This window comes from Halobaculum halobium (assembly GCF_030127145.1).
Taxonomy (GTDB): domain Archaea; phylum Halobacteriota; class Halobacteria; order Halobacteriales; family Haloferacaceae; genus Halobaculum; species Halobaculum halobium.
Genome location: NZ_CP126158.1, coordinates 221,534 through 1,108,295, shown reverse-complemented (window position 1 = coordinate 1,108,295; position 886,762 = coordinate 221,534). Strand labels below are relative to the sequence as shown.

887 protein-coding genes, 16 tRNA genes, 3 rRNA genes, 1 other RNA gene and 22 pseudogenes (2 of these 929 cut by a window edge) are annotated in these 886,762 nt (G+C 68.7%); 450 read left to right on the top strand and 479 right to left on the bottom strand.

The genetic code is table 11. From position 1 onward, the window contains the following. The 17 genes and pseudogenes from P0Y41_RS05835 to P0Y41_RS05755 form a co-directional block, all read left to right on the top strand. Window positions 1-711 (top strand): annotated as a pseudogene (locus P0Y41_RS05835) (flippase activity-associated protein Agl23); its annotated part reaches 12 nt to the left of the window's first position; the annotation flags it as partial. A 380-nt stretch (window positions 712-1,091) separates the two neighbouring features. Further along, a complete protein-coding gene (locus P0Y41_RS05830) occupies window positions 1,092-2,006 on the top strand; it encodes a flippase activity-associated protein Agl23 (RefSeq protein WP_284063024.1) in 915 nt (304 codons plus the stop codon). A gap of 135 nt (window positions 2,007-2,141) precedes the next feature. Further along, window positions 2,142-3,320 (top strand): 5-(carboxyamino)imidazole ribonucleotide synthase, encoded by a 1,179-nt coding sequence (locus P0Y41_RS05825; protein WP_284063023.1) that lies wholly within the window; start codon window positions 2,142-2,144, stop codon window positions 3,318-3,320. A 40-nt stretch (window positions 3,321-3,360) separates the two neighbouring features. Continuing rightward, window positions 3,361-3,984 (top strand): 5-(carboxyamino)imidazole ribonucleotide mutase, encoded by a 624-nt coding sequence (purE, locus tag P0Y41_RS05820; protein ID WP_284063022.1) that lies wholly within the window; start codon window positions 3,361-3,363, stop codon window positions 3,982-3,984. Window positions 3,985-4,150: 166 nt separating this feature from the next. Next, the gene (locus P0Y41_RS05815) at window positions 4,151-4,564 is read left to right on the top strand and encodes an NADH-quinone oxidoreductase subunit A (protein WP_284063021.1); all 414 of its coding nucleotides are present in this window, start codon (window positions 4,151-4,153) and stop codon (window positions 4,562-4,564) included. 1 nt (window position 4,565) lies between these two features. Further along, window positions 4,566-5,267, top strand: coding sequence for an NADH-quinone oxidoreductase subunit B (locus P0Y41_RS05810; protein WP_073307452.1), 702 nt, complete (start codon window positions 4,566-4,568; stop codon window positions 5,265-5,267). Between the two features lie 2 nt (window positions 5,268-5,269). Further along, the gene (locus P0Y41_RS05805; RefSeq protein ID WP_284063020.1) at window positions 5,270-6,940 is read left to right on the top strand and encodes an NADH-quinone oxidoreductase subunit D; all 1,671 of its coding nucleotides are present in this window, start codon (window positions 5,270-5,272) and stop codon (window positions 6,938-6,940) included. Further along, complete coding sequence (locus P0Y41_RS05800; RefSeq protein ID WP_284063019.1) at window positions 6,937-8,013, top strand: complex I subunit 1/NuoH family protein; 1,077 nt, start codon at window positions 6,937-6,939, stop codon at window positions 8,011-8,013. Before P0Y41_RS05805 ends, P0Y41_RS05800 begins: the two co-directional genes overlap by 4 nt. Before the next feature lie 2 nt (window positions 8,014-8,015). Next, window positions 8,016-8,477 carry a NuoI/complex I 23 kDa subunit family protein gene (locus tag P0Y41_RS05795; RefSeq protein ID WP_073307455.1) on the top strand — a complete coding sequence of 154 codons (462 nt, stop codon included), beginning with the start codon at window positions 8,016-8,018 and terminating at the stop codon, window positions 8,475-8,477. 309 nt (window positions 8,478-8,786) lie between these two features. Then, window positions 8,787-9,062 carry an NADH-quinone oxidoreductase subunit J gene (locus P0Y41_RS05790; RefSeq protein WP_284063018.1) on the top strand — a complete coding sequence of 92 codons (276 nt, stop codon included), beginning with the start codon at window positions 8,787-8,789 and terminating at the stop codon, window positions 9,060-9,062. After that, complete coding sequence (locus tag P0Y41_RS05785) at window positions 9,059-9,439, top strand: proton-conducting membrane transporter (protein ID WP_284063017.1); 381 nt, start codon at window positions 9,059-9,061, stop codon at window positions 9,437-9,439. Before P0Y41_RS05790 ends, P0Y41_RS05785 begins: the two co-directional genes overlap by 4 nt. Continuing rightward, window positions 9,439-9,741, top strand: coding sequence for an NADH-quinone oxidoreductase subunit NuoK (gene nuoK / locus P0Y41_RS05780; RefSeq protein WP_222608505.1), 303 nt, complete (start codon window positions 9,439-9,441; stop codon window positions 9,739-9,741). The genes P0Y41_RS05785 and nuoK overlap by 1 nt, the downstream gene beginning before the upstream one ends. Before the next feature lie 3 nt (window positions 9,742-9,744). Then, the gene (gene nuoL, locus P0Y41_RS05775) at window positions 9,745-11,796 is read left to right on the top strand and encodes an NADH-quinone oxidoreductase subunit L (protein ID WP_284063016.1); all 2,052 of its coding nucleotides are present in this window, start codon (window positions 9,745-9,747) and stop codon (window positions 11,794-11,796) included. Continuing rightward, window positions 11,793-13,331 carry a complex I subunit 4 family protein gene (locus tag P0Y41_RS05770; RefSeq protein ID WP_284063015.1) on the top strand — a complete coding sequence of 513 codons (1,539 nt, stop codon included), beginning with the start codon at window positions 11,793-11,795 and terminating at the stop codon, window positions 13,329-13,331. Before nuoL ends, P0Y41_RS05770 begins: the two co-directional genes overlap by 4 nt. Beyond that, entirely contained in the window at window positions 13,331-14,839 is a 1,509-nt protein-coding gene (locus P0Y41_RS05765) for an NADH-quinone oxidoreductase subunit N (protein ID WP_284063014.1), read from the top strand. Before P0Y41_RS05770 ends, P0Y41_RS05765 begins: the two co-directional genes overlap by 1 nt. 176 nt (window positions 14,840-15,015) lie before the next feature. Then, complete coding sequence (locus P0Y41_RS05760) at window positions 15,016-16,473, top strand: DHH family phosphoesterase (RefSeq protein WP_284063013.1); 1,458 nt, start codon at window positions 15,016-15,018, stop codon at window positions 16,471-16,473. A 136-nt stretch (window positions 16,474-16,609) separates the two neighbouring features. After that, on the top strand, window positions 16,610-17,446 hold the full coding sequence (locus P0Y41_RS05755; protein WP_284063012.1) for a CBS domain-containing protein: 837 nt from the start codon (window positions 16,610-16,612) through the stop codon (window positions 17,444-17,446). 18 nt (window positions 17,447-17,464) lie between these two features. Here P0Y41_RS05755 and P0Y41_RS05750 read toward each other — a convergent pair whose 3' ends face one another. The 4 genes from P0Y41_RS05750 to P0Y41_RS05735 all read right to left on the bottom strand — a co-directional run bounded on the left by P0Y41_RS05750 (window position 17,465) and on the right by P0Y41_RS05735 (window position 20,592). After that, window positions 17,465-17,698: a DUF7543 family protein gene (locus tag P0Y41_RS05750; RefSeq protein WP_284063011.1), complete on the bottom strand. Its 234-nt coding sequence runs from the start codon at window positions 17,696-17,698 to the stop codon at window positions 17,465-17,467. Window positions 17,699-17,792: 94 nt separating this feature from the next. After that, a complete protein-coding gene (locus P0Y41_RS05745; RefSeq protein WP_284063010.1) occupies window positions 17,793-17,927 on the bottom strand; it encodes a hypothetical protein in 135 nt (44 codons plus the stop codon). A 203-nt stretch (window positions 17,928-18,130) separates the two neighbouring features. Further along, window positions 18,131-19,480 (bottom strand): S8 family serine peptidase, encoded by a 1,350-nt coding sequence (locus tag P0Y41_RS05740; RefSeq protein ID WP_284063009.1) that lies wholly within the window; start codon window positions 19,478-19,480, stop codon window positions 18,131-18,133. Between the two features lie 134 nt (window positions 19,481-19,614). Then, complete coding sequence (locus P0Y41_RS05735; protein ID WP_284063008.1) at window positions 19,615-20,592, bottom strand: aldo/keto reductase; 978 nt, start codon at window positions 20,590-20,592, stop codon at window positions 19,615-19,617. A gap of 143 nt (window positions 20,593-20,735) precedes the next feature. Between P0Y41_RS05735 and P0Y41_RS05730 the strand changes: the two genes are divergently transcribed. From P0Y41_RS05730 to P0Y41_RS05715, 4 genes are all read left to right on the top strand, one after another. Beyond that, entirely contained in the window at window positions 20,736-22,394 is a 1,659-nt protein-coding gene (locus P0Y41_RS05730) for an acetate--CoA ligase (protein ID WP_284063007.1), read from the top strand. Between the two features lie 121 nt (window positions 22,395-22,515). After that, on the top strand, window positions 22,516-22,740 hold the full coding sequence (locus P0Y41_RS05725; RefSeq protein WP_284063006.1) for a zinc ribbon domain-containing protein: 225 nt from the start codon (window positions 22,516-22,518) through the stop codon (window positions 22,738-22,740). Beyond that, window positions 22,741-22,905 carry a DUF8143 family protein gene (locus P0Y41_RS05720; protein ID WP_284063005.1) on the top strand — a complete coding sequence of 55 codons (165 nt, stop codon included), beginning with the start codon at window positions 22,741-22,743 and terminating at the stop codon, window positions 22,903-22,905. Between the two features lie 138 nt (window positions 22,906-23,043). Next, window positions 23,044-24,582, top strand: a complete 1,539-nt coding sequence (locus tag P0Y41_RS05715) for a cryptochrome/photolyase family protein (protein WP_284063004.1) — start codon at window positions 23,044-23,046, stop codon at window positions 24,580-24,582. Window positions 24,583-24,633: 51 nt separating this feature from the next. Here P0Y41_RS05715 and P0Y41_RS05710 read toward each other — a convergent pair whose 3' ends face one another. Then, window positions 24,634-25,032, bottom strand: coding sequence for a CopG family ribbon-helix-helix protein (locus P0Y41_RS05710; RefSeq protein WP_284063003.1), 399 nt, complete (start codon window positions 25,030-25,032; stop codon window positions 24,634-24,636). A gap of 194 nt (window positions 25,033-25,226) precedes the next feature. Beyond that, window positions 25,227-27,845 (bottom strand): heavy metal translocating P-type ATPase, encoded by a 2,619-nt coding sequence (locus P0Y41_RS05705; protein WP_284063002.1) that lies wholly within the window; start codon window positions 27,843-27,845, stop codon window positions 25,227-25,229. Window positions 27,846-28,025: 180 nt separating this feature from the next. Here P0Y41_RS05705 and P0Y41_RS05700 point away from each other — a divergent pair, with 180 nt between their 5' ends. Further along, a complete protein-coding gene (locus P0Y41_RS05700) occupies window positions 28,026-28,214 on the top strand; it encodes a heavy-metal-associated domain-containing protein (protein ID WP_284063354.1) in 189 nt (62 codons plus the stop codon). A gap of 39 nt (window positions 28,215-28,253) precedes the next feature. On the opposite strand, the gene P0Y41_RS05695 is transcribed toward P0Y41_RS05700, so the two are convergent. Together P0Y41_RS05695 and P0Y41_RS05690 are read right to left on the bottom strand one after the other, a co-directional pair. Next, window positions 28,254-28,847 carry a peroxidase-related enzyme gene (locus P0Y41_RS05695; RefSeq protein WP_345783194.1) on the bottom strand — a complete coding sequence of 198 codons (594 nt, stop codon included), beginning with the start codon at window positions 28,845-28,847 and terminating at the stop codon, window positions 28,254-28,256. Window positions 28,848-28,894: 47 nt separating this feature from the next. Then, window positions 28,895-29,395 (bottom strand): metal-dependent hydrolase, encoded by a 501-nt coding sequence (locus tag P0Y41_RS05690; protein ID WP_284063001.1) that lies wholly within the window; start codon window positions 29,393-29,395, stop codon window positions 28,895-28,897. A gap of 120 nt (window positions 29,396-29,515) precedes the next feature. Here P0Y41_RS05690 and P0Y41_RS05685 point away from each other — a divergent pair, with 120 nt between their 5' ends. After that, window positions 29,516-30,658: a mechanosensitive ion channel family protein gene (locus P0Y41_RS05685; protein WP_284063000.1), complete on the top strand. Its 1,143-nt coding sequence runs from the start codon at window positions 29,516-29,518 to the stop codon at window positions 30,656-30,658. 27 nt (window positions 30,659-30,685) lie between these two features. Here the strand turns inward: P0Y41_RS05685 and P0Y41_RS05680 are convergent, their stop codons facing one another. Then, window positions 30,686-31,489, bottom strand: coding sequence for an aldo/keto reductase (locus tag P0Y41_RS05680; protein ID WP_284062999.1), 804 nt, complete (start codon window positions 31,487-31,489; stop codon window positions 30,686-30,688). A gap of 157 nt (window positions 31,490-31,646) precedes the next feature. On the opposite strand from P0Y41_RS05680, the gene P0Y41_RS05675 reads away from it, so the two are divergent. The 3 genes from P0Y41_RS05675 to gghA all read left to right on the top strand — a co-directional run bounded on the left by P0Y41_RS05675 (window position 31,647) and on the right by gghA (window position 35,361). Then, entirely contained in the window at window positions 31,647-31,973 is a 327-nt protein-coding gene (locus tag P0Y41_RS05675) for a 2Fe-2S iron-sulfur cluster-binding protein (RefSeq protein WP_284062998.1), read from the top strand. 311 nt (window positions 31,974-32,284) lie between these two features. Continuing rightward, window positions 32,285-32,653: a DUF998 domain-containing protein gene (locus tag P0Y41_RS05670; RefSeq protein ID WP_284062997.1), complete on the top strand. Its 369-nt coding sequence runs from the start codon at window positions 32,285-32,287 to the stop codon at window positions 32,651-32,653. Between the two features lie 89 nt (window positions 32,654-32,742). Continuing rightward, window positions 32,743-35,361: a glucosylglycerol hydrolase gene (gene gghA / locus P0Y41_RS05665; RefSeq protein WP_284062996.1), complete on the top strand. Its 2,619-nt coding sequence runs from the start codon at window positions 32,743-32,745 to the stop codon at window positions 35,359-35,361. A gap of 28 nt (window positions 35,362-35,389) precedes the next feature. On the opposite strand, the gene P0Y41_RS05660 is transcribed toward gghA, so the two are convergent. Continuing rightward, window positions 35,390-37,027 (bottom strand): potassium channel family protein, encoded by a 1,638-nt coding sequence (locus P0Y41_RS05660; RefSeq protein ID WP_284062995.1) that lies wholly within the window; start codon window positions 37,025-37,027, stop codon window positions 35,390-35,392. A 188-nt stretch (window positions 37,028-37,215) separates the two neighbouring features. Here P0Y41_RS05660 and P0Y41_RS05655 point away from each other — a divergent pair, with 188 nt between their 5' ends. Together P0Y41_RS05655 and P0Y41_RS05650 are read left to right on the top strand one after the other, a co-directional pair. Continuing rightward, on the top strand, window positions 37,216-37,503 hold the full coding sequence (locus P0Y41_RS05655; protein ID WP_284062994.1) for a hypothetical protein: 288 nt from the start codon (window positions 37,216-37,218) through the stop codon (window positions 37,501-37,503). Between the two features lie 64 nt (window positions 37,504-37,567). Then, window positions 37,568-37,846 carry a CDGSH iron-sulfur domain-containing protein gene (locus P0Y41_RS05650; protein WP_284062993.1) on the top strand — a complete coding sequence of 93 codons (279 nt, stop codon included), beginning with the start codon at window positions 37,568-37,570 and terminating at the stop codon, window positions 37,844-37,846. A 6-nt stretch (window positions 37,847-37,852) separates the two neighbouring features. Here P0Y41_RS05650 and P0Y41_RS05645 read toward each other — a convergent pair whose 3' ends face one another. Next, window positions 37,853-38,719, bottom strand: coding sequence for a cytochrome c oxidase subunit 3 (locus tag P0Y41_RS05645; protein ID WP_284062992.1), 867 nt, complete (start codon window positions 38,717-38,719; stop codon window positions 37,853-37,855). Between the two features lie 156 nt (window positions 38,720-38,875). Between P0Y41_RS05645 and P0Y41_RS05640 the strand changes: the two genes are divergently transcribed. From P0Y41_RS05640 to P0Y41_RS05620, 5 genes are all read left to right on the top strand, one after another. Continuing rightward, the gene (locus P0Y41_RS05640; protein WP_284062991.1) at window positions 38,876-39,031 is read left to right on the top strand and encodes a DUF7563 family protein; all 156 of its coding nucleotides are present in this window, start codon (window positions 38,876-38,878) and stop codon (window positions 39,029-39,031) included. Window positions 39,032-39,099: 68 nt separating this feature from the next. Then, window positions 39,100-39,594: a DUF488 family protein, N3 subclade gene (locus tag P0Y41_RS05635; protein WP_284062990.1), complete on the top strand. Its 495-nt coding sequence runs from the start codon at window positions 39,100-39,102 to the stop codon at window positions 39,592-39,594. Window positions 39,595-39,690: 96 nt separating this feature from the next. Next, complete coding sequence (locus P0Y41_RS05630) at window positions 39,691-41,085, top strand: hypothetical protein (RefSeq protein ID WP_284062989.1); 1,395 nt, start codon at window positions 39,691-39,693, stop codon at window positions 41,083-41,085. After that, window positions 41,082-41,429 (top strand): DUF7410 domain-containing protein, encoded by a 348-nt coding sequence (locus tag P0Y41_RS05625; RefSeq protein WP_284062988.1) that lies wholly within the window; start codon window positions 41,082-41,084, stop codon window positions 41,427-41,429. Before P0Y41_RS05630 ends, P0Y41_RS05625 begins: the two co-directional genes overlap by 4 nt. A 110-nt stretch (window positions 41,430-41,539) precedes the next feature. Beyond that, window positions 41,540-43,954: a DUF7527 domain-containing protein gene (locus tag P0Y41_RS05620; RefSeq protein ID WP_284062987.1), complete on the top strand. Its 2,415-nt coding sequence runs from the start codon at window positions 41,540-41,542 to the stop codon at window positions 43,952-43,954. Between the two features lie 154 nt (window positions 43,955-44,108). Here P0Y41_RS05620 and P0Y41_RS05615 read toward each other — a convergent pair whose 3' ends face one another. Continuing rightward, complete coding sequence (locus P0Y41_RS05615) at window positions 44,109-44,414, bottom strand: hypothetical protein (protein ID WP_284062986.1); 306 nt, start codon at window positions 44,412-44,414, stop codon at window positions 44,109-44,111. 259 nt (window positions 44,415-44,673) lie between these two features. Between P0Y41_RS05615 and P0Y41_RS05610 the strand changes: the two genes are divergently transcribed. From P0Y41_RS05610 to P0Y41_RS05600, 3 genes are all read left to right on the top strand, one after another. Further along, entirely contained in the window at window positions 44,674-46,008 is a 1,335-nt protein-coding gene (locus tag P0Y41_RS05610; protein ID WP_284062985.1) for an adenylosuccinate synthase, read from the top strand. Window positions 46,009-46,120: 112 nt separating this feature from the next. After that, the gene (locus tag P0Y41_RS05605) at window positions 46,121-46,312 is read left to right on the top strand and encodes a methytransferase partner Trm112 (RefSeq protein ID WP_284062984.1); all 192 of its coding nucleotides are present in this window, start codon (window positions 46,121-46,123) and stop codon (window positions 46,310-46,312) included. 82 nt (window positions 46,313-46,394) lie between these two features. After that, window positions 46,395-47,090, top strand: a complete 696-nt coding sequence (locus P0Y41_RS05600; RefSeq protein WP_284062983.1) for a DUF7524 family protein — start codon at window positions 46,395-46,397, stop codon at window positions 47,088-47,090. Window positions 47,091-47,203: 113 nt separating this feature from the next. On the opposite strand, the gene P0Y41_RS05595 is transcribed toward P0Y41_RS05600, so the two are convergent. From P0Y41_RS05595 to P0Y41_RS05585, 3 genes are all read right to left on the bottom strand, one after another. Further along, window positions 47,204-48,325, bottom strand: a complete 1,122-nt coding sequence (locus P0Y41_RS05595; protein ID WP_284062982.1) for a DR2241 family protein — start codon at window positions 48,323-48,325, stop codon at window positions 47,204-47,206. Beyond that, on the bottom strand, window positions 48,326-49,204 hold the full coding sequence (locus P0Y41_RS05590) for a CbiX/SirB N-terminal domain-containing protein (RefSeq protein ID WP_284062981.1): 879 nt from the start codon (window positions 49,202-49,204) through the stop codon (window positions 48,326-48,328). A 97-nt stretch (window positions 49,205-49,301) separates the two neighbouring features. Beyond that, a complete protein-coding gene (locus P0Y41_RS05585) occupies window positions 49,302-49,553 on the bottom strand; it encodes a hypothetical protein (protein ID WP_284062980.1) in 252 nt (83 codons plus the stop codon). A 140-nt stretch (window positions 49,554-49,693) separates the two neighbouring features. Here P0Y41_RS05585 and P0Y41_RS05580 point away from each other — a divergent pair, with 140 nt between their 5' ends. Beyond that, window positions 49,694-50,179: a DUF7523 family protein gene (locus tag P0Y41_RS05580; RefSeq protein ID WP_284062979.1), complete on the top strand. Its 486-nt coding sequence runs from the start codon at window positions 49,694-49,696 to the stop codon at window positions 50,177-50,179. A 90-nt stretch (window positions 50,180-50,269) separates the two neighbouring features. Beyond that, the gene (cysS, locus tag P0Y41_RS05575; RefSeq protein WP_284062978.1) at window positions 50,270-51,790 is read left to right on the top strand and encodes a cysteine--tRNA ligase; all 1,521 of its coding nucleotides are present in this window, start codon (window positions 50,270-50,272) and stop codon (window positions 51,788-51,790) included. Window positions 51,791-51,804: 14 nt separating this feature from the next. On the opposite strand, the gene P0Y41_RS05570 is transcribed toward cysS, so the two are convergent. The 3 genes from P0Y41_RS05570 to P0Y41_RS05560 all read right to left on the bottom strand — a co-directional run bounded on the left by P0Y41_RS05570 (window position 51,805) and on the right by P0Y41_RS05560 (window position 53,724). Continuing rightward, complete coding sequence (locus P0Y41_RS05570; RefSeq protein WP_284062977.1) at window positions 51,805-52,740, bottom strand: universal stress protein; 936 nt, start codon at window positions 52,738-52,740, stop codon at window positions 51,805-51,807. 72 nt (window positions 52,741-52,812) lie between these two features. Beyond that, complete coding sequence (locus P0Y41_RS05565) at window positions 52,813-53,100, bottom strand: DUF357 domain-containing protein (RefSeq protein WP_284063352.1); 288 nt, start codon at window positions 53,098-53,100, stop codon at window positions 52,813-52,815. A gap of 132 nt (window positions 53,101-53,232) precedes the next feature. After that, window positions 53,233-53,724, bottom strand: coding sequence for an Lrp/AsnC family transcriptional regulator (locus P0Y41_RS05560; RefSeq protein WP_284062976.1), 492 nt, complete (start codon window positions 53,722-53,724; stop codon window positions 53,233-53,235). Window positions 53,725-53,915: 191 nt separating this feature from the next. Between P0Y41_RS05560 and P0Y41_RS05555 the strand changes: the two genes are divergently transcribed. The 3 genes from P0Y41_RS05555 (at window position 53,916) to P0Y41_RS05545 (ending at window position 57,855) form a co-directional block, all read left to right on the top strand. Beyond that, window positions 53,916-56,096, top strand: a complete 2,181-nt coding sequence (locus P0Y41_RS05555; RefSeq protein ID WP_284062975.1) for a universal stress protein — start codon at window positions 53,916-53,918, stop codon at window positions 56,094-56,096. Window positions 56,097-56,229: 133 nt separating this feature from the next. After that, window positions 56,230-57,288, top strand: coding sequence for an NAD(P)/FAD-dependent oxidoreductase (locus P0Y41_RS05550; protein WP_284062974.1), 1,059 nt, complete (start codon window positions 56,230-56,232; stop codon window positions 57,286-57,288). A 282-nt stretch (window positions 57,289-57,570) separates the two neighbouring features. Further along, window positions 57,571-57,855 (top strand): DUF7545 family protein, encoded by a 285-nt coding sequence (locus P0Y41_RS05545; RefSeq protein ID WP_284062973.1) that lies wholly within the window; start codon window positions 57,571-57,573, stop codon window positions 57,853-57,855. A gap of 70 nt (window positions 57,856-57,925) precedes the next feature. On the opposite strand, the gene P0Y41_RS05540 is transcribed toward P0Y41_RS05545, so the two are convergent. The 3 genes from P0Y41_RS05540 to P0Y41_RS05530 form a co-directional block, all read right to left on the bottom strand. Then, window positions 57,926-58,738, bottom strand: a complete 813-nt coding sequence (locus P0Y41_RS05540; RefSeq protein WP_284062972.1) for a ZIP family metal transporter — start codon at window positions 58,736-58,738, stop codon at window positions 57,926-57,928. A gap of 113 nt (window positions 58,739-58,851) precedes the next feature. Beyond that, window positions 58,852-60,006, bottom strand: a complete 1,155-nt coding sequence (locus P0Y41_RS05535; protein WP_284062971.1) for a M24 family metallopeptidase — start codon at window positions 60,004-60,006, stop codon at window positions 58,852-58,854. 49 nt (window positions 60,007-60,055) lie between these two features. Next, window positions 60,056-61,630: a uracil-xanthine permease family protein gene (locus tag P0Y41_RS05530; RefSeq protein ID WP_284062970.1), complete on the bottom strand. Its 1,575-nt coding sequence runs from the start codon at window positions 61,628-61,630 to the stop codon at window positions 60,056-60,058. A 142-nt stretch (window positions 61,631-61,772) separates the two neighbouring features. On the opposite strand from P0Y41_RS05530, the gene P0Y41_RS05525 reads away from it, so the two are divergent. Beyond that, complete coding sequence (locus tag P0Y41_RS05525; RefSeq protein WP_284062969.1) at window positions 61,773-62,564, top strand: MFS transporter; 792 nt, start codon at window positions 61,773-61,775, stop codon at window positions 62,562-62,564. 298 nt (window positions 62,565-62,862) lie between these two features. After that, a complete protein-coding gene (locus P0Y41_RS05520; protein ID WP_284062968.1) occupies window positions 62,863-63,087 on the top strand; it encodes a hypothetical protein in 225 nt (74 codons plus the stop codon). A 29-nt stretch (window positions 63,088-63,116) separates the two neighbouring features. On the opposite strand, the gene P0Y41_RS05515 is transcribed toward P0Y41_RS05520, so the two are convergent. Further along, window positions 63,117-64,064, bottom strand: a complete 948-nt coding sequence (locus P0Y41_RS05515; protein ID WP_284062967.1) for a carbohydrate kinase family protein — start codon at window positions 64,062-64,064, stop codon at window positions 63,117-63,119. Then, window positions 64,061-64,921, bottom strand: a complete 861-nt coding sequence (locus tag P0Y41_RS05510; RefSeq protein WP_284062966.1) for a sugar phosphate isomerase/epimerase family protein — start codon at window positions 64,919-64,921, stop codon at window positions 64,061-64,063. The genes P0Y41_RS05515 and P0Y41_RS05510 overlap by 4 nt, the downstream gene beginning before the upstream one ends. 71 nt (window positions 64,922-64,992) lie before the next feature. Here P0Y41_RS05510 and P0Y41_RS05505 point away from each other — a divergent pair, with 71 nt between their 5' ends. After that, window positions 64,993-65,364 (top strand): DUF8048 family protein, encoded by a 372-nt coding sequence (locus P0Y41_RS05505; RefSeq protein WP_284062965.1) that lies wholly within the window; start codon window positions 64,993-64,995, stop codon window positions 65,362-65,364. An 84-nt stretch (window positions 65,365-65,448) separates the two neighbouring features. Here P0Y41_RS05505 and P0Y41_RS05500 read toward each other — a convergent pair whose 3' ends face one another. Together P0Y41_RS05500 and P0Y41_RS05495 are read right to left on the bottom strand one after the other, a co-directional pair. Further along, window positions 65,449-67,692 carry a histidine kinase N-terminal 7TM domain-containing protein gene (locus tag P0Y41_RS05500; RefSeq protein WP_284062964.1) on the bottom strand — a complete coding sequence of 748 codons (2,244 nt, stop codon included), beginning with the start codon at window positions 67,690-67,692 and terminating at the stop codon, window positions 65,449-65,451. A 219-nt stretch (window positions 67,693-67,911) separates the two neighbouring features. Further along, on the bottom strand, window positions 67,912-69,051 hold the full coding sequence (locus P0Y41_RS05495; protein ID WP_284062963.1) for an acyl-CoA dehydrogenase family protein: 1,140 nt from the start codon (window positions 69,049-69,051) through the stop codon (window positions 67,912-67,914). Between the two features lie 116 nt (window positions 69,052-69,167). Here P0Y41_RS05495 and P0Y41_RS05490 point away from each other — a divergent pair, with 116 nt between their 5' ends. After that, window positions 69,168-70,019: an RIO1 family regulatory kinase/ATPase domain-containing protein gene (locus P0Y41_RS05490; protein ID WP_284062962.1), complete on the top strand. Its 852-nt coding sequence runs from the start codon at window positions 69,168-69,170 to the stop codon at window positions 70,017-70,019. Between the two features lie 54 nt (window positions 70,020-70,073). Here P0Y41_RS05490 and P0Y41_RS05485 read toward each other — a convergent pair whose 3' ends face one another. Further along, a complete protein-coding gene (locus tag P0Y41_RS05485) occupies window positions 70,074-70,532 on the bottom strand; it encodes a DUF4112 domain-containing protein (protein ID WP_284062961.1) in 459 nt (152 codons plus the stop codon). A gap of 203 nt (window positions 70,533-70,735) precedes the next feature. On the opposite strand from P0Y41_RS05485, the gene P0Y41_RS05480 reads away from it, so the two are divergent. Both P0Y41_RS05480 and P0Y41_RS05475 read left to right on the top strand, forming a co-directional pair. Further along, complete coding sequence (locus P0Y41_RS05480) at window positions 70,736-72,265, top strand: aldehyde dehydrogenase family protein (RefSeq protein ID WP_284062960.1); 1,530 nt, start codon at window positions 70,736-70,738, stop codon at window positions 72,263-72,265. 833 nt (window positions 72,266-73,098) lie between these two features. Continuing rightward, window positions 73,099-73,347, top strand: a complete 249-nt coding sequence (locus P0Y41_RS05475; protein WP_284062959.1) for a hypothetical protein — start codon at window positions 73,099-73,101, stop codon at window positions 73,345-73,347. 44 nt (window positions 73,348-73,391) lie between these two features. On the opposite strand, the gene P0Y41_RS05470 is transcribed toward P0Y41_RS05475, so the two are convergent. The 4 genes from P0Y41_RS05470 to P0Y41_RS05455 form a co-directional block, all read right to left on the bottom strand. After that, window positions 73,392-74,219, bottom strand: coding sequence for a nitrilase-related carbon-nitrogen hydrolase (locus tag P0Y41_RS05470; RefSeq protein WP_284062958.1), 828 nt, complete (start codon window positions 74,217-74,219; stop codon window positions 73,392-73,394). Then, window positions 74,216-74,644: an SRPBCC family protein gene (locus P0Y41_RS05465; RefSeq protein ID WP_284062957.1), complete on the bottom strand. Its 429-nt coding sequence runs from the start codon at window positions 74,642-74,644 to the stop codon at window positions 74,216-74,218. Before P0Y41_RS05465 ends, P0Y41_RS05470 begins: the two co-directional genes overlap by 4 nt. 206 nt (window positions 74,645-74,850) lie before the next feature. Then, window positions 74,851-75,075, bottom strand: a complete 225-nt coding sequence (locus P0Y41_RS05460; RefSeq protein ID WP_284062956.1) for a DUF7123 family protein — start codon at window positions 75,073-75,075, stop codon at window positions 74,851-74,853. An 87-nt stretch (window positions 75,076-75,162) separates the two neighbouring features. Then, window positions 75,163-75,348: a DUF7525 family protein gene (locus P0Y41_RS05455; RefSeq protein WP_284062955.1), complete on the bottom strand. Its 186-nt coding sequence runs from the start codon at window positions 75,346-75,348 to the stop codon at window positions 75,163-75,165. Between the two features lie 152 nt (window positions 75,349-75,500). Here P0Y41_RS05455 and P0Y41_RS05450 point away from each other — a divergent pair, with 152 nt between their 5' ends. Further along, window positions 75,501-76,718 (top strand): LEA/WHy family protein, encoded by a 1,218-nt coding sequence (locus P0Y41_RS05450; protein WP_284062954.1) that lies wholly within the window; start codon window positions 75,501-75,503, stop codon window positions 76,716-76,718. 206 nt (window positions 76,719-76,924) lie between these two features. Continuing rightward, window positions 76,925-77,332 carry a DUF7528 family protein gene (locus P0Y41_RS05445; RefSeq protein WP_345783193.1) on the top strand — a complete coding sequence of 136 codons (408 nt, stop codon included), beginning with the start codon at window positions 76,925-76,927 and terminating at the stop codon, window positions 77,330-77,332. A 370-nt stretch (window positions 77,333-77,702) separates the two neighbouring features. Here P0Y41_RS05445 and P0Y41_RS05440 read toward each other — a convergent pair whose 3' ends face one another. From P0Y41_RS05440 to P0Y41_RS05430, 3 genes are all read right to left on the bottom strand, one after another. Next, window positions 77,703-78,734, bottom strand: a complete 1,032-nt coding sequence (locus tag P0Y41_RS05440; protein WP_284062953.1) for a phosphate uptake regulator PhoU — start codon at window positions 78,732-78,734, stop codon at window positions 77,703-77,705. A 121-nt stretch (window positions 78,735-78,855) separates the two neighbouring features. Next, window positions 78,856-79,929 (bottom strand): ATP-NAD kinase family protein, encoded by a 1,074-nt coding sequence (locus P0Y41_RS05435; protein ID WP_284062952.1) that lies wholly within the window; start codon window positions 79,927-79,929, stop codon window positions 78,856-78,858. A gap of 104 nt (window positions 79,930-80,033) precedes the next feature. Continuing rightward, window positions 80,034-80,486 carry a DoxX family membrane protein gene (locus P0Y41_RS05430; RefSeq protein WP_284062951.1) on the bottom strand — a complete coding sequence of 151 codons (453 nt, stop codon included), beginning with the start codon at window positions 80,484-80,486 and terminating at the stop codon, window positions 80,034-80,036. A 297-nt stretch (window positions 80,487-80,783) separates the two neighbouring features. Between P0Y41_RS05430 and P0Y41_RS05425 the strand changes: the two genes are divergently transcribed. The 4 genes from P0Y41_RS05425 to P0Y41_RS05410 all read left to right on the top strand — a co-directional run bounded on the left by P0Y41_RS05425 (window position 80,784) and on the right by P0Y41_RS05410 (window position 86,232). Beyond that, entirely contained in the window at window positions 80,784-81,224 is a 441-nt protein-coding gene (locus tag P0Y41_RS05425) for a DUF7960 family protein (protein ID WP_284062950.1), read from the top strand. Between the two features lie 98 nt (window positions 81,225-81,322). After that, window positions 81,323-82,042 carry a DICT sensory domain-containing protein gene (locus P0Y41_RS05420; protein ID WP_284062949.1) on the top strand — a complete coding sequence of 240 codons (720 nt, stop codon included), beginning with the start codon at window positions 81,323-81,325 and terminating at the stop codon, window positions 82,040-82,042. A gap of 87 nt (window positions 82,043-82,129) precedes the next feature. Next, a complete protein-coding gene (locus tag P0Y41_RS05415) occupies window positions 82,130-83,683 on the top strand; it encodes a COG1361 S-layer family protein (RefSeq protein ID WP_284062948.1) in 1,554 nt (517 codons plus the stop codon). Further along, the gene (locus tag P0Y41_RS05410; protein ID WP_284062947.1) at window positions 83,680-86,232 is read left to right on the top strand and encodes an efflux RND transporter permease subunit; all 2,553 of its coding nucleotides are present in this window, start codon (window positions 83,680-83,682) and stop codon (window positions 86,230-86,232) included. The genes P0Y41_RS05415 and P0Y41_RS05410 overlap by 4 nt, the downstream gene beginning before the upstream one ends. Window positions 86,233-86,304: 72 nt before the next feature. Here the strand turns inward: P0Y41_RS05410 and P0Y41_RS05405 are convergent, their stop codons facing one another. Continuing rightward, window positions 86,305-86,601 (bottom strand): acylphosphatase, encoded by a 297-nt coding sequence (locus tag P0Y41_RS05405; protein WP_284062946.1) that lies wholly within the window; start codon window positions 86,599-86,601, stop codon window positions 86,305-86,307. Between the two features lie 349 nt (window positions 86,602-86,950). Between P0Y41_RS05405 and P0Y41_RS05400 the strand changes: the two are divergent. The 7 genes and pseudogenes from P0Y41_RS05400 (at window position 86,951) to P0Y41_RS05370 (ending at window position 96,728) form a co-directional block, all read left to right on the top strand. Next, a pseudogene (locus P0Y41_RS05400) lies at window positions 86,951-88,311 on the top strand (phosphohexomutase domain-containing protein). A gap of 76 nt (window positions 88,312-88,387) precedes the next feature. Next, on the top strand, window positions 88,388-89,539 hold the full coding sequence (locus tag P0Y41_RS05395; RefSeq protein WP_284062945.1) for a BMP family lipoprotein: 1,152 nt from the start codon (window positions 88,388-88,390) through the stop codon (window positions 89,537-89,539). Between the two features lie 155 nt (window positions 89,540-89,694). Further along, window positions 89,695-91,398 carry an ABC transporter ATP-binding protein gene (locus tag P0Y41_RS05390; protein ID WP_284062944.1) on the top strand — a complete coding sequence of 568 codons (1,704 nt, stop codon included), beginning with the start codon at window positions 89,695-89,697 and terminating at the stop codon, window positions 91,396-91,398. Next, window positions 91,391-92,710, top strand: coding sequence for an ABC transporter permease (locus tag P0Y41_RS05385; RefSeq protein WP_284062943.1), 1,320 nt, complete (start codon window positions 91,391-91,393; stop codon window positions 92,708-92,710). The genes P0Y41_RS05390 and P0Y41_RS05385 overlap by 8 nt, the downstream gene beginning before the upstream one ends. Beyond that, window positions 92,707-93,819: an ABC transporter permease gene (locus P0Y41_RS05380; protein ID WP_284062942.1), complete on the top strand. Its 1,113-nt coding sequence runs from the start codon at window positions 92,707-92,709 to the stop codon at window positions 93,817-93,819. The genes P0Y41_RS05385 and P0Y41_RS05380 overlap by 4 nt, the downstream gene beginning before the upstream one ends. A gap of 248 nt (window positions 93,820-94,067) precedes the next feature. After that, window positions 94,068-95,438, top strand: coding sequence for a geranylgeranyl reductase family protein (locus tag P0Y41_RS05375; protein WP_284062941.1), 1,371 nt, complete (start codon window positions 94,068-94,070; stop codon window positions 95,436-95,438). A 138-nt stretch (window positions 95,439-95,576) separates the two neighbouring features. Further along, window positions 95,577-96,728, top strand: a complete 1,152-nt coding sequence (locus tag P0Y41_RS05370) for a hypothetical protein (RefSeq protein WP_284062940.1) — start codon at window positions 95,577-95,579, stop codon at window positions 96,726-96,728. A gap of 50 nt (window positions 96,729-96,778) precedes the next feature. Here the strand turns inward: P0Y41_RS05370 and P0Y41_RS05365 are convergent, their stop codons facing one another. The 3 genes from P0Y41_RS05365 to P0Y41_RS05355 form a co-directional block, all read right to left on the bottom strand. Continuing rightward, window positions 96,779-98,062, bottom strand: coding sequence for an amidohydrolase (locus P0Y41_RS05365; protein WP_284062939.1), 1,284 nt, complete (start codon window positions 98,060-98,062; stop codon window positions 96,779-96,781). A 133-nt stretch (window positions 98,063-98,195) separates the two neighbouring features. Beyond that, window positions 98,196-98,642 carry a universal stress protein gene (locus P0Y41_RS05360; protein WP_284062938.1) on the bottom strand — a complete coding sequence of 149 codons (447 nt, stop codon included), beginning with the start codon at window positions 98,640-98,642 and terminating at the stop codon, window positions 98,196-98,198. A gap of 97 nt (window positions 98,643-98,739) precedes the next feature. After that, window positions 98,740-99,048 carry a DUF7964 domain-containing protein gene (locus P0Y41_RS05355; protein WP_284062937.1) on the bottom strand — a complete coding sequence of 103 codons (309 nt, stop codon included), beginning with the start codon at window positions 99,046-99,048 and terminating at the stop codon, window positions 98,740-98,742. A 128-nt stretch (window positions 99,049-99,176) separates the two neighbouring features. Between P0Y41_RS05355 and P0Y41_RS05350 the strand changes: the two genes are divergently transcribed. Then, window positions 99,177-100,838, top strand: coding sequence for a flippase activity-associated protein Agl23 (locus P0Y41_RS05350; RefSeq protein WP_284062936.1), 1,662 nt, complete (start codon window positions 99,177-99,179; stop codon window positions 100,836-100,838). A gap of 252 nt (window positions 100,839-101,090) precedes the next feature. Here P0Y41_RS05350 and P0Y41_RS05345 read toward each other — a convergent pair whose 3' ends face one another. Continuing rightward, window positions 101,091-102,047 (bottom strand): transcription initiation factor IIB, encoded by a 957-nt coding sequence (locus P0Y41_RS05345; protein ID WP_284062935.1) that lies wholly within the window; start codon window positions 102,045-102,047, stop codon window positions 101,091-101,093. A gap of 266 nt (window positions 102,048-102,313) precedes the next feature. On the opposite strand from P0Y41_RS05345, the gene P0Y41_RS05340 reads away from it, so the two are divergent. Continuing rightward, the gene (locus P0Y41_RS05340; protein ID WP_284062934.1) at window positions 102,314-102,733 is read left to right on the top strand and encodes a DUF7961 family protein; all 420 of its coding nucleotides are present in this window, start codon (window positions 102,314-102,316) and stop codon (window positions 102,731-102,733) included. Then, a complete protein-coding gene (locus P0Y41_RS05335; RefSeq protein ID WP_284063350.1) occupies window positions 102,730-103,419 on the top strand; it encodes an METTL5 family protein in 690 nt (229 codons plus the stop codon). The genes P0Y41_RS05340 and P0Y41_RS05335 overlap by 4 nt, the downstream gene beginning before the upstream one ends. Before the next feature lie 28 nt (window positions 103,420-103,447). Here the strand turns inward: P0Y41_RS05335 and P0Y41_RS05330 are convergent, their stop codons facing one another. The 4 genes from P0Y41_RS05330 to P0Y41_RS05315 form a co-directional block, all read right to left on the bottom strand. After that, on the bottom strand, window positions 103,448-105,151 hold the full coding sequence (locus P0Y41_RS05330; protein ID WP_284062933.1) for a rhomboid family intramembrane serine protease: 1,704 nt from the start codon (window positions 105,149-105,151) through the stop codon (window positions 103,448-103,450). After that, window positions 105,148-106,275: a M24 family metallopeptidase gene (locus P0Y41_RS05325; RefSeq protein ID WP_284062932.1), complete on the bottom strand. Its 1,128-nt coding sequence runs from the start codon at window positions 106,273-106,275 to the stop codon at window positions 105,148-105,150. The genes P0Y41_RS05330 and P0Y41_RS05325 overlap by 4 nt, the downstream gene beginning before the upstream one ends. Before the next feature lie 339 nt (window positions 106,276-106,614). Further along, window positions 106,615-107,973 (bottom strand): isochorismate synthase, encoded by a 1,359-nt coding sequence (locus tag P0Y41_RS05320; RefSeq protein WP_284062931.1) that lies wholly within the window; start codon window positions 107,971-107,973, stop codon window positions 106,615-106,617. A gap of 113 nt (window positions 107,974-108,086) precedes the next feature. Beyond that, window positions 108,087-108,689, bottom strand: a complete 603-nt coding sequence (locus P0Y41_RS05315) for a sulfite oxidase-like oxidoreductase (protein WP_284062930.1) — start codon at window positions 108,687-108,689, stop codon at window positions 108,087-108,089. A gap of 217 nt (window positions 108,690-108,906) precedes the next feature. Between P0Y41_RS05315 and P0Y41_RS05310 the strand changes: the two genes are divergently transcribed. The 3 genes from P0Y41_RS05310 to P0Y41_RS05300 all read left to right on the top strand — a co-directional run bounded on the left by P0Y41_RS05310 (window position 108,907) and on the right by P0Y41_RS05300 (window position 110,073). Beyond that, the gene (locus tag P0Y41_RS05310) at window positions 108,907-109,122 is read left to right on the top strand and encodes a ribbon-helix-helix domain-containing protein (protein ID WP_284062929.1); all 216 of its coding nucleotides are present in this window, start codon (window positions 108,907-108,909) and stop codon (window positions 109,120-109,122) included. 235 nt (window positions 109,123-109,357) lie between these two features. After that, window positions 109,358-109,636 (top strand): UPF0058 family protein, encoded by a 279-nt coding sequence (locus tag P0Y41_RS05305; protein ID WP_284062928.1) that lies wholly within the window; start codon window positions 109,358-109,360, stop codon window positions 109,634-109,636. Further along, entirely contained in the window at window positions 109,636-110,073 is a 438-nt protein-coding gene (locus tag P0Y41_RS05300; protein WP_284062927.1) for a DUF4112 domain-containing protein, read from the top strand. Before P0Y41_RS05305 ends, P0Y41_RS05300 begins: the two co-directional genes overlap by 1 nt. Before the next feature lie 39 nt (window positions 110,074-110,112). Here P0Y41_RS05300 and P0Y41_RS05295 read toward each other — a convergent pair whose 3' ends face one another. Both P0Y41_RS05295 and P0Y41_RS05290 read right to left on the bottom strand, forming a co-directional pair. Further along, window positions 110,113-111,093 (bottom strand): PLP-dependent cysteine synthase family protein, encoded by a 981-nt coding sequence (locus P0Y41_RS05295; RefSeq protein ID WP_284062926.1) that lies wholly within the window; start codon window positions 111,091-111,093, stop codon window positions 110,113-110,115. Between the two features lie 67 nt (window positions 111,094-111,160). Beyond that, window positions 111,161-111,523 (bottom strand): DUF5798 family protein, encoded by a 363-nt coding sequence (locus tag P0Y41_RS05290; protein ID WP_284062925.1) that lies wholly within the window; start codon window positions 111,521-111,523, stop codon window positions 111,161-111,163. 89 nt (window positions 111,524-111,612) lie between these two features. Between P0Y41_RS05290 and P0Y41_RS05285 the strand changes: the two genes are divergently transcribed. From P0Y41_RS05285 to P0Y41_RS05265, 5 genes are all read left to right on the top strand, one after another. Continuing rightward, window positions 111,613-111,927 (top strand): hypothetical protein, encoded by a 315-nt coding sequence (locus P0Y41_RS05285; protein WP_284062924.1) that lies wholly within the window; start codon window positions 111,613-111,615, stop codon window positions 111,925-111,927. A 97-nt stretch (window positions 111,928-112,024) separates the two neighbouring features. After that, window positions 112,025-113,107, top strand: a complete 1,083-nt coding sequence (locus P0Y41_RS05280) for a hypothetical protein (protein ID WP_284062923.1) — start codon at window positions 112,025-112,027, stop codon at window positions 113,105-113,107. A gap of 121 nt (window positions 113,108-113,228) precedes the next feature. Next, window positions 113,229-113,600, top strand: a complete 372-nt coding sequence (locus P0Y41_RS05275; protein ID WP_284062922.1) for a PRC-barrel domain-containing protein — start codon at window positions 113,229-113,231, stop codon at window positions 113,598-113,600. Between the two features lie 39 nt (window positions 113,601-113,639). Next, on the top strand, window positions 113,640-114,464 hold the full coding sequence (gene surE / locus P0Y41_RS05270; RefSeq protein WP_284062921.1) for a 5'/3'-nucleotidase SurE: 825 nt from the start codon (window positions 113,640-113,642) through the stop codon (window positions 114,462-114,464). A 136-nt stretch (window positions 114,465-114,600) separates the two neighbouring features. Continuing rightward, on the top strand, window positions 114,601-114,729 hold the full coding sequence (locus P0Y41_RS05265; protein WP_284062920.1) for a hypothetical protein: 129 nt from the start codon (window positions 114,601-114,603) through the stop codon (window positions 114,727-114,729). 98 nt (window positions 114,730-114,827) lie between these two features. On the opposite strand, the gene P0Y41_RS05260 is transcribed toward P0Y41_RS05265, so the two are convergent. From P0Y41_RS05260 to glpK, 3 genes are all read right to left on the bottom strand, one after another. Then, window positions 114,828-115,538: a competence/damage-inducible protein A gene (locus tag P0Y41_RS05260; protein ID WP_284062919.1), complete on the bottom strand. Its 711-nt coding sequence runs from the start codon at window positions 115,536-115,538 to the stop codon at window positions 114,828-114,830. A gap of 123 nt (window positions 115,539-115,661) precedes the next feature. After that, on the bottom strand, window positions 115,662-116,738 hold the full coding sequence (locus tag P0Y41_RS05255) for a DUF7973 family transport facilitator (RefSeq protein ID WP_284062918.1): 1,077 nt from the start codon (window positions 116,736-116,738) through the stop codon (window positions 115,662-115,664). A gap of 6 nt (window positions 116,739-116,744) precedes the next feature. Next, entirely contained in the window at window positions 116,745-118,277 is a 1,533-nt protein-coding gene (gene glpK / locus P0Y41_RS05250) for a glycerol kinase GlpK (protein ID WP_284062917.1), read from the bottom strand. 217 nt (window positions 118,278-118,494) lie between these two features. Between glpK and P0Y41_RS05245 the strand changes: the two genes are divergently transcribed. From P0Y41_RS05245 to P0Y41_RS05230, 4 genes are read left to right on the top strand one after another with little or no spacing between them, the layout of a single operon-like run. Next, window positions 118,495-119,718, top strand: coding sequence for a Cdc6/Cdc18 family protein (locus tag P0Y41_RS05245; RefSeq protein WP_284062916.1), 1,224 nt, complete (start codon window positions 118,495-118,497; stop codon window positions 119,716-119,718). Between the two features lie 44 nt (window positions 119,719-119,762). Beyond that, entirely contained in the window at window positions 119,763-121,532 is a 1,770-nt protein-coding gene (gene glpA, locus P0Y41_RS05240) for an anaerobic glycerol-3-phosphate dehydrogenase subunit GlpA (protein WP_284062915.1), read from the top strand. Further along, window positions 121,522-122,829, top strand: coding sequence for a glycerol-3-phosphate dehydrogenase subunit GlpB (glpB, locus tag P0Y41_RS05235; RefSeq protein ID WP_284062914.1), 1,308 nt, complete (start codon window positions 121,522-121,524; stop codon window positions 122,827-122,829). The genes glpA and glpB overlap by 11 nt, the downstream gene beginning before the upstream one ends. Before the next feature lie 6 nt (window positions 122,830-122,835). Continuing rightward, entirely contained in the window at window positions 122,836-124,275 is a 1,440-nt protein-coding gene (locus tag P0Y41_RS05230) for an anaerobic glycerol-3-phosphate dehydrogenase subunit C (protein WP_390214901.1), read from the top strand. A gap of 40 nt (window positions 124,276-124,315) precedes the next feature. On the opposite strand, the gene arsB is transcribed toward P0Y41_RS05230, so the two are convergent. From arsB to ileS, 6 genes are all read right to left on the bottom strand, one after another. Continuing rightward, window positions 124,316-125,482 (bottom strand): ACR3 family arsenite efflux transporter, encoded by a 1,167-nt coding sequence (gene arsB, locus P0Y41_RS05225; protein WP_284062913.1) that lies wholly within the window; start codon window positions 125,480-125,482, stop codon window positions 124,316-124,318. Then, window positions 125,475-125,873 (bottom strand): ArsR/SmtB family transcription factor, encoded by a 399-nt coding sequence (locus P0Y41_RS05220; protein WP_284062912.1) that lies wholly within the window; start codon window positions 125,871-125,873, stop codon window positions 125,475-125,477. Before P0Y41_RS05220 ends, arsB begins: the two co-directional genes overlap by 8 nt. Window positions 125,874-126,059: 186 nt before the next feature. Further along, the gene (locus tag P0Y41_RS05215) at window positions 126,060-126,335 is read right to left on the bottom strand and encodes a hypothetical protein (protein ID WP_284062911.1); all 276 of its coding nucleotides are present in this window, start codon (window positions 126,333-126,335) and stop codon (window positions 126,060-126,062) included. A 157-nt stretch (window positions 126,336-126,492) separates the two neighbouring features. Then, window positions 126,493-126,894 carry an arsenate reductase/protein-tyrosine-phosphatase family protein gene (locus P0Y41_RS05210; protein WP_284063348.1) on the bottom strand — a complete coding sequence of 134 codons (402 nt, stop codon included), beginning with the start codon at window positions 126,892-126,894 and terminating at the stop codon, window positions 126,493-126,495. A 173-nt stretch (window positions 126,895-127,067) separates the two neighbouring features. Beyond that, window positions 127,068-127,472, bottom strand: a complete 405-nt coding sequence (locus P0Y41_RS05205; protein WP_284062910.1) for an ArsR/SmtB family transcription factor — start codon at window positions 127,470-127,472, stop codon at window positions 127,068-127,070. 446 nt (window positions 127,473-127,918) lie between these two features. Continuing rightward, window positions 127,919-131,092 carry an isoleucine--tRNA ligase gene (gene ileS / locus P0Y41_RS05200; RefSeq protein WP_284062909.1) on the bottom strand — a complete coding sequence of 1,058 codons (3,174 nt, stop codon included), beginning with the start codon at window positions 131,090-131,092 and terminating at the stop codon, window positions 127,919-127,921. Window positions 131,093-131,294: 202 nt separating this feature from the next. Here ileS and P0Y41_RS05195 point away from each other — a divergent pair, with 202 nt between their 5' ends. The 4 genes from P0Y41_RS05195 (at window position 131,295) to P0Y41_RS05180 (ending at window position 135,984) form a co-directional block, all read left to right on the top strand. Continuing rightward, on the top strand, window positions 131,295-131,969 hold the full coding sequence (locus tag P0Y41_RS05195) for a DUF7500 family protein (RefSeq protein ID WP_284062908.1): 675 nt from the start codon (window positions 131,295-131,297) through the stop codon (window positions 131,967-131,969). Between the two features lie 141 nt (window positions 131,970-132,110). Continuing rightward, complete coding sequence (locus P0Y41_RS05190) at window positions 132,111-132,530, top strand: universal stress protein (RefSeq protein WP_284062907.1); 420 nt, start codon at window positions 132,111-132,113, stop codon at window positions 132,528-132,530. A 109-nt stretch (window positions 132,531-132,639) separates the two neighbouring features. After that, the gene (locus P0Y41_RS05185) at window positions 132,640-134,946 is read left to right on the top strand and encodes an AAA family ATPase (protein ID WP_284062906.1); all 2,307 of its coding nucleotides are present in this window, start codon (window positions 132,640-132,642) and stop codon (window positions 134,944-134,946) included. Between the two features lie 489 nt (window positions 134,947-135,435). After that, window positions 135,436-135,984: a fasciclin domain-containing protein gene (locus P0Y41_RS05180; protein ID WP_284062905.1), complete on the top strand. Its 549-nt coding sequence runs from the start codon at window positions 135,436-135,438 to the stop codon at window positions 135,982-135,984. A gap of 334 nt (window positions 135,985-136,318) precedes the next feature. On the opposite strand, the gene P0Y41_RS05175 is transcribed toward P0Y41_RS05180, so the two are convergent. The 3 genes from P0Y41_RS05175 to P0Y41_RS05165 form a co-directional block, all read right to left on the bottom strand. Then, window positions 136,319-136,496: transfer RNA gene (locus P0Y41_RS05175), tRNA-Trp, on the bottom strand. A gap of 52 nt (window positions 136,497-136,548) precedes the next feature. Beyond that, a complete protein-coding gene (locus tag P0Y41_RS05170; RefSeq protein ID WP_284062904.1) occupies window positions 136,549-136,773 on the bottom strand; it encodes a DUF5795 family protein in 225 nt (74 codons plus the stop codon). A gap of 79 nt (window positions 136,774-136,852) precedes the next feature. After that, the gene (locus tag P0Y41_RS05165; protein WP_284062903.1) at window positions 136,853-137,896 is read right to left on the bottom strand and encodes a DUF5794 domain-containing protein; all 1,044 of its coding nucleotides are present in this window, start codon (window positions 137,894-137,896) and stop codon (window positions 136,853-136,855) included. A 648-nt stretch (window positions 137,897-138,544) separates the two neighbouring features. On the opposite strand from P0Y41_RS05165, the gene guaB reads away from it, so the two are divergent. Both guaB and P0Y41_RS05155 read left to right on the top strand, forming a co-directional pair. Beyond that, window positions 138,545-140,038 carry an IMP dehydrogenase gene (gene guaB / locus P0Y41_RS05160; protein WP_284062902.1) on the top strand — a complete coding sequence of 498 codons (1,494 nt, stop codon included), beginning with the start codon at window positions 138,545-138,547 and terminating at the stop codon, window positions 140,036-140,038. 418 nt (window positions 140,039-140,456) lie between these two features. Beyond that, entirely contained in the window at window positions 140,457-141,107 is a 651-nt protein-coding gene (locus P0Y41_RS05155; RefSeq protein WP_284062901.1) for a response regulator transcription factor, read from the top strand. A 44-nt stretch (window positions 141,108-141,151) separates the two neighbouring features. On the opposite strand, the gene P0Y41_RS05150 is transcribed toward P0Y41_RS05155, so the two are convergent. Continuing rightward, a complete protein-coding gene (locus P0Y41_RS05150) occupies window positions 141,152-142,417 on the bottom strand; it encodes a pyridoxal phosphate-dependent aminotransferase (RefSeq protein WP_284062900.1) in 1,266 nt (421 codons plus the stop codon). Next, window positions 142,414-142,905, bottom strand: coding sequence for an Lrp/AsnC family transcriptional regulator (locus tag P0Y41_RS05145; protein WP_284062899.1), 492 nt, complete (start codon window positions 142,903-142,905; stop codon window positions 142,414-142,416). Before P0Y41_RS05145 ends, P0Y41_RS05150 begins: the two co-directional genes overlap by 4 nt. Window positions 142,906-143,043: 138 nt before the next feature. On the opposite strand from P0Y41_RS05145, the gene P0Y41_RS05140 reads away from it, so the two are divergent. From P0Y41_RS05140 to P0Y41_RS05125, 4 genes are all read left to right on the top strand, one after another. After that, window positions 143,044-143,469 carry an EamA family transporter gene (locus P0Y41_RS05140; RefSeq protein WP_284062898.1) on the top strand — a complete coding sequence of 142 codons (426 nt, stop codon included), beginning with the start codon at window positions 143,044-143,046 and terminating at the stop codon, window positions 143,467-143,469. 187 nt (window positions 143,470-143,656) lie between these two features. After that, window positions 143,657-143,992, top strand: coding sequence for a hypothetical protein (locus P0Y41_RS05135; RefSeq protein WP_284062897.1), 336 nt, complete (start codon window positions 143,657-143,659; stop codon window positions 143,990-143,992). Between the two features lie 42 nt (window positions 143,993-144,034). After that, entirely contained in the window at window positions 144,035-144,241 is a 207-nt protein-coding gene (locus tag P0Y41_RS05130; protein WP_284062896.1) for a DUF1918 domain-containing protein, read from the top strand. Between the two features lie 96 nt (window positions 144,242-144,337). Beyond that, window positions 144,338-144,799 (top strand): RNA-binding protein, encoded by a 462-nt coding sequence (locus P0Y41_RS05125; protein ID WP_284062895.1) that lies wholly within the window; start codon window positions 144,338-144,340, stop codon window positions 144,797-144,799. A gap of 42 nt (window positions 144,800-144,841) precedes the next feature. On the opposite strand, the gene P0Y41_RS05120 is transcribed toward P0Y41_RS05125, so the two are convergent. The 3 genes from P0Y41_RS05120 to P0Y41_RS05110 form a co-directional block, all read right to left on the bottom strand. Then, window positions 144,842-145,405 (bottom strand): thioredoxin family protein, encoded by a 564-nt coding sequence (locus tag P0Y41_RS05120; RefSeq protein WP_284062894.1) that lies wholly within the window; start codon window positions 145,403-145,405, stop codon window positions 144,842-144,844. Window positions 145,406-145,453: 48 nt separating this feature from the next. Continuing rightward, window positions 145,454-145,600, bottom strand: coding sequence for a hypothetical protein (locus tag P0Y41_RS05115; RefSeq protein WP_284062893.1), 147 nt, complete (start codon window positions 145,598-145,600; stop codon window positions 145,454-145,456). A gap of 95 nt (window positions 145,601-145,695) precedes the next feature. Continuing rightward, complete coding sequence (locus tag P0Y41_RS05110; protein ID WP_284062892.1) at window positions 145,696-146,775, bottom strand: phytoene/squalene synthase family protein; 1,080 nt, start codon at window positions 146,773-146,775, stop codon at window positions 145,696-145,698. A gap of 153 nt (window positions 146,776-146,928) precedes the next feature. Between P0Y41_RS05110 and P0Y41_RS05105 the strand changes: the two genes are divergently transcribed. Then, a complete protein-coding gene (locus tag P0Y41_RS05105) occupies window positions 146,929-148,074 on the top strand; it encodes an acyl-CoA dehydrogenase (protein ID WP_284062891.1) in 1,146 nt (381 codons plus the stop codon). A gap of 3 nt (window positions 148,075-148,077) precedes the next feature. On the opposite strand, the gene P0Y41_RS05100 is transcribed toward P0Y41_RS05105, so the two are convergent. The 5 genes from P0Y41_RS05100 to P0Y41_RS05080 all read right to left on the bottom strand — a co-directional run bounded on the left by P0Y41_RS05100 (window position 148,078) and on the right by P0Y41_RS05080 (window position 152,816). Continuing rightward, window positions 148,078-149,601 carry an amidase gene (locus P0Y41_RS05100; protein ID WP_284062890.1) on the bottom strand — a complete coding sequence of 508 codons (1,524 nt, stop codon included), beginning with the start codon at window positions 149,599-149,601 and terminating at the stop codon, window positions 148,078-148,080. A 138-nt stretch (window positions 149,602-149,739) separates the two neighbouring features. After that, complete coding sequence (locus tag P0Y41_RS05095; RefSeq protein ID WP_284062889.1) at window positions 149,740-150,696, bottom strand: mechanosensitive ion channel family protein; 957 nt, start codon at window positions 150,694-150,696, stop codon at window positions 149,740-149,742. Further along, window positions 150,693-150,941 carry a YhbY family RNA-binding protein gene (locus P0Y41_RS05090; protein ID WP_284062888.1) on the bottom strand — a complete coding sequence of 83 codons (249 nt, stop codon included), beginning with the start codon at window positions 150,939-150,941 and terminating at the stop codon, window positions 150,693-150,695. The genes P0Y41_RS05095 and P0Y41_RS05090 overlap by 4 nt, the downstream gene beginning before the upstream one ends. Window positions 150,942-151,025: 84 nt before the next feature. Then, window positions 151,026-151,316, bottom strand: coding sequence for a ribonuclease P protein component 4 (locus P0Y41_RS05085; RefSeq protein ID WP_284062887.1), 291 nt, complete (start codon window positions 151,314-151,316; stop codon window positions 151,026-151,028). Between the two features lie 111 nt (window positions 151,317-151,427). Further along, window positions 151,428-152,816 (bottom strand): MFS transporter, encoded by a 1,389-nt coding sequence (locus tag P0Y41_RS05080; RefSeq protein WP_284062886.1) that lies wholly within the window; start codon window positions 152,814-152,816, stop codon window positions 151,428-151,430. 193 nt (window positions 152,817-153,009) lie between these two features. On the opposite strand from P0Y41_RS05080, the gene P0Y41_RS05075 reads away from it, so the two are divergent. Then, complete coding sequence (locus P0Y41_RS05075) at window positions 153,010-153,414, top strand: ribbon-helix-helix domain-containing protein (RefSeq protein ID WP_284062885.1); 405 nt, start codon at window positions 153,010-153,012, stop codon at window positions 153,412-153,414. Window positions 153,415-153,470: 56 nt separating this feature from the next. Beyond that, the gene (locus P0Y41_RS05070) at window positions 153,471-155,225 is read left to right on the top strand and encodes a MutS-related protein (RefSeq protein ID WP_284062884.1); all 1,755 of its coding nucleotides are present in this window, start codon (window positions 153,471-153,473) and stop codon (window positions 155,223-155,225) included. Window positions 155,226-155,264: 39 nt separating this feature from the next. Here the strand turns inward: P0Y41_RS05070 and P0Y41_RS05065 are convergent, their stop codons facing one another. The 3 genes from P0Y41_RS05065 to P0Y41_RS05055 form a co-directional block, all read right to left on the bottom strand. Then, window positions 155,265-156,047, bottom strand: a complete 783-nt coding sequence (locus P0Y41_RS05065; protein ID WP_284062883.1) for a bacteriorhodopsin — start codon at window positions 156,045-156,047, stop codon at window positions 155,265-155,267. Next, a complete protein-coding gene (locus P0Y41_RS05060) occupies window positions 156,044-157,660 on the bottom strand; it encodes a methyl-accepting chemotaxis protein (RefSeq protein WP_284062882.1) in 1,617 nt (538 codons plus the stop codon). The genes P0Y41_RS05065 and P0Y41_RS05060 overlap by 4 nt, the downstream gene beginning before the upstream one ends. 96 nt (window positions 157,661-157,756) lie before the next feature. Beyond that, window positions 157,757-158,566, bottom strand: coding sequence for a DUF2797 domain-containing protein (locus P0Y41_RS05055; protein ID WP_284062881.1), 810 nt, complete (start codon window positions 158,564-158,566; stop codon window positions 157,757-157,759). A gap of 75 nt (window positions 158,567-158,641) precedes the next feature. Between P0Y41_RS05055 and P0Y41_RS05050 the strand changes: the two genes are divergently transcribed. Continuing rightward, window positions 158,642-158,884 carry a hypothetical protein gene (locus tag P0Y41_RS05050; RefSeq protein ID WP_284062880.1) on the top strand — a complete coding sequence of 81 codons (243 nt, stop codon included), beginning with the start codon at window positions 158,642-158,644 and terminating at the stop codon, window positions 158,882-158,884. Window positions 158,885-159,091: 207 nt separating this feature from the next. Here the strand turns inward: P0Y41_RS05050 and P0Y41_RS05045 are convergent, their stop codons facing one another. Both P0Y41_RS05045 and P0Y41_RS05040 read right to left on the bottom strand, forming a co-directional pair. Next, window positions 159,092-160,027 carry an NAD-dependent epimerase/dehydratase family protein gene (locus tag P0Y41_RS05045; protein WP_284062879.1) on the bottom strand — a complete coding sequence of 312 codons (936 nt, stop codon included), beginning with the start codon at window positions 160,025-160,027 and terminating at the stop codon, window positions 159,092-159,094. Window positions 160,028-160,105: 78 nt separating this feature from the next. Further along, the gene (locus P0Y41_RS05040; protein ID WP_284062878.1) at window positions 160,106-161,041 is read right to left on the bottom strand and encodes an SDR family NAD(P)-dependent oxidoreductase; all 936 of its coding nucleotides are present in this window, start codon (window positions 161,039-161,041) and stop codon (window positions 160,106-160,108) included. 193 nt (window positions 161,042-161,234) lie between these two features. On the opposite strand from P0Y41_RS05040, the gene P0Y41_RS05035 reads away from it, so the two are divergent. Beyond that, window positions 161,235-161,795 carry a tRNA (cytidine(56)-2'-O)-methyltransferase gene (locus P0Y41_RS05035; protein ID WP_284062877.1) on the top strand — a complete coding sequence of 187 codons (561 nt, stop codon included), beginning with the start codon at window positions 161,235-161,237 and terminating at the stop codon, window positions 161,793-161,795. 126 nt (window positions 161,796-161,921) lie between these two features. On the opposite strand, the gene P0Y41_RS05030 is transcribed toward P0Y41_RS05035, so the two are convergent. The 3 genes from P0Y41_RS05030 to P0Y41_RS05020 all read right to left on the bottom strand — a co-directional run bounded on the left by P0Y41_RS05030 (window position 161,922) and on the right by P0Y41_RS05020 (window position 163,586). Continuing rightward, window positions 161,922-162,248, bottom strand: a complete 327-nt coding sequence (locus tag P0Y41_RS05030) for a transcription factor S (RefSeq protein ID WP_284062876.1) — start codon at window positions 162,246-162,248, stop codon at window positions 161,922-161,924. Between the two features lie 111 nt (window positions 162,249-162,359). Then, the gene (locus tag P0Y41_RS05025; RefSeq protein ID WP_284062875.1) at window positions 162,360-162,614 is read right to left on the bottom strand and encodes a DUF5789 family protein; all 255 of its coding nucleotides are present in this window, start codon (window positions 162,612-162,614) and stop codon (window positions 162,360-162,362) included. A 195-nt stretch (window positions 162,615-162,809) separates the two neighbouring features. Next, on the bottom strand, window positions 162,810-163,586 hold the full coding sequence (locus P0Y41_RS05020) for an enoyl-CoA hydratase/isomerase family protein (RefSeq protein ID WP_284062874.1): 777 nt from the start codon (window positions 163,584-163,586) through the stop codon (window positions 162,810-162,812). Window positions 163,587-163,733: 147 nt separating this feature from the next. Between P0Y41_RS05020 and P0Y41_RS05015 the strand changes: the two genes are divergently transcribed. After that, entirely contained in the window at window positions 163,734-164,249 is a 516-nt protein-coding gene (locus tag P0Y41_RS05015; RefSeq protein ID WP_284062873.1) for a DUF5797 family protein, read from the top strand. A gap of 88 nt (window positions 164,250-164,337) precedes the next feature. On the opposite strand, the gene P0Y41_RS05010 is transcribed toward P0Y41_RS05015, so the two are convergent. Together P0Y41_RS05010 and P0Y41_RS05005 are read right to left on the bottom strand one after the other, a co-directional pair. Next, the gene (locus P0Y41_RS05010) at window positions 164,338-165,324 is read right to left on the bottom strand and encodes a DUF5787 family protein (protein ID WP_284062872.1); all 987 of its coding nucleotides are present in this window, start codon (window positions 165,322-165,324) and stop codon (window positions 164,338-164,340) included. A gap of 104 nt (window positions 165,325-165,428) precedes the next feature. Then, window positions 165,429-165,890 carry a bis(5'-nucleosyl)-tetraphosphatase gene (locus tag P0Y41_RS05005; RefSeq protein WP_284062871.1) on the bottom strand — a complete coding sequence of 154 codons (462 nt, stop codon included), beginning with the start codon at window positions 165,888-165,890 and terminating at the stop codon, window positions 165,429-165,431. A gap of 328 nt (window positions 165,891-166,218) precedes the next feature. On the opposite strand from P0Y41_RS05005, the gene P0Y41_RS05000 reads away from it, so the two are divergent. From P0Y41_RS05000 to P0Y41_RS04990, 3 genes are all read left to right on the top strand, one after another. Then, entirely contained in the window at window positions 166,219-166,551 is a 333-nt protein-coding gene (locus P0Y41_RS05000; RefSeq protein WP_284062870.1) for an uS10/mL48 family ribosomal protein, read from the top strand. A gap of 26 nt (window positions 166,552-166,577) precedes the next feature. Beyond that, window positions 166,578-167,243 carry a 2,5-diamino-6-(ribosylamino)-4(3H)-pyrimidinone 5'-phosphate reductase gene (locus P0Y41_RS04995; protein ID WP_284062869.1) on the top strand — a complete coding sequence of 222 codons (666 nt, stop codon included), beginning with the start codon at window positions 166,578-166,580 and terminating at the stop codon, window positions 167,241-167,243. Window positions 167,244-167,468: 225 nt separating this feature from the next. Continuing rightward, window positions 167,469-167,804, top strand: a complete 336-nt coding sequence (locus P0Y41_RS04990; protein WP_284062868.1) for a thioredoxin family protein — start codon at window positions 167,469-167,471, stop codon at window positions 167,802-167,804. A gap of 61 nt (window positions 167,805-167,865) precedes the next feature. Here the strand turns inward: P0Y41_RS04990 and P0Y41_RS04985 are convergent, their stop codons facing one another. The 3 genes from P0Y41_RS04985 to hflX (P0Y41_RS04975) all read right to left on the bottom strand — a co-directional run bounded on the left by P0Y41_RS04985 (window position 167,866) and on the right by hflX (P0Y41_RS04975) (window position 170,252). After that, window positions 167,866-168,681 (bottom strand): inositol monophosphatase family protein, encoded by an 816-nt coding sequence (locus P0Y41_RS04985; RefSeq protein WP_284062867.1) that lies wholly within the window; start codon window positions 168,679-168,681, stop codon window positions 167,866-167,868. A 69-nt stretch (window positions 168,682-168,750) separates the two neighbouring features. Next, a complete protein-coding gene (locus tag P0Y41_RS04980; RefSeq protein ID WP_284062866.1) occupies window positions 168,751-168,960 on the bottom strand; it encodes a hypothetical protein in 210 nt (69 codons plus the stop codon). Window positions 168,961-168,992: 32 nt separating this feature from the next. After that, on the bottom strand, window positions 168,993-170,252 hold the full coding sequence (gene hflX / locus P0Y41_RS04975; RefSeq protein ID WP_284063347.1) for a GTPase HflX: 1,260 nt from the start codon (window positions 170,250-170,252) through the stop codon (window positions 168,993-168,995). A gap of 344 nt (window positions 170,253-170,596) precedes the next feature. On the opposite strand from hflX (P0Y41_RS04975), the gene P0Y41_RS04970 reads away from it, so the two are divergent. Next, window positions 170,597-170,938, top strand: coding sequence for an FUN14 domain-containing protein (locus tag P0Y41_RS04970; protein ID WP_284062865.1), 342 nt, complete (start codon window positions 170,597-170,599; stop codon window positions 170,936-170,938). Between the two features lie 40 nt (window positions 170,939-170,978). Here P0Y41_RS04970 and P0Y41_RS04965 read toward each other — a convergent pair whose 3' ends face one another. The 8 genes and pseudogenes from P0Y41_RS04965 to P0Y41_RS04930 form a co-directional block, all read right to left on the bottom strand. Beyond that, window positions 170,979-171,704, bottom strand: coding sequence for a ribosome assembly factor SBDS (locus P0Y41_RS04965; RefSeq protein WP_284062864.1), 726 nt, complete (start codon window positions 171,702-171,704; stop codon window positions 170,979-170,981). A 74-nt stretch (window positions 171,705-171,778) separates the two neighbouring features. After that, window positions 171,779-172,297 (bottom strand): cyclic pyranopterin monophosphate synthase MoaC, encoded by a 519-nt coding sequence (gene moaC, locus P0Y41_RS04960; RefSeq protein ID WP_284062863.1) that lies wholly within the window; start codon window positions 172,295-172,297, stop codon window positions 171,779-171,781. A gap of 1 nt (window position 172,298) precedes the next feature. Then, window positions 172,299-173,776, bottom strand: a pseudogene (locus P0Y41_RS04955) (NAD(P)H-hydrate dehydratase). A gap of 103 nt (window positions 173,777-173,879) precedes the next feature. Beyond that, on the bottom strand, window positions 173,880-175,040 hold the full coding sequence (locus P0Y41_RS04950; protein ID WP_284062862.1) for an acyl-CoA dehydrogenase family protein: 1,161 nt from the start codon (window positions 175,038-175,040) through the stop codon (window positions 173,880-173,882). 106 nt (window positions 175,041-175,146) lie between these two features. After that, on the bottom strand, window positions 175,147-177,012 hold the full coding sequence (locus P0Y41_RS04945) for a class I adenylate-forming enzyme family protein (RefSeq protein ID WP_284062861.1): 1,866 nt from the start codon (window positions 177,010-177,012) through the stop codon (window positions 175,147-175,149). Window positions 177,013-177,111: 99 nt separating this feature from the next. Beyond that, entirely contained in the window at window positions 177,112-179,202 is a 2,091-nt protein-coding gene (locus P0Y41_RS04940; protein ID WP_284062860.1) for a thermonuclease family protein, read from the bottom strand. 96 nt (window positions 179,203-179,298) lie between these two features. Beyond that, window positions 179,299-179,685: a methylmalonyl-CoA epimerase gene (gene mce, locus P0Y41_RS04935; RefSeq protein WP_284062859.1), complete on the bottom strand. Its 387-nt coding sequence runs from the start codon at window positions 179,683-179,685 to the stop codon at window positions 179,299-179,301. Window positions 179,686-179,770: 85 nt separating this feature from the next. Beyond that, on the bottom strand, window positions 179,771-181,447 hold the full coding sequence (locus P0Y41_RS04930) for an acyl-CoA mutase large subunit family protein (protein WP_284062858.1): 1,677 nt from the start codon (window positions 181,445-181,447) through the stop codon (window positions 179,771-179,773). A gap of 222 nt (window positions 181,448-181,669) precedes the next feature. On the opposite strand from P0Y41_RS04930, the gene P0Y41_RS04925 reads away from it, so the two are divergent. After that, entirely contained in the window at window positions 181,670-182,131 is a 462-nt protein-coding gene (locus tag P0Y41_RS04925) for a CopD family protein (RefSeq protein ID WP_284062857.1), read from the top strand. Between the two features lie 30 nt (window positions 182,132-182,161). Here P0Y41_RS04925 and P0Y41_RS04920 read toward each other — a convergent pair whose 3' ends face one another. Further along, a complete protein-coding gene (locus tag P0Y41_RS04920; protein WP_284062856.1) occupies window positions 182,162-182,842 on the bottom strand; it encodes a DNA methyltransferase in 681 nt (226 codons plus the stop codon). Between the two features lie 128 nt (window positions 182,843-182,970). On the opposite strand from P0Y41_RS04920, the gene P0Y41_RS04915 reads away from it, so the two are divergent. After that, window positions 182,971-183,660, top strand: coding sequence for an O-methyltransferase (locus P0Y41_RS04915; RefSeq protein WP_284062855.1), 690 nt, complete (start codon window positions 182,971-182,973; stop codon window positions 183,658-183,660). A gap of 222 nt (window positions 183,661-183,882) precedes the next feature. Here the strand turns inward: P0Y41_RS04915 and P0Y41_RS04910 are convergent, their stop codons facing one another. Together P0Y41_RS04910 and P0Y41_RS04905 are read right to left on the bottom strand one after the other, a co-directional pair. Continuing rightward, on the bottom strand, window positions 183,883-184,665 hold the full coding sequence (locus P0Y41_RS04910) for a 2-keto-4-pentenoate hydratase (protein WP_284062854.1): 783 nt from the start codon (window positions 184,663-184,665) through the stop codon (window positions 183,883-183,885). Further along, a complete protein-coding gene (locus P0Y41_RS04905) occupies window positions 184,662-185,456 on the bottom strand; it encodes a creatininase family protein (protein ID WP_284063346.1) in 795 nt (264 codons plus the stop codon). Before P0Y41_RS04905 ends, P0Y41_RS04910 begins: the two co-directional genes overlap by 4 nt. A gap of 149 nt (window positions 185,457-185,605) precedes the next feature. Between P0Y41_RS04905 and P0Y41_RS04900 the strand changes: the two genes are divergently transcribed. The 4 genes from P0Y41_RS04900 (at window position 185,606) to P0Y41_RS04885 (ending at window position 187,746) form a co-directional block, all read left to right on the top strand. Continuing rightward, entirely contained in the window at window positions 185,606-186,004 is a 399-nt protein-coding gene (locus tag P0Y41_RS04900) for a nascent polypeptide-associated complex protein (RefSeq protein ID WP_284062853.1), read from the top strand. Then, window positions 186,001-186,744, top strand: coding sequence for a tRNA (adenine-N1)-methyltransferase (locus P0Y41_RS04895; protein ID WP_284062852.1), 744 nt, complete (start codon window positions 186,001-186,003; stop codon window positions 186,742-186,744). The genes P0Y41_RS04900 and P0Y41_RS04895 overlap by 4 nt, the downstream gene beginning before the upstream one ends. Window positions 186,745-187,123: 379 nt before the next feature. Continuing rightward, window positions 187,124-187,357 (top strand): hypothetical protein, encoded by a 234-nt coding sequence (locus P0Y41_RS04890; RefSeq protein WP_284062851.1) that lies wholly within the window; start codon window positions 187,124-187,126, stop codon window positions 187,355-187,357. Continuing rightward, window positions 187,354-187,746: a hypothetical protein gene (locus tag P0Y41_RS04885; protein ID WP_284062850.1), complete on the top strand. Its 393-nt coding sequence runs from the start codon at window positions 187,354-187,356 to the stop codon at window positions 187,744-187,746. Before P0Y41_RS04890 ends, P0Y41_RS04885 begins: the two co-directional genes overlap by 4 nt. Window positions 187,747-187,788: 42 nt before the next feature. Here P0Y41_RS04885 and P0Y41_RS04880 read toward each other — a convergent pair whose 3' ends face one another. Next, the gene (locus P0Y41_RS04880; protein WP_284062849.1) at window positions 187,789-188,391 is read right to left on the bottom strand and encodes a DUF6517 family protein; all 603 of its coding nucleotides are present in this window, start codon (window positions 188,389-188,391) and stop codon (window positions 187,789-187,791) included. Window positions 188,392-188,558: 167 nt separating this feature from the next. Here P0Y41_RS04880 and P0Y41_RS04875 point away from each other — a divergent pair, with 167 nt between their 5' ends. The 4 genes from P0Y41_RS04875 (at window position 188,559) to P0Y41_RS04860 (ending at window position 191,448) form a co-directional block, all read left to right on the top strand. Next, on the top strand, window positions 188,559-189,098 hold the full coding sequence (locus tag P0Y41_RS04875) for a transcription factor (RefSeq protein ID WP_284062848.1): 540 nt from the start codon (window positions 188,559-188,561) through the stop codon (window positions 189,096-189,098). Beyond that, window positions 189,099-189,773 (top strand): DUF2110 family protein, encoded by a 675-nt coding sequence (locus tag P0Y41_RS04870; protein WP_284062847.1) that lies wholly within the window; start codon window positions 189,099-189,101, stop codon window positions 189,771-189,773. A 1-nt stretch (window position 189,774) separates the two neighbouring features. Beyond that, window positions 189,775-190,593 carry a DUF5803 family protein gene (locus P0Y41_RS04865; RefSeq protein ID WP_284062846.1) on the top strand — a complete coding sequence of 273 codons (819 nt, stop codon included), beginning with the start codon at window positions 189,775-189,777 and terminating at the stop codon, window positions 190,591-190,593. A gap of 129 nt (window positions 190,594-190,722) precedes the next feature. After that, on the top strand, window positions 190,723-191,448 hold the full coding sequence (locus P0Y41_RS04860) for an HAD hydrolase family protein (RefSeq protein WP_284062845.1): 726 nt from the start codon (window positions 190,723-190,725) through the stop codon (window positions 191,446-191,448). Between the two features lie 47 nt (window positions 191,449-191,495). Here the strand turns inward: P0Y41_RS04860 and P0Y41_RS04855 are convergent, their stop codons facing one another. Both P0Y41_RS04855 and P0Y41_RS04850 read right to left on the bottom strand, forming a co-directional pair. After that, window positions 191,496-191,681, bottom strand: coding sequence for an HEWD family protein (locus P0Y41_RS04855; RefSeq protein WP_284062844.1), 186 nt, complete (start codon window positions 191,679-191,681; stop codon window positions 191,496-191,498). A 25-nt stretch (window positions 191,682-191,706) separates the two neighbouring features. Further along, window positions 191,707-192,312, bottom strand: coding sequence for a GNAT family N-acetyltransferase (locus P0Y41_RS04850; RefSeq protein ID WP_284062843.1), 606 nt, complete (start codon window positions 192,310-192,312; stop codon window positions 191,707-191,709). Between the two features lie 69 nt (window positions 192,313-192,381). On the opposite strand from P0Y41_RS04850, the gene P0Y41_RS04845 reads away from it, so the two are divergent. After that, window positions 192,382-192,936, top strand: coding sequence for a class I SAM-dependent methyltransferase (locus P0Y41_RS04845; protein WP_284062842.1), 555 nt, complete (start codon window positions 192,382-192,384; stop codon window positions 192,934-192,936). A gap of 27 nt (window positions 192,937-192,963) precedes the next feature. Here the strand turns inward: P0Y41_RS04845 and P0Y41_RS04840 are convergent, their stop codons facing one another. The 6 genes from P0Y41_RS04840 to P0Y41_RS04815 all read right to left on the bottom strand — a co-directional run bounded on the left by P0Y41_RS04840 (window position 192,964) and on the right by P0Y41_RS04815 (window position 200,117). Further along, the gene (locus P0Y41_RS04840) at window positions 192,964-195,363 is read right to left on the bottom strand and encodes an ATP-dependent DNA helicase (protein WP_284062841.1); all 2,400 of its coding nucleotides are present in this window, start codon (window positions 195,361-195,363) and stop codon (window positions 192,964-192,966) included. Between the two features lie 104 nt (window positions 195,364-195,467). Further along, the gene (locus P0Y41_RS04835) at window positions 195,468-195,857 is read right to left on the bottom strand and encodes a hypothetical protein (RefSeq protein ID WP_284062840.1); all 390 of its coding nucleotides are present in this window, start codon (window positions 195,855-195,857) and stop codon (window positions 195,468-195,470) included. Window positions 195,858-195,920: 63 nt separating this feature from the next. Further along, window positions 195,921-197,279: a S8 family serine peptidase gene (locus tag P0Y41_RS04830; RefSeq protein ID WP_284062839.1), complete on the bottom strand. Its 1,359-nt coding sequence runs from the start codon at window positions 197,277-197,279 to the stop codon at window positions 195,921-195,923. 6 nt (window positions 197,280-197,285) lie between these two features. After that, entirely contained in the window at window positions 197,286-198,098 is an 813-nt protein-coding gene (locus P0Y41_RS04825) for an ArsR/SmtB family transcription factor (protein ID WP_284062838.1), read from the bottom strand. A 146-nt stretch (window positions 198,099-198,244) separates the two neighbouring features. Then, entirely contained in the window at window positions 198,245-199,528 is a 1,284-nt protein-coding gene (locus P0Y41_RS04820) for an MFS transporter (protein ID WP_284062837.1), read from the bottom strand. 121 nt (window positions 199,529-199,649) lie between these two features. Continuing rightward, complete coding sequence (locus P0Y41_RS04815) at window positions 199,650-200,117, bottom strand: GNAT family N-acetyltransferase (RefSeq protein WP_284062836.1); 468 nt, start codon at window positions 200,115-200,117, stop codon at window positions 199,650-199,652. 148 nt (window positions 200,118-200,265) lie between these two features. Between P0Y41_RS04815 and P0Y41_RS04810 the strand changes: the two genes are divergently transcribed. Together P0Y41_RS04810 and P0Y41_RS04805 are read left to right on the top strand one after the other, a co-directional pair. Continuing rightward, window positions 200,266-201,336, top strand: coding sequence for a glycosyltransferase family 4 protein (locus P0Y41_RS04810; RefSeq protein WP_284062835.1), 1,071 nt, complete (start codon window positions 200,266-200,268; stop codon window positions 201,334-201,336). A 76-nt stretch (window positions 201,337-201,412) separates the two neighbouring features. Continuing rightward, window positions 201,413-202,534, top strand: coding sequence for a glycosyltransferase (locus tag P0Y41_RS04805; protein WP_284062834.1), 1,122 nt, complete (start codon window positions 201,413-201,415; stop codon window positions 202,532-202,534). A 261-nt stretch (window positions 202,535-202,795) separates the two neighbouring features. Here P0Y41_RS04805 and P0Y41_RS04800 read toward each other — a convergent pair whose 3' ends face one another. Continuing rightward, window positions 202,796-203,236: a hypothetical protein gene (locus tag P0Y41_RS04800; RefSeq protein ID WP_284062833.1), complete on the bottom strand. Its 441-nt coding sequence runs from the start codon at window positions 203,234-203,236 to the stop codon at window positions 202,796-202,798. 212 nt (window positions 203,237-203,448) lie between these two features. Beyond that, a complete protein-coding gene (locus tag P0Y41_RS04795; RefSeq protein ID WP_284062832.1) occupies window positions 203,449-203,973 on the bottom strand; it encodes a hypothetical protein in 525 nt (174 codons plus the stop codon). Between the two features lie 518 nt (window positions 203,974-204,491). Here P0Y41_RS04795 and P0Y41_RS04790 point away from each other — a divergent pair. Continuing rightward, on the top strand, window positions 204,492-204,752 hold the full coding sequence (locus P0Y41_RS04790) for an ASPIC/UnbV domain-containing protein (RefSeq protein ID WP_284062831.1): 261 nt from the start codon (window positions 204,492-204,494) through the stop codon (window positions 204,750-204,752). A 114-nt stretch (window positions 204,753-204,866) separates the two neighbouring features. Beyond that, a pseudogene (locus P0Y41_RS04785) lies at window positions 204,867-205,930 on the top strand (AIR synthase-related protein). A 31-nt stretch (window positions 205,931-205,961) separates the two neighbouring features. On the opposite strand, the gene P0Y41_RS04780 reads toward P0Y41_RS04785, so the two are convergent. Then, window positions 205,962-206,969 carry an alpha/beta hydrolase gene (locus P0Y41_RS04780; protein ID WP_284062830.1) on the bottom strand — a complete coding sequence of 336 codons (1,008 nt, stop codon included), beginning with the start codon at window positions 206,967-206,969 and terminating at the stop codon, window positions 205,962-205,964. A gap of 125 nt (window positions 206,970-207,094) precedes the next feature. Here P0Y41_RS04780 and P0Y41_RS04775 point away from each other — a divergent pair, with 125 nt between their 5' ends. The 3 genes from P0Y41_RS04775 to kynU all read left to right on the top strand — a co-directional run bounded on the left by P0Y41_RS04775 (window position 207,095) and on the right by kynU (window position 209,797). Beyond that, window positions 207,095-208,111 carry an MFS transporter gene (locus P0Y41_RS04775; RefSeq protein WP_284062829.1) on the top strand — a complete coding sequence of 339 codons (1,017 nt, stop codon included), beginning with the start codon at window positions 207,095-207,097 and terminating at the stop codon, window positions 208,109-208,111. After that, window positions 208,054-208,395 (top strand): hypothetical protein, encoded by a 342-nt coding sequence (locus P0Y41_RS04770; RefSeq protein ID WP_284062828.1) that lies wholly within the window; start codon window positions 208,054-208,056, stop codon window positions 208,393-208,395. The genes P0Y41_RS04775 and P0Y41_RS04770 overlap by 58 nt, the downstream gene beginning before the upstream one ends. A gap of 61 nt (window positions 208,396-208,456) precedes the next feature. Continuing rightward, on the top strand, window positions 208,457-209,797 hold the full coding sequence (kynU, locus tag P0Y41_RS04765) for a kynureninase (RefSeq protein ID WP_284062827.1): 1,341 nt from the start codon (window positions 208,457-208,459) through the stop codon (window positions 209,795-209,797). A gap of 6 nt (window positions 209,798-209,803) precedes the next feature. On the opposite strand, the gene P0Y41_RS04760 is transcribed toward kynU, so the two are convergent. The 5 genes from P0Y41_RS04760 to P0Y41_RS04740 form a co-directional block, all read right to left on the bottom strand. Then, window positions 209,804-209,929, bottom strand: a complete 126-nt coding sequence (locus tag P0Y41_RS04760; protein WP_284062826.1) for a hypothetical protein — start codon at window positions 209,927-209,929, stop codon at window positions 209,804-209,806. Between the two features lie 99 nt (window positions 209,930-210,028). Further along, window positions 210,029-210,907 carry an SDR family oxidoreductase gene (locus tag P0Y41_RS04755; RefSeq protein ID WP_284063345.1) on the bottom strand — a complete coding sequence of 293 codons (879 nt, stop codon included), beginning with the start codon at window positions 210,905-210,907 and terminating at the stop codon, window positions 210,029-210,031. Window positions 210,908-210,996: 89 nt separating this feature from the next. After that, window positions 210,997-211,629, bottom strand: a complete 633-nt coding sequence (locus P0Y41_RS04750; RefSeq protein WP_284062825.1) for a hypothetical protein — start codon at window positions 211,627-211,629, stop codon at window positions 210,997-210,999. 66 nt (window positions 211,630-211,695) lie between these two features. Beyond that, a complete protein-coding gene (locus P0Y41_RS04745) occupies window positions 211,696-213,309 on the bottom strand; it encodes a lipopolysaccharide biosynthesis protein (RefSeq protein WP_284062824.1) in 1,614 nt (537 codons plus the stop codon). A 49-nt stretch (window positions 213,310-213,358) separates the two neighbouring features. Continuing rightward, window positions 213,359-214,303, bottom strand: coding sequence for a diacylglycerol/lipid kinase family protein (locus tag P0Y41_RS04740; RefSeq protein ID WP_284062823.1), 945 nt, complete (start codon window positions 214,301-214,303; stop codon window positions 213,359-213,361). Between the two features lie 138 nt (window positions 214,304-214,441). Between P0Y41_RS04740 and P0Y41_RS04735 the strand changes: the two genes are divergently transcribed. After that, window positions 214,442-215,998: an RAD55 family ATPase gene (locus P0Y41_RS04735; protein WP_284062822.1), complete on the top strand. Its 1,557-nt coding sequence runs from the start codon at window positions 214,442-214,444 to the stop codon at window positions 215,996-215,998. Window positions 215,999-216,039: 41 nt separating this feature from the next. Here the strand turns inward: P0Y41_RS04735 and P0Y41_RS04730 are convergent, their stop codons facing one another. Beyond that, on the bottom strand, window positions 216,040-216,651 hold the full coding sequence (locus P0Y41_RS04730; protein ID WP_284062821.1) for a class I SAM-dependent methyltransferase: 612 nt from the start codon (window positions 216,649-216,651) through the stop codon (window positions 216,040-216,042). 169 nt (window positions 216,652-216,820) lie between these two features. On the opposite strand from P0Y41_RS04730, the gene P0Y41_RS04725 reads away from it, so the two are divergent. The 4 genes from P0Y41_RS04725 (at window position 216,821) to P0Y41_RS04710 (ending at window position 220,667) form a co-directional block, all read left to right on the top strand. Continuing rightward, window positions 216,821-217,279, top strand: coding sequence for a hypothetical protein (locus P0Y41_RS04725; protein WP_284062820.1), 459 nt, complete (start codon window positions 216,821-216,823; stop codon window positions 217,277-217,279). An 85-nt stretch (window positions 217,280-217,364) separates the two neighbouring features. Then, the gene (locus P0Y41_RS04720; RefSeq protein ID WP_284062819.1) at window positions 217,365-218,789 is read left to right on the top strand and encodes an MATE family efflux transporter; all 1,425 of its coding nucleotides are present in this window, start codon (window positions 217,365-217,367) and stop codon (window positions 218,787-218,789) included. Between the two features lie 88 nt (window positions 218,790-218,877). Then, entirely contained in the window at window positions 218,878-219,801 is a 924-nt protein-coding gene (locus tag P0Y41_RS04715) for a 3-hydroxyacyl-CoA dehydrogenase family protein (protein ID WP_284062818.1), read from the top strand. Continuing rightward, entirely contained in the window at window positions 219,798-220,667 is an 870-nt protein-coding gene (locus tag P0Y41_RS04710; protein WP_284062817.1) for an enoyl-CoA hydratase/isomerase family protein, read from the top strand. Before P0Y41_RS04715 ends, P0Y41_RS04710 begins: the two co-directional genes overlap by 4 nt. Before the next feature lie 48 nt (window positions 220,668-220,715). Here the strand turns inward: P0Y41_RS04710 and P0Y41_RS04705 are convergent, their stop codons facing one another. The 3 genes from P0Y41_RS04705 to P0Y41_RS04695 form a co-directional block, all read right to left on the bottom strand. Beyond that, a complete protein-coding gene (locus P0Y41_RS04705; protein WP_284062816.1) occupies window positions 220,716-221,243 on the bottom strand; it encodes a hypothetical protein in 528 nt (175 codons plus the stop codon). Window positions 221,244-221,304: 61 nt separating this feature from the next. Further along, window positions 221,305-221,784: a hypothetical protein gene (locus P0Y41_RS04700; RefSeq protein ID WP_284062815.1), complete on the bottom strand. Its 480-nt coding sequence runs from the start codon at window positions 221,782-221,784 to the stop codon at window positions 221,305-221,307. An 83-nt stretch (window positions 221,785-221,867) separates the two neighbouring features. Beyond that, window positions 221,868-222,365: a dihydrofolate reductase gene (locus tag P0Y41_RS04695; protein WP_284062814.1), complete on the bottom strand. Its 498-nt coding sequence runs from the start codon at window positions 222,363-222,365 to the stop codon at window positions 221,868-221,870. A 125-nt stretch (window positions 222,366-222,490) separates the two neighbouring features. Here P0Y41_RS04695 and P0Y41_RS04690 point away from each other — a divergent pair, with 125 nt between their 5' ends. Further along, entirely contained in the window at window positions 222,491-223,780 is a 1,290-nt protein-coding gene (locus P0Y41_RS04690; protein ID WP_284062813.1) for an FtsZ/tubulin family protein, read from the top strand. A 62-nt stretch (window positions 223,781-223,842) separates the two neighbouring features. Beyond that, entirely contained in the window at window positions 223,843-224,058 is a 216-nt protein-coding gene (locus P0Y41_RS04685; protein ID WP_284062812.1) for a DUF8149 family protein, read from the top strand. A 299-nt stretch (window positions 224,059-224,357) separates the two neighbouring features. Here the strand turns inward: P0Y41_RS04685 and P0Y41_RS04680 are convergent, their stop codons facing one another. Then, entirely contained in the window at window positions 224,358-225,599 is a 1,242-nt protein-coding gene (locus P0Y41_RS04680; protein WP_345783192.1) for a hypothetical protein, read from the bottom strand. A 95-nt stretch (window positions 225,600-225,694) separates the two neighbouring features. On the opposite strand from P0Y41_RS04680, the pseudogene P0Y41_RS17890 reads away from it, so the two are divergent. From P0Y41_RS17890 to P0Y41_RS04670, 3 genes and pseudogenes are all read left to right on the top strand, one after another. Continuing rightward, window positions 225,695-225,817, top strand: a pseudogene (locus P0Y41_RS17890) (ATP-binding protein); the annotation flags it as partial. A 27-nt stretch (window positions 225,818-225,844) separates the two neighbouring features. Next, window positions 225,845-226,009 (top strand): hypothetical protein, encoded by a 165-nt coding sequence (locus P0Y41_RS18110; protein ID WP_490396652.1) that lies wholly within the window; start codon window positions 225,845-225,847, stop codon window positions 226,007-226,009. An 86-nt stretch (window positions 226,010-226,095) separates the two neighbouring features. Continuing rightward, a pseudogene (locus P0Y41_RS04670) lies at window positions 226,096-226,884 on the top strand (DUF7961 domain-containing protein); the annotation flags it as partial. A 273-nt stretch (window positions 226,885-227,157) separates the two neighbouring features. On the opposite strand, the gene P0Y41_RS04665 reads toward P0Y41_RS04670, so the two are convergent. Both P0Y41_RS04665 and P0Y41_RS04660 read right to left on the bottom strand, forming a co-directional pair. Continuing rightward, on the bottom strand, window positions 227,158-228,741 hold the full coding sequence (locus P0Y41_RS04665) for a hypothetical protein (RefSeq protein WP_284062809.1): 1,584 nt from the start codon (window positions 228,739-228,741) through the stop codon (window positions 227,158-227,160). Window positions 228,742-228,957: 216 nt separating this feature from the next. Further along, window positions 228,958-229,032 (bottom strand) — tRNA-Arg (locus P0Y41_RS04660). A gap of 340 nt (window positions 229,033-229,372) precedes the next feature. Here P0Y41_RS04660 and P0Y41_RS04655 point away from each other — a divergent pair. The 4 genes from P0Y41_RS04655 to menD all read left to right on the top strand — a co-directional run bounded on the left by P0Y41_RS04655 (window position 229,373) and on the right by menD (window position 233,353). After that, window positions 229,373-230,218, top strand: a complete 846-nt coding sequence (locus tag P0Y41_RS04655) for a geranylgeranylglycerol-phosphate geranylgeranyltransferase (RefSeq protein ID WP_284062808.1) — start codon at window positions 229,373-229,375, stop codon at window positions 230,216-230,218. A 153-nt stretch (window positions 230,219-230,371) separates the two neighbouring features. Further along, window positions 230,372-230,980 carry an RAD55 family ATPase gene (locus P0Y41_RS04650; protein ID WP_284062807.1) on the top strand — a complete coding sequence of 203 codons (609 nt, stop codon included), beginning with the start codon at window positions 230,372-230,374 and terminating at the stop codon, window positions 230,978-230,980. A gap of 71 nt (window positions 230,981-231,051) precedes the next feature. After that, window positions 231,052-231,474, top strand: a complete 423-nt coding sequence (locus tag P0Y41_RS04645) for a CoA-binding protein (RefSeq protein WP_284062806.1) — start codon at window positions 231,052-231,054, stop codon at window positions 231,472-231,474. 82 nt (window positions 231,475-231,556) lie between these two features. Further along, a complete protein-coding gene (gene menD / locus P0Y41_RS04640; RefSeq protein WP_284062805.1) occupies window positions 231,557-233,353 on the top strand; it encodes a 2-succinyl-5-enolpyruvyl-6-hydroxy-3-cyclohexene-1-carboxylic-acid synthase in 1,797 nt (598 codons plus the stop codon). A 109-nt stretch (window positions 233,354-233,462) separates the two neighbouring features. On the opposite strand, the gene P0Y41_RS04635 is transcribed toward menD, so the two are convergent. Together P0Y41_RS04635 and P0Y41_RS04630 are read right to left on the bottom strand one after the other, a co-directional pair. Next, the gene (locus P0Y41_RS04635; RefSeq protein ID WP_284062804.1) at window positions 233,463-233,987 is read right to left on the bottom strand and encodes a DUF7965 family protein; all 525 of its coding nucleotides are present in this window, start codon (window positions 233,985-233,987) and stop codon (window positions 233,463-233,465) included. Then, window positions 233,980-234,423 carry a hypothetical protein gene (locus P0Y41_RS04630; protein ID WP_284062803.1) on the bottom strand — a complete coding sequence of 148 codons (444 nt, stop codon included), beginning with the start codon at window positions 234,421-234,423 and terminating at the stop codon, window positions 233,980-233,982. Before P0Y41_RS04630 ends, P0Y41_RS04635 begins: the two co-directional genes overlap by 8 nt. Window positions 234,424-234,531: 108 nt before the next feature. Here P0Y41_RS04630 and P0Y41_RS04625 point away from each other — a divergent pair, with 108 nt between their 5' ends. Then, entirely contained in the window at window positions 234,532-235,473 is a 942-nt protein-coding gene (locus P0Y41_RS04625) for a 1,4-dihydroxy-2-naphthoyl-CoA synthase (RefSeq protein ID WP_284062802.1), read from the top strand. A gap of 232 nt (window positions 235,474-235,705) precedes the next feature. Here P0Y41_RS04625 and P0Y41_RS04620 read toward each other — a convergent pair whose 3' ends face one another. Then, the gene (locus P0Y41_RS04620; RefSeq protein WP_284062801.1) at window positions 235,706-236,251 is read right to left on the bottom strand and encodes a carboxymuconolactone decarboxylase family protein; all 546 of its coding nucleotides are present in this window, start codon (window positions 236,249-236,251) and stop codon (window positions 235,706-235,708) included. A gap of 105 nt (window positions 236,252-236,356) precedes the next feature. Between P0Y41_RS04620 and P0Y41_RS04615 the strand changes: the two genes are divergently transcribed. Together P0Y41_RS04615 and P0Y41_RS04610 are read left to right on the top strand one after the other, a co-directional pair. Beyond that, window positions 236,357-237,304, top strand: coding sequence for a 1,4-dihydroxy-2-naphthoate polyprenyltransferase (locus P0Y41_RS04615; protein WP_284062800.1), 948 nt, complete (start codon window positions 236,357-236,359; stop codon window positions 237,302-237,304). After that, window positions 237,301-238,353, top strand: a complete 1,053-nt coding sequence (locus P0Y41_RS04610) for a mandelate racemase/muconate lactonizing enzyme family protein (RefSeq protein WP_284062799.1) — start codon at window positions 237,301-237,303, stop codon at window positions 238,351-238,353. Before P0Y41_RS04615 ends, P0Y41_RS04610 begins: the two co-directional genes overlap by 4 nt. A 29-nt stretch (window positions 238,354-238,382) precedes the next feature. On the opposite strand, the gene P0Y41_RS04605 is transcribed toward P0Y41_RS04610, so the two are convergent. Next, window positions 238,383-238,919, bottom strand: coding sequence for a halocyanin domain-containing protein (locus P0Y41_RS04605; RefSeq protein ID WP_284062798.1), 537 nt, complete (start codon window positions 238,917-238,919; stop codon window positions 238,383-238,385). 168 nt (window positions 238,920-239,087) lie between these two features. On the opposite strand from P0Y41_RS04605, the gene P0Y41_RS04600 reads away from it, so the two are divergent. From P0Y41_RS04600 to P0Y41_RS04585, 4 genes are all read left to right on the top strand, one after another. Beyond that, window positions 239,088-240,644, top strand: a complete 1,557-nt coding sequence (locus P0Y41_RS04600) for a long-chain-fatty-acid--CoA ligase (protein ID WP_284062797.1) — start codon at window positions 239,088-239,090, stop codon at window positions 240,642-240,644. 85 nt (window positions 240,645-240,729) lie between these two features. Continuing rightward, on the top strand, window positions 240,730-241,542 hold the full coding sequence (locus tag P0Y41_RS04595) for an enoyl-CoA hydratase/isomerase family protein (protein ID WP_284062796.1): 813 nt from the start codon (window positions 240,730-240,732) through the stop codon (window positions 241,540-241,542). Between the two features lie 88 nt (window positions 241,543-241,630). Continuing rightward, window positions 241,631-241,966: a 2Fe-2S iron-sulfur cluster-binding protein gene (locus tag P0Y41_RS04590; protein WP_284062795.1), complete on the top strand. Its 336-nt coding sequence runs from the start codon at window positions 241,631-241,633 to the stop codon at window positions 241,964-241,966. A gap of 293 nt (window positions 241,967-242,259) precedes the next feature. Further along, window positions 242,260-243,240, top strand: a complete 981-nt coding sequence (locus P0Y41_RS04585) for a sensor histidine kinase (protein ID WP_284062794.1) — start codon at window positions 242,260-242,262, stop codon at window positions 243,238-243,240. On the opposite strand, the gene P0Y41_RS04580 is transcribed toward P0Y41_RS04585, so the two are convergent. The 3 genes from P0Y41_RS04580 to P0Y41_RS04570 are packed head-to-tail and all read right to left on the bottom strand — an operon-like array spanning window position 243,237 to window position 245,752. Then, on the bottom strand, window positions 243,237-244,094 hold the full coding sequence (locus tag P0Y41_RS04580) for an AAC(3) family N-acetyltransferase (RefSeq protein ID WP_284062793.1): 858 nt from the start codon (window positions 244,092-244,094) through the stop codon (window positions 243,237-243,239). The two genes, P0Y41_RS04585 and P0Y41_RS04580, sit on opposite strands and share 4 nt — an antisense overlap. A 44-nt stretch (window positions 244,095-244,138) precedes the next feature. Further along, window positions 244,139-245,428, bottom strand: a complete 1,290-nt coding sequence (locus P0Y41_RS04575; RefSeq protein WP_284062792.1) for an MBL fold metallo-hydrolase — start codon at window positions 245,426-245,428, stop codon at window positions 244,139-244,141. A 9-nt stretch (window positions 245,429-245,437) separates the two neighbouring features. Beyond that, window positions 245,438-245,752, bottom strand: coding sequence for an ASCH domain-containing protein (locus P0Y41_RS04570; protein ID WP_284062791.1), 315 nt, complete (start codon window positions 245,750-245,752; stop codon window positions 245,438-245,440). 60 nt (window positions 245,753-245,812) lie between these two features. Between P0Y41_RS04570 and P0Y41_RS04565 the strand changes: the two genes are divergently transcribed. The 5 genes from P0Y41_RS04565 to P0Y41_RS04545 all read left to right on the top strand — a co-directional run bounded on the left by P0Y41_RS04565 (window position 245,813) and on the right by P0Y41_RS04545 (window position 250,362). After that, on the top strand, window positions 245,813-246,475 hold the full coding sequence (locus P0Y41_RS04565) for a rubrerythrin family protein (RefSeq protein ID WP_284062790.1): 663 nt from the start codon (window positions 245,813-245,815) through the stop codon (window positions 246,473-246,475). A gap of 340 nt (window positions 246,476-246,815) precedes the next feature. Next, complete coding sequence (pyrB, locus tag P0Y41_RS04560) at window positions 246,816-247,781, top strand: aspartate carbamoyltransferase (RefSeq protein WP_284062789.1); 966 nt, start codon at window positions 246,816-246,818, stop codon at window positions 247,779-247,781. Next, on the top strand, window positions 247,778-248,248 hold the full coding sequence (gene pyrI / locus P0Y41_RS04555; protein ID WP_284062788.1) for an aspartate carbamoyltransferase regulatory subunit: 471 nt from the start codon (window positions 247,778-247,780) through the stop codon (window positions 248,246-248,248). Before pyrB ends, pyrI begins: the two co-directional genes overlap by 4 nt. Before the next feature lie 81 nt (window positions 248,249-248,329). Continuing rightward, complete coding sequence (locus tag P0Y41_RS04550) at window positions 248,330-249,169, top strand: DUF8054 domain-containing protein (RefSeq protein ID WP_284062787.1); 840 nt, start codon at window positions 248,330-248,332, stop codon at window positions 249,167-249,169. Between the two features lie 299 nt (window positions 249,170-249,468). Further along, complete coding sequence (locus tag P0Y41_RS04545) at window positions 249,469-250,362, top strand: alpha-amylase family protein (protein ID WP_284062786.1); 894 nt, start codon at window positions 249,469-249,471, stop codon at window positions 250,360-250,362. Between the two features lie 37 nt (window positions 250,363-250,399). On the opposite strand, the gene P0Y41_RS04540 is transcribed toward P0Y41_RS04545, so the two are convergent. After that, window positions 250,400-250,525 carry a hypothetical protein gene (locus P0Y41_RS04540; protein WP_284062785.1) on the bottom strand — a complete coding sequence of 42 codons (126 nt, stop codon included), beginning with the start codon at window positions 250,523-250,525 and terminating at the stop codon, window positions 250,400-250,402. 169 nt (window positions 250,526-250,694) lie between these two features. Here P0Y41_RS04540 and P0Y41_RS04535 point away from each other — a divergent pair, with 169 nt between their 5' ends. Then, window positions 250,695-251,936 carry an HAD family hydrolase gene (locus tag P0Y41_RS04535; protein ID WP_284062784.1) on the top strand — a complete coding sequence of 414 codons (1,242 nt, stop codon included), beginning with the start codon at window positions 250,695-250,697 and terminating at the stop codon, window positions 251,934-251,936. A 46-nt stretch (window positions 251,937-251,982) separates the two neighbouring features. Beyond that, on the top strand, window positions 251,983-252,885 hold the full coding sequence (gene rocF, locus P0Y41_RS04530; protein ID WP_284062783.1) for an arginase: 903 nt from the start codon (window positions 251,983-251,985) through the stop codon (window positions 252,883-252,885). Between the two features lie 99 nt (window positions 252,886-252,984). Here rocF and gyrA read toward each other — a convergent pair whose 3' ends face one another. Continuing rightward, window positions 252,985-255,483, bottom strand: coding sequence for a DNA gyrase subunit A (gyrA, locus tag P0Y41_RS04525; protein WP_284062782.1), 2,499 nt, complete (start codon window positions 255,481-255,483; stop codon window positions 252,985-252,987). 52 nt (window positions 255,484-255,535) lie between these two features. Continuing rightward, window positions 255,536-257,470, bottom strand: a complete 1,935-nt coding sequence (gene gyrB, locus P0Y41_RS04520) for a DNA topoisomerase (ATP-hydrolyzing) subunit B (protein WP_284062781.1) — start codon at window positions 257,468-257,470, stop codon at window positions 255,536-255,538. Window positions 257,471-257,780: 310 nt separating this feature from the next. On the opposite strand from gyrB, the gene P0Y41_RS04515 reads away from it, so the two are divergent. Together P0Y41_RS04515 and P0Y41_RS04510 are read left to right on the top strand one after the other, a co-directional pair. Further along, entirely contained in the window at window positions 257,781-260,186 is a 2,406-nt protein-coding gene (locus P0Y41_RS04515) for a DNA topoisomerase VI subunit B (protein WP_284062780.1), read from the top strand. A 1-nt stretch (window position 260,187) separates the two neighbouring features. Then, window positions 260,188-261,297, top strand: coding sequence for a DNA topoisomerase IV subunit A (locus P0Y41_RS04510; RefSeq protein WP_284062779.1), 1,110 nt, complete (start codon window positions 260,188-260,190; stop codon window positions 261,295-261,297). Window positions 261,298-261,307: 10 nt separating this feature from the next. On the opposite strand, the gene P0Y41_RS04505 is transcribed toward P0Y41_RS04510, so the two are convergent. The 5 genes from P0Y41_RS04505 to P0Y41_RS04485 all read right to left on the bottom strand — a co-directional run bounded on the left by P0Y41_RS04505 (window position 261,308) and on the right by P0Y41_RS04485 (window position 265,895). Beyond that, on the bottom strand, window positions 261,308-262,198 hold the full coding sequence (locus P0Y41_RS04505) for a DUF8108 domain-containing protein (protein WP_284062778.1): 891 nt from the start codon (window positions 262,196-262,198) through the stop codon (window positions 261,308-261,310). 116 nt (window positions 262,199-262,314) lie between these two features. Then, window positions 262,315-263,091, bottom strand: a complete 777-nt coding sequence (locus tag P0Y41_RS04500; RefSeq protein WP_284062777.1) for an MBL fold metallo-hydrolase — start codon at window positions 263,089-263,091, stop codon at window positions 262,315-262,317. Between the two features lie 24 nt (window positions 263,092-263,115). Then, window positions 263,116-263,319: a hypothetical protein gene (locus P0Y41_RS04495; RefSeq protein WP_284062776.1), complete on the bottom strand. Its 204-nt coding sequence runs from the start codon at window positions 263,317-263,319 to the stop codon at window positions 263,116-263,118. 66 nt (window positions 263,320-263,385) lie between these two features. Then, window positions 263,386-265,263: an ATP-dependent DNA ligase LigA gene (gene ligA / locus P0Y41_RS04490; protein ID WP_284062775.1), complete on the bottom strand. Its 1,878-nt coding sequence runs from the start codon at window positions 265,261-265,263 to the stop codon at window positions 263,386-263,388. Between the two features lie 122 nt (window positions 265,264-265,385). Further along, window positions 265,386-265,895 (bottom strand): DUF6884 domain-containing protein, encoded by a 510-nt coding sequence (locus P0Y41_RS04485; RefSeq protein WP_284062774.1) that lies wholly within the window; start codon window positions 265,893-265,895, stop codon window positions 265,386-265,388. Between the two features lie 103 nt (window positions 265,896-265,998). Here P0Y41_RS04485 and P0Y41_RS04480 point away from each other — a divergent pair, with 103 nt between their 5' ends. Beyond that, the gene (locus P0Y41_RS04480; protein WP_284062773.1) at window positions 265,999-267,582 is read left to right on the top strand and encodes a glutamate-cysteine ligase family protein; all 1,584 of its coding nucleotides are present in this window, start codon (window positions 265,999-266,001) and stop codon (window positions 267,580-267,582) included. Window positions 267,583-267,627: 45 nt separating this feature from the next. Here P0Y41_RS04480 and P0Y41_RS04475 read toward each other — a convergent pair whose 3' ends face one another. The 4 genes from P0Y41_RS04475 to P0Y41_RS04460 form a co-directional block, all read right to left on the bottom strand. Then, window positions 267,628-268,047: a Rieske (2Fe-2S) protein gene (locus tag P0Y41_RS04475; protein WP_284062772.1), complete on the bottom strand. Its 420-nt coding sequence runs from the start codon at window positions 268,045-268,047 to the stop codon at window positions 267,628-267,630. A gap of 91 nt (window positions 268,048-268,138) precedes the next feature. Then, window positions 268,139-268,864 carry an archaeal proteasome endopeptidase complex subunit beta gene (gene psmB / locus P0Y41_RS04470; protein WP_284062771.1) on the bottom strand — a complete coding sequence of 242 codons (726 nt, stop codon included), beginning with the start codon at window positions 268,862-268,864 and terminating at the stop codon, window positions 268,139-268,141. Window positions 268,865-269,036: 172 nt separating this feature from the next. Then, a complete protein-coding gene (locus P0Y41_RS04465) occupies window positions 269,037-269,228 on the bottom strand; it encodes a hypothetical protein (protein ID WP_284062770.1) in 192 nt (63 codons plus the stop codon). 272 nt (window positions 269,229-269,500) lie between these two features. Continuing rightward, the gene (locus tag P0Y41_RS04460; protein WP_284062769.1) at window positions 269,501-269,680 is read right to left on the bottom strand and encodes a DUF7317 family protein; all 180 of its coding nucleotides are present in this window, start codon (window positions 269,678-269,680) and stop codon (window positions 269,501-269,503) included. 238 nt (window positions 269,681-269,918) lie between these two features. Here P0Y41_RS04460 and P0Y41_RS04455 point away from each other — a divergent pair, with 238 nt between their 5' ends. Both P0Y41_RS04455 and P0Y41_RS04450 read left to right on the top strand, forming a co-directional pair. Next, window positions 269,919-270,281 carry a DUF555 domain-containing protein gene (locus P0Y41_RS04455; protein ID WP_284062768.1) on the top strand — a complete coding sequence of 121 codons (363 nt, stop codon included), beginning with the start codon at window positions 269,919-269,921 and terminating at the stop codon, window positions 270,279-270,281. 70 nt (window positions 270,282-270,351) lie between these two features. After that, window positions 270,352-270,891, top strand: coding sequence for a CBS domain-containing protein (locus tag P0Y41_RS04450; RefSeq protein ID WP_284062767.1), 540 nt, complete (start codon window positions 270,352-270,354; stop codon window positions 270,889-270,891). Between the two features lie 52 nt (window positions 270,892-270,943). On the opposite strand, the gene dnaJ is transcribed toward P0Y41_RS04450, so the two are convergent. Then, window positions 270,944-272,122: a molecular chaperone DnaJ gene (gene dnaJ, locus P0Y41_RS04445; RefSeq protein WP_284062766.1), complete on the bottom strand. Its 1,179-nt coding sequence runs from the start codon at window positions 272,120-272,122 to the stop codon at window positions 270,944-270,946. A 270-nt stretch (window positions 272,123-272,392) separates the two neighbouring features. On the opposite strand from dnaJ, the gene P0Y41_RS04440 reads away from it, so the two are divergent. Both P0Y41_RS04440 and P0Y41_RS04435 read left to right on the top strand, forming a co-directional pair. Further along, on the top strand, window positions 272,393-273,154 hold the full coding sequence (locus tag P0Y41_RS04440; RefSeq protein ID WP_284062765.1) for a TraB/GumN family protein: 762 nt from the start codon (window positions 272,393-272,395) through the stop codon (window positions 273,152-273,154). 182 nt (window positions 273,155-273,336) lie between these two features. Continuing rightward, window positions 273,337-273,582 (top strand): DUF8593 domain-containing protein, encoded by a 246-nt coding sequence (locus P0Y41_RS04435; RefSeq protein ID WP_284062764.1) that lies wholly within the window; start codon window positions 273,337-273,339, stop codon window positions 273,580-273,582. Between the two features lie 264 nt (window positions 273,583-273,846). Here P0Y41_RS04435 and dnaK read toward each other — a convergent pair whose 3' ends face one another. The 7 genes from dnaK to P0Y41_RS04400 all read right to left on the bottom strand — a co-directional run bounded on the left by dnaK (window position 273,847) and on the right by P0Y41_RS04400 (window position 279,644). Further along, window positions 273,847-275,772 carry a molecular chaperone DnaK gene (dnaK, locus tag P0Y41_RS04430; RefSeq protein WP_284062763.1) on the bottom strand — a complete coding sequence of 642 codons (1,926 nt, stop codon included), beginning with the start codon at window positions 275,770-275,772 and terminating at the stop codon, window positions 273,847-273,849. A gap of 191 nt (window positions 275,773-275,963) precedes the next feature. Continuing rightward, window positions 275,964-276,665, bottom strand: coding sequence for a lipase family protein (locus P0Y41_RS04425; RefSeq protein WP_284062762.1), 702 nt, complete (start codon window positions 276,663-276,665; stop codon window positions 275,964-275,966). Window positions 276,666-276,846: 181 nt separating this feature from the next. Further along, window positions 276,847-277,473 (bottom strand): nucleotide exchange factor GrpE, encoded by a 627-nt coding sequence (locus P0Y41_RS04420; RefSeq protein WP_284062761.1) that lies wholly within the window; start codon window positions 277,471-277,473, stop codon window positions 276,847-276,849. 107 nt (window positions 277,474-277,580) lie between these two features. Continuing rightward, window positions 277,581-277,811, bottom strand: coding sequence for a hypothetical protein (locus P0Y41_RS04415; RefSeq protein ID WP_284062760.1), 231 nt, complete (start codon window positions 277,809-277,811; stop codon window positions 277,581-277,583). A gap of 201 nt (window positions 277,812-278,012) precedes the next feature. After that, window positions 278,013-278,420 carry a HalOD1 output domain-containing protein gene (locus P0Y41_RS04410; RefSeq protein WP_284062759.1) on the bottom strand — a complete coding sequence of 136 codons (408 nt, stop codon included), beginning with the start codon at window positions 278,418-278,420 and terminating at the stop codon, window positions 278,013-278,015. Next, on the bottom strand, window positions 278,420-278,845 hold the full coding sequence (locus P0Y41_RS04405; protein WP_284062758.1) for a DUF7344 domain-containing protein: 426 nt from the start codon (window positions 278,843-278,845) through the stop codon (window positions 278,420-278,422). Before P0Y41_RS04405 ends, P0Y41_RS04410 begins: the two co-directional genes overlap by 1 nt. A gap of 55 nt (window positions 278,846-278,900) precedes the next feature. Then, the gene (locus P0Y41_RS04400; protein ID WP_284062757.1) at window positions 278,901-279,644 is read right to left on the bottom strand and encodes a winged helix-turn-helix transcriptional regulator; all 744 of its coding nucleotides are present in this window, start codon (window positions 279,642-279,644) and stop codon (window positions 278,901-278,903) included. A gap of 213 nt (window positions 279,645-279,857) precedes the next feature. On the opposite strand from P0Y41_RS04400, the gene P0Y41_RS04395 reads away from it, so the two are divergent. Next, on the top strand, window positions 279,858-281,207 hold the full coding sequence (locus P0Y41_RS04395) for a DEAD/DEAH box helicase family protein (protein WP_284062756.1): 1,350 nt from the start codon (window positions 279,858-279,860) through the stop codon (window positions 281,205-281,207). Window positions 281,208-281,262: 55 nt separating this feature from the next. Here the strand turns inward: P0Y41_RS04395 and P0Y41_RS04390 are convergent, their stop codons facing one another. Then, entirely contained in the window at window positions 281,263-281,676 is a 414-nt protein-coding gene (locus P0Y41_RS04390) for a hypothetical protein (RefSeq protein ID WP_284062755.1), read from the bottom strand. Window positions 281,677-281,819: 143 nt separating this feature from the next. On the opposite strand from P0Y41_RS04390, the gene P0Y41_RS04385 reads away from it, so the two are divergent. Next, a complete protein-coding gene (locus P0Y41_RS04385) occupies window positions 281,820-283,352 on the top strand; it encodes a DUF790 family protein (protein ID WP_284062754.1) in 1,533 nt (510 codons plus the stop codon). Between the two features lie 7 nt (window positions 283,353-283,359). Here P0Y41_RS04385 and P0Y41_RS04380 read toward each other — a convergent pair whose 3' ends face one another. Together P0Y41_RS04380 and P0Y41_RS04375 are read right to left on the bottom strand one after the other, a co-directional pair. Then, entirely contained in the window at window positions 283,360-283,893 is a 534-nt protein-coding gene (locus P0Y41_RS04380; RefSeq protein ID WP_284062753.1) for a DUF7122 family protein, read from the bottom strand. Next, window positions 283,890-284,831 (bottom strand): RsmB/NOP family class I SAM-dependent RNA methyltransferase, encoded by a 942-nt coding sequence (locus tag P0Y41_RS04375; RefSeq protein WP_284062752.1) that lies wholly within the window; start codon window positions 284,829-284,831, stop codon window positions 283,890-283,892. Before P0Y41_RS04375 ends, P0Y41_RS04380 begins: the two co-directional genes overlap by 4 nt. Before the next feature lie 84 nt (window positions 284,832-284,915). On the opposite strand from P0Y41_RS04375, the gene P0Y41_RS04370 reads away from it, so the two are divergent. The 3 genes from P0Y41_RS04370 (at window position 284,916) to P0Y41_RS04360 (ending at window position 288,156) form a co-directional block, all read left to right on the top strand. Next, window positions 284,916-285,716, top strand: a complete 801-nt coding sequence (locus P0Y41_RS04370) for a proteasome assembly chaperone family protein (protein WP_284062751.1) — start codon at window positions 284,916-284,918, stop codon at window positions 285,714-285,716. A 146-nt stretch (window positions 285,717-285,862) separates the two neighbouring features. Beyond that, entirely contained in the window at window positions 285,863-286,981 is a 1,119-nt protein-coding gene (locus P0Y41_RS04365; RefSeq protein ID WP_284062750.1) for a pyridoxal phosphate-dependent aminotransferase, read from the top strand. A 2-nt stretch (window positions 286,982-286,983) separates the two neighbouring features. Beyond that, on the top strand, window positions 286,984-288,156 hold the full coding sequence (locus P0Y41_RS04360) for an aminotransferase class V-fold PLP-dependent enzyme (protein WP_390215423.1): 1,173 nt from the start codon (window positions 286,984-286,986) through the stop codon (window positions 288,154-288,156). A 12-nt stretch (window positions 288,157-288,168) separates the two neighbouring features. Here the strand turns inward: P0Y41_RS04360 and P0Y41_RS04355 are convergent, their stop codons facing one another. Further along, entirely contained in the window at window positions 288,169-289,350 is a 1,182-nt protein-coding gene (locus tag P0Y41_RS04355) for a redox-regulated ATPase YchF (RefSeq protein WP_284062748.1), read from the bottom strand. Between the two features lie 113 nt (window positions 289,351-289,463). On the opposite strand from P0Y41_RS04355, the gene P0Y41_RS04350 reads away from it, so the two are divergent. Both P0Y41_RS04350 and P0Y41_RS04345 read left to right on the top strand, forming a co-directional pair. Continuing rightward, entirely contained in the window at window positions 289,464-290,474 is a 1,011-nt protein-coding gene (locus P0Y41_RS04350; protein WP_284062747.1) for a calcium/sodium antiporter, read from the top strand. 92 nt (window positions 290,475-290,566) lie between these two features. Beyond that, window positions 290,567-290,761 (top strand): DUF5800 family protein, encoded by a 195-nt coding sequence (locus P0Y41_RS04345; RefSeq protein WP_284062746.1) that lies wholly within the window; start codon window positions 290,567-290,569, stop codon window positions 290,759-290,761. Window positions 290,762-290,806: 45 nt separating this feature from the next. On the opposite strand, the gene P0Y41_RS04340 is transcribed toward P0Y41_RS04345, so the two are convergent. Beyond that, window positions 290,807-291,586 (bottom strand): ribonuclease H-like domain-containing protein, encoded by a 780-nt coding sequence (locus P0Y41_RS04340; RefSeq protein ID WP_284062745.1) that lies wholly within the window; start codon window positions 291,584-291,586, stop codon window positions 290,807-290,809. A gap of 176 nt (window positions 291,587-291,762) precedes the next feature. Between P0Y41_RS04340 and P0Y41_RS04335 the strand changes: the two genes are divergently transcribed. Both P0Y41_RS04335 and P0Y41_RS04330 read left to right on the top strand, forming a co-directional pair. Beyond that, the gene (locus P0Y41_RS04335) at window positions 291,763-292,473 is read left to right on the top strand and encodes an SOS response-associated peptidase (RefSeq protein WP_284062744.1); all 711 of its coding nucleotides are present in this window, start codon (window positions 291,763-291,765) and stop codon (window positions 292,471-292,473) included. Between the two features lie 77 nt (window positions 292,474-292,550). Next, window positions 292,551-292,961 (top strand): DUF2391 domain-containing protein, encoded by a 411-nt coding sequence (locus P0Y41_RS04330; protein WP_284062743.1) that lies wholly within the window; start codon window positions 292,551-292,553, stop codon window positions 292,959-292,961. Window positions 292,962-293,222: 261 nt separating this feature from the next. Here P0Y41_RS04330 and P0Y41_RS04325 read toward each other — a convergent pair whose 3' ends face one another. From P0Y41_RS04325 to P0Y41_RS04295, 7 genes are all read right to left on the bottom strand, one after another. Further along, window positions 293,223-294,293: a tyrosine-type recombinase/integrase gene (locus P0Y41_RS04325; protein ID WP_284062742.1), complete on the bottom strand. Its 1,071-nt coding sequence runs from the start codon at window positions 294,291-294,293 to the stop codon at window positions 293,223-293,225. Further along, window positions 294,290-294,751 carry a DUF5805 domain-containing protein gene (locus P0Y41_RS04320; protein WP_284062741.1) on the bottom strand — a complete coding sequence of 154 codons (462 nt, stop codon included), beginning with the start codon at window positions 294,749-294,751 and terminating at the stop codon, window positions 294,290-294,292. Before P0Y41_RS04320 ends, P0Y41_RS04325 begins: the two co-directional genes overlap by 4 nt. A gap of 981 nt (window positions 294,752-295,732) precedes the next feature. Beyond that, complete coding sequence (locus P0Y41_RS04315; RefSeq protein ID WP_284063344.1) at window positions 295,733-297,049, bottom strand: ABC transporter ATP-binding protein; 1,317 nt, start codon at window positions 297,047-297,049, stop codon at window positions 295,733-295,735. Window positions 297,050-297,171: 122 nt separating this feature from the next. Then, entirely contained in the window at window positions 297,172-298,290 is a 1,119-nt protein-coding gene (locus tag P0Y41_RS04310; protein ID WP_284062740.1) for an ABC transporter ATP-binding protein, read from the bottom strand. Continuing rightward, window positions 298,290-299,744: an ABC transporter permease gene (locus P0Y41_RS04305; protein WP_284062739.1), complete on the bottom strand. Its 1,455-nt coding sequence runs from the start codon at window positions 299,742-299,744 to the stop codon at window positions 298,290-298,292. Before P0Y41_RS04305 ends, P0Y41_RS04310 begins: the two co-directional genes overlap by 1 nt. A gap of 6 nt (window positions 299,745-299,750) precedes the next feature. Further along, window positions 299,751-300,797 carry an ABC transporter permease gene (locus tag P0Y41_RS04300; protein ID WP_284062738.1) on the bottom strand — a complete coding sequence of 349 codons (1,047 nt, stop codon included), beginning with the start codon at window positions 300,795-300,797 and terminating at the stop codon, window positions 299,751-299,753. A gap of 87 nt (window positions 300,798-300,884) precedes the next feature. Next, entirely contained in the window at window positions 300,885-303,038 is a 2,154-nt protein-coding gene (locus P0Y41_RS04295) for an ABC transporter substrate-binding protein (protein WP_284062737.1), read from the bottom strand. Window positions 303,039-303,242: 204 nt separating this feature from the next. Between P0Y41_RS04295 and P0Y41_RS04290 the strand changes: the two genes are divergently transcribed. Beyond that, a complete protein-coding gene (locus P0Y41_RS04290; protein ID WP_284062736.1) occupies window positions 303,243-304,208 on the top strand; it encodes a metallophosphoesterase family protein in 966 nt (321 codons plus the stop codon). Between the two features lies 1 nt (window position 304,209). Then, window positions 304,210-305,217 (top strand): carbohydrate kinase family protein, encoded by a 1,008-nt coding sequence (locus tag P0Y41_RS04285; protein ID WP_284062735.1) that lies wholly within the window; start codon window positions 304,210-304,212, stop codon window positions 305,215-305,217. A gap of 64 nt (window positions 305,218-305,281) precedes the next feature. Here the strand turns inward: P0Y41_RS04285 and P0Y41_RS04280 are convergent, their stop codons facing one another. The 6 genes from P0Y41_RS04280 to P0Y41_RS04255 form a co-directional block, all read right to left on the bottom strand. Continuing rightward, a complete protein-coding gene (locus P0Y41_RS04280) occupies window positions 305,282-306,091 on the bottom strand; it encodes a BtpA/SgcQ family protein (protein WP_284062734.1) in 810 nt (269 codons plus the stop codon). A 174-nt stretch (window positions 306,092-306,265) separates the two neighbouring features. After that, window positions 306,266-307,798 (bottom strand): ATP-binding protein, encoded by a 1,533-nt coding sequence (locus P0Y41_RS04275; protein ID WP_284062733.1) that lies wholly within the window; start codon window positions 307,796-307,798, stop codon window positions 306,266-306,268. Window positions 307,799-308,005: 207 nt separating this feature from the next. Next, window positions 308,006-308,905, bottom strand: coding sequence for a phosphoribosyltransferase HisG-related protein (locus P0Y41_RS04270; RefSeq protein ID WP_284062732.1), 900 nt, complete (start codon window positions 308,903-308,905; stop codon window positions 308,006-308,008). 77 nt (window positions 308,906-308,982) lie between these two features. Beyond that, on the bottom strand, window positions 308,983-310,728 hold the full coding sequence (locus tag P0Y41_RS04265; protein WP_284062731.1) for a hypothetical protein: 1,746 nt from the start codon (window positions 310,726-310,728) through the stop codon (window positions 308,983-308,985). A 139-nt stretch (window positions 310,729-310,867) separates the two neighbouring features. After that, on the bottom strand, window positions 310,868-311,314 hold the full coding sequence (locus P0Y41_RS04260; protein ID WP_284062730.1) for a universal stress protein: 447 nt from the start codon (window positions 311,312-311,314) through the stop codon (window positions 310,868-310,870). A gap of 107 nt (window positions 311,315-311,421) precedes the next feature. Continuing rightward, window positions 311,422-312,273 (bottom strand): MBL fold metallo-hydrolase, encoded by an 852-nt coding sequence (locus P0Y41_RS04255; protein ID WP_284062729.1) that lies wholly within the window; start codon window positions 312,271-312,273, stop codon window positions 311,422-311,424. Between the two features lie 152 nt (window positions 312,274-312,425). Here P0Y41_RS04255 and P0Y41_RS04250 point away from each other — a divergent pair, with 152 nt between their 5' ends. Continuing rightward, on the top strand, window positions 312,426-312,560 hold the full coding sequence (locus tag P0Y41_RS04250; protein ID WP_284062728.1) for a hypothetical protein: 135 nt from the start codon (window positions 312,426-312,428) through the stop codon (window positions 312,558-312,560). Between the two features lie 47 nt (window positions 312,561-312,607). Here P0Y41_RS04250 and P0Y41_RS04245 read toward each other — a convergent pair whose 3' ends face one another. Then, window positions 312,608-313,168: a DUF8173 domain-containing protein gene (locus P0Y41_RS04245; protein ID WP_284062727.1), complete on the bottom strand. Its 561-nt coding sequence runs from the start codon at window positions 313,166-313,168 to the stop codon at window positions 312,608-312,610. Window positions 313,169-313,247: 79 nt separating this feature from the next. Beyond that, complete coding sequence (dph2, locus tag P0Y41_RS04240; RefSeq protein WP_284062726.1) at window positions 313,248-314,285, bottom strand: diphthamide biosynthesis enzyme Dph2; 1,038 nt, start codon at window positions 314,283-314,285, stop codon at window positions 313,248-313,250. 110 nt (window positions 314,286-314,395) lie between these two features. On the opposite strand from dph2, the gene P0Y41_RS04235 reads away from it, so the two are divergent. Continuing rightward, window positions 314,396-315,343, top strand: coding sequence for a PhzF family phenazine biosynthesis protein (locus P0Y41_RS04235; RefSeq protein WP_284062725.1), 948 nt, complete (start codon window positions 314,396-314,398; stop codon window positions 315,341-315,343). A gap of 37 nt (window positions 315,344-315,380) precedes the next feature. Here the strand turns inward: P0Y41_RS04235 and P0Y41_RS04230 are convergent, their stop codons facing one another. The 6 genes from P0Y41_RS04230 to P0Y41_RS04205 form a co-directional block, all read right to left on the bottom strand. Further along, entirely contained in the window at window positions 315,381-316,400 is a 1,020-nt protein-coding gene (locus P0Y41_RS04230; RefSeq protein ID WP_284062724.1) for a sodium:calcium antiporter, read from the bottom strand. A gap of 102 nt (window positions 316,401-316,502) precedes the next feature. After that, a complete protein-coding gene (locus P0Y41_RS04225; protein ID WP_284062723.1) occupies window positions 316,503-317,129 on the bottom strand; it encodes an RAD55 family ATPase in 627 nt (208 codons plus the stop codon). Window positions 317,130-317,166: 37 nt separating this feature from the next. Beyond that, window positions 317,167-317,901 carry a MinD/ParA family ATP-binding protein gene (locus P0Y41_RS04220; protein ID WP_284062722.1) on the bottom strand — a complete coding sequence of 245 codons (735 nt, stop codon included), beginning with the start codon at window positions 317,899-317,901 and terminating at the stop codon, window positions 317,167-317,169. An 86-nt stretch (window positions 317,902-317,987) separates the two neighbouring features. Continuing rightward, complete coding sequence (locus P0Y41_RS04215) at window positions 317,988-318,389, bottom strand: YlbF/YmcA family competence regulator (protein WP_284062721.1); 402 nt, start codon at window positions 318,387-318,389, stop codon at window positions 317,988-317,990. 128 nt (window positions 318,390-318,517) lie between these two features. Next, the gene (locus P0Y41_RS04210) at window positions 318,518-318,778 is read right to left on the bottom strand and encodes a DUF8049 family protein (protein ID WP_284062720.1); all 261 of its coding nucleotides are present in this window, start codon (window positions 318,776-318,778) and stop codon (window positions 318,518-318,520) included. Between the two features lie 98 nt (window positions 318,779-318,876). Next, entirely contained in the window at window positions 318,877-319,875 is a 999-nt protein-coding gene (locus P0Y41_RS04205; RefSeq protein WP_284062719.1) for an FKBP-type peptidyl-prolyl cis-trans isomerase, read from the bottom strand. A gap of 149 nt (window positions 319,876-320,024) precedes the next feature. Here P0Y41_RS04205 and cyaB point away from each other — a divergent pair, with 149 nt between their 5' ends. Then, window positions 320,025-320,645, top strand: a complete 621-nt coding sequence (cyaB, locus tag P0Y41_RS04200; RefSeq protein WP_284062718.1) for a class IV adenylate cyclase — start codon at window positions 320,025-320,027, stop codon at window positions 320,643-320,645. Window positions 320,646-320,705: 60 nt separating this feature from the next. Beyond that, entirely contained in the window at window positions 320,706-321,920 is a 1,215-nt protein-coding gene (locus P0Y41_RS04195; protein WP_345783190.1) for a methionine adenosyltransferase, read from the top strand. Window positions 321,921-322,115: 195 nt separating this feature from the next. Here P0Y41_RS04195 and P0Y41_RS04190 read toward each other — a convergent pair whose 3' ends face one another. Next, on the bottom strand, window positions 322,116-322,487 hold the full coding sequence (locus P0Y41_RS04190; RefSeq protein WP_284062717.1) for a thioredoxin family protein: 372 nt from the start codon (window positions 322,485-322,487) through the stop codon (window positions 322,116-322,118). Between the two features lie 134 nt (window positions 322,488-322,621). Here P0Y41_RS04190 and P0Y41_RS04185 point away from each other — a divergent pair, with 134 nt between their 5' ends. Continuing rightward, window positions 322,622-323,593 carry a PLP-dependent cysteine synthase family protein gene (locus P0Y41_RS04185; protein WP_284062716.1) on the top strand — a complete coding sequence of 324 codons (972 nt, stop codon included), beginning with the start codon at window positions 322,622-322,624 and terminating at the stop codon, window positions 323,591-323,593. A gap of 27 nt (window positions 323,594-323,620) precedes the next feature. Here the strand turns inward: P0Y41_RS04185 and P0Y41_RS04180 are convergent, their stop codons facing one another. After that, window positions 323,621-324,076: a DUF5804 family protein gene (locus P0Y41_RS04180; protein ID WP_284062715.1), complete on the bottom strand. Its 456-nt coding sequence runs from the start codon at window positions 324,074-324,076 to the stop codon at window positions 323,621-323,623. A gap of 102 nt (window positions 324,077-324,178) precedes the next feature. Then, window positions 324,179-326,401 (bottom strand): thioredoxin domain-containing protein, encoded by a 2,223-nt coding sequence (locus P0Y41_RS04175; protein WP_284062714.1) that lies wholly within the window; start codon window positions 326,399-326,401, stop codon window positions 324,179-324,181. A gap of 156 nt (window positions 326,402-326,557) precedes the next feature. Between P0Y41_RS04175 and purD the strand changes: the two genes are divergently transcribed. Both purD and P0Y41_RS04165 read left to right on the top strand, forming a co-directional pair. Beyond that, a complete protein-coding gene (gene purD, locus P0Y41_RS04170; protein WP_284062713.1) occupies window positions 326,558-327,844 on the top strand; it encodes a phosphoribosylamine--glycine ligase in 1,287 nt (428 codons plus the stop codon). Window positions 327,845-328,120: 276 nt separating this feature from the next. After that, window positions 328,121-328,681 (top strand): acyltransferase, encoded by a 561-nt coding sequence (locus tag P0Y41_RS04165; RefSeq protein ID WP_284062712.1) that lies wholly within the window; start codon window positions 328,121-328,123, stop codon window positions 328,679-328,681. A gap of 45 nt (window positions 328,682-328,726) precedes the next feature. Here P0Y41_RS04165 and P0Y41_RS04160 read toward each other — a convergent pair whose 3' ends face one another. From P0Y41_RS04160 to P0Y41_RS04150, 3 genes are all read right to left on the bottom strand, one after another. Beyond that, window positions 328,727-329,596 carry a mechanosensitive ion channel family protein gene (locus tag P0Y41_RS04160; protein WP_284062711.1) on the bottom strand — a complete coding sequence of 290 codons (870 nt, stop codon included), beginning with the start codon at window positions 329,594-329,596 and terminating at the stop codon, window positions 328,727-328,729. Window positions 329,597-329,599: 3 nt separating this feature from the next. Beyond that, on the bottom strand, window positions 329,600-330,412 hold the full coding sequence (gene dacZ, locus P0Y41_RS04155; protein WP_284062710.1) for a diadenylate cyclase DacZ: 813 nt from the start codon (window positions 330,410-330,412) through the stop codon (window positions 329,600-329,602). Between the two features lie 244 nt (window positions 330,413-330,656). Next, a tRNA-Leu gene (locus P0Y41_RS04150) sits at window positions 330,657-330,741 on the bottom strand. Window positions 330,742-330,825: 84 nt separating this feature from the next. Here P0Y41_RS04150 and P0Y41_RS04145 point away from each other — a divergent pair. Next, window positions 330,826-331,134, top strand: a complete 309-nt coding sequence (locus P0Y41_RS04145) for a transcription initiation factor IIB family protein (RefSeq protein ID WP_284062709.1) — start codon at window positions 330,826-330,828, stop codon at window positions 331,132-331,134. Window positions 331,135-331,206: 72 nt separating this feature from the next. Here the strand turns inward: P0Y41_RS04145 and P0Y41_RS04140 are convergent, their stop codons facing one another. From P0Y41_RS04140 to P0Y41_RS04115, 6 genes are all read right to left on the bottom strand, one after another. Continuing rightward, a complete protein-coding gene (locus tag P0Y41_RS04140) occupies window positions 331,207-331,434 on the bottom strand; it encodes a hypothetical protein (RefSeq protein WP_284062708.1) in 228 nt (75 codons plus the stop codon). Window positions 331,435-331,441: 7 nt separating this feature from the next. Continuing rightward, complete coding sequence (locus P0Y41_RS04135) at window positions 331,442-331,942, bottom strand: phosphopantetheine adenylyltransferase (RefSeq protein WP_284062707.1); 501 nt, start codon at window positions 331,940-331,942, stop codon at window positions 331,442-331,444. A gap of 36 nt (window positions 331,943-331,978) precedes the next feature. Further along, on the bottom strand, window positions 331,979-332,506 hold the full coding sequence (locus P0Y41_RS04130) for a winged helix-turn-helix domain-containing protein (protein WP_284062706.1): 528 nt from the start codon (window positions 332,504-332,506) through the stop codon (window positions 331,979-331,981). A gap of 117 nt (window positions 332,507-332,623) precedes the next feature. Beyond that, window positions 332,624-333,745, bottom strand: coding sequence for a glutamate--cysteine ligase (locus P0Y41_RS04125; RefSeq protein WP_284062705.1), 1,122 nt, complete (start codon window positions 333,743-333,745; stop codon window positions 332,624-332,626). Between the two features lie 270 nt (window positions 333,746-334,015). Then, window positions 334,016-334,696: a fibrillarin-like rRNA/tRNA 2'-O-methyltransferase gene (locus P0Y41_RS04120; protein WP_284062704.1), complete on the bottom strand. Its 681-nt coding sequence runs from the start codon at window positions 334,694-334,696 to the stop codon at window positions 334,016-334,018. After that, complete coding sequence (locus P0Y41_RS04115) at window positions 334,689-335,579, bottom strand: NOP5/NOP56 family protein (RefSeq protein WP_284062703.1); 891 nt, start codon at window positions 335,577-335,579, stop codon at window positions 334,689-334,691. The genes P0Y41_RS04120 and P0Y41_RS04115 overlap by 8 nt, the downstream gene beginning before the upstream one ends. Window positions 335,580-335,674: 95 nt before the next feature. Here P0Y41_RS04115 and P0Y41_RS04110 point away from each other — a divergent pair, with 95 nt between their 5' ends. The 3 genes from P0Y41_RS04110 to P0Y41_RS04100 all read left to right on the top strand — a co-directional run bounded on the left by P0Y41_RS04110 (window position 335,675) and on the right by P0Y41_RS04100 (window position 337,762). Next, on the top strand, window positions 335,675-336,877 hold the full coding sequence (locus tag P0Y41_RS04110; protein WP_284062702.1) for a pyridoxal-phosphate-dependent aminotransferase family protein: 1,203 nt from the start codon (window positions 335,675-335,677) through the stop codon (window positions 336,875-336,877). A 72-nt stretch (window positions 336,878-336,949) separates the two neighbouring features. Continuing rightward, complete coding sequence (locus P0Y41_RS04105; protein ID WP_284062701.1) at window positions 336,950-337,177, top strand: hypothetical protein; 228 nt, start codon at window positions 336,950-336,952, stop codon at window positions 337,175-337,177. A 78-nt stretch (window positions 337,178-337,255) separates the two neighbouring features. Then, entirely contained in the window at window positions 337,256-337,762 is a 507-nt protein-coding gene (locus tag P0Y41_RS04100) for a universal stress protein (protein ID WP_284062700.1), read from the top strand. Window positions 337,763-337,798: 36 nt separating this feature from the next. Here the strand turns inward: P0Y41_RS04100 and P0Y41_RS04095 are convergent, their stop codons facing one another. Next, entirely contained in the window at window positions 337,799-339,073 is a 1,275-nt protein-coding gene (locus tag P0Y41_RS04095; protein ID WP_284062699.1) for an MFS transporter, read from the bottom strand. A 155-nt stretch (window positions 339,074-339,228) separates the two neighbouring features. Then, window positions 339,229-339,302, bottom strand: a tRNA-Lys gene (locus P0Y41_RS04090). 108 nt (window positions 339,303-339,410) lie between these two features. On the opposite strand from P0Y41_RS04090, the gene P0Y41_RS04085 reads away from it, so the two are divergent. Beyond that, on the top strand, window positions 339,411-340,883 hold the full coding sequence (locus P0Y41_RS04085; RefSeq protein ID WP_284062698.1) for a DHH family phosphoesterase: 1,473 nt from the start codon (window positions 339,411-339,413) through the stop codon (window positions 340,881-340,883). Between the two features lie 123 nt (window positions 340,884-341,006). Here P0Y41_RS04085 and P0Y41_RS04080 read toward each other — a convergent pair whose 3' ends face one another. From P0Y41_RS04080 to P0Y41_RS04070, 3 genes are all read right to left on the bottom strand, one after another. Continuing rightward, window positions 341,007-341,300: a PRC-barrel domain-containing protein gene (locus tag P0Y41_RS04080; RefSeq protein ID WP_284062697.1), complete on the bottom strand. Its 294-nt coding sequence runs from the start codon at window positions 341,298-341,300 to the stop codon at window positions 341,007-341,009. A 120-nt stretch (window positions 341,301-341,420) separates the two neighbouring features. Further along, complete coding sequence (locus P0Y41_RS04075) at window positions 341,421-343,691, bottom strand: LUD domain-containing protein (protein ID WP_284062696.1); 2,271 nt, start codon at window positions 343,689-343,691, stop codon at window positions 341,421-341,423. Continuing rightward, window positions 343,684-344,238 (bottom strand): LutC/YkgG family protein, encoded by a 555-nt coding sequence (locus P0Y41_RS04070; protein ID WP_284062695.1) that lies wholly within the window; start codon window positions 344,236-344,238, stop codon window positions 343,684-343,686. The genes P0Y41_RS04075 and P0Y41_RS04070 overlap by 8 nt, the downstream gene beginning before the upstream one ends. A 194-nt stretch (window positions 344,239-344,432) precedes the next feature. Here P0Y41_RS04070 and P0Y41_RS04065 point away from each other — a divergent pair, with 194 nt between their 5' ends. Continuing rightward, window positions 344,433-347,531, top strand: a complete 3,099-nt coding sequence (locus tag P0Y41_RS04065; RefSeq protein WP_284062694.1) for an FAD-binding and (Fe-S)-binding domain-containing protein — start codon at window positions 344,433-344,435, stop codon at window positions 347,529-347,531. Window positions 347,532-347,603: 72 nt separating this feature from the next. After that, entirely contained in the window at window positions 347,604-347,807 is a 204-nt protein-coding gene (locus P0Y41_RS04060) for a hypothetical protein (protein WP_284062693.1), read from the top strand. A 32-nt stretch (window positions 347,808-347,839) separates the two neighbouring features. On the opposite strand, the gene P0Y41_RS04055 is transcribed toward P0Y41_RS04060, so the two are convergent. From P0Y41_RS04055 to P0Y41_RS04040, 4 genes and pseudogenes are all read right to left on the bottom strand, one after another. After that, window positions 347,840-348,139: a HalOD1 output domain-containing protein gene (locus tag P0Y41_RS04055; protein ID WP_284062692.1), complete on the bottom strand. Its 300-nt coding sequence runs from the start codon at window positions 348,137-348,139 to the stop codon at window positions 347,840-347,842. Window positions 348,140-348,354: 215 nt separating this feature from the next. After that, entirely contained in the window at window positions 348,355-349,125 is a 771-nt protein-coding gene (locus tag P0Y41_RS04050) for a pyridoxal phosphate-dependent aminotransferase (protein ID WP_321170860.1), read from the bottom strand. A 449-nt stretch (window positions 349,126-349,574) separates the two neighbouring features. After that, complete coding sequence (locus tag P0Y41_RS04045; protein WP_284062691.1) at window positions 349,575-350,027, bottom strand: GIY-YIG nuclease family protein; 453 nt, start codon at window positions 350,025-350,027, stop codon at window positions 349,575-349,577. Between the two features lie 92 nt (window positions 350,028-350,119). Beyond that, window positions 350,120-350,509, bottom strand: a pseudogene (locus P0Y41_RS04040) (methylated-DNA--[protein]-cysteine S-methyltransferase); the annotation flags it as partial. A 139-nt stretch (window positions 350,510-350,648) separates the two neighbouring features. On the opposite strand from P0Y41_RS04040, the gene P0Y41_RS04035 reads away from it, so the two are divergent. From P0Y41_RS04035 to P0Y41_RS03980, 12 genes are all read left to right on the top strand, one after another. Next, window positions 350,649-351,065 (top strand): restriction endonuclease, encoded by a 417-nt coding sequence (locus tag P0Y41_RS04035; RefSeq protein WP_284062690.1) that lies wholly within the window; start codon window positions 350,649-350,651, stop codon window positions 351,063-351,065. Between the two features lie 104 nt (window positions 351,066-351,169). After that, window positions 351,170-353,626, top strand: coding sequence for a DEAD/DEAH box helicase (locus tag P0Y41_RS04030; protein ID WP_284062689.1), 2,457 nt, complete (start codon window positions 351,170-351,172; stop codon window positions 353,624-353,626). A gap of 156 nt (window positions 353,627-353,782) precedes the next feature. Then, entirely contained in the window at window positions 353,783-355,072 is a 1,290-nt protein-coding gene (locus P0Y41_RS04025; protein WP_345783185.1) for an ABC transporter substrate-binding protein, read from the top strand. A gap of 10 nt (window positions 355,073-355,082) precedes the next feature. Beyond that, the gene (locus tag P0Y41_RS04020) at window positions 355,083-356,162 is read left to right on the top strand and encodes a carbohydrate ABC transporter permease (protein WP_284062687.1); all 1,080 of its coding nucleotides are present in this window, start codon (window positions 355,083-355,085) and stop codon (window positions 356,160-356,162) included. Continuing rightward, on the top strand, window positions 356,159-357,118 hold the full coding sequence (locus tag P0Y41_RS04015; protein WP_284062686.1) for a carbohydrate ABC transporter permease: 960 nt from the start codon (window positions 356,159-356,161) through the stop codon (window positions 357,116-357,118). The genes P0Y41_RS04020 and P0Y41_RS04015 overlap by 4 nt, the downstream gene beginning before the upstream one ends. Before the next feature lie 172 nt (window positions 357,119-357,290). Next, a complete protein-coding gene (locus P0Y41_RS04010) occupies window positions 357,291-358,439 on the top strand; it encodes an ABC transporter ATP-binding protein (protein ID WP_284062685.1) in 1,149 nt (382 codons plus the stop codon). 127 nt (window positions 358,440-358,566) lie between these two features. Further along, entirely contained in the window at window positions 358,567-359,343 is a 777-nt protein-coding gene (locus P0Y41_RS04005) for a pirin family protein (RefSeq protein WP_284062684.1), read from the top strand. Window positions 359,344-359,428: 85 nt separating this feature from the next. Next, complete coding sequence (gene sod, locus P0Y41_RS04000; protein WP_284062543.1) at window positions 359,429-360,028, top strand: superoxide dismutase [Mn]; 600 nt, start codon at window positions 359,429-359,431, stop codon at window positions 360,026-360,028. 165 nt (window positions 360,029-360,193) lie between these two features. Then, window positions 360,194-360,895, top strand: coding sequence for an MBL fold metallo-hydrolase (locus P0Y41_RS03995; RefSeq protein ID WP_284062683.1), 702 nt, complete (start codon window positions 360,194-360,196; stop codon window positions 360,893-360,895). An 88-nt stretch (window positions 360,896-360,983) separates the two neighbouring features. After that, window positions 360,984-361,445: a cupin domain-containing protein gene (locus P0Y41_RS03990; protein WP_284062682.1), complete on the top strand. Its 462-nt coding sequence runs from the start codon at window positions 360,984-360,986 to the stop codon at window positions 361,443-361,445. An 84-nt stretch (window positions 361,446-361,529) separates the two neighbouring features. Next, window positions 361,530-361,904 carry a DUF5827 family protein gene (locus tag P0Y41_RS03985; RefSeq protein WP_284062681.1) on the top strand — a complete coding sequence of 125 codons (375 nt, stop codon included), beginning with the start codon at window positions 361,530-361,532 and terminating at the stop codon, window positions 361,902-361,904. After that, entirely contained in the window at window positions 361,901-362,740 is an 840-nt protein-coding gene (locus P0Y41_RS03980) for an ATPase (protein WP_284062680.1), read from the top strand. Before P0Y41_RS03985 ends, P0Y41_RS03980 begins: the two co-directional genes overlap by 4 nt. 129 nt (window positions 362,741-362,869) lie before the next feature. Here P0Y41_RS03980 and P0Y41_RS03975 read toward each other — a convergent pair whose 3' ends face one another. Next, window positions 362,870-363,496 carry an MBL fold metallo-hydrolase gene (locus P0Y41_RS03975; RefSeq protein WP_284062679.1) on the bottom strand — a complete coding sequence of 209 codons (627 nt, stop codon included), beginning with the start codon at window positions 363,494-363,496 and terminating at the stop codon, window positions 362,870-362,872. A 96-nt stretch (window positions 363,497-363,592) separates the two neighbouring features. Here P0Y41_RS03975 and thyA point away from each other — a divergent pair, with 96 nt between their 5' ends. The 4 genes from thyA (at window position 363,593) to P0Y41_RS03955 (ending at window position 366,701) form a co-directional block, all read left to right on the top strand. Then, the gene (gene thyA, locus P0Y41_RS03970; RefSeq protein WP_284062678.1) at window positions 363,593-364,600 is read left to right on the top strand and encodes a thymidylate synthase; all 1,008 of its coding nucleotides are present in this window, start codon (window positions 363,593-363,595) and stop codon (window positions 364,598-364,600) included. After that, a complete protein-coding gene (locus tag P0Y41_RS03965) occupies window positions 364,600-365,163 on the top strand; it encodes a dihydrofolate reductase (protein ID WP_284062677.1) in 564 nt (187 codons plus the stop codon). The genes thyA and P0Y41_RS03965 overlap by 1 nt, the downstream gene beginning before the upstream one ends. 71 nt (window positions 365,164-365,234) lie before the next feature. Further along, complete coding sequence (locus P0Y41_RS03960; protein ID WP_284062676.1) at window positions 365,235-366,245, top strand: lamin tail domain-containing protein; 1,011 nt, start codon at window positions 365,235-365,237, stop codon at window positions 366,243-366,245. Between the two features lie 48 nt (window positions 366,246-366,293). Further along, complete coding sequence (locus P0Y41_RS03955; protein WP_284062675.1) at window positions 366,294-366,701, top strand: tautomerase family protein; 408 nt, start codon at window positions 366,294-366,296, stop codon at window positions 366,699-366,701. 14 nt (window positions 366,702-366,715) lie between these two features. Here the strand turns inward: P0Y41_RS03955 and P0Y41_RS03950 are convergent, their stop codons facing one another. Beyond that, the gene (locus tag P0Y41_RS03950; protein ID WP_284062674.1) at window positions 366,716-367,468 is read right to left on the bottom strand and encodes a class I SAM-dependent methyltransferase; all 753 of its coding nucleotides are present in this window, start codon (window positions 367,466-367,468) and stop codon (window positions 366,716-366,718) included. A 133-nt stretch (window positions 367,469-367,601) separates the two neighbouring features. Here P0Y41_RS03950 and P0Y41_RS03945 point away from each other — a divergent pair, with 133 nt between their 5' ends. Together P0Y41_RS03945 and P0Y41_RS03940 are read left to right on the top strand one after the other, a co-directional pair. After that, window positions 367,602-367,991, top strand: a complete 390-nt coding sequence (locus P0Y41_RS03945; protein ID WP_284062673.1) for a DUF7522 family protein — start codon at window positions 367,602-367,604, stop codon at window positions 367,989-367,991. Window positions 367,992-368,037: 46 nt separating this feature from the next. After that, on the top strand, window positions 368,038-368,730 hold the full coding sequence (locus P0Y41_RS03940) for a YqjF family protein (RefSeq protein ID WP_284062672.1): 693 nt from the start codon (window positions 368,038-368,040) through the stop codon (window positions 368,728-368,730). A gap of 39 nt (window positions 368,731-368,769) precedes the next feature. Here the strand turns inward: P0Y41_RS03940 and P0Y41_RS03935 are convergent, their stop codons facing one another. The 7 genes from P0Y41_RS03935 to P0Y41_RS03905 form a co-directional block, all read right to left on the bottom strand. After that, window positions 368,770-371,607 (bottom strand): DEAD/DEAH box helicase, encoded by a 2,838-nt coding sequence (locus P0Y41_RS03935; RefSeq protein WP_284062671.1) that lies wholly within the window; start codon window positions 371,605-371,607, stop codon window positions 368,770-368,772. 83 nt (window positions 371,608-371,690) lie between these two features. Further along, entirely contained in the window at window positions 371,691-371,840 is a 150-nt protein-coding gene (locus P0Y41_RS03930; RefSeq protein WP_284062670.1) for a rubrerythrin-like domain-containing protein, read from the bottom strand. A 101-nt stretch (window positions 371,841-371,941) separates the two neighbouring features. Continuing rightward, window positions 371,942-373,084, bottom strand: coding sequence for an NAD(P)/FAD-dependent oxidoreductase (locus P0Y41_RS03925; RefSeq protein WP_284062669.1), 1,143 nt, complete (start codon window positions 373,082-373,084; stop codon window positions 371,942-371,944). 299 nt (window positions 373,085-373,383) lie between these two features. Beyond that, window positions 373,384-374,382, bottom strand: a complete 999-nt coding sequence (gene mvaD / locus P0Y41_RS03920) for a phosphomevalonate decarboxylase MvaD (RefSeq protein WP_284062668.1) — start codon at window positions 374,380-374,382, stop codon at window positions 373,384-373,386. Next, window positions 374,379-374,729 carry a histidine kinase N-terminal 7TM domain-containing protein gene (locus tag P0Y41_RS17990; RefSeq protein ID WP_390214775.1) on the bottom strand — a complete coding sequence of 117 codons (351 nt, stop codon included), beginning with the start codon at window positions 374,727-374,729 and terminating at the stop codon, window positions 374,379-374,381. The genes mvaD and P0Y41_RS17990 overlap by 4 nt, the downstream gene beginning before the upstream one ends. After that, the gene (locus tag P0Y41_RS03910) at window positions 374,726-374,851 is read right to left on the bottom strand and encodes a hypothetical protein (RefSeq protein WP_284062666.1); all 126 of its coding nucleotides are present in this window, start codon (window positions 374,849-374,851) and stop codon (window positions 374,726-374,728) included. Before P0Y41_RS03910 ends, P0Y41_RS17990 begins: the two co-directional genes overlap by 4 nt. Before the next feature lie 58 nt (window positions 374,852-374,909). Then, complete coding sequence (locus P0Y41_RS03905) at window positions 374,910-375,767, bottom strand: 3-hydroxyacyl-CoA dehydrogenase family protein (protein ID WP_284062665.1); 858 nt, start codon at window positions 375,765-375,767, stop codon at window positions 374,910-374,912. A 159-nt stretch (window positions 375,768-375,926) separates the two neighbouring features. Between P0Y41_RS03905 and P0Y41_RS03900 the strand changes: the two genes are divergently transcribed. The 5 genes from P0Y41_RS03900 to P0Y41_RS03880 all read left to right on the top strand — a co-directional run bounded on the left by P0Y41_RS03900 (window position 375,927) and on the right by P0Y41_RS03880 (window position 380,130). Next, window positions 375,927-376,610, top strand: a complete 684-nt coding sequence (locus P0Y41_RS03900) for a DUF7409 domain-containing protein (protein ID WP_284062664.1) — start codon at window positions 375,927-375,929, stop codon at window positions 376,608-376,610. A gap of 86 nt (window positions 376,611-376,696) precedes the next feature. Further along, entirely contained in the window at window positions 376,697-377,512 is an 816-nt protein-coding gene (locus P0Y41_RS03895) for a class I fructose-bisphosphate aldolase (RefSeq protein WP_284062663.1), read from the top strand. Beyond that, window positions 377,512-378,438, top strand: a complete 927-nt coding sequence (locus P0Y41_RS03890) for a class 1 fructose-bisphosphatase (RefSeq protein WP_284062662.1) — start codon at window positions 377,512-377,514, stop codon at window positions 378,436-378,438. Before P0Y41_RS03895 ends, P0Y41_RS03890 begins: the two co-directional genes overlap by 1 nt. Before the next feature lie 54 nt (window positions 378,439-378,492). Further along, on the top strand, window positions 378,493-378,720 hold the full coding sequence (locus P0Y41_RS03885; protein ID WP_073311031.1) for a hypothetical protein: 228 nt from the start codon (window positions 378,493-378,495) through the stop codon (window positions 378,718-378,720). A gap of 216 nt (window positions 378,721-378,936) precedes the next feature. Then, a complete protein-coding gene (locus P0Y41_RS03880) occupies window positions 378,937-380,130 on the top strand; it encodes a glycosyltransferase family 2 protein (protein ID WP_345783200.1) in 1,194 nt (397 codons plus the stop codon). A gap of 23 nt (window positions 380,131-380,153) precedes the next feature. On the opposite strand, the gene P0Y41_RS03875 is transcribed toward P0Y41_RS03880, so the two are convergent. After that, window positions 380,154-381,989, bottom strand: coding sequence for a S9 family peptidase (locus P0Y41_RS03875; RefSeq protein ID WP_345783199.1), 1,836 nt, complete (start codon window positions 381,987-381,989; stop codon window positions 380,154-380,156). Window positions 381,990-382,178: 189 nt separating this feature from the next. Between P0Y41_RS03875 and P0Y41_RS03870 the strand changes: the two genes are divergently transcribed. Continuing rightward, the gene (locus P0Y41_RS03870) at window positions 382,179-383,975 is read left to right on the top strand and encodes an acyl-CoA carboxylase subunit beta (RefSeq protein WP_284062659.1); all 1,797 of its coding nucleotides are present in this window, start codon (window positions 382,179-382,181) and stop codon (window positions 383,973-383,975) included. Window positions 383,976-384,131: 156 nt separating this feature from the next. On the opposite strand, the gene P0Y41_RS03865 is transcribed toward P0Y41_RS03870, so the two are convergent. Genes P0Y41_RS03865 through P0Y41_RS03850 form a run of 4 tightly spaced genes read right to left on the bottom strand, consistent with a single transcriptional unit; the run spans window position 384,132 to window position 386,310 of the window. Then, the gene (locus P0Y41_RS03865; protein ID WP_284062658.1) at window positions 384,132-384,731 is read right to left on the bottom strand and encodes a PH domain-containing protein; all 600 of its coding nucleotides are present in this window, start codon (window positions 384,729-384,731) and stop codon (window positions 384,132-384,134) included. Beyond that, a complete protein-coding gene (locus tag P0Y41_RS03860; protein WP_284062657.1) occupies window positions 384,731-385,342 on the bottom strand; it encodes a PH domain-containing protein in 612 nt (203 codons plus the stop codon). Before P0Y41_RS03860 ends, P0Y41_RS03865 begins: the two co-directional genes overlap by 1 nt. A 46-nt stretch (window positions 385,343-385,388) precedes the next feature. Next, window positions 385,389-385,823, bottom strand: a complete 435-nt coding sequence (locus P0Y41_RS03855) for a DoxX family membrane protein (RefSeq protein WP_284062656.1) — start codon at window positions 385,821-385,823, stop codon at window positions 385,389-385,391. A gap of 4 nt (window positions 385,824-385,827) precedes the next feature. Next, complete coding sequence (locus P0Y41_RS03850) at window positions 385,828-386,310, bottom strand: MaoC family dehydratase (protein WP_284062655.1); 483 nt, start codon at window positions 386,308-386,310, stop codon at window positions 385,828-385,830. A 127-nt stretch (window positions 386,311-386,437) separates the two neighbouring features. Between P0Y41_RS03850 and P0Y41_RS03845 the strand changes: the two genes are divergently transcribed. After that, entirely contained in the window at window positions 386,438-387,295 is an 858-nt protein-coding gene (locus P0Y41_RS03845; RefSeq protein ID WP_284062654.1) for an HpcH/HpaI aldolase/citrate lyase family protein, read from the top strand. 36 nt (window positions 387,296-387,331) lie between these two features. Here the strand turns inward: P0Y41_RS03845 and gdhB are convergent, their stop codons facing one another. After that, window positions 387,332-388,648, bottom strand: a complete 1,317-nt coding sequence (gdhB, locus tag P0Y41_RS03840) for a glutamate dehydrogenase GdhB (protein WP_284062653.1) — start codon at window positions 388,646-388,648, stop codon at window positions 387,332-387,334. Window positions 388,649-388,864: 216 nt separating this feature from the next. Here gdhB and P0Y41_RS03835 point away from each other — a divergent pair, with 216 nt between their 5' ends. From P0Y41_RS03835 to P0Y41_RS03800, 8 genes are all read left to right on the top strand, one after another. Further along, complete coding sequence (locus P0Y41_RS03835) at window positions 388,865-390,121, top strand: Glu/Leu/Phe/Val family dehydrogenase (protein WP_284062652.1); 1,257 nt, start codon at window positions 388,865-388,867, stop codon at window positions 390,119-390,121. A gap of 108 nt (window positions 390,122-390,229) precedes the next feature. Next, window positions 390,230-391,951 (top strand): PAS domain-containing protein, encoded by a 1,722-nt coding sequence (locus P0Y41_RS03830; RefSeq protein WP_284062651.1) that lies wholly within the window; start codon window positions 390,230-390,232, stop codon window positions 391,949-391,951. A gap of 98 nt (window positions 391,952-392,049) precedes the next feature. Next, window positions 392,050-392,745: a bacteriorhodopsin gene (locus tag P0Y41_RS03825; protein WP_345783198.1), complete on the top strand. Its 696-nt coding sequence runs from the start codon at window positions 392,050-392,052 to the stop codon at window positions 392,743-392,745. 131 nt (window positions 392,746-392,876) lie between these two features. Further along, window positions 392,877-393,686, top strand: coding sequence for a lycopene cyclase domain-containing protein (locus P0Y41_RS03820; protein ID WP_284062649.1), 810 nt, complete (start codon window positions 392,877-392,879; stop codon window positions 393,684-393,686). 4 nt (window positions 393,687-393,690) lie between these two features. Next, window positions 393,691-394,800, top strand: a complete 1,110-nt coding sequence (locus P0Y41_RS03815; protein ID WP_284062648.1) for a Brp/Blh family beta-carotene 15,15'-dioxygenase — start codon at window positions 393,691-393,693, stop codon at window positions 394,798-394,800. Between the two features lie 71 nt (window positions 394,801-394,871). After that, window positions 394,872-395,408 carry an MOSC domain-containing protein gene (locus P0Y41_RS03810; RefSeq protein WP_284062647.1) on the top strand — a complete coding sequence of 179 codons (537 nt, stop codon included), beginning with the start codon at window positions 394,872-394,874 and terminating at the stop codon, window positions 395,406-395,408. 90 nt (window positions 395,409-395,498) lie between these two features. After that, entirely contained in the window at window positions 395,499-396,584 is a 1,086-nt protein-coding gene (locus P0Y41_RS03805) for a DUF3179 domain-containing protein (protein ID WP_284062646.1), read from the top strand. Between the two features lie 135 nt (window positions 396,585-396,719). Continuing rightward, on the top strand, window positions 396,720-397,220 hold the full coding sequence (locus P0Y41_RS03800; RefSeq protein ID WP_284062645.1) for a hypothetical protein: 501 nt from the start codon (window positions 396,720-396,722) through the stop codon (window positions 397,218-397,220). A gap of 204 nt (window positions 397,221-397,424) precedes the next feature. Here P0Y41_RS03800 and P0Y41_RS03795 read toward each other — a convergent pair whose 3' ends face one another. The 4 genes from P0Y41_RS03795 to P0Y41_RS03780 all read right to left on the bottom strand — a co-directional run bounded on the left by P0Y41_RS03795 (window position 397,425) and on the right by P0Y41_RS03780 (window position 400,166). Beyond that, window positions 397,425-398,663: a mandelate racemase/muconate lactonizing enzyme family protein gene (locus P0Y41_RS03795; protein WP_284062644.1), complete on the bottom strand. Its 1,239-nt coding sequence runs from the start codon at window positions 398,661-398,663 to the stop codon at window positions 397,425-397,427. A 91-nt stretch (window positions 398,664-398,754) separates the two neighbouring features. Continuing rightward, window positions 398,755-398,979, bottom strand: a complete 225-nt coding sequence (locus P0Y41_RS03790) for a hypothetical protein (RefSeq protein WP_284062643.1) — start codon at window positions 398,977-398,979, stop codon at window positions 398,755-398,757. Between the two features lie 56 nt (window positions 398,980-399,035). Beyond that, complete coding sequence (locus P0Y41_RS03785; RefSeq protein WP_284062642.1) at window positions 399,036-399,545, bottom strand: hypothetical protein; 510 nt, start codon at window positions 399,543-399,545, stop codon at window positions 399,036-399,038. A 3-nt stretch (window positions 399,546-399,548) separates the two neighbouring features. After that, window positions 399,549-400,166, bottom strand: coding sequence for a DUF7344 domain-containing protein (locus P0Y41_RS03780; protein WP_284062641.1), 618 nt, complete (start codon window positions 400,164-400,166; stop codon window positions 399,549-399,551). A gap of 464 nt (window positions 400,167-400,630) precedes the next feature. Here P0Y41_RS03780 and P0Y41_RS03775 point away from each other — a divergent pair, with 464 nt between their 5' ends. From P0Y41_RS03775 to P0Y41_RS03755, 5 genes are all read left to right on the top strand, one after another. After that, window positions 400,631-401,176 (top strand): hypothetical protein, encoded by a 546-nt coding sequence (locus P0Y41_RS03775; protein WP_284062640.1) that lies wholly within the window; start codon window positions 400,631-400,633, stop codon window positions 401,174-401,176. A 66-nt stretch (window positions 401,177-401,242) separates the two neighbouring features. Next, the gene (locus P0Y41_RS03770; protein ID WP_284062639.1) at window positions 401,243-402,811 is read left to right on the top strand and encodes a CARDB domain-containing protein; all 1,569 of its coding nucleotides are present in this window, start codon (window positions 401,243-401,245) and stop codon (window positions 402,809-402,811) included. Window positions 402,812-402,914: 103 nt separating this feature from the next. Next, on the top strand, window positions 402,915-403,751 hold the full coding sequence (locus tag P0Y41_RS03765; protein WP_284062638.1) for a hypothetical protein: 837 nt from the start codon (window positions 402,915-402,917) through the stop codon (window positions 403,749-403,751). Window positions 403,752-403,854: 103 nt separating this feature from the next. Further along, window positions 403,855-405,021, top strand: coding sequence for a signal peptidase I (locus P0Y41_RS03760; RefSeq protein ID WP_284062637.1), 1,167 nt, complete (start codon window positions 403,855-403,857; stop codon window positions 405,019-405,021). A 47-nt stretch (window positions 405,022-405,068) separates the two neighbouring features. Continuing rightward, entirely contained in the window at window positions 405,069-406,391 is a 1,323-nt protein-coding gene (locus P0Y41_RS03755; protein ID WP_284062636.1) for a DUF5305 domain-containing protein, read from the top strand. Window positions 406,392-406,455: 64 nt separating this feature from the next. Here the strand turns inward: P0Y41_RS03755 and P0Y41_RS03750 are convergent, their stop codons facing one another. After that, the gene (locus P0Y41_RS03750) at window positions 406,456-407,382 is read right to left on the bottom strand and encodes an NAD-dependent epimerase/dehydratase family protein (RefSeq protein WP_284062635.1); all 927 of its coding nucleotides are present in this window, start codon (window positions 407,380-407,382) and stop codon (window positions 406,456-406,458) included. Window positions 407,383-407,611: 229 nt separating this feature from the next. Here P0Y41_RS03750 and P0Y41_RS03745 point away from each other — a divergent pair, with 229 nt between their 5' ends. Further along, window positions 407,612-408,145, top strand: coding sequence for an HTH domain-containing protein (locus P0Y41_RS03745; RefSeq protein WP_284062634.1), 534 nt, complete (start codon window positions 407,612-407,614; stop codon window positions 408,143-408,145). A gap of 224 nt (window positions 408,146-408,369) precedes the next feature. On the opposite strand, the gene P0Y41_RS03740 is transcribed toward P0Y41_RS03745, so the two are convergent. Next, the gene (locus P0Y41_RS03740; protein ID WP_284062633.1) at window positions 408,370-409,620 is read right to left on the bottom strand and encodes an NAD(P)/FAD-dependent oxidoreductase; all 1,251 of its coding nucleotides are present in this window, start codon (window positions 409,618-409,620) and stop codon (window positions 408,370-408,372) included. 87 nt (window positions 409,621-409,707) lie between these two features. Beyond that, window positions 409,708-410,544 carry a nucleoside phosphorylase gene (locus P0Y41_RS03735; RefSeq protein WP_284062632.1) on the bottom strand — a complete coding sequence of 279 codons (837 nt, stop codon included), beginning with the start codon at window positions 410,542-410,544 and terminating at the stop codon, window positions 409,708-409,710. 202 nt (window positions 410,545-410,746) lie between these two features. Between P0Y41_RS03735 and P0Y41_RS03730 the strand changes: the two genes are divergently transcribed. Next, the gene (locus P0Y41_RS03730) at window positions 410,747-411,379 is read left to right on the top strand and encodes a class I SAM-dependent methyltransferase (RefSeq protein ID WP_284062631.1); all 633 of its coding nucleotides are present in this window, start codon (window positions 410,747-410,749) and stop codon (window positions 411,377-411,379) included. A 79-nt stretch (window positions 411,380-411,458) separates the two neighbouring features. Continuing rightward, the gene (msrA, locus tag P0Y41_RS03725; RefSeq protein ID WP_284062630.1) at window positions 411,459-411,992 is read left to right on the top strand and encodes a peptide-methionine (S)-S-oxide reductase MsrA; all 534 of its coding nucleotides are present in this window, start codon (window positions 411,459-411,461) and stop codon (window positions 411,990-411,992) included. A 34-nt stretch (window positions 411,993-412,026) separates the two neighbouring features. On the opposite strand, the gene P0Y41_RS03720 is transcribed toward msrA, so the two are convergent. Beyond that, window positions 412,027-412,377, bottom strand: a complete 351-nt coding sequence (locus tag P0Y41_RS03720) for a CHY zinc finger protein (RefSeq protein ID WP_284062629.1) — start codon at window positions 412,375-412,377, stop codon at window positions 412,027-412,029. A 674-nt stretch (window positions 412,378-413,051) separates the two neighbouring features. Here P0Y41_RS03720 and P0Y41_RS03715 point away from each other — a divergent pair. Then, a complete protein-coding gene (locus tag P0Y41_RS03715) occupies window positions 413,052-414,359 on the top strand; it encodes a cytochrome P450 (RefSeq protein ID WP_284062628.1) in 1,308 nt (435 codons plus the stop codon). A gap of 147 nt (window positions 414,360-414,506) precedes the next feature. Here the strand turns inward: P0Y41_RS03715 and P0Y41_RS03710 are convergent. Both P0Y41_RS03710 and P0Y41_RS03705 read right to left on the bottom strand, forming a co-directional pair. Next, a tRNA-Thr gene (locus P0Y41_RS03710) sits at window positions 414,507-414,580 on the bottom strand. A gap of 29 nt (window positions 414,581-414,609) precedes the next feature. Continuing rightward, complete coding sequence (locus P0Y41_RS03705; RefSeq protein WP_390214754.1) at window positions 414,610-415,224, bottom strand: GNAT family N-acetyltransferase; 615 nt, start codon at window positions 415,222-415,224, stop codon at window positions 414,610-414,612. 150 nt (window positions 415,225-415,374) lie between these two features. Between P0Y41_RS03705 and P0Y41_RS03700 the strand changes: the two genes are divergently transcribed. The 4 genes and pseudogenes from P0Y41_RS03700 to P0Y41_RS03685 all read left to right on the top strand — a co-directional run bounded on the left by P0Y41_RS03700 (window position 415,375) and on the right by P0Y41_RS03685 (window position 419,909). Then, window positions 415,375-416,472 carry a branched-chain amino acid ABC transporter permease gene (locus P0Y41_RS03700; RefSeq protein ID WP_284062627.1) on the top strand — a complete coding sequence of 366 codons (1,098 nt, stop codon included), beginning with the start codon at window positions 415,375-415,377 and terminating at the stop codon, window positions 416,470-416,472. A gap of 329 nt (window positions 416,473-416,801) precedes the next feature. After that, window positions 416,802-417,785 (top strand): annotated as a pseudogene (locus P0Y41_RS03695) (branched-chain amino acid ABC transporter permease); the annotation flags it as partial. Window positions 417,786-418,185: 400 nt separating this feature from the next. Next, window positions 418,186-419,049, top strand: a complete 864-nt coding sequence (locus P0Y41_RS03690) for an ABC transporter ATP-binding protein (protein ID WP_284063340.1) — start codon at window positions 418,186-418,188, stop codon at window positions 419,047-419,049. A gap of 146 nt (window positions 419,050-419,195) precedes the next feature. Continuing rightward, window positions 419,196-419,909, top strand: coding sequence for an ABC transporter ATP-binding protein (locus tag P0Y41_RS03685; RefSeq protein ID WP_284063339.1), 714 nt, complete (start codon window positions 419,196-419,198; stop codon window positions 419,907-419,909). 72 nt (window positions 419,910-419,981) lie between these two features. Here P0Y41_RS03685 and P0Y41_RS03680 read toward each other — a convergent pair whose 3' ends face one another. The 5 genes from P0Y41_RS03680 to sdhC form a co-directional block, all read right to left on the bottom strand. After that, entirely contained in the window at window positions 419,982-420,227 is a 246-nt protein-coding gene (locus P0Y41_RS03680) for a helix-turn-helix domain-containing protein (RefSeq protein WP_284062626.1), read from the bottom strand. 344 nt (window positions 420,228-420,571) lie between these two features. Further along, window positions 420,572-422,419 carry an FAD-binding protein gene (locus P0Y41_RS03675; RefSeq protein ID WP_284062625.1) on the bottom strand — a complete coding sequence of 616 codons (1,848 nt, stop codon included), beginning with the start codon at window positions 422,417-422,419 and terminating at the stop codon, window positions 420,572-420,574. A gap of 156 nt (window positions 422,420-422,575) precedes the next feature. Further along, window positions 422,576-423,475, bottom strand: coding sequence for a succinate dehydrogenase/fumarate reductase iron-sulfur subunit (locus tag P0Y41_RS03670; protein WP_284062624.1), 900 nt, complete (start codon window positions 423,473-423,475; stop codon window positions 422,576-422,578). A 2-nt stretch (window positions 423,476-423,477) separates the two neighbouring features. Then, window positions 423,478-423,849 (bottom strand): succinate dehydrogenase/fumarate reductase transmembrane subunit, encoded by a 372-nt coding sequence (locus P0Y41_RS03665; RefSeq protein WP_284062623.1) that lies wholly within the window; start codon window positions 423,847-423,849, stop codon window positions 423,478-423,480. Then, window positions 423,849-424,274: a succinate dehydrogenase, cytochrome b556 subunit gene (sdhC, locus tag P0Y41_RS03660; protein WP_284062622.1), complete on the bottom strand. Its 426-nt coding sequence runs from the start codon at window positions 424,272-424,274 to the stop codon at window positions 423,849-423,851. Before sdhC ends, P0Y41_RS03665 begins: the two co-directional genes overlap by 1 nt. Window positions 424,275-424,483: 209 nt before the next feature. On the opposite strand from sdhC, the gene P0Y41_RS03655 reads away from it, so the two are divergent. After that, the gene (locus P0Y41_RS03655) at window positions 424,484-425,452 is read left to right on the top strand and encodes a DUF7351 domain-containing protein (protein WP_284062621.1); all 969 of its coding nucleotides are present in this window, start codon (window positions 424,484-424,486) and stop codon (window positions 425,450-425,452) included. Window positions 425,453-425,506: 54 nt separating this feature from the next. Here P0Y41_RS03655 and P0Y41_RS03650 read toward each other — a convergent pair whose 3' ends face one another. Continuing rightward, entirely contained in the window at window positions 425,507-426,529 is a 1,023-nt protein-coding gene (locus P0Y41_RS03650) for a succinylglutamate desuccinylase/aspartoacylase family protein (RefSeq protein WP_284062620.1), read from the bottom strand. Between the two features lie 124 nt (window positions 426,530-426,653). Between P0Y41_RS03650 and P0Y41_RS03645 the strand changes: the two genes are divergently transcribed. The 3 genes from P0Y41_RS03645 (at window position 426,654) to P0Y41_RS03635 (ending at window position 429,091) form a co-directional block, all read left to right on the top strand. Beyond that, entirely contained in the window at window positions 426,654-428,012 is a 1,359-nt protein-coding gene (locus P0Y41_RS03645) for a RimK family alpha-L-glutamate ligase (RefSeq protein ID WP_284062619.1), read from the top strand. Window positions 428,013-428,088: 76 nt separating this feature from the next. Further along, complete coding sequence (locus P0Y41_RS03640; protein WP_284062618.1) at window positions 428,089-428,286, top strand: DUF5786 family protein; 198 nt, start codon at window positions 428,089-428,091, stop codon at window positions 428,284-428,286. 205 nt (window positions 428,287-428,491) lie between these two features. Further along, the gene (locus P0Y41_RS03635; RefSeq protein ID WP_284062617.1) at window positions 428,492-429,091 is read left to right on the top strand and encodes a flagellin; all 600 of its coding nucleotides are present in this window, start codon (window positions 428,492-428,494) and stop codon (window positions 429,089-429,091) included. 71 nt (window positions 429,092-429,162) lie between these two features. On the opposite strand, the gene P0Y41_RS03630 is transcribed toward P0Y41_RS03635, so the two are convergent. After that, a complete protein-coding gene (locus tag P0Y41_RS03630) occupies window positions 429,163-429,825 on the bottom strand; it encodes a DNA-3-methyladenine glycosylase family protein (protein ID WP_284062616.1) in 663 nt (220 codons plus the stop codon). A gap of 162 nt (window positions 429,826-429,987) precedes the next feature. On the opposite strand from P0Y41_RS03630, the gene P0Y41_RS03625 reads away from it, so the two are divergent. Beyond that, on the top strand, window positions 429,988-431,961 hold the full coding sequence (locus P0Y41_RS03625; RefSeq protein ID WP_284062615.1) for a 3-hydroxyacyl-CoA dehydrogenase/enoyl-CoA hydratase family protein: 1,974 nt from the start codon (window positions 429,988-429,990) through the stop codon (window positions 431,959-431,961). Window positions 431,962-432,084: 123 nt separating this feature from the next. On the opposite strand, the gene P0Y41_RS03620 is transcribed toward P0Y41_RS03625, so the two are convergent. From P0Y41_RS03620 to P0Y41_RS03605, 4 genes are all read right to left on the bottom strand, one after another. Continuing rightward, window positions 432,085-432,702 carry a class I SAM-dependent methyltransferase gene (locus P0Y41_RS03620; protein ID WP_284062614.1) on the bottom strand — a complete coding sequence of 206 codons (618 nt, stop codon included), beginning with the start codon at window positions 432,700-432,702 and terminating at the stop codon, window positions 432,085-432,087. A gap of 106 nt (window positions 432,703-432,808) precedes the next feature. Beyond that, entirely contained in the window at window positions 432,809-433,633 is an 825-nt protein-coding gene (locus tag P0Y41_RS03615; RefSeq protein WP_284062613.1) for an SDR family NAD(P)-dependent oxidoreductase, read from the bottom strand. Window positions 433,634-433,929: 296 nt separating this feature from the next. Then, window positions 433,930-435,081 (bottom strand): galactonate dehydratase, encoded by a 1,152-nt coding sequence (gene dgoD, locus P0Y41_RS03610; RefSeq protein ID WP_284062612.1) that lies wholly within the window; start codon window positions 435,079-435,081, stop codon window positions 433,930-433,932. 74 nt (window positions 435,082-435,155) lie between these two features. After that, complete coding sequence (locus tag P0Y41_RS03605; RefSeq protein WP_284062611.1) at window positions 435,156-435,620, bottom strand: DUF7988 family protein; 465 nt, start codon at window positions 435,618-435,620, stop codon at window positions 435,156-435,158. 104 nt (window positions 435,621-435,724) lie between these two features. On the opposite strand from P0Y41_RS03605, the gene P0Y41_RS03600 reads away from it, so the two are divergent. Then, entirely contained in the window at window positions 435,725-435,988 is a 264-nt protein-coding gene (locus tag P0Y41_RS03600) for a BolA family protein (protein WP_284063338.1), read from the top strand. A gap of 35 nt (window positions 435,989-436,023) precedes the next feature. Here P0Y41_RS03600 and P0Y41_RS03595 read toward each other — a convergent pair whose 3' ends face one another. The 3 genes from P0Y41_RS03595 to P0Y41_RS03585 form a co-directional block, all read right to left on the bottom strand. Then, window positions 436,024-436,845, bottom strand: a complete 822-nt coding sequence (locus P0Y41_RS03595; protein WP_284062610.1) for an MOSC domain-containing protein — start codon at window positions 436,843-436,845, stop codon at window positions 436,024-436,026. A gap of 160 nt (window positions 436,846-437,005) precedes the next feature. After that, the gene (gene psmA, locus P0Y41_RS03590) at window positions 437,006-437,776 is read right to left on the bottom strand and encodes an archaeal proteasome endopeptidase complex subunit alpha (RefSeq protein ID WP_284062609.1); all 771 of its coding nucleotides are present in this window, start codon (window positions 437,774-437,776) and stop codon (window positions 437,006-437,008) included. Next, entirely contained in the window at window positions 437,773-438,084 is a 312-nt protein-coding gene (locus P0Y41_RS03585; protein WP_284062608.1) for a hypothetical protein, read from the bottom strand. Before P0Y41_RS03585 ends, psmA begins: the two co-directional genes overlap by 4 nt. Before the next feature lie 12 nt (window positions 438,085-438,096). Here P0Y41_RS03585 and eif1A point away from each other — a divergent pair, with 12 nt between their 5' ends. After that, complete coding sequence (eif1A, locus tag P0Y41_RS03580) at window positions 438,097-438,381, top strand: translation initiation factor eIF-1A (RefSeq protein ID WP_284062607.1); 285 nt, start codon at window positions 438,097-438,099, stop codon at window positions 438,379-438,381. A 47-nt stretch (window positions 438,382-438,428) separates the two neighbouring features. Here eif1A and P0Y41_RS03575 read toward each other — a convergent pair whose 3' ends face one another. From P0Y41_RS03575 to P0Y41_RS03565, 3 genes are all read right to left on the bottom strand, one after another. Further along, on the bottom strand, window positions 438,429-439,163 hold the full coding sequence (locus tag P0Y41_RS03575) for a PHP domain-containing protein (RefSeq protein ID WP_284063337.1): 735 nt from the start codon (window positions 439,161-439,163) through the stop codon (window positions 438,429-438,431). Between the two features lie 316 nt (window positions 439,164-439,479). Then, window positions 439,480-440,343 (bottom strand): ADP-ribosylglycohydrolase family protein, encoded by an 864-nt coding sequence (locus P0Y41_RS03570; RefSeq protein ID WP_284062606.1) that lies wholly within the window; start codon window positions 440,341-440,343, stop codon window positions 439,480-439,482. A 77-nt stretch (window positions 440,344-440,420) separates the two neighbouring features. Then, window positions 440,421-441,179, bottom strand: a complete 759-nt coding sequence (locus P0Y41_RS03565; RefSeq protein ID WP_284062605.1) for a GTP cyclohydrolase III — start codon at window positions 441,177-441,179, stop codon at window positions 440,421-440,423. Between the two features lie 136 nt (window positions 441,180-441,315). Between P0Y41_RS03565 and P0Y41_RS03560 the strand changes: the two genes are divergently transcribed. Continuing rightward, window positions 441,316-442,149: an HAD-IIA family hydrolase gene (locus tag P0Y41_RS03560; RefSeq protein ID WP_284062604.1), complete on the top strand. Its 834-nt coding sequence runs from the start codon at window positions 441,316-441,318 to the stop codon at window positions 442,147-442,149. Between the two features lie 332 nt (window positions 442,150-442,481). Here P0Y41_RS03560 and P0Y41_RS03555 read toward each other — a convergent pair whose 3' ends face one another. The 5 genes and pseudogenes from P0Y41_RS03555 to malA all read right to left on the bottom strand — a co-directional run bounded on the left by P0Y41_RS03555 (window position 442,482) and on the right by malA (window position 451,239). Beyond that, complete coding sequence (locus P0Y41_RS03555; RefSeq protein ID WP_284062603.1) at window positions 442,482-442,880, bottom strand: OsmC family protein; 399 nt, start codon at window positions 442,878-442,880, stop codon at window positions 442,482-442,484. Between the two features lie 196 nt (window positions 442,881-443,076). After that, window positions 443,077-443,793: a metal-dependent hydrolase gene (locus tag P0Y41_RS03550; protein ID WP_284063336.1), complete on the bottom strand. Its 717-nt coding sequence runs from the start codon at window positions 443,791-443,793 to the stop codon at window positions 443,077-443,079. Between the two features lie 137 nt (window positions 443,794-443,930). Further along, window positions 443,931-444,401, bottom strand: coding sequence for an NUDIX hydrolase (locus P0Y41_RS03545; protein WP_284062602.1), 471 nt, complete (start codon window positions 444,399-444,401; stop codon window positions 443,931-443,933). Between the two features lie 179 nt (window positions 444,402-444,580). Then, window positions 444,581-449,139: pseudogene (locus P0Y41_RS03540) on the bottom strand (DUF7997 domain-containing protein). Window positions 449,140-449,304: 165 nt separating this feature from the next. After that, window positions 449,305-451,239 (bottom strand): alpha-amylase MalA, encoded by a 1,935-nt coding sequence (gene malA / locus P0Y41_RS03535; RefSeq protein WP_284062601.1) that lies wholly within the window; start codon window positions 451,237-451,239, stop codon window positions 449,305-449,307. A 354-nt stretch (window positions 451,240-451,593) separates the two neighbouring features. On the opposite strand from malA, the gene P0Y41_RS03530 reads away from it, so the two are divergent. After that, window positions 451,594-451,971 carry a DUF7510 family protein gene (locus P0Y41_RS03530; protein ID WP_284063335.1) on the top strand — a complete coding sequence of 126 codons (378 nt, stop codon included), beginning with the start codon at window positions 451,594-451,596 and terminating at the stop codon, window positions 451,969-451,971. Window positions 451,972-451,983: 12 nt separating this feature from the next. Here the strand turns inward: P0Y41_RS03530 and P0Y41_RS03525 are convergent, their stop codons facing one another. After that, on the bottom strand, window positions 451,984-453,060 hold the full coding sequence (locus P0Y41_RS03525; RefSeq protein ID WP_345783180.1) for a glycosyltransferase family 4 protein: 1,077 nt from the start codon (window positions 453,058-453,060) through the stop codon (window positions 451,984-451,986). Window positions 453,061-453,231: 171 nt separating this feature from the next. Here P0Y41_RS03525 and malQ point away from each other — a divergent pair, with 171 nt between their 5' ends. The 3 genes from malQ to P0Y41_RS03510 all read left to right on the top strand — a co-directional run bounded on the left by malQ (window position 453,232) and on the right by P0Y41_RS03510 (window position 456,169). Beyond that, window positions 453,232-454,734, top strand: coding sequence for a 4-alpha-glucanotransferase (malQ, locus tag P0Y41_RS03520; protein WP_284062600.1), 1,503 nt, complete (start codon window positions 453,232-453,234; stop codon window positions 454,732-454,734). A 247-nt stretch (window positions 454,735-454,981) separates the two neighbouring features. Next, a complete protein-coding gene (locus P0Y41_RS03515) occupies window positions 454,982-455,719 on the top strand; it encodes a fumarylacetoacetate hydrolase family protein (RefSeq protein ID WP_284062599.1) in 738 nt (245 codons plus the stop codon). Between the two features lie 90 nt (window positions 455,720-455,809). Beyond that, complete coding sequence (locus P0Y41_RS03510; protein WP_284062598.1) at window positions 455,810-456,169, top strand: hypothetical protein; 360 nt, start codon at window positions 455,810-455,812, stop codon at window positions 456,167-456,169. Window positions 456,170-456,173: 4 nt separating this feature from the next. Here the strand turns inward: P0Y41_RS03510 and tpiA are convergent, their stop codons facing one another. Continuing rightward, window positions 456,174-456,833 carry a triose-phosphate isomerase gene (tpiA, locus tag P0Y41_RS03505; RefSeq protein ID WP_284062597.1) on the bottom strand — a complete coding sequence of 220 codons (660 nt, stop codon included), beginning with the start codon at window positions 456,831-456,833 and terminating at the stop codon, window positions 456,174-456,176. A gap of 51 nt (window positions 456,834-456,884) precedes the next feature. Next, on the bottom strand, window positions 456,885-457,412 hold the full coding sequence (locus P0Y41_RS03500) for a multiprotein bridging factor aMBF1 (protein WP_284062596.1): 528 nt from the start codon (window positions 457,410-457,412) through the stop codon (window positions 456,885-456,887). Window positions 457,413-457,577: 165 nt separating this feature from the next. Here P0Y41_RS03500 and P0Y41_RS03495 point away from each other — a divergent pair, with 165 nt between their 5' ends. Then, complete coding sequence (locus tag P0Y41_RS03495) at window positions 457,578-457,715, top strand: DUF7503 family protein (RefSeq protein WP_284062595.1); 138 nt, start codon at window positions 457,578-457,580, stop codon at window positions 457,713-457,715. Here the strand turns inward: P0Y41_RS03495 and P0Y41_RS03490 are convergent. The 8 genes from P0Y41_RS03490 to P0Y41_RS03455 form a co-directional block, all read right to left on the bottom strand. Further along, window positions 457,699-460,035, bottom strand: a complete 2,337-nt coding sequence (locus P0Y41_RS03490) for a hypothetical protein (protein WP_284062594.1) — start codon at window positions 460,033-460,035, stop codon at window positions 457,699-457,701. The two genes, P0Y41_RS03495 and P0Y41_RS03490, sit on opposite strands and share 17 nt — an antisense overlap. 4 nt (window positions 460,036-460,039) lie before the next feature. Further along, on the bottom strand, window positions 460,040-460,861 hold the full coding sequence (locus P0Y41_RS03485) for a DUF7504 family protein (protein ID WP_284062593.1): 822 nt from the start codon (window positions 460,859-460,861) through the stop codon (window positions 460,040-460,042). A 124-nt stretch (window positions 460,862-460,985) separates the two neighbouring features. Further along, a complete protein-coding gene (locus P0Y41_RS03480; RefSeq protein WP_284062592.1) occupies window positions 460,986-461,603 on the bottom strand; it encodes a CDP-alcohol phosphatidyltransferase family protein in 618 nt (205 codons plus the stop codon). Beyond that, window positions 461,600-462,148: an adenylate kinase family protein gene (locus tag P0Y41_RS03475; RefSeq protein WP_284062591.1), complete on the bottom strand. Its 549-nt coding sequence runs from the start codon at window positions 462,146-462,148 to the stop codon at window positions 461,600-461,602. Before P0Y41_RS03475 ends, P0Y41_RS03480 begins: the two co-directional genes overlap by 4 nt. Next, window positions 462,145-463,239 carry a histidinol-phosphate transaminase gene (gene hisC / locus P0Y41_RS03470; RefSeq protein ID WP_284062590.1) on the bottom strand — a complete coding sequence of 365 codons (1,095 nt, stop codon included), beginning with the start codon at window positions 463,237-463,239 and terminating at the stop codon, window positions 462,145-462,147. Before hisC ends, P0Y41_RS03475 begins: the two co-directional genes overlap by 4 nt. A gap of 186 nt (window positions 463,240-463,425) precedes the next feature. Continuing rightward, entirely contained in the window at window positions 463,426-463,791 is a 366-nt protein-coding gene (locus P0Y41_RS03465; protein WP_284062589.1) for a hypothetical protein, read from the bottom strand. Window positions 463,792-463,876: 85 nt separating this feature from the next. Next, on the bottom strand, window positions 463,877-465,202 hold the full coding sequence (gene hflX, locus P0Y41_RS03460; protein ID WP_284062588.1) for a GTPase HflX: 1,326 nt from the start codon (window positions 465,200-465,202) through the stop codon (window positions 463,877-463,879). 241 nt (window positions 465,203-465,443) lie between these two features. After that, complete coding sequence (locus tag P0Y41_RS03455) at window positions 465,444-467,612, bottom strand: helicase HerA domain-containing protein (protein WP_284062587.1); 2,169 nt, start codon at window positions 467,610-467,612, stop codon at window positions 465,444-465,446. Window positions 467,613-467,783: 171 nt separating this feature from the next. Here P0Y41_RS03455 and P0Y41_RS03450 point away from each other — a divergent pair, with 171 nt between their 5' ends. After that, window positions 467,784-468,656 carry a halocarboxylic acid dehydrogenase DehI family protein gene (locus P0Y41_RS03450; protein ID WP_284062586.1) on the top strand — a complete coding sequence of 291 codons (873 nt, stop codon included), beginning with the start codon at window positions 467,784-467,786 and terminating at the stop codon, window positions 468,654-468,656. 6 nt (window positions 468,657-468,662) lie between these two features. On the opposite strand, the pseudogene dinB reads toward P0Y41_RS03450, so the two are convergent. The 4 genes and pseudogenes from dinB to P0Y41_RS03430 form a co-directional block, all read right to left on the bottom strand. Then, window positions 468,663-470,065 (bottom strand): annotated as a pseudogene (gene dinB / locus P0Y41_RS03445) (DNA polymerase IV). A gap of 107 nt (window positions 470,066-470,172) precedes the next feature. After that, window positions 470,173-470,601: an HTH-type transcriptional regulator LrpA1 gene (gene lrpA1, locus P0Y41_RS03440; RefSeq protein ID WP_284062585.1), complete on the bottom strand. Its 429-nt coding sequence runs from the start codon at window positions 470,599-470,601 to the stop codon at window positions 470,173-470,175. A 135-nt stretch (window positions 470,602-470,736) separates the two neighbouring features. Then, window positions 470,737-471,675 (bottom strand): thiamine pyrophosphate-dependent enzyme, encoded by a 939-nt coding sequence (locus tag P0Y41_RS03435; protein ID WP_284062584.1) that lies wholly within the window; start codon window positions 471,673-471,675, stop codon window positions 470,737-470,739. 2 nt (window positions 471,676-471,677) lie between these two features. Continuing rightward, window positions 471,678-473,570, bottom strand: coding sequence for a 2-oxoacid:acceptor oxidoreductase subunit alpha (locus P0Y41_RS03430; RefSeq protein ID WP_284062583.1), 1,893 nt, complete (start codon window positions 473,568-473,570; stop codon window positions 471,678-471,680). A 308-nt stretch (window positions 473,571-473,878) separates the two neighbouring features. Here P0Y41_RS03430 and P0Y41_RS17985 point away from each other — a divergent pair. The 4 genes and pseudogenes from P0Y41_RS17985 to P0Y41_RS03410 all read left to right on the top strand — a co-directional run. Beyond that, a pseudogene (locus P0Y41_RS17985) lies at window positions 473,879-474,175 on the top strand (PKD domain-containing protein); the annotation flags it as partial. Between the two features lie 45 nt (window positions 474,176-474,220). Next, window positions 474,221-476,605, top strand: coding sequence for a PKD domain-containing protein (locus P0Y41_RS03420; protein ID WP_284062581.1), 2,385 nt, complete (start codon window positions 474,221-474,223; stop codon window positions 476,603-476,605). Between the two features lie 90 nt (window positions 476,606-476,695). Then, window positions 476,696-477,355 carry a CAP domain-containing protein gene (locus P0Y41_RS03415; RefSeq protein ID WP_284062580.1) on the top strand — a complete coding sequence of 220 codons (660 nt, stop codon included), beginning with the start codon at window positions 476,696-476,698 and terminating at the stop codon, window positions 477,353-477,355. Beyond that, window positions 477,352-478,059, top strand: coding sequence for a DsbA family protein (locus tag P0Y41_RS03410; protein ID WP_284062579.1), 708 nt, complete (start codon window positions 477,352-477,354; stop codon window positions 478,057-478,059). The genes P0Y41_RS03415 and P0Y41_RS03410 overlap by 4 nt, the downstream gene beginning before the upstream one ends. Before the next feature lie 36 nt (window positions 478,060-478,095). On the opposite strand, the gene aroC is transcribed toward P0Y41_RS03410, so the two are convergent. The 4 genes from aroC to P0Y41_RS03390 all read right to left on the bottom strand — a co-directional run bounded on the left by aroC (window position 478,096) and on the right by P0Y41_RS03390 (window position 482,074). Beyond that, a complete protein-coding gene (aroC, locus tag P0Y41_RS03405) occupies window positions 478,096-479,283 on the bottom strand; it encodes a chorismate synthase (RefSeq protein ID WP_284062578.1) in 1,188 nt (395 codons plus the stop codon). A gap of 100 nt (window positions 479,284-479,383) precedes the next feature. After that, window positions 479,384-480,760 (bottom strand): cytochrome P450, encoded by a 1,377-nt coding sequence (locus P0Y41_RS03400; protein WP_284062577.1) that lies wholly within the window; start codon window positions 480,758-480,760, stop codon window positions 479,384-479,386. A gap of 82 nt (window positions 480,761-480,842) precedes the next feature. Then, complete coding sequence (locus tag P0Y41_RS03395; protein ID WP_284062576.1) at window positions 480,843-481,628, bottom strand: dehydroquinate synthase/iron-containing alcohol dehydrogenase family protein; 786 nt, start codon at window positions 481,626-481,628, stop codon at window positions 480,843-480,845. Continuing rightward, window positions 481,592-482,074, bottom strand: coding sequence for an iron-containing alcohol dehydrogenase (locus tag P0Y41_RS03390; RefSeq protein ID WP_284062575.1), 483 nt, complete (start codon window positions 482,072-482,074; stop codon window positions 481,592-481,594). Before P0Y41_RS03390 ends, P0Y41_RS03395 begins: the two co-directional genes overlap by 37 nt. 128 nt (window positions 482,075-482,202) lie before the next feature. Between P0Y41_RS03390 and P0Y41_RS03385 the strand changes: the two genes are divergently transcribed. Next, window positions 482,203-482,790 (top strand): class I SAM-dependent methyltransferase, encoded by a 588-nt coding sequence (locus tag P0Y41_RS03385; RefSeq protein WP_284062574.1) that lies wholly within the window; start codon window positions 482,203-482,205, stop codon window positions 482,788-482,790. Between the two features lie 31 nt (window positions 482,791-482,821). Here P0Y41_RS03385 and aroA read toward each other — a convergent pair whose 3' ends face one another. Then, window positions 482,822-484,162, bottom strand: a complete 1,341-nt coding sequence (gene aroA, locus P0Y41_RS03380) for a 3-phosphoshikimate 1-carboxyvinyltransferase (protein WP_284062573.1) — start codon at window positions 484,160-484,162, stop codon at window positions 482,822-482,824. A gap of 177 nt (window positions 484,163-484,339) precedes the next feature. Here aroA and P0Y41_RS03375 point away from each other — a divergent pair, with 177 nt between their 5' ends. The 5 genes from P0Y41_RS03375 to P0Y41_RS03355 all read left to right on the top strand — a co-directional run bounded on the left by P0Y41_RS03375 (window position 484,340) and on the right by P0Y41_RS03355 (window position 488,900). Next, on the top strand, window positions 484,340-484,519 hold the full coding sequence (locus tag P0Y41_RS03375) for a hypothetical protein (RefSeq protein WP_284062572.1): 180 nt from the start codon (window positions 484,340-484,342) through the stop codon (window positions 484,517-484,519). 78 nt (window positions 484,520-484,597) lie between these two features. Further along, a complete protein-coding gene (locus P0Y41_RS03370; RefSeq protein ID WP_284062571.1) occupies window positions 484,598-485,791 on the top strand; it encodes a M24 family metallopeptidase in 1,194 nt (397 codons plus the stop codon). A gap of 111 nt (window positions 485,792-485,902) precedes the next feature. Next, window positions 485,903-486,391 (top strand): hypothetical protein, encoded by a 489-nt coding sequence (locus P0Y41_RS03365; protein WP_284062570.1) that lies wholly within the window; start codon window positions 485,903-485,905, stop codon window positions 486,389-486,391. Between the two features lie 99 nt (window positions 486,392-486,490). Beyond that, window positions 486,491-487,315, top strand: a complete 825-nt coding sequence (locus P0Y41_RS03360) for a prephenate dehydrogenase/arogenate dehydrogenase family protein (protein ID WP_284062569.1) — start codon at window positions 486,491-486,493, stop codon at window positions 487,313-487,315. A gap of 157 nt (window positions 487,316-487,472) precedes the next feature. Beyond that, window positions 487,473-488,900, top strand: a complete 1,428-nt coding sequence (locus tag P0Y41_RS03355; protein ID WP_284063333.1) for a small ribosomal subunit Rsm22 family protein — start codon at window positions 487,473-487,475, stop codon at window positions 488,898-488,900. Window positions 488,901-488,937: 37 nt separating this feature from the next. On the opposite strand, the pseudogene P0Y41_RS03350 reads toward P0Y41_RS03355, so the two are convergent. From P0Y41_RS03350 to P0Y41_RS03330, 5 genes and pseudogenes are all read right to left on the bottom strand, one after another. Beyond that, window positions 488,938-490,046, bottom strand: a pseudogene (locus tag P0Y41_RS03350) (ABC transporter permease). Between the two features lie 46 nt (window positions 490,047-490,092). Next, window positions 490,093-491,862, bottom strand: a complete 1,770-nt coding sequence (locus tag P0Y41_RS03345; RefSeq protein ID WP_284062568.1) for a PrsW family intramembrane metalloprotease — start codon at window positions 491,860-491,862, stop codon at window positions 490,093-490,095. A 38-nt stretch (window positions 491,863-491,900) separates the two neighbouring features. Further along, window positions 491,901-492,875, bottom strand: a complete 975-nt coding sequence (locus P0Y41_RS03340) for an ABC transporter ATP-binding protein (protein WP_284062567.1) — start codon at window positions 492,873-492,875, stop codon at window positions 491,901-491,903. 119 nt (window positions 492,876-492,994) lie between these two features. Further along, window positions 492,995-493,189: a hypothetical protein gene (locus tag P0Y41_RS03335; RefSeq protein ID WP_284062566.1), complete on the bottom strand. Its 195-nt coding sequence runs from the start codon at window positions 493,187-493,189 to the stop codon at window positions 492,995-492,997. Window positions 493,190-493,421: 232 nt separating this feature from the next. Beyond that, entirely contained in the window at window positions 493,422-493,550 is a 129-nt protein-coding gene (locus P0Y41_RS03330) for a DUF7989 family protein (RefSeq protein WP_284062565.1), read from the bottom strand. A gap of 254 nt (window positions 493,551-493,804) precedes the next feature. Between P0Y41_RS03330 and P0Y41_RS03325 the strand changes: the two genes are divergently transcribed. After that, window positions 493,805-494,494 (top strand): carbonic anhydrase, encoded by a 690-nt coding sequence (locus P0Y41_RS03325; RefSeq protein WP_284062564.1) that lies wholly within the window; start codon window positions 493,805-493,807, stop codon window positions 494,492-494,494. A gap of 69 nt (window positions 494,495-494,563) precedes the next feature. Beyond that, on the top strand, window positions 494,564-495,625 hold the full coding sequence (locus tag P0Y41_RS03320) for a DUF2891 domain-containing protein (protein WP_284062563.1): 1,062 nt from the start codon (window positions 494,564-494,566) through the stop codon (window positions 495,623-495,625). A gap of 42 nt (window positions 495,626-495,667) precedes the next feature. On the opposite strand, the gene P0Y41_RS03315 is transcribed toward P0Y41_RS03320, so the two are convergent. From P0Y41_RS03315 to P0Y41_RS03300, 4 genes are all read right to left on the bottom strand, one after another. After that, entirely contained in the window at window positions 495,668-496,045 is a 378-nt protein-coding gene (locus tag P0Y41_RS03315) for a rhodanese-like domain-containing protein (RefSeq protein WP_284062562.1), read from the bottom strand. Window positions 496,046-496,119: 74 nt separating this feature from the next. Continuing rightward, a complete protein-coding gene (locus tag P0Y41_RS03310) occupies window positions 496,120-496,431 on the bottom strand; it encodes a chorismate mutase (protein WP_284062561.1) in 312 nt (103 codons plus the stop codon). Between the two features lie 31 nt (window positions 496,432-496,462). Further along, on the bottom strand, window positions 496,463-497,338 hold the full coding sequence (locus P0Y41_RS03305; RefSeq protein ID WP_284062560.1) for a shikimate kinase: 876 nt from the start codon (window positions 497,336-497,338) through the stop codon (window positions 496,463-496,465). Window positions 497,339-497,596: 258 nt separating this feature from the next. Continuing rightward, window positions 497,597-497,803: a cold-shock protein gene (locus P0Y41_RS03300; protein WP_008418277.1), complete on the bottom strand. Its 207-nt coding sequence runs from the start codon at window positions 497,801-497,803 to the stop codon at window positions 497,597-497,599. 124 nt (window positions 497,804-497,927) lie between these two features. Here P0Y41_RS03300 and P0Y41_RS03295 point away from each other — a divergent pair, with 124 nt between their 5' ends. Beyond that, on the top strand, window positions 497,928-498,404 hold the full coding sequence (locus tag P0Y41_RS03295) for a DUF5796 family protein (protein WP_284062559.1): 477 nt from the start codon (window positions 497,928-497,930) through the stop codon (window positions 498,402-498,404). A gap of 1 nt (window position 498,405) precedes the next feature. Then, window positions 498,406-498,639 (top strand): DUF7508 domain-containing protein, encoded by a 234-nt coding sequence (locus tag P0Y41_RS03290; RefSeq protein ID WP_284062558.1) that lies wholly within the window; start codon window positions 498,406-498,408, stop codon window positions 498,637-498,639. 56 nt (window positions 498,640-498,695) lie between these two features. On the opposite strand, the gene P0Y41_RS03285 is transcribed toward P0Y41_RS03290, so the two are convergent. Continuing rightward, a complete protein-coding gene (locus tag P0Y41_RS03285; RefSeq protein WP_264084001.1) occupies window positions 498,696-498,830 on the bottom strand; it encodes a DUF7128 family protein in 135 nt (44 codons plus the stop codon). Between the two features lie 46 nt (window positions 498,831-498,876). Then, on the bottom strand, window positions 498,877-499,329 hold the full coding sequence (locus P0Y41_RS03280) for a DUF7992 family protein (protein ID WP_284062557.1): 453 nt from the start codon (window positions 499,327-499,329) through the stop codon (window positions 498,877-498,879). A gap of 136 nt (window positions 499,330-499,465) precedes the next feature. On the opposite strand from P0Y41_RS03280, the gene P0Y41_RS03275 reads away from it, so the two are divergent. Continuing rightward, on the top strand, window positions 499,466-500,572 hold the full coding sequence (locus tag P0Y41_RS03275; RefSeq protein ID WP_284062556.1) for a S1C family serine protease: 1,107 nt from the start codon (window positions 499,466-499,468) through the stop codon (window positions 500,570-500,572). Window positions 500,573-500,604: 32 nt separating this feature from the next. Here the strand turns inward: P0Y41_RS03275 and P0Y41_RS03270 are convergent, their stop codons facing one another. Continuing rightward, the gene (locus P0Y41_RS03270) at window positions 500,605-503,046 is read right to left on the bottom strand and encodes a methyl-accepting chemotaxis protein (RefSeq protein WP_284062555.1); all 2,442 of its coding nucleotides are present in this window, start codon (window positions 503,044-503,046) and stop codon (window positions 500,605-500,607) included. Window positions 503,047-503,156: 110 nt separating this feature from the next. Next, window positions 503,157-503,681, bottom strand: a complete 525-nt coding sequence (locus P0Y41_RS03265) for an acyl-CoA thioesterase (protein WP_390214731.1) — start codon at window positions 503,679-503,681, stop codon at window positions 503,157-503,159. 150 nt (window positions 503,682-503,831) lie between these two features. Here P0Y41_RS03265 and P0Y41_RS03260 point away from each other — a divergent pair, with 150 nt between their 5' ends. Continuing rightward, window positions 503,832-503,990, top strand: coding sequence for a hypothetical protein (locus P0Y41_RS03260; protein WP_284062554.1), 159 nt, complete (start codon window positions 503,832-503,834; stop codon window positions 503,988-503,990). 39 nt (window positions 503,991-504,029) lie between these two features. Here P0Y41_RS03260 and P0Y41_RS03255 read toward each other — a convergent pair whose 3' ends face one another. After that, window positions 504,030-504,569: a bifunctional nuclease family protein gene (locus P0Y41_RS03255; protein WP_284062553.1), complete on the bottom strand. Its 540-nt coding sequence runs from the start codon at window positions 504,567-504,569 to the stop codon at window positions 504,030-504,032. Between the two features lie 344 nt (window positions 504,570-504,913). On the opposite strand from P0Y41_RS03255, the gene P0Y41_RS03250 reads away from it, so the two are divergent. From P0Y41_RS03250 to P0Y41_RS03235, 4 genes are all read left to right on the top strand, one after another. Next, the gene (locus P0Y41_RS03250; RefSeq protein WP_284063331.1) at window positions 504,914-506,599 is read left to right on the top strand and encodes a TraB/GumN family protein; all 1,686 of its coding nucleotides are present in this window, start codon (window positions 504,914-504,916) and stop codon (window positions 506,597-506,599) included. A gap of 100 nt (window positions 506,600-506,699) precedes the next feature. Next, window positions 506,700-507,290 (top strand): zinc metalloprotease, encoded by a 591-nt coding sequence (locus P0Y41_RS03245; protein WP_284063330.1) that lies wholly within the window; start codon window positions 506,700-506,702, stop codon window positions 507,288-507,290. A gap of 189 nt (window positions 507,291-507,479) precedes the next feature. After that, window positions 507,480-508,508: a phosphoribosylformylglycinamidine cyclo-ligase gene (purM, locus tag P0Y41_RS03240; RefSeq protein ID WP_284062552.1), complete on the top strand. Its 1,029-nt coding sequence runs from the start codon at window positions 507,480-507,482 to the stop codon at window positions 508,506-508,508. A gap of 69 nt (window positions 508,509-508,577) precedes the next feature. Next, entirely contained in the window at window positions 508,578-509,333 is a 756-nt protein-coding gene (locus P0Y41_RS03235) for an acetate--CoA ligase family protein (protein WP_284062551.1), read from the top strand. On the opposite strand, the gene P0Y41_RS03230 is transcribed toward P0Y41_RS03235, so the two are convergent. Next, window positions 509,330-511,342: an AMP-binding protein gene (locus tag P0Y41_RS03230; protein ID WP_284062550.1), complete on the bottom strand. Its 2,013-nt coding sequence runs from the start codon at window positions 511,340-511,342 to the stop codon at window positions 509,330-509,332. The two genes, P0Y41_RS03235 and P0Y41_RS03230, sit on opposite strands and share 4 nt — an antisense overlap. 132 nt (window positions 511,343-511,474) lie before the next feature. Between P0Y41_RS03230 and P0Y41_RS03225 the strand changes: the two genes are divergently transcribed. The 3 genes from P0Y41_RS03225 (at window position 511,475) to P0Y41_RS03215 (ending at window position 514,477) form a co-directional block, all read left to right on the top strand. Then, complete coding sequence (locus tag P0Y41_RS03225) at window positions 511,475-512,860, top strand: short-chain fatty acid transporter (RefSeq protein ID WP_284062549.1); 1,386 nt, start codon at window positions 511,475-511,477, stop codon at window positions 512,858-512,860. A 162-nt stretch (window positions 512,861-513,022) separates the two neighbouring features. Beyond that, window positions 513,023-513,820, top strand: coding sequence for an SDR family NAD(P)-dependent oxidoreductase (locus P0Y41_RS03220; protein ID WP_284062548.1), 798 nt, complete (start codon window positions 513,023-513,025; stop codon window positions 513,818-513,820). A 69-nt stretch (window positions 513,821-513,889) separates the two neighbouring features. Beyond that, window positions 513,890-514,477 carry a GNAT family N-acetyltransferase gene (locus P0Y41_RS03215; protein WP_284062547.1) on the top strand — a complete coding sequence of 196 codons (588 nt, stop codon included), beginning with the start codon at window positions 513,890-513,892 and terminating at the stop codon, window positions 514,475-514,477. Window positions 514,478-514,527: 50 nt separating this feature from the next. Here the strand turns inward: P0Y41_RS03215 and P0Y41_RS03210 are convergent, their stop codons facing one another. Further along, a complete protein-coding gene (locus P0Y41_RS03210) occupies window positions 514,528-514,788 on the bottom strand; it encodes a DUF8142 family protein (RefSeq protein WP_284062546.1) in 261 nt (86 codons plus the stop codon). A gap of 63 nt (window positions 514,789-514,851) precedes the next feature. After that, window positions 514,852-515,247: a DUF7520 family protein gene (locus P0Y41_RS03205; RefSeq protein WP_284062545.1), complete on the bottom strand. Its 396-nt coding sequence runs from the start codon at window positions 515,245-515,247 to the stop codon at window positions 514,852-514,854. 109 nt (window positions 515,248-515,356) lie between these two features. Here P0Y41_RS03205 and cdd point away from each other — a divergent pair, with 109 nt between their 5' ends. Then, the gene (cdd, locus tag P0Y41_RS03200; protein WP_284062544.1) at window positions 515,357-515,788 is read left to right on the top strand and encodes a cytidine deaminase; all 432 of its coding nucleotides are present in this window, start codon (window positions 515,357-515,359) and stop codon (window positions 515,786-515,788) included. 264 nt (window positions 515,789-516,052) lie between these two features. Here cdd and sod (P0Y41_RS03195) read toward each other — a convergent pair whose 3' ends face one another. Further along, on the bottom strand, window positions 516,053-516,652 hold the full coding sequence (gene sod, locus P0Y41_RS03195; protein WP_284062543.1) for a superoxide dismutase [Mn]: 600 nt from the start codon (window positions 516,650-516,652) through the stop codon (window positions 516,053-516,055). A gap of 239 nt (window positions 516,653-516,891) precedes the next feature. Here sod (P0Y41_RS03195) and P0Y41_RS03190 point away from each other — a divergent pair, with 239 nt between their 5' ends. Then, a complete protein-coding gene (locus P0Y41_RS03190; RefSeq protein ID WP_284063329.1) occupies window positions 516,892-517,878 on the top strand; it encodes a bile acid:sodium symporter family protein in 987 nt (328 codons plus the stop codon). Window positions 517,879-517,938: 60 nt separating this feature from the next. Here P0Y41_RS03190 and P0Y41_RS03185 read toward each other — a convergent pair whose 3' ends face one another. Continuing rightward, a complete protein-coding gene (locus P0Y41_RS03185; RefSeq protein ID WP_284062542.1) occupies window positions 517,939-518,562 on the bottom strand; it encodes a DJ-1/PfpI family protein in 624 nt (207 codons plus the stop codon). 145 nt (window positions 518,563-518,707) lie between these two features. Between P0Y41_RS03185 and P0Y41_RS03180 the strand changes: the two genes are divergently transcribed. Continuing rightward, window positions 518,708-518,848 carry a hypothetical protein gene (locus P0Y41_RS03180; protein WP_284062541.1) on the top strand — a complete coding sequence of 47 codons (141 nt, stop codon included), beginning with the start codon at window positions 518,708-518,710 and terminating at the stop codon, window positions 518,846-518,848. A gap of 18 nt (window positions 518,849-518,866) precedes the next feature. On the opposite strand, the gene P0Y41_RS03175 is transcribed toward P0Y41_RS03180, so the two are convergent. The 3 genes and pseudogenes from P0Y41_RS03175 to P0Y41_RS03165 all read right to left on the bottom strand — a co-directional run bounded on the left by P0Y41_RS03175 (window position 518,867) and on the right by P0Y41_RS03165 (window position 522,362). Then, a complete protein-coding gene (locus P0Y41_RS03175) occupies window positions 518,867-520,342 on the bottom strand; it encodes a cryptochrome/photolyase family protein (protein WP_284062540.1) in 1,476 nt (491 codons plus the stop codon). 72 nt (window positions 520,343-520,414) lie between these two features. Further along, a pseudogene (locus tag P0Y41_RS03170) lies at window positions 520,415-521,088 on the bottom strand (6-hydroxymethylpterin diphosphokinase MptE-like protein). 128 nt (window positions 521,089-521,216) lie between these two features. Next, a complete protein-coding gene (locus tag P0Y41_RS03165) occupies window positions 521,217-522,362 on the bottom strand; it encodes a dihydropteroate synthase (protein WP_284062539.1) in 1,146 nt (381 codons plus the stop codon). Window positions 522,363-522,513: 151 nt separating this feature from the next. Here P0Y41_RS03165 and P0Y41_RS03160 point away from each other — a divergent pair, with 151 nt between their 5' ends. Beyond that, a complete protein-coding gene (locus tag P0Y41_RS03160; RefSeq protein WP_284062538.1) occupies window positions 522,514-523,140 on the top strand; it encodes a DUF8114 family protein in 627 nt (208 codons plus the stop codon). Next, window positions 523,137-524,012 carry an RNA methyltransferase gene (locus P0Y41_RS03155; protein ID WP_284062537.1) on the top strand — a complete coding sequence of 292 codons (876 nt, stop codon included), beginning with the start codon at window positions 523,137-523,139 and terminating at the stop codon, window positions 524,010-524,012. The genes P0Y41_RS03160 and P0Y41_RS03155 overlap by 4 nt, the downstream gene beginning before the upstream one ends. Window positions 524,013-524,028: 16 nt before the next feature. Here the strand turns inward: P0Y41_RS03155 and P0Y41_RS03150 are convergent, their stop codons facing one another. Continuing rightward, entirely contained in the window at window positions 524,029-524,475 is a 447-nt protein-coding gene (locus P0Y41_RS03150; protein ID WP_284062536.1) for a MaoC family dehydratase, read from the bottom strand. A 371-nt stretch (window positions 524,476-524,846) separates the two neighbouring features. Between P0Y41_RS03150 and P0Y41_RS03145 the strand changes: the two genes are divergently transcribed. From P0Y41_RS03145 to rpsB, 16 genes are all read left to right on the top strand, one after another. After that, window positions 524,847-526,643 (top strand): glutamate--tRNA ligase, encoded by a 1,797-nt coding sequence (locus P0Y41_RS03145; RefSeq protein WP_284062535.1) that lies wholly within the window; start codon window positions 524,847-524,849, stop codon window positions 526,641-526,643. Between the two features lie 158 nt (window positions 526,644-526,801). Beyond that, entirely contained in the window at window positions 526,802-528,271 is a 1,470-nt protein-coding gene (locus tag P0Y41_RS03140) for a CoA-acylating methylmalonate-semialdehyde dehydrogenase (protein ID WP_284062534.1), read from the top strand. An 89-nt stretch (window positions 528,272-528,360) separates the two neighbouring features. After that, window positions 528,361-529,896 (top strand): ATP-binding protein, encoded by a 1,536-nt coding sequence (locus P0Y41_RS03135; protein WP_284062533.1) that lies wholly within the window; start codon window positions 528,361-528,363, stop codon window positions 529,894-529,896. A 217-nt stretch (window positions 529,897-530,113) separates the two neighbouring features. Next, a tRNA-Ser gene (locus P0Y41_RS03130) sits at window positions 530,114-530,197 on the top strand. A gap of 19 nt (window positions 530,198-530,216) precedes the next feature. Further along, window positions 530,217-530,756: a 30S ribosomal protein S13 gene (locus P0Y41_RS03125; protein ID WP_284062532.1), complete on the top strand. Its 540-nt coding sequence runs from the start codon at window positions 530,217-530,219 to the stop codon at window positions 530,754-530,756. Further along, a complete protein-coding gene (locus tag P0Y41_RS03120) occupies window positions 530,753-531,277 on the top strand; it encodes a 30S ribosomal protein S4 (RefSeq protein ID WP_284062531.1) in 525 nt (174 codons plus the stop codon). The genes P0Y41_RS03125 and P0Y41_RS03120 overlap by 4 nt, the downstream gene beginning before the upstream one ends. Next, on the top strand, window positions 531,278-531,673 hold the full coding sequence (locus P0Y41_RS03115) for a 30S ribosomal protein S11 (protein ID WP_222607873.1): 396 nt from the start codon (window positions 531,278-531,280) through the stop codon (window positions 531,671-531,673). Between the two features lie 3 nt (window positions 531,674-531,676). After that, the gene (locus P0Y41_RS03110) at window positions 531,677-532,426 is read left to right on the top strand and encodes a DNA-directed RNA polymerase subunit D (protein ID WP_284062530.1); all 750 of its coding nucleotides are present in this window, start codon (window positions 531,677-531,679) and stop codon (window positions 532,424-532,426) included. Between the two features lie 144 nt (window positions 532,427-532,570). After that, a tRNA-Leu gene (locus tag P0Y41_RS03105) sits at window positions 532,571-532,655 on the top strand. Between the two features lie 114 nt (window positions 532,656-532,769). After that, a complete protein-coding gene (locus P0Y41_RS03100) occupies window positions 532,770-533,126 on the top strand; it encodes a 50S ribosomal protein L18e (RefSeq protein ID WP_284062529.1) in 357 nt (118 codons plus the stop codon). Further along, entirely contained in the window at window positions 533,123-533,590 is a 468-nt protein-coding gene (locus P0Y41_RS03095) for a 50S ribosomal protein L13 (RefSeq protein ID WP_284062528.1), read from the top strand. Before P0Y41_RS03100 ends, P0Y41_RS03095 begins: the two co-directional genes overlap by 4 nt. Then, the gene (locus P0Y41_RS03090; protein ID WP_284062527.1) at window positions 533,584-533,982 is read left to right on the top strand and encodes a 30S ribosomal protein S9; all 399 of its coding nucleotides are present in this window, start codon (window positions 533,584-533,586) and stop codon (window positions 533,980-533,982) included. Before P0Y41_RS03095 ends, P0Y41_RS03090 begins: the two co-directional genes overlap by 7 nt. A gap of 12 nt (window positions 533,983-533,994) precedes the next feature. Further along, entirely contained in the window at window positions 533,995-534,189 is a 195-nt protein-coding gene (locus P0Y41_RS03085; RefSeq protein ID WP_222607868.1) for a DNA-directed RNA polymerase subunit N, read from the top strand. Further along, on the top strand, window positions 534,186-534,368 hold the full coding sequence (locus P0Y41_RS03080) for a DNA-directed RNA polymerase subunit K (RefSeq protein WP_284062526.1): 183 nt from the start codon (window positions 534,186-534,188) through the stop codon (window positions 534,366-534,368). Before P0Y41_RS03085 ends, P0Y41_RS03080 begins: the two co-directional genes overlap by 4 nt. Further along, complete coding sequence (eno, locus tag P0Y41_RS03075) at window positions 534,369-535,580, top strand: phosphopyruvate hydratase (protein ID WP_284062525.1); 1,212 nt, start codon at window positions 534,369-534,371, stop codon at window positions 535,578-535,580. It abuts the gene before it with no gap. Beyond that, window positions 535,577-536,341, top strand: a complete 765-nt coding sequence (gene rpsB / locus P0Y41_RS03070; RefSeq protein ID WP_284062524.1) for a 30S ribosomal protein S2 — start codon at window positions 535,577-535,579, stop codon at window positions 536,339-536,341. The genes eno and rpsB overlap by 4 nt, the downstream gene beginning before the upstream one ends. Before the next feature lie 108 nt (window positions 536,342-536,449). Here rpsB and P0Y41_RS03065 read toward each other — a convergent pair whose 3' ends face one another. Beyond that, window positions 536,450-536,797, bottom strand: coding sequence for a hypothetical protein (locus tag P0Y41_RS03065; RefSeq protein WP_284062523.1), 348 nt, complete (start codon window positions 536,795-536,797; stop codon window positions 536,450-536,452). Window positions 536,798-537,162: 365 nt separating this feature from the next. Here P0Y41_RS03065 and mvk point away from each other — a divergent pair, with 365 nt between their 5' ends. Together mvk and P0Y41_RS03055 are read left to right on the top strand one after the other, a co-directional pair. Then, the gene (mvk, locus tag P0Y41_RS03060) at window positions 537,163-538,179 is read left to right on the top strand and encodes a mevalonate kinase (protein ID WP_284062522.1); all 1,017 of its coding nucleotides are present in this window, start codon (window positions 537,163-537,165) and stop codon (window positions 538,177-538,179) included. Further along, window positions 538,180-538,914, top strand: coding sequence for an isopentenyl phosphate kinase (locus P0Y41_RS03055; protein WP_284062521.1), 735 nt, complete (start codon window positions 538,180-538,182; stop codon window positions 538,912-538,914). 34 nt (window positions 538,915-538,948) lie between these two features. Here the strand turns inward: P0Y41_RS03055 and P0Y41_RS03050 are convergent, their stop codons facing one another. After that, window positions 538,949-539,923 (bottom strand): DMT family transporter, encoded by a 975-nt coding sequence (locus P0Y41_RS03050; RefSeq protein WP_284062520.1) that lies wholly within the window; start codon window positions 539,921-539,923, stop codon window positions 538,949-538,951. Further along, window positions 539,920-540,732: an MBL fold metallo-hydrolase gene (locus P0Y41_RS03045; RefSeq protein WP_284062519.1), complete on the bottom strand. Its 813-nt coding sequence runs from the start codon at window positions 540,730-540,732 to the stop codon at window positions 539,920-539,922. The genes P0Y41_RS03050 and P0Y41_RS03045 overlap by 4 nt, the downstream gene beginning before the upstream one ends. A gap of 168 nt (window positions 540,733-540,900) precedes the next feature. Here P0Y41_RS03045 and P0Y41_RS03040 point away from each other — a divergent pair, with 168 nt between their 5' ends. From P0Y41_RS03040 to P0Y41_RS03030, 3 genes and pseudogenes are all read left to right on the top strand, one after another. Then, window positions 540,901-543,771: an ATP-dependent helicase gene (locus P0Y41_RS03040; RefSeq protein ID WP_284062518.1), complete on the top strand. Its 2,871-nt coding sequence runs from the start codon at window positions 540,901-540,903 to the stop codon at window positions 543,769-543,771. Window positions 543,772-543,851: 80 nt separating this feature from the next. Next, a pseudogene (locus P0Y41_RS03035) lies at window positions 543,852-544,309 on the top strand (PH domain-containing protein). Next, window positions 544,309-546,216, top strand: coding sequence for a PH domain-containing protein (locus tag P0Y41_RS03030; RefSeq protein ID WP_284062517.1), 1,908 nt, complete (start codon window positions 544,309-544,311; stop codon window positions 546,214-546,216). The pseudogene P0Y41_RS03035 and the gene P0Y41_RS03030 overlap by 1 nt, the downstream one beginning before the upstream one ends. A gap of 24 nt (window positions 546,217-546,240) precedes the next feature. Here P0Y41_RS03030 and P0Y41_RS03025 read toward each other — a convergent pair whose 3' ends face one another. Both P0Y41_RS03025 and P0Y41_RS03020 read right to left on the bottom strand, forming a co-directional pair. Further along, a complete protein-coding gene (locus tag P0Y41_RS03025; protein ID WP_284062516.1) occupies window positions 546,241-548,997 on the bottom strand; it encodes an AAA domain-containing protein in 2,757 nt (918 codons plus the stop codon). Between the two features lie 124 nt (window positions 548,998-549,121). Further along, entirely contained in the window at window positions 549,122-550,174 is a 1,053-nt protein-coding gene (locus tag P0Y41_RS03020) for a two-component system sensor histidine kinase NtrB (protein WP_284062515.1), read from the bottom strand. Window positions 550,175-550,398: 224 nt separating this feature from the next. Here P0Y41_RS03020 and P0Y41_RS03015 point away from each other — a divergent pair, with 224 nt between their 5' ends. Then, the gene (locus P0Y41_RS03015; protein ID WP_284062514.1) at window positions 550,399-551,100 is read left to right on the top strand and encodes a hypothetical protein; all 702 of its coding nucleotides are present in this window, start codon (window positions 550,399-550,401) and stop codon (window positions 551,098-551,100) included. Window positions 551,101-551,178: 78 nt separating this feature from the next. On the opposite strand, the gene P0Y41_RS03010 is transcribed toward P0Y41_RS03015, so the two are convergent. Next, window positions 551,179-551,634, bottom strand: a complete 456-nt coding sequence (locus P0Y41_RS03010; protein ID WP_284062513.1) for a UPF0179 family protein — start codon at window positions 551,632-551,634, stop codon at window positions 551,179-551,181. A 106-nt stretch (window positions 551,635-551,740) separates the two neighbouring features. Continuing rightward, a complete protein-coding gene (locus tag P0Y41_RS03005) occupies window positions 551,741-552,142 on the bottom strand; it encodes a DUF5820 family protein (RefSeq protein WP_284062512.1) in 402 nt (133 codons plus the stop codon). A gap of 307 nt (window positions 552,143-552,449) precedes the next feature. Here P0Y41_RS03005 and P0Y41_RS03000 point away from each other — a divergent pair, with 307 nt between their 5' ends. The 6 genes from P0Y41_RS03000 (at window position 552,450) to P0Y41_RS02975 (ending at window position 561,834) form a co-directional block, all read left to right on the top strand. Beyond that, the gene (locus P0Y41_RS03000; RefSeq protein WP_284062511.1) at window positions 552,450-552,578 is read left to right on the top strand and encodes a hypothetical protein; all 129 of its coding nucleotides are present in this window, start codon (window positions 552,450-552,452) and stop codon (window positions 552,576-552,578) included. Then, window positions 552,575-554,689, top strand: coding sequence for a PrkA family serine protein kinase (locus P0Y41_RS02995; protein ID WP_284062510.1), 2,115 nt, complete (start codon window positions 552,575-552,577; stop codon window positions 554,687-554,689). The genes P0Y41_RS03000 and P0Y41_RS02995 overlap by 4 nt, the downstream gene beginning before the upstream one ends. 1 nt (window position 554,690) lies before the next feature. Then, window positions 554,691-556,976, top strand: coding sequence for a PrkA family serine protein kinase (locus P0Y41_RS02990; protein ID WP_284062509.1), 2,286 nt, complete (start codon window positions 554,691-554,693; stop codon window positions 556,974-556,976). Continuing rightward, window positions 556,967-558,295, top strand: coding sequence for a DUF444 family protein (locus P0Y41_RS02985; RefSeq protein ID WP_284062508.1), 1,329 nt, complete (start codon window positions 556,967-556,969; stop codon window positions 558,293-558,295). The genes P0Y41_RS02990 and P0Y41_RS02985 overlap by 10 nt, the downstream gene beginning before the upstream one ends. Before the next feature lie 7 nt (window positions 558,296-558,302). Next, a complete protein-coding gene (locus P0Y41_RS02980) occupies window positions 558,303-560,294 on the top strand; it encodes a SpoVR family protein (RefSeq protein WP_284062507.1) in 1,992 nt (663 codons plus the stop codon). An 85-nt stretch (window positions 560,295-560,379) separates the two neighbouring features. After that, window positions 560,380-561,834, top strand: coding sequence for a DASH family cryptochrome (locus P0Y41_RS02975; protein ID WP_284062506.1), 1,455 nt, complete (start codon window positions 560,380-560,382; stop codon window positions 561,832-561,834). A 31-nt stretch (window positions 561,835-561,865) separates the two neighbouring features. On the opposite strand, the gene P0Y41_RS02970 is transcribed toward P0Y41_RS02975, so the two are convergent. The 3 genes from P0Y41_RS02970 to P0Y41_RS02960 form a co-directional block, all read right to left on the bottom strand. Then, window positions 561,866-561,940: transfer RNA gene (locus P0Y41_RS02970), tRNA-Glu, on the bottom strand. A gap of 104 nt (window positions 561,941-562,044) precedes the next feature. Next, entirely contained in the window at window positions 562,045-563,022 is a 978-nt protein-coding gene (gene fen / locus P0Y41_RS02965) for a flap endonuclease-1 (RefSeq protein WP_284062505.1), read from the bottom strand. 62 nt (window positions 563,023-563,084) lie between these two features. Next, complete coding sequence (locus P0Y41_RS02960) at window positions 563,085-563,732, bottom strand: GNAT family N-acetyltransferase (RefSeq protein WP_284062504.1); 648 nt, start codon at window positions 563,730-563,732, stop codon at window positions 563,085-563,087. Between the two features lie 71 nt (window positions 563,733-563,803). Here P0Y41_RS02960 and P0Y41_RS02955 point away from each other — a divergent pair. Together P0Y41_RS02955 and P0Y41_RS02950 are read left to right on the top strand one after the other, a co-directional pair. Then, window positions 563,804-564,376, top strand: a pseudogene (locus P0Y41_RS02955) (class I SAM-dependent methyltransferase); the annotation flags it as partial. 126 nt (window positions 564,377-564,502) lie between these two features. After that, entirely contained in the window at window positions 564,503-564,937 is a 435-nt protein-coding gene (locus tag P0Y41_RS02950) for a DUF3054 domain-containing protein (protein ID WP_284062502.1), read from the top strand. A gap of 48 nt (window positions 564,938-564,985) precedes the next feature. Here the strand turns inward: P0Y41_RS02950 and P0Y41_RS02945 are convergent. Beyond that, a tRNA-Ser gene (locus tag P0Y41_RS02945) sits at window positions 564,986-565,067 on the bottom strand. Window positions 565,068-565,150: 83 nt separating this feature from the next. Continuing rightward, window positions 565,151-565,897 carry a hypothetical protein gene (locus tag P0Y41_RS02940; protein WP_284062501.1) on the bottom strand — a complete coding sequence of 249 codons (747 nt, stop codon included), beginning with the start codon at window positions 565,895-565,897 and terminating at the stop codon, window positions 565,151-565,153. Window positions 565,898-565,957: 60 nt separating this feature from the next. Here P0Y41_RS02940 and P0Y41_RS02935 point away from each other — a divergent pair, with 60 nt between their 5' ends. After that, on the top strand, window positions 565,958-566,176 hold the full coding sequence (locus P0Y41_RS02935; RefSeq protein ID WP_284062500.1) for a hypothetical protein: 219 nt from the start codon (window positions 565,958-565,960) through the stop codon (window positions 566,174-566,176). A 37-nt stretch (window positions 566,177-566,213) separates the two neighbouring features. Here the strand turns inward: P0Y41_RS02935 and P0Y41_RS02930 are convergent, their stop codons facing one another. From P0Y41_RS02930 to P0Y41_RS02920, 3 genes and pseudogenes are all read right to left on the bottom strand, one after another. Beyond that, complete coding sequence (locus tag P0Y41_RS02930) at window positions 566,214-566,810, bottom strand: uracil-DNA glycosylase (protein ID WP_284063328.1); 597 nt, start codon at window positions 566,808-566,810, stop codon at window positions 566,214-566,216. 106 nt (window positions 566,811-566,916) lie between these two features. Next, a pseudogene (gene gatE / locus P0Y41_RS02925) lies at window positions 566,917-568,790 on the bottom strand (Glu-tRNA(Gln) amidotransferase subunit GatE). Between the two features lie 191 nt (window positions 568,791-568,981). Then, complete coding sequence (locus P0Y41_RS02920; protein WP_284062499.1) at window positions 568,982-569,149, bottom strand: HVO_2901 family zinc finger protein; 168 nt, start codon at window positions 569,147-569,149, stop codon at window positions 568,982-568,984. Between the two features lie 176 nt (window positions 569,150-569,325). On the opposite strand from P0Y41_RS02920, the gene P0Y41_RS02915 reads away from it, so the two are divergent. Next, window positions 569,326-569,928, top strand: a complete 603-nt coding sequence (locus P0Y41_RS02915; RefSeq protein WP_284062498.1) for an AsnC family transcriptional regulator — start codon at window positions 569,326-569,328, stop codon at window positions 569,926-569,928. A gap of 33 nt (window positions 569,929-569,961) precedes the next feature. Here P0Y41_RS02915 and P0Y41_RS02910 read toward each other — a convergent pair whose 3' ends face one another. Both P0Y41_RS02910 and P0Y41_RS02905 read right to left on the bottom strand, forming a co-directional pair. Further along, window positions 569,962-571,386 (bottom strand): class II fumarate hydratase, encoded by a 1,425-nt coding sequence (locus P0Y41_RS02910; protein WP_284062497.1) that lies wholly within the window; start codon window positions 571,384-571,386, stop codon window positions 569,962-569,964. A gap of 161 nt (window positions 571,387-571,547) precedes the next feature. Beyond that, the gene (locus P0Y41_RS02905) at window positions 571,548-571,739 is read right to left on the bottom strand and encodes a hypothetical protein (RefSeq protein ID WP_284062496.1); all 192 of its coding nucleotides are present in this window, start codon (window positions 571,737-571,739) and stop codon (window positions 571,548-571,550) included. A gap of 132 nt (window positions 571,740-571,871) precedes the next feature. On the opposite strand from P0Y41_RS02905, the gene P0Y41_RS02900 reads away from it, so the two are divergent. Beyond that, window positions 571,872-572,357: an SRPBCC family protein gene (locus P0Y41_RS02900; protein ID WP_284062495.1), complete on the top strand. Its 486-nt coding sequence runs from the start codon at window positions 571,872-571,874 to the stop codon at window positions 572,355-572,357. Window positions 572,358-572,407: 50 nt separating this feature from the next. Here the strand turns inward: P0Y41_RS02900 and P0Y41_RS02895 are convergent, their stop codons facing one another. Beyond that, window positions 572,408-573,331, bottom strand: a complete 924-nt coding sequence (locus P0Y41_RS02895; RefSeq protein WP_284062494.1) for a DMT family transporter — start codon at window positions 573,329-573,331, stop codon at window positions 572,408-572,410. A gap of 241 nt (window positions 573,332-573,572) precedes the next feature. Beyond that, entirely contained in the window at window positions 573,573-574,262 is a 690-nt protein-coding gene (queC, locus tag P0Y41_RS02890; RefSeq protein WP_284063327.1) for a 7-cyano-7-deazaguanine synthase QueC, read from the bottom strand. Between the two features lie 191 nt (window positions 574,263-574,453). Between queC and P0Y41_RS02885 the strand changes: the two genes are divergently transcribed. Continuing rightward, window positions 574,454-574,831 (top strand): 2Fe-2S iron-sulfur cluster binding domain-containing protein, encoded by a 378-nt coding sequence (locus P0Y41_RS02885; protein ID WP_284062493.1) that lies wholly within the window; start codon window positions 574,454-574,456, stop codon window positions 574,829-574,831. A gap of 12 nt (window positions 574,832-574,843) precedes the next feature. On the opposite strand, the gene P0Y41_RS02880 is transcribed toward P0Y41_RS02885, so the two are convergent. Further along, complete coding sequence (locus tag P0Y41_RS02880) at window positions 574,844-575,611, bottom strand: sensor domain-containing protein (protein ID WP_284062492.1); 768 nt, start codon at window positions 575,609-575,611, stop codon at window positions 574,844-574,846. Between the two features lie 166 nt (window positions 575,612-575,777). Here P0Y41_RS02880 and P0Y41_RS02875 point away from each other — a divergent pair, with 166 nt between their 5' ends. The 4 genes from P0Y41_RS02875 to P0Y41_RS02860 all read left to right on the top strand — a co-directional run bounded on the left by P0Y41_RS02875 (window position 575,778) and on the right by P0Y41_RS02860 (window position 577,511). Next, window positions 575,778-576,122: a helix-turn-helix domain-containing protein gene (locus P0Y41_RS02875; protein ID WP_284062491.1), complete on the top strand. Its 345-nt coding sequence runs from the start codon at window positions 575,778-575,780 to the stop codon at window positions 576,120-576,122. After that, a complete protein-coding gene (locus P0Y41_RS02870; RefSeq protein ID WP_284062490.1) occupies window positions 576,119-576,460 on the top strand; it encodes a hypothetical protein in 342 nt (113 codons plus the stop codon). Before P0Y41_RS02875 ends, P0Y41_RS02870 begins: the two co-directional genes overlap by 4 nt. Further along, on the top strand, window positions 576,447-576,731 hold the full coding sequence (locus tag P0Y41_RS02865) for a DUF7521 family protein (protein ID WP_284062489.1): 285 nt from the start codon (window positions 576,447-576,449) through the stop codon (window positions 576,729-576,731). The genes P0Y41_RS02870 and P0Y41_RS02865 overlap by 14 nt, the downstream gene beginning before the upstream one ends. Before the next feature lie 93 nt (window positions 576,732-576,824). After that, the gene (locus tag P0Y41_RS02860; RefSeq protein WP_284062488.1) at window positions 576,825-577,511 is read left to right on the top strand and encodes a sensor domain-containing protein; all 687 of its coding nucleotides are present in this window, start codon (window positions 576,825-576,827) and stop codon (window positions 577,509-577,511) included. 233 nt (window positions 577,512-577,744) lie between these two features. Here P0Y41_RS02860 and P0Y41_RS02855 read toward each other — a convergent pair whose 3' ends face one another. Next, entirely contained in the window at window positions 577,745-578,578 is an 834-nt protein-coding gene (locus P0Y41_RS02855) for a DUF4097 family beta strand repeat-containing protein (RefSeq protein ID WP_284062487.1), read from the bottom strand. Window positions 578,579-578,834: 256 nt separating this feature from the next. After that, window positions 578,835-578,908, bottom strand: a tRNA-Tyr gene (locus P0Y41_RS02850). A 116-nt stretch (window positions 578,909-579,024) separates the two neighbouring features. Here P0Y41_RS02850 and P0Y41_RS02845 point away from each other — a divergent pair. Both P0Y41_RS02845 and P0Y41_RS02840 read left to right on the top strand, forming a co-directional pair. Next, a complete protein-coding gene (locus P0Y41_RS02845; protein WP_284062486.1) occupies window positions 579,025-579,801 on the top strand; it encodes a hypothetical protein in 777 nt (258 codons plus the stop codon). Further along, the gene (locus tag P0Y41_RS02840; RefSeq protein WP_284062485.1) at window positions 579,798-580,346 is read left to right on the top strand and encodes a cupin domain-containing protein; all 549 of its coding nucleotides are present in this window, start codon (window positions 579,798-579,800) and stop codon (window positions 580,344-580,346) included. Before P0Y41_RS02845 ends, P0Y41_RS02840 begins: the two co-directional genes overlap by 4 nt. Window positions 580,347-580,365: 19 nt before the next feature. On the opposite strand, the gene P0Y41_RS02835 is transcribed toward P0Y41_RS02840, so the two are convergent. The 4 genes from P0Y41_RS02835 to P0Y41_RS02820 all read right to left on the bottom strand — a co-directional run bounded on the left by P0Y41_RS02835 (window position 580,366) and on the right by P0Y41_RS02820 (window position 584,482). After that, window positions 580,366-582,312: a DEAD/DEAH box helicase family protein gene (locus P0Y41_RS02835; RefSeq protein WP_390215417.1), complete on the bottom strand. Its 1,947-nt coding sequence runs from the start codon at window positions 582,310-582,312 to the stop codon at window positions 580,366-580,368. Between the two features lie 91 nt (window positions 582,313-582,403). Next, a complete protein-coding gene (locus P0Y41_RS02830) occupies window positions 582,404-583,036 on the bottom strand; it encodes a hypothetical protein (protein WP_284062483.1) in 633 nt (210 codons plus the stop codon). Between the two features lie 142 nt (window positions 583,037-583,178). Beyond that, entirely contained in the window at window positions 583,179-583,739 is a 561-nt protein-coding gene (locus P0Y41_RS02825) for a TATA-box-binding protein (RefSeq protein WP_284062482.1), read from the bottom strand. Window positions 583,740-583,816: 77 nt separating this feature from the next. Continuing rightward, entirely contained in the window at window positions 583,817-584,482 is a 666-nt protein-coding gene (locus P0Y41_RS02820) for a hypothetical protein (RefSeq protein ID WP_284062481.1), read from the bottom strand. A gap of 95 nt (window positions 584,483-584,577) precedes the next feature. Here P0Y41_RS02820 and P0Y41_RS02815 point away from each other — a divergent pair, with 95 nt between their 5' ends. After that, entirely contained in the window at window positions 584,578-585,561 is a 984-nt protein-coding gene (locus tag P0Y41_RS02815) for a hypothetical protein (protein ID WP_284062480.1), read from the top strand. Window positions 585,562-585,627: 66 nt separating this feature from the next. Here P0Y41_RS02815 and P0Y41_RS02810 read toward each other — a convergent pair whose 3' ends face one another. Then, window positions 585,628-585,960, bottom strand: a complete 333-nt coding sequence (locus P0Y41_RS02810; protein ID WP_284062479.1) for a DUF8124 family protein — start codon at window positions 585,958-585,960, stop codon at window positions 585,628-585,630. A gap of 99 nt (window positions 585,961-586,059) precedes the next feature. Between P0Y41_RS02810 and P0Y41_RS02805 the strand changes: the two genes are divergently transcribed. Further along, a complete protein-coding gene (locus tag P0Y41_RS02805) occupies window positions 586,060-586,350 on the top strand; it encodes a MoaD/ThiS family protein (protein ID WP_345783196.1) in 291 nt (96 codons plus the stop codon). Window positions 586,351-586,398: 48 nt separating this feature from the next. Here the strand turns inward: P0Y41_RS02805 and P0Y41_RS02800 are convergent, their stop codons facing one another. The 4 genes from P0Y41_RS02800 to P0Y41_RS02785 all read right to left on the bottom strand — a co-directional run bounded on the left by P0Y41_RS02800 (window position 586,399) and on the right by P0Y41_RS02785 (window position 590,748). Further along, window positions 586,399-588,105, bottom strand: coding sequence for an aldehyde ferredoxin oxidoreductase C-terminal domain-containing protein (locus P0Y41_RS02800; RefSeq protein WP_284062477.1), 1,707 nt, complete (start codon window positions 588,103-588,105; stop codon window positions 586,399-586,401). A gap of 61 nt (window positions 588,106-588,166) precedes the next feature. After that, complete coding sequence (locus P0Y41_RS02795) at window positions 588,167-588,466, bottom strand: DUF7967 family protein (protein WP_284062476.1); 300 nt, start codon at window positions 588,464-588,466, stop codon at window positions 588,167-588,169. 156 nt (window positions 588,467-588,622) lie between these two features. Next, on the bottom strand, window positions 588,623-590,101 hold the full coding sequence (locus tag P0Y41_RS02790; protein ID WP_284062475.1) for an MATE family efflux transporter: 1,479 nt from the start codon (window positions 590,099-590,101) through the stop codon (window positions 588,623-588,625). Continuing rightward, on the bottom strand, window positions 590,098-590,748 hold the full coding sequence (locus tag P0Y41_RS02785) for a TetR/AcrR family transcriptional regulator (RefSeq protein WP_284062474.1): 651 nt from the start codon (window positions 590,746-590,748) through the stop codon (window positions 590,098-590,100). The genes P0Y41_RS02790 and P0Y41_RS02785 overlap by 4 nt, the downstream gene beginning before the upstream one ends. Before the next feature lie 176 nt (window positions 590,749-590,924). On the opposite strand from P0Y41_RS02785, the gene P0Y41_RS02780 reads away from it, so the two are divergent. Both P0Y41_RS02780 and P0Y41_RS02775 read left to right on the top strand, forming a co-directional pair. Continuing rightward, window positions 590,925-592,238 (top strand): phosphoribosylamine--glycine ligase, encoded by a 1,314-nt coding sequence (locus tag P0Y41_RS02780; protein ID WP_284062473.1) that lies wholly within the window; start codon window positions 590,925-590,927, stop codon window positions 592,236-592,238. Between the two features lie 84 nt (window positions 592,239-592,322). Beyond that, on the top strand, window positions 592,323-593,192 hold the full coding sequence (locus P0Y41_RS02775) for an aldo/keto reductase (protein WP_284062472.1): 870 nt from the start codon (window positions 592,323-592,325) through the stop codon (window positions 593,190-593,192). Window positions 593,193-593,241: 49 nt separating this feature from the next. Here the strand turns inward: P0Y41_RS02775 and P0Y41_RS02770 are convergent, their stop codons facing one another. From P0Y41_RS02770 to P0Y41_RS02755, 4 genes are all read right to left on the bottom strand, one after another. Beyond that, window positions 593,242-593,436 carry a hypothetical protein gene (locus P0Y41_RS02770; RefSeq protein ID WP_284062471.1) on the bottom strand — a complete coding sequence of 65 codons (195 nt, stop codon included), beginning with the start codon at window positions 593,434-593,436 and terminating at the stop codon, window positions 593,242-593,244. Between the two features lie 132 nt (window positions 593,437-593,568). Beyond that, window positions 593,569-594,294 (bottom strand): energy-coupling factor transporter transmembrane component T family protein, encoded by a 726-nt coding sequence (locus P0Y41_RS02765; protein WP_284062470.1) that lies wholly within the window; start codon window positions 594,292-594,294, stop codon window positions 593,569-593,571. Continuing rightward, window positions 594,288-595,052 (bottom strand): energy-coupling factor ABC transporter ATP-binding protein, encoded by a 765-nt coding sequence (locus tag P0Y41_RS02760; protein WP_284062469.1) that lies wholly within the window; start codon window positions 595,050-595,052, stop codon window positions 594,288-594,290. The genes P0Y41_RS02765 and P0Y41_RS02760 overlap by 7 nt, the downstream gene beginning before the upstream one ends. Window positions 595,053-595,061: 9 nt before the next feature. Further along, window positions 595,062-595,643 (bottom strand): biotin transporter BioY, encoded by a 582-nt coding sequence (locus P0Y41_RS02755; RefSeq protein ID WP_284062468.1) that lies wholly within the window; start codon window positions 595,641-595,643, stop codon window positions 595,062-595,064. 250 nt (window positions 595,644-595,893) lie between these two features. Here P0Y41_RS02755 and P0Y41_RS02750 point away from each other — a divergent pair, with 250 nt between their 5' ends. After that, window positions 595,894-596,898, top strand: a complete 1,005-nt coding sequence (locus P0Y41_RS02750) for a winged helix-turn-helix domain-containing protein (RefSeq protein WP_284062467.1) — start codon at window positions 595,894-595,896, stop codon at window positions 596,896-596,898. A 45-nt stretch (window positions 596,899-596,943) separates the two neighbouring features. On the opposite strand, the gene P0Y41_RS02745 is transcribed toward P0Y41_RS02750, so the two are convergent. Then, a complete protein-coding gene (locus P0Y41_RS02745; RefSeq protein WP_284062466.1) occupies window positions 596,944-597,732 on the bottom strand; it encodes an N-acyl homoserine lactonase family protein in 789 nt (262 codons plus the stop codon). 179 nt (window positions 597,733-597,911) lie between these two features. On the opposite strand from P0Y41_RS02745, the gene P0Y41_RS02740 reads away from it, so the two are divergent. Together P0Y41_RS02740 and P0Y41_RS02735 are read left to right on the top strand one after the other, a co-directional pair. Next, window positions 597,912-598,676, top strand: a complete 765-nt coding sequence (locus tag P0Y41_RS02740; RefSeq protein WP_284062465.1) for an MBL fold metallo-hydrolase — start codon at window positions 597,912-597,914, stop codon at window positions 598,674-598,676. A gap of 1,095 nt (window positions 598,677-599,771) precedes the next feature. Continuing rightward, complete coding sequence (locus tag P0Y41_RS02735) at window positions 599,772-601,061, top strand: Cdc6/Cdc18 family protein (RefSeq protein ID WP_284062464.1); 1,290 nt, start codon at window positions 599,772-599,774, stop codon at window positions 601,059-601,061. Between the two features lie 349 nt (window positions 601,062-601,410). Here the strand turns inward: P0Y41_RS02735 and P0Y41_RS02730 are convergent, their stop codons facing one another. Continuing rightward, window positions 601,411-602,946: an HTTM domain-containing protein gene (locus P0Y41_RS02730; RefSeq protein WP_284062463.1), complete on the bottom strand. Its 1,536-nt coding sequence runs from the start codon at window positions 602,944-602,946 to the stop codon at window positions 601,411-601,413. A 327-nt stretch (window positions 602,947-603,273) separates the two neighbouring features. On the opposite strand from P0Y41_RS02730, the gene P0Y41_RS02725 reads away from it, so the two are divergent. From P0Y41_RS02725 to rrf, 3 genes are all read left to right on the top strand, one after another. After that, window positions 603,274-604,745: ribosomal RNA gene (locus tag P0Y41_RS02725) — 16S ribosomal RNA — on the top strand. A gap of 349 nt (window positions 604,746-605,094) precedes the next feature. Next, window positions 605,095-608,014 (top strand): 23S ribosomal RNA (locus tag P0Y41_RS02720). 108 nt (window positions 608,015-608,122) lie between these two features. After that, window positions 608,123-608,244, top strand: a 5S ribosomal RNA gene (gene rrf / locus P0Y41_RS02715). The 16S, 23S and 5S rRNA genes sit together here, the layout of an rRNA operon. Before the next feature lie 204 nt (window positions 608,245-608,448). On the opposite strand, the gene P0Y41_RS02710 is transcribed toward rrf, so the two are convergent. From P0Y41_RS02710 to P0Y41_RS02685, 6 genes are all read right to left on the bottom strand, one after another. Then, window positions 608,449-608,670, bottom strand: a complete 222-nt coding sequence (locus P0Y41_RS02710; RefSeq protein WP_284062462.1) for a DUF1328 domain-containing protein — start codon at window positions 608,668-608,670, stop codon at window positions 608,449-608,451. A gap of 165 nt (window positions 608,671-608,835) precedes the next feature. Then, a tRNA-Glu gene (locus tag P0Y41_RS02705) sits at window positions 608,836-608,910 on the bottom strand. A gap of 103 nt (window positions 608,911-609,013) precedes the next feature. Beyond that, window positions 609,014-610,360, bottom strand: coding sequence for an amidase (locus P0Y41_RS02700; RefSeq protein WP_284062461.1), 1,347 nt, complete (start codon window positions 610,358-610,360; stop codon window positions 609,014-609,016). Window positions 610,361-610,460: 100 nt separating this feature from the next. Next, window positions 610,461-610,616: a DUF7563 family protein gene (locus P0Y41_RS02695; protein WP_284062460.1), complete on the bottom strand. Its 156-nt coding sequence runs from the start codon at window positions 610,614-610,616 to the stop codon at window positions 610,461-610,463. 110 nt (window positions 610,617-610,726) lie between these two features. Next, the gene (locus P0Y41_RS02690; protein WP_284062459.1) at window positions 610,727-611,875 is read right to left on the bottom strand and encodes a metal-dependent hydrolase family protein; all 1,149 of its coding nucleotides are present in this window, start codon (window positions 611,873-611,875) and stop codon (window positions 610,727-610,729) included. 149 nt (window positions 611,876-612,024) lie between these two features. Continuing rightward, window positions 612,025-613,362 carry an ABC transporter substrate-binding protein gene (locus P0Y41_RS02685; protein ID WP_284062458.1) on the bottom strand — a complete coding sequence of 446 codons (1,338 nt, stop codon included), beginning with the start codon at window positions 613,360-613,362 and terminating at the stop codon, window positions 612,025-612,027. Window positions 613,363-613,482: 120 nt separating this feature from the next. Here P0Y41_RS02685 and udk point away from each other — a divergent pair, with 120 nt between their 5' ends. Further along, window positions 613,483-614,160 (top strand): uridine kinase, encoded by a 678-nt coding sequence (udk, locus tag P0Y41_RS02680; RefSeq protein WP_284062457.1) that lies wholly within the window; start codon window positions 613,483-613,485, stop codon window positions 614,158-614,160. A gap of 157 nt (window positions 614,161-614,317) precedes the next feature. Here udk and P0Y41_RS02675 read toward each other — a convergent pair whose 3' ends face one another. Next, entirely contained in the window at window positions 614,318-614,647 is a 330-nt protein-coding gene (locus P0Y41_RS02675) for a DUF5785 family protein (protein ID WP_284062456.1), read from the bottom strand. A gap of 116 nt (window positions 614,648-614,763) precedes the next feature. Here P0Y41_RS02675 and P0Y41_RS02670 point away from each other — a divergent pair, with 116 nt between their 5' ends. The 8 genes and pseudogenes from P0Y41_RS02670 to P0Y41_RS02635 all read left to right on the top strand — a co-directional run bounded on the left by P0Y41_RS02670 (window position 614,764) and on the right by P0Y41_RS02635 (window position 622,973). After that, window positions 614,764-616,104, top strand: a complete 1,341-nt coding sequence (locus tag P0Y41_RS02670) for an MFS transporter (protein WP_284063326.1) — start codon at window positions 614,764-614,766, stop codon at window positions 616,102-616,104. A gap of 119 nt (window positions 616,105-616,223) precedes the next feature. Continuing rightward, window positions 616,224-618,329, top strand: coding sequence for a ribosome rescue protein RqcH (gene rqcH / locus P0Y41_RS02665; protein WP_284062455.1), 2,106 nt, complete (start codon window positions 616,224-616,226; stop codon window positions 618,327-618,329). 3 nt (window positions 618,330-618,332) lie between these two features. Then, on the top strand, window positions 618,333-619,091 hold the full coding sequence (locus tag P0Y41_RS02660; protein ID WP_284062454.1) for a DUF4013 domain-containing protein: 759 nt from the start codon (window positions 618,333-618,335) through the stop codon (window positions 619,089-619,091). Between the two features lie 24 nt (window positions 619,092-619,115). Then, a complete protein-coding gene (locus P0Y41_RS02655) occupies window positions 619,116-619,835 on the top strand; it encodes a DUF4013 domain-containing protein (RefSeq protein ID WP_284062453.1) in 720 nt (239 codons plus the stop codon). 83 nt (window positions 619,836-619,918) lie between these two features. Next, complete coding sequence (locus tag P0Y41_RS02650; protein ID WP_284062452.1) at window positions 619,919-620,986, top strand: mRNA surveillance protein pelota; 1,068 nt, start codon at window positions 619,919-619,921, stop codon at window positions 620,984-620,986. A 298-nt stretch (window positions 620,987-621,284) separates the two neighbouring features. Further along, on the top strand, window positions 621,285-621,569 hold the full coding sequence (locus P0Y41_RS02645) for a GNAT family N-acetyltransferase (RefSeq protein WP_284062451.1): 285 nt from the start codon (window positions 621,285-621,287) through the stop codon (window positions 621,567-621,569). Between the two features lie 85 nt (window positions 621,570-621,654). Then, window positions 621,655-622,113: pseudogene (locus P0Y41_RS02640) on the top strand (MFS transporter); the annotation flags it as partial. A gap of 62 nt (window positions 622,114-622,175) precedes the next feature. Continuing rightward, window positions 622,176-622,973, top strand: coding sequence for an MFS transporter (locus tag P0Y41_RS02635; RefSeq protein ID WP_321170858.1), 798 nt, complete (start codon window positions 622,176-622,178; stop codon window positions 622,971-622,973). A gap of 33 nt (window positions 622,974-623,006) precedes the next feature. On the opposite strand, the gene P0Y41_RS02630 is transcribed toward P0Y41_RS02635, so the two are convergent. Continuing rightward, complete coding sequence (locus tag P0Y41_RS02630; RefSeq protein WP_284062449.1) at window positions 623,007-623,486, bottom strand: hypothetical protein; 480 nt, start codon at window positions 623,484-623,486, stop codon at window positions 623,007-623,009. A 35-nt stretch (window positions 623,487-623,521) separates the two neighbouring features. Continuing rightward, window positions 623,522-624,520, bottom strand: coding sequence for an ornithine cyclodeaminase family protein (locus tag P0Y41_RS02625; protein ID WP_284062448.1), 999 nt, complete (start codon window positions 624,518-624,520; stop codon window positions 623,522-623,524). A 31-nt stretch (window positions 624,521-624,551) separates the two neighbouring features. On the opposite strand from P0Y41_RS02625, the gene P0Y41_RS02620 reads away from it, so the two are divergent. The 4 genes from P0Y41_RS02620 (at window position 624,552) to P0Y41_RS02605 (ending at window position 627,897) form a co-directional block, all read left to right on the top strand. Continuing rightward, window positions 624,552-624,704 (top strand): hypothetical protein, encoded by a 153-nt coding sequence (locus tag P0Y41_RS02620; RefSeq protein WP_390214700.1) that lies wholly within the window; start codon window positions 624,552-624,554, stop codon window positions 624,702-624,704. Between the two features lie 630 nt (window positions 624,705-625,334). Continuing rightward, on the top strand, window positions 625,335-626,366 hold the full coding sequence (locus P0Y41_RS02615) for a hypothetical protein (protein WP_284062447.1): 1,032 nt from the start codon (window positions 625,335-625,337) through the stop codon (window positions 626,364-626,366). A 32-nt stretch (window positions 626,367-626,398) separates the two neighbouring features. Continuing rightward, the gene (locus P0Y41_RS02610) at window positions 626,399-627,310 is read left to right on the top strand and encodes a DNA-3-methyladenine glycosylase family protein (protein ID WP_284062446.1); all 912 of its coding nucleotides are present in this window, start codon (window positions 626,399-626,401) and stop codon (window positions 627,308-627,310) included. 86 nt (window positions 627,311-627,396) lie between these two features. Further along, window positions 627,397-627,897, top strand: a complete 501-nt coding sequence (locus P0Y41_RS02605) for a DUF555 domain-containing protein (protein ID WP_284062445.1) — start codon at window positions 627,397-627,399, stop codon at window positions 627,895-627,897. A gap of 129 nt (window positions 627,898-628,026) precedes the next feature. Here P0Y41_RS02605 and P0Y41_RS02600 read toward each other — a convergent pair whose 3' ends face one another. Beyond that, window positions 628,027-628,257, bottom strand: coding sequence for a UPF0058 family protein (locus P0Y41_RS02600; RefSeq protein ID WP_284062444.1), 231 nt, complete (start codon window positions 628,255-628,257; stop codon window positions 628,027-628,029). A 265-nt stretch (window positions 628,258-628,522) separates the two neighbouring features. Between P0Y41_RS02600 and P0Y41_RS02595 the strand changes: the two genes are divergently transcribed. Continuing rightward, window positions 628,523-628,927: a translation initiation factor IF-2 subunit beta gene (locus P0Y41_RS02595; RefSeq protein ID WP_284062443.1), complete on the top strand. Its 405-nt coding sequence runs from the start codon at window positions 628,523-628,525 to the stop codon at window positions 628,925-628,927. Window positions 628,928-628,966: 39 nt separating this feature from the next. Here P0Y41_RS02595 and P0Y41_RS02590 read toward each other — a convergent pair whose 3' ends face one another. Both P0Y41_RS02590 and P0Y41_RS02585 read right to left on the bottom strand, forming a co-directional pair. Further along, on the bottom strand, window positions 628,967-629,146 hold the full coding sequence (locus P0Y41_RS02590) for a DUF7836 family putative zinc-binding protein (protein WP_284062442.1): 180 nt from the start codon (window positions 629,144-629,146) through the stop codon (window positions 628,967-628,969). Window positions 629,147-629,321: 175 nt separating this feature from the next. After that, window positions 629,322-630,344: a transcription initiation factor IIB gene (locus P0Y41_RS02585; protein ID WP_284062441.1), complete on the bottom strand. Its 1,023-nt coding sequence runs from the start codon at window positions 630,342-630,344 to the stop codon at window positions 629,322-629,324. 378 nt (window positions 630,345-630,722) lie between these two features. On the opposite strand from P0Y41_RS02585, the gene P0Y41_RS02580 reads away from it, so the two are divergent. The 3 genes from P0Y41_RS02580 to P0Y41_RS02570 all read left to right on the top strand — a co-directional run bounded on the left by P0Y41_RS02580 (window position 630,723) and on the right by P0Y41_RS02570 (window position 633,840). Then, complete coding sequence (locus P0Y41_RS02580; protein ID WP_284062440.1) at window positions 630,723-631,895, top strand: thiolase C-terminal domain-containing protein; 1,173 nt, start codon at window positions 630,723-630,725, stop codon at window positions 631,893-631,895. 199 nt (window positions 631,896-632,094) lie between these two features. Beyond that, window positions 632,095-633,294 carry a hypothetical protein gene (locus P0Y41_RS17980; protein WP_432764885.1) on the top strand — a complete coding sequence of 400 codons (1,200 nt, stop codon included), beginning with the start codon at window positions 632,095-632,097 and terminating at the stop codon, window positions 633,292-633,294. Between the two features lie 351 nt (window positions 633,295-633,645). Then, entirely contained in the window at window positions 633,646-633,840 is a 195-nt protein-coding gene (locus P0Y41_RS02570; protein ID WP_284062439.1) for a cold-shock protein, read from the top strand. 4 nt (window positions 633,841-633,844) lie between these two features. Here P0Y41_RS02570 and P0Y41_RS02565 read toward each other — a convergent pair whose 3' ends face one another. From P0Y41_RS02565 to thrS, 3 genes are all read right to left on the bottom strand, one after another. Beyond that, window positions 633,845-634,213: a DUF8009 family protein gene (locus tag P0Y41_RS02565; protein ID WP_284062438.1), complete on the bottom strand. Its 369-nt coding sequence runs from the start codon at window positions 634,211-634,213 to the stop codon at window positions 633,845-633,847. 7 nt (window positions 634,214-634,220) lie between these two features. Then, window positions 634,221-634,340: a rubrerythrin-like domain-containing protein gene (locus P0Y41_RS17975; RefSeq protein ID WP_432764884.1), complete on the bottom strand. Its 120-nt coding sequence runs from the start codon at window positions 634,338-634,340 to the stop codon at window positions 634,221-634,223. A 226-nt stretch (window positions 634,341-634,566) separates the two neighbouring features. Then, window positions 634,567-636,501 (bottom strand): threonine--tRNA ligase, encoded by a 1,935-nt coding sequence (gene thrS / locus P0Y41_RS02560; protein WP_284062437.1) that lies wholly within the window; start codon window positions 636,499-636,501, stop codon window positions 634,567-634,569. Window positions 636,502-636,697: 196 nt separating this feature from the next. Here thrS and P0Y41_RS02555 point away from each other — a divergent pair, with 196 nt between their 5' ends. Continuing rightward, on the top strand, window positions 636,698-637,963 hold the full coding sequence (locus tag P0Y41_RS02555) for a M20 family metallo-hydrolase (RefSeq protein ID WP_284062436.1): 1,266 nt from the start codon (window positions 636,698-636,700) through the stop codon (window positions 637,961-637,963). A 27-nt stretch (window positions 637,964-637,990) separates the two neighbouring features. On the opposite strand, the gene P0Y41_RS02550 is transcribed toward P0Y41_RS02555, so the two are convergent. The 6 genes from P0Y41_RS02550 to P0Y41_RS02525 form a co-directional block, all read right to left on the bottom strand. Continuing rightward, window positions 637,991-638,830 carry a ZIP family metal transporter gene (locus P0Y41_RS02550; protein ID WP_284062435.1) on the bottom strand — a complete coding sequence of 280 codons (840 nt, stop codon included), beginning with the start codon at window positions 638,828-638,830 and terminating at the stop codon, window positions 637,991-637,993. Between the two features lie 61 nt (window positions 638,831-638,891). Next, on the bottom strand, window positions 638,892-640,088 hold the full coding sequence (locus P0Y41_RS02545) for a mechanosensitive ion channel family protein (RefSeq protein ID WP_284062434.1): 1,197 nt from the start codon (window positions 640,086-640,088) through the stop codon (window positions 638,892-638,894). Window positions 640,089-640,179: 91 nt separating this feature from the next. Then, window positions 640,180-641,955, bottom strand: coding sequence for a tRNA uridine(34) 5-carboxymethylaminomethyl modification radical SAM/GNAT enzyme Elp3 (locus P0Y41_RS02540; RefSeq protein ID WP_284062433.1), 1,776 nt, complete (start codon window positions 641,953-641,955; stop codon window positions 640,180-640,182). A gap of 335 nt (window positions 641,956-642,290) precedes the next feature. Further along, window positions 642,291-644,438, bottom strand: a complete 2,148-nt coding sequence (locus P0Y41_RS02535) for a DHH family phosphoesterase (protein ID WP_284062432.1) — start codon at window positions 644,436-644,438, stop codon at window positions 642,291-642,293. A 137-nt stretch (window positions 644,439-644,575) separates the two neighbouring features. After that, window positions 644,576-645,178 carry a YIP1 family protein gene (locus P0Y41_RS02530; protein ID WP_284062431.1) on the bottom strand — a complete coding sequence of 201 codons (603 nt, stop codon included), beginning with the start codon at window positions 645,176-645,178 and terminating at the stop codon, window positions 644,576-644,578. 112 nt (window positions 645,179-645,290) lie between these two features. Continuing rightward, window positions 645,291-645,878, bottom strand: coding sequence for a thymidine kinase (locus tag P0Y41_RS02525; protein WP_284062430.1), 588 nt, complete (start codon window positions 645,876-645,878; stop codon window positions 645,291-645,293). 262 nt (window positions 645,879-646,140) lie between these two features. Between P0Y41_RS02525 and P0Y41_RS02520 the strand changes: the two genes are divergently transcribed. Beyond that, a complete protein-coding gene (locus tag P0Y41_RS02520) occupies window positions 646,141-647,427 on the top strand; it encodes a hypothetical protein (RefSeq protein WP_284062429.1) in 1,287 nt (428 codons plus the stop codon). A 179-nt stretch (window positions 647,428-647,606) separates the two neighbouring features. Here the strand turns inward: P0Y41_RS02520 and P0Y41_RS02515 are convergent. Beyond that, window positions 647,607-647,691, bottom strand: a tRNA-Leu gene (locus P0Y41_RS02515). A gap of 235 nt (window positions 647,692-647,926) precedes the next feature. Between P0Y41_RS02515 and P0Y41_RS02510 the strand changes: the two genes are divergently transcribed. Further along, window positions 647,927-648,520 carry a DUF420 domain-containing protein gene (locus tag P0Y41_RS02510; protein ID WP_284062428.1) on the top strand — a complete coding sequence of 198 codons (594 nt, stop codon included), beginning with the start codon at window positions 647,927-647,929 and terminating at the stop codon, window positions 648,518-648,520. A 231-nt stretch (window positions 648,521-648,751) separates the two neighbouring features. On the opposite strand, the gene purF is transcribed toward P0Y41_RS02510, so the two are convergent. From purF to P0Y41_RS02495, 3 genes are all read right to left on the bottom strand, one after another. Continuing rightward, window positions 648,752-650,290 carry an amidophosphoribosyltransferase gene (gene purF, locus P0Y41_RS02505; RefSeq protein WP_284062427.1) on the bottom strand — a complete coding sequence of 513 codons (1,539 nt, stop codon included), beginning with the start codon at window positions 650,288-650,290 and terminating at the stop codon, window positions 648,752-648,754. 301 nt (window positions 650,291-650,591) lie between these two features. Next, window positions 650,592-650,768: a 50S ribosomal protein L37e gene (locus tag P0Y41_RS02500; RefSeq protein WP_159669710.1), complete on the bottom strand. Its 177-nt coding sequence runs from the start codon at window positions 650,766-650,768 to the stop codon at window positions 650,592-650,594. After that, window positions 650,765-650,980, bottom strand: a complete 216-nt coding sequence (locus P0Y41_RS02495) for an LSM domain-containing protein (protein ID WP_284062426.1) — start codon at window positions 650,978-650,980, stop codon at window positions 650,765-650,767. The genes P0Y41_RS02500 and P0Y41_RS02495 overlap by 4 nt, the downstream gene beginning before the upstream one ends. Window positions 650,981-651,349: 369 nt before the next feature. On the opposite strand from P0Y41_RS02495, the gene P0Y41_RS02490 reads away from it, so the two are divergent. From P0Y41_RS02490 to P0Y41_RS02480, 3 genes are all read left to right on the top strand, one after another. Further along, entirely contained in the window at window positions 651,350-652,702 is a 1,353-nt protein-coding gene (locus P0Y41_RS02490; RefSeq protein WP_284062425.1) for a ribonuclease J, read from the top strand. A gap of 2 nt (window positions 652,703-652,704) precedes the next feature. Next, window positions 652,705-653,754: a geranylfarnesyl diphosphate synthase gene (idsA3, locus tag P0Y41_RS02485; RefSeq protein WP_284062424.1), complete on the top strand. Its 1,050-nt coding sequence runs from the start codon at window positions 652,705-652,707 to the stop codon at window positions 653,752-653,754. A gap of 112 nt (window positions 653,755-653,866) precedes the next feature. Beyond that, on the top strand, window positions 653,867-654,778 hold the full coding sequence (locus P0Y41_RS02480) for a DMT family transporter (RefSeq protein ID WP_284062423.1): 912 nt from the start codon (window positions 653,867-653,869) through the stop codon (window positions 654,776-654,778). An 18-nt stretch (window positions 654,779-654,796) separates the two neighbouring features. On the opposite strand, the gene bcp is transcribed toward P0Y41_RS02480, so the two are convergent. From bcp to priS, 3 genes are read right to left on the bottom strand one after another with little or no spacing between them, the layout of a single operon-like run. Further along, window positions 654,797-655,270, bottom strand: coding sequence for a thioredoxin-dependent thiol peroxidase (gene bcp / locus P0Y41_RS02475; protein ID WP_284062422.1), 474 nt, complete (start codon window positions 655,268-655,270; stop codon window positions 654,797-654,799). A 58-nt stretch (window positions 655,271-655,328) separates the two neighbouring features. Next, window positions 655,329-656,441, bottom strand: coding sequence for a hypothetical protein (locus tag P0Y41_RS02470; RefSeq protein ID WP_284062421.1), 1,113 nt, complete (start codon window positions 656,439-656,441; stop codon window positions 655,329-655,331). Between the two features lie 21 nt (window positions 656,442-656,462). Next, complete coding sequence (priS, locus tag P0Y41_RS02465) at window positions 656,463-657,632, bottom strand: DNA primase small subunit PriS (RefSeq protein WP_284062420.1); 1,170 nt, start codon at window positions 657,630-657,632, stop codon at window positions 656,463-656,465. Window positions 657,633-657,764: 132 nt separating this feature from the next. Between priS and P0Y41_RS02460 the strand changes: the two genes are divergently transcribed. Next, a complete protein-coding gene (locus P0Y41_RS02460) occupies window positions 657,765-658,619 on the top strand; it encodes an eIF2B alpha/beta/delta subunit family protein (protein WP_284062419.1) in 855 nt (284 codons plus the stop codon). A 10-nt stretch (window positions 658,620-658,629) separates the two neighbouring features. Here the strand turns inward: P0Y41_RS02460 and fdhF are convergent, their stop codons facing one another. The 13 genes and pseudogenes from fdhF to P0Y41_RS02395 all read right to left on the bottom strand — a co-directional run bounded on the left by fdhF (window position 658,630) and on the right by P0Y41_RS02395 (window position 675,429). Next, window positions 658,630-662,055, bottom strand: coding sequence for a formate dehydrogenase subunit alpha (gene fdhF / locus P0Y41_RS02455; protein ID WP_345783175.1), 3,426 nt, complete (start codon window positions 662,053-662,055; stop codon window positions 658,630-658,632). Window positions 662,056-662,149: 94 nt separating this feature from the next. Beyond that, window positions 662,150-663,163: pseudogene (locus P0Y41_RS02450) on the bottom strand (NADH-ubiquinone oxidoreductase-F iron-sulfur binding region domain-containing protein); the annotation flags it as partial. A 489-nt stretch (window positions 663,164-663,652) separates the two neighbouring features. Then, window positions 663,653-664,819, bottom strand: coding sequence for a Gfo/Idh/MocA family protein (locus P0Y41_RS02445; protein WP_284062418.1), 1,167 nt, complete (start codon window positions 664,817-664,819; stop codon window positions 663,653-663,655). 26 nt (window positions 664,820-664,845) lie between these two features. Then, entirely contained in the window at window positions 664,846-665,814 is a 969-nt protein-coding gene (locus P0Y41_RS02440) for a sugar phosphate isomerase/epimerase family protein (protein WP_284062417.1), read from the bottom strand. Window positions 665,815-665,923: 109 nt separating this feature from the next. Then, window positions 665,924-666,997 carry a CNNM domain-containing protein gene (locus P0Y41_RS02435; RefSeq protein ID WP_284063324.1) on the bottom strand — a complete coding sequence of 358 codons (1,074 nt, stop codon included), beginning with the start codon at window positions 666,995-666,997 and terminating at the stop codon, window positions 665,924-665,926. Between the two features lie 76 nt (window positions 666,998-667,073). After that, window positions 667,074-668,156, bottom strand: a complete 1,083-nt coding sequence (locus P0Y41_RS02430; RefSeq protein WP_284062416.1) for a Gfo/Idh/MocA family protein — start codon at window positions 668,154-668,156, stop codon at window positions 667,074-667,076. A gap of 66 nt (window positions 668,157-668,222) precedes the next feature. Further along, window positions 668,223-668,417 carry a DUF8005 family protein gene (locus P0Y41_RS02425; RefSeq protein ID WP_284062415.1) on the bottom strand — a complete coding sequence of 65 codons (195 nt, stop codon included), beginning with the start codon at window positions 668,415-668,417 and terminating at the stop codon, window positions 668,223-668,225. Between the two features lie 2 nt (window positions 668,418-668,419). Next, the gene (locus P0Y41_RS02420) at window positions 668,420-669,598 is read right to left on the bottom strand and encodes an ABC transporter ATP-binding protein (RefSeq protein WP_284062414.1); all 1,179 of its coding nucleotides are present in this window, start codon (window positions 669,596-669,598) and stop codon (window positions 668,420-668,422) included. A gap of 4 nt (window positions 669,599-669,602) precedes the next feature. Then, window positions 669,603-670,568, bottom strand: a complete 966-nt coding sequence (locus P0Y41_RS02415; protein WP_284062413.1) for a carbohydrate ABC transporter permease — start codon at window positions 670,566-670,568, stop codon at window positions 669,603-669,605. Then, a complete protein-coding gene (locus P0Y41_RS02410) occupies window positions 670,565-671,572 on the bottom strand; it encodes a carbohydrate ABC transporter permease (RefSeq protein ID WP_390214687.1) in 1,008 nt (335 codons plus the stop codon). Before P0Y41_RS02410 ends, P0Y41_RS02415 begins: the two co-directional genes overlap by 4 nt. 55 nt (window positions 671,573-671,627) lie before the next feature. Then, a complete protein-coding gene (locus P0Y41_RS02405) occupies window positions 671,628-673,112 on the bottom strand; it encodes an extracellular solute-binding protein (RefSeq protein ID WP_284062412.1) in 1,485 nt (494 codons plus the stop codon). Between the two features lie 195 nt (window positions 673,113-673,307). Continuing rightward, on the bottom strand, window positions 673,308-674,375 hold the full coding sequence (locus P0Y41_RS02400) for a TrmB family transcriptional regulator (RefSeq protein ID WP_284062411.1): 1,068 nt from the start codon (window positions 674,373-674,375) through the stop codon (window positions 673,308-673,310). 76 nt (window positions 674,376-674,451) lie between these two features. Beyond that, entirely contained in the window at window positions 674,452-675,429 is a 978-nt protein-coding gene (locus P0Y41_RS02395) for an aldo/keto reductase (RefSeq protein ID WP_284063322.1), read from the bottom strand. Between the two features lie 151 nt (window positions 675,430-675,580). Between P0Y41_RS02395 and P0Y41_RS02390 the strand changes: the two genes are divergently transcribed. The 8 genes from P0Y41_RS02390 (at window position 675,581) to P0Y41_RS02355 (ending at window position 681,074) form a co-directional block, all read left to right on the top strand. Beyond that, window positions 675,581-676,069, top strand: coding sequence for a 50S ribosomal protein L11 (locus tag P0Y41_RS02390; protein WP_284062410.1), 489 nt, complete (start codon window positions 675,581-675,583; stop codon window positions 676,067-676,069). Between the two features lie 310 nt (window positions 676,070-676,379). Beyond that, complete coding sequence (locus tag P0Y41_RS02385) at window positions 676,380-677,018, top strand: 50S ribosomal protein L1 (protein ID WP_284062409.1); 639 nt, start codon at window positions 676,380-676,382, stop codon at window positions 677,016-677,018. Then, entirely contained in the window at window positions 677,015-678,064 is a 1,050-nt protein-coding gene (locus P0Y41_RS02380; RefSeq protein ID WP_284062408.1) for a 50S ribosomal protein L10, read from the top strand. The genes P0Y41_RS02385 and P0Y41_RS02380 overlap by 4 nt, the downstream gene beginning before the upstream one ends. Window positions 678,065-678,082: 18 nt before the next feature. Further along, window positions 678,083-678,430, top strand: a complete 348-nt coding sequence (rpl12p, locus tag P0Y41_RS02375) for a 50S ribosomal protein P1 (RefSeq protein ID WP_284062407.1) — start codon at window positions 678,083-678,085, stop codon at window positions 678,428-678,430. 162 nt (window positions 678,431-678,592) lie between these two features. Beyond that, a complete protein-coding gene (locus P0Y41_RS02370) occupies window positions 678,593-679,822 on the top strand; it encodes a tripartite tricarboxylate transporter permease (protein ID WP_284062406.1) in 1,230 nt (409 codons plus the stop codon). A gap of 152 nt (window positions 679,823-679,974) precedes the next feature. Next, window positions 679,975-680,160: an HVO_2753 family zinc finger protein gene (locus P0Y41_RS02365; RefSeq protein WP_284062405.1), complete on the top strand. Its 186-nt coding sequence runs from the start codon at window positions 679,975-679,977 to the stop codon at window positions 680,158-680,160. 2 nt (window positions 680,161-680,162) lie between these two features. Beyond that, on the top strand, window positions 680,163-680,429 hold the full coding sequence (locus P0Y41_RS02360) for an elongation factor 1-beta (RefSeq protein WP_284062404.1): 267 nt from the start codon (window positions 680,163-680,165) through the stop codon (window positions 680,427-680,429). 198 nt (window positions 680,430-680,627) lie between these two features. Then, a complete protein-coding gene (locus tag P0Y41_RS02355; RefSeq protein ID WP_284062403.1) occupies window positions 680,628-681,074 on the top strand; it encodes a universal stress protein in 447 nt (148 codons plus the stop codon). 54 nt (window positions 681,075-681,128) lie between these two features. Here the strand turns inward: P0Y41_RS02355 and P0Y41_RS02350 are convergent, their stop codons facing one another. The 5 genes from P0Y41_RS02350 to tbsP form a co-directional block, all read right to left on the bottom strand. Next, window positions 681,129-682,079 (bottom strand): biotin--[acetyl-CoA-carboxylase] ligase, encoded by a 951-nt coding sequence (locus P0Y41_RS02350; RefSeq protein WP_284063321.1) that lies wholly within the window; start codon window positions 682,077-682,079, stop codon window positions 681,129-681,131. Window positions 682,080-682,210: 131 nt separating this feature from the next. After that, window positions 682,211-682,663: a universal stress protein gene (locus tag P0Y41_RS02345; protein ID WP_284062402.1), complete on the bottom strand. Its 453-nt coding sequence runs from the start codon at window positions 682,661-682,663 to the stop codon at window positions 682,211-682,213. A gap of 89 nt (window positions 682,664-682,752) precedes the next feature. Further along, window positions 682,753-684,288, bottom strand: coding sequence for a bifunctional metallophosphatase/5'-nucleotidase (locus tag P0Y41_RS02340; protein WP_284062401.1), 1,536 nt, complete (start codon window positions 684,286-684,288; stop codon window positions 682,753-682,755). A 77-nt stretch (window positions 684,289-684,365) separates the two neighbouring features. Further along, on the bottom strand, window positions 684,366-686,084 hold the full coding sequence (locus P0Y41_RS02335; RefSeq protein WP_284062400.1) for a YcaO-like family protein: 1,719 nt from the start codon (window positions 686,082-686,084) through the stop codon (window positions 684,366-684,368). A 72-nt stretch (window positions 686,085-686,156) separates the two neighbouring features. Beyond that, the gene (gene tbsP / locus P0Y41_RS02330) at window positions 686,157-686,975 is read right to left on the bottom strand and encodes a transcriptional regulator TbsP (RefSeq protein WP_284062399.1); all 819 of its coding nucleotides are present in this window, start codon (window positions 686,973-686,975) and stop codon (window positions 686,157-686,159) included. A 147-nt stretch (window positions 686,976-687,122) separates the two neighbouring features. Here tbsP and P0Y41_RS02325 point away from each other — a divergent pair, with 147 nt between their 5' ends. Then, on the top strand, window positions 687,123-687,305 hold the full coding sequence (locus P0Y41_RS02325) for a hypothetical protein (RefSeq protein ID WP_284062398.1): 183 nt from the start codon (window positions 687,123-687,125) through the stop codon (window positions 687,303-687,305). An 81-nt stretch (window positions 687,306-687,386) separates the two neighbouring features. On the opposite strand, the gene P0Y41_RS02320 is transcribed toward P0Y41_RS02325, so the two are convergent. Continuing rightward, window positions 687,387-689,468 (bottom strand): hypothetical protein, encoded by a 2,082-nt coding sequence (locus tag P0Y41_RS02320; protein WP_284062397.1) that lies wholly within the window; start codon window positions 689,466-689,468, stop codon window positions 687,387-687,389. 97 nt (window positions 689,469-689,565) lie between these two features. Here P0Y41_RS02320 and glyA point away from each other — a divergent pair, with 97 nt between their 5' ends. Both glyA and P0Y41_RS02310 read left to right on the top strand, forming a co-directional pair. Next, the gene (gene glyA / locus P0Y41_RS02315; RefSeq protein ID WP_284062396.1) at window positions 689,566-690,813 is read left to right on the top strand and encodes a serine hydroxymethyltransferase; all 1,248 of its coding nucleotides are present in this window, start codon (window positions 689,566-689,568) and stop codon (window positions 690,811-690,813) included. 102 nt (window positions 690,814-690,915) lie between these two features. After that, a complete protein-coding gene (locus P0Y41_RS02310) occupies window positions 690,916-691,800 on the top strand; it encodes a tetrahydrofolate dehydrogenase/cyclohydrolase catalytic domain-containing protein (protein ID WP_284062395.1) in 885 nt (294 codons plus the stop codon). 40 nt (window positions 691,801-691,840) lie between these two features. On the opposite strand, the gene P0Y41_RS17885 is transcribed toward P0Y41_RS02310, so the two are convergent. After that, complete coding sequence (locus tag P0Y41_RS17885; RefSeq protein ID WP_345783174.1) at window positions 691,841-692,233, bottom strand: DUF7117 family protein; 393 nt, start codon at window positions 692,231-692,233, stop codon at window positions 691,841-691,843. A gap of 92 nt (window positions 692,234-692,325) precedes the next feature. Beyond that, window positions 692,326-692,604 (bottom strand): annotated as a pseudogene (locus P0Y41_RS17970) (DUF7117 family protein); the annotation flags it as partial. A gap of 132 nt (window positions 692,605-692,736) precedes the next feature. Between P0Y41_RS17970 and P0Y41_RS02300 the strand changes: the two are divergent. The 3 genes from P0Y41_RS02300 (at window position 692,737) to P0Y41_RS02290 (ending at window position 694,609) form a co-directional block, all read left to right on the top strand. Then, the gene (locus tag P0Y41_RS02300; protein ID WP_284062394.1) at window positions 692,737-693,144 is read left to right on the top strand and encodes a VOC family protein; all 408 of its coding nucleotides are present in this window, start codon (window positions 692,737-692,739) and stop codon (window positions 693,142-693,144) included. Between the two features lie 118 nt (window positions 693,145-693,262). Next, a complete protein-coding gene (locus tag P0Y41_RS02295) occupies window positions 693,263-694,201 on the top strand; it encodes a DUF1028 domain-containing protein (protein WP_284062393.1) in 939 nt (312 codons plus the stop codon). A 6-nt stretch (window positions 694,202-694,207) separates the two neighbouring features. Further along, window positions 694,208-694,609 carry a hypothetical protein gene (locus tag P0Y41_RS02290; protein ID WP_284062392.1) on the top strand — a complete coding sequence of 134 codons (402 nt, stop codon included), beginning with the start codon at window positions 694,208-694,210 and terminating at the stop codon, window positions 694,607-694,609. 52 nt (window positions 694,610-694,661) lie between these two features. Here the strand turns inward: P0Y41_RS02290 and P0Y41_RS02285 are convergent, their stop codons facing one another. Further along, complete coding sequence (locus tag P0Y41_RS02285) at window positions 694,662-695,159, bottom strand: FAD synthase family protein (RefSeq protein ID WP_284063320.1); 498 nt, start codon at window positions 695,157-695,159, stop codon at window positions 694,662-694,664. A gap of 37 nt (window positions 695,160-695,196) precedes the next feature. Then, entirely contained in the window at window positions 695,197-695,685 is a 489-nt protein-coding gene (locus P0Y41_RS02280) for a Mov34/MPN/PAD-1 family protein (protein ID WP_284062391.1), read from the bottom strand. A 137-nt stretch (window positions 695,686-695,822) separates the two neighbouring features. Here P0Y41_RS02280 and han point away from each other — a divergent pair, with 137 nt between their 5' ends. Continuing rightward, window positions 695,823-697,739 (top strand): Hef-associated nuclease, encoded by a 1,917-nt coding sequence (gene han / locus P0Y41_RS02275; protein WP_284062390.1) that lies wholly within the window; start codon window positions 695,823-695,825, stop codon window positions 697,737-697,739. A gap of 42 nt (window positions 697,740-697,781) precedes the next feature. Here the strand turns inward: han and P0Y41_RS02270 are convergent, their stop codons facing one another. Continuing rightward, entirely contained in the window at window positions 697,782-699,509 is a 1,728-nt protein-coding gene (locus tag P0Y41_RS02270; protein ID WP_284062389.1) for a phospholipase D-like domain-containing protein, read from the bottom strand. 108 nt (window positions 699,510-699,617) lie between these two features. Here P0Y41_RS02270 and P0Y41_RS02265 point away from each other — a divergent pair, with 108 nt between their 5' ends. Then, window positions 699,618-699,857, top strand: coding sequence for a hypothetical protein (locus P0Y41_RS02265; RefSeq protein WP_284062388.1), 240 nt, complete (start codon window positions 699,618-699,620; stop codon window positions 699,855-699,857). A 60-nt stretch (window positions 699,858-699,917) separates the two neighbouring features. Here P0Y41_RS02265 and P0Y41_RS02260 read toward each other — a convergent pair whose 3' ends face one another. After that, a complete protein-coding gene (locus tag P0Y41_RS02260; RefSeq protein WP_284062387.1) occupies window positions 699,918-701,225 on the bottom strand; it encodes a HEAT repeat domain-containing protein in 1,308 nt (435 codons plus the stop codon). A 316-nt stretch (window positions 701,226-701,541) separates the two neighbouring features. Here P0Y41_RS02260 and dpsA point away from each other — a divergent pair, with 316 nt between their 5' ends. Next, window positions 701,542-702,090, top strand: a complete 549-nt coding sequence (gene dpsA / locus P0Y41_RS02255; RefSeq protein WP_284062386.1) for a DNA starvation/stationary phase protection protein DpsA — start codon at window positions 701,542-701,544, stop codon at window positions 702,088-702,090. Between the two features lie 92 nt (window positions 702,091-702,182). On the opposite strand, the gene P0Y41_RS02250 is transcribed toward dpsA, so the two are convergent. Next, the gene (locus P0Y41_RS02250; protein ID WP_284062385.1) at window positions 702,183-702,356 is read right to left on the bottom strand and encodes a hypothetical protein; all 174 of its coding nucleotides are present in this window, start codon (window positions 702,354-702,356) and stop codon (window positions 702,183-702,185) included. Window positions 702,357-702,471: 115 nt separating this feature from the next. After that, the gene (locus P0Y41_RS02245; RefSeq protein ID WP_284062384.1) at window positions 702,472-703,311 is read right to left on the bottom strand and encodes a hypothetical protein; all 840 of its coding nucleotides are present in this window, start codon (window positions 703,309-703,311) and stop codon (window positions 702,472-702,474) included. A gap of 130 nt (window positions 703,312-703,441) precedes the next feature. On the opposite strand from P0Y41_RS02245, the gene P0Y41_RS02240 reads away from it, so the two are divergent. Together P0Y41_RS02240 and P0Y41_RS02235 are read left to right on the top strand one after the other, a co-directional pair. Further along, window positions 703,442-704,539: an NADH:flavin oxidoreductase/NADH oxidase gene (locus P0Y41_RS02240; protein ID WP_284062383.1), complete on the top strand. Its 1,098-nt coding sequence runs from the start codon at window positions 703,442-703,444 to the stop codon at window positions 704,537-704,539. 114 nt (window positions 704,540-704,653) lie between these two features. Further along, a complete protein-coding gene (locus tag P0Y41_RS02235) occupies window positions 704,654-705,601 on the top strand; it encodes a DUF7547 family protein (protein WP_284062382.1) in 948 nt (315 codons plus the stop codon). A gap of 1 nt (window position 705,602) precedes the next feature. Here P0Y41_RS02235 and P0Y41_RS02230 read toward each other — a convergent pair whose 3' ends face one another. The 3 genes from P0Y41_RS02230 to P0Y41_RS02220 are packed head-to-tail and all read right to left on the bottom strand — an operon-like array spanning window position 705,603 to window position 707,680. Next, window positions 705,603-706,022 carry a hypothetical protein gene (locus P0Y41_RS02230; RefSeq protein ID WP_284062381.1) on the bottom strand — a complete coding sequence of 140 codons (420 nt, stop codon included), beginning with the start codon at window positions 706,020-706,022 and terminating at the stop codon, window positions 705,603-705,605. 39 nt (window positions 706,023-706,061) lie between these two features. Then, window positions 706,062-706,487: a PhlB family protein gene (locus tag P0Y41_RS02225; protein ID WP_284063319.1), complete on the bottom strand. Its 426-nt coding sequence runs from the start codon at window positions 706,485-706,487 to the stop codon at window positions 706,062-706,064. Window positions 706,488-706,522: 35 nt separating this feature from the next. Continuing rightward, on the bottom strand, window positions 706,523-707,680 hold the full coding sequence (locus P0Y41_RS02220; protein WP_284062380.1) for a thiolase family protein: 1,158 nt from the start codon (window positions 707,678-707,680) through the stop codon (window positions 706,523-706,525). 136 nt (window positions 707,681-707,816) lie between these two features. On the opposite strand from P0Y41_RS02220, the gene P0Y41_RS02215 reads away from it, so the two are divergent. From P0Y41_RS02215 to P0Y41_RS02205, 3 genes are all read left to right on the top strand, one after another. After that, on the top strand, window positions 707,817-708,230 hold the full coding sequence (locus P0Y41_RS02215; protein WP_284062379.1) for a DUF7548 family protein: 414 nt from the start codon (window positions 707,817-707,819) through the stop codon (window positions 708,228-708,230). Window positions 708,231-708,363: 133 nt separating this feature from the next. Then, an RNA gene (ffs, locus tag P0Y41_RS02210) (signal recognition particle sRNA) lies at window positions 708,364-708,678 on the top strand. Between the two features lie 134 nt (window positions 708,679-708,812). After that, window positions 708,813-709,085, top strand: coding sequence for a DUF7111 family protein (locus P0Y41_RS02205; protein ID WP_284062378.1), 273 nt, complete (start codon window positions 708,813-708,815; stop codon window positions 709,083-709,085). Window positions 709,086-709,133: 48 nt separating this feature from the next. On the opposite strand, the gene P0Y41_RS02200 is transcribed toward P0Y41_RS02205, so the two are convergent. Beyond that, window positions 709,134-710,528, bottom strand: a complete 1,395-nt coding sequence (locus P0Y41_RS02200; RefSeq protein WP_284062377.1) for an NAD(P)/FAD-dependent oxidoreductase — start codon at window positions 710,526-710,528, stop codon at window positions 709,134-709,136. Between the two features lie 117 nt (window positions 710,529-710,645). On the opposite strand from P0Y41_RS02200, the gene P0Y41_RS02195 reads away from it, so the two are divergent. Then, window positions 710,646-711,653, top strand: a complete 1,008-nt coding sequence (locus P0Y41_RS02195) for a zinc-dependent metalloprotease (protein WP_284062376.1) — start codon at window positions 710,646-710,648, stop codon at window positions 711,651-711,653. A 31-nt stretch (window positions 711,654-711,684) separates the two neighbouring features. Here P0Y41_RS02195 and P0Y41_RS02190 read toward each other — a convergent pair whose 3' ends face one another. Together P0Y41_RS02190 and P0Y41_RS02185 are read right to left on the bottom strand one after the other, a co-directional pair. Continuing rightward, window positions 711,685-711,906 carry a DUF8527 family protein gene (locus P0Y41_RS02190; protein WP_284062375.1) on the bottom strand — a complete coding sequence of 74 codons (222 nt, stop codon included), beginning with the start codon at window positions 711,904-711,906 and terminating at the stop codon, window positions 711,685-711,687. Further along, window positions 711,906-712,298, bottom strand: a complete 393-nt coding sequence (locus P0Y41_RS02185; protein ID WP_284062374.1) for a nuclear transport factor 2 family protein — start codon at window positions 712,296-712,298, stop codon at window positions 711,906-711,908. The genes P0Y41_RS02190 and P0Y41_RS02185 overlap by 1 nt, the downstream gene beginning before the upstream one ends. 92 nt (window positions 712,299-712,390) lie before the next feature. Between P0Y41_RS02185 and P0Y41_RS02180 the strand changes: the two genes are divergently transcribed. Continuing rightward, the gene (locus tag P0Y41_RS02180; protein WP_284062373.1) at window positions 712,391-712,780 is read left to right on the top strand and encodes a DUF7969 family protein; all 390 of its coding nucleotides are present in this window, start codon (window positions 712,391-712,393) and stop codon (window positions 712,778-712,780) included. Between the two features lie 198 nt (window positions 712,781-712,978). Here P0Y41_RS02180 and P0Y41_RS02175 read toward each other — a convergent pair whose 3' ends face one another. From P0Y41_RS02175 to P0Y41_RS02160, 4 genes are all read right to left on the bottom strand, one after another. Beyond that, the gene (locus tag P0Y41_RS02175) at window positions 712,979-714,496 is read right to left on the bottom strand and encodes an RtcB family protein (RefSeq protein WP_284062372.1); all 1,518 of its coding nucleotides are present in this window, start codon (window positions 714,494-714,496) and stop codon (window positions 712,979-712,981) included. Between the two features lie 132 nt (window positions 714,497-714,628). After that, window positions 714,629-715,762 carry a DoxX family protein gene (locus tag P0Y41_RS02170; RefSeq protein WP_284062371.1) on the bottom strand — a complete coding sequence of 378 codons (1,134 nt, stop codon included), beginning with the start codon at window positions 715,760-715,762 and terminating at the stop codon, window positions 714,629-714,631. A 70-nt stretch (window positions 715,763-715,832) separates the two neighbouring features. Continuing rightward, window positions 715,833-716,183, bottom strand: a complete 351-nt coding sequence (locus P0Y41_RS02165; RefSeq protein ID WP_284063442.1) for an archease — start codon at window positions 716,181-716,183, stop codon at window positions 715,833-715,835. Between the two features lie 168 nt (window positions 716,184-716,351). Continuing rightward, window positions 716,352-717,434: a DUF502 domain-containing protein gene (locus tag P0Y41_RS02160; RefSeq protein ID WP_284062370.1), complete on the bottom strand. Its 1,083-nt coding sequence runs from the start codon at window positions 717,432-717,434 to the stop codon at window positions 716,352-716,354. 210 nt (window positions 717,435-717,644) lie between these two features. Between P0Y41_RS02160 and P0Y41_RS02155 the strand changes: the two genes are divergently transcribed. Further along, entirely contained in the window at window positions 717,645-718,118 is a 474-nt protein-coding gene (locus P0Y41_RS02155; RefSeq protein WP_284062369.1) for a GNAT family N-acetyltransferase, read from the top strand. A 434-nt stretch (window positions 718,119-718,552) separates the two neighbouring features. Here the strand turns inward: P0Y41_RS02155 and P0Y41_RS02150 are convergent, their stop codons facing one another. Beyond that, window positions 718,553-719,665, bottom strand: a complete 1,113-nt coding sequence (locus P0Y41_RS02150; RefSeq protein WP_284062368.1) for a pyridoxal-phosphate-dependent aminotransferase family protein — start codon at window positions 719,663-719,665, stop codon at window positions 718,553-718,555. A 189-nt stretch (window positions 719,666-719,854) separates the two neighbouring features. On the opposite strand from P0Y41_RS02150, the gene P0Y41_RS02145 reads away from it, so the two are divergent. Beyond that, the gene (locus P0Y41_RS02145; RefSeq protein ID WP_284062367.1) at window positions 719,855-721,045 is read left to right on the top strand and encodes a cystathionine gamma-synthase; all 1,191 of its coding nucleotides are present in this window, start codon (window positions 719,855-719,857) and stop codon (window positions 721,043-721,045) included. Window positions 721,046-721,238: 193 nt separating this feature from the next. After that, the gene (gene asd, locus P0Y41_RS02140; protein ID WP_284062366.1) at window positions 721,239-722,279 is read left to right on the top strand and encodes an aspartate-semialdehyde dehydrogenase; all 1,041 of its coding nucleotides are present in this window, start codon (window positions 721,239-721,241) and stop codon (window positions 722,277-722,279) included. Between the two features lie 40 nt (window positions 722,280-722,319). Here the strand turns inward: asd and P0Y41_RS02135 are convergent, their stop codons facing one another. Continuing rightward, a complete protein-coding gene (locus P0Y41_RS02135) occupies window positions 722,320-725,394 on the bottom strand; it encodes an FAD-binding and (Fe-S)-binding domain-containing protein (RefSeq protein ID WP_284062365.1) in 3,075 nt (1,024 codons plus the stop codon). Window positions 725,395-725,564: 170 nt separating this feature from the next. Between P0Y41_RS02135 and P0Y41_RS02130 the strand changes: the two genes are divergently transcribed. Continuing rightward, window positions 725,565-725,936 (top strand): VOC family protein, encoded by a 372-nt coding sequence (locus tag P0Y41_RS02130; RefSeq protein ID WP_284062364.1) that lies wholly within the window; start codon window positions 725,565-725,567, stop codon window positions 725,934-725,936. Window positions 725,937-726,033: 97 nt separating this feature from the next. Beyond that, a complete protein-coding gene (gene aceB / locus P0Y41_RS02125; protein ID WP_284062363.1) occupies window positions 726,034-727,338 on the top strand; it encodes a malate synthase AceB in 1,305 nt (434 codons plus the stop codon). Window positions 727,339-727,420: 82 nt separating this feature from the next. Here aceB and P0Y41_RS02120 read toward each other — a convergent pair whose 3' ends face one another. Further along, window positions 727,421-727,795, bottom strand: coding sequence for a CBS domain-containing protein (locus tag P0Y41_RS02120; RefSeq protein ID WP_284062362.1), 375 nt, complete (start codon window positions 727,793-727,795; stop codon window positions 727,421-727,423). Between the two features lie 129 nt (window positions 727,796-727,924). Between P0Y41_RS02120 and P0Y41_RS02115 the strand changes: the two genes are divergently transcribed. The 4 genes from P0Y41_RS02115 (at window position 727,925) to P0Y41_RS02100 (ending at window position 731,750) form a co-directional block, all read left to right on the top strand. Then, complete coding sequence (locus P0Y41_RS02115; protein WP_284062361.1) at window positions 727,925-728,638, top strand: fumarylacetoacetate hydrolase family protein; 714 nt, start codon at window positions 727,925-727,927, stop codon at window positions 728,636-728,638. 111 nt (window positions 728,639-728,749) lie between these two features. Next, window positions 728,750-729,703, top strand: coding sequence for a D-2-hydroxyacid dehydrogenase (locus tag P0Y41_RS02110; RefSeq protein ID WP_284062360.1), 954 nt, complete (start codon window positions 728,750-728,752; stop codon window positions 729,701-729,703). 101 nt (window positions 729,704-729,804) lie between these two features. Further along, entirely contained in the window at window positions 729,805-730,350 is a 546-nt protein-coding gene (locus P0Y41_RS02105; RefSeq protein ID WP_284062359.1) for a helix-turn-helix domain-containing protein, read from the top strand. A gap of 146 nt (window positions 730,351-730,496) precedes the next feature. Beyond that, complete coding sequence (locus tag P0Y41_RS02100; RefSeq protein ID WP_284062358.1) at window positions 730,497-731,750, top strand: alanyl-tRNA editing protein; 1,254 nt, start codon at window positions 730,497-730,499, stop codon at window positions 731,748-731,750. A 10-nt stretch (window positions 731,751-731,760) separates the two neighbouring features. On the opposite strand, the gene P0Y41_RS02095 is transcribed toward P0Y41_RS02100, so the two are convergent. Further along, a complete protein-coding gene (locus P0Y41_RS02095) occupies window positions 731,761-733,077 on the bottom strand; it encodes a carboxypeptidase regulatory-like domain-containing protein (protein WP_465260674.1) in 1,317 nt (438 codons plus the stop codon). Between the two features lie 147 nt (window positions 733,078-733,224). Between P0Y41_RS02095 and P0Y41_RS02090 the strand changes: the two genes are divergently transcribed. After that, window positions 733,225-734,388 (top strand): acyl-CoA dehydrogenase family protein, encoded by a 1,164-nt coding sequence (locus P0Y41_RS02090; RefSeq protein WP_284062357.1) that lies wholly within the window; start codon window positions 733,225-733,227, stop codon window positions 734,386-734,388. Between the two features lie 4 nt (window positions 734,389-734,392). Continuing rightward, window positions 734,393-734,920 carry an HAD family hydrolase gene (locus P0Y41_RS02085; protein WP_284062356.1) on the top strand — a complete coding sequence of 176 codons (528 nt, stop codon included), beginning with the start codon at window positions 734,393-734,395 and terminating at the stop codon, window positions 734,918-734,920. A 24-nt stretch (window positions 734,921-734,944) separates the two neighbouring features. On the opposite strand, the gene P0Y41_RS02080 is transcribed toward P0Y41_RS02085, so the two are convergent. Further along, the gene (locus P0Y41_RS02080; RefSeq protein ID WP_284062355.1) at window positions 734,945-735,181 is read right to left on the bottom strand and encodes a DUF5822 domain-containing protein; all 237 of its coding nucleotides are present in this window, start codon (window positions 735,179-735,181) and stop codon (window positions 734,945-734,947) included. A 323-nt stretch (window positions 735,182-735,504) separates the two neighbouring features. Between P0Y41_RS02080 and panB the strand changes: the two genes are divergently transcribed. After that, the gene (gene panB, locus P0Y41_RS02075; protein ID WP_284062354.1) at window positions 735,505-736,317 is read left to right on the top strand and encodes a 3-methyl-2-oxobutanoate hydroxymethyltransferase; all 813 of its coding nucleotides are present in this window, start codon (window positions 735,505-735,507) and stop codon (window positions 736,315-736,317) included. Window positions 736,318-736,519: 202 nt separating this feature from the next. On the opposite strand, the gene P0Y41_RS02070 is transcribed toward panB, so the two are convergent. Beyond that, window positions 736,520-737,290 carry an alpha/beta fold hydrolase gene (locus P0Y41_RS02070; protein ID WP_284062353.1) on the bottom strand — a complete coding sequence of 257 codons (771 nt, stop codon included), beginning with the start codon at window positions 737,288-737,290 and terminating at the stop codon, window positions 736,520-736,522. A gap of 170 nt (window positions 737,291-737,460) precedes the next feature. On the opposite strand from P0Y41_RS02070, the gene P0Y41_RS02065 reads away from it, so the two are divergent. Next, window positions 737,461-737,715: a DUF7127 family protein gene (locus P0Y41_RS02065; RefSeq protein WP_284062352.1), complete on the top strand. Its 255-nt coding sequence runs from the start codon at window positions 737,461-737,463 to the stop codon at window positions 737,713-737,715. Next, the gene (locus tag P0Y41_RS02060) at window positions 737,712-739,973 is read left to right on the top strand and encodes a CDC48 family AAA ATPase (RefSeq protein WP_284062351.1); all 2,262 of its coding nucleotides are present in this window, start codon (window positions 737,712-737,714) and stop codon (window positions 739,971-739,973) included. Before P0Y41_RS02065 ends, P0Y41_RS02060 begins: the two co-directional genes overlap by 4 nt. Window positions 739,974-740,184: 211 nt before the next feature. On the opposite strand, the gene P0Y41_RS02055 is transcribed toward P0Y41_RS02060, so the two are convergent. Together P0Y41_RS02055 and P0Y41_RS02050 are read right to left on the bottom strand one after the other, a co-directional pair. Beyond that, the gene (locus tag P0Y41_RS02055) at window positions 740,185-740,484 is read right to left on the bottom strand and encodes a DUF7976 family protein (RefSeq protein WP_284062350.1); all 300 of its coding nucleotides are present in this window, start codon (window positions 740,482-740,484) and stop codon (window positions 740,185-740,187) included. A gap of 101 nt (window positions 740,485-740,585) precedes the next feature. Next, on the bottom strand, window positions 740,586-741,659 hold the full coding sequence (locus tag P0Y41_RS02050; protein ID WP_284062349.1) for an Mrp/NBP35 family ATP-binding protein: 1,074 nt from the start codon (window positions 741,657-741,659) through the stop codon (window positions 740,586-740,588). Between the two features lie 169 nt (window positions 741,660-741,828). On the opposite strand from P0Y41_RS02050, the gene moaA reads away from it, so the two are divergent. The 17 genes from moaA (at window position 741,829) to P0Y41_RS01965 (ending at window position 757,495) form a co-directional block, all read left to right on the top strand. Then, the gene (gene moaA / locus P0Y41_RS02045; protein WP_284062348.1) at window positions 741,829-742,839 is read left to right on the top strand and encodes a GTP 3',8-cyclase MoaA; all 1,011 of its coding nucleotides are present in this window, start codon (window positions 741,829-741,831) and stop codon (window positions 742,837-742,839) included. Window positions 742,840-743,048: 209 nt separating this feature from the next. Further along, window positions 743,049-743,342 (top strand): 50S ribosomal protein L21e, encoded by a 294-nt coding sequence (locus P0Y41_RS02040; RefSeq protein ID WP_284062347.1) that lies wholly within the window; start codon window positions 743,049-743,051, stop codon window positions 743,340-743,342. Window positions 743,343-743,347: 5 nt separating this feature from the next. Continuing rightward, the gene (locus P0Y41_RS02035) at window positions 743,348-743,704 is read left to right on the top strand and encodes an RNA polymerase Rpb4 family protein (protein ID WP_284062346.1); all 357 of its coding nucleotides are present in this window, start codon (window positions 743,348-743,350) and stop codon (window positions 743,702-743,704) included. A gap of 98 nt (window positions 743,705-743,802) precedes the next feature. Next, entirely contained in the window at window positions 743,803-744,447 is a 645-nt protein-coding gene (locus P0Y41_RS02030) for a DUF655 domain-containing protein (protein ID WP_284062345.1), read from the top strand. Window positions 744,448-744,534: 87 nt separating this feature from the next. Then, on the top strand, window positions 744,535-745,395 hold the full coding sequence (locus tag P0Y41_RS02025) for a 16S ribosomal RNA methyltransferase A (RefSeq protein WP_284062344.1): 861 nt from the start codon (window positions 744,535-744,537) through the stop codon (window positions 745,393-745,395). Beyond that, window positions 745,392-746,633 carry a mechanosensitive ion channel family protein gene (locus tag P0Y41_RS02020; RefSeq protein WP_284062343.1) on the top strand — a complete coding sequence of 414 codons (1,242 nt, stop codon included), beginning with the start codon at window positions 745,392-745,394 and terminating at the stop codon, window positions 746,631-746,633. The genes P0Y41_RS02025 and P0Y41_RS02020 overlap by 4 nt, the downstream gene beginning before the upstream one ends. Then, window positions 746,626-747,276, top strand: coding sequence for a HemK2/MTQ2 family protein methyltransferase (locus P0Y41_RS02015; RefSeq protein WP_284062342.1), 651 nt, complete (start codon window positions 746,626-746,628; stop codon window positions 747,274-747,276). Before P0Y41_RS02020 ends, P0Y41_RS02015 begins: the two co-directional genes overlap by 8 nt. Before the next feature lie 59 nt (window positions 747,277-747,335). After that, window positions 747,336-748,370: a 5-methyltetrahydropteroyltriglutamate--homocysteine methyltransferase gene (locus P0Y41_RS02010; protein WP_284062341.1), complete on the top strand. Its 1,035-nt coding sequence runs from the start codon at window positions 747,336-747,338 to the stop codon at window positions 748,368-748,370. Further along, window positions 748,367-749,449, top strand: a complete 1,083-nt coding sequence (locus P0Y41_RS02005; protein ID WP_284062340.1) for a methionine synthase — start codon at window positions 748,367-748,369, stop codon at window positions 749,447-749,449. The genes P0Y41_RS02010 and P0Y41_RS02005 overlap by 4 nt, the downstream gene beginning before the upstream one ends. Window positions 749,450-749,653: 204 nt before the next feature. Beyond that, window positions 749,654-750,187, top strand: coding sequence for a BGTF surface domain-containing protein (locus tag P0Y41_RS02000; RefSeq protein ID WP_284062339.1), 534 nt, complete (start codon window positions 749,654-749,656; stop codon window positions 750,185-750,187). 69 nt (window positions 750,188-750,256) lie between these two features. After that, the gene (locus P0Y41_RS01995) at window positions 750,257-750,994 is read left to right on the top strand and encodes an enoyl-CoA hydratase/isomerase family protein (protein ID WP_284062338.1); all 738 of its coding nucleotides are present in this window, start codon (window positions 750,257-750,259) and stop codon (window positions 750,992-750,994) included. A gap of 76 nt (window positions 750,995-751,070) precedes the next feature. Then, on the top strand, window positions 751,071-752,072 hold the full coding sequence (locus P0Y41_RS01990) for a ribose 1,5-bisphosphate isomerase (RefSeq protein ID WP_284062337.1): 1,002 nt from the start codon (window positions 751,071-751,073) through the stop codon (window positions 752,070-752,072). Next, entirely contained in the window at window positions 752,069-753,082 is a 1,014-nt protein-coding gene (locus tag P0Y41_RS01985) for an ATP-dependent ribose-1-phosphate kinase (protein WP_284062336.1), read from the top strand. The genes P0Y41_RS01990 and P0Y41_RS01985 overlap by 4 nt, the downstream gene beginning before the upstream one ends. 84 nt (window positions 753,083-753,166) lie before the next feature. Beyond that, window positions 753,167-754,711, top strand: coding sequence for an acyl-CoA carboxylase subunit beta (locus tag P0Y41_RS01980; RefSeq protein ID WP_284063440.1), 1,545 nt, complete (start codon window positions 753,167-753,169; stop codon window positions 754,709-754,711). A gap of 1 nt (window position 754,712) precedes the next feature. Beyond that, window positions 754,713-754,991, top strand: a complete 279-nt coding sequence (locus P0Y41_RS01975) for a DUF8022 family protein (protein ID WP_284062335.1) — start codon at window positions 754,713-754,715, stop codon at window positions 754,989-754,991. A gap of 150 nt (window positions 754,992-755,141) precedes the next feature. Then, on the top strand, window positions 755,142-757,007 hold the full coding sequence (locus P0Y41_RS01970) for an acetyl-CoA carboxylase biotin carboxylase subunit (RefSeq protein ID WP_284062334.1): 1,866 nt from the start codon (window positions 755,142-755,144) through the stop codon (window positions 757,005-757,007). Window positions 757,008-757,123: 116 nt separating this feature from the next. Continuing rightward, on the top strand, window positions 757,124-757,495 hold the full coding sequence (locus P0Y41_RS01965) for a nuclear transport factor 2 family protein (protein ID WP_284062333.1): 372 nt from the start codon (window positions 757,124-757,126) through the stop codon (window positions 757,493-757,495). A 30-nt stretch (window positions 757,496-757,525) separates the two neighbouring features. On the opposite strand, the gene P0Y41_RS01960 is transcribed toward P0Y41_RS01965, so the two are convergent. The 6 genes from P0Y41_RS01960 to cofD all read right to left on the bottom strand — a co-directional run bounded on the left by P0Y41_RS01960 (window position 757,526) and on the right by cofD (window position 762,507). Continuing rightward, the gene (locus P0Y41_RS01960) at window positions 757,526-758,629 is read right to left on the bottom strand and encodes a DUF63 family protein (protein WP_284062332.1); all 1,104 of its coding nucleotides are present in this window, start codon (window positions 758,627-758,629) and stop codon (window positions 757,526-757,528) included. A 96-nt stretch (window positions 758,630-758,725) separates the two neighbouring features. After that, window positions 758,726-758,920 carry a 30S ribosomal protein S17e gene (locus P0Y41_RS01955; RefSeq protein ID WP_284062331.1) on the bottom strand — a complete coding sequence of 65 codons (195 nt, stop codon included), beginning with the start codon at window positions 758,918-758,920 and terminating at the stop codon, window positions 758,726-758,728. A 117-nt stretch (window positions 758,921-759,037) separates the two neighbouring features. After that, window positions 759,038-759,706: a DUF447 domain-containing protein gene (locus P0Y41_RS01950; protein ID WP_284062330.1), complete on the bottom strand. Its 669-nt coding sequence runs from the start codon at window positions 759,704-759,706 to the stop codon at window positions 759,038-759,040. After that, window positions 759,703-760,596: a triphosphoribosyl-dephospho-CoA synthase gene (locus P0Y41_RS01945; RefSeq protein WP_284062329.1), complete on the bottom strand. Its 894-nt coding sequence runs from the start codon at window positions 760,594-760,596 to the stop codon at window positions 759,703-759,705. Before P0Y41_RS01945 ends, P0Y41_RS01950 begins: the two co-directional genes overlap by 4 nt. After that, the gene (locus P0Y41_RS01940) at window positions 760,593-761,255 is read right to left on the bottom strand and encodes a beta/alpha barrel domain-containing protein (protein ID WP_284062328.1); all 663 of its coding nucleotides are present in this window, start codon (window positions 761,253-761,255) and stop codon (window positions 760,593-760,595) included. Before P0Y41_RS01940 ends, P0Y41_RS01945 begins: the two co-directional genes overlap by 4 nt. A gap of 259 nt (window positions 761,256-761,514) precedes the next feature. Further along, window positions 761,515-762,507, bottom strand: coding sequence for a 2-phospho-L-lactate transferase (gene cofD, locus P0Y41_RS01935; RefSeq protein ID WP_284062327.1), 993 nt, complete (start codon window positions 762,505-762,507; stop codon window positions 761,515-761,517). A 106-nt stretch (window positions 762,508-762,613) separates the two neighbouring features. Between cofD and P0Y41_RS01930 the strand changes: the two genes are divergently transcribed. Further along, window positions 762,614-763,114, top strand: coding sequence for a gamma carbonic anhydrase family protein (locus tag P0Y41_RS01930; RefSeq protein WP_284062326.1), 501 nt, complete (start codon window positions 762,614-762,616; stop codon window positions 763,112-763,114). A gap of 20 nt (window positions 763,115-763,134) precedes the next feature. Here the strand turns inward: P0Y41_RS01930 and P0Y41_RS01925 are convergent, their stop codons facing one another. The 6 genes from P0Y41_RS01925 to P0Y41_RS01900 form a co-directional block, all read right to left on the bottom strand. Then, window positions 763,135-763,401, bottom strand: coding sequence for a DUF6199 family natural product biosynthesis protein (locus tag P0Y41_RS01925; RefSeq protein ID WP_284062325.1), 267 nt, complete (start codon window positions 763,399-763,401; stop codon window positions 763,135-763,137). Window positions 763,402-763,465: 64 nt separating this feature from the next. Then, the gene (gene ndk, locus P0Y41_RS01920) at window positions 763,466-763,939 is read right to left on the bottom strand and encodes a nucleoside-diphosphate kinase (RefSeq protein ID WP_345783173.1); all 474 of its coding nucleotides are present in this window, start codon (window positions 763,937-763,939) and stop codon (window positions 763,466-763,468) included. Further along, on the bottom strand, window positions 763,936-764,112 hold the full coding sequence (locus tag P0Y41_RS01915) for a 50S ribosomal protein L24e (RefSeq protein ID WP_234296341.1): 177 nt from the start codon (window positions 764,110-764,112) through the stop codon (window positions 763,936-763,938). Before P0Y41_RS01915 ends, ndk begins: the two co-directional genes overlap by 4 nt. A gap of 4 nt (window positions 764,113-764,116) precedes the next feature. Further along, the gene (locus P0Y41_RS01910; protein WP_222607661.1) at window positions 764,117-764,341 is read right to left on the bottom strand and encodes a 30S ribosomal protein S28e; all 225 of its coding nucleotides are present in this window, start codon (window positions 764,339-764,341) and stop codon (window positions 764,117-764,119) included. Between the two features lie 6 nt (window positions 764,342-764,347). Further along, window positions 764,348-764,710 carry a 50S ribosomal protein L7Ae gene (gene rpl7ae, locus P0Y41_RS01905; RefSeq protein WP_159669356.1) on the bottom strand — a complete coding sequence of 121 codons (363 nt, stop codon included), beginning with the start codon at window positions 764,708-764,710 and terminating at the stop codon, window positions 764,348-764,350. Window positions 764,711-764,918: 208 nt separating this feature from the next. Beyond that, window positions 764,919-765,593, bottom strand: coding sequence for a cyclase family protein (locus P0Y41_RS01900; protein WP_284062324.1), 675 nt, complete (start codon window positions 765,591-765,593; stop codon window positions 764,919-764,921). A 182-nt stretch (window positions 765,594-765,775) separates the two neighbouring features. Here P0Y41_RS01900 and tmcA point away from each other — a divergent pair. Both tmcA and P0Y41_RS01890 read left to right on the top strand, forming a co-directional pair. Next, window positions 765,776-768,194 (top strand): annotated as a pseudogene (gene tmcA / locus P0Y41_RS01895) (tRNA(Met) cytidine acetyltransferase TmcA). Between the two features lie 126 nt (window positions 768,195-768,320). Next, entirely contained in the window at window positions 768,321-768,812 is a 492-nt protein-coding gene (locus tag P0Y41_RS01890) for a DUF456 domain-containing protein (protein WP_284062323.1), read from the top strand. 9 nt (window positions 768,813-768,821) lie between these two features. Here the strand turns inward: P0Y41_RS01890 and P0Y41_RS01885 are convergent, their stop codons facing one another. From P0Y41_RS01885 to P0Y41_RS01865, 5 genes are all read right to left on the bottom strand, one after another. After that, complete coding sequence (locus P0Y41_RS01885) at window positions 768,822-769,667, bottom strand: beta-keto acid cleavage family enzyme (RefSeq protein WP_284062322.1); 846 nt, start codon at window positions 769,665-769,667, stop codon at window positions 768,822-768,824. Continuing rightward, window positions 769,664-769,858 carry a hypothetical protein gene (locus P0Y41_RS01880; protein ID WP_284062321.1) on the bottom strand — a complete coding sequence of 65 codons (195 nt, stop codon included), beginning with the start codon at window positions 769,856-769,858 and terminating at the stop codon, window positions 769,664-769,666. The genes P0Y41_RS01885 and P0Y41_RS01880 overlap by 4 nt, the downstream gene beginning before the upstream one ends. Before the next feature lie 112 nt (window positions 769,859-769,970). Further along, complete coding sequence (locus P0Y41_RS01875; protein WP_284062320.1) at window positions 769,971-770,378, bottom strand: hotdog family protein; 408 nt, start codon at window positions 770,376-770,378, stop codon at window positions 769,971-769,973. A gap of 89 nt (window positions 770,379-770,467) precedes the next feature. Next, window positions 770,468-771,538 (bottom strand): amidohydrolase family protein, encoded by a 1,071-nt coding sequence (locus P0Y41_RS01870; protein WP_284062319.1) that lies wholly within the window; start codon window positions 771,536-771,538, stop codon window positions 770,468-770,470. Further along, complete coding sequence (locus P0Y41_RS01865) at window positions 771,535-772,782, bottom strand: HD domain-containing protein (RefSeq protein ID WP_284062318.1); 1,248 nt, start codon at window positions 772,780-772,782, stop codon at window positions 771,535-771,537. Before P0Y41_RS01865 ends, P0Y41_RS01870 begins: the two co-directional genes overlap by 4 nt. 117 nt (window positions 772,783-772,899) lie before the next feature. On the opposite strand from P0Y41_RS01865, the gene P0Y41_RS01860 reads away from it, so the two are divergent. Continuing rightward, complete coding sequence (locus P0Y41_RS01860) at window positions 772,900-773,640, top strand: DUF7537 family lipoprotein (protein ID WP_284062317.1); 741 nt, start codon at window positions 772,900-772,902, stop codon at window positions 773,638-773,640. Between the two features lie 64 nt (window positions 773,641-773,704). On the opposite strand, the gene P0Y41_RS01855 is transcribed toward P0Y41_RS01860, so the two are convergent. From P0Y41_RS01855 to P0Y41_RS01845, 3 genes are all read right to left on the bottom strand, one after another. After that, window positions 773,705-774,880 carry an HD domain-containing protein gene (locus P0Y41_RS01855; protein WP_284062316.1) on the bottom strand — a complete coding sequence of 392 codons (1,176 nt, stop codon included), beginning with the start codon at window positions 774,878-774,880 and terminating at the stop codon, window positions 773,705-773,707. A gap of 128 nt (window positions 774,881-775,008) precedes the next feature. Continuing rightward, window positions 775,009-775,458, bottom strand: a complete 450-nt coding sequence (locus P0Y41_RS01850; protein ID WP_284062315.1) for an Lrp/AsnC family transcriptional regulator — start codon at window positions 775,456-775,458, stop codon at window positions 775,009-775,011. 69 nt (window positions 775,459-775,527) lie between these two features. Beyond that, the gene (locus P0Y41_RS01845) at window positions 775,528-776,349 is read right to left on the bottom strand and encodes an inositol monophosphatase family protein (RefSeq protein WP_284062314.1); all 822 of its coding nucleotides are present in this window, start codon (window positions 776,347-776,349) and stop codon (window positions 775,528-775,530) included. Window positions 776,350-776,505: 156 nt separating this feature from the next. On the opposite strand from P0Y41_RS01845, the gene P0Y41_RS01840 reads away from it, so the two are divergent. Both P0Y41_RS01840 and P0Y41_RS01835 read left to right on the top strand, forming a co-directional pair. Continuing rightward, window positions 776,506-776,823 (top strand): DUF8101 family protein, encoded by a 318-nt coding sequence (locus P0Y41_RS01840; protein WP_284062313.1) that lies wholly within the window; start codon window positions 776,506-776,508, stop codon window positions 776,821-776,823. A 148-nt stretch (window positions 776,824-776,971) separates the two neighbouring features. Beyond that, on the top strand, window positions 776,972-777,223 hold the full coding sequence (locus tag P0Y41_RS01835) for a hypothetical protein (RefSeq protein WP_284062312.1): 252 nt from the start codon (window positions 776,972-776,974) through the stop codon (window positions 777,221-777,223). A 136-nt stretch (window positions 777,224-777,359) separates the two neighbouring features. Here the strand turns inward: P0Y41_RS01835 and P0Y41_RS01830 are convergent. Next, window positions 777,360-777,443, bottom strand: a tRNA-Leu gene (locus P0Y41_RS01830). Between the two features lie 85 nt (window positions 777,444-777,528). Next, complete coding sequence (locus P0Y41_RS01825) at window positions 777,529-777,810, bottom strand: hypothetical protein (protein ID WP_284062311.1); 282 nt, start codon at window positions 777,808-777,810, stop codon at window positions 777,529-777,531. 103 nt (window positions 777,811-777,913) lie between these two features. On the opposite strand from P0Y41_RS01825, the gene P0Y41_RS01820 reads away from it, so the two are divergent. The 3 genes from P0Y41_RS01820 (at window position 777,914) to P0Y41_RS01810 (ending at window position 780,463) form a co-directional block, all read left to right on the top strand. Next, window positions 777,914-778,399: a DUF309 domain-containing protein gene (locus tag P0Y41_RS01820; protein WP_284062310.1), complete on the top strand. Its 486-nt coding sequence runs from the start codon at window positions 777,914-777,916 to the stop codon at window positions 778,397-778,399. 93 nt (window positions 778,400-778,492) lie between these two features. After that, complete coding sequence (locus tag P0Y41_RS01815) at window positions 778,493-779,530, top strand: M42 family metallopeptidase (protein ID WP_284062309.1); 1,038 nt, start codon at window positions 778,493-778,495, stop codon at window positions 779,528-779,530. A gap of 81 nt (window positions 779,531-779,611) precedes the next feature. Further along, the gene (locus P0Y41_RS01810) at window positions 779,612-780,463 is read left to right on the top strand and encodes a M14 family metallopeptidase (RefSeq protein WP_284062308.1); all 852 of its coding nucleotides are present in this window, start codon (window positions 779,612-779,614) and stop codon (window positions 780,461-780,463) included. 30 nt (window positions 780,464-780,493) lie between these two features. Here the strand turns inward: P0Y41_RS01810 and P0Y41_RS01805 are convergent, their stop codons facing one another. Further along, complete coding sequence (locus tag P0Y41_RS01805) at window positions 780,494-780,769, bottom strand: hypothetical protein (RefSeq protein WP_284062307.1); 276 nt, start codon at window positions 780,767-780,769, stop codon at window positions 780,494-780,496. Window positions 780,770-780,897: 128 nt separating this feature from the next. Here P0Y41_RS01805 and P0Y41_RS01800 point away from each other — a divergent pair, with 128 nt between their 5' ends. Next, on the top strand, window positions 780,898-781,962 hold the full coding sequence (locus tag P0Y41_RS01800) for a M20/M25/M40 family metallo-hydrolase (RefSeq protein WP_284062306.1): 1,065 nt from the start codon (window positions 780,898-780,900) through the stop codon (window positions 781,960-781,962). Between the two features lie 56 nt (window positions 781,963-782,018). On the opposite strand, the gene P0Y41_RS01795 is transcribed toward P0Y41_RS01800, so the two are convergent. The 3 genes from P0Y41_RS01795 to P0Y41_RS01785 form a co-directional block, all read right to left on the bottom strand. Next, window positions 782,019-782,183 (bottom strand): hypothetical protein, encoded by a 165-nt coding sequence (locus P0Y41_RS01795; protein ID WP_284062305.1) that lies wholly within the window; start codon window positions 782,181-782,183, stop codon window positions 782,019-782,021. A gap of 101 nt (window positions 782,184-782,284) precedes the next feature. Continuing rightward, window positions 782,285-783,322: an HTH-type sugar sensing transcriptional regulator TrmB gene (gene trmB, locus P0Y41_RS01790; RefSeq protein ID WP_284062304.1), complete on the bottom strand. Its 1,038-nt coding sequence runs from the start codon at window positions 783,320-783,322 to the stop codon at window positions 782,285-782,287. A 111-nt stretch (window positions 783,323-783,433) separates the two neighbouring features. Continuing rightward, window positions 783,434-784,297, bottom strand: coding sequence for a proteasome assembly chaperone family protein (locus P0Y41_RS01785; protein WP_284062303.1), 864 nt, complete (start codon window positions 784,295-784,297; stop codon window positions 783,434-783,436). Between the two features lie 131 nt (window positions 784,298-784,428). Between P0Y41_RS01785 and P0Y41_RS01780 the strand changes: the two genes are divergently transcribed. Then, window positions 784,429-785,478, top strand: coding sequence for a mechanosensitive ion channel family protein (locus P0Y41_RS01780; RefSeq protein ID WP_284062302.1), 1,050 nt, complete (start codon window positions 784,429-784,431; stop codon window positions 785,476-785,478). Between the two features lie 14 nt (window positions 785,479-785,492). Here P0Y41_RS01780 and P0Y41_RS01775 read toward each other — a convergent pair whose 3' ends face one another. From P0Y41_RS01775 to P0Y41_RS01735, 9 genes are all read right to left on the bottom strand, one after another. Next, window positions 785,493-785,693, bottom strand: a complete 201-nt coding sequence (locus tag P0Y41_RS01775; RefSeq protein ID WP_284062301.1) for a dodecin — start codon at window positions 785,691-785,693, stop codon at window positions 785,493-785,495. A gap of 82 nt (window positions 785,694-785,775) precedes the next feature. Beyond that, on the bottom strand, window positions 785,776-786,450 hold the full coding sequence (locus tag P0Y41_RS01770) for a DUF2238 domain-containing protein (RefSeq protein WP_284062300.1): 675 nt from the start codon (window positions 786,448-786,450) through the stop codon (window positions 785,776-785,778). After that, window positions 786,447-787,085 carry a hypothetical protein gene (locus P0Y41_RS01765; protein WP_390214651.1) on the bottom strand — a complete coding sequence of 213 codons (639 nt, stop codon included), beginning with the start codon at window positions 787,083-787,085 and terminating at the stop codon, window positions 786,447-786,449. The genes P0Y41_RS01770 and P0Y41_RS01765 overlap by 4 nt, the downstream gene beginning before the upstream one ends. 77 nt (window positions 787,086-787,162) lie before the next feature. Then, complete coding sequence (locus P0Y41_RS01760) at window positions 787,163-788,197, bottom strand: metal-dependent hydrolase (protein ID WP_284062298.1); 1,035 nt, start codon at window positions 788,195-788,197, stop codon at window positions 787,163-787,165. Between the two features lie 64 nt (window positions 788,198-788,261). Beyond that, window positions 788,262-788,867: a mechanosensitive ion channel domain-containing protein gene (locus tag P0Y41_RS01755; RefSeq protein ID WP_284062297.1), complete on the bottom strand. Its 606-nt coding sequence runs from the start codon at window positions 788,865-788,867 to the stop codon at window positions 788,262-788,264. Between the two features lie 256 nt (window positions 788,868-789,123). Then, a complete protein-coding gene (locus P0Y41_RS01750) occupies window positions 789,124-789,366 on the bottom strand; it encodes a DUF5816 domain-containing protein (RefSeq protein WP_284062296.1) in 243 nt (80 codons plus the stop codon). Window positions 789,367-789,480: 114 nt separating this feature from the next. Beyond that, a complete protein-coding gene (locus P0Y41_RS01745; RefSeq protein WP_284062295.1) occupies window positions 789,481-789,849 on the bottom strand; it encodes a HesB/IscA family protein in 369 nt (122 codons plus the stop codon). A 124-nt stretch (window positions 789,850-789,973) separates the two neighbouring features. Then, the gene (gene hisD, locus P0Y41_RS01740) at window positions 789,974-791,254 is read right to left on the bottom strand and encodes a histidinol dehydrogenase (protein WP_284062294.1); all 1,281 of its coding nucleotides are present in this window, start codon (window positions 791,252-791,254) and stop codon (window positions 789,974-789,976) included. Between the two features lie 108 nt (window positions 791,255-791,362). Then, window positions 791,363-792,115 (bottom strand): protein sorting system archaetidylserine synthase, encoded by a 753-nt coding sequence (locus P0Y41_RS01735; protein WP_284062293.1) that lies wholly within the window; start codon window positions 792,113-792,115, stop codon window positions 791,363-791,365. A 94-nt stretch (window positions 792,116-792,209) separates the two neighbouring features. Here P0Y41_RS01735 and P0Y41_RS01730 point away from each other — a divergent pair, with 94 nt between their 5' ends. Then, complete coding sequence (locus tag P0Y41_RS01730; protein WP_284062292.1) at window positions 792,210-792,629, top strand: cupredoxin domain-containing protein; 420 nt, start codon at window positions 792,210-792,212, stop codon at window positions 792,627-792,629. 65 nt (window positions 792,630-792,694) lie between these two features. Next, complete coding sequence (locus tag P0Y41_RS01725; RefSeq protein ID WP_284062291.1) at window positions 792,695-792,871, top strand: hypothetical protein; 177 nt, start codon at window positions 792,695-792,697, stop codon at window positions 792,869-792,871. Between the two features lie 135 nt (window positions 792,872-793,006). Here the strand turns inward: P0Y41_RS01725 and P0Y41_RS01720 are convergent, their stop codons facing one another. Genes P0Y41_RS01720 through P0Y41_RS01705 form a run of 4 tightly spaced genes read right to left on the bottom strand, consistent with a single transcriptional unit; the run spans window position 793,007 to window position 795,806 of the window. After that, window positions 793,007-793,648 (bottom strand): 30S ribosomal protein S3ae, encoded by a 642-nt coding sequence (locus tag P0Y41_RS01720; protein ID WP_222607541.1) that lies wholly within the window; start codon window positions 793,646-793,648, stop codon window positions 793,007-793,009. Next, window positions 793,645-794,067 (bottom strand): KEOPS complex subunit Pcc1, encoded by a 423-nt coding sequence (locus P0Y41_RS01715; RefSeq protein WP_284062290.1) that lies wholly within the window; start codon window positions 794,065-794,067, stop codon window positions 793,645-793,647. The genes P0Y41_RS01720 and P0Y41_RS01715 overlap by 4 nt, the downstream gene beginning before the upstream one ends. After that, window positions 794,064-795,299, bottom strand: coding sequence for an exonuclease RecJ (locus P0Y41_RS01710; protein ID WP_284062289.1), 1,236 nt, complete (start codon window positions 795,297-795,299; stop codon window positions 794,064-794,066). Before P0Y41_RS01710 ends, P0Y41_RS01715 begins: the two co-directional genes overlap by 4 nt. 33 nt (window positions 795,300-795,332) lie before the next feature. Next, a complete protein-coding gene (locus P0Y41_RS01705; protein WP_284062288.1) occupies window positions 795,333-795,806 on the bottom strand; it encodes a 30S ribosomal protein S15 in 474 nt (157 codons plus the stop codon). Window positions 795,807-796,083: 277 nt separating this feature from the next. Here P0Y41_RS01705 and P0Y41_RS01700 point away from each other — a divergent pair. The 9 genes from P0Y41_RS01700 (at window position 796,084) to P0Y41_RS01660 (ending at window position 801,574) form a co-directional block, all read left to right on the top strand. Further along, window positions 796,084-796,155, top strand: a tRNA-Ala gene (locus tag P0Y41_RS01700). Between the two features lie 177 nt (window positions 796,156-796,332). Then, a complete protein-coding gene (locus P0Y41_RS01695; RefSeq protein WP_284062287.1) occupies window positions 796,333-796,587 on the top strand; it encodes a DUF7563 family protein in 255 nt (84 codons plus the stop codon). Beyond that, window positions 796,584-796,907 (top strand): hypothetical protein, encoded by a 324-nt coding sequence (locus P0Y41_RS01690; RefSeq protein ID WP_284062286.1) that lies wholly within the window; start codon window positions 796,584-796,586, stop codon window positions 796,905-796,907. The genes P0Y41_RS01695 and P0Y41_RS01690 overlap by 4 nt, the downstream gene beginning before the upstream one ends. Beyond that, on the top strand, window positions 796,904-798,382 hold the full coding sequence (locus P0Y41_RS01685) for a DNA cytosine methyltransferase (RefSeq protein WP_284062285.1): 1,479 nt from the start codon (window positions 796,904-796,906) through the stop codon (window positions 798,380-798,382). Before P0Y41_RS01690 ends, P0Y41_RS01685 begins: the two co-directional genes overlap by 4 nt. Further along, window positions 798,375-798,866, top strand: a complete 492-nt coding sequence (locus tag P0Y41_RS01680) for a DUF6884 domain-containing protein (protein ID WP_284062284.1) — start codon at window positions 798,375-798,377, stop codon at window positions 798,864-798,866. Before P0Y41_RS01685 ends, P0Y41_RS01680 begins: the two co-directional genes overlap by 8 nt. Further along, window positions 798,863-798,988 carry a hypothetical protein gene (locus P0Y41_RS01675; protein ID WP_284062283.1) on the top strand — a complete coding sequence of 42 codons (126 nt, stop codon included), beginning with the start codon at window positions 798,863-798,865 and terminating at the stop codon, window positions 798,986-798,988. Before P0Y41_RS01680 ends, P0Y41_RS01675 begins: the two co-directional genes overlap by 4 nt. After that, entirely contained in the window at window positions 798,985-799,113 is a 129-nt protein-coding gene (locus tag P0Y41_RS01670; RefSeq protein ID WP_284062282.1) for a hypothetical protein, read from the top strand. Before P0Y41_RS01675 ends, P0Y41_RS01670 begins: the two co-directional genes overlap by 4 nt. Further along, the gene (locus P0Y41_RS01665) at window positions 799,110-799,358 is read left to right on the top strand and encodes a hypothetical protein (protein ID WP_284062281.1); all 249 of its coding nucleotides are present in this window, start codon (window positions 799,110-799,112) and stop codon (window positions 799,356-799,358) included. The genes P0Y41_RS01670 and P0Y41_RS01665 overlap by 4 nt, the downstream gene beginning before the upstream one ends. Further along, complete coding sequence (locus P0Y41_RS01660) at window positions 799,355-801,574, top strand: DUF7845 domain-containing protein (RefSeq protein ID WP_284062280.1); 2,220 nt, start codon at window positions 799,355-799,357, stop codon at window positions 801,572-801,574. Before P0Y41_RS01665 ends, P0Y41_RS01660 begins: the two co-directional genes overlap by 4 nt. Window positions 801,575-801,877: 303 nt before the next feature. Here the strand turns inward: P0Y41_RS01660 and P0Y41_RS01655 are convergent, their stop codons facing one another. From P0Y41_RS01655 to P0Y41_RS01580, 16 genes are all read right to left on the bottom strand, one after another. Beyond that, a complete protein-coding gene (locus P0Y41_RS01655; RefSeq protein ID WP_284062279.1) occupies window positions 801,878-802,282 on the bottom strand; it encodes a helix-hairpin-helix domain-containing protein in 405 nt (134 codons plus the stop codon). Further along, a complete protein-coding gene (locus P0Y41_RS01650; RefSeq protein ID WP_284062278.1) occupies window positions 802,279-802,572 on the bottom strand; it encodes a hypothetical protein in 294 nt (97 codons plus the stop codon). Before P0Y41_RS01650 ends, P0Y41_RS01655 begins: the two co-directional genes overlap by 4 nt. Next, window positions 802,569-806,474 carry an RHS repeat domain-containing protein gene (locus tag P0Y41_RS01645; protein ID WP_284062277.1) on the bottom strand — a complete coding sequence of 1,302 codons (3,906 nt, stop codon included), beginning with the start codon at window positions 806,472-806,474 and terminating at the stop codon, window positions 802,569-802,571. Before P0Y41_RS01645 ends, P0Y41_RS01650 begins: the two co-directional genes overlap by 4 nt. Window positions 806,475-806,648: 174 nt before the next feature. Further along, on the bottom strand, window positions 806,649-807,947 hold the full coding sequence (locus P0Y41_RS01640; RefSeq protein WP_284062276.1) for a hypothetical protein: 1,299 nt from the start codon (window positions 807,945-807,947) through the stop codon (window positions 806,649-806,651). Continuing rightward, on the bottom strand, window positions 807,944-808,858 hold the full coding sequence (locus P0Y41_RS01635) for a hypothetical protein (protein WP_284062275.1): 915 nt from the start codon (window positions 808,856-808,858) through the stop codon (window positions 807,944-807,946). Before P0Y41_RS01635 ends, P0Y41_RS01640 begins: the two co-directional genes overlap by 4 nt. Then, entirely contained in the window at window positions 808,858-810,558 is a 1,701-nt protein-coding gene (locus tag P0Y41_RS01630; protein WP_284062274.1) for a hypothetical protein, read from the bottom strand. Before P0Y41_RS01630 ends, P0Y41_RS01635 begins: the two co-directional genes overlap by 1 nt. 105 nt (window positions 810,559-810,663) lie before the next feature. Next, a complete protein-coding gene (locus P0Y41_RS01625; protein WP_284062273.1) occupies window positions 810,664-811,095 on the bottom strand; it encodes a hypothetical protein in 432 nt (143 codons plus the stop codon). A 52-nt stretch (window positions 811,096-811,147) separates the two neighbouring features. Further along, window positions 811,148-811,453 (bottom strand): hypothetical protein, encoded by a 306-nt coding sequence (locus P0Y41_RS01620; protein ID WP_284062272.1) that lies wholly within the window; start codon window positions 811,451-811,453, stop codon window positions 811,148-811,150. Window positions 811,454-811,459: 6 nt separating this feature from the next. Beyond that, entirely contained in the window at window positions 811,460-811,981 is a 522-nt protein-coding gene (locus P0Y41_RS01615) for a hypothetical protein (protein WP_284062271.1), read from the bottom strand. Next, window positions 811,974-812,348: a hypothetical protein gene (locus P0Y41_RS01610; RefSeq protein ID WP_284062270.1), complete on the bottom strand. Its 375-nt coding sequence runs from the start codon at window positions 812,346-812,348 to the stop codon at window positions 811,974-811,976. The genes P0Y41_RS01615 and P0Y41_RS01610 overlap by 8 nt, the downstream gene beginning before the upstream one ends. A gap of 56 nt (window positions 812,349-812,404) precedes the next feature. Further along, complete coding sequence (locus P0Y41_RS01605; RefSeq protein WP_284062269.1) at window positions 812,405-812,821, bottom strand: hypothetical protein; 417 nt, start codon at window positions 812,819-812,821, stop codon at window positions 812,405-812,407. A gap of 1 nt (window position 812,822) precedes the next feature. After that, window positions 812,823-814,343, bottom strand: coding sequence for a hypothetical protein (locus P0Y41_RS01600; RefSeq protein WP_284062268.1), 1,521 nt, complete (start codon window positions 814,341-814,343; stop codon window positions 812,823-812,825). Further along, window positions 814,340-814,600, bottom strand: coding sequence for a hypothetical protein (locus P0Y41_RS01595; RefSeq protein ID WP_284062267.1), 261 nt, complete (start codon window positions 814,598-814,600; stop codon window positions 814,340-814,342). The genes P0Y41_RS01600 and P0Y41_RS01595 overlap by 4 nt, the downstream gene beginning before the upstream one ends. Then, window positions 814,597-814,836, bottom strand: a complete 240-nt coding sequence (locus tag P0Y41_RS01590) for a hypothetical protein (protein WP_284062266.1) — start codon at window positions 814,834-814,836, stop codon at window positions 814,597-814,599. The genes P0Y41_RS01595 and P0Y41_RS01590 overlap by 4 nt, the downstream gene beginning before the upstream one ends. Then, a complete protein-coding gene (locus tag P0Y41_RS01585) occupies window positions 814,833-815,063 on the bottom strand; it encodes a hypothetical protein (RefSeq protein ID WP_284062265.1) in 231 nt (76 codons plus the stop codon). The genes P0Y41_RS01590 and P0Y41_RS01585 overlap by 4 nt, the downstream gene beginning before the upstream one ends. After that, a complete protein-coding gene (locus tag P0Y41_RS01580; protein ID WP_284062264.1) occupies window positions 815,060-815,215 on the bottom strand; it encodes a hypothetical protein in 156 nt (51 codons plus the stop codon). Before P0Y41_RS01580 ends, P0Y41_RS01585 begins: the two co-directional genes overlap by 4 nt. Before the next feature lie 150 nt (window positions 815,216-815,365). Between P0Y41_RS01580 and P0Y41_RS01575 the strand changes: the two genes are divergently transcribed. Then, window positions 815,366-815,632 carry a DUF8053 family protein gene (locus P0Y41_RS01575; RefSeq protein WP_284062263.1) on the top strand — a complete coding sequence of 89 codons (267 nt, stop codon included), beginning with the start codon at window positions 815,366-815,368 and terminating at the stop codon, window positions 815,630-815,632. Between the two features lie 16 nt (window positions 815,633-815,648). On the opposite strand, the gene P0Y41_RS01570 is transcribed toward P0Y41_RS01575, so the two are convergent. Further along, window positions 815,649-816,269, bottom strand: coding sequence for a hypothetical protein (locus P0Y41_RS01570; RefSeq protein ID WP_284062262.1), 621 nt, complete (start codon window positions 816,267-816,269; stop codon window positions 815,649-815,651). Window positions 816,270-817,228: 959 nt separating this feature from the next. On the opposite strand from P0Y41_RS01570, the gene P0Y41_RS01565 reads away from it, so the two are divergent. Then, the gene (locus tag P0Y41_RS01565; RefSeq protein ID WP_284062261.1) at window positions 817,229-817,765 is read left to right on the top strand and encodes a tyrosine-type recombinase/integrase; all 537 of its coding nucleotides are present in this window, start codon (window positions 817,229-817,231) and stop codon (window positions 817,763-817,765) included. A gap of 85 nt (window positions 817,766-817,850) precedes the next feature. Further along, the gene (locus P0Y41_RS01560) at window positions 817,851-819,659 is read left to right on the top strand and encodes a pentapeptide repeat-containing protein (RefSeq protein WP_284062260.1); all 1,809 of its coding nucleotides are present in this window, start codon (window positions 817,851-817,853) and stop codon (window positions 819,657-819,659) included. A 379-nt stretch (window positions 819,660-820,038) separates the two neighbouring features. On the opposite strand, the gene P0Y41_RS01555 is transcribed toward P0Y41_RS01560, so the two are convergent. Both P0Y41_RS01555 and P0Y41_RS01550 read right to left on the bottom strand, forming a co-directional pair. Continuing rightward, a complete protein-coding gene (locus P0Y41_RS01555; RefSeq protein ID WP_284062259.1) occupies window positions 820,039-820,377 on the bottom strand; it encodes a HalOD1 output domain-containing protein in 339 nt (112 codons plus the stop codon). Between the two features lie 255 nt (window positions 820,378-820,632). Continuing rightward, window positions 820,633-822,135, bottom strand: a complete 1,503-nt coding sequence (locus P0Y41_RS01550) for a PGF-CTERM sorting domain-containing protein (RefSeq protein ID WP_284062258.1) — start codon at window positions 822,133-822,135, stop codon at window positions 820,633-820,635. Window positions 822,136-823,193: 1,058 nt separating this feature from the next. Here P0Y41_RS01550 and P0Y41_RS17805 point away from each other — a divergent pair. From P0Y41_RS17805 to P0Y41_RS01520, 6 genes are all read left to right on the top strand, one after another. Beyond that, complete coding sequence (locus P0Y41_RS17805) at window positions 823,194-823,604, top strand: hypothetical protein (RefSeq protein ID WP_321170855.1); 411 nt, start codon at window positions 823,194-823,196, stop codon at window positions 823,602-823,604. Between the two features lie 2 nt (window positions 823,605-823,606). Next, a complete protein-coding gene (locus P0Y41_RS01540) occupies window positions 823,607-823,924 on the top strand; it encodes a DUF8156 family protein (RefSeq protein ID WP_284062256.1) in 318 nt (105 codons plus the stop codon). 6 nt (window positions 823,925-823,930) lie between these two features. Continuing rightward, a complete protein-coding gene (locus tag P0Y41_RS01535) occupies window positions 823,931-826,138 on the top strand; it encodes a type B DNA-directed DNA polymerase (protein ID WP_284062255.1) in 2,208 nt (735 codons plus the stop codon). 153 nt (window positions 826,139-826,291) lie between these two features. Beyond that, window positions 826,292-827,326: a hypothetical protein gene (locus P0Y41_RS01530; protein ID WP_284062254.1), complete on the top strand. Its 1,035-nt coding sequence runs from the start codon at window positions 826,292-826,294 to the stop codon at window positions 827,324-827,326. A 374-nt stretch (window positions 827,327-827,700) separates the two neighbouring features. Then, complete coding sequence (locus P0Y41_RS01525; protein ID WP_284062253.1) at window positions 827,701-829,245, top strand: COG1361 family protein; 1,545 nt, start codon at window positions 827,701-827,703, stop codon at window positions 829,243-829,245. A gap of 369 nt (window positions 829,246-829,614) precedes the next feature. After that, window positions 829,615-829,965 (top strand): hypothetical protein, encoded by a 351-nt coding sequence (locus tag P0Y41_RS01520; protein ID WP_284062252.1) that lies wholly within the window; start codon window positions 829,615-829,617, stop codon window positions 829,963-829,965. A 4-nt stretch (window positions 829,966-829,969) separates the two neighbouring features. Here the strand turns inward: P0Y41_RS01520 and P0Y41_RS01515 are convergent, their stop codons facing one another. Then, the gene (locus P0Y41_RS01515; protein WP_432764883.1) at window positions 829,970-830,464 is read right to left on the bottom strand and encodes a Cap15 family cyclic dinucleotide receptor domain-containing protein; all 495 of its coding nucleotides are present in this window, start codon (window positions 830,462-830,464) and stop codon (window positions 829,970-829,972) included. A 163-nt stretch (window positions 830,465-830,627) separates the two neighbouring features. Next, on the bottom strand, window positions 830,628-831,566 hold the full coding sequence (locus P0Y41_RS01510) for a nucleotidyltransferase-like protein (RefSeq protein ID WP_284062250.1): 939 nt from the start codon (window positions 831,564-831,566) through the stop codon (window positions 830,628-830,630). A gap of 199 nt (window positions 831,567-831,765) precedes the next feature. Here P0Y41_RS01510 and P0Y41_RS01505 point away from each other — a divergent pair, with 199 nt between their 5' ends. From P0Y41_RS01505 to P0Y41_RS01495, 3 genes are all read left to right on the top strand, one after another. Beyond that, window positions 831,766-832,122 (top strand): hypothetical protein, encoded by a 357-nt coding sequence (locus tag P0Y41_RS01505; protein ID WP_284062249.1) that lies wholly within the window; start codon window positions 831,766-831,768, stop codon window positions 832,120-832,122. Then, entirely contained in the window at window positions 832,107-833,120 is a 1,014-nt protein-coding gene (locus P0Y41_RS01500; protein ID WP_321170854.1) for a Cdc6/Cdc18 family protein, read from the top strand. Before P0Y41_RS01505 ends, P0Y41_RS01500 begins: the two co-directional genes overlap by 16 nt. Before the next feature lie 152 nt (window positions 833,121-833,272). After that, window positions 833,273-833,668, top strand: coding sequence for a hypothetical protein (locus P0Y41_RS01495; protein WP_284062248.1), 396 nt, complete (start codon window positions 833,273-833,275; stop codon window positions 833,666-833,668). Window positions 833,669-834,364: 696 nt separating this feature from the next. Here the strand turns inward: P0Y41_RS01495 and P0Y41_RS01490 are convergent. Continuing rightward, window positions 834,365-835,816, bottom strand: a complete 1,452-nt coding sequence (locus P0Y41_RS01490; RefSeq protein ID WP_284062247.1) for a hypothetical protein — start codon at window positions 835,814-835,816, stop codon at window positions 834,365-834,367. 100 nt (window positions 835,817-835,916) lie between these two features. On the opposite strand from P0Y41_RS01490, the pseudogene P0Y41_RS01485 reads away from it, so the two are divergent. Continuing rightward, window positions 835,917-836,448, top strand: a pseudogene (locus P0Y41_RS01485) (transposase); the annotation flags it as partial. Between the two features lie 199 nt (window positions 836,449-836,647). On the opposite strand, the gene P0Y41_RS01480 reads toward P0Y41_RS01485, so the two are convergent. After that, window positions 836,648-837,337: a hypothetical protein gene (locus P0Y41_RS01480; RefSeq protein ID WP_284062246.1), complete on the bottom strand. Its 690-nt coding sequence runs from the start codon at window positions 837,335-837,337 to the stop codon at window positions 836,648-836,650. 414 nt (window positions 837,338-837,751) lie between these two features. On the opposite strand from P0Y41_RS01480, the gene P0Y41_RS01475 reads away from it, so the two are divergent. Further along, window positions 837,752-838,003 (top strand): hypothetical protein, encoded by a 252-nt coding sequence (locus tag P0Y41_RS01475; protein WP_284062245.1) that lies wholly within the window; start codon window positions 837,752-837,754, stop codon window positions 838,001-838,003. Here the strand turns inward: P0Y41_RS01475 and P0Y41_RS01470 are convergent. Further along, complete coding sequence (locus tag P0Y41_RS01470; RefSeq protein ID WP_284062244.1) at window positions 837,993-838,145, bottom strand: hypothetical protein; 153 nt, start codon at window positions 838,143-838,145, stop codon at window positions 837,993-837,995. The two genes, P0Y41_RS01475 and P0Y41_RS01470, sit on opposite strands and share 11 nt — an antisense overlap. Continuing rightward, window positions 838,145-838,402 (bottom strand): winged-helix domain-containing protein, encoded by a 258-nt coding sequence (locus P0Y41_RS01465; RefSeq protein WP_345783172.1) that lies wholly within the window; start codon window positions 838,400-838,402, stop codon window positions 838,145-838,147. The genes P0Y41_RS01470 and P0Y41_RS01465 overlap by 1 nt, the downstream gene beginning before the upstream one ends. Window positions 838,403-838,665: 263 nt before the next feature. Between P0Y41_RS01465 and P0Y41_RS01460 the strand changes: the two genes are divergently transcribed. The 7 genes from P0Y41_RS01460 to P0Y41_RS01430 all read left to right on the top strand — a co-directional run bounded on the left by P0Y41_RS01460 (window position 838,666) and on the right by P0Y41_RS01430 (window position 843,365). Further along, window positions 838,666-839,100 carry a hypothetical protein gene (locus P0Y41_RS01460; RefSeq protein WP_284062242.1) on the top strand — a complete coding sequence of 145 codons (435 nt, stop codon included), beginning with the start codon at window positions 838,666-838,668 and terminating at the stop codon, window positions 839,098-839,100. A gap of 83 nt (window positions 839,101-839,183) precedes the next feature. After that, window positions 839,184-839,468 carry a hypothetical protein gene (locus P0Y41_RS01455; protein ID WP_284062241.1) on the top strand — a complete coding sequence of 95 codons (285 nt, stop codon included), beginning with the start codon at window positions 839,184-839,186 and terminating at the stop codon, window positions 839,466-839,468. Further along, window positions 839,465-839,752, top strand: coding sequence for a hypothetical protein (locus P0Y41_RS01450; RefSeq protein WP_284062240.1), 288 nt, complete (start codon window positions 839,465-839,467; stop codon window positions 839,750-839,752). The genes P0Y41_RS01455 and P0Y41_RS01450 overlap by 4 nt, the downstream gene beginning before the upstream one ends. Further along, window positions 839,745-840,101 carry a hypothetical protein gene (locus tag P0Y41_RS01445; protein WP_284062239.1) on the top strand — a complete coding sequence of 119 codons (357 nt, stop codon included), beginning with the start codon at window positions 839,745-839,747 and terminating at the stop codon, window positions 840,099-840,101. Before P0Y41_RS01450 ends, P0Y41_RS01445 begins: the two co-directional genes overlap by 8 nt. Continuing rightward, a complete protein-coding gene (locus tag P0Y41_RS01440) occupies window positions 840,098-840,382 on the top strand; it encodes a hypothetical protein (RefSeq protein WP_284062238.1) in 285 nt (94 codons plus the stop codon). Before P0Y41_RS01445 ends, P0Y41_RS01440 begins: the two co-directional genes overlap by 4 nt. After that, window positions 840,379-841,449 (top strand): tyrosine-type recombinase/integrase, encoded by a 1,071-nt coding sequence (locus P0Y41_RS01435; RefSeq protein WP_284062237.1) that lies wholly within the window; start codon window positions 840,379-840,381, stop codon window positions 841,447-841,449. Before P0Y41_RS01440 ends, P0Y41_RS01435 begins: the two co-directional genes overlap by 4 nt. Window positions 841,450-841,943: 494 nt before the next feature. Further along, a complete protein-coding gene (locus tag P0Y41_RS01430) occupies window positions 841,944-843,365 on the top strand; it encodes a DUF7289 family protein (protein ID WP_284062236.1) in 1,422 nt (473 codons plus the stop codon). Window positions 843,366-843,416: 51 nt separating this feature from the next. Here the strand turns inward: P0Y41_RS01430 and P0Y41_RS01425 are convergent, their stop codons facing one another. The 10 genes and pseudogenes from P0Y41_RS01425 to P0Y41_RS01380 form a co-directional block, all read right to left on the bottom strand. Beyond that, window positions 843,417-844,172 (bottom strand): DUF7289 family protein, encoded by a 756-nt coding sequence (locus P0Y41_RS01425; RefSeq protein ID WP_284062235.1) that lies wholly within the window; start codon window positions 844,170-844,172, stop codon window positions 843,417-843,419. Continuing rightward, on the bottom strand, window positions 844,169-844,660 hold the full coding sequence (locus tag P0Y41_RS01420) for a DUF7266 family protein (RefSeq protein WP_284062234.1): 492 nt from the start codon (window positions 844,658-844,660) through the stop codon (window positions 844,169-844,171). Before P0Y41_RS01420 ends, P0Y41_RS01425 begins: the two co-directional genes overlap by 4 nt. After that, a complete protein-coding gene (locus tag P0Y41_RS01415; protein WP_284062233.1) occupies window positions 844,653-845,687 on the bottom strand; it encodes a hypothetical protein in 1,035 nt (344 codons plus the stop codon). The genes P0Y41_RS01420 and P0Y41_RS01415 overlap by 8 nt, the downstream gene beginning before the upstream one ends. Beyond that, on the bottom strand, window positions 845,675-846,262 hold the full coding sequence (locus tag P0Y41_RS01410) for a DUF7288 family protein (RefSeq protein ID WP_284062232.1): 588 nt from the start codon (window positions 846,260-846,262) through the stop codon (window positions 845,675-845,677). Before P0Y41_RS01410 ends, P0Y41_RS01415 begins: the two co-directional genes overlap by 13 nt. A gap of 2 nt (window positions 846,263-846,264) precedes the next feature. Further along, on the bottom strand, window positions 846,265-846,807 hold the full coding sequence (locus P0Y41_RS01405; protein ID WP_284062231.1) for a DUF7287 family protein: 543 nt from the start codon (window positions 846,805-846,807) through the stop codon (window positions 846,265-846,267). Then, window positions 846,804-848,858, bottom strand: coding sequence for a type II secretion system F family protein (locus tag P0Y41_RS01400; protein WP_284062230.1), 2,055 nt, complete (start codon window positions 848,856-848,858; stop codon window positions 846,804-846,806). The genes P0Y41_RS01405 and P0Y41_RS01400 overlap by 4 nt, the downstream gene beginning before the upstream one ends. Next, window positions 848,859-851,938: pseudogene (locus tag P0Y41_RS01395) on the bottom strand (type II/IV secretion system ATPase subunit). Between the two features lie 277 nt (window positions 851,939-852,215). Then, window positions 852,216-852,288: transfer RNA gene (locus P0Y41_RS01390), tRNA-Arg, on the bottom strand. 49 nt (window positions 852,289-852,337) lie between these two features. After that, entirely contained in the window at window positions 852,338-852,625 is a 288-nt protein-coding gene (locus P0Y41_RS01385) for a Sec-independent protein translocase subunit TatA/TatB (protein ID WP_284062229.1), read from the bottom strand. Between the two features lie 336 nt (window positions 852,626-852,961). Then, entirely contained in the window at window positions 852,962-853,462 is a 501-nt protein-coding gene (locus P0Y41_RS01380; protein ID WP_284062228.1) for an acetolactate synthase large subunit family protein, read from the bottom strand. Between the two features lie 247 nt (window positions 853,463-853,709). Here P0Y41_RS01380 and P0Y41_RS01375 point away from each other — a divergent pair, with 247 nt between their 5' ends. Together P0Y41_RS01375 and P0Y41_RS01370 are read left to right on the top strand one after the other, a co-directional pair. Further along, entirely contained in the window at window positions 853,710-854,528 is an 819-nt protein-coding gene (locus P0Y41_RS01375) for an HD domain-containing protein (RefSeq protein ID WP_284063437.1), read from the top strand. 114 nt (window positions 854,529-854,642) lie between these two features. Then, complete coding sequence (locus P0Y41_RS01370) at window positions 854,643-855,956, top strand: MFS transporter (RefSeq protein WP_284062227.1); 1,314 nt, start codon at window positions 854,643-854,645, stop codon at window positions 855,954-855,956. A gap of 360 nt (window positions 855,957-856,316) precedes the next feature. Here P0Y41_RS01370 and P0Y41_RS01365 read toward each other — a convergent pair. The 6 genes from P0Y41_RS01365 to P0Y41_RS01340 all read right to left on the bottom strand — a co-directional run bounded on the left by P0Y41_RS01365 (window position 856,317) and on the right by P0Y41_RS01340 (window position 863,044). Then, window positions 856,317-856,388: transfer RNA gene (locus P0Y41_RS01365), tRNA-Gly, on the bottom strand. Window positions 856,389-856,528: 140 nt separating this feature from the next. Beyond that, complete coding sequence (locus P0Y41_RS01360; protein ID WP_284062226.1) at window positions 856,529-857,620, bottom strand: NAD(P)/FAD-dependent oxidoreductase; 1,092 nt, start codon at window positions 857,618-857,620, stop codon at window positions 856,529-856,531. Between the two features lie 124 nt (window positions 857,621-857,744). Beyond that, window positions 857,745-858,461, bottom strand: a complete 717-nt coding sequence (locus P0Y41_RS01355; RefSeq protein ID WP_284062225.1) for a class I SAM-dependent methyltransferase — start codon at window positions 858,459-858,461, stop codon at window positions 857,745-857,747. Then, a complete protein-coding gene (locus P0Y41_RS01350) occupies window positions 858,458-860,587 on the bottom strand; it encodes a type II secretion system F family protein (protein WP_390214627.1) in 2,130 nt (709 codons plus the stop codon). Before P0Y41_RS01350 ends, P0Y41_RS01355 begins: the two co-directional genes overlap by 4 nt. Before the next feature lie 3 nt (window positions 860,588-860,590). Then, entirely contained in the window at window positions 860,591-862,375 is a 1,785-nt protein-coding gene (locus P0Y41_RS01345; protein WP_284062224.1) for a type II/IV secretion system ATPase subunit, read from the bottom strand. 135 nt (window positions 862,376-862,510) lie between these two features. After that, window positions 862,511-863,044, bottom strand: coding sequence for a DUF7549 family protein (locus P0Y41_RS01340; protein WP_284062223.1), 534 nt, complete (start codon window positions 863,042-863,044; stop codon window positions 862,511-862,513). 210 nt (window positions 863,045-863,254) lie between these two features. Here P0Y41_RS01340 and P0Y41_RS01335 point away from each other — a divergent pair, with 210 nt between their 5' ends. Then, on the top strand, window positions 863,255-863,728 hold the full coding sequence (locus P0Y41_RS01335; RefSeq protein WP_284062222.1) for a DUF5793 family protein: 474 nt from the start codon (window positions 863,255-863,257) through the stop codon (window positions 863,726-863,728). 105 nt (window positions 863,729-863,833) lie between these two features. Further along, entirely contained in the window at window positions 863,834-864,586 is a 753-nt protein-coding gene (locus P0Y41_RS01330) for a uracil-DNA glycosylase family protein (protein ID WP_284062221.1), read from the top strand. 95 nt (window positions 864,587-864,681) lie between these two features. Here P0Y41_RS01330 and P0Y41_RS01325 read toward each other — a convergent pair whose 3' ends face one another. Then, a complete protein-coding gene (locus P0Y41_RS01325; protein ID WP_284062220.1) occupies window positions 864,682-865,929 on the bottom strand; it encodes a sensor histidine kinase in 1,248 nt (415 codons plus the stop codon). Between the two features lie 244 nt (window positions 865,930-866,173). On the opposite strand from P0Y41_RS01325, the gene P0Y41_RS01320 reads away from it, so the two are divergent. Both P0Y41_RS01320 and P0Y41_RS01315 read left to right on the top strand, forming a co-directional pair. Continuing rightward, the gene (locus tag P0Y41_RS01320; protein WP_284062219.1) at window positions 866,174-867,196 is read left to right on the top strand and encodes an MBL fold metallo-hydrolase; all 1,023 of its coding nucleotides are present in this window, start codon (window positions 866,174-866,176) and stop codon (window positions 867,194-867,196) included. A 119-nt stretch (window positions 867,197-867,315) separates the two neighbouring features. Further along, window positions 867,316-867,624 carry a DNA-directed RNA polymerase subunit L gene (locus tag P0Y41_RS01315; protein WP_284062218.1) on the top strand — a complete coding sequence of 103 codons (309 nt, stop codon included), beginning with the start codon at window positions 867,316-867,318 and terminating at the stop codon, window positions 867,622-867,624. Window positions 867,625-867,663: 39 nt separating this feature from the next. Here P0Y41_RS01315 and P0Y41_RS01310 read toward each other — a convergent pair whose 3' ends face one another. From P0Y41_RS01310 to P0Y41_RS01300, 3 genes are all read right to left on the bottom strand, one after another. After that, the gene (locus tag P0Y41_RS01310; protein WP_284062217.1) at window positions 867,664-868,233 is read right to left on the bottom strand and encodes a DUF1684 domain-containing protein; all 570 of its coding nucleotides are present in this window, start codon (window positions 868,231-868,233) and stop codon (window positions 867,664-867,666) included. Between the two features lie 108 nt (window positions 868,234-868,341). Beyond that, the gene (gene hisF / locus P0Y41_RS01305) at window positions 868,342-869,172 is read right to left on the bottom strand and encodes an imidazole glycerol phosphate synthase subunit HisF (RefSeq protein WP_284062216.1); all 831 of its coding nucleotides are present in this window, start codon (window positions 869,170-869,172) and stop codon (window positions 868,342-868,344) included. 146 nt (window positions 869,173-869,318) lie between these two features. Next, complete coding sequence (locus tag P0Y41_RS01300; RefSeq protein WP_284062215.1) at window positions 869,319-869,645, bottom strand: hypothetical protein; 327 nt, start codon at window positions 869,643-869,645, stop codon at window positions 869,319-869,321. Between the two features lie 126 nt (window positions 869,646-869,771). Between P0Y41_RS01300 and P0Y41_RS01295 the strand changes: the two genes are divergently transcribed. Continuing rightward, complete coding sequence (locus P0Y41_RS01295) at window positions 869,772-869,930, top strand: DUF7550 family protein (protein WP_284062214.1); 159 nt, start codon at window positions 869,772-869,774, stop codon at window positions 869,928-869,930. Window positions 869,931-870,181: 251 nt separating this feature from the next. Here the strand turns inward: P0Y41_RS01295 and purL are convergent, their stop codons facing one another. Continuing rightward, window positions 870,182-872,344, bottom strand: a complete 2,163-nt coding sequence (gene purL / locus P0Y41_RS01290) for a phosphoribosylformylglycinamidine synthase subunit PurL (protein ID WP_284062213.1) — start codon at window positions 872,342-872,344, stop codon at window positions 870,182-870,184. 129 nt (window positions 872,345-872,473) lie between these two features. Here purL and P0Y41_RS01285 point away from each other — a divergent pair, with 129 nt between their 5' ends. Both P0Y41_RS01285 and P0Y41_RS01280 read left to right on the top strand, forming a co-directional pair. Beyond that, window positions 872,474-873,157: a PHP domain-containing protein gene (locus P0Y41_RS01285; RefSeq protein ID WP_284062212.1), complete on the top strand. Its 684-nt coding sequence runs from the start codon at window positions 872,474-872,476 to the stop codon at window positions 873,155-873,157. 20 nt (window positions 873,158-873,177) lie between these two features. After that, entirely contained in the window at window positions 873,178-874,332 is a 1,155-nt protein-coding gene (locus P0Y41_RS01280; protein ID WP_284062211.1) for an asparagine synthase C-terminal domain-containing protein, read from the top strand. 217 nt (window positions 874,333-874,549) lie between these two features. On the opposite strand, the gene P0Y41_RS01275 is transcribed toward P0Y41_RS01280, so the two are convergent. Both P0Y41_RS01275 and P0Y41_RS01270 read right to left on the bottom strand, forming a co-directional pair. Continuing rightward, window positions 874,550-875,032, bottom strand: coding sequence for an NUDIX hydrolase (locus P0Y41_RS01275; RefSeq protein WP_284062210.1), 483 nt, complete (start codon window positions 875,030-875,032; stop codon window positions 874,550-874,552). 83 nt (window positions 875,033-875,115) lie between these two features. Continuing rightward, window positions 875,116-876,105: a transcription initiation factor IIB gene (locus P0Y41_RS01270; protein WP_284062209.1), complete on the bottom strand. Its 990-nt coding sequence runs from the start codon at window positions 876,103-876,105 to the stop codon at window positions 875,116-875,118. 291 nt (window positions 876,106-876,396) lie between these two features. On the opposite strand from P0Y41_RS01270, the gene gatC reads away from it, so the two are divergent. The 3 genes from gatC (at window position 876,397) to P0Y41_RS01255 (ending at window position 878,363) form a co-directional block, all read left to right on the top strand. Continuing rightward, on the top strand, window positions 876,397-876,708 hold the full coding sequence (gatC, locus tag P0Y41_RS01265) for an Asp-tRNA(Asn)/Glu-tRNA(Gln) amidotransferase subunit GatC (protein ID WP_284062208.1): 312 nt from the start codon (window positions 876,397-876,399) through the stop codon (window positions 876,706-876,708). After that, window positions 876,705-878,087, top strand: coding sequence for an Asp-tRNA(Asn)/Glu-tRNA(Gln) amidotransferase subunit GatA (gene gatA / locus P0Y41_RS01260; protein WP_284062207.1), 1,383 nt, complete (start codon window positions 876,705-876,707; stop codon window positions 878,085-878,087). The genes gatC and gatA overlap by 4 nt, the downstream gene beginning before the upstream one ends. A gap of 69 nt (window positions 878,088-878,156) precedes the next feature. After that, window positions 878,157-878,363, top strand: coding sequence for a hypothetical protein (locus P0Y41_RS01255; RefSeq protein ID WP_284062206.1), 207 nt, complete (start codon window positions 878,157-878,159; stop codon window positions 878,361-878,363). A gap of 36 nt (window positions 878,364-878,399) precedes the next feature. Here P0Y41_RS01255 and P0Y41_RS01250 read toward each other — a convergent pair whose 3' ends face one another. Next, window positions 878,400-880,025, bottom strand: coding sequence for a TrkH family potassium uptake protein (locus P0Y41_RS01250; RefSeq protein WP_284062205.1), 1,626 nt, complete (start codon window positions 880,023-880,025; stop codon window positions 878,400-878,402). 112 nt (window positions 880,026-880,137) lie between these two features. Between P0Y41_RS01250 and P0Y41_RS01245 the strand changes: the two genes are divergently transcribed. The 3 genes from P0Y41_RS01245 to P0Y41_RS01235 all read left to right on the top strand — a co-directional run bounded on the left by P0Y41_RS01245 (window position 880,138) and on the right by P0Y41_RS01235 (window position 882,422). Further along, window positions 880,138-880,461 carry a DUF7471 family protein gene (locus P0Y41_RS01245; RefSeq protein WP_284062204.1) on the top strand — a complete coding sequence of 108 codons (324 nt, stop codon included), beginning with the start codon at window positions 880,138-880,140 and terminating at the stop codon, window positions 880,459-880,461. Beyond that, window positions 880,458-880,991 (top strand): winged helix-turn-helix transcriptional regulator, encoded by a 534-nt coding sequence (locus tag P0Y41_RS01240; protein WP_284062203.1) that lies wholly within the window; start codon window positions 880,458-880,460, stop codon window positions 880,989-880,991. The genes P0Y41_RS01245 and P0Y41_RS01240 overlap by 4 nt, the downstream gene beginning before the upstream one ends. 87 nt (window positions 880,992-881,078) lie before the next feature. Next, the gene (locus P0Y41_RS01235) at window positions 881,079-882,422 is read left to right on the top strand and encodes a DUF7405 family protein (RefSeq protein ID WP_284062202.1); all 1,344 of its coding nucleotides are present in this window, start codon (window positions 881,079-881,081) and stop codon (window positions 882,420-882,422) included. 25 nt (window positions 882,423-882,447) lie between these two features. Here P0Y41_RS01235 and P0Y41_RS01230 read toward each other — a convergent pair whose 3' ends face one another. Continuing rightward, window positions 882,448-882,735: a hypothetical protein gene (locus P0Y41_RS01230; protein WP_284062201.1), complete on the bottom strand. Its 288-nt coding sequence runs from the start codon at window positions 882,733-882,735 to the stop codon at window positions 882,448-882,450. A gap of 353 nt (window positions 882,736-883,088) precedes the next feature. On the opposite strand from P0Y41_RS01230, the gene P0Y41_RS01225 reads away from it, so the two are divergent. Continuing rightward, on the top strand, window positions 883,089-884,204 hold the full coding sequence (locus P0Y41_RS01225; RefSeq protein ID WP_284062200.1) for an iron transporter: 1,116 nt from the start codon (window positions 883,089-883,091) through the stop codon (window positions 884,202-884,204). Window positions 884,205-884,224: 20 nt separating this feature from the next. Here the strand turns inward: P0Y41_RS01225 and trkA are convergent, their stop codons facing one another. Next, a complete protein-coding gene (trkA, locus tag P0Y41_RS01220; protein WP_284062199.1) occupies window positions 884,225-885,562 on the bottom strand; it encodes a Trk system potassium transporter TrkA in 1,338 nt (445 codons plus the stop codon). Window positions 885,563-885,697: 135 nt separating this feature from the next. Next, window positions 885,698-886,240, bottom strand: a complete 543-nt coding sequence (locus P0Y41_RS01215; RefSeq protein ID WP_284062198.1) for an SRPBCC family protein — start codon at window positions 886,238-886,240, stop codon at window positions 885,698-885,700. Between the two features lie 139 nt (window positions 886,241-886,379). Between P0Y41_RS01215 and P0Y41_RS01210 the strand changes: the two genes are divergently transcribed. Then, window positions 886,380-886,762, top strand: partial view of an ABC transporter substrate-binding protein gene (locus P0Y41_RS01210; protein WP_284062197.1) — the 5' end (the start) only. Its footprint extends 793 nt past the window's final position; only the first 383 of its 1,176 coding nucleotides appear in the window; its start codon is at window positions 886,380-886,382; its stop codon lies off the right edge, out of view.

Below are 886,762 nucleotides of genomic sequence, written 5' to 3'. Positions count from 1 at the left end.
GCCGGCGGAGCCGACGCCCCCGACGGGCCCGCCGCTGACGGCGACCCGGACCCTCCCGCGGGCGACGCTGATGGGCCCGCGGCGGACGACTCCGCCGACGGCGATGACTCCGCCTCCGACTCCGCCCCCGATTATGTTCCTGACTCCGACGCCTCGCCGATCGACGCGCTCGCCGATCGCGTCGGCGACCCGGCGACGGTCGCCGTCCTCTTGATCGTCGTCGGCTCGCTGCTCGTACGGACGGTCCAGCTCGGTCAACGGATCTTCCACTGGGACGAAGGCCGCGTCGGCTACTGGATCCTCCGGTTCGACGCCACCGGCGAGTTCTTTTATCGGCCGATCATCCACGGCCCGTTCCTCCCGGTCGTCAACAACGCCCTCTTCGATCTGATCGGCGCGTCCGACTTCGCCGCGCGGCTCCCGGTCGCGGTCGTCGGCGGACTCCTCCCGCTGGTCGCGCTGTTGCTTCGCCACCGCCTGCGCGACCGCGAGGTCGTCGCGCTCGCGCTGCTGCTGGCGGCCGACCCGCTGCTCGTCTACTACGGTCGGTTCATGCGCGGCGACGTGCTGGTCGGGAGCTTCGCCGTCGCCGCGTTCGCGCTCGTCGTGTACGCGATCGACACGCGCCGGACGCTCCCGCTGTTCGGATCGGCCGTCCTCCTCGCGCTGGGTTTCGCAGCAAAGGAGAACGCGCTGGTCTACGTCGCGTGCTTCCTCGGCGCCGGGTTCCTCCTGCTGGATCACCGCGTGGTGCGGACCGCCCGACGAACCGGCTCGCCGCTGGACGCCCTGTTCGTCGAGGCCGTCGCCCTCGGTCACTTCCTCGACGACTGGACCGCCGGATCGCGAACGAGACGGCGGATCGAGCGCCGGGTCCGCGAGCGCGCACCCGGCGCACACTGGACGGGCGAGGCAGGCTTCCTCGGCCACCTCGTGATCTGGGTGCCGCTGGGCGCCGTCGGCGTCGCCGCGACGTTCCTCGGCGCCGTCGCGTTCTTTATGCGCCGCGTCCCGACCTGTGGCAGGCGCTCGGCGTCGCGTCCGCGTCTGCGTCCGCCGGGGCGGACGCCGCGGCGCCGACGCTCGGCTCGGTGCTGTACGAGGCGACGTGGGGCGCCGGCGAGAAGTTCTGGGGCACGTGGGCCGCCGGCACCCACTCGGGGCACCCGTACGTCCCGTACGTCTGGGACATCGTCGAGACGCTGGCGTACGGGTCCGGCGTGCTCGTCGTGCTCGCGGTCGTGGGCTTCCTCGCCGACGGCTATGGTGAGGCCCGTGGCACCCGTTCGGTCGTCGCGTACGCGACGTACTGGGGTGCGGCGTCGCTGGTCGGCTACCCGGTCGCGACTGACATCCAGGCGCCGTGGGCGGCGGTCCACATCGTGCTCCCGCTGTCGATCCCGGCGGCCGTCGGACTCGCCTCCATCGGCGACTCGATGCGGGACGCGGTCGAAACAGGGGACGCGGTCACGGCGGGGCTCGCGGGGCTGATCGTCCTCGCTGCCGTCGGCGGCGTTGCCGCACCCAACGCTGACTACTGGAACTCGGCGTCGGCCGAAGACAAGCAGGTGCTCCAGTGGGCCCAGCCCGAGAACGACTACAAGCACGCGCTAGAGGACGCCGGCGCCGTCGCCCGAGACAACGAGGGGACAGACGTGCTGTGGGTGGGCACGAGCACGCCGCGCGGGACGCGGCTGTACGTCTCCGACGAGTCAAGCGTCGACCGAATGCCGCCCGGCGGGCCGAGTTGGCACTCCCGACTGCCGACCCCCTGGTACCTCGAACTCCACGACGCGAACGTCACGTCGACGCCGCCAGAGGCGCGCTTCGAGGGGCTCCCGCCGGCCGAGGAGATGCCACCGGTCGTCATCGCCAAGCCGAGCGACGCCGAGGAGTTGGAGACCCGCCTCGACGGCTACGAGTCGCGGGAATACGCCTTCCGGCTGTGGACCGAACGCATCGTCGTGTTCATCGACGAGGCGGCGCTCGCCGACGCCCGAGAGTGAACGGGAGACAACGCTCGGGAGCGGACGCCGGACCGACCGCGACGACAGCCGGATCGGCGAGTATATACCCACGATCGTGAATAGTTATCGCATCGTGAGGCAAGATTTATTCGCGGACCTGCCGAACCGTCGCCCGTGACACCGACCTGTCCCGGACCGACGCTGGGCGTCGTCGGCGGGGGTCAACTCGGCCGCATGCTCGCGGAGGCCGCCTCGCCGCTCGGCGTCGACGTGGTCGTGCTGGACCCGACGCCGGACTGCCCCGCGGCGCGCGTCGCCGAACAGATCGAGGGATCGTTCGACGATCCCGACGCGGTCCGCGAACTCGCCGATCGGGCCGACGCGCTGACGCTGGAGATCGAACTCGCCGACCCCGACGTGCTGGAGGCGGTCGGCGAGGAGTACGACGTGCCCGTTCACCCCTCGCCGGACGCGCTGCGCACGATCCAAGACAAGCTCGTCCAGAAGCGGGCGTTCGCCGACGCCGGAATTCCGGTCCCCGAGTTCGTCGCCGTGGACGGCGCCGCCGACCTCGCCGACGCGGTCGAGCGCTTCGGCGGTTGCATGCTGAAGGCCCGGACCGGCGGCTACGACGGCCGCGGCAACGTTCCCGTCGAACCCGGCGACGACTACGGGGCCAAGTTGGCCGAGGTGGGCGCCGGCGACGACGGCGCGATGGCCGAGGAGCTGATCGACTTCGAGCGGGAACTCTCGGTGGTCGCGGTCCGCGGCGACGGCGAGCGACGCGCGTTTCCCGTGGTCGAGAACGTCCACCGCGAGGAGATCCTCCGCGAGACGGTCGCGCCCGCACGGTGCTCGGAGGCGGTCGCCGAGCGCGCCCACGAGGTCGCGCTCGACACGCTGGAGACGCTCGACGGGCGCGGCGTGTTCGCGATGGAACTCTTCGAGGAGTCGGACGGGACGGTCTCGGTCAACGAGGTCGCCCCGCGCCCCCACAACTCCGGTCACTGGAGCATCGAGGGGGCGACGACCTCCCAGTTCGAACAGCACGTCCGCGCGGCCCTCGGGTGGCCCCTCGGGACCGCGGAGGCGCGCGCGCCGACCGTGATGGCGAACGTCCTCGGCGACGTATCCGAACCGCGTCCGGCGTCGCTGTCGGGCGTCGGTGCCGTCCTTGCGGCGCCGAACGCGAACCTCCACTGGTACGGGAAGCGGGAGGCCCGCCCGCTGCGCAAGCTGGGCCACCTCACGCTCGTCGACGCCGACGGCGACGCCGCGGCCGAGGACCCGGCCGCCCGCGACGACCTGCTCGCCCGCGCCCGCGACCTGCGCGACGGGCTCACCTTCGAGTGACTGCCGCACGCGACACACCCACGGACGCCCACACCGAACTATGCCAACCGTTCAGGACCTCATCGACCGACTCGAATCGGACGCGAACAGCGACGCCGACCCGGACTCGACGCCCGACGTGGGCGTGATCATGGGGTCGGACTCGGACCTCGACGTGATGCAGGGGGCGTTCGACGCCCTCGACGAGTTGGGGTTCACAGAGCAGACCGACTTCCACGACCCGCCCGATACGCGATTCACCTACGAGACGTACGTCGTCTCCGCGCATCGGACGCCCGAACTCATGTACGTGTACGGGGAGACCGCCGCCGACCGCGGCCTCGACGTGATCGTCGCCGGGGCCGGCGGGAAGTCCGCCGACCTGCCGAACATGACCGCGAGCATCGCCTACCCGATCCCGGTGATCGGCGTGCCGGTGCAAGAGAAGTCCGTCGACTCGGTGATCGGGATGCCGACGGGCGCGCCCATCGTCGCCGTCGACGCCGGTAAGTCGTTCAACGCGGCGCTGTCGGCCGCACAGATCCTCGCCCGGGAACACGGCGAGATCGAACAGCGACTCGTCGAGTACCACGATGACCTGCAGGGGGGCGTCGCCGACGTGTCCGCGGACCTCCACGACCTCGGAGTCGAGGGGTTCCGCGCGTCGCGTGCAGACGGAGAGTAGGACTCGACGATCCGACCGAAGGTGTCGCCCACACGACCCGCTTCAGAGGTGTCTCGTCTCTGATGCGCCCTGATTGGGTTGCTCGGGCCGGTATCGCGCGTGCACGCGTAAGTGAAGCACTTATCTGTGGGCGCTCCAAACCGACGTACGATACGGAGAACCCGGTATGAATGCATGGATAGCGATCGGCGCGTTGGCGGTGATGGGCGTGGGCATCCCCCTCGGGATGATGGCGGTGTCCGCGATCCTCCGCCCCAGCGTGCCAGAACAGGGCAAGAGCGCCACCTACGAGTCCGGTGAGATCCCGACGGGGTCGGCGACGGGCATTCAGTTCAACATCCAGTACTATATGGTTGCGCTGCTGTTCGTCGTGTTCGACATCGAGACCGTTCTGATCTTCCCGTGGGCCGTCATCTACCAGCCCGCGCTGGAGGCGGGAGCCGGCCTGACGACGGTGCTGCTTCCGATGTTGATCTTCATCGGGGTACTCGTCGTCGGACTCGTGTGGGCGTGGCGACAGGGCGCCGTGAAGTGGGTTTCCAGCCCGCGTGCGGCGAGACAGAAGACGGAGCGTTCCTGATATGAGCAGCGACAACAGACCGTTCGTCACGGACGACAGCCAGGTACTGACCGACACCCGGGACGCCCGGATGACGGGCGAGGACAACCGCTTCAACTCGAAGCTGCGCGAGGCGTTCGGCTCCTCGCCGTTCATCCTCACCAAGTTCGACAAGTTCATGAACTGGGTGCGGGGCTCCTCGATGTTCATGCTGCAGTTCGGTATCGCCTGCTGCAGCATCGAGATGATGCACACCTACGCCGTGAAGCACGACCTTGACCGCTTCGGCGCGGGCGTGCCGCGCGCGTCGCCGCGACAGGCGGACGTGATCATCGTTCCCGGGACGATCGTCTCGAAGTTCGCCCCGCGGATGAAGCGCGTGTACGACCAGATGCCCGAGCCGAAGTTCGTCATCGGCATGGGCTCGTGCACGATTTCCGGCGGCCCGTTCCAGGAGGGGTACAACGTGATCAAGGGAGCCGAGGAGGTCATCCCGGTCGACATCCACGTCCCCGGCTGCCCGCCCCGGCCCGAGGCGCTGGTGTACGGCGTCGCGAAGCTCCAGGAGCGCATCGCCAACGGCGAGTCCTCGCCGGTGACGGTGAAGCCCTACGAACTCGAGCAGTTCGGCGACCTCGACCGCGACGAGATCGTCGACCAGCTCGCACAGGAGATCGACGAGGAGGACCTCGTCATGCGGTACAACTGGGCGGACTCCCCCTAACCATGAGTCTGGAAGAACCCGAGCCGGACGTTCCGGCACCGGTCGAGGAACAGTCCCCCGACGAGCTCGCGGAGCTGCTGGGCGATCACGTCATCGGTCGCGAGGAGCACCTGAACGCGCCGGGGTACGTGATCCGACCGGACGCAGTCCAGGACGTACTCTCGACGCTGAAAACCGAGGCGGGCTACGACCACCTCTCGTGTGTCACCGCCCAGGAGTACGAGGACCGCTACGAGTCCATCTACCACCTGAAAAAGTTCGACGACCCGACCCAGGAGGTCAGCGTCGTCGTCCCTGCCGACCGTGAGAATCCGGTCAGCGAGTCGGCCGAGCCCGTCTTCCGAACGGCCGACTGGCACGAGCGCGAGGCGTACGACCTGATCGGCATCGACTACGACGACCACCCCGACCTCCGCCGCATCCTCCTCCCCGAAACCTGGCAGGGACACCCGCTCGCGAAGGACTACGACCAAGACCGCCCGCAGGTCGTCCCCCTGCGCGAGAACGCCAACCCGCTTCAGGATGACCACCGCGGAGAGGACGACACGGACACGATGTTCCTCAACATCGGTCCCCACCACCCGGCGACCCACGGCGTTCTTCACTTGAAGACGACGCTGGACGGCGAGCAGGTCGCCGACGTCGAAAGCGACATCGGCTACCTCCACCGCTGCGAGGAGCAGATCTGTCAGAACGGCACCTACCGCCACCAGATCATGCCGTACCCCGACCGCTGGGACTACATCTCGGCGGGGCTGCTCAACGAGTGGGCGTACGCGCGAGCGGCCGAGGACATGGCCGACATCGAGGTGCCCGAGTACGCGCAGGTCATCCGGACCATGGGCGCCGAACTGTGCCGGATCGCCGCGCACATGCTCGCGGTCGGCACGTTCGCGCTCGACGTGTACGGCGACTTCACCGCCATTTTCATGTACGCGATCCGGGACCGCGAGAAGACCCAGAACATCTTAGAGGATCTGACGGGCCAGCGGCTCATGTTCAACTACTTCCGGCTCGGCGGGGTCGTCTGGGACCTGCCCGAACCCCGCGAGGAGTTCTTCGAGAAGACTCGAGACTTCCTCGAGGACCTGCCGGAGGCGCTGGAGGAGTACCACGACCTCATCTCGGGCAACGAGATCCTCCAGATGCGGACGATCGACACGGGCGTGCTGCCGCCGGAGGTCGCGAAGAACTACGGCGCCACCGGCCCGGTCGCTCGCGGGTCGGGCGTCGACTACGACCTCCGTCGCGACGACCCGTACGGCTACTACGACGAACTCGACTGGGACGTCGTCACCGAGGACGGCTGCGACAACTACAGCCGCCTGCTCGTGCGTCTGCGGGAGGTCGAGGAATCCGCGAAGATCATCGAGCAGTGCATCGACCTGCTCGAGGACTGGCCCGAGGAGGACCGCACCATCCAGGCCAACGTCCCGCGGACGCTGAAGCCGGACGACGACACCGAGATCTACCGCGCGGTCGAGGGCGCCAAGGGCGAACTCGGCATCTACATGCGCTCGGACGGGACGGACAAGCCGGCCCGATTCAAGATTCGGTCGCCGTGCTTCTCGAACCTCCAGACGCTGCCGGAGATGGCTGAGGGCGAGTACGTGCCCGACCTCGTCGCCGCGCTCGGTAGCCTGGACATCGTCCTCGGCGAGGTGGACAGATGACCGGGGCGGTCCCGCTCCAACAGGGGATGCTCCCCGACACGATCGCGAACCTGCTGGGACTGAACGCGTTCGGGATCGCCGGCGAGATCGTCGCGGCGCTGCTGGGCGCGTTCCTCATCGCCAACTTCCTGCTCATCAACACGGCCTTCGCGGGCCCGTGGGCGAAACGGAAGATCACGGCGGCGTTCACCGACCGCATCGCGGTCAACCGGATCGGCCCGTTCGGCCTGTTCGTCATCGTCGCGGACGCGGTCCGGCTCCTCTCGAAGGAGCTGATCGTTCCCGAGGGCGCAGACCGCCCCGCGTGGGATCTCGGTCCGCTCCTCATCCCGTTCTCGGCGCTGCTCGGCTTCGCGGTCATCCCGATGGGCAGCGGCCTGCAGTTGGCCGACCCCGAGACGGGGCTGGCGTTCGCGTTCGCCGCCTCGTCCATCGCGTCGCTCGGGCTGATCATGATGGGATACGCGTCGAACAACAAGTACAGCCTGCTCGGCGGCCTGCGCGCGGTGGCCTCGAACATCGCCTATGAGATCCCGCTCATCGTCACCGGCGTCTCCGTCGTCCTGTTCACGGGGACGCTCCAGATGAGCGCGATCGTCGAGGCCCAGCAGGCGACGTTCATCAGCGTCGCCGGGATCGCGATCCCGCAGTGGTTCGCGTTCGTCAACCCGTTCGCGTTCGTGCTGTTCGTGGTCGCGAACGTCGCGGAGGTCGGGCGCAACCCGTTCGACATCCCGGAGGCGCCCACTGAGATCGTCGCCGGCTACCAGACCGAGTACTCCTCGGTCTACTTCGTGCTCATCTACCTGGGTGAGTTCATCCACATCTTCCTCGGCGGCGCCATCGCGGCGACGCTGTTCCTCGGCGGCCCGGCCGGGCCCGGCCCGGCGGCGCTGGGGATCGTCTGGTTCACCGCGAAGATCTGGGCGTTCTTCCTGTTCACGCAGTGGCTCCGCTCGGCGGTGCCGCGGCTGCGCGTGGATCAGTTCATCGAGATCGGCTGGAAGGGCATGCTCGTGCTCGCGTTTGCGAACCTCGTCCTCACCGCGGTCATCGTGGGGGTGCTCGCGTAACAATGATCGGAATCCTGAAAGGAATGGCGACGACGATGAAGCACGCGCTGGACGGCAAGACGTTCACGGTCGAGTACCCGGACGTCGCGCCCGAGGTGAGCCCGCGGTTCCGCGGGGTCCACAAGTTCTCCCAAGAGCGGTGCATCTGGTGCCGCCAGTGTGAGAACGTCTGTCCGAACGACACGATCCAGATCGTGCAGGACGACCAGCGCAACGGCGAACAGTACAACCTCCACATCGGGCAGTGCATCTACTGCCGGCTGTGTGAGGAGGTGTGTCCGGTGGACGCCATCTTGCTGACGCAGAACTTCGAGTTCACCGCCGACACGAAAGACGAGTTCGTCTACAACAAAGAGCAGCTGAAGAACGTCCCCTGGTACAAGGGGATCGACCCGCTCAACTCGCGCAACCCCGACCGCAACGCGTGGGTCGGCGAGGGCGACGGCGAGATCGACTACCAGTAGTCGGCGTTCTCCGGGTTCTCCACTCACTCGTTTGTGTTCCCCGTCACCCGCGGGTACGTTCGCTGGGACCCGTCGAGCCCGTCCGCGCGCCAGCCGAACCGACCGTTTCGCCGCCGTCACCCCGGCGGTGTTCGAGTCGACCACCCCCCCGATCGCGGGGGCCGCACGGCGATCGCGACCCGGGTTCGGCGCGCCAGTCGATCGTATATAAAAACGATTCGGCCAACTCGCCAGCGACTCGCACACGCGCACCCACACGCGCAAACGTTCTCGAAACCTTCAAACGGACTCCGACGGGAGTGTCGCATAATGGTTGTAGAGACTATCGCGTTCGCGCTGTTCGCCCTCGTCACCGTGGGGAGCAGTTTGGGCGTGGTGCTCGTCGAGGACGTGTGGCACTCCGCACTCCTCCTCGGGGCCGCGCTGCTCAGCGTCGCGGTGCACTACGTGATGTTGCAGGCGGAGCTGCTGGCCGCCATGCAGATCCTCGTCTACGTGGGCGGGGTCCTGATCCTCATCACGTTCGCCGTGATGCTGGTACGCAGGGAGGGTGAACCGGAGGCAATGGAGGTGCTCGACGCGTGAGCGACGCCGGATCGCGACCGCGCCTGAAGCTCGGGGGGCACCTCGTCCCGGGGCTCGCGGCGGTCGCGCTGTTCGCCGTGTTCGCCGCGGTGTTCCTGCAGGCCTCGTTCGGCGAACCTGCCGGCTTCGCCGAGGGCGCGTCGATCACCGCGAGCATCGGCTACGCGATGTTCAACGTCGATACGGAGATCATCTCCGAGACGGTCGTCTCGGGCGAGGGCTTCGTCGTGGCGTTCGTCCTCATCGCGATCGTGCTCGACGTCGCGATCGACGGGGCCGTGTTCCTCGCGAAGCGCGAGGAGGACGGCAGTATCGGCGGCGTGCTCACCGACGGCGGACGCGAGATCCGCGACCGGCTCCGCGGAGGTGACGACTGATGGTGCCGCCGCAGTACTACCTGCTCTTGGCGGCAGCCGTCTTCTGTATCGGCGTGTTCGGGCTGTTGACCCGACGGAACGCGCTGCTGTTCTTGATGTCGGTCGAGCTGATGCTCAACGCGGCCAACATCAATCTCGTCGCGTTCTCCTACTACTGGGGGAACGTGACGGGCCAGACGTTCGGCCTGTTCACGATGGCGCTGGCGGCCGCGGAGGTCGCGATCGGCATCGGGATCATCCTCGTGCTGTACCGCAATTTCAAGGAGATCGACGTGACGGAAGCGACGACGATGAGGTGGTAACATATGGCAGGAATCTTCGACTTCGGGCCGGCCATCGTACTGCTCCCGTTCCTCTCGTTCCTGATCGCGGTCGGGACCGCGCTCTCGGGGCGCGACCTGCTGCCGAAGGGCGGCGCCATCCCCGGCATCGCGGCGACCGCCGGGTCGCTGGTGCTTTCGGTCGCGATGGCCGCGGCCGTGGCGGGCGGCGAGGTCTACGACGAAACGATCTACACGTGGGCCGCCGGCGCCGTGCCGGGGACGGAGGGGATCGAACTCACCTTCGGCCTGCTCATCGACCCGCTGTCATCGATGATGCTCGTCATCGTGACGCTGGTCGCGTTGCTCGTCCACGTGTTTTCGCTGGGATACATGAACGACGACGGCCAGACGGGCCTCCCGCGGTACTACGCCGGGCTTGGCCTGTTCACGGCCTCGATGCTGGGGTTCGTCGTCGCCGACAACCTGCTCATGGCGTTCATGTTCTTCGAGCTGGTGGGGCTGTGCTCGTATCTCCTCATCGGTTTCCACTTCCGCGAGCCCGGGCCGCCGTCGGCCGCGAAGAAGGCGTTCCTGGTCACCCGCTTCGGTGACTACTTCTTCCTCGTCGGCGTCGTCGCCGTGTTCGCGACGTTCGGCACCGCGCAGTTCGTCGGCACCGAGGCCGCGCCCGGCTTCCCGGTGCTGGCCGAACAGGCGCTGGCGGGCGAGTACACGGCCAACACCTTCCTCGGGCTCGGTTCCGAGGCGTGGTTCACCGTCGTCGGCCTGCTGGTGCTCGGCGGCGTGATCGGTAAGTCCGCGCAGTTCCCGCTGCACACGTGGCTCCCCGATGCGATGGAGGGCCCGACGCCGGTCTCCGCGCTCATCCACGCGGCCACGATGGTCGCCGCCGGCGTCTACCTCGTCGCGCGGATGTACGGGTTCTACGCGGTGTCGCCGACGGCGCTGGGCGTCATCGCGCTCGTCGGCGGATTCACGGCGCTGTTCGCCGGGACGATGGGGATCGTGAAACGCGAGCTCAAGCAGGTGCTCGCGTACTCCACCATCTCGCAGTACGGCTACATGATGCTCGCGCTGGGCGCGGGCGGCTACGTGGCCGCGACGTTCCACCTGCTCACCCACGCGTTCTTCAAGGCGCTGCTGTTCCTGGGCGCCGGGTCGGTCATCCTCGCGATGCACCACAACGAGAACATGTGGGACATGGGCGGGCTCAAGGACAAGATGCCCGTCACCTACTACTCGTTCCTCGCCGGGTCGCTGGCGCTGGCGGGGATCTTCCCCTTCGCCGGCTTCTGGTCGAAAGACGAGATCCTCTTCGAAACCCTCATCCACGGGCTGGACGGCCAGCCGCTCCTGTTGGTTGGGTACCTCTTCGGCCTGCTCGCGGTTCCGGTCACCGCGTTCTACACGTTCCGGATGGTGTTCCTCACCTTCCACGGTGACGCTCGGACCGAGCAGGCGGAGTCGCCGGAGTCGGTGCGCTGGAACGTGAAGCTGCCGCTCGCGGTGTTGGGAGTGCTCGCGACGATCGCGGGCGCGGTCAATCTCGCGCCGATCCGCGTCCTCACGGGCGCGCACGTGGACTTCCTCCACGCGTGGCTCGACGGCGGCTTCTCGGACCTGACCGTCCACCACTACGCCGAAATCGATCCGTACTCCTCGGCGTACATCGGCACCGAGCTGACGACGGTCCTGCTGGGCGCGGCCGTGTCGCTCGGGCTGGCGCTGCTGGGCCTGGGGCTTGCCTACCGCCTGTACGCGGTGCCCGAACCCGTCGAGCACACCGACAAGCTCGGCTCGGCCAAGAACCTGCTGTACGATAACTACTACCAAGACGAGTATCAGGTGTACCTCGCAGAGCGGGTCGTGCTCCCCCTCGCCCGCGCCGCGGACACCTTCGATCAGGGCGTCATCGACGGCACCGTCAACGCCGTCTCGAGCGTGAGCCTGTTCTCTGGCTCGCGTATCCGCCGCATCCAGACCGGCGTCGTGAGTAACTACGCCGCGCTGGTGACGCTGGGGCTGACGGCGCTGCTCGTCGTCTTCGGGGTCCTCGGGGGGTGGTTACTGTGATTATTGAAGCACTCATCGGAGTCACGTTCCTCGCTGCGCTGGTCGTCATGCTGGCGCCCGACAAGTACGCCGGGAAGCTCGCGTTCGCGCTGAGCCTCCTGCCGGTCGTCGGGAGCCTGTACATGTGGGCCGGCTTCGACGCCGGCGGGAACGCGCTCATGGCCGGGAGCATCGCCTACGAAACGCAGTTCGAATGGCTGACGGTCGCCGGCTACGACCTCCAGTGGTTCGTCGGCGTCGACGGGATCAGCCTCCCGCTGGTGGTGCTGTCGACGGTGCTGTCCTCGCTGGCCATCGTGTCTGCGTGGACGCCCATCGACGCGCGTCAGTCGCAGTTCTACGGCCTCATGCTGTTCATGGAGGCGAACCTCCTGGGCGTGTTCACCGCCCTCGACTTCTTCCTGTGGTTCGTGTTCTGGGAGGCCGTGCTGGTCCCGATGTACTTCCTCATCGGCGTGTGGGGCGGCCCGCGCCGGAAGTACGCCGCGATCAAGTTCTTCGTCTACACGAACATCGCCAGTCTCGTCATGTTCATCGGGTTCATGGCGCTGGTGTTCAACCTCCCCGTCAGCTCCTTCGGGCTGCCGGAGATCACCCAGTCGCTGCAGAACGGCGGGCTGGCCGATCTGAACTACCTCGGGCTCTCCGCCGACACGCTGAAGCTCGCGGCGTTCGCGGCCATGTTCGCCGGCTTCGCGGTGAAGGTGCCCGTGGTTCCGTTCCACACCTGGCTGCCCGACGCTCACGTCGAGGCGCCGACGCCGGTGTCGGTGATGCTGGCGGGCGTGCTCCTGAAGATGGGGACTTACGCGCTGCTGCGGTTCAACTTCACCATGCTCCCCGACGTGGCGACTCGCCCGTTGGTGGCAACAGTCATCGCGGCGATCGCGGTGATATCCGTCATCTACGGTGCGATGCTCGCGCTGGCCCAGCAGGACCTGAAGCGCATCGTCGCGTACTCTTCAGTCTCCTCGATGGGATACGTCATCCTCGGCCTCATCGCGTACACGGGGCTCGGGATCGGCGGCGCGACGTTCCAGATGGTCGCCCACGGCCTCATCTCGGGGCTGATGTTCATGGCGGTCGGCGTCATCTACAACGTCACGCACACGCGAATGGTGGGCGACATGTCCGGGATGGCGGACAAGATGCCTATCACGGTCGGCATCCTCATCGCCGGCGCGTTCGGGTACATGGGCCTCCCGCTCATGGCCGGGTTCGCCGCCGAGTACTTCATCTTCCAGGGGGCGTTCGCGTCCACGGTGATCCCGTCTGCGCCGCTGTTCACCGCGGCGTCGATGTTCGGCATCGTCATCGTGGCGGGGTACCTCCTGTTCGCGATGCAGCGGACGCTGTTCGGGGAGTTCTCCCTCGAAACCGACTACGAGGTTCGCCGCGCGTACTTCCACGACGTGGCGCCGCTGGCGGTGCTGCTGCTTTGCACCATCGCGCTCGGCGTCGCACCGAACATCTTCTTCGAGATGATCACTGACGCGATCGAGCCGGTCGTCGCGGTCGTCGGGGGTGGTGCCTGATGGAGCCCGCGCTTCTCCAGGCCGATCAGCTCCCGCAGTGGGCCGCGCTCGCGCCGGCGCTGGCGCTCGCGGTGACCGGCCTCCTGCTGGTCGCCGTCGACAGCATCAACCCGGACGACTCCCAGCCGGCCCTGCTGGCGGGCATCGCGACCGTCGGGTCGCTGACCTCGCTCGGGCTCGCTGGCTGGTTCCTCTCGGCGGGGACCGGACAGCCTGGCACCGGCGGCGCTATCGCGCTGTTCGGCGACGCGCTCGTCGTCGACGGGATGGCGCTGTTCTTCCAAGCGCTGTTCGCCTCCGTGACCGCGCTCGTCGTGGTGGCGAGCTACGACTACCTCAGCGATAACCCGCACCAAGCGGAGTTCTACTCGCTGGTGCTGTTCGCGGCGACCGGGATGGCGCTGATGGCGGCGGCCAACTCCCTGGCCGTGGCGTTCATCGCGCTCGAACTCGCCTCGCTGCCGTCGTACGCGCTGGTCGCATTCTTGAAGCGCGACGCCGGCAGCGTCGAGGCGGGGCTGAAGTACTTCCTCATCGGCGCGCTGTCGTCGTCGGTGTTCGCGTTCGGTATCTCGCTGGTGTACGCCGCGACCGGGAGCCTCCTGCTGCCCGACGTGTACGACGCGCTCGCCGGCGGTCCGGAGGGACTCACCGGCGTTGCGGCCGTCGGCATCCTGATGGTCGCAGGCGGCTTCGCGTTCAAGACGGCCTCCGTCCCGTTCCACTTCTGGGCGCCGGAGGCGTACGAGGGCGCGCCCGCGCCCGTCTCGGCGTTCCTCTCGTCCGCCTCGAAGGCGGCCGGCTTCGCGGTCGCGTTCCGCGTGTTCGTCGTCGGCTTCCCGCTGGACGCTGGCATCGACTGGGTGCTCCTGTTCCAGGTGCTCGCGGTCGTCACGATGACGCTCGGGAACTTCGCCGCCGCGACCCAAGAGGAGGTCAAGCGGATGCTCGCGTACTCCTCGATCGGCCACGCGGGCTACGCGCTCATCGGTCTCGCCGCCTTCACCGGCGGCGCCGGGGGTGACGTGCTCGGCGCGTCGATGGCGCACCTGCTCGTGTACGGGTTCATGAACACCGGCGCGTTCCTGTTCGTCGCGCTCGCAGAACACTGGGGCGTCGGCCGCACCTTCGACGACTACGCGGGGCTGGCGAGCAAGGCGCCGATGGCGTCTGTCGCGATGTCCGTGTTCATGTTCTCGCTGGCGGGGCTGCCCCCGTTCGGCGGGTTCTTCTCGAAGTACTTCCTGTTCATGGGCGCCATCGACGCCGGCTTCTGGTGGCTCGCGGCCGTCGGCGCAGTCAACAGCGCGCTGTCGCTGTTCTACTACAGCCGCGTCGTGAAGGCGCTGTGGCTCGACGACGTCGTCGGCGAGTTCGAACTCGGCTCGACGCCGACGGCGCTGTACGCCGCGATCGTGTTCGCCGCCGTCGCGACGGTGCTGCTGCTGCCCGGCTTTGCACCCGTCATCGAGACGGCGCAGTCGGTCGCGACGACGATCGTCCCCTGACTGAGGGGAACTCCGATTCGCGCTCGTTCTTCGCGGACCGCTGCGTTGCCGATCCGCGCTCACTCGAGACGATCCCGTTCGACTCGAGTCGCTGTCGTTCTCGGTCACGGTGACCGCGGTCCCCGACCGACGAATGACGGCAGGGTTTTGCCGGTCCAGACCGACCGTCCCCTGTAATGCGTCGGCTGGTGCTCGGCTGCGGAACCGTCGGCAACGACATCGTCGAGTCGCTGACCGACCGGTCTGGCGACCTTCACGTGATCACCGACGACAGCGGTCGGGTCTCCGCGCTGCGCGACGAACACGTCGCCGCGCTGGAAGCCGACCCGCGCGATCCCGACAACTACCCGGACCACGCCGATCTGGTCGTCGTCGCGGGCGCGTCCGCCACGGCGAACCTCACTGCGGCCGATCGCGCCCGCGATCGGTTTCCTCACGCGATGCTCGTCGCGTACGCGGGCGACGACGCGACCGAGGCGGACCTCCGAGCGCTCCGGGAGCTGGCCGATCGCGTCATCGATCCCATCGGCGTCGCTGCCGACCGCGTGCTCGAGGTGGCGACGGGCGAGACCGCAGACCGACTCCGCGAACTGGTCCGCACCCTCCGCTCGGTCGACGGGAAACTCGCGGTCGTCGCCCACGACAACCCCGATCCAGACGCCATCGCCTCGGCGGTCGCGCTGGTCCGGATCGCACAGTTCGCCGGCACCGACGCCGAGGCCTGCTACTACGGGGACATCTCCCACCAGGAGAACCGCGCGCTCGTGAACCTCCTCAACATCAATATGCGCCAGCTCGACCCCGAGGTCGACCCCCGCGAGGAGTTCGCGGGCTTCGCGCTCGTCGACCACTCGCGCCCGGGCGTCAACGACTCGCTTCCGACCGACGTCGAGCCGGTCGTCGTCGTCGACCACCACCCGCCGCGAGAGCCGATCGACGCCAGGTTCGTCGACCTGCGCGACGACGTCGGCGCCACCTCCACGCTCATGGTCGAGTACCTCGACCGCTTCGGGCTGACCCCGGGGGCGGAGGTGGCGACCGCCCTGCTGTACGGCATTCGAATCGACACGAAGGACTTCACCCGGGAGGTGAGCGAAGCGGACTTTGACGCCGCAGCGTCGCTGCTGTCGCACGCGGACACGGAGGTCCTCGATCGCGTGGAGTCGCCGAGTCTCACCCCCGGAGTGTTGGACGTGCTCGCCCGCGCTATCGAGGCGCGCGAACAGCGGGGGTCCGTCGTCGCCTCCTGCGTGGGGAAGATCGCTGACCGCGACGCCCTCGCGCAGGCCGCCGAACGGCTGCTCGACATGGAGGGCGTCGACACGACGCTGGTGTACGGCTACCGCGACGGCGTCGTCTACGCCTCGGGCCGCGCGCGCGGCGCGGACCTCGACCTCGGCGAGACGCTGCGCGACGCCCTCGACCAAATGGGATCCGCCGGCGGTCACGCCGACATGGCTGGCGCACAGCTCTCGCTCGGGATCCTCGCGGACGTGGGCGACGACTCGGCCGAGTCGCTCACGGAGATCGTCCGCGACACGGTCGCCGGCAGGTTCTTCGAAACGCTCGAGGACGCGCCGAAGGCCCCCCGTCGGTCCACCGACCGGGCGGTCGCGTTCCCCGACGAGGACTGACGGGACCGGGGACGGGCGTTCCCCGACGAGGACCGACGGGACCGGGGACGGGCCACGATCGGCGGTACGGAGACGCAGTGCGGTCAGCCCGGGCGAGAGGAACGCTTACCCGGAGCCCCACCGAATCGCACGACGAATGAGCGAGGGCACAACCGAGCTGTCGAGCGCGGCGGTCAAGGCGTACATGACCCGGGACGTGGCGACGGTGTCGCCCGACGACACGGTCAAAGAGGCCGTCGAGCGGATCATCGACAGCAACCACAACGGGTTCCCCGTCACCGACGGGCGCACCGTGGTGGGGTTCATCTCCGCGCGCGACCTGCTGTCGGCCGACGGCGACGCGCCGGTGTTCACCGTGATGAGCGACGACATCATCGTCGCCCACCCGGAGATGGATATCAACGACGCCGCCCGGGTGATCCTCCGTTCGGGCATCCAGAAGCTCCCGGTGGTCGACGACGCTGGCCACCTCGTCGGCATCATCTCCAACACGGACGTGATCCGCTCGCAGATCGAGCGGGCGACCCCCGAGAAGGTGGGGAAGCTGATGCGCACACTCGAGGAGATCCACGGCATCTCCACCAGCGAGGATCGGCGGGACGTCCGCCTTGACGACCTCCTCCCGACCCAAGCCCGGGTGTACGCCGACGAGCTAGAGGGACGCCGCTACGAACTCGAACGCGGCCTCGCTGAACCGCTGGTCGTCATCGACAATCCGAGCGCCAGCGGCGAGATCGAAGACGACGGCACGCTCGTGCTCGCGGACGGCCATCACCGCGTGATGGCGGCTCACCGGCTCGGGATCGACGAGATGGACGCGTACGTCATCGTGATCGCCGACCACGTCGAACTCGGCATGGAGCGCACGGCGCGCAAGGAGGGCCTGCAGTCGATCACCGACATCGAGGTGGTGGACTACGCGCGCCACCCGCTGGTCGAAACGACGAGACGGTTCCAAAGCGACGACGAGTGAGGCGACCGGTCCGGTCTCTCACTCCCCGTAGCGGTCGAACGCCGTTTTCCACTCCTCGATCAGTTCGTCCGCGCGCTCGCGATCGGCGACGCGCTCGCGCCGGTAGCCACGGCCGTCGGGCGCCTGTTCGAGGCGGTCCAGCCGGACGACGTAGCTGCCGTCGCGGCGCTCGCGGACCCGAAGCGTCGCGTACCCGTCCTCGCGTTCCCACTCGTCGTACCGCTCGGGCGTCTCGGCCTCCTTCCAGGGCATGTGTAGTCCTTCGGAGCCCCCCGTCGTCAACGCAGCGGCCGACCCGGTTCAAGTGGGTGGCACGCGGACGCCGACACCCTCAGGACCGAACCTGTCAGGCGAGCGGGCCGGTGGCCCGACCGTACTCGGGGCAGACCGGGTACAAGAGCCGGTCGTAGTCGATCCACGTCGACGGTGCACAGGTGCCACAGCCCCCACACTCGAACGTCGCCGTCTCTACAAGCGCCATGGCGATGGTGTCACAGTGGATACCAGTTAGTTGTACAACGCTTGACCGGTGTGTTCCGGCCCGTGAACTGGTTCCACTGACCCGTCCACCGTGCGGCGGATCTCCCGGGCGGTACCGGTCGCTTCCGGGTAGGCCGGCGGTGATGGGAAAAATCGGTGACTGTCTGTTCTCAGGTCCGCCCTTCTATCTCGCCATCGCGACGCTCACAACGCGTCGACGACGTTCAGGAAGCCGGACCCGTAGTACGTCTTGTCGTAGCCGTCGGGGACATCGGCGGCCTGCTTGAGGGCGCTTTCGATCTGATTGGCGTTGTAGTCTGGGTTGGCGCTTTTGACGAGCGCGGCCGCCCCGGCGACGTTCGGCGCCGCCATCGACGTGCCGGCCTTCCAGCCGTACGTGGGCTCGGCGCCGAGATAGTCGACGGGCTCCTCCTCTCCGTCCCCGTCTACGTCCTCGTACACGTACTCGACGTCTGCGGTCGTACTGAGAACGAGGTCGTTGTACCACGGAACGCCGGAGCCGATCGCGGACAGATCCGCGTCGCCGCCGGGCGCTCCAAGGGTGATCGCGTTCGTGCCGTAGTTCGTGAAGAACGACGGGCTCTCGGGCGGGGCGTCGAGTCCGTCGTCACCCCAGCCGAACCCGATCGGACCGGTCGCTGCGACCGACACCGCCTGTGCGCCCTCGTTTGGCAGGCTGATGAAGTTCTTGTCGCGCTGGAGGTCCGCGGCGTCGTTGCCGGCGGCGATCACCAGCAAGGTGCCCTGCTTGTTCGCGTACGTCATCGCGCTGTTGAGGACCTTCCCGTAGAACGACCCCTGTCCCTGTCGCGGGATCGGGTACGCGCCCAGGGAGAGGTTCGCGACGTCGGCGTCGATCGCGGCGCTGTACACCACCGCGGCCAGGATGTCGCCGAAGGACGCCCCCGGTGCGTACGAGAACACGCGGCAGTCGACCAGATCCGTCGCGGGAGCGGTTCCGACGACTCCCTCGTCGTTATCGACCGCCGCGACCGTCCCGGCGACGTGCGTCCCGTGGTCGTCGCCCGCGGGCACTCCCGCTCCTTCCCCGTCGTCGGTGAAGTTCCGGGAGAGCTCCATGTTCACGTCCAGGTCCGGGTGGTCCGCGTACACACCTGAATCGATGATCGCGACGCGTGTGCCCTCCCCTTTCGTCACGTCGTGTGCGGCCGGAATGTCTTGAGCCTGTTTGTCCCACTGGAGCGGGTACAGCGGCTCGTCCGCTACTCCCGCCTCTTCGACGTCCGGACTCCGCTGATTTACCTCCGGGTCGGCGAGGCGAACCTCTAGGTCGGCCGCGTATCCCGTTACGGCCGCCGATTTGCGCACCGCTTGTTCGCTATCCGCGACGACGGCGAAGTCCACACCGGGCAGCTCGTGGACGACATCGAGGTCGGCCGGCACCCCGCCACCGTTGGTCTTCACGATGAACCGGTCCGTCCGCTCGGCCGCCGTCACGGTCGTGCCGGCGAAGATGCCGCCCAATACGCCACCGCTCAGCTTCAGGAACGTCCGACGTCTATGTCGAGACATACCACACATAGTGGGATAATATCAAATAAGTATTTGTGAACTTTACTACCTCATAAGAACGTTTTCGCACGAGGATTGTGAATATATCGCCAGTACTCGTCCGCGGTCAACCACCCAGTCCGCGTCGTGGGCGCCTATTCGTGACCCGACACCCGGACCGGCTCGTACGGCTCCTCCAGATACGTCATCTCCGACGAAGACAGCGAGATGTCGAGCGCTTCGACGGCGTCTTCGAGGTGTTCGACGCTCGTCGTCCCCACGATGGGGGCGTCGACGGCGTCCTGTTCGAACAGCCACGCGAGGGCGATCTGGGCCATCTTCACGCCCCGATCGTCGGCCAACTCGGCGACGCGGGCGTTGATCTCCTCGCCGCCGCCCTCCAGGTACGGGTGGCGGCGGGCGTGCTCCTCGCTCTCGCCGCGCGTCGTCGCGTCGAGTTCGTCGACCGGGCGGGCGAGCCACCCGCGGGCCAGCGGCGACCACGGGATCACGCCGACGCCCTCGCGCTCGCACAGCGGGAGCATCTCGCGCTCTTCCTCGCGATACAGCAGGTTGTAGTGGTTCTGCATCGTTACGTACCGCTCCAGTCCGAGGCGGTCGGCCGTGTGCAGCGCCTCGGCGAACTGGTGGGCCCACATCGAGGAGGCACCGACGTAGCGCGCCTTGCGGTCGCGAACCGCCTCGTCGAGGGCTCGAACCGTCCCCTCGATCGGGGTCTCGCCGTCCCATCGGTGCGTCTGATACAGGTCGACGGTGTCCATCCCCAGTCGGTCGAGCGAGTTGTCCAACTCCTGCTGGACCGCTTTCCGGGAGAGACCGCCGGAGTTCGGGTCGCCCTCGCGCATCTGGAAGTAGCCCTTCGTCGCGACGACGAACTCGTCGCGGTCGTACCCCGCGAGCGCGTCGCCGAGGACCCGCTCGGACTCGCCGTTGGAGTACATATTAGCGGTGTCGAAGAAGTTCACCCCGAGGTCGATCGCGCGCTCGACGAGTTCGGTCCCCTCCTCCTCGTCGAGGACCCAGTCGCGCCAGTCGGGGTCGCCGAAGCTCATACAGCCCAGGCAGATCCGCGAGACGGTCATGCCCGTGTCACCGAGGGTGGTGTACTCCATACTCGGGGGGTCGACCGCGGGCGATAAAAGTTCAGGTGGCGGCCGCGACGTAGGTCCCCGTTTGCCGGCGGTTTCCGGGTCAGTTCACCACACCCGACGGGGCTACCCAAACGATTATTTCGTATACTATCCACCGTCCGCGTATGCCAGTCGATTACGAGGCCGCAGTAGACGACTTCGAGTGGGATATCCCCGACGACTACACCCTCCCGTCGGTCGTCGAGGGCCACGCGGAGGCGTACGGCGACCGGGTTGCGGTCACGTTCCTCGACGACGAGGGGACGCGCGCCGAGCGGACATATTCAGACATCCACGGCGACATGAACCGGTTTGCAAACGCCCTCGAGTCCCTGGGCGTCGGCGAGGGCGACCGCGTGATGCACCTCCTTCCACGCCATCCGGACGTGTTCGCCGTCCAGTTGGGCGTGCTCAAGCGCGGCGCGCTGGTCGTCCCCTGCTCGGAGATGCTAAAGCCGAAGGATCTGGCGTTCCGCGCGAACGACTGTGAGGCGACCACCGTCGTCGCTCACGAGTCGCTCGTGGACATGGTCGAACCGATCGTCGATGAGACCCCGGTCGACACCCTGATCGCAGTCGGCGGATCGGGTCCAGACGGCTGGCACGCGTTCGACGACCTGATCGACGGCCGCGAGACCGAACACGACGGCCCCGACGTGGGCGCACAGGACCCGATGAGCATCAACTACACCTCGGGGACGACGGGCCAGCCGAAGCCCGTCCTCCACCGCCACCGCTGGATGCGCGCGTTCGAGTTAGTCAACGCCCCGTACTGGTGGGGCGTCACCGCCGAGGGCGCCGACGCACCCGGCGTCACCGACGACGACGTCGACCTCGACGAGGAGTTGCTGTGGGCGACGACGGGAACGGGCTGGGCGAAGTGGTTCTGGTCGCCCGTCGGTGTCGGGATCACTACCGGCGCGCGCCAGCTACTGTACGAGGGCGATTTCGAGGCCGACGACTTCCTCTCCGTGATGGAGGAGGAGGGCGTGACCCGGCTGTGCGCGGTGCCGACGCAGTACCGAATGTTCACTCAGACCGATCTGAGCCGGTACGACCTGGATCTGCAGGAGGCGCTGTCGGCCGGTGAGCCGCTCAACCGCGAGCCGATCGAGGCGATACAGGATGCCTACGGAATCACGCCGCGCGACGGCTACGGTCAGACGGAGACGGTGTGTCTCGTCTCCAACTACCCCGGGATCGACGTGAAGGAGGGGTCGATGGGCAAGCCGACGCCCGGCCTCGGCACCACCATCATCGACACCCAAGCGGAACAGGAGGTCGAGCCGGGCGAGATCGGCGAGATCGCGGTCCCGGTCGGCAATCCCGGAACCTTCGACAGTTACTACGAGAAGCCCGCTCTCGACGATCGGACGTTCTCTGGCGACTACTACCGCACCGGCGACCTCGCGCGCGAGGACGAGGAGGGCTACTTCTTCTTCGAGGGCCGCGCCGACGACATCATCCTCTCGGCGGGCTACCGCATCGGCCCGTTCGAGGTCGAAGACGCGCTCGTCTCCCACGAGGCGGTCGCGGAAGCCGCGGCTGTCGGGTCGCCACACGAGGAGCGCGGCGACGTGGTGAAGGCGTACGTCGTCCTGGCCGACGGCGACGAGGGGAGCGACGAGCTGACCGAGGAGCTCCAGAACTACATGAAAGAGCAGACTGCGCCCTACAAGTACCCCCGCCGGATCGAGTACGTCGACGAGTTGCCGAAGACCTCCTCGGGCAAGACGCGGCGGATCGAACTGCGCGAGCGCGAGAAGGAGAAGTTCGGAGAGTAATCCGTCGACGGGGCGGCAGCCGTCGCGGACGATCCGACGCTCACGGTCCCGGCTTCCGGTCCACTGTCTCCCGCATCTTACCCGCCCAAGACTTATTCTGTCCCCCGGAGAACGCCGGCGTATGGCATCCGCGCCCTCCACCGATAGCGACGACGGTTGTCCCAAGTGCGGTCACACCGACGCCGAGGTCGGGAAGATATCGACCACCGGCGGCGGACTGAGCAAGATGTTCGACATCCAGACCAACTCCTTTCGGGTGGTCTCGTGTACGAACTGCGGCTACTCGGAGCTGTACCGCGACACGGGTTCCGCCGGGAGCGACATCGTGGACGTCTTCTTCGGGTAGATGGCGGGCGTCGGCGTCCTGTTCGTCCTCTTCCTCCTGCTCGCGCTGGCGGCACCGCTCGTGCTCTACGTGCTGGTCCGCGACGAACGCGAGCGCGACGCGGCGAACGTCGCGGACCGCGAGGCTGCCGAGCGGGCCGCCCGCCGCGACACACCCGAGGACTGAGTCGAGCGGGAGGCGATCGTGCACGGTCGGCGATCGCGTCCAGGGCAGGCGAATCGGGCCGGCGGAGACGCGACCCCCCCCCGTCGCAACACCCTTGCGTCGGGCGGTCGTGGATCGGTCCGTCGCGCTCACCCATCCATGACCGTCTGGCTCCTCGGCGACCAGTTGAACCCGAACGCCGCACCGCTCCAGCACGACGACCACGTCCTCATGATCGAGGCCCACGGCTTCGCCGAGCGTATGCCGTACCACCCGCAGAAACTCACGCTCGTGTTCTCGGCGATGCGCCACGCCCGCGATTCCCTCCGCGAGGCCGGCTACGAGGTGACCTACGTCGAGGCCGAGTCGTTCGGGGAGGGGCTCGACCGGTACTTCGAGGCGAATCAGGGAGACGCGCTCGTGCTCCAGCGCCCGGCGAGCCACGGCGCCGGCGAGCGCCTGCGCGACATGGTCGTCGACCGCGGCGGCCACTGCACGCTCGTCGACAACGACGGCTTCCTCACCAGCCACGAAGACTGGGACGAGTGGGTCGATTCCCGCGGCGGGTCGACCGCGGGTGACGGCGGCGACGGAACCTACCGACAGGAGCACTGGTACCGTCACGTCCGCCGGGAGACGGGCGTCTTGATGGACGGCGACGACCCGGCGGGCGGCGAGTGGAACTACGACGACGCGAACCGCGAGACGCCGCCGGACGACTGGTCCCCCCCGAGAATCCCCGAGTTCGAACCGGACGCGATCACCCGCGAGGTCCACGAATTCGTGACCGACCGATACGACGACCACTGGGGCGGCGCCGACCTCGCGGACTTCGCGTGGCCGGTGACGCGCGAGCAGGCGCTGCACGCGCTGGAGCAGTTCGTCGAGGTGCGGCTCCCCGAGTTCGGGCCGTATCAGGACGCGATGGTCGAAGGGGAGTGGGCGCTGTCACACTCGCTGCTGTCGCCGGCGATCAACCTCGGGCTGTTGCGCCCGCGGGAAGTCGTCGACGCCGTGGTCGACGCCTACCGGGACCCCGACGCCGACGCTCCGATCAACGCCGTCGAGGGGTTCGTCCGGCAGGTGATCGGCTGGCGGGAGTTCATGCGGCACGTGTACCGCGAGTCGATGCCCGGGATGGACGAGGCGAACCAACTCGATCAGACCCGCGACCTCCCCGAGGCGTACTGGACCGGCGAGACGGAGATGACCTGCCTCTCGGAGGCGGTGAAACACGTCCGCGACCGCGGGTACGCCCACCACATCGAGCGGCTGATGGTCCTCTCGAACTTCGCGCTGATCTACGGCGCGGACCCCCACGAGCTGAACCGCTGGTTTCACCTCGGATTCGTCGACGCGTTCCACTGGGTGACGACACCGAACGTGGTCGGGATGGGCACGTTCGCGACGGACGCGGTCTCCTCGAAGCCGTACGCCTCGTCGGCGAACTACGTGAACCGCATGAGCGACTACTGCTCGTCGTGCCCCTACTACCACACCAAGACCACGGGCGAGGGGTCGTGTCCGTTCAACGCCCTCTACTGGGACTTCCTGAAGGACAACGAGGCGATCCTACGGGGGACGGGTCGGATGGGGCTGATGTACTCGCACGTCGACGACAAGGACGACGAGGAGTGGGCGGCGATCCAAGAGCGGGCCGCCGAGATCCGCGAGATGGGAGACGACGGGACCCTGTAGGGTGAATCGGTTCGACGGTTTACTGATTCGACGATTCGGCGATTCGGCGATTCAGCGGTCGCCGCCGCCGACGAGCGACAGCACCCGCACCCGACGGACGGCGTCGAAGTCGCGGAGGCGGTAGACCAACTCGCGCACGCGGGCGGCGTCGCCGCGGCAGAAGACGGTCTCCAGACACCACTCGCCCTGGTGGACGTGCGAGGTGGTCGTGATCACGTCCTGGTAGTCGTGTTGGACGCCGTGGAGCGCGCGGATCACCTCGTCGTGAACGTAATCGAAGGCGACGACGGCGGCGACCTCGCCAGCGGCGTCCTCCAGGCGGGTGTGACGCTCGACGTACTCGGCCATCGCCTCGCGGACGGCCCGCGAGCGGGAGTCGAACCCCTCGGCGTCTGCGACCGCGTCGAACTCGGCGAGCGCGTCGTCGGGGACGTTCAGGCTCGTCCGCATACCCCGGAGTCGTCGCCCCCGCCGGTTCGGCGTTTCGGTATTACGGCCGCACCGGTCGTGTCATAACAGGCGTTTTCGCCCGGCGTCATCCACCGTCGGTCGTGCTCGCCGCGATGGGGCTCGGCTTCCTGGTCGGGGTGGTGTAGCGTGGCGGGAAGCGAGACGCCGGCGGGAGAGCGGTCAGCCCTCTCGGTTCACCGGAGCCGGCCGAACAGGCGGTAGCGCTCGTCGGGGTCGTACGCCCGGAACAGCAGGCTGTTCGCCAGCACGGAGACGCTGGAGAACGCCATCGCGCCGGCCGCCAGCACGGGCTGGAGCAGCCCAAGCGACGCCAGGGGGATCATCGCGGTGTTGTAGCCGAGCGCCCAGAAGAGGTTCTGCTTGATCTTCGCGAGCGTCCCCTCCGAGACGTTGATCGCCTTCACCACGTCGAACGGGTCCGAGCGCATCAGCGTCACGTCGGCCGCCTCGATGGCGACGTCGGTGCCCGACCCGATGGCGACGCCGACGAACGCCGAGGCCAGCGCGGGCGCGTCGTTGACACCGTCGCCGACCATCATCGCCCGCGAGCCGTCCGCCTGGATCGACTCGACGGCGTCGGCTTTGTCCTCGGGGAGGACGCCCGCGCGGACGTTGTCGGGGTCGATACCGACCTGCTCGGCGACCGCGCGGGCGGTGCGCTCGTTGTCGCCGGTGATCATGTGAACGACGATCCCGCGATCGCGGAGCGCCGCGACCGCGTCGACGGCCGACTCGCGCACCTCGTCGGCGACCGCGAGCACGCCCAACAGTTCGCCGTCGGCGGCGACGAGCATCGCCGTCTTCCCCTCAGTCTCAAGCTCGCGCATCGCGTCCAGCGCGGGGTCGGGGTCGACGTCCTCCTCGCGCAACAGCTCGGGCTTCCCGACGACGACGGTGCCGTGCTCGGTGCGCGCGCGGATCCCCTTCCCGGAGACGTTCTGAAGCACCTGCAGGTCGCCCGGCTCGACGCCGCGCTCGCGGGCGCCGGCGACGACCGCCTCGGCTATCGGGTGCTCGCTCCCGCCCTCGGCGGTCGCTGCGGCCGCGAGCAGGCGTTCGGTCGCGTCATCGTATTCGGCCGCCTCGGGCGCTACTCCGCCTTCCTCGCTGTCCCGCTCGTCACCCTCCTCGCCGGCCACCGCACCGTCGGCGGCAGGGGTGACCGGGCGGGCGTCGGTGAGATGCATCTCGCCCTCGGTCAGCGTGCCCGTCTTATCGAAGACGACCGTGTCGACCTCCTTGACGCGTTCGAGGACGTCGCCGCCCTCGAAGAGGACACCGTGCTGGGCGCCGATGCTCGTCCCGACCATCGTCGCCGCCGGCGTCGCCAGCCCGAGCGCACAGGGACAGGCGATGAGGACGGCGGACGCGAACACCAGCACCGCGAACTCCGTCACACCGACTGCGGCGGGGCCGCCGGCCGCAAGCCCCCACAGCGGCAGCGCGGTGACGACGCCGGCGAGCGTCTCGGGCGCGAGGAACCACACCGCCCCCCACAAGAGGGCGTTGGCGATCACCGCGGGGACGAAGTACGCCGAGATCCGGTCGGCGACGCGCTGGATGTCCGGCTGGCGCGACTGCGCCTCCTTCACGCGCTGGACGATCTGCTGGATGGCCGTCTCCTCGCCGACCTTCGTCGCCTCGATCACGAGCACGCCGTTCTCGTTGACCGTCGAGCCGATCACCTCGTCGCCAGCCTCCTTCGAGACGGGGACGGACTCGCCGGTCACCATCGACTCGTCGACGGCGGACTCGCCCTCGCGAACGACGCCGTCCGTCGGGATGCGCTCGCCCGGTCGCACCTTCAGGCGGTCGCCGGCCGTCACGTCCTCAAGCGGCACGTCCTCCTCGGTGCCGTCGTCTCGGACGACGGTCGCCGTCTCGGCCTCCAGCTCCAGCAGCGAGCGGATCGCCTCGCCGGCCTGCGACTTCGAGCGCGCCTCGAGGTAGTTGCCGAGCGTGATGAACACGAGGATGAGCGCGGCCGTGTCGAAGTACAGCCCCGCCTGCGGGAGGACGCCGAGCAGCGCTATCACGGAGTAGCCGTACGCCGTGGACGACCCCAGCGCGATGAGCACGTCCATGTTCGCGCGGCGGTTGACGACGAGCGCCTTGTAGGAGTTCTCGTAGAACTCGCGGCCGAGGACCACCTGCACCGGCGTCGCGAGCGCGAACGCGACCCAGCCGATGTGCAGCCCGGTCCCGGGGATCTCCTCCGAGAGGGTGCCGGGCGCGAACAGTTCGAGCACGAGCATCGCCAAAAGCGGCGCAGACAGCGCCGCGCCGAACAGCGTCAGCCGGCGCTGGCGCTGTAACTCCGCCGCCCGCGCGGCGTCTTTCGCCGACTCGCCGCCGTCGCTGGTGCCGTCGTCGCGGATCGGCTCGTAGCCGGCGTCCTCGACTGCGCCGTTGATCTCCTCGCGCGTCGTCACGGACGGCGCGTACCGGACGGTCGCTTCGTCGGTCGCGTAGTTCGCATCGACGCTCACGACGCCGGGGAGGCCGCCGACGGCGTCCTCGATGGTCGCCGAACAGTTCGCGCACGTCATCCCGGTGATGCCGACGGTGACGGTCTCGGCGATCGGGTCGTAGCCGGCGGACTCGACCGCGTCGAACACCGCAGACACCGAGACGCGCTCGGGGTCGTACGCCACGGTCGCCTCGTCGGTGGCGTAGTTCGCGCTCACCTCGCCGACGCCGTCGATGTCGCTGACGGCGTCCTCGATGGTGGCGGCGCAGTTGGCACAGGTCATGCCGCCGATGTCTATCCGGACGGTCCGTTGATCACTCATTACCTCATACTACGGGGGCCATATTCATGCGACTTGTGCCTTCGATACCGGTGCTTATAGCGGAACGATACTTCGGATCGTAAAGCAGATCGAATCGAAACGCTTGCGAGTAAAACCACCAGTCGTTCCTCGACCGAAACACGAATATCGACCCGACCGCTACGCCGACCCGTGACGACGATGCACATCTCCGGCATGACCTGCGGCGGCTGCGAGGCGAACGTCGTAGAGGCGCTCGAAGACGTCGACGGCGTCGACGAGGCGACCGCCGACCACGAGGCGAACGAGGCGGTCGTCGAGGGCGACGCTGACCCGCTGGACCTCATCGCAGCCGTGCCCGAGGCGTACGACGTCGACTCCGCGTCGTAACGCGGTCGACTGCCCGGTCCGGAGGCGGCGCTCTCGCTGCTACCGACCCATCGTGTAGAACTCATCGTTCGGCCGCCAGTCGGCGAACGTCGCCATCCGATTAGAGAGGTTGAAGAAGGCGGCGACCATCCCGATGTCCCACACTTCCTCCTCGGAGTAGCCGGCGTCGTACAGCAGGTCCAGATCATCGCTGGTCACGCCGTCCGGTTCCTCCGTCAGTTTCACCGCCACTTCCAGCATCGCCATGCGTTCGTCGCTCACGTCGGCGGTTCGGTGGTTGCTCACCAGTTGGTCCGCCAAGTGCGGGTCCTCCGCGTAGATGCGCACGAGCGCGCCGTGGGCGACGTTGCAGTACAGGCAGTTGTTCCGCCCGGAGACGACGACGACGATCATCTCCACCTCCTCGCGGTCGAGGGTGGTGTCTTCCACTAAGGCGTCGTGGAACGCCATGAACGCCCGGAAGTGGCTCGGCTTGTACGCCAGCGCCGACATGACGTTCGGCGTGAACCCGGCGCGCTCGGTCTCCTCGTCGAGGCGCTCGCCGATGTCCGCGGGAACCTCGTCGTAGTCGGGGACCGGGAAGCGGCGCTGTGCGTCGTCGAGCAGGTCGGGTCGCGTGGACTCCTCGCTCATGTGTCGTCGTTCGACGACCCCGGGTATAATCGCTGCCCCCGCTCCGATCAGACCGGCAGCCCCCGCACCGCCAGCACGACCGCCGCCGCCATCGCGAACACGCCGAACACGAACAGCCCCCAGTTCCACAGCGTCGAGTCGGCGGTCGTCAGAGACAGCGACCACTCCCTGGGGTACGGCCACAGGAAGTTCACGCCCATCGGGGTGATCACGTCCCCGAGCAGGTGCGCGACGACGGATCCGAACCCGAGCAGGAAGCCGAAGGCGACCATCGAGACGCCGCCGGGCACCGCGACCGAGAGCACGGGCTCGAGGACGGAGGCGGCGCCCGCGAAGACGGCACCGACTAGGCCCGCGAACAGCAGCGAGTGCGTCGGCCCGCGGTGGGGGATCCCCGGCACGCGGTGGTCCATGTCGGGCAACATCGCGAGGTACAGCACGGTGCCGGCGACGAGGACGGCGAACACCGGGTAGCCGTCGGTGAGCAGCCAGAAGGTGATCGGCGCGAGCGTCACCATTGCGACGCCGAGATGCCCCCGTTTGTACACGCAGAGGAGTGTGGCGCCCCTACGGAAGAACGCTCGGGATCGGCGCCAGTCGCCGGCGACGGCGATCCAGAGTGGGTCGCCACCGACGAAGGTATATTGGGCGACTGCGCTCTGGAGGGCATGGATGTCCTCGCTTCCCTCGATGGGCTCCCGCCGTGGCAGGCTGCGGCGGTCGTGCTCGCCGTCTCGCTGGGCGCCGCGGTCGTCGCGGAGTTCGTCGTGCTCCGGGCGGCCCGGCGGTTCGTCACCCGCACCGAGACCGGCCTCGACGAGATCGCCCTCGCCGAACTTCGCGTCCCGCTGGTCACCTCGCTGGCGCTTGCGGGCGTGTTCGTCCTCACCCGGATCGATGGGGTCGTCGCGGCCGTCCCCGTCTCCCAGGCCGCGCTCGAGGCGTTCTTCGGCGATCCGGCGCTCACGCTCGTCGTCCTCCTGTGGGCGTGGGCGCTCAACGAGACGGTGAACCGCGGCGTCGACTACCTCCAGGAACAGGGCGCGCGCTACGACTTCGCGCCCGTCTTCTCCAACGTGTGGACGCTCGTCGTCGCCGTCGGCACCGTCGGCACGGTCCTGTACATCTGGTCGATCGACGTGACGCCGCTGTTGGCGGGCGCGGGCGTCGCCGGCATCGCGGTCGGCTTCGCCGCGAAGGACACCGTCGCCAACTTCTTCGGCGGAGTGGCGTTGTACTTCGACGACACCTACCGCGTCGGCGACTTCGTCGAACTCGACTCCGGCGAAACCGGTACGGTGGTGAAAGTCGGCGTGCGATCGACCACGCTCCTGACGCGCGACGAGGTGCTCGTCACCGTCCCCAACTCCGTGCTCAACGCCACGAAGGTGATCAACCAGTCGGCGCCGTCGCGTCGCCGGCGGGTTCGGGTTCCCGTGGGCGTCGCCTACGGGACCGACCTCGACCGCCTCGAAGCCCTGCTTGTCGACATCGCGGTCGCCGAGAAGCTGGTGCTGGACTCCCCGAAACCGCGGTGTCGCTTCCGGCGGTTCGGCGACTCGGCGCTGGAGTACGAACTGCTCTGCTGGGTGTCGTCGCCGACGCGACGCGCGAAGGCAGTCCACCGCCTCAACCGTTCGATCCACGACGAGTTCGCGACCGCGGGGATCGAGATCCCGTACCCGCAGCGGGACGTGTCAGTCACCGGGGCGGACCCGGCGAATGCGACGCCCCAGCCGTCGCCCGCGAGCGAGACAGCCGGCGGCGACGGCGCCAGCGGGTCCGCCGCCGACGCGGACGTCGAGCGGTGACCCCCGGCTGCTCGCCGCCGGCGGTACCTACCGGTTCCACGCCGCGTCGTCGGGGTCGATGACGCGCTCGCGCACGTCGTAGTCGGCGATGCGCGCCAGGTCCGCCTCGTCCAGTTCCAACTCCCGCGCCTCATAGTTCGCGCGGACGTGGTCGCCGGTCGCCTTCGGGATGGGCACGAGCGCCTCCTGCGCGAACGCCCACGCGAGACAGACCGCGGCGGTACTCGTGTCGTGTTTCTCGGCGATCTCGGTCAGCAGCGGGTCGTCCAGCGCCTCGCCGCGCCCGAGCGGCGAGTAGCCGACGAGGTAGTGGCCGTGCTCGACAGCGTACGCCCGCAACTCCTCTTGCGGGAACAGCGGGTGGCACTCGACTTGGTGAGCGACGACCGGCGAGTCGAGGATCGCTCGCGCCTCGTCGAGCAGGTCGGGGGTAAAATTCGAGAGGCCGACGTGATCGCACAGTCCCTCCTCGCGGAGTTCGTCCATCGCACGCAGCGTCGCCTCGGGGTCGTACGCCGAGATCGGCCAGTGGACGTACAGCAGGTCCACGGACGTGAGGCCGAGTCGTTCCAGCGACTCCCGGGCGGTGCGCTTGGCGTCGTCGTACGCGAGGTTGTCGGGATGGACCTTCGTCGCCACCACCACGTCCTCGCGTGGCACGTCGGCGCGGCGGATCCCCTCGCCGACGGCGTCCTCGTTGTCGTACATCTGCGCGGTGTCGACGTGGCGGTAGCCGAGGTCGAGCGCCGTTTTCACCGTCTCGGCGCACTCCTCGAAGTCGTCGTTCGCGGAGGTACCGAGGCCCAGCGCCGGGAGGTCGAAGTCGGTCATCGTCGGAGGTGCGCGCGTCGCGACCGAAAGCGTTCGGGAGGCGGAAGGCGCCGGTGCCGAGCGGGCGGGGGTGGGGGTCTGTGACGGTGGGTCCCGCTCGCGACCCGCGCACGCGCGGCGCCACGGCTATTTGTCCCTCCGGCGCGTATCGCAGTCCATGCCGACCGTCCGATTCGAAGGCGCCGAGATCGAGTGCGAGCGCGGCGACACGCTCCGCGACGTGTTGCTGGCGGCGGGACTGTCGCCCCACAACGGCCGCGCGGCGACGGCGAACTGCCGCGGTCACGGCACCTGCGGCACCTGCGCGGTCCACGTCGACGGCGCGGTCTCGGAACCGACCCGGCGCGAACGCCTCCGACTGCGGGTTCCGCCGCACGACCCCGACTCGGGGCTGCGACTCTCGTGTCAAACGACCGTCGAGGGCGACGCGACCGTCACGAAGTTCCCCGGCTTCTGGGGGCAACACCTCGGCGACGGGGAGTAACTCTCGCGCGCGCAGACCGCTTGTTCCCACGCGCGGCCCGTTTCCGGCGATTGGGCAACGGCCAAGGCTCCCCGGGCGGTGGATCCGTTCGTGCCTACCTCCTCGCGCCGGACCGCCGCCGCCTTCGGCGTCGCCTCAACGGGGATCTCCCTCGGCGGGATCGCGCTCGCGGTCCTCGCCGCGCCGTGGTTCTCGTGGACGGGGAACGCCCTCTCGGACCTGGGCGTCGCGGGCGACCCCCTCGTCCGTGTGCTGTTCAACGGCGGACTGCTGCTCGGCGGTGTCGCCGCCCTCCCGTACGCGTGGGTCGCGTGGACGACCGCCCGCGATTCGGGGGCCGCCTCGTCGCGGCGCTGTTCGGTCTCACCGCGCTCCTCATGGCCGGCGTCGGCGGCTTTCCCGCCGACACCGCGCTCCACGTCCCGGTCGCGCTCGGCTTCTTCCTCGGGGTTACGGTCGTGCTTGGGGCCGACGGGATCCGCCGTCGCGACACGACCGCCGGACGGCTCCTGCTCGCTGCGCCGGTCCTCCACGTCGGCGCGTGGTACGGCTGGCTCGCCGTGGCGTCGCTCGGCGACGGTATCGCGCTTCCGGAGTTGGTCGGGGCGCTCCTGCTCGCGGCGTGGGTGCTTGCGCTGTCGCCGGTCGCGCCGCTGAAGACGGTCGATTCACGGGCCTAGCGCCGCTGAGTTCGCTCGGGCCGCGCGTGCTTGCTCCTCCCGTGACGCGCTCCCGAGCAGTCAAGCCGGTGGCTGCCGTGCGGCCGATAATGACGCTCGACGCGATCGGGGAAGCGACGCTGCTCGCCGACCGGACGGCGGCGCTGGCGGAGCGACACGACCGAATCTGGTCCGAACACGACGACGACACGGCGGCCGCGAGAGCGCTCGTCCCGGAGTTGGGCGCACACGTCCGTGACGGGCACGCGACCGTCGGAATCTGGACCCCAGGGCTCGTGGACCGCGGCGTCGACCCTGACGCCGTCTACCTGGAGGTACTGACGCCGCCAGCGGATATCGACCCCGGTGAGACTGACGTGCGGGAGGTCGCGTTCGCCCGCTCGCTCGTCGAGACGCGCCGCGCGGGCGAGGTGACGTACGCCGCCGTCGAGGGGATGGTCCCCGGGACGCGCGAGCGGCTCGGGTCGCTGTACCAGCTCGTGTACGACCCGGAAGCGGTCGAGCACACCGCGACCGCGGGCCATGCCGGACCCGACGCCGGCGGCGACGCGGACCGGCCGGACCTCCCGGGCGAGGTCGGCGCCGACGGCCTCGCGACCGTGCAGGACCCGCTCGCGGACTCGGTGCCGTTCGGCGCGTTCGCGCCCGCGGAGCTGTACGACCGCGCGCGGCTGAACCGCGAGCGCGCGGACCGCGCTTACTTCGCGGCGCTGGGCACCGACGACGAGCGCGTCGCCACCAGCGACGACGACGGCCTCCCGCGGGTCGACCCGGCGACGAGCATGGTGGAGATCCACCCGGGGACCGCGACCGGGCGGGGGTCGCTCGCCGGACTCGCCGACTTCGTCGCGGGCGTCGGCGAGGCGGAGCGCACGGGCGGGTCGCTGACGCCGTTCCAGGAGACGATCGCTGGCTACGACGCGGTGCAGCTGATGCCGGTCGAGCCGCTCACCGAGCGCACCGACGACCCGGGTTACTGGCGCGGACTCGCCCGCGACGGCGACGCGGCGACCGCGTCCGTCGCCCGGCCCGACAAGGTGAATTGGGGGTACGACGTGGTTGTGCGCGCGTTCTCTGCGCCGAACCCGTCGATCCTGGAGACGGGACGGCCGGACGAGCTGGTCGACGTCATCGCCGCCTTCCACACCCTCCCCGACCCGGTGAAGGTGGTGTTCGACGTGGCGCTGGGCCACGCCGACGACGGCGGGCTGCGGGTGCTCCCCGACCGGTTCTTCCACGGGCCGGGGATGTACGGCCAGCACCTCGACTACCTCGACCCGTGGGTTCGCGCGCACGTGCTCGACCTCCAGCGCCGGAAGATGGACTGGGGCGCCGACGGCATCCGCGTCGACGGCGCACAGGACTTCCGCAACTGGGATCCAGAGACCGAGGAGATGGTGCACGACGACGCGCTCCTCGCGGAGATGGACGCCGTCACGCAGGAGGTAGCCGGCGCGGAGTACCGCCCGTGGCTGATCTACGAGGACGGCCGGCCGTGGCCGCGCCACGACTGGGAACTGGCCTCCACCTACCGGACGCTCATCCAGCAGCACCCCCACGCGTTCCAGTGGTCGCCGATCACGTTCGCGCACAACAAGCCCGCGATGCTCACCTTCTGGGCGAGCAAGTGGTGGCGGGTGCGCGAGGTGGCCGACATGGGTCGCAACTGGATCACCGGCGTCGCAAACCACGACACGGTACGCCGAGGGACCCAGGTCGACGTGCCCGAGTCGTGGGAGGGCGACCCGATCAACCGCTATCTGGGCGACTCGGCGCCGGAGATCATCGACCGCGCGTACGACAACCCCGCGACGAACGCCCTCCTGCACTGCCTGCTTCCGGGCGTTCCGATGGACTTCCTCAACGCGAACGCGCGCGGGCCGTGGGGGTTTGTCCGCGACACCGACGCCGAGTGGAACGTGAAAGTCGTCGCCGACGAGCACAACCTCCTCGACTGGCAGGTCACGGCCGACCAGTACGCGGAGGACGGACATTTCTGTCGCCTGAAGCAGTTGGGATTCGAGACGCGCGAGGAACTCGACGGCTTCGTGAAGGCACTGGCGACGACCGTCGAGCCGACCGACTACGACCGCGAGGCGATGGCGGCGATGCTGTCTGTGCTCGATCTCGCGGCGGATCCCGACCCCGAGTTCCTCGATCGCTTCGCCGACGCGTGGATGCGCGACGTGGCCGACTTCGCCAACCTCGGGCACTGGCGCGACGCACAGGACCCCGAGCGCACCGGATTCGCCCGGCGAGTCCGCGAGTTCCGGCAGGCACACCCGTGGCTTCGGGAGTCGATGCGGCTACCCGATCCACCGGCGGAGGAAACCGTTGCCGAAGCCCACGTGGCCGCCGGCGGAGCCGCCGCGAGCGAGAGAGCGGAGGGAGAGAGCCAGGAGGGCGACGCGCCCGACCGGTTCGGCTACCGCCACCCAGCGGACGGCTCGGTCGTCTACTACGGGCTTCGGAAGTCGCCTGCGGGCGACGTGCGCGTGCTGTTCGCGGGCAACATGGAGGGTGCGTCAACGACGGTGACGCCGGCGGAACTGTTCGACGACGCGTCCCCCGATCCGGCAGCGTTCGCCCCCGCGCTCGTCGCGCCCGGGGTTGCAAAGCGCCGCGAGGACTCCCCGACCGTCGACGCCCCGATCGAACTCGCGAACGGCGAGGCGGTCGTGTTCGTCGCCGAATCGGCGGAGCGGTGACGGACGGAGCGGCGACCCCCGGGGACCGCTAACAGAACCGCTCGTTGAACCGGTTGACGGCGTCGTCGGTGCCGGCGACGACGAGCCTGTCGCCGTCGACGAGTTTCGTGTCCGGGCCGACGTTCGTGATCAGCTCGCCGTTCCGCTCGACGGCGACGACGGTGACGCCGGTCTCGGCGCGCACGTCCGCCTCCGCCAGCGTCCGCCCCTCCAGCCTCGGCGCGGCGGCTTTGACCAGGTCGACCTGGGTCTCGGGACGCAGCACCTCCTCGTCGAGCAGGTGCGACGCGAGCAGGCGGCCCGAGACGGTCGACAGCGAGAGCACGTAGTCGGCGCCGGCGCGGTACAGCTTCGGGACCGACTCGGCGTCGTTCGCCCGGGCGATCACCTCGGCGTGGGGCGCGACCTGCTTCACGGCGAGCGCGGCGAAGATGGTCGTCGTGTCGGAGTCGAGCGCGATCACCACCGCCCGCGCCTCGTCGACGCCGGCCGCCTCCAGCGTCTCGCGGTCGGTGGCGTCCCCGACCACGTCGACGCCCGGCGCGTCGCGCTCGTCGACGACCACCACGTCCTCGCTGGGGCGCACCTCCGCGGCGGCGCTGTGGCCAACCATCCCGTACCCCGCGACGACGACCGAGCCGCGGCGGCGGCGCCGCGTCTCAGAGAGGGTGAGGTCCTTTAGCGCCTCCAGTTCGGACTCCGTCCCGACGACGAGCAACACGGTGTGTTCGTCGATGACGCGGCCGGGACGCGGCGGCGACTCGAACTCGCCGTCGTCCCACGCGCCGAGGACGTTCGCACCGGTCTGTTCGGCGATCCGCGACTCGGCGATCGTCTCGCCGACCAGCGGGCTGCCGTGGTGGACGAGCAGCTCGGCGATCTGGAAGTCCTCACCGATCTCGACGCCGTCGCCCAGTTCGTCGGCGACGCTCGCGGTCGCCTTCGACCCGAGGCTCTCCCCGAGTAGCCGCCGCGGTGACAGCACGCGATCGGCGCCGGCGTAGCGGTGATAGTCCGCAACGGCCTCGTTCTCGACGAAGCTGACGACCCGGAGGTCGGTGGCGTCGTCGCACACCTCCCGCGCCGAGAGGACGATGCTCGCGTTCGTCTCGTCGTCGGCGTCGGCGACGAGCGCCCGGGCGGAATCGACGTTCGCTGCACGCATCGTCTCGACCGCCTCGGGGTCGCCGTGGATCACCCGTTCCTCGCCGCCGTCGTAAACGGTCGCCGCCTCGTTCTCGTCGGCGACGACGAACAGGTGCGGCACGTCGCGTGCGGCGAGTTCGTCGCGGAGCACGCGACCTCTCGACGTGTGACCGCAGACGACGACGTGGCCGGCGAGGTCGTCGACGGCGGTCGGCGTCGTCGTCGACAGCGTCTCCTCGAACAGCGGGAAGACGAACGCCGGCAGCGCCATGAAAATCAGGACGACTCCGGTGATGTCCATGACGATGACGAAGGCGTTCATCACGTCGGTCTCCCACGGCGCGTCCGAGCCGTAGCCGGTCGTCGTGAACGTCTCGATGACCACCCGGAGGTGGTGGATGAACGACCGCTCGCTCCCCTCGAACGTTCGCATCCCGTAGTCGTACGCGACCGCGAACAGCAGGACGACGACCGTGATGGCGAGCAGGTACGCCGCGGTCCGTCGTCGCCACTTACCCATACCCTACCGTGCGGGGGAACCGTGTTAACGGGTGCGGATGCGTCGAACCGATGAACACGGTGGAGCGAGACCGACGCACATGAACGACCGACGCCGGGACGGACTGCTCGCGGTGGCAGCGACCGTCGCAGTCGTCGCAGCTGGCGGCTCGGCGGGCGTCACCGCGGCGTCGCTCGTCGCCTCCCGGGGTGGCATTCGCCGTCGCCGGGGGCGCCGGCGCCCTCGCGCTCGAACTCGCGATGGCTCGACGCCCCGACGCGGCGCGACTGCTGTGGGCGGACCGCAGAGTGCGCTGGGGCGGGACGGCGCTCGTCGTCGTCGCCGTCCCGACCGCGGTCGCGGTCGGCGGTTCACCCCTCGCCGTGTACGTCGTCGCAGCACTGCTGGGCGGGCTGGCCGCCTATTTCGTGCTGCTCGCGGGGGTGGTGTCTGGCGCGCTCGCACCGCCGGAGACGTGGTTCGAGAACCGGGAGTGAGTTCGTGAGCCGAGCGTCGGTTCGAGGGACTGGAGTAATATCGCGGGAACGCCACAGGCCCGGTATGCGCGAAGTCACGCTCGATGCGACCGGCCCGATCCGACTTGACGAGGACGACATCGACGACGAGTACGGCGACATCGCCGTGTGCCGCTGCGGGCTCAGCGACGAGTTCCCGTTCTGCGACGGCTCGCACGCGCAGACCGCCGAAGAGGAATCGGGCGTCCTGTACACGTACGTCGACGGGGAGCGACGCGTCGTCGAGGAGGTCCGGCTCGCCGACGGCGACGCGCTCGCTCCCGGCGGTGACGAGAGGGCGGAGAACGCGGAGGAGAAGGAGTAGCGGTCGTTACGCGCCGACTGCGGCGCCGACGTACAGCGCGACGACGAGGAAGATCCAGACGGCGTCGACGAAGTGCCAGTACATCGAGGCGGTCGTCACGGAGACGTGGCGGTCGGCCGAGTACTGCCCCATGAGCGCGCGCACGAACACGATAGCCAGCAGGACCGCGCCCATGCTGACGTGGAGTCCGTGGAGGCCGGTGAGGCCGTAGAACGCCGAGCCGAACAGCCCGGAAGTGAGGGTGAACTCCTCGTGGATGATGAACTCGTAGTACTCGTACACCTGCCCGCCGATGAACACGACTCCGAGCAACAGCGTGACCGCGAGCCAGCCGAGGAACTTCCCGCGGTCGTCCCGCCGGATGGCGCCGTGCGCGAAGTGCAGCGTCACCGACGAGACGATGAGTATCGCGGTGTTGATGATGACCAGCGACCCGAGCAGCGTCGGCAGGTCGCTCGCGATCTCCGCCCACGCGTCGTTCGAGCGGATGAAGAAGAAGTACGTGAAGCCGGCGCTGAAGGTGGCGATCTCAGAGCCGAGGAACGCCAACATCCCCCACCTGAGCTTGCTCGCGCTGTGCTCGTCGGCGCCGCGCTCCCAGAAGTGCGTGACGAACGCGTGGTACATCCACCCGTAGATGCCGACGAGGAACAGCCCGATGCTCCCGACCAGCACGCCGGGGCCGACCATCGGACCGACGATGTTCCGGTCGCCGACCGCCATGAGGTACAGCGCCGCGCCGACGTAGATGCCCGCACCGCCCAGCGCCGTGAGGAACGGCCACCACGAGGCCTCCCCGAACCCGCGCGGCCAGTCCTCGACCGCGGGGAGGTGGTGCCCGTCGTCGTGGGCGTCTTCCGTTTCTGTAGCCATGCGCGCCGGTAGCCGACGCGGAGACAAAAATCCTCCCACCTGCGCCGGCCGCCGCTCACGCGAGGGCGCCGCACCGGCCCGACCCGCAGTTCGCCTTGCGGTAGTTTCCGTGAGCGGCCGATACACATACTACGATAGGCGATGACAAGCAACCGTATGCCGGAGTGCAGGAACTGTAGTTCGTTCGTCACCGAGCGGTACGTCCGAGTGTTCGCCCCGGAAGGGATGAACAACGTCCGCGTGTGTCCCTCCTGTGAGGACATGGTCCGCGAGGGCGCCAGCGTTCGAGAGGCGCGGTCCAAGCGCGTGTAACCCGTCGCGAACGACGGGGCCGATCTGTCGGCGGTGCGTTTTTTGACCGCCGAGCGCTCCCTTCGGCTGTGGTGCTGTCCGACACGTACGTCGCCGAACTCGACCGCGAGCGCGACGAGCTCCCGCGGGCAACCCGGTTGATCGGTGTCGCAGCGTCGCCGTCGCGTCGCCTGCGCGCGCTCGTCGACGAAGTCCGCCCAGGGTTGGCACCGCCTGAACCTCTCCGAGCGGACCACGCCGAGGCCGCGGCGTCGTTCCGGATCGACGGCCTGTGCGAGTCCGGCGCGCACAACGCGGCGTGGGACCGCGTCGACTTCGCCGACCGGTACCGCGCGCACCTCGCATCCGACTCGGACGCCCGCGCGGCGGTCGAGTCGCTGTGCGAGACGCTGGCGGCCGGCACGGACCTGACGCTCGTGGGCGACGAGCGCTCCGGCGAGGTCCGGAGCCACCGGACAGTTCTCCGGGAGGTGCTCGCAGACCGAGCGGGACGCGCGCACCGCGGCGCCGGCGGCGGCGCCGTTGAGCACGCGGACCCCGACAGCGCCGACAGGAACGACTGATCGGGAGACCGGGCGATCCGCGGACCCCGTATGACCGCTCCGGTCTCCCACCGGTGTTTCGCAAGCTACTCGGCCGCCCGCTTCCAACCGTCGGTGATGGATCGCCACTCACGAACCGGCCGGCTCGCGCGGCGCGCGACCCCGGTCATGCTCGCGATGCTCGCAGTGATCGCGAGCGCGTCGCGCGCCGCCGCCCACGCGGGCGGCGTCCGCAGCGCGACGCGCGAGACGGTGACGGTGCCCACCTGGCTGTTTCTCGGGACCGGTGGCGCCGTCGTCGGCGCGTCGTTCCTCCTCGCGTCGGCGGTCACCGACCGAGCGTTCATCCGACAGATCGACACGTGGGGACGGGCCCTCCCCGACGCCGGCCGAGTCGCCCGGCTACTCGCGAGAGCTGTCGGGATTGCCGGGCTTGCGATCACGGTCGTTGCCGGCGTGTTCGGCCCCGAAACCGCGGGCGACAGCGCGGCCGTCCTGATCGTGTGGGTCGGCTGGTGGGCCGTGTTCGTCCTCTCGTCGTACCTCCTCGGCAACGCGTGGCCGGCGGTCGACCCCTTCCGTGCGGTCGCCGGCGCGCTCCCGTCGCTCGACCGCTCGTACCCCGAACGGCTCGGGTCGTGGCCGGCGACCGTCGGCCTGCTCGCGCTCGTGTATCTCGAGGTCGTGACGCCGATGGCGGACGATCCGCGGCTGCTCACGGGCCTCGTGGTCGGCTACCTCACCGTCTCCGTCGCCGGCAGCGTCGCGTTCGGCGTCGACGACTGGTTCGGTACCGCCGACCCGGTGTCGCGGCTGCTGGCGGCGTACGGGCGGGTCGCTCCCGTCGCGCGCACCGACGAGGGCCTGCGCCTCCGGATTCCAGGGATGGGCCTCACCGACGCCGCGTGGGTCGACGGCCGCGACGACGTCGGCTTCGTCGTCGCGATCGTGTTCGTCACCACCTACGACGGATTCGTCGGCACCGCCGCGTGGGCCGACATCGCGCGCCCGCTGGTCGAGGCTGGGGTCCCCGCGCTGCTCGTCTACCTGGCGGCGATGCTGGTCGGCTACGCCCTGTTCCTCGCGCTGTATCTCGCGTCCGCCCGCGCGGCCCGCCGGACGGCCGACACGTACCTCGCCCCCGGCGTGCTCGCCCGGCGGTTCGCGCCGTCGCTGCTTGCAATCGCCGCCGGCTACCACCTCGCGCACAACCTGGCCACGGCGCTGTCGCTGTCGCCGACGCTCGCGGTCGTGCTCACGTCGCCGCTGTCGCCGCCGTCGTCGCTCCCGGTGTTGCTCGTGCCGGGGTGGGTCGGCGGGGTCGGCGTCGCCGCTGTGTTGGCGGGACACCTCCTGGCCGTCTGGGTGGCGCACTCGGCCGCCTACGACCTGTTCCCCGACCGACTCCAGGCGGTCCGGAGCCAGTACGGCGTCACCGTCGCGATGGTGGCGTACACGATGGCGAGCCTGTGGATCGTCTCGCGACCCGGAGGTGCACCCCCCTTCGTATGAGGGGCGAAAACGGAGCCGGCGGCGACGCCGGTACGGACGAAGTCCGCCGCCTCGACACCGCGACGACTACGGACGCGCGCGACCCGATCGCCGACCGCTACGAGGTGCCGCCCGAGGCGACCGCGTTCGCGTGCCCGCGCTGCGGTCGTCCGTTCGCCCGCGAGCGCCACCGCGACCTTCACCTCGGACAGGACCACGGCGACCTCGGGCCCGACGAACGCGCGGCATACGAGGCCGCCCGCGACGGTGAGACCGACAACCTCAGGCGATTTCGGATCGTCTCGTTGGGGCTGCTGGTGCTCCTGTACTTCGGGTTCCTGCTCTTGTACGCCGTCGCCGGTTGACCGGCGGTGGCGGCTTGCGGCGCCCGAAGCTGTCAACCGGTGAACCCACTGTCCGACGGCCGTCCGACCAGGCGGAAGGTATTTGCATCGGACGCAGCGATGTACCGCCGATGGACGGCGAAACAGTCGAAACGGTGACCGGATGGGAGTCCGAGCCGCTCTCGGGGGGGATCGACGGGCTCCGAACCTTGCAGTCCCGCGACTTCACCGGGGCGGTCACCGAGGGACACGCGTGGCTGTTCATGTTGAACGGCCGCGTGGTCGGCGTGTTCGACGGGTCGCTGGACTCGTTCGCGGACGCCGACGGCACCGCATACGCCGCGCCGGACCCCTCGCTGCCGCTCTTGTACGCGATGCGAGAGCGCGGCGGCGAGACGAAGGCGCGCTACTACACGAACGACACGGCCCTGTCGGCCGCGGACTCGAAGCTCTCCTCCGGGAAGTTCACCGGCTACATCGAACTCTCGGAGAACGTCCTCTCGGGCGATTACTACGCGGTCTACTACGGTGGTCGCCGGCTCGCGTGCGCGTTCGTCGGCACGGGCGAGCAGAAGCAGGTGCTCACCGGCGACGAGGCGTTCGAGGCGGCCGACGACGAGGTCGGCATCTACGAAGTCGTCGACGTCGACGTCGACGTCGTCGACATCCCCGACCCGGAACCCGAACCGACACCGGCGGCAGAACCGGGACCGGGATCCGAACCGGAAGCCGACGCCGAGTCGCCCGCGGACGACTCGCCGACGAGCATCACGTTCGGCGGGGCCGGCGAGTCGAGCGACGCCGGCGAATCGAGCGAACCGGGCGAACCGGGCGAACCGGGCGAACCGGGCGAACCGGGCGAACCGGGCGGACCGGACGGCGCGGCTGCGTCGGACGAACCGAGCGAAACCACCCGTCCGGCCGCCGCGTCAGAGCCGAGCGACGCGTCCGCGCCGACCGCGGCCGCCGACGGTGCAGTCGACGAGGCCGAGTCGGAGACGGCCGCATCGAGGGAACCGGCCGGTTCGGGCGAGGCCGCGGCGTCCAGGGCAGAACTCGAGTCCGAATCGCCGGTCTCCTCGACAGCGCCGTCGCCGAGCGACGACGAGGTGCGAGCCGCCGCCGACCCGGACCGTGAGACCCCGGGTCCGTCGCGGGAGGTCGAGTCCGACCGCTCCTCGGCGTCACGCTCGGACGCGCGACCGCGGGACGGCGCCGACGGCGAGGAGCCGAGCGGGGACGGGGACCCGTTCTCCGCGGAGGAACAGTGGCGCGAGACTCGGTCGATCCCGTCGCTCGACCCGTCGCGGACGTCGACGCGGGAGGCGGAGGGCGCACGAACGAACGGGGCGACCGCCGCCGAAGGTCGTCGCCAGCAGGCCCGATCGGAGCAGGAGCCGAACGGGGCTACCCGAGAACCGAGCGGACCCACCGCCCAAGAGCCGAACGGGTCAACTTCCGCGACGGCAAACGCCGATCGGCCGGTGGAGTCCCCCGCCAGCGATGCGGACGACAGGGGGTCGAGCGACCGCGGCGACGACCGACAGGACCGCACAGCGGGATCCGCGGACGCCGGCGAGGAACTCGCGGCCGCCCGGGAGGCGCTCGCGACGGCGCGCGCCGAACGAGACCGCGCCATCGAAGGCGCCCGGGAGGCGCGCGAGCAGCTCGAATCGAACGAGGACGAGCTCGATCGACTCCGCGAGGAGAACGACCGCCTCGCCGAGCGAGTCGAGGAGCTGGAGACGCAGTTGGCCGAGGCGCGCGAGGAACTGGAGACGGCCCGCGATCGGGCGTCCTCCGGCAGCGACGGCGACGCGCCCGCGCGGACGATTTCCGCCGACCGGGCGCTGGCGGGGACGAATCTGTTCGTCCGCTACGACTCGAAGGGCGGTGCGACGCTGGAGAAGGCCCACGCGGGCGGCTCGGGACGCTCGGACGTGAACGACAACCTCCGGCTGGAGGTACACACCGACTTCGAGGCGGAAGACGCGGCCGTCGACGGCCGGCCGTTCCGGGAGTACCTCACCGAGACCATCGAGTACGGGTTCGTCGAGTGGGCGGTCCGCGAGCTCCTGTACGAGATCCAAAGCACGGGCAACGAATCGGCGCTGCGTGACCTGTTCGACGCCATCCCGGAGATCGACCGCGCCGAACTCGACGGGACGGTCGCGGTCGACGACGCCGACGGCGGCGCGACCGAGCACACCTTCGACGTGGTGTTGCGAGACCGCATGGGCAACCCGCTGCTGGTGGCCGACGTGACGGAGGGCCGCGACGCGACGACCGAGTCGATGCTCGACGGGCTCGTCGGCGACGCGAGCGCCGTCGCCGACGCGGACGACCACCTCGCGGCCGGCTTCTACGTCACCGCGTCGTTCTTCGACCCGGGGGCGCTGGAGGCGGCCGCCGACGCGACCGGCGGCGGACTGCTCTCACGGGGCAAGCGCAAGAGCTTCGTGAAGCTCTCGCGCAAGCAGGGCTTTCACCTCTGTCTGGTCGAGTCGCGCGAGGGCGAGTTCCACGTGAACGTCCCCGAGCTGTAAGCGAACCGCGATTCGGACGGGCGTCGACTGGTTCTTCGGCCACTCACCGTCCCCAGTTTGTTCGATCGACGAGAAGAGACCCACTGCTACGGGGACAATCGCAGCGCTACGTGGCCGCAGCGGTGCGACCGCGAGAACCGTCGCCGAGCCCTGCTCAGCTTTCGAGTTCCGGTGCGTCCTCGATCCGCATGCCGCCGATCTTCTCGACGATCTCGTCGATCTTGCCGTCGAGTTCGTCGACGAACTCGGCGGTCCGCTCGGTCGTGATCGCGCCCTGGCTGGACGGCTCGATGAGGTTCTCCTCCTCGAGCACGCGCAGCGAGTAGCGGACTTTGTGGTGTGGGTAGCCCGTCTCGTTGGACATCTTCACGATCCCGATCGGCTCGTTCTCGATGACCATTCGGAGGACTTGGAGGTGCCGCTCCAGCATATCGACCTCCTTCTCCAGTCTGTCTATCATGGCACGTGTTAACTCGTCCGTGGCCCCTTTAAAAGTTCTCCTCCCGGCCGGGATCGGGTTGCCCGGCCGTCACGATGTCGGGCGATCTCGACCGGATCTCGTGTGTGTGTGTGGTTAACGGTTACGCCCGCGGCCGCCACGGTGATGCGTGGACTCGGATACCGTCACTGGCTGACGCCGAGTGATATCCATGGCTGTGGATCGTCATCGCAAGCGGACCGTAATCGGTTTACCGCGCGGCGCGGAACCAGCGTTCGGTATGACTGTCACCATCGTCGGATCCCAGCTCGGCGACGAGGGCAAGGGCGCCCTCGTCGACCTGTGGGGCGGGGACGCCGACGTCGTCGTGCGGTATCAGGGCGGCGACAACGCCGGCCACACCGTCGTCGAAGGCGGTGAGGAGTACGCGCTCTCGCTGGTTCCCTCCGGCGCCGTCCGCGACAAGATCGGCGTACTCGGGAACGGCTGCGTCGTGAACCCCCGGACGTTGTTCGAGGAGACTGAGACGCTCCGCGAGCGCGGGCTGGACCCCGACGTGCGCGTCGCCAAGCGCGCACACGTCATCATGCCGTACCACCGGCGCCTCGACGGGATCGAAGAGGAGGCGAAAGCCGACTCCGACTCCGGCGTCGAGGTCGGCACCACCGGGCGCGGTATCGGCCCCACCTACGAGGACAAGGCCGGCCGCCGCGGGATCCGCGTCGGCGACCTGCTCGACCCCGAGGTGTTGCGCGAGCGTCTGGAGTACGTCGTCCCGTACAAGCGCGCGGTCATCGAGGACGTGTACGGCCTCGATGCGGGCGAGGAGTGCGACATCGACGCGCTCCACGAGGAGTACGCCGAGATCGGGCGCCGGCTCCGCCAGGCGGAGATGGTCGTCAACTGCTCGGACTTCCTGCACGAGCGCCGCGCCGCCGGGGACAACGTGATGTTCGAGGGCGCGCAGGGCACGCTCATCGACATCGACCACGGGAGCTACCCGTACGTCACCTCCTCGAACCCGACCGCCGGGGGCGCCGCGACCGGCTCGGGGACGGGGCCGACGGTCACCGGCCGCGGCGAGGTCGTCGGCGTCGTGAAGGCGTACCTCTCTCGCGTCGGCGAGGGACCGATGCCGACCGAACTGGACGGCGACGAGCGCGAAGAGACGCTCGCCAGCGACATCCGCGAGAAGGGTGGTGAGTTCGGCACCGTCACCGGTCGTCCCCGCCGGATCGGCTGGCTCGACGTGCCGATGCTCCGGCACGCGGCCCGCGTCAACGGCTACACCGGGGTCGCCGTCAACCACCTCGACGTGCTCGCCGGGCTGGACGAGCTGAAGGTCGGCCACGCCTACGACCTCGACGGTGCGGAACGACTGTCGCTGCCCGCGACGACCGAGCGCTGGGCCGAGTGCGAGCCGGTGCTGCGCGAGTTCGAGCCGTGGGCGGCGTTCGACCCCGAGGCCGTCGCCGAGGAGGGATACGAGGCGCTCCCGAACGCGGCTCGCGACTACTTGGAGTACCTCGAGGCGCAACTCGACACCCCCGTCTACGCCGTCGGCGTCGGCCCCGATCGCGAGCAGACGATCGTGCGGTCGAACCCCTGGGAGTAAGGGGTCGCGGGGACCCGCGAACCCCCGCTGTGCGGCGTGGTGGCGCGTCCGCGCGCCGTCGCCCGACAGCGAACCCGCACGCTTTTGACCGACCCGCGCCACGAATCGGCTAATGAAAGCGTCCCTGTTGGACATCGTCTGCTGTCCGCTCGACAAGCACGACCTCGACCTCGACGTGACCGAGCGCGAGGAGGGCGACGACGGCGAGATCATCGCGGGAACGCTCACCTGCACGGACTGCGGCGAGACGTACCCCATCGAGGACGGGATCCCGAACCTGTTACCGCCGGACATGCGCGAGTAACGCGTTCTGATCAGTTTCGGATCGCCGTCCGATCGCCACCGCGGCGACGAACTTTTTTCTCGTCTCCGCGGGACGGGTACCTGTGTCGTCAGAGGCAGCTGTCCTGGGGGTAACGCTGAACCGCGAGCGACTCAACGAGGTGGCCGCGCCGGAGTCGTTCGCGGCTGACGGCGAGTTCGCCGTCGCGCTCAGAAACGAGGGCGAGCCGGTCCACGTCCACCTGCGGTTCGACGGGCCGCTGGCGGGGGTCGCCGCTGTCGCGCCGCCCAACCACTACGTGGACGAGGGGTCGACTCGTACGGTTCGCGTGTCGGTCGCGCCCGTTGCGGACGCGGTGACGGGGACGCTGGACATCATCGTGGGCCACGGCGCCGAGAAAACGACCGTGCAGCTCCGGATCGAGCCGCCGGAGCCTGAGGAGGAGGACAGTACCGTCCGGGAGGACGGCGATCTCGGCGGCGACGGCAGTATCGGCAGCGACGGGTCACGGGAGTCACCGCTGGCGAAACCGGCTGCCGAGGACGGGTCGCGGGAACCGTCGCCCGTTCGTCGGCGGGTCGACGAGTGGCTCGAGCGCGCTCGCGGCGCCGCGTCAGCGGCGAAAGGCGACGAGGGTTCTCCGCTCGACACCGGAACGATCGCAGTCGTGGCGCTGGCGGGGGCGGCGCTCGTCGGCGCGGGGGTGGTCGCCGTCACGCTCGACGGGCTCGCGGTCACGCTGGGGGTGGTTGCGGTGTGCATCGCAGTGCTGGTCGCGGGGTTCCTCCTGGTCGAGTAGACGCGAACAGCGAGTCGTGCGCAGTGAAGAGGCGGACACGGTGAGACGGGCAGCGTGATACGGCGGTCGCGGTGGAGCGACAGCGCGTCGGATCGACGTGCTGCGGTGGACCGCTACTCCTCGTGGTCGGTCGGGACGCCGCCGAGTGCGCCGTGGTCGTCGAACAGCTTCGCGCGGAGGTAGCGCGTCCGGTAGCGATTGGCGTCCTTGTACACGTCGGCCTCGCGGATCTCGTCGACGCGGCCGTCGGCGACGGCGTCGACGATCCCCTCCAGTTGCTCCTTTTCGCTGGGCGTGAGGTGGAACGTGTACTCTCGCGACTCCTCCTCCTCGAGTTTCGTCCATTTCCGGCCGGCAGCGATCACCAGCGAACACGGCTCGCGACACGGGAACGCCCCGACGCCGCCGTCGGCGGCGAGCTCGTCGTCCTCGCTGTACTGCCACTCTCGGCGCTTCACGCACTGCGAATCGTCACAGGCGGCTTCCGCGACCCACTCGACAGCCTCGCGCGGCAGCTCCGAGACGACGCCGTAGATGCCCGTCTGTCGATCGGTCGTGTCCGTCCAGTGGTCGACGTCGAGGGTTCCCCGCTGCTCGCGGTACCAGTTCGCGACCGTCGCGGGGTACAGCGTCTCCACGGTTTCGACGGCGTCGCGCCAGTCGAGGTCGGAGAACGCCCAGCCGGTCGGCATGTTCGTGCCGGTCTTCAGCGGGCGGTACATCCCGTCGTCGTCGTGCTTGGAGAGCTCGCGGGCCTCCAGGGGGTCGTGGTACGATTCCAGGTCCGCAAGCGGGCGGTCGGCGTCGTCGACGTGGCGCACGTCGTACCGCCGATACCCGTCGCCGTCGTCGGACAGCGTCGCCTCGATTCGAAGCTGTCCCCACTCGGTGACCATCCCGTCGGCGAGGGCGTCGTATCGGTCGTGAACGCCGTGGTCCTCGGCCGCCTCGGCGTGTCGGAGGAACGCCCGACGCGGGGAGTCGTGTCGCTGCACTTCCCGCTCCCAGAAGTACCAGTTGGTGACGTACGCGCTCCCGTCCGCATGGGCGTGCAACTCGGATTCCGAGAGTCCGGTCGCCTCGTGCTCGGGGGTGGCGAAGGCGTAGCCGCCGGCGTCGGCGGTCGCGTCGCGGTCGTCCCCGGTGCCCTCACGGGCGACGCGGAGGCCGTCGAAGTCGATTCCGCCGTCGGACCCAGCGGCCGACAGCAGCGCGTCGAACTGTCGCGCGAGCATTCAGTCGTCCGCCCCCGGGGCGACGCGGGTCGTCTCACGGACGGACTCGATGGCGGCGGTCACGTCGGCGCCGGCGTCGGCCGCGCGCTCCAGCACCACGTCGGCCATCAGCGACTCCGTCCCGACGGCGCCCGCGTACCAGATGCGGTGGCCGTCGACCGCGGCGGGCACGTCGTAGCCGGTGCGGTAGTCGTCGGTCAGCCCCATGTCCTCGGGGATGTCCTCCTGGGTGTGGAAGCCGTCCGAGATGAACAGCGGGACGACGACCACGTCCTCGACGGTGAAGTGGTCGGTCACGTCGTCGACCTCGGGCTCCTCGTCCATGTACAGCGCCTGCACCTCGTCGAAGCGGTCCATGTCGCGGACGCGGTCGGCGTGATACTCGATCGCCTTCGCGGAGTTCTCGTTGCGCTCGGTGCCGTGGCCGACGACGGCGAAGCCGAATCCCTCGCCCACGTCGGGGTCGTTCGTCACGCTCTCCGCGCGGCGAACGAGCACGTCCGTCATCGACTCGTGGGTGCCGACCGGGCCGCAGTAGTGGACCGTCTGGCCGGTGTCCTCAGCGGTGTACGTGGCCACGTCCGCCGAGAGGCCGTCGGAGTCCCAGTCGGTCACGTCCCAGTCGTCGAGCCTGAGTTCCCGGGGGATCACCTGTTCGGTGAAGTACCCCTCCGAGATGAACATCGGGACGACGTACACCTCGTCGGCCTCGCAGGTGCGCAGCACCTCTCGAAGGCTCGGTTCCTCCTTCCAGAATCCGGTTCGGACCTCGTCGAACGCGCCCGCCGCGCGGATGGTGTCCGCGTGGTCGTAGGTGGGCGCGCTCGATCCTGGGTTGAGATGCGACCCGTGGGCGACGATGACCAGCGCCTGACTCATGAGCGAATCGAGGGCCGGAGCGACCTTATCGCCTTCGGCAGGAGCGGAGGGTGGCGGGCGTCGGGAGCGCGCGCGAAGCGCCTCAGCGGGGAGCGGTTCAGACTTCGACGCAGGCGCGCGTGCCGGGGAGACACAGCCGTTGCCGGCGACGCCGTTGCGCCCACGCTCGAGCCACTGGCAGCAGTCGACGCCCCGCGAGTGCGACCGCCGCCCCGGCCGCCCCGGCGGCGACCAGCGGGACCGCAGACGCGAACACCGCCGCGAGCGCGAGCACGCCGAGCGCGACTGTCGGACCGATCGATGCGTCCGGTTCGGGGACTCCCTGCCTCCCGTGTGCGGGTCGTCTCATACACGAGAACCGTGGACCCCCGCGCACAAAATAGTATTCTGAATGATATTTCTGTCCGTCCGGTTACTGAAATCCAATTCAGGGAGGTGGCCATCTCGCGAATCGTCGGCGTTATCTCCGTCGCCGCCGCGCTCCCGTCCATGACCGTCGCCGAGGAGACCCGGGCCGCCGTCCGCGAGCGACCGTTCCTGTACGACGCCCTCCGCGCGGGCGTGGTGAACTACGCCGCCGCCGCGGCGACGCTCGACATCGACGCCGACCGCGACGCCGTAGCGACGGCGCTGCGACGCTTCGCGGACGAACTCGACGGGGAGGTCGGCGACGACGCGGACGCGAGAGTCCGACTGGAGCGCGGGGTCGGCGCAGTTGAGGGGGACACAGACGCTCCTGAACCGCTGCTCGCCGCCGGCGGGACTGCCTACGCCGGCGGCGCGGGGAACTCGACCGCGGTCGTCGCCGCCGGCGACGCGGGTCCGCGCGCGCTCGAACGCGTGCTCGGGCGACTCCGCACCGCCGGGGTCGCCGTCGAGGCGGCCGGAGTGACGCCGACGGGGCTGGTCGTGGTCGTCGGGCGTCGCGCCGGCGCCGACGCGCTCCGGGCCGTCGAGGCGGCGCTTGACGGCTGAACCCGTCGGTCTCTCGCTTCGATGGCCAGCCCCGATCGCCGACTCGATCTTCGACCGTTTAACACGGAGGACCGCGTAGCGGCGCCCGATATGGGTCTGTCCGTGACCAACACCCTGACGGGCGAACGGGAGGCGTTCGAGCCGGCGAGCGACGACGAGGTCCTGCTGTACGTCTGTGGGCTGACGGTCTCGGACGACGCGCACCTCGGGCACGCCCGCCTGTGGTTCCACGCCGACGTGCTCCACCGCTGGCTCGATCATCTCGGCTACGACGTGCGCCACGTCGAGAACGTCACCGACGTGAACGAGAAGATCGCCGCCCGCGTCGGCGAGCGAGAGGGGTGGGACAGCGAGGCCGACGTGGCTCGCCACTTCACCGAACAGGTGATCGACGACATGCGCGGGCTGAACCTCAAGCGCGCGGCGGTGTACCCCCGCGTCTCCGAGCACGTCCCGGAGATCATCGCGCTCGTCGAACGCCTGATCGAGTCGGGTCACGCCTACGAGGCGAACGGTTCCGTCTACTTCGACGTGACCGGCTTCGACGGCTACGGTCACCTCTCGAACCAGCGCCCCGAGGATCTGGAGGCCGACGAGGCGGAGGACGACGACGTGCTCGCGGAGAAGCGCCACCCCGGGGACTTCGCGCTGTGGAAGGCCGACGGCGTGAGCGAGGCGGCGGTCCGCGAGCACCGCAAGCACGACCACGACGGCGACCTCCCCGCCGGCCAGACGTGGGAGTCGCCCTGGGGCGAGGGGCGCCCCGGCTGGCACATCGAGTGCTCGGCGATGTCCACCACCCACCTCGGAGACACCCTCGACATCCACATGGGCGGGCGCGATCTGGTGTTCCCCCACCACGAGAACGAGATCGCCCAGAGCGAGGCCGCCACCGGCCACACGTTCGCGCGCTACTGGCTCCACAACGGCCTGTTGGAGACGACCGAGGACAAGATGTCCTCCAGTCTGGGCAACTTCTTCACGGTCTCGGACGCGCTCGAGGAGTTCGGGGTGAACGTCCTCCGCACGTTCTATCTCGGCGCGCAGTACCGCGGCGATCAGGTGTTCTCGACGGAGGCGATGACCGAGGCCGAGGAACGGTGGGACCGCCTGGAACGCGCCTACGAGGCCGCGGTCGACGCCTGCGACTCCGTCGACGCCCGAGCGAAGGCGACCGACGACGACCTCCGCACGGCAGTCGACGACGCCCGTGAGACGGCCGTCGAGGCGATGAACGACGACCTGAACGTCCGCGAGGCGTTCGGCGCGTTGCTCGACCTGGGGACGGCAGTCAACCGTCACGTCGAGCGCGTCGACGCCGGGGGCGAGGACGGCGCCGACGGTGCCGTCGCGTACGACTACCGGGGACTGCACCGCGCCGTCGAGGCCTTCGAGACGTTCGGCGGCGACGTGTTCGGGCTCGAACTCGGGCGCGAGGCCGGCGGCGACGTGGAACTGGTCGGCGATCTCGCGGACCTGGTGCTCGACGTGCGCGAGGCCGAGCGCGAGGCCGGTAACTACGAGCGCGCCGACCGCCTCCGCGACGACCTGGAGGCGCTCGGCCTGTCGGTCGAAGACGGTGATGACGGACCGGAAGTCCGGTTCGAGTAGGGCCGCGGACGCGCTTACTCCTCGGCCTCTTCTTCGGCGAACGCACCGGCAGCCGCCGGTACGACCAGTACGGGCCGGTCGGCGCCGCGGATCACTCGCTCGGCGACGCTGCCGAGGACGACCCGGCGGATGCCGCCGCGGCCGTGCGTGCCGACGACGATCACGTCGGCGCCGGCGTCGCTCGCGTACCCGCAGATTGCGCGGCTCGGCTCCCCGCCGATCACCTCGCCGTCGGCGTCGATGCCCGTCTCGCGGGCCCGGGCTACCACGGCGTCAACGGCGTCGCTCGCCCGCTCGTCGAGCGCGCGCCTGACAGCGGAGACCGTCTCGTCTGTGAGCAGTCCGCCGCCGACGTTCGCCACGGCTCCCGCCTCGTTGACGACGCTGACGGCGCTCAGGTGCGCCCCCAGCGCTCCCGCGAGTGCGACGCCGGTTCGCTCGGCGGTCGCCGCGGCGTCGCTGCCGTCAGTTGCGAGCAGGATCTCGGCGTCGGCACTCCAGCGTGGGCCGTCCTCACCGGGCAGGTCGCCCCCGTGAACCACGAGCACGGGCACGTCGACGGTCCGAACGAGCTTCTCCGCGACGCTTCCGAGCAGCGCGCGCCGCGCCCCGCCGCGGCCGTGGGTACCGATCACGAGCAGGTCTGCGCCGGCGTCGTTCAGATACGCGGACAGCTCACGGTGTGGGGTTCCCTCTCGGACGACCGGCTCGGCGTCGATGCCGGCGTCGCGGGCGAGTTCGGCGATCGCCGTGACGCGGTCGTCGGCGTCCTCGCGGGCCGCTCGGAGGTCGGTCACCCGCTGGCCGGTGGCGAATGGATCGACTACCGTACACGCGTGAAGTCGGGCGCCGAGGGCGCCCGAGAGCGCGAGCCCGGTCTCGACGGCCGCGTCTGCCGGATCGCTTCCGTCGGTCGCGACGACGATCTCGGTGAACTCGTGGTCGTCCATGGTCGGACGTTGTACGGATCGGGCGATAAATCCGCCGCTGTCTCCCATGTTCAGGCAGGCCCTTTGAGCACGTCACTCGGTGGTGAACAAGCGGGTGTCGTCGGGGATCGCGAACAGCCCCATGCGGACGCCGCAGTCGAGCCAGCCGTAGCCGTAGGAGTACGACGCCAGCGCGTTCACCGGGTCGTCGCGCTCGCGGAAGTGGCGGCCGTCGTCCAGGTAGGAAACGGCCATCTCCTCACACTCCAACGCCATCTCGTACAGGGGCGTCCCCGCGGGAACACACACCTCCGCCTCCTCGAGCGCGTCCGCGAGCATCTCTCCGTACCGGGTCGTCTTCTCGTCGAGATCGGCGGGCATGTCAGGACGGATCTGCCCGGCGCTCCCTGAGGGTGTCGCCATCGCGACGGCGACGCTCGGGCGTGCCGTGATGATCCTCGGACCCGTCGGAACCACGGCGGCGACTCCGCGGGATCCGGGTGAGTCCCACGATCACGCCCCGTCGCTGTCGGGATCCTCCTCGGGATCGAGGAATCCCCGATAGGGGCAGACGTGTTCGTCGCGGATGAGTTGCTCGTCGATGATATCCAGGCCAAGTTCGTCGAGTTCTCGGTTGATGCGGTCGAGGTCGTCGTGGTCGCGGCCGATCGCGTTCACGTACACGTTCCGCTCGCCGGTCATGATCTCTCGCACGGCGGTCACTCCGCGGATCTCCCTGGCTTTCCGACCCAGCTCGTCGCGCTCGGGGATGGTCGCCGTACAGACGATCTTCGTGTACAGCGGGTAGCCCGCGAGGTCGTAGTCGATGTCGATGTGGTAGCCGCGGACGATCCCCGACGCTTCGAGCTTGTTCAACCGGGTTCGAACCGTGCTCGCCGAGAGGTCGAGCTTCTCGGCGATGTCGCTCGATGAGGTCCCTCGCGCGTCCTGCTGAAGGTAATAGAGGATGTGTCTGTCGACCGAATCCAACTCGCCGTTCTTCATTCCTATCGTGGCGTGCCGCGGGAGGGTCATTAGTCTTCGTTCGTCACGCCGGTCTCCTCGCTCCCGATGGCGCAGGGGCTGTCGCGGACGGAAGCTGTTCTATGTATCCCGATCGTTGACGATCCGTCAATAGAAACGCCCCATTTATGCGGTTCCGACATGTATGTACGCGCACTCCCCGGTCTCTCACAATGAAGGAACTCGAACGAGACCTCGGTCTCCCGTCCGTCCTCGCGATCAGCATCGGCGCCATGATCGGCAGCGGCATCTTCATCCTGCCGGCGCTGGCGCTTGAGATCGCCGGGCCCGCGGTGATTCTCGCGTACGCGCTCGCCGGGCTGCTGGTGGTCCCGGCGGCGCTGTCGAAGTCGGAGATGGCGACGGCGATGCCCGAGGCCGGCGGCACGTACATCTACATCGAGCGCGGGATGGGCCCGCTGCTGGGCACGATCGCCGGCGTCGGCACGTGGTTCTCGCTGTCGTTCAAGGGCGCGCTCGCGCTCGTCGGCGGCGTTCCGTACCTCCTCCTGTTGTTCGATCTCCCGCTCAAGCCCGTCGCGCTGGGCATCGCAGCCGTGTTGATCCTCGTGAACGTCGTCGGCGCGAAGCAGACCGGTCGGCTTCAGGTCGCCATCGTCGCCGTGATGCTGGCGGCGCTGGGGTGGTTCGCCGCCGGCAGCGCCCCGAGCGTTCAGTCCGCCAACTACGTCGATTTCTTCGGCTACGGCGTCGAGGGCGTCCTCGCGGCGACCGGGCTGGTGTTCGTCTCGTACGCGGGCGTCACGAAGGTCGCCAGCGTCGCCGAGGAGATCGAAGATCCCGGTCGGAACATCCCGCTCGGGATCCTCGGGTCGCTGGCGTTCACGACGATCCTCTACGTCGTCATCGTCGCCGTGCTGGTCGGCATCACCGACCCCGGCAGCGTCGCGGGATCGCTGACCCCGGTCGCCGTCGGCGCCGAACAGACGCTCGGCCAGGCGGGAGTCGTCGCGGTCATCATCGCGGCCGTGCTCGCGCTCGTTTCGACGGCGAACGCGGGGATCCTCTCGTCGTCGCGATACCCGTTCGCCATGAGCCGCGACCAGCTCGCGCCGCCGTCGCTGTCGTCGGTCAGCGAGCGGTTCGGCACGCCCGTCACGTCGATTACGGTGACCGGCGTGGTGTTGCTGGCGCTGATCGCGTTCGTCCCAATCCTCGACATCGCGAAGTTGGCGAGCGCATTCCAGATCATGGTGTTCGCGATGATCAACGTCGCGGTGATCGCCTTCCGCGAGGGGAGCACCGAGTACGAGCCCGAGTTCACCTCGCCGCTGTACCCGTGGGTCCAGGTGTTTGGCGCCGTCTCCGGGCTCCTGTTGTTGACCCAGATGGGGACCGTCGCGCTCTCGGGCGCGGCCGTCATCACCGTCGGCAGCGTCGTCTGGTACTACCTGTACGTCCGCCCGCGGGTCGACCGCGAGGGCGCCGCGACCGACGCGATCCGGCGGCAGGTCAGCCGCGAGGCGCTCTCGGAGATCGAGTCCGCGCTCGCCGAGCGTCCCGACACCAACGAGGTGCTGCTCGCGCTTACGAAGGATCTCGACGCGGACCGGGAACGCTCGCTGGTCGCGCTGGCCGCGGATCTGGTCCGTGAGGACGGCGGCCGCGTCGTCGCCGTCCGGTTCGAGGAAGTGCCCGACCAGGCGCCGCTTACCGAGGGGGTGACCGCGCAGTCCGACGCGGACCGGACCTTCGAGACGCGGGTGAACGCCCTCGGCGATGAGTTCGACGTCGACGTCGAAGCCGACGAGATCGTCAGCCACGACACGAAACACGCGGTCGTCAACTTCGCGTCCCACCGCGGGGTGGACACGATCGTCACCGAACACGAGCCCCTCCGCGTCCGCTCGCGGCTGTTCGGCGACCCGATCGACTGGGTCGTCAGACACGCGCCCTGCGACGTGCTGCTCGTCGACAACCTCGGCTACGACGACCCCGAACGCGTGGTGCTCTCGGGCGACGTGGGCCCGTATCCGGCGCTGGCGGTCGACGTCGCCGAGGCGGTCGCCGCCGCCAACGGCGGCGAGCTGTCGCTGTGGCAGCCGGCGGGCGAGGACTCCGACAAACAGCGCCGGCTCGTCGAGGACTACCGCGCGGAGCTGTCGGAGCTGGTGTCGGTTCCTGTCGGCACCGAGTCGGTTCGGACGGACGGCGGCCGCCCGCCGATGCCGGACCTGCTCGTCCGCCGCGGCGCAGACCACCGACTCCGCAACGCCCTGCTCGACGAGCGGCCGGAGTTCCCGAATCCGGGCTGTACGACGGTCACCGTCTACCCGCACGAGTCGAGCCGGGTCGGGCTCTCGCGGCGGCTGATCGAGCGGCTCGCGTTCTGACGGGCGTGTCGCGGCCGCGGTCGATCACCGTTGTCGATCTGAGGTTGTCTTGTTCTATACTAACAATACTGTTGTCCGCGGAGCGAGCACGACAGCACAACGTACAAACCCCGTTCGGCCGTATCGTTCGGTAATGACAGCTACGTCCGAGATCGTCGAACATCGTCCGTTGATCATCGCCGGCACCGGCTCGGCGGGCCTCACGGCGGCCATCTACGCGGCCCGGTCGAACAACGAGCCCCTCGTGTTCGAGGGCGACGAGCCGGGAGGACAGCTCACGCTCACCTCCGAGGTTGAGAACTTCCCGGGGTTCCCCGAGGGGATCAACGGCGCGGAGTTCATAAACAACGCCAAAACGCAGGCGAAGCGCTTCGGCGCCGAGGTGAAGAACGGCATCGTCGAGTCGGTGGACGACTCCTCGCGTCCGTTCCGCGTCGAGCTCACCAACGGCGACGTGTACACCGCGGACGCCGTGATCGCGGCGTCCGGTGCGTCCGCGCGGACGCTCGGCATCCCCGGCGAGGACGAACTGATGGGCTTCGGCCTGTCGACGTGTGCGACGTGTGACGGGGCGTTCTTCCGCGACGAGGACATGCTCGTCGTCGGCGGCGGCGACGCCGCCATGGAGGAGGCGAGCTTCCTGACGAAGTTCGCCGACACCGTGTACCTCGCCCACCGCCGCGAGGAGTTCCGCGCGGAGGACTACTGGATCGACCGCGTGATGGACCACGTCGACGACGGGAACATCGAGATCATGCGCAACACCGAGGTCACCGAGCTCCACGGGACAGCCGAGGCGGGCGTCGAGTCGGTCACGCTCGTTCGCAACCCCGAGGGACACCCGACGGACAAGCTCGAGGACCCCGAGACCGAAGAGTGGGAGTTCGAGGTCGGCGCGGTGTTCTACGCCATCGGCCACACGCCCAACACCGACTACCTCGCCGACACCGGCGTCGAACTCGACGACGACGGCTACCTGAAGACCGAGGGCGGCTCCGGCGGCGGGCAGACGGCGACGGGCGTGTCCGGACTGTTCGGCGCCGGCGACGTGGTCGACTACCACTACCAGCAGGCCGTTACGGCCGCCGGGATGGGGAGCAAGGCCGCCATCGACGCCGACGACTACTTGGAGGACCTGAAGCGCGCTGAGACAGCGCAAGCCGAGGAGGAGCCAGCGGCCGCCGACGACTGAGATCCTCTTTTCGCCTCGGAGTTCCTCGGCCGCCTCCGGCGGCCTGCGGGAACCGCTCGGCGAAATCCCGTTCACGCCAAAGCCGCTCGCTCGGCGTCCGGCCTCGCTCGCGGTACAGTCCGGTTGCCTGCCGCCGGGGGGGCACCGACGCAGTAGGTTCCGGACGCGGTTCGCTTCCCGCTGTCGCCGGGATCAGCGGACGTTGCGCAGGGCGAACACAGAAGCTTGCGGCGGCTCCCCGCGACCCACGGACCTTTACGTCCGGTGACCCTCCGAGGAGCCATGGTTGGAACTGAAACCTACACCGTTACCGGACCGGACGGCGACAGCGACGAGGTCGACCTCCCCGAGGGGCTCGTCGACATGCTCGCCGAGCAGGGCGAGGACCCCAGCGAGGTCATCAGCGACGTGATCCTCCAGGCGTTCGCCCAGCAGGCCCACGCCATCGCCCACCACAGCGAGGGCGAGGCGCCCCAGGACGTGCTCGACATCAACGAGAAGGCCGAGGAGCTGTTCGAGGAGCGCTTCGGACAGAGTCTCTCGGACGCGATGGGTCACTCGCACTAACGCGACTGACGAACCGCGCCGACCCCGCCGAACGACCCGACTCCGCCGAACTGCCTGCCGTTCTCGCGCGCTACAGCGACGTGACCGACAGCAGCGGCACCATCGCGCCGATCCCGACGAGGACGCCGGCGACCAACTCGCGCTTCCCGCCGCCCGCGAGACCCTCGCCCAGCTCCAGCGCCTCCGGAATGAACTCCGTGAGCACGAGATACACCATCGCGCCCGCCGCGAAGCCGAAGCCGACCGGGAGAAACCGCTCGGCGAGCGTGACGAAATAGAAGGCGATCACCGCCCCGATCGGCTGCGGCAGGCTCGAGAACACCGCCCACCACACCATCTTCGGCGGCGACACGTCCATCGAGCGAAGCGGGATCGACACGGCCACGCCCTCGGGGACGTTGTGGATGGAGATCGCGACGGTCATGAACACCGCGAGCAGCGGCACCGCGGTGCCGAACACGAGGACGCCGCCGGGCGTGTCGAATCCCAACTCCGCGAACGAGACGCCGACGGCGACCCCCTCCGGGAAGCTGTGAACAGTGAGCACGCCGAGGATGAGCAGGAGCTTCTTGAAGTCGGCCTCTTCGTACACGCCGGGATCGACCTCCGCCCCCTCGATCAGTTCGTGGGCGACGACGACCAGCAGGACCCCCGCCAGCACGCCCACGCCCAAGTCCAACGGCCCGCCGTACGCGAGCCCCTCGCTCACCAGCCCGAACAGCGACGCGCCGAGCATGATCCCCGACGCGAGCCCCCACAGCACCACGTTCCACCGGTCGCCGATCTCGTCGACGAGGAAGAACGGGATCGCGCCCAGCCCGGTCGCGAGCGCGGTGATCAACCCCGCGAGGAACACGAAGACGTACGCGCCGAACTCCGCCATGTCCGACGGTTGTCGCCCTGCGCGGTTAACTACCACGAAACTGATATTTTCGGCCGACCGAAACTCACGGGGTCTTGCGGCGCGCCGGGTCACCGCTGGCGGGCGAGCGAGCGTCAGTCGGTTCGCCAGTCGCGGTCAGTCCGGTTCAGGCGGACGCAGCCGTCGTCGGTGACGACCACCAGGTCCTCAATCCGGACGCCGAACTCGCCGGACAGGTAGACGCCGGGTTCGACGCTGAACACCATTCCCGGCACCAGTTCGCGCTCGCCGCCGGCGACGACGTACGGCTCCTCGTGAACGTCGAGGCCGACGCCGTGGCCCGTGCGATGGACGAACTCGTCGCCGTAGCCCGCCTCCGCGATGACCTCGCGGGCGGCGGCGTCGATCTCGCCGGTCGTGGCGCCCGGCTCGACCGCCTCGACGGCGGCCTCCTGCGCCTCGCGGACGGCGCGGTGGACCTCCCGGAAGCCCGCCGGCGGCGACTCGTTGCCGAACACGAGCGTCCGGGTCTGGTCGGAGGGGTAGCCGTCGACGCGGGTGCCGAAGTCGAGGACGACCGGGTCGCCCGCCTCGATCACGCGGTCGCCGTGGGTGTGATGGGGCATCGCGCCGTTCGGCCCCGAGCCGACGATCGTGTCGAAGGAGACGCCGACCCCGCCGTTGGCCGCGAGGCGGTCCTCGACGTGGCGGGCGAGGTCCGTTTCGGTCATCCCCACGACCTCCTCGCCCCACTCGCGGAGGTCGCGCACGACGGCGTCGGCCGCCTCGCCGGCGCGGCGGAGCGCGGCGACCTCGGCGTCGTCCTTGACCACGCGCAGGTCCGCGAGGGCGGCCGTCGCGAGCCCCCACGTCGCGTCGGGAAGCACCCGCCGGAGATCCTGGGTGAAGCGCGCGTGCATCGTGTCGTCGACGAGGACGTGCGGCGCGTCGTTCGCGAGCGCGAGGTCGGCCGCGACGGACTCGACCGCCGCGACGGGGTCCTCGTCGTCGCCCCACGTGCGCACGTCCGCCACGGCCGACTCGGCGCGCACCTGCTCGCCGGACAGTTCCGGGACGAGGAACACCGGGTCGGCGTCGGGCACGACGAACAGCAGGAAGTGGCGTTCGCTCGGGTGTTCATCGAGCCCGGTGAGGTACCGCAGATTCGTGCTCGGGAACAAGACGAGCGCGTCGGCGTCGACGTCGGCGGCGACGAGGCGTTCCCGCGCGGCGTCGAGTCGACGGGCGTACGGCGCGTCGTCGGACGCGTCGGGGTTGGCGTCGGTCATGTGTGAGGATTCTCCCGCCGCCGAGTTGAACGCGTCGGAGGCGGTCGCCTTACTCCGCCCGCCTCGCCTCGCCGTCGTCGCCGCGGACGAACCGGTCGTACGCCGACAGGAAGTCCTCGTCCGACTCGGCAGTGCGCGCCCAGTCGGCGAGCCCGCGCTCCTCGTCGCTGCCGGGGATCGCGTTGTCGAGCGTGAACGCGACGATCCCGCCGACGCTGATCCCCGTGGAGCCGATGACGAACACGGTGTTCGCGACGACGTCGGCACCGAGCGCCGGCCCGAGGACGGGGACTGCCGCCATGCTCTGTGCGAAGAAGACGGCGCCGCCGACGCCGTCGGGCGCCGCGCTCGCGACGTTCGAGAAGTACTCCGGCACGAACAGCCCGGCGAACAGCGAGACGCCGAGCACGAAGAGGTTGCGCTGGGAGTCGAGGTCGACGTACTTCAGGTTCGAGAGGCCGACGCCGACGATCTGCCCGAACATCGCGACGTAGAGGCCGCCGACCACGGGGGCGGGGATGCTGGCGATGAGCGCGCCGAACGGCCCGAAGAAGCCGACGACGAGCATCGCCGCGGCGCCGACCTGCACGACGTACCTGGAGGCGACGCCCGTCAGGCCGATGGCGCCGATGTTCTCCGAGTAGGAGGTGGAACCGCCCGCGCCCATCAGCCCCGAGAACACGTTCGCGATCCCCTCCATCCCGATGCCGTGGGTGATTCGCTTCTCGGAGGGGGCGCCGACGCCCGACAGGCGCGCGACGGCGTGGTAGTCGCCGAGCGACTCGATGATCGACGCGATCACGCCCGCGAGCATCCCGACGACGAAGCTCGTCGTCACCTGCGGAACCCCCCACTGCAGCGGGTAGATAGCGACCGCCAGCGGCGCATCGAACACGGGACCCAGGTCGACGTACCCCGGCGCCCCGGGAGCGTACACGCCCGTCGCCGACAGCGCGAGCGCGACGGCGTAGGCGACGACGATACCCAGAAGCACCGGGAACAGCTGGAAGGCCCGGGCGCGGTCGCCGAGGAACTGCGAGAAGGCGGCGATGAGCCCGAACGTGAACAGGAGCAGCGGCCAGTTCTGCGTCGCGCTGGCGACCTGCGGTGCCGAGAACAGCGTCAGCCCGATGAGGACGATCACCGGCGCGATAACGACCGGGGAGAAGTACCGCCGGAGGCGACCCACGAGCCCCAGATAGCCGATCGCGATCTCGAACAGGGCGGCGACGACGATCGCGCCCTGCAACTGCAACAGCGCCGCGCGCCACGCCTCGATCCCGCCGCCGGGCGGGTTCGCGAGGACGACGCCGACGATCGCCAGCGCCGGCGCCAGCATCGAAAAGGGCGCGCCCTGCACGATCGGGTAGCGGTTGCCGAGCGTCGTCTGCGCGAGCGTCGCGATCCCGGAGACGACGAAGAACGTCCCGACGAACCGCGGGACGAACTGGTCGGGCATCCCCATCGCGCCCGCGAGGATCAGCGGGACGGCGATGTTCGCACCGACCATCGTGAGGTAGTGCTGGAACCCGAGCCCCAGCGACTGGAGCAGCGGCGGCCGGTCCTCGATCCCGTAGGTGATGAGCGATCCCTCGTCTCCGTCGGTGCCGTCCTCCCCTGGCATCTCTGTCCGCCCGTTCGAGTTCCGTTACTTCACCCTGCCGTTCTCGGGGGCGTCGTGTCTGTCGGGTGACTCCGAGACCGGGCACCGCGGCGACACCGCCCCGTTGCGGAAGGGATTTCCCGACCCCGACACACCCGCGGCCGTGGACCGGAACCGCCGCTGGCTGCTCGCGTGGGGACTGGGCTACGCCGCCGTCGGCGGCGCCTCCGTGCTCGTTCCGCTGTACGCCATCGCGCTGGACGCCAGCCTCGCCTTCGTCGGACTGATCGCCGCGACGGCGGCGCTCGTCGGGGTGCCGGGCGCCGTCGCGTGGGCGGCGCTGGCCGCCCGAACGGACCGCAGACGCCCGTTCGTCCTCGTCGCGCTCGGGGCGACCGCGGGCGTGCTCGCGCTCGTCCCGTTGGCGACGACGCCGGTCACCGTGCTCGCGCTCAACGCCGCGCTGTGGTTCGTCGTCGCCGCCGCGGTCCCCGTGTTGAACCTGATCGTCGTCGAGGGCGCGCCGGTGGACGAGTGGGACGGCCACATCGCCTCGCTGAACGCCTGGCAGGGGTACGGCTGGGTCGCCGGCCTGCTCGTCGGCACCGCGTGGACGCTCGTCGTCCCTCGGTTCGGCGTCGACCCGCTCGCGGGCCAGCGGCTCCTCTTTTCGTCCTCGCGGTCGTCGCGACGGCCGCGCTCCTGCTCGCGCGAGTGTGGTACCCGGAGCCGTCGACGCTCTCGGCCGAGCGCTTCCGCCGGCTGTACGCCCGGCTCCCCCACGCGAACTGGGGCGCCGGCCGCTACCTCCGCGCGAGTCTCTACGGTCCCGCGCGGGTGTTCTGGGAGCTTCGAGCGCTCCGGACGGGGCGCCAGCCCGGCGGTCAACTCGGAGGAGGGCGGTCCCCGCTCGCCCGCTTCTCTCCGTCGCTGCGGCGGTACGTCCTCGCGGTGATCGTCTTCTCGCTGGGCTTCGCCGTCTTCTGGGGCCCGGTGCCGGCGTTCCTCGCCGAGCGCGTCGACGACGGGGCGGTGTTCGGCGTCTACCTCGCGGGCAACCTCGGCTCGGCGGTCTGCTACGGACCGGCGGGTCGCCTCGCCGGGCGCTACGCCCCGCGGGTCGTCCAGGCGGGCGCGCTCGCCGGCCGGGGACTGCTGTTCCCGGGTGTCGCGATCGTCGCCGTCGCCCTCCCGACGGCGGCGCCGCCGGCGCTGGCGGGCTACGCGCTCGCGTTCGGGCTCATCGGCGCGACGTGGGCGTTCATCGCCGTCACGACCGCCGGGATCGTCGCCCGCCTCGCCGACGAGTCGACTCGGGGGCCGCCCTCGGCGTCCAGGCGGCGGCGGCCGGGCTCGCCACGGCCGTCGGCTCCGCGCTCGGGGGCGTTATCGCGGGCGTCGCGGGCTACCTCCCGACGTTCTCGCTCGGGGCTGGGCTGGTGTTCGTCGGGCTGGCTGGCGTCCTCGTCGGCCAGTGAGGTCCCGCCGCTCGCCCGAGAGTCGTCCGCTACCGGTCGTCGAGGAACGAGTCGACCTCCTCGCACCTCGGCAGCGCGGCCATCGCCCCCTGGGCGGTCGTCGCGCGTGCGCCGACGGCGTTCGCGAAGCGCAGCGCGTCCGAGAGCGACGCCCCGCCGTCGAGCGCCTCGATCGCGCCGGCGGTGAACGCGTCGCCCGCGCCGGTCGTGTCGATCACCCCGGCGTCGAATCCGGGGTGGTCGGCGTGGCCGGCGCCCCACGGCGCGTCGGCGGTCGCGCGGGCGTACGCCCCCGCTGCGCCGCGGGTGACGAGTGCGGTGTGAGGACCGTCGGCGACGACCGCGGACGCGACGGTCTCGGCGGTTCCCTCGTAGCCCGCCGGGTCGAGGTCCTCCGCGGACGCGACGAGCACGTCCACGTTCGGGAGCGCCCGCGCGAGCGTGTCGGCGTAGTCGAATTCCCGCCACAGCGACGGACGCGCGTTCGGGTCGAACGAGACGGTCACCGCGTCGGGCGTTCGCTCCAGCAGGTCGAACACCGCCGAGCGCGCCGGCTCGTGGGCGAGCTCGACGCCGCCGACGTGGAGCCAGTCGACCGCCGCGAGCGCGTCGTCGCCGACGCGTCCCGGCTCCAGCCCTGTGCTTGCGGTGCCGTCGAGGTACAGCGAGAACGACCGGTCCCCGTCGGCGTCGAGCGCGACGACCGCGAGGCCCGTCGGCGCGTCGGGGTCGCGCTCGACGTAGGTGTCGGGGACTCGCTCCTCGCGGAGCGTCTCCGCGAGGAAGTCGCCGAAGCCGTCCCGGCCCAGTCTGGTCCACAGGTCCGGCGCCTCGCCGAGGCGCGCGAGGCCGACGGCGACGTTCGCGGGCGCACCGCCGGGCCGTCTGATATACGTCCCGGCGTCGCCGTGGGCGCCCGACTCGGCCCCCTCGGGATGGAGGTCGACGATACACTCGCCGACGACGAGTCGGCTCACTCGCCCACCTCGGTGTCGCCGCCGGTTCCGCTGGAGCCGGTTCCGTTGACGTCGTGGGGATCGTCGGCCTCGGCCGCCGAAAGCGACTCTTTGACCCGGTCGAGGCTGTGGCCGAGATAGCCGGCGTCGCGGGTGAACACCTCCGCCGAGAGCGTCCCCGTCCAGTCGTCCGGGAGCGCCCGAAACAGCCGCGCGAAGTCGACGAACCCGGCGCCGATGGGGAGGTGTTCGTCGCTCGGGCCGCGCACGTCGTTCAGGTGGAAATGCGAGATCCGGTCGGCGCGCTCGTCGATCAGCGCCGCGATGCCGCCGTCGTCGCGACCGTCGACGCGGGCGTGGCCGGTGTCGAGGCACATCGACACGTCGGTGCGGTCGAGCAGTTCGCCGATCCGGTTCGTGTCGAAGCGGCCCTTCGGGATGTTTTCGGCCACCAGCTCTACGCCGCGGTCGGCGGCGTACGCGTCGAGGCGGCGGACCGACTCGACGACGGCGTCGCCGACCGTCTCGTCGTCGTGGGCGGGTCCCCACGCGTCCGTCGTCGGGTGCACCGTCGCCTTCGCCGCCCCGAGATCCGCCGCGAGGTCGAGGTGCGCCTCCAGCTCGGCGACGGCGCCGGATCGAACCGCGTCGAACGGGGAGCCGGGGTCGATCGAGCCGAACGGGAGGTGGACCGTGCAGTCGATCCCGCGGTCGGCCAGCGCGGCCCGGAGTTCGTCGCGACGCGGGGCGAGTCGGTTCCGCGCGCCCGCGCCGTCGAGCATCACCTCGACGTAGTCGTAGCCGTGATCGGCCGCCGTCGCGACCGCCTCCTGGTGGTCCATCCCGAGTTGGGTGACGAACCCGATGTCGGCGTCCATACGGCTCGTAGCCCCCGTCGGCACTTCGACCCACCGCATCGCTCATGCCCACGCGGGCCGGAGCGTGGCGTATGGACGATCTCGGGCCGCTCGCGTCCCACGTCGCGGACGCGGCGGCGGCCGCCGGCGTCGACGAGTCCGCGGTACGGGAGGCGGTAGCTACGATGCAGGCGGACGTTCGCGCGTACCCGGGGGTCGCAGACCTCGTCTTCGAGTACCGGCGGGCGTTCGAGTACGACCCGCTCGTGCGTCGCCACGGCCGAACGTACTTCCTCCTCGTCCCGCCGCACGTGTGGCGGGAGTTCGCCGCGACGCTCGACTCGTCCGCGGCCGACCTCGCGGCCGCGCGGGCGGTCCACGACCGGGCGTTCACTGCGGGTACCGAGTTGACTCCGGACGAGCGGGGTGGCTGGGAGCCGCTGGTGTTCGTTGCGGCGCCGTAGGCGACGTCGCCGCTCGCAACCGGTCCAGCGTCGGGGTCACGCTCCCGGCGCGGTCGTCGCACGCCCGCGACACGCGGGCCGTGATCAGTCGTCGCGAGACGGCTGCGGTGCGACCGGCTCCCCGAACGCCCCCGCGTCGTCGCCTCGGTCGTCGCCTCCTTCGGCGCCCGCGCTGGCGACGCCCCACGGCGCCATCTGTTCGACGGGCGTCGTCGTCACCGACTCTCCCTCCGCCGCGCGCAGGCGAAGGACGACGACCGTCCCTACGTCGTCGATCGGCTCGGCGTCGGCGTCGGCGCCGTCGACGAACGAGAGTTCGCCGTCGACGCCGTCGACGATCCACCTGACGAGCCAGAGGCCGAGCCCGCTGGCGTGGCGAAGCTGCGTCTCGTGGCCCGACTCGACGGCCTCGCGGTCCTCTGCGGGGATCCCGGGTCCGTCGTCCGCGATCCGGAGTTCGACCGTGTCGCAGCCGGCGGACAGCGTGACCGCCACCCGGGTCTGGTCGCCCTCGCGGTGGTGGCTGGCGTTCTCCACGACGTTCCACACCGCAGTTGCGAGCAGTTCGTCGGCGTACGCGATCGCGTCGCCGTCGTCGGTTTCGACGGTCACCGTCATCTCCGGGAACCGATCGCGGGCGCGCTCGAGCACCTCGCGGACGACGCGCGTCACGTCGACCGGCCGGCCGCCGTGGTCAGTCCGACGCAGCGTCTGGTCGATGCCGCGAACGCGGGTTCCCAGGGAGGCGAGGCGCTCGGCCGATCGTTGGATACGCTCGGCGTAGTCTGCCGTCTCGTCGTCGCCGGTAGTCTCGATCACGTCCGCGTACCCGTGCACGACGTTGAGCTCGTTGCGGAGGTCGTGTCTGAGGACGCGCGTCAGCACGTGCAGCCGCTGTTCGTATCGGTCCCGACGCGTCTCGTCTCGGAGGGTCAACAGGTACCCGCCGATGTGGGGATCGTCGAACCGGTTCACCCCGACGCCGTCGAGGATTCGCCACCCGCCGTCTCGGTGCTCGATCCGACAGGAGAGGCGGACGCGCTCGCCGGGGCGATGCAGGCTCTCGGCGAACGGTTCGGCGACCGACCGGCGGTCGTCCGGGTGGACGTAGTCGGTGAACACGCCGCCTTCGAGCCGCTCGGGATCGTAGCCGAGCACGGTCTCGACGGCGGGGCTGACGTATTCGAAGACGCCGTCGGCGTCCGTGACCGCGACGATGTCCTCGGAGTGCTCGACGTACGCCCGGTAGCGTCGCTGCATCTCCGTTCGCTGGCTCACGTCGCGGAACACGAGCAGCCGGAGCCCCTCGCGCCCGAGCGACTCGCAGGTCGCCTCGAAATACGTCGGGTCCGTCGACGGGTCGCCGAACGCCATGCCCTCGGCGTCGAGGGGGGTCCCGTCCCCGTCGCCGTCGAGCATGACCTCGGCGTCGCCGCCGTCGAGCAGGTCGGTTTCGACGACTGCGTCCGGCAGCACGCGCTCGGCGTCCGCGCCGACCGCGTCGGGGTCGAGCCCGAACGCGTCGCGGGCGGAAGGGTTCGTCTCGAGCACCCGCCCGTCCTCGTCGACGACGACGATCGCGTCGTCGAGTCCGGCGAACACCGTCTGGTGGGCGACAGACGCCACGTCGAAGAGGTTGAATCGAGCCATCGCGACCAGCAACAGCAGGCTCACCGCGCCGAACCCGAGCGGCGTCGTGTCGAACGGCGGCGCCCACGGCGGCCGGAGGACGAACAGCGTGGCGGTCACGGCGGGGGTCGTCGTTCCGAGGCACAGCACGGCCGCCTGCGTGCGATACGTGCCGGACGAGCGCACTGCGATCCGCCCCAACAGCGAGACGAACACCACCGTGGCGAGCACTCCGTACGCGACGTGTGCGACGAGCGCCGGCCCGGGGTCGGCGACGAGGACGGTCACCCCGCGGACGGTCCGCAGATCGCTCCCGGCGAAGAAGATACCACCGGGGTTCACCACGGCCAGCGCACCGGCGAGCGCTGGCTCGACGGCGAGCGCGGCGATACGCGGCGGCGTCAGCCACTCGCCGTAGCCGGCGTACGTGATCGCGAACAGCAGCGACGTGGTGGCCACGGGCGCGGCGACGAGCCACTTCAGCGTGAGCAGTCCCGGACCCGCGGCTGTCGTTCCGGCCAGTAACTGGAGACCGAACGCGGTCGCCCACGTGGCGACGAGTCCAAGCGTCGCGGCGATGGCGGCGCCGGCGTGGTCCGTCCGCTCGCGAGTTCGAACGTACGCGAGCCCCCCCGCAGCGGCCGCCACCAGTGCGGAGCCGAATGCGGCGACGGGGAGAATAGCTAAGTCGGTGACCATGCCGGTAGGTAGATCCGACTGATCGGACGCTGAATATAAACCCCGCTCCTGAATTATCAGATCGGATTACGTCCGTGGTCGCGATCGACGACGAGACGCCGGCTCCCACTGATTCCGCTCGAACGCTCTCCCGCGTTCGCTTCCCGTTCGCGTCGCGGCCTCCAATCGGTCGGTCGACGGCGCCTCGCGCACTCGATCGCCCTGTTAACGCCCGTCAGGCTAGAGGCCGAGTTCGCGACCGATGATGAGATGCTGGATCTCGCTGGTCCCCTCGCCGATCTCCATCAGCTTCGCGTCGCGGTAGAACCGCTGGGGTGGGAAGTCGGTGGTGTAGCCGTAGCCGCCGTGGACCTGAACCGAGTCCTCGGCGACCTCGCGGGCGGCCTCGCTGGCGTCGAGCTTCGCGAGCGCGGACGCGCGCGTCACGGACTCGCCGGCGTCGTATTTCGCCGCCGCCTTGTGGGTGAGCAGCCGCGCGCGCTCGGTCTTTCGGTGCATATCGACGACCATGTCGCGGACGGCGTCGAACTTCGAGATCGGCTTGCCGAACTGCTCGCGCTCCCCGGAATACTCCTTGGCCGCCTCGTAGGCGCCCTGCGCGAGCCCCGTCGACAGCGCGGCGATGGAGATGCGACCGCCCTCCAGCGTCTTCATCGTCTGCGTCCATCCCTCGCCTTCCTCGCCGAGAAGACGCTCCTCCGGGATCCGCACGTCGTCCAGCTGGATCTCGCAGGTCGGGGAGCAGTTGAGTCCCATCTTGTCCCAGACGGTCGTCACTTCGAAGCCGGCGTCGTCGGGGTCGACGATGAACGTCGAGATGCCGTCGTAGCCGGCGTCGGAGTCGGTGACGGCCTTCACGAGAACGGAGTTGGCGACGCTGGCGTTCGTGATGAACTGCTTCGTGCCGTTCAGGACGTACTCGTCGCCGTCTCTCTCCGCGGTGGTGTCCATGTCGGAGGCGTCCGATCCCGAGCCGGGCTCGGTGAGCGCCCACGCACCCATCTCCTCGCCCTCCGCCAGCGGCCGGAGCCACTCCTCCTTCTGCCCGTCGGTGCCGAACAGCTCGATCGGCTTGGCGCCCAGCGAGGTGTGTGCCACGTACGAGAGCCCGACGCCGCCGGAGACGCGCCCGAGTTCCTCGGCGACGACCGCGTACAGCAGGGTGTCGCCGCCGAGCCCGCCGTACTCCTCGGAGATCGGGACGCCCATCATGTCGAGCTGCCCGAGCTGGTCGAATATCTCCTCGGGGAAGCGGTGTTCGTCTTCGATCTCCTGGGCGATGGGAGCGATCTCCTCCTCACAGAACTCCCGCACCTGATCCCGGATCATCCGGTGTTCCGCGGGTAGATCAAAGTTCATGAACGAAGCACGGGCTCCCCCCGAAATACCTGTTTCGATGGCTTTCGGTCGGTGCAATATCCGCGGACGGTTCTCTCGCAACGATTTATCACCGCCCGACGACTACCTTCGAGTCCATGGACTTCCAGCGGCTCCTCCGCGGGACCGTCGAGTGGGACCGGCTGGAGGCGGTCGCGCGCGTCCTCGCCGACCGCTACGGCGGCGGGAGCGCACGCGTGGAGTTCCTCAACGCCGACAACTGGCTGTCGACGCCGTTCATCTTGCACGCCGGCGGCGACGACTACTTCGTGAAAGTGGTGAGCCGGCAGAACTCCGTCGTGCACGCGCTGTTCACCGCCGGGCGCAACGCCGGCGCGTTCGCCTCCGGCACCGAGGGTTTCTTCGCGCACTTCGGCACGCCCGCGGAGATGGCGCGCCACGAGTTGGAGGCGACCGAGGAGATGCGCGCCATCGGCGTGAACGCCCCCGAGCCGGTGGAGGCGCTGGAGATCGACGGCCTCGGAGTGCTCGTCGTCGAGTATCTCCCGGCGTTTCGCCCCCTCGACGAGCTCGACGCCGACGCCGAGCGCGAGCTCGCACCGGAGCTGTTCTGCGCGCTGCGCTGTCTGCACGACAACGGTCTCGCCCACGGCGACTTGCGCGCGGAGAACGTGCTCATCCTCGACGGCGACCTCTTCTTCATCGACGCGACGAGCGTCCGGGAGCCGGGCGTGCTCGATGCCCGCGAGTACGACCTCGCGTGCGGGCTGGCGGCGCTGGAGCCGCTGATCGGCGCCGCCGACGCGGTCGGGGCGGCGTTGTCGGCGTACCCGCTCGAAGACGTGCTCGCCGCGCGCGAGTACCTGGATTTCGTCGCCATCCGCCCGGACCACGACTTCGACGGACCGGGACTGAAAGGGGAGATCGAGAAACGCGCGGCCGAACGTAGTGCGGTCGCGAGCGGAGACGGCGACCGCCGCGAGCCGTAGGGGGTCGACCGACCGAAGAAAGCCGACACACGGTGCGGTCCCGACCGCGCGGATTCACTCCTCGGCGATCTCGATGGTGACGGGCCCGTCATCCTCGTCGGCGGGCGCGTCGACGGCGCCTTCAACGTCGTCGTCGCCGGCGTCGGCGACGAACTCCTCGATGTAGGAGACGTTCCATTTGTTCGCCTTGAGGAACGTGTCGAACACCGGCCCGACGACGGGGATCGACCCGAGCACTGCGTCGGCGGTGACGTTCGCGAGCATGCGGACCACCGTCGACAGCGGGACGCCGAGGTAGGCGGCCTCGGCGACGACGTATAGCGAGATACTCGCGGCGACGGCGTCGCCGGCGCCGGGTACCACGCCGAGCACGGGGTCGAGCCCGACGCGGATCCCGGTCCCCGGGATCTCGACCGCCTCGTCCATCACGCGGGCGACGGTCTTCACGCGCCGCAGCGCCGGTTCGTCGGCCGATTCGGGCAGATCCATCGTGAGCGACTCGGGGTCGGTCATAGTCGTGGGGAGACGACGACGAGGAAAGGGTCTTGCGGCGGTGACGAGCCGACCGGAATCCGGGGTGACGACGGCGCCCGCGGGACCCTCTCCCGCCACGTCACGGGATTCCCCCGACGAAACCCGGCCCCGAAGGCAGGACCGTTCCGGATCGGCGGCCGACTTCCCGCACCTATATGACGCCGGTGACGCAAGATTTGCCCATGAGCCGAGACGACGACGTCTACCAGCACTACATCGACGGTGAGTGGACCGACGGGACGGGCGAGGAGACGTTCACCAGCGAGAATCCCGCCAACGGCGACGAATTAGGCAAGTTCCGCCGCGGCACTGAGGCCGACGTCGACCGCGCGGTCGCGGCCGCCGACGACGCCTTCGAAGAGTGGAAAGAACTCTCTCACATCGACCGCGCCGAGTACCTCTGGGACATCTACCACGAACTCAAAGAGCGCCATCAAGAGCTCGGCGAGATCGTCACCATGGAGTGCGGCAAAGAGATCTCCGAAGGGAAAGCGGACGTGACCGAGGCGTGGCACATGGTCGAGTGGGCCGCCGGCGACGCTCGCCACCCCAAGGGCGATGTCGTTCCCTCCGAAATCCCCAGCAAAGACGCCTACATGCGCCGGAAGCCCCGGGGCGTGGTCGGCTGTATCACCCCGTGGAACTTCCCGGTCGCCATTCCGTTCTGGCACATGGCCGTCGCGCTCGTCGAGGGCAACACGGTCGTGTTCAAGCCCGCCGAGCAGACGCCCTGGTGTGCGCAGATCCTCGCGGAGATGTTCGAGGACGCGGGCGTCCCGGACGGCGTGTTCAACCTCGTGCAAGGCTTCGGCGACGCGGGCAACGCCATCGTCGAGGACGACCGCGTCGACACCGTCCTGTTCACGGGGTCGGCCGAGGTCGGCCACAAGATCGCCAGCAAGGTCGGCGGCGAGCCGGGCAAGCTCGCGGCCTGTGAGATGGGCGGGAAAAACAACATCGTCGTCACCGAGAACGCTGACCTCGACACGGCGGTCCACTCCGCGACGATGTCCTCCTTCAAGACGACGGGCCAGCGCTGTGTGTCGAGCGAGCGCATCGTGGTCCACGAGGACGTGTACGACGAGTTCAAGGAGCGCTTCGTCGAGAACGCACAGAACGTCGCGGTGGGCGACCCGCTGGACGAGAACACGTTCATGGGCCCGCTCATCGAACCCGAGCACAAACAGAAGGTCTCGCAGTACAACCAACTCGCGAAAGACGAGGGCGTGACCGTGCTGGTCGACCGCGAGGAACTGGACGATTCGGAGATTCCCGAGGGCCACGAGGAGGGCCACTGGGTGGGGCCGTTCGTGTACGAGGCGGACCCCCACGAGGACCTGCGGTGCACCCACGAGGAGGTCTTCGGCCCGCACGTCGCCCTGCTGAAGTACAGCGGCGACATCGAGGAGGCGGTCGACATCCACAACGACACCGACTACGGCCTCGCGGGCGCGATCATCTCGGAGGACTACCGGCAGATCAACTACTTCCGGGACAACGCCGAGATCGGCCTGGCGTACGGGAACCTGCCGTGCATCGGCGCGGAGGTGCACCTCCCGTTCGGCGGCGTGAAGAAATCCGGAAACGGATACCCGTCGGCGCGGGAGGTAATCGAAGCGGTGACCGAGCGGACTGCCTGGACGCTCAACAACTCCAAAGACATCGAGATGGCACAGGGGCTCTCGGCCGACATCAAGACCAAAGACGACTGAAGACGAACGCGGCTGAAGAGTTCGGCGGCGGCTTCCGATCGGACGGCGAGAGTGCTCCGGCGGTTCGCGCGGCGGTCCCCGAACGGTTCGGGCCGGGTTCGATGCTCCCGCGCTGGGGTGTCTCCGACGTCGTCACTGCGTTGCGTGAATACCGCTCCCGTCGCGATGGCGACCGACGGCGGCGTGAGCCGCCGAGTGCGACGCGGTGGTGGAGTATCTGCGTCGCGACGCCGCCGGGTCTGACCGCGCGTTCTAGGCGTTTCCGGGGCCGTGAGGCCGGAGCGGGAGTGGGAGCGGGAGTTGCTCCGGCCGACCCGCGCGGATAGGCGAACTCGCCGTCGCGCTGGGGGCCCCGATTCGCTGGGGACGCGTTGTCCCCTGCCCGCGAAGCCGAACCGGACCGACCGAGACGGCCGGCGTGCTCGGACACGCTGGGGGGTGTGTCCGAACAGGATTCGGTCCCGCGGTGTCACTACCGGGGCGCGTTCGTTACTTCAACGCTCGGTCCGAATTATCGGATCCGATTTTCGACGCGGGAGCGACGGACGCGGCGGTTCGACTGTGTGAGCGAGCGCGTCGAACCGAACGAAGGTGGGGGTGGGGAGGCGGTGGGTGCGCGCGCCCGGTGCGGTGGACCCCTGACCGCGGAGCGGGCGCGCGCAGTCGCGTCGAGTGCGGCGGCGCGGATCTTTCGTGTGCCAGCTTACGACGAGAAAAGCGTCGGTTCGCCGGCACTGAATGATATCTCACTTACCGGGATAAATGCTCCGGCACCGGTCGGCGAACGTCGGTGCGACGGTAACGGTTATACTCACACGCCGGGACCGTTTGGTATGGCTCGCCTCAGGGCCGAGGCACTGCTCGGCGGTGCCGAGGACCTGCTGTCTCCGCCGCGCCGGATCGTCGATCACCGCCGACTCGGGGACCCCGGGGACCCCGTCGGATCCGACGACGGAGCCGGGACGCTGCTGCGCGTCGAGGAGGTCCCGCTCGTGCACGTCGACGTGGCGCCGGACGCCCGCGAGCGCCTCAGCCAACTGCTCGACGGAGGGCGGACGGTGTTCGTCCACTACGTCGAGTAGCCGGCGCGACCACGGCCCACGCTTCTGACCTCGTCGTCGGTTCCTCAGTAGTCTCGCCTGTCGCGCAGCGCGGGGAACTCCTCGCGCACGCCCGCGACGCGGCCGGGCTCAATTTCTGCGGTGACGAGCGCCGGTTCGTCGCCGGTCGACGCCAGCGTCGTCCCCCACGGGTCATACACGGTGGAACGGCCGAGGAGATCCGCCTCCTCGAAGCTCCCCGAGCCGTTCACCGCCGCGACGTACGCGAGATTTTCGATGGCGCGCGCACGCGGGAGCGTCCGCCAGTGTTCGACTCGCGGGTACGGCCACGCGCTGGGGACGAGCACGAGGTCGACGCCGTCTCGGTCGTCACCGCCGTCAGCGAGCGCGCGGAACTGTTCGGGGAAGCGGAGATCGTAACACGTCGTCACCCCGATGCGAACGCCCAGCAGGTCGACGACCGGCAGCGCCTCACCGGGCGTGAGCAGTCGCGTCTCCGCGGACCCGTAACCGAACAAGTGGTGTTTCCGGTACACGGCGCGGCGGGTCCCGTCGGAGTCGAACAGGACGGCAGTGTTCGCGAGGCCGTCGTCGGCGGGTACTTCCACGCCGGCGGCGGCGCTCTCGGCGAGATCCTCGACGACTGACCCGGCGAGCACCGCGACGTCGTGATCGCTGGCGGCCTCGGCGAGGCTGGTAAGGGTCGGGCCCGACAGCGACTCGGCACCGCGCTCGTACGCCTCGAAGGCGAAGTAGCCGACGTTCCACAGCTCCGGGAGCGCGACCAGGTCCGCCCCGCGGTCGGCGGCGTCGGCGACCGCGGCCAGCGCGCGCCTCCTGTTGGCGTCCCAGTCGGCCGCCCGGACCTCGATCTGCGCGAGGGCGAGTTTCATGCGAGCCCCAGTTCCCGCTCCAGCGCACGTTCGAGGTTGTCCAACTCGTCGCTGAACTTCCGCTCGAAGAACGACTCGACGCCCGGGAGCCGACCGTCGACGACGAACTCGTTGACGAGGCGAGCGCGTCCGTCGTCGGTCTCCGAGACGGTGTGTTCGCCGGTCACGCGGAACGCCCGCGACTTCCCGACGAACTTGACGTACGTCGGCGGCTCCTTTCGCACCTCCTCAGTGTCGACGGCGATGCTCGATCGGATCACCGGGATCGGCAGGCGGACGTGCCACGTCGCGGTCCCGTCATCCGCCACCTCGTACTCGTCGACGACGCTTATGGCCCCGGCACGTTTGGCCGGGTCGGAAATGAACGCCCAGACGTCCTCCGGGTCGGCGTCGAAGACGAACTCCCGGCGTACACGCACGGTCATCGAACCGACGTACGGGCGCGGGGCGAAAAAACGGGAGGGTTCGGCCGGCGGCCGCGGTTCCGAAGCCGATCGTCTCGGCCCGTCGCGCGTCGCCCGGACTCGCGACGGCGCGGCTGTGCGGGCGAGGACGTGAGAGGCAGTGGCTCGCGGGGTATTCTGGGCCGTGTGAGGGCTTTCGGAGCGGAGCGCGTTCCGAGCGCGGACGCCTACGAGAGTTCGACGCGCCAGGTGGTCGAGCGGGCGCGACCCCACTTTTCGATGTCGACCTCCTCGGCCTTCTCGGCGAGCGTCGGAAGTCGGGTACCGACCTGCTTGGCGGAGAGGCCGATGGCCTCCGCGATGTTCTTCGCCCGGAAGTACTCCTCCCCCCGGGAGACGCTGTCGCGCAGGTACGCGAGGATGCGCTTCTCCTCGTCGGTGTACTCCGTCATTTGTACTATCGTAGCGTTGGGTGTGCGCGTCCTTAACGCTTCCCTCACACTGCTTTCGGCGGTCGACCGGGGACGTGGTCGCGCGCGTCAGACGTCGAACGCCTGGACCGCGACGACAGCCAGGATCGCCGCCGTCATCGCTAGCGCGAACCCCCAGGCCATCACGATCTGCGAGGCGCCGGCGAACATGAATCCCGCGCCGACGACGGCGAGCGCGCCGAACACCAGCGAGACGCCGATCGCCTTGTCGCTTTCGAGAGTCTCGGTTTCCATACCCGTCGCTCCGACGGAGCGCACCTAACGCTTGCGGATGCCGGACACGTCGCCCGGGCGCCCCCGGTCGCATCCGGCCGGCAGTCGACGCGTTCTCTCGCGTCGTGCTCGGTCGGATCGTATATGTTCGGGGGACCGATACGACGTCGGTAATGCGCTCATCGTCGGAACGCGATCCGACACCTGGGGGAACAGATCGCGGTCTCTCGACCGTCAGAACCGTGCTCGTCGCGCTGCTCGTCCTCGGCGGATCCGTCGGCGGGGCGTTCGCGCTCGGGGTCATCGGCGCCCCGTCGGTCGGCGGGGTCGAGAACCGGTTCGGCGAGGTGACCAACGAGACCACCGTGATCGAAAGCGACCTGACGGTGACCAATCCGAACCCGCTCGGCGTCACGCTCGGCGGCGTGACGATCGACTACGGCGTCTCGATGAACGACATCTCGATGGCGAACGGGACCAAGGAGGGCGTCTCGGTCGCCACTGGCAACACGTCGGTCCCGTTCACCACCGAGTTAGACAACTCGAAGATCCCCGCGTGGTGGGTGAGCCACGTTCGCAACGACGAACACACCGACCTGCGAGTCGACGCCGAAGCGGCCTCGTCGACACTGGGTCGAAGCTACTCGACGCAGGTGTCTCGCGACGTGAACACCTCCGTCATCGAGGCGTTTCGCACCGACGAGGCGAAGCCGCTGAACGCGAGCTCGCCCGTCGTCTCGGACCCCGTGTTGGTCCTCGAACGCACGGACGCCGACTGGGGAACGGTCAACGACTCCACGACGGAAGTCGAGATGACGCTGTACCTTCACAACCCCAAGCAGTACCCGATCGTCGTCTCCGAGATCGGCTACGACATCTACATGAACAACGTCACGATGGGGAGCGGCGAGGCCGCCCGCACCACGACTATCGCCCCAGGCGAGACGGTCGCCGTCGAGGCGACAACCGCGATCCGAACGCAGAAACTTGACGAGTGGTGGGTTTCGCACCTCCAGCGGAACCAGGTAACCGATCTGCGGATGCCGTTCTACCTCGTGATCGACCTCTCGAATGGTGGCGGCGGCGAGCAGCGTCTCGAACTCGACAGCTACCAGCGGACGGTCGAGACCGACGTCTTCGGCACGAAACCCGCTGAGCCGGGCGACGACGTGGATGGCTCCGACGACGTGGATGGCTCCGACGACGCTGCCGGCTCAGACGAGGGCAGCGACTCCGGCGACGGCGACGACACTGCGACCGACACGCCGACGGGGACCGCGACGGGCACCGGCACCTCGGGCGGCGACTCGACGGCGACGCCGACGGCAACGCCGACCGCGACGCCGACGAGCACGCCAGACGGAACGGAGACCGACGACGGCCTCTTCTGATCGGGGTTCCCGCTTCCCGAGGGATTCAGCAGGCGCGCTCGACGACTTCGAGGGGACGACCCCTCGACGGCGACGCGGAACTCGCCAGCGCCGACAAGGCTTTGTCTCCGGACGAACTGGGGCGAGTATGTTCCGGAGTCCACCCGCTCCTGATCGAGTTCTCGGACGGTAACGCAACCGCCTCCCGGAACGGCGATGGCATCGTCGTGGAGGTGGACGGACAGACGCACGAACTGTCACGCGAGGCCGCCGCGGACCTGCGGGAGTCGCTAGCCGACGCGCTGACCGAGCGTCGCGAGTTCTTCCGCACCGCGGGGGAGTTCCGCGCCGACGGGAGCTACGTCGTCTCCCGCAAGGCGGCCGACTCCGCGGGCAACGCGAAGGTGTTCGACTCCTTCGACGCGCTCGTGCGGCTCTACGACAGGCTGCCTGACCGCTTCGACGCCGACGAGGTCGGTCGGACCGGCATCACCGGCTCGCGGCGTCACATGCTGATCCGGCACTTCGCCGAACACCCGGCGTTCGACTGTCGCATCCGACGTCGAAACCCCCTGAGCGGCGAAAAGACCGACGGCGACCGGTCCGCGGAGGCGGTCACCGAAGCCGGGGAGTGACCCCACAACACATGAATCGATAGCCGACAGCTAGCCCGTGAGCCGTCGCCACACCGCCGGACTCGCGTTCGCCTACGGGCTGCTGGGCGTCGCCCTGTTTGCTTTCGCGAACGCGCTCCAGATCGCGGCGCTCGTGCTTCTCGGGTCGGTGTCGACCTCGCTTTGGGCCGCGAGCTCAGTCTCTGAGTCGCCCGCGGGCACGACGAGCGCTCCCGGGTACCAGCGGTACGCAGACCGTCGTCTCTCCGAGACGCTCGGTCGCGGTTCGAGACGCCTCCGGCGTTTGGTTCGCAAGTAGAATCCGTCGCGTTCTGCTGGCACCGCGAACAGAGCTCGCGCCGTTCGACCGGCGTCGCAGCCCCGTCGCGTCCTACTCGATCGTCACGAACTCGTTCTCCTCGTTGAGCGCGAGGTTCGCGGACACCTCCGCGATCCGCATCGCGTACTGGGCGGTCTCCTGGAGGCTGACGAGCACCTCACGCACCTGCAGGAGTTGCGCGTTCGACATCTCGGGGAGGTCGGTGAGGATGTCCTCCTCGCGGTCTTTCAGTTCGCGGAACAGGTACTTCACCTCGATGGTGAGCGCGTAGTCGCGCTTGACCGCGGCCTCGACGGCCATCTCCGTGATCTCGTCGACCTGGTCGGTGAAGTCGCGGATCCGCCGCATCGTCGACTCGTCTACGTCGAGGGTGTTGCCCTCGGCCTCCATCACGATCTCGGCGATGTCCTCTGCGTTGTCCGCGATGAGTTCGAGGTTCTTCGCGATCGAGCGGTAGCCGATGAGCGGGAACCCGGAGTCGAGCCCGACGGCGCGCGCGAGATTCGGGTTCTGGTAGGCCGTGAAGATGAGTCGCAGGAGGAGGACGAATATCTTGTTCGCCTGCCGCTCGCGGTTGAGCGCGCGCTGGGCCAGGTCGGCGTTGCCGTGCGCGAGCGCCTTCACCGCCTCGCCGCGCATCGTCGAGCCGGTGTTTTCCAGGCGTTCGAGGAGGTTGTCGAGCGTGAAGTCCTCCGGGTCGACGGAACACCGGATCGCGATGTTCTCCGGCGTCTCCTCGATGACTCCAAGCCCCATGAGCTGCGTCTCCGCCTTGTACACCGCGTTGATGTGGTCCGAGCCGAGCGCGCCGTCCTCGGTGGTGATGTTGATCACGCGCCGCCCGAGCACGTACTGTGCGAGAATCGCCCGCTCCAGCGCGTCAGCGTCGAGGTTGTCGGCGTGCAGCGTCGCCTCCGCGTCCTCGGTGCTCGCGGACTCGGGCAGCACCGTCAGCGTCCCCTTGCCGCCCATCCGCAGCGACACCTCGTCGCCCTTCTCGACGTGCTGTTCTTTCGCCCACTCGGCCGGCAGCGTCATCGCCAGCGTCGAGGGCCCCAGCCGTTGAACCTTCCGCGTTTCCATACGCGAGGGAAGTCTCTATACGACCTTAACCTTGACCCTGTGTTCATTATATTCTAGGCAGATATGTAAGGATCGATCCGATCATTCAAGTGCGGCGCTCGTGGGCGGTCGTCCGCAGAGATCACACGATCTTCATCATGCGCCGTTCGAAGCGCCCGACCCGCACCTTCACCCAGCCCCGGAGCGCCTCGTCCAGTTCGGGGTCGTCGGTGTCGACGCGCAGCACCCGGAGGTCGTCGAGTTTGTCCCGGGACGCGACGATCTCCAGGTCGCACTCGCGGATGACCGCCGGCGACAGCTGGGGGTTGCCGCGGCCGAACACGAAGCCCTGGCCGCCGATGGGCGTGACGACGATGACGTTGTCGTCGCCCAGCGCGCCGAGAACCTCGGTCTCGGCGGCGTCGAGCGCAAGCACGTCGCCGCCGCGGTACACGTCGACGCCGATCGGCGAGCCCTCGAACCCCAGTTCTTCTTTGACCTCGCCGACGGTCGAACCCGGGCCGAGCACCCACGTCGTCTCCGGACGGGCGCGAACGTCGTCGGCGACGCCCTCGGCGAGCGATTCGACGGTGCCGGCGCTCGTCTGTTTCCCCGACTGGAGCGCCTCGGCGACGGGCACGTGCGCGACGGCCCGGAGCTCGGGGTGGACCTCGCCCTCGCGGTACTCGTCCTCGTCGATGTCCATCACCTCGCGGCGCTCGGTGCGATCGAACGTCGCGGCCACGTAGGCTGCGTCTTCCGGGGACACGGCGAACACCGAGGAGTACACCTTCACGCCAGCTGGGACGCCGAGCATCGGGGTGTCAGTCCCCTCCAGCGTCTCGGCGACATCCGCGGCGGTGCCGTCGCCGCCGACGAACAACACGAGGGCGACGTCGGCTTCGAGAAACGCCTCGACGGCGCGGCGGGTGTCCGCGGCGGTGGTCTCCGCGCCGTCGGCGTCGGCGGGCGAGCCGAGCACCGTGGGATCGAACCCGGCCGCACGCGCCTCAGCCGCGCCCATCGGGTCGTCCCACGCGAACAGCTCTGCATCGGGGGCACGCTCGGCGAGTGCGTTGACCGCGCGGCCTGCGCGGTCGGGCGCCCGCGGCTCGGCGCCGCGGGCGCGCGCCTCGGCGACCTTCCCGTCGGTGCCCTTCAGCCCGACTCGGCCGCCCATCCCGGCGACGGGGTTGAGCAGGAACCCGATTCGCATGTCGTGAGGGGGACGCGCCGGCGACAAAAGCCCGCCGGCTCGACAGTTCGTCTCGCCGGTGAGAGGAACTCGCTTCCCCAGCGAACGGTCTGGCGACCGACGTCCTAGAAGAGCGAGACGTTCAGCGCGTACGGCCACGGCGCCGACGCGAGCGCGAGGAACGCCAGCGACGCACCGGCCATGACGGTGTTCTTCAGGAACGAGGTCATCTCGTCTTGCTGCTGGTCCTCGGGCACCGCCCAGAAGTCGTGGATGGTGACCGCCGACAGCAGGAGGAACACCGCGAGTCCGCCGGCGGCGACGGCGACGAACGCGCCGGCGGCGACGCCGACGCCGCCGACGATCAACAGGCCGCCGGAGAACAGCGTCGCGAGGCGGGGCGCGGGAATCCCCTTCGCCTCCGAGTACCCGGCGAGCCCGTCGGTCATCATGAAGTGGTTCAGTCCCATGAACGCGAGGACGAAGCCGAACAGCAGCCGCGAGAGGAGGAAGACCTCCGCGGAGCCGGCGCTGGCAAACAGGTCGGATGCACCCTGCAGCAGGATCGTATCGTACATCGATCTACAGTACACGCCACTTAGACTTATAATTTCCCTGACATACGAGTAACCGGGTTACACGGGCGTCACCGAGCGAAGACCCTACACGAGGGCGGCCGAAACGCGGATTCTGGGCCCGATCGCGTGGCCACGATCTCTGCGGATCGATAATTATCGAAACGCTGCCACTACTACAGCGTCGCAGACGCGACTACCGGTCGTCGCCAGGGACGTGACTGTTGACCGTCGCCGCGGATGCGACGATCACCCGCCGGTGCCGACGAACGTTTCCCCGGTCAGTCCCACATATCGCCCATGTACACGGGCCGAACCGAGCAGCCGTGCTGCCTGTGTGACTCGCCTGACACCGTCGCTCGTCTCGACATCCCCCCGCGAGCGGTGCAGTTGATGAAACACTCCGCGCCAATCGCGTGGCGGGACATCGTCGGTGAGGTGTCGATCCACTTCTGTGCGTCTGACTGGGAGACGGTCACCGACCTGGTCGTCGACCTCGGGATGAACCCCCTCTCCCGGTGCAACGTCGCCCGGGCGTCGTTCGACCTCAGAGAGGACTTCGAGGCGCTGTTGAACGAGACGCGCGGTGAACCCGACCAGACCGAGTTGGAGTCGCGGCTGCTTGCAGACGCCGAAGAGACGCTAGCGGCCGTCGACGACCCGATGACCGAGGAGCGCGACGTCGTCGAGGCTCACGTTGTGATCGACTCGTTGGCCGAGTTCGACGTCGTGTCTGGGTGATATCGAGTGCCTTCGGTACCGGCACGCTGGTTTTGCTCCATCCGCGCACGTCGGTGATAGGCTTTTACCGGTGCCCGCTGTATCTCGGCTACGCTCAGATGTCACTCCGGGCAGTTATCGATACCGTCGAGGGGCGAGAGAAGCGCTTGACGGTGTTCGATCCGCCGAACGCCGACGCGATCGCCGAGTTGCGCGAGTATTTCGCCTCGCAGGCGGTTCAGATCGAGGAGGGGACGACCGACAGCGGGCTTTCCGGCTACGTGGTCCTGTCGGACGATCAAGACGACGAGGTGCTCGCGGCGGTGGACCTCCGACATCTCGACGGCGACATCGCGGTCGGCCCGGGTGAGCAGAGCGCGTTCGCGCCGATCCTCGAGCATCTCGACGGCACGACGTTCACGTCCTACGACATCCCACGGATGATGGCGGCGACCCGCGAGATGGAGGACCGCGCGTGGCGCGCGGGTGCCGGCGAACTCCACGCCGGCTTCCAGCGCGTCGGCGCGATCCGCGCCCAGAAGGGCGTCTACGAGGATCTGGCCACGAAGGACATCGACATCCACACCTACTGCGCGCCGAGCGACGACACGCCCGATATCGAGGGCGTGACGATCCACCAGGTGGACAACGCGGAGATCCGGCGCTCGTGGTTCGTCGTGTTCGACGGCGGCGGCAACCCGAACGACGCCTGCGCGCTCCTCGCCGAGGAGCGTGGCGAGGCCGACGAGCGCCGGTTCTACGGCTTTTGGACGTACGACGCGGGCGTCGTCGAGACGGTGCTAGCCCACCTCCGCGACAAGTACACGGTCACGGTGTGACCGGCGCGACCGAGAAACACCGTGACCGTTTCGTGACGGTTTCCGATATGTTATATGCGTGCCTGACTGAACGGTTAGACAACTCCGATGTCACGCCGTCTTACCCCGCTGTTGTTCGCCGCAGTACTGGTGATCTCGGCCGTCGGCGCCGGGTTCGTCGGTGTCGTCGCAGCCGACGAGGACCCCAGATTCGAAACCGACGTGGCCGAACCGGTGCTCCAGCCCGGGGCGACCCAAGAGCTCACGATCGAACTCACGAACGACGCCGCCGACCGCGACGACCGCGCCGAACCGGCGCTCGACGTGAACGCCACCGTCGGTGACGTCGACGGCGTCGAGGTGCTCTCGTCGACGAGAGAACTCGGACGGATGGGCGACGGTGCGACCCGCGCGGTGACGGTGCAGATCGATGTCGCCGCGAACGTCCCCGGCGGTGAGCACCGCCTCCCCGTCACCGTCAAGTACCGCGACGAGGACGACGACGATGAGGTTGTCACGACGACCGTGTACGCGACGGTCCGCGTGCAAGAGCGCGCCCGATTCCAGCTCGAGGGCGTCGAGTCGGCGGCTCCCGTCGGCGGTTCGGGGACGGTGTCTGTGACGGTGCGCAACGTCGGCGGGGAGTCGGCCAACAACGCGGTGCTGGCCTTCGAGTCCGGCAACAGCGACCTCACGTTCGGGCAGTCGCCGAGCGCCCGTCGGTTCATCGGCGCCCTCGGTCCCAACGAGACGCGAACCGTCGAGGTGGACGCGACGCTCGTCGACTCCGCCGAGACGCGCGAGTACGCGGTCGACGCCACCGTGGAATACGAGAACGAAGACGGCGCGTCGGCCACCTCTCGCCCACTTTCGTTCGGCGTCTTGCCCGTGCCAGAACAGTCGTTCGGGGTCGACGACCTCGAGAGCACTCTCCGCGTCGGCGAGGAAGGAGCGGTCACCGGAACCGTGACAAACACGGGCGAGCAGACCGTGACGAACGCGGTCGTGCTGTTCGAGACGACGAACCCGAACGTCTCGCCGCTGGAGCCGGAAGTCGCGGTCGGCACGCTCGAACCCGGCGAGTCGGCCAACTTCGCGTTCGACATCGAGGTGTCCGACGCCGCCGAGGCTGGCCCGCGTCAGTTCACGCTGCGCGTCCAGTACCGGGATCGGGAGGGGACCCGACGCACCGGCGATACGATCGACGCTCCCGTCGCGATCGCCGAGTCCCGTGACGAGTTCGCGGTGAGCGCCGTCAACGGGTCCTTCGAGGCCGGAAGCGGCGGAACGCTCACGCTCGACGTGACGAACAACCGCGAGGAGCCCGTGCGCGACGTGTCCGCGAAGCTGTTCCTCGACGCGCCGCTGTCGTCCGGGGACGACGAGGGGTTCATCGACGAGATCCCTCCCGGTGAGACGAGACAGGTGACGTTCGACCTCTCGGTCGCCGGAAGCGCGATCACCGGCAAGACGTACCCCGCGAGCGTCGACTTCCGCTACGAGACGAGCGACGGTGACTCCCTGATCTCGGACACGTACAACGTGCCGATCGAGGCGACCGCCTCCAGCGGGAGTGGGCTCCCGCTCGGCGCCATCGGTGTCGCCGCCGTCGTCGTCGTTCTTGGCGTCGTCGCCGCCGTCTACGTTCGGCGCAACAGATGACGGACGAGGGGCTCACCGCCGCGGTCGCCACGGAGATCACGGAGCGCCCGGGACGGATCGTGGCGGCGTTCCTGCTGCTGACGGTGGTGTTCAGCGGCGGCCTTGCGAACGTTTCGACGGCGGCGGGCACCGAGCAGTTTACCTCGGGGATCCCCGCCGAGGAGGCCCTCTCGGACATCCAGCGCGAGTTCGGCTCGTCGTTCTCCGAGGACACCGGCTCGACGCAGCTCGTCCAGCGGGACCGGAACGTCCTCTCGAAACCCGCGCTGTTACGGATGCTCGAGGCACAACATCGGCTTCAGGAGACGGACGGCTTGCGGGTGGTCGGCGTGTCGTCCCCGGCGGCGACGGTCGCGCGAACGATCGACCCGGACGCGACCACGACCGAGGCGCAGATCCGCGCGCTCGAACGATCGACACCCACGGAGATCGACCAAGCGATCCGTGAGAACGCGGACAGTCCGGCGTTCACCGGCGGCGTCTCCGACGACTTCAACGCCGAGTCGGCGTCGGCGTCGGCCACGATCGGCGTCGTAACCCACGAGATACCGGGCGCGGGCGGGGGCGGTGCGGCGGCCGGGCAGAGCGGGTCCAGCCCGCTGACCGACATCCAACTCAGGAGCCAGCGCGTCGTCGACACCGTCGGGGGGGACATCACCGTGTTCGGCTCGGGGATCATCTCCGCGGAGTTCTCGTCGGTGATCACCGACTCGCTGATCATCGTTACGCCCGCGGCGGTCCTGCTGATCATCAGCTTTCTGATCGTCGCGTACCGTGACCTGATCGATCTCCTTCTGGGGTCGTTCGCGCTGCTGCTTGCGGTCGTGTGGACGTTCGGGTTCCTCGGACTCGTGGGAATTCCGTTCAGCCAGATGATGATCTCGGTCCCGCCGCTGCTGCTCGCAGTCGGGATCGACTTCGGCATCCACGCGGTGAACCGCTACCGAGAGGATCGGGCCGAGGGCTACGGCGTCGAGGATGCGATGAACTTGGCGGTCCGGCAGCTGCTCGTGGCCTTCTTCATCGTGACTGGCACGACCGTGATCGGATTCCTCGCGAACCTCACGTCAGATCTCGCGCCGATCCGGGAGTTCGGCCTGGTCGCGGCCGCGGGCATCCTGTTCACCTTCCTCCTGTTCGGCGTGTTCCTCCCGGCTGCGAAGGTACTGATCGACCAGCGTCGCGACGCGCTCCCGATCCCGACGTTCTCCCAGACGCCACTGGGCGCCGAGGGAAGCGGGCTCGCGGACCTGCTCCGCGTCGGCGTTTCCGTCGGCGAGCGCGCGCCGCGGACGTTCCTCGTGCTCGTGCTCGTCCTCACCGCGGCGTCCGGCGGCTACGCGGCGGGCATCTCCACGTCGTTCTCACAGGAGGACTTCCTGCCCCCAGAGGAGACGCCGGAGTACCTCGAGGAACTTCCCGAACCGTTCGCGCCCAGCGACTACTCCGCCGTCGCGACGCTCAACTTCCTCGAAGACAAGTTCACCGCAAGCCAGGGCGGATCGGTCACGGTCTACGTCGAGGGCGACATGGAGGACTCGACGAGATTAGAGGAGATCCATCGCATGGGCGACGATCCGCCGAGCACGTTCGTCTCCGAGGACGGGCGCGCGGAGTCGCAGAGCATCGTGACGGTCATCCAACAGCGCGCGGCGTCCGACCCCGAGTTCCGTCGCCTCGTCGAGCGGAACGACCGGAACGCCAACGGCGTCCCCGACGACAACCTCGGCGAGATTTACGACTACCTGCTCTCCTCGTCCTCCCGGGAGCGGGCGTTGCAGTACCTCGCGGAGGACCGGCGGAGCACGCAGGTCGTCTACTCGACAGAGGCCGACGCCGACCAGACGGCGGTGACGGCAGACGGCCGCGCGGTCGCCGACCAGTACCGTGACACCAGCGGGGTCGCGATCGCCACCGGCAGCACCGTCGTGTTCGCCGCGGTGTCGGACTTGATATTCACCTCGGCCGTTCAGAGCCTCGCCGTGGCGCTGTCGCTCACCGTGGTGTTCCTGCTCGTCATCTACGGCGTCCTCGAGGGGTTGCCGTCGCTCGGGCTCGTCAACACCGTTCCGATCATCGCGTCGGTCGCGCTCGTCGCGGCGACGATGCGACTCGCGGGCATCGCGTTCAACGCGTTCACTGCGACGATCCTCTCGCTGACCATCGGCTTGGGGATCGACTACTCGGTGCACGTCGTTCACCGGTTCATCGACGAGCGGGGCGACCACGGTCTGATCACCGCGTTGGAGCGAACCGTGCGGGGAACCGGCGGCGCCCTCCTCGGCAGTATGCTCACGACGACGACGGGGATCGGCGTCCTCGTGTTCTCGGTGTTGAGCATCCTCGGGCAGTTCGGGACGCTCACCGCGCTATCGATCCTCTACTCGTTCGTCACGTCGATGCTGGTCCTCCCGTCGGCCCTGGTGGTCTGGGACCGACTCAAGGGACACGATCCGGACCGTCCGGTTGAGGTGAAGCCGGGGCTCGCGGTGCCGTTCTTGGGCGGCGGTGGCGGCGACGACAGAGCCGACCCGACGAGCGCGGACTGAGGTCGCGCCCGGACCGCCGAGAGGTGTATCCGGCCGTCCGCGGACGCCGGCGGTGACACCGTGGCGGCGCCGCTATCGACGGATCGTGAAGCCGCGTTCGCCGGTCGGTTCGCCGTACTCGGCGTCGACATCATCGACGACCGCGCTCGGACTCCCGGTGTGACACCACTCGACCATCTCCTCGACGGCGTCGCGTGGTCCCTCGAACACCGCCTCGACGCGACCGTCGTCGAGGTTGCGCACCCACCCGTCGACGTCGCGGTCGCGCGCAGCGTCGCGTGTATTCGCCCGGTAGAACACGCCCTGTACCCGTCCGGAGACGAACACGTGCGCACGGCTCCGATCCTCGCTTCGGTTTTCGTCGCTCATAGTCGACGGTACGTCCGAGAGTGCCGAAAGCTCCACGGCTCGTCGAGGGGTTCCGACTGGTCGACGCTGGCGGCTGTTCGACCGTCGTGGCACCGTCATCGCCGCGAGGGAGTCAGTTGCGGAAGCCGCATTTCGGCGCTGGCTGACAGGCGACGACGGGTCGCGGCCGCCCCCAGCGCGCGTCGTCGCGCAGCCGCGCTCGCGCCGGGGCGTCGGTCATCGCATCACACCGTCTGGCTCGGTATCACGCAAAAACGTTCACGCGAGGCGGATCAGGTGACGCAGTCGGACCGCGGTATGGCACTCCCGGACCGAGAGAGTCTTGGGCCCGCCCACGGACGGTTCGGGTATGGATCTGTTCGGAACCGCCGGCATCCGCGGCAGCGTGACCGAGCGCGTCACGCCGGGGCTCGTCCTCGACGTGGCGCGAGCGCTCGGCGAGCACGCGCGAGAGGCCGGCGATCGGGAGTTCGTCGTCGGACGCGACGGCCGCGTCACCGGTCCCGCGCTGGCCGCCGCAGCCGAGGCCGGGCTGGAGTCGGCGGGCGCGGAGGTTCGTCGGATCGGTCAGGTGCCGACGCCGGCGCTGGCGTTCGCGTCTCGGGGGCGCCGCGGCGTCATGCTCACCGCGTCGCACAACCCCCGACCGACAACGGCGTGAAGGCGTTCGTCGACGGCGTCGAGTACGGCGAGGCGGCCGAGGCGGCCGTCGAGGACGGCGTCGCCGCCGGCGGCGACCCAGCCGACTGGGACGAGTGGGGCGACAGCGCAGACGAGGACGTGCTTGACGCGTACCGCGGTGCGGTCGTCGAGTACGCCCGCGAGTTCGGCGCCGACCCGAACGGCGTCCGCGTTGCGGTCGACTGCGGCAACGGCATGTCCGCGGTCGCGACTCCGCAGGTGCTCCGTGAGCTGGGCGCCGACGTGGTGACGCTCAACGCGACCGTCGACGGCCACTTCCCCGGGCGGGAGTCGAAGCCGACGCCCGAGTCGCTGTCCGATCTGCGAGCGTTCGTCCGCGACGGGGCCGCGGACTTCGGTATCGGCCACGACGGCGACTCCGACCGGATCGTCGTCGTCGGCGGCGACGGCGAGGTCGTTCACGAGGACACGGTGCTGGCGATCCTTGCCGAGCGCTACGTCCGCGCGAGCGACGCCGCCGACCCCCTCGTCGTGACGACGCCGAACGCGTCGGGACGCATCGACGAGCGCGTCGAGGCGGCCGGCGGGCGCGTCGAGCGCGTCGCGCTCGGCTACCTCCACGACGGCATCACGGCTGTCCGCGACGCCGGCAGCGACGTGGCCTTCGCGGCCGAGCCGTGGAAGCACGTCCACACCGCCTTCGGCGACTGGATCGACGCCGTCGCCAGCGCGGCGGTGTTCACGCGGCTCGTCGCCGACGAGGGACTCGACGGACTGCGCGCGCCGGTCACCGAGCGCCCGTACCGCAAGGTCAGCGTCGAGTGTCCTGACGACGACAAGGCGGCTGTCATGGAACGGCTCGCAGAGACGCTGCCGGCAGCGTTCCCCAATGCCGAGATGGACCCGGAGTACGGCGTCCGGCTCACGTTCCCCGACGCCTCGTGGACGCTCGTCCGTCCCTCGGGAACCGAGCCGTACGTCCGCGTGTACGCGGAACACGACGACGTCGACCCGTTCGTCGAGGAGGTCGCCGGCGTCGTCGAATCGGCTGTTGCAGCCGTCGACTGACGAGAACTGGCAGCGCTCCGTCCGGTCTCGAAGCGGATGCGACGATTTTAACCCATCTACCGCCCGAATTCAGTGTATGGACACTGAACGGTTTGACAGGCGGAAGTTCGTGAAGGGCGTCGGCGCCGCGGGGCTCGTTGGCCTCGCGGGCTGTACCGGAGGCCCGGAGTCGGGCGGTTCCGACGGCGAGGACACCGAGGCATCGACGACGGCGGCCGACGGCGAAGACACCGAAGCGTCCGAGACCGAGATGTCCGGCTCCGAGACGACGAACATCGGGATGGTGTACGCGACCGGCGGGCTCGGCGACGGTTCGTTCAACGACCAGGCCCAGACGGGTATCCAGCAGGCCGCCGAGGACTTCGACCTCTCGTTCGACGAGTCCGAACCGGGGTCGGTCTCGCAGTTCGGCACCTTCCAGCAGCAGTACGCGCAGTCGACGGACCCCGACTACGACCTCGTTTCTTGTATCGGCTTCCTCCAGGCCGACGCGCTCTCGGAGACCGCACCCGACTACCCCGAGCAGGACTTCATGATCGTCGACAGCGTCGTCGACGCCGACAACGTCCGCTCGTACACGTTCAAGGAGCACGAGGGCTCGTACCTCGTCGGTCAGCTGGCCGGCCTACTCACGAGCCAGTCGTTCAGCGCGGGCGACTCCTCGACGGCGGGCGACTCCACGAACGTCGGCTTCGTCGGCGGCGTCGAGTCGTCGCTCATCGCGAAGTTCGAGGCCGGCTTCACGGCCGGCGTGAAGGCCGCAAACGACGATATCGACGTGCAGACGACGTACACGGGCTCGTTCTCCGACCCCTCGGCGGGGCAGGAGGCCGCGCTGTCGATGTACAGCTCCGGCGCCGACATCGTCTACCACGCGGCGGGGAACACCGGGACGGGCGTCTTCCAGGCCGCCCGCGACGAGGGCCGCTTCGCCATCGGAGTCGACCGCGACCAGTCGGTGACGACGGACTATCAGGACGTGATCCTCGCGTCGATGGTCAAGCGCGTCGACACCGCCGTCTACAACGCCGCAGAGTCGACCGTGAACGGGAACTTCGAGGCGGGCACGGCGACCAGCCTCGGCCTCGCCGAGGACGGCGTCGACATCGTTTACGGCACCGAACTCGGCGACCAGATCCCCGACGACGTGTCCTCCGAGGTCCAGTCCTCCCGCGAGGGCATCGTCGCCGGCGACATCTCGGTCCCGCAGGACCCGGACAACGTCTGAGCCGACGGTCGGGTCTCCCGACCGGATCGCGGTCACGGTACCATTTCGCCGTATTCCTCGAGCGCGATAGGTTCCTCGCCTGATACACCGGTTCCTGGGCGGTCGTTCCGGCGAAACGCGCCGTTTATCCCGCCTCCGCCGAAACACCCGGCGACATGACGGAGGCCGTCCGCCTCGACTCGATAACGAAGCGCTTCCCCGGCGTCGTCGCGAACGACGACGTCACGCTCTCGGTCGAGCGGGGGACGGTCCACGCCCTCCTCGGCGAGAACGGCGCGGGCAAGACCACCCTGATGAACGTCCTCTACGGGCTGTACGAGCCCACGGAGGGCGACGTGTACGTCGACGGGGACGGCCTGACGTACGGAGAAGGCGATGCCGGTGACGAGGACGCCGCCGACGGCGACGGGCTCTCCCCGATCGCCGACGCGCCGCGGCGGTTCGACTCCCCGGGCGACGCCATCGACGCCGGCGTCGGGATGATCCACCAGCACTTCATGCTGGTCGACCCGATGACCGTCGCCGAGAACATCACGCTGGGCAACGAGCCCCGGAAGTGGGGCGGCCTCGCCGTCGACCGCGACGCCGCTCGAGAGGCGGTGCTGGAGCTGTCCGAGCGCTACGGCTTCGACGTGGAGCCCGACGCGCGTATCGAGGACGTCGGCGTCGGCGTCCAACAGCGCGTGGAGATCCTGAAGGCGCTGTACCGCGGCGCGGAGGTGCTCATCCTCGACGAGCCGACGGCCGTCCTCACGCCCCAGGAGGTCGAGGACCTGTTCGAGGTACTCGAGGAGTTGACCGACGCGGGCAAGACGGTCATCTTCATCACCCACAAGCTGGGCGAGGCGCTGGAAGCGGCCGACGAGGTCACCGTCCTGCGCGACGGGAAGAACGTCGGCAGCGTCGAGACGGCCGGCACGACCCGCGAGGAGCTCGCCGAGCTGATGGTCGGCCGCCAGGTGATGCTGGAGACGGAGACGCCGCCAGCGACCCCCGGCGCGGCGACCCTCGCAGTCGACGGCGTCACCGCCGTCGACGACCGGGACGTGGTCGCCGTCGACGACGTGTCGTTCACCGTTCGCGAGGGCGAGGTGTTCGGCATCGCCGGCGTCGACGGCAACGGCCAGTCGGAACTCGTGGAGGTCATCACCGGGCTGCACACACCCGCCGAGGGGCGGGTCGAACTCGCGGGCCGCGACGTGACGGACGCCTCCCGGCGGGAGCGAACCCGCGCGGGCATGGCGTACATCCCGGAGGACCGACAGGACCGCGGGCTGGTGATGGACTTCGACCTCACCGAGAACGGCGTGCTCGGATCCCAACACGACGCCCCGTTCGCCGAGCGCGGTCGCCTCGACTGGGCGCGCGCCGAGGACCACGCGACGGCGGTCATCGACGAGTACGACGTCCGCCCGCCGGACGCCGGCGCCGAGGCGAAGTCGCTGTCGGGCGGCAACCAGCAGAAGTTCATCGTCGGCCGCGAGTTCGCGCGCGAGCCCTCCTGCATCGTCGCCTCCCACCCGACCAGAGGGGTCGACATCGGGTCGACGGAGTTCATCCACGATCAGCTCGTCGAGTTACGCGACGAGGGACGCGCGGTGCTTCTGGTCTCCTCGAAGCTCGACGAGGTCCGCGGGCTCTCGGACCGCCTCGCGGTGATGTACCGCGGGCGGGTCGTCGACGTGGTCGACCCCGACGAGGTGACCGAGGAGCAGCTCGGGCTCATGATGGCCGGCGAGCGCCCCGAGGACGTCCCGCGAGCCGAGCGCGTCGCCGACGGCGACAGCGGGGTATCCCCTCCAACAGCCGCCGAGGCGCGTCCCGATGACAACGCGGACGGAGAGGTGACCGATGACTGACTCCGACGGGAACGCGCCCGACGACGGCGTCCAAGCGGACGGCGCACCGAGTGACCCCGGCGCTGCGGCCGGTTCGACCGGCGGATCCCGCTCCCCTCGCGAACGGTTGTTCGACGCGCTCGACCGCCTCGTCGCCGCGAGCGCGACCGAGCGACTGCTCATCTCGGGGTCGGCGCTGCTGCTCTCGGTGGCGATCGGGTTCCTCCTCATCCTCGCTGCCGGGCGGATGTCCTCCTGTGAGTCGGCGGCGTACTCCCTGTTCGGTGTCGGGTTCTGTTACGACCCGTTCCTCGTGTACGACAGCCTCTTTCTCGGCGCATTCGGCGACTTCCTCGCGAACCCGCTCAACGGCCAGTTCGCCACGACGGTATCGGAGACGACCGTTCTCGTGTTCACCGGAATCGCCGTCGCGGTGGCGTTCAAGGCCGGCGTGTTCAATATCGGGGGACAGGGGCAGCTCGTGTTCGGTGCGCTCGCCAGCGCGCTCGTCGTGTACGCCTTCTCCGGCGCCGTCTCGGGGCTGGTCGGAACGCTCGTTCTCGTCCCGCTCGGACTGGCCGTCGGCGCGTTCGCTGGAGGGATCTGGGGCGCCATCCCGGGCGCGCTGAAGGCCTACGCCGACGCCAACGAGGTGATCACGACGATCATGCTCAACTTCGTCGCCACCTCCTTCGCGCTGTATCTCGCCTCGGGCCCGTTCAAGGACCCCGAGAGCTTCGCCAACCAGACCCGGAAGCTCCCCGAGTTCGCGCTGTTCCCGCAGCCGCTGTTCCCCGGGCGGACGGACGCCTCGCTGCTGGCGCTCGCGCTCGCGATTGCGATCGCCGTCGGGGTCGCGTACCTCCTGCGTGGGACGCCCTTCGGCTACGACGTTCGCACGAGCGGTATCCAGCCGGAGGCCGCCGAATACGGCGGCGTCGACGCCGCTCGGACCGTCGTCGCCTCGATGGCGCTATCGGGCGCGCTCGCCGGGATCGGCGGGGCGGTGTACGTCCTCACTATCGCGGGGAACTTCCAGACCGGCGTGCCCGACTACGGCTTCGACGGCATCACCGTCTCCATCCTCGCGGGCAACAACCCCGTGGGCGCGATCGCGGCCGCGCTGCTGTTCGGTGTCCTGAAATCCGGCTCCATCGTGGTCGACGTCGGGACCGACGTGCCGCCGCAGCTCGTGGGCGTCCTCCGCGGGCTCATCGTCTTGTTCGTGGCGATGCCGGAGTTTTTCCGGATGATCGGCCAGCGGGTTGACGTGCGTGATCGGTTCGGGGGGAGTCGCGACGCCGTCGCGACCGACGGGGGTGAGGAGGCGTGAGCGCGACGGCGGCGGTCTCGAACCTCGGGACCCGCACGCGGCTCGCGCTGGCCGGAGTGGCGGCTGTCCTCCTCGCGACGGTGGCGCTCGCGCTCACGGGGTCGGGCGACGTGCCCCTCGCGGTCCTCGCGCTGCTGTTCCAGAAGTCGACGCTCGCGGCCGCACTGCGGCTGTCCGTGCCGATCGCCTTCGCGGCGCTGGGCGGCATCTTCGCCGAGAAGTCCGGCGTCATCAACATCGGACTGGAGGGGCTGCTCATCGTCTCGGCGTTCGGCGGCGTGTACGTCACCTCGGTCACGGGATCGGTGTGGATCGGGCTGGTCGGCGGGGTGCTCGCCTCGACGCTGTTGGCGTTGGTGTTCGCGGTCGTCTGCATCGAGTTCCGCGCCGACCAGATCATCGCGGGGCTGGCGATCTGGCTCATCGCGCTGGGACTCGCGCCGTTCGCGTCGACGGTCGTGTTCGGGTCGACGAATGCGAGCGCCGGCGCGACGTTCCCCGACATCGGACAGTTGCTCGCGAGCACGGGGATCCCGGTCGTCTCGACGGTGATCGTCGCGGGGCTCGACGCCCTCGCGGGGATCCCCTTCGTCGGCGCGCTGTTCGAGGCATCGCCGATGGTGTACCTGATGTTCATCGCGGTCGGCGCCTCGTGGTGGACGCTCAACCGCACCTCCTTCGGCCGCTGGGTGCGCGCCTCCGGCGAGAACCCGAGAGCGCTCGATACCGCCGGGGTCGACGTCTCCCGCGTGCGCTACGCGGCGGTGCTCCTCTCGGGCGTACTCGCGGGCGTCGGCGGTGCGGCGTTGTCGCTGTCGCTCGGGCAGTTCGTCGGCAACGGCCCGACGATGGTCAACGGGAAGGGGTTCATCGCCATCGTGACGTATCTGCTGGGGAACTACAACCCGATCGGCGCGCTGCTGTCGACGCTGCTGTTCGCGGGCCTCGACGCGCTGCAGCTCACACTGCAGGGGCAGGACGTACTCTCGATCCCGAGGCCGCTCGTGCGGACCATCCCGTACGTGTCGGTCATCGTCGTGCTCGCGCTGTTCGGTCGGACCCGCCTTCCGGAAGCGGCCGGGGAACACTACGAATCCGGCGAAGAGTAGTACCGGAGTCTCACGCCATCTATGGGTGCCTCGGCCCGTAGATCCCGCCGATCTCACGAGACGCTCGATCTGCTCACGGCTCACCGCGTTCGCCGTTCGCCTCTCCGGGGCTTCGCTCCGGCCGGCCTCGCTCCGATCGACCGCGCACGGCTCGCGGGTCGTTCCTCCCCGCTCGCTTCGAGGCCTCGCCTCGCTCGGCCTCGCATGGAACGGCTGGCTTTTTCACTACCCGCCCGTGACTCTGGGTAATGATCACCCACGAGCCCGATATCGTCGTCGTCGGTGCGGGCACGTCCGGCTGCTACGCCGCGGCGACGGCCGCGGACGCGGGTCTTGACACCGTCGTCGTCGAGCGGAAGACCGAGAAGGAAGCGGGACACATCGCCTGCGGCGACGCCCTCAAGGGCGCGGACAAGTTCCCCGAGTCGATCCCGAAATCGGAGATCGACTCGGCGTTCACGAACACCGGCGTGGACCACGGTCGTTTCGAGATCCCCAGCCACGATACGGTGTTGGAGATCCCGATCCCCGGCGAACTCGCGGTCATCGACCGGTGGGAGTACGGCCGGAACATCATCGACGGCGCCGAGCGGCGCGGCGTCGAGTTCCACTACGACACCGTCGTTCAGGACGTGAGCCAGGCCGACGACGGTCGCGTCACCGGTGTGCGCGCCAAGCGGAAGGGAGAGGTCGTCGAGTACGACGCGGACGTGACCATCGACGCCGCGGGGTCGCTGTCCATCCTCCAAGACAAGGCGGATCTCGCGGACGCGACGTTCGACACGAACGTCTCCTTCTCGCAGTTCTGTTCGGCGTACCGCGAGATCGTCGAGGTGCCCGAACCGGTCGACTACGACGACGCGCTCGTGTTCAAGCCGACGAAGCGCGCGGCGGGGTACCTCTGGTACTTCCCGCGGACGGACACCGAGATCAACGCGGGGCTGGGCTTCCAGATGACCGAGGAGCCGATGAAGCTCGTCGACGACCTGAAGCGCGACCTGCGGGACCGGCCCGAGTTCGAGGGCGCGGAGGTTACCGACAAGTTGGGGGCCGCGCTCCCCACTCGGCGGCCGTACGACTCGGCGGTCGCGGACGGCTTCGTCGCCGTCGGCGACGCCGCCGGCCACGTCAACCCCACCACCGGCGGCGGCATCGCGGGCGCCGCCTACGCCGGGAAGTACGCCGCCGAACAGGCTGTCGAGGCCATCGACGCCGGCGACGTGAGCGAGGAGGCGCTGTGGCACTACAACGAGCGCGTCATGAACCACTTCGGTGCTCGCTACGCCGCCCTCGACGTGTACAATATCCTCTCGACGGCCGTCGACGTCGACGAGCTGATGGGCCTGCTGGCGTCGCTGCCGGGCGAGAGTCTCGCGGAGGCGCTGTACGAGGGGAGCGCGTCGGTGAAGCCACGGCTGGTCGCGGAGGTCATCAAGGACAGCTACGGTCACTGGGGACAGATCTGGAACTTCTACAAGACGAAGCGCGCCGCCGACGACCTGATGGACCACTACGGCCGGTACCCGTCGCGCCCCGGCGGCTTCGAGGGGTGGCGCGCCGAGCGCGACCGCCTGATGGAGCAGGTGTACGACGTGACCGGCGCGGATCCGAAGTACTAGTCGCCGACTCGACGGCTCCGCTTTTTTCCGACGCTGCTCCCGCTCGGTCACGAAGGTGGCCGTCGCGTGAACTCTCGCCGCAGGCGTCGATAGTGCGGGTAGTTACTGTTAACTACGTTCCATTTCGTGGCAACACCTATGGCCGGAACGGAGTACGCGGTTCGCGACCTGTGGGTCGAACGCGCGTCGCGGCGACTGGGGTTCGATCGGATCGCGCACGCCGTCGGTTGGGAGGGGGCCGGGGCGTACCTCCTCGTCGCCGCGGTCGTCGCGATACACATCCCGGTCCTCTCGGTCGTCGGCTGGCTACAGACCGGGACGCTCTCGCTCGCGGTGAACCCCGGGGAGGTGTTCCAGATCCCCGCGTGGCTCGGAGTCACGTGGATCATGCGCCGGCTCAAGCGACGATACGCGCGCGCCGTCGAGGACCTCCCGGGGGCCGTCGACCGTGATCTCGCGGAGTTCGACCCCGAGGGGCCGCTCTCTCGACGGCTGACGACCGCGCTGGGAGTTCCGGGCGACGGGAACTCGAAGGAGACGGTCGGGATCGAGTCCATCGTCCCCGACCGCGTGGTCGTCGTCGTCGTCTTGCTCGGCTGGATCCTGTACGGCATACAACTGCTCACGAACCCGGCGGGGCTGATCGGTCCGGTCGCCGAGCTCACCGGACCGGCGGTCGCGGCGGTCCGATTTTACGTGATCATCCCGCTCGCGCTGTACCCGATCGGTGGCGAACTCCTCGGGCTGATCGTCGGCGCGCTCGTGGTGTTACCGCTGAAGATCCGCCGCGCGGGACTGATCGACTTCTCTGACCCACGCGGAGCCGGTGGGCTGGAGCCCGTCGGGCGGCTGTTCAAATCGATCGCGGTCACCTACTTCGTTCTCCTCGCGCTGTTCACCACCTTCCAGACGGTGGCGGTCGGCACGAATCCCACCTCGCTGTTCTCCTCGACACTCATCGTTGCCGGACTCGCGTTCGGGATCGGGCTGTTTTTCGGCCCGATGCTGTGGCTCCGTGAGTACATCGGCGCGGCAAAGCAGCACAAGATCGGCGTGCTCGCGGAACGAACCGCCGACATCGGCGAGACCGCCGACCGGTTCCCCTACGCGGAGCCGGCGTCGGCCGAAGAAACGAGTCGGTACCTGTACGAGCGGTTGCGGATGGATCAGATCGAGCGAACGAACGAGTTTCCGCTGAACACCGGCATGGTACAGGAGGTCCTCTTCGCACTCGTGTTGCCGTACGTGACGAGTCTGGCCTCCGACTATCTCCTCGCGACGGTCGGGTGAGGCGACACGGAGTCCGGCCGGAGGCTCCCGAGGAGCGAGGCGCGCAGCCCTCAGGGGTTCCGTTCTGCGATCTCCAGCACCGCCGCGGTGAGGAAGTCGACGCCGATGTCCAGCGACTCCTCCTCCACGTCGAAGGTGCTCGTGTGGTGGCCGCCGGGGTGATCGGTGCCGACGCCGACGTACGTCGCGTAGCCGCCGTTATCCTGGACGGCCTGCATCATGTACGTCGCGTCCTCGCTGCCGCCGAGCTCGTCGCGCTCGATCACGTTCGTCACGCCGTCGACCTCGCCGGCGATCTCGGCGATCGGGCCCGCGAGTTCTTGATCGCTCGTCGCCGAGGGAGCGCGTCCGAGCGTCTCGATGTCAACGTCGACCTCGTGCATGTCGGCGGCCGACTCGATGACGCGGTGGGCCTTCTCGTCCATGTACTCCATCAGCTCGGTCGTGCCGCCGCGCACCTCGCCCTCGACGAAGCACTCCTCGGGGATGATGTTCGTCGCGGTGCCGCCGCCGACGACGCCCGCGTTCACTCGGGTCGGGCCGTCGGCGTGGCGGGGGATCCCGTAGAGGTTCTGGATGGCCGCGGCCGCGGCCTGCACCGTGTTGCGCCCCTGCTCGGGGTGGCCGCCGGCGTGGGACGGTTCGCCCTCGAACTCGGCGTGGAAATGCGAGACGGCGAGGAAGCCGTCGATGCCGCAGATGACCTCGCCGGTCGGGTGGTCGAGGCCGACGTGGGCCGCCAGGAAGTACTCCACGTCGTCCATCAGCTCCGACTCGGCCATCGGCTGGCCGCCGACGATCTGCTCTTCGCCGGGCTGGAAGAACACCTTCAGGGTCCCCTCGAAGTCCGATTCGAGGATCTCGTCGACGAGTCCCAGCCCGAACGTCGCGTGGGCGTCGTGGCCGCAGGCGTGCATGTACCCCTCGTGCTCCGAGCGGAACCCCTCGCCTGCGGGCGCGTGGACGTCGCCGTCGTCGGACTCGAGGATCGGGAGCGCGTCGATGTCGACGCGGACGCCGACCACCGGCCCCTCGCCTCGTTCGAGTACGGCGACGGCACCGGTGTACCCGCCTTCGATCTCCGCGAGCACGTCTTCGCGGGCGCCGGCGTCGCGGGCGCGCTCGAACCACTCGGCGAGCTCGTCGTCGTCGGGGACGTTCATCCGCTCGGCGCCGAGGATCTCGGGACCGTAGTGGACAGCCGTGAGGTCCCGTGATTCGAGTTCGTCGACGATGCGCGCGGTCGTGTAGAACTCACACCACGCGGGCTCGGGGTGACGGTGAAGGTCTCGACGGAACGCCGACAGGTCGTCGTGAGCGACGGTCTGGCTCATACGCGAATATCCGCGTGCCCGGGCTTAAAGCCGAGTCTCGCGGAAGCGCCGGCTGGAGCCAGAAGCCGGGTGCACCCGCTCGCGCGGCCCGGCTATCGGCTGGCAGCCGCCGATATTCGGGACAGGTTTCCGGTCACTCGTCGGCACCCTCCGCCTCTCGGTGGCGAACCGTGAGCACGGGCTGGTTCGCCGACCGGACGACGCGCTCGGTCACCGATCCGAGGAGGTAGCGGTCGAGCCCGCGGCGTCCGTGGGTTCCCATCACAATCATGTCGATCTCGTGGTCGTCGGCATACTCGAGGATCGATCGGTAGGCCGTCCCCGAGATGACTGACTCGACCACGGGGAGGTCAGCGTCGTCGGCCGCTGCCGCGATCCGGGAGACGGCGTCCTCGCCTTCGGTTTCGAGCGCCTCGGCGACGACGTCGGTTCCGGCCTCGATGGCCGAGTACGCGGTCGCGTCGACGACGTACAACGCGTGTAGCGTCGCGTCGAAGCGGTCCGCGAGGGTGACTGCGTGCTCGACGGCCGAATTGGCCGCCGGGCTTCCGTCGGTCGGCACCAGGATGTCGTCGTACATGCGGGCGGACCTACGGCCGCCAGTCGAAAAAGTCGGCGGCCAGCCGCTACCTGACCGCCTCACCCTGCGACGGCAGATTCAGTCCGGGTCGACCGAGTCACTCAGCGCGGTTCGCACGGACGGCGTCCTCACACGCCCGCAGCGCGTCGTAGCGGTCCTCCTCGTGTTGAATGTCGACCGATTCGACGACCTCCCAGGCGCCCCCGAGGAAGTCGATGCCCTTCACCCACGAGTCGGTCGCCAGCAGGAGCCCCTCTGCGCCGTCGGCCGCCGCGTTCGCCTCGGCGGCCTCGGAGTCGGTGTCGCTCTCGACGGCGACGGCGAGCTCGACGGAGTCGGCGCGGTTCAGCGACGCGATCTCGCCGTCCGTGAGCGGACGGCCCGGCAGGGATGCGACCAGCGACATACTCGACCCTCGGCGACCGTTCGGAAAGAGCGTGTCGCCTCGGGGAGCGCAGCTTCCACGGCCCTCCACGCCGTCGACGGCGAAGAAAAACCCGAAGACCTACTACCGCGGCGGGGACACGGCCGGGTATGTCCGACGGCGACGGCACCGGGGCGACGCGGTCGAAGGGGATCGACCGGACCGTCCTCGCGGTTGCGGCCGTCGTCGCGCTCGCGCTCGTCGCCCGCTTTGCGTTCCTCGGCGTTCGCCCGTTTCACTGGAGCGAGGGGCGCGTCGGCTACTGGACCCTTCGGTACCTCGAGACGGGAGTGTACTCGTACCGCCCGGCCGCCGGCGGTCCGGTCGTGTACCTCTCGACTCGCTGGGCCATCGCCCTCCTCGGCTCCTCGGACGCGGCCGCCCGCTCGGCGGTCGCGCTTGCGGGAGGGCTGCTCCCCGCGGCAGCGCTGCTGTTTCGCGGCCCGCTGCGCGACGACGAGACGGTCGCGCTGTCGGCGCTCCTGGCGGGGTCGCCACTGCTCGTCTACTACTCGCGGTTCCTCCGCGGCGACGTACTCGCGGCGGCGTTTGGCCTCGTCGTCGTCGGGGGGCTCGTTCGCCACCGAACCACCGGCGCACGGTGGCCGATCTACGTGGCGGCGGCGGCGCTCGCGCTCACCCTCGGGTCCTCGGGATTCGCCGCCGCGTACCTCCCGCTGTGGCTCGTCGCCGGCGCGCTCGTGTTAGACGAGACGCGCGTCGAGGGCGTGCCGGCAGCGGCACACGCGCGCCTCGCGGCCGGCCTCGCGTGGCTTCGCGCCGAGTCGACGACGCTGGCTCGCGCGCTGTTCGTGTTCCTCGGGGCGGCGCTGCTGGTGTTCGCCCCGCGCGGCGGCGGCGTCGAACCGGGGCTGTGGTCCCCCGCGACGCTGCCCGCGGCGGTGGCGTTCGCGTTCGTCGAGGCGCCGGAGCGGTTCGTCGCGCTTCGGTTCGCGGCGCGGCTGACGCCTCCGGCCGACGGCAACTCTTTCCTCCCGGCGGTCGCCGGCTACGTCCGAACGGTCGTCGCGACCGCGTGGCCGGCGCTGCTGTTCGGGCTCGTCGGGTTCCTCCGCGATCGCTACACCCCCGACACTCGCGGCGTCGTCGCCTTCGGTGCCTACGCCGCCGGACTCGGACTGCTCGCGTTCCCCGTCGCCTCAATGGGCGTCGAACCGTGGACCGCGGTCCACGTGGTGCCGCTGCTCGCGCTTCCCGGCGCCGTCGGTCTCGCGTGGATCGCGCGCGGCCTCCGATCCCACGCTCGCGCGAGTGACCCCGCGTGGCTCGTCGCGGCGCTGCTCGTCGCCTCGGCGGGGGTCGTCGGCTACGGCGCGACGGCCGCTGGCGTGTACGCCGATCCCGAACCCGGCTCCGAGTTCTCGCAGTTTGCCCAGCCGTCGGGCGACGTCGATGCGACGCTCGCGGCCGCAGAAGCCGCGATCCGCGACAGCAGCGGCGGCGGCGCGGACGCGGCGTACGTCGGCGACCGCCTGTACACCGAACAGGAGTACGCGCTCCCGCCGGTCGCCGCCGCGGACCGCGACGCGTGGGGTGCGCGGCTCCCGCTCCAGTGGTACTTCGAACGGGTGGACGCGGAGACGACGAGCGTCCGCACGGCCGCCGAGTTCGGCGCCGACGCGCCGCCGGTCGTGATCACCACGCCAGCCCGCCGCGTCGCGGTGAACACGAATCTCGGGGACGGCTACCGGCAGTACGACCTCCGGTTGGGGCTGTGGGACCGGCAGGTCGTCGTGTTCGTCGAGACGTGAGCGCCGCTGGACGGATAGCTGACAGGCGGTCGGTGCGCCGTCTGAGGTGCCTCCGGCCGGGAGAGAACCGACGACGCGACACGCGACGGGAGACCGCACGCGCGGACGGCTCGCGCCGTTCGCACGGAGACCACCTCTCGGTCGGCCCCGCACCCGCTGACCGCCGCGCGGCAGCAGTCAGATCATGGCGGGGGTGGTCCCGGGATCCGAGAAAAACGTTCGCTTGGGGACTGTCTGCGAGTCGACGCCGTGTTAGCGGAAGCCCATCGCTTCGATCTGTTCTTGATAGCGGTTGCGGATGGTGACTTCGGTGACCTGGGCGACGTCGGCGACCTCGCGTTGGGTCTTCTTCTCGTTACACAGCAGGGACGCGGCGTAGATGGCCGCCGCGGCGAATCCCGTCGGCGACTTCCCCGACAGCAGTCCCTGCTCGGCGGACACGTCGATGATCTCGGTCGCCTTCGCCTGCGTCTCCTCGCTGAGACCGAGGGCGGAGGCGAAGCGGGGGACGAACTGCTTGGGGTCGACCGGCTTCAGTTCGAGCCCCAACTCCTGGGAGATGTATCGATAGGTCCGGCCGATCTCCTTCTGCTCGACGCGGGACACCTCGGCGACCTCGTCGAGCGAGCGGGGGATGCCCTCTTGGCGACACGCCGCGTACAGCGCTGCGGTGGCGACGCCTTCGATGGAGCGGCCGCGGATGAGGTCTTCTTTGAGGGCGCGGCGGTAGATGACGGAGGCGACCTCGCGGACCGAGCGGGGGACGCCCAGCGCGCTGGCCATGCGGTCGATTTCAGAGAGGGCGAACTGGAGGTTGCGTTCGCCCGCGTCTTTCGTGCGGATGCGCTCCTGCCACTTGCGCAGGCGGTGCATCTGCGAGCGCTTCTCGGAGCTGAGCGAGCGCCCGTAGGCGTCCTTGTCCTTCCAGTCGATCGTGGTAGTCAGGCCCTTGTCGTGCATCGTCTCGGTCACGGGCGCGCCCACCCGCGACTTCGACTGCCGCTCGGAGTGATTGAACGCCCGCCACTCCGGCCCCCGATCGATCTGACGCTCGTCGAGAACCAACCCGCAGTCGTCACAGACCAACTCCCCCTGGTCCGCGTCCATCACGACGTCGTCGCTGGAGCACTCCGGACACGTGAGCTGCTCGTCCGACTGTTTTTCCGACTCGCCCGCCTCTCGCTGTCGCTGTCGGCTCGGACCTTCCATTAATAAGTCTTCTGTCGCGGCTCGTATTTAACTCTTTGGGCGAGGACGATGAGTCGATTCGCCCAGCAGAAACCCCATATCCGGCCCTATCGGGCGTATTAGCGGTGTCTGACGAACCGATAGCTATGTGACCCCCCAGATCCGGTCGAATATCGGATACCGGGATCTGGGTTGACGGGGATATCCACCCAGGGAAGGATCTGCCGCCGATTGATAACTCCTAGACATTCACAAACGCTTTAGTATTACCAGACAGACGGTGATGTATGAGCACTCAGTCGCCCACGCACGTCCAGCGGGCCGTCGCGACCGCCGAGTCGGTCGATGCCGAGCCGGTCACCATCGACGCCGACGCCTTGCTGTCGACCGCGCCCGACGACCTCCGCGACCTCCGCGCGGCGTTGGCCGACGAGGGGTACGTTCCGGCGGGTCTCCGCGTCGAGGCGGAGTTCGGCGCCGACTGCTCTATCGAGACCCAGCGAGAGGCCGACCGGCTCCGGTCGCTGCTGCGCGCCGCGAGCCACCTCGGCGCCGGCGAACTCGTCGTCGAGCCCGGCGCCGTCGCCGACCCGGCGAAGGTCCGCCCGGCGCTGGACGCGCTCGCCGAGCGCGCCGACCGCGAGGGCGTCTCGCTCACCGTCGAGGGCGACGTGTTCGGCGACCGAACCGACGGCGTCGGCGCCTGAAGCGTGTCGAGCCGCCGCGCGCTGGAGGAGAACTGGCGGTCGTCGCCGGCTTCGCCGACCCGACCGCCAGCCTCGAACAGTATCCCACGCCCGCCGACGTGGCCGCTCACGTCGTCCACCTCGCGGACCTCCGCGGCGACGTGGCCGGTCGGACGGTCGTCGACCTCGGCGCGGGCACGGGGATGTTCGCACTCGGCGCCGCGCTCCGGGGCGCCGCGCGCGTGATCGGCGTCGAACTCGACGTCGGCGCCCTCGCGGTCGCCCGAGAGAACGAGCGACGCGTCGGCGCCAGCACCGAGGTCCACTGGCTGTGCGCGGACGCGACGCGGCCGCCGCTCGCGCGCGAGCGACTCGCCGCAGACGGCCCGATCACCGCGATCATGAACCCGCCGTTCGGCGCGCAGACCGGAAACGAACACGCCGACCGCGCGTTTCTGGGAGCGGTGGCCGACCTGGCTGACGTCTCCTACTCTGTCCACAATGCCGGCAGCCGCGAGTTCGTCGAGTCGTTCGCCGCCGACGCGGGCGGCGAGGTGACCGACGCGTTCGCCGCGACGCTCACGCTCGACCGGACGTTCGAGCATCAGACGAGCGAGTCCGCGGACGTGGACGCCGAAGTGTTCCGCATCGAGTGGGACCGCACCGGCGACGGCGACGACAGCGGCGACGGCGCCGGCGACGCCTGACGGGCGAGGTGATGTCCGTCGGTCCGGGTCAGCCGTTTCGTCCGCCGTACCGCTCTCTCGTCGCTACTCGCACCCGCGTCGGCGCCGTGGCGTTCCCCGCGGAGACGTTGCCCGTCACCTCGCCCGCGAGCGCGAACACGGCCCGGCCGTCGCGCACGAACGTCAGGCCGCCGGCGGCGACCGTCTCGTTCTCGCCGGGGATCGGCGCGCGAACGCTCCGGTTCCCGTCCTCGACGAGCAGCTCGAAGCCGGCGTCCGTGGGAGCGACCGAGACGTTGCGCCCCCCGATCTGCGGCTCCGCGGTCGACGCGTTCGAGCGGAACGCGAGCGTCGTCTCGTTGCCGTGAGCCAGCGTCACCCGGTAGGCGGGTCCGTCGCCGCCGACGGTCGTCCAGCCGCGGCGGGTGACGGTGACCACCTCGCGCCAGCCGACGCCGCCGACGACCACTCGCTGGCGCCCCGAGAAGGCGAGCCTGCCCTTCGAGACGGCGGTCGTCCAGACGCCGCGGTCGGGGTTGCGAACGACGACCCCGGAGGTGGTGACGCTCGTCGTCTCGCCGAACGCGTCCACGTCGATCACCGACACCATCCCGTTTTCGACGTTCTCCGCGTACGTGACGCTGTAGCCGCGGACCTCGACCGGGTCGCCCGGAAGCGGCTCGTCGTCGACGGCGACGAGGTTCACGAACACGGCCGGCCCCGACAGCGCCGCGAGGACGACGAGCAGGGCGGCGACCGACCCCCGGCGGGGCGTGAGACCGCGTAACGCCTCTCGGACGGTGTCTGCGGACGGCGCCCTCCGGTCGACGGCCAGCGCCGCCACGAACACCGCGAGCAGCGCCACCGCCGCGAGGCCGATCGCGCGAAACAGGACGTACGTCTCGCCGCCGCGGTACCAGTACACCGCCCACAGCGACTGTTCTACGCCGACGAGCAGCGCCCCCAACGCGAGCCGTCGCGGCCGCGGAAGATCGTCGCCGCGAGCGGCCGCCAGCCACGCCGCCGCGAGCACGCCGACGAGCAGCCCGAGCGCGTGCCCCTGGATGGCGATGTCGGCCCACCACGGGGAGATGTACGCCGGGCGTCCGCTGGCCTCGACGACCGGCGAGGAGAGCGCGCGGTAGGCCGTCGAGAGCAGCCCTGACGCCGAGAGCGCGACGACCGTCCCGAGCGGGTAGTACACCAGCGCGGCGCCGACGAACGCGAAGACGACGCCGGAGAAGCCGATCACGGGGCCGAGCGCGAACGCGCCCGAGACGAACCCGACGGCGACCGTCGCCGCGGGGAACAGCACGAACGCGCGGACGTAGGGGGTGTCGCGAGCCGACCCGAACGAGGACGACCCGCGTTCGCGCGGGAAGTGCCCGACGGCGTACTCGACCAGCGGTGCGACCGCGAGCGTCCCGAAGAGGTTTCCGAGCAGGTGGCCCGGTCCGGAGTGCGCGAACCCCGAGACGGCCACGCCCAGCGGGGCGAAGTACGACCACGCGCGAAACGGGACGACGACGGGACGGTACCAGTGATCCCACCCGCCCTGCACGAATAGATACACCGCGAGCACGAGCGCCGCGACGGTGAGGGTGCCCCACGGGACGCCGAGGATCAGTCGACGCCGGAGGACTGCGGCGCGGTCGCCGCCGGCAAGGCGGTCCAGCGCGACCGTCGCGACGACCGCGAGGATCGCGGCGACGACGACCGCCGCGCGGGAGCCGAGCGCGAGGTCGAAATTCACACCGGGAGTCCGCACCCGCCGCACTTCACCGTGCCGCTCCGGGGGGTCGCTCGTCGTCGGGGTCGGCCCCTGGGATCACAGCGTCCGCAGTTCCGTCTGCGGCGGCACCACCCACTCCGCGCCCGCCTCGGTGACGCGGACCATCTCTTCTTGTCCGACGTACCCCCACTCGGTCGCGACGCCCAGCTCCATCGTGTACACCTCCCCCGGGCGCACCTCGTGGCGCGGCGCCTCCCCGTAGCGCTCCCACTCCGGCCCGAGCAGGGTCCCCCGTCGTGGGCCGCGCGCCCGACCTGGTGGCCGAAGGCGTGCTCGAAGGCCGGCCACTCCCGGGAAGTGAGCGCCTCGCGCGCGGCGGCGTCGACCTCGTGGCCGACCGCACCCGGCCCGAGCGCGTCGTGCCCGGCGTCGATGGCGGCGCGCACGTCGCGGAACGCCTCGCGGAGACCGGCGCTCGCCTCCCCGCGGACCCAGAGTCGCTGGATGTCCGAGGCGTAGCCGTCGCGTCTGATCCCGAAGTCGACGTGCAGCAGTTCCCCCTGGTCGACGGTGTGCTCGCCCGGCAGGGTGTGGCCGACCTCGCGGTCGCCCATGTGGACGGTCGGGCAGTAGTCCCACGCCCACGCGGAGTCGAGTCCGCGCTCGGCCATTCGCTCGTGGAGGAACTCGGCGAACTCCCGTTCGGTCGTTTCCGGCGTCCACGTCGCCGTCGCGGTCTGGAGCAGTTCCTCGGTCTCGGCGGCGGCCGCCCGGACGCGCTCGTACTCGGTCTCGGATTTCTCCCCGCGCAGTCGCCGGATCAAGTCGCTCGCGCTCGTGAACTCGCGGTCGGGGAGGTAGTCTCGCAGTTGGAGAAAGAGCCCGTGCGAGAGCCCGTCGGCGACCACGTCGTCGCGGTCGTAGTTGAGCGCGACGCGCTCGGCGTCCATCCCGTCGAGCACGTCGCGCAGCGCCCCGGCGATCGACTCATCGTACGCGCGCACCTCGTGGACCCCCAGATCGCGGGCCGTCGGCGCGTCGTGGCGCCCGAGCACGACCGCCGACGACGCCGGGCCGACGACGACCGCAGTGGGCCACACAACGTCGAAGCCGAGCAGGTACGGGAAACACGGCTCCGGGCTCACGTCCGTCTCGCGGCCGATCGACAGCCACGCGTCCGCGTCCTCGCTGGCAGCGACCGCCTCCCGCGCGGCCGCGACCTTCTCCTCGACGACCGCCGTGTCGACTCCTCGACCTCGCCTGCGTCGCTCATGGTCGACGCACGCGGGCGGAGGTGTTAGTGGTTCGGCAGGCGGGTGGCCAGACCGCGATCTGAGGCCGCGCGGGGGCGGTCGCCGCCGACCGCGGTCAGTCGTCGCCGTGGCTCGCGGGTCGTTCCTCCCCGCTCGCGTATCCGAGACGCTCGCTCCGTTCGCGTCTCGCGCCTGCTCACGGCTCGCGCCGTTCGCCGAACCGAGGCCTCGCTACCGCTCGGGCTCGCGCTCCAACTCGTCCATGATCGGCCGCACCTTCGGCTGGAGCTCGTCCCACTCGTCGGCGGGGTCGGAGTCGCCGACGATGCCGTTGCCGGCGAACAGCGTCGCCTCGCGGCCGCCGGCGACGCCCGACCGGATGCCGACCGCGAACTCGCCGTCGCCGGCGGCGTCGAACCAGCCGACCGGCGACGCGTACCATCCCCGGTCCCACGTCTCCGTCTCGCGGATCGTCTCCAGCGCCAGATCGAGCGGGAGCCCGCCGACCGCGGGTGTGGGGTGGAGCGCCTCGACGAGTTCGAGGACGTGTGTGTCGCCGTCGAGAACGGCGGTGATCGGCGTCTGGAGGTGCTGGATGTTGGTGAGCTTGCGGACGCCCTGCTCGCCCTCCCCGACGGTGCCGAACGCGTCCAGTTGCTCGCAGATCGTGTCGACGACGAGCCGCTGTTCGTGCTGGAGCTTGTCCGATTCGAGCAGCGAGCGCGCGTGCTCGGCGTCCGCCTCGGGCGTGTCGCCGCGCGGCATCGACCCCGCGAGGGCCTCCGTCTCGACCACCTCGCCGTCGCGGCGGACCAGCCGTTCCGGCGGCGGACCGAAGAACCCCTTCTCGCCGGTCGGCTGGATCAGGAACCGGTAGCACTCGGGATAGGTTCGCCGGAGGCGACCCAGCGTGTCGGGGATGTCGATCCCGTCGCCGAGGTCGACGCGCAGCGCCGTCGCCAGCACCGCCTTCCGGAGGTCGCCGCCGCGGATGCGGTCGATCACGCTCGCCACCTGGGCGGTCCACTCGTCGCGGTCGACGAGCCACGCCGTGCCGACGACGCCCGGCTTCTCGCCGCGGGCGCGCATCATCGGGAGGTCGTCGAGGCGGTCGCGGGCGACCGCCAGCGCGTCCTCGACGCCGTCGGCGTCCGCATCGGGTCCGTACTGCGTCACGGTGAGGTACGTGCCGTCGTCGACGCGGGTGAGCTGGACGGCCGGGAGCGTGAACGCCGCGGCGGGAAAGCCCGCCCAGACGCCCTCGGGGTCGTGGTCCGGACCGAACGAGAGGCCGCCGAAGACGCGCGGGCGCGTCGCCGCCGGCCCCTCGTGGTCGACGGACGAAAACAGCGTCTCGGCGTCGTTCCGCAGGGACGCGAAGCGGTTGGGGGCGTCGGCGGTGAGCCGAGCGGCCGCGCCGCCGCCGACCACTTCGAGCCCGTCTGGGGCCGCCCAGTGGATCCGGTGGCGGTCCCCGGCCGCGAGGAACGACCCGAAAGAGATGTCCGACACCTCGCAGCTCCGGCTCACCAGCGCCGCGTCCGCGTCGGGCGCGAGCGCGGCGCCGACCTCGCCGTCCGGCGGGTTCATTAGCCGTGATTGGGGCGGGCCGCTCTTTACGCCGTTGGTTCTGGAGGGTCCCGCCGGCACCGCCGCCGTCGCGACGCCGACCGAAGACCGCCCACGGCTCGCTCCGCCTCGCTCTAGCTGTACCGCTCTTCCTCCCACGGATTCGCGGTGTCGGAGTACCCTCGCTTCTCCCAGTACCCGCGCTCGGACTCGGTGAGGAACTCGACGCCGGTCACCCACTTGGCGCCCTTGTACGCGTACTTGTGCGGCGTGACGACCCGCAACGGTCCCCCGTGATCGTCCGGCAGTCGCTCGCCGTCGTAGTCGTAGGCGAACAGCACTTCCTCGCGGTCGCACTCGGCCAGCGGGAGGTCGGTCGTGTAGCCGTCGAGCGCGTGGAACATGACCCACTCGGCGTCGTCGCGGACGCCGGCGAGTTCGGCCAACTGCGGGAACGTGACGCCGGTGAACTCGCAGTCGAACTTCGACCAGCCGGTGACGCAGTGGAAGTCCTGCCGTTGCGTCTCGGCGGGGAGGTCGCGAAACTCGTCGTACGTGAACGTCAGGTCCTCGTCGACGGCGCCCCACACCTCGAAGCGCCAGTCGTCGCGGTGCCAGTCGGGCGTCCCCGACTTCGACAGCACCGGGAACCGGTCGGTCTTCCGCTGCCCAGGCGGGAGCCGCTCGTCGGAGAACTCCTCGAAGAGGTCCGTGTAGTCGGTGACCTCGCTGCTCATACGTCGAACAGCCGCCGCGCTCACCTGAGGCTGTCGGCTCCGGGCGACCGGATCGGCGGCCCGCGCGGACGCGACTCGCGGGTTGCGAGCGTCCCGGATTCGACAAAGATACCTTTCACAAACGTAAACTGTTCCGCGCAGGCTCAAAACATCCCTTTCTACAGACGCAAGCATCCCCCGCTGGTTTTAAATACTACGTCCGTCAAGCCCCGCGTAGATGCCGAAAGTCGAGATCACGGTCCCGGAGCACCTCGAGATGCAGATCGCCCAGATGGTCGAACAGGGTGAGTTCGTCAACCGCGAAGAAGCGATCGAGGAGTTGATCTCAACCGGGATGAAGGCGTACAAGACGAGCGGTCCGCAGGACAACGAGACGGAGCCGGGGTTCGAAGACGACGGGATGATGGGACACGAGGACGAGTACGTGTTCTGAGCGGGCCGTCCGTCGAACGGCAGATTTCGGTCCTCCACGATCCAGACTCCCTCCTCCGCCGATATTCTCTCCCCGCCGAGCGGTCGATCCGGCGCCTGCGTTTCGGGACGTGTGCGTCGCGACGGATACCTCACGACGGTGGCCTCGCGTTCGCACCGAACGTGGCCGCGATACCGCCGAGCGTGCGACTACCCCACGAACAACGCTTAACTCACACAGTAGCCAATCCACGCCCATGCACAAGGACGAACTCCTCGAACTCCACGAACAGATGGTCACCATCATGGAGCACTTCTCCGAGCGCGAGGAGGTCGACGAGGCGCTGTTCGAGCCGTACCACGAGCTGAGCGTCGACCCCTCGCACGTCCACAAGTCCAAGAGCGAGCACAAACACGCCGTGTTCGTGCTCGGCAACGCCCTCGCGACCGCCATGACCGACGACGAGTTCTCCAACGCCGGGCGCGTCGGCAAGCGCATGGAGGAACTCGCGGACGACGCCGAGTCCAAGCTCTGATGGCGCCCTCGGCAGGCGACCGACCGGACGCCGCGGCGGCGAGCGACGGCGGACTCCCGCTCGCCGACCGGCCGGCCGAGTCGCTGACGCGGACTCCCGCGGGCGCCCGCCGGCTCCGACGTGCCAGACGCGTCGCACACCTGCTCGACGACGCGATCCGGCTGCCCGTCGTCCGCTACCGCGTCGGCGTCGACGCGCTCGCGGGCGTGGTCCCCGTGCTCGGTGACCTCCTTGCGACGCTGCTCGCGCTCCTCGTCGTCTGGGAGGCGTTCCGGCTCGGCGCCCGAAAGCGAACGCTCGCGCGGATGCTCCTGTACGTCGGGCTCGACCTCCTCGTCGGCTCGGTCCCGATCGTCGGCGACGCCCTCGACGCGGTCGTGAAGCTCAATCGCCACAACGTCCGGCTGCTCGAACGGGAGTTGGAACGCGAGTCCTGACTCCGCCCGCTCGGGTGCGGTCCCCGACTGTCGGGCACGCTACCCAGTCCACTCCTCGAAGTCCCGGTACACGCCCTTCGAGAGGTATCGCTCGCTGGAGTCGCAAAACACCGTGACGACCGTCTCGTGAGGGACGTCGACGGCGCCGTCGCGGATCTCCTCGGCGACCTCGATCGCCGCCAGCGAGTTCGCGGCCGCGCTGGAGGCGACTAACTGCCCCTCCTCGCGCGCTAACCGAGCCATCTCCGCGTGGACCGCACGGTCGGAGACGGTCTTGAGGTCGTCGAGCTTCTCCGGATCGACCAGCTCGTTCGTCGACACGTCGTGGGTGCCGATCCCCTCGGTCTTGTACTCGCCCTCCTCGGCGTCCTCGCCGAACAGATCGCCGTACGTCGACCCCTCCGGCTGGACGCCGACGATCCGCGCGTCCGACCCCCGCTCGCGGGCGTAGTCGGCCATCCCCATCAGGGTCCCACCGGTCCCCATCCCGGCGACGATAGCGCCGACCTCGCCGTCGAGCGCGTCGAACACTTCGGGTGCGGTCGTCGCGTAGTGCGCCTCGGCGTTGAGCGGGTTGGCGAACTGCTGGGGAACGACCGCGTCGTCGAGTTCCTCGGCGAGTTCGTGTGCGCGCTCGATCGCGCCCCCCATGCCGTCCTCGGTCGGCGTGTTGACGACCTCGGCGCCGAGCGCGCGCATGAGCTGCTGTTTCTCCACGCTGAAGCGCTCGGGCACAACGAACACGGCGTTCACGTCGAGCTGGCCCGCCGCGACCGCAAAGCCGATGCCGGTGTTGCCCGCTGTCGGCTCGATGACGGTGCCGCCGGGGGAGATCGTTTCCTCCTCCAGCATCCGTTCGAGCATGTACGCGCCGATCCGGTCTTTCACTGACGCGCCGGGGTTGAACGACTCCAGCTTGGCGTACACCGGGACCCCGTCGGGCGCGGCGTGGACCCGGACGAGCGGCGTCTCCCCGATCGTCTCCAGCACGGAGTCGAGGGGTTCGCGGTGGGCGGTCATAGGCTGGCAACGATTGCCGACGAACACGTATCTTTCTATCGAGTCTGGCCCCGTTGGGGCGGGTTCCTCAGGCGCCCGTGGCGCTGTCGTCGCCGTCGACGGCACCAGTGTCGTCGCCGTCGGCGTTCGCGTCACCGTCGGTGCCCACGGTGTCGGCGTCTTCCGCGCCGGCCTCGTCCGGCGTGTCCGCCTCGTCCGATACCTCCGTGAGTACCGCGTCCACGTCGACGTCCTGCGCCTCCGCGATCGCCTCGACGATCGCGCGCTGTTCGGCGAGGTCGCGTTCGAGCGTCTTCACTCGCTCTTCGGTGGTTTGGACGGCTCCCTGCATCGCCTCGACGCGCTCGCGGATCTCGTTGACCTTGGCGTACAGCTTCTCGGCGAGGTCGGCGACCGTCTGGAGCTTCTTGGCCGTGCTTCCGAATCCCATATCGGGGGCTGTCGCGCGGGGCCCCTGTGCGTTGCGGTCCGCGGTTGCGACGCCGTGGGATTTACCACCCTGAGTCCGTACCTCGGGCCGTGTACAGACGAACGGTCCTCGCGGCCGCGCCGGCGGCGCTCGCCGGCTGCGGGCTCGCGCCCTCCCCGCCCTCCACGGACGGTTACCCCGAGACGCCGCCGAACGCCTTCTTCGAAGTCGACTGGGACCCCGACGACGACGCGTACGTCGTCGAGTTCGCCCGGGGGAACCGACTCACCGCCGACAACACCGGTGGGCTCGTCGTCGTGGTCTCCCCGGAAGAGGGGAGCGCGTCGAGCGACTGTGGGTCGGCGACTCGGACGCCGACCCAGGCGGCGGCGACTTCGGCGACCCCCTGGCCGCGTTCCCGCTGACGCCGGGCGCGCGGCTCCGGGTTCCCGTCGATTCCCCCGGAACCCTCCGGATCGTGTGGACGGACCCGGAGGCCGATAGCTCGCGGGCCGCCGGCCGATGGCGGATCGAGAGCCAGCCGACTTCGGGCCGGGCAACTGGGACGGCGGATACGGAGACAGTGGCCGCGGAAACGACGGCTGCGGGGAACCGGTGAATCGACGGCGCTTCCTCTCGGGCGTCGGCGCGGCCGCGGCGACGGCGACGGGCTACGGCGCCGCCCGCGTCGCCGACGTTCGGCCGTACGACCCGGGACCGCCCGACGGCGACCTCGGCGCCGACCCGACCCCGCGCGAGCGCGTCCTCGCGGCCGTCCGCCACCTGTTCGAGGCAGACCATCGGTCGGTGACGCGCGTCGCGATGGCCTCCGATTGGACAGGGGAGGCGCCGTATCCGTTGACGCGCCACCGCGAACTCCACGAGCACTCGCGTCGGCGACACACTCACGCGCTCACCACGTTCGGGAACGGGGTAGTGCGCCTCGACCGCGAGCGCGACGGCGTCGATTCGCGGACGCTCACCCCGTACGCGACGATCAACGCGTACATCCACTTCGTCGACGCCACCCTCGCCGACCCGGCCACGCTGCCCGAGCGGTTCGTGTTCCACGCGGACGACGGGCGGCTGTCGTACGACCGCGACGCGCCCCCGCAGGCCGTCGGCGACCCCGTGACGGTCGACGGCGGCTACGCCGGAACGGCACCGGTGTCCGACTTCGACCGCCCGCTGTTCGGCGAGCCGATCCGTCCGCATCGGGCGTCGTGGGCCGAACACGACCGCGACGGCGCGACCGTCACGTACCGGCTGTCCGGCGCCGAGGCGTACGCACAGGCGGTGCCGCTGCCGTTCGTCCCCGTCGAGGCGATCCACGACGACGCGGCGGTTCGGGCGACGCTCGACCGCGACACCGGCCGCCTCCTGCGCGTCATCGACGACCGCCACCTCGACGTGGACGTCGGCGTCGACCGTCGCGACGTGCGAACCGTCCGGCTGCGCCTCGTCACCGAGATCGACCGCTACGGCGACGCCGCCGCGCCCCGTCCGGACGGCGAGTACGGCGCCAGTCCGCGGGGATCGTTCCTCGGCGGGCCCGCCCTCCGCGACCGGCTCGCGGCGCTCGCGTTCGACCTGCGGACGTACTGACATGCTCGTCGGGCGACGGCCGCGAGAGACGACAGTCGAGTCCCGACAGCGACCAGAAGGCTCCGTCCCCTCGCCCGATCTGAGAAGACGTTAAGTGACAGGCAGCGAAGGTCGGACTATCATGCCATCCGACACCACGCCGGTGACGGACCTCGCGAACACGGCGGTGTTCACGGCGGACGGCGCGCGCGTCGGCCGAGTGACCGACGTGCTCGTCGACCTCGAGTCGGGCGGCTCGGTCGCGCTCGCGCTCTCGGATGTCGCCGAGGAGACCGTGGGCGGGCTGCCGAGCGCCGCCGCGGGCGTACGCGTCCCGTACCGCCTCGTCCGGGGCGTCGGCGACGCGATCGTCCTCCGGAGCGCCGCGCGCGAGGCGGCGCTTCCGCTCCCGGGCGCACGCGGCGACGGACGCGCGCCCGACACCGACCCAGGCGACCGCGACGACCCCCCCGCTCGCGGGGACGCGTCGGCCGACGAAGACCCGATCGTCTGAGGCGGCGCGCTTTTGACGGGTCCGACCGACGTGCGGACGATGAGCGCCAGCGACGCCCCGAAATTCCTCCTGACGAACGACGACGGCATCGAGAGCCCGGGCGTTCGAGCCCTGTACGACGCGCTCTCGACGATCGGCGAGGTCGTCGCGGTCGCGCCCGCAGACGACCAATCGGCCGTCGGCCGCAAACTCTCGCGGCGCGTCGAGGTCCGCGAGCACGAACTGGGCTACGCCATCGCGGGCACGCCGGCCGACTGCACGGTCGCCGGGCTGGAGTCGCTGTGCCCGGACGTGGACATGGTCGTCGCCGGGTGCAACAAGGGCGCCAACATCGGCGCGTACGTCCTCGGCCGCTCGGGCACCGTCTCGGCGGCGGTCGAGGCGGCGTTCTTCGGCGTGCCCGCGATCGCCGTCTCGCTGTACGTCCCCGGCGGCAGCGGCGACGACTGGCGAAGGAAGGCCTCGGACCTGGCGGACTACCGGGGGGCGGCGGCCGTCACGCGCTACCTCGCCGACCGCGCTCCCGACGCCGGCGTGTTCGAGGAGGCGGACTACCTGAACGTGAACGCGCCGTGGACGCCGGAGGGCGCTGCGACTGGCATGGAGGTCACCCGTCCCTCGACGCTGTACGACATGACCGCCGAGCGCGACGGCGACCACGTGGACCTGATCGACCGCACGTGGGACCGGATGCAGTCGGGCGACATCCCCGACCCGGTCGGCACCGACCGGCGCGCCGTCGTCGAGGGCCGCATCTCCGTGTCGCCGCTGACGGCGCCGCACACGACCCGCCACCACGAGGCGCTCGACGCCATCGCGGACCGCTACGACCCGGCGTCGGCCCCCGCCGCGACCGACGACTGAGCCGCGCCGTCTCCTCTCCTCGCATCTCGGCTCACCTCGTCACATCGCATCTCCACCCGTCTCGATTCGTCCCCAGCCGGCGGCGTCGCTGCCCGGGATATACACGTTTATACGGCGTTCGGTCCCACTCCCGCGCATGAATCCGCTTCCGCTTGCCGCCGAATCCGGGTCCGAGGTCGCGCTCCCGACGACGCTGACCGCGTCGGTCGTGCTGGTCGTGAGTATCGTGGTCGTCGCCGTTTGGCTCGCGTACCTCTACCGCTAAGCTGAGCCGAATCCGACCCAGTAGCGCCGCCCCGACGCGTCGCGTCGCGACCGTGACGGCATCGGCAACTCCGCGATCCGGAGACTCTCGCCTCTCACTCAGTCCTCGGCCGCCGGCGGCGACTCCGCCGTCTCGACGCGCTCGCGGAACCAGTCGGCGGCGTCGGTGACGAGCGCCTCGTCGGTGCCCGTGAACTTCACCCGGACTGTGTCGCCGGGGTAGGAGCCGACCGCGACGTCGTACCGCTCGCGCACCGTCGCGAGCCGGTCGAGCAGACGCGATTCGGGTTCATCGGTCTCGACGACGGCCGTGTGCGGTTCGTCGCCGGTGAACTCCGCGGCCACCGACTCGAACATCGGTTTCATCTCGACGGGAACGCCGGGGAACACGTACACCGAATCGATCACACAGCCCGGCGCGACGCCCTCCTCGTTGTGGATGACGCGTGCGCCCGCCGGGAGGTGCGTGGTCCCTTCAGTGAGGTCCTCGGCCGCGTAGCCGCCGTGCTCGGTGAGGTACGCGAGGGCCTCGTCGTTGGCCGCGAGGTCGGCGCCGACGGCGGCGGCGACGCCGTCCATCGTCACGTCGTCGTGCGTCGGACCGACGCCGCCGGTGACCAGCACCGCGTCGTAGGCGTCGCGGTACTCCCCGACGACGCCCGCGATGTCGTCGACGCGGTCGGGGACGGTCGTCACGCGCTCGACGGCGACGCCGCTGGCGGTGAGCCGTTCGCTGAGCCACGAGGCGTTCGTGTTCGCGGTGTCGCCCGCGAGGAGTTCGTCGCCGACGGTGACGAGTGCGACCTTCATCGGGCGTGGAGAGGTCGCTCGCGGGGATAAGTTCGGCGGCGAACGTCCCGCGAGGGAGGGAGGAACCGGGGCGCGAGGGGCGTCGCGGCGTTCGCCGGCGACGCCGTTCGATCGGCTGGCGACTCAGAGGTAGCCCGCGTTGGGGATGACGCCCAGCAGCGACAGCACCGCGATGACGAGCATCGCGATGGCGATCGCCATCGCGGGCGGGTCCACGTGGGTACCGGAGTGGGCGTACAGCAGCCGCTGGGTCACTTCTCCCAGCAGTCCGCTGATGATGCCGAAGGCCCCCGCGGCCAGCAGCGCGACGACGCTCCCGGCGATGGGGTCGACGACGACCGCGCCGACGGCGCCGATGAGCGTGATGTGGTGGGTGACCGGGATCTTCTCGACGCCCAACTGGAGGAACAGCAGACTGATCGCCGAGATGCCGTAGCCGAGGAAGATGCTCCCCGTCTGAATCCAGATGTACCCGCCGAGGATGCCGCCCACGAGGCCGATCGTCGCGACGCCCGCCCACTTGTACTGGTGGGGTAGCCACGGTTCGGTGGCGAGCCGCCCCGCGTGCTCTTCGGGGATCTCGCCGCCGTCGGCGGCGGCGCGTGGCTCCTCCCGCTCGAACGGCGACATGTCGAGCAGGCCCCCGCCAGCGGCCTTGCCGACCAGCGGGTAGCCGAACGCGACGCGGGCGATCAGCGCCGTGAGTACGACCGACAGCGCGATCGTGTCCGTGGGAGTCCCAATCGCGGCGCCGATCTGGTTGATGAACATCCCGAGTACGCCGAAGACGGCGCCGACCGCGAGGATGTCAGGTTTGGTGCCGAACGCGTACAGGATGTTCTTCCCGAAGTGGTAGTCCCACCCCTCGGGCTCCATCTCGGGGTACTTCTTGCCCGCGTACGCGGAGGCGGCGACGCCGCCGGCGAAGGCGATGTGCGGTCCAGTGACGGCGCCGAAGCCGATCACCCCGGTCACTCCGGCCGCGAGCTCGCCCCCGTTGACACCGGGGAGTGTGCCGATCTCCCGCTGGAGGATCGCGAGCCCCTCACCCAGGAAGACGACGAAGCCCGTGAAGATGAACGCTGGCAGCGCGCCGATGGCGGCGCCGAACGCACCGCCCGCGAGCGCCGTGATGAGCAGCAACACGAACGGTTCCCACTCCATTCCGAGGAGGGGAACCTGGAGTAGCAGGTCGTGCATGCACGATCAGTCCTCCGTGGCCCAGTTCAGCGAGCGTTCGACGGCGTCTCCCCACCGGTCGTACATCGCGTCGGCGTCCGCCCCCTCCATCTCGGGGGTGAACTCCCGATCGACCTGCCAGTTCTGCCGCAGGTCGTCGACGGAGTCCCAGTACCCGACGGCGAGGCCGGCGGCGTACGCCGAGCCGAGCGCCGTGGTCTCGTCGACCTCGGGGCGCGCGATCTCGGTCTGAATGATGTCCGACTGGAGTTGGCACAGGAAGTCGTTCTTGACCGCGCCGCCGTCCACCCGAAGCGAGGTGGTCTCGACGCCGGAGTCGGCCTCCATCGCCTCGGCAACGTCACGCGTCTGGTAGGCGATCGCCTCCAGCGTCGCCCGGACGATGTGGCCCTTGCGGGTCCCGCGGGTCATCCCGACGATGGTGCCGCGGGCGCGACCGTCCCAGTGCGGGGCGCCCAGCCCCGTGAACGCCGGGACCATGTAGACGCCGTCGGTCGAGTCCACCGACCGCGCGAGCTCCGCTGTCTGGGCGGCGTTGTTGATGAGGTCGACGTCCTCGAGCCACTCGATGGCGGCGCCGGTGACGAAGATCGACCCCTCCAGCGCGTACTGGACGGGTTCGCCCGACAGCTGGAAGCCGATCGTCGTGAGGAGCCCGTGGTCGGACTCGACCGCCTCGGTGCCGGTGTTCATCAGGTAGAACGACCCGGTGCCGTAGGTGTTCTTCGCGTCGCCCTCGTCGAAGCACGTCTGGCCGAACATCGCGGCCTGCTGGTCGCCCAGTGCGCCCGCGACGGGGACCTCGGCGCCGAGGAAGCCGTCGGCGTCCGTGTGTCCGTAGTAGGACTCGTCGGACGACGGTCGGACCTCCGGCACCATCGACTCGGGCACGTCGAACTCCGCGAGCAGTTCGTCGTCCCACGCCAGATCGCGGATGTTGTACAGCATCGTCCGCGAGGCGTTCGAGACGTCGGTGATGTGGTTGCCCGTCAGGTTGTAGATGAGCCAGCTGTCGATCGTGCCCATCAGCAGCTCTCCCGCCTCGGCGCGCTTGCGGAGGCCGCCCCCGCGAGACGACTGCAGCTTCAGCGGCTCGGCGTTGTCGAGGATCCACTCTGTCTTGGTCGCCGAGAAGTACGCGTCCGCTTCGAGGCCCGTCTTGCCGCGGATCCACTCGACCTTGTCCTCGGCCTGCAGCTCTTCGACGCGGTCGGTGGTGCGGCGATCCTGCCAGACGAGCGCGTTGTGGACGGGTCGGCCACTGTCGGCGTCCCATACGACGGTCGTCTCGCGCTGGTTGGTGATCCCGAGCGCCTCCAGCTGGCTCGCCTCCAGCCCCGCGTCGGCGAGCCCCGCCGTGACGACCGCCTTCGTGTTCTCCCAGATCTCCGTCGGGTCGTGCTCGACCCACCCCGGCTCCGGATAGATCTGCTCGTGTTTCTCGTAGGCGTTGGCGACCACCTGTCCGGCGTGATCGAACACCATGAATCGCGTCCCTGTCGTTCCCTGATCGATCGCGCCGACGTACGTGTCTGGCATGTATGGGTATCCTCCGTGCGGAGTCCCGCTCCGGCGGGACGCCGATACCAAGTGATATATAGTGAACGATTATAAACGTTACTGGTACTAACCAAGCACCAGTAAACATAGTGTGTCGGCCCGGCTGACCGAGAACCGGGCCGATTAGAACCCCACCCGACTAACGGTCGGCAACGAGCGCCTCCGGGCGCACACCACCACCCAGAACCCACGAGATATGAACATCGAGGACCGAATCGCCCGCCGTCAACGCACCGGCGACCGCAACAGGTTCGTGCTCGACGAGCAACAGTTGAGCCCGATCTGGCACCCGGAGGAACCGATCGGCCGAGGACCGCTCATCGAGCGGTTGCTCGACCACTTCGACCCCGTCTTCGACGGACGGGCCCCGCCGAACGGATACCTCCACGGGCCCGGCGGCACGGGGAAGTCCGCCGTGACGGTCGCCCTCGCACAGCGGCTGTCGGCGTCGCTCTCCCCGCCGCGCGACGCTGTCTTCACCACGACGCGCGGCGGGAGCGCACCCGACGTCTCGTTCGTCCGCGTCGACCTGCGGGCCGACGACTCGGCGTTCGAGTTCGCCCACGCGGTGTTGGACGCGCTCGTCGCCGAGTCGGTTCCGCGCCGCGGCGTCGGCACCGACGAGCTCCACGAGCGACTGGAGCGGTGCGTCCGCGGCGCCGGCCCGGTCGTGGTCGTGGCCGACCACGTCGGCGAGCCCGAGACGGTGGACGTGGCGACGGTCGCCGACCGCCTCGACGGCGTCGACGGCGCGTTCGCGTGGCTCGCCATCGGGCGGGCCGAGCCCGAGGAAGTCGGCGTTCCGGCCGACGCCGACGTGATCGACGTGGACCCGTACTCCCGCGCGGCACTCACTGACGTCCTCGCGGCGCGGGCCGACGCCGGACTCGGGCAGGGCGCGCTCGCGCACTCAGCGATCCGCCGGCTCGCGGAGTGGGCGGAGGGCGACGCCGGGGTCGCGCTCTCGGCGCTGTTAGGCGCCGTCGAGTCCGCGTCCGAGGACGGCGACCCCGCTGTCGACGACGCGGACGTGGAGGCGGGGATGGCCGCCGTCCCGTGGCCGTGCGTCCCGCTGGGGCGGGTGTTCGCACTCCCGGATAACCGGGTTCGGACGCTGGCGTGCCTCGTCGACCTCCCGCCCGACGAGCGCGCGCCGGTCGGCGAGTGCGCCGTACGGATCGCCGACCGCCTCGACCTGACGGCCGCAACCGTCGAACGGTTCCTCTACGAACTCGCCGAGACCGGCGTCGTCGAGCGCGTCCGGGTCGATGACGCCGGGGTCCGGGTCGCCCCCGAGCCGGGTCGATCCGCGGTTCCCCACGCTCGCGTTCGGGCGGCTGGTCCGGCGCCGAACCGAGCGGGCGTCCGCGTGAGCGCGCCGTCGGGTATATCTCTACGATCACTACCGAGTAACCGATAACATAATGGTCTGCCCGACCGTGAGACGTGATAACGGGGAGAGATATGAGCGAACGGACCGAGGTGCTCGTCGTCGGGGGCGGGTCGACCGGCTGCGGCGTGGCGCGCGATCTAGCCACTCGCGGGGTCGACGTGACGCTCGTCGAGCAGGGCAACCTCACACACGGAACGACGGGGCGGATGCACGGGCTGCTCCACAGCGGCGGCCGCTACGCCGTTTCGGACCAGGCCAGCGCCCGTGAGTGTATCGAGGAGAACCGGGTGTTGCGCGACATCGCGAGCCACTGCGTCGAGCTGACGGGCGGATTGTTCGTGAAGCGTCCGGAGGACACCGAGGAGTACTTCCAAGAAAAGCTGGAGGGCTGTCGCGAGTGCGGTATCCCCGCGGAGGTCCTCACCGCCGAGGATGCGCGGGAGGTCGAGCCGTTCCTCGCGGGCGACATCGACAAGGCGATCCGGGTGCCGGACGGCGCGGTCGACCCGTTCCGCCTGTGCGTCGCCAACGCGGCCGACGCGCATGCACACGGCGCGCGCATCGAGACCTTCTCGCCGGTCACCGACGTGCTCGTGGAGGACGGCGAGGTGGCGGGCGTCGAGGTGACCCACGAGTCTGGCGCGGGCAAGCGCGTCCACGGTCGCGAGGGCGGCACCGAGGAGATCTACGCCGACCACGTGGTCAACGCGACGGGCGCGTGGGCGGGCAGAGTCGGCGACATGGCCGGCGTGACCGTCGAGGTCCGGCCGAGCAAGGGCGTGATGACGGTGATGAACGTCCGCGAGGTCGACACGGTGATCAACCGCTGCAAGCCGAAGGGCGACGCCGACATCGTCGTGCCCCACGAGACGACCTGCATCCTCGGGACGACCGACGAGGAGGTTGAGGACCCCGAGGACTACCCGGAGGAGGCGTGGGAAGTCGACCTGATGATCGAGGAGCTGTCGGAGCTCGTCCCGATGCTGACGGACGCCCGGACGATCCGCTCGTACTGGGGCGTCCGCCCGCTGTACGAGCCGCCGGGCACCGGCACCGAGGACCCTACCGACATAACGCGCGACTTCTTCCTGCTGGATCACGACGAGCGCGACGGCCTGCCGGGGATGACCTCCATCGTCGGCGGGAAGTTCACCACCTACCGGCTGATGGCCGAGCAGATCTCCGATCACGTCTGCGACGTGCTCGGCGTCGACGCCGAGTGCACGACCGCCGAGGAGCCGCTCCCCGGGAGCGAGGACTTCTCGGTGCTGCGCGATTACATGGACGAGTTCGGCCTGCGATCGCCGGTCGGTCGCCGGAGCGTCCAGCGACTCGGAAGCCGGGCCGACGAGGTGTTGGACACCGACCGGCCGAACCCCGTCGTCTGCCAGTGCGAGGCGGTCACCCGCGCGGAGCTACAGGACGCAATCTCCCAATCGGGAACGGACCTGAACGCGGTACGTCTGCGGACCCGCGCGTCGATGGGGAACTGCCAGGGCGGCTTTTGCGCCCACCGGATGGCGAACGAACTCCACGACGCAGCGGAGGCGTTCGACCGCGACACCGTCGACGCCGCGCTCGACGAGTTGTGGCAGGAGCGATGGAAGGGCCAGCGCCACGCCCTGTGGGGCGAACAGCTCTCGCAGGCGATGCTCAACCACCTGCTGCACGCCACGACCATGAACCGCGACGGCGCCGCTCCCGAGGAGTTCTCGGCGTTCGACGCGGGCGGTCCGAACGCGGCGGCGGACGACTCCGGCGGACCGACCGGACCGGCGGCCGCGGACGGCGGTGCGCCCGCCGGCGACGACGCCCCCGGGGGTGACCGCGGTGGCGATTGAGGCGGACGTGGTCGTCGTGGGTGGCGGGCTCGCCGGCGCGACGGCGGCGCTGTCGGCCGCCCGCGACGGCGCGCACGTCCACCTGATCTCCGCCAACGAGAGCACGCTCCGGCAGGCGAGCGGGCTGATCGACGCGCTCGGTTACCCGAACCCGGACGGCGACGACGCTGACGACGCCGGGACCGACGCGGCGCCCGGACCGCTCGCGGATCCGTTCGCGGGGATCGACGACCTCCCTGCCGACCACCCGTACCGGATCGTCGGGGCGGACGCGCTCCGCGCGGGGCTGGCGCTGTTCGACGACGCCGTCGGCGACCTGTACCGCGGCGGCCACACCGACCGAAACGCGCTCGTGGCGACGACCTCGGGGCGGGCGAAGCCGACCGCCCGCTACCCCCGGAGCATGGCCCCCGGTCTCGTCAGCGACGACCGCGCGACCCTGCTGGTCGGCTTCGAGGCGGCGACGGACTTCGACGCGCCGCTTGCGGCCGACCGCCTCGCGGCGGTCGGCGTCCCCTTCGACGTGGACGGGGTCACCGTCGAGTTCCCCGGGGAGTACCGCGCTGACGCCGCGGTGACGCGGCTGGCGCACGCCCTGGAACGCGATGAAGACGCGGGCGAGGGACGGACGAGTCGCCAACGGCTCGCCGACCGCGTGCGCCCCCACCTCGGCGACGCCGAGCGCGTCGGGTTCCCGGCGATGCTTGGCGACTCGCAGGTCGAGGCGGTGCGGGCGGACCTCTCCGAGCGCCTCGGCGCCGAGGTGTTCGAGATCCCCACCGGACCGCCGAGCCTCCCGGGGATCAGGCTGGCGGACCGGCTGTTCGACGCGCTCGACGAGGCGGGCGTCTCGATGACGACCGGGACCCCGGTCGTGGACCACGAGACGGACGGCGACGGCGACATCGTCCGCGTCTACATCGACCGCAACGGGGCGGAGATCCCGTACCGCGCCGACGCCTACGTGCTCGCGACGGGCGGGCTGGTCGGCAAGGGCGTGGACTCGGACCGCGATGGGCCGGTCGAGGCGGTGTTCGGCTGTCACGTCCCCGCACCCGACGACCGGATGGCGTGGTCCGAGGAGGGCGCGTTCGCCGACCACGCGTTCGCGCGCTTCGGGGTCGAGCCCGACGACCGACTGCGGCCGGTGGGGAGCGACGGGTCGCCGGAGTTCGGGAACCTGTTCGCCGCCGGCGGCGTCGTCGGCGGCGCGGACGTAGCGCGCGAGAAATCGGCCAGCGGCGTCTCGCTGGCCACGGGGCTGGTTGCGGGACGGTCCGCGGCGGAGGAGGGGTGACCGATAATGCACGACACTCACGACACACACGGTGACTGCGGCTGTGACGGCGACGAGGCGGAACCATCCGCGGCGACCGGAGAGGGCGCCGTCGCCGACGGCGGGACCGCTGCTGCTCCCGACAGCGACGCCGCCACGGACGGCGGAACGGCCACGGAGACGGGCGGCGACTTCGAGCCCGTCGACGTGTTCGAGGGCTCGGAGATGGACCTCCGGCCGGGCGCCGACTCCTGCTACAAATGCACGTCCTGTGACACCTCCTGCCCGGTCGCGGAGGTCGATGACTCGTTCCCCGGGCCGAAGTTCCAGGGCCCCGAGCAGTGGCGACTCAAGCGCAAGGAGGACACGGAGGTCGACGACTCGATCACGGGCTGTTCGAACTGCATGCGCTGTGACAGCGCGTGCCCCTCGGACGTGCCGCTGTCACAGATGCACAACACCGCCCGCGGCGAGTACGTCGACAACCAGATGGACAAACTCTCGCGGGAGTACCTCCGCAACCGCATCCTCGCGAACTACGGCACCCTCGCCGGCATCGGGTCGAAGGTGCCGCGCCTCACGAACGCGATCATGGGCAACTCGCTGGTCCAGAAAGTCAACGAGAAGCTCCTCGGGATCACCGCCGAGCGCGACTTCCCGGAGTTCGCCGACCAGACGTTCCGGAGTTGGTGGAAGCAGCGCGGCGGCCCGAAGGTGGAAAGCGAGGACAAGCGGATCGCGTACTTCCACGGCGACTACGCCAACTACAATACCGTCGAGGTGGCGAAGGCGCTCGTCCGCGTGTACGAGGCGTTCGGCTACGAGATCCTCGTCCCCGACCAGCGCTGTTCGGGCACGCCGATGTTCGCCAACGGGATGCTCGACGACGCGCGCCGGTCGGCCGCGGTCAACGTCGAGAACCTCGGCGACGCCGTCGAGCAGGGGTACGACGTGGTCGCCTCCTGCACCTCCTGCTCGATGGCGCTCCGACAGGAGTACCCCGAACTGTTCGACTTCGAGGGGACCGAGAGGGTCGCGGCCAACACCTACGACGCGCTTGAGTACCTCCTCATCAACGAGAACGTGATCGACCCGATCCGCGCGGTCGACGGCGACCAACTCGACCTCCCGGACTTCGCGTACCACGCGCCGTGCCACTCCCGGAACCAGGGGCTCGACCGGCAGGCGGTGGAGCTGTTCCGCCACCTCGACGGCGTGAACGTGGAGGACGTCGGCGACTCCTGCTCGGGCATCTCGGGCACCTACGGGTGGAAAGAAGAGAAGTACGACTACTCGATGGAGATCGGCGAGGAGATGTTCGAGCACATGGAACACGCCGAGGGCGAGACGGGCATGACCGAGTGCCCCACCTGCTCGATGCAGATGGAACACGGCACGGGCTACGAGATCGACCACCCGCTGCAGGTGCTGGAGGCGGCGCTGGTCGACACGGACGTGGAGATCTGACGGACCCGGGGAACGGAGAGCGGGCGCGTCGCCGTCGCGGTCAGTCGTCGGACGCGGTGGCGCCCGCGGTGGTGCCGCGACCGTCGTCGCGACCGTCCCAGTCGAACTTGCGCTGGAAGTATAGCGCGACGTTGACCAGCGCGAGCAGCACCGGCACCTCGATGAGCGGGCCGACGACCGTCGCGAACGCGACACCCGAGCCGACGCCGAAGACGGCGACTGCGACGGCGATGGCCAGCTCGAAGTTGTTCGAGGCGGCGGTGAACCCGATCGCGGTCGTCGTCGAGTAGTCTGCGCCGATGCCGCGACCCATCCCGAAGCTGACGAGGAACATGACGACGAAGTAAATCGTCAGCGGCACCGCGATCAGGAGCACGTCGCCGGGGGCTGCGACGATGTTGCCGCCCTGCGTGGCGAACATCACGATCACCGTGAACAGCAGTGCGACGAGCGTCACCGGGTCGACGCGTGAAACGAACTCCTCCTCGTACCACGCTTCGCTTTTGACGCGAGTGCCGACGTAGCGGCTCAGGAACCCCGCGGCGAAGGGCACCCCCAGGAAGACGACGATCGCCTCGATCACCTGTACCGGAGTGACGTCGAACGTCGTGATCCCGTCGACGAGCGACTCCATCCCGAGCATCGAGGGAAGCACCAGTGCGAAGAACCAGACGTACACCCCGTAGGTGAGGATCTGGAACAGGCTGTTGAACGCGACCAGCCCGGTGACGTACTCGGTTGAGCCCTCCGCGAGTTCGTTCCACACGAGCACCATCGCGATACACCGGGCCATCCCGATGAACACGAGTCCAAGGAAGTACTCGGGACGCGCCGGGAGGCCGGGGACGACCCCACCGAAGAAGACGACCGCAAGCCCGAACATCAGCGTCGGGCCGATGAGCCAGTTCTGGACGAGGCTCAGGCTGAGCACGCGCCAGTTGCTGAAGACGGTCCGCAGCCGCGAGTAGTCGGCCTTCGCCAGCGGCGGATACATCATCGCGATCAGTCCGATCTCGACGAGGTGGAGGTCCTGAATCGGCCCCGTCACCGACGGCGCGACGAACCCGAGGCCGACGCCGATCGCCATCGCCCCGAAGATCCAGACGGTGAGGTACTTGTCGAGGAAGTCCATCGACCGCGGGTCGCCGCAGGCCTCGCAGCCGCAGCTCGGCCCGTGTTCGTGGGCGTTGCCGTCGGCGTTACTCATCGCGCACGCTCCCGCCAAGAACCGTCACCAGCGCCACCGCGCGGTTGGTCGCGCGGTACTTCTTCCACCGGCCGTCCTTGCGCCCCTCGACGAGCCCGGCGTCGACGAGCGCCGAGAGGGCGTGACTGAGGCCGCTCTCGCTCACGTCGACGACCGCGTTCAGTTCACAGACGCACAGCTCCTCGTGCGCGGCAACGAGGACGCGCACGAGGCTGTAGCGCGTCTCGTTCGCCAGCGCCGAGAGGACGTCCAGTTCGGTCTCGACTTGCGAGTTCTCGAGTGCGGCCTCGAGGGTCCCGAGTTCGTCGAGCCGACGCTCGACGTCCTCGCTGCGACACTCCCCGAGTTCGTCGTCGAGATATCGGCGAAGTCGTTCGGTGGCTTGTGCCATCGAACAACGATTGAAAATACATTCAATTAGTTGTTTCGCTACGGATCGGGAACCGGGACGGATGCCGGCCCAATAAGCGGCTACAGTCGGGTGAAAATTCGATGGCTGTTCCGGACGGCTGGGCGGAACACACTTTCGTTTGATTGCCAACGCATCGAATCGGACTGTGACCGAGTCAGTCGTCCGTCACGACCGGTCGACGGGTGGAACGGGTCCGGGAGTCCGAGAACGGTCGGAGACCTCCGCTTCCTGCAGCGCATCCGCTCGGGAGCCGTCCGCGTCGTACGCGGCGTAGGTACTCTCACCGGACTGCGTACTCGTGATCGAGTAGACGCCACCCTTCGACCGCGCGTCGGCGTAGAGTCCCTCCTCAACCGTTTCGTCGTCCGCAACCGTCTCGTTCGACGTGATCGCGAACAGCGCGTCGAACGGCTTCCCGAGGTACTCGGTGAGTCCGGTCATGTTCTCTACCAATTGATTGAAAACACAATCAATTATGAGTTCTGAACCCGGATCGGACAGATCCCGTTTTGGCCGCCTACATCCATACATAATGTATTTTGACAGAGGATGCCGGCCAGAGATAGTCGTCTTTTGATTGAGTGATAGCAAAATTGGCTTATCCGTCCGCACCGGTCGCGTTCGCCGACGGGTCGCCCTCGTATTCTCCGAACACCTCGTCGAACAGCGTGACGACCCGCGATCCGATCTCGTCGCGGATCGCGGCCACCTCCTCGGGCGACTTCCCGTCGGGATCGGCGAGCGCCCAGTCGCGCGCCTCCACCGCGTCCGCGAGCGACAGCGTCGAACAGCCCATCGTCGCGACGTAGTCGCAATCGTTCAGTTCCTCGTCACTTACGGCCTGGGGGGTCCGGTCGGACATGTCGGTCCCGAGTTCGGCCATCGCGTCGACGACTTCGTCGTGGACGTGGTCCGCGGGGTGAGTGCCGCCGGTGAGGAGCTCAACGCGGCCCTCCAGCCCGCGACGTTCGACCTCGCGCTGGGCGAATGCGTACGACATCTGCGAGCGCCCAGCGTTCTGGACGCAGACGAACGCGAGGCAGACGAGCTCCTCGCCGGTAGGGTCCGCGGAGCTGGCGGCACCGCGTCCGTCCGCGCTGTCGACGGTCTCGCGGGTCGTTTCTCTCCCCGTTCGAATCGAGGGCTCGCCCCGCTCGCCCTCGCGCTCGTCGCTCACGCCTCCACCCCGCGGGTCGCATCGAGCGCGTCCAACAGCGCGTCGGCGCGGTCGGTGGTGTCGTAGTAGCGCCACTTCCCCTCCTTTCGACGTGAGACCAGGCGAGCGTCGGTCAGCGTCGACAGCGCGTGACTGACCGCCGAGGCGCTCACGTCCAGCAGCGGTTCGAGCTCGCAGACGCACAGGTCGCCCTCGGCGGTCGCGAGCAGTCGAGCCAGTCGGTAGCGCGTTTCGCTGCCCAGCGCCGACAGCGCGTCGACGTCGGCGGCGGCCCCGCCGTCCTCGACGCGGGCGCGCTCGTCCAGCGCGGACAGGTCGTCCAGTCGGTCGTCCACGTCGTCCGCGCAGCCCTCGCCCACCTCGTCTGCGATGAGGCGTTCGAGCCGTTCGGTCATCGCCATACGAACGAATGCAGAAGCGTTCATATGAACGTGGCGAGCCGAGCGGTCCGGAGGGCTCGGGAGCGCTCCCGAGAGTTCCAGAGGGCCGGGAAGTGTCGGCGACGTTGAGGAGGATTCACGACGAACGACGGGACGCCGTCGCGGCGGGTGGCGCCGTCCGGTCGGCAGACGAGACGAGTTCGATTCCAGTTCGGTCTCGACGTGCGGCCGTCGGTCGCCGACGCGTGGGTCCGGCGACCGACGAGAGCCGCTTCGAACGGCGCTTGCGACACCGTCGTGTCAGGCGACGCCGCGGACTCGGATGCGTGGGTGGCTCGCTGTCGTGTTGACGGCGAGGAGTCGCACGTGACTTCCGAGCCGCCTGCCTCGCCGAGCGACGCGAGGTGACGCGATGCGCGACCGCCGTTCCTTCGAGAGGTCGGGCGCTTCGTTCGTTCGACCTCGCGTTACTCGTCGACGGGCGTCTCCACGGCGACGCGCGCCACGCCGATGGTCACCGCGACGCCCTCGACGGTCCACTGCTCGACGAGGTCGAACTCCGCTTCCTCGTCGTCGACGAACGCGTCCGCTCGGGTCTCCTCGGCGACGTACTCGCGGTGATCGTCGACGAAGCCGGCGACCCGGTCATCGTCGACGTCCAACGAGACGCGGATGCGCTCGTCCACCTCGAGGTCGAGCTCCTTGCGCATCTCCTGGATGCGGCGGACCACGTCGCGGGCGTACCCCTCGGACTCCACGTCCTCGGTGAGCTCTGTGTCGACGTAGACCGTGCCTGCGTCGAACTCGGCGCTCACGACGCCCTCGGGCGCCTGTGAGTGGAACTTCACCATCTCCTCGTCGAGTTCGTACACCTCGCCGCCGACCTCGACAGCGAGGCGGCCGCTCGCCTCCAGGTCGGCGCGGGTCGATCCCTCGATGGCGGCCATGACCTCCTGGGCCTCGCCGCCGAAGGCCGGCCCCAGCGTCGACATCTCGGGCTCGGCAACCTCGACGAGCTCGCCGTAGGAGTCGACGACCTCGACCTCCCGGCTGTTCACGCGGTCGGCCAGCAGATCCCGGAGGGTCGCGACCGACTCGCGAGCCGCCTCGTCGTCGCTCTCCACGACGACGCGCGTGACCGGCCATCGGAGCTTCCGCTCGGCGCGCTGGCGGGCGTTCGCGGCCGTCTCCTCCACGTCGCGGAGGACCGACATGTCCGTCTCCAACTGCCGGTCGCGGAACTCCTTGTCCACCTCGGGTCGGGCGAGCTGGTGGACCGTCGTCGCCTCGCCGTCGAGGTGCTGGTACATCCGCTCGGTGAGGTACGGCGCGTACGGCGCGAGCAGGCGCGTGACCTCCCCGAGCACGGTCGCCATCGTGTCGTAGGCGGCACGCTTGGAGGCGCTGTCCTCGTCTTCCCACATGCGCTCGCGGATCGCCTTCACGTAGAAGCGCGACACGTCGTGCGTGACGAACTCGAGCAGGGCGTTCAGCGCGTCGTCGATCTCGTAGTCGTCCCACGCGTCGTCCATCTCGGCTTTCACGGTCTGCAGGCGAGAGAGGACCCACTCGTCCACCACGTCGAGGTCGGCGCCGTGGATGTCCGGTTCGGCCGGGTCGTAGCCGTCCAGCTTCATATACGGCAGCGGGAACCGGAACACGTTCCAGAGGATGTTGAGCGTGGACTGCATCTCGTGGAGGCCGTCCCACTCGAACGCGAGGTTCTTCTCCTGCTGCTCGTGGCTGAGGAGGTAACACCGCAGCGGGTCGCGCCCGGCGGCGTCGATGGCCTCCTCGGGCTCGACGATGTTCCCCTTCGACTTGGACATCTTCGAGCCGTCGCCCATCGTCGTGAAGCCGTGCATCAGCACCTCGCGGTACGGCGACTCCCCCAGCGCGGCGGTGCCCATGCCCAGTTGCGACCAGAACCAGCCGCGGGTCTGGTCGTGCGCCTCGATGATGAGGTCGGCGGGCCACAGCTCCTCGAAGTCGTCCTCGCTGCTCGGGTAGCCGATGGTCCCGAGGCTGGCGACCGAGGAGTCGAACCACACGTCGAACACGTCCGGCACGCGCTCGTAGGTGATCCCGTCCTCGGTGATCGTCAGGTCATCGACCGACGGACGGTGGAGGTCGATGGTGTCGGGGTCGACCGCTTGGTCGACGCGCTCGGCGAGTTCCTCCCTCGTGGCGACGACGATCAGGTCCTCTGCGTCGTACGTCTCGGCGTCCTCGGGCACCCAGATCGGGAGGGGAATGCCCCAGTAGCGCTGTCGAGAGACGTTCCAGTCGGGCGCCTCCTCGACGAAGTTGCGGAAGCGGCCCTCGCGGGCGGAGTGGGGGTGCCACTCGGCGTCGTCGATGTTCGCCAGCAGCTCGTCTTTGATCTCGGTGATCCGGATGAACCACTGGTCGGTCGCGAGGAAGACGATGGGGGTGTCACACCGCCAGCAGTGGCCGTAGCTGTGTTCGTGGGTCTCGCTGGCCAGCAGAAGGTCCTTCCCGTCGAGGTCGGCGATGATGTCGTCGTTGGCGTCGCGGACGAACTGGTCGGCGTACGTGCCGCCGGCATCGGTATAAACGCCGTCGCCGCCGACGGGACAGAATGGCTCCAGCCCCAGCTCCTCGCCGCGTTCGAAGTCCTCCTGCCCGTGGCCGGGCGCGGAGTGGACGAGCCCCGTGCGGTCGGCCTCGACGTAGTCGGCGGTGTACACCTCGCCGGCGCCCTCGAAGCTCGGGTGCTCGGGTACCTCCTCTGCGAGCGGGTGGTCGTACGTCCAGCCGACCAGTTCCTCGCCCGAGAACTCCCCGACGACCTCGAAGTCGTCGTAACGGCCGCGGCGGAGCGCGTCCTCGACCGTGGATTCCGCGAGGAACAGCGTCTCGGTCTCCCCGTCTCTGGTCGCCTCGACCTCCTGGTAGGTGAGGTCGCTACCGACGGCGATGAACGTGTTCGCGGGGATCGTCCACGGCGTCGTGGTCCAGATGACGAGGCTCCCCTCGCGGTCGCTGAGGGGGAACTTCACGTAGATGGAGGGCGATTCGATGTCCTCGTACTCGACCTCGTTGTTGGCGATGGCGGTCTCACAGCGGGGGCACTGGGAGATGGAGCGCTTGCCCTGCTCGACGAGGCCGCGGTCGTGGACCTGGGACAGGGCCCACCACGCCGACTCCATGTACTCCGGTTCGATGGTCTGGTACGGGTCGTCCCAGTCCATCCAGGCGCCGATGGACTGGAAGTCCTCGTCCATGTTCTCGCGGTTGCGGACGGCGAACTCCCGGCACTCCTCGATGAAGTTCTCCATGCCGAACTCCTCGATGTCGCGTTTGGTCTCGAAGCCGAGCTCCTGCTCGACTTTCGTCTCGATGGGGAGCCCGTGCATGTCGTAGCCGGGGCGGTCGGTCACGTCGTGGCCGGTCATCCGCTTGTGGCGGATGACGGTGTCCTTCAGCGTCTTGTTCCAGGCCGTCCCCAGGTGCATCTGCCCGGTCGTGTACGGCGGGCCGTCGACGAAGAAGAAGGACGGATCGTCGGCGTGCGCCTGCTTCGTCACCTCGTAGGCGTCCGTCTCGTCCCAGCGCTCGGAGACGGCGGCCTCCACCGCCTCCGGCGTGTACTGGTCCGAGATGTCGCTGTCGTCCATGCTCGGTGTGAACCGGCGGGAGTACATCAAGTCGGTGGTCCACTGTCGCGAGTGCACACGGGAGCGCAGACGCGCTCTGATCGTCGCGTCGCTCTCACCGACTCGTCCCTCCCGAGTCGCTTCCGCCGCGCCCACCGCACCGCTCTCACCGCTGAGAACCGCGGCGGAGCGTTCATACAGCGGCCGGGAAAACTACTCGCCGATGACCGACGCAGACGATCCGGAGGAACCCGACGATGAGGGGGCTGTTCGGGACGTCGTTCGCGTCGACGGAGCGGAGCCGACCGACGATGGCGAGGAGCACGACGACGGATCGCCGCTGGACCGCGAGGGCGTGATGGACCCGGACGACCTCGAGATCCGCGGCCGCGACGGCGTCGACGAGACCGACGACGGCCGGTACGTGATATCGACCGTCGCCGGACGCGACGATTCGGAGGAGCCGAAACAGGGGACGGCGCCGACGACCGGACGACGGGCCGTTGCGGACCCCGCGCCCGGAGGCGACGACTCGGACGTGGGGTCCAGCGTCGACACAGACGGGACGACGGCGTCCACGGATCTCTCAGGCGGCGGATCAGCCGCCGGCGGCCTCGCCGGAGAGGGAGAACCCCGGGGCGACGCCCGAGAGCGAGGCGACGACCCGCTGGCCGCGGTCGCCGCGGAGCTCGGCGCGCTCTCCTCGTCGCACGGCTTCGCGCTCGCGGTCGCCGCGGGCGGCGAGACGGACACCCTGCGCGTCGCCTCTGGGGACCCGACCGACACACTGGCGACGGCGCTGCGGTGGTACGCCCGCCGCGTCAATCCCGACGAACCGGCTGAGGAGACGGTCGCCGCGTTGCTCGCGGACTCGGACCTCGGTCTCGACCTCGACTAGGAGCCCCGCTCCGGGCCTGCGTCCTCGACGAGGTCGATGAGCGGGGACGGACGGTACGCCGTCCGTCGATCCGCACGCTCGGAGCCTGAATCCGCCTATTTTGTCCCCGATGTTTATTCGACGTGCCGACGAAGGAGACATGTGATCGAACGCGTTCTCGTCCCGATGGACGATTCCGACCTGTCCGAGCGGGCGCTCAGATACGCGCTCGAAGCACATCCGGCCGCCGCGGTCACCGTCTTGCACGTCGTGGGCGAGCCGTCCGGGATGATGGGCGCGGCGGCGAGCCTGGCGCTCGAGGGGGACGCCGAGCAGGCGGGGGAGGACGCCTCCGAAGACCTGTTCTCGCGGGCCCGCGACGTCGCCGAGGAGTACGACGCGACGGTCGAGACGGAGGTCGGATGGGGAAGCCCCGCCAAGGAGATCGTCAGGCGGGCCGAGGAGTTCGACGCGGTCCTGATCGGCGCCCACACGGGTGGCGTGGCAGAGCGGTTGTTCGTCGGCAACGTCGCGAAGAGCGTCGTTCACAACGCGCCGGTTCCCGTGACCGTCGTGCGCTGAACGGTCCGACTCCGCCGCCCGTTCGCCCGCAGAACGGGCCGACGCCGACTCCGCTGCCCTCTCGCCGAACGTGGAAAGCCGTAAGCCGCAGCCCTCCGAAGTCGGTTCCATGAGCGACGACGAGGGGCTCGCGCTGACGGTCCGCGGCGCGGCCAAGCGCGACGCCGGCCGCGGCATCGCGCGCCTGTCTGACACGGCGATGGGAGAGCTCGGAGTGCTGTCGGGGGAAACGGTCGTTATCGCCGGCGAACGCGAGACCGCCGCGAAGGTGTGGCCCGCGGGGACCGGCGCCGAGGACGCCGAGATCCTCATCGACGGCGAGACGCGGGCCAACGCCGGCGCGAAGATCGGCGAGCGCGTCCGCGTCCACAAAGAGCGCGTCGGCGAGGCCGACGCGGTGACACTCACCGCGCCCGCAGCGCTCGACGGCGTTGATATCGACGGCGACGCGCTCTCGCGCGCGGCGAAGCGCGACCTCGACGGTCGCCCCGTCAGCGCCGGCGAGCAGGTGCGCATTCCGCACCTCGGAGGGAACGTGTTCGTCGTCCGGGAGACGCGTCCCGAGGGACCGGTGAAGATCCACGACGGAACGCGCGTCGCCGTCGAACGGCAGGACTCGGGCGGTCCAGGCGCCGAAGCCGGTGGCGACGACCGGCCGGGTGTGAACGCGTCGACCTCCGGGACGGGCGCGTCGGTCGACCTCCCGACGCGCGATCGGCGGGCCGGAGGGGCGAGTCGGGACGACAGCGGGAGCGGCAGAGACGGCGGGGACGACGACCAGAGAACTCCCGGTGGCGCTACGGCACCGACGCCGCCCGCCGGCGGCGTCACCTACGAGGACATCGGCGGCCTCGACGACGAACTCGACCTCGTGCGCGAGACGATCGAACTGCCGCTGTCCGAGCCGGAGGTGTTCGCCCGCCTCGGCATCGATCCGCCGAAGGGGGTGCTCCTCCACGGCCCGCCGGGGACGGGGAAGACGCTGATCGCGAAGGCCGTCGCAAACGAGGTCGACGCCACGTTCATCTCGGTGTCCGGTCCGGAGATCACCTCGAAGTACAAGGGCGAAAGCGAGGAGAAGCTTCGGGAGATCTTCGCGGAGGCGAACGAGTCGGCGCCCAGCATCGTCTTCTTCGACGAGATCGACTCCATCGCCGGCCAGCGCGAGGACGGCGGCGACATGGAAAACCGGATCGTCGGCCAACTGCTCTCGCTGATGGACGGCCTCGACGCCCGCGAGGACGTGATCGTCATCGGCGCGACCAACCGCGTCGACTCGATCGACCCCGCCCTCCGGCGGGGCGGCCGGTTCGACCGCGAGATCGAGATCGGCGTGCCGGGCGAGGCCGGGCGTCGGGAGATCCTGGAGGTGCACACCCGCCGGATGCCGCTGGCCGAGGACGTGGACATCGACCGCCTCGCCGCGCGGACGTACGGCTTCGTCGGCGCCGACGTCGACTCGCTGACGACGGAGGCGGCGCTGACTGCGCTGCGGCGCGCCCGCCACGAGGACAGCGCGGTCGACCTCGCCACGGTGGAGGTGACCCGAGCCGACTTCGAGTCGGCCCTTGCGGCGGTTGAGCCGTCCGCGATGCGCGAGTACGTCGCCGAACAGCCCGACACGACCTTCGACGAGGTTGGCGGGCTCGACGAGGCCAAGAAGACCCTCGAACGGGCGGTCACCTGGCCGCTCACCTACGCCCCGCTGTTCGACGCCGCCGGCGCGGACCCGCCGACCGGCGTGCTCCTCTACGGGCCGCCGGGGACCGGAAAGACGCTGCTCGCGCGCGCCATCGCGGGCGAGTCCGAGGTGAACTTCATCGAGGTCGCCGGGCCCGAGTTGCTCGACCGCTACGTCGGCGAGTCCGAGAAGGCCGTCCGCGAGGTGTTCGAGCGCGCCCGCCAGGCCGCCCCGTCGATCGTCTTCTTCGACGAGATCGACGCCATCGCCGTCGACCGCGACGGCATGGGCGACTCCTCGGGCGTCGGTCAGCGCGTCGTCTCCCAGCTGCTCACCGAGCTGGATCGCGCCAGCGGCAACCCGAACCTCGCGGTCATCGCGGCGACGAACCGCAGAGAGGCGCTCGACGACGCGCTCGTCCGGCCCGGGCGGCTGGAGAGCCACGTCGAGGTGCCGCTGCCGGACGTGGCGGGGCGCCGGAAGATCCTCGCGGTTCACACCGAGCGCACGCCGCTTTCCGAGGACGTGGACCTGGAGCGCGTGGCCGACCACACCGAGGGGTACTCCGGCGCGGAACTCACGGCGGTCGTCCGCGAGGCGACGATGCGGGCGGTCGAGCGGGTCGCCGACGAGTTCGGCGACGAGGCGAACGACCACGCCGACGCGCTGTCGGTGACGATGGCCGACTTCGAGGCCGCGATGGAGCGGGTCGCGCCGCCCGAATCACACGACTGACGGTGGTCGATCGGGCGTAGTTGAGGCGATCTCGTCGCCGTCGGTTGGTCCGCGGAAGTTAACGAGTCTCCCGTCGGCGTCGGCAAGGTGCCGCGGTAGCAGGATCGCCTCGCTCGCCGGCGGGTAGCCGGCGGACGTCCGGGCGAGCTTCGCCTTTCGCGCGTGTGAACGTTCAGCATGGCTGTCCGCCGGCTTCGGCGTCGAGTGCAGGGATGAGTCCACGGCAGGTAGGGCGGCTCAAGGGGTACCCACGTGAATCTCCGTCCGTCGTGGATGAAGTCGTTGAACACTCCGCCAACGAGAGGAAGCCGCGCGGAATACGGACCGCAACCGCACCTTTATGCGTTGCACACGGGCGACCGAAATGCTGCGAACCCATGATTTCTCAGGGCAGAGAGCGGCTACTACCCTACTAGTCGGGTATCAAATATACATCTGTAGACAGGAATATTGGGGGTGGGGATGAGACGGAATACAACCCGACGGTCGATGTTGAAGTGGTTTGGAACAGGAACGGCGATGATCGCAGGCGGAACCGGCGCTGTCACCGCCCGCGGTGGCGGTCGTGGCAAGCGCGACGGCGCGAGTGCCGAGAACAGCGTCGTTGAAGCCGCCGACGAACTCGGGTTCTCAACGTTGCTCACCGCCGTCACGAACGCCGACCCGGTCGTCGCTGACACGCTGACGAACGACGATCAGTACACCGTGTTCGCACCCACGAACGAGGCGTTCGAGGACTTCTTCGAGACGGTCGAAACGGCGACCGGTCTCACGGCTGCAGACCTGTTGGAAGACCCCAACAACCTGCTCACGGACACGCTACTGTTCCACGTGACCGGGGGCCGTCGCTACGCCTCGTCGGTCGTCAACGCGCCCGCCGTCGAGACCCTGCTCGGCGAACCGGTTTCTGTCGACGGCACGACGCTCGACGGCCGCGCATCGATCGTTTCGACCGACGTCGAGGCCTCGAACGGCGTCGTGCACGCTATCGACGCGGTGCTGACGACCCCGACGGTCGATCAGGTGCTGGAGGGATAGCGACGGCGCACCCGAATAGCCACCCTGGGGGCAGGCACTACGGTACCTGCCCTGACCAATCGAGAGACTGGCTTCTCGATACAGACACTACCGATGCCACGCCGGACGGTACACCGGACGCACGTGGCTCGTCGTTACGCGGTGGGTAGAGACCTTCTCGCGTACTGCGGGCAATCTTTGCACTCGACAACTCAGCGCGATTCACCGTCTGTCAGGGAGGCTCCGGTGTCACCCCTCGCGCGGCGCTCGGCGTCCCGCACGTGTGCGCCACTCGGTATCCGTGATCCGAACTGCGCAGAAACCGAAGGCTACGCGATGTGAACGCACGAGAGAATGGGGTCGGAGGGATTTGAACCCCCGATCGACTGATATCTCCGGTCGGCACCTCGGTACTCCAGAGGGTCGTCGTCGCGTCCGATGATCAGTCGGACGCTCGGTATATCAGTCTGGAGTTCGTCACCGGGCGCGTTGCCTCTGGAGTCAGTCGCCATACCGGGCTTGGCCACGACCCCGTGCGGTCGCACATACCCCGGAGCGCCGTAAAGGGATTTCGATCGGATCCGGCTACTCGCGGTCGGTCTCGTTCCACGAGCACTCCTGACACTTGTAGGCGGTAACGAACTCCATGACGCTCGGCATGTAGCCCACCGAGATCACGTCGCCGCCGCAGTCCGGGCACTCGCGGTCGGCGTCCTCGATCGGCTCGGCGTCCATCACGGAGTCTCCCTCGACGATCTCGGCGAGGCGCTCGGGCGTCACCATCCGTCCCTCGACGACGCGGTTACTCATGGCCTGTCGTCGGCCGCGGATCGGTAAAAGCTCGCGGTCCGAACGGGGATTCTCGGTCGCCGCCGGCGGCTCCTCGGGACTACAGCCAGGGCTCGCGGGAGGGATCCCCGTCGGAGTCGTCGTCGTTCGAGTCGTCCGCCGCCTCCGCAGTGCCGGCGGAGTCGACGGGATCGATCCCCGCCGCCGGCGCCGTCGGCGAACTGCCGAAGGCGACGTTCGGGTCGGCCTCGCGGTGTCCGTTGGCGGCCGCGTCCACGCTCTCCGCCTCGGATGCCGCCTCGCCGTTGAACTCGTCGCCACCGTCGGTCGACACCGCGCTGGCCGGCGAATCGGCGACGTCGCGGTCGGATGAACCGACGCCGGCGTCGTCCGCCCCCGCGTCGGCCGCGTCGTCGGAGTTCGGGTCGTAGGCGAACAACCCGGTGACGACGAGGACGCCGAGCGCGACCGGCTGCTCGGTCGGGAGCAGCCCCAGCACCGACAGCGAGAGGATGCCCAGCGCGACTGACGAGCCGAAGCGGAACCGGTCGATGTCGACGCGACCGCGCAGGTGGTCGCCCGCCAGTGCGACCGACAGCGCAAAGGCGACGCCGACGCCCGCGGCGGCGCCGGCCCGAGCGAGCAGATCGGGGTTGAGCGACACGACGAGCTCTGCGCCCGTCGGCTGGAACGAGGCCAACAGGCCGAGTCCGATGATCGCGCCGGGGCTGGGGAGGTACTCGCCGATCTCCGCGCTGGCGGTCTTGGCGGCGACCGCGAGGATCACCAAGCCCGCGAAGCGGTGGAACACGTCCGGGTTCAGCAGGCTCTGGATCGTCTCCGCCAGCGCAGCCTCGGCCATCGCCACCGGGATGAGGACGACACCGAGCAGGAGGACGGAGACCGCCTTCTCGCGGGGGGTGCCCTCCATCTCGGCGAGCACGACCGCCATCGTGGCGGAGCCGCCGAAGATGAGCAACCCGGTCTCGATGATACCGAACGGAACCGTGAGCGCGCCAGCGATGACGAGCGCGGGGAAGATACCGTCCACCAGCGGCAGCGCCATGACGGTCGCGAGAAGCTTGGTGGCGCCGCCGACGCGCCGTTCGAGGCGCACCGCGATCGGGTGTGCTGAGGTACTCACGGCTCAGCGATGCGATCCGGCATAACCCACGACCGGATGGGAGGCTGGTGACGACCCTGAGTCGACGGACACTCGGGCGGAGCAACGCCGGGCGCGTTCTCCTGTGCACCAGTCGAGCCCGCGTTTGAACGGGATAAATGTCGGGAGTGCAGCGTTGTCGCTCACTCGGCCGACGATACCCGTTTCAATTCGGGACTCGAAGTCCATACTGTCACTGTGACGTAGGTGAGACTTAATGATTGCGTGGGACGTGCCCACACAGTTCGAGCAAGTTCTCACCACCATTTAAATATCAATGCTACGGTCTCACGGCCCTCGAACGAGATTCCCGACACTCTCACGGGATCGCGGGTCCGTTCGAGCAAGTATTGCGGACGTTGGTGGATTTGCTCGGAGTTTCCCCCGCCGACCGATGGCCTCACCGTCGCCCGTGCGGCTTGGATTCGCGCTGTTCGTGGCGAACTCGGCTCCCGACACCGGTCGGTCTGGTTCGCGTCCGCGTCCGCTCCGCACGGTGTGCACCCCGCTGCAAGAGTAGTCGGTGAACCGACGCAAATGCCCCCGATTCTGTGCACGTCTGTGTGGTACACACTGTCCAAGGCCCTCGGTTCTCGGAACGTTTTTGCGGTGTCCGCGAACACCGTTGATATGGCGAACGACGGGTCCGACGGAAGTCCGTTCTCACAGAAGCTGGAGGTACCGGAAGCGCTGACGTTCGACGACGTCTTGTTGCGACCCAAGGAGAGCCGGGTCGAACCCGACGAGGCGGACGTGTCGACGCGCGTGTCCACCAACGTCGAGTTGACGATCCCCGTGCTCTCGGCGGCGATGGACACGGTCACCGAGTCCGAGCTCGCGATCGCGATGGCTCGCGAGGGCGGCCTCGGCGTGCTCCACCGCAACATGAGCGTCGAGGAGACGGCCGCGGAGGTCGAACGCGTCAAGCGCGCCGACGAACTCGTGATCCGCCGCGAGAACGTCGTCACTGTCGCGCCCGACCAGACGGTCCGCGAGGCCGACGCGATGATGGAGTACGAGGGCGTCTCGGGCGCCCCCGTCGTCGACGACGAGGATCGGGTCCTCGGTATCATCTCGGGCACGGACATCCGTCCGTACCTGGAGGTCGGCGAGTCCGACGCCGTCAGCGAGGCGATGACCGACGAGGTCATCACCGCCCCCGAGGAGGTGGACGCCCGCGAGGCCCTGGAACTGATGTACGACCACAAGATCGAACGCGTCCCCGTCGTGGACGAGGGCGACCGTCTCGTCGGCCTCGTGACGATGCAGGGCGTGCTCGCTCGGCGTGAGCACACCGACGCCGCGCGCGACGAGTCGGGATCGCTGCTCGTCGGTGTCGCGGTCGGTCCGTTCGAAGAGGAGCGCGCCGTCGCCGCCGACGAGGCCGGCGCCGACGTGCTGTTCATCGACTGCGCGCACGCGCACAACCTGAACGTCCTCGACTCCGCGGAGGCCATCAAGTCGGAGGTCGAGGCCGACGTGGTCGTCGGCAACATCGGCACCCGCGAGGCCGCCGAGGCGGTCGTCGACTTCGCCGACGGCCTCAAGGTGGGCATCGGTCCGGGCTCCATCTGTACGACCCGCGTCGTCTCCGGCGCCGGGATGCCCCAGATCAGCGCCGTCGCGCAGGTGGCCGACGTGGCCGCCCGCGAGGACGTGCCCGTCATCGCCGACGGCGGGATCCGCTACTCGGGCGACGCGATCAAGGCGGTCGCCGCCGGCGCCGACGCGGTCATGCTCGGCTCGTACTTCGCGGGCACCGACGAAGCGCCCGGCCGCGTCATCACGATGAACGGCAAACGCTACAAGCAGTACCGCGGCATGGGTTCGGTCGGTGCGATGTCGGAGGGCGGCGGCGACCGCTACCTCAAGGACGCCGAGGAGGACGAGGACTTCGTTCCCGAGGGCGTCGAGGCCGCGACGCCGTACAAGGGACCGCTCTCCTCGGAGCTGCACCAACTCGTCGGCGGCATGCGCTCGGGCATGGGCTACGTCGGCGCGGAGACGCTCCCCGGGTTCAAGCAGCGCGCCGAGTTCGTCCGCGTCTCGCAGGCCGGCCAAACCGAAGGCCACCCGCACGACGTGACGATCACCGACGAGGCGCCGAACTACAGCCCCGAGTAGCGCTCTCCGGTCGCCGGGCCCGCTCCGAGTGCCCCGTCCACTCCGACCGTCTCCCGTTCTTCACGCCACGACGTGATGTCTCACCGACGTGAACCGCCCGCTACCGGCTTCCTCGGCCGGTAGCCTTTCGATGCCGGTCGACGTACGTGATATCGGTGGTTGGTGGCCACCGCGGAGAGTGGGGCACCACGGCAGGCGTGACGCGAAACCGTCACCCGACCCACACCCGTTTTCGGCGGAGGGCTCTCGCATCGCATACGGTTAAGTACCCGGCGGTGACAACACCAATCGATGGCCGGACGGCGACGGTACGCGCGAACGCTCGCTCGACGGAGAGTGGCCGGACCGGCACGCGACACGCGAACGCGTGGTATCAGTTCGTCGGTCACTGACTGCCGAGTACGGGGACGAATCTCTCATGAGTGAGGAAACGGACGCCGGTGAGTCGGAGGACGCGGCCGGGGAGCCGGCCGTCCTCGTGGTCGAGGACGAACCCGATCTCGCAGATCTGTACGCTGCGTGGCTCGGGGGAGACTACGACGTCCGGACCGCGTACGGCGGGCAGAAAGCGCTCGACGAACTCGACGACGACGTCGACGTGATCCTCCTCGACAGGCGGATGCCCGGCCTGTCGGGGGACGAGGTGCTCGACGAGGTGCGCGCGCGCGGCATCGACGCTCGCGTCGCGATGGTCACCGCCGTCGAGCCGGATTTCGACATCATCGAGATGGGGTTCGACGACTACCTCGTCAAGCCGGTCACCCGGGAGTCGCTGCTGGAGACCGTCGAAGGGTTGTACACCCGCTCGACGTACGATTCGCGCGTGCAGGAGTTATTCGCCGTCTCGTCGAAAATGGCGGTCCTCGAGGCCGAGAAGGGACGCGCCGCCCTCGATGAGTCCGCCGAGTACGAATCGCTCGAACAGCGCGCGCACGAACTTCGCACGGAGCTCGACGAAGACGTCGCCGACTTCGCCGACGGCGACTTCGAGCGCGCCTTCCGCGACCTCGACGCCGACGGCGACGCGGACGACGACCTGTTCGACGACGCCGATTTTGAGGACTTCTGAGGCGAGGTCGGTCGCCACGGTGGCGTCGTGGCGCGCCGGCGGCGTCACGAGAGGAACCGCTCGAGCCGCGCCATCGCCTCCTTGAGGTCGTCCAGCCCGGTCGCGTACGACATCCGGAGGTGGCCCTCACCGCCGGCTCCGAACGCGGTGCCCGGGACGGCCGCGACACCCTCCGCCTCCAAGAGGTCGGTCGCGAACGCGCGGGCGTCGCCCTCGGGCGCCACGTCGGCGACCCGGGGGAACGCGTAGAACGCGCCACCGGGCTCTGCGACCTCCAGCCCGAGCTCGCGCAGGCGCGAGACGACGTACCGGCGCCGGCGATCGTACTCGCGGCGCATGCGCTCGACCTCGTCGTCACACCGCCGGATCGCCGCCAGCGCGGCGTGTTGCGCGGTCGTCGGCGCCGACAGCATCGCGTACTGGTGGACCTTGGTCATCGCGTCGATCGCCGGCTCCGGCCCCATCGCGTAGCCAAGGCGCAGCCCCGTCATCGCGTAGGCCTTCGAGAAGCCGTTGATGACGACCGTTCGCTCGCGCATCCCCGGCCGAGTCGCGACCGACTGGTGGTCCCCCTCGTACGTGAGCGCGGCGTAGATCTCGTCGGCGACGACGAGCAGGTCGTGTCGGCGACAGAAGTCGGCGACGGCGTCCATCTCGTCGGCGTCCATCGTCGCCCCCGTGGGGTTGTTCGGGTAACACAGCACGAGCACGTCCGCCTCGTCGGCGCCGGCCTCGCGCAGCGCCTCGGGCGTGAGCGCCCAGTCGTCCTCGTGGCGAGTGTGCACCGCGAGCGGCTCCCCGCCCGCGAAGCGGACGCCGGGTTCGTAGGAGACGTACGTCGGCGTCGGGAGCGCGACGGTGTCGCCCGGGTTCACGAACGCGCGAAACGCCAAATCGACCGCCTCTGAGGCGCCTGTCGTGACGAGGATCTCCGAGTCGGGGTCGTACGACTGGTCGTAGCGGGTGACGCGCTCGGCGATCGCCCGACGGAGATCGGGCATGCCGCGGTTGGCGGTGTAGCTGGTTCGGCCGCGCTCCAGCGACTCGATCGCCGCCGAGCGCGCCGGCCACGGCGCCGTGAAGTCGGGTTCGCCGACGCCCAGCGAGATCACGTCGTCGCGGTTCTCCGCGACCTCGAAGAACTCGCGGATCCCGGAGGGCGGCACCGAGGTGACGCGGTCGGCGGCCGCGAACCGAGACTGTTCGCCTGCTGTCCGCGAGGGTTCCCCGGTCGCGCCGCCGTCAGATTCGACTCGGCCGTCGCGCTCGGATCGGTCGTCGCGCTCGGATCGGTCTTCGTTCCCGCTCATGGCGTCACGGAGAGCCGATCGTCGTCGTCGTGGTCGGTGAACGAGATTCCGCGCTCCTTGAACGTCTCCATCACGTAATGGGTAACCGTCTTCGTCACCGCCGGCAGCGGCGCCACCTCCTCGGAGACGAACCGCGACACGTCGGCCATCGACGAGCCGGAGACGTTGACCGCGAAGTCGTAGTCGCCCGACATCAGCCGCAGGGAATCGACCGCCGGCGACTCCGCGATGCGGCGGGCCACGTCGTCGTAGTCGGTCTCGCGGTCCAGTTCGACGTTCACCTCGACGACGGCGCTGACGCGCTCCTCGTCGGTGGCGTCCCAGTCGACGATCGCGGTGTAGCCGCGCAGGGCCCCCGACTCCTCCAACTCGGCGAGCGTCTCCTCGACGGCCGCCTCGTCCAGGCCGGTCTGGCGGGCAAGGTCGGCGGTGGACTCGCGGGCGTCGGCGACGAGCGCGTCTAGCAGGGATCGGGTAGCCTCGTCCATACGTCCCGACTCGTTCGCCCGGCAAAAGCGGTTTCGCCCGGTGCGATATCAGCGAACACGGGGCACGGTCGCCGCGAACCGAATCACGCCCGATCCCGAGTCGGATCGCTCAAACCCGACAGTCACCCAGGGGAGTGTATGAACTACATCGCCTGGTCGGTGCTGGCGCTGGCGGCGTACTCGTTCGTTGCGCCGCTCATGCGACTGGCGACGGCCGGCGAGGGCGCCATCCCGAGCACCGTCGCCGCGTTCGTCGCCAACTCGGTGCTGGTCGTCGCGACGCTCGCCGTCATCGGGTTCACCGGCGACGGCGTCGTCGAACACCTCGCGGACCCGCGGATGCGCTACGTGCTCGCCGCGGGCGCGTGTCTCGCGGTCGGCATCCTCGCGTACTACCGGGCGCTGTCGGTGGGCCGGGTGTCGATCGTCGCGCCCATCTTCGCGATGTTCTTCGTCGCCTCCTCCGCCGTCGGCGTCGCGCTCCTCGACGAACCGGTCACCGGCCGGAAGCTGCTGGGCGTCGCGTTCGCGGTCGTCGCGGTCGTCCTCGTCGCCGGCGAGTAGCGCCGGTGGTCTTGGGACGGAATCGGCGCCGGCGGTCGCGAAGGTTTATCGCCCGAAGGGGGACCAGACGCCCCGAATGTCCGGATCTGACCAACCCGCGGGCAGGGCGCACGGAGTCGGGAGACGCGGTGGCGGGGCCAACGGTACCGAGACGCGAACGCGCGCGAGCACGGCGCGAGGCGGCACCGTGGGGGTCGGACGTTCCGATCGCTCCGGGGGTACGCGTCGCGACGGGACTCGAGCCGAAGCGGCGTTCCCGTGGTTCCATCGGCGGCTCCCGTCGGTCGTCCTCGTTGCGATCGCGGTCGCGCTCGTCGCTGGGACGCTCGCCATCGGAGCGGACGCGACCGCCGCCGCCGTTACCGCGGCCGATCGCGCCGTGTTCCGTGGACTTGATTTGGTAGCGCCGCTCGCCGGCGTCGCCGACGTGGGCGCGGTCGTGTCGGGCGTGAGCGGGTCGGTCGCGCTCGCGGTCGCGGGCTACGGCACCGCGCTGGCGGTCGTCCGGGCCGCCGCCTCGTAGCCTTTCAGCGACCTTTTGTACGGTCGTGTCGAACGTCGGTCCATGACCGAGTTCGAGAAGGACGACAGCGTCGTGCTGCACGACGAGCACAGCGAGTTCGACGGCGAGACCGGCACCGTGACGCAGGTCATGGAGACGATGTTCGGCGACGCGACCTACACGATCAGTTTCGAGGAGGGCCAAGAGCAGGGCGTCCCCGCCGACGCGCTGGAGGCCGCCGAGGGCGACGCGGACGACGGCGAGGAGTAACGCGACCCTTCTGGGGCCAGCCGGCGCGACGAGTTGCGGTCCGTCGCCGCGCGAGCCGACCCCTTTTCATCCCCGACCCGTCTAGAGGCGAGTATCGTGAGCTCCGTTCCCTTCCACTACGTCGATCTGCGGGCCTTCTGTTACGCCACGGAAGACGAGAAGCGCGTCGAGGACGCGCTGCGGACGTTCCTCCCCGAGGAGTTCGAGATCGACCGCGTCGTCAACGCGGGCCACCACGGCGACCGAATCGTCGTCCTCTCGGCGCGCGTCGAGCGCGCCGACGACGTGCGCCACGTCCTCGCGACGCTCGCGGACCTGCCCGAGTGGACCCGCGTCCTCGCCGAACTCGACGAGCGCGTCGACGACAACAACTCGCTGTTCCTCCGCCTCGACAAGCAGGCCGCATTCAAAGGCAGCGCCGAACTCGGTCCGGGGATCACCTTCCGCGCGAAGGTGGAGGCGTACCCCGCCAAACACGAGAAGGCGGTGAAGAACGCACGCAAGACGTTCGAAGAGTTAGCAGACGATGCCGCGGATTCCGGCGGCGAGGCGGCCTGAGGCACGCCGCCGGATCGACCGCTTACGGTTCGCCACGTCAGTTCACGGCCATTTGATCGAACAGCCGCGGCTCGGCCCCGGGTCGAGGGGCACGTCGTCGCCCGCGAGCACCGCGTCGATGGCGTCAGTGACGTACACTTCGGTCGCCTCGTCGTCGGGGTTGAGCGCGTCGTCGAGACGGCCGTGGTACGCGAGGGTGAACGCGCCGGCCCCGTCGGCGTTGCGTAGGAGGAACGGGTCGGGCGTGCAGACGGCGCCGTAGGCGCGGGCCGCTTCGGCGGTCTCGTCGCGGAGGTACGCGTCGTAGGCGACCTCGCCCGACTCGACGTACTCGACCATCCGCTCGAACGAGTCTTCCGGGTAGTCTTCGGCGTCGTTGGGATTGATCCCCACGACCGCGCAGTCGTCGTACTCGGCGGCGACGCGGTTCAGCAGGTCGAACTTCGCCTGCGCGTACGGGCAGTGGTTGCAGGTGAACACGACCAACACGGCGCCGTACCCGGCGAAGTCCGCGAGCGCGAGGGTGTCGCCGTCGACGCCGGGGAGTTCGAAGTCGGGCGCGGCGTCGCCGCGGGCGAGTTCGGAGTCGGAGTCGGTCTGGACCATTGTGGTCGGTGGTTGGGCCGGGTCGGAGAAAGTGGTTGGGCTACCGATCTACCAGTCGTGGTCGCTGATGTCGAGGATCGCACCACAGCGATCGCACTCGGACACCTCCAGCGGGTCGTCGGTGGTGGTCGTCACGATCGGTCGTCCGCCTGAGTCGGCACAGCGTTCACAGACGAGTTCGCGTTCTGAGGTCATGTCATCACGCTACCCAGTCGATACGTGAGGAGATAGTTATGAGCACTCGACCGATGGGAACAAGGTGCTCACACCGTCGGGGAACGGGAATCCCGTCAGTCCGCCGCCGACGGCGCCGTGTGGAACGGCTGCGTCGCAATCGACTCCCGCAGGCGCGGCAGCGCGTCGCGGCCGTGTTCGTGTGCCGCGGTGACGACCGCGAACACCTCCTCGCGGCTCACCTTCACGCCCTCCCCAGTCACCGCGCGCTCGGGATGCTCCGACAGCTCGCGCAGCGTACCAACCGCGAGCAGGTACGGGATCGTCCACGCCGCGAGCGTGTTGCCCTCGACCAGCGGAACGTGTTCGAGGTACGTCTGGGCGCCGTCGAGGAAGCCCCGCGCGTAGCCCGCGGTGCGGGAGACGACGCTGGCGGTGCCGTCGCGGTGCTCGGGGGCGACGACCTCGTCTTGCGGGACGCCCTCCGCGTCGAGCCACTCGGCCGGGAGGTAGACGTTGTTCTCTTCGGTGTAGTCGTCGTGGACGTCCTTCGCGACGTTCACGAGCTGGAGGAGCAGCCCGAACTCCTCGGCGACCTCGTACAGCCGCTCGGTGCGCTCGTCGTCGATGCTGCCCAGCGTCGTGACGAGATTCGTGATCAGGGTGCCCACGGTGCCGGCGACGTAGTAGCAGTACTCCTCGAGTTCGTTGCGGGTCTCGATGCGGAGGCCGCCCTCGTCGGCGTAGCGCTCGACGAAGTCGGCCATCCCGGTGGCCATCTCGCGGGCCGGCGGCACGACCGCGCGCCGTACCTCCGGCGGGAGGCCCTCGAAGGTGGCGAACACGCGCTCCACTTCGGCGACGACCTCCCAGTCAGCCGAGCGCTCGGGCTCTGGCGGGAGGTGCGGGTCGACCGAGGCGCGGAAGTCGCCGGCGTCGGTGTCGTCGTCGGGATCCAGTGCGGCGTCGAACTCCCTGAGGAGGGCGGCCTGTTCGTCGGGGGCGATGTGGTCGGCGTCCTCGACGGTGTCGGCGACCCGGCAGACGAGATAGCCGAGGCAGATGTACGACGACATCGGTTCGTCGAGGGTATCGACAGTCAGCGCGAAGGTGCGCGAGACACCCTGGACGGCCTCGTGGCACCACGCGAGGTCGGCGTCGGGGTGGGTCGCGGCGGGGCGGTCGGCGTCGGGCATTCAGTTGGAGTGGCCTATGGTAGGAGGGTTAAAAAGTACTGTGTGGTGCGTGTCGCGGTTCTGTCACACGATCGGCCCGGCGATTCCTCCGTCGATCCCGTCGCCGCCGGCGACACTGCAAAGATTGAAGCCGCATAACTCACAGGAACGACCATGGACTTCGGGCTGACCACCGAGCAACAGCAGATCCGCGACATGGTCGCGGAGTTCGTCGACAAGGAGATCGTGCCGCGAGCCGCCGAGATCGACGAGGAGGACGAGTTCCCCCGCGACATCGTCGATCAGATGGCCGAGCTCGGCCTGATGGGCATGCCGTTCCCCGAGGAGTACGGCGGCGCCGACCTCGATTACCACAGCTACGCGCTCGGGCTCTCCGAGATCGCGCGCGGCTCGGGCGGCCTCGGCACCGTCGTCGCCGCGCACATCTCGCTCGCGGGCAACATGCTGTACGCCTTCGGCGACGAGGAGCAGAAACAGGAGTACCTCACCCCACTCGCCGAGGGTGAGGACATCGGGGCGTTCGCGCTCTCGGAGGCCGGCGCTGGCTCGGACGTGCCCGCGATGGAGACCACCGCGGAAACGGACGGCGACGGCTACGTCGTCAACGGCGGGAAGCTGTGGATCTCGAACGGCTCGGTCGCCGACACGGTGACGCTGTTCGCGAAAACCGACCCCGACGCCGGTAACAAGGGAATCTCCTCGTTCGTCGTTCGTCCCGAGGAGGACGACGGCTTCATCGTCGAGGGGACGGAGCACAAGCTCGGCGACAAGGGCTGTCCGACCGCCGAGCTCCGCTTCGACGATATGTACCTCCCCGAGGACCGCCTGCTGGGTGAGGAAGGCGACGGGTTCGTGCAGGCGCTCAAGACCCTCAACGGCGGCCGGATCACCATCGCCGCCCGCGGCGTCGGCATCGCGCGGGCGGCGCTCGACGAGGCGGCCCAGTACGCAACCGAGCGTGACCAGTTCGGCGGCCCCATTTCGCAGTTCCAGGCGATCCAGCACAAGATCGCGGACATGGACACCAAGCTGCAAGCCGCGGAGCTGCTGATGCACAAGGCGGCGGACCTGAAGATCAAGGGCGAGCCGTTCATCAAGGAGGCCGCGCAGGCGAAGCTGTACGCCAGCGAGATCAGCCGCGAGGTGGCCAACGAGGCGATCCAGATCCACGGCGGCTACGGCTACACGAAGGACTTCCCCGTCGAGCGGTTCTACCGCGACGCGAAGCTCAACGAGATCTACGAGGGGACCAGCGAGGTTCTCCGCAACACGATCGCACAGCAGGTGCTCGACGAGTAACGCTCACTCGAGCGGTCTGGTATCCGCGGGCGGACTGCGGGGGTCCGCGACTCGCTCGAACCCGGACGCGAGTTCGAACAACCGAGGTTCGGCGAACGCCCGACCGAGCAGTTCGACGCCGACCGGCAGCCCCCCGTCGGTGGTCCCGGCGGGCACGGCGATCGACGGCAGGCCGGTGTGCGCCGACAGCTCGCAGTTCAGTTCCTCGAACGGCTGGTGAGCCGGAATCTCGACCGGCGGGACGCGCGACGGGGGGTACAACAGCGCGTCGAGGTCGTGCTCGACCATCGTCGCGAGCGTCTCATCGCGCAACTCCTCGCGTCGGCGAAGCCGACGGAGGTAGTCCGGGTCGCCGTCGACCGCGGCGGGATCGACGTCGAGCGCGCCCGACTCCTCGATCCGCGCGGCGATCGATTCGGCGACCGCCCCCGTCTCGACCACCTCCGCGAGCGAGTCGTACGGGGTCGCGTCGCCGATCTCCTCGAGGTAGCGGGCGAAGTCGCGCGCCCATTCGTACGTCAGGACTCGCGCGCTCTCCAGCTTCCCGAGGTCGACGACCTCGACGGGATCGACGACCATCGCGCCCGCCGACTCGAACGCCGCGATCGCGTCGTCGACGATCGCGGTCACGGCCGCCGCGTCGGCCGTCCGGCTCTCCCGCCCGTCGTCCGGTTCCCCGCGGGTCCCGAAGAACTGCCGCACGACGCCGACCCGCGCTCCCGCGAGTCCGTCTGGGTCCAGGTGGGCGACGTAGCCGCCGTCGGGAACGGCGTCGGCGCCGCGAGCCGTGACCGGGTCGGCCGGGTCGTAGCCCGCCATCGCGTCCAGCATCCGTGCGGCGTCGCCGACGGTTCGGGTGATCGGACCGGCGGTGTCCTGCGTCAGGCTCAGCGGGACGATCCCGGTCCGGCTGACCAGCCCCCGCGTCGGACGGACGCCGACGCAGGCGTTGAACGCCGGCGGCGACCGAACCGACGAGCAGGTATCCGATCCGGTGCCGAGTGTCGCCAGGTTCGCGGCGACCGCGACCGCCGTGCCGCCGCTGGAGCCGGACGGCCTGTGCGAGCGGCTGTAGGCGTTGCGCGTCTCGCCGCCGAGCGAACTGATCGTGTCGACGCCGAACGACAGCTCTTGGAGGTTCGTCTTGCCGAGGATCACCGCCCCGGCGTCCCGGAGTCGCTCGACGACGAACGCATCGCGCGGGGGGCGGGAGTCGGCGAGCGCGGCACAGCCGGCTGTCGTCGCCATGTCGGCGGTGTCGTGGTTGTCCTTCACGAGCGTCGGCACGCCGTGGAGCGGGCCGACGGGTCCGTCCGCCTCGTACCGGCGGTCGAGGTCGCGAGCGCGCTCGCGGGCACTGGAATTCAGCGTCAGAACCGCGTTCAGGTCGTCGTCGTAGCGGTCGATCCGGTCGAGATAGCGCTCGACGAGCGCCTCGGCGGTCACCTCGCCCGCCTCCATCGCGGCGTGTACGTCGGCGACCGTCGCTTCGAGGAGATCGAACGAGTCCGGTGTCGCCGCTGTCATCGGCTGTCGGCGGGAGCAGGGGCAGTAATTATCGTGCACATGTCACACGTCAGCACGGGAACGCGCGCCCTGAATCTGTCGGCTGTCGCGCTCCGGAGGACGAAACGAGCCGCGCGTGACCGAGCGCGTCCGTCGCCGTCAGTCGCCGCCGAGGGCCGCGCCGCCCTCTGCGGGCGTGTTGAGTTCCACGTTGCCCGTGAGGTCCCGCTGCGGGAACGGGATCTCGATCCCCTCCTCGTCGAAGCGCTCCTTCACGCGCTTCACGTACTCCGCGCGGATCTTGACGAAGTCGGCGCGCGAGGGGTTGTCGATCCAGATGCGGCTCTTGAGCCCGACGTAGCTGTCGGCCAGTTCGGTGAGGCGGACCGACGGCGCCGGGTCCGCGAGGATCTCCGGGTGCCGCTCGGCCTCCTCGACGATGATCTCGGTCGCGTGGTCGATGTCGTCGCCGTAGCCGATGCCGAAGAGGAACTGCAGGCGGAGCGTCTCCTTCGCGACGGGGTTTTTGATCACGCCGTCGGTGAGCTGGGAGTTCGGCACCGTCAGCAGCTCGTTGTCGAAGGTTCGAACCCGCGACACCCGGAAGGAGATGTCCTCGACGATGCCGGAGTTGCCGTCCCACTCGATCCAGTCGCCGATGCGGAACGGCTTGTCGGTGAAGATGAAGATCCCGGCGACGAAGTTCTTGATCACGTCCTGCATCGCGAAGCCGATCGCGAGCGTCGCCGCGGCGGCGATCGTCGCGAGCGACTGGAGAAAGTCACCGTAGCCGGCCAGCCCGAACCCGACGGCGACGCCGGCGAAGACGACGACGAGGTTCGCGATCTTCCGCAGCGGTCGCTTGGCGTGCGTGTCGAGTCCGCGGGCGTCGAGCACCCGATCGAGCACCGGAACGACGAACGCCCGCCCGGCGACGTAGAACACCCCCAGCACGACGAGGAACGTGATCGCCGCGCCGAGCGGGTCCGCGAGCGTCGCCGGGACGCCGACGCTCGCGAGGAGGTCGGCGACGAGCGCCGACGCGTCCGACGAAGCCGACGCGTCGGGCGCCGGCGTGCCCGTCTGGAGGACCGCTCCGGCCCCCGAGACGCTCATTTGTGGAGCACCGCCGTGTGGCCGCGCGTCTCGACGAGGTCGGCAGACACCCGCTCGGCCAGGTCGGCGGCGAGCTCGTCGACGTCGGTTCCCGCCTGGGCCGAGCGGTGGAACTTCACCTTCACGAGGTCGCGCTCCTTCAGTTGGTCGTCGAGCTCGTCGACGACCGCCGAGACGCCCTTCTTGCCGACCCAGACGGTTACGTCGAGGTCGTGGGCCTGCTTGCGCAGATCCTGGTCAGTCATACGCCTCGCTACCCGTGGAAGCGGTTTGAAGGTTCCCGTTCGCGATGTAGCGTGCCTGCCTTCGGGTGTCACCCCCGCCGCGGATCAGTCTCGATACGGGTAGCGCTCGGTCGCGCCGCAGTCGCACCGGATCACGACGTGGCTTCCCTCCTGCAGTCTGACGCGAGCGTTGCGGCCCGGAATGAGGAACGCGTCGCACGCGTCGCAGGTGAACCGGTCGAACCGGCGAGGCAGCCCACAGCGGTGGCGCTCGGCGATCCGCCTGGCGAGCCTGACGGACTCGCGCGCCCGCTCGTCGTCGCCGGCGCGGGCCGACCGCTCGGCGAACTCGGCGAGTCGCTCGATCCGCTCTTCGGCGATCCGTGTGTCGTTCATCGGGGGCCGAGTACCCAACCGTCGGCGACGCCGGCGGATAGCGGTTTCGGGTACTCCCCCGCAGTCCGAGACCGGTCGGGGGCGACGCCGGTCGCCGCCTCGATTCCCGGATCAGTCGCCGGTCGCTGACTCGCCCGCCGGGTCCGTCGCGTCGCCTCGTGCGCCGTTCTCCCCGGGGGAGAGCGAGCGCTCCAGCCACAGCAGTGTCGCGACGACGAGCCCGCACACGACGACGAGCGCCGGCCACAACAGGCCGGACACCCCGTAATCGAAGAACAGGCCGCCGGCGAACGAACCGAGGCCGATCCCGAGGCGCTTGGCGACTTCGAGCATCGAGAGCTGGGTCCCGCGCTCGGCGGTCGTCCCGAGATCCGACATCAGCGCCGACGCGAGCGGGGAGTGCAAGACCTCCCCGACCGTCCGAACGAAGAGGTGAGCGGCGACGAGCGCGACACCCAGCAGGACCGCCGGTGCGGTGAGGCCGCCGCCGATGGGGACGCTGAGGAGGTCGGCGCCCCACGCCGCGAGCATCGCGACGGCCCAGCAACACGCCGAGACGACGAGCCCCCGCGTTCGTCGCCAGCCGCCGACAGCGTCGACCAGCGGAAGCTGCAGGAGAACGATCGTGAGCGGGTTCACGACGTACAGCGTGCCGAGCTGGGCGGCCGTGAGGCCCAGTCCCTCCTTGGCGACGATCGGGACCGTCGTCTGCATCTGCGCGTACATCACCGCGAAGCCGACGTTGATCCCCGCCAGCGCGAGCACTCGCGGCCTGGTCGCCGCCCGCCACCACGCCGCGAGCGCGCTCGGCTTCGACGACGCCGCGTGGGTTGCGTCGTCCGCGTCGCTGCCGCCGCTCGCGTCGCCGGCGACGCGGGGGACGAACAGGAGAATGACGAGCGCGACGACGGCGGATGTGGCGCCGTCGGCGACGAAGACGGCGACCGAGGCAACCGAGTAGAGGGCGCCACCGACCACGAAGCCGGCGCCGAAGCCGACGTTGTTCGCGACCTTCAGCAGGGCGTACCCGCGGTCGCGCTCGGCGGCGGCGGTCAGATCCGCGGTCATCGCGTGGCTCGCCGGCGTGTACAGCCCCCGAACGAACCCGGAGGCGACGCAAACGGCGACGAACGCGACGCCGAACGGGGAGATTCCGGTCGCGGCCGGGACTGCGGCCGGAACGGCGGCTGCGACCTCAGGAACGAACGCGAACGCCGCGAGCGCGAGCGCTGATAGCGCCATCGACGCGACCATCACGGGCTTGCGTCCCACCACGTCCGCGAGGAGCCCGCCGGCGGCCGTCCCTGCGGCGGTCGTCACGCTCTTGGCGCCCAGCCCGAGGCCGACGACCGACAGCGCGATACCGACTTCGAGGTGGAAGTGGACCGTCGCGAACGGGTAGACGAGGCCGCCGCCGAAGACGTTGATCAGCTGTCCCAGCGCGATGACGTAGACGGCGCGGTCGAACCCGCGGACGGCGTCGAGGGAGGGACGCTGCACGCCCCGCCGTTCGACCAGCCGACAAGTGAACCGTGCGGTTCCACACGGCGAGTATGGATGTCGCCTCTGCGTATTGATTCCGATATTATGGCTTCTCGGGGGCTCTGCGCGCCGTTTTCCGGATCGGGTCTGTCAAGTAACCAAAAGACTCTATACAATACAGTATAAGCATCCCACGAAGGAGGAACTCGGAATGGCCAAAGACACCGTACGGTATCCCGATAAGGTCGTCGACGAGATCGACGCGCTCGTCGAGGACGGGGTCTTCGAGAGCAAGTCCGAGTTCTATCGATTCTCCGCGGAGTACGTGCTCGCGCTCGTCAGCGACGACTGGGAGCCCGAGACGTTCAATTACGGCGAGATCCGAGACGAGCTCGACCTCCAAGAGGAGCCGGTGTTACTGGGTGCCGACGGGGGTCGCGACTTCCTCAACGCCGTGATCACGGTCCGCCAGCTGGGCCTGCGCAACGACTTCGCGGAGGCCGAGCAGTTCATCGACGAGAACTACGAGACGACCGACCGCTCGGGGATGGTCCTCGAGGAACTGCTTCGCGTCTACCGCGACCGCGCCGAGAGCGGTTCTTCCTCCAGCGCCTGAGGTTCTCGTCGCCGGCGACCGGTACCGTCTACACCCCTCCGACCACACGGCCCCATATGCGACTGGAACAGTTCTGGGGCGTCGGACCGAAGACCGCCGAGACGCTTCGCGAGTCGCTCGGCGAGACGGCCGCGATCGACGCCATCGAGTCGGCCGACGTGCGGGCGCTCGTCGACGCCGGGGTCTCCCGGGGGCGAGCGACCCGCGTGCTCCGCCGGGCCAACGGGGAGGCGGGCATGGACCTGTTCGGGACCCGCGACGCCCGCGAGGTGTACGACCAACTGCTCGATATCGCCGCGAGCTACGCCGTCACCGACCACGCCGCCGACCGCGTGCGCGTGCTCACGCCGCTCACGAGCGACGAGCGGCGCCGCGAGCGCCTCGACGACGTGCTTGAGGCCCGCGACGCGTGGGCCGACCTGCGTTCGGCCGACCGGGAGGCGGTGCTGGCCGCGTTCGCCGAGTACGACGAGGCGGGCGGCACCGACCGCGCGGCCGTCGAGTGCGCGTTGGCGCTGCGGACGGCCGGTCTCCGTGGCGGCACCTTCGCCGCCCTCGACGGCGTCGACGACGAGGGCCTGCGTGAGGCTGCGGACGCGCTTGCTGCGCTCACCGACGACGGGGTCCGCGAGGGCGCCGACGACCGACTCGACCGCCTGCGCGAGCGCGCCGCCGCCGCGCGCGACCTCGCGGACTCGGCGTTCGACGTGGTCGAGACCGTCCGCGAGCGCGGCGCGCACGACGCCGACGCGTTTCGCTCGGCCGTCGTGGAGTACGTCGCCGGCGAGACCGGCCTCACTCGCGGCCGGGTGGAGTCCGCCAGCCCCGACGGCGCAGTCGACTCGGCGGACTTCGTGGGCTCCACGCTCCGGACACTGGCCGACGAACTGGAGGCCGAGGCGGACGAGCGCGCCGCCGAGGTCCGCGCGGCGTTGGAAGCCGACGTCGCGGACGGCGGCGCCGACGTGGACGCCGTCGTCGACGCGGTCTCCGACATCGCCTTCCTCCTCTCGCTGGCTCGCTTCGCCGTCGCGCACGACCTCACGCGGCCGGCTCTCGACGGCGAGGGTCTCGCGGTGTCGAACGCGCGGAACCTGTTTCTCTCGGGCGACGTGCAGCCCGTCACCTACGCCGTCGGCGGTCACGACCTCCCGGTCGACGCATCGGCCGACAGGCTCCCGTCCGGTGACCGAGTCGCCGTGCTCACCGGCGCCAACTCCGGCGGGAAGACGACCCTGTTGGAGACCGTCTGCCAGGTGGTGATCCTCGCGTCGATGGGGCTTCCCGTCCCCGCCGATGCCGCCGAGGTCGGTCGCTTCGACACCGTCGTGTTCCACCGCCGGCACGCGTCGTTTAACGCGGGCGTGCTCGAGTCGACGCTGAAGTCGGTCGTTCCCCCGCTGGTGGGCGAGGGCCGGACGCTGATGCTCGTCGACGAGTTTGAGGCGATCACCGAGCCCGGCCGCGCGGCCGACTTGCTCAACGGACTCGTAGAACTCACGGTCGACCGCGGCGCACTCGGCGTGTTCGTCACCCACCTCGCGGACGACCTCTCGCCGCTCCCGGAGGCGGCTCGCGTCGACGGTATCTTCGCGGAGGGGCTCACCAACGATCTGGATCTGCTCGTCGACTACCAGCCCCGCTTCGGCGTCGTCGGCAAGTCCACGCCGGAGTTCATCGTCTCGCGGCTCGTCGCCAACGCGTCCGACCGCGCAGTCCGGCAGGGGTTCGAGGAACTCGCGTCTGCCGTCGGCGAGGAAGCCGTCCAGCGGACGCTCTCGGACGCGGAGTGGGCGCCGGGGGAGAAATAACTCCGCGGCGATCCGGCGCCGTCGAGCGGGCCCGCCGCGTCAGTCGGCCGATGCGACGGGGCGGTCGGTCGTCGTCGCGTCACCCGAACCGGCGGCGGCATCGCCGTCGCCGCCGGCGTACTCGGCCAACTGCGTCTCGCCGAATACGCCCCGGTGTTCGTAGACGACCCACGTGTACGGCACCTTCGACGCCACATCGAGGAACGTGAACAGCATCACGGTCCCGAGCGTCGACACCAGTCCGAAGCCGGCGCCGCTGGCGAGCCAGACGACCGGATAGACGAGCCAGATGACGCTGCTTTGGTTGCGCAGCCGGAGGAACAGCCGCTCGCGCTCCGGAGTCATCTCGCCGGCGCTTCGCGGGTACACCCGGAACAGCACGTACATGGTGGCCGCGAACGCGAGGCAGGCGCCCGCGAAGGCCGCCCACTTCACGGTCCCCTGTGTCGTCGTTGCGACCCACCCGCCCGCGATGAACAGGCCGTCGAAGACCGCGGCCGTCAGCATCCACCGTCGTTCCACGTCGACCACGTAACCGACGTACCACACCATCACTGCGGTCGTGACGAACCAGTCGAGGTATCGCGCGACCTCCGCCTCGACGCCGCCGACGGTGAGCCGTCCGAATCCGAGCGTCATCGCCGCGTACGCCACCACGGCGAACGCGGGAACGATCAGCAGGTACCGGAACTTCCCGGCGTCGTCGTCGAGCGCGTCGTCACCCAACAACCACCCGACGACCACGACGCCGACGAGCATGCTGACGGTCCCGCTCGCGAACACGAGCGTCTCGATCGTCGCCGCGTCGAGGCCGCCAATCATCGGCGGTCACCCCCGTCGGCCCGCTCGGCGGGACTTCCCGGGTCGCCGCCGTCACTCATCGCCGTCGTCGCCGATCCGGGTCTCCCGGACGAGGGCACGGCGTCGCTCTCCGCGGAGGTTCCGGCCCCGCCCGCCCGCGATTCGCGCACGTCGAACGCCGCGAGCACGTCGAGCAGGTCGTCCGAGCGCGCACGGAACGTCTCCGACTCCTCGACGACCGCGTCGACGGCGTTCGATTGCTCGCTTGCGGCCTCGTCCGCCTCGGCGGCGCGGTCGGCCGTCCGGTCGCTGTTCTCCGCGAGGTCGTCGATCGTCTCGGAGACGCCCGCCGCGGCCGAGGCCTGCTCGGCGGTCGCGTCGCTGATCTCGCGGACGCCCTGGTCGAGGTCGTCCACCGCCTCGGCGATGTCGTCGAGGCGGTCGACGGCCTCGGCGACGGTCGTCGACCCGTCGCTCACCTGTTCGCTGGTCGCGCGGATCGCCTCGACCGCGCGCTCGGTCTCGGTGCGCACCTCGTCGATCATCTCGGCGATCGCGTCTGCGCGGTCGCCGGTGTCCTCGGCGAGGCCCTTCACCTCCTCGGCGACGACCGCGAAGCCGTCGCCGGCGTTTCCGGCGTCGCTGCCGGCGCGCGCGGCCTCGATGCTCGCGTTGAGCGCGAGCATGTTCGTCTGCTCGGCGATGTCCCTGATGAGCTCGGCCGCCTCGGTGATCTCGGCGGTCGCCTCGTCGAGCGTCTCGATCCGGTCGACCGCCTCGCCCATCGTCTCGTCGACGTCGCCCATCGTCTCGATCGCGTCGCCCGCGGCCGAACGGGCCTCCGCAGAGGCGTCCGCCGCCTCGTCGGTCCGCTCGACGAGCGACTCGGTCGTCGCGGCGACCTCCTCGGCGGTCGCAGAGAGGTCGGCCGTCTCCTCTGCTCCCGTCCGGGCGGTCTCGCGCTGCTCGTCGGTCGCGGCGTCGATGTCGTCGGTCGCCGCGAGCACGTCGTCGGTCCGCTCGTCGATGCGCTCTGCGGCCGTGCGCACGTCGGCGGCGCCGTCGGCCACGTCGCCGGCGAAGGTGTCGACCCTCGCGAGCGCGGTTTCCAGTTCGTCGACGGCGTCGTTGAACGCGGTTCCGACCGTCTCCATCGCGTCGTGCTCGCGGTCGACGTCGATCCGCCGCCGGAGGTCGCCGTCGGCGACCGCACGCATCGTGTCGGCGTAGTCCTCGGCCGTCCGCTGGTAGTCGTCAGCCAGCGACTGGGCGCGCGCCTCCGCCGCCTCGGCCTCCGATCGCGCGGCGTCGGCCTCGTCGATCCGCGCCGCGAGCGACCGGCGCATTCGGTCGACCGAGCTGTACACCCGGCCGAGTTCGTCGACGCGCGAGGTTCGAACCTCGACGTCGAAGTCGCCGTCGGCGATCGCTTCGGTCTGCTCTTCGAGCGTCCGCATGGACACGACGGTGTTCGTCCCCAGATACGCCCCGAGCACTACCTGTCCGGCCGTCGCCATCAGTATCGTCCCGACGACGTTGCGCGTCACGAGCCCGTAGCCGACTACCGCACCCGTCGTGAGTGCGAAGCCGACCAAGAGCTTGGCCGCGAAACTCCGTCGAAGCAGTCGTACCATTCTATGCGGTCACTCGGCGTGGCGACATATCAAGGCAGTCCGCAAACTATCGAATTTGAATCTCTCGGCGCCGGCGTTCGAACGCGGACGGCGTGGCTACCCGAACGCGCCCAGACTCGACTGGAGGTCGCGATCGCTGTCTCCGGGATCGACGTCGTGGCCGACGAGGTCGCGCATGTCGACCGCGTACGTCGTCCCGGCGTTCTCCAGCACGAGGATCCGCCCTTTCGTGCCGACGACGGTTCCCGAAGCGAGCGTCTCGGCGACGGGACGCCCGCCCAGGTCGAGGCCGTACTCGAACTCGAACCGCTCCTCGTAGTCGACGCCGTCGAGCAGCGCCGTCCACGCGTCGTCGTCGACGGCGCGGGCGAGGCCGTCGACCTTCGCCGGCACGCGGACGCGGTCGGGGACGCCGTCGCCGGAACCACCCTCGAGCCCATCGGCGGCGATCCCCGCTTCGATATCGCGGGCGATTCGGCCGTTCTCGACGGTTCGCAGGTGGACCGCGCGGTCGGCGCCCTGCTCGCGGAGCCGAGTGTCGAGGCGCCACTCCCTCGTGACGCCCACCTTGAACGTGTCCGGGGCGAACGCGGCGACGTAGATCGCGTGGTCGTCGAAACAGTCCATCTCGTCCTTGAGGCACGTCCCGGTACAGCGCGCACACACCCACGTCGAGCGGTGGTCCTCGCAGTACGGCGCCGACTCGTTTCCGCAGGCGACGTGGCCGCCGTCGTGGACGGTCCCCGCGCAGCGGCGCTCGCCGAGCCGCCAGGACAGTTCCGTCCCGGAGTCTAGCGCCACCCGGTCGACATCGCCGGTCGCGGTTCCGGGTGGGGCGTTCGGATCCGGGGCGCCGTCGCTCACGAACAGCGCGCCCGCCGGCGTCTCGTACCCCACGATCTGCACGGCCGCAGGTAGTCACTGCCGGGGTAAAGCGGTGTTCCATCCGGCCGGCTTCGCGTCGACCGGCCGACCGCTCGTTTGTCGACGGCCGCCAAGTTCGTCGCCCGAGACGCCGGCGACGACGCGGCGATCTGGCGCTGGAGCGAGGGGCGCGTTCGCGATGGCGCTCGGGAGCGAGACGCTCGCGCCCTGAGAGTCGGTCGACTACGAGGCCGAGTGGGCGTCGCCGCCGTCGGCGAGTACGAGGGCACCGGGTCGCTGGCGGGGAGCGATACCGACGCGTCAGCGACGATAACGGCGGCCGCGTCGGCGGAGGAATAGCGGGGACCGTCGGTCCGGTCAGTCGTCGCCGGCGGGTCGACCCAGCGAGACGTCGCGGCGGGCGATGGTACGGATTCCGGTGGCGAACTCGGCGTAGCTCGTGTTGCGGTACTCGTTCATACCAGGTGAGACGCACCACTGCCGTAAATAGTTTTCCGCGACCGAGTAAATAGTTCTGCAGAGCGAAGCGCGGGCGGGTCGACCCGCTCAGCGAAGCTCCGCGAGCAGGTCCCGCGTCGCCGCGCGGACGGCGTCGTCGCTGGAGGCGGGAGGTTCCCAGCCGAGGGCGGCGAGTTTCTCCACAGACAGGCGCATCTTGGGCACGTCGCCGGTCCAGCCGCGGTCGCCGCCGGTGTAGGTGTACTCGGGATCCAGCCCCATCTCCTCGGCGACGATGTCGGCGATGCGGTTGACGGAGGTCGTCGTCCGCGACCCGAGGTTGTACGTGTTGAGGTCGCGCTCGCCGTGTTCGACGACGTGGCACATCGCGTCGACGCAGTCGGTGACGTGGAGGTACGACTTCTCCTGGCGGCCGTCGCCGAGGATCTCCAACTCGTCGGGGTCGGCCTGGAGCTTCTGGATGAAGTCGGGGACGACGTTGCCGCGCTGGTACGGCCCGACGATGTTGGCGAAGCGGTACACCCACGCGGTGAAGCCGTAGCTCTTCGCGTACGTCGAGATGAGCGCCTCGTCGGCGAGCTTCGAGGAGCCGTAGATACTGATCGGCTCGAGGGGGGCGTAGTCCTCCGGCGTCGGCCGCGGCGCCTCGCCGTAGACGGTCGATGAGGAGGTGAACGCGAGGTTGGAGACCCCGGCGTCTTCCATCGCCTGGAGGACGTTGTACGTCATCTCGGTGTTCTCCTCGAACAGCCGTCGGTCGTCGTCGAAGTTCGTGTCGGTGTACGCCGCGAGGTGGAACACCACGTCGAGGTCGGCCGTCACCGCATCGCGCGACTGGGCCTCGTCGGTGAGATCCGCCTCGATCACGTCGACGCCGTCGGGGATCCGGTCGCGCTCGCCCTTCGAGAAATCGTCGGCGACGCGCGCGTCGACGCCGTACTCGGACTGGAGGTGTCCCGCGAGGTGCGAGCCGATCAGGCCGCCGCCGCCGGTGACGAGCGCGGCGGTTCCGGTCAAGTCCATGACGTTCCGGGGGCGAGCGCGCAGAAAAGGTCTTGCGGTCGTCGCATGCCGGTCGCGGATCCGCGGTCGGCCGCCCGGTCAGGGCTCGTCGCCCGCGGAGGGGGCCAGCGGCTCGTCGATCCCGAGCAGTTCCGCGCTCGCCTCCCACAGTCGGTGCTGTGCGCGCGGGTCCTGTGCTTCCGTCGAGGGCTTCTTCTCGCGACAGTCGGCGAAGTACCGCCCGGTCGCGTCCGCGACCTCGTCGGCGACGGCGAGGTACACCGCCGTGGCCGCGCCCTCCGCGGGCGTCGTCGCGAACGGGAGCCGACCGAGCGCGCTCGCCGCACCAGACAGCGGCGCGGGGAGATGCCGGAAGAAGCCCGATCCGGGGATCGCACCGGGGTGGAAGCTGTTCGACGTGACCCCGCGGTCGTCGCGCTCGCGAAGCCGACTGCCCAACTCGGCGGCGAACTGCGCGTTCGCCAGCTTCGAGCGCTGGTACGCGCGCCACGAGGAGAACTCGTCCACCGATCGGACTGCGTCGAGGTCGATCTGGTCGCCCCGGTGGGCCTCCGAGGAGGTCGTGATCACGCGGGCGTCGTCCGCCAGGTCGCCGAGTAGTTCGGCGGTGAGCTGGTACGGCGCGAGGTGGTTCACCTGGAAGGTGTACTCGACGCCGAGGTCGGTGAGCCGCGCCTCGCGGAAGTACCCGCCCGCGTTGTTGAAAAGCAGGTCGAGTCCCTCGTCGCCGGTAGTGCGCCGGGTTGCATCGGCCAGCGCGCTCACTCCCTCTGGGTCCGCGAAGTCGGCGGCGACGAACTCCGCGGTTCCCTCGTTGACACCGGCGTCGATCTCGTCGACCACCTCGGCCCCGTCGTCCTCGTCGCGACCGTGGACGATCACGTGCGCGCCGAGGCGCCCCAGTGCGCGGGCCGTCTCTCGTCCGATCCCGCTGGTCGACCCGGTCACAAGCGCGGTCTCGCCGACCAGCCGTTCGTCGCCGACGCCGGCGATGTCCTCGGGGTAATTTCGCATGGGCGATCGATGGGGTCCAGGCGGGAAAGCACCTCTGGCGGCTCGCTCACACGCTCGCCGTCCAGGAGACCCGCGGTCTCGTGACCCCGACAATCGACGCCGATCGTCGGACGCGGTGGATCGAGGCCCCCGTTTCACTCGCGTCTCGCGTGTGAAGCGAACTGCCCTTACCCGGCCGCGCCGATGTCCGCGTATGACCGACGACGTCGTCGTTCTCCGGTACGGCCACCGCCCCGGGCGGGACGACCGGATGACGACCCACGTGGGACTGACTGCACGGGCGCTCGGCGCCGACCGGGTGGTTCTCCCCGACAACGCCGGGCAGTCAGCCGAGACGATCCGCGACATCACGGACCGCTTCGGCGGCCCCTTCGCCGTCGAGTTGCGCGACGACCAACGGGCATACACCCGGGACTGGGAGGGAACGGTCGCTCATCTCACCATGTACGGCGAGCGCGTCCAGGACGTGGACGCCGATATCCGCGCCAATTCCGTCGACGACGACACCCCGCTGCTGGTCATCGTCGGCGGCGAGAAGGTGCCGTTCGACTTCTACGAGGCGGCCGACTACAACGTCGGCGTGACGAACCAGCCCCATTCGGAGGTTGCCGGCCTCGCCGTTTTCCTCGATCGCTTGTTCGACGGCGAAGAACTGGAGCGTGAATGGGCGGACGCCGATCGCGTGGTAATGCCGCAAGAGACCGGCAAGAGGGTGGTCGACCCCGCTGACGCGTACGACCGAGACGAGGAGTAGCGGTTCGCGGAGGCCGGCCGAGATCGGTTCGGACCGGTCCGACCGCCGACTCGCAGCGGCGGAACACTGACTCGCAGAGAGGTCACAGACTCGCCGCGGCGGCACCGCGGTCGCGTCGACGTCGCCTCAGTGATCGTCCTCGCGCCACTTCTGCCCGCACTCGGTGCAGGTGAAGAAGCGCGTCTCGGACTCGTCGGCCGAGCGGATCTGCTTCATCTCGTAGCGCACCGTCTGCACCTCGTCGCACTCGGGGCACTTCTGTTCGACCGTCGGGCCGATCTCCGACTGGTCCATCTCCGAGACGTCGACCACGGTGCTCCCCTCCTGCCCCTGCGTCGTCGTCATTGCCCCCTCGGTCGCCTCGTCTCGGAGCTCCTCGTGGCCGCACGACCCGCACACCCACGTGTCGTCGTCCGGCTTCATCATCGAACCGCACTCGTCGCAGAAGTTCATACCTCCGGTGTCCGCCGTCGCCGCACTTAAGCGCCGGGATCTTCGAGATCGCGGGCGCGGGTCGCCGTCGCGCTCGACAGCGCTCGCCGACGATCCCCGGCAGCGCCGGCCTCAGCCGTCGCCCTCTGACTGCCCGGGCTCGCCGACCGTCTCGATCGGGAGCGCGGTCTGGAGGTCGGCGTACAGATCCTCGGGATCGGCGAACCGCTCGCTGGGGCAGGCTGCGACGTACTCTCCGAGATTGCCCTCGCCGTCGGCGAACGTGACGGTCGTGTCGGCGAACTCCCCGGCCGCCTCCCCGCGGCTCACCGGGTACTCCAACGCCTCGAACAGCGACCGCACACGGGACAGTTTGATTGTTGTCATGCGCGCTACCGTCGCTACGCGGCCGAGACGTATCACCGTATCGTCAAAACCGACTCACACGGTGATCGACTGGGGCCCGACTGACAACGGCTCGTCGCGTCGACCGGTCTCGCGCCGGTCGCGTCTCGTCTTTGCCGAGCGGCTCGCCCACGCGCTCGCCTGCGTCTTGCCGTCCGTCGGGCCCTCGGCGAGGCGCTATTCGAAGTCGGGCTCCCGCTTGTTCGCGAACGCGTCCATCCCTTCCCGCTGGTCGGGCGTTCCGAACAGCCCCGAGAACACGCGCTTCTCGTACGTCAGGCCGTCCTCCAGGCTCATGCCGTATGAGGCGTTGATCGCCTCCTTCGCCGCCGCGAGCGCGAACTGCGGTTGGGCCGCAAGGTCCGCGGTCAGGTCGTCGATCCGCGACTCCAGCTGGTCGTGGGCGACCACCTCGCCGACGAGGCCGTACTCGTGGGCGTCGGTCGCGTCGATGCGCTCGCCGAAGAGGATCAGTCGCCGTGCGACCTCGTCGTCGACGAGTCGGGGCAGTCGCTGTGTGCCGCCCCACCCGGGCACGATTCCCAGGTCGATCTCCGTCTGTCCGAAGACGGCGTTCTCGGCGGCGACACGCAGGTCACACGCCAGCGCCAGTTCGCAGCCGCCGCCGAAGGCGTAGCCGTTCACCGCCGCGATAGAGGGGGCGGAGAACGTCTCGAGCGAGCGGGCGATGTCGTGGCCCAACTCGGCGTACGCCTGCGCCTCCGGCGTGTCGAGGTCTTTCATGTAGGAGATGTCCGCGCCGGCGATGAACGCCTCCTCGCCCGCGCCGGTGAGCACGAGCGCGCGCGGGCCGGCGTCCTCCGCCTCCGCGATGGCCGCCTGCAGCGCCTCCAGCGTCTCGACGTTCAGCGAGTTCAGCTTCTCCGGTCGGTCGACGGTGACCGTGGCCACCTCGTCGGCGATCTCGAGGCTGACGGTGTCTGATTCGGGCATGCGCAACGCGTCTCCGTCACACACCGTAACCCTTCCCCATGCGACAGTCGACGCCGGTTGTCGGGGAGTTCACTCGTCTCCCGTCCCGCCGGCGCGCGCCCGCCGCAACCGGGAGGCCCAAATACTCCCGCGGGGAAGCCCTCGGCGATGAGCGACCTCACCGACGAGGAACTGGAGCGCCTCGCCGACGTGGTGCGACTCCAGCCGACGAAGAACAGCGAACTCGGCGAGCGGTGGGGAATGGACAGCGGCAGCGACGTTCACAGCTACCTCGAGGGCCCCCTGAAGGACTACTACTACCGCGACGACAACAGCCTCATCCGGGCGACCGCTGAGGCGGCCGAACTCACGGGCGCCGAGCCCGGCGTCGTCGACGACGAGGACGACCCGAACGCGGTCCCCGAGCGGATCACGGTGCCGGAGCTCCACGAGCAGGTGTTCCGCGTCGTCGCCGATCACGACGAGCGCTCGGAGTCCGTGGTCTCGGTGCTGAACAAGCTCCGCGACGAGTTCGGCGTCGATCCCGAGGCCGGCGACGTGCGCCGCGCGCTCCAGAGTCTCCGGCGGAAGAACGTCGTCGAGGTCATCTATCGCACGGTGCCGACGTTCAGGCTGGCGGTGCCGCGCGAGGAGGTCGAAGTTGCCGTGAACGGCGACCAGTAGGAGACTGGTCGCGCGAGCGATCGCAGACCGAACCAGGCGGCGCCGCGCGTGTTCGGAGGTGGTGCTCGCGTCACAGTCCGAATCTGACTCAGCACCCGTCGCCAGTCCGCTCCCGCTCGCGGTCGCGACGCTGCTCCAACAACGCCCGGATCCCCTTGCCCGGCCCGCCCTCGATCGGCCAGCCGTTGGTCCGCCACTGCGGCGGTTCCGGCGTGAACTCCGGGCAGCCGCCTTTGCACTCTGCGGCCGTCGGGACGCGCTCCTTCGCCGCGCAGTACGGCACCAGCGCGCGGCCCTCGCGGCGGAGTTCGAAGTGCCGGCAGTCGGGGCGCATCGTCTCCCGGTAGGACCGCCAGCCCCGCCCGTAGGCGCGCTCGGCCAACAGGAGTCGGGTCCGCGGGTCGCCGTCGGCCGCCAGCGCGGTCGGGTGCCACACCACCTCGCCGGCGTCGGCGCGAACGCCGTCTGTGAAGTCGAACTCGAGCACGCCGACCTCGACGGGGATGTCCTCCAACAGCGCCGGTGACACCCGGTCGCCGGTCGCGGAGGTCGCGACCCACACCTCGTCGGCGAGGCCCGCTTCCACGTCGTGGCGAAGTTGGTCGGCCAGCGCCGCGGCGGCGCTCGCGTCGAGGTCCGGCTTGTTCTCGATCGCGATCACCCGCTCGACCCAGTCGGGATACCCGCGGCGGCGACGGAACTCGATCCGCCCGTTCGCGCCCCGTCGCTTCTCGACGAGGTCCAGCGCCGCCGCCCGGTGGATCGCCTCGCGGACGTATCGCCACGGGAACCCCGGGTCGTCGAGTGCGTCGCGGTACCACGCGTACTCCCGCGGGGCGCCGCGAACGACCCGCAGGAGATCCGAATCCAGCGTCCGCTCGCCGAACGCCCGTCGAACCGCGAGCGCGTCGGAATCCACCTCCAGCACGACGGTGTCCCACCGCCGGTCACGGGTACCGAGTTGGCGCGCGACGACGACCGGGCGGTCGCCGTCGCTCGGGTGCCACGCGAGTTCGGCCCAGCGGCTGACGAGCAGTTCGAAGGCGAACTCGCTGTCGCCGGCGCCCCGAAACACACCCGGAGGTGGCGCGGACGCGGACTAACCGGTTTCGGTGTTCGAGACCGGACACCGGGCCGAACGCCGGGAGTTGCGAGCCGCGCGAGTCGGGGGTCGCCTTCCTACCCCTGTGATTCGAGGAGGTAGCCGTCTGCCTCCGTCGCCTGGAGTTCGTCGAGGTAGTCGTGGGCGTCCTCCAGAATGTCACGGGGGCCATCCTGCGTGATCGTGTTGAGCGCCTGATCGTAGTCGCGCCACTGCAGGTCGCGGTGCTCGGTCGACAACTCCGCGCTCGCTTCGAACGAGTGGGCGATGAACAGATGCACCGTCTTGTGGATGGTGTTCCCGCCCGCCTCGAACACGTAGTCGTACTCTTTCCGGAAGCCGTCGATGAGCCGGAAGTCTTCGACTCCCGCCTCCTCGGTCACTTCTCTGATCGCCGTCTGCTGGAGTTCCTCTTCTCCTTCGACCCCGCCCTTGGGGAACTCCCAGTCCCCGGGTCGGCTCTTCAGGAGTAAGTACTCCCTGTGGCCGCGGGTGTCGCGGAAGAGGATGGCTCCAGCGCTAGTCGCTTCGACCGACATTAGCGACAGGTAAGCTACCCCGGTTCAAGAGTATGTCGGAGCCGAGACCGCTCTATCGGGCCGGACGGCGCCTGAAGGCCGCCCAGCGTCGGCGAACCCCCAGGGGTTTCTCTGATTCCCCTCGAAGACGGCTCCCTGTCCGGACAGAAGCGACTCGACGCCACGGCGACCGATCGCCGGACCGAAGCCGCTCGGTATCGGGAGATCCCACGCGGACGGTGGCCAACGGGTGTCGTCGACGACAGCTGTGCCAGCCCACCACGTGCCGCCGCGCGGGTAGATGCGCTTTTGCCGCTCCGGAGAAACATGGAGGGTAGACCCTCAGCTCATGACCTTCGTAACCAAACTCAGATTCCAAAGCGGGGATCGCGCCGCGCTCGACGACACCGTGAACAGCCTCCGCGAGATGCTCGAACGAAAGGGTGCCGAGTGCAAGGGCCCGCACACGGAGCCCGCAGAACGTGTCCGCGTGCCGCTGTACGAGGGGCTTTCCTCGGGCGACGAGCTCGGCGAGTGGTCGTTCGAGGTGTTCGCCCGCCGACTGGAGATCCACGGCAACGACCACATCGCCCGCGAGGTCGGTCACATGGACTTCCCCGACTCCGTCCACGTCGAGATCGAACTCGAACAGAAGAAACCGCTCGGCCACCGACAGAACTGAGCCGTCGGGCCGGAACCTCCGCTCACGTGTACGTCCACGTCAACGCCGCCGTCTCCGTCGACGGGAAGCTCTCGTCGCGACGCCGCGAGCAGGTCCGCATCAGCGGCGCCGACGACTTCGACCGCGTCGACCGGATCCGCGCGGCCGCCGATGCCGTTCTCGTCGGCGTCGGCACCGTCCTCGCGGACGATCCGCACCTCACGATCGACGAAGCGGACCGCCGCGTCCAACGCCTCCGCAACGCTCGCTCCGAGAACCCCGCCCGCGTCGTCGCGGACTCGCGCGCGCGAACCCCGCCAGACGCGCGGATCCTCGACGACGAGGCGACGACGTACCTCCTCGTGAGCGATGAGGCGGACGACGAACGGCTCGACGCCCTCCGCGACGCAGGCGCGGAGATTCTGGTCGCGGGAGACGCCGACGGCCGCGTCGACCTCACGGCCGCCTTTGGCGCGCTCGAAGCCGAGGGAATCGAGCGCGTCATGGTCGAGGGTGGCGGCGAGCTGTTATTTTCGCTGTTCGACGAGCGCCTCGTCGACGAACTCACCCTCTACGTCGGCTCGCTGGTGATCGGCGGCCGCGAGGCGCCGACGCTGGCTGACGGAGAGGGCTTCGTCGACGACTTCCCGCGGCTGGCGCTGACCGACGTGACCCGCGTCGACGACGGCGTGCTGCTCTCGTACGAGCCTTGAAATACGAGGGCGGGACCACCCCGTCGCGTGCGCTGAGAACGACCGTCCGTCGTGCTGCGGGTGTGCGACTCACCGACGGACGCCGCCGCGAGTCGCCTGTTCGATTCACTCGACAGCGATGCCGATCGCGATACAGCACCGTCTTACAGTCCTCACCGTCGCGGTCGTGCGCGACGCCGGCATTCCAGTGGAACGGTTAACACCCGAACGCGCCAAGTGGTGGGCATGAGTACCGAAACAGCCGCCGGAGACCCCGTCCACGTGGAAAGCGAGGAGCAGTTCGCGGAGTTGACGAGCGAGGGACTCGTCCTCGTCGACTACCACGCCGATTGGTGCGGGCCGTGTAAGATGCTGGAGCCGACGGTCGAGGAACTCGCGGCGGAAGTCGACGGGCTGACGGTTCTCAAGGTCGACGTCGACGAGTTCCAGGGGCTCGCCGCCGACGCCGGGGTTCGCGGCATCCCGGCGCTGCAGTTCTACGCAGACGGGGAGGAAGCCGAGCGGCTCGTCGGCGTCCAAGAGAAGGAATCGCTCCTCCAGGTCATCGAGCGCCTGCAGTAACTCGGTTCGCGGGCAGCACCCACGGAGCGGTTCTCGCGACGCTACCGATCGCTGAGGCGCATCACCCGACAGGGTCGAATGCGTCGACGAGCGCGTCGTGCGCCTCGCCGTTGGACGCGATCAGTCCGATCGATCCGGGACGCCAGCGGTCGCCGTACACGTCGGTCGCGCGCCCGCCCGCTCTCCGTATCAGGTGAACGCCGGCGGCGGTGTCCCAGGCGTTGAGTTCGACCGTCGAGACGACCGCGTCGAGTTCGCCGGTCGCGACGCCGGACAGCGCCGCCTGCGCGCAGCCGAAGCGCCGCACGTCGCCGAACGCGTCGAGGGCCGTCTCGACGACGGCGGCCAGCCCGCGGCGGTGCCGCGGTGAGACTCCGAACACGGGGTTCACCAGCAGCGCGGCCGGGTCGGCGGTGTCGCTCACCGAGATCGGTTCGTCGTTCCGGCGCGCGGTAGTCGCCCCCGCGACGTACTGATCGCCCGTCGCGGGCGCGTCGTTCGCCGCGGCGACGGGCTCGCCGTCCCGACAGACGGCGACGCTCGTCATCCAGACGCGGTTGCCCTTCGCGTAGTTGACGGTGCCGTCGATCGGGTCGACGACCCACGCGACCCCCGTCTCCGGAACCGATTTCAGCGCGTCGTCTTCCTCGCCGACGACCGCGTCCTCAGGGTGCCGCTCGGTGATGTACTCGATGACCCGCCTCTGGACGGTGCGGTCGACGGCGGTGACGGCGTCCATCGGACCGTCGGCTTTCGTTTCCACGTCGTGCGCCGATCGGAACGCGTCGAGCGCGACGCTCCCGCCGCGCTCGGCCGCGGCGACGGCGGTTTCGAGCCTGTCGTCGATTCCCACTGCCGCTGACGGCTGGTCGGTCATACCCGTCTGTCGGGCGCCCGGTACAAGCCTCGGTCGATCCCGAGGGCCTCGGCAGCGCCGGCCCTGCGATCACTCCACCCGACCGATCGCGACGTCGTGGCCGGCCGCGTTCTCGTGGCCGGCGGCAACCCGGTTTGCGGTGCGTTCGGAGTCGCTCAGCAACTCGGTGGGGCAGTCGCGGCAGACGACGTGGTACCTGTGATCACGCATCTCGATCGCGGCGTCGAACGGAGAGAGGGTAAGTATCCGCAAGCTAACCCCGGCGAGCGAGTCGAACACGGGCGCTTTGATCGCGTGGCCGGGGGCGCCGGCTACGGCGACTCGACCGATTCGGCGGGCGCCTCACGATCGAGGTCGGCCGCCCGGGAGCGCGCCTGTTCGACGATCGACGGCGGCGCCTCGAACTCCATGTCGACCTGCGTGGCGTCGTACTCCTCGCGCTCGACGTGTCCGTTGTCGTGAATCCACGAGACCAGACTCATCGCGTCGTCCGACAGCGGCAACAGCAACCGTTCGCGCTTCCAGTCGGGGAGGTCGGCCTCGACGCGCTCGCGGAGCACGTCGATTCGATCGCCGGTCAGTCCGGAGACGCACACCGGGTTGGGCGCGAGTGCGGACAGCGCTTCGCGCTTGCGCCGGAGTTCGTCGTCGCCGAGCCGGTCGACCTTGTTGAACACGGTGACGATGGGCGCCTCGTTGCGCTCATAGAGCGTGTCGTGGGAGGTGACGAGCTTCTCGCGCATCTCCTCGACGGACTCGCTGGCGTCGACAACGAGAAGTACGAGGTCCGCGTGATACACCGACTCCAGGGTCGACTTGAACGACTCCACCAGCCAGTGCGGCAGGTCGGAGATGAACCCGACAGTGTCCGTGAGCAGCACGTCGCGCTTGCCCGTGTTGGCGCGGCGGGTGGTCGTGCCGAGCGTCGTGAATAGCCGGTTTTCGGACTCGGCGGTCGCGTCGATGTCGGGGTGCTTCTGTGCGTTCTCCTCGACGTCGAGATCGTCCGCCAGCCGTCGCAGCAGCGTCGACTTGCCGGCGTTCGTGTACCCCGCCAGCGCGACAAGGTCGAAGCCGGACTCGCGCCGCCGCTCGCGCCGCTTCTCCTCGGTCTCTGCGATCGCGTCGAGTTCGTCTTTGATGCGGCTGATCTGCGCTTTGATGTCGCGCTCGCGCGACTCGTCGTACTCGCCGAGCCCCATGAACCCGGGTCGCTCGTCGCGCTTCGCGAGACTCGCCTTCACCTCTGCTCGGGGGAGTTCGTAGCGCAGCTCCGCAAGTTCCACCTGCAGTTGGGCCTTGCGCGTCTGCGCCCGCTGCCCGAAGATGTCGAGGATGAGCGTGAACCGATCGACGACCTCGACGCCCTCGGGGAGCTTCGCCCCGATGTTGAACGTCTGGTACGGGCCGACCTCGTTGTCGATAATCACGGCGTCGGCGTCCTCGCGGGCGACGAGTCGCGCGAGCTCGCCGGCCTTGCCCTCGCCGAAGTGGTACGCCGGGTCCTGGTCTCGCGTCTGCGTGAGCGACGCGACAACCTCGTATCCCGCGGCGGTCGCGAGCTCCGAGATCTCCGTCAGGTCGGCGCGACCGCGGTCGACGCGCTTCGCGACGACCGCCGTCGGCTTCTCCTCGGTGTGACGGTCAGGGATGGCTGTCCCCCACCTCGCGGTTCGCGTCGGTCGGCTCAGTGTGCATGCGCGCGAGTACGCGGTCGGAGGACTTCAATTCCGCGCCGTCGGCGGCGATCCGACGGACGAGCCGGGCCCCCGACCGCCAGCCGCCTCGCGTGGCGGGTCTCGTGGCCTCGGAGGAGCGTATAGCGCTGAACGAAGCGACCCGAACGCGGCTCGATCAGTATCGTGCAGCCGTTCGTCCCACAAACGACTTAACCGGGGACGGCCCACTCAGCGGTATGCCAGGACCGGAACTGCTCGCACAGATAGACATCGACCCCCGGCAGTTGGGATTTGAACTCGGGACGGGAGCTGTCATCGGCGGGATCATCGGATTCGCGGCGAAGAAGGTCGCGAAGCTGATCGCGGTGATCGTCGGGCTGGAGCTCGCGCTGTTCAAATTCCTCGAATCGCGGGGCGTCTTAACCGTGAACTGGGAGAAGCTCGGCGGGTCGTTCGAATCGCTCGGAACGGCCGCGACCGCCGAGACGCCACCGTCGTGGGTCGAGACGATTCTCTCGACCCTCTCGGTGTCGGCCGGGTTCACCGGCGGCTTCTTCGTCGGATTCAAGCGGGGATAATCGCCGTTCGGTCGTTCCGCGTCCGGGCCGCGACTGACAGTTACCGGCGACTGATCTCGTCTTCTTCCTTCACGACGCGCGTGTCGGCCTCGCCGCTGGACACCTCGTTCACGAGGTCGTAGAAGTCGTTCTGCAGCCCCGCTGGGAAGGTGACGACGCCCACCCACGAGCCGTCGCTTTGCCACTCCTCGCGTTCGAGGTCGCCGAACTCGCGAACCTTCGCCTGTCCGGAACCGGCGTAGTCGGCTGGCAACTGCACCGCGATCGTCACCTCGTCGAAGCGGATCGGGATGACCGGTCGGAGCGCCTCCAGCGCGTCGTCGATCTGGTTCTCGACGGGCTCCATCGGCTCGACGGTGAACCCCGCCTCCTCCAGCGCGCGCTCGATCCGCTCGGGCGGGTGCGGCGCGTCGTCCATCTGCGGGTTCACCGCGTTGCGCGTGATCCGGTTGACCAGTTGCTTGTGCTTCTGTTCGAGCATCTCCTTGCGCTGCTCGGCGGTGATCTGGATCTCCCCGCGCTTGACGACCTCCGGAATGATCTCCATCGCGTCGGTCGTGCCGAACACCTCCTCGACGTCCTCCTCGGGCGGTCGGTCGCCGCGGGAGGCGTTCTCGAAGACGTCCTCTGCGGCGATCACGTCCTCCAACTCGCCGTCGAACTCGCCGCGCTTGATCGCCAGCGCCGCGTCCGGGTCGATCAGGACCTCGAAGCGCGTGCCGTGTGACTCCAATCGGGCGGTGACGGCCTCGTCGAGTGAGATCATGCGTGTGGATTCCGCCGCCGTGACTAAAAGGTATCCGGCGGACGCAATCGGGGGTCGCCGGTCAGCCCGTGCGGTTACTCCAACACCGTCTTCTCTTTCGTCACGACCTCCACGTCCGTGATCCGCGTGTCCGGATAGCCGCCGGTCACGTCCTTCTCTGCGGCCTTCACCATGTCCCAGACGACGTTCAGACCGGTCGTGACCCCCTCAAGCGCCTCCATCTCACAGCCGGTCTTCCCGGTCGTCTCGACGGCGACTTCGAGGTCGATGCGGGCCTCGCCCACCTCGAAGTCGGTGTCGACGTTCGTGATCGGGATCTGGTGGCACATCGGGATCGTCTCCCAGGTGTGTTTCACCGCCTGCACCGCGCCGATCCGGGCGGTCGCGAGCACGTCGCCCTTCTTCACCTCGTTGCCGCGGACGGCCTCGATCGTCGACTCGGTGAGGGAGATGGTGCCCCGGGCGACCGCACGTCGCGAGGAGTCGGGCTTCTCGCCGACGTTCACCATCTGCACGTCGCCCGCGTCGTCGGTGTGGGTCAGGTCGTCGTCCGGGTCGGTGTCGCGGTCGCGATGGGCCTCGTCGTCGCTCATGTCACTCTCCTTCGTCGCGGAGGGCTTGTGGGATTCGGTCCGGGAGGTCGGAGGCAGCGAGCCCGTCGCCGAACTCGTCGGCGGCGGCGTCGCCGGCGCGACCGTTCGCCCACGCCGCGAGCGCGGCCGCCTGCAGGGGTGAGTCGATCTGGCCGGCGAGCGCGCCGGTCACGCCCGCGAGCACGTCGCCGGTGCCGCCGACGGTCATCCCCGGATTGCCGGTCCGGCCGACCCGCGTCTCGCCGCCGTCGCTGATCACGTCGTAGCGACCCTTCACGAGGAGCGTGTGTCCCACCTCGCCGGCGAATGCCTCCACGAGACGTGCGCGCTCGCGCCAGTCGTCGGCGGTCTCGCCGCCCATCTTCAGCAGTTCGCCCTGATGCGGGGTACAGATCAGGTCGGCGTCGGTGTCGACCTCGGGGACGACTTGGAGCGCGTCGGCGTCGACGACCGCCCGACCGTCGTAGCCGGCGAGGAACTCCGCGACGGCGTCCAACGTCGCCTCGTCGCTCCCGAGCCCGGGCCCGAAGACGACCGCGTCCTGGTCGGCGGCCCGTTCGAGCAGGTCGTCGACGTGTTTCGGCGCGAGGTGGTCGCCGGCGAACGAGCGGACGATGAGGTCCGGACCGTACCCCTGGATCTCGCGGGCGACCGGTTCCGGGCAGGCGACCCGGACGAGGTCGGCGCCGGCGCGGAGCGCGGCGCGGGCGGCCAGCGCTGGCGCGCCGGTGTAGGGGCCGCCCCCGACGACGAGCACCTCGCCGTTGTCGCCCTTGTGTGAGTCGGCCTCCCGGTCAGCGCCTGCAGGTCGCCCGGGCCGACGAACGTCTCGGCGGCCGCCGGAATGCCGATGTCAGCGACGGTGACGTCGCAGCCGAGGCTCGCGAGCCCCGGCTTCTCGTCGTGGAAGGTGACGACGGCGTCGGCGTCGACGGCGGCGCCCTCGTCGCCAACGCCGTCCGCGTCGCCCGCGACCTCGCCCGTGTCGGCGTCGACGCCGGAGGGGACGTCGACGGCGACGACGGACACGTCCGCGGGCGCATCGTTCACCGCGCGGGCGACGGTCGCCTCCGGCTCTCGAAGCGCGCCGGAGACGCCCGTGCCGAGCATCGCGTCGACGACGAGATCCGGCTCGTGGTCGTCGAGGTCGAACTCGCGGGAGTCGGTGACGGTTCGGGTCGGGAGGTCGCTCTCGACGAGCGCCTCCCAGTTCTCTCGGGCGATGTCGGTCCTGATCGTCTCCGGCCGTCCCAACAGTACCGTCTCCACGTCGAACTCACCGAGAAAGCGCGCGGCTACCATCGCGTCGCCGCCGTTGTTGCCGCGCCCGCACACGAGGAGGACTCGGTCGCCGGGGGCTGCCCGCCCCCGGACCGCGCGGGCGACGGCGTCGCCCGACGACTCCATCAGCTGCTTCGTCGAGACGCCGAGCGCCGCGGCGTTCCGGTCGACCATCGCCATCCGCTCGGAGGAGATCATGTCGTCCTCGGGTACGACCGGGAGGGGTAAAGCGCCGGGGGTCACCCGAGCGCGCGACGGCGGCGGCCCCGTGAACGGCGCCGCACGGTCGTCGTCGGTTCGCTTACTGCGACTGTCGGTAGATGAGGTTGCGCTGCACCTCGCTGGCGCCCTCGTAGATCACCGGGATGCGCACGTCGCGGTACACCCGCGCGATGCGGCGCTCCGTCAGGATCGAACGCCCGCCGTGGAGTTGCATCCCGGTCTCGGCGCAGTCGACCGCTGTTTCCGTCGACTTGAGCTTCGCCATCGCGGCCCACAGCCCGGCGTTCTCGTGGTTCGCCAGCTTCTCGGCGGCGCGCCAGTTGAGCGACCGCGCGGCCTCGAATTCGGTGCGCATGTCCGCGAGGTCGTGCTGGACGGACTGGAACTCCGAGATGTTGCGGTCGAACGCCTCTCGGTCGTGAACGAACTCCCAGGCCTCCTCGATGGCCGCCGCAGCCAGGCCGATGCCGTGGCCGCCGACGACGACCCGACCGTGGTTGAAGAAGTCCGCGAGCATGTAGAAGCCGCCGCCCTCGGCGCCGACGAGGTTCTCCTCGGGGACGAAGCAGTCCTCCATGACGATGTGGCCCTGCTTGGAGCCGCGCATGCCCATCTTCTCGGGGATGTGCTCGGCCTCGTATCCCTCCGAGTCGGTCTCGACGATGAACAGCGAGTAGTTGCCGTAGCGGTCGTCCGAGTCGCCGGTCTTCGCGTAGACGGTGAGCCAGTCGCCCTCGACGGCGTTGCCGACCCAGTACTTCTCGCCGGTGATCTCGTAGCCGCCGTCGACCTTCTCGGCTTTCGTCGTCATGCCCGCGAGGTCCGAGCCGGTCTGGGGCTCGGAGACGGCGAGCCCGGAGATCTGCTCGCCCTCGGCGACCGGGCGGACGTACTCCTCGCACTGCTCGTCGCTGCCGTAGTCGTAGACGAGCTCGTTACCGAAGGAGGCCAGCATCAGCGTCAGGCCGATGCCGGCGTCCGCGCGGTAGAACTCCTCGGCGATCGCGAGCAGCTGGTAGATGTCGAGTCCGCGGCCGCCGTACTCCTCGGGGATGTCCTGGCCGACGAGTCCGGCCTCCTGGCCCGCCTCCAGCACCTCCCAGGGGTAGTCGTCGGCCTCGAAGTGCTCCTGGGCGACCGGGGCGATGTGCTCTTGGGCGAACTCGCGAGCTTCCCGCTTCACGTCGCGCGCGTGCTCCGGAACGAGCGATTCGTCGAGCAGACCGAGGTCCGTGTTCATGACTCCCACTCCGGTACCCCCGAACATAACCTCCGTGGAACCGCGGACCCGGGGTTTCGCGTTTACCGCGCGCTCGGGCCGGCGACAGCCGCAGCGGCGTCGGCTGCTACTCCTCCGCGCTCGGGTGTGAGGCGTCGCGCGGGTCCTCGTCGCCGCCGTCGGCGTCGGTGTCACCCTCGTGCTCGTCGTCATCGATCCCGTCGTCGCCCTCGGCGCTGGCGTCGCCAGTGGTGTCGCCCGCGGCGTCGTCCTCCGAGCGGGTATCGTCGGTCTCAGCCGCTGTCTCTTCATCGCGAGCGCGTTCGAGTCGCTCGCGCACCGCCGGCCGCTCGACGGTCCCCGTGACGGTTCGGGGGAGCTCGTCGGTGAAGGCGATCGTGCGCGGGATCTTGAACCCCGCGAGCCGGTCGCGGCAGTGGGACTCGATCGCCGCGGCCGTGAGCGGCTCCGCGTCCGTCGACGGCGAGTCGGCGGGGACGACGAGCGCGGTGACGCGTTCGCCCCACTCCCGGTCCGGGATGCCGGCGACCGTCGCGTCGCCGACGGCGGGGTGCTCACGGATCGCCGCCGCGACCTCGCCGGGGTCGACGTTCTCGCCCCCGGAGATGATCCGGTCGTCGAGGCGATTGAGCACGTACACGTAGCCGTCCTCGTCGCGGTAGCCTACGTCGCCCGTCCGGAGCGCGCCGTCGTCGGTCAACGCGGATTCGGTCGCGCCGTCGTCGCCGTAGTACCCGGCGGTGACTGACGGCCCGGCGACCACGAGCTCTCCCGTCTCGCCCGCAGGAAGTACCGACCCGTCCCCGTCGCGGACGGTCACGTCGGTCCACAGCAGCGGGCGTCCAACGGTCCCGAGTCGGTCGAACGCCTCCCTCGGTCGCGCGGTCGCGATCTGGGAGGCGGCCTCCGTCATTCCCCACGTGGGGTGGACCGGCACGGAGAAGTTCCGACAGCGCTCGATCAGCGAGTCGGGCGCGGGCGCGCCGCCCAGCAGCACCGTCCGCAGCGAGTCCGGAAGCGTCCCACGGGCGTCGAGCATCCGCGAGAGCATCGTCGGGACGAGCGACACGCCCGTCACGTCGTAGCGTCTGATGTCGTCGACGGCGCCGCCCGCATCGAACGACTCCCGGAGAACGACGCTCGTTCCGTACAGCGCCGCCCGGTACAACGGCATGATCCCGCCGGTGTGGTGCAGCGACAGCGTCGCGAGAGACCGGTCGTCCGGGAGGACTCCCAGCCGGAACGCCGAGGCGGTCGCCGACGCCAGCACGTTTCCCATCGACAGCTGTACGAGCTTCGGGGTCCCGGTCGAGCCCGACGTGAACAGCATGACGAGCGTGTCGCCGCGGCCCCAGTGGACGGCCGGAACGTCCCCGTCGGGCGCGGCGTCGATGCCGACCACGCGGTCGTCGTCGGGGTCGTCGAGCGACACGACCGGGACCGGGGAACCGCTCGCCCCATCCGCGTCGCCCGCGTTCTCCCCGTCGATCCGGGCGGGCTCGAACTCGTCGACGGACTGCCACCCCGCTGGTGCGTCGTCCTCGGCCGCTCCCTCGGCGGGTGCTCCCTCGACTGCGCCGTCGGTTTCCCCGACAGTCTCCCGCGCGTCTGCGGCGTCGCCGAGGGCGGCCTGAACAGCCAGGGTCTCCGTGTCGGCGCCGCACACCAGCGCCGTCGCGTCGGCGGCGGCGAGCTTGGGCGCGAGTTCCGCGGCGGTGAGTCGGTCCGAACAGGGGACCAACCGGACGCCGAGGCGCATCGCCGCGTGGACGAGCGCGACGTACCCCGGGCGGTTGTCGAGGACGACCGCGAGGTGGTCGCCGGGAGCGATGCCCAGTCCGGCCAGCCGGGACGCGAGCGCCTCGACGCGGGCGTCGAGGTCTGCGTACGTCAGCCTCTCCCCCGAACTCGCCAGCACGAGCGCCTCCGCATCCGGCGTGGCGGCGACCCGGTGGGACAGCCAGTCGCGCATACCCTCGGGATGAACGTCATCCCACTACCCTCTTTCTATCGGTGCGGTGGCGTCGACCGACCCCGCGCGCTCCGTCGTGGTCGGCGTGTCACCGGCGACTCAGTCGAACAGCACGCCCGCCAGCGAGTTCTCCCCGTCGTCCTCGCCGCCCCGACCGCGCTCGCTACCGAGGACCGGCGGCTCGACGTCCACGTCGGCCGTAACGAGAAGATCTGGTCGCCCCGCGTTGGCGCTCGCGTCGGTGACGGCGCCGGCGCCGATCGCGAGATCGGCGTCGAGTGCGTCGAGCAGCCCGTTCACCCGGCCACGGTCGGCCGCGCGGCCGGCGAGGACGACGACGGCGCCGCCGCCGCGGGCGTACCGGCGCAGCGCTGCCAGTTCCGCCTCGGCGTAGTCCTCGGTCGGCGCGGAGACGACGATCGCGCGGCCGCGGGTCAGCTTCCGCATCGACGCCACGTCGTTGTACTGCGTGAAGCCGGTATCGAGCCCCTCCAGATACCGCTGAAAGTAGGCGGCGTCCTCGGCGCTCACCGACTCACCGGCGGCGAACTGGCCGTGCCCGCCGTCGATCAGCACCTCGCCGGCGCGCGCGGTGAGTTCGTCCACGACGCCGGCGGTGAACTGGTAGGCGTCGTACGTGTCGGGATCGTCGACCGGCGCGTCTGGGCCGTCGTAGTCCTCGCTGATCGTCTGGGCCCCGATGACCGCGACGCTCGCATCCTTGTCGACGGCCGCCAGCGGCGTCCCGGGCAGTGAGGCGGACTCGCCCGCGCGAGCGACGACCTCGGCCCCCTCGCCGGCCTTGACCGGTGCCGCCCGCGGGAACAGGACGCGCTCGACCCGGGCGGGGCGTGTCGGGGCGGACGCGCCGGGATCGCTCTCCTCCCACACGCCGAGCCCGCGCTTGCGGGCCTTCCGCTCGACTTCGATGAACGCGTCGTGGTTCGTCGACCCGGAGTCGTACACGCGGGCGTAGCCGCCGGCGACGGCACGCCGGTTGTAGAAGTCCTCGCGCCCGCCGTCGCCGTCGGCGTCGTAGCGGAGGTAACACAGCAGGCGGCCGAAGTCGCCGCGGGCGCCCTCGGCGGGGTCGAACGAGAGGTCGACCGTCGCGCCCGAGAGCTCCTCGCGCGCCCACGCCGCCGACGCCCCGCCCTTCGAGAGGAGGTACTCCAGCGAGTCGATCCCCTCCCACTCTGCCGGGAGTTCCGGGTCGGCGGTCGTCTCCGGGGTGTCGATACCGAGCAGGCGAACCGTGTCGAAGTAGTCCGGCGCGCCCTCACGGGGGATGCGCACGTCGACGGTGTCGCCGTCGGTCACCGCTACGATCTCCGCGGTGTACGTTCGGGAGGTGTCAACCTCGAACCCGAGTCCCGCTCGGTCGGCGAACAGCCCCGAGAAGTCGCCGTCGAACCGCGTCGTCGTCGGGAGGAAGCCGATGCCCGCGTTGTTCGCCTCGTCGATCACCTGGTCGTCGTTGAAGCGGAACGCGAGATCGAGCGCCCCCGCGATCTCGTTGAGGTTGTCGGTCGCGTCGAAGTCCCCGAAGTCCGACTGGTCGAACAGCAACAGGCCGCCGCCGTTGGCGACGAACGCGGCGAGCGCGTCGCGTTCGGCCGCGGTGAATCCCTCGCTGGGCGAGGTGACGACCGCCGCGTCCGCCTCCGACAACGCCGAGGCGAGGTCGCCGTCGGTGCCCGTCGCCTCGAACGTGTAGCCGTTCAACTCGGCGTACTGGATGAACGCGGTGTGGGCGTCGGCGTCGTAGAACTGCCCGTGCGTCTCGTCGAACGCGACCGTCCCCGACCCGGCGACGCGATCGAGCGCGTTCAAAACGACCTCCTCGTTGCCGTAGAGGAAGTCCGTGCCGTTCTGGACGATCGGCGCGCCGAAGGCGACCACCCCGTCGTCGACGCCGACCAGCGGGATCGGCTGATCCTCCGGGTACGCGACCGCGTCACTGGCGCCGTCCTCGTCCACGTTCACGGCGGTCGGCTCCGCGCGCACCGCGACGAAGTCCGCGTCCGGCGCCGCGGGCGTTCCGTCGGCGCCAAGCAGGCTCGCCGTCGAGTCGAAGAGCAGTTCGTCCACCTGGTCGCTGTCCGTCGTCTCCGCACGCGCACCGGTCGAGCCGACCGCGAGCGCCCCCGCGCCCGCGCCGACCACACCGAGGAAGTTGCGTCGTCGCACGGGTGAACACGACTCCCAGTCTACAATAATATTACCGGCGGTGGAGTACAAATAACACAGGCCGTCTAGTGTGACAACCGATCACGACCGAACGGCTCAGTGCTCGACGAACTCCACGAGCACGCCGCCGGTGTCGCGCGGATGCAGGAAGGCGACCTCGTGGCCCCACGCGCCCGGCCGCGGCTCCTCGTCGATCACCTCGATCCCGTGGTCGTCGGCGCGGTCGAGTGCACTCCCGACGTCGTCGGTCGCGAACGCGAGGTGGTGGATCCCGGGACCGTTGCGGTCGAGGTAGCCGGCGATGGTCCCCTCGTCGCCGAGGGGTTCCAGCAGTTCGAGGTACGAGCCGCCCAGATCGAGGAAGACGACGGCCATCCCGTCGAACTCCTCCTCGTGGACGATCGTACAGCCGAGCAGATCCGAAAACAGCGCGGCCAGTTCAGCGGCGTCGGCGGTCGCGATCCCCGCGTGGTCGAAGTGCATACGCGGCGGGTACGGCGGAGGACGAATAAATCCGACCGGCTTGAGCGTCGACAGCCGACCAGTCGGAGACCACTGACGGGTCGTACTACTGCCCGGGCTTGTACTCGCCGAACTCCTCGCGCATCACGTTGGATATCTCCCCGACGGTCGCGTACGCTTTCACGGCGGAGATGATGTGGGGCATCACGTTCGCGTCGCCGCGGCAGGCGTCGCGCAGCGACGCCAGCGCCTCATCGACGGCCTCCGCGTCACGCTCGTCGCGAAGCTCCTCGACGCGATCGATCTGCGCCTGTTCTTCCTCCTCGGACACCTCCTCGAGGTCGACGTGAGCCTCCTCTTCGACCTCGAACTCGTTGACCCCGACGATGACCCGCTCGCCCTCCTCGATCTCGCGCTGGCGCTCGAAGGCGGTGTCCTGGATCTGGCGCTGGACCCACTGGCTCTTGACGGCGTCGAGCATCCCACCGCGGCGGTCGACTTCGTCGAGGATCTCGAACGCCTCCTCCTCGATGCCGTCGGTGAGGCTCTCGACGTAGTAGCTCCCGGCGAGGGGATCGATCGTATCGGCGGCGCCCGACTCGTGCGCGAGGATCTGCTGCGTCCGGAGGGCCGTCCGCACGGAGTCCTCTGTCGGCAGCGACAGCGCCTCGTCTTTCCCGTTGGTGTGGAGCGACTGCGTGCCGCCGAGCACCGCCGCGAGCGCCTGGTAGCCGACGCGAACGACGTTGTTCTCGATCTGCTGGGCGGTGAGCGTGGACCCGGCGGTCTGGGTGTGGAACTTCAACTGCTTCGACTTGGGATTCTCCGCGCCGAAGCGGTCCTCCATGATCTTCGCCCACATTCGCCGGGCCGCGCGGAACTTCGCCACCTCCTCTAAGATGTTGTTGTGGGCGTTGAAGAAGAAGGAGAGCTGCGGTGCGAACTCGTCCACGTCGAGGCCGGCGTCGACGGCCGCCTGCACGTACTCGATGCCGTCGCCCAGGGTGAACGCGATCTCCTGTGCGGCGGTGGAGCCGGCTTCGCGGATGTGGTACCCCGAGATGGAGATTGTGTTGAACTTCGGCGTCTCTTCGGCGCAGAACGCGAAGATGTCCGTGATGAGTCGCATTGACTCCTCTGGCGGGTAGATGTAGAGGTTCCGCGCGATGTACTCCTTCATGATGTCGTTCTGGATGGTGCCGCGGAGCTCCGTGCGGTCCACCCCCTGGCGGTCACCGACCGCGACGTACATCGCGAGCAGCACGGCTGCGGGCGCGTTGATCGTCATCGACGTGGAAACCTCGTCCAGCGGGATGTCGTCGAAGACGCGTTCGAAGTCCGCGAGCGAGTCGATTGCGACCCCCGACTTCCCGACCTCACCGGCGGCCATCGCGGCGTCGGAGTCGTACCCCATCTGCGTCGGGAGGTCGAACGCCATCGACAGCCCCGAGGACCCCTGATCGATGAGGTACTGGAAGCGCTCGTTCGTCTCGGCGGCCGTACCCATTCCCGCGTACTGGCGCATCGTCCACAGCCGCCCGCGGTGCATCGTCGGGTAGACGCCGCGCGTGTACGGTTCTTCGCCGGGGAAGCCGACGTCTTCCTCGTAGTCGATGTCGGACACGTCCTCGGGGGTGTACAGCCGCTTTACCTCCTGCCCGCCCGTGTCGGTGTCGAACGCTTCCTTGCGTTCCCCGAATCGGTCGAGCGTCGGGGAGAGGGTCTCTTCCTCCCACTCCCGCTTTCCCTCGCGGATCGCTTCGAGATCGTCGGGGTCGAACATGAGCGATCCATCTCGCGCCCGCGGCTTAAGCGGACTGGAGCCGACATCGGTCGCGAGCCGCCTCCGCGGCCGTCGCGCGTCCGCCACGTGTAACGCGACGGCCGCGGACGGATCGGCCGCAGCACTCGGATCGTCGTCACGACTGCCCCGCCTCCCCGTCGTGTCGAGGCTCGTCGCCTCGTCGTGTCGGGATTTATGTGACTGCCGCCGCTGGAACTGCCCATGCAAGTCGCCCCGATGCAGGCCGCGCTCACCGCGGCGTACGTGTTTCACACTCTGTTCGCCGGCCTCTGGGTCGGCGCAGTCGTCATCACCGCGTGGAAGGTTATCCCGCTCGCGAAAGACGGCGACGCGAGTCCCGAACTCCTCGGCGGCGTCGTTTCCGGCGTCTCGACGATCACGCGGGTCGGCGCGCTCGTGTTCATCGCCACCGGCGGTCACATGGCCGCGACAGTGTACGGCGCCGAGGGACTGTTCACGCCGCCGCGGGGCCACGTCGTGCTCACGATGCTGGCGCTGTGGCTGGTCATGACGGGGCTTGTCGAGGTCGGCGGGAGCAAGGTCCGCTCGGCGCTCGAGACGGGGAAAGTCCGCACCGCCGGGCGCGACGCCGGAACGTTCTACACCGCCGCCGCCGCGGTCGGGTTCGTCCTGCTCGTGCTCGGCGGCTACCTCTCAGTCTAACGCGCTCACCCTCGGTCTGACTCGACGCGCTCACGCTCCGTCTCCGTTCTCGAACACCAGGCAGTACGAGTGGTCGAATCCGTAGCCGTAGCGTCCCGGGGTACCGTCGTAGCCGTCGCCCTCCCACTCGATCACGACCTCGCCGTCGAACCGGAGCACCTCGCTCACCCGGTCGGCAACGTCGAACGCGAGCGGCGTGACGTGCCCGCCCTCGCGGACGTTCACGACGTCGACCACGACGGTACCGCCGGGCGCCATCGCCGAGGCGACACCGCCGAACGCTGCCTCGACGTCGTCGAGGTAGTCCGGGTACGTGCTCTCGCCCTCGTAGTTCTCGAAGGGGTTCATATCGATGCTGTGCGTGTTGAACGGCGGCGACGTGAAGCAGCAGTCGCACGGAGGGAACCACGTCTCATCGAGATCGAGGGCGCTCCCGTGGCGGACGGCGCCGCCGTGGTCGTCGCCGAGGCGGTCGCGGATCGCGGCGACGCGATCGGCCTCGTACTCGACGCCGAACGGCACCCGCCCCAGCCGCTCGGCTGCGATCAGCGTCGTCCCGAACCCCGCGAACGGGTCGAGCACGCGGTCGCCGGGGTCGGTGTGCTCCCGGAGAAACCGCTCGACGAGGACGTCGGGCGTTCTGACCTCGTCGGCGTGACCGGGCGGGAGCGGATCGCGGTGGCCGAACGGCAGCGTGAGGTGGGTTTCCATCGCGTACAGATAGGCGGCGATCGGGCATCATAACTCCCGGGTCGGACCCCGGACGCCTCCGCGCTGTCGGTGTCGGCGCCGTCGCACCCAGCGTCGGGATACAAGGCACGGGCCGTCGTTCGCCGTTCATGGTCCTGCCAGACGACGTCGCGCGGTTCGTCCGCGCGACCGGTCCCGGTCACACTGCGGTACAAGAGCGGATGGCCGCGTTCGCCCGCGAGCACGACTTCCCGAACATCGGCCCCGAATCAGGGGCCGTGCTCCGGTTGCTCGCGCGGCTCACGGACGCCGACACGGTCTTCGAGTTCGGGTCGGGGTTCGGTTACTCCGCGTCGTGGTTCCTCCGCGGCAGCGCCGACCGGGTGATCCTGACGGAGTTCGACGCCGACGAACTCGATCAGGGCCGGGAGTTCATGGCCGACGCGGGGCTCGCCGAGCGCTGCGTCTTCGAGGAGGGGGACGCCATGGAGACGGTCGGGCGCTACGACGGCCCGTTCGACGTGGTGTTGATCGACCACCAGAAGGAACGATACGCCGACGCGTTCGACGCCGTCCGCGACAACCTCGCTCCGGGGGGCGTCGTCGCCGCCGACAACGTGATGCGCGGCCCGATTGATTTCGACGCGCTGCTGACGCACGTCGAGGTCCAAGCCGGTAGCGGCGAAGCCGCCGGAGACACCGGGAACGCGCCGGCGACGGCGAACGATCAGACGCGGGGGATCGCCGATTACCTCGATGCCGTCGGCGGCGACGACGCCTTCGAAACCGCCGTTCTCCCGGTCGGTTCCGGGCTCGCCGTGAGTACGAAGGTCGACTGACAGCAGCGGAGGCCGCACCCGTCCCCAGACGGACGAGAGTTCAAATACGAACACCGCACCAGCCCCCGCATGCGCTGAGAACCGTCCCGTCGCGTGATACGGCTGTGCGACACGCCGCGGCGGGAACGAGTCCGGATCTCCCGACGGATGCCGGTGGGAGCAAGCGGGGCGGAGGGGGACGCCCCGAACGACTGACCGGGGTGCGAGTGTCGCCTGTTCGCCCTACCGAAGCCGGAGTTCGACGCTCCCAAGCGACGCGAACGTCGCGCTCGCGGTCTCTCCGGCTGCGACGGAACCCGGCTCCGTCAGCGACCCGGTCGTGACGAGCGTGCCGACCGGGAGGCCGTCGACCGCGTCCGCGAGCCACGTGAGCGCCGCCAGCGGGTGTCCGAGCGCGTCGGCGCCGACGCCCGAGTCGCTCGGCTCGCCATCGACCCTGAGCGTCACCGACTCCTCGCCGAGCGCGAGGCTCGAGGGGCCGGTCCCGTCGCCGAGGACGATCCCAGCGTCGAGGCAGTTATCCGCGATCGCCAGCGGCGCGTCGAAGGCCCAACCCGTCCGGCTGTCGACCAACTCGATCGCGGGAAGAACCGTTTCGACCGCGTCGTGGGCGCGGTCGCGAGAGGCGTCCGCCGGGAGGTCGTCGCCGAGCCGGAACGCGACCTCCGGCTCGACGCGGGGATCGATGAACTCCTCGGTCGGGACCGACACCGGTTCGTCGCCGTCGGTCGCGTCGTGGACTGACTCCTCGAGGAGCCGGCCGTACCCGGGTTCGTCGACGCCGAGGTCCGCACGGACACGCTCGTTGGTGAACCCGATCTTGTAGCCGACCGGGTCGCCGCGGTCGGCGACGAGCCGGTCGACGAGCCGCGTCTGAACGCGGTAGCCAGCATCGATCGACGACGGGAGACCACCTGTCGGAACGCCGTCAGGATCGACCGCAGTCACGGTTTCGTGTGCCGTCGCGAGCGCGGCCGCAAGGTCGTCAGCCGCCGCGTCATTCATCGCCGGCTTCCAGGCTGCGGATCGACGTGCTGCTCTGGCATGAGATCCCCGAACGGCTGGCCGTCGAGCCACTCCAGCAGGTGGACGAGCTGATCGCTCGCCGCCTCGAACAGTTCTGCGCCCTTCTCCGGTGTCGCGTCGGTCTGGTCGCCGAAGACGCCGTTCCCGGAGTTGTCCGCGGAGTCGTAGAACGTGCGCGCGCCGTGGGTCCGAAGGTTCGCGTCTTCGAGATCGACGATCCCGCCGTCGCGGGCCGACTCCAACTGCTCGGTCCGCACGAGCTCCTCGGCGATGTGCATGACCATCGCCGTCTCCTTGGGCCCGCCGTGGGGGCCGTTGTGCTCGAAGACCTCCGAGACGAGGTCCGGGATCGACTCGTCCCACATCCACTCGACGGCATACGCCGTCTCGTCGCGTCGGAGGCGGCGGCCGACCTCGCGGAGGTGCTGGGCGTTGCCGCCGTGGGCGTTCACGTACACGATCCGGTCGATGCCGTGGTACGCGAGGTTGCGCGAGAGGCTCTCGACGTAGTCGCGAAACACGTCGGGCTCGACCCACATCGTCCCGTGGAACTGTCGATGGTGTTCGGAGACGGCGATCCGGACGGGAGGCGTACAGAGGAAGCCGGTCCGGTCGCTCGCCTCGCGCGCGAGCGCCTCGGCGATCAGGTAGTCAGTCGCCAGCGGTAGATGCGGGCCGTGCTGCTCGGTCGACCCGAGGGGAACGATCGCGAGCGACTCCTCGGCCACGTACTCGCCTAGTTCGGGCCAAGTCTGGTGCGAGAGATACACAGGGTCACGCATGGGCGGCCGCGAAATGAAATGCGCGGATGTCGACGCGACCCACCGCGCCCCGCCGGACCGTTCGCGCACGGCCGTGGTCGCTCGCGGCGAGCGGGTGCTTCGCCACGCTTTTGCTCGCCGCGAGCGACGCCTCGGGTATGTTCGGAGGCGGCGGGATGAACCCGCGCAAGATGCAGCAGATGATGAAGCAGATGGGCATCGACGTGACCGAGATCGACGCCGAGGAGGTCGTCATCCGCACGGGCGACGAGGAACTCGTGTTCGACGGCGCCCAGGTCACGCGCATGGACGCCCAGGGCCAGGAAACGTACCAGATCGTCGGCGAGCCGGAAACCCGCGAACTCGGCGCAAGCGACGACGCTGCGGCCGACGACGCCGGCGGAGGTGCCGCCGACAGCGACGCGGACGCCGGCGGAATCGCAGACGAGGACGTGCAGCTCGTCGCGACCCGTGCGGGCGTGAGCGAGGCCGACGCTCGCGAGGCGCTCGAGGCGGCCGACGGCGACCTCGCGGCGGCCATCTCCAGCCTGGAGTGAGCTCGTACCTGCTCGTTCACCCTGACTCGGACCGCGAGTACCTCCGCGGCCCCGGCGACGAACTCCAGACCGACCTCGGGGTTGTGGAGGTCCCGGAGGACGTGGCTCACGGCGACGTGTTGGAGACGCACCTCGGCGAGGAGTTCCACGCCCGCCGCCTGCGCGGGCCGGATCTGTTCAACCACTTCGAGCGCACCGGCGCGCCGATGATGCCCCGCGACATCGGGCTCGTGATCGGCCACACCGGCGCGCAGTCGGGCGACCGCGTGCTGGACGCGGGGACGGGGACAGGTGTGCTCTCGGGATATCTCGGCCGGATCGGTGCCGAGGTGACGACCTACGAGATCGACCCCGACTTCGCCGAAGTCGCCCGCGAGAACATGGACCTCGGCGGCGTCAGCGACCGCGTCGAAGTTCGCACCGGCGACCTCACCGAGGAGTTGGACGAACTCGCCGCGGGCGACCCGTTCGATCTGATCACCTTGGACACCGCCGACGCCGCCGCGGTCGTCGAGCGAGCTCCGGACTTGCTCGTCCCCGGCGGCTACGTCGCTGTGTACACTCCCTTCGTCGAGGACGCGCGCGACACCGAACTCGCGGCGCGGGAGGCCGGACTCGGCGACGCGGAGACCCTGGAGACGATCCAGCGCGAGCTCACCGTCGACGAGCGCGGCACCCGGCCGAGTACCGCGGGCGTCGGCCACACGGGATACCTGCTGTTCGCTCGGCGCTCCGAGTGAAACCCACTGGGGAAGAGTCTGGAAACCGAACTTGAACCCCTTCACGTACGCAGACAGTCCTACCGGGTTTCGGTCAACGCTCGCCCCGGGCGTCGGGCGCCGCCACCGACGCCCACGTCGTCGGTCTGACCGCGTCGTCGGTTTGGCCGCATCGTCGGTCTGGCCTCGTCATCGATTCGAGGCGTGGGTGCCACCGTCGCCGACTCCTACGCACGGAAGCCATGCCGACTGACGCGGCGGGAGCGGACTTGGACGAGCGTGGGCGGACGGCTCTCGACGGGGAACCCCCGCCGAAACGGAGACACTGAGAACGGCAACGGGGAACCGCAGTGAACGGGGAACACCGATAAGTCGGTCGGAGCCGTTGTTCCGGGTACTGATGAGCGCCGACGATACGCCGGAGCCCGGTCGAGGGGAGACGACGACGTGGCCCGACTTCGGCATCGCGCTGTACGAACGGCTGACGGGTCGGGGTGCTGAGATCAGCTACACCTTCGACGATCTGGAGGTAGACGTCCCCAGCAGTGCGGATGAGGATACGAGCCATGCACACTGGCGACTCAACGGGACGCTCCGCATCTCGTCGAGCGAGCACGGGGACTCCGAGGAGTGACCGGCGAGCCGCCTGGCGAGGAATTCGGCTCCCGAGCGGCGGGCAGCGACCCCGAACCGGTCGCAGTCGGCGACCTCCATGTCGCCGTCGACGTCGACGCTGCCGTCGACGGCGACCGACTGGCCGTCCGTTCGGCCGACGGTCGGATCGACGTTTCGGCAGACAGCCTTCGCGCGCTCGGACGGCTCGGATCGCTTCGAGAGTCGCTCCCCGAGCGGGTCGATCGGCTGTTGGACCGGGTCCCGCTCGGCGTCCACGTCGACGGCGTGGAGGTCGCGCGCGTCGATCCGGGCGTCTCGGCCGGGCCACTCGCTCGCGCGCTGGGTGTCGCACCCGCACGGATCGACGCGACGGGCCTCGCCATTACGGTGCTTCGCGGTCGGTGGTAAGGTCCGTTCCCAGTCGGTGCACTCTGTCTCGACCTGGTGCCCTCATCGCGTCTCGCGCATCAGCGAGAACAGCTCCTCGCGAAACCGATCGGGGTCGAACGCCTCGGCGAGCGCGTCGTCGGTCCGCTCGTCCGGCACCGTCCGGACCGCCGTGGGGTAGGCGCCGCCAACGAGGAGGTAGGCGCCGGCAACGGGCCGGACCGCCGCCCACCCGCGGGCCCGAACGTCGACGCCGTCGAGGCGACACAGCGCCTCGTATCCGGCGACACGGGAGTCGTCGCCGAGCGCAGAGTCGATGGCGTCGACATCCGCGGCGGCGACGCGCCGGACTCCCTCGAAGCCGCGCTCCGCGAGCGAGTCAGCGAACCCGGCGTGCGCTCGGTTCGCTACGAGTTTCGTGAGCGGCGCCGACGGTCCGGTCGCCGGTGACACCGTGAGCCGGCTCGCGACGAAGAAGCGCCACAGTCGGTCCACCCCCGTCTCCTCGGCGACGCGGTCTCGGAGCGCGCGATCCTCGTACACGACGGTCGCGGCCGCGACGGTGACGACCGCGGCGTCGAACTCCGTCGTCTCGCGACGCTCGCGCTCACACCACCCCCCCTCGGCGAGCGCAGCGTCGGGGACGGACGGGAAGGAGTCCGACATGCGTCGAGTTCCGCTGTCGGGTGCGACGGTGATAATTGTACGTGACGGGGACGGTGCGAGGAGTCCGCGAGTGGGGAGACCCGATTCGCCAGCGTCGCCCAGCGGTCTCGTCACAGCGACCCGCCGAGTCGGTGACTTTAACCGATATCCTCCCCCATACTCGACAAATGGCTTTTGAGGGCCTCCTAGAAGACCCTGTTATCCAGAAGTACCTCCACGAGCTGGTCGGTCCGACGGGGATGCCCGTCGCCGCGGCCCCGCCGGACGGCGAGGTCACCGACGAGGAGCTCGCAGAGGAGATGGGACTGGAGCTGAACGACGTGCGACGCGCGTTGTTCATCCTCTATGAGAACGATCTGGCGTCCTATCGTCGCGTGCGCGACGAGGACTCCGGGTGGCTCACCTACCTGTGGACGTTCCACTACGAGAACATCCCCGAGAACCTCGAGGAGGAGATGTACCGCCTGCTCGAGGGGCTTGAGGAGCGTCGCGCCTACGAGTCCGATCATCAGTTCTACCTCTGTGAGGTCGACTCGATCCGGTTCGAGTTCGAGGAGGCGATGGAGTTCGGCTTCGAGTGCCCCGAGTGCGGGTCGCCGCTTGAGTCCATGGAGAACAGCCGCCTCGTCGAGGCGATGGAGTGGCGCATCGACCAACTCGGCGACGAGCTCAACGTCGACCGCGAGGAAGCCGAGGCGGAAGCGTAGATGGTCGTCCTCGCGACCAAATGCTACGTCACCGGCGACGCTCACGATCGAGCGCTCGACGGGATGACCTCCCTCGTCGCCAACGAGCTCGGTGATCTGGACGTCGAGTTCGAGGTCGGCGTCCGGTACGACGACTTCGTCTCGGTGACGGTGTCGGGCGACGACGAGACGGTCGCCCGCAACGTGCTCCGCGAGGAGTGGGGGGAGATCACCGACCACTTCACCGACGGCGAGACCTACGTCGGCACGCTCGAAGGGTGGGACGAGGACGGGTTCGTCCTGGACGCGGGCACGGAGATCCGGATTCCCAGCAACGGCCTCGGCCTCGGTGCGGGCTCACCCGAACAGATCCGAGATCGGCTCGGCATCGTCCAGCACCTCTCGCTTCGCTTCGTGTACGACGACGACGGCGACCACGAGCTCGCGGACGCCGAGCGCGACCGCCTGTACGACTGGACACGGGGGCAGGGACGCGTGAACGTCAACTCCGCGACCCGCGCGGAGGTCCGCGCGACCGTCAATCGGGCGGGCCACGCGAACGACATCGTCACCGTCGAGCGACTCGGGCTGCTCGAACAGAGTATCGTCTGCCGGGAGAACACTGACCCGCCGGGGCTGCTCGCCGCTATCGGCGGCTATCTCCCGTCGGAACTGAAGGCGGTCATCCCGCAGTAGCATGGCCAGACGGCGACGACTCCTCGCGCTCGCGGCGCTGGTCGGCATGCTCGCGCTGTCGGGGTGTCTCGGCTTCTTCGGGGGCGGCTCCGTCTCCGACGAGCGGCTCGATCAGTCGCCCGCGGGCGGCGAGTACGACTGGAACGCGAGCGTCGAGTCGGATCTGAACGCCCACATCACGATCCACGACAACGCGACGTTCTCGGCGGTGTACGCGGTCAACGGCAGCGAAGTCGAGCTGTTCCGACGCGACGGCCTCGGCGGCACGAATCCGCTCGACGTGCGGGCGGTGCGCTACCGCTACCCCAACGGGACCGTGATCACCGGGTCGGAGCTTGCCGATCGCGGCGCCGTCGAGCGGACGCGCGACGTCGTCCGCATCGACTTCCCCGGCGAGGGCGACGTCGAGGGCGACCGGATCGCCTTCACCGCGGGTTCGACGCCCAAGCGGTTCGTGCTGCCGACGTACGTCAAGGGCTCCTACGAGGTCGTGTTGCCGCCGAACCGCAGCGCGTCGCTGCCGGTGTTCGGCGACGTCACCCCCGGCGGCGCGACCACCGACGTCGACGACCAGAACCGCCTGCACGTCCGCTGGGACGACGTGCAGACTGACTCGGTGATCGTCCAATTCTACCTGTCGCAGGACATCCAGATCTTCGGGGCGGTGTTCGCCGTCCTCGCGGTCGTGGGCGGGGGCGGCCTCCTGTACTACCGCCGGCAGATCGACGCCCTGCGCGAACGGCGCGAGGAGCTGGGCCTCGACGTCGACACCGAGGACGACGACATCGGCGACGACGGCCCGCCTCCGGGAATGCGTTGAGCTCTCACCACCGGTGAGCGCCGATCCCCGGTTCGGTTCGCACTGTCGACATCTGAGGCCCGGTTCGCGCCGTCGACACCCGACCCCGGAACCGACGCCCCTTTTCGCGTGCCCGCCGTTCCCTCGGCAATGACGACCGACGCCCCTGCAGGCCTCGATATCTCGTCCGGGGCGACCCTCCCGCCGCTGGCGCTCGATATCGACGGGACGCTGACGACGCCTGAGCACACGATAGATCCCCGCGTGTTCCGGGTGCTGCCCGAGTGGCCCGCACCGGTCGTGCTCGCCACGGGGAAGTCGTTTCCGTACCCGATCGCTTTGTGCCACTTCGCCGGAATCCCCGAGCGGGTGATCGCCGAGAACGGCGGCGTCGTCTGCGTCGACGAGCGGGTGCGGATCGAGGGCGACGCCGAGCGGGTCGCCGCGGCGGTCGACGCCTTCCGCGAACGGGGCGGGGAGTTGGGCTGGGGCGACGCCGACACCGTCAATCGCTGGCGCGAGACGGAGGTCGCCGCGCGCGTCACCGCCGACGAGGCGCTCCTTCGGGAGATCGCCGAGGAGTTCGACCTGACGTTTCTCGACACGGGGTACGCATACCACCTCACCGACCCGGCTGTGACCAAGGGGAGGGGACTCCGGGAGGCGGCGTCGATCCTCGATCGCGACCCCGGGGCGTTCGTCGCCGTCGGCGACTCGATGAACGACGCCTCGACGTTCGCGGTCGCCGGCGAGAGCTACGCGCTCGCGAACGCCGACGAGGTCGCGAGGGACGCCGCGGACGTGACGGTCGACGCCGGGTTCATGGACGGCACCATGACGGTGCTCGCCGAGCTGATCGAACGGGCGGACGCCTGACCCGCGACCGGCAGTCGCGCGGGCGACGCGACCCGGTTGGGGGCTCGTTACGCCTCGTTCGCGCCGTCCTCGAACGGGACGAACGAGCCGTTGATGTCCCACTCGTGGATGCAGTACACCGCGCCGACGGCGTCGTCTGCGACGACCCAGCTTCCGGTCGCGTCGTCGAAGCGCTCCTCGCGGCCGCACCGCTCGCAGGCCCGGGCACGGGGGCGACGGATACGAACTGACATGCGAGCACCTGGTCCGCGGATCGACTTAACCCTCTCGGGGCGGTCGACCGTCTCCGGATCCCTCAGCGGGATCCGTCTCCGTGGCGAGCCCCGCGAGGTCCTCGAGGTCGGCGACGACGATCCGCTCGTCGTGTTCCTCGCCGCCGAACGCGGTCGTCTGCTCGCCGATCATCTCGAACCCGTTCCGTTGATAAAAGGAGAGCCCGACCTCGTTCTCGGCGAACACGACCGTCGAGAGCCGCTCGTGGTCGTCGACGAACCGTCGCGCGACCGCGCCCAGGAGGGCGGTTCCGATCCCCTCGCGCCACGCGTCGGGGCGGACGTAGATCCGCCGGAGGACGACGTTCCCGACCTCCGGGGCGTACCGGACGTGTGCGAATCCCACGATTCCGCCGGCGTCGTCCGCGTCCACCCCGTCGCCCTCCGCTCCCGGTTCTCCGTGGGCCATCGCGACGAGGAACGCGCCGGCGGCGGCGATGTGGCGACGGAGCGTCTCGGGCGCGTACCACTCGTCGACCGTGGCGTCGATCGCCTCTTCGGACAGGAACTCGCCGTAGGCGGCGTGCCAGGACGCCCGCGCGATCGACGCGATCGCCTCCGCGTCGCCGCGCTCGGCCTCGCGGACGTGCATACCCGGCCCGTCGGTCCGAGCCGACAAAACCGCAGGGGGTCTTTACCCCCGGCCCCCTAGCCGGAAGCGATGGGATTCCACACGTTCGACGCCGACCGCGCGGACAAACTCGAAGACCCGGGACGCTTCCGGTACTGTTCTGAGGAGGAACTGATCGCCGCGCTCGCGGTCCCCGCGGACGCGACGGTCGCCGATCTCGGCTCCGGAACCGGCTTCTACACCGACGTGGTCGCACCCCACGTCGGCACCTGCTACGCCGTCGACGTGCAGTCGGAGATGCACGACCTGTACGCCGAGAAGGGGATCCCGGAGACCGTCGAGACCGTCACCGCCGGCGTCGGCGACCTCCCGTTTTCGGACGACGCGCTCGATGCCGCCTTCTCGACGATGACCTACCACGAGTACGCCAACGACTCGTCGCTGGCGGAGCTCGCGCGGGTCGTCCGCCCCGGCGGCCGCGTCGTCACGGTCGACTGGACCGCCGACGGCCCCGGCGACGCCGGGCCGCCGCGCGACGAGCGCTTCGGCGTCGGCGACGCCGCGAGCGCGTTCGAGGACGCGGGATTCACCGTCGAGCGCGCCGAGACGCGCACCGACACGTTCGTGCTGGTCGCGCGTCGCTGAGGCGGCCACGCTTCGCCGTCCCGGCGGTTACTGCCGGTCGTCCCAGAACCGCTCCAGCCCGAAGCGCAGCATGTCCGGGCTCACCGGTCGGAACTCCTCGCGCTCGTACTCGGGGAGGTACTCGCGGACGGCGTTCCACGACTCCCGCGCGTACCGCGCGTCGACCAGACAGCGCACGCCGACCTCGTCGCTCCCGCGGATCACCCGACCGATCGCCTGTCGGGCCTTCCGCACGGCCGGGACGGTCAGCGCCGTTTCGAATCCGTCCCCGAACTCCCGGTCGTACGCCGTCTTCACCGCGCGCGTCCGCGGCGACGACGTGTTGATGATCGGGACGCCGCAGATCACCGCCGCCGCGAGGCGATCGCCCTCGTAGTCGACGCCCTCGGTGAGCGTGCCGCGGATGCTCGTGACGAGCACCTTCGCGTCGCCGTCGAAGAAGTCCGCCTTGAGCGCCTCGGTCGCGGTGTCGTCGCTCGACTCGTCGATGAGGACCTCCTTGTCGATCCGCCCGTCCGCCTCCAACTCGCCGGCCATCCACTCGGCCTCGCCGTAGCTGGGCATCCCGACGAGGACGTTTCCGGGCGTCGTGGCGGCGACTTCCGCGGCGGCGTCGGCGTGCGCCCGTCGGGTCTCGTTGTCTTCCCCGGGGGGACCTCGGTTCGAGAACGTGAACTTCGGGGCGTCGACGGCGAACGACGCCCGATTCTCCTCGGGGAACCCGAGGCCGTAGGTCCGCTCCTCGACGGGGCGGCCCTCCGATTCGAGGTAGTTGAGCCCCGTCACCTCGCGGAACACGTCGAGCGGCGCGAGCGTGGCCGACATGAGCACGCCGCCGCCGAAGTCGGCGAGGCGCTCGCCGATGGCGTCGGCGGGCACGCAGTTGTGCAGCGCCAGTCGGGCGTTGTACGCGCGCCGCCACGAGTCGGGCGCCTCCGTCTCGTCCCACGTGCGCAGGAGTTCGAGTTCCCGGAAGTACGTCTCGTGGTCGCAGCGGTACCAGGCGTTGAGCGTCCGGCCGACGCCGGGAACGGCGCGCTGGCGGTCCTCGTCTTCGGCCTCGTCGAGAATTCTGGCGACGACGGCCCCCACCTGCTCGGCGCGCGCCCACACCTGTTCGCCGTAGCCGGCGTCTCTGGCCCACTCTGTTATCTCGTCGACGCCGGGGGCTTCGGGGTCGCGCAGCGGGATCTCCTCGTCGTCCAGGTCCGTCGGGTCGTCGCGCCAGCCGCGACGCTCGGCGTCGAGGAAGCCCTCGACCCGGCGGTCGAGTTCCTCGCGGAGGTCGCGAACGAACTCGGTGAGCAGTTTCACCTCGTCGAGGCTCACGTCCGCGTCGGCGAGTTCGCCCCGAACGAGGTCGGCGTCGGTCGTCCCCTCGACCCGGCGGCCGGACTCCTCGAACTGCACGGGCTGGAGCACGCGCGTCAGTTCGTTCTCGGCGTCGCGGAGGCTCGCGTCGGCGACGCCGTCCGAGACCAGGTCGCGGACCCGCGGCTCCAACATGTGGGCCTCGTCGCAGACGACGAACGTCGAGTCGTCGACGAGCGCGCCGGTGAATCCTCCGACTGTCGTCGGGTCGAACGCGTGGTAGTAGTTGCCGACGACGACCTCCACCTGCGGGAGGACCGCGCCCATCATCGAGTGGGGGCACGTGCCGTGGCCCGCCGACAGGCGGACCAGCTCCTCGGCGTCGATCAGCCCGCGGTCGGCGAAGTCGAACGGCACCGCCTCCGCGGCGTCGCCGTCCTCCGGGAGGTCGTCGAGGTACTGCGCGTAGAAGGGGCAGTACTCGACGCCCTCGCGGGTAGCCGATCCGCCGTGCGCTGGCATCTCGGGGAGATACGGCGTCGGCTCGCCGGCGGTTTCGAGGTAACTCGCCCCGTCCTCGCCGGTGTCGGCGAGTCCGGTCTGTGCGCGCCGCGCCTGTTCGGCGAGCGCGCCGGCGCTGGCCTCACCCCCGTCGGCGTCGCCGACGAGGTCTCGGGTGCGCTCGCGCAACCCCTCACAGCGCTCGTACACGTTCCCGGTGTCGACGCCGCCGCGGTTCTCCCTGGCATACGGGCACACGTCGGCCTTGCCGACGAGCGTCATGCCGGAGACCGGGCGCCAGTCGTCCGGGAGGGTTCGGTTGATCGTGCGGAGGTCGGCCTCGAACTGGCGGAGCTGCTGTTTGACGCTCGTGAGCACGAGCACGCGTTCGTAGTCGCTGTCGGGGTCGCGCACCAGGTCGATGCCGGCGGTCAGCGCCAGCATCGTCTTCCCGGTGCCGCAGGCGCCCTCCAGCGCGAGGTATCCCCCGTCGTCGGCGACGGCGCGGGCGGCGTCGATCCCGTCCGCCTGCTCGGGGTACGGGTCGGAGTGCCCGAACACGGTCCGCCACGGCTCGTCCGTCGCCTCGGTCACGGTGTAGTCGGTGGTTGCCACGGGTTTCAGTCCGTCGATGGTCCCGCTTTCGTACGTGAACCTTCAGTCCGGCCCGCCGACCGCGTCGTCGCCGCGGCCGTCGACCTCCTCGCCGCGGGCGGGGGTCACAGCAGGCTCTCGCCGAGCACGATCACCGAGAGGTTGTTCGCGAACAGCGCCAGCCCGGCGGCGACGAGCAGCCCCAGCCACGCCTCGATGAGCAGGCCGTAGTAGGGACGAACGCCCGCCGGCGTCATCCGGTAGGTCTCCATGAGCCCCCGAAACACGACCGTCGCGAGCGCGACGGCGACGAGGTTCACGCCGACGAGGACGGGGAGCGGCTGTCCGAGCGCCCACCGCATCAGCGGGTTCGCCTCCGCCCCCGGTCCCACGACGGCCGCTGCGTACATAGTCGTCAGGAGGTCGACCGACACCAGCAGGAACAGCGCGACGGCGGCCCACTCCCAGTACTCCTCGACGCGCTCGGCGACCGCGGCGCCGCCGGGTTCTCGCACGAATTCGAAACGTCGGGGTGTCGGCCTAACCGTTTCGGCACGCGGGGGATCGTCGACCGTGGGTCACGGGCCGCGATACGCCCACGGCCCGCCCCCCGCGGTCGTGTCCTCGCCCGTCCGGTTCCCCTCCATCGCGGCAGCGACGGCGGATCCGCGGTCGATCCGCCCGTTGACGGCCGTCTCGCGGAGTAGGCGCTCCGTTTCGGCGGGCGTGAGTCCGTCCTCGCCGGCGGCGGCGGTCATCTCGGCGACGACGCCTGCGACCGCCGGCGCGGCGGCGGAGGTCCCTCTGAGGGTCGTCCCGTCCGAGAGGCCGACCGTTCCCGCCGCTCGCACGTCCGTGGCCGACGGCGAGTACGCCGCGAGGCGGCCGTCAGGGCTGACCGCGCCCACGGAGATGACGCCGTCGGCGGTCGCGGGCGCGACCGCGCTCCCGTTGTCGGCGACCTGCGCGAGTCGGTGGCGGGCGGCGAACAGGTCGACGTCGCCTCCCCCGGGCTCGCGTACGTCAACGGCGACGTAGTAGGAGCCGCGGGGAACCACCGCGTCGATCGCCTCCGCCTGACCCGACTCGCGGGTCGACTTCGCGACGACCTCGTCGCGACCGTCGGCCACGTCGCGGTACAGGTACAGGTCGTAGTCGCCCGTCCCGGCCCAGTATAGCCGCAGCGTCACGGCGCCGGAAATCCGCCCGTCCCCGAGGCGGTTCCCCTGCGTGCCGTCGTCGTCGAACGCCAGCCAGCCCGATTCGGCCGCCGAGCCGCCCCAGTGGCGCCGTGCGGTGTTTCCGCCGGAGGTGACGAAGACGGTGCCGTCGTCGGCCGCGCGCTCGGCTGCCCGTGCGATCCGGTCCATTCCGTCGGCGGTCCGCGGGTAGTAGCTCCCCGCATCGACGATCACGTCGACGTCGCGCTCGACGAGCCAGTCCACCGCGCGTGCGTACTCCGCCGGCGTCGGTTCGTGGCCGACCGAAGCGAGATACAGCGACGACTCGGGGGCGCGCTGTGCGACGACGCTCGCGACGGTCGCGTCGTGGCTGGCCGCGTCGCGGTCGCCCACCATCAGGCCGAACCGCGAACTCGTCACGCGCTCCCGGGCGACCACCCGGCCGTCGATATCGGCCGCGTCGCCGAAGGCGCTCCCGATGACGCCGACGCGAACCTCGTCGGCGTCCCGGGCGCCGTCGACCGACCCGGCCGGAGCCCGCTCGACCCGCGCCCGGTCTATCGGAGCGTGAACGGACGACCCCGGAACGGCCCCGGCGGTGACGCCGCCGAAGAACCGGCCGACATCGCCGTACTGCGGGGCCGAACTGCCGCCGGCGACGGCGCCGCTGCCGCGGGTCACGTCCGCGCCCACGAGGCCGGCGCCGGCGCTCGCGACGACGATGACGACCGCGATCAGTGCTGCCGTTCGACCCACCGTCGGTCACCGCGTTCGAACGCGATCGGCGGCCACGAGCGTGGCGAGGACGAGCAGTCCGCCGACGAGGAACGCCACGCCCGGGGAGACCGTCCCCAGGATCGCGCCGCCGGTTCCCCCGACGGCGTCGCCGATCCGCGGCGCCGTCTCCGGACCGGAGAGGGTTGCCACCTCTGCGCCGAACAGCGACTGCACGAGGAGGCTCGCGCCCGCGAGCACCGCGACGGCGCCTCCCAGCCCGCGCAGGGAGTCCAGGAGCGAAGAGCGCTCGGACTCCCCCCCGACGGCGACGACGACGCGGTCGTCCGCGGGACCATACACGGTCATCTCCCGGCCCTTGACCGAGTACCGGGTGTCCGTGGCCTCGACCAGACCGGTGTCCACGAGCTTCGAGACGTGGTGGCGGACGTTCTGGACGGAGGTGTCCGCCGCGTCGGCCAACTCCGACGCCGTCTGCGGTTCCTCGTGGACGGCTCCGAGGATCGTCCTGGCCGTCTCCGGCGCGAGCGCTCCGATGAGGTCGTCCGCGCCGTCGTCGTCGATCCAACAGATCCGAACGCCCTCGTTGTCGCCGGTGTCCGCGTCGGCGGCGCCGTCTGGGGAGGATGGCTCGACGTCACCGAGTTGCGAGTCGGCGTCGACCGAGGCTGATGACTCCACGCCGTCCGATGCGGGTGGACGCCTCGTTCGGACGGCGTCGGATTCGGCAGCGCCCCCGTCGGTCCGCGCGCCGCTGGTCTCCTCCGGGGCGCGGTCGGTCCCGTCCGACCCCTCGTCGTCGTCGGGGTCGTCAGCGCTCGACGGGAGGGTCCCTGACATACAGGATAGTTCATCATAGAAGACCAAAACGTTTCGGTCGCGAGTCGCCCGGATCGACGGGAAACAGTCGTTCGCGCCGACTGACCGTCATCCGCGGCCGGCGGGTCGCCGACGGTCAGTCACCGACCGGCCGTCCGGGCTGGCGATCACCCGTCGATCGGTGGTTCGTGATCGAGGGGCGTGGGAAATCGGCCGACGACGTACAGCAGCGCCGCAAGTACGAGCACGGCCGCGACCGCGACGGCGAACAGCCGAAACACGCGATCGAACCCGACGCCGGCGTCGGTGAGCGCGCCGACCACGCCGGAGCCGTTCGCCTCGAACAGCAGCGACGCGCCCGAGAAGACGGCGTAGGCACTGGCGCGGTCTGCGGCCGGCAGCGTCGACAGCATGTACGTGTCGACGGCGGGAAACAGCGCGTGTGCGGCGTAGCCGATGACCACCGAGACGAGCGCGAACGCCGCGAGCGAGCCGGCGTACGTGAGCGCCACCAGCGACGCGAGAAACGTCGCGTTGAGCGCGAGCAGGTACGGCACGTTCGGGAGCCGGTCCGCGAGCCGCCCCCCGAGCCAGAACGCCGGCACGCCCGCAGCGAACGCGACGGTGAGCAACAGATTCGCGTTCGCCGTCGACAGCCCCTCCGAGAGCAGGTAGCTCACGTAGAAGTTGAACACGCCCTGCCAGGCGAACCCGGCGACGGCGACGAGCGACATCCCGGCGAGCACGATCCGCCAGTGCGACAACGCCGACAGGAAACTTCGCGGCTCCGGCGGAGTCCCGGCGGTGTCGAGGTCGTTGGCTGGCTCCGCGGCTCCGTCTGCGGGGCCGGAGGGATCGCCCTCGTCGCGTGTTCCGCCGTCGGCGACGCGCGGGCCGCCTCCGCCACCGCGGCGGAGCACGAGGACCAACGACGCCGTCGAGAGCGCGGCGGCGACGGCCAGCGCCCAGAAGACGATCCGCCAGTCGCCGAGACGGCCGATGACCGCGAGCACGAGCGCCGGGGCGAGGACGCTCGCGACCTGGCTCGCGGTGCCGTGGACGCCCACGGCCCTGCCCGTCCGTTCGGGGTACAGCGTGCCGATGAGCGGGATCGCGGCGACGAAGTAGCCGCCGGTTGCGAGGCCGACGGCGAACGCGCCGGTCCGAAGCGCGAGCAGCGACTGGGCGGTCGCGGTGAGCGCCGCCGCCGCCGACAGCGCGACCCCGGTCGCGAGGACGACGCGCTCGCGGCGAACGCGAGTGAGCACCCACCCGATCGGGATCCGCGGGGCGGCGGTGCCGAGCCACACGAGCGTCGTGACCGAGCCGACGGCCGCCGCGGAGATCCCCAGGTCCTGCTGGAACTCCGGGACCAGCGGGGCGAACGCGACCCGCCCGAAGTTGACGAGGAAGACCAGTCCACAGAGGGTGGTGAAGAGACGCTTCGTCACGTGAACGGGTGTCGATTCGCGCGGCGCGGCTCAAGCGTTGTGGAAGCGGGGATCGGTCGCCCGAACGTCGGGAACGAACGCGGGGTCGGGGCGCGGCGACCGACACGCCACGTCTGCCGGCTCACTCCAGCGGCTGTGCGTAGTCGACCTGTTTCGGGCGGAAGCCGGCGTCGCGGTAGAACCGGCGCGCGTCGTCGTTCTCCCACTCACAGGACACCGCGGGGTGGTCACACCCACGCTCGCGAGCGATCTCTCTCACGCGCTCGACGACAGCCGTGCCGTGGCCGCGGTTCCGGTGTGCCTCGTCGATAGCGACGTTCACGATCCGGAGAGACCGGGAGTACCGCCGCGAGGGGTGCTGGTCCTCTCGGAGGGTGAGAAACCCGATCCGCTCGCGCTCGTGAACGACGAGGTAGTCCGTGACGCGCTCGTCGTCGAGGTGGGCGCGGAACCCGTCGTCGGGGACCTCGTCGGCGTCCGCATAGACGAGTTCGTTCAGCTCTGAGTGTTCCTCCATCGACTCCGCGAGGGCGTACCAGCGCTCGACGAGCGCATCGAGATCGTCGGCGGTGGCCTCGACGAGTTCCATACCCGGACTGCTCGGCGCCGACTGTTCAGCGTTGCCCCGGGGTGTCGATCTCTGACGCGATCCGCACGCCGAGTGACGGAGTGGTCCCCGTCCGACCCGGATCCAGCACGCTCAAACCCCGACCCGCCGAAGCGGGAGCCACCCGACCGTGCGCGTCCTCGACTACCTCGAACTCGACGCCCAACTCGACCGCGCGGGCATCGGCACCGCCCACGACCAGCAGGTCGAGGCGCTCGACCGCGCCCGCGCCGCCGGCAGCGACGTGGACGTCGTCACCTCGCCGTGGGGCGACGGCGGCCCGCGTGCGGCCGTCCGCCGGGGCCTCGCCGGGCGCGGAGTCCTCGCCGACGTGGACGTGATCCACCTGAACCTCATCGGCCCCGCGAGCGTCGCGCTCGCACGGTACGCGAGGCTGACCGACACGCCGCTGGTGCTGCACTGTCACGTCACCAGCGAGGACTTCCGCGAGAGCTTCCGCGGGTCGAACGCGGTCGCCCCCGCGCTTCGTCGCTACCTCCGGTGGTTCTACTCGCAGGCGGACCTCGTGCTCACGCCCTCCGAGTACACGAAACGCCGGCTGCTGGAGTACCCCGTCGACGCGCCGATCCGCGCGATCTCAAACGGGATCGACCACGGCTCGGTCGCCGACCACGAGGCGTATCGCGAACAGTACCGGGAGCGGTTCGACCTCGACGGCGTCGTCATGTTCGCAGTGGGCTCGGTCTTCGAACGAAAGGGCCTCACCGACTTCTGTGAGGTTGCGGCGATGACCGAGCACGACTTCGCTTGGTTCGGCACCGTCGACTCCGGGCCGCAGGCGTCGCCGACGGTCACCCGGTGGACGAGCGATCCGCCCGAGAACGTCACCTTCACCGGGTGGGTCGACGACAAGCCCGGCGCGTTCGGCGCGGGCGACGTGTTCTTCTTCCCGACGAAGGAGGAAAATCAGGGCATCGTCGTCCTGGAGGCGATGGCCTGCGGGAAGCCGTGCGTCCTCCGCGACATCCCGGTGTTCCGGGAGTACTTCGAAGACGGACACGACTGCCTGCTGTGTGAGACGCGCGAGGAGTTCGCCGACGCCCTGAACCGCGTGGCGGACGACCCCGACCTCCGCGAGCGGCTCGGCGAGAACGCGCGGGAGACGGCCGCCGACCACTCGCTGGAGCGCGTCGGCGAGGAGTTGGTCGACACCTACGAGCAGCTGATCGAGGCGCGGTAGGCGGCCCGGAGCACTCCCGGCGACGCTCGCGTCGAAGACGCAAGGCATTACCCCTCGCTCCGGAAACGGCGGACGAATGCAGACCGTCGCCGCGTTCACCGATACGTATCTGCCGACGGTGAACGGCGTTACCTACACGCTGGAGTCGTGGCGTGAGGAGTGGCGCACGCGCGGCGGCCGGATGGACGTAGTGTTCCCCGACGCGCCCGGACACGACCCCACGGACGGCGAGTACACCACCCGGAGCGTCGGATTTCCGTTCTACGACGGCTTCCGCATGGGGCTCCCGGGCGTCCCCGACGCCGTCCGCGACGCCGACGTGGTCCACGCGCACACGCCCTTCGCGCTCGGTCTCTCGGGGTGGTATCTTGCGCGGCGGACCGACGCCCCGCTGGTCGCCTCCTACCACACGCCCACGGCCGAGTACGCCGACTACCTCGCCGCGGGACCGGCCGCCGCCGCCGTCGAGGGCGCCGCCCGCCGATACGAGCGCCGGTACATGAACGCCGCCGACGCGGTCGTCGTCCCCAGCGAACCGGCGGGAGCGCACCTCAGGAACATCGGCGTCCGTTCGCGCGTGGAAGTGGTGCCGAACGGCGTCGACATCGCGTTCTTCGCGCGGCCCGACGACGCCGCCCTGGCCGACTTCCGCGCCGAGTACGACCTCCCGGACCCCGACGACGGCCCCGTCGTCGGCTACACCGGTCGCCACGGCTTCGAGAAGGAGCTGGCCGAAATCCCGCCGGCCGTCGCCGCCGCCGACGCGGAGGCGACGCTCGTGTTCGGCGGCGACGGGCCCGCCCGCGACGCCGTCCGCGACGCCTGCGACGACGCCGGCGTCGACGCGCGCTTCCTCGGCTTCCTCCCGCGCGAGGACCTCCCGGCGCTGTACGCGAGTCTCGACGCCTTCCTGTTTCCCTCGCCCGTCGAGACGCAGGGGCTCGTCGCGCTGGAGGCGAACGCCTGCGGCACGCCCGTCGTCGGGGTCAACGCCGGCGCGCTCGCAGACACCGTCGTCGACGGCGAGACCGGCTACCACTACCCGCGCGGGGACGCCGCTGCCTTCGCCGACGCCATCGACCGCACGCTCGGCGAACGGGAGGCGCTCGCCGAGCGGTGTCTCGATCGCCGCGAGTCGATCAGCGTCGAGCACGCGGTCGATCGACTGGAGGACGTGTACGACGCGGTGACGGAGTAACGGCCGTTCCTCGCCTGCAGTCCGTCGCAATCGGGGAGTCTCGCGGCGTTCTACCGGGCGGCTCGCCCGTGCGCCCGCGGTTCACGAGACCTGCGGTCTCGCGAGGTGACAACATCGCGGAGCGATATTCGAAGGCCGTCGTCCAGACGCTCGTTCACTCCCCGGTCGTGTACTCGCGTCTCGCTTGCTCCTGGACGAAGCCGCGGGAAGACCGCTCCGCTGTCCGACCGAGGCGCCGCTCGCTTCGCTCGATCTGCCTCGCTAGTCCTCCAGCGCCTGCGCGATCCGCTGCAGCTGCCGGGTCGCGTCGCGGACCTCGTCGCGGAGCTGGCGAACCTCGCGCACGAGCTCCTCGTTGCCGACCGATTCCTCCTCGGCGCCGCGCCCGCCGGGACCGCCGGGACCGCCGCCCATGCCGCCCGGCCCGCCGCCGCCGCCCATGCCGCCGGGACCGCCGCCGCCCATCATGCCGCCCATCATCTGCGCGAAGGGGTTGCCGCCGCCGCCCATGCCGCCGGGGCCGCCGCCGCCCATCATCTCCTCGGGGGAGGGCGCGCCGCCCTCGCCCTCCTCGCGCTCCTGTTCGCGTCGCTCGCGGATCTCCTCGACGCGCTCACGGAAGGACTTCTCCTCGTCGCCGTCGGCTCCCTCGGCGCTCTCGTTCGCGTCCGATCCGGCGTCTTCTGGGTCGTCATCTGCCATGGATTCCGGTTCGCCCTGGCGTCCGAAAAGCGTTGTTCCTCGGGGGGCGGAACCGAGCCCTCTTGTACCCCCGTCTCCGAGGAGCGCGCGTGTTCGCGGACCGGTCCGACGCCGTCGCCGACGACACCCCTCACCGCGGCTACGGGGTCGCTGTCACGCCCGGCGTGAGCGGGCCGTGCGCGCTGATAACCGGCTACGGGCCGGAGAACCGCTTACTCGTGTGGCGCGAGGGCGCCCTCCGCGACGTGGCGACGCCCGCCGTCGCCGACGAGGGACGACACGCGATCGGCGTCGTCGCCGCCGACCTCGACGCCGACGGCGCCGAGGAGATCTACGTCCACAACACCGAGTCGTACCAAGGGCAGACCCGAGACACCGACCTGCTGCTCGATCCCGTGGACGTCCTGCCCGACCACGACGCGATCCGCTGGCGTGACCTGTTCGGCCTCGGGATCAACGCCGACCGCGGGAACTTCCGAGCCGGACGCTCGGTCGCCGCGATCGATCGCTACGGCACCGGGCGCTACGGCGTGTTCGTCGCCTGCTACGGGGTTCCGTCCCGCTTCTACGAACTCGGCGACGACGGTGAGCTTTCGGACATGTCGGAGGCCGTCGGTCTCGAACTGGACGCCGGCGCACGATCGCTGTACGCCGGCCCTATCGTGACCGACCGGATGGACCTGTTCGTCGGCGTCGAGCGCGGGCCGAACCGGCTGTTCCGAAACGCCTCGGGCCACTTCGAGGAGGTCGCCCGCGACGCGGGGGTCACGGCCCCCGGAACGAATGCCAGGGGAGTCACGGTGGCAGACGGCGACCTCGCGGTCGGCGGCTGGGAGACGCGGAACCGGCTGTTCACCCCCGTGACGTCGGGGTCCGAGCGGGGGGACGCGAACGCGCACGCGGACGGCGGTCCGACCCGCAGGGCGTTCACCGACGCCGCGCCGCCGGCGTTCGCCTCGCCGACTCGCACTCGGACACTCGTCGCGGCCGACTTCGACAACGACGGCCGCGAGGAGCTGTTCTGCAACGCGCTGGGCGCCACGAACCGCCTGTTCCGAAAGGACCCGGGAGCCGGGGGTGGACCGCCGTCGACCCCGGAGCCGCCGCGGAGCCGCGCGGCCTCGGGACCGGCGCCGCCGTCGCGGACTTCGACGGCGACGGCGCCCTCGAACTGCTCGTCGTCCACGGCGAACTCGCCGCCCAGCCGCTCTCGCTGTACGCCGTCCCGAACGCGACAGAGAACGGCTGGCTTCGCGTGCGCCCGACCACCCAGTACGGGGCGCCCGCCCGGGGCGCCGCCGTCACGGTCGAGACCGCGTCGTGGACGCGGACGAAGGTCGTCTGTGCCGGCTCGAGCTACCTCTGTCAGATGGAGCCGGTGGCGCACTTCGGTCTCGGCGACGAGGCGCCCGAGCGGTTCACCGTCCGTTGGCCCGACGGACGCGAAGTGACGAGAGAGGCGCCGGCGCCGCGGACGCAACACGAGGTCGAGCACCCGATGGCGCCGCGGTTCTGAGCCGGGCACGGGATCTGCGTCGCGAACGGGATCTGGCTCCCGGGTCGTTCCCCGCGGCCTCGCACGCCGCTCGGTGGCGCAACCGCTTTGGGGCGCCCCGGTACACCTGAACCCATGACCGACGACCGCGCCACGCGACGGGGGAAGGTCGACCGCGACACCTTCGAGTCGGTGGTCCGCCCGGCCCTCGGCGCCGCCCGCGACGACGTTCGCCTCGGGCCGACCCACGGCGTTGACTTCGGCGTCGTCGACGTTGCCGACCGCGCGGTCGTGACCGCGACCGACCCGATCTCGCTGCTCCCCGATCTGGGGTTCGAGCGCGCCGGCCGCTTTGCGCTCTCGTTCGCCCTCGGCGACGTGGCCGTCTCCGGCGTCGCGCCCACCCACTTTTGTCCCTCCTTTGCGCTCCCGAGCGACGTGAGCGACGACGATTTCGCCGCCTTCTGGGCGGCTGTCGCCGCCGAGTGCGAGGCGCTGGGCGTCGCCATCCCGACGGGCCACACCGCCCGATACCCCGGCGCGTCGCTCCCGTGGGTCGGCGCCGCGACGGTGCTCGGCGTCGGCGACCACGACGACGTGATCCGCCCGGACGGCGCCCGCCCGGGCGACCGCCTGCTCGTGACGAAGGGACCGGGGATCGAGACCGCTGGACTGTTCGCGTCGCTGTACCCCGACGCGCTCGCCGAACGGGGGATCGACGGGGCGACGATCGGCGACGCGGCCGCGTTGCTCGAGGAGACGAGCGTCGTGCGCGACGCGCTCGCGGCCGCGGAAGCCGGCCGGAACGGCGGGGCATCGCCGGCGGACGCCGGGGTCACCGCGATGCACGACGCGACGGAGGGCGGACTTCGGGGGCGCTGTGTGAGACGGCCGAGGCCGGCGGCGTCCGCATCGACGTGGACTCGGCGGCGGTGCCGACGAACGCCGCCGCCGTGGCGACCTGTGAGGCGCTCGACCTCGACCCGTGGGCGTGTACCACCTCCGGGACGCTCCTGCTTGCGGTCGACCCCGCGGCCGTCGACCGCGTTCTCGACGCGCTCTCGGACCGGGGAACGCCCGTCGGCGTCGTCGGCGACGTGTGCGAGGGCTCCGGCGTGTTCGTCGACGGCGATCGCGTCGAGCCGCCGGCGGAGGACGCGTCGTGGGCGGCGTACGAGCGGCTCTCGGGGACGGACTGATCTCCGACCGCCCGTCCTCGACTCGCACGTATCAGTCTCCGGCGGCCGCCAACCGCTCCTGGGTCGCCGCCGCGAGGTCGTCGAACGCCGCATCGGCGACCGCGACCTCGTCGGCGAACGACAGGAAGCCGTGGCACATCCCCTCGTAATCTAGGTGTTCGGCGTCGACGCCGACGTCTGAGAGCCGGTCGACGTAGGCCGCGCCGTCGTCGCGCAGGGGGTCGCGCTCGCCGGTGACGACGACGGCGGGGGCGGTCGCCGCGAGGTCCGGATCCCGCGCCCGCAACGGCGCGGCATGGGGGTTCGCGGCGTCCACGTCCGACCGCAGGTACTCTCGCCAGAAGCGCCGCATGTCGGCGCGCGTCAACAAGGGCCCGTCGGCGTTCGCCTCGTAGGAGTCGGTCCCGAAGTCGCTGCCGACGATCGGGTACAGGAGCGTCTGGACCGCGGGAGCCTCGCCGTCTGGGGTCGCCAGCGACGCGGCGGCCGCGAGGTTTCCGCCCGCCGAGGAGCCGGCGACGCCGACGACGCCGTTGCCGCCGAATCGGGCGTCGTGCTCGCGAGTCCACCGGAGGGCGCGGACCGCGTCGTCGACGGCGGCGGGAAACTGGTGCTCGGGCGCCAGTCGGTAATCCACCGAGACGACGACCGCGCCGACGCGGCGACAGAGCCGTCGTGCGAGGTCGTCCGCGGAATCGAGGGTCCCGAGACACCAGCCGCCGCCGTGGAAGAAGACGAGCGTCGGCGCGGGCGTCTCCGAGGGGCGGTACACTCGCAGCGGGAGGGCGTCGCCGTCGGGACCGTCGATACCGAGATCGAGCGTCGAGGCGACCGGTTCGACAGAGCCGCGGTCTCGGTTCGGATCGGCGCCCCCGTCGCCGCCGAACAACTCGTCCTCGATGCGACGGGCGCTCTCGACGGACAGGGCGTGCCACGGCGGGACGCCGAGCGCCTCGACCTCGGCGACGACTTCGCGGAGTTCCGGATCGAGGTCGGCCAGTCGGTCGGGGCGTGCGTCACCGTCGGCGGAGTCGGTCATGCGACACCGGACGGCCGGGGGCGTCAAGAATCCCTCCCGACTGCGCCTCCGCCCGGCGGCCCAGGCGGGAGTACCCCCGCGCCGGAACCGAGTCGCTCTTGCGCGGCCGCGCCGGAGGGGGCGGCGTGTCGATCTCGCTCCGTCGGCTCCTCGGCGGCGACGCCGACGTGCTCGCCGACCGCGACTTCCGGCTGCTGTTGCTCGCGTCGCTCATCTCGCCGATGGGCGCCTCCGTCGTCTCGCCGGTGGTGGAGTCGCTGACCGGGCCCTACGGCGTCTCCGCGACGGAGGCTGGCCTGCTTCTGTCGGCGTTCACGGCACCGGGAATCGTGTTTATCCCGGTGGCGGGCGTGCTCGCGGACCGGTACGGCCGAAAGCCGGTCCTTGCGGGCGGGCTGGCGCTGTTCGGCCTCGCTGGACTCGCGCTCACGCTGACGACCGACTTCCGGGTCGCACTGCTCCTCCGACTCCTCCAAGGCGTCGGCTACACCGGGATCGGACCGATCTTGATCACGGCGACGGGCGACCTGTTCTCGGGCGCCCGCGAGTCGGCCGCTCAGGGTGTCCGCTTCACGGCGGTCGGCGCGTCGCTGACGGTGTTCCCGTTCCTCGCGGGGCTGCTGGTGGCGTTCGCGTGGCAGTACCCCTTCGCGCTATACGCCGCGGCGATCCCCGTCGCGGCGGTCGTGTGGCTCCGGTTCGAGGAGTCCGCCGCGCTCGGCGGCGAGCGGTCGGCAGCCGCGGGAGCGCCCGCGGACGGCGACCCGAACGACGCCGACCGGTCCGGCGTCCGGGCGCTCCTCGCGCTGGCGGCGCGGCCGCGCGTCGCCGCGACGCTGTTCGGGCGGGCCGCGCCGGGGTTCCTCTGGTTCGGCTTTCTCACCTACAACTCGATCGTCGTCGTCCGGCTGCTGGGCGGAACCCCGGCGCCGCCGGCGCCCTCGTCGCGGTCGCGTCCGTCGCCAGCGCCGTCGCGACGACCCAGACCGGGCGAATCACCGCCCGGTTCGGCCGAACGGTCCCCACGTTCGCCGCGCTCGTCGTCGCCGGGATCGGCCTGGCTGCTCTCGCGCTCGCGCCGTCGGTGCCGGTCGCGCTCGCGGCGGGCGTCCCGGTCGGCGCCGGCTTCTCGGTGTCGCTGACGCTGTACCGCTCGGCGATCACGGGGCTCGCCGGCGACGACACCCGCGGCGGCCTCGTCAGCCTCGGGGAGTCGATCGGCCGGCTCGGATCGACCGGCGCGCCGGTCGCGATGGGCGCCGCGGTCGCGTTCGTCGCCGAGGGCGCCGGCTACGCCGCCGCCCTCAGGACCGTCTCGGTCGCCGTCGCCGTCGGCGTCGTGGCGGTCGGGGGCGGTCTGCTCCTCGTCGGCGACCTGGAGGCGGACACCGGGGCGGGCGCGGCGGCGACCGCCGCCGACGAGTGAGCGCCGCGGCCGCGCGGGACACGACGCCAACGCCTAACTGTCCCCACCCGAAGCGGTGGTCATGAGCGACACGGACGCAGGGCCCACCCACTCGCTCGCCGAGGCCCGCGAGCGCGACGCTGACGACTCTCTCCGCGGGTACCGCGACCACTTCTCCGTGCCCGACGGCGAGCGCTATATGGACGGCAACTCGCTGGGGCTCGCGCCCGACACCGCGCTGGCGACGCTCGACCGCGTGGTCGACGAGTGGCGCGCGCTCGCGATCCGCGGGTGGGAGGCCGCCGACCCCGACTGGTTCCACTACGGCGAACACCTCGGCGACCTGCTCGCGCCCCTCGTGGGCGCCCGCGAGTCCGAGGTCGTCGTCGCCAACTCGACCACCGTCAACATCCACACCCTGATCGGGACGTTCCTCGACACGCTCCCCGGCACGCCTGCCGGCCCTGACCCCGCGGCCGACCCCCCGGCGGTGCTCGTCAACGACCTCGACTTCCCGACGGACCACTACGCGATCCGCGCGCAGTTCCGCCAGCGCGGGATCGACCCGGACGAACAGCTCGTCGCCGTCGAGTCTCGCGACGGGAGAACCATCGACGAGGGCGACATCGAGGCCGTCCTCCGCGAGCGCGACGACGTCGGGATCGTGTTCATGCCCTCCGTGCTCTACCGCTCGGGGCAACTGCTCGACGTCGACCGGATCACCGCGGCGGCTCACGAGCACGGCGCGCTCGCGGGGTTCGACTGCGCCCACTCGGTCGGCGCCGTCGATCACGCGCTCGGCGACGCCGGCGACGACGACGAGGGCGCCGACTTCGCGGTGTGGTGCTCGTACAAGTACCTCAACGCCGGGCCGGGCGCGACCGCGGGGCTGTACGTCAACGAGCGCCACCACGGCACCACGCCCGCACTCGCCGGCTGGTGGGGCAACGACAAGTCGACGCAGTTCGAGATGCGCCACACCTACGACCAGGCCGACACCGCCGGCGCGTGGCAGATCGGGACGGTGCCGATGCTCTCCTCGGCGCCGATCGAAGGCGCGACGGAGCTGGTCCGGGAGGCCGGCATCGACGCCGTGCGCGAGAAGTCGCTCGCGCTCACGGACTACCTGATCGACCTGGTCGACGACCGTCTCGGCGACGACTTCTCGGTCGGGACGCCGCGGGAGCACGACCGGCGCGGCGGCCACGTCGCGATCGAACACCCCGAGGGCTACCGCGTGAGCGAGGCGCTGCGCGACCGCGGCGGTGTCGTCGACTTCAGACCGCCGAACGTGGTCAGGGTTTGTCCGGCGCCGCTGTACACCCGCTTCGAAGACGTGTGGCACGTAGTCGAGACGATCCGCGAGATCGACGAGACCGGCGCGTACCGCGACTACGACCCGCGCGGGGCCGGTGTCACCTGACTGAGGTCACTCCCCGAGGTACCGGAGCACCGCGCCGGCGACGATCACCAGCCCGCCGCCGATGAACGTTCCCGGGACGGGAAGCGCGAACAGACCGACACCGATCAACAGCACGGCTGTAGATAGTCGCACGGTCCCCCGTTGGCCGACCGTGCCGAAGTACTCGGTGACGGTTCCGGCGGTGCCGGAAGTCGCGCGTCGGCGCGTCGGGCGAGCGCCGCCGTCGGCGCCTCACTTGCGTGTGTACTCTGGCGCGAACATCTGCGCGGAGGTCGGTGCGGGGTCGCCCTCGGTCAGGTTGTACGCCGAGATGGCTGCGTCGCTAGCGCCGGCGGCGCGCAGGAGGTCCTCGTCGTACGCCGAGTGGCCGGTGTACTCGGCCGGGTCGCGCGCGAGGATCGAGAGCGCGGCGTCCGCGAGCACGTGCGGCGTCCGCCAGTCGTCCTCGGTGCCCAGGCCGAAGTACCGCGTCGCCCGGGTGTCGACGGCGGTCACCGGCCAAAACGTGTTGCAGCCGATGTCGTCGGCCGCCAGTTCCTCGGCCAGCGAGAGGGTGACGAACGACATCCCGAGCTTCGACCAGGCGTAGGCCGCCTTTCCGGGGGCGCGGTCCATCGTCACCGGCGGCGCGTTCGTGAGGATCCACCCCGACTCCTGCTCCCGGAGGTGCGGGAGGAACGCCCGCGAGACGAGATACGTCCCGCGGACGTTCACGTCCGTCATGAGGTCGAACCGGTTCGCGGGGAGGTCCGCGACGTTCGCCAGCTGGATCGCGCTGGCGTTGTTGATCACGATGTCGATCTCGCCGAACTCCTCGATGGCCTCGTCGACGGCCGCCTCGACGGCGTCCTCGTCGCGCACGTCCAACTGGATCGCGTGGGCGTCGACGCCGCGCTCCTCGCACTGCGCTGCCGTCTTGTGGATCGTCCCCGGCAACTCGCCGCCGGGTTCGGCGGTCTTTCCGGTCGAGACGACGTTGCAGCCGTGCTCGGCGAGCGTGAGGGCGATTCGTTTGCCGATGCCCCGGGTCGTCCCGGTGACGAACGCCGTCGACCCGGAGAGGTCGGGCGCATCGAAGGGAGGGTCGGCGCGGGCGGGTCCGGCGGGCATCGCGTCCTCGGCGTCGGGAGATGCGTCGGCCATACCGGACGTGCGGTCGGGGGGTTCCTGTAGCTACCGGCGACGGCTACGGGGACGGGTCAGGGACCGCGAGCGAACGCGTCGAGGTCCCACTTCAGATCGTCGCGGATCTCCTGCCACTCGTCCGTCTCACGGAGCCGGTACTCGGCGAACGCGGGGTTGCGCACCAGCTCCAGCTCGGCGAGCAGCCGACGGTGCAGCGGGAACAGGTCGCCCCACTGGAGCGTGCGCGTCTCGTCGGTCGGCGGCGTCGCCGGACGGAACACGAGCGCGTCGTCGTCCGCGGCCGTGCGGTCCTCGACGCGACCGAACTGGAACCGGGCCCACGTCTCGTACTCGTCGAACGGCACCGAGTCGGTCGGGTCGGGCGGACGCCGGTGCTGGACCCGGTAGCGCTGGTCGCGCTCGTCGCGGCCCCAGAGGTGGCCCTTCACGAGCAGCCGGATCTCGCCGTCGGCCGCCAGGGTGGCGTCGTATTCGGTCCGCGCGTGCTCGTACTCGCGGCTCCGAAACTGGCTCGCGAGCGACTCGCCCGACTGGGACCGGCGTCCACGGCGGCGATACGGCGCGGCGGTCGAAACCGCGCGCTGCCGGACGGTCCGCACGTCTCCGCCGCGTCGCTCGGGGCCGCTCGGCCGTCCCCAACGGTCGGACCGGGACTCCTTCGGGTCGGACCACGGTGCCGCAACCATGGTGCTTGGTACCACTGATCGCTATTTAGGAGTAACTGTCGGAACGGGGGCGGGGCCGCTTCCACCTCACGCCGCATCTGTGACGTGGTCCCGAACAACCGCAAGCGTGCGCCGGTAGCGTTCGGTCAGCGTCGCGAGCAACCGCCGTTCGACCGGCGAGAACCCGAGCGCGCGGAGCACGCCGACGTAGGCCGCGAGTCCGAGGAGCGTGCCGACGACCGCCGCCGGACCGCGGGGAAGCAACTCCCTCGTCGCCAGCGCGACGGCCGCGAAGGGGACCGCCGCCAGCAGCGGTTTTCCGTGCGCGCGAGTGAACGGCTGGAGCCCCTCGACGCGGTACAACACCGCCACCTCCAGCCCGTTGTTGACGCCCAGCATCAGCAGGTAGCTGGCGACCAGCCCGGGGAGACCGAACTCGACGGTGAGCGGGATCGCCGTGACGGCCAGAAACAGCGTGATGGCGGTGTTGACGACCAGCAGCGCGCGCTGGTGGTCGGTCATCCGCAGGAGGATGCCGACGCTCCCGGCGGCGCAGGCGAGCACCTGCGCGAACACGAACCCCGGGAGCAGCGGCGCGTACTGCACGAACGTCGGGCCGAACAGCGCCATCACCGCCTCGCGGTGGACGATCGTCGGCACAGACAGCCCGACGACGCCGACCAGCACCAGCCGGCTCGTGACGTGGTACAGCCGCGACAGGGCCGCCGGGTGGTCGCCGTCGTTGAGCGCCGCCGCGACCGGCGGGATGAACTGGTTGATCGCCATCAGCGGGAGCCGAACGAGGCTCCCGACGAGGACGCCGACGGCGAACACCCCGCCGGCGGTGCCGGACAGGAACACGGCGATCAGCGGGTAAAAGCCCAGCCGCTGGGTCGTGGTCGCGAAGCCGCTGAGAAACAGCGGCGTCGTGTACCCGACGTACCGGCGCCGGATCGCCGCGGCGTCGGGGACGCGAACCCGAGGGCGGAATCCCCGAGAGCGCGCGAGCCACCCCGCCCCGACGAGCGCGAGCGCACCCATCGCCACCGGCAGGCCCACGGCGACGCCCGCGAGATCGCTCACCACGACCGCGCCGGCGACGCCGACGGCCAACTGGACGACCGGGAACGCGACCCGCTGGAACGTGTTCAGCGCGGTCACTTCCTCGGTCGCCCGCAGGACGCGCGCGACCACGAACAGCCCGACCGTCAGAGGCAGCCCCGCGCCGAACGCCCGTAGGTACAGCGGGAACGGTGGCCCCTTCCCGGTGAACGCGGCGATTGCGGGCGCGCCGAGGAACAGGCCGGCGCCGAAGGCGGCCGAGACGCCCACCACCAGCGCGGCCGCGAACGTCGCGAGCGCGTCGCGTTCGGCCGCATCGTCGACCGTCGGGAGGAACCGGCTGAGCCCGCTGCCGAACCCCATCGCGAGCCGCCGGAGGAACCGAGAGAGCCGGCGCGCGAGCGCGAACAACCCGTACGGTTCGGCGGCGAACGTGTTCGTCAACAGCGCGGTGAACGCGAGCGTCAGGCCGCGCTGGGCGAGGATGCTCGGCGTGGAGACGACGGCGCCGTGGGCCACGCGTTCGAGCGCGTCCGCGAGGCGCGCCTCGGTCGGGTCGAGCGGCTCGTCGGCGTCGCCGCCGCCCTCCTCCCCGTCGACCTCGCTCGGTCGCTCGGTCGGATCGCCGCTCGACTCCATCGACTCGTCGGAGCGGCGAGCCGGAAATAAGCCCGACGAACCGAGGCGATCACTCCGGGGTCGGCTCGTAGGCGTCGCCGACACGCACGTCCAGCGCGCCCGGAAGCATCCGGAAGTCGAGCCGTTCGTGGGTCGCGATCTCGCCGTCGCGGCTGAACGTGATCGGCTCGTCGCCGTCGCTCGCGACGTGGAGTTCGCCCGCACGGAAGTGGACGACGCCGTCGGTCTCTTCGCCGAGCAGACGGTGGGCCGCGGCCTCGAGTGCGAGCGCCTGCGGCGGCATCCGCTCGACGACGACCACGTCGAACCGGCCGTCCTCCATGTCGGCCTGCCCGCCGTCCTCGACGAACTTTCGGGCGTTGCCGACGAGCACGCAGGTGGCCTCCCCGACCCACGACCGCGTCGGCGACTCGACGCGGACAGCCAGGCCGTCGAAGTTCATCGTCTCCCGGGCCCCGGTGAGGAGGAACGCCAGGGTGCCGAACCGCCCCTTCAGTTCGTCCGAGGTCGCCGTGCTCGCGTCGGCCGGCAGTCCAGCGATACACGAGACGAGAAACGGCTCGGCGGACCCGACCGAACCCGCGGCCCCGCCGACGCGGGGCTCGCCGTCGGCCCCCTCGGCGACCCCCACGTCGAGCGCGCGGGCCTCGCCGGTGTCGGACAGTTCGATGCCGCGATCCAGCGACTCGATACCGAGCGTGCCCGCGAGGAGGTTCGCCGTCCCCGCCGGGAGCACCGCGAGCGTCACGTCGCCGAGGGCGTCCGCCCGGTACAGCCCGCGGAGCGCGTCGTTGATCGTCCCGTCGCCGCCGCAGACCGCCAGCGTCGAGGCGGGCTCCTCGCCCGCCTCGCGCGCCAACTCGACGGTGTGGGCGGCGCTCTCGGTCTCGGTGACTGCGAACCCGCGCGCCTCCATCGCTCGACGGACGTGGTCGGCGTGATCGCCCGTGCCGCTGTGGGGATTGACGAGACAGCGACGCGACCCGATCTGCATGGGTGAGCGAACGCCGCCGTCGCACTTCAACTCCACCGTCGGCCGCGCACTCCCCGGGCGGGGCGCACCGGCGACACGCGCCGGTGGAACCGGCCGGGGGAGGTACGGTTAAGTCCGTTCGAGGGCGTTGAGTGTGACATGACCGACGAGACTGCCGCGAGCCTCGGCGACGAGGTGCTCGATCGAATGCTCCGCGGCGGCCTCCCCCGCGGGCAGGCGACGCTCGTTCGCGGCGGCCCCGGGACGGGGAAGTCGACGCTGAGCATGCAGTTCCTCGACGCCGGCGTGCAAGCGGACGAGCGGTGCCTGTACGTCACCACCGAGCAGACGCTCGACGACGTCGCCGACTCGTTCGCGGCGTTTCCGTTCGCCCTCGACGACGACCGGCTCGACGTGCTCTCGCTCCACGCGACGCCCGGCGTGACGCTTGAGGACCCTGAGGGGGACGACGACGCGATGACGCTTCAGCGACTCGACGACGACGCCGCCGTCGGCGGGACCATGTCGTTCGGCGAGTACACGCGGGAGCTGACGCCGGCGACGCTCCGCGAGGAGTTCCAGCGCTACGAGGACTACGACCGCGTCGTCGTCGACTCCGCAAACGGGATCGCCGGGTTCACTGACACGCACACGTACCGACGGGTCCTCCTCGACGTGATCGCGACGCTCACCGACCGCGGCGACGCGACGCTGGTGTTCACCGCGGAGGAGGGCGGCGACGACTCCGTCGGGGATCTGCTCCAGTACGCCGTCCACGGCGTCGTCTCGCTGACGCGCGACCGCATCCGCGAGGACAACCACCGCTTCGTCGAGATCGCGAAGCTCCGCGGCGTCGACCACGACACCCGCCGCCTCGAACTCCACATCGACGCCGAGCGCGGTGCCCGGGCGGTTCCCGGGCGGCGCAGCCAGCCGCCGGCCGTGAAGACCCACGGGCACCGCCCCATCGGCATCGACGGCTTCGACCGGCTCGTCGGCGGCGGCGTCGTCGCGGGTGCCGGGGTGCTCTTCGAGCACGACGGCACCGCGAACGTCTCGACGTTCCTGGGGTCGTTCCTCGACGCCGCGCTCGCTCGCGGCGACCGCCTCGCGGTCGTTCCGACGATCCACCTCCGCCCCCACGGGCTGGAGACGATCCTCTCGGGGTTCGGCCACGACGTGGGCGCCCTCCTCGCCGACGGCCGACTCCACGTCGTCGACCTGATCGGCACGTGGGACGCCGACCGCGACGGCGTTCACGCGCCGTCGTCGGGCGAGGGAGTGCGCGAGGCGTTCGGGGCGATCCGCCCCGACGACGCGGGCGACGACGACACCGCGCTCACGTCGATCGTGAACGCCGACGCGTACGTGAACGCGCTGTCGGCGGAGGAGGCGCGGGAGCTACGCTACTACGAGGAGTCGCAGCTGGTCCGGCCGACGGACACGCTCGTCCACGTCCACAACCCCGGGACGGCCGCCGACGAGGTGACCGCGTTCCTCGAGAACACCGCCGAGCAGGTGATCGAGACGTGGCTCTCGGACACCGGCCTCCAGTACGTCCACCTCCGGAAGTCGCCGTGCGGCTTCGTCGGCACCACCTCGCTGGTGGAGTATCTCGAAACGGAGCCGTACGTCGCCGTTCAGGGGCCACCGAGCGACCGCGAGAACCCCATGGCGGCGGAGTCGTACCCGGACGAGTACCCGTCCGGGGGGTAGTCGCGTACGGAACGCGTCGAAAACGAGGACGGTGCGGGCGCTCAGTCGGCGCGCTCGAACACGCGCACCGTGTCGTACCCGATGGACTCGACGCTCGTCTCGGTGAGCCCCCGCGCCTCGAACACCGACCCCCAGTCGTGCCGGTACAGCGGGAGGCCGTCGTCGACCTCGACGATCCCGCCGCCGGCCTCGCCGTCGCCCTCCAACTCGACGGTGACGAGCACGTCGCCGACGACGCGCGCGACCTCGTCGAACGTCGCCGACATCTCTTCGGGATGAACGTGCTGGAGCGTCTCGACCGAGTACACGGCGTCGAAGCTCCCGTCGTCGAACGCGGGGAGCACGTCCGAGATGGCGCCGGCGTGGAACGCGCCGGCCGTTCCGAGGTCGGGGTACTCCTCGCGGAGGACGTCGAAGGACCCGGGGTTGATGTCGACGCCGGCGAGCGTCGAGAACCCCTCGTCGTGGAGGTGGGCGAGGTGGCGGCCGGAGCCGCAGCCGAGTTCGAGCACGCGCGCGTCCCAGCCGACGGCGTCGCCGAGCAGGGCGGCGAGTCGCCTGCTCACCTCGTTGGGGCCGTAGTGCGCGTAGTACCGCGGAGAGAACTCCCCGGTGCGATCCGCCCAGGCGTCGCGGAGGTCGTCGGCGTTCATATTCGACAGCGGGGCCCCACACGGAGAACCCTTCCGACCGGCACGGCGGGGGAGGGCGAGCGCCGCCGTCGGACGGCGTTCGTCGGGCGACGCGGGAGCGACGGGCCGGCGGTCCGTGCGTCCGCTTCCTCCGGGCAACCCCTATGGCCGTCGGGCGCGTACCACCGCCGTGTCCCGGATCGGACGTCTACTCGTCGCCGTCGCCGTTCTCCCACACGAGGCGGCCCACGCCGCCGTCGCCCGGCTGTTCGGGCTCGACGCCGAGGTCGAGGTGTTGCCGGCGTGGGGCGGCGCCGGCCGCCCGCTGGGGCGGTTCGACGCGCGCGTCCCCGAGGGGACGCCGTCGCTGATCATTCGGGCGGTCGCGCTGGCGCCGCTAACGTACGTCGGCGCGGCCGCCGGGCTCGACGCCGCGCTCCCGGCCGAATCCGGACTCCGGTATCTCGCGATCGCGCCGCTGGCGTACTGGGCGGCGCTGTCGAACGGCGACCTCGCGGTCGCGGCCGACCCGGAGACCGTCCGCGAGCGCGGGCGGTTCGTCGTCGCCGACGAGGGCTGGAGCGGGCCGACTGCCGACGCGTTGACCGTCCTCACGACCGGGGCGGTCGCGGGGCTGTTGCTCGCGTGACCGCGTCGCTCGCGACCCCGGGACGTTCCGGCGGGCACGACCCTCGAACGGAACCGATTAGCGTCGCGCCGCCGTCGCGACTGACGTGTCACTGGTTCGTCGCGCCGGCGCGGCGCTCGCTGCGGCCCTCGCCGGCGCGGGCGTCATCGAGGAGTCGCGCCTCCGCGCGACGACGGACCTGGCGTGGCCCCGCATCGTCACCGGCTTCGCCATCATGTCGAAGCGGACCGTCGACCTCGCGCTCGTCGGCCTCGTCATCGGCCCGACAGCGGTCGCCGGCCTGACGCTCGCGAACGCGTTCTGGATGGCCGCGAAGTTCGTCGCGATCGGGCTCGCGGGCGGCACTGTTTCGCTCGTCTCCCAGAACTACGGCGGCGGCGAGGACGAACGCGCCGCCGCGGTCGTCCGCCTCAGCGTCCTGATCGCGCTTGCGCTCGCGGTGCCCGCGGTCGCGGCGTTCGGCCTCGCGGCCGAGCCGCTCGTCGGCCTGCTCGGCGGCGACGAGACGGCCATCGGCTACGGCGCGACCTACCTCGCGGTGGTCGCGCCGGGCCTCCTGTTCGAGTTCCTGAACCTGATCGCCAGCCGGACGTACGCGGGCGTGAGCGACACCGTCACCCCGATGGTCGTCCGCGCGGGCGGCGGCCTCGCCAACATCGCGCTGTCGGCGACGTTCGTCCTCGGGTTCGACATGGGCGTCGCCGGCGCGGCGCTGGGCACCGCGCTGGCGACGGGGCTCGTGACCGTCGTCTTCGCGTGGGGGATGACCGGCCGGAGCTACCTCCGCGGTCGCGGCGCCAGCCCCGTCCCGCTCCGGATCCGCGGGTCGCCACACGACCGCGAACTCCTGGGCCAGATAAGTCGCGTCTCCGCGCCGCTGGTCGCCAGACGGGCCGCCCAGGGACTCGTCGTGTTCCCGCTGCTGGCGATCGCGGCGACGTTCGGTCCCGTGGCCGTCGCGGCCGTCGGCGTCGGCCGGCAGGTGCGCGCGCTCATCGGGAGCTTCTCGTGGGGCTTCTCGATCGCGGCGTCGACGCTCGTCGGGCAGGAGCTCGGCCGCGGCGACGAGACGGAAGCCGAGGCGTACGGCCGCGGGATCACCCGACTGTCGCTGTTGGTGTATCTCGTCGCGGCCGCGGTCGTGGTCGCCGCGGCCGAACCCATCGCGGCCGTGTTCGTCGATGACCCGTCGAACCTGTCGCTGTCGGCCGACTTCGTCCGCGTCGCGGCGATCTCGGTCGTCGCGCTCGGCGTCGACGGATCGATCACGGGCACGCTGCGGGGCGCCGGCGACACCCGCGTCCCCTTCGTCGCGACGCTGGCGGGCGCGTACCTCGCGGCGCTGCCGCTGGCGTGGGCCGGAACGGTGATCCCCGCGCTCGGAGTCGGCGGCCTGCTCCTCTCGCTGCTGGCGGAGACGGCGGTGCCGCTGGCGGTGAACCTCCATCGGTTCCGCTCGAACCGCTGGAAGGCGGTCAGTCGCGCGTATCGGCCGGGCGCGAGCGACTGAGGCGGCGCGTGCGTGCAGCGGAGTCGGCCCCGCCGGAGCCGAGGGCCGCACCACCCACCCTTATGCCCGCACGCGGCACCTCCCAGCTATGCGAGTCACGGTACTGGGCGCGGGCACGATGGGCGCCGGCATCGCGCAGGCGGCCGCGACCGCCGGCCACGACGTCGCCCTGCGCGACGTTGAGGAGTCGTACGTCGAGGACGGTCTCGCCCGGATCGACGACACCCTCTCGGAGGGCGTCGACCGCGGGAAGGTTGAACCCGCCGAGCGCGCGGCCGCCCTCGATCGGATCACGGGGGCGACTGACCTGGCGAGGGCGGCCGACGGCGCCGACCTCGTGATCGAGGCGGTGCCCGAGGACTTGGACCTGAAGCGCGAGGTGCTCGGCGAGACCGAAGCCCACGCCGGCGACCGCGCGGTGCTGGCGTCGAACACGTCCGCGCTGTCGGTGACGGAGCTGGCGAGCGCGCTCGACCGCCCCGAGCGCCTGCTCGGGCTCCACTTCTTCAACCCGGTTCACCTCATGGGACTGGTCGAGGTCGTCGTGGCCGAGCGGACCGACGAGGCGACCCTAGAGACGGCACGCTCGTTCGTCGAGTCCCTCGGAAAGACCGCCGTCGAAGTGCGCGACTCGCCCGGCTTCGCCTCCTCCCGCCTGGGCGTCGCGCTCGGGGTCGAGGCGATCCGGATGTACGAGCAGGGTGTCGCGAGCGCCGCCGACATCGACGCCGCGATGGAGTTGGGGTACAACCACCCGATGGGGCCGCTGCAGCTCACCGACGTGATCGGGCTGGACGTGCGCCTCGACGTGCTGGAGTACTTGCGCGAGGAACTGGGCGAGCGCTTCCGCCCGCCGCAGGCGCTCAAGCGGAAGGTCCGCGCCGGAAAGCTGGGGAAGAAGACCGGCGAGGGCTTCTACGTGTGGGAAGACGGTGAGGCGGTTCGGCCGGCCGACGACTCGGTCGGCGGCAGCGGCGCGACCGCCGGCGACGGCTCGGGGGCGGCGCGATGAGCGACCGCGACGGGGCCGCCGTTGGCGACGACGCCGGCGACGACGCCGACCCCGAGGGCGTCGCCGCCGACTGCGAGTTCGTCGACTGTGCGGTCGGCGACCGCGTCGACGGCGTCGCCACGGTCACGCTCTCGCGGCCGGAGGCGCGCAACGCCCTGAACGCGCAGCTTCGCGGGGAGCTGACGCGCGTTCTCGACGCGGTCGAGGCGACACACGGCTCCGATGGCGTCCGCGTCGTCGTGCTCACGGGCGCCGACGAGGCGCGGGCCTTCGTCGCCGGCGCGGACGTGACCGAGCTTCGCGAGCGCGGCGTGACCGAACAGCGTCGCGCGAGCGAGCGTCCCCGGGTGTACGAGCGCGTCGCGGACCTCCGCCAGCCGGTGATCGCCCGGATCAACGGGCACGCGCTCGGCGGCGGCTGCGAGCTCGCGCAGGCGTGCGACGTGCGCATCGCCCACGAGCGCGCGAAACTCGGCCAGCCCGAGATCAACTTGGGGCTCATCCCCGGCGGCGGGGGCACCCAGCGGCTCGTCAGGCTCGTCGGCGAGGGGCAGGCGATGAAGCTGATCTGCTCGGGTGAGGTGATCGACGCCCACGAGGCCGACGATATCGGGCTCGTGGATGAAGTGCACGGCGACGGCGCGTTCGACGACCGCGCGTACGACCTCGCGGCGTCGATGGCCGACAAGAGCCCCGTCGCGCTGGAGCACGCGAAGAAGGCGGTGCGGGCCGCATCGCGGATGGGCCTCGACGAGGGGCTGGACTACGAGTCGGAGCTGTTCGTCGGGCTGTTCGCGACCCGGGACAAAGACGAGGGGATCGACGCGTTCCTCGAGGACAGAGAGCCGGAGTGGGAGGGGCGGTAGCCGGACGGCGGCGACGCGAACTTCTCGCGGTTCTCGTCGGAAGACCGCTCAGTATCGGACCACCGCGTCGACGATTCCCGCCGTCTGTCCGACGCCGACGAGGGCGAGTCCGGCGACGACGGGGCCGAGCGCCGGGTCTGCGGGGCCGCCGACGAACACGCCCGCGAGATACGCGGCCGCGCCGGCGAGCGAGAGCGCCGCGGCCGCGCCGTTCACCGTCCGGGCGCTCCCGGCGGACGCGCGGGCAGTGGACACCAGCGCGGGGACGGGGAGGAGCGTCCAGCCGACGACCGACGCCAGCACCGGCGTCGTCCCGAGGCCGGGTGCGAGCAGCCCCGCCGTGCCGGCGAGCGTGACGGGGATGCCCGCGAGGATCACGGTCCGCCACGCGCGCAACACCCCCTCGCGCATGTCCGTCCACGAGAGGACGACGAACGCGACGAGCAACACGTCCATCACGAGGTGGGCGATCAGGACGGACCGGTCGGTGACGAGGTCGAGGTGGGCGGCGATCGCGAAGGTCCACGCCAGCGGGACGAGGCCGGCCGGGGCGGTCTCGCGGATGCGTCGGAACACGGCGGCGAGACGGGGGTGGGCCTCAAAAACGGATCGGGCGGCCGCCAGATCTGGTCGGTGCCTACAGCAGCGCCGCGGCGACGCCGACGACCGGGACGAGCACGAGCAGGTACACGCCAGCTTCGGTCGCCCACGCCCGGCGGACGGCCCGAAGGCGCTGCCGGGGGAGCCCCGTCGAGCGCGGGAGAACGACCACCGCGAAGAAGCCGACCATCAGCGGATACATCACGACCCCGGCGACGACCGCCCCCAAGAGGCCGGTGCCGAGGACGCTGCCCACGGCCAGCAGCAGCCAGACGTACAGCGGTCCCGAGAGCGTCCCGGCGACGTAGTGGACCGCGGTGGCGAGCCGCTCGGGGGAGTTGTCGGGGTGGGTATCGGTGAGGACGCCCGCGGCGACGCTCGGCGGCGTCCACCCCTCGTCGACTTGGTCCATCACGCGGTCCATCGCGAGCGTCGCGAGGATCCCCCCGACGACGCCGACGAGGAACAGCAGCGGGATCGAGAGCGAGACCGGCGCGAGCAACGTGATGGCTGTCATATGCTGACCACGGGCCCGAGCTACCTATCGGTTTCCGCTGGTCCGATGCTCACGGAGGCCCCATGAGCGGCGCGGCCGGCAGGTCACTCGCCGGCGTCGCGGTCGACGCGCACCCACTCCTCCAGCGTGAAGCGGTCGTACTCGGTCGCCTCGACCAACTCCCAGTCGGCCTCGTCCCAGTGGGGGTAGGTGGTGTCGCCCTCGTACTCGCCGTGGACTCGGCTGAGCGCCATCCGGTCGACGTGCGGTTGGAACAGCTCGTAGATCGCGCCCCCGCCGATCACGGACGCGGTGTCGGCGCCAAGCGACTCGGCGATCGCGACCGCCTCGTCCGCGTCGGCCGCGACGTGGGCCGTGTCGACCTCGACCGAGTCGACGCTGCGCGAGAGGACGATCTGTGCGGTGCCCGGGAGGTCGTCGAGCATCGACTCGAACGTCGTCCGGCCGAGGATCACCGGGTGGTTCGCGATCCGGTCGCGGTACTGCTGCTTGTCCTTGGGGATGGAGGGCCACGGGAGTTCGCCGTTGTCACCGATGACGCCGTTGTCGGCGACAGCGGCGACGGACTCGAGTTCGACCATACGACGACCACGGCGGCGTGCGTCATACCGCTTTTCCCCGTCCGCCGGGGCGGACCGTTCGGGTGCAGTCGCGCGCTCCGGGCTCCATCACGATTATGTACCCGCGGGGGCCGCGTTCACTCGAGATGCAGATCGGAATCGTCGGCGTCGGCGGCGGCGGCACCGCCCTGGCGGACGCGCTGCTGGCGGACGAGGGGCGACGCGCCGTCGACTACATCGCCGGCGCCATCGCGGTCGACACCGACGCGGGCGACCTCGCGGCGCTGTCGCGCGTCGACGAGGAGGCGCGACACCTGCTGGGTGCGGTCCACACCGACGGCGAGGGAACCACCGGCGACGGGACCCTCGCCTCGGAGATCGCGCGCGAGGAGCGCCCGGAGCTCCAAGCGGCGGTCGACTCGCTTCCCGTCGGGCGCACGGACGCCGCGCTCGTGTGTGCCGCGCTCGGGGGCGGTACGGGCGCCGGCATCGCTCCGGCGGTCGTCGACCTGCTCGGGCAGGTGACGGCAACGCCGGTGTACGCGCTCGGGGTGCTCCCGGGCGTCTCCGAGACCGGCGGCGAGGGCGACGCCACCGACGCGACGACGGACGGACCGAAGCGGTCGGCAACCGACGAAGCAGCTGCTCTGGGGACCGATCACCCCGGCCCCGGCTCCGGCGACGATCGCGACGCGCCCGATGCGCCCGATGCGTCGGATCGCTCGGATCACTCGGATCACTCGGATCGCTCGGAGCGCCCGGAGCGACCGCTCGCGTCCAACGCCGCCGGCGCGGTGCGCGCGCTCTCGGCCGCGAGCGACGACCTCCTGCTCGCTGACCTCGACGTGTGGCGCGCCAGCGCCGCCCCGTACGCGGCAGCGTGGCCGGCGCTGGACGACGCCGTCGCCGGACGGCTCGGCTCGTTTCTGGCCGCCGGCGAGGCGGCCGACCCGACGCCCGAGCGCGTGCTCGACGCCAGCGAGTTGACGAACACCCTCGGCGCCGGCGGCGTCACGGCGCTTGGATCCGCGGGAGCCGAGGTGGAGAACGGCCGCCGCGAGGGGTTCGTCGGCGGTTTGCTCGATCGGATCGGCGGCGCGGACGGACCCGCCGTCGACGAGGGCGAAGCGGTGTCGGTCGCGACCAACGCCGCCCGGAAGGCGATCACCCATCGCCTCAGTCTCCCGTGTGATCTTACCAGCGCGTCGCGCGCGGCCGTCGTCTTCCACGCGCCGCCGGCGTGGCTCAGTCGACGCGGGCTCGAACGCGCGCGAAGCCTCATCGAAGAGGAGACGGAGGTTCCCGAGATCCGTTGGGGCGACTACCCCGATCCGACCGCCGAAGAGTTCCGCGTCACGGTGCTGCTGTCGGGAATCTCGATGGCGGACCGGCTCGGCGCGCTCGAGGACGACCTCGATCCCACGCGACTGGAGTGACGCCGACGGTCCAACACGGTCGAACCGACCCGTTTAGGATGATCCCCGTACGAGCGCCGTGCATGTCCACCGACGGGGACGACGACCCCACCGTACCCATCGTCTGTGAGGAGTGCGACACCCGGACGCGCGTGCCGCTTTCGGACCTCGCTGACCAACTAGAGCGACACAACGAGGCGCGCCACGACGGCGAGGACGTCGCCGGCGTCGAGGCCGAACTCGCCGACCGGATCGCCGACCTCGTCGTCGAGGATATGGGGCTCTTGGAGGAGGAGTAAGCGAGAGTCGACGGAGACCGAGCGCAACGACCAATCGCCGGTCCTTCCGTCTCCCGCGATTTCAACCCCGCTGGACGATGCTCCAGTGGGACACGTCTCCATCGACTGGGACCGCCTGGAACAGCTCACAGACACTCGATTCGATCCTGTCGGCGAGAACCCGCCGAAGATGCTCGCTGAGGGATTCGGCGAATTCCGCTTCGGTGGGTCTCACTTGCACCCACTGAGAACCCACCCCTGATTAGATCAAAGGGGAGTATCGACCCGATTTGGCTGACAACGAACTCCAGCCGTGCTGGTTATATCGACTCGCGTAACGCCCACTCGTCGGTCGGTGGGTTCAGGTTCGACGGTTCCGCACCCCGTGAAGTCAGGATGCCGGCGTGATACAGCATCGCTTTGAGCTGGAACACAGTCGGCGAATGGTAGATGCCCCCATCGCCGAGGGGCTCACGTTGTAACTCCCCGTCGGCGTTCAGGACGCGACTCCGGACGTCGTCGTCACCGCGGACGAACAGTTCGATGGTGAATGACGGGTGTAGCTCGTGAAGATACTCCACGACGTCGGGGAGGGATGGCTCGGTCATACCGTCTTCGTGCATATGCTGGAGTTCTTCGACGAGCAACTGCGTTGCCGGATAATCGTATACCACACGTCTGGTGAGCATGCCCCACTTCGGGACTAGATCACAGAAGCGTTCCCGCGAGCGCTTCCAGTCGTCGAACTCCTTTAGCGCGGCCTCGACCGACTCGTACTCCCGCAACGCGAACCTGACAACCTCTCGTCCGAGGGGAGTCAGCCGAGTCGAGGCGGACTGGTCGTCGATGAGGTTCAGAAAGGCCGCCCCGGTTCTGGCGTCATCGGTGGCGCGTACGACGTACTCCGAAAGAACCTGTTCCGTCTCGCGGCGGTGGGAGACAGCGAGTGGATACGCGAGGTAGTTCTTCGGATGATTGAGGCCGAACGACTTGTCGGCGACGCCTTGCGCACTGGCCTGGAATCGGATGGCCGTCGTCTCGGTCGTCGTTCGGTTTCCGACGACTCGAGGTGTTTCGACCGGATCGACTGTTCCGTCGGGAGTCACGCCGAGGATGCCGACGTTCAGCTCCCGGGCCAGCGTCCGAGCAGACTGTGAGACGGTATCCGCCGGGACTGCGACGTACGCGGCGTTCGCTTCGTGGAGCCGGTCGTACGCCTGGACGATTCCACGCTCGACGTCGGCTGCACTTCGATTTGTGTGGCCTTTCGCTTCGACCGCCACCAGCGGTGGGTCATCGCCGAGGCGGTCCACGGCCAGTAACTCGTCGCTCAGTAGACGAACACCGATGAGGTCGGGGTAGCCAGAGCCGACCCGGACGTGATTGAAAGGCGCTAGTTGGTCCGTGATGTCCGGATCGATGGACTCGTTTGCGAGCCACTGATCGGATGAGAACTGGGTATCGACGACCGCGTACCCGTCGTCGGCATCATCTGGGAACAGGCGGCGCTTCGCGTGCGCCAACACGCGTGGTTCCGAGAGCGGCGACGCCGCACTTGCCATGGCGGGATAATGCTATCACCAGCTTATGAAGATGGGGATGACGTTGAGCCTGGGAGAAAGGCACAATCATTATGGTACTAATCATTACTCAGAGTATGACCTTCTACGATCGGACGGAGGAACTCGACGCCCTCGACACGGCGTTCGAGTCGCCGGGCCACGACTTCTACGTGGTTTACGGCCGGTGTCGCGTCGGGAAAACCGAACTTCTCAAGGAATCCGGCCTCATTCTGTCGCCCTCGATAATGAGTGCGAATCTCGATCTCACGCGACAACACATTTCTTCTCGTCTTTCAGAACTTCTTGACCACCACATAGTGACGAAAACCGACACCGGGCAAGGGAACTACCGGATCACCGAGAAAGGAGAAGCGTATCTCGTTGGGGAACTCGACGAGGACGATCTCTAAGGGCTCGGCGACAAGATTACCCTGAATACGAAAACAGCCAATTTGGACAGGTACGTATAAAGTACAACTTCGCAGTGCGGTGAATAGTGTATCAGTTCACGCCAGACGAGATCGATCGGTCCCGAGCTGACTACCAGGCGAAACAGCAGGGTGCGGAGGACGTCGGAAAGAAGCGCGTGGGGAACCTCGGGGAGATCGCGTTCGAGCAGTTCTGTCGAGAATACGTCCCGGCAGAGATGTGGGAATGGGAGAACGAGGACGCGATGCGGCGATGTAATCCTGAAAGCTTCTCGGGACACGATTTCGAGGTGTTCGGGTACAATATCGACGTCAAGACCTCGCGTGATGTGGCTGCCTTCCTCCCGCGAACGCTCGTCGAGAACGACTCGGAGGACGACATCATCGTGATGGCGTGGCACCGCGATAACGAGGACTCGCTGATCCTCCTCGGCTGGGAGCACATGGCAGTTCTGAAATCGAAGGTCCGAACGGGGGAGGCGTACTCCGGCGACGAGCCCGAGAAGTTGCAGCACCTGGCGGCGCAGCCGATGAACAGCCTGCAGGACCTCGGACCGAACACGGCACACATGAACCAGAAGCCGGACAACCCGTTCCAGCCGGGTGATCGGGTGAAGCGGGCCGACGACCAGGAGGCGTCAGAGGCGGTCGTCGTCGAGGTGCTGCCGCCGGAGACGAAGGTCGAACTCTACGGTCAGGAACTCGACAGCGAGGCAGTCCGGGTAGCGTTCCCCAGTTCGTTGGACGAGGGACCGGGCGACTGGCAGGGATTCAGCGAGGCGTTGCTCTCGTCGTACTGTGACGACCAGGAAATCACGCTGTACACGTACAAGCCAGAAAACTTGGAGTTCGTCGAGTAGCCGGCTCGGAGCGCGCTCGAACCCACAGGGGCCACTCGCGCGCCGCCTCCCCATCGGCCCGCTCCCTATGAAGTGAGAGGGAGGGATGCACGTCGATCGCGGTCCCAAGAAGATGCGCAGGGGGACCGTCGACGCTTGATGATAGATACAGATGAAATAGTGTTCGGACAACTTCCGTCTATGAAGGAGATGATGACAAATCCGATAGTGTATGAGCTATAGAAACGCAATATATTTTCAACACTAAGATGCCCATTACGTACTTGTCTGTCAAAAATCACTAATTTCTACTATGGATCCAATAACAACCCCAGCAATACCAGCAATAACCGCTATTCCGGCAATACCACCCACAAGCGTATTTCCTGCGCCAATCACGGCCACTACTACTCCGAACACGACAGCAAGGAGGCTCATGCCAAGCACCGGATTCGCATCCGCGATCTTGGGAATCTTCGAGGGAAGAACCACCAGCGCGCCCAAAATAATAGCGCCCGCAAGTGCAGACCCGACAGCAGTGAGATCAACACCTAAGCGTTGACCTGTCAGGAAATTGTTGATAACAGACGTGACTTCAGTAGGACCCAGTAATGCAACGAACGCTAGTTGCAGCGCAAGGGCCCAAGCAGCAACCGTCGGAGCGTCCGAGTCGTATTCTGACATAGTCCGTGCCCGTATGATGGTGATGCCAATAGTCCCAATTGCTAGGATGGCAGCGGACCCCGCGGCGATGAGATAGCCACGCGGAATGGTTCCCGACGAGATCTCTGATGTGGAATCAACGTAGACGAGTAACGGTGCGAAGAGAAGAACAATTGGGATTCCAAATCCAGGGGGAATTGGTCGATACGCTACACCCTCGACTTCGGTATGATCCCCACCGCTATCATCTGGCCCCCATTCTCGCACACCAAACCGACCGGATCCTGAATCGTCTTCCGTTGGGTCTGCTGCCAGTCCCAAGGCGAACGGCAGTCGTTCTGTAACTCGCAACCAGTACCAAACACCGTACACTGCTGGCGCGAAAGCGGTCAAGCTCAGAAATGCGACTTCTTCAACTGTTGAAACGGCGAAATCCCCAGAACCTGACCCGGTTGTGAAGCTCACAACGAGAGTTCGGATGTTTTGCTCAATGGTTCCTGGTGAATCAAGAAATACTGCTACAGAGAGAATAAGTCCCGCGATGATATACAATGCGGACACAAAACCCCGTATATTTACTGTCGTTGCGGCGACGCCAATCATCAATCGTTCAACCGGATCATTGAGAACTTGCTTGAGCTGGGGCCCTAACGGAATTCTGTTGACGCCAATACCCGTAATGAACCAGACAATAACAGCAACCTCGGGAAGAGGATACAGCATCGCAGCGATCATCATCGCTGCACCGAGTACTACCGCGAGTTGTCCATCAGTAACTGGGTTGTCAGACATGAGTATGAGAATCAACGCGAGAAGCAATGTGGCTTGGATAATACCATCAGCAATGACAGGCGGGATAGATCCATATGAGACTACCAACCCAAAGACACGCCACGTAAGTCCTGCTCCAATGAGTGTCGCAAGAGCGGCTCCAGCGAAATAGGCAGACCGACGGCTGACATGAGCCTCGTCTTGGAGGACATCAACCCGGTAGAAGATCTGATATGCTAAACTTCCCAAAAACATCCATCCGATACTCCAAGATAGGATAGGCGAAGTAACGATTTCACTTCCGAAGAGGCTCGTCGCCGAGGCAATAAAATCGGTAGCTGGGGATGATGATTCCCCGAACGATCGTAAAACGAGTTCGATACCCCCAAAAGTCGCAACAAGCCCGACACTAGGGCCATCTTTTATCAACTTCCCATACATCCACGTTCAGGAGACACAGAAATAAAAAAGACTAATTGTTTGTTTTCCGGCAAAACCAGACCGAGTGGCCATCTCGGCAGCTCAGACCAACACATGGGAATTCCATTTGAACGCTCAGAAAGTGGGGAGTTCAGAGAAGGTTCAAACGCCGGATTTGGTGTCGAGAGGGCCTGTACGGAGAACCTCCGGTTGGAGGTGGAACGGGCGGCGAAGGAATGGGCGCTGCAGGATTTGAACCCGCGGCAACTTGGTCCGAAGCCAAGCACTCTGTCCAGACTGAGCTAAGCGCCCGCACCTGTCTGTTTCCGGCAGCCCCGCTTAAGTCCCGCGCTTCGAATCGATCGGGGAACCAAAGAGATAGACAACAGTTGGCAGTCATCGACCGATAGCGACGGCCACTACGGCTCGAGGCGAGGAGATAGTCGGGCGGGCGTTGGTTCGGTACCATGCTGCGTGAGCTCCGGCGTCGGGCTCTCCGCGTGGTCGCAGACCACGGCGGGAGAGCGACACCGGCTGTTCGGACTCCGCCGCCCGAACACGCTCGCCGCGGGGCGATCTCTCCGCCCAAGCGCTCACCGGCGTCGCGTTCTTCCCGCGCCCTTTATCCCCAACCGGCCGGTGACCGCGAACGATGGACGCGATTCGGACGATCGGCGGGTACCTCGAACTCGCCCGCGTCGGCAACGCGGTCGCAGCGGGGTCGCTCACCTTCGTCGGCTCGTTCGTCGCGGGCGGGCTTGACGCGGCTTGGGCGGTCGCGGCCGCGGTGATCGCGACCGCGGCGGCGACGGGCGCCGGGAACGCGGTCAACGACTACTTCGACCGCGACATCGACGCCGTGAACCGGCCAGAGCGGCCGATCCCGAGCGGCCGGGTTTCGGCCCGCGAGGCGGCGGGGTTCGCGGCCGCGCTGTTTCTGATCGCCACGGCCGCGGCGCTGTCGCTGCCGCCGCTGGCGCTGGTAATCGCGGTTGTGAACCTCCTGGCACTGCTGGCGTACACGCAACTGTTCAAGGGGTTGCCGGCGGTGGGAAACGCGGTCGTCGCCTCCCTCACCGGCTCGACGTTTCTGTTCGGGGCGGCCGCGGTCGGGCCGGTCGCGCCGCCGACGTGGACGCTGTTCGGGCTGGCCGCGACGGCGACGTTCGCGCGCGAGGTGGTAAAGGATGTCGAGGACGTGGCCGGAGACCGCGAGGAGGGGCTCCGGACGCTTCCGATCGTCGTCGGCGAGCGGCCCGCGCTCGCGCTCGCGACGGTCGCGATGGTGACGGCGACGCTTGCGAGCGCCATACCCTACGTCGACGGGACGTTCGGTCTGGCGTATCTCGCGGTCGTCGTGCCCGCGGACGCGACGATGCTCGGCGCGACCGCCTGGGGATTCCGGGATCCGGGGACGGCACAGCGGTGGATCAAACGCGGGACGTTTCTCGCGGCGGCGGCGTTCGTCGCTGGCCGAGCCGTGGCGGTGATGGGATGACCACCGAGGGGCGTCACGTCGTCCAGCTAATCATAAAGAATAATACCGGCTCACGGCAACCCATGTGTAGTTGGATGACTCCCGGCGAGACGGAGCGAACGACGAGCCCGCGAGAGCGCGCCGTCTGCGCCGATCGGTTCGCGGAGGCATTCTATGTATGAGGTAGAGGCGCTCGGGGCGGAGATCGAGCCCGGATCGAACGTTCTCCTCACCGGTCCCCCGCTGAGCGGGAAGCGCGAACTCGCGCTCGACGTACTCGCGGAGGGAACGCGAAACGGTGAGGGCGCGATCATGGTGACGACCAAAGACTCGGCGGATCGCCTTCTGAAACAGTTCGAGAAGCGCGAACCGTACGAGGGTCGGCCAGTCGCGGTCGTCGACACCGTCACGCGCCAGCAGGGCGTCAACGACGTGCGCGACAGCGACCGCATCAAGTACACCTCCTCTCCGGTGGATATGACCGGCATCGGGATCAAGCTCTCGTCGTTCCTGGAGGCGTTCTACAAGGACCGCGGCATCCGACAGAACCGCGTCATGGTCCACTCGCTGTCGACGCTGTTGATGTACTCGGATCTCCAGACAGTGTTCCGGTTCCTCCACGTGTTCACAGGGCGGATCCAAAGCGTCGACGGCCTCGGGCTGTACTGTCTCGACTCCACGGCCCACGACGACCAAACGATGAACACCCTGAAGCAACTGTTCGACGGGATCATCGAGACCAGCGAGGACGGCGAGCCGTCGGTCAGGCTGGCGAACGCCTGACACGCAGGTCGCCGCCGCGGCGCGTTCGATCCGGACGAACCCTTTTGACCGATGGAGGCGGACGCTCGAGCATGCCAGTCACCGATGACGACGGCCTGCACGAGTTGCTGTCGATGGACCCTGTCGCGGTCGTAGGGTGTTCGAGCACGCCGGGGAAGGCCGCCCACGACATCCCCGCGTACCTGCAGGAACGCGGCTACGAGGTGATCCCGGTGAATCCCTACGCCGACGAGATTCTCGGCCGCGAGGCGTACGACTCGCTCGCGGACGTCGAGGAGGAGATCGCGTTGGTCGACGTGTTCCGCCCGAGCGAAGAGGTGTCGGACATCGTCGACGACGTGCTCGCACGCCACGAGGCCCGCGGCGACGTGGAGGGGCTGTGGCTTCAACTCGGCATCACCGACGACGAGGCGCTCGCGCGCGCCGAGGGCGCCGGTCTGCTGACCACACAGGATCGGTGTATGAAGGTCGAACACAGCCGATTACTGGGATAACCACCAAGGCGCATCGTCGCCCCGCGTCGACGACGGGACGGAGATACGGCCGTTTATCCGCCGGCCGGCCGAAGCGGCGGCCATGACCGCCGCCCCGAACCGAAACACGCTGTGGGGTCGCGCCGTCGCCGACGAGCTCGCGGCGACAGGCGTGGACGCCGTCTGCGTCACCCCCGGTTCGCGCTCGACGCCGCTGACCGTCGCGCTCGCCGAACACCCCGACGTCCACGTGTTCTCGCACCTGGACGAGCGCGCCTCCGCCTTCTTCGCGCTCGGTCGCGCCCGCCGCACAGGCGAGGTGACGCCGCTCGTGTGCACGTCCGGCACCGCAGCCGCGAACTTCCATCCGGCGGTGATGGAGGCCGCCCAGTCCAGAGTACCGATGCTCCTGCTCACGGCCGATCGGCCGCCGGAACTGCGCGACTCCGGCGCCAACCAGACCGTCGATCAGGAGAAACTGTACGGCGACGCCGTCCGGTGGTACAAGGATCTCCCCGAGCCCGCGGCCGACGACCGGAAACTGCGCTCGCTGCGCACCGACCTCGCGCGCGGCGTGTCGACCGCGGAGGGCACCCCGGCCGGTCCGGTTCACCTGAACGTCCCGTTCTGCAAACCACTGGAACCCGTCGCGGTCGACGGCGACGTGCCCGACGATCTCCCCGAACTCGCCGCCCAGGGACGCGAGGGCGGCCGCCCGTTCGTCTCGACGACTGCCGGTCACCCGATGCCCGACGACCGCGACCTCCAGCGCATCGCCAGCGTGCTCGACGCGGAGCGCGGCCTGATCGTCGCCGGGCCCGCGGACCCGCCGGGCCCCGACCCCCAGGCAGTCACCGCGCTGGCGCACGCGACCGGGTTCCCCGTGCTCGCGGACCCGCTCTCGGGGCTTCGATTCGGCTCGGCTGTCCGAGTCGCGCCCGTCCTCGGCGGCTACGACGGCTTCCTCGCGGGCGGTGTTCCGGAGGACTGGCCGGACCCGGAGGTCGTCGTGCGGTTCGGCGCCTCGCCGACCTCGAAACCGCTCCGGAAGTACCTCGCGGGGTCCGGCGCGCGACAACTGCTCGTCGACCCCGCCGGCGGGTGGCGCGAGGCGGAGTTCGCAGCCACCGACCTGGTCGTCGCCGACCCCTCGCGGCTCTGCGGCGCGCTCTCGCGGCAGGTGGGTGGGGGCGGCGGGGTCGGGAGCGCGCTCGACTCCGATTCGACCGCGTGGCGCGAGCGCTGGGAGGCCGCCGAGGCCGCCCACTGGGACGCCGTCGAGGCCACCGCCGACGGCGGACGCTTCTTCGAAGGCCGCGTGCTCGCCGACGTGACCGAGTTGGCGCCCGAGCCGTCGACCGTGTTCGTCTCGAACTCGATGCCCGTCCGCGACGCCGACCGCTTCGCCGCCCCCGCGGCCAAGGGGCTGACGATGCTCGGGAACCGGGGAGCCTCCGGCATCGACGGCATCGTCTCGACGGCGCTGGGCGCCGGGTCGGCGACGACGGACGAGTTGACGCTCGTCACCGGCGACCTCGCGTACTACCACGACATGAACGGCCTGCTCGCACTGGAGCGGTGTGACGTCGGCGCGACGGTCGTTCTGATCAACAACGACGGCGGCGGCATCTTCCACATGCTCCCGATCGAGGCGTTCGACCCGCCGTTCACGAGCCAGTTCAAGACGCCCCACGACCTCGACTTCGAGCCCACGGGAGAGCTGTACGACCTGTCATTTGCCCGCGTCGACGGCGACGACCGCGAGGGGTTCCGCGAGTTGTACCGCGAGAGCGCCGCGAGCGACGGGACCGACGTGATCGAGGTCGCGAGCGACGCCGAGGCGAGCCACCGCGTGCGCGAGGAGATCGCCGAGCGCACCGCCGAACGATTGACTGACTGAGCGTTGAGCGCCGAGTGGCGGACGCCGGTTTCTCGACGGACGCCCCCGGCTCGGCCACGCGGCGGGCGATCGTGGGCCTCGGGAGCGCGACCGCGGGACGACGCCGACGCTACTCGTCGCCGGCGGGCCTCGCTGATCGGTTCGGGTCCACCCAGCGGTCGACGATCTTCCCTGCCGCCCAGTACCCGCCGGCGTCCAGGACGACCGACAGTCCGCCGATGAGGCCCCCGACGACGCCCGCGACAGCGCACCCGATGAGCGCGATGAGTGCCATCGAGAGAAGCTGTAGGCCGTTCTGTGCGAGGCTGACGAGAAACGACACGACGAGCACTCCGAGGAGGAACGCCGTCCCGATGAGCGCCCCGGCCGCGACGCCGCGGACGAGAAGCGACCGGAGGCCGCCGAGGCCGTCCCGCAAGCCGGCGAGGCCGCGGCCGGCCAGCGCCCACCGGGTCGCACCCGCGGTGAGGAGCCACAGGTAGACGAAGACGGCGACGCCCGGGAGCGTCCCGAATCCGGCGAGTTCGCCCTCGAGAGCGCCGCCGACGTGTGCTGCGGTGATCCCGACGACGCTCAGTGCGACGAGGTTGAACGACGAGACGACCCAGGGTTCGAAGCGCCCGGCCTCAGCCATGCGCAAGCACCTCCGCGAGCGAGACGAGGATCACCACTGCGCCGGCCGTCGCCCCGTAGCTCCTGGCGAGGAGTGAACGGCCGGCGCCCGCGGAGCCGTCTCGCCCAAGCCTGAACACGACGAGCGTTCGAACGAACGACCCGAGGACGAAGACGGCGATCGCGACGAGCTTCGCCGTCAGTATCGTCCCCCAGCGACTCGCCGGGCCCGGCGGTCCGAGCGCGCCGAGGTTGCCCACGCCGGTGACGACCATCGCGCCCATCGCCCCCCAGAAGACCCACTCGTAGGTCCGAGCGAGCGAGACCGGGTCGAAGCCGCTCGTTGCTCCGGCGGCCGGGGTTCGAAGTGCCGCCCACGCGGACGCTGCGCCGCCGAACACGAGCGCCATTCCGACGACGTGGACGACCCTGACGAGGACGGACGTAGCGAGGGACATGCGCGAGAGTTGTTGCCCGGTTGGCAAATACACTGGGGAACGATCGCGTGACGGTCACGATCCCACAACAGGCGCACCTTTTTGCGCGGGCCGGCCGCGCGTTCGGGTATGAGCGACAGCGACGACGCGGACGACGTCTCGGCGATCTTCGACCCTGAGCGCTGGGAGCCGGTCGACGGCAGCGAGGCGTTCGACGACATCACCTACCACCGCGCGATCGACTCGCCCACGGTTCGGATCGCGTTCGATCGCCCCGAGAAGCGCAACGCGTTCCGCCCCGGCACCGTGGACGAGCTGTACGCCGCGCTCGACGACGCCCGCAAGCGGGCGAACGTCGGCTGCGTCCTCCTCACCGGCAACGGCCCGTCGCCGAAGGACGGCGGCTGGGCGTTCTGCTCGGGCGGCGACCAGTCCGTCCGCGGGGAGTCGGGCTACGAGTACCGCGACGACGACGAGGCCGACGAGTCCGACGACGAACTCGTGCGGGAGGCGAAGGCGGGTCGCCTCCACATCCTCGAGGTCCAGCGGCTCATCCGCTTCATGCCCAAGCCCGTCGTCGCCGTGGTCCCGGGTTGGGCCGTCGGCGGCGGCCACTCGCTGCACGTCATCTGCGACCTCACGCTCGCCAGCGAGGAGCACGCGAAGTTCCTCCAGACGGACCCCGACGTGGCGAGCTTCGACGGCGGATTCGGCTCGGCGTACCTCGCCAAGCAGGTCGGCCAGAAGAAGGCCCGCGAGGTGTTCTTCCGCGGGAAGACCTACTCGGCGGAGGAGGCCGTCGACATGGGGATGGCCAACGAGGCGATATCTCACGAGGACCTGGAGGACGTGGCGCTGGAGTGGGCCGACGAGATGACGAGCAAGTCGCCGACGGCGATGCGGATGCTGAAGTACGCGTTCAACATGACCGACGACGGGATGGTCGGTCAGCAGGTGTTCGCCGGCGAGGCGACCCGACTGGCGTACATGACCCCGGAGGCCCAGGAGGGCCGCGACGCCTTCTTAGCGGGTAGAGAGCAGGACTTCAGCGACTACCCATGGCACTACTAAACGAACCTCTTTTGGCGGGGTCCTCCTCGCTCGCTTCGCTCGCTCGTCGAACCCCGCCAAAACCCGTTCATGCTGCAGGAACGCCTCGCATTCCTGCTGCTGACGGGAAGTCGAAGACTTCCCGTAATGCCAAAAGAGCCGCTCGTTCGGGCCTTCCGGCCTTCACTCGCGGTACAACTCCTAGTGGTTTCCGCACCGCGACAGCGACACTACCGCCACCGCGACCTGCCGGCTACGCCCGCGGATCCCAGCCCGCGAACTCCTCGCCCTCCTCCAGTCCCACGTCGAGGGCGTCGAGCACGCCCGCCAGCGAGGTGTAGCCGTTCGCCAGCGACGCGACGCCGACGGCGGTCGACTCGTCGCGGGCGGCGACGAACGCCTCGTGGAGCGCGTCGTCGACCTCGCGTCCCAACGCGGCGTGAGCGTACCGCAGCAGGAGCGCCTCGTCGTCGTCGAAGGCGTCGAAGTCGCCGTCGGCGATCGCCGCCATCTCGGCCTCGGTGACGCCGGCGTCGCGGCCGATCCGGACGTGCTGGTGCCACTCGTACCGGCTGCCGTTCTCGGCGGACGCGAGGAGGATCACCAACTCGCGCTCGCGGTCGGGCAGGCCGCTCGACTCCCACAGCGACGAGAGGAACGCACGAGTGCCCGCCAGTACTTCGGGGTTGTTGCCGAGCGCGGCGTACACGTTCACGGGCTTCCCCTGCAGCTTCGAGACGACGAGATCGCGGTACTCTTCGGGTAACTCCTCCGGGTCGACGTACGGAACGCGTGCCATGCGATGGCGTCGAACGGGAGGACGTATAGCTCTCCCCGTCCGCGCAGCCTGCGCGGCCGACCGGGAAGCCCACCCTTCATGCCCCGCCCGCCCCAGTCTCCGATAATGAGTACGGAGACGAGCCAAGCGGACATCTCCAAGCGACGCGCGTGGGTGATCGCTGCGCGCCCCCAGACGATGCCGGCGGCGCTCGCGCCGGTGCTCGTGGGGACGGGCCTCGCCGTTCGCGACGGCGTGTTCGCCCCGCTGCCGGCGCTCGTCGCCCTCGTGGGGGCTGCGCTGATCCAGATCGGGACGAACTTCGCGAACGACTACTACGACGCGGAGAGGGGCGCGGATACCGCCGAGCGCGAGGGATTCACCCGAGTGACGGCGGGCGGGCTCATCGACCCCGCCGAGGTGAAGCGGGCGATGTGGCTGACGTTCCTCGCGGCCATCGTCGTCGGCGCGTATCTCGTCGCGGTCGCGGGCCTGCCGATCATGATCGTCGGGCTCGTCTCGGTGGCGATGGGCGTGGCCTACACCGGCGGCCCGTACCCGCTGGCGTACCACGGCCTCGGCGACGTGTTCGTGTTCGTCTTCTTCGGCCTCGTCGCCGTCGCGGGCACCTACTACGTCCAGGCCGCCGCCGCGCTGGGCGTCGAGTTCCTCACGCTCGTCCCGCGCGCCGAACTGGTGCCCGTCGCCGCGGTCGTCGCCGCCCTTCCGATCGCCGCCATCTCGACGGACATCCTCGTCGTCAACAACCTCAGGGACAGGGAGGAGGACGCCGAGGCGGACAAGAACACCCTCACGGTCCGGTTCGGCTACGGGTTCTCGCGCGCGCAGTTCGTCCTCCTCATCGGCATGGCGTACGCGATCCCGCCGGTGTTCGCCGCCTCGACGGGCGACCTCACGGTGTTATTGCCGATGGCGACGCTCCCGCTCGCCGTCCCCCTCGCGAAAACCGTGGTGACCGAGACGGCGGGCGACGCGCTCAACCCCGCGCTGGAACGCACCGGGAAGCTGCTCGCCGCGTTCGCGGCGCTGTTCGCCGTCGGGCTGGCGCTGTGAGCGTCGTCGCGCTTCGGGGGTTCGCAGTCGATCTCGCCACGCCGCTGGCGACCGCTGCCGGCGACATCGAGACCAGAGCGGGCACCATCGTCCGCGTCGACATCGGCGGTGCTACGGGCGTCGGCGAGGCGACGCCGCTCCCGGGGTGGACCGAGTCGCCGTCCGAGTGTCGCGGGGCGCTCGAACGCGCACGCGACGACGGCGTTCCGCCGGGACCGGAGGCGCCTGCCGCGCGCCACGCCGTCACGACGGCGTATCGGGACGCGTTCGCTCGGCGGGCGGGGCGGGCGGTCGCCGCGACGCTGGCGCGCGGGTCCCCGCCGCTGTCCGTCCCCGCGAACGCGACCGTTGGCGACGGGACCGTCGCCGAGACCGTCGCGGACGCGGAGACGGCGGTCGCTTCTGGCTACCGGACGGTGAAACTAAAAGTCGGCACGAGACCGGTGGAGGAGGACGTCGATCGAGTACGCGCCGTCGACGACGCTCTCGGGGCGGCTGAGACGAACGACACGGACGGCGACGCGATCGCGCTCCGGGTCGATGCGAACGGCGGCTGGGACCGGGCCGACGCGCGGCGCGCGCTGGCGGCGCTGGAGGGACTCGTCGAGTACGTCGAACAGCCGCTTCCCGCGGACGACCTCGCCGGACACGCCGCGCTCCGCGGCGTCGGCGCGCCCGTCGCGCTCGACGAGTCCCTGACGCAGTACCGCGTCGGCGAGGTGATCGCTGCCGGCGCCGCCGACGCGGTCGTCCTCAAGCCGATGGCGCTGGGCGGTCCCTCGCGGGCGCTCGCGGCAGGTCGCGCGGCCGCCCACGCCGGCGTCGACCCGGTCGTTACGACGACCATCGACGCAGCCGTTGCGCGGACCGCGGCGGTCCACGTCGCGGCCGCGCTTCCCGACGGCGACGAACGCGCGCATGGGCTCGCGACAGGCGACCTGCTGGCGACCGACCTCGTCGCCGACGACCCGGCTCCCGTCGCTGACGGGCGGATCATGGTTCCGGCCGGACCGGGGCTCGCCGGCAACGCGTTCGGCGGGCTTGCGTGACGGCCCGTTCGAACTTTGCTGCTCCGGAGTTACTCGTCGACGACCTCGACGACGCCCACCATTCCGAGGTTCTCATGCGGGGTGCAGTAGTACTTCGCGACGCCCGGGTCCGCGAACTCGCGGGAGAACGTCGCGCCCTCTGCCGCGTAGTAGGCACTCTCGAACCGGCCGTCGTCGTCGACGACGTTGTGCCGGCTCCCCATTCCGCTCCACTCCCAGGTGACGGTCGTCCCCGGTGAGACGCGGACGGCGACCGGGTCGTAGGCGAGGCCGTCGCCGGCGCCGACCGCGACGGTCACCTCGTCGTCGCCGGTCCGGTCGACGGCCTCACCGTCGTACCCGTTCGCGTCTGCGAGCCAGCCGTCGTACCGCGTGGTCCCGTCGCTGCCTCCGCCGCCTCCGCCGCCTCCACCGTCACCGCTGCTACCGCCGCTGCCGCCGCCAGTGCCACCGCCGCCAATACAGCCCGAAAGCGCCGCCGCTACTCCCGTCGCTCCGACGGCCGCGAGCAGGCGCCTGCGCGTCGCTGTCTGGCGAACGAGTTCGGGTCCGGTCGTCTCGCTCATGGCGAGCCGTCGGTCCCGCACGGCTATGGCTCCACCGACTCGCGGTCGCACCGCACAGCGGGTCGCGACGGGAGAGCGCGTCGCCGTCGCACGGACCGATCGCCGCCACCTACCTTCGTGAACGACCGGGAAAGACTTTAGCCGGGACCGACCCACCGGTTCGATGGCATGACAAACCTCGTCACGCACGTCGGTTCGACCGCCGAGGAACACCCCGACGAGACGGCGGTGTGGTACGACGGGACCGACATCAGCTATCGGGACCTCTGGGGGCAGGTAGGGGCGTTCGCGTCCGGACTCGCCGACGCCGGCGTCGACACCGGCGGCCGGGTCGGCATCTACCTACCGAACCTTCCGCAGTTCGTGATCGGCTTCCACGGAACGCTGCGAGCCGGCGGGGTCGTCGTTCCGATGAACCCGCAGTACAAGTCCCGCGAGATCGAGCACATGCTCACCGACTCCGGCGCCGAGGTGGTCGTCACGCTGCCGGACCTGGCCGAGCACGTCGCGGACGTACGCGAGGACACCGACGTGCACACCGTCGTCACGATCGGTCAGGCGGTCGAGGGGACCGTCTCCTTCGAGGAGTTCTGCGGCGACCCGGCGTTCGAGACGGTCGATCGCGGGGACGACGACATCGCCTGTCAGCCGTACACCTCGGGGACCACCGGGACGCCGAAGGGCGTCCTCCTCACCCACGACAACCTCGCGTCGAACGCGGCGATGTCCGCCTCGCTCGTCCCGGGCGGGATATCGACCGACGACAGGCAGCTGGGCGTCCTTCCGCTGTTCCACATCTACGGCATGACGGTCGTGATGAACGCGACGCTGTTCGACGGCGGCGCGTACTACCCGCTGCCCGCGTGGGACGCACAGCAGGCGTTCGACCTCATCGAGTCCCGGGAACTGACGCTGATGCACGGCGTCCCCGCGATGTACAACGACGCGATCAACCAGCCGGACGCCGCCGAGCGCGACCTCTCCAGCCTCCGGCTGTGCGGCGTCGGCGGGTCGGGTATCCCCGTCGAGGTGCTGCGTCGATTCGAGGAGCTGTTCGACGTGAAGATCTACGAGGGGTACGGCCTCACCGAGACGAGCCCGGTGACGCACTTCAACACGCCCGAGAAGGGCCGCCGCGTCGGCTCCATCGGGAAGACACTTCCCGGCGTCTCCTCGATGGTCGTCGATGACGAGTTCGAGGAGATCGATCCGGTCGACGAGGGACCGGTCGACGAGGAGGAGGTAGCCCTCGACGACGTGACCGGTGAGGTCGTCGTCAGCGGCCCGAACGTGATGCAGGGGTACCACAACCGCCCAGAGGCGAACGAGGAGGTGTTCACCGAGCGCGACGGGAAGCGATGGTTCCACACCGGCGACATCGGCTACCACGACGCTGACGGCTACTTCTACATCGTCGACCGCGAGAAGCACATGATCAACACCGCCGGGTACAACGTCTACCCGCGGGAGGTCGAGGAGTTGCTCTTCGAGCACGAGGCGGTCGCGGACGCGGCCATCGTCGGCATCCCGGACGACCGTCGCGGCGAGACGGTGAAGGCGTTCATCGTCCCCAAGCCGGGCGCGGACGTGACGCCCGACGAGATCAGGCAGTTCTGCCTCGACAACCTCGCGGAGTACAAACACCCCCGCGAAGTGGAGTTCGTCGAGGAACTGCCCCGGACGACGACCGGGAAGGTCCAGAAGTTCGAGCTCCGCGGCGAATAACGGACGGGCGACGCGCAGTTGGTCGCGTCGACGTCGGCGACGCGGCGGGGAAACGACCAAACCCCGGGGCCCCGTCGCCCCGAATATGGCTGAGACGACGACGTTCTCGGAGGGAATCGTGCGGCTCGAACGCGACGACGACGGCGTCGCGACGATCCGGCTGAACGACCCGGACCGACGGAACGCCCTGTCGGTCGCGATGACCGAGGGGATCGAGGCGGCGCTCGACGACCTGGAGGGCGGCGACGCGCGCTGCGTCGTCGTCGAAGGCAAGGGTCCCGCGTTCTGCGCCGGCGGCGACATCGACTCGATGCAAGAGCGGCAGGAGTCGGACGAACCGACCGACCACGCCGTCCGCCACGTGATCCAGGATATCGGTCGCTGCGTGAAGCGGGTGTACGAGTGCGAGTTCCCGACGGTCGCCAAAGTCGACGGCGCCGCCTTCGGCGCCGGCGCGAACCTCGCGATCGCCTGCGACGTGACGGCGCTCCACGAGGACGCACAGATCGGATTCGGCTTCCGAGAGGTCGGTCTCGCGGTCGACTCCGGGACCTCCTATCTCCTCCCGCGGCTGGTCGGCGAGAACGTCGCAAAGGAGCTCGTGTACACCGGCGAGCTGTTGAGCGCCGAGCGCGCCGAGGAACTGGGCGTGGTGAACCACGCCGTCGGCGACGACGAGTTCGAGGCGCGCTTCTCGATGCTGGTCGACCGGATCGCCTCGGGGCCGACAGTCGCGCTTCGCACGTCGAAGCGCTTGCTGCGGTCGGAGTTCGCCACGCTGGGCGAGGCGATCGAGCACGAGGCGGGCGCGCAGGCTGCCGTCCTGGAGTCGGAGGACCACGCCGAGGGGGTAGACGCGTTCACGGAGAAGCGACAGCCGGAGTTCGAGGGGCGGTAGGCTCTGACCCGCCCCGAGGGCCGCGGGCCGGGCTGCTGGCGGTCCGCGGAGCGAAACGTAGAAGGGAGAACCCGAGAACACTGGTTGCATGGCCGAGTACACCGTGGAGTTCGTCGGCACCGGCGAGTCGATCGAGGTGTCCGACAAGCAGACCATCCTGAACGCCTGCATCGAGGAGGGCATCGCACAGGAGTACTCCTGTCGCGTCGGGATGTGCCTGGCGTGCACCGCCGAGATCGTGGACGGCGAGGTGGCTCAGCAGGCCGCCGTCGCCCGTGCGCTCACCGAGGAAGAGGCAGAGGACTACGCCCTCACCTGTATGGCGCGTGCGCAGTCGGACCTGAAGCTCGACCGCGGCAAGTACCCGCCGAGCATCGAGGAGGACGCGGCATCCGCCGCCGGCGCCGCCGCTGACGACGACTGACGCTCCCCCCCACCATCGCCGTCGGCCGTCTCAGTCACGACGGGACTGACGTCCGCCATAACAGTTTCATCGGTCGGGGCGAAATCCCGCGAGCGTGATACGGGACCGAGGGGCCAGGCTGATCCCACCGGCGCTTGGAGCTGCGGTCCTCGGTCTCGCGGTCGCACACGTGGTCCGCGACGACGACCCGGTTCTCGTTGAACTCACCGAGGCGTCGATTCTCGTCGTGTTCGCCCTGGTGCTCGCGGTCGTCGCCGTTCGCGTCGACCGCGAGCGGCTCGCCCCCCGAGCGCGTGACCCGACTCGTCGCGACCAGCCTCGGTGCCGGGGTCGTCGTCGGCGGGCTCTCGGCGGTGTACGTCGTCTCTCGCTACGCGAGCAACGAGCCGGTCTCCGAGGCCTGGTTTATCCTCTCGATCGGCTGGAGCCTGGGGTCCAGTTCGGGCGGGCTCGTCGGCTACTACGTCGAGCGGGTCCGCGCCGAGCGGGCCGCCCAAGCCCAGTTGACCGGGCGACTCACCGTCCTCCAGCGGGTGCTTCGACACAACATCCGCAACGAGGTGGGCGTCATCCGGGGCGTCGCCGCCTCGGCCGCGGAGACGACCGATCAGCCGCAGGTGGCGGCGGATCTGCGGACGCTGATCGAGCACGTCGACCGGGTACACGAGCTCTCGGAGAAGGCGCAGACGCTCGCGGACCTGTGGAACGTCGGGGACCCCATCGAGACGAACTTGGGAGCCGTCGCGCGCGCGGAGGTGTCCAGCTTCCACGAGGACACCCCCGAGGTCGACGTGCGCACGTCGATACCGGACCGCGCCGTGGCGGTCGTTCATCCGGCCGCCGGGAAGGCGATCCGCGAGGCGCTGGACAACGCGGCCCGTCACAACGACGAGGAGGTCACCGTCACGATCACGGTCGCTGAGGACGGCCCGTGGACGACCGTGACGATTGTCGACGACGGGTCGAGCATTCCGGCCGAGGAACTCGAGGCGATCGCCGAACTGCGCGAGTTCCCGCTCAAACACGTCACCGGGCTGGGGCTGTGGGTCATCTACTGGGTCGTTGAGCTCTCGGGCGGCCGACTGACCATCGAGAACCGCGACCAGCGCGGCGTCCGCGTCGAGATGCGGTTCCGCTCCGAGAACCGCGCTCGCGTGGCGAGCGAGGAGTCATCGAACAGCGACGACCCGGCAGACGACGTCGATACCGCGGGCGACCGCGGACTGTCGGAGGAGTCAGGCCTGCCCAGCGGCGTCCGGCGAGTGTCGGACTAGCGGTTCTGCTCCATCCATTCGACCGCGAAGTCGACGAGCGACCGCATCCGGCAGATCTCTGCCTCGGCGTCACCGACGCGGCCGCGCCACACCCCGTCCTCGCGTTCGGGACCGACACCCAGATCGCTATCCGCTTCCCGTTCAGTAGCGACACCACGTTCGGTCTCGAACGCGGCTTCGATCTCACGGAAGTCGTCGCGCGACTCAGGCTCGGCGAACTCGACCCACTCGCGTGCGCCGTCGACGAGTACCGGACCGCCGTTCGACTCGGGGTCGCCGTCGTAGTCGGCGCGGTACTCCGCGAGGTGCAGCGAGGTGTTCGCGTCGACCCCGATCCGCACGATCAGCGCGTCGAGGTCGTACAGCCGCGCGAGCGGCGAGTCCTCTCCCATCGGGGAGTCGTAGGCGTGGTCGGCGGTTACCCGCTCGGCGTCTGCACCCCACGCCGCGAACGAGGTGGTCGGATGGCGACTCCGGAACGTGCCCGGGTAGTCGCGGAGGCACTCCGGCACCGCGCCCATCCCACGCGTCGGCGTCACTTCGGGGCGGTACGGTGCCGCCTCCGCACGGATCGCGTCGACCCATTCGTCGGGGACGGGGGGGTTCTCCCAGTGCGTCGGGTCGGACAGTTGCGTCGAGTGCGTCGGCACCGCGACCGTCCCGGTCGCTGTCACCGCCCCGAGCAGCGCGTCGACGACGGTCGGAACCCCGCCGGCGACCCACCCGATCGCCGACAGCGACGAGTGAACGAGCGCGGTTTCCCCCGGCGTCACGCCCAGTTCGCGCAGGTCGGCTCGCAGTCGATCGGTCGTCAGCGGCGCGTCGGTTCGGTCGACGACCTCGCGTTCGCCCATGGGCAGACGGCGCCGCCGAAGCTGAAAACGGCACCGGCGGCGTGCTACCCGACGGCACAGTTGTTCGGACCCAACTCGGCCTCGAACGCCGCCGCGTCGTCCATCGACTCGATGCCCAGGTTCGTCGCGACGATGCGCTCGAAGTTGGCCGGCCGCGGCGGGAGGTCCCCGGCGACGCGGGCGACGAACGCCGCTCGGTCGAGCGAGAGGACGTCGAGCTCGGCGATCCGCGCGAGCGGGGCGGCGTAGTCGTTCGCGCGGGCGTCCGCCGGGTCCGCGAAGTGCCCCGGCGCGACGAGCGTGTCGACCGGGAGCGCGAGCAGCCGATCGTGGAGCGTGTCGTACGCCGTCGTCGCACGGTCGCGCGCGCCGTCGTCGCCCGCCTCGAGGTCCGGGCGGCCGACGCTTCCCAAGAACAGCGCGTCGCCCGTGAAGAGCACGTCCCCACGGTCCCCGCCCGGCCGGCGCAGCCGCAGACACGTCAACTCGGTCGTGTGTCCCGGCGCGTGAATGGCCTCGATCACGGCGTCGCCGACGCGGAGCGCGTCGCCGTCCGAGAGGAGGGTCGCATCGAACGCCAGCCCGCGCTCGGTCGCGCCGGCGGGAAGCACCGCCTCGGCGCCGGCGCCGTCGCGGAGGGCGCGGACGCCGCTGACGTGGTCGGCGTGGACGTGCGTGTCGACCGCGTACCGCAGCGTCGCGCCCCGAGCCTCGGCGTCGTCGGCGTAGCGGTCGGCGAACGCGCGCAGCGGGTCGATCGCCGCCGCTTCGCGACCGTCGGGGCCGTCGGCGACGACGAGGTACCCCAGGCAGCCAGAGGAAGGGCGCTGGTACTGGATCACGGTCAGGTCGCCGTCGCCGCCGGGTTCGCTGCCGTCACGGACGATCGGCTCAGCGAGGTACGTCTCGGCCCACGCGTCCATGCCGCCCGCGAGGTTCACCGCGTCGACGCCGGCGGCGGCGAGGTCGCGCGCCACGTCTGCGCTCGCCTTCCCGCGGCCGCAGACGACGACGATCGGTTCCGGAAGGCCTTCGGGCAGCGGATCGGTCGCGTCGCCCGTCGCGGCCGCGGCGACGAAGTTCACGTGGGGAACCTGGCGGGCGGTCACGCCGCGGCCGTCGACGCGCCACGCCTCGAACTCCGGGCGGTCGCGCACGTCCAGCACCGACACCGGGTCGCCGGCGCGAAGGCGCCGCGCGAGTGCCTCGGGTGCGAGTTCGCCGCCCGGCGGGGGACCGAGCGCGGTGACGTGGCTCGGGCCGTCGCCGTCGGTGACCGCGTCGGCGTCAGCGGTCGGATCGTCCTCGTTGTCTCCGCGGTCGCTGTCGCGCATCGCGACGGCTCACTCCCGCGGTTCGAACGCGTGCTTGACGACCTCGCTGTCGTCGTCCCACTCGAACTCGTCGTGGACGCGGGCCAGCCTGTCCTTGTACGCCGCTAGGTCCTCCGAACCCTCCGCGCGGGCGTCCTCGTCGGTGAGGTCGCCGAGCGTGCGGCGGTCGACCGCGGTCACCTCGAAGGTGGTCCCGTCGATCTCGAAGGTGTCGCCCTCCTCGGCGTAGGCGTGGCCGCGGTGGAGCTGCGTCACCGCCCCGTCCCCGGCCAGCTGCTGGACGTGGTCGTTCGGCAGGATCTCGGACGCCTCGATGTGTGCCATACTCGTGTGCTGGTGTCGCTCGGGGGAAACGTTAACGCCACGCTCGGCGACCGATCGACCATGGACGGCGAGCGATTCCGCGCGACCGTCGAATCGGCGAAGGCGACCGAACTGGACCGGTTCGGATCGAACAAGCTCCTCATCGCGCTCACGGACGCGACGCTGGAGCCGGAGGCGGTGCTGCGCGCGGCTGCCGACTCCGAACACGCCGCACACACCACCTTCTCCGGGTGGGCGGCGGACGCGGGCGGCCCCGACGACGACCCGGCCGGCGACGCCGCCGCGGGTCTGTTCGACTGGCTCGCCGAGCGCGAGCGCGAGCACCGCGAGCGCGTGCTCGAGTCGTTGACGGAGCTCGGCGCCGAGCACGACCCGGTCGACGGTGGAGCGATGCACCAGTATCTCCGCGCCCGCGAGGCCCCCGTCGAACGCGTCGCCGCCGGCGCTGTCGGTCGCGGACTCGTCAGCGACCGCTCGCACCTCCAGATCGTCTCGTTCTTCGTCAACGAGGGCGACGAGTCGCGCGCGACCCTGTTCCGCGACCTGCGCACCGAAACCGAAGAGGAACTGAAGCGGGGGCTCGCGCTGCTGGAGGACCTGTGCGCGGACGACGAGGACTGGGAGCGCGCTCGGATGGTCGCCGAGTACGTCGTGCAGATCGCCTACGACGACTACGCCGACGCGCTGACCGGGATGGGGATCGACGTGAAGCCCGTGTGTTGACAGTCGCCTCCGGCCGCGCACGAGTGAGATACCTCCAACCGGCTGTCTCGCCCCGATTTGAGCCGCGTTCGCTGCCAGGCTGGAACCTCGAGCCGGCGTATTGACCGCTCGCGACAGTCGCCACTGCACATGGCGAACACTGCGAAGGGTACCGAACTGTTGGACAAGTCGAACTTGTCGTGGGAGCACGCCGTTCGGAGCGCCCCGGATGGCGCCGATCGAACGCTTCGAATCTCGAAACCGCTGCGTCGGCGGGGTGCACACCTATGCAAAACCGCACGACAGCGGCGGGATACCCGAGCCGAGCGATTGAAGGGAGGCGGCGACGCGGTATCCAGTAATGCGTCACGACCACCTCCTCTCGGCGGGCCAGCTCACCCGGGAGGACATCGAGGCCGTCTTGGACCGAGCGGCCGATCTCGCAGCCGATCCGGGCGCCGTCAGCGACCGGTACGCCGACACGTTGCTCGCACTGTGCTTCTTCGAGCCGAGCACGCGCACGAAGATGTCCTTCGACACCGCGATACAGCGCCTCGGCGGCGACACCGTCGACATGGGGACCGTCGAGTCGTCCTCGGTGAAGAAGGGCGAGTCGCTGGCTGATACGGTTCGCGTCATCGAGGGCTACGCCGACGGGATCGTCCTCCGGCACCCCAGCGAGGGCGCCGCCAAACTCGCCTCGCAGTTCGTCGACGTGCCCGTCGTCAACGCCGGGGACGGCGCGGGCCAACACCCGAGCCAGACGCTGTTGGACCTGTACACGATACGCGAGCGCGCCGGGCTCGACGACCTGACGATCGGGATCATGGGCGACCTCAAGTACGGGCGGACGGTCCACTCGCTCGCCGCAGCGCTCACCAACTTCGACGCGCGGATGCACTTCATCAGCCCCGAGTCGCTGCGGCTCCCGCGGGGCGTCCAGTTCGACCTCCACGACGCCGGCGCGAGGCTCCGCGAGCACACCGACCTCGACGAGGTGCTCGGCGAGCTGGACGTGCTGTACGTCACGCGGATCCAGCGCGAGCGCTTCCCGGACGAGAACGAGTACCAGCAGATCGCCGGCGAGTACCAGATCGACGCGGAGACGCTCGAGCGCGCCCGCGACGACCTCACCGTGATGCATCCGCTCCCCCGCGTCGACGAGATCGCCCCCGACGTGGACGCGACCGAGCACGCCGCCTACTTCGCGCAGGCGCACAACGGCGTCCCCGTGCGGATGGCGCTGTTGGACGGGCTGCTCGGGGACGGCGACGACGGCGGCGCCGGCGGAGGTGCCGCCGCGACGGACGGAGGTGAATCCCGATGAGCGACGCGCCCGAGCGCGAACTCCGCATCTCGAAGATCCGCAACGGGACCGTCATCGACCACATCACCGGCGGCCAGGCGCTGAACGTCCTCGCGGTCCTCGGCATCGACGGCGACGAGGGGGTCGGCGTCTCCATCGGGATGAACGTCCCCTCGGACAAGCTCGGGACGAAGGACGTCGTGAAGGTCGAGGACCGCGAGCTGAGCCAGGGAGAAGTCGACGTGCTCTCGCTGCTCGCGCCGGAGGCGACGGTCAACATCGTCCGCGAGTTCGAGGTCGTCGACAAGAAGCGCGTCGAGCGCCCCGAGCACGTCGTGGGGTTGCTCACCTGTCCGAACCACAACTGCATCACGAACGCCGACGAGCCGGTCGAGTCCGCATTCGAGGTCGTCGACGACGGCGTCCGCTGTGAGTTCTGCGGCGAGATCGTCCGCGAGGACATCGGCGACCACCTCGCCGTCCACTGACGGCGTCCCCATCGCTCGTCGAGCGTCGAACCGGGCGCCGCTTCGGAAACGCCTATTCCGTTCGGCCCGCCACGATTCGACATGAGTCTCATCGACACGCTCCGCCGTCCCGAGTACACCGGCGAGAACCGGTGCGGACCGTGTACCGTCCTCAACGTCGCAGCCGTCGTCGTCGCGGCCGCCGTCGCCGCGACGCGACGACGGTCGCTCGCTGTCCCCGTGGTCGCGGTCGGCGCGGCGCTCGTCTACCTCCGGGGGTACGTCGTCCCCGGGACGCCCGCGTTCGCGCCGGATCTCGTCCGGTCGCTGGGCATGGAAGATCGCTTCCGCCACGTCGCCGTCGACGGTGGCGACCCCGAACGCCGCCGGGAGTCGGACGACCTCGTCGCCGACACCGACCCGCAGGAACTGCTGGGCGCGATGTTCCGCCACGGCGTGATCGAGGAAGGGGAGGGTGGCGACGACGCGCTGTACCTGACCGAGGCGTTCGAGACCGCCTGGCGCGAGGAGATGGAGACGCTGCGGGCGGCGACGCCCGACGACCTCGTCGAGGCGACCGCCGAGGTCGTCCCCTTCGAGGGGACGGGCGAGCGAAAGTACGACGGCGTCGCCGTCGAGGGCGAGGGGGGTGCAGTTTGGCTCCAGCCGACGAACGCCACCGGCGACGTGGCCGCCGTGCGCGCGATGGCGCGCCTGGACGTGCCGGCGTCGCTTCGCGCGCCGGCGACGACGCCGCTGCGGCTGTTCACGCCCGAGTGTCCCGCCTGCGGCGGCGACCTCGATGAGCGCACCGTCGCCGACGGCTGCTGCGGCGGGACGATGGGACTCGACGACACTCCGACGCGAGACGTGCTCGCGTGTGTCGACTGCGATGCGGAAGTACACGTGTTCGACGACCGCGGCGACGATGCCGACGTGTGACCGCCGGCGTCGGTGTCGATCCCGGAACCGGTCTCGAGGACGGGCCAGCCCAGGGCGGAAACGATTAGTGCCCGCCGCCTGAACACTCGGCTATGTCCGGCAAATCCAAACTCGTCGTGCTGTTCGGTGTCATCGTGCTCCTGTACGTCCTCTTCAGTTCGGACAGCGAACCCGTCGAAGTCGAAGTCGAGAGCGAGGACTGAGCGCGACCTGCCGACTGCTCTCCGGTCGGCTCCACTGACGCTTCGTTCTCCCGATTCTTTCGAAACACGTACCCTCACGAGCGGCCAAGCGTCCCCATGACCGAGTACGGCGTCGTCACCCGCAACGCAGAGGAGACGGAGTGGCCGGACTTCGATGTGGCGTTCTACGAGGTGAAAGACGTGACCGGCCGCTCGGCCGAGCCGATCGAGACGGCCGTGAACATGGTGTCGTGTTTCGGAGACAACGCCGCCGCGGACTCGAACCCCGATCTCGTGCCCGTCGACGCCGACGGTCGGTCGGCCACCCGTGACCTGCCGTACTTCGACTGGGCGTACATCTGCCCGACTCACGAGGAGTACCGTCGCGGGCTGCTGGAGATCGTCGAGGACTGCGCGACCGTCAACGGCGACGTTCGGCTCGACGACGTCGGCTTTCCGCGTGAAGGCTTCTGTCGGTGTGACCGCTGCGAGCGGCAGTTCGCCGAGAGCGGCCACGACGAGTGGACCGAGTGGCGCGCCGAGGTGATCACCGAGTTCGTCGCGGAGGCGGCCGAGCGTATCCCCGGGCACACGTACCTCACGCTGTACCCCGACCCGTATCCGGGACACCTGTACGACCGCGCGGGGCTCGACCTGGACGCGCTGGCCGCGCACGTCGACGAGTTCGTCGTCCCGCTGTACGACACTCACTACGGGACGACATACTGGCTGGAGACGATCGCGAAGGGGTTCGAGAGCCGACTCGCCGAACTCGACGTCGCGTTCTCGGTCGAGCTGTACGCCGTGAACGTCGAGATCGACGAGCTGAATCACGCCGCCGAGGTCGCCGCCGAGTACGGCGAGGACGTGTTCTTCGGCTACGACGCGAGTCAGGCCGTGGCTGCGCTTCGTCGAATGAAGGCGGACGCGCGAGAGGGCCGGAGCTACGGAGAGGGAGGCGGCCAAGAAGAAGGAGACGGCGACGACGACCCCCTCGACGAATCGGCGTGAGGAAGGCGGCGCGTCCTCGCGTGGCGGAGGCGACGCGCTACGACAGCGGCCCGTAGGCGAGCGCCCAGATGACGGCGATCGTCAGTAGGAAGACGACGCCGGCGACGCCGGCGAGGAGGAACAACAACCCGCCCGTCTCTTTCTTCTGGTCCTGATCAGCCATACGTAACGCACGGGTCCAGACCACAAAGGTCGCTCGGCGGGGTCTCCGTGCGCGCACCGCGCTCGCTTCCCGCACGACACCGCGCTCGCGACCCACCGTCGCGCCCGTGACTCGCATCAGTATTCGCGTAGCGAGTGAATCTTTTCACCGAGCCTCCCGTAGCCCGCTCATGACTCTCTACGATAGACTCTACGAGCTGTACGCGGAGTTCGACACGGAGACGCTCCGCGCGTATCGGGAGTTCGTCGACCTGTTCCCGCCGCTGGACTCGCGCGTCGCGCTCGACAGTTGGGACGACGCGAACGCCGAACTCTCCGATCGGCGCGAGCGTATCGAGCGCTCCTTCGGCGCCGGCGGGGCGACGCTCGCGGAGGTGGCGTCGATGGCCGACCGCGAGTCGGCCTTCACCGCGCTCGATCTCCACGGGAAGTACGGCAGAGCGCTGAACGCGCTCGTGCTTGACGTTGACGAAACACTGCGATCGGCGGGTGACACGGACAACGAAATCCCCCGCGAGACGCTTCACCTGCTCACCGAGTTCGCCGAGCGGGGCGTCCCGCTTGTGATCTGCACCGGGCAGACGCTCGAGAACGTGAAGGGCTTCCTCATCCAGGGCCTGGGTAACGAACTCGTCCACTCCGGCGACGTCTCGGTCGTGTACGAGGCCGGCGCGGGCGTGTTTACCCCGGGCAGCGGCGCCGACACGAAGCGCCTGCTGTACGACGATCTCGTGGACGACGTGCGCGGCGTCGTCGACGACGTTCGGGACGGCGTGCTCCGGGAGGCGCCCGAGCGCGTCCGCCGGGGCTGTCACCTCCAGGGCAACGAGTTCAACGTCACGCTCAAGCCGAATCACGAAACCGGCAGCGACGACGCGGAGGCCGTCATCGACGAGGCGATGGTCCACCTGCTCGGGCTCGTGGGGAGCGCCGCGGGCGAGCGCCTCGGCCTTGATGACGGCCCGGCGGCCGCGCGGGCGTACTACGCGGGAGACGACCCCGAGATCGCTGGTGCGATCGATCGAGCCGGCGCCTCGGCCGACGGCGACGTGCCGGAGGCGGCGGCGTCGCTGTTCGACCGGCTGGAGGTCGCGCTGTACCGCGCCGACGCCGCCGAGCTTGCCGCCGCCGACCTCCACAAGGCCGCCGGCGTCGAGGCGTCGCTCGACGTACTCGGCGTGGACGACCCGTTCGTCTGCGTCATGGGCGACTCGAAGTCCGACCTCCGGGTGATGGAGTGGGCCGAGGACACCGACTCCGGCGTCGCAGCCGCGCCCGAACACTCCTCGCGGAACGTGTTGGAGCACGTCCGGAGGACCGACGACCTCGTGTTCGCGCCGGGCGCCGCATCGGACGTGCTCCGGACGATGTACGCGTGGGAGTGCCTGGCGGAGTTGAACGGGAGCGATTGAGCGAGGAACCAGCCGTTTGAAGCCCCCCGCAGGCACTCGTTGGAGCATGACCGTCCGCATCATCGGCGCGCCGACCGACTACGGCCAGGACCGACGCGGCGTCGACATGGGCCCGTCAGCGATCCGCTATGCCGGCCTCTCGGACGCGCTGGCGTCAGCGGGCGTCGACGCTATCGACGCCGGCGACCTCACGGTGCCCCGCGCGGAGGAGCGGGACCCGGACGCCCGACAGCCGAGCGAGGGGAACGCGAAGTTCCTGCAGGAGATCGAGGAGGTCACGACCGCACTCACCGACAGAGTCGCCGACAGCGTCGCTGCCGGCGAAACACCGCTCGTGCTCGGCGGCGATCACTCGGTCGCGATCGGCTCGCTGTGCGGAAGCGCGCGCGACGCCGAGATCGGCGCCGTCTGGTTCGACGCCCACGGCGACTACAACACGCCGACGACCTCCCCCTCCGGCAACGTTCACGGAATGCCGCTCGCGGCCGCACTCGGACACGCCGAGTGGGACGGCGTCGACTGGGCGAACGCCCACGGCCTGCGCGAGGAGAACGTCGCCTACGTGGGCCTGCGCGCGCTCGACGACAGCGAGCGCGAGGCGATCCGAGCCACCGAGATGACGGCGTACACCATGTCCGACATCGACGAGCGCGGGATCACCGACGTGGTGGAGGCGGCCCTCTCGGTCGCCGGCGACGGCGTCGACGGCGTCCACGTCAGCCTCGACATGGACTGGCTCGACCCGACGATCGCGCCGGGCGTCGGCACGCCCGTCCGCGGCGGCGTCACCTACCGCGAGGCGCACCACGCGATGGAACTGGTCGCCGAGACCGACGGCCTCCGCTCCATGGAGGTCGTCGAGGTGAACCCCGTCCTCGACGAGTCGAACGAGACTGCCTCACTCGCGGTCGAACTCGCCGCCAGCGCGTTCGGCAAGCGGATCCTGTGACTCCCGCCCCCTCGACCGACTGACCTCGCGCGAACACGGAATCGCCAGTGGACCGCGGTTGTGTGGCGGGAGAACGAGCGGACGACAGCGGCTCCGCGCCTATTCGTCGTCCGGGGTGTCCGTGGCCCGTTCGCTGGAGACGCGCTCGGCAGGAAGCACGTCGATAGCGGCGACCGTGTCGCCCCCGTCGAGGTCCATCACGGTGACACCCATCGTGTTGCGGCCGATCGTCGAGATGTCCTCGACGCGCGTTCGCATGATCTGCCCGCCCGCGCTCATCGCGAACAGGTGGTCGCCGAACGTGACCGCTTCGACGGCGCAGACGGGGCCGTTTCGCTCGTTCGTCTTGATGTCGATGAGGCCCTTGCCGTTGCGGCTCTGGGTGCGGTACTCCGCCAGGTCCGTCCGCTTCCCGTAGCCGTTCGCTGTCACGGTGAGCACCCAGTCGTGTTCGTCCTCGTCGATGGCGGCGACGCCGGCGACGCGGTCGTCGCCGGTGAGGTTGATCCCGCGGACGCCGCGAGCGGTGCGGCCCATCGACCGCACCTCGTCCTCGTCGAACCGGATCGCCATGCCGCCGCGGGTGCCGATCACGAGGTCGCGTTCGCCGTCGGTCACCTCCACGTCGACGAGTGCGTCGCCGTCTTCCAGCTTGATCGCGCGAATGCCCGTCGAGAGGATGTTCTCGAACTCGTCGCCGGCGGTCCGCTTCACGTAGCCGCCCTCGGTTGCCATCGTGAGGTACTCGTCGCCCGTGAGATCGGCGGTGTTGACGACGGCCGTCAACTCCTCGTCGCCGTCGAGGTCGAGCACGTTCACCGCCGACTTCCCGCGGGCGGTGCGACCCATCTCGGGCACTTGGTACGTCTTCAGCTGGTAGACGCGGCCCTGGTCGGTGAAACACAGGAGGTAGTCGTGGGTCGAGGCGAGGAACACCGACGAGACCCGATCCCCCTCCTTCAGGTCGGCGCCGATGATCCCCTTACCGCCGCGGTTTTGCGCGCGGAAGTCGGCCGCGGGCATCCGCTTGATGTAGTCGTCCTCCGAGAGCACGACCACCGACTCCTCCTCCGGAATGAGGTCCTCGTGGGTGACGGAGCCGGTGTCCTCGACGAAGCCGGTGCGGCGGTCGTCGTCGTACTTGTCTTTGATATCGCGCAGCTCCGATTTGATCACGTCGAGCAGCTCCTGCTCGGAGTCGAGGATCTCGTTCAGGCGCTCGATGGTCGCCTGCACGTCCTCGTACTCGTCTTCGATCTCGGCGGCTTCCATCGAAGTGAGCGAGCCGAGCTGCATCCGAACGATGTGTTCGGCCTGCTCCTCGCTGAACTCGAAGGTACTCCGGAGGGCCGTCTTCGCGGCGTCGCGGTCCTCGCTCTCGCGGATCGTCTCGACGACGTCCTCGGCGTTCTCCAGCGCTTTCAGCCTCCCCTGGAGGATGTGCGCGCGGTCCTCCGCCTCCTCGAGGTCGAACTGCGAGCGTCGGGTCACGACCTCCTTGCGGTGGTCGATGTAGTGTTCCAGGGTCTCTTTCAGGGTCAGGACCTTCGGCTGGCCGTCGACGAGCGCGAGGTTGATGACGCCGAAGGTGGACTCCAGGTGATGCTCAAGCAGCTGGTTTTTCACCACCTCGACGTTCGCGCCGCGCTTCAGTTCGATGACGACGCGCACGCCCTCGCGGTCGGACTCGTCGCGCAGGTCGGAGATGCCCTCGATGACGCCCTCGTTCACGTCGTTGGCGATGCGCTCGACGATGCGGGCCTTGTTCTCCTGGTACGGCAGTTCGGTGACGACGATTCGCTGGCGGTCGTTGCCGTACTCCTCGACGTCCATCTCGGCTCGCACGCGGACGCGACCGCGGCCGGTCGTGTACGCCTCGCGGACGGAGTTGCGACCGACGATGTTGGCGCCGGTCGGGAAGTCGGGGCCCTCCACGTGCTCCATGAGGTCTGCGACCGTCGCGTCGGGGTCGTCGATCAACTCGATCGTCGCGTCGATCACTTCGCCGAGGTTGTGCGGCGGCACCTTCGTCGACATCCCGACCGCGATGCCGGTCGAACCGTTGACGAGGAGGTTCGGGTACGCCGCCGGCAACACGTCCGGCTCCGTCAGGCGGTCGTCGTAGTTCGCGGAGAAGTCGACCGTGTCTTTTTCGATGTCGGACAGCAGTTCCTGGGCGATGTCGGCCATGCGGGCCTCCGTGTACCGCATCGCCGCGGCCGGGTCGCCGTCCATCGAGCCGAAGTTCCCTTGCCCGTCGACCAGCGGGTAGCGCATCGAGAACGTCTGGGCCATGTTGACGAGCGTGTCGTAGATGGCCTGGTCGCCGTGCGGGTGGTAATCACCCATCGTCTCGCCGACCACGGAGGAGGACTTCCGGTGGCTGGTGTTGCTGGTGACGCCCATCTCGTGCATCGCATAGAGGATGCGCCGGTGGACGGGCTTCAGCCCGTCGCGAACGTCGGGCAGCGCTCGACCCGCGATGACCGACATCGCGTAGTCGATGTACGACTGCTCCATCTCGTCTTCGATGCGGACGCGGTCGATCTGGGCCGCTCGGACGTCGTCGGGGTCCACGTCGGGAACGTCGGAACTCATCGATACACCTCAGTCGTCGTGTGGTCGTGTCGCGTCATACGCGGTACCTGCATCAGATGTCCACCCATTCCGCCTCGGGGGCGTGCTCCTTGATGAACTGTTTGCGCGGCTCGACCGAGTCGCCCATCAGGACGTTGAACATGCGGTCTGCGGCCGCGGCGTCGTCGATCGTGATCTGCTTGAGCACCCGGTTCTCCGGGTTCATCGTCGTCTCCCACAGCTGTTCGGGGTTCATCTCGCCCAGCCCCTTGAACCGCTGGACCTGGTCGGGGTTCCCGTCGCACTTCTCCTCGACGATCGCCTCGCGTTCGGCCTCGGTCATCGCGTCGTAGGTGGTCCCGCGGTAGCGGATGCGGTACAGCGGGGGTTGGGCGGCGTACACGTAGCCGGCCTCGATGAGCGGGCGCATGTGGCGATAGAACAGTGTGAGCAAGAGCGTCCGGATGTGCGCGCCGTCCACGTCGGCGTCGGTCATCATGATGACCTTGTGGTAGCGCGACTCCTCGATGTCGAACTCGTCGCCGATCCCGGTGCCGACGGCGGTGATCATGTTGCGGATCTCGTCGTTCTGGAGCACCCGGTCGAGCCGGTGCTTCTCGACGTTGAGGATCTTCCCGCCCAACGGGAGGATCGCCTGGAACTCGGGGTTGCGGCCCTGCTTGGCCGAGCCGCCCGCGGAGTCGCCCTCCACGATGAACAGCTCCGAGTCCTCGGGCTCGCGCGACTGGCAGTCGGCCAGCTTCCCGGGCAGCGCCGTCGACTCCAGCGCCGACTTCCGTCGGGTGAGTTCCTCGGCCTGCTTGGCCGCCTTGCGAGCGCGGGCCGCCTCTGCGGCCTTGTTCACGACCGTCTCGGCCACGTCGGGGTGCTCCTCGAAGAACGTCCCGAGTTGCTCGTGGACCGCCGATTCGACGATGCCGCGAACCTCCGAGTTACCCAGCTTCGTCTTGGTCTGGCCCTCGAACTGCGGGTCGGGGTGTTTCACGGAGATGACAGCGGTGAGCCCCTCGCGGACGTCCTCGCCCTTGAGGTTGCCGTCGAGGTCGCCGATGAGTCCGTTGTCGTTCGCGTAGTCGTTGACAACCCGCGTCAGCGCGGTCTTGAAGCCGGTGAGGTGCGTTCCCCCCTCGCGCGTGTTGATGTTGTTCGCGAACGCGTGGACCGACCCCTGCAACTCGTCGGTCGCCTGCATCGCGACCTCGACCTGCACGACGCCGTCTTCGGCCTCCTCGTCGGCGTCGAAGTAGATGACGTCCCGGTGCAGCGGCGTCCGCGTCTCGTTGAGGTACTCGACGAACTCGCGGATGCCGCCTTCGTAGTGGAACGTCTCGCTCGTCTCGTCGCGCTCGTCCACGAGCGAGATCGTGACGCCCTCGTTGAGGAACGCCAACTCGCGGAGGCGGTTCGCGAGGGTGTCGAACGCGAAGTCGGTCGTCTCGAAGATGTCCGTGTCGGGCCAGAACCGGATCGTCGTTCCGGTCTCCTCGTCCGGGTCCATGTCCCGAACGCGCTCGAACGCGCCTTCGCCCGGTTCGCCGCGGTTGAAGCGGTGCGTCCAGACGGCGCCGTCGCGCTTCACCTCGACGTCCAGCTGCTCGGAGAGCGCGTTGACCACCGAGACGCCGACGCCGTGGAGGCCCCCAGACACCTGATAGGACTTGTTGTCGAACTTCCCGCCGGCGTGGAGGACGGTCATGATGACCTCCAGGGCGGGCCGGTCGTACTTCTCGTGGGTGTCGACCGGGACGCCCCGGCCGTCGTCGGAGACGGAGACGGAGCCGTCCTCGTGGACGGTCACCTCGATCTCTTCGCAGTACCCCGCGAGCGCCTCGTCGATGGAGTTGTCGACGACCTCGTAGACCAGATGGTGGAGGCCGCGAGAATCCGTAGAACCGATGTACATCGCCGGACGCTTGCGGACGGCCTGGAGGCCCTCCAGCACCTGGATCTGCCCGGCACCGTACTCACTATCCCCTGAATCTGACATAGGAACCTTACTGCCCCCTAACGGAGCCCCGGTTATAAGTCCTCCCACGCGCGCGCGTGAGCGCCCCGTGATACCGTCCGGTGGTCGCGCTCGTCCCGTCCCCTTGCGTCGATCCTTCGCGCGCTGTGTGCGGCTCAAACGGCCTGAACGCGCGGTCAGCCGATCGCAGTGTCGTCCGCCCGATAGATCGCCGACGCCGCGCCCTCGTCTGCCCGCGGCTCCCTTCGTCGCGGCGGGCGTTCGGCGGGTTCACTTCCACCGCGGTGAGGACACGGTTATAACCCCACGTCGGATAGGGATTGCCACGAGAATGACGTCGTTCCAGTCGCAACTCGGCGAGGACCAGGGGATCGCCGACGAGCTGGCCGAGGGCCAGCGGGAGATCTCCATCGCCGAGTTCTTCGAGAAGAACAAGCACATGCTCGGGTTCGACTCGGGCGCCCGCGGGCTGGTCACCGCCGTCAAGGAGGCCGTCGACAACGCGCTCGACGCCTGCGAGGAGGCGGGCATCCGTCCCGATATCTACGTTGAGATCAGAGAGGTAGGCGACTACTACCGTCTGATCGTCGAAGACAACGGCCCCGGGATCACGAAGGCACAGCTCCCGAAGGTGTTCGGAAAACTCCTGTACGGAAGTCGTTTTCACGCCCGCGAGCAATCGCGCGGCCAGCAGGGGATCGGCATCTCTGCGGCGGTCCTCTACTCCCAGCTCACCTCGGGCAAGCCGGCGAAGATCACCTCGCGGCCGAAGGGCGAGGTCGACGCGCAGTACTTCGAGCTGATCATCGACACGGACACGAACGAGCCCGAGATCAAAGCCGAGCGCACCACCTCGTGGGACCGCACGCACGGCACGCGCATCGAGATCGAGATGGAGGCGAACATGCGCGCCCGTCAGCAGCTTCACGACTACATCAAACACACCGCGGTCGTCAACCCCCACGCCCGACTCGAACTGCGCGAACCAGGGCTCGAGGAGCCCCTGAAGTTCGAGCGCGGCACCGACCAGCTGCCCGCCGAGACGAAGGAGATCCGCCCGCACCCGCACGGAGTCGAACTCGGGACGGTGATCAAGATGCTGGAGGCGACCGAGAGCTACTCCGTCTCGGGGTTCCTGCAGGAGGAGTTCACCCGCGTCGGGAAGAAAACCGCCGACAAGGTGATCGACAACTTCCGCGACCGCCACTTCGGCCGGGAGCTGGGTTGGTCGGCCCAGGAGGACGCCGTCGCCGGCGCGGTCGCCGACGCGGTGTCGAACAAGGGCGCCGACGCGACCGACTTCTTCGCGGGCGAGGTCGCGAGCACGCTCGGCGAGCGCGAGCGCACGAGCCACCACGAACTCGTCGGGATCGTCGACAGCGTCGCCGACGCCGCCGAGGACGAGTACGGCACTCGATTCGGGGCGACGGTCCGCGACAACGCCGTCCGGGCCGCGTGGGCCTCGATGACCGCCTACGACGAGGAGTCCGACGAGGACGAACTCACCGACGACCTGTACGGGCTCGTCGACGAGGCAACCTCCACTCGGAAGGACGACGCCGTCGTCGCCGGGATGGCCGAGCGGCTCGCCCGGCGGTTCGCCGCCGCAGACGAGCGAGTGCGCGCGACGTACTCGGACCTCTCGACGCTCGTCGACGAGGCGGCCGACGACACCGAGGAGTTCGACGACGCGACGTTCGGGGAGACCGCCCGCGAGAACGTCGTCGAGGCGCTGTGGTCGCGGATGGTCACCGTCCCCGATGAGGTGCCGAAGGTACGCGAGGTGGCCGCCGACCGCGACACCGCCTCCGAGCTACTGGAGTCGATGCGCGAGACGGACATCCTCGCGCCGCCGACCGACTGCCTCGCGCCGATCACGGCCGAACTCGTCGAGGCGGGCCTCCGCAAGGAGTTCGACGCGGACTTCTACGCCGCCGCCACGCGCGACGCGGAGGTCCACGGCGGCGACCCGTTCATCGTCGAGGCCGGCATCGCCTACGGCGGCGAGTTGGAAGACGGCGGGCAGGCCGACCTGCTCCGGTTCGCCAACCGCGTCCCGCTGGTGTACCAGCGCGGCGCCTGCGCCACGACGGACGTGATCAAGGGGATCGGCTGGCGGAACTACGGGCTCGACCAGCCTGGCGGCTCCGGCATGCCCAACGGCCCCGCGGTGATCATGATCCACGTGGCCTCGACGAACGTGCCGTTCACCAGCGAGTCGAAGGACGCGCTCGCGAACATCCCGGCAATCGAAGACGAGATCGAACTCGCGGTGCGGGAAGCCGCTCGCGAGCTAAAGACCTACCTGAACAAGCGCCGTTCGATGCAAAAGCGCCGCGAGAAGCAGGACGTGCTCGGTCGGATTCTCCCCGAGATGGCCGACAAGGTCGCCGAGGTGACCGGTCGCGAGCGCCCGAACATCGACTCGGCGCTGGCGCGCATCATGAACAACGTCGGGGTCGAACGCGAGCGCGAGGGCGACACTGTGCGCCTGATCGTCGAAAACCACTCCGACCGGACGGAGGAGCCCGACGTGACCGACATCGTCTCCGCGGAGCCGACGGACGTGCCCGAGGAGGCGACCGTCGTCGACCTCGACGGCGAGTGGTTCGTGAAGTGGAACCCGTCCGTCTCGGGCGGCGAGGAGGCCGTCTTGGAGTACACCGTCGCCGGCGACGCCGACTTCGACGTGAACGTCGACGGCATCGAGACCGAGAAGCTGACCGTGAACGCCTGATATGAGCGCAGACACACCCCACACCAAGCTGAACGAGGAGAAGGCCCGCGAACAGCTGATCGACCTCGCGGCCGAGTTCTACGATCAGTTCGAGCACGGAGACATCCCCGAGATGACGCTTCCCACGCGGACGAAGAGCAACATCGTCTTCGACGAGGAGGCGGGCGTCTGGGTGTACGGCGATCGCACCTCCACCCGCTCGGCCAACTCGGTCCGGGGCGCGCGAAAGCTCCTGAAGGCGGTGTACGCCGTCGAATTCCTCGCCCAGCAACTGGACGAGGACCGCTCGTCCACCCTTCGTGAGCTGTACTACCTCTCGGAGTCGTGGGACTCCGAGGAGGCGCAGTTCACCTCACAAGACGAGTCGAACCAGCTGATCGAGGACCTCGAGATCGTCTCGGGCGTCACTCGCGAGGACTTCCACATGCGCCCGGAGGAGTCGGGCGCGAAGGTGATGGGCCCGCTACGGATCCGCGAGCAGACGCGCCGCGGCGACCGCGACATCCACTGTCAGGAGGACGTCGGGCAGGGCGGCTATCAGATCCCCAACAACCCCGACACGATCGAGTTCCTCGACAACGACGCCGAGTTCGTCCTCTGCGTCGAGACCGGCGGCATGCGCGACCGGCTCGTCGAGAACGGCTTCGACGTCGACTACGACTCGATCGTCGTCCACCTCGGGGGGCAGCCGGCCCGCGCGACCCGGCGGCTCACCAAGCGCCTGCACGACGAACTCGACTTGCCCGTCGTGGTGTTCTGTGACGGCGACCCCTGGTCGTACCGCATCTACGGCTCGGTCGCCTACGGGTCGATCAAGTCCGCCCACCTCTCGGAGTACCTCGCGACGCCGGAGGCCCGCTACGTCGGCATCCGCCCCCAGGACATCGTCGACTACGACCTCCCGACGGACCCGCTGGCGGACTCCGACGTGAACGCGCTGGAATCCGAACTCGAGGACCCACGCTTCAAGACCGACTTCTGGGAGGAGCAGATCGAACTCCAACTCGACATCGGGAAGAAGGCCGAACAGCAGGCCCTGGCGGCACAGGGCCTCGACTTCGTCACCGACACGTACCTCCCCGAGCGGCTCGGGGACATGGGCGTGCTCTGAGGCGCCCGCCCTACCGCCGTTCGAACGCCGGTTCGCGCTCCCGCTCGCCGTCGCCGCGCAGTCGGGCCAACTCCGCGTCGACGTCGTCGCCGACAGGCGATCGGCCGGATTCGTCGGCGCAGTCGGCACAGTAGACGTTCTCGCCCGATGCCGTCGTCCGCACCGGAACCCCGGCGACGTAGAACCGCCTCGCGTAGCGGCGGTGCTCTCCGCGAAACACCCGCCGGCCGCAGTCGGCACACGGCTCCGGCGGGTTGCGGACGCGCTCGCGCGCGACGGTCTGTGCCGTACCGAACGTCCCGGGCGATTCGAGCCCGTCGCGGGCCACCTGGGGGATCGCGACCGCGACCAGCGCCGACAGGACGAACGCGAGTGCCCCGAGCACGGCGGCGAACACAGAGAGGTTCGCGAGCACGGCCGCGCCGACCCAGACGGCGCCGCCGAACACGAACAGGCCGGCGACGGCCGCGGCGGTCACGGTGGCGAGGTCACGCCCGCCGTCTCCGTTGCCGGAGAGGGACCGTTCGGTGCCGTCGGCGTACACCACGCGGCGCGGCGCCCCCGAAGTGTAACGATACAGCGCGTACAGGAGGTTACCGATCCCGCCGGTCAACAGGAACAAGACGACGTGGACCGGGAGCCGGCCGACGCCGCGCTTGCGGAGGACGACCCGCTCGCCGTCGTCGTCGACAGACTCCCAGCCGTTCGCGCGGAGGTCGTCGACGCGCCGCCGGAGCCACGCGCGGTCCTCCGCGCTGGGTGACTCGCGCCCGCGTGGGCCGTCCGCGTTCGAACGAACCGGACGGCCACAGCACGAACAGAACCGGTCCTCGAGGTCGATTCGGGTTCCGCAGCCGTCGCAGGTGCGCGAGCGGCCGGCCGCCGACGATCTGGAGGGCATCGATCGGGAAGTCACTCGGCTGTCGACAAGTAGCTTGCGTGCAGTGTCGCTGTAAGGTGGGTTCACCGCGGTTGCACCCTGTCGGGCTCCAGCCCCGCGGCGACGCGCGCGAGGCGCTACTCGGCCGACTCGTCGAGCGCGACCGGCACCCCCCGCTTCGCCACATCGCTTGCGAACGACGCCGAGTCGGCTTCCAGGAACGCCTGGGTGTTGTAGTGGATCGGGACGACGAGGTCCGGGTCCATCCGGTCGGCGAGCGCCGCCGCCTCGGCGCCGCTCATGCAGACGGAGCCGGAGATGTTCGCGAGAAACAGCGATGCGTCGAGTTCGGCGAACGCGGCGAGCGCGTCGGAGTCGCCCGGCCAGAACACCGAGGTGTCGTTCGCGCCGACGGTGAAGCGGTAGCCGACCCCCAGTCCCTTCGGGTGGGGGACGGCGCCGTCGTCGTTCGCGTGCGGCCCGTCCGGATCGTTGTACGCCGGCACGGACCACACGTCGCCGACGCCGTCGACGGCGACGTGGTCGGTCTCGTCGACCCGAACGACCTCGAACGGGAGGTCCTTCAGCGGCTTCACGTCGCGCTCGATTCCCGCGGGGTCGACGCCATCGTACACGACGACGGTCGCGTCGTCGGCGGCGACGCGCTCGATTCCCGCGGAGTCGTAGTGATGGTCGTGGGTGACGAGGACGAGATCGGCGTCCATCGGACGGTGATCGGTGGCGCGGGGATGGGCAGCCTCCTTCGGGTTGCCGCCGCCGGGCGGGGTCCACTCGCCGGTGAGCACGCCGTAGCGGCCGGGGTCGGTGTAGGCGACGGTGCCGTCCTCGCTTTCGATGCGCGCGGTGGCGTAGCCGTACCACGTGACCCGCAGGTCGTCGTGTCTGACCGTCATACCAGTCGGTCGGGCGGGACGCGTCTATAAGTACCGCTCCGCCAGCGGGCCGGCGGAGAAGCCGACCGCGAACAAGAACAGAACGGTCGTGAGCGCGGCGAGGCGAAGCGTCGTCGGGACCGTCGACCCGCCGGCGGCGACGAGGGCGGTCGCGACGAGCGCCGCGAGCGTCGCGGCGGCGAGCAGCACCTGCAGGGGGTACTCGGCGACGATTCGGCGTGTATCCATATCGACCGCAGGGCCGCCCTCGGGTAGTGTCTTGTCACTCGGCTGCGGCCGTGCCGTCTCGTCCCGTCACTCATCGCTTGCGAGTCGCCGGACGCGGGCGAGCGAATCGGCGGCTTCGGGCGCCTTGTCTTCGCGGACCGCGAGGAAGCGCGGGAACCGCAGCGCGTGTCCCGACTCGTACGTCGGCGACGTCTGGATCTCCTCGTAGCCGACCTCGAACACCACCTCGGGCGCGACGGTCACGCTCTGACCCGACTCCGCGCGCACGTGCGGCTCCAGTCGCTCGGTGAGGTCGGCCAGCTCCTCGTCGGTGATGCCGGTCGCGACGTTCCCGACGGTGGCGTACGCGGCCCCGGAATCGACGGACTCGTCGGCATCGCGCTCGCCGTCGCCGTCGTCGACACGCACGCTCACCTCGAAGGTGCCGAACAGCTCCGCCCGCCGGCCCTCTCCCCACTCGGCGCCGGTGACGACGAGATCGAGGGTTTCCACGTCTGGCTTGCGTTTGAGCCACTCCCTCCCGCGGTTTCCGGGGTCGTACGTCGACTCCGGGCGCTTCAGCATCACGCCCTCGTGCCCGGCCGCCAGCGCGGCCGCCTCGAACGCCTCGATCTCCTCGGCGTCGTCGGAGACCCGCAGCTCAGAGACGCCCTCCCCCAACACCGCGCTGAGCCGCTCGTGGCGCCCAGTCAGCGGCGCGTCGAGGAGATCGTCGCCGCCGGCGTGCAGGCAGTCGAACGCCCGAAGCTCGACGCGCACCTCCTCGCGCATCCGGTCGACGTCGTGTTTGCGCCGGAAGCGTCGGAGGATCTCCTGAAACGGGAGTGGCTCCCCGTCGTCGTCGACCGCGACGGCCTCGCCGTCGAGGATCGCCGGCGCCGTCGCGTGTTCGCGGACGTGCTCGACCAACTCCGGGAGGGCGGCGGTCACGTCCTCCATGTTGCGCGAGTAGATCGAGACCGGCCCGTCCGCGGGGTCGGCGGGAGTCGCGCCGTCCTCGCCTTCCTCGTCGTCTACGCGGTCCTCGTAGTGGATCTGTACCCGCGCGCCGTCGTACTTCGTCTCGACAGCGACGGCGTCCCACGCGTCGAGCGCGTCGGCGACGGTGCCCGCCTGCGCGAGCATCGACCGGACCGGCCGGCCGACCGACAGCGAGACCTCCCGCAGCCCCGACTCGCCCTCGTCGCGGGCGATCCGAGCGACGCGCCCGTGGTCGTTCGTCACCTGCAGCGCGCGTTCGACGAGCGCGACCAGTTCCCCGGTACGGTCGTCGTCGTCGTCGCGCTCCTCCGTCGGCGTCGTGACGGACGCGCCGAGGAACGCCGCGGCGGTGGCGTCCCGGAGCGTACCGGAGCCGACGCCGATCCGCATCTCCCCGAGGACGAGCCGAGCGAGGTACTTCGCCTCGACCGGGCCGGCGCGCGTGAACAGCCCGAACAGTGCGTCTTCGCGGAACGACTCGCTGCCGTCACCGGTCGCCTCCGCGACGGCGACCAACTCGTCGTACACATCGCGGACGGTCAGGTCGTCGTCTCCCGCCCCGCCGGTCGCGTCGCCGCCGGCGAAGGCCCCGAGACCGGTCTGTCCGCCCAGATCGAGCCCCGCGGCGACGGCGCCGATCTCGCCGGTTTCGGCGAGTCGATCCTCGATGTCACCCGCGGTGACGTTCGCGCCGGCCGCGCGCGCCAGCGCGGCGTGACACAGCGACGGCCCCACCGAGAGCGTCCGCCCGTCCCACCCGGGGAACACCGCCCCGCGGAGGAACCGCGCGACGATCGCGAGATCGTCGTCCGCCGCGGGCCCGGCCCCTTCGGTGTCGCCGCCGGAGGCCGGTGTCGCACCGCCGGCCGCCGTGAGCGCGTCGGCGACGAGCGCCACGGTGTCGAGGGCACCCGGCTCGGCCGCGATGGCTTCGCCGCGTTCGGCGAACGTGTCGAACTCCATGCCCGACCGGAGTCGGCCGGCGAGAATAACTCCGACGACTCGCGCCCATCCGCGGGCCACGACCGTTCGTCGACTCGTAGTCGGCTGTCAGGCGTGACTGCCGCCGGCGGTCGTCCGTCGCGTCAGGCCAGATCGCCGGGGGTCGATTCGAGATCCGCCGCCGTCGGGTCGGCGGCGTCGCGCCGGATCGACAGTTGCTCGTCGAGCCACTGTTCCTGCCGGTCGCGACCGCCGATCCCGGCCAGCGGCTCGACGGTCTCCGCCTCGGCGGCAGCGATCCGGCTGAGCAGGCCGCCGCGCTCCTTCAGCGCGTCGCGCATCGACCGATCTGCGAACACGACGACGCGGTCGAACTCGTGTTTGCGGACGCGGGAGGCGACGTCGGCGACGACCTCCATCGACCACCGGGCCTGCGCGGCCGGCTCCAGTTCGGCGAACTCCCGATCGACGCCCTCGACCTCCTCGTCCGGGTCGATCACGCCGTGGCGCTCCGAGAGGACGACCCACTCGTCGCAGACGAGCTCGGCGAGCTCGGCCTTCTTCGTGAAGAACGCTGTCGCGTAGCGATCGGCTGCCGCCCCCCGCCCCCGAAACGGACAGGCGCCGGCCTGCACGAGCCCGAAGGTCTCCATACGCGGGGATCAGCGAGTGAATTTATAAATCTTGGTTCTCGATTCCGATAGTGCGATCGCGGCCTCCGACGAGTTGAAGGACGCCGCGGGTACACGGGTGACTATGACCGACGCCGACGGCGACCTCGCCGCCCGGGTCCGCAGCGTGTTGGAGACCGATCCGGAGGAGTTCCGGCGGCGAGCGGAGGCCGACGCGGAGACGGTGAAAGCGGAGCTTCGCGACGGCACCTTCGACAACCACCAGTCGATCATCGGGCTGGAGTACGAGTTCTACGCCGTCTCGGAGGGCCGGTGGCGCGAGGGCGGGGGAGCGAACGCCGAGGCGGCGAGGACGGCCGCCGCCGAGGTGAACGCGCCCCACCTCAGCAGGGTCCCCCGCCGCCTTCTGGAACTCATCGGCTTCGAGAAGGAGTTGGGGCTGCACAACGCCGAGATGACGACGAGCCCGCAGCCGCTCAACGCCGCCGGCGTGCGCGCGCAGTCGGCGGAGGTTCGCGCCCGACTCGAGGCGGCCGAGGAAACGACCGGCGCCGAGGGGATGCGGCTCGTTTCGGACGCGATGTGGACCGTCTCGCCGGTCGGCGAGACCGCCCGCGAGTACCTGTCGGACTCCGTCGACGACGACGGCGTCCGCATCGCGACCAACATGAGCGACGCGGTGCGCTACCACGCGATGGCTAACGGTCCCGGATCGGAGTCGTTCTCGATCGACGCCCCGCACGTCGAGTTGGCGGCGGACACGGTGATGCCCGAGGCCCTCATCACGTCGATCCAGCCGCACTACCAGGTCGCGAGCGCGGAAGACATCCCCCGCTATCACAACCTCGCGCTCCGGATCGCGGGGCCGCTGCTCGCGCTCGGCGTCAACGCCCCGTTCTTCCCGCCGGACCTGTACGCCGCCGACGCGACCGCCGAGGACGTGCTCGCCGACGGCTGGCACGAGAACCGCGTCGCCGTCTTCGAGTCCGTCCTCAACGAGGAGGATGCACAGAAGGTGACGTTCCCCGCCGACCTCGACAGCGTCGAGGAGGCGGTCGACCGCGTCGCCGCCGACCCGACGATCGTCCCGATGCCGGTCGCGGAGGGCAACCGCTTCGACGACGCGTTCGCGACGCTCCGACGCAAGCACGGCACGTTCTGGCGCTGGGTCCGTCCGGTGTTCGACGGCGCCACGCGATCGGCGGCGAACGCGCGCATCGAGTTCCGCCCGATCCCCGCCCAGCCGACCGTCGGCGACTCGATCGCCTTTCTCGCGGCGTTCGCGGGGCTGTTGGAGAGCCTCCCGCGCCGGCGTCACCCCGTGTCCGACCTCTCGTGGGAGACCGCCCGCGACAACTTCTACGCCGCCGTCCGCGACGGGGTCGACGCAGACCTCTCGTGGGTCACGACCGACGGCGTCGAGACGAGCGACCGCGAGGCCCTGTTCGACGACCTGCTCTCGCACGCCGAGGCGGGACTGGCGGACGCCGGTCTCCCCGAAGCCGAGGCGGAGTCGTACCTCGCACCGCTGCGCTGGCGAGCGGAGACGGGGCTGACGCCCGCAGCGTGGAAGCGGCGACGCGTTCGCGGGCGCGTCGACGCCGGCGCCGACCTCGCCGACGCGATCCCTGCGATGCAGCGGACGTACGTCGAACGACAGCGCGAGACGCTGTTCGACGGGACACTCGCAGACTGGATCGACGGGTAACGCCTCGGGCGACCGGGCGGCGTCCGCTCGCGGCCACCTCCCGAGCTAGAAGCCGATGTGGGACGTGGAACTCGGGCCGTCGTCGCCGTCCTCACCAGCCCCGTTGTGGCGGTACGTGTACCCCTCGTCGGCGAGGTACACGGTCCCGTCGTCGACGGCGATCTCGACGGCGGTCAGCGTCGTCCCCGCTGCCTCGCCGTTGTCGCAGTCGCCTGAGCACGTGTCGAACATGGAGCCGTGTTTCGGGCAGATCACTTCCCCGTCGCGGATCGCCGCTCCCCGGCCGCGGTCGAGCCGCTGGTACTCGTGGGGACAGACGTTGATCCACGCGCGAACGCCGGGCTCCTCGTCGCAGCGGACGAGGATCGCCTCGCGGTCGTCGCCGTGGCGGTCGCTGACGGTGAACAGGGACGAGCCGGCCTCCGGTACCTCGTCGATCGACGTGATCCGCGCGCCCGTAGCCATCGCTACCGCGTTGACCGCGGGTACGCAAAAGCGGCGGTGTCCCGGGAAGCAAGCGAGAACCAGGACTCGGACGAAACGAGGGACCTGAGCGTCAGGCGGTCAGCTCGTCGATGTCTTTGTGCTTCGTGACCTCGACGCCCTCGTCGGTCACGACGCACATGTTGATCCCGTTGCCGGAGGCGGTGTCGCGCTCGACGGCCGACTTGATCGACCGCGCGGCGACGCGCTTGGCCTCGTCGATCGACAGGTCGTCGTCGTACTCCTGTTCGAGCACGCCCAGGGCGAACTGCGACCCCGAGCCGGTGACGGTGTACTCCTCCTCGGTCATGCCGCCGGCCGCGTCGATGGAGTAGATGTGGGCGCCCTCGTCGTCGACGCCGCCGAGGATGGGCTGGACGATGAAGAACGCGCCCGAGCGAAGGAGGTTCCCGGTGAGCGTCGACAGCGCCTGCATGCTCATGTCCTTGCCGCGTCGCGCCTCGTAGAGGTTCGACTCGGCCTTCAGCGTCTGGATGAGATTCTGCGCGGCCGACACCGAGCCCGCGATGGTGAGCGCGCCCGTCGGGTGGATCTGCTCGACCTTCTGCACGTCTTTCGAGGAGACCATCCGGCCCAGCGAGGCGCGCATATCGGTCGCGAGCACGACGCCGTCGTTCGTCCGCAGGCCGACGGTGGTCGTCCCGGTCTTCATCTCGCCTTCGCCGGTCGACTGCGCACGGCGCTCGTCGGCGTTGGGGAACTCGCCGAGTTCCGGCCCGAACACGGTTTCGTCGCCACTGGTGGCGTCGAGGTCCGCGAGGTCACTAGATGGTCGCATTACCGCTCGATTAGGGAGCGTCGCTGATAAATGCACCCTTTGAGGAACTCAGCCGACGGCGGCGCTATCTTCCGGTCTCGGCGTCGTCGTCGCGGTCACTGGCGACGTGGCTCTTTGCGTGCTGTCTCTGTGCGAAAACGCCGCGGACGGCCGTGTTCGAGCGTCGGGGTCGTTACTTGTCAGTCGCGTCGACGACCCGATCGTACGTGTCGTGGATCCGGGAGACGACCGCTCCGACCGGGAGGGAAACTCCCGCGTTTCGGGTGAGGAGCACGAACGGGAACGCGAGGATCCCCGTGAGCAGGGTCAGGTGGTGGAGCGCGTGGATGCCAGCGCGGCGGGCGGCTCGGGCAGCGTGGGTCATACCGGTGTCACCTTGTGCTGGCGTACCTCCTAATAAGTATATCGGCTCCGTCCCGAGGTGGATCACGTCGCAGTCTGTCGGTTTTCTTCTCGGCCCGTTGTTCGCGACGGTCACCTGATCTCGTTCCGTGAGGACCAGACGTTCCGGGGCACGGACGCGAGGGTTTCCCATAACTTACGGCGAACCAGCGGGTGTCGTGCGGATTCCCATCGTGGCCGTCGGGACGCGGATCGAGGAGTGACTGTGGGACATGGATCGGGAGGCGACAGGGATCAGTCGCGGGCTCGTTCGGTCGTGCTCGCGCGCTCGCATTCCGGGACCGGGACGCCTTGGCTCCGCAGCCCCGACTCCAACTCGGCCGGCGAGATGCCGCCGTGGGTGGCCGCCCGTTCGAGGGTGAGCGACGTGCCGCGATACAGCGTCAGGGCCGTGGTCAGCGATCTGAGTGACATCGGTTGCGTACGGTCTGCAGATGCGGATTGTGGTATTAACTCTTTCGAGTGAATCTTATCTGAAGTAGTGGATTATTGCAATTCAATAAGCCCATTCGTTTTAATATACGGACTATCTATTAGGGGTTCACACATTTATCGCCCGCCGTTCGAACTCCCGAACCACCACCGTCGACGATCGACTGACACGGGCCCGGGGAATCAACGGGTTATTGTCCACAGGTCGGCGAAGGTGTGTATGAGCAACTATCTCGTCGCGCTGGAGGCGGCCTGGTTGGTTCGAGACGTGGAGGCGATCGACGACGCGATCGGTGTCGCCGTCAGCGAGGCTGGGCGCCGACTCAACGAGGCGAACAAGGAGTTCGTCGACGTCGAGGTGGGCGCGACGCCGTGTCCCGCCTGCGGAGAGCCGTTCGACTCGGCGTTCATCGCGGCTTCGACCGCCCTGGTCGGACTGATGCTTGAGATCGAGGTGTTCAACGCCGACAGCGAGGAACACGCCACCCGGATCGCGAAAAGCGAGATCGGCGGCGCCCTCCGCGACGTGCCGCTCGACGTTATCGACATCATCGAGACGGAAGCCGACGACGAGGACGAGTAAGGCCGTCTCGGAAGTCGTCGCTCACGAGCGCGACCGAACCCTTTTTAATTACCTCGGGTAATTCCTCGGTATGGAACTCCCGACGCCGCAGGACCTTCGCGAGCGGCGGACGTCGCTCGATCTGACCCAGAGCGCGCTCGCCGAGCGCGCGGACGTGTCCCAGCCCTTGATCGCCCGCATCGAGGGCGGAGACGTGGACCCGCGCCTGTCGACGCTCCGGCGCATCGTCGAGGCGCTCGACGAGGTCGAGGGGGGCGTCGTGCGGGCCCGCGACATCATGCACGAGTCGGTGATCAGCGTCGCCCCGGACGATTCCGTGCGCGAGGCAGTCGACCTGATGGAGGAGGAGGCGTACTCGCAGCTTCCGGTGATCCAGAACGGGACGCCCGTCGGGTCGATCTCCTTCTCGGACGTGAACCAGGCCGGCGAGGACGCCGCCGAGCTCCCGGTCAGCGAGGTGATGTCGGAGTCGTTCCCGCCGGTGAGCCCGGACGCGACCGTCGACGAGATCCGGAACCTGCTGGAGCACTACAAGGCGGTCGTCGTCACCGACGGGGGCGACGCCGTCGGGATCATCACGGAAGCGGACCTGGCGGCCCAGCTGTCCTGAGCGGGCGGAGACGGTCGGTTCGCAGCCGTGACGGCGCGTTCGCGGCCGACCGCTACAGCGACTTCTTGATCTTCTCGAAGAACCCCTCGCTCACGTCGATCTCCTCGCCGCCGGCCTCCGCGAACTCCTTCAGCGCCTCGCGCTGCTCGCTCGTGAGATCGTCAGGCGTGACGACCTGCACCTGCACGTAGAGGTCCCCGTTGCCGCGGCGGCGCAGCCGGGGCATTCCCTTGCCCTTCAGTCGGAACGTCTCGCCGCTTTGCGTGCCGGCGGGTACCTCGAACTCGACGCTGCCGTCGAGCGTCTCCAATTGGATCGTGTCGCCGAAGACGGCCTGCGGGAACGAGACCGGCTCAGTGAGGTTGAGGTCGGCGCCGTCGCGCTCGAAGCGGTCGTCCCCCTCGACGCGCACCTCGATGAGCAGGTCGCCGTCGCGCGCGCCGGGCTCGCCGGGGGCGCCCTCGCCGTCCATCCGCAGCGTCTGGCCGCCTTGAATCCCCGCGGGGACGTCCACTGTGAGAGAGCTCTCCTCGCGGGTGATCCCGGAGCCGTCGCAGACGGCGCAGTCCTCGGAGTACAGTTCGCCGTCGCCCTCACACCGCGGACACGTGCCGGTCTGCTGAACGCGTCCGAGCGGGGTCTGCTGCACCTGCCGGACCTGCCCGCGACCGTCACACTGCGGGCACGTCTGCACGTCTGCGTCCTCGGGGTGACCCTCGCCGTCGCACTCCGCACAGCGGGTCGGGCGGGCGACGGAGAACTGCTTGGTGACGCCGTCGTGCGCCTCCTGGAGCGTGACGTCGAGGTTCGTCCGGAGGTCCTTCCCGGGACGCGGGCCGCCCCGACCGCCGCCGCCACCCCCGAAGAACTCCTCGAAGATATCTCCGAGACCGCCCATTCCCCCGCCGCCACCCATTCCGCCGCCCATCCCTCCGCCGCCGAAGGGACCGCCGCCCATTCCCCCGCCAGCGCCGCCGGGGCCGCCGTCGAAGCCGCCGCGCTTCTCGGCCTGCTCGAACTGGTCGTGACCCATCTGGTCGTACGCCTGGCGCTTCTCCTCGTCGGTGAGGACCTCCTTGGCCTTCTTGACCTGTTTGAACTTCTCCTCGGCGTCGGGCTCGTCGCTGACGTCGGGGTGGTACTCGGTTGCCTTCTGGCGGTACGCCTGCTTGATTTCCTCCTCGGAGGCGTCCCGTGAGACTCCGAGCACGTCGTAGAAGTCCTCGCTCATTCGTTGTTCGTTGGTTGAACGCTCGTGCTATTTCAATCGCGTGGCTCGCGGGAGGACTGATCGACGCGCACGGTCGATCACCGACTCGGCGTTCGATCGATCCGCCGTCACCGACCCCACCGGCGAGCCGGCGTCGCCAACGGCACCTCGACGGTAGACTGCGTCGGATACCGAGGACGATTCATGCGCGACGGCCGCCGTGCCGGTCGGTTTGCCTCGGGCGACGGCGTTAACTAAGCCCGTACTAAGCCCCCGTAACTACGCCCTACGATGGATACTCCAGCGACAATCGACGTCGATTCCGACCCGCGGGTGACCGGCGAGCACGTCCAACAGGTCTCGAACGGCCACGCGACGGTGACGCTCGTCGGCGTCGTCCACGACCACCCGGCGAGCGTCTACCGGGTTCGTCACGTTATCCGGGACGTCGACCCCGCGGTGCTCGCGTTGGAGTTACCGCCGATCTCGCTGACGCTGTTCGAGCAGTACGCGGCCGTCGACCGGACGCCGCCCGCCCTCGGCGGCGAGATGAGCGCGGCGATCCAGGCCGCCGATGCCGATGTCATCGTCGGTATCGACCGGCCGACCGGCGGCTTCTTCCGCCGGTTGGGACGAACCCTGCTTCGGGATCGGCCGCCGGTGGAGACGGTTCGAAACGTCGTCTCCAGCGCCGTCGAAACGACGAAACACGCGCTCTTGTGTGGGGCCGCGGCGGTCGTGGGCGCCCGCACTCCGGTCCGTCTCGACGTCGCCTCGCCGACTCCTCACGGCGTCGCATGGACGGACAGCCCCGCCGACCAGGCGCGTCACGAACGCGAGGAGGTCCGTCGGTGCCGCTCGTTTATGAACGCGTTTCGGACCGCGAGCCGCTCTCGGGCCTCCCGGCTCGAGGACGCCGCCAGAGAGGCGGAGATGGCTGATCGGCTTACGGAACTCGGCGGCGACGGGAGCGAGGACGACGACATCGTCGCTGTGGTCGGCATCGACCACGTCGACTCGCTGGTCGACCGACTGGACGAGACCGACGAGTAGGACTGATCGGCCGCGACGCCGTCGAGGCGCGGCGGCGGCACCCAACCGAACGAGTCGTCGATAACCCCGTGGGCTGCGACGGGGTACGGACGGCCACATCCGATCAAGCGCGAGTCTACCACGTATCCCGTTCGCGAACGACCTCTATAACAATGCTCGCGGGAGGCGTCCGCTCACCGGCAATGGAGCGAAACCACGTTACCGAGGACGACGAAGGCAAGGCGGTACTCGACTCCGGCGGTCGAAAGATCGGAATGGTCACCGAGGTCAAGTCCGGAACGGCCTACGTGAACGCCGACCCCGGCCTCGCCGATTCGATCCGTTCGAAACTCGGCTGGGGCGACGCGGACGAGGGGGACTACGCCCTCGAAAACGACCGAATCGACACCGTCACCGACGACGAGATCCGACTCAAGGACGGCTCCTAAACGTCCCCTCGTCCCGCGTACGAGGTTTTTTCTGATGTCTGACCGACCGCGGAGTGACCGCTGCGGCCCGAGTTCGTGGCGACGGCGGGGTCGGTCCGGGTTCCCGTGCTCGAAGCGAGATCCGTCGAATGAGAACCGAAACGGCTGCCGACTCGGCGACCGATTCGGCCTTCGGATCGAGGCCGACCCCTCGAACGCTTACGCGTCCTCCCCGTCGTCCACGTTCACGAGCACAACGCTCTCGTGAGCAGACGAGAACGAGGACTATTCGTCCTCGTCCTCGTCCACGTCCTCGAAGTCGGCGTCGACGTACTCCTCGTCGCCCTCGGCGTCAGCGGCCCCGCCGGGACCCTGACCGCCCATGCCGCCCATACCGCCCATGCCGCCGGGACCCGCGCCCGCGGCGCCCTCGGGGCCGCCCGCGCCGCCGGGACCGGCCTGGGCCTGCTGCTGGTACATCTGCTTGCCGATCTCCTGAAGCGCCTCCGAGAGGCTCTCGGTCGCGTCCTCGAGTTCCTCGGTCTCGGCGTCCTCGTCGGCGAGCGTCTCCTCCAGCGCCTCGATCTCCTCGCGGATGTCAGATTCGAGGTCCTCGTCGATCTCCTCCTCGTTCTCCTCGAGCAGGGTCTCGGCGCGCTGGACCGCGCTCTCGGCCTCGTTGCGGGCCTCGATGCGGCGGCGACGCTCCTCGTCCTCCTCGGCGTGCTGCTCGGCCTCCTCCTGCATCTGCTCGATCTGGTCGTCGGAGAGGCCGGCGCCGCCCTCGATGGTGATCGACTCGGCGTTGCCCGAGCCCTGGTCTTCGGCCTCGACGTTCACGATGCCGTTCTCGTCGATGTTGAACGACACCTCGATCTGCGGGGTGCCCGCGGGCGCCGGCGGGATGCCGGTGAGCTGGAACTCCCCGAGCAGCTCGTTCTCCTCGGCGATCTCGCGCTCGCCCTGGAAGACGCGAACCTGCACCGAGGTCTGGTTCGCGGCCGCGGTGGTGAAGATCTTCGACTCCTCGGTCGGAATGGTGGTGTTCTTGTCGATGAGACGCTCGAACAGCCCGCCCTTCACCTCGATCCCCAGCGAGAGGGGCGTCACGTCGAGCAGCACGAGGTCGTCCACGTCGCCCGAGAGGACGCCGCCCTGGATAGCCGCGCCCAGCGCGACCGCCTCGTCGGGGTTGACGTTCTTCTTCGGCTCGGTGCCGAGGATCTCCTCGACCTTCTCCTGGACCTGCGGCATCCGGGTGGAGCCGCCGACGAGAATGACCTCGTCGATGTCGTCGGCGTCGTAGCCGGCGTCCGCGAGCGCCTGCTCGGTCGGGCCGACGGTGCGCTCGATGAGGTCTTCGGAGATGCTCTCGAACGTCGCGCGGGTGATCTCGGTTTCGAGGTGGACCGGGCCGGAGTCGGTCGCCGTGATGAACGGGAGGTTGACGCTGGCCTGCTTGCGCGAGGAGAGCTCGATCTTCGCCTCCTCGGCGGCGTCTTTCAGGCGCTGGAGCGCCTGGCGGTCCTCGCGCAGATCGATGCCGTGGTCGTTTTGGAACTCGTCGGCGAGGTGGTCGATGATCGCCTCGTCCCAGTCGTCGCCGCCGAGGTCGTTGTCGCCGTTCGTGGCGACGACCTCGTACACGCCGCCGCCCAGGTCGAGGACGGACACGTCGAAGGTGCCGCCCCCGAGGTCGTACACCATGACGGTCTGGTCGGACTCGTCGTCGAGGCCGTACGCCATCGACGCGGCGGTCGGCTCGTTGACGATGCGTTCGACCTCGAAGCCGGCGATCTCGCCGGCGTCCTTCGTCGCCTGGCGCTGCTTGTCGTTGAAGTAGGCGGGGACCGTGATGACCGCCTTCTCCACGTCGTCGCCGAGGTACTCCTCGGCGTCGCGCTTGATCTTCTGGAGGATCATCGCCGAGATCTGCTGGGGCGTGTAGTCCTCGCCGTCGATGTCGACGGCGTAGTCCTCATCGCCCATGTGCCGCTTGATCGACTGGATCGTGCGGTCCGGATTCTGCACGGCCTGGTTCTTCGCGGGCTTGCCGACGAGTCGCTCGCCGTCGTCGGTGAACGCGACCACCGACGGCGTCGTTCGGTCGCCCTCGCCGTTCACGATTATCTCGGGGTCGTCCCCCTCCATCACCGCGAACGCGGAGTTCGTGGTCCCGAGGTCGATTCCGAGGATCTTGTTAGTCGCCATCTTGGCCCTGAATAGCGCCGCGAGTCCGTTAAACGTTACTAGACAGAGCGTACCGCGGTCTCAACTGATCCGGCCGCAGTCTTGCGATTCGCGGTTCATCGAAGCTCCACGAGTGACAACGCTTATCACGAACCGCGAATCCAGCCGACCGACCCGTGGTCGGATCTGGCATCGAGGCCGGGTTCGCGGCCTTATCGAAGCGCGCTCGGGCCGTCGCGAAGCGCGGTGACCGCGTCCGCGACGACCGACTCTCGGCCGGTCGAGGCGAAGCACTCGTGGCCCCCGTCGTACAGCCGGATCCGGTCGGCCGGCAGCCGCTCGCCGATCGCGTCGACGCCCACGAGCCCGTCCGTCAGCGTGCAGAACGCGACCGCTCCGTCGGCCGCAGACGGCAGCGACGACTGCGCACGACGAATCTCGCGCACGAACGACGGGGAGAGTCCGATCGGGTCGCGTGCGTCGGGCGCAGCAAGGTCCCCGAGCGTCTCGCGGTCCGGTTCGACCGAGACGAGGGCTCTGCTCGTCGGGAGCGCCCCGAGCACGCGAAACGGGAGCCGTTGGCTCGGATTGAGGCCCCACCACGGACTGAGGTGGACGACCCGTTCGGGCAGCACTCCGGCGCCGACGGCGTGCGCGGCGATCAGGCCCCCGGTGCTGTGTGTGAGGACGCGTTCGGGAGTCGGTCCATCCGCGACCGCGTCGGCGAGCGGGGCGAGGTACTCCTCCTCGAAGCTCGTCACGTTCGTCGGGATCTCTATCGCACGGGTCCGAAACCCGGCGCCCGCGAGCGTGTCGAGCAGCCACCGCACCGCGGGCTGGTCGGCCGTGTTTCCCCACCCCATCACGAACAACAGCGGGTCGCCTGCGGCGGGGCCGTGGACGGTGACGTTCACACGCGAACATCTCGCCGTGGCGACAAAATCCTACGCCTCCGCGCCGTCGCTGCGTACTGGACGCCTCGCCACGGGACCTCGGCGCCGATTGTCCGGCGGTCTGTTCGCTCGCTACCGCTCACGGCTCACACCGTTCGCCGGTCGCGTGTTCGGGGCCTCCCTTCGGTCGGCCTCACATCGCTCACTCGCCGTCGCTAACGGTAACCTGTGCAGCCTCGATCACCTTGTCTGCCATCTCGTACCCCTGCTTGTACACGCTGGCGATGGTGCCCGCCGGGTGCTCGGAGTCGGCGCGCATCATCACCTCGTGTCGCTCGGGGTCGACCGCTTGCCCCGGTTCGGGGTCGATCACCTCGACGTTCTCCTCGGCGAGGACGCGGTCGAACGTCTCCAGCGTGGACTCGACGCCCGGGCGGATGTCGGCGTCCTCATCCTGATCGAGCGCGCGTACGAGGTTGTCGCGCACCTCGGTCAGCCGGGTCACGAGCGACTCGGTCGCGCGGGCCTTCTCCTGTTCTTGACGCTTCTTCGCGCGCTTCTTGTAGTTCTGGAAGTCCGCCTTCGTCCGTCGGAGGCTCGACTCCAGTTCCTCGATGCGATCGGCGGACTCGACGGCCTCGCGTTCGAGGGCCGCGACCTCGGCCGCCAGCGCGTCGTCGTACTGGGCGGCCTCGTCGGCCAGCGCGGTCTCGATCACGTCGTCGCCGTCTCGCCCGGTCGACTCCGCCGCGTCCGCGCCCGTCGCGTCGCCGGCGGCGGTGGTCGCGTCTTCCGGGTCGTCGCGTCCGGCGTCGGCCTCTTCACTCATACCTCCGTGAAGCGGTCGCGCGGAAATACGGATTGCGGATCCGGGCGCGGCGCCGGCGGCCCTCGGCCCCTTCGACGACGGCGTCGTCGATCCCCGTCCGCGTCGAGTTACGGTTCGTCGCCGTTTTCGGCCGCCGCCGCGGAGTCGACGGCGTCTCGGAGGTCGTCGATCCGGCTCGACAGTACGGCCAGCGCCGCGTCGGCGTCCACGTAGCCGCGGTCGTAGTCGTCGTACACGTCGTCAGCGGACGCGATGAACGCGCTCGCAGCCTCTGCGGGCGTCGGTTCGTCGGCGTCTGTACTCGGCTCCTGTCCCGTGTCGTCGGTTCCGTCGGTCACACGCCCCGTACTGCGCCCGGACGCCTGTGGCTTACGGCGACGGCCTCGGGTACGGCGGGCGTACCAACCCGTTTTCGTCGGGCCGGGCGATTCCCTGTCGCCCACGGAGCGCGAGACGGCCGCGGCCGACGGCTCGTTCGTCGGGGCCCTCCTCGGAGTCGTCGTCGCAGTCCTGAGAGAGGAGTTCTCTCGACTGTCGGGTCACGCGGTCTGCGTTCGAACTCGGAGTTCGCCGGCGCTTTCGACCGCGATCTGGTAGTCAGCGTAGACGAACGTCACCGACGCGTCGTCGTTGTGGCACAGGCGGTCGAGCGCGGTCGGATCGAGCGAGTAGTGCAGCGGCGGGAGCGCGTCCACCGCCACTCCCCGCAGTGCCGCGACGGCGACCGGGACGAGATAGCTCGGGGGCACCGCCGCGGGGTCGAACCCGGCGGCGTAGCTGTCGTCCCCGGGGAGATACCGAAGTAACACGTCGTCCGCGTGGACTCCCTCGAGCTGTTCGGCCGTCCCGACGCCCCGGGAGTCCTCGGCGTCGTCCCCGTTCCCGGCGGACCCGGTGTCTCCGGAGTCCTGCGTTGGGCACCTCCCGTCTTTTTCTGAGTTGGTCATCAACTGGCTCGGGTCGAGTCTGCCGCCCCGGCGAGTTCGCCCGCGATCCGCTCGATACGCCTGAGCGAGTCGACCTCGCACGACGAAACGCCGTTGAACTCGACCGTGCTGGCGTCGTGATCGTACTCCACCACTCCCGTCTCCGCCAGCTTCGGGAGGTGGACGTGGACGAGCCTGATCGACACGCGTTCGACGCTCGGCCGGCCGCCGGCCGAGTCGACCGCCCCCGAACCCGACCGGTCCGCGTCCGGTTCCTCGGCCGTGTCGACCGCCTCCATCGACGCGACCGCGGTCGCCAGTCGTTCGACCTCGACGGGGTCGCTTCGCCCCCAGAGGTATCGGAGTACCGCTCGCCTCCGCCGATGATTTACCAACGCGAGGATGTTTTCGCCCTCGTTCGCCGGAGCACGTGTTGTCTCTGTCACGCATGTGGAGACGCCGTCCCTGGAAAAAGTGGTTCTGACGGACCCGTCGAAAGGGTCAGCGACGGTCCCGGAGCGCGTCCCGGACCGTCTCCGTCAGGGTCGTCGCGACCCGTTCGCCGTCTCGGTCGCGCGTGACGAACCCGTCGTCTGACAGCCGACCGAGGTGGTGACAGACGGTGCTTCGTGCGCGATCGAGGTGCTCCGCCAACTCGCTCACCGTCGTCGGCTCGTGGTCCCGCACCGAACGCAGGACGCTCCGACTGGGATCGGTCGCGAGTGCGGCCTGGAGCGTCCGATCGCGATCCCCGTCGAGGGCGGGAAACACGCACTTCTTGCCCCGAATCTTCTCCGTCTCTATCACGTCCGCTCGCTCGAGGACGCGGCTGTGGTAGCGAACCGTCGAGATCGGCTCGCCGACGGCGTCCGCGACGCCGGCGAGGTGAATCCCCGGCGTCGCGGTGACCGTCTCGTGGATACCGCGCCGCGTCTCGTGATCGAGGGTGTCGGAGTCAGGGTCGCCCAGGCGGCTCGCTGCGACAACCGGAACGAGCACCGGCGGGGCGTCCGCGACCGGCCGTTCGGCCGTCGTCGCGACGGTTCTCACGTCGCCTGCGTTGGCTCCGACGGGGACGGTCTCGAAGCCGTCTACCGCCTCGGTCGGCACGATCGCACCGTCGGCAACGACGGCGTCGGCCGCCGTGGCCCGCGCATGGGCCACGGGTCCGACGCTCGCGGTGACGACGCCGACGGCGACGAGCACCAACACGAACGTCGCAGACGATCGCGATAGTCCGGTCATGGGTCGAGTCGGGGTGCCACCGGGCGCGTCCGGCGACCGGCCCCGTCCCCCCGGTATCCGGTCGTCGGTGAAAAACGGACGTGCGGAACTGCTGTCGAGTTGTTGTCGGATACCGTCCGATCGTCGCCGACGGCGGGGAGAGCATCCCGCGCCGCCGGCGAACGCGGCTCGCGGTGACGGCGGACTTATCACCGCGACCGTCCACCTTCGCGCGTGGCGTCGGTAACGCTGACCTACGAGGACGGTACCGTCGCGGTCGCGGGCGCGCCCGCCGACGAGCCACTACCGGGCGTCGCCACCGACGCCCGCTCGGGCACCCGCCGCGCGCCCGCCCACCGCTACCGCGAGGTTCGCGAGACGCTTCGCGAACGCGGCCACGACGTGACCGACCGTGTCTTGGCCCTCCCGGAAGTTCCGCGGCTGTCGTCGCACTACGCGCTCCGCGACTACCAGCGCGAGGCGCTCGACGCCTGGGAAGGCAACGACCGCAGGGGCGTCCTCGAACTCCCGACCGGGAGCGGGAAGACCGTTATTGCGCTGGCGGCGATCGCGACGGTCGAGTCGCCGACGCTCGTCGTCGTTCCCACCGTCGACTTGCTGGAGCAGTGGCACCGCGAACTCTCCGCGACGTTCGACGGCTCCGTCGGACGCCTCGGCGGCGGCGAACAGACCGTCGAACCGCTCACGGTCGCCACGTACGACTCGGCGTACCTCCGCGCCGACGAACTGGGCGATCGCTTCGGCCTGGTCGTGTTCGACGAGGTCCACCACCTCGGCGGCGAGGGGTATCGGGACATCGCGCGGCTGTTCGCCGCGCCGGCTCGGCTCGGCCTGACCGCGACGTTCGAACGCCCCGACGGCGCTCACGAGGCGGTCGCCGAACTCGTCGGGCCGGTCGTGTACGACCTCGATCCGGACGACCTCGCCGGGGAACACCTCGCCGACTACGAGGTCCGCCGGATCGAGGTGGAACTGACCAGCGAGGAGCGAGAGCGCTACGAGGCGGCACAGGGGACCTTCCTCGAGTACGTCCGCGACGCGGGGATCACGTTCCGCTCGGGCTCCGACTACCAAGAGTTGGTGAAGCGGTCGGGGACGGACCCGAGAGCGCGCGAGGCGCTGCTCGCCAAGCAGCGCGCCCGCGAGGTGATGATGAACGCGGACGCGAAGCTGACACAGTTGGCGCGGATCCTCGACCGCCACCGGGGCGAGCGCGTCATCGTCTTCACCGCCCACACCGCGCTCGTGTACCGCATCTCCGAGCGGTTCCTGATCCCCGCGATCACGGCCGAGACCGGGACGGACGAGCGTCGCGAGGTCCTCTCTCGGTTCCGCGACGGGACCTACTCCCGGGTCGTCGCCGCGAACGTGCTCGACGAGGGCGTCGACGTGCCGGAGGCGAGCGTCGGCGTCATCCTCTCCGGCAGCGGCTCCGAGCGGGAGTTCACTCAGCGGCTCGGTCGGATCCTCCGCCCCGGCGCCGACGGCGCGAAGACGGCGACGCTGTACGAACTCGTGACGAGCGAGACGGCCGAGGAGCGGGTCGCACGTCGGCGACGCTAACCGGGCGGTGGGCCGTCGGAGGAGTCACCGGAGACGACGCGCCGCTCGGGTCGACTCAGACAATCTCGACGCGGATCGACCCGCTCTGACTGAACGAGTCGAACGACAGCGAGGTTTCGAGCGTCGCCTCGGTGGCTTCGCCGGGACCGACAGTCACCGCTTGGGAGACGGTCTCCTCGCGTTCCTGGTCGTCTGCGGTGGCGCTCACGGTCGCGACGACCGTGCCCGTGCGCTCCTCGCCGCCGCGGTTCTCGACGGTGACGCGAACGAGCAGCGCGCCGTCGTCGCCCTCGACGTCGGTGAAGTCGGTGACGACGAGCCCCTCGTCGTCGGACCCCGTCCCCTCCGGCGAGCGCGGCGGCGTCATCGGCCCAGCGGGGTCGGCGGCGTCGGTGCAGCCGGCGAGCGCGGCGACGCCGCTGACGGCGGCGAGGCGTGCGCCCGTCGCGAGCAGACGCCTGCGGTTCACGTCTCCCCGATTCCGGGGATCCCGTATGAGCCTTGTCCATCGCGGCGCGGCGGTTTCCCGCCGGTTCGGATGGCCTGACCCCCGCCCGGTGGCACGCACCGCCGCCGCTTTATCGCCCGCGCCGGTACACTCGGCGACGACCCGTGATCACGAAGGATCTCCTGCGCGTCAGCCGCCGCGGCGGCTACCGGCCGCAGTTCGTCGCCGGCGACCCGGACGCCCGCAGGCTCGCCGCGCGCGTGTTCGGCGTCTACCAGGGCCACGCGGGCGAGCGACGGGCCGACCTCGACGAGGCGCTCTCGGCGCTCGAACGCGAAGCCGACGACTACAAACTCGTCCGCGGACTCGCCGCGCTGCTCGACCGAGCGGCCGAGTTCGAGACCCACGCGCCGCTCCCGCCCCGCCGGGCTCGCAGGGTCGCCTTCGAGGCCGCGGAGTTGGTCGGGGTCGCCGGCGACGATGACCGAACCGCGGCCCTCGACCGCGCGGCCGACCGCCTCGGCGTCGCCCCCGACGAGATCGAGGCGTCGCTGTACGCCGACCGCGACGCGAATCAGGTGCTCGCCGCGTTCGACCCGCGGTGGGACCCCGACGACCTGCTCGTTCAGTACGACCTCTCGCTGGCGCAGACGGCGCTGTTCGACGCGACGGAAGTTCGGGTCCGGTCGACCGACCCGAAGGCGCTCGTCTCGGCGGCCAAGCGCCTCGGCCTCCTGTACGAGATCCGAATTCGGGAGGACAACGGCCCGACCGACCGCGAGGTGGTGATCACCGGCCCCGACGCGCTGTTCCGCCGGACGCGACGCTACGGCACGGCGTTCGCCCGCCTGCTGCGGACTGTCGCCGCGACCGCGAGCGACTGGGAGCTGGAAGCCGACATCGACGACCGCGGACGCGAGTACCTGCTCGAACTCGACGCCGGCGACGTGTCGGTTCCGGGCGTCGAACCGCTGGCCGAACCCGCGTTCGACTCCGGGGTCGAGGCCGACTTCGCCGCCCGCTTTCGCGCGCTCGACCTCGACTGGGACCTCACGCGCGAGCCCGAGCCGCTGCGCGTCGGGACGAGCGTGATGATCCCCGACTTCGCGTTCGAGTACCGCCACGCCGACTTCCGCGTGTTCTTCGAGGTGATGGGCTTCTGGACGCCCGAGTACGTCGAGAAGAAGCTCGTGCAACTGGCCGACGTGGAGGACGTGGAACTCGTCGTCGCCGTCGACGAGAGCCTCGGCGTCGGCGAGGAGATCGCCGCCCGCGACCACCGCGTCGTCACCTACTCGGGGACCGTCCGCGTGAAGGACGTGGTCGACGTGCTCCGCGAGTACGAGGCGGATCTCGCCGGGGAGGTGACCGCGGACCTGCCCGCCGAGTTGGTCCCCGACGGCGACGTGGTCGCGGTCGAGGACGTGGCCGCCGAGCGCGCCGTTCCGGTCGACGCGCTGGGGGACGTGGCGTTCCCGGAGCACCGCCGGCTCGGGGGGACGCTCGTACGACCTGCGGTACTGGATCGCGTCGGCGACGAGATCGAAGCCGGGATCTCCCTCGCTGAGGCGGAGGCAGCGCTCGAGGACGCCGGCCTCACCGACGCGAGCGCGGCGCTGTCGGCGCTCGGCTACCGCGTCGAGTGGGAGGGACTGGGCGGGGGAACGGTTCGCGAGAAGGAGGGCGACGCGGAGTGACCGGCGTCTACAGCTCCGGTAACTCCTCTTGATATCCCTTCGGAACGACCGACCGGAGTTCGTCGTACACGTACAGCCCCACGCCGATGGGCACCTGCTCGCCCGCGAGTTCGTGGGTCGCGATCAGATAGCCCCAGTCGCCGTCCCACTCGGGGAGATCTTGGTCGTGGCCCGCGGCGAACGCGGTCGCCTGTCCGGGCGACAGATCGATCACGTTCTTGCTCGCGAGGTGACCCCACTTCCTGACCGCGGTCGTCGTCGGCTTCCAGTGTTCCTGCCGCGTACGCAGGACCGTCATCCCGACGCCCTCGCGCCCTTGCGGGCTGGGCAGCTCGTCCGCGAAGACCCAGATCTTCCCCTTGCCCTTCTCCCAGAAGGTGTGGTTCGCGAACGTCTCCGGGCCGACGTCGAAGCGCTCGTCCCACCAGTCGAGCACCTCCTCGCGGGTCGCGCGCCCCTCGACCACGCGCTCCCGGCCGGTTGCGGGCAGGCGGTCGAACTGACTCCCGTCGTTGCCGGGGGCGCCCTCGCCGTCGCTCATGTGGCCACCCCCTCGTCCGCCCCGCCCACTCGGAGCTTCGCCAGGAAGAACCCGCCCGTGTCGTTGTGGTGCGGGTAGACCCGCGTCGCCTTCGCGACGCTCGGGTCGTACTCCTCGTCGTTCCACTCGCTGACTCCGGGGACCGACTCCAGCGGGCAGTCCCACTCGACGATCGCACAGTCCTCCTCGCCGAGCACGTGATCCAGCACGGCCTCGTTCTCCTCGGGCGCGAAGGTACACGTGGAGTAGACGACGGTGCCGCCGGGGCGGGTCGCCTGCACCGCCCGGCGGAGGATCCCCTTCTGGATGCCGGCGACTTCGTGGACGTGATCCAGCGTCCAGGTGTCGAACGCGTCGGGGTTCTTCCGGATCGTCCCCTCGCAGGAACAGGGTGCATCGACCAGCGTCGCGTCGAACTCGTCGAAGCCGAGGCCGTTCAGCGAGTAGTTGCGGGCGTCCTGCTGGTCGACGACGAGGTTCGTCACGCCGAGCCGCTCGGCGTTGTGCCGCAGCGCCGACAGCCGGCCCAGACTAGTGTCGTTGCCGACGAGGGTCCCGGTGTCCCCCATCAGCGCCGCGAGTTGCGTGGTCTTGCTCCCCGGCGCCGCGCAGGTGTCCCACACGCGCGTCCCGGGCTCCGGGTCGAGCGCGAGCGCCGGGAGACACGACACCTCCTCTTGCCCGTGGACCCAGCCGTGAGCGTAGGGCCACGTCGTCCCCGGCGAGCGGTCGGCCATCCGGAACAGGCCGTCGTGCCAGTCGACGCGCTCGTAGCCGGTCCCCTCCTCGTCGAATGCGCGGGCGACGCGGTCGGCGTCGGCCGCGAGCGTGTTGACGCGCACGACCGACGGGAGCGGTCGGTCGCAGGCCGCCCGGAACGCCGCCTCGTCGTCGGCCAGCGAGGCGTATCGGTCGAGCACGCCGCCGTCATCGTTCATGTCCGGGGATTCGCGCCGCGGCGGTTGTCCCTTTCGGACGCCGCCGCGACCTAGGTTTATGCCCGAGAGCGGTCGAATACCCGCATGGGACACATCGACGTGGTCTCCGAGCGCGCGTTCGACGAGCCGGTGCTCGTGGAGGGGTTCCCCGGCGTGGGGCTGGTCGGGAAGATCGTCGCGGACCACCTCGTCGGGACGCTCGACGCGGAGCTGTACGCGACCGTCCACTGCGACGGCCTGCCGCCCGCGGCCGCCTACGGGGCGGACGACCGCGCGGTCACCACGCCCGTGCGGCTGTACGCCGCCCCGGAGGACGACCTGCTCGTGCTCCAGTCTGACGTGCCGGTCTCTCCGAGCGCCGCCGAGGAGTTCGCCGACTGCATCGACGGGTGGTTCCGCGAGGAGGGGGTCATGCCGCTGTACATCGCGGGAATGCGCCGAAACGGCGGGGGCGGGGGCGGGGGCGAGGGCGAGGGCGAGGGCGAGGGCGATAGCGATGGCGACGGCGACGCGGCGGAACACCCCTCGCTGTGCGGGATCGGCGTCGGCGCCGGCGCCGATCTGCTGGACGAGATCGGCGTTGCAGAGCCCGACTCAGCGGGCATCGTGTCGGGGCCGACGGGCGCGCTGTTGACGCACGCGCTCGAAACCGAACTGCCGGCGGTCGGCCTCGTCGCCGAGTCCGACCCGCAGTTCCCGGATCCCGCCGCGGCGCGGGTCGTGCTGGAGGAGGCTGTCGAGCCGATCTCGGGCGTCGACGTCGACGTCGAAACGCTCGACGACCAGGCCGAGCGGATCCAGCAGGCGAAAGCGCAGTTGGCCGCGCAGCTCCGCCAGCAGGACGAGAACGTCACGCAGGCGCAGCCGCTGCGGATGTACCAGTAGCGGAGCGGCGCCGCCGGTCTGATACCGCCGCGCGCGCCGGCGATCGGCGACGGGTCGCCGCCCCCTCTCCGGTCGGCCCACGGATGTGGTCGACCCGCTCGCCGAACGGGGAAACGACTAACACCGCCGCAGCCGCGCGTACTTTTATGACGACCTTCTCCGACCGCGTGGAGCGAATCTCCATCAGCGGCATCCGCGAGGTGTTCGAGGCGGCCGGCGCCGATGCCATCAACCTCGGGCTCGGCCAGCCGGACTTTCCGACGCCTGACCACGCCAAGCGCGCCGCAATCGACGCCATCGAGGCCGGCGACACGGACGCCTACACGGGCAACAAGGGCACCGCAGAACTACGCGAGGCGATCGCCGACAAACACGCGCGCGACCAGGGGATCGAAGTCGACCCCGGGGACGTGATCGCGACGGCGGGCGGCAGCGAGGCGCTGCACCTCGCGATGGAGGCGCACGTCGACGCCGGGCAGGAGGTCCTCATTCCGGATCCGGGCTTCGTCGCCTACGACGCGCTCGCGAAACTCGCCGGCGGCGAGCCCGTGCCCGTCCCGCTGCGAGATGACCTGACGATCGATCCGGCGGCGATCGAAGACCGGATCACCGACGACACCGCCGCGTTCGTCGTCAACTCGCCCGGCAACCCCACGGGGACGGTCTCCTCGGAAGCTGACGTGAAGGAGTTCGCCCGCATCGCCCGCGAACACGACGTGTTGTGCGTCTCCGACGAGGTGTACGAGCACTTCGTCTTCGACGGCGAGCACCGCTCGCCGATCGAGTTCGAGCGCGACAACGTCGTCGTCGTCAACGCGGCCTCGAAGGCGTACTCGATGACGGGGTGGCGCCTCGGGTGGGTCACCGGCGCGAGCGACCGCATCGAGCGCATGCTGCGCGTCCACCAGTACGTCCAAGCGTGTGCGTCCGCCCCGGCGCAGTACGCCGCCGAGGCCGCCCTCTCGGGACCGCAGGGCGTCGTCGACGAGATGCACGCGGCGTACGAGCGCCGGCGCGACCTCGTCGTCGAGGGCCTCGCAGACGCCGGGCTCGACTGTCCGACTCCGCAGGGCGCGTTCTACGCGATGCCGCGCGTGCCCGAGGGGTTCGTCGACGAGTGCATCGAGCGCGGCGTCGTCGTCGTCCCCGGCGAGGCGTTCGGCGAGCACGGCGCCGGACACGCGCGTATCTCGTACGCCACGGGCGAGGACGACCTCGAGGCCGCACTTTCGATCATGGCCGAGACCGCGGAGGCGGTGCGATGACGATGGCCGGGACCGAGTTCGACCCCGATCTGGCGGCGGACCACGGCGCCCGCCCCGACTCCCCCGAGGCGCTTCGCGGGGCGATCCCCGCGTGCGACCGCGTCGCCTACTTCAACACGGGCGCGACCGGCCCGTCGCCGGGGCGGGTGCTCGACGCGTCGGCCGCCTGGGAGCGGTACCACAAAGTCGACGTGCTCGCCGAGTCGGACCCCTACGAGGTCGCCTTCGCGGAGTACGAGCGCCTCCGCGAGCGACTCGCCGCGTTCCTCGACGCGCCCGCCGACGCGGTCGGGCTCGCAGAGAGCACCGCTGACGGCATCAGCGCCGTCGCGGCCGCCCTCGACTGGGAGCCCGGCGACACGGTCGTCCGCACCGACATCGAACACCCGGCCGGCACGCTGCCGTTCGACCGCCTCGCGCGCCGCCACGGCGTCGAGGTGCGCGTCGTCGAGACCGACGACGGACGCATCGACACCGACGAGTTCGCCGACGCCGTCGCCGGCGCGGATCTGGCCTGCTTCTCGTCGCTCTCGTGGAACTACGGCACTCGGCTCCCCGTCCGTGAGCTGTGCGAGATCGCCGCCGACGCGGGCGCGTTCACGGTCGTCGATGCGGTGCAGTCGCCCGGGCAGCGCCCGCTATCGGTTCCGGAGTGGGGCGCCGACGCTGTCGCCTGCTCGGGCCACAAGTGGTGTCTCGGCCCGTGGGGCGCCGGACTGCTGTACGTCGACCCCTCGGCCGAGGCCGACCTCCATCCCGCGCAGATCAGCTACCGGAGCGTCGAGTCGCCCGCCGCCGACGAGTACGATCTGAAGCCGGGCGGCGCGCGCTTCGAACGCGGAACCGCGTCGCTCGCGCCGCACGTCGGTCTCCGCGAGGCCGTCGAGACGATGGAGTCGGTCGGACTCGACGCGGTCGAGAACCGCATCCACCGGCTGGCCGGTCGGCTGACAGACCGACTCGACGACGAGCGACTGCTGTCGCCGGCCGACCCGGACTCGGGGCTCGTCGTCTTCGACGCGAGCGACCCGGAAGCGACCGTCGAGCGACTCCACGGGGAGGGGCTCGTGATCCGCGACCTCCCCCACCCGGAGGCGGTCCGCGCGTCCGTCCACGCGTTCAACACCGAAGCCGAGGTCGACCGGCTCGCCGAGGCCCTGAACGCCGCGGAGTAGCTGCCCGCCTGACTACGACGCCGTCGAAACGATCTTGATCACGTCGCCCTCCTCCAACTCGGTATCCTCGCCGATCCGGCGGTCAGCGCGGGCGTCGACGGCGTGGAGGTAGCCGTCGCCGATGTCGCTGTGGACGGCGTACGCGAGATCGCGCGGGCCGCTCCCGTGGGGAAGCAGGAACGCGTCCGGGAGGACGTTCCCCTTCGCGTCGGTCCAGTGCGTCTCGTTCTGGACGGGGAAGGCGGTGATCAGATCGAGCAGGCCGTACACCGCCTCGTTCAGCGCCTGCTGAACGCCGGTGCCGTCGAACTCGTCCATCACCCCGCGGATCTGTTCGAGTCCGTCCGCCTGTTGGTCGCTGAGGTCGCCGACGATCTCGAAGTCGTCGTCGCCCGGGTCGTAGTCGACGACGCCGGCCTCCGCCGCGCGCCGGAGCGCGAGTTCGCCGTCCGCGGTCGCGGGGATCACCGGCTTGTCGGTCTCGCGCAGGCGCTCGATGTTCTCGGCCGGCGCGATGTCGGCCTTGTTCGCCACGAGAACGATCGGCTTCGTGCGTGCGCGGATCGCCGCCGCCAGCGCCTCGCGGTCGGCCTCGGTCCACTGGATCGGGTCGTCGGGATACTCCAGCCCGCGCAAGACGATCGTCACGTCGTGTTCGGTCGCGCCGAAGCCCGTCAGCAGGTCCGTCAGCGCCGCTTCTAGGTCGAAGTCGGGCGAGCGAGACTTGCGCTCGACGGACTCCCAGTTGCGGTCGAGGATGCCCGCGAGCCAGGCGTCCATCTCGGCCTCGATGAAGTCGACCTCCTCGACGGGGTCGTACTCGCCGACCTCGACCGGCTCCCCCTCGGCGTTCGTCGCGCCCGCGGCGTCGACGACCTGGAGGATCACGTCGGCGTCGGTGAGCGCGTCGAGGAACTGGTTGCCCAGCCCCTTCCCCTCGTGGGCTCCCGGCACGAGCCCCGCCACGTCGAGCAGTTCGACCGGGACGTACCGTTTCCCGTCGTGACAGTCCTCGTCACCGCAGCGTTCCTCGCGAGCGAGACAGGGACACTCGGTTCGGACGTGCGTGACGCCCCGGTTCGGGTCGATCGTGGTGAACGGGTAGTTTCCCACGTCCACCTCGGCCATCGTCGCTGCCGTGTAGAAGGTGGACTTGCCCGCGTTGGGCTTGCCCGCGAGCGCGATAGAGATCATGGGGAGCACTCGACTGCGCCGCCGAAAGGCGCTTTCGGTCCGTTCGACCGGGGGCCAGCACGCGGTCGGTCGCCCCGGACAGTTACGGCCCCGGGCGTCGACCCTGCGATCACATGGTCGTTCCCGTCCCCGTGGCCGACGTGCTCCTCCTCGCGGTCGGCGTCGCGGCACTGTGGGTCGGCGCGCGGCTGCTCGTCGGGTCGTCCGTCCGGCTCGCGCGCCGCGTCGGGCTCTCTGAGTTGGTGATCGGGCTGACGGTCGTCGCGGTCGGTACCTCCAGCCCGGAGATCGCGGTCACTGTCGGCGCCGCGATCGACGGTGCCGCCGACCTGGCCGTCGGCAACGTGGTCGGGTCGAACGTATTCAACCTCGCTGTCGTCCTCGGGCTCATCGCGGTGATCGGCCCGTTTGCCGTCGAGGCTCGCCTCGTCCGACGCGACGGGCTCGTGCTTCTGGGGGCGACGCTGGCCGGCGCGGTCGCGGTGTGGGATCTCGCGGTGTCGGTGCCCGAGGGGAGCGTGCTCCTCGCGTCGTTGGTCGGGTACACCGCCTTCTCGCTGCGAACCGGCACCGCCGGGGCCGCGCCGACTGCGACCGACGGGACCGGCGCCGAACCACGCCAGTCCGACGACAGCGTCGACCTCTCCACGCCCGCCCGACGGCTGGCGACGAGGCCGGCGTTCGACCTGCCTCTGGTAGTCGCCGGCGTCGCCGTCGTCGTCGGCGGCGGCGAGATCCTCGTCGGATCGGCGGTTCGCCTCTCGCGGGCGGCAGGCGTCTCCGAGTGGGTGATCGGGGGGACGGTCGTCGCCGCCGGCACCTCGACCCCGGAGCTCGCGGTGTCGGTCGTGGCCGTACGACAGGGGAGCCTCGGCGTCTCCGTCGGCAACGTCGTCGGCTCCAGCGTGTTCAACGTGCTCGGCGTGCTCGGACTGGCGGCCCTGTTGACGCCGCTGACCGTCGCCCCGGAGGCGCTGTGGAGCGTCGGGTGGCTGGTCGTGCTGACGACGGCGGTCGTCGTTGGCCTGTGGTCCGGCCGGCGGCTCACCCGGGTCGAGGGCGTTCTCCTCGTGTGTTCGGAGGGCCTCCGATGGGTGCTCAGCCTGTTCCGTATCGTCGGGTGACCACACGTCGGCCACCGTCCGTGATCTCGGGCGAACTGTCGCACGACCGCCCGAGCCGTCCGCTTAATTACCCCGGTCGACTATCTCCACGTATGACAACGCTTTCGTTCGACAAGACCGGCGCCGACGTCGTCCATCAGGGGACGGAGTTCCGGCTGGAAAAAGAGCTGATCGAGGACGCGACCCGCAAGTCGTACATGGACGTGACCGACCACGAGGTGCTGCAGATCGTCGAGGAGCAGCCGTCGCTGTCGGGCGAGCCGCGCCGGATCGGCGACATCGTCTGATCCAGTCCCGCGCACACCGGTTCGAGTCCGCCAGGCGGCCAGTGGTTACTGTCCGCCCAGCGTCGTTCCGATCGGGTCGTCGTCGGGGACCGCCTCCCGGTGGAGCCGGCCGGCGACCTCGTCGGCGAGCGTCCGCAGGTTCACCGTGTCGTCGCGGTTGTACGAGATCAGCCGCTCCAGCGATCGGTCGTCCCCGCGCTCGTACTCGCGCCACAGCCGAACCGCGTCGCGACCGGTGATATCCGGGCCGTCGCGGGCGATCCCCAGATCCGTTTCGATCGGTTTCAGGCCGCCGGTCAGTCCGAGCGTCCGACACGGATACATGAGATCGAGGTGGGGCGTATCGATCTCCAGGCCGAACGAGGTTTCGAGGAACGGCACGTCGAAGCTCGTCCCGTTGAACGTCACCAATAGGTCCGCGGCGCGAAACTGCTCGCGCAGCGACGCCGCCGAGAGGTCGCGCCCCTGCACGAGCGTGGTCGTCTCGCCGTCCCGGTGGAACGAGACCGTCGTGACGCGGTCGCGATCGTGAGAGAGGCCGGTCGTCTCGATGTCGAAGAAGCAGGCGCCGTCGCGGAAGTCCTCGTAGAGGCGCCAGCGCTCACCGGACGGGAACGCCCGATCGAAGTAGGACGCGTCGCGGTCGTCGAGGCGCTCGCTCGCCTCGTCGACGAACGACTCGATGCGGGAGGCGGTAGTCGCGCCGACCCCCGGTGCGCGCTCCTGCCGGAACTCCCCCCACTCGCGGATATCGTTCTCCCACATTCGACGCTCTGTCGTCGCGCCGACCCCTTCGACCGGGATGAAACTGTTTCTGATGCGCATGGTGTCGTGGTCGCCGCGGCCGACTCGATCGTCGGTTCCGCGGCGCCGTGTCGATTGATCTGGAGCCGCACCGAGGCTAAAGGGTTCTGTTGCACTCCGCGATGGACCGCTTTCGCGGAGACCGCCCGGACTCCGACAGGGGTACGGTTATTCGACGGGACGCCTTTCGGTGCGGTATGTGCGGACGCTACTCGCTCACCCTCACTGCCGACGAACTCGCGGAGCGATTCGACGCCGCCGTCCCCGACGACTGGGAAGCGCGGTACAACTGCGCTCCGGGGCAGGATCTCCCGGTGATCGCCGCCGACTCCCCTGAGTCCGTCCGGCGGATGAGGTGGGGCTACACGCCGCCGTGGGCAGACGAGTCGCGCGATCTGATCAACGCCCGGGCGGAGACGGTCGACGAGACGCGCGCGTTCGCGGAGTCGTTCGAGTCGCGCCGGTGTCTCGTCCCTGCGGACGGCTTCTACGAATGGAGCGACCGCGGCGGCGACAAGCGGCCCTTCCGCGTCGCGTTCGACGACGAGCGCGCGTTCGCGATGGCCGGGATCCACGCGACGTGGGAGCCACCGACGCCGGGGAGACAGGCCGGGCTGGGCGAGTGGGGCGGCGGCAGCGACGACGGCGACGGCTCGGCGGCCGACCGCGTCGAGGCGTTCGCCGTGCTCACGACCGAGCCGAACGACCGGATCGCCGACCTCCACCACCGGATGGCCGTGGTTCTGCCCCGCGAGCGCGAGGACGACTGGCTCGCCGGCGAGTTCGAGAAGACCGATCTACTGAGGCCGTACCCGGGCGACGACATGCGCTACTACCCGGTGTCGTCGCGGGTGAACTCGCCCGCGAACGACGACCCGTCGCTGATCGAGGAGCGACCCGTTCCGTGACCATCGGCGCCACCAGCACCGGCGCCGGCACCGGGGCGCGCCGGTGACTACTTGCGGACGCCCACTGAGATCCGTGTGTGGGTAAGCGACCCGTACGGTTCGACCTGGCGGACATCTCACAGCAGGCCGTCGGTGCGTCGCTCATCGCCGGCGGGCTGTTGATCCCCGGAGACGTCTGGGTGATCGCCGCCGGGATGAGTCTCATGCAGGCCGTTGGGGCGGTCGCGCTCGCGCTGGCGCTCACCTACGTTGCCCTCTACACTGCCGTCGAGCGCCGAGACCCCGCCGCAGAACGGTCCGTTGCGGGGCTTCCGCTGCGATTCCTCTCGACGATCGCGATCGCCATCGCCACCTCGCTGCTGTTCGTTGCGCTGTACGGACTCCCCGTGGAAGGGACACACTCGACGATCGAGACGACAAAGGCGGTGCTCGTCGCGACGTTCTTCACCGTCCTCGTCGCCGCCGCCGCTGACGCGGCGGTCGAGTGAACGGCGGCGCTGGCTCCTCATTCGGAACAGGCCGACAACGCCCGCGAGACCGCCTGTGACCGTTCAGATCGGCAGATGAACAACCCGCGTACGGCCACACTTTTGATATAGCATTATACAATTTATCTGATCGTCACGGAACGCCAATCGTCACGAGTTCTTCCTGAAATGTCTAATACAGTGACATTTTTCAGTGGACCCACCAGAATCGAACGCACGTTCGGACGCTAGCGGGACCGTGCGGCCGAGTCGAGCCGGCCGTTACTCCAACAGCGAGTAGATGTGTTGCTCGTACGTCTCGCGGACGTTGTCGCCCCAGTTGTGGGTGTAGGTGTCGATGATGTCGTCGGCGACGTCGCCGCGGAGGTACTTCACGACGCCGCGGTCGCCCGTGCGGTCCCGGAGATGGGTGGTGAAGAAGTGCCGGAAGTAGTGGGGTGTGACGTTCTCCGTGGCCCCCGCTCCGGATTCGTACCACCCGGCGTCGGCAGCGTGCGTCCTGACGACGCGGCCGACCTGTTCGGGAGTGAGGCGCTCGCCCCACCCGCTACCGGTGGCGACGAACAGCGGCTCGGCGGGCGAGACGGCATCCGGCCGGACCGCGAGCCATCGGACGAGCGTTTCGGCGAGCTCGTCGTCGACCGGGAGCACCGTCCCGCGCTTGCGCTTGTTCGAGGCGCTCCGTGTCTCACCGTTGTGCACTTCACCAACGGACGGCTCGCTCGCGACGAACAGCGAGTCCGGGCGGCCGTCGACCTGTGCGCGGTCGCCGACGTCGTAGCCTGCGAGGTCCCGCGAGAGGGCCACATCCCGAAGGTCCAGGTTACACAGCTCGCCGACGCGCATTCCTGTCTTCAACAGCGTGACGACGAGCGCGCGCTCCAGCGGGTGCGTGATCTCCCCGACGAACGCTCGCATCCTGGGGACGGAGATCTCCCGGCGGGTCGGATCAGTGTCGATCCGCTCGTCGAGTTCCTCCATCACCAGCGCCATCGGATTCGCGTCGAAGGCGCCGACCTGCGTCATGTACGCGAAAAACCGATGCAGGTACGCCGCGTACGTCGCAGTCGTCGAATCCGTCAGGTCCGGGTCCCGACGCAATTCGTGGACGAACGCCATACAGTCGCGATGAGAGGCGGCCGCCGGACTGCTCGCGGCGCCGCCGGGACCGCGCGTCGGATCTGCGAGGAACCCCTCGAACCGGCGGAGCACACGGCCGTACTCCGCGCGTGTCCGGCCGCTTTTTCCGTGAAGCTCCATGTCCTCGAGGAAGTAGCCGATCGGATCCTCGTCGGCGGTGTCGGCGTCCACGTCCTCGTCGGCAGCGCTCATCGCTCCACCAGCACGTATCCCCCGTCGCGACCGCTGTAGCGGACCCGACCGCTCGATTGGAGTTCACCCATCGTTTCGTCGACACGATCTTCGATGTCGCCGGCGACCGCTTCGACCAGTCCCTCGAACGACATGACGCCCTCTCGATCGAGCGCGTCGAGGAGGCGGTCTTCGAGGTCGTTACCCCCAGGGTCCGCGGGGGGAGAACGCCCCTCCAGATCACCGGAACTCGTTGCCGGTTCCGTTCGATCCGCCGCTGTGTCCGTCTCGATTCCCTCGGGAGGGCCGAACTCGGCTGCGATCCCAAGATCGCGGCGACCGGCCTGCACCATCGTCCGGAGGAACTCTGCTTGGGACATGTCGAGGCGCTCGGCGTCTGCGACCCACGCCGCCTTCTGGTAGGCCGGTACCCGGGCGGTCACGGCCACCCGCTCGGTGTCGGCGTCCGCATCGCTCATACCCTTCCCACCGAGGCGGTCATCATCAAGGTGGTGCACTCTCCTGTCCTAATACACTAATTCTTTGAATTGCAGCGGTACCTCTGGCGAGGTTAGAATCGCGTTTGAATGCTTATACCGCTTATTTTGGCCGGTTTCGCTAAACTGCTCGATAGACTCTGGGTGGTGCATGATACAGTCTTAATTTCCCCGGCGTCGAGCCGCGCCGTTACTTCGGGTCGGGTCTCGACCGCTCTCGGGTTGTCAGCTCGTTCGGAGTCATCCTTCGCATCGGGCAAAACCGGCGCGTGAATCGGTACCCGAACGAACAACACAGGAACGGTTCGCGAACGGGGGCGCTCGTATCTGCGCCTCCGCTGTCGCCCCTCGGACAGAGCGAGGGCCCGTTCGCCTCTACGACCACGGGGCGAGAACCCGTTCGACTCCACGACGACGGGCTACACGTCGCGGGCGTGAGCCTGTCGGCCGTCGCTCCAGTGGTCGGCTGATCCCTCTCGGACCAGCCAACTTGTGTAAGTTACTCCCTCGCTCGAGGTAGCCAGTGGTGCGGCAGTAGTCCGAGGCCGGGTCTGTGACTCTCCACCCGGTGGAGTCCTCGGCCGCTGTGCGGCCCACACGAAGGACTCGGAACTGGTTGATGAAGTTGGGACCGTCCGTAACCAGGAGGGCCCTTCTCGCCAGCTAATCGAATCGCACGGTGTCCAGCGTCGTTGGCTCCCGATGGTGCGTCGGCGTCTCACGCGTTCGATACGGTCGGGGAACCGAATCACCGAGTCGTCAGTCCTCCGGAATGGGAATTGCCTCGGTGGAAGACTCTCCGCCGCTGTGTGCAGTTCGACGACCTCGGATCCGCAATTCCGTCGCCGATGGATCCACGGAATTCTGACTGACGACAGACTCATACACTGAATATCGCGATACCCAACTGGCAGCGAATCACGACCGGACCCGAACCCGGAAGACGCGAAACACAGGGCGCGCTCAGTCGTCGTCCCGACCGTACCGACGGTCGACGACGTCGCTGGGGTCTTCGTACTCGTCCGTGTGCCGGACGCACGCGCTCACTCTGCCCTCGTCGCCGACGGCATGTCGCTCCGGCCGCTCGCGGTTGCACACCGAGCCGAACGCTTCGCGAAGCACCGCCGTCGCCTCCTCGTCTTCTCCCCGCCGAGCGAACTGGACCGCGTCCTCGACGGCCTTGCGGGCCGATTTAGTGAGGAGACCGGCGCCTTCAGTCGCGTCGGTGTCACTGTCGCCGGACGCGTCACGCTCGAACAGATCCGCGACCACTTCGTCGATGTCGTTCGCGTCGGCGGCGAGTCCGAGCTGTCGTTTCAGGCGGTCGGTAAGACTGGTCTCGGTGTTTGCCCGCTCGCGCAACACCGTATGCAAGGCGTCGATACGCTCCCAGGCGATCCCCGAGAGGTCGTCGAACTCCGACGGGCGGACCTTCGCGGGGCAGCGCGTGGCGAACCGACACCCCTGGGGCGGGTCCCGCGGCGACGGCGGCGTTCCGCGAAGCGTGACTCGATCCCGGTCGGTTCCGGTGTGACTGCCCGGGATCGCCGACAGTAGCGACAGCGTGTACGGGTGGGCGGGGTCGGTGTACACCGATTCGGTCCCTCCCAACTCGACGATGTCGCCGAGGTACATCACGGCGACGCGGTCGGCGATGTGGCGAACGACCGAGAGGTCGTGCGCGATGAACAGGTACGTGAGGCCGAGCTCTTCTTGAAGATCCTCGAGGAGGTTGATCACCCGCGCCTGGACGCTCACGTCGAGCGCGGATACCGGCTCGTCGAGCACGATGAACTCGGGTTCGAGCGCGAGCGCGCGGGCGATCCCGACGCGCTGGCGCTGTCCGCCCGAGAACTGGTGCGGGTAGCGGTAGTAGTGCTCCTCGTTGAGCCCGACGAGATCGAGCAGTTCGAAGACGCGCTCTCTGCGCGCCGAAGCGGTTTCGGAGTCGTGTGCCTCCAGCGGCTCGCGGACGATCTCGCCGACCGTCATTCGGTCGTTCAGGCTCGCCTCGGGGTCTTGAAACACCATCTGCGCGTCCCGCTGCCACTCGCGGAGCTCACGCCCCGAGAGGCGTGCGACGTTCCGCCCGTCCGAGGTGACCTCGCCGTCGGTCGCGTCCTCGAGTCCGAGGATCGTGCGCCCGAGCGTCGTCTTCCCGCAGCCGGACTCGCCGACGAGCCCGAGCGTCTCCCCGCGTCGAATGTCGAAGGAGACGCCGTCGACGGCCTTCACCGGGTCGTCGCCGAGGAACCCGTCGACGTCGTAGTACTTCTTCAGGTTCCGAACCTCGACGAGGGGGTCGGCGGCGTCCGCGTCGCCAGCGACGCTATCGCCGGCAGGACCGCCGTTCGATTCGTCTGCGACGGCCGACTCTTCCGGGTCCGGGGTGTCGCTTCGGCTCACTGGTGGTCACCCCCGTCGGCGACGGCGTCGCCGCCGGCGCTTCGATCCGGTCGCGGATCGCCGGTGCCCGGGTCCCCGTCGTAGCCGTCCTCGTGGAGCAGACACGCGGCGGTGTGGTCGGGGCCGACCCGGATCGGCTCCGGGTGGACGCGTTCGCAGGCATCGAACGCCTGCGGACATCGGTCTGCGAACCGACAGTCGGTCGGCTCCGTCGTTGGCGTGGGCACTTCGCCGCCGATCGTCGGGAGCCGGTCGCCCGAGACGGTCCGCCCGGGGATCGACGCGAGCAGCCCCTGCGTGTACGGGTGCTGTGGAGCGTCGAACAGCTCGTCGACCGGCGCCGATTCGACGATCTCTCCGGCGTACATAACGTTCACTCGGTCGGCGGTCTCCTCGATGACGCCCATGTCGTGGGTGATAAACATGATCGCGAGATCCTCCTCGTCCTGCAGGTCGTCGAGCAGTTCCAAGATCTGCGCTTGGATGGTCACGTCGAGCGCCGTCGTCGGCTCGTCGCACACGAGCAGGTCCGGGTCACACGCCAGCGCGACGGCGATGACCGCTCGCTGTTTCATCCCGCCGGAGAACTGGTGGGGGTACTCGCCGACCCGCCGGCGGGCGTCGGGGATCCCGACGGACTCCAGCAGTCGGACGGCTTCCTCGCGGGCGGCCGCGCCGGTGAGGTTTTGGTGGATCCGGAGCGTCTCGCGGATCTGGTTCCCGACCGTGTACACCGGGTTCAAGGAATTGTTCGGGTCCTGGAAGACGATCGAGATGTCGCCGCGGTGTGTGTCCCAGTTGTCGTCGGTCAGTTCCTCGCCTCTGAACCGGATCGACCCCGACTCGATCACGCCGGGTGAGTCGATCAGTCCGAGGACAGAGCGGGCCGTGACGGACTTCCCGGAGCCTGATTCCCCGACGATCCCGAGCGTCTCGCCCTTGTCGACGGTGAAGGAGACGTCGTCGATCGCGCGGATCGTCTCCTTGTCAGTGTGGAAGACGGTCGTCAGCCCCTCGACGGCGAGGAGCGCCTCGCGACCGCCGTCAGTACAGGCGGCGCCGGTCGGCACTCCGTCGGGTTCTCCCGCGGGTGCGTCGGTCCCGTTCGGTCGCATCAGGCACCACCCCCGCGACCGCTGGCGCTGCCCTGGTCTTCCGCGTCGGACTCCGGATCGATCGCGTCGCGAACGCCGTCACCGAGGGCGTTGAATCCGGTCACGACGAGCGTGATCAGGATCCCCGGGATGAGCGAGATGTGCCACGAGGCGGTCGTCACGTAGTCTTGGCCCGCGTTGACCGCTCGTCCCCATTCGGGGGTCGGCGGGTTCACGCCGAGCCCGAGGAACGACAGCCCGGCGATGGCGATGATGGCACCCCCGAGCGTCATCGAGCCGTACACGAGCACGTAACCGGTGATGTACGGGAGCATGTGTTTTCGCATGATCGTCCCGGGAGTCTGTCCGAACGACTTCGCGGCGTCGACCCACTCCCGATTCGACACCTGCAGCGCCGGGCCGCGGAACGACCGCCACATCGCCGGCCAACCGGTCCCCGCGAAGATCAGCGCGAGCACGAACGCCCCGGAGTAGATCTGTCCGATCCACGTCCCCGAGAGAATCACGGAGAGCATGATGAGCAGCAGTAACTGCGGCATCCCCATCACCGCGTCGGAGACGAGCACCGCGCCGAGGTCGACCTTCCCACGGTAGTACGCCGTCAACAGCGCGAGGACGATCGCGACCGACACCGAGAGGCCGACGGAGACGAGCCCGACCACCAGCGAGATCCGCGAGCCGTGGGCGATGAACGTGAACAGGTCCTTCCCGCTCGGAAGCGTCCCGAACGGATGGATGCGGCCGTAGTCGTCGTACTGCATCGGACCGACGTTCTCCTGTGAGGTACCCTGCGACTGTGACCCCAGGTTCGCCTGTCCGACGGTCACGGTCTGGGTCCCGTCGCCGGTCCAGTAGGTCACATCGTGTTGGTACGGGTTCGCCAGGTTCGCCGCCGTCGTCGTGGGACTGAGCGCCGGCGCGAACAGGACCAGTACGAAGAACATCACGACGACGGCGACGCCGAACAGGCCCCACTTGTGCTCACGGAACCGGTCGACAACGTCGTCCCGCGGCGTCCAGTCGGCGATCCGGTAGTGGGTCCGGTACCGCTCGTAGCCGACCCACAGCCAAGCTAACGACACGAACGAGTACGCGTAGATGAGCGCCACACGGAGCAGCCACGCCAGATCGGGTGACAGTCCGAGGAACGTTCCGACGTAGCCGCTGCCGTCGTAGTACCCCCGGTTCGGGATCGTCTCGCGGGAGAGCAGCGTCGGGACGGCGTCCGCCGCCCGTTCGAGCGCGAGTACGGCCCCGGGAACGGCGACGCCGGGCAGCACTGACACGGCGTCCGCCAGCAGCGCCGAGAGGAACTGCGCGAGAGCGCCGGCCTCCAGCGCGAACAACACACCGGCGACGGCGATCCAGGCCGCCGCCGGCCGGGGGTTCGCGGCGATTCGGTCTCGAAGCGATGCGGCCTCGCCGTCGGTGAAGGTTCTGGTAGCTGTCGCCATGGGCAGTCAGGTTCCCTCGTAGCCCACACGGGGGTCGATCAGTGTGTAGAGGACGTCCTGTGCGATGTTGATGGTGAGCATGAGCACGATGAACACGAACATGAGCGACCCCACGAGCGGCAGGTCGCCCTGAATGGCGGCGTCGAAGAACAGCTTCCCCATCCCGTTGATCCCGAACACCGACTCGACGAGGACGCTGCCGCCGATGAGCAGGAACGCCTCCGTGGTGATCACGGGAACCAGCGGAACGAGCGCGTTCCGGAAGACGTGCTTCCAGACGATCGCCCGCCCGGGGATTCCACGAGCGCGAGCGAAGTCGACGTACTGCTCGTTTTTCGTCTCCAGAACCGCCGTCCGTCCGATACGCATCTCGTTCCCCATCGACGCCGAGCCCAACACGAGCGCCGCAGGCAGGATCTTCTTGATCGCGGCCAGCGTCTCTCGCGGCTGTGTGAAGAAGGCGAGCGGGTCGCCGGCCATGTAGGAAAGCCCGGGGTTGCCGGTCACCCCGGAGGGGAGGTTCACCACGAAGGTGTCCCAGTCGAACCCGAGCAGCGACTCCGAGCCGACGAGGACCGCGAGCAGGATCACGGCAAGCCAGAAGTTCGGCATCGCGCGCCAGACGATCCCCGAGACGGAGGCGATGTAGTCGGCGATGGTGTTCGAGCGGATCCCGGCATAGAACCCCAACGGGACGCCGATACAGATCGCGACGAGCACCGACCAGAAGCCGAGCCAGACGGTCCGCGGCAGGAAGTCCAACACGAGCGAACCGACGTTCGATCCGGTGTAGATGAGCCACGTCTGGCCGAGGTCCAGCGTGAACAGGCTCCACATCCAGTCGAGATAGTGTTGCAGCGGGGGTTGATCGAGCCCGAGCTCAGTGCGAGCGGCCTCGTACTTGGTCTCGGTCAGCCGTTCGGTGCCACTCAGCAGGTTCGCGGCGGGGTCGACGGGTCCTTGATAGATGATGAACCACGTCATGCTGGTCCCGAGCCACAACACCGGGACGGACATGAGGAAGCGCTTCGCGAGGTATTTGAGCCGGTTCATGGATTTCCAGGGGTTCGCATCTCGTTGGTGAGTTCGATCGGATTACAAAAACACTGTTGCATCGACTGGGCGCCGCGTCCGGCCGGGTCAGCTGTCGCTGGTGTCCTCCAGCGTGAGCGAGTTGAACGTCTGGTCTTCCATCGTGCCGGCCATCCGGGCGTTGACACGGTCCTGCCAGAGCCGCTGGGTGACCGAGTGGACGAGCGGCAGCTCCTGAACGGCCGCCCAGTTGACCTCCTCTTGGAAGTAGTAGACCTCGTCGCGTGCGCGCGTCGCCTCCTCGCTTGGCCCGCGGTTGTCGAGGTACGTGTCCCACTGGCGGTCCGAGCGGGGCATGAGCGGGTCGAACGGCGCCTGCGTCGACTCGGCCTCGCCGTAGTTATAGCCGGCGTCGTTGATCGCCGACTCCAGTTCGTCCGGGGTAACGTTCTCGATCGCGACGCTGACCTGATTTCCGTCCGTGTTCACCTTCACGTGGTCCTCGGGGAAGTCGCCGTCAAGCTCCGCGTAGACGTTCGAGCGGACGGTGTCGGTGCCGTCGCCGTCGAAGTCGACGTCCGAGCAGACCACTTGGTAGGTCCACCGGGTGAACATCCCGCTGGGACTGTCGTACGGCGGGATGAACCGGAGGAAGTTGTCCGACTCCGGCCACTCCATGCCGTCGCTGAGCGAGAACATGTCCATCGCCCCGTCCAGCGCCTGCCCGATGATCGTCCCGAAGTCGGCCTCGACGATGCTGATGTCGATGTAGGCGGCGGTCGCCTTGTCGCGCAGCGTCTGGGCGATCGACTGCCACGCGCTGTTGCCCGAGAAGATGGTGAATTCGAGCTCGTAGCGGTTGTCCTCGCCGTAGCCGGCCTCCTCCATGACGCGCTGCGCCTCGCCGATCCGGCCTTCGGCCACCCCGTAGGGGTAGCCGTCGGAGAACTGGTCGAGCTGGTTGCGGTGACCGTCCTGATAGTGTTTGTTGTAGTTCTCGCCGGGGTTCTCGCCCTCGCGGGCCATGAACGCGCCCGGCGGCGTCAGGTGGTACGCGGGCGGCTGAAGTCCCTTGTACACGTCCTGCGAGATCCGTTCCTGGTTGATCAGGTACGCGATCGCCTGCCGGACCGCCTTCGGCGTCCGCGCGGCGTTGAACACGAGATAGGTGGTGTCGAGCGCCGGCGCCTCGCCGTAGTTGACCGTACCGCCGGTGTCGAGCTCGTAGCTGCCGGTGCGGTAGGTGCCGCGGTTGCGGCTGATCGACCGCCGGTCGGGGTTGAACGCCGCTGTCGGCATTCCCTCGAGCAGCACGTCGAGGTTGCCGTTCTTGAACCGCGAGAAGCGCGTCTGCTGGTTGCCGATGACCGTGTAGACGATCTCGTCGATGTACGGGCCCTCGCCGTAGTAGTCGTCGAACGCCGACAGCCGGATCTGGTCCCCTTTGCTCCAGGAGTCGACCTGGAAGGGGCCCACGCCCGCGAAGAACGGCCCGTCGCCGTCCGTGGAGAAGTACTCGTTGTACTCGTACTCGCCCTCCCACATCAGGCCGTCGACGCCCTCGTGGTCCTCGTAGTCCTTCGGGTACGCGACCGAACCCTCGGGGATCGGCGCGAACGCGCCCCCGGCGATCTGCGAGAGGGTGCCGGTGAACTGCGACGCCATGGTAAACCGGAAGGTGTAGTCGTCGACCGCCTCGACGCCAAGCGTCCCGGGGATGTACCCCGCGACGCCGTCGATGTCGGACTGCTTCTCGTGTTCGATGGCGAACGTGTCGCCGACGATGTCGTCGGCGTTGCGGGTCTCCTCGGAGCCCGCGAGCCGCTCCCACGAGTACACGAAGTCCTGTGCGGTCAGCTCCTGTCCGTCGTGGAAGGTGACCCCTTCCCGGAGCTGGAAGGTGTACGTGAGGCCGTCGTCGGAGACTTCGTAATCGGTCGCGAGATCGGCCGTCGGCGGGAGATCGCCGTCATCGAAGTTCATCAGGGCCGCGTTGTACTGGTTGTACCCCGCACCAGACCCCTTTGCGTTCACCGGGTCGAGCGTTTGGACCGGCCCGTTGGAGGCCAACTGAAGGGTGCCGCCGGTGTACTCCCGCTCGGACTCCGGCGTCGCCGTCGCCGTGTCCGTCGAACTGGGTGTCTCGGTCGCGGTATCGGTCGACTGTTCGTCCGGTTGGTTCCCGGAGCAGCCCGCGAGCGCCGCCGCCACGCCCGAGCCTGCCGCGGTGAGAAAGCGCCGCCGAGTGGTGTCCTCGGACATCGGCTATAATCGCCAGTTCGGACACAAAATAACTTGTCATCTGCAGTCCCGTGTGCATATATACCTCACCAGATCGCTCTCTATCCCACACATCTGCATTTCTCAGTATCGACCGTGAGAGACGGTCGGAGAACTGTTCGACGTGGCCGACCCGCGCCGAGATCGACCGGGACCGTTTTGACACGGGTGTCCGAGGAACCTCGTATGGTCACACCGCTCGACAGGTCCGGTTCCCCAGAGGGATCGCTGATGGCAAGCCTCGACCGACCGCGCACCGACGAGCCGACGCGCGTCGCTGTCATCGCCGATCCGCACCTTTCGACGGAGGAGGCGGGGACCTCGAAGCTGTTCAACCGAACGGAGGCGCACGTCGCGAACGCCGTGGCCGATATTGTCGACCGCGACGTAGACGCGACGCTGTGCGTGGGAGACATCACGAAAGACGGGGAGCCGTGGAACTTCGACCGGTTCGACGAGCTGGCGGCCGATCTCGAGGCGCCGTTCTACTCGGTCCCCGGCAATCACGACGTGCCGAAGGAGGGGTACGATCACGAGAACCTCTCGATGAACGCGTTCGCAGAGCGATACACGCCCGACGGCCAGGCGTTTCCGTTTCACGTTCCCGTCGGCGGGGTGGACGTGATCGGCGTCAACACCGCGGGGACCGAAGAGTGGCTCTACGACTCACACGCGGGGACCGTTCGCGAGGACCAGCTCGACGAGCTCGACGCGATGCTCGCGGCCGCTGACACCCCGCTCGTGCTCGCGCACCACAACCTCCCCGCCATGTCCGAGCAGGTCCACGAGCACCGCGAACTGGCCGAGCCGGACATGTTCGTCCCCCCCGAGATGGACGACCCGGAGCCGTTCGTCGAGACGCTCGAACGTCACGGCGCGCCGCTGCTGCTCACCGGCCACCTACACATGCCTTCAGCCGCGCGCCAGGGGTCCGTCCGCGAACTGATGATGCCGACGACGTGCTCGTTCCCGCAGGGGTACTGCCTCCTCGACGTGGGGCCCGACGGGACCGACGTCCGGTTCGTGCCCGTCGCAGATTTCGAGGAGATGGTCGTCGGTCACCGCGAGCGCTCGACCGACTCGGTGACTGCGCGGGGACTGACGGGCATGGCGGCCGCACGCCTCGCGCAGTTCCCGCTCGTCGAGGAGTGAGATGACCGGTCGCGACGCGGGCGACGGCGCCGGCGGCGACGCGGACGCCGACGACCCGACCACCGGAACGTCGGACGCGACTGCGCCCGAGGTGGTCACCATCGGCGCCGCGACCGTCGACCGAACGTATCACGTCTCAAACATCCCCGAACCCGACGGCGGCGCCTACGCCGGGAGCGTCGCCGAGGCGTTCGGCGGCGTCGGCGCGAACGTCGCAGTCGCGAGCGCTCGCCTCGGCCGGTCGACGGGCCTGGTCGCCCGACTCGGCGACGGCGACGTCGGTGGTCGAGTCGCCGAAGATCTCGACGCGAGCCAGATCGACGACGCCCACGTCCGGCGAAAGCCGGGAACGAGCACGCACTGCGTGATACTCCGTGACGGCGACGGCAAACGGAGCATCGTGACGGCGGGGGATTCGGCGAAGCGCCTCCGACTCTCCGCCGCCGATCGGGCGTACCTCGCGGACGCCGGCGCGGCGTTTCTCACCGCCTACAACCCCGATCCCGTCCACCGCGATGCGATCGACCTCGCGGAGGCTGCGGAGGCACCGCCGTTCATCTTCGACCTGTCGGGCCCGCTCGCCGAGTTGGCCGGTCGGGGAGCGAGCGAGGAGACGATCGACCGCTGGGTCGAGGTGGCGGACGTGTTCGTCGTCGGCGCGGTCGCCGCCGAGTCGTACCTCGGGTGTCGCGGGCGAGAGGCCGCTACGGAACTCCGGTCGCGGGGGGCTCAGCGGGTCGCCGTCACCGGCGGCCGCGAGGGCGCCGTTCTCGTCGACGAGGCGGGGATCCACGAACTCCCGGCGTTCGACGTTCCCGTCGCCGACGAGACGGGCGCGGGCGACGCGTACGTCGCCGCGCTTATGGATCGATGGGTGCTCGGCGGGGACGACGCCCGACGGGCCGGCCGATTCGCCGCGGCCGCCGCTGCGCTAAACGTGACGAGCGAGGGGGCACGCGGCGGGCTGGCGACCAGGGATTCGGTCGAGTCGTTCCTCGACGGCCGATAGCCCGTCTCGGGGCCGGAACGAGCGCCCGGTGAGTGACCCCGATCGGGGTGCTGTCGGTCGGCGCCTATGCGTCCGCGGCTTCGACCAGTTCCCGCACGCGGGTCTCGGAAACCGGGTTACCGACGTCGCCGTCCTCCTTGAGTGCCGTGCCGACGATGACGCCGTCGGCGAGATCGAGGATATCCGCGACGGAGTCCGGAGTGACGCCGCTCCCGACGAGTACCGGGGTGTCGAGGTCGTTCGCGTCGCGTCGCTCGACCGCGTGCTCCAGATCCGAGCGCTCGGTGGCGTGGCCGGTCCCGCTGCCGCTGACAACGACTGCGTCTGCGAGTCCCCGTTCGACGCCGTCTGCGACGGACTCGGCGCTGAATCCCCGCGCGGCGATCGGTGCGGAGTGTTTCACGTCGTGGTCGGCGAGCACCGCGACGTCGGCGTCGAGGCGCTCGCGCAGGCGCATCGTCTCGTGGGCCTTCCCGTCGATTACGCCTTGGTCGGTCACGCGAGCGCCGGTGTGGATGTTGATGCGGACGAAGTCGGCTCCCGCCGCGGCCGCCACCGACACCGCGGCGTCGCCGTCGTTGCGGAGGACGTTGACGCCCACGGGCACGTCGACCGTCTCGACGACCGCTCGGGTCGCTCGGGTCATGTCCGCGACGACGTGCTTTGGCAGGTCGTCCGGGTAGAACGGCGCGTCGCCGAAGTTCTCGACCATGATCGCGTCGACGCCGCCCGCTGCGAGCCGACGCGCGTCGCGCTCGGCGGCGTCGACGATCGCCTCGCGGTCGCCGTCGTACTTCGGCGCTCCGGGGAGCGCAGTGAGGTGCACCATTCCGATAACCGCCTGGCCGCCGTCCGCGAACAGCGAGTCGAACATGGCGCCAGCTATCCGGTGGCTCTGCGTTAGTCTGACGATCGGAGCAGCTTCCGTGTTAGGAAATTTCCAAGCGTTGGCTGCCCGATAGGCACCACATAAACTATACCTCGCAATATAAAATATCCAATTTGGCTCCCGGCCGACCACGTCGGGCCATGAGGTGACAGACCCGGCTCAGGAGACGAACGAGTCGAGCGTTTCCCGGCGGATCTCGAAGCGCGCACCCCCGGACTCGGCGTCAGTGACGTCGATGTCCCAGCCGTGGGCGTCCGCGATCCCCGAGACGATCCCGAGTCCGAGTCCGGTCCCGCCTGTCGGGGAGTAGCCGAACGTCAACACGCGGTCCCGTTCGGTCTCGGGTATCCCGCTCCCGTCGTCGCTCACGGCGAACCCGCTGGCGTCGTCGAGCGCGTCGACGGTTACGGTCACGGACGGATTGGATCGGCCGATCGCCGACCCCCCGCCGGGATCGGCAGCGGCTTCGGGACCGTCGCGGCATTCGGCGCGGTCTGCCGGCGGTTCGGCGCGGCGTCCGTCCGGCGATGGGGCGTGTTCGACGCTGTTTCTGAAGAGGTTCTCAAGCAGCGTTCGGACGCGAGCCGGGTCCCCGAGTACCGTCGGGTCGGCATGGATCTGCAGCACCGCCTCTGGGGCGGTGACGGTCTCCCAGGCGTCCCGCGCGGCATCGGCGATCGACACCGGGTCGGGGTCGGTCACGGGGTCGTTCATGCCACGCAACGACTCCAGTGACGCCACGAGGTCTTCCAATCGGTCCACTCCGCTCTCCAGCGTGTGCAGGTGTTCCTTGGACTGGTCAGCGCCTGCGGGCAGTGAATCCTCTGCGAGCGAGGCTCGGCCGCGAATGAGCTGGATCGCGTTTCGCGCGTCGTGAGCGACCGAACTCGCCAAGGCTTCGAGTCGGTTGCGCTCTTCGCGGAGGAGGCGTTCCCGATCGACGTGTTCGGTCACGTCACGCGCCACTCGGCCGACCACCGAGCGGTCGGCCACCTCACTCCCCGTGAAGTGGACGACGTCGAGCACGCGCGTCTCGCCGCTCGCGTCCGTCTCGATGCGGTGTTCGCGGCGCTCGCCGTCGGCGAGCGCACGGTCGCTGTGCTCGCGGAGGGCTTCTGCTACCTCAGCGGGGAACAGCTCGGCGTCGGTTGAACCGAGTATCCGCTCGCGGGGGAGGCCGACGAGTTCGGCGCACGCGTCGTTGACCACTCGGTATCGACCGTCCTCGAGCACCGCCATCGGGTCGTCGGCCCGCTCGACGAGCAGCTCGTAGCGTTCGCGAGTCACGCCGGCGTCGTCGGCCGCGTGTCGTCCGAGACTCTCACGGACGCGACGAGCCAGCGTCCGATGGGCGGCTGGGCCATCCATCCGAACGTACTCGGAGACCCCGGCCTCGATCGCATCGCTCGCGGGCCGCTCGCCTTCCGCATCGGCGAACAGGACGAACGGGAGTCCCGGCGTTTCCGCGCGCACCGCCGCGAGGAGGTCGAGCCCGTTTCCGCTCGGAAGTTCCAGCGCGCTGACGACGCAGTCGACTCGCCGTGCGCCCGTGAGAACGTCGAACGCCGCGTCTCCGGACGTGACGGTCGTCACCGTCGCTTCCGTCAGCTCGCGGTGTAGTTCCCCCGCGACCCGGTCGCGGTTCCCCGCACCTGAACTGACGTACACGATGTGCGGGGGATGAGCTGTCATCAAATGGTAGATATTAACCTTTCTACATAATGTTGATCATTATGCACTCTTCACATAGTCAGACGGTCACCGCCCCTGTTTCGCGAGGGGGACCGGTTCAACTGTCTCCGGCGGACGACGGCATACGAGTCTCAAGACGGCCGTGAGATCGGCGAATCGAACTCTCCGGCAGACGGACAGTCGCGTTCGAGCGACCGCTCGAGCGCCTCACTCCGGTGCCAGCGCGGTGTCGATCCCGCTCGCGAGCGATATCTCGAGCGAACGGGTCTCGCGCGTCGCCTCCGCCTCGTTCTCCATCAAGACGGTCTCACTGGGGAAGAGCGCCTCCCCGAGCACGAGTCCGTGGTCTCGGGCGGTGCCGCCCGTGACCGTGAGGTACACACCGAGGCCGGTGTCGGCGATAGCGGCCTCCTCTTCCTGGCCGGGATCGGGGTAGACGAACTCCACGCCGCCGAGCGCGTCCGTGCCGAGAACCGCTTCGACGAGGCGCTCGTAGCGGGGCGAGATGCACAGCGGTCCGCCGTAGTCGGCGACGAACGACCGATCGAGGTCGACGCCCGCCGGGAGCGTCTCGGGCGTCGCCATCAGCGTGTGCCGAACGGTGTCGCCGAGGCCGGTCGCGACGCGCACGTCGGTGTCCCGGGGGTCGATGCGGGCGTTCACGTCCGAGAGGCCGGCGACGCCCTCGGGTTCGAGGCCGACGACCTCCTCCAACACGAGGTCGGCCGAGTCGAACCCGAGCGCGAACTCGTGCGTTCGGAGCGCGCGAAACGGCTCCTCGCGACCGACGAGTCGTACGTCACGGCCGTCGACCGCGATCAGCGCCGAGTCGAAGACGACGCGCCGGGGGTGCCCCTCGCGGTCGTCGCGCATCAGCGTGTACTCGGGGCCGCGGCCTTCCGGGTCGCTGTAGGCCGAGAGCCGCTCGTACACGCCGCGATCGTCGCGATCGCGTCCCTTCGTGATCGCCTTCTCGTACCGCAACGTCGAGGACACGTCGTCGGCCAACGCCGCGGCCTCGTCGCCGCCGACAGTCGCGAAGCGTTCGAGGGCGGCCTCCAGCGGCCGTCCCTTTCTCGGGACGGCGACGGAGACGGGTCTGCTCATTAGCGGAACGTGGAGACCCCGGTGCAAAAACGGCGCGTTTCCGGCGGCGACCGACCCCCGCGTGACGGCGGAGCGTGTTACTCCTCGTTCGCGTCAGCGCCGTCGCCACCGTCACTGGCACCGTCGTCGTTGCCGGCGGCGGCCCCGCCGGCGGTGCCGCCCGGACCGAACACGGATGAGAGGCGCGTTCGGAACTCCTCGAACTCTGCGAGGTCGTCGTGGACCGCCTCCAGTTCCGTGTGCATCTCCGACAGCTCGTCGTCGACGAGGGCCGACACCGACTCGACCTCCTCGCCGATCGAGGCGACTTCCTCGCGCACCTCCGCGACGGCTTCGTCCTCGTCGGCGACCTCCTCTGCGAGGTCGTCCAGGTCCGCGCGGACTTCCTCCAGCGACGACTCGAGCGAATCGGCGGTGTCGGCGACCTCCTCGTCCAGGTCCCCCACGTCGTCGCGCAGTTCGTCGACGTCGACCCAGAGGTCCTCGACTTCCTCGGTCGCCGCGCGCGCGTCCTCGCTCGCGGACGCCGCGTCTTCGCCAACCGCTTCGACCTCGTCGCGGATCGACGCCCGGTCGTCGGCGGCCTCGTCGAGCTCCTCGCGAGTCTCGGCGATGTCGGCCGTCAAGTCGTCGAGGTCGGCCTGCAGGCCGTCCATCCACTCGCTCGCGAGGCCGTTCTCGTCGATGAACTCCTCCATCGCCGCGGAGTAGGCGGCCATGTCCTCGACTTTCGACTGGAGGCGGGAGATGCGAGCGTCGACGCTCGTCGAGTGGTCGAGTTCCAGTTCCTCTTTCAGGAGTTCGCGGTCCTCGTCGGAGACGTCGCCCGCGCGAAGCTCCTCAGCGAGCGCGGCCGCGACGCCGCCGGCGGCGACGCCGCTTGCCGCCGCGCCGGCTGCAGATCGGTCGTCCTCTGCGTCGTCTTCTGCAGCACTGTCCTCTGCGTCGTCGTTCTCTACAACACTCTCCTCTGCGTCGTCGACCGCCGCCTCCGGTTGCTCACTGTCGATGGCGTCTTCTTCGCCGCCGGCCTCGTCGTCGAGTTCGAGCAACTCGTCGGGGCCGTCGTCCTCGCGCTCGGATTCCGGTTCGGGTTCGAGGTCTTCCTCCGCGCCTTCGGAAGCCGAGGCCTCGGCACCTGCCTCCTCGACGTCCAGTCCGTCGTCTCCTTCCTCGCCGACGCGCAGGTCTCCGAGAACGTCGCTTGCGTCCTCCGATTCCATCCGCTCGTCTTTCGGGGACAGGTCGTCGTCGCTCGTCCCCTCCGCGAGCGGGTCAGTCTCGTCGTCGACGCCCAGGTCCGCCTCGGCCCCGGCGAGATCAAGACCGTCGTTCTCGTCGTCGGCGGCGCTCGACTCCGCCGGCTCGCCCGCGTCGCCGCCGGCGAGCACGTCGCGAACGGCCTGCGAGGAGTCGTCGCCGATCACGTCGGCCACGTCGCCGACGGGGTCGTCGTCCTCGGACACCTCGTCGACCGTCGGCTCTCCGAGGAAGCGAGCGCCGTCCTCGGGGTCGTCGCTGCGGATCCCGTACACGGTGGTCACTTCCTCGCCGGCGTCGAGGCGACGTCGGTACTCGACCCGGTGATCTTGGTACGCGGTCCAGTGTTCCGACTCGAACTCCGGGTGGAATCCGATCCGGTCCATCGGGAAGTCCTCCGGGATCTCGTCGACGAGGCGGAACTCCGTCGGGTCCTCGCGGTCCGAGCGGAGGGTGAACTCGATCGCGGGGACGGGGAACTCGTCGGCGGTGAAGCGTTTCTCGACGGTGACGCCGTCTCCCTCGACGGTGACGGCGCCGGTTGCATCGGGCCCCTGGCTCATGGATACACCGAGCCGAGTACAGTATAAAAAGTCACCGGGCCGATTATCGCTTCGACAGGCCGCGAGGCCGCCGCTCAGCGGTGGAACCGATCGGGATGACGGCGGCGACCGGGTCGGGGGAACTGCGCACCAATTCGGGCTACTCGGTAACCACGGTGACGGGCATCTCCGCGTCGAGGATGATGCGCTGGGTGTCGTCGCCGAACAGCGCCTTTCCGGTCGGCGATCGCTTGCGGCCGGCGACGAAAACGTGGTCGCAGCCGCGTCGACGCGCCTCCGAGAGGACGGTCTCGGCGCGGTCGCCGACGGTTCCAACCGCTTCGTACTCGATATCGATATCCTCCAGCACCTCCCGACCGATGTCGGCGGCGTACGCCCGCGCACCCTCGACGGCCTGTCCGACGCTGTAGGTGGAGTCGCCGCGGGTGACTTGCGCGAGCTGTTCGCGCTGCTCGTCGTATTCGTCCTCGTCGGCTACGTACAGCAGCGTGAGGTCGGCGTCCACGCCGGCGGCGAGTTCGCCGGCTTCCAGGGTCAGTGTCTTCGCGGTTTCGGTCGGCCCGACAACGGCGAGGGCGTGGTCCATGACACCCGACTGTCGGGAGAGCGTGAAAAATCCTGAGGGTTCCCGCACGGTTCCCGATCAACACGGCCGACAGTGGAGCGCCGCCGCTCCGTCGACCTGGGCCGCGCTCAGAGATCGATCCGGTCGCCGATCTCGACGATATCGAGTCGCTCAGGGTACTCGAAGCTGCGGACGTGCTCGTGGAGCGCGGTCGGATCGGCCGTCAGCCCCTTCCACATGTCCCAGTGGCTCGGGAGCATGCGGTCGGCACGAAGCGCCTCGGCGACCTCGACGGCTTGGTTCTCGTCGCAGTACCACCGCGTCCGGTGGGGCTCACGCGTCTGCTTGTCGGGAACGCGGCCGACGGTGCCGAACGCGACGATCGCGAGGTCGATGTCGTACTCGCTGCCGAGGGCGGCGAACCCGTCGTGCGGCTTGGTGTCTCCGCCGTGGAAGACTGTCGTGTCTCCGTATCGGATCACGTACCCGACCGGGTGGGTCGCGTCAGCGTCGTTGACCTCCACGACGTCGATCTCGAAGCTGCCGACGGAGAAGGAGTCTCCCTCCTCCACGTCGACGAGCTGCTCGTCGTCGACCGCCCAGTCGTCGGTCCATCCCTCCTCGTCGGTGACCGCCAGCGACTCGTCGGCGGCGTAGAACGGCGCCCCCGAGTTCGCCAGGATCGGCGCCTGCGAGGGGCCGTGCGTGTGGTCGGTGTGCTCGTGGGTAGCCAGTACCGCGTCGGCGTCGTACACGTCCGCGGGGTCGAACGGCACCGGGATCATCCGGACAGTGCGCGGCGGGTCGCCCAGACCGACGTACGGGTCGATCCAGATGCTCGTCTCGTCTGCGCCCTTCAGCACGAAGCCGTTACAGCCGAGGTACCAGACGGCCACGCCGTCGGGTTCGGCGGCCTCGATCGTTCGCGGGAGCCAGTCGCCCCAGTCGGACGTGATCCGTGGGTCGCTCGCGTCGCTCATGGCCCTCGCTTCCGAGCATGAGCGGTAAGGCTTGTCGGCTCGGCACGGCCCGAAGAGCGGCGGCCGCTCCCCCGCCGGCGCGAGATCGGGACCGGATAACCCGCGGAAGCGGCCGGGTAACTATGACTCGTGGTGGCATCCCCCGAAAGCATATGACGAAGAACACAGACGTGGGGGACATGGAAACGAGCGTTCATCGGACGCTGGAGTTCGCGGCGATGCGCGACAACATCGCGGAGTGCGTCGATCTCGTCGACGCACAGACGTTCGGGATCCGGGCGAACTGACCCGGTCGACCGTCCCCGTCGACCGCCCCGCCGTGACGGGTGCGGTCTCAGTTCTTCCTGCTTCGATAGAGGTCGTGGCCGACCATGCCGATACCCGGCAGGCCGACGAGCCAGTTGATCAGTCCGCCGACGATCGGGATCGCGGTGAGCAACGCGAGGACGAGCGCGCCCACCAAGACGGTCGTCCCCTCGGCTCCGCCGTCGGTGACGGCGTCGCCGACGATCACGACCATCACCGCCGACCCCACGATCCCGACGCCCGCGAGGATGAGTACCCCGGGGATGGTGACCACGAGTCCGATGATCGTGAACGCGAGGACCGCCAGCACGATCGGGACCCCGATGCCGACGATGAGGCCCCAGCCGATCGTCTCGCCCGGGTCGGAGGAGAACTGGTCGATCTTGTCGTCCGCGTACCGCGGACTCAACGCGACTAACGCGCCGCCGAGGAGGAGGTTGATCACGAACCCGGCGGCGAACTGGATCCCGATCCGGGTAGCCAGATCGAGCGACGCGCGGGGATCGCTGTACTGTGCGGCAGCGACGCCGACGAACGCGAGCGCCGCCACGGCGCCGACGGCTCTACCTGCCGTGCGTGTGGAGGGCATCGTCGGCGAAGGTCGCGCTCGCGGTGAATAGCTTGTGGTCCGTGGTGTCCGCCGATCGGACGGGGGACCGCGACGTCGCCTACCAGGTCCCGTGGAACGTGTCGAACGAAAGGTCCTCGAGCGGCTTGTTCCCCACCGCGATCTCGTACTCGCCGGGGGTGAGCATCGGCTTGTGGAAGCGCGGCCCGTCGTCGGTGGTGATCCGCGGGCAGCCCGTGTTGACGAACGCGTCGAAGTCGAAGTTGCGGAGGCGGTCCGGCGTCACCTCGTCCATCGTGATGAGGTGGGCGTTGTCGTTGTTCTCGACGATCTCCTCGGCTTGGTCCCAGCGGCCCTGGCCGATCTTCGTGCAGAAGATGACGCCGAAGGTGTCTGCGTCCATCGCCCGGTGGACCGCGCCGTAGCGCTGCTTGAGGAACTTCTCGGTGTCGGCGATCGTGACGACGTTGTTGACGGGGTCGCCGATGACGACCGTCTTCTCGGGGTGCTCCATGGCGAGGCCGAGGGGGTGGAACTTCCCGCCGCCCACGTACAGCACCTGATCGGCGTCGATGTCGGCGCTGGCGTAGTTGCAGCCGAGCACCTGCCCCTCGTGGGTGAGGCGGTCGTCGCCGCGGCGGGTGTGGACCTCGTACCCGCGCTCCTCCAGCCACTCGACCATGTCGCCGAAGAGGTTCATGTGCTGGGCGGTCGTGACGAGTCCGACGTTCGGGTCGTCCTCGGGGTCCTCCAGTTCCTCGAGCGATTCCTCCATGATCGGGAACGGGTCGACGTTCGAGAACAGGGGGACGTAGATGATCTTGTCCGACTCCTTCATCGGCGAGTGGCCGAAGTGGACGAACACGTCACACCGGCGCATCAGGAAGGTGTCGAGGTCGCACGCCCCGTAACACGGCTGCCCCGAGATGAGGTACGTCACGTCCTCTGTCAGCTCTCGGAGGTCGTCGGCGACCGCGGGCGCGCGGCGCTTCAGCCCCTCGGGGAACTGGAGGCCGACCTTGTCGGCGTCGCGCTCCTCGACCGCCTCGACGATGCGGTCGAGTTCGTAGTCCCACTCGCGGTCGTGTTTGAGCGACATCCCCGTGTTGGTGAGGTCGCCCTCGCTCCGCTGGCTCATTGGACTCTGCTAACTACCGGAGGCGGTTAAGCGACGCGCTCCGGGAAGCCCCGCGAGAGTGGCTGTCACGCCGCCGATACGCCCTTCACGCTCGCTCGCGGATATCGGGCATGACGGGTCCCCGATTCCACGCCGTCGACGGCGGTCCGCCGTCTGCTCGTGGAACAGTGTTCCACGTAGTCGACGTGTTCGCCCGCGACGGCGAGCGGTTCACGGGCAACCAACTCGCCGTCTTCCGCGACGCCGGCGACATCGACACGGCGGAGGCGCTCGCGCTCACTCGCGAGACCACCTTCTCTGAGTGCACCTTCGTCGACGGCCGAACCGACGGCGGCTACGACGTGCGCATCTTCGATCCCGCCGAGGAGATCCCGTTCGCGGGCCACCCCACGCTCGGAACGGCGGCCGTCCTCCGGGAACGCACCGACGATGACCCGGGCGACAGGCTGCTGCTGAATCTCGGTGTCGGCCCGATCGACGTGTGGGTCGAGGAACGAGCTGACGACGATCGAGCCGACGGCGTCGAGGAGTACTGGATGCGCCAGATCCCGCCGGAGTTCGGCGAGCGCGTGGGCGCCGACGCGATCGCGCCCGTGCTCGGTCTCGACGCCGCGGACGTTGACGCCGGCGCGCCGGTGCAGTCGGTGTCGACCGGCCTCGCGACGCTGGTTGTCCCGCTGACCTCCGTCGAGGCCGTCGAACGAGCCGCGACGACGGAGCCGCAGTACGGCGAGTTCATCGAGGCGTTCGGCGAGCACAACGTGCTGGTCGTCGCCCGCGGCGGCGTCGACGGCGGCGACCTCCACGCCCGGGTGTTCGCCGACTACGCCGGAGTCCCGGAGGACCCCGCGACTGGTTCTGCGGCGGGCTGTCTCGCGGGCTGGCTGCTCGAACACGACTACCTCGGCGACGGTCCGGTCGCGGCGACCGTCGAACAGGGGTACGAGCTAGGTCGTCCGTCGACGCTCCGGCTGCGGGCCGCGCGCGACGCTGACGGCACGCTGGCGATCGAAGTCGGCGGGGCGGTCGTGCCGGTCGCTGAGGGCCGGCTGGTATAGGAGCTCTCGAGTCCCGGTTGGGGCCTGCGCCGGGACCTCAGACGCCCGGGACCAACCGTGTCACGCCGAGTGTCTCCATCACCATCCAGAGGAGGAACACGCCGTACATGGCGAGCAGGGCGACGGCCTCCGACCGGTCGAGTTCGAGGTCGGTTCGGGTGACGACGAGGAATCCCAGCGTCGCGATCGTGAGAAACCCCATCATCGGAACGGCGGTGCCGAAGTCGAGGTCGATTCGACCGCCGGGGACCAACAGGACGCCGACGGGGATGGCGACGAGGAGGTCGAAGGTGTTGCTCCCGAGGACGTTCGCGAGGCTGGTCGGCCCGCGGCCCGCCTCCGCGGCCCGAACCGAGACGACCGTGTCGGGAAGGCTCGTCCCGGCGGCGACGACGGTCAATCCCCAGATCGCCGAGGGGACTCCGAGCGCGGCTTCCAGCGACACCGCCGCCTCCACGAGCGCCTCGACGCCGACGAGAATGCCGAGGATCGACCCGATCAGGAGCAACCACTGCCTGCGAGCGTTCACGTCGTCGACCTCCGGAGCGTCGTAATCGGACACGTCCTGCGCCTGGATGAACAGGTAGACGCCGTACAGCGCGAGCGGAATGATCGCCAGCGGCCGTGTCAGCGTTGACGTGAGGCCGCCGCCGACCGGTTGGGGGACGTAGATCACGCCCAGCGAGAAGGTGAGCAACAGCACCGCGACCGCGAGCATGTAGAACTGCGTCTCCTTGTACACCACGTCGCGGTCGGCACGCAGCCCCCGCCCGCGGAGCGCGCTCCACCCCGGGATCACGAGGATGTTGAACACCGCCGAACCGATGATGGCGCCGACCCCGAGATCGAAGTTATCGTACAGCAGTACGGAAAACACGACGCTCGTCAGCTCCGGAAACGACGAGCCGACCGCCGCGATGACCGCGCCCTGGACGACCGCGGGAAGCCCGTAGTGGGCGCCGAGGCGTTCGCTCGCGGATTCGAGCCGACCGCCGGCGACCCAGACGATCACGGTGCCGACGACGACGAGCCCGAGCGCGGGAAGCAGCGAGACCATACCCGCGAGCGGGTCCGGCGACACCTAAAACCGTCCGACTCTGACCGGACGGGTACAGAACGGATGGAAGACGAACGTGGGGGCTCCGGATCTCTCGGCCGGCTACGCGATGTCGCGAGAGGTGTCGATGGCGACGTGCTCCTCGAGCTTCAGCTTCACCGTCTCATCGAGCGCGCGGCCGCCCCGGAACTTCGGGACGGCGAGCTTGTTCACCACGTCCGACCCGCGAACCTGTGTGTCGAGATCCCACACCACGTCGGCGACGTGCTCGGTCATCGCGCGGTTCTTCGGCTCGTCGTCGCGCTTCATCGCGTGGAGGAACGCGACGCTCTCGGTGTTGACCATCGCCGTCTGGAGCTCGGTGAGGAAGCGTCGGTACCGGGAGCGGTCGGTCTGTTCCAGCGGGTCGACCACGTCGATCAGGAGGTTCGCGTTCTCGGGGAGCGCGCTCACCAACTTGTTGGCCGCGTCCAGCGGCGCGTCGCCGCCGATGTCGCGGACCGTCGGCGTGCCCACCCGCGACTTCGTCCGATCGATCGCGTCCTCGACGGCCTGGTCCGAGCGCAGCGTCGTGAGATACAGCGTGCCGCGCGCGGCGGTGAGTTCGTACAGCAGCAGCTCCGACTGGCTCGCCGGATCCGCCGAGAACAGCACGATGCTCCCGGCCGGAATCCCGCCGTCGAACCGGCGGTCGAGCACGTCGATCCCGGTCGGGAGGCGGTCCGCCATGCTACCGATTGACGGCCCGGCGCGATATAACCGTTACTCACGCCCGCGACGACGCGGGCTCGCCCGAACGAGTCCCCGCCAGCGCGTCCGCGACCCGGTCGTAGGCCGCGGCGACTCGCTCGTCCGCGAGCACTGAGTCGCCCTCGATATCCCGGTTCGTCGGATCCGCCGACCCCCGTGCGCGGGGCACTCGTGCGAGGACCGGACAGCCGAGGATGTCGCACACGCCAGGCGGGACGACGCTCGCCCGGCAAACGACGGCGCCGACGGTCGGCGTCCCCACTCGCCGGGCGACGGCGGCGGTTTTCGCGGCGTCGCGCAGGGCGGCCACACATGGCTCCGTCACGAGCAACGCGGCGTCGGCGAGCCGGAGCGGCGCGACCGCATCGGGGGCGGCGCCGGCCGGGCAGTCCACGATCACCCGCGTCGTTGCGGCCGCCGTCGCGAGGGTTCGCCGCAGCGACGCGCGCACCTCCCGGTCGCGAGCGTCGGTCGGCGCCGGGAGCACCTGCACGGCTCCGCGGGCGTCGTCGGCGACCGCGGCCGTCAGCGGTGACCGATCGGCACCGCCGTCGTCTGGGTACTTCACCCTGCGGTCCACTCCCGCGAGCGCGCCGAGGTCCGGCAGGTCCCAGTCGGCGTCGACGACGGCGACCGCTCCGCGCGGGTGGTCCTCATCAGCGTCGCCGTCGCGGGCGCCGAACGCACGCGCCAGCCCGAGCGCCGTCGTCGTCTTTCCCGTGCCGCCCTTGCCGCCGGTGACCGCGAGCATGGGGCGGCTGCGTCGCTATCGGATTTCAACCCTCGCGGCCACGCGCCCGGTGACGGGGAGCGAAACCGAAGCGCCGAGCCCGCGCGTCAGTCGTGACAGCAGCCGCCGGCCTCGCCGCCGAAGTCGACGGCGAGCGGCTCGGAGATAGCTTCGTTCAACGTCTCCAAGCGGTCCTGCAAGTCGTCTTGCGCTTCGACGTAGTCCTGCATCACCGGCAGCGAGTGCAGTTCCTGCTGGGCGGCCTGCACCTTCTCCATCGTCTCCTGGTCGGCTTGCCCGGCCTGCTTGGCCACCGCGAACTCCTGTCGGAGCTGTTCGAACTCGGCGATGCGCGCTTGCGCTTCGTCGTCGTTCTGGACGGCCGCCTTCGCCTCCTCGAAGCGCCGATAGGCGGGAGAGTCGGCGACTGCGGCGCCGAGATCCGCTGCCAGCGACTCGACGGCGTCGTCAGTTGTCGCCGGCTCCGACGAGTCGGTCTCGATGCTCATATGCCGAATTGGAATCGGTCGCTGTTAAGCCTCGCGGCTGGGGAACAGCCAACGGACTGCGCACTCACTCGCGCGACTGCGGTCGAGAGGGAGAGAGCCGCGAGCCGCGTCGCGAGTCACCTCGGCCGTCACGTCGCGACCGCGTACCCGCCGGCGGCGACGGTGACGGCGACCACCAGGATCGTCCAGGTGCGCGGCGTGTCGAACGAACCGTAGGGGCCCCCCTTGCGGGTGAACAGGTACGCGAAGTAGACGACAACGGGGGCGATCCGGGCGGGCGTCGACACCGGTATCCCCGCGATGAGGTCGAGTCCGAGCGTTAACGCGATCGCACCCACGGCGGCCGCGCCGGCGACAGCGAGGTCCTCGCGCGCGTCGGAGAGATCCATCTGCATGGAGATGTGCAAACCGCAAGTAATCGGTGTCGGTTCGACACCGTTGCAGTACAGGTTCGACACCGGTGCGGCGCCGAACGGTGGATCGGCGGTTATTCGTCGGCGTCTTCGAGCTCGTCGACGAGCTCGTCGGCGTCAACGTCCACGTCGTCCATGTCGACGTCGTCGAGGGCCTCCTCGATGTCTTCGCCGCCCATGCCGCCGCCCATGCCGCCCATCATGCCGCCCATGCCGCCCATCATGCCGCCGGAGCCGTCGATGACTTCCTCGACGACGACGCGGTCGAGGTCGAGGCGGCCCATGATGTCCTGTGCGATCTGCTGCTTCGAGAACATCCACTGCTGGTTCATCTGCATCATCGGTGTCGCCTCGATGTACAGCGAGCGCTTGTCAACCTCCTCGGTCTCCGTCTCGCCCTCTTCGCCGTCCTCGACGGGGACCTCCTCTTCGACGGTCTCCTCCTCGATGCGGACCTCGGGGGTCTCCTGGAGGTACATGCCGATGAGGCCGGCGGCCTTCTCCTCGTCGTCGTCGACGTGCTCGAGGATCTCATAGTCGTACTCGAGGTCGTCGCCCGCGAGCGGATGGTTGAAGTCGACGCGCGAGCGCCCGCCGATGACCGTCTCGACGTAGCCCTGATCGCCGTCGATCGTGACCTGGGCGCCGGGGTAGCGGTCGTCCTCCGGGATCTTCTCGGCGCTGACGGTGCGCACGTCGTCGGGGTCGAACTCGCCGAACGCCTCGTCGGCGGGGACGGTGACGACGTTCGTGTCGCCGACCTCCTTCCCGATCAGGTCCTCGTCGACAGAATCGAACACGTGGCCCTCGCCGACGACGATGATTCGCGGGGAGAAGTCGTACTCGTCGTCGTCGATACCCGCCTCCTCGGCGACCTCCTTGTGGGTCGTGTCGACGACGCGTCCCTCCTCCTCGTCCTCGCCGGGGACGGTGCGGACGGTGTAATCCAGTCGGAGGAAGTCCCCGTTCTGGATCCCGTCCGCGGCCCCGTCGGTTTCGGTCTCGGCGTCCTCGCTCGCATCATCGCCGGCGTCGGCGGCGTCTGCCGCCTCAGCCTGCTCTTCTTCGCTCATGTCCGCACCGTCGCTCGTGCGCTTCTTAACAGTCACGTTTCGGTCGGAGGAGCGAACTGCCCGAATGCAGTAGAATCGACGCGTGATCCGCCGGACGCGTCGCCAGCCGTCGCGGCACCCTTTTGCGCCGCGCCGCTCATCGCCGTCGTATGTACGAAGTGGAACTGAAAGTGCGCGCCGACCACGACGATCTGCGCGCACACCTCGCCGAGATCGACGCGGAGCGCGTTCGACGCGTCCGGCAGGTCGACACCTACTACGACGCCCCGCACCGCGACTTCGCCGAGACCGACGAGGCGCTCCGCGTCCGCCGCGAGACGGGCGTCGATGCCGAGGGCGTGAACGCCGGAGGCGCCGGCGGCGCTATCGAAGGCGCCGACGCCGCCGACATCGAGACGAAGATAACATACAAGGGCCCGCTCGTCGAGGCCGAGTCGAAGACCCGCGAGGAGTTCGAGACCGCCGTCGCCGACGGCGACGCAGCGGCGGGGATCCTCGACGGTCTCGGGTTCGCCCCCGCGGCGACCGTCGAGAAGGACCGCGAGTTCTTCGCGGTCGACGGCTACACCGTCACGCTCGACGAGATCGCGGACTTGGGACAGTTCGTCGAGGTCGAACGCGAAGTCGCGGCCGACGAGATCGAACCCGTCCGAGAGGAGGCAGCCGCACTCCTTCGGACGCTGGGACTCGACCCGGACGACCAGATCCGAACCTCGTACCTCGGACTGCTCCTCGCGGCGCAAGATATGCCAAATAATACTTCCGGGTAATCGGCCGGTGTGAAACTCTTTCCGCAAGTTATACTGCGGCCCGATACCTCCGAGCCGATAATGAGGAATATCCAGGTCTCCGAACTCGACCGACAAGCGGTCGAGGACCAGGACGTAGAGATCGTCGAGCGAAAGGGAATCGGCCATCCGGACTCGATCTGCGACGGGATCGCGGAGGCGGTCTCGCGCGGCCTCTCACAGCTGTACCTCGACCGCGTCGGAAAGGTTCTCCACTACAACACCGACGAGACGCAGCTTGTCGCCGGCAACGCGTCCCCCTCCTACGCCGGCGGCGAGGTGATCGACCCGATCTACGTGCTCATCGTCGGCCGCGCCACGAAGGAATACGAGACGGACGACGGCCGAGAGCTGACGCTGCCTGTCGGCCGCGTCGCACTGGAGTCGGCTCGCGACTACCTCCGCGAGCAGATCCCCGAACTGGAGGTCGGCACCGACATCGTCGTCGACGTGAAAATCGGTGAGGGGTCGGGCGACCTGCAGGACGTCTTCGGTGAGGACGGCACACAGGTGCCGATGGCGAACGACACCTCCTTCGGCGTCGGCCACGCGCCGCTCACGGAGACCGAGCAGATCGTCCGCGAGGCCGAACGCGCCCTCAACGGCTCCTACGCTGCCGAGCACCCTGAACTCGGCCCCGACGTGAAGATCATGGGCAAGCGCGAGGGCGACCACATCGACATCACGGTCGCCGCAGCGATGATCGATGCGTACGTGAGCGACATCGACGAGTACCGCGAGGCGACCGAGCGCGTCGAGTCCTACGTCACCGAGCTCGCCGAGGGGTACACCGACCGCGACGTGAGCGTCGCCGTCAACACCGCCGACGACCTCGAAGAGGGGTCGATCTACCTGACGACGACCGGCACCTCCGCCGAGCAGGGCGACGACGGCTCGGTCGGCCGCGGCAACCGCGCGAACGGTCTCATCACCCCGAACCGCCCGATGAGTATGGAGGCTACCTCCGGCAAGAACCCCGTCAATCACATCGGGAAGATCTACAACCTCCTCTCGACGGACATCGCGGAGGCCGTCGTCGCGGAGATCGACGGCATCCGCGACCTCCAGGTCCGCCTGCTCTCGCAGATCGGCCGCCCTATCGACGAGCCCCACGTCGCCGACGCGCAGGTCGTCACCGAGGAGGGCGTTGCCGTCGCCGATATCGAGGAAGAGGCGACCGCCATTATCGACGAGCGCCTCGAGAACGTCACCGACGTGACCCGGCGCGTCATCGAGGGCGAGCTCTCGACGTTCTGATAGGCGTCGTCACTCGACCCGTTTTCGCGTTGGCTGACACCCAGCGACTGCTGTCTCGCGCGGCGGTGTCACCGGGAGTTTCGCTGCTCGCCGCGCGGTCGTCGTCAGACCACGCCGTGGCTGGTGCCGTCTTCGGATAAGAAGTCTCGCGGCGACACCGTCCGATCGTCGCCGTTTCCAACTGTCCCCCTGCCCTCAGCCGTCCGCGAGTTCGCGTGCGAGAAACGTCGCGATGTCCGTATCGGCCGACTCCACGAACCGAGTGACCTCGTCGCCGTCGGCGTCGAACACGATCACCGTCGGGATGTACTCGACACCGTACTCGGTCATTCCCGGCCCTTGTTTCTCGCCGTCGACCTTCTCTACGGGGAACTGCTCGATGCGGTCGGCCGGGACGCCCGCGGCACCGAGTGCGGCCGCGAACTGGGGGAGCTGCTGCGTGCAGTCGGGACACCAGTCGCCGCCCCACACCTTGTACGTCAGCCCGTCAGCGCCGAGGGCGGCAGCGGTGTCCGGCTCGATCTCGGCGCCCGCATCGGGATCCATCGTCGAAAGCGTCGTGCTCATGTCTCTTCGTGGGTCGCACGCCGAGTTAAGCGCCACGCCGGCGGCAGCTCCGACAGCGCGTTCGTGCGCGGCGATCGCCCGAGGGCTTGCCGCTGACTCGGGAGCATTTACGCCTCACGCGAGTAGCGGGGGGTATGGACGATTCGGTACTCGACACCATCGGCTCGCCGCTGGTCAGGGTCGATTCGCCGCCAGGCGCGACCGTGGCGGCGAAGCTGGAGTCGCGCAACCCCGGGGGATCGGCGAAGGACCGCCCCGCGGTGCGGATGATCGAGCGCGCCGAGGCCGACGGGACACTGGAGCCGGGCGACACGCTCGTGGAACCGACCTCGGGGAACACCGGTATCGGGCTCGCGATGGCCGGCGCCGCGAAGGGGTACGACGTGACCGTCGTCATGCCCGCCTCGAAGAGCGAGGAGCGCCGCCGGATCATGGTCGCTTACGGCGCCGACTTGGAGCTGGTCGACGGCGGCATCGACGCCGCGAAAGAGCGCGCCGACGAGCTTGAGGCCGAAGGGATGGTGCAACTCCGACAGTTCGAAAACGGCGCCAACCCCGGAGCTCACTACGAGACCACGGCCCCGGAGATCCTCGACCAACTCGGGGGACGGACACCCGACGCGCTCGTCGCCGGCGTCGGCACCGGCGGGACGATATCGGGGATCGGGCGACGCCTCCGCGAGGACTTCCCCGCGATGGACGTGGTCGCCGTCGAGCCCGAGGATTCCGCGGTGCTCTCGGGGCGAAAGCCGGAGTCGGACTCGTTTCAAGGGATGGGTCCGGGATTCGTCAGTCCGAACCTCGACACGGATCTGCTCGACGGCGTGCTCACCGTCGGCCTGGACGAGGCGGAGGCCGAGTGCCGGCGGCTCGCCCGAGAAGAGGGGATCCTCGTCGGGCAGTCCTCAGGCGGCTCGAACCTCCGCGCCCGCGACGTGGCCGCCGCCTTCGCCGCCGGCGACGACCCGGACTACCACGACGTGGCGCTCGACGGCTGGCAACCGCGCGACGACGGCCACGTCGGCGTCGCCCGCGACGATCCGCTGGTACTCACGGTGTTCTGGGACTCCGGGGAGCGCTACATGTCGACTGGGCTGTTCGACTGAGGCCTGCGAGCGGTGGTCGCCGCTCGTTCACTCGTCGAACTCCCCCCGCGTGACTCGGACGCCGACCGTCTCCTCCACGTCCCGGAGGTCGTACTCCGGCAGCTCGGCGTCGTCGCTGCGCGCGAGGAACATCGGCTCGACGAGCCGACCGTCGTCGAGGCCGTACAGCTTCAGGAAGCGGTCGGTCTCCTCGCGGCGAACGGCGTCGTTGCGGACGGCCGTCGCCAACGGCCGCGAGAGCCACTCGTCGTCGGTGATCGACGGCTCCTTGATCAGCACCTCGTCGACGAAGCGAACGAGGTACCAGTTGAGGTCGTTACACAGCGACACCGCGGCGCCGAGGCTGACGGTGTCGAGCGCGATGGCGTTCTCGAACGGGGAGCGGAGGTCGTACGTCGCGAGCGCCTCTCGCGCCGTCTCCCGCGAGAGCAGCTCGTACCGGAGGTCGGCCTCGAGGTCGCCGACGAGACAGACCGTGGTCATACCTCCGGGTTGCCGCCGCCGGGCAAAGCGGTTACGCTCCGCGTACGCCACCGGCGTCAGCGCCGAGTCCGGGTCCGGATCCGGATCCGACGCGCGGCGGCGCTAGTCGCCGGCGGCCCACTCCAGCGCCGCCCGCAGATCGTGGTTCGGCGGCGAACAGGTGAAGTCGCGGCAGGCGTACGCCGTCGGCGCGCCGTCGCGGGCGTCGCGCCCGTGCCAGATCGGCGGCACATCGGCCAGCCCGAGGTCGTCGACCCACGCCGCGACGCCGTCGGCGGTCGGTGGCCGCGGTGCCACGACGACGCCGGGGAGGTACCGACTTGCGAGCGTGTCTCGCCACTCCTCGGGCACCCCGTCGGACGCGAGCGTGAGTTCGAAGGGGCCGCTCTCGGCGCGGGCGGCCGCGAGTGCCAGCGTGACGTGTTCCAGCGGCGACGCGGTCACGTCGTCCGCGTGGGTCGCAAGCGCGTCGCGCGCGACTTCGGCGAACGCCTCGTCGGGTGCGAACAGGTCGAGATCGAGCAATAGCCGTGTCGCGACGCCGAGGCTGGACGGAGTGGAGGCGTCCGTCGGCTCCTGCGGCCGCACGACGAGCTCCTCACCGTCGGCCGGCGTGGAGTAGATCGTCGCGTCGTCGGCATCGTAGAACGCCTCGACCACGGTTCGACCGAGATCGAGCGCGAAGCCGAGGTGACCCACGTCGCCGGTAACCCCGTACAGATCGAGCGCCGCCCGTCCCAGGTAGGCGTAGTCCTCGAGGTAGCCGACGCCCTTCACTTCGCCCTCGCCGACGGCGTCGCCATCGCGCTCGATGTATCGGCGGCTGAGCCGCTCGCCGTCCCACAGGTGCTCTCGTACGAACCCGAGCGCGTCGGCGCCGCGCTCGGCGAGGTCCGGATCGAGGGTTCGACCGGCAGCGGCGAACGCCGAGACCGCGAGACCGTTCCACCCCGCGAGCACCTTTTCGTCCCGGGGCGGCCGCTCGCGTGTCGCTTCGCGATGGTCGAACAACGCCGTCCGCGCCCTCATCAGCCGTTCGCGCACGGTCTCGACGGGCAGGTCGTACGCGTCGGCGAGCTCCTCGACCGGGGCCGCGCGGGTGAGCACGGTCGTTCCGCGCTCGAAGTTGCCGCCGTCTTCGACGCCGAATCGGTCGCACACCAGTTCGACGTCGTCTGACTCGAACTCCCGATCGGCGGCTGCGAGCGCCTCCGCGACGGACTCCGGCGTCCAGACGTAGAACTCCCCCTCTCCCTCGCCGGAGTCGGCGTCGAGCGTTCCGTAGAAGCCGCCGTCGGGGTGGGACAGCTCCCGATCGAGGAACGCGAGCGTCTCGCGGGCGACGGTCGCGTATTTCGGCCGACCGAGCAGGCGGTGGGCGTCAAGGAAGACGCGCGCCAACTCGGCGTTGTCGTACAGCATCTTCTCGAAGTGGGGGACGACCCACTCGCGGTCGGTGCAGTAGCGGTGGAAGCCGCCGCCGACCTGGTCGTAGAGCCCGCCGTCGGCCATCGCGTCGAGCGTCTCGACGGCGACGTTCAACGGCTCTTCGCGGCCACTTCGCGCGGACGCCTGCATGAGGAGGTCGATCCGCCCGGTCTGCGGGAACTTCGGCCCCTGGCGGCCGAAGCCACCGTGTTCGCGGTCGGCGCTTCGCAGCGCCGCCGTGACGGCGTCAGAGAGGACGTCGGCGTCCGGGAGGCCGCTCCGTTCGCCGTCGACCTCGGCTCTGTCGGCCGATTCAGCGGCCGCTCCGACGCCGTCAGCCGCCTCGGGCGTGTCGCCGTCACCACCGGTCGACTCCAGTTCGTCGCGGGCGGCGGCCGTCCACTGGTCGGCGCGCGCCTCCATGTCGGCGCGCTGGTCGGGGTCGTTCCACGAGTTCGCGATGTTGCGGCACACTTCGAGGAACCCCGGCATTCCCTGACGGCCGTCGCGCGGGAAGTACGTCCCGACGTAGAACGGCTTCCCCTCGGGCGTGAGCCACACGGACAACGGCCAGCCGCCCCGGCCATTGACGAGTTGGTTCACCGTCTGGTAGATCCGGTCGAGATCCGGTCGCTCCTCGCGGTCGACCTTCACCGGGACGAACTCGTCGTTGAGCACGTCCGCGACGGCCTCGTCCTCGAACGATTCTTCCTCCATGACGTGACACCAGTGACACGCGGCGTAGCCCACCGACAGGAAGATCGGCACGTCGCGCTCGCGGGCCGCCGCGAGCGCGGCGTCGTCCCACGGCTGCCAGTGGACTGGATTGTCCGCGTGTTGGCGCAGATACGGGCTGGCCTCCTCCTCCAGCCGGTTTCGCGCCGTCGGATCGGTCATTATCAGGCGGTCGGCGTCGGGAGGGATAAGCGGGACGGCCGCGGGTCGACACACACGCGAGACGGCGTGTCGACACGAGATAGCTATCCACGTGTGTGGATAATACGAGGCGCTGAGAGAGTAAGGTTTACACTCCGATGTATTATCCAGTCGACCATGTCCGAGACAGTGCTCCTCGTCGGCGGCGGCGGCCGCGAACACGCCATCGCCCGCGCGGTTGCGGACGACGCGACGCTGTACGCCTGTGCCGGCAACCGAAACCCCGGGATCGCCTCGCTCGCGTCCGGGTTCGAGCAGATAGACGAGCGAGACGCCGACTCGATCGTCGACTACGCGGCGGACGTCGACGCGGACCTCGCGGTGATCGGCCCCGAGTCCGCCTTGGAGGCCGGAGTCGCCGACGCGCTCGACGCCGCGGGCGTGTACACCTTCGGTCCGCGCGCCGACGAGGCGCGCATCGAGACGGACAAGGCGTTCCAGCGGCGGTTCATGTCGGAGCACGATATCCCGGGGAACCCGGACTTCGAGACGTTCGACTCGGCGGATGCGGCCGCCGAGTACGTCGCGGAGTACGACGGCGACGTGGCGGTCAAGCCCGTCGGGCTCACCGGCGGGAAGGGCGTCCGCGTAACGGGAGACCAGCTCACGACCGAGGCGGCCATCGAGTACATCCGCGACGCCGAGTGGGACGAGTGGGTGATCGAGGAGCGCCTCGTCGGCGAGGAGTTCACCGTGCAAGCGTTCGTCGCGAACGGTGAGGTGCGCACGACGCCCGCGGTGCAGGACCACAAGCGCGCATATGAGGGCGACGAGGGGCCCAACACCGGCGGGATGGGCAGCTACTCGGACACGGATCTGACGCTGCCGTTCATGACCGACGCGGACTACGACGCCGCCGTCGAGATCATCGACGCTGTCGTCGACGCGCTCCCCGAGTACAAGGGCGTCCTCTACGGGCAGTTCATGCTCGGCGCGGACGGGCCGAAGGTGGTGGAGTTCAACGCCCGATTCGGCGACCCCGAGGCGATGAACACGCTACCGGTGCTCTCGACGCCGTTCCTCGACGTGCTCACGGCGGCCCGTGACGGCGAATCGCTGCCCGACCTGGCGTTCTCCGGGGAGGCGACGGTTTGCAAGTACGCGGTCCCGGCCGGCTATCCGGTCGAGCCCGACGCAGGCGCTCGAATCGAGGTCGACGACTCCAGCGTCGGCGACGCGCTGCTGTTTTACGCGAGCGTCGACCAGCGCGAGGACGGGCTGTTCACGACCACCTCGCGGTCGTTCGCTGTCGTCGGCCTCGGCGGTTCCATCGCGGCGGCGGAGGCGGACGCGGAGGCCGCGCTGTCGATGATCGACGAGGGATTCCACGTCCGACACGACATTGGAACCGCCGAGCTGGTGCAGTCGCGGATCGACCACATGGCGGAAATCCGCGGGGAATAGTCGGCGGGTTGCGCCCCGAGAGCTGTTCGGCGTCCTCGGGTCGGGCCTCTGAACGGTTCAAGCTGTCCAGACGCATCGCTCCCGCTCGGCTGCTGGCGAACACGTGACGCATCACGGCGGGGGTCCGGATCGCTCGCGTCACGAGTTTCGCGGCGCGGTCCGGGGCGGTGTTCACCGCACGAGTGCGCTGGCCCCGTGATCGGTGAAGAACTCTCGCCCGTGCGGTCCGCCGCGAAACGCGCGAGATTCATTACCGCCGGCGCCGACGCGTCTGGTGTGAGCGACGACGACGCCGACGGAGAGGGGGCGCCTGCGCGCTACGACCGGCTGGAGCGACATCCGACGCCGGACGGGCGCAACTCCCTGCGCCACTGGACCGACGCCAAGTCGCCGATCAGGGTCGCCGTCAACTATCTCGTCGTCTGGCTGATCCGGATCTCGCCGAGCCTCCGGCTCAAGTCCTGGCTCCTCCGCCAACTGGGCGCGACTGTCGGAGAGGGGGTCTCCTGGGGGCTAGAGGCGACCCCGGACGTGTTCTGGCCCGAGCGCGTCGCGCTCGGTGACGACGTGATCGTCGGTTACGACTCGGTGTTGCTGTGTCACGAGTTCCTCCAGGACGAGTACCGCCTCGGCGACGTGGTCGTCGGCGACCGCGCCATGCTCGGCGCGAAGGTGACAGTGTTACCCGGCGTCCACATCGGCGAGGACGCCCAGGTCGCGGCGAACTCCCTCGTCGCCGCCGACGTCCCACCGGGCGCGACGGTCGCCGGCGTCCCGGCCGAACCGGTCGAGCGAGGGGAGCGCAGCGCCGACGGCGACGAGTCGCGCGAGAACTGAACTGAACTGAACCTGCCGCTCGCTGCTCCGGGCTGCACGCCCCGACTATTCGCGGAGCCGGACAACGCCCTCGGTGAACGCCCGACGGTTGGGAACCACGTACTCCGCACCCTCGCTTTCCACGTGAGTGACGAACACGCTCACCTCTTGAACGACGCCGTCCGTGTCGCCGATTCGGACGCGGTCGCCGATGCTGTACGGCTGCTGGAGCAGGAGGTAGAAGCCGGCGGCACCGCACGCGAGCAGGTCGCGGAAGGCGAGCCCGCCGAACAACACCAGCGCGAAGCCGTAGGTACCCAGCAGGACGACCAGCGCCGCGGTGTCGACGCCGATCTGCCCGAGCGCGACGAGCACCGCGATAAACACCACCGACCACTTGGCGATCGACGGGACGATTCCGGCCTGCGGGAGCTTCACGCCGCGCAGGCGGTCGTTGATCAACAGTTCGACCTTATCGCCGACGACGAGACCGACGATGAGCACGAGAACGGCGAGAAACAGCGAGGGGAGAAACTCGGCGGCTTGGTTCCAGAACGTCGAAATGTAGCGCACCCGGGCGATGGTGAGCGCGACGATGAGCCCGAGGATGAAGATGAAATACCCCGAGAGGTTCGCAACGAGCGAGACGGTTGAGGTGCCGAACTCACGAGCGGTCCGTTCGAACGCCGTCCCCTCGATTGTCTCCGGAACGCCGGCGCCGACGAGGATCCGACGGTTCACGCGAACGACGAGGTAGCCGAGGAACGCGGCGAGCACGATCACGCCGAGCGCCAGCCACAGGCGCGCAGGAAGGCTCGTCAGGGCCGACCGGACCGCGTCGCCCGGCGATTGAAGCGGCGGTGCAGCGGTCGTGACGGCGCTCAACGCGGTCCACGGCGCACGCTCAGCGGCCAGTGTGAGACTCGCATCGGTCATGCGTCAGTACTCCTCCGGGTCGAGTTCAAGCACGAGGCGACCGCCCTTGAACGCACGGACGAGCCCGTCCGATTCCGAGAGCACGATCGCGATCGCGTTCGTGTCGCGGGTGATCGCGCCGCCGGCCATGTGTCGCGCGCCCAGCCCTTTCGGGATGTCGACGCCTTCAGCTCCCGGCTCCAGGTAGCGGTAGGCGGAGACGATCTTCCCCGAGTCGCTGATGACGAACGCGCCGTCGAGCCGGGAGAACTCCTTGAGCATCACGTTCACGATGGGGTCGCCGACGTGGACGTGGCTCTTCTCGAAGGGGTTGTAGCTCAGCGGCCGGGACTTGTTCATCACTTTGCCGGCGTCGCCGACGACGAACAGCGCGCCGACGGGCTTGCCCTTCTGGCCTTTCTTGCCCAGTTCGATCGCCACGTCGAACACGTCGCGCACGACGTTCGGGTCCGCGCGAGAGTTGGCGAACAGGTCGTAGATACCCGAGTGCATCGACTCGGTGACGGGCGTGCGGATCACGCCGTCGATCGGGTCGTCGAACACGCCGACCGCGCACGCGACCACGTCGCCTTCAACGCAGTAGCCGTGGTCCATCGCCCCCTCGACGCCGAAGCGGATCCGGTCGCGGACGTTGTCGAATTCCAGCGGAAGTTCCACGTAGCGGTCCGCGTCGTGGTCGTTCTCGGGCGCGACGACGACGGCCTGCTCGCCGTCGAGCTCGCGGAAGTCCTCGTACGTCGATCCGTTCGGTGAAAAGAGGAACACCCCGTCGACGTCCGCGACGAGGTCGACGAGGAGATCGGCCGAGGTAGTCATAATGTGAACATTTCGGGGCCTGTTGATATCGGTTTCGGCACCGTCGTGCGGCCGTCTTGCATTCGGCCGTCGCGACCCGTCCCCTTCGTCCCCGTTCTGTTCGCCGCCCTATCAAGGTGCGAATGCAACGATCGTCGCGACGCACTGCGCGGGACCGGATTCGAACCACGGTCGTTCCGCTCACCTCCTTCGCCTCACTCCCTGCTTCGAATCCGTCCTGCTCGTTCGTCGCTGCGCTCCTCACTGCGCGGGACCGGATTCGAACCGGCGGACCTCTACAGGACAGCGTCCTAAGCGCTGCGCCGTTGGCCTGGCTTGGCTACCCGCGCTCGCCACACAGTATCCAGAATCACGGTAAGTAGCTGTCGGACCGGGGCGACGATTTATCAGCTCCCGCCCCGAATTCGGCACCGATGTACCGCGCCAGCGACGAGGTGGAACACGAGGAGTGGCTCGCCAGACTCCGACGCGCCGCCGAGTCGCTGGAGCTCTCGCCCGAGGCCCGCTCAAACGCGACCGATATGTTCCTATCCGCCGTTCCCGAGGAGGATCGGTCGAAACCTGCGATGGCCGCGGCTGCGCTGTACGCCGGGGCGCTCATCGCCGGCGACGAGCGCCCGCAGACCGCGGTGGCCGATGCGATGGACGTCACCAGGCTCTCGGTCCAGCAACACTGGAAGGGCGTGCTCGAGGACGCCGGCTTTCGACCGCCGTCGTGGTGACGTGCCGAGCGGAGACGACCGCAGCGGAGGGGCGGGCCGGCCGCGGTTCGGTCCGGTCAACGGGATCGCAGGCTACTCTGTGAGCAGCCGGTAGGCGAGCAGCGCCAGTCCCGTGAAGCCGATCAGTTGGCCGAGTAGGAACAGGGCCCCGCCGACGTAGGCGAGTTCGCTCCCCGGGTCTCGGCCCGCCAGGCGGATCGCTTGATAGCCGAGCAGGAGCGCGACGACACCGACGAGGATCAACTGCGTCGCTCGCGATCGCCGCGCCAGCCAGCCGGCCGCGGCGTCGGCACCGGCCATTACTCCGTCACTCCGCGTCCGGCGGCTCCGTCCCGCGTCCCTCGCGGTCGGGCGTGAGAGTCCCGTGCCGGTCGATCTCGCCGCGGACGATCCGCGTCGACGAGATCCGGTCGCCGTCCTCGGCGGGCACGTGGTCGACGACTTCGATCCGGAGGCTTGGCAGCCCCTTCTGCTCGCGGATCTCGTTGACTCGCTCGGCTCCCGACTGCGTCTCCGGGGAGACGATCAGCGCGTCGAACCCCGGCTCGACGGCGATTCCGGTCGGCTTCGTCAGTTCGCGGATCTCGTATCGCTGTCCGTGTTCGGCCGCGAGCGGTGCGAGTTCGTCGTCGAGGTCGCGCTTGCGGTCCGCGAACGCACGGACGTACCGATCCGTGTGGCGGGTCTTCGGGGCGAGTTCGTCGGCGGTGAGGCCGACGGTGAGGTCCCCGAGCTCGAACGCGCGCTCGAACAGCGCGCGGTGGCCGTCGTGGACCGGGTCGAATGTCCCGCCCAGCGCGACGTTCATACCCGGGCGTGGATGCCCCGACACCTAAATGCGACGTTACCCGTCCTCCTCCCGATCCGTCTCGACGGAGATGCTGACCGGCTCGGCCGTCTCCGTCGCGGACGCCCCGTCGCCTGTCAGCCGGGAGTCGAGCGTGAACACGGCGTTCAGCTGGTCTTGTACCTGCCCGACCGCGCCCTCGACGAGCGCGGCGGGCTCGATCGCCTCGTACTCGTAGGGATTATTCCCTGCGCCGGAGGACTCGCGCTTCGTCCGAGTGACCGTCTCCTCGTCGTGAAGCTCCGCGAGCGCCTCGCGCACGGTGCTGGGGTAGAGCCCGGTTCCGTCGGCGACTTCCTCGCTCGTAGATCCGGGGTGCTCGCGGAGGTACACGTAGATCCGCGCCCGCGTCTCGGTGTCCAGCAGCCACGCCAGCAGATCGACGATGCGCTCGTCGAAGCCGTCAGCGACGTCGCTCGCACCGGACTCGAGCCGCTGAGCCGCCTCGCGAAGCTCCTCTCTGGGGGCGTTTTCGTCGTCACCGTCAGACTCGCCGCCGTCTTCGGGGGCCTCGTCGGTAGCCATGTGTCCTATTTCGCCGGTCAGAACTCCGCAGGGAAAACCCCGTCGCCGATCCCCGCGGCGGCGCCCGATCCGCTGTGAGTCGATCCGTCCGAGTCTACTCGGCTCCGACTCCGCCGCCTACGCGTCGTGCTCGTCGATCAGGAGATCGCGACACAGGGCGTCGATGCCCGCGTCCTCACGGATCCGACGCTGGCGTGCGGCGCCCGACTCGCGTTCGAACAGGAACCGCAATCCCTCGATGTCGAGGCGGTCACACTCGCGGTCGACGACCGTCGCCAGGTCGACGACAGAGTCGCCGTCGCGGTCGACGAAGTCGGCCTCGCGTCCGTGCCGCACGGCCCGCCACTTGTTCTCGTCGAGTAGCTCCCGGCGAAGTCCTCGCTCTCCGTCGGCGGTGGCGTCGCCGGCCGTCGGATCGGATTCGTCCTCGTAGCGCTCGGCCAGATCGACGACGAGCGCGTGGACGTACTCCACGAACGCGCAGACGATGTCCGGGTCGGACTGCCCGTCGGGCGTGCGCACCTCGACGGTGCCGTGTCCCGTGTGCGGACGCACGTCGAACCAGACTTCGCCACGGTCCTCGATCGAGCCGTGCTCGACCATCTGTCGCTCGAAGCGGTCGTACGCCTCGAAGTCCGCGAAGTAGCCGGGCATCCCGGTGTTCGGGAGGGCCTCGAATACCTTCGCCCGTGCGGACGCGAGACCCGTGTCGAAGCCGTTCCAGAACGGCGAGTTCGCCGATAGCGCCAACAGCGGGGGAAGCGACCAGCGCACCTGATTGGCGATCCACGTCGCTTTGTCCGCGTCGTCGACGCCGACGTGGACGTGGAGGCCGGCGGTCGTGTTGCGGTGTTGCGGGTACTGGATCCGGTCCAGCTGCGATCGGTACCGGGGCTTTTCGGCGTGGTCGAGTTCGCGCCAGACCGCCGCCGGGTGGAGTCCGGCGCCGGCAACCTGCAGGCCGTACGAGTCGGCGTGGTCGACGAGCGCCTCTCGAACGTCGACGACGTGGTCGCGGACCGCTCCGGAGTCTTCGATCAACGGCGTCTGGGTCTCGATGACGAATTTAAACAGCTCGTGATCGATGCGGCCCGCGAGCGGCTCGGGTGGCTCGCGATCCCCGTACACGAGCTGGTCGCTCCCGGAGGTCGGCCGCCCCTCGCCGTCGACGACGTAGAACTCCTCTTCGACCCCAAGCGTGCCCATCCGCTCGAACGGCGACGCCGAACCCGTGTCCATCGCAGACGGCTTCGGCGTGCCGTGATAAATATGTCTGGAAACCGGGGGCGAATGACGGGTCGCTGTCGTGACGGGGTCGAGGGGCCGAACGTTCAAATCGGATCCCGCGACCACCGTTCACCGGACGCATCTGCGTTCGGTCGCGCCCGTCCACGCACAGGTTCAAGGAAGCGCGCAGGCGCAAAGCGAGGGGCCGGACGCGCAGTCCGCGTCGCCGTGCGTCGGCACGGCCGAGCACCGATCGCGATGTACGCGTCGAGAGCGACCGGGTTACCGCGGCGTCGCGACGACGCCGAGGTGGTCCTCGTGGAAGCGGTCGAGCCGACGCGTCTCGACGATCTCGTACGCGTCCGTGAGTTCCGCGAGCACCTCGTCGAACACGTCGTCTGGAGCCGCGGCCACGTCCTCCGAGCGCGCCTTCACCGCCAGGATGAGTCGACCGTCGTCGGCGAGGAACCGTCGATTTCGAACGGCGACGGCCGCTTGCCCGCGCGTGGCCACGTCCTGCACGAGCACATCGCAGTCGGCTTCGACGACGTGCGCGTACGTCTCTGGCCGGCGGGCGTCCTTGAGCAGCGGAAAGAGCGTCGGACGCGACTCGCAGACGTCGAGCAGGTCGCGAACCGGCCGCGGCGAGAACTCCACGGCGTACGTCGGCCCGGCGAAATCCGCCACGTGACTGACGGTGGTGCCGTTCGCGGCACCGAGGTACAGCACCGTCTCGCCGCCCACGAGGCCAGTGTTCATCCCGAGTTCGAGCATCCCACCGAGCTTCGAGCGGGCGGCGTCCCACGCGCGCCACTCGCCGTCGGTCGGCTCGCCGTACACCGGCTCGCCGCGGGTCGACAGGCGCGCCCGACCGTCGAACTCCCGGCGTTCGACACCCGCGGGAAGCGACTCACCACCGTCGGGAGCGCCGTTTCGGCCACCAGCGCCCGCGTCGTCACTCATCTGTGGCCCCCCCGTCATCGCTGGCAGCGCCACCATCGCCGGCACGGGCGCGGATCGTCCGCATCCGGTCGTCCAACTCCGCCTCCAACTCGGGGCGGTAGTCGCCGGAGTAGTGGTCGATGCGGGCGGCGATGCTCAGCTTCCCGGCGAGTGCGCGGGAAGCGGAGCCGCGGTCCTCGGGTCGAGTACCCCGGACATACTCGTGAGTGTAGATGACACCGTGTTTCGGCGACGATCCGTGTCCGCGTAGATGCGCGAACAGCGCGTCCTCGGCGCCGAGCACCTGCACCGTCCCCGAGGGTTTCTTCGCGAGCGTCTCCAGCCCGCCGGCCAGCGAGATGAGGCGCGCGGCGAGCACGGGGCCCGCGAGCGCGGCGAGGTTCGGCGCGGCGACGGGGGCGCGCGACTCGATGAACGTCTCGAGTTCGTCGGCTTCGCTGTCGAGATCGACGACGCGACTCGCGAGCGCGATGACGCGCTCCTCGGCTGGCCCCTCCGAGTCGCGCGCGGCGAGGTCGTGACAGCCGTCGACGCCGGTACCGGCGTCGGGGAACAACGTCCCCGCCCACTCGGCGACGCGTTCGGCGAGTTCGTTGGCGACGCGTTCGGCGTCGTCCATCGCGCGCACCGCATGGAGCAGTTGCCTGTCGTCGGCGCGCTCGCGCTCGTCCACTGCTGCACGCGCAGCCTCGACGGTGGTGTCGCGGAGCTTCGCGTAGTAGTTCTCGTCGTCGGTTGCGAAGCCGGAAGCGACCGCGAGCGCGGGCCAGTCGGCCGGCGTGTCGGCGTCGCCGTCGCGGACGCGGTCGGCCGGCGGGTTCTCGTCGCCGCCGGCGAACCACGCCCGGGATGCGGTCTCCGGAACACTCTCGTCGGTAGTCATGCACGCTCGTTCCCCGCGCCGGTTCATGAGCGTTGTCTCCGCGGCTCGCAATGCGAACCGAGCGGCCTTTGACTGCGCCGGTGGACTTCACGGGCATGCACCAGCCGGAACTCGACGAGATGAACGCGCCCGAGGTCGGCGAACTCACGCCCCCGTCGCGAACCCTCATGGGGCCGGGCCCGAGCGACGTTCACCCGCGCGTCCTGCGCGCGATGAGCACGCCGCTCGTGGGGCACCTCGATCCGTCGTTCATCGAGATCATGGATGAGACGCAAGCGCTGCTCCGGTACGCGTTCCGAACGGACAACCAGTGGACGATACCCGTCTCCGGTACGGGCTCGGCGTCGATGGAGGCCGCCATCGGAAATCTCATCGAGCCCGGCGACACGATGCTGGTCCCGACGAACGGGTACTTCGGCGGTCGGATGGCAGAGATGGCCCGGCGCGCCGGCGGCGACGTGGTCGAGGTCGACGCGCCGTGGGGCGAGCCGCTCGCCCCCGTCGACGTGCAGACCGCGTTCGACGAGCACCAGCCCGACGTGTTCGGGTTCGTCCACGCGGAGACCTCGACGGGCGTCCGCCAGCCTGCCGTGCCGGAACTGACGAGCATCGCCCACGACCACGACGCGTACGTGATCGCCGACTGCGTGACCTCGCTGGGCGGCGTTCCGCTGAAAGTCGACGACTGGGACATCGACGCGGCGTACTCCGGCCCTCAGAAGTGTCTGTCGTGCCCGCCGGGGGCGTCGCCGCTGACGCTCAACGACCGCGCGATGGACAAGGTGCTCTCGCGCGAGGAACCCGCGCGCTCGTGGTATCTCGACCTCTCGTTGCTGGAAGGATACTGGGGCGAAGCGCGCGCGTACCACCACACCGCGCCGATCACGAACGTCTACGCGCTGCGGGAGGCCCTGCGTCTCGTCGCCGAGGAGGGGATCGAGTCGCGCTGGGCGCGCCACCGATCGACCGCCGGCGCCCTGAAGGCGGGGGTCGAGGCGATGGGTCTCCGACTGAACGCGGCCGACGAGTACTGGTTGCCGAGCCTCAACGCGGTTCGCGTCCCCGCGGGGGTCGACGACGGCGCGGTCATCTCGGATCTGCTGGACGGCTACGACCTGGAGATCGCCTCCGGACTCGGCGACCTTGCGGGGGAAATCTTCCGCATCGGCTGCATGGGTCACTCCGCGCGCCCGGCGAACGTCTCGCTGCTCGTGTCCGCACTCGGGCAGACGCTCGCCGAACACGGCGCCGACGTCGACGTCGGCGCTGGCGTCGAGGCGACCGCCGAGCGGCTGTAACGACGAGCCAGGGGCGCCGTCGCCGACTCGGCCACCGAGTTCAAGTGGCCGGGACGGCCACCGGTCGCCTGTATGGACGAGGTACTCGAGGCCGCAGAACTGGTGGCGGACTCGGAACTGGAGGGGGTAGTCGTCTGGCTGTTCCGCGTGATAGGTATCCTGCTCGCGCTCGCCGGCGTTGGGCTGTGGCTGTTCACGCAGTCCGGACTGCTGTGGCTCCCCGCGATCCTGATCGCGGTCGGCGTCCTTCTCGCGGTGATTCCCGGCGTGCTGTTGGAACTGCTAGAGCTGTTCGGGTAGGGAGCGACGTTCGATCGGTCCCGCCAACGGAGACCCGCCGGGCGCTTTTTGCCAGTGGCGCGCCAACAGGCAGCTGACATGTACGAGGATATCCTGCTGGCGACGAACGGCGGCGTCGCCTCGATCAACGCCACCGAGCACGCACTGGACCTCGCCGCGGATCGCGCCCGACTGCTCGACGACCTGGACATCGCCGTCGACCGGGAGGCGACGTTGCACGCGCTGTTCGTCGTCGACGAGGCGGCGATCACGACGTACTCCGGCGACGAGTACGTCGACGGCCACGAGGGGCCGGAGTACGGCTTCGAAGAACTCGGCGAGGAGACGCTCGATGACGTGCGCGAGCGGGGGACCAGCTCGGGCGTCACCGTCGAAACTCACCTCCGACACGGCACGCCGGACGAGACGATCCTCGCTGTCGCCGACGAGGTCGACGCAGACCTCATCGTGGCGGGGAGCCAACGCCGGCCCGACGAGTACCGCATGCTCGTCGGGAGCGTCACAGAGCGCGTCGTGCGCGCCAGCGACCGCCCGGTTCTCGTGGTGAAGACGCCGGTCGACGAAAAGGGCGAGCCGATCGCGTGAGCTGGTCGCCGTCTGCGAGTTCGATCCCGACGGGGCCTACCACTCCCTGAGCGCGCTCGCCCCGTGGTACCGCCGGAGCACGCCGAGGAACGTGAGCGCCCCGAGCACGGCGAACCCGCCCCCGACAAAGAACACCGACTCCATCCCGACACTCCCCATCAGCCACCCGGCAGCGACGGGGCCGACGACCGACCCGGGGCGCCAGACGAGCTCTCGGATCCCGAAGCTCGACGCGACGCCGTCGCCGTCGCTCCCCTCGTCGGCGAACAGCGCCATGCTCGCGGGCTCGCGGAAGCTGTCGGCGATCCCGAGTCCTGCGTTCAACAGCAACAGCGGGAGAAACGCGGCCGAGACGGCTCCGAGCACCGGCAGCGTCGACGGAAGTCCGAGCATGTCGCCGAGGGCAGGCGTGAACGGCACCAACACCGCGACGACGCCGTAGGCGCCCCCGCCGGCGAAGACGAACAGCGCACGCCCGCTCGCGTCGGAGAGCCGTCCGGTGTACGGTTGGAGCAACATGTTCGTGAACTTCTCGGAAACCGTGATCACCGAGACGGCGAATGCGGGCATCGCCAGTCCGCCGCTGGCGGCGGCGTAACCGGCGAACACGGGGATCCAGTTGCGAACGAGCGTCACCGCGACGGAGTACTGCGCCCGAAAGGAGGTGAGCGTGAGGATCCGGCGGTTGAGCGCGAGGTCGGCGAACGGAAACCCCTCGACCCGGGTCTCGTCAGCAGACAGGAGCAGCGCTGTCGCGAGGAACGTGAGCACGTACAGCCCGGTGATCAGAAGGAACAGCTCGCGCGACCCGCCGAAGTAGTCGTAGAGCGCGCCGGCCGAGAGCCCGCCGACGATCGACGCCGCGAACGAGGCGGCGTTCGCCCGGCCGATCCGACTCGCGCGGGTACCCGTTGTCGCGAGTTCGCCCACGAGTCCGAGCGTCATCAGCCCCATCCCGGTGAAGACGACGCCCTGCATCGCCCGCACGGCGAGCAGCCCGGAGCCGTCAGTGACGACGCTGAACGCCGCGTACGTCGCGATTCCGATCACGAGCGTTCCGAGGAGCACGATCCGCTTGTCGTAGCGATCGCCGGCCCACGCGAGCGGGACGACGGCGACGGTTTGCGCGAGCGTGTAGGCGGTGTACAGCAGACCGAACGCGACCCCGTCGATACCGAGATCGGTCGCGATTTTGGGGAGCACGATGATGAGCGCGATGCTCCCGAAGCCGCCGGCGAACCGCGAGAGATACAACGTCCAGAACTGGAGCCGAGAGACGGAGCCGTCGGCGGAGTCGGCGGAGGAGCTCATGTCCTCGGCTTCGCGTGGGCGTTAAAATGAACGTCGAACGCGAACGGTCGTTAGCGAACGGGTGTTAGCTGACCGTCGTCACCCGTTCCTCGACAAGGCCGAGAGAGCGCTCAGTCTCGCCGCAGCAGCCGCTCGTCACGCTGTGCCTCGTAGAACGGGCTTGGAGGGAGTTGAACCCCCGACCGACGGATTAAGAGTCCGTCGCTCTCCCTGACTGAGCTACAAGCCCTTGCGTTCCAAGGATGCGAGGGTACGGTAAAATGCCTTCCGTTTCGCCGAGAGCGACGCGGCGACGAACATCACCGCTTAAGTGCCGTCCGTCCGGATTTCGCTCCACATGAGCACCGGGGTTACCGTCTCGTCGATGTCGACGTACGCCATTCTCGGCTGCGGGAGCGTCGGACACGCAGTCGCCGACGCGCTGACCGCAGAGGAGAAGGACGTGCTGATTCTCGACAAAGACGAGTCCCGGGTGGAGGCCCTGCGCGATCAGGACCTGAACGCCCAACAGCAGGACATCGCCGACGAAGGCGTCGTCGACGCGGTCGCCGACCGCAACGTGATCCTCATCCTCTCCTCGGACGTCGACGCCAACAAGGCGGCCGTTCGCGCCATCCGCGAGCGCGACGGCGACCAGTACGTCGTCGTCCGCGCGTCCGACCCGGTCAGCGAGGACGAGCTCGCAGATCTCGGCGCCGACGTGGTGATCAACCCCTCCACCGTCATCGCCGACTCCGCGCTCCGCTCGCTGGAGTCCGGCGAGTTAGAGTACAAGGCCCGCCAGCTCGCGGACATCTTCCGCGAGACGAAGGGGACGCTCGCGGTGCTGGCGCACGACAACCCCGATCCCGACTCCATCGCCGCGGCGGTCGCGCTCGCGGCGATCGCCACCGAGTACGGCGTCGAGGCTGACATCCTCTACGACGGGGAGATCGGCCACCAGGAAAACCGCGCGTTCGTCAACACCCTCGGGATCGATCTCCACCCCCGCGACGACGCGCGGCCGCTCTCGGAGTACGGCGCACTCGCGCTCGTCGACTATGCGGAGGCCGGCGGCAAGGAGATCGACGCCGACGTCGACGTGTACATCGACCACGACGAGCCCGAGACGGTGATCGACGCGACGTTCACCGACATCCGCAAGAACGTCTCCTCGACGTCGACCATCCTCACGAAGTACCTCCAGGAGTTCGATCTCTCGCCCGACGAGACGGTCGCCACCGCGCTGTTGTACGGCATCCGCGCGGAGACGGTCGACTTCAAGCGCGACACCACGCCGGCGGACCTGACGGCGGCCGCGTACCTCCACCCGTTCGCGAACCACGACACGCTGGAGGACGTGGAGTCGCCGAGCATGAGTCCGGAGACGCTTGACGTGCTCGCGGAGGCGATTCAAAACCGCGAGGTCCACGGCAGCCACCTCATCTCCAACGCCGGGTTCGTCCGCGACCGCGAGGCCCTCGCCCAGGCGGCCCAACAGCTGCTCAACCTCGAGGGGATCACGACCTCCGCAGTCTTCGGCATCGTCGACGACACGATCACACTCGCCGCGCGCTCGAAGGACATCCGGATCAACATCGGCAACGTCCTCCGCGACGGCTTCTCGGGCGTTGGCGAGGCGGTCGGCCACGCGAAGCAAGGCACCGCGGAGATCCCCCTCGGCCTGTTCACCGGGATCGAGACGACCGAGTCGAACCGCGACACGCTGCTCGCGCTCTCCGAGGAGGCCGTACGAAAGAAGCTGTTCGACGCGATGGGCGTCGAGAGCACGGCCGGCACCGGCTCCGCCGAGTCGTCCAACGGGTCGTAGCGTCGGCGGTCCTCGTCGCGTCGGGAGTCGTCTATCGCGTCAGCGATCATCGCCGCTCTCTCGGTGCAACTGCGTTGCTTCTGAGAGCGCGCTCTCTACCGCCCCCGCCGTCGGAACCGCCGACTACGCGGCCGCTTCTTCGCTGTTCTCGTCTTTGAGGCGCTCGATGGTGTCGTTGATGAGGATCACGTCGCCGACGGCGCGCACCCATCGGTACGGGATCATCACGCCCTTTCCGGGTTCGATCCGACTCGTGAACAGTTCGTCGCTGAGTTGGGACAACGCCAGCCCCGTAACCACCTGCGAATCGAGGTCGAGGCGGACGTCCTCGACTTCCCCCACGAACACGCCGTTGTTGGAGTACACCTCCCTCCCCACGAGAGTCGTGATCTCCTGCGGCGCAGCGTCTGCGTTCATGTCTCGTGGATCGGCGGGGCGGGTCTTAAAATCGTTCCTCCGGGGGACACGCGCGTCTGACGCGGGGCGGACGACCGGTCGGTGCCTCGGTCCGGGCGTCGCGTCCGAACGCACCGAGCGCTACTCGCCCGGCGCGATCGCCTCGATCGGGTGCTCGGCGGGCGACCCGAGGAGCGCGTCCAGCTGTTCGCGACAGGAGGTCCCCGACGCGAGCACGCGCTCGGCGTCGCCGAACTGCTCGGACAGCGGCTCGCCCACGTCCATCGACAGCTCGTAGTACTCGGACTTGTAGCCGAAGCTCCCGGCCATCCCACAACACTCCGTCTCCGAGGTGTCGACCTCGTAGCCGAGCCGCTCCAACACGGCGACGGTGTACGGCTCCAGATCGAGGGTCTTCCCCTGGCAGTGGGGGTGGTACGCGACGCGCGCCCGTCCGCCGGCGTCTTCGGCGGTCGTCAGCCCGCCCGGATCCGCACCGTTCTCCAGCAGGCCGTACACGTACTCCAGCACCTCGAAGCAGCCGTCGGCGACGCGCTCGGCGTCGTCTGCGGGGAGCAGCCGCTCGTACTCGCGCTCGAACGCCGCGAGGTCGCTCGGCTCGATCACGACCACGTCGCGACCGGCGTCGACCTCCGGGAGGAGGGCGTCGCGACAGCGCTCGGCCTTCCGGCGCGCCGTCTCGACCATCCCCTGCGACAGTGGCGCGCGGCCGCTGCCGACCGCGGTCGACTCGGGAACCGTCACTCGGACGCCGAGCGCCTCGAGGGTCCGGACTGCGGCCCTCCCGCGGTCGACGGCGACGTGGTTCGTGTACACGTCGGGATAGACGACGGCCTCTCGGCGCGCCAGCCCCTCGCTCACCCGCGGGCCGCCGCGCGCGTCGAACCAGTCGACCAGCGTCTCACGTTCGAACGCGGGGAGATCGCGCTCGCGGGTGATCCCGAGCCAGCGGTCCATCGCCCCGCGAACCGGCCTCGCGTTCGCGACGAGGTTCGACAGGGGCGCGGTCGCGCTCCCCAGCTTCGCCAGTGTCTCGAAGTTGCCGAACAGCCGTTTCGCGGGGTCGAGGCCGGCCGGTTCCTCGTCGGGTGTGAGGCCGTCGACGAGAAAGCCGACGCTCCCGGACCCCTCACCGTCGGCGGCGTCGCCGCGGTTGATCCGGTCGCGAACGACGGTGTTGATCCAGGGGATGTCGATCTCCACCGGGCACGCGGGGACACAGCGCGAGCACCCCGTACAGAGGTCGTTGAACTCGGCGGCCGTGTCGAGTCCCTCGACGCCCGCCTCCCAGCCGGTGGCGATGCCGCCCGAGTACGTCTCGCCGCCGAACGCGTGGCCACCGACCGACTGGAAGTTGCCGCACGAGTTCGAGCAGGCGCCACAGCGGATGCAGTACAGCGTCTCTCTCAGGTCGTCGTCCTCGCGCAAGTCGAGGCGACCGTTGTCCACGAGCACGAGGTGGAACTCGCGGTCCGGATGCGGGTCCGTGGCGCCGTCGCCGCCGGCGGCCCCGCGCTCGGCCACGGGCGAGTCCGCTTCGCCGAAGTCGACGGGCGGCGACGAGACCGGCGGCGTCAACAGCGACACGTACGAGGTGATGTCCTGTCCCGTCCCGGAGCGCCCGATGAGCTCGACGAACGGCGCGAGATCTTCGACGGTCGGGATCACCTTCTCGACGCCCGCGACCGCGACGTGCGTGTCGGGGACGACGGCGGTCTTTCGGGCGTTGCCCTCGCTGGTGACCAGCGCCAGCGTCCCCGAGTCGGCCGCGAGGAAGTTCGCTCCGGTCACGCCGACCTCGGCCTCCCGGATGTCCGCAAGGAGCTTCTCGCGGGCGAACCGCGTCAGTTCCTCGGCGGTCTCGGGGCGGTCGTCGTCGTCGAGGCCGAACGTCTCGGCGAACAGGTCGGCGATCCCCTCTCGCGACTTGTGGACCGCGGGGCCGACGATGTGGCTCGGCGTCTCGTCGGCGAGTTGAAGCACCCACTCGCCGAGATCTGTCTCGGTGACTGCGGCGCCGTCGGCTTCGAGGGCGTCGTTCAGGTCCAGTTCCTCGGTGGTCATCGACTTGCTCTTGACGACGTTCCCGCCGTCGACGACCTCGCGGACGTAGGCGTTCGCCTCCGCCGGGTCGGCGGCGACGTACAGGTGCCCGCCGTTCGCCTCGACCGACTCGCGGAGCTCGTCGATCAGTTCGGGGATGCGCTCGATCGCGTCTTCTTTGATCGCCCGCGCCGCCGATTTCAGCGACTCGTAGTCATCCAATTCCCGAACCGACTCGTAGCGACCGCGGTTGAAGCCGCGGGTGTTCTCGGCGACGGCGTCGCCCTCGGTGTCGAGCAGGTGGCGAATTCGAGCGGCTGTCTCGGCCCGGGACTTGGACTTACTCACGGCTGTCCTCCTCGCTGTCGGGGCCGCTATCGTGCCCGTCCATCTCCTCCGCTTCCTCTACGAGGACGATCTCCACCGCACGCGGACCGTGCGCGCCGATGACCAAGTCGCCCATGTCGGCGGTCGCAGAGGGGCCGGTCGCAAGCACCGCGCTGGCGCCGTCGCGGAGGCGGTCGCCGAGCCGTTCGATCGCCTCGCGCATTCCGGGCACCACGTCGCCGGCGCGGACCACGGCGACGTGGCGCTCGGGGAACAGCGACACCGCCTCGCTGCCGGCGGCGTCCGATTCGAGCACGACGCTCCCGTAGTCGGCGATCGCGAGGCGCGCGGCGGTGACGCCCGTCTCCGCGGCGTCCAGATCGGCGGGCGTCGGGTCGGTCGCGACGGCCTCGGGGAGGTCGAGCCCCCACGGCAGCGCGACGCCGACGGCGGGCGCCTCGACGAGACGCGCGATCGTCGCCGTCACCTCCTCGGGGGCGACACGGTGGACGGTCGCGTGGTGGCGCTCGGCGCTGTCGACGAACGCCGAGAGCATGTCCGCGGACATGTGGTGTCGTTGTGAACGCCCCGGCTTGTGTGTTGTGTTACCACACACGAGCCGCGCTCGTGTCGCCCGCAGCGTCGCTACTGCTGGGGGCGGGCACCGGTGCGGAGAGACGACAGCCGAGCGCGGGACGGCGGACGCCCGATTGCTCTGTTCCGCGGGCTTATGTGACTCCCACGCGACCCACCGACAACCAGATGTCTTCCGACGCCCCGTCGCCGCCGGACGGCGGACCGGACCTCACGAGCGCCGACTACGACTACAGCTCCGAAGACGTGTCGGAGCCGGGGCTCGTCGCGGACCTGGAGGAGCTCGTCGACGGCGACGTGCGCTTCGACACGTACTCTCGACAGCTGTACGCGACAGACGCCTCCGCGTACCAGCAGACGCCCATCGGCGTCGTGCTCCCCCGCCACACCGACGACGTGGCGGCGGTGATGTCCTACTGCGCGGAGCGAGAGATCCCGGTGCTCCCGCGCGGCGGCGGTACGTCGCTGGCGGGCCAGTCGGTGAATGAGGCCGTTGTCCTGGACTTCACGCGCCACATGAACGAGATCCGTGCGTTCGATCCCGACGCCCGGGAGGCGACCGTCGACGCCGGCTGCATCGTCGACGAGCTCAACGAGGCGGCCGAACCGCACGGGCTGAAGTTCGCCCCGGACCCTGCCTGGCGCGACAAATCCGCGATCGGCGGCGCGATCGGCAACAACTCGACGGGATCGCACTCGCTGAAGTACGGCAAGACCGACGCGTACGTCGAGTCGTGTGAGGTCGTGCTCGCGGACGGCTCCGTCGAGACCTTCGGCGCGATCGAGGTCGCGACGGTGCGAGAGGAGGCGGATCCCGAGGGCGACCTCCTCGAACGGATCTACGCCGAGGTCGTCCGGATCCTCGACGAGGAGGCCGACGAGGTGACCGCCCGCTATCCGGACATGAAGCGCAACGTCTCCGGATACAACCTCGACGTGCTCGTCGAGGAGGCGCGCGGGGAGTGGGACGCGGGACCCGCCTCCGAGGAAGCGAGCGGGACGGGACAGGGCGTCGGCGCCGACGAACCCGACGAGCCCGCGACGGTCAACCTCGCACGGCTCATGTGCGGGAGCGAGGGGACGCTCGGAATCGTCACGGAGGCGACCGTCTCGCTCGTGCCGATCCCCGAGACGAAGGCGGTCGCGCTGCTCACGTACGACTCGCTCATCGACGCCATGGACGACGTGCCGCGCATCCTCGAACACGACCCCGCGGCCGTCGAGGTGATGGACGACACCTTCCTCGATCTGGCCAGAGAGACCGCCGAGTTCGGCGACGTGGTCGGGCTGTTGCCCGACGGCACCGACTCGGTGCTCCTCGTGGAGTTCTACGCCGAGGACGACGCCGACGGGCGGCGGACGGTGGCGGACCTCGTCGCCGACCGCTGTCCGGGGACGGAGACGACGGTCGAGCCCACGGACGCCGGCGTCGACGCCGGCGGCGAGACGGTCGCGACGCACGCGCTGGAGGCGCACGACCCCGAGCGGCGCGCGACGTTCTGGAAGATGCGCAAGGCGGGGATGCCGATCCTGCTCAGCCGCACCTCCGACGCGAAGCACATCTCCTTCATCGAGGACTGCGCGGTGCCTCCCGAGCACCTCGCGGACTACGCCCGCGACTTCCAGGCGTTGCTGGACGAGGTCGGCACGTTCGCGTCCTTCTACGCCCACGCCGGCCCGGGCGTCCTCCACATCCGGCCGCTGGTGGACACCAAGACCGTCGACGGGCTGGAGCAGTTCGAGCGCATCGCCGACGGCGCGAGCGACCTCGTCGTGAAGTACGGCGGCAGCGTCTCCGGCGAGCACGGCGACGGCCGCGCGCGCACCCAGTGGAACCGCAAGCTGTACGGCGACGACCTGTGGGCCACGTTCCGAGACCTGAAGACGGCGTTCGACCCGGACTGGCTGCTCAACCCCGGGAACGTCTGCGGCGACCACAGCCTCACCGAGCACCTCCGGTTCGACCCGGAGTACGCCTTCGACGCCGGCTTCGAACCGGAACTGCACTGGGACAACGAGAACGGCTTCCAGGGCATGGCCGAGCTGTGTCACGGCTGCGGCGGCTGCCGCGGCGGCCAGTCGACGACCGGCGGCGTGATGTGTCCCACCTTCCGCGCGGCAGACGAGGAGATTCAGAGCACGCGCGGCCGGGCGAACCTCCTTCGAGGAGCGATGTCGGGCGACCTGCCGGCGGACCCCTTCTCCGAGGAGTTCGCGAGCGAGGTCATGGACCTGTGCGTGGGCTGCAAAGGCTGCAAGCGAAACTGTCCCAGCGGCGTCGACATGGCGAAGCTGAAGGCCGAAGTCGCCCACGAGCGCCACGAGCGCGAGGGGCCGAGCCTCCGCGACCGCCTGTTCGCGAATATCAACCTCGTCTCTCGCGTCGGGAGCGCGCTCGCACCCGTGTCGAACCTCGCGACGAGCCTCCCGGGCGCCGGTCTCGTCGGGGAGAAGCTGCTCGGTGTCGCCGCCGAGCGCGACCTGCCGGCGTTCCACCGAACCACCCTCCGCGACTGGTACGACGCCCGCGGCGGCTCCCAGATCACTGAGGCCGACGCCGAGCGCGTCGCCGTTCTCGTCCCGGACACGTACACCAACTACAACCACCCCGACGCCGGCAAGGCCGCGGTCCGCGTGCTCGAAGCGGCTGGCGTGCGAGTCGAACTTGCGGACGTGGAGGACACCGGCCGTCCCGCCCACAGTATGGGATTCCTCGACACCGCGCGCGAACGGACCGCCGAGGCGGTTTCGGATCTCTCTCCCCGGATCGAACGCGGCCGCGACGTGGTCGTGGTCGAACCCAGCGAGGCCGTGATGCTCCAGTCGGATCTGCTGGATCTGCACGACTCCGAGGCGGCCGCCCGGGTCGCCGCCAACAGCTACGGCGTGCTGGAGTACGTCGACGCCTTCCGACTCGACGAGTCGATGGACCTGGGGGGCGAGGGCGCGCTCGCCTACCACGGCCACTGCCATCAGAAGGCGACGAAGAAAGACCACCACGCGGTCGGGGTGCTCCGACGAGCGGGCTACGAGGTCGACCCGCTGGACTCCACCTGCTGCGGGATGGCCGGGAGTTTCGGCTACGAGGCGGAGCACTACTCGATGAGTACCGCCATCGCCTCCATCCTCTTCGACCAGGTCGACGACAGCCCCGGCGAGGAGGTCACCGCCCCCGGCGCCTCCTGTCGGTCACAACTCGCCGAGCGCGACGGCGCCGACGGGGACCCGCCCCACCCGGTCGAGAAGGTGGCTGCGGCGCTTCGGTAGCTCGTCGTCACCGTCCACTCGGTCCGCTCCTCGCCGCGATACTGTTAACAGGAGTCGTACCCAGCCGTCGGTATGAACCGACTCATCGCCCTCCCGCTGTTCGGCTTTCTCACCGTCCTCACCGCGTTGTATCTCACGGGATCGCTCGACGGCGTCCCGTTCGCCGACCGCGCTGCGGGACTCGTCTTGGGGCTGTTCGCCGTGGTCGCGCTGATCGCGGGGTACTCGTTCGGGCAGGGGTACCGCGCGAACGACGAGGAAGAGAGAGCTGACTGAGCGCAGTCGGCCGCACCGCGACCTACTGGCGCTCAGAAGCGGTTCGGGAAGACGCTGGCGTCGACGAGGACGGTTCCGTCGCCCTCGACGACGATCGCGTGGTCGCCGAGCGGGAACTCGAGGCGCCAGTCGGTGGCGTCGTGACGCGCGAGCGATTCGAGCGCGTCGGCGTCGATCGCTTCCTCGATGGTCGCGTCCAGATCCACGGGGTCGACGCCGTCGACCGCCGCGACGGCGCGAACGACCCCCGAGACGGCTCCCCCGTCTCGGGGGGCGTCGATCGTGTCGTGGATGCCGCTTTCGGTGTCTTCGAGCACTGATGGCTGTGTCATCGTTGGTTCGTGGGTCGGACCGCCTGCGAGGCGCGGCGACCGCGACACAGGTGACGACCCCGTACCGCGATCCCGGCCTTCGGCGACCCTGATGAGACAATCGGTTGACCTGTGAGGGTAAAAACATCCGTCAGACGCACGCATGACGCGGCGGAATCGTTCACGGTGTGTCGAACAGCAGGTCGTGGCCACATCCGTCGGGTAGCAGATCCCGCCTACAACTCGTCTAACACCCGTCCGAACGCGTCGAGCGCGGCCGCGCAGTCGTCGGGAGCGCGCCCCAGCGAGACGCGCACGCCGGCGTCCAACTCGAAGAACCGGCCAGGGACGACGAGGACCCCCGCCTCCCAGGCGGCCTCGCTCACCGCGTCGCCGTCGGCGCGCTCGTGTTCGAGGTACGCGAATGGCGACCCCGCTTCGACGGTTCCCACGAGATCGTCGCGGTCGGCGACGAACGCGGCAAGGAGGTCGTGGTTCTGACGACAGTGGTCGCGGGCGTCGGCGACCAGGTCGTCGCGGTGGGCGAAGAACCGCCGGGCGAGCGCGACGGTGGGCGCGGCGAGCCCGGGGACGTGCTGTTCCACCTCTCGCGCGCGCTCAACGAACTCCTCGGGTCCGGTGATCCAGCCGACACGGAGGCCGGCTAGGCCGTGGAACTTCGTGAGCGACCCGACGGTGACCGTCGCCGGCAGTCCGGCGCCTGTCGGTCCGCCGAAGGCGCCGCCGGGGGGTTCGTCGTCGCTACTACCGACAGTGTAGGGGGCGTACACCTCGTCGACGAGCAGGTACCCGTCGTGGTCGGCCACGACCTCGGCGGTCGCAGCCAGCGTCGCGCGATCGGTCAGCGTGCCGGTCGGGTTGTGCCGGTTGGTCACCGTGACGTGCGCGAGCGGCCCCGACAGGTCGGGGGCGGCGGCCGCGACGCGGTCCGGCTCGAGCCCGTATTCCGGGCCGGGTCGACGGAAGCGCGCGACGCCACTGCCGATCCCGCGCGGCGTCTCGACCAGCGGCTCGTAGCCCGGTTTCTCGACGAGCGCGCACGGACGGGGACCGTCCTCCTCGGTTCGGCCGCCGTCGGTCGCGTCGCCATCGTCGCGCTCGCTGGCGAGCGCGGCGGCGGTCGCGGCCGCGAGAAACCCCCGTGGGTGGCGCCCGCCGTGAGCAGCACATTCGCCTCGTCGAGGCCGTACTCGGCGGCAACCCGCTCGCGCAGCGATCGATCGGTCTCCGGCTCCGAGAGCCCGCGGAGCCGGGGCGGCACGGGATCGTCCGGGTCGCCGTCCGGCAGGCGTCTGAGATCACTGGTGCCGAGGTCGTGCTCGGCGGCTTCGGGGCGCCCCTCGATCCACTGCAGGTACGCGAGCGGCGGGAACATACCGTCGGGTACGCGGCCGCCCGCAAAAGCGCTCCGTCAGCGGCCGGACGAGCCAGCGGTTCACTCGCGGATCGCGTCGTGCTCCCGGAGCCCGTCGTACGCCGCCGTCACGGATGATTCGGCGGCGGCGACGCCCTCGAACCGCGCGAGGTGGGACGCGCAGTCGCAGTCGGAGGCTCCGAACCCGGCGACCGGGTCGCGCTCGGCGGCCGCGTCCGCGACCGTGCACGCGAGGCGACACTCCTCGTCACGGCCGCCGCTGAGGCGTTCGACGGCCGGGAGCGACACCGCTTCGTGGCCGCCGAGGTAGTCGACGTGCCAGTGTCGCACGTCGTGCTCGCCGGCGGCGACCCGACGGTGGCGGTCGATCCGCGAGAAGCCGCCGGCGCCCAGCGCGCTCCCCGTGTAGGCGTACGCCCCCGCGGACAGTTCCCGAACGCCGAGCGCGCCGACTTCGACGGATATCGGGTCGGGGACAGCGAACACCAGCGTGTAGGTGCCGGCCTCGCTCATCGGTCGGGTCCGGCGTCTTCGTCGGCTCCGCCACTCGAGTCGGCCCCCGAGCCCCGATCGGCCGCGCGACCGCCGCCGTCGAGCGTGGCCTGCACGGAGTCGCTCCGCTCGTGGTCGAGCAGGTGTCGCTTGAGCTCGGGGCCGCCCTCGGCGGAGAAGCCGCCGAGCCCCTCGACGGCGACGACGCGGTGACACGGAACGATCAGCGGGACGGGATTGCGTCCGCAGGCCGCGCCGACCGACTGGGGCGCGTTGTCGAGGTCGGCGGCGATGTCGCCGTAGGTCCGCGTCTCCCCGTAGGGGATGGTCGCCATCGCGCCCATCACCCGCCCGGTGAAGCCGTCGGGGTACCGGACCGGGAGGTCGAACGCGGTCCGGTTCCCCTCGCGGTACTCGCGCGCCTGCCGCCTGATCTCCTCGGTCTCGGCGCCGACGTACGACGCGTCGATCGTAAGCCGCCCGCCGGGGACCGCGAGCGTCACCGGGTCGTCGTACGCCGCTCGCTTCGCCGTCGGGTCCATACCGGTGGTGACGGCGGGGCCGTAATCAACCCAGCGGCGATCGGGGGACCGGCGGGCCGAACCGATGCGGTTTTTCGCCACCGCGCCACAAAACGGACACGTGCGCCACCCGGCCGACCGACTCGCCGCGCTCCCCGACGAAGAGTTCGCCGCCTTCGCCGAGCGGCTGGGCGGTATCTGGCCCGAGTACGAGGCGACGGTCGCGCCAGCGACCCCCGACGGGACCGTCGAGCTGTCGCTCGTGCGCGAGGGGGCGGACGCCCCGGACGAGCGGGCGGTCGTCAGCTTCCGACGCACGCCCGTGACCCTGGACGACGTGAACGAGTTCGCGGCGTTCGCGGCCGAGCGGGGGCTCTCCTTCGCCGTGCTCGCGACCGTCGACGAGGTCGACGCGGACGCGACCCGCCGCGCCCGCGCCGCGCCCGTCGACGTGTACGACGGCGTCGGCCTCGTCGCGCTGGCCCGCGACGCCGGCGTCGCGCTCCCGGCGGCCGACGGCGGCGACGACCGCGAGTGAGTCGGGGCGTCTCCGACTCGCGGGCGGGACGCCCCTGAGCCGTCAGGGGTCGGACCCGGACCGACCGCAACCGGTAAGCGCGCCAGCCCCCATCCACGATCACCGTGGACGACACCGTCGAGTGGCTCCGCTCGCGACCCTACTACGAGGACCAGATCGCCGACCGGCGGACCCTTCCCGGTCGCGAGGCGTCCGTCGCCGACGTGGAACTGGAGCCCCGACTCGCGAGCGCGCTCGCAGACGAAGGGATCGAGTCGCTGTACGACCACCAGTCGCGCGCCGTCGAGGCGATCCGCGACGGCGACGACGTGGTGCTCGCGACGCGCACCGCCAGCGGGAAGTCGCTCGCGTACACCGTCCCGGCGTTCGAGCGGGCGATGGACCACGGCGGTCGCACCCTCTATCTCGCCCCGCAGAACGCGCTCATTGCCGATCAGGAGGAGTCGCTCTCGGACCTGGCGCACGGACTCGGGTTCGGGTCTCGCGTCTCCGTCGAGCAGTACACCGGGCGGCTGTCGAAGGCGAAGAAGCGCGACGTGCGCGACCGCCAGCCGACCGTCCTCCTCTCGAACCCGGACATGCTCCACTACGGGCTGCTCCCGTGGGCGTACAAGCACTGGGAGTGGTTCTTCGGGTCCCTGGAGACGGTCGTCATCGACGAGGTGCACGGCTACCGGGGCGTGTTCGGCAGCCACGTCGCGCTCGTGGTGCGCCGACTGAACCGCATCTGCGAGCGCTACGGCGCCGACCCGCAGTTCGTGTGCTGTTCGGCGACCATCGGAAACCCCGTCGAACACGCCGCGCGAGTGACCGCTCGCCCCGAGTCGAATTTCACGCTCGTCGACGAGGACGCCTCCGCGCGCGGGCCGCGCCACTGGCTGCTGTGGAACCCGGCGGAGTACGAAGGTCGGCAGGCGGACCAGCAATCCGGTCGACGGCGGTCGAGCCACACCGAGACGAAGCGACTGTTCTGTGATCTGGTACAGGAGGGGTACCAGACGCTCGTGTTCACCCGCGCGCGCCAGACCGCCGAGCGCTACGCGAGCGACTCCGCGAAGGAGCTGCGCCAGCGCGGCGAACACGACCTCGCGGGACAGATCGAGGCGTATCAGGCGAGCCTGACGGACGAGCGTCGCCGGGAGATCGAATCGGGGCTGCACTCCGGCGACGTGGCCGGCGCGTGGTCGACGAACGCGCTGGAGCTCGGCGTCGACGTGGGCGGCCTCGACGCCGTGATCCTCGACGGCTACCCCGGAACCCGGATGTCGGCGTTCCAGCAGTCCGGCCGCGCCGGCCGCGGCGCCGACGACGCGCTCGTGGTCATGGTCGCCGGCGAGGACCAACTGGACCAGTACCTCGTCAATAACCCCGACGACCTGTTCGAGGGCGACCCCGAGCGCGCGATGGTCGACCCCGAGAACGGGGAGTTGCTGCCGAGCCACGTCGCCAGCGCGGCCGACGAGAACTGGCTGCGCCCCGAGGACGAGTCGCACTTCGGCGACTCCTTCGAGTCGATCGTCGAGTCGCTGGAGGCCGACGGCACCCTCGAACGGATGGACACCTCCCGCGGGGTTCGCTGGACGTACGACGGCCCCGGGAGCGCACAGCACTCGATGAGCCTCCGGACGATCGACGACCGCGAAATCGACCTGATGGACGCCCGGAGTAGCGACGTGATCGCGTCGCTCTCGTTCGGCGACGCCCTGCGCGACGCCCACCCGGGCGCGGTCTACCACCACCAGGGCGAAACCTACGAGGTCGACGAGCTGGACCTCGATCGCGACGTGGCCCGATTGCGGCCGACCTGGGCCGACTACTACACCCGGGTGCTGACGGACAAGGACGTGGTCGTGAACGAGGACCTGCGGAGCCGCCCGCTCGACGCCCGCGAGGACACCGAGGTGCGGTTCGCCGACGTGACCGTGACCGAGCAGATCACGGGGTTCGAGCGCAAGGACGGCTCCACCGGCGAGACGATCGGGTCGCAGGCGCTCGACCTCCCGGAGACGACGTTACGGACGCGGGCGCTGTACTACACCGTCCCCTCGGACGTGGAGCGAGAGATGCGCGAACTGGCGAGCGAGGCCGAGCGAAGCGAGGTCTCGAACCGAGCGGGGGGCGACGCGACCCGCGAGTCCGCCGAAGCCGGGCGGAGCGACGCGGGCTTCAACGGCGGCATCCATGCCGCTGAACACGGCTCCATCTCGCTGATGCCGCTGGACCTGCTGTGTGACCGTGCGGACATCGGCGGCGTGTCGACGCCGTTTCACCCACACACGGGACAGTCGACCGTGTTCATCTACGACGGCTACCCCGGCGGCGTGGGGCTGACGCGGGAGTCGTACCGCGACGCCGACCGTCTGCTCGCGCGGACGGCGCGCCTGATCGCCGCCTGCGACTGCGCCGGCGGCTGTCCCGCCTGCGTCCAGTCGCCCCACTGCGGCAACGCGAACGAACCGCTCTCGAAGCCGGAGGCGGTCACCCTGCTGAACGCCCTCGCCGGAACCGACGAGTCGATCCCCGGAACGCCGTCAAGCGACGGCGCGGCCGGCGCACGCTGACGCCGAGTCCCGTCACCGTTCCCGCAGCGTTGGACCCGTGAATTCGAGAGGTACAACGACTGTTGTACCAAAATTTCATTCGCAGTGGAGTAAATATCGACAAGTCTTAAGTACTCGCTACCGAAATCGTGAGCTGACTCCACGCACGGAGGAACGATGATGAAGGACACGGAACTCAACCGACGAGACGTACTGAAAGGCGCGGGCGCCCTCGGGGCTGCCGGCATGGTCGGACTGGCGGGCTGTTCGGGCATGGGCGGCGGTGGCGGCGGCGACGCGCCGGTCGAGGTGCTTCACGGCTGGACCGGCGGCGACGGCGCGACGGCCGCCGAGGCGCTTGAGGAGGCGTTCAACGAGGAGTATCCGGACACGGAACTGGACATGAACCCCATCGGCGGGGGCGGCAACCAGAACCTCGACGCGGTCGTGGCTAACCGGCTGCAGAACGACAACCCGCCGAGTTCGTTCGCGAACTGGCCGGGCCCCAACCTCGCGCGCTACGAGGGCGTGCTGGGTGACGTTTCCGACCTCTGGGATGAGGCGGGCTTCACCGACAGTCACGTGCAGGAGGCGGTCGATCTCCACCAGTACAACGGCGCGTTCCGCGCCGTCCCGCTGGGTTCCCACCGGCTGAACTGCCTGTTCTACAACACCTCGGTCGTCGAGGATGCGGGCGTCGACCCGTCCTCGCTGAACAGCGTCTCCGCGCTCGTCGACGCGCTGGAGACGGTCGCCAGCGAGACGGACGCGACCCCGATGACGCACGGCGGCAGCGGCACCTGGACGAAGACGCAGCTGTTCGGCGTCACGCTCCTCGGGCAGGCCGGCTACGACGAGTACATGAACTTCGTCGAGGGCGACCCGTCGCGCGACGCCATCCAGGGCGCCTTCGAGTCGCTGGCGACGATCTTCGAGAACTACATCAACGACGACTCCGCCTCGATCGGGCTGACGGAGTCGAACCAGAACATCATCGACGGCGAGGCGGCGTTCATCCACCAGGGTAACTGGGCGGCCGGCGCCTACCGCAACGCCGACGACTTCGAGTACGAGAGCGACTGGGGCTTCACGACGTTCCCCGGCACCGAGGGCATGTACACCCTCCACTTCGACTCGTTCCTCTACCCGTCGAACAACCCGAGCCCCGAGAACACGCGGACGTGGCTGGAGTTCGTCGGCGGCGAGGCCGCACAGGTCGCGTTCAACCAGTACAAGGGCTCGATCCCGACCCGGACGGACGTCGACATGAGCGAGTTCGGGCCGTACCTCCAGCAGACGGCCGAGGACTTCGCCGACGCCGACCAGCGTCCGCCGAACATCCAGCACGGGCTTGGTATCACGGCCGACCAGCGGTCCTCGCTGAACGACGTGATCTCCAGCGAGTTCACCGGCCCCTACAACGTCGAGGCCGCGACCGACGGCTTCATCGACGCCGTCAGTAACTGAGCGCGTTCCCATGCGCGATTTTCTTTCGACGGCTCGAACCAGGCTCCGGCGCGCCGCGGACGGTGACGCCGACAGTGACGACGTCGGCGCTGGTTCCGAGCGCGACGACGACCCGGTTTCGACCGGCGACGCGGCCGCGACCGAAGCGGGGGCAGTCGTGACCGACGGCGGCACCGCCGCCGGCGGCGACGGCTTCCGAGACCGACTCAACGAGCGGTTCGGAGAGGACTTCACCGAGTCCGCCCCCTTCTGGCTGCCGCCGTTCCTGCTGGTCGGGCTGTTCGTCTACGGCGCGATCGCGTGGAACTTCGTCATCTCGCTGACCGACTACAAGGGGTTCGTCGGCCCGGACTACTCCGACCTCGACTTCGAGATGTACGTCCGAGCGGTCAACGACTCGGGCGTCATCGACGCGACGGTCAACACGTTCCTGTTGGTCGTCGGGTTCACCACGGTCGCGCTCGCCGTCGGGCTGGTGCTTGCGATCCTCATCGACCGGAACATCCGGTTCGAGAACACGTTCCGCACCATCTACCTGCTGCCGATGAGTCTCTCGTTTGTCGTGACGGCGCAGTTCTGGCTGTGGATGTACAACTTCAACAACGGCGTCGTCAACATCGCCCTCGGCACCGTGGGGATCGGCCCGGTCGACTGGATCGGGAACTCCTCGCTCGTCTTATGGGCGGTGGTGTTCGCGCTCGTGTGGCAGTTCTCGGGGTACACGATGGTCGTGTACCTCGCGGGGCTGCGCGCGATCCCGACCGAGCACTACGAGGCCGCCCGCGTCGACGGCGCGTCGACGCTGAAGATGTACTGGCGGGTGATCATCCCGCAGCTGAAGGGGTCGACGATCAGCGCCGCCATCGTCCTGATGGTGTTCGCGCTGAAGGCATTCGACTTCCTGTACTCGCTCGTCAGCGGCTACCGGCCGCCCAACGGGGCGGACATCCTCGCGACCAAGATGGTGCGTGAGGCGTACAGCACGAACAACTGGGCGTACGCGTCGGCGATCGCGATCATCCTGTTCTTGATGGCGCTGTCGATCATCGGCCCGTACCTCTACTACGAGTACAATCAGGGGAACCTATGAGCGACGCATCACACGAGGACTCCGACCCGACAGATCCGACCGACTCGACCGGCGTCGCGGCCCGCGTCCGCGACGACCTCGCGGCGCTCGACGGCTACCGCGTGGCGCTGTACGCCGCGATCATCGGGATGACGGTGTTCTTCCTGACACCGATCGAATCCGGGCTCGTCACCGCGTTCAAGACGAACCCCGGCGGGATCAGCTCGACGCTGCCGTTCGCGCCGCCGCCGCCGCGCTTTTTCACGCTGGAGAAGTGGCAGACGGCGATCGCGGCGCTGGGTCGCGGCATGGTCAACAGCGCGCTGTACGCCGTGCCCGCGACGATCATTTCCGCCCTGTTCGGGAGCTTCGCCGCCTACGGCCTGACGCAGGCCGACTGGCGGGCCCGCTACAAGGCGCCGGTGCTGGCGATGCTCGTCGCCGGGATCTTCATCCCGTACCAGGCGGTGCTCGTCCCCCTCTCGCAGTTCTGGGGCGCCGTGCCGCTGGCGGAGCTGTTGACTCCGCTGTGGGTGCTCGGAGTCCCGCAGTCGTACGTCGGGCTGGTCGAACTGACGATCACCCACGTCGCGTACGGCATCCCGATCTGCATGGTGCTGTTCCGGTCGTACTACCGGAACGTGAGCGAGGAGATGATCGAGGCGGCGCGCCTCGACGGGGCGACGTTCCGTCGGGTGTACCGCCGCATCGTCTTCCCGATCTCGACGCCGATGTTCGCGGTCGTGCTCATCTACCAGTTCACGCAGATCTGGAACGACCTGCTGTTCGCGCTCATCCTCGTGTCCACCGAGTCGAGCCCGGCCGCCCCGGTCGTGCTCATCCTCGCGGGACTCGGGGAGTCGATGGAGGGACAGGACTTCGCGCTCCGGATGGCCGGGGCGTTCGTCGCCGCGCTCCCGACGCTCATCGTGTACATCATGTTCGGCGAGGAGTTCGCCGAAGGGGTGGCCACGTGACGGCGGCTCCGAGCGCGACAGCGACGGCGACGACGCCGTCGACGGAGATGCCGCGGCGGTGTGTGCGGGTGACCGCACGCCGCCGGACCGCAACACCGACGGTACGCGCCGTCGGAGCGACCGATCACGACCGACTGACCCGCGCTCGCGGGCCACACGGGGGACTCTGATAATGGCTGAACTCGAACTCGACGACGTACGGAAGGTGTTCACAGACGACGACGGCTCCGAAATCGTCGCCGTCGACGACGTGACGGTCGACATCGAGGACGGCGAGTTCCTCGTCCTCGTCGGGCCGTCGGGCTGCGGGAAGTCGACGACGCTGCGGATGGTCGCCGGGCTGGAGACGGTCACCAGCGGCGATATCCGCCTCGGCGGGCGGTCCATCGTGGGCCAGAAGCCGCAGGACCGGGACATCGCGATGGTGTTCCAGTCGTACGCGCTGTACCCGCACATGACCACCCGGGAGAACATGTCATTCGGACTGGAGGAGTCCACCGACATGGCCGACGCGGAGATCGACGAGCGCGTCGAGAACGCCGCCGACCTGCTCGACATCCCGGAGCTGCTCGACCGAAAGCCGTCGGAGCTGTCCGGCGGCCAACAGCAGCGCGTGGCGCTCGGGCGGGCGATCGTCCGCGAGCCCGAGGTGTTCCTGATGGACGAGCCGCTGTCGAATCTCGACGCGAAGCTCCGCTCACAGATGCGCACGGAGCTCCAGCGAATCCAGGAGGACCTCGACACGACGACGGTCTACGTCACCCACGACCAGACGGAGGCGATGACGATGGGCGACCGGATCGCGATTCTCGACGGCGGCGAACTCCAACAGGCGGGGACGCCGCTGGAGTGCTACCACCGCCCGGCGAACCGTTTCGTCGCGGGGTTCATCGGCGAGCCGTCGATGAACTTCTTCGAGGCGACCGTCGAGGGCGACCGGTTGGTCACGGACCGCTTCGACTACCCGCTGACGGCCGAGATGCGCGAGGCCGTCGAAGGTGCCGCGGGCGTGACTCTCGGCGTCCGTCCGGAGGACATCGAGGTCACGGCCGACGACCAGGCGGCCGGCGACGACGAGTTCGCCACCGTGGTCGACGTCGTCGAGCCGATGGGGAACGAGAACGCCGTGTACCTCGGGTTCGACGGGGACGCGACGGACACGTTCGTCGCGACCGTCGGCGGCATGCGCCGCATCGACGCCGGCGAGTCCGTCGTCGCGCGGTTCCCGTCGGACGCGGTCCACCTGTTCGACGCCACGAGCGGCGACGCGCTACACAACCGCTCGCTGGAGGACGCCAACGACGCCGAGCCGCGGATCTGACGATCGGCGCGCGCTCGGTTTTTCACGACGCTCGTTGCCTGCTCCCGGCGACCTTCCAGCGACCTTCCGGCGACGCGGGCGTTATCCCCGACGGTCGACTCGGTGTCGGCATGGAGGCGATCAGTCGATGACCGATCCCGAGCGACTCGACCACGCCGGGCCGATTCCCGGTGGACGCGTCCGCCACGGCACGGGCGTGAACTCGACGCGCGCGTTCCCCACGGAGGCACACCCGTCGCACCGCGACCCGTTCGTCCTGTTCGAGCGGTTCTACATCGACCCCGACGCGGGGTTCCCGATGCATCCGCACCGCGGGTTCGAGATCGTCTCGTACATGCTCGACGGTGGGATGGAACACGAGGACTCGCTGGGCGTGTCACACACCGCTCGCGAGGGCGACGCGATGCGGATCACGACCGGCGGCGGCATCCGGCACTCCGAGTTCCCGGCTGACGGCGCCGCCTGCAACGGCCTCCAGCTGTGGGTGAATCTCCCGCGCGAACACAAGGAGGTCGAGGCCGACTACGCGGACGCCGCGGCCGCTGATCTCCCGACCGCGACCGAGGACGGCGCGACCGTGACGACGGTCGTCGGTGACGGCTCTCCGCTCGAACTCCACACGCCGATGGAGTACCTCGACGCCCGCGTAGACGACGCGTGGACCTGGACGGTTCCCGACGGCTGGACCGGCTTCGCCTTCGGCGTCGCCGGCGCGGGCACGGTCGATGGCGACCGGTTCGAGACCGGCGACGTGGTTCCGATCGAGGACGGACGAACGGCCGAGTTCGCTCCCGATGATTCGGGGGCCGACTCCGACGGTGACGACGCGGGATTGCGCGTCGTCTGCGTCGCCGGGGAACCGCACGAGGAACCGATCCGCCAGCGCGGTCCGTACGTGTTGTGAACGGTTCGTACGTCCTGTCGGAATCGCTACGTAAAACCGATTCAGGGAACGCTCTTTTGCCAGAGGGTCCTACGGTGGGACGCACATGAGCTACGAACTCGATCCGTTGCCGTACGACTACGACGCGCTGGAGCCGCACATTAGTGAGCAGGTGTTGACGTGGCATCACGACACCCATCACCAGGGCTACGTCAACGGCTGGAACTCGGCTGAGGAGACGCTCGAACAGAACCGCGAGGCCGGCGAGTTCGGTTCCTCGGCGGGCGCGATCCGGAACGTGACGCACAACTCTTCGGGGCACATCCTGCACGACCTGTTCTGGCAGAACATGAGCCCGGAGGGCGGCGACGAGCCGTCGGGCGCGCTCGCTGACCGGATCGCCGAGGACTTCGGGAGCTACGAGGCGTGGAAGGGCGAGTTCGAGGCCGCCGCCGGCAACGCGTCGGGCTGGGCGCTGCTCGTCTACGACACGTTCTCGAACCAACTGCGCAACGTCGTCGTCGACAAGCACGACCAGGGCGCAATCTGGGGCGGCCACCCGATCCTCGCGCTGGACGTGTGGGAGCACTCCTACTACTACGACTACGGCCCCGCCCGCGGCGACTTCGTCTCCGCGTTCTTCGAAGTCGTCGACTGGACCGAACCCAGCGCCCGCTACGAACAGGCCCGCGAACTCTTCGAGTAAGCTGGCGACGACGAACGGGTCCGGAGGGATCCAAGCAGAGCACTCGACTTCTTTCGCCCCCGATCTGCCAGCGACAGCGCCATGCTTGCTGCGGTGCAGCCGCGTCGCCCGGCTCCCGCGTCTGCGACACCCACAGTTACCCCGTCGGGACCCGAACGACCGCGCATGAAACTCGCGGACGGCGTGTACACCCTAGAGTTGACGATGGAGCGTGAGAACGGCACGGCGTCGTTCCATCCGGTGGCCGTCGAGACCCCGCGTGGCCCCCTACTGGTCGACACGGGGCTCCCGGGACAGGCCGACCAGGTGGCCGACGCGCTGGCGGCCCACGGCCTCGATCTCGCGGACGTCTGGGCCGTGGTGCTCACGCACCACGACGGCGACCACGCGGGCGGACTGGCGGCGGTTCGCGAGCGCGCCGCCGACCCCGCCGTGTACGCCCACGAGGCCGCGACGCCGTACGTCGACGGTCGGGAGTTCCCGATCAAGAGCGACCCCGACGGTGAACGGTACGACCCCGTTCCGGTCGACGTGGAGATCCAGGACGGCGTGACGTTCAGGACCGATGCGGGGCCGATGCGGGCGGTGTTCACGCCCGGCCACGCGCCCGGACACCTCGCGTTTCACCTCCCCGAGTCCGGCGTGCTGCTCGCGGCCGACGCGCTCCGGGGCGACGACGGCGATTTGATCAGCCCGGCGGAGCACTTCACGCCGGACATGGCCGAGGCGACGCGATCGGTGGGTCGGCTCGCCGAGTTAGGGAGGGACCTGGAGACGACCCACTGCTATCACGGCGGCACCGTCGACGCCGGAATCCCCGAGATCGAGGCGGTACACGAGTCGCTGGCGGCCGAACACCTGGGGTGAGAATCGGAAGCGGAGACTGAGGCGGAGCCGGCGACGCGGGGTTCCGCCGCCGGACGATTCATGTCGCCGCCGACCGAGACCCCGACCGATGGAACACATCGACATCGACGAAGCCGACACGGGCGGATTCGGCAGGGACGTGGAGATGCGCCGACTCACCGACGCACTCGGCGCCGAGGACATGGCGATCAACCACTACCGCCTCGACCCGGACGAGGGGTTCTCCGGCGGGATGCACACCCACCTCGACCAGGAGGAGGTGTTCGTGGTCCTCTCGGGCACGGCGACGTTCGAGACGGAGGACGGTGCCGTCGAGGTCGGCGAGGGCGAGGCGATCCGGTTCGCACCCGGGGAGTACCAGACCGGGAGCAACGAGGGCGACGAGCCCGTCGAGGCGCTCGCGCTCGGCGCGCCGGCCGACTCGACGGAGGTTCGCGTCCCGGCCACGTGTCGCGAATGCGGGCACGAAGCGCTCGCAGCGGTCCCCGGCGACGACGGCATGGAGTTCGTCTGTCCCGAGTGCGGGACCGAAGCGGACCTCCCGACGTAGGCCGACCGCTCGACGCGGATCGCCGGCGATCGCGGTCGCTCCCGACCCGTCGCGTTTTAGCGCCGCCGCGAGCTACGGCCCCGTATGCCGATCGAGAAATCGGAGTTCACCGGACTGTACCCGTGTGACTTCTACACGCCCGCGGAGCTGTTCGAACCGGACCGGATGTACACCGTCACGGAGATCGCCCGGCTCCTCCAGGGGCTGGAGCCGGACGCAGCGATCGACGAAGAGACCGAGGAGGTGCTGCTCGACTGGGCGATCCCGTGGGTCATGACGAACGCCGAGGACCTCGTCGTCGCGGAGCCGCGTACCGACGACGAGCCGGGGTACTACGGGCTGCGACGCCCCGAGGATCTCGCCGACGACGGCGGCGACGGCGACGACGACAATGGCACGCCCGAGGGCGCGGACGGGACTGCCGACGCAGCCGAGGACGCGTCCGCGGACGAGCAGTGAGGCTCCTCGTCGCCGGCGCGGACCCGGTGGACGCGGGCAAGACCACGTTCGCGGTCGGCCTGGCCGCGAGACTCCGCGCCGACGGTTCGCAGCCGCGCGTGTTCAAGCCCCGCGCCGGCAACGACCGCTGGTTCGACCACGACGACGTGCGCCGCGCCGCGGGCGACGGACGCCTCTACGGGAAAGACATCGATCGACTCCTCCGGGCGGCCGACAGCGACGCGTCCCACGAGCGTCGGAATCCGATCCACCGCCTCTGGCGACCGACGCCGGGCGAAACGGGACTGCTCGGCGAGTCCGGCCGAACGTTCCTCGTCGACCGCGTTCGGACCGCCGACGGCGACGAGTGGGTCGTGAACGGAGCGACCGACCTCCCCGATCCGCTCCGAGCTGATCTCCCGCTCGCAGACGCCCGCCGCGTCGACTCGGTTCGAGCGTTCAACGACGCGATGCGCGAGCGACACCTCCCCGCGCTCGACCGGCTCGCGGACGATGTTCAGACGGCGGGCAGAGACGGCATCGCGCTCGTGGAGTCGTACGGCGACGTTGCGATGCCGCTTCGCGGGGTCGAGTTCGACGCCGTCGCCGTCGTCGACCCCGGCCGGTGTCGCATCTACGGCGGCGACCGCTGGGCGCTCGCGCGCGAGACCGCGACCGGCGACCGCGACGATGGAACCTTGGAGATCCACGTCGACCGCGTCACCGAGATGCTCGATCCCCGCTCGACACACGATCTCCGGCCGCTGACCGGCGAGGAACGGAGCGACCCCGACGCCGTCGCGTCGGCGTACCGGGAGGCGTACGGCGCGTTACTGGCGACAGCACGCGATCGGTAGCGAGCCCGGTGGCGCCGCGTCGCTGACGCAGTTCAGACGGGGCGGCTACTCCCCGTCGGTCGCCCCGTTACCGCGACCGCGCCGCTGACGCAGTTCAGCCGGGGCGGCTACTCCCCGTCGGTCGCCCCGTTACCGAGACCGCGCCGCTCGACCGGCGAGTTCCACGTGGTCGTACGGCGAGTCCAGCACGCTCGGGCCGTGGCCGACGTGGAGCTCACGGAGGCCGTCGCCGTCGAGGCGCTCTCGCACGCGGTCGATGCTCCGGATCAGCGCGTCGCGGTCGCCCTCCTCCAAGTCGGTCCGTCCGAAGCCGCCGTTCTGGAAGATCAGGTCGCCCGCGAACAGCACGCCCGCGTCCTCGTCGTACAGACAGAGGTGGTCGTTCTTGTGCCCGGGCGTGTGCAGCGCCTCGTAGCGTCCGAGGCCCAGGTCGACGCGTCCGCCGTCGGGAAGCTCGTTGTCGACGCTCGGCTGGCCCGTGTCGAAGCCCCACGTCTCGACGCCGAAGGCGTCGCACACCGCCTCGACGTTGCCGACGTGGTCGTGGTGGGTGTGCGTGAGGACCACCGCGTCGAGGTCGTCGACGCGCTCGCGGATCGCGGGGAGGATATCGAAGTTCGATCCGGTGTCGACGAGGACGCGCCGGCCCGCGTCGCCGTCGTCGGTCGTCGCGGGCGCGTCGGCGCTGGCGGGACCGGAGACGAGAAACGCGTTGCTCGTGAACGCCTGAATGCCGGCGGCGAGGTTGTGGATCACGGGCGGCGATAGGCGACGGCGGGTCTTGGGGGTTGGCGTTCCGGACGGGTGGCCGGGTTCGGTAGGTCTATCACGGACGCCCCGCGCTTCTCGCGTATGCAGCAGTACCTCTCGACCGTCGAGGACGTGCTCCGGGACGGCACCTACAAGCCGAACCGGACCGGGGTCGACACGCTCTCTGCGTTCTCGACGCACTACGAGGCCGACCTCGCCGACGGCTTCCCCCTACTCACGACGAAGGACCTCTCGGGCTTCCGCTGGCGGTCGCTCATCCACGAACTCCTGTGGTACCTCTCGGGGGAGGAGCACATCCGCGACCTCCGCGAGAAGACCGGCATCTGGGATGCGTGGGCCGACGAGGAGGGCCGCCTCGACACCGCCTACGGGCGCTTCTGGCGGCGCTACCCCGTTCCCGAGGAGGGACTGGAGGGCGAGACGTGGCCGGACGAGACCCACCGCTGGATGAACGACGACGAGCGCACGTTCGACCAACTGGCGTACGTGCTCGACACCCTCCGAGAGAATCCGAACTCTCGCCGGATCGTCGTCAACGCGTGGCACCCCGCGAACGCGACGGTCTCCACCCTTCCGCCGTGTCACTACACCTTCGTGTTCAACGTGCAGGGCGACCGGCTGAACCTCCATCTCACCCAGCGCTCGGGCGACCTCGCGCTCGGCGTCCCGTTCAACATCGCCGCCTACTCCATCCTGCTGACGGCGGTCGCCCAGCGAACCGGCTTCGAGCCCGGCACGTTCGCGCACAGCGTCGTCGACGCACACGTCTACTGCGGCACCGGCGAGCGCGGCGACTGGTACGGCGACGCGGACGCCCGGGGGATGCTCCGAGACGGCCTGGCCGACGCCGAGTCGCGCGAGGAGTACGAGCGGCTGGCCGACTGGATCGAGGAGACCGCCCCCGCGGAGGCCGACGGCGACGAAAAGAAGGACCACGTCCCCGGCCTGCTGCGGCAGCTCGGCCGCGAGCCGCGCGAGAAACCGACGCTGCGCGTCGCCGACAAGCCGCTCGACGAGCTGGCGTTCGACGACGTCGAACTGCTGAACTACGACCCGGCGCCGGGCATCGAGTTCGCGGTCGCCGAGTGATGACCGACGGGTCCGGCTCGGCCGTGGGCGGTGACGCCGGCGGCGACACCGACGCCGATGGCGACCTTCGCGTCTCGCTCATCGCCGCCGTCGCGGCCAACGGCGTCATCGGCGCCGACGGCGGGATGCCGTGGCACTTCCCCGCCGACATGCGCCACTTCAAGGAGACCACCACCGGTCACCCCGTGATCATGGGGCGACGGACGTACGAGTCGATCGCGAGCGACATCGGCGGGCCGCTCCCCGACCGCACGAACATCGTGCTCTCGCGATCGGGCCCCGATCTCCCGGACGACGTGATCGTCGCCGAATCCGTCGACGAAGCGCTCGCGGCCGCACGCGCCGACGCCGTCGCCCGAGGCGTCGCGACGGTCTACGTCGCCGGCGGCGGCGCCGTCTACGAACAGTTCCTCCCGCTGGCGGACGAACTGACGTTGACAGAAGTCCACGACTCGTACGACGGCGATACCACCTTTCCCGAGTTCGACGCCGACCACTGGCGGGAACTCGAGCGCACCGAGCGCGACGCGTTCGACTTCGTCGCCTACGAACGCCGGGAGTAGCGCGCGCTCGCCCGGCGGGGGCGCGGCATCCAGAACTGCTTTCCGCCCGCCGCACCACCCGTCAGCCACGAATGGCTCGCCCCCGTCTCGCCGCGCTCGCGTGCTGTCTCCTGCTCGTGCTGGCGGGGTGTGTCGTCGGTCCCGCGGGCAGCGACGCGACCCCCGACGGCGAGGGCACCGCGACGGCGCCGCCCGGGTCGGACGGAACGCCGGCGACCGCCGCCCCGCCGGCGGACGGACCTCGCGTCACGGTCGTCGAGGTCGTCGACGGCGACACGTTCCGGTTCGAGTACGAGAACGGCACGACCGACACCGCGCGACTCCTCGGCGTCGACACCCCAGAGGTCTACGGCGAGAACACGCCCGACGAGTTCGAGGGCGTCCCCGACACGGAGGCCGGCCGGACGTGCCTGCGCGAGTACGGCGAGCGCGCCAGCGCCTACGCGAAGAACCGCCTCCTCGGGGAGGAAGTGACGCTGGCGTTCGACGCGAACGAGCCACGCCGCGGCTACTACGATCGGCTGCTCGTGTACGTCCACCACGACGGCGGCTCGTTCAACTACGCGCTGATCGACCGAGGGCTCGCCCGCGTGTACGACTCCTCGTTCGAGCGCGGGGACGCGTTCTACGCCGCGGAGGAGCGCGCGATGACGGCGGGTCGCGGACTGTGGTCCTGCCGCGAGGGGACGCCCGGTCCCGCCGGCGACGACGAGACGACCGCAACCGCGTCCGCGACGGCGACGCCCGCAGGCGACGGGGTGGTCGTTTCACGCATCCACGCCGACGCCGAGGGCGACGACGGCGAGAACCTCAACGACGAGTACGTCGTGCTCACGAACCGCGACGAGGAGGCGGTCGACCTCTCGGGATGGACGCTGTCGGACGAGGCGGGCTTCACCTACGAGTTCCCCGACGGCACGACGCTGGCGGCGGGTGCGACTGTCACGCTCCACGTCGGCAGCGGCGAGGACACCGACTCCGACCTGTACTGGGGTCGGGGGCGACCGACGCTGAACAACGACGGCGAGACCGTGACCCTGCGCGACGCGAGCGGCACCTACGTCGCCGAGCGGTCGACCTGAGGCGGTCGACGGCGACACAGCTATCCCTCACACGCGGATCGTTTGTCTGTGCCACACCTACGCTTCGACCTCTCGGTGGCCGTCACCGACCGTGAGCGCGCGTCGTTCGCCGACTGGGTCGCGGAGACCTACGCCGAGGTCATGGACACCGGAACCGACCACGTCGGGGTGGTCGTCGTGGAAACCGACCCCCAGTTGGGCGGTGCCGACCCCGATGGTCCGGTCGCGCTCGTGAACGCGGACGTCCGCGTCGGTCGGACCGTCGAGCAGCGCCACGCGCTCGCCCGCCGGCTGACCGCCGAACTCGGTGAACGGTTCGGAATCCCGGAACAGACGGTGTACGTCGTCTTCACGGCACACGAAGGCCAGGAGTTCGTCCTCGGCGGCGACCCGCTCGAGGCGTGGGACCCGGCCGAGCGCGATGACGCGGGCGTCGGAGGCGACGACGGGGAGTGAGGAGTGCCGGGGGTTCAGGGCTTCCGCAACACCGCCTCGTAGTGGTGGTCGCTGGTGTACCGCACCGAGGCGACCGACCACTCGGAGCCGACACACGCCTCCCGGAGCACGTCGGGCGCGAACGGCCGGAACAGCAGGGCGTCGCCCACGTCCCCCTCGTACTCGAAGTGCATCACGCGGTAGCCCATTCCCGGCGTCGGGTCGGGCCGCCACCCCAGGAGATCGCGCGCGCCGTCCGCCTCGGGGTCGTAGTTGTCGAGCACGGCAACGGCGTCGTCGGTGGTCACGACCGCGAGATCGCCGAGGAACCCACGGAGGCGGTGCGGCGGGCGCGCCAGGCCGAGTTGGGTGCCGTGGGCGTAGACGGCTCTGAATCGGTCGCGGTCGAACGACTCGCGCAGCGCGAACATGTCGCCTCGAACCGCCGACGCGACGCCGCGCTCGCGCATCGTCTCCACGAGGTGAGGAGACGGTTCGAGTCCGACGGTCTCGCCGTCGTAGCGTTCCTGAAACCGGAGCACGTCGCGCCCGGCGCCCGCGCCGAGGTCGAGCAGCGGCGTCGCCACTCCATCCTCCTCGAGCGTCTCGTACACCGACTCGTCTCGCTCCTCGAAGTAGAACCGCTGGATCGGATGCTCCAACCGCTCGTCCCCGTCGACACACCACAGCGGGTCTGACTGTTCGCCGCGGTGGAAGTCACGGACCGCGCGGCCGAACGGGTCGCTGTCGGCCCCGGTATCGTCGGTCGCCGGATCGGCGGTCGACATACTCCCACCGAACGGATCGAGACGGAAAGCAGCACGTGATCAATGGTATCTCACACCGTGGGTGTGATCGGAGAGAACCGGCAAGGATGGCGGCTACCACACCGACTACCGCTGCGGCCGGCAGTCGGGTGATATGACCCAACTGCTCCCCGATGAGGCCGCGGATCGACTCGTCTCGACGTGCCGGACCACCGTCGGCGACAACGCGCGATCGGTGACGTTCTTCTCGCGCACCGACCACGAGCAGTTGTACCTGCGCGACGACCTCGAACAAGACGCCGACCTGATGGCGTTCATCGGCACCGAGCGGCAGGACTTCGCGATGGCAAGCGACGGCTACTCCGGCACGGAGTTGGGCGAGTATCGCTACACCCTGCGCGTGTTCGAAAACGGCTACGCCGTCCGCATCGACGGGCGCGACAAGGGCGTGCTCGTCACCAGCGACGGGATGGAGCTTCGCGACTTCAACCACCTCGCCAGCGCCGTCTCCGCGACGTTGGAGGAGTGGGAAGGCGAGATCTGAGCGCGACGAACCCAAGACGTTTCTCGCCCGCCCACCGAGCGCGGATATGGTCCTCCCGCTGGAGATGGGCTGGCGACACCTCCTGTTCGAGAACTGGCCGGTCGATCCCGACGTGATGGACGCGCACCTCCCCGACGGGCTCGATCCGGATACCTACGACGGCGCCGCGTGGCTGTCCGTCGTCCCGTTCACGAACGTCGCCGTCCGTCCGAAAGGTCTCCCGGCGGGGGCCGGCATCCGCCTGCCCGAGTTGAACGTTCGCACGTACGTGACCCGCGACGGCGTCCCGAGCGTCTACTTCTTCAGCCTCGACGCGCAGGGCGTCGCGAGCGTCGTCGGCGCTCGCGTGTTCCACCATCTTCCGTACTACTACGCTCGGATCTCGCTCGGTCCGGACGGTCGCGGCGGCGTCCGCTTCCGGAGCCGGCGACTTCACCCCGGTTCGCGACCGGCACGCTACGAGGCGGCGTACCGCCCGACGGGCGAGGCGTTCCGAGCCCCCGACGACCCCATGGCCGAGTTCCTCGTGGAGCGCTACCGCTTTTACACCGAGGCGCAGGACGGGTCGATCCGGTACACGGACGTGGAGCACGAGCCGTGGACGCTGTACCCCGCCGAGGCCGACGTGGACGCGAACACACTGCTGAAGTCGCACGGCTTCGCCGAGCCGGACGCCGACCCGGTGTACCACTACAGCCGCGGGCTGAACGTGGTCACCTCGCGGAGCAAGCGGTTGTAGGCCGGAACCGCCGGAGGAGCGCGACCGGCGGCGACAGCGCTACTCCCAGAAGCTCTTGGTCCGCGCGTACTGCCGCTCCTGTTTCAGGATGTCGCGGTAGAAGTCGTCCTCGTCCTCGCGCAGTTTCCCGATGATCCGGGCGGCGTTGTGCGGGCCGACGCCGCGGGCGGCCAGCGCGATCACGGCCTGCTTGCCGTGGGCCTGCACGAGGTTCGCCGAGCGGTTCGCCTTGCGCGTGAGTTCCGCCTGTTCGTCGTCCTTGTCGTTCGACCGGACGGCCTGTACCGCCTCGTCCGCCCACGGGTTCAGCGCCGCGATCCGGGTGGAGCCGCACTCGGGGCACTCGGGGCTGTCCCTGACCCTGCGGACCTTCGTGCGCTGGTCCCACTCTCCGCAGTGGACGCACAACTGGATCACGTGGTCGTCCATGATGCGGTCGCGGATCGTCTCGATCACGGAGGCGTCGGCGTTCTCGGGCACAAGGAACTCCCGGCCGGAGGAGCGGCCGTCCGTGCCCAGCGGCGTGCGCTCGCGGGCAGCGACCACCTCGACGTCACCGTCGTGAATGTCCCCGAGCAACTCCGCCGTCTCCTCGACGGCGAGTTCCGTGTGGAACACCTCCCGGACCGCCTCGTCGAAGACCGGCGTGTCCTCCAGCGCCGCCATGAGGCGGTCGCCGCCGAAGCGCTTGTTCCCCTGATACCGCTTGAGCGCGCCGAACTTCGCGGCGACGTGTGCGAGCGTGAACTTCAGCGTGTCCGAGTTCTTGAGGGCGAGTTCGAGGAGGGCTTCGACGTGCTGCGGGTCGGTCTCCTCCAGCACCTCGATGACGGTTCCCGGGGTGACGCCGTTGGGTACCTCCAACTCGACGCGATACGGATCGGCCTCCATCCCGACAGACGAGCCGGTGCGCTGGCCGATCAGCGCCGAGAGGAGCCTGCCGAGCGTGCGGTTCACCCCGTGGCCGAACGCGGCGTTGACGGCGATGCTCCGTCCCGTGCCCTCCACGACGATCTGATCGTCAGTCGGCATCGGGTGACCCGCCTCGACGTGGCGCCCGACCGTGTCGATGCCGACCCGGATCGTGTCGGCTTCGGCGGGATACCGTCCGGCGAACTCCCGAGCCACGGCGGCCGCGTCGGCACCGCCGGCGAACTGCGGTTCGGCGACGCCGCGCATCTCGCCCACCTCGCCGGCGACGGCGCGGGGAACGGGGATCTCTTGTCCGGTCCAGGAGGGTACCTCCCCTGCGGGGTCCTCGATGGGCGCGACGTTCACCTCCGACTCCTCCTCGTCGATGTCGTTGATGCGCCACAGCTCCCCGCGCTGAATGAACGCCTCCCCGGGCTGGGCGAAGTTGACGACGAACCGTTCGTCCAGCGTCCCGATCTGCCGGCGCGAGGAGATGTCGTACACGTCGTACGTCTCCTCGTCGGGGATCATCGAGAGGTTCCGGTAGTAGTACTGCCACGTGCCCCCCGACGTTTCGAGCACGTCGCGCTCCTCGTCGATCCACAGCAACCGATTCCCCGACAGCTCGCGGGCGACCTCGCGGAACGTCTCCTCCGGGAGGTCGCGGAAGGGGTACGCCCGGGTGATCAGATCGTACGCCTCGCGGGCGTCGACCTCGCCCATGTCCATGAGCAGACCGACGACCTGGTTCGCGAGCGTGTCGAGACTCCCGTGGTGAATGCCCGACTCCTCTACGTCGCCCTCGACGGCCCGCCGGGCGATCGCCAGCGCTTCCATGGTGTCGTCCGCGCTGTCGGTGACGACGGTCCCGCGGCTCACCTCGTCGCGGCGGTGGCCCGCGCGGCCGACCCGCTGGAGCAGGCGCGCGACCTCGCGGGGGGAGTTGTACTGGACGACGTGATCGACGCGCCCCACGTCGATCCCCAACTCCATCGAGGAGGTACAGACGAGCCCGTCGATCTCGCCGGTCTTGAACGCGTCCTCGACCTCGATCCGGGCGTCCTTCGACAGCGATCCGTGGTGGACGCCGATCGGTTCGCCGAGCGTTTTGAACCGCGAGGCGAGCGCCTCCGCCGTCTGTCGAGTGTTCACGAAGATCAGGACCGACTCGTTCGCGCGGACGATGTCGCGAACGAGCCGGACGTGACTCGCGATGTCGGCGTCGGTCGCGAGCTTCCCGGCGAGGCGCTCGTCCGCGGGGGTCACCTCCGGCGAGATCACGTCGAACTCGACCTTGCTCCCCACGTCGACCTCGACGATCGCACAGCCTCGGTCGCCGGTGAGGAACTTCCCGACCTCCTCGGGGTCGCCGACGGTCGCCGAGAGGCCGATGCGCTGGAAGTCGCCCGACAGGCGGCGCACCCGCTCTAACCCGACGGTCAACTGGGCGCCGCGTTTCGAGGCCGCCAACTCGTGGACCTCGTCGACGACGACGTGATTCACGTCCGAGAGCGCCGCCCGGAGCTTCTCGCCCGTCAGCATCGCCTGCAGCGTCTCCGGCGTCGTCACCAGCACGTCGGGCGGGTCGTTCGCCTGCTTGCTCCGCTGGTAGTCGGAGGTGTCGCCGTGGCGCACCTGCACGTTCAAGTCGAGGTACTCGCCCCACCACTCCAGGCGCTCGCGCATGTCGCGGTTGAGCGCCCGCAGCGGCGTCACGTACAGCGCCCCGAGCCCCTCGGGGCGCGTCTCCGCGAGCGCCGACAGCACCGGCAACATCGCCGTCTCGGTCTTGCCGGTCCCCGTCGGCGCGATGACGAGGGCGTCCTCGCCGGCCGCAAGGGGCGAGATCGCCCGTCGCTGCGGCGCCGTCGGCGTCGTGAACCCGCGCTCGGACAGCGCCGACCGAACCTCCTCCCCCAGCGCCGCGAACGCGTCCATCCCCGTCGCTCGCGGCGTATCGCTCATCGCCGAACGTCGCGGCGCGAGCGGCTTAAGGGTCGCGCTACCGGGCGTTCAGCGGCCGTCGGCCGTCGTCGGATACCCCCGAGTCACTCCCGGCTGACGGCGATGTTCCGGACCGCGCTCTCGCACTCGGGACACGTGCCGGGATGGCTGGCCCCTCGGAGCCGCGTCCCGCAGCCGACACACTCGAACAACGCTTCAGACGCGTCGTACGGATCGATATCCTTGGATGGCACGAGTTGACGTACCACACTCTACAGTGTAAGGCTTCTCTACAGATGTATCTCATTCATCCTAGGTATACAAGGTTATCTGGTGGACGAGCGTCCAACTATCTCTACAGGAGCTCCTCTTCCGCCAGTTGGATCGCTTTCTGAACGGCGCCGACGGACGTGAGATACCCCGCGCCGACGCCCGCCTTCGACGCCCGCGCGGCCGGGCCGGTGAGCACCGTCGGCCCCAACTGCGCCACGGCGCCGTCGCCGACAGAGACGAGCCAACCGGGCACCTCGAACCGGTAGCGCGTCAGCCGCGGTTCGAACTCGTCCTCGTCGCCGACCATCTCGTTGTCCACCAGCCGACCGATGTTCTCCGCGACCGCCTTCGCCTCCCGAACGGCCGCAGACGCCGAGGCCGGGACCGCCTCGCCGTCGGCATCGACGACGCGGGCGGCGTCACCCAAGGCGAACGTACCGTCGGTGAGTCGGAGGTCGGCACGGACGACCGGACGGTCGCCACCCACGGCGTCGTCGCCGGCGATGCCGCCGGTCCAGACGAGTTGGTCGTACGAGAGGTCGCCGGCGGCGGTGGCGATCCGGTCGTCGAAGACCTGTTCGACGGTCGTGTCGGTCTCGACGTCGACGCCACGCGCCTCCAACTGCTCGCGTACGGCTCGGCTGAAGTTCGCCGGGAAGTTCGGCGCGACCTCGCCCAACTGCTCGACGAGGACGACCTCCGCCTCGTCGGGTACCGCGACGTCTTTCTCGCGTGCGAGCGCCGTGAGTTCGCCGGCGACCTGCACGCCCGACAGGCCGGCGCCGCCGACCACGACGCGCCCGCCGTCGCCGAGGAGTTCCAGAAACTCCTCGCGGATCTCGGCGGCGTCGTCGAGCGACTTCAGCGGCGTCGCGTGCTCGCGAAGCCCTTCGATCCCGTAATACGCGGTCTCCGAGCCGAGACACAGCGCGCCGTAGTCCCACTCGATGTCGTCTCCGCTCGCCAACTCGGCCACGCCCGCCTCGGCGTCCACGTCGACGACCCGGTCCACGATCAACTCAGCGCGGTCGAGCAGGTCCTCGAGCGGCACCGAGATGGCGTCGGCGACCGCCGGCCGGCGGATCGCACGGTGCGTCTCGTGGACGAGGACGTGACTCTCGCCGTCGTTGACGAGCGTGATGTCGACAGCCGAGGGGAGTCGCGACTCGAGTCTCCGGGTCACAGCGACGCCAGCGTAGCCGGCGCCGAGAACGACGACATGCATTCGCGAACACTACGGCCGCCGCGGGTAAGGGCGTAACGGGCGTCGCGCACGTCGGTGCGGACGAACGTTCAAGGAGGAAAGTGGGACCAGTGACCCCGTAACGTAACGACGGCCCGCGGGCGCCGAGCGGGTGTGCGGCGCACCGCTCGCGGGTGACGGGAGTCGGGGGGCAGCCGGCGGCCTCTCGACGACCGGCAGACGCAGCCGCGCCGCCTGTCAGTTCGGGGCGCAGCGACGGCTCCGCGTCTACCAGACCCGTGCCCCAACCCGTCCCCGAAGTTCGGAGCGGTGCCCCCGGATCAGAACAGCGCTTCCGACGCCCCGAGCACGCGCGCCGGGCCGCCGACCTCCCAGATGTTCGTCTCGACGCCGACCTCGGCGATTCGCTCCTCGACGCGCTCGGCGTGCTCGGCGGGCGTGTTGACGTAGACGCTCGCGCCGGTGTCCGTCGAGAAGTAGACGGGAACCTCCTCCTCGCGGAGTTCGCGGACGGCGTTGAACACGGCGATCGTCTCGGGCTGCCAGTACACCCAGCCGGCGGGGCCGGTCATGGTCGTCGCCGTCAGCGACAGGGAGTCGTGCTCTGCGATCTCGAAGATCCCCGAGAACTCCCCCGAGCGCAGACGGTCGCGCATCCGCTGGAGCTGCTCGTGGACGTGCGCCATCCGGGCGTCGAACATGTGGCTCGCCTCTGCCTCGCGGTGTGCCTCCTCGGTCTCCTTGTAGGCGGGCACGAGCGCGGTAACTACGCGGAGGTCCTCCTCGGGGTCGAACCCGTCCGGGCCGACGCCCACGTCGAGGCGCTCGGCGCGACAGTCCTCGTCGTTCATCCCGGCGTACAGCACCGAGTAGGCGCCGGTAACGGCGCGGGCGGCCGATGAGGAGCCGCGGCGCGCGACCGTCGAAATCTCCGGGCGCGTCATGTCGAGCCCGGCCGCCTCGACCAGCGAGGTCGCCAGCGCCGCAAAGCCAGACGACGAGGAGCCGAAGCCGACGTTCGACGGGAAGGAGTTCTCGGACTCGACGCGGACGGCGGCGTCCAGATCCGCGAGCTCGCGGACGTGCTCGACGACCATCTCGATGCGCTCGGCGCCGCGACCGTCGACGGCCTCGCCGTCGATGCGGTACTGGTCGTCGGTCGGCGACGCGTCCGGCTCCCACTCGACGGTCGTCGTCGTTCGCGAGGGAGCCGTACAGAGGCTGATCGAGTCGTGGTACGGGAGCCGTCGCTCCGCGTCGCGCATCCCGTGGTACTTCACGAGGCCCTGGATGGGGTGGGCCGTCGCCGTGGCCTTCATACCCGCCGAACGGGCGGGCGGGTGGTTAGTCGTTCCGAATGGTCGTGTCCGTCGGCTCCCCAACGTCTCCCCGTTCCAAGCTCCCGATCGCCCCTGTCGGAGCGATCGAGACAGGAACGACCGCCGCCACGCCGACGACGTTCGCCGGCAACGACCCCGGGCGCGACCCGGAGGCGGCGGTCACTGAACCGGTCGAACCCGGCGCACGCGAGCGCGAACAGTAACCAGGTGGGCGGGATCACGACGTCCCCGACGTACCGGATCTGTCGCCAGCGAAGCGACTCGGTGAGCCCGTCCGTCGTGAGGCCGCCGATGGTTGCGAGCGAAAGCCACGCGGACGCGGTCATGAGCAGCGCCAGCGGGCGGCCCGCGAGCGCGCGTCACGGTGGCGCCACGCGACCCCGGTGGTCCACAACGAGAGGGCCGCCGCGACCGCGAGCGCGACCGTCAGCGTCGCGTGCGGTATCACGGTCCATCCGGGTCGAAGTGACGCCTAGTAAAATGTACCGTCCCGAGTCGTCTGGGCGTCAGTCGTAGTCGTAGAACCCCTTGCCGGTCTTCTTGCCCAGGTCGCCGGCGGCGACCTTCCGCTTGAGGAGGTAGGCGGGCTTGTACCGGTCGCCCAGTTCCTCGTGCAGCGTCTCGCTGGCGTCGAGACAGATGTCGAGGCCGATGTGGTCGGCCAGTTCGAGCGGGCCCATCGGAACGTTCGTCCCAAGCTTCATTCCCTTGTCCATGTCTTCCTTCGAGGCGACGCCTTCGTCGTACGCGCGGATGCCCTCGTTGATCCACGGCATGAGCACGCGGTTGGTGACGAAGCCGGGCTTGTCGTCGCTCTCCCACGTCTCCTTGCCCACGTCCTCGGCGAACGCGTGCGCGAAGTCCGTCACTTCGGTGGCGGTCTTCTCGCCGGTGACGACCTCGACGCCCGCCATGATCGGGACGGGATTCATGAAGTGGAGGCCGACGACGAGGTCCTCGCGGTCGGTCGCCGATGCGATGGTCGTGATAGAGAGCGTCGAGGTGTTCGTCGCGAGCACCACGTCGTCGTCAGTCACGTCTTCGAGTTCCTCGAAGATGTCCTGCTTTACGTCCATGTCTTCCAGCGCCGCCTCGACGACGAGGTCGGCGGCGGCGAGATCTCCGAGGTCGGTCGTTCCCGTGATCCGGTCTTGGACCGCCTCGCGTGGCTCGTCGAGTTCGCCCTTCGCGTCGAGGCGCGACAGCGAGGAGTCGATCGCGTCCAGGCCGTTGTCGACGAACCGCTGTTCGATGTCGCGCATCACCACGTCGTAGCCGGCTGTCGCGGTCACCTGGGCGATCCCGTTGCCCATCGTGCCCGCGCCGACGACGCCGACCGTCTCGATCTCCGAGAGTTCGCGCATGGACAATGGTGCCCATGCGGCCACCGTAAGCGTAGCGGACCTGTGGACTGGGAATTATCCGCACGTGAGACCGTGCGCAGAAAGGTTAAACCGTCCGGGTTCGACGCACCCAACAGGTGACCAGGTGTGGGGGATGAGGACATCAGGGAGTTGAAATTCGTGGGACCGGCGACCGCGGAGGCCCTCGCGGACGCGCCGTTCGACGCGGCGGCCGTGCGCGAGAAGGCGGTCTCGTACCGGATGCTTACCGACGCCGGGGTCAATCCGGGCGTTGCGGCGCGCATCCGCCGGGAGCACTCGCTGGCCTGGTCGTTCGAGTCGGAGGGCGAAGACCTCGCACGACGGTCGACGCAGGTCCGCGGGCTCGGCGACGCAGAACGCGCCTGGGTCGCGGCGTCGTCGGGAGACTGGCAGGGTGCCGACGCCGGCGCGTCCGACGCCGCTGACGGCGGTGGCGGGTCCAACGGGGACGGCGACGACGGGGCAGACCGCGCTGAACCGGCGGACGCCGGAGTCGCCGACGACGAGGCGACCGACGACGGCGTGACCGCAGAGCGCGCGTGGGTCGCCGCCTCCGCCCGCGGTGACGCGCCGGGGACGAAGACCGACGGGTCGGGCGATCCGGTCGCCGCCGAGTCGGCCTGGCGCGAGCGCTCTCGACCGACGCCCGTCGGAGCGGTCGAAGGGGTCGACGACGGGGACGCAGCCGATCTCGCGGAGGCGGGGATCACCTCCGCACGGGCGCTGGCCGTCGCCGATCCGGCTGAAGTGGCCGAGGCGCTGGGCCGTGACGAGGCACGGGTCGCCGAACTGTGTGAGGCGGCGACCGAGCACGTCGATTGATAGATGGAATGCGATACTCGGGGGCGAGTAAATATCACATCGCAGACACCATTTGATTTATCATCGTTGCCGTGGCGGATTTACGTATGCTCACCGACGCGGACGCGGCGATCACTCGCGACGACAAGGCACTCATTCTCGCATATGACCACGGGATCGAACACGGGCCCGTGGACTTCGCGCCGAACCCGTCGACTGCGGATCCCGAGCGGGTGTTCGACCTCGCGACTCACGACGCGGTAACAGCGCTCGCGGTCGGGAAGGGCATCGCGGAGGCGTACTACCCGAGCTACGAGGAGGACGTGTCGCTGCTGGCGAAGCTCAACAGCACCTCGAACCTCTGGATGGGCGAGCCGGACTCCGCCGTGAACTGGTCGGTCGAGTACGCCGCCGAGTTGGGCGCCGACGCGATCGGCTTCACGCTGTACGGCGGGTCGAACCACGAGGTCGAGATGGCCGAAGAGTTCCGCGACGCCCAGGAGGCGGCCCGCGAGCACGACATGGGCGTCGTCATGTGGTCGTACCCGCGCGGACAGGGACTGAAGAACGACACCAGCCCGGACACCATCGCGTACGCGGCGCGGTTGGGTCTCGAACTCGGTGCCGACATCGCGAAGGTAAAGTACCCCGGATCACCCGACTCGATGGCCGAGGCAGCGCGGATGGCCGGCCCGACCAAAGTGGTGATGTCCGGCGGATCGAAGACCGACGATCGCGCGTTCCTCGAAACCGTCGCCGGCGCGCTCGAGGGCGGCGCGAAGGGGCTCGCGGTCGGTCGAAACGTCTTCCAGCGGGAGAACCCCGAGGAGATCCTCGACGCGCTGGAGGCGGTCATCTTCGAGGACGCGTCCGTCGACGAGGCGCTCGAACACACCTCCGCGTCCGCCGTCGCCGACGACTGATGGACGGTTCCGACGCTGGCTCCGACTGCGACTCCGCCGGCGCCACAGACGACCCGTTCGCCGTCGCGGAGGCGGTGCTGGACGTCGTCGCCGCCGCGGCCCCCGACGTCCGCGCGGGGCTGCCGGGGCGGCGCCGGTACCTCGACGACGAGAACCCCTCGGGCGAGGACGTGCTGGCGGCGGACCTGTATGCCGACGAGTTGCTGGCGGAAATGGTGGGCGACATCGACGGCGTCGGAACGTACGCCAGCGAGGAGCGCGAGTCGACCGTCGACACCGGCGACGGCGACGTGTCGGTCGCGGTCGACCCGCTCGACGGGTCGTCGAATCTGGAGTCGAACAATCCGATGGGAACCGTGATCGCGGTGTACGACGGTCCGCTTCCGGCCTCGGGCCGTGACCTCGTCGCCGCCGGATTCGTCCTGTACGGGCCGGTCACGACGATGGTTGCCGGCGTCGGCGCGCCTGCGGACGCGACGATCCACGAGTACCTGGTCACCGGGGAGGGTGACCGTGAGCAACTGGAGCGGATCGAACTCCCCGACGACCCGACGGTGTACGGCTTCGGGGGGCGGGTGCCCGACTGGCCCGACGACTTCGCCGCGTACGTCGGCGAGATCGAAGACGAGCTGAAACTGCGCTACGGCGGCGCGATGATCGCGGACGTGAGCCAGGTGCTCTCCTACGGCGGCGTGTTCGCGTACCCCGCGCTGGAGTCCGCCCCGGACGGGAAACTCCGCCTGCAGTTCGAGGGGAATCCAGTCGCGTACCTCGTGGAGGGCGCCGGCGGTCGATCCTCGGACGGGGCGCGGTCGCTGTTGGACGTTGAAGCGACCGGAATCCACCAGCGTGTGCCCGTCCACATCGGGAACGCCGCGCTGATCGACCGCCTCGAAGCCGCGCTCAATGCGGTTCGACAGCGGTAGGTCGGCGCTCCCGGAACCGATAGACCCACACGTCGGGCGCGCCGAACCCGAGTAATGAGAGATCGGTATAAGGCGCTCATGTTGCGCAGTTTCAAGGACGCGATGGACATCGTCGACGAGTACAACGGCTGGGCGGCCGAGGCGTTCGACGACTCCTCGCCGGTGCCGCCGCAGGCGGTGCCGCAGGTCGCGATGATGCTGTACCAGAGCCGCGTGATGGACGGGTGGGGCGGCGAGGGCGGGTTCGACGTGCCGGAGTTCGACGACAAGATGTTCGACTAGCGGGGCCGACCGGTGTTCTCGTGAGCGACCGGAGCGAGGTCCGCGGCCCGAGGCACCCGGTGTGCGGTTCCCTCGACCGATCGACGGATCCACCTCGTCGTGGGTCGACTCGGCCGCGTCTCTCGATTAATGCGGCTTAATTCGGTGCCAGCGCCCCCCAATCCACGTTGAGCGCTGTCCCCGTTGAAGGGGGCGGCGCCGTTCGTGGCGACCACGATGAACCTCGAACGGATCGGACTGATCGCGACCGTGGCGAGCCTCCTCGCGGCGGCGGGCGCACTGGCGTTCCCCGCCGTCGTGGGGCTGCCGGTCGGGGCGCGGTCGCTGCTCGCGGCGACGCTGTGGGGTACGACCATCCTGTTCACCGGGACGACGCTCGTGTGGGTCGTCCTGACGTACGTCGTCGGTGCGGGCTACGAGGAACCGGAGCCGGTTCGCGGCGGCGACGACGTACAGGTGCGGATCATGACCATCGACGCTGCCGAGGTCGTGCGGCGGACAGTCGAGTCGCTCCCGGACGACTTGGACGACGTGCGCGTCATCGCCGAGACGGATATCGACGTCCCCGGCGCGACGGTCCACGTCGTGCCCGACGAGTTCGACGCCGCGGCCGTCCGGAAGGGCCGCGCTCTCGAGTGGGCGCGTCGACACGTCGACTGCGAGCGCGAATTCGTGCTCTACCTCGATGAGGACAGCCACATGACCGAGTTCGACGGTCTGCCGGACGCCGACGTGGTCCAACTGCGCGAGGAGCCGCGCCGGACCGGCTCGGTCCTGTCGTATCTCGCGGACGTGTACCGGATGGGCGTCCAGATCGAACAGCGCGCCTTCGCGCGCCTCTCGGTCCCGCTGTTCGCGTGGGGCGGAGGGATCGCCGTCCGGCGCGAGGTCGAGGACGCGGTGACGTGGAACCGCGAGACGCTCGTCGAGGACACCGCCTTCGTGTGGAAGGCGGCCGAGCGCTTCGACCTAGATTTCGAACTCGCGGACGTGGCCGTGCGAAACGAGGCGCCGCCGTCGCTGTACGAGATCACCCAGCAGCGCCGCCGGTGGACCGCGGGCAACCTCCGGGCCGCGAAGATGCTGCCGGCTCGCTACCGCCTGCTCACCCGCGTGCGGAACTACGCGTGGGCGCTGTCGCCGGTCGTGACGCTGGTTGCGATCCCGCTGTCGGTCCTCGGCGTCTCCGTCCTGTTCGGCGGCCTGTTCCTCGCGGCGTCGCTGACGCTTGCGGCGTTCACGGCGTTCTGGTTCCTCCGCGGGGTCGCCTACTACGGCCGCGAGACGGCGGGCTGGGCACTGGCGGTGCCGCTGGCGCCCGTCGTCACCGTCGTTCACTCGCTGGGGACGGTCGCGGGCGTCCTCGACCCGCCCGAGGAGTTCCGCGTGACCGAGAAGACCGGGAAGTGACCGGCGCCGGCGCGCAGTCGTCGCTAGTCGTCGCTCGCGACTACGTCGGCCTCGAGAGTGCCGATCCGTCGGTCGAAAAAGTCGTCGAGCAGTTCGAGGCTCCGAAGCTTGTCGTCGATGTCCGAGGAGCCGTGGCCCTCCTCACCGAGTTCCTCGTACTCGTAGTCGTCGCCCTCCTCGTAGCCCGCGTCGTCGAGCGCGTCCCGGAAGATCCGCGCCTGCGAGACGGGCACCCGGCGGTCGTTGACGCCGTGGACGATCAGCAGGGGAGACGCGAGGTTGTCGGCGTAGGTGACCGGCGAGCGCTCTTCGTACAGGGTCTCGTTCTCGTCCGGTTCGCCGAGGTACTTCACCAGCAGCTCCGAGCGGAAGTGCGGCATCGTGTTCTCGGCCATGTCGAACAAGTCCGAGACGCCGACCCAGGCGACGCCCGCATCGTAGAGGTCGGGGAACTGGACGAGCTGCCAGTACGCTGAGTAGCCGCCGTAGGAGCCCCCGAACACGACGACGCGGTCGTCGTCGAGCCAGTCGTACTCAGCGAGAACGTGCTCGGCAGCGGTCGCGACATCCCCCTGTTCGGCGCCGCCCCAGTCGTCGTACAACTCTTCGACGAACTCGCGGCCGCGACCCGTGGAGCCGCGGTAGTTCACCTGCAGGACCGAGAACCCGCGAGAGAGCAGGAACTGCGTGCGGTAGCTGAACGAGAGCGTGTCGCGGGCGCGCGGCCCGCCGTGGGGGTTGACGACCAGCGGCGACGGCCGCTCGCCGGAGTCGTAGAAGATCGCGCCGATATCCAGTTCCTCGTAGGCGTCGTGGTCGACGGCGCGCTGTGGCGTCTCGGGGACGCCGTCGGACTCGACGGCGAAGTACTCCGCGTCGGCGAAGTCGCTGGGCGAGAACGGGCCGTACTCGGCCTCCAGAACCGTCTCGTACTCGTCGGTGTCCAGATCGTACGCGAGCAGTGCAGGGCGCCGCGTCGGCGTCGTGTGCTGGATCAGGACCCGTCCGTCGTCGAGGGGCGTGTCGTCGGCCAACGACGCGACGCCGCCGGGGAGGTCGAGTTCGCGACCCTCGCCGGACCCGACGTCGTAGACGACCGGGACGGCCTCGGCGTCGCGCGAGCGCGTCGCGAGGAACCGGTCGCCGTCGGGGTGGAAGAACGCGGGCGTCTCCTCGAACTGTCCGTCGCCGTACCACGTCACCTCGTCCACCTCGAGGTCGTACACGCCGCAGCGACCCTTGTCGGGCGTGTTGTCCGAGACGAGCAGCGCGTCGCCGTCGGGGTGCCAGTCGGCCGGCGCCGACTCGGCGCCGGTCTCGCCGATCTCGAGGTTCCGGGCGTTCGAGCCGTCGATGTCTCCAACGAACACGTCCGCGTTGTCGTAGTCCTCGGAGGTGTTGGTCATGAACGCGAAGCGGTCGCAGTCGGGCGACAGTTCCGCGGTCCAGACGGCGCGGTCGTAGTCGGTGAGCTTCGTCGTCTCGCCCGACGGGAGGTCGTGTCGGTAGACGTTCATCTGGCCGTCGGCGTTCGAGCCGACCAGCAGCGTCTCCCCGTCGTCGCCGACCGACTGGAGCGTCACCTGTCCGTCCATCTCGACGACCGGCTCGGCGTTCCCGTCGCGGTCGATAGCGTGGACGTCGTTCTGCTCGTTGCCGGCCTCGTCGAGGTGGAAGAAGACCCGATCGCCGTCGGTGTCCCACGCAAAGCCGTGGCGGGCGTCCTTGGGGACCTGGCCGTCGGACCACTGCTCCAGGTCGCCGGTGTCGGGATCGAGGAGGTACAGCTGGTTTCGGCCGTCGATGTCGTAGTACAGCGCCACCTCGTCGCCGTCGGGGGTCGGCGCGGGGTGGGCCATCGTCGGCAGCTCTGCGAGGGACCGGAGGGTTTCGTCGTGATCGTCGCTCACGCCCGAACGTTCGGCGCGGTCGCCTTGAGTCTGTCCAGATCGACCGTGTGGAAAGACGGTTGACAGGCGATCGCGGGCGGCCGACTCGCGCCGCCGTCCATGGAAAACTCTTTCCGCAATTCTTGCGCACACCACCGTATGAAAGTCCACGTGGGCGCGGCGGCAACCGAGGAGGAGGCCGGCGCCATCGCCTCGGCACTGGCCGAGCACTTCGGCGTCGACATCGAGGTGTACGCCGGCGACGACGCCGACGAGCCGATCGCGGTCGCCGAGCCACCCGAGATCGAGTACCCGCTGGACGACGATCTGGGGCCAACCGACCGCGAGGCCGCCCTCCGCGCTGAGATCGACGACATCCTCCAGGGTGGCCCCGAGAAGTACAGGGACCGGCTCCCCGGCCAGGGGAAGCTGTTCGTCCGCGACCGGCTCGACCTCTGGTTCGGCGAGAGAGGAGAGGGCGGCCCCGGCGACGCCGACCGCGAGGGCGCCGCCGACGGCGTGAAGTTCGAGGACGGGAAGTTCGCGCACTTCGACGCGTGGCACGGGAACTCCCCGGACGTGGAGGAGGCCGACGAGGGGAACCGCCTCCCCGCGGACGGGCTCATCACCGGTGCCGCCGAGTTCGAGGGGCGCGACCTGCACTTCATGGCCAACGACTTCACGGTGAAGGCGGGGTCGATGGCCGGCAAGGGCGTCGAGAAGTTCCTCCGGATGCAACAGCGCGCGCTGAAGAACGGCAAGCCGATCCTCTATCTGATGGACTCCTCGGGCGGCCGCATCGACCAACAGACCGGCTTTTTCGCCAACCGCGAGGGGATCGGGAAGTACTACTACAACCACTCGATGCTCTCAGGTCGGGTCCCGCAGATCTGCGTCCTCTACGGCCCCTGCATCGCGGGAGCGGCGTACACGCCGGTGTTCGCCGACTTCACCGTGATGGTCGAGGGGATGTCCGCGATGGCGATCGCCTCCCCCCGGATGGTGAAGATGGTCACCGGCGAGGAGATCGAGATGGACGACCTCGGCGGCCCGGACGTCCACGCGAAGTACTCCGGCAGCGCCGACCTGGTCGCCGAGGACGAACAGCACGCCCGCGATCTCGTGGCGGACCTGATGAGCTACCTCCCCGATAAGGCGGGCGAGAAACCGCCCCGCAGCGACCAGAAACCGCCAACGTACTCACCCGACGGCATCGACGAGTTGATCCCCGAAGCCCCGAACCGCCCGTACGACGTTCACGACCTCTTGGAGCGCATCTGCGACGCGGAGTCGGTGTTCGAGTTGAAACCGGAGTACGGCAAGGAGATCGTCACCGCGTTCGCCCGCATCGACGGGCGCCCCGTCGGCGTCGTCGCGAACCAGCCGACCGAGCGCTCAGGGGCAATCTTTCCCGACGCCGCCGAGAAGGCCGCGGAGTTCATCTGGACGTGCGACGCCTACGAGGTCCCGCTCCTCTACCTCTGTGATACGCCGGGGTTCATGGCCGGTTCGCAGGTCGAAAAGGACGCCATCCTCGAGAAGGGCAAGAAGTTCATCTACGCGACCTCCTCGGCAACGGTCCCGAAACAGACGGTCGTCGTCCGGAAGGCGTACGGGGCGGGCATCTACGCCATGGGCGGCCCCGCCTACGAGCCCGAATCCGTCATCGGTCTCCCCTCCGGCGAGATCGGGATCATGGGCCCGGAGGCCGCGATCAACGCCGTCTACGCGAACAAGCTCGCCGAGATCGACGACCCGGAGGAGCGCGCGACGCGCGAGGACGAACTCCGCGAGGAGTACCGACGCGACATCGACATCCACCGGATGGCCAGCGAGGTCGTCATCGACGAGATCGTTCCGCCCTCGGAGTTGCGCGACGAACTCGTCCAGCGGTTCGACTTCTACGAGGACATCGAGAAGTCGGTCCCGGACAAGAAGCACGGCACCGTGCTGTGATCGGTCGGCGAGGGTTCAAATACGGTGACGGGACCAGCCCGTCCGTGACCTAACCGACCGCCGGACGACGGTCAGCGGGTGCACGGTGCTCCGTCGTCCGAGGGATCGCACCGTCTGGTAGCCACACACGCCTGCCCGGACAGCACGCCTTCGGGACTAGCGCTCAACCGCGCTCCGGAGCAGTTGGACCTCCTCGCGCACCCGACGCCACGAGTTCGTCGAGCCGGGGATTGACTCGTCAGCGTCGCCGCCGGCGTGTTCGCCAACGAGCGCGCGGACTCCCTGCGGGTCGTCAACCCGGCGGAAGGAGACACCGCCGCCGGCGGTCTCGAGCGTCACCGTGCCGTAGCCGAACAGGGAGCCGGTCACGGACTGCTCGTACGCCGAGTTTTCGACCATCGAGAGCCGTGCGCGGACGACGCGCCGGCCGACGATCCCGGTCTTCACCGACGCCGCGCGGTCGGTGAGGACGTAGCGGGTGTTCGTCAGCGACAGCACCGCGATGCCGGGAACGGCGAGCCCGACCAAGATCGCGACCGCGGCGATCCCGAGCCCCAATCGACTCGTCGCCACCGGGCCGACGGCGATGGCCATCCCGGCGCCCGCGACGACCACCCCGACGAATACCGCGGGAACCGCCGCCGAGAGGCGCGGAGTCCCCGTCCAGAGCACCGACTCGTCGTCGGCCACCGGGACGGCATCGGGAGCGTCGTTGACTTTCCCGTCGGGCACATCGACAGCGGTAGCGTCCGTCATCACTCCCCGTCGCTGCCGGCGGTGTCGGCCGCCCGACCTGCGCCGTGATCGGCCGCTTCGTCGCCGTCGCGGTCGGCGTCGCGTTCGACTGCGGTGCGGATCGCCCGGAGCTCCGCGAGGATGTCGTCGAGCACGTCACTCTTTGACTCCCCGTCGCCGCCGCGGCGGTCGCGAGCGCGGATGCGCTCGTTGACGAGTTCCTGGATCCGCTTGGGCTCCTCGACGCTGTCGAAGCTGAGCTCGACGCCCGAGCCGCCGGCCGTGGAGATATCGACCGATCCGTAGCCGAACTGCGTGCCGAAGAAGTCCTGCGAATAGGAGGTGTCCTGCACCTTCTCGAAGCCGACGCGCTTCACGTCCCTGGAGACGACGCCGCGCTTCTTGTACAGCGCCTCGGTGGTGATGACGTACTCGGTGTTCTCGCGCGAGAGGTACGCCGAGACGACGATCGGGATACCGACGAGCACCAGCGAGAGGGGGACGCCGACGACGAGCGCGGGGACGAGGCTCATCGAGTGCGGCTTGCCCGTCCAGACGACCGCTTCCTCGGGGTCGAGCGAGAGCCAGTCGAACCCCTCAGGCAGGGTCGCGTCAGTGGAGGGTGACGACATGTCCGAGGGTGGCTCGCCGAGCATCATAAACACCGCCCCCGGCGACTCAGCTGTCGCCGCCGCCGACGCCGCGGGTGAACGACTCCCGGAAGACGGCCCACGCGAGTCCCGCAAGCCCGATATCCCGCGCCAACACGTCACCGAAGGCGCCGACCGTCCCCCACACGATCGCGAGGTAGACGCACGTCGCCGACAGCGACGCGGCCGCGACGAACGACGCGAACGCGGTATAGCGATCGAGGAGCAGCGCGACGCCGAAGGCGACTTCGAGGTAGCCGTTGAGCAGCATGAACCCCGTCGGCGAGACGACGAGCAGCGGCGCGAGCCAGTCGACGACGTACACGGTCCAGGCCGCCGGATCGAGCAGCTTGTGAACGCCCGCCGCGAGCACCATGCCGCCCAGCCCCCAGCGCGCAAGCGTCGCCGCCGGCGGGAGTCGAGCGGCCGCCCGCGCGGCCCGCCGGGTGGCGGAGTCGAACACGCGATCAGTCGCCCGCGTTCGCTCGTTTCAGCGACAGCACCGTCCGCTCGAACGTGCACACGAGCGTGTCGTCGTCGGGGGCGTCGCGGTCGTCCGCGAGTTTGTACGCGTCGACCCGCATCGTCACGATCCCGCGCTCGCCGTCGCTGGTCGCTCGTTTGTCGAGCACCGTCGACTCAGCGCGAACCGTGTCGCCGTGGAACACCGGATTCGGGTGCTCAACGTCGTCGTACGAGAGGTTCGCGACGATGGTGCCGTCGGTCGTGTCCGGGATTGAGAGCCCGGTGGCCAGAGCCATGGTGTAGATGCCGTTCACCAGTCGCTCGCCGAACTGCGTCTCGGCGGCGAAGTCGGCGTCGAGGTGGAGCGGCTGCTGGTTCATCGTCACGTCACAGAAAACTTGGTTGTCTCGTTCGGAGACGGTTCGACGCTTCTCGTGGGTGATCGTTTCGCCGACCTCGAACTCCTCGTAATACTTGCCGGCCATGAGCGGGGCGAGGGCCGGCGGGGTGAAAACCGTGCGGGGAACCGTCGCCGTCGCTGTGGCGGCCGGCGCCTTCCCGACCGGGGAGCGGTCGGCGGGATTGATACGCCGGTCCGCCGAACCCCGACCCATGCCACGACGCAGCGTCATGTTCTCGCCGGGCGACCGCCCGGAGCTGATGCGAAAGGCGCCCGCAACAGGCGCGGACACGATCGTCTTCGATTTGGAGGACGCGGTCGCGCCCGGCCGCAAAGCGGAGGCGCGGGCGGCCGTCCGCGACGCGCTCGCGGACCCCGAGTTCGATCCGGACGCCGAAGTCTGCGTCCGCGTCACCGGGACCGAGACGTACCGCGATCTCGAGGTCCTCGTCGACGAGGGGGACGCGGCCTTCGACGCGGTCATGCTCCCGAAGGCGGAGTCAGCGGACGCGGTCATCCACCTCGGCAACCAGCTCCGCGAGCACGACCGGCGGGTACCCGTGATCGCGCTGATCGAGACCGCTCGCGGCGTGCTCCGTGCCGAGGCGATCGCCGACGCGGGGCCGACCGACGCCGTCGCATTCGGCGCCGAGGACCTCTCGGCGGACCTGGGCGCGACCCGGACCGACGAGGGGACGGAAGTGCTGTACGCCCGCGAGAAGACGGTCACGGCCGCCGCGGCCGCCGGTGTCGACGCGATCGACACCGTCTACACCGATTTCGACGACGAGGCGGGGCTCGCCGAAGCGACCCGATTCGCGGCGAGGCTCGGCTACGACGGGAAGATGGCGATCCACCCGTCACAGGTACCCGTTATCAACGACGCGTTCACCCCCGCCGAAGAGGAAACCGCGTGGGCTCGGCGGGTGCTCGCCGCTCGCGACGAGGCGGCCGCCGAGGATCGGGGTGTCTTCGAGGTGGACGGCCAGATGATCGACGCGCCGTTGATCGCGCGGGCCGAGCGGGTCCGCGAGTACGCGCGGCTGGCGGAAGCGTGGGAGGACGACTGACGAACTGAGACCGGAGAACCGGGTGGAGCTACCGGCTCAGGGCCACAGGCCGCGGACGCTCTTCGCCTCCGCGATGCGGCCGAGCGCGACGACGTACGCCGCATCGCGCCACGTGATGTCCTTGGCTTCGACCTCTTCTCGCACCGCGTCCCAGGCCGAGAGCATCTCCGACTCCAACTCGGAGTGGACCTGTTCGAGCGTCCAGGTCCGGCGGTTGATGTCCTGGAGCCACTCGAAGTAGCTGACGGTGACGCCGCCGGCGTTCGCGAGGATATCCGGGATGACGTGGACGCCGCGCTCGGCGAGGATCTCGTCGGCCACGAACGTCGTCGGGCCGTTCGCCCCCTCGACGACGATGTCTGCGCCCACGTCGTTCGCGTTGTCGGCGGTGATGACGTTCCCGACGGCCGCCGGGATCAGCGCGTCGACGTCGAGTTCGAGGATGTCGCTCCCATCCTCGAGGAGGTCGACGCCGCCGACCTCGTCGGCGCGGTCGGTGACGGCGTTGGGCTGCTCGGCGAAGCTCGGGATCGCGCGGGTGTCGAGGCCCGTCGGGTCGTGGACTGCGCCCCCGGTGTCGGAGACGGCGACGACGTCCGCCCCCCAGTCGTCGAGCAGGCGCGCCGCGTTCGCGCCGACCGATCCGTACCCCTGCACGGCGACGGTGAGACCGTCGAGATCGTAGTCGTAGTAGTCGGCGGCCTCGCGCGTGATGATCGCCACCGAGCGGCCGGGCGCTTCCTCGCGTCCTTCCGAGCCGCCGACGACCGGGGGTTTCCCGGTGACGACGCCGGGGATCGTCTCGCCCTCCTGCATCGAGTACGCGTCCATGAACCACGCCATCGTCTGGGCGTCGGTTCCCATGTCGGGCGCGGGGATGTCCGTCTTCGGGCCGACGAACGTCCGCAGTTCCTCGGCGAACCGCCGAGTGAGCCGCTCCTTCTCGTCGGTCGACAGCTCCTTCGGATTCACGACGACGCCGCCTTTCCCGCCGCCGAAGGGAAGATCCATCACGGCGCACTTCCAGGTCATCCACATCGAGAGGCCGACGCACTCCTCCTCGCTCACGTCCGGATGGAAGCGCAACCCGCCCTTGTACGGCCCGCGCACGTCGTCGTGTTGGGCTCGATACCCGGTGAACACCTCGACGGAGCCGTCGTCGCGCTCCAGCGGCACCGCGACGCGGTGGACTTTCGTGGGGTGTTTGAGCCGCTCGATGACGCCGGGGTCAACGTCGAGGTGTGCGGCGGCGTGGTCTAGTTGTCGTCGGGCTGTCTCGAGCGCCGATTCGGGCTCGGTCTGTTCGTCGGTGGCGGCGCGCTTCTCGCCGGTTCCTGCAGTTCCGGTAGACATGATGGGGCTGTCAGCCGCCGCGTGGCGCGACGGCGTCGATGGCCGACGGTCGGTGAGAGGTGAATATAATATTGATGGTATAGTCCTTTCTAAGGGATATATATGCAATAATACACGGAACGGCAGTGAGGGTCGCTCGGCGGGAGATCGGCATGGGGACAGCAGTCTTGTTCGGCTGTCGGTAGACATAACCCCCGACCGGCGGAATCGGGGTGCATGACGAACGAGGCTAATCCCTTCGAGAGCCTTCAAGAGCAGATCGACGACGCGGCCGCACACCTCGACGTCGGCGACGACGTGCTCGACCGACTCAAGCACCCCGAGCGCGTGCTGGAGCTGAACCTCTCCGTGGAACAGGACGACGGCTCGTTGGAGCGATTTCGCGCGTTCCGATCGGAGTTCAACGGCGACCGCGGGCCCTACAAGGGAGGTATCCGGTACCACCCGGGCGTCACCCGCGACGAGGTGAAGGCGCTGTCGGGGTGGATGGTGTACAAGTGCGCCGTCGTAGACATCCCGTACGGCGGCGGGAAAGGCGGGATCGTCGTCGACCCCTCCGACTACTCCGCCGCCGAGATCGAACGCCTCACTCGCTCGTTCGCCGAGGAGCTACGACCGTTCATCGGCGAGGACACGGACATCCCGGCACCCGACGTGAACACGGGTCAGCGGGAGATGAACTGGATCAAAGACACCTACGAGACGCTGGAGAACACGACCGAGCCCGGCGTCGTCACGGGGAAGTCGCTGGAGTCCGGCGGCTCCGAGGGCCGCGTCGAGGCCACGGGCCGATCGGTGATGCTCACCGCACGCGAGGCGTTCGAGTACCTCGACAAGGATATGGACGGCGCCAGCGTGGCCGTGCAGGGGTACGGCAACGCCGGGCACATCGCGGCGTATCTCATCGAAGATCTGGGCGCGAACATCGTCGCCGTCTCCGACTCCTCGGGCGCCATCTACGCCGAGGACGGATTCGACGCCCGCGAGGTGAAGACGTACAAGAACGAGACCGGCTCCGTTTCCGGGTACTCGGGTGCAGACGAGGAGTTCTCCAACGAGGACCTGCTCACCCTTGACGTCGACCTGCTCGTTCCGGCGGCCCTAGAGAACGCCATCGACGGCGACCTCGCCCGCGACGTGCAGGCGGACGTGATCGTCGAGGCGGCGAACGGCCCGCTCACCCCGGATGCGGACGACGTGCTCACCGACGCCGACGTTCACGTGTTCCCCGATATCCTCGCGAACGCCGGCGGCGTCACCGTCAGCTACTTCGAATGGGTGCAGAACCGCCAGCGCTTCTACTGGACCGAGGAGAAAGTCAACGAGGAACTGGAGCGCCACGTCGTCAGCGCCTTCGAGGACCTCGTCGAGTGCTACGAGACGGTCGACGTGGCGAACCTCCGCACGGCGGCGTACGTCGTCGCGATCCAGCGGGTCGCCGACGCGTTCACCGACAGCGGGAACTGGCCGTAACCGCCTCGTCGCCGCTGATTGCCACACGCGCCCCACGCACCCCCCGCACTCGTCTTCGGCGACGTGGCTCGACCCGTTCGTTTTGGTGCTCCGGGTCCATATGTGGCTATGACATCTCACGGCGTCGGTGACGGCAGGTCGGGACTCGAGCCGCCGGAGCGGTCGCGATCGCCGCCGTCGACCTCCGCGACCTCGGCGAGCACTGCGGCCGTCGACGAGTCGCTCAAGACGCGGGCGATGGACGAGGCGCCCATCGGGATCACGATCGCGGACGCGACGCAACCGGGAATGCCGCTGGTGTACGCCAACGCGGCGTTCGAGCGGATAACCGGGTATCGACCCGAGTACGCAATCGGGCGAAACTGTCGGTTCCTCCAGGGGGAAGCGACGCGATCGGAACCCGTCGAGCGGATGCGGGCGGCGATCCGGAACGGAGCGGCGACGACCGTCGAGATCCGCAACTACCGCCGCGACGGCGAACTGTTCTGGAACGAGGTGACGATCGCGCCGCTGCGGGACGACGAGGGCCGGATCGTCAACTACGTTGGCTTCCAGCAGGACGTGACCCGACGGAAGCGCGCCGAGCGCGCGGCCGCCGAGCGCGCCGCCCGGATCGAGCGCGAACGCACGGCGCAGCGACGCCTTCTCGAACGCCTCGACGGGGTCGTCGTCGACGTGACCGAAGCGGTGACCAGCGCGTCTTCGCGGGGAGGGCTCGAACGCGAGGTGGTCGATCGCATCGACCGGACGTACGCCGGCGCCTGGTTCAGCCGGTACGACCCGCGGACCGAGGAGGTGGTCGTCAGCGTCGCCGCGGGGACGACCAACGGCGACGGGGATCGAGGGCGGATCCCGGTCGACGGAACCGCGGACGGCGACCCACTCGCGGCCGCCGCGGCGGCGGCCCTCGACGAGCGGTTCGTCCAGACGGAGTCGGTCGCCGACGCCGGCGACGGCACGACCGCGGTCGCGGCGATCCCCATCCACTACGGCGACGCGACGTACGGGGTCATCGGGGTGTACACCCGGACCGACAGCGGGTTCGCGAGCGACGAACACGCCGTGTTGACGGCGCTGGGGCGGACGGTCGCCACCGGGATCAACGCCATCGAGAGCCGACGAACCCTGCGGGGCGAGGAGGCGTTCGAACTGGGGTTCGGGCTCGCCGACCACCCGTTAGTGGACGTCGCGGATGTCGCGGGGTGCACGATGCGGTACCTCGGTGCCGTCAGCGACCGCGACAGCCCGTCGATGTTGTTCGAGACCGCGGCAGACGGGGCGGCTATCGACGTGGACGCCCTCCGATCGAACGGGCCCGACGGGGTCACGGTCCACTCGGTGTTATCGACGGAGTCGGAGGGCGCGGTCATCGAACTCTCGGTCGATGACCCTCGGCTGCAGGCGTTGATCACCGAGCACGGCGCCGAACTGGACGCCGCGACCGTCGACGGCGACACCGCGTACGTCAGCGTCGCTGTCGCACGCGAGGCGCTGGCGCAGTCGCTAGTGGCGGCCGTCACCGAGCGGTTCGACTCGGCCGAGTTGCTCGTCTACCGTCGCCGAGAGCGTCGCGGCCGGACTCGCCCGGAGTTCGTCGCCGCCGTGGAGCGCGACCTGACCGAGCGCCAGCGTGCGGCGCTCGTCCGCGCGTACACAGCCGGATACTTCGAGTGGTCCCGCGACGTCGACGGCGACGACCTCGCGGCGTCGATGGGCGTCTGCCGCTCGACGTTTCACCAGCACCTCCGGGCGGCACAGCGAAAACTCGTGGGTGCCTTCGTCGACCCCGACCGCGCCGATGCCCCGACGGCCCCCGGAGACCCCAACTAGTTGTGTAGTTCACTTACCCGTCTCACCCCCCTACATGTAATTGCATCATGCCACAACCTGGCAGCGAAGGCATCTGGCTGTGGATCGGCACGCTCGGAATGTTCCTGGGGATGTTGTACTTCATCGCCAGGGGCTGGAACGAGACGAACCGACGGCGACAGGAGTTCTATATCGTCACGATATTCATCACCGCCATCGCGTTCGTGAACTATCTCGCGATGGCGCTCGGGTTCGGGTTAACCATCATCGAACTCGGGGGCGAGGAGGTACCCATCTACTGGGCGCGATACACGGACTGGTTCTTCACCACACCGCTGTTGCTCCTCGACCTCGGGCTGCTGGCCGGGGCGAATCGCAACGAGCTGACCTCGCTCGTCGGACTGGACATGCTGATGATCGGCACCGGCGCGGTGGCGACGCTGACGGCCGGTCAGGGCGCGCTTGATGCCGGAGCTAGCCGACTGATCTGGTGGGGCGTCTCGACGGGCTTCCTGCTCGTCCTGCTGTACATGCTCTACGGCTCGCTCGACGAGAAAGCAAGCAAGCTCAGCGGAGAGGCCGCGTCGACGTTCAGCACGCTCCGGACGCTGATCGTCGTGGTCTGGCTCGTGTATCCCGTCTGGTGGATCGTCGGCACCGAGGGGCTCGGACTCGTCTCGCTGAACATCGAGACGGCCGGCTTCATGGTGCTTGACCTGGTAGCCAAGGTCGGCTTCGGGATCATCCTGCTGTCGAGCCGCGAGGTGCTCGACGCCGCGGGCGACGCCGCGGCCGAGCGAACCGCCGCGGAATGATTCCGACCGCGGCCGGCTGACCAGGCCCGGCCCCGGCGGCGCCGACATCGACCGGTCGCCCGCGGTCCTCGGGGTCCCCCGAGGGTTCGCGGCCGAACCGAACTCCGTCACGATCACACTCACCACACCCAATGACAACCGTCCTCACGTACCTGCAGTTCCACCTCGCGTTCCTCGTCCCGCTGGCGCTGTTCTTGATCGCCACCGGGTTCGTCAGCCGAACGCGGATCGAGCGCGGCGGGCTGGTCGGACGCGCCGTCGCTCGGCGGTACTGGGGCGGCGTCGCGATCGTGACCGGGGTCGCGCTTGTGTACACGATCCCCTGGGACAACTATCTCATCGCGAGGGGGGTGTGGTGGTACGGGCCGGACGCAACCCTCGCCACACTGGGGTACGCTCCGGTCGGCGAGTACCTGTTCATCCTCGTTCAGCCGTGGCTGACGGCGCTGTGGCTCGCCCATCTCACGCTGCCGTCGTCGTGGCCGACCGTCGACCGCCCGATCGCGACTCGGGCGGCCGGCCTGGTCCTCGCCGCCGCTATCGGCGTCGGCGGGTGGGTCGCGTTCGGAACCGACTCGACCCTGTATCTCGGCGCGATCGCCGCGTGGGCGGCGCCGGTGCTCGCGCTCCAGTGGGCCGTCGGCGCGCCCCAGTTGTGGGCGCGCAGGCGACTCGTCGCGCTCGGAACGCTCGTCCCGGCGCTGTACCTGTGTCTCGTCGACAGAATCGCCATCGAGTACGGCATCTGGGTCCTCTCCGAGCGGTACACCACGGGGGTCCACGTGGCCGGCCTGCCGGTCGAGGAAGCGGTGTTCTTCCTCGTCACGAATCTGTTCGTCGTCCAGGGACTCGTGCTGTTCCGATGGGTGCTCGACCGCCGGCGCGAGCCGGCGTCGTCGCGGACCGCGTCCGCGGTCGAGTCCGCGTTCGGAGGGTCCTGACGCGATGTCGGACACCGCCGGCGGCGAGGAGTCTGCCGGTGCACGGACGGCGGCCGCGACCGCCGGTTCCGCCCCGAAGCCGTCGGCCCGGCGAGTGATGTTCGTGGTCGGGTGTCGTCCCGGCTGGTTCGTGCTCGGCGCCCTCGCGGCGGTCGCCGCGACGGTCGGGGCGCTGGGCGTCGACCCGGCGCTGCCGGCCTGGGTCCGATACGCGCCGCTGGCGGCGAGCGCGCTCGTGGTTGGACTCCCCCACGGCGCGGTCGATCACCTCGCCCCGGCGCGAACGGCGGGACGAACGCCCACCCCGCGGTGGCTTCTCGCGGTCGGGATCGGGTACCTCGTGTTGGGCGGCGCCTACGCGGCGTTGTGGGCGCTGGCCCCCGTCGCGTCGGCGGCGCTATTCGTGGGGCTCACGTGGCTCCACTGGGGACAGGGCGACCTCTACGCGCTCGATTCGATCGGGAGTCGACACCTCGAGGGCGCGGGCGTCCGTCTGGGGACGGTACTGGTCCGGGGCGGCCTGCCGATGCTCGTCCCGCTGCTTCGGTTCCCCGACCGCTACCGACAGGTCGTCGACGCGTGGGTGGCGCTGTTCGGGCGCGAACTGGGATCGGCGTGGATCTTCACACCGGGCGCCAGAGGTGCGCTCGGCGCCGCGTTCGCCGTCGTGACGGTTGCGACCGTGCTCGCTGGCCGCCGCCGGGTGAGCGCGGGCGACGCGGGGTGGCGGCGCGACGCCGCGGAGACGCTGCTGCTGTGGGTGTACTTCCTCGTCGTTCCGCCCCTCGTCGCGGTCGGCGTCTACTTCTGCGCGTGGCACTCGCTGCGCCACGTCGCCCGACTGGTCGAGGTCGACCCGGCTGCGCGTCGCGCCGCCGCCGACGGCGACGAACTCGCCGCGCTCGCACGCGTCGGCCGCGACGCGCTGCCGTTGACGGCCGTCTCGATCGCGTTGCTCGCCGCCGTCGCCCTCGTCGCGGGCGTCGACACGGCGCCGGCGACGCTGGCGGCCCTGTACCTCGTGTTCATCGCCGTGTTGACGCTGCCCCACGTGGCGGTCGTCGCGTGGATGGACCGCGTACAGGGCGCGGGACTGGCCGGCCCGCCGTCGTGAGTGCCGCTCCACGGGCGCGACCGCACCCGGTCGGATTCAAGCCGCTCGGTCGCATAGAGACGACCGGACCGATGCCGACAGCACGCGTCGAGGCGTTGTACACCGCTCGCGAGGACTCGGCCCCGATGGTCGAGCACGACCGCGTCCGTCTCGTCGAGGGCGGTGTCGAGGGGGACCGCTACCTGACCGGCCGGGGGTACTACTCGCCGTTCGACGTGTGCGAGGTGACTGTCGTCGCCGTCGAGGCGCTGGAGGCGATCCGAGACGAGTTCGACATCGACCTCACCGACGGCCGCCACCGCCGCAACGTCGTCGTCCGCGGCGCCGACCTCGAAGCCCTCTTGGGGGCCACGTTTCGCCTCGGCGACGCCGACGCCGGCGCGGTCCTGCGGGGAACCCGGCCGCGACCGCCGTGTGCGCACGTCGAGGAGGTCGCCGACGAGGCCGGCGTCGCCAGCGCGCTTCGAGGTCGCCGCGGTGGGATCTGCGCGGACGTGGTTGCGCCCGGAGCGGTCGTCGTGGACGACGGGGTCGCGGTGCTGGAAGACGACGCCCGCTCGGAAGGGCAGAAGATCGCCGACCGCTTGCGGGGATCGACAGCGGAGTAGTCGGGATCGCCGCCGACGCGACACGCCTGCCGTGCGAGCGGTTCGCACGACCGGCGCACGGCTTTGTCCGGAGTCGACGTTATATCGCGTATGAGAGGTACCCGCACGCGTCGGTCGCTGCTCCGCGGCGTCGGTGTCGCGGCCCTCGCGGGGCTGGCGGGCTGTGCCGGCTCCGACGGGGTTCCGGGCGACGTCGACGGTCTAGCGGGCGGTTCCGTCGGGGGTCCGCCCGCGAGGGACGACGGTCTCCACCAGCCATGGGCCCACGAGACGATCCGCGAATCGACCGTCTCCGGCGGCCCCGGAACAGACGGCATCCCCTCGGTCGACGACCCGCAGTTCGCACCGGCAGGCGAGGGCTCGCTGGGCGACGGCGACATCGTGTTCGGGTACGCCGGCACGGAGGACGTGAAGGCGTACCCCCAGCACGTCCTCGTCTGGCACGAGGTCGCGAACGACGTGCTCGACGGGACGCCCGTCGCGGTCACGTACTGTCCGCTGACCGGCACGGCGATGGGCTTCCGGCGGGGCGACACCACCTTCGGCGTCTCGGGACGACTGGTGAACAACAACCTCGTGCTGTACGACAGGGCGACCGACTCCCGGTGGCCGCAGGTGCTCGCGACTGCCGTCGACGGGCCGCGGGAGGGCGACCAACTCGACGAGTTCCGGCTCGTCTGGACCACCTGGGGTCGCTGGCGCGACGCTCACCCCGACACCCTCGTGCTGACCGAGGACACCGGGTACGCCAAGCGATACGGCTCGGATCCCTACGGCAACTACAACCCTACCAGCGGCTACTACGGCGGCGGCGGGCCGCTGTTCGCCACGCTCGACGACGGGTGGACGGAGACGCGGGCCGACGCGAAGCGGGTCGTGATCGGCGTCCGGACCGCCGACCGCGCGCTGGCGTTCGACAAGTCGGCGCTGCGCGAGCGCGGGATGCTCGCGAGCGGGGATAGGTCGATCGTCGCCGTTCACGACCCCGCGTTGGACACCGGGTGGACCTACCGGACGGCCGGGGCCGACGTGACGCCCACCGACGCCGCGGGTCGCGTCCGCGTCGACGGGGCGGTGCACCCGGCGGCGGATCTCCCGCTGGAACCGGTGTACGGTTTCGACGCCATGTGGCACGCCATGGGCGGCTTCTACCCCGGGGTCGAGTATGTCGGGTGAGATCGCCGCCGACCGTTCGACACCGCTGGCGCTGCTGCCGCCGCGGCTGGTCGGACTCGTCGCGCGCTGGCGACGGCCCTCGGCGACCGCGTCGCCGCCGCGGTCGGCGTCGCGGCGACGGCGCTGTACACGCTCGTGTACCTCGTCGCCGTCGGCGACCTCGGACGGTCGCGATCGGCGGGCGCGGGCGCCGACGCGCCGGCGGTCGACGTGACGCTCGCCGCCGTCCCGCTCTCGCGAGCGCTCGCGGGCGAGGCGGTCGCGCTCGTGACGCTCGGGCCGGTCGAGGTGCTTCTCACGCCGGCGACGCTCTCTGCGGCGGGGGCTCTCGCCGGACTCGTGGGCGCGAACCTCGCACTGTCGACGCTGGCGTGGCGGCGACCCGCCGCCTGCGGCGTCTCGCCGGCCTCGGGGCTCGCGGCTGGACTGCCCGCGCTGCTGTCGGGGACCGCCTGCTGTGGGCCGCTGGTGTTCATCGTCCTCGGACTGCAGGCGACGAGCGCGGCGCTGACGGCGGTCGCGTGGCTCCGCCCGGTCGCCGCGGCCCTGCTCGTCGCGTCCCTGGTGTGGGCCGCCTGGCGGTTGGACGTTCGGCTGGACGACGCTACCGCTCGACGCGACGACGCACTCCCGTGACTTCCAGGTCACTCCCTCGACCGTCCCGACTACGGGGGTCGGCTATCGATCGCCCCGGTAGACGCCGGCCACGACGAACACCAGAAACGGGCTCGGTCGATCCGGGGACGCCGGACCGCCCGACACCGAACGCACCCGGGGCGTCAAACGAGGCGACGGATCGACAGACGACGCAGTACTCCGTTCGGTGAATCCGACTTCGGCTTACGCCCCGTCGAACAGCGTCTCGCCGTCGACCATGTGCTCCTCGACGGTGTCCATGTCGAGGGTGACGCCGATGCCGGGCTCCTCCGGGACGGTGATGTACCCGTCCTCGATCACGTCCTCCTCGACCAGGTCCTCCCACCAGCCGAGTTCGTAGGAGTGGTACTCGACGGCCAGCGAGTTCGGGATGGCAGCGCCGACGTGGGCGCTCGCCATCGTCGCGACCGGCGAGGAGACGTTGTGCATCGCGACCGGGACGTAGTACTGGTTCGCCACGTCGGCGATCTTGCGGGTCTCGCGCATCCCGCCGACCTTCGGCATGTCGGGCGCGATGATGTCGACCGCTTGGTTCTCGATGAGGCGGCGCTCCTCGGTCACGCGGTAGCGGTTCTCGCCGACGGTGATCGGCGTGACCGTGGACTTCGTGACCTCCTCTTGGACCTCGAGGTTCTCCGGCGGGACGGGGTCTTCGAGCCACCACACGTCGTACTCCTCGATGGCGTCCGCGAGGCGCTTCGCGCTGCCGCCCGAGAACGTCCAGTGGCAGTCGAACGCGACGTCCGCGCGGTCTTTCACGCGCTCGGTGACGGCCTCGACGATCTCGGCTTTGTGGCGGATCTCGCCCGGGCGCAGGTGGCGGTTCGCACGGTCCTTCTCGTGGCCCGACGGCACGTCGAGGTCGAATTTGAGGGCGTCGTAGCCAAGTTCCTCGACGACGCGCTCGGCCTCGTCGGCGCACGCCTCCGGATCCGCCTCCTCCTCGGTGTGGCAGTCGCAGTAGACGCGCATCTCGTCGCGGTACTTGCCGCCCAGCAGCTGGTAGGCGGGGATCTCGAGGATCTTGCCGGCCAGGTCGTGGAGCGCGATCTCGATGCCGGAGATGGCGGTGACGGTGACGCCCTCGACGGAGCCCTCGCCCGACATCTTCTGGATGAGGTGCTCGTACAGGCGGTCGATGTCCAGGGGGTTCTCCCCGACGATCATCGGCTTCATGCGCTCGATGAGTTCGGGGACGCCCGCGCCCCAGTACGCCTCGCCCGTGCCGACGATGCCGGCGTCGGTGTACACGCGCACGAGCGTCCACGGGAAGTTGCCGTCGACCATCGTGCACTGCACGTCCGTGATCTCCACGTCGCGGCCGCCGCCTCGCTTCGCCGTCGCGCCCATCGTCTCGCTCGACAGCTCCCGCATCGTGTACTCCGCGTTCGGGTCGTGGAGCGAGTCGTAGTTTCGGCTCATGTGTTCGGAGTTTACTCGCAATAGTGTAAAGCTTGGCAGTCCCCCGCGAGGTCGGTCGCGGCGGGTGGTCGGCGGGACCCCGTGAGGTGAGTCAGCGGCCGCCCGACGAGCGGACCAGTTCGACGGCGCGGTAGGAGCCGTACGAGAGGCCGACGAAGCCGACGACGAAGACGACGGCACCGACCGCGAGTCCGTACTCGCGCCACGCGACGTTGACGGCGACGAGCATGAAATACACCAGTCCGGCGAGCGCGGGAACGCCGAGGATCGCCGCGAGCAGCGATTTGGTGTCGTCGTACGGGCGGCGAGCGGGCATACCGTTCCTGAAGACGGCGACCAAAAAACGGCGTCGATAGTCGAGCGTCGGGGCGATCAACCGGAGGCGTTCGTGGCGGTTCCGGTCGCGGTGGTCGACGCGTTCGTCTTTCCGTTGGCGTTCCCCGTCGAGAACGGACAGTCCGTCTTCGAGGTGACCGTCCGCGTGACCGACGCGTCGAGGCCGTCGGCGGACACCTCGACGGTCACCGAGGAGACCGCAGACGCGAACACCGGGTTGAGGTGCTCACGCTCGCCCGGATCGACGGTCCCGAGCCGCTGGTCGGGGTTCCTTCGGACGGCGTCGTCGCTGGTGATCGACTCCACGGTCATCTCGTCGGTGTAGCGGTTCGTCACCCACACGCGCACGGGGCCCTTCCCATTCCCCGCATTAGCGGACTTCTCGCAGGCGACGACGCCGACGTACGCCTCGTCGTTCCCCACGACGTTCACGCTCACGGTGCGGTCGGCTTCGACGGCGCTGAACCCGGCGCTCCCGACGGTCGCGCCGCTCACGCCGGCGGCGATGACCACGAGCAGCACGACGCGGAGCGCGGTTCGTCCCATGAGTCACTCCAGTTCCGCTGGCGAACTGTCGCCGCCGAGTTTCATGTCTCTCGAGTAGTAGCGGTTCGCGGCCGCCGAGACGGAGAACGCGACGACGACGAACGCGAACCACCCGAGGTCGGGCACCATCGTGAACGGGAACGCGTTCACCCACACGGCCAGCAGCAGCGCCGCCGAGACGCCCGAGAGCCCGAGGTAGTACTCGCTCCAGGGGATCTCGTTGCCGCGGACGACGTCGAGGTAGATCTCCACGTCCTCCAGCGCGGGGGTGGCGTCGACGGTGCCGCGGTCCTTGTCGAACTCGACGAGCCCCACTTCGTCGAGTCGCGGGAGGTGCGACTGCTGGAGCGCGGTGTACACCCGTTTGCGCTCGGCGTAGTCCACCTCGGCCACGTCGATCTCGTTCTCCCACGCGGCCACGCGCTCGGAGAGCTCGCCCAGGTCGTGAGTCTCGTTTTCGGCCCCCGCGATCGCGTGCAGCGCGTGCCGCCGGCGCCGATTGGAGAGCACGTCGAAGATCTCGTCCTCCGTGACGTCGGGGGGGCTCGGTTCCCCGTCCTCGTCAGGTCCACCCGGTTCCGCGACCGAGTCGGCACCGCCTGACAGCTTCGTTCCCGACATGTTGCCTACATTTGTCTGACACCTATCAGCAGATAAGTGTAATCGTTATTTTCGTTTAGTGTCACCTGGTCGAAGATGTTTAAATACCACCAGTATCTCCAGTGAGGATTCGGTTTTATTTCACCTGATTTGACCTCGAATCACAAATCGGCGTCGCCATCAGACCGCACCTGATATCCAGATACTGGGGTTTTCAGGCGATATGTCGGGGATCCACGAGTCAGCAACAGTCGTACTGTTATCGAGCGCGCAACCCGTTTCAGGTCCGGGCTTCGGGTATCACAGCGCGAACCTTCGATCGCTCTGACGGCTCAATACAGTAATGTCCCCCCTGGTATGGGTGAGTGAGCACACCCCGGAAACGGTGTGCGTGAATACCAATGGAACGGCGAAAGTTCATCGCAGGTGTGGGATCGCTCGCGGCCGGTACGGCCGCTGCAATGGGTACGGGTGCGTTTAGTAGTGTGAGCGCAGAACGTGATGTTTCTGTCTCGGTTGTTGGTGATGGGGATGCGTACCTCCGGATGGTTCCGGCGGGTAGTCAGTACTCATCTCTCGCTAACAATGGTGAGCTCGAAGTAGGGTTTGACCAGCTGAATACTGATGCAACCAGTGAATTCCACGATGTCTTTGCGATTCAGAATCAAGGTGATCAAAATGCAGCGATCTTCCTTGATGACGGAAACGCATCAGCGGCTAACTCTGCTGAAGAGAGCCTCGAAGGAAATATTGAGACGGAACTTGAAGACGAAGGTATCGGCTTCGGTATCTACAATGATGCAGTAGCTAATGCAGGACAGCCTAACGGGGCAACTGCTCTCCCGTCCAACTACCGTGCAGGAAACCGGGATTTCACCACCAGTAATCCATACGTTCTTGAACCTGGTGATGTTTTCCGGCCGGACATGTACTTTGTGACGGACGGGGACGACGCTGGAACGAGTGTGAGTGGTGATCTTCGGGTACTCGGATTCACCGAGGAGTGGGTCGACGCTGGAAAAGGTCCCTGATCCCGGTTATAGAACGCTTTTAGATTATTCTTCCCCATTTCGGTTTCAGGCGGTTCGACTCCGCCGATGGGCTTCCAGAGAATCCGAATGAAACGCCTCGTCGCCGCCCTCGCCCTACTCACCCTCTCGGGAGCGCTCGTGTTCCCGTCAGCCGCGGCGCCGTTCGCCCTCTCACAGTCCGACGCCATCACCCAAGACGTCTCCCTTGCCCCCACAACGACGCCCAACGGCGACTACGCCTACCTCGACGAGAACGACGAACTCGTCGTCGACCTCACCGCCTCGAACCCGAACCTCGCGGGCGAAGCCGAGGGCGTCAACCCCGACGCCGTCACGACGCTCGCGAACGTCTTTCAGATCCACTACAACGGCTCGCGGTACGCGCACGTCTGGATCACCGACGAGTCCGACGCCGTGACGTTCACCGTCGACGGCGACCCCATCGACTCGGAGGCGAACAACGTCACGCTCGGGCCGAACCAGTCCGTCTCGGTCGGCGTCCTCGTCGACACCACCGGCGACGGCGGCGACGGCCTGATCGACGACGTGCAGGTGCACGCGGCGGTCGCCGAACCCGAGGGCGTGGACGGCGCGAGCACCGACGGGGGTGGATCCGTGGCGAGCACTGACGCCGGCGGCGACGCGAGCGAGGACGACGCCGACACCGCGTCGAGCGACGGCGGGACGGCCGTCCAGGTGTTCGCGCCGAGTCCGACCGAGCGCTCGGTCACGGTCGTCAACGCACCGACGGAGGGTCGAACGACGGTCGACCTGAACGCGATGCCCCTCGACGGTGAGTCCGCTGCCGACGGGGGACAGGCGAACCTCACGCTCGACTCGATTGCCGTGACCGCCTCGAACGGGAGCACCATCTCGCTTGAGTTGGCCACCGCCGAGCTAGGCAGCGAGGATGCCGTCGGCGTCTCGTCGCTCGGTGCGGTCGAAGTGACCGAGGCGGAGTCGGGGTCGGTCTCGGCGGCGACGGTCCGATTCAGCGTCTCGCGGGCGTACCTCGCGGACCGCGGCGTCGCGCCCGAGGAACTGACCGTGACCCGCACGAGCACCGGCGAGGCCTCGACACTGCCGGTCCGGATCGTCGACGCGGCCGGCGAGCGCGTCATCTTCGAGGCGGACACGCCGGGCTTCTCGACGTTCACCGTCGCGGCGCTGCGCCCGTCGATCGGCGTCTCCGAGGCGTCGCTGTCGACCGAGTCGATCGAAGCGAACGAGTCGGCGACCGTGACCGCCCGCGTCGGCAACGACGGCCGGGCCCCGGGCGAGAAGACGATCACGCTCACGCTCGACGGCGAGGCGGTCGCCGAGCGGACGGTCGAACTCGACGCCGGTGAGTCGACGACCGTGACGTTCGACGTGACGCCCGGGACGGCCGGCGAGTACGCGGTCGTCGTCGACGGCACGGCCGCCGGGATCTTGACCGTCGGCGGGACCGAGAGCGCGTCGGGCGCTGTCGGGACCGCGGCCGACTCCGGCGGAGAGACGGCGGCCGCGGTCACGGCCACGGCGGCTCCCGTCGAGGAACCGGCCGGGCTCGGGCTCGTCGAAGTCGGCGGCCTCGCGTTCGTCGCCGCGACCGTCGTGGCGCTGCTCGTGCTCGCGCGGCGCGTTCCTCGGTAACTGCGCGGCGGGTTCGCGGACCGAACCGTTATGCCATTCGGCGTGACACGTCGAACGAACGCCCTCCGATGACCGCTCCCCTGCGCCCGCACTCGGATCTCAGATGAACGACGCACCCGACTCCTTCCGAGCGACGCTCCGGAAGCGGGTACGCCTCGCCGACTGCCTCGGGCTCGCGGCGGTCCCGGCCGTGCTCGTGGCCGTGTTTCTCCTGCCTGCGGAGACCAAGCTGGAATACGTCTTCACCTACGAGCGGCCGACGCTCCTCACCGCGTACGCCGCTCACTTCGTCCACCGCTCGCTCTCGCATCTCCTCTCGAACGTGTTCGGGTACGCGTTACTCGCGGGGACGGGCTACGTGCTCGCCGTACTGGCCGACGCGCGCCGGCTGTTTTTCGTCGCGACGGCGACGTACCTGCTCGCGTTCCCGCCGGCGTTGTCGGCGCTGAACCTCGCCGTCCCGCGCGACGCCGTCGGCTACGGCTTCTCCGGCGTGACGATGGCGTTCGTCGGATTGCTCGTGATACTGCTGGCCGCGTACGCCGAGCGGCGAATACACCCCGAGGTGAGCGTCGATCACGCGCCCGTCGGCTTTCTCGCACTCCTCGCGCTCGTGTCGGTGCTCCTCCCGACGCACTCGGCTGTGGCGACGGCACTGGCGGGGACGGCCGCTCTCGGTGCGCTCGGATACGCGGCGATGGTCGCCGTCGATGTCCGCGGCACCGCGTTTCACTCGACCGCCCGCGGTTCGGGCTGGCTCGAGTTGTTCGCGTTCGGAGCGGTGCTGGTTCTCGGCTACCCGTTCGTCGGGTTTCCGGCCGAACTGGGGACGGGCGTCGCCGTAGTCAACGTGTACGTCCACTTCCTCGGGCTTTCGCTGGCGTTCCTCGTCGCCTTCGTGGCAGTGCTCGTCGACGCCGTCCCCGTGGCCGACGAGTGAACCGGCCGCTCACCGTCACACGGCCGTTCGGCGCGGGCAGTCGTTCGGACCGCGAGCGACCCGAGCCTTCTTACTTAGCGACACGAACACGTCACCGACGCGAATGGACGTCCGTCGACTCCTCACGATCGCTTCCGAACTCCTACTGATCGCCTTCGTCGTCTCGCTGGTCGCGGGGCAGGTGCTCGGACAGCCGATCCTCCTCAGTTACGTCGAGACGGGGAGCATGGAGCCGACGATGGAGCCCGGCGACGGCTTTATCGCCGTTCCGTCGGCGATAGCCGGGGAACCCGAACGAGGAGACGTGGTCACCTTTGAGGCCGAAGAACTGAACGGCGGCGGCCTCACCACACACCGGATCGTCGAGGAGACCGACCGCGGTTACGTCACCCGCGGTGACGCCAACCCCTTCACCGACCAAGACGGCGACGAACCGCCGGTGAAGGACGCGCAGATCGTCGCGCACGCCCTGCAAATCGGCGGCGCCGTGGTCGTGATCCCCGAACTCGGGACGGCGATTATGGGGATCCAGAGCCTCCTCTCCGGTGCCCAACGGTGGGTCGCCGCGACCGTCGGCAGCCGATCCCTGCTGGGCACGCAGGGGATCGCCTACATCGTCTTGGCCCTCTCGGCGCTGGGGTACGTCGTCGATCTGCTGCGCGGCGGCGACTCTGGCGGTCCCGACCGAACGAGGTCGACCGACCGCGACCAGGGCGTCTCGACGCGGCTTATCCTCGTCGCGCTCGCGGGGATGGTCGTCGTTTCCGCGACCGCCGCGATGGTCGTCCCCGCCGGCACCCAACAGTTCGGGATCGTCAGCGCCGAGTTCGACTCCGAGAACCCGACCGTCATCCGGCAGGGCGAGTCCGCCACGATCGAATACCGCGTCCCCAACGCCGGGCTCGTCCCGGTCCACAGCTACGTCCGCCCGGCCAGCGACGGCGTCGCGACCTCGCCCGAGCACGTGTTCGTCGAGGGACGCGGTGAGGCGCGGGTATCGATCACCCTCACGGCGCCAGCGGAGACCGGCTACTACCGACGGTACGTCGCCGAGCACCGGTACCTCGCGGTGCTCCCCGAGCCGGTGATCCGCGACCTCTCGCTCGTGCACCCGTGGCTCCCGATCGTCGCGATCGACGGACTGCTCGGCGGGACGCTGTACGGGCTCGGGCTCCTCCTCATCGACGGCGGCCGAACGCGGATCCGCTCGCGCGACTCCCGCCACGATCGGTCGGTCACCGCCAGGGTCTGGCGATCGTTGACCCGATAACAGATCCACCAACAGACATATGACTGATCCATCCACACCAGGGAGTAATGGACGAGGCCACGCGACTCCGCGTTCGGTCGGCGCTGTCGTCGTGGCTCACGGTGTTACTCGTCGTCTCGTTCGCGATCGGAACCGCCGGCGTCTGGGCGACGTACACCGCCCACGTCGACTCCGGGACGGAGACCGTTGAGCGACAGACCACGGCGTGGACCGCAACCGGGTCGTTCGACCACTCGGCGACGGTGACACGCGACAACCCACTGTACCCGGTCGGGACGACGCTGACGAACCGGTCGACGTTCTTCCGCACGGTCACGCCCGTCCTCGACGGGAGGTTCACGGTCGCCACCCCCGGAATCGACGGGAACGCGTCGATCGCGCTCTCGACGGCGCTGTTGGTCGAGTCGACTGACGAGGAAACTACCTACTGGAGCGACAGCCGGCCGTTGAACGCGGTAACGGCCACGTCGGCCGACGAACCCGCCTCGGTCGCGTTCTCGGTCAACACCTCCGAGGTCGCCGACCGGATCGCGGCGATCGAAGAGGAGGTCGGAACCGCCCCGGGCGAAACGACCGTCGCGGTGGTCGTCGACGTGGAGATCCAGCGGTCGACCACCGGCGGGGCGACCAGCCGGCTCTCGTTCTCCAGCCGACTCCCCATCGCGTTGAACGGAGATACGTACACTGTCTCCGGCCCCGGACGCATCGAGGAACCGGTTCAGCGGACCGTCTCCGAGCGTGTCGAACGCGAGTACGGCCCGATTCGATCGATCGGCGGGCCGGCCGCACTCGTCGTCGGACTCGTCGGGATCGGAGCGCTGGGGTACGTCGCGGGGCGAGAGCGACCGGCGCTGACGGACACCGAGCGTGCGCGCCTCGAGTATCTGAACGACCGATCCGAGTTCGACCAGTGGATCGTCTCCGTCCGTCTCCCGCCGGACGCGAGAGACCGCCCCACCGCCGAGGCCGGCTCGCTCGCGGATCTGGTGAACCTCGCGATTGACACGGACAACGCCGTGCTTGAAGAGCCAGACGGCGACGCGTTTCACGTCGTCTCGGACGAGTACCGGTACACGTATCGAGCCCCCCCGCCCGCGACCGACGGGCCGGGTCTCGGATCGACGGATCCGGGTATCGTCTCCTCGGTCTTGTCGGGAGCGCTCGACAGCCGTGGCGAGGCCTCCGACGACGGAGCCCCGTCCGCCGGTGACGACGCAATCGTCGACGGACACGAGAGTGACGGAGACGAGGGACGAGACGACCCCGAGACGCGACACGAACCGGACCCGGAGCCCTCTGCAGACCCCGTGCCTACAGAGACGGACGGCGATAGCGAAGAAGGCGGCTCCGACGGGGACGAGAGCGACTGACTACGAGAGCGACTGACTACGCGACCGGCTGGCTACGCGTCCGGCCGACTACGCGACCGACAGATTACGCCGAGGTTCGGTACGGCGCACACACGCGGCGAACGCCCTCCTCGAAGTCGACCTCGGGCTCCCAGCCGGTCGCCTCGCGGATCCTCGTGATGTCGGCGCAGGTGTCGTGGACGTAGTTCTCCAACGGGATCGGCTCGTACTCCGGTTCGACGGCCGTGCCGAGCGCGTCGTTGATGAGTTCGACCATCTCGTTGAACGAGTACGGATCGCCGGTGCCGAGGTTGTACACGCCTGCCAGTTCGTGGTCGGCGATCAACTCCAGACCGCGGACGATGTCGTCGACGTGCGTGAAGTCGCGCGTCTGGGTTCCGTCACCCCACAGCACCGGCGACTCCCCGTTGGCGATGTCGTCGGCGAACTGCGAGACGGTGTTGGCGTAGTCGCCCTTGTGGCCCTCGGCGCCGCCGTAGCCCTGATACACCGAAAAGAAGCGCGCGCCGGCGCACGTCAGCTCGTCGTAGAAGTCGTTGTAGTACTCCGCGTAGCGCTCGCGCCCGAGCATCGACGCGTCGTACCCCGTCGACGCCTCCAGGTCCATGTCCTCGGGGCTCGGTTCCGTCCGGCTCCCGTACGCGGAGGACGTCGACGCGTACACGACGGTGTCGCAGCCGTCGTCGCGAGCCTGCTCGACGACGTTGACGAATCCCTCGATGTTGACGCGGGCGCCCTGCCGGGGGTTCTCCTCGAGCATCTGGCGCGAGGACAGCGCCGCGAGGTGGAAGACAACGTCCACGTCGGTCGGGAGCCCCTCGTCGAGCACGTCGGCCTCGACGAACTCCACGGCCGCCGAGAGGTTCTCCGGCGTCCCGAGGTAGCCGTTGTCGAGCGCGATCACGTCGTTGCCGGCGGCCGCCAGCGCGTTCGCGAGGTTCGAACCGATGAACCCGGCGCCGCCGGTGACCAGCACGCGTGCGTCGTTCATGTCCGAACTGGATTCGCCCGCGCAAAAAGCGGTGTCGGTTGGCTGATGTGCCGGTCGAGGGCAGGGCTCGAAGCGGCGATCGGAGTCCCGTTTCGGAGCGCGACCGAAGCGGAGCTGTACGGCGATCACGTGAAGCTCCGCCGGGTCGAACCCCCCGCCGTGTGGGGATCGCTCTCGCGGGTGTACTGGGTCCGTGGTTTTATGCGGGTTCCAAGACGACTATATACAAATGTCGTCCATCGAGCTCACCGACAGTCAGCGGAAGATCCTCAACGAACTGGTCAACCTCTACCGTGAGGAGGAAGACGCCGTCAAGGGAGAGACGATCGCGGACGCCGTCGGCCGCAACGCCGGCACGATCCGCAACCAGATGCAGAGCCTGAAGGCCCTCCAGTTGGTGGAGGGGGTACCCGGGCCGAAGGGTGGCTACAAGCCGACGGCAAACGCGTTCGAGGCGCTGGACCTCCAGAACCTGGACGAGCCCGCGTCGACGCCGCTGTTCCACGAGGGGGAACGGCTCGACAACGTGAACGTCCAAGAGATCAACCTCACGTCGGTCCACCACCCGGAGCTGTGCCGCGCGGAGATCCACGTCCAGGGGTCGGTGCGCGACTTCCACGAGGGCGACTCCGTCAGCGTCGGGCCGACGCCGCTGTCGAAACTAGTGATCGACGGCACGGTCGACGGGAAAGACGACACCGCCTCCGTCCTCATTCTCAAGATCGACGGGATGGAGGCGCCCTCGGAGCCGCCCGAGCACTGATCGCGAACCGGGAAACAGCACCCGGCTCCGGTGGGTACACACGACTCCGGGAGCGCGAACGGTTACCGTTCGTGGCCGACGCGCTTTGCGGTCACACCCGGCGTCGGCACCTCGACGGCCGCGAGGAGTGACCGAGCCCCGCGGCGACGAACGCACGGCTGGCGGACGAGGCGGAGCGTGAGAACGGACGGCGCCGTGCGTCCGCGGAGACTATTCGTGGCGGTTCACATGTCGTTCCAGGCGTTGAGCGCGCGCCCGTACCCGGAGACGTCCGCGATCCAGCGGCTCGCGACGGCCTTCTTCAGCGCCTTGGCGGCCGGGCCGCCGAAGGTGTTCACGGGGATCGTGAATCCGGGCGCCTTCACGTCGTGGGCGACCGCCTCCTCGCCGATCGAGATGAGCGTCCCCTTGTCCTCGTGGCGCCACGACTTCAGGGGAGCGCCACGGACGGCGCGGGCGAGGTTCTCGCCGGCGACTTCTGCGGCCTGCCAGGCGGCCTGGGCGGTCGGCGGAGCGAGGTCGTCGTCGCCCTGGTCGACCAGCGCGGTGTCGCCGATGGCGAACACCCGGTCGTCGCTCGTCTCGAACGTGGACTCGGCGTACACGCGGTTGGATCGCTCGTCGGCGTCGAGGTGGAACTCCTCGACCTCGGGCTGGCCCGTGATGCCGCCGGTCCACAGCAGCACGTCGTAGTCCATCACGAGGTCGTTCGAGAAGTCGATCTCGTCGGTCTCGGGCGCGTCACCCTCGCCGTCCTCGCCGTAGTACTCCGACTCTGCGCCGCCCAGGTAAACCGCGTTCTCGTCGACCTTCGAGATGAACTCGCCGGTGGAGACGGCGATGTCCTTCTGGTTCAGGCGCTTCTGGATCGCGCCTTGCACCTCGGGGTCGTTGTTCGGGAACACGGAGTCGAGCCCCTCGACGATCTCGATGTCGATCGGCGCCTTGTGGTCGTCGCGGTACTCCGCGATCTCGCCGGCCGACTGGATCCCTGAGAGACCGGCGCCGCCGACGAGCACCTTCGCGGGGTCGGTGGTGGTCGCCTCCTGCCCGGCGGTCTTGACCGCCTGGTGGATCTCGCGGGCGTCGTCGAGCGTCTTGAGCGTGAGCGCGTGCTCGCGCAGCCCGTCGATGCCGAAGAACGCCGTCGCCGACCCGACGGCGACGAGGGCGTAGTCGTAGTCGATCTCGTCGCCGTCGCGGGTGTGGATCACGCGCTCGTCGGTGTCGATCTCGGTGACGCGACCCCGGACGAAGTCCGTGTCGTCGTCTTTGATCTCTTCGACCGGGATGGCGACCTTGGACTCGACCTCGGGCTTGCGGATGACCCGGTGGGACTCGTGGAGCACGAGGTGGTAATCGGTGTCCGACACCCACGTCAGTTCGGCCTCACCCGGTTCGATCGCGTCTTCGAACGCTTTCACCGTCCCGGCACCGGCGTACCCGGCCCCGACGACGACGACCTGTTGGCTCATGGACGCGTGTTCCCGGGCGGAGGATAAATGCGTGTTGAAACCGCCGGCAACGGGCGATTCTGGCGGCCGAGTCGGGCGAGTGCTCGATTACTCCAGCGACAGGCCGGCGTGCCAGCGGTCGACGCCCGCCTCGCGCTTCACCTCGTCCATCCGCGCCAAAAGCGCCGCCGCGAGGCTGGCGCACTCAGCCGCGCGCGACTCGCCTTCCGTGCGGAACTCGCCGGTGACGCGGTTGGCGTACACCGTGCAGACCGCGCCGGCGCGGAGGCCGTACACGTTCGCGATGGTCGCGATCGCCGCGGCCTCCATCTCGATGTTCTTCACGTTCGCCTCGCGCAGTTCCTCGACGAGCGCGTCGCTGCCGGCGGCCTCGAAGCCCTCGAACCCGGGGCGACCCTGCCCGGCGTAAAAGGAGTCGGCCGACATGGTGATCCCGACGTGATAGTCGTACCCCAGGCGCTCGGCGGCGGCCACGAGCGCGGAGACGACCTCGTGGTCGGTGGCCGCGGGGTAGTCCTCCCGGACGTACTCCTTGCTCGTCCCTTCCTGGCGGACGGCCCCGGACGTGATCACCAGATCGCCAACCTCCATCCCCTCCTGGATGGCGCCACAGGAGCCGACGCGGATGAAGGTGTCCGCGCCGACGCGCGCGAGTTCCTCCACGGCGATCGCCGCCGAGGGGGAGCCGATCCCGGTCGACGTGACCGACAGCGGCTCGCCGTCGTACTCGCCGGTCGCGGTGCGGTACTCGCGGTGTTGGCCCACCTCCTCGTGGTCGTCCCACAGCGCGGTCACCTTGTCGACGCGCTCGGGGTTGCCCGGGAGGAGGACGGTGTCGGCCACGTCGTCGGAGCCGACCTCGATGTGATACTGGACCTCTGCGTTCGGGTCTTCGCTGTCGTCGCTGGGGTCGCGGTCGCTCATGTCCCCGCACTTCTTCGAGGCGCCTTGTAAGTCCGCTCGTTTCCCGGGTGGATTCCCGCACCTTCGGGGCGTTCTCACGCCGGTGCGATCGCCGGCGACGACCGCCGGCTGCTCGACGGCGTCTGATCTGACGCAGTCGGATTCGACGGGGCCCGCGGGAGTCGCCGCCGGGAACTAAGCCGCTCGCCGCCGAGGCTCTGGTGTGTCGGCCACGACGGATCCGGGACTCGACTACGTCAACCCCGCGGCCGCCTACGGCTTCGACGCCAGCTATCACCACAACGTACCCAACTGGGACATCGGTCGGCCTCAGCGCGCGTTCGTCGCGCTCGCGGAGGCGGGGCGGATCGGTCGGCGGGTGATCGAGGTCGGCTGCGGCACGGGCGAACTGTCGCTGTTTCTCGCGCGACGAGGACACAAGGTGCTCGGCGTCGACGTGGCGCCGACGGCGATCCGACAGGCGCGCGAGAAGGCGCGCTGGCGACGCATCCCCGCGCACTTCCTCGTGTGGGACGCGCTTCGACTCGACGCCCTCGGCGTCGGCGCCGATACCGTCGTCGACTCCGCGATGCTGCACTGTCTCGGCCCGATGGAGCGGCGGCTGTCGACCGAAGCGATCCGTCGGACGCTGCGCCCCGGCGGCGACTACTTCCTGTTGTGTGACGCCCGTGACGACGGCGTCGCCCCGACGTGGGCGTCGCTGTCGCGGGCGGACCTCCGTGCGCTGTTCCGCCCAGACCGCGGCTGGGAGCTGTCGTTCGTGTCCGACACGGTGTTCGAGCGTCGCGGGACGCGGAACCCGGCGTTCCTCGTCGGGGCGCGGCGAACGCGGTGACCGTCGGCGCCGCGACCGCCGAGGGCATCGCAGGCGTGCGGACGGCAGGTACATACTGCTCGCTGCCCATGATCGACGTATGACGGAGAACGCCACGTTCGGCGGCGGCTGCTTCTGGTGTATCGAGGCTGCGGTTGAGGAGATCGAGGGCGTCGAGAGCGTCACCTCCGGGTACGCCGGTGGCCACACCGAGAACCCGTCCTACCGGGAGGTCTGTACGGGCGAGACGGGGCACGCGGAGGTCGTCCAGGTCGCGTACGACCCGGACGCAGTCTCCTACGAGAAGCTGCTGGAGGTGTTTTTCACCGTCCACGACCCGACGCAGTTGAACCGCCAGGGGCCCGACGTCGGCAGCCAGTACCGTTCGATCGTGCTCTATCACGACGACGAGCAGCGCGCGCTGGCCGAGTCGTACATCGAGGCACTCGACGAGGAAGGCGGATACGAGGACGACGTCGTCACCGAACTCGAACCGCTGGCGACGTTCTACCGCGCCGAGGAGAAGCACCAAGACTACTTCGCGAAGAATCCGAACGACGCCTACTGCACGATGCACGCCCAACCGAAGATCGACAAGGTGCGCGAGAAATTCGCCGAGATGCACCAAGCGTGAGGACGACGCCGAGGCCAGAGGGGAGGTCGGTTCCCTATCGGGCTGGGTCGACGCCCTCGAAGTACTGATCGTAGTGCGCTGCACAGCCGGGGTTGAACTCGGCGTCGCAGGCCGGGCAGGCGAACGCGGCGTCACGGTACTCGTCGACGGACAGCGTCGCTCCGCAGGCGCCACACAGCACCGCGGGCTCGTCGAAGCGGTCGCGTGGCCACGGCTCGCGCTCGTGTCCCGCGACGGCGTCGTGGCACTCTGCACACGGGAAGAACTCCCCACAGCAGCCGAGCCGTAGGGCGATCACGTCCGTCGGTCCGTCGTAGTGGGCACAGCGAGTCTCGGTGCCGACGTCGACGCCGCGAACGGCAGTGCCGTAGACGAGTCGTCGCACGCGTGACGCCGGGACTCGGACCGGCAAAACCGTTGCGCCCCGCGCCGGTCGTCGTCCAGTCGAAGCCTCGGTTCACCCCAGTTAGCGGGTTACGTACAACTCAGACCGCAGCACGGCGGGTAGTCGGTTGCGACGGGGTCGCTCGCGCGGGCCGAGGTGACGCGTCGCGATCCCGGCCCGCGATCGACCCGTCGACGGTCGATTCGACGCCGATCGCGACGGGCCCAGCACGGACGACTCGGCGGCGGTACCGGACCGACCGGACCGGTTCCGGGCGCCTCTCGTGACGCCGGTTGACCTGCTTGGACGGGGGTGGCTTGCTTGGATGAGAGAGATTTGCTTGGACGGGGGTGGCTTGTCGAGGATATCCGGCGGATAACAATACTCGAGTCGACCCTCGGATCGCTCGCTCGCGGACGAGGCTCGTCGCCTTCCTCGACGCGAGTACCGGCCGAGTCGCGCTCGGCGTCTGTGGATCACGCGCCGACCGATGTCGCTTCGGCCGCCGGAGGCGTTCCCACGCCGACGGCTCGATCGCATCGCCCCGACTGCGGCCGCATCCCCCGCGGCCGATCCGAATTCGGCCCACGGGTGGGCCCGACCCACCCACCCGATTTTTGCCTCACATTTCGGCGTTCGACAGCTTTGTGAGTAGTCCGCCGCCGATCGGATCCATGTCGAAGCAAGGGGAGCTCCCGCCGACGCCGTCTGGCCTTCCGGTGCTCGGAAACGCCGTCGGGTTCGCGAGCAACCCGTTCGGGTTCGTTCGCGAGTCCGTCCGGTCGACGGGCGACGTGGTCCGCCTTCGGTTCCCCGGGACCGACGTGGTCATCCTCGCGCACCCCGACCACGTAGAGTCGGCCCTCCTGAATCGCGAGGCGTTCGGGAAGCTCGACGACTTCTCGGTCGCGTTCGGTGACGCGCTGCTCGCGGTCGAGGGAGACCGGTGGCGGCGACAGCGTCACGCCATGGAGTCGTTCTTCAGCCCATCCCGGGTCCGCGAGCACGCGGAGGTGATGGTCACGCTCGCGGGCCAACGAGCCGAGCGGTGGACGGACGGGGCGACGGTTCGGGTCGACGAGGAGATGCGAACGCTCGCGCTCCGGAATCTGTTCGAGGTCGTCCTCGGAGACGCGCCGCCGGCCGAGGAGCTCGACGAGCTCGCGGAGACAGCCCACGCGCTGAACCGGTGGTTCGAACCGACCTCGTGGGTGTTGCCGACGTGGGTTCCGACGCCTGCCCGTCGATCGTTTCGCCGCGGCGTCGCGGCGATGCGCGAGCACGCGCGTTCCCTGCTCGCCAGCGAAGACGGCGGCCCCGACGACGGGAGCCTGCTCGCCAGGCTCGCCGCCCTCCGCGACGACCCCGACTCGGGGTTTGACGAGGCGGAGGTGCTCGATCAGGTCGTCGGGATGGTGTTCGCCGGTCACGAGACGACGGCGCTCTCGCTCACGTTCGCGCTCCACCTGCTCGGCGCCAACCCCGCGGTCGAACGGCGAGTGGTCGAGGAACTCGACGAGACACTCGACGGACCGCCGACGGCGACGGACCTCGACGAACTGTCCGTTCTCGACCGGGTGGTTCACGAGACGATGCGACTGTACCCGCCGGTGCACGCGATCCCGCGGGTCGCCAGGGAACCGGTTTCTGTCGGCGGGTACACTCTCCCCGCGGACACGACGGTGCTGCTCAGCACGTGGAGCCTGCACCGGGACCCGCGGTGGTACGACGAGCCCGAGACGTTCGACCCGACGCGGTGGCGGTCGACGACGCCGCGCGAGCGTGGCTACGCGTTCGTCCCGTTCGGCGGCGGCCCGCGGATCTGTCTCGGTCGGCACCTCGCAGAGCTGGAGCTGAAGGCGACGCTGGCGACGATCTGCCGGCGCTATCGGCTCGACGCGACTGGGTCGCTCTCGGTCTCGCCGCAGATGACCACGCAGCCGGATGGCCCGGTGACGGTTCGAGTCCGCGACCGCCAGTGAACAGCGAACGTGAATCGTAAACGCAGGCGGAAATAGCGACTGTGAGCGGGACGTGAACGCGCGATCGAGGACGGTCTCGGGTCGCGGACAGCTCGGTTCAATACGCCGGTTCACGCGCCGCTCCCGGTTTCGAACCGTCAGGGGAGAAGCCGGGGGCGGGATTCGAACCCGCGAAGTCTCGATTACAAGTCGAGTGCATGCACCGCCCATGCTCCCCCGGCGCGTACTGGGGTCGTACTGCGTCCTCCGTTTAATCGCTATCGCTTCCGTCGCCGTCCACCGGCTTCTCTAGTTCGATGCGGTGGGCGTCGTAGCCGTGCCGCTCATAGAATCGCCTCGCGTCTCGGTTCGCAGCCATCGCCTCGAGCGCGACCACGTCGACGCCCTCGTCCGCGAGCGCCGACTCGGCGGCCGCGAGTAATTCTGCTCCGACGCCGCCGTCGCGATACCCCTCGCGAACGAACAGGTTGTACACTGCCCCGCGGGTCACGTCTAGGTCGTAGCGGCCCGACTCGATCCCGAACGTGACGAACCCCACGACTCCCCTCGACCCTTCGTCCGGGAGGCCGGCGTCCGCACCGCTCTCGTCCGGATCCGGGGCCGACGCCCGAGCGACGACGAGGCCGCCGGTGACGACCGCGCGCGCGGCCGCGTCGGCGGCAGCCGGCCGGTTCTCGGCGGCGGCGAGGTGGGTCCCGTGGGATCGCTGTCCGTCCGCGAGACGAACCCAGAGGTCGGCAACGGTCTCGACGTCGTCCATCGTGCCCGGTTCGACCGTGACGCCGCCGGCATGGTTCGGCTCGCGTTCGTCGCTGGCGGGCCTCCCGCGATCACGCGCGTCGGTGTCCGACGGATCGACCGGCATCCACCGGTTCGAAGGGTCTGACTTGGCTTGGCCCTTGTGCTCCGAGTGTCGGGGACGCCGACAGTCGTGTCGGCTCGACGACGCTGTCCTGCGGGTGAGAGAATGGTTAAGTGCGTTGGGGTACCTCACGAATCGTGAGAAGGAATATCAATGGGCATTAGCGAAACGTACTCACGCGGCAGAGACCTTGCCGCCTCTCGGCCGTTCGTCCTCATCGTCGCCGGCATCATCGCGTTCCTGGTGTTCGACCTCGGCCGCCAGATCGCGGCGCCGGGAGGCCTCACGGGCGCGCAACTCGCCGGATTCCTGTGGGAGGGGATCGTAGTTGGGCTCTCGATCGGGCTCGCGGGCGTCGGACTCTCGATGACGTACAGTATCCTGAACTTCGCGAACTTCGGCCACGGCGACTACGTCACCTCCGGCGCGTTCGCCGGTTGGGCGGTGACGTGGCTGTTCGCGGGCGCCGGGCAGTTCGACCTGACGACGCTGCTGTTCATCGGCTCGGTGTCGACGCGGGATCTGGGGGTGACGATGTTCGCGACCCCGCTCGCGGTCGTCGCGGGACTGGTCGTCGCGGCCGCCGCGACAATCGTCCTCTCGCTCGTCATCGATCGACTGGTGTACAGGCCGATGCGCGACGAGGGCGGTATCTCGCTGCTCATCGCCTCTATCGGGGTCGCACTGGCGCTTCGGTACGTGATCTACATCGTCTTCGGGCAGCGTACCCGCGGGCTCACCGACGCGCAGTCGGTGCCCGATCTCGCGATCGCGGGCGGGTTCGGCGTCGGTGGACACGAGGTCACGCTCGTCGTCATCGCAGCCGGCCTGATGCTCGGCGTCCACCTCCTGCTCCAGACGACGAAGCTCGGGAAGGCGATGCGCGCGATGGCAGACAACGAGGACCTCGCTCGCGTCACCGGCATCCCGACCGAGCGGGTCGTCCGCTTCACGTGGATCATCGGCGGCGGCCTCGCGGGCGCCGGCGGGTTCCTCATCGCGCTCGAACGCGGGACCATGAACTTCCAGTTCGGCTGGGTGCTCCTGCTGTTGATCTTCGCGGCCGTGATCCTCGGCGGCATCGGCTCCATCTACGGGGCGATGTTCGGTGGGGTCACGATCGGCATCGCACAGAGCATCTCGCTGGTGTGGCTCCCCAGCGAGTTCTCGACGGTCGCCGCCTTCGGCGTCATGATCTTCGTGCTGCTGTTCAAGCCTGAGGGCCTCTTCTCGGGGGTGACGACGGCGTGAGTTCCTCGACGGAGCCCGCCGACGCAGGCGGAGCGGCCGGCGACGCGGGCGGCGGCGGTTCCAGCCGGGCGATCCCGGGCTGGACGCCGTACCGCGAGTGGTTCCGGGGGCAGTGGAACGAGGGCGGAGCCACCGCGTGGGCGACCGCGCTTGGCCACCTGCTGGTCGGGGGCGTTCTGTTCGCGCTCGTGGCCGGCTTCGACCTAGGAACGCTCCCGATCGGCGGGAGTCTCGTCTGGTTCGTCTATCTCTCGGTCACCGTCGCGGTGTTGTACGCCGCCACGGCGCCGCCGGCCGAGCCCTACGTCACGTGGCTTGAGGACCGCTGGATGGAGTCGGACGCCGACAAGCTGCTCATCATCCTCGGGCACGTCGTCGTCGTCTTCTTCGTGTTCGCCGTCGCGTTGGGACTCCCGTTCAACGGGCTCATGGGCGCGCTCGGATCGGTGCTGTTCTTCACGGCCGTGTACGCGATGATGGTGTTAGCGCTCAACCTCCACTGGGGGTACGCTGGGGTGTTCAACATCGGCATCGCCGGCTTCATGGCCGTCGGCGTGTACGTGATGGCGATCCTCTCGTCGCCGGCGGAGGCCAGTGCGACGTCGATTCCCGGACTGGGGCTTCCGCTCCCGATCGGGATCCTCGGGGGCGTGCTCGCCGCCGCGTTCGTCGGGCTGCTTGCCGCGCTCCCGGCGCTCCGGTTGCGGGCGGACTACTTCGCGATCGTCACCGTCGCGCTCTCGGAGATCATCCGGCTCACGCTCAACTCCCGGACGCTCCAAGAGTTCACGATCGCCGGCGTGACGACCGGCACCGGCGGCGCGACCGGCATCACGATGCCGGGGAATCCGGTCCGACTCCTCTTTTATGACGGCTTCGGCGCCGGCGCGGAGCCCGCGCTGTTGGGGTCTATCCTGTTTCCGCTGTTCGGCGACCTCCGGATCGAGCTGATCCCGCCGGGATCGTCGTGGCTCGGGATCGTCTCGCTTCCGGCGTTCACCCTCGATCTGGCGATCCAGCCGTCGGTTATCAACAACTGGGCGTACGTCGTGGTGCTCGCCGGGTTCGTCGGGCTGTTCTACGTCCTGCTCGTGCGCACGGGGAACTCACCGTTCGGTCGCGTGCTCAAGGCGATCCGCGAAGACGAGATGGTCGCGAAGTCGCTCGGGAAGGATACGAATCGCTTCAAGATCGTCGCGTTCATGTTCGGCTGCGGGCTGATGGGGCTGGGCGGCATCCTCTGGCAGGGGAGCCAGGGGTTCACCAATCCCGGCGCCTTCCGGCCGATCATCACGTTCTACATCTGGGTCGCGCTCATCATCGGTGGCGCCGGCTCGAACACCGGCAGCGTCCTCGGCGGCGCGCTGTTTGCAGGCGCCATCTGGGAGGGGCCGGTGTACGTCCGGCGGGTCGTCACCAACTACGTCAGCTTCGGTGACACGCCGAGCACGTTCCCGGCGGCGGTCGCGCCGTTCCTCGAGGGCGAGGTGCTCCCGTTCCTCGCGTTCCTGCTCGACAACGTCTCTGCGCTTCGGTTCATCCTCGTCGGCGTCATCCTCGTGATGCTGATGCAGCGGCGACCCGAGGGGCTACTCGGACACCGCAAGGAGGAGGCGGCAGCGATCCCGCTCACCCGCCCGGGTGACGCGGGGAAGACGGCGGGCGAGGCGGTCGCTGACGGCGGGCGTGACGACGCCGCCGAGGAGGTGCGCGATGAGCGCCGACGGCGACGCGGCCGGCGGAACGGACGCCGACGCGACCGCGGCCGAATCGACGTCGGCGACCGCACAGGGCGCACGCGACGTCGACGAGCACCCGCTGGTCGTCGAGAACCTCCGCAAGACGTTCGGCGGGATCACCGCCGTCGACGACGCGAGCTTCTCCGTCGCCGAGGGGTCACTCACCGGGCTGATCGGCCCGAACGGCGCCGGCAAATCGACGACGTTCAACTGCATCACGGGCGTCCACACGCCCACGTCGGGACGGGTGACGTTCCAGGGGACCGACATCACCGGCATGGCGCCCCACGCTATCGCCCAGCAGGGGCTCGTGCGGACGTTCCAGATCGCCCGGGAGCTCCCGGAGATGACTGTGCTGGAGAACATGATGCTGGCGCCGAACGGGCAGGTCGGCGAGCGGCTCACCAACGCGGTCGTGCCGGGACTGCGCGACCGCGTCGTCGAACAGGAGAAAGAACTCCTCGAACGAGCGTGGCAGCAGCTGGAGTTCTTCGAGATCGACCACCTCGCCCAGGAGTACGCGGGCACGCTTTCGGGTGGTCAGCGCAAGCTGCTGGAGATGGCGCGCGCGCTGATGACCGATCCCGAGATGGTGTTGCTCGACGAGCCGCTGGCCGGCGTCAATCCGACGCTGGAGGAGAAGCTGCTCGACCGGATTCACGAGCTTCGCGACAGGGGGAACACGTTCCTCTTCGTCGAACACGACATGGACGTCATCATGAACAACTGCGAACACGTCATCGTCATGCACCAGGGGTCGGTGCTCGCGGAGGGCACCCCAGAACAGATCACGAGCGACGAACGCGTCGTCGAGGCGTACCTCGGAGGCGACGTATGAGCCGCGAGGGCGAGGGCGAGATCGAGCGAAGCGAGCCCTCGAGCCCTGCGGGGAGCGAGGCGACCCACGAGGGTGACGACGCCGCCGAAATCGTCTCCGACGACGCCGACGCCACTGCGGGCGCGACGCGGGCCGCAGACGCGACGATGCCCGAGGAGAGCCTGCTTCAGGTCCGCGACCTGGACGCCGGCTACGGCGACCTACAGATCCTCACGGACGTCGACATGGACGTCGGCGACGGCGAGTACGTCACCATCGTCGGCCCCAACGGCGCCGGGAAGTCGACCGTCATGAAGTCCGTCTTCGGGCTGACGTCGTACATGGGCGGCACCATCGAGTTCGACGGCGAGAAGATCCAGGGTCGCTCGCCCGACGAGATCATCCACGAGGGGATCGGCTACGTTCCCCAGAACGACAACGTGTTCGAGAGCCTCTCGGTGCGGGAGAACCTGGAGATGGGCGCGTACATCCTCGACGAGGTGCCGGAGGACCAGATCGAAGTCATCTACGACCGATTCCCGATCCTCCGGGAACGCTCGGACCAGCGCGCCGGGACGATGTCCGGCGGCCAGCGCCAGATGCTCGCGATGGGTCGCGCGCTCATGCTCGATCCCGACCTCCTGCTGCTGGACGAACCGAGCGCCGGACTCGCCCCCGACTTGGTACAGGAGATGTTCGACCGCATCGACCGCATCAACGACGACGGCACGGCGGTCCTCATGGTCGAGCAGAACGCCAAACAGGCGCTGCGCCGCTGTGACCGCGGCTACGTCCTCGTGAACGGGGAGAACGCGTACGTCGACTCCGGCGACGCGCTGTTGAACGACGAACAGGTTCGCAAGGACTTCCTCGGCGGCTGACGCCTGCGGGCCGCGGTCGCGAGTTGTGTCACACCGAGGCGGATCGCCCCGCTCGTGTCCCGTGGGTCGGCCCTACGCCAGCGCGTAGCGATCGTTCGCTTTCTCGACGTGTCCTGCCTCGCGGAGGGTCTTCAGGATGGAGTACAACGAGATCCGCTTCATCGACAGCCCGTCACAGAGGTCGTCTTCGGGAACTGCACCGTGCGTTGCGAGGTACAGATACACCAGCTTCGCCCGGGGAGAAGAAACCCCATCGGGGAGCTGCGTCATCGGCGTCGTTGCCTGCGTCGGCGTGGCGTCGGCGTGTGTCGTAGTCATCGTGATTTCAGCGTGTACTTCGACACGTGTAAAACTGTGGTACGACGTTCGTCGAAAGTCTCGAAAACACCTCAATCGCGTCCCGTACCGGTCGATATCGAACGGTATCGGAATACGAGTGAACGGATTCTGGGTGTCATCGGGGCCGCGTTTCGACTCCTGACGGCGAGGAGTCCTCACTCTGATTAGGGGACCGGAGAGTGAACAGGTGTCGGCGCGCGCAGCGGTCGGAGACCGACTACGACGTGCTGTGACGTGACTATGGAGCGAGAGAGAACCGGATCGAATCGAACGGACCAGGAATCGAGAGATCGCGACGACCAGCCCGAAGACGGGCGAGCGGCTCAGTACGAGCGGATCTTCGGCTCGTACTTCTTGTCCTCGCCCTCGAGGATGACCGGCTTGTACCACAGTTCCGGCGTGCCGTCGTTCCACGACAGCATCGTGTGCTTGAGCCACTCCTCGTCGCGGCGTTCCTGGTGCTCAGCGCGCCAGTGTGCGCCGCGGAACTCGTCGCGAGCGAGCGCGCCGAGGGTGATGGCCTCCGCCAGGTCGAGGATGTTGCGCGTCTCCAGCGTCTGGATGAGATCGGTGTTGAACGTGCGCGAGGGGTCCTTCACGAACACGTCCTGGTAGCGCTCGCGCGCCTCCGCGATGTCTTCGAGCGCCTGCTTGAGGCCGTCCTCCTCGCGGAAGACGTTCACGTACTCCGTCATCGACTCTTGCACGTCCGAGCGGATTTCGGCGTGCTGGAGGCCTTCGTCTTTCTCCATGAGCGACTGCACGCGTTCTCGCTCGCGAGTGACCGCGCGTTCGACGATGTTGTGGCCGTTGCCGGAGCCCGTTTCGGCGGCCACGCCGCCGTCGGCGACCGCGTCGCCGCCCGCGGGCTCGACCTCGCCGGGCTGGACGGGCGTGTCGACCTCGCCGAGTTCGTACTCGCCGCGCTGACCCGTCTCGATCTCCGCGGTGCCCAAGTCCTTACCGGCGGCGTGAGCGCCCGCGCGCTTCCCGAAGACGATGAGCTCCGGCAGCGCGTTGCCGCCGAGGCGGTTCGAGCCGTGGACGGAGGCGCAGGCGCACTCGCCGGCGGCGTACAGCCCGCCGACGCACGTCTCGCCGTTCTCGTCCGTCTCGATGCCGCCCATCGCGTAGTGTTGTCCCGGCTTGACCGGCATCGGCTCCTCCAGCCCGTCGACGCCCTCGAAGTCCTTCGCGAGGTGGAGGATGTTCTCCAGCCGGTCGGTGATGCGCTCCTCGCCGAGGTGGCGCATGTCGAGGTGGACGTACTCGTCGTCGATGCCGCGCCCTTCGCCGACTTCGCTCAGCTCCGCGCGGGCGACGACGTCGCGGGAGGCCAGCTCCCCGTCGTTGCTCGCGTAGCCGTACTCGAACATGAAGCGCTCTCCTTCGGCGTTGTAGAGGATGCCGCCCTCACCGCGGACGCCTTCGGAGATGAGCACGCCCGTGCTGGGCAGGCTCGTCGGGTGGAACTGGATGAACTCCATGTCCTCGATGGGGACCCCCGCGCGGTAGGCCATCGCCACCCCGTCGCCCGTATTGGCCACGGCGTTCGTGGTGTGGCTGAACACCTGGCCGAGGCCGCCGGTCGCGAGGATGACGCCCTCAGTCGCGCGAAAGCCCGACAGCTCGCCGCTCTGGATGTCGTAGGCGACGACGCCGTGGCAGGTGCGGTCCTCCGGGCGCTCCTCGTCGGTGACGGCCAGGTCGGAGACGTACCACTCGTCGTAGACGGTGATGCCGCGCTTGACGAGCTGCTCGTACATCGTGTGGAGCAGCTGGTGGCCCGTCTCGGCGCCCGCGTACGTCGTCCGCGGGAACGAGAGGCCGCCGAACGGGCGCTGTGAGACGCGGCCGTCTTCCTCGCGGGAGAACGCCATGCCCCAGTGTTCGAGCTGGATGACCTCTTTCGGGGAATCCGTACAGAGCGTCTCGATGGCGGGGGCGTCGCCGAGGTAGTCCGACCCCTTCATCGTGTCGTAGGCGTGGTCCTCCCACGAGTCTCCCTCGCGCAAGGCGGCGTTGATCCCGCCCTCCGCGGCGCCGGTGTGACTGCGAACCGGGTGGAGCTTCGAGACGATTGCCACGTCCGCGCCTTCCTCCTGGGCGGCGATGGCAGCGCGGAGTCCCGCGCCGCCGGCGCCGACCACGATGACGTCGTGTTCGTACATGTGTCGTGTGTTGTGTCCGTGTTGCTGCGTTCGGTCGGTGTCGCTGCGTTCGATGGTCGTCCGTCCTCGCCGAACCCCCACGGTTCGTCGTCGAGTTCGCTTGGGGTTCGGGCTACTTCAATCGCGTGCCGGTTCGGGTAGCTGACCGGGGCGAACCTACCAGAACTTCAGGTTGCTCTTGACCGCCTCGCGCTTGAGCTCCTGAATGTGTTCGGTCAGCGGGATGTCCTTCGGGCACACCTCGGTGCACGAGAACTGGGTCTGACACCGCCAGACGCCGTTCTCCTGTTCGAGAATGTTGAGCCGGTGCTGCTTGCGGTCCTCGCCCTCGCGCTCGTCCATCGCGAAGCGATACGCCTTGTTGATCGCGGCGGGACCGAGGTACTCGTTGTTGCCCGCGGCGATGTTGCACGAGGACATGCACGCGCCACACCAGATACAGCGCGTCGACATCTTCACTTTCTCGCGGTTCTCCCGCGACTGGCGCTGCTCGTCCAACTCGCCGTCCGGGAGTTCGTCCGCGTCGAAGTACGGCTCGACCGCCTCCATCTGGTCGTAGAAGTGGTCCATGTCGACGACCAGGTCCTTCTCGACCTCGGCGTGCGGGAGCGGCTCGACGCGAACCGGCTGGTCCAGGTCCGACAGCTGCGTCTTGCAGCCGAGTCGCTGGCGGCCGTTGATGAACAGCGCGTCCGACCCGCAGATCGCCTGCCGGCAGGAGTGCCGGAACGTGAGCGAGGAGTCGAACGTGTCCCGGGCGTAGATGAGCGCGTCGAGGACGGTCATCCCCTTCTCGTACGGGACGTGGAAGTCGTCGAAGCGCGGCTCCTGTTTCCCCTCGACCTCGGGGTCGAAGCGGAACACCTTGAGGTGGAAGGTGTCCTCGTCGCCGTCGGCGCGCTCGGCGGCCTCCCGGCGCGCGCGCTCCTCGCGGTCGGCGCGGGCCTCGGCCTTCTTGCGCATCCGCTCCTCCTGTGCGGGCGCCAGCGGCTCGCTGTGCTCAACCTCGGTCTCTGCCTCGGTTTCCGTCTCCGTCTCTGGAACTTGTGTACTCATTATCAGAAGGTGGGGAAGCCCGCCCAGGCGTTTGCGGTGCGGATCCCCTGCACGACGAGCACCAGGCTCGCCGCGATCAGCGTGTACTTGACGGCTTGCTTCTTCGCCCCGGTCAGTCCCTGGTTCTCGAGGGCGTTGTAGACGCCGTTGACGCCGTGGAACGTCGCGGTGATCAGGAACAGCACCATCAGCGAGTAGTAGGTGAGGTCCGTCATCCGCGCGCTCGACGCGAGGAACGAAACCTCGTCGGCGTGGTTGACGAAGTGGAGCAGGAAGAAGTGGAACGCGAGCACCACCACGAGGAACGCGGCGGTGATGCGCTGCCACAGCCATCGGCGCCCGCCCTTCTCGAACGAGGAGTAGCGCTCGGCCATCAGCCGAACACCCCCGCGAGGAACGTCGGGACGGACGCGACGACGATGGCGCCGGTCAAGATCAGCGACGCGTAGAAGCTCTTATCCTGGCTCTCCAGTCCGATCCCCAGATCGACCAGCAGCAGGCGGCAGCCGTTCAGGATGTGGAAGACGGCGACCGCAAGCAGCCCGACCTCGAGGATACGGACGACCAGCAGACTCTCCAGCATGACGATGACCGTGGTGTACACGTCGTTTTCGGCGGCGATGCGCTGGGTCTGTCCGGCCGCGGAGATGGCGGTGCTCAACACGGCGATGTGGGTGAACAGGTAGCCCACGAGCACCCAGCCCGTGAACTTGTGGAACACCCAGGCCCACATCCCCGCCGAAAACTCCCGCCACCGGCCGAAGTCTTCGACGAGGCCCCTGTCATACGACTGGCTCATACGTCTGTCGCTCCGGCCTATGGGGGTATAGTAGTTACGTGACGCCCCCGCACGCCCGCGCGACGATCGGCGCCGTGAGATATCCGAACGCCAGGCCGCGGCGCGTCCACAGAAGCCCGATTCGACCCGTGTACGCCCCGATAGCGCCGCTGCCGTCGAACGTGTCCGACTGCGTGAAAGTTATATCGGCGCGCGCCGCAGGAGCGATAGTGACCGGTCGTTCGACCAACCGCGCGGTCGACGCGTTCTCGTTTCTCGGCGACGACCTCCGCCTGTCGATCCTCCGCGCGCTCGCTGAGCGCGAGTCGCGCGCGGGCCCGCGGACCGACCCGATGGCGTACAGTGATCTCCGTCGAACCGTCGGTGAGGAAGACAGCGGGAAGTTCAGCTACCACCTCGGGAAACTCACCGGTCGGTTCGTCGAGAAGACGCCGAACGGCTATCGGCTGCGCGAGCCCGGTCGGGAGACGGTCCGACTGCTCGAACGCGGTATCGTCGACGGCGACGCCGAACTCGACGCCGAGCCGGTCGATGCTCGGTGTCCCCGTTGCGGAGGTGACGTGCACGTGATCTACACCGACCACCACCTGTTCACCTGCTGTGCGGCGTGTGAGGGACTCTTCGGCGCTGACGAGTGCCCGTCGGGCACGCTCTCCGGGATCGTCTTGCCGCCGACGATCGTCGAGCGGTTGGACCCGACACCGCTGGTCCACCGGGCCCACCGGGTGTTCGAACGCCGGCTTCGACCCATGATCGAGGGGATATGTCTGGAGTGCGGCGGCGGCGTCGACGGACGCCTCACGCGGTGTCCCGACCACGCGACCGACGGGATTTGTCCCGACTGCCACACCGCCTATCCCGCCCTCGCGGAGGTCGTGTGTGAGACGTGCGGCAGGGGGCGCATCACTCACCCGTTGTTCGGAAACCCCGCGGCCGACGGTGTCGACGCCGGCGGCGGAGGCGACGCCGTCGGCACCCGACCGGAGACCGTCGGAACCGCGTCGGACGCCGCCGAACACACCGACGGTCGAACCGCCGACGGCGAGGGGGCCTGGCGACGGTTCGGGACGTTCCTCTCGTGGCGGGCGCGTCATCGGGACGATGGCTCCGTCGCCTTCGAGCCACCGAACGGCGACAAGCAGGTGGTCGTGACTCCCGACCTCAGGGTCGTTGCGTGACGCAAAGAAACGGCACCCGCGTCTCGGCGCGGACGCGACTACTGGGTCCTCCCCTTACTCGACAGTCCCGGACGGACTCTGGTCCAATTCGACGACACGTCGCGTCCGGTCGTCGAGTTGGACGAGATGACACAGCGGGTTACCGGGGTACACGACCGGGTTCTCGAGAATCCCGACGAGCAGCCCGGTGAACGGTGCCTCGACAAGTATGTTGTCGTCCTTGAACGGGTTCGTGATGGTGCAGACGGTGTCTCCTTCGTGGACGAGCGATCCCCGCTCGAAGTGCATGTCGACCATCCCGCCAGCGTCGGCCCGCAGCCAGGTCTTTTCGCGCGCGTCGGTGATCACCGTCCGCCAGCCGGGCCACCGAACACGCTCGGCGTCGAGCATGCCGTACTCGGCGAACGTCGAGCGCACGCCAGAGAGCGCCTCGTCGATGAGCGTTCGCTGAAAGCGGTGTGCCTCGCCCATCTCGACGGTGATCGCCGCGATGCCGTCGGTCACCGCCTCCGTTCGGAGCATCCCGGACGAGCCCTCGCTGTCGATGATGACGTTCGTCCCGTACGCGCGGGCGAGTCGGGCGGCGTCGGAGTCGGCCATGTCGGCGCGTGCGTGGATCATGTTCGTCCGCCCCCGCGTCGACGTGTGGAAGTCGAGGCCGAAGTCGCAGGGCTCGATGAAGTTAGTGTAGATGCGCGCGGCCATCCGTTTCGCGCTCGTCGAGTCAGCCGACCCGGGGAACGAGCGGTTCAAGTCGCGGTCGTACACCGGGAGATATCGCTGTTGGGCGAGAAAGCCGGGGACGTTCAACACGGGCAGGCAGATGAGCGTCCCGGCGAGGTCGTCGAGATCCCACTCGTAGGCCACCTCCCTGACGACCTCGATCCCGTTGAGTTCGTCGCCGTGGGCGGCCGCAGAGAGGAACGCCGTCGGTCCCGGCCGTTCGCCGTTGATGATCGTGACCGGGATCCGGACGGGGTCACCGAGGTACGTCTCCGACACCACGAACCGGATGTTCTGTCGCTCCCCCGGGTCCACCCGGCCCCCGTTGTACGTGAAGGCGTCGGCAGCAGTCATGATCGCCGGTGTGCGACCGAGCGTGATAAAGTACCGCGTCGCCGGGATCGACGACGGGTGTCCCCGATTGGCACGCGGTTCGACCGACCGGGACACATTTGACGGCCCCGACAAGTCGATCTGTATGACTGAAGATCCAGTACGCGTCGGCGTGCTCTCGCTGCACACGAGCAAGGAGACGAAAGCGATCTGCAACGCGGTCGAGGCGCTGGGACACGAACCGAAGTGGCTCCGTCGCGAGAACGCCGCCGTCAGCCTCGAAGACGGCGAGGTCACGATCGAGCCGGGCGTCGACGTGATCGCCAATCGAATGCTGCTGTCGAACATCGAACAACCGGCCGAGGGGCTCGGACTGGCCCACACGTTCGGTCGAGCGCGACCCATTCTCAACGAGCCGTCAGCGGTGCTCACCGCGATGCACAAGTTCGCCTCCGCCGTCGCGCTCGTGGAGGACGGGGTTCGCGTCCCGGACGCCCTCCTCGCGTTGTCCAACGACCGCCTCAACGAGGGCCGCGCCCGATTCGGAGCCGAAGGCGTGTACAAGACCGCGATCGGCACCCACGGCGGCGGGACCTGGAAGATCGACCTCGACGATCCGGTCAACCCGATGGTCGGGAATCGGCAAGCGTTCCTCCAGGAACTCATCGACCGCGACGACTCGCGCCACCACGACACCCGCGTGTACGTCGTCGGCGGCGAGGTCGTCGGCGCGATGAACCGCTACGCGCCGGAGGGAGACTGGCGCACCAACGTCGCGCTCGGCGGCGACGTGGAAGACGCGACGGCGTCGCTCGACGAGGAGGCCAGAGAGATGGCGCTGCAGGCGACCGAGACGATCGGACTCGACTACGCCGGCGTCGACCTCGTGGAGGGGTACGACGGCTGGTACGTCCTGGAGGTGAACCCCACGGCGGGATTCAAGGGGCTGTTCGCCGCCAGCGGCCGCTCGCCCGCGCCGCACATCGCTCGGGTGGCGATCGAGCGCGGCGGCGGAAGCGTCGACGGGGACCGCGTCGAGGACCTGTCTGCGGTGCTTGACGACTCGACGCCCTCGTGTATGCCGCCCCAGCGTCGGATCAACGACGGGCAGATCCCGATCATCGGCTACATCGAGGAGGTGCGCGTCGCCGGCACCCAGGGGTCCACCCAGGCGTTCGCCAAGTCCGACACCGGCGCGACGCGCTCGTCGATCGACACCAAACTCGCCGCCGAGATCGGCGCCGGTCCGATCAAGAGCATGACTCGGATCAAGTCCGGCTCCGTCAAGTCGGGGAAGGCGCGGCCCGTCGTCGACCTCGTCGTCGGCATCGGCGGCGAACAGCACACCGTCACCGCGAGCGTCGAGGACCGCTCGCACATGGCGTATCCCGTCCTCCTCGGGCGCGACATCCTCGAACACTACCGCGTGGACGTCCAGCGCCGCGCCGACGAGGGGAGCACCCCCGATAGCGACGAGGAAGAAGAGGAGGGCACAGAGGAGTAACTCGCGTCCCCGACAGCGACTCGCACGCGCGAGACAGGCCGGACTGTTTTTCCCACTCGCGCCACGAGTAGTTGGTATGGGCTTTGGTAGCTACGACGAATCCGAGCAGGAGCGTCAGCAGAACGACGGCGGCGACGCGGGCGACGGGTCGACCGTCGACGCCCACGAGAACGAACACGAGGGCGAGGCGAGCTTCGAGGCGGGTGCCTCCACCGACGACCTTGTGTCGCAGCTCCAGACGATGAAAGACGACGACGAAGACGACGAGGAGTAGGCGGCCGACTCCGTTCGGACCGGTTGGGCGGGCGACCCACGCGAGACGACGCGTTTCTACTCGTTACTACCTCTTGATCGCAGTCGCGACGCTGCAGGCCCCCGTTATCGAAGATGAAACCTGGCAGCGAAGGTATATCACCATCGTGAGCACCGTTTTGAGACATACCCGGTCCGCCGTCGCGGACGGGTCGGAACCAACCACAATGTTCGAATTCATCACCGAGGAGGAAGAGCGCGGGCAGGTGGGCATCGGGACGCTCATCGTGTTCATCGCGATGGTACTCGTGGCGGCGATCGCCGCGGGTGTCCTGATCAACACCGCCGGCTTCCTCCAGAGCAAATCACAGGAAACGGGCCAACAGAGTAGTAAGCAGGTCAGTGACCGCGTGCAAGAGGTCGCCACGGTGGGTAACGTGAGCGGAGATACAATTGACATCGTGAACGTGACGGTGACGCAGGCGCCCGGCGCCGGCGAGATCGACATTCAGAACGCCACAGTCACCTGGATCGGTCCCACCGGGACCTACCAGCTGACGTCGACGACGCAGAACTACTCGCAGGGGCCGTCGATGACAGACAAGTTCTCGTACGTCGCTGTGAAGGACTCCGACAACTCCGACAACGTTCTCAACGACGCTGACGACCGCCTGAATCTCGTGTTTGAAGTCACCCCGATTGCCGGGAGTAATCTCAACGAGGGCGACGAAGTGACCATCAAGATCAACACGATGGCCGGCGCAACCACGAGTATCCGGTTCAGCGTGCCCGAATCGCTCGGCAACAAGCAGGCCGTCGAGCTGTAGGCGGTCACTCTCATCTCTCCGTCTTTTCACCGCTTGGAGTGGCAACGCCACACTCCGAAAACGGATCGCGGCTACGACTCTTCTCCCACGACTTCGTCGACGCTGGCGGCGATGTCCTCCTTCGCGCGCCACAGGTACAGCGACGCGTAGCTGCGGTACGGCGCCCATCGCTCGGCCTCCTCGACCATCTCCGCGCGGCTCATCTCGCGGCCGTGTAGCTCCTCCATGCCCTTTCGGACGCCGAGATCGCCGACCGGGAACACGTCCGGTCGTCCCAACGTGAACAACAACTGCATGTTCGCGGTCCACTCCCCGACGCCGGTGATCGCGGTCAACTCCTCGCGGACCTCCCCGTCGCTCATCGCGGCGAACGCCTCGTGGTCCCACCCGTTGTCCGCGAACGCCTCGGCGACGTTGCGGACGTACCGGGTCTTCTGTCTGGAGAGGCCGGCGTCTTTCAGCGTCGACTCGTCGGCCGCGAGCAGCCCCCCGGGCGTCACCTCGACGGCGTCGAACAGTCGCTCGCGGGTCGCCGCCGCCGAGGCCATCGACACCTGCTGGCGCAGGATCGACACCACGAGCCGTTCGAAGGGGTCGTCGGCCGGCTCGATCGTGAGCGGACCGTGTCGGTCGATGACCGGCCCGAGACGGTCGTCATCGCTGAGTTCCGCCAGCGCCTCGCGGTCGGCCGCGTCGAGATCGTCGAACGCGTCGGCGTCTGTGTCCACTGGCATACCTCGCGGTGGGTGCGCGGGCGAGAAACGGCTTTCGGGGGACGACCCATCGCGAGACGGGGTGGTCCGCGAGCGCCCTCAGGAGAACTCCGGAAAACTGGTGTCGTGTTTGCGTCGCGGCGGAGGGAAACGTTGAATCGGGGGGACTCCGAGGCGATGCACATGGACGTTGATGACGTAGAGACGGTCGCAGTGCTTGGCGCCGGAAACATGGGCCACGGCATCGCGGAGGTCGCCGCGCTCGCCGGATACGACGTGAACCTTCGGGACATCAACGAGGAGTTCGTCCAGAACGGGTACGACCAGATCGAGTGGTCCCTCGGGAAGCTCGCCGAGAAGGACCAGATATCCGAGGGCGACGCTGACGCAGCGCTGGAGCGCGTCACGGCGGTCGTCCCCGTCGAGGACGCCGTCGCCGACGCGGATCTCGTGATCGAGGCGGTCCCCGAGAAGATGGACATCAAGAAGGACGTGTACGCGGATGTCGAAGAGCACGCGCCCGACCGGACCGTCTTCGCGTCGAACACGTCGAGTCTCTCGATCACCGAGCTCTCGGAGGTGACCGACCGCGAGGAGCGCTTCTGCGGGATGCACTTCTTCAATCCGCCGGTGCGCATGCAGCTCGTCGAGGTCATCTCCGGGGCGCACACGTCCGAGGAGACGATGGATCTGGTCGAGGCCGTCGCCGAGCGAATGGGCAAAACCGCGGTGCGCGTCCGGAAGGACTCGCCCGGGTTCATCGTCAACCGCGTGCTCGTCCCGCTGATGAACGAGGCGGCGTGGCTCGTCCACGAGGGCGAGGCGACGATCGAGGCAGTCGACTCCACGACGAAGTACGACATGGGCCTCCCGATGGGCAGCTTCGAGCTGGCCGACCAGGTCGGCATCGACGTGGGGGTCCACGTCCTCGAGTACATGCACGAGGTGCTCGGTGACGCCTACGAGCCGTGCCCGCTGCTGACCGAGAAGGTCGACAACGAGAACCTGGGGAAGAAGACCGGCGCGGGCTTCTACGACTACGAGGACGGCCCTGGCGCCGAGGTCCCGTCGGACGAGACCGACGATGCCGTCAAGCACGCCCTCCTCGCCGTGATGGCGAACGAGGTCGCGGGCCTCATCGGCAACGACGTCGCCGACGCCGCCGACATCGATCAGGCGGTGAAGCTCGGTGCGGGCTTCCCGGACGGCCCGGCGAAGATGGCCGACCAGGTCGGCCTCGACGCGCTGCTTTCGACGCTCGACGAGCGCCACGAGGAGACGGGGGCCGAGCGCTACGAGGCCGTCGATTACCTCCGCGAACTCGTCAAGGAGGACCGCGGCTTCTACGGCGGTGGCGACGATGACGACGCCGTGGAGTTCGAGACGATCCGGATCGAACGCGAGGGGAAAGTGGGCCACATCGTCCTCGACCGCCCGCATCGGATGAACACCATCTCGGGCGAACTGCTGGACGAGCTCGGCGTCGCCATCGAGGAGCTGGAGGCCGACGACGGCGTTCGCGCGGTGCTGGTCACCGGCGAGGGCGAGCGCGCCTTCTCCGCCGGCGCCGACGTGCAGAGCATGGCCGCCGGCGGCGGCGACCCCCTGCAGTCGGTCGAGCTCTCCCGGAAGGGCCAGTCGACGTTCGGGAAGTTCGAGTCCTCGGACCTCCCGGTCGTCGCCGGGATCGACGGCTTCTGTCTCGGCGGCGGGATGGAGTTCGCGACGTGCGCCGACCTGCGCGTCGCCTCCGAGCGCTCGGAGCTGGGTCAGCCCGAACACAACCTCGGACTCCTGCCGGGGTGGGGCGGAACACAGCGCCTTCGCCACATCGTCGGCGAGGGCCGGGCCAAGGAGATCATCTTCACCGCCGAGCGCTACGACGCCGAGGAGATGGCCGACTACGGCTTCATCAACGAGGTCGTCGCCAACGAGGACCTCGAGAAGGCGGCCATGGAGCTCGCGCAGGACCTGGCCGGCGGTCCGCCGGTGGCCCAGCGCTACACCAAGCGCGCGATGCTCGCCGGCCGCGACGACACCGACGCGGGGCTGGAGATCGAGGCCCAGGCGTTCGGCCAGCTCATGAACACCGACGACCTCATGGAGGGCGTGATGGCGTTCATGTCCGACGAGGAGCCCGAGTTCGAAGGGAAGTAAGCGAGACCGAGTGAGCGGAGCGAACGAGGTCTCGGACGGGCGGCGGAGCGGTCCTGTGCCGCTCCGCCCAGTAGATCGGTGAGACGACCGAGACCGCCGATCTCGTGAACGGTCCGAACGACCCTACGCCAGTTTGAACGCCCGGATCGTGTCCCGTTCCGTCGGCTCCTTCACGACCTGCACGCCGCCTAACTCGGAGAACACGTCCTTCCAGTTGCGGTGGTACAGCGGGAACTCGTCGTTGACGTAGCTCACCTCGGCGCCCTCGCGGCCCCGCTGGGCGCCGTTACCCTCGTTTTCGGCGGTGACGAGCAGGTCCGAGGCGACGCGGACGACCTCCTCGAACACCCACGCGTCCTCGGGGTGGACGTGCTGGAGCGTCTCGACCGAGTACACCGCGTCGAAGGCGTCGTCGTCGAACTCGGAGAGCACGTCCTCGATGGCGCCCGTATGGAACTCGCCGGTCGCCGCGAGCCCGGGGAAGTGCTCTCCCATCACGTCGAACGACTCGCCGTTGATGTCGATGCCGGCGAGTCGGTCGAAGCCGCCGCGTCGGAGGTGTTCGAGATGTCGACCGGAGCCGCAGCCGAGTTCGAGCACTCGCGCGTCGTCGCCGACGTAGAACTCGATCGCCGACCGGACCGCCTCGCTCGTGTCGTCAGGTCCCTTCTCGGCGTAGTAGCGCGGGGAGAAGTCCCCCTCGCGCTCGGCCCAGTCCTCGCGGACTTCGTCGGGGGTCATACCCGCGAGGACGGACTGCGAGCGTAAACCTCCGCCGGAGTCGTTGGCAGCCAGGTCCGCGACAGTCGCACGCGCGGCGGCCGGGGCATCGGCTGTTCGGGACGGCTCACTCCTCGCGGCGCGCTCGGTAGTCCGGGAGGAAGTCGTCCTGCAGCACCGCCGACCGGCCGCCGTCGACGGTGAGGCTCGCGCCGGTGACGAAGCCGGCCTCGTCGCTCGCGAGAAACGCGACCGCGGCGGCGACGTCTTCGGGGGCCCCGATCCGACCGGTCGGGTGGATGCTCGCGAGCTCCTCGCGGCGCTCGTCGTCCATGTGCCCGGTGGTGCGGTCGATGGCGACCCAGCCGGGGTTCACCGTGTTGACCCGCACGTCGGGGCCGAAGTCGATCGCCATCGAGCGAGTCATCCCGTTGATTCCAGCTTTCACGGCGTTGTACGGGAAGATGCTCGGCGTCGTCGCGAACGCGTGGTTGCTGGACATGTTGACGATGGCGCCCTCGTCCATGTGTTCGCGGGCGTGCTTGGCGCACAGCCAGTACGAGCGGAAGTCCGTCTCGAGGACGAAGTTCCAGTCGTCCAACTCGGCCTCGTCGGCGGCCGTGTACGTCTCGACGCCGGCGTTGTTGACGAGCACGTCGAGTCGGCCGAATTCCTCGACGGTGGCCTCGAACAGCGCGGCGATGTCGTCCGGATCGCGCATGTCCGCGCGGACGAAGACCGCGTCGCCGCCGAACTCCTCGATGTCGGCGACAGTCTCGGCGCCGGCGTCCTCGCTGCGCCCCGTGACGACGACCCGCGCCCCTTCGGCCGCGAGTCGGCGGGCGACACCGGCGCCGATCCCGCGGGTGGAGCCGGTGACGACGGCGACGCTGCTCTCGTGTCTCGCTCGCGGGTCGAGTTCGTCGATGGCGGACGTGTCGAGGCTGGTCATCCGTGTGTGGGGTCTCGGTCGGGTACCTTGATGATTTGTTTACGGTCGACTCGCGTCCGCGTCGCGGTCGGTGTCGTCACGAGCGTGACGAACCGCCCGAACGTCCCCCCAGAATCGGACAGGGCAGTCCCACCCCCTCCCCAGCCGACTGCGGTACTCGCCTCACTCCGTTCGGCTGTGTTCCTCATCCTTCGCGCGCGTCCGGCCGGCCCGGAGGCCGGGCGGCACGCGCCACCGAGCGATTCGGAGCCCGGGCGACCCTCGCTATCGACGGAGCGTTCGTCCGACCCGGACGCTCACCACTCGGCGACGCTCCCGTCGGGGCGGCGCCAGACGGGGTTGTGCCAGTCGTCGTGACCGTCGCGCTCGCGGAGCACGTCCTCGTCGACCTCGATGCCGAGCCCCGGGCCGTCGGGCACCGGGACGAACCCGCCCTCGTACTCGAAGACGGAGGGGTCCGCGAGGTAGTCGAGCACGTCGCTCGTCTCGTTGTAGTGGATGTCGAGGCTCTGCTCTTGGATAAGCGCGTTCGGCGCGACGGCGTCGAGTTGGAGACAGGAGGCGAGCGCGACCGGACCGAGCGGGCAGTGGGGCGCGACCGACACGTCGTAGGCGCCGGCCATCGACGCGATCCGGTGACACTCGGTGATGCCGCCCGCGTGGCTCAGGTCCGGCTGGATCACGTCGACCGCGTTCGTCTCTAGAATCTCCTTGAAGTCGGTGCGGTGGAACATGCGCTCGCCGGTGGCGATCGGGGTGCTGGTGCTGGCGGCGATATCGGCGAGCGCGTCGTTGTGCTCGGGCAGCACCGGTTCCTCGATGAAGAACGGGTCGTGCGGTTCGAGCGCGGCCGCGAGCTGTTTGGCCGCAGTCTTGGTCGCTCGGCCGTGGAAGTCCACGCCGATGTCGACCTCGTCGCCGACTGCCTCGCGAACCGTCCGGAGCCGCTCGGCGGCCTGGTGGATCGTGTCCGGGGACTCGACGCGCTCCAGTTCGGGGGTCGCGTTCATTTTCAGCGCGGTGAAGCCGGCGTCGACCTTCTCGGCGGCCGCCTCCGCGACGCCCTCGGGGCGGTCGCCGCCGACCCACTGGTACACCCGGACCCGCTCTCTGACAGGGCCACCCAGCAGTTCGTGGACGGGCGCCCCGAGGTGCTTCCCCTTCAGGTCCCACAGCGCCTGGTCGATCCCCGCGATGGCAGACATGAGGACGGGTCCGCCGCGGTAGAATCCTCCGCGGTACAGTCGTTCCCAGTGGTCCGCGACGGGTGCGGGGTCCTCTCCGATCAGGTACTCCTCGACGAGTTCCTCGACGGCGCCGCGAACGGTGCGCGCGCGCCCCTCGACGACCGGTTCGCCCCACCCGACGGAGCCGTCGGCGCACTCCAGCTTCAGGAACAGCCACCGCGGCGGCACCGCGTACAGTTCGAAGTCGACGATCTCGGTCATGGCGCGTAGTTCCGTGGCCCCCCGCAAAAGTCCGCCGAGGTTCGGGCGACTGGTGGATGACGCCGACGGGTCCGCTATCTGAACTCGACGGTCAGTTCGTCGCGAACGCCGCCCTCAAGCCGACGATAGCGAGGCGCCTCGCCGGCGCGGTCCACCCCGAACACGCGCAGGGAAACGACCAGTCGCCCCGCGTCGGGCAGGGTCGCCCGCACGACCGGCCCGGTCGCGGTCACGACGAGATACGGCGGCGCGGCCACGGGCGACGCCGGGAGAGTGACACCCAGCGCGTCGGCGGCAGTCGCGAGCAGTCCGGGCAGATGGTCGAGCGCGCCGGCGGCCGCCAGCGCCTCGCGCATCGCGGGAACGACGGCGTCGCGGTCGGCCGTCGCCGGCTGGGCGACCGGTGACTCGCGGTCGGTCCACCGGTCGGCGACCGCGTCGGCGACGGCGTCGACGCCGTCCAGCAGCGGCCCGTGTTCGGCCAGCAGTCGCTCGCGGACGACGGCTTCGGGGTCGGTAGGTCCCCCGGGTTCGGTCACGGCCGCCCGGTCGGCGCCGCGCGCCGTAAGCCCACCGGGGCGCCGCGGTGTCGGCCGCCACCGACCGCTTTTTGCCGCGGCGACGCCGACTCCGGGGTATGAGCATGAATCCAGGCGACGTGGAGGCAGCCATCGAGGCCGGCATCGAGGACTGCGAGGCCACTGTCACGACGCCCCGCGCCCCCGATCCCGACCACGAGGACGCCCACTTCGCGGCCGTCGTCGTCTCCCCCGCCTTCGAGGGGAAGTCGCTGGTCCAGCAGCACGAATTGGTGTACGACGCCGTCGGCGACGCGATGACGCGGGAGGTCCACGCGCTGGAGATCAAGACCTACACGCCCGAGGAGTACGAGGAGCACCGCGAGTAGGGCCGGGACAGTCCCAGCGGCGCGACGGCGATCGGCTACTCGTGTTCGACGCCGAGGAGTCGCACGCCGTCGCCGACGTGAAGGCGCTCGCCCGCGCTGTCCGAGGGAACGACGGTGTTCACCATCAGCCGGAAGCCGTGATCGAAGCGCCCCCCGCCGCTCCAGTCGGGCATCGTCGCCTCGCGCTTCCGGATGAAGCGCGCGCGGAAGTCGTCGAACTCCTCCCCGGTGTCGGGGTCGCGCGAGGGGACCACGCAGCGCTGACAGGGGTTCACGCCGAGCAGCTCTGCGTCGCCGGCGCGGAACCGGACGCGCTCCCCCAGTTCGGCGACGAGGCGGTCCTCGAAGAACGCCTCGTCGCTCGCGAGCTCGACGTTCGCGCGGAGGCGCCGGCGCATCGAGTCGACCGTCACGCCGTCGAACCACGAGGCGACCTCGCGGAGCGTTCCCGTCGAAATCACCGTCGGCCCGGGGAGCTCCGTGTCGTCCGGGTAGCCGCCGTCTCGATCGCTCACCAGCGACACGCCGTACCCGAGAAACGACCCCAGCCACGTCTCGATCCCGTCCCGGTCGTCGTCGAGATGGTAGCGGGCGGCGTCGGGCGCGTCGACGTCGTGCGGGGCCGCGAGCCGGACGGTCCGGGCCCCGAGGTCGACGTCCGCGGACACGCGGTGGATCCGCCGCTCGTTCTTTCCGTTCACGTAGTCGCCGTCGGCGTCGAGCAGCGCGAACTCGCGGTCCGGGGCGAGCCCGCCGTCCGGGGCCAGCGCGGCGGCCTCAACGTCGACTCCGTCGAGCGACTTGATCGGGAACACGCGGATCCGATCGAGCGTCGTCGCGGCCGCGTCGTCGGTCATGGCCCGGGGTACGACGGCGGCGCCGTTGAATCGACCGGTCGGCGACGGCCGCGCCGCCGCGCTCGACAGGGCGATTCAACGGCGCCGTCGCTGTCGTCGCGCGGATCGAAACGGGAGAATCCGAGCCGGACTGCGTCGCCGTCGGCCCGCCGAGGGCGCGTTACTCTTCGGTTTCCGCGTCGTCGTCGTCGCCGTCCCCGTCTGCCGCATCCTCGACGTCCAGATCGAGGCCCTCGACGAGGTCGTCGATCTCGTCGGCCGTGAACGCCGCGTACCCGTCCTCGGAGACCGTCGCGAGCGAGACGTCGTTCGCGGTGAGCTCGTCGTTGATCCCGAACAGCGCGCGCAGCGCGAGCTCGATCCCGTCGTCGAGCGTGAGATCTTCGTTCCACTCGTCTTCCAGCAGCTCTTGGATCTCCTGGCGGGAACCGCCGATGGCGGTCGCCTTCCACTCGTGGGGCGTCCCCGAGGGGTCGGCGCCGAACAGGCGCGGCTCGCCGTTCTCGAAGCCGCCGATGAGGAGGGCAGCGCCGTACGGCCGGGTGCCGCCGCGCTGCGTGTTCTCCTGGATGTGGTCGGTGATGTACTTCGTCAGCGTCTCGACCCCGACAGGCTCCTTGAACCGCAGGCGGTTGCCCTGGGCCATCCGGCGGGCGTAGTCGATGAGCTGGCGGGCGTCGGCGACGTGGCCGGCGCTGGCGGTGCCGACGTGGTCGTCGAGCTTGTGGAGCTTCTCGATTGACTCCGACTCCATCAGGCTGGAGGACGCCTGCGCCTGCGCGGCGAGGACGACGCCCTCGCTCGTGCGGACGCCGACGGAGGGAGCGCCCCGAGAGACGGCCTCCCGGGCGTACTCGACCTGGTAGATCCGACCGTCGGGCGAGAACAGCGACGTGCCGCGGTCGTACGCCTGCTGGTCGTTACCCCTCATCGGCCACCACCGACGTGAATCGTCGTCGCGAGTGCGGTCATCGCTGCACGGTATGGGTCCACGCCGGAAAAAGCCTCCCTAAGCGGAGCGTCCGTCTCTGCGGAGAAACCGAGCGACGCGACGGCCGACCCGCTGACCGCCGCCCGCCTTGGTGGCGGACCGTCCCGTTCGCCGGCGCGATCGAGTCGGCGACAGTTCACAGATCGGCGACGGCGATCGACGGATCGGCCGCGGCGGTCGGGCGACAGCGGCGTCCGGCGGTCGGTCGCGGCGCTGAGCAAATACACGTACTTATCCCACTCGGTCACCAATCGGCGGCCATGAGCGACGACACAGGAAATCGGAAGCCACTCAGGATGCCCGACGACGACCAGGTGTTCGCCACCGTCACCGACATGCTCGGCGGCCGGCGAGTCACCCTCCGCTGTGCAGACGGCAAGGAGCGCATGGGCCGCATTCCCGGCCGGATGCGCTTCCGAACGTGGGTGAAAGAGGGCGACATCATCATCGCCGAGCCGTGGGACTGGCAAGACGAGAAGGCCGAGGTCGTCTGGCGCTACGAGTCCGACGACGCCCAGCAGCTCCGCGAAGAAGGCCACATCTAATACCGGTACCGCGACGGCTTCTCCTCGGATTCTCCGCTCTCTTCGAGCTACTCGTCCATCACTCGCACCGGCTCCAGCCCTCGCTCTGCCAGCGTCGCCTCGATCTGCTCGACGCAGGGCGCGATGGTGTCTGGCTGGTGGCTGTCCGTCCCCACCGTGACGCCGACGCCGTGGTCTGCCAGCGCGTCGAGGAACCCGGGCGCCGGGTGGAGACTGCCGCCGTCCTCGAGCGCGCGACCGGCGTTGAGTTCGGGGACCGTTCGCGACTCGGCGAACGCCGCGGCGGCGCGCTCGTAGTGGTCTTCGGTCGCCAGCCCGCGCAGGGCGGGGTTCCGCTCCACGAGGTCCGGGTGGGCCGCGATCTCGAACAGTTCGGAGTCGGCGAGCGCGACGAGCTTCTCGAAGTACTCGTCGACGAGCGCGCGCCGCTTCGATTCGGACTTCTCCGCGAAGTACTCCCGGGTGTGCACGTTCACGTCCTCCAGGTCGTGAACGCTCCCGATCGCATAGTCGAACGCCGCCTCGTCGAGGAACGCCTCGATCGCGGCCTCGTCGCGGGGCTCGTAGTCCATCTCCACGGCGTCGAACAGCCGCACGTCGACGCGGTCGCGGAGTCGCTCGATCGCGTCACGGCGACGCTCGTACGTGAGATCGAGGTTGAATCCCATCTCCCGGCGGTAGCGGTCCTCCGCGTCCTCCGCAGAGACGATACAGTGGTCGGCGATACCGAGCCCCGACAGCCCGGCCTCCGCCGCGGCCCGCGCCATGAACTCGATGAACATCCCGTCGGAGTACGTCGAGTGGACGTGGTAATCGTGTTTCACGACAACCCAGACGACAGGTCCCCTCACGAATGTTTTGTGTCCGTGCTACGGCTCCCCACCGAGGACGCTCAGCCGGGGAGGCCGGCAGTTCGAGGTGGAACCACCGAGCCGTCGCTGGCGGAGAGCGGGCGTCCTGCCAGGGTTCCCCGTGTCGCCACCGGCGTGTGGGAGTCGCGTGCGGCTGAATCGACGGTGTAGGCGGCGGCGACAATGCAGGCGGCAGCGACAGCACCGTCGGCGGTGCCGTCGGAGATCACCTCCGACACCTCGCGAGTCAGCGGGTTCGCGCGATCTCGGTGAGCGAAGCCCCGAGCGAACGGACATCCGGCGACTCATCGAGTTCGTTCACCCACCGCGCCGGGATCGCGTCCTCACCGAAGCGAGCTCCCGAGACCGCACCCGCGACCGCGCCGAGCGTGCTCGCGTGCCCGCCGCGACTAACCGCCGAGACGATGGCTTCCTCCGCGTCGGCGGCGGCGACGGCCTCGTGTAGGGCCGTCTCGAACAGCGCCGACTGGTCACCGCGCGCGTCGATGGTGACGGCACCACGGTCGCCCACGACGGCCAACGTCTCGCGAAGTGCCACCGGCGAGCCCCGATCCACCGCGACGCCCATCGCCGTCGATACCGCGTTCTCGACGGACGCACCGCCGATGAGCTCGCCGATAATCGTCGCGAGCGCGGCGCACGTCTCCGCCGCCGGGTCGTCGGCGGTCGCACGCTCGACACGGGTCGTCGCGGCCGCCGCCAGCGCGGCTCGGTCGGCGGCGGTCGCGTCGACGAGTCCGTACGGAACCGCAGCGGCCAGCAGCGTACCGGGATGAGCGGCCGGCTCTGGCGGAATTGCCCCGCCCGAGGCGGCACCGGTACTGATCGCCTGCTGGTCGTCGCGACGGAGGAGCCGGTCGGCGACGGCGACAGCCGCCGCTGTGGGTTCGGTGGTCGTGCCGGCCGGTCGACCGTCGGCGCCGAGCTGTTCGGTCACGCGGCCGTATCGGTCGCGGACGGCGGCGCCGGCGTCGCCGTCGACGGGTCGGCCGAGCGCGTCGCCGCAGGCCAGTCCGAGCAGGCACCCGCGGGCGCGAGCCCGGGAGTCGACCGCCCGGTCGCCGGGCCGATCGGATCCCGTGTTGGTCATCGTCGACTGTTCGACGGGCGAGAAGACAAACGTGTCGCAGCGCCGCGGGGCCGGGCCCAGCGATCGGCGACGGTCTCTCAGGCGAATTCGACGAGCGTCCCCTCGTAGCGACAGTCCTCGAGGGCGTGTTTCGCCGCGTAGCCGGCCTCATGGGGCGACTCGCCGGATCCGACCCCGACCTTGAGCTGGACGTCCACGTCGTCGGCGACGTGATCGATCGCGCCCATGTACTCGTCGTAGGTGAGGTCCGGACAGACGGCGATGACGTTGTCGCCGCCGACGAAGAACGAGAGGGCGCCGTGCTCCTCGCGCATGTACTTCATGAGCGAGGCGTAGCCGTGCTCGATGTTGATGAACGAGTCGAACTCGTTGAGTCGGTCGGTGTACTTGCCCGTCGCGTCGTTCACGTCGAAGTGCGCGATGTGAACGTCGCCGTCGTCGGCGCCCTCGGGGTCACGGAACTCCCCCGCGAGCGCCTCGCTCCGGTCCGACGACTGGGCGGAGCCGGCCGCCTGCACGCGCTCGGTCGCCGTCTCCAGGGCGTCGATCGGCACCCCGTCGACGCCGACGCCGAGGCTCACGGTGACGGGGAACCGGTTCCCCACGGACTCTTGGAGGAGTTCGTGGTCCCGGCGGTCGAGGCCGTTCGTCACCGCGACCATGTTGTCGAACCGGGTGAAGAAGACGTAGCCCCCTCGGTTGCCGATGTACTGTGCCATGTCCGCGAACAGGCGCGACTGGAGCGTCTGGAGATCCATCTCCCGGCGGGGCTCCGGCGTCACGGTCCACGGGCCGTAGTTGTCGATCTGAACCAGCGTCAACTGCGCGGCGGTCACTGTACCCGAACCCCAGGGGCGACGACACATACGCGTTACCGTTCCCGGATCTGTGACGCGCGCTCGTCCGGGCGACCGTTGAGGTCGCCGCCGCGGCGGGCGATGCGTTCAACACCGTTGCGCACCACCGACGACTGTGAGACGAGGGGTCGTGCTCGACGTCGACGGAACGGTCGTACGCGGGCGTGACGCGCTGCCGGGTGCGCCGGAGGCCGTCAACCAACTGCGCGCGGCCGGCGTCGACGTCTGCTTCTGCTCGAACAACCCGACGAAGGCGCCCTCGGCGTACGTCGACCGGCTCGCGGCCGCCGGTATCGACGCCGACGCCGGTGAGGTGGTCACCGCCGCCGATAGCACCGTCGCGTACCTCCGCGAGCACCACTCGGACGACGCGCTGTACGTCCTCGGTGAGCGGGGACTGATCGAGCAACTGGAGGCGGCCGGGCTGGCGGTGGCGAGCGATCGCACCGACGCGGACGCCGGCGTCGTCTCAATCGACCGTTCGTTCGACTACGACGACCTCGCGCAAGCGTTGGCCGTCCTCGACGACGGGACGCCGTACGTCGGCACCGACCCGGACCGGGTCATCCCCGGGCCCGACTCGTTCGTCCCCGGTTCCGGCGCGGTGCTCAACGCCGTCTGTGGCGTCCTCGACCACGACCCAGAGGCGGTGCTCGGGAAGCCGTCCGCGACCGCCTGCGACTTGGTTCTCGACGCGCTCGGGCACGCGCCCGAGGACTGTCTCGTCGTCGGCGACCGCCTCGACACGGACATCGCCCTCGGCGCCGACGCCGGGATGACAACCGCGCTCGTCCTCACGGGCGTCACCGACCGCGACGAGGTAACCGACTCGCCGTATGCCCCCGACTACGTGCTCGAGTCGCTCGATGATCTCCCTGACGTGGTCGGCGCGGACGCGGTTACGGATCCGGGTCGGGACGCGGGTGCTGGCGGAGAGCGGAGCCGCTGAGCCCGTGAGGAGGCCAGTGGCTGCGGCTATCGTGTGTGGTACTGTCTGACGAAGATTTATACGCGATGATGTGGTACACGTTAGCATGGAAGAGCGCGACTCACCGTACGTCTTCCGTGACGAGCCGGACGACCCCGTCGGGGGGGACCAGCGACGCGACCGACGAAGAGGTCGTGATCATCGACGGCCGCGCGATGACGTACCGATCCTACCGCGGCGACGACATCCGTCGCTGAGTCCGCAGGCGGCGCGAACTCGTCGCGTCCGATCTCAGACGGTCGGGTTCGAAAAAAAAAAAAAAAAACGGAACGCTCGCGAGCGGCCGCGCGGCCTCAGAAGGCGCCGGCGTGCGCCGTGATGTCGGCGTGAAGCCCCTCGCGCAGCGCCGAGTGGACGTGACAGATGCCCTCGGCGCGCTCGACGATGTCGTCGAGCGTCTCGTCGTCGACCTCGGCTTCGACGTGGATGTCGAAGCGGATCGCGGCGAGGTCGTCGTCGTCGTCGAGGTCCGCCTCGGCGTCGATCTGAACCTTCCCGAGGTCGTCGTGTCCGCGCTGCTGTCCGCCCACGCGGAAGGCGGGCAGGAAGCAGGAGGCGTAGTCGGCCACCAGTACCGAGTTGGGGTCAGGGCCGTCTTCGCCCAGCGCGTCGATGGTCAGCGAGAAGTCGCCGACCTCGCTCGTGCTCGTGAAGCCCTCTTCGCTGACGGTAGAAGTCTCGATGTCGGACATATGCGTTCGATCAGTCGGCTCCTCGGTGCCTAAACCTTGTTACTGCGGTGTGTGATCAGTGCTCACGAAAATGTTCGCCGCCGGCTGACGGGTCGCCCGACGGGCGCGGCGACGCACTCATGCGGGATGAACGCGAGCGAGGAATCCCTGTCCCCCGTCCGCTGGGCGACGCGGATGGCGAGTCGGGCGCCGCCGACTACTCGCCGATCGTGAACGTCTCGTCACCGTCGAGGACGACCGGCTCGGCGTCGCTGCCGGTCGCGCGCACCTCGCGAGCGAAGTCGTCCGTGTCGATCTCGATCGGCGGGAACGTGTCGTAGTGCATGGGGAACGCGTAGTCGACGTCGAGCCAGTCGACGGCGATGGCCGCCTGCGCCGGGCCCATGGTGAAGTGATCGCCCACGGGCACCGCCGCCGCGTCGGGCTCGAGGAACGGCGCGGTCACGTCGCGCATCTCGGTCATGAGCGCCGTGTCGCCGGCGTGGTAGAAGGTCGTGCTGTCGGGGTCGGCCTCCTGGGTCGGCTTCGTCTCGGAGACGACGTAGCCCGCGGGCATACCGCCGGAGGCGCCGTAGCCGGTGTCGAGCCCGTTCGTGTGGTCCGCGCGGACCATCGTCACGAACGCGTCGCCCAGTTCCACGGTGCCGCCGAGGTTCATCCCCGTCGTGTCCTCGACGCCGTACTCGTCGGTCACGTAGCCCGTGACCTCGGGCGTCCCGACGACGTGCGCGTCGCGGAAGCGGTCCACGTCGGCGATGTGGTCGGCGTGGCCGTGCGTGAGGAGCACGTGGTCGGGGTCGAGCTCCTCGGGGTCGGTGTCGGTGTGCGGGTTGTCGAAGAACGGGTCGATCAGAAGCGTCGTGTCTTCGATCTCGACGAGCCAGGTGGAGTGACCGTACCAGGTGAGGTCCATGGGTGTCATGCACCCGTGTGTTCGGCCGAATTACACATAAATCCGTTCGCCGGCTGCGGAACGCGACAACGGAGCCGGGCCGTCCCGGCGGACTCGGCCGGCCGATCGACCGGTCGATCAGTCGATCGGTTCGCCGGTCAGTCGGCCGCCTCGGCTACGTCGCGGGCGCCGGCGAGGCCGGGGAGGCTGTGGAGGTAGTCGTCGAGCGACAGCGCGAACGCCCGGTCGCGCGCCTCGTCGATGTCGATCCACGAGAACTCGAACTCGCTGCCGTGCTCCTCCCCGCCGTCGCTGACGACATGCGTCCAGCGGTCGCGCGGTTCGTGGACGCGAGCGTGGAAGAAGTGACGCACGTACGCCTTCGGCGGCGACTCGCGCCGGTTCCACACGTCCGTCGCCACTTTGTCGACGTTCGCCAGCGTCGCCAGCCCGCTCTCCTCGCGCACCTCGCGAAACACAGCCGTACGCGGTCGTTCGCCCTCTTCGATCGTCCCCTTCGGGATCTGAAGCCCGTCGTGTCCGGGACCCTCGAACACCAACAACTGGGAACGGCCGCGGGTGATGTACGCGCACGCCTTCCCGACGTACGTCGTCTCCGATCCAGTCATGTTTCGTGGTTGGCTAATTCGTTGGTAAAGGTACCCCTGGTGTTGTATAATGACGTACTAGGTACACTGACTCTCCGAACCGACACCTGCCGCGGTCGACGAGCGAGCCGACTGCACCCGAGTCGGCCGGTTACGTCGCCGGGACCGACCTATCGCGCGCAGATCGGGGACCGGCGCGCTCAGACGGTGAACCGGGTGACCGTGGTCGCAGCCGTCTCCAGGTCGGCGTCGCTGGCGGCGGCGACGGTAATGTCGTTTTCGCCGTACCCGATGTCGAGCGTCGCCTCGAAGCCGCCGTCCTCGGGGGCGACGACCGCCGAGTCGACGGGCGTCGTCACCGCCACGCGCGCGCCGGTCGTCTCGCCGGAGACGACGACGGAGTTGCCCTGGAAGTTCGTGTCGACGCGAAGGGCGGGCTTCGCGTCGCTGTCGTGGAGGCGGCGGTCGAGGAAGCGCTCGCGGACGAACGCCGGGGTCTCGACGGGCTCACCGGCGTCGACCCCGTGTGCGAGGCGGACGAACTGCGCCATCGACCACGCCAGCGGCGTCGCGCTCCCGGTCCCTTCGCCGTACCCCCAGTCGTACTCGGTCCGGTAGTCGCGGTCCCAGACCTGTTCTGCGATCATCCGACCGGAGTTGGCGAACCGCTGCATCGTTCTCAGCAGGGCCTCGGGGTCCAACTCCGGCTCGCGGTCCGTCTCGGCGGCGTCGGCGCGGAGTTCGTACTCGCCGCGCTCGCCGGTTAGGAGCGGCCACAGCCGACCCTTCCCGTGGTTTTCGACCGACCACGGGGCGCCCACGTCGCCCTCGTCGCGCTCGCCGTAGCCGTCGCCGTTGTAGCGGTAGAAGGCGACGCCGGCGGGCAGGTCGACGCGGATCGTGTCGTCGACCTCGCGGACGGAGTTGCGCACCGTCTCGTCGTCCCACGGCTTGATCCCCAGACGCACGAGTTCCAGGAACCCCGCGTCGATGACGTCGCGCTCGTCGAGGCGCGGGCCGTCGTTCGCAAGCGTCCGGAGGTGACCCGCCTCGGGGTCACCGTCGCGGGTGACGCGGACGTAGTACGGCGTGTGCGTGTGGCGGGCGGTTCCGGACTCCGTGGCGGTCCACGTCTCGACCTCGTCGGTCCAGCGGTCGGCCAGCGCGAGCCATACGAGCGCGTTCGCTTCGTCGCCGGCTTCGATGGCGAGTTTCCCCGCGGACGTCAGCCCGGCGATCTCGGCGGCGATCGACGACGGCGAGTAGCCGGCCTCCTCCTCCCAGCGCTCCTGCCCGCTGTCGGGACCGTTGCGGGCGACGTAGTCGGCCGACCGGCGGACGTGCTCGAAGTCGTACAGCGTGTCCTCGAAGTCGACGCCCGCCTCCCACAGCTGGTAGGCCATCACCGCCGGGAACGAGATGTTGTCCATCTGCTCGCCGCCCCAGCGGGTGATGCCGTTGAGGTAGGTGTTCTGCGGGATGAACCCGTCTTCGTCCTGTTGGAACTCGTAGATGTACTCCAGTTGGTTGACGGCCGTCCCGAGATCGCCGGTGAGCAGCGACGCGGTGAACACCTGATACAGGTCACGCGCCCACACGAAGTTGTAGCCGTACCCCTTCTGTTCGTCGGCGTGGACCGCCTCGCCCCACGGCACCGACGGCGACGCCACCGAGGCGCCGTGGTACGTCTTGTCTTCGACGGCGCGCAGCGACATCAGCGCCGTCCGGTACTGGTTCGCGAGTTCGTCGTCGCCGGCGACGGAGTCCGGCAGGGGTCGGTCCGCGAGGAACGCCTGCCACGACTCGCGGTAAGCCCCCGCGACCTCGTCGAACCCGGTCGCGAGCGATCCCACGGCCTCGCCGAGCGCCGCGGAGGCGTCTGCCTGCCGCGCGAATCCGAGCGAGAGCGTCTCGCTCGCGTGCCTGCCGGAGCCGAGGCGACCCACGAGGACGACGTTGTCGTCGTCGATCGACGAGCGGGTCCGCGGCACTTCCCCGGTGGCGAACAGCGCCGCGAGTTCGTCGCTGCCGGCGGCGCAGACCGTCGCCCAGTCGAAGCGGTCGGCCGTCGCCATCGCGACGGCAACGGAGTAGCCGTTGCCGTCCTCGTCGACGAGGCGTTCGTCGCCGCGCTCGCCGGTGTAGGCGCCGGCGTCGCGTGCGACGAGGTGGTGACTCCCCGGCTGGCCCAGTCGCAGCCCGCGGTCGCGCGTGCCGGTGTTCGTCAGCGCCGCGTCCGCGGCCGCGAACACGTGGTACTCGCCGGCGTCGCCGGCGCGGAAGTCCACGTCCGCGACGAGCGCGTCGTGGTCCGGGTCGACTGCGTATTCGACGCGCAGCTCCCACTCGTGGCCGCGACCGTCGCCCGTCTCGGCGATCACGTGCTCGTACGCGAGCGCGTCGTCGGCGACCGGGCGAACGCGCCGCTCGACGGTGTCCTCCTCGTCGCGTTGGCCCTCGACGTGCGTGCGAACGGTGTAGTCGTCGTCCGCCGCCGAGACGATGAAATCCAGCGTGCGCAGGTTCATCAGGTCCACGCGGGGGAACCGGACCTCCGTGAGCGCGCCTTCGGTCAGGGTGAACCAGACGCGCGAGGCGTCGGGCTCGCCGTGGTCTGCGGTGGTGCCGACCCCGAACTTCTCGCCGGTCGTCCACCGGGGCCGGTCGGTGGGCGCCGACGGCGCCGCCGCCGCGCTGGGCAGGGCGTCGCGCTCGGCGAGCGTGGCCGTCACGCCCAGGCGGAAGCAGTGGGCGTACCCCAACGGCGTCGCGCTGTCGGGCGTGCCGTCGTCGTACCACTGCTCCGGGAGGTATCCCATCCGGGTCGTCAACGGCCCGCCGTCCTCCAGCAGGCCGTACAGCGTCGACGCGCGGTCGAGCAGCCACACGCCGGTCTGCTCGCGGCCGCGGTCACACAACAGCGCCCCGAGCGTCGCGGCGCCGCCCGCGCCCATCGCGGTCGCGAGCGTCCACACCTTTTCGCCGTCCTGCCCGTCGGTCCGCCACTCGTCGCCCTCGTAGCGGATCAGCCCTTCGACGGCCGACTCGCTCGGATCGCGGTGCAGTCCCTCCAGCGACGACCGCACGTGGTCGGCCACCCGGTCCACGTCGTCGCTCGCGACGTGGATCCCGTCGACCGCGTCGACGGCCGCGAGGGCGTCGACGACCGCGAACGTCGACGCGTCCAAGCGGTCGTCCTGGTCGCCGCCGACGAGTCGGACCGCGTACGTGCCGCGCTCCTCGTCCCACAGCGCGTCGAGCGCGTCGAAGGTCTCCTCGGCGGCCGCCCGCCCGCGCTCGCGGAGCGCGTCGCTCACCGGGGCCCGCGCGACGGCGGCGTACGCCTCGACGAACGTCGCGGCGGTGTGGGCGAACCGCCCCGACATGTCCTCCCAGAGGTTCTGACAGCGCCGCGGAAGGCCGTCTCCGTCGCGGGCGTCGTCGAGCGCGTCGACGCCGGCGGCGACGCTCTCTCGGATCTGCCGCTCGTCGTCGGCCGACAGCGCGTCGCCGTGCTCGCGCAGCAGCGTCGCGAGGTACGCGACGGTGATCGCGGTTTGGTCGGCCTGGTACTCGTCCGAGTCGCGGCGCCCCTCGACGCGCGCGTTGGCCCATCCGGGCGCCAGCGAGCCGTCGACGGCCCACACACGGTGGGGCCACGAGCCGTCCGACTGCTGTGTCTCGCAGTAGAACCGCGCGCTTTTCGCGAGGGTCTCGGTGTCCAGATCCAGCCCGAGCGGTTCATCGGCCGCCAGTAGCTGTTGGGAGATCCGAGCGTCATCGCGGAACCAGGTGTAGCCGTAGCCCCCGGAGTTACGGAAGAACGGGTCGAACTCCGGGCCGGCGATCCGCCCGCCGCTGGGCGCCTCCAGTAGGGTCAGCGCCCGCATGTCGGCGCGGACCGTCCCCGCCTCGGGCCGTCGGCGGCGACCGAGACGGCGGCGCGCTCGCGCGCGACGGTCCGAAGCTCGTCGGCGTCGGCGTGGTCGATCGCGCATTCGCGGATCTCGTCGAGCGCGTGTTCGCGGTCCGTGTCGCCGTCGGTCAGCGTGGTCACGACCGTCGTCCGGAGCCCGCGACCCGCCCGTTCTAGCGGAGCTGTGACCACCACGTCGCCGCTGAGGTGGGTGTCCTCGTAGCGGTTCAACGCGCCCTCGCGGGGGAGTGCGACCGGGTCCGGGTCCAGGAGTTCCTCGAACCGCTCCGGAATCTGCGCGCGCACGTCCTCGAGGCCCGTGGAGGCGGTGACGAAGTCGTGTTCCTCGCGGTGGAACACCTCCACCGCGTCGCCGTCGACGGGGCCGGCGCCTTCGTGGATGAGCCGACCGACGCGCGTCTCTTGGCCCTCCGGCGCGAGGGTGAGGAAGGCGACCAGGTGCGCTTCCGGCGGGATCGACCCGCGCAGTTCGACGTGGGTGACGTGTTCGCGCCCGAGCGTGAGGTCGTACTGGTGGACGGTGAACGCGCCGGCGTCGTACTCCGTCTCGACGAGCGTCGTCTCGCGGTAGTAGTGTTGGCGGACCGTCTCCAGTTCGTCGAACCAGTACGTTCGTTCGCCGGTCTCGATACCGAACCGGGAGCGGTCGATGCCCGAAAGACCGGACAGCGCCGACGAGAAGTCGCGGATACCGCCCGTCGGGGCGACGTGAACCAATCGTTCGCCGCGTCCGGACAGCGCGCCGTGGACGGTGCTCGCGGTACCGGCCGAGCCGTGTTCCCGGTCGCGCTTATAGTCGTTGAGTGCCGTTCGCAGCCGCATTCACCCGTGAAACAACTCGCGTGGTTAAAGTCTCCGCGGTACGTGAGCAGTCCACACTCCCCGGGTGGCCAGCGTCCGGCTGTCGCCACGTGCAACTGTCAGACCGCGGCCGTCAGACCACCGCGGTCGGACCACGGCCGTCGGCTCCGAAGACAGCTGGGGTGGTTATCCGTGGACGGGGACGACGATCACGTCATCGACGGTCACGGTTCCGTCGTCCGCTCCGACCGCCTCGCCGGTCACGATGTCGTCCCCGCCGACGGCGACGTCGAGGTCGACTGTAGCCGCCCCCGAGGCGAAGTTGAGCGCGACGACGACCGCCTCACCGTCGGCCCCCTCGCGGCGGTAGGCGACAACGGAGTCCACCTCGCCCTCTTGGACTGCGTAGTCGATGCGCGACAGCGCCGCGCGGTGCTGGAGTGCGGGGTGTTCGTCGCGGACGGCGAGCAGTCGGCGGTAGTGCTCGGTGAGGTCCTCGCGGGCGTTCTCATAGTCCAACCGGTCACGGCGCCCGAGCTGGCCGGTCTCTTGACCGGCGTACACCATGGGTGCGCCCGGCAGCGTCGCCAGCGCCCCCGCGGCCGCAAACGCCGCGGGCTCGCCGTAGGAGGCGAGGTATCGAGGCTCGTCGTGGTTCTCGTGGTACAGCATGAACGAGGCGTGGTCCGGGAAGCCGACCCGGCGACGCTCGTCGACGGCGTCGAGGATGGCCTCGGCGGGCTGATTCCCGTCGCCGACCTCTCGGAGCGTGAACGCGGTCGTCGAGTCGAAGTGCATGTCGAAGAGCCCGGCCTGAAAGTCCGGGATGTACGGGATCGTCTCGTCCAGCAGGAAGAACTCCGACTCGTGCGCCTTCACGCGGTCGCGCACCTCGCGCCAGAACCCGTCCGGGACCGCCCACGCCATGTCGCAGCGGAAGCCGTCGACCAGCGGCGCCCACTCGTCGACGGCGTCGAGGAGGTGGCGACGCACGGCGAGCGTCGAGAAGTCGAAGTTGGCGATCAGCTCCCAGTCGAAGTACGTCCCGGGCTCGCCGTTCTCCTGCCACTCGTACCAGTCGTAGTACTCGCTGTCGGGGCTCCCGTAGGCGTCTTGGAAGAACGGGTGGTCGCGCGCGGAGTGGTTGCACACGAGATCGAACAGGACGCGCATGCCACGGTCGTGGGCGGCGTCGATCAGCGCTTGATACTCCTCGCGCCCGCCGAGGTCCGACGCGATCGCAAAGAAGTCGGTGATGTTGTAGCCGTGCGGGGCGCCGTCGTGTTGGAGAACGGGCGTGAGCCACAGCGTGTCGATGCCCAAGGCGTCGAGTTCGTCGAGGCGCTCGCAGATCGCCGCGAACTGCGAGCGGTCGCGGTCGGCGTCCGCGAACGTGCGCACGTACACCTCGTAGATGGTCGAATCGAGCGCCCACGACGGCGGGTCGTACGGTCTGTCGACGACGACGTCGTCGCCCGACCGCCGCACGTCGACGGCGTCGGGCACGCCGTACGCGTCGTCGGTGACGGGGACGGCGTACACCCGAACCCGCTCCGGGAGCGCCGAGCGAGCGACCGTGAGCGTCTGTCCCTCGACGGTCACGTCGGACTCGTCGAGGGCGTCGCGGTCGTCCAGCAGGAACTCGACGCCGGTCCCGGACGCCGGCTCGACTCGCGCGTCGATCCTGACCTCCGCGTCGTCGACGACGGTCTCGAGCCGGATTCGGGGGCGTTCTGGTTCCGCTCCGCCGCCGACGCCGTCCGGGGTCCGCGCGGACCCGCCCGCGGACCCGGACCCTCCGTCCGCCTGATCTCCCGCGTGCTCGTCGCCGCCGGCGTCGCCGCTCGCGGAGCGACCCGCGCCGACGCTCGGACTGGTCTCCTCGGCGAACGCCCGTACGGTCAGATCGTGGGTCGCTCCGCCGCCAGTGAGTCGAAGCAGGTACCGCCCCGGGACGTCGGGCTCGAACCACTGGACGGCCTCGTCGCCGGTCTCAGCTGTCGAGCCGGCCGGTGCGGTAACGACGCTCCAGTCGTACGCTACGCTCGGGTCGGGATCGCGCGGCGCGAGTTCCACGGCCTCGCCCGCCGCGCAGACACGCGGTTGTCCCGGATGTTCCATGGCAGGTCGCTTGTGCGGTAGTGGTTTCGCTCTTTCGCCGACGGTCAGTCCGATGCGGAGAGCCCCCGGTCGCGGGGAACCGCTAAGTGCCCGCCACGGGATCGCAACGGTATGGAGGGGAACGCGACCGACGACGGAGACGGCGATTCCAGCGGCGCCGAGACCGCTGACACCGCTGGCAACGCTACCGACGCTGGCGGCGGTGGCGACGCTGACCGTGCTCGCGACGGTGGCGACGCTGACCGTGCTCGCGACGGTGGCGACGGAGGACCGGCCGCCGACGCTGCAGACGCGACCGGAGACGACCGCGAGAGCGCGAGCGGGCCGGAGCGACCCGTCTCCGTCGACCTCGAGATCGCTGACGGCCGGACGGTGATCGTCGTCACGGGCGACCGCGACGCCGCGGTCGTCGTCGAGTCGGCGTCGGGCGAGCGGGTCTATCTCCCGCCCGAGGACTTCGATCGCTCGCCCGAATCCGAGAACGGCCCCCGACGGGACGCCTACGGGAGCGGTTCGGGGACCAGGCCGTCCGACAGCCCGTACCAATCGGTCGCCTCGGACAGCCCGTACCAGTCGGCGACCGCCGATAGTCCGTACCAGTCGTCAGACACGTCGGACAGTCCGTATCAGCGCGGGGGCCCCGCGTCCGACCGGGTCGGGCTGGAACCGACGGCGGACGGCTTTCGCATCATCCACCCTGAGCCCGTGACGGACTTCCGGCTGCTCAGGTGATCGATCGGGAGGTCACTTCCTGTCGTCGGTGGGCGCTCCACCGCTGAGGATCCGCTCGTAGAAAGCGACGTGCTCGTCGGCGACCTGATCCCAGGTCCGTTCTTCGTACTCGATCGGTGTGTCCAGCGAGAGCGCGTACTCGATGCCCTCGGCGATCGCGTCGGAGTTCGGCTCGACTTCGATGAGGCAGTCGCCGGGCAACACTTCGGCGGCGCCGCTGGGGCCGGCAACGACGCGCGTGCCGACCGACAGCGCCTCGACGATCGTGATCCCGAAGGGCTCAGCGAGCGACGGCGAGACGAAGAGATCCGCGCTCGCGTAGTAGTCGCCCAGTTCCTCCTCGGGGACGTAGCCGACGAACTCGACGCGATCGCCGATCCCGAGCAGCTCGACGAACCGTCTCAGTTGGTCCGTGAGGTGTCCCGTGCCGCCGATGACGAGCGTCACGTCGTCGCGTCGGAGCTTCGGCAGCGCGTACAGCAGGTACGCCAGCCCCTTTTGATCGGTGTGGCGGCCGACGAAGAACAGCATCTCCCCGTCGATTCCCAACTCGGCCTTCAGGTCACGACCGGTCGGTTCGACCCGCGAGAAGCCGTTGTAGATGACTTCGGCGTCCCCGCCGTACTCGTGGGCGATCTTCCGGGCGGTGAACTCGCTCACCGCCAGCAGGTGATCCGAGCGGTTCACCACCCGTGATTCGGTGCGCTTCTCGCGCTCGGGGGGGTCGGCGTTGCGGTCCGACGACAGCGAGTGGAACGTCGTCACCCACTCCACGTCGTGGGTCGCCTGCGCCCGCGAGCCGGGGTTGTAGCCGAACCAGTCGTTCGTGTGGACGATGTCGGCGTCGGCGGCGCGCTCGACGAACGTCCCCGAGAGGCGGCCGATACGGGTGATGATGTCACCGTCGCCGGTCGGGACGCCGTAGATCCCGTCGCGTCCCGTCGGAGCGTACTCCGCCGGCAACACCAGTTCCACCTCGACGCCCTCGCGATCGTCGAGTCGTTCGAACAGCTCGCCGACCGCCGTGTCCAGCCCCCCGGTCACGTTCGGCGGAAATCCCCACCCGAGCATCAGGACCGTGTACGGCATCGAGTTGGCTATCGCGGGTGCGGTACTTAGTCACTTGGCGTCGACCCGGCGGAACGATCCTGCAGGATCAAGCCGAGCGTGATCCGATGCACGGTGCACGGCCAGATTCGCGATCCGATGCACGGTGCGCGACCAGATACTTGATACCGCTCGCCCGTGAGAGCACAGTCGATGCGGTTCGACCGACGAAGCGGCGTCCTGCTCCACCCCACTGCGCTGCCCGGACCCCACGGGATCGGGGACATGGGCGCGGGCGCACGCTCGTTCATCGACTTTCTCGATCGTGGCGACCAGTCGATCTGGCAGGTGTGTCCCCTCGGGCCGACCGTCGGCGTCCACGGCCACTCCCCGTACCAGACGTTCTCCGGGTTCGCCGGGAATCCCCTGTTGATCGACCTCACCGACCTCGTGGACCGCGGGTATCTCTCCGAAGACGAGGTCGACCCCGACGGGGCGACCGGCGTCGAATTCTCCCCGCACGAGGTCAACTACGACGCCGTCGAATCGTTCACCCTCGACCGACTCCGGACGGCGTTCGACCGAGTCGGCGAGGTCGCGGGCGACGACGCGCTGGCGGCGTTCGCCGACTACCGCGAACGGGAGGCCGACTGGCTCGCGGACTACGCGCTGTTTCGCGCGCTCAAAGCCGAGTTCGACGGGCGGCTGTGGACGGAGTGGCCCGAGCCAGTCCGGACGCGCGACCCCGAGGCGCTGGCCGACTACCGCGACGACCTCGCCGACGAAGTCGACTTCCGGGCGTTCTGTCAGTGGACGTTCGACCGCCAGTGGCGCGACCTGCGCACGTACGCCGCCGACCGCGGGATCGAGATCCTCGGCGACCTGCCGATCTACGTCGCCCTCGACTCCGCGGACGTGTGGGCGGCGCCCGAGGCGTTCGATCTGACCGACGACGGCCGCCCCGCCGCCGTCGCGGGGGTCCCCCCGAACATGGGCGACTCCGGACAACGCTGGGGCAACCCGGTGTACGACTGGGACCGCCTCGCCGAAACCGGCTACGGGTGGTGGCTCGATCGGCTCGACCGGCTGTTCGACATGGTCGAGTACGCCCGCCTCGACCACTTCAAGGGGTTCGACGAGTTCTGGGCGATCCCGGCCGACAGCGACGACCCCGCCGATGGCGAGTGGCGCGAGGGGCCCGGCGACGCGTTCTTCGAGGCCGTGCGCGAGGAGTTCGGCCGCCTCCCCTTCGTCGCGGAGAACCTGGGCTTTCTCGACGCCGAGAGCGCGTCGCTGCGCGAGGCGTTCGACCTCCCGGGGATGCGCGTTCCGCAGTACGCGGATTGGTGCCAGCAGGGACACCTCTACCAGCCGATGCACTATCCCGAGGACTGCGTCGCATACTCGTCGACGCACGACACCGACACGGCCGTCGGCTACTACGAGTCGCTCGACGATCGACAGCGCGACTGCCTGCACTACAATCTCGGGACCGACGGCGTCGAGATCGAGTGGGACCTGATCGAGGCGGTGTGGAACTCGGAGGCGACGCTTGCCGTCACGACGATGCAAGACCTGCTCGGTCTCGACAGCCACGCCCGCTTCAACACCCCCGGGACGACCGACGGGAACTGGCGCTGGCGGGCGACCGAGGCCGGCCTCGACGACGCCGTCGCGGACAGGCTCGCGCGGATCACCGACGCGACCGTTCGGTGACCCGCCGCCGGCCGTGCGGTCTCGATACTCTCACCTGTGTCTCGGCGGCTGCGGTATCTATAGGAGGGCGGTATCCAGTGGAGTAACCGCTGTGCGAGCGCGCGGGAGCACATCCATTCCCATACGAGTTGCATTCAGTACGGAGGTGGAAGCGGGCGGCCGGCACGTTCAGTTCACTCCGGCGGCGCCATGGGTCGCCTGCCGAAGACTCACAACGCCTAAGCACCGCCTGACCGAATCGACGCTAATGCGCTACGCACGGATCCGCGACCCGGCAGGTACCGTTCGACGCGGCACGTACGACGAGGGCGTCGTCGCCGCGGGCGGTGAGACGTACGACACCACCGACGACGGCGTCGACCTGCTCGCTCCCTGTGAGCCGTCGAAGATCGTTTGCGTGGGACGCAACTACGCCGACCACGCGGAGGAGCTCGGCAACGACGTCCCCGACCGACCGCTGTTGTTCCTCAAGCCGCCGAACGCCGTCGCGGATCCGAACTCGACGGTCACGCTGCCGGCCGGGAAAGACCGGGTCGACCACGAGGCGGAGATCGCGTTCGTGATCGGTCAGCAGGCGCGAAACGTCGCCGCAGAAGACGCGATGGCGTACGTCGCGGGGTTCACCTGTCTCGACGACGTGTCGAATCGCGACGACCAGAACAAGGAGCAAAACTGGGTCCGCGGCAAGGCGTTCGACGGCGCCGCGCCGATCGGGCCCTGCATCGCCGACCCCGACCACGTCCCCGAGGACGCGGCCGTCGAACTCCGGGTGAACGGCGAGACGAAGCAGTCGTCCTCGCGCGACTACTTCATGTTCTCCATTCCCGACCTCGTCGAAGAGATCACGACGTACATGACGCTGGAACCGGGAGACGTTGTCGCGACCGGGACGCCCGCCGGCGTCGGTCCCCTCTCCGACGGCGATCGCGTCGAGGTCGAGGTCGAGGGCGTCGGGACCCTCGAACACGACGTTCGGCAAGGGTAGCTCTCGACCGGCCTGATCCGGTCGGGCCAGTCAGGCTCGAACCGACTGACCCGGCGGTACGCCTTTGCGCCAACGGCGGCACGGTCCACTATGCGACGAGCAGCCGCGTTGGTCCTCGCGTCCCTCCTGATCGGTCCCGCCGTCGCCGCTGTGCTCTGGAACGTCGACGAGCGGATCGGTATCGCACTCGCCGGGGCGACGATCGCGTTGGTCCTCGCGCTCCTGATCGCCCGGCTTCGAGCGGCCCTGAGCGACCGCGCCGGCGGCAGCGGTGGCGAGGGCGGCGACAGCGGCGACGGCGGAGAGGGCGACGGGTGGTCGCTCGTGCCCGCGTGGCAGTACGAGGGGCGGTTCGCGGAGGCCGGCGGGATCGCCAAGAGCGAACAGGAACAGGCGCTCCGGGAGGTCGACAAGCAGGCCGAGCGCCAACAGGAGCGCACGCGGGAGTAGCCGGTTACACTCCCGAGACCAGATCGCGAAGCACCGCCTCGGGGTCGTCCGCCTTCGCGACGCCGGAGGCGAGGAGGACGCCCGTCGCGCCCAACTCGCCGGCTGCGGCGACGTCTTCGCCGGTCGAGACGCCGGCGCCACAGAACAGGTCCACGTCGGCGTCGACCGCCTCGACGGCGGCGACGGAGTCCTCGACGATGGCCGGGTCAGCGCTCGCGACCGACACGTCGCCGCCGATGAGTTCCGGCGGTTCGACGGCCACGGCATCGGGACCGAGCGCGGCGGCCGCGCCCGACTGCGCGGGGTTGTTCGCGCAGACGCACGTCTCCAGATCGGCGCGTTCTGCGGCCGCGAGGGAGGCGTCGATGTCCGCCAGCTTCAGGCGGTTCTCGGAGTGGTTGATCAGCGTCCCGGTGGCGCCCGCGTCGGCGACAGCCTCAGCGAGCGTCGAACCGGTGTGGCTGCCGTGTTCGACGGGCGAAACGTGTTGGGCCCACGTCTCGACGCCGGTGTCGGCGACGGCCGCGAGGTGCGCCGCCTGGGGGGCGACGGCGACGCGTGCGCCGGTGTCGTCGGCGACGGCCGCGCACGTCTCGGCGATCTCGACGGGGTCGCACGGATACGCCTTCAGGTTGACGAGGATCAGGGTGTCGGAGTCGGTCACACTACCCACCACGCGCCGGGGAGCGAAAAGTCGCTTCGTTCGCGGCGAACGTTAGCCGTCGTTGCGCTTGACCACGTCGCCGAGAGTCATGCTTCCCGAGGAGGAGCCCTCCCAGTCGGCGTCGTCGACGGACTCGCCCTCGACCAGCGAGATGCCGAGCTTCTTTTCGAGCTTCTGCTGGACGTCGTCGGAGGGGAGGATGTCTCCGCGTTCCAGCTTCCGAATGACGGAGGCCTTCTCGTTGATGTCCTTCGCGAGGTCCTCTTGACTCATGCCGGTGGTCTCGCGCGCCTGTCGGATCCGCTCGTCGTAGTCGCCGACGACCGTCTCCATGTCGTCGAACATGTCGCGCCGGCGCTGCGACGACGAGGAGGATGACGAGGAGCCGGAACTCCCGGAGTTCGACGAGGAAGACGAAGACGAGGAAGTGGAGTACTTCGTCGAGGTCGAGGAGGTGCTCTCGGTGCGGACCTCGGTGCCGAAGTCGGAGCAGTCGGAGCACAGCTCCAGCTCCGCGCCCTCGACTTTCGTGGTGGTGAGCGACGCCTTCTCCGCGCCGCACATCTCACACTGGGGCATACTTCGACCTAGCGCGGTGTGCGGTATAAAAGGTGTGCCACCCGGCCGTCGGCCCGACTCGAGTGGTCGTTTATATATTCAAAATATCGTTCTTTGGTTCTTGCTTAATATTATCAGAATCTTTCCGGTATATTCAATTAAAAACCATCAGTTGGTGGAGGTGTAATGTCCGAAGACGACGCCACAATGTCGGAATGGTTGGCTAACCACCCGCGGATGATGGGCGCGCTGTTCACGCTCGTGCTGTTGTTGTCGAGTGCCGGGAATGCTTTGGCAAATGCGACTTCTACTGCAGGTCCGTAGATTGTGCAATATTGACTAAGTCTGCCTCATCCGACCAATAGAGTGTTCCATCAATTCTGATCGGCGATCTGGCGAAGTCCATCTTATCATTTAACAATTCAGTTTGAGAGGATACTTCCATAGATGTCCCAGAAGAGATGTATTGGACGTTATCATCCTCAAACAACGGATTTGACATTGTACCAAGACCGAAGCGCCTAGTCGGATAGAACATTGCCTGAAGTGTTGACATCGAACTATTCACGACCTCCACAGTAACCAACATCGGCGCTCCTGTCGCACACTGACACAACTGCACCATCGGATCTCCCGCGATGCTGTACGCGCTCTCGGCGAACGGACCCGTCCCGACCACGTCGAGCGCCGCATACAGCGGGAACCCGGCGTCGAACAGCCGCGCGAGGTCGCGTCCGACCCGCGTCGCCATCGAGTTCGGCAGGTCAGTGAGCGACACCACGCCGCCGAGCGCGCCCGCCTCGACCAGCCCCATCCCCTGCTGATATGATGTGCACGCGTTGAGCAGGAAGGCGTCGACCCCGGTCGTTTCGAGGCCACGGAGGTCGAGGAAGCCGTCGGCGCACTCCATCCCGCGCTCGTCGACGTGGCCGACGTAGTGGAAGAAGTCGTGGGGTTCCGCGAGCACATCGCGCAGTTCCTCGACCGTCAGGTCGCGCTCCTCGCGGATGTCGAAGGTGACGTGATCGCGGAAGCCGTATGTGTCCCCCAGCTCGTCGACCATCGCCTCGTCGTTGCAGACGACGGTGACGCCGATGGTGAGGTCCTCCGCGGGTGTCCGATCGAGGCGTCGACGGTACGCCTCGACGGTCGGCTTGGCCGCGCGCATCGGGAACCCCGGCCCGATCCACGCCTGTGCGATGCTGTCGGCCGCTTGGGGAGTCACGATCGACTCCGAATCGTCGAGCGCGTTCTGGGTGGGACCCCTGACGGCGTCGATACCGGCGTCGACGCCAGCGCCGTTCGAGGTGCCGCCCTCGCGCGTGCTCCGCGTCAGCGCCGCATCTCGAGTCGCCTCCCGGGACGCGCGGACGAAGTCGTCGAGTTCGGTCACGCCGCCGTCGCTCGTCGCGTCGGTCTCCGGCGGGGGCGAGCGAACCACCGAGAGGTCGGCCGCGAGGAACGACAGGGCAGAGGCGTTCTCGACGACGGGCACCACATCGGTCGTGTGCGGCCAGTCGAGACAGTCAAGCGTCTCCTCGGTCGGCACCTCGAGATACGCCGCGGTGCGTTCGCTCAGGTCGGCCTCGTACCACTCCGCCCACGGGGGATCGAGGCGCTCGGTCAACACCTCGTGGACGTGGAGGTCCACGTCGTACAGCCCGACCGAGCACGCCCGCGTTGCACAGTCGAGGGTGAAGCAGTGGCGGAGGAGATCGCCGAGGGCGGCCGCAAGGGCATCCGGGTCCCGCGGCAGGTCCAGTCGGTAGTCGCCCGCTCGAAGAACCGGCTCGGCGCGCTCCTCGACGTCTGCGGCGAGGTAGAACGCGAGCGGCGTCGCAGAGAACAACGCGTCGTACGTGAACGGCAGGCCGAGCGTGACCCCGGTGTCGACGCGCTCGACGAATTGCGGTGCCTCGAACGTCTCGCCGCGCTCGACCAGCGGCGGATGGCCCCGGAGTGTCGGGAACGACCGCTCCGGGGAGGTGGTCGCCAGCGCCGACCCGAACGTCGAGATCGCCCGCGCGAGCCCCGCCTGCGTGTCCGGAACTGTCACCGTCCCCGCCGGCGACATGCGTCGCGAGCGCGCGCCGAGCAAGATCCGGCCGGTTTCGGCGTCGTCTCGGGCGCGACCGTTCGCGCCGGCCGCGGCGGCGGCACCGGGCGCACCCACGCCGGATCCGATACCGGCCTCGGGAACGTCCAGCGAGACCCGTGGGTACCGGTCCTCGTAGGAGACGCGCGCAGGCCCGTCGACCGCGACGTACGTCTTCACGGGCGCCGTCGACAGCTCCAGGACGTGCGGCCCCGGCGGAACCCGAGCGGGCGCTTCCGCCGTCGCCGTGGCGACGACCGCGTTCTCGGCGTCCCGGACGTACACGTCGGCCGTGCACAGCGGCGTCACCGCCGTCGCTTCGACAGCCCAGCAGCCGTCGACCGGGGCGTTGAACCGGTCTGCACTTGACAGCCGCGTCGCGGTCGGCCGGGCCCCGCCATCCGATCCCTCTACGGCGACCGGGAGCCGGACCTCCTCGATGGAGTCGACGATCTCGAACGCCCCCGGTCCGCGCCCCCGTGCCGGGACGAGTCGCACCGCTGCCTCGGGTTTCTCGTCTGTCGATATCCCGGTGTCTCGTGGCGTCATATGGTCATCGGAGCGCGTTCCACTCGGTCGTTCCCCAGTCGATGATGTGCCACCGCTCCTCGGGGGCGGCCGTCGACTCCCGACACCGAAGCTCGACGATCACGTCGAGGTCGTCGCCCAGGAGGTCGACGAACTCCGAGACCACGGGATCCGATCGAGGGTCACCGTCGGTGGGGCGGGGGAGGTGAAAGTGCGCCATCCCGCCTCGGTCGCGGGTCGTCTGCGACACGTCACCCAACAACGACTGGGTCGCGTCGCTCCCCAGCGTCGCACACAGCATGTCGACCCGGAACACGCCGACGCGAAGACCCAGCCGGTTCGGCGGCTCGGTGTCGACCTCCTCGATGGCGTCCAGCAGAGCCTCTCGCACGGCCGCTGGCTCCCCATCGGCCGTCTCGTGGTCGGACGCTCCGGTCCCGTCGCCCGCGGTGGAGTCGCCTCCGCCAGGCCCGCCCCCGTCGAGATCGAATCGGTCCGGTCCGGCGTCGGGACCGGGGCCGTCCGAATCGGATGCCGCGACCGGATCCCGCACCGCCCCGTCGAGACGGACGACCGCGGCGTCGTCGTCCGCAGTGTCGACGCCGTCGGGAAGCCACGGGTCCGCCGACTCCGAACCGCCGGTGGTGAGTGCGAGCACTCGCTGTCGTCGTCGCTGGGGCGCACCGAAGTACCGCGACGACGCGACGCGGTAGGCCTCGTCGGAGACGTCCCCGGTGACGAGCACGCAGCACCCGTCGTCGAGCTCGGCCAGTGCCGCCGAGAGCGTGGAGTCCGACCCGCGGCCGACCGGTCCGCCGGGGTCGGGGTCGTCCGTCGTGCCGGTCATACCATCGCCATTCCGCCCGGGGGACAAAAGTATTCGTCCGCCCACACGTCTCGCCCCGGTCCGATCCCCTGACGTGAGCGGGGTCGCCTGCCCGGCCGCCGCGGTTTCGGGGCCCCGCTTTCGGTCACTGCAGGTCCGTCCACGCGCCCCTGAAGCGCTGGATCGCGGTGACGTGACCGACGACCGCGAACACGACGAGCAACAGCCCGACCACGTTTAGCCCGGCGACCAGCGACCCCGGAACCGCCGCGGCGACGACGCCGACGATACCGACCAGAGCGAGCCGGTCTGCGCGCCCGAGCAACCCGCCGTACTCGCGGCCGATACCGACGGCCTGGATCTGCGTGCCGAGGTAGGAGGTCATGAGCACCCCCGTCACCGCCGCGAGCCCGAGGCCGTAGCGACCGATCCCGGCCGCCAACCCCACGAGCACCGCGATGTCGGCGTAGCGATCGAGCACGTGATCGAGCAGGTCGCCGCCGGAGGTGTCGGTTCCCTGTGCCCGCGCGAGCGCGCCGTCGACGAGATCGAGCCAGCCGTTGGCGAACACGAGCAGCGAGCCCGCGACGTAGTACAGCGGCGCCTCCGCGGGCGGCGCGAGCCCGAACGCGACCCCGGCGGCGACGGCGCACGCGAACGCGAGCACGCTCACACCGTCGGGCGTCAGCCCGAGCGCGTCGGCCGCGCGCACGAACGGCGACAGTCCCTTCTCGGCCAGCGGTCTGAACTGGTCCAGCGTCATAGGTACTCCACAAAGTCGACCTCGCCCGCCGACGGCTCGCGATCGCCGTCGAGGACGCGCGCGAGTTCGGCCGCGACCGCCTCGGGGTCCAGATCGGTGGTGTCGATCTCGTACACGCGACCCTCGCCGAACCGGTCGACGGCCTCGCCGAGAATCACGTCCAGCGCCTCGCTCTCTCGGTTCTCCCGCGCGCTCGCCTCGCCTTCCCCGCGCTCGATCAGCCGCTGTTCGAGCACGTCGGGGCGACAGCGCAGGACGGCGACGCGGTCGGCGTCGAGGGAGTGCGCGAGGTGGGAGTCAACGACCCCCGACCAGTCGCCGAGGTGCGCCTCGACGGCGTCGAGATCTGCGACCAGCGAGTCCCGCTCCTCGTCGCGCTCGGTGTACAGTCCCTCCTCGCGGATCAGGTCGTTGAGGTGGACGACCTCGAGCTCTCGCTCGTCAGCCAGGAGGTCCGTCGCGGTCGTCTTACCCGTGCCGGGAGTTCCCGTGACCACAAGGCGGTCAACGGGACCGGCGGCGGTCTCGTCGCTCGCGTCCGTCACGCTTCGACCCCGAGTTCCGGGTCAGCGAGCACCTCGTTCAGCGTCGCCACCGCCTCGCGGGTCTCCTCCTCGGTGCCGCAGGAGATCCGGACACACTCGGGCAGCCCGAACGAGCCGGTGTCGCGGACGATGACGCCCTGCGCTTGCGCGCGTTCGGCAACAGCCGACCCGTCGCCGACCTCCGCGAGCACGAAATTGCCGGCGCTATCGAACGTCGGTGCGTCCAGTTCCTCGGCGATGTACTCGCGGGCCCATCGTGCCGACTCGACGCTCCGCTCGACGTGCTCGTCGTCGTCGAGCGCCGCGAGCGCCGCGTCGAGCGCGACGGCGTTGGCCGCGAACGGCGTGTTCACGCGGGCGTACGCGTCCGCCCACGCCCCGGGAACGAGCGCGTAGCCGATGCGGAGGCCGGCGAGCCCGTAGGCCTTCGAGAACGTTCGCGTGACCGCGAGGTTCTCGTAGTCGTCGAGCAGTCCGGCCGCGGAGGGCGTCTCGGTGTACTCGCCGTACGCCTCGTCGGCGACGACGAGCGTCTCCTCGTCGACGCCCTCCAGCAGGGCGACGAGTTCGTCGCGCGGCAGTTCGGTCCCGGCGGGGTTGTGCGGGGAGGTGACGTACACGACCCGCTCGCCGTCGTAGGCGTCGAGGATCGCGTCGGCGGTCTGCGCGAAGCCGTCGGCCTTCTCGACGGGGTACGCCGCAACCTCGCCGTGGTGGTAGCGCGCGCTCATCGGGTAGTAGGCGAAGCCGGGGTCGGGCACCAGCACCGCGTCGCCGGGCGACAGCGTCGCCCGCGCGAGGTAGTCGAGCGCGCCGTCGGCGCCGGGGCTCACCCACACCTGCTCGGGCGACAGGTCCCACTCGTCGGCCAGCGCCTCGGTGAGGTCAGCGTGTGCGGCCTTCGGGTAGACGTGTGCGGACTCCGCCGACTCCTTCGCGGCCGCGACGGCCTTCGGCGACGGGCCGAACGGGTTCTCGTTCGAGGAGAGCTTCACCAACTTGTCGGGGTCGAGCCCGAGGTCGCGGGCCACCTCCTCGACGCCGCGGCCGGGGACGTACGGCGCGTTCGCCGAGAGGTCGCGCGTGTTCATGGGCGAGAGAAGTGGTGGGCGCTTCTTAAGCGTGCTCGTACCGCGCGGACGCGTGCTGCGCTGGCACCGACTCCGACCGCTCGGTCGGACGCGCGACCCGCGGATTCCACAGAGTCGATCGCCGCCAGGGGGGCCGTCGAGGACCTCACGGCGGCGTGTCGAACTCCCCGCAGCAACCCATCGCGGTCACACGCCGAGCGCGCGCTTGACTCGGTCGAGCACCCCGCCCTCATCGTCGTCACCAAACAGTTCCCGCTCGACCGCGTCGAGTTCGTCGTCGCCGAAGCGGTCGTCCCCGCGTGCCTCGACGAGCCAGTCGCGCCACTCGGCGTCGGTGAGGACGCCCCGCGACTCCGGCCCCCACTGCTCGCCGAGTTCCTCGCGGTCCGCGAAGGGGACGTCCATGTCGCCGCCGCCCCACACGAGCGGCGACAGCGCGAAGTCGTACTCCGCGTGCTCGAGCGGGCGGAAGCGGTACGGGTACCCGTTGAAGCTGAACGCCTCGTCGGTGCCGACCGTCTCGCCCGACGGCAGTTCCAGCGTCTCGTCCATACCGGAGGAAGGCGCTCGAACGGCATGTGCCTTCGGCACGCGACCAGACACGCCCGGAACCGATCTGCGCGCTGTCCCGATCCGGTCACTCCCCGCGGAGGGCCGCCGCTCGACGCTCGGCCTCGGAGACGACCGACGGGCGCCCGCTGACCTCGATCGCGACGGTCTCTGCGCCGTACGTCACTTCGGCGTCGACGCGCTCGTGGAGCCACGAGAGGAACGACTGCGTCTCGCCCGCGTTCGGGACGGTCAGCGACGCCGTCGCCGCCGGGAGCGCCTCCAGCACGGCCGCGCGGAGGTCCTCGATCCCGTCACCGTGGAGGCTGCTGACGGGCACGGGCTCTCGGCCCTCGACATCGCTGTCGGCGAGCACGTCCTCCACGGCGGCCATGGCCGTCGACCGCGCGTCCTCGTCGAGCCGATCGACCTTGTTCACCACCGGGATCACCGGTCCGCTGGCGTCGCCCGCGAGCACGTCGATAGTCGTCTCGACCCGTCGCCGGAGGCAACCCTCGTCGGCGCTGGCGTCGAGGACCGCGAGGACGACGTCGCTCGCGGCGATCTCGTCGAGCGTCGCCGAAAACGACCGGACGAGGTCGTGCGGGAGGTCGGCCACGAGGCCGACCGTGTCGGTGAGAAGCAACCGTCGGCCGTCGACGGTGGCCCGGCGAGTCGTCGTCTCCAGCGTCTCGAACAGGCGGTCTTCGACGGACACCGACTCGGCGAGGTCCGCGTGACGGTCGCCTGCGGTGTCGCCGTCCGCGTGTCCGGCGTCGAGGTCGTCCGCAAGTCGCCGAAGCAGGGTCGACTTCCCGGCGTTGGTGTAGCCCGCGAGCGCGACGAGGTCGAACCCCTCCTCGCGCCGGCGCTCGCGGCGGGCGGCCGCGGCGTCGACGAGTTCGTCGAGTTTCGACTCCAGCGCGTCGATGCGCCGCTCCGCGTCGAGGACGGGCGATCCCTTCTCGAAGAACGCCCGATTCAGCGCTGCCTCCCCCTCCATCCGCTCCAGTCGCGGGAGTTCATACCGGAGCGTCGCCAGGCGCACCTGCGTCGTCGCCGCCGTCGATCCCGCCCCGTCGGCGAAGATGTCGAGCACCAGTCGATAGCGGTCGGCGAGCGTCGTTCCCGGTGGGAGCAGTTCGAGGAGGTCGGCGTACTGTCCCGGCGAGAGTTCGCCGTCGAAAACGACGGCGTCGGCGTCGCAGTCGGTGACGACGCGGGCCAACTCGCTGGCCTTCCCTTCGCCGAGGTTGTACCGGAGGTCCTCCGTCCGCCGCTGTGTCACTTCACCGACCACGTCGGAGCCCGCCGCCTCCGCGAGGCGACGGATCTCCGTCGTGTCGGGGGTCGCGTCCGCGTCGCGGGCGGCGACGATCACGTCGCCGCCCTCCAGTCTGTCTCGTCTGTTCACTGTGTGTCGTGGCCGCGCGCCGGCCGACGCCGGACGGAGAGTTCCGACGGGGGCCTGCTCGCGGCCGCTGGCCTGATCGGTCGTGCGTCCCGAGGGCGCCGTCGCCCTCGCCGTACCGACCGGCGCGTCCTCGCCGACGCACCGGTCAGCGAGACGGAGAAACGGTCTTCATAGATACCACTCTCGAACGGACTCGAAAAGAACCTTGTCCCGTCACGGGAACGATCCGCACGGCTCCGCCTCAGTCGTCGCGGTCGACCGCTTCGATCCGGTAGTGGTGGTCGTCCTGCTTGACCAGTTCCGCCGCCTCTCGCATGCTGACCGCGTAACCGGTCGGGCCGCGCTCCAGTTCGTGGTCGGCGGCGACGCGGACGAGGTTCCCAATCAGCTGCGCCGACGGGGGCTTCTGGGCGGCGCCGCAGTCGTACACCGTCAGGAGCTCGTTGCCGTCGTCGGTCTCGTAGACGATCACGCGGGCGTGCGCCGCGAGCCGCCACCGATCGTCACCGCTGGGCGGAAGCTTGCACGTCACGGCGCCACGTCCGGGTCGAGGCCGGCGCGGGATTCGATCTCCGCGATCACCTCGACGAGGTCCTGTTCGCCCGTGTGATCGCCGTACACCCGCCGGACGAGCGCTGGAAGGGCGTACGCGTACTCCCCGCGGCTCCGGTGCTCGACGAACCCGGCCCGCCGGAGGACCTTGTTTCGGGCGTACGCGTATCGGCGGTCCCCCGAGCCGTCGGCGGCGCGGTGGGCCTCGATCGGCGTCGCGCGGTCGCCCCGCCGGTAGGCCGCGCAGCATGCCGCGAGTCACGTCCTCCAGCGACTCGACCGCGCGAACGACGCCGGCGACGACCGCCTCGCGACGGCGCAGTTCGTCTCCGTCGACGACCGCGGCCGGGTCCTCGATGCTGTCGAATCCCGAGCGCGAGCGCGCGGGGGAGATGTCGACCCCGTCTGTCGGGGGCACCGCGGTCGCGACCCGCTCGTCGCTCGCGCCCGGGGCGTCGCGCTCGCGGTCGGCGGCGGCCGCTGTCGACGCTCCGTCGTCCGAGACCGCGGCGGCCACGGTCCCTTCGTCCCCGTCGCGGTCCCCGTCGCCGCCGGAGCCATCGCGCGCGGCGCCGGCGGACGCGTCGCCCGACGCGGCCTCGGGGCTCTCGTAGTCGTGAAGCTCGGACTGGTCATCGGTGAGGCGCCCGCCGAACGCGGCGTCTCCGTCTCGGCGCTGTGGTTCCGGCGCCGACCCGTTCGTCGCCGAGCCGTTCGCTGCCGACCCGTCGGATGGTGAGCCGTTCGCCCGCGCGTTGGCCGCCGTATCGCGTCCGAGGCTCCGGCCGCTCCCGCCGCGGTACGGCGCATCTGCCTTCTGAAGCAGCGCCTGCGCGAAGGTGTCCGCCATCTCCGACATGTCCTGCGCCTCCTCCAACTCACGTTCGAGTTGGCTGATGCGCTGCTTCTTTTTGTCCAGTTCCTGCCGGAGGTCCGCGAGTTCGGATTCGGTGCGCTCGCGTTCGTCGGTGATCGTCTGCAGCTCCGAGACGAGGTCGCCAGAGACGGACTTGAGATCGGGCCGCTCGAAGTCGTCGAGGCCGGGCGTCGCGCCCGCGTCGAACGTCTGCTTGCGGTGGAACTGCACTCGCCTGATGGACTCGGCCCAGTCGGTCATCAAGAACGCCTCGCCGTCGTCCATGTCCTCGATCGCGTCGCCGTAGTCGCCCCCGAGGATCCGCGAGACGACTTTCGTGTCGTTGTCCCAGGTGAGCCGGTGCCAGCAGAGCCAGTCGCACTGGGTGATGAAGTCCTTCTTTACGTCGGCAGGCCGCTGAGAGATGCCGACGATGCCGAGGCCGTGCTTGCGACCGCGCTTCCCGATCTTGATCAGCGTCTTGCCCGTCTTGTCCATCCCGGCCCCCTCGGGAATGTACTCGTGGCACTCCTCGACGAGCATCAAGAACGGCTTCTTCAGCTTCTTTTCTTTGGCAAACAGCTGGCGGGCCGTCTCGCGGATCAGCTCGGACGCCTCGTCCTCGTCGAGATACCCCGACACATCGAGGATGATCGGGACGTTCTCCTCTAAGGCGAGCGAGGCGATTTTGCCCGCGTGCTCGGCCGAGACTTGGATGTCGCACTCCTCGTCGGCGCCGACGTGGAGGATCTCGAACTCCTCTTTCAGCCCGTAGTACTCCCCGTCGCTGTCAACGATGAGCACCGGGAAGCTGTTCTCCAACAGCTTCTCGATGACGACGGAGGCGGTGTTTGACTTCCCCGAGCCGCTCTTGCCGGTAATGAACCCTCGTCCGGTCAGGATCTCGACCACGGGAAGCGAGATGGGCGTCCCGTCGGACAGGCCCGACTCGCCGCCGACGCCGTCGCTCACGTCCGCGACGGTGATCGTCTCGTCGCTCATTACCGAACTCTGACTCCCGCCCCGGCTTAACTCCAGCCGTCGCGTCTGACGAGCGTCTGACGCGTCCGGTCGGTGCCGGACGGACCCGCCCGCCCCGGAGCCGTCACCCTGGATCCGTCGAGACTGCAGGCGCGGCGTGGGTTTAGGTGTACACCGGTCGACGGCCCGCCCATGGACACGAGCCTCGAACTTCACGCTGCCGACGCCACGGGATGGCGCGAAGGGATGTACGACGACATCCGGACGACGTTTCGGGCGCCGGTCGTCAATTGGATCTGGCGGACGGCGACCGCAAATCACCCGGAACTGACCCGGTACCTGTGGGGACAGGTGAAGCCCGCCTTCGAGACGCGTGCGTTCGCTGAGACGGCCGTGGCCTACCGCGACGCGGTGTTGTCGGCAGTCGACGGTCCGCGCTACCGCGCGGGCGGCCTCGGTCTCGGGCCCGCCGAGGCGCGGGAGCTCCGTGGACAGATCGCCGCCTTCGACGCCGTCGCTCCCCGGCTCGCGGTGCTGTTCGAACTTGTCGACCGGTCGATGAACGGCGGCGACGTGGGGACTGCGGTGCCCGACGGCCCCGCCGCGACCGAACCGTACCCCGCAGGGCTGGGCGCCGACCGCGGGCTCGACCCCTCGATGATCGCCGTCGACGCCGTCCCCGAGAGAGCCGCCGGCGCAGTCGCCGAGATCCGTCGGTTCCACGGCTTCGACGACGGCAGCCTTCCCAGCGTCTACCGCTGTTTGGCGCAGTGGCCCGCGTTCCTCTCGCGGCTGTGGGACGGCCTGAAACCGGAACTCCGCTCTGAGGACTTCGACGAGGCCGTCGCCGACGCGGGTGCGATCGCGGACGACTACGTCGAGGAGGTGGCGTATCGTCCCGCGCTCTCGCGTGAGGCTGCCGTCGCCGCCGGCTTCGACGCCGACGCGGTCGACGACCTCGCCGCGCTGTTCGCCGAGTTCAACGGCGGTCCCGTCGAGACGGTGATCCCGGCGCTCCCGTTGTTCGCCGACGCGGTCGGTGCGAGCGGCCCTCGGCGGCTCTAGGAACGCTCACTCGAACTCTCCGAGGTCGGCCTGCCCCCGGCGGCGCCGCCGGCGACGCTCGCGCGTCGCGTCCTCGTCGCCCTCGTCGGCCCAGTCGTCGAGCGTCGCCGTGGCGTCCACACCGCGGCGCGTCACGCCCTCCGGGTCGCTCGCGTCGCGTTCGCCGTCCACGTCACCCCCGCCGTCACCCTCGGCGGCACCACGGTCGCCTTCAGCAGAGCACTCTGCTGCCCCTTCGTAGCCGCCGAGCGTCGCCTGCTCCTCGGCCGCGAACGAGAGGTTCGACACCCGGACGCCGAGCTTCCGAACTCCCTCCCCCGCGAACTCGTCGAGGAGATCGAGCGCAACCTCCTCGACGAGGTCCGGGTCGTCGACTGGTCCCGGGAGCGAGTCCGCGCGCGTGTTCACGTCAAACGGCGGCCGCACGACTTTCACGCCGATGGTGCGATACATCGCGCCGCGCGAGCGCGCGCGCTCGGCCACATCGGCCGCGAGGGCGCGAACCCGTTCGCGTTGCGCCGCTTCGTCGGCGGTCCGGCCGGCCGACTCCCGCGACAGCGACTTCGGCCGGCCGGTCGGCGTCACCTCGCGGTCGTCGCGGCCGTTCGCGCGGTCGTGGAACTCCCGGCCGCGCGAACCGAACCGGGCCTCCAGTTCGGTCGGATCCGCGTTCGCGAGGTCGCCCGCGGTCTCGATCCCCAGCTCCGCCAGGTCGCTCGCGGTGACCGGCCCGACGCCGTGGATGTCCGAGACGGGAAGGGGCGCGAGGAAGTCGGCGACTTCGCCGGGCTCGACGACGGTGAGCCCGTCCGGCTTGTCGTAGTCCGAGGCGACCTTCGCGGTCGCCATGTTCGGCGCGACGCCGACGCTGGCGGGCACGCCGGCCCCCGCTCGATGCGCTCGCGGACGTACCGGGCGAGGCCCTCGGCGAGCGGGGCGTCGCCGGAGCCGTCGCCGGTGTCCCACGAGGTCCGGTCCGTCACGTCGAGGTACGCCTCGTCGATACTCACCTCCCGGACGGTGTCGGCCACGTCATGCAACACCGCCTTCACCTCCGCCGCGACCTCCTTGTAGAACGGCATGTCGACGGACCGGTAGTGGCCCGCCGCCGGATCGGACGCCTCCGTGTCGCCCGCATCCGCGTCGGCGACGCGAGGGAGTCGCTCCAGCGCCTGCGAGATGGGCTGTGCCGATTCGACCCCGAACTCGCGCGCCTCGTAGCTCGCCGTCGCGACCGCGCCGATCGTGTCGCCCGGCTCGTACCCCATGCCGACGACGATCGGTTCGCCCGCGAGCTCGGGCTCCTTCAGCCGCTCGCAGGAGGCGTAAAAACAGTCCATGTCGACGTGGAGGACGACGCGCTCGCCGCCGTCGTCCGTCGTCGGCGCCCCCGGGAGCGTCTCCTCCATGGTCGCCACTCAGGCGCCGATCGGTCAAAAACCGTCGCCACGCGCGGTGGAAGTGAAGCCGCGCGCGGCCAAGTCCACTGGGTCCGCCGAACGTCGGTCCGCAGCCGCTATTTCAGTCGCTCTTGCAGCACCGACGGGTGCGCCGCGGTGACGCCCTCGACGCCGCCGATCTCCTCGGAGATCACCTCGCCCAGTTCGTCGCCGTCGGCCGCGCGGACCTCGGCCATGAACATGTGGTCGCCCGAGGAGGTGTACAGCGAAACGACCGACTCCAGCTCCTTCAACGCGCGCGTCGCCTCGACGTACCGCTCGCTGTCGACCTCAATCCCGACGAGCGCGATCGTCTTCCCGGAGAGCTTCTTCGGATCGATTTCGGCCGAATAGCCGACGATGACGCCCTCGTCCTCGAGCCGGTTGATGTACTTTCGCACCGTCGGCTTCGAGACGCCAGCGCGGTCGGCGATCTCGGCGTAGGAGGCCTGCGCATCCTCCTCGAGCGCTTCGAGGATGCGATCGGCCGTCGAGGAGGTACTCATTACCGTATGATTTCGCGCCACAGAAAAAATACCTTGCGAATGAGAAAACGGGAGTCGCGTCGACGGGAACCGGCGCGAGTACTGGGCCGATCACGTCCCAGTCGCGCGGTTTCGTCGTTCACGCCCGCCGTTCGCTCACTTGTGCTTGTCGATGAACTGATCGTACGAGCGCTCCCACTCGTAGTCGCCGTCGAAGTAGCGCTCCGCGAGCGGTTCCTCGGGCATCTCGCCGATCTGCTGTTTCTCCTGCTGGTAGGAGGGCCGCTCGTCGTCGCGGTAGTAGACGCCGGTGAGCACCTCGCCCTCGTACAGTTTGTCCTCGGTCTCGCGCATCAGCTCCTGGGCCTCGGCGCGGTTCGTCGGATCGAAGTCGTAGTCCTCGGACTCGTTGATGTCCGTGTACGGGACGTACTGCTTGGCGTCCTTGTTCCACGTCGGGCACTGCGTCAGGAAGTCGATGTGCGCGAACCCGTCGTGCTCCATCGCCTCCTTGAGGATTCGCTGGGCCTGGTTCGGGTTGACGGCGGCCGTGCGAGCGACGAACGACGCGCCTGAGGTCAGCGACAGCGAGAGCGGACGGATCGGGGTCTTCGCCGAGCCGTGCGGTTGCGTCTTCGACTTGTGGCCCTTCGGGGAGGTGGGCGAGGTCTGGCCCTTCGTGAGGCCGAAGATCTCGTTGTTGAACACGATGTACGTCATGTCGTGGTTCTCCCGGGCGGTGTGCATGAAGTGGTTCCCGCCGATCCCGTAGCCGTCGCCGTCGCCGCCGGCGGCGACGACCTCGACGCCGGGGTTGGCGAGCTTCGCCGCCCGGGCGACGGGCAGCGACCGGCCGTGGATCGTGTGGAAGCCGTAGCTGTCGAGGTAGCTGTTCAGCTTGCCCGAACAGCCGATCCCGGTGACCAGCAGCGTCTCTTCGGGCGTGCGCCCGACCTCGGGCAGCGCGCCCTTCAGCGACTTCAGGACACCGAAGTCGCCGCAGCCCGGACACCACGTCGGCTGGGGTTCGATCTCGGGCGTGTACTCGTTGCGGTCGACCTCGCGTTCCTCACCGATGGCACTGAATGCGCTCATTGTTAGTCACCTGCCGCGGGGACGAACTTCGTCTCGTTGCCGGGGAGCTCCCCGTCCTCGACGATGTTCGTGGTGAACCCCTCGACGATCTCCGCGGGCTCGAAGGGGTTCCCGTTGTACTTCAGCAGCGAGGAGAGCATCTCCCCGTGCGTGCCGAGTTCCTTCTGCGTCAGACCGCGGAACTGCGCCGACGCGTTCATCTCGACGACGAGCGCCTCCTCGACGGAGTCGAGGAACGCTCGAACCGCGTCGATCGGGTACGGCGCGAGTTCGGCGACGGTCAGCGCCTTCACCGACGTGCCGTTCTCGTTGAGCCGATCGACGGCCTCCTCAACTGTCCCCTGCTGGGAGCCGAACGTGAGGATGCCGTAGTCGGCGTCCTCGGGACCGTGTTCCACGAGCAAGCCGTCGTCGTCGAGGTCCGCGCGGATGGCGTCGAGCTTCCGCTGCCGACGGTTCATCTGTGCGACGCGGTTGTTCGGGTCCTCGTCGATGTGACCGGCCGGGTTGTGCTCGTTCCCCGTCGCGAGGAATCGGCCGCCCTTCTGGCCGGGCACCGACCGCGGCGAGACGCCGTTCTCGCCATCGTGCTGGAAGCGGTGGAACTTCCCGTCGTTCGTGTGCGGCTGGTCGGCCAGTTCCTCCTCGGTGAGGGTGAACCCGATGTCCGCGTTGGGCTCGCGGTCGAAGTGCGAGGCCGGGACGTTCGTCAGCTCACCCGACAGTTTCTGGTCGTAGATGAGCATCGACGGGATCTGGTACTCGTAGGCGAGCTGGAACGCCCGTCGCGACGCCTCGTACGCCTCGGCGACCGTACCGGGCGCGAGGACGACGCGCTGGGAGTCGCCCTGTGACGTGTACAGGACGTGTTCCAGGTCCGCCTGTTCGGGCTTCGTCGGCATCCCCGTCGAGGGACCGGCGCGCATGGCTTCGATGAGTACCAGCGGCGTCTCGGTCATCTCCGCGAGGCCGAGCGGCTCACCCATCAGGGCGAACCCGCCGCCGGAGGAACCGGACATGGCCTTGACGCCCATGTGGGACGCGCCGATGGCGAGCGCGGCCGCGGCGATCTCGTCTTCGACCTGCTCGGAGATCCCGCCCAGTTCGGGCAGGTTCTGACTCATGATGGTGAACACCTCGGTCCACGGCGTCATGGGGTACCCCGCGATGAAGCGGCAGCCCTCGTCGATGGCGCCGTAAGCGATGGCGTCCGAGCCGGACATCAGGACCTGCTCCTCGTCGTGTTCGCCCGAGGGGACGGACACGTCGGGGGCGTCGACGTCGTACTCCTCGCGGACGAGGTCGTACGCCGTCTCCATGATCTCGACGTTCGGCTCGAGGATCTTCTCGGGCATCGCGTCGCGCATCAGCTCCTCGATGGCGCTGAGGGGGATGCCCGTGATCGCGCAGGTGACGCCGACGCCGGCGGTGTTTCGCATGACCTCGCGGCCCTGATCGCGCGCGAGCGACCGAAGATCGATGTCGTACACGTGCCAGTTGTTCTCCTCGACGCGCTCCTCGAAGTTCGGAACCTCCGAGGGGTCGAGCAGCCCGGAGTCGTAAACGATGACGCCGCCCTCGCGGAGCTCGTCGAGGTTCTCCGCGAGCGGTTTGGCTTCCTCGTTGCCGTAGTAGGCGCCCTCCTGCGGGTTGCGGGCGAACGAGTCACCCAGCGCCAGCAGGAAGTTGTAGCCGTCGCCCCGTGACTTGACGGGATCGGCGGAGGCGCGTACCTCGACGTAGGTGTGGCCGCCCCGGATGCGCGAGGGATAGTGACGATGCGTGAAGACGTGCAGCCCCGACCGCATCAGGGCCTTGGCGAAGTTCTGACTGGTCGAGGCGATTCCGTCGCCCGACCCGCCAGCGATCCGCCAGATGAGTTCGTCGGCTGACATAGGTACTGATAGGCCCTCCGTTGGGCAGTATTTGACGGTTGTTCTGCACGGGACAAATGCCTTGCTATGGGTTCGCAAAGGGTCGATCGTGAGGGTTTCGGGAATGGCCCCGGTGATCACCGAGTGCCAGCAGCCGAGCTCCCGCCCCAGCGATGATGCCGTCGGCAACCTGCAACCAGAATTGACTCACCGCCTCAATCTGGGGTGACCGGAGAGATCCGACCCGCTACGACACGATCTCTTCACCGATAATTTCTAACTGCAATTCTAAAATCTTATATCGGGTAACGGGGCATCTCGCACAGAGCATGAGACGCGTTTCGTTGGTCATCGCGGCACTCCTCGTTGCGGCGGTCGTTCCCGGATCAGTCACCGCCCACGAGGCGGCGGAGAACGAGCCACCGCTCGCGGATGCCGGCCTCGATCAGGAGGTCGAGCGCGGCACTGTTGTGTGGCTGGACGGCGGCGGCTCGCTCGATCCCGACGGCGATATCGTCGCCTCCGAGTGGTCGATCCGAACCCCCGACGGCCGGGAGATCAACCCGAACGCTCCGACCGCGATGTCCACGACGTTCACCGCCTCGACGGTCGGGCGGTACGAGGTGACGCTGACTGTGACTGACGACCACGGCGTCGACCGGAGCGACACGTTGTACGTCGATGTGGCCGCTCGGGGGGAGGTCGCCGCGGGCACCGAATCCAACGAGTCGAAACCGCAGCCGAACGAGCCGCCGACCGGTGATATCGAGGGGCGGGACAGCGTCGCCCGCGGCGAGACAGCCACGTTCACCGCCGACGTGTACGATCCTGATGGGGAGATCACTTCGTATGCCTGGTCGGACGGGCGATCGACCCGCGAGGTAGATCGTACCGTCGATCTCCCGGCCGGCGAGACGTTCGCGTTCAGCGTCCGCGTCACTGACGACGACGGCGCGACGGCGACGTTCCGGAAATCGGTACGTGTGTTGGCGCCGGGCGATGGTACCAACGCCGGGTCCACGACCGCCGACTCGAACAACGAGGCCCCGACCGCCCGCATCGACGGGCCGGACCGCGTCGCGTCCGGCCACGACGCGACGTTCATTCTCCGCGGAAGCGATCCGGACGGAAGCCTCGTTCGACGGCTGTGGCCCGATCGGTCCGAGAACGGAGCGGTCGTCGATCTCGCGTTCACCGAAACGGGAACGCACACACTGCGTGGCGTCGTCGTCGACGACGACGGGGCACGAACGACGGCGATGAAGACCGTTGAGGTGTACGACGAGGGACCGCCGGTGGTCTCGATCGACGGTCCTGATAGTGCGACAGCGGGGAGCACACAAGAGTACACGCTGGAGGCGTACGATCCGGACGGCGGGGAGCTGACGATCACTTGGGACCCGGGACAGACCCAGTTGGAGCGGGAGTCAAGCCGGTTCGTCAACAACGTCGGAATCGAAGGTAATCTGGGGGAGACGATGGAGATCTCGGCCACTGTCACCGACGACGAAGGGAACACCGTGACTGCGGTAAAGGAGACGGAGGTGGAAACGCAGACGAGTTTCGGGACCGGAGAATCCGTCCCCCATATCTCGGAGATCTCGTGGAGATACGCCACTGACGACACGAAACAGACACCGGAAACAGACTCCGTAGAGCTCAGTACGTACGAATTCTTCGCCACGGTCACACATGAAGAGCCGAAGATTGTTCGCGCGACGTGGCGAGTAAACGATACGAACCGGGCCGTCATCGTCGATACACTCGGCCGATTCTCCGGCACTCGAGACACCGAGATCCGACATATATTCGTCTCCGAACATGGTGGCAAGGTCACGAGGGAAGTTTCGCTCTCGGCGGTCGACGCAGACGGCGATCGAGGCGAACAGAAGTGGATAAGCCGCGTTCACTCGGTACAGACGCACGACGACATCGTATTCTATGCGATGAAATCAGGCGTTCCCGCGAGGAAAACCAGCTTGGAGGTCGAACCCGGTGATCAGGTGGAGTTCACCGTCGGGTCGAACCAGAACTACCGTCTCGCCTTCGGTGACGGGAATGCTGCACGCGGATCGGGGACCTCTGTGCTGCGGAACGTCGAGATCGCTCACACCTACGACGATCCTGGAACGTACAAGGCGAGACTGATCTCGACACAGGGTCCAAACGGTGAAGCACTGAAAACCATCGATATCAACGTACGACCGAAGACGTACACAGAGTACTGGTACGAGAGCACCACCAATACGATTGAGCGCGTTATATCTGAGGAGCGACCATCAGAAAAAAGCTGGTTCAAAAAATCGATATACGACTCCGGGACGTACTTTACAGGACGGACGATATCTGTGCGGGCCGATGCTGGGCGGCCATCGATGGTCGGCGATAACTGGATATCGACGGAGACGAGCGTTGAGCAGCGATCGCGCCGGGTTACTCGCATCAAGCGGTCGGATCCGGACGGGTCAGGAGACGACTGGGAGCTCGTGGAACGAAACGTTCGAACCGAGGAACGAACGTACTACGAAGACAAATCCCGGTGGCTTTCGAGTCGCTTCCGGCGTACGGGATGGAGTTTCACCGGCGAAACCAGAACCGAGCGCGTGGTCGTTGGCGATGGACACAACCACGACCGCGATCGACACAGTCGAACCACACGAACGTGTACGAACTGGGATCTCGATCCGAGCCCGTACGGCGGGTTCTCACGGGAGTGCTCCAACTGGAACTATGACACCAATATCTGGTACACCGGCCACGACCACAGCGGGTACACGTACTACGACATAGACTATTTGTACAAGACCGAAATCGAGCGAACGCGGACAGTTCAATACCACGAGTATGCGAGTGAGCGCGAGTTCACCATCACAACAGAGACCTTCGCCGAAACGGATTCGTGGACCGAATGGCTGTGGGAACGTGAAGGAAACACAGTGAGACAGGAGCACTCACTCACGAAACCTGAAACTGGTTCGTATATTCCGGGGACTCTTCAGACGGTTGAAGTTCGGTGTGGATCTACAGAGAGTCACCACGATTCAGTCATGTGTTGACGACTAATTACGAATATACAAATACAATAAATTATCACAGAAACCATGCCAATCCTTCGAACTGACCTGCACCGTCCGAGGGCCCCCATCGTGAGTAGAAGACACGCGACTGCACTCGCACTTATTGCAATGATCTCGCTGGCTGGATGTCTCTCTTCCACCGGAGCGAATCCCGAACCGGTTGTCCGTAGCCAAGAGCCAGTGGAATTGAAAGGCACCAGCCCGCAACCTCCAAAATTTGGCCATCATCAGTCGGATAGTGAGATCGAGACTCCCACCCCGTTAGAAAATAAGACACCACGCGAAGATGTTAATGTGACTTTATCAGAAAAATTATTAATTTATAAAATAAATAACTACCGGGCAGAGAGTAATTCCGGACGATTAGTCTCAGATCCCCGACTTGGCCGTATCGCTCGCCACCACTCATACGATATGGCTACACGAGATTTCTTCAACCACACCAACCCCGATGGTGAGACGTTCACCGACCGGGTTCAGGCAAGCAGTTATGCCTGCGGTGGCGGTGGCGAAAACCTCAGGGGTGTCTTCTGGAACAGGAGTCATACACAGACTGAAGAAGAGCTCGCAGAAGTAATCCTCCGTGGATTCATTCGATCCCCAGAACACAACACTGGGATGCTCCTCCCGAGTCACGACACCATCGGCGTCGGGATATACATCGCCGAGGACGGGCGGACGTACGCCACAGTGGATTTCTGCGACGGTAATCCTGGAGAGGATCCATGATTGGCCCCGATAACGAGCCCACGCGCAGACGCTTCCTCGCGGCCGCAGGCACCACGACACTCGCCGGAACGTCCGGTTGTCTCGGTTGGCTGCGCGGCGACTCAGACGGCGACGAACCCGGCGGCGGTTGGCACACGGAGGAGTTCACTACCGCCGAGGCGACGGAGACGTTCAGCTACCGCGAGGGGACTCGTACCCCCTACGCCGGCGTGGATCAGATCTACACGGGCGGCGGCACCCTCGTCGTCGTCTACTTCGATTACGCGCACAAGCCGTCGATTCGATGGTGGCGCGAGGAGTTTCCCAAGCTCTCGGACCTCCTCGCAAACGACGCGTTCCGACCGACGTTGCTCATGTACCCGCTCCCGGTCAACGAGTGGTCGATGCTGCTCCCGAGCGCGCTGTTCGAGGTCCGCGCCCGCGGCACCCGCGCCGATGCATGGGCGTTCCACGAGGCGCTCGTCGACGCGGCGCCGTCCTACACGTTCGACCTACTACGGGATCACGCGGAGGAGATCGGCGTCGACGGGGACGCGGTCGTCGAGGCCGCACGGACGCGACGGCGACGGAACCAAGCACTGTCAGACCGAAGACTCGGTCGGGACAGCGGCGTCGAGACCCTTCCCGCGTTCCGGTGGGGAACCGACCCGATCGACGGGTCGACAGCCGCGGAGCTCCGTCAGTTCATCGAGGACCGAGAGTAAGCTCGAGAGCCGATTGGTGGACGCCGGACGGTACCGTTACTCCGCGTCGTCCGGATGCTCCGCGTGGTACTCCGTCTCGTACTCCCCGACCTGACCGTCGAGGCGATCGGGGTTGATCCGACCGCCGAGCAACATGAAGTCGAGGACCGTACAGTAGAGCATCGCCTCCACGACCGGCACCGCACGCGGCGGGAGGACGGGATCGTGGCGGCCGACGACCTGTACCTGCTTCTCCTCGCCCGTCTCCCAGTCGACGGTCGTCTGCTCTTTCGGGATCGAGGTGGGCGCATGCCACGTGACCTCGCCGTAAATTGGTTCTCCGGTGGTGATGCCACCCTGTAGCCCGCCGTGGTCGTTGCCGACGGGGACGGGGTCGCCCTTTTCGCTGACGGTCTCCGGGTGGTCGCCCTCGTCGACCTCCCAGTTCTCGTTGCGGTCGTGGCCCGTGACCTCGCGGGCGTCGCGCCCCAGCCCGAACTCGAAGGCCGTCGTCGCGGGAATTGACATCATCGCCTGCCCGAGCCGGGCCGGGAAGGCGTCGAACCGCGGCGCGCCGAGCCCTCGTGGGACGCCGCGCGCCTCGAACTCGATGGCGCCGCCGATGGAGTCGCCCGCCTCCTGGTACTCGTCGATTCGATCGCGCATCTCCGCGGCCGTCTCGGGGTGCCCACAGCGGACCTCGTTCTCCTCGCTGTGTTCCAGCATCTCCTCGAACGTCACGTCGGGGGCGACGATGTCGCCGATCTGGTTGACGTGCGCTTTGATCTGCACGTCGTAGTCGCTCTGGTCGAGCACCGCCTTCGCGACGGCGCCGCCGGCGACCCAGTTGACCGTCTCGCGCGCGGAGGAGCGGCCGCCGCCGCCCCAGTTTCGCGTGCCGAATTTCGCCGAGTAGGTGTAGTCGCCGTGGCTGGGGCGGGGCGCGGTGACGAACGGCTCGTACTTGCCCGAGCGGGCGTCCTTGTTCTGGATCACCATCCCGATCGGCGTTCCGGTGGTGTAGCCGTCCTGTAGTCCGGAGTTGATCGTCACCTCGTCGGGCTCGCCGCGGCTGGTCGTGATCATCGACTGTCCCGGCTTGCGTCGGTCGAGATCGCGCTGGATGCGCTCCTCGTCCAACTCGACGCCGGCCGGGACACCGGAGACCGTACAGCCCATGGCCTCCCCGTGGCTCTCGCCGTAGGTGGTCAGCCGGAACAGCCGGCCGAACTCGTTGCCGTTCATGTCCGTATTCGGTGGGTGCGCAGTATAAAATGCGGCGAAGGTGCGAAGAACCGCCGGCGCGCCGCGGTGCGGTGAGGACAGCGGGACCGGTCCCCTCGGGTCAGCGTTCGTGGAGGCGCATCCGAACCGGTTGCGTCGGGCGCGTCGTGATGCTCGCCTCCAGATTTTCCTCGAGATCGACCGGGTCGACCACCTCGAAGGAGAACCGCGGTGGCAACGTCGCGAGGATCAGCTTCGCCTCCAACAGCGCGAACCGGTCGCCGACGCACCGACGCGGTCCCGAGGAGAACGGGAAGTACGCCAGCGGATGTAGTTCCGCCTCCATCTCGTCGGTCCACCGTTCGGGACGGAACGCGTGCGGGTCGTCGTAGTGGGCGGGGTCTCGGTGGACGACCCACTGACTGATCGCCAGCGGGGTCCCTTCGGGGACCCGGTACCCGCCGAGAACCACGTCTTCGGTCGGTTCGCGGAGGATGCCGTGTACCGGCGGGAGCAGCCGCATCGACTCGGTGACGACGTCATCGAGGTACTCCAGGTCGCGAACGGTGTCGAAGCCCGGGGGATCGTCGCCGAGTTCGGTCTCCAGTTCGTCGAGCAGTCGCTGTTCGATCTCGGGGTGGCGCGCGAGCAGGTGGAGCGTGAAGGTGAGCGACAGTGCCGTCGTCTCGTGGCCCGCGAGCAGCAGCGTCTTCACCTCATCGCGGACCTGTTCAGCGGCCATCCGCTCGCCGTCGTCGTCCTCCGCGGTCAGCAGCGCCGATACCACGTCGGCGTCGGGGTCGACCTCGCCCTCGCGCAGCGCGCGCCGCTTCTCGTCGACCAACTCGTCGACGATTCGGTCGAGAGCGGCGACCGCCTCTCGGAGCTTCTCCCGGCCGGGCGTCGGCACCGCCGGCGGGAGGAGATCGAGCAGGCTGCCGCCCGCCGACTGCTCCATCACGGTGTCGAGCGCGCCGCCGATCGCGGGCGTGCGGTCGCGGATGTCGACGCCCATCAGCGCGCGGGCGACGATATCCAGCGTCAGTCCCATCATGTCGCGGTGGACGTCGCGGACCTCACCGTCGCCCCAGCGGGCGCTCGTGCGCTCGGTCGCCTCGACCATCATGTCGGCGTACCCTGCGATGCGATCGGGCGTGAACGCCGGCTGGATCAGGTGTCGCTGCCGGCGCCAGAAGTCCCCCTCGCTGTTGAGCAGGCCGTTTCCGAGTACCGGTCGGAGCTGCTGCTGGAACAGTTCCCCCTTGACGTACTGCTCGTTCTCCGTGACGAGGACCCGCCTGATCGCGTCGGGGTCGGTCAGGAGGAACACGTCCTGTCCGAGGATTTCGTAGCGCGCGACCCCGCCGTACTCGGCGGCGACGCGGTCGCGGAAGGCGAAGAAGTCCCGACTGCTCTCGAGGAAGGATCCGAGGAACGGCAGGCCGTCCGGACCGGGGGCGGCCTCCGGCGGACGGGGAGGGGCGTCTGTGTCGCTCATATGGTCAGCCCCGTGGCGGAGGGGCAAAGCCGTTCGTGAACCGACGGTCAGTTCAGCGCGGTTGTCGGTGCCCGGGCGGCCCTCAGAATGCCGAGTCGAGCACCGCCCGCGCGTCGGCCTCGGTGAGGTCGTAGCCCTCAGGCGCGTACGACAGCAGCGAGTCGGCGGCTGCCACCCGCGCGGCCTCGTCGAGGCCGTCGGCGTCGACGCCGTCGATCGCCGACAGCGACGCGGGTAGACCGAGCGCGTCGCGGACGCGCTCCACCTGGGCGATCGCCGCCTCGGTGTCGTTGCCAGCGTCGACTTCGAACGCCGCCGCGAGCAGGGAGAGATCGACGCCGGCGTCTGCAAGCGCCCGCAGCGCGTGGGGCGCGACCGCCGCGTGCGCCAGTCCCTGCTGGATGCCGAAGGCGTCGCGGAGGCCGTGGCCGAACGCGTGGATCACGTTGATCGTCATCTCGCCGGGGCGCGAGATGCCGTACTGCGCGAGCACGACCCCCGCGACGGCGCGGTCCATCGCCGCCGGGTCGTCGGACAGCTCGGGCAAGCCGTCCGCGAGCAGTCGGACCGCCCGGGTCGCAGTCGCGTCGGTGACTGCCGTCCGGGTGCGGGCGTACAGCGACTCGATCGCCTTGTCGAAGCCGTTCATGGCCGACCCCGCGAGCACGCCTTTCGGCGTCGTCTCGAACAGGGCGGGGTCGTAGAACAGCGCGTCGGGCATCAATTCGGCCCCGCCGACACCGGTCGAGACGACCTCGGTACCGACGGCGTCGGCAGCGTCGGCGCCGGCGTCACTCTCGCCGGCGTCGACCGCGGCGGCGATGCCGGCGATCACCGAGAGGTCCGCGCCCGCGAGCGTCGTCGGCACGGGGAACAGCGGCGTGAGCGAGGCGGGATTCTCGGGCGTCGCGATCCCCCGGTGTCGGCGACTTCTTGCCGGGCCTCCGCGAGCGACAGGTCGCGGGCGCGAAGCACCGAGGCGACGGTCGCCACGTCGAGGCTGGAGCCGCCGCCGACTGGGACGAACGCGTCGACGCCGAGGTCGGCGGCGCGTTCGGCCGCGCGGGCCGCCTCGCGCAGGCGCTTGTCAGGGGTCGTGCCCGCGAACACCTCCGCGAGGCGGTCGCCGAGGCCGGCGCCGACCGCGTCCATCAGGTCCGCGTTGGCGGCGACGTTCGACCCGCAGACCACGAGCGCGGTGTCGCACCCGCGCTCGGCGAGCGCGCCACCGATGTCGTCGATACAGCCGCGGCCGTAGTGGATCGCCCCCGGGTCGTAGTCGAACGCGAACGACGGCGTGTCGAGTGAACTCATGGCGGAACCGTCTCCCGCATCGGCGAAAACGGCATCGGCGCCGGAAGCGTTCGTGCGCGGCGGTGTGCCTCGGCCCTTCGACCGCGACTGCGAAACTGCTATTGTACGGTAAATGAAATACTCTGGCGATGCGCTTCACGAACACGCGACAGCCGGACTGGGACTGGTGGAGTCGGCTGTGGCCCACACCGGGAGAGACGCTCCGAAACCTGGGGCTGTCTCCTGGTGACGCGCTCGCCGAGATCGGCTGCGGAAACGGCTACTTCGCGCTGCCCGCCGCGCGGATCACCGCCCCCGCGCCGGTGTATGCGGTCGACATCGACGAGGGACTGCTCGCGGAACTCGATCGGCTCGCTGGGCGCCACGAGGTCGACACGCTGCACACGGTACACGGCGACGCGCGGTCGCTGCCGGATCACCTCCCCGAGTCCGTTGACGTGGCGTTGATCGCGAACACCTTCCACGGCGTCGACGACCCCGAGGCGTTCGTCGCGGGCGTCGTCGACGCGCTCGCCGCGGACGGCCGGTTCGTCGTACTCAACTGGCACGACCGGCCGCGCGAGGAAACCACCGTCGCCGGGGCGCCGCGCGGCCCGCCGACGGACCTCCGGATCTCGCCCGACGAGACGGCGGAACTAGTCGAGGCGGCGAGCGATCTCCGAGCGGTCGATCGCGTGAACGTCCCGCCGTATCACTACGGCCTCGTCTTCGAGTAGGCACGAGGCCGAGCCCTTCCGCTACTCCAGCCTACTCGACGGTGGCGTTCGCGCCGAGGTCGGCCATCGTCTCGAAGAACCCCGGGAAGGACACGTCGACGTGCTCGGCGCCGGTGACCGTCGTCTCGCCGTCGGCGACGAGGCCGGCGACCGTCAGCGCCATCACGAGCCGGTGGTCGCCCCGCCCGTGGACCGTCGTTCCCGCGAGCGCGGAGTCGCCGCCGTGGACGGTCAGCGAGTCACGTTCCTCGGTCACCTCGGCGCCCAGTTTCTCCAGCGACTCGGCCATCGCGGCGACGCGGTCGGTCTCCTTGTACCGAACGTGCTCGGCGTTCACGATCCGCGTCTCGCCGTCGGCGACGGCGCCCAGCACGGCGATGGTCGGGAGCAGGTCGGGGGTGTCGCCCACGTCGACCTCGACGCCCGCGAGGTCGGCCGCCCCGACGGTGATCTCGCCGGCGTCCTCGTCCCACGCGATGTCGGCGCCCATGCGGTCGAGCACGTCGACGATGGCCGAGTCGCCCTGGGCGCTCGGGCGGGCGCCCTCGACGACGACCGACTCGCCGTCCGCGGCGGCGACGGCGCCGGCGGCGAGGAGGTACGACATCGACGAGAAGTCGCCGGGGACGGCGTACTCGTCCGCCTCGTATTGCTGGCCGCCAGGGACTCGAAAGCCCGCCTCGGTGCGCTCGGTGTCGATGCCGAAGTCCGCGAGCACCTCGCGGGTTATCTCGACGTACGGCGCTGACTTCAGCTCCGTTTCGAGGTCGATCTCGATCCCCTCCTCGGTGACCGCGCCGGCCATGAGCAACGCGGTGACGAACTGCGAGGAGACGTCGCCGGGGATGGCGACCGTCTCACCGGCCATCGCGTCGCCGACGACCAGCGGCGCTTGGCCGTTGCGACGGGTCGACTCAGCGCGTCCGCCGAGCGACTCGACGGCGTCGAGAAGCGGTCCCTGCGGGCGCGAGCGGAGCGACTCGTCGCCAGTGAGCACCGCGAGCCCGTCGGTCAGTCCGGCGGCGGCGGTGACGAGGCGCATCGTCGTCCCCGAGTTCGCGCAGTCGATCACGTCGTCGGGGGTGCCGGGCCGGCCTCCGAAGCCCGCAACCTCGACGGCCGTTGCGCCGCCGGCTCCTCCCCCGTCTCCGTCGCCATCCTCGTCTTCGTCCCCGGCGGGGACCCACGAGACTGCGCCGCCGAAAGCCTCGACAGCCCGGCCGGTGGCCCGCGGGTCCGCCGAGTCGAGCGGGTCCGTGACTGTCGTGCCGGTGCCGTAGCCTGCGGCGAGGATCGCTCGGTGGGTGTAGCTCTTCGACGGCGGTGCGCGCGCGCGGCCGGCGACCCGCGACGGGGAGACGTGTGCGTCCATGTCGCGGAGGTACGGGTCACGGGGGAAGTGTGTACCGACCGTGACAGCCGTTGCGGGTGCGGTCTCCCGCCGCTGATCTCGCCTGTCGAGCGGGGTATTCGCGGATCCAACGCGCACACGTGTCACACCGAACTGATTTGGCAATACTACTACTACAGCCGTAGTGAATTTTTTTACATGGACGAAACGCACGCAGAGTGCCTCCTCGCCGAACTCCTCGACCGCGGGCTGGTCCCGGACGATCGGGTCGGCGGCGTGAGGCGGCTCCGCGACGCCGGGGAGGTCTGGCAGGCGCTCGAGTACGCGATGAACGGCGAGGTCAGCGAACGGTGGCGGCCCGATTCCGGCGTCGCCTGACCGGATGACGGCCGCGGCTCGCCCGTACAACTCCCCGCGACGAAAACGCCTATGCCGAGCGTCGCCGCAGGTTCTCCCATGACGCGCAGCCTCGCCGCGCTGGACGACCTGCTCGCGGCGGCCGACGCCGACGCGTACTGCATCGAGGCCGGGAGCGACGACTCGAACCAACTGTACCTCTCCGGCTTCGACGCGCCGGACCCGTTTTTCACCGCCTACACCGGCGAGCAACTCGCGATACTCGTCTCCGGGCTCGAGTACGGCCGAGCGACCAAGGAGTCGAACGCCGACGCGGTCGCCCGCCTCTCGACGTACAACTACGCCGAGCGCGCCGCCGAGGACGGGCAGGCGGCCGCACTCGCCGGCGTGTACGCCGACTTCCTCGCCGACCTGGGCGTCGAGTCGGCGCTCGTCCCCGAGCGCTTTCCGGTTGGCGTCGCCGACGGCCTGCGTGACCGAGGTCTCGCGGTCGACGTGGATGGCGACGACGTGGTCGAGACGGTCCGCGCGACCAAGACCGAGGCGGAGCTCGACGCCGTCCGGCGGGCGACGGCCGCGAACGAGGCCGCCATGGCCGCCGCGGAGGACCTGATCGCTGCTGCGGACGTGGCCGACGACGGGACGCTCGTGATCGAGGAGGATGGAGAGACCACTTCGCTCACCAGCGAGCGCGTGAAAGAGGAGATCGAGGTCACGCTGCTGCGCCACGGCTGCGCGCTCGACGAGACGATCGTCGCCTGCGGCGCCGACGCCGCCGACCCCCACGACCGCGGGTCGGGGCCGCTCCGGGCGGGTGAGAGCGTCATCATCGACATCTTCCCGCGCGAGAAGGCGAGCAAGTACCACTCGGACATGACGCGAACCTTCGCGAAGGGCGGGGCGAGCGACGCGATCGGCGAGTGGTTCGCGCTGACAGAGGAGGCGCTCGAGGCCGCCCTCGACGCGGTCGAGCCGGGCGCCACCGGCGCCGAGGTCCACGCGGCCGTCTGCGACGTGTACGAGGACGCCGACCATCCCACCCTGCGCTCGGATCCCGACACCGAGACCGGGTTCATTCACTCCACGGGCCACGGCGTCGGCCTCGACGTGCACGAGCGGCCGGGGCTCAACCCCCGAGGCGAGGAACTGGAGCCGGGCCACGTGATCACCGTCGAGCCCGGGCTGTACGACCCCGAGGTCGGCGGCGTCCGCATCGAGGACATCGTGATCGTCACCGAGGACGGCTACGAGAACCTCACCGCTGACTCCCCGGTGGAGCTGGTGGTTCAGTGATCGTCCGCCTGCACGCCCCGGCAGCACCCCGGAGGACCGGTACCTGGACCGGGTACCGAGGCAGGAGCGACCCCCGATGGGGCTTTGGTCGGCGCGACCCATCGATCGGCTATGAGCCTGTTCGAGCGCGTCGCGGACGCGTTCCGCGAGCCGGGCGCCGGCGACGAGTCGGAGGCCGACGTGACTGATCCAGACGACGCGGCCGGTTCCGGAGACGACTCGACGACCGCCGACGGCGCTGCCGAGCGAACCGACGCCGTCGTCGCCGTCTGCCAGCAGGCGCCGGACGGCGTCCGCACTTACACGATAGCGATCGACGCCGGGGACGCCGAGCGCGCCGAGATCACGGAGGTCGCGCCCGCCCTGCTGGAGGCGCACTTCGAGGTCGTCGAGGGCGGCGTCGGCGACGACCACGTCACCGTCCGGGCGGTCGACTTCCGCGGCGAGGCGCGCACGGTCGACGCGGAGACGCTCGTCGGTGTGCGGTTCGCAGAGCCCGTCCCCCTGGCGGACGTGCGGATGCGGCTGTTGTCGGCGGAGGACCACGGCGGCGACACGCTCCCGGCGGAGTGGTTCCGGATCGCGTCAGTGGAATCGTGACAGCGGACTGGCGCCGGTGACGGAGCGTCGGTCGGCGGGCGACGTGTCCCGGTCGCCCCGACCGATACCCTTTCGGTCGCCACCCCGATAGCGCAGTGCATGAAGTTGCTCGTCGTCGGCGCCGGGGAGATGGGCCGGTGGGCCGCACAGACCCTCCGCCCGGTCAGCGAGCGCGTCGCGCTCGCGGACACGAACCCCCAGACCGCGATGGACGCCGCCGAGTCGGTCGTCGACGGCCGCGTCGTTCCCCTCGACACCGACGAGTCGTTCGACTGCGTCGTGCTCGCGGTCCCGATCCCGGTCGTCGCCGACGCTGTCGCGGAGTACGCCGACAACGCCGCCGACGGAGCGATCGTCGACGTCTCCGGCGTCATGGCGGAGCCGCTCTCGGCGATGGCCGACGTCGTCGACGGCGAATACGCCAGCTTTCACCCGCTGTTCGCACCGCCCCGGGGACCGGGGCGGATCGCGTACGTCCCCGGAGAAGCTGGCCCGACCGTCGAGCGCGTCCGCGAGCGGTTCGCGGCCGTCGGCAACGAGGTGTTCGAGACGACCGCAAGCGAGCACGACGAGGCCATGGCGTCGGTGCAGACCGGCGCGCACACCGCCGCCCTCGCGTACGCGCTCGCCGCCGGCGACGTCGACGAGCGCTTTCACACGCCGGTGTCGGAACCGCTGTCGGAGTTGGCGCGCACCGTCACCGAGGGGGAGCCGCGCGTGTACGCCGACATCCGCGAGACGTTCCCCGGCGGTGCCGACGCGGTCGCGGAAGCCGCGAGCGCGCTGGCGGCCGCCGATCGCGAGGCGTTCGCTGGACTGTTCGAGCGGGCGGGCGAGGCGGTCGACGCCGAGTCGCGCGTCGAACCTGACCGCGACGCGGCCGACGCGAGAGCCGAGAGCGAGGACTCGACTACCGACGACTGAGGCGGTCGAGACAGAACCGTTACCCCCGCCGACCGAGTAGCCGCCGGCATATGAGTTCACCGACGCACCCGCGACCGCACGCGCGACGCGGGTGTCTTCCGACACCGCGGTCGCCGAGGCCGGCGTCGCGGTCGCAGACGCCCGCGTGGTGGTCGCCGTGAGCGTCGACCGCGAGGCGCTGCGCGACACCGCGAAGTACCTCCGCAACGCCCGCCCCGTCGACCCAGACGAGGTGTACGAGTACCTCCCCGACCAGCCGCACCCGGCGGTCGTCCGCACCGCCCTCCGCGAAGAGGCGTTCGACCTCGGGCTCGTCGAGCGCGAGGACGGCACCTTCGTTCCGGCGAACGACGACCCGGTCGACCCGCCGGGGTGGTCGCCCGAAGGGCTCCCCGCGGAACACGCCGAGACGATCGAGGACCTCCTGTTCGAGGCGTACGGCCTCGACTGGCACGAGGGCGAGTCGGGCGACGCGCTCCGGGAGACGGTCGACCGACTGAAGGAGGACTACTACCGCGGGCGACCCGTCGAGTACGACTCCGACGCGGCGCTCGCATACGCACTCTACCACCAGCCGGACTTCTACGCCGCCCTCGGCTACGTCCTCGACCGCCTCGCCGACCGCGGACTGCTCCCCCGCACGCTGCGTGTCCTCGACGTGGGCGCGGGCACCGGCGGCCCCGCGCTCGGGCTCCTCGACTACCTCCCCGACGACGCCCTCCTCGACTACCACGCTATCGAGCCGAGCGCGAACGCCGACGTGCTCGCCGACGTGCTCTCGGAGACGCGGCCGAACGTCCACACGACGATCCACCGGGAGACCGCCGAGGCCTTCGACCCGGGCGCCGCGGGCGAGGTCGATCTCGTCCTCTTCGGCAACGTGCTCTCGGAACTCGACGACCCGGAGGCGGTCGTCTCCGACTACCTCGACGCGCTCGGCGACGACGGCTCCTGCGTCCTGCTCGCGCCGGCGGACCTGAACACCTCGACGGAACTGCGACGCGTCGAGCGAGCGCTCGTCCGGCCGGACGGCGACGTGAGCGTGTACGCCCCCGACCTCAGGCTGTGGCCCGGTGCGGCGCCGAGCGACCGCGGGTGGTCCTTCGAGGTGCGGGCCGACCTCGCGGTCCCCTCCTTCCAGCGGAAACTGGACGACGCCGCGACGCGCGCGTACGACGAGGAGCCCGGCACCTACGTCAACGCCGACGTGAAGTTCTCGTGGGCGATCCTCCGCCCGGACGGCGAACGCCGCCACCCGGTCGTCGCCGGGGCCGAACGGCACCACCGGATGGCCGACTCCGAGGACCACGTCACAGACCGAGTCAACCTCCTGTGTGTCAAGCTCTCGGCCAACCTCGCGCCCGACGACGACGCGAACCCGCTGTTCAAGGTTGGCGACGGCAGCGAGCGGCTGGAGCACTACCTCGTGCTCACGGGGGAGTCGTCGCTGAACCGGGACCTCCGCGAGGCGCCGTACGGCGCGGTCCTGTCGGTGGAGAACGTGCTGATCCTGTGGAACGACGACGAGGGCGCGTACAACCTCGTGTGCGGGAAAGAGACGGTCGTCGACCTCGTCGCCGCCTGAGCACGGCCGGAAGCGACCTGTGCGAAGGGCCGTCGACTCAGGCGGGCCCGTACCGCGCCACCCCGGCCCGAGCGACGGCGACGGCGACGCCGCCGGCGACGACCACGGCGACGACGGCGAGCGCGGTGCTCGCGTCGGCGCTCCCGACGGCAGCTTCGCGGCGACGTTCGCGGGGTTCGCCGGCGACAGCGCCGCCGCGCCGAACAGCCCGAGCACGCCCAGCGAGTACACTGTCTGTGCGGCCCGCCGGTCCGGCGCAGTGAGCGCGAGCGCCGCGCCCATCGCCGTCACCAGCGCGGCCAGCCCCGCGGTGAGTCCGAGCAGTCCGAGCACGCCGGCGACGGTCGCGAGCGCGCTCGGCGCCGGGGCGATCGCGGTGCCGTTGGCCGACAGCAGTGCGAGCCACAGCGCCGCCTGGATCGGTGCCAGTCCGGCGGCCGCGAGGAGCTTCCCCTCCACGATATCGGTCATCGTGACGGGCGCGACCCGGAGCAACTCCAGCGTGCCGCGCTCACGCTCCTCGGTCAGCGAGTCGACGGTTACCGACCCCGCGATGAACACCGGGAGGAACAGCAACAGCGGGATGAGCACCGTGTAGGTGAACCCGAAGTACGGCGACGATCCCGCACGCGGCGGCAGTTCGAGCGTCTCGGCAGTCAGTGATGCCGAGCGCTGGTCACGCTCCAGCCGCTCGAACGCCCGCAGCGCCTCGCGAGCGCGCACGACGACCAGCGTCGTCCCGACGTTGCCGTCGGGGACGAGCACCCTGACTTCGAGGGTCCCCCGCTCGGTCGCGGTCGAAAGCATCGCCGCATCGACCCGGCCGTCCGCGAACGCGTCCGCGGCCGCTTGACGGGTCGGGTATCGCTCGGCGGCCATGCCGTCCGTCTCGCCGATCGCGCGCAGGAGATCGCCCGCGTCGTCGCCGGCGACGGCCGTCTCGACCGAGTAGCCCGCGGCGGCGCCGGGGTCGTACAGCGAGACGAGTCCGACGACGAGGAACGACGAGAACGCCGCGACGAACAGCTGGATGAGCAGCGCAAGCACGATGGTCTTCTCCGAGCGCAGCGACGCGAGTTCCCGCTTGGCGATCGTCCAGCGGGCGTCGCGACCCGTGCGGTCGCCGGCGGCGACCGTTCCGGGGATCGGCTCAGACACGTCCGCAGGCGTGTCCTCGTCCCCCACGGTCTCGTTAGCCAAGGGCGCTCACCACCGTGAGGTCGTAGGCGAAGTGAATCGCCATCGCGACGAGCAGCGTCGCCGCCCACGAGCGGCGTCCGCGCGTCGCGCCGACGGCGCCGACGGCGGCCGTGACGACGTGGAGCACGAGCGGCAGCGCCAGCAGGCCGAGTCCGGCGACCGGCCCGAGGTCGGCGCCGACGCCGGCGGTGCCGAACGCCGCTTCCCCGAGCGGGAGCGACCCGAGGCCGACGATCTGGACGACCGCGGTCGCCTTCTCGGCGACGAAGAAGCCGGCGCCCGAGAGCGCCCCAAGCTTCAGCGCCGTCGGGAGGTCGCGTTCGAACCGGGACTGCGAGAAGCCCGCGTAGATCCCGACGCCCTTCGCGACCTCCTCGACGACCGCGACGACGACGAGCAGGCCGACGATCGCGGCTCCCTGCGGGAGCGCGAACAGCAGCGCGACCGCCAGCAGCTCCGCGACGAACACGAACGGGATCGACAGCGCCGACAGCAGCGCCACGTCGCGCGGGCGGTGCAGTCGCACCGCGAGCGCGTCGAGGAACTTCAGCGGGACCGCCCGCTGCGTGAACATGTCCTCCTCGCGGTAGACGCCGACGCCCATCGCGAACAGCGTCGCCGCCGTGAGGTAGAACGGCCCCGTCGAAAACAGGTACTCGCCGATGGCGACCGCCTCCCCCTGCAGGTCGCGCACGACGAGCGTCAGCGGCGAGATGAGTGCGATCGGTGTGACCGTCGCGAAGATGGCCGGAACGAACGCGTACGTCGTCAAGGTCACCGAGACGGTGACAGTGACGAAGGTGAGCTCCTTGAACGACCGCGCGAACATCGCGCCGACGAACGTCGACGCGAGGAACACCAACGCGATCGGGAACACCGCCGCCACTGCGATCACCCCGCCGCCGACGCCCGCCGCGATGAGCGTCGTCGCGATCAGCGCCGCGGCGGCGTACGGGAGGGTCTTGCCCGCGACGATGTCGCTCCCCGACAGCGGCGCGACGAGCAACAGTTCCCCGCGACGGTTCACGCGCTCGTTCAGGATCGTCGAACCGTACGCCTGAATGACGAAGTTCATCGGCACGAGGAACGCGAACGCGAGCACGAGCGAGGAGAACGGGAACGGCGGCGAGATTTCCGCGGGCGACCCCGTCGGCTGACCGCCGAACAGCGGCCCCGCGACGCCGCCGAAGTCGGGAACGCCGAGCCCGCCGCCCGCGGTGTCGCCGTCGGTCGAGCCGGGGCCGCCGGCGCCGTCGCCGCCCGCGTTGCCGCCGCCTGCGCCGTCGCCGTCGGTCACGCCGTCGTCGCCGGTGGCGACGCCGCCGTCGTTGGTGCCGATGCGCTGGCTCCCGCGCTCGACGTAGCTGAGGGTGACGCCGACCGGGAACGCGGCCGACTGGTTCGCTTCGGCGAGGAGCAATCCGTTGTTGTGGCGCTCGACCGCGGATCTGAACGCGCCGAGCGCCGCCTGTCCCTTCGGGGTGTCCGCGACCGAGACCGTCGCCGACCGGTCGCCCGGATCGCGGTCATCGACGTACACGTCCGCGTTCGGCGCGCCGGCCGGGACGGGCTCCAGCGGGGTGGCGTCGGCCACCGGTTCGTGGTACGGGCTGTCGGGGCTGACGGCGACCGCGTAGATGTCCTCGTCGAGCGCGACGCCGCCCGCGAGCAGGCCGCCGGCGACGACGCCCAGCGTGAGGAGGAGGGCGACTCCTCCCAGAACCGCCGTCTTCCGGTCCACAGTCCCGGTGGTGCGACTCATCTCCCATCGCGCGACGCGGAGGACCTTCCGCGGCGAGATCACTCTCCGGCCTCCGGCGACACTTCGGCATCCGCGCGATCATCGCCCTCCTGGTTCCCAGCGGCCGTTGGCGAGTCGGAACCGGGCTCGATCCGGCGGCTCCCGGGCATCGGCTGGCCGGCCACGTCGAGGAAGATCTCCTCCAGCGTCGACTCGCGTGTGCGGATGTCGGCGACCTCGCCGCCGGCGTCCGCGGCGGCCTCCCGGACCGCCTCGACGGCGTCCATCGAGTCGACGACCGACACGTGGCGGTCGCCGTCGGGATCGCTCCCTTCGACGGGGACCGTGGTGAACACGCGGTAGCTCGTCTCGCCGTGGTCGGCCCGGATCTCGTCGACGGTGCCGCGGGCGACGATCTCCCCCTCGTTCATGATCACGACGCGGTCGCACACGGACTCCACGTGGTAGAGGTTGTGCGCGGAGAACAGCACGGTCTTTCCCGAGTCGGCGAGCTCGCGGACGTACTCCAGCACGTAGTTCGTCGTGAGCGGGTCCAGCCCGGAGGCCGGCTCGTCGTACACGAGCACGTCGGGATCGTTGACCAGCGAGCGGGCGATCGCGACCTTGCGTTTCATCCCCTTCGAGACGTCTCCCAGTCGGCGGTCGCGGTGCTCCAGTTCCAGATCGTCGAGCGCGGTTTCGATCCGCTGATCGGCCGTGTCTCGCGGCACCTCGTACAGATCCGCGAAGAACCGAAGGTAGCTTCGCGCGGTCATGTCCTCGTACAGCGGCGACTCCTCCGGGAGGAACCCCAGCGCCGTGCGCGTCTCCGGGTCGCCCGCGTGCTCGCCGGCGACGCGGACCGTGCCGGCCGTCGGCTCGATGAGCCCCGCGAGCGTCTTGAGCGTTGTCGTCTTGCCCGCCCCATTCGGACCGACGACGCCGAATATCTCCCCCGGCTCCACGTCGAAGGTACTCCCGTGCACGGCGACGAAGTCGCCGTACACCTTCCGCAGGCCATCGACGGTTATCACACCCGCAGGTTCGCGTCCGCCGATAAGAGACCGTCGCCGCGCCTATCGCCCGTGAGAACGCCGCGGGCGCCGCAGTTCAACGGTCGGCGGCTCCCGCAGTCACCCCCGTTGGTGGCCCGCTACTCCCGCGGCCGGTACTCCACGCAGCCAAACGTCGTGTACTGCTTCGGGAGTTCGGTCGTCGTCGCGTCCTCGACGCCGTACGGACCGTCGGCCGACGTCGGCGTCGCCGCGCGCTCGTCCGGCGACCACGCCTCCTCGACGTCTGTCGCGACCGCTGCCGCGTACGAATCGAAGGTGACCTGCTGGGGCATACGACACCGTACGCATTACTCCGTAATATGTCTTTTCACAGATTACTACGTATCGAGTAAATATTTACCAGCGTCGCGGCGCGGGCCGAGCGGCCGCTGTTCGAACGGAGGCACTCACAGGATCGGCGAACGGTACCGACGACTCAGCCCACGGTAGCTGACGGGATCGCGTAGGCGACGCAGTCGCTCGGAAGTCAGGGTGTCAGCAGGACCGATCAGTCGCAGTGAGAACTCAGTCGTCGTCGCGGTCGCCGCCGTCCGTTCGGGGTTCGGGTTTCTCGCCGCCTCGCTCCCAGACTCGGTCCGCGGAGGCGCCGTGCGGTGCGGTGTGGCTGACGTCGGCCATGGTTCGTTCTGTCATCGTACCTCGGAACAACACCTCCCAGTATTTCAGCGTTGCATGGAACTACCTTAGACACACTGTACCATATTAGGAAGATAATACTGTATTGAGATCCAGATCCACGCTCGTTCACAACTCCCGGTGACGATCGGCTCGAATCTGCCCACTGCCCAATTACACCGGGGACAACGGGGGCGATGTCGCCAGGGGGCCGGACTGCCCGTCCTGGCCGACCGGGCAAACATATGTAGGCGGGCGCGGACCACGTGCGTATGAACCGGACGATCGTTGACCTGTTGGCCGACAACGCAGAGCACGCCCACGCGTTCGCCGGTCGCTTCGACGAGGTACAAGAGGGGCAACACCCGGAGGCAGTGACGATCTGCTGTTCTGACTCCCGGGTGCTGCAGGACCAGCTATTCGGCAACGAGACGCCCGGACGGCTGTTCACCTGTGGCAACATCGGTAACCGCGTCGTCCAGCGCACCGACGCGGGCGAGGTCGTCTCCGGCGACGTGTTGTACCCGCTGGCGCACGCAGGGACCCGGACCGCGGTCGTCGTCGGCCACACCGGCTGTGGCGCCGTGACGGCGACGTACGGGGCGCTCACCGGCGATCTCGACGGCGACGACGAGCCGTCGGGAATCCGCCACTGCGTCGACCTGCTCGGTCCGCACCTCGAACCCGGCGTCGACCTGCTGCCCGACGGACTCGACGACGCCGCGGCCGTGGACCGCCTCGTCGAGTACAACGTCGACCGGCAGGTCGAGCAGCTCGTGAACAGCGACGACGTCCCCGACGACACGGACGTGGTCGGCGTCGTCTACGACTTCCAAGACGTGTACGGCGGCGAGCGCGGCGAGGTCCACGTGATCAACGTCGACGGCGAGCGCGACCCCGAAGTGCTCCGGGGCGAGCACGGGGAGGTCGCAGACCGGGTCCGCCGACTGTGGACGTACTGAATCGACAGTGGAGGCGACTCGGTCGCACGGAGCCGACCGATTGAACTCGGCCCGGAGAGACACCGGGGTATGAACGACTTCTCCCCGCCCGACGACGAGACGCTCCTCTCCGGCCGGGCCGATTGGATCGACGCCGGCGCCGCGTCGCGGCTGACCGCCCACCCGCTCGACGGCGTCGACACCGAGTACCCCCACGCGGCCGGGGCCGTCGACGGCCCCGACGACGTGACGCCGCCGCGTGAGCGCCATCCCGTCTTCTACGGCTGCTTCGACTGGCACTCGGCGGTCCACAGCCACTGGAGTCTGGTCCGCGCGCTGCGGCTGTTCCCCGATCACCCCGACAGCGACGCGATCGCGACGGGGATCGACGACCGGCTGACCGCCGGCCGCGTCGCCGGCGAGGTCGCGTGGTTCGAGGACCGCGAGACGTTCGAGCGCCCGTACGGCTGGGCGTGGCTGCTCGCGCTCGCGGCCGAGCTCGACCGCTGGGACGACCCCCGAGCGACCGACTGGGGCGACGCGCTCTCCCCGTTGGAAGGGCGGATCCGCGAACTCGTGGTCGACCGGTTTCTCACGATGGATCGGCCGTTTCGCGTCGGGACCCACGGCAACACCGCATTCGCCCTCTCGCTGGTCCTCGATTACGCGCGAACGGTCGGCGACGACGGCCTCGAACGGCGCGTCGTCGAGACGGCGCTGGCGTTCTACCGCGACGACGTCGACGCGCCGATCGGGAACGAACCGCTCGGGTGGGACTTCCTCTCGCCGGCGCTCGCGGAGGCGGATCTCATGCGACGAGTCGCCGACTCGGGACCGTTCGCTGACTGGTTCGACGAGTTCCTCCCCGATCTCGACGCGCTCCCCGCGCCCGTCTCCGTCGCCGACGGCGAAGGCGGCGTCGCGCTCCACTTGATCGGACTGAACGTCTCGCGGGCGTGGGCGCTCGCCGGCGTCGCCGATGCGCTCCCAGACGGCCCGAGGCGAGAGACAGTCCGACGGGCCGCCGTCGCCCACGCCCGCCGCGGCGTCGACGAGGCGTTCACCGACGACTACGCGGGCTCGCACTGGCTCTCCTCGTTCGTCTGCTACCTCCTCACGCGCAACGAGGGCGGGATCGGCGTCCGCGGGTGAGCCGGACGGCCGGGCTGCTGTGCGCTCCGCCGTCGATATCCGCTACACCGCCGACTTGAGGTCCCAGACCAGCGAACGGACCCTGTACCCGATCGAGTTCCGCTGGTACCCCTTCCACCCGCTTATCCCGCCGGTGAGCGTCATCGCGTCGTAGCCGGCGGCGTCGAGGACGCTCGTCGCGCGCTTTGCGACGACGCCCATCTTGCACACGACGACCACGTCCTCGTCGCGGGGGATCTCATCGAGGTGCGCGCGCAGCGATCCGTCGTCTCCGCGCCGGAGGTCGTCGTAGACCGGGGCGTTGTGGCTGCCATCGATCGCGGTCCGCTGAAAGTTCGACCGCGGTCGAATATCCAGCACGAACGGCGCGTCGGCCGCTTCGAGCCTCTCGTCCAAGGCCGCGGGACGGATGCTGTTCACAACTGTGTCTTGTACCACCGGAACAAAGCCGTGACGTTCGGCCCGTCTGCGTCGACCGCGGAGGGTGTCGTCGACTACCGACTCTCCCGCTGCTCCACCTTGTTCAACTCGATCAGCAGCCGGAAGATCGCCTTCACCAGGTTCGCGTCCACGTCGAAGCGCTCGGCGTTGTCGCCGGCGCGGTCCATCACGGCCTGCTCTTGCGTCTCGTCGGTCGTCGGCAGGTCACGCCGGTCTTTCACGCCGGCGATGGTGTCGGCGACGTACGTCCGCCGGGCGATGAGTTCGACCAGCTCGCGGTCGATGTCGGCGATTTCCTCGCGCAGTTCGTCCAGGCTCATCGCCTCTAACTCCTCGGGTGTCTGGCTCGTATCGTCGTAGCTCATGATCTGATCTCGTGGTGTGATCGCGGGTCGGTCACAGGACGCGGGCGCCGCGCTCGCGTGTGGTCGTCAGTCGCGTCTCGCCGTCTCGCTCGTCCCACCGCTCGCGCACCGCCGTCAGGTCGTCGCGGTTGCCGACGGCGACGACGCTCGGCCCGGTGCCCGACAGCGAGACGCCGTCGCACTCGGCCATCGCCTCCACCGCGGGATCGGTCGGGAACCCCAGCGCCGCCGAGAAGGCGAGGCCGTTCACCGTCATCGCCCGGGCGTAGTCGCCGTCGAGCGCCAACTGCGTTGCCAACTCAGCCATCGGTGCGACGCGCTCGCACGCGGTCACGTCCGCGTCCGCCGAGTACGCGCGCTCCGGCGGCGTCCACACGAGCGCGTGCTCGGCGAACGGGTCGTCGCTGACGAGCAGGTCGTCCTCGCGGTTGTCGGTGACGGTCACGCCGCCGAGCATCGACGCGGACGCGTCGTCGAACGCGCCCGTCACGGTGACGCCGGCGTCGCGCGCGGCGCGGACGCCGACGCGACACGCCTCGGTCTTTGTCACGTCGGCGTCGGGGTCGTTCGCCACCTCCAATCCTAGCGCCGACAGCGTCGCCACCACGGCCGCGTTCGCGGCCGCACTCGAACTCTTCAGCCCAGCGGCGGTCGGTACCTCGCTTTCCGTCTCGACGGTTCCCCCCTCGCCGGCCCCGTAGCGGTCGATAACGCGCTCGACGCACCGCTCGATAAGCGTGGTGTCGCCGTCGGGCGCGCCGTCGATTGCGCCGGCTACCCCCTCCTCGTCGGGGTCGAGTGTGACGGTCGCGGTCGTCTCCAGATCCAGCGCGAACGCGGCGCCGCGGCCCGTCGCGAGGGCGTTGACGACGGTCCCGGCGCCGGGCGCGGCGGCGCGTCCCTCCATGACTCGACGCGCGCGTTCGCCGGGGTAAAGCGTGGCGGTCGTGTCAACATCGCGGCCGCGGGTGGGGAACGGTCGCCGCGTGCGTCGCCGGTCGCTGCCAGCTCGTTCGTGGCGGGGTCGAGCGACGCACGGCCCGGCGACGCGGAGCTGCACCGCTCGAGAGAGCCAGAACGAGCGGAGCGCGTCGGCTCGCCGGTGCAGTCGTCTGAAAAATTGAAGTCGTCGTTCGCCGCTGCGAACGAGAGTGCTGTGCCGGGGTTACTGCCGGACGACGTTCGCCGCGCGGGGCCCCTTGGGCGAGGACTCGATGTCGAACTCGACCTCGGTCCCTTCCGTGAGGTCTTCGCCGCCGACATCCTCCATGTGGAAGAACACGTCTTCGTCGTCGTCGAGGTCGCCGTCGTCAGTCGAGATGAAACCGTAGCCGCCTGTGTCGTTGAAGAAATCAACCTTACCGTTTGCCATTACAACCATACGGATGGGTGGATGAGGGATAACGCTTCCGAGAGTCGAGGTACCATGACTCCTCCCGCCGCGCTCTCGCCCCGTTCTCGCCGCGCTTATTCGCGTCCGCCACCCATTCGGACGCATGAGCGCCCCCCATCGCAACGACATCGCGCCCGCGAGCGTCTCCGTCGCCCTCCGCGAGGAGGGCGTCGAGGTCGAGTACCTCGACGGCCGCGTCACCTTCTACCACGGCGTCCCGGAGGTCGTCGAGGGCACCCTCACCACTCCGCCGGGAAAGGAGTCGCACGTGCTCGTCACTGATCCCACCGAGACGGAGGGCGTGCTGCTGTACGTGAACGACCTGAAGACCCACGACGACATCCTCGAGCAGACCGGCGTCGGCCGCGTCATCCTCGGCGAGGGAGAAGAGGAGGAGCTGTTCCCGGGCGTCACCGCCCGCCGGCCGGGCGGCCAGCGCACGGCGATCGAAGCGGATCCGGCCGTCGCCGGCGGCCGCGTCTTCGTCTTCGTCGAGGACGATTGGGGCGAACAGAGCTACGAGTTCGTCGCGGACGACGGGGAAGGCGGCGAGCGCGATGACGACGAGGGAACCGAGTGAGATGAGCCTCCAGAAACCGTGGCGCGATCTGGACCGCGCGACGGTCGCCGCCGCCCCCGATCGCTACGGCGTCTACGAACTGGGCGACGCAACCGGCGACCCAGTCGGATACGGCGTCGGCGTGCTCCGCGACGAACTGAAGGAGACGCTGGCGTACGGGGACGCCGCGAAGGTGCGCTGGGTCGTCGCGGAGTCGCGCGAGCACGCCGACAGACTCGCAGACCAACGCTTCTGAGTCGCGTTGGCGGCCGATGGAAGCGTTCCCCGTCGCCGGTCGCGACGATGACCGGGCTATTGGAGGTACGAGGGGTCCTCCGCGTCGCAGTGCTCCTCGTGCTGTTCGGCGTCGTCCGGATCGTCGAACAGCAACCCGCAGGCGTCACACTGGTACCAAGTCATGTCGTCACGCTCCGTTGCCGTGACCATAGCTGACACACGGCACGCCGAGGGTAAATCGCTACCGGCGGTCACATCAGAAGTCGGGGAGGTCGTCGGGCGCCTCGAACTCGCTCTCCCAGTCGACGTACTCCGCTTTCAGCACCTCGCAGACGACCTGGCCGAATTCGGTCAACGCGGCGTTGATCGCCGACACTTGTCCCCAGCTCTCGAGGTCGGGATGGAGGTCGCGCTCCTTCCAGTCCTCTGGGATTCCCGGGGCGTGGTAGCCGACGCGGTCCGCGAAGTCGTCCCAGAAGAAGTCGAACCGCGCGAACAGCTCCAGATCGCCCGCGATACGCCACGTATCGGCGTCGATGTCCGCACCCGCGGCCCATCGGTCGAACGCCGCTTCCCACGCCCCCTCGCGGAGGAACGCCTCCAGTTCCTCGCGGTGGTACTCGTCGCCGGCGACCTCCGTGTCATCGTACTGGCTGGGGTCGACCGTCGACAGCGTCGGCGGTGGCGGAACGTCGGCGTCGAGGCTCATACCCGACGGTACTGCGGCGCCCGGCAAATGCCTGCCGGAGCCAACGTCGGTCGGCGGCGTCAGCCCCGGCGGACGCCGCCACGTCCCGGTGTCCGAGAGCGCCGGAGTTATTCGGATCAGGTTCGTAGCGTGGTTCATGCCAACACGACGCGACGTGCTCGCGGGGCTCGCGAGCGCGGGTGCCGTCGGCGCCGCCGGCTGCGTGCAGGTGGGATCCTCCGACGCCGCGCCGCGGGCGACCGACGCGAACGGGACGACGGGCGTCGACGCCGAAGGGGGCGAGACCGGGTCGACCGCGACCGAGACCGAGGTGTATCGGTCGACCATCGAGTCGGTCGTCGGGATACTCAACTACGGTCCGAGCGGACCGCAAGGGAGCGGTTCCGGGTTCGTCGCCGGCGACGGCTACGTCGTCACGAACCAACACGTCGTCGCCGGCGCGACCGAGGTGAAGCTCCGCTTCCAAGACAACACGTGGTACGACGCCGAGATCGTCGGTACCGACGCGTACTCCGATCTCGCGGTGTTGCGCGCCGAGACCCGTCCCGAGTGGGCGACGCCGCTGTCGTGGGTCGACACCGATCCCGAGCCGCCGGTCGGAACCCACGTCATGGCGATCGGCTCGCCGTACGGCTTCAGCGGCTCCGCCTCCACCGGCATCATCTCCGGGGTCGATCGGGTGTTGTCGGCGCCGAACAACTTCACCGTCGCCGACTCGGTGCAGACCGACGCCGCGCTCAACCCCGGCAACTCCGGCGGCCCGCTGGTCACCGACGACGGGGCCGTCGCGGCGGTCGCGGCCCGCGGCGGCGGCGACAACCTCGGGTTCGGCGTCTCGGCGGAGCTGTCGAAGCGCGTCGTCCCCGAACTCGCCGAGACCGGGGAGTACAGACACCCGTACATGGGAGTGCGGCTGGTCGAGGTGTCGCCCGTCATCGCCGAGGCGTACGACATCGACGACGTGGGCGGCGTGCTCATCGTCGAGGTGGTCGAGGACGGGCCCGCCGCCGGCGCCCTCCGGGGAACGGACGGATCGACCTCCGTCGACGGCGTCAGCGTCCCCACCGGCGGCGACGTGATCGTCGGGATCGGCGGCACCGACGTCGAGGTACAGGCGGATCTCTCGAACTATCTCGCGCTGGAGGCGTCCCCCGGCGAATCGGTGACGTTCACCGTGCTTCGCGACGGATCCGAGACGACCGTCTCGTTCGAACTCGGGGAGCGGCCCGACCCCGGCATCTGATTTCGGTCGGAGCTACATCCCCCGGCCAAGCGCTATCGATCGTCGCGTCCGGACCGGTTCGCGTCGCCGCCGACCCCGGCCGTCTCGCCACCGTCGGCGACCGCCGAGCCCTCGTCGAACTCGAAGTCGCCGCGGCCGTCGACCGCGTCCTCGCTCGCCCGAGACCCGACGCCGCCCTCGACCGTCGCCTCGTCGGCGGTCTCGAAGCTCCCCGCCAACTCCCGGAGGTCCGCCGCCCGCTCGGCCAGGCGTTCGACCTCGCCGCTCACCTGGTTCAGCGACGCGGACTGCTCGGCGGCCGCCGCCGACACGCTTTCGGCCTCCGCGGCGGCCTCCTCGCTCACGCTCGCGACCTCGTCGGCCATGGCGACGACCTCCTCGGCGCTGGCGGCCTGATCGTCGGCGGCGGTGGAGATGGACTGGACGCCGTCGTTGGCCTCCTCGACGGCCTCGACCACGTCGCCCAGTGCGCCCAGCCCCGCCTCGATCGTCTCGGCGCCCTCCTCGACGCGCTCGGTGGTCTCCTCGATGTCGCCAACGGCGTCGGCCGTCGACGACTGCACCGCCTCGATCCGGTCGGCGATGCGACCGGTGGCCTCGCGCGTCTCGGTGGCGAGCGTCTTCACCTCCTCGGCGACGACGGCGAACCCGTCGCCCTCCGCGCCAGCACGGGCGGCCTCGATCGAGGCGTTGAGCGCCAGCGTGTTCGTCTGTTCGGCGATGTCGTCGATCAGGTCCACGATGTCGCCGATCGCGGTCACCTCGGATTCGAGCCCGCGGACGACCTCGGCGGTCGATTCGGTCTGAGCCTCGATCGCTTCCATCTCCGCGACGGCGTCGTCCGCGAGGGCGGCGCCGCGCTCGCCGCGCTCAGCGGCTTCCTCGCTCACGTCCGCGACCTGGTCTGCGGTGGCGGCGACCTCCTCGACGGCCGCCGACAGGTCGGACATCTCCCCGGTCACCTCCTGGAGGTGACTCACCTGCTCGTCGACGCCGGCGGCGATCTCGTCGGTCGAGTCGGCGACCTCGCCGGCGGCGCGCTCGGCCTCGGCGACGCCGGCGTCGGCCTCCGCGCTCGCGCTCGCGACCGCGGCGGCGACGCGGTCGACCTCGCCGACGGTCGCCGACAGCTCGTCCATCATCTCGTTGAACTCCGTGGCGATCCGCGCCATCGACTCGTCGTCCACGTCGGCGTCCATCCGCGCGGTGAGGTCGCCCTCGGCCGCCCGCTCCATCGTCTCGCCGTACGACTCGGCGGCGGTCGCGAGCGCCTCGTTCGTCGCCTGCATCTCCGCGACCAGCGACTGGAGGTCCGCGCGCATCTCCGCGAGCGCGTCGCCCAGATCGCCGGGAACGTCGCGATCGAGCACCGCCGCGTCGAACTCGCCGTCGGCGACGACGGTCGCCTGCGCGGTCGCGGTCGCGAGGTAGCGGCGCACCTCCTCGAACGACCCCTGGACTGCGCCGACCTCGTCGATCCGGTCGTCGGCGTCCCCGGCGGCCGCGTCGGTGTCGCCGGCCGCCAGCGCCTCCGCGCGGGACGCGAGGTCGCGCAGCGTCCGCGAAGTCGAGCGTCCCATCGTCACGCCGATGAGGATGAACCCGAGCGCGGCGAGCCCGATGACGGCCCCCAGCGCCGTCCGTACCTGCGTCACGATCCCGTACGCGGCCGACTGCGGAATCGATCTGACGACCACCCAGTCGGTCCCCTCGACGGGCGCGTACGCCATCACGGTGTTCGAGCCGACCATGTCGTGGGCGCCGGCGGTCTCGACCCCCTCGGTTATCGCGTGGGAGTCGACGCCGCCCGCGAACGTCCCGGTCACCGCCGCGGAGTCGGAGGCGAAGTGGATCGCGGCGTCCTCGCTGTCGACGACGCGGAGACTACCGTCCGAGTCGGCCGCCGTTCCGCCGGCGACCGCGCTCGCGTCGACGGTCATCACGACCGCGTTCGCGGTCCCGGGGACCCAACTCGCGAACGCGATCCGGTGGGCGCCCTCGCGCTCGTAGGTCTTCGAGAGCACCGAGCCCGTCGGCGGGATCGCGGCGAGGTCGCTCGCGCCGGATTCCCACTGAATGTGATCCAGCGAGGTGCCGACGGCGTCCTCGCTCGTGCTCCGCTCGACGCGCATCGAGTCCTTGTTCACGTAGTGCAGGGCGGCGACCGAGTCCGGGAGCTTCCGGTGTTCGAGCTCGATCGTCGTCTTGACCGCGTCGGCGTCGCCGGCGTCCGCCTTCAGTTGCTGGGAGACGAGTCTGACGGTCCGCTCGTTGTTGTCGATCCAGATCGACACCTCGCTGGCGGTCGTCTCGGCGCTCGCGGTCAGGTCGTCGTGGGTCCGCTCGGTCAACTGTGCGGCGACCTGTCCCTGCAGGACGACCCCGGCGCCCGTGACGACCAGCAGCGTCGCCAGCGTGAGCGCCGTGAACTTCCGGAGGTACGTCCGTCTGAGGACGTCTGGAATACGGCTCATATCCTTGGTTTCCGCGAGGGGTATTTACGCGTCAGCCCTCGGCTATCAGTTCGGAAAATTCCGGTGTGCGAAGCGTGATACCGTCAGTCACGACACGCGGAGCCCGAGGCTCACCCGAGCCGTTCGCTTACGTCGGCCAACTGCGCCCGCCGCTCCTCGGTCGCTCCCTCGCGCAGCGCCGCCTCCTCGGGCGTCGGACAGTCGAGATTCGGAACGGGCGTCGGCGACCCCTCCTCGTCGAGTGCGACGAACGTGAGAAACGAGGTGGTCGTCCGGCGCTCCTCACCCGTGCGGGGATTCTCCGCGCGGACGTCGACCTTCACGTCGACGCTGGTGCGGCCGGTGTTGAACACGTACGCCTCCAGCACCGCGACCTCGCCCAGATCGATGGGCGCGATGAAGTCGACGTGGTCCATCGACGCCGTCACGCACTGGCGCCGCGAGAAGCGCATCGCGGCGATGGCGCCGCAGATGTCCATCCAGTGGAGCACCGCGCCACCGAGCGCCCGTCCGAGGTTGTTCGTGTCGTTGGGAAGCAACAGCTCGGTCATCTCCGTGTAGGAGGCCGCGAGCGTCCCCTCGCCGTCGGCTTCGTCGGCTACGAGGTCGCCCCAGGAGTGGTCGCCGTCGTCCATGGCGGATCATCTGTCGGGGCTGGTATCAACCCCGGCGGTCGAAGGCGGCCTCGCACGGCGGGTGGGCAAACGTCGGGAGCGGAGGACGGCGGGCGAACGACGAGATCAGTCGCCCGAACGGTTTTCCAACGGTCGGCCGAATACGTTCCCGTGATAACGAATCGCGAGATATCCTCGCGGGCGCTGCTCGAGGAGGCGCTCGACGAACTCGTCGAGTCGGCGCGCGAGAACGACGTCGCCGACGCGGAGCTGGCGGCGGCGTTGCGTGCCCAGGCTGAGAAGCTGGCGGCGAGCGACGGCGATCAGTAGCCGGGGAGGATCAGATCAGACAGCGGCGAGCGACGGCGATCACCGGTAGCGGTAGTCGTCGTCCGGGTCCGACTCGGAGCGCCCGGCATCGCGGTCGCGGGGACCCATATTCGACGGCCCGCGGTCGTCGCCCTCACGCTCGTCCTCGCCCATGTCGATCGACGCTGGCGGCTGGCCGGCGGCGTCGACCACCTCGTCGCTCACGTGGATCGGGCACTCCAGTCGGGCGGCGATGGCGATAGCGTCGCTCGGACGCGCGTCGAAAACGAAGCGGTCGGGTTCGCCGTCGACGTAGCGTTCGGCGGTGAGCTTGCCGTAGAACGTTCCCTCGGCGATATCGTCGATCCGGACGGAGTCGACCGCCCCGCCGAACTCCGTCACCATGTCGACGAGGAGGTCGTGCGTGAGCGGGCGATCGAACGGTTCGCCCGCGAGCGCGCCGCGGATCGAGCGCGCCTGGTCGGGGGTCACGAAGATCGGGAGGTACTCCTCGCGGGCGCGGAGCACGACAGCGGGCACCTCCTCGCCGCTCGGCCCCGCTCCCACGCCGATGCCGGCGACTTCGGCCTCGTGGTCCATACCCACACAACGCGCGCCGGGCATGAATACCTACCGCGGCAGCGCGGCGCTCTCGGTGCGCGCCGCGAAGACGAAACTCCGACAGGCGTAAACGGACCGGACGGAAAGACGCGGCCAATGACCACAGGAACCGGATCGCACGCGGGGTGGCGGTCGTGAGCCGGGACTCCGACCCGGCCGGCGACCGGGATCTCGCCGCGTCGGACGACCGCAGCTCCGAGCCCGACGGCGACCCCGTCCCTGACGGCGGCCGTGAGCCCGCCGCCGGAGCGTCCGCCGGCGGCCCGGCCCCCGGCGGCACGCCGCGACCCTCCAACGAGCACGGCGAGGGCAGCGTCCGCGTCGTGGGGACGGCCCACGTCTCGGAGGCGTCCGTCCGCGAGGTCGAGGAGACCGTCGCCGAGGAGCGCCCCGACGTCGTCGCCGTCGAGCTCGACGAGGGCCGCTACCGGCAGATGAAAGGAGAGACGCCGGACGACCTCGACCCCGGCGACCTGCTGCGCGGAAACACCGTCTTCCAGTTCCTCGCGTACTGGATGCTGTCGTACGTCCAGACGCGGATGGGCGACCGCTTCGACATCGAACCCGGCGCGGAGCTGCTGGCGGCCGTCGAGACCGCAGAGGACCTGGGCATCTCGGTCGCGCTCGTCGACCGCGACATCCAGACGACGATCCAGCGCTTCTGGGCGCGCCTCTCGCTGATCGAGAAGCTGCGCATGGTCGGCGCGCTCGCGTTCGGCGTCACCGATCCCCGCGTCGCGGGCGTCACGTTCGGCCTGATCGTCGGCGTCCTCCTCGGCCCGGCGATCGGGCTGTTCGGGGGGGCCGTCGGCGTCACCGACGCCGTGCTGACACGCGTCGGCGTCGGCGCGCTGTGCGGGGCTGTCGCGGGCTACCTCGGCTATCGAGCCGCGTCGCTGTCGCTCGGCAGCGGCACGGCCGGGACGGACGCCGAGCCATCCGGAGGCGCTGGCGACGCACCGAGCGCAGTGACGACGCTCGGGATCGGCGCGATCGTCGCGGTCGCGGTCGCCGCGGCGGTGACGGTTACCGGCGTCGGCGTCGACGCGGTCGCGGGCCTGCTCTCGGGCACGCTGGTGCGCGCGGCCGGCAGCCTCGCGTTGGGGCTCGTCGGCGGGTTGTTCGTCGGCGTCGTCGCGGCCGTCGCGATCGGCGCGCTCGGGATCGCGCCCGCAGAAGACGGCGAGGGATACGAGGAGTTCGACCCGGCCGAGCTCACCGACGCCGACGTGGTCACGGCGATGATGGAGGAGTTCCGGCAGTTCTCCCCCGGCGGCGCGGAGGCGCTCATCGACGAACGCGACGCGTACATCGCCCATCAGCTGGTGGGGCTTCGCAACGAGGGGTACGACGTGGTCGCCGTCGTCGGCGCGGGCCACCGCGCGGGCATCGAGTCGTACCTCGCGGAGCCCGAGTCGTTGCCGCCGATGGACTCGCTGGTCGGGACCGCGAACGCCGGCGGGATACCGTGGGGGAAGATCGCCGCGTTCGGAATTTCCGCGGCGTTCATCGGCTTTTTCGTGCTGCTGGCGATGGCCGGGGTCAGGAACGAGCAGCTGCTCACGCTGTTTGCGGCGTGGTTCGTGATCAACGGCGTGTTCGCGGCGGGACTGGCAAAGCTCGCGGGCGCGCGATGGCGCTCGGCGGGCGTCGGCGGCGCCGTGGCGTGGATGACCTCGGTCAACCCGCTGCTCGCGCCGGGGTGGTTCACCGGGTACATGGAGCTTCGCCACCTGACGGTGAACGTCGCTGACATCGGCACGCTGAACGAACTGCTGTCGGACGAGTCGCGACCGATCCGAGCCATCTTCTCGGACATGCTCGACGTGCCGCTGTTCCGCCTGATCGTCGTCGTCGCGGCGACGAACGTCGGCAGCATCATCGCCTCGCTGCTGTTCGCCGCGTACGTGGTCCCGGTGTTCGCCGGATCACTCGACGCGAGCATCACCGACCTCATGATCCGGGGCGCACGCGAGTCCGCGCGCATCCTCTGGGGGGCCGTCGCGTGAGCCGCGCCCGCGGCGGCAGCGGCGGGAGGTCGAATCCCCCGGCGGGGACTTCGCCGCCGGCGGGCTCTCGTTTTCCACCCGAGAGCTTCGCGACCTCGGACTGGCGTGGCTCGCGCTGTCTGTCGCGTTCGCGGTGTTCTTCGCCGGCGGCGGTGCGGTTGTGATGAACTCGCTTGCGGCGGGCGCGGTCGGCTCGCTCGCCGGGCTGTTCGTCGTGAGCCTCGTCACCGCCGGGGTCGCGTTCCTCCTCCACGAACTCGGGCACAAGGTCGTCGCCGTTCGGTACGGCCAGCGGGCGGCGTTCCGGGCCGACTACGGTATGCTGTTTCTCGCGGTCGTCGCCGCGACCGCGGGCTTCCTGTTCGCCGCGCCCGGAGCGGTCCACCACGTCGGCCGGATCTCGAAGCGCGAGAACGGGCTCATCGCGCTTGCCGGGCCGGCCGTGAACCTCGTGCTCGCGGCCGTGTTCGCGCCGTTGCTGGCGATCGGGTTCGCGGGGTTCTCGCAACTCGCGCTGACGGTCGGGACCTACGGCGTCGCGGTGAACCTCCTGCTCGCGGCGTTCAACCTCATTCCGTTCGGCCCGCTCGACGGCGCGACCGTCCGGGCGTGGTCGACGCCGGTGTGGCTCGCGGCGTTCCTCCCGAGCGCGGCGCTCGCGATCGGGTTCGCGCTGTTCGTGCTGTTCTGACGGGGCGATACCGACCGATCGGTGCGACTCGCTGCGTTCGCCATTCGCGACGAGGCACTCGCTTCGTTCGTGCCTCGCTGTGCCCGTGGGCGGCTCGACCCGCGGACCTCGCCGCCGATACGTCGCGGCCTCCGCTCGGTCGGCCGCGCTGTCGGTGCGCTTTTGCTCCCGCCCGAACCCCTCTCACACATGCCAGACGACGCCGCGCGCGGAGACGGCGCGGACGCGGACGACGGGCCCGAGGACACCGACAAGGAACTCACCTACGCGGACGCCGGCGTCGACATCGACGCCAGCGAGGCCGCGACCGCCGCGCTGGTGTCGGCCGTCGGCGACGCCGGTGCCGAGGGGAGCGACTACGCCGGCCTGCTCGACATCGGCGACCGCTACCTCGCGCTCGCGACCGACGGCGTCGGCACGAAGCTCATCGTCGCCGAGGCGCTGGAGGACTACTCGACGGTCGGCATCGACTGCATCGCGATGAACGCCAACGACCTCGTCGCCGCCGGCGTCGACCCGGTCGCGTTCGTCGACTACCTCGCCGTCGACGAACCTGACGAGACGTTCTCCGAGCAGGTCGGCGCCGGCCTGCGCGAGGGGGCCGAGCGCGCCGGCGTCGCGCTCGTCGGCGGCGAGACTGCGGTGATGCCCGAGGTGATCAAGGGCCTCGACCTGGCGGGCACCTGCGCCGGCCTCGTCGCGAAGGACGCCGTCTTCGACGGCCACGCCGAGCCGGGCGACGCGCTCGTCGGCTGGGCGTCGTCGGGCATCCACTCCAACGGGCTGACGCTGGCGCGCGAGGCCGCGACGCGCGAGCACGAGTACACCGACCCGTGCCCATTCGACGGCTACGAAACCGTCGGCGAGGCGCTGCTGGAGCCGACGCGCATCTACGCGGACCTGCTGGGCCCGATGCGCGAGCACGGCGTCCGCGGCGCCGCCCACGTCACCGGCGGCGGCTGGACCAACCTGGATCGGTTGGGGGAGAACCGCTACGAGGTCACCGACCCGTGGCCCGTCCAGCCCGTCTTCGAGTTCGTGCAAGAACAGGGCAACGTCACCGACGAGGAGATGCACCGCACGTTCAACATGGGGACGGGCTTCGTCGCCGCCGTCGACCCCGACCGCGCCGAATCGCTGGCGAGCGGGACCGACGGGACGGTGATCGGAACCGTCGCCGAGGGCGAGGGCGTCGCGATCCGCGGGCTGGAACTGTAACCCACGGCCCTCCCGGTGCCCAGCGGAGCGTGCCGGACCCCTCTTGGTCGCCCCGGTCCAAAGCCCGGTATGTCCGACTTCTCGCTCGTCGGCGACCTCCTCGCGCGCGAGCGCCGGAGCGATCGCCCGGCGCTGTACGCCGCGGAACTGGACCGGACGTACAGCTACTTCGACCTGTGTAACACCGCCTACAAGGCCGGGAACGTGCTCAGCCACGTCGGCGTCCGCGAGGGCGACCGCGTCGTCGTCGACCCCGACCCGCATCCGCAGCCGATCTTCACCTTCCTCGGGGCCGCGCTCCTGGGCGCAGTATCCGAGTTCGACGCGGATCCGGGCCGCGAGTGCGACGCCCGCGCCGTGGTCGTCCCCGTCGAGCGCGAGGGCGCGTTCGACCTCCCGGGCGGCTCGAAGCTCGTCGCCTTCGGCGGCGACCCCGACCGGCCGGACACCACGCACTGGGAAGAGGAGGTGTGGAGCGAGAACCCCGCGTTCCCGCCGACGTTCCACGACCCGGGCGACGCCGTCCTTCGCGGTCGCCAGCAGGTCGGCGACGACCCCCGCGCGTACTCGCACGCCGACCTGCTCGCGGCCGCCCGCGACGCCGAAGACGCGGTCGGGATCGACGCCGACTCGCGCGTCGCGGTGCGCGCGCCACTGAGCGACGCAAGAACGGTCGCTGCCGGGGTGCTCGCACCGCTTCTCGCCGGCGGTACGATCGCGCTTCCGGCGGAAGACGCGCCGCTGGAGGCGACCGCGGCGGTCGTCGCGGGTGACGGACCGGTCCCCGAAACCCGTGTGCTGAACGTCGCCGACGTACCGCTCTAGCTCGCCTCCCGAATCGCCTCCAGCGCCTCGGGGTTCTCCATCGACGAGAGGTCGCCGGGATCCTCGCCCTCGTAGACGGCCGAGACGGCCCGGCGGATGATCTTCCCCGACTGCGTCTTGGGGAACTCCTGGACGAAGAGGATCTCGCGGGGGCGGAACGGCTTCCCGTGCTCCTCGCCGACGAGCGCGCGAAGCTCCTCGCGCAGGTCGTCGCCCGGATCGGCGCCCGGTTCGAGCACCACGTACGCGACGACGGCGGTACCGGTGGTGTCGTCGTCGACGCCGACGGCGACCGCCTGATTGACGGCGTCGTGGTCGATGAGAACGCCCTCGATCTCGGCGGGGCCGACCTTCCGACCGGCGACGTTGAGCGTGTCGTCGGCGCGGCCGTGAAGGAACCAGAAGCCGTCCTCGTCCTTTTGCGCCCAGTCGCCGTGGTTCCACAGCGGCGGCTCCGTGAACGTCGACCAGTACTCCGCTAGATAGCGCTCGTCGCCCGACCAGAGGCTCTTGGTCATCGAAGGACAGGAGTCGCGCGCGACGAGGTAGCCCCGCTCGTTGGAGTCGGCGATCGACTCGCCCGCCTCGTCGACGATGTCGATGTCCATCCCCAGTCCGGGACCGCCGAGCGTGCACGGCTTGAGCGGCTGATCGGGCATCGGCATGAGGAAGCAGCCGCAGATCTCCGTGCCGCCGGAGATGTTGACGATCGGGATCTCGCCGTTCCCGACGTGCTCGTAGAACCACAGCCAGCTCTCGGGGTCCCACGGCTCGCCGGTCGACCCGAGGATCCGCAGGCTGGAGAGGTCGTGTCCCTCGACGTGCTCGTCGCCGTGCTTGCGCAGCGCGCGGATCGCCGTCGGCGAGATGCCGAACTGCGTCACGTCGTGGCGGTCGATCGTCTCCCAGAAGCGGTCCGGGCCCGGGTGGTCGGGCGCGCCCTCGTACATCAGGACCGTGCCGCCGAAGCTGTGGTTCCCGATGAGCGTCCACGGCCCCATCATCCAGCCGATGTCGGAGACCCACCAGAACACGTCGTCGGGCTTCTGGTCGAAGCCGAAGTGGATTTCCTTGGCGCACTGCAGCTGGACGCCGGCGTGAGTGTGGACGATCCCCTTGGGCGTCCCCGTCGTCCCCGAGGAGTACAGCAGCATCGACTCCTGATCCGAGGGTAGCGATTTCGTCTCGTACACTGGTGACGCTTCGGCGACGGAGTCGGCCCACCACGAATCGCGGTCGTCGTCCCACGGGACCTCGACAGCGGCGTCCGGGTCGCTACCGCCGAGACGGTCGAACACGACCACGTCATCGACGTGGCCGACCTCGTCGATCGCCTCGTCTGCGGCGTCTTTCAGCGTGATCTCGCTGCCGCGGCGGTAGAAGCCGTCGCCGGTGAACAGCACCGAACACTCGGAGTCGTCGATCCGGGTCGCGGTCGCGTCGACGCCGAAGCCCGAGAATATCGGTACGGCGATCGCACCCACCTTGAAGCAGCCGTAGAGGATGCTCATCACCTCGGGGACCATCGGCATGTAGAGGCCGACCGTGTCGCCGGTGTCGACGCCCTTCGACTCCAAGTAGTTCGCGACGCGGTTACTCTGTTCGTGGAGGTCCCCGAAGGTGACCTCGCGCACGTCGCCGGGTTCCCCCTCCCAGACGCACGCCACGTCGTCGCGGGCGTCGCCGGCTGCGTGGCGATCGAGGACGTTGTGCGCGACGTTGATCTCGCCGCCCGGGTACCAGTCGGAGAACTGGGGCCCGTCGGTGTCGTCGCGCACCGCGTCGTACTCCTCGTAGAAGTCGATGTCGAGGTAGTCGACCAGCTCGTCCCAGAACCAATCGACGCCCGAGTCGGGTTCCCCGTCGAGCTCGGTGGTGGTGCGCTCGATCAGCTCCTCGTAGTCGTCGATGCCGTGCTCGCGCATGAACGCGCGGACGTTCGTCGCCTCGGCGAACGCCTCGCCGGGCTCGTGGACGATCTCGTCCGTGTCGACCTCCGTCGGGGCCATGTCGTCGGACGGTTCTCCCGTGGGGTAGGTATGTTTGCCGGTGCCCGGCGTCCGCTCGTGGCCCCGCGTCGCCGACGCGTCCGGCCTTCGTCTGACGGGGCTTTATCCGAGCCGCTGCGCCTCTCCCGCTGTATGTCAACACGTGGCGGTGGCACGGTCGTACAGCGATTCGGACGCAGGCTGGCGGGAACGGTGGAGCGGTGGATGCCGAGCCCGTTCCTGTTCGCGATCCTGTTGAGTTACGTCGTCTTCCTCGGCGGCGTCCTCCTCGAGGGCGAGGGGCCGGCCGCGATGGTCGGCCACTGGTACGGCGGCTTCTGGGCGCTGCTCACCTTCGGGATGCAGATGGTCCTCATCCTCGTGACCGGGTACGCGATCGCGTATCACCCGCGCGTGCAGGACCTCATCGGCCGCCTCGCCGGGACCACGAACTCCGGCGCCGGCGCGGTCGTGCTCGTCGGCGTCGTCGCGATGGTCGCCTCGTGGATCCAGTGGGGGATGGGCCTCATCGTCGGCGCCGTCCTCGCGCGCGAGGTCGGCCGGCAGGCGTACCAGCGCGGCATCGACGTTCACTACCCGCTGCTGTGCATCGCGGGCTACATGGGCCTCGGGCTGACGTGGCACTGGGGGCTGGCGGGCTCTGCGCCGCTGCTCATCAACACGCCGGATAACGTGTTCATCCAGCAGGGCGTGCTCGACGGCCTCGTCCCGATCTCTCAGACTATCTTCTCGTCGTACTCGCTCACGCTGACGGTGCTCGCCATCGTCTACGCGTCACTGGTGCTGTACCTGCTCGCACCCGACCCCGAAAACGCCGAGGGGATCGACGAGTACGTCGACGAGGCCAAACTGGAGGACTCGGTTGACACCTCGGGGCCGGACATCGACACTCCCGCCGACGCCATCGATCAGAGCCGTCTCGTGGGCGGGCTGATCGCCTTCGCCGGCGTCGCCTTCTCCGTGTGGACGTTCGCGAACCAGGGCCTGAACGCGCTGAATCTGAACGTCGTCAACTTCGCGTTCATGTTCGTCGGCCTGCTGCTGTTCACTCGCCCGCGCGCGTACCAAGAGCAGTTCTACGACGCCGTCACCGCGACCGGCGGCATCATCCTCCAGTTCCCGTTCTACGCGGGGATCATCGGGATGATGAACGGCTCCGGACTCACCGAGACGCTCGCGGACGCGCTCGTGAGCGTCGCGACGCCGACGACGTTCCCGGCGATCGCGTGGGTCACCGCGGGCATCATCAACCTCTTCGTCCCCTCCGGCGGCGGCGAATGGACGGTCGTCGGCCCGACGGTCGTTGCGGCCGCCCAGGAGTTGGGCGTTCCGGTCGGCAAGGCCACCGTCGCGTACGCCGTCGGCGACGCGCACACGAACCTGTTCCAGCCGTTCTGGGCGCTGCCGCTGCTGGGCATCACCGGAATGCGTGCTCGCGACATCTTCGGCTACGGGATGGCGATGCTGCTGCTGCTCATCCCGTTCCTGGCGCTCGCGCTCACCTTCGTTCCGTACTGAAGCGACCCGACCGCGCTCGACGCTCGGATCCGTTTTTTTCCTCGCCGTCGCCGCGTGAGCCCCGCCTCGGGCTGACGCTCACGCGGGCGCTCGCTGACCGCCCGCCCGCTCCGTCACCGCCTCCGCGGCAAGAGCGAAGTGGCGCCGGCGAGACCCAAGCGTATGACAGACGACACCGCCGGCGCGTTCGACCCCGCGACCGCCTTCGACCTCTCCGACCGCGTCGCCGTCGTCACCGGCGGGACCCGTGGCATCGGACGGGCCATCTCGCTGGGGCTGGCGACTGCCGGCGCCGACGTGGTTCCCACGAGTCGGACCGCCGCGGCCGTCGAGGACGCCGTCGCTGCCGTCGAATCCCGCGGCGTCGACTCGCTTGCGTGCCCGGCCGACGTGACCGACACGGCCGACGTGACTGACCTGTTCGCGACGGTCGCGGCTGACCTCGGCGGGCCGGACATCGTCGTCAACAACGCCGGCGTGAACCCCGACGGCGCGCTTGGCCCGCCGGAGGCGACGACAGAAGACGGCGAGGGGTTCGTCCTCGACGTGAACCTCCGGGGAGCGTTCCGGTGTGCCCGCGCCGCGGCCGAGTCGCTGCGCGCGAGCGACGGCGGGAGCCTGATCAACGTCGCCTCCGTCGGCGGGCTCGTCGGACTCCCCCGGCAACACCCGTACGTCGCCTCCAAGCACGGCCTCGTCGGGGTGACGAAGTCGATGGCGCTCGACTGGGCGCCCGAGGTGCGCGTGAACGCCGTCGCCCCCGGGTACGTTCTGACCGACCTGACGGCCGACATCGAGGGGAACGAGCAGCTGATGGCGTCGATCCGCAGCCGGACGCCCCTCGATCGCTTCGCCGAGCCCGAGGAGGTCGCGGGACCGGTCGTGTTCCTCGCGAGCGACGCCGCCAGCTACGTGACGGGCACGTGTCTCGCGGTCGACGGGGGGTGGACGGCGCGGTGACGCCGTCACCCCGCCACCGCCGTCGGCCCCTCCACAAACGGTAACACACCGGACCGCGTAGCGTTCCGTATGTACGTCCGCGACGCCAAGAACCGTGACGAGGCGTGGCTGCTCGATCACATCGAGGAGATGGGTCTCGACGAGCGATCGTTCCGGTCGCGCGACTACGTCATCGCGGTCGAGGAGGGGTCGAATACGCGCGCGGGGTTCGGTCGCCTGCGGGTTCACAAGACCGACGACGGCGACTTCGTCGAGTTGACCGGGATCGGCGTGCTGGAGTCGTGGCGCGGGCAGGGCGTCGGCGCGCACGTCGTCGAACGTCTGGTGGAGGAGGCCGGCGACCAGGAGTTTGAGGCGGTGTACTGCTTCACGCCGACGGCGACGTACCTCGAGCAGTTCGGGTTCGAGCAACTGGATGACGATGCGGTTCCCGACCCGCTCGCCGACAGGCTGGATCAGGTCCGCATCGACGAGGGCGACGCGGCGACGCCGCTGCGGCTCGACCGCGAGGAGTTCACGATGCCCGAGCACTTCCGCGAGCGGTTCAAGGCCGCCTCGGCCGACGGCGGCGCGGCCGAGCCAGAGGTACACGAGACCGCCGAAGACTTCGGCATCGACCCCGACGAGGCGACCTACAAGTACGACACCGGGGGATAAGCCGGGGTCCGAGCGCTCGCCCGCGACGGCGCGCTGTTGCCACGACGGAGTCAGGTCCGGTTTTCGAGGAAGTCAGTGGAAAACACGATGTAGGCGAGTACCGAGCAAAACAGGATCGGCGGCAGGATCATGAACCCCCACAGCGGGTCGATCCCCCAGATGAGCAGCAACACCACGTCAGCGAGCCCGATCCCGAGAAACGGCAGCACCGCGAGCACGGCTCGGCGCCTGTTGCGACCGGACGACTCGCTCGTCGGCTCGTCACCGTCCGCCTCGGGCGTGTCGACCGATTCGCCCGCGGTCGTGGCCATACTCGCTGTCGGGTCCGCGCCCACAAAAGCGCCCCGCTCGCCGTCGTCGGACCCGCCTGTCGGTCAGTTCACCGCGTCGTCGTCGAACCGAGCGGCGACCGTCACGAGGCCGAACAGCACGCCAAGCACCGCGAGCGAGAGCACCGCGCCGTACGCGGCGACGGCCGTCGGCGTTCCCGGGACGGTGACGGCGCCGAACACCGTCACGGAGCCGACGGCGTTGTTCGCGGCGACGACGTACCCCGCGGCGGCCGCGAACAGCGTCACGACCGCGGCCGCGCCGATCAGGTACGGGCGACCGGACGCTTCGACGGCGCTCGGTTCCCCCTCGATCAGTCCCCCATCGTCGGTCGCTCCCCCGCTGTCACGGGGCGAGTGTCCGTCGTCGGCGGACGGGTCGCCCGTCGGCCGATCGCCGCCGCTGTCGTCGACGCCGTCGGTGGCCCCTCGATCGCTCACGGTCGCGTTTCGGTCGGCAGCGTCAAGGCGCTGTCGGGTGGCACCCGGGCCTCGGCGGGAGCCACTTCGACGACACACGGTTAAGTGTGAGCGGGCGGTCGCTCCGTGTATGACAGCCGACCCCGCCGACGACCCGCTGGTCGCGGCCGCCCGCGAGGCCTTCGCAGACGCGTACGTCCCCTACTCGGAGTACCCGGTCGGAGCGGCGCTTCGAACCGCCGACGGCACGGTCTACATGGGCTGCAACATCGAGAACGCCAACTACTCCAACTCCCTGCACGCCGAGGAGGTCGCGATCGCGGAGGCGGTGAAACACGGCCACACCGAGTTCGACCGCCTCGCCGTCGCCTCCGACGCCGCTGACGGCGTCACTCCCTGCGGGATGTGCCGCCAGACGCTCGCCGAGTTCTGCGACGGCGACATGGAGGTCGTCTGCGACGAGGGCGACGGCGTCACGACCTACACCCTCGGGGAGCTGCTGCCGGACACGATCAGCCTCGAGACGCTCACTGACGCCGCGGAGCGCCGCCAGCAACGATAGCTCACCGGCTTACAGTGTCGTCGTTCGCGACGGATCGCAGGACGCTCGGCGAGCCTGTGGCAGTTCACGTGATCAGGTCGGACAGACGCGTCCGGGTCGACGGTATCGATCGAACTGCGCTCGCGAAAAACAGGTGACTGCTGCCCCGGAGCCCCCGCCGGCGACGAGCCGTGCCCACGGCCGTGTCGTCGCCGACGGCGGGCGCGACGGTGCGGCACCGGTGACGGCGCCGTGCGGGTGGGACTCGAACCGGCCGACGAAGCGTTACTCGAAGAGTTCGCGGGCCTGTTCGTAGCGGGCGCTGGGTTCGGTCCAGTCGACGACTTCGAAGAACGCGGAGACGAAGTCGCCGCGGGCGGGGCCGTAGTCGTAGTAGTAGGAGTGCTCCCACACGTCCAGCGCGAGGATCGGGTGGCCGCCCCAGATTGCGCCCTGGTCGTGTTTGTCCACCACCACGTTGCGCAGTTGGTTCGAGAACGTGTCGTAGACGAGCAGCGCCCAGCCCGACGCGTTGCCGGCGGCGGCCTCGAACTCGCCCTTCCACGCCTCGTAGGAGCCGAAGTCCTCGGCGATCCGGTCAGCGAGCGCGCCCGACGGCTCGTCGCCGCCCTCGGGGCTCATGTTCTGCCAGAACAGGTCGTGCAGAATGTGCCCCGAAGAGTTGTGCGTCACGTTCCGGATCGCGCCCGCCGAGGAACCAAACTCGCCGGCCTCGCGGTTCTGTTCGAGCGTCTCCTCAGCCGAGTTCCAGCCGTTGACGTAGCCCTGGTGATGGGTGTCGTGATGCCACGTCAACACCTGCTCGGAAATGTGCGGCTCCAGCGCGTCGTAGTCGTACGGCAACGGATCGAGTTCGTAGCTCATGATTGTATCCCTCTACGAGGTATATCGGCGGGATAGCTGTTAAAGATTGAGAAGGTGACTGCTAGCACTTCACAACATACGTTCGCTTGTACCCCTCCGCTTGCTGGCGATCGGCGTCATACGGAGGCCGGTTGTGTGAGGGTGCGGTTCACGGCGGGTTCGAGAGCACAGTCGGTCTGCGAGATTTGTATCTTGCGACACGTTTTCACGGGCGAGGGGACGTCGCTCACGTCGTGTCCATGATCGACCAGCTCGGTGCGGTGGGTCGGATCGCCAGCAAATACTTCGTCGTGTGGGTTGTCGCGGCCGCAGGTGCGGCGCTCGTCCGCCCGGACCCGTTTATTCCGGTGCTCGACTACGTCACGCCGCTGCTCGGCCTGATCATGCTCGGGATGGGGCTGACGCTCCAACCCGAGGACTTCGAGCGGCTCGTCGAGCGTCCCGTCGACGTGGGGATCGCGGCGGCCACGCAGTGGCTCGTGATGCCGCTGGCGGCGTACGGCCTGTATCTCCTGTTCGACCTCCCGGACGCGATCGGGATCGGACTGATCCTCGTCGGCGCCGCGCCCGGCGGTACCGCCTCGAACGTGATGACGTACCTCGGCCGCGGCGACGTGGCGCTGTCGGTGGCCGTCACGACGCTCACGACCCTCGCCGCGCCGATCGTGATGCCCGCGTGGACGCTGTTCGCGCTCGGCGAGACGGTCGACGTGACGTTCGCGCAGATGTTCGGGAGCATCGTCCAGATCGTCATCGTCCCCGTCGTTCTCGGGTTCGCGATCCGGTACGTGCTCGACCGGCGAGCGCCCGAAGCGGCGGAGGCGGGCGTCGACGTGTTCCCGCTGGTCAGCGTGGTCGCCATCGTCGCGATCGTCGCCGGCGTCGTCGGCGCGAACGTCGACAACATCCTGACCGCGGGCGCGCTGGTGCTGCTCGCGGTCGTCGTGCACAACGGGATCGGCCTCGGCGCCGGCTACGGCGTCGGCCTCGCGGCGCGGATGCCGGAGGACCGTCGGCGGACGTGCGCGTTCGAGGTCGGACTCCAGAACAGCGGGCTGGCAGTCGCGCTGGCGACCTCGCTGTTCTCGCCGGCGGCGGCGCTGATCCCCGCGCTGTTCAGCGTCTGGCACAACGTCTCGGGCCCCGCGCTCGCGAGCTTCTTCAGCTGGCGTGACGACGAGAGCGAGAGATCGACGGGGGTCGCGGCGGCACCGACTGACGACTGAGCCCCAGCGACCGGACTGCCCTTCACCCGTTCGGTCCGGTTCCGAGTCCCGGTTCTGATCTCACTCCGCTCCAGCTATCGCGCCGGGCTCGTACGCGTCGTGCTGGCGGGTGTACTCCATCGTCGTCGCGACCGACTCCGCGACCTCGGCACCGGCCTCGCGCTCGACGATGTGGAGCGCCAAGTCGATGCCCGAGGTGACCCCGCCCGCCGAGAGCACGTCGCCGTCGTCGACGACGCGTTCCTCGCGCACGTCGGCGTCGGTGTCGCGGAGGTCGTCGAGCGCGGAGGCGTGCGTGACCGCGGGACGGCCGTCGAAGACGCCCGCTTTCGAGAGCAGCATCCCGCCGGTACAAACAGATGCGACCGTCGCCCCGGCGTCGTGGTGAGCCGCGACCGCCTCCGAAACCGCACCGCGCTCGTACTCGGCCCACGCGCCCGCCTCGCTCCGGTCGTTCCAGCCGCCGCCGGGGACGACGAGCAAGTCGAGATCGCCGGGATCGGCGAGGACGCTCTCTGCCTCGACGCGCATCCCATGGCTCGCGGTGACGAGGCCGGCGTCGTCGAGGCCGACGAGGCGCGTGCGGAAGTCGGCGCCGGCGGCCTCGGCGTTGCGGAACACCTCGAACGGACCGACCGCGTCCAGTTCGTCGAACCCCTCGTACAGCAGTACGTCGATGTTCATACCCCATGGAGGCCCTCCGGCGTCATAGTCGTACCGCGAGCCGAACCGACGCGAAGCGCCTCGACGCGAGGATCGCCGACGGTCGGGCAACCGGCGCGGCCCCGAGGCGGACAGGTTCATGTGTTGACGGCGGCTCGGCGGGCGTATGGGTCACTGTCCCCACTGCGACACGGAGATCCGCGAGGTCGTCGAAAGCGAGACGGACGCCCGTTTCACCGGCGACGCGACGGTGTGGGAGTGCGGCGCCTGCGGCGCGATCCTCGGCGTGAGCGAGATCGGCGTGTGACCGGACGAGGCCGCCGGGTCAGTCAGCGCTCGCTTCCTCTTCCTCCTCGCCGCGAGCGCGCTTGAACATCGACAGCGCCCGCTCGCGCATCTCCGAGTGGTCGACGATCGGATCCGGGTACTTCGGAGCGAGCTGGCGACGGCGCCCCACCGATAGCTCGTGCCACGAGTGGACGTTGTCGGGAGAAACGCTCGCGAGTTCAGGGATGTACTCCGAGATGTACTTGGCGTCGGGGTCGTAGCGCTCGCCCTGCGTCATGGGATTGAAGATGCGGAAGTACGGCTGGGCGTCGGTGCCGGTCGAGGCGGCCCACTGCCAGCCGCCGTTGTCGTTGGCGGTGTCGTGATCCGCGAGGTGCTGCTTGAAATGCTCGTAGCCGTGGCGCCAATCGAGCAGCAGGTCCTTCGTGAGGAACGACGCGACGATCATCCGCACGCGGTTGTGCATGTACGCCTCCTCGCGCAGTTGGCGCATCCCCGCGTCGACGATGGGGTACCCCGTCTTCCCCTCCGTCCACGCCGCCAAGTGTTCCATCGCCGCCTCGTCCGACCGCCACTCGATATCGCGCTCGTAGTCCTTGTAGTTCTCAGTGGCCACCTCGGGATTCGCCCACAGCACCTGCGTATAGAACTCCCGCCACGCGAGTTGCGACCGGAACTCCTCGACGGACGCGACCGGGCCGTCGTCCTCGTCGCCGCCGTCGTCCATCGCCTCCGCCTCGGCCATCGCCTCTTCGGTGGCGGCGTACACCTCCCGAACGCCGATCGTGCCCCACTTGAGGTCCGTCGAGAGCCGGGAGGTGGCCTCCTTCGCCGGGTAGTCGCGGGCCGCATCGTAGCGGTAGACGGCGTCCTCGCAGAACGCGGCGAGGCGCTCGCGGGCGGCCTCGGTGCCGGCGGCCTGCACGTCGGCCGCCGGCTCCTCGAAGCCGAGATCCGCGATGCTCGGTAGAGACTCGCCGGCGACGGCGTCGGCGGCGACGAGATCGCCGCCCGCGGGCGCGTCGAACGGGTCGGCCTTCTCGCGGTCGCGCCACTTCTTCCAGAAGTACGTGAACACCGCGTAGGGGTCGCCCTGGTTCGTCGTGATCGTCCCCGGTTCGTGGTGCACCGCGTCGTGGCGGGTCTCGCGGGCGACGCCGGCGTCGTCCAGCGCCATCCGGACGCGGGCGTCGCGCTTACGGGCGAGCCCGGAGTAGTCCTCGTTCCAGACGACGGCGTCGGCGTCGAACTCGTCGGCCAAGTCCGGGAGCACCTCGGCCGGGTCGCCGCGTGCGACGACCAGATCCGAGCCGCGTTCGCGGTAGTCGGCTCGTAGTTCAGCGAGTGCGTCGAGCATGAACCGGATCCGGGGAGGAGCGCCGTGGGCCAGTACGTCGTCGTCAAAGACGAACACCGGGACGACCGCCCTGTCGTCGTCGGTCGCCTCGACCGCGGCGGCGAGGCCGCGGTTGTCGGCGACGCGCAGGTCGCGCCGGTGCCAGAACAAGCGCATGAACCCGGACACGGGCGCGACGGTAGTAACGTTAGTGGCGGGCGAACCGTGTCGGGATCACGGCGCCCACGGTCACACCGAGTCGATCCAGTCGCGCCGGCCGTCGAGGACCGCGAAGCGCTCGCCGCGGCGACGTTCCAGCAGGTGCAGCAGGCGCTCGGCCCAGTCGAGCTTGCGGGCCTTCATCCCGCCCACGTCGGGGTCGTCAAAGTCCCAACCGGGGAAGATGAGTCCCTCGGCGCCGCAGCGGTCGGCGAGAAACGCCGCCCGGTCGCCGTCGGTGAAGCCGCCGAAGTTGGCGACGGCGTCGACCGGGGCCGCCTGCGTCGTGACGAGCGTGTGGGCGGCGTCGTGGCGCGGGAGCCACTCGTCGACCAAGTCGCCGTTGTCGCCGTGGGCGTGGGCCACGACTACCTCGCCGCGTTCGGTCCGTTCGGCCCCGGTTTCGGGGTTCTTGTCCAGATCCGTCACCATCGCGTCGACCGCGACGCCCTCGGCGGCGAGGCGGTCCGTGGCGGTCGAGGCCGCGAACACCCGGTCGGCGTCGCGAGCGAGGTCGGCGTCGCCCTCAGCGACGGTCCCGCGCCGGCGACGGCGACGGTCGCGCCTCCACAGTCCACCCGGTCGAGGTCGAACGGCTCGGCGTGGGCGGCGGCGCGGTCTCTGACCGCCTCGTCGGCGGCGCGGTCGAACCCGAAGTCGGCGAGGATCGCCTCGTAGATCGGCTCCCAGTCGGTGAACTCCATGGCGGTGACTAGCGGTATGACCGCTCGCAGTAATACGGGATCGGGCCGAAAGCGCACCAGAGTACCCCTACCCGCGGTGCCCTTCCGGCTTCCATCGTCTGCTATCGAGCGATCGGGTATAAGTTTTCTTACTCTGTCGGACGTGTGACGCACGACAGCGCGGCGTCCAACGCCTCCGTAGCCCCGTTCGCGGCCGCTGCGGCCGCCGCTGTTTCGGCGACGGTCCCGATCAACAGGGCCGACGAACCGGTCGCGTCGGCGACAAGTACCGCCGACGCATCGGCGGCCGCGGCGCGCAGCGCGCCGATCGCTTCGGGGTCGAGCCCGTCGAACTCGTACACGCGGGCGACGGCGTCGGCGGCGACGGCCGGGTCGCCGCCGAATCGCTCGACGTGTCGGCGGGCGTCCCCCGTCGTCGCAACGTCCAGCTCCTCGACGGAGATCTCGCCGCCTCGCGTCGCGCGGTTGCGGGCGAACTCCTTCCCGATGAGGGCGGCGTCGCGGGTCTCGGCCACGTCGTGCGTGCGGACGATGTGAGCGCCGCGCTCGACGGCCATCGAGGTCGCCGCCAGCGAGACGGGGAGCGCCCCCTCGGTGTCGCGGCCGGCGACGCTCCGGAGGAAGTTCTTCCGGTTGATCGACACGAGCAGCGGCCGGCCGTAGCCGCGGAACTCCCGGAGGCGGTGGAACGTCTCGCGGTCGTCCGCCAGGGTCTTGTCCTCGGACCAGCCGCCGAACGCCGGATCGACGATGGTCTTGTCGGTGAACCCGTTGAGCGAGAGCGCCTCGTAGATGTCGTCCACGTCCTCGACGGCGCCCGGCCGCTCCAGGTCCGGCGGCGACGCCATCTTCGCGACCGCGGCGTCGTACTCCTCACAGACGCGGGGCAGCTCCGGGTCGGCGAACCCGCAGATGTCGTTCACCATGTCGAACCCGCGAGACAGCGCCGCGTCGGCGACCTCGTGATAGCGCGTCTCGATGGAGAAGACCGCGTCGCCGGAGACGCTCTCCATCGTCTCGATCGCGGTGTCGAGGCGCTCCAGTTCCTCCTCGGCCGAGAGCACCTCGAACCGCTTGTTCGCGGACTCGAGCCCCACGTCGACGATGTCGGCGCCCTCGCCGATCAGTTCCTCGTCGACGTACGCCGCTGCGTCGCCGGGGTCGTCGTACACGCTGGGATCGTACGGCGACTCCTTCGACACGTTCAGCACGCCCATGATCCGCGGCGGGTGATCGTCGCCGATCTGGAGGCCCGCGGCGTCGACAGTTCGCATGGACCGTTCCAAGGGCGGGTCGCGCTTCGGTGTTGTGATCGCGGCCGATAGGTCACCGCTCCGGCCGGTGGTCGCCTCGATCGGCGGCGCTTGAACTCGCGGGCACCCGAGAGCGCGCCGCTTATCCCCGGCGCGCGGCAAGCGGAGGCAAATGGGTAAGGTGAGCATCGGCCTGCGCGGCTGGCGCTTCGACGAGGACGAGATCTTCACCGACGCCGGCGGCTGGCGGCCGCTGGAGGAGATCCCGAAGGAGCCCCGTCACCGGCTCGTGCGGCTTCAAGTCGTGATGAACAAGCCCTGCGACGCCTGTTACTTGATCCACGGGGAGGCGGACAAACAGCAGTGTCGCCCCGCGAGCATCATCTACGGGGAGCCGCTCGACGAGGTGCTGCTGTGTGACGAGCACGAGGCTGACTTCCTGTTCTGGTTCCGCGAGCGCGGCGGCGCCAGCATCGCCGGCGAGGAGACGTTCCGCGACGCCTTCCACGAGTGGTTCGACGACGGCGGTCGCGCCCCGGACGGCTACGGCGGCATGGAGCACGTCGAGGAGGCGCCAGAGGACCTCCCCGACCTGCGCGACCCCGAGACGCTGTACGAGGACGACGACCTGCTCGTCGACGAGCGCCCGGACTTCGACGAAGAGAGCGACGCAGCCGGCGACGAAGCGCCGGACGCGGACGCAGCTGGCGAGGCCGAAGCGAACGCAGACGACGGTGACGAAGCCGACGACGATCTCTCCGTCGACGATCTCGACCTCGACCGCGAGTACCCGACATGAGCGACGACGGCGACAGCGACGGGGTCACCCACGGTGACGGGAACGTGACGGGCGAGCCGAATGCGAGCGACGGCGGGAGCACGACCGGAGATGACGGCGTCGACCGCGAGTTCGTCGTCGTCGTGATCGAACCGGAGACGCCGGGGAACGTCGGCACGATCGCGCGGGCGATGAAGAACTTCGGGCTCACGGACCTGAAGCTGGTCGACCCGCCGGAGATCGACCCCGACGGCGAGGCGTACGGCTTCGCCGGCCACGCCCGCGAGGACGTGCTCCCCAACGCCGACACCGTGACGCTCGACGAGATCGTCGAGAACTACCACACGGTCGGCACCACCGCGATCACCGGCGAGGACGCGCGTCGGCACGTCCGGTTTCCGTTCAAAACGCCCGCAGAACTGCGCGAGTCGCTCGCGAGCGTCGACACGGACACCGCACTCGTGTTCGGACGCGAGGGAACGGGCTTGAACAACGAGGAGTTGGCGCAGCTGGACGAGCTGATCTCCATCCCAGCGAACCCCGAGTACCCGGTAATGAACCTCGGGCAGGCGGCGACGGTGACGCTGTACGAACTCCGTTCGCTGTTCCTCGACGAGTATCAACTCCCAGAGGTGGAGCACGAGCGGGCCGACGAGTCGGAGATCGAGCGATTCTACGAGCAGTTCGGCGCGTTCCTCGGTCGGGCGGAGTCGCGCGACCACAAGCGCGAGCGCAGCGAGCGCCTGATCCGCCGGCTGGTCGGGCGCGCGCACCCGACGAGCAAGGAGATGACGACGCTGACGGGCGTGTTCCGTCGTGCCACCGACCTGTTGGGCCACACCGACCACAGCGACCGCGAGCGGGTCGACGACGACGAACGACGCGTCCGCTGAGGACGGTACGAGGGGCCTACTCGCCGTCCCGACGGAGGTACATCACGTTCCCGATCATCGAGAAGACGGATTCGTCTTCCTGGTTGTACGTCCGCGTTCGCGCCCGGACAACGCCCCGTTCGGGCTGGTCCGCGTTCTTTTCGAGCACCTCGTTTTCGATCCGGAGGGTATCACCCGGTCGCACCGGAACCAGCCAGCGGAGTTCGTCGACGCCCTTCGCGCCGACCGTCGCGGCGTCGCTCAGTTGGCTCTCGACGAGCAGGCGCATCGTCATCGCGGCGGTGTGCCATCCGGAGGCGATCAGACCACCGTACGGCGACTGTTCGGCCGCGCGATCGGGATCGGTGTGAAACCACTGCGGGTCGTAGCGCTCGGCGAACGACAGGACTTCCTCCCGGGTCACCTCGTAGGAGCCGTGGGTCTCGACCGCGCCGACCTCGACGTCTTCGTAGTAGACTGGCATGGCCGGCGATCCACTCGGGAGCACATGAAACCCGGTGTAGGCGACGGCGATACGCCCAGACTACCGCTCGGACGCGGGTCGCCGGGGGCGTGAAACGACGTGAACGGTCGACGCGCCTATATCCGTGACCGGTATGCGTGCAAACGCCCCTACCCCGGCGTACCACTCGTACGCCGTTCGGTCGCGCCGTCGGAAACGGACCCGCGGTGGGGTGGCTCCGACGTGCGACCGTCGTTTCATCGCCCCGGAGCCATCGGCTCGGGGGTGCGACTCGATCGGCACGGCCGGGAGTCGGTCGACGGGCCGAGATCCGGTCATGATCCGGGCGCGATCCGGACCGGTTTTGGGCACGTGGAGCGAACACCGCCGTAATGGACGACGATCTCAAAGAGCGCGTGCGAGCGGAGGCGGAGACGCACGCGCTCTACAACGCGTTGAAGCACGGCTCCGACCCGGAGGTGGGCGCCATCATGGGCCCGCTGATGGGCGAGAACCCCGACTTCCGACCCCACGGCGATGCGATCCCCGGCGTCGTCGCGCCCGTCGTCGCGGAGGTCTCGGACATGAGCGACGACGAGCGTCGCGAGCGACTGCTCGGTCTCGCGCCCGACCTCGTCGAGGAGTTAGAGGCCGAGGATGAGGAGGACGACCAGGTGCTCCCCGACCTGCCGAACGCCGACGAGTACGACGAGATCCGGATGCGCCTCGCGCCGAACCCGAACGGCCCGTGGCACCTCGGATCCGCGCGGATGCCCGCAGTCATCGGGACGTACAAGGAGATCTACGACGGCTGGATGCTGTGTCGGTTCGACGACACCGACCCCGAGACCAAGCGACCGGACCTCGACGCCTACGACGAGATCCTCGACGCCATCGGCTACCTCGGCTTCGAGCCCGACGAGGTGCTGAAGGCGAGCGACCGCGTCGAAACCTACTACGACCACGCCCGCGAACTCATCGAGAAGGGCGGCGCCTACACCTGTTCGTGTCCCGCCGAGCACTTCCGGAGCCTGAAGGCCGACGCCGAGCCGTGCGACCACCGCGACAAGGCCGTCGAGACCGTTCGCGAGGAGTTCGAGGCGATGGTCGACGGCGACTACTCGGACGGCGAGATGGTCCTGCGGGTGAAGACCGACATCGAACACAAGAACCCCGCGCTGCGCGACTTCGTCGCCTTCCGCATGGTCGACACGCCCCACCCGCGCGAGGAGGCGGCCGACTACCGCGCGTGGCCGATGCTCGACTTCCAGTCGGGTATCGACGACAACCTCACTGGCGTCACCCACATCATCCGCGGTATCGACCTGCAGGACTCCGCCAAGCGCCAGCGCTTCGTCTACGACTACTTCGGCTGGGAGTACCCCGAGGTCGTCCACTGGGGCCACGTCCAGATCGACGCCTACGACGTGCCCATGTCCACCTCGACGATCAAGGAGAAGGTCGACTCAGGCGAGTTGACCGGGTGGGACGACCCGCGGGCGCCGACGCTCGCCTCTGTCAAGCGCCGAGGGATCCGCGGAGCGGCCGTCGTCGACGCGATGGTCGATCTGGGGGTATCCACGAGCAACGTCGATCTGGCGATGTCGAGCATCTACGCGAACAACCGCGATCGGATCGACGACGACACCGACCGTCGGTTCCTCGTCCGCGACGCCGCCGAGTCGGACGCCGACGGACGCGACCGCCTCCCCTCGGGCCCCATCGAGGAGTTCGCCCTCGCGGGCGACGTGCCCGGCGTCGGGACACCGCCGCTTCACCCGAACCACGAGGACCGCGGCGACCGCGAGGTGCCCGCCAGCGAGGCCGTCCTCCTGGAGGCGGACGACGTGCCCGCCGCCGGCGAGCGCGTTTGGCTCAAGGGGTACGGCTGCCTCCGGCGCGACGGCGACGAGCTGGCGTGGGTCGGCACCGACATCGCCCTCGTGCGCGAGGAGGGCGTCCCGGTCGTTCACTGGGTCGGCGCCGGCGACGACGAGCACGTCCGCGTCCGAGTCCGGACGATGGACGGCGACGTGGTCGGCTACGCCGAGCCCGGCTACGCGGGCTACGACGAGGACGACTTGGTGCAGTTCGAGCGCGTCGGCTTCGCCCGGTTCGACGCCGCCCCCGGCGACGACGCCGAGAAGGCCGCGCCCGACGAGTACCTCGCCTTCTACGCGCACCCGTAGCGGGCGCCTTCGGTTCCCGTCCTCCTTCGCTCGCCTCGCGTCTCCGACTCCGCCACGTTCGAATCCTCGATCTCGTCGCGGTCGTTCCCACAAGCCGATTCCGGACAACGACTACCGCCAACGGTAGCTCTTTCCCACGACGTGCGTGATCGATCATCATGGTAGATCCCATCGGGGACGGCGAGGTCGCGCACAACTACGTCGGCGGCGGGTGGCGCGAGGCGAACGGCGGCGAGTCGCTCGACGTTGAAAACCCGGCGACCGGCGAACAGGTCGGGTCGGTCGCGTTCTCGTCGGCCGACGACGAGGACGAGGCGATCGCGCTGGCCAACGAGGCGTTCGAGGAGTGGTCCACGACGGCCGTCGAAGAGCGTATTCAACCGCTGTTCCGACTGAAGGCGCTGCTGGAGGAGCATCAGGAGTCGCTGGCGGAGGTGCTCGTCACCGAACACGGCAAGACGAAGGCGGAGGCGATGGGCGAGATCCGCCGCGGCATCGAGAACGTCGAGGTCGCCTGCGGCATCCCGACGATGATGCAGGCGGGCCACCTCCCGCACGCCGCACCGAACATCGACGAGACGGCGGTGCGCCAGCCGCTGGGAACCGTCGTCGCGGTGACGCCGTTCAACTTCCCGGCGATGATCCCGCTGTGGTTCCTCCCGTACGCGGTCGCGACGGGCAACACGTTCGTGCTCAAGCCCAGCGAGCGCGACCCGTTCACGGCCAACCGGATCGCGAGCCTCGTGGACGAGGCCGGCTTCCCCGACGGCGTCGTGAACGTCGTCCACGGCGGCCCGGACACCGTGAACCGACTCATCACCCACGACGGGATCGAGGCGGTGTCGTTCGTTGGCTCGACGCCGATCGCCCAGCACGTGTACGAGACGGCCGCGGGCGCCGGCAAGCGCGTGCAGGCGCAGGGCGGTGCGAAGAACCACGTCGTCGTGAGCGCGAACGCTGACCTGCAGTTCGCCGCCGAGCAGACCTGCTCGTCCGCGTTCGCCAACGCCGGCCAGCGCTGTCTCGCGAACCCCGTCGCTGTCGTCGAGGACGAGGTGTACGACGAGTTCGCCGAGCGCCTCGTCGCGGAGGCGAAGGCGATGGAGATCGGTCCGGGGCTGGAGGAGTCGACCGACATGGGGCCGCTCGTGTCCGGCCCGCACCGCGACTCGGTGCTGGAGTACGTCGAAACCGGGGTCGAGGAGGGCGGCGAACTCCTCCTCGACGGTCGCGAACAGGACGTGCCGGCGTCGGGGTATCACCTCGGCGCGACCATCTTCGGCGACGTGGACCCGGACGCGACGATCGCCCGCGAAGAGATCTTCGGACCGGTGCTGGCGCTGATCCGCGCGGAGGACTTCGACGACGCCCTCTCGCTGGTGAACCGGTCGCAGTTCGGCAACGCGGCGTCGCTGTTCACCAGCGACGGCGGCGAGGCCCGGCGCTTCCGGCTGGAGATCGACGCCGGCAACGTCGGCGTCAACGTGGGCACTGCCGCCGCGATGGCGTTCTTCCACTTCGGCGGCGACAAGGACTCCTTCTTCGGCGACCTGCACGCCCAGGGCGACGACGCCGTGCGCTTCTACACCGACGAGACGGTGTTCATCGAGCGATGGCCCGATAACTGACTCGTTCCGCCGAACCGGGTCGAAGCGCTCCCGATTCCGATCGAGGGGTCGCCGAGGAATTTATCTGTGCTCCAAACACTCCATCGGCAATGACTGACTCCGAGGAGCGACCCCGATCCCGAGGTGACGAGCCCGGCGTCGACGCCGACTCGCTGCTCGATCCAGCGCTCCTCGATCGGATGACGGACGCGTTCTTCGCGCTCGACGACGAGTGGCGGTTCACCTACCTCAACGACAAGGGCGAGGACATCATCCGAAATGCGATCGACGGCGGCGCCGAGGACGACCTCGTCGGGCGTGGGATCTGGGAGCTGATCCCCGAGGCTGTCGACACCGAGTTCCACGACAGCTACGTCGAGGCGATGGAGACGCAGTCGACCGTCGAGTTCGAGGCGTACTACGAGCCGCTGGACGCGTGGCTCGCGGTCAGGGCGTATCCCTCCCCGTCGGGGCTGTCGGTGTTCTTCCGGGACGTGAGCGAGGAGCGCGAGCGGCGCGAGCGGCTCCGATCGCACGAGGAGGCGCTGGCGGATATCACCGAGACGCTCGCGGAGCCAGACCAGACGTTCGAGGGTCGCGTCTCCGGGCTCCTCCAGATCGGGGCCGAGATGCTCGACACCGAGTACGGCACGCTCTCCCGGATCCGAGACGACCAGTACGTGTTCGAGATCGTGCACGCCCCGGACGACAGCGTCGCCGCCGGCGACGTGGTCGACCTGTCTGCGACCAACTGCGAGCGGACCGTCCTCAGCGAGGAGGCGCTCGCACTCAACGACGTCGGCGAGGACGAGGTGTTGGCGGAACGCGACGGCTACACCGATTGGGGGATATCCTGTTACCTCGGGGCGCCGGTCCGGGTGAACGGATCGGTGTACGGGACGTTCTGTTTCTACGACCGCGAGCCGCGCACCCAGGCGTTCGACGAGTGGCAGGTGACGCTCGTGGAGCTCATGGCCGAGTGGGTGTCGGCGCAGTTGGAACGACAGGTCGTCGAGGAGAATCTTCGGCGCCAAAACGATCGGCTGGAGGACTTCGCGACGATCGTGAGCCACGACCTCCGCAACCCCCTGGCGGTCGCGAAGGGCCAGCTCGAACTGCTGTCTGCGGAACTCGACGACGAGCGCCTCGGAAAGGCGACCCGCGCCCACGACCGAATGGAGCAGATCATCTCGGACGTGCTGACGATGGCGCGGACGGGGAGTGCCGTCGAGGACCCGGAACCGACCGACCTGCGCGCGGCGGCGGCTGAGGCGTGGTCGACCGTCGACACCGGGTCGGCGACACTCGACGCCGAGGGCGCGGCGACGCTCGTGGCCGAACGGAGCCGCCTGCTCCAACTGCTGGAGAATCTGTTCCGTAACGCCGTCGAACACGGGGGCGACGACGTGCACGTCGTCGTCGAATCGACGGCCGGGGGCTTCGCGGTCGCCGACGACGGCCCGGGCATCACGGAGTCGGACCGCGATTCGGTGTTCGACCACGGGTACACCACCCGCGAGGAGGGAACCGGGTTCGGGCTGAGTATCGTCCGCGAGATCGCACAGGCCCACGGCTGGACCGCGTCCGTGACCGCGTCCGAGACGGGCGGGGCCCGGTTCGAGTTCGTCGACGAAGAGCACCCCTGAGCGAGCGCGGCGGCGCCGGCGGTCCCGCGTTCGAACGGATGCTCGAAACCACCGTGCTGGGCGTTCACACGGTCGTGACGCCCTCGCACGACGACCGCGGGTTTCGTGACGCTTAAGTACGGGCTCCGAGTTACATCGAACGCAGACACTGTAGGGGCGCCGGGTCCCGAGTCCGGAGCCGCGGTGGCTCGCGAGGCGACGATACAACAGACAGGGTGTTGCGGTAGCCAAGCCTGGCCCAAGGCGCTGGGTTGCTAACTCAGTGGCGCAAGCCTCCGGGGTTCGAATCCCCGCCGCAACGCTGACCACACAGACAAGACATGAGTGCAGAAGAACCAGAGAACGCGCCCGACGCGGAGGAGGACGACGAGGACCTCCAGTACTTCGTCCGGATCGGCCAGACGGACCTGGACGGGACGAAGTCCGTCGAGCGCAGCCTCAGCGACATGAAAGGCATCGGCCAGCGCACGGCGCGCCTGGTGGCCGAGGCCGCCGACGTGGACCGAACCGCCACGTTCGGCCGCCTCGATCAAGACGACATCGACGACGTCGTCGACGTCGTCGAGAACTTCTCGGAGCACGTGCCCGAGTGGATGGTCAACCGGCAGAAGGACTTCTTCACCGGCGAGACCGACCACATCGTAGGCTCGGACCTCAACGAGAAGCGCCGCCACGACATCAACCGGATGAAGATGATCGACTCCTACAAGGGCACCCGCCACAAGCGCGGGCAGAAGGTCCGCGGACAGCGGACCAAGTCCACGGGCCGGACCGAGGGCACCATCGGGGTCAACGTCGAGGAGATCCGCGAAGAACAGGCCGAGGAGGAAGCGGCCGCCGCGGAGGATGACGACGAATGAGTACCGGAACCTCCACCAAGCGCTACGAGACGCCGAACCACCCGTACCAGGGCGAGCGCATCGACGAGGAGTCGGATCTGCTCTCCCGCTACGGCCTGAAGAACAAAGAGGAACTGTGGCGCGCGCAGTCGGAACTGCGTCGCTACCGCCGCGAGGCGCGACGCCTCATCGGCGAGTCGCAGGGCGACGTCGAGGCGGCCAACGAGGCCGGCGCCGACTTCGTCGCGCGGCTCCAGCGCCTCGGCATCCTCGACGAGACGGACGCCATCACGGACGTCCTGTCGCTCGACGTGACCGACGTGCTCGAACGTCGGCTCCAGACGGTCGCCTACCGCAACGGCGTCGGTAACTCGACGAAGCAGGCGCGGCAGTTCATCCTCCACGGCCACGTGGTCGTCGGGGACGCCCGCGTCACGCGCCCGTCCTACAAGGTCGAGACGGTCGAGGAGGACCTCGTCGACTTCGACGAGCAGTCCCCGCTTGCCGACGAACTCCACCCCGAACGCGCGGAGGGTCAGTAAATGAGCGAATCCGAGACCACCGAGAGTCGCTGGGCGATCGCGAACGTGTTCGCGTCGTTCAACAACACTCTCATCACGGTGACCGACATCACCGGGGCTGAGACGCTGATCAAGTCCTCGGGCGGTGCCGTGGTGAAGCAGAACCGAGACGAGGCGTCGCCGTACGCGGCCATGCAGATGGCCGAGGGCGTCGCCGAGCAGCTCAAGGCGCAGGGAATCGAGGGCGTCCACGTCCGCATCCGCGGCCCCGGTGGCAACGCTCAGAAGTCCCCGGGCCCGGGCGCGCAGCCGACGATCCGCGCGCTCGCCCGCGCCGGGATCGAGATCGGTCGCATCGAGGACGTGACCCCGATCCCGCACGACGGCACTCGAGCGCCGAAAAAGAACCGCCTGTAATCCATGGCTGCAGACTTCGACGTCGAGGTAGTCACCCGAGACGACCGATCCGCGCGGCTGCTCGTGCGCGGGCTCACCCCCGCGGTCGCGAACGGCCTGCGCCGGACGATCCTCTCGGAAGTCCCGACGTTCTCGATCGACACCGTTCGGTTCGTCGAGAACTCGTCGGTGATGTTCGACGAGATGGTCGGGCTCCGCCTGGGGCTCGTCCCCCTGACGACGCCGCTTGACGACTACGAGGTCGGCGACACCGTCACCCTCGCGCTCGACGTCGAGGGACCGGCGACGGCGTACTCGGGCGACATCGAGACGTCCGACGACCTCGTCCAGCCGGCCGACGAGAACGTCCCCATCATCGAGCTGAAGGAGGGACAGCGGCTGGAGTTCGAGGCCGACGCGGTGCTCGACTCCGGCAAAGAGCACGCGAAACACCAGGGCGGCGTGGCCGTCGGCTACCGCCACCTGCAGCGCGTGAGCGTCGTCGGCGACGCCGACGAATTCGACGAGGAGGAGCCGAACATCCTCCGCGGCGTCATCGAAACGGAGGACGGCGAACTCGTCCACACCGAGGAGTTCGACTCCGATCTCACCAACCGATACCCCGGCAAGGAGCTGGACATCGAGGACGTTCCCGGCGCGTTCGTCTTCCAGATCGAGACGGACGGGTCGATGAGCGTCGAGGAACTCACGCTCCGTGCGGTCGAGTCGTTGCGTGACCGCGCGGACGAACTCGCAGAGAAAGTCGCAGTTTAACCAATCACATGTCGTCTCACCACACCCACCGATTGTTCGCCCCCGCGGCGCGTCCGACCGGCCAGCCGGCGCGCCGTCACCGTCTCGTACGGACGGGGTGGACCGAAGGGGTTATCCGGTGGGACGGCAAACGACGGGACGCGAGCAGGGGTAGCCCAGTCTGGCCAACGGCGCAGCGTTCAGGGCGCTGTCCTGTAGAGGTTCGCAGGTTCAAATCCTGCCCCCTGCACTCCCGTTCTCACGTGGACTCAGTCGCGACCGGTTACCGGCGCGACCACACGTCGCGTGGTCGCCGTCGGCGGCTCGCGACCGATCCAACAACTCTCACTCAAGAGGAAACCGTATGAGTAGTAGCAAGACTAATCCGAGACTTCAGAACCTCATCGCCGAACTGAAGTCGGTCGCGCGTTCGTCCGATGCCAGCGTCTGGCAGGACGTCGCCGACCGGCTCGAAAAGCCGCGGCGCACGCACGCGGAGGTCAACCTCGGCCGCATCGAGCGGTACGCAAACGAGGACGAGACCGTCGTCGTGCCGGGCAAGGTGCTCGGCTCGGGCGTGCTCCGTAAGGACGTTACCGTCGCCGCCATCGACTTCTCCGGCACCGCCGAGACGAAGATCGATCAGGCAGGCGAGGCCGTCCGGCTGGAGGAAGCGCTGTCGAACAACCCCGAAGGGACCGATGTCCGGGTGATCCGATGAGCCTCGCAGAGTTCGAGGCCGACGTGGTCGTCGACGGACGCGACGCCATCATGGGTCGCGTCGCGTCGAAGGTCGCACAGCAGGCGCTCGACGGCGAGCGCGTCGCGATCATCAACGCCGAGCGCGCCGTGATCACCGGGAACACCGACGCGACGCTTGAGAAGTACCGCACGCGCGCGAACCTCGGCTCCGACTCGGGCCCGTACTACCCGAAGCGACCGGACCGCATCTTCAAGCGGTCGGTCCGCGGGATGCTGCCGTACAAGACCACGAAGGGTCGCGAGGCGTTCGAGAACGTCCGCGTGTACGTCGGTAACCCGTTCGACTCCGAGACGACCTCGCCCGACGAGGACGCGCCGGAGCCGGAGGTGCTCGATGGCACCTCCCTCGATCGACTGTCGAACATCAAGTTCACCACCCTCGGTGCGATCTCCGAGGACCTGGGGGCCAACGTCACATGGTAACGAACACGTCCGGAAAGAAGAAGACCGCCGTCGCCCGCGCCACCGTCACGGACGGCGAGGGGCGAGTGCGTATCGACTCCCAGCCCGTCGAGCTGGTCGAACCCGAGATGGCGCGCCTGAAGATGCTGGAGCCGTTCCGCGTCGCCGGCGAAGACCTCCGCTCGGAGGTCGACGTCGAGGTGTCGGTCAACGGCGGCGGCTTCGCCGGTCAGGCGGACGCGGTCCGCACGGCGATCGCACGCGGCATCGTGCAGCACCGAAACGACGCAGAGCTCCGCGACGCGTTCATGGAGTTCGACCGCTCCCTGCTGGTGAACGACTCCCGGCAGAGCGAACCGAAGAAGTGGGGCGGGCCCGGCGCACGCGCTCGCTACCAGAAGTCGTACCGCTGAGGTGATCCACCCATGATGATCCCTGTCCGGTGTTTCACGTGCGGCAACGTCATCGGTGAACACTGGGAGGAGTTCAAAGCTCGCGCCAAGGAGGGCGACGAGGACCCCGCAGCGGTCCTCGACGAACTCGGCGTGGACCGCCACTGCTGTCGGCGGATGATGGTGAGTCACACCGACCTGGTCGACGTCGTCTCCCCATACCAATGAGCGGGAACCTGGAGTACAACCGGTACGAGAAGGCCCGCATTCTGGGCGCACGATCGCTGCAGCTGGCGTACGGAGCGCCAGCGCTGATCGACAGCGACCAGTCCGAGCCGATCCTCATCGCGGCCGAGGAGTACGACGCCGGCGTGTTGCCGTTCACGGTCCGCCGGGAGGGCACGTAGATGACCCTGATCGAGTCGGTGTCGCTTCGTCGCGTGCTCGACTCGCGGGGGAACCCCACGGTTGAGGCCGACGTATTGACCCAGTCGGGCGGCTTCGGCCGCGCGGCGGCGCCCTCCGGGGCGTCGACGGGCGAGTACGAGGCGATCGAGCTCCCGGCGAAGGAGGCGATCGCGATGGCCCGCGAGCACGCGGTCCCGCGCTTGGAGCGGTCGGTTCACGCCGGCAACCAGCGCGACGTGGACGCGGCCCTGCACGCGGCAGACGGGACGGACGACTTCTCTGAGATCGGCGCCAACAGCGCCGTCGCCATCTCGATGGCGGCGTCGAAGGCGGGTGCCGACGTGCTGGGCGCGCCGTTGTTCCAGCACCTCGGCGGCACCTTCCGTGACGCCGACCGATCGTTCCCGGTCCCGCTGGGGAACGTCGTGGGTGGCGGCGAGCACGCCGCCGAAGCGACGCACATCCAGGAGTTCCTCGCGGCGCCCGTTGGCGCGCCGTCGGTGGCGGAGGCGGTCTTCGCCAACGCGGATGTCCACGCCGAGGTCGCCGAGATCCTCGCCGACCGCGGCGTCGCCGCCGCGAAGGGCGACGAGGGCGCGTGGGCGCCCGCCGTCTCCGACGCCGAGGCGTTCGAGATCGTCGACGAGGCCACCTCGCGCGTTGAGGAGGCGCTCGGGTTCGAGATCAAGTTCGGTCTCGACGTGGCCGCCTCGGAGCTGTACGACGCCGACGCCGGCGTCTACCGCTACGGCGACGCCGAGCGCACCTCGGCCGAGCAGGTCGAGTACATGGCCGAGTTGGTCGACGACTACGACCTCGCGTACGTCGAGGACCCCCTCGACGAGGACGACTACGACGGCTTCGCCGAGCTGACCGATCGGGTCGGCGACCGCACGCTGATCTGCGGCGACGACCTGTTCGTCACGAACGTCGAGCGCCTCTCGCGGGGCATCGACGAGGGCGCGGCCAACAGCATCCTGATCAAACCGAACCAGATCGGGACGCTGTCGGACGCGTTCGACGCCGTGGAACTGGCCCAGCGCAACGGGCTGGACGCGGTCGTCTCCCACCGCTCGGGCGAGACCGAGGACACGACCATCGCACACCTCGCCGTCGCGACCGACGCCTCGTTCATCAAGACGGGGACGGTCGGCGGCGAGCGCACCGCAAAGCTGAACGAACTCATCCGCATCGCGGAGGAGGCAGTATGAGCGAAAGCGAGAACGACACCGAAGAGGCGACGGACGCCGAGGAGGAGGTCGAGGAGACCCAGCCCGCGGCCGAGGAGTCGCCCGACGACACTGAGGAACAGCCCGAGGAGACCGAGGCGGCCGAGGAGGCCGACGAGGAGGAGAGCCCGCGCTTCGACGAGGACGTCATGCCCGACGACGAGGCAGACCTGCTCATCCCCGTCGAGGACTACCTCTCGGCTGGGGTCCACATCGGGACCCAGCAGAAGACCAAGGACATGGAGCGGTTCATCCACCGCGTCCGCGACGACGGTCTGTACGTGCTCGACGTGAGCAAGACGGACGGCCGGATCCGGACGGCGGCATCGTTCCTCTCCAACTACGACCCCGAGCAGGTGCTCGTCACCTCCTCGCGCCAGTACGGTCGCTTCCCGGCCGAGAAGTTCGCCGACGCAATCGGCGCGCGCGCGCGCACCGGTCGCTTCATCCCGGGGACGCTGACGAACCCCGAGTACGCCGGCTACATCGAGCCGGACGTCGTGGTCGTCACCGACCCCATCGGCGACGCGCAGGCGGTGAAGGAGGCAATCACGGTCGGCATCCCCGTCATCGCGATGTGTGACTCCAACAACCAGGTCAGCAACGTCGACCTGGTTATTCCGACGAACAACAAGGGTCGCCGAGCGCTCTCGGTCGTCTACTGGCTGCTCGCCAACGAGACGCTCGACCGCCGCGGCGCCGAGCCCGGCTACGCCCTCGAGGACTTCGAGGCCGAACTGTAAGCCGACGGCTGAATTTCGCGTTCACTCCTTTGTAGTCACAGTCGCCAGCCCCGGCGCCGCCGAACGCCTGTCGAACGGACGGAGAGCGACGTGTGTCGACCGCGGCGCCTACCGCGAGAGCAGTCGCTCGGCTTCCTCGATCGACGACGCACGGCGGTCGGCGCCTCCGACAGCGTCCTCGTCACCGACGCGAACGACCGCGGTTGCGCCCGCCATGCGGAGGAACGTTTCCCACTCCCCGAGCGCGGCGAGGGCGTCCCCGCGGGCGGTGAACTCACGCACGTCGACGACGACGCCGAACTCGGCGTCGCACTCCTCGGCAATGTGGCGCGCTCGCGCCATCGCCGTGACGACGTCCGCCGCCTCGAACGCACCCGAGAGTTCGACTCGCAAGCGCGTGCCGTCCCGACTACGGTCCACGTGCGGGGATGCGTTCGGTGGCGTCGTCGAACTCATGAGAGAAGGAGCCACATCGACGCACATAATTCCGCGGTTGAATTTATCAAACGATATAATCTGGATCCAGGCGGACGGGCAGTCGAGTGACGTGGCTGTCGGTGGTGAAGTCGACACCGCGGAGCCGACCCGAGACGACCGGATCCCGGTCGCGACGGCGTGCATTCCCTCTTTCCCTGGGTCGCCGGTCCGCGGCTGCGGGCGTGGCGCCGTGGGATCCCGCGGAGACGCGGTCGCCGAGCGCCACGGTTCGACACGGGGTCGGACCTCATATAACCGTACCGCAGCGCGTATCAATCCCGAGGCGGGCGTTCGCCCCGGCCGGAGTCGAAACGGCTGTTAGGGCCGGGATGCTGGTCGCGGGTATGACCACCTGCAGCGCGCCGGGAAAGGTGTACCTCTTCGGCGAGCACGCGGTCGTGTACGGCGAGCCGGCGGTGCCGTGCGCGGTCGAGCGCCGCGCACGCGTGTCCGTCGAGCCGCGGGCGGACGGGCGCGTCCGCGTCGACGCGGCGGACCTCTCGCTTGACGGCTTCACCGTCACCTGGGGCGGGGGCGTTGACGACCGGCCTGACGTAGACGTGCCGACGCCGCTGTTGTCGGCGGCGACGGAGTACATCGAAGCCGCCGTCGACCAGGCCCGCGAGGCCGCCGGCGCCCCCGAGACGGGCTTCGACATCACCGTCGAGTCCGACATCCCTCTGGGCGCCGGCCTCGGTTCGTCGGCGGCTGTCGTGGTCGCCGGCATCGACGCGGCGACGCGTGCGCTCGGCACCGAGTTGGATCCCGAGGAGGTGGCCCGCCGCGCCTACCGGGCGGAGTACGAGGTGCAGGACGGCCAGGCGTCGCGCGCGGACACGTACTGCTCGGCGATGGGCGGGGCCGTCCGCGTCGAGGGCGACGACACACGGACGATCGACGCGCCGCCGCTTCCGTTCGTCGTCGGCTACGACGGCGGCGCCGGAGACACCGGTCGGCTCGTCGCGGGCGTTCGCACCCTCAGGGAGGAGCACGACTTCGCCGCGGACACGGTGGCGACGATCGGTGATCTCACCCGCGAGGGCGAACGGCTGCTCGCCGCGGCCGACCCCGAGACGGAGCCCGACGACGAACTGCTCGCGGAGCTCGGCCAGCTCATGGACTTCAACCACGGGCTGTTGGAGGCGCTCGGCGTCTCCTCGCGCTCGCTGGACGCGATGGTGTGGGCCGCGCGTGAGGCGGGCGCCCACGGTTCGAAACTGACCGGCGCCGGAGGCGGCGGCTGCACGGTCGCGCTGGACTCCTCCGACGAGACCGAACACGCGCTCGGCTACACCGCCGAGTGCGAGCAGTCGTTCCGCGCCGAGCTCGCGACCGAGGGCGTCCGGGTGGAGGTGGCGTAGATGGTCACCGTCCTGAAGCTCGGTGGCTCGGTCATCACCGAGAAGGACCGCCCGGAGACCCTCGACGGAGAGACGTTGGCGGCGCTCGCGGCCGCGATCGCCGAGGCGGACGTGGAGAACCTCGTCGTCGTCCACGGCGGCGGCTCGTTCGGGCACCACCACGCGGCCGAACACGGCGCGAGCACGACCGAAGGGATCCGCGACGCGGGCGGCGTGATGGACGTCCACGGCGCGATGACGACGCTGAACCGGTTCGTGCTCTCGCGGCTGCACGCCGAGGACGTGCCGGCGGTCCCGGTCCACCCGTTCTCTGCGGCGGTGCGGGACGCCGCCGGCGACCTCACCCTCATGACCGATCAGGTCGCGACGATGCTCGACGAGGGGTTCGTCCCCGTGCTCCACGGCGACGGCGTCGTCCACGCGGGCGAGGGCGTCACCGTCCTCTCGGGCGACGAGATCGTGACGGAACTCGCGTCGGCGCTCGACGCCGACCGCGTCGGCCTCTGTTCGACGGTTCCGGGCGTCCTCGACGGCGACGACGAGGTAATCCCACGGATCGACGCGTTCGACGAGGTCGCGGACGTGCTCGGCGTCAGCGACGCGACGGACGTGACCGGCGGGATGGCCGCGAAGGTGCGCGAGTTGCTCGCGCTCGGCTCGCCGGCGGACGTGTTCGGCCCGGACGACATCGGGTCCTTCCTCGCGGGCGAAGAGCCCGGGACGCGGATCGGGTGAGGGGCCCGAAGGCCGGCGTCGACGCCGGCGCGGCTCACCCGAACCGACGCCGCAGCGCCGCCCGAATCGGCACGCGCTGGACCAGGAGGAACGCCGCGAGGATGCACGCGAACCCCCACACGGTGTCCGCCGCGAGCGTCTCCCCGAGTACGAGGAACCCGAACAGGGCCGCGAACGGCGGGATCGCGTACTCCAGTAGCCCCGCGCGGATCGGACCGAGCCGGTCGAGCAGCCGGAAGTACAGCAGGAAGCCCCCAGCGCCGGGGACGATCGCGAGGTACGCGAGCCACGCCAGCCCCGCCGTGGACGGGTCGAGCCCGGCGGGCGACTGCCCGACGACCGCGGCGGCGACGTGGAGCAGGAACGCGCCGACTGCGGCCATCCACGCTTGCAGCGCCAGCGGGCCGAGCGTGGCGTCGTCCTCCCGGGTCGTCACCGCGCCGGCGACCCAGGCGACCGCCGAGCCGAACACGAACAGCGCTCCGACGTTCGCGGCCGAGATTCCCGCGGCAACGCCGCCCGCGACGCCGGTTTCCCCGCCGGCGCCGCCAAGCACTCCCGTTGCGTCGCTCGCGAGCCGAGCCAGGTCCGGGTCCGCGATCAGGATCAGCCCGGCGAAGCCCACGAGCAGGCCGACGGCGCCCACGGCGTCGATGCGCTCGTCCGGGCGGGCCACCCGCGTGGCGACTGGCGTGAGCACCGGGATCAGCCCGAGCAGCGTCGCCGCGACCGCGCTCGAGACGTACTGCTGGCCGGTGAACAACAGCGCGTGGTGGAGTCCGATGCTGAACGCGCCGCCCGTCAGGATCGGCGCGACGTCGCCGCGGCCGGCCGGTCGGAGCCGCTCGCCGGACGCGACCGCGACGGCGACGAGGACCGCGGCGGCGATGTCGAAGCGCAGCGCACCCAGCAGCACCGGCGGGAACTCCGCCAGCGCCGCCTTCGTCGCGACGAACGCCGTTCCCCACAGCGCCGCGAGCGCGAGAAAGCCGAGCGCGTCGCGGTTCACAGCTCGAAGCGAAGACCGTCGCGGGCGACCCGCACGTCCCCGTCGAAGTGGCGGCCGACGGCGTCGAGCATGTCGTCGTGTCGGCCCTCGGTGTGCGGATACAGGTGCGTGAGGTAGACGCGGTCGATGTCACGGCCGGCCAGCGCCTCGCCCAACTGCGTCGGCGTCGGGTGGTTGTCCACGTCGACCTCGTCGGGGAACGAGCAGTCGTGTGCGAGCACGCGAGCGCCGTCGGCGAAGTTCGCGAGCCCGTCGAACGCCTCCGAGTCGCCCGAGAAGACGAAGTCGCCGCCGGCGTCGGCGTCGGCGTCGGAAGCACCGGCGACTGACTCGTCAGCGTCGCTGCCGCGGTCCGAGAACCGGTACGCGAGACACTGCTTCGAGTGGCGCGTCTCGAACGCCTCGACCGTCACCCCGGCCAGCGTGAACTCGGCGCCGGGGTGGACTTCGCGCACGCTCAGGTCGGCGCGCCCGTCGAGGTACTCGAACTCGCCGACGGCCAACAGGTCGTCGAGCAGCGCCTTCGTCCCCGGCGGGCCGACGACGTGGAGGCGCTGCTCGCCCGCGAGCCAGCGGGCCTTGAGCAGCGCGAGGAGATCGGAAACGTGGTCGAGGTGGTGGTGCGTGAGCAGGACCGTCGAGACCGCCTCGTAGCCCGGGTCAGTCTGGGAGAGCCGGTGGAGGATCCCGGCGCCGCAGTCGACCAGCAGGGGGGCGCGGTCGCCGGGGGCCGCCTCGACGAGCAGACCGGTCTGGACGCGGTCGGCGACGGGCATCGCCGAGCCGGTCCCGAGGAACGTGACGCGCATACCTCGTCGTCGGCGACCGCGGGGGAAGTGGTTGCGGTTCGCGCGGACCGGTGCGGGATCGGTGACGGACTGGTGCGGGATCGGTGGCGGACCGGGTCCGGAGCGGTGGCTCGTGCGGCGACCCGGGCCCCCACAACCGACTTACCGCCTCGGCCCCTGCCGATCGTCATGACCGACGGGCGGGAGTTGCTCGCCGCGACCGACGCCGGGTACGACTTCGACCCCGCCGCCGTCGACATCGCCGACGGCGACGTGCTCGACCGTCTGGAGCCAAGCGTCCGCGAGTGGTGGGTCGACCAGTTCGGCGCGTACGTCGGCGGCAACGGCGGCTTCTTCACGCCGCCGCAGCGCGAGGCGATCCCGCTGATCGACGAGGGCGAGAGCTGCCTGGTCGCGTCCCCGACCGGGTCGGGCAAAACCCTCTCGGCGTTCACTGCCGTCCTCAACGACCTGTTCCGTCGCGAGCGCGACCTGGACGGCGGCCTCGACGACGGCGTCTACTGCCTGTACGTCTCGCCGCTGAAGTCGCTCGCGAACGACATCGCGCGCAACCTCGCGGCGCCGATCGACGGGATCTCGGACCGATTGGACGCCCGCGGCCACGACGCCGATATCCGGCAGGCGATCCGGCACGGCGACACGCCCGATGCAGCGCGCCGGGCGATGCTGGAGTCGCCGCCGCACGTCCTCAACACGACGCCGGAGACGCTCGCGATCCTGCTCAACTCCCCGAAGTTCAAAGCGCACCTCCGCAGCGTGGAGTACGTCGTCGTCGACGAGATCCACTCGCTGGCCGACAACAAACGCGGAACCCACCTCTCGGTGTCGCTCGAGCGACTCGAACGACTCTGTGACTCGTCCCCGACGCGGATCGGCTGCTCGGCGACGGTCGAGCCGCTGTCGACGATGGCGCAGTTCCTCGTCGGCGGGGAGCGACAAGCCGACGAGTCCGATTCGGACTCCGGGGACGGCCACGCCGCAGGAGTCGGAACCGGAGGCGGCGGCGAGTGGCGCCCGCGCGACTGCGAGATCGTCGACACCCGGTTCGTCCGCGAGTTCGATCTCCGGCTGGAGTGTCCGACCGACGACCTGATCGACACGCCGCGGGAGGTGGTGAACGACCGCTTCTACGACCGCCTCCACGAGCTCATCGACGACCACGAGAACACGCTCGTGTTCACCAACACCCGCTCGGGCGCCGAGCGCGTGCTGACGAACCTCCGCGAACGCTACGGGTACGACGAGTCCGACTCGGGGTGTCACCACGGCTCGATGTCGAAGGAGCACCGCGAGGCCGTCGAAGCGAAACTGAAGTCCGGCGACATCGACGTGGTGACCACCTCCACGTCGCTGGAGCTGGGGATCGACATGCCCCACGTCGACCTGGTGGTGCAGGTCGGTTCGCCGAAGTCCGTCGCCTCGTTGCTCCAGCGCGTCGGTCGCGCGGGTCACCGCCTGGGGCGGACCGTCGAGGGACGGGTGATCGCGCTCGACCGCGACGAGTTGGTCGAGTGCGCCGTCATGCTCCAGCGGGCCGAGGAGGGGTTCGTCGACCGCGTGTTCGTCCCCGACGACGCCCAAGACGTCGCCGCCCAGCAGGTGTACGGGATGGCGATCGACGGCGTGAAACGGGAGTCAGCCGTGCTCGACACGCTCCGGTCGGCGTACCCGTACCGCAGCTACTCGGACGCCGAGTGGGAACAGCTCATGCGGTATCTCACGGCGGACTACGAGGGGATGGAAGAGAAGAACGCGTACGCGAAAGTGTGGCGCGACACGAACGACCGCCCCGACGGGGAGCACCACTACGAGGCGTTTCCGGTCGGCGAACCGCTGATCGGCAAGCGCGGACGGCTGGCGCGGGTGATCTACTTGACGAACGTCGGCACCATCCCGGACTCGTTCACCATCGACGTGTTCGTCCGCGGCGGCGACGAGTGGGTCGGGCAACTCGACGAGTCGTACCTCGACACGCTGGACCCGGGAGACGTATTCCAGCTCGGCGGGTCGACGTACCAGTACAGCTACCGGCGCGGCTCGAAGGTGTACGTCGACCCCTCCGGACAGCGTCCGACGGTCCCCTCGTGGTTCTCCGAGCGCCTCCCGCTCAGTTACGACTTGGGGCGGGAGATCCTCTCGTTCCAGCGCGACCTGCTGGACCGGCTCGACGAGGGCGGGCAGGCGACCGCGCGCCGCTGGCTCCGCAGGCACCCCTTGGACGAAAACTCCGTTCGCGCGATCGCTCGAATGTACGACGAGCAGCGTCGGTTTCTCGGGGCCGACGGCGTCGCCACGCCCGAGCGGATCGTCGTCGAGCAGGTCCTCGACCGCGGGGAGTACCGACGCCGCTACCACGTCCACAGCGCCTACGGTCGGCGGTTCAACGACGGCCTCTCGCGACTCGTCGCCTACCGGTGCTCCCAGCGGGCGAACGCCAACGTCCAGGTCGCGGTCGCAGACACCGGCTTCACCGTCTCGATGCCGCTGAACCGCAAGGTGAACGTCGCCGACGTGCTCCGGTCGATCGAACCGGGCGCGGTGGCGTCGGACCTGCGGGCGTCGCTGGAGGGGACGGACCTCCTGAAACGGTACTTCCGGATCAACGCGACGCGGTCGCTTTTGATCCTCGCGCGCTACAAGGGCCACGAGAAGTCCGCCGCCCAACAACAGGTGTCTGCGGAGATGCTCGTCTCGTTCGCCCAGGACCTCGACTCGTTCGCGGTGCTGGAGGAGACGTACCGCGAGATCATCGAGGACAAACTGCACGTGGCGGGGATCAGCGAGGTACTCGCGTCCGTGCAGTCGGGCGACATCGAGGTCGTCCACCACGAGGTCGACACGCCGTCGCCGCGGGCGTTCGGGCTGGCGACGCTGTCGGCAAGCGACACGGTGCTCGCGGAGGACGAGGCGGCGGCGCTGGCGGAGTTCCACGCTCGGGTGCTTGAGGAGGTGGGCGACCGCCCCGAGCGCGGAGGCGCCCCAGGCTCTCGGAGTGCAGTCGCAGACGGGTCGCCGGCGACTGAGTCGGACGCCGAATGACCCAGCCGCCAGCTGACTCGGGCGCCGAACGCCCGCGACGCGACCCCACAGCGTTTACCGGAGGCGACCGAACGCCGAGTATGGAATCGCTCAATCCGCGAGTCCGGCTGGCGTGGCTCGTCGCCGCGCTCGTCCCCGGCGGGGTGATCCTCGCCGTCGGCCTCGTCGCCCAGCGAGTCGGCGCGCCGGTGCCGCCCGCGGCGGCCGCGGCTGTCGCAGTCGTCGTCGTCGCGCTCGGCGTCGCCGCGGCGTTCGTGCGCTATCGCGTCTGGCGCTTCGAGATCCGCGAGGACTCGCTGTATCTCGTTCGCGGCGTCCTCACCCGCGTCGACTCGTCGGTGCCGTACGTGCGCGTCCAGCACGTCGACACCCGACGCGGCCCCTCGAGCGGGCGCTCGGGCTCGCCTCCGTCGTCGTCTACACGGCCGGATCGCGCGGCGCCGACATCACCATCCCCGGGCTGACGCCGGCGCGGGCGAGCGACCTCCGTGAGCGCCTGCGCGAACTCGCGACCGAATCGGAGTTCGACGCCGTCTGATGGCCCGACTCCATCCCGCCTCCGCGGCCGTCAGCGCGCTCCGATCGGGCGGACAGCTCGCGCTGTTCGCGCTGTTCGCCACCACGGCGGTTGCGGGGATGGGCGGCGGTGGCGGCGGAACCGGTCCGGTGGCGCTGGCCGCGGTCCCGGCCGCGTTCCTCGTCGGCGCCGGCGCCGCGCTCGCTCGGTGGTACCGGTTCGAGTACGAGGTTCTCTCCGACCGCCTGGTGGTCACGTCGGGCGTCGTCTCGCGCCAGGACCGAGAGATCCCCCTGCACCGCGTCCAGAACGTGGACGTTCGCCGGAGCGTCCTCCAGCGCGCGCTCGGGATCGCGACCGTGACCGTCGAGACGGCCGGCGGCGGCGCGACGGAGGCGACGCTCGACGCCGTCGGGAGCGACGAGGCCGACCGTCTCCGGGAGGAGCTTGGTCGCCGGGGTCGCCGTGGCGATCGCGGGCGGCGAGGCAAGGAGGCCGACGGCGTCGAGCCCACGCGGACGAGCGAGGGGGACCGCGACGCGACGGACGCCGATCCGCGTCGAGACGGCGTCGCGAGCGCGGGTTCGACGGCGGTCGCCGACGCGGGAGCGACCGCGGAGCCAGCGCCCGAGGCGGAGACGGGGACGGAAACGGAGACCCTGTACGAGCTCACCGGTCGGCGGTTCGCGACGCTGTGTGCGGTGTCGTTCCACCCCGGCGCGGTGATCGCGCCGTTCGTCGGCGCGAGCCTCTTCGACGACCTGCTGTTCGACGGCGGGCGCCTGCTCGTACGCTACGGGATCATCGACGTGGAGGTCGGACCTGGCGACGTGCCGTCGCTCGGGACGAGCGATCTGGTGTCGCTCGGCCTGCTCGGCGTCGTCGGGTTCCTGCTCGTCGTCTGGGTCGTCAGCGCCGCCCTGACGTTCGTCAGGTACTACGGCTTCCGGCTGGAGCGGGTCGGCGACGAGCTCCGCTACGAGCGCGGGCTCCTCGGTCGCTACAGCGGGACCGTCCCGCTCTCGAAGGTGCAGACGCTCACGGTCTCGGAGAACGCCGCGATGCGTCGCCTCGGCTACGCCAGTCTGGCGATCGACACCGCGGGCTACGCTCCGGGATCGGGCGGCGGCGGCGTCGAGACGGCGGTCCCGCTGGACACCCGAGAGCGCGTCGTCGCGCTCGCGGACGACGTCCGCGCCGAGTTGGGCGTCGACACGGGCGCGGGCGAGAGCGACGATCGAGACGACACGTCCGCGACGGACGACGCGTTCGGGATCGAGGTCGTCGAGCGCCCGCCGGTCCGCGCCCGCCGCCGATACGTCGCGCGCTACGCGCTCGCGGCGCTGGCGGTGACTGCCGTCACAATCGGCGTCGACCGGTTCGCGTTCGACCTCCCGCGGTTCGTCGCGCTCGCGCCGCTGGTCGGCGTCGCGCTCGCGCCGCTGGCTGGCCATCTCTCGTGGGCGAACCGCGGGCACGCAACCGTCTCCGACGGGTTCGTCACCCGAGGCGGCGTGCTCCGCCGGCACACCCGGCTGGTGCCGTACTTCCGGCTGCAGACCGTGTTCGTCTCGCGGACCCTCTTCCAGCGGCGGCGACGCCTCGCGTCCGTCGTCGGCGACTCGGCGTCGTCCTCGGGACTGCTCGGCGGCGACGCGGTCGCTCACGACCTCGACGCCGAGGCGGCCGACGACCTCCGCGAGGAACTGCTCGACCGCCTGCGCGGTGACCTCACGGCCCGCCGGCGCGCGCGGCGCAACCGCCGACAGCGCGCGTCCGCCGACGGTCCCTCGGGCGGCAGCGCCGTCGCGAGCGGGAGCGACGGGCTGGACTCCGCGGCGGCCAACGGACGGGGCTCCGCCGCCGAGCGAACGGCGGACGGCGTCGACGAGGACTCCGCGCCCGCTGACGACGGCGACGGGGGCTGATACGTCGGCGCGGTCGGCAGCCGTCTATCGCCGCGCCCAGTCGAGCATCCGCTCGTAGAACGGTTCGGACGCGAGCGCGTCCGCGTCGCCGACGAGACACAGCGCCTTTTTCGCACGGGTGAGCGCGACGTTGACGCGGCGGGTGTCCTCGAAGATGGGCGAGGAGAGGTCGCCGGTGGCGACGAACGAGACGACGATCACCTCCTTGCTCGACCCCTGGAACCGGTCGACCGTGTCGACGGTCACGTCCGTCCGGCGGCCGATCTCGGCGACCTGCGCGCGGAACGGGGCGATGACGCCGATGTCGTCGGGGTCGACGCCGGCGGCGACGTACGCCTCGACCACCTCGGCGACGCGTTCGGCCTCGACCGAGTTGGCGTTGCCCTCGCGGGCGCCGTCGGGGTCGACGAACGAGACAGCGTCGCGCAGCGCCGGCGGGAGGTCGCCTGTGTCGACGCCGAGGTCCGCGAGCGTCTGGCCGGCGACCGCCGGCGTCGCCGGACGCAACTTCCCGTCGTAGAACTCCCGCGAGGAGAACGCCTGGATGCGCTGGCTCATGCGGTACTGCCGGTCGAGCATCACGCCGGCGTCCGGCTGCTCCTCGATGAGCCGCTGGAACAGCGACTCCCGGAGGCGGTTCTCCGCGCGGACGACCGGCGGGAGCTGCTCGTGGTCGCCGACGAGGACGAACCTGTCGGCGAGGTTGACGGCGGCGAGGGTCCCCGGTTCGGTAAGCTGTGACGCCTCGTCGACGAGCGCCACGTCGAACTCCTGCTCGCGCATCGTCCGCGAGCCGCACGAGGAGGTCGTCGCCGCGACGACGGGCGCCGAGTTGAGCTTCGCCGCGCGGTCGTTCGGCTCGCCCCGGGTGACCAGACGGCTGTCCTGCATGTCGCTGCGGACGCCCGTCTCGGTGCCGACGCGGAGGGCGTCCGTGAATCCCTGCTCGTGGAGGGCTTCGAGGGCGTTGTCGACCGCGCGGTTCGTGAACGCCGACAGGAGCACGCGGTTCCCCCGCTCGACGAGCGCGCGGACGATACGGGCGATGGTGTACGTCTTCCCCGTGCCGGGTGGCCCGTGGACGAGCGCGAAGTCCTCGGCGTTCACCGCCCGGTTCACCGCGTCGTTCTGGGCGGCGTTGTTGTCGATGTACGTTCGTTGCCCGTCGGAAAACGCGGGATCGCGCCGCCCGAACAGCACGTCCTTGCGGTCGGGAGCTCCCTTGAGCACGAAGTCGTGGACGGCGGTGTGCATCCGCGACACCGACAACTCGGAGGGGTACACGTCGAGCCGGCGGAGTTCGACCGGCTCGTCGGTCTCGACGACGACCTCGTCTCCCAGGGTCCGTATCCGACCCAACTCCGCGTGGCCCGACGCAGGGTCGCCGTCGGACGCGAGCGCCACGTCGCCCTCGCGGAGCTTCGAGACGGCGTCGGATTCCTTGCGGGCGGTCAGTCGCCAGCGACCGTCGCCGATCGGCTCCTGTGCGATCGGGCTCAAGTCGATCAGCGCGCGGTCGTCGGCGGCGCGTTCCTCGGCCGTCTGCTCCCACAGCTTCCGGTACTCGGCGTGCGTCTCGCGGCGCTCCTCCTCCAGCGCGCGGTACGTGGCGTCGAAGTACTCGCGCTCTTCCCCCGGGAGCGCCTGTCCGATCTGTCCGGCTTTCGACTCCTGGTCGAGGCGACCAGAGACGACCATGCAGGTGTCCTGCTCGAAGCAGTACTCGCACGTCGCGTCGGCCTCGTACCCCGTCGGCACCGTCATGTCGAACTCCGCGGCCGCGATCTCGTTTCGCGTGCGGACGACGAAGTCGAGCAGCCCCTTCCCGACGGAGAACTCCTTGGCCGGCGAGAGGTCGCCCGAGGCCTCTCCCCGGTCCAGCGCCGTGTTCTTCGTGTACAGCAGGGTGCCGGTGTCGGCGTCGACGCCGCGCTCGCGCAAGAGGAGGGCGTAGCACGCCGCCTGGATCTTGTCCTGGAAGCGCGGCTCCCGGTTCGTGTTCTTGCCCGTCTTGAGTTCCACCGGCTGCCCGCGCCGCAGCGCGTCCGCGCGGCCCTTGATGCCGAACGTCGGGGAGATGAGCGTGTACTCCGAGCGCCACTCCGATTCGTCTGGGCCGCCGTCCCAGTCGGACAGCGACGCGTTGCCGCCGCGGTCGGCGTCGCCCGCGCCGTCGGCCGCGTCGTCGCCGCCATCCCCGCCGTCGCTGTCGTCGCTCGCGGCGAGGCGCCCCTGGCTGAGCCACCCCTCGATCGCGGCGGCGTTGCGGCGGACCTCGTCGGCGACCTCCTCGCGCTCTCTCCCCAGCAGCCCGAGTTCGAGACCGGCCTCCGCGACCCGGTCCTCGATGGACTCCTCCAGGTCGACGCCGCGGAGGAGGTCGCCGAACACCTCGTGCACGACCGTCCCCTTGACGACGGGGTAGTTCAGCGGGATCCCCGAGAGCTTGTTCAGGTAGTACATCCGGGGGCACTGCACCCACGAGCGCACGTCGGTCACGTCGACGAGGAAGTCCGGTTCGAGGACGACGTACGAGTCTCCGGAGGTGGTGTAGCCCTCGCGGTCGCCGTAGTCGTCGCGCTCGACGTCGGTGACGAGCAGATCCATTCCTGGCTCGGCGTGCTCGGCGGTGTGGGTCCACTTCCCCCAGAGGGTGACCGTGACCGGGTCGGCGGCTCCGCCGTCCGGACGCACGCTCAACTCCGCGAGGTCGCGCTCGCCGTAGCGGGTGCTCACCTGCCGGACCTCACCGACGTCGACGAGGGGACCGCGAACGTTCACTGTCCGATACGACGGGCGCTCGCGAAAAACGGTGTCGGTGCCGGCGGCACGATCTCGCCACCTCCGCCGACGAAGACCGCGTTCCCGGGGGGCCCGCTCACAGCGAGTCGAGGCCCACGGAGCGTCACTCTCGCCGGACACATTCGACGCTGTGGACCGCGAACACCGCCCCCCCGTTCTCGGACTCGTCGACGGAGACCTGCCAGTCGTGCGCGTCGGCGATCTCGGCGACGATCGCGAGCCCGAATCCGGTGCCGCCCCCGGCGGTCGAGTACCCGCTCTCGAACACTCGATCCCGGTCGCCGGAGGGGATTCCCGGTCCGTCGTCGGCGACGCGGAAACCGTCCGTGAGATCCGCAACGGTGACCGTGACGTCGTCGCCGCCGTGGTCGACCGCGTTGCGAAAGAGGTTATCCAGCAACTGTGTGAGTCGGGCGGGGTCGGCGACGATCCGGTTCGTCGCCTCGATCGACACGGTCGCGTCCGATCCCTCCGTCGCGGTCTCCCACGTCGACTCGGCGACCGACGCGAGGTCGACCGGTTCAACGTCGTCGATCACCTCGCCCTCGCGCGCGAGCATCAGCAGATCGTCGACGAGCGTCGTCATGTCCTCGACGGCCCGCTCGGCGCGTTCGAGGTGTTCCTCGTCGCCGGTTTCGCGAGCCAGTTGGAGCGATCCGGAGAGCACGTTCAGCGGGTTTCGGAGGTCGTGCGAGACGACGCTCGCGAACGATTCGAGCCGCTCGTTCTTCCGACGAAGCGCCTCCTCGCGGCGCTTGCGCTCGGAGACGTCGCGGATGACGCCGACCCGGCCGAGTTCGACCTCGCCGCTCGTCACTCTGTTGAACCGGAGTTCCACGGGGAACGTGTCACCGTCGGCCGTGAGGAAGTCGTACTCGACCACGCCGACCTCACGTTCGCCCGCGTCGACCTCATTCAGCACTGTCTGCGCCCGTTTTGCCGTCTCCTCATCGACCCACTCGTAGATGTGCGTCTCGAGCAACGTCTCGGCCGCGACCCCCTTCATTTCGGCGTAGCGCTCGTTGACATAGACGATCTCGCCGTCGGGGCCGAGGGCGTACACCGCGTCATCCAGGTCGTCGAGTACGGTCTCGTACAGTTGCAACTCGCGGTCACGACAGGCTTCGCCAGGGGTCGACTCCCGGGGATCGGTCATCTGTGGGCGCTCGCTCGGACATCGGAGGTACGAGGCAAAACAGTACCGTCTGTGGGGGCCGATACGACCGCGGGCGCCCCCGCCGTCTGCGACGCGGGCCGATACCGATGGAGCGAATTCCGGTAGCTGTGTCCGGGCATCTCGCTGACCGATACCCCCAGACGGGTACCGTTCCGGAATCGCACACGCTGGTGTTTATCCGCCGAGGCCGCACACCAAATCTCATGGACTATCTCGCGGTGGCGGTGCGGTGGCGCCAGCTCGGCGCCGACTCGGACGGGTCGCTGACCGGGAAACACCGCGTGCTCACCCAGACGGTCGCCCCGGCGATGCGGGAGACGGCCGCGGACGGGAAGGTGGAGCTGTGGTTCCACTCCTTCTGGGACGCCGCCGGCCGCTACGAGGTCCCGACCCTCCGCGTCGTCTGCGGCGTCGACGCCGGCGTCGACCCGGCGACCGCAGGCGCGACCGTCGCGGACGCGCTCGCCGCCCGCGGCGTCGAGGAGGAGCGATTCGACGTGGACCCCGCGTACGACGCCGAGCGCCTCCGCGGCTACTGGGGCGAGCACCTGGAGCTGTGGGTCGAGGCGAAGTCGCGGCTGTCCACGCTCGCGGTCGCGGCGGTCGAGGGCGGGCTCGGCGAGTCGTACGCGTTCCACCGGACCGTGAACCGCCCCGGCCACGTCTGGGCGAACATGCTCGGCTGTTCGTATCTCGCGGAGGCCGGCGTGTACACCGCGCTCGCGCGGGGGTATCTCCGACAGCTCAACCTCGGTGAGGGGCCGCAGTCCGACGCCGTCCGGGAGGCGATGGCCGCCCTCGACGCCGCGTCCGACCACCTTCCCGACCCGATGCGGGAGGTCGACAGCGAGGAGCTCGCTTCGGTCAACGCCAGCGGGACGCGGACGCCCGACGACGACCCGTAGCCCGCCCTCCTGAGCCGTCAGGCTCGCTGTCGGAGCACCGTTCCTCCGTCGAGGGCTGCGGTCCGCGATCGCGCGCGCTTACTCCCCGTCGGGTGCCTCGAACGTCACCGTCGCCAGGTCGCGGTCGAGGTGACACACGTCGTGTGGGGGGTCGCCGTGGACCTCGGCGATGCGGTACTCCTCGTCGAAATCGGCGCCAAGCGGCTCGCACAACTCGTGGCTCGGGCAGTCGACGTGCGGACAGGGCCCCTCCAGCGACGCCGACGATCCGGCGTACGCGCCGCGGGAGGAGACGTTCGCAGTGACGGCGGTCGGCTCGACCTCGACGGCGCGGACGCTCGCGTCAGCGTGGACGGCGCAGTCGAGCGCCTGCGTCCCGTCGCGAACGCCGGTCACCCGGTAGCGCCGTCCCTCGGTGAGGTTGAGGCACTGCCCGCGGTAGGGGCAGCCCTCGCAGGCGCTGGACTCCCCTTGATAGACGAACTCGGTCCCCTCGGTCGCGAGCTGTGTACCGATGAGCGTGACAGCGGACATACCGGAGATATCCCGCGCGCCGCTGATAACGGCGTCGCCGCCGCGCCCGCCTCCCACTCGCGGATTCCCGATCAGTTGGGTCCCTGTGGGCTCGGTCGTCGTAGGCTCAGCCGTCCTCGAGCAGTTCGTCGAGCCGGTCGAGGTACCCCTCTCGCGGGACCTGGTAGGCGCCGCGGTAGTCCACGGCGTCGGCGACGAACCGCTCGGTCACGTCGCGTACTCCCGCGAGGGCGGCCGCGCGGTCGTCGAACGTGCTGGATTCGACCTCGACCTCCGGTTCGAGAAACAGCGTCACGTGCCACTCCTCGGTCTGTCGCTGCCCGGAGCCGGGCCGGGCGCGTCGGGAACCGTTGGTGAGGTACACTGTCGGGAGACACGGCGCGGGGAAGCGGTCGGCGTCGAACACGTCCGGCCTGAACACGACGATCGCGCGTCCGTTCGGCTCCTCGTTCCACAGCTTCCAGCCGTCGGCGAGCGTGTCTGTGAGGCCGTCAGCGTCGTCAGTCATGGCGGTCATTACCCGTCCGAGGGCTTAGGCGCCACGCTCGCGATCCGCAGACCCCGTGTGCAGGTCCGCCGAATCCGTGATACAGAGCGTCAATTGGTGGTATTCGGGGTGTCTGCTGGGATCACAACCGATCGAGGGCGCGAGGGTAGCGGAACCGATTGCCGACAAGTTTATGTGTGTTAACACCCACCACAACATATAGTCTCGGTCCGACCACGGGACGGAGGCAACGACCCCCACCGGCCGCCCTCACGACGAGTTCTGTTGGAGACGACGCCTACGCCGGACCCCTACGCGGTCGTGTGGTATGAGTAGACACGACGGTTCGGCGGCGCTCGAATCGGGGCGAGCCGACGGAGCGGGCGTCGGCATCGACACCGGGTGCCTGCAAGCGGGACCGTCGCGGTCGTCCCCGCACACGTGGCCCCACACATGAGTGATCAGACCGACAACGCGAACGAACTCACGCCAGGGGAGGCATCGAGAACGCACAGCTTAGAGGAGCTCAGCCGACAGTACAAGCGATCGGTTCCGGCGGACCTCAGGGAGGCCAAGCCGTTCGAGTGGTACCTCCGGGAGGTGACAGCCGACCCGCGGATCGCGCGCAACGCCCACCAGCGCGTCGCCGACATGTTCGACCAGTACGGCACGCGCTACGACGAGGACGCGGGCGTCGTGGAGTACCTGCTCGCCTCGGAGGACCCGATCCACGACGGGGAGAACACCTTCTACGGCCGGGAAGTCCACGAGTCGATCCACGAGTTCGTCAACAAGGTGAAGTCCGGCGCGCGCGGGCTCGGGCCCGAGAAGCGCATCAAACTCCTGCTCGGACCGGTCGGGTCGGGAAAGAGCCACTTCGACTGGCTCGTTCGGCGCTACTTCGAGGACTACACCCGCAGCGACGAGGGCCGGATGTACACGTTCCGGTGGACGGATCTGTGCTCGGTGATCGACGACCAGGACCCCGCCGACGACACCGTTCGCTCGGCGATGAACCAGGACCCGCTCGTGTTGCTCCCGCAAGAGCAGCGTGACGGCGTGATCGCCGAACTGAACGACAACCTCGACGCGCCGTACACGATCCGCAACGAGCAGAGCCTCGACCCCGCGTCGGGCTTCTACATGGACGAACTGCTCGCGCACTACGAGGACGACCTCCAACAGGTGCTTGAGAACCACGTCGAGATCGTCCGCCTCGTCGCCGACGAGAACCAGCGGCGGTGCATCGAGACGTTCGAGCCGAAAGACAAGAAGAACCAGGACGAGACGGAGCTCACCGGCGACGTGAACTACTCGAAGCTCGCGGTGTACGGCGAGAACGACCCGCGCGCGTTCGACTACGCGGGCGCGTTCTGCAACGCCAATCGCGGCATCTTCTCGGGGGAGGAGCTGCTGAAGCTCCAGCGGGAGTTCCTCTACGACTTCCTGCACGCAAGCCAGGAGCAGACGATCAAGCCGCGCAACAACCCGCGCATCGACATCGACCAGGTGATCGTCGGTCGGACGAACATGCCCGAGTACCGGGACAAGAAGGGCGACGAGAAGATGGAGGCGTTCAACGACCGCACGAAGCGGATCGACTACCCGTACGTCTTAGAGTACGCGCAGGAGGCGGAGATCTACCGGAAGATGCTCCGCAACGCAGACGTGCCCGACATCCACATCGAGCCACACGCCATGGAGATGGCGGGCCTGTTCGGCGTGCTCACGCGCGTCGAGGAGCCGACAGACGAGTCCGTCTCGCTCGTCCAGAAGGCGAAGGCGTACAACGGCGAGATCGACGAGACCGACGAGATCGACGAGCGCAAGCTCCGGGAGACGGGCGACCAGACCGCCGACATCGCCGAGGGGATGGAGGGCGTCTCCGCCCGGTTCATCGGCGACGAGATCGCCGAGGCGATCATGGACTCCAGACACCGCGGGCGCGGCTACCTCTCGCCGCTTGCGGTGTTCAAGCACTTCGAGCACAACCTCGAGAACCACGGGTCGATCCCCGAGGAGAAGCTCGACACCTACCACCGCTACCTCGAACTCGTGCGCGAGGAGTACAAAGAGCGCGCCATCGAGGACGTGCGCCACGCGCTGGCGTACGACGTCGACGAGATCCGCCGTCAGGGCGAGAAGTACATGGACCACGTGATGGCGTACATCGACGACACCACCGTCGAGGACGATCTCACCGGCCGCGAGCAGGAGCCCGACGAGACGTTCCTCCGCTCGGTCGAAGAGAAGTTGGAGGTCCCCGGCGACCGGAAGGACGACTTCCGACAGGAAGTCGCCAACTGGGTGAGCCGCCGCGCCCGCGAGGGGTCGAGCTTCGACCCGCAGGAGAACGACCGCCTCCGGCGCGCCCTCGAGCGGAAGCTGTGGGAAGACAAGAAACACAACATCAACTTCTCCGCGCTGGTGTCGGCGGGCGAACTCGACGACGACGAGCGGGCCGCGTGGGTCGACGCCCTGACCGAGCAGGGCTACTCCGCGGAGGGCGCCCGCGAGGTGCTGGAGTTCGCCGGCGCGGAGGTCGCAAAAAGCGAGCTCGAGGACTGAGATGACCGACTACCTCGCGCTCGCGGACGAGGCGTTGGACGGCGCCTACGAGCCGCCGCGGTCCTTGGCGGAGTTCGTCGACCTGGCGTTCGAGCGGCCGGGCGTCGCCAGTCACGCCGCCAAGTACCTCCTGTCGGCGATCGAGTCGATGGGTTCCCGGACGGTGGTCGAGGAGGGCGTCGAACGCGAGCGCTACCGCTTCTTCGACGACCCCGCCAACGACGGCGAGCACGCCGTGCTCGGTAACACGGGCGTGTTGAACGCCTTCGTCGACGACCTCCGCACCGTCGCCACCGGTCGCGGGAAAGAAGAGAAGATCCACTGGTTCGACGGCCCGACCGCGACCGGGAAGTCGGAGCTGAAGCGGTGTCTGATCAACGGCCTTCGCGCGTACTCGAAGACGGAGGAGGGACGACGGTACACGATCGAGTGGAACATCGCCGCTCGCGACGAAGACCGCGGGCTGAGCTACGCCGCCGACGACGAAGCCGAAGACGACTGGTACGAGTCGCCCGTGCAGGCGAACCCTCTGTCGGTGTTCCCCGAGGAGGTCCGTGCCGACCTCGTCGAAGCGCTCAACGCCGCACACGACGATCACGTTCCGATCCGCGCGGCGTCGGATCTTGACCCGTTCAGCCGCGAGGCGTTCGACATCCTCGAGGAGCGGTACCGGCGCTCGGGCCGCCGCGACCTGTTCTCGGCGGCGACGGACCGCCGGCACCTCCGGGTGAAGAACTACGTCGTCGACGTGGGCAGGGGCGTCGGCGTCCTCCACGCGGAGGACGACGGGAGCCCGAAAGAGCGGCTCGTCGGCTCGTGGATGCCCGGGATGCTCCGCGAACTGGACGCCCGCGGTCGCAAGGACGCCCGCGCGTTCAGCTACGACGGCGTGCTCTCGCAGGGTAACGGCCTGCTCACCGTCGTCGAAGACGCCAGCCAGCACGCCGACTTGCTCCGGAAACTGCTCAACGTTCCCGACGAGAAGCGGGTGAAACTCGACAAGAGCATCGGGATGGATCTGGACACCCAGTTGGTCGTCATCTCGAACCCGGATCTCGACGCCGAACTGGAGCAGTTCGCCGACCGCAACGACCGCGACCCGCTGAAGGCGCTCAAGCGTCGTCTCGACCGCCACGAGTTCCGCTATCTCACGAGCGTCTCGCTGGAGACGGAGCTGATCCATCGCGAGTTGACCGACGAGACGACCGTCTGGGCCGACGAGATCGACGCCGCCGACCCCGAGGCAGAACACGAGCGGCTGCGCGAGCGGATGGCCGCGCCGCTCTCGGTTCGGATGCGCGACGAGCGCGGTCGCGTTCGAACGCGCGAGTTGGCGCCGCACACGCTGGAGGCCGCGGCAACGTACGCCGTGGTCACCCGGCTCGACGCCGAAGACCTCCCAGCGTCCATCGGCCTGATCGACAAGGCGCTGCTGTTCGACACGGGGACGATCGCCGACGGCGAGGAGCGGATCGACGCCGACGAGTTCGACTTCGGCGGCGACGACGGCGCCCACGGCATCCCCGTCACCTACACCCGGGATACGATCGCGGACCTGCTCCACAGATCGACCGACCGTGCACACCCCGACCTCCCGGTCGAGGACGTGCTCACGCCCGAGGACGTGCTCCACGCGATGGCCGAGGGGCTGTCGACGGCGCCCGTGTTCTCGCGCGCCGAGATCGCCGAGTACGAGGGTCGACTGGCGACGGTGAAAGACCACGCCTTCGAGTTGCAGGAGGCTGACGTGCTCGACGCCGTGCTCTCAGACAAGGGCGTCCCCGAGGAGACGGTCGCCGAGTACGTGGAGCACGTGTTCGCGGCCGAGGCCGGCGAGCGGGTCGACACCGACCGGGGCGCAGTCGACCCCGACCCGCTGCTGATGAAGGTGTTCGAGACCGAGCACCTGGGGCGGTTCGAGGACGACGACTACGCCGGCAACGAGCCCACCGAGGCGGTCGAGGAGTTCCGCAGGGAGACGGTGATCACGGCGCTGAACCGCTACGCGTGGGAGCACCGCGACGACGAGTTCGCCGTCGCGGACGTGGATCTTTCGACTGTCCCGGTGATCCGCGCGGTGCTGGAGGCGCACTCGTGGGAGGACGTCCGTCGCATTTACGACGACCTGGACCCCGCACAGTGGGACGACCCGCCCGCGAACACCGAGACCGCCCGGGTGAAGGCGGCGGCGATCGAGCACATGACGACCGAACAGGGATACAGCGAGGCGTCGGCCGAGCTCGCCAGCAGGCGCGTGATGCGCGAGGTGAAGGGACGATGGGACTGAGAGAAGACATCGAACGGTTCCGCGAGATCGGCGACGAGCGTCGACCGGACCTCGCGGAGTTCATCCGCGAGGGCGACCTCTCCGGCTCCTCGCGCGACGCCGTCCGGATCCCGGTGAAGCTGGTCGATCTCCCGGGCTTCGAGTACGACCAGCGGGACATGGGCGGCGTCGGACAGGGTCAGGACGGCACGCCACAGCCCGGACAGCCGGTCGACGTGCCCGGCGACCCCGGGGACGCCGACGGCGACGGCGACGAGGACGGGGAGCCCGGCGAGGAGGGCGGCGAGCACGGGTACTACGAGATGGACCCCGAGGAGTTCGCCCGCGAACTCGACGAGGAGCTCGGCCTCGACTTGGAGCCGAAGGGCAAACGCGTCGTCGAGGAGGTGGAGGGCGATTTCACCGAGCTGACGCGCGCCGGGCCGAACTCCACGCTCGACTTCGAGCAGCTGTTCAAGCGCGGACTCAAGCGCAAGCTCGCGACGGACTTCGACGAGGAGTACGTCCGGGAGGCGTGTCGCGTCGCCGGCGCCGACGCCCGCGACGTGTTCGAGTTCTGCCGCGAGGACAACGTGCTCGTCTCGCTGGCGTGGGTCCGCGAGGCGCTCGCGGACCTGGAGGCCGAGGGCGTCGCGCTCGACGAGTACGACGACTTCGACGACTTCGCCGCGCGCGTCGAGCGCGACTCGGTCACCGCACGGATCCGCCGCGACGGCCTCCGGGACGTACCGTTCCGCCGCGAGGACGAGCGCTACCGCCAGCCCGAGGTGATCGAGAAGAAGCAGAAGAACGTCGTCGTCGTCAACATCCGTGACGTCTCCGGATCGATGCGCCAGACGAAACGCGAGCTCGTCGAGCGCACGTTCACGCCGCTGGACTGGTATCTCACCGGAAAGTACGACGAGGCGGCGTTCCGCTACGTCGCCCACGACGCCGACGCGTGGGAGGTCGAACGCGGGGAGTTCTTCGGTATCCGCTCGGGCGGCGGGACGCGCATCTCCAGCGCCTACGAGCTGGCCGCCGAGATCCTCGAGGAGTACCCCTTCAGCGAGTGGAACCGCTACGTGTTCGCCGCCGGCGACTCCGAGAACTCCAGCAACGACACCGTCGAGAACGTCGTGCCGCTGATCCGCGAGATTCCGGCGAACCTCCACGCGTACGTGGAGACCCAGCCCGGGGGCAACACGATCAACGCCACCCACGCCGAGGAAGTCGAGCGCGAGCTCGCCGACCGCGACAACGTCGTGGTCGCCCGCGTCGCCGGCCCCGATGACGTGCCCGACGCGATCCGAACGATCCTCTCGACGGAGGACACCTGATACAGCCATGATCCACGACGACAGAGTCGCGACCCGGCGCGTCGCCGCCGGGCTGGAGGAGCCCGCCGAGAAGGCGAGGGAACTCGCCCGGAAGCTGGGCCTCCGTCCGTACCCGGTGAACTACTGGGTCGTGACACACGACGAGATGAACGAGCTCATCGCCTACGACGGGTTCCAGACGCGGTACCCGCACTGGCGGTGGGGGATGAAGTACGACCGCCAGCGCAAGCAGGACACCTTCGGGATGGGCAAGGCGTTCGAGATCGTCAACAACGACAACCCGTGTCACGCCTTCCTCCAGGAGTCGAACACGCTCGCCGACCAGAAGGCGGTGATCACCCACGTCGAGGCGCACGCCGACTTCTTCCGCAACAACGAGTGGTTCGGCCGCTTCGCCGGCGAGCGCGAGGACCCCGACGCCGCGGCGATGCTGGAGCGACACGCCGAGACGATCGCGGGCCACGTGGACGACCCGGAGATCGACCGCGAGGACGTCGAGCGCCTCATCGACGCCGTGTTGTGTGTCGAGGACACGATCGACCAGCACCGCGCGCTGGCCGCCGAACGCGGCGGCGACGAGGAGGCGAACGCGGATCTCACCGACATCGAGGAGCGCCTCGACCGCCTCGGCCTCTCGGCTGAGGTCCGCGAGCAGGTGTTCGACCGCGAGTGGGTCGACGCCCAGCGCGACCGCGACCACCTCCCGGAGCCGCGGCCGGACGTGCTCGCGTACCTCCGCGAGCACGGCAAGCAGTACGACGACGAGGAGGGGAAAGCGACGGATCGCGAGCCGTGGATGGACGAGGTGATCGAGGTCCTCCGGCGCGAGGCGTACTACTTCGCTCCCCAGCGGTTGACGAAGGTGATGAACGAGGGGTGGGCCGCCTACTGGGAGTCGCTGATGATGGGCGACGAGCGGTTCGCCGGCGACGACGAGTTCGTCACGTACGCCGACCACATGGCGCGCGTGCTCGGGTCGCCGGGGCTGAACCCCTACAAGCTCGGGTTCGAGATCTGGCGGTACGTCGAGAACAGGGCCAACCGCCGCGACGTGGTGGACAAACTGCTGCGCGTCGAGGGCGTCACGTGGCGCAGCTTCCACGACGTGATCGACTTCGACGAGGTGGCGGATCTGCTGGAGCCCGATCCGGCGATCGCCGGCGTCACCGCCGACGACCTGGACGCGCTCGACCCCGAGGATCCACGCGTCGACGCGGAGGCGCTCGCGCGGGCCACGGATGGCGACCTCGACGCCGACGCGTACCCGTGGGCGGTTCTGACCCACGAGGGGCTGTGCGAGCGACACTTCTCGCTGGCGAAGCCGGCGAACCGGGGGTTCCTCCGACGGATCGGCCGCTCGGAGCTGGAGCGGATCGCGCGGTACATGTTCGACGACGAGGTGTACCCCGACGTGGCGTCGGCGCTAGCGGACGTGGACTACGGCGCCGGCTGGGCGCGCATGCGCGAGGTTCGCGAGAGCCACAACGACGTGACGTTCATCGACGAGTTCCTCACCGAGGAGTTCGTCGTCGAGGGGAACTACTTCACCTACGAGTACTCGGAGGCGGCCGAGGGGTACCGCGTCGCCAGCGTCGATCCCGACGACGTGAAGCGCAAGCTCCTCCTCCGGTTCACCAACTTCGGGAAGCCGACGATCGCGGTGTACGACGGCAACTACGACAACCGAGGCGAGCTGCTGCTTGGCCACCGCTACAACGGGGTCGCACTCGACATCGAGCAGGCGAAACAGACGCTCGAACGCGTGTTCGACCTGTGGGGTCGGCCGGTGAACCTCGCCACGATCGTCACTGAGTACGACGACCACGAGGTGGAAGTCGCCCGCCGCCGGGGTCGCGAGCCCCGCGGCGAGGAGCTTCCGGTCCGGCTCCGCTACGACGGCGAGACCGTCGAGCGACACGCGCTGGAGCCGAGGCTGGCCGAGCAGATCGCCGCCGACGACGTCGACTACGACACCACCCCCGAGGAGTGGCTGGCCTGACGGCCGGCTCGGGGCGAGCCCGCTCGCTTGACGGCGGGACCGACCGTCCCCCGTTTTTACTTCGCCGGCGCCCGTGAAGTGTTCGATGGCAAGCGACACCGCGGTCGTCTGGTTCAGGCGCGACCTCCGGGTTCACGACAACGAGGCGCTCGTCGAGGCGTGTGAGGCCGGCGAGGTGCTCCCGGTGGTCGCCTTCGACCCCCGCGAGTACGGCGAACGCGCGTTCGGCGGCGACGACTCGTTTCGGTTCGAGAAGACCGGCCCGTACCGGGCGCGGTTTCGCCGGGAATCCGTCGCGGACCTGCGCGAGCGACTCCGCGACCGCGGTTCCGACCTGGTCGTCCGACACGGTCGCCCCGAGGAGGTCGTTCCCGCGGTCGCGGCGGCCGTCGACGCCGACGTCGTCCACTTCCAGACGCTCGCGACCCCCGAAGAACGGGCGGTCGAGAACGCCGTCCGGAAGCGGCTCCGCGAGGTCGGTGTGACGCCGTCGCGCCACTGGACGCAGACGCTGTACCACCTCAACGACCTCCCGAGCCCGTACACCGACATCTCCGACACGTACACGAGCTTCCGGAAGTCGGTGGAGGGCGACGCGACTGTCCGCGATCCACTCCCGGAACCGGATCTGCCGAGGGCTCCGGTCGGGGACGTCGGCGCCGGGCCGCTTCCAACCGCCTCGGGTCTGGGGGTCGACGAGGTCGAGTACGACGAGCGCGCCGCGCTCGCGTTCGAGGGCGGGGAGTCGTCGGGACTGGACCGACTCGACCGCTACCTCTGGAGAGAGGACCGACTTCGCAAGTACAAGGACACACGCAACGGCCTGCTCGGGCAGGGGTTCTCCTCGAAGCTCTCGCCGTGGCTCAACGCCGGCTGTCTGTCGCCGCGGTACGTGCACGCCGCGGTCGACCGCTACGAGCACGAGCGTGTCTCGAACGACTCGACCTACTGGCTGGTGTTCGAACTGCTGTGGCGGGATTTCTTCCAGTTCCAGTTCGCCAAACACGGCGCCGACTTCTTCGGGCAGGGCGGCATCCGCGGTCGCGACGACATCGACTGGCGCCAGGACGACGCGGCCCTCGAGCGGTGGGCCGGCGGCGAGACGGGGATCCCGTTCGTCGACGCCGCGATGCGCGAGCTGAACGCGACCGGGTACCAGAGCAACCGCGCCCGCCAGAACGCGGCATCGTTCCTCGCGAACACCCTCCGGATCGACTGGCGAAAGGGTGCCGCGTACTTCGAGACGCAGTTGGTCGATTACGATCCCGCATCGAACTACGGCAACTGGGCGTACATCGCGGGCGTCGGCAACGACAGCCGAGACCGCTCCTTCGACATCGTGAACCAGGCGAACACGTACGACGGCGACGGCGCGTACGTGAAACGCTGGGTTCCGGAGCTGTCCGACGTGCCTGCCGAAGCGGTCCACGAGCCGTGGGAACTGAGCGACACCGAGCAGGCGGAGTACGACGTGCAGGTGGGAGTGGACTACCCGGAACCGATGATCGACCTAGAGGATCGCCATCGGACGCTTCGATAGCTGAGTGCCATTTGGTCGCGTCTGCGAGAAGTGCTCGGTCAGGGATTTGAACCCTGGTCGTCGGCTCGAAAGGCCAACATGATTGGCCGGACTACACCAACCGAGCGCGTCTTCGACTTTCCGGCCGGTCTTGTTAATCCCATCGGATCCGACCGATGGCAGTGCCCAGTTCGCGGTCGATCACGGGCCGCGCGGCCGCGGGCGGACACCTCACGTCCAGTCGTCGATCCCGGTCTGCGTGAGCGCCGCCTCGATTCGCTCGAAGCCGCGCTCGACCTCGTCGGGGTCGACCTCCCACTCGTCGACGACGTACGCGCGAGCGGCGTCGACGTCCGGCGTGATCGTCGTGTCGAACGCGTAGTCGTCGGTGACCGGCGGCGAGTGGAAGAACTCGCGGACGCGCTCGGCGTTGGGGATCTCGGCGCCGCGATCGTCGAGCACCGAGAAGAGGTCGCCGTGCTCTTTCACGACGTTCAGGGCGGTCTTCGGCCCGATCCCGCGGACGCCGTCGTTGAAATCCGTCCCGCACAGCATCGCCACGTCGACGAGTTGCTCGTAGGTGATGTCGTGGTCGGCGAGGGTCTTCTCCAGGTCCATCAGCTCGGGGTTTCCTTTCGAGGTGAGCTGCCGGAGCGTCAGCGGCCCGCCGAACAGCATGGTGTCGTAGTCCTCGCTGCCCGAGTAGTCCGCGTCGCCGACGCGGTTCATGTACGCGCACTGTGCTTCGCCCTCCGCGGGCGCCTCGACGACCGGCACATCGAGCAGGCGCAACAGCTTCCGAGAGGTCTCGTGGATGGTGTCGGTGAGTCGCTGGGTTCGCGCTTCGAGCCGGGCGGCCTCCGCCGAGTCGCCGCGCTCTTCGGCCGCCTTCCTTCGCTCCTCGGCCTGCTCGCGCGCCGCGCGGCGCTTCGCCACCTCGTCGTCCTTCAGGTCGGTGACGCCGCCGTCGAAGACGAACACCGGCGTGAGCCCGTTGTCGATGAACTTCGGGAGCCCCTGTGCGATGCCGATGAGATTCGCGACTTCCTCGCCCGCCTCGGTGGTGTAGCGGTGGTCGCTGGTGAACTTCACCGTCGTCGTCAGATAGCGGTACAGCCAGTTGTGCGCGTCCACCGCGACGACTCCGGAGACGTCGTCGAAGGCCACCTCCTCGATGTGCGCGATGTCACGAAGATCCGCGTTTCCCATTACCGGGTCGTGGGAGCGGCGGGGTTTGAAGCTCCCGAGTCGCGAGGCACCGTCTCGGCCCTTCACCCCGAGTCGCCGCCGATCTCCGGCGGCCCGCGTTCGCGCTTGCCCTCGGCGAACGCACGCTCCTCTTCGTCCACGTCGTCGCGGGCGGCGATCGTCGCGAGTCCCTCGCGATAGGCGTCGGGGTCTCGTCTCGCCGGTCCGGTCGCCGGTCGGTCGAGGACCACCTCCGCGATGCCCGTCTCGCGACCGGTCCACGCGAAGCCGGCCTTTGACAGCGCCTCGTAGCTGTAGGCGTTGTTGACCGCGATCCTGACGCGTTCGTAGCCGCGTTCGGCCGCGCGGTCGACGACGAACGAACAGAGTGGCGGGCCAACCCCCGAACCGCGGCGCTCGCGACGGACGGTCACGTACCGGATCCACAGCGCGTCCGGGTCCGTTCGGTCCTCATTGAAAGCCACGGCTCCCGCGGGGGCAACGTACTCGCGCTTGGGATCGTCGGGGATCCTGAACTCGGCGGCGTCACCGTCGTTTTCGTCATTTTCGTCGCTTCCGTCGCTTCCATTGCGTTCGGCTCCTTCGGTGCCGCCGAGCGCGACGGCCTTCCCGGTGCTCGACATGGCGAACTTCCCGGCGTAGGCGTACTCGCGGTGGTCGAGCCTGAGAACGACGCCGTCGGACGGCCACCCGAGCAGTCGGAACTCCACGGGCTGGATTGGCGTCCGCGGGGCTTGAGTGCGGCGCCACCGCTTTGCCCGCGGGGCGCGTTCGGATCGACATGTTCGGCCACGGCGACGTGGGATTCTTCGACCGGATCGCCCCCCTGTACGACGCGGTCATGCCGCCGGCGCGCGCCGAGGACCTGCGCGCGGGACTGGCGTTCGCCCACCGGCGGGTCGAGCGCGTGGTCGACCTCGGCGGCGGGACGGGGCGCGCCAGCCGGACGCTCCGTGACATCGCCCTCGACCCCGTCGTGGTCGATTATTCGGCGGGGATGCTCCGACGCGCACGCGAGGCTGGCATCCCCGGCGTTCGCGCCGACGCCGCGACGCTGCCGCTTCGCGACGCCAGCGTCGACGCCGTCGTGGTCACGGACGCGCTCCACCACTTCCCCGACCCCGAGGCGGCGATCCGAGAGGGCTCTCGCGTGCTCGCGCCGGGCGGCGTCTTGGTGATACGCGAATTCGACCCCGCAACCCGTCGCGGGCGGGCGTTGGCGACACTGGAGTCGCTGTCGGGGATGGACTCGACGTTCTACACACCGGGCTCGCTCACGACGCTGCTCGAAGACGCGGGGCTGCGCGGCCGCGTCGTGGACCCCGGATTCGGGTACACGGTCGTCGGCGTTCGACCGACCGCGGCGGGCGCAGACTCGCCCGCCGCCGGCGCGGTAGACGTGGGTGACGGCGGCGGCGCGACGGACGCGGCGTCGACTGAGGAACGCGGGCGTTAAGCCGGACCGGACGAACGGGCGGGTATGCCAACGGATTCGGGTACGGACTCGTTCCTCGCGAACCGGGTCGACAGGGCCGCGCTTCCGCTCGCGGTCGGCGACCTGCTCGTCATCGTCGCGTTCATCTACGCCGGCACGCTCCAGCACGGAACCGTCCCGTTCCCGCTCGCTGGCGCGGGGGACGTGCTCGCGCTGCTGTCGGTGGCCGCGCCGTTCCTCCTCGGGTGGGCGATCGCCGCGCCGCTCATCGGCGCGTACTCCGCGGGGGCCGCAGAGTCGGCGAAGGCCTCGGTTCCGCTCGCGATCCGCTCGTGGGTCCCCGCGGCCGTCATCGGGCTGCTCGTCCGCGCGACGCCGGTCGTCGAGGGCGGCGTCGCGATCACCTTCGCGATCGTGATGCTTGTCGTCGGCTCGGTGTCGCTGGGTGTGTGGCGGTACGTCGCCGGACAGTTCCTGTAAGGGCGCAGATGCGGCTCAGGTGGACGGATTCGTCATCAGTCAAGAGTTCGGTGGGGCTGGGATTCGAACCCAGGAGGCTTGCGCCATCTGCTTTCAAGGCAGACGCAATAGGCCACTCTGCCACCCCACCACGATCATCCTTTCCGCGGTCGGCGTCTAAGACCTAACGGTCCCGAACCGAACGCGGACTCCCGGATCAGCGCCGGGCGTCGGTTACCCGTCGAGGACGACCGCGCCGTCGCGCACGCGGAGGCCGCGCTCGTGAGCGAACGTCGCGGTGTGCTCGGGGACGACGCGCTCGGCCTCGATCCGGCTCCACAGGACGGGCAGGAGGTCGCGGAGGTCCGCGCCCGTTTCGAGGCCGACGTGCATCGGGAGAAACTCCACCCGGTGGCCGGCGTCGTTCGCACGGTCGACGAGCGTCTCCAGCTCAGGCCCTTCGAAGGCGGCCTCGTAGTCGACGGGCGCGGTGAAGCCCGCGTAGTACGTCCGGCCGCGCGTCGACGGACCGAGGACGGTCTGGTTGCCGCGGAGCTTCATCGCCGCCGAATCGATCACCGTCCGGGTGAGCAACGGCGCGGTTCCGCGGGCCACGGCGACGGAGTCGACGCCCTCCTCGCGAAGCAGGTGCGTCGCGGTGTTACCCGCGCGCGCCGAGACCGACGAGCCGACCTGTCGCTCGAAGCGCGTCTCGGTCACGTCCGCCAGCGCGTCGCCCGCGAGCGCGCGGAGTTCGGCCTCGCTGGCGGTGTCGGTGACGTGTTCGTCGGGCAGGAGGTCGTCCGGCCGGTAGTTGACGAGCAAGTCGCCCCCCGAGCGCTCGACGGCGCGGAACGTGTCCTTCAGGCCCGCCGCATAGAGGTCTGCAGCGTCGTCCGCAGACAGCGGCGTCGTCTCGACGAGGTCGGGCAGCGCGAGTCCGGGGCGTGGCGGGTCCGCGAGGACGGCGACGACGGTCATACTCGCGGGACGGTCGCCACGGGCAAAGGGGTTTATCAAACGCCCCGACGCAGCACCGGCATGGAAACCACGGCAACGCTCGTCCGTATCGGGTCGCTTGGGTCGGTGCTAGCCGCGGTCGCCGCCGTCGGGCTGCTGTTCGTCGCCGGCATCGGCGCCGACGGCGTTCCGGTCGTCGCGCTGCTCGCGACGCTCGCGTTCCTCGTCGTCGCGGTCAGTGCCGCCGTCGTGTGGGGACGGCTGGGGGCGCCCGCTCGCTGGGAGACCCCGTACTGGTGAGCGGCGCCGACCGAATCCGTGCGGCCGCGTCGCCGGCTTAGCGGCTCCGCCGCCCCTTCGTCTGGCGGTAGTCGCGCGAGAAGACGTTCTCGGCAACGTGCTCGACGAACCGGTCCGCGTCGGCGTCGGTGAGGTCCGCGAGTGCTTTCATCGGGAGGAGTTCGAATCCTCGGCCGCGGACGGTGGTCGCGTGCTCGGCGTCGGCGTCGAAGGAATCGGGCGCGCGGGTGGTGTACTCGATCGCGAGCGCCTCCAGCGCGCGCTGGCCGACGGGGACGATGAGTTCGGGGTTGATCATCCGCACCTCGGCGGTGAGGAACGCGTCGCAGTTCAACACCTCCTCGTCGGTTGGTCCCCTGTTTGGGTGGCGACAGCGGGTGAGGTACGTGGTGTAGACGTTCTGGAGGTCCGGCTCGTCTGCGTCGGGCGGCGAGCGCGAGAGGCCCAGATCGCCGAGGACGCGCTGGATCCGCTTACCGTGTTCGTCGCCCGTGAACGGGACGCCCGTGCGTTCGGCACCCGCGGTGGGCGCCGCTCCGAGGACCAGCACCTCCGCCTCGGCGTCGCCGTAGCCGTGGACGACGCGCTCGCGGCAGTCTGCCAGCGCCGGGCAGTGCTGACAGTCGGTGTCCATCCCGTAGGGGTTCGAGAGTTCCTCCTGGTGTGGCACTGTTCGCTCATCCGGCCCCGGCGAGAATAACGGTGCGGGTCGAGGCCGGCCCGCCGGGCTCCCGACCGGCTCAGGCGCGCTTTTGAATCTCCTCGCGGAGCGCGTCGCTGACGACCTCGCCGTCGGCCTTCCCGCGCAGGGCCCCCATCGCCTCGCCCATCAGCCCCGAGAAGGCGCCCATCCCCTCCGCTTCGACCTGGGCTGCGTTGCGCTCGACGACCTCGGCGACCGCCTCGCGCACCTCCTCCTCGTCGACGCCGGAGAGGCCGGCCTCCTCGACTGCCGCTTCGGGCGACAGCGCCGGGTTCTCCGCCAGAACGGTGAGCACATCGCCCACGCCCTCCTTCGCGAGGTCGCCGTCCTCGACCAGCCCGAAGACGCCCCGCAGGTCGTCGTCGGTGAGCTCGTCGACGGGCACGTCGTCGCGGCGAAGTTCCGTCAGCGTCGACTCCAGCGTCGTCGCCGCGAACGTCGGGTCGACGCCCTCGGCGACGACCGACTCGAACAGCGGCATCCGACGGCCGTACGCGACCTGCTCGGCGAGCCCGGCGCCGAGGCCGTACTCCTCCTGATACCGCTCGACCTTCTCGGTGAGCAGTTCCGGGGTCTCGACCTCGCTTGGGTCGGGGTCGACCGGCGGCACGTCCGTCTCGGGGTACAGCCGCGCGGCGCCGGGCAGCGGCCGCATGTACCGAGTGGTGCCGTCGTCGTTCGCGCCGCGCGTCTCCTCGGGTACCCCGTCGGTGGCGACCGCCGCGCGTTCGGCGGCCGCGTCGATCGCCAGCGCCGCGGTCTCGGGGTCGTCGGCGACGAGCGCGACCGCGTCGCCCTCGCTCGCGTCGACGGCCTCCCGAAGCGCTTCGACCTCCGCCTCGGTGACGCCGTAGGCCGGCAGCTCGTCGGTGTGGAAGATGCCGCCGGCGCCGTGGCGCTTCGCGTGGTCGGACAGCTCCGTGCCCAGGCGGCGGTCCGGCGCGATCTCCCGTCCGACGAGGCCGTCAAAGCCCCCAGCCGAACCGCGCGGACGACGCCGCCCGCGTCGAGCGCGCCGCCGATGACGCCCGAATCGGTCCCCTCGAAGGCGTCGGTCACGTCGACCGGGTCGCCGACAGCGGCGCCGCGCTCGTCGAGCTCCGCCGCGATCTCGACCAGTTCGGCCTGTCTGCGCACCTCGGTCGCGACGATCTCGTCGATCTGATCGAGGGCTTGGACGCCCTTGATCTCGACGCGTGCCCCCTCCGCGATGGAGACGTTCACGTCCTGGCGGATAGTGCCCAGGCCGCGCTTCACCGTCCCCGTCGACCGCAGCAGCATTCCGATGCGCTCGGCGGCCTCGCGGGCCTGTGCCGGCGTCGAGATGTCCGGCTTCGTGCCGATCTCGACCAGCGGGATACCCAGCCGGTCCAGCGAGTAGCGCACGCCGGCTTCCGTCTCTTCGACGCGCTTTGCCGACTCCTCCTCGAGCATGAGGTCCTCGACGCCGACGGCGCCCTCGGACGTCTGGATCTCCCCCTCCTGTGCGAGCAGGGTGGACCGCTGGAAGCCGGACGTGTTCGAGCCGTCGATGACGATCTTGCGCATCACGTGCGCCTGGTCGACGACGCTCATGTCGAGCAGGTCCGCGATCTGCATCGCCACCTCCAGCGCCTCTTGGTCGAGTTCGTGGGGCGGCTCGTCGTCTTCCTCCACGAGGCAGGTGGAGTCGTACGCGAGGTACTCGAACGTGCGATCGACCTGCGACTCTTCTAAGGCCGCGTCGTCGATCTCGCCCAACTCGGACTTCGTGGGATGGAGGTAGCGCGTGACGGTGCGCTCGGCCTCCTCGGGCTCTCGGAGCGTCGTCGGTGAGTCACAGAAGAGCTTCGTCGCCGTGTCGAGCTGCTGGTGGATCTCCAGCCCCGCCACGAGGCCGAGTTCCTCGGGGTCGAACGAGCGATCGGTCATTGCGCGAACGTGCGGCGGCCGGGGAGAAAAAGGGTGTCAATTACTCACGGCCGAACTCGCGCGACTCCGGCTCGATCCGTTGTACGCAGAAACGACCCCCCGATCCCGCTTGGCCCGCACTCGTGACCCCGGACGCCTCCCCCGCGGCGGCCCACACCCCGAGAGCATCCGTCCTCCGTACTCAGAGACCGTCACTCGACGCGCTTCAGGCCATCGCCCAGCCCCTTCGCGTCACAGCTCTCCTCGGGGCACGCGTAGTGCCAGCCGTCTTCGGTCGCACGTCCCTCCGGAAACTCCGTTCCGCACCGTCGGCAGCGCAGGAGATCCCGACCGGTCGCTCTCGTGGTGAGCTGAGGCATGTCTGATATCTTCGAGCGCGAGGAATTGAACGTACCGGTCTGTTCCGGCCGGTAGCCGGTTCGAAACGGCTGTTTGTGGAACCGACAGTCGGCGCCGGGATCGACGGGAACGGGCGCAGCGACGCCGACCAGAGGCGGGGCGTCGTTTTTCACCGCTGCGCGCGTCGCTGTCGGATATGCGCGACCTCGACGAAACCGACATGGAGATCCTCCGGATGCTCGCAGCCGACGGCCGGCGGTCATACAGCGACATCGGCGAGGCGGTCGACCTCTCGGCGCCCGCGGTGTCCGAGCGCGTCTCACGGCTCCGCGAGTCTGGCGTGATCCGACGGTTCACGATCGACGTGGACCGATCGCTGCTGCGCGCCGGCACGCCGGTCTTACTCCGCTTCGAACTCCCGCCAGGCGGTGCCGGCGACGTTCGCGAGTCGCTTCGCGCGAGCGAGGCGGTCGAACACGTGTTCGCGACCGCCGAGAGCGACGTGGTCGCGTACGCCCGTATCGCCGAAGACGCCGTCGACGAGTGGGTCGCGGCGGTCGTCGGGACGGACCCGATTGACGACTACGCGGTCGACCTGGTCTCCGATGTCGAGTGGAGCCCCAGCGTCGCCGGCACGGAATTCGCGCTGGAGTGCGCCGAGTGTGGGAACAGCGTCACCAGCGAAGGCGTGGCGAGTCGGGTGGGCGGAACGCTGTACCACTTCTGCTGTCCCACGTGCGAGTCGACGTTCGCAGAGCGATACGAGCGGATGGAAGAAGGCGCCGCGGAGTCGGGGTGAGTGGTCGGCGACCGTCCGACTCCGGCCGGTCGGTTACTCCTCGCCGAGGATACCGCGGTGGGTCATCGCCTCGGGGTTCAGCACTTCGTCGGCCTCCTCCTCGGTGAGATACCCCTTCTCCAGGACGACCTCGCGGACGGTCTTGTCCTCCTTGAGCGCGGTCTTGGCCACCTCGCTGGCCTTGTCGTAGCCGATGGCGGGGTTGAGCGCCGTCGCCAGCGCCATCGACTGCTCGACGCGCTCGGCGGCGTACGCCTCGTTGGCCTCCAGCTTGGCGACGAAGCGCTCGCCGAACACTTCGCTGGCGTTCGCGAGCAGCTCCGCCGACTGGAGGAAGTTGTGCGCCAGCACCGGCTTGTACAGGTTGAGGTCGATCTGTCCCTCCGCCGCGCCCGCCGACACCGCGGCGTCGTTGCCGACGACCTGCTTGTGCACCTGGTTCACCGCCTCCGCGACGACGGGGTTGATCTTTCCGGGCATGATCGACGAGCCCGGCTGGTTCTCGGGCTGCTCGATCTCGCCGAGGCCATTACGGGGACCGGAGGCGAGCAGGCGGAGGTCGTTGGCGATCTTGTTGAGGCTCCCGGCGACGGTGCGGAGCGCGCCGTGGGCCTCCGACATGGCGTCGTGAGCCGCCTGCGCCTCGAAGTGGTTGTCGGCCTCGCGGAACTGCGTGTTCGTCTCCTCGGAGATGTACTCGGCGGCGAGTTCGGGGAACTCGGGGTCGGTATTGAGTCCGGTTCCGACGGCCGTGCCGCCCAGAGCCAGCTCACGGAGGTGGTAGCGCACGTCGCCGACGCGCTTGATCCCCTTCTGGATCTGCGCGCGGTAGCCGCCGAACTCCTGGCCGAGCCGGACGGGAGTCGCGTCTTGGAGGTGCGTTCGACCGGTCTTGACGACACCGTCGAACTCCGCCTCCTTCTCCTCTAAGGCGGCGTGCAGTTCCTCCAGCGCGGGCATGAGATCCTTCTCGACGGCCTCCAGCGCCGCGACGTGCATCGCCGTCGGGATCACGTCGTTGCTCGACTGCCCGAAGTTGACGTGGTCGTTCGGGTGGATAACTCGATCGCCCACCTCGGCGCCGGAGATCTCGGCGGCGCGGTTGGCGATGACCTCGTTGGCGTTCATGTTCGAGGAGGTGCCCGATCCGGTCTGGAACACGTCGACGGGGAACTGGTCGTCGTGCTCGCCGGCGATGACTTCGTCGGCCGCCGCAACGATCGCCCCGGCCGTGTCCGCCTCCAGGTGATCGAGATCGCGGTTGGCCTGTGCGGCCGCCTTCTTGACGACGCCCAGCGCGCGGACGAACCGGCGGCTGAAGCCGACGCCGCTGATGGGAAAGTTCTCGACGGCGCGCTGGGTCTGTGCGCCCCAGTAGGCGTCCGCCGGCACCTGCATCTCGCCGAGGCTGTCGGATTCGACGCGGAACTCCTGCTCCTCGTTGGTGTCCTCGCTCATACGCGACGCGTCGTGGGCAGCGGTCGTAAAAACCACCGATACGGCCGTGTGTCGCCGGGATTGCGGGATGTGTTGACACGCCTGCCTCACGTTCAAGTGTAACTCGTCTGATTCGTGAGCCGAGGGGTGATTCGCCCCCGAATCGATCGACGATCGGATCGCTACCACAGGACGATGTCCCCAGATCGCCGGCCGACGGCCGGAACGACGAGACTTGCCGCCCTCTGACAGACCTCGCGACGGCCCTCGCCGTCGCGCTCGCGGTCGCGCTGTCGATGTTCGCGCTCGCTGAACCGGCCTTCCTCATCGGCGCGCTCGCCGGCGCTATCGCCGGCGCCGTCTCGCGGTGACACCGGATCGCTGGCTCCCGCTCCTCTCGCGTCTCTCTCACCGCCCCCGCCACTGTCGGGTGTCCGAGCGCTCCCGACCGACCGAGCGGTCGGCGGCGCCGATGCGTGTTTCACTGTGCGGTCCCTGTCTGGGGTATGGCGACCTATCGACGACGCGTTCGTGTCTCGGCGCCGCTCGAGGAGGTATGGGCGTTTCACTCCGACATCGGCGGGCTCGAGGCGCTGACGCCCGGATTCATGAACCTCAGCGTCGAGCGCGTCACCGGGCCCGACGGCAGAGAGGACCCCGATGTGCTCGCGACTGGGACCGAGATCGAGATGAGCGCCCGCCCGTTCGGAGTCGGTCCCCGCCAGTCGTGGGTGTCGCGCATCGACGAGCGCGAGGCCGATCTCGAAGCCGGACGCGCGCGGTTCGTCGACACGATGGACGGCGGACCGTTCCCGCTGTGGCGACACACCCACCGCTTCTACGAGCGCGGGGGCGAGACCGTCGTCGACGACGAGGTCCGATACGAGTTCCCGGGCGGGGTGCTCGGCGAGACGGTGTCACCGCTGGGGTGGGTCGGGTTCGAGCCGATGTTCCGGTTCCGTCACCGAAAGACGCGCGAGTTACTGGAGTAGCGACCGTCGGCCGAGGAGACCGACAACAGCGACGAACACGACGCCCCCAGCTACGCCTGGTGGGCCCGCGCCGTCGTGATGACGCCCGCGAGCACCACCGCGCCGCCGACGAGCGTCACCGCCGACGGGTATTCGGCGAGGAGCACGGCGGCGAGGATGGTGCTGCCGACCGGCTCGCCGAGCAACGAGACCGAGACGACGCTGGACTCGACGTGCGCGAGCGCCCAGTTGATCACCGTGTGACCGAACACCCCGGGTCCGGCCGCCATCGCGAGAAAGAGCAGCCACTCGTCGGTTCCGTAGCCGGTTAGCGGGTGCCCGCGAGCCAGCGTCGCCGCAAGCAGTGCGAGCGCACACGTCGCGTACACGACGACCACGTACGGGAGCAACGGGAGCCGCTGACGCAGCGACCGCCCGAGCAGCACGTACGCGGCCGCCGTCGCGGCGCCGAGCACCGCGAGCGCGTTGCCGTACAGCGGATCCGGCCCGGTGACTGCGGGCGCGGCGCCCAGCAGCGCGTCGCCGACGCTCATCACGGCCATGCCGGCGATCGCAACGCCGATTCCAACGACCGTCTTTCGACCGACGCGCTCGTCGAGCAGCGCCCACGCGCCGGCGACGACGAACAGCGGCTGCGCCTGGACGAGCGTCACGCTCGCGGCGACGCTCGTCCAGCGGAGGCTCTCGAACCACGAGGCGAAGTGGATCGCGAGCGCGATCCCGGACACGGTCGCAAGCAGGAGGTCCCGACCGCTCAGATCGCCGAATGCGGCGCGGTCCCCCGGTCGGGCCACCGCGATCGGGAGGAGCAACGCGGTGGTGAACACGACGCGGTAGAGCGCCTTTACGAGGCTCGGGGCACCGCTGAACTCGACGAGGATTGCGCTCGTCGAGATGGCGACGACCGCGACGGCGAGGCCGACGAGTGGCGGCACGCGCTCCTCGAGCGCGTCGATGGCGGCGAGACTCGTCACACCCATGGCTACGCGAGTGGGCGGGAATCCCTTGCGGTTCAGGCGGCGTCGCGTGCGACGGCGAACCGCGACGACTGGATGGCGAACTGGCGACGCGGATGAACGATGGTGCGGCGGGTTCCAGCCGCCGACCCGTGGGCCGCGAGCGGTGCGTCGCGCGACCGCGTTTCGCTCGCGGAGCGCTCGTCAGGACACGGCCGCGATGGTTCCGCTTTCGTACAAGAAGGTTCGCGTGACTCGGTCAGCGGCCGCTCGCTGGATCGTCGCCTCCGGTGTAGTCCGGGCGCTCCTCGTACTCGATGGGGTCGTCGATCCCGAGCCGCTGGAACGCCTGCAGGCGGAACGCGCAGGCGTCGCAGGTGCCGCAGGCGGGCGCCTCCTCCCGGTAGCAGCTCCACGTCAGCTCGTAGGGAACGCCGAGTTCGACGCCCCGTTCGGCGATGTCGGTCTTCGAGTCCTCGACGAACGGGGCGACGATCTCGATGTCCGTCTCCGGCTTCGTGCCGACAGCGACCATCCGCTCGAACGCCTCGAAGAACTCCGGGCGACAGTCGGGATAGCCGGAGTAGTCCTCGGAGTGAGCGCCGACGAAGACGGCCTGGCAGTCGTTCGCCTCGGCGTACGAGACGGCCATCGAGAGCAGGTTCGCGTTGCGGAACGGGACGTACGAGGAGGGGACGTCGTCGTCTTCGGCGTCGATATCGGCGTCCTCGACCTCGATCGACGCATCGGTGAGCGAGGAGACGCCGATCCGCGCGAGGTGGTCCGTCTCGATGTGGAGGACGCGGTCGGTCGGTACGTGCAACTCCTCGCGCAGTGCCTCGGCACACGCGCGCTCCTTCGATTCGGTGTTCTGTCCGTACGACGTATGGAGGAAGTGGAGGTCGTAGCCGCGCTCGCGGGCCTCGTAGGCAGTCGTCGCGGAGTCCATCCCGCCGGAGACGAGGACGACCGCTCCGCGATCGGTTCGTCCGTCGTCCCTCGCGGAGTCCAATTCGGTCACGATCGGAGGGTAGCGAGTGCGGGAAAAATAGCCCTTCGAACCCGGCTCGCCGTCGGCATCCGGGGGCGATCGGAGGCGACGCGGCGACGGTTTTTGGTCGCGACCGCCGAAGGACGCCCGTGGCACTCGACGACGACGAGACCGACGGTTGTCCGGGCCGTGTTCCGGTCCGGGTCCGTCACGGCGACGGCGAGGTGACGCTGCACGTCGAGCGCGGCGCGAGGCTCCGCGACGCGCTACTCGCCGCCGACCGTGACGCTGGCGCGGATCTGGATCTCTCCCCGTACGCGACGGCGACGGAGCGTCTCAACTGCGGCGGGCGCGGTCTCTGTGCCACCTGTGGCGTCCGCGTCATCGACGGCCCGGAGGCGTCACACTGGCACGACTCCCTCGCAGAACGGTTCGGCTACCCGCGGCTGTCGTGTCAGATCGTCGTCTCCGAGCCGCTGACGGTCGAACTCCTCACGGAGAAACGGGTGTGGGGCGGGCGCAAGTAGTCGTCGTCTGAGTCATACGCGTCCGCCGACCGCCCGTCGGACCGCGCCCGCGACGTCGTACGTCCCGTCGAGCATCAGTCGCGTGTACCAGCCGGACAGGCGCGCGAGCCAGTTCAGCAATTGGAGACCCAACAGGAGGACGAACACGCCGACGAGCGCGACCGCCGCCGCCTCACCGAGGGTCGTGACGCGCCAGGCGTCGACCCGGAACACCGCCTCGTAGCCGACGAGCAGGCGGTTCCAGCCGAGGTACAGCGCGGGGTGGAACTCCACCGGGCGATCGGTCACCACGCCGACGTACAGCCCCGGCTGATCGTAGTACAGCGGGACGAGCAGGAGACTGACGCCGGTCGTCAGCGTGCTCGTGATCAGGGTGAACGACGCCATCCCGAGGACCAGTTTGGTCGGGAGGTACGCCAGCGCCGTCCACGTGCTCCGGTCGGTCGCGAGCGAGACGAGTCGTTCGCGGCGTGAGTCCCCGGGGAGTTCGGGGCCGGAGCGGTCTATCTCCACGCCGAGGAGCGCTGTCGCAAGCCACCGCTCCACCCCCGCCAAGCCGAGGGCGAACGAGACAAGCAGTGCGAGCAACGGGATCCCGACGACCACGAACGCGAGCCCGATCCCCAGCGGGACGCCGACCGCGACGAGCAGGAAGTACGCGAACCCCAGCGGGACCGCCAGCGCGAGGTACGCCAAGTTGCGATACGTCTGGCGCCGAAACGGAGAGAGGAGGAACGAAGCGACGCCACGTCCGAGGCCGACGCTCGCTCGCGAGGACATACATGCGAACGAGTCAGATATGAGAACATAAACGTTCGGGACGGTCTGGCGGCGCTGCAACCGTGTGCCGGTCATTTTGCGTGTCGGTCGGGTACGCGGGGACGATGTGTCGACACCGATGGCGGATTCGGGACGCTTTTGCCGGCTGCTCGACACGACAGTGACCATGGCCGGGGACGACGGGGACGGGATCGTCGACCTCCTCGGCGACGACTACGCCCGGACCATCCTCCGGGAGACGTACGGCGACACGAAGTCCGTCGAGTCGCTCTCGGAGGCCTGTGATGCCGACTCCTCGACCGTCTACCGCCGGGTCCAACGCCTTCACGACGCCGGCCTGCTCGAGGACGAACAGCAACTCGATCCGGAGGGCCACCACTACAAGACGTATCGAGCCCGTGTCAGGGCAGTCCACCTCGAACTGTCCGACGACGGCTTCGAGGTGACCGTCGACCGATCCGAGTCCGACGCCGCGGACCGGTTCACGCGGCTGTACGAGGGGTTCAAATGACGGTGGCAACTTCCCTCCCGGCCACGCTTCCGGCCCTCCAGACGACGACCGGCGGATCGCCGACGGTCGTCCTGTTGGTGTTCGCCGCGCTGTTCGTGGCCGTCGTGCTCTCGCTGTACCTCGCCCGTCGCCTCTACGACGGCTACCGGGCCAGCGGCGGACGACGCCGGCTCCTGCTCGGCGTCGGACTCGTGCTCGTGACGACTGTACCGATCCTCCTGCGCCTGCTGCTGTCGAACCTCCCCGAAACCGACCCGACGGTTCGCTCGCTCGCCGTGACGGCCAGCCAGCTCGTCGGACTCCTCGTCGTACTGGGGGTGATCTATGACCGCCGTTGACCCGGGCACGCTGTTGTTCCTGACGGCCGCGGCGACGGCCCTCGTCGGCACCATCGTCGCCGTGACGGCATACCGAGGGTATCGCCGCCACGACAGCGACATGATGCGCTATCTCGCGGTCGGCATCGCGCTCGTGGCGGTCGCGCCGTTCCCCATCACCTACGGCATCGCGCCGCTGGTCGGGTTCGACGACGCGATGACGCTGCTCGCGGTGTTGTGTGCGAACGTCGCCGGCCTGCTGGCGCTGATCTACTCGCTGGACGGCACCTGACGAGAACCGCTACTTGTATCCTTCGACGGTCCGCGGGACGAACAGCCGGCGTTCCCGTTTTACCGGGGATCGGAACACAGACTCCAGTGTCGCATGACGACGAACTACCGGGATGCGCTGGCCTCGTTCGCCGGCGCACCCCTCGATCCCCGCACGTATCGAAGCCTCCTGTACCTCGCGCTGGCGGTCCCGCTCGGGTTCGGCTACCTGATCGCGTTCTCGGTGGCCGGATCGCTGTCGCTGGGACTGAGCGTCACGATCCTCGCCCCGGTGGCGGTGCTGGGAACGCTGCTGCTCGCGGTCGCGGTCGTCTGGGCGGACGCGAAGCTGACGGCCGGCCTGCTTGGCGTCGAGGTGTCGCCGTGGTTCCCACCCCGGGATCTCGGTGTCGTGGAGTTCTGCAAGCGGCTCGCGTTCGCCCGCTCGACGTGGACCGGCCTGCTGTACCTCTGCTGGCGGATGGTGTTGGCAGTGATCGCGCTCGTCGTGTTGACGACGGGCCTGTCGCTGGCGTCGGGACTCCTGGTCGCGCCGCTCGCCTACGGCGAGTTCCTGTTGGTCGACTACCAACTCGGGGTGTACCGCGTGAACACGCTGCCGCGAGCGCTCGGCGCCGCCGGCGTCGGCGCGCTCGTCGGTCTGCTCACGCTGTACGCCGCGAACCTCCTCGGGCGCGTCGCCGCGGCGGTCACGTCGTCGCTCATCGACGGCGAGGACGCCGTCGACACCGAGGCGGGCGGAGGTTCCGGTTCGGTCGGAACCACTCGGTCTGACGCCTGATACGCTGCCACGCTCTTTTTCGACTTGTCGTCCTGGACGGTCCGTCCATCGTCCGGCACGGCCCGCCGTGGCGATCTCGACGGATGACTGCTCTCTGAGGGGACGGACCATCGCGGATGCGACACGGTCGACGGTCGAACGAATGCGATCAGCCTCGACGGCGAGCCGTCGGCGAATCGATCGAAAACGAGGGGAGAGCCGAAGTGGGGAACCGCGTTCAGTTCAGCGGGGGATCAGCTCAGCGGGGAGACCGTCGCGTCGCCGGTGCGGGTCTCGACCGCGAGGGCGGGGCCGCCGTCGCCGAGCGTTCCGGTCACCGAGTCGCCGGTTCGGGTCGCGTCCGACAGCGACACGCCGGTGACCGACACGTCGCCGGTGTTCGTGGCGACCCGCAGGTCGGCGTCGACGTCCTCGCCGACCGCGACCGCGACGTCGCCGGTTCGCGACTCGATCCGAACGTCGCCGTCGATGTCGGGAACGTCGGCGGCCACGTCGCCGGTCTGCGTCCGGGCGCCTCGGATCGCGTCCGGGCCGGCCACCGTCACGTCGCCGGTTGACGCCGCCGCCCTGACCGACCCGGCAACGTCGCGGAGCCGGACGTCGCCGGTGTCCGTCTCGGCGTCCACGTCGCCGTCGACGCCGTCGACGGAGACGTCGCCGACCGAACTCCGGACGGACGACACCGGCAGGGAACGCGGCAGCGTCACGTCGATCGACATCGACGGGCGACCGCCGAGGAACTCCGTGTCCCCGGTGAACTCCGAGCGGAGGACGAGGTCTCCCCCCGACCGCTCGACCCGGAAGGCGAGATCCGAGAGGTCGGCCGTGACGCTGCTGGCCTGTTTCGTGATCCGTACGTCGATGTCGTCGCGCTCCTCGGCGCGGAGGGTCACGTCACCCAGATCGGTTCGGGCGACGAGCCGCTCCGCGCCGTCGACGGCGATCGTTTCGTCGCGCTCGCTTCGCTTGCCGACGAACGGCGTCGCGCCGCTGCAGCCGGCGATCGATGCAAGGAGGGCCGTTGCGCCGCCCGCGAGGACGCGGCGACGCGTGAGGTGTCCGCTCACGTTCACGCGTTCGACCGCTCACCACTTCAACCGGTGACGGACGATGTCGGCTCGACAACTCGTAGAAGCATTTATGTAGGATGGTGGTCGGCTGTCGCGAGTGGCGTGCCACGAGAAGACCGGGGCCCCCATTTGAACTCCTGAAGACGTGCTCGCTTCGCTGCGCGCGTCTTCGGTGCTCAAACCGGCTCACGGGTCGGCTTCGTCGCCGCCGACTCGGTCGCGTTGCTCCCTCGCAGCGACGTGCCGAGAGAAATCCGGGTTCCCCGATTTGAACGGGGGGCAAGCCGATCTACAGTCGGCTGCTCTACCAGGCTGAGCTAAACCCGGATACATCAACAGATACCCGCCGATTCAGACTTAAGGGTTCTCATTCGCCCGCGCCGCGTCACGCCCAGCCACGGTCCCGTCGGGGGGTTTATCGCTCGCGCCACACACCCGCGGACATGGGCGACGACGACAGCCGACAGGCGACGTTCGGCGCCGACGGCGATCTCTCCGACCGCGACCCCGACGCCGACGGCACGAACGACTTCGGCGATCCAAAGGAAGCTGACGAGACCGACGGGGGCTACAACCGCTACGCGGTGTCGAGCCTGCTCCAGAAGGCGGTCCGCCGCTCCGACGAAGAGGTCGCCGCCTGGGCGGCCTGGGAACTGGCGCGCTCGGGGTTCGCGTGGAACCTCTGGGATCGCCTCCACCTGTACGTCGTCGAGGACCTCTGCGCCGGCCAAGACGTGGCGCTGCTCGTCGAGCGCTACGAGACCCTCGCGACCGAGCGGTGGGAGCCGGGCGAGTGGCGCGGGCGTCTCTGTGCAGTCCACGGCGCGCTGGCGTGTGCACGGGCGACGTCCTCGCGCGAGGCGCCCAACGCCGACGAGTTCTTCGGAAACGCCGCCGACGCCCGCGCGAAGGCCCGCGAAACGGGTGAAGAGCCGCGGGTCGATTTCCCGGTCGGCGCGTTCGAACCCGGCGGTCCGTACGACGTCGCCTTTGACAAACACACCGGCGAGGGAAGCCGCATGGGCCGCGGCGGCGAGTTCTTCAAGACCCACGGCGCCCGCGTCGGCCCGGAGGGCGAGGACGAACAGAGCGCGCGCTGGCAGCGACTGAACATGGTCCTGCGCGACGCCGAGTTCTCCGAGGAGCAGATCGACCACGCACTCGACCCGGTCGACCCGGACGCGAAGTGGGCGGAACCGTCGTTCGACGGGACCGAATGAAGCGGATCGGCTTTGACGACCCGTCCACGACGCTAGTCCGTCTCGGCGACAGGCTCGGAACCGAACACGTCGCAGTCAATCGATATCGGATCCCGCCGGGCGGGCGACTCCCGAGCGGCCTCCACGCGCACACCGATCAGGAGGAGGTGTTCGTGGTGGTGGCCGGCGCCGCGCGGTTCGAGACGCTCGACGGCGACGTTCACGTCGACACTGGCGAGGCCACTCGGTTCGCCCCCGGGGAGTATCAGCGGGGAGAAAACGCCGGCGACAGTGATCTCGTCGTCCTCGCGATCGGGGCACCCCGCGACAGCGACGACGTTCGCGTCCCGGCGACCTGCCCCGAGTGTGGATCCGTCGGCCTCCGGCTCGACACCGACGGTGATCTCACGTTCGAGTGTCCCGAATGCGGCGCCGCGCACGTCCCCACACCGTGCCCAGACTGCGAGAGCGACGGACTGGGATTCGCGACAGACGACCGAAACGAACCGGTCGTCGAGTGCGACGACTGCGGCGCACGCTTCGCCGACGCGCCGCTCGACGAGTAGGCCGGCGACGCGTCGCCCGCTACTCGACGGTTCGCTCGTGGACGCGGATCCCCTTCTCCGCGAGGTGGTTCATCTGGCGCTGGGCGAAGTCCTCCTCGCTGGTCCCGCGGGTCGCGAGAACGTACACGAGCGCCGAGCCGGTCGGTCGCATCGTCCGCCCGGCGCGCTGGGCGCCCTGGCGACGACTCCCGCCGAGTCCGGAGGCGACGATCGCGAGCCCGGCGTTCGGTAGGTCGATCCCCTCGTCTGCGATGCGCGAGACGACGAGCGTCTGGCGCTCGCCCTGTCGGAACTCCTCGAACAGCCGTTGGCGCACGTGATGTCGGGTCTCGCCAGAGACGAACGGGACGCCGAGTTCGGCCGCGAGCGCCTCGCCCTGATCGAGATAGTCGACGAACACGAGCGCTTTCGCGTCGCCGTGTTGGTCGCGGAGGCGGCGGACTTCACCCGCCTTCGCCGGGTTGCGCGCGGCCGCCATGTGGCGCGCGCGACCGTCGGCGTTCGCCCACTCGTTTTCCGCCTCGTCGTCGCGCCACGGCACGTACCGGATCTCCACCTCCGGCTCCGCCACGTAGCCCGCGTCGAAGAGCCCGTCCCAGTCGGTGCCGATCGGCGGGCCGATGAGGGTGAATATCTCCTCCTCGTCGTCGCTCTCCCGCACCGGCGTCGCCGACAGTCCGAGCCGGTGTTTGCTCTGGAGGTCGGCCGAGCGCCGGTACACCGGGCTGGGGATGTGGTGACATTCGTCGTACACGATCAGCCCCCACTCGCGCGAGTCGAACAGCGACCGATGGCGGTCCATCCCGGCGGTCTGGTAGGTGGCGATCGTGACCGGCGCGATCGTCTTTTGCCCCCCGTGGTACTCGCCGATGTCGCCGTCGTCGAGGCTGGTGTGCTCGAGTAGCTCGGCGCGCCACTGCCCGGCGAGTTCCCGAGAGGGGACGAGGATCAGCGTCTCTCCGCCGACCGCTTCCATCACCCCGAGCGCGGCGACGGTCTTGCCGGAGCCCGGGGGCGCGACGAACACGCCGGCCCGCTGGTCGGTGAAGCGGTCGACCCAGTCCCGTTGGTACGCTCGGAGGTCGGCCCGGAGTCCGACGTCCAGCGGCTCGCCCGACTCCAGGTCGCGCCGGTCGATCACGGGGTAGCCGGCCTCGTAGAGGACGCGTTTGACGTGGCCGATCTCGCGCTCGTTCACCCACGACTCGGTGTCAGAGAGATCCGCCTGTAGAGCCGACGCGTCGAGCTTCTGGCGGGCGACGTTGCCCATCAGCTCCTCTCGGTCGGCCTCGAGGATCACGTAGCCGTCCTCGTGGGTACGCAGGCGGAACTGCCGGGCGCGCTTCCACTGGCTCTCGACCCACTCCTCCAGGTGCGGCGAGCGTCGAGGGAGGACCGACCGCATCCGCGCGAGCAACTGTGAGAACTCCTCGAACGGCGCCGCCCAGATGTCCTCTTGGCGGATCTCGTAGAGATAGCCGCGGGTCCCGGGATCGGTGCCGGTGGAGTCGACCAGGTGCGCGAAGTCGGCGAGCATCGCCCGCGTGTACTGCGTCGGCTGGTCGACCACGATCTGCCGGCGGGTGGGGAACAGCACGACCCGCTCGCGCTCGGCGAGGTCGCCCCAGGAACTGGGGTAGTACACCACCGGGTCCGATTCCACGTCGACGCGTTCGACCGACCCGTCCTCGGTGAGATCGTCGAGCGCGCGTTGCGCCTCGGCCTGCGTGCGCCCGGTCTCGCGTGCGACCTGTGAGGCGGTGAGTACCGGACGCTGCGCCGCCTCGACGGCGTCGTAGAAGCGATCGATCGTGAGTCCCGGAGGGGTGGCGGAGGCCGCGCGGCCGTCGGGCTCCTCGCCTGCGGTCGCCCCGACGTCCGAAGCGCCGTCGGCGCCGTCGGCGCCGTCAGCATCGGTGGCGTCCGGACCGCCGTCGGGCGACTCATCGCCGTCGTCTGTCATCAGGCACGGTACGTCGCCGGCGCCTAAAGGAACCGCGCTCGAGGAACGGAGATTGTCTAGTGAGCCCGGATCGTGATCCGGGCTTCGAAGTCACTCAGCGTGCACCGCAGGGGAGTTCACAGAGTTCCCGCTTCGAGCGGAAGCGGGCGCCGCAGTCGACGCACTCGACGTGCCCGTCGCCCGCGGCTGTGCAGACGCGGTGCCCGCCGACGGCGAACGGGCGGGAAACGACGCGCGGGCGGATCCGGCCGGGGATCTGTCGGTCCCTGTGTTCGGACAGATCAGCCCGCAGTTGGATCGTGTTGACGTCGGCCTCGTCCCAGCGATCGGACGCTAACGCGGCGTCCCAGTCGGCGATCTCGGTCCACCCGGTGACGAGTACCGGCGAGGGCGTCTCCGTGTCGCCGACGACGACGACGAACCGGACGCCGTCACGGACGGTAGCGAACCGCCAGCCGTCGCTGGAGTTCCAGCGGAGCTGCCCCGTTCTGATCGCGTCGCTCGCGACCGGAAGGGTGACGTAGCGACCCTGCTGACGCAGGCGGTGTCGGAAGTGGTCCGTCTGCGCATACAGTCCCGGGTCGCGTTCGGGCGGGGCCGAGACGTCGTGCACCCGTTCGGGTGTGTCGGGCGAACGAGTGCGTGCCCGGGTGTTCGTGGACGAGCCGCCGCGACCGGTGTGCGCCGACGCCGCGGGGGCGTCAGCGGCGCCCTGTCGGGAAGCCACTGTGCCCGACAATGAGCAGTCCGAGTATATACTTATTTCCCCGACAACACGGGGTTCGGCTGTCGGTCGGCGCACACTCCGGGGGGTAGGCGATGGATACCACCCCGGCTACCCGAAGACGGGTGCGGGGAAGCGACGGTGGTTATCCGAGGAGGCCGAGCGCCTCGATACGGTCGACGATCTCCTCGACTGCGCCCTCCGCGTCGTCCGTGCGCTTGCCGCCGGTGATGACGATCTTCCCCGAACCGAACAGGAGGATCACCACGTCCGGTTCGTCCATCCGATAGACGAGACCGGGGAACTGCTCGGGCTCGTACTCGACGTCCTCCAGCCCCAGGCCGATCGCGAGGGCGTTGAGGTTGAGCTGGTGGCCCAGGTCGGCCGACGAGACGATGTTTTGAACGGTGATGTCCGGGTCGTCCTCCACGGGAATCTTCAGCCCGCGGAGCTTCTCGAAGATGATCCCGAGCGCTTCGTGCACGTCGTCGATACTCTTGGCGCCCGTACAGACGATCTTCCCCGAGCGGAAGATGAGGGCCGCCGCCTTCGGCTCCTGCGTCCGGTACACCAGGCCGGGGAAGTTGTCCGGGTTGAAGTCCGCGCCCGGGAGGTCCTCGGCCAGGGCTTCGAGATCGAGCTCCTGCCCGATCCCCGTCGATGCTACAACGTTTTGAATCTCGATGGATTCTGCCGGGTCCGTCATGCGTCGTCGTTCCTCTGCGGTCCTTTATAAACCGCGGGGTTATAAAGCCGGGTGTCTCCGCGGTCGCCGCCCCCCGGTCACTCACCGCTCGGAGGGTCGTTCGCGGACCCCTCCGCGTCCCCACGTTCAGCGGCCACCTGTCGGACCGAGAACACGCTGCATTCCGCGAGCGAGGCGGCGTACGACGGCGATACGTCGAACCGCTCGCAAGCGACGGCGGCGCCGATCACGGCCGGGCGAGCGCGCGCGCCGCCTCCCCGGTGGTCGCTGCTTCGATCGCTGCCGTCGGGCTCATCCCCGCTCCAGTCGGCGGCGCCACCGGCTTCGGTGCTCGACGGCGACGGTTGCGTCCGGGGGGCGTCGCCACCGCTCGGGCCGGTAGTCGTCGGCGCCGTCGGAGCAGTCGGGCGAGTCGGGACATCTCGGTCCGATCGCAACCGGAGCCCGATCCACGCTGTAAGCGCTGAGGAGAGCGCCATCGAGGGGGCAGTCGAGGACGGACCCGCGTCGGGCGATACCGTCGCTGAGGGGGACGATGCCGACGGAGCCGACGCCGGATCGCTCGCGTTGTCACCGCCGGGTCGACCGGACTCACCGTCGCGACCGAGCCGCGGATCCCGGAGGGGTTCGAGCGCGCCGACGAGTGCGAGCGCAGCGCGCGATTCGCCGGCCGTCAGCGCGTGTTCGATCGCCGCGTTCTGGACGGCTTCGATCGGGCGCCCGGGGTCGCGCTCGCGGCTCATCGCCCGACGGTTCGGTCGCGCTCGGCTGGCTGTGACATCACTTCCGATAGCGGGCCCAGTAAATTTATGTCTGGTGCGGATGCCGGTGATAGTACATGTCCGGTGAGGTCCTCGAGCGTTCGGCCGGCGCGATTCACGCCGACGCGGGGTCGCTCGCGAGGGCGGCCGCCACTGCCGGGGGCGTTCACGTCGCGCTCGTCGCCGACCGGTCGGTCGACGAGTGGCACCGCGCCGTCGAGGCGGCGGGGACCTCACCACCCAGTCGTTCGATCCTCGTCAGGGTCGACGAGACGGTTCGCGGCGGCGCGGTCGCCGCCTCACCGGTGTCCGGCGGTCGGCCGATCGGCGGCGGGGTCGTCGTGGGCGCGGCCGAGGCGCCCCTCTCGGATCCCGCCGAGTACCTCGAGACCGTGCTGGCCGATCTCGGCGCCGACCTCGACGCCGGCGGCACCGTGGTTGTCGACGACGTCGGCGCGCTCGTCCCGGACGACGCCGACGTCGATTCAGTCGTTTCCGAGTTCGTGGACGCGACTCGGGCGGCAGGTGTCGAGCTCCACGTGGCACTCACAGCCGGCGGCGACAGCGCGCCTGACCACGACAGCGCGACCGACGGGAGCAGGGCGATCGGCGAGAATGAGACGCACGAGGACCACGTGTACGGCGGCAGCGACGCAGTCGAACCCCCCGCCGTTGGCGACGCCCCGGCCGCCGCCTTATCGACGCTCTCGCGGCGGCTCGCCCCTGTCGATGACGACGCCGAACGGCTGCTCACCGAGCGGCTGATCGCGCACCTCCGCCGCAGTGACCCGACCAACTTCGGATACCTCCGCCACCACTGGCGGGAAGCGCGGCGGGGGCTGACAGCGGTGGAAATGACCTATCCGCAGTCGAAGCAGATCCACGCGAGCATTCCCGACCCGGAGACGACGCCCCGAACGCTTGGTGCGGCGCTGCAGGGACTCGTTACGCTCGGCACGCTCGACGTCTGGGGCGACACCGTCGCGGCGAATCGCTACGACCTCACTCGGTACGACCCCGGCCGCGTCGACGCGATCGGTTCGGCGCTCGACGCGGTATAACCGAGCCGAAGTCGATCGCCTCGGCGGTCCGTTGTGTAATCGCTCACTCACTTCCAACTCACTTCCTCACTCGTCGGGCGGAGCCAGCGAGTGTTCCACCACCTCACCGTCGGGTCGCATCGTCACGGTCCCGAGCGTCGCCGTCTCCTCTTCTGCGGTCGTCCGCGCGACCGCCTGTAGCGTCGCCCGCTGGTCGAGCGTGTCCCACGTCACCTGCTCGATCAGCCGCTGAAACTCGTCGGGGTCGCTCCAGCCGGAGTCGATCTCCGAGGGGACGTGGACGACGAACCTGAACTCCTCGCTCGTCACGTGGATGCCGACGCCGAAGGTGTCGCCCTCGGCGACGGGTGACTCGGCGTCCGCGGTGACGGTCGCGTCGTCGTCGCCGTGATCGCTCATCGTGCGTGCGGTACTCGGTGGGACCTCAAGACTCCGTCGGGTACGCCGGCAGGCGTCCGAAGCTACAAACCCGCGCGACGCCGATGCGGAGCTATGGCGATCGAAGTCGAGTGTCGGCTGTTCGGTCCCTTCCGCGAGGACGCCGGCGTCGAACGCGCCGTCCACGAGACGGACGCCGACAGTGTCGGCGACCTCCTTTGGGAACTGGAGCGAGCGTACCCGTCGCTCTCCGGCCGGCTGGTCGACGAACACGGCGAAACTGTCGCCGGATCGACGGTCGTGACGAAAGCCAAAAAGGACGTGCGCCACCTCGACGGACTACACACGCCGCTTGACGACGGCGACGTGATCCGGCTGGTTCCGTCGGTGTACGGCGGGGAGAATCGCTGACTGGGCGCGTCCGGTCAGTGACGCGCCGGGGAATCGCTGTCCCCCGATTCAGTCGTCGGCGACGACTCCGGCCCCGACCGCCGTCGTCGCGGGGGAGTCTAGGCTCTCGTCGGGGACGGTCCCGTCGGCGTTCCACCCGCGGGCGTCGTAGTACTCCGCGATCGCGGCGTCGAGGTCGGGCACCTCGTCGGCGTACGGGAGCCCGTCTGCGGCGGCGGCGATGCCGCGCCTGTTATTGAAGTGGCGTTCGCGGGCGACCACGCGGGCGCCGATCTCCAGCAAGCGCTCGTAGTCGGTCTCCAGCAGCGCCGCGAGGCGGTCGTCGGTGACGTAGTCGCCGGCGAACGCGCAGACGATCCCCGAGTCGCGGATGACGTTGCGGTTCTCCTCGTGAACGAGCCGCTCTGCCTTCCCGAGGGTCCCCTCCGGGTCGAGTTCGCCGGAGTACTCCAAGCCGAGCATCCCCGCGTACATGTGGTCGGCGCCGCGGTTCGAGACGGCGTAGCTGAGCCCCTGTCCGTGAAGCACGCGACCGTCGTGGGCGGCGAACTCCATCCCCTTCACCGTGTAATCGCCAACGCCCAGTTCCTCGTGGGCGCGGTGGACGCCCTCCGCGAGCAGGTCCCCGCGGTCGGTCTCGCGGGTCGCGATCTCCCGCAGCACCTCCCGCGCCAACTCGGCGTTCCCGAACTCGTCCCGGCTCTTGAGGTACGCGGCGACGGTGACGCCCGCGGAGATGGTGTCCATCCCGAGTTCGTCGCACAGTTCGTTCGCCTCCATCACGTCGACGATGTCACCGACGCCCTGACACGAGCCGAACGCGTAGACGGTCTCGAACTCCGGCCCCTCCGTCTCGACGCCGCGCTCCTCGTCGCGGGTCGGGAGCTTGCACGCGTACGCGCACTGCGAGCAGGCGCCCTTCTTGTACTTCTTCTCCTCGACGGCGTTCCCACCGATACCCGCCGCTGACTCGAATTCGTACTCGTCGAAGTAGCGCGTCGGGAGCGCGAAGTTGTCGTTGATGAACTCCGTCCCGCCGGTCGTTCCCTGACGTTTCATCCGGTCGTCGGAGGTCGCTGCCTCCCGGTGAACGTCCATCGCGGGCGGGTCCGACACCTCGATGTCCGGCCTCGCGCTGCCGTCGCCGGCGAAGGTGACGCACTTCACGTTCTTGCTCCCCAGCACGGCGCCGAGGCCGCCGCGACCGAACGCCCGGGAGTCGAACGTCATCACCGAGGCGAACCGGACGAGGGCTTCGCCGGCGGGGCCGATCGCGATGCAGTGTTCGGCCCCGAGGTCGTGCTCGTCGGCCACGTACTCCGACACCGCGGAGACTTCGGCGCCCGCCAACTCCGGCACCTCCTCGAAGGAGACGCCGTCGTCCCTGACGTGGACGGCCAGGGGCTCGTCGCTGGCGCCGACGAGCTCGACGACGGAGTAGCCGGTGTCCGCGAAGTTCCGCGAGAGGTACCCGCCTGCGTTCGTCGACGCGAGCCCGTCCGTCAGCGGCGACAGCCCGGTCATGTTCATCCGACCGGTGAAGCTCATCCGGCTCAGTTGGAGCGGCCCCGTCGAGAGATACGCTCGATTCTCGGCGCCGAACGGGTCAGCGTCCGCGGGGATGCGGTCGTGTGCCAGCGCCGTCGCGGCGGCACGGCCCCCGATAAACTCCGAGAGCGTCTCCGAGATGTCCGTCTCTTCGACGGCGCGCTCGGTCACGTCGACCGTCAGCAGCGGTCCCTTCGCTGTGAGCATACATGGCGATTTCGGCGCGCAGAATAAAACGGTACCTCTGCCGACGGGACGAGCCGACGCTTCAGACGGTGTCGTCCGGGTCGTGAGCGGCGGCCATCCGGTCGGCCTCCGCGGCGTAGCGATCCCGATCCGACTCGTCGGTCCGACCGAGCTCGCCTGCGGGGACGACCTGGGATACCGGCGTCTCGCGCTCGTCGGTGAAACTCGTCAGCGCGCGCTCCTTGCGGAAGTAGCGTTCGCCCGTCTCGTCGGCGTACACGAGGATGACGATGTTCAGTTCGTCGTCGCCGTACGTCCGCTCAACGAGCCACACGCGAATGGACTCGCCGTCGCCGCCCTCACCCGTGTCTGCGGTGCTCATACCGATAGTAGCACGGGCGTAAATAAAGCGCCGACGGTGATTCCCGGTGGACGCGCCCAGTCGTGCCCAGTGTCGCGGCTCGACGACGAAGCGTCACCGCGGGTCGCGCGGTCCGGAGCTCCGACGGGAGAGACCGTATTCGGGCCGGAGGAAGCGTTAGTCGTCAGTCGGTGCGACGGCCGCGTCCGAGCCCTCCTCGTCCTCGTCGTCGCCGACGGGCACGTCCCCGCGAGGGTCGGCATCGCGCCAGGTGCCGCGCTGGTACCAGAGGTACGCGATGATCGCCCCTGCCGTGTTCGAGACCGCGAAGGCGATCCAGATCCCCGTCGAGTCGAACGCCGGCAGCGGGAGCCCGAGAATGTCCGGGCGCGCGAGTCCCAGGGCGACCGGGAGCCTGATGACGCCGAGCATCAGGATCGAAATGGCGGCGGCGGTCATCGTCTTTCCCGCGCCTCGGAAGCTGCCGGTGTATGCTCGCATCACGCCGATGAAGCCGAACGTCGGGGCGACCCAGCGCAGGAAGTCCGCGGTCACCGTGATAACGGCGGGGTCGTCGGTGAACACCGCGGCGATGGGACGGGCGGTGAGGATCACCACGACCCCCAGCGCGCCGAGTATGGCGAGCATGGTCTTGGCGGCGATGCCGGCGGCGGCCGCGGCTCGGTCGGGCTTTTCGGCGCCGATGTTCTGTCCGGTCATCGTCTCCACGCCGCGAGCGACGGCGATCGCCGGGAGGAAGATCACCGAGAACACGCGCACGCCGATTCCGTACCCGGCGACGACGGTCGTCGGAAACAGGCCGACGATGACGAGCATCAGGTTCACCGACAGCGAGCGGCCGGTCCCCTCGATCGATGCGGGGACGCCGATCCGGAGGATCTTCTTCGCGTACGAGAGGTTCGGCACCATGTCGCGGGGGACGATCTGCACGCCGCGAGTGCCGCGTAGCATGATCGCCATGCCGACGACGAACGCCAGCGCCCGCGAGAAGATCGTCGCGTACGCGGCGCCGGCGACGCCGAGCTCGGGGAAGACCCACCACCCGAAGATGAGGAACGGGTCGATGACGATGTTCACGACGACCGTGAGCAGCATCACCAGCATCGGCGTGATCGTGTCGCCGTACCCGCGCATGAGCGCGGTGAACACGAAGAAGCCGAACATGAACACCAGCCCCGAGGAGATGACCCGCATGTAGTCCGTCGCGAGCGGGAGCACCTCCGGAGACGCGCCGAGCAGGCCGAGGAGGTCCCCGACGACCAAGTAGCCGATGCCGCCGAGGACCAGCGACACGATGATCGCGAACGAGACAGTCTGTGAGGCGGCGTACTTCGCTTCCTCCTCCTCGTCCGCGCCGACGTGTTGTGCCACGAGCACCGAGCCCGCGACGGTGACCCCCATCCCGAGCGAGAACAGGAGGAACACCATCGGGAACGCGAACGAGATGGCCGCCAGCGCCTCGGTGCTGTAGCGACCGAGCCAGAGCGTGTCCGCGAGATTGTACGCCGTCTGCAGCAGGTTGGTGACGACGATCGGTAGCGAGAGGTAAAACAGCGGCTTCCCGATGCTTCCGTCGGTGAGGTCGAACTCGTCTCGCCCCTTGAACACCGTCGAGAGGCGTTCTCGGGGAGTCATTCGGACCCCGCCGCGTCGCTCGGGGCGCTCTCAACGGCGGTCTCAACGTCGGCCGAGACGTTCGCGTCCTCGACCAGCATGTCGAGGAGGTCGTCGACGAGGTGCTCGCGCATCGCCACCACGTCGGCGCCGACGGCGGCCGCTCGGGTCCACGTCCCGTGGATGTACGTGAGGACGTGCTCTGCGACCTCCTCCGAGTCGGTGTCCTCCGGGTACTGGCCGTCCTCGATCGCCGCGCGAACGAGGTCGGCGATTTCGGTTCGGAGGTCGGTGTCGAACCGCCGCAGCACCGTACGGTAGCCGTCGCGGTACGGCGCCTGCGCTTTGATCTCCATGAACGCCGTGTTGAACTGCTGGTCGGACTCGTCGTCCACGGGGTCGAGCACGCGACGAACGAGTGCGACCAACTGCGTCACCGGAGGGGCGTCTGGGTGGTCCGCGATCTTCTCGGTGAATCCCTCGTGGAGGTACGCGAGGAACTCGCGAAAGAGGTCGTCCTTCCCGTCGAAGTGGTAGTGGAGGGCCGCTTTGCTCTTGTCGGTCTCGTCGGCGATGTCCTGCATGGTGAGGTCGGCGTACCCGTGGGTGCACAGCGCGCGGTACGTCGCCTCCATGAACGCCGTCTGGGTGTCGTGCTCCTGGCTCATCGTGTGGAACGGGGTGAGGCCTCGTGGCCGCGTCTGTGCTAACTAACTGGCCAGTCAGTCAAAAGCGGTTCGGCTTCGGATCGACACCGTCGATCCGGGTGCGAGAGCCGCCCCCACGGTCGTGTCGGCGGACGCCGCCCCGCCGCCTATAACTCCGTCCGCGTCGCTGTGAACGTATGGCCGAGTACTCGTTCCTGTTCGTGTCCGCTGACGCCGCGCTGATCACCGATCTCGCCTGGCAGGTCCACCGGGAGGGACACGACGTGAAGTACTACATCGAGGCCGAACAGGACAGGGAGGTCGGCGACGGCTTCGTCCCGAAGACCGACGACTGGGAAGCAGAAGTCGAGTGGGCCGACGTCATCATCTTCGACGACATCTGGGTCGGCCCGGATGTCGGAACCGGCGCGCTCGCGCAGGAACTCCGTGAGAAAGGGAAAGCTGTCGTCGGCGGGACACCAAACACCGATCATCTCGAAGAGGATCGCGGCTACGCGATGGAGGTGCTCGAAGATCACGGTGTGAATACCGTCGAACACCACATCTTCGATAATTTCGACGCAGGGATACAGCACGTTCAAGAGAATCCTGCCCCGTATGTGATCAAACCGCTCGGCGAAGTGCAGAACGTCAAGCGCCTACTGTACGTTGGGAACGAGGACGACGGGAGTGACGTCGTAGACGTGTTGCAGGCGTACAAGAAGGCGTGGGGGCACCGGATGAAGGGCTTCCAGCTGCAACGCAAAGTGGAGGGTGTTGAAGTCGCTATCTGCGGGTTCTTCAACGGGAACGAGTTCATTGACCAAGTCAATTTTAATTTTGAGCATAAGAAATTATTCCCAGGAAACATCGGTCCCTCCACCGGCGAGATGGGGACCGCAATGTTCTGGGCTGGCCAGAACAAACTCTTCAAGGAAACCTTCGGGAAAATCGAAGACTGGCTCGCCAACGAGGGGTACGTCGGGAGCATCGACATCAACTGTATCATCAATCAACACGGGATTTACCCGTTGGAGTTCACGCCGCGGTTCGGGTACCCGACGATCGCGCTGCAGGAAGAGTCGATCGAGTCGTCTACCGGACAATTCTTCTATGATCTCGCGCACGGCACCAAGCCAGACGTAGACGTTCACAACGGGTACCAAATCGCTGTGCGAGTCGTCCTGCCACCGTTCCCGTTCGACGACGAGCAGACGTACGACGAGAACTCCCGGAACGCGGCCGTGGTGTTCGAAACGGAGAGCCGCGACGGTATTCATCTTGAAGATGCCAAGAACGTAGACGGGCAGTGGCGCGTCGCCGGTGATAACGGGATGCCCATCGTCGTGACTGGCAAGGGTGAGACGATGCACGCAGCACGGAACCAAGCATACGACCGGATCGACGACATCGTCATGCCGAACATGTACTACCGCGACGACATCGGCGAGCGGTGGGTCAACGGTGACGGCGACCGGCTCCAGGCGTGGGGGTATCTCGGCCCCGCGTGAGGGTACCTCCGACCGACACGGGCCGCGCGGCGGGCGTTCCGCCGCCGTGGCGCCTATGTCTGGGGGCGTCCAACTGGCGTCTACATGATTGAGGACTCTGACTTCCCGGGCGCGGCGGCCGCAGGGACGTTCGACCTAGACGGCGAGACGACCGTGAACCGGATGGGATTCGGTGCGATGCGTCTGTGTGGAGCGGACATCGTCGGCCCGCCGGCCGACGAGGAGAACGCCCGCGAGGTCGCGCGAAGCGCCGTTGAGTTCGGCGTCGACTTCGTCGACACGGCCGACTCCTACGGACCGGGTACCTCCGAGCGGCTGTTACGTGAGGCGGGGGTCGTCGACGACGCGGTAGTGGCGACGAAGGCCGGACTCCTCCGGGAGGCGGGCGGCGACTGGCTCCCGCACGGCGACCCCGATTACATCCGAAACCAGGTGCTCGTCAGCAAGGACCGCCTCGGCGTCGACACCCTCGACCTGTACCAGTTCCACCGCCCGGACCCGGAGACGCCGTTCGCCGACAGCGTGGCCGCGTTCGCGGAGCTGAAAGACGAGGGTCACGTCGAGCACGTCGGACTCTCGAACGTCTCCGTCGAGCAGTTGGACGAGGCGCGCGAGCAGGTTGACATCGCGACCGTCCAGAACCAGTACAACGTCGCCAACCGAGAGGACGAGGCCGTCTTGCGTGCGTGTGAGGACGCCGGTATCGGCTTCATCCCGTGGTTCCCGCTCGGCGCCGGCGACCTCGGCGCCGTCGGCGAGACGCTCGACGCGGTCGCCGCCGCTCACGACGCGACCCGGCGACAGGTAGCGCTCGCGTGGTTACTCGCCCACTCGGACGTCACGATCCCGATCCCCGGCACTGCGAGCGTCGAGCACCTGCGCGAGAACGTGGCCGCCGCGTCGCTGTCGCTCTCGGATGCGGAGGTCGCCCGACTCGTCGACGCCGGGGAGTGACAGGACCGGTCGGTCTGGGGGCTACCCTATACGGGTCGACGGGGTCCGGCTACGCGGTGCGCCACGACCGCAGATCGATGATAATGATGGCGGTCACGGCCGCGAGCGCCACGACCGCACCGGCGGTCAGCGCCATGTTCGGCGCGAACACGAGCCCGTAGATGAGCATCAGCAGGGCGGTCGCGGCGACGACCATCACGACTAGGTAGCGGATCAACCAGTCCTCAGCCTCGCGCTCACTCATTGTTGTCGAAGGTTGCTCCGCGATCCGGTAAAAGCGCGTCGGCATTCGCCGCCCGATCCATTCTCACGCAGACAGCCCAGGGGACGGTCACGTCGCCGGGCCGAGACGACAGTCACGTCAGTCGACCTCCGATCACGCAACACTGGCGTACACCGGCCACGCGGCCCACGCCGCGAAGGCACACGCCAGCAGCAGCGCTACGGCGTCGTCGCGACCGAGCGTCGACGCCGGCGGCGTCGGGTTCCAGGAGAGGCACCGGGCGCGGAGCGCGTCGGCCAGCCGGTCGGTGCGCGACAAGGCGCGGTTCAGCCCCGCGGTCGCAACGATCTGCACTCGCTGGTGCAGCGGCCGTTCGCCGCCGAGGCGCGCGGCCGTCGCCTCCCGCGTCCGGGCGAGATCGGCCTGGAGAACGGGGAGAAAGCGGAACACGAGCCCGACACCGAGCCCGAGTAACCGGCCCGCCTTTCCGGGAACGAGCGTCGCGACAGCGGCCTCGGACTCCCGAACGGGCGTCGTCCGGACGTACGCCGCCACCAGCGCCAGCAGCAGCAGGGTCCGGTAGGCAGCCAGAGCGGGGCCAACCGCCGCGGCGGGATCGATCCATGGCGCCGAGAGTCGAAGCGACTCGATCACGGGCGCAGCCGCGAGAAACGGAAGCACACCGCGGTACTCCGCGACCACGACGGCCGGCGACGTCGACGCCAGCGCGAGCAGTCCGAGCGCGATCGCAGTCAGCGCCGCCAGCCCGACCGGGTCGGTGTGGCCGAACGCCGCGGCCGCGAACGTCGCCTGCAGGAGGAGTTTGCTGCGGGCATCGAGTCGGTGACCGACCGAGTCGCCCGGCTCGTACGTCAGCATCGCTCGGGGCGCCTGATCGGAAGGTCGTCAAGCGCATCCGCGGCTGAGGCTGGCGGTGCGTCCAGCGCGACCTCGCCGTCGGCGAGGACCACGAGCCGGTCGGCGTGGTCGAGCACGTCGCGCAGGTCGTGCGTCACGAGGACGATCCCGGTTCCGCCTTCTTGCAGGTCGAGCAGATGCGCGAGAACCGACTCGCGGGCCGGCTCATCGAGTCCGGCGAACGGCTCGTCGAGCACGAGGTGGTCGGGATCCATCGCGAGCGCCCCGGCGATGGCGACCCGCTCCTGTTCTCCCCCGGAGAGCCGGTCGATGCGCTCGTCGCCGCGGCCGGCCAGGTTCACGGCCGCGAGCGCGCGGGCGACTCGGCGGTCGATCTCCTCGCGGGAGAGGCCGAGGTTCTCCGGACCGAACGCCACGTCGCGGGCGACCGTCGCGGCGACGAAGCAGTCGCGCGGCTCTTGGAACACCATCCCGACGCGCGTTCGCGCGGCGACGAGGTCGTCGCCGACGGGAGTACCGTCGACGACCACCGTTCCCTCGTCGGGCGAGAGGAGGCCGTTGAAATGGCGGACGAGCGTGGACTTCCCGGACCCGTTGGCACCCGCGAGCACGAGGAACTCCCCGTCGGGGATCCGAAGAGACACGTCGCGCAGGGCGGTCGCGGCGCCGTCGCCGTCCCCATCGCTGCCGGAAACGCCGTTGCCGTCGCTGCCGTCGCTGCCGCCGTAGCGGTGCGTGAGGCAGCTAACCTCGATCACGGATCGGAGCTACCGCGCGATGACGGCGTCGCTGCGAACGATCGCCACCGTCGCTGCCGCCTTGATTGCCTCCGCGGGAACGAAGGGAACCGCCGCGGCCAGCACCGCGGTCGAGAGCCCCACGTCGCCGACGACGGCGTACCCGACGGTGCCGAACGCGTAGATAACGACTGTCCCCACCGTCATCGCACCCACAAGGCGGCCGAGGCCGACTGACCCCGGGTCGGCCAGGTCGCCCGCCCCGTGGACGCCGAGGCCGACGAGGCTCGCAGCGAACGGGTACGACCACAGGTAGCCGCCCCACTGTCCGAACAGCGATCCGAGCCCGGCCGAACCGTACGCGAACACCGGCGCGCCAACGGCGCCGGCGGCGACGTAGAGGACCATCGACGCGGCGCCCCAGACGGGCCCCAGAAACACCCCGGCGAGGAACACGCCCAACACCTGCAGGGTGAAGGGCACCGAGGTCACCGGGAGCTGAAACGACACGTACGCGAACACGCCCGTCAACGCCGCGAACAACGCGGCGCGCGCCACGTTGGCGGCGATTTCTTCGCCGACGAGGTCGACGTCCTCCGTTGCAGTACTCATGTGGCCGCTCGTAAACCGAGTTATCCGTTAGACTTTACGGAATGCGTCGGTCGCTGAGTACGGATGGCGGCCGCGCAGCCGGGGGGACGGCTTGCGGCCGCGCAGCAGGGGGTCGAAGGTGCTGGCCGCGCAACAGGAGGTGAAGGCGGTGGCCGCACGCAGTGACTGACGGTCGGCCGCCACGTCGTCACTCGATCAGAATTGTCGCGTCGGAGCCACGTTTATGACCGCGGCCCGTCGAATCCCGAACATGTCGGACGACGCTCCCCTCGGTGACGCCCCCGACCCCGATTCGAAGTCAGGCGTCACTGGCGAGGAGGAGCCAGTCGCAGTCGGTCGAGAGAACCGACAGCCGCCGGAGGACTCGTTCGCGGTCGTCGGGAACGAGACGCGGCTGTCGATCCTTCGCGTGCTCCACGAACGCGCCTCGATCGGCGACCGCAGCGAGTACAGCGTCCCGTTCACCGAACTGCGAGAGGCCGTCGGCGAACCGGACAGCGGGAAGTTCAGCTATCACCTCAACCAACTACTCGGGGAGTTCGTCGAGAAGCGGCCCGAGGGGTACGCCATTCGCTACCCCGGCAAGGAACTCGTGCGGACGGTGGAAAGCGGCGCCGTTGAGGCAGCGAGCCCCGCGGTGTCCGAGCCAACGGACGCTTCCTGTTACCTGTGCGGTGCGCCGATCGCGGTGGCGTACACGAACGGCTACGTCTCCGCACAGTGCACGTCGTGTTCGGGCGCACTCGGCTTCGACTACATGCCCGAGGGGGCGCTGAGTTCGATTCCCGCCCCGCCAGCCGCCGTCGGAACCGACGTCGACGCGGCGCCGGAGGAGCTTCTGAACCGGCTCCACGGGCGTTTCTGTCACCGCGCTCGAATGTTCGGCGACGGCGGGTGTCCGCGCTGCGGGGGGCGCGTAGATGCGACCCTCCGTGCGTGTTCGTCCCACGACGACAGCGACGGTCACTGCGACGAGTGCGGAACGGCGCTGCCCGCGACCGTCCACGTGAGCTGCGAGGTGTGCTCCGAGGGCGGGATCGTCCCCCCAGCCGCCATGGTCAGCCACCGGACGCCGTTCCGCGAGGCCCTCGCGGCCGCCGGCGTCGACCGGTTGGGGTACGACGCGTTTGCCGTCACGGCAGGATGGCCACTGCACGTCGTCGACGGCGACGAGCCCGTCGTCGAGTACGACCTTCCCTCGGGACCGGTTCGGATCCTCGTCGACGGCGACACCACGATCCGGCCGGTGGAGTAAGCGCATTCGACCGTCGCGACGATTCCGACTCGACGCCGTCTGCGGTCAGTAGCGCGCGGCGAGCAGCTCGAACCTGTCGAGGTCGTGACCGTATAGGACGTCCGCGTCGGTCCGCCGCTCCAGTTCTCTGAGCGTCTCGAGGCTCTCACGCCAGTCCCGTTCGCTCCACAGCAGCCCCGGCCCGAGCGGCGCGCCCTCCGCGTAGTTGGCGTCGACGTAACACTCGTCGCCGGCGACGAGGAGGGTCCCCTGGGGCGTCTCGATCTGTGCCCCGAGCAGGCCGGGGGTGTGACCGGGGAGGTGGAGCAGTTCGAATCCGTCCCCGAGGGTGTGTCGATGGCGGTGAACCACGCGCCAGTTCAGGTCGCCGTCGAAGTCCGCGGCGAGGTACGCGATCGACCCTTCGTCGGTGTGGGCCGAGTAGAAGGCGAACGGCAGCTCGTCCCGGTGGACGTACACCGGCGTGCCGGTGCCGGCGAAGGCGTCGAGCTCGCCCGCGTGATCGAGGTGGAGGTGACTCATCACCACCGCGTCGATGTCCTCGATGTCGTACCCCGCGTCCGCGAGATCGCCGTCCAGGGAATGCTCGCCCGCGTCGTGCGCCTCGAACGCGCCGTACAGCGGATCGGGCCAGTACTCCGCGGCGTCAGTCGGCACGCCGGTGTCCCACAGGTACGTCCGACCGCCGGCCTCGATGACGGCGTTCCAGACGACGAACTCGACGCGGGTGTGCTCCGGTTCCGGTTCCGCTGCGCTGGCCATCGACGCGCCGTCGATAACGTACGCCTGATCCGCTCGGACCCGACCGCGGTCGACAAGAGTAACCTCCGGCATGGGTGCAGGATGGGTCGCCGAGGGCTTGAACGTACGTGTCGAACTGGTCCGAAACGGGACCTTCCGAGGGGCCGTCGTATCCGAACGCGCTCGTCTTCGCCGCACCGTCTGTCACCGGGGTACTGTTCTCGGATTCCGGTGACGACAGGCACATGCGTACGCCGCTCGGGGTCATCGACATGTCGACAGATTCGCCCGCGAACTCACCCGGAACCGTCCAGCTCGTTCGTCACGCGACGCTTCTGATCACACTCGACGAAACCACTCTCCTCGTGGATCCGATGCTTGGGGAGGCGGGGGCCGACCCGCCTGTGGAGAACACTCCCAACCAGCGACGGAATCCGACGGTCGATCTCCCGCCCGTCGACCTCGACCACGACGCGGTGCTCGTGACCCATCGCCACAACGACCACTTCGACGACGCCGCGCGCGACCGACTCGACACGGACGTCCCGCTGATCGGACATCCCGAGCAGATCGAGGCGTTCGAGTCAGAGGGGTTCACCGACGCTCGTCCGCTCGATGGGGAAGTCGCCGTCGGCGACCTCCGAGTGGCTCCGACCCCCGCCCGGCACGGACACGGCGACCTCGCGACGGCGATGGCGCCCGTGACCGGCGCCCTGGTACGCGGTTCTGCTCGTGATCGCTCCGTCTACCTGACCGGCGACACCGTCTGGTACGACGGGGTCGCGGAGACGCTGGCGACGGCACAGCCGAACGCGGTGGTCGTGAACGCCGGCGGCGCGCGATTTCGCGAAGGCAAACCGATCACGATGGACGCGGATGACGTGCGGCGGGTGCGGGAGGCCACCCCCGACGACAGCACGGTCGCGGCCGCGCACATGGACGCGATCAACCACTGCCTCGTGACGAGAGACGACCTTCGCGACGCGGTCGACGGCGTCGCGATCCCTGCCGACGGCGAGGTGATCCCCGTCGAGTGACGAGTTTCTCTTCTCGCAATCGCTCGCAATCTGCGTCGAAGAAGGCGATTTCCGCGCGGGAGTCACTCCACGCAGTTGTGACCATCCAGCGCGGGTCATCTCGGTGAGAAGCATTCGAAACCCGGTGTGGGATCGTCGTGGAGGCGCCGTCGACGCGCCACGTCGGTCTGGACGACCTCGCGTCGAGTTCCCTGTCTGTGAAGCACTTGCAAAGTGGTGTGATCGGGTCGGCCACCCTCTGACACCAGTTTTCGTGTGCTTTCCACAGGACGGTGTGGGGGAGGGGTGAATCGCGAGGCCTTCGCGTATAATATATGGCTATCGATCCTAGCTAGAAGAAGAAGAAGCAAACGAGTCTTCCGGCAGTATTCGACAGTCTCGTCCGCCGAGTCATCTCTAGATTGTAACCATACGCCTTCGTTTATATACAACCTCGCTGCGAGGTGGCGACCCTCGAATCCGCGCTTACACCCACTCGACCCGAGCACTCGAAATACGGTGTGAGGGAGTCCTCTGGGAAGGCGACCGAATCCGTCGCCGAGACAGGGCGTCCTCCTGGGCCCGAATTCGACAGACCCGCACGTGACGGCTGAATACGGCAGATCGGGTCGAGGCACTCGCTCGACGACCGAGCCGGGGCAGTAAGCACACGAAATCCGGTGTGACGCTCACCGATCGGTGACTGTCCGGCGTCGCTCCCCGAGCGCCGAAGCAAAAGCACTCGAAAACCGGTGTGTGTCCGTGACCAACAGGTGGTCGAATCGCGGCGTTCGCGACGGGCCTGTGCAGCCGGGACTGCCAGTTGAGCGGTTTTACCGCTGTCGCCGCTTTCGTATCCGCCTCCTCTTCTCTAACTGCGCGTCCCGTCACTGGCTGTGATTTTCACCAAATGTAACTCCGCGCACGCTGTACGTCACGGACGCCGAAGCACTCGAAAACCGGTGCTATCCCCGGCGTATGCTGGCGGAACACTCGCAGTCACCCGCAGTCACTCGCAGAGCACTCGCAACCCCCCGGTCGAACACTCGAAAGCACGCGAAAGCACTCGAACTTCCACAGCCTTATCACTCGGGTGGCCGCAGAGAGTGGTGCGACATGGGGTCTAGTTCGATATTTGAAGACGACGTGGAGATAATCCGGAACGCGGATCTCTTCACAGAGGAGCACACGCCGGCGGAGATCCTCTGCCGTGACGACGTGATGCAGGACTACGTGAACGCCCTGAAACCCGTGTACAAGGGCAGACCGCCGAGAAACGCCTTCCTCTACGGCGACACCGGGGTCGGGAAGACCGCGGCGACCAAGTACCTGCTTCAGGAACTCGACGCCGACATCGACTCGCGCAACGCCGACGCCCCCGGCGACGAGCGGGGCTTCACCTACGTGCGCGTCAACTGTCAGAATCTCGCACCCGCCGACGGAACCGCATCCTCGTATCAAGTCGCCATCGCGCTGGTGAACGAGCTGCGCGACGGCGAGACGGTCTCGTCGACGGGGTACGCCGCGCGTGAGGTGTACGAGATGCTGTACGACGAACTCGACGCCATCGGCGGCACCGTCCTCATCGTACTCGACGAAGTTGACCGCGTCGGCGAATCCGACACGCTACTGTACGACCTCCCGCGTGCGCGCGACATCGGCTACGTGGAGAACACGCGCATCGGTCTCATCGGGATCTCGAACGACTACACGTTCCGCTCGAACCTCTCGCCGAAGGTCCGAGACACGCTGTGTGAAACGGAGATCAAGTTCCCCGCCTACACGGCCGAGGAACTGGAGGAGATCATCGAGGCCCGCGCCGAACGCGCACTTCACCCGGACACGTACGGCAAAGAGGTGCTCTCGTTGTGTGCCGCACTCGCGGTTCGCAATTCCTCGGGCAGCGCTCGCCGCGCGATGGACCTGCTCAAGCAGGCGGCCGAACAGGCCGAGAACGAGGGACACGTTCCCATCGAACCGGACGACGTCTATGCGGCGAAAGAGGAACTCGACTACGGGGACATGGTCGAGTCGGTCGCCGACCAGGACCAACACAAGCAGCTCATTCTCTCTGCGGTCTCGCGCCTCGACGCCGACGGTCGAACGCCCGTGCGCACGAAGGCGATCCACGCCGCCTACCGCCGGCTTGCACAGGCCGCCGGCGACGACCCCCTGAGTCAGCGGGGGATGTACAACCACCTCACCCGACTCGACATGCTGGGATTTCTCCACTCCTATCAGAACAACGAGGGCCTCCGCGGCGGTCAGTACAACACGTATGAACTGTCCGAGGCGCTCACCGTTGCGCAGGTGCGCGACGCCATCGACGAGTCCGAACTCCCCCTCGACGGGGTCTCGCTCGACATCGAACGCATCCTCCGCGACGCCGGCTTGATCGATACCTGAGGGAACTCGTCTCACAGCGCCGACCCATACGGCGTCGATCCGACCCCACACAATCGCTTCCCGTCGGTCCTCAAGTTTTGGTTTCGGACTACTGTCTCCTGCTAGCTCGGGCACGCTATCTCCACCCGGTGATTCCGCCTCCACTCCCGTATCGACCTCCGCCCGACCCAACTCGATCCGGTCCGGCCTGACTGGACATGCTCTCGCCTACTCCATCCGAACTCGACTTCACCTCATCCACACCTGACCTCGCCTCACCCGCACCTGACCCCGCGATACCACATCCGACCTCACATACCGCCCGCAACAACACCGCTTTTCGAGTGCTCTCCGGTACACAGTTGCACCGTTAGCACCCAAACGTTCGGGCGCTCGACAGCTGAGTCGGCTCTGTCGCGTTCGGCCGGGTCGGTTGTGACAGCACGCGGACGGTGAGGGACTCGACGTGGGTGCTGTGAGTCGCGTTCCATCGCGCACACAGTCCCAGGGCGAACTGCCGACGGAGTTCGTCGTCGCCGCTCCACCGGACTACCTCCAAGTACTTCCGCCAGCGTGCGCTGGGATAGGCACCCCACTGCCGGTCCGATCGGTTCATTTCCGGATCGCCGCCGTGGATCACGTTCACTCGTTCGCCGGAGTCGAGGGTGCCGACCGCGACGTACCACACGTCCTCGGTCGGCGGTGACGGGGCGAACATGTCCCAACGCGTCTCCTCTGGACTAATTTCGACTACCTCCGTCGACGGCGCCTCCACGTATCCCAACGCGGCGGCGTTCCAGACGACGACGATGATCAACAGCGCCGTCGCGAGTCCTCTTCCGGCGCCTTTGGCGGCTGCCAGGACTCCCTTGTCGCCGACGAGAGCGACGATCCGATTGGTTCGCTGTTCCCCCACGGCAACCACCCGTCGCAATGGAGATCGACTTGTCCCCGATAGCGCCCTGCCGGCCCGAATGAGACACGCCCGAACACCCGTACCGACTCCGCGCGCCCGTCGAGCTATCACGTTCCACGGCCTTTCGACGGAGTCCCACGCAGCGGGGGGGAGATACGGGAGCAACGCGGCGAGACTGACCAGCGGGAACAGTCCGACGCCGAGCGTGATTGACATTCCCGCGTGCGCGGACGCGAACGCGATGACGACGATCGTCCGGAAGTGACCGGTCGCGAGCACGAGCAGCGGCGAGCAGCACAACAGCGCAACCCACGCGATACCGAGTCCGGTGAGGACGTTCGGGTACCCGGCGAGTTGCTCTCCAAGGCCCACGGTCAACGACTCGATGCTGAACACCATCCGCACGGCTCGGCCGCTCGGCCAGGCGTCTCCCCGCAGCTTGATCACCGCGTTGACCACGTAGAGAACGATTGGCTGGAGCAACAATCCCACCGCCGCCGGATGCCGGCACCGTCCCCGGTCTCGTAGTGCTAGCCCGGAGCCGAGCGGGAGAAAGAGGCTCCACAGGAGCGTCCGCCGAAGCAGTGAGTCGCCACCGTTCAACACGAGCGGGTTCCGTGCGTGAAGCGAGACGAGCAGGAGTAGCGAACAGATCGCCGCCGCCTTGGTTCGGTACCCGAACAGGAGCGCGAGCGCGGCGACGCCGGCAGCCACGAACAGGAGTGCGACCCACCACACCTCTCCGAACACGGCGTGAATCGAGAGGTTCGCCGTGAGTGGATATCGAGCGACCAGCGCCGACCGTGGAAGCGCACCAGTGTCCGTGTAGAAGAACGCCAACGAACGTGCGCGCAAGAGGAGATCTGCGAGCAACAGGGCCCCCAATGCGGCTCTGAGCGCGACGAGCGCTCGGCGGTCGACGGACAGCCGACGCGCCAGCGCCGGCCGTACCGCGCCGGCGGCGCGCGTGAAGTACGGGCGGAGGGCCACGAGGGCGAATTCCAATCACCGATTTGAATAGTTTGTGACGATCGCGGCCGGCGGCGTTCAGGGGCCCGAATCGCCACCCGTGAGAGGTGTACCCACGTGGTGCCGTACCTCGCCGACCGCGAGACGACGGGCTTATACGTACCACTGCCATTCGATGTGATGTGAAGCGCGCCGCGGTCGGCGCGGCGACACGTGATGAGGATTCCGCCCCTGCGGTCCGCCGCAAGACGGTATCTGATGTGAGCCTCGATAGTACGGTGACATCTGGTCGGTTCCACGATGTCGCCACGATATGACCCGCCACCCCCTCCCCTTACGGGGAGGAACATTCCGGTTGATCCTGCCGGAGGTCATTGCTATCGGAGTCCGATTTAGCCATGCTAGTCGCACGGGGTTAGACCCGTGGCGGAAAGCTCAGTAACACGTGGCCAATCTGCCCTACAGATCGCGATATCCTCGGGAAACTGAGGTCAATAGCGAATACGGTCCCATGCTTTGAACAGCCGGGACCGGAAACGCTCCGGCGCTGTAGGATGAGGCTGCGGCCGATTAGGTAGACGGTGGGGTAACGGCCCACCGTGCCAATAATCGGTACGGGTTGTGAGAGCAAGAACCCGGAGACGGAATCTGAGACAAGATTCCGGGCCCTACGGGGCGCAGCAGGCGCGAAACCTTTACACTGCACGACAGTGCGATAGGGGGACTCCGAGTGCGGAGGCATAGTGCCTTCGCTTTTGTGCACCCTAAGGCGGTGCACGAATAAGAGCTGGGCAAGACCGGTGCCAGCCGCCGCGGTAACACCGGCAGCTCGAGTGATGACCGATTTTATTGGGCCTAAAGCGTTCGTAGCCGGCCGGGCAAGTTCGTCGGGAAATCTACCAGCTCAACTGGTAGGCGTCCGGCGAAAACTGCACGGCTTGGGACAGGGAGACTCAAGGGGTACGTCCGGGGTAGGAGTGAAATCCTGTAATCCTGGACGGACCACCGATGGCGAAAGCACCTTGAGAGAACTGATCCGACGGTCAGGGACGAAAGCTGGGGTCTCGAACCGGATTAGATACCCGGGTAGTCCCAGCTGTAAACGATGTTCGCTAGGTGCGACGCAGACTACGCGTCTGTGTTGTGCCGTAGGGAAGCCGAGAAGCGAACCGCCTGGGAAGTACGTCCGCAAGGATGAAACTTAAAGGAATTGGCGGGGGAGCACTACAACCGGAGGAGCCTGCGGTTTAATTGGACTCAACGCCGGACATCTCACCAGCCCCGACTGTTCGAATGAAGCTCAGTGTGATGAGCTTAGCAGACGATCAGAGAGGAGGTGCATGGCCGCCGTCAGCTCGTACCGTGAGGCGTCCTGTTAAGTCAGGCAACGAGCGAGACCCGCATCCTTAATTGCCAGCAAGACCCTTGAGGTCGTTGGGTACATTAGGGAGACTGCCGCCGCCAAGGCGGAGGAAGGAACGGGCAACGGTAGGTCAGTATGCCCCGAATGGGCTGGGCTACACGCGGGCTACAATGGTCAGGACAATGGGTTCCTACTCCGAAAGGAGACGGTAATCTCAGAAACCTGGTCGTAGTTCGGATTGTGGGCTGAAACTCGCCCACATGAAGCTGGATTCGGTAGTAATCGCGTGTCACAAGCGCGCGGTGAATACGTCCCTGCTCCTTGCACACACCGCCCGTCAAAGCACCCGAGTGAGGTCCGGATGAGGCCTGGGTTGCCAGGTCGAATCTGGGCTTCGCAAGGGGGCTTAAGTCGTAACAAGGTAGCCGTAGGGGAATCTGCGGCTGGATCACCTCCACAGAACGGGACCAGGCCGACGCGCCTGGCCCACCTTAGCGGTCTTCGTGGCACTCGTGGTTGCGACCAGACACCTACGAACTATCGGGGCTCACTTTCAGACCTCGTTGGTACCTCGACAGGGTTCGATTCCCTGTAGGTCACTCTCGTACCGCGATTCGAATCGTGCCCCTTAAGTGTGGCACGAGGAGATGAACTGGTACACACGATCGATGCACCATTCCGCGAGAGCGGGAATGGGAAGGGTTGAGCACGCTCGCGTGACACCCACGTGACGTGCGATGACGACCGTATGTACGTGCAATCCAGACGTCCACTGGACCCGTTCACCGGGTCACAGTGTACCATCAGTCAACTGGCTACTGTGCCAGCTGGTGAATGGCTCGGCTCGAGAGCCGACGACGGACGTGCCAAGCTGCGATAAGCCGTAGGGAGCCGCATGGAGGCGAAGAACTACGGATCTCCGAATGGGAATCCCTCTCACAATTGCCTTGCGCAATAGGGAACGCTCCGAATTGAAACATCTCAGTAGGAGCAGGAAGAAAAATCAAACCGAGATGTCGTTACTAACGGCGAGTGAACGCGACACAGTCCAAACCGAAGCCCTCACGGGCAATGTGGTGTTCGGGCTGATACCAAACAGATACAGTCGACGAGAAGTCTCCTGGAACGGAGCACGATACAGGGCGACAGTCCCGTATCGTCGACCGTCTCTGTGGATCAGTTCCCAGAGTAGCGGGGGTTGGATATCCCTCGTGAATATCTCAGGCATCGACTGAGAAGACTAAACACTCCTCGAGACCGATAGCGAACAAGTAGCGTGAGCGAACGCTGAAAAGCACCCCGAGAAGGGCGGTGCAATAGGGCCTGAAATCAGTTGGCGATTGAGCGACGGGGCTTGAAAGGCCCCACTCAGAATGACCGAGGCGCGAGCCTCCAGTAAGACGAGTGGGGAGCCGAAGTTCCGTCGTGCGTTTTGAAAAACGAACCAGGGAGTGTACTTCTCCGGCGAGTCTAACACGAGTATCGTGGAAGGCACAGGGAAACCGACATGGCCGCAGTCTTACGACGAGGGCCGCCGTGTTCAAGCGCGGGGAGTCGAAGAGGTACGACCCGAAACCGAGTGATCTACTCCGAGGCAGGATGAAGCGTGCCGAAAGGCACGTGGAGGTCCGTTAGCGTTGGTGTCCTACAATACCCTCGCGTGATCTTGGAGTAGGGGTGAAAGGCCCATCGAACTCGGCAACAGCTGGTTCCGACCGAAACATGTCGAAGCATGACCTCTCCTGAGGTAGTTCGTGCGGTAGAGCCACCGATTGAGAGACCCGCCTCCGAGAGGAGTCGGCCTCTCTGTCGAACTCCGAACGTACGAACGCTGTCGACGGAGGGAGTCCGGTGTCCCGGGGTAAGCTTGGGCACCGTGAGGGGAACAACCCAGAGTTAGGTTAATGACCCAAAATGTGGATTAAGTGTAATCCTCTGAAGGTAGTCTTGAGCCCTAAACAGCCGGGAGGTGAGCTTAGAAGCAGCTACCCGCTAAGAAAAGCGTAACAGCTTACCGGCCGAGGTTCAAGGCGCCCAAAATGAACGGGACTCAAATCCACTTCTGATACCTAACCGCCCTCTTCACCGAGGGATCGTGTAGGTCGGCGTACTGTGCGGATGGAAGCACGGGCTAGAGCTCGTGTGGACCGCTCAGTAACGACAATCCTGGTCACAGTAGCAGCGATATTCGGGTGCGAACCCCGAAGGCCTGAAGAGTAAGAGTTCCTCGGCACTGCCAATCAGCCGAGGGTTAGCCGATCCTAAGTCCGACCGCAATTCGAACCGGACAAACGGGAAACTGGTTAATATTCCAGTGCTACCACGCACTGAAAGTCGACGCTTTGGAAACGATCGAGCCGGGCTTTCGCCCGGTTGAATCAGGGAACCCCGTGGAAGCCGTAACGGCACGAAGCGAGAGAAGCCTGAGACAACGCAAGTCGATCCTATCTAGAGCCCGTGAAAAGACGAGCGTGGTACTCGTATCGAGATCCGACACAGGTACTCTGGCAGAGCAAGCCAAGGCCGACGGGAACAACCGACGTTAGGGAATTCGGCAAGTTAGTCCCGTACGTTCGCAATAAGGGATGCCTGCCTTTCACGAGGCAGGTCGCAGTGACTCGGTGGCTCCGACTGTCTAGTAACAACACAGGTGACCGCAAATCCGCAAGGACTCGTACGGTCACTGAATCCTGCCCAGTGCAGGTATCTGAACACCTCGTACAAGAGGACGAAGGACCTGTCAACGGCGGGGGTAACTATGACCCTCTTAAGGTAGCGTAGTACCTTGTCGCTTCAGTAGCGACTCGCATGAATGGATCAACGAGAGCCACACTGTCCCAACGTTGGGCCCGGTGAACTGTACGTTCCAGTGCGGAGTCTGGAGACCCCCAAGGGGAAGCGAAGACCCTATAGAGCTTTACTGCAGGCTGTCGCTGAGACGTGGCCGCTAACGTGCAGGATAGGTAGGAGTCGCTACACAGGTACCCGCGCTAGCGGGCCACCGAGACATCACTGAAATACTACCCGTTAGTGGCTGCGACTCTCACTCCGGGAGGAGGACACCGGTAGCCGGGCAGTTTGACTGGGGCGGTACGCGCTCGAAAAGATATCGAGCGCGCCCCAAGATTTCCTCACGCGGGACAGGAACCCGCGGAAGAGCGCAAGAGCACAAGGAAGTCTGACAGTGTCATTCCAAGCGAGTGACGCTGACGCGAAAGCGTGGTCTAGCGAACGGATCAAGGGCCTCAATGGCCCGGATTTACGACAGAAAAGCTACCTTAGGGATAACAGAGTCGTCACGCGCAAGAGCACATATCGACCGCGTGGCTTGCTACCTCGATGTCGGTTCCCTCCATCCTGCCCGTGCAGAAGCGGGCAAGGGTGAGGTTGTTCGCCTATTAAAGGAGGTCGTGAGCTGGGTTTAGACCGTCGTGAGACAGGTCGGCTGCTATCTATTGGGGGTGTTACGGTACTTGACGGGAACGGTCGTATAGTACGAGAGGAACTACGACTGGTTGCCACTGGTGTATCGGTTGTCCGAGAGGGCAGCTGCCGAGAAGCTACGCAACACGGGGTAAGAGCTGAACGCATCTAAGCTCGAAACCCACCTGGAAAAGAAGTACCACCGAGGTCACTCGTAGAAGACGAGTTCGATAGACTCGGGGTGTACGCGTCGAGGCAACGAGACGTTCAGCCCGCGAGCACTAACAGACCAAGCCACACTCATATGCACTGGGACCCGTGAACGGGTCCAGGCGTTACCTGGATTGCACGTACATATCGGCCACAGACCGACGCAGGCACCTACATCGGATCATTCCCGATGGTCGGCCTTCGGGCGGCCACAGCGGCGGGGCACCACCCGTACCCATCCCGAACACGGAAGTTAAGCCCGCCAGCGTTCCGGCAAGTCCTGGAGTGCGAGAGCCTCTGGAAACACCGGTTCGCCGCCCACCACTCATACACAATCCACGCCCACCAGCGCACGCGCGCGCTGGTGGGCGTTTTTCATACTATCCCACCCTCCACAGTCCTCCCCACCCCTCTCTCAGTTCACCTGTTCGTTTTCTCTCTCAGTACTCACCTCCTAGATCGAAGAGTGGCTACGCCGGTCTGCCCAGCGGTTCACGTCCGGTTCGTCCACAGTCGAGACCGCCGACTCAGAGTATCAGCGTGGCGATTGTGAGGACGAGGAAGACGATCACGAGCCACTTCGCGATGGTCATACTCACTCCGGCGACACCGCGAGCTCCGAGCACGGCCGCAATGATCGCCAACACGAAGAACACGACTGCGTACTGGAGAAACTCACCGCTGAAGAACTGAAGCGGCGCACCAATCGACAGCGACCCAACCTCGGCGACCGCGGCTGTGATGACCATGGGTGTATTCATCCTCACGGTCCGGTCGGATTGTTACGTTGCACGTACGAATTGCGTCCGCAGCAGTGGACGCCGGCTGCTACACAGCAAGAACGTGCGTTATCGAGACCGGTGCCTGCGTTCGTGGCAGAAAGCCCCGACTACCTGTTAGACGAAGGACAAAAATGCTCCGGCAGGGATTTGAACCCTGGTCATTGCCGTGAGAGGGCAATATGATTGGCCGGACTACACCACCGGAGCGCGGTGATGCACTCTCTGAGTGCAACTCAGCGTATGCCTGTGAACTGTAAAACGGTGTCGGTTCGCCCTCGCCGTGTGTGGGTTTGGCGCGCTGGCGAGTGGTCTAAGCGGCGTTCTCGACGGCCTCCGCGATTCCGTCGGCCCACGCCAACAGGCGTTCGTCTTCATCGAAGCCCGCAGCTACCTGCACGCCGACCGGCAGGCCGTCCACGTCGCCGGCGGGAACACCGACGGTCGGGAGTCCGGCGTGAGTCCACGGGAGGTTCAGTACCGGGTCTCCGGTGTCGCCAATCCCCTCGGGTGCGGGTCCGGGAGCCGCCGGCGCGATCCACGCGTCGATGTCCCGGTCCGCTGCGGTCGACGCCAGCGAGTCGCACAGCGCGTCCCGACCGCGGCGACCGCGGACCAGCGCCGAGACGGGGGTGTCTCGGCCGTCCTGAATCAGCTCGCTGGTCGCCTCGGCGTAGCGGTCGGGGTAGCGGTCGTACCACTCGCCGTGTGCGAGCGCGGCCTCGGCAGCGACGAGGGTGTTGTGGCGGTCGTTCACTTCGTCGATCTCGGGGATCGCTTCGACGCGGACGAGGTCGTATCCGGCGTCCGCGAGCGCGTCGAGGGCCCGTTCGAACGCCTCGCGCCCCACGTCGGACGCCTGGTCGAGATACGAACCGTTCGGGACGCCGAGTGTCACGTGGTCAGCCGACCCTGTCGGACGCTCGCCGTTCCAGCCATCGAGGAGGATAGACGCCGCGAGCGTCGTCCCGGCAACGTCGCGCGTGAAGGTTCCGACGTGGTCGACGGACTCCGACAGGGGGATCACCCCGTCGGTCGGGATACGGCCCCGAGTCGGTTTGAACCCGACGACGCCGCAGAACGCCGCGGGCCGGATGACCGACCCGACGGTCTGTGTTCCGAGCGCGAGCGGCGCGGTCCCGCTCGCGACCGCGGCGGCCGAGCCGCTGGAGGAGCCTCCCGGCGTGTGGGCGAGATCGTGTGGGTTTCGCGTCGGCGCCGGGGCGAAGTACGCGAACTCGGTCGTGTGCGTCTTTCCCGCCACGATCGCGCCCGCCGCGCGGAGCCGGCGAACCGCGGTCGCCTCCGTCCCAGCAAGGGCACCCGGAGGCAGCTCCGACCCGGCACGGGTGGCCAGCCCGTCGACGTGGAAGATGTCTTTCACTCCCACGGGAACGCCGAACAGCGGCGGTCGCTCCGGAACGCTATCGGCGGCGGTCGCGGGTTCGGCGTTGGATCGAGGATACCGCTCGCGGAGCGCATCGGCTTCGGCGGTCAGCCACGAGCGGGGCTTTCCACCGTCGACCCAGGCGCGGATGTCCGGATCCCGTTCGTCGATCCGGTCTCGAAGGGTCCTCGCGTACGCGGTCACGTCCCGTTCCCCGGCTCGCAGCGCACCGGCGAGGGGTGCAAGCGCCTCACCGGATCGATCTCCGTTCATACGGACCGGTTCCGGCGGCCCGGTAGTAGTTCTTCGGAGGCGACACCGCCGGCAGTCACGCCCAGCGGGGCCGCGAAAGCGACGTGTCGATAGAACCCGATCAGGTCCGCTTCGAACGCGCCTCGCGCACGTCCGCACCGTCTCGAAGCTTGTCCTCGCAGTTCGGGCACACCCGAACCGTCTCCCGTTCGCCGGGCGCGAACACCCGAACGTAGCGTTCGGTCACGAATCCGCCACAGTTTGCACACTCCGGCATCGAACGGACCCAATCGCTTGATCGCTAAAAAGCCACCCCAGAATCGGCCCCGCTCATCCGCGGAAGGTCGGATTCCGGCGCACGGTCGTCGTTCACACGGCCGATTCTCGTCAGACGACGCGGTCGCCGTCGGCGAACACCGCGGCGGGGTCCTGCCACGCGTCGGCGTCGACGGCGGGGTTGTCGTCGAGGACGACAAGGTCTGCCCGGTAGTCCTCGTCGACGAGGCCGACGTCGTCGAGACCGCACAGTTCGGCGGCAGTGACGGTCGCGGCCTCCAGGGCCGCCTCTGGGCTCAGTCCGTACTCGACCATGAACGCCAGCTCGTCGGCGATACTGTCGAAGTGGTTGAACGGGGTGCCCGCGTCAGTTCCCATCGCGATGTCGACGCCCGCGGCCTCGGCGTGGTCGAACGAGGTGGCAAACGCTTCGCTGGCTTCGACGGCCTTGTCCATGGCCGACTCCGGGATCCCCGCGTCGGGGTTCTCGACGATGTTCTTGAGGGCGGCCGCGGTCGGTACCCAGTACGTCCCTTCGGTCGCCATCGCTTCGGCCGCCTCCCGGTCCATGAACGTGCCGTGCTCGATGCTCGTGATGCCGGCGTCGACGGCGTTGAGCAGGCCCTCCTTCCCGTGGGCGTGTGCGGCCGTCGGGACGCCCTTCGCGCTCGCGGCGTCGACGAGCGCCTCCAGCTCTTCGGCGGTGAGCTCCGGCGCGCCGGTCTGGGCACCCTCCGTGAGCACGCCGCCGGTCGCCATGCACTTGATCACGTCCGCGCCGCGCTTGAGCTGTTCTCGGGCGGCCCTGCGGACTTCGTCCGGGCCGTCGGCCTCGCGGCCGAACCAGTGGCCGTGCCCGCCGGTCATCACGACGTTCTGTCCGCACGCGAGTACGCGCGGGCCGACGAGTCGCCCCTCCGCGACCGCCCGACCGGCGTCGAGCGCGAGCGTTCCCGAGGCGCCGAGGTCGCGGACGGTTGTGACGCCCGCTTCCACGGCCTTCTGGAGGTTCGCAGCGGCGATGTACGCGTGGTCGAAGTCGCTCTCGTCTTCGGCGGTCGCGACGTCGGGGCGGCCGTCCATCATCAGGTGGACGTGCGAGTCGATCAGGCCGGGGGCGACGAACTGCCCGCTCACATCGGTCTCTGAGTCGCCGCGGCCGACGTCGCCGACGGCGATAATCTCCCCGTCCGCGATCGCGACGTCCGCCTCCCGCGTGCCGTCGCTGTCGACGACTGTCCCGTTCTTGAGTACGTGCATACCCTGGCTGCGTCCGGGAAGGGCCTAAATCCGAGGGTCGCGGCGGTCGAAGGAGGCGGAGCGAGCGGAGACCGATCCCAAGGTGGACCGGCGGGTGTAGGAATGTGGACGCGTGAAAACTCTGAACGCGGTCGGCCGCTGTCGGCCGTTCAGGCCTCGAAGTCGATGGTGCTGATCGTCTCGACGTTGCCCTCCACGTCCGTGTTGTACTGGAGGAACGCATACGTGACGGCCGTCATGTCGCCGTTCTCGTCGAAGTCGACCGACGATGAGGCGCCTTGGTAGTACACGTCGTCGCCGTTCGCGACGGCCCGCAGCCCCTCGGCGAGGTTCCCGGGCGTGACCTCCATCCCGTCGTTGGGGTTGGCCACCGCGCGCATCTCCTCTTTGATCACGTCGCCGTCGTTCTCGCCCGCCTTGACGTTCGCGAGCAGGGAGACGGCGGAGGCGTCGTACGCGTGGGCGTTGAACACGCCGGGAGCGCGGTCGTACTCGTCCTCGTACAGCGAGGCGAACTCCGCTTGGCCGGGACCGGTCGCCTGCGGCGTCGTGGCGAACACGTTCGCCATGTCGTTGCCGACCTCGTCGGGGAGCGTCGGGTCGACGAGCCCGTCGGTCACCAGCACGTCCGTGTCGTTGTTGTAGTTCGCGTAGAAGTCGCGGAAGATCTGGATCCCGGATGCCGGGTAGCCGATGACGACGAGCATGCTCGGCGAGTCGTTCATCGCCGTCGACAGCGGCGAGGTGTAGCTGGACTGCTCCTGCTCGAACGCGACCGACTCCTGGACCGACCCGGAGTAGTTGTCCTGGAACGCCTGGGAGAACGAGTCGGCCAGCGCCTGCCCGTAGTCGTTGTTGACGTACAGGATCGAGGCGCTGGAGTTCCCGAGCTCGTTGTCGGCCACCTGCGCCATCACCTGTCCCTGCAGCGCGTCCGAGGGCGCCGTCCGGAAGATCAGGTCGTCGTCGTCGAGCGTCGTCACGTTGGGCGACGTCGAAGACGGCGAACACCCGATCATCCCGTTGGGGATGAACACCTCGCGGGTGACCTGGAGATTCACTCCCGAGGAGGCCGGCCCACACACGGTCGGGTAGCCGGCGTTCGCAAGGCCGTTTGCCGCCTGGATACCGGCCTGCGGGTCAGTCTGCGTGTCCTCGACAGTCTGGTCGAACTCGACGGGCATGTCACCGGCGGCACGGAGCTGCTTCACCGGGAGCGTCCCGCCGTCGCGGATCGGACCGCCGAGCGACGCGAGGTCGCCCGTGAGCGGCATCAGCACCGAGTGCATCACGGTGCGCATCGACCCGGAGTCGTCGGACGCCTCCGTCGTCTCCCCCTCGGCTTCGGTGTCCTCGTCGTCACCGCCGCCACCGCCGCCGCCGTTCTCGCCGCCTGAGTCGTTCTGGGTGATACATCCCGCGAGTCCGACGACGCCTGCCGTACCGGCGCCCTTCAGGACGTCACGGCGATCGATATTGCGTGCCATGTGAGAGCTAATGCCGTAGCTCGTTATAAACTTGACCGAACGTGGACGGTTCACACGGTCGTTCGACGGGAGGCCCACGGACCGACACGCCCAAGCCGACGCGCGGGGGAGGATCGGTGAATGACGTACCCCTCGTTCGTCGTCGGTATCGCCGGGGGGACCGGCGCCGGAAAGACGACGGTCTCCCGGTTGATCACCCAGCGCGTAACCGACTCGGTGACCCGCATCCCGCTCGACAACTACTACCGAGACCTCTCGCACCTCGACCTCGAGGAGCGGGCGGAGGTGAACTACGATCACCCGGACGCGTTCGAGTGGGCGCTCCTCCGCGAGCACCTCGAAACGCTGCTGTCGGGGACCAGCGTCGAAATGCCGCAGTACGACTTCGAGATCCACAACCGCAAGGAGGAGACCGAGACCGTCGAGCCGACCGACGTCATCGTGGTCGAGGGAATCCTCGCGCTGTACGACGAGGAGATCAACGACATGCTTGACCTGCGCTTGTACGTCGAGACGGACGCTGACGTGCGCATCCTCCGCCGCATCGAGCGCGACGTGGTCGACCGCGGCCGCGACCTCGAGGGCGTGATCGACCAGTACCTCTCGACGGTGAAGCCGATGCACGAGCAGTTTATCGAGCCGAGCAAGAAGCACGCCGACCTGATCATCCCCGAGGGGGCCAACCGCATGGCGATCAATCTGCTGGAGGAGAAGCTTCAGAACGAGGTGGAGGGCGAGGGGACCCGCACGTGGGAGCGCGAGGACTTCGAACGCGAGATCGGCGGACGGACGCGCTGAACGCAACGGACGTCTCGACGCGGATCCAGGTGGATCGGTGTCGATCGAGACGACCGCTCCGAGATCCGACGCACGGACGCTCCGCTCGGACCACGGACCAGTCGGAACGACCAACGACCGAGCAGCTAGTAGACTGTGATCTGAGTGTGCTGCGATCTCACCCGCGCGTGCGGGTGAACGCGTCAGCGCCCTCGTAGGTCCAGTAGTCGTTGTCGCGCATCGTCTTGCCGACGGCCTTGTGGAAGGCGACGATGTCCTCGAACTCGGTGTCGTCGTCGATGTGCTGGAAAATGTCCTCGACCGAGACGACGGTGTCCGCATCGAGCCGGACGGGGTGGTCGCTGAACTCCTCGCGGTAGTCCCCCGCGCGAAGCGGGAAGTCCTCCTCCTCGTCGACCTTCTTCACCAGCACCGCGTGTCCGTACTTTCGGCGCCCCTCGCTGCCCTGTTCGCCGTCGGGGTCGTGGGGCCAGTCGTGCGCACTCATTACACGGCGATTGTCGCGGGGGGCGATTAGTCGTTTCGTTCCCCGCACCGCTCGGACCGCTTCCCGTGCCGACACGAGCCGATCCCACGGCGGTCCGTGCCGGCACCGACGCGTACATGACGTCGGAGCAGCCTCGTTCGCGTGTGAACCGGAACGACAGATCCATCGTCGGGCTCACGATGCTGGCCCACGGGATGGTCCACACCTACGAGCTGTCGATCCCGATCTTCATCCCCATCTGGCTGGCGCAGTTCGACGTGGTCGCGCTGGGCCCGGTCGAGGTCGCGGTCACCTCCGCGACGCTCGGCCTGCTGGTGACGGTCGGGTACGGCCTCTTCGGCCTGGGAGCGCTCCCGGGCGGCGTGCTCGTCGACCGCGTGGGATCGAGACGTCTCATCACCGCCTGCCTCGTCGGGATGGCGGCCGCCTTCGTTTTACTCGGGGCCGCGCCCGGACTCGTGGCGATCACCCTCGCCATGGTCGTGTGGGGCGTCTCCGCGTCCGTGTACCACCCCGCCGGGCTCGCCCTGCTCTCGAAGGGGGTCGAGGAACGCGGAACCGGCTTCGCGTACCACGGTATCGCTGGCAACCTCGGTATCGGCCTCGGGCCGCTGGTGACGACGCTCCTGCTGCTGTTCCTCGACTGGCAGACGGTCGCGGCGATCCTCGCGGCACCCGCGCTGCTTGCGGCGCTGTACGCCGTCCGCGCGAGCTTCGACGAGACGGCGGCCGTCGAGGCCGCGACCGACGGCGGCGACGACGCTGCCGGAGGCGACTCGAAGGCCGACGCGGGCGTCGACTCGCTCTCGGAGTTCATCACCGAGTCGCGGGTGCTGTTCACGGGGAGCTTCGCGCTCGTGTTCCTCGTCGTGATGATGTCCGGGCTGTACTACCGCGGCGTGCTCACGTTCATGCCTGAGCTTCTCGATGATCTCCCGGGCTTCGCGCCGGTCGTCGTCGGCTCGCTGCTGCCGGGCGGCCTCACGGACGTCCTCGGTGACCTCGCGTCGCGTGAGGTGTCGCCCGCGAACTACGTCTACTCCGGCCTGTTGATGATCGGCGTCGTCGGCCAGTACGTCGGCGGGAAGCTCACCGACCGGATCCCCGTCGAGCGCGGCATCGCGCTCAGCTTCGGGCTGCTGGGCGTGCTCGCGTTACTGTTCCTCCCGGTCGCGAACCTCGGATTCGGTCCGTTCCTCGTCTTCGGCGCGGTACTGGGCGCCACGCTGTTCGTCGTGCAGCCGTTCTACCAGGCGACGGTCGCCGAATACACGCCCGCCGGGACGCGCGGGCTCTCGTACGGCTACACCTATCTGGGCGTCTTCGGCGTCGGTGCGCTCGGCGGTGCCGTCGCCGGAACCGTCCTGACGTACGCGAACCCGCCGACGCTGTTCGCGGTGCTCGCGGGCATCGCCTTCGTCGCGTCGGCGACGGGGCTGATCCTGTCGCGTCGGTAGACGGGGCGTGCGAGCGCGGGCGTCACGACTGACCGTTCGACGGCGTCGCGTCCGACCGTCCGGCGGCGACGCGTCCCGCAACGCCCAAACACCCGCCCCGACTACCCGGATCCAATCAGATGGACCCGAAAACCGAAATGACGAGCGTCGACCTCGCGGCCCTCGCCGGGGAGCTCTCCCGGTACGAGGGGGCGAAGGTGGACAAGGTCTACCTCTACGGCGACGACCTCGTCCGCTTCAAGCTCCGCGACTACGACCGCGGGCGGGTCGAGCTCCTCGTCGAGACGGGGGATGTGAAACGGTGTCACATCGCCGATCCCGCGAACGTCCCCGACGCGCCCGGCCGTCCGCCGGAGTTCGCGAAGACGCTCCGCTCGCGGCTTGCGGGCGGCGAACTCGCCGGCGTCGAGCAGTACGAGTTCGATCGTATCCTCTCGTTCGACTTCGAGCGCCCCGACGAGAACACGTGCGTCGTGGCCGAGCTGTTCGGCGAGGGCAACGTCGCCGTGCTCGACGAGACCGGGGAGGTACAACGCAGCCTCGAAACCGTCCGCTTGAAGTCGCGCACGGTCGCGCCGGGCAGCCAGTACGAGTACCCGCAGTCGCGGATCAACCCCTTCGACGTGCGCTACGAGGTGCTCGAGGCCCGGATGGAGGACTCCGACACCGATGTGGTGCGCACGCTCGCGACCCAGCTCAACATGGGCGGCCTCTACGCCGAGGAGTTCTGCACCCGCGCTGGCGTCGAGAAGACGCTCGACATCGCCGACGCCGGCGAGGAGCAGTACCGGGCGGTATACGACGCGATCCAGCGGATGGGCGAGCGCCTCCGCTCCGGGGATCTCGACCCCCGCGTCTACCTGGAGGACGACGCCGTCGTCGACGTGACGCCGTTCCCTCTCGAGGAGCGCGAGGGGAGGGAGTCGGAGGCGTACGACGACTTCAACGCCGCGCTGGACGCGTACTTCCACCGGCTCGATCTCACCGAGGACGAGGAGGTCGACGACTCCCCCGACTTCGAGGCGGAGATCGCGAAGAAGCAACGCATCATCGACCAGCAGGAGGGCGCGATCGACGACTTCGACGAGCGGGCGGCCGCCGAGCGCGAGAAGGCCGAGGCCGTGTACGCCCACTACGACCTCGTCGCCGACGTGCTCTCGACGATCCAGGCCGCCCGCGAGGCGGGACGGGGCTGGGAGGAGATCGACGAGACGTTCCTCGAGGGCGCCGACCGCGGGATCCCCGAAGCCGAGGCGGTCCGCGGCGTCGACGGCTCCGAGGGAACCGTCGCCGTCGACCTCGACGGGACGGTCGTCACCCTGCGGGCCGACACCGGACCCGAAAAGAACGCCGACCGGCTGTACAAGGAGGCCAAGCGCATCGAGGAGAAGAAGGAGGGCGCGCTCGCGGCCATCGAGAACACCCGCGAGGAGCTTGCAGCGGTCAAGGAGCGAAAGGCCGAATGGAAGGCCGCCGACGGCGACCCCGAGGCCGAGGCGGACGCCGAGGAGGAGACCGACGAACAGCAGGACGTCGACTGGCTCTCGCGACCGTCGATCCCGGTACGGCAGCGGGACAACTGGTACGACCGATTCCGCTGGTTCGAGACGAGCGACGACTTCCTCGTGATCGGCGGGCGCAACGCCGACCAGAACGAGGAACTCGTCAAGAACTACATGGAGGGCCGAGACCTGTTCTGTCACGCGCAGGCCCACGGCGGTCCGGTCACCATCATCAAGGCCACCGATCCCTCGGAGGCCGCCCGAGACGTGACCATCCCCGAGCAGTCCCGACGGGAGGCCGCGCAGTTCGCCGTCTCCTACTCGTCCGTCTGGAAGGACGGCCGCGGCGCCGGCGACGCGTACGTCGTCACGCCCGACCAGGTGTCGAAGACGCCCGAGTCGGGAGAGTACATCGAGAAGGGCGGGTTCGTCATCCGCGGCGAGCGCGACTACTACCGCGACATGCCCGCCGAGGTCGCCGTCGGCGTTCAGGTGGAGCCGGAGACGCGGGTCGTCGGCGGCCCGCCGAGCGCGGTCGAAGCGCGCGCGGAGACGACGATTCGCCTCACGCCGGGCCGGTTCGCCCAGAACGACGCGGCGATGAAGTGCTACCGCCTCCTCAAGGACCGGTTCGCAGACCAGGGGTTCGTCCGCAAGGTCGCCTCCGCCGACCGGGTTCAAGAGTTCCTCCCGCCGGGCGAGAGCGACGTACACGAGGCGTAATCCGTGCTCCGGGAGGCGCTGCGGTACCCCCTGGGTCCCGCTGACGCCCGCGGCGCGACCGCGGAGGCGCTCGCCACCGGCGGCGGGTTGCATCTCTTCGCCGCGCTCGTCGCGCCCCTGTGGCCGCTCAGCGTGTTCTCGCTGGTGTCGTGGGTGTTGCTCGTCGGCTATCTCGTCCGGGTGCTCGGCGCGGCCGGCGACGCCGCTGACCCCGCCACGCGCCCGACCTTTCGGCGGCCGTTGGCCCTCCTTCGAGACGGACTCGTCGGGAGCGCACTCTCGGTCGCCGTGTTGCTCGTTCCCGTCGCCGTGCTGCTCGTCACTGTCGGCGGCGCCGTCTCGGGAGCGGCCGGGGGCGGCCCCGTGGACCCGACGACGCCGCTGGGCTACGGCGTGACGCTCGTCGGCGGAACCGTGAGCCTGCTGCTCGCGGTCGGTGTCGCGTACCCGCTGCCGGCGATCCTCGCCGAGTACGGCCGCGCGGACCCGGACGCCGGGGTTCGCGCGCGCGTCGGCGAGGCGGTCTCGTTCGGGTCGCTTCGCCGGACGGTCACCTCCGGGCGGTACTTCTACGCGTGGACAGTCGGGGCGATACTGCTTGCGTTCGGGGCGGCGCTGACCGGCGCCGGCGCCAGGCCCATCCGACTCGTCGGCTTCTTCGGGCTGTTCTACCTGGAGGTCGCCGCCGCCGCCGCGTGGAGTCGTGGAGTCGGCGCCGTCGGCGGAAGCGGCGGGAGTCGTGGGGTCGGTGGAAACCGTTAACCACGCCGCTGGTGACCGTCCGGTATGTTGGAAGACGCGCTCGGGTATCCCCTGCGAACCGACGACCGCGTCGCCACGCTGATCATCGGCGGCGCGCTGATCGTCGCGGGCGTGTTCGTGCTGCCGGCGTTCGTGTTGCAGGGGTATCTGGTTCGCGTGTTGCGCTCGGCGGCGAACGGGGAACGCGAGGCGCCGTCGTTCACTGACTGGGGGGAGCTGTTCGTCGACGGCCTGAAGCTGCTCGTCGTGCAGGTGGCCTACGGCGTCGTGATCGCGGTCCCGATCGTCGCGGCGCTCGTCTCCCTCTTGCTCGGCGGTATCACGGGAAGCGACGCCGGGATCGCAGCGTTTGGAACCGTCAGTCTCCTGCTCCTGCTGACCGCGACGCTGGTGTCGATCCTCGTCGCGTACGTCCTGCCGGCGGCGATGACCAACTTCGCGGTCGCGGGCGAGTTGGGCGCCGCGTTCGACGTCGAGGCGCTGCGCGAGGCGACCCTCTCCGGGCGGTACCTCGTGGGCGTCCTCTTCGGCGTCGTGCTCGGGATCGTGATCGGCAGCGTCGCGAGTCCCTTCGCGCTGATCCTGATCGGGGTCCCGGCGGTGTTCTACGGGCAAGTCGTCTCCTACTACTGCTTCGGGCGCGGATTCGCCGAGGCGACCGACGCGGCGTCCGAGGGCGACGCGGGCGGGGACGCGGACGCAGCCGTCGAGTTCGAATCGGACCAGCCGCGGACGGTCCGGTGAGAGACGCCCGGGACGGCCACCGACGATCCGGTGGCGTCCAGCGTCTCGGAGGGCCTTTGTACGCGCCCCACGGACTCGCGAGTATGCGAATCGACTCGCGCGGCCGCGGCGAGGAGGGGCGCGAGCGCCTGACGGTCACGCCGGAGACCACCGACGACCTGTGGCACCTCTCACACGTCCTCGAACCGGGCGATCTCGTCGAGGCGGACACGACCCGCCGGGTCACCCGCAACGACGACCAACTTCGGGACAAGGGCGGAGAGCGCGAACACATGCGCGTCACCATCGAGGTCGAGGACGTCGAGTTCGCCCGCTTCGCCAATCGGCTGCGCGTCGGCGGCGTCATCGTCGGCTGCTCGCGCGAGGACGAGATCGGTCACCACCACACGATCAACGTCGAGGAGCGCTCGGAGCTCACCGTCGAGAAACACTTCAAACCCGACCAGATCGAGCGCATCGAAGAGGCCGAGGAGGCCACCGGCGCGCCCGACGTCGCCATCGCCACCGTCGAGGAGGGGGCGGCGTACGTCCACACGGTCCAGCAGTACGGCACCGAGGAGTACGCGAGCTTCACCAAACCCACGGGGAAGGGCGAGTACGCCCGTCCGCGCGACGAGCTGTTCGACGAGTTGGGCTCGGCGCTGTCGCACCTCGACCCAGAGGCGGTCATCCTCGCGGGCCCGGGGTTCACCAAGAACGACGCCAACGACTACGTCGACGAGCACTACCGCGACCTGAGCGACCGGGTCACGGTCGTGAACACCTCCGCGGCGGGCGACCGCGGCGTCCACGAGGTGCTCAAGCGCGGCGCCGTCGACGAAGTGCAACGCGAGACGCGAATCGCCCGCGAGGCGGAACTGATCGACGAACTCACCGGACGGATCGCCGAGGGATCGAAGGCGACCTACGGCGTGAACGAGACGATGGAGGCCGCCGAATTCGGCGCCATCGAGACGCTGCTCATCGTCGACGAGCGCCTCCGCGCGGAACGCCAAGGCGAGGGCGACTGGGAGCTCGACGTGAACGACCTCGTCGAGACGGCCGAACAGAAGGGCGGCGACGTGGTCGTCTTCTCCGAGGAGTTCGCGCCGGGCCAGCAGCTGAAGAACCTCGGCGGCGTCGCCGCGCTCCTCCGGTACCGGCTCCAGTGACGATGGACGACGAGCGCGCCTCGGGCCGGCCCGAGTCCGGCCGCGACGCGGCTCGGACCGCAACGGTCGTGACGACCGAGGACGACTGGGACGCGGCCGTCGCGATCCGCATGGCTGTCTTCGTCGACGAGCAGGGTGTCCCCGAGCACCTGGAACTCGACGAGCACGACGAGGACCCCCTCGACTCCGGCGTCGATCACCTGCTGATTCGTGACGCCGACGGAGACGGCCGCGGCGCTGACGGCGCCCGACCGGGGAGCACCCCGCGGGCGACGCCGTCGCCGTCGCCCGGTTGCGCGTGGTCGATGCAGCGGACTACGGCGCGCTCGACCCGGACACGGACCGACTCGCGAAGCTCGAGCGGATCGCCGTTTCCCGCGACCGCCGCGGCGAGGGCTGGGGCGCACGAGCGGTGCGCGCCGCGGAGTCGCGGGCCCGCGAGCGCGGCCTCCCCGAGGCGGTGCTCCACGCGCAGACGCAGGCGGAGGGGTTCTACGAGCGGCTCGGCTACGCCGTTGGCGACGCGGTCGGCGCCTTCGAGGAGGACGGTATCGAGCACGTCAGGATGCGGCGGCGACTGTGAGCCGATCCGACCGGTCGGCCGCCCGGGCGATCGGGTCGCCGTAGCCCGAAACTACAAGCATCGGTGTGAAACACAGAGGCACACCATGACGATCTCGCGTCGGTATCGACGCCACCTCATGTGGGCGACGCTCGCGTTCGGGTTTCTGTTTGTCAACTTTTTCCGCAACTCGACAGCGGTGCTGTCGGGTGATCTCGCCGCGGTGTTCGACGCGACCGCCTCCGAGTTAGGGCTGCTCCACTCGTCGTTCTTCTACGTGTACGCGGCCGCACAGCTCCCCTCGGGGCTGCTCGTCGACCGCTACGGGTCCCGGCGAGTCGTCTCGGTCGGACTCGTCGGGATGGCCGCCGGCGTCGCGGGGTTCGCCGCGGCGGACTCGTTCGCCGTCGGCTTCCTCGCGCGGTTTCTCGCGGGGCTGAGCGGGGCGTCGATCTACGTCGCGGTGCTGCGGTTCTGCGCGAACTGGTACGCACCCGAGGAGTTCGCGACGATGACGGGCTTCACCATCGCCGCCGCGGGTATCGGCGGCGTCTTGGCGACGACGCCGCTGGCGGTGGCGGCGGAGGCCGCCGGCTGGCGCGCGGTGCTGTACGCCGCCGCCGGGGAGTGTTCCTCGCCGGGGTCGGCGTCGGCGTGTTCGTCCGCGACCGGCCGGCGGATCCGGACGACCGTCCCGAGGGGGCCGACTCCGGAACGGACACCGACTCGCTTCGGGAGGTGCTGGCGGGCGCGCGGCGCGTCCTCGGCGACCTCGACACCTGGCTCATGGGCGTGACGCTGTTTCTCATCTTCGGGCTCAACTTCACGGTCGTCGGGCTGTGGGGCGTCCCCTACATCGTTCACCTGTACGACGTGTCGGTGGCGACGGCCGCCTCCGCCGTGCTCGCGGCGAACATCGGCTTCGCGGTCGGATCGCCGGCCTTCGGCGCGCTGTCTGACCGCACCGGCCGCCGGACGGAGGTGATCGTCGGGTCGTGTCTCGCGTTCGTGGTCGCTTACGGCGTCGTGTTCCTCACCGTGACGCCGCCGCTGTTCGTCGTCGCGCTGGCGCTGTTCGTCGGGATGGGGATCACCGGTGGCGCGTCCGTGGCCTACACCGTCGCGAAGGAGCGTCACGCCGACGACAGCGGCGCGGCCACGGGGACGGTCAACGGAATGGCGTACCTCGGCGCGGCCGTCTTCCCCGCGGTGCTCGGGGCGGCGCTCGACGCCTATTGGACTGGTCGCGTCGTCGACGGCGCGCGCGCGTACTCAGCGGCGGGCTACCGCGTTGCGTTCGGGATCGTCGTACTCGGCGGTGTGATCGCGACGCTGTGTGCGATGGCGCTCCACGTTCGCGTCGCCAGGCGCGAGAAGCGGTCGCCGGGCGCGCCGGGAGCCACGTCGGCCTCGGGCGGCGACTGACGGGGATCGAGGGACCGTGATCGGCAGACAGGATCAAGCGGATCGGGACTCCCCCAACAGCGTGAGGCCCGCGCGCGCCAGCGATACGGGCGCGAGAACGACCCCGATCGCGGTGAGGGCGTACGCGGCGATGGCGTACGCCTCCGGTTGCGACTGCGGTCCCTCCAGCGCGGCGACGGCGCTCGCGACGGCCACCATCACCAGGGCGATGGCTCCCTCGACGACCGCGAGCGCCAGGCCGAAGCCCGTCGGTCGGTCCCCCGCGTCGGCGTAGGCGACGACGCCCGCGACCGCCCGCGCGACGACCGACAGCCACAGGAGGGCGACGACGACCATCCCCGCGAGGATGGCGGTCCCGAGCCGACGACCGCCGGGGTCCGGGATTCGGCCGGGCCCAACGACCGTCACGAGCACGGCGACCGCGCCGAGCAGCACGACGAGTCCGAGGCCGCCGCTGGCCGTGATCAGCGGCGACTCGCGGACGCGGATTCGGACGGAGGTGGCGTCGGTCACGTGTCGAGGGGGTCGCGCGTCGCTGTCGGCTCGTTCTACTCTCCGGTCAGCGCCTCGCTCGCCGGTGCGAACTCGATCGTCTCCCCGAGTCCGGCGTCGACGGCCTTCTCGTACAGCAGGTACGCGGACGCGGCCGTCTCGATCCCGGTGCCGCCGGAGTCGAAGACGGTGATCTCGTCGTCGCTCGTGCGGCCCGGTTCCACGCCGGCGACGACCTCACCGAGTTCCGCGTGAATGTGGTCCTCGTCGACGACGCCGGCCTCCAGCGCCGAGAGGAACGAGCCGGCGTCTTGGAGCGCCCGGGCGCGGAGGTCGGGAACGTACGTCGCCCGCCCGATCGTCTCGTGGTCGAGTTCACGCTTGTCGGCGTTGTACTGGCCCATCGCGGTGACGTGGGCCCCCGGCTCCAGCGTCGCCCCGTCGAACACCGGCTCGCCGGCGTTCGTCGCGGTGATCACCACGTCGGCGTCCTCGATGGCGGCGGCCGCGCTCGCGACGGCGGCGACCGATGCGTCGAGGCGGGTGTTCATGTCGCCTGCGAACGCCTCGCGGTGTTCTTTCGTCGGCGAGTACACCCACACGGTCTCCACGTCGCGGACGGTCGCCGTCGCGCGCAGTTGCCCGCGCGCTTGCGCGCCGGAGCCGACCACCGCGACGGAGGTCGCGTCCGCTCGGGCCAGCGCGTCGACGCCGACGGCGCCGGCCGCGCCCGTCTTGTGGGGGTTCATCGAGGCGCCGTCCAGCAGGGCGAGCGGCTCGCCCGACTCTGCGTCGAACAGCGGCGTCATGAACCACGCGTCGCGCGCACCGAACCCCGCGGAGTAGGTGTACCCTCCCATCGCCCCCGTCTCCGGGAGGACCGCAGCGTAGGTCGTGAGGAACCCCGGCGGCTCGGCGTTTACGAGCTTCGTCCGCGGCTCGGCGGGCGCGCCCTCGCCGATCTGGCGGTACGCGTCCCGAACCGCGTCGACGTACTCCGCGGGGTCGGCCAGCCCGGAGATCTCCTCGCTCGTCAGGAACAGCGTCTCGGTCATTGATGGCGATTGGACGGCGGGAGTAAAAAGCGTGGTCGGCGTCGCGCGCGAGCGACCGGGGTGGGACTGTTTCGTCAACTATCGCCGGGCGACCCGCGTCCGCAACGACCTGTACGAGCGTGTGCTGGTCGACTTCAGCGAGGCGCCCGACCGCGTCGCGTTCCCGGTCAGTCGGAACCGCTGACCGACGCCCGCAACGCACGCCGGCGGCGGTGCCCCGCCCGCGGACTTTTGCTACTCCGTCACACACTTCGGGCATGGACACGGGTCGATTCCTCGGCAACCTCCGCGGGACGGCCCGCCCGGCCGGCGTCGGACTCGCGGCGACGCTCGGCGGCGGGCTGTTGTATCTGCCGGGCGGCGTCGCACAGGGTGCCGGCCCGCAGGCGCCGGTGTCGTATCTGCTCGCTGGCGGCGGCATCGCGTGTCTCGCCGTCGCGTTCGCCGTCGTCGCCTCCGGCCCGTTCGCCGAGCGCGGTCCCGTGTACGGTTCGGTGTCGCGGGTGTGGGGTTCGCGGCGCCTCGGCGCCCTCGCCGCGTGGTCGGCACTCGCCGGGTACGTGGCGCTGCTGGCGCTGTTGGCGGAGTGGATCGGTCGGCTCGCGCCCCTCCCGGCGAGCACGGGGGCGTACGTCTCGGGCACCCTCGGGGCGCCGACCGGCTTGGCGGCGCTTTCGGGATTCGGGGTTCCCGCCCCGTTGGTCGGCGACGCCCTCGCGCTCGCCGCCTGCCTGCTCGCGCTCGGCGTCCACCTCGCGGGCACGCGCCGCGCCGCCGTCGCGGCGGCCGTGCCCGGATGGGGGTCGTCCTCGGCGTGGGAGCGCTCCTCGCCGCGGCGTTTCTCCCCGGCGTCGGCGAGTTCGTCGCCGCGAACTTCGACCCGCTATACCCGACATCCGGGCTCCGACGGGCGCCCCTGCGGAGCCTCGTCGGCGGCGTCGGCGTTGCGCTGTTCGCGTTCGTCGGGGTCGAGGCCGCCGCCTACGCCGCCGCGGCTGATCGGCCCGACGACGCCGACGGCCCTCGATCGTCCGGGCTCGCCCCGATCGCCGCCGCGGGCGTCGCCGGCACGCTCGTGACGCTGACGGCGCTCGTCGCGTTGGGGATCATCGACTGGACCCGGCTCACCCTCGCGGACATCCCCGCCGCCGACGCGATCGCCGCGTACCTCCCGATCGATCCGGTCGTGCTGACGGTCGTCGTCTCCACGGCGACGGGCCTCGCGGCGCTCGTCGCGCTGGGCGTGCCCGCCGCGCGCACGCTCGTCGGACTGGCGGAACTGTACCCGCCGCTCGAACACGGGCCCGCGGAACCGCCCGCGCTCGCGCTTATCGCCGTCTACGGCGCCGCCGCCGCGCTCGCGGTCGCCGATCTCGTCTCCCCGGCGTTGTACGTCGCGGTGCCCGGCCTCGCGCTGTCGTATCTCGCGGTCGCGACGACCGCGGTCGCGATGCCCGTCCGTCGACCCGACCTGTGGACCGAGTGCGGGGTCCGCCCGACGGGCGCTGTCGGCCGAGGCGCACTGGCCGGCGCCGTCGCCGTCGCGGCCGCGCTGCTCGGCGTGACGCTCGCGAGCGACCCCGCGACGACGCTCGGGCTGACGCTTCACCGAGTCGCGCTCTCGGTGTTCGAGTTCGAGTTGGTGTCAGACCCGCTCGGCGGGGTTGTCCCGGCGATCGTCGCGTGGCAACTGATCGGACTCGGGTTGCTATTCGTGGTTCGCGACTACCGGGAGTCGCTCGGGATCGAACTCCCCGCGCTCGACGGGGAAGGCGCGGACGCCCGTCCGGAGTCCGACGCCGTCGAGCAGACCGGGTTCGCCGACGAGTCCCCGCCGGAACCGTAACCCGCAACCCCGTGGCCGCCTTGGGTCCGCTGATGGAATCCGGTGCGATCCCCCTCGAGTCGGTCGGGCCGTTCGACCTACAGGCGACCGTCGAGAGCGGCCAGACGTACCTGTGGGACCGCGCAGACGGGAACATGTACGAGTCGATGTCGGCCCACGGCGGCGACCACTGGTACGAAACGGTCGTTCCGCCGATCGAGGGCGTGAGCGACGAGCGCGCGGTCGTCCGCGTCCGTCAGATCGAGGGGCGGTTGGAGTGGGAGTCGACGACCGACGCCGTCCCCCTCCTCACCCACCTTCTGCGACTGGACGACGACCTCGACGCGATCCTCGACGCGACGCCGGACCTCCCCCTCTTGACCAGAGCCTACGAGGAGTACCGGGGGATGCGCCTCGTCCGTGACCCGCCGTTCGCGTGTCTGATATCGTTCATCTGTTCGGCGCAGATGCGCGTGAGCCGGATCCACGGGATGCAGATGGACCTGGCCGAGTCGTTCGGCGACGAGGTCGCGTTCGACGGTCGGACGCTCCATTCGTTTCCGACCCCAGAGCAGCTGGCCGCGCGGACGGAGGAGGAACTGCGTGACCGCTCACTGGGCTACCGTGCGCCCTACGTGCAGCGCACCGCCGGGATGGTCACCGACCGCGAGGCCGACCCCGCTGCGGCGAGCGGGATGGCATACGAGGACGCTCGCGAGTACTTGACTCGCTTCGTCGGCGTCGGCGACAAGGTTGCCGACTGCGTCCTCCTGTTCTCGCTGGACTTCCTCGAAGCGGTGCCGCTGGACACGTGGATCCAGACGGCCATCGCCGACTACTTCCCCGAGTGTGACGCCGGCGGCTACGCAGAGACGAGCCGGGCGATCCGCGAGCGCTTCGGCGGCGAGTACGCGGGCTATGCGCAGACGTACGTCTTTTATTACCTGCGAGCCGGCGGGGAGTGAGTCGGCGAGTCCGCGGTCGTCGGGGTCGTGGAGTCCGCACGACCGACGGCCGAACATTCATGCCCGACCCAGTGGTACAATCTACCATGGACTGTAGGGTCGTCGTCGAGGCCGCGGTGCCGGTGTACGACGTCGAGACGACCGACGAGGCGGTCCGCATCGCGATCTCGAAAACGGGGAAGATGCTCAACCCCGATCTCAACTACGTCGAGATCTCGATGGGCTCGCGGACCTCGCCGGACGGCGAACAGCTCCCGCCGGCGTTCGTGGCGGCCGACGAGGCGCTGGTCGCGCTCGAGTTGGAGATGTCCGTGTTCAACGTGGAACGCGAAGAACACGCGGCGCGGATCGCGCGCAAGGAGATCGGCCAACGGCTCCACGAGATCCCGCTCACGGTCCTGCGCGTCGAACCGCTGGAGGACGGTGACGACGCGGGAACCCGCGGGAGCGACCGGACTGACGAAGACGACGCCACGAGCGACGACCACGGGGAGGAGCGCGCTCCCGTCGAGTCGACTGACGGCGATGCGAACGCGGGCGACGACCTGCTCCCGGAGTTCGAGGAGATGGTCGAAGACGAACGGTGACCCGGAGACCGGTCCGTCCGGGCGAATCGACGCGTCGCTCGCGAGGGTTCTGTATGCACGCGCCTATCGCGTCGCCGGCGCCGCCGCTTGGAGCGTGTTCGGCCGGTCCGGGGGAGTAAGTGCCTGGGTTCAGTCAGCGCGAGGCGCGACGGGCTCGGTCGTCTCCTCGGCGGAGGACGTGATCCCGGACGCCAGCTTGAACACGGCAGCCTTGTGATCCGTCTTGGATCGGTGAATCGACGTCGGTTTGACGCCGAGGTCTTTGTATTCGGTCAGGTCGACATCTGTGCCCCACTCTTCGTACTCGCTGCGTACCTCGCTAAGAAGGCCGTGCAGGTGAATGAGCTCCTGCTTTTTCATGGACGAATCTGGCTTGCGACCCAAGGGTTAAAGACTTATCTTGAGTCTCGTTAGCACGGTGCCCGACGGATTTAGGTAGGACGAGGGATCCGCTCGGAATCTAGCCCTGTCGGACGGCGATGTTTCGGGCGAACGACCCTGAACCGACGGCGTTCGGCGTCCATCAGCTGGCCCGCGCGCGCCATCGGCGGGGTGACGTCCGCGGTGGGAACTCTGCCCGACGGGCCACGAACGTTTTTGAGTCGGCGCACGACTACAGGCGTGTATGGAGTACGACGACATGCTCGACCGCGCGATCGAGGAGACGCCCGACATCGACGAGCGCGGTTCGCGGTTCGAGGTCCCCGACCCGGCTGTTCGCCCGGAGGGGAACGTCACCGTCGTCGAGAACTTCCAGGAGCTCGTAGACACGCTGGACCGCGAGGAGTCGGCGCTGTTGAAGTTCCTGCAAGACGAACTCGGGACGGCGGCGCGCATCGACGAATCCGGGCGCGCGCGACTCACCGGCGACTTCAAACAGGGTCGCGTCGCCGACGCCGTGGCGGGGTACACGGAGGGGTACGTGATCTGCTCGGAGTGCGGCCTCCCCGACACGCGTATCGTCGAACAGGGCGGCACAGACGTGCTCAAGTGCGACGCCTGCGGCGCGATCACCAGCCTCGGGGAGTAACTCGCCCTCCGAATCCGGATACCCCGTCACCCGGAGTGCTCATTGGAACTGTTTCAGCGCGTCGAGGTCTCGCTCGGTCCGCATGAACTCCGCGAGCCGACGCGTCGCGTGACAGGAGGGGCACGAGAAGTTCTCCCTGTGGTTCGGGAGGTCGGTGGGCGACTTCTCCCAGTCTTTCGAGCACTCGGGACACATCAGTCGAACGAAGGCCTCCACCATACGCCGGGTCGTCGCTCGGGGGACAATAAAGCGTTGCGGGCGTTCTCGGCGGGGTGCGGTCTCGCTTAGTCAATCCAATAGGAAGGGATCGGTGACGAGAGTCGGCCTCGAGGCGCCAGCGAGAGAAACAGGCCGCGGAAAAACCACGTACCGCACGTCGACGGGAGCAGCGAGATCAGGCGGCCGCGCGGTCGCGGTCGCCCGCGCCGGGTGTGCCCTCTGCGTTCTCTGCGGCGTCGAGCAGCTCCTTGTAGCGGTTCCGGATGGTCACCTCACTCACTCCCGCGACCTCGCTCACCTGACTCTGCGTCAGCGCCTCGTTGGTGAGCAGCGACGCGGCGTAGACGGCGGCCGCGGCGAGGCCCACCGGCGACTTCCCGCTGGTGACGCCGGCCTCTGCAGCCGTCTTCAACAGCCCGCGGGCGCGCCATTCCCCCTCGTCCGACAGTCCCAGCTCGGAGGCGAACCGCGCGAGATACTGCGCGGGGTCGGCGGGCGCGACCTCCAGCTTCAGCTCGCGGACGATGTAGCGGTACGTCCGCGTGAGCTCCATCCGGTCGACGCGCGACACCGCCGTCAGCTCGTCGAGCGAGCGCGGGGTGTTCGCCTGCCGCGCGGCGGCGTACAGGCTCGCCGAGGCGACGCCTTCGATCGAACGACCGGGGAGGAGGTCCTCGTCGAGCGCGCGGCGGTAGATGACCGACGCGGTCTCGCGGACGTTCTCGGGCAGCCCGAGCGCGGAGGCCATGCGGTCGATCTCGCCGAGCGCCTGCTTGAGGTTGCGCTCTTTCGAGTCGCGCGTGCGGAACCGCTCGTGCCACGTGCGCAGGCGCTGCATCTGCTGGCGGCGCTCCGAGGAGAGCGCCTTGCCGTAGGCGTCCTTGTTCTGCCAGCCGATGTTGGTCGACAGCCCGTTGTCGTGCATCATCTTCGTCGTCGGGGCGCCCACGCGAGATTTGCTCTCGCCGTCGCGGTTGAACGACCGCCACTCGGGGCCGCGGTCGATGGCGTCCTCTTCGACGACGAGACCGCAGTCTCGACAGACCGTCTCGCCGTGCTCTTCGTCGGCGACGACGTTGCCGCCGCACTCGGGGCAGGCCCGAACGGACTCGGTCTCCTCGACCTGTTCCCCGGGTCGCTCTTTCGCTTCTTTCTCGCGCTGCGTGTAACTACTGAGGGTGGTTTCTGATTCGCTCATTGTATGCTCCCGGATCGACGGCGGTTCGGAGGCGAAAAAATCGACCTCCGACCGTGTCGTCCTTACTACTCGTTACGCATAGGAAGTATATAAATGTTTTGCTGGCGTGCACGCCGCTCTCACGCCTCGAGGATACGAGAAACCGTCGTATTCCGGGGTATTCAGACTGATCGATGTCGGCGTAAGTATAGATAAAAATCGTTCGGTATTCCGGATCGATGCGGACGTAAGGCTTGCGCCGCATCGCCCGCACCGTGCCGTGGACGCGGAGTCAGTTACTCTGCCACCCTGTGTGCTCGCAGACACAGCCAACCTTGCGGAGCAGACTCAGGTCCACGGACCGGCAACACTTACGACGATGCGGGGTCGGTCTCCGCCATGAGCGACGCCTACATCGTGGGGGCGGGCCAGTCGTCGTTCGGCTCGTTCCCCGAGGCGACGTATCGGACCCTCTTCCGCGAGGCGTACGAGGCCGCCAGGCCGGCTGATCTCGACGCGACCGACGTCGACGAGGCGTTCGTCGGCACGCTCGGCGTCGGCGGCAGACAGCTCGGCCTCGCCGGTCCCGCCGTCACCGAGCACGTCGGCCTCCACGGGGTTCCCTGTACGCGCGTGGAGAACGCCTGTGCCGCCTCCGGCTCCGCGCTCCGCCAGGCCGTGATGGCGGTGCGCTCGGGAATGGCGGACCTCGTCCTCGCGGGCGGCGTCGAGGTGATGACGGACGCCTCCGCCGAGGCGACGAAGTACTGGCTGGGCGTCTCCGGAGAGACGGAGTGGGAGCGGATGGCCGGAACGACGTTCTCCGGCGTGTACGCACAGATGGCGGACGCGTATCTCCGGGAGTACGACGCGCCCCGTCGAGCGCTCTCTGCGGTCGCCGCCAAGAGCCACGCGAACGGCGCGCGGAATCCGAAGGCGCACCTCGGCTTCGAGTGCTCGGTCGAGGACGCCGAGGCGGCCGCCGTCGTCGCCGACCCGCTCACGCTGTATCACTGCTGTCCGACGAGCGACGGCGCCGCCGCGGTGCTGGTCGCGAGCGAGGACGCCGCCGCGTCCTTCGACGAGCGCGTTCGGGTCGCCGGCGTCGGGGCCGCCTCCGACCGCGTCGGGCTGTTCCAGCGGGACACCTACACGCGGATCCCCGCCAGCGAGTCGGCCGCGGCGACGGCGTACGACCGCGCCGGCGTCGACGACCCGCGGGTCGACCTCGACTTCGCCGAGGTGCACGACTGCTTCGCCATCGCCGAGCTGCTCGCCTACGAGGATCTCGGGTTCTGCGATCGGGGTGAGGCGGCCGCGCTCGCAAGCGACGGCGTCACGGCCGCCGCCGGCGACCTCCCCGTCAACACCTCCGGCGGGCTGAAGTCGAAGGGCCACCCGATCGGCGCGACCGGCGCCGGACAGGCGGTCGAGGCGTTCGATCAGCTGACCGGCGCTGCCGGCGAGCGCCAGCTCGACGACCCCCAGCGCGGGCTGACGCACAACGTCGGCGGGTCCGGCGGCGCGGCCGTGGTTCACGTGTTCGAGGCGGCGGGGGTGACCGGCGCGTGAGCCGACCTGAACCGGATCGCGGGGCAGATGCAAACGCGACCGAGGACCGAGCCGACCCCGACGCGCGACTCCTCGGCGTCGGCGCGTACGCGCCGTCGGCCGGGCTCCCCGCGAGGCGATCGTCGAGGCGTGGGGCCGGTCGCGCGCCCGCGGCGTCGACGCGGTCGCGGTTCCGGCGGCGGACGAGGACACGCTCACCATGGGCGTGGCGGCCGCCGAACGCGCGCTCTCGGCTGCCGGGGTCGCCGCGGGCGACCTCGCGGGGCTCGCGTTCGCGACCACAACGCCACCGCTGGCGGAGGAAGACCTCGTGCCGCGGCTGGGCGGCGCGCTCGGCGTCGCCGCTGACGCGCGGACCCTCTACGCCGGTCGGAGCACGCGCGCGGGAACGCGGGCGCTTCGAGGCGCGCGCGACGCCGCAGCGTTCCCTGCGCTCGTCGTAGCCGCCGACGCGCCCCGAGCGGCGCCGGCGTCCCCCGAGGGGCACGCCGCGGGGGCGGGGGCCGCTGCAGTTGTCCTCGGCCCCGGGACGGGCACGGGCGCCCACCTCGTCGGCGACGCCGAGGTCGCGGCCGACTACCCGGGAACGAGATTCAGACGGACCGGCCGCGAGGAGACGGAGGGGTTGGGCGTCACGGCGTACGACCGGGCGGCGTTCGCGCGGCCGACCCGCGCGGCCGTCGACCTGCTCGGCGACGACCCGAACGCGCCAGACCCGGAAGCGGCTGCCGCGTTCGCGGTGACTGCGCCCGACGGTGACCGCTCCCTTCGGGCGGCGCGGACGGTCGGGCTGGACGCCGACGCGGTGGCGACACCGGTTGCGACACTGGGCGACACCGGCGCGGCCGGGCCGCTTCTGGGCTTGGCGGCGGCGCTTCGTGAGGGGGCGACCCCGACGCTCGTCGTCGGCTGGGGCAGCGGCGCCGGCGCGGACGCCCTCCTCGTCGACGGGCTCGCGCCCGTCGAGGCCGATCTGGCCACCGACGAGGAGCTGTCGTACGCGGCGGCGCTCAGGCGCTGCGGCGAGATCACGCGCGACGAGCCGCCGGCGGGGGCGGCGCGGCGGTGTCGGTGCCGACGTGGCGGCGGTCACAGCCAGCGCGCTACCGGCTCCGGGCGGGTCGCTGTCCAGACTGCGGCGCGCTCGCGTTCCCCCGGACGGCGCGTGTCCCGACTGCCACGGGCTCGTCGACTACGAGCCCGTTCACCTTCCCAGCGCGGGCGTCGTCGAGACGGTGACCGGCGTCTCGCCCGACGGGGCGCCGCCCGAGTTCGCTCGGCAGGCCGAGCGCGGCGGGGAGTACGCAGTCGCGATCGTTCGGTTCGAGCGCGACGGCGCGGCAGCGAGCGTCCCCATGCAGGTCGCGGACGCGAAGCCGGACGCCGTTGCCGCCGGTGACCCGGTTCGGGCGGTGTTCAGACGGATCTACGAGCAGGAGGGTGTGGTCCGGTACGGCCGAAAGGCGAAGCTCGTGAGCGAGGACGGATGAGTCGGTCGGGAGTTCGGCGTGAAAAGTGCCCGCGGGGGCCACGTCGTACCTGGGGGGGATGAGAGAGGCACACGACGGGACGGCCGTCCGCAGGCAGTGTTGATGTATCCCGTTGTGTGTAATCAGCGTTACGGCTGACCGCCGTCGAACCGCCACCCGTCGACGCCGTCCGTCCGCGCCGCGCTGGCGGAGTGTCGTGTCACCACGACCCACAGATATATGTACTACAGTCGCCTCACGGGAGAACGAGGTACACGCGAATGGCGAAAGGTACGGTCGCATTCTTCAACGACACTGGCGGGTACGGATTCATCGAAACCGAGGACGCGGACGACGACGTCTTCTTCCACATGGAGGACGTCGGCGGCCCGGACCTCGAGGAAGATCAGGAGGTCGAGTTCGACATCGAGGAGGCCGAGAAGGGCCCACGAGCCACAAACCTCCAGCGCCTGTAGGGTGCTATCCGAGGTATCGTACCCGGACCGTCAGCGGTCCGTCGGAGCCACTCAGTTCGACCTGTTCTTGCAGCGACGCGCGCGCCGCCGAGCGCCAGCGCTCTGCGCCGGTCCCGGGGAACCGCGGGAATCCGTCGGAGAGAAACGCTCGCGGCTCGACGTGAATCGGCTCGGCGTCGGTGTCGCCGTCGTACTCCCCTTCGGCGCCCGCGATGTGGAGTCGCGCGCGCATCCGCCCCGAGAACGGCGGGGTGATCCGGAGGACCGCCTCGCGACGCCCGCGATCGCGGGCTTCGAGCGCCGCGATCACGTCGTCGACGGTGACGGCAAGTGCGCGGATCTCCGAGGAACCTGTCTCGTCCGTGTTCGACACGGTCGGCTTACGGCTCCGCGTGTGTGGTCTGTTCGAGCTTGCCCGAACAGTCCGGGCACGTCGCTCGGTAGGAGAGAACGCTGACGCTCGTTCCGCACTCGCGACAGACGAATGACCGTCCAACCATCGCCCGTTCGTTTGATCGACACGGTGTTAAATGTTACCACGGACTGTCGGCCGTGAGTATTGCGGTATCTCCCACCGGGTCGCGTACTCCGGTGGAGCCGCGGCTGTGCCCGACTGTCCCTCGGCGTGGCTGCCGGTGTTGTACGGACTGAGCGACAGCGAGTTCGGGAACTCGAAATTGAAACGCTGAGCGGTTCTCGGACGATCGACGGTCGTCGGCTGCTCCGTTACTCCCCGTGGTCGGTGACGAAGTCGGGCTCGACGGTCTTTTCGGCGACCTCCCCCCGGAGGTGCTCGACGAACGCGCTCGGGTCGATGTCGTTGCGCTCGTTCTCGAAGCGGTCGCGAACCGAGATGGTCTCCGCCGATTCTTCGTCGCCGCCGACGACGACCATGTACGGCACGCGGTCGTCGTGGGCCGCGCGGATCTTCCGGCCGATGGTCATGTCGCGGTCCTCGACTTCGACGCGGAACTCGGAGAGCTGGTTCTTCACGCGGTGGGCGTACCCGAGGTTGTCGTCGGAGATGGGGAGGATCCGAACCTGTTCGGGCGCCAGCCAGAACGGGAAGTCGCCGCCGAAGTGCTCGATGAGCACCATGAAGAAGCGCTCGTAGCTCCCGTACAGCGCGCGGTGGATCATCACGGGGCGGTGTTCTTGGTTGTCCTCGCCCGTGTACGTCAGGTCGAACCGCTCGGGCATGTTGAAGTCCAACTGCACCGTCGGGCCGTCCCACGACCGGCCGAGCGCATCCTCGAACGAGAAGTCGATCTTCGGGCCGTAGAAGGCGCCGTCGCCCGGCTCGATCCCCCACTCCAGCGAGGAGGATTCGAGTACCGACTCCAGTTGGGACTCGGCCTGTTCCCACACCTCGTCGCCGCCGACGGACTTCTCGGGGCGCGTCGCCAGATCGACGGACACGTCCAGGTTGAACGTCTCCAACACCTGCTCGATCCCGTCCATCACCTGTCGGACCTCGGCTTCGATCTGGTCGGGCCGGACGAACAGGTGGCCGTCGTCGATGGTGAACGCCCACGTCCGCGAGAGGCCCGACAGCTCGCCGCGCTGCTCCTTGCGGTACACCTTCCCGTGCTCGGCGTAGCGCACCGGGAGGTCGCGGTAGGACCACGAGCCCTGGTCGAAGATGGTGGCGTGCCCGGGACAGTTCATGGGCTTCAGGCCGTATTCCTCCTCGTTCACGTCGAAGAGGAACATGTCGTCCTGGTAGTTCTCGTAGTGGCCCGACTGCTCCCACAGCTCCGTCCGGAACACGTGCGGCGTCTCGACCTCGCCGTAGCCCGCGTCGTCGTTGAGGTCGTTGACGTACCCCTCCAGCTCCGAGAGGACCGTCTTACCCGGCGGGTGATACAGCGGCAGGCCCGGGCCGGTGACCGTCGGGATGGAGAACAGGTCCATCTCGCGGGCGATCTTGCGGTGATCGCGCTCTTTGGCCGCCTCGCGCATGTTCAGGAACTCCTCCAGATCCGACTCCGATTCGAAGGCCGTTCCGTACACGCGGGTCAGCTGGTCGTTCTCCTCGTCGCCGCGCCAGTACACCGAGGAGATGCTCAACAGCTCGAAGGCGCCGATCTGCCCGGTCGACTCGACGTGCGGTCCCTTACAGAGGTCTCGCCAGTCGTTTTGCTCGTACACCGAGACGGGGTCCTCGCCTGCGGCCTCCTCGTTCAGGATCTCCGTCTTGTACTCGTTATCCCCGTACTCGTCCAACGCGTCCTCGCGGGACACCTCCAGGCGACGGATCCCGTAGTCCGACTCAACGATGTCGGCCATCTCGGCTTCGATCGCCGGGAAGTCGTCCTCGTCGATGTCGACGCCGGCGACGTCGTAGTAGAATCCCTCCTCGGTCGGCGGGCCGATTGCGAGCTTCGCTTCGGGGTGCACGCGCTGGAGCGCCTGCGCGAACACGTGCGCCGTCGAGTGGCGAAGCACCTGCAGGTACTCCTCGCTCTGGTCGGTCACGATCTCGATCCGCGCGCCGTCGTGGACGGGCGCGGCCTTGTCGACGAGCTCGCCGTCGACGACGCCGGCGACGGTGTCGCTCCCGAGTCCTGGCCCGATCTCGTACGCCACGTCCTCGACGGATGCACCCTCTGAGACGGACAGCTCCGAGCCGTCCGGCAGGGTGACGATGATGTCGCTCATACGCGTTCGGTGCCGCGGGGCGCGAATAAGTCTTGTCGAACCGCGCGAGAGCGCGACGGAGCGACCGTTCAGAGCGGCCGACGGCGGTCGTTCGGGGATCGTGACCGCGACGACGCGGCCGCCCGCGACCCCCGCCCGCTCGGCTCACAGTCCCGCTTCGGAAAGACCCAACACCGACGACGGCGAACCGGGTGGTATGGACCTCACCGTCGACGCTGACCGTCTCCGCGACGACATCGAAGCGACCGCCGCGTTCGGCGACATCGACGCGGGCGAGGGCCGCGGCCGGACCGTCCTCGTCGGGACCGAGGCGAACCGCCGCGCTCGCGAGTACCTCGTCGATCGAATGGAATCGGCCGGCCTCGACGTGACCGTCGACGCCGTCGGCAACGTGGCGGGCGCGTGGACGCCCGACGGCGCCGACCCCGACGCCGCACCCGTCACCGTCGGCAGCCACCTCGACTCGGTGCCTGAGGGCGGTATCTTCGACGGTCCCCTCGGCGTCTACGCCGCGCTCGAGGCCGTCCGCGCGATGCGGGACGCCGGCGTCACGCCCGACCGCCCCGTCACGGTCGTCTCGTTCACCGAGGAGGAGGGGCAGCGGTTCGCGGACGGCCTGCTCGGCTCCTCCGTGGCGGCCGGGGAGCGCTCCGTCGAGGAGGCGCTCGCGCTCACCGACGACGACGGCGTCACCCTCGAAGAAGCGCTGGAGGACATCGGTTTCCGCGGCGAGGGCCGTCTCGACGCGACCGGGTGGGACGCCTTCTACGAGCTCCACATCGAACAGGACACGGCGCTGGAGGAGGCGGGCGTCCCCGTCGGCGTCGTCACGACGATCACGGGGATCACCCACCTCGACGTGGAGATCGTGGGCGAGGCGAACCACGCGGGCGCGACGCACATGCACGACCGGACGGACGCGCTCGCGGCCGCGGCCGAACTCGTGCTCGACGTGGAGTCGGCCGCGAACGAGGTCGTCGACGCGAGCAGTGACTCGGCGGTCGGCACCGTAGGATCGCTCGACGTGTCGCCCAACGCGACGAACGTCGTTCCCGGTCGCGTCGAGGCGGGCGTCGACATCCGCGACGTGGAGTACGACTCAATGGAGACGGTCGTCGGCGCCGTCCGCGATGCCCTCGCACGCATCGAGACCGAGCGCGGCGTCGACACCGACTTCGAGCGCCCGTTCGACCTCCGGCCGACGCCGATGGCCGAGCGGCTCCGCGAGGCGGCCCACCGCGCCGGCGACGCCGCCGGGATCGGGACGATGGACCTCCACTCGGGCGCCGCTCACGACACGATGCACGTCGCCGACGTGACGGACGCGAGCCTCCTGTTTGCCCCCTCCCGGGAGGGTATCAGCCACAACCCCCGGGAGTGGACCGACTGGGACGACTGCGCGGCCGCGACGCGGGTGCTCGCCGGCGCTATCGCCTCCACCGCGGGCGTCGCCGAGCGGTAGGCCTCACCCTATCCACCCCGTCGCTGCTCACGCCGCGAGCGCAACGTCCAGGTATAGCATCACTACGACGCCCAGCATCGTCCCGAGCGTCGCAACCCGCTCGTGGCCCCGCGAGTGCGTCTCCGGGAGGATCTCGTCGGAGATGACGAACAGCATGCCGCCGGCGGCGAAGCCCATCGCGTACGGGAGGATCGGGGCGGCCATGGTGACGGCGACGGCACCGACCACGGTCAGCGGGATCTCGACGAGCCCCGAGCGGATCCCCGTGAGCGCGGCGTAGGTCCCGCGGTCGAAACCGGCGTTGACCGCGGCGATGGACACCGCCAACCCCTCGGGAACGTTCTGGATGCCGATCGCGAGCATGAGCGAGAGCCCGTTCGCGACGTTCCCGGAGCCGAAGCCGACGCCGACGGCCAGCCCCTCGGGCATGTTGTGGATCGTGATGGCGACGATGAAGAGGATCACGGACGCGACCTTCGCGTCGACGACCGTCTGGTCTGGGCGCGCTCGACCCGTGACGAGGACGTGGACGTGCGGGACCCAGTGGTCGGCCTGATCCAGCACGAGCACGCCGAGGACGATCCCGGCGAGCACGGGGACCGGCGAGAGCAGTCCAGTCGCCGGGACGCCGGGGACCACCACCTCCGTCAGGTCGATCCCGGGGACGATGAGCGACGTGAACGACGCCGCGAGCATGACGCCGGCGGCGAAACCGAGTGCACCGTCGAGCAGTCGGTCCCCGGGGTCGCGCACGACGAGCACCAGCAGGGCGCCGACCATGTTCATCCCCGCGATGACGCAGCCGGCGACCAGCGCCTGGGTGACGGGGTTCGTCCCGACCAGATCGACGAACGCTCGCTCGAACACGTCTGAGCCACCGCCCGGACTCCATCAAAAGCTACCGGTCCGGGCGAGCCTCCTCGGCCGCTCAGTCGTCGTCACCGGGAACGGCCGCGGCTCCGATCTGGTCGCCGTCGCCCTCGGCGACGCGGAACCCGCCGGTCTCCTCGCGGCCGGCGATCTCGCGTTGCGGGTAGGGGATCTTGATCCCGGCGTCGTCGAGGGCGGTTTTCACCTCGCGGACGACCGCGGCGGTCGCCAGCGCGCGCTTTGGCGCGCTCGGCGTGTCGATCCAGAACCGACACTCGAGCACGACGGCCGAGTCGCTCAGCGACTTCGGGACCACCTGCGTCGGCGGATTGTCCTCGACGTGGTTCACGTCGGCGAGGGCCTCGCCGACAACCGCCTCTGCGCGCTCCAGATCGGCGTCGTAGTCGACGCCAACGTCGACCGAAAGCCGGAGCTGTCCCATCCGGGTCCGGTTGGAGATGGTCGCGTTGGCGACGCGCTCGTTCGGGATGACGACGACCTCGCCGCTTGCGGTGCGGATTCGGGTGTTGATCACGGTGATGTCCGCGACGATCCCCTCCTCGCCGTCGATCTCGACCCAGTCGCCCAGCTCGAACGGCCGCGAGAACATGAGGACGAACCCGGCGATGAGCGACCCGATGGTCGTGCGCGCGGCCGTCCCGATCACGATTCCGAGGAACCCCGCGCCGACGAGCAGGCCGCCCAGGTCGATACCCCACACCGTGAGTCCGCTCACGATCGCGGCCACCAGCACCGACACCTGGAGCACGCGGAACACGATCCCCTGCTGGTGTTGGTTGATCGCGTCGGACTCGGCGGCGTAGTCGTCGAGGCGAGACTCCAACACGTCGATCGCGATCAACGCGGCGGCGACGACTCCGACCGACGTGAGCGCCTTCGCCAGCGTCGGCAGCGTCGCGGCCATCGCGGCCACCGTCGCGAGCGCCACGTCGACGTACCCCCACACGACCAGGATCGCGAGCCCGGAACCGAGCAGCACCGCGAACTGGAGGGTGCGGACGATTGCGTTGATCGGGACTCGCCAGTCGAACTCCGATGCCTCGACTGGAACGCGCTCGTTCGCGAGCACGCGGTCGCGGACGAGCGTGTGGACGATCCGTACCGCCCGCGGCGTGAACAGCAGCGCCGTCACGCCCGCCGACGTGAGGAGGACGACCGTCGCCGCCAGCCGCGCTTCGGTCGTCACGAACCCCTCGAGGGTCTCCCGGAGGGCCGCGAGGAGCGCAAGTCGCATACCCTCGCAACTGACACGGGAGCAAAAAGCGCGGCGGTGCGCCTATCGGACGCGATTCTCAGTTGCGGTGCGGTCGCTCCGACGGCCCCGTCTACAGTCGCTTGCTCACGTACGGGCCGTCCTGGTGGTAGCCGAGCTTGTCCCGGTAGTAGCCGCGCACGCCGATCCCGGAGATCACAGAGAGCTTCGGGAAGCCGGCGTCGTCGGCGATGTCCTCGGCCTCTCGGAGCAGCCGCCGACCGTACCCGCGGTGTTGCCAGTCCCCGTCGTCGGCGGACCCGGCGGTTCCGCCCGCGGCTCCCCCGTCGCCCGCGCCGTCGAACGTCGCCGGCGACCCGTACACGTGAAGTTCCCGGACGAGCGCCGCGTCCGTCAGTTCCCGGCGCACGGCGTCGCCGTCGGCCGCGGGGCCGGCGCCCGGCGCGGCGTGTGAGTACGACGGGAACCGGAGGCGACAGAACCCGATCAGCAGGTCCCGTTCGGCGTCCTCGAAGGAGATGAAGTGTTCCAGCCCGCCGCCGGACTCGTAGGTCACCACGTCCAGTTCGACGTCTTCGGGGCGCGGGTCGGCGTCGTTGTGCCCGACCTCGCGGGCGCGGATGTCACGCAGGGTGTAGCCCTTCTCGTCTGCGCGCTGCTCGGCCAGTTGCCGGAGGTTCGACTTCCAGACGCCGGCGTCGATGAAGTCGGCGGGGATGTCGCGCTGGACGCGCTGGAGCCGGCAGTACTTCGGGATCTGATCCATCGCGTCGGCGACGAGATCGGCGGCCTCGTCGTTGTCGAGCGGCTCGAACTCGTCGCGCCGCCACGAGTCGTACACCCGGGTGCCGCGGACGACGAGCGTCGGGTAGATCTTCAGGTAGTCCGGGCGCCAGTCGGGGTTCTCGAACAGCTGTCGGAAGTCCTCCCGACACATCTCCGCGGTCATTCCGGGCTGCCCCGGCATCATGTGGAAGCCAACCTTGAACGCGGCGTCGCGCAGCCGACGGTTCGCGTCGACCGACGCCTGGTTGCCGTGGCCCCGGTGCATCTCGCGGTTCACGCGCTCGTAGGTCGTCTGGACGCCGACCTCGACCTTCGTGCCGCCGAGCGTCAGCATCCGGTCGATCTGCTCGGGGTCACACCAGTCGGGCTTCGTCTCGAACGTGATGCCGACGCAGCGCACGTCGGCCTGTTCGTTGCGCGACTTCACGTCCTCCAGATATTCGAAGTCGTACGCCGCCGGATCCTGCGCGAAACTACGCCCCTCGGCGGGGTTCGGCCGCGCGTCGGTGTCGTACTCGTTCATCGCCTGCAGCGCCCGCTTGACGAACCACTCCTGGTAGTCGTGCGAGCGGGCGGTCATCGTCCCGCCCATGAGGATCAACTCGGCCTTGTCGACCGGGTGACCGATGTGGCGCAGTTGCTCCAGGCGGAGGGTGACCTGGCCGTACGGGTCGTAGTCGTTCTGCTGGCCCCGAGCGGCGGCGGGCTCGTGGCCGGTGTAGCTCTGGGAGGAGTCGAACTCGGAGGCGGGGCCGCCCGGGCAGTAGAGGCACTTCCCGTGCGGGCACGTGTGCGGCGACGTCATGATCGCGACCGGCGACACGCCCGAGGCGGTGCGCACGGGCTTGCGCCGGACGACCTCGCGGACCGCCTCCCTCCGGCCCTCGGGGGCACGCTGGAGGAGGTCGGTGTTCTGGGGCACCTTCGGCGAGGAGAACGCCGAGCAGGCGTCGAGCTTGGCGGATTCGAGGCCGTCGCGGTCGACCTCGCCGTCGAGAATCTGCTCGACGAGGTGTGCGCAGGCGCGCTCGAACGCCTCGGGCTCGTCGGACTGCTCGGCGTACGCCGACAGCTCGGGGTCCGGCTCTGCGGTGCCGCTCATTAGGTGTGAGTGGTCGCGTTCGGTGGGTAAGGGTTTCGTTCGTGGGGATCAGTGCTGCGCGGCTCTGCGGGCCCGGTCAGGGAGCCCGATCCGTCGGAAGTCTCGCCCACAGCCACGTCCTCCTCCGGCCGATTCGCTCGGCACTCGCTCCGCTCGGTCCTCCTCATCCCTGTCAGATCAAGCCTTGCTGTGTTCACACTCGCGTCGCTCGCGTGAACCTCGGGCGCGTCGGCCGGAAACGGAGCCTCGCCGGCACGCGCCACCGCGTGAGAGCGATTCCGTTCGTACCTCCTCGGAGAAGACGGACCGCGATAAGACGGAGGCCCGCGTCGCGCTCAGTCGTTCAGCTGTCCCGCGACCGCGTCGACGACGGCGTCGGTCACCTCGTCGCGGCGGCCGGCGAGGTACTCGATGCGGCCCTGGCGAACGCCGACGGCGGTGACGCCCGCGTCGGGCACCGCCATCGCGGCGTCGCCGGCGGCCGAGCGCACGTCGACGTCGCCGTCGGCGCGCACGTACAGCTCGTCGGTGCCGTACACGACCGTCGCGTCGCGCTCGCCCCGCCGCTGGAGTTCGTCGGCCAGCAGCGTCGTCGACGGGAAGTCGAAGCGGTGGCTGTACGCGTCGGCGTCGAGCGCGGCGAAGGTGAAGTCGTCGACCTCTCGCTCCTCGATGTTCGCCTCGGCGGTCTCCAGTTCCGTCTCCAGCTTCTCGCGGAACTGTCCCGCGATGTGGCCCGCGAGGTCGCCGCCCTCGCTGTCGAAGAGGATGTCGGTGATCAGTTCGCGCTTGTCCTGGTAGCTCTGGTAGTACGCCTCCAGCGCGATTGCCTCGCGCAACTCGGTGACGCGATCGGCGTCGACGCCGGCGTCGGTCGCGAGGTCGGCGTACGCCTCGGGTGTCCCCTCCCAGTAACTCACCGCCGGGAGGTGCGCGAGGTCGTCGGTCACGTCCCCGTTCACGGTCGCAGCCAGCACCGACGCGATCGCGCCGGTGGTCAGGTCGGCGGTCTCGGCGCCCGCGAGCCCGGGGTTGACGAGCGTCGCGACCGCGTCGGCGATCTCGGGATCCGCCGTCGCGGCGTCGACGACGACGCGCTCGGCGTCGTAGACGCCCAGCAGGTCGAGCCCGTCCTCGGACTCGACGGTCGAGCCGGTGCCCAGCAGGAGCACGAGCGGGAGCTGCTCGCCGTGGCGGTCGCGGTCCTGGAGCATCCGGGTCGCGTCCTTCGTCGCCGCGTCCATGTCGTACACCGGCTCGTCGAGCGGCCGGCGCGTGAAGTAGTGGTACTCGGCGTCGCTCTTGGCGTGCTCCTCGCGGATCAGCGGGAGGACCGCGCGCTCGACGGCCGCGCCGGCGACGTAGCCGTCGGCGGTGGCGGCGTGGCGAACGACGATCGGGCGGGACTCGATGACCGCGCGGCGGACGGCTTCGGCGGCCTCGAGCAGGTCGTCGCCGACGGTCTCGATCGCCGGGTGCTCGCCGAGGGTGACGACGCCGTCGGGGCGGGCTTCGTCCGTCAGCGCGTCGGCCAAGCGTCGCTCGACGGCCGCGCTCTCATTTCCCTCGAGCGCCGCCAGCGCATCCGTTTCGACCTGTATCTCGTTGCGCCGGACCTCCACGTCGCCCTCGAGGCGAACGATGTCGCCGACCTCGATCTCGGGGTAGGCGCGGACGCCGGCCTGCACGAAGGCCGCGCAGTCGACGACGCCCGTCTCGTCGCGCAGTTCGAACACCGTCGGACCGCCCGTCTGGCGCGCGCCGACGACCTCGCCTTCGATGCGGATCGTCTCGCCGACGCGGTCGGACAACGTGCCGATGTCAACGCGCTCGCCGTCGTCGTCGGGCGTCGACTGCTTCTGTTCGCGGACGGCCTCGACGTCGTCGCCGTCGTCGCCGTCGTCGCTGTCTTCGGACGCGCCCTGGGCCGCCTGCGATTGGCCGCCCTCGGACCCGCTGTCGTCGGCCTCGGCCTCTGTCGTCGATCCGTCGCCGCCATCGTTGGGCTCGTCGGCCGCCTCGGACTCGTCGTCGGTGCCGGGCTCGTCGGGCGTCGGTTTGTGTGTCACGGCGGAGTCGCCGCTGCCGTCCTCGCTGTCGTTCGAGTCGGGCTCGACTTCCTCGGTCCCGTCCTGAGCGAGCACGCCGCGGAACTCTCGCTCGGACTGCCGGATGGACCACGCGAGGTCGACGTTGCCGTTCTCGCGCACGTTCTTCACCTGGACGAACACCTCGTCTCCGGGCTCCCAGTCGAGCGACTCGAGCCGGCGGTCGAGTTCGGAGCGGTGCAGGAGGCCGGTGACGTTGGACGACAGGTCGATGAACACGCCGAAGTCGGCGTAGCCGTCGACGATGCCGCTGTAGAATCGGTTCGGTTTCAGTTGGTTCGGGTCGTTGCCGCGGAACTCGAAGACGACGTCTTCCTCGTGGGAGGAGCAGATGCGTCCGTCCACGGACGCACCACAGATGATACACTTACCCATTTGCGTTGAATCAGTGGTCCCTGCCTAAAACGGTTGTCGAAACGCCGACGCGTGCATCCGTCGAACGACCGCTTTATGCTCCCCGGATAGCGTCCGAGCGTCGGCCGCGTCTCTCACGGACGGCCGCGGCGACGCCGTCAGATAATGTACCATCGGGCCAGCAGGGTCGCGATCGCGTCGAAGCCGCGGAAGCCGGAGCCGAACACCAGCGACGCCGGCACGACCGTCGCCGCGACCGCCCGGACCGTCGTCGTTTCGTGGACCTCGCGGATCCCCATGACGAGCAGTCCGGCGCCGTACAGCGCACACGCCGCACGCAGCTCCGGAACCGGCGGGCCGGCGAGCGCGCAGGGGGCCGTCGCGTACGCGATCACTTGGACGGTCTCGCTGATCCCCGCGCGGTCGCGAACGAACAGGATCAGCAACACCGTCTGCAGCGCCGCCGTCAAGTGGAGGCCCGCGGGCGCGACGAAGACGGCCACGAACAGGAGCGAGACCACCGCCGAGATCGCCGGCCCGCCGAACGCCGTCGGGATGCTCGCGGGATCGAAGAGGAACCGACCGCCGGCGAACGCAACGGCGACGCAGACGGCGAAGACGAGGCCCGGCGCTTGATCCCCGGGCGCGACGCCGGTGCCGAAGAAGCGAACCGGTCGAACGAGTACCTCCGCCCACGCGCGGGCGACCGCGCTCGGGCCGCGTGCCCGCCCCCCCTCGGGATCGTCAACCCACGTCGTCACACCTCGGCTACCGACGGCGCAGCCATGACGGTTGCGGTCTCGTCGAGGCCTCCGGGTGGGCGAGCACGTTTTGCCGGTACACATCGGGACGCGGATGCGGCGTACGTCTGGTTCAGTCGCGACGGAGCACGTGACAGTCCCGACACCGCGCCTGATAGCTCTCTTCGGCACCGACGAGGATCGTCGGATCGTCGACGTGGGCCGGCTCGCCCTCGATGAGCCGCTGGTTACGCGTTGCCGGCTCCCCGCACTCCGCGCAGATGGCTTGGAGCTTGTCGACGTACTCGGCGACGGCCATCAGGTCCGGCAGCGGGTGGAACGGCTCCCCGCGGTACGTCTGGTCGGTTCCGGAGACGATGACGCGTCGGTCGTCCTCCGCCAGCGCCTGACAGACCTCGACGAGTGCGTCCGAGAAGAAGTTCGCCTCGTCGATCGCGACGACCATCTCGCCGTTCAATTCGTCCGCGATGTCCCACGGCCCCTCGTCCTCGTTGTCGACGACGCTCGCCTCCCACGAGCGGCCGTTGTGGGTGCCGATGGTCGTCTCGCCGTAGCGGTCGTCGAGCGCGGGCGTGAAGACGGCTATCTCCTGGCCCGCGATCTCCGCGCGACGAAGCCGTCGGAGGAGTTCCTCGGTCTTTCCGGAGAACATCGAACCCGAGATGACCTCGATCCAGCCGGAGCCGGTGATCGCGTGCATACCACGACGGGGCGACGCCGGCACCCAAAACCGTTCTCCTCTCGGGCGGCGACGGGACTCTGAACCGTGCTGTCGATCCAGGTTCGTCGTGACTTGGACGCGCGAATACCCACCGTTATCCACCAAATACGTCGATATTGGCTGTGTATACTTATCAATATGACATGTATTCGCACAGTCGTCATGAGCGGATATCATCATACTACACCGGAACGATCGACAGATCGCGACGGACGTCTCCGGCCGACCAAGGTGAGAACGCGTGGGTAAAGAATCCACGAACGCGGCGCTTGCCGTCGGCATCGCGGCCGTCGTCGCCGGCGCGGCAGTACTCGCGGCCGGCGGAGTCCCGATAGCCGGCGCGGCGACGATGGGACAACCGCTGCAGACGAACCCGGGACAGGGCGGAGTATCGAACCCGGCGCAGACCGGACCGCAGAACACTTGCCCCACCGGGACGGAGCTGCTCGTCAAGTTCGAAGCGCAGTCGGACGGATCGTTTGCCCCGGAGGGCGGAGACGCGATGGGAGTCAATATCACGAACGTCTCCCTCGACGGCGACGACGAGCCAGAGTCGTTCAACTGGACGGCTGAACAGTCGATCGACGTGGTGCAGGTGAAGGGCGGTCAAGACATCGAACAGTACCCCGGCGGAACGAGTGGGTTCATCGACTTCGGGACGAGCCCCGCGATCAGCAACGTGATCTTCTGTGTCGGTCAGGACACCCCCACCGACACCCCCACCGACACACCAACCGACACCCCCACAGACACACCCACCGACACACCAACCGACACACCAACCGACACACCAACCGACACACCAACCGACACACCCACCGACACACCAACCGACACACCCACCGACACACCAACCGACACACCAACCGACACCCCCACCGACACACCAACCGACACACCAACCGACACACCAACCGACACACCAACCGACACCCCCACCGACACACCAACCGACACACCAACCGACACACCAACCGACACCCCCACCGACACACCGACTACGACCGCCAGCCCGACTCCCGAGGAGGTAGTCCACTGGCAGGTCGACTTCGCGACCGGTGAACGACCGCCGGATCCGCCGGCCTACTGGCCGCGGGATCTACTGTCGGCCCTTGGCAACTCCGAGGACGGCGTCACCCAGAACCCGTCCGTTCGGCGGCAGCGCAACCAGGGACAACTCGAAGACGTGACGATCGTCGGGCAGTCGTTCACCTTCGATGCGGACGACGATCCGACGTCCGTAACCGTCAGGTTCCGCCTGGCTGAGGGTGCCGACTCCCGGACGCTTCACCTCGCGTCGTTCGTCCTTCCGGGACCGTTCGATTCGGACGAGATCGACGAGCAGGAGCTGTTCGACCTCGAAACGACCACCCTCGAGGGCGGCGAGACCGGAGAATTGACCGTCCAGATCCCCCAGCAGTCCGACGACTCGGCTTCGAATCTGGGCTGGGTATCCGGATTCTCCCTGCTGAGTATCGGGATCGGAACGGTCGGAATGACGCTCTCGAAACGACGCAGAATGGACTGAACTGATCCGGTTTCCCCTCGAATCGGCCGGGGTTCCGCCGAACTCAACGATCGTCTGATCGCTCGTCCGAGCCAGGGTGGACAGCCCGTGCGCTCACGGTTGTCGCGTTCGGAAGGATTGTGCGTGGGTGCTGTCTGTAGGGCGCCCCGAGGGGCGCACAGCACCTGCATCCGTGTGGATGCGTGGGACCGGATTTGAACCGGCGGACCTCTACAGGACAGCGCCCTCAACGCTGCGCCGTTGGCCTGGCTTGGCTACCCACGCATCGTGCGTCAGTACGCACTCCGTTCTATCTCGGTTACGGATAAAGGGCTTTCCATTCCGACCAGTCTCCGGGTGCGACTCCCATACCGCGCGGCGGTCGATCCCGCAGACGGTCGACTACTCAAACGACGACGCGTACCCACCGTTCAGTAGTTTCACGGTGCCGGCGAAACCGACGGCGCCAACCCGGACCGATCGGACAACTGCTATACGGCCACCTGCCTTTCTCCCTCATATGAGTACGGACGCTCCGACACCGTTGGCCCGGTTCCGCGGATTCGCACGCGAGCACAGCCTCGGCGTTGCCGGACTCCTCTCTGCGGTCGCGCTCGGACTCGTATTCGCCGTCGTCGGGGGCGTCGTTCCCGCGACTGTCCTGCCTCGGGCGCCCTCCGCGGTGCTGGAAGCGATCCCGACGCTCAATGCAGTGGTCTCGCTCGCGGCTATCGTCACGATCTCGCTCGGGGTGCGTGCGGCCCGGAACCGCGACTTCGAAACGCACCGCCGGTACATGCTCGCCTCGACCGGCCTGTTCGGCGCGTTCCTGGCGATGTACCTCTACCGACTCACGCTCCTTGGGACGACTGACTTCGGCGGTCCGGGGGTCGTCGAACGGTTCGTCTACCTCCCGCTGCTCGCCGTGCACATCCTCCTCGCGATCGTCTGCGTCCCGCTCGTCGTGTACGTACTGACGCTCGCGGCGACGCGACCCCTGGCAGACCTGTTTGACACCGCACACAGGCGGATCGGGCGGGTGGCTGCCGCGCTGTGGCTCGTCTCGTTCGCCCTCGGCGTCGCCGTCTACGTCCTCCTGTATCTCGTGTACTGAGCGGCGGTGCAGCAATCGGCTCGCGTACGGGATGAGCTTCAAATACGATGACGGGGCCAACGCCGTCGATGCGGTGAGCGTCACCGCGGGCCGACAGCGGGTGTGCGACACCGCGGTCCGCGGACGAACCCAGGTGTCGCCTGTTCGCAATCTATCGCAGTCGGCTACGTAGTCCACGGCGGGCATCGGGCCGAGCAACGACGTCGATGTCGAGGGCTCAGTGATGAGAATTCAATCGTCGGCGGGCGACGGCGCCCCGACGGTCGGCCGGGTCACGTCGCGGTCGGTCGCCTCGCCGTCGATGTCGTACGGATACTCGCCTGTGACGCAGCCGAGACAGAGGTCCGCCGTCGTGGACGACAGTGCGCCTGCGACGGCGTCGACCGACAGATACGACAGCGAGTCCGCACCGATCTCCTCGCGCACCTCCTCGACCGACTGGTCCGCGGCGATCAGCTCCTCGCGCGTGGCCATGTCGATGCCCATGTAACACGGCGCGATGATGGCCGGCGCGCCGATCCGAACGTGCACGGCTTCGGCACCGGCGTCGCGGAGCAACTGCACGAGCTGTGTCGAGGTGGTGCCGCGCACGATGGAGTCGTCGATCAGGGTGACCGTCTTCCCCTCGACTGTCGAGCGGATCGGGTTCAGCTTGAGTCGCACCGCACGCTCGCGCTCGTCCTGGGTCGGCATGATGAACGTCCGTCCAACGTATCGGTTCTTCATCAGTCCCTCGGCGAACTCTACGTCTGCGCCGTCCTCGGCGGCCGCGTCGGCGTACCCCGAGGCGAACGCCCGCCCGGAGTCGGGGACTGGCATGACCACGTCCGAGTCGATCCCGGCTTCATCCCACAGCGCGCGCCCGAGATCGCGACGGGCTTCGTATACGAGCGTGTCGTCGATGACGGAGTCCGGCCGGGCGAAGTACACGTGCTCGAAGAAGCAGTGTGCGGAGTTGTCCTCCTCGAACAGTCGGTACGAGTCGAAGCCGCTGCCGTCGCTCTCGAGAACCACTAGTTCCCCAGGTCGTACGTCGCGGACGAGTTCGCCGTCGAGCGTGTCGATCGCGGCGGATTCACTGGCGAGGACGTAGCCGTCGTCCAGCTTGCCGATGCACAGCGGGCGGTTCCCCTGCGGGTCGCGCACGCCCATGACCGTATCGTCGTGCATGACGGTGAGCGAGTACGAGCCGTGGATCCGGCTCATCGTCCGCTTGACGGCGCGGATGAGATCCGATTCGAGGAGATTGCGCGCGAGGTCGTGAGCGATGACCTCCGTGTCCCCCTGCGTGGTGAACGCGTGACCCGTCGCCGCGAGTTCGTCGCGGATGTCGTCTGCGTTGACCAGATTCCCGTTGTGCGCAAGCCCAAGTGCGCCGGATTTGAACGACACCGAGAACGGCTGCGCACAGCGGGTGTTGACGCTGCCAGCGGTCGGATATCGAACGTGACCGATCCCCGCCGATCCGGCGAGGTCGTCGAGGTCCGTCTGGGTGAAGGCGTCGCCGACGAGTCCCATCTCGACGTGGCTGTGTTGCTGGAACCCATCGTGGGTGGCGATCCCGGCGGAGTCTTGTCCGCGGTGCTGAAGCGCGTACAGCGAGTAGTACAGCGGTCGCGCGGCGGCGCGGTCGTCGAGCGCGACGCCGACGACGCCGCACTTCTCGGTCGGCCCGTCGGTGGGGGTCGGCTCGCGCGAGCCGTCGTCGAGCGGTTCGGTGATCGAAGTGACCGGTGCCGCCGCCCCCTCACCGGGGTCGCCGTGTGACATGGGCGAAACCTCGGCCCCGCTCCACAAAAACCCTCGTTATCGTGCGTAGGTCGCCCGTTTCGACGGTAGTGTTATGCACAAATATGTATTCGTAACCGGGGGGGCCCGGTAGACCAAGCGACATCGACGTCGCTGTCGTTCGTTCGACGTGCGTCGGCCGATGGCTATCGGATCTGGCGGGTCGGCGCCTCGTCCCGGGTGGTCGATGTAAGCGACGGTCGGGCCACGAGTGTCGAGCGCGTCGCGAAGAAGTCGCTATTCGGACTGGAAGAGCGGTGAAGAGAGAACGCGGAGGGGCGCTTCAGTTGTCGCCGGCCTTCGACTGCCACTCGTAGTCGCGGCGCTTGGCGGACTTGCCGAAGCCGCACGAGGAGCACTTCTTCTTTTTCACGTGGTAGGACTTCTCGCCGCAGCGTCGACACTTGACGTGCGTCGTCTTGTTCTTCTTCCCCTGAGACGGCGTTCCGGCTCCGGTCATGTGTTGATGGAAACGACGTTGTCGCCACGGATAATCGTTGTGTCTTCGACCTCGTCGTCCGTCGAACCCTCCAGTTCGGTGGGGTCGAGCACGACGTTCATGTGTTGGTCGTAGCCAGCGAGAACGCCGAAGTGAGCGGTGCCGTCTTTGAGGTGGACCGTCACGGGAGTGTCCAGAGCCTCCTCGAGCACGTCGAGCGGGCGGCCAGTCATGTTCCATCCGTCGGCGGATTCGGGTTTAAGCGTACCGGACGCCATCCACCGACGAGCCACTCACACAGGGGGAGACACAGTCGCTGAGCCGAGGGACCCTCGGTCCCCGAGACACGTCGACCCGCAATCCGATTCACGAGTCAGTCGGAACTGCGACGCTCGAACCCGAGCAGTTTTAACAGATGACCGATACGGTACATCTACCATCGCCCGCGGGTAAGTACGGGGTTCGACCTCGTATTGCGGGATTGCGGACCGACGCGCTGTAAGACGCCGGGGTCCACAGTGACCCGTACCGGGGCTTTCCGTACGAGCATCGGCCGCGCGCGACGCGCGGGATTCACGCTCGCAACGCAGACAACGCACACAATGGAAGTAGAAATCGCAACAATTGGCGGCTACGAGGAAGTCGGTCGCCAGATGACGGCAGTTCGCGCAGGGAACGACATCGTCGTGTTCGACATGGGCCTCAACCTGAGTCAGGTCCTGATTCACGACAACGTCGAGACGGAGAAGATGCACAGCCTGGACCTTATCGACATGGGCGCCATTCCGGACGACCGGATCATGAGCGACATGGAGGGCGACGTCCAGGCGATCGTGCCGACGCACGGTCACCTCGACCACATCGGCGCCATCTCGAAGCTGGCACACCGCTACGACGCGCCCATCGTCTCGGCGCCGTTCACCATCGAACTGGTCAAACAGCAGGTGAAAAGCGAGAACAAGTTCAACGTCGACAACGACCTCGTGAAGATGGAGGCCGGTGAGACGATGTCTATCGGCGATTCGGGCAACGTCGAACTGGAGTTCGTCCACGTCACGCACTCTATCATCGACGCGATCAATCCGGTCGTCCACACGCCCGAGGGCGCGGTCGTCTACGGCCTCGACAAGCGCATGGACCACTCGCCGGTCCTCGAGGACCCGATCGACATGAAGCGGTTCCGCGAGATCGGTCGCGAGGGCAACGGCGTTCTCGCGTACATCGAGGACTGTACCAACGCAGGCCGGAAAGGCCGAACGCCCTCGGAGTCTCACGCGCGAAATCACCTCAAGGACACGCTGATGAGCATCGAGGACTACGACGGCGGCATCGTCGCAACGACGTTCTCCTCGCACGTCTCGCGCGTCTCCTCGCTCGTCGAGTTCGCACAGGATATCGGCCGCGAACCGGTGCTGCTCGGCCGTTCGATGGAAAAGTACAGCGGCACCGCCGAGCGGCTGGACTTCGTCGACTTCCCGGACGACCTCGGGATGTACGGTCACCGCAAGTCCGTCGACCGGACGTTCAAGCGGATCATGCAGGAGGGCAAGGAGAAGTACCTCCCCATCGTGACGGGCCACCAGGGCGAACCGCGCGCGATGCTCACCCGCATGGGTCGCGGCGAGACCCCCTACGAACTGGACGACGGCGACAAGGTCGTCTTCTCGGCGCGGGTCATTCCCGAGCCGACGAACGAGGGCCAGCGCTACCAGTCCGAGCGCCTCCTGAAGATGCAGGGCGCGCGCATCTACGACGACATCCACGTGTCGGGCCACCTTCGCGAGGAGGGGCACTACCAGATGCTCGACGCGCTGGAGCCCCAGCACGTCATCCCAGCCCACCAGGACATGAAGGGCTTCGCGCCGTACGTCGACCTCGCGAGCCGCAAGGGGTACAAGCTCGGGCGCGACCTCCACGTCACGCAGAACGGCAACATGATCCAGCTGACCGAGTGACGATGTCGCAGGACGCGACGGCCGAACGGGTGCTCGCGGCGGTCGACCAGCGCCGCGAGCGAGTCAACGCCGCCATCGACGAGGATCTTCCGATGGCGGACCCGGAACGCCTGTACGAGGCCACCCGGTACATCCTGGAGGCCGGCGGCAAGCGCCTTCGACCGACGGCGGCGTTGCTCGTCGCGGAGGCGCTCGCCGGCGTCGACGCGGACGCGACGACCGACTACCGGTCGTTCCCGGCGCTCGACGGCGAGCGGTTCGACCTCATGCGCACGGCTGTCAGCGTCGAGGTCATCCAGTCGTTCACCCTGATCCACGACGACATCATGGACGACGACGACCTCCGGCGCGGCGAGCCGGCGGTCCACCGAGCGTACGACACGGAGACGGCGATCCTCGCCGGCGACACGCTGTACGCGAAGGCGTTCGAGCTCCTCTCAGACACCGGTGCGGACCCGGCGAACACGGTCGAGGCGGTCAACCGCCTCGCCTCAGCGTGTACCCGCATCTGCGAGGGCCAGTCACTCGACGTGGAGTTCGAAACCCGCGACGACGTGACCCCCGAGGAGTACCTGGAGATGGTCGAGCTGAAGACCGCGGTGCTGTACGGGGCGTCGGCGGCCATCCCGGCGGTGCTCATGGGCGCCGACGACGAGACGGTGGAGGCGCTGTACCAGTACGGCGTCGACTCCGGGCGCGCGTTCCAGATCCAAGACGACGTGCTGGACCTGACGGTGCCCTCGGAGCAGCTGGGCAAACAGCGCGGCTCCGACCTCGTCGAGGAGAAGGAGACGCTCATCACGCTCCACGCGCGCCAGCAGGGCGTCGACGTGGACGCGCTTGTGAGCGCGGACACGCCCGCGGAGGTGAGCGAGGCGGCGGTCGAGGACGCCGTCGCGACCTTGGAAGCGGCAGGCTCCATCGACTACGCCCGCGAGATGGCCGAGGATCTCACCGAGCGCTCGAAAGAGCGCCTCTCGGTGCTGCCCGAAGGCCCCGCCCGCGACCTACTCGCGGACCTCGCTGACTACCTCATCACCCGCGGCTACTGAGGATCGGGGCCTCGACTCGAGGCCCGAGATCCCGCTGCCGCGATCCGGTCGTTCCGCCCGGAACGGAAACGCCGAAGTCGGTTCGACCCGCGTTATCGGTCGTGAGTCACTCGTGAGCACCGCCCGAAACGCCGCGCTGTTTCTCGCGCTCGGGATCTGTTGGGGCGGCAGCTTCCCCGCGATCGAGGTGGGCCTAACCGAGTTACGTCCGCTGTTGCTCGGCGCCTATCGCTTCGACGTGGGCGCGCTCGTCGCACTGGCGTACGTGTTCTGGCGATCGGAGGAACCGATCCCGTCCTCGGGGACCGACCTGGCGGCCGTCGCGGTCGCGGGGCTGCTGTTTGTCGTTGCCAACATCACCTTCCTCGCGTACGGGCAGGAGTACACGACCGGCGGAATCGCCTCGATCGTTTATAGCCTCAACCCGATCTTGACGACGTTCTTCACGGTCTGGCTGTTGGACGAGGGAAGCCTCGACGTGCGGGGGTACGTCGGCGTCCTGCTCGGCGTCGCCGGCGTCGGACTGGTCGCCCAGCCGTCGCCGTCGAACCTCGGGGGCGACACGACGATCGGCGTCGCGTTGGTGTTCGTCGCCGCCGTCGCGGTCTCCTTCGGCAGCGTCGTCACCCGGTGGCTGGAGCCCGACTCCGAGGCGTTGCCGCGCACTGCCTGGGGGATGGCTCTCGGTGCCGGTCTCCTCCACGCGCTCAGCGTCGCCGCCGGCGAACCCCAGCCGCTCCCGACGGCGCTCTCGCCTCCGGTCGTGGTCTCGCTCGCGTTCCTCGGCGTGTTCGCCTCGGCGGTCGGCTACGCCATCTACTTCGGACTCCTCGACCTCCTGGGCCCGTTCGAGATCAACCTCGTGAGCTACGTGGTTCCGGTGGTCGCGACGGTCGCCGGCGCTGTCATCCTCTCGGAGCCGGTCACGCCGCTGACCGTGATCGGCTTCGTCGTCGTCGTCGTCGGCTTCACGCTCGTGAAACGCGAGGCGATCCGCCGGGAACTGCGCGGCCGGTCGTGGTAAGCCGGTCGGCTCCTCTCGCTACTGGTCGTCCCGGAGGTCGTCGATATCCGCCAGCAGTTCCTCAGCGTGTTCCTCCGGCGAGACGCCCTCGTACGTCCGCTCGATCCGCCCGTCTGGACCGATCAGGTAGGTGTTTCTGAACACGCCATCGACGACGTTACCGAAGACGTTCTTTTCGCCGTAGGAGTCGTACGCGCTCGCGACCGCGCCGTCCTCGTCGGACAGCAGCGCGAACGGGAGATCGTGTTTCCGGGCGAACGCGGTGAGGTCGTCCACCGGGTCGTCGCTCACGCCGAGGATCGCCGTGTCGCGCTCGTCGAACTCGTCGTACGCGTCGCGAAACCCGCACGCCTCGGTCGTGCAGCCGGGAGTGTCGGCTCGGGGGTAGAAGTAGAGCACGACGCGTCGTCCCTCGAACTCCGAGAGCGAAACCTCCCGGCCGACGTGATCGGGGAGCGAGAAGGCGGGTGCCTCGGTGCCAGTGTCGAGCATCACCGACCATCCGTCCGCGACGTGAAAAGCCGTGTCGGTGTGCGGGTCGCCGACGGGGTCACTCGATCGGCTCGGCCGCGTCCCGCTGGAGGAGGGGATCCGCGTTGGCCGTCGGGAGCGTCACCACGTCGTCGCTCGCGAGCTCGTACTCGCGCTCGTCGACGCCCAGGATCTGTCCCACGTCACGGGTGATTCGGACGGTTCGGCGGTCTGTGCCGTCGGCTGGCTCGGTCGAATCGCTCCCGGCCGCCTGCTCGGCGGTGGCGGCAGACTCGGGGGCGGCGGCGGTGCCGGTGGATTCTGCAGTGGAGTCTGCGGCGGCGGTGGCTGCGGACTCATCGGAGCCGGCTGGCTCGACGACTGCACCGCCCGCCCGATCGGGTTCCGAGCCCGGGACAAACTCTCCGGGCGGACTGTCGTTCCCGGGCGGGGCGTCGGCGGCGGATTTTGCGTCGGTGCCGGCTTTCGAGTCGGTGTTCGCATCGATGGTGGCCGTAGGGTCGGCGTGAGTATCGGCGTTCGCGTCCCCGTCGGCACCGTCCGAGGGCCGCGTCTCTGTGGTCGCTCCGCCTGAGGAACCGTTCGAGGGGGCTCCGTCGCCGCCCATCGCGTCTGCCAAGACGCCGCTCGCGTCGTCTTCGGGACCGTCGGTCGGCTCTTTTGCTCCGGCTGAGTCCGGTGTCGACGCCTCGGCAACTGCGGCCGGCGGCGCGTCCGACCCGGCGCTCGGTTCGGTCGAAACAGCGCCAGCGGCGCCAGAATCGGCGTCGATAGCCACGTCGGCTCCGGTCTCCAGCACGTTGAGAACGCGATTCTTGTTCTGCTCGATGCGGACGACCAGATCCTCGAACAGTTCGACCTCTTGGACCGTCATCCCCTCGGTGTCGGTGGGTGCGCCCGCGGCGGCGAACGACGAGAGCTTGACGACCTTGCCGACGCGCCGCTCGTAGAGCGACTCGACGACCTCCTCGGCGGTCTCGATCTCGTCTGAGAGCTTGCGGACCTGCTGGTCCGAAAAGGGGTTGTCGACGCCCGCAGCGCGCTCGTCGCGCTGACGCTTGCGCTCGGCGAGGTACGCGGCGACGTCCTCGTAGAAGGAGTCGCGCAGGTGCTGGAGGCTGTCTTTCGTGCGCTCCTTCGACTGTACCGAGCGTAGTTCGTCTAGGTCCATCGTGTCCAACTCCTCCGATCGCTACTCCCGCGCCTTCTCCGCGCGCCCTCTGGCCATGAGGAACACGCCGACGTACTCTGGGACCGATACGATTCCCTCCTCCACCTTATCTCTGTCGTCGCCCACGTCGACCGGTCCCGGGTCGCGCACGTCCACGAGGATGTCGCGACCGCGGAACCGGTCGGGGACGGCGTCCGCCAACGGGTCGAAGGCGTCGATTGCGTCGCGCTCCAGCGGACAGACGAGCAGACCGCTGCCGCCGTGAATGGAGCCGGGGAGCCGGATGAGCCGGCGGATGTCGGTCGTCACCGGTTCGTCGATGGGAGCGGTCTGCTCGGCGGTGACGCGCTCGGCGATCGCGCGCACGAGCGTCGAGGCGCCCGGTCCCAACTCGACGTTGCCCGACTTCACCCCCTCGGGGTTGCGTTCGAGCACCCCGTGGATGGTGCGGGCGGTCTTCTCGCCGACGCCGTCTAGTTCTTGGAGCTCGGCGAGCGCGTCTGCCTCGTCCATCTTGCGAAGGTCCTCCGCGTAGGCGACGAGTTCCTCGTGAACGCGCCGACCCCAGCCGCCCTCGCGACGGAGCTGCTTCTGGAGCGTCGTCCCGCGGTCGTTCGGGCGCCGCTCGATGAGGCCGTCGTAGTTGAGGTCGACCGCGCGAACGTAGTCGACCACCTCCCGCCGGGCCGTCGAGTCGAGGTCGGCCACGGCGTCGTCGCGGACGTGAACGTGGTAACCGCGCCCGCCGGAGAAGACGACTCGCAGGTCCGTGTCCGCGAAGCCGAAGTCCGCCTCCAGCAGGTCGAGCAGCGCGAGCAGTTCCTCCTTGCACGCCGCGAGCATCTCGCCGTAGCTCGTCGCCTCGGGGTCGACGCCGGGGAGGTGGTCGGCGTCGAGATCGAACACGAGGTCCGCCGAGCGCCATCCCTTATCGGTCATCCGCTTGTTCGCCGGGTCGTCGTACCGGGCCGCAGAGAAGTAGGCGTGACGGGGCGTCTCGCGGGCGAGGAACTCACTCACCTCGCCGATGTCCAACAGCGACTGGTGGCGGACCATGGTGGTGCCGTCGCCCGCGGTGAAGGGGATGTGTCCCCACTCCCGCTCGTTGGCCTCGGGCGGCGGGGAGACGGACGCGCTCCGGTAGTAGTCGCCGAAGCGGCCCTTCAGGTACTCGCGGGTGCGGCGGTTCATCTGACGGAGTTTGGGTAGTGGCGACGCCGGTATGAGTGTTGCCGTCTGTGTCTCGCGTCGCCCGTCGACGCGCCGGGGGCGTCCACGCGGAGTCCCGGAACACCTAACCCCGAAAGCACCGACCACGGACCCATGATAGACGAGACGGTCGCCGAGATCCGCGAGATGCAGACGCACTCCTCGTCGGTCGTCGCGGTGAAGGCCGCAAGCGCCATGCGAGAACTGCTCGACCGCGAGTACGCCACGCTCGACGAGTTCGAGCGCGACCTGGACCACAACGCCGGGGCGCTTCGCCGCGCCAACCCCTCGCACGCGAGCCTCCACCGGACGATGCGCGCGATCGCCGACGCCGTGCTGGGGAACGCCGAGACCGTCGAGGGGGGGAAAGACCTCCTCGACGCCGCGATCGGTCAGGAGGTCGAACGCATCGAGACCGGCAAGCGCGAGGCGGCCGAAAACGCCGCGCGTACGTTCGAGGACGGCGAGACGTTCCTCACACACGACTACTCCTCGACCGTGTTGGAGGCGGTCGAGTCGGCGGTCGCCGGGGGCGCACACCTGACTGGGTACGTCACCGAGGCGCGGCCGCGCTTTCTCGGCCGCAAGAGCGCGCGCACGCTCGCGGCGATGGACCGGGTCGACGCTCACCTCGCGGTCGACGCCGCCGCGGGCTATCTCCTCCGCGAGGTCGACCCCGACCGCGTCGTCGTCGGGATGGACTGCATCGTCGAGGACACCCTCTACAACCGGATCGGGACGTTCCCGATCGCGGCCGCCGCCGCGGAGGTCGGCGTCCCGGTCGTCGTCGTCGGCTCCGGAACGAAGGTGATAGACGGGGGGTTCCGCTTCGAAAACGAATTCCGTCCGCCCAGCGAGGTGATGCTCGAACCCGTCGACGACATCACCCTAGAGAATCCCGCATACGACGCGACGCCGACATCACTGATCGATTCGGTCATCACCGACGAGGGCGTCCGCGAACTCTGAGTCGGCGGCGTCAGTCGTCACCGGCGACCCCGTCGGTGTTTCCTCGCTCCGGTGGCGACTTCGATTCCCCGTCGTCGCCGAGGCGACGGATCCGGACGCTCGACACCTTGTACTCGGGGATGCCGCTCGTTGGGTCGACGTGATCGCCGGTGAGGCGGTTCACGGCGCCGTCGGCGAAGTGCATCGGGACGAAGACGACGCCGTCACCCGGGCGGTCGCTGACCTCGGCGCGCACCTCGATGGCGCCCCGCGGCGACTCGACCCTGACGCGCTCGCCGTCGGCGACCCCGAGGCGCTCGGCGGTGGCGGGGTTCACTTCGACGAACGCCTCGCCGACGTGGTCGAGCAGCCCCTCGACCTTCCGCGTCAGCGTCCCGGTGTGCCAGTGGTACAGCACGCGGCCCGTCGTGAGCGTGAGCGGGAACGCCTCGCTCGGGAGGTCGCCCGGCTCGCCCGTGTCGGCGGGGACGAACCGCGCCCTCCCGTCGGGGAAGTTAAACGCATCCTCGTACAGGTACGGCGTCCCAGGGTCAGACTCGTCCTCGCAGGGCCACTGGAGCCCGCCCTCCTCGCGGAGACGGTCGTGACTGATGCCGCCGTAGATCGGCGCCACGTCGCTGATTTCGTCCATCACGGCCGCGGGGCCGTCGTACGCCCAGGGACCTCCCGCGTGATCGATCCGGTTCGCCAGTTCTTGGATGATCGCCCAGTCCTGGCGGGCGTCGCCCGGCGGTTCGGTCGCCTTCCCGACCAACTGCACGCGTCGCTCCGTGTTCGTGAAGGTGCCCTCCTTCTCGGAGAACGTCGCTGCCGGGAGCACCACGTCGGCGTACGCCGCCGTCTCCGTCGGGAAGACGTCCTGTACGACGAGGAAGTCGAGCGCGGCCAACGCCTCCTCGGCGTGAGCCAGGTCCGGCTCCGACAGCGCGGGGTTCTCTCCCATCACGTACAGGCCCTCCACGTTGCCCGCGAGGGCCTCGTCGAACACCTCCGGAACCGTCAATCCCTCCTCGGCGGGGGGGCGGACGCCCCACGCGTTCTCGAACTCGTCGAGCACGTCCGGGTCGCCCGGATCGCGGTAGCCGGGCAGGAGGTTCGGGAGCGTTCCCATGTCGCCACCGCCGCCCTGCACGTTGTTGTGGCCGCGGAACGGCGAGACGCCTGCGCCGGGTTTCCCAAGGTTACCAGTGACGAGCGCGAGGTCCGCCAGCGCGAGGACGTTCTGGGTGCCGTGGCTGTGCTGGGTCATTCCCATCGCCCACCCGAACACAACCGAGTCCGCGCTGGCGAGTGTCTCGGCCGCCCGTTCCAGATCCTCGGGCGCGACGCCCGCGAGCCGCTCGACCTCCTCGGGCGTGAACGGCTCCACCTTCTCGCGGAGGGCCTCGAAGTTTCGCGTGCGCTCCTCGACGAACGCGGCGTCGTGGAGATCGTTGGCGACGATGTACCGGATCAGGCCGTTGATCCACGCCACGTCGTACCCGGGGTCGGTGCGCACGTACTGGCTCGCGTGCTCGGTGATCTCCACTTTCCGGGGGTCGAACACGACCAGGTCAGCACCGTCGTGGACGTTTCGCTTGATCCGCGTCGCCAGCACCGGGTGGCTCTCGGTCGTGTTCGACCCGGTGATGAGGTAGGCGTCGGCCTCGCCGATGTCCTCGTTGATGCGGTTCGACATCGCGCCGTAGCCGAGGGTCTGCTTGAGCGCCGCGACCGTCGAGGAGTGACACAGCCGCGCGCAGTTGTCGACGTTCTTCGTCCCGAGGACGGCGCGCGCGAACTTCTGCATCAGGTAGTCCTCCTCGTTGGTACACTTCGAGGAGGCGAACGTCGCCAGCGCGTCCGACCCAGAGCGTTCGCGGATCGACTCGAATCCCTCGGCGACCCGGGAGAGCGCCGCTTCCCACGAGGCTCCGCGAAGCTCGCCGTCGTCGCCCCGCACCAGCGGCGTCGTCAGTCGCTCGTCCGAGTTCGCGAACTCGTAGCCGAACTTCCCCTTCACGCACGTCGAGAAGTCGTTCACCGGCGCGTCCGCGGGGTCGTCGGTCGGCACCGCCCCGAGCACCTCGTCGTCCTTCGAGACGAGCTGGAAGCGACAGCCGACCGCGCAGAAGCCGCACGTTGTCTCGGTGAACTCCACGTCTTTCAGGCGGTGATCGGCGACCCGGCTCGCGGCGTCGAACAGCCACCCCTCCTTCATCGTCCGAGCCGCCAGCGACTCGGCGGCGTGTTCGCCGGCGAGCAGCGCCGAGCGGCCGGCGTCGCCCGCCGTCCGCTTCGCCCACCGCAGCGCCGAGGCGAGCCCGTCCGACTCGGCGCGCTCGCGGGTCGGCGAGGGGCTGTCGGCGCCGTCGGCTCCGGCCGCGCCGTCGCCGGTTCGCGCGCCGCTGTGGTCGCCGCCCGCTCCGCGTCGGCCACCCGTCTCGCTCGTTGCCCGGGCGGCCTTCTCCGCGTCCGCCGTCAGCGACTTCCCGACGCTGTTCGCGTGCGTGAACCCCGGAATCGGCAGCGTCGCGAGCCCGGCGAGCCCCTGCTCGGTCAGCGAACCGGTCGGACATACCGTCGCGCAGTGGCCGCAGGAGACGCACGCCGAGTCGGCCATCGTCTCTGCCTCGGACTGAAACCCGATCTCGGTGTCCTCGCCGGTCCCCTCGATCCGGAGGACCCCCGACACCTGCACGTCGTTGCAGGCGTCGACGCAGCGCGCGCAGGTGATGCACTTGTTGCGGTCGATCTGGATGAACGACGAGGTGTCGTCGAGAGGCTCGTACTCGCTTCGCTCGTCGAAGACGCCGAACCGGGGTTCCTCGACGCCCGTGTCGATCGCGGCGTCCTGTAGCTCGCAGCGGCCGTTCTGGTTGCAGGTGGTACACCGGAGGTTGTGGTCAGAGAGAACGAGATCGAGGTTCACCTCCCGAGCCTCGCGGGCGTCCGGGTCGTCGGTCCGCACCGATACGCCGTCTTCTGCGGGCTGTGAACAGGCGGGAACCAACTCCCCGTCGGCCTCGACAGTGCAGGTGCGGCACGTCGAGCGCGGCCCGATGTCGTCCGAGCAGTCGCCGCCGTCGCGGCCGTACGCGCACAGCGCGGGGACGGTCCCCTCGTACTCGACGGCCTCCATCGCGTCCAACAGGGTCGCGCCCGCGGGCACCGACACCTCGGTGCCGTCGACGACGACGGTCACGGGTTCGCCCTCGTCGCCGTCGGTGGTGGGGTTTGGGATGGCGTCGCCGTCGGCTTCGTCGCCTCCGCACCCGCACGATCCGCAGCCGCACCCGCCGTCCTCGGCCGCCCGCACGGGCGGGTCGGCGGCCGTCCCAGGCGCGAACGTCTCGGTCAGCGGCGTCGACGTGCGCGGGTCCGACACCCGCGTCTCGTCGGGGACCCGCGGGAGCGGGTCGCGGCCGTCGCCCCGCTCGTTCCCGTCCGCGCTCACGGGTCACACACCCCGCGGGGCAGCGACCCTCGGCGTGCGCGCGCAGGTCGCCCGCGAACTCGGCGAGCGCGGTCTCGAGCGGCCGAGCGGCGTCGCCCCCGAAGCCGCACAGCGACGTGCGACTCATCGTTCGCGCCAGTTCGCGCAGTCTCGACTCGGCGAACTCGCCCGCGTACACCTCCCGAAGCAGTTCGTGGGCGCGCACGCTCCCGGTGCGACACGGGACGCACCGACCGCAGTTGCTCTCGCGGGCGACCCGCATCCGTCGCCCGACGACGACGACGGGACAGCCGCCGCCCGGCCCCGCGGCGAACGGCTCGATCGAGCCGTTGGTTCCCAGCCCGGCACCGCGAAGCGCCGGCGCAGACGCGGGCGTGTCGAGATCGCGCGCCAGCCCGCCGAACTGTCCCCCCACGCAGGCGAACGCGTCGGCGTCGCCCTCGACGGCCTTCTCGGTGCCCAGCGCGCGAGACAGGCTCGCGTCCGTCGGTAGTTCCACCGTGCGCCGCTCGGGGCCGACGACCGTCACGAGCCCAGTCCCGGGGTCGGCGGCGTCAGCGTCGAGGGCGTCGGGGTCGGCGACCCCGCGTTCGACGGCCGCGAGCGTTCTGGGCGTGTGCACGAGCGTCGGCCGTTCGAACAGCCCCCACGTCTCCGGCGCGGGGGGTCGGCGACGCGCCTCGATCCGATCGTTCCCCTCAATCGACTCCAGCACGGCGGTGTGTTCGGCCGTCATGTAGTCCGCCTCGGCGCCGACGACCTCCACAGTCAGGTTCGTCTCGTCGGCGACGCGGTCGGCGACGGCGCTCACGCGGTCGGCGACGACCGGGTCGTCCTCGGGGACGACCGCGACGACCTCCGCGGCGTCGACCGCGCTGGCGGCGACGACGGCGCCGGCGACGACCCGACCGGCGAGGCTCGCAAGCACGAGCCGATCGCCGTCCGCCTTCGGGTCGGCGTCGAGCCCGTTCACGACGACCACCGGGTCGCCCTCGGCGTCGCGGGCCTCGCGCCACCCCTCGGCGAGCGGCTCGTCCTGCCGAGCGTCGCCCCAGCCGCGGCCGCGCAGGCCGAGCCGCGAGACCGTTTCGAGCGCGCGCTCGCCCATCGCCGGCGGCGACGCGAAGTCGGTCGGATCGGTCCACCCGGCTCCCCGGAGGGTGCGTCGTGTCCCCGCCGAGAGCGGCCCGCCGTCGACGGGGAAGTCATCGGGATCCGGCTCGTGCTCGACGACGGAATCCGCACCGTCGACGGGGAGGTCGCCGTCAGCGAGCAGGCTCACCAGGCTCGCGGCCTCGTTCGGGTCGACCGACCGGTGGACCGCGGTCCGTCCCCCTCGGGTCACGGCGGCCAGCGGCAGGTGGACCGTCCCCGGGGACCCGACCGCGAGCGTCTCGATCGGGGGTCCGTCGGGGTCGCTCGCCGCGTCGGCGGCCCGCCTGGCCGCCTCCAACACCGCGACCCCGTCGGCGTCGTCGAACGCGACGCGGACGGTCGTCGCGTCCGCGTCCGCGTCGGCTGTGGTCATGGCTCACACTTTCGCGGATTCGGTCAAAAACGTTCCCACGGTGGGGTGCGGCCGCGACCGGTGGTCGGATCAGTTGAGGTTCACGCGGACGCCTTCGGCGTCCGAGCGCCCGATCGCATCGAGCACGCGCTGGACCTCGTAGGCGTCCTCGAAGTTCGGGTGGAACTCGGCGCCCTCGCCGGTTCCGCCGACTTCGTCGCCCCCGTTTGTGGGATTTTGCGCCACGCTTGTCAGGAACTCGTAGTTCTCGTGGACGAACGTGTGCTCCCAGCCGATGACGTGCCCTGGCGGCCACCAGTGGTCGATGTAGGGGTCGTCCTCGTCGGTGACGAGCACGGTCTCGTAGCCGCGGGCGTCGCCGGTCATGACCTCCAGTTCGTTCAGGCGTTCCAGCGAGAACTGCAGGCTCCCTTCGCTGCCGTGGACGGCGATCGTGTGGTCGTTCTTGTGACCCTCTGTCACTCGGGAGGCCTCGAAGGTGGCCATCGCCCCCGAGTCGTACTCCACCTGCGCGGAGTAGGCGTCGTCGACGGTGACGGGTCGCGTCTCGCCGTCGGCGCCCTCGACCGGGCGTTCCTCGGTGAACGTCTTGCGGTGCCCAGAGACGCTCGCGGCCTCACTGACCCGGTCGCCGACGAGGAAGCGCGCGAGGTCGATCGTGTGCGCGCCGAGGTCGCCGAGCGCGCCCGACCCGGCCATGTCCTCGTCGTTGCGCCAACTCCACGGCGCCTCCGGGTCCGACAGCCAGTCCTGGAGGTATCTGCCGCGGACCTGTCGAATCTCGCCGAGTTCGCCCGCGTCGATGAGTCGCTTCGCGTAGCGAATCGCCGGGACGAACCGGTAGTTGAACGCGCAGGCGGCGGGCACGTCCGCAGCGGCGGCGGCGTCGCGCATCTCCTCGGCGCCCGCGAGCGTCGGCGCCAACGGCTTCTCACAGAGGACGGGCGTGCCGGCCTCCAGCGCCGCGATGGACGGTTCGACGTGGAGGTGGTTCGGGCCGAGGTTGTAGAAGGCGTCCACCTCGTCGATCACCTCGCACCAGTCGGTGGCGGTGTGCTCGAAGCCGAGCGTCTCTGCGGCGTCCGCTAGTGCCTCCTCGTCGCGTCCGATCACCGTGTGGCGGTTCGTCTCGGGAGCGTCCTCGAAGAACATGGGGAGGCGGTCGAGCGCGTTCGCGTGCGCTTTCCCCATGAAGCGATACCCCAGGACGCCGATGTCGATGGGTTCGTCGGTCATGGCTGTGTCTCGTGGGACCCGCGGACTTACTCCGCCCAGTAGGCGTCGCCGGGAGTGGTTTCGAAGCGCGCGCGTTTCAGCAGGTCGACGGCCTTCTCCATGCCCTCCCGCGAGGAGGTGAGCGCGTCCTCGTGTTCGATGGAGAGGGCGCCGTCGTAGCCGACCATCCGGAGCGTGCTGACCACGTCCTTCCAGTGCGCCTCGCCGTGACCGTAGCCGACCGACCGGAACAGCCACGAGCGGTTCTCGCTGTCGGCGTAATCGGTCGTGTCGAGCACGCCCTTCTCGCGCGACTGCGACTCGTACACCTTCGTGTCCTTCGCGTGGACGTGGTGGATCGCGTCGTTCTCGCCGAGCACGCGGATCGCCTCGGTCGCGTCGATCCCCTGCCAGTAGAGGTGCGAGGGGTCGAAGTTAGCGCCGACGCGTTCGTTCGTCAGCTCGCGCAGCTTCAGCATGCCGTGCGGCTCGTACACGAGCATGTTCGGGTGCATCTCGATCGCCAGGTCGACGCCGTGGTAGTCGGCGTGGGCGGCGAGATCCGACCAGTAGTCCTCGGCGACCTCCCACTGGTACGCCTCCGCCTCTGCGTGCTCGGTCGGCCACGGCGCCGTGACCCAGTTGGGCACCTCGTCGTTCGGGCCGCCCGCGGGTAGCCCCGAGAAACAGGTGACCGTGTCGACCTCGAACTCGTCGGCGAGCTCCACCGCCTCCCGGAGTTCGCGGTCCGCCGCGACCGCTGTCTCCTCGTCGGGGTGCAGCGGGTTGTTGTGGGTCGCGAGCGCGCTCACGCGCAGGTCGTGTTCGTCGAGGTCCGCGCGCAGTGTCTCTCTCGCGTCTTCGTCCGCGAGCAACGCCTCGCGGTCGGTGTGGTCCTGTCCGGGGTAGCCGCCGACGCCGAGCTCGACGGTCTCCACGCCGATGCCGGCGAGGTACTCGAACGCGTCCGCCCGCGATTCGCCGCCGAGTGGTACGGTCAGTACGCCGATGTCCATGCTCGCGGATTGTACAACGATCCGAATAAATCTATATGTCGGGTGACCCGAGGCACGCTGCAGACGCAGCGAGACGGTCGCCGGCGGTTCGATCTCGTGGCTGAGCCGCTCAGTCCGCGCCCTCGGCGGCGCGCCTGTCCATCGGGTCTTCCAGTTCGCCCATCACCTCTTCGAACGCGTCCGTGGCGGTCACCAGCCCGCGGATCTCACCGTCGGAGACGACGAGCGCGAGCTCCTGGCCCTCCGCCTGGAAGCGGTCGATCGCGTCCGAGACGGTCGCGTCCGGCGACAGCGTCATCGGCGGGGCCGCGACCTCCCGCAGGTCGAGGTCGTGGTCGGCGAGTCGGTCGACCTCGCGGATGAACGCGGGGACGTACACGATGCCGAGGAACTCCTGACCGTCGTCGCCCAGCAGCGGGAACCGCGAATGCGGGTGTTCGCGCATCGTCGCGAGGTTCTCCTCCCAGTCGTTGCCCGTCGACAGCGACACGATCTCCTCGGGCGGGACCGAGATCTCCGAAACGGTCCGTTCGCCGACTCGGAGGGCGTTGACGACCTCCTCGCGTCGTTCCTCGGAGAGATCGCCCGCCTCCAGCGTCGAGGAGAGCTCCCGACGGAGGTCCGCGCGCGACTCGATGACGTCCTCCTCTGTCTCCAGCCACGCGCCGGTCATCTCCACGCCGAACAGCTTCAGCGTGCCCTTCGCGATCCAGTCGCCGAACGTGATGACCGGGGAGATCAGCATGTGGAAGTAGTACAGCGGCGTCGCGCCGTAGCGCGACACCAGCCGCGATCGCTCCACGCCGAGATACGTCGGCGTCTGCTCGCCGTGCGTCAGGTGCAGGAGGTTGATGATCACGAATCCGAGGATCGCCCCGGCGCCGACCGACGCGAGCGCGGTGTTCTCGAACACGGGCTCGAACAGCGCCGCCAGCGCCGGCTCGGCGACGATCCCGACGGCGATGCTCGAGGCGGTGATCCCGACCTGGCAGGTCGTCAGATAGATCTCGAGGTTCTGGGTCATCTCCCAGGCGCGTTCCAGCGCGGGCGTGTCGCCGACGAACTCCGCCTCGGTGAACTGTCGCGCCCGCGTCAGCGCGAACTCGATCGCGACGAAAAAGCCGTTGGCGAGGATCAGTCCGACCCCCGCGACGAGTCTGATCAGGACCTCGGGCGTACCCATCGCTGTCGTAGCCATCGCTGCCGGGTTCACTTCGAAGGCTGAAAAACGGGACGGCCGTCGGAGGCGGGGCGATCGCCTACTCGTCGATCCGGACCGCCCGCCCATCGTCGGTCGAGCGATAGATGCCGTCGATGACGCGCTGGACCGTCAGCGCCTGCTCGACGGAGTTTCGGCTCGGCGCCTCGCCCGTCGCGACCGCCTCGAGGAACGCCGCCTGTTCGGCGCGGTGGGTGTCCACCTCGCGCGTATCGACGGCCGTGTCCGTCAGGTGGTGGCCGCCGCCGACGCCGTTCTCGAACAGGGTGAGTTCGCCGCTGCCGCGGTCGAAGTGCGCGCCGCCCTCGGTTCCGCGGACGAAGAAGTCGTTGTTCTCAGGGCGGTTCGTCGCCCACGCGGCCTCCAGCGAGACGGTCGCGCCGTCTGCCGTGCGGATGAATGCCGAAACCGAGTCGTCGACGTCGAAGTCCTCCGGGCCCGAGTCGTCGCCCCACATGTCGATGTAGGTGTAGTCGTCGCGGCCGCCGAACTCCGAGCGCGCAACCCCGGAGACCTCGACGATCTCCGGGAAGTCGAGGAAGTACAGCGCCAGGTCGATGGCATGGACGCCGATGTCGATGAGGCTGCCGCCCCCGGAGACGTCCTTCGTCGTGAACCACGACCCGCGACCGGGGACGCCCCGGCGACGCACGTAGTTGGCTTCGACGTGGGTCACGTCCCCGAAGCGCCCCTCCCCCTGATAGTGTTTCAGCACCTCGACGGGCGCCGCGAAGCGGTTGTTGAACCCGACCATGCAGATCCCCTCGGCCTCGCGGGCGGCCTCGGCGATCCGCTCGGCCGACTCCAGGGTGTGTGCCAGCGGCTTCTCCAGCAGCACGTCGAGTCCCCACTCCAGCGCGGAGACGGCGTACTCCTCGTGGAACCGGTTCGGCGTGGTGATGAACACGGCGTCGACCATGTCGTACAGTTCGCCGGCGTCCTCGAACGCGTGCGCGTCGAACTCGTGGACGAAGTGCTCGCGCGCGCCGGCGTCGACGTCCATCCCGCCGACCAGATCAGCGCCGAGCGACTCCAAGCGCTCTGCGTGATGGTGGCCGATGCCGCCGAGGCCGACGATGCCGACGCGGACATCGGACGGGTCGAAGCCGTCGACGAGCGTCATCGCCGCACCTCGGGGATACTACTCGATATCGAGTAATACATCATGTCCGGATGGAGGGGAAGGGGGTCAGTATAGTTGTCGTTCCTGTTCCTCACGCTCGGCCTCCGCCTCCGCCTGCTCTTCGAGGTTGCGGCGCCCGCGCAGGTACTGCCGGGCGAGCGGGAGGAACCGGTTCTTCCCGTCGCGCGCCAGCGCGTACAGCCCGTAGGCCCACGGGACGAACAGCAGCGTCACCGCCGCGAGGTACAGGGTGTCGACCACCCTTACTCGGCCTCCTCTCCCTGCGATTCAGCGCTCGCGCCCGGCGTCTGCGCGACGCCGTGGACGAGCGCCTCGCCGCTGCTGTCATCGAACAGGTGGATCTTCGGACGGTCGAGCGCGACGTTGATGTGATCTCCCTCTTCGATGGTGCTGTCCGGAGAGACGCTCATCAGGAGACTGTCGTCCCCGCTCACGTCCCCGCCCATCCCGCTGCCCGCATCCTCCGAGAGCATGAGATACACGAAGATCTGATCGCCCATCGGCTCGAGCACGTCGACCTCGGCCTCGATCAGTTCGGTCGGGTCGATCGCGTCGTCGACGAACTCCTCCGGGTACACGTCCTCCGGACGAACGCCGAGCGTCACCGCGTCTCCGGGGCCGAGTGCGACGGTTTCGGTCCCGAAGCTCACCTCGTAGTGCGGCGAGGTGAAGCCGGAGGCGGTGACCTCTCCGCCGGTGAAGTTCATCGCCGGCGACCCGATGAAGCCGGCGACGAACTCGTTGGCCGGCTCGTTGTAACAGGTCAGGGGCGCCGCGAACTGCTGAAGCTCCCCCTCGTTGAGGACCGCGATGCGGTCGGACATCGTCATCGCCTCCGCCTGGTCGTGGGTGACGTAGATGATCGTCGTGTCCAGTTCCTTGTGGAGCCGCTGGAGCTCCGTCCGCATGTGGACGCGCAGCTTCGCGTCGAGGTTCGCCAGCGGCTCGTCCATCAGGAACACGTCCGGCTGACGGACGATGGCGCGAGCGATGGCGACGCGCTGGCGCTGTCCACCCGACATCTCGTCGGGCATCCGGTCGAGCATCCCCTCCATCTGGACGACGCTCGCCGCCTCCTCGACCCGGCGGTCGATCTCGTCCTTCTCGAAGTCGCGCAGCCGCAACCCGAAGGAGATGTTGTCGTACACGTCCATGTGCGGGAACAGCGCGATGTTCTGGAACACCATCGAGATCCCGCGGTCCTTCGGCGGGAGCGTCGTCACGTCGCGGTCGCCGATGTTGACGGTGCCCTCGCTGGGCATCGTCAGTCCCGCGATCATCTCCATGGTGGTCGACTTCCCACAGCCCGAGGGACCGACGAGCGTGATGAACTCGCCGTCCTCGATGTCGAGGTTCATCGCCTCGACCGCTGTCACGTCCTCGTACCGTTTCGTCACGTCTTTGAGTTGAACTCGTGCCATTGTCTTACTCCTTGAGTGCACCGGCCGTCAGTCCGCTCACGATCTTCTCCTGTGCGACAACGACGAGGATGGCGACCGGCACCACCGCGATGATACTGCCGGCGGCCATGATGCCGTAGGTCACCTCGAACTGCCCCGCGCGCTGGAGACTCAGCAGCCCGCCCACGATGGGCGCCCAGTTGTCCGGCTGGCCGTTGTTCATCAGCTGACTGAAGAAGAACTCGTTGTAGACAGAGATGAACGTCAAGACGCCGGCCGTCGCGACGCCGGGAGCCGACAGCGGAATGATGACCCTGAACAGCGCGCCCAGCCGCGTCGTTCCCTCGACTCGGGCGGCGTCCTCCAACCCGTCCGGGATCTGCCCGTAGAAGGTCGTGAGGATGAAGATGGACAGCGGCATGAACAGCGAACTGAACGGGAGGATCATCGCCCCCGGCGTGTTGTAGAGGGTGAGGCCGGGGATCACGTTCCCCGTGAACAGCCGGTACAGCGGAACGAAGAACGCCGCCGGCGGGAAGTAGCTGATCGCGAGCACGATCAGCATCAGCGGCGTGCGTCCGGGGAACTCCAGCCGGCCGAACACGTAGCCCGCGAGGCTCGACAGCAGCAGGACGACCGCTGTCGTCGACAGCGCCAGCACGAGGCTGTTCACCATGTACCGGAGGAAGTTGATCTGCCGGAACACCTCGACGAACACCGAGAAGTCGACCGCCGCGGGGAAGACGCCCAGCGGCACGTTCTCGGGGGTCACGCCGAGCACGAGCAGGAAGTAGAACGGGAACAGCGTCGTGAGCAGGAAGAAGATCGTCGCGACGTAGAACATCGCGCGGTATGCGCGCTCGGGGTCTTTGATGACTTTTCCGACCCACCGCTGGAGGGGTCCCCGCGTCAGTTCCGCGTCGCCCGCGACGCCGCCGTCGGTGCGCGGTCCGGTACCGGTCGTCCGAGTGTCAGTATCGCCGTCGGTCATAGTTCACCTCTCGCGTAGCCGATGATGTACACTGAGACGACGACGCCGATGATCGCCGCCGTGATGAACGCGATGGTCGCCGAGGACCCGAGCATCCGGTTGCTGAACGTCGTCACCACCAGACACGACAGCGAGGGAACGGTCGTACATCCCGCGACGGTTTCGATGAGCCCGTAGATACGCATCGCCTGAATGGTACGGAACAGCATCGCGACCAGCACCGTCGGCAGAATGATTGGCAGCGTGATGTACTTGAACCGCTGCCACGGTGACGCCCCCGCAACCTTCGCCACGTCGAAGAGGCTCCGGTCGATCGACTGCATCCCGGCGAGGATCAGCAACGCCATAAACGCCGTCGTCTTCCAGATGTCGGCGACGATGACGATCATCGTCGCGTCCTGGGCGTTCGCCAGCGGCGTCGTCGTGAGCAGCCCGAGTTGGTTCAACAGCGCCGGGTTATCCGAGGTCCCGACGAGGAAGCCGACGTTCGGTTGGAACATCAGGAAGAAGATCATCCCCTGGACGACGATCGGGATCGCCCACGGAAGGATGATCGCGACCCGGACCCAACGTCGGCCCCTGAACTCCTGGTCGAGGACGAGCGCTTGCACGAACCCGATGACCGTCTCGAAGGAGACGCTGATGATCGTGAACACCAGTGTCACCGCGAGGGCGCTGTTGAACATGGCGCTGACCGTCAGGTTCTGTGGCAGGAACGGCGACGGAAGCAGCGCCGAGCGCTCTCCGGTGAGTATCCCCACGTAGTTTTGGACGCCGACGAACGACCCGACGTTCGCCGCGCCGAAGCTGTCGGCGAACAACGAGAGCCTGAACGTCGACAACAGCGGCCAGAACGCGATCACGGCCAGCAGCAGCAACGCCGGTGTCAAGAGGAGATACGCGTACTGCGTCTCCGAGAGGTTCTCCATCCACCGGACGGTCTCGACGTATACTCCCGACCGTTCGCGTCGAGGGGACTCGCCCGCCTGTTGTTCGGTAGTCATGACACTTGGTAGCAGTTGTACATTATTGTGCTAATAAGTGTATGGGGCCGCTTTGTTACGCCTGGCTCTCGATCGACTCCAGGGACTCCTTCAGGGCCGTCATCGCCTCCGTCGGCGTCTTCTGCTCTCGGAGGCTCGCGTTGACTTCCTTGGCGATCTGCGTCGATTGCTGGGGCCAGACGGACGTGACCGGCCGCGGCAGCGCGTTCTCGCCGGCGACCTGCAGGGAGTCGACGTAGCGGCCGATGAGCTCGAGCTCCTGGGTGCGATCGGTGTTGATCAGATCAGCGATGGGCGGCGTCCACCCGCCGATCTCGAACATGCGCAGGCGGACCTCGTCCACCTGGAGCGCTTGGAACAGCTGCAGCGCGGCCCGCTTGCGCGGCTCCGTCGCGTTCGGGTTCAGGGTGAGATGCCAGCCGCCGAGTGCAGAGGTACTCCCACCGATGGACTCGTAGGGGGAGTCCTCCTGAGTGACCGCATACGGGATGGGCATGACCCCAAGATCCTCGCCGAAGGCGTCCTCCGCGCCGTTGATGTTGATCGAGTACGGCCAGTTGCGCAGCGCAACCGCGTTGCCGTTCGTGAACGGTTCGCGCGACGGTTCCTCCGTGTACTGAACGACCGCGTCCGGGGAGATGTCGGCGTACCCATCGAGCGCGACTTCGTCCTCGCTCCCGTTGATGAACGTCCGCATCATGCGGATCGCGTTGATGACGTTCTCCTCGTCGACGGTGATCGGTCGGTCGCCGATCGGTCCGAAGTAGTTCTCGAACTCGCCGAAGTACGACCCGCCGTGCGAGCCCATGAACTCGATGAAGTCACAGCAGGACAGGCCCTCGTAGGAGGCGCCCTGCCAGAGGAAGCCGTTGTCCACGTCGGTGGCTTCCACCGTCTCGGCAACGACCGAGGAGAACTCCTGCCACGTCATCGGCTCGGTTGCCCACGTGTCGAAGTCCTCGTCGGTGTAGCCGGCCTCCCGCATCAGGTCCTTGCGGTACTGGATCGTCGGGAAGTCCGCGAACAGCGGAATACCGAAGAGGTCGCCGTCGGTGTTCTGGGCCGTCGCGACCATGTTCGAGAGGTAGTTCTCTTGGACCTGATCCGTGATCGACGCCGGCAGCTCCTCGCTCAGGTTCGCCAACTGCTCGCGCGCGATGAACGGAATCGTCCACCCGTTGTCCATCATCAGGACCGTCGGTCGCTCCTGACCGGCCGAGAGGATCTGTTGGTACTGCGAGCGCCGGTCGCCGGTGGTGAACGACCCGGCGAGGAACTCGATGGAGATGTTCTCCGGGAGTCCCCCGTCCTCTCGGAGCGTTTGCACGATGTCGTCGGCCGCGTTCGCGAAGTTGGAGTCGGCCGCGATCTGGATCGTCACATCTTCCTCAGGAGGTTCGGTGTTGATCGGCCCCCCGCTCCCACCGCCACCGTCGCCCCCACCCAGACAGCCAGCTAGCCCAAGCGTCGCACCCGCGCCGCTTGCTGCTGCGAGGTAGTCCCGCCGCGATACCCCGTTCCGTGTCTTGTCGTTAGACATCAGGGAGAAATAGGGAACAATCATTAATATAGGCTATGGGTTTTACAACAGTAGTTGTTAACAACGCGCGCCGAGTGCCTCTGATTGCTGTCCGGTCGTTCGATCGGCGACGCACCCGCTCGCGAAGTCGTGATACGGCGGAATCCGCGTTCCCGACTGCCTCACACTGTCGGTCGATGTCCCGGGAGAACGTGGTCAGTCGGTGCGGGGCGCGTCGACGATCGTGAGTCTCGTTCCCTCGACGTCTTCGACGATCGCCCCCCACCCGCCGACGCTGACGTGCTCGCCGTCGGCATCGAGGTCGACGGTGACCTGCCCCGCCAACTCGAAGCCGGTGTCGGCCTCCGAGGCGAACGGGACGCGGACGTCGACGACAGTCCCCTCGACGGTGCACTCTTCGCCGGTGTCTGTCTCGTAGCCGTCGACGCGGAGGCGGATCGGGGTCTCCCGCCAGCCCAGTTCCCGGAGGTCGCGAACGAGGTGGCGCACGTCGAGGTACTCGGTCGGAAGCCCCGACTCTGTCGCATCGTACACCGTCTTCCACGGTTCCCACAGCGTCGTGAGGAAATACCAGTAGAACACGTAGGTGTGCGTCCGGTCGTTCACGAGCACCCCGTAGCGGTCGTACGAGTCGGGGTGGTGGGCGAACGACGCCTGTCGACGGTCGGCGAGCGCGACGAACGGCGCGGGGAGCGGGCGGTGGCGCGCCTCGACACAGAGGTCCTCGAACAGCGACGTGTCCGGGTGTTCGTCGGCCTCGTCTGTGTGGACGGAGACACGCACCGAGACACCGCGATCGGTCGCGTCACGAAGCACCGGGGCGAGGCGTCTGAGGTTCGCGGTCGTCGTCGACAGGAGGATCTGGTGGTTCGCATCCTCGATGAACGTCTCCGCGCGTTCGATGACGGTCCGGAACCGCGTGACGATGCTCGCGCCGCCGGCCTCTAACTCGGGCTGTTCCCACCGCTGTTCCACCTCCTCGGCGGCCGCCTCCAGTCGGCCGGCCCGGCTCCGGAGGTCGTCCAACACGACCGAGGGGCTGTGTGCACGTGCCTGCAGCGAGCCGGCCTCGTACGTCTCGATGTACTCCCGCTCCTCGAGCGTCCGCAACACGTCGTAGATCCGGGGAGCGGGGACGCCGCTCGAATCCGCCACGTCGGTCGCCGACGCCGTACCCAACTCCAGCAGCGCGACGTACGCCTCGGCCTGGTACGGCGACAGGCCAGCCGCCTCCAGCGTTTCGACGAGCGACTCGGTCTCCATGACGGGTGGCTGTGGTGCTCAGTGAAAACCGTACCGCCTGCGAGCGCCCGAACCGCCCGCACGTGCCCGCGAGGGCTCAGTCGCTCCCGGGGGCGGGCCATCGGGGCGTCTTCGGGGCCTCGATGCGCGCAGCCTCCTCGTCGCTCAGGTCGACCGATACAGCGTCGACGTTCTCCCGGAGGTGGTCGCTCGACCGCGGGCCGATGATCGGCGCGGTGACGACGTCCCGTTCGAGCAGCCAAGCGAGCGCCACCTGCGCCGGCGTGGCGTCGATCTCCGCTGCGACGTCCCGGACGGCGTCGAGCACGGCCCAGTTCTCCTCGGTGAAGTACCCTCGAACCGACTCGGAGGCCGCACCGCGGGTGCCCTCGGTCGGCTCGGCCTCGCGCTCGTACTTGCCGGTGAGGAAGCCGCCGGCCAGCGGCGACCACGGAATCACGCCGACGCCCTCTCGGTTGCACACCTCCAGCAAGTTCGCCTCCTCGTAGCGCGCGACCGCGGAGTACTCGGGCTGCATACAGGCGAACCGACTGTAGTCCTCGATGTCGCTGGTGTAGAGCGCCTTGGTGAACTCGTAGGCGGTCATCGTCGAGGCGCCGATGTAGCGCACGCGGCCGGTCTCGACGAGGCGATCCAGCGCCGCGAGCGTCTCCTCGATCGGCGTGTCGTCGTCCCATCGGTGGATCTGATAGAGGTCGATGTAGTCGGTGTCCAGCCGATCGAGGCTGGCCTCGACCTGGTCGAGGATGTGTTTCCGGGAGAGCCCCGAACCGTTCGGGCCGTCGCGCATCTCGCCGAACACCTTGGTTGCGAGGACGAGTTCGTCGCGGTTCGCGGAGGCGACGGCGTCGCCGACGATATCCTCGCTCTCGCCGGTCGAGTAGACGTTCGCGGTGTCGAGGAAGTTGATGCCGTGATCGAGCGCCTCGTGAATCAGATCGATACTCGCGTCACGGTCGTTCATCATCCACGGTCGCTCGCTCCCGAAGTTCATGCAGCCGAGGCACAACCGCGACACGTCCACGCCTGTGTCTCCGAGTGTCGTGTACGTCATCGAGTCGGATTCCGGCATGGCTCTCTCGGCGTCGCCGCGGCGGATAAGCGGGCGTGGTCTCGACCCCGAGTGCGTGCGGATACCACCCACGCAGCCGCCGGAAGCGGTCGCAAAGACAATCCTTAAACGACGCGACGGGGAATCCGAACGTATGGCTGGAACCATCGAAGTGCTCGTTCCCGGCGGCCAGGCCAATCCCGGCCCGCCGCTCGGTCCCGAGCTCGGTCCGACGCCGGTCGACGTGCAGGCGGTCGTTTCCGAGATCAACGACCAGACCGCCGCGTTCGACGGCATGGAAGTGCCCATCACCGTCGAGTACGACGACGACGGCTCATTCAGTATCGAGGTCGGCGTCCCGCCGACGGCGGAACTGATCAAAGACGAGGTCGGCTTCGAGACGGGCTCGGGCGAGCCTCAGAAGGACTTCGTGGCCGACATGTCCGTCGAACAGGTTCGGAAGGTCGCCGAGCAGAAGATGTCCGACCTGCTCGCGTACGACGTGAAGGCCGCCTCCAAGGAGGTCGGCGGCACGTGCGCCTCCCTCGGCGTCACCATCGACGGCGAGGACGCTCGGACGTTCGACGACCGCGTCGACGCCGGCGAGTACGACGACGTCCTCGCCGAGGAAGCGACGGCGTAACCACCGGTTCCACTTCTCGTCTCCGGCCGCCGGGTTCGGCGGTCGGTTCGCGACCGCGTCTCCGACAGCGACGGCGGCGGCGACCCATCGACGCCAACCGCCTCCGCGACCGTGCCGCCGACACTCGCCGCCCGGGCGGCCCTGGTTTGGCCGGGGGCACGCGCGGCCGCGGCGGGCCGTGCGAACGGCTCTCGCGCCGCTCGCCCCTTCGACGGTCTTAAGTGTCGCGTGGGCGGATTCGACGGTGAGACAGGCGTACGCCTGTTTCACTGACCCGTAGGAGCATTCCTGCGTACTACGGAGGTGAAAAATGGCAGATTCAATCGAGGACGCAGTATCCCAAGCACTGGAGGACGCCCCCCCTCGCAACTTCCGCGAGACCGTGGATTTGGCGATCAACCTTCGGGACTTGGACCTCAACGACCCGTCGAATCGAGTTGATGACGAAGTCGTGCTTCCGGCCGGCACCGGCCAGGAGACGCGAATCGTCGTCATTGCGGAGGGTGAGACAGCCCTCCGTGCGGAAGACGTCGCAGACGACGTCCTGTCGGGCGACGATCTCTCGGACCTCGCGTCCGAGGAGAACGACGCCAAGGACCTCGCCGATGAGACCGACTTCTTCATCGCCGAGGCCGACATGATGCAGGACGTCGCGTCCAACCTCGGGCGCATTCTGGGGCCGCGCGGCAAGATGCCGACGCCGCTCCAGCCCGACGACGACGTCGTCGAAACCGTCAACCGCATGAAAAACACCGTCCAGATTCGGTCCCGGGACCGCCGCACGTTCCACACGCGCGTCGGCGCCGAGGACATGACGGCCGACGAGATCGGCGATAACATCGACGTGATCGTCCGCCGCCTGGAAGCGGACCTCGAGAAGGGGCCGCTCAACATCGACGGCATCTACGTCAAGACGACGATGGGGCCGTCCGTGGAGGTACCCGTATGAGCAGTTCCGCCCAAGAGCGGAAGACCGAGACCATCCCCGAGTGGAAGCGCGAGGAGGTCGCAGAGCTGACCGAGTTCGTCAGCTCCTACGACGCCGTCGGCGTCGTCGACCTCACGGGCATCCCGAGTCGGCAGCTTCAGGACATGCGCCGCGACCTGCACGGGCGGGCCGCGCTGCGGATGTCCCGAAACACGCTCATCGAGCGCGCGCTCGACGAGGTAGACGAGGGTGCCGAAGGGTTGACCGAGTTCGTCTCCGGCCACGTCGGTCTCATCGGGACCGACGACAACCCCTTCGGGCTGTACAAGCAGCTCGAGGCGTCGAAAACCTCCGCGCCCATCGGCGCGGGCGAGATCGCCCCGAACGACGTCGTCATCCCCGAGGGTGACACGGGAGTCGACCCCGGCCCGTTCGTCGGCGAACTCCAGCAGGTCGGCGCGGACGCCCGGATCGACGGCGGGTCGATCAAGGTCATGTCCGACTCCCACGTGCTCGACGCCGGTGAGGCGGTCTCCACCGAACTCGCCAACGTGCTCGGCGAGCTCGGCATCGAGCCGAAGGAGGTCGGCCTGGACCTGCGCGCCGTCTTCGCGGACGGCGTCCTGTTCGAGCCCGAGGAACTCGCCATCGACGTGGACGAGTACCGCGCGGACGTCCAGTCCGCCGCGGCGGCGGCGCGGAACCTCTCGGTCAACGCCGCCTACCCGACCGCCCGCACCGCGGGCACCCTGCTCGGCAAGGCCGCCGGCGAGGCGAAGTCCGTCGGCCTGTTCGCCGCCATCGAGGACGAGGAACTCATGCCTGACCTCGTGACGCGCGCCGACGCGCAGCTGCGCTCGCTCGCGGCCGCCATCGACGACGACGAGGCGCTCCCTGAGGAGCTCCGCGGCGTCGAGGCGCCCGCGCCCGAGCCGGCCGCCGAGGCCGAGGCCGAGGAGGAAGACGAATCGAGCGACGACGAGGACACGGAAGCCGAGCCCGACGACGCCGACGACGATGACGACGACGGCGACGGAGCCGAGGGCCTCGGCGCGATGTTCGGATAAGACACACTACACAGGACCATGGAATACGTTTACGCTGCACTCATCCTGAACGAGACGGGCGAGGAGATCAACGAAGACAACGTCACCGCGGTGCTCGACGCCGCCGGCGTCGACGTCGAGGAATCCCGCGTGAAGGCCCTCGTGGCCGCGCTGGAGGACGTCGACATCGAGGAGGCCATCGAGACGGCCGCCGCCGCGCCCGCCGCGGGCGCCGCGGGCGGCGCCGCCGACGGCTCCGCCGACGAGGCGGAGGCCGACGACGGCGACGACGAGGAGGCCGAAGCGGAGGCCGCCGAAGAGGCTGCCGACGACGACGAGGACGACGACGAAGGCTCGGGCGAGGGCCTGGGCGAGCTCTTCGGCTGACGCCGGAGGCAGTCACCTCGTCTCGATCGGCTCGACCAGCGCTCACAGTTCTTTCGACGCTGACCGCCAGCGGCCGCGCCGGTGAGACGGCCGCCACCGACGGTTGGACCAGCTACTCGGTTGCCGAGGGTTAAAACGAGATGACGGCGCCACTGCGTCCCGGTGACCCCCCTTCCTGCCGCCGTCTCGCCCGCCGGAACGACCCTGCTCGCGTACACGCTCGCCGGGTGCGCGCTCGGCTGCTGCAGCGGGCTGATACCCGGCTTGCACGCGAACAACTTCGCCTTCCTGCTTGCAGCGGCCGCGCCCGCGCTCGACGCTCCGCCGGTCCCGCTGGGCTGTGCGATGGTGGCCGCCGGCGTCGCCCACACGTTCCTCGACGTTGTGCCGTCGCTCGCGCTCGGGGTTCCCGACGCCGCGATGGCGGCCGCGGCGCTTCCGGGGCACACGCTCGTCTTGGAGGGCCGCGGACGCGAGGCGATGCGTCTCTCGGCGGTCGGATCGGGACTGGCGCTCGCGATCGCGCTTCCCGCTGCAGCCGTCGTCACGCGGGGGATGCGCGTCGCGTATCCGCACCTGCGCGCGTGGCTGCCGGTGGTGCTCGGGGGGGTGGCCCTGCTGCTCGTGATCACGGAGTCGACGAAGCGGCGCCGGATCGCGGGCGCCTGCTCGTTCGCGCTCGCGACCGCGCTGGGACTGGTCACGCTCGACGCCCAGCCCGATCCGCTGGTGTCGGCCGGCGGGATGCTCGCCCCGCTGTTCGCCGGACTGTTCGGCGTTCCCGTCCTCGTCGATGCGCTCGGCGGCGCCGGTGTCCCGCCGCAGGCAGACGCGCGACTTGGACTGTCCGGTCGCGACCTGACGGCTGCGGCCGCCGCCGGGGCGGGCGGCGGCGCCGCAGTCGGTTACCTGCCCGGCGTCTCCGCGGGCGTCGCGGCCGTGCTGGCGCTGCCGGCGACCGCGGGACGAGACCCGGCGCGCGAGTACGTGGTCGCGACCAGCGGCGCGAACACGGCGACCGCGGTGTTCGCGCTGTTCGCGTACTGGTCGTTCGACGCGACGCGGTCGGGCGTGCTCGTCGCGCTCGACGACGCCGGGGTTCCGGCGGCGCTCCTCCCGCTACTGGCCGCGGCGCTGATCGCAGGTGCGGTCGGCACAGTTGCGGTGGTGTCGCTCGGGGACGCCGCGCTCAGGATCGTCGGCGCGGTCCCGCACGGCCCCCTCGTCGCGGCCGTGCTGGTCGGCCTGGCGGCGCTGTCCGTCGCGTTCGCCGGGGCGATCGGGTTGGCCGTGTTGGTCGCGGCGGCTGCGGTCGGCTTCGTCCCCGTTCGGCTCGGCTGTCGGCGAGTCCACCTGATGGGCGTGTTGCTCGGGCCGCTCGTGATTGCATGAGCGAGTCCGGGATCCCGGCGGTACTGTGGCGGCGATCTCGCGGCCGACGGTCCCGACCGCACGACAGCGATCCACACGGATTCGCGGCGCGACACGTCGCTCACGCCGGCTGAAAGACAACCGTTAAAAGCCGCGCGCCGGTCTCTAGCCGTATGAGCCAGTCAGAGTCCGAGCAGCGTTCCGAGCGACGCTGCGTCTCCTGTGGCATCAACGTCGCGGGGACGGCTGCGGCGACGTTCAAGTGCCCCGACTGTGGCGCGCAGATCAGCCGCTGTGCGAAGTGCCGAAAGCAGAGCAACCTCTTCGAGTGTCCCGACTGCGGGTTCCGGGGGCCCTAACCATGGGGAAGGTCGCCGCGAAGATGAAGGTCATGCCGCAGAGCCCCGACATCGACCTCGACGAGCTCCAGCAGAAGCTGGAGGAGTCGCTCCCCCAGGGCGCCGAGATCCGGAACGTCGAGCGCGACGACGTCGCGTTCGGGCTCGTCGCACTCCTGCCGATGGTCGTCGTCCCCGACGACGCCGGCGGCACCGAGGCCGTCGAGGAGGCGTTCTCCGAGGTCGAGGGCGTCGAGAGCGTGAAGGTCGAGGAAGTCGGCCGCCTGTAACCGGCCGCGCTCACCGCCGGACCGAATCCGGTCCGGCAGTCATTCTCGCGTACCCACCGTTCGTACTGAGCCGTCGGCTTGAGGAACCGCGGACGACTCGTTCTACACTACGAATCGAAACCGGGATCCGCGAGACCACGGGTGGATCGTGCGAAGAGTTAATGATGTCCGGCCGTCAGGGGTTCGACAGACGTTCACATGGGGATGTACGACCGGATCCTGGTCCCGACCGACGGCTCCGACGGCGTCGAGCGCGCGGTCCGCCATGCTGTCGACCTCGCGGTCCAACACGGGGCGACCGTCCACGCGCTGTACGTCGTGAACTCGGCATCGTACGCGGGGATGCCGATGGAGTCGAGTTGGGAGGGGATCGACGAGATGCTTCGCGGCGACGCCGAGAGCGCCGTCTCGCTGGTGGAGGCGCTCGGCGACGACTACGACGTGCCCGTCGAGACGTCGGTGATCGACGGTTCACCGAGCCCGGAGATCGTCCGCTACGCCGAGGACAACGACTGCGACCTGATCGTGATGGGGACCCACGGTCGCGGCGGCATCGACCGACTTCTGCTGGGCAGCGTCGCCGAGAAAGTCGTCCGGTCGTCGACGGTTCCGGTGCTCACGGTCCGGGTCGCGGACGCGACGTAACAGCCGTCGAGTCGGCTTGATGCGGATTTCGCGGGCGAACGCACGTGCGGACCCTCACCGGTCGACCGGCCGCAGGTGCTCGCAGTCCCCGGCGGTCACCCGAACCATCTCCTCGCCGGTGTCGACAACGAGCGCGCCGGGGAACTCGATCCCGACGGCCTCGCCCTCCACGATGCCGCCGGGGGTGTCGACGCGGACGCGCCGACCGACGGTGTCGGCGTACTCCTCCCAGGCGTCGACGGCCCCGCGCAGATCCGCAGTGAGCGCGTCGAACTCCTCGAGGATCCGTTGGACGATCACCCGACGATCGACCGGCTCGCCGCGTTCCGCCAGGAGGCTCGTCGCGCCGGCGTCTGCCGGGAGGTCCTCGGGGGCGATGTTCGCGTTCAGTCCCGGGCCGACGACGAGCCAGGAGACCCGCTCGGCCTCGCCCTCCATCTCGGTGAGGACGCCGCACAGTTTCCTCCCGCCGCGTTCGGTCGGCTCCGCCTCGTCGCCCTCGTCGTCGCCGACGAGCACGTCGTTCGGCCACTTGATCCGCGCGTCGACGCCCGCCTCGCGGCAGGCGCGGGTCACCGCGACGGCCATCGCGAGCGTGTACGCCGGAGCGTGGGCGGGTGGCGCTTCGGGACGCACGACGACCGAGAGCCAGACGCCGCCGGGCGGCGACACCCATTCACGGTCGAGACGCCCCCGCGAGGCGGTCTGCTCGTCGGCCACGACGGCGACGCCGGCGTGGCCCGCTCCGGCGAGTTCGCGCGCTCGGTCGTTCGTGGATCCGACGCTGTCGTGGTAGTCGATGTTGAACGGCGCGTCGAGGTCGTATGCGATCGCCTCGCCTGCGTAGCCGGACGCCTCGCTCACGACGTAGCCGTCGGCGGTGCTCTCGACGGCAACGCCTGCCTCGCGCAGCGCCTCGACGTGGTTCCAGACGGCCGCGCGCGACACGTCGAGGCGGTCGGCTAACTCGGGCCCGGATACGGGGCCCTCTGCGAGTGCGTCGATGAGCGCCCGGCGGGTCGCGGGAACGCCGACGCCGGCCGCAACGTCGTCGGCGCGGTCACTGTCGCTTCCGGCGTGGCCGTCGCTTCCGGTGTGGCTGTTGCTCCCGGTGTCACTGCCGTCGGCGTCGCCCGTCACGAGTCGCTGCGCCCGCCGCCGGCGGACGCGAGCTCCGTCGATTCCCCGTTCGCGCGGACGGTGATGACCGTCGCCTCGAGCTTCCCCTTCAGGAACGTCTCGATGTCGGGGTCCGAAAACAGCTTCTGGATGGTCCGCCGCCAGCGACTCGCCTGCTTGGCGCCGATGACCACGATGTCCGCCTCCTCGGCGGCGACCTCGTCGAGGATGGTCTCCTCTACGAGGAACCCCCGGCGGATGACGTACCGGACGTTGGGGAGGTGGCCGAACTCGCGTTGGACCGCCTGCTTGAGATCCGTCCGAGTTACCTCTCGACCGTTCTGGTACAGATCGACGTGGAGGACCGTCAACTCGGCGTCGCGCTCGTCGGCGATTCGGATCGCCTCCGACAGCGTCGCCTTGGAGTGCTTCGAGAGCGGGTATCGAACCGGCACGACGACCAACGTCATTATCGGCTGGACGCGCCGCCACGTGTAAACACTTCCTCTTGGCCAACCCGTGACGGCGGACCGATCACCCGGGGCCGCCTTGCCCGCCGTCACTCGTCCCCGACTCGTTCCGACGGCGACGTGTCGCCACTGTCATCGAAATCGCCCGAGGTGCCCGGTTCAGCCGAGTCGCCGGCGCCAGCGGCGTCGGCTGCGGCGTTCACCGAACCGCCCGACACGCGCTCGATCCGGCCTTCGATCTCGGGGGCGATACCGTGCGCTCGGACGTACTCGGCGAGCACTTCGTGTTGGATCCCGTGCTCGCCGGATCGGTGGCGCTCCTCGATCGTCGGGAACTCGTGGTCAGAGTGCAGGAGGTACTCGGGCGTCGCGACGCGGTACAGCCGCTCGGAGTCGATCGGTTCCCCGCCGACGCGCGCGTCGATCAACTCCTCGCGGTCGTCGTCCCAGACGACGCGAGCGCCGCTGACGTGGCCGTGCCACCAGCCGTCCTCGCCGAAGTCGACCACCGATGCCGACATCTCCGCGAACGCCGCGCGCAGTTCGGCGCCCGTGAGTTCGACTTCGACGATCGGTTCCTCGAACGGGAGCACGGACAGGAGGTCCGCGAGGGTCACCTCGCCAGCGAGGTCGTCGCCGAGGCGGAGGCCGCCGGCGTTCTGGAGGCCGACGTCCGCGCCGGCCGCCCAGCGGTAGGCGTCGGCGACGAGGTTACCGATGCGGCACTCACCGCCGTGGACCGTTTCGTCGCTGCGGACGATCGGCTCGTCGACGTGACCGACGGCCTCGTCGAGCCCCGCGGCGGCGATGCGCTCGCGCAGGGCGTCCGCAAGGCGTTCGTCGATCGGGGCGTCGGCGGGGCTGTGCCGGCGAACGCTCGCGCCGTCGTCGTTGAGCGTCACCTCGAGCACCGTCTCGCCGTTGACGCCCGGGCGCGTGCAGAGGACGCCGTCGACTTCCTCGGCGCGCTCGCTGTGGACGTGACCGCCGAGCACCAGGTCGACCCCGTCGATCCGCGCGAGGTCGTCGTCGCCACCGCCCAAGTGTGACACCGCGACGACGTAGTCGACGCCGTCGCGCTCGGCTGCATCCTCGCCCTCGTCGGCACGGTCGCCTCCGGCCGCGGCTTCAGCTTCCATGGCCGCGATCGCATTCCGGGCGGCCTCGTACGGGTCGGTGAACGTCATCTCCGCAGCCGAGGGGTTCAGCGAGTCCGTGCTCGGGTCGGTGACGCCGAGGAAGCCCACGCGCTCGCCGTCGACGGTTTCGACCGTCCACGGGACGACGCCCTCGGCCTCGCCGAACGGATCGCCGTCCTCGTCGCGGACGTTCGCAGAGACCCACGTCTGCGGGGAGTCGGCGACGATCCCGCGGGCGGCATCGGTGCCGAAGTCGAAGTCGTGGTTGCCGAACGTCTCCACGTCGGTGCCGACGGCGCGGAAGAAGTCGACCGCCTGGCGCCCGTTCGAGACGGTCGCGGCGACGCCAGGCGAGGTGTCGTCGCCGGCGCCGACGATCGCGGCGTCCGGGCCGTCGAGTCCGGTGATCAGGCCGGCGAGGCGCCCCGCGCGGTCGGGGTCGTCGTAGACGTTCTCGATGTCGGAGTAGTGGACGAACCGGGGCATTCGGGTGACTGTGTCGTGTGCGCTGGCGGCCAAGAACGCTCCGGGTTCAGTCGACCGGCCCGAGCGCGCTCGTCCCGCTACGGGAACGGGTGGTACGCCTTCTCCGGTTCCGGCTCGAACCCCATCGACGCCGACACGGACTCCAGTCGGTCCCCGAAGAACGGCTCGCCGGTGAACAGCGGCTGTGCCTCCGGGACGAGCACGCGGACGCCTTCGAAGCCGAGCGCAGACACGTCGCGGGTGGTCAGTCGGGCCGCGTACGCGTCGAGGCCGGCGTCGCCGAGTCGCTCGAGGACGGCGTCGACCTCCTCGACGCCCTCGGCTTCCGCCGCGTCGGCGTCCGTCACGTCGGCGGCGGGAAGCGTCACGTCGGGGGAGACGAACTCGCGGACGCGCCCGGGGAAGTCGGCGTACGAGCCGATGGCGCCTTCCTCGGCGCTCGCCTGTTCGGGTCCCATCGCGTGTAACTCCATCCAGTTTTGCAGCGCCTCCGCGAGCGCGCCTCGGGCGGCGGCCGCGGCGTCGAGGTCGGCCGCCGAGCCCATGGCGAACCGGGGCCACTCTCCGGTCTCGGCGTCGCGGTGGACCGCCGCGCCGACGACGGGCACGTCCACGTCCTGCGTGAGCAGCAGCGTCGTCACCGAGAGGTCCTCGGCGCGCGCTCGCTTGCGGAGCGTCTCGAACCCCCCGTCGTCGACGGTCAGCCCCATCGGATCGAACGTGGAGTACCACGACAGCATCGACGCGTCGCGCTCGACCGTTTCGTACAGCCCCGACAACACCGCCTCGGCCGTCGAGTTCCCGAGCCCGAGCCCGGTCGTGATCGCCGGCCCGAACCGCTCCTCGGGCGGCGGAAACACGACGAACTCCGCCGGCAGCGACGCTGTCTCCCGACTCACGAGATCGATCCCGGAGACCCACGGGATGCGGTCGTCCGGGTCGGGTGTGTCGGATCCGGGGGGCCGGACGAATCGCGTGACAGGGACCGCGTCGACGACGCCGTTCGTCGGCGCCGACCGGAACGACGACGCGCGGTAGGTTCCCGCGCAGTAGCGTTCGAGCGCCTCGCCGATGGCCTTCGCGTACGCGACGTCCCAGTCGGCGGCGACACCGGCGGCGAACTCCGCACAGCGCGCGTCGGCGAAGACGGCGGTATCGGTCGTCCGCGCGATGTAGTACGGCGCCGGCACGGACTCGCGCTCGCCCACTTCAGCCACGAGTCCCAGTCGGTCGTCGACCGCGCGGTCCATTCGGTCGACGGCGTCGTCCAGTGAGACCTGCTCGTCGCACGCCCGAAGATCGAACCCCGTCGGCGACGCCCCGCAGTCGCACCCGGGCACCGGAAGCAGCGTCCGTTCGCGGCCATCGACCTCGGTGACGGTGCCAGCCACGTCGTCCCCTGAGAGGTGCTGGATGGCGCGACGGCCGGCCAGCGCCCCCGCGAATCGGACGGCGCTGCGGGTTCCCTGCGGTGTCGCGTCCGTCGCCGGGACGTTCGCGCGGACCCGGTCACACAGGCAATCGTAACAGCCAGTCTCGGGTGAGAACACGGAGACTGCGGCGTCGAGTCCTTCGATCGCGCGGCCGCCGATGCCGCCGACCTCGACGGCGACCCAGTCGTCGACGACCCGGGTCGCGGTGCGGAACGCGTCGTCCCCGGTCGTGCCGACCACGACGGCGAAGTCGAATCCGTCCAGGAGGCCGGCCTCCACCTCCATCACGTTCGCCTCGATGTCGGTGACGGCGCCCCGTATCGGTTCGACGGCGGGGTCCGGGCCGACGATGGCGATGTCCATGCCCCGCTGGTGGGGTGAGTCGCACTAAAAGGTGGTCGGTCACCGGGACGGGACCCGTCCCGGGGCGCCGGCCTAGTTCAGCAGTCGGTGGGCGACGCTCGCCAGTTCGTCGCTCGATGCGTCGCGCAGCCGGTCGTCGCCGAGCTTCAAGCGCAGACGGGGACGCCCCACGTCGATGGGCACCTTCTCGGTGTCGATGAGCCCCAGGTCCTCGAGGTGGGTCTTCGTGCGCGAGAACGTCGCCTTCGAGGCGATGCCGACGTCCTCGCCCCACTTGCTGATGTCGTACAGGAGCACGTCGTTTTTCGCCGCGACGAGCAGCGAGATGGTCACCTCGTCGAGGCCGTCGCCGTCTCCGCGGGCGGTCTCCAGCGACGCCAGCACCGCGTCGAAATCGGCGCGAACCGGGTCGCCGATGTCATCGTCCAGCGTCTCGCGGACGTGCGACAGCGCCGGCGTCCGGAGGTTGAACTCATCGGCGTCCGCCCACTGGTCGCGGTACGTCTCGTAAGCGTCCCCGGCGAACGACTCGTCGTCGGCCGCGAGCGCGGCGACGTGCTCACCGGCGGAGACGATGGCGTACAGTTCGTCCTCGCCGACCACGAGCGTGTTGTCCGCGTCGCCATCGAGTTCCCGAAGCGTCATCGACCCGGCGTCGACCAAGTCGGCGGCGTCGCCGGCGACGAGGAAATCGTCCATCACGTCCTTGAGCATGCGGTTGTCGGCGAGGACGTTCAGCGTCGGGAGGCCCTCGTCGTAGTCGGATCCCGCGTCGACGAGCGATTCGATCACCGCCGCGTTGGGGTCGACGATCACCAGCTCACCCGCCGATCGGTCGAAGAGCGTCCGGAGCACGTCACCCATGGAGCGCTCGAATACATTCGCAGTCATAGCTACGTAGAACATCGCGAGTTGTCTATTTAATACTAACGGGATATCGGGGGAATCAAGCCTCCTCTCCGGAGAATACGAGACTCAAGCGACTGAATGGAAGCCGGCGGCATGAGAGTTAAGTACACGCATGCTCGTCCGAGTGGTATGGGAAACTCGCTCCGCTCACGAACGGTCGAACCGGCGCTGACGGCTATCGGTTTCCGCCACGCGCGGCTCGCGCTGACGATCGCGGTCGCGGTGACGCTGTTTTTCACGGCGGACGCCGCTGCGGCCGTCGATATCGGGGCCGATCCGACGAACGTCGGCGACGTGTCGTCGGGGCCCTGATATCACCGGTCAGCGACGGGAACCCGCTGACGACTGACTGGCCGAGTTAACCCACCTGCGAACCGGTCCCGTACGCCTCGGTTACGACGAGCGGAGATCCCCAGCGAGCGCGTCCGACCAGCAGAGCGCTCCGTCGAACAGCACGGGGGTATCCGCGTACGAGAGGAACTCGATCAACTCCGCGCGATCGACCGTGAACTCCCTGCTGGTCCCGAGGAGGTGCGTCTCGTCGGACTCCTGGAGGTACGGTCGGAAGAACCCGCCCGTCATCCACGGCGCGCCCATCGACACCGTCACGTCGAATCGGTCGGGCGCCCGGCGGCCGACCCGCACGTCTGTCCCGACGATGTCTTCCGACTGCGTCAGCACGTGCGTGCCGTCGCCGACGACGGCGTAGTCCTTGCCGGTCATGATCTGGCGTCTCGACTTGTCGAGCGCCTGCTCCATGCAGTAGCCGCTGACGAGCAAGCGGGCGAACATCGTGCCGACCGTCGCCGCTTGGCTGTCGAGCACCTCGTTGAACGTGACCGCGCCCGCGACGCTCCCCTTTCGGATCAGTTCGATCCCCTCGTGAAAGGAGCCGCAGGCGTTCAGGAAGAACGTCTGGGCGTTCGACTCCGAAAGGCTCGGCGCCGAGAGGTAGCCGTCGGCACACCGGAGTCCGTCCCGTTCGCAGTGGCCGATGTAGTGGACGAGATCGGTCCGGGACTCGAACACCGAGGCGAGTTCGTCGACGGTAAGCCGCTCTCTCAGCGTGACATCGAGATCGAGCGCCTCGGCGCGAGCGCGGTACTGGGCGGCGACGTCGTCGTGCTCCTCGCGCATGTCCCCGTCGTTCAGGATGGCGACGACCGAGATCGGATCGCCGGCCGCGTCGAGGTACCGGCCGCGGTTCTCGTACGCCTCACGAACGGTTTTGAACGCGTCGATCGGCACGCCGTCGGCGAGCCAGCCGTGCGTCCGTCCCGCACCTTGTTCGGGCCGGACCAACTCGACCGACGCCACCTCGCCCGCGTCGCGCCGGTAGAAATCGGCCAACGAGGTGTCGAGCCACTCCGATTTCTCGAGCGTGTTCGACTCGGCGATCCGGACGAGCGGGAGGTTCGCGAGGAGGTGCGACAGCGTCGGCACGTGGTCGTACTCGGGGTCGATCGACATCGACAGATGCCACTCCGGGAACCGATCGCGGACCGATTCGAACGGCGTCGCGAGGTAGGTGTCGAGGCGCTCGCCCGGCGACGCGGCGTACAGGGAGTCGGCGTCGAGACCGAGTTCCGAGGCCGTCTCGGCGACGGACAGCCCGGACTCGTAGGGGCCGGCCTCCCTGACGACGCAGTCGAGGTGGAACGTTCGGTCGAGCAGCGAGGCGACCGCCTCCTGAAACTCGGGAAACGCCGGGAGCGGGTGGGTCCGGCCGGGCGTCTCGACCCTCGGTCTCCCGTCTGCCTCGACGGCGACGTCCGCGCCGACGTAGTGCGCGAACGAGGAGACGACGAACAGGTGTCTGAGATCGGGGGGAACGACGACTCGCACGTCGGCGTCGTCGCGCTTCTCGCGAAGCGTCTCGGGGATCGAGACCGACTCGCCGAAGGCGATCCGCGGAGGGTTCCCCCGCATGCTGTCGAACGAGCGGTCGGCGGTCGCGGTGCGGTGGCCGGCCGGGAACGTCGACAGCGCCGTCGCGACGCCGCCTGGCGTCTGCGGCACGGTCACTGTCTCGGAGTCGTCTTGGACCCCGCTTCCGAATCCGATCTCGACGGAAGTCGGCGCCGGAAATCGAACCGAGAGCCGCTCGTATCGGGGCTTCTCGATCGTCGCCGCCCCGTCGAAGCGGACGTACACGTCGATCCGGCTCTCGACGTAGAGGGCGTAGGAGCCGTCGGGGATCGAAAGCGGCCCGGTGCCGGTACCGAGATCGAACACCTCGCCGGTGTCGACGTCGCGGACCGGGGCGTACACCGGCGGGAACCCGAGGGACGTCGCCGACCCGGACACCGTCGCGTCCGGCGTCCAGGTGTCCTCGAGGCCCAGGGCGTCGATGGCGGCGTCGAGCGACGGCGTCGACGCGTCGCCGGGGTCGCTCCATCCGTCCGTCCGCACGTCGACGGCGTGTTTGGCGGCGTCGACCGCGCGAAACCCGTCCTCGGTCCGTTCGACCTGCATTCGACTGCACGGACCTGCGCAGTGACCGCATTTATCGGTGTCGCCACGGGCGCGCGAGTACGCATGGCTTTTTGTCACCGCTCGCCGGACTTCCAGTATGGAGTATCCCGAGGTACGTGAGACCGACCCGGCCGTCGCCGACGCCCTCGAGGGGGAGGTCAGCCGACAACAGGACACGCTAGCGATGATCGCCTCCGAGAACCACGTCTCCGAGGCCGTTTTGGAGGCGCAGGGGAGCGCGCTCACCAACAAGTACGCGGAGGGGTATCCGGGCAAGCGGTACTACGCGGGCTGTGAGTTCGCCGACGCGGTCGAGGAACTCGCCATCGAGCGGGCAACGGAGCTGTGGGGCGCCGAGCACGTCAACGTCCAGCCCCACTCGGGCACGCAGGCGAACATGGCGGTGTACCTGGCAACTCTCGACGCGGGCGACAAGATCCTCTCGCTCGAACTCGAACACGGCGGGCACCTCAGCCACGGTCACCCCGCGAACTTCACCGGCCAGCTGTTCGAGGTGGAGAAGTACGGCGTCGACCCGGAGACGGGCTACATCGACTACGGGGCGCTCGCCGAGCAGGCCGACGAGTTCGACCCGGACATCATCGTCTCGGGCTACTCGGCGTACCCGCGGGAGGTCGAGTGGGAGCGGATCCAAGACGTCGCCGACGCGGTCGACGCGTACCACCTCGCAGACATCGCCCACATCACGGGGCTCGTCGCCGCGGGCGTCCACGACTCGCCCGTCGGCGTCGCCGACTTCGTCACCGGCTCCACCCACAAGACGATCCGGGCGGGCCGCGGCGGGATCGTCATGTGCGACGAGGAGCACGCGGACGACATCGACGCGGCGGTGTTCCCCGGCGGGCAGGGCGGTCCCCTCATGCACAACATCGCCGGCAAGGCCGTCGGCTTCGGAGAGGCGCTGGAGCCCGAGTTCGAGGAGTACGCCCAGCAGGTCGTCGCCAACGCCGAGGCGCTCGCCGACTCCTTCGAGGCCAACGGGCTGGAGGTCGTCTCCGGCGGCACCGACACCCACCTCGTGCTCGTCGACCTGCGCGAGTCGCACCCAGACACCTCCGGCGGCGACGCCGAGGAGGCGCTCGCGGAGGCCGGCATCGTGCTCAACGCGAACACGGTCCCCGGCGAGACACGGTCGCCGTTCGACCCCTCGGGAATCCGCGCCGGGACGCCCGCGCTCACCACCCGCGGCTTCGACGAAGCCGCCTGCCGCGAGGTCGGCGATCTCATCCACCGGGTCGTCGACAACGTCGACGACGAGTCGGTCATCGCCGAGGTGCGCGAGCGCGTCGCCGAGCTGACGGATGCGCACCCGCTGTACGAGTAAGCGACCGGATACGATCCACGTTTCTGCGTACTTCGGAGATTATCCTCGCGCTGTTGTGCACGAACCCGAGGATTCTTACGCGTCGCCGCCGCCCCATCGACCATGACCGACATCGACGGGAACGCCGTCGCCGCCGAGATCCGCGACGGCGTCGCCGACTGCGTGGAGACGCTGAACGACGCGGGCGTCGAGCCGGCGTTGGCGACCGTGCTGATGAGCGACGACCCCGCCAGCGAAACGTACGTCTCGATGAAGCAGAACGACTGCGAGGAGGTCGGGATGCAGAGCGTCCACGTCGACGTGGACAACGACGCGCCCGCCCAAGAGCTGTACGACACCATCGACGAACTGAACGCCGACGACGAGGTCCACGGCATCCTCGTCCAGATGCCCGTCGTCGATCAGGTCGATACCCGCCGGGTCCTCCGCTCGGTCGCCCCCGCGAAGGACGTGGACGGGTTCCACCCGGAGAACGTCGGCCGCCTCGTCGCCGGCAACGCGCGGTTCAAGCCTTGCACCCCCCACGGTATCCAGCGGCTGCTCGCGTCGGCGGACGTGGACCCGGAGGGGAAAGAGGCGGTCGTCGTCGGCCGCTCGGACATCGTCGGCAAGCCGATGGCGAACCTCCTCTTCGGTCGTGGCCCGGGCGGCAACGCCACGACGACCGTCTGCCACTCGCGGACCGAAGACCTCGCGAGCCACACCCGCCGAGCGGACATCGTCGTCGCCGCCGCGGGGATCCCGGAGTTCATCACCGCGGACATGGTGAGCGAGGGCGCGACCGTCATCGACGTGGGTATCAACCGCGTCGAGCGCGACGGCGAGTCGACGCTCGTCGGCGACGTGGCCCACGACGAGGTCGCGGAGAAAGCAGGGGCGATCACGCCCGTCCCCGGCGGCGTCGGGCCGATGACGCGCGCGATGCTGCTGTACAACACGGTCAAGGCCGCCGGCGAACAGCACGGCGTCGACATCGAGCTTCCCTGAGCGGCCCGTTCTCTCTCGATCGAGCGCCCGAATTGGTCGGCTACTCCAACCGTTCTCTCGCGCTCGCCAGCGCCGCCGCGTCGCCGGCGATGAGGTATCGCCCCAGCTCGACGGCCGCCTCGACGAGCGCGTCCGCCTCCGCGGGCGCCACGTCGCCCTCAAGCGCGTCGATCCGCTTCGCGCGATCGCGGATGGCGCCGAGCGTTCGACTCGCCTCGGGATCGGGATGGTCGTCGAGGTACGTCGACACGTCCGATCGGTACTCCAATACCGCCTCGGCGGCCGCGAGCCCGCGAGCCTCGTGCATCCGCGGGGGAATCTCCTCCGCGTTCGGCCGCTCGCCCGTGTCAGCCGCGCGCAGCAGCGTCGTGAGGTACCACTCCTCGTCGTCGGTGACGCCCGGAGTGGTTCCTTCGGGGCCGCGGTCGCCCACGGTCGCGTCCGCCCGCCCGCCCCCGGTCCGGCGATCCGGCCGTACACGTCGGCCGCGTGGCGGAGCTCCGCGGCCGCGAGGTACGCGTCGTCCAGTGGCGCGAGGTCGCCGCCGCGGATGAACCCCCGCTTGCGGAGGTACGTCCGACACTCGGCTTTGATTTCGTCGACGAGCTCGGCGAGCGCAGTGTCGTCCAGTCGGACCAATACGGCGGTCAGGTCCAACTCCGCGGGCGCGTCAGTGTGCCTGCGGCGCTCGCCGGTCCCCACGCTCTGAAGGCTCCCGCAGTCGGGACACGCGATGCTCCCCGTCTCGAAGTACGACCAGCGGGTTCCGCACTCCGTACACTCGCGCTCGCCCCGGACTTCCATGACCGCACGTACCGGCGGTACGGTGAAAAACGCCTCGTCGCCGCGGCGGCGGGGCGGGCACGTCGCCGCGGGCGATCCCGGATACCCGCGACCGCCGGCACCGACTTGGTCACGGACTGTGAGAGGGCTTGTGTGACACCGAACTCGTTCTTCCACGTGGCGCTGAAGGCCGACGACGTGGACGCGACGGCATCGTTCTACGAGGCGGCGTTCGACGGGACTGTCATCGAGCGGGGCCACGCCGCCGACGGCGAGGGCGCGACGGCCGTCGAACACGTCGCCTTGGAGGTGGCCGACAAGCGCGTGTACGTCTTCGACCGGGCGCCCTACGAGGCGACCGGTGACGTGGAGGCGATGCCGACCGGCCTGCTCCACTTCGGGTTCGTCGTCGACGACATCGACGCCGCCCGCGAGGCGATCGACGGCGTCGGCTTCGGCGTCGACTGGGTGATGGGACCCGAGCGCTTCGGCGACCTCCGGATCGCGTTCTTGATCGACCCGACCGGGACCATCGTCGAACTCATCGAGCACGTGTCGTGAGCCGACGCCGCAGGCTCGCGCGCGGCGTCGGTCCCGCGAGAAGCGGTCCGCGACGGCGTCTCGACACGCGGAGTTCTCCCCGGCACGCTTTTACTGTCGCCGCCGGAGGTGTCATCGAATGACCTTCTCCATCGCAGCGCGCGACCCAGAGACGGACGCCGTCGGGGTGGCGGTCCAGTCGAAGTTCGTCTCGGTCGGCGCCGTCGTCCCGTTCGTTTCGGCCGACGCCGGCGCGGTCGCGACGCAGAGTTTCGCCAACGTCGCGTACGGCCCGGACGGGCTCGACCTCCTCCGCGAGGGCAACGCGCCCGCCGAGGCAATCGAGGCGCTCACCGACGCCGACGACGAGGCCGAGCAGCGGCAGGTCGGCGTCGTCGGACTCGACGGCGAGCCGGCGGCGTTCACCGGCGCGGAGTGTTTCGACGTTGCGGGCGACCGACAGGGCGAGCATTACACCGTGCAGGGGAACATCCTCGCGAACGAGGCGACGCTCGATGCGATGGCCGAGGCGTTCGAGACGGTCGACGGCGGCCTCCCAGACCGGCTCATCGCGGCGCTCCACGCCGGCAACGACGCCGGCGGCGACTCCCGCGGCGAGCAGTCGGCTGCGCTGTCAGTCGCCAAGCCCGAGGGCGGCTACGACGGGAAGAACGACCGCTGGGTCGACGTACGCGTCGACGACCACGAGCGTCCGATCGACGAACTGGAGCGCGTGTTCAAGCTGTACGACGTGACGCTGCTCGCCCGCGAGGAGCCCGACGACCCCGCGGAGCTGTCAGGCGAGGCGGCGCTTGCGGTGTCGTCGGTGCTCTCGGACACGGGGTTTCTCGACGGCGAGGCGACGGACGCGTTCGGCGAGGCAGAACGGGCCGCGCTCGAGGACTTCCGCGGGATGAACAACTTCGAGAACCACTCGCTGACGGTCATTGAGGACGCGCTCGCTCGCGGCTGGGCGGAGGCGGCCGCCGGCGACGCGGCCGCCGAGCGCGACGAAAACGGCGAATCGCGGCTGACCGACGCGATCTGGCGCGGGCTCCAGCGCTACGACAGACTGTAACTCGCCGTGGATTCCCCCGCACTCGGCGCACGGGAGCCGGTCACACAGGCGCTGATCGCGCAAGCGTCGGTCGTCCAGGCGCCCACGGCGCAGTTACCGGCGTTCCAGTTGCTCACGGTCGTGCTCTCGTTCGTCGGCGCCGGCGTCGCGCTCGCCGCGGGTATCGGGATCGTCGCGGTGTACGACCGTCAGGGGAACGATGCCGACGGGGCAGTCACACGTCGGGCGTTCGGACTGTGGGCTGCGGGCACGGTTCTCCTCGCTGCCGGCACTCCCGCGGTGTTTCGCGCGTCGCTGTCGACCGCACCGACGCTGCGCGCGCTCGCGCTGGTCGGCGCCCTCGTCGGCGCCCTCGCCGTCGGCGCCGCGCCAATGTACCTCTGGCAGGCGACGAACGCTGAAGGATGAGCAGTCGACCACCCTCCGGCGGGCCGGGCCGGCCGGATACGCCGGCGACTCGCTACTCCCGGTTCGTCGGCCGGCCGCGCTGACGGATCAGCTTGTCGATGATGTCGCCCGTCGAGAGGAGTTCCCCCTCGTAGCGGGGATCTCGGGCGGTCGCGCGCGTCACCTCGGCGTCGATCCCCTCTGCGGCGAGCGCGTCAGCGATGGCGGACTCGTCGTGGTGCTGGTCGAATCCGAGGACGATCACGTCCGGGTCGATCTCGCGGACGGGGACGAAGAAGTCCTCTGTATGGCCGAGGTGCGCCTCGTCGACGACCTCGAGCGCGGCGATCATGTCCCGTCGCTGGCGGTCGGAACACACCGGTGTCGGCTTGTGGGTCACGTTGTCGCGGCGGGCGACGATGACGTGGAGTTCGTCGCCGTGGGCGGCCGCGTCCTCCAGATAGTGCAGGTGGCCCGGGTGGAGGATGTCGAACGTCCCCTGCGCGAGCGCGACCCGCGGCGAGTCTCCCCGAGCGTCGGCGGCGGCGCCACCCTCGGCGCCACCGTCCATGCCGCCGTCGCTGTTGCCGTTGCCCGCGCCGTCGTCCTCACTCATCGTACAGCTCCGCGTCGATGTCGGTCTGGTCGAAGTCGAAGAACGCCTCGTCCTCGGGCAGCGCCACGTCGATCACGTCCAGATCGCGGGGGTCGCCGTCCGGGCCGAACGCCCGCCAGCAGTCGCGCTCGTACGGCGCGCCGATGATGATGTGCGCTTCGCCGGCGTGAAACGTCGCGAGGTCGGCGTCCGAGGGGCGGAGGACGCCGTTGGGGTGCGAGTGGATCGATCCGACCGCCCGCGAGGAGTTTGGCTTCATGTGCTCGCGGACGGTCGCCGACTCCGGCGTCGACGTGGTGCCGGGGATGACGAGCACGTCGGTGATCACCTGTCCCGTCCGGTCGAGTCCGAGGTCGCGGGCGTCGGTCGCCCGGAGAAAGCCCATGTACTCGTTCGGGTGGGTGTCCCGGGAGGCCTCCAGCGCGAACGTGAGGGTCTCGGCGGCGATGCCGAGCAGCTCGCTCGACCGGAACAATCGCATTATCGGACCTCCGGTCGGGCGCCAACTAAGCGTGTCGATGGGGCTGTCGGCCGACGAGTTCCCCCGATCCACGGTGGACGAGAGGCGCTTGGATCGATACTACAACCCTTAACACCCGCGGCCACCCACCACCCGATATGAGTGATTCCGCCGCCGGAGACCCCGGCGAGAACGGGGAGGGGGATTCCCCACCCGTGGTTTATGAACTCGATCCTGGTTGCACGCTCACCGACGTAGAGGTCGGCGCGCGTTATCGCGCGGAGGTCAACGGTGTGGTCGACTACGGCGTCTTCGTCGACATCTCCGAAGAGGTGTCGGGGCTGCTCCACGAGTCGAACCTCGACGGCGAGACGCTCTCGGTCGGCGACGAGGTCGTCGTCCTCCTGGAGGAACTGAAGGAGAACGGCGACGTGTCGTTCGACCTCGCAGACGTCGACCTCGCGGAGGCGAACGTGCTCGCTGTCGAACACGAGCCGGAGATCACCTCGATCGCCGCGGCGACCGTCGGGGACGCCGTCACCATCGAGGGAGAGATCACCCAGATCAAACAGACGGGCGGGCCGACCATCTTCCACGTCGCCGACGAAACGGGCGTGGTCACGGCCGCCGCGTTCCAGGAGGCTGGCGTCCGCGCGTACCCCGACGTCGAGATCGGTGACCTCGTGCGCGTCGCGGGGACGGTAGAGACACACGACGGGACCACCCAGCTCGAAGTCGGCGACATCGCCGTCCTGGACGACGAAACGGCCGCGGCAGCCCGCGAGCGCCTCGACGAGGCGATGCGCGAGCGCGCCGAGCCCGAGGCGGTCGAGCCGCTCGTCGAGTGGGAGGCGTTCGAGAAGCTCCGCCCCGAACTGGAGGACCTCGCACGCACGCTCCGCCGCACCGTGCTCGAGGGACGACCGATCCGTATCCGCCACCACGCCGACGGCGACGGCATGTGTGCGGCCATCCCGGTGCAGCTCGCGCTGGAGAACTTCATCGAAGAGGTCCACGAGGGCGACGACGCCGCGCGGCACACGCTCAAGCGACTGCCGAGCAAGGCGCCGTACTACGAGATGGAGGACGTCACCCGCGACCTCAACTTCGCGCTGGAGGGCCGCGCCCGCCACGGGCAGAAGCTCCCGTTCCTCCTGATGCTCGACAACGGCTCCACCGAGGAGGACGTGCCCGCCTACAAGAACCTCGCCCACTACGACGTACCCATCGCCGTCGTCGATCACCACCACCCGGACCCTGAGGCGGTGACCGACCTGCTGGACGCGCACGTCAATCCCTACCTCCACGACGAGGACTACCGTATCACGACGGGGATGATGTGCGTCGAGCTCGCCCGCCTCATCGACCCCGGGGTCACCGACGAGCTTCGCCACGTGCCCGCCGTCGCGGGCCTCTCGGACCGTTCGAAGGCCGAGGTGATGGACGAGTTCGTGGACCTCGCAGCGGCGGCCGGCTACGACCGCGACGACATCGAGGACATCGGCGAGGCGCTCGACTACGCGGCCCACTGGCTCCGCTACAGCGAGGGGAAGACGCTCGTCAGCGACGTGCTCAACGTCGGCAGCGACGACGCCGATCGACACCGCGACCTCGTCGAGTTTCTCTCGACGCGCGCCGAGCGCGACGTGGAGGAGCAGCTCGACGCCGTCGAGCCCCACGTCGAGCACGAACGGCTCGACTCCGACGCCCACCTGTACCGCATCGACCTGGAGAACTTCGCCAAGCGCTTCACCTACCCCGCCCCCGGGAAGACGACCGGCGAGCTCCACGACCGGAAGGTCCGCGCGACCGGCGAACCGGTGATCACCATCGGGTACGGCCCCGACTTCGCAGTCCTCCGCTCTGACGGGGTGCGCCTCGACATCCCGCGGATGGTCACCGAGCTGAACGAGGAGGTCGTTGGGGGCGGCGTCTCCGGCGGCGGCCACCTCGTCGTCGGCTCGATCAAGTTCGTCGAGGGGCGCCGCGAGGACGTGATCGACGCGCTCGTCGAGAAGATGGCTGACGCCGAACTCGACGAGGAGCTGTCGACGACGGTCGAACTCGACGACTGACGACCGACGGCGACGCCCCGCACGCCGCTCGCTCGACCGGACTCACCCGACCGGTCCGTCGCGGTCCCCACGCTGGTTCTCGTCGGTCCCACCGATCGTCAACCGGCGCTTGACGAACAGCGCCGCGGCCGCGACGGCGCCGACGGCGGTGATCGAAACCGACGGCGGGAGACCGTCGGTCAGCGATGTCGCGCCTCGACCGGCGCGCCAGTCTGCGGTGAAGCTCTCGCGGTAGTAGCCTGCGGCCGCCTCCCCCTCCAGCGCGACAACCACCTCGCGGTTTTCGCGGGCGCTCGTCGGATTCCAGTTGAGCGACCCGACCAGCGCCACGTCGTCGGCGACGACGCCCTTCGCGTGTACCTTGCCGTAGCGGCCGGCGGGATCCGCGACGCGCGCCTCGAACGGGACGCCCGCGGCGTCGGCCCAGCGGTTCAACTCGGCGACGATCGCGGCGTTCTCCTCGGCGACGTACCAGGCGCCCGATAGCAGCAGTCGAACGCGCACGCCGCGTTCGGCCGCGCGCCGCAACGACGCGAGCATCGGTCCGTCGTCGACGGTCGGCTGGAGGACGTCGACCCGGTCGCCCGCGTCGTCGACGATTGCGACGACCGCGGATTCGGCGTTTCCGGGCGCGGTCATCAGCCGCACGCGCTCGATCCGAACGTCAGCCGGCGGGTGGCGAGTCGGGTACGACCCGGTCGCCGCGTCCGCCCGCTCGAAGGTCCGGTCGTCGCGGTATCGCTCCCATCGGACGGCGTCGCGCCAGCCGGCGTCCCCGCGGAACAGGTCCGCGAGCGCGTCGGCCGCGCGCGACGACTGGAGCGTGACTCCCCACCCGCGACTGTCGCCGCCCCCGGTGCCGCTGGGCTTCCAGTTCTCCGTGAGCACGACCGCGGCGTCGTCGGCGACGGCGTACTTCGCGTGGTGGTATCGGAATCTGGCATGCGGACCCGCGATCACGCGAACCTCGACGCCGGCGTCGACGAGCGCGTCGAGTCGGGCCGCCTGTTCGGCGGAGACGCCGCCGACCGGCGCGCCGTCGAGAAGGACGCGCACCGAGACCCCGCGCTCGTGAGCGGCGACCAACTCGTCGGTGACGCGCTGGGACGCGAAAGTGTAGCCCGCGAGGAGCACCCGCTCGTCGGCCCCTCGAACGGCTGCAACCGGCTCCGCCGGCGCGTCGGGGAGCACGAACGCCGTCGCATTCGCGGCGCCCAGCGGAACCGTGTCACGAGGGTCGAATCCGACCGGTCGCCATTCCGGGGCCCCGTCGCGCGCCCACCGTTCCCCTTCGGGCGCGCGGCCGTACTCGACGGCATCGACGACGGTTCCGTTCGCGCCGCCGCGCCGGAGCACGACGCGCTCGCCGGCGTTCGACAGCGCGAGCCCGTCGGCGACGACGCGACCGCCGGGCGGGTCGAGCGGCGCCTCGGGGTCGGCGGTCACGAGGACCGGACCCGGTCGTTGCTGCTGGACCGTGACCACGTCCTCTCCGTCGTCGACGCTCCAGTTCCCGGGCGGCAGCGACAGGTGAACGTACTCGCCTGCGTCGTCGGGAGCGACGGGGTTGGGGAGGAGCCCGACGATCCGCGGAGTGATCGCCCCGGCTCCCCGATCCGCCCCCGCCGCCGGTGTCGCGGGCGCGGCCGTCGTCTCAGAAACAGCGACGACCGCTGTCGGCGACGCGGCCGCTGCCGCGACGAGGAGGAGCGCGCACGCGACGATCACGACGAGGCGGACCACTGCGACGGTCTGGTCGCGGGTTTGCATTTCAATCTTCCCCGGCGGATCGGCGACGGTGAGACGAGGTCACCGGAATCCGGTTGACCGGCGACGCGCTTCGGTGTGTTTTTGCGTCGACGACGGCGGGTATCCGACATGGTCACCATCGCCGAGGGGGTCAGGCTCGCCGGGGCCGCGCTGGGCGCCGTCGGCGGCGCACTCGTCGCCCTGGAGTTCTTTCAGGTCCCCTCGTACGTTTCCTACGAGGAAGAGTGGGACAGCTACGACATCGACATCGCACCCGCCGAGGTCTCCGAACACACGAATCTCGGCCGGGTCGGCGGTCTGTTGGTCTCGCTGGGCTTCGCGCTGTTGTTTATCGGAGAGCTGCTGTAAGAACGAGACCGACGGACCGAGGGCAGAGCCCGTACCGGTTCGCGACGGGCACCGACTCGACTACGCGGCGACTTCCTCGCCGCCGGCGTCGAGGGCGTCGCGTGCCTTCTCGGCTTCGGTCTGGACGATGAACGCGCGGTCGTCGTCGAACTCGGCCGCCGCTTCGAGGGCGGCTTCAGTGCCGATCTGGCGCAGCGCCCACAGAGCCGCTGCGCGAACCGTGTCACGCTCGTCGTCGGCCGCGGCGTCCGCCAGCGGGTCGACGGCCCGGGCGTCGCCGATGAGCCCCAGCGCGCGGGCGGCGTACGGCCGCACCTCGTCGTTTTCCATGGCCAGCTTGTTCGCGAGCGGCTGAACCGCGTCCCCGTGACCGATCTCGCCGAGCGCCTTGAACGTCGCCTTCTGGAGCGTCGGGTTGGAGTCGGAGTCGACGTACTCGAGGAGCGTCTCGACGGCGTCGTCGGCCGCCATCTTGCCGAGCGCGCGGATGGCGGGCTGGTCACGCTTCTGCGCGCGCTGGTGCATCGCTTCGAAAGCGCCCTGGTCGTTCATCCGGGTGAGCGCCTCCAGGCAGTGTTCTTCCATGAACTCCGACTGCAGCGAGTCGAGCGCCAAAAGCACCATCTCGACGTTGCCCTGCTGCTCGTGCTCCTTCAACGCCGCCAGTTCCGGCGGGAAGTCCTTGTAGTGGCCGAGCACGTCGTAGAAGCCCTGGGCCTGCAGCTGTTCGTGGGTCTGGAGGTCGTCCCACTCCTCGGTGTCGTCGACCCCCGTCTCCAGCGCCTCCGTCGCCTCCAGCAGCGCGGCGATCGTCTCGGCGTCCTCGTCGGCGTCGAGGTCGGCGTCCTCGACGGCCGCGATGGGGTCGTCGAGCGCGTCCGCGAGCGACTCGGGGTCGTCGTCTCCCGTGCGGTCGAGGTCCGCCTCGAGCGCGTCGGTTACGGCCGCGAGGAACTCGTCGACGACGCCGGGGAGGTCGGCCTCGCCCGACGCCGTCCACCGCGTGTCGGCGATCGTCGCTTTGGCGGATTCGATGTCCTCGATCACGTCCGACGCGTACGGGCCGCGCTGGTCCGCGAGGTCCTCGCGCTGGTCGGAGAGTCGCGACTCCAGTTCCGCGCGCGGGTCCTCCGCGTCGTCGTCGTCCTCGTCCGGTTCCGGGAGGTCGGCGCGCTCCAGATCGGCCTCGATGTCGTCCAGGTCTGCCTCGACGTCGTCGAGGTCGGCCTCGGTCTCGGCGGCATCGAGCGCCTCGGCGGTCTCGTCCAGTTGGGCGTCGAGGTCCGCTGCCGACACCTCGGGGACGAGGTCCGTCTCCTCGGCGTCCTCGGGGCCGCCTGACTCCTCGGCCGGGTCGTCGTCGCTCATGGCCGTCGATGGGTGTGTCGGCTACAAGGGCGTTTCCATATTCGGGGCCGACGCGAACGCGAGCCCGCGACGACGAGAGGCGACCGCTGTCGCTTGGGGGACGGCTGTCGGGGTACGAACGAACACTGACTACCCCCGTGTGTCTGCCGCTGACGCGCTCGAGGCGCCGATCACGAATCTTGAGCCCTCCGCGACCGGCGACGGGGACTTCATCCGTGAAACGTTGTACCAAAGCGAACTGCGTTTAGGGATTCCAAAAGAAATCTTGTCACACCACCGGGTTTTATGTGTTCGGCGGACGTATCTTCAGGTACACATGAGTACGCAAAAGCGTGTGCTGAAGTCCGCGGGCGACGTTGAGGGGAGCGAAGCGCTGCGGATGGACGCCGAGAAGGCCGAACAGATCATCGACGCGCTGAACACGGACCTCGCGGCGACGTACGTGTTGTACCACCAACTCCGGAAGCACCACTGGAACGTCGAGGGCGCGGAGTTCCGCGACCTCCACCTGTTCCTCGGCGACGCCGCCGAGAACGCCGAGGCGTTCGCCGACGAACTCGCCGAGCGCGTGCAGGCGCTGGGCGGCGTCCCGCACGCCTCGATGGCGACGCTGGAGGCGGAGGCGCCGATCGAGCCCGAGGACGAGGACGTGTACGACATCCGAACGTCGCTGGCCAACGACATGGAGCTGTACGGCGACGTCATCGAGACGCTGCGCGAGCACGTCGAGCTCGCCGACGGGCTCGGAGACCCAACGACCGGCGAAATCCTCCGGGAGAACATCGTGCAGGTCGAGGAGGACGCCCACCACATCGAGCACTACCTCGAGGGCGATACGCTCGTCACCGAGGGCGCGATGCAGTAACTCGAGGCAGAACTCCCACGCCCGCGACCGCGCGGCGATCAACTTCGGTTTCCAAATTTTCGGCCCGTGTCCCGGCGTCGCTAGCGTCTCGCTTATCGTTCGAGATCGACCGTCAGGTCCGTCGAGATCCAGCCGTCGACGTTGTCGCGCTCGCTGAACACCGTCCTGTCGGGACACGTTTGGAGGGCCGTCACGTCGGTCGTCTGGGCTGCGTCACGCTCGGGCGACAGTCCGTCGCCCCGGTCCGCGAGCGCATCGTGAGTCATTACCGTTCTCTCGCAGGTGCGCGAACATATAGGTTTTGGTAGCCCTAAACAGTAGGTCCGCCTAAACGAACGTCGGCGTCGGTCGGTTCGTGCGGTCGGTCATCGCCGGAGGTGATCAGTTCTCGCGGCCGATCCCGCATCCAGAGACGGTGTCGCACTCGACGCCGCGCGCTTCGAGCGCGTCGATCACGGCGTTCATTCCGATCGCGTCGCTGGCGATATGTCCGGTGACAACCAGGTTCTTCCCCGCGTCGGCGAACTCCTCGCGCAGTTCGGCGGTGTCGCCGGCGCCCACGTGGATGTAGAGGACGGTGTCGACGCCGTGTTCGAAGTACGCCCGAGCGACCGAGGCGCCGCCGTTCGTTCCCGCCGCGTGGTGGACCGCAACCTCGCCGAGGCCGTTGTCGCGGTCGCCGAGGCGGAGCAGGACGTCCGTGTCCGCGGCGTCGAGTTCGGGGATCGCCGCGAGCGCGTCGACGAACTCGCCGGCGGTCGCGTCGTCGTCGAGATCGTCGGCGACCTCGCGGAAGACGCGCCGACCGTACTCGTCTGGAGCGAGGTGGGTGTTGAGGTACGGCTGGCCGAGCAGTTCGGCGACGCTGGGGTCGTGGCGGTAGTTGCTGGAGTGGCCGCCATGGTCCATCCGCGACCGGAGGTCGGCGACGGCGTCCTCGGCGACGTCCTCGGGGACGCCGTGTTCGGTCATGAACTCGACTTGCGTGTCGAGTACCTCCGGGAAGTCGAGTCTGGCGGACATGCCGGTCGGGTGATGGGCGAGCGCGAGGTCGTAGCCCAGATCGTGCGCGAGCTGGATCTCGGGCGACTCCAGATCGATCCCGACTAACGCGGTTTCGACGTCCTCGCCCGGCACGTACACCGTGCTGTCGGCCGGCGTGTCGTCCCAGTCGACGAGGTCGAGGCTGATCTGCATGATCTCGTCCGTAGAGAGTCCCATGGTCGGTCAGAGACCGACCGGGATTGAAAAATCGGGGGAACCGGAAGCCCGGACGGCGGACGATTCCCCGATAGGGGCAATCTCCTCCCTCGCCGCCAGCCGTTTGTACTGCGGCGGGTGTACCGTGCACATGGTCGACCACTTGTTCTCGCCGCTCACGCTTCGGGACACCGAGATCCCCAACCGCGTGTTCGTCTCGCCGATGTGTCAGTACTCCGCCCCGGATGGGGCGCCCACCGACTGGCACCTCGTCCACCTCGGCTCGCGCGCCGTCGGCGGCGCGGGACTGGTGATGGCCGAGGCCACCGCGGTTTCGCCGGAGGGGCGAATCACTCCCCACGACGTGGGGATCTGGTCGGACGAGCAGGCCGAGGAGTGGGCCGACGTCGCCGCGTTCGTTCGCGAGCAGGGGTCGGTGCCGGCGATTCAGCTCGCGCACGCCGGTCGGAAGGCGTCGACGAACCGCCCCTGGGACGGCGGCGACCCGGTCCCCCTCGACGAGGGCGGCTGGACGGTCGACGGCCCCTCGGGCCCGTATCCCCGAGACGGCGACGAGCACCCGACGAACAGCCTCTCCCCGGACGGGATCGACCGCGTGATCGACGACTTCGCCGCGGCCGCCGAGCGCGCGCTCGACGCCGGCTTCGAGGTCGCCGAGGTCCACGCCGCCCACGGCTACCTCCTCCACGAGTTCTGTTCGCCCGTCGCCAACGACCGCGACGACGAGTACGGCGGATCCTTCGAGAACCGCACTCGACTCGTTCGCGAGGCGACCGAGGCGGTGCGCGAGGTGTGGCCCGACGACAAGCCGGTGTTCGTCCGGATCTCCGCGACCGACTGGATCGACGACCGGGAGTCGTGGGACGTGGAACAGTCCGCCCGGCTCGCCCCGCTCCTGGCTCAGGCCGGCGCGGATCTCATCGACGTGAGCGCCGGCGGTATCTCACCCGCACAGGAGGTGCCGTATGCGGGGCCGAACTACCAACTCCCGTACGCGGAGGCGATCCGCGAGCACGTCGAAGAGGTCGGCGCGGACATCGCCGTCGCCTCGGTCGGCGGGATCACGGAGCCGGAGCAGGCCGAAGCGATCGTCGCCAACGACCGCGCGGACGCCGTGCTCATGGCTCGGGAGTTCCTCCGGTCGCCGTACTGGCCGCTGCACGCCGCTCACGACCTCGACCAGGAGAACGAGTGGCCGGTGCAGTACCGCCGTGCGAAGCCGCGCTGAGCGGGTCCGGTTCGGCTCTCGTTCCCGTGCGTGGTCGCGGTTCGTGTGAACCTTCCCGGGTGTCGTCGCGGGTCGTGTGAACCCTTTTGCCCCGACGCCTCTACTACCATCCTAATGAGCGCACCATCTCGCGGACCGGACGACGAGGACCTCGCGACGCTCGTCTCCGAGTTGGAGGCGACGCTGACGGACCTGCGCACCGAGCTAACGGACCGCGAGCGCGCGGATCGACTCACGGACGAGGGTGACCGGCGGCCGCCCGACGATCGTTCGAACCGCCGCGAACGCGGCCGCCGTCCCCCGCGTCCCCCGGCGCCGGGCGAACTGTTCCGGTTCACGGCCGACTACACGATCCCGACGGTCGTGGCCGTGCTGGAGGCGACGATCGAGGCGCTCGAACTCCTCCGAGGCGTGATCGACCTCGCCGCGCCGGGCGAGACGGCTGACGGGCGCCGACGCTGGAACCGCCGCGCTCGCGGCGACTCGCGGGGGCTCGCTCGCTCGGTGCTGTCGGACGCGGTCGGCGAGGGCGTCACGGCTGCGACGGACCGCGCAGCGGGCGACGCCGCGGACGCGCTGAGCCGTCTCCGTGAGACGCTCGCCGAGGCCGACCTCCCGGAGGACGACGAACGTCGCGACCTCGTCTCCGACGCCCGAGAACTGAGCGAGGAACTGGAGCGCCGGGTTCGCGAGTCGCGCGACGTAGTCGACCGGGAGCGCGGTCGCGAGCGCCGGACGAACAGCGGTCGTGACGACGGCCCGGTGTCTATCGCTGTCGGGGACCCGGACGAGTCGTCGAACGGCGGTGCGTCCGGATCCGCGCCTCCAGACGAGGACCGGACCGGAAGCGAAGACAGAGATAGCGACGACGGCGACGACGCTGGCGACGCCGATAGCGCCGACGGGCGCCCGGAGGTCGATGTCGACGCCGAACTGGAGTCGATCAAACGCGAGATGGGAGGCGGGACGGACAACCGCGAGTCCGGTTCCGATGGGGATGACAACGGCGACGAGACCGCCGACGCTGCGGACGACGCCGACGAGGACGACTCTTCTGCCTGAATCAGTCCGAATCGCCACGAGATATCGCGGACAGTTCGATGAGGCCGCCGGCGACGCCGACGAGAACGACCGCCGGCCATCCGAGCAGCACCCAGCCGAGCGGCGTCGGGTCGACGGGCGTGGGCGTCGTCTCCGGGGCGACGTAGAGCGCCCACGTCGCGATCACGGCGCCCGAAAACGCCACCGCGGGAACGGCAGTGGGCGTCACCAGCCCGCGGCTCGTGCGCGCCCACCCCGCGACCGCGCCGGTGACGACCGCGCCAACGAGGAGGTACGCGGCCGTGCCCGGCCCCGGATCGACCACGTCGAACAGCGCCAGCGCGACGCGAACGGCCGCGAGCGACCCGAGCACGCCGAGTGCGATCCCGGTCCTGACGGCGACGACGCCGCTCCGCGCTTCGCCGTCTTCGATCTCGGTCACGGATCGGCCCTCACACTCCGGTCCTCCCGGCCACTCCGGTCACTCGACGGGGCGAAACCGGAAGCCGTCCCACTCCTGGCTCGCGGGCTCGCGGATGCCGGCCTCGGGGTCGCGCAGTTGATCGCAGTACACCGGCTCCACCTCGTCGCCCCGCTCGAGGTCGCCCGTCGTCGCCTGACCGATCGCACGCACGGGCTCGCCGTCCACGTCGAACTCGACGATCGCGACGTGGTTCGGCTCGCGAACGCCCGGCGGCGTCGCCGTCGACGTGGTCCACGTGACGACCTCCGCTGTGTACTCGCTGAGGTCGACCGTCTCGACGGGCGCCTCGCCGCCCGGACCGACCGGGTGACTCGGGTACGTGATCGAGCCGTCCGGGTAGCGGGCGGCCTCGAACGCGGGCGCGTCGTCGTCGCCGCCGTCGGCGACCGCGGTCTCGCGGGTCGTTTCATTCCCTGCTCGCATTGAGGGCTCGCCCTGCTCGCCCTCGCACTCGTCGCTCATGCGTCCACCCCCTCGAAGATGGCGGTGGTAACGCAGTTCCCGAACCCGCCGACGTTGCAGGCGAGTCCGACATCCGCGTCGACCTGCCGCTTCCCGGCTTCGCCTCGAAGCTGTTGGACGATCTCGTACGCCTGCGCGACGCCGGAGGCGCCCAGCGGGTGCCCCTTCGACTTCAGGCCGCCGGAGGTGTTGATCGGCAACTCGCCGTCGCGTTCGGTGCGTCCCTCCTCGATAGCCTTCCAGCCCTCGCCCTTCTCGGCGAAGCCGAGGTCCTCGAACTGGAGGAACTCGAGGATGGTGAACATGTCGTGCAGTTCCGCCACGTCCACGTCTTCGGGGGACAGGTCGGCCATCTCGTAGGCTCGATCGCTCGACTCGACGACGCCGCGCATCGTCGTCGGATCCGAACGCTCGTGGACGACGTGGGTGTCGGTCGCGCCGCCGATACCGGAGACGCGAACGTACTCGTCGGCGTGCTCCTCGGCGACGGAGACCGGACAGAACATGAGCGCAGCCGACCCGTCGGTGATCGGGCAGAAGTCGTACAAGCGCAGCGGGTCGGCGACGACGGGCGAGTCGAGCACCGTGTCGAGGTCGACCTCCTTCCGGAACTGCGCGTGGGGGTTGTCGACGCCGTTTTTGTGGTTCTTCACGGCGACCTTCCCGAGGCTCTCGCGCGGGGCGTCGTAGGTGTCGAGGTACAACCGCGCCGTGAGGCCCGCGAAACTCGGGAGCGTGAGGCCGTGTTTGTACTCGCAGGGGTGCGTAAGCGACGCGATCACGTCGGTCGCCTCCGCGGTCGTCCGGTGGGTCATCTTCTCGCCGCCGACGAGTAGCGTCATGTCGGAGGCGCCGGAGGCGACCGACTGCCAGGCCGCGTAGATACCAGCGCCGCCCGACGAGGAGGTCTGGTCGATGCGGGCGGTGTACGCCGGCACCGCCTGCAGGTCGTGTGCGAGGGCGTTCGGCACGCCCGTCTGTCCCTCGAACTCCCCGCTAGCCATGTTCGAAACGTACAGGTGCTCGACGGCGTCGGCCGAGACGCCGGCGTCTTCGAGACACGCCTGGCCGGCTTCCGCCAGTAGCTCCTGGATCCACGCGTCGCGCTGCCCGAACTGGGTCATCGACGCGCCGACGATTGCGACGTCTTCCATACCTGCCCCTCCGCGGGAGACCACTTCGGCGTTCCCCTTCAGTCGACTCGAATGGGGGTCTGACCTCGACGCTCGTCCGCCTCGTGCGCGACGGATCGCCGGGCGTTAAGTACGCGCCGGACGGGTATCCGGTCGCATGACCCTCGCCGACTCCGCGCCCGCCGCGGGCGTCGCCGCCTGCCTCGCGCTGCTTGCCGTGTTGGCCGCGCCGTTCGTCCTCATCACGGGCGCCGGAACGGGACTGGGCGTCTACTACGCCTCCGGCACCGTCGGCGCCGCGGGGATCGCGTTTCTCGCGGTCCTCCTCGTCGTGGTCTTCCTCTCGGGGCGCCAAGAGCGCCGCCCGGCCAGCACCGTCGCGGGCGTCGCGCTCGTGGCCGGCCTCGGCCTGCTCGCGCTCGCTGTCGGATGGGCGCTGGCTGTCGACGTGCAGAACCTCTACTCGTTCCCGCAGTCAGCGACGTGGATCCTCTGGCACCGCTGGCTCGTCGTCGGCGTCGCTGCGATCGTCCCCCTCAGCGCTGGCGCGTTCGCGAAGGCGGTCGTGTGACGGGTCGCAGTCGAGACGGCGTCCCGGGACCGAACGCCCAGGGACTACGCGGTGTCTGACCGCCGGCTGTCGATTCTCGCGTCGGTCCCGCAGGCCGGACCGCAAGGCCCTTAAGTCGCACCGGACTACCTCGCGATGGACTAGGTCGGGCAGTTAGGCCCTGCTCGTCTCCCGCAATAGAGTCTTTAGCGGGGACCGAACGCCGGACGCGTCCGAGGCGCCCACCGCGGGCCTCGGAAGCTGACGGAGAAGCCTCGTCCGCCGGGGACGACGGTCCGCCGGGACGCACCCGCAGGGGTGTTCTCCCTCGGTTCGTCGGTGGAACCGGGTCAGGCGCGGAAGCGAGCAGCCCACCACCGAACGTCCGTCGCTCGTCGGGTCGCGGGGCGGAGTCAGCGACCGGGATTCCCCACGGTGGAACCCCCGGGCAACTCCGGTCCGTCCGCCATTCATCTCGTATTCGAGACCGACAGCGAGCGGCTGCTCCGGGTTGCGGGCGCCCCCGACCGCTGGGGCGCCCGCGACTCGGTCGACCGCGACTGCAACCGCAACCGCCGAGTACCCGCCGTCCCATGCACGCATATGAGCACCGCCGAGGCCGACGGCATCACCGCGACGTACGAGGAGACCGACGCAGAGCGCCTGGTGACGTTCGAGCGCGACGGCCGTCACGCGGCCGTGGCGCAGAACGTGGAGGGGTACGCGATGTTGAAGGTCCGCGACGGCGGCGCCGCCGGCGACGAACTCGAGCGCTACTACGGGTTCGACATGGCGCTCGACCACGTCGCCGAGCTGCTGGGCGTCGCGGTTCACGACCTCCCCGTGCCGGAGGACGCCGAGGACATGGGGATGTGAGCGCCGAGCGGAACGCGCTGCGACCGTCGACGCCGCCGACGCCGCGACTCAGTACGCGTACTCGTCTTCGGTCAACTGGACGTACCGCCCGTCGCGGTGCCGCCACTTGATCCACTGGTAGCGGAGGAGGAGCTTCGCTGCGCCCCAGCCCGCGCCGAACTTCTGTTCGAACATCCCGAGTCCCTTCTCTCCGGCGAGCATCTCCCGGCCGATCTGGAACGTGTCGTCCCAGTCGTCGGGGCCGTAGCCGCGACACAGCTCCGCGAGCGCGACGTTGCGAAGCAGTTCGTCGCCGATCGCCTCGTGCCAGCGCTCGTTGTAGTCGCTCACGTCACCCCCGGCGGCCAACTCGCCGGCGATGGCGCCCGTTCGGACGGCGACGTGGTCGCCGCCCTCGTGGAACGCGCTCGTGGTCCCCATCGCGCCCCCGGCGACGCAAACCCCGGCCTCGACGGGGCTCTCGATCGGGTTCGTCGAGGAGATCGGGTACGTCTCCGTCCCCTTCCGCTTGCCGGCGTCCTCGACGAGCGGGAAGTCCTCCTCGATGTCGTACTCGTCGCCCCACTCGCGCTCGAGGATCCGGCGGACGTACTCCTTGCCCGACGGAACTCGCTCGTCGTCCTCGCGGATGAGTTCGTACTGCTCTCTGTCTTCGACCTCGTCCAGGTCCAAGCCGATGGGCATCGTCAGCCCGACGCGACAGACGCGGTCGGCGTTCGGGAACACCCACGGATAGGCGGTGTGGCCGGGCATGACGCCCCACCAGAACGTTATCGCGCCGTCGACCTCGTCGTACACTTCCTGCGGGAACTCCCGGTACTCCTGATAGGCGATGTGGTTCGCTCTCGTCGAGGCCAGCCGCTCGGAGGCCTTGTGACCCTCTGGGAGGAATCGGTCGAGGACGCGGTTCGTCACCGTCCGCTGGGGACCGTCCGCGAGCACGAGGAAGTCGGCGCCGACCTCGTCGCCGCCGGCGATCGACACCACGTGTCGGGGGTCGTCGCCGCCGACACCCGCGGACAGGTCCGTCTGCACGTCCTTCACGGATGCCTCGACGCGGTACTCGGCGCCGGCGTCCTCCGCGCGGTCGCGCATGAAGTCGTCGAAGCGCGCCCGGTGCATCGTGTAGCCGAAGCTGTCGTAGCTCGATTCGATGCCGGTCGAGCGGAGGGTACACGCCTCGTTGGGGCCGACGAACTCCGCGCGGTCGAGTTCGTCTTGGATGACGCCCTCGGGGAACTCGTCGGGGTGGATCCCCATGATGTCCACCCAGTAGTCTAAGATCCCGGCGGCGTCCGTCGAGTCCGGGCCGAGGCGGTCGCGATCCTCCCGTGGAACGCCCTTCTCAAAGACGAGGGCGTCGGCCCCGCGGGAGGCGGCGGCGTGTGCGGCGGCCGATCCCGCCGGTCCGCCGCCGATGACGGCGACGTCGACTCGTTGCATGCTCCGATCGGACCGCGGAGCGCTCTTAAATCGCCCGAACCGTACCAGCGCGGACCGGCGGTCGGGCCCGTTCGAGACCGGGGGAAGGCCTATCCCGCCGGACGGCGCAGGTCTCGTATGGATCTCTCGCGGAGCGTCCGCGCGATCGCCGACGCGGCCGACGCCTCCGACGGCGCCATCGATTGGGACGCCGTCGCGGAGGCGGCCAAAGGCGGCTGTGAGCCGGGCGACCTCCGGATAGAGCCGGCAGAGCGCGCGGCGTTCGCCGACGACGTGCGCGCCGCCCGCGACGGGCTCCGAGAAGCCTCGGGCGTCGACTTCGATCTCCCCGGTAGTATCGAGGTGCAGCACCGCCATCACTGGATCGACGCGAACGTCGACACCTTCAGGCGGGTGCTTCGCCCGCTGGAGGACACCGCGACCGGCGGCGGTGTCGTTCCGGGCGTCGCCCGCTCGCTGAACACCGGTACGATGGCCGTGACGGTCGCGTTCCTCGCGCGCAACGTCCTCGGACAGTACGACCCGCTGTTGCTCGCGGAGGCCGAGCCCGAGGATCACGGGCTCTACTTCGTTCGGCCGAACATCCAGCAGGCGGCGATCGACCTGAACGTCGGCTACCCGCGGTTCCGCCGCTGGATCGCGTTCCACGAGGTCGCTCACGCCGCGGAGTTCGCGGCGGCGCCGTGGCTGCCGGGGTATCTCGAGGCCCGCCTCGAAGACGGAATCGCCTCCGTCACCGACGAGTCGTCGCTGCTCGAACTCGCCCGTCCCGGTCGCGACGGCACCGGTCCGATGGACTCCTTCGCCGAACTTAACACGGCGATGACGGCCGTCGAGGGGTACGCCGAGCTCCTCATGGACCGCGCGTTCGACGACGAGTACGACGACTTGCGTGCCAAACTCGACGCGCGCCGGCAAGGCGGCGACCCCATCACAAACCTGTTCAAGCGACTGCTAGGCTTCGGCATGAAGCGGCGACAGTACGAGAGGGGTGCTGCGTTCTTCGCGGCCGTCGCGGACCGGAGGGATCTCCGAACCGCCTCCTTGGTGTGGGAGCGACCGGAGAACCTCCCGACCGACGCGGAACTCGACGACCCCGACGCCTGGGTCCAGCGGATCGCGTAGTCGCCGACCGATCCTCGATGCGTCGGACCGGTTACCGCTTCGGCGAGAACTCTTTGAGCGTCCGAACGACGAACCACGTCAGGCCCGCTCCGATGCCGAGCGAGACGCCGACTGCGGCGGCGATCTGCGCGGGCGTCGGGTCCGCCTGGAGCGACACGAGTCCGCCGGAGAGCCCGATCAGGAGAACCAACCCGATCTTGAGCCGCCGGTTCGTCGCGTCGCGCTTCTCCTTCGTGATGCTCGGACCGACCATCAGCGATCGACGCCCTCGTCGAGGTCAGTCGCAGCCGAGACGTGCATCCCCGCGAAGGCCCACCCCTCGTCGCTCGGGAGCAGCGTCCCGCTCCAGCGCGTCTCGAACGAGCGGTCGGCGAACGCCTCGGCGTCGTACCACGACAGCGACACCGCGTCCGCGACCGCGGCGCCTCCGTCGCGTTCGACGACCTCAAGATCGCTGCTCTCGACGACCCAGTCCTCGGTCGTGCGCGTCTGCTCGCGCAGGGCGTTTGCGATCTCGGCGTACCCCACGAGCCGTTCGCTGATCCCCGCTTTCACGGTCGCCGGCGACTCGACGAAAAACGGCGCGAGCGCGTCGCCCGCGCGGAGGGCGTCGTAGTACGACCCAACCGTCTCCTCGGGTGTCATTAGATCCTGACTCGTGGGCCGGGGGCTTGAACTCCGCGCTCCCAGCGCCAACCGCCGACGGAGGCAAGTGCCGTCGGCCCCTCCCTCCGGGTATGAGCTACCCGGTCACCTACTACTGTCCCCACTGTGGAACCCTCGTCGAACTGGAGCGCGACGGCTACCTGTCGGACAAGGCCGTCACACCGTACCCGTTCGAGGGGTGGGAGTACGCCGCGCCCGGCGAGCCGTTCGAGAACGGCGCTGCCGACGGCGTCGCGCTCGTCTGTGGCGAGGCCCCGCCGCCGGCAGACGACGCCGCCGAGGGCTGCGGAGAGCGATTCTACCTCTCGTTCATCCGATTCGAGGACGGTCGCGAGATCGACCCGCGACGCGTCGACACCGACGGTGAGCGGGTCGAACTCGCGGAGGGTCGCGGACCGACGGGACCGCGTGGACCCGGCGGCTCCGACGGTCCGTCCGGCCCCACCGGCGGGTTCTACTGAGGCGCCGACACGCGCATCCCGCCGGCAGCCGAGGCGAATCTTCTTGACGGATGACGGGGCCACCGTCGCCGTGTCCTGACGACGGACGCGGCGCGTCCGCGGGTGTGCGACGCAGCGCGCCGCGAGCGGTCGCCGCGTCGCCTGTCTGCCCCGTCACCGCGAGCCGCGCACCGCGACGGCCGGCCCCCGGCGGCGCGGTCACCCCTTGATGTTGCAGACGGGGAAGGTGCGCGCGACCTTGTCGCCGATGCCGAGCGCGTCGCTCACGCGGACGACCTCGTCGACGTCCTTGTACACGCCGGGCGCCTCCTCGGCGACCGTTGCCCCCGACTGCGCCTTCACGTAGATGTGGTCCTGATCGCGGAGTTCGTCCTGAACAGTCTCCCCCCAGTACTCCTGCTTTGCGGCCGTTCGACTCATTACGCGTCCGGCGCCGTGGGCCGTCGAGCCGAAGGTCTGCGCGAGCGACTCGTCGCCGCCGACGAGTACGTAGCTGCCGGCCCCCATGCTCCCGGGGATGATCACCGGCTGCCCCACGTCGCGGTAGGCGGCGGGCACTTCCTCTCGTCCGGCCGGGAACGCGCGCGTCGCCCCCTTGCGGTGGACGTACAGTTCCCGCTCCTCGTGGTCGACTGCGTCCTCAGTGGGAACAGCGGTGCCGTCGGCGTCGATGCCGACCTCGTGGACCTCCCGTTTCGCGATGTTGTGCGCGACGTCGTACAAGAGCTCCATCCCGAGTTCGTCGGCGTCCGCGCGGAACACCCGCTCGAACACGCGGCGCGTGCGGTGGGTGATGAGCTGCCGGTTCACCCACGCGAAGTTGATCGCCGCGCACATGGCGCCGTAGTACTCGTCTGCCAACTCTGAGCCGGCGGGCGCGGCCGCCAGCTCCTTGTCGGGGAGCTGTTCGAGTAGGTCGCCGTGCCGCTTCTCGATCGCCCGGAGGTAGTCCGTGCACACCTGGTGGCCGAGGCCGCGCGAGCCGCAGTGGATCAGGACGACGATCTGATCCTCGGTGAGCCCGAACGAGTCGGCGACGCCCTCGTCGAATACGTCCGTCACGCGCTGGACCTCGAGAAAGTGGTTCCCCGAGCCGAGGCTCCCGAGCTGGTTCCGGCCGCGGTCCTTCGCCTTTTGGGAGACGAACTCGGGTCGCGCGTCCGGCCGCCGGCCTTCGTCCTCGCAGTGAGCCAGGTCGTCTGCGGTCGCGTACCCCTCCTCGAGCGCCCACTCCATCCCACGTTCGAGCACCGCTTCGACGGTGTCGGCGTCGCCGTCGACGATCCCGCCGCCGCCGAGCCCCGAGGGGACGTTCGCGAAGAGGCTCTCGACGAGCTCCTCCTCGTGGCCTCGGATGTCGTCGTAGGTGAGGTCCGTCCGGATCATCCGGACGCCGCAGTTGATGTCGTACCCGACCGCTCCGGGCGAAATACACCCGTCGGTGGTGTCAGTCGCGCCGACGCCGCCCACGGGAAAGCCGTACCCCTGGTGACCGTCGGGCATGCACGCGGCGTACGTCGTGATCCCCGGCAGGTGTGTCGCGTTACGGAGCTGCTGAAGCGTCTTGTCGTCTGCGATCTGTTCGAGGAGCGCGTCGCTCGCGAGCACGCGGGCCGGGGCGTTCATCTCCCCCGCCTGGGGAATCTCCCAGACGAACTCCCGGACCTTCCGGAGTTCGATCCCGTCGTACTCTCGGGTCTCGGCTGTCTCTGTCATGGCCGTAGCTCCAATCGGCGGACGGAATAGCGTTACTACCGGTCGGTTCCGTCGTCCCCCCGCTCTCGAGATCGGCGTCGCCCCGGCCTCGCCAGACCGCTCGCAGACTCCTTACGCCTTGGACACCCTGTCTCACTCGGACGCGGCGGCCTGCACAGCGTCGGGCCCCATCTCGGGGGCGCCCCGCTCGTTCGGCGACCGGAAGACGGCCGTGTCGATCGAGAACGGCCCTGCGCCGGTGACGAGCAGCACCGACACCAGCCCGAACAGCGAGATGTGCGCGAGTACGGGATCGTCCGCGAGACCGAACAGCGTGGTGGTAAACACGACGAACGCCGCGGCGGAGGTGGCGCGCGTGAACAGGCCGACGACGAGGAGCACGCCGAGGAACAGTTCTGTGACTGCGGCGCCGAGTACCCACAGCTCAGGCGGCACGGGGACCAGCGTCGAGAGCCCGTACTGTTCGACAACCGCGAGGGCCTTCCCGGGCGCGAGTAACTTCTCCGCGAGCGCGAGGTACGCGAAGACAACGCCCATACCCACTCTGATCACCGTCGGAACGAATCGGCGGTACGGGTCGGCAAGCCGCTCGACCGGGACGGCGAGCCGACGGTAGAACGGATCGAATCGGGAGTAGACCGTCTCGTCGTTTGCCGCCATCCGGGCGATGACGTGGTCGGCGCTCGGCCGACCGCCGCCGACGATGACGATCGCGAGGAGGCCGGCGACGTACTCGAAGGCGAAGAACATCGAGGGGTGGAGCGGGAGCAAGACCAGGTACGACGCCAGCGCGACCCCCGCGACGAACCGCGTCGCGAGGCCGAACAGGAGCGCGAACCCGACGGCGACGCCGAACAGTCGGATCGGAACCGCGGTGTCGGCCGTCGTGACGAGCGGCGTGAACAAGTACCCTGCGAACCCGGCGCCGACCATCGGCAGACCGATGCTCAGCCGGAGCAGCCAGGGGAGTAGGTCCGCGTAGTCGACGAGCGCTCTCCGGATGGCGGCCACGTCGGCTCGGAGCGGTCGGAGGCGGAGGTACCCCGCCATCGTTCCGATCACGGCGGCGCCTCCGCCGCCGAGCGCGAGGAGAACAATCGGCTCCGATAGCGCCGACGCCAGGAACGCGACCGGGTCGCCGTTCTCCGCGTCGGTCACGTACTCTACGTGTGCGGTGGCGACGCCCGCCGCGCTTGCGACAAGCGCGACGAGTGCACCGACCCGCGCGGCGACCGCGGTAGCGAACTCCCGGGAACGAAGTCGCATCGTTCCCGTTGCGGGCCGCACAGGTGGTAAATCCTGTGACCGTCTCACATGGCTCCTCGAAGGCCAGTACTCACACGTCGAAGACGACGTACGCGCGCCAGCCGTCCTCGGTTTCCGCAAGGTCCATCTCCGAGTACGTCACCGCCTTCACGTCGCGTGCGGTGACGGCCGACAGCGGGACGCCGCGCGCGCTCGCTTCGACTGCCCACTCGGCTCCCTCCCGCCAAACGGTCGCTCGGTGGTCGACCGGTAGTACTCCGCGGACATCCCGCTCGTAGATGCACTCGTCGAGGTAGTCGAACAACAACGCCTCCAGCGACTCAGCCCGGACCCGCACTGTGAACCGGTCGCCGGTGTCGGGGACCGAATCGCACATCGCCGCGGTCAGCCCCTCCGCGACGGCGGCGAACACCTCACCCAGCGAGTCCGCGGTCGCCGCGACGGCGACGTCTGCAGTGTGCTCACGGAGTTCGAATTGGCCACGGGCGTCGGAACCGGCGTCAGCCCCGCTCGGATCGTCGGCATCGAGAGTTCGGTCGAGTTCGTCGCTCACGGGTTCGATGCCGCGTTCGCGCCGCTGGCTGTTAACCTACTCGTCAGCTCGGTCGCCCCGGTCCCCCTCACCGCTCTGCGATACCGATTCGGGGGTGTCCTCGGTCTCCGCGCGGTCGGCTGCCGGTCTGTCGGCGTCCCGCTCGGGAACCGCTTCGGTCTCATCGGACTCCACCGCGTAGCGACCCGCCTCGCGTGCGGGCGTCGAGGTCGCCTCCGAGTCTCCGTACAGCGAGTACGGCTGTCGATCGTCAACGTCCGCGTTCTCGTCCTGCGTTTCCGGCTCCCGCTGGGCCCGGGTTCTGCGAGCCACATCCGCGGGAGTTTCCGACCGCGCCGGGTCGACTTGGCGGTCCCACTCCTCGTCCCGGTCACCAGCCACCGGGTCGGTGCGTCGGACGTCCGGAGAGTCGGCCTCGGGGTCGAGCCGCTGATCCGCGTGTTCGACGCGCGAGAGCGTCCGGAGCTGTTTGGCCGAGAGTCCGGCATCGGTTCCGCCGGATCCGCTTGATCCGCCAGACACCGCCACACCGCTGGTGACGACTGCACGGAGCCCCTCCTCGACGGTCATGTCGACGTCCATCACGCGGTCGGCGGGCATGTGGACGAGGTGCCCGCCCATCACCGGGTTGGGGGCAAGCGGCAAGAACAGCGTCAGCATCCGGTCGTGTCCGGCCGGTTCGCGGAGGGCGTCCGGCGTCTCTGTCGTGAGGAAGCCGAGCGTATACGCCCCTTCGTGGGGGAACTCCACCAGCTTCACGTCGCGGAAGTTCTGAGCGTCCTCGTTGAGCATCACGTCGGACATCTGGCGGAACGATTCGTAGACGGCGCCGACCCCGGGCACGTGTGCGACCGCGGCGTCGAAGTAGTCCACCGCGACCGCGCCGAAGCGCGTCCCGTTGATGAACAGCCCGATCGTGAGGATGAACGACGCCAACACGACCGGCGTGAGGAGTTCGATGAGCGTCTCCTTCGTCAGGGAGATCCTGACCTCAGCCACGGAGGCGACGTACCGGGTACCCGGGCTGAGATCGAGCACCAGCGTCGAGAACAGGTCGAGGTACTGGTACACGTAGCGGCTGGCGACCGCGAGCACGATGAGCGAGAGTAACAGCGGCACAACCACTGCCACTCCGGTGACGAAGGCGCTCCGAACCGTTCCGGAGACCGAGTCACCGAATCGCCGTGGGGACCAATCCGACACAACCACTCCGAACGGGTGACGGGAATAAAAACGGTGCTGCTCCCGGGACGGACTCGCGAGCGCACGTTCGGCGGAGATTCCCGGCGACGGTGGAGTTAAATGCGCTTCAGCAGTAGTACCTGCTGCGTGAGCGTCAACGTCGAGAAGCGTATGGACCCCCCCGGGGACGCAGCCCACGCCGAGGCCGCCTGGGCGCTGAAAGAAGAGATCCGCGAGCGCGACGGCGTCCTCAAGCAGCGGCGCGGCTTCTTCATGAACGCCTACAAGCGAGCGGAGTGCCATCTCCTGGTCGAGGACGACGACCTCGCCGGTTTCGCGGCCGCGCGCCGCGACGGCTACATCCTGTTTCTCGCCATCGCACCGCGGGTTCGGGGGCGTGGATACGGGGAACGACTCGTCGCCGAGGTCGCCGAGGGAAACCGCTCGGTGTCGTGTCACGCGCGGACGACGAACGAGGCGGCGCTGGACTTCTACGAGCACATCGGCTTTCAGATCGTCCGCCGAATCGAGAACTACTACGAGGACGGCGGCGACGCCTTCTACCTGAAGTTGGGCGACGACTCCTCGCTCAGAGACCGACTCTCATCGTTCCTCCGGTAGCGGTTTGTACCGCCACCCCATAGCTGCGTCTGCGCGCCTTTAGTCCCCGCCCCAGTAGACCCGCCAGGGTGCGATGACGGTGCGGAGAACCCGGGCGCGCGACACACGGCCCGCCGCGAGCCGCGATCGCGGACGCCCGGCACGAGGGTTTACCGGCCGACGCGGCACGCCGCCACGGGATGACGCCGGCTCGTTAGTGTTCCGGGCGACACTCCACGTCGCGAGCGACGGCGCCGGCGCGCACCACCGACCGCTCCGGTTGATTTTGTTGACACTGCCCGGTTCGGTGGCGCGTATTGCCCTCGGCATCACGGGTGACACGGCGGTCGTCGCCGCATCGAGCAGTGGACTCGAGTGGATCGGCCGCCGGCCTGCTTTGGTCTGCCTGCCGTACGTGGACGGCGAGGGGGTGAGCGTCGCCGCGAGCGGTGCCGTTACAGGCCCGCTACGTCTTCGATGGCGTCGGTCAACTCTACGATCGACTCTACGTCGTGCTCTCCCATGTGGCCGATGCGGAACGTCTTCTCGCCGAGCTGCGAGCCGTAGCCGTTCGAAAAGACCATGTCGTACTCCTCGCTCACTTGCTCGATGGTCGCCGCCACGTCGATCCCCCGGCTGTTCTCGATGCACGCGACCGTCTGCGACTCGTATCCCTCCTCGGGGAACATGTCGAAGTGGTCGCCCGCCCACTCGCGGGTGTACTCGGCCATCTCGCGGTGACGGTCGCTGCGACCCTCGTGGCCCTCCTCCAGCATGTACTTCATCTGTTTGCGGTAGGCCAACATGATCGGGATCGCGGGCGTGGAGTGAGTCTGCCCCTTTCGGTCGTAGTAGTCGAGCGCGCGCTGGAAGCCGCCGTACCACGAGGCGGAGTCCTTCTGCACCTCCCGCTCGTACGCCTCGTCGCTGACGACACACACCGCGAGGCCCGGCGGCATCGCGAACGCCTTCTGCGTCGACGCGAAGATCACGTCGATGCCGTGGGCGTCGATGTCGACGTAGTCGCCGCCGAGCGCGGAGACCGCGTCGACGACGAAGTAGGTGTCCGGGTACTCGTCGACTACGTCGCCGATCTCCTCGATCGGGTTGCGGACGCCGGTCGAACTCTCGTTCATCACGGTCGCGACCACGTCGTAGTCTGTGTCGCTCGTTTCGAGGTGCTCGCGGATGTCCTGGGGCTTGATCGCCTCCCCCCACTCGTACTCGAGGCGGTCGACGTTCTTCCCGAGGCGCTCGGCGACGTTGGCGTGACGCTCGCTGAAACTCCCGCAGGTGGGGACGAGGATGTTCTCGTCGACGAGGTTGAGCGTCGACGCCTCCCAGAACTCCGTCCCGGAAGCGGTGAGGATCATCACCTCGTTGTCGGTGCCGAGGAACTCCTTGGTGTCCTCGACGATGGTCGTGTAGAGGTCCGTCATCCGGTCCATCCGGTGGCCGAACACCGGCTGGGCCATCTCCTGGATCACGTCCTCGCGGACCTCGGTCGGCCCGGGGATGTACAGCGTCTTCTCGGGATAGTCGTCCGTGTACTCGTGTTTCTCGGTCACGAAATCACCTGTTACCCGTGGCTGGGGGTCCGGACGGCAAGGTGTTTGTGATTCCCCCAACGACGGCACGAGGCGAGACTCCAGGCCGGACGGCTTCGGTCGTCGGGCCGAACGAGTTCGCTGTCTGCCCGCGGAGTAGACGGACGCGGGAATGGCAAGAATCACACCGACCGGAACCGTCGACCCGGTATGACCGACCGCGACGACGACGGCGACACCGACGAGAGCCGGTTCCGAATCGAGACGACCGCGATCCACGCGGGCCAACAGCCCGACCCCGAGACGGGCGCGCTGATGACGCCCATCTACGCCAACTCCACGTACGAGCAGGACGGCCCCGGCGACCACCGCGGCTACGAGTACAGCCGCACCGGCAACCCCACCCGGACGGACCTGGAAGCGAACCTCGCGGCGCTGGAGAACGGGGAGTACGGCCGCGCGTTCTCCTCGGGCATGGGGGCGATCAACACCGTGCTCAATCTGCTCTCGGCGGGAGACCACGTCGTCACCGGCGACGACGTCTACGGCGGCACCCACCGCATCTTCACGCAGGTGTACGAGGAGTACGACCTGGAGTTCGACTTCGTCGACACCACCGACCACGACGCCGTCCGCGACGCGATGCGCGAGGAGACGGAACTTCTGTGGGTCGAAACGCCGACGAATCCGCTCATGCGCGTCAACGACATCGACGCGCTCGCGGACATCGCCAGCGAGCACGACGCGCTTTGTGCCGTCGACAACACGTTCGCGACGCCGTACCTTCAGCGGCCGCTGGAGCACGGCGCTGACATCGTCTCGCACTCGCTGACGAAGTACCTCGGGGGCCACTCCGACGTGGTCGGCGGCGCGCTCGTCACCGACGACCCCGACCTCGACGAGCGGATCGGGTTCTATCAGAACTCCGTGGGCGCGACGCCGTCGCCGTTCGACTGCTTCCTCGTGCTCCGCGGGACGAAGACCCTCCCCGTGCGGATGGACCGCCACTGCGACAACGCCCGCGACCTGGCGGCGTGGCTCGACGAGCACGACGCGGTCGACCGCGTCTACTACCCCGGGCTCGACTCTCACCCACAGCACGACCTCGCGGCCGAGCAGATGGACGACTTCGGCGGCATGCTCTCGTTCGAGTTCGACGGCACGCTGGAGCAGGCCAGCACCGTCGTCGAGGAGACCGAGGTGTTCACGCTCGCCGAGAGCCTCGGCGGCGTCGAGAGCCTCATCGAGCAGCCCGCGGCGATGACCCACGCCGCCATCCCGGAGGAGGAGCGGGAGGCGGCCGGGCTCACCGACGGACTCATCCGCGTCTCCGTCGGCGTCGAACACGTCGACGACATGACGGCAGACCTGCAGGCGGCGTTCGACGCGGCCACGGAGTAGTCTCGACGCCTGCTCCCGTCCGCGGGGGACGCGAACCGGACCCGACGGCCGACGATCCGTCGTCGTCGCGGGCGAGTATCCGACGAAATCCCGGCGGCTCGGATCCCTGAGCAACGGACCGTGACCGCGGCAATCCTCGCCGCGCTCCCGCGTATCCGAAGGGTCTTATTCGCGTGTGACACAGCGGCACACAATGACTCATCGAGTCGGCATCCTCGGCGCCACCGGCGCCGTGGGCCAACGGTTCATCCAACTGCTCGACGGCCACCCGCAGTTCGAGATCGCGTGTCTGACCGCAAGCGACGCCTCCGCGGGGAAGCCGTACCGCGAGGCGGCCAAGTGGCGCCTCGACACCGCGATCCCGGAGTCGGTGCGCGATATCACGGTCCGCGCGACCAACCCCGCCGAGATCCCCGACGACGTGGACCTGCTGTTCTCGTCGCTCCCCTCCGGCGTCGCCGCGGAGATCGAACCCGACCTCTGTGAGGCGGGCTACGTCGTCTCCTCGAACTCCTCGAACGATCGCATGGCAGAAGACGTACCGCTGACGATCCCCGAGATCAATCCCGACCACCTCGACCTGATCGAGGTCCAGCGGGACGAGCGCGGCTGGGACGGCGCGCTCGTGAAGAACCCCAACTGCTCGACGATCACGATGGTGCCGACGCTCGCGGCGCTCGACGAGTTCGGGCTCGAACGCGCGCAGGTGTCGACGCTGCAGGCGGTGTCGGGCGCCGGCTACGACGGCGTCACATCGATGGAGATCATCGACAACGCCATCCCCCACATCGGCGGGGAAGAAGCGAAGATGGAGACCGAGAGCCGCAAGCTCCTCGGCTCGTTCGACGGCGCCGAACTCAGCCTCCACTCGGCGGAGGTCGCGGCCTCCTGCAACCGGATCCCGACGATCGACGGACATCTAGAGAACGTCTTCGCCGAACTCGCCGACGCTCCGAGCCCCGAAGCGGTCGGGGCGGCGATGGAGTCGTTCCCGAGCGCAGACCTGCCGTCCTCGCCGGAGCAGCTCATTCACGTGTTCGGCGAGGACCAGCCCGAGCGCCCACAGCCCCGGATGGACCGGATGCGCGGCGACGGGATGCAGATCGCCGCCGGCGGCGTCCAGTCGACGCCGGCGGGTGTGAAGTACAACTGTCTCGCTCACAACACGATCCGCGGCGCCGCCGGCGCGTCCGTCCTCAACGGCGAACTGCTGGCGAACGACGGCTGGATCTGAGCCGGGCGGCCGCGAATTCTGACCGTAGCGACCGGACGGGTCAGTCGGCCAGCGCCCTCGCCACCTTCTCGATGGGGTGAGGCGGCTGTTCGTTCGCCCCCTCCCGATCGCCTAACTGCGACCGACAGGAGGCGCCCGGCGCTGTGACGGCGTCGGCGGGACTCTCGTCGACCGCCCCGAACAGCATCGACCCGATCGCCTTCGATAGCTCGTAGTGTTCGGCCTCGTAGCCGAAGCTCCCGGCCATCCCGCAACAGGAGGTGTCCAGCGGGTCGACGTCGTACCCCGCGCGTCTGAGCACGCCGACCGCGTGGTGGTCGGTGTTCACCGACTTCTGGTTGCAGTGGCCGTGGTACGCGATCGACTCGCCAGCCTCCGGCTCCGTCTCGAACGCGATTGCCTCGTCGAGGCGGGCGGTGTCGACGTACTCCAGCACGCCGTAGCTCGCGGTCGACACCGACTCGACCGCGTCGCCATCGAGGAGATCCAGGTACTCGTCCTGGAACATCACCGCGTCCGACGGTTCGACGAACAGGACCGCGTACCCCTCCTCGACGAACGGTTCGAGCCGCTCGACGTTCTCTGCGGCGCGTTTGCGCGCCTTCTCGAGGAAGCCGCTGGAGAAGGCTGCCCGGCCGGAGGGCGCGAGGTCGTCGGGCACGCGGACGTGGACGTTTGCGGCTTCCAGCACTTCGACGGCCGCCATCCCCGCGTCGGGCGTGCTGTAGTTCGTGTAGGTGTCCGGGAACAGGACGACCCGCGCGTCAGCCTCCGCGGCGCTCACCTGCGCGCCGCCGCGGCGTTCCCAGCGCGTGCGGAAGGTGTCGAGCGTGAAGGTGGGCAGTTCGCGCTCGCGAGCGATCCCGAGCGTCTTCTCCAGCACCGTCCGCGCGCCGGGCACCTTCGTCGCCGCGTTGGCGACGGGCGCGAGCGCGCTGCCGATCCGACTCGCCGTCTCGATGTTGGCGAACAGTCGCTCGCGCAGGCTCGCGCCCGCCTCCTCGTGGTGTTCGTGTTTCACCTCGGCCTTCAGCTTCGCCAGGTCGACGCCGGTCGGACAGTCCGACATGCAGCCCTTACAGCCGACGCAGAGGCCGAGCACCTCCTCTTGGAAGCGGTCCGAGTGGACCTCGTCCTCGGAGAGTTCCCCCGATATCGCCGCACGGAGCATGTTCGCGCGCCCTCGCGTCGCCTGGATCTCCTCGCCCGACGCCCGGTAGGTCGGGCACATCACGTCGCCTTCGGTCTCCCGGCAGGTGCCGCAGCCGTTACACAGTTCGACGAGATGCGAGAAGCCGCCCTCATCGGAGAAGTCGATGGCCGTCTGCGGTTCGATCGACCGATAGTCGGCGCCGTACCGGAGGTTCTCTCGCATGTCGGTGTCGGCGGCTGAGTCGGGGTAGCCGCGCTCGCCGGCCGTGTCGCCGTCGACGTAGACGACCTTTCCGGGGTTCATCCGCCAGCCGGGATCGAATGCGGACTTCAGCTCCTGAAACGCGCCCCACAGGTCCTCGCCGTACATCTTCGGGTTGAACTCGGTCCTCGCGAGTCCGTCGCCGTGCTCGCCAGAGAACGCGCCGAAGTGGTCGAGCACGAGGTCTGTCACGTCGTCGGTGATCGAGTGCATCTTCTCGATCCCCTCCCCCTGCTTCAGGTTCAAGATCGGTCGGATGTGCAGGGTCCCGGAGCCGGCGTGTGCGAAGTACGCGGCGGAGGTGTCGTGGTCGGCCAGCACCTCCTCGAACTCGCCGACGTACTCGGCCAACTCCTCGGGCGGCACGGTCGCATCCTCGATGAACGGGTACGGCTTGGGGTCGCCCTGCAGGCTCATCAAGAGGGGAATGGCAGCCTTGCGGAGCTTCCAGAGCTTCTCCTGTTCGTCCGCGTCGTACGCCTCCAGCACGTCGAATGCCGCGCCGTCGGTCACGAACTCGGCGGTGGTGTCGGCGATCGCACCCTCGAAGTCCGGCGCCTCGCCCGACGACTCGCCGTCGGGCGAGTGGGAGACCAACTCGGAGTCCCACTCCAGCATCAGCGCCGCCGCCGCGCCGTCCGGGATCGGTTCCTCGTACTGGGCGTACTCGGTCGACTCCCGGGCCAGCCTGAACACCTCGTCGTCCATCAGCTCCACCGCGCTCACGGGGTACTCCAGCGCGACCGGCACCGCCTCCATCGCGTCGACGAGGTCGTCGAAGCAGTACAGCGCCAGCGCCGTCTCCTCGGGCTTCGTGACCAGCGAGACGGTCGCCTCGACGATCGTCCCGAGGGTGCCCTCGGCGCCGACGAACAGTTTGCTGAGGTTGATCACCTCCTCGCCGTCGTCGGTCTCGTCGATCACCTTGTGGAGGTTGTACCCCGACACCGAGCGCTTGAGGTTCGGGTACTTCTCGTCGATCTCGGCCTCGTTCTCCGCGACGAGCCCCTCGACGGTGCGGTACAGTTCCGCCTCGATCCCCCCGCCCTCGATGATCGCCTCGTGTTCGTCGGAGCCGAGCACGACCTCGCGGGTGTGAATTCTGGTCCCCTCGGCGAGCACCACCTCCAGTTCCTCGGTGTAGGCGTCGGTGATTCCGTAGCGCACCGAGTGCGCCCCAGTGGAGTTGTTGCCGATCCCCCCCACGACGGTGGCGCGCCCAGAGGAGGCGGGGTCCGGGGCGAACTTCAGCCCCTCCTCCGCGAGGCGGGCGTCGAGGTGGTCCTGGACGACTCCCGGCTGGACGGTCGCCTCCTGCGCCTCGCTGTCGACATCGACGATGTCGTCCATGTGACGGGTGGTGTCGATCACGACGCAGCCGGGCCCTACGGTCTGCCCCGCCAACGACGACCCGGTCCCCCGCGGGAGCACCGGCACCCCGTGCTCGGCGGCGACCTCGTGGGTCGCGACCACGTCCTCGGCGTCGCGCGGGCAGACGACCCCCGCGGGCTCGGCCTGATAGATGGAGCCGTCGGTCGCGTACAACACCTGCGCGTACTCGTCGAACTGGACCTCGCCCGCGACCCGATCCCTGAGATCTGCGGCCAGCGCAGCGTACTCCTCCACGTCCGGCCGGTCGTGTCCCAGCGACGCGGCGGACGTATCCCAACGGCGGTCGGCCCCCGGGTCGTGCGTTGCCATGGACAATCCCAAGGAACAATCGTGTAAAAGGCCTTTGTCAACATTTGCCACCCGACGGCTCGATCCCCCTCAGACGGTCGGCCCGACCGAGTCCATCGTGGCCGATATCCCGCCGACGCCCGGTTGCATCGACGCGAACGGTTATGTCGGTGGGTGCGCGGGTGTCACGCATGGCGTTCATTCACGTCTGTCTCAACGTCGCCGACGCCGAGCGCGCGGCCGACTGGTACGCGGAGAACCTCGGCTTCGAGCGCTCGTGGGAGTTCACGACGCCCGACGGAGACACGCGAAACCTCTACGTCGCAGACGGGAACGGCGTCGAACTCCAGTTGGCAGACACCGAGGGAGCCGACGAGTTCGAGGAGGGGACCGCGTACGATCACCTCGCCGTCTCCGTCGACGACGTCGACGCCGCGTTCGAGCGCATCGACCACCACGGCGTCGTGAAGGAACCGGCCGACCAACCCGCGGCGGGCGCGCGAACGGCGTTTCTGAAGGACCCCGACGGGCACACCGTCGAACTGGTCCAGCCGCTGGAGTAGCTCACCAGCCCCCGCGGCGACGGGTATCCACAGCGGGCAATACTGTGTTTAGAACGAACGTTTATGATAGTCCCGGGGGACGGTGAAACCGGTAGACATGAGTGTGCAACGCAATTACGAGCGCGAATTCGTTCGAACGTTCTTCACGTCGCCGACGGCGGTGCAGGGGGAGGACGACTCCGCGAAGATGATCCGAAGCGCCGCGGGGCTTCGCGGTATCCAGGCGCCCGACGTGTGGGTGCCGGACAACGAGGACGCGACGGCGCCGTCCATGCGAGACGAGGGCGCGCAGAACATCATCGACGTGGTCGGCGAACACGGCGCGGAGTTCCCCGGAGAGATCCACCCGCGGGTCGTCTGGCACCGCGACGACGCCGAAAAGCGCCTCGCGGGGTTCGAATACATGCGCGCGATCGCCGACCCCGCGAACGGCGCGGTCGACCACATCGACGGGTTCGTGATCCCGGAGGTCGGCGACATCGACGACTGGAAGAAGGCCGACGAGTGCTTCCAGATGATCGAGGCCGAGCACGGACTGGAGGAGGGGAGTCTCTCGATGTCGGTGATCGTCGAGTCCGGCGAGGCCGAGATCGCCCTCAATCGCGTGCGCGACGAGATGGGCAAGCCCTCGAACACGCTCGAACGCATGTTCCTGCTCGTCGACGGCGAGGTCGACTACACGAAGGACATGCGCGCGATGACGCCGACCGGCGAGCTGCCCGAGTGGCCCGAACTGCGACACAACACCTCCAAGGGGGCCTCCTCGGCCGGCCTCATCGCCGTCGACGGCCCGTACGACAACATCCGCGACGTGGAGGGGTACAAGGAGCGAATGGAGGCGAACCGCGCGAAGGGGATGACGGGCATCTGGTCGCTCACGCCCAAGCAGGTCGAGATCGCGAACACGGAGCCGCTGCCGCCGAAGACCGGCACGTGGCTGCTCGAGGTCGGCGGCGAGGACGTCGAACTCGCGAGCGAGGACGGCCGCGAGGTGTACGACGGCGACGACGTGTCGCTCACTGAGTCGGGAGGCGCGTACGTGCTCGCGATCGATGGCGACGAGCGCGAGCTCGGCGGGGACGAGCTCCGCGAGGCGCTGCTCGACCGCACCTCCTACGTCCCGAGCATGGACGACATCGTCGAGTCGATGGAGGAGTTCGAGGCGGCCAAGGAAGCTGGTAAGGGCGCGATCGCGATGACGCAGTCCGCAACGCTGTCGATCGACGGGGTCGAGATCGACCTCAGTAAGGACCGCATGTGGGACGAGGCGACCTATCAGGCAGCACAGACGCCGATCACGCTGTTCCAAGACGTGTACGAGCACCGACCGGACCAGCACGAGGAGTTGGCCGATATCTACGGCCAGGAAGTCGTCGAGCGCGCGACGCAGGTCGGGAACTGAGCGGCCGACGGCGATCGGACGACCGACCGCGAGCACGCTTCCGTCGGGGTTCTCCGGCCGAACCACCGGCCTTCGCCGACGCCTACGAGAGGTACGCGGTGACGTCGGTCGACGAGATCATCCCGACGTAGTCCCCGTCGACGACGGGGAGGTGTTTGATGCCGTACGTGGTCATCATCTCGGCGACCTCCTGCATGTAGAGGTCAGGCGTGACGGTCTCGACATCGGTCGTCATCACGTCTTCGACCCGGAGCGAGGAGACGTCGCGGCCCTCGGCGACGGCGTCGACGACGTCGGTGTTGCTGACGATGGCGCGCGGCGTGGTCACGACGACGAGCGCGTTGATGTTCTTCGCGCGCATCCGCCGTGCGGCCTCTCGGACCGTCGCGTCCTTCGCGATCGTCTCGAGCGGAGTCGACATCGCTTCCTCGACAGTCGTGTCGGTTCTAGAACTCATACGGTCTGGATCGGGCGGGGGGATTAGGTGTTTTCCCCGGCGTCGGCTTTCGTACGACTGGCGATCGGTCGAGCCCTCTTCGACCGATCGACCGTGAGCTACTTGCTATCTCGCCGGCACCGACCGACCATGCGACTCGCGCGCGCCCGCACTGAAGACGGCGTCAGGCAGGGGGAGTACCGCGACGGCAGACTCGTCACCGACGACGGCGAGTACGCGGTCGACGAGGCGGACCTGCTGGCACCCTGCGAGCCGGACGCGGTGTTTTGCGTCGGCCGCAACTTCGCCGCGACGCTCGATCAGATGGACTACGAGCGCCCCGACGAGCCGGACTTCTTCATCAAGCCGCCGCACGCGGTCGTCGGCCACCGCGACCCGATTCCCTACCCCGGGTGGACCGACGAACTGACCTACGCGGGCGAACTCGTCGCCGTTATCGACGAGCCGTGTTCGGATCTCGCGCCCGAGGAGGTGTCAGACGCCGTCCGGGGGTACACGGTGATGAACGACGTGGACGCGCTCGACCAGCAGGGGCGGACCGCGCGCAAGGCGTTCACCGCGTCCGGCCCGCTGGGGCCGTGGATCGAGACGGACGTGGACCCCACGGGTATCGACATGCACACCGACGTCGCCGGCGAGCGCCGACAGGAGGCGAACACCGAGCTGATGCTGTTCGACCCCCACGAGATCGTCTCGTTCCTCTCGAAGCGCTTCCGGTTCCGCGCGGGCGACTGCGTCGCGTTCGGATCCCCCGCCAACCCCGGACTGGTCGAGCCGGGCGACGCCGTCGAGATCACCTACGAGGGCGTCGGCACGCTCGCGAACGAGGTCGTCGACGACTGATCCCCGCACCGCGTTCGCGGCGACTCCGGGGTCGCGCTACAGAGTGTCGCGAGCCCGGTGCGGCCCGCCGCTGTCGGCGCGGTTAAGTCGGGGCCGGTCGTGGCGGCGCGCATGCGCATCGTCGTCACCCGTCAGAAGATCCACGGCCATCCCGCCGCGGAGTACGCCGAGCTGCTGCGCGAGCGACTCCCCGACCACGAGGTCGTCCTCGCGGAGACGCCGGACGAGGAACGCGAGGCGATCCGAACCGCCGACGTCGTCACCGGCGAGGGCGTCGCCGCCGAGGATGCTCTCGACGGATCGTCGTCGCTGCGGCTGTTCGCCGGTGTCTACGCCGGCGTCGGCCACCTCGATCTGGACGCCTTCGAGGACGCCGGCGTCGCCGTCACGAACGCTTCGGGGGTCCACGCCCCGAACATCTCGGAGTACGTGATCGGCGCGCTCGTCTCACTCGCGCGCGACTTCCGGCGGGCGACCCGCCAGCAGGACCGCCGCGAGTGGCGCGCGTACCGGACGCGGGAGCTGTACGACTCGACGGTCGCGATCGTCGGCCTCGGCGCCATCGGCACTGCGGTCGCCGAGCGGCTGGAGCCGTTCGGCGTCGAGCGGCTCGGCGTCCGGTACACGCCAGAGAAGGGCGGTCCCGTGGACGAGGTGTTCGGGTTCGACGACCTCCACGAGGTGCTCGCGCGCGCCGACCACCTCGTGCTCGCGTGCCCGCTGACCGACACGACCGAGGGGTTGATCGACCGGGAGGCGCTGCGGACGCTCCCGCCGCACGCGACGCTCGTGAACATCGCCCGCGGGCCGGTCGTCGACACCGACGACCTGGTGCATGCGCTGCGATGGAACCAAATCCGCGGGGCGTTCCTCGACGTGACGGACCCCGAGCCGCTCCCCGAAGAGCACCCGCTGTGGGGGCTCGACGACGCCCGGATCACTCCGCACAACGCTGGGCACACGCCGCGGTACTTCGAGCGGGTGGCCGACATCCTCGCCGGGAACGTCGAGCGGTTGGCCGCCGGGGACGACTCGGCCCTCGAACTGGAGAACCGGGTCGTCTGATCTGGCGGGGCTGTCGCGGTCCGGCGGACGGAAATGGCCGAGGCTGTCGCCGCCCGGCGGACGGAACACGGTTTTATCCCTCGGGGGACGTAGCAGGGGGCATGGCGAAGTACTCCACCGGAAGCGGCGGTGGCGGCGGCTCCGGCGACGCGTGCGAACTGTGCGGGCGCGAGGACACGACGCTGTCACGCGCGAACGTCGCCGGCGCGGAGCTGTTAGTCTGTTCCGACTGCGCCCCCCACGACGACGACGCACGAAGCGGCGGGTCCGGTCGCGGCGGGGGTGGCCGCGGGGGTGACGGCGGCAGCGGCTCGCGCGACCAGTCGGAGCCGAACCGAAAGAAGCGCGCGGCACAGAACGTCGCGAAGGCGATGGACGCCTCCACCGGCGACTCGCGCCACTGGGAGGAGGAAGGGACTGACTACGAGGAGGACCGGCTCCCGTACCTCGTGAAGGGGTACGGAGAGGTCGTCACGGAGGCCCGGCAGGGCGCCGAGATGACGGCCGAGGAACTCGCGGACGAGATCGGCGTCGAGACCGAGCAGATCCACGCCGTCGAGGAGGGGCGCGCCGCGCGAGCCGGCGTCGGCGGGTCGACGGTTCGCAGCATCGAGCAGGCGTTGGACGTGACGCTCGTCGACGAGTAAGGCGAGACGGGAGCGGAGCGAACGTCTCTGATCCGCGGCGGCGAGCTTGTGGGCGAGGCGCCCACGAAGAGAGCCAGACGCGGACGACGACCCGACGATGCTGCCGCGGGCACACGCTTTTTCGCCCCTGACGGCGACCTCCACCCATGAGTGACTCGCTCGCGCCGGCGCACCCCGAGGTGCGGGAGTTCGAGACGACGGTCGAATCGATCGACGGTCGCGACGTGACCCTCGCGGAGACGTACTTCTATCCGGAGGGGGGCGGCCAGCCCGCCGACCGCGGCACGCTCGGTGGCGTCCCCGTCGCGGACGTACAGTCACGCGAGCACGCGGTCGTCCACACGCTCGCCGAGGCGCCCGCGTTCGAGTCTGGCGACGCCGTGGCTTGCGTCGTCGACGACGACTTCCGGACGTACTGCATGCGCGCCCACACCGCGAGCCACGTGCTCTACGGCGCCGGGCGTCGGCTGTTGGACGACCTCGGGTACGGCGGCTTCGGGATCGCGGCCGCGCCCCCGGAGCGACGCGCGGGCGGTGACGCGACACGCAGCGGCGAGAAGGTCCGCGTCGACTTCGAAACCTCGACCGACATCACCGACGACGTGCTCGTCGAACTCGAACGCCTCGTGAACCGCGCGGTCTGGGACTCGCGGCCAGTCACCTGGGAACAGCGCTCGGTCGAGACAGCGCGCGCGGACGGGTCGGTGGCGTTCAACACGAAGACCGAGGAGGGCGTGATGAGCGACGCCGATTCGGTCCGCGTCGTCGCCGTCGACGGCTGGGACGAGGCCGCCTGCGGCGGCACCCACGTCTCCAACACCCGGGAGATCGGGCCGGTCACGCTGCTCGATCGATCGAACCCCGGCGAGGGGCTCACGCGCGTGGAGTTCGCCGTCGGTCCCGCGGGGATCCGGCGACGCGCCGAGACGCACCGCGAACTCCGCGCCGCCGCGCGCGAGGCGGGCGTCGCCGTCGACGCGGTCGCCGACGCGGTCGGGCGGCTCTCGGACGAGCGCGACGACCTCGCGGACGAACTCGCATCGGTTCGCGAGGAGCTGTTGGTCGGCCGCGTCCGCGACCTCCATCGCGTCGAGCGCGACGGCGACGAGTGGCGGATCGGCGCAGTCGAGGGGTTCGACGCGAACGCGGTCGGCGAGGCCGCCCAGTCGGTCGTCGGCGGCGAGGCGGACGCGCCGGGCGTGGTCGCCGCCGTCGGGAGCGGCCCCGCACCGTTCGTCGTCGTCGCCTCCGGCTGCGGCGTCGACGCCGGCGACGTGGTCGACCGCGTTACCGCCGAGTTTGGGGGTGGGGGCGGCGGATCGCCGACGTTCGCCCAAGGAGGCGGCATCGACGCGGACCCGGATTCTGTCGTCGAGTTCCTGTCGGAGTTCGACGGGTAGGGCCCGGGCGTCAGTCGTCTCGTCTGTTCGCAGCGAGCACGGCCGCACCCGCGAGCGCGGCGATCGCGACGACCGCAGACACCGGCGTGAAGCCCGGGAAGCTGGTGCTCGACTCCGGTTCCGTGGTCTCGGGCGTCGTGGTCGGCGCCGGCGTCTCCGTGGCGGTCTCGGTCGGCGTCGGCGTCGGCGTTCGCTCGCGAACGACCGCGATCGACCGCGGATCCGACGTCAGATCGTCAGTCTCCGCCACGAGGGTTCGGTTCCCGGCGTCTTCGAGCCGGATCGTGAGCGTGCCCTCGCCGCCCGTCCGGCCGACGACCTCGTCGTCGACGAGCACCCGCGCGTCGGCGACGGGATCGCCGTACGCATCGGTGACCGTCACGACGTTGCGCTCGCCGACGAGGACGCGGTCGTTCACGACAGTGACGTTCAGTCCCGGCGTTCGACTGAGGTTCACCGACACCGTGCGCGCGGACTCCTCGACGCTAACCGTTCGCGAGACGGTCTCGTACCCCTCTTTTGTCACCTCCAGATCGAGCTCGGCGTTGACGGGGACCTGCGCGGTCGCCTCGCCGTTCTGGAGCGTTCGGAACGTCCCTGCCGTCTCCAGCGTCAGCTGTGCGTTCTCGACGGGCTCCGGCGGATCGAACCGATCGTCGAACACCTCGAACGAGAAGGTGACCGATCCGCGCTCGAGCGCGACGGACTCGCGGGATGATTCGCCCACGTCCACGTCGCGGTTGACGCGGTAGTACCCCTGCTTGACCACCGTGAGGCTATACGACCGCTGTTCGATCGTTCCGGTAGTGAACCGTCCGTCGTCGTTCGTCCGACCGTTGACGACGACAGCGCCGTCTGCGCGAACGATGACGCGCGCGTCAGCCACTGCGTCGCCTCGGTCATCTTCGGCGCTGACGGTGAGACTCCCGCGCTGGCGGACCGTGATCGAGACGGTGTCCTCGCTCGCGTTCTCGACGACAAACGGCGCGTTTCGGACGTACTCCGGGTGGTCGACGCTAACCTCGACGGTCGCCCCGGCGGGCACGTCGACGAAGGCCCGGCCGTTGCCGGCAGTCGTCGCCGTCGCGGAGCCGTTTTCCCATGACGCGGTGAGGGCCGCGTCCGTGACTGGGTCTCCGTCGGGCGCCTGAACCGCGATGGTGAGCGTGACAGTCGCCGTTTGTGCGTGGGTGCCGGTTGAGTCGGGCCCGCCGACGCCGGCAGCGCCGACCGTACCGTTGCTGACCGCCCCGACAGCGGGCGCAAGCACGAGAAGCACCACCGTCGCGATGAGCAGCGGTCGCATGTGAAGACGCATCGAACTCACACTCGTGGTCCTCCCGGAAAGGTAAGCGTGACTTTCGCGCCGACAAGGGACCGCTTACCGCACACTGAGGACGTCTCAGTCGCCGTCGCGGCGACCGCGACCGGCGAGTCAGACACGCTTAACCGCTGCGGGTCGAAGTCTCCGGGTATGACACACGCGAACGCAGACGCGTATGGGCACTCCCCGTCACTCCTTGACGACGAGGAGCGCGCGATCCGCGAGGTGGTACGCGAGTTCGCCGTCGAGGAACTCCGTCCGGGCGCCCGGGAGGCCGACGAGACCGAGACGTTCCCCGAAGAGGCGTGGGACAAGCTGGCAGCCCTCGATCTGACGGGGCTGACAGTCCCCGAGGCGTACGGCGGGTTCGACGCGGACCGCTCGACGTACGCGATCGTGAACGAGGAGCTCGCGTACGGGCACCTCGCCGTCGCGACCGCTCTCTCGGTCCACTGCCTCGCCGCCTCGTGCATCGCGAGCTTCGGCTCGGAAGCGGTCAAAGACGAGTGGCTGCCGGAGCTGGTCGACGGTCGGCCGGTTGGCGCCTTCTGTCTCTCCGAGCCGGGGGCCGGGTCGAACCCGGCGCAGATGGCCACGACCGCCGAGCACGACGGCGACGAGTACGTGATCAACGGCGAGAAGCAGTGGATCACGAACGGCGAGCGCGCGGGTGTGTACATCGTCTTCGCAAAGGCGGACCCGGAGGACGACGCCTCGATCACCCAGTTTCTCGTCCCCGCCGACCTCGACGGCGTCGAAGTCGGAAAGAAAGAAGAGAAGCTGGGTCTGCGTGCCTCCGACACCGTCGGGATGCAGTTCTCCGACGTGCGCGTTCCGGAACGCTACCGACTCACCGAGGAGGGCAAGGGCCTCTCTGCCGCGTTCAAGACGCTCACCGGCGGCCGGATCGCCATCGCCGCCCAGGCGGTCGGGCTCGCGCAGGCCGCGTTCGACGAGGCGCGCGAGTACGCTCACGAACGCGAGCAGTTCGACGCCCCGATCGCCGAGATCGAGGCCGTCCGCAACAAGTTCGCCGAGATGGCGACGACGGTGCAGGCGTCGCGCCTGCTCGTCCGCGAGGCGGCCCGCCAGTCGGACGCGGGCGAGGACCCGCGGCTCGCGGCGTCGATGGCGAAGTACTTCGCGAGCGAGTCGGCGGTCGACGTGACGAACGAGGCCGTCCAGATCCACGGCGGTTACGGCTACATGAGCGAGTTCGACGTGGAGCGGCTCTACCGGGATTCGAAGATCACGACCATCTACGAGGGAACGACCGAGATCCAGAAGACGATCATCGCCCGGGAGCTGTTGTAGTCCAGTGACCGATGAGTATACGGGATACGACGCGGTCGTCTTCGACCTCGACGGAACCCTCGTTGACCTCGTAGTCGACTGGGAGGCCGCCGCACGCGATGCGATCGGGCTGTTCGAGCGCAACGGCCGGGACGCCGACGGCGCGGACCTGTGGGGGCTCCTGGAGCGGGCCGACGCCGCCGGCCTCCGCTCGGAATTAGAGGCGGTGCTCGCCGACCACGAGACCCGGGGCGCCGCGGCGTCGACGCGCCTCCCGCACGCCGATCACCTCCCGCTGTCGGTGCCGACCGGCGTCTGTTCGCTCAACTGTGAGGCCGCCTGTCGGACCGCGCTCGATCGTCACGACCTGACTCCCCACGTCGGCGCCGTCGTCGGTCGCGACTCGGTAGCGACGTACAAGCCCGATCCCGAGCCGCTGGTGGCGACGCTGCAGGACCTGAGTGCGGAACCTGACCGAGCGCTGTTCGTCGGCGACTCCGAGCGCGACGCGGTGACCGCGCGACGCGCCGGTGTCGACTTCCGGTGGGTGTAGCGTCGCCGAAGGCACCGCTGCGGCTCACTCGGCTCGGACGTTCTTCTCGTAGTAGTAGGCTGCCAGTGCAGTCACGATCCAGATCACGGCGCCGACTCGGACGGCGAAACTCGCGCGCGCGCCCCAAGTCGGGAGCGTCACGAACGCCGACAGCGCCGCCACGAGCACGGCGCCGGCGGTCACCGTGACGACGAACGTCATCTGCATCACCCACCCGTAATCGACCCCCTCGGGATCGGTGGACTCGATGCGCTCGGGCACGCTTCCCCGTTCGGGGCGACCGGGTAAGCCGTGTCGGTTTCGGCCGCAGATACGGCGAGTCAGCGGCCCACGTTCGCCGGCTGTTCCGGGACGGTCACCTCGGAGACGAGCAGCGTCCGCCCGGTGATCCCACGATCGTCGCGATGAGCACCGCGACCACGAGGGCGACGCCGACCACCGGCGGGAGTACTCGGTCTCCGATCGCGCACTGGCTAGGACGCCCGCTCTCGCAGCGATACCGGTTTCGCCGTCGGTATCTCGTTCGGTACCCACCGCGGTCCAGAACAGTCGGATTAATCGGGCCACGTGCCTTCCCACCGGCCATGGTTACGACGCGCGACCTCCGAGATCGGGCGGGCGACGACCCCATCACGATGCTGACGGCGTACGACGCGCCGACGGCCGCGGTCATCGACGACGCCGGGATCGACGTGATCCTCGTCGGCGACTCGATGGGGAACGCGGTGCTGGGCCACGACTCGACACTGCCCGTCACGCTCGCCGAGGTGCAGAGTCGGACCGCTGCCGTCGCTCGTGCGACCGACGACGCGCTCGTCGTCGCGGACATGCCGTTCCTCTCGTTCGGCGTCGACGAGGCCGAGAGCATCGAGCACGCCGGGCGCATGCTGAAAGAGGCGGACGCCGACGCCGTGAAGATCGAGTCAGGCCCCCACACGGTCGAACTGACCCGGAGACTCACCGAACTCGGAATTCCGGTAATGGCGCATCTCGGTCTGACTCCGCAGCACGTGAACCAACTCGGCGGCTATCAGCGGCAGGGAACCGACCCAGAGGCGGCCGAGCGGCTGCTGGAGTTGGCGAACGACCACGAGGATGCCGGCGCGTTCTCGCTCGTGCTCGAACACGTCCCTGCGAACCTCGCCGCCCAGATCACTGAGGCGCTCGACGTCCCGACGATCGGTATCGGCGCCGGTTCCGAGACCGACGGCCAGGTGCTCGTGATCACCGACGTGCTCGGGCTCGACGAGTGGTCGCCCCCGTTCTCGAAGCAGTACGCAGATCTCCGGGGCGAGATGGCGTCGGCCGTCGAGGCGTACAAGCGCGAGGTCGAAACGGGAACATTCCCCGCGGAGGAGCACAGTCACGTCGAAGACGACGTCGACGACGTGTACTGACGCCGCCGGGTTCCGTCGGTGGCTTACAGGCGACTCGCGCTGCACTCGAGTCGGTGAGTCGCACACCCGCTGAACGACCCGAGCGTCTCAGTTCGGCACGGCGGTGCTGGTGCCGGCATCGCATTTGAACGTTCGCCGCTCGACTCCCGGGGTGGAGGGAGCGAACTGAAACGCCACTCCAGCCTGCTCCGTCGAGCCGGTGCTACAGTTCGTCGAGGAACGACGCGACCGCGTCGTTGAACGCGTCCGGTTGTTCGATCATCGCCAGGTGTGCGGCGTCGTCGAGCACGGCCACCTCGCCGTTCGGCAGTTCGTCGGCGAGGTATTCGTGATACTGCGGCGGCGTGAGCCCGTCGTGCTCGCCCACGACGGCCAGCACCGGCTCTTGGATCTCACCGAGGCGATCCCGAACGTCGAACTCGTGACTGGTCCGGAAGTCGCGCTCGACGACGGCCCGGCCGGCCTCGCGCATCGCCGCACGCGAGCGGGCGAGCGTCTCCTCGTCGGCGTCGTGGAACAGCCGGTCGGCCCCGTGAAGGAACTCGACGGCGCGGTCGAAATCGTCCCGGAGCCACACGAGCAGGTCGTCGAGCACGGTGAGCTTCGCGCCGGTGCCCGTGAGGATGAGACCGTCGAGTGACAGGTCGCGCTCGAGCGCCACCCACATCGCGACCGCGCCGCCGAGCGAGTTGCCGACCATCACCGACGCGTCGGTCGCCTCGGTGACCGCGACCACGTCGTCGGCGTACGCTTCCAGTGCCTCCGGGCCGGGCTCGGCCTCCACGTCGTCGCTGTCGCCGTGGCCGCTGAGGTCGAGTGCCGTCACCGGCGTCCGATCCGCGAGCCGCGATTGGCTCGTCCAGATGTCTTTGGTTCCCCCGCTCCCGTGCACGCACAACAGCCCCGGACCGTCGGCCGCCGCGCCGCGGGTCCGATACGTCGTTTCTCGACCGTGGTGTTCCGCTGTGTTCATATCGGAACTTCGCGGGGGCGGGAGCATAAATCGGCCGGGGCGGTTGCGATGATCGCGACGGCCGAAACTGTGAACTGCAACTCGACCGTACAGTTAATCACGCCGCTCCCTCCTTCGATTCACCAGCGACACATTTATATAGTTATATCGATTACTTGTAGTTAGCACAAATGAACCAACACAACACCGTCGACCGGCGCGAACGGTTCCTCCGCCGGTACGACTACGACGACGGGACGGTCATCGCGGCGGACCTGAACGCCGCCGACGAGGACGTGACCGTCGATACGGTCGACGGGACCGCGATCGTCGTGATCGCCCGCGAAGACGGTCGAGCGGACGAGGAGTTCGAGTTCGAACTCCCCGGCTCGGCCGCAAGTGTTGACATCGAGAACGCCGTACTCACGATCGGGATCAACGCATGAAGCTCACGGTCAAACCCCTCAAACAGAAGGACGCGGGGCGCCGGCTCGCGGCGATCGACCGCGTCGCCGCCGACGAACTCGACCTCTCGGGCGGCGATTACATCCGTATCGATGGCGACTCGACCGGGATCGCCCGCGTGTGGCCGGGCTATCCCGAGGACGATAACACGGGCGTCATCCGCATCGACGGGCAACTCCGTCAGGAGGCGGGCGTCGGCATCGACGACCGCGTGGCGGTCGAGCCCGCCGACGTCGAGCCCGCAGAGCGGATCACGATCGCCCTTCCCCAGCAGTTCGGGATCCGCGGCAACATCGGTTCGATCATCCGAGACAAGCTCTCCGGTCAGCCCGTGACGCAGGGACAGACGATCCGGTTCCCGCTCGGCTTAGGCCTGATGGGCGGTGGGTCCCAGGCGGTGCCGCTCAAGATCGCCTCGACGAACCCCTCGGGAACCGTCGTCATCACCGACTCCACCGAAGTGGAGATCTCCGAGAAGCCGGCCGAGCAGATCGCCGAGGACACGGCCGCGGCTGGGGCGGAGACTCCCGACGTGACCTACGAGGACATCGGCGGGCTCGACGACGAGCTCGAACAGGTCCGCGAGATGATCGAGCTGCCGATGCGTCACCCGGAGCTGTTCAAGCGGCTCGGCATCGAGCCGCCGAAGGGGGTCCTCCTGCACGGGCCGCCTGGAACCGGCAAGACGCTGATCGCGAAGGCCGTCGCCAACGAGATCGACGCGCACTTCCAGACGCTCTCGGGCCCCGAGATCATGTCGAAGTACTACGGAGAGAGCGAGGAGCAACTCCGTGAGGTGTTCGAGGAGGCGGCGGAGAACGCCCCCGCGATCGTCTTCATGGACGAGCTCGACTCCATCGCGCCCAAGCGCGAGGAGGCCGGCGGCGACGTGGAGCGCCGCGTCGTGGCCCAGCTGCTCTCGCTGATGGACGGGCTCGAGGAGCGCGGCGAGGTCGTCGTCATCGGCGCGACCAACCGCGTGGACGCGATCGACCCCGCGCTCCGGCGCGGCGGCCGCTTCGACCGCGAGATCGAGGTCGGCGTCCCGGACCGGGACGGCCGCAAGGAGATCCTGCAGGTCCACACGCGGAACATGCCGCTGTCCGACGACGTCGACATCGACGAGTACGCCGAGACGACCCACGGGTTCGTCGGCGCCGACCTGGAGAGCCTCGCGAAGGAGGCGGGGATGAACTCGCTGCGGCGTATCCGCCCGCAGATCGACCTCGAGGACGACGAGATCGACGCCGAGGTGTTGGAGTCGATCCAGGTGACCGGGGCGGACATGAAAGAGGCGCTAAAGGGGATCGAACCCTCCGCGCTTCGCGAGGTCTTCGTCGAGGTCCCCGACGTCACGTGGGGGGACGTCGGCGGGCTCGAGGGGACCAAAGAACGCCTCCGCGAGACGATCCAGTGGCCGCTCGACTACCCCGAGGTGTTCGAGGCGATGGACATGGAGTCCGCGAAGGGCGTCCTGATGTACGGCCCGCCAGGGACGGGGAAGACGCTGCTCGCGAAGGCCGTCGCCAACGAGTCCGAGACCAACTTCATCTCCGTGAAGGGGCCGGAACTGCTGAACAAGTACGTGGGCGAGTCCGAGAAGGGCGTCCGCGAGGTCTTCAGCAAGGCCCGCGAGAACGCGCCGACCATCATCTTCTTCGATGAGATCGACGCGATCGCGACCGAGCGCGGACGCAACTCCGGCGACTCCGGCGTCTCCGAGCGCGTCGTCTCGCAGCTGCTCACCGAGTTGGACGGGCTGGAGACCCTGGAGGACGTGGTCGTCATCGCGACGACGAACCGCCCGGACCTCATCGACAACGCGCTGCTTCGCCCGGGTCGGCTCGACCGCCACGTCCACGTGCCCGTCCCCGACGAGGAGGGACGCCGCAAGATCTTCGGGGTCCACACCGAGCACAAGCCGCTGGCCGACGACGTCGACCTCGACGCGCTCGCGCGCCGTACCGAGGGGTACGTCGGCGCCGACATCGAGGCGGTCTCGCGGGAGGCGTCGATGAACGCCTCACGGGAGTTCATCCAGTCGGTCTCCCCGGAGGAGGTCGACGACTCCGTCGGCAACGTCCGCGTGACGATGGCACACTTCGAGGACGCACTCGACGAGGTGAACCCCTCGGTCACCGAGGAGACCAGACAGCGCTACGAAGAGGTCGAACAGCGGTTCCAGAACCGCGAGGCGCGCGACGAGCAGGAGACCGAGCTGGGACGGACGTTCCAGTAAACGTCGTGTACCGGGTCCTCGCGCGCCGAAGACGCGCGATCCCGTCAAAACTCGTTGTATGCTGTCGGATTCGTACTCTGTGGGCCGCTACTCTGGCGCCGAAGCCGTCTGATGACGCCAACAGCGCCGTTCGTTCGGACTGACTTCCTCACCCCTCAGTCACGGAACAGCTACTGTGATTTCCGCACCGTGACCGCGACCGCAGCCGATCTCACTCCCGCTTCAACCCGCCGCGCTCTTTGATCTGCATGATCCGCCTGACGTTCAGGTAGATCTCTTCGGGCGAGGTGTCCTCGTCGGCGTCGTACAGGTCCGAGACGCGATAGAGTATCGCGGAGAGCTGCTTCGACTCGCCGGAGTCGCCGCGCACGTCCTCGGCGACCGCGCGGAGGAACCGCCTTGCCTCCGCGTCGGCAGCGAACTCCGCTTCGGAGTCGGGGGCCAGCTGCCAGTTTGAATCATCGTCCTCCCCGGGAGCCTCCGGGAGGCGCGCGTCCTCGTCGTCGGGCATACCTCGGGTTGGGTGCGCCCCCGGCTAAGCCCTTTGCGACTCGATCGGAGCTCGTGAAAAGCGGTGTGTGCTGCCGTCCCGTGGCGCAGCGGAGGTTCGCGTTACTGCGTGGGGGAGTTCTGCTGGGCGCGCTGACTGACCGTCTGCCGTCGCACCACGCCGACGTTGTTGGCGACGTTCTCGGTGACGAGTTTGAACGCGTCGCCCACCTCGCCCGGCTCGTCGTCGAGGACGATCGGCTCGCCGCCGTCGCCGCCGGCGCGGACGGACGGGTCCAGCGGGATGCCCCCGAGGAACGGGAGGTCGTTGTCGGCGGCGAACTGCTTGCCGCCGCCCTTGCCGAAGATCTCGTGTTCGCCGCCGCAGTCGGGGCAGACGAACCCCGACATGTTCTCGACGATGCCGAGCACGTTCGTGTCGTGCTTGCCGAACATCCGGAGCCCCTTGTTCGCGTCGTCGAGCGCGACGTCCTCGGGTGTCGTGACGATCACCGCGCCGGTGAGCGGCAGCGTCTGGAGGATGGTGAGCTGCGTGTCCCCGGTGCCCGGCGGCAGGTCGAGCACGAGGTAATCGAGCGCGCCCCACTCGACGTCCTCGACCAGCTGTGTGAGCAGCTTGTGCACCATGGGACCGCGCCAGATGACCGGGTCGTCCTCGCCGACGAGGAACGCCATGCTCATCAGCTTCATCCCGAACTTCTGGGGCGGCACGATGGTGTCCTGGTCGGTCGCTCGCGGCGCTTCGTCGGCGTCGACCATCCGGGGGACGTTCGGCCCGTAGATGTCCGCGTCGAACAGCCCGACCCGGGCGCCGAGCTGTGACAGGCCCGCCGCGAGGTTCACCGCGACCGTCGACTTGCCGACGCCGCCCTTCCCGGAAGCGACGGCGATGACGTTCTTCACGTTCGGGAGCACCTCCTCGCCGGCCGAGAGGTCCGACTCGACGTTCGCGGAGATGTCGAGCGCGTACTCCGTGTCGGCCAGCGCGTCGCGGACGCCCTCCGCGATCGCCGTCTCGTTGGGCGCGTACGGCGCCCCCAGCGCCAGCGACACGCGGATCACGCCGTCCTCGTCGTCGACCTGTACCGCGTTCACCAGGCCGAGCGAGACGATGTCTGTCCCGAGGTCCGGGTCCTCGACGCCCTCGAGTCGCTCGCGTACGGCGGCTTCGTCCATAGGTGCCGTCGGCGAGCGCTCCGAATAAGGGTTTCCCACGGGGAAATTCAGCGCGGGCCAAAGGGGATCGATGTATCTATTTAGATACTACGAGAGTAACTTGTTCCAGTTACTATTTGTCCCGATCGTCCCATACGTTCAAGTACGCGCGAACGAAGAATGCTACATAATGCCGACACCGCTGGTCGACGACTTCGGGCGGGAAGTAACCGGAGTGCGCGTCTCGCTCACCGACCGGTGCAACTTCGATTGCGTCTACTGCCACAACGAGGGGCTGGGCGACACGCGCGGGCCGATGGACGCCCAGGACGACGAGATGTCGACCGACGACGTGGTTCGCGTTCTGGAGGTCGCCGCCGAGTTCGGCGTCGACGCGGTGAAGTTCACCGGCGGCGAGCCGATGTTGCGAGACGATCTGGAGGAGATCATCCGACGGACGCCCGACTCCATGGAGACCTCGATGACGACGAACGGCACCTTCCTGCCCGGTCGTGCAGAAGACCTCGTCGACGCCGGGCTTAACCGGGTGAACGTCTCTCAGGACGCGCTCGACCCCGAGGCGTTCGCGGAGGTCACGAAGTCCGGGGCCTACGAGCAGGTGCTGGAGGGCGTTCGCTGCGCCGTCGACGCCGGGCTCGCCCCGGTGAAGCTGAACATGGTCGTGTTCGAACACACCGCCGGCTACGTCGAGGGGATGGTCGAGCACGTCGCGGAGAACGACGGGCTCCAGCTCCAGCTCATCGAGTACATGCCAGAGCTGACAGGAAAGCCCGAGTGGAACATCGACATCCAGCGCGTCCACGACTGGCTCTCTGACATCGCCGTCCGCGTCGAACACCGAGAGATGCACGACCGCAAGCGCTACTACGTCGGCGACGCCGACGCGGCCAGCCCAGACGACCCCGACGCCGCCGGACTCGGGATGGTGGAGATCGTCGATCCCGTCGAGAACGACGACTTCTGCGCCAACTGCGGCCGCGTTCGCGTCACTCACGAGGGATACCTGAAGGGCTGTCTCAACCGCAACGACGACCTGAAGTCGATGGGCGAGATGACGAGATCCGAGATCCGCGAGTCGTTCCGCACGGTCGTCGACGACCGCGTGCCGTACTACGGGGAGTACCTCGTCGAGAACGACCGCGGCGAGTGGGAGATCAACGAGGAGTACATCGGCGCGTAACCTTCCTGGGCCTCCTCGCTTGCGGGAACTGCCAGCGATCGCTCCACGCTTTTCGTCGCCGCCGGCGTCGGCGTACCCGGTTTCTTGATTTCGGAGACCACCCCTCTTGTGGAGTCAGATCGATCACGTCCCGGGCGTGTGACCGAGCACCACCCTGCCCGCGGAACGCACCATTTATACCCGCGACAAGAGAAGACGTGCGCACGACTATGCCGAGTTCAAACGGACCCCTTCACGGTACACGCGGAAAACTCTCGAACGACCCCCGCGACCGCGGCACCTCGCCGCCCCAGCGCGCGATCGCCGAGTTCGACGAGGGACAGAAGGTTCACCTGAAGCTGGACCCGTCGGTCAACGACGGCCGCTTCCACGCTCGCTTCAACGGCCACACCGGAACCGTGGTCGGCATGCAGGGCGCCGCGGTCAAAGTCGAGATCGTCGACGGCGGCAAGACCAAGACGATCCTCGCCAAGCCCGCGCACCTGAAGGCGCAGACCGAGTAGACCCGATGACGATCTTCAAGGAGAAGCTGAGCGAGGAGTTCCTGACCGTCTCACAGGCGAAGGAACTGCTCAGCGCCATCGAGGCCGATCGCGCGACCGACGAGGACCGCGAGATGCGCTACGAACTCGCGCGCGCTGTTGACCACGTCAACCGGTTCGCCTTCCTCGACCCCGACGAGTCACTGGAACTCGTCGAAGAGCTGCTCGAGTTGGAGAAGGTCGACGAGCCGCAAGCCTACAAGATCGCCGACCTCCTCCCGCGCGACCGAACGGAGGTCCGCGCCGTGTACGCCCAGGAGCGCTACGCGCTCGACGGGGACGAACTCGACGCGATCCTCGACGTCGTCGCGAAGTACGCGTAACGCGGTCTCCGACTCGGCGACGCGTCGTCGCCCGCGCGGTCGCTGGAACGCGGCGACGGCGACGACCTTTTATCACCTCCGCCAACCTATCGCATCGCATGAACGACGAACGCGATTCTGCGCCGGCAAGCGATCCGCCCGACGCGTCCGGAGACGCCGCCGAGGCCACAGACGACGGCGCCGTCCACGCGTACGTCCTCGAGTACCTCCCGCACGGCCGCGCCGACGACGACCGCCCCCAGCACCGTCGGCCCGCGGTCGCGTACGGACTCGGCGAGCGGGACTTCCGGCTGTTCGAGTTCGAACTGACCGACGACGCCGAGTTCGGCATCGACGACCTCGTTCAGATCGAACCCGAGACCGCGCCAGGGATCAAGCGCGCACGCCGGGTCGACTACGACGACCTCAACCGCGGCGCCCGCCAGGAACTGACGTACGTGGTCGAGGAGGTCATCGAGACGAACGAGCGTCGGTTCGTCGACTTCTACAACGACGCAGAGCCGATCTCGCTGCGGCTCCACCAGCTCAACCTCCTCCCCGGGATCGGCAAGAAACTGCGGAACAACATCCTCGACGCGCGCAAGCGGGGCCCCTTCGAGTCGTTCGACGACCTCGACGAGCGTGTGTCCGGGCTCCACAGTCCGAAGGAGAAGCTCGTCGAACGCGTGATGGAGGAACTCCGCGACGACGACCTGAAGTACCGAATCTTCGTCGGCGTCGACGCCCCGACGGCGAACAAGTAGTCCGACCCACAGCCACCTTCGCCGGGCGCGATCGGTCGTTCGGACCGAATGGACGGATTTACCGCCGCCGACGGTCAACTGGGAGTAATGACCGACGCTACCCCGGAGTTCCGCGATCCGGACGACCTCCGGCGGCGCGCGGGGGTCCGCGGCGACCCCGACCGCGACCAGCATTTCCTCGTCGACGACCGCGTGCTCGACCGGCTCCCAGACTACCTCCCAGAGGGGACCGACCGCTCGCGCCTCCTCGAGATCGGCGGCGGGACCGGCGCGCTCACCGACCGCCTGCTCGCCGCCGGCGACCGCGTCGCCGTCGTCGAACGCGACCGCGAACTCGCGGCCTTTCTCCGCGAGGAGTTCGCTGACGCCGTCGCCGACGGCGCACTCGAGGTGATCGAAGGCGACGCCCTCGAGGTCGACCTTCCGCGGTTCACCGCGTCCGTCTCGAACCTCCCGTACGGCGTCTCCTCGGAGGTCGCCTTCCGGCTACTCCCGCTCGGGCGACCGCTGGTGTTGATGTTTCAGGCGGAGTTCGCCGACCGAATGGTCGCCGAGTCGGGGACCTCCGAGTACGGCCGGCTCTCCGTGTCCGCACAGCACTACGCGGACGTCGAGATCGTCGAGCGCGTCCCCCCGGAGGCGTTCGACCCGCAGCCGCGCGTCGACAGCGCAGTCGTCCGCTGTGTGCCACGCGACCCGTCTTACGAGGTCGGCGACGAGGCGTTCTTCCTCCGGTTCGTCAAGGCGCTGTTCACGCAGCGGCGCAAGACGGTCCGCAACGCGATCCGGAACACGGCGCACATCTCGGGGCTGCAGGAGGCCGACGCGGTCGTCGACGCGGCCGACGAGGACACGCTCTCGAAGCGACCCGGCGACCTGCCGCCGGCGGCGTTCGCGTCGTTGACTGAGTTGGCCCGCGAGACGAGCGCTATCGGACCGGGACAGTGACGGGGACGGGATCAGTGCTCGCCGCGGCGGCGGCGATGGTCGCCACACCCGCTCTCGAGACGACGATGACGGTCGTCGCTGACGTGATCTCGTGGGTCCAGTCGGTCACGTCGACGCCAGGCGCGCGGATCGCGGCGACGGTCGTCGCCGCCGGGCTTCTCGCGGCGATCGTCTCGGCGGTTCGCTGGACTGGTCCCGCGCTCAAAGAGCGGCTCGACGGCCACTCGCTGGCCGTCGAGTCCGCGCAGGCGGTGGTCGTCACGACCGCCGGCGTCACGTTCGGCCTGTTCGTGGTGATCGTCTGGGGAGGGGTCTCGCTGGTCGGGGAAGCGGTGCCGGAGACGGTGTTCAACGGCCGCAACGTGGCACGGACGGCCCTGTCGATCGGGATCCTGATCGGTTCGATCCTGCTGACGCGCGTGACGAAGCGGACGATCCGGAACGTCGGCCGCGAGCAGAACGCGCTGTCGGAGCATCAGACCGAGATCGCCCACCACGTCGTCCAAGTGGCGGTGTACGCGATCGCGCTGTTGGTCGTCTTCACGGTCTGGGGCGTCAACCCGGGGAACCTCCTGGTCGGCGCCGGATTCGCCGGCATCGTGCTCGGGCTTGCGGCGAGACAGACGCTCGGCGCCGTGCTCGCGGGATTCGTCGTGCTGTTCTCCCGGCCGTTCGAACTTGGCGACTGGGTCGTCATCGGCGACCAGGAGGGGATCGTCACCGACATCACGATCGTCAACACCCGGATCCGGACGTTCGACGACGAGTACGTGATGGTCCCGAACGACATCGTCACCGATACCGAGGTGGTGAACCGCTCGCGGAAAGGCCGACTCCGCCTGAACGTGGACGTGGCGCTCGACTATAGCACGGATCTCGACGAGGCGATCGACGTCGCCGAGGAGGCGATGAACGACCACAACCTCGTGTTGTCGCCGCCGGAGCCCCACGCGGTACTCACGGGGTTCGAAGACTCCGCGATCGGCATGCGGCTCCGCTTCTACATCAGCAACCCCAGCGCCCGCAAGATGTGGAAGGCCCGGACTCGGGTGACGCTCGCGGTCAAGCGGGCGTTCGACGACGCAGGAATCAAGATCCCGTTCCCGCAGCGGGAGCTGTCTGGTCGGTCCGAATCCGGGCCGTTCTCGACCGCGGATGCGGACCACAGCCACGGATCCGAGTCCGACCGCGACGGCGACGACGACGCCGGTGGCACCGGAGGAACGACCGATGCCTGACGCTGGTGAGGACCCGGGATCCGACGGTGCTTCCCCTCCCGATCCGGCGACCACTCGCGACGCCCTCGCGGCGCGCCGCGGCCTCGACGCCCCCGTGTACGCCCCGGCGGAGGATTCCGGCTTGCTCGCGGAGGCGGCCGTCGAGCACGCTCGCGGGGTTACCCTCGAGGTCGGTACTGGCTCGGGGTGGGTCGCCGAGCGGGTCCTGACTGAGGGCGATGCCGACCGAGTGATCGGCAGCGACGTGAACCCCCACGCGTGCCGACGGGCCCGAGACCGCGGCGTGGAGGCCGTTCGCGGTGACCTCCTCGGATCCTTCGGCGACGGGTCGCTCGATACGGTCCTGTTCAACCCGCCGTATCTCCCGACGGACCCGGACAACGAGTGGGACGACTGGCAGGAGGTGGCGCTGTCGGGCGGTGAGTCCGGCCGCGAGCTCATCGAGCCCTTCCTCGACGACCTCCCGCGGGCGCTCGCGACCGACGGCGTCGCGCTCCTGCTCGTCTCCTCGCTGACGGGGTTCGCCGACGTGGTCGAGTACGCCGTCGATCGCGGCTTGCACGCGGAAACGGTCGCCGAGGAATCGTACCCGTTCGAGTCGCTGTCGATTCTCGCCCTTCGACACCGGCTCAGCAAGGAATAACTACCAAACATTTAATCGAACAAGAAGTATTATGCGTCGGCATTTCGTAGCGACTAGCGATGACTGACGTAGTCGCCACCACACCGGGGTTGTACCCGCTTCCGGACTGGGCGAAAGAGAACCTCTCGGACCTGAAAGGCCACCAGAAGCACGACCTCATCGACGGCGACGAGGGCGTCGCCGTCGCCGACGCGTACGACGACGTGCGCGCGGAGTTCGTCGCCGACCAGCGCGACGCCGGCCTCGACCGGACCGTCGAGGGACAGGGTCGCTGGGACGACATGCTCGCACACCCGCTCACCGTCCACGACAACGTGGAGACCGGCGGGATCGTCCGCTATTACGACAACAACAACTTCTACCGCGACCCGCGCGTCGTCGGCGATCTCACGGCCTCCGGCGACGTGGCCGACGAACTGGACGGAGCCACGGCGCTCCTCGGCGACGACGACGCGCTCCAGGCCGTCCTCCCGGGACCGTACACCCTCGCGGACCTCGCCACCGACGAGCACTACGGCGACGAGGCCGAGTTCCTCGACGCCGTCGGCGACTTCCTCGCCGGCGAGGCCGAGGCGTTCCCGGCCCACGAGACGCTGTTCCTGCTCGAACCCTCCTACGTGACGAACGCGCCGGGCGACGACCTGAACGAACTCGCGAGCGAGACGATCGACCGCGTCGCCGGCGCGACCGACGCCGACGTGGTCGTCCAGACGTACTGGGAGGCCTTCGAGGAGACGGCCTACGCGCACCTCATGGACGCGGACGTGGACGCCGTCGGCTTCGACTTCGTCGCCGCCGACCGCGAGGCGAATCTGGAGTGCATCAACGAACTCGGCACGACCGACGACATCGCGCTCGGGCTCGTCGACGGGCAGAATACGCTGGTCGAAGACGCCGAGACGGTCGCCGAGCGCGTCGACTGGGTTCACGACCAGATCCCGGCCCAGGACTTCGACACGACGTACGTCACCACCAACACCGAGCCGTTCTATCTCCCGGTGAACAAACATCAGGCGAAGCTCTCGGTGCTCGCCGAGGCGGCCGATATCGCCGCGGGCGACGCGGACGTCGCGGAGACGGAGGTGGAAGCATGAGCCGGAACCCCGAGAACCGCGAGCAGTTCCGTCCCGAGAACCACGACAGCGACCACTTCCTGCTGACGACGGTCGTCGGCTCGTACCCGAAGCCCAAGTGGCTGAACCGCGCGCGCGACCACTTCGAGGACGACGACCACCCATTCGGCGAATCGGAGTGGGAAGAGGCCACCGACGACGCCTGCCGCGTCATCACCCACGAGCACGAGCGCGCCGGCCTCGACACCGTGGTCGACGGCGAGATGCGCCGCGAGGAGATGGTGGAGTTCTTCGCCGAGCGCATCGACGGCTACGAGTTCAACGGGCCCGTGAAGGTGTGGGGCCACAACTACTTCGACAAGCCGTCGGTCGTCGAGGGCGTCGAGTACGACGAGCCGTGGCTGGTCGACGAGTTCGAGTTCGTCGACGACGTGGCGTCGCGTCCGGTGAAGGTGCCGATCACCGGCCCGTACACGCTCGCGAACTGGGCGTTCAACGAGGCGTACGACGACGACGAGGCGCTCGCGTACGACCTGGCCGACCTGGTGAACGAGGAGATCGAGAAGCTCGTCGAGGCCGGCGCCCGCTACATCCAGATCGACGAGCCCGCGCTGGCGACGACGCCGGACGACCACGCCATCGTCGGCGAGTGTCTGGAGCGCATCGTCAGCGACATCGACGACGAGGTTCGCATCGGCCTCCACGTCTGTTACGGCGACTACTCGCGCGTCTACCCCGAGATCAACGAGTACCCGATCGACGAGTTCGACGTGGAGCTGTGCAACGACGACTACGAGCAGATCGAGACGTTCGCGGACGGCGAGTTCGCGCCCGATCTGGCGCTCGGCGTCGTCGACGCGCACGTCGCCGAGGTCGAATCCGTCGAGGAGATCAAAGAGAACATCAAACAGGGTCTGAAGGTCGTGCCCCCGGAGAAGCTCACCGTCAGCCCCGACTGCGGGCTGAAGCTGCTCCCCCGGGAGGCCGCCTACGGCAAGATGGAGAACCTCGTGCAGGCCGCTCGCGAGGTCGAGGCGGAACTCGACGCGGGCGAAATCGATGTTCCCGCGGTCGAGAGCGTCGCGCCCGCGGACGACTGAGGCGACCGAAAGGCGGCGGCGCGCTCGCTGACGCGCCGCACATGAAAACCGCGAGGCGAGAGGCGAAGCCGAGCGACTCGGGGGGACGGATCGGGACCTCGGGGGACGTCGTTCGGCGGGCCCCGCGCAGCGTCGCCGTCTAACGAAAATCGCTCTTTTGGTCTCCGTCGTGTTTACCTCCCGACTCGTCTATCGATCGAGTGCATGAAGACGCCCTCCACGATCAGACGACTGGCTGTTGCTGCGACGCTGCTACTCGCCGTCGGCGGACTCGCGGTCGGCGGGTTCGCCCCGACGGTCGCCGCCGCGGACGACGCGTCGCTGTCGACGGTAAACGACACCGTTCGCGTCCACGCCGTCGAGGGCGCGACCGTCCGCGGAACCGCGGGCGAATTGGACGCGGGCTCGACCGTGAGCGTTCGCGTGCAGTCCGCCGGTGACACGTCCCCGCGGTTCTTCAAGAGCGCTGACGCGACGGTCGCGCAAGACGGGACGTTCGCCGCGGAATTCGACCTCTCGGGGCAATCGCCCGGCAATCACTTCTCGGTGACCGTCAGCCACAATGGGACCACGATCACCGAGGCGACCGGACGGGTCGTCCCCGAGGACGAGCCCGTGACTGCCACGCCCTCCGAGACCGCCACACAGACGGAGACGACCGGTGCCGGATTCGGCGCGGGGCTGGCCGTGTCCGCGCTGGCCGTCGCGGCCGGCCTCGCACGCCGCCGACGGGCCTGAGCCGCCCGGTTCGGCGCGGTCGAGTCGACCGCCCCCGATTTTATCATCCGACTGACTGAACCACCGGCCGTGATCCGCTACGACTCGACCGGCGCGGTCGCGACGGTGACGTTCGACCGCCCGGAGAAGCGTAACGCCCTGACGCTCGACGGCCTCGCCGAGTTCCGCGAGGCGCTCGATCGCGGCGCCGAGGAGGCGCGCGTCGTCGTGCTCCGCGGCGCCGGCGACGCCTTCTGCGCCGGCGACGACATCGCCTCGGTCGCGGGGCTGGGGGACGACGTCGCGCCGGCGACGCTCGCAACCCGACTGTACGACGCCTTGTTCGGCCCCGAGCAGGTCGACGTCCCGGTGATCGCCGCCGTCGACGGCCCGGCCTACGGCGGCGGCTTCGAGCTCGTCGCCGCCGCGGACCTGGCGGTCGCGACCGCGGACGCGACGTTCGCGCTCCCGGAGGCGACGATCGGCGCGTACCCGCCGTACGCCGTCGCGCGCGTCGGCGAGGCCTGCGGGCGCAAGCGACTGCTCGAACTCGCGCTCACCGGCGACCCGATCGACGCTGCGACGGCCCGCGAGTGGGGGCTGTGCAACCGAGTGGTCGACGACGCGGAGCTGGACGACGCCGTCGAGGAGCTGGTCGAGGCAGTTCGTTCCGCGCCTGCGCCGTCGGTCGCGCTGGTGAAGCGGTACGTCCGCGCGGCGACCAGCGACCCCGACGAGCGCGCGCGGCTGGTCGAGGGCTTTTCGGCGGTCGCCGACGAGCCCGACTGTCTCGCCGCCGCAGAGCGGTTCCTCTCCGACGGCCCGTGAGCGAGGCCGTCGCCGTCGCTGTCGATTGGCTCGCGTACCCGACAACTGATAACCCACCGCCGCTAACGGAGGGGGCATGACCAGCGACCCTCCGCGCTCGGACGCGGTCGAGTCCACCGCCGACGACATCGCCTCGATGGAGATCCGCGGCGCCGCGACCATCGCGCGCGCCGCGGCCGACGCGCTCGCGACACAGGCGCGCGAGGCGGCGACGGAGTCCGCCACGCCCGCGGAGTTCGAGCGGGCGATGCGGCGCGCCGGCCGCCGACTGTACGACACCCGCCCGACGGCGGTGTCGCTGCCGAACGCGCTCCGGTACACGCTCGGTCGCATGGAGGGCGACGACGTGGAGGCCCTCCGCGACTCCGTGCTCGCGGCGGTGAGCGCGTTCGTCGACCGGCTCGACCGCGCACAGAACGACCTCGGTCGCGTCGGCGCAAACCGCCTTCGCGACGGCGACACGGTGATGACCCACTGTCACTCGACGGACGCGCTCGCGTGCGTCGAGGCGGCCGTCGAGCAGGGCAAGGACATCTCGGCGATCGTCAAAGAGACGCGCCCGCGAAACCAGGGGCACATCACCGCGAGCCAACTGCGCGAGTTGGGTGTCGACGTGACCCTCGTCGTCGACTCGGCGGCCCGCCGATACTTGGACGACGCAGACCACGTGCTCGTCGGCGCCGACTCCATCGCCGCCGACGGCGGCGTCGTCAACAAGATCGGCACCTCCGGGCTCGCCGTCAACGCCCGCGAGCGTGGCGTCCCGATCATGGTCGCGGCCCAGACGATCAAGCTCCACCCGGACACGCTCACCGGCCACACCGTGGAGATCGAGATGCGCGACGAGGCGGAGGTCATCGACGAAGCTTCGCGCGCCGACATCGGCGACATCACCGTCGAGAACCCCGCCTTCGACGTGACGCCGCCGCGGTACGTCGACGCCATCGTCACCGAGTCGGGCCAGTTCCCGCCCGAGAGCATCGTCACGCTGATGCGCGAACTGTTCGGCGAGAGCGCAGACCGGCCCTGGGAGGGGCCCGCCGAGGCGGGATCGGACGAGTCGGGGCCGACCGCATGAGCGGTGACGACCGCAGCGGCGGTGACAGCGCGAGCCACGCCGACCGCGACGGCCCCGATCCCGCGAGCGACGGCGCTCGGTCGTCCGATCGCCCGAGCGTGCTGTGTGTCGGCCACGTGAACTGGGACGTGACGCTCATCGTCGACCGGCTTCCGGCACCCGACGGCGAGGTGAAGATCCGCCGGCGCCACCAGGCCGGCGGAGGGAGCGCCGCCAACGTCGCCGCCGTGCTCGCCGGCTTGGACCTCGACGCGTCGCTGTTCGGCTCGGTCGGCGCCGACGAGTCGGGAACGCTCGCCGGCCGGGACCTGTCGCGGGCGGGCGTGCGAACGCACCTCGTCGAGGCCGAGGGGGAGACGGCGGTGAAGTACCTGATCGTGGACGCAGACGGCGAGGTGATGGTGCTGTCGAACGAGGGCGCCAACGAGGCGTTCACCGCCGACGCCCTCCCGCCGGACGCGCTGACGGCCGACACCGACCACGTCCACCTGACGAACCAGCCCCCCGAGGTCGCGGGCGCGCTCGCGAGGCGTGCGCGAGAACTCGGCGCCACCGTCAGCGTCGCTCCCGGCCGCCAGTTCGCCCAGCGTGACTTCACCGAGGCGCTGTCGCTGGCGGACGTTGTCTTCTGCAACCGGCGAGAGGCGGCCGCGCTGCTCGACGTGGACGAGGACGGCGCAACTCGATACGGCGCGCTCCGGGCGGACGCGACGCTCGTCGTCACCCACGGCGGCGACGGGTCGGAGGCGCACGACCGCGCCGCGGACCTGACGCACACCCACGACGGCTTCGACGCCGACGTGGTCGACACGACGGGCGCGGGCGACGCCTTCGCGGCCGGCTTTCTCGCCGCACGGCTCGACGGGGGGACCCTGAAGCGTGCGCTGGCGGTCGCGAACGCCTGCGGCGCGGTCGCAGCCGGAGAGGTCGGCGCTCGCGTCGAGATCACCCGGGATCGGATCGAGACGGTCTTGAATCGGGCCGCCCGTGAGGAGCCCGAGGAACCGTAGCCCGTTACGGAACCCCTAAGGGGCGCGTGGTCGCACCTGACGGCAACGAATGACCGCTGTGACCCGAGGTGACCGGCCGTGACGATGGAGGACCGCATCGAGGAACTGCGCGAGAAGCGCGCGGACGCCGAGAAGGGGGGCGGCGAGGCCCGTATCGAGCGCCAACACGAGAAGGGGAAAATGACCGCGCGCGAGCGCATCGACTACTTCCTCGACGACGACACGTTCCACGAGTTCGACCAGTTCCGCACCCACGACACCCACACGTTCGGGATGGAGGAGAAACAGATCCCGGGCGACGGCGTCGTCACGGGCTACGGCGAGGTCAACGGGCGCAAGACGTTCGTGTTCGCCCACGACTTCACCGTCTTCGGCGGCTCGCTCGGTGAGGTGTTCGCGGAGAAGGTGTGTAAGGTGATGGACAAGGCGATGGACGTTGGCGCGCCCGTCGTCGGCCTCAACGACTCCGCTGGCGCGCGGATCCAGGAGGGCGTCGGCTCGCTCGCCGGCTACGCAGAGATCTTCCGCCGCAACACCGAGGCCTCCGGCGTCATCCCGCAGCTCTCGGGGATCATGGGTCCCTGTGCCGGCGGCGCGGTGTACTCCCCGGCCATCACGGACTTCGTCTTCATGGTGAAGGAGTCCAGCCACATGTTCATCACCGGCCCGGAAGTCATCAAGACCGTCACGGGCGAGGAAGTGAGCTTCGAGGAGCTCGGCGGCGCACAGACCCACGCCTCGACGTCCGGCGTCGCGCACTTCGCAGAAGACTCCGAGGAGGAGGCGCTCGACGACATGCGCCGCCTGCTGTCGTACCTCCCGCAGAACAACGTCGAGGATCCCCCGCGCGTCGAGCCGTGGGACGACCGCGACCGTCGCGACGAGGAACTGACGGAGATCGTTCCCGATCAGCCGCGCAAGCCGTACGACATCACGAACGTCGTCGACCGCGTCGTCGACGAGGGGTCGTTCTTCGAGACGCACGCCGACTTCGCGAAGAACATCGTCACCGGCTTCGCGCGCCTCGACGGCCATTCGGTCGGCATCGTCGCCAATCAGCCCCGCGTCAACGCCGGCACCCTCGACATCGAGTCCTCCGAGAAGGGCGCGCGCTTCGTCCGCTTCTGTGACGCGTTCAACGTCCCGATCGTCACGTTCGTCGACGTGCCCGGGTTCATGCCCGGAACGGACCAGGAGCACGAGGGGATCATCCGCCACGGCGCGAAGCTGCTGTACGCGTACTCCGAGGCGACCGTCCCGCTGTTGACGCTCATCACGCGCAAGGCGTACGGCGGGGCGTACGACGTGATGGCCTCCAAGCACATCGGCGGCGACGTGAACTACGCGTGGCCGACCGCCGAGATCGCCGTGATGGGTCCCAAGGGCGCGGTGAACATCCTCTACGACGACGAACTCGCCGACGCCGACGACCCGGAGGCGAAGCGCCAGGAGCTGATCGACGAGTACCGCGAGGAGTTCGCCAACCCCTACACCGCGGCCGACAAGGGGTTCCTCGACGACGTGATCGAACCGACGGAGACGCGCCCGCGTCTCATCGACGACCTGGAGATGCTGCTGTCGAAGCGCGACTCGCTCCCAGACAAGAAGCACGGCAACATCCCGATCTGAGATGACGAACGACGACTCCTCGGTCGCAGAACGCCTGACGCTCCCGGACGACGCCGACGACGAGGAGGCGGCCGCCATCCTCGCGGCCGTCGGTGCGCACGTCCGCGACTCGGAGGCGGCGGCGGCCGCGGCAGCCGAGGGCGACGCCGAAGACACCTGGGACGGCAAGCGCTGGGCGTTCGCGGGGCGACTCGACGCCCTCGGCGGTCGCGGCGCGCGCGTCCCTCGGGGCGCTCCCACGGACGCGTGGACCGCGAGCGGCCGCGCGGACCGCTTTTGAGGCGGCGGTCCACGGCTGACTGCCGCCGGCTCCGGCGAAGATTCGTACTCAAGCCCGAGTAGTTATCCGGCGAGCGGCGGCTGCGATCGGCCCGCGGCCGATCTGGAACCGACGGTTTGAGTAGACGGCCTGCGGAACGACTTCGCAAGAATGACCGAAACCCAGGGGTTCGACAAAGTGCTCGTCGCCAACCGCGGCGAAATCGCGGTGCGCGTGATGCGCGCCTGCGAGGAACTCGGCATCGACACGGTCGCGGTGTACTCCGAGGCCGACAAACACGGCGGCCACGTCCGCTATGCCGACGAGGCGTACAACGTCGGCCCGGCGCGCGCGGCCGACTCGTACCTCGATCAGGACGCGATCGTCGAGGCCGCGCGCAAGGCCGGCGCGGACGCGATCCACCCCGGCTACGGCTTCCTCGCGGAGAACGCCGACTTCGCCGCGAAGGTCGGCGAGGCCGAGGGAATCACGTGGGTCGGCCCGGATAGCGAGGCGATGGAGTCGCTCGGCGAGAAGACGAAAGCCCGGACGATCATGTCCGAGGCGGATGTGCCCATCGTCCCCGGGACGACCGACCCCGTCACGGAGGCCGAGGAGGTCACCGACTTCGGGGACGAGTACGGCTACCCCGTCGCGATCAAAGCGGAGGGCGGCGGCGGCGGCCGCGGCATGAAAGTCGTCGAAGGCGAAGCCGAGGCAGCCGACCAACTCGAGTCGGCCAAGCGCGAGGGGGAGGCGTACTTCTCGAACGACTCGGTGTACCTGGAGCGGTATCTGGAGAACCCGCGCCACATCGAGGTCCAGATCGTCGCCGACCACCACGGCAACGTCCGCCACCTCGGCGAGCGCGACTGCTCGCTCCAGCGGCGCCACCAGAAGGTCATCGAGGAGGGGCCGTCGCCGGCGCTGTCGGACGACCTGCGCGAGCAGATCGGCGAGGCCGCCCGCCGCGGGGTCCGCGCGGCGGATTACACCAACGCCGGCACGGTCGAGTTCCTCGTGGAGGAGGACACCGACCGCGAGGACGGCGAGGTGCTCGGGCCGGAGACGAACTTCTACTTCCTCGAGGTCAACACTCGGATCCAGGTCGAGCACACCGTCACCGAGGAGCTGACGGGCATCGACATCGTGAAAGAACAGCTCCGCGTCGCCGCCGGCGAGGAGATCGGCTTCTCGCAGGACGACGTGGAACTGGAGGGCCACGCGATGGAGTTCCGCATCAACGCGGAGAACGCCGCGAACGACTTCGCGCCCGCGAACGAGGGGAGCCTCGAGACGTACGACCCGCCGGGCGGCATCGGCGTCCGCATGGACGACGCCCTCCGCCAGGGCGACGACCTCGTGACCGACTACGACTCGATGATCGCGAAGCTGATCGTCCACGCCTCCGACCGCGAGGAGTGCATCGCCCGCTCCCGGCGCGCGCTCGCTGAATACGACATCGAGGGCGTCGTCACGATCGTGCCGTTCCACCGGCTGATGCTCACCGACGACCGCTTCGTCGGGGGCACCCACACGACGAAGTACCTCGACGAGGAGGCCGACCGCTCTGCGTTCGCGGAGGCACAGGAGCGGTGGGGAACCGGCGATGCCGCGGGCGAATCCCACGCCGACGACGAGGAGTCGACCGAGCGCGAGTTCACCGTCGAGGTGAACGGCAAGCGCTTCGAGGTGAGTCTCGAGGAGCGCGGCGCGCCGGCGATTCCGACGCCGAACGGCGGCAGCGCGGGCGCCGGTCGAATGGAGCGCCCCGACGTGGCCGAAGCGGACGACGGCGACGACGAGGTCGTCGTCGAGGGCGACGGCGAGGCGATCGCCGCCGAGATGCAGGGCACGATCCTCTCGGTCGACGTCGAGGAGGGCGAGGAGGTCGCGGCCGGCGACGTGGTGTGCGTGCTGGAGGCGATGAAGATGGAGAACGACGTGGTCGCCGACAAGGGCGGCGTCGTGAGCCAGGTGCTCGTCGGCGAGGGCGACTCCGTCGACATGGGCGACGTGCTCGTCGTGCTGGAGTAACCGCGAACCGACGCCGCACGCTGCTCGGGACCGCCCCGACACATCCCACACACAATCGACTGTTTTCTGACGATACGCAGTTCCCCGTTGCTGTCGAACCGATGAACCGATCTCCCATGGCATCCACGAGCCCATCGGCGGCGACCGAATCGGTTCTCGACCACCACCTGGACGCGTTCGCGAACCAGAACATGGAGGAGGTGCTGGCGGACTACGACGACGACTCCGTCGTCGTCACGAACACGAGCGGGACGTTCCGCGGCCTCGACGAGATCCGGAGTCTGTTCGAGGGGCTGTTCGCGGAGTTCGAACAGGAGGGGGTCGACTTCCACCTGGACGAGCAGGTCGTCGAGGACGACATCGCGTACATCGTCTGGCACGCGGAGACGCCGGACAACACCTACGAATTCGCGACCGACACGTTCCACGTCCGCGACGAGACGATCGAGACGCAGACGCTCGCCGCGGTCGTAACGCCGAAGAACTGACCCGGCCCCATCGGGGCTCGCTGCCTGGCCTCAGATCCCGAACGTCGCGCGCAGCATGTCCCGCGTCCCGGGGCCCATTCCGACCGCCGTCACCGCGATGAGCAGTAGGACCGCATAGCGCGGCGACTCCTCGAACAGTTCCTCCTCGAAGATGGCGAGCACGAACACGGCGGCGACGAGTTTCACGACGAGGAACGGCCACGCGGCGCCGGCGGTGTCGACGACGAACTGGTTGACGGGGTGTTTCGGAACGAGGTTCGGGCCGGCGCCGAGCGCGACCATGTAGTCGAGACCGACGACGTTCGCGACGCCGTCGAGCGCGTGGGCCGCGAGGACGACGACCCCGGCCGTGCCAGTGCCCGAGTGAACCCACGGGATCCACGCCTTCGTCGCGTACCACGTCGCCGCCGTCGAGACCGCGGTGCCGACGAGGATGACGCCGATCACCTGCGGGTAGAACGTGACCGGGTTCCCCGGGGTCATCGCGAGCGCGGCGAGAAAGCCGATCGTGACGACGTTGAGCGCGATGCCCGACAGGAGGATCGGGCGCTCGATGCTGTCGACCACCCCGCTGCCGGCCAGCCAGACGGCCGCGACGACGAGCGCAAGCGTGATCCCGAAGACGGTGAAGTAGATGAACGGGCTGATGATCAGCGTGTCCCACGGGTACGGGAACAGCGCGTCTGACATCGCGTTGTCGGCGTCCTCGACGACGCGCAGGGCTCCACCGAAGACGAACAGCGGGACGAGCGCGAGGAAGAAGTCGGTCGTCCGGGCGATGTCCAGCCGGCGAAGCAGCAGCGAGACGCCCGCGAGCGCGACCAGCAGGATGACGACGTACCCGACCTCCGACACCAGCGTGTAGCCCGGGTACGCGACCGGTTCCGCGGCGGCCGAACACTCCGCACTGGAGTAGAGATACTCGACGGTGCTGCCGGGCCGGATTGCACAGACCGCGGAGTTGGCGTCCGCTTGCACCGGCCCCCAGAAGTAGTGCCAGATGAACCCGTCGTACACCGCCTCCGGGAACGCGAGCGCGGCCGCGGCGATCGCGACGACGGCCGCGAGGACGCCCCCGAGGTACGCCGCCTCGGGCGACGTTCCCAGCCGGTCCGCGAACGATGAACTCGACATATCGGGGACGGGCGGCCCGCGTCGTTCAACCTGTCGGTTGCGTGCGCCGGCGCCGCCGCTCGGGGGGTCGGTCCGCGCGAGAACTCAGAGACTCGGTTACGCCGACGCCGCGCTGCTGGCCTTCTTTCGCGTGATGTAGCCCGCGATGCGGTTGCGGACGCCCTTGGACTCCACGTTGGTCAGCTTCGTGACGTTCTCTTTGTTCGTCTCGAAGTCGGTGTTGAACGACTGCGGGTACTTCTCCAGGAGCAGCGTCGCCAGCTGCTTGACGTACTTCGGTTTGATCGCCATGCGCAACGGTACAGGAAACGCGAACTAAAAGCGTTCGTTCCGGGGCGGCTTCGTCGCTACTCGCCGCTCCGCGCCGCCGCGGTCCAAATCCGCTCGGTGACCGCGGTCCGGCTCCGCTCAGCGACCGCGGTCGTCCCACCCGCTCACTTCGCGCAGCCGGTCGAACGCCTCGCGCTCGGCGGGCCCGCCGCACCGCTCGACCACGTCCGCGAAGTACGCCAGCCGCGCCAGCAGTTCCTCGGTGTCGTAGGCCGGCACGTCGAGCCGGGAGACGGCGACCGTGGCATCGATCACGGCGCCGAATCCGCGGTTGATCGTCCGAACGGCCGTCCGCTCGACGGCCGCGTCCGCCACCCGCAGGTGCCAGTCGACCCACTCCGTCCCGCCGCGCTCGCCGTCGTCGACGCGTTCGACGGTCACCTCGGCCCACGCGTCCGCCGACCCGAGGACGGGGCGCTCCGCTTCGCGCACCGTGGCCGCGGCGTCGACGAAATCGCGCGGGTCGGCGACGAACTGGACGACGCCGCCGCCGCGTTCGGTGAAGTTTCGCCACGTTCGGGTGCGTCCCCACGTCCGCGCGCGCACCGGCGCGTCTGGGTCGCGGCCGTCGCGTTCGGGCGCGTGGAGGCCGAGCGCCGCGAGGTTCCACAGCCCATTCGGGCCGAGCGTCGCGACCACCGACTCGGTGACGCCAGCGAGGTCGACGGGCCAGTCGGCCGTCGCGTCGTCGCCGCCGTCGGCGGGGTTCTCCCGGTCGGACTCGGAGCCGGGCCCGCGATCGTTCACACCGCCACCCCGCGTTCGAGCGCGACGAACAGCGCCGCGGCCGTGACGTCGGCGGTCGTCCCGGGGTTGATCCCGCGCTCGACCAACTCGTCTCCCCACGCGTCCGCCTCCTCGACCGACTCGATCGACGCCGCGCGATCGCACACCTCACGAGCGACCTCTGGGCCGTGTTGCGTCCGGACGAGCGTGTCCTCGGCCTCCGCGAGCAGGTCGAGAAACGCCCGCGCCGCGCGGTCCGAGACAGGTCCGTCGTCCGCGCGGATCGCGTCGGCCGCGCGGAACGTCCGCGGGAACCCCTCGACCCACTCGTGAGCGTTTGCGTCGCCGGGCGTCCCCCGATTGTCGATCGGCGCGGCCGACTCGTGCAGCATGTCGAACAACGTCAGCCCGCGCTCGCGGAGTTCCGGGACCGCGTCGGCGCCGCGGCGAACGTCGAGCGCGTCCATCCCCTCGGGCGGGTCGGTGACCGCCACGTCGACGTGCTCGAACGCCCGGTAGAAGCCGGCGGCGTCATCGACGGTCGTCGATTCACAGACCGCGGATACGCCGTCGGGCGAGAGCGCGCGGTCATCGGCCGCCGCCGCGCGCACGAGCGGCGTCAACAGGAGGAGACAGCCGAACTGCGTGTTTCCGCCCGACTGTTCGCTCATCCCGGCGACCGCCGTCTCGAACGCGTCGCCGACCGCGTCGCTGGCGGCCGCGCGCGCCAGTCCCGGCCGGGCGCCGACCGCACCCGCGAGGAACTGTTCGAACCGGAGATCCGCGAGGTCGCGCGCGCGGTCGACGTTCCCCGGCTTCGGCGTCCCGGCGACCTCCAGCAGGAGGGCCAACTCGGCGTTGGCCGCCGGGCCGCGACGACGGCGAGCCCGGCCGGTCCTCGCGTCGGTCACCGCGGCACCTCCGGGCGCTCGGCGTCGCCGTCGACTGACCGACTGCCGTCTGCAGACGCATCGTCCTCGGTCCGCTCGCGGACGGCCGCGCACACGCGCCGGAGCACCCGTTCGTCGTCGCTCGGGCGGCCGACGCTGACCGCGTCAGCGCCGTTCGCGAGGTACTCTCGAACGGTCGCCCGGTCGCGAACCCCGTTGTTCGCGATCACGACCAACTCGGGGGCCGCGCGTTTCACTGCTCTCACGACCGCTTCGGAGTCCATCGCGTCCACGTGGATCGCGTCGGCGCCCGCGTCGGAGACCGCCCGCGCCGTGTCCGCGAGGTCGACGCCGCGGACCTCCGCGCGCACCTTCACGCTCACGTCGGCGCCGGTCTCGGCCGCCGCGGCGACGTACTCGGACAGGCGCTCGGTGTCGGACAGCAGCGTCTCGCCGCAGCCGACGGCACACAGCTCCGCCTGACGGCAGTGCGCATTCACCTCGAGCATCGCGTCGCGCTCGGCGCAGACGGCGGCCGCGTCGCGGATCGCCGACGCGCTCGTCGCGCGGACGTTCACGCCGGGGCGGAGGTCCGCGTCCGCGACCGCGTCGAGTGTATCGCCGATCCACGCGAGGGGATCCCCGGGGAGGAACTCCGTTCGATCGCGGTCGGCGACCATCGCGCGCGCGGCCTCCCGGCTCTCGCTGTCGAGCGCGATTCCCCCGAGGAACGCCGCGCCGGCGTCGTCGTCGCCGGCGCGAGCCCAGTCGGCATCCGAGTCGCCGGAGAGGCTCGCGAGCGCGAGCGGGGGTCGATTCCGAGGTCGGCGGCCGACGCCGAGCGAGCGGCGCGTTCGTCGTCGCCACTGTCGCCGCTGTTCTCCCCGCCGTTGGCGCCGCCGTTCTCTCCGCCGCGGTGGTCGCCGGCGACGGGCCCGGTCACTCAGCCACCTCCAGCGCCTCCCGACAGGCGCGTGCGACGCGCTCCGCGTCGGCGGCGCCGTCGATCCGCGTGTCGGTGCGGACGACCGGCCGATCGAGGTCGGTGTCGTCCTCGTCGTCCAGCACGAACGCGTCGGCGAACGGATACGCGTCGGCGACGCCCGCGGTGCTCGGATCGCGACCGACGCCGCGCATGAGGTCGGCGGCCGGACCGGAGAACACGCGGTCCTCGACGAACGGCGAGACGGCGACGACGGTCGTCTCCGCGAGCGCCTCCCGGACGCCGTCGAGCGCGAGCATCGGGCCGATGCTCGTCACCGGGTTCGAGGGGCCGATCACTACCTCGTCGCGGAGTGCGGTACGGACCGCCTCGGTCGCCGTCGCGGCGTCGCTCCCGCGGAACTCAACGTCCTCGACAGCGGGTTGCCCTCGGTTCGCGACCCAGTACTCCTGAAAGTGCATGGAGCCGTCCTCGGTGTGGACGATCGTTGCGACGGGATCGTCGCTCATCGGGATCAGGTCGACGTCGAGCCCGAAGGCGTCCGCGAGCGTCCGGGTGACCTCGGTGAGCGAGCGCCCCTCGTCGAGCAGCGAGGTGCGAGTGACGTGGACCGCCCGGTCGCGGTCGCCGATCTCCATGAACTCTGCGACCCCCGAGAACCGGCGCCAGCGAGCGAGTTCGCGCCCGGTGATCTGCGCCTCGTCGGGGAGGTAGCGGGGACCGCCGTCCAGTCCCGCGGCGTCGGCGAGACGGTCGAGTTCCTCGTTGGTCTCGGTCGTGTCGCCGGCGATCCCCCACCACCGCTCCGTGTCGAGGACGCCGCCGCCGTGGAACAGGACTGTGTCGATGTCTGGGCACACGAGGTGCCCGCCGAGTTCCACGTCGTCGCCGGTGTTCCCGACGACGGTCGTTTCGGCGGGTGCGAACACGCCCGCGGCGCCGTCGAGGAGCTTCGGCGTGCCGGTGCCGCCGGCGAGGAACGTGACCATGCCCGCGCTTGCACGCCGGCGGGCTTGTATGCTGTCGTTGGGATCGTTCGGTCCGTCGGGTCGACGCCCCCACAGCTTCAAGCGGCGGAGCCGCGCACCGACATGCGTGATCAGATCCTTCGACGGGACGGAGCCGGACGTCGCCGACTCGGCGTACGTCGACGAGGCGGCCGTCGTCATCGGCGACGTGGAGCTGCGCGCGGGCGCGAGCGTCTGGCCGAACGCGACACTGCGCGGCGACCACGGTCGGATCGTCGTCGGGCGCGAGTCGAACGTGCAAGACGGCGCGGTGCTCCACGAGGACGCCGTCCTCGAACCGGAAGTGACGGTCGGCCACAGCGCTGTCGTCCACGCCGCGACCGTCGCCGAGGGCGCGCTCGTCGGCATGAACGCGGTCGTCCTCGACGACGCACGCGTCGGCGAGGAGGCGGTCGTCGGCGCCGGCGCAGTTGTCACCGAGGGGACGGAGATACCGCCGCGGACGCTCGTGGCGGGTGTGCCGGCCGAGCCGAAGACGGAGTTGGAGGATCCGCCGACGCGGGCGGCCGCCGCCCACTACACGGCGCTCGGGGAGCGGTACGCGGAGACGAGCGAGCGGCTCGACTGAGCGCGCCGCCGGCGTCGGGGCTACTCGTCGCCGTCGTCGGCGTCTTCTCCGGCCGGTTCCGTCGCGGCGTCCCGGCGGTCGATGACGAACTCGAGCAGAGCGCCGACGGCGACGAGCAGCGAGCCCCACCGGGTGAGCGAGACGTACCAGTCGCTCGGCTCCAGATCCTCCGGGTTCTCGTAGCCCGCGAGGAACAGCTGCTTCGCGTAGTCGATGGTACGTTCCGGGAACGCGAACCCGGCGAGACCGAACACGACCGTCGTGAGTGAGGATGCCTGTCGCTTCACGTGCGGCGGTACGTGTCGGACGCGCAAAAGAACCGCGGGCGGTCGGCGCCCGTGCGTGAGAGCGCTATTCGTCCTCGTAGACCCACGACGCCGCGTCGAGGTCCCAGTCGACGAGCTCGTCCTCGTCGAAGAAGAGGGCGATCTCGCGCTCGTTGGCGCCCTCGTCCTCGTGGTCGGAGCCGTGGATGACGTTGTGGCCGAGATCGAGGCCGAAGTCGCCGCGGATCGTGCCCGGGGCGGAGTCGGCGGGGTCGGTCTCGCCCATCATCGCCCGGACCTGCGCGGTCGCGTCGGCGCCCTCCCACACCATCGCGAAGACGGGGCCGGAGGTGATGAACTCGACGAGGCCCTCGAAAAACGGCTTCCCCTCGTGCTCGCCGTAGTGCTCGTGGGCCAGATCCTCGTCGATCTGCATGAACTTCGCGCCGACGAGCTTCAGGCCGCGCTGCTCGAAGCGGGAGACGACGTCCCCGATGAGCCCGCGCTGGACGCCGTCGGGCTTCACCATCACGAACGTCCGCTCGTCGTGTTCGCTCACTCGCGTCCCTCCGCCGTCCAGTCAAGGTCGCGCGCTTCGCGACCCAGATCCGCATTCTTCTCGCACTTGGCCGAACAGAAGTGCGTGACGCTGCCGTCGACGCTGACGAACATCGTGCCCGTGCCGGGCTCGATGTCGGCGCCGCAGTAGTCACAGTCTCGTTGCTGGGGCATTGGCTTACTGACCTCCGATGGAGTCGGCGTCGCGCTGAGTCTCGCGCAGCTGGAGGATGTCCCCCATCCGGACGGGACCCAGGACGTTCCGCGTGATGATGCGGCCCTGGTTTTCGCCCTCTTGGATGCGGCACTTGACCTGCATGGCCTCGCCGTGCATCCCGGTCTTGCCGACGATCTCGACGACCTCGGCGGGCGTGGAGCCGCTCTCTTGCTCTTCAGCGGACATGGTGGCTTACCGCAGTTCCTCGACCTTCCCGGCGATGTCGTCGATGTCCTCCTCGGCGTCGCCCGTCTCGGTGACGGCGGCGGCCGCGGAGCCGACCTCGAGGCCGGCGGCGTGGCCGACATCGTCCTGCGTCTCGATGAAGACGTAGGCGATGCCCTTCTCCTCGCAGAGTTCGGGGAGGTGCATGACGATCTCTTCGGGCTCGACGTCCTCGGCGATGTACACGAGCTTGGCGTTGCCGCGCTCGACCGCCTTGGTCGTCTCGTTGGTTCCTTTCTTCACGATGCCGGTGTCGCGGGCGACCTCGAGCGCGTCGAGGCTTCGCTCCGCGAGGTCCGCAGGGGTCTCGTAGTCGACGTAGACTGACATTGTTGTGTGGCTTCCCGCTCGGTGGCTCGACACCTCCGCCGGTCGTAAGTCCCTGACGACGGAGCGGGTCACGACCCCGAGCAGGTCGTACTCCATCCGTAATCGGGAAGGCCGTATAAACGTGTTCAATGCTTCGCGGCCGTGTGAGGCCGGCCCACGGCAGGTGCCGGCACTCTCCGATCGGAGGACTGCACGGGGTCGACGCCGTTCAGCGCGGCTCCGGCACCCTCTCGGCGACCGCCCGGACGGGCGCCCCGTCAGCGTCGACCCGGAGCGGGTACGCGCGAAGCGTGAACCGCTCCGGGAGGTCGCCACCGAGATCGAGATTCTCGACGATGAATCGACCCGAGCCGAGCAGTTCGCGGTGTGCCGGGACGCCGTCCGGTTCGTCGTCGCTCGCTTGTGCCGTGGGTGTCGGATCGGGGTTGATCGTGTCGAGGCCGACTGCACAGTCCAGGCCCGCGACGTGCCGAGCCGCTGCCGACGTCAGGTACGGGTGATCGAAGTAGCGTTCGTCGCCCCAGTACCCTCCCCAGCCGGTTCGGAGGACGAGCATGTCCGCACCTCCGGCGTCGTCGGGGAGCGCCGACGGCGTGATCGGTGCTCGGGCGTCGAGTCCGCCCTCGTCGCCCTCGCCGGCGAGGTCCACCAGCCGGGCATCGAACCGGAAGTCCGCGATTTCGTACTCGTCGAGGGTCGCGCCGTCGGGCTCCATGTGCGCCGGCGCGTCGATGTGCGTGCCGACGTGGGTCGTGAACGACAGCCGGGTAACGCGGTAGCCCTCCGCGTCCATCGTCGCGGTCGACTCGGCTGAGACGCCGGGGTCGCCCGGGTAGACGGGCATGCCGGGCTCGATGCGCCGGGTGAGATCGGTCGGGTGCATACCGGTAGTCCCGCCGACGGCGACGAGAGGCTGGCGATGCGCGTCGAGACCCGTCGGCGGCTGCGGTCGAAACGCGCAAGCCCCCGGCCCGAGGACATCACGGCGTGACACGCGACGCGCTCGCGACGCTCGCGGCCGACCTCCGCGCGGAAGCGCGCCGGACCGACCAGCGACGCCTGCTCGTGCTTCACGGCGAGCGCGACGACTGTCTCGACGCCGCCTTCACCGTCGTCGAGGCCGCCGAACTCCCCGACGAGGAGGTCGCGCTCCTCTCGACGCGCGAGGGGATCCGGTTCGAGCGCCACCGGCCAAAACACGCCGCTCGGCTGCTCGGGACCACGCGGCAGGCCGTCCTTCTGGACGCGTTCGCGGAGTTCTCGCCGAACGCCGTCGGCCAGTCCGTCGGCGCCGTCGACGGCGGCGGCCTGTACGTCCTCCTCGCGCCGCCGCTCTCGGAGTGGCCCGACCGCCGCGACGCCTTCGACGAGTCGCTCGCGGTCCCGCCGTTCGGCATCGACGACGTCTCCGGACGGTTTCGGACCCGACTCGTCGACACCCTCCGCCGGCACCCGGGCGTCGCGATCGTCGCGGTCGGCGCAGCCGATGACGACGGCGACGGCGGGACGGATGACTCCGACGGGGATACCGACGCCGGCGACGACGAGAACACCGACGACGAGACTGACGACCACCGCGACGACGGGGCCGATCGGGAGGACGGCCCAGATCGAGACGCCGCCGGCGGTCCGGACGAGATCGAACGCGACGGCCTGACCGGCGCCGATGCGCCGCCACCCGCCACGGAGCCGAGGACCCCGACCGATGCCGGCTTTCCCGCCGTCGCGTACGAGTCGTGCCTGACCCGGGACCAGTCGCGCGCGCTCTCCGCGCTGGAGCGCCTGGGGGAGCGACCGACGATCGCCCCGAGGCGGTGGTCGTCGAGGCCGACCGAGGCCGCGGGAAATCCAGCGCCGCCGGCATCGCCGCGGCGAGCCTCGCGGTCGAGGGTCGGGACGTGCTGGTGACCTCGCCGTCGTTCAGCGGGGCGAGCGCGCTGTTCGATCGGGCGCGTGCGCTCCTGGCCGATCTGGACACGTCGCTCGCGGTCGACGAGCAGCGACGCATCGTCCCCTCGAGAGCGGCCGACGGCGCCGGTGACGCGGACGGAGGTGGTCGGATCCGCTTTCTCCCGCCGGCCGAGGCGGTCGACGCCGCCGGCGACGCGGACGTCGTCATCGCCGACGAGGCGGCCGCGCTCCCGGTCCGCCTGCTGGCCGGGCTGCTGGACGCGCCCGCGGCGGCGTTCGTCACCACCGTTCACGGCTACGAGGGCGCGGGCCGGGGTTCTCCGTCCGGTTCCGCGGCCGGTTGGAGGAGGCGGACCGGCGGGTGACCGACGTGCGGATGGACGACCCCATTCGGTACGCCCGCGGCGACCCGGTCGAAGGGTGGGCGTTCCGCGCGCTCATGCTCGACGCCCGGCCCACGGTGGACGCCGCGGTCGCCGACGCGACGCCAGAGACCGTCGACTACCGGGCGCTCGACCCCGACGACCTCCTCGCCGACGAACACCTCCTCGGGGAGGCGTTCGGCCTGCTCGTGCTCGCACACTACCGGACCGAGCCGGACGACCTCGCGCGCCTGCTGGACGCGCCGAACCTCTCGCTCCGCGCGCTCACCTACGGTGGACACGTCGTCTCGGTCGCGCTGCTCGCCCGCGAGGGGGGCTTGGACGCCGCGACCCGTGAGGCGATGTACGACGGCGAGCGCGTCCGCGGGAACATGCTCCCGGACGTCCTGACGAGTCAGCTCCGCGACCCCGAGGCGGCCGCGCCGGTCGGCCACCGGGTCATGCGCATCGCGACCCACCACGCCGTCAGACGTCGCGGGCTCGGCTCGCTGCTGTTGGGCGAGATCGAATCGGAGACTGGCGACGGGGTCGACTACCTCGGAACGGGGTTCGGCGCGACGCCCGACCTGCTCGACTTCTGGGCCGAAAACGGCTATCGGACGGTCCACCTCGCGACGACTCGCAACGCCGCAAGCGGCGAGCACTCGGCGCTCATGCTCCGGCCGACGAGCGACGAGGGCCGCGCGCTCGCGCGCCGCCACGGTCGCTGGTTCCGCGAGCGCATCGGCGCGGTGTTCTCGGACGCGCTCTCGGACCTCGACCCGGACGTGGTCCGAGCGGCGCTCGCCGCCTGCGACGCCGCCGGCCACTCCGTCGTCGACTGCAGCGCCTACGAGTGGCGCCTGACCGTTGCGGCGGCGTACGGCCCCGGGCTCGCGGACGCGGCGCCGCGGCCGTTCCGTCAGCTCGCGCTCGCGCACCTGCTCGACAGCGGTGCTGACTGGACGGAAGTCTCGAACACGAGAGCGGGGAGCGAGCGGGCCCGCGATCGAGCGGTCGACCTCTCGGCGCGCGAGGAGCGACTCCTCGTCCGAAAAGTACTCCAGGCACACGAGTGGGAGACCGTCGCCGACGAGCTCGGCTACGTCTCGACCGCCGAGTGTATGCGAACCCTCGGCCGCGCGTTCCAGCCGCTCGTCGACCGGTACGGCGACGAGGTGGCGTTCGCCGAGCGCGAGCGGTACGAGTGACGTTCGCGCCGGGCCCCGGCAGCCGTTCGCAGCGCTCAACGCCGCCCGGTGAGCCGTCCGAGCGCCGCGGCGAGCGCGCGTCCCGGAGGCGACGGTGCTTATGCGGTTGGACGACTGATGCTCCCTATGGTCGACCCCGTGATCGCCGGTTCCCTCCTCCTGTTGGTCGCCGGCGTCTTCGGGAGCGTGCTCCCGCTGGTCCCCGCGGGTCCGCTCTCTGTGGCCGGCGTCTTAACGTATGCCTGGTTCGCGCCGTCGACGGCGCACCCGCTCGGCGTCGGGTGGATCGTCCTGTTCGTGATCGTCGGCGCCACCGCGTTCGCCGTCGAACACCTCGGGGGCGCGCTCGCCTCGAAGGCCGGGGGCGCCGAGACGTCGACCGTACTCGTCGCGGCGGTCGCGTCGCTGGCACTGTTGTTCGTGCTCGGTCCCCTCGGCATCATCGTGGGAACGGCCCTCGCAGTCGTCGGGGCCGAGCTGTACGCCGGGAAAGAGCCCGCGGCGGCGGTCCGCGCGTCGGCCTACACCGTCGTCGGACTGCTCGCGTCCTCCGCCGCGCAGTTCGTTCTCACGCTGTCGATACTCGCGGGGTTCCTCGTGCTCGTCTTCGTCGTCTGAGCCCCACGCTCACCGCCGCGACTCGACCCCGAGCAGCTCCCGCGCCTCCGCCGGCGACGCGACCGGTCGGCCGAGCTCCGCCGCAATCCGGGCCGCTCGCTCGACGAGCGCCTCGTTCGTCGCCAATTCCCCCTTCCGGAGATAGCTGTTGTCCTCGAGACCGACCCGAACGTGGCCTCCCAGGATCATCGACTGAGTGGTCAGCGGAAGCTGATGCGGGCCGAAGCCGATGACGTTGAACTCCGCGCGCTCGGGCAGCTGGTCGACCATTCGCTGGAGGTTCGCGGGCGACGGCGGCGCGAGGGTTCCGGGACCGAAGATCAGATTGAGGTACGGCGGGTCGTCGAGGTCGTCGAGGATCCGGAACGCCTCGTTGAGGTGCCCGTTGTTGAACACCTCCAGTTCCGGCGTGATCCCCCGCTCGCGCATCTCGGCGTGCAGGCCGTCGATCGTGTCACGGGTGTTCTCGCTCGTCAGGCGGCGCCCGCGGTTCATCGGCCCCATGTCGAGGCTCGCCATCTCCGGGGCCGGGTCGGTCCGCAGCGGCTCCGCTCGGAGCGCGTCGGGCGCGGCGGTGCCGCCGGTCGAGTGCTGGATCACGACATCCTCGGTCGCGTCGCGCACGGCGTCGGTCACCGCCTGAAACCGCTCGGTCGAGAACGCGCGTTCGCCGTTGTCTTGGCGGGCGTGCAGGTGGACCACTGCCGCGCCCGCGGCCTCCGCGTCGGCCGCCGCCTCGGCGATCTCCGCGGGCGTCTCGGGCAGACCGGGATGCGCCTCTTTTCCCTGAATCCCGCCCGTCAGCGCGGCGGTGACGACGACGGGCTTGCCGTCGAGGTACTCCTCGTACGTCATTCGTCCCACTCCGTCCCCGCGTGCTCGCGGAGTATCTCGCAGTCCGACTCGGGATCGAGCCCGTACCGCTCGTTGCAGATGTCGGCGTGAACCGGCTGGACGAACTCGCCGGCGACGGTGCAGAACGCGCGTGCGGTGTCGAACGACCGATCGCCGTCTGACTCGCGGTACTCGAGGTGCGGGCAGGCCATGACGGGACAAGGACACCCCGTCTCATCAAAGCGCGCGTCGGTGACGCCGGCGTCACCCGGCGGGAACTGACGTGGCTGGTCCCGAACCGCTGGCCCCGAACCGCTGGCCCCGCTACCCCAGGACGACGCCTTCGAATCCGCCGGTGAGCACGATCTCGCCGCCGTCGCGGTGACAGACGACGTCCGCTTCGACCTCCGCGCTGTCGGCCTCGTCGTCGGTGTCGTCGGCGCGGTCGACGGTGTCGAGGGTGACCTCACAGACGATCCGTTGGTCGGTGTAGACGGGCCGGTGGAAGTCGAACTCCATCGTCCGCGCGAGCACGTCGAGGTCGCCGCCGATCTTCGTCGGCATCGTCGCCGTCAGCAGGCCGTGAACGAGCAGGCGCCCGTCGTCGTCGGGCCGCTCGTGGTGCTCGCCGCGGTCCTCCGAGAGGTCGGCGAACGCCTGCACCTCCTCGACGGTGAACGTCCGCTCGTGGCGCAGCGTCGTCCCCGGTGAGGGGAGGTCGTCGAGATCCATGCCGATGGCGACGACCCGCTGGGGTTTGGGCGTGTCGGCGTTACGGCGGACGGGTCCGCCACGAGGGTGGAGGAGTCGCCGCTGGCGGGCTACGGAACGACCGCCTTCACGTCGCCCTCGCCCGCCCGCCGGACGACCGCGCGGACGGGGTCGCGCACGCCGCTGAGATTGTCCGTGTCGCCGTCGAGGACGAGCAGACGCGCGGGTCGCCCCTCCGCGATCACCCCGCAGTCCAGCCCGGCGATCTCGGCGCCGTTGACCGTCGCCATCCGCAACACCTCGACTGCGGAGGCGTCGGTGAGCTTCGTCGCGAACTCCATCTCGCGGAACATCGAGGGGCTGTTGAGCATCACGTTGTCGGTGCCGAGCGCGACGGTCGTCCGGTCGAGCAGGTCGCGCAGCGGCGGGACGCCGACGCCGGTGACGAGGTTCGAGCGCGGGCAGACGACGATCGGCCACTCGGCGTCCGCGAGCCGGTCGAGGTGCGTCTCGTCCGGGTGGACCATGTGGACGATGTGGTCCGGATCGAGGTCCATCGCCGCTGCCACGTCCAGCGAGTCGCGCTCGCCGGCGTGGATGCCGAACAGCTTTCCCGCGCGGCGGGTCGCGTTGCGCTCGGCGGCGAAGTCGTCGTCGCGGGCGCCGCTGGCGCCGAAGCCGGCGGCGAACGGGTGCTCCATCGCGTCGGCGGTTTCGCGGCCGAGCACGACCGAGTCGATCGGGAGCCCGTCGACGGCGGCCTCGATCGCCTCGACGCCGGCGACGCCGCCCTCGCGGAACTCGACGTGGGCGGTCGTCCCGGTCGCGTGCATGTACCGCAGCGAGCGGCGCATCGCGGCGATCTTCTCCTCGGTGTTCGTGCTCCGGAGGATGCGGTGTTTGAGTCCGTCCGGCGGCGCCACGAGCTCGTCGAGGTCCAGCCCGCGCCCGGCTTCTTTCGCCACCGAGTCCCCGATGTGGGTGTGGGCGTTCACGAACGCCGGGCAGAGGATGTCGTCGCTCGCGACGGATGCCTCCTCGATAGCCGCGATCGTTCCCCCCTCGACGACGACCCGACCCTCGACGGCCTCGAAGTCGCGACCGACGAGGATCGTTCCCTCGTAGGTGGCGGCGCCGGCTGCGGGACCGTCGGCGCCAGCCCGTCCGGTATCGCGGCTCATTCGCCTGCCCCCGTGGCGTCCGACTCGAACTCGTCCAGCGTCACGTGGACGCGCCGGCGCACGTCCGACACGAGCGTTCCCTCGATGTCCAGACCGAGCACGTCGACGGTCGCCTTCCCGACGCGGTCAGTCGCGTCGGCGACGGTGTACACGCCCATGCGCCACTGCTGCTCTTGAGCGGTCCGCAGGGCGGTCACGAGCGGCGAGTGGTCGCCCAACCGTCGGACCTCGCCGCCGACGAGCACTTCGGAAGTCGACTCCGTCATCGCCGGCGCCGACGGCACGTCGAGCACGACCGCAGACGGATCGACGGCTGCGCGCTCGGCGATGTCGGCCTCGAGCTCCCGGATCGTCCCGTGGTCGGCGTCTCGAAGCGACGCCGGCGTGTCGTCGTACTCGGCCCACACGGCGCGCTTGAACAGGTCGCGGCGGTCGTAGCGTTCCGCGAACGCGTCCGTCTCGGGTGTCATCCGCAGGGCGCTGATCAGGTCGTAGTCGTCCATCCGGCGGACGCGCTCGGCGGAGATGTCCGGGGTCGCCAGCAGGCGCTCGGTGGCGCGCCGGAGCATCGCCTTGGAGATCCGGGCGACCGGGTGAGCGTACACCGTCGGCGTCATCAGCGCGCGCGCCATCAACAGCGACTCGGCGGTCTGGACGTTCCCCTCGTCGAGCACGAGGTCGCCGTCGGCGAACGTCAGTTCGCGGACGAGGCGCTCGTGGTCGATAGTGCCGTAGGGGACGCCGGTGTGGTGGGCGTCGCGCACGAGGTAGTCCATCCGGTCCACGTCCAACTCCCCCGAGACGAGCTGTCCGTACTGTCCCTCGCCGGCGATGAGTCCGGCCACGCGTTCGGGGTCGAGGTCGTACTCGCGGAGCACGTCGCCGACCTCGGTGTCGACGAGCAGGTCCGTCACGTCGTCGTGATACAGGCCCGTGTGGCGGTGAAGCAGCTCCTCGACGTTGTGGGAGAACGGCGCGTGACCGACGTCGTGGAGGAGGGCGGCGGCGCGGACGCGCTCGGCCTCGACGCCCCCGACGCCCAGCGAGTCGAGCGCGCGGTCGGCGAGGTGATACACGCCCAGCGAGTGCTCGAAGCGGGTGTGATTCGCCGAGGGATACACCAGCTTCACCGTCCCGAGTTGGGCGACCCGTCGGAGCCGCTGGACGGGCCCCGTGTCTAGGAGATCCGCGGCGACGCCGTCCACGGAGATGTGGTCGTGGACGGAGTCTTTGATCGTCGTCATTTCCCGGCGATTCGCCGGCATCGTTGATAAACTGTGGGCGATTCGAGCGTCCCGGCCCGCGCTCTCGGGTCGAACGCGACCGGAAAGCACATTCCGTGTCCCCCGCACGCCGAGTCCATGGGAGCAGGCACACGACGGTCCCTCTGGATAGCTGCGGCACTGGCCCTCCTCGTCGCGCTCGCCGGCTGTACCGCCGGCGGAGCCCCGTACGAGGGCGCACCGACCGCCGAGGAAGTCGAGGCCGGCCACGAGGATGCGCTTCGTGACGCGGGGAGCTACACCTACACGCAGACCGTGTCGGTGAACGGGAGCTTCGTCGACCTCACGAGCAACGTGACAGCCGCAGTCGAAACCGACCCCGAGACGTACCTGGTGACACAGGAGACCGGCGACGGGAGCGTCTCGGTGTATCACCCGAGCGACGACCGGCCGTACGTCCGCACGCAGGCGGGGAACACGATCCGGTACGAGCGCGCGGACAACGAGTCCATTCCGGGCGCCGACGCGTTCGCGACGCCGACGTTGACCGAGCTCTCGTCGGGGTTCAACTTCTCGGCGAACGGCACCGCGCAGGTGGACGGCGAGGAGACGTACGTGTACGAGGCGAACCTCACGACGCTGAACGAGTCGGCGGTCGGACCGATCGGCGAGACGCTGGCCGAGGCCGACTCCACCGAGGCGACCATCCAAGTGTACGTCCGCGCCGACGGATTGGTCAAGCGCGTCAGCTACGAACTCGTCGTCGAGGGGTTCGGTGACCCGACGCGGCTCACGCTGACGAGTACCTACGAGGACGTGGGATCAACCACCGTCGACGAGCCGTCGTGGCTGTCGGAGGCGGAGTCGGCGACGAACTGACGCTCGCACCGACCCCGGATCGATCTCGTTCGCACAGGTTCCGTTCGCTCAGATCCCGCCCGGATTAGTCCCGGATCGGCCCCGCGCGCACGCCGAGTACGTCTGCTGCGGCCGCGGCGACGGCCTCGGTGTGCTCGGCGGGCGCGTACACGCCCATCCGCCAGCCCGCGCGCTGGGCCGCCCGCAGCCCCGAAACGAGTTCCGAGGCGTCCTCCAGGCGTTGGGGGACGCCGTCGACGACGACGCGGCTGCCGGCCTCGGTGAACGTGGGTCGGCCGGGCACGTCGACGATCACCTCGCGCTCGTCGACGCCGGCGTGGGCAGCGATCTCGCGTGCTGCCGTGCGCTCGCCGACGCGGTCGAGGTCGACCACGTCCGCTGGCGTCGCCGACAGGTCCGCCCAGATCGCGCGCTTGTAGAGGTCGCGGTACTCGATCCGTTCCCCGAGCGCCGGCACGTGCTCGCGCAGCGCGACGAGCAGGTCGTGGTCGGCCATCCGACTGAATTGCTGCGCGTCGATGCCGGCGTCGACTTCGAGCAGTCGCTCCGAGGCCCGCTCCAGCATCGCGCCCGCGACGCGGGAGACGTGGTGCCGATAGACGGTCGCGTCCATGAGGGCTCTGGCGAGCAGGAGCGACTCGGCGGTCTGGACGTTCCCCTCGGCGAGCACGAGCGAACCGTCTTGATACGTGAGTTCGCGGACGAGGCGCTCGTGGTCGATGGTGCCGTAGGGGACGCCGGTGTGGTGGGCGTCGCGCACGAGGTAGTCCATCCGGTCCACGTCTAATTCCCCCGAGACGAGCTGTCCCAACTCGCCCTCGCCGCGGACGATCGCGGCGACGCGGTCGACCGAGATGCCGTGCTCGCGGAGCACGTCGCCGGCGTCGGTGTCGCCGAGGAGGTCGCCGATCTCGTCGTGGTCGACGCCGGTACGGCGGCGGATCACCTCCTCGGTTTGGTGACCGTACGGGCCGTGCCCCACGTCGTGCAAGAGCGCCGCGGCGCGGAGATGTCGGGCCCGGTCGTCGTCGACGCCGAGGTGTTCGAGCGCCCTGTCGGCCAGGTGATACACGCCCAGCGAGTGCTCGAACCGGGTGTGGGAGGCGGAGGGGTAGACGAGCCGGACGGTCGAGAGCTGCTTGATGTGACGCAGGCGCTGGAGGGCGCGCGTGTCGAGGAGATCCTGCGCGACGGGGTCCAGGGTGATGTAGCCGTGGACGCTGTCCTTGATCGCCTTCATACTCAGGTGGTGGTACTGGCGGGGCTTCGCGGTGTAGTGCTGTCGGTGTCGTGTTCGAGCCCGGAGCGTTCCGCATCAGTCTCGACAGCGGTGGCGACGCGAGTCGGCGACGGACACCTGGCGCGGGCTCAGATCGGGACGCCCGACTCCTCGTAGTCCGTCCCGAGGATCACCATCGTCTGCGAGCGGTCGAACCCGTCCATCGTCGCGATCTGGCCGAACATCAGGTCGCGCAGGTCGTCGGTCGACTCGGCGTACACGCGCATCATCACGTCGTACTCGCCGGTCGTGAGGTGAACCTCGCGCACGCCCTCGACCGCTCGCAGCGTCTCGAGCGCCTCCTCCTCGTGTCCCTGTCGCACCCGGAGGCCGACGAACGCGGAGACGCCGTAGCCGAGCGCCTTGGGGTCGACCTCCGCACGGTACCCCGTCAGGACGCCTGCCTCCTCCATGCGCGAGACGCGGTCGTGGACCGTCGCGCTCGACATGTCGATGCGGCGCGCGACCTCGCTGAAGGGCGTCCGCGCGTCCTCCTGGAGGATCCGGAGGATCTCGCGGTCGGTGTCGTCGAGTTCCATAGCGGCATCTGCCGCCTCGGGACCTTTGCGGTTTGGGTTCGCGTGACCGGCGCCGTCCGACCCGACGGGCTACTCCTCGCCGGCAGACCGAACCGCTCGCGCCGCCGCGAGCGCCTCGTCGTGCACGCCGCCGTTCGAGGCGACCAGGCCGACCGAGTCGTGGCGCCACGGGTCGCCGTCGAGATCCGTCACCGTCCCGCCGGCGACGCGAACCATGTGGACGCCGGCGACCGTGTCCCACGGGTTACAGTCGACGTTCGTGATCGTCGCGTCGAGCGCGCCCTCGGCGACCATCGCGAGCGTCACCTGCGCGGAACCGAACCGTCGCATGTCGCCGAAGCGTTCCACGATCTCGGCGCACGCGCGGGCGTACTCGTCGCGGGCGTCGAAGTCCCACCAGACTGTCGGCGTCGCCGCCGCCGTCTCCGGGTCCGTGCGGTCGCTGACGGTCACCCGCGCTCCGTTTCGGTACGTGGCGTCGGCGTCGGCGACGTACACGTCGTCCATCGCGGGCAGCGCGTTCGCGGCCGCGACGGGCTCGCCGTCGACGACCGCCGCGACCGCCGTCGCGAACGCCCGGATGTCGCGGACGTAGTTGTTCGTCCCGTCGATCGGGTCGATAACCCACGCGGCGCCGCTATCGGGCACCGTCTTCAGCTCGTCCTCCTCCTCGCCGACGATCGCGTCGTCGGGGAACGTCTCCCGGATCCGCTCGATGACGGCCCGTTGGCTCGCCCGGTCGGCTTCCGTCACCACGTCCGTCTTCCCGTCCTTGTGCTCTACGTCGATCCCGTCGCGGAACCGCCCGCCCGCGACCTCGGACCCGGCCCGCGCGGCAGCCTCGGCGACCGCCACCCGTTCGCCCGCGCCGTGCGAATCGTTCGCTGTCATGCCCACGTCCTCGGACACTACCCCGGAATAGCCGTCGGTTCTCGGTCCCGAGCCCCGGCCGCGGTCCAGGGGACGGTACGCGTCGGCTCGCCCGTAGACTCGTCGCGCATCGGCTCCCGCGAGAGTTTTATTCTCCCGTACGAGTACCGCTTAATCGTGCCCGACGACCACGAGGACGACGCGAGCGAGCCGGCAGAACTCCCGGCAGCCGTTGATCCCGGTGATATCCCTGCGGACGCCGAGTCGGTGCTGACGCAGCTGGTCGAGTCGGCTCGCGTCGCCGTCCGTGAGGGTCGCCCGGAAGATGCTGTCGCCGCCGTCGAGACGGTGCGAACGGTCGCCCGAAACAAGCTGTCCGACCGCCGCCGGGCCCAGCAGCTGATCCACGGCTGTGACCGCGTGGTCGATCTCGCTGCAGACGATCCGACGGTCGCCGCCGAGTACCTCGACGCGATGCGCAGGCGCCTTCCGTAACGGCTCGACCCGGCTGTGAGACCGACTACTCGAACGCGAGTATCTCTTCGGCGCCATCCGCCGATATCGGCCCGGAGCGGCCGCGACGACTGTTTACTCGAAAGCGACTCAGACCGGACTTAAGACGCAGTACGTTGGTGTATCATCCATGCGCCCAGGCGAGGCGGTCAGACAGATCGAGTACGTCATCGACGCGACGACGACCGACGGCGGCCGACGCTGTGCGGCCGGCTACCGTCCGGCGTTCGAACGCGTCCACGCTGCCGGGGACGGCGACGACGTGGCCGATCTCGCGGCCGTCCTCGGCGAGGAGGTCCGCGACGGCGCGCGACCTGATCCCACCGAGGCCGGTCGCGTCGCCGACGAACTGCTCGGCGTCGCGACCGACGGCGGCGAGTAACGCCCGACCCTGTTCTCCGCGGCCCCTTCGACGTCGGTGGAGCGTCGGCTCGGCGGTATTCCGTGTGCGAAGTGAGTTTTGCGAGGGAAGAGCGCTCCGTGAGCGTCTTCCGCATCACGGGGATACTCCCCGGCGATGCGAGGGAAGGGATTTGAACCCTTGGACCTCTACAGGAGCGGATCTTGAGTCCGCCGCCGTTTCCAGGCTTGGCTACCCTCGCACGCACTCGCCGGAAGGGTTCCCCCGTGGGTTAATGCTCCGGTTTTCGCCGGCGGAGACGGGCACCGTCGCGTGGGTGGTCTCTATCACCGTCCCCGTCTCGGCGCCGTCCCCGCCTGTCGCAGCGACATGTACAACACGGTGCCGAACGAGCCCAACAGCAGTCCGAACTCGATACCGTCGGGCGACCCGCCGTCGCCCGTGAGGAACAGCAGGAAGCTCGCCGCCGCGGCCGCGAGCGCGATCGCGTACAGCAGGGCCGGTCGCGCCCCGGGGTCGCTCAACACGCGCCACGTGCGGGTCGCGTCGTCCCTGAGCCGTCGACTGCTGGACCGCGCCCACGCCGTCACTCGTCGCAGGAAGGACATCGACGGACGACGATACGGCACCGTCGGTGGTAAACCGTTCGCCGAGGTGGATCCCGCCGGTGCGGACGACGGAGTTACGGACGCCGCCCGCCCACACGTCGACATGGACGACCACACGCGCGATCTGAGCGTCGCGCCGCCGCTGGGCGACCCCACAGGGTGGCGCGCCGACGAGCGCGTCTGGGAGCACGCGACCCTCCGCCGTGCGACAGAGCACGGCGTCAGGCTGTTCAACGCGGGCGACTACCACGAATCGCACGACTGCTTCGAGGACGAGTGGTACAACTACGGCGGCGGCTCCGTCGAGAGCGCGTTCCTCCACGGGATGGTGCAGGTCGCGGCCGGCGCGTACAAACACGTCGACTTCGAGGACGACGGAGGCATGCGCAGCCTCTTCGAGACCGCGCTGCAGTACCTCCACGGCGTCCCGGGCGACTTCTACGGCGTCGACGTCGGCGACGTGCGCGAGACGCTCCGGCTCGCGCTCGACGACGCCGCCGTACTGGACGGCTGGCGGATCGAACTCGACGGCCAGCGGGTCACCGCCTACGACGCCGACTACGAGTACGTCGAGTCGCTCGATCACTGACCTGACGCGTTCGTCCGGGACCGACGGGCTGCGAGCACCCTCTCGAAGCACCGGGACCCCCGTCCTTTTCGCCGCGCGCACAGACCGACAGCCATGGACGGATTCGACCTCCTCGCGGAGCTCACCCAGTCGCACGGCGCCGTCGGGTACGAGCGGGAACCCCGAGACGTCGTCACGCGAGCGCTCGACCGCCACGTCGACCGCGTGCGGACCGACGCCATGGGTAACGTCGTCGGCACCGTCGATGGCGCCGAGGACGCGCCGGAACTCCTGATCGCCGCACACATGGACGAGATCGGGTTCATGGTCCGCCACGTCGACGACGAGGGCTTCGTCCGCGTCAGCCCCCTCGGCGGGTGGAACCCGGAGATCCTCCGCTCCGCCCGCGTGCGCGTCCACGCCGCCGACGGCGACGATCCGCTCGACGGCGTCATCGGCGCGATTCCGGCCCACGTCCGCGACACCGAGTCCGAACAGGCCGTTGAGGACGTCGCGATAGACCTCGGCCTCGACGCCGAGACGGCGCGAGCGCGCGTCGCCGTCGGCGACGTGGTGACGATGCGCGCGCCCACGGAGCGAATCGGCGAGTGCGTGAGCGGGAAGGCGCTCGACGACCGCGCGGGCGTCTGGGCCGTGCTTCGGGCGGCCGCGCGCGCCGATCCCGACGCGACGGTCCACTACGTCGCGACCACGCAGGAGGAAGTGGGCCTCCGCGGCGCCGAGGGCGTCGCCGTCGACGTCGCGCCCGATGTCGCGATCGCGGTCGACGGGACGCTCGAGCGCGCAGTCCCCGGCGTCGACGCCGCCGAGCGCGTGACGACGCTCGGCGACGGCGTCGCGATCAAGCGCAAGGACGCGACCGTGGTGCCGACGCCGGCGGTCGTCCGGCGACTCGAAGCGCTCGCTGGCGAGCGGGGCGTACCCTTCCAACGCGAGGTCGCCGCGAACATCGGCACCGACACCGGTGCGCTCCAGACCGCCGCGGGGTCGACGCCCGTCGGCGCCGTCTCGATCCCGGTCCGGTACCACCACTCGACCGTCGAGACGGCACACGTCGACGACCTCGCGGCGACGGTCGACCTGCTCGTCGCGGCCGCCGAGGCGGGACCGACGGGCCTCGCGAGCCGGTGACGTGTGCGACGGGCCCCCCGGCCTCCGGTGAGACGGCTCCGGAACCGCGTCGCTCAAATGCGTCCCGGATCCACCATCGGTATGCAAGTTCACCAGCTCGGAGACGGCGTTCCCGAGGTGGCCGTCGTCGCCGGGATCCACGGCGACGAGCCGTGCGGGCCGCGCGCGGTCGACCGGCTGATCGCGGCGGACCCCGACGTGGAGCGCCCGGTGAGGCTGATCGTCGCCAACGAGGAGGCGCTCGAGGCGGGCGTCCGCTACACCGAGGAGGACCTGAACCGCGCGTTCCCCGGTGACCCGAACGGCGACACCCACGAGTCGCAGCTCGCGCACCACCTCATGGCCGAACTCGAGGGCTGTACGGTGCTCGCGCTCCACTCGACACAGTCGACCGCAGAGCCGTTCGCCGTCGCCGAGACGACCGACGAGATCACCCGCGCCATCGTTCCGCACCTCGACGTATCAACGCTCTTGGAGACCGAAGGACTCGCCGAGGGGCGCCTCATCCAGCACCCGCACACCATCGAAGTCGAGTGCGGACTCCAGGGAACCGATGCGGCGGCGGAGAACGGGTACCGACTCATCCGTGCGTTCCTCGCCGCGACAGGCGCGCTCCCGGCAGATCCGACCGCGGAGACTGAGCCAGCCGTCGACGGGGGCACGCCCGCCGCCGGGCGATGCCCCGATCGGGGCGCGACCGTCAAGGTGTTCAAGCTCCTCGATCCGGTGCCCAAGCCCGCGGCCGACGAGTACGAAGTCTTCGTCGAGAACTTCTCCGAGGTGGCCGTCGGCGAGCGCTTCGCCGCCGCCGACGGCGAGGTGTTCACTGCCGACGAGTCGTTCTACCCGGCGTTGATGTCCCCGTACGGCTACGAGGACCTGTTCGGGTACGCGGCCGACCGCGTCGGTTCCCTCGGCGACCGACTGGCGTAGCCGGTCGCCCGGCGGGACCGCTGGAGCGGTTCAGGACTCTTCGTCGAGGTTCTCGAGCTCCTCGATCGGATCCAGGTCGTCGCTCAGCAGTTTCTTCACGCCGACGCCGAGGAGGACGAGCAGCGCCACGGCAACCAATCCGGCGACGACGCCACCGATCCCCGGTCCCGACGAGGCGTCCTCGTCTGCTCCCGCGTCCGGCTCTTCGGTCGCCTCCGAGTCGATCGCCGGCCCGCCGTCCGATCCGACGCCACCGAGGCCGAGCGATTCGTGGAAGTGCAGCTCGAACATCGTGATGTCTGCCATACAGAGAGATTCTTTCGGAGACTTGTTAGTGGTTTGGATGGAGGCGGAGACCGCGACGCGACGGTTCCGCCGTCGGTCCGATAGCAGCGACCGGACCCTTCTTTGGCGAGGCCGCCCGGACACCCCATATGGATTCCAGCCGCCGGGCGTTCCTCGACGACCTTCTCACTACCCCGTCCCCCTCGGGGTTCGAAACCGACGGCCAGCGCGTCTGGGTCGACTACGTCCGGCAGTTCGCCGACGACGTGTGGACCGACGCCTACGGCAACGCGGTCGCCGTCCACGAGGGGAGCGGTGACGGCCCGCGGATCGCCTTCACCGGCCACGCCGACGAGATCGGATTCATGGTGCGGCGGATAACCGATGACGGGTTCCTCAGACTCACCCGCGTTGGTGGGTCCGACCGGACCGTCTCGAAGGGGCAACACGTCACGGTCCACGCCGACGGGGGTCCCGTGCAGGGCGTGATCGGCCAGACCGCGATCCACCTCCGCGACCGCGCGGACGACGAGATCGAGGACGTGGCCGAGCAGTTCGTCGACGTCGGCGCAGCCGACGAGGCGGCGGCCCGGGAACTGGTCGAGGTCGGGGACCCGGTGACGTTCTCCTCGACGGTCCACGAACTCACCGGCGACCGGCTCTCGGCGCGCGGGATGGACAACCGAGTAGGCACGTGGGCCGTCGCCGAGGGGCTCCGTCGGGCGGTCGAGGCGGACGTCGACGCGACGGTGTACGCCGTCTCGACCGTCCAAGAGGAGATCGGGCTCAACGGCGCGGAGATGATCGGCTTCGACCTCGACCCCGACGTGGCGGTCGCCGCCGACGTGACCCACGCGACAGACAACCCGGACGTGAACGACGAGTACCGAGGGCCGGTCGAACTCGGCGCCGGACCGGTCGTCGCCCGCGGCTCCGCGAACCACCCCCGCGTGGTCGAGTTGGCGCGGGCGGCCGCCGACGCCGACGAGATCACCTACCAACTACAGGCGTCGGGCATCCGAACCGGGACGGACGCAGACGCGTTCTTCACCAGCCGCGGGGGGATCCCCTCGCTGAACGTCGGCATCCCGAACCGCTACATGCACACGCCCGTCGAGGTGATCGACACCGCGGATCTCGTCGCCGTCGCGGACCTCTTCGGCGCGATGGCGGCCCGCGCACCCGCGTACTCGCCGTTCGCGGTCGATATCTGACCCACGGGGCCTCCGTCACTCCGTCGCGGCGTCGAGCGGCTCCCCGCCGAGGCCGGTCAGGGGCGATCCCACTCGTAGAACCACCACGCGGCACCCAGCAACAGCAACCCGGCGCCGAACGCCGAGGTCGCCGGCTCCGGGAACACGAACAGCAGGAAGCCGAAGACGAGGACGGTCGACGGGGCGATATCGTCTGACAGCGATGACCAGGAAAGATCCATCGGGTGACACGTCGCTATCGACGTACTTGTGGTTTTCCTCCGGCCGTAGCCGACGCCGCGCGGTATACCGTTCGCAGCGCCCACGGTGCCCGGTCAGCGCCTCACCGGCGCCGCAGTTCGATTTCTTGGCCCTCGACGTCCTCGAAGGCTGCGACGAGGCCGCCGACGCTCACACGACCGCCCTCGGGGTCGTTCACCGTGAACGAAGCGACCTGCTCGGAGGCGTCGTACTCGTAGTCGATGACGGGCCCTTCGACGCGGATCTCGTTTCCGGTCTCCACGTCTCGACCGGTGATAGCCGCCTCGAAGTCGCCGCCGACCTCGTGGATGTCCTTCACTGCCCGGCGGATGGACGCGTAGGTGCGGGGGAACGGCCGCTCTTCGCCGTCCGCCGCGACGACATCGGACGTGGACCACAGGACGGTGCCGAAGAAGCCGCTCACGAGGAAGCCGAGCGCCGATCGATTGAAGATGACGCCGTAGCGGTCGCGGTCGTCTCGGAGGGCGTCTTGAGTCGCGTACACCGAGTACTCGCCGTCGGCGACCGCGATGACGGGCGTCGTGATGCCGCGTCGGCTGCGCGTCTCGGTCGCGACCGCGTCGTAGTCGAACTCCGCGGTCGAAGGCGCCCGCGACGCCGGCGTCACGAGTAGCTCGACGGCGACGCCGTCGTCGACGCGCTGTTCCAGCGCCCCGCGGAAGCGACGCAACAGATCCGGGGTCAGTGAGACGGCGAGTTCGTACTCGGCCGACTCGATCACCTCCTCGAGGTAGCGGAGGATCGTCGAGCGCGACTTCACCAGCGACACCGCCTCGGTGTCCCGCGTCGGGGCGGTGTAGCGCGCTTCCAGTTCGTCGACCATCTCCGAGAGCGACGAGCGGATGTCGCCGAACGCCTCGTCGGGATCGACGGCGACGATCTTCATCGGGCGCGACTCGCGCAGCTCCACCAGCCCGCGGTCCGAGAGGCTGCGGACCGTGTCGTACACACGCGGCTGCGGGATGTCCGTCTCGCTGGCGATCTCCGAGGCCGTGAGCTCGCCGTGCTCCAACACCGCGAGATACGCCTCGATCTCGTACTCCCCGAGGTTGAACCGCTCGCCCACTCGCTCCATCGTCGTCCTGAGGTCGTCGGTCATACGTCCCTGTTAGCACCCGCGCGTAAGGGTTTTACTGACGACCGAGTAGTACCCGTTTTCGAAACGGGGTATCTCCCGTGCTCGCTCGGGTCGACACGCCCCCTCCGGGAGCTACATGTACATCCGGTCGGAGGGTTGTTCCTCCTCAGCGTGTTCCTTGAGCCGGTCGGCGAGGGTCTGGTAGTGCTCGGCCACCTGGTGTGCGAACGCCTCGAGTGGCCCGGTGTCAACGCCGAGCCCGTACGTTTCCTCGACCGCTCCAACGAGCCGGACCGCCGCGTCGACGTCCGGGATCTGAGCGTGGACGGGCGTGACGTACACGCACCCGCGGAGGTCCGACTCCATCGACCGAGCCATCAACGCGGCGTTCGTCCCGTCGAGAAATCCGTTCGCCATCGGTCGAATACCGCCTGTGGACGCAGCGTCGACAGTCTCCCCGTGGTGGTCCGTGTCGGCGGTGGTTGCTGTAGTCGTCGCGTCGGCGTCGACTGGCTCGCCTTCGCGGACGTCCGCTGGCGGCGTGTCGGGGTCGTCGTCGGGGAAGTGTACTGCCCGGTAGTCGTCGCTGGCGATGTAGAACGCGTTGTGTTCGGCCGGGCCGTGCGGAAACGGCGCCCCTGACAGAACGGCGATCTCGTCGACGCTCGCGCGCTCGGTCCAGTCGAGGATCGCCCGCGAGAACGGTTCCGCAAGCGAGTTGGGGACCAACAGCTCGCCAACGAGGATCGTCACGTCGAGGTCGTCGCGCGAGAACAGTCGCGTCGGATACCGCGGTCGCCCGTTTTCGAACGGCGTGATCGTGGGCAGCCCGTCGGCCCGTAAGTGACCCGTCTGTTCGAGTTCGAGGTGGTCAACGAGGAAATCTACGGCGGTCAAGCCCGCGAGCCCGAACTGTGAGAAGCCCGCGATGACGGTGCTTGCGGGTTCGCGCTCGGTCGCGACGTGGAACGTCGTGTGCTCGGCTGAACTGTTCATGTCCCTCAGTACGGGCGATCCCGTGTTAGCAGTACCGGGCACTCCGCCCGGACGGGGTTCGGCGACACGGACGGCAGTCGGGTGACCGCGTGAGGGGAACGCTTTTTCGGACCGGCACCGACGCCCGCGGTATGTACCCGGGAACGACCGCGGCGTTCGCGAGCGCGGCGCCACTCGCGACGGCCGTCGCGAACCTGTTGGACGGGATAGCTGACGCCTATCAGTCGGCGCTCGCCGTTCCCGGAGTCGCCATCGCCGTCGTCATCCTGTTTCTCGCGCTCGGCACGGTCATCTCCACGTACGCGCTCCGCCTGCTCGGGCGACCTGTCGCCCGCCGGTTCGCCCGCGAGTCGGTCGCCCACGTCGTACTCAGGGGAGTCCGACTGCTGGTCATCCTGCTGTTCGGCGCCGCCGGTCTCAGCGCCGCCGGCGTGGAACTGGGGAACATCGTCCTCTCGGTGACGGTGTTCTCGGCGGTGGTCGGTGTCGTCCTCGCGCCGATCGTGGGGTCGATCATCAGCGGCGTGTTCGTGCTGGCGGACCAGCCGTTCGAGATCGGGGACATGGTCGAGCTCCCCGACGGGACCCGGGGCTTCGTCGACGACGTCACCCTCCGGTACACGAAGGTGTTCACCGTCGACAACACCTTCGAGGTGATCCCGAACTCCTACATCCGCGATCACCGAGTCACGAACCTCTCTGCGGAGGACGAGCGCACGCGCCTCTCGCTGCCAGTCCTCATCACCTACGAGTCGGACGTCGAACGCGCCCAATCGCTGATCGAACGCGCGGCCGCCTCCTGTGAGACGGTGATCGAAGGCGGGCCCGACATCCGGATCGGCGTCGCGCGGTACCCCGCACGGCCCACCTGTTACATCGACAGCTTCGGGGACCACGGCGTCGAGCTCACCCTTCGCTACTGGGCCAAGAACCCGTACAAGCCGCTGACCGTCCGCTCGCAGGTGCAGACCGCCGTCTGGGACATCCTCGAAGACGACGACTCCATCGACGTGGAGTTCGCCTACCCCCACAGCCACCTCGTGTTCGACGACACCAGCGGCGTCGCCCAGATGACGATGCGCGACGAGGCGTCTGTCTCACACGAGCGTGCGACTCACGACTCTCACCGCGCGTCCGACGCCGACGCGGTCGACGGCGGCGGGGGACCCACGGAACGCTGAGCCGCGTCGGCTCCTCAGCCCTGCAGTTCGAACGCGACCTCGACTTCCGCCTGGTACTCTCGTCCCTCTACGGAGGCGACCTCGACGCCGAACTCGGTCACCTCGACCCAGTGCACCTCGTCGAGCGTCTCCTCTGCGCGGTCGATGGCGTCGTCCGTCGCCGCGTCAAAACTCTCTGTGCTCCGACCGACCAGCGTGATCTTCTTGAAGACCATCTCACACGATCGCTCGCCGCGTGAGGTGAAAAAAGTACCCGCGATCCCGCCTCTCACCGCGCCGCGTGCACCTCGCGTCCGCTCACTGCGTCCCGCGCCGCCCCTGTAGCCGTTCGGTGACGGCACCCGCGACGTCTGTGAGGTGGGCGGTGCCCCAGACGGCGACGATCACCCCGCCGACGAGGTCGAACACCAGGTCCAGGATAGTGTCCTCGAGTCCGTACTGCGTGAGCACGGTTCCGGTCCCGAGCACGGCGGCGATCTCGGTGATCCCGAACTCCAGCACCTCCCAGAACACGCCGAACGCGGCGACGAACAGCAGGATGAACACGAACATGAACCGGGGCGGGAGATACACCGCCTCCGAGTGCTCGTCGATCGCGCGGGCGACGGTGTAGCCGACGGCCGCGACGACCGAGGCCGACAGCGCGTGGGTGATGTGGTCCCAGAAGGGGATCGGGCTCCCGTCCGCATAGAGGTTCCCCGTCACCCCGGGAACGCCGGCAACCCCGAGCGCGTGGAGGAACACCGCAGACGTGATCCACAGCGTCAGCCCGGCGTCCATCGGTAAGTCGTACTCCCGTTCCAGCGCCGCCGGGAGGAACGTCACCGCGAGCGCGACGACCCCGTTGACGACGACGCCAGTCGACCCGCGTTCGATGCCGATCCCGAGAAACACGAGGAGCAGCGTCTGCATCGCTCTCGTGATCTGCCGCTGTCGGCGGGCGGACACGCCGAGTTTGTCGCGGATCCTCACGCTCCCGACACCTCCACGTCGACACGACGACGACCCCGGGCGCGACGCCGGAAGTAGTACTCGAACAGCAGGCCCGCGAGCACGCCCGCGATCGTCGCGGCGACGAAGTCCCACATCAGGGCGGTCTCGACGACGTGCTCCGAGCGACCGTCCAACAGGTACCCCGTTCCGAGGAGCGTGTCGGCGGCGTACCGGGCAACGGCCCACACTCCCGCAGCGGCCATCGTCGCCACCGTGACGAAGAAGACGGCGAAGGAGTGGCTCATGCGGACCGGCGTGAACACGTCCATCTCGACGGCGACGATCAGCGCGACGGTCGCCACCGCGAGGTACGTCGTCACCCGTCCGGAGAACGTCACTCCGCCGACTGTCTGGCCGGCGATGAACGCGCGAGCGACCGCGGGCAGCGACGCCAGCGCGATCACTTCCCACGGAAGCATCGCCGTCGCGTCACGAAACGCCCCGGGTGGGACAACCGCGATGGCGACGACCACCAGAACGAAAGCCCCCCACACTCGCTCACCACCGATCAGTTCGCCCAGTGCGACCGCGGTGACGAACGCGAGGATCGTCCATCCCAAGATCGCGTTCGGCCGGCGCTGGCTGACGACGGCGCGAAGGCTGGACTCTGTCATCGAGTCGGACATGCGACGGGGACGAGTAAAAACGGTCCCCTCTCGCCCGCCGGCCGCTCGCGAGTGGAGAGACCGCCTCAGGCGACTCCCGCGAGGTACGCGAGCAGGTACGCACCGGCCGCGAGCGACACCGCGGTCAACGCGGTGACGAGCGTGCGCTCGACGCCCGGCGCCGCGAGTTCGGGAGCCAGGGGCGTCCGGCCGCGCTCGCGCCAGCTGCCCCGTCGCCGTATTCGAATCGGGACGACCGCGACCGCGCCAACAGCAAGCACCGAGAACACGAACGGATACGAGAGGTCCAGCGTCGGCGCGGGGATGACGAACGCACTCGCGGCATAGCCCGCGCCGGCGAGCGCGCGCGGATCGAGCCGGTCGCGGAGTCGTGGACCGACGCGTCCGGTTTGATCCGTGCCGACGAGGCGTCCGTCGCGCTCCGCACGCAGTCGGATCCACACGATTGCTGCCGCCCAGATCGTCGCGAGCTCGACCGCGAACGCTCCCAGTAGGTGTAGCGTCGGATCGGCCGACAGCGCGACGCGGGCGGAGAGCACCTCGGTGCCGAGGGGGTACAGCAGCGCCGGCGGCTCCCCGGTAAGCACGTCCCCGAACGGGTGTGAGACGAGCCCGGCGAGCGCGAGCGTGAACGTCGCGCGCGGCGTCAGATCGGTTCGTCGGCGAACGACCGCAGCCAGCGCGAGCGCAGTCGCGACGAACGCCAGCGTCACGACCGCCGAGAGGGCCCCGCCGACGGTCGCGACGACCGCGACGAGTCCAGCCGCCAGCGCCAACGAGATGGCTCGCGCGTCCGTCCGCCCGTACACCCACGCCGCCGCGACACCCGCCACGACGGGCGCCGTCACCAGCGAGTGAGTGACGGCGCGGTGGACGACGTTACCGGTCGACCAGAACGACTCGGCGAGCCCGAGCGCCCCGGCGCCCCCGCTCACGCCGGCTGCGACGCCGACGAGCGCGTAGCCGATGTCGACGTCGGGCGCAGCGGCGAACGCCCCCGCGACGACGCCGGCCGTGAGCGCCCGCTCGGGTGCGAGGCCGCTCCGGCGAGCGACGAGCGCGACGATGGCGAACGCCACGAGCGCGTGTCCGACGAACATTACTACTCACTACCCAGTACCGCCCCATCGGATTTAAACCCGCGGCAGAATGCGTGACACGGTACTATGTGGCACTGTCGGCGGCCGCGTCGGCACCGTCGGGACCGTCGTTGTCCGTCGCGTCGTCCTTTTTCGTCCACTTCTTTTCGATTTCGGCGTTACCGCGCACGACGGTGTCGTCGTCGACCGTGAGGCGGGTCTTGCGCAGTTCGATCGACTGCACGACGCCGGTCGTGCCGCCGATATCGACCGTGTCCCCGGGGTTGAAGTCGCGGTCGCGAAGGAGGTACACGCCGGCGACCGCGTCGGCGATCATATTCGAGGTGGCGTACGAGACGCCGAGCGCGAGAAAGCCCGCGGCGGTCCCCAGCGACGTGGCGATGCCGTCGAGGCCCACGATCGACAGGAACGACAGCCCGATTCCGAACCACAGGAACACGGCGACGATCGTCGCGACGAACTGCCGGTACACCGGCGACTCACCCGGGACCGTCCGCCGCAACGCCGCGCGCACGACCGTCATGATCAGCTTCACGCCGACGGCGGCGAGGATCAAGAAGACGAGCCCGGCGATGATGTCCGGGAGGGCCTCGGTGATATCGGTCACGAAGCGGTTCAGCGCTTCGGCGACGAGTCCGCCGGGCGACTGCAGGAGGAGATCGGTCGACATGCCCCGGGCTGCGACCGGACGGGACTTAGTAGCCGCGGCAGGGAGCCGGCGACCGCCGCTTCAGGGGCGTCCGCTCTCCCCCGGTCGATCCGCTCGACCGCGCTCTCCTTCCGGGCGGAGCGGTACGAGACTGCTCCGCCGCCTGCCGTCGTCTCGCTCCCGACGGTCGCTCGACGACGCTTTCTTTCTGGGCGGAGCGGTACGAGACTGCTCCGCCGCCTGCCGTCGTCTCGCTCCCGACGGTCGCTCGACGACGCTACTCGTGTGCGGCGTCCCACTCGTCTGGTTTGCGGATGTTCCCGCACTCGTTGCACTCGATGCGACCCATCGAGTCCATCGCGTTGTTCACCGTCTCACAGTTCCCACAGAAGTAGCCCCACCTGGTCTCACCGGCCTCGTCGGCGTACACGTGATAGAACGGCGCCTTCGACCCGCGCTCTCCGCCTGCCGGGTCGACGTACAGCTCGCCGGCGGCCGTTTCGACGACGTCGAGATTCATATTCGACGGAGGCGACGCTCGCTGTTAAACAGTCTGGGTCGAGCCGACCCGCGTGCGGTAACCCACAATAACGGGGACCGATGCGCCGCAGGGATGTGACCGTGACGCCGCCGATCAGGTACGGAACGACTCGCCGCAGCCGCATTCGGCCTCGATGTTCGGGTTCTCGACGTTGAAGCCCGCCGCCTGCAACCCGGACTCGTAATCGAGCGTCGATCCGCCGATGTAGTTCATCGACGCCGGGTCGACGAACACGCGCAGCCCGTGCTGTTCGGTGACCCTGTCGTCCTCCTCGGGTTCGGTGTCGAACCGCATCCCGTACGAGAGGCCCGCACAACCGCCTTGTTGGACGAACAGCCGGAGCCCGCCGATGTCCACGTCCATGCCCTCACCCTCCATGAGCGAGACGGCCTCCTCGGCCGCCGCCGGCGTGACCGTAACAGCGGCGTCGAGCTCGCTTCCTCCGGACGCGTCAGTACTCATGTGTAGTGGATCCGGGTACTCGGGTAAAACCTTGACGCCGATTCAGACGGCCGTCCGGAGCAGGCCGTCACTCGCGGATCGCATTCGCCACCGCCCGGTCGCGCCACCGCCCGCCGTGTCGACGCTACGACTCGTCCTCGAAGCGCGTCAGCACGCTCGCCGCGTGCGCCTCCAGCCCCTCTGCTTCGGCGAGCGTCGTCACGGTGTCGGCGAGGTCGCGCAGGCCCGCGTGGGAAAGCCGTTGGACGGTCGACGACCGGAGGAACGCGTCCGTCGAGAGCCCGCCGAACGCCTTCGCGCCGCCGTTCGTCGGGAGGACGTGGTTCGTACCGGAGGCGTAGTCCCCGGCGGCAACCGGCGTGAACCGCCCGAGGAACGCCGATCCGACGTTCGAGATCCGGTCGAGCAGCGCCTCGTCGTCGTCGGCCTGGATCGAGAGGTGTTCGGCCGCGTACTCCTCGGCGAACAGCACCGCCTCGGGCATCGACCGCGCGACCAGCACGCCGGATGCGTCGTTGTCGAGCGCGGCTTCGATGGTCTCGGTCCGCTCGCGCTCGGGCGCTCGGGCGCTGATCTCGTCGCAGACCGCTTCCGCCGTGTCCCTGTCGTCCGTCACCGCCACGACCGAAGCGTTCGGGTCGTGCTCGGCCTGCGCGATCAGGTCGGCGGCGACTGACGCGGGATCGGCCGTCTCGTCGGCCACCACGAGCACCTCCGAGGGGCCGGCGAGGAAGTCGATCTCCGCGTCGCCGCGGACCTCAGCCTTCGCGGCGGTGACCCACTTGTTGCCAGGCCCGACGATCTTCCGGACGCGCGTCACCGTCTCGGTGCCGTACGCAAGCGCGGCGATCCCTTGCGCGCCGCCCACGCTGTAGACGGCGTCGGCCCCGGCCTCGTGGATCGCCGCCAGCGTTGCGGGGTTGATCTCGTCGGCGGGGGGCGTCACGACGGCGACGTGTTCGACGCCCGCCACCTCGGCCGGCACCACGCCCATAATCGCCGACGAGGGGTACGCGGCGGTTCCGCCCGGGACGTACACTCCGACTCGGTCGAGGGGCCGATACCGCTTCCCCAGTTCGCGACCGTCGTCGAACTCCCGGGTCCAGTCTTCCGGGAGTTGCGCCTCGTGGAACTCCCGGACGTTCGCGATCGACTCGCGGATCGCCGCGAGCACGTCGTCGTCGACGACGTCGACCGCGCGTTCGGCCTCGTCGGTGATGTCGATGTTCGCCACCTCGACGCCGTCGAACTCGCGAGAGAACTCCCGGACGGCGGCGTCTCCCTCGTCGCGAACGCGTTCGACGATGTCGCGCACGTCACCACGCACCGCGTCGACGCCAGCGTCGCGCTCGAAGAACGCCCGCCGCTCGTCGGGCGAGAGGTCGGCGACCTGTCTCGGCTCCATAGCTGTGTCTTGGTGGCCCCGGGTAAACCGTTCCCGGAACGCGCCGCTCGCTCGCAACGGCTCTCAGTGCGTCTCGGGGGGTCCCGGCCAAGTCATGACCGCCGGCTCTCACGCGCCGAGTTCGCGGTCCTCGCCGCAGGGAGTCGGCTCCGACGGCTCCTCGTCGCCTTCGCCCGCGTCCCGCCAGTAGAAGCGCGGCCCGAGCACGAGGTAGCCGAGCGCGAGAAACAGCAGCGCGAACGCGAACGACTCGCCGGCCATTCCGCCGAGGACTATCGCGAACGCCTGTACGACGCCCATCACGAGCGCGTCCTGCGGATGCAGGTCGGGATAGCGGATCGCCGTCACCATCAGCGGCGCCGAGAGGGCCGCCAGCCCGAGCACCACCGCCGGCGAGTCGAGTCCCGCGAGGACCGAGGCGGCGATCACGGTCGCCGCGAGCGTGGTTTGGACGCCGTGGGTGGTCTTCGTCCCCTCGTCTTCGACGGTGTAGACCGCCAGGCGGATCACCGCGAGCGCGACGTAGACGGCGGGAACGAGCAACCCGGCGGCGAACAGCACGGGCGACGAGGCGAACGGGTACGCCCCGGTCACCGTCGCCGCGACGATGAGCGCGGGCGCGACGCCGAAGGACGCCACGTCCGCCAGCGAGTCGAGGTGTGGCCCCACCGGGGTGCCGCCGTAGCGGCGCGCGAGCACCCCGTCGAGTCCGTCGGCGACCGCCCCGAGCAAGACCAGCCGCGCCGCGAGCGTCGGATCGAACGCCACCGCGGCCGCGGCGAGCGTCCCGAGAGCGGCGTTCCCGGCGGTCACGGCGTCCGCCATCCCGAGTCGGGAGAGGAAGCGCGGCCGGTCGGTCATATCCGGGGCGACGGCACCGCTCGCCGTATGGCTTTCCATCCGATTCGACGGTCGAACCAATCCCCATAAATCGATCCGGGCCCACCCTCCGCCCATGGACCGACGCCGCTTCCTCGCGACCGCGGGAACTGCCGCGTCCCTGTCGCTGACCGGCTGTGCGGCCGTACTCCCGGGATCCGCAGGTGACGACTACGACGTCGGCATGACCGCGGAGGCGTTTCGCCCGTACGAGATCACGGTGTCCGTCGGCGACACAGTGGTCTGGGAAAACACCTCGACGCGCGCCCACTCGGTGACGGCGTACGCGGACCAGATCCCCGAGGAGGCCGACTACTTCGCCACCGGCGGCTACGACACCGAGGCGGCCGCGGTCGATGCCTGGGACGGGAACGAGGGCGCACTCTCCGCGAACGAGCGCTTCGAGCACACGTTCGAGGTCGCCGGCGACTACACGTACTACTGTATCCCCCACGAACAGGCTGGCATGGTCGGCGTCGTCCGCGTCGAGGGCTAAGAGCCGAGTTCCCTGCTCGCCCGACACAAGGCGTTTACCGTTTCGTGCCAATCTGTACCATGGATATGTCGATGCGTCTCGTCGACCGCGTCGCGTCCCTGATCGCGCCCGAACGGGCGGACGTCTACCGCTGTCGCGACTGTGGCGAGCGCGTGACGGTCTCGGTCGGTGCCGTCGTCGACGAGTGCCCCGAGTGCGGGTCGACGGGCGTGGCGCTCATCACCCGTCGCGTGACGCTGTGAATCAACTGACGCGTCGAGGGAGGCTGGCGATGCGCCGCTGTGGTCGGGTTATGCCTTGCTGTGGACCACCGGCGCGCCGCTGTCGGTGGTGATCGGTCGAAAGAACGTCGGGTGGTCGAGTCAGTCGACCGGTCGTTACTCGTCGACTGCGACGTCGTCGTCGTCCACGTCGACGGCTGCCTCCTCCTCGGCGGCGATCTCCTCGGGTCGGGCCTCGAGCGAGAGCTTCTGGACCTCGACGCGGCGAAGCGGATACACCGTCTTCGCCTCGCCGTAGATCGCCGACGAGAGGCGACCTTCGACGACGGAGTCGATGAGCTCCGAGAACGAGCGGTCCTCGGCGGCCTGCTCGACCAGGTCGATCATGATCTGGCGGATGGCCTGCTCCTGCGAGCGGTCGGCCTTCTTCGTCGTGAACGCGACCGGGCTGACGCGGACGCGGTAGTCGTCGGTCGTGCGCACGGTGATGTGCAGGTCGACCTTTGAGGCGCCGCGGCGCACCATCGAGCGGAGGTAGTCCCGCGTGAGCTCGTGCTGGACGAACTCGGTGTAGGCCGCGTCGGACCCGACGTCCGTGATCTTGAACGTCAGCTTGACGTTGTCCTGTCCTTGGTCACCGGTGATCTCGCCGAGCGTGGTCTCGACCGTGCGGCCGACGACCTGTTCGGGCTCCTCGGCCATCGTGTCGCCGAGCTCGGCTCGGTCGAACTGTTCGGGCGCGAGGACGGTGTACCAGCGTTTCCCCTGTCGTTGTCGTGAGACTGATCGTTCGCTCATGTGTCGTGTGTGTCTGCGGTGTCTGCGGCGTCTGCAGCGGCTGCGGTCTCAGCAGTGCCTGCGGTGCCGCGCGTGTCGTCTGCGTCGCGGAGTCCGTCCGCGTCGTTCGCGTCGCGGACCTCGTCCGCGCCGGTGGTGTCGTCTGCGTCGCTGTCCGGCCCCCTCCCCGCCGAGACCACGTCGTCGGCCACGTCGAGGTTCACGAGATAGTCGTCCACCGAGGCGAGGAAGCCGCCGGTCGTCTCCCGCCTGACGCGGGTAACGACCGTCGCTTCGTCCGCCTCCGTTCGGATGTCGTCGGTGTTGTCCGGCGAGATGGCCGCAGCGATCGTCGCTGCGGCGTCGGCGTCGGCGTGCGTCGTCTTCACGGTCGCGGTGCGCGCGAGGTCGCCGGTCGCGTCGCCAGCGGGTCCCGTCATCGCAGGGCCTCCCTGAACGCGCCGATGAACGCCTGGACGTCGCCGCCGGCGAACCGCGCCTCGCCGACGCGGTCGTCGCCGAAGACGTCAACGGAGTCGTCCGACGACTCCGCAGTGTCCCCGGCTGCGGCGTCCGTTCCGTCGGTAGCCGTCGCCTCGACGCCTGCGCGCAACGCAGCGGTCACGTTGACCGCGCCGTCGCCGGCGGCCGCCGCCGCGTCGTCTGAGACGACGAGCGCGACGGATTCTGGCGAGGCGAAGTCGCGGACGAGTCGCGCGGCGGTGACGAGCGCCGGCGCGGCGGCCGGCGACGCCTCCACGCGGGCGACGAACGCGCCGTCGTACCGCCCCGTCGTCGGGTCTCCGAGCGCTTCGTGAACGCGTTCGGCGTGACCGCGCCACGTCGACAGCGCCGCGTCGGCCACGTCCGCGCCCAACGCCAGCGCCACGCCGAGCCCCGGGCGTTCGCGAGCGAGCGCGGAGAGGACGTCAGCGTGTCCGCCGAGGGTCGCGAACGGACCGGTCGGCGTCTCGTATGGCCGCAGCGCCCGCTCGACGGCCGAGACGGCCCTGTCGGGCGCGTCCGCTGTCGAATCAAGCGCGACCGCCGAGGCCAGGCGTCGGTGAGCGTCCTCGTCGACGCCAGCGCGCTCGGCTTCGGCTGTCTCACCGACGGCGGTGTCGACACCGAGATCGGCGAGCAGTGTGCCCGTGGCGTCCGGATCGCCGGAGTACGGCGCCCAGAACAGCGTCGAGTGCGCGAGCCCGTCAGCGAGGTCCGCAGTAGGGACCGCGACGCCCGGCCGGCGATTGACGACTCCACGGCGCTGGGCCTCCTCCAGCAGGCTCCCGCTGCCGCCGTCGCCCGGGACGGTCCCGGCGGCGACGACGCCGGCGAGCCCGACGAGCGGGTCCGGCTCGGCGCCGAAGGCGTCGACGACCGCGGCCGCGACGGCCGAGACCGGTCGGGCCTCGGGCGCGATTCCGGTGGCGTTCGGCGCGGTCCACCCCAACGCGAGCGCGGTCCCGTCGCCGTCGGGGACCGCCTCCGCTCGGGTGGCGCGAACCTGGAACGGAACGCCGCGCGTGTCGAGCGCGCGGGCGAGCACCCCGGCGGCGGCGACCGCATCGCCGGTGGGCCGCGGGTGAATGCGAACGAACTCGGCCGCCGACAGCGCCGAGGCTACCCGTTCGGGGTCGGCCTCTGTCGGCGGGTCGGCGGCGGTGGACATTCGTGGGTCTCGTGAGTGGGATCGAAGCGGTCGTTACGCGTCGTCCTCGAGGAGGTCGACGGCGACGTCGTAGCTGTACCGGAAGTCCTCGTCGAGTTTGTCGCCGCGGTAGTAGTCGGCCAGCCGGCGGATCTTCGACTCGGTGTTCTGGAGCGCGCGCTTATTCTGCGCGTCCTGCTGATTCTCCTCCATGTGCTCGCGCAGCCGGACGGCGCGGACCATCAGGTTGCGGAGGTCCTCGGGCAGGTCGGTACCCGCGTCGTGCTCGTCGAGAATCTCGGTGACCTTCTTGCCGGTCGCGAGCTTCACGTTCGGGACGGGCGTGCCCTTCACGCCTTCGTCGCGCAGTTTCAGGCCGATGACGCTGGGGTCGTGGCCCTGTTCGGCGAGTTCGACGACGCGCGCTTCGATGTCGTCGGCGTCGACGTCGCTCCACTCCGGGGGTTCGTCTGCCGCGGGGTTGTCCGAACCGGACGACCCTCGACGGCGGGTGTGCATTCGTGCCATTGTCTGAAATTGGAACGTCGGCCGCAAAAGCGAGCCACCGCCGGCTGTCGCTCCCGAGCGCGCCATCGGCGCGAGCGGGCAGTCCGACGGGGGCACATCCGCAATCCCAAGCCCACCGCGGGCGAGTCAGAGTTGCGGCCGTGCTGTTCCCATCCAGACGGTCTCGGCCGTGCGTCTAATGGCTTTCCATCCGCGCCTCGACCGTGGTGATCCGTCTCGCGGACGGGCGCAGTCGAAGCCCTTAACTACCGAACCGCGATACTGCAAAGTGCAGCGAGGGCTCGTAGATCAGTGGTAGATCGTTCCCTTGGCAGGGGAAAGGCCGTGGGTTCAAATCCCACCGAGTCCATCGCTAAATAACCCCCCAGAAGCGGCGCTGTCCTTCGATTTCGGGGGTGGCCTTTATGTCTAAGGCTCTCAGGCTCGACACCGAGAGCCTCCCGGCCCCGATCTGCGACTTCTGTGGGGAGCCGATCAGCGCGTTACAGCAGCAGTGCCCGGCGCTCGACGACGGGGTGTGTCGCCCATGATGCGCCTCGGGTCGGACGAGTCCGGTTGCCTCCACTGCGGGGCGCACGTCACTGACCGGTTCGCCGCCGTCTTCGGCGACGAGCAGAACGACGTTCACCGCTGTCCCGCCTGCGACTCGATGCCGCGCATCAGCCGCGGCTCCGCGGCCGGGAAAGTCGTCGACACACACGTCGACCCCGACGACGAGTCGTCGTTCAACCAGGGCGCGCGCGTCGGTGCCGCGCGGACTGACGGAGGTGACGGACGGTGAACGTCCCGCTCGTCACCGTCGCCGACGCGGAGAACTACTCCGACGGCGCGTTCCGCGGCTGCACCGATCCCGACTGCGACGGCGATCTGTACTACGAACGCGACGACGTGCTCGTCTGTCGCGGCTGCGGCACGCAGTTCTCGCACTCCTACGACCACACCGGCGAGAACACGCTCGAACGGATCGACGTGAGCGACGACGGGTCAATCGAGACGGTCGTCGTCGCTCGCGTCTACGACCCTGCAGACGAAGTCGAGGGGTGGCGCGAGGTCGTCGACGGCGCCGATCGCGTCGAGACCGACGGAGGTGAGCAGCGGTGACCGACGCGCGCCTCACCGCGATCGACCTGTTCTGCGGCGCCGGTGGGTTCTCTCACGGGCTCGCGCTCGAATGCGAAGATCTCGGCTACGACGTTCGGCTGATCGCGGTCAACCACGACGACGACGCGATCGCGACGCACCGGGAGAATCACCCGTGGGCGGAGCATCACAACGCGAAGGTCGAGGAACTCCACCCGCCGCGGGTCGTCGGCGACGACGACGTGGACCTGCTCGTCGCCGGTCCCGAATGTACGCACTTCTCCGGTGCTCGTGGGGGCAAACCCGTCTCCGAGCAGCGCCGCGCGTCGCCGTGGCACGTCGTCGACTGGATCCAGAAGACGCAGCCCGACGCCGTCCTCGTCGAGAACGTCCCCGAACTCCGGAGCTGGGGACCGATCGACGACGACGGACAGCCGACGCGCAACGGCGAGACGTTCGAGGCGTGGGTCAACGTGATCCACTCGCTCGGCTACTCGGTCAGCCACGACGTGCTGAACGCGGCCGACTATGGTGACGCGACCTCACGCCGGCGGTTGTTCGTCGTCGCGCGCCGCGGCCACCGAGCCACCCACCCTGAGCCGACTCACGCTCGCGCTCCGGCTCCCGACGACGACCGCGCTCCGTGGCGGCCCGCTGCGGAGATCATCGACTGGACCGACCGCGGGTCGTCGATCTGGACCCGCTCGCGGCCGCTCTCGAACAACACCATGCAGCGGATCGCGCAGGGACTTCGCGATCACTGCAGCGACGAGGTGGCCGAGTACGCCGATGTTGTCGCCGACCTCGGGCCGGCCGACATCGAGCGGCTGCAGGACGATATCGTTCCTGTCGACGATCTTGACGACGCGCTCGCCGATCGCGACGAACCGTTCCTCGTTTCGTCGACCGGGACCGCCGCCGACGGCGGCACGCGCATGGTGATGGGGCAGCAGTCGAAGGCTCGGGCGCTCGACGCCGACCGCGAGCCGGTGCCGACGATCGCCACGAAAGGCGCGATCCACTTCATCGAGGCGCAGCCGTTCGTGAAGCCGCGGAACCTGCCGCGCGGTGGCCTGCACACGAACGCGACCTACGTCGCTGACGACCGCCCGCTGCACACGGTGACGGCGAGCAACCACGACGGGCACCTCGTCTCGCCGTTCTTCGTCGAATACTACGGCAACTCCGACGTGGCGTCGGTCGACGAGCCGCTCCCGACGGTCACGACGAAGGATCGGCACGCGCTGTGCGTTCCGGATCTCTCGCCGCTCGGGCTCGGGCTCCGCTATCGGATGCTACAACCGCGGGAACTCGCTGCCGCGCAGGGCTTCCCCGACGACTACGAGTTCGTTGGCGACACGAAGGCGTCGCGAACCGCGCAGATCGGGAACGCCGTCCCGGTCAATCTCGCTCGCGCGCTCGTGAACGAGGCGCTCACCGGCGACACGCCGTCGCTGGCGACGTTCGGCGAGCAGGAGGTGCCGTCGGATGACTAAGTACGTCCTCGTCGGCTGCGGCGCCGCGAAGCGCGACGAGCGCTCCGCGGCCCGCGACCTGTACACGTCGACGTACTTCGCGAAGAAGCGCGAGTACGCCGAGACCGTCGGTGACGAGTGGGCGATCCTCTCGGCAGAACACGGACTCGTCAAGCCCGACGCCGAACTCGATCCCTACGAGACCCACATCGACGACCTCGACGGCGACGCGCTCGACGAGTTGGCGCACCGCGTCGGGATGGAATTGATCGAGTGGCTCGGCGTCACCGAGCCCGGCGACGAGATCGTCGTGCTCGCCGGGCGCTCGTACGTCGACCCGCTCCGGGATCGCGAGACCTTCCACGCTGGGATCGGGCCGTCCGTCGCGTTCCCGTTCGAGCAGCTCGATCTCGCCGGGATCGGCGAGCAGATGTCGTGGCTCGACGACCGCGTCGCCGCCGCGACCGCCGAGCAGCAGCGCCTCGTCAGAGGTGGACAGCAGTGACAGCGATCAGTCGGTTGCACCTGCTCGGGGCGACGGTGTGGGCCTACGGCGGCGGTGATGCGCGCGTCGTTCCGTGGACTCGCAGCGAGCACTTCTCGCGGTTCCGGGGTGAGGCCGCGTGAGCGCCGCCTACCCTCGCTCCGACATCTGCCGCGGTTGCGGGAAGCGTCGGAACGTCCGTGAGATTTCGCCGGGCGTGTTCACCTGCTCGAACTGCGACGACCTGCTCGGTGGTGACGAGGCGTGATCGAGACACCGTCGACGCGCCGTCGCCGTCTCGGTCCCCACAGAGTTCCGCGGATCGCGTGCGAGAACTGCGGGACCGAGCACCACATCGACGCCGCGGCGGGTGAGTTCATCGGTCACTGCCGCGAGTGCAGCGCGTTCCTCCGTCGGCCGACACGGGTTGAGGAGCGGCAGTTCGCCGAGTTCCTCGATTGGAACGAGCGCCACAGAGAGGCTGCTCGTGACCGGCGAGGTGACGGCGAGTGATCGGCCCCGACGCGGACGACGAGGAGATCCGCGACGACGCCGACGAGCACCTCGACGCGCTCCTGTCAGCCGAGACGGACGCGAGCCAGCCCCGCGACGCCGAGGACACCGACGGGCCGGACGCCCGTGACAACCGCGAGAGCGGCCCACAGCGGGAGGGCTTCGTCGCTGTCTGTCGGCACTGTCGGAGTCACCACAAGACGAACGAGCAGGCGCGAACACACGGCGAGTCGTGCGCACAGCGGCCCGTCGCAACCTGCCGGTTCTGCCACGAGCCACACACCGCCGCGTCCGGAGCAAACCCCGACGATCACTACTACGACTGTCAGCCGTTCCGCGCTTGGTACAAGCGGCGCCAGCGCCAGCGATCCACACCGGACGGCGAGCAGGGCGTCGAGGGCGACCTCGATCCGTTCGCGCAGCGGCGCGCCGTGCAGCCGTGGTACCACGAGTTCGGCGCGTACGTCAAGTACGACACGAGCGAGCGGCGCAAACCGTTCAACTGGTACTACGCGCTCGACTCCGCCCGGAAGGAACACGACGGTGAACTATTCAGCGGCTTCGAGGTCACGGCCGACGAGCTGCCAGCCGACACCCGGCGCGTCGCAGAGCGGCAGGCCGACGACGATCTTGACGGCGACGAGGTCGTCGAGGAGTGGGCCGTCGCGCTGCGGTACTCCGACTCGAACATCAACCCGCCCGACGAGCACGTCGCCGCCGACATCGACTGGCGGCTCGACACGGTGAAAGAGCCTCGCGTCTACGTGTTCCCCGCCGCGTACGACTCCTACAGCGACGCGAAAGACGACGGCCGGGCGCGGGCGTACTTCCGACTCCGGCCGCGGTGGCCCGACCAGGATGCCGAGACGAATGCCGGTGACACTGTCTCGATCAACCCCACCGACCTGCTCGGGTTCGACGCAGAGTTCGACGGCACGAACATCGAGTTCAGTCGCTACCCGGACCTGCTGCGGCGAGCGATCGAGGCGATCAAAGAGCAGCAGGGCGTCAAGTGGAACGGCCCGACGTACGTGGATCCCGAGTCGTTCGACCGGGAGAAGATCCACGGCTCCTCGAACATCATCGACGCCGAGCTGTACATCCGCGCCGAGGACGGCGAGACGGGGAAGCTGATCGCGATCGACGGCCCGATCCACCGCGTCAGTATGCTGCTGGCGGGTGACCGCGAGGGGTACGCGAAGTCCGTCCGCGACGATCGCGAGCGGGCCGGCTCGTACCACACGGCGACGATCGGGTCGATGCGTGCCGGCCACCTCGTCGGCGGGCACGATCTCGCGAAAGAGATCAAGCACTACTACGGGCGGAACCCCGACGCGGCCACCGGCGCCCTGCAGCATCCGAAAGTCGGTGTCTCGCTACAGCACTCGGTCATGGCTGACACCGTGTACTGGGAGGATCTCGACTCGCTCGAACGCGAGCTCGACGAGACGCTGCTGAACGTGCTGCAGTGGGCGGACATCCCGCTGCGGCCCACGGAGGGGCCGTACGTCGCCGACGACTACTTCGAGCCCGTCGGCGCCTCGCGGTTCCGCAAGCTCGTCGACGACCCAACGCCGCGGATCGAGAGCGAGCAGAAGAACGCCGTCGAGCGGTGGGCCTTCCTCGGGAACCTGAACGACACGCACGTCGACACGCTCCGGACGCTCGTCACCGACGGCGGGCAACTCTCACCAGCGGACATCGCCGACGAGATCGGGAAGGCCGTCTCGACCGTCCGGCGTGCGCTCCGCCAGCTCGGTGAGTTGGTACAGACGAGCTACGCCGACGTGCAGCTGCGCTCGCAGTATCTCGCCCAACAGGTCGTGAAGCGGCTGGATGCCGTCGACGCCGTCGTCGAGCACGATCTCGAAGGCGCCGCCGACAACCTCGTGCGCGCCGAGAACGTCGCCGCGACGCCCGGCGAGGGCTCCGCGTGGCTCCGCTGGCGCGACAACTGGGTTGAGGAGGTCCGTGCGGACGGCGAGAAAGACGAGATCGTCCTCGGGTGGGAGTGTGCCGACCGGTCGGAGCTGCGGCGGCTGATCCGCGAGGGCGCGATCGCCTTCCGGAACGACCAGGGCGGCGACACGCTCGGGTTGTTCTCGCGGACGTTCCGCGTTCGCGGGCGCCTGCGGAACGGTGAGGAGGTGACGTACGCCGACGAGACGCTGCTCGACCTGCTGCCGACCGGGTGGGACTACTTCAAACCCGGCTGACAGCGGCGGGTTTCGAGTGGCAACACTCGCGTTCGTCTCTTCTTGCGAAAGTCCGTTTGTATTCAAATACGTTACGCTAAAGTTCGCTTGTGTTCCTCGAGGATTCCGCGCTGGTGACCGACAGCGCCGCGGCGAGATCCCGTCGAAACCGCGCCCGGGGGCTACCGTTCTCCGTTAGGCGTGTGGATAAGAATCCACACTCCGAAAGTACCTCACGCGCCTTCGGCGCGTTCGGCCGCCCCCCGCATTACGGGCGCCTGACCCGGCGCCCTCCCGCCCCGCTTCCGTACCGCCGGCGGTGTCCTATTCGTCGACAGTCCGCAGAAGTTGCCCGGCACGCTGCTCGCCGACGTTCGGTACATCGTCAGCGAGTTGGTCGACGCTCGCGTCGCGTACCTGTCGCTCGCTCCGGTAGCCCTGCGCGACGAGCGACCACGACGTATCCGGGCCGATCCCCGAGACGCTCTCCGCGACCCGTCGCAGCTGCGCGGCGTCCTCGTCGATCGCGACGCCGAGCCGCCGCTCGAACTCCCGGTCGCCGATGTGGTCACGGAGGTACGCTTCACGGATCTCCTCGACCGTCCGCGGGTCGTCGAGGTCGAGGTCGCCAAGCGCTACTCGGACGCGCGTCGGTAATTGGTCGCGGTACTCCTCGAACACGCCGAGTGCCAGGAACACTACTACGGACGCGACGAGGAGTTCGTTCACACTAACTCACCCCACGGCACCAGCCGCGCCAGATCGAGCACGCCGTCGACGAGGTCGCCACCGAACCCGAGCAACCGCCCTACGTCGAGCGAGAGCGTGAACCCCGGCACGAGCACGGCGAAGATCACCAAGAGCACGACCGCCGCCCCGCCGATCCTGACCCACACACCGACGCGGGTGAACACGTCGAGCAGGTGCTTCGCGTGATACGCCGAGAACGCGATCACCGCCGCGGTGACGATCGTCCCCGGCACGCCGAGGAACCGGAGCAGGGGTTCGAGGAGGCTCATGCGTCGCCGTCCCCGATGTTGATCTCGTTCACCTCCTCCGGCGCCCGCGCCGCCTGAATCCCCTGGTACGCCAGCACCAACAGCCCGAGCGCGAGGATGAGCACGCCCGGCCCGAGTGCGTCGAGAACCTGTCCGACCGGGTCGGCGCCGAGCAGCTGCAGCCCGAGCACGACCGCGACCGTCGAGACTGTCCCGAACACGAGCGGCGACCACGAGTCGAGACGCCGCAGTACGAGGAACGTCACCAGCGGCAGGCCGGCGATCACGAGCAGTAGGCCCGTCCCCGGCGGGAGCGACACCGCACCCGTCAGCACGAGCGCGATGCCGCCCAAGACCGACAGCGCGGCGACCACGCGCGGTTCTCCCGAGAGCGTCCGCACGCCCGTCGAGACCGCGCGCCCGACCGTCGAGGCCACGCGAACCGGCGTCGACGCATCCTCCGTCGTGTCGCCACCGCGCCGCCGGTACACGACCACCGCGCCGGCGAGCCCCAGCAGCGGGACGCCGATCAGTGCCAGCATCCCCAGCGAGACGCCTCCGTTGGACTCCTCGCCGAACTGTCCGGCCGGCACGAACGGCCCTGAGTCACTCGACGAGTCGTCGGTGCTCGACGTGCTCGTGTTCTCCGTCCGGATCACGAGCAGTTCTTTCGAGTCGTCGTCGGTGAGGAACACCGGCGAGTTCGCCGTCGCCGAGTCTCGGACGATCCCGCTCGTCTCGGAGTACAGCAGGTACTTCGTGCCGTCTGTGGTGTCGTAGTAGCCGAACTCGACGGCGTCGCCCTCACCGTCCGGGCCGGGATACACGCCGATTTCCGGGTCGCCGCCGCTGTCCTCGACGGTCAGCTTCACGTCGCCCTTCGCCGGCGACGCCGACACCGGCAGGTGCGTCACCCGAAGCGTGTCGCCCGGTTCCGCGTTCGGCAGGTGCAGTTGTTGGTCGCCGTTCGCCTCGATCACCGTGTAGTCCGACGCCGAGCCGTAGCTCTCGTCGTAGCTGTAGTGGACACGCGAGCCGTCCGAGGTCGGCCCGACGCCGATCCACGACGGTTCGCCCGTCGTCACCGTGTCGACCGAGATCTCCGAGTCGAGAGTGTCGCCCGTCGTCGTCGCCTCGGTGACCGAGATCTGCATCCCATTCGTCTGTACTCGCGAGCCGTTCGTGCGCACCTCGATCGTCGTGTTCGCGGGGATCTCTCCGCCGTAGGCGTCGTCGAGGTCGACGCTGATATCGTTCCCGTCGAGCGTGTAGTAGTCCGGCCCGAGCGCCGTCCACGAGCCCGACTCGTTCACGCGGTACTCGACAGTCCGGATCTCGACGACGTTCTGCTCGAACGTGATGTTCATCGACGCCTCGGCGCGCTCGGAGGCGAACGTCTTACTCACGTTGTATCGCTCCGACCACTTTTCCGCCGAGTACACCACCGTCTTGCGGTCGAGCGTGTCATGCGAGTAGACGAGTCCGACCTGCATTTCCGGCGCATCCGTCGACAGGAACCCATCCGCGAGTTCGACCCGCACGTCGTTCGAGCCCTCGCGGAGCACGTCCGTCGACAGCGTCGCGTTCGCCTGCTCGCCGTCCGCCAGCGTGCCGGTCGGGAGTGTCTCGTTGCCGTTCACGACGAGCACGGCGCCGTCGGTCCCGGTCCGCTCTTTGAACGACACGGTCACGTCGACGGTCGTCGACGAGCTCGTCGACACGTCCACCGACGAGGTCGAAGTCGAGAGGTTGACCGCCTTCGTCACCGACTCCGACGGCCCGAGCGTGCCCGTGTACGTCGCCTCTGCAGTGCCGTCGTTGTCCACGTCGACGCTCGGGTTCTCCGTGTGCTCGACCCGGTCGTACGCCAGCTCCCAGTCGTACGTCGAGCCACTGCCGCCGAAGTCGAGCGTCTTCGACCCGGTCGACAGCGACACCGGTTCCGTCGCGGTCTCGCCGTCGCGAAGCACGCCCGAGTAGCTCGCGTCGATCTGGCCGTCGTCGTCGATGTCGACGGTCGGATCCTTGACTCCCGACTCCTCGGTGAAGTCGAAGTCCCAGCTGACGGTAGATCCGGCGTTGGTGTTGGTCGTCGTCGTCTGTGAGCCCGTCGACACGTCGAAAGAGGAGACGGTCGCTGTCTCGCCGTCGGTAAGGATACCCGAGACGGAGGCCTCGGCGGTGCCGTCGTCGTCGAGGTCCACACTCGGATCCTCCGTCGCCGTTCGATCGGTCTTGTCGATCGATATATCGACAGTTCCGGAGCCCGAAGTCGAGAGCGACTCCTGACTCGCCGTTATATCGATTGTTTGCGTTTCCGAGGAGGTGACGGTCCCGTAGGATACGCCATCGACCGAGACACTCTCTGCGAGTTTGTAGGTCGCTGATACCGCCGGAATCCGTCCGGAATCCGTCCACGAACCGTCATTATACTCGACGTATCCAGAGCCACCTGAGTCACCACCGAGTGAGGCGCTATCTCCGCCGTTCGCGCCGTCGTCGACGAACTCGATCGTCACCGGCCCCGTCCCGGTGTCGACCGACGAGATCGATAGGGTGTTCCAACCCGACGAGATCGCATAGCTATCACGGACTTGTGTGCCGTCCTGAAGTGACTGGTCCAGCCCGTTCCCATTGATGTAGATGTCCGCCGTCGGGTTTCCGGACAAGGAATTGATGTAGAACTCGACTTGTGTGACGGTCCCGCCGGTCTCCTTCACGACCACCTGAGCGCTCGTTCCATCCGCGATAGTTGGGACGGTATAGGCCGTCTGACCGCCGTTCGGGTTTTGCTTGCTACTTGCTTGAGGCGTGACCGTTACCGTCGGATTGTTGTTACTGCCCGGTCCTGCCGGCTCGATATTGCCGGGATTCGAGAGAGATACCGAGTTACCGAGTGAGACGCCAGACCATGACTGATCGCCGTTGGTCGTTTGTGTCTCGCCGGTGAACGTCACCGACTCGCCCGTCGGCGCGAGATTACCACCGACATCATACGCTTTGGTGGATCCGTCGCTTGCACCTGTCACCGACACCGTCCGTGAGTTCGACGAGCCGCTCCCGTAGAACGTCACCTCGCCGTTCCGCGGTGCCGCGTCGCCGTTCACCGAGATCGTCGCCGTGTCGCCCTCAGTGACGCTCGTCCCCGAGCGCGTCTCGGCGAATAGTGTCTCCGTGCCGCCGAACGTCACCGTTTCGTCCGTCGGCGCGAGGTTGCCCGCGACCGGCACGCTCACCGAGCCGCCGTTCGCCACTGCCGACGCCGACTCGTTGTCCCACTCGGTGTTCGTGACGCCTGTCCAGTTCGCCGTCGGCTTCGAGGCCGCGTCGAGCCCGCCGTCGGCGATATCGTACTCGAACGCCGACGCGTTCACTGCAGCGTCCGCCGTGATCTCGACCTCCGACTCGAAGCTCACCGCGTTCGAGGAGAAGTGCGGTACCTCGAACCGCACGTAACCGTCCTCGTACGTGACCGGCCGCTTCCACGTCGAGCCGTCTTCGTGTGTTCCGACGGCCCACTTCGGCACGTACCCCAGCGAGTTCGAGAGCACCGTCGCCTCGATCGCGACCTCGCGAGCGCCGTGGTTCTCGTCGTCGGCGAGCACCAGCACCATGCCCTCGCCGTCAAGGCGGACCGCGTCGGAGTTCATCACCTCGTCAGCGTGTCCGCCGGTTGTGAGCGTCAGCGACATCGACTCCGCGTGCTCGGTCGAGTAGATCCGCCCCTCGAACTCCGAGGCGTTCGCCGGGATCGACTCGCCACTCGGTACCTCCTCGGTGATCGACGAACCGTCGAGCGCGACCATGCCTGACGGAGCCGCCGCCGCGTTCATGCTCGCCAGCGGGATGCCGACCGCGACCGTCGACACGAGCAGCAGCGCGACGAACGCGATCGCCGACGCGCGGCGTGTCCGATCACGCACGAGCAACCACCTCCGAGGCGCTCGCCCGCTCACGCGTTGGCCCGACGCGAGCGCTCGAAGCAACGGCGCGCACCCGCCCCCGGGGGGTTGTCCTAATCGATTCGTTACGCGCGCGTACGTCTGGCGTCAGATATCTGACTGCTCCGGCTCGCTGGCGCCGATCGACCCCGTCGATCATCGACGATCACCCCGACCGCCGAGCTCGACAGCAACCTTCGCGACTGTCGGCTTGGCGAGGTCGCCCCAGCTGAACTTCGTGTAGTGCAGCGCGTTCCACCACAGCCCCCGCCCCACCGTCATGTACTGCGTGTGCTGCTCGTGCATCGGGGCCGATTTGAACCCGACAACGCTGTCGCCAGCCGTCGGGTTCGGCCACCCGGGCATCGTCACCCGCCAGCGTAGCTTCCGCCGGACGAGATCGTGAACGTCGGCCTCGTTGTGGCCCATCATGAACAGCGTCTTGTTGTTCTTGCGCGCGTCGACGAGCGCGTCGCGGAACGCCTCGATCTTCTCGTACCAGTTGTGGTTCTTCGGACCGCTGCGGGCGGCCTGTGGCAGGAGGTCGCCCACCTCGTCGAGCAGCAGCGAGAGCGCCTCCGGCCCCGCCTCGTCGACGAGCGCGACCACGAACCCGAACCACCAGTGTGACAGCGGCGTCGGCGTGTCGTACTCGCTCTCGTCGGCCATGCTCGCGTCGTTGACCCACTCGAAGTGGTCCGTCCGTGGCGAGCGCTGAAACACGTCCGCGATACCGCGCCCCGCTGGATCCGGATAGACGACGTGGAATGTGCCGGCCTCGAACTCTCCGAGCAGGTCGTACACGTCGTCGTAGTACACGACCTCGCGTGCCACGTTCTCGGGGTCGAGCGTGAACGAGCCCGACGCGTGTGCGGGCGGCTGCACCCGTACGCTCGACTCGACGCTCGACGGGAGCAGGAGCTTCGTCCACGGTGCGAGCGGCGTCCACTCCGCTCGCGACGGCGTGCCGCGCCACACGAACGCCTCCTCCGGGTTGAGTTCGAGGACCTGCCGCGCCAGGTCGTTCCCGAGCGTCGACTTCCCCGAGCCCGGCTGTCCCGTCGCCAGTACGTCCGTCCCGCCGATCGACATCTTGGCAAGCGCGTCGTCGTCGACGGCGAGCCACCGCAGCACGTTCCGCCGTGCTTTCGGGAGGTTCGACAGGTCCGGGTCGTCGCGCTTGAGCAGCTCTCGCTCGTCGCGCCGCAGGTGGATCAGACAGTCCGGAACGACGCCCGGGTACGCCACCGCGTCCGCGGTTGTGTCGATCGTCGTCGCGTCGGTCGTCTCGTACAGTTGTTTCCAGAACGGTCGGAGCCCGTGATCGCGTCGCATCGACGCGGCGTCGGTGATCCCGTAGCTCGTGCCGCGGTACGTCGAGGTCCGCGTCTCCGCTTCGAACGCCTCGACGATCTCTGCTCGTGTCGTCTCGTGGGTCTGTTGTGTCTTACTCATAGTTCGACCCCGCTGCTCGCGGTGGTTTCCTGATCGTCCGATTCGCCCGCTCGCTCCGCCAGCTCCCGGACGGCCACGTTGCACGCCGGCAGCAGGAACCGCGCGATGATCCGCTCGCGTGCCTCGACGTACATCTGCTCAGAACTCGTCGACAGCTCCGGCTGCAGCCGGGTCGTCGTCAGCTCGTAGTCGAACTCCGGGTGGACCGCTTTCATCGTCCCGAACGTCGCCGCGTCGAGCCGCTGCAGCCACGCGTCGAGCACGTCCGCCGACTCGAACCCCTCATGGAACTCGGCAAGTGCCTCCTCCTGACGCTGGTAGTGCTCGTCGAGCGCCGGCCGCATCGCCAGCGCTGCCATCTTCTCCGGGTCGTACTCGTCGTCGAGGTACTCCGTCGCCTTCGGCCGCAGGAACCGGAACGCCTCGCGACACGCCGGTCGGAGGTACCGCGCGACGAGTCGCCGGCGCGTCCCCCACGCCTCTTTCGGCGTGACGTTCGTCTCGCCGCGGCGGTTGTAGACGCCCCGCGTGGGCCCCGTGAGGACACACGCAAGCGCCGTCGGGTCCGTCGCGATGTGGAAGTACCAGTAGTCCGGGAGCCGCCCCAGCGTCCGGTACTGCAGCCGCAGCAGCCACCGGAGCAGCGCCGGGCGATGCTCGACGCCCTCGTCTCTGAACTCCCGCAGCGCGTCGAGTTGCTGCTCGTTGAGCGCCTGCAGCGCCGGCCGCGTCGAGACGATCTCGTCGGACGTGTCCTCGCGCTCGAACTCCGGGAGCACCGACTCGTCGACCTCGCCCGCTCGAACCCCGTCGAGCTGTGCGAGCGCGTCGCCGAGACCGTCGACGGCCGCCGTGGCCGTCTCGTCGGTGTTCTCGATCGTCGAGCCGAGCGACGGGAGATCCGACGACATCAGTCGTCAGCCTCCGCAGTCGGGTTCGTCCCCTCGGCGAACGATCCCGGGCTCGTGTCACGTCGCGATGCGTCTCGCACGGCCGCCTCCGCGTCGAGTTCCTGCAGCGTCTCGATCAACTCGTCCGTCGAGTTCCGTTCGTCGACGAGCGCGGAGAGCGCCTTTTCGAGCGTCTGGTAGTCGTCGACCTCCGACTGCAGGTGCATCGCTGTCGCGACCGCGTCTTGTGTCATGCCAACCGCGGGCATGAACTCTGCACGGCCCTCGGTGACCCGGGTGTGAACCGCGTACACGACGACAGCGGCGAACAACGCCCCGACGACGCGCCCGCCGCCGACTCCCAGATAGCTCATCGTCTGGTACGCCAGCGCGAACGGTACGAGAGCGTGGAACGCCAGCGAGAACACCGCCGTCCAGTTCGTTCGAACGCCGTCGTCGGTCTCGACGCGCAGCGGGAGGTCCCACTCGACCGTCGACGGCGAAGCGGTCACGAGCTCACCGTCGTCTCCGACGCCGTCCTCGTCGACGAAGATCAGTTTATCCGCGACGCTCTCGGTGAACGGCACCTCCGGGCTCCCGAGGTCGAACTCGAACTCGATGCGTTCGAGCCCGACGAACTCCGTGCCGCCGGTCCGCAACCGGGCGAGCCACGGCCGTAGCCCCGGCTTGATCACCTTCGTCCCGGTCGCCGTGTTCGCCAGCGTCACCTTCTCGAACTCGGCCTCTCGTGCTTCCTTCGCGAAGTCGCCGCGTGGGTTCTTCTTCTCCTCAGTGAACAACCGCATGAGCGCGACGCTGAACACGCCCTTCTCGGTCGTTTCGAGCACGACGATCCCGATCACCGCCGCGATTACGAACGCGATCACCGGCGGCGCCGCCGACAGCAACGACGCCGTCCACACGAACGCGCCGATGCCGACCGTTGCCGAGCCGATCGCGATGATGATCGCCCACGTGACGAGCCCGAGCCCCGGGCCCTTGCCGGTGATCTCGACTGAGCCCACGGCGCCGACCACGGTGACGCCGGTCAGCACGACGATCCACAGCAGGACGTTCGTCGTGGTGAACGACCAGTAGCCGCCCCACGTCGGAACGAACGGCAGCGCCCGCGTCGTCTCGACCGAGCGATGCGCGAACCGCCAGCGCGAGTCGGGGTTCTCCTCGACCCACATCGTGATCTGGTAGGTCGAGTCGTAGTGCTGACCGAGCGAGACGTTCGCCGTGTCGTAGCCGCGCCCCGCCTCGATCTGCTGGCGCCGCACGGTCACGTTCGTCGCAACCGTCTCCTCGACGGTCGAGTTCCCGCGCTCGACCGTCCGGGTGCCCTTTTGCCACGCGACGACGGTAACGTTCAGCGTCCGGTCGAGCTCGTCCACGGGAGCGAGTCGAACCGTCCGTAGCTGCACCGAATTCGAGTTGACCACCTCGCCGCGTTCGAGGTAGTGCCAGCCCGACTCACCCGGTCCGACCGGGAACACGCGGACGGTCGCGCTGCTGTAGTCGCCGAGGAACCGCATCGAGGACGGCGCGCTCTCGTAGGTCGTCCCGCCGCGCTTCAGGTCCTCGTACGTGTACGCCTCGCTGTCCGTGTCGGTCTCGTTGGCCGCTCCGTCGTGACCGTCGGCGACGGCCCCGCCGACGGCGACGAGCGGCACCACGAGCGACACGACGAGCAGCGTCGCGAGGAGTGCTCGCTTCACGCGAGTACCCCCGCGAAACATCCCGCCGAGATCGCCTCGACGGTCACTCTCGCGCCGGTTGCGAGTACCTCGAACGCGCCGGTGACGATCTCGGCGGCGACCATGCTACGCCGCCCTCCCCTGACGGTTCCCGATCCACATCATCGACACCGTCATGAACACGATCAGGAACGCGATTCCCAGCGTCGCCGGCCGCACGTCGAGATAGACGCCTGCGAAGCTCAGTCCGCCGTACAGGAGCATCCCGACGAGGTACGGCACCCCACCGAGTAGCTCGTTCAGCGCTGTTGCGAGCCCGAGCAGCTCGCCCGCGACGGTTACGCCGATCCCGGCGAAGCCGAGCAGCAGCGCTCGGGCCCCCGAGAGGAACCCGCCCGTCGCGTTCTCCGCGCGATCGGTGACGCGTTCGACCGTCTCGACGCGGTCGTCGGCGTCTCGCCCCTCGTCGACAGCCCAGTACGCGATCAGCGCGAACAACGTCGCGCCGATCACCCACATCCAGTTCTCCGCGAGCAGCGAGAGGATCTCGGTCGGCACTACCGACCACCCCCTGCCCGCCGGCGATTCGTCTTGCTCTGTGTGTCTCGTGTCATAGTTCGTCCTCGATCGTATCCGTCGAACTGTTCACCAGCCGCAGGAGGTACAGCGGCCCCGCGATCGCGACGATCGCGAGGAACACCGGCTTGAGAATCGATAGCCCCGGGAACACCTGGGGGAGCGTGAACGCCGCGATCGACGAGCCCGTAAACAGGCTCGGCGCCGCAGCGTACAGCGCCGAGCCGAGCGCGAACACGAACTCCGGGTTCAGGACGCTCCCGAGGGCGGCAAACGCACTCGCTGCCGCCGAAACCGGGTGTGTGAGTACCTCCGTCGTCTTGTCTCTGAGTTTTCCCATCTGTGATCACCCGAATAGGAACGTCTCGACCCCGGACACGCCGGGGATCGCGTCCGCGATCGCTCTCGTCCCGCGGATCAGGACGAACACGGTGACGACCGCCTCGACGGCGAACACCACCAGCAGGATCAGCCCGTCGACAGGGCCCGACACCGACGGCGTGATCGCTCCCGCGATGAACAAGCCCACGTCGACGTAGGCGCCGTACACGAACTCGATCAGGTCGAGCCCGTACGACGCCAGCGCGGGGAGCAGATCGGCGAGTCCCCACACGGACTCCTCGCGCGAAAAGCCCGGCTCGGAGCCCTGAAACAGCGTGAGGACCGCTCCGTACGCCGTCGCAGCGATCCCGAGGATCGTCTTCACGATCGGCCGGAACACAGCTCCCCGGACGAGCGCCAGGAACCCCGACCGAGAGCTCGGGAGCCACGACGGCAGCACCGGCCCGCCGCCGCCACTCTCCGAGCCGGCCGAACTCGTCGAGCCGGCGCTTCCCTCCGTGTCCGAGATCCCGAGCTCGTCAGCCACGGTACCACCACACTGCGAGTGCGAGCACTCCCATGCCGGCGAGCACGACGATCAGGTTCAGCGGCAGCGAGAACGCGCCCGCTTGGAACGGATCCCATGCGTCCGCGACCTCGGCCTGCAGGCCGTCGAGCAGCGCGTTCACGTTCGACGTGAGCGCCTCCGCGTAGCCCCGTAGCAGCAGATCGATCGCCGCCCCGCCGCTCAGGACGACGCCGACGAGCCCCTGCAGCAGTGCGTACAGCCCGCCTCCCACGAGGCCACCGCCGAGCGCGCCGACCGCGATCTTGTTGTTCTCGGTGAGGAACCGATCGGCGAGTACGCCGACGTTGATAGCGCCACCGCCGCCGCCCTGATCCCGTTCAGCCACGCTGCCACCTCACGAGATCTCCAGTTCGAGACTGCTGCGGGCGGCTGGCGGTCATGCTACGCTTCGCCCTCCTCCTCGGTCCCGGTCCCCAGCGAGTCGGTGAACGTCCCCGGAACGAAGTCCGAGGACCACGGCTGCCGGAGGTACAGCGCCACGATCGCGAACGACCCCAGCACGACGACCGTGCCGATCGGCAGCCCGAGGAACTCGAACTCCGCGATCGACTGCGCGGACGCCTCGCTTCCGGCGATCACCACGCCGAGCGGGGAGACGATGAACGCCTCTCCCGCCGCCTCGGTGATGTTGACGAACAGGTCGATCGGGACGATTAGGACTTGAGTGAGCGCCTGCACGCCGAGGATGAGACTCGACGACAGCGCCAGCAGCCACCCGCCGATGCCCTGTTTGGCGATCCCGGTGAGTCCTCGGCCGCGCGCCTTCTCGATCAGCGTGAGCGGCTCTGCCTGCGACATCTTACTTCCCCATCGCCCACTTGCCGCCGAACAGCGCGCCGACGGCGGCCGCGATGCCACCAAGCCACTGTCCAACGATTGGGATGTTCGAGAGCCACCCGCCCGATTCACCAGCGTACTGCCCGGGAGCCGCGCCGCTCGACGCCGGGAACGTGTCCTTCTCGGAGGCCGTGACGAGGTACTCGTAGTGGATCGCGAGTTCCTGGCCCGGCTGGATCGTCGAGTCGAGCGTCACCTCGTCGCCCTGCGAGTCGTAGCTCGACTTCACGCTCGACCACGAGGAGATCTCCTCGAACTCGGTGTCGGAGACGCCCTCCGCGTACTCGACGGTCTCGTACCGGCTCGACGGTCGCTCAACCGTGTCGGTCAGCTCTGCGTTCGAGTAGCTCACGTCGTACGCGCTCGGCAAGCTGAGCCGGTAGTACACGTCGACGATGAACTCGAAGCCGGGGTACACGCCCGAGTCACCGCGGTCGTCGGTGAACTCGATCCGGGCGTCCGTCTCGGTTTCGAGCGACGACGCGTCGAAGATCATCGCGACCTCTGACCCTGCGATCGTCGCGTTCGAGAACGTCTCGCCGAGCGTGTCGTAGCCGGTCACCCAGTAGGTCCCGCTCGGCTCGGTGATCGTCCGCGTGTCGTCTTTCTCGCCGTCGTCGTCGGTGTCGACGCGTTGCTCGCCGAGCGTGTACTCGCCGAGCTTCTCGGCGTTGATCACCGACAGCGACACGTCGGCGTCGCCGTCCATCACGACGATCTCGACGGACGCCATGTTGTCGAACTCGCCGTCGGAGCCGCCGACGGTCGTCGTGTCCATCTTGCCGAGCTGGTGCTGCAGGACGTAGCCCTCACCAGTCGCGTTCGCCAAGACGTGGTCGGCGTCCGTCGAGTTGTCCGGGTCGATCACGGCGGTCTTGTAGTCGCCGTCCTCGTCGACGATCCGAACCTCGACGTGTGCGCCGGCGTCCAGCGTGTTCACGTCGGCGAACAGCTGCAGCGAGCGCTTGTTCTCGTCAGAGTCGATTGACTCCGAGAGTGTGTACGTCGCCGTCGCCGAGTTACCGTCAAAGAACGAGCCGTTCGTCGCGACGTTCAGCGCGTCCACGTCGGGCGCGGTCGTCGTGTTCGAGACGGAGACGCCCGTCTCGGTCGACCACTCGTCGGCGTGCAGCGCCGAGTGGCTCTCGTTGTACCGCGGGAACGCACCCGCATCCTCGAACGCGATGTCGGTAGCGGTGATCCCGACCGGGTTCGCCTCCGAGTCGTTCACGCGGGCGTCCGGTGTCTTCACCTCACCGTCGTCACCCTCGTACTCGACGGTGTCCCACCCGACTTGGTGGGTGTCCTTTTCGAGTGTCACCTCGACGCCGGGGTTCTGCACCGCGTCGCTCTCGTAGTTGATCTGCGTCGGATCGTTGATCGTCATCGCCGCCTGGGCGAGCGCTCCGCCCGAACTGGCGACGAGCAGTACCACCATCGCGAGCGCCGCCGCTCGCTTGCTGAATAGCTCGTTGAAGTTCATGTGTCATCGCCGCTTTCCGGGCGGCGAGTCCGTGTTCCTCCGTCCGTTGCGAGCTCGGTCTCGCGGTCGCGCGTCGGCGCCGCGGTGCCGAGTTCCTCCCACGCGATGTACGCCCACAGCGGGAGCGGCAGCAGCGACGCCGCTGCCGCGAGTAGTCCGCCGTCGAGCAGCACCGACAGCGTGAACGACAGCGAGACGATCGACGTGACGATCACCGCGCCGAGGAACCGAACGCGCTCCTCCGCCGTCGTGCTCACGCGTCGCCGACCTCCGTTGTCGAGTAGTCCTGCCAGCGCACCTCGGACTCGACGCGATCGGGTTCGACCTCGTCGACCGACCACGAGTCACCGTCGCGGACGCGTTGGGCGTGCTCGGGACAGTACCGGCCGGCTGGTGCGCCGGACATCCCGGGCTCGATCTCGTCGTCTGCCGGTGGCTCGACGACGGTCACGGTCGGCAGCTCGTCGCAGCCGGGCCACGGGCACTCGCTCACAGGTCGCCCCCCAGCGGCTTCGGATGCCCCTGAAACGGTTGCTGGATCGGGTCGTGCTCGTGTTGCGACTCCGTCGGCCACGTCTCGATCGCCTTCGCGCTCGGCGTGATCGGCGGCCGGTTGTCGGGATCGGGTTCGCTCTCGCCGGCGCCGATCACCGCGTCGAGGGCGTCGCCGAGTGCCGACAGGAGTCCTTTGACCACCTCCCCGAGCGTCCGCGAACTCACGCTCGACCTCCGACGAGATCGCCGACGTGCTCGTCGACGCGTGCTACGTCGCCGAGCGTGAGGTCGAGCCCCGGCTCGCTGGGGCGCTTGATACGATGCTCCTCGAAACCGTCGTCGGTGCCGCCTCGTGGCGGCGGGGTGTCCGATCCCATGCTTTGTTCGGCCGGTAGGGCGGCCGATACAGCGGGAGACCTGACGCCCGTACTAGAACCTCAGCAGAAGATCCATACAATGGCACTCTGAGAGTAGGCGCGTTCGCTCCGCACGGGCCCTTTATTAGCAGTGGTCAGGTCGCGTCGAGTATGCGACAGCTCAGAAAGCGCGGGAAAAGCGGTGTGGTGACGCTCCCGAAGTGCGGGCTCGAACGTGACGGCGTTCTCAACGAGGACGGCGCGATTCCGGGCGAGCAGAACGTCGTGGTCGATCGGCTCGGGCGGCGCGTCTACCTCGTGCGGCTCGTCGACGACGCGCAGGTCCCCGACCCGTTGGAGACCGAGGTCGTCGAGCGACTCGCCGCACAGCGGCTCATGGAGCAGGACGCGTTCGGACAGCCGCGGACGGCGGACTGATCTGTATTATACAGTTCTAATTAGTCATCAATAACTCAGCGAACCGGTCAGAATAATAAGCCGTAGAGCTAATAAATAACCCAGATATCATAATTATGATGAGAAATACATAGTACCAGAAAGATCCGACCGAACCAGATACCGTAGCGCTTACTCCATAAATTGCGAATATCAAGCAATTAACAAACATTATGATCGAATATGTCGTCATATATGATTGAAACTGAACTGATTTTCTATTTTCAGAGATCCACTTAGAGTACGATTCGACTAGTGCATTCTTCATTTCATCAGCAGTATCAATTTCTACTTGAAGCATACCTGCATTGACTCCGAGTACCTTTGATCCACTCAAGAAACTTATCGCTGCTGTTACAATAGAACCTAGGAGTAGGAACAAGGCTAGAGCATTTGGTATATTGATGAATTCGGTAACTGAAGCGTTTATCGACGGTACGACTGAAAATGCTGTGAAAATCGCCGCGAGTGCTGTCAAGTTGAATTGTAAGAGTCTAAATGCTTTATCTTCATTGGAATTAGCCACTTGTAATTGATTATTGACCGTGAAGCGTGCCTCATCCAGTTTTTGTCCACTAATTTCTTTTGTGTCTTCTTCTTCTTCTTTTTCTTTTGTCACAATCTCTGATTGGGCTCATCGTACATATTATTTCGGTGGAAATACGCAGCGAATGATCCTTGGTGAGAGTATTGAACCGGTCATTGGACAGACCTGAGTCTGGCTATACTGCGTTTCTGTTTACTGGATGGCCCCCAACGCCCATCATCGTGTTGACGCTACAAGCCTTAGTCCGGTTTCAAATCACTCTATCGAGAATATGTAAGGAAATAGAATATTCTATTGTGGCTCTGGCACCTGTTCCATTACTTCGAACGGGGGCTCCATCACAACTTCCCATGTCGGTGAGTCCGAGCCAGGTTCTCCCCTCCAGTATTTGCGAGCGTTAGATATCAGGATATTCAGACACCAGGACATCTTCGTTTGAAGATTCTGACCGTACCTGAACTTTATCCTTAATCCGAGGCGGCCACTCAAGATTCATTGTCTCGCCTACTTCCAACTCCCCGTGTCCGTCAATGTGGTAGAATTGTTCTTTCGCCATTTGGATACCCCGTACTAACGGCGAACAGTAGTTCGTCTTTGTTTACAGAGCTACACGACTGTCAAACAGGATTGGGTGCAAGATACTTGACTTATCCTTGATCATTTGACGATATGCGATTCAAGACTGCCTTCGTGAGTGTAGGGTTGGTATTGGTGGCGTTCTGGGCCGTATCCGAGGTAGGGGCCCCAGTGGCCTCTGCACGTAACAAGATAGCACTTCCACTGATCAATAGTTGTCCGACAGTGTTGGCTGGAGAGATTAGCGGAATTTCTGGTATAGTTCCAGTTCTTGAGTGTGGTGCCGGAGCCGTCCTGATCGTAGTGATTCCAGGGGCGATAGGTATCGGCCTGCGGACCGGTCCGTGGTAGGCGAGAGGTTTTACAGAGACGGGGGACTGTCAAACTCGACCGCGCTGACCCCCTCCACACGGGCCGTATTTAGGTCTCGCTGGAAACTCGTTTTACTGTCAGCTATGGCATGGACAAGAGAACCCCTCACAGAATCCGAGCTCGACAAGTTGCTCGCGGCCGCCGACGAGCGAAATCTCGACCACCAGGTGGCGATCTACACGCTCGCTCACACCGGGATGCGAGCCGACGAACTCGCGCACCTTCGCGACGGCTGGATCGACTGGCAATCCGAGCGACTCCGGGTGCCCCCCACCGAAGGCGAGTGGTCGCCGAAGACTGAGCACTCCGCGCGGACGATCCCGCTGAAGCACCCCGGCACAGTGCGACGGCTTCGTGATTACTTCAGCTATCACGAAGCGTACGACGCTACTCGTCAGACCGTCACGAACCGCGTGAAGCGTGTGGCCGCCGAGACCGACCTCCGCAAGAAGATCACGCCACACGTCCTCCGGCACACCTACGGGACGTTGATCGCGGCGTGGGGTGCGACGCCACAATATATCCGGCAGACAATGGGTCACGCCGATCTATCGAGCGCGAACGATTACCTGCAGTACGCAGGGACGCAGTTAGACGCAGAAGCCGAGGAGCTATGGTAGCCATACTTTGACCAGGCTCTTTTATCTTAGCCAACTGAGGTCCTGGCAGACGATGCCTCAAGCAATTTGTACATACAAAGCCCATATGTCGGACCCGTCCAACTGGCATGGGGAGGCGCCATCGGACTGGCTATTGGTAGATACGCAACCAGGTCAAGATGCCACTCCGGATCACCGGTTAGAAGTTGAATCCTGGGAATGTCCGCATGACGCCTTTGAACACCCTTCACGAGGGACGTTACCAACCTGTATCTTTCATACACCTCCCCACGAGCTCCCTGATAATATAGACGAAGGTGAAGCTCTTCTCGAGGCGCTCGATAGAGCGACTGAAGCCAGGGATACAGAGATTACCCGGAGAAGGAAGCAATTTATTGGGGCCAATTTTGGCAACCTCGAAATTGCTGCGGGAACGACTATAGCTGCGGACGATGATTACCCGATTCGACTCACGCACGCCCGCTTCAGTGGCGATGTTGACCTGAGCGGAGTTCGGATCGAACCGAGTCTCGACGCACGGGGGTGTGGATTCGATAGTCGGTTTTCAAACGTTGACTTCTCGCAGACTAAGTTCTGTACCGACGATCGGGTTACATTTCGTGAGAGTGTTTTCGATGTGGCGACTGTCGATTTTAATCGCGCCGAATTTGATGTTGGTCGATCTGTTATTTTCACTGAGAGTGAGTTCGGCTCTCGAACGGTCGTCGATTTCTCATTGTCAGAATTTGATGTTGGAGGTACTGTCCACTTCGGTAATGTGGACTTCGGATATCGGATGATCCATTTCGATCAGACAACCTTCAACAGCGGCACAGGGACGATCTTCTGGGATGCTGAGTTTCCCGACGATACTAGATTTCACTTCCCCAATAGCACATTCTCAGGCGAGGGTGACATCTACTTTAGGGGATTGTCGTTCGAAGGGGAGAGCGACATCGCATTCAATAGTGCCACATTCGATGTCGAAGGAGACGTGTCATTCGCTGAAACGACGTTCGGGCCAAAGTGCCAAGTAACATTTGAAGGGGCCGATTTTATAGGTCAGACTATCTCAAATGGCAATTTCGAAGGTGCCAATTTCACACGAGTGAAGTTCATAGAAGCCAATATCTCTAACTGTAGTTTTTACGGCGCTGACATAGATGGAGCGCTTTTCGGGAATTCATTTATCGATGAGACTGTCGATTTTCTTTCGATTAGAGACGATACCCCGAATCGCCCCTCACGCGTAGACGCAGATCCCAAATTCGACACCGAGGCACAATCGGGTCTGTATCAATATATCGCGGCTATTCGATCCTACCTCCCACTCAGGCCTCAAACCTCCGCAGGGACTGAGTTGGAGAACGATGAGGATGGTAGGGATGACGCCACTCGTCGATATCAGAAAGCCGCACGGCAATACCATCTCATCGAGACAATTGGCCGAGATAACTCTCTGCCAACATTGCAAGCAATCGGATTCGTGCGACGGCAAGATATGCACCGCCAGCGATACGCTGAACAGGCGGCAGCGGCACCAAGTCTAGCTCTCCGACGGTGGGCTAAGTGGGTACGTGCTTCGACTGCCCGACTTGTCTTGCTATATGGAGAAAGCCCGTGGCGTATCCTGATTACAGCACTTTCGTTCGTGTTTGGCTATGCTATTATGTACTCACTCAGCGGGCTCCGCGTTACAGACACCGGTCAAATTCTCCATGCTTCTACCATCGGGGACATCCCAGTGGTCTTTCCCCAAGCACTGTATTTTAGCACCCTCACATTCACGACACTCGGATTTGGGAATTACCAACCAGTTGGCTGGGGTCGCTGGGCGGCGATCTCCGAAACTGCCCTTGGCGCAATCTTAGCTGCATTGCTGGTGTTTGTCCTCGGGAGACGGGCTGCGAGATAGATTCTCTATGTCTTGCACACCGGTCGTAACCGAAAATGGAGGGAACATCATTCATTTCGATTCATTATTTTTGTGCACTGACCAGATTAGGCAATCCTCTAATTCGGCACAGCGACGTGCTGCATTCTCGTCCTGTATTCAGCACGGTTCCGACAAATTATCAATAAACGAGACTCCAATAGATCCGGTGTCTGCTACGCACCGACAGTTACGCACATGAAGAACCGATGTCTTGACCGACCTGGGCAAGAACTACAGTTCACGACCCAACTACCTGACTCGCTTCTGCTGAGATCTTCAGACGCTGATTGTTTAATGAGGTTGTGCTGATTACAGGGCGCGAATGAATCAGTAGCGCTGGCCACGCACAGAACCCGAATTAGGCGGTTGTGGACTCAAATACGGGTTCTGGTTCGGTTGGTTGAGTTGCGTCACAGACGCGAATGCGACCGTCGGAGCGGACGAACACGTTCCACGTGTCTACCTGGAAACTGAGGAGGGTATCACCGCCTGTGCCCCTGTCAGAAGAATCAAACAGCGTGTTGAGAGCGTCCGGGTCAACGTAATCAAACAGCGGGGGGATATCGGTTGGATCAACACCGGCAGCGTCCGCCAGAGCCCTTACAATAGCGTCTGTAGCGGAACGATCACTCTCAGAGTCGTATTTCGTATCAACAACCGGTGTACATACACAGTAGACGGACATGTTACCCTGCATAGACATGTCACACCAACATCCCCTCTCGGAAAGTGTTGTCGTGATTATCTGAGTTACAGTCGATCTCAGTCTGGATTGACCGCAACCGGGTCAGAATATATCACTTACTGAGGATTTCAACAGAGCCGGTGACTTCCAACTCTGCAAATGTAAAACCGGTTAGAATTGATTCCTTGCTGGGTAAAGAAGATGTTTTCAGCAAATCGGGACGGATTATACAGGTAGTTTCTGATAAATGTGGGCTGAGATTATCGACTATTCACTCCGGTGAATAACAGCAAGTGAAATGACAATCAGCGCCACAACAGCAACGATAACTCCGAAGCCCGGTGCTGAACCGCTAGAGGTATTCTGAACGTCACTCTGTTCTTGCACCTCAGGGTCACGGGGTGCATAATCTTTGGAGTCTATTACACCATCTCCATCACTGTCTTGTACATCATCTCCAGAATCAACCTCATCCTCAGTCGGAGATGATTCAGAATTCTCCGTGCGGTCACTAGCCGTATCCGTCGGTATGGTTGTCGGAACTGGAGTAAACGTGGACGTTGGAGCTGGTGTGGATGTTGGAGTTGGAGCTGGTGTGGGAGTTGGTGTGGGGGTTGGTGTGGGGGTTGGTGTGGGAGTTGGAGTTGGAGCTGGTGTAGATGTGGGTGTGCTCGCTTCCGTGGGTTCGGCTGTGCTTGTTGTCTCGGAGCTCCCTGTACCTACGGTCACCGTCCACGGGAGACTCGACCCATCAGGGAAACCACCAACACTGAAGCTCAAAAGGCCATCCTCTTCGACTGTAACCCGATTGGACTCACTAGTTCCCTCGTCATTCCTAAGCGAGATATCCCCGCCAGGATAGTCCACATGTGTATATACGGAGTCTCCAGCATCCTTCGACAGTTTCAGATAGACCACTTGGCCCTCCGAGACAGGGACCACGAAGAGATCGCGATCATCGACCGAACTCACCTGTCCAGAATGACTACCGAATGATTCCTCGGGTGTTTCAGTGTCATACCATTGGTCGCGTTCTCCCGAATCTTCCGCAGTGATCGTCCACGGAAGGCTCGACCCATCAGGGAAACCACCAACACTGAACCTCACAAGCCCATCTTCTTCGACGGTAATCCTTCTGGATGGACTGGTTCCCTCGTCATCTCTGAGTGAGAAATCTCCGCCAGGATAGTCCACATGTGCATATACAGATTCTCCGGCATCTTTCGACAGTTCGAGGTTCAGGACTTGCCCTTTTGAAACAGGGACCACGAAGAGATCGCGATCATCGACCGAACTCACCTGTCCAGAATGACTACCGAATGATTCCTCGGGTGTTTCAGTGTCATACCATTGGTCGCGTTCTCCCGAATCTTCCGCAGTGATCGTCCACGGAAGGCTCGACCCATCAGGGAAACCACCAACACTGAACCTCAATAACCCATCTTCCTCAACGGTAATTCGTCTGGACGAACTAGTTCCTTCGTCATCTCTGAGTGAGAAATCTCCGCCAGGATAGTCCACATGTGCATATACGGACTCTCCAGCATCCTTCGACAGTTCGAGATTCAGAACTTGTCCTTTTGAAACAGGGATCACGAAAAGATCGCGATCATCGGTCGAACTCACCTCTCCGGAGTAAGTTCCAAGAGACACCTCCTTGGGGTCGTCATCTGGCCAGTCGTCCGACTGAGCTGTTGCCAGGCCACTGATACTGACGGCAGCGACGATGGTGAAGACTAAGAGTAGGACTTTTAGTTTGTCTCTAGTCATGTAAGAAACTGATATGTAGTTAGAATATAAAATTAGGCATCTACCGTCGCCGACAGGAGGAAAGAGATCTGTGAAACCAAGCTGAGTATGGTAATATGTGATTGAAATTAGATTGGGGCCGATGTGCAGTCTGTATTCGCCATGCAGCAGAAACCGACCACAGAATGAGATAGCCAACAGAGCTTTTCAATCAGTGGCCACCAGCCATCTTCGCTGACTCAGATTCCAATGGAATTACCCGGTGTTGTGGGGGTAGAGTGAATTCATCGGCCCGGAACGATCCCTCTGGATTAGAACGAGTGAGTCAACCATATCTGAACAAGTGCCCTCACTCAGTGGGGCTCGGGAGTGGCTAGTCTCAGAATCACATATAAACGACCAATGCGCGGTGGATCAGGTGTTCAGCGTGGTCGGTCTCGGTCGGGGGCAAAACCGAACACTACAGCGCACGGGTAACTGTCTCAGATGTTCAGTTTTGGGGAAGGACGATCGTGCTCATGCACCCCCGCGCGGTCATGCCAGAACACCGATCCACGATCTTTCAGTCGTTTCACTTCCGCAACTCGACTGGTACTTCGGGTATTAAATCCTCTCACACGGAAACCGCAAGACGACCCTGACCATTCGCCTCGAATAGCACCCGGATATCCTCGTGTTTCACTTCCGCCGAGCATGGATGGCTCGCGACTATACGTCCAGTAATCCACTCTTGGTGTATGCAACGCGACTGTTCGAACGGTGGGGTCGAGTTACCGTCGCTCCAACCGGGAGTAACACTACTCGACATCGACTCGTCTCTTGGCGTCGAGCCGCTGTGTGCGGTCGTCCTCGATCATTTGCTCGGGGAGTCTGGGCGAGCATTTTGGGTTGACGCCGGCGGCCACGCCCGAACCCGCACGCTTCACCGGCTCGCCCCTCATTCGAGATATCTCGACCGCATTACGGTCGGGCGGGGATTCACGGCCTATCAGCACGCTTCCTTACTGGACCGACTCCCGCGGATCGTCTCGAATAGCACCCTCGATAGGGATCAGCCAGCACTCCTCGTTGTGCCAGGTATGGACCGACTCTATCGAGAGGACGATATCTCTCGGGAACAAGCGCGTGATCTCCTCGTTCGCCGACTCGCGACACTCGCCGGCATCGCTCGGGAACGCAACGTTCCCGTTGTTCTCACCCGGTCACGCGAGGATGAATTGAGCGAGCCGCTCGTGGCCGCCGCTCGCGAGACGCTGACCTGTCAGGCAACGAAGTTCGGCCCGCGGTTCACCGACGAGAAGGGCGGAGACGAGACGCTGGTTTACCACCTCGGGGACGGCTGGATGCAAACCACGCTCGCGTTCTGGCAGGAGATCCTCCAACACCGTGCCCGGGCCGCCGGCGCTCTGGTCGACGAGAACGGTCCCACGGCAGACACACCCAGTACCGTCCCGAACCCGTCGACACCGGTCACACCGGAGGGGTGGTAACTATGGGACGGACGAATCCGACGTTCCGTGATATTCTCTCACGGATGGAGGACGAGTGGGGAGACTTCCGGCGCGCACTCCGTCGACGCCACCAACCGCTGTTCGATCGGCTGTGGACTTACGCGAGAGAACACGCCGACGCGGCAGGCCACCTGAATCACCCTGACCGCCTCGCGCCGGTACTCGTCAGCATCGACATCGAACAAGAGGACCGGATCGACGAACTCGAACGTCGAGTCACGGAACTTGAGGCGGAAGTCAGGGACGAGAGAGAGACTCCGGACCGGCCGCCTGAGGTGTCTGTCACCGACGAGGAATAGCACAGTATGGTACTCGCGATCGACTACGACGACGAATCGGTTATCGAGTGGCGGCTGTCGGAGGACGGTGTCGATCGGACCGTCGTCGATGATTATCGGCCCACGTTGTTCTTCGGATCCCCTGTCTCAGAGTTGTACGGTCGTGACGGAGGTCCGGATCCGGATCCGAAATTGGCGAAGCGCGGCGCGATTCCAGAATCACTCCGAGATCTGCGGTCATTTCTCGACGGACAGGACGCCGTTGCGAACATTGAGATCGACGTGTGGCGGCAGACGTTTCGATCGAGCGCGCGGCCGGTTCTTCGTGTGGATTGTCGACGGGTTGGAGACATCCGTTCGGTTGCTCGGCGGATCCACCAATTCGGAGATCCCGACGAACACACCTGTTACAACGTCGACCTCACCCGACAACTACGGTACACGCTTAAAACCGACACCGAGGCGGCTCCAGATACCTCAGTCCGCGACCTCCGTACACTCCGTATCCAGTTTCCGGCTCACGAGTCGGGTATCTCCGCCTTGGGACAGCTCCAGATCGACGGGGGAGAAATCGGGTCGTCTCCAAAGGAGGTCGCGGAAACGGTCGAACACCGCATTTCATCTGTCGATCCCGATGTTCTCGTCGTTGACACCGCTCGCGTCGTCCCGTTGCTTTTCGAGGCGGCCGCAGAGTACGGGCTGGAGCCGTACTCCCTTGGTCGCGAACCGGGATTCACACAGTTGGCCTCCGAATCGACGTACACGAGCTATGGACGGGTCGGTCACTCCCCTGCCCGGTATTCGGTTCCGGGGCGCGTGATTCTGGACAGAGCGAATACGTTCTTCTACAGCGAATCGGGCCTCGACGGGTGTCTTGACCTCGTTGAACGCGCGGGGTTGCCGTTACAAGAACTCGGGTGGGCCTCGATCGGGCGCGTGTTGACGGCCATGCAGATCCGCGAGGCCCGGTCCTGTGGAGTTCTCGTTCCGTGGCGGGCGTGGCGACCCGAATTCTTCCGTTCCGCCTCGACGCTGGACACCGCCGACCGAGGCGGGACGACACTCGCGCCCGAGGTCGGCGTCCACGAGGATGTGTACGAACTCGACTTCGCGTCGATGTATCCGAACATCATCCGCGAATACAACATCTCGCCGGAGACGGTCCGATGCGGCTGTTGTGACAACGAAGCGGTCCCGAAGATCGGGTATTCGATCTGCGTACGAGACGGCTATCTTCCGGACGTTCTCGGGCCGCTCATCGACGGGCGGAGCGATATCAAGCGCCGGATCCAGGAGACGGACGACCCTGAGGAACGGGCGACCCTGGAGGCGCGATCCTCAGCGATCAAGTGGATCCTCGTGTCCTGCTTCGGATATCAGGGGTTCTCAAACGCCAAGTTCGGTCGGATCGAGTGTCACGAATCGATCAACGCCTTCGCTCGCGAGATCCTGCTGGACGCGAAAGCCGCACTCGAAGAAGGAGGCTGGCGAGTCCTTCACGGAATCGTCGATTCGATCTGGGTGACGCCCGCACCCGAGGTCGCCGAGAGTGATCGACGACCACTCGACGATATTGCAACGGAGGTTTCTGAGGCGACCCGGATCGAATTGGAGTATGAGGGGGGTTTCGACTGGGTCGCGTTCTGTCCACGTCGCGGGGGCGACGGGGGGGCGCTGACACGGTACTTTGGCCGTCGTCAGGGCGTCGAGTATCCCGACGAAGGACTCGGAGACGCGGTGAAGACGCGTGGGATCGAATCGCGACAGGACGACACCCCGACGTGGATCGCGCAGCTCCAGTCCACGTTGATCCGGACGCTCGATCGGACCCACGACGCGGAGGCGGTCGTATCGGAACTCGCGACGTGGCTCGGACGGCTGGAGCGAGAGGAAGTCCCGCCGTCCGATTTATTGATTACGCAACGCGTGTCGAAGCGTGCCGAACAATACCGTCACGAGACGGTGACCGTGGCTGCGTTGAAGCGCGCGAAGTGGAAGGATTGTGCATTAGCGGCGGGCCAGCGGGTCGAGTATCTGGTGTTCGACGACGACGCTCGCGGGCTGGGGCGGGTCCGGCTGAGTCACGAGGAACTGCGTGGGTATGATACGGCCTGGTATCGGAAGCAAGCGATTCGGGCTGCCGAGAGCGTGTTGTCGCCGCTGGGATGGGACCGTGAGCGGATACGGAGAACGCTGGTGGGATATCGAGATAGCCGGTTATCTGCATTCGAGTAGGATTTGTTCAATTTCGGGGTTGCCTTGAGCCGACGCCAGACACCGTGCATTGCTCCAATAACAGGCCATCCTACGCCCAGATCAAGATCTTGCGGGTAGTTCATATATCAGTGAGTAAGTCCATTTAATATGTTGTAATCTATGGGGAATGTTGTGCAAAGTAATCTCTCGAGTATCTTCGATTCTTACAGTCTGTATGCGAAGGCGTTTCCTGGCATTTCCTTTCTTACACTCAGCATCCTGTCTCTTCCAACAGGGAGTCTATCTGGCACTGACACCTCGCCTGGCGCACTTCTGGCTGTAACCGTACTGATTGTCTTCGTGTTTGGCTTTGCTGTTGGTCAAGCAATTCACACTATCTCAGTTTACATTGAGTCGACGATATATCTATCAATGCGAGCGTATTGGAACTCAATCATCACCGCAAAGAATGTTTTAAATAGTGCGGTCAGTGGGTATTTTGATGATCAAACAGATGAAGAATCTAGTGAGTCGGGTTCAAATAACAATAATGGTAAACAGGACGACCCATCGGACCTATATGTAGTACTTTCCTTGGCGGTGTTGATTGTACCTATTGTAGGTACCTTGGCATATGGAGTTGCGACCGGTAGATACGAACTTTTCTTTTCTTACAGCTTAGGTTATGTCTTAGCCGCAATTGGGCCAATTGAGTCTCTGCGTGACTGGTTTAGTAAAGTCCTGACACCACACAGAAACCAGTTCAAGAATCGTTTTAAACAGGATAGACCACTCAATGAGTCATTCAAGCAGTCGATAGAGTCACAGGTTTCTTGGTTGGATAGTAATGACGGGAATATGGTTTATACTTCGGCAATGAGCATACTAGAGTCGGGAGAATCAAGTCGAGCTAACCTTTTCCAAGCAATTTTCTCATTTTCTAGGAGTATGTGGGTAGTATTATTTTCATTCTCTGCTTATCAAGTTATCATTGGTACAGCGTCTTACGATTTGACTTGGAGAGAAAGCAAGTATACGCTTCTACAGTCGTCACCGGAGTACACACCAATTATTATAGATCTGATAAACACTGATCTCGGGAGCGAATACTTCGGTGCGTTTCTCTTTGTCTTTGGTGTCCTCTTCTTTTACAGCGAGGGAGAATACAAGAATCTGTTCTCAGAGTACATTATGGTCGATATGTTAGTTGAATTGAATAAAAAGTAAAATTCTATATTCACTTCCGCATAGATCTTCTGTCTTCTGTATAATTGAACGACTATCTGGGAATCGCAAGACAATTGAGTCTTCCAGCTACGATAAGCCGTTGGATTGTTCGGGTTTTGTTTCCACTGAGCACGGACGGCTCGCGACTCTATTCCCAGTAGTCCAGCTACACTCGGGTTCAATGGGGCCTCACCGACATCTAGCGCCGATGGCACTCATGCTACTGGATTTTTGTTGGCCTTACCTTTGGCAGCTGGAAATTGTACCTCGATTAGACAGTCGTCGATGAATTTTACACCCATTCGTCGATGGGTTACTATCAGTCCCGCAAATCGTGACGGTGGATTGATTAGATGCGTTGCTCACGGCCGGTTATGGATCGAAGAAAAGTTCTCTCACTCGTCGGCGCGTCTTCTCTCGCCAGCCTCGCAGGGTGCAACACGATTCGTGGCGCCGTCCGCTCCGGTCCGCCCTATTTCGAGGATGTGGAAATATCCGGTCCAGAGGAAGCGAATGCCGGAGAGGACTTCGAGCTCGAAGTGAGCGCGAAGAACACCGGAGGTCGGACTGGAACATTCAGTACTACTCTGACGATCGGTGAAGGTGCTTTCAGCATCGATGAGAACGTGACTATCGAGGAGATCCCGATCACAGAGACGAAGTCAACAACTGTCGGCCCAACATTCATCGGGTACACCGGTGAGTATTCATTCCGGATCACCGACTACGACGCATCTCACGAGATCGAGATCACGACGGTAAATGCTGATCTCGGAGAACAGGTTGCTATCGGCGACCTCACACTGTCCGTGTCAAACCCGCGGCTCGTAGAATCGTTCCTCCAAGAGGAATTCGATGAGACGGAGGTTGTCAGCCCAGACAACGGTATCTACGTGGCGGTTGATCTCGCCGTTGAAAATCCAGATGGTGAGTCCGATCCAGCGCTACGTGCATTCGAGCTTGATGACGAGGTTGCTCAGTCACAGGCACTGTTTCCGGACGACGACTCGGCTGTTACGTATCGCGATGCACAACCCGGAGAGACAGGGTATGTCGTGTTCGATGTGAGCCGAGATCTCGCTGGAGATGCTTTTTCGTTCTACCGTTCGTTGGGCGATTCAGAGACGCCGGAGATCAGCTGGTCTCTTGGAGAGCTCCCGACCCCGAACACCTCGACGGTTGGTGTTCTCACACCCAGCAGCGCAGAACTGGACGCAGAATATCCGGTTATCGTCGAATTCGAGAACACTGGGGAGGGAGACGGGTTCTACAACGCCATTCTCGAACGGCGGATCGGGACAGAAGACGAGTCCGGCGCGTGGGAGCAGATCGCTACGATCAGTGAGTCGGTCAGCGCCGAATCTACGAAAGAAGTCGAGTTGTCCGATTCGGCCAATGTACTCACTGACCGTAAATATCGGGTTCGTGGGCCGGATGGGGCCAGCGGACGGGACGAGATCGATATCAAACCAGTATCGAGAGACTTCGGCGAGAGCTACGCGTTCGGTGATCGGTGGGAAGTCACCGTTGAGACACTCTATCCGCAGTTCGTTCAGTCGATCACAGTCGGTAAAGGCTACTCCGAAGAGACGTACACAGCTGACTCTGGCCAACAGATCCTCTTGGCGGAAGTCAGCCGAGAGAACATCGGTGGGGGCGGAACAATACCTGATGAGGAGTCATTCGCTGTTGTGAGCAACAGTGAAACCTACGACAGGTTCGACACCGGATATGTCTCGACGATCTCTGATCCGGTCAGTGGAGAGCTCTTCGACAGAGGATATCAGTCAGAAGGAGAACTGATGGTTGGATGGTTGGTGTTCGCGGTCTCGGACTCGGTGTTGATGGACGAAGTTCAGATTCGGTGCGCGCCGACAGGGTTCAGCGGTTCCGCAGAGAAGGCTGCTATTTGGTCCTGAAGCCCTGATCAGCGTCTCCTCTGTCAGGAGGAACTGCATCGCTTGAACCCGGACAGCGCGCTGAGTACGTCGTCGTTGATAACGACGCACGCGGACTGGCGCGTGTCCGATTTAGTTACCAAGAGCTACCGTCCTACGGTACTGAATGGAATCAGGAACAATCGGTCCGGACCGCGGAAAGCGTGCTATCGCCGCTTGGGTAGGATCGCGACCAGATCAGGCGATCACTATCCAGTAGTGTAGATAGCCAGCTTTCGGCGTACTGAGGGACGATCTCCTTGATAATGACTGTCTGAAGGTCTAAGAAACTCAGGAGATCGCTCAATTGAACGAGAGAATTATTCCGTTGAGCAACTCATCAACGATCACATGTCTGACGCGGGGCCATCGTTTCACAAGGATTTCCCACTGGAGCAGGATGACATATCCTGTCCAAAATGCGACTCTGAATCGGCCTATCCTACTCGTATCCTGAGCGAGGACGAGGCAAAGTCAGAGGGAGAAGAGAGATCAAAGAGCCAATGGGGAGGATTTCTAGCCGGTGCAGCGGGTGGTGCATTACTTGGAGGCGCGTTCGGGCCACAGGGAGCGATATTAGGTGGACTGTTCGGCGCAGTAAAGGGCTCTTCAGATGCTGAGACAGCTAATGCAAAAATGCGAACACACGTTCGGTGTGATGAATGTGGATACTTCGGAGACGGGCTCGGTAATACCCTCTGAACAGTTATTTAGATAGAATCCTAGACATCAGGCTCGCCTTTCGCTTTTTCTGAAGTCGAATCTCTCCGTAGCTTTGTCTGTCGGGTCCCGTGTAATAACGACCCCTCAATTCACCCTGATTGATAACAGTCAGCTCTGCACTGCCTCGATGAGGGCTCATGGTCTGTGATGTTCCTGGCTTTGGTGTATTTTCGTAGTAGTAGTGGATCTTGGGGTCAATCTTATCAGTCACAAATGAAGCGCCTAAGCTTTCAGATATCGAATCTTCCGTCTCCAGTTGGATGACGATTCTCCTCCATGTTTGGCGGATCTTAAGTTCGATTTCGACCTCATCGCCTGATTTGTACTCCTCGTCACCTGCAGTCGCTGACTCAATCGGGGTCAGTGTCCCCTCCCAGTGTCCAGACAGATCGGGAACGGCTACAACACCAAGGGACCGGAGTACCCCAACGGACCAAGCTCGCCTCTCAAAGATGATCAGTACCGCTGAGAGCACCATCCCAGTCGATACGACTGTAGGATCGAGTCCAAACGGTGTGAAGGGCTGAAATAGTCTGATCAAGAAGTCCAGATTAGATGTGACGAGATAGCTGAGAATACCCAAACCGGCCGCGACTTTAACCCGCTTATCGTTATCAGTGGAATAGGTGTGCACGTTTCAGCTACCCGTTGTGATACAGCCAACCGAGTGCGTCAATATACTGATTTGCAGAACGACGATCCCATTTGGTCTCATCAAACCGGCCAAACAGAGGTTCAAGACCATGTTGGGCTGAGAACGTCGTGAAATCCACCTCTTCACTCTGTAAGTAGATGATGATCGAACCGAAGCGATCCAGTAGATCAGAACTGTGAAACTTGCTTGAAGGAACGTTAGACAACAAGCATTCTATGAAGTACGAAGGAACGTCGTCCTTCTTGATTCGACCTTCCTCAACAAGCGCATTACGCGCATTCTTGAAGAGCCGTATTGTCTCTTTGTAGTTACCATTGGCTGCGTCGTTCAGCTCGGTGCCCTTCTCGATGTGCCGCTCTGGAAAGTTGATGATTGTATCGCCTCCATTAGCTGGAAAGAATCTAATTCCCCTGTAGAACATTTCCGGGTCATGCTGTTCGCCCTGATAGTTGGTGTATCTCCGATACTCCTGACAGGGCACCACGTCCGCATCTGTGGTAAGTTGGCACTTGCTTTGGTCGATCTCGATAGCCTTGTTCCCGCGTGTCACTGCGTTCGAACCGTAAATCTCCTCAAGTTCCGCAAGAACATCTGACTGGAAATCCTCTAAGCTGTAACTCGCTTGGAAGTAGTCCGCAGTACGTTCGTAGTGATTAGCTTTTCTTGAATCTAACTTGGATAGATCTCCCTTGTATGGGTTGGTCAGCCTAACCAAGATGTCGACATCACCGCTGCCTCGGACGAGGGTTGTGTTTGCATAGGAACCTTGGAGCAGCGTATCAAATCGTGCATCACTCCTGTTATTGAGTCGTGACGTATCCTTGTCGAGGTTCGCACGTATATGCTGATGAGTCTCCTTTGCACCGTTGATTGCCGCCGTTTCGTAGTTCGTCCAACGTTCAAGCTTTTGAGCCGAGATGGTCATAGTTGAACTCCCTGGTGGGTTCTGTGCGGGAGTATTGGCAGTTGGAACTGGCCTGTATTTAACATTCGTTGACCGGAGTGAAAGTAGAGCGCATTGCACAGTTCACTTCCACCGGAACACACCACCCGCATCCGGGGGGTTTCACTTACACCCCGCTCATGGCCCGCTTCTAATATCGAACGGTGTCCGTACTGAGTTGATGTCAGGAACTACCGAAGGTTCGGGGACGTTCACGCACGTCCAAGGCGAACTCGCGTGGACGATCGCCGAGCACCGCTCCCCGAGCGAGGCGGTCAACATGACTCGCCACCTCGACGACACCGACGAAGGTCGCTACGAGCTCCTGGGGCTCGTCAACGACTGCGAGATCGCGCTCTACTGGGACTACTTCTGGAACCACGTCGTCGCCGCGAACTTCGACGAGCACGGCGTCGACGATCTCGCCCGGGACGTTCCCGAGGAGATCCGGTACGCCGGACGTGGCGAGTACTTCGCCGATGTCGACCTCAGCGAGTGGGACTGGATCCACCCCCGGCACCAATGGCGAGCGGAGTAGCCGTGTCCGTGCCGCGGGTGCTCGAACTCGATCGAGTCCCCGAGCGGATGCCACATCGCGACTCGACGCTTCGTCAGTTGGCGAGTGGCCTTGACCCGCTTCGCTCCGATCAGCCGGCGTACCCGATCTGCATTTCCGGGCCGACTGGTGCAGGAAAGACTGCACTCGCACGGTTCGCAGTGCGTGAACTTCGGCGGGAGACGACGGTGAATACAGCGCACGTCGACTGTCTCCGGACGCGCTCACGAGCCGCGATTCTCGAAGAAGCGCTCGTCGACGCCAGGCTGAAATCGCGGTCGTCGCCGAAGGCGAACGCCGCGTCGGAACTCCTCGCACAGCTGGAGGACGCCGACTCGCCGGTCGTGCTCACCCTCGATGAAGCGGAGCACATCGAGGACGAGCACCTCGCGCACGTCCTGTTCGAGACCGCGGGCGTCACGCCGATCTTCGTCATGCACGAGTACGAGCGGTTCGCGGCGCGACTCGACTCGGCGACTGCCTCCCGGCTCCGAACCGGCCCACACATCGAACTCGACCGGTACGCCCAGCACGAGATCGTCGACATCCTCGAATCACGGATCGACGCGGGCGACCTCTCGGGGATCACTGACGGCACGCTCGAAGTGATCGCCGACACCGCCGCCGGGAACGCCCGCGAGGCGATCTCGATCCTCCGCGAGGCGTACGTCGAAGGGAAGTCACGGGACGAGCGAGTGACTCCGGCGCTCGTCGCCGACGTTCGGGAGCCCGCCCAGGAGTCGATCCGGCGGTATAACATCGAGCGCCTCGACACGCCTCACCGCCTGCTGAAGCACATGATCGACGACGCGGGCGAGATTCGTGCCGAGGACCTCGCCGAGATGTTCGAGCTCGAGTACCCGGACGCCGAGCCGCGAGAACGTCGCCGGTATCTGAACGTGCTCGTTCGGTATGGGTGTATCCGCAAGAAGGGGAGCGGGCGCGGGACCCGGTATCTTTCGATCGGCGCAGTCGAATAACGGGATCTTGCTGTCCCTGTTGAAACCCTCATTCAGGGATAGGTTTTAGCGGGCGTGCTGAATACAGGGCGCATCCCTGTCAGGCTCGGAGAGACACAAAGAGGGATTGGAACCTAGACTGGCCTTTTAATGGCGTGGTCTGAATCAGGTATATGGCAATGACGCGATCGAGGCGACGCTTCCTCGCCGGGTTCGGGGTCGTGGGTCTCGCGGGAGTCGCTGGCTGTGTCGATGGGTCTGGGAGCAGCCGAGGCGCAACTGATGTGATTTTCCACAACGTGGCCGAGGTGTCGCGGACGGTCGAGGTGACGGTGACGCAGGCCGGAAGCACATCAACGACCATCGAGACTAGTTTTGACCTGGCCCCGCATTCGGAGAGGAAAATCAACAACGAGGTCATCATGGAGAGCGACTACGACGTGGAGGTTTCCTTCACCGACGAGACCAGAGACTCGGCGTACTCGGAAACTCAGGAGTGGAACGACGCAGGCAAGCCGCTTCACATTCTGTTGAACAACCAGATCGTGTTCACCGTACAGATAGGGTAGTCCGAAGCGGGTTGTCCGTACTGCCGCTCGCTCCCGCCCGCTCTCGTCCGCTGAATCCTCCGTTTGATCTGGCCCATCGGAAGAGGCACCCTCTGTATCGCGCAATGCCTCAACAAACTATCAGCGGTAGAGGATTTCAAAAGAGACGAGTTCGATTAAATACAGGTTGGTCCTGTTAGATTAGGACTCGTATTACTCATAGGTTCTACCCGAATCTACCGTATATCGTGCGGGTGTAAGGGCACTATTTTATGGCGACCACATATCTAAAAGCGATAACTCCTCATTTTGCGGTCTTTTCAATTTCCACTCCTTATATAACAGGAATCCGCCGAGGATGATTCCAACTAATCCCACCACCGCTATTCTTGATATATCTATCTGTGAAATTAGCAATACACCGATGATAATTGCGCCAATTCCTCCGAGGATTTTATTACTCTGGATTTGATGCTCCCGCAGACACTCCGGGTCCTGACAGTGCCACTCGGTTCGATCCCCCTGTCGTGTGCGGCCTCTCCGTGAGAACTTCACTAGTCGGGGCTGATGGCGGATTCCAACGGAACACTTCTTACAAAGTGGTTTCCCACACTCGTGACATATGTACTCAACATCGAACGTACAGATTTTCGTGTTTTCAAGACACTCCTTCTGTTCAGGATAAGGTTTGTCAGCGGAGGTCTTCGTCAACATATGCTACACCTCCATTGCGTTGTTTTCGAGTCGAAGTTTGATTTCATCACGGAGATCTGACACGTAATCGTCGATTTTGTCTTGATCCGATCCCCGACCGTCGATACGGATTCCTGTCTTACCGTAGGACATCGCCACCGACCGTTCGGTTGTGGGAAGGTCGTGTTCTTCCTCAGCCATCTCAGCTCTTCGTTCCCCGGATGATCGATAGCCAGAGAGAAGGATATCTACTGAGATGCGGGTATCCTCAAGGAGCGTCGAACCATTTATCCACTCGCCGTGGAACGACCGAACCTCCGTCCCTTCACGCGGTTCGAGCTCGTCGTCGAGACCTTCCCAGCTTGCACTGATACCCCGAGATCGCAGCGTATTGTCGATATACTCTACAGCGTCGGGTGGGGTGATACCTTCAACAGTGAACTTTTTCGAGACCTCCACAAGATCTCGTTTGAGAATCTCAGACGTTTCTGTATAGAACGACGCTTCGAATTTCCCGCGGGTGCTCATATCGTAATGATGTGACCCAAGGTCAATTTTCTTGCCCCCCGGGTCAAACACTCCAGTCGGAGCAAGGTATGTGAAGGGAGTCTCCATCTCGATCTCGATCTCTCCTTTAAGTTCTTCCAGATCCCGGCCCGCTGTCACAGGGACCACAAACTGAATATATTCCTCACCATCCTCTTCGACTCGCCCCATTGGGAACCTGTACTCGCCCTTGGCTGAGTCATACACGCCCTCAGATTTGTTGATCTGTTTCCCAATCTCCGGCGGCATCTCAATTCTTAAGAGTACGGTACCTGCCATTTGGTGACTTTCGTTCTCGTATTCACGCCCGATAGCACGGTTGTTCTTCACGCCCACGGTGAACTTCGTCCCAAAGATATCCTCGTTCTCGTCGTTTATTGCTTCGGCCTCAGCCTGTATCTGGAACGGAACTCCAAATTCGAAGTCCTCGGGTTTGAGCCCTTCTCGTTCGAGATACGCTTCAATATCTTCAATTAACTCATCGTAGGTGGTACTGTATGTAACCTCTTGGCGTAGTTCTCGCTTCAGGTCGCTCGGAGACGTTTCCTTGAGTTTCTGTCGGGAGATCTCTTTTACTAAGGGAACATTCTGTTCCAAACTTCCGATCGGCTCGATACCTTCTAATAATAAAGTACCATAATTTAATTTTATTGTATTCATAATATCTGGTTCGAGTGCCCAATCCTCTAAAAACATATTAATACGAGTTTTGAGCTTGTCAACTACTCCTGGATCTTCAACGCGCTTGATATTATCCATTACCTCGCCTCTATTAACCTCGAAATCGAGAACGAGTCGGCCGTCTATTCCCTTCAGATTGACGTAATCACCTGTCTGAGCAAGATTGAATTCCGCCTCAGTCCGCTCTTCAAGTCGAATCTCGACGGGTGCGTTTTGTGTTGCCATATCTCCCCTAATCGGGATCTCCATATTTGATAGAATCTGGCATTCATATAACATATAACCTTTCACACTTTCGGCTCTATTGAAATCTTCAAGAAGTTACAGGTACGTCCGGTAGTCTGACCGGATGGAAGCCCTCCCGAAGTCGCTGTTACTCCGGTTCATTGAACAGGAATTTAACTTGGCACGCCGAGCTGTCGCTCGCTACACATTGAAATTCTCAAGACGAGAGTAACACTCCCCCAGGACATCGTTTTACTCGGTCTCAAAGTTCAGAAGACCACGACATACGGGGCGCTCCTTGACGAACTCATTGAGATACCCCGCATTCGGAATACTATCGATCTCGTAGAACCCCGTCACCTTCGCAATTGTATAAGGCGTTCAATCGGCTCGATATGTCGGTTTGGCATGTCCTGCTCAACCTCTCGCTTACACTTTTTTTGACTAACGGTGTCGTGGGGGTCGACGCTTCCGGGTTCGACAGCAGTCACGCCTCGAAACACTACACGAAGCGAACGTAATTGACGATTCAGCAGTTGAAAGTTACACTGATCGTAGATACGGGAACGAATGCAATCATTGATCTCGACGTAACGACGACCAGAGAACACGACTCACAGGTCGCACCGTCATTCGTCAAACGCAACACCGATGACGCGGTGTGCTTGTCCTGTTCGGTTCTGTAACTACCGCTCAACAGTATCCACGAGATCCTCCATAAAAGCGTTCGCAAGAGGTTTCTCGAACAGTCTATTTTTGCATTGGTGAGAGCTTATTACATATTATATGAGAAATTCTGTATTCCAGGGGTTTTGAATAAATGAATATTCACAAGACGCACTTGTGTAGGAGCGATTAGAACAGGTTGGGTTCATCGTCCTCCTCGTTTTCATCGTCGCTCACTGATTCCTCTTTGGACTGTTTCTCATTGGTCTGTTGAGAGCCGTCTGGTCCATCATTATCGGCGGGTTCGTTTGGGGTGGTACTCATATCAGCGCTTACCCGTGGGTTCGGTTTGTTCGCTGACTGCATCTCCGTGGCCGATCTGCTCGCTTCGCCAGTTGAGGTCTCCCCCACTGATGGGTGATTTTCAGCCATTTCGTCCGTCTGAACGGCATGCTGTGAACTTCTCTCAGATTGAGATACGGAAGGTTTCCCCGACGAGGGGGACGCGGAAATAAAGACAGCTATCGCGGTGCCAATTAGTAGCGTATAGCCGATGCTTCCCACAATGAACTCGCCCAACGGCCCCCATTCGCTCCAGAGGAACAGCATCCAGTACAGACCAAGATTTACACTGAAGAATATGACTGACAGCACTTTAATTTGATATGAAAACCGCACGGAGGCAGCCACGCCGATAATAATGAAAATAATCCCATATAGCCAGACCGACCAGTCAGGACTCGGCCCCCATAGGCCCGCCCAATTCCCCACAGCAGCGATCGGTTTGACAACGAAGATCCATATCTGCGGAATAGCCCCTTCCAACACTATATAAAAGTCTTCAGAAATACCTAGAGAGATATGTGAAACCCCGATCATTATTGGGATCCCACCTAATATATATCTATTGCTTGACATATGTTTGAATACAAGCTTTTGATCCTTCGGCGAGTCACTTATAATTTGGGCGTTCGTGTTCAGACACAATAATATTGGGAGTATAGCCTCTGTTGAAATCCTGCGGAATACACGCTCTATCGTTACCAGCGAGTACAGGCTATGTGCTGACAGACAGAGATCTCAAATTGTCAGTAACTGGGTGATTGGGACAGATTATCTGCCGGAAGTGGGGGGTTTCATATCATTCAGCTCCGGAAGTGCCGGAATTTGGTAGGTATTTGTCCGGAAGCGGCTCACCGGGGGACCGCTGTTTGGCGTTTCCAATATATTCTAGTGGAATAAAGTGGAGTTCTCTCAGCGCTTCAAGTACCACCCAGCGCTCACATCGGCCGGATGTCGACGAGCGATCGTGTCCTGGGGAGCCAGGACTCCGATGATGATGCACCGGAAGTGCGATTCAGTATCGACAAAGACGATTTCCGCTCCAGCGAGGTCGAGCTGACGCTCCGGCGTGGCAACGAGCGCGAGCGGTTCCGTGTGACCGACGACGACGTGGCGATCTACGAGGGGACTGGCGGGATGCCGACCTGGTGTAAGGCGACAGTCCACCGGCTCGGACTGCACCTCGACGTGATCACGGAGTGATCACCATGGTGCGCGAGTTGGCAGAGGTAAGCGGTTCACCGAGTCGGAACAGCGACAGTACCATCGCCAAGAAACCGATAGAGGTCCCGAGGACGATCACGAGAAAGGCGGCGTACACTACCAGAAACCGATGGTCGTACATCACTCCTCCTCGTGCTCAAGGTCTTCGACATCGAGTTCGTCGTTCAGCCAGAGCTGGCCTTTCTCGGTCACTTCGTAGTAACCATCGTCGTCCTTGCTCAACAGGCCATGTTCCTCAAGCGTCCGTACCCTCAGCCGGACTGTCGAATAGCCGATATCGTACCCGTGGCGGTTTAGATTCCGTGAAAGGGGCTTTGGAGACAGTTCGAGGTCATGCTCCGCTAAAAACTCCAAAACTGCGGAGTCACTCATTGTCATCCAGTTCGGCCGGGGTCGCATTCGACTGTAGTACACCCCTCAGCTCGCTTAATTGCGTGTGCTTGACTGCGATTCTGTCTCATATGAGATTGATAGCTATCTTGAATAGGCTAAATTATAAGTCCCTCCTGTTCCCACGAACCTGTAACGAAGGCGCTTCGCGGACCCGTCGCTCCCTGATGGGTCCCTGCTCGCAGAAGATTGCGGACCCGGCGCTTGGGACGCCGGTCCGCGCGGGCCTTCGTGGACCAGGCACGAAAGCCATGTACGACAAGACGAACGGGGGGCTTCAAACCCCCGCACGAGACGGCGGATCGATTGTTGAGTTGACTACCTGTCCCGACTGCGGCCGCGCACTCGCCGACCACGGTATCGCGAGCGCCGGACCGGGCCGGACGCGGCTTGCGCCGTGCGGGCTCGACGTGAGCGGTGTGACGCTGCGCGAGGTCGCGTTCGCTCTTGACGGCGGGTCGCAGCGCGTCATGACCGACGGCGGTGAGGACCCGCTCGCGGAGTACGACACGGACGAGGTAGTCACCGCGATCACCGCGATAGAGAACGTCGACGGTGAGCCGACCGTCGCAACCGTCCGCGACGTGATCGAGGCCGTCGACGATAGTGTCGAAGAAGCCGCCGAGGTTGTCGATACCGCGTGGCACGATGCTGCGGAGACGGTCGAGGGAGGTGAGTCGGCGTGAGGATCAACGACCCGGACACCTGTGGCGACTGTGGTCGGGATCTTCACGTTCGGAGTCACGCCCACGACTGTCCGCGGCGATCAGTGACCTGTGAGGGCTGCGGTGGCTACGTCCCCCAGCGCGTGACGGACACGATCGACGTGTCGCCGCCCGACGAGTACTCCCCCGAGATCCGGCATCTGTGCCCCGACTGCCAGGGGCCGGACGGTGTCGACCGCGGCGAGGGTGCTGCGACCGACGGCGGCCAACCGGAACACGGCGCCGTCAAGGGTGGCTTCGAGTGTGAGTGCGGCGCGACACGGCAGACGCCACTGGGGATCGCCCGCCACCGGTCGAACTGTCGTCGCACCCGAGGTGAGTCCGCGTGACTGACGACGGTTTCGACCACAGCGAGATCGGCGTCGAGGACGGCCACGGCACACCGTTGGCCGACGCGACCAGCGACAACGGAGTCGACGTGCGGGTCGTCACGCTGACCGACGAGCAGATCGAGGCGCTCGCGAACCGCGAGCTCGCAATCATCAAGACCGACGGTCACACCCTCGGTCTGATCCATGCCGACCGGTCGGACGAAGCACGCGAGGCCACGGTGCAGCTTGCACAGGCTCGCGACGCCGAGTTCGAGGAGACGAAGGTGACCGAGCGTGCCTGAACGCGAGCTCGACGAGCTGCGCGAGGAGCGAGAGTCGGCGCGGCGTGCGTTCGAGATCTCGATCGCGATCGGAGCGTCCGGCACCGTCGAGTTCGCTCGCGAGTGGTACCGGGACGTGGCCGCCGAGATCGCGGCGGTGAAGACGTGTCGGGCGAAGTCCGAGCGCCTCGTTGCCGACGGCGGCGAGCCCGATCCCGATGAGATCGAGTACATCGCGTGGTGCGACGACGCTTGCGGCCGTCTCGGTGGCTTCCGCGGTGAACCCGCCGCCGAGACGAAGGTAAAGAGCCACCAGCAAACCGAGGGTCACGACGCGTACGTCCTGCCGCGGCACGAGGAGGGTCGATGAGCACGACACGCCGCCGTCTCACCGACCCGATCGCGGTGCCGGACCACATCGTGATCGAGTCGGTGCGGGCCGCCCGCAGCGGTAACCTCCGCTGTCGCGTCTGTCGCAAGCCGATCACGATCGGTGACGACGGCACGGAGTTCGGCCACCTTCGCGCCGGGCGAGCGGGTGACCCCGTTGACGGTCGGTGTCCGCACCGCCCCGACTCGGTCGACCCGACGTATGACGGCCCCACTCCGACGACCGCGTGGGAACCCGGGCAGACCGGAGGAGAACCGTGAGCTCGCCCCAGGACGTGACGGCACGCGAGGCCGCCGAGCGCTGGCTGTCGAAGCGGGAGATCGACCTTACGGAGGACACCCTGGCGACCTACTGGTACCGGATCAAGCAGATCGTCGAGTTCTGCGAGTCGGAGGGCATCGAGTCGCTCTCCGATTTGACGCCGTGGAAGCTCGACGAGTTCGACGCTCGGCGGAGGTCGCGTGACCCGCAGAAGGTCTCGCTCTCGAAGGAGTACCGGACGATGAACAACTGGCTAGAGTGGGCCGAGACGCTCGGGATCGCCCAGGACGGCATCAGCGAGGTGCTCAACCCGCCGCAAACGAGCACCGACGAGGAGGTCAACACCGAGCGCCTCGATCCCGAGCTAGCCGCGTCGACGATCCGCGAGTTCCGGAGCCAGCCTGTCGGGGCGAGTCGGGCGACCCTCCAGCACGTCCTGTTAGAACTGGAGTGGTGGACCGGCGCGCGGATGTCCGCCCTTCGTGGGATCGACATGGAGGACGTGGATCTCGACGAGGGTACGATCGAGTTCTACCACCGGCCTGACACCGGCACGCCGATCAAGCAGGCGCACAACCCCGAGCGGAAGGTCGGCCTCGCGGATCCCGCTGTCGATGTGTTGCGGGACTACGTGCGAGAGGTCCGCGACAAGGTGCGCGACGAGCACCGGCGGCGGCCGTTGTTGACGACCGCGCAAGGCAGGGCCTCGAAGACGACGATCCGGCGGTATACGTACTTCGCGACGCTGCCGTGTCAGTCGGTCGAGTGCCCGCACGATCGCGAGCCGGGCAGCTGTGAGTGGATGTCGCTCCGCGCAGCTCGATCGTGTCCGTCAGCTCGGAGTCCGCACGCGGTTCGGACCGGCGCGATCAGCAATCTCCGGAACTCCGGTTGGGATCTCGACGACGTAGCCGAGCGCGTCAACACGGGGCCGAAGCGGCTGATCCAGCACTACGACTTCCCGACCATGGACGAGCAGTATCGCGAACGGCGGGCAGATCTGGTTGATCTGCTCCGGCTTGACGACGAGGACGATTCAGCGAATACCCAAGACGATGATCAGTGAGAATTCGCACGACGGCGAGGGTGCATCGCTATGGACTCATGTCCCACCGAGTCCACTCTGATTTCATACCGTGTAGCGGGAGCACCGTCTAGCACCCGCCAACCGGGCATCAGTTGTGAATAGGCAACCAGCAGTATGTGATAGCGACCCGCAGGGGCGGGGACACGGTCGCTGACGCGGAGATCGTGAACCTGACGGCCACTGACGGCACGCCGCCAGTCGAGTTCACGATATCAGCCTCTGGCAGTGATCCTGAGAGTCCGATTGAGGGCTCACCCGACACGACCGTCCGCGTGATCTGACCCTCGAAAAACGGCGACTCACCACAGACACTGGCCGAGGCGTCGACGCGGTAGTCGACTTCCGACACCGTCCTCCCTTGTTTTCTCCACCCGCTCTCCAGCGACGGGTCGGGTCACGGTCCGCGAACCAACAGATTCGGATGTGATACTCTGAAACGAACCCTTATGCCGCTTGTTTTCCAATTGCTCTCCATGAGTCCCGGGGGGACGGGCGACAGTCGAGCCCAGGGCGACGTGATCAGCGTCGTCCTCCTGCTCGTGATCACCATCGCCGGCGCGACGACAGTCGTCGCGTTCGGCGGCGAGGCGATCGCGGGCGTCCAACAGTCGGCGACGACCGGCGCCGCCGAGCAGTCGATGACGCAGTTCGACTCGAAGGCGAGCCTCGTCGCCCACGGCGACAGCGACTCACAGCGGGTGCAACTTGCGGGCAGCGCCGACGCGACGCGGCGGATCGACGCCGACGCCGGCTGGATGAACATCTCGGTGTACAACGCCTCGACCGGGGCGTTCGAGTACGAGATCACGAATACCACCCTCGGTGCGGTCGTCTACGAGGACGGCGACGCGTCCGTCGCGTACCAGGGCGGGGGCGTCTGGCGGCGGTCGGGCGACAGCAGTGCGATGGTGTCGCCGCCGGAGTTCCACTACCGCGGCACGACGCTGACGCTCCCGCTCGTGCGCGTCGGCGGCGACGAGCGGCTCGACGGTGAGGTCGTCGTGCGGCGCTCGAGCGACCCGAGCGCGGTGTACCCCGACGAGGGGAGCGGGCGCGCGAACCCCCTCGACGAGGGCGTCGTGGTGATCACCGTCGGGAGCGAGTACTACGACGCGTGGGGACGGTTCTTCGAGCAGCGGACCAGCGGCGACGTGACGGTTTACGACGGCAATCGGACCGCACGGACCGAGTTGATCGTTCCGTTCGACACCGACTTCGACAACGTCGTCGCCTCCACCACGGCGGGCGGGATTTCCGCCAACCCCGGGCCGCCGCCCGAACCGTACCGCGACGGCGTCGTCCAGCCGTCCGCGGACGACGTGATCGAGTCGCACGTCGATGAGTGTGAGACCGACCCCGACGCGTGCGTCGACGAGGGCAACTTCTCGACCGGCGATATGGACGACGGCGAGACGTACTTCTTCGACGACGGCTACGACGGTGACCTCGCGATCGACACGTCCGACGGGAACGTCACGGTCGTCGTCGACGGCGACTTCGGGGCCGGCGACGTGGACGTCACCGGTGGGAACGAGACCACCTTCTACGTCCGCGAGGACTTCTCCGTGAACGGTGACGTGAACCCCGACGGTCCCGCCAGTCAACTCCGCGTGCTCGTCCACTCCGACGGCGACGTCGACTTCAACGGGAACTACCTGTTCGTGGGATTCGTCTACGCGCCCGGGTCGGACGTCGACCTCAACGGCGGCGGCGGTGGCGGAACGAACTTCGAGGGCGGACTCGTCGGCGACACGATCGACGTGAACGGAAAGCCGAACGACTTCGAGTACGACCCGAGCGTCGGGACGATCAACCTCGACGTGAGCGCGTCGAACGCGCCGCGAATCACGTACCTCCACGTCTCCGTCACCGAGATCGAGATCGACGAGGACTGACGCACACTGGGACACTCCCGGACGAACGCTTCCTCGGTATCGCCGGTCGACTCACCCCTCTAACTCCACCGAGACGGTCGTCTGTTGGACGACCACGCTGTCGACGTCGAACCGGTACGTCACTTCGCCGTCAGCCGGGTCGCCGTCGACGGCGGTGAACCCCTCGGCTTCGAAGTAGCGCTTCCAGGCAACCGCCCGCGGTGAGTCCACCGTGACGGTCACGGTCACGTCGCTGCCGGTGTCGGCGGCGAGCTCCGCTGCGACGCCCCGGCCCGTCACCTGACCGCGGACCAGCACGGTCGAACTCCCGCCGAACGCGACTCGATCTCCGGTCCGGTCGGTGACCACCAGCGGGATCAGGGCGTGGTCGCCGTCGACCACCCACCCGGGGGCCGAGCGCATCACGGCTGCGTCGCCGTCCTGTCGGAGCACTGCGCCGTGTGTCGAGACCACTGTGGTGTCCCCTCTCGTGTACGTGATCGGCGTGCTCTCGTCCGAAACCGTGAAGTTCGCCCCCTCGACGGCGTCGCCTGTCGTCGCGTTCACCGTGATGGTCGTGGAGCCGTTTACCGCGAGCGTGCCCCCATTGAGCTTGATCTCGGTCGCTCGACTCGGCGCGCCCTCGCGCACGATGTCGTCGAGGTTGTCGTCGAGCACGTCGAACGCCCGCTCCATGTTCTCGATCTGCTCGCCCGTCCGGAACTCCTCCAGCGCGGGGTACCCCGCCGCGTACACGGTTCCCACGGTGAGCACGATCAACGAGAACACCAGCACGAACCCCATCGCGTCGCTTTGGGCTCGGTTCACGACTCGCGCACCTCCAGTTGTCCGCCGGCGTAGACGACCGTCACGTCGCCGCCCGAAACCGTGGCGTCGGCGACGGGCGTACGCGTTGCCGCCGCGACGGTGACCGAGACACGCGTGCCGGTGGCGGTCAGCTCGATCGTCGTTGGCGACCCCGAACGCACCGCGACCGAGTAGGTGGTGCCGGCGACCGTCTCGGGGTACGAGCCTCGGACGGCGACCTCGCTCCCGCCGGCGCCGACGAGGCGGTCGGCCGCCATCAGCCGCGACGAGAGCTGCTGTCCGACCACCTCCAGCGCCTCGCGGGTCGTGTCCTCCCGCTGTTGCTCGACGGCGCCGCCGGCCGCGACGAGCAGGCCGCTGATCAACAGCGCCGTGATGCCGAGCGTCAACACGTACGACAGAGTCGTCGCCGTGGCCCGGTCGCGGGCCGACCCATACCGGCCCGGATCTGCGGGCGAGCGGTCTCCCCCACGAGCCGGATCAGTCATCGCGTTCCCCCGGCGCCACGCGAACGGTCGCCGCGTACGTCACCTCGCTGGTCTGATACCGGATCGGAATCTCGGCCGCGTAGACGGCCGGGACGACGTACGGCTCGTCCGCCGACGCCGTCGTCGAGAGGTTCCCGGTCGAGACCGAGCCGGAACTCGCCGTCCGAACAGTCAGGTCGTAGCCGCCGGCGGCGCGGTCGCCGTTGCGGACGCGCACGTCGTACTCGTCGGTGGCTGCGCTGTCGACCACGTCGCCGCCGAAGGCGAGTCCAGCGCACTCGTCTCCACCGACGGTCCCCCGAGTGAAGTCGACCGTCGTATTCGACGCCGACACCGAGCAGACCTCGCTCGTCGCCGACGCGGGTTCGCCGGCCGGCTTGACGGCGACTGAGATGGCCCCGTCGCTCGTGTCTTCGTACAGGTACGCGTGCCACGCCGCGCTCCCGTTCGTCACGACGACGTGGAAGGCGTCGTCCGGGTCGCTCGCAGAGGCCGGCTCCAGCGACGATGTCGTCACGACCGCGACGAACGCCCGCGTCGCCCTCCCGTCGCCTGCGGGTTCGAGGTCGGTCGCGACCGTCCAGTTCGCGTCGGAGCCGGTGCTCGTGAACTGCCGCGGGTCGTCGGCGGTGCCGTTCTGGCGTACCAGCGAACCGTTGACGAAGACCGCGGCGTCCACGTCTGCGCGCGCACTGGCGGCCCGTCGGGCGCCGATTTCCCGCAACTGTGAGTTGAGCACGCCTAGCCCCGCGGTGACGTTCTCCTCCAGCGGGTCGTGCCCGTCGTATTCCGCCGCGTTCTCGCGGTCGATGATCCCGCCGGCGCCGTCGACGACGGACGCGCGGTAGCCGAGCACCTCGCGCTCGCCGACGCCGTTGTCGCGGGTCGCGAGATTCTCGGTGAAGATCGCGGTGTTCGCAAGCAGCACTAACGCGACGAGCACGACCGCGAGGGCGAACCCGGCGACGAGCACGAGCTGGCCCCGTTCTCCGCCGCCGTCGTCCCGGCCCCCCATCAGATCCGCCATGCGACGATGCGCACCTCCATGACGCCGTACAGCGGCCCGTCGGGATCCGTGTCGTCCACGTAGAACTCCCGGTTCGGGTCGGCTTCGATCTCCGCGAGCGTGGCGGATCCGTCGCCGACCGTGTTGTCGTCGAACAGCGCCACCGTCCGTGTCGCCGCGACGGCGTTGTCGCTCGGCGACCCCATGTACACGATCCGCGTTCGGCCCCGGCCGTCGCTGGCCGTTCGGAAGCTGATCTCGACGTTGAACGCGATTCGGTCGGCCCCGAACGTCCGGTTCAGCGTCGCGCCGAACGGCGTCGGCGGACCGCCGCCGGTGTACACGCCGTCGGACCCGGAACCGATGAACCGCTCGGCAGTCGCGTTCCAGTACAACAGCGTCGGCGCGAGCGTCCCGTTCGCCTCCGCGGCCGCGAGTGTCCCCTCGGCGACGGCCGCCTGCTGATTCTCGATGTGCTGGTTAGAGGTACTCGCGGTCAACGGGGTGACGGCCGTCGCCTGCAGCGCGAAGAGGACGCCGCTCAACAGGATGATCGCCGCCGCAAATCCCTCGAGCGTGTGTGCCTGTGCGCGCATGATCACCACACCCTCACGATCACTGTCGCGTCCGAACCGTCGAGCAGGACCGCCCGCCGCGCCACCGACACGTCCGCGCCGCGCGGCGGCGACGGACCGGCCGTGAGCGAAACTGCGTCCGCACCGTCCCCGAGCACGCGGACCCCGCCCTCGCCGACGACGCTCACGTTCGCCGTCCGGACGGGCGACCAGAGTCCGAGCGCGCCCTGGAGATCACTCGCGTCCGTGTCGTACCGGCAGTCGCCGTCGACGGGTTCGTCGGTGTCGAAGAAGCCCGCGGTGCAGTCGGCGTCGAGGACCGCCGGGCGCGACGGGTCCTCGACGAGCAGGTCGTTCGCGAGCCTGTCGGCCGAGCGATCGGCGACGACGACCGCGTCCGTCGCGTCGCCGGTGAACGGCGCCGTGAGCGACGGAGCGAACGCGAACACGAACGCGACGACCACCAGGAACACGCTCACGCCGATGGCGTAGTCGATCGTCGTCTGTCCGCGGTCGCAGCCGTCGCTGTCAGCGGCGTCCCCCCCGCGCTCGGTCCCGTCGCTCACGCCACCACCACCCACACGCCGAGTGCGACGGTGAGCAGGACCACGACGAACTTCATCCCCGAGACGACATCCGCGCTCCGGATGTAGCCCGCGATGATCCCCGACAGGATCGCCTGAATCGTCACCGCGTGGAAGAACAGCACCGACAGGCGGTCGACGTCGACGTTGCCGCCGAAGCCGCCGGATCCGAGCCCGCCGCCCCCGCCGGCCGCGGCTCCAGCGCCGCCGCCACCGCCCGCCTGCGCGGTCAACCCCGCGAGCACGTCCAGGAACCGGAGCTTCAGGATGGCCATCACCGCGAGCAGCGTGAGGTACGTCATGAGGATGATCGCCACCTGCATCCGGGTCCGCGAGACCCGCTCGCGTTCGATGTCGTCCTGGTTCTCCGAGGCCTGCGCCGCCGTCGTCAACACGTCTGTGATCTGGCTGGAGGCCTGCTGGGCCTCCGAGATGAGCTTCACCGTCCGCGCGAGCCGCGGGATGTGGTACTTGTTGTTGAACTCGACCATCGCCTCCCGAAGGCTCATCCCGTAGTTCACTTTCGCGTACATCACTTCGAACTCTTCGGCCAGCTTTCCGCTGGAGGTGTCGGCGGTCGTCCGGATCGACTCCAACAGCGTCTGCCCGGTGTCGTTCGCCGATGAGAGCTTCCGGAGGTTGTCCGAGAGCTTCCCGGTTATCCCCCCGCGCCGGATCTGGTGCCACTCGTAGAATATCACCAGCGGGATCAGCGTGACGTACGCGGGGACGTACACCCACACGAACGTCGACCACACCGGGTTGTCGACGAACCCCTGGAACGTCAGCGGCGCGTCGCCCGACGCCACTCCGAACCCGACCAACACGAGCGCGGCGGGGGCGGTGAGCGCGAGCGTGAACAGGGGGTTGTCTCGGAAGAACAGGTGCGGCGCCTTCAGCAGTTCGCCGGTCTTGTGCGTTCCCTCGCGCGAGCGGATCCGGTCGAAGACGGTGAACTCGCCGACGAACGCTTCGACGAGCCCGAGGTGGAGCAACCCCTCGCGCTGCTCCTCGGCGAAGTGTTCGTCGACGCCGCCGGGATCGAGGTAGCCGTCGCCCACCTCGTCTTGTTTCACCGTCGAGACGAGCACGAGGAAGCCGACCCCGATCAGCGGTGTGAGGAGGTACACGGTCGCCGTCAGGAGGAAGTCCTGGCCCTGTCCGAGCATTGACATGATGACGAGGATGATGATGAGCAGGAGGGGGAACAGCGACAGCGTCATGTACATCTCGCCGAACAGCTCCAGCGTCTCCAGCGTCAGCTCCTGTTGCTGTTTCGACGTCCGAAGGTGCTTCTCCTTCTTGTCGTAGAGGAATCGCTCCATGTCGCCCCCGGAGTTGATGATCGACAGCATGTCCGTAAGGAACTGCGAGAACTCCTCGCTGGGCGTCTCAATCGACTGCTGACGGACGGCGTTGCGGTAGTCGGTCCCGAAGTAGCTCGTCTCTTGGACGACGCTCTGGAACTCCTTGGCGACTTCGCCGTAGGTGTCGTCGGCCTGCGCCATCGCCTCGAAGATCTCCAGTTGGTTCAACCCGCCCACCGAAAGCGCGTACATGAACGAGACCGCGTCCGCGAGGAGCATGTTGATCTCGCGCTTGCGCGCGTCGGCCCGCTGGTACGGAACCGCGAGCAGCGTGCCGAACCCGAGTCCGAAGCCGATGCTCCCGAAGACGACGCCGCTCACGAGCACGGCCACGGGCTCGGTAAGTGACTCCAGCAGTGCCGCCTGCTCGGGGGAACTCGCCGGGATCCCCAGCCCGATCGACTCCGCCTGCACGATCCCGAACGCGAACAGGCTCCAGCCGAGGACCATGCCAATCGCCCACAGCGCCAGCCCGACGAGTACGCCGACGCCGAGTGCGCGAGAGACGTACAACTCGACGGGCTGGTTCATCCGCGCTTGGGTCAGTTTCGTGTCGACGGTGTCGACGAAGTCGCCCTCCTCGTCGAACAGCCGCCGAAACAGCGGATAGAACGCGTCGGCGAACCCCCGCGCGCTTCCGAAGCCGGCGTCGGTGTCGAGGCTCATCTACTCCTCCTCCGCGTCGTCGGTCGACGCCACCTCTCCGAACCCCCAGTCGTCGATCACCTCCTCGTCGGGGGCCGCCTCCTCGTCTGGGGAGGCGTCGTCCGCGACGGCGTCGGTGGCGTCGGATTCATCGCTTCCGTCGGTCTCGTCGGTGGTGTCGAGTTCACCGATCCGGGTGTCGTCGTCGATCGGATCGCTTCCGTCCTCCTCGAAACGGGCATCGAACTGATCGATCGCGTCGAACGCGTCGGCCGCCTCGTCGACCGCGGCCTCACCCGCGACATCGACCTCGTCCGACCGGCTGACGTCGAGCGGCTCCGGTCCGATACCGTCGAACGGGGGGTCGGGCGCGTCGCCGGCGGTGTCCGCGTCGCTGTCGCCGCCGGTGTGAGCATCCCTCTCGCCGTCGCTGTCGGCGTCAGCGGCGTCAGCTTCGACAGCCGTGTCGGCAGTGGATGCGTCGCCGGCCCGGGGTCGGCCGGGACGTCCGCGGCCGGTTCGACGGCGCCGAGTGCGGCCGCGACGCCGTCGGAGCGCGCACCGCGGAACTCCGTGAGGATCGACTCCGCCTCTTCGAGGATCGACGCCGCCTCCGCAGCCTGCGCCTCCGACGGCTCCGGTCGAGGAACCATCGCCTCTTTGTCCTCGTCGACGTCGATCAGGACCGACTCCATCTCCCGGAGGTCGTCGAGGCTCGCCTCCAGTCGCTCGTTCGCCATGAGCGAGAGGATCGTCTCGGGATCGTTGATGAACGCCTGCAGCGTCGCCGCGACCTGCGTGTACGTGTTGAGCCCGCGGTCGATGAGATACGCGATCACCGTGCGCCGCTTGAGCAGTTCCTCTTCGAGCGTCTCGACGCTCCAGCCGCGGTCGAACATGATCTCCTCGAGCGTGTTGGAGTCGCCCATGTGGAGGAACTCGTCCGTCTCCGCCTGCCACTGGTACACGTCTTGGACGTTGATCTCGTCGTTCTCGGCGTCGTAGTGGTTGATCTCCGTGAGCGACTTGTTCCGTCGAACCTTTCGCCCCTGCACGCGCGTCGACGCCTGCACCGACACCAGATCCAGCGCCGTGAACATCGTCTTCGAGACGTTGATCGGCTCGGTCGTGAACCGCTTGAGCACCTCGCCGACGTTGTCCGCGTGGAACGTCGTGTAGGTGGTGTGCCCGGTCGACATGACCTGGAACAGGGTTCGACCCTCCTCGCCGCGGATCTCCCCCATCACGATGTAGTCGGGACGCTGGCGCAGCGCGGCCTCCAGCAGGTCGAACTCGTCAACGTCGCCGCCGTCGTCGTCCGCGAACGAGGGGCGGGTGACGGAGGCGATCCAGTTGCGCTGGGGCAACTCGACCTCGCGGGTGTCCTCGATGGAGACGATCTTCGAGTTCGAGGGGATGAACAGCGAGACGGCGTTCAGGCTCGTCGTCTTCCCGGACGCGGTGCCGCCCGCGAAGATCAGCGACTTGTGGTTCTCGATGCACAGCCACAGGAACGCCATCTCGTCGAGGCTGAACGTGTTCCAGTTGATGAGGTCGATCGGCGTGAACGGGACGTCCTTGAACTGGCGGATCGTGTAGTTCGTCCCGTGATCTGACACCTCCTTCCCGAGGGTCAACTGCGCCCGCGAGCCGTCAGGGAGCGTCGCGTCGACCTGCGGCCGGCGCTTAGAGATCCCCTTGCCGGAGCGCTGGGCGAGTTTGACGACGAAGTCGTCGAGTTCCTGTTCGCCGTGATAGACGTTCGAGATGATCTGCTCGTAGTCGGAGTGGTAGACGAAGACGGGCGAGTTGTAGCCGTCGACGGAGATGTCCTCGACGTTGATGTCGTGTTTGATCCCGTCGATGCGTTCGTAGCCCACGAAGTCGCGTTCGAGGTAGTACAGCGCCTTCGTCACGGTGTACTCCGTGAGCGTGTCGGGGTCCTCCGCGAGAACGGCGGGTTCCGGCCGTGCGGCGATCCCGTCTATCTCGCCGTCCACGTCGCGTGGTGCGACGCCGAGCGCGCGGATCAGTCGTCCCGCGGCGCCGTCGTCGTCAACGTCGACGCCGAAGAGGTCGGAGAGCTTGTCGCCGAGCTTCGGGCCGCCGTCTCGCGTGTAGAGGTCGTATCGCTCCAGGAGGTCGTACGTCTCCTCGCGGATCGTCAGCTTGCGGTGGTCCTCGTCGGCCGCGACCTCTCCCTCGTCGGCGTATTTGATCGCCGAGCGGAGCTTTCCCTCGAGGAAGTCGAACAGGTCGATCTCGATGGCGTTGCGGTACGGTTCGACGACGTAGTACTTCTGTTCGTTCTCTTTCGTCGAGTGAAAGACGATCACGAACGAGTACGGCTCGTTCACCCAGTAGCGTTCGATCTCGCGGAAGTGGCGCTTCTTCGGTATCGGCACCGCCTTCTCCAAGTCGTACCGGTTCGCGATCGTCGTCGCCCCCGCGGCGTCGCTGAAGAACGCGTCCTCATCGATGTCGTCGGCCACGTCGACCGTTCGTTCGTCGATCACCTCGTCGAGTTCCGGCGCGCGCTTCGCGAGATGGCCGAGCGTCTCCTCGACGCGATTGGGATCGAACCCGAGCGCCTCGGCCTTGTCGGCGTCGGTGAACTCCAAGGGCTCGTCCTCCTCGTCGGTCGGTGGGTTCCCCTCCTCGTCGAGGAAGTACTCCTCCCGGTAGTCGTCCCACGTGTAGATGTCTTTCCAGACGGGGGTCTCGTCGTACGCGAGCAGCGGGGAGCGCTCGGCGATCGAGGCGCCGAGTGCGCCCGCGCCACCGACGACCGATGACACGTCGACGGGATCGATCCCCAACGCGTCGGCAACGGTGTCTGCGACGCCGAGCGCCGCCAGATCCTCAGCGGTCGCCGCGCGGACCGCGATCCGAACGACCTCCTCGCCGTTTTCGTCCTCCTCGACGACCTCCGTCCGAAGGCGGTCGGCGAGTTCGTCGGCCGCGGCTTCGTGTCCGTGCTCTCGCAGGAAGTCCGGCCACGTGTACTCCCCGACGACGGCGGTATCCCCCGGACGCGCCGTCGATCCGGATTCGTCGTCGAATCCGGAACCGGCGGCCGCGTCAGCCTCGTCGGTAGCCATTGCGTTCACTCACTTCGGGGGCCACGTTAAATGCTTGCCCTCCGTATCACCGATGAGAAAACCCGCAAATCGCGGTGAAGGACCGCTCTATCTGTTGAGTTGACATACTCGCTTCCGGTTTATGATAGGTTTGTTGCGCTGGAATGAACGCCGTCGTCTCCTGGTCGGCCGGCGGGCGACTGCACTGGTTCCTTCGATTCGAATCGCGGAAAGCTGTCTGCGCGACGGTCCCTCCCTTCGCTCGTCGCAGATATCGCGTGAGTAAACCGAACGGAAACGGGCGTGACGGGATTCGAACCCGCGATCTAGCGGTTAGGAACCGCTCGCCGTATCCGCTTGGCCACACGCCCCGGGTGGGGAGTGTTCGGCGCGGAGATAAAAGCGGTCCGGGACGGCGCGTTAGTTCTTCTCCGTCTCGGTCTCGACCGCATCGTCGGTGGAATCGACGGTCGAGTCGACGGTGGAATCGGCGGCGATTTCGTCTTCGTCGCCCTCGCCCTCCTGCATCTCCTGAAGTTCGTCTTCGACCTGCTCGCGTCCCTTCTTGAACTCGCCCATCGCCTGCCCGGTGGACCGGGCCAGCTTGGGGATCTTGTTCGCGCCGAACAGCAGCACCAACACGAGCAGGATGATGAGCATCTCCGGACCGCCCGGGATGGCGCCGAACAGGGGTAGGCTAGTGAGCATCTCTACTCCCGGCTTACCCGGTGGCAATTATAGGCTTTTTGGACTGCACAGTATCCGGGATAGAGGGGTTCACCTCCCGAATGTACGGCAGAACGGGCGATGTCAGTGGGAGTCAGCTGTGATCTCACTACTGGTTCGGCGGTGCGATCGACACCCGTAGCAGGACTCTCGCGGGTGAACATCCGGGGCCGGCTCACTCGCATCTGCCGTGTCCGCTCGGGATACCGTGACCGAGTATGGAGAGACGGAGGGAACCCGAACCTGTCGCGGGTCCGGACGGCCGGGACCACATCCGACGCCTCGACAGCGGGCGCCAGGATCGGTCGCGACCCGCCGCTACGAGAGCACCCAGGCGCCGACGGCCATGCCGACGACGAGGCTGAGGCCTCCCCACGCCATCAACGCGATGCCGTGGGTCTCGTCGTGGTTCTGGTACACTCGATACCCGCAGAATATCGCGATGGGACCGAAGACGATCGGGAGCAGTGCGAACCCGACGAGTCCCGAAACAGCCCCGATAGCGGTGTACTTGTTCTTCCCCATCCCGGATCCGCTTGTTGGCGCCGCGGAGTGGGACGTTCCCGCCGAGGACCCCCCAGTCGTAGCGTTACCTGGGGCGACTCCGCATTCGGGACACAGCTCCGCGTTCTTTCTGATCACTGCCCCGCACGACGAACAGTACATGTCGTTCGGTCCCTTCGTTTGAACGTCCTCCTCCGGGGGCTCGGTGACGTTCTGTCCGTTCCCGGGACCGTCATCCCGTTCGGGCTCGTGTCCGCTCGGTCCCGCCGTTGGCGCTTCCTCCTCTTCTTCTTCTCCAGTCGATTCGGTATCCATATTTGAACTATCCAAATAGTAGTTGGTAAATGCTTCGACAGTTCAACCAACAGTCACTACGCCGTCGATTCCCCCTCGTCCACTCGAGCGAGCGGTCCGCGGGCGGCGGCGCGGCGGAGTGGGTCTTCGAGGTGCACCGGCTTGGGGAGGGCTTTTGCGACCGCCCGCCCTCCACCGAAGTATGAATGACAACGCCGGATCAGGCGACGTCCAGCAGGACGACGACGGGGCCGACGACCTGAACAAGATGAGCGTTCGGCAGTACGATCCCGACGCCGAGCACGTGTTTCCCGACGAACGGGTGAACGACGTGCTGGAGGTCATCGAAACCGACCCCGAGATCCAGACGTACCTCCGCGCGCAGAACGTCAACGCGGTCACGCGCAAGGGGTACAACGACCACGGCGCAAAGCACATCGAGATCGTTCGAAACCGAGCGCTGCGGCTGTACGAACTGCTGAAACGCGGGAACGTGGCGTTCAACGGTGCGAGCGATCAGGGGCTCCCTGCGGCCGACGAACCCGTCATCATCGCGCTCGCGGCCACCCTCCACGACATCGGACACGTCGTCCACCGAGACGAACACGCCTACTACTCGATTCCGCTGGCCGCCGACCTCCTCGACCGGCTGCTCCCGCAGTTCGACTACTACGGAACCGAGGAAACCGTTCGCGTGAAAGCGGAGGTGCTTCACGCCATTCTCTGTCATCACACCGAGGAGACGCCGCTCACGCGCGAGGCCGGCGTCATCCGGGTCGCCGACGCACTCGACATGGAACGCGGTCGCTCTCGCATCCCGTACGAGAAGGGCGGTCGCGGCATCAACACGCTCTCCTCGCGGGCGATCAGCAACGTCGAACTGAAGCCGGGCAGCGAGGCAGACGGCCACGACGGCGACGCGATGCCCGTGCTCGTCGAGATCAAGATGGTGAACGCCGCGGGCGTCTACCAGGTCGACAACCTCCTGAAGTCCAAGCTCCACGACTCGCTCATCGAGGACAAGGTTCGGATCGTCGCGATCAACACCAAGAGCGACGACCAGCTCGTCGAACGGATCGAGCTGTAGCATCCCGCTGCGGGCTCTCACCGCCGCAACCGACGTGTGTGCCGTGCGAGTACACCTCGCAGACGGCCGCGATGATTGAGTTTAAGCGCACGCTGTGTATTTCGGAACGTAACAGTGGCGCAGTTCGGCAGCTCCGTCGCGCTGTTGCGCGACCGGGAGTTCTCGGCGCTCGCGGGCACGGCGTTCGCGCGGAGTCAGGCGTATTCGACGCTGCTCATCGCTCTGGCGCTCTACGCCGAGCAGTTCGACACGACCGGGACGGTCGAGGGGCTGTTCGGCACCGCCTTTGCGGTCGTCCAGCTGCTCATCGTCGTCCCGCTCGGCCGGAAGGTCGACACGGGCAACGCCAAACACTGGCTCCTGCTCGGGCTCGCGATCAACGTCGTCGTCTTCTTCGGGTTCATGCTCGTCGAGAGCGCGGCCCACGTCATCCTCGTTCGGGTGTTGCAGGGCGTCGGCGCGTCCGTCCTCTGGATCACGGGCTCGACCGTCGTCGGGCACATCGCGCCGGACGACGAGAACGGTCGCTGGCTCGGTTCGTACAACCAGGTCGCGGCGTTCTCCAGCCTCGCGGGCGACGTGGTCGGGGGGTACCTCCTGTTCGCGGAGGGCTACACGTTCACCTACCTCGTGCTCACCGGGGTCACGATCCTCGCGTTCGTCCTCGTGTTCGTCAACCTCCGCGACAACCCCGGCGGCGGCACCGAGAACGACGCCGGCGGCGGCGTCGCGACGCTGAAGGCGCTGCTGGATCTCCCGATGATCCGCGCGCTCGTCGTCTTCCGGCTCGCCTTTTCGGTCGGCAAGATGGCCGTCATCATCTTCCTCCCCATCCTCGCGCGCACCGAGTTCGGCACGACCGCGTTCGCCATCGGCTGGATCCTCGCGGGCGGAAAGCTCACAAAGTCGATCACGCAGGGGTACGTCGGCGACCTCACCGACCGCGTCGGCAACAAGGAGTACTTCGTCGTCGCCGGCGCGCTCCTGTACGGAATCGGCACGGCCCTCATCCCGCTCAGCTACTACTTCGAGGGTGCCATCGACCCGGTTCGGTTCGTCGCGTTCGGCGGCGAGCAGGTGCTCGGCGGGGCGTTCTTCAGCCTCTTCGGGGCGTACATGGTGCTCGGGATCGCCGACTCGCTTCGCCTGCCGGCGTCGATGTCGCTGTTCGTCGAGGAGGGCGAACGCTACGACTCCGTCGCCTCTGCGATGAGCCTCCGGTCGATCTCGTGGAAAGTCGGCCAGGTCGCGGGGCCGGTCGGGATCGGCGCGATCAAGCAGTACGTCTCCACAAGCGTGGCGTTCTACACGGCCGCGGGGTTCATCGTCGTCGCCTCCGGCGTCTTCTGGGTCGTGTTCCGGCGGGCGTCGGCGCGGGAGGCCGCGCTCGCGGACGTGGAGGCGGACCCCGACGTGGCCGACGACTGACGGGACGGTGCCCCTCGACTCGATCCGACCCGAGGTCTGACGGTCCGCCACAGCGTCTATTTGGGCCGCGACGACGCGCGTGTGTGGGGCTATTCGACACCAGGTGTCCGAACTGCGGGAGCCGCCTGCTCGTCGTGAGGGTCGGACTCGAGGTGACGTTCGCCGGTCGACCCGTCGACGACCTGCACCGGTGGTATCGCTGTTTTGAGACGTTCACGCCCGAATTGGACGCCGAACCGGGCGGGGAGAGGCGTGAGTGCGCCGGCCGGGAGTGTGAACCACGGTCGCAAATCGAAGATGTGCTCCCTGAGTCAAATCCCGCCGTGGCGATTTCTCTGCTCACTTCATTCGCAGCAGAACTGCGCCGGCCGGGATTTGAACCCGGGTCGTTGGCTTGGAAGGCCAAAGTCATACCAGCTAGACCACCGGCGCGTTCGTCACTGTGTTCCTCGCGGGCCGTCACTCGCGAATCCGTTCGGATTCGCGCACCACCGGCGCACCGAGGGTACCACCCCGTATTCGGTGAGGGAATAAGGGGTTTACCGTTCGCGGTCGTCGACGCTCGGCCCGGATCAGTCGTCGGCCGTCGCCTCTCCTTCCACGGTCTCGGCCTCGGTCCGCGGTCCGGCCGCGTGCCCCTCGTGGGTGACTGCCGTCGCCATGAGCTCCGGCGAGATCGCCGGCACCTCGCTCTCGTCGACAGGGCCGAGTTCGGCGATCTTCTCGCTCGAGCGGGGGAACGCCCGCAGGTCCATGTGGATCGCGATGCCGCACTTGGCGCCCTCGCCCATCGCCACGGGGATCTGGTTGTGGCCGGGCGTCAGGTCGCCGACCGCGTACGCGCCGTCGACGGAGGTGCGGCCGTGGTCGTCGACGGCGACCTCGCCGGAGTCCTCCCGTTCCAGTCCGAGCGCGTCCGCGAGCTCGGCGTGATACTCCGAGCCGTACATCGGGAAGCCGCCCTTGTACTCGCGGACGGTCCCGTCCTCGAACTCGAAGCTCTCCAGCCAGCCGTCGTCGTCTTTCTCCATGCCCGTGACGTCTTCGGGTATCACGTCGATCGGGTGGTTCGCCAGCAGCTCCGCGGTGTCGTCGGACCACTCGGGCTCCGCGCCGCGCAGGAGCACGTCCACCTCGTCAGTGAAGTTGAGCATGATCATGGCGACGTGGGCGGCGGCGTCGTCCGTCCCCATCACGTACACCGACTCGTCGACGAACATGTACGCGTCGCAGTGGAGGCAGTAGTGTAGGCCCATCCCAGTCCGCGGCAGCGGCGGGTCGGGTCGCCCGTCCGAGAAGCCCGTCGCGAGCACGACGCGGCGGGTCGTCAGCTCCGCGTCGCCCGTGTCGACGCGGAAGCCGTCGGGGGCCTCGTCGGCGCCACCGTCACCGAGCGCCTCGACGTCCTCGACGAACCCCCGGCGGTACTCCCCGCCGTAACTCTGCACCTGTTCTTGTGCAGTTTGCAGGAACTCGTTACCGGAGGTCTCCTCGGTCACGCCGATCACGTTGTGCGTGTCGCGCATCATCGCCGCGCGGCCGCCGCCGCGGTTCACGACGAGCGTGTCCAGCCCGAGCCGGGTCGCGTACAGCGCGCTCGTCAGTCCTGCGGGGCCGCCCCCGACAACCGTCACGTCGTAGTCGAACTCGCCGTCGGTGTTCATCTACCTCGGTGTTGGACCGGCCGTCGTATAAAAACGCGTCCGGTCGTGCGGACCGTGCATCCACCCGGGACGGCTTCACATCCCGCCGGCCGCGCGCCGTAACCCGGAGCCGTCGATCGCGTGCTCACTCCGACGCGACGACCGCGTAACAGTTGCCGCTTGAGACCTCCGAGTCGATGACTCGAAGGTCGCTCGCGACCAGGTCCGCGTCGAACTCGCGAGGCGCGTAGATGTGATAGAAGCGCGGCACCGTCTCCCCGCCGGGGAGCGTCCAGTCGACCGCCGTGTCGAACCCCGTCTCGGCGTCCGCGTCGGCGTCGAACCGTTCGTGAGCCGTGCTCCACGCACTGACGAGCGCTCGTCCGCCGGGCTCGAGCACCCGCGCGAGTTCCGACAGCGAGGCGACGCGCCGCTGTCGCGGTCGGAGGTGGTGGAGCGCGGCGACGTACACCGCGAGCGCGACCCGGTCGTCGCCGACGGGAAGCGCGGCCGCGTCGCCCGCGACGAACGACACGCCCGAGGCGTACCCGCGATCGCGTGCTCTGGCCCGTGCCTCGCGCAACAGTTCACCGCTGACGTCGACGCCGACGACCCGTTCTGTCCGCTCGTTGAGCGAGTCGGAGTGTCGTCCGTTGCCGCACCCCACGTCGAGCCCGACGCCTCCGGAGCGACCGTCGAGGAATGACTCCACCTCCGGCCAGGCGTATTCGCGCGTCTTTGAAAAGTGGGCGGCGATGCGGTCGTACGTCGACGCGACCGCGCTCCCCGCCGGCCGCGACTGCGGTGGCTCGTCCGCCTCGGGCCGCTCGCTTCCGTCCGCGGTCGGGTCGCCCTGCGTCATCCGACGATCACGAACGTGAGATATGCGAGCAGGAGCATGACGGTGGCGTGTTTCACGCCGTCGCTGACGCTGCCTTCGCCCAGCTGTCCGGCGATCAGACCCGACGCGATCGCCTGAATCGCCGCGGCGTGATAGAACAACACGACGTAGCTGCCGGTGTCGACGTTTCCGATCCCCTCGAACACGCCCGTCGAAACGCCCCCCACGCCGCCCGGGGCCGACAGCTGCGCCCCCTCGACGGCCGGAATGAACGCGACCGTCAGCGCACCGATGATCCCGATAAACACCGCGAAGGAGACGTAGATCACGAGGAGGTACGTCACCATGACCTGCCGTCGCTCCCTCCGGAGTTGCCGCGTCGAACGCGCCTCGTCAGCGGCGATCGCAAGCACCGGCGCCACGTCGCCGCTCGCGTCGACCGCGTTCGTGGTGAGCGCGACGGCGCGCGACACCATCGGCGAGCGGACGCGTTGACGGAACCGGTCGAGCGCCGTCGTGACGGTCGCGCCCCACTGCACGTCCCGCCACACGCGCTGGACCTCCGGCGTGACTTTGCCGAGGTCCGAGCCGGTGAGCCGGCGCAGGCTCTCGACGACGCTCACCCCTGCGTCGTTGATGCTTGCCATCCGGTCGAGAAAGTCGGGAACCGCGCGTTCGATCCCCCGGATCCGGCGTTTCTCGACCTCGTAGGCGATCCCGTACCCGGCGAGCACCAGTAGCGTCGCCTCGATCACCGGGGAGTCGACGACCCGAGCGAACGGTCCCAGCGACAGCGGGATCGACGGCGTTCGCATCCACACCCAGCACACGCCGACGGGGATCGTGAAGACGGCAGTCAGCCCCGGCCGTTCGAGCAGGAGTCCCGCCGGGCGGCTCGCGGCGTCGAGCACGGCCTCGATCCGATCATAGACAGCCAGCCGTTCCCTGCTCGCCGCCCACCGATCGCCTTCCACAGCGGCATCGGCGTCGCCGGCAGTCACGCCGCCGTCCGCCCGTGCGTCCGAGCCGCCGAGTCCGGCGACGTTCGAGGCCGCCACCGCGAGCACCCGCGCGTCATCAACCGGCTGATCCGGGGCGATCGTGTCGCCGCTCGACCGGGTGATCGAATCGATGTAGACGACGAACCCGAAGCTCGCGAGCGGGATCGCGAGGTAGACGACCGCCCGCAACAACGGAAGCGTGTCCGAGAGGACGATCCCGATGACGACGAGGATCGTGATGAAGAACAGCGGCCCGGCGACGAGCACCGTCACGTACGCCTCCGCGAACGCGGAGATGAGTTCGAGGTACTGCTCCTGCTGCGACTCGGCCTCCTCTTGGTAGCGCTCGTACTGGTCGTGCAGGAACGCCGATACCTCCCGGCCGCTGCCGAGCACGGACGCGAGGTTCTCCCCGAACTCGGCCATATTCTGTGAGGGCGTGCGGTCGGCCGTGCGTTCGAGCGCGGTGAGCACGTCCGTCCCGAACGTGTTCATGTCGCGGACGGCGACGCCGAGCTCGCGGGCCGCCTCACCGTACACGTCTTCGTTGCGAGACAGCGTCTCCAACACCGCCGGAAGCGCCATCCCCGAGCGCGACAGCGCGTACACGAACGCGACCGTCCGGGGAAGCGTTGCCTCGATCTGGCTCGCCCTGGCGTGTGCGCGCTGGTCGAGGATCTCCCAGCGGAGCAGGTACACCGCGAGCGCCGAGCCGACGCCGACTGTCGCCGACGAGACGAAAAGCAGCGGGAACAGCTCGCGAACGCCGAGTTCGCCGAGTCGCGTGAGGTCCGCGAGGAAGCTCAAGACGGCCGGCAGCGCCGCGCGAACGGCGTCCCCGCCGATCCGAAGGAGCGCCAGCGTTCCCGCTGCGAGATACACGCCGAGGACGCTCCCGGAGACGCCCGCGACGGCCGCGTACAGGATGGTCTTCGACGCGTACGACCGATGCGTGACGCCGATGTGTGCCGCCCGCAACCGGTCGCGTTGGCGGTGTGTCCGCGGTCGATCGGTCGCCACGTAGTCACCGAAGGCGTGAACGGCGACCCGCGTCACAACGAGGTTCGCCTCGCGATTCACCGCTCCGACGAGGATCGGCGCCAACAGGAGCACCGTACCTGCCAGCGGAAGAAACGACAGAACCACGTGTCAGTCCCCGTCGCCGAGGCCGGACTCCTCGTCCCCGCCGGTACCGGGTCCGGACTCGTTGCTATCGGACTCCCCGATATCGGACGTGTTGCGGTCAGATTCCCCGAGGTCGGACTCCGAAACGTCAGACTCACCGAGATCCGCATCGCCGATCAGATCCTCCTCCGCGTCGTCATCGGCGGCCTCGATCCGCGCCATCACGCGGTCGGGGTCGGCGTAGTACTCGTTGACGAGCGCGGTGAAGCGGCGGTAGTCGGTGACACCGTGATCACTCAGGTGCGAGAGGAACCGACGCCGGTCGCGAAGCTCCGACAGCAACTCCGCCCGGCTCCACCCCCGATCGGACTGGATCTCGTCCAAGAGGGCCGAATCCCTACTGGTGAAGCTGTCGGAGCCGGCGTCCCACTCGTACACCGACGAGTAGTCCAGTTCGCCCGTCCGCTGGTCGATCCCGCCGATCTCGCCGACGGTCTTCGCACGGCGCACGCGTCCGCCGTCGAAGCGTGCGAGCGTCTGGACCGACAGCAAGTCCAGCGATCGAACCATCGCCCGGGGGACGTTGATCGGCTCGTTCTCCAGCCGGTTGATCACCGTCTCGATCGAGTCGGCGTGCATCGTCGAGAACGTGGTGTGGCCCGTGTTCATCGCTTGGAACAGGGTGAGCGCCTCCTCGCCGCGCACCTCGCCGACGATGATGTACTCCGGGCGGTGTCGGAGCGCCGAGCGCAGGAGGTCGTACATGTCGATGTCCTCCCCTTGCCCCATCCGCTCGCGGGTGACAGACGAGAGCCAGTTGTCGTGGTACAGCGACAGCTCGCGGGTGTCCTCGATGGTGAGTACCTTCGATCGCGGGGGGATGAACATCGACACCGCGTTCATCGAGGTGGTCTTCCCGGAGGCGGTGCCGCCCGCGAAGATGAGGCTCTTGTTGTGCTCGATGCAGAGCCAGAAGTACGCCATCTGTTCGATCGAGAACGTCCCGTAGTCGATCAGGTCGATCGGCGTGAACGGCTCCTCGGCGTACTGGCGGATAGTGAACGCAGAGCCGCGTGGTGTGACTTCCTCGCCGAGCGCGAGCTCGGCACGCGACCCGTCCGGGAGCGTCGTCTCGACGATCGGGTCGCCGACGGAGATGTGCCGCCCCGACCGCTGCGCAAGCCTGATAACGTAGTTGTCTAGCTCGTCGGGGCCGAACACCACGTTCGTCTCGATGTCGGTGTACTCGTCGTGGTAGACGAAGATCGGGAGGTCGTAGCCGTCACAGGAGATGTCCTCGATGTGGTGGTCCGAGAGGAGCGCGTCGATCTTCCCGTATCCGCGGAAGTCTCGCCGCAGGTAGTACAACAGCGCGTGGAACGTCTGCATCGACGCGTCGACGCCGTACTGTTCCAGCAGCGCCTCCAGCTCGTCGCGGAGCGTCTCGTCGTCCGCCTCGCCGGGGTCCTCGCGGTACAACAGCGGGTCGCGGATGTCGTCGACGACGCGCTGGAGGAGGTCGAACTCGAAGTCGTCCAGCTCCGGCTCGACGACGTGATACACGTGATTGTCGCCCTCCGTGTCGTACGTGACGACGATGTACGCGTACGGGGCGTTCACCCAGTAGCGCTCGATTTCGTCGTGGTCCGCTGGCGGGTCGAACGACGCCAGCGGACCGTCCTCGTCGGGGAGGAACGGTCGGACCGCTAGGTCGCCGCCGCGGAGCACCTCGAGCGTCCGAGCGAGGCGCTGCCTGAGCGCGGACAGGGGGCGATCGTCGGTCGCGGCGTCAGCGGCGTCCCCCGACATCGGTTACTGGCGTCCGTAGGGAAGTCCGGTACTTAACTTCACCACCAACGATCACAGTTCTGATATCCCGACCGTCGCTCACGCGGGAACGACCCCGTCGTCACGGCCGCGCAACGCACGGCGCACCGTCCCCATTCACCTCACCTGCTCGGCCCTCAGGAGTACGCCTCCGAGTACGAACTGGAGCGCGGCCCCGACCGGGATCGACACACCGGGGAGCCCGCCGCCGACGCCGAAGCCGATCCCGAAGAAGCGCTCGGGAAACAGCACCGACGCGACGAGAAACAGCGTCGCCGAGGCGACGAGCAGTCCGCCTAGCACGTCTACGGGGTCGACGCGCCACGACTCGGCGCGTTCCTCCTCGCGGTAGTAGTACACCGAGACGCCGAGGGCGACGAGAAACACGCACGCGCCGACGAGCCAAGCGCCGTACGCGATCTGGACGGAGGTTCCAGACTGTAGTAGGTACGCCGAAACGGGAGAGGAGACGCTCGTCGCGCGGACGAGCGGGACACCGAACGCGTAGCGTATCTGAAACAGCGGGAACCGGACGAACAGTACCGTTCCACCGGCGACGGCGCCGTAGAATAGGTTCCACGGAAGCAGCGCCGCGACCCACGTGGACAACACGGCGAGTTCCCCTGCGTACTCAGATCGGACCCAGACCATGTTCCCCGGAGCACGGCGCGGTGAAATAAATCGATTGGACCGACGGGTCGACAGCATTGACTGACCGGCTAACCGGACCGACCAGACCGACCAGCGCGGCCCCCGCCTCCGAGTGACCTCACTCGATCCCTCCCACGACAGACAGACAGACCGACCGGGGTTGGGGGGCGTTACGTACTTACACGCTGATTCCCTACAGCCGTGTACGGAATGAGGCGCGACTACTTCGAGTTAACTGTGGACCACGTCGACTGGGTCGAGACCGACGCGGATCCCGCGAAGCCGCACGTATCTATCGACTTCCACGGCCCAGCGGACCTCCTCCGCGAGCGCCTCACCAAGGGTGACGGCGAGCTGCTGGACGCCAAGGAGACCGACGTGGCATTTCGGCTCCAGTCCGATCACGAGCGGGACCCCGAGGCGACAGGCGTCGTCGGGGTGACGAACCGCCACACTGGGGATTTCGTCCTCGAACTCAACGAGTCCGCGGACGACGTGCTCCGTTTCATCCGCGCGGCCCGCGAGTACGGCCGCGCCAGCGACGGCGACGGCCGGTACCGGGTCGAGATCGACGTCGACGGCGATCCGGTCGTCGCCTACGAGAAGGAGACCTTCCTCGTGTACGACGCCGAGGGCAACCTGCTCCGCCGCGAGAGTCTGATCCCGTCGGGCGTCGAACTGTAGTACCCGGTCGCCGCCTCGGCCTCGTCGTCCCTGTTCTTGCGGTCGTCCCCGTCGTCCTGACCGGGACCGAAACCGGTTTGCCCCGCTCGCGTCCTACCACGTGTCGTGAAGAACGTCACCGATCGCGTGTCGAACCCGTTCGGACTGTCTCCCGAGTGCGATCGGTTCGTCCCCGGATACGGCGACGCGAACGCCGACTTCCACGTCATCGGCGACCACCCGGGCGTCCACGGCGGCCTCGAAACGGGGGTTCCGTTCACCGGGTCGGCCGCCGGCGAGCGCTTGCTCGACGCGCTGGTCCGCGCGGGGCTGCTCGAGACCGCCGGCGACGAGCCTGTCGTCGACTCGACGTACCTCTCGTATCTCCACATGTGCGAGGCGACCGGCGACCGGCTCGGCCCCGACTGCGCGCCGACCGCGGCGTCGTACGACGATATGGAGCGGTTCTTCGACGCGGAGGTTCGCGCCATCGCGGCCCACGTGCTCCTTCCGGTCGGCGAGCGGGCGACTCGACACGTGATAGAACAGTACACGGCTCAAGCGAACAAGACCCCGATCCGAATGGACGACCTCCACGGCCGCGAGATCCGCGGCTCCGGCTGGCTCGTCCTCCCGATCAAATCCCCCGCCGAGTGGACTGAGGGCTCGGACGCCGCGGTGACGAAGCCCACGAACCGGGACGCCGAAGAGGCACGCGCCGACGACGAGACCGTCGGGGCGACCGACGGCGCCGGCGTCGCCGCGTCGGATGCGGACCGGCTGGTCGACGGACTCGCGACACTTCGCGCCACGGACTACCGCCGCGAGTCGGACCTCGGGCGGTTCATCGCGGGGTCAGACCCGTACCTCGTTCGGTAAGCGGGGTCACCGGCACCGGTCGGGTCACGCGACGGAATCCGCCGCGACGTCTTCGGTCACAGACGGCCGTTCGTCCGCCGCGGTCCCGACAGAATTCAGTCTCCCGGCGGGTCCGCCGCCGGGAACTCCACGGTGACGGCCGTTCCCGTCTCGTCCACGTCGAACGAGACGCGTCCGCCTGACGACTCGGTGATCCACACGACGAGCCACAGGCCCAGCCCCGACGAGTGCGTGACGGCCGTCTCGGTTTCGGTCTCGAACGTCTCCAGCTCTTGCATGGGGATCCCCGGCCCGTCGTCGGCGACGGTCACGGCGACGAACGCGCCGGAGTTGACCACCGTGATCTCGATCGTCGGGCGCTCGCGGTGGCTGTGTTCGATCGCGTTCTCGAGGAGATTCGTGAACACGGTGTCGATCAGCCCCGTCGCGGTAATCCACGCGGACTCGGGGGCGTCGACAGTGATCTGTGGGTCAACGGCGGGGTACTCCATGGCCAGTCCGTCCACCTGCGCACGCACCAACCGTGCGACGTCGAAGTGCGTCTTTGTCGGCTCGTCAGCGTCGAGGGTCGCCTCGACGTGGCGGACCGTCTCCGCGCGGTCAAGCATCGTCTCAGCGGCGCCGGTGATCCGGTCGAGCGCGGTCGCAACCTGCCGGTCGTCGTCACCCGTTTCGGCCTCGGTTCGATCCGCACGTCGTTCTTCGAGCAGCTCGGTGTAGCCCAACACGACGTTCATCTCGTTGCGGAGATCGTGTCGGAGGAGCCGATTCAACACCCCCACTCGTCGGCGCAGTCGGCGGCGATTGGTGGCGTCCTGCAGCGCGATGACTCGCCCCTCGAGATCGGGCCGTTCGAACGGTGTGACGCGGACCTCGTAGTGACGCTTTCCCTCGTCGGTCATCCGCGTGACGTACGGCTGTCGGCGCGCGCTGCCGTGATCTCGCGGCTCTCCGCGTACGTCGGTCAGGTCGTCAGCCAACTCGTCGTTCGATCCGTCGATCCGGGCAGCGATCTCCGGGTCCAGCTCCGCGATCGACTGTCCAACGGCGACCCCTCGCTCGACGGCTATCACGTCGGCCGCGACCGAGTTGCAGTCGATGACGACACCGTTCTGGTCGAGGACGATCAGCCCCTCAACCGCGGCGTCGACTGCGACCTCGCGGGCGGCCGCGAGCGCTGCTCCAGGCGGATCCGTGGCTCCCCTGTCGCCGTATCTGGCTGCGACACCCGACGCCCACTCCCCGACAGACGACAGGACATCGATGATCGTCGCGTTCACGCGGTCGCGAAGCCGACCCGACAGCGTCCCGACCGTCGCCATCCCGACGATTCCGGCGGTCATAACCCGCGCAAGCCGGCTCTCTTGCCGGGTCATCGACTCACCGACCGATGGTCGACGACGGCGTCTCGGGAGGCTCGTCCGAGACGACAGCCGACACACTGTACGAGAGGCACTCACGGGTCCCCACGGGCTTCTTCGTGATGAAAATTTGTGTGCCGACGAACCGCGAGTGGACCGCTCCCCCTGCGATGTCGTCGCGGGCTGAGTCGGAAGGGTTCTTAGCGTCCGATGAGCATCGGTCCGTATGCAGCGGATCCGTCTCACCAACACCGTCTTCGAGGGACTCAACAACGTCTACGTGCTCGAAGGCCCGGCAAACGGTGATCGTGGCGAGGAGTTGGTTCTCGTCGATGCCGGCGTCGCCCTCCCGGACGTTCGCGAACAGCTCGCGGCGGGACTCGCCGACTTCGGGCACGAGATCGCGGACGTCGACCGGGTGCTCCTCACGCACTGGCACGCCGACCACGCGGGGCTCGCCGGGGCGATTCAGGCGGAGTCGGGCGCGACCGTGCACGTCCACGAGGCGGACGCGCCGCTCGTCGCGGGCGACGAAGCCAGCGTCGAGGAGGAGCGCCGGCTCCAGCAGGAGAAGTTCCGCGAGTGGGGAATTCCCGAGCAAACGCGCGCGGAACTCGTCGACTTCCTCACGGACCACGCCGACCTCAGCGGCGAGCCGTGCGACGTGACGCCGTTCGCCGGCGGCGACGAGTTCGCGGTGGGTGGGCGGACGCTGGAGGCCGTTCACCTGCCCGGCCACGCCGCGGGCCTCTCGGCGTTCCACGATCCCGCGGCCGACGAGGCGTTCGTCGGCGACGTGATCCTCCCGAAGTACACCCCGAACGTGGGCGGGGCAGACATCCGGGTCGACGATCCGCTGGGCAGGTACGTGCGAAGCCTACTGGACCTGATCGACCTCGATCCCGGGACCGCGTGGCCGGGTCACCGCGACCGCATCGACGACCCGGCGGGTCGCGCGGCGACGATCCTCCGGCACCACGTCGAGCGAACGGAGAACGTCGTCGACGCGCTCGCAGACCTCGGCCCGTCGACGCCGTGGGAAGTGAGCGCCGCGTTGTTCGGCGATCTCCACGGCATCCACGTGCTCCACGGCCCCGGCGAGGCGTACGCTCACCTCGATCACCTCGCGGGCGCCGGAGTCGTCGAACGCGACGGGACGCGCTATACCCTCGTCGACGCCGATCCGGCCGTGTCGGCACTGTTTCCCGACCCCGGCATCGACCGCGTCGTCGAGTGGACCGGGGAGTGACGCCAGTGGGGCGTACCGGGACGCCGGCGAGACGCGTCGGCCGGCCTCCGTCCGCAGACGGCGACGCGTGAATCCGCGGAACACAAGCTTGAAACCCGACTGAGGCGAACGCTCCGGCAATGGAACTTCGCGTCATCGACAAGACGGACGAGGAACTCCGCATCGAGATCGCGGGCGAGGACCACACCTTCATGAACGTTCTCAAGGGGCAACTGCTCAATACCGACGGCGTCGCCGCCGCGACGTACGACATGAACCCCGAACAGTCAGGCGGACAGACCGAGCCGATCCTCTCGATCAAAACCGAGGACGGACTCGACCCGCTCGACGCGCTCGAACAGGCCGCGATGGCCGTCTCGGACGATCTTGAAACCCTCTATGACCGAATCGAGGTCGCCTTCGACGACGTCGCGGCCGCCGAGGCCTGATCCGGGAGCCGCCGCGGTACGTTTCTTCGCTCTCGTCGGTCACTCGTCGGGAAGCGTCTCGCCCGCCGTGATCGCTACGTCGAGCCAGTTCTCCATCGGGACGAGCGGGCATTCGTACGCCTCCGAGTACGCGCAGTAGGGGTTGTACGCCTCGTTGAAGTCCACCAGCCAGTCGCCGCCGGCGGTCCGGTCGTCGGGGTCCTCCAAATCGAGGTACCGGCCGGCTGGGTAGGTCCACTCGCCGTTGGTCTCGTCGCGGAACGGCACCCACAGGCGGTGCTCGTCGCCCGGGGATCGATACGCCTGGATCGTCACATCCTCGCCGTCGACCGTGATCCGGAACTCGCCGACGTTGTCGTACTCGCGAGCGCCGTCCTGCGTCGTCTCGACGGTGATGCGCTCGGGGTCGTCGTGTTCGTGCAACGTGGCCGCAAAGCGGTACGCGGGGTCCGGATCGAAGTAGTTCAGGCCGGAAAACCCCGCTCGGTCCGACTGTGGAACCGGCGATCGCGGGTGTTCGGCGAAGAACTCGTCTTTCTTGCGGCGGTCCTGGCGAACGCGCTCGTCGTATGCCTCCGGGTCAAGATCGGTGTCGCCGTCGGTGCTCATACCCGACTCTTCGCTGGCCCGCGTGTTCAACGTTCAGCGGTCGTGTCTGGTACGCACAAGTGCGCAGGCCGTCAGAGGCGATGGCATGACGGCGGTCGATCGACGGCTTCAGAGCCGGACGGGAACGTCGTGCTCGTCGAGGTAGCGCTTCACCTCGTCGATCCCGTACTCGTCGAAGTGGAAGATGCTGGCCGCCAGCGCGGCGTCGGCGTTCGCATCGACGAACACCTCTCGCATGTGCTCGGGGCTGCCCGCGCCGGAGGAGGCGATAACCGGCGTCGACACGGCGTCGCAGACGGCCCGCGTGAGCGGGACGTCATAGCCGTCTTTCGTCCCGTCCGCGTCGATGGAGTTGACGAACAGTTCCCCGGCACCCCGTTCTTCCGCCTCCTTCGCCCACGTCACCACGTCGAGACCGGTTCCCTCTCGACCACCTTTGACGGTGCACTCGAACCAGCATTCCTCGGTCTCGCCGGCCTCGCGTTCGACCTCGATGTAGTGGTCGCCCTCGTCGTCGAAGCGGCGCCGCGCGTCGACGGAGATGACGATGCACTGGCTGCCGAAGGCGTCGGCGCCCTCGGTGATCAGTTCGGGGTTCTCGATCGCGCCGGAGTTGATCGACACCTTGTCCGCTCCCGCCCGGAGCGTCTCTTTGATGTCGGCCTTCGTGCGGATGCCGCCGCCGACGGTCAGGGGGATGAAGCACTCGTCGGCGACGGCCGACACCGTGTCGAGCATCGTCTCGCGGCCCTCCGCGCTGGCGGTGATGTCGAGGAACACGAACTCGTCGGCACCGGCCTCGTTGTACTTTTTCGCCATCTCGACGGGGTCACCGGAGTACTCTAAGTTCTCGAAGTTGACACCGGTGTAGACGGCGGCGTTCCCGTCGTCGTCGAGGTCGACGTCGATACACGGGATGATCCGCTTCGTAAGGGTCATACGTTCGATAGCCGCGACCCGGGTTTCATCGTTTCGCCTGTCCGCGCAGGGACTGCCCGAGCGGCGTCGGGCGCGACCGCGACGGCCGTCGTGATCATAGTTGCCCCGACAGCGTCGGTCGGACCCCGTCGGTCACACGACTCGGCTCACCGCTTCCATCTCGCGGTGGTTCCCCCGCCGTACAGCCACGACCGGATGCGACTCACGAGCGAGTGAAGCAGCACGAACAGCACGAACACGTACGCGAGCCCGGCGACCGCCTGCGCCGTCGGGTCGACCGTTTCGACGACGACGGGGTGGACGTACCTGAGGTAGCCGTACACGCCCCCGACTACCCCCGTGAGTCCGACGGCGGCGACCGTCGCGGCGTAGCACGCGAACACCGTCCACCAGACGAGGTCGGCGACGTACTCGCTTCGCTGTGCCGCTCGCTGGACGCGCGTGAGGAGGGTCGAGCGATTCGGGAGGACCATACCCCCGTGTGTCGAACCCACGACAAAACGGTGACGGCCGACGGCGTCGCTGGGTCCCGATTGGCCCGCAGCCGACGCGGACCACGACCGATTAAGTAGCAGCGCGACGCCGTTCCGATAGGAACTATGGCCGACCACCACGATCACGATCACTACAAGGAGTTCGACTACGAGCGCGTCACTTCGCCGATGCAGAACGTGACGAGTGGACAGGCGATCACGGGCGCAATCATCGCGATCGTCGGCGTCCTCGTCGCCTTCGGGCTGCCGCTCGTTCTGGTGTAACGGTCGGAGCGTCTCGACTCGGTCCCGACGATCGATCTCATCGGGCTTTCACCTCGGCACAGCCTCGCTGATTCGTTCACAGCGACGGTGACTGTCCCCTTCGTCTCGAATGCGGCCGAGTGCCTCGCGAACACCGCAGCCGGAAGGGTAACGCGGAGCGAGACGCAATTCCATGAACCCAGAGAGGCACCGCGGTCGATCGACTCTCGCGCCGCTGCGACCGCCACCGTCTCCCCCACCTCGGGGCGCCGTCACTCCAGTTCGCGCTCGATGACCCTGCGGAGAGCGCGGATCGACGCGGCGTCGAACGACAGCGCCGCGTTACCGACGGTGAGCGAGAGCGTCCCGTCGGCCGTCGCCTCGCCGATCCGCTCGACCGGCGCGACGCCGTCGAACGTCTCGCGGACCGCCTCCGGATCGGTCGTCTCGATCACCGCCCGTCCGGGCGTCTCGTCGAACAGCGCGAGAGCGTCGTCGAGCGCCACGTCGGCGCCCGCGCCGTCCGTCACCATCTCGGCGAGCGTGACAGCGAGTCCGCCGTGGCTCACGTCGTGGACCGCGAGCGTCTCCCCCTCGTTGGCCACCGAAGCGAGGGATTCGACGACTGCCGATGCGTTCTCCGGAACCCCTGGGAAGCGGTCGCTCCCGCCGATCTGCGCCAGCAGCTCCGACCCGCCGAGCGCCTCGCCGGGCGCGCCCACGTGGAGTAGCGTCCCCTCGCCGGAGAAGGCCGCCGGCGGCGCCGAGAACCCCGCCTTCGTCCCGATGACCGCCAGCGTCGGCGTCGGCGGAATCGGGCCGGCGACCGAGTCGTTGTACAGCGAGACGTTGCCGCCGACAACCGGGACCGAGAGATCAGAACACATCTCGGCCAGCCCGTCGACGGCGGCCGCAAACCCGCCGTACACGTCGGACTTCTCCGGGTTTCCACCGTTGAGACAGTCGACCGCCGCGAGCGGGGTCGCTCCGTTCGCCGCGAGGTTCGTCACGTTCTCCAGCGCGACGGCGCGGGCACCGTCGTACGGAGCTGCATCCGTCCATCGCGGCTCCGACCCCGAAGACAGGGCCAGTCCCAGCGGCTCACCAGCGTCGGACTCCGCCTCGCGGATAGCCATGACCGCGGCGTCGTCGCCCGGGAGCACTGAGGTTCGGACGCCGACCTCGTGATCGTACTGCCGGTACACCCAGCGCTTGCTCGCGGTGTTGGGGTGCCCGACGACCGATTCGATCGCCTCGAGTAGCGCTTCGGAATCGATCGCCGCTTCCCCGTCGTCGGCAACCAGGTCCGGCAGGTTCCGATCTGGCTGTACGGGTTCCTCCCGGTCGAGGTCGTTCATCGGCGCCCCGTCGGCGAGGTACCCCGCGGGCGCGTCGACGACCGGTTCGCCGTCGAAGGTGCACACGTAGTTGCCGTCCGTCACCTCGCCGATGGTCGAGCAGCCGAGGTCGAATCGGTCGGCCAGCTCGGCGACGCGGTCGACGTCTTCGGTTCGCACCTCGTACACCATGCGCTCTTGGCTTTCGGCGAGCAGGATCTCCATGGCGTTCATGTTCGGCTCGCGCTGGTGGACGCGGTCGAGCGCTATCTCGGCGCCGAGTTCTCCCTTCGCGACGAGTTCGGATGAGGCTCCCCCGAGCCCGGCCGCACCCAGGTCTCGGGCAGCGACGACGAGCCCCTCGTCGATCAGCGATTCGTTGCACTCGATCAGACGCTTCTCGGCGTACGGGTCTCCCACCTGGACGGCGGGGCGGTCCTCCGTCTCTGCGTCCTCCGCGAGGTCCTCGCTGGCGAAGGAGGCGCCGCCGAGGCCGTCGCGGCCGGTCGCGTTGCCGACGAGTACCAGCTTGTTCCCGGGCGTCTCGGCGGTCGCGGTGACAAGCCGATCTGGGGTGGTGAGGCCAACGCAGGCGACGTTGACGAGGGGGTTCCCCTCGTAGCCGTCGTCGAACGCGACCGACCCCGCGACGGTGGGGACGCCGATGCAGTTGCCGTAGTGGCTGATCCCCTCGACGACGCCCTCGAACAGGTACTTGGAGTGCTCACGGTCGAAGCCGCCGAAGTACAGCGAGTCCGCCAGCGCGATCGGGTACGCGCCCATCGACATCGTGTCGCGGACGATCCCGCCAACGCCGGTAGCGGCGCCGTCGAACGGGTCGACGTACGAGGGGTGGTTGTGGCTCTCGATCCCCAGCGTGGCGTAGGTGTCTTCGTCGAGCGCGACGACCGCCGCGTCGTCGCCGGGCCCGATGACCACGTCGTCGCTCTCGCTGTCGAAGGCGCTCAACAGCGGACGTGACGACCGGTACGCGCAGTGCTCACTCCAGAGGTTCTCGAACAGCGCGGACTCGGCTCGGGTCGGCTCCCGTCCGAGTTCCGCCTCCACCAGTTCCCGGTCCGCATCGGCGAGGGGCATTCACATGTGCGGTCAACACGGCCAGCAAAATGGCTTTCCATGTGCACGAACATGCCCATATGTCGCCGATCTACCGGGGGTCCCGATCGGACCGGGCCCCTTTTCTACGGTCCGCGAGTACGTTCTGTCGTGCTATCGGTCGAGCTGCACAGTCACTCCGCGCTCTCGCACGACGGCCGCGACCCGGTCGACATGCTCCTCGAACAGGCGGCCGCCGTCGGCCTCGACGCGCTTGCGGTCACCGACCACGACGAACTCGACGCGAGCCTGGAGGCTGCCGAACTGGCCGATGAGTACGGGCTCGTCGGGATCCCGGGGATGGAGGTCACGAGCGCTGCCGGTCACGTGCTCGCGTTCGGTATCGATGACCCGATCCCCGCCGGGCTGGACTATGACGAGACGCTCGACCGGATCCACGAGCAGGGCGGTCTCGCGGTGGTCCCGCATCCGTTCCAGAAGTCGCGCCACGGCGTCGCACCGCACATCTCCGACGATCAGTTGGCGAACGCGGACGCCATCGAGGTGTACAATTCCCGACTCCTCACAGGGCGCTCGAACCGCCAAGCGGAATCGTTCGCAGTGAACCGGGGACTCCCGATGACTGCCGGGAGCGACGCACACATCGCCGAGATGGTGGGCCAAGCGGTGACCGAGGTGGGCGCCGAGGAACGCTCGGTCGACGCAATCCTCGACGCCGTCCGCGATGGGCGTACGAGCGTCGTCGGCAAGCGGACCCCGTGGTACATCTCCTTTCGACAGGCCGCCGGCGGCGCCAAGCGCCGCATCGGTCGCCGCGTCGGCGATCTCCTGTGAGCCGCATTCGTCGCCCCGGAGTGACAGATCTCGGCGGGAGCGCCACTACCTCCGACAGGGGCGGGACCGACCGCGTCGACGGCGCCGATCCCGTGATCGTCCGCACGGCGCTTTCCGACGGAGTCCCGCTACCCGGAACCAACGGGTTCGCGGGGATTCTCGACGGGACTCTAGTTCGTGACGTCCTCGGTCGACGGCCGCTGTTCGTCGACCGCGACGACGCCGACCGCTGGAGCCGGACGCCAACAGACCTGAAGCGCCCGCGCTCGCTCCCCGCCGGCCGCGTGCTCGACGCCGACGGCGAGCGACGCGTCTGGTCGCTTCCCGATCCTGACCCGGTCGACGATCTGACGGCGCTCGAGGAAGTCGGGGCCGCTGTCCGCGACCGCGTTCGGTCGGTTGACTCGGACGGGCTCGCGGTCGCGTTCTCCGGCGGCGTCGACTCTGGAGTCGTCGCCGCCGGAGTACCGGAGGCGCCGCTGTACGTCGCCGGGTTCGAGGGTGCACACGACGTCGCCGCCGCTCGCGAGGCAGCCGCATCGATGGATCGCGACCTGCGGGTCGTCGAACTGACCCACGACGATCTGACGCGAGCCGTCCCCGAAATCGTCGCGGCGACGGGCAGGCGGAACCCGATGGACGTCGCTATCGCGCTCCCGCTGTATCTCGTCGGCGAACGCGCGGCCGCGGACGGATACACCCGGCTCGCGGTCGGCCAGGGCGCGGACGAACTGTTCGGCGGCTACGCGAAGGTGGTCGATCCGGCGGACGACCCTCGCGTCGACGCGAGCACCGTCCGCGGCGCCCGCCGCGAGACGGTCGCGACGCTCCCAGACCAACTCGAGCGCGACGTGCTCGCGCTCGGCGCGGCGGGCGTCGAACCGGTCGCGCCGTTGCTCCACGACCGCATCGTGTCGGCGGCGCTCGCGCTGCCCGGACACCTCCTTGTCGCCGACAGCGAGCGGAAGGTGGCGCTGCGCGCTGCCGCCGAGGGACTCGTCCCCGAACACGTCCGCTCGGCGAATAAGAAGGCAGTCCAATACGGCACGTACGTCTCCCGCGAACTCGACCGCCTCGCGCGACAGTCCGGGTTCAAACGCCGGATGGACGACCACGTCGGGCGCTACGTCGCCGATCTGTGCGGCGAGGAGTACCGCACGGGTGATGAGGCGTAGCCAGCCGTCGAGCGGTCAGACGCTGCGCTCTCGGTCGGTGCTGACAGGCGACACGGCCTCGCGGGCCACAGCGGTCGACGCAGTGTCGCGCTCCCGCTGAGCGCCGACCGGCGCTGGCTACTCGACGGCGACAGTGGTCGCGTTCCCGTACTTGAACCCTCGGCTGCGACTGCACGCTCGACTGGAGGTGGATCTCGAGCGCGTCGGACGGGCGCCGCTACCAGTCCATCGCGTCCGCGACCGTCTCGATCGCCTCAGTGCCGATCGCGGCAGTGTCGCTGTCCACGTCGCCCTCGCGGAGATCGCCGGGAGTGTACCAGTTCCAGGCCTGCGCACCGACCTCGTCGTCGCCGGCGGGGTCGATCACCCGGCTGTCGACGGCCGCGAAGTAGATCGAGTCGACGTGCTGGTGACCGACTGTGCCGTCATCGTGGACGTTGATATCGTACAGCATGGTGTGTCGGGGCACCGGAAGCGTTTCGCCTGCCGGCGCCGCGATCGGTTCGGTATCGTCGACGAGTGTCGGCTCCAGACCGGTCTCTTCGTGCGCCTCCCTGAGCGCCGCTTCGTGGGGGAGTTCGTCACGGTCGACGTGACCACCGGGCGGGATACGAATGCCGAGCTTCGGATGGCGGTGAAGGGCGGTCGCGCCGTCGTGGACGAGGTAGAGGGTCGCGGTGAAGTGGCGTGTCGTTTCCATACGCGTCGCTGGCGGGTGCACGGCTTCGGCGTTACGAAAGCGGGCCGAGCGCGACGGACGGCCCCGGAACGCACGTCAGTCGCTCAACCGAGCTGTACGTGCTCTTCAGCTTCGAGGAGCTCGTGATACCGGTTTCGGATGGTGACCTCCGAGATGTTCGCCACCTCGCTCACCTCGCTTTGGGTCACCTTCTCGTTGGTGAGCAGCGACGCGGCGTAGACGGCGGCCGCGGCGAGGCCCACCGGCGACTTGCCCGAGTGGACGCCCTCCTGTTTTGCGGTCTGGAGGAGCTGGCGAGCGCGGCGCTCGGACTCGTCGGACAGCTCGAGGGAGGATGCGAACCGCGGGACGTAGCTCTCGGGGTCGGCGGGCTGTATCTCCAGCTTCAGCTCGCGGACGACGTAGCGGTACGTGCGGGCGATCTCGTCCTTCTCTACCCGTGATACGTTGGTGATCTCGTCGAGCGAGCGCGGCGTGCCGGCCTGCCGCGCGGCGGCGTACAGGCTCGCGGTAGCGACGCCCTCGATGGAGCGCCCCGGCAGGAGGTCCTCGTCGAGCGCGCGGCGGTAGATGACCGACGCGGTCTCGCGGACGTTGTCCGGGAGGCCGAGCGCGGAGGCCATGCGGTCGATCTCGCCGAGCGCCTGCTTGAGGTTTCGCTCTTTCGAGTCGCGCGTGCGGAACCGCTCGTTCCACGTGCGCAGGCGCTGCATCTTCTCGCGCTGGCGGCCGGACAGTTGGTTGCCGTAGGCGTCCTTGTCCTGCCAGCCGATGTTGGTCGACAGCCCCTTGTCGTGCATCATGTTCGTCGTCGGGGCGCCGACGCGGGACTTCTGGTCCTTCTCTTTGGAGTCGAACGCGCGCCACTCCGGCCCGTGATCAATCTCGTCCTCCTCGACGACGAGACCGCAGTCTCGACAGACCGTCTCGCCGCGTTCGGAGTCGTTCGTCAGCTTGCCGCCGCATTCTGGACACTCGAGTTGTTCTCCCTCCGACTCGGACGTCGCCTCGTCCTCATCGACGGTGGTAGTACGCGATCGGTCGTCCGTGTAGCTTCGGACGTTCTCACTCATTATTAGGATGGTTGAAATCGGAGACTAACAGCTCCGATGGGGGTTTCGCCGTACCAATTACACGGGCGGAAGCAACTTATATCTGCTGGCGGTATTTCGCTGTCCCCGGTCGCGAAACGCACCCTACGACGCCGGTTTGCGTCTCGGCGCCATCGGCTCCGAACTGCGACGTTCCCCGGGTGAGCTCGGACGGGCGAAGGCGGTCGGTCGGAACCGACGAGTCTGGCGGTGGAGGCGCGCCCGGTCGGGGGTATCGAAACCCTTACTCGCGGTCCGCGGCACTCCCCGTACATGACAGCGACGGACGATGGCGGCGCATCGGACGCCGACGCGGGCGTCGTCGACCCCGACGAGGTCCGCCACGTCGCCGACCTCGCGCGGGTCGACCTCGACGACGAGGAGGCGGCGGCGTTCGCCGAGCAGTTCGCGGACGTGCTCGACTACTTCGCGGCGCTCGACGAGGTGCCCGAAGTCGAGGACGAACCGGATCTGGTGAACGTGATGCGGGCCGACGAGGTCCGCGACGGACTCACGCAAGAGGAGGCGCTGGCGAACGCGCCCGACAGCGAGGCGGGCTTCTTCAAGGGGCCGAAGGTCTCATGAGCGCCGACGACGCCCGTCCCGACGACACCGCGGGCTCCGACGACGGCGACGAGTTCAACGTCTTCCTCAGCCGCGAGACCGTCGCCGGCGACGACGAGGGACCGCTCGCCGGCAAGACCGTCGCGGTGAAAGACAACATCTCGACGGCGGGGATCCCCACCACCTGCGGCTCCGCGATGCTCGACGGGTACGTTCCGCCGTACGACGCCACGGTCGTCGAGCGGCTCTGCGAGGCGGGCGCGACGATCGTCGGCAAGACGAACATGGACGAGTTCGGCATGGGCGGCACCACGGAAACCTCGGCGTACGGACCCACGAAGAACCCCGTCGACCCAGAGCACGTCCCCGGCGGCTCCTCCGGGGGCTCCGCGGCGGCCGTCGCCGCCGGCGAAGCGGACCTCGCGCTCGGGTCGGACACGGGCGGGTCCGTGCGCAATCCCGCCGCCTTCTGCGGGGTCGTCGGCATCAAGCCGACGTACGGACTCGTCTCGCGATACGGCCTCGTCGCGTACGCCAACTCGCTCGAGCAGATCGGCCCGCTGGCGACCACTGTCGAGGACGCGGCGGCGCTGCTCGATGCGATTGCCGGCCCCGACGAGCACGACGCCACCACGCGGTACGACGCCGCCGAGGGCGGCGCGGCCGCCGTCAGCGACGCCGCGGACGTCCCTGACGACGTTCATCCGGCCGACGCGACCGAGTACGCCGCGGCCGCCGACGGCGACGTCGACGGCATGACGATCGGCGTGCCGACGGAACTGGTCGAGGGCGCCGACGACGCCGTCGTCGACGTGTTCGAGGACGCGCTCGCGGATCTCGAGGCGCGCGGCGCCGAGACGGTCGAGGTGTCGCTTCCCTCGGTCGAGCACGCGGTCCAGGCGTACTACGTCATCGCGATGTCGGAGGCCTCCTCCAACCTCGCACGGTTCGACGGCGTCCGCTACGGGATCGACGGCGGCGAGGGCAACTGGAACGAGTCGTTCGCCCGGTCCCGCGAGGAGGGCTTCGGCGACGAGGTGAAGCGCCGGGTCCTGCTGGGCACCTACGCGCTCTCGGCGGGCTACCACGACAAGTACTACAAGAAGGCCCAGGACGCCCGCGCCTGGGTGAAACAGGACTTCGACGAGGCGCTCGCCGAAGCGGACGTGCTCGCGACGCCGACGATGCCCGTGTTGCCACCGAAGCGCGGCGAAAGCCTCGACGACCCGCTTTCGCTGTACCTCATGGACGCCAACACGGTGCCGGTGAACCTCGCGAACCTCCCCGCGATCTCGGTGCCCGCCGGCGAGGTCGAGGGACTGCCGGTCGGGATGCAGTTCGTCGGCCCGGCCTTCGGCGAGGAGACGGTCATCCGCGCCGGCAGCGCCGTCGAGGAGTAGGAGCGCGGCCGCTGGCCGGCCGGGGAACTCCCATCAGTAGTTTTTGCCGCCGAGTTTCGCGGTTCGGACGTGGACGACGCCCTCCGCCAGCGACTCGACTCGATCGAACGACGCCAGCGGATCGTGATAGCCCTTCTCGTGATACCGTACGTGCTCGGCGTTCTCCGGTTCCGGATCTCGTTTGGCGCCGGCAGGATCGTGTTCACGGTCGTCGGAACGTCGGTTATTCTTCTCGTCGGGATCCGCTATGTCGGGCGAGGCTCCTCGCACGGGTGACATCACCGCCCCGGACAGTCGAGGCATCGCGCCGGGCTATCGTCGCCAGTACTCCGGCGTGAAACAAACCAGCACCGGGATAATCTCCAGGCGACCGATCCACATCAGGAACACCATGTACAGGCGGCTGCCGTTCGAGAACGGGAGGTAGCTCCCCATCGGTCCGAGCACGCCGAACCCCGGCCCGACGTTTCCGAGGGTCGTCGCTGCGGCGCTCATGATCTCGAGCACGGAGAACGCCGTGTCGACGCGGAGGCTGTCGAGGAACAGCACCAGCGCGGACAGGAAGAACAGCACGATGTACAGCAGGGTGAACGCAAATATCCCGCGGACCCCGCGCTCGTCGAGCGCCCGGCCGTTCAGCCGGACAGGACGGACCGCGTCGGGATGGGCGGTCGTGAACAGTTCGCGCCGAAGCGATTTGGCGATCACCACCCAGCGGATGACCTTGATCCCCCCGCCGGTCGACCCGGCGGAGCCGCCGATGAACATCGCGAACAGCAGCACGTACTGTGCTACCGGCCCCCAGGCGTTGAAGTCCATGCTCGCGTACCCCGTCGTCGTCACGAGTGCGAGCGCCTGGAACAGCGCGTGGCGAAGGGCAGGCTCGACGTTGCCCGAGATAGCGTCCGTCACCTGCGTGAGGTACGCGGCGTCGAACGTCGATCCCCCGGCTGGAACCGCGGAGACGAACGTCCCGCCGAACAGCAGTCCGGTGAGAATCGCGGTCAGCACGCCGAGCACGCCGACGTACGCGCGGAACTCGACGTCCTGAAACATCCGCCGCGGGTCGCCGGTGAGCACGCCCCAAAACAGCGCGAAGTTGATCCCGGCGGCGAACATGAACGGGATGATCACCCACTGCACGGCGGCGGAAAACGCTTCGATCGACCGCGCTTCCGGCGAGAATCCCCCGGTCGGCATCGTCGTCAGGCCGTGGGCGATCGCGTTATACAGCGTCATGTTCGGCGCCAGCCCGGGCATGCCGACCGCCGGACCGCCCACGTGCATCCCGTACAGGAGCACGACTTCGAGCGCGGTGATGCCCGCGTAGACGCCCCACAGTACGCGCGCCGTCTCGGCGATCCGCGGGGTCAGCTTCTCGATCCCCGGGCCGGGCGCCTCGGCGTCCATCAGCTGCGCGCCGCCGACGGAGAGCTCGGGGAGGATCGCGACCGCGAGGACGACGATCCCCATGCCACCGAGCCACTGCGTGAGCTGCCGCCACAGCATGATCCCGCGGGTGTGCGTGTCGAAAGAGATGTCGCCGAGGACGGTCGCACCCGTGGTCGTGAAGCCCGACATCGCCTCGAACAGCGCGTTCACCGGGTTCGCGAGCGTCGAGGTCGGGGCCATAGGCGCGAGGACGCTGGGGATCCCGTGGGCCTCGATCAGGTACGGAACCGAGCCGACGATCCCGACTGCGAACCAGGTCATCGCGACCATGAGAAAGCCCTCTCTGGCGCCGAGATCCGGGTCGGGATCCAACCGCTCCAACCCCGTCCCGGCAAGCACGGCGAGGAGGATCGTCACGGCGAACGGCGCTATCGACTCGCCGTAGTACAGCGAAACGACCAGCGGAGCGAGCAGGGGGACCGAGAGGTACCGCACGACGGTCCCGACGAGGCTCAGGCTCGCCCGGTACTCCACGCGGAGGTTCACTCTCGAAGCGGGCGAGCGCGTCCCTGTTGAAGCTACCGTTCCGGCGCGAGCGCGTCGCCCCCGTCGGTACGCAGCGCGCAATTGTGAAGGCCACTCGGCGTCACGCACAGGTATGAACGGCCTGCTCCACGTGTCGGCCGGACTCCAGGGTGCCGCCTACGCGCTCGTCGTCGCGGTCGGCGGCGTCGCCGGCGCGGTCCTCCTCGGGCTCGGCTTGGCGGCGTTCCTCCGGCGACGGTCGCGATCGTATCTGCTCGTCGCGCTCGCGCTCGGCACCCTCACGGCCCGGGCGGGCCTTGCGGGCGCCGCTGCCGTCGGCCTCGTCGGCGTCAGCCCCCACCACTTCGGCGAACACCTCCTCGACGTGGTGATGGCCGGCCTCGTCATCGCGGCGGTGTACTACGCGCGGACGATACGCACGGAGGCGGCCTCGTGAGCGATCCCGCAACGCCGGCAGGCGACCGGCCGACGCGCGAACGCGTCGCCGACTACGTCTTCGCGCATCCCGGGATCCACTTCAACGAACTCGTCCGCCGGCTCGATCTGGCGCCCGGACAGGCGCAGTACCACCTCCGCCGGCTCGTCCGCGAGGACCGCGTCGTCGGCGAGGAGGTCTCGGGTCGGACCCACTACTTCGACCCCACCGTCGCTCCGATCGACCGTCGGCGGCTGGCGTTGTTCCGACGCGAGACCGCCCGCGACGCCGTCGTCGAACTGCTCGACGCCCCCGCCCGACCGGACGCCGTCGCCGACGCGGTCGGCGTCGCCAGGAGCACCCTAGAGTGGCACCTCGACGGCCTCGTCGAGGCCGGTGTCGTCGAGAAGCGGCGCGACGCACACGGGCGCGTCACGCTCGCGCTGACCGACCCGGAGGCGACTGCCGCGTTGCTGCAGCAGATCGAGCCGTCGCTGCCCGACCGGCTACTCGATCGGTTCACCCGGCTCGTCGACGCGTTGCTCGAGTGACCGACTGCTCCGCTCGAAGCGGTCACTCCGACGCCCGTTCGACGCGCGCACCACAACCCCCTTCTCCGCGACGCCGGTAACACGGGTATGACCGACGCGGACGCTTCCGAGGGGGACGAGCCCGGGGGAGACGGTCTCGCCACCGACGGCCTGTCGCGACGTGACGCGCTCAAGGCGGCCGTCGCCGTCGGCGGCGCTGCCGGCCTCGCCGCCTGCGTCGACCGGCTCGACGGCGAGGAGCCGATCCCGGCCGGCGACGGCGCCGATGCGCACCCGGATCGCCAGTTCGGCTGGAACGACCACATCCGGACCGACGACGCCGGCAACTGGCTAGTCCCGCGTCATCAGACTCTTCTGTACCTCTCGCTTCCGGAGGATGGACCGCCCAGCGACGACGACCGAGGTGCGGTCGCGGCCGCGCTCGACGCGCTCGACCGGGCGTACGCGTGGAGTCACGAGGGACTGCTCCACTCGGCCGGGTACTCGCCGCAGTACTTCGCGCGCTTCGAGGGATCGCTCGCCCTCCCCGAAGACGTGTCCCTGCCGGAGCCCGGTCCACTTGCGGACTACGAGACGCCCGAGTTCGACACGCAGGACGTGCTCGTCCACCTCGCGTCCGATCGCCCGGACGCGCTGTTAGCCGCCGAGGAAGCGCTCCTCGGCGAGCGCGAGGAGGCTAACGGCGTTTCGGTCCCGTCGGCCCTGACCGACGCGCTCGCGCTCGACGACCGTCGAACGGGCTTCTTCGACCCCGGGATGCCCCACGAGAAGGCCGACGGCCTCTCCGGGGTGCCGGACCCGAATCCGATCCCGGAGGACGCGCCGCTGTTCATGGGCTTCGCGGCCGGGTTCAGGGGAAACCAGGCGACGGAGGACTCCGTTGCCATCGGCGAGGGGCCGTTCGCCGAGGGGACGACGAAGTCAGTCGGGAACTGGCGCCAGCGGCTCGACGACTGGTACGGGGAGCAGGACTTCGACCAACAGGTGATGGAGATGTTCTCCCCGGGCCACGCCGCGGAGAACCTCGTCGAGGGCGTGGGGACGAACCTCGGCGACGACTCCGGAATCGACCGGTTCCTCGACACGGTGGTCGACGACGCTGAGGAGTACGGGCGGGTCGGCCACGCACAGAAGGCCGCACGGGACAACCGCGACGCCGACGGGAACCCGCTCTTGCTCCGGCGGCACTTCGAGTCGGCTGACGACGATATCGCGAGCCTGCACTTCCCGTCGCTTCAGCGCTCGATCGACCAGTTCGAGACCGTCCGGCGGTCGATGAACGGCGTCGACGCGACGGAGGCGACGCCGGCCGTCCGACAGCGCGTCAACAACGGCATCCTCGAGTACATCTTCCTGCGCCACCGCGGCTACTTCCTCGTTCCGCCGCGGTCGCTGCGCGCGCTGCCGACGCCCGACGGAAGCGAGGGGTGATCGACGCGCGGCTCGGGGGGCCGGTTCAGAAGTGAACGAACGCCACGACCGCGCCGATCACCGTCAGCGCGACGGCGACGGCGACGCCCACACTGCGCGTGCGCTCGGTGAGCACGTCCTCGCGAGTGAGCAACAACACCCCGGACCCGAGGAGCAGTCCCGCGAGTCCGATCCCGAGCCCGGTTGGGGATGCCCCGGCGAGCGGACCCGTCGGGGTCGCGGTCGGGTGGCCCGGATGAGCCAGCACGCCCTGCGGAAGCGACGCGATCGCGAGCGTCGCCACGAACGCGGCAGCGAGGAGTCTCCGTCTCATCGCCGCAGTCGAGGGTCGGCGCGCATAACACGGTTTCGACCCCGGCGCCGCCGGCCGTCCCGGGCGGTTCGAGCACCGCGACGCGGCCGTCGCCGTACATCACGAACACCTCGGCGGCGATAGCGACGCCGAGGGAGACCGGACCGACAGTCGGCCCGGCGGTCACGACGACGACGCCGGCTGTGACGATCAGCGTCGTCGCGGCCGCGGCCAGCGCGGCCCGTGCGTCCGTCGTCCCCAGTCGTCCCCCGACAGTAGTAAGCGCTCCTCCTCGCCGACGGCGTTCGACGGGCGCACCACCGATTCGACGGGTGTACCAGAACCCCCTTTCGTCGCCGGGTCCGATCACGAGTATGCGCAGACGAACGCAGTTGGACAGACGGACGTTCCTCCGGAGCGCGGCGGCGACCGGTGCTGTCGCCGGCGCCGGGGGGCTCTCCGGCTGTCTGGGTTTCGAACTCGGCTCGAGCGACGGGATCGCCGGCGAGCCGCCGATCGTCGAGGACCGCCCGGACGGCGTCTACCTCCCGAGCCACGTGGAGGGGATGAAGATGGGCGGCATGGGTGAGAGCGGGGACTACCGCGTCGGGGTGTTCTACTCGTATGCGCACCGCTTCTGGAACGTCAACGGCGAGTCCGTCGAGCAGACGGACGTGCAGCCCGACGACGACGTGCACCTGATGGCGAGCGTCTGGGACCCCGAAACGGGACAGATACTCCCGGAAACCGGCCTGTCGGTCGAGATCGAACAGGACGGGTCGCTCGTCTCCCAGGAGGTCATTTACCCGATGCTCTCCCAGCCGATGGGGACCCACTACGGCGCGAACTTCGGCCTCGAGGGCGACGGTACCTACACCGTGAACGTCTCCGTCGGCGGCGTCCGCACCCGGCGGACGGGGACGTACCGCGATCGGTTTGGCGATCCCGCAACCGTTCCGGTCGAGATCGAGTACAGCCAGTCCGGGCGCGACGAGATTTCCTTCCGGACCCTCGAGAACGCCGGTGCGCGCGACGCCGTCGATCGCATGGAGATGGAGATGATGCCCGACGCGACCGCGCCGCCGGTAGACGACCTCCCGGGGGAGAGACTCGGCGAAGTGAACAGTAACGACGCGGTCCTCGTGGCGACGCTGCTGGAGGAGTCGCCCGTCGGCGTCGACGCTCCCGGCCCGTATCTCGCGGTTTCGGCGCGAACCCCGTACAACCGGATGGTGATCCCCGCGATGGGACTTGAGGCGACCCACGAACGCGGGGGTGAGACGCTGTTCACCGGCGAGCTGAGCCGGACGCTCGATCCCGATCTCTCGTACCATTACGGGGCGGCGATGGAGGGCGCGAGCGTCGAGTCGGGCGACGAGCTGACGCTGACGCCGACGGTGTGGCCGCAGATCGCGCGCCACGAGGGGTACGAGACGGCCTTCGGCGCGCTCCAGGGCGGAATGCCCGAGCGAACGCTGACGATCGAGTAGCCGAGACCGGGCGCGACGGCTTAGAGTTTGCTCGTGACCTCGTCGACGACGCTCTCCTCGAAAAAGACGACGACGTGGTCGCCGGGCTTGATCACCGTGTCACCGCGAGGGGTGACGAGATCCCTGTCCCGGGTGATCGCACCGATCACCAGGCACGGCGGGAAGTCGTGGATCGACTCGCTGATGGGGCGGTTTGCGAGCATCGACTCCTCGCTCACTTCGACCTCCAAGACTTCCGCTCGGTCGTCCTCGATGAACGCGACGTTCTCGGCGCTGCCCTCTCGCGTGAACCGGGAGATCTCCTCGGCGACGACCGCTCGCGGGCTGACGCCCACGTCGATGCCGACCGTCTCGAAGAGATCGACGTAGACGGTCCGGTCGACGACCGCGACCGTGCGCTCGACGCCGATTCGGCTCGCCAGCAGACACGACAGGAGGTTCTTCTCGTCGGAGTCCAACGTGGCAACGAGGACGTCGGCGTCGCCGACGTGCTCGCGCTCGAGGAAGTCGACGTCGGTGGCGTCAGACTGCATGACGACCGTCTCGGGGAGCTCCTCTGCGAGTTCGCGGGCCCGCTCTTCGTCCTGCTCGATGAGCCGGGGAGAGAACCCACGCTCGGCGAGCAGACGCGCGGCGTGGTAGCCGATCTCGGACCCGCCGACGATGACCACCTCCTCGCTCGTTCCGACGTGCTCTTCCGGGGCCACGTCGGCGGCGAACCCGCGAACGCTGCCGGGTGAGCCGATCACGACCGCCCGATCGCCCGCGGTGATCCGCGTCTCGCCGCGCGGGATGACGACCTCCTCGTCGCGGATGAGCGACGCGAAGGTGAGCGAGTCGAACCGATCGGCCTCGCTGACCGTCTGACCCGCAATCGGGCTCTCCTCGCTCACGTCGAACTCGGCCATCTGCACCTCGCCGTCCGCGAAGAGATTGACCTGGTGGGCCGCGGGCAGCCCGATCACTCTGACGATCGACTCCGCGGTGAGCAGGTTCGTACACACCATAAAATCGATGCCGAACGCCGTCCGCGAGCGCTCCCAGGTGCGCAGGTACTCGGTGTTCTTGATCCGGGCGATCGTGAACGCGTCGCTCACGGCCTTCGCCGTCGAACAGGCGACGATGTTCGTCTCGTCGTTGTCGGTGGAGGCGATCACCATGTCCGCCTCCGTGATGCCGGCGTCCTCCAGCGTGGAGACGGCGGTCCCGTCGCCGTTGATCGTCAACACGTCGAGCGAGTACGTCAGTTCGTCGCACCGGTCGGCGTCCCGCTCGACGATCACCACCTCGTGGCTCTCGTCGAGGTCCGCGGCGATGCTCTCTCCCACCTGTCCCGCGCCGATGATCACGACTCGCACGGCGGGGCCACCCCTGTCATGCCCGTTCGTGTTCGACCGAACAAAATGAGCGTTCCGAAGTTGAACCACCCGCGTCACCGCCAGTGGCGCGGACGCGGTCGTCACTTCGACGGCACCGAGGACCCTCCACCGCCGCTACACCGCGTCCGTGTCCTCGCGAACGACGAGCGTCACCTCTCGATCGCGCCCCTCGAGATCGGCGACCGCACGCCTGACGACCCGCTCGGCCTCCTCGGTGACGAGCCCTCTCACCTTGTCGAGTACCCAGTCGAACGAAACCAGCGGCGGGAGCGACACCGACGAGGCGTCCGCGCTCTCGGCGTCGAAACGGACTTCGAAGGTGACGCGACAGCCGACCGTCGCGTCGTCGGGCGCGTCTGCCGGCAGATCGTCGAAGGGCTCGATCCGCCACGAGCCGCGCGCTCGAATGTCTTTCAGGATCCGCCAGTCGATCCGCGTCGGCGGTTCCACGTCGGTCACCTCCGAACGGGCGGTGTACGTCAGCTTCCACCACGCGAACCGGAGCGCGTAGCGCGACCCGGGACCGCCGTCGCCGTGCGTCCGCGACACGCGGTCGAGGTACTCGCTGTATCGCTCGTAGCGCGGGAGGTCCACGAGGAACTCGTACGCCTCCTCGGGGGCGACGTACACGTCCGTCGAGACCACGAGCTCGTCCATGTCTCCGGATCCGCCGGACGAGAGGTAAGGGTTCGGGCTGGGACGGCGCGGACCCTTAGTCGGCGCCGGTGGCTGCGAATATATTTTGGCCAGCCAAAAAACCGACGCGCTTTTATTTGTTTAGGCTGGCCGAAACAGTATGGACCTGGATCGAAGGACGTTCGTCGGTGTGGGCGCGAGCGCGATAGCCACCGGACTCGCCGGCTGTGCCGGATCCGACGGCGACGGGGGAGAAACTGAGTCGGCCGGGGGCGACGGATCGACGCCGGCCACGGAGGCGGATGCGACGACGACGGCGCCGCCGACCGCCAGCCACACCGTCTCGATGGAACCCGTCGGCGACGTGACGTTCGACGCGGTGCCGGAGACGTTCTCGGCGTACGAGTCGGGATACGCGGACATGGGTATCGCGCTCGGGAAGGGAGACGACCTCCTCGCGGTCGGCAACACCGCGCGCTTCCACACGGACCACGTCGCCGAGTTGGACGGGGTCTCCGTGAACGCGGAGCCCACCCAACTGCT

Excerpts from the sequence above, each read along its gene's own strand:
- P0Y41_RS04160 (WP_284062711.1), bottom strand. The coding sequence starts at position 329,596 with ATGACCGATGCGAGTCTCACACTGGCCGCTGAGCGTGCGCCGTGGACC.
- P0Y41_RS03715 (WP_284062628.1), top strand. The coding sequence starts at position 413,052 with ATGTCGAAGCAAGGGGAGCTCCCGCCGACGCCGTCTGGCCTTCCGGTG.
- P0Y41_RS02500 (WP_159669710.1), bottom strand. The coding sequence starts at position 650,768 with ATGACCGGAGCCGGAACGCCGTCTCAGGGGAAGAAGAACAAGACGACG.
- menD (WP_284062805.1), top strand. The coding sequence starts at position 231,557 with ATGACCGCCGCCCCGAACCGAAACACGCTGTGGGGTCGCGCCGTCGCC.
- P0Y41_RS03140 (WP_284062534.1), top strand. The coding sequence starts at position 526,802 with ATGGTAGATCCCATCGGGGACGGCGAGGTCGCGCACAACTACGTCGGC.
- P0Y41_RS04175 (WP_284062714.1), bottom strand. The coding sequence starts at position 326,401 with ATGACCGATCCGACGGCGCGAAACCGGCTGGAGGAGGAGGCCAGCCCG.
- panB (WP_284062354.1), top strand. The coding sequence starts at position 735,505 with ATGGTTACGACGCGCGACCTCCGAGATCGGGCGGGCGACGACCCCATC.
- P0Y41_RS02470 (WP_284062421.1), bottom strand. The coding sequence starts at position 656,441 with ATGGACCTAGACGAACTACGCTCGGTACAGTCGAAGGAGCGCACGAAA.
- P0Y41_RS04230 (WP_284062724.1), bottom strand. The coding sequence starts at position 316,400 with ATGGTCTCGCTGCTTCCCGCGCTCGGGCTCGTCGTCGTCGGCACCGTG.
- P0Y41_RS03515 (WP_284062599.1), top strand. The coding sequence starts at position 454,982 with ATGCGCTACGCACGGATCCGCGACCCGGCAGGTACCGTTCGACGCGGC.
- P0Y41_RS03895 (WP_284062663.1), top strand. The coding sequence starts at position 376,697 with ATGCTCACCGACGCGGACGCGGCGATCACTCGCGACGACAAGGCACTC.
- P0Y41_RS02460 (WP_284062419.1), top strand. The coding sequence starts at position 657,765 with ATGATAGACGAGACGGTCGCCGAGATCCGCGAGATGCAGACGCACTCC.
- guaB (WP_284062902.1), top strand. The coding sequence starts at position 138,545 with ATGGCGAACGACGGGTCCGACGGAAGTCCGTTCTCACAGAAGCTGGAG.
- P0Y41_RS01940 (WP_284062328.1), bottom strand. The coding sequence starts at position 761,255 with ATGGTCGCCGACCGCGATCGAACGGAGTTCCTCCCCGGGGATCCCCTC.
- P0Y41_RS04880 (WP_284062849.1), bottom strand. The coding sequence starts at position 188,391 with ATGTCGGACTCCTTCCCGTCCGTCCCCGACGCTGCGCTCGCCGAGGGG.
- P0Y41_RS04690 (WP_284062813.1), top strand. The coding sequence starts at position 222,491 with ATGCAGATCGGAATCGTCGGCGTCGGCGGCGGCGGCACCGCCCTGGCG.
- P0Y41_RS03745 (WP_284062634.1), top strand. The coding sequence starts at position 407,612 with ATGTCGTCCATCGAGCTCACCGACAGTCAGCGGAAGATCCTCAACGAA.
- P0Y41_RS03010 (WP_284062513.1), bottom strand. The coding sequence starts at position 551,634 with ATGTCCGCTGTCACGCTCATCGGTACACAGCTCGCGACCGAGGGGACC.
- P0Y41_RS02950 (WP_284062502.1), top strand. The coding sequence starts at position 564,503 with ATGCCAACGGATTCGGGTACGGACTCGTTCCTCGCGAACCGGGTCGAC.
- P0Y41_RS01575 (WP_284062263.1), top strand. The coding sequence starts at position 815,366 with ATGCGACAGCTCAGAAAGCGCGGGAAAAGCGGTGTGGTGACGCTCCCG.
- P0Y41_RS03555 (WP_284062603.1), bottom strand. The coding sequence starts at position 442,880 with ATGTCCGACATCGAGACTTCTACCGTCAGCGAAGAGGGCTTCACGAGC.
- P0Y41_RS01235 (WP_284062202.1), top strand. The coding sequence starts at position 881,079 with ATGACCGACGCGGACGCTTCCGAGGGGGACGAGCCCGGGGGAGACGGT.
- P0Y41_RS05715 (WP_284063004.1), top strand. The coding sequence starts at position 23,044 with ATGACCGTCTGGCTCCTCGGCGACCAGTTGAACCCGAACGCCGCACCG.
- P0Y41_RS04420 (WP_284062761.1), bottom strand. The coding sequence starts at position 277,473 with ATGAGTGAAGAGGCCGACGCCGGACGCGACGACCCGGAAGACGCGACC.
- asd (WP_284062366.1), top strand. The coding sequence starts at position 721,239 with ATGACTCATCGAGTCGGCATCCTCGGCGCCACCGGCGCCGTGGGCCAA.
- P0Y41_RS05735 (WP_284063008.1), bottom strand. The coding sequence starts at position 20,592 with ATGGAGTACACCACCCTCGGTGACACGGGCATGACCGTCTCGCGGATC.
- P0Y41_RS05295 (WP_284062926.1), bottom strand. The coding sequence starts at position 111,093 with ATGACCGCCCACCGCGAACCCCTCGACTCCGTGCTGGAGACGATCGGG.
- P0Y41_RS02360 (WP_284062404.1), top strand. The coding sequence starts at position 680,163 with ATGGGGAAGGTCGCCGCGAAGATGAAGGTCATGCCGCAGAGCCCCGAC.
- P0Y41_RS02050 (WP_284062349.1), bottom strand. The coding sequence starts at position 741,659 with ATGGACGAAGCCGCCGTACGCGAGCGACTCGAGGGCGTCGAGGACCCG.
- P0Y41_RS04220 (WP_284062722.1), bottom strand. The coding sequence starts at position 317,901 with ATGCTCGCGGTCACCGGCGGCAAGGGCGGCACGGGAAAGACGACGACG.
- P0Y41_RS01960 (WP_284062332.1), bottom strand. The coding sequence starts at position 758,629 with ATGTCGAGTTCATCGTTCGCGGACCGGCTGGGAACGTCGCCCGAGGCG.
- P0Y41_RS02280 (WP_284062391.1), bottom strand. The coding sequence starts at position 695,685 with ATGCGATTGTTCCGGTCGAGCGAGCTGCTCGGCATCGCCGCCGAGACC.
- P0Y41_RS04305 (WP_284062739.1), bottom strand. The coding sequence starts at position 299,744 with ATGGCGACAGCTACCAGAACCTTCACCGACGGCGAGGCCGCATCGCTT.
- P0Y41_RS02395 (WP_284063322.1), bottom strand. The coding sequence starts at position 675,429 with ATGACGTACACGACACTCGGAGACACAGGCGTGGACGTGTCGCGGTTG.
- P0Y41_RS02105 (WP_284062359.1), top strand. The coding sequence starts at position 729,805 with ATGGCGAAGTACTCCACCGGAAGCGGCGGTGGCGGCGGCTCCGGCGAC.
- P0Y41_RS03805 (WP_284062646.1), top strand. The coding sequence starts at position 395,499 with ATGAGAGGTACCCGCACGCGTCGGTCGCTGCTCCGCGGCGTCGGTGTC.
- P0Y41_RS04715 (WP_284062818.1), top strand. The coding sequence starts at position 218,878 with ATGCGAGTCACGGTACTGGGCGCGGGCACGATGGGCGCCGGCATCGCG.
- P0Y41_RS02430 (WP_284062416.1), bottom strand. The coding sequence starts at position 668,156 with ATGACGCTCGTCGACGGCTTCGACCCGTCCGATGTCCGCGTCGGCATC.
- P0Y41_RS05455 (WP_284062955.1), bottom strand. The coding sequence starts at position 75,348 with ATGGAAACCGAGACTCTCGAAAGCGACAAGGCGATCGGCGTCTCGCTG.
- P0Y41_RS04815 (WP_284062836.1), bottom strand. The coding sequence starts at position 200,117 with ATGGAACTCGTCGAGGCCACCGCCGACGATCTCGATGCGCTCGTCGAG.
- P0Y41_RS03160 (WP_284062538.1), top strand. The coding sequence starts at position 522,514 with ATGGGTAAGGTGAGCATCGGCCTGCGCGGCTGGCGCTTCGACGAGGAC.
- P0Y41_RS05815 (WP_284063021.1), top strand. The coding sequence starts at position 4,151 with ATGAATGCATGGATAGCGATCGGCGCGTTGGCGGTGATGGGCGTGGGC.
- P0Y41_RS02100 (WP_284062358.1), top strand. The coding sequence starts at position 730,497 with ATGAGTGACTCGCTCGCGCCGGCGCACCCCGAGGTGCGGGAGTTCGAG.
- P0Y41_RS01980 (WP_284063440.1), top strand. The coding sequence starts at position 753,167 with ATGGAGGACCGCATCGAGGAACTGCGCGAGAAGCGCGCGGACGCCGAG.
- P0Y41_RS03845 (WP_284062654.1), top strand. The coding sequence starts at position 386,438 with ATGCCACGACGCAGCGTCATGTTCTCGCCGGGCGACCGCCCGGAGCTG.
- P0Y41_RS03575 (WP_284063337.1), bottom strand. The coding sequence starts at position 439,163 with ATGTTCATCGAGTTCATGGCGCGGGCCGCGGCGGAGGCCGGGCTGTCG.
- P0Y41_RS05100 (WP_284062890.1), bottom strand. The coding sequence starts at position 149,601 with ATGACAGCGGCGACACCGGACTCGTTCGATCTCCTCGAAGCGACGGTC.
- P0Y41_RS05350 (WP_284062936.1), top strand. The coding sequence starts at position 99,177 with ATGTCCGACGGCGACGGCACCGGGGCGACGCGGTCGAAGGGGATCGAC.
- P0Y41_RS03190 (WP_284063329.1), top strand. The coding sequence starts at position 516,892 with ATGATCGACCAGCTCGGTGCGGTGGGTCGGATCGCCAGCAAATACTTC.
- P0Y41_RS04930 (WP_284062858.1), bottom strand. The coding sequence starts at position 181,447 with ATGTTCGACCCCGACGATCTCGAAGCGATCCGCGAGGGAAAGCGGGAG.
- P0Y41_RS04205 (WP_284062719.1), bottom strand. The coding sequence starts at position 319,875 with ATGAGCGAAGAAGAGCAGGCTGAGGCGGCAGACGCCGCCGACGCCGGC.
- P0Y41_RS03755 (WP_284062636.1), top strand. The coding sequence starts at position 405,069 with ATGGACGAGGCCACGCGACTCCGCGTTCGGTCGGCGCTGTCGTCGTGG.
- P0Y41_RS04870 (WP_284062847.1), top strand. The coding sequence starts at position 189,099 with ATGGTCGTCCTCGCGACCAAATGCTACGTCACCGGCGACGCTCACGAT.
- thyA (WP_284062678.1), top strand. The coding sequence starts at position 363,593 with ATGCAGCAGTACCTCTCGACCGTCGAGGACGTGCTCCGGGACGGCACC.
- P0Y41_RS03480 (WP_284062592.1), bottom strand. The coding sequence starts at position 461,603 with ATGACGCTGGACCAGTTCAGACCGCTGGCCGAGAAGGGACTGTCGCCG.
- P0Y41_RS03865 (WP_284062658.1), bottom strand. The coding sequence starts at position 384,731 with ATGACGGACGCTACCGCTGTCGATGTGCCCGACGGGAAAGTCAACGAC.
- P0Y41_RS01880 (WP_284062321.1), bottom strand. The coding sequence starts at position 769,858 with ATGGCCTGCCCGCACCTCGAGTACCGCGAGTCAGACGGCGATCGGTCG.
- P0Y41_RS05280 (WP_284062923.1), top strand. The coding sequence starts at position 112,025 with ATGGCGGATCGAGAGCCAGCCGACTTCGGGCCGGGCAACTGGGACGGC.
- P0Y41_RS04380 (WP_284062753.1), bottom strand. The coding sequence starts at position 283,893 with ATGAGCGACGGCGAGGGCGCCCCCGGCAACGACGGGAGTCAGTTCGAC.
- P0Y41_RS03225 (WP_284062549.1), top strand. The coding sequence starts at position 511,475 with ATGTCAACACGTGGCGGTGGCACGGTCGTACAGCGATTCGGACGCAGG.
- gatC (WP_284062208.1), top strand. The coding sequence starts at position 876,397 with ATGACAGCGACGGACGATGGCGGCGCATCGGACGCCGACGCGGGCGTC.
- P0Y41_RS01865 (WP_284062318.1), bottom strand. The coding sequence starts at position 772,782 with ATGACGACGATCAAAGACTCCGTCCACGACCACATCTCCGTGGACGGC.
- P0Y41_RS04650 (WP_284062807.1), top strand. The coding sequence starts at position 230,372 with ATGTATGAGGTAGAGGCGCTCGGGGCGGAGATCGAGCCCGGATCGAAC.
- P0Y41_RS04875 (WP_284062848.1), top strand. The coding sequence starts at position 188,559 with ATGGCTTTTGAGGGCCTCCTAGAAGACCCTGTTATCCAGAAGTACCTC.
- P0Y41_RS02420 (WP_284062414.1), bottom strand. The coding sequence starts at position 669,598 with ATGGCACGAGTTCAACTCAAAGACGTGACGAAACGGTACGAGGACGTG.
- P0Y41_RS05345 (WP_284062935.1), bottom strand. The coding sequence starts at position 102,047 with ATGGAAGGTCCGAGCCGACAGCGACAGCGAGAGGCGGGCGAGTCGGAA.
- P0Y41_RS02555 (WP_284062436.1), top strand. The coding sequence starts at position 636,698 with ATGGACCTCACCGTCGACGCTGACCGTCTCCGCGACGACATCGAAGCG.
- P0Y41_RS02690 (WP_284062459.1), bottom strand. The coding sequence starts at position 611,875 with ATGCACGTACTCAAGAACGGGACAGTCGTCGACAGCGACGGCACGCGG.
- P0Y41_RS03455 (WP_284062587.1), bottom strand. The coding sequence starts at position 467,612 with ATGAGCGACGAGACGATCACCGTCGCGGACGTGAGCGACGGCGTCGGC.
- malQ (WP_284062600.1), top strand. The coding sequence starts at position 453,232 with ATGCGGTTCGACCGACGAAGCGGCGTCCTGCTCCACCCCACTGCGCTG.
- P0Y41_RS01820 (WP_284062310.1), top strand. The coding sequence starts at position 777,914 with ATGGACGACCACACGCGCGATCTGAGCGTCGCGCCGCCGCTGGGCGAC.
- P0Y41_RS05275 (WP_284062922.1), top strand. The coding sequence starts at position 113,229 with ATGCCATCCGACACCACGCCGGTGACGGACCTCGCGAACACGGCGGTG.
- P0Y41_RS02110 (WP_284062360.1), top strand. The coding sequence starts at position 728,750 with ATGCGCATCGTCGTCACCCGTCAGAAGATCCACGGCCATCCCGCCGCG.
- P0Y41_RS05075 (WP_284062885.1), top strand. The coding sequence starts at position 153,010 with ATGGCCAAAGACACCGTACGGTATCCCGATAAGGTCGTCGACGAGATC.
- P0Y41_RS03365 (WP_284062570.1), top strand. The coding sequence starts at position 485,903 with ATGAGCCTGTTCGAGCGCGTCGCGGACGCGTTCCGCGAGCCGGGCGCC.
- P0Y41_RS05145 (WP_284062899.1), bottom strand. The coding sequence starts at position 142,905 with ATGGACGAGGCTACCCGATCCCTGCTAGACGCGCTCGTCGCCGACGCC.
- P0Y41_RS04125 (WP_284062705.1), bottom strand. The coding sequence starts at position 333,745 with ATGGACACGGGTTCGGCGTCGCCGTTCGAGCGGATGGGCACGCTTGGG.
- P0Y41_RS02260 (WP_284062387.1), bottom strand. The coding sequence starts at position 701,225 with ATGAGCGACGACGACCCGGCCGAGGAGTCAGGCGGCCCCGAGGACGCC.
- P0Y41_RS03650 (WP_284062620.1), bottom strand. The coding sequence starts at position 426,529 with ATGACTGCTGCCGACGCCTTCACGTACAACGGGGGCCGGGTGGACCCG.
- P0Y41_RS05500 (WP_284062964.1), bottom strand. The coding sequence starts at position 67,692 with ATGGTCACCGACTTAGCTATTCTCCCCGTCGCCGCATTCGGCTCCGCA.
- P0Y41_RS01715 (WP_284062290.1), bottom strand. The coding sequence starts at position 794,067 with ATGACGGGACCCGCTGGCGACGCGACCGGCGACCTCGCGCGCACCGCG.
- P0Y41_RS03335 (WP_284062566.1), bottom strand. The coding sequence starts at position 493,189 with ATGCCCCAGCAGGTCACCTTCGATTCGTACGCGGCAGCGGTCGCGACA.
- P0Y41_RS04740 (WP_284062823.1), bottom strand. The coding sequence starts at position 214,303 with ATGCAGATCGGGTCGCGTCGCTGTCTCGTCAATCCCCACAGCGGCACG.
- cyaB (WP_284062718.1), top strand. The coding sequence starts at position 320,025 with ATGTACGAAGTGGAACTGAAAGTGCGCGCCGACCACGACGATCTGCGC.
- P0Y41_RS03790 (WP_284062643.1), bottom strand. The coding sequence starts at position 398,979 with ATGCCCGCTCGCCGCCCGTACGACGACACCAAATCGCTGCTCGCGGCG.
- P0Y41_RS03675 (WP_284062625.1), bottom strand. The coding sequence starts at position 422,419 with ATGTACGAACACGACGTCATCGTGGTCGGCGCCGGCGGCGCGGGACTC.
- P0Y41_RS04270 (WP_284062732.1), bottom strand. The coding sequence starts at position 308,905 with ATGAGCAGACCCGTCTCCGTCGCCGTCCCGAGAAAGGGACGGCCGCTG.
- P0Y41_RS02295 (WP_284062393.1), top strand. The coding sequence starts at position 693,263 with ATGACCTTCTCCATCGCAGCGCGCGACCCAGAGACGGACGCCGTCGGG.
- P0Y41_RS04045 (WP_284062691.1), bottom strand. The coding sequence starts at position 350,027 with ATGAGCGAGGCCGGCACCTACACGCTGGTGTTCGCTGTCCCCGACCCG.
- P0Y41_RS01845 (WP_284062314.1), bottom strand. The coding sequence starts at position 776,349 with ATGACAGCGAACGATTCGCACGGCGCGGGCGAACGGGTGGCGGTCGCC.
- P0Y41_RS03155 (WP_284062537.1), top strand. The coding sequence starts at position 523,137 with ATGAGCGACGACGGCGACAGCGACGGGGTCACCCACGGTGACGGGAAC.
- P0Y41_RS04855 (WP_284062844.1), bottom strand. The coding sequence starts at position 191,681 with ATGTCAGTTCGTATCCGTCGCCCCCGTGCCCGGGCCTGCGAGCGGTGC.
- dgoD (WP_284062612.1), bottom strand. The coding sequence starts at position 435,081 with ATGACCGAGATCGTCGACTTCGAACTGTACGCGGTGCCGCCGCGGTGG.
- P0Y41_RS05185 (WP_284062906.1), top strand. The coding sequence starts at position 132,640 with ATGAGCGACGACGAGGGGCTCGCGCTGACGGTCCGCGGCGCGGCCAAG.
- P0Y41_RS05420 (WP_284062949.1), top strand. The coding sequence starts at position 81,323 with ATGTCACTCCGGGCAGTTATCGATACCGTCGAGGGGCGAGAGAAGCGC.
- P0Y41_RS02935 (WP_284062500.1), top strand. The coding sequence starts at position 565,958 with ATGGAAACCACGGCAACGCTCGTCCGTATCGGGTCGCTTGGGTCGGTG.
- P0Y41_RS04450 (WP_284062767.1), top strand. The coding sequence starts at position 270,352 with ATGGAACTCCCGACGCCGCAGGACCTTCGCGAGCGGCGGACGTCGCTC.
- P0Y41_RS03295 (WP_284062559.1), top strand. The coding sequence starts at position 497,928 with ATGAGCGCCCCCCATCGCAACGACATCGCGCCCGCGAGCGTCTCCGTC.
- P0Y41_RS04260 (WP_284062730.1), bottom strand. The coding sequence starts at position 311,314 with ATGGACCACGCCCTCGCCGTTGTCGGGCCGACCGAAACCGCGAAGACA.
- P0Y41_RS05615 (WP_284062986.1), bottom strand. The coding sequence starts at position 44,414 with ATGATAGACAGACTGGAGAAGGAGGTCGATATGCTGGAGCGGCACCTC.
- P0Y41_RS05315 (WP_284062930.1), bottom strand. The coding sequence starts at position 108,689 with ATGAGCAGCGAGGTCACCGACTACACGGACCTCTTCGAGGAGTTCTCC.
- P0Y41_RS03235 (WP_284062551.1), top strand. The coding sequence starts at position 508,578 with ATGTCCGACTTCTCGCTCGTCGGCGACCTCCTCGCGCGCGAGCGCCGG.
- P0Y41_RS02750 (WP_284062467.1), top strand. The coding sequence starts at position 595,894 with ATGTCGGACGACGCTCCCCTCGGTGACGCCCCCGACCCCGATTCGAAG.
- P0Y41_RS05020 (WP_284062874.1), bottom strand. The coding sequence starts at position 163,586 with ATGCCCGAATCAGACACCGTCAGCCTCGAGATCGCCGACGAGGTGGCC.
- P0Y41_RS01300 (WP_284062215.1), bottom strand. The coding sequence starts at position 869,645 with ATGGTCCTCCCGAATCGCTCGACCCTCCTCACGCGCGTCCAGCGAGCG.
- P0Y41_RS03670 (WP_284062624.1), bottom strand. The coding sequence starts at position 423,475 with ATGAGTACACAAGTTCCAGAGACGGAGACGGAAACCGAGGCAGAGACC.
- P0Y41_RS02685 (WP_284062458.1), bottom strand. The coding sequence starts at position 613,362 with ATGGCACGCAATATCGATCGCCGTGACGTCCTGAAGGGCGCCGGTACG.
- P0Y41_RS04345 (WP_284062746.1), top strand. The coding sequence starts at position 290,567 with ATGACAACGCTTTCGTTCGACAAGACCGGCGCCGACGTCGTCCATCAG.
- P0Y41_RS03890 (WP_284062662.1), top strand. The coding sequence starts at position 377,512 with ATGGACGGTTCCGACGCTGGCTCCGACTGCGACTCCGCCGGCGCCACA.
- P0Y41_RS04015 (WP_284062686.1), top strand. The coding sequence starts at position 356,159 with ATGAGCGACGCATCACACGAGGACTCCGACCCGACAGATCCGACCGAC.
- P0Y41_RS02010 (WP_284062341.1), top strand. The coding sequence starts at position 747,336 with ATGACTGACGTAGTCGCCACCACACCGGGGTTGTACCCGCTTCCGGAC.
- P0Y41_RS04570 (WP_284062791.1), bottom strand. The coding sequence starts at position 245,752 with ATGGCACACATCGAGGCGTCCGAGATCCTGCCGAACGACCACGTCCAG.
- P0Y41_RS05505 (WP_284062965.1), top strand. The coding sequence starts at position 64,993 with ATGGACGATCTCGGGCCGCTCGCGTCCCACGTCGCGGACGCGGCGGCG.
- P0Y41_RS05680 (WP_284062999.1), bottom strand. The coding sequence starts at position 31,489 with ATGACCGACTTCGACCTCCCGGCGCTGGGCCTCGGTACCTCCGCGAAC.
- P0Y41_RS05255 (WP_284062918.1), bottom strand. The coding sequence starts at position 116,738 with ATGCACGACCTGCTACTCCAGGTTCCCCTCCTCGGAATGGAGTGGGAA.
- P0Y41_RS04285 (WP_284062735.1), top strand. The coding sequence starts at position 304,210 with ATGACCGGTCGCGACGCGGGCGACGGCGCCGGCGGCGACGCGGACGCC.
- P0Y41_RS02005 (WP_284062340.1), top strand. The coding sequence starts at position 748,367 with ATGAGCCGGAACCCCGAGAACCGCGAGCAGTTCCGTCCCGAGAACCAC.
- P0Y41_RS03950 (WP_284062674.1), bottom strand. The coding sequence starts at position 367,468 with ATGTCGACCGCCGATCCGGCGACCGACGATACCGGGGCCGACAGCGAC.
- P0Y41_RS04475 (WP_284062772.1), bottom strand. The coding sequence starts at position 268,047 with ATGGCTACGGGCGCGCGGATCACGTCGATCGACGAGGTACCGGAGGCC.
- P0Y41_RS04575 (WP_284062792.1), bottom strand. The coding sequence starts at position 245,428 with ATGCGCGACAGCGACCGCGGAGACAACGAGGACGATCCGACCGCTGAC.
- P0Y41_RS05085 (WP_284062887.1), bottom strand. The coding sequence starts at position 151,316 with ATGAACGACACACGGATCGCCGAAGAGCGGATCGAGCGACTCGCCGAG.
- P0Y41_RS03005 (WP_284062512.1), bottom strand. The coding sequence starts at position 552,142 with ATGACTGACGACGCTGACGGCCTCACAGACACGCTCGCCGACGGCTGG.
- P0Y41_RS02735 (WP_284062464.1), top strand. The coding sequence starts at position 599,772 with ATGGGGTCTAGTTCGATATTTGAAGACGACGTGGAGATAATCCGGAAC.
- P0Y41_RS05530 (WP_284062970.1), bottom strand. The coding sequence starts at position 61,630 with ATGCCAGGGGAGGACGGCACCGACGGAGACGAGGGATCGCTCATCACC.
- P0Y41_RS04505 (WP_284062778.1), bottom strand. The coding sequence starts at position 262,198 with ATGCCCTCCAGATCGTCGGCGGCCGGCCGCTCGCGCACCTGCGACGGC.
- P0Y41_RS01620 (WP_284062272.1), bottom strand. The coding sequence starts at position 811,453 with ATGGGAAAACTCAGAGACAAGACGACGGAGGTACTCACACACCCGGTT.
- P0Y41_RS04335 (WP_284062744.1), top strand. The coding sequence starts at position 291,763 with ATGTGCGGACGCTACTCGCTCACCCTCACTGCCGACGAACTCGCGGAG.
- P0Y41_RS02055 (WP_284062350.1), bottom strand. The coding sequence starts at position 740,484 with ATGCCCGACGACGAGGACGCGCGCCTCCCGGAGGCTCCCGGGGAGGAC.
- P0Y41_RS05105 (WP_284062891.1), top strand. The coding sequence starts at position 146,929 with ATGGACTTCGGGCTGACCACCGAGCAACAGCAGATCCGCGACATGGTC.
- P0Y41_RS03255 (WP_284062553.1), bottom strand. The coding sequence starts at position 504,569 with ATGGACCACGAGGCCGAAGTCGCCGGCATCGGCGTGGGAGCGGGGCCG.
- P0Y41_RS01600 (WP_284062268.1), bottom strand. The coding sequence starts at position 814,343 with ATGAACTTCAACGAGCTATTCAGCAAGCGAGCGGCGGCGCTCGCGATG.
- P0Y41_RS04750 (WP_284062825.1), bottom strand. The coding sequence starts at position 211,629 with ATGGTTGCGGCACCGTGGTCCGACCCGAAGGAGTCCCGGTCCGACCGT.
- P0Y41_RS05540 (WP_284062972.1), bottom strand. The coding sequence starts at position 58,738 with ATGGCGGAGTTCGGCGCGTACGTCTTCGTGTTCCTCGCGGGGTTGATC.
- P0Y41_RS04145 (WP_284062709.1), top strand. The coding sequence starts at position 330,826 with ATGTACCGCGCCAGCGACGAGGTGGAACACGAGGAGTGGCTCGCCAGA.
- P0Y41_RS05410 (WP_284062947.1), top strand. The coding sequence starts at position 83,680 with ATGACGGACGAGGGGCTCACCGCCGCGGTCGCCACGGAGATCACGGAG.
- P0Y41_RS03055 (WP_284062521.1), top strand. The coding sequence starts at position 538,180 with ATGGTCACCGTCCTGAAGCTCGGTGGCTCGGTCATCACCGAGAAGGAC.
- P0Y41_RS05790 (WP_284063018.1), top strand. The coding sequence starts at position 8,787 with ATGGTTGTAGAGACTATCGCGTTCGCGCTGTTCGCCCTCGTCACCGTG.
- P0Y41_RS03495 (WP_284062595.1), top strand. The coding sequence starts at position 457,578 with ATGTCCGAAGACGACGCCACAATGTCGGAATGGTTGGCTAACCACCCG.
- P0Y41_RS03570 (WP_284062606.1), bottom strand. The coding sequence starts at position 440,343 with ATGACCAACACGGGATCCGATCGGCCCGGCGACCGGGCGGTCGACTCC.
- P0Y41_RS05030 (WP_284062876.1), bottom strand. The coding sequence starts at position 162,248 with ATGAACTTCTGCGACGAGTGCGGTTCGATGATGAAGCCGGACGACGAC.
- P0Y41_RS05015 (WP_284062873.1), top strand. The coding sequence starts at position 163,734 with ATGAGCGACCTCACCGACGAGGAACTGGAGCGCCTCGCCGACGTGGTG.
- P0Y41_RS03620 (WP_284062614.1), bottom strand. The coding sequence starts at position 432,702 with ATGACCCCCGACGAAGTCCGCGAGGACTGGGCCGAGCGCGAGGGGGAC.
- P0Y41_RS04625 (WP_284062802.1), top strand. The coding sequence starts at position 234,532 with ATGAGCGACAGCGACGACGCGGACGACGTCTCGGCGATCTTCGACCCT.
- P0Y41_RS02065 (WP_284062352.1), top strand. The coding sequence starts at position 737,461 with ATGAACCAACACAACACCGTCGACCGGCGCGAACGGTTCCTCCGCCGG.
- P0Y41_RS03490 (WP_284062594.1), bottom strand. The coding sequence starts at position 460,035 with ATGACGCCACGAGACACCGGGATATCGACAGACGAGAAACCCGAGGCA.
- P0Y41_RS05375 (WP_284062941.1), top strand. The coding sequence starts at position 94,068 with ATGATCACCCACGAGCCCGATATCGTCGTCGTCGGTGCGGGCACGTCC.
- P0Y41_RS03095 (WP_284062528.1), top strand. The coding sequence starts at position 533,123 with ATGAGCCTCGCAGAGTTCGAGGCCGACGTGGTCGTCGACGGACGCGAC.
- tbsP (WP_284062399.1), bottom strand. The coding sequence starts at position 686,975 with ATGACTGCGAATGTATTCGAGCGCTCCATGGGTGACGTGCTCCGGACG.
- P0Y41_RS01650 (WP_284062278.1), bottom strand. The coding sequence starts at position 802,572 with ATGAGCCTCCTCGAACCCCTGCTCCGGTTCCTCGGCGTGCCGGGGACG.
- P0Y41_RS04235 (WP_284062725.1), top strand. The coding sequence starts at position 314,396 with ATGACGGGTCCCCGATTCCACGCCGTCGACGGCGGTCCGCCGTCTGCT.
- P0Y41_RS02700 (WP_284062461.1), bottom strand. The coding sequence starts at position 610,360 with ATGAACGGAGATCGATCCGGTGAGGCGCTTGCACCCCTCGCCGGTGCG.
- P0Y41_RS04865 (WP_284062846.1), top strand. The coding sequence starts at position 189,775 with ATGGCCAGACGGCGACGACTCCTCGCGCTCGCGGCGCTGGTCGGCATG.
- P0Y41_RS05535 (WP_284062971.1), bottom strand. The coding sequence starts at position 60,006 with ATGACCGACGCCAACCCCGACGCGTCCGACGACGCGCCGTACGCCCGT.
- P0Y41_RS03330 (WP_284062565.1), bottom strand. The coding sequence starts at position 493,550 with ATGACAGAACGAACCATGGCCGACGTCAGCCACACCGCACCGCACGGC.
- P0Y41_RS03100 (WP_284062529.1), top strand. The coding sequence starts at position 532,770 with ATGAGTAGTAGCAAGACTAATCCGAGACTTCAGAACCTCATCGCCGAA.
- P0Y41_RS01415 (WP_284062233.1), bottom strand. The coding sequence starts at position 845,687 with ATGGCGGATCTGATGGGGGGCCGGGACGACGGCGGCGGAGAACGGGGC.
- P0Y41_RS01460 (WP_284062242.1), top strand. The coding sequence starts at position 838,666 with ATGTACGACAAGACGAACGGGGGGCTTCAAACCCCCGCACGAGACGGC.
- P0Y41_RS04990 (WP_284062868.1), top strand. The coding sequence starts at position 167,469 with ATGAGTACCGAAACAGCCGCCGGAGACCCCGTCCACGTGGAAAGCGAG.
- P0Y41_RS03345 (WP_284062568.1), bottom strand. The coding sequence starts at position 491,862 with ATGAGTCGCACCACCGGGACTGTGGACCGGAAGACGGCGGTTCTGGGA.
- P0Y41_RS05570 (WP_284062977.1), bottom strand. The coding sequence starts at position 52,740 with ATGGACGACCACGAGTTCACCGAGATCGTCGTCGCGACCGACGGAAGC.
- P0Y41_RS04545 (WP_284062786.1), top strand. The coding sequence starts at position 249,469 with ATGACCGAGTACGGCGTCGTCACCCGCAACGCAGAGGAGACGGAGTGG.
- P0Y41_RS01510 (WP_284062250.1), bottom strand. The coding sequence starts at position 831,566 with ATGACCATCTCGGCTCAAAAGCTTGAACGTTGGACGAACTACGAAACG.
- P0Y41_RS04440 (WP_284062765.1), top strand. The coding sequence starts at position 272,393 with ATGGATACTCCAGCGACAATCGACGTCGATTCCGACCCGCGGGTGACC.
- P0Y41_RS03385 (WP_284062574.1), top strand. The coding sequence starts at position 482,203 with ATGCGCTTCACGAACACGCGACAGCCGGACTGGGACTGGTGGAGTCGG.
- P0Y41_RS03125 (WP_284062532.1), top strand. The coding sequence starts at position 530,217 with ATGAGTGCAGAAGAACCAGAGAACGCGCCCGACGCGGAGGAGGACGAC.
- P0Y41_RS01855 (WP_284062316.1), bottom strand. The coding sequence starts at position 774,880 with ATGAAGGCGATCAAGGACAGCGTCCACGGCTACATCACCCTGGACCCC.
- P0Y41_RS01400 (WP_284062230.1), bottom strand. The coding sequence starts at position 848,858 with ATGAGCCTCGACACCGACGCCGGCTTCGGAAGCGCGCGGGGGTTCGCC.
- P0Y41_RS03935 (WP_284062671.1), bottom strand. The coding sequence starts at position 371,607 with ATGAGCGATACGCCGCGAGCGACGGGGATGGACGCGTTCGCGGCGCTG.
- P0Y41_RS02875 (WP_284062491.1), top strand. The coding sequence starts at position 575,778 with ATGGCCGGGGACGACGGGGACGGGATCGTCGACCTCCTCGGCGACGAC.
- P0Y41_RS02870 (WP_284062490.1), top strand. The coding sequence starts at position 576,119 with ATGACGGTGGCAACTTCCCTCCCGGCCACGCTTCCGGCCCTCCAGACG.
- P0Y41_RS04465 (WP_284062770.1), bottom strand. The coding sequence starts at position 269,228 with ATGACCCACGCTGCCCGAGCCGCCCGCCGCGCTGGCATCCACGCGCTC.
- P0Y41_RS02070 (WP_284062353.1), bottom strand. The coding sequence starts at position 737,290 with ATGAACACAGCGGAACACCACGGTCGAGAAACGACGTATCGGACCCGC.
- P0Y41_RS04665 (WP_284062809.1), bottom strand. The coding sequence starts at position 228,741 with ATGTATGGGAAGTTGATAAAAGATGGCCCTAGTGTCGGGCTTGTTGCG.
- P0Y41_RS04645 (WP_284062806.1), top strand. The coding sequence starts at position 231,052 with ATGCCAGTCACCGATGACGACGGCCTGCACGAGTTGCTGTCGATGGAC.
- psmA (WP_284062609.1), bottom strand. The coding sequence starts at position 437,776 with ATGAGGGGTAACGACCAGCAGGCGTACGACCGCGGCACGTCGCTGTTC.
- P0Y41_RS05590 (WP_284062981.1), bottom strand. The coding sequence starts at position 49,204 with ATGAGTCAGGCGCTGGTCATCGTCGCCCACGGGTCGCATCTCAACCCA.
- rpl7ae (WP_159669356.1), bottom strand. The coding sequence starts at position 764,710 with ATGTCAGTCTACGTCGACTACGAGACCCCTGCGGACCTCGCGGAGCGA.
- P0Y41_RS02220 (WP_284062380.1), bottom strand. The coding sequence starts at position 707,680 with ATGGAAGACGTCGCAATCGTCGGCGCGTCGATGACCCAGTTCGGGCAG.
- P0Y41_RS04825 (WP_284062838.1), bottom strand. The coding sequence starts at position 198,098 with ATGTCAGGGACCCTCCCGTCGAGCGCTGACGACCCCGACGACGACGAG.
- P0Y41_RS01890 (WP_284062323.1), top strand. The coding sequence starts at position 768,321 with ATGGTCGACCCCGTGATCGCCGGTTCCCTCCTCCTGTTGGTCGCCGGC.
- P0Y41_RS05300 (WP_284062927.1), top strand. The coding sequence starts at position 109,636 with ATGGCGCCCTCGGCAGGCGACCGACCGGACGCCGCGGCGGCGAGCGAC.
- P0Y41_RS04180 (WP_284062715.1), bottom strand. The coding sequence starts at position 324,076 with ATGACCACGGTCTGTCTCGTCGGCGACCTCGAGGCCGACCTCCGGTAC.
- P0Y41_RS03760 (WP_284062637.1), top strand. The coding sequence starts at position 403,855 with ATGGACGTCCGTCGACTCCTCACGATCGCTTCCGAACTCCTACTGATC.
- P0Y41_RS02380 (WP_284062408.1), top strand. The coding sequence starts at position 677,015 with ATGAGCAGTTCCGCCCAAGAGCGGAAGACCGAGACCATCCCCGAGTGG.
- P0Y41_RS05720 (WP_284063005.1), top strand. The coding sequence starts at position 22,741 with ATGGCGGGCGTCGGCGTCCTGTTCGTCCTCTTCCTCCTGCTCGCGCTG.
- P0Y41_RS02825 (WP_284062482.1), bottom strand. The coding sequence starts at position 583,739 with ATGACGGACCCGGCAGAATCCATCGAGATTCAAAACGTTGTAGCATCG.
- P0Y41_RS04965 (WP_284062864.1), bottom strand. The coding sequence starts at position 171,704 with ATGATCTCACTCGACGAGGCCGTCACCGCCCGATTGGAGTCACACGGC.
- P0Y41_RS05140 (WP_284062898.1), top strand. The coding sequence starts at position 143,044 with ATGAACTACATCGCCTGGTCGGTGCTGGCGCTGGCGGCGTACTCGTTC.
- purD (WP_284062713.1), top strand. The coding sequence starts at position 326,558 with ATGTCCGAGACAGTGCTCCTCGTCGGCGGCGGCGGCCGCGAACACGCC.
- P0Y41_RS03430 (WP_284062583.1), bottom strand. The coding sequence starts at position 473,570 with ATGTCAGCCGACGAACTCATCTGGCGGATCGCTGGCGGGTCGGGCGAC.
- P0Y41_RS05305 (WP_284062928.1), top strand. The coding sequence starts at position 109,358 with ATGCACAAGGACGAACTCCTCGAACTCCACGAACAGATGGTCACCATC.
- P0Y41_RS04800 (WP_284062833.1), bottom strand. The coding sequence starts at position 203,236 with ATGGCAGATGACGACCCAGAAGACGCCGGATCGGACGCGAACGAGAGC.
- P0Y41_RS17980 (WP_432764885.1), top strand. The coding sequence starts at position 632,095 with ATGGGCGTGGCGGCCGCCGAACGCGCGCTCTCGGCTGCCGGGGTCGCC.
- P0Y41_RS01225 (WP_284062200.1), top strand. The coding sequence starts at position 883,089 with ATGCGCAGACGAACGCAGTTGGACAGACGGACGTTCCTCCGGAGCGCG.
- P0Y41_RS02495 (WP_284062426.1), bottom strand. The coding sequence starts at position 650,980 with ATGACTGGCCGCCCGCTCGACGTGCTCGAGGAGGCTCTGGACACTCCC.
- P0Y41_RS02755 (WP_284062468.1), bottom strand. The coding sequence starts at position 595,643 with ATGAGTACTGCAACGGAGGACGTCGACCTCGTCGGCGAAGAAATCGCC.
- gyrA (WP_284062782.1), bottom strand. The coding sequence starts at position 255,483 with ATGAGTTCCGACGTTCCCGACGTGGACCCCGACGACGTCCGAGCGGCC.
- dnaJ (WP_284062766.1), bottom strand. The coding sequence starts at position 272,122 with ATGAGCGAGGACTTCTACGACGTGCTCGGAGTCTCACGGGACGCCTCC.
- P0Y41_RS01515 (WP_432764883.1), bottom strand. The coding sequence starts at position 830,464 with ATGGTGCTCTCAGCGGTACTGATCATCTTTGAGAGGCGAGCTTGGTCC.
- dacZ (WP_284062710.1), bottom strand. The coding sequence starts at position 330,412 with ATGACTACCTCGGCCGATCTCCTCGTCGACCTCGTCGCGGACGTCGAC.
- P0Y41_RS03810 (WP_284062647.1), top strand. The coding sequence starts at position 394,872 with ATGCCGACAGCACGCGTCGAGGCGTTGTACACCGCTCGCGAGGACTCG.
- P0Y41_RS03600 (WP_284063338.1), top strand. The coding sequence starts at position 435,725 with ATGAATCCAGGCGACGTGGAGGCAGCCATCGAGGCCGGCATCGAGGAC.
- rqcH (WP_284062455.1), top strand. The coding sequence starts at position 616,224 with ATGGACCCGAAAACCGAAATGACGAGCGTCGACCTCGCGGCCCTCGCC.
- P0Y41_RS05065 (WP_284062883.1), bottom strand. The coding sequence starts at position 156,047 with ATGATTGGCGGCCTCGACGCGGCGACGATCGAGACGCTCGTGTTCGCG.
- P0Y41_RS03115 (WP_222607873.1), top strand. The coding sequence starts at position 531,278 with ATGAGCGAATCCGAGACCACCGAGAGTCGCTGGGCGATCGCGAACGTG.
- P0Y41_RS01360 (WP_284062226.1), bottom strand. The coding sequence starts at position 857,620 with ATGAACACCGACGGCGAGTTCGACTACGACGTGACGGTTGTCGGGGGC.
- P0Y41_RS01580 (WP_284062264.1), bottom strand. The coding sequence starts at position 815,215 with ATGGGATCGGACACCCCGCCGCCACGAGGCGGCACCGACGACGGTTTC.
- P0Y41_RS04210 (WP_284062720.1), bottom strand. The coding sequence starts at position 318,778 with ATGGATCTCTCCGACGCGCGCGAGGACCTCGCTGTCGCCGGCGCGGCC.
- P0Y41_RS02605 (WP_284062445.1), top strand. The coding sequence starts at position 627,397 with ATGGACTGTAGGGTCGTCGTCGAGGCCGCGGTGCCGGTGTACGACGTC.
- P0Y41_RS05245 (WP_284062916.1), top strand. The coding sequence starts at position 118,495 with ATGAACATCGAGGACCGAATCGCCCGCCGTCAACGCACCGGCGACCGC.
- P0Y41_RS04310 (WP_284062740.1), bottom strand. The coding sequence starts at position 298,290 with ATGCGACCGAACGGGACCGACGCACCCGCGGGAGAACCCGACGGAGTG.
- ileS (WP_284062909.1), bottom strand. The coding sequence starts at position 131,092 with ATGGACGACAGCGACATCTCGGACCAGTACACGCCGGAGGCGGTGGAG.
- P0Y41_RS04550 (WP_284062787.1), top strand. The coding sequence starts at position 248,330 with ATGAGTCTCATCGACACGCTCCGCCGTCCCGAGTACACCGGCGAGAAC.
- P0Y41_RS04105 (WP_284062701.1), top strand. The coding sequence starts at position 336,950 with ATGGACGAGGTACTCGAGGCCGCAGAACTGGTGGCGGACTCGGAACTG.
- P0Y41_RS03995 (WP_284062683.1), top strand. The coding sequence starts at position 360,194 with ATGAAACTCGCGGACGGCGTGTACACCCTAGAGTTGACGATGGAGCGT.
- P0Y41_RS02385 (WP_284062409.1), top strand. The coding sequence starts at position 676,380 with ATGGCAGATTCAATCGAGGACGCAGTATCCCAAGCACTGGAGGACGCC.
- P0Y41_RS05210 (WP_284063348.1), bottom strand. The coding sequence starts at position 126,894 with ATGTCGTACGCATTCGCCCAGCGCGAGGTCGAACGTCGCGGGCTGGAG.
- eif1A (WP_284062607.1), top strand. The coding sequence starts at position 438,097 with ATGAGCGACGACACAGGAAATCGGAAGCCACTCAGGATGCCCGACGAC.
- P0Y41_RS05555 (WP_284062975.1), top strand. The coding sequence starts at position 53,916 with ATGAAGGAACTCGAACGAGACCTCGGTCTCCCGTCCGTCCTCGCGATC.
- nuoK (WP_222608505.1), top strand. The coding sequence starts at position 9,439 with ATGGTGCCGCCGCAGTACTACCTGCTCTTGGCGGCAGCCGTCTTCTGT.
- mvaD (WP_284062668.1), bottom strand. The coding sequence starts at position 374,382 with ATGAAGGCCACGGCGACGGCCCACCCCATCCAGGGCCTCGTGAAGTAC.
- P0Y41_RS02540 (WP_284062433.1), bottom strand. The coding sequence starts at position 641,955 with ATGAGCGGCACCGCAGAGCCGGACCCCGAGCTGTCGGCGTACGCCGAG.
- P0Y41_RS01465 (WP_345783172.1), bottom strand. The coding sequence starts at position 838,402 with ATGACAATGAGTGACTCCGCAGTTTTGGAGTTTTTAGCGGAGCATGAC.
- P0Y41_RS02215 (WP_284062379.1), top strand. The coding sequence starts at position 707,817 with ATGACCCTCGCCGACTCCGCGCCCGCCGCGGGCGTCGCCGCCTGCCTC.
- P0Y41_RS01440 (WP_284062238.1), top strand. The coding sequence starts at position 840,098 with ATGAGCACGACACGCCGCCGTCTCACCGACCCGATCGCGGTGCCGGAC.
- P0Y41_RS01245 (WP_284062204.1), top strand. The coding sequence starts at position 880,138 with ATGAACGGCCTGCTCCACGTGTCGGCCGGACTCCAGGGTGCCGCCTAC.
- P0Y41_RS04730 (WP_284062821.1), bottom strand. The coding sequence starts at position 216,651 with ATGAACGCCGACGACCTCCGCGACGCCTGGGCGGATCGCACCGGGGAG.
- P0Y41_RS04595 (WP_284062796.1), top strand. The coding sequence starts at position 240,730 with ATGGCTGAGACGACGACGTTCTCGGAGGGAATCGTGCGGCTCGAACGC.
- P0Y41_RS05025 (WP_284062875.1), bottom strand. The coding sequence starts at position 162,614 with ATGACAACAATCAAACTGTCCCGTGTGCGGTCGCTGTTCGAGGCGTTG.
- glyA (WP_284062396.1), top strand. The coding sequence starts at position 689,566 with ATGGAGTATCCCGAGGTACGTGAGACCGACCCGGCCGTCGCCGACGCC.
- P0Y41_RS01605 (WP_284062269.1), bottom strand. The coding sequence starts at position 812,821 with ATGTCGCAGGCAGAGCCGCTCACGCTGATCGAGAAGGCGCGCGGCCGA.
- P0Y41_RS03990 (WP_284062682.1), top strand. The coding sequence starts at position 360,984 with ATGGAACACATCGACATCGACGAAGCCGACACGGGCGGATTCGGCAGG.
- P0Y41_RS17805 (WP_321170855.1), top strand. The coding sequence starts at position 823,194 with ATGGACCGACTCTATCGAGAGGACGATATCTCTCGGGAACAAGCGCGT.
- P0Y41_RS03850 (WP_284062655.1), bottom strand. The coding sequence starts at position 386,310 with ATGGCCGGCAAGTATTACGAGGAGTTCGAGGTCGGCGAAACGATCACC.
- P0Y41_RS03780 (WP_284062641.1), bottom strand. The coding sequence starts at position 400,166 with ATGTCGGGAACGAAGCTGTCAGGCGGTGCCGACTCGGTCGCGGAACCG.
- P0Y41_RS05355 (WP_284062937.1), bottom strand. The coding sequence starts at position 99,048 with ATGTCGCTGGTCGCATCCCTGCCGGGCCGTCCGCTCACGGACGGCGAG.
- P0Y41_RS03180 (WP_284062541.1), top strand. The coding sequence starts at position 518,708 with ATGGGTCACTGTCCCCACTGCGACACGGAGATCCGCGAGGTCGTCGAA.
- P0Y41_RS03830 (WP_284062651.1), top strand. The coding sequence starts at position 390,230 with ATGACATCTCACGGCGTCGGTGACGGCAGGTCGGGACTCGAGCCGCCG.
- mce (WP_284062859.1), bottom strand. The coding sequence starts at position 179,685 with ATGCACTTCGACCACGCGGGGATCGCGACCGCCGACGCCGCTGAACTG.
- P0Y41_RS01355 (WP_284062225.1), bottom strand. The coding sequence starts at position 858,461 with ATGACGCAGGGCGACCCGACCGCGGACGGAAGCGAGCGGCCCGAGGCG.
- P0Y41_RS04900 (WP_284062853.1), top strand. The coding sequence starts at position 185,606 with ATGTTCGGAGGCGGCGGGATGAACCCGCGCAAGATGCAGCAGATGATG.
- P0Y41_RS02270 (WP_284062389.1), bottom strand. The coding sequence starts at position 699,509 with ATGCAAACCCGCGACCAGACCGTCGCAGTGGTCCGCCTCGTCGTGATC.
- hisD (WP_284062294.1), bottom strand. The coding sequence starts at position 791,254 with ATGGAGCCGAGACAGGTCGCCGACCTCTCGCCCGACGAGCGGCGGGCG.
- P0Y41_RS04250 (WP_284062728.1), top strand. The coding sequence starts at position 312,426 with ATGACGAAGAACACAGACGTGGGGGACATGGAAACGAGCGTTCATCGG.
- P0Y41_RS03000 (WP_284062511.1), top strand. The coding sequence starts at position 552,450 with ATGAGTAGACACGACGGTTCGGCGGCGCTCGAATCGGGGCGAGCCGAC.
- P0Y41_RS04120 (WP_284062704.1), bottom strand. The coding sequence starts at position 334,696 with ATGAGTGACGACGCGGGCGCTGGTGGCCGAAACGGCGCTCCCGACGGT.
- P0Y41_RS03320 (WP_284062563.1), top strand. The coding sequence starts at position 494,564 with ATGAACGACTTCTCCCCGCCCGACGACGAGACGCTCCTCTCCGGCCGG.
- P0Y41_RS05710 (WP_284063003.1), bottom strand. The coding sequence starts at position 25,032 with ATGCGGACGAGCCTGAACGTCCCCGACGACGCGCTCGCCGAGTTCGAC.
- P0Y41_RS04115 (WP_284062703.1), bottom strand. The coding sequence starts at position 335,579 with ATGACTACCGACGAGAGTGTTCCGGAGACCGCATCCCGGGCGTGGTTC.
- P0Y41_RS04615 (WP_284062800.1), top strand. The coding sequence starts at position 236,357 with ATGAGTACGGAGACGAGCCAAGCGGACATCTCCAAGCGACGCGCGTGG.
- P0Y41_RS01275 (WP_284062210.1), bottom strand. The coding sequence starts at position 875,032 with ATGGAAACGACACGCCACTTCACCGCGACCCTCTACCTCGTCCACGAC.
- P0Y41_RS02910 (WP_284062497.1), bottom strand. The coding sequence starts at position 571,386 with ATGAGCGAGGACACCAACGAGGAGCAGGAGTTCCGCGTCGAATCCGAC.
- P0Y41_RS01520 (WP_284062252.1), top strand. The coding sequence starts at position 829,615 with ATGTCTGACGCGGGGCCATCGTTTCACAAGGATTTCCCACTGGAGCAG.
- P0Y41_RS05610 (WP_284062985.1), top strand. The coding sequence starts at position 44,674 with ATGACTGTCACCATCGTCGGATCCCAGCTCGGCGACGAGGGCAAGGGC.
- P0Y41_RS05000 (WP_284062870.1), top strand. The coding sequence starts at position 166,219 with ATGACCTTCGTAACCAAACTCAGATTCCAAAGCGGGGATCGCGCCGCG.
- P0Y41_RS01490 (WP_284062247.1), bottom strand. The coding sequence starts at position 835,816 with ATGGAGATCCCGATTAGGGGAGATATGGCAACACAAAACGCACCCGTC.
- glpA (WP_284062915.1), top strand. The coding sequence starts at position 119,763 with ATGAGCGAACGGACCGAGGTGCTCGTCGTCGGGGGCGGGTCGACCGGC.
- P0Y41_RS03220 (WP_284062548.1), top strand. The coding sequence starts at position 513,023 with ATGACAGACGACACCGCCGGCGCGTTCGACCCCGCGACCGCCTTCGAC.
- P0Y41_RS02335 (WP_284062400.1), bottom strand. The coding sequence starts at position 686,084 with ATGGACATCGCCATCGTCGGCCCGGACCCCGCCGTCGAACCGATACGG.
- P0Y41_RS02780 (WP_284062473.1), top strand. The coding sequence starts at position 590,925 with ATGGCCGAGTACTCGTTCCTGTTCGTGTCCGCTGACGCCGCGCTGATC.
- P0Y41_RS02115 (WP_284062361.1), top strand. The coding sequence starts at position 727,925 with ATGCGACTCGCGCGCGCCCGCACTGAAGACGGCGTCAGGCAGGGGGAG.
- P0Y41_RS04340 (WP_284062745.1), bottom strand. The coding sequence starts at position 291,586 with ATGCGCATCAGAAACAGTTTCATCCCGGTCGAAGGGGTCGGCGCGACG.
- P0Y41_RS04375 (WP_284062752.1), bottom strand. The coding sequence starts at position 284,831 with ATGAACGATGACGGCGGCGTGCTCGACCGATACGCCTCGCTGGCCGAC.
- nuoL (WP_284063016.1), top strand. The coding sequence starts at position 9,745 with ATGGCAGGAATCTTCGACTTCGGGCCGGCCATCGTACTGCTCCCGTTC.
- P0Y41_RS02695 (WP_284062460.1), bottom strand. The coding sequence starts at position 610,616 with ATGCCGGAGTGTGCAAACTGTGGCGGATTCGTGACCGAACGCTACGTT.
- glpK (WP_284062917.1), bottom strand. The coding sequence starts at position 118,277 with ATGCCAGACACGTACGTCGGCGCGATCGATCAGGGAACGACAGGGACG.
- P0Y41_RS03305 (WP_284062560.1), bottom strand. The coding sequence starts at position 497,338 with ATGGAGGGACGCGCCGCCGCGCCCGGCGCCGGGACCGTCGTCAACGCC.
- P0Y41_RS05625 (WP_284062988.1), top strand. The coding sequence starts at position 41,082 with ATGAGGGGCGAAAACGGAGCCGGCGGCGACGCCGGTACGGACGAAGTC.
- P0Y41_RS04130 (WP_284062706.1), bottom strand. The coding sequence starts at position 332,506 with ATGGCTACCGACGAGGCCCCCGAAGACGGCGGCGAGTCTGACGGTGAC.
- P0Y41_RS04275 (WP_284062733.1), bottom strand. The coding sequence starts at position 307,798 with ATGACAGCTCATCCCCCGCACATCGTGTACGTCAGTTCAGGTGCGGGG.
- P0Y41_RS02365 (WP_284062405.1), top strand. The coding sequence starts at position 679,975 with ATGAGCCAGTCAGAGTCCGAGCAGCGTTCCGAGCGACGCTGCGTCTCC.
- P0Y41_RS02670 (WP_284063326.1), top strand. The coding sequence starts at position 614,764 with ATGACGTCGGAGCAGCCTCGTTCGCGTGTGAACCGGAACGACAGATCC.
- P0Y41_RS03510 (WP_284062598.1), top strand. The coding sequence starts at position 455,810 with ATGCGACGAGCAGCCGCGTTGGTCCTCGCGTCCCTCCTGATCGGTCCC.
- P0Y41_RS01295 (WP_284062214.1), top strand. The coding sequence starts at position 869,772 with ATGGCCGACCACCACGATCACGATCACTACAAGGAGTTCGACTACGAG.
- P0Y41_RS02865 (WP_284062489.1), top strand. The coding sequence starts at position 576,447 with ATGACCGCCGTTGACCCGGGCACGCTGTTGTTCCTGACGGCCGCGGCG.
- P0Y41_RS02775 (WP_284062472.1), top strand. The coding sequence starts at position 592,323 with ATGATTGAGGACTCTGACTTCCCGGGCGCGGCGGCCGCAGGGACGTTC.
- P0Y41_RS03285 (WP_264084001.1), bottom strand. The coding sequence starts at position 498,830 with ATGGTCACGGCAACGGAGCGTGACGACATGACTTGGTACCAGTGTGAC.
- P0Y41_RS03275 (WP_284062556.1), top strand. The coding sequence starts at position 499,466 with ATGCCAACACGACGCGACGTGCTCGCGGGGCTCGCGAGCGCGGGTGCC.
- P0Y41_RS03085 (WP_222607868.1), top strand. The coding sequence starts at position 533,995 with ATGATGATCCCTGTCCGGTGTTTCACGTGCGGCAACGTCATCGGTGAA.
- P0Y41_RS02590 (WP_284062442.1), bottom strand. The coding sequence starts at position 629,146 with ATGGTGGAGGCCTTCGTTCGACTGATGTGTCCCGAGTGCTCGAAAGAC.
- P0Y41_RS04360 (WP_390215423.1), top strand. The coding sequence starts at position 286,984 with ATGGCCGGGACCGAGTTCGACCCCGATCTGGCGGCGGACCACGGCGCC.
- P0Y41_RS01540 (WP_284062256.1), top strand. The coding sequence starts at position 823,607 with ATGGGACGGACGAATCCGACGTTCCGTGATATTCTCTCACGGATGGAG.
- P0Y41_RS02200 (WP_284062377.1), bottom strand. The coding sequence starts at position 710,528 with ATGCAACGAGTCGACGTCGCCGTCATCGGCGGCGGACCGGCGGGATCG.
- P0Y41_RS04485 (WP_284062774.1), bottom strand. The coding sequence starts at position 265,895 with ATGGAGACCTTCGGGCTCGTGCAGGCCGGCGCCTGTCCGTTTCGGGGG.
- P0Y41_RS02810 (WP_284062479.1), bottom strand. The coding sequence starts at position 585,960 with ATGAGCGATCACGGCGACGACGACGCGACCGTCACCGCGGACGCCGAG.
- P0Y41_RS01535 (WP_284062255.1), top strand. The coding sequence starts at position 823,931 with ATGGTACTCGCGATCGACTACGACGACGAATCGGTTATCGAGTGGCGG.
- cdd (WP_284062544.1), top strand. The coding sequence starts at position 515,357 with ATGACAGCCGACCCCGCCGACGACCCGCTGGTCGCGGCCGCCCGCGAG.
- P0Y41_RS01965 (WP_284062333.1), top strand. The coding sequence starts at position 757,124 with ATGGCATCCACGAGCCCATCGGCGGCGACCGAATCGGTTCTCGACCAC.
- P0Y41_RS02710 (WP_284062462.1), bottom strand. The coding sequence starts at position 608,670 with ATGGTCATCACAGCCGCGGTCGCCGAGGTTGGGTCGCTGTCGATTGGT.
- P0Y41_RS05595 (WP_284062982.1), bottom strand. The coding sequence starts at position 48,325 with ATGCTCGCGCGACAGTTCGACGCGCTGCTGTCGGCCGCTGGGTCCGAC.
- P0Y41_RS04635 (WP_284062804.1), bottom strand. The coding sequence starts at position 233,987 with ATGGCTGAGGCCGGGCGCTTCGAACCCTGGGTCGTCTCGTCGTTCAAC.
- P0Y41_RS03230 (WP_284062550.1), bottom strand. The coding sequence starts at position 511,342 with ATGGCCCCGACGGAGGTCGACACGGACGAGATCGTCCACGAGCCCGGC.
- P0Y41_RS03300 (WP_008418277.1), bottom strand. The coding sequence starts at position 497,803 with ATGGCAAACGGTAAGGTTGATTTCTTCAACGACACAGGCGGCTACGGT.
- P0Y41_RS05580 (WP_284062979.1), top strand. The coding sequence starts at position 49,694 with ATGACCGTCGCCGAGGAGACCCGGGCCGCCGTCCGCGAGCGACCGTTC.
- P0Y41_RS05725 (WP_284063006.1), top strand. The coding sequence starts at position 22,516 with ATGGCATCCGCGCCCTCCACCGATAGCGACGACGGTTGTCCCAAGTGC.
- P0Y41_RS05035 (WP_284062877.1), top strand. The coding sequence starts at position 161,235 with ATGACCGACGACGTCGTCGTTCTCCGGTACGGCCACCGCCCCGGGCGG.
- P0Y41_RS03665 (WP_284062623.1), bottom strand. The coding sequence starts at position 423,849 with ATGGCCGAGCGCTACTCCTCGTTCGAGAAGGGCGGGCGCCGATGGCTG.
- P0Y41_RS01745 (WP_284062295.1), bottom strand. The coding sequence starts at position 789,849 with ATGAGTACTGACGCGTCCGGAGGAAGCGAGCTCGACGCCGCTGTTACG.
- P0Y41_RS03550 (WP_284063336.1), bottom strand. The coding sequence starts at position 443,793 with ATGGACCTCACCTGGTACGGTCACTCCACCTGGCTCGTCGAGATCGAA.
- P0Y41_RS05395 (WP_284062945.1), top strand. The coding sequence starts at position 88,388 with ATGGACACTGAACGGTTTGACAGGCGGAAGTTCGTGAAGGGCGTCGGC.
- P0Y41_RS05675 (WP_284062998.1), top strand. The coding sequence starts at position 31,647 with ATGCCGACCGTCCGATTCGAAGGCGCCGAGATCGAGTGCGAGCGCGGC.
- P0Y41_RS03870 (WP_284062659.1), top strand. The coding sequence starts at position 382,179 with ATGAAAGTCCACGTGGGCGCGGCGGCAACCGAGGAGGAGGCCGGCGCC.
- P0Y41_RS03645 (WP_284062619.1), top strand. The coding sequence starts at position 426,654 with ATGACTGAAGATCCAGTACGCGTCGGCGTGCTCTCGCTGCACACGAGC.
- P0Y41_RS03825 (WP_345783198.1), top strand. The coding sequence starts at position 392,050 with ATGTTCCTGGGGATGTTGTACTTCATCGCCAGGGGCTGGAACGAGACG.
- P0Y41_RS04055 (WP_284062692.1), bottom strand. The coding sequence starts at position 348,139 with ATGACACAGCCATCAGTGCTCGAAGACACCGAAAGCGGCATCCACGAC.
- P0Y41_RS02435 (WP_284063324.1), bottom strand. The coding sequence starts at position 666,997 with ATGGGTACGCCCGAGGTCCTGATCAGACTCGTCGCGGGGGTCGGACTG.
- P0Y41_RS03615 (WP_284062613.1), bottom strand. The coding sequence starts at position 433,633 with ATGACCAGCCTCGACACGTCCGCCATCGACGAACTCGACCCGCGAGCG.
- P0Y41_RS01470 (WP_284062244.1), bottom strand. The coding sequence starts at position 838,145 with ATGTACGACCATCGGTTTCTGGTAGTGTACGCCGCCTTTCTCGTGATC.
- P0Y41_RS01860 (WP_284062317.1), top strand. The coding sequence starts at position 772,900 with ATGGGAGCAGGCACACGACGGTCCCTCTGGATAGCTGCGGCACTGGCC.
- P0Y41_RS02090 (WP_284062357.1), top strand. The coding sequence starts at position 733,225 with ATGACACACGCGAACGCAGACGCGTATGGGCACTCCCCGTCACTCCTT.
- P0Y41_RS05430 (WP_284062951.1), bottom strand. The coding sequence starts at position 80,486 with ATGTACGATACGATCCTGCTGCAGGGTGCATCCGACCTGTTTGCCAGC.
- P0Y41_RS02320 (WP_284062397.1), bottom strand. The coding sequence starts at position 689,468 with ATGCAGGTCGAACGGACCGAGGACGGGTTTCGCGCGGTCGACGCCGCC.
- P0Y41_RS05795 (WP_073307455.1), top strand. The coding sequence starts at position 8,016 with ATGATCGGAATCCTGAAAGGAATGGCGACGACGATGAAGCACGCGCTG.
- fen (WP_284062505.1), bottom strand. The coding sequence starts at position 563,022 with ATGGGAAACGCGGATCTTCGTGACATCGCGCACATCGAGGAGGTGGCC.
- P0Y41_RS01985 (WP_284062336.1), top strand. The coding sequence starts at position 752,069 with ATGAGCGGTGACGACCGCAGCGGCGGTGACAGCGCGAGCCACGCCGAC.
- P0Y41_RS05045 (WP_284062879.1), bottom strand. The coding sequence starts at position 160,027 with ATGGACTTGACCGGAACCGCCGCGCTCGTCACCGGCGGCGGCGGCCTG.
- P0Y41_RS03905 (WP_284062665.1), bottom strand. The coding sequence starts at position 375,767 with ATGCGCGAACTCTCGGAGATCGAGACGGTCGGCGTCGTCGGCGCGGGC.
- P0Y41_RS01270 (WP_284062209.1), bottom strand. The coding sequence starts at position 876,105 with ATGAGTGAGAACGTCCGAAGCTACACGGACGACCGATCGCGTACTACC.
- P0Y41_RS02000 (WP_284062339.1), top strand. The coding sequence starts at position 749,654 with ATGAAGACGCCCTCCACGATCAGACGACTGGCTGTTGCTGCGACGCTG.
- P0Y41_RS05260 (WP_284062919.1), bottom strand. The coding sequence starts at position 115,538 with ATGAAGGTCGCACTCGTCACCGTCGGCGACGAACTCCTCGCGGGCGAC.
- P0Y41_RS02310 (WP_284062395.1), top strand. The coding sequence starts at position 690,916 with ATGACCGACATCGACGGGAACGCCGTCGCCGCCGAGATCCGCGACGGC.
- P0Y41_RS01680 (WP_284062284.1), top strand. The coding sequence starts at position 798,375 with ATGACTAAGTACGTCCTCGTCGGCTGCGGCGCCGCGAAGCGCGACGAG.
- P0Y41_RS05290 (WP_284062925.1), bottom strand. The coding sequence starts at position 111,523 with ATGGGATTCGGAAGCACGGCCAAGAAGCTCCAGACGGTCGCCGACCTC.
- P0Y41_RS01800 (WP_284062306.1), top strand. The coding sequence starts at position 780,898 with ATGGATTCCAGCCGCCGGGCGTTCCTCGACGACCTTCTCACTACCCCG.
- P0Y41_RS05805 (WP_284063020.1), top strand. The coding sequence starts at position 5,270 with ATGAGTCTGGAAGAACCCGAGCCGGACGTTCCGGCACCGGTCGAGGAA.
- P0Y41_RS05005 (WP_284062871.1), bottom strand. The coding sequence starts at position 165,890 with ATGTCGGTCGAAGCGACTAGCGCTGGAGCCATCCTCTTCCGCGACACC.
- purM (WP_284062552.1), top strand. The coding sequence starts at position 507,480 with ATGCCAGACGACGCCGCGCGCGGAGACGGCGCGGACGCGGACGACGGG.
- P0Y41_RS03965 (WP_284062677.1), top strand. The coding sequence starts at position 364,600 with ATGACCGACGGGTCCGGCTCGGCCGTGGGCGGTGACGCCGGCGGCGAC.
- P0Y41_RS03465 (WP_284062589.1), bottom strand. The coding sequence starts at position 463,791 with ATGGACGAGACGCTGGAACTGCCGTCGGGCGAGACGGTCGGCACCGAC.
- P0Y41_RS01380 (WP_284062228.1), bottom strand. The coding sequence starts at position 853,462 with ATGGATACCGAATCGACTGGAGAAGAAGAAGAGGAGGAAGCGCCAACG.
- P0Y41_RS01320 (WP_284062219.1), top strand. The coding sequence starts at position 866,174 with ATGCAGCGGATCCGTCTCACCAACACCGTCTTCGAGGGACTCAACAAC.
- P0Y41_RS04365 (WP_284062750.1), top strand. The coding sequence starts at position 285,863 with ATGACGACCTTCTCCGACCGCGTGGAGCGAATCTCCATCAGCGGCATC.
- hisC (WP_284062590.1), bottom strand. The coding sequence starts at position 463,239 with ATGAACACGCGCGACCTCTCGGCGAACGCGCCGTACGTCCCCGGCCGC.
- P0Y41_RS03595 (WP_284062610.1), bottom strand. The coding sequence starts at position 436,845 with ATGACCGACGACGCGGCCGCGACGACGCTCGATCGGATCCGCGTGTTC.
- P0Y41_RS01815 (WP_284062309.1), top strand. The coding sequence starts at position 778,493 with ATGGACGGATTCGACCTCCTCGCGGAGCTCACCCAGTCGCACGGCGCC.
- P0Y41_RS04540 (WP_284062785.1), bottom strand. The coding sequence starts at position 250,525 with ATGGCTGATCAGGACCAGAAGAAAGAGACGGGCGGGTTGTTGTTCCTC.
- rpl12p (WP_284062407.1), top strand. The coding sequence starts at position 678,083 with ATGGAATACGTTTACGCTGCACTCATCCTGAACGAGACGGGCGAGGAG.
- P0Y41_RS01910 (WP_222607661.1), bottom strand. The coding sequence starts at position 764,341 with ATGTCCGCTGAAGAGCAAGAGAGCGGCTCCACGCCCGCCGAGGTCGTC.
- P0Y41_RS05435 (WP_284062952.1), bottom strand. The coding sequence starts at position 79,929 with ATGCGAATCGGGTTCCTGCTCAACCCCGTCGCCGGGATGGGCGGCCGA.
- P0Y41_RS05170 (WP_284062904.1), bottom strand. The coding sequence starts at position 136,773 with ATGAGTAACCGCGTCGTCGAGGGACGGATGGTGACGCCCGAGCGCCTC.
- aceB (WP_284062363.1), top strand. The coding sequence starts at position 726,034 with ATGAGTGTGCAACGCAATTACGAGCGCGAATTCGTTCGAACGTTCTTC.
- aroA (WP_284062573.1), bottom strand. The coding sequence starts at position 484,162 with ATGGACGCACACGTCTCCCCGTCGCGGGTCGCCGGCCGCGCGCGCGCA.
- P0Y41_RS03925 (WP_284062669.1), bottom strand. The coding sequence starts at position 373,084 with ATGCATGTCGTCGTTCTCGGCGCCGGCTACGCTGGCGTCGCTGTGACC.
- P0Y41_RS01375 (WP_284063437.1), top strand. The coding sequence starts at position 853,710 with ATGAGCGTTCGGCAGTACGATCCCGACGCCGAGCACGTGTTTCCCGAC.
- P0Y41_RS03680 (WP_284062626.1), bottom strand. The coding sequence starts at position 420,227 with ATGACTACGACACACGCCGACGCCACGCCGACGCAGGCAACGACGCCG.
- P0Y41_RS05265 (WP_284062920.1), top strand. The coding sequence starts at position 114,601 with ATGAATCCGCTTCCGCTTGCCGCCGAATCCGGGTCCGAGGTCGCGCTC.
- P0Y41_RS05650 (WP_284062993.1), top strand. The coding sequence starts at position 37,568 with ATGCGCGAAGTCACGCTCGATGCGACCGGCCCGATCCGACTTGACGAG.
- P0Y41_RS05800 (WP_284063019.1), top strand. The coding sequence starts at position 6,937 with ATGACCGGGGCGGTCCCGCTCCAACAGGGGATGCTCCCCGACACGATC.
- P0Y41_RS01975 (WP_284062335.1), top strand. The coding sequence starts at position 754,713 with ATGACGAACGACGACTCCTCGGTCGCAGAACGCCTGACGCTCCCGGAC.
- queC (WP_284063327.1), bottom strand. The coding sequence starts at position 574,262 with ATGGACTCCGCGACGACTGCCTACGAGGCCCGCGAGCGCGGCTACGAC.
- rocF (WP_284062783.1), top strand. The coding sequence starts at position 251,983 with ATGACCGTCCGCATCATCGGCGCGCCGACCGACTACGGCCAGGACCGA.
- P0Y41_RS05220 (WP_284062912.1), bottom strand. The coding sequence starts at position 125,873 with ATGGCACAAGCCACCGAACGACTTCGCCGATATCTCGACGACGAACTC.
- P0Y41_RS03400 (WP_284062577.1), bottom strand. The coding sequence starts at position 480,760 with ATGAGCGACACAGACGCCCCTCCCCGTCCGCCGGAGGCCGCCCCCGGT.
- P0Y41_RS04735 (WP_284062822.1), top strand. The coding sequence starts at position 214,442 with ATGACCGACGAGACTGCCGCGAGCCTCGGCGACGAGGTGCTCGATCGA.
- P0Y41_RS01990 (WP_284062337.1), top strand. The coding sequence starts at position 751,071 with ATGACCAGCGACCCTCCGCGCTCGGACGCGGTCGAGTCCACCGCCGAC.
- moaA (WP_284062348.1), top strand. The coding sequence starts at position 741,829 with ATGCCGACACCGCTGGTCGACGACTTCGGGCGGGAAGTAACCGGAGTG.
- P0Y41_RS01835 (WP_284062312.1), top strand. The coding sequence starts at position 776,972 with ATGCGCCCAGGCGAGGCGGTCAGACAGATCGAGTACGTCATCGACGCG.
- P0Y41_RS04370 (WP_284062751.1), top strand. The coding sequence starts at position 284,916 with ATGGGACACATCGACGTGGTCTCCGAGCGCGCGTTCGACGAGCCGGTG.
- P0Y41_RS02180 (WP_284062373.1), top strand. The coding sequence starts at position 712,391 with ATGAGCTACCCGGTCACCTACTACTGTCCCCACTGTGGAACCCTCGTC.
- ligA (WP_284062775.1), bottom strand. The coding sequence starts at position 265,263 with ATGGAGTTCGACACGTTCGCCGAACGCGGCGAAGCCATCGCGGCCGAG.
- P0Y41_RS03485 (WP_284062593.1), bottom strand. The coding sequence starts at position 460,861 with ATGACCGGCACGACGGACGACCCCGACCCCGGCGGACCGGTCGGCCGC.
- P0Y41_RS02785 (WP_284062474.1), bottom strand. The coding sequence starts at position 590,748 with ATGAGCCAGGAGCACGACACCCAGACGGCGTTCATGGAGGCGACGTAC.
- pyrB (WP_284062789.1), top strand. The coding sequence starts at position 246,816 with ATGCGTCACGACCACCTCCTCTCGGCGGGCCAGCTCACCCGGGAGGAC.
- P0Y41_RS01955 (WP_284062331.1), bottom strand. The coding sequence starts at position 758,920 with ATGGCGATCAAACCGAAGTACGTCAAGCAGCTGGCGACGCTGCTCCTG.
- P0Y41_RS03290 (WP_284062558.1), top strand. The coding sequence starts at position 498,406 with ATGAGCCTCCAGAAACCGTGGCGCGATCTGGACCGCGCGACGGTCGCC.
- P0Y41_RS05730 (WP_284063007.1), top strand. The coding sequence starts at position 20,736 with ATGCCAGTCGATTACGAGGCCGCAGTAGACGACTTCGAGTGGGATATC.
- gatA (WP_284062207.1), top strand. The coding sequence starts at position 876,705 with ATGAGCGCCGACGACGCCCGTCCCGACGACACCGCGGGCTCCGACGAC.
- P0Y41_RS05660 (WP_284062995.1), bottom strand. The coding sequence starts at position 37,027 with ATGGGTAAGTGGCGACGACGGACCGCGGCGTACCTGCTCGCCATCACG.
- P0Y41_RS01735 (WP_284062293.1), bottom strand. The coding sequence starts at position 792,115 with ATGACCGACCGGCCGCGCTTCCTCTCCCGACTCGGGATGGCGGACGCC.
- P0Y41_RS05390 (WP_284062944.1), top strand. The coding sequence starts at position 89,695 with ATGACGGAGGCCGTCCGCCTCGACTCGATAACGAAGCGCTTCCCCGGC.
- P0Y41_RS02135 (WP_284062365.1), bottom strand. The coding sequence starts at position 725,394 with ATGGCAACGCACGACCCGGGGGCCGACCGCCGTTGGGATACGTCCGCC.
- P0Y41_RS05370 (WP_284062940.1), top strand. The coding sequence starts at position 95,577 with ATGGCCGGAACGGAGTACGCGGTTCGCGACCTGTGGGTCGAACGCGCG.
- P0Y41_RS02930 (WP_284063328.1), bottom strand. The coding sequence starts at position 566,810 with ATGGACACCGACTGTCAGCACTGCCCGGCGCTGGCAGACTGCCGCGAG.
- P0Y41_RS03040 (WP_284062518.1), top strand. The coding sequence starts at position 540,901 with ATGACCGACGGGCGGGAGTTGCTCGCCGCGACCGACGCCGGGTACGAC.
- P0Y41_RS02285 (WP_284063320.1), bottom strand. The coding sequence starts at position 695,159 with ATGGACGGTGGCGCCGAGGGTGGCGCCGCCGCCGACGCTCGGGGAGAC.
- P0Y41_RS02405 (WP_284062412.1), bottom strand. The coding sequence starts at position 673,112 with ATGTCTAACGACAAGACACGGAACGGGGTATCGCGGCGGGACTACCTC.
- P0Y41_RS02060 (WP_284062351.1), top strand. The coding sequence starts at position 737,712 with ATGAAGCTCACGGTCAAACCCCTCAAACAGAAGGACGCGGGGCGCCGG.
- P0Y41_RS03110 (WP_284062530.1), top strand. The coding sequence starts at position 531,677 with ATGGCTGCAGACTTCGACGTCGAGGTAGTCACCCGAGACGACCGATCC.
- P0Y41_RS03090 (WP_284062527.1), top strand. The coding sequence starts at position 533,584 with ATGGTAACGAACACGTCCGGAAAGAAGAAGACCGCCGTCGCCCGCGCC.
- P0Y41_RS03450 (WP_284062586.1), top strand. The coding sequence starts at position 467,784 with ATGGACACGAGCCTCGAACTTCACGCTGCCGACGCCACGGGATGGCGC.
- P0Y41_RS04915 (WP_284062855.1), top strand. The coding sequence starts at position 182,971 with ATGGTCCTGCCAGACGACGTCGCGCGGTTCGTCCGCGCGACCGGTCCC.
- P0Y41_RS01525 (WP_284062253.1), top strand. The coding sequence starts at position 827,701 with ATGGATCGAAGAAAAGTTCTCTCACTCGTCGGCGCGTCTTCTCTCGCC.
- P0Y41_RS03860 (WP_284062657.1), bottom strand. The coding sequence starts at position 385,342 with ATGTCGTCACCCTCCACTGACGCGACCCTGCCTGAGGGGTTCGACTGG.
- P0Y41_RS05340 (WP_284062934.1), top strand. The coding sequence starts at position 102,314 with ATGAGCACTCAGTCGCCCACGCACGTCCAGCGGGCCGTCGCGACCGCC.
- P0Y41_RS01720 (WP_222607541.1), bottom strand. The coding sequence starts at position 793,648 with ATGAGCGAACGATCAGTCTCACGACAACGACAGGGGAAACGCTGGTAC.
- P0Y41_RS01505 (WP_284062249.1), top strand. The coding sequence starts at position 831,766 with ATGTCAGGAACTACCGAAGGTTCGGGGACGTTCACGCACGTCCAAGGC.
- P0Y41_RS04515 (WP_284062780.1), top strand. The coding sequence starts at position 257,781 with ATGACGTCGTTCCAGTCGCAACTCGGCGAGGACCAGGGGATCGCCGAC.
- P0Y41_RS01885 (WP_284062322.1), bottom strand. The coding sequence starts at position 769,667 with ATGACGTACGAGGAGTACCTCGACGGCAAGCCCGTCGTCGTCACCGCC.
- P0Y41_RS04295 (WP_284062737.1), bottom strand. The coding sequence starts at position 303,038 with ATGTCCGAGGACACCACTCGGCGGCGCTTTCTCACCGCGGCAGGCTCG.
- P0Y41_RS02790 (WP_284062475.1), bottom strand. The coding sequence starts at position 590,101 with ATGACTCCCCGAGAACGCCTCTCGACGGTGTTCAAGGGGCGAGACGAG.
- P0Y41_RS01635 (WP_284062275.1), bottom strand. The coding sequence starts at position 808,858 with ATGTCGTCGGATCTCCCGTCGCTCGGCTCGACGATCGAGAACACCGAC.
- P0Y41_RS01795 (WP_284062305.1), bottom strand. The coding sequence starts at position 782,183 with ATGGATCTTTCCTGGTCATCGCTGTCAGACGATATCGCCCCGTCGACC.
- trmB (WP_284062304.1), bottom strand. The coding sequence starts at position 783,322 with ATGACCGACGACCTCAGGACGACGATGGAGCGAGTGGGCGAGCGGTTC.
- P0Y41_RS01730 (WP_284062292.1), top strand. The coding sequence starts at position 792,210 with ATGGACCGACGCCGCTTCCTCGCGACCGCGGGAACTGCCGCGTCCCTG.
- P0Y41_RS05110 (WP_284062892.1), bottom strand. The coding sequence starts at position 146,775 with ATGCCCGACGCCGACCGCCCCGCCGCGACCCACCCCGACGCCGACCTC.
- P0Y41_RS03770 (WP_284062639.1), top strand. The coding sequence starts at position 401,243 with ATGGGCTTCCAGAGAATCCGAATGAAACGCCTCGTCGCCGCCCTCGCC.
- P0Y41_RS01810 (WP_284062308.1), top strand. The coding sequence starts at position 779,612 with ATGCAAGTTCACCAGCTCGGAGACGGCGTTCCCGAGGTGGCCGTCGTC.
- P0Y41_RS03705 (WP_390214754.1), bottom strand. The coding sequence starts at position 415,224 with ATGCCGGTCGATCCGTCGGACACCGACGCGCGTGATCGCGGGAGGCCC.
- P0Y41_RS04060 (WP_284062693.1), top strand. The coding sequence starts at position 347,604 with ATGAACCGACTCATCGCCCTCCCGCTGTTCGGCTTTCTCACCGTCCTC.
- P0Y41_RS04185 (WP_284062716.1), top strand. The coding sequence starts at position 322,622 with ATGGACGATTCGGTACTCGACACCATCGGCTCGCCGCTGGTCAGGGTC.
- P0Y41_RS04085 (WP_284062698.1), top strand. The coding sequence starts at position 339,411 with ATGAGCACCGGGGTTACCGTCTCGTCGATGTCGACGTACGCCATTCTC.
- P0Y41_RS01640 (WP_284062276.1), bottom strand. The coding sequence starts at position 807,947 with ATGAGTAAGACACAACAGACCCACGAGACGACACGAGCAGAGATCGTC.
- P0Y41_RS03165 (WP_284062539.1), bottom strand. The coding sequence starts at position 522,362 with ATGCGAACTGTCGACGCCGCGGGCCTCCAGATCGGCGACGATCACCCG.
- P0Y41_RS01805 (WP_284062307.1), bottom strand. The coding sequence starts at position 780,769 with ATGGCAGACATCACGATGTTCGAGCTGCACTTCCACGAATCGCTCGGC.
- P0Y41_RS05215 (WP_284062911.1), bottom strand. The coding sequence starts at position 126,335 with ATGACCGGACTCACCGAGTACCTCGGGAAGCCGTTCGACGCGCTGTTC.
- P0Y41_RS05320 (WP_284062931.1), bottom strand. The coding sequence starts at position 107,973 with ATGAACCCGCCGGACGGCGAGGTCGGCGCCGCGCTCGCGCCCGACGCG.
- P0Y41_RS04300 (WP_284062738.1), bottom strand. The coding sequence starts at position 300,797 with ATGAACCGGCTCAAATACCTCGCGAAGCGCTTCCTCATGTCCGTCCCG.
- P0Y41_RS05630 (WP_284062989.1), top strand. The coding sequence starts at position 39,691 with ATGGATCGCCACTCACGAACCGGCCGGCTCGCGCGGCGCGCGACCCCG.
- P0Y41_RS03795 (WP_284062644.1), bottom strand. The coding sequence starts at position 398,663 with ATGAGCCGAAACTACGACTCGCTCCACGACCCGAACGCGGAGTACACG.
- P0Y41_RS04710 (WP_284062817.1), top strand. The coding sequence starts at position 219,798 with ATGAGCGACCGCGACGGGGCCGCCGTTGGCGACGACGCCGGCGACGAC.
- P0Y41_RS04500 (WP_284062777.1), bottom strand. The coding sequence starts at position 263,091 with ATGACGGTCAGACACGACGACCTGCGGGTCACGTGGTACGGCTACGCC.
- P0Y41_RS17975 (WP_432764884.1), bottom strand. The coding sequence starts at position 634,340 with ATGGTTGGACGGTCATTCGTCTGTCGCGAGTGCGGAACGAGCGTCAGC.
- P0Y41_RS05405 (WP_284062946.1), bottom strand. The coding sequence starts at position 86,601 with ATGAGCGACGAAAACCGAAGCGAGGATCGGAGCCGTGCGCACGTGTTC.
- P0Y41_RS01475 (WP_284062245.1), top strand. The coding sequence starts at position 837,752 with ATGTCGACGAGCGATCGTGTCCTGGGGAGCCAGGACTCCGATGATGAT.
- P0Y41_RS02225 (WP_284063319.1), bottom strand. The coding sequence starts at position 706,487 with ATGCGAGCAGGGAATGAAACGACCCGCGAGACCGCGGTCGCCGACGGC.
- P0Y41_RS02860 (WP_284062488.1), top strand. The coding sequence starts at position 576,825 with ATGACGACGAACTACCGGGATGCGCTGGCCTCGTTCGCCGGCGCACCC.
- P0Y41_RS05620 (WP_284062987.1), top strand. The coding sequence starts at position 41,540 with ATGGACGGCGAAACAGTCGAAACGGTGACCGGATGGGAGTCCGAGCCG.
- idsA3 (WP_284062424.1), top strand. The coding sequence starts at position 652,705 with ATGTCGCAGGACGCGACGGCCGAACGGGTGCTCGCGGCGGTCGACCAG.
- P0Y41_RS04580 (WP_284062793.1), bottom strand. The coding sequence starts at position 244,094 with ATGGGCGAACGCGAGGTCGTCGACCGAACCGACGCGCCGCTGACGACC.
- P0Y41_RS03875 (WP_345783199.1), bottom strand. The coding sequence starts at position 381,989 with ATGGCCCACCCCGCGCCGACCCCCGACGGCGACGAGGTGGCGCTGTAC.
- P0Y41_RS01560 (WP_284062260.1), top strand. The coding sequence starts at position 817,851 with ATGTCGGACCCGTCCAACTGGCATGGGGAGGCGCCATCGGACTGGCTA.
- P0Y41_RS02740 (WP_284062465.1), top strand. The coding sequence starts at position 597,912 with ATGTCGACAGATTCGCCCGCGAACTCACCCGGAACCGTCCAGCTCGTT.
- P0Y41_RS02195 (WP_284062376.1), top strand. The coding sequence starts at position 710,646 with ATGGATCTCTCGCGGAGCGTCCGCGCGATCGCCGACGCGGCCGACGCC.
- P0Y41_RS01760 (WP_284062298.1), bottom strand. The coding sequence starts at position 788,197 with ATGTTCGTCGGACACGCGCTCGTGGCGTTCGCCATCGTCGCGCTCGTC.
- P0Y41_RS02525 (WP_284062430.1), bottom strand. The coding sequence starts at position 645,878 with ATGCACGCGATCACCGGCTCCGGCTGGATCGAGGTCATCTCGGGTTCG.
- P0Y41_RS04435 (WP_284062764.1), top strand. The coding sequence starts at position 273,337 with ATGGAGCGAAACCACGTTACCGAGGACGACGAAGGCAAGGCGGTACTC.
- P0Y41_RS01900 (WP_284062324.1), bottom strand. The coding sequence starts at position 765,593 with ATGCACCCGACCGATCTCACCCGGCGCATCGAGCCCGGCATGCCCGTC.
- P0Y41_RS03175 (WP_284062540.1), bottom strand. The coding sequence starts at position 520,342 with ATGCGCTTGTTCTGGCACCGGCGCGACCTGCGCGTCGCCGACAACCGC.
- P0Y41_RS04010 (WP_284062685.1), top strand. The coding sequence starts at position 357,291 with ATGGCTGAACTCGAACTCGACGACGTACGGAAGGTGTTCACAGACGAC.
- P0Y41_RS02545 (WP_284062434.1), bottom strand. The coding sequence starts at position 640,088 with ATGCGACTTGCGCTCCTCGCGGCCCTCCGGGAGACCCTCGAGGGGTTC.
- P0Y41_RS04095 (WP_284062699.1), bottom strand. The coding sequence starts at position 339,073 with ATGAGCTCCTCCGCCGACTCCGCCGACGGCTCCGTCTCTCGGCTCCAG.
- P0Y41_RS05810 (WP_073307452.1), top strand. The coding sequence starts at position 4,566 with ATGAGCAGCGACAACAGACCGTTCGTCACGGACGACAGCCAGGTACTG.
- P0Y41_RS03145 (WP_284062535.1), top strand. The coding sequence starts at position 524,847 with ATGGACGACGATCTCAAAGAGCGCGTGCGAGCGGAGGCGGAGACGCAC.
- P0Y41_RS04135 (WP_284062707.1), bottom strand. The coding sequence starts at position 331,942 with ATGAACGTCGCGCTGGGCGGGACATTCGACCCGGTCCACGACGGCCAC.
- P0Y41_RS01775 (WP_284062301.1), bottom strand. The coding sequence starts at position 785,693 with ATGGTCTTCAAGAAGATCACGCTGGTCGGTCGGAGCACAGAGAGTTTT.
- kynU (WP_284062827.1), top strand. The coding sequence starts at position 208,457 with ATGAGCGACACGGACGCAGGGCCCACCCACTCGCTCGCCGAGGCCCGC.
- P0Y41_RS02400 (WP_284062411.1), bottom strand. The coding sequence starts at position 674,375 with ATGGAGACCGAGTCGCTCGTCGAAACGCTGGAGGCGGCTGGCCTGTCG.
- P0Y41_RS02345 (WP_284062402.1), bottom strand. The coding sequence starts at position 682,663 with ATGACGTTGGTCGTCGTGCCGGTTCGATACCCGCTCTCGAAGCACTCC.
- P0Y41_RS04070 (WP_284062695.1), bottom strand. The coding sequence starts at position 344,238 with ATGTCCGCGGACATGCTCTCGGCGTTCGTCGACAGCGCCGAGCGCCAC.
- P0Y41_RS02795 (WP_284062476.1), bottom strand. The coding sequence starts at position 588,466 with ATGAGCACCGCAGACACGGGTGAGGGCGGCGACGGCGAGTCCATTCGC.
- P0Y41_RS05705 (WP_284063002.1), bottom strand. The coding sequence starts at position 27,845 with ATGAGTGATCAACGGACCGTCCGGATAGACATCGGCGGCATGACCTGT.
- P0Y41_RS02650 (WP_284062452.1), top strand. The coding sequence starts at position 619,919 with ATGCGAATCGACTCGCGCGGCCGCGGCGAGGAGGGGCGCGAGCGCCTG.
- P0Y41_RS02675 (WP_284062456.1), bottom strand. The coding sequence starts at position 614,647 with ATGAGTGCGCACGACTGGCCCCACGACCCCGACGGCGAACAGGGCAGC.
- P0Y41_RS02915 (WP_284062498.1), top strand. The coding sequence starts at position 569,326 with ATGCGCGACCTCGACGAAACCGACATGGAGATCCTCCGGATGCTCGCA.
- P0Y41_RS04860 (WP_284062845.1), top strand. The coding sequence starts at position 190,723 with ATGACGACCGACGCCCCTGCAGGCCTCGATATCTCGTCCGGGGCGACC.
- rpsB (WP_284062524.1), top strand. The coding sequence starts at position 535,577 with ATGAGCGAAAGCGAGAACGACACCGAAGAGGCGACGGACGCCGAGGAG.
- P0Y41_RS05425 (WP_284062950.1), top strand. The coding sequence starts at position 80,784 with ATGTACACGGGCCGAACCGAGCAGCCGTGCTGCCTGTGTGACTCGCCT.
- P0Y41_RS03265 (WP_390214731.1), bottom strand. The coding sequence starts at position 503,681 with ATGGACGACGGCGACCACTCCTGGGGCGACCTCGTAGCCGACGAAGCC.
- P0Y41_RS04410 (WP_284062759.1), bottom strand. The coding sequence starts at position 278,420 with ATGACCAACTCAGAAAAAGACGGGAGGTGCCCAACGCAGGACTCCGGA.
- P0Y41_RS04460 (WP_284062769.1), bottom strand. The coding sequence starts at position 269,680 with ATGTCACTCAGATCGCTGACCACGGCCCTGACGCTGTATCGCGGCACG.
- P0Y41_RS05115 (WP_284062893.1), bottom strand. The coding sequence starts at position 145,600 with ATGACCTCAGAACGCGAACTCGTCTGTGAACGCTGTGCCGACTCAGGC.
- P0Y41_RS05475 (WP_284062959.1), top strand. The coding sequence starts at position 73,099 with ATGGCTCGCCTCAGGGCCGAGGCACTGCTCGGCGGTGCCGAGGACCTG.
- P0Y41_RS04495 (WP_284062776.1), bottom strand. The coding sequence starts at position 263,319 with ATGGATACACGCCGAATCGTCGCCGAGTACCCCCTGCAGGTGCTGCTC.
- P0Y41_RS04920 (WP_284062856.1), bottom strand. The coding sequence starts at position 182,842 with ATGGAAACCCACCTCACGCTGCCGTTCGGCCACCGCGATCCGCTCCCG.
- P0Y41_RS04140 (WP_284062708.1), bottom strand. The coding sequence starts at position 331,434 with ATGGCCGGTGCCGACGCCGCGGCCGGCTGGCTGGCGCGGCGATCGCGA.
- P0Y41_RS02985 (WP_284062508.1), top strand. The coding sequence starts at position 556,967 with ATGGGACTGAGAGAAGACATCGAACGGTTCCGCGAGATCGGCGACGAG.
- P0Y41_RS04005 (WP_284062684.1), top strand. The coding sequence starts at position 358,567 with ATGACCGATCCCGAGCGACTCGACCACGCCGGGCCGATTCCCGGTGGA.
- sdhC (WP_284062622.1), bottom strand. The coding sequence starts at position 424,274 with ATGAGCCAGTCGTATGACAGGGGCCTCGTCGAAGACTTCGGCCGGTGG.
- P0Y41_RS02595 (WP_284062443.1), top strand. The coding sequence starts at position 628,523 with ATGGAGTACGACGACATGCTCGACCGCGCGATCGAGGAGACGCCCGAC.
- P0Y41_RS01550 (WP_284062258.1), bottom strand. The coding sequence starts at position 822,135 with ATGACTAGAGACAAACTAAAAGTCCTACTCTTAGTCTTCACCATCGTC.
- P0Y41_RS02250 (WP_284062385.1), bottom strand. The coding sequence starts at position 702,356 with ATGACTCACGATGCGCTCGCGGACCGGGGCGACGGACTGTCGCCCGAG.
- P0Y41_RS01785 (WP_284062303.1), bottom strand. The coding sequence starts at position 784,297 with ATGAACAGTTCAGCCGAGCACACGACGTTCCACGTCGCGACCGAGCGC.
- P0Y41_RS04190 (WP_284062717.1), bottom strand. The coding sequence starts at position 322,487 with ATGAGCACGACGCTTTCGACGATGGATCCCGATGCGGGCGCCGAGATC.
- P0Y41_RS05385 (WP_284062943.1), top strand. The coding sequence starts at position 91,391 with ATGACTGACTCCGACGGGAACGCGCCCGACGACGGCGTCCAAGCGGAC.
- P0Y41_RS04265 (WP_284062731.1), bottom strand. The coding sequence starts at position 310,728 with ATGAGCCAGGGGCCCGATGCAACCGGCGCCGTCACCGTCGAGGGAGAC.
- P0Y41_RS04565 (WP_284062790.1), top strand. The coding sequence starts at position 245,813 with ATGGACGGCGAGCGATTCCGCGCGACCGTCGAATCGGCGAAGGCGACC.
- P0Y41_RS02410 (WP_390214687.1), bottom strand. The coding sequence starts at position 671,572 with ATGACTACCGAACAACAGGCGGGCGAGTCCCCTCGACGCGAACGGTCG.
- gyrB (WP_284062781.1), bottom strand. The coding sequence starts at position 257,470 with ATGTCAGATTCAGGGGATAGTGAGTACGGTGCCGGGCAGATCCAGGTG.
- P0Y41_RS05645 (WP_284062992.1), bottom strand. The coding sequence starts at position 38,719 with ATGGCTACAGAAACGGAAGACGCCCACGACGACGGGCACCACCTCCCC.
- P0Y41_RS02030 (WP_284062345.1), top strand. The coding sequence starts at position 743,803 with ATGAACGACGAACGCGATTCTGCGCCGGCAAGCGATCCGCCCGACGCG.
- P0Y41_RS04620 (WP_284062801.1), bottom strand. The coding sequence starts at position 236,251 with ATGGCACGCGTTCCGTACGTCGACCCGGAGGAGTTACCCGAAGAGTAC.
- P0Y41_RS03635 (WP_284062617.1), top strand. The coding sequence starts at position 428,492 with ATGTTCGAATTCATCACCGAGGAGGAAGAGCGCGGGCAGGTGGGCATC.
- P0Y41_RS04925 (WP_284062857.1), top strand. The coding sequence starts at position 181,670 with ATGCAAGTCGCCCCGATGCAGGCCGCGCTCACCGCGGCGTACGTGTTT.
- P0Y41_RS04680 (WP_345783192.1), bottom strand. The coding sequence starts at position 225,599 with ATGGCAAGTGCGGCGTCGCCGCTCTCGGAACCACGCGTGTTGGCGCAC.
- P0Y41_RS05745 (WP_284063010.1), bottom strand. The coding sequence starts at position 17,927 with ATGGCGCTTGTAGAGACGGCGACGTTCGAGTGTGGGGGCTGTGGCACC.
- P0Y41_RS04325 (WP_284062742.1), bottom strand. The coding sequence starts at position 294,293 with ATGAGCGCTGCCGACGAGGACGTGGACGCCGACACCGCCGACGAGGAT.
- P0Y41_RS02390 (WP_284062410.1), top strand. The coding sequence starts at position 675,581 with ATGGCTGGAACCATCGAAGTGCTCGTTCCCGGCGGCCAGGCCAATCCC.
- P0Y41_RS02130 (WP_284062364.1), top strand. The coding sequence starts at position 725,565 with ATGGCGTTCATTCACGTCTGTCTCAACGTCGCCGACGCCGAGCGCGCG.
- P0Y41_RS05585 (WP_284062980.1), bottom strand. The coding sequence starts at position 49,553 with ATGAGACGACCCGCACACGGGAGGCAGGGAGTCCCCGAACCGGACGCA.
- P0Y41_RS04280 (WP_284062734.1), bottom strand. The coding sequence starts at position 306,091 with ATGTTCGACTCGCTGTTCGCGGACGGCGGCCAGGCGGTTATCGGAATG.
- P0Y41_RS05365 (WP_284062939.1), bottom strand. The coding sequence starts at position 98,062 with ATGAGCCAGACCGTCGCTCACGACGACCTGTCGGCGTTCCGTCGAGAC.
- P0Y41_RS04225 (WP_284062723.1), bottom strand. The coding sequence starts at position 317,129 with ATGGCGGACCGCCTCCCGACCGGGATCGACGTGCTCGACCGCCGGTTC.
- P0Y41_RS03280 (WP_284062557.1), bottom strand. The coding sequence starts at position 499,329 with ATGAGCCTCGACGCCGACGTTCCGCCACCGCCGACGCTGTCGACGGTC.
- P0Y41_RS05180 (WP_284062905.1), top strand. The coding sequence starts at position 135,436 with ATGTTGAAGTGGTTTGGAACAGGAACGGCGATGATCGCAGGCGGAACC.
- P0Y41_RS04255 (WP_284062729.1), bottom strand. The coding sequence starts at position 312,273 with ATGAGCGACGCGAGCGACCCACGGATCACGTCCGACTGGGGCGACTGG.
- P0Y41_RS01315 (WP_284062218.1), top strand. The coding sequence starts at position 867,316 with ATGGAACTTCGCGTCATCGACAAGACGGACGAGGAACTCCGCATCGAG.
- P0Y41_RS02490 (WP_284062425.1), top strand. The coding sequence starts at position 651,350 with ATGGAAGTAGAAATCGCAACAATTGGCGGCTACGAGGAAGTCGGTCGC.
- P0Y41_RS03150 (WP_284062536.1), bottom strand. The coding sequence starts at position 524,475 with ATGCCAGTCTACTACGAAGACGTCGAGGTCGGCGCGGTCGAGACCCAC.
- P0Y41_RS01335 (WP_284062222.1), top strand. The coding sequence starts at position 863,255 with ATGAGGCGCGACTACTTCGAGTTAACTGTGGACCACGTCGACTGGGTC.
- P0Y41_RS02610 (WP_284062446.1), top strand. The coding sequence starts at position 626,399 with ATGGAATCCGGTGCGATCCCCCTCGAGTCGGTCGGGCCGTTCGACCTA.
- cofD (WP_284062327.1), bottom strand. The coding sequence starts at position 762,507 with ATGGTCACGTTCCTCGCCGGCGGCACCGGCACGCCGAAGCTCCTCGAC.
- P0Y41_RS04910 (WP_284062854.1), bottom strand. The coding sequence starts at position 184,665 with ATGAATGACGCGGCGGCTGACGACCTTGCGGCCGCGCTCGCGACGGCA.
- P0Y41_RS01340 (WP_284062223.1), bottom strand. The coding sequence starts at position 863,044 with ATGGTCTGGGTCCGATCTGAGTACGCAGGGGAACTCGCCGTGTTGTCC.
- P0Y41_RS03985 (WP_284062681.1), top strand. The coding sequence starts at position 361,530 with ATGCCGATCGAGAAATCGGAGTTCACCGGACTGTACCCGTGTGACTTC.
- P0Y41_RS04630 (WP_284062803.1), bottom strand. The coding sequence starts at position 234,423 with ATGTCCCTCGCTACGTCCGTCCTCGTCAGGGTCGTCCACGTCGTCGGA.
- P0Y41_RS02440 (WP_284062417.1), bottom strand. The coding sequence starts at position 665,814 with ATGGACATCGGCGTACTGACCGTACCACTCGGCGGCGAATCGCGGGCG.
- P0Y41_RS02815 (WP_284062480.1), top strand. The coding sequence starts at position 584,578 with ATGTCCGGTGAGGTCCTCGAGCGTTCGGCCGGCGCGATTCACGCCGAC.
- P0Y41_RS02445 (WP_284062418.1), bottom strand. The coding sequence starts at position 664,819 with ATGACCGACGAACCCATCGACATCGGCGTCCTGGGGTATCGCTTCATG.
- P0Y41_RS03325 (WP_284062564.1), top strand. The coding sequence starts at position 493,805 with ATGAACCGGACGATCGTTGACCTGTTGGCCGACAACGCAGAGCACGCC.
- thrS (WP_284062437.1), bottom strand. The coding sequence starts at position 636,501 with ATGAGCGACATCATCGTCACCCTGCCGGACGGCTCGGAGCTGTCCGTC.
- P0Y41_RS03030 (WP_284062517.1), top strand. The coding sequence starts at position 544,309 with ATGGCCCGACTCCATCCCGCCTCCGCGGCCGTCAGCGCGCTCCGATCG.
- purE (WP_284063022.1), top strand. The coding sequence starts at position 3,361 with ATGCCAACCGTTCAGGACCTCATCGACCGACTCGAATCGGACGCGAAC.
- P0Y41_RS05510 (WP_284062966.1), bottom strand. The coding sequence starts at position 64,921 with ATGGACGCCGACATCGGGTTCGTCACCCAACTCGGGATGGACCACCAG.
- P0Y41_RS01915 (WP_234296341.1), bottom strand. The coding sequence starts at position 764,112 with ATGCCCCAGCAACGAGACTGTGACTACTGCGGCGCCGACATCGAGCCC.
- P0Y41_RS05640 (WP_284062991.1), top strand. The coding sequence starts at position 38,876 with ATGCCGGAGTGCAGGAACTGTAGTTCGTTCGTCACCGAGCGGTACGTC.
- P0Y41_RS03740 (WP_284062633.1), bottom strand. The coding sequence starts at position 409,620 with ATGAGCCAACAGGTCGTCGTCGTCGGGGCCGGGTACGCCGGTGCCGGG.
- P0Y41_RS03360 (WP_284062569.1), top strand. The coding sequence starts at position 486,491 with ATGAAGTTGCTCGTCGTCGGCGCCGGGGAGATGGGCCGGTGGGCCGCA.
- P0Y41_RS01420 (WP_284062234.1), bottom strand. The coding sequence starts at position 844,660 with ATGACTGATCCGGCTCGTGGGGGAGACCGCTCGCCCGCAGATCCGGGC.
- P0Y41_RS04850 (WP_284062843.1), bottom strand. The coding sequence starts at position 192,312 with ATGCACGTCCGCGAGGCCGAGCGCGGCGACGCGGAGGCGATCGCGTCG.
- P0Y41_RS04780 (WP_284062830.1), bottom strand. The coding sequence starts at position 206,969 with ATGACCGACTCCGCCGACGGTGACGCACGCCCCGACCGACTGGCCGAC.
- P0Y41_RS03625 (WP_284062615.1), top strand. The coding sequence starts at position 429,988 with ATGGACGTTGATGACGTAGAGACGGTCGCAGTGCTTGGCGCCGGAAAC.
- P0Y41_RS01565 (WP_284062261.1), top strand. The coding sequence starts at position 817,229 with ATGGCATGGACAAGAGAACCCCTCACAGAATCCGAGCTCGACAAGTTG.
- sod (WP_284062543.1), top strand. The coding sequence starts at position 359,429 with ATGAGCTACGAACTCGATCCGTTGCCGTACGACTACGACGCGCTGGAG.
- P0Y41_RS03885 (WP_073311031.1), top strand. The coding sequence starts at position 378,493 with ATGAGAGATCGGTATAAGGCGCTCATGTTGCGCAGTTTCAAGGACGCG.
- P0Y41_RS05565 (WP_284063352.1), bottom strand. The coding sequence starts at position 53,100 with ATGCCCGCCGATCTCGACGAGAAGACGACCCGGTACGGAGAGATGCTC.
- P0Y41_RS01750 (WP_284062296.1), bottom strand. The coding sequence starts at position 789,366 with ATGAATCTCGACGTCGTCGAAACGGCCGCCGGCGAGCTGTACGTCGAC.
- dnaK (WP_284062763.1), bottom strand. The coding sequence starts at position 275,772 with ATGGCGACTAACAAGATCCTCGGAATCGACCTCGGGACCACGAACTCC.
- P0Y41_RS02355 (WP_284062403.1), top strand. The coding sequence starts at position 680,628 with ATGGGGATGTACGACCGGATCCTGGTCCCGACCGACGGCTCCGACGGC.
- P0Y41_RS02205 (WP_284062378.1), top strand. The coding sequence starts at position 708,813 with ATGAGCACCGCCGAGGCCGACGGCATCACCGCGACGTACGAGGAGACC.
- eno (WP_284062525.1), top strand. The coding sequence starts at position 534,369 with ATGACCCTGATCGAGTCGGTGTCGCTTCGTCGCGTGCTCGACTCGCGG.
- P0Y41_RS04950 (WP_284062862.1), bottom strand. The coding sequence starts at position 175,040 with ATGAACACGGACCTCGGTCTGCTCGACGAATCGCTCGTTCCGGAGCAC.
- P0Y41_RS03630 (WP_284062616.1), bottom strand. The coding sequence starts at position 429,825 with ATGCCAGTGGACACAGACGCCGACGCGTTCGACGATCTCGACGCGGCC.
- P0Y41_RS03735 (WP_284062632.1), bottom strand. The coding sequence starts at position 410,544 with ATGAGCGACCGCGACCCCAGCGACGACAGCGAAGACCCGAACGCAGAG.
- P0Y41_RS03435 (WP_284062584.1), bottom strand. The coding sequence starts at position 471,675 with ATGAGCGCATTCAGTGCCATCGGTGAGGAACGCGAGGTCGACCGCAAC.
- P0Y41_RS01430 (WP_284062236.1), top strand. The coding sequence starts at position 841,944 with ATGAGTCCCGGGGGGACGGGCGACAGTCGAGCCCAGGGCGACGTGATC.
- P0Y41_RS04685 (WP_284062812.1), top strand. The coding sequence starts at position 223,843 with ATGTCCACCGACGGGGACGACGACCCCACCGTACCCATCGTCTGTGAG.
- P0Y41_RS04590 (WP_284062795.1), top strand. The coding sequence starts at position 241,631 with ATGGCCGAGTACACCGTGGAGTTCGTCGGCACCGGCGAGTCGATCGAG.
- P0Y41_RS05490 (WP_284062962.1), top strand. The coding sequence starts at position 69,168 with ATGGACTTCCAGCGGCTCCTCCGCGGGACCGTCGAGTGGGACCGGCTG.
- P0Y41_RS02340 (WP_284062401.1), bottom strand. The coding sequence starts at position 684,288 with ATGCCCCGGTTCGTCCACTACTCCGACATCGAGAACGTCTACGACGAC.
- P0Y41_RS02025 (WP_284062344.1), top strand. The coding sequence starts at position 744,535 with ATGACCGACGCTACCCCGGAGTTCCGCGATCCGGACGACCTCCGGCGG.
- P0Y41_RS03185 (WP_284062542.1), bottom strand. The coding sequence starts at position 518,562 with ATGAACATCGACGTACTGCTGTACGAGGGGTTCGACGAACTGGACGCG.
- P0Y41_RS02840 (WP_284062485.1), top strand. The coding sequence starts at position 579,798 with ATGAAGCGGATCGGCTTTGACGACCCGTCCACGACGCTAGTCCGTCTC.
- P0Y41_RS02510 (WP_284062428.1), top strand. The coding sequence starts at position 647,927 with ATGAGTACGGACGCTCCGACACCGTTGGCCCGGTTCCGCGGATTCGCA.
- P0Y41_RS04510 (WP_284062779.1), top strand. The coding sequence starts at position 260,188 with ATGAGCGCAGACACACCCCACACCAAGCTGAACGAGGAGAAGGCCCGC.
- P0Y41_RS02325 (WP_284062398.1), top strand. The coding sequence starts at position 687,123 with ATGGGAAACTCGCTCCGCTCACGAACGGTCGAACCGGCGCTGACGGCT.
- P0Y41_RS03015 (WP_284062514.1), top strand. The coding sequence starts at position 550,399 with ATGGACTATCTCGCGGTGGCGGTGCGGTGGCGCCAGCTCGGCGCCGAC.
- lrpA1 (WP_284062585.1), bottom strand. The coding sequence starts at position 470,601 with ATGAGTACCTCCTCGACGGCCGATCGCATCCTCGAAGCGCTCGAGGAG.
- P0Y41_RS18110 (WP_490396652.1), top strand. The coding sequence starts at position 225,845 with ATGAGTGCGAATCTCGATCTCACGCGACAACACATTTCTTCTCGTCTT.
- P0Y41_RS03945 (WP_284062673.1), top strand. The coding sequence starts at position 367,602 with ATGACCCAACTGCTCCCCGATGAGGCCGCGGATCGACTCGTCTCGACG.
- P0Y41_RS03960 (WP_284062676.1), top strand. The coding sequence starts at position 365,235 with ATGGCTCGCCCCCGTCTCGCCGCGCTCGCGTGCTGTCTCCTGCTCGTG.
- P0Y41_RS02920 (WP_284062499.1), bottom strand. The coding sequence starts at position 569,149 with ATGCCTCAGCTCACCACGAGAGCGACCGGTCGGGATCTCCTGCGCTGC.
- P0Y41_RS03045 (WP_284062519.1), bottom strand. The coding sequence starts at position 540,732 with ATGCGCGTCACGTTCCTCGGGACCGGCTCGGCGATGCCCGTCGCCGAC.
- P0Y41_RS02995 (WP_284062510.1), top strand. The coding sequence starts at position 552,575 with ATGAGTGATCAGACCGACAACGCGAACGAACTCACGCCAGGGGAGGCA.
- sod (WP_284062543.1), bottom strand. The coding sequence starts at position 516,652 with ATGAGCTACGAACTCGATCCGTTGCCGTACGACTACGACGCGCTGGAG.
- P0Y41_RS04020 (WP_284062687.1), top strand. The coding sequence starts at position 355,083 with ATGCGCGATTTTCTTTCGACGGCTCGAACCAGGCTCCGGCGCGCCGCG.
- moaC (WP_284062863.1), bottom strand. The coding sequence starts at position 172,297 with ATGAGCGACGACGAGGCCCATCGCGACCGCGACACCGACCCGGACGAC.
- P0Y41_RS03815 (WP_284062648.1), top strand. The coding sequence starts at position 393,691 with ATGTCGGACACCGCCGGCGGCGAGGAGTCTGCCGGTGCACGGACGGCG.
- P0Y41_RS05480 (WP_284062960.1), top strand. The coding sequence starts at position 70,736 with ATGAGCCGAGACGACGACGTCTACCAGCACTACATCGACGGTGAGTGG.
- P0Y41_RS05120 (WP_284062894.1), bottom strand. The coding sequence starts at position 145,405 with ATGGTCCAGACCGACTCCGACTCCGAACTCGCCCGCGGCGACGCCGCG.
- P0Y41_RS01765 (WP_390214651.1), bottom strand. The coding sequence starts at position 787,085 with ATGACAGAGTCCAGCCTTCGCGCCGTCGTCAGCCAGCGCCGGCCGAAC.
- psmB (WP_284062771.1), bottom strand. The coding sequence starts at position 268,864 with ATGCGACCATCTAGTGACCTCGCGGACCTCGACGCCACCAGTGGCGAC.
- P0Y41_RS05605 (WP_284062984.1), top strand. The coding sequence starts at position 46,121 with ATGAAAGCGTCCCTGTTGGACATCGTCTGCTGTCCGCTCGACAAGCAC.
- P0Y41_RS01500 (WP_321170854.1), top strand. The coding sequence starts at position 832,107 with ATGGCGAGCGGAGTAGCCGTGTCCGTGCCGCGGGTGCTCGAACTCGAT.
- P0Y41_RS05310 (WP_284062929.1), top strand. The coding sequence starts at position 108,907 with ATGCCGAAAGTCGAGATCACGGTCCCGGAGCACCTCGAGATGCAGATC.
- P0Y41_RS05095 (WP_284062889.1), bottom strand. The coding sequence starts at position 150,696 with ATGAGCGTCTCGGGGGCCGGAGCGGTCCTCCAGACGGGCACGCCGGCG.
- P0Y41_RS02980 (WP_284062507.1), top strand. The coding sequence starts at position 558,303 with ATGATCCACGACGACAGAGTCGCGACCCGGCGCGTCGCCGCCGGGCTG.
- P0Y41_RS05060 (WP_284062882.1), bottom strand. The coding sequence starts at position 157,660 with ATGGTACGACTGCTTCGACGGAGTTTCGCGGCCAAGCTCTTGGTCGGC.
- P0Y41_RS05465 (WP_284062957.1), bottom strand. The coding sequence starts at position 74,644 with ATGACCGTGCGTGTACGCCGGGAGTTCGTCTTCGACGCCGACCCGGAG.
- P0Y41_RS02145 (WP_284062367.1), top strand. The coding sequence starts at position 719,855 with ATGACCGACCGCGACGACGACGGCGACACCGACGAGAGCCGGTTCCGA.
- P0Y41_RS03640 (WP_284062618.1), top strand. The coding sequence starts at position 428,089 with ATGGGCTTTGGTAGCTACGACGAATCCGAGCAGGAGCGTCAGCAGAAC.
- P0Y41_RS05765 (WP_284063014.1), top strand. The coding sequence starts at position 13,331 with ATGGAGCCCGCGCTTCTCCAGGCCGATCAGCTCCCGCAGTGGGCCGCG.
- P0Y41_RS05685 (WP_284063000.1), top strand. The coding sequence starts at position 29,516 with ATGGATGTCCTCGCTTCCCTCGATGGGCTCCCGCCGTGGCAGGCTGCG.
- P0Y41_RS05460 (WP_284062956.1), bottom strand. The coding sequence starts at position 75,075 with ATGACGGAGTACACCGACGAGGAGAAGCGCATCCTCGCGTACCTGCGC.
- P0Y41_RS04480 (WP_284062773.1), top strand. The coding sequence starts at position 265,999 with ATGACCGACGCCGACGGCGACCTCGCCGCCCGGGTCCGCAGCGTGTTG.
- P0Y41_RS05545 (WP_284062973.1), top strand. The coding sequence starts at position 57,571 with ATGGTTGGAACTGAAACCTACACCGTTACCGGACCGGACGGCGACAGC.
- P0Y41_RS04745 (WP_284062824.1), bottom strand. The coding sequence starts at position 213,309 with ATGGAGTCGAGCGGCGATCCGACCGAGCGACCGAGCGAGGTCGACGGG.
- P0Y41_RS04600 (WP_284062797.1), top strand. The coding sequence starts at position 239,088 with ATGACAAACCTCGTCACGCACGTCGGTTCGACCGCCGAGGAACACCCC.
- P0Y41_RS02185 (WP_284062374.1), bottom strand. The coding sequence starts at position 712,298 with ATGACACCCGAGGAGACGGTTGGGTCGTACTACGACGCCCTCCGCGCG.
- P0Y41_RS02035 (WP_284062346.1), top strand. The coding sequence starts at position 743,348 with ATGACGATCTTCAAGGAGAAGCTGAGCGAGGAGTTCCTGACCGTCTCA.
- P0Y41_RS02235 (WP_284062382.1), top strand. The coding sequence starts at position 704,654 with ATGAGCGCACCATCTCGCGGACCGGACGACGAGGACCTCGCGACGCTC.
- P0Y41_RS02990 (WP_284062509.1), top strand. The coding sequence starts at position 554,691 with ATGACCGACTACCTCGCGCTCGCGGACGAGGCGTTGGACGGCGCCTAC.
- P0Y41_RS02745 (WP_284062466.1), bottom strand. The coding sequence starts at position 597,732 with ATGCCGGAGGTTACTCTTGTCGACCGCGGTCGGGTCCGAGCGGATCAG.
- P0Y41_RS04100 (WP_284062700.1), top strand. The coding sequence starts at position 337,256 with ATGTACGAGGATATCCTGCTGGCGACGAACGGCGGCGTCGCCTCGATC.
- dpsA (WP_284062386.1), top strand. The coding sequence starts at position 701,542 with ATGAGTACGCAAAAGCGTGTGCTGAAGTCCGCGGGCGACGTTGAGGGG.
- P0Y41_RS02175 (WP_284062372.1), bottom strand. The coding sequence starts at position 714,496 with ATGACAGAGACAGCCGAGACCCGAGAGTACGACGGGATCGAACTCCGG.
- P0Y41_RS02900 (WP_284062495.1), top strand. The coding sequence starts at position 571,872 with ATGGCGACCTATCGACGACGCGTTCGTGTCTCGGCGCCGCTCGAGGAG.
- P0Y41_RS04455 (WP_284062768.1), top strand. The coding sequence starts at position 269,919 with ATGAGCAACTATCTCGTCGCGCTGGAGGCGGCCTGGTTGGTTCGAGAC.
- purF (WP_284062427.1), bottom strand. The coding sequence starts at position 650,290 with ATGTCACACGGCGACCCCGGTGAGGGGGCGGCGGCACCGGTCACTTCG.
- P0Y41_RS01850 (WP_284062315.1), bottom strand. The coding sequence starts at position 775,458 with ATGGAACTCGACGACACCGACCGCGAGATCCTCCGGATCCTCCAGGAG.
- P0Y41_RS04355 (WP_284062748.1), bottom strand. The coding sequence starts at position 289,350 with ATGATCTCTATCGCGCTCGCGGGCAAGCCCAACGCGGGCAAGTCCACC.
- P0Y41_RS05440 (WP_284062953.1), bottom strand. The coding sequence starts at position 78,734 with ATGGAAACGCGGAAGGTTCAACGGCTGGGGCCCTCGACGCTGGCGATG.
- P0Y41_RS03940 (WP_284062672.1), top strand. The coding sequence starts at position 368,038 with ATGGTCCTCCCGCTGGAGATGGGCTGGCGACACCTCCTGTTCGAGAAC.
- P0Y41_RS03270 (WP_284062555.1), bottom strand. The coding sequence starts at position 503,046 with ATGAGCCGTATTCCAGACGTCCTCAGACGGACGTACCTCCGGAAGTTC.
- P0Y41_RS02770 (WP_284062471.1), bottom strand. The coding sequence starts at position 593,436 with ATGAGTGAGCGCGAGGCTGAGGACTGGTTGATCCGCTACCTAGTCGTG.
- pyrI (WP_284062788.1), top strand. The coding sequence starts at position 247,778 with ATGAGCGACGCGCCCGAGCGCGAACTCCGCATCTCGAAGATCCGCAAC.
- P0Y41_RS05755 (WP_284063012.1), top strand. The coding sequence starts at position 16,610 with ATGAGCGAGGGCACAACCGAGCTGTCGAGCGCGGCGGTCAAGGCGTAC.
- P0Y41_RS05195 (WP_284062908.1), top strand. The coding sequence starts at position 131,295 with ATGACCGACGCAGACGATCCGGAGGAACCCGACGATGAGGGGGCTGTT.
- P0Y41_RS02415 (WP_284062413.1), bottom strand. The coding sequence starts at position 670,568 with ATGACCGACGGCGATACTGACACTCGGACGACCGGTACCGGACCGCGC.
- P0Y41_RS03020 (WP_284062515.1), bottom strand. The coding sequence starts at position 550,174 with ATGACCGATCCCCGGGAGTCGACCCCTGGCGAAGCCTGTCGTGACCGC.
- P0Y41_RS02170 (WP_284062371.1), bottom strand. The coding sequence starts at position 715,762 with ATGCGACTTCGTTCCCGGGAGTTCGCTACCGCGGTCGCCGCGCGGGTC.
- P0Y41_RS01970 (WP_284062334.1), top strand. The coding sequence starts at position 755,142 with ATGACCGAAACCCAGGGGTTCGACAAAGTGCTCGTCGCCAACCGCGGC.
- P0Y41_RS05495 (WP_284062963.1), bottom strand. The coding sequence starts at position 69,051 with ATGAACTTTGATCTACCCGCGGAACACCGGATGATCCGGGATCAGGTG.
- P0Y41_RS04320 (WP_284062741.1), bottom strand. The coding sequence starts at position 294,751 with ATGAGCGATGCGGACGCCGACACCGAGCGGGTGGCCGTGACCGCCCGG.
- P0Y41_RS02190 (WP_284062375.1), bottom strand. The coding sequence starts at position 711,906 with ATGGTCGGTCCGAGCATCACGAAGGAGAAGCGCGACGCGACGAACCGG.
- P0Y41_RS02015 (WP_284062342.1), top strand. The coding sequence starts at position 746,626 with ATGCCTGACGCTGGTGAGGACCCGGGATCCGACGGTGCTTCCCCTCCC.
- msrA (WP_284062630.1), top strand. The coding sequence starts at position 411,459 with ATGACGGAGAACGCCACGTTCGGCGGCGGCTGCTTCTGGTGTATCGAG.
- purL (WP_284062213.1), bottom strand. The coding sequence starts at position 872,344 with ATGCCCCTCGCCGATGCGGACCGGGAACTGGTGGAGGCGGAACTCGGA.
- P0Y41_RS01780 (WP_284062302.1), top strand. The coding sequence starts at position 784,429 with ATGTACCCGGGAACGACCGCGGCGTTCGCGAGCGCGGCGCCACTCGCG.
- P0Y41_RS04605 (WP_284062798.1), bottom strand. The coding sequence starts at position 238,919 with ATGAGCGAGACGACCGGACCCGAACTCGTTCGCCAGACAGCGACGCGC.
- P0Y41_RS02880 (WP_284062492.1), bottom strand. The coding sequence starts at position 575,611 with ATGTCCTCGCGAGCGAGCGTCGGCCTCGGACGTGGCGTCGCTTCGTTC.
- P0Y41_RS03750 (WP_284062635.1), bottom strand. The coding sequence starts at position 407,382 with ATGAACGACGCACGCGTGCTGGTCACCGGCGGCGCCGGGTTCATCGGT.
- P0Y41_RS05415 (WP_284062948.1), top strand. The coding sequence starts at position 82,130 with ATGTCACGCCGTCTTACCCCGCTGTTGTTCGCCGCAGTACTGGTGATC.
- priS (WP_284062420.1), bottom strand. The coding sequence starts at position 657,632 with ATGAACCGCCGCACCCGCGAGTACCTGAAGGGCCGCTTCGGCGACTAC.
- P0Y41_RS05040 (WP_284062878.1), bottom strand. The coding sequence starts at position 161,041 with ATGCGAAATTACCCCGAGGACATCGCCGGCGTCGGCGACGAACGGCTG.
- P0Y41_RS03525 (WP_345783180.1), bottom strand. The coding sequence starts at position 453,060 with ATGCCGTACACGGTCCTGATGCTCGGGTGGGGATTTCCGCCGAACGTG.
- P0Y41_RS03500 (WP_284062596.1), bottom strand. The coding sequence starts at position 457,412 with ATGCCCCAGTGTGAGATGTGCGGCGCGGAGAAGGCGTCGCTCACCACC.
- P0Y41_RS05450 (WP_284062954.1), top strand. The coding sequence starts at position 75,501 with ATGCGCTCATCGTCGGAACGCGATCCGACACCTGGGGGAACAGATCGC.
- P0Y41_RS01480 (WP_284062246.1), bottom strand. The coding sequence starts at position 837,337 with ATGATCGGGGTTTCACATATCTCTCTAGGTATTTCTGAAGACTTTTAT.
- P0Y41_RS03375 (WP_284062572.1), top strand. The coding sequence starts at position 484,340 with ATGGACGAAACGCACGCAGAGTGCCTCCTCGCCGAACTCCTCGACCGC.
- P0Y41_RS01345 (WP_284062224.1), bottom strand. The coding sequence starts at position 862,375 with ATGTCGGGGGACGCCGCTGACGCCGCGACCGACGATCGCCCCCTGTCC.
- cysS (WP_284062978.1), top strand. The coding sequence starts at position 50,270 with ATGGGTCTGTCCGTGACCAACACCCTGACGGGCGAACGGGAGGCGTTC.
- P0Y41_RS04065 (WP_284062694.1), top strand. The coding sequence starts at position 344,433 with ATGTCTTCCGACGCCCCGTCGCCGCCGGACGGCGGACCGGACCTCACG.
- P0Y41_RS04655 (WP_284062808.1), top strand. The coding sequence starts at position 229,373 with ATGGACGCGATTCGGACGATCGGCGGGTACCTCGAACTCGCCCGCGTC.
- dph2 (WP_284062726.1), bottom strand. The coding sequence starts at position 314,285 with ATGAGCCAGCGGAGCGAGGGCGACCTCACCAACACGGGGATGTCGCTC.
- P0Y41_RS03410 (WP_284062579.1), top strand. The coding sequence starts at position 477,352 with ATGATTGGCCCCGATAACGAGCCCACGCGCAGACGCTTCCTCGCGGCC.
- P0Y41_RS05550 (WP_284062974.1), top strand. The coding sequence starts at position 56,230 with ATGACAGCTACGTCCGAGATCGTCGAACATCGTCCGTTGATCATCGCC.
- P0Y41_RS04195 (WP_345783190.1), top strand. The coding sequence starts at position 320,706 with ATGAGGAATATCCAGGTCTCCGAACTCGACCGACAAGCGGTCGAGGAC.
- P0Y41_RS03880 (WP_345783200.1), top strand. The coding sequence starts at position 378,937 with ATGAACCTCGAACGGATCGGACTGATCGCGACCGTGGCGAGCCTCCTC.
- P0Y41_RS05700 (WP_284063354.1), top strand. The coding sequence starts at position 28,026 with ATGCACATCTCCGGCATGACCTGCGGCGGCTGCGAGGCGAACGTCGTA.
- P0Y41_RS04025 (WP_345783185.1), top strand. The coding sequence starts at position 353,783 with ATGATGAAGGACACGGAACTCAACCGACGAGACGTACTGAAAGGCGCG.
- P0Y41_RS03135 (WP_284062533.1), top strand. The coding sequence starts at position 528,361 with ATGACTGACTCCGAGGAGCGACCCCGATCCCGAGGTGACGAGCCCGGC.
- P0Y41_RS01215 (WP_284062198.1), bottom strand. The coding sequence starts at position 886,240 with ATGGACGAGCTCGTGGTCTCGACGGACGTGTACGTCGCCCCCGAGGAG.
- P0Y41_RS02040 (WP_284062347.1), top strand. The coding sequence starts at position 743,049 with ATGCCGAGTTCAAACGGACCCCTTCACGGTACACGCGGAAAACTCTCG.
- P0Y41_RS01755 (WP_284062297.1), bottom strand. The coding sequence starts at position 788,867 with ATGTCGACCGATCTCCTCCTGCAGTCGCCCGGCGGACTCGTCGCCGAA.
- P0Y41_RS02655 (WP_284062453.1), top strand. The coding sequence starts at position 619,116 with ATGTTGGAAGACGCGCTCGGGTATCCCCTGCGAACCGACGACCGCGTC.
- P0Y41_RS01495 (WP_284062248.1), top strand. The coding sequence starts at position 833,273 with ATGGCAATGACGCGATCGAGGCGACGCTTCCTCGCCGGGTTCGGGGTC.
- P0Y41_RS03765 (WP_284062638.1), top strand. The coding sequence starts at position 402,915 with ATGAACGACGCACCCGACTCCTTCCGAGCGACGCTCCGGAAGCGGGTA.
- P0Y41_RS02265 (WP_284062388.1), top strand. The coding sequence starts at position 699,618 with ATGGTCACCATCGCCGAGGGGGTCAGGCTCGCCGGGGCCGCGCTGGGC.
- P0Y41_RS04695 (WP_284062814.1), bottom strand. The coding sequence starts at position 222,365 with ATGGTCGAACTCGAGTCCGTCGCCGCTGTCGCCGACAACGGCGTCATC.
- P0Y41_RS03685 (WP_284063339.1), top strand. The coding sequence starts at position 419,196 with ATGCCCGAGGAGAGCCTGCTTCAGGTCCGCGACCTGGACGCCGGCTAC.
- P0Y41_RS02245 (WP_284062384.1), bottom strand. The coding sequence starts at position 703,311 with ATGGGACTCTCTACGGACGAGATCATGCAGATCAGCCTCGACCTCGTC.
- P0Y41_RS05560 (WP_284062976.1), bottom strand. The coding sequence starts at position 53,724 with ATGAAGAACGGCGAGTTGGATTCGGTCGACAGACACATCCTCTATTAC.
- P0Y41_RS05155 (WP_284062901.1), top strand. The coding sequence starts at position 140,457 with ATGAGTGAGGAAACGGACGCCGGTGAGTCGGAGGACGCGGCCGGGGAG.
- P0Y41_RS05230 (WP_390214901.1), top strand. The coding sequence starts at position 122,836 with ATGCACGACACTCACGACACACACGGTGACTGCGGCTGTGACGGCGAC.
- P0Y41_RS05470 (WP_284062958.1), bottom strand. The coding sequence starts at position 74,219 with ATGAAACTCGCCCTCGCGCAGATCGAGGTCCGGGCGGCCGACTGGGAC.
- P0Y41_RS03080 (WP_284062526.1), top strand. The coding sequence starts at position 534,186 with ATGAGCGGGAACCTGGAGTACAACCGGTACGAGAAGGCCCGCATTCTG.
- P0Y41_RS03065 (WP_284062523.1), bottom strand. The coding sequence starts at position 536,797 with ATGAGTTCGACGACGCCACCGAACGCATCCCCGCACGTGGACCGTAGT.
- P0Y41_RS04215 (WP_284062721.1), bottom strand. The coding sequence starts at position 318,389 with ATGAGCATCGAGACCGACTCGTCGGAGCCGGCGACAACTGACGACGCC.
- P0Y41_RS04245 (WP_284062727.1), bottom strand. The coding sequence starts at position 313,168 with ATGCCCTCCACACGCACGGCAGGTAGAGCCGTCGGCGCCGTGGCGGCG.
- P0Y41_RS01870 (WP_284062319.1), bottom strand. The coding sequence starts at position 771,538 with ATGAGCCGCGATACCGGACGGGCTGGCGCCGACGGTCCCGCAGCCGGC.
- gghA (WP_284062996.1), top strand. The coding sequence starts at position 32,743 with ATGACGCTCGACGCGATCGGGGAAGCGACGCTGCTCGCCGACCGGACG.
- P0Y41_RS02600 (WP_284062444.1), bottom strand. The coding sequence starts at position 628,257 with ATGAAAAAGCAGGAGCTCATTCACCTGCACGGCCTTCTTAGCGAGGTA.
- P0Y41_RS01385 (WP_284062229.1), bottom strand. The coding sequence starts at position 852,625 with ATGCTCACTAGCCTACCCCTGTTCGGCGCCATCCCGGGCGGTCCGGAG.
- mvk (WP_284062522.1), top strand. The coding sequence starts at position 537,163 with ATGACCACCTGCAGCGCGCCGGGAAAGGTGTACCTCTTCGGCGAGCAC.
- P0Y41_RS03210 (WP_284062546.1), bottom strand. The coding sequence starts at position 514,788 with ATGGCCACGACCGCGGGCGAATCGGTCGACACGCCCGAGGCGGACGGT.
- hisF (WP_284062216.1), bottom strand. The coding sequence starts at position 869,172 with ATGACCCTTACGAAGCGGATCATCCCGTGTATCGACGTCGACCTCGAC.
- P0Y41_RS05760 (WP_284063013.1), top strand. The coding sequence starts at position 15,016 with ATGCGTCGGCTGGTGCTCGGCTGCGGAACCGTCGGCAACGACATCGTC.
- P0Y41_RS01555 (WP_284062259.1), bottom strand. The coding sequence starts at position 820,377 with ATGCAGGGTAACATGTCCGTCTACTGTGTATGTACACCGGTTGTTGAT.
- P0Y41_RS01710 (WP_284062289.1), bottom strand. The coding sequence starts at position 795,299 with ATGTCCACCGCCGCCGACCCGCCGACAGAGGCCGACCCCGAACGGGTA.
- P0Y41_RS01825 (WP_284062311.1), bottom strand. The coding sequence starts at position 777,810 with ATGTCCTTCCTGCGACGAGTGACGGCGTGGGCGCGGTCCAGCAGTCGA.
- P0Y41_RS01875 (WP_284062320.1), bottom strand. The coding sequence starts at position 770,378 with ATGGATCTCGACGACCTCCCCTCACCGGGGACGACGCTGCGCCACGAG.
- P0Y41_RS05205 (WP_284062910.1), bottom strand. The coding sequence starts at position 127,472 with ATGGCGATGACCGAACGGCTCGAACGCCTCATCGCAGACGAGGTGGGC.
- P0Y41_RS02765 (WP_284062470.1), bottom strand. The coding sequence starts at position 594,294 with ATGCTGACGTACGAGCCGGGCGACTCGGTCGGTCACCGACTCGATGCC.
- P0Y41_RS03785 (WP_284062642.1), bottom strand. The coding sequence starts at position 399,545 with ATGGGACGAACCGCGCTCCGCGTCGTGCTGCTCGTGGTCATCGCCGCC.
- P0Y41_RS01725 (WP_284062291.1), top strand. The coding sequence starts at position 792,695 with ATGTCGATGCGTCTCGTCGACCGCGTCGCGTCCCTGATCGCGCCCGAA.
- P0Y41_RS04080 (WP_284062697.1), bottom strand. The coding sequence starts at position 341,300 with ATGAACGCAGACGCTGCGCCGCAGGAGATCACGACTCTCGTGGGGAGG.
- P0Y41_RS05750 (WP_284063011.1), bottom strand. The coding sequence starts at position 17,698 with ATGCCCTGGAAGGAGGCCGAGACGCCCGAGCGGTACGACGAGTGGGAA.
- P0Y41_RS05485 (WP_284062961.1), bottom strand. The coding sequence starts at position 70,532 with ATGACCGACCCCGAGTCGCTCACGATGGATCTGCCCGAATCGGCCGAC.
- han (WP_284062390.1), top strand. The coding sequence starts at position 695,823 with ATGAGTGATTCCGCCGCCGGAGACCCCGGCGAGAACGGGGAGGGGGAT.
- P0Y41_RS02535 (WP_284062432.1), bottom strand. The coding sequence starts at position 644,438 with ATGGGTAAGTGTATCATCTGTGGTGCGTCCGTGGACGGACGCATCTGC.
- P0Y41_RS04290 (WP_284062736.1), top strand. The coding sequence starts at position 303,243 with ATGGTCACACCGCTCGACAGGTCCGGTTCCCCAGAGGGATCGCTGATG.
- P0Y41_RS02120 (WP_284062362.1), bottom strand. The coding sequence starts at position 727,795 with ATGAGTTCTAGAACCGACACGACTGTCGAGGAAGCGATGTCGACTCCG.
- P0Y41_RS04110 (WP_284062702.1), top strand. The coding sequence starts at position 335,675 with ATGCACCAGCCGGAACTCGACGAGATGAACGCGCCCGAGGTCGGCGAA.
- bcp (WP_284062422.1), bottom strand. The coding sequence starts at position 655,270 with ATGCTCGACACTGGCACCGAGGCACCCGCCTTCTCGCTCCCCGATCAC.
- P0Y41_RS04890 (WP_284062851.1), top strand. The coding sequence starts at position 187,124 with ATGAGCGCCGACGATACGCCGGAGCCCGGTCGAGGGGAGACGACGACG.
- P0Y41_RS04845 (WP_284062842.1), top strand. The coding sequence starts at position 192,382 with ATGGGATTCCACACGTTCGACGCCGACCGCGCGGACAAACTCGAAGAC.
- P0Y41_RS03835 (WP_284062652.1), top strand. The coding sequence starts at position 388,865 with ATGACGAACGAGGCTAATCCCTTCGAGAGCCTTCAAGAGCAGATCGAC.
- P0Y41_RS03215 (WP_284062547.1), top strand. The coding sequence starts at position 513,890 with ATGTACGTCCGCGACGCCAAGAACCGTGACGAGGCGTGGCTGCTCGAT.
- udk (WP_284062457.1), top strand. The coding sequence starts at position 613,483 with ATGACGTACCCCTCGTTCGTCGTCGGTATCGCCGGGGGGACCGGCGCC.
- P0Y41_RS02800 (WP_284062477.1), bottom strand. The coding sequence starts at position 588,105 with ATGCTCACAGCGAAGGGACCGCTGCTGACGGTCGACGTGACCGAGCGC.
- P0Y41_RS02975 (WP_284062506.1), top strand. The coding sequence starts at position 560,380 with ATGGCAAGCGACACCGCGGTCGTCTGGTTCAGGCGCGACCTCCGGGTT.
- P0Y41_RS04350 (WP_284062747.1), top strand. The coding sequence starts at position 289,464 with ATGGTCGTTCCCGTCCCCGTGGCCGACGTGCTCCTCCTCGCGGTCGGC.
- P0Y41_RS02570 (WP_284062439.1), top strand. The coding sequence starts at position 633,646 with ATGGCGAAAGGTACGGTCGCATTCTTCAACGACACTGGCGGGTACGGA.
- P0Y41_RS02940 (WP_284062501.1), bottom strand. The coding sequence starts at position 565,897 with ATGACCGTCGTCGCCGTCCTCGCGGACCCGCCACGCCCCGGACTCGCG.
- P0Y41_RS05695 (WP_345783194.1), bottom strand. The coding sequence starts at position 28,847 with ATGAGCGAGGAGTCCACGCGACCCGACCTGCTCGACGACGCACAGCGC.
- P0Y41_RS02820 (WP_284062481.1), bottom strand. The coding sequence starts at position 584,482 with ATGAGCCGCGAGCGCGACCCCGGGCGCCCGATCGAAGCCGTCCAGAAC.
- P0Y41_RS17990 (WP_390214775.1), bottom strand. The coding sequence starts at position 374,729 with ATGACCGCGTCCGCGTGGCTTTCGCTCGCAACCATCGGCGGCCTCACG.
- gdhB (WP_284062653.1), bottom strand. The coding sequence starts at position 388,648 with ATGTCTACCGGAACTGCAGGAACCGGCGAGAAGCGCGCCGCCACCGAC.
- P0Y41_RS02845 (WP_284062486.1), top strand. The coding sequence starts at position 579,025 with ATGGGCGACGACGACAGCCGACAGGCGACGTTCGGCGCCGACGGCGAT.
- P0Y41_RS05360 (WP_284062938.1), bottom strand. The coding sequence starts at position 98,642 with ATGTACGACGACATCCTGGTGCCGACCGACGGAAGCCCGGCGGCCAAT.
- P0Y41_RS03690 (WP_284063340.1), top strand. The coding sequence starts at position 418,186 with ATGAGCGCCGACGGCGACGCGGCCGGCGGAACGGACGCCGACGCGACC.
- P0Y41_RS04400 (WP_284062757.1), bottom strand. The coding sequence starts at position 279,644 with ATGACCGGACTATCGCGATCGTCTGCGACGTTCGTGTTGGTGCTCGTC.
- P0Y41_RS04535 (WP_284062784.1), top strand. The coding sequence starts at position 250,695 with ATGACTCTCTACGATAGACTCTACGAGCTGTACGCGGAGTTCGACACG.
- P0Y41_RS05150 (WP_284062900.1), bottom strand. The coding sequence starts at position 142,417 with ATGAGCGGGAACGAAGACCGATCCGAGCGCGACGACCGATCCGAGCGC.
- P0Y41_RS02625 (WP_284062448.1), bottom strand. The coding sequence starts at position 624,520 with ATGACCGAGACGCTGTTCCTGACGAGCGAGGAGATCTCCGGGCTGGCC.
- P0Y41_RS01705 (WP_284062288.1), bottom strand. The coding sequence starts at position 795,806 with ATGGCACGAATGCACACCCGCCGTCGAGGGTCGTCCGGTTCGGACAAC.
- P0Y41_RS02240 (WP_284062383.1), top strand. The coding sequence starts at position 703,442 with ATGGTCGACCACTTGTTCTCGCCGCTCACGCTTCGGGACACCGAGATC.
- P0Y41_RS01410 (WP_284062232.1), bottom strand. The coding sequence starts at position 846,262 with ATGCGCGCACAGGCACACACGCTCGAGGGATTTGCGGCGGCGATCATC.
- P0Y41_RS03700 (WP_284062627.1), top strand. The coding sequence starts at position 415,375 with ATGGGCATTAGCGAAACGTACTCACGCGGCAGAGACCTTGCCGCCTCT.
- P0Y41_RS05090 (WP_284062888.1), bottom strand. The coding sequence starts at position 150,941 with ATGACTGACCAGGATCTGCGCAAGCAGGCCCACGACCTCGACGTAACC.
- malA (WP_284062601.1), bottom strand. The coding sequence starts at position 451,239 with ATGGAACATCCGGGACAACCGCGTGTCTGCGCGGCGGGCGAGGCCGTG.
- P0Y41_RS04755 (WP_284063345.1), bottom strand. The coding sequence starts at position 210,907 with ATGCCCGCCGGACCCGCCCGCGCCGACCCTCCCTTCGATGCGCCCGAC.
- P0Y41_RS03310 (WP_284062561.1), bottom strand. The coding sequence starts at position 496,431 with ATGAGCTACGACGATACGAGCCAGACACCCGAGGAGTTAGAGGCGATG.
- surE (WP_284062921.1), top strand. The coding sequence starts at position 113,640 with ATGAGCGCCAGCGACGCCCCGAAATTCCTCCTGACGAACGACGACGGC.
- P0Y41_RS04805 (WP_284062834.1), top strand. The coding sequence starts at position 201,413 with ATGCAGACCGTCGCCGCGTTCACCGATACGTATCTGCCGACGGTGAAC.
- P0Y41_RS04985 (WP_284062867.1), bottom strand. The coding sequence starts at position 168,681 with ATGACCGACCAGCCGTCAGCGGCAGTGGGAATCGACGACAGGCTCGAA.
- P0Y41_RS03820 (WP_284062649.1), top strand. The coding sequence starts at position 392,877 with ATGACAACCGTCCTCACGTACCTGCAGTTCCACCTCGCGTTCCTCGTC.
- P0Y41_RS05740 (WP_284063009.1), bottom strand. The coding sequence starts at position 19,480 with ATGTCTCGACATAGACGTCGGACGTTCCTGAAGCTGAGCGGTGGCGTA.
- P0Y41_RS01310 (WP_284062217.1), bottom strand. The coding sequence starts at position 868,233 with ATGAGCACCGACGGCGACACCGATCTTGACCCGGAGGCATACGACGAG.
- P0Y41_RS02585 (WP_284062441.1), bottom strand. The coding sequence starts at position 630,344 with ATGAGCGAATCAGAAACCACCCTCAGTAGTTACACGCAGCGCGAGAAA.
- aroC (WP_284062578.1), bottom strand. The coding sequence starts at position 479,283 with ATGAACGGCAACGAGTTCGGCCGGCTGTTCCGGCTGACCACCTACGGC.
- P0Y41_RS03390 (WP_284062575.1), bottom strand. The coding sequence starts at position 482,074 with ATGAGTTCACTCGACACGCCGTCGTTCGCGTTCGACTACGACCCGGGG.
- P0Y41_RS04700 (WP_284062815.1), bottom strand. The coding sequence starts at position 221,784 with ATGACAGCCATCACGTTGCTCGCGCCGGTCTCGCTCTCGATCCCGCTG.
- arsB (WP_284062913.1), bottom strand. The coding sequence starts at position 125,482 with ATGAGTAACGCCGACGGCAACGCCCACGAACACGGGCCGAGCTGCGGC.
- P0Y41_RS01695 (WP_284062287.1), top strand. The coding sequence starts at position 796,333 with ATGATGCGCCTCGGGTCGGACGAGTCCGGTTGCCTCCACTGCGGGGCG.
- P0Y41_RS05130 (WP_284062896.1), top strand. The coding sequence starts at position 144,035 with ATGACCGAGTTCGAGAAGGACGACAGCGTCGTGCTGCACGACGAGCAC.
- P0Y41_RS04945 (WP_284062861.1), bottom strand. The coding sequence starts at position 177,012 with ATGCGCGACTGGCTGTCCCACCGGGTCGCCGCCACGCCGGATGCGGAG.
- P0Y41_RS02580 (WP_284062440.1), top strand. The coding sequence starts at position 630,723 with ATGAGCGACGCCTACATCGTGGGGGCGGGCCAGTCGTCGTTCGGCTCG.
- P0Y41_RS03120 (WP_284062531.1), top strand. The coding sequence starts at position 530,753 with ATGAGTACCGGAACCTCCACCAAGCGCTACGAGACGCCGAACCACCCG.
- P0Y41_RS03370 (WP_284062571.1), top strand. The coding sequence starts at position 484,598 with ATGACGCGCAGCCTCGCCGCGCTGGACGACCTGCTCGCGGCGGCCGAC.
- P0Y41_RS05070 (WP_284062884.1), top strand. The coding sequence starts at position 153,471 with ATGCGACTGGAACAGTTCTGGGGCGTCGGACCGAAGACCGCCGAGACG.
- P0Y41_RS04970 (WP_284062865.1), top strand. The coding sequence starts at position 170,597 with ATGCCAGGACCGGAACTGCTCGCACAGATAGACATCGACCCCCGGCAG.
- P0Y41_RS01230 (WP_284062201.1), bottom strand. The coding sequence starts at position 882,735 with ATGAGACGGAGACTCCTCGCTGCCGCGTTCGTGGCGACGCTCGCGATC.
- P0Y41_RS01325 (WP_284062220.1), bottom strand. The coding sequence starts at position 865,929 with ATGACCGCCGGAATCGTCGGGATGGCGACGGTCGGGACGCTGTCGGGT.
- P0Y41_RS03545 (WP_284062602.1), bottom strand. The coding sequence starts at position 444,401 with ATGACTGGATCGGAGACGACGTACGTCGGGAAGGCGTGCGCGTACATC.